General features: G+C 70.0%; 825 protein-coding genes, 7 tRNA genes, 22 pseudogenes and 2 riboswitches (2 of these 856 only partly in view). Of the genes and pseudogenes, 498 read left to right on the forward strand and 356 right to left on the reverse strand.

The genetic code is table 11. The annotated features are described in order from the left end of the window. The 5 genes from OG936_RS20680 to OG936_RS20700 form a co-directional block, all read right to left on the reverse strand. Nucleotides 1–12, reverse strand: the 5' portion of a protein-coding gene (locus OG936_RS20680; RefSeq protein ID WP_406496558.1) for a 2-oxoacid:ferredoxin oxidoreductase subunit beta. It extends 1,047 nt beyond the left edge of the window; 12 of the gene's 1,059 nt are visible here — the first part of the coding sequence; its start codon is at nt 10–12; the stop codon falls past the left edge of the window. Next, the gene (locus tag OG936_RS20685) at nt 5–1,960 is read right to left on the reverse strand and encodes a 2-oxoacid:acceptor oxidoreductase subunit alpha (protein WP_406496559.1); all 1,956 of its coding nucleotides are present in this window, start codon (nt 1,958–1,960) and stop codon (nt 5–7) included. The genes OG936_RS20680 and OG936_RS20685 overlap by 8 nt, the downstream gene beginning before the upstream one ends. A 302-nt stretch (nt 1,961–2,262) precedes the next feature. Continuing rightward, nucleotides 2,263–2,937, reverse strand: a complete 675-nt coding sequence (locus tag OG936_RS20690; RefSeq protein WP_406496560.1) for a response regulator — start codon at nt 2,935–2,937, stop codon at nt 2,263–2,265. A 188-nt stretch (nt 2,938–3,125) separates the two neighbouring features. Beyond that, a complete protein-coding gene (locus OG936_RS20695) occupies nt 3,126–4,481 on the reverse strand; it encodes a sensor histidine kinase (RefSeq protein WP_406496561.1) in 1,356 nt (451 codons plus the stop codon). 184 nt (nt 4,482–4,665) lie between these two features. Continuing rightward, nucleotides 4,666–5,850, reverse strand: a complete 1,185-nt coding sequence (locus tag OG936_RS20700; RefSeq protein WP_406496562.1) for a sensor histidine kinase — start codon at nt 5,848–5,850, stop codon at nt 4,666–4,668. Between the two features lie 183 nt (nt 5,851–6,033). Here OG936_RS20700 and OG936_RS20705 point away from each other — a divergent pair, with 183 nt between their 5' ends. The 12 genes from OG936_RS20705 to htpX all read left to right on the forward strand — a co-directional run bounded on the left by OG936_RS20705 (nt 6,034) and on the right by htpX (nt 17,730). Next, a complete protein-coding gene (locus OG936_RS20705; protein ID WP_266747920.1) occupies nt 6,034–6,435 on the forward strand; it encodes an NADH-quinone oxidoreductase subunit A in 402 nt (133 codons plus the stop codon). Further along, nucleotides 6,426–7,112 (forward strand): NADH-quinone oxidoreductase subunit B, encoded by a 687-nt coding sequence (locus OG936_RS20710; protein ID WP_266747921.1) that lies wholly within the window; start codon nt 6,426–6,428, stop codon nt 7,110–7,112. Before OG936_RS20705 ends, OG936_RS20710 begins: the two co-directional genes overlap by 10 nt. Next, entirely contained in the window at nt 7,096–8,265 is a 1,170-nt protein-coding gene (locus OG936_RS20715; RefSeq protein WP_406496565.1) for an NADH-quinone oxidoreductase subunit C, read from the forward strand. The genes OG936_RS20710 and OG936_RS20715 overlap by 17 nt, the downstream gene beginning before the upstream one ends. Further along, entirely contained in the window at nt 8,262–9,230 is a 969-nt protein-coding gene (locus OG936_RS20720; RefSeq protein WP_266747923.1) for a complex I subunit 1 family protein, read from the forward strand. Before OG936_RS20715 ends, OG936_RS20720 begins: the two co-directional genes overlap by 4 nt. Continuing rightward, a complete protein-coding gene (locus tag OG936_RS20725; RefSeq protein WP_406496567.1) occupies nt 9,230–9,895 on the forward strand; it encodes a NuoI/complex I 23 kDa subunit family protein in 666 nt (221 codons plus the stop codon). Before OG936_RS20720 ends, OG936_RS20725 begins: the two co-directional genes overlap by 1 nt. Next, nucleotides 9,892–10,473 carry an NADH-quinone oxidoreductase subunit J gene (locus OG936_RS20730; protein WP_406496568.1) on the forward strand — a complete coding sequence of 194 codons (582 nt, stop codon included), beginning with the start codon at nt 9,892–9,894 and terminating at the stop codon, nt 10,471–10,473. The genes OG936_RS20725 and OG936_RS20730 overlap by 4 nt, the downstream gene beginning before the upstream one ends. Continuing rightward, nucleotides 10,473–10,877, forward strand: a complete 405-nt coding sequence (nuoK, locus tag OG936_RS20735; RefSeq protein ID WP_406496569.1) for an NADH-quinone oxidoreductase subunit NuoK — start codon at nt 10,473–10,475, stop codon at nt 10,875–10,877. Before OG936_RS20730 ends, nuoK begins: the two co-directional genes overlap by 1 nt. Further along, on the forward strand, nt 10,874–12,874 hold the full coding sequence (locus OG936_RS20740; RefSeq protein ID WP_406496571.1) for an NADH-quinone oxidoreductase subunit L: 2,001 nt from the start codon (nt 10,874–10,876) through the stop codon (nt 12,872–12,874). Before nuoK ends, OG936_RS20740 begins: the two co-directional genes overlap by 4 nt. Before the next feature lie 27 nt (nt 12,875–12,901). Next, nucleotides 12,902–14,452, forward strand: a complete 1,551-nt coding sequence (locus tag OG936_RS20745; RefSeq protein WP_406500528.1) for a NuoM family protein — start codon at nt 12,902–12,904, stop codon at nt 14,450–14,452. Continuing rightward, the gene (locus tag OG936_RS20750; protein WP_406496572.1) at nt 14,449–16,047 is read left to right on the forward strand and encodes an NADH-quinone oxidoreductase subunit N; all 1,599 of its coding nucleotides are present in this window, start codon (nt 14,449–14,451) and stop codon (nt 16,045–16,047) included. Before OG936_RS20745 ends, OG936_RS20750 begins: the two co-directional genes overlap by 4 nt. Before the next feature lie 97 nt (nt 16,048–16,144). After that, nucleotides 16,145–16,603 carry a large conductance mechanosensitive channel protein MscL gene (gene mscL, locus OG936_RS20755; protein WP_383758789.1) on the forward strand — a complete coding sequence of 153 codons (459 nt, stop codon included), beginning with the start codon at nt 16,145–16,147 and terminating at the stop codon, nt 16,601–16,603. Between the two features lie 263 nt (nt 16,604–16,866). After that, a complete protein-coding gene (gene htpX, locus OG936_RS20760; RefSeq protein ID WP_406496573.1) occupies nt 16,867–17,730 on the forward strand; it encodes a zinc metalloprotease HtpX in 864 nt (287 codons plus the stop codon). A gap of 308 nt (nt 17,731–18,038) precedes the next feature. On the opposite strand, the gene OG936_RS20765 is transcribed toward htpX, so the two are convergent. Further along, complete coding sequence (locus OG936_RS20765; protein ID WP_383758791.1) at nt 18,039–18,440, reverse strand: YccF domain-containing protein; 402 nt, start codon at nt 18,438–18,440, stop codon at nt 18,039–18,041. A 159-nt stretch (nt 18,441–18,599) separates the two neighbouring features. On the opposite strand from OG936_RS20765, the gene OG936_RS20770 reads away from it, so the two are divergent. Both OG936_RS20770 and OG936_RS20775 read left to right on the forward strand, forming a co-directional pair. Further along, on the forward strand, nt 18,600–19,157 hold the full coding sequence (locus tag OG936_RS20770) for an SMI1/KNR4 family protein (protein WP_406496576.1): 558 nt from the start codon (nt 18,600–18,602) through the stop codon (nt 19,155–19,157). Between the two features lie 120 nt (nt 19,158–19,277). Next, a complete protein-coding gene (locus tag OG936_RS20775; RefSeq protein ID WP_266747933.1) occupies nt 19,278–19,550 on the forward strand; it encodes a GlsB/YeaQ/YmgE family stress response membrane protein in 273 nt (90 codons plus the stop codon). Here OG936_RS20775 and OG936_RS20780 read toward each other — a convergent pair. The 3 genes from OG936_RS20780 to OG936_RS20790 form a co-directional block, all read right to left on the reverse strand. After that, complete coding sequence (locus tag OG936_RS20780) at nt 19,511–20,224, reverse strand: alpha-ketoglutarate-dependent dioxygenase AlkB family protein (RefSeq protein WP_406496577.1); 714 nt, start codon at nt 20,222–20,224, stop codon at nt 19,511–19,513. The two genes, OG936_RS20775 and OG936_RS20780, sit on opposite strands and share 40 nt — an antisense overlap. A gap of 1 nt (nt 20,225) precedes the next feature. After that, on the reverse strand, nt 20,226–20,735 hold the full coding sequence (locus OG936_RS20785) for a methylated-DNA--[protein]-cysteine S-methyltransferase (protein ID WP_406496579.1): 510 nt from the start codon (nt 20,733–20,735) through the stop codon (nt 20,226–20,228). A gap of 175 nt (nt 20,736–20,910) precedes the next feature. Beyond that, nucleotides 20,911–21,399, reverse strand: coding sequence for a YajQ family cyclic di-GMP-binding protein (locus tag OG936_RS20790; RefSeq protein WP_030926258.1), 489 nt, complete (start codon nt 21,397–21,399; stop codon nt 20,911–20,913). Between the two features lie 213 nt (nt 21,400–21,612). Between OG936_RS20790 and OG936_RS20795 the strand changes: the two genes are divergently transcribed. Further along, nucleotides 21,613–21,694: transfer RNA gene (locus OG936_RS20795), tRNA-Tyr, on the forward strand. A gap of 86 nt (nt 21,695–21,780) precedes the next feature. Further along, nucleotides 21,781–22,230 carry a DUF523 domain-containing protein gene (locus OG936_RS20800; RefSeq protein ID WP_406496581.1) on the forward strand — a complete coding sequence of 150 codons (450 nt, stop codon included), beginning with the start codon at nt 21,781–21,783 and terminating at the stop codon, nt 22,228–22,230. A gap of 51 nt (nt 22,231–22,281) precedes the next feature. Here the strand turns inward: OG936_RS20800 and OG936_RS20805 are convergent, their stop codons facing one another. Further along, complete coding sequence (locus OG936_RS20805; protein ID WP_383758797.1) at nt 22,282–22,938, reverse strand: SDR family oxidoreductase; 657 nt, start codon at nt 22,936–22,938, stop codon at nt 22,282–22,284. 34 nt (nt 22,939–22,972) lie between these two features. Then, the gene (locus tag OG936_RS20810) at nt 22,973–24,280 is read right to left on the reverse strand and encodes an amidohydrolase family protein (protein ID WP_406496583.1); all 1,308 of its coding nucleotides are present in this window, start codon (nt 24,278–24,280) and stop codon (nt 22,973–22,975) included. A gap of 345 nt (nt 24,281–24,625) precedes the next feature. Here OG936_RS20810 and OG936_RS20815 point away from each other — a divergent pair. The 8 genes from OG936_RS20815 to OG936_RS20850 all read left to right on the forward strand — a co-directional run bounded on the left by OG936_RS20815 (nt 24,626) and on the right by OG936_RS20850 (nt 29,377). Continuing rightward, nucleotides 24,626–24,698, forward strand: a tRNA-Thr gene (locus tag OG936_RS20815). 45 nt (nt 24,699–24,743) lie between these two features. Continuing rightward, nucleotides 24,744–24,816: transfer RNA gene (locus OG936_RS20820), tRNA-Met, on the forward strand. 89 nt (nt 24,817–24,905) lie between these two features. Continuing rightward, on the forward strand, nt 24,906–25,070 hold the full coding sequence (gene rpmG / locus OG936_RS20825) for a 50S ribosomal protein L33 (protein WP_003956487.1): 165 nt from the start codon (nt 24,906–24,908) through the stop codon (nt 25,068–25,070). Between the two features lie 102 nt (nt 25,071–25,172). Further along, nucleotides 25,173–25,625, forward strand: a complete 453-nt coding sequence (locus OG936_RS20830) for a MaoC family dehydratase N-terminal domain-containing protein (RefSeq protein WP_266747939.1) — start codon at nt 25,173–25,175, stop codon at nt 25,623–25,625. After that, nucleotides 25,625–26,053 (forward strand): MaoC family dehydratase, encoded by a 429-nt coding sequence (locus tag OG936_RS20835; protein WP_406496585.1) that lies wholly within the window; start codon nt 25,625–25,627, stop codon nt 26,051–26,053. Before OG936_RS20830 ends, OG936_RS20835 begins: the two co-directional genes overlap by 1 nt. Nucleotides 26,054–26,184: 131 nt before the next feature. Beyond that, nucleotides 26,185–26,733, forward strand: a complete 549-nt coding sequence (locus OG936_RS20840) for a TetR/AcrR family transcriptional regulator (protein WP_406500530.1) — start codon at nt 26,185–26,187, stop codon at nt 26,731–26,733. Nucleotides 26,734–26,808: 75 nt separating this feature from the next. Next, nucleotides 26,809–28,251, forward strand: coding sequence for an MFS transporter (locus tag OG936_RS20845; RefSeq protein ID WP_406496586.1), 1,443 nt, complete (start codon nt 26,809–26,811; stop codon nt 28,249–28,251). A 70-nt stretch (nt 28,252–28,321) separates the two neighbouring features. After that, the gene (locus OG936_RS20850) at nt 28,322–29,377 is read left to right on the forward strand and encodes a UDP-N-acetylmuramate dehydrogenase (RefSeq protein ID WP_406496588.1); all 1,056 of its coding nucleotides are present in this window, start codon (nt 28,322–28,324) and stop codon (nt 29,375–29,377) included. 12 nt (nt 29,378–29,389) lie between these two features. Here the strand turns inward: OG936_RS20850 and OG936_RS20855 are convergent, their stop codons facing one another. Continuing rightward, nucleotides 29,390–30,025: an NAD(P)-dependent oxidoreductase gene (locus OG936_RS20855; RefSeq protein ID WP_266747943.1), complete on the reverse strand. Its 636-nt coding sequence runs from the start codon at nt 30,023–30,025 to the stop codon at nt 29,390–29,392. An 87-nt stretch (nt 30,026–30,112) separates the two neighbouring features. On the opposite strand from OG936_RS20855, the gene OG936_RS20860 reads away from it, so the two are divergent. Beyond that, nucleotides 30,113–30,718 (forward strand): TetR/AcrR family transcriptional regulator, encoded by a 606-nt coding sequence (locus tag OG936_RS20860; RefSeq protein WP_406496590.1) that lies wholly within the window; start codon nt 30,113–30,115, stop codon nt 30,716–30,718. 23 nt (nt 30,719–30,741) lie between these two features. Here the strand turns inward: OG936_RS20860 and OG936_RS20865 are convergent, their stop codons facing one another. Together OG936_RS20865 and OG936_RS20870 are read right to left on the reverse strand one after the other, a co-directional pair. Further along, nucleotides 30,742–31,764, reverse strand: a complete 1,023-nt coding sequence (locus OG936_RS20865) for an adenosine deaminase (protein WP_383758804.1) — start codon at nt 31,762–31,764, stop codon at nt 30,742–30,744. A 121-nt stretch (nt 31,765–31,885) separates the two neighbouring features. Then, nucleotides 31,886–33,112 (reverse strand): pyridoxal phosphate-dependent aminotransferase, encoded by a 1,227-nt coding sequence (locus tag OG936_RS20870; protein ID WP_406496592.1) that lies wholly within the window; start codon nt 33,110–33,112, stop codon nt 31,886–31,888. A 225-nt stretch (nt 33,113–33,337) separates the two neighbouring features. Here OG936_RS20870 and OG936_RS20875 point away from each other — a divergent pair. The 14 genes from OG936_RS20875 (at nt 33,338) to tuf (ending at nt 51,594) form a co-directional block, all read left to right on the forward strand. Beyond that, a tRNA-Trp gene (locus OG936_RS20875) sits at nt 33,338–33,410 on the forward strand. Between the two features lie 105 nt (nt 33,411–33,515). Continuing rightward, complete coding sequence (secE, locus tag OG936_RS20880; protein WP_266747946.1) at nt 33,516–33,803, forward strand: preprotein translocase subunit SecE; 288 nt, start codon at nt 33,516–33,518, stop codon at nt 33,801–33,803. A 73-nt stretch (nt 33,804–33,876) separates the two neighbouring features. Next, nucleotides 33,877–34,767 carry a transcription termination/antitermination protein NusG gene (nusG, locus tag OG936_RS20885; RefSeq protein WP_406496594.1) on the forward strand — a complete coding sequence of 297 codons (891 nt, stop codon included), beginning with the start codon at nt 33,877–33,879 and terminating at the stop codon, nt 34,765–34,767. A gap of 176 nt (nt 34,768–34,943) precedes the next feature. Then, the gene (rplK, locus tag OG936_RS20890; RefSeq protein WP_003967000.1) at nt 34,944–35,378 is read left to right on the forward strand and encodes a 50S ribosomal protein L11; all 435 of its coding nucleotides are present in this window, start codon (nt 34,944–34,946) and stop codon (nt 35,376–35,378) included. Between the two features lie 81 nt (nt 35,379–35,459). Further along, complete coding sequence (gene rplA, locus OG936_RS20895; protein ID WP_327258882.1) at nt 35,460–36,182, forward strand: 50S ribosomal protein L1; 723 nt, start codon at nt 35,460–35,462, stop codon at nt 36,180–36,182. 162 nt (nt 36,183–36,344) lie between these two features. After that, entirely contained in the window at nt 36,345–37,247 is a 903-nt protein-coding gene (locus OG936_RS20900) for a hypothetical protein (protein WP_406496597.1), read from the forward strand. Nucleotides 37,248–37,572: 325 nt separating this feature from the next. Further along, nucleotides 37,573–38,103, forward strand: coding sequence for a 50S ribosomal protein L10 (gene rplJ, locus OG936_RS20905; protein ID WP_266415516.1), 531 nt, complete (start codon nt 37,573–37,575; stop codon nt 38,101–38,103). Nucleotides 38,104–38,214: 111 nt separating this feature from the next. Then, nucleotides 38,215–38,598, forward strand: a complete 384-nt coding sequence (rplL, locus tag OG936_RS20910) for a 50S ribosomal protein L7/L12 (protein ID WP_093897231.1) — start codon at nt 38,215–38,217, stop codon at nt 38,596–38,598. 618 nt (nt 38,599–39,216) lie between these two features. Further along, nucleotides 39,217–42,702 carry a DNA-directed RNA polymerase subunit beta gene (gene rpoB, locus OG936_RS20915; RefSeq protein ID WP_406496599.1) on the forward strand — a complete coding sequence of 1,162 codons (3,486 nt, stop codon included), beginning with the start codon at nt 39,217–39,219 and terminating at the stop codon, nt 42,700–42,702. 129 nt (nt 42,703–42,831) lie between these two features. Continuing rightward, the gene (locus tag OG936_RS20920) at nt 42,832–46,731 is read left to right on the forward strand and encodes a DNA-directed RNA polymerase subunit beta' (RefSeq protein WP_383758809.1); all 3,900 of its coding nucleotides are present in this window, start codon (nt 42,832–42,834) and stop codon (nt 46,729–46,731) included. Between the two features lie 496 nt (nt 46,732–47,227). Continuing rightward, nucleotides 47,228–47,599, forward strand: a complete 372-nt coding sequence (gene rpsL, locus OG936_RS20925; RefSeq protein WP_003948652.1) for a 30S ribosomal protein S12 — start codon at nt 47,228–47,230, stop codon at nt 47,597–47,599. A gap of 2 nt (nt 47,600–47,601) precedes the next feature. Further along, nucleotides 47,602–48,072, forward strand: coding sequence for a 30S ribosomal protein S7 (rpsG, locus tag OG936_RS20930; RefSeq protein WP_093897234.1), 471 nt, complete (start codon nt 47,602–47,604; stop codon nt 48,070–48,072). 38 nt (nt 48,073–48,110) lie between these two features. Beyond that, on the forward strand, nt 48,111–50,240 hold the full coding sequence (fusA, locus tag OG936_RS20935; protein ID WP_406496602.1) for an elongation factor G: 2,130 nt from the start codon (nt 48,111–48,113) through the stop codon (nt 50,238–50,240). Between the two features lie 160 nt (nt 50,241–50,400). Continuing rightward, nucleotides 50,401–51,594 carry an elongation factor Tu gene (gene tuf / locus OG936_RS20940; protein ID WP_406496604.1) on the forward strand — a complete coding sequence of 398 codons (1,194 nt, stop codon included), beginning with the start codon at nt 50,401–50,403 and terminating at the stop codon, nt 51,592–51,594. A 100-nt stretch (nt 51,595–51,694) separates the two neighbouring features. Here the strand turns inward: tuf and OG936_RS20945 are convergent, their stop codons facing one another. Then, nucleotides 51,695–52,909, reverse strand: a complete 1,215-nt coding sequence (locus OG936_RS20945) for a sensor histidine kinase (protein WP_406496606.1) — start codon at nt 52,907–52,909, stop codon at nt 51,695–51,697. Nucleotides 52,910–53,181: 272 nt separating this feature from the next. On the opposite strand from OG936_RS20945, the gene OG936_RS20950 reads away from it, so the two are divergent. The 3 genes from OG936_RS20950 (at nt 53,182) to OG936_RS20960 (ending at nt 60,442) form a co-directional block, all read left to right on the forward strand. Continuing rightward, complete coding sequence (locus OG936_RS20950) at nt 53,182–59,454, forward strand: DNRLRE domain-containing protein (protein WP_406496607.1); 6,273 nt, start codon at nt 53,182–53,184, stop codon at nt 59,452–59,454. A gap of 274 nt (nt 59,455–59,728) precedes the next feature. Further along, entirely contained in the window at nt 59,729–59,959 is a 231-nt protein-coding gene (locus tag OG936_RS20955; RefSeq protein ID WP_406496609.1) for a hypothetical protein, read from the forward strand. A 273-nt stretch (nt 59,960–60,232) separates the two neighbouring features. Continuing rightward, a complete protein-coding gene (locus tag OG936_RS20960) occupies nt 60,233–60,442 on the forward strand; it encodes a hypothetical protein (RefSeq protein ID WP_406496610.1) in 210 nt (69 codons plus the stop codon). Nucleotides 60,443–60,522: 80 nt separating this feature from the next. Here the strand turns inward: OG936_RS20960 and OG936_RS20965 are convergent, their stop codons facing one another. From OG936_RS20965 to OG936_RS20985, 5 genes and pseudogenes are all read right to left on the reverse strand, one after another. Next, nucleotides 60,523–61,128 (reverse strand): response regulator transcription factor, encoded by a 606-nt coding sequence (locus tag OG936_RS20965; RefSeq protein ID WP_406496612.1) that lies wholly within the window; start codon nt 61,126–61,128, stop codon nt 60,523–60,525. Between the two features lie 49 nt (nt 61,129–61,177). Continuing rightward, a complete protein-coding gene (locus OG936_RS20970; RefSeq protein WP_406500532.1) occupies nt 61,178–63,238 on the reverse strand; it encodes a PIG-L family deacetylase in 2,061 nt (686 codons plus the stop codon). 332 nt (nt 63,239–63,570) lie between these two features. Then, complete coding sequence (locus tag OG936_RS20975) at nt 63,571–65,487, reverse strand: poly(A) polymerase (protein ID WP_406496613.1); 1,917 nt, start codon at nt 65,485–65,487, stop codon at nt 63,571–63,573. Nucleotides 65,488–65,650: 163 nt separating this feature from the next. Beyond that, nucleotides 65,651–65,785, reverse strand: a pseudogene (locus OG936_RS20980) (DUF504 domain-containing protein); the annotation flags it as partial. After that, nucleotides 65,786–67,456 carry an RNA ligase family protein gene (locus OG936_RS20985; RefSeq protein ID WP_406496615.1) on the reverse strand — a complete coding sequence of 557 codons (1,671 nt, stop codon included), beginning with the start codon at nt 67,454–67,456 and terminating at the stop codon, nt 65,786–65,788. Nucleotides 67,457–67,969: 513 nt separating this feature from the next. On the opposite strand from OG936_RS20985, the gene rpsJ reads away from it, so the two are divergent. From rpsJ to truA, 32 genes are all read left to right on the forward strand, one after another. Next, the gene (rpsJ, locus tag OG936_RS20990; RefSeq protein WP_003948644.1) at nt 67,970–68,278 is read left to right on the forward strand and encodes a 30S ribosomal protein S10; all 309 of its coding nucleotides are present in this window, start codon (nt 67,970–67,972) and stop codon (nt 68,276–68,278) included. 13 nt (nt 68,279–68,291) lie between these two features. After that, a complete protein-coding gene (gene rplC / locus OG936_RS20995; protein ID WP_266747960.1) occupies nt 68,292–68,936 on the forward strand; it encodes a 50S ribosomal protein L3 in 645 nt (214 codons plus the stop codon). Nucleotides 68,937–68,940: 4 nt separating this feature from the next. Further along, nucleotides 68,941–69,591, forward strand: coding sequence for a 50S ribosomal protein L4 (gene rplD, locus OG936_RS21000; protein ID WP_093540763.1), 651 nt, complete (start codon nt 68,941–68,943; stop codon nt 69,589–69,591). Next, nucleotides 69,591–69,914: a 50S ribosomal protein L23 gene (gene rplW / locus OG936_RS21005; protein ID WP_014154589.1), complete on the forward strand. Its 324-nt coding sequence runs from the start codon at nt 69,591–69,593 to the stop codon at nt 69,912–69,914. Before rplD ends, rplW begins: the two co-directional genes overlap by 1 nt. Nucleotides 69,915–69,953: 39 nt before the next feature. Then, on the forward strand, nt 69,954–70,790 hold the full coding sequence (rplB, locus tag OG936_RS21010; RefSeq protein WP_406496617.1) for a 50S ribosomal protein L2: 837 nt from the start codon (nt 69,954–69,956) through the stop codon (nt 70,788–70,790). A gap of 12 nt (nt 70,791–70,802) precedes the next feature. After that, nucleotides 70,803–71,084 carry a 30S ribosomal protein S19 gene (rpsS, locus tag OG936_RS21015; protein ID WP_023539342.1) on the forward strand — a complete coding sequence of 94 codons (282 nt, stop codon included), beginning with the start codon at nt 70,803–70,805 and terminating at the stop codon, nt 71,082–71,084. A gap of 43 nt (nt 71,085–71,127) precedes the next feature. Then, entirely contained in the window at nt 71,128–71,475 is a 348-nt protein-coding gene (rplV, locus tag OG936_RS21020; protein WP_073733141.1) for a 50S ribosomal protein L22, read from the forward strand. Continuing rightward, a complete protein-coding gene (gene rpsC, locus OG936_RS21025; RefSeq protein ID WP_030914139.1) occupies nt 71,475–72,311 on the forward strand; it encodes a 30S ribosomal protein S3 in 837 nt (278 codons plus the stop codon). The genes rplV and rpsC overlap by 1 nt, the downstream gene beginning before the upstream one ends. 5 nt (nt 72,312–72,316) lie before the next feature. After that, entirely contained in the window at nt 72,317–72,736 is a 420-nt protein-coding gene (gene rplP / locus OG936_RS21030) for a 50S ribosomal protein L16 (RefSeq protein ID WP_014047785.1), read from the forward strand. Further along, the gene (gene rpmC / locus OG936_RS21035) at nt 72,736–72,960 is read left to right on the forward strand and encodes a 50S ribosomal protein L29 (protein WP_033297602.1); all 225 of its coding nucleotides are present in this window, start codon (nt 72,736–72,738) and stop codon (nt 72,958–72,960) included. Before rplP ends, rpmC begins: the two co-directional genes overlap by 1 nt. After that, nucleotides 72,960–73,244 carry a 30S ribosomal protein S17 gene (rpsQ, locus tag OG936_RS21040; RefSeq protein ID WP_073786784.1) on the forward strand — a complete coding sequence of 95 codons (285 nt, stop codon included), beginning with the start codon at nt 72,960–72,962 and terminating at the stop codon, nt 73,242–73,244. Before rpmC ends, rpsQ begins: the two co-directional genes overlap by 1 nt. Before the next feature lie 107 nt (nt 73,245–73,351). Next, nucleotides 73,352–73,720 carry a 50S ribosomal protein L14 gene (rplN, locus tag OG936_RS21045; RefSeq protein ID WP_003966950.1) on the forward strand — a complete coding sequence of 123 codons (369 nt, stop codon included), beginning with the start codon at nt 73,352–73,354 and terminating at the stop codon, nt 73,718–73,720. A 2-nt stretch (nt 73,721–73,722) separates the two neighbouring features. Then, nucleotides 73,723–74,046 carry a 50S ribosomal protein L24 gene (gene rplX / locus OG936_RS21050; protein WP_003966949.1) on the forward strand — a complete coding sequence of 108 codons (324 nt, stop codon included), beginning with the start codon at nt 73,723–73,725 and terminating at the stop codon, nt 74,044–74,046. After that, nucleotides 74,046–74,609, forward strand: a complete 564-nt coding sequence (rplE, locus tag OG936_RS21055) for a 50S ribosomal protein L5 (protein WP_406496619.1) — start codon at nt 74,046–74,048, stop codon at nt 74,607–74,609. Before rplX ends, rplE begins: the two co-directional genes overlap by 1 nt. A 2-nt stretch (nt 74,610–74,611) precedes the next feature. Continuing rightward, nucleotides 74,612–74,797, forward strand: coding sequence for a type Z 30S ribosomal protein S14 (locus OG936_RS21060; protein ID WP_003948630.1), 186 nt, complete (start codon nt 74,612–74,614; stop codon nt 74,795–74,797). 224 nt (nt 74,798–75,021) lie between these two features. Next, nucleotides 75,022–75,420: a 30S ribosomal protein S8 gene (rpsH, locus tag OG936_RS21065; RefSeq protein WP_037688013.1), complete on the forward strand. Its 399-nt coding sequence runs from the start codon at nt 75,022–75,024 to the stop codon at nt 75,418–75,420. Between the two features lie 21 nt (nt 75,421–75,441). After that, nucleotides 75,442–75,981, forward strand: a complete 540-nt coding sequence (gene rplF / locus OG936_RS21070; RefSeq protein WP_361441426.1) for a 50S ribosomal protein L6 — start codon at nt 75,442–75,444, stop codon at nt 75,979–75,981. Between the two features lie 2 nt (nt 75,982–75,983). Then, nucleotides 75,984–76,367, forward strand: coding sequence for a 50S ribosomal protein L18 (rplR, locus tag OG936_RS21075; RefSeq protein WP_093540756.1), 384 nt, complete (start codon nt 75,984–75,986; stop codon nt 76,365–76,367). A gap of 47 nt (nt 76,368–76,414) precedes the next feature. Further along, nucleotides 76,415–77,020: a 30S ribosomal protein S5 gene (gene rpsE, locus OG936_RS21080; RefSeq protein WP_030914151.1), complete on the forward strand. Its 606-nt coding sequence runs from the start codon at nt 76,415–76,417 to the stop codon at nt 77,018–77,020. Further along, nucleotides 77,020–77,202, forward strand: coding sequence for a 50S ribosomal protein L30 (gene rpmD / locus OG936_RS21085; RefSeq protein WP_406496621.1), 183 nt, complete (start codon nt 77,020–77,022; stop codon nt 77,200–77,202). The genes rpsE and rpmD overlap by 1 nt, the downstream gene beginning before the upstream one ends. Nucleotide 77,203: 1 nt before the next feature. Beyond that, entirely contained in the window at nt 77,204–77,659 is a 456-nt protein-coding gene (gene rplO, locus OG936_RS21090; RefSeq protein WP_018550610.1) for a 50S ribosomal protein L15, read from the forward strand. A gap of 216 nt (nt 77,660–77,875) precedes the next feature. Then, the gene (secY, locus tag OG936_RS21095; protein WP_406496622.1) at nt 77,876–79,195 is read left to right on the forward strand and encodes a preprotein translocase subunit SecY; all 1,320 of its coding nucleotides are present in this window, start codon (nt 77,876–77,878) and stop codon (nt 79,193–79,195) included. Continuing rightward, nucleotides 79,195–79,851 carry an adenylate kinase gene (locus OG936_RS21100; RefSeq protein ID WP_406496624.1) on the forward strand — a complete coding sequence of 219 codons (657 nt, stop codon included), beginning with the start codon at nt 79,195–79,197 and terminating at the stop codon, nt 79,849–79,851. Before secY ends, OG936_RS21100 begins: the two co-directional genes overlap by 1 nt. 130 nt (nt 79,852–79,981) lie before the next feature. Continuing rightward, nucleotides 79,982–80,824: a type I methionyl aminopeptidase gene (gene map / locus OG936_RS21105; protein ID WP_406496626.1), complete on the forward strand. Its 843-nt coding sequence runs from the start codon at nt 79,982–79,984 to the stop codon at nt 80,822–80,824. Nucleotides 80,825–81,022: 198 nt separating this feature from the next. Continuing rightward, complete coding sequence (gene infA, locus OG936_RS21110) at nt 81,023–81,244, forward strand: translation initiation factor IF-1 (RefSeq protein ID WP_003956442.1); 222 nt, start codon at nt 81,023–81,025, stop codon at nt 81,242–81,244. A gap of 60 nt (nt 81,245–81,304) precedes the next feature. Next, complete coding sequence (gene rpmJ, locus OG936_RS21115) at nt 81,305–81,418, forward strand: 50S ribosomal protein L36 (RefSeq protein WP_003956441.1); 114 nt, start codon at nt 81,305–81,307, stop codon at nt 81,416–81,418. Nucleotides 81,419–81,612: 194 nt separating this feature from the next. Further along, the gene (gene rpsM, locus OG936_RS21120) at nt 81,613–81,993 is read left to right on the forward strand and encodes a 30S ribosomal protein S13 (RefSeq protein WP_014047799.1); all 381 of its coding nucleotides are present in this window, start codon (nt 81,613–81,615) and stop codon (nt 81,991–81,993) included. Between the two features lie 105 nt (nt 81,994–82,098). Continuing rightward, nucleotides 82,099–82,503 (forward strand): 30S ribosomal protein S11, encoded by a 405-nt coding sequence (rpsK, locus tag OG936_RS21125; protein WP_003956432.1) that lies wholly within the window; start codon nt 82,099–82,101, stop codon nt 82,501–82,503. A gap of 30 nt (nt 82,504–82,533) precedes the next feature. Continuing rightward, nucleotides 82,534–83,160, forward strand: a complete 627-nt coding sequence (rpsD, locus tag OG936_RS21130) for a 30S ribosomal protein S4 (protein WP_383753279.1) — start codon at nt 82,534–82,536, stop codon at nt 83,158–83,160. Between the two features lie 106 nt (nt 83,161–83,266). Beyond that, nucleotides 83,267–84,289, forward strand: a complete 1,023-nt coding sequence (locus tag OG936_RS21135) for a DNA-directed RNA polymerase subunit alpha (protein WP_024755423.1) — start codon at nt 83,267–83,269, stop codon at nt 84,287–84,289. 287 nt (nt 84,290–84,576) lie between these two features. After that, complete coding sequence (rplQ, locus tag OG936_RS21140; RefSeq protein ID WP_383753274.1) at nt 84,577–85,080, forward strand: 50S ribosomal protein L17; 504 nt, start codon at nt 84,577–84,579, stop codon at nt 85,078–85,080. Between the two features lie 87 nt (nt 85,081–85,167). Beyond that, the gene (gene truA, locus OG936_RS21145) at nt 85,168–86,037 is read left to right on the forward strand and encodes a tRNA pseudouridine(38-40) synthase TruA (RefSeq protein WP_406496628.1); all 870 of its coding nucleotides are present in this window, start codon (nt 85,168–85,170) and stop codon (nt 86,035–86,037) included. 34 nt (nt 86,038–86,071) lie between these two features. Here the strand turns inward: truA and OG936_RS21150 are convergent, their stop codons facing one another. From OG936_RS21150 to OG936_RS21160, 3 genes are all read right to left on the reverse strand, one after another. After that, nucleotides 86,072–86,407 carry a hypothetical protein gene (locus tag OG936_RS21150; protein ID WP_406496629.1) on the reverse strand — a complete coding sequence of 112 codons (336 nt, stop codon included), beginning with the start codon at nt 86,405–86,407 and terminating at the stop codon, nt 86,072–86,074. 179 nt (nt 86,408–86,586) lie between these two features. Beyond that, nucleotides 86,587–86,715 carry a hypothetical protein gene (locus tag OG936_RS21155; protein ID WP_406496630.1) on the reverse strand — a complete coding sequence of 43 codons (129 nt, stop codon included), beginning with the start codon at nt 86,713–86,715 and terminating at the stop codon, nt 86,587–86,589. Nucleotides 86,716–87,066: 351 nt separating this feature from the next. Next, complete coding sequence (locus OG936_RS21160) at nt 87,067–87,918, reverse strand: hypothetical protein (protein WP_406496632.1); 852 nt, start codon at nt 87,916–87,918, stop codon at nt 87,067–87,069. Between the two features lie 57 nt (nt 87,919–87,975). Between OG936_RS21160 and OG936_RS21165 the strand changes: the two genes are divergently transcribed. From OG936_RS21165 to glmM, 4 genes are all read left to right on the forward strand, one after another. Next, entirely contained in the window at nt 87,976–89,604 is a 1,629-nt protein-coding gene (locus OG936_RS21165) for an ABC-F family ATP-binding cassette domain-containing protein (RefSeq protein WP_406500535.1), read from the forward strand. A 493-nt stretch (nt 89,605–90,097) separates the two neighbouring features. Continuing rightward, nucleotides 90,098–90,541 (forward strand): 50S ribosomal protein L13, encoded by a 444-nt coding sequence (gene rplM / locus OG936_RS21170; protein ID WP_037688030.1) that lies wholly within the window; start codon nt 90,098–90,100, stop codon nt 90,539–90,541. Between the two features lie 44 nt (nt 90,542–90,585). Then, the gene (gene rpsI, locus OG936_RS21175; protein ID WP_266747971.1) at nt 90,586–91,113 is read left to right on the forward strand and encodes a 30S ribosomal protein S9; all 528 of its coding nucleotides are present in this window, start codon (nt 90,586–90,588) and stop codon (nt 91,111–91,113) included. Nucleotides 91,114–91,302: 189 nt separating this feature from the next. After that, nucleotides 91,303–92,661, forward strand: a complete 1,359-nt coding sequence (gene glmM / locus OG936_RS21180) for a phosphoglucosamine mutase (RefSeq protein WP_406496633.1) — start codon at nt 91,303–91,305, stop codon at nt 92,659–92,661. 106 nt (nt 92,662–92,767) lie between these two features. Here the strand turns inward: glmM and OG936_RS21185 are convergent, their stop codons facing one another. From OG936_RS21185 to OG936_RS21205, 5 genes are all read right to left on the reverse strand, one after another. Then, the gene (locus OG936_RS21185; protein WP_406496635.1) at nt 92,768–93,727 is read right to left on the reverse strand and encodes a DUF389 domain-containing protein; all 960 of its coding nucleotides are present in this window, start codon (nt 93,725–93,727) and stop codon (nt 92,768–92,770) included. Between the two features lie 59 nt (nt 93,728–93,786). Beyond that, complete coding sequence (coaA, locus tag OG936_RS21190; RefSeq protein WP_406496637.1) at nt 93,787–94,785, reverse strand: type I pantothenate kinase; 999 nt, start codon at nt 94,783–94,785, stop codon at nt 93,787–93,789. Between the two features lie 229 nt (nt 94,786–95,014). Further along, nucleotides 95,015–95,647, reverse strand: coding sequence for an RNA polymerase sigma factor (locus OG936_RS21195; RefSeq protein ID WP_406496638.1), 633 nt, complete (start codon nt 95,645–95,647; stop codon nt 95,015–95,017). 89 nt (nt 95,648–95,736) lie between these two features. Further along, complete coding sequence (locus OG936_RS21200) at nt 95,737–96,633, reverse strand: helix-turn-helix domain-containing protein (protein WP_406496640.1); 897 nt, start codon at nt 96,631–96,633, stop codon at nt 95,737–95,739. Nucleotides 96,634–96,930: 297 nt separating this feature from the next. Then, nucleotides 96,931–97,350, reverse strand: coding sequence for an ATP-binding protein (locus OG936_RS21205; protein WP_406496642.1), 420 nt, complete (start codon nt 97,348–97,350; stop codon nt 96,931–96,933). Nucleotides 97,351–97,494: 144 nt separating this feature from the next. On the opposite strand from OG936_RS21205, the gene OG936_RS21210 reads away from it, so the two are divergent. From OG936_RS21210 to OG936_RS21220, 3 genes are read left to right on the forward strand one after another with little or no spacing between them, the layout of a single operon-like run. After that, nucleotides 97,495–98,367, forward strand: coding sequence for a helix-turn-helix domain-containing protein (locus tag OG936_RS21210; RefSeq protein WP_406496644.1), 873 nt, complete (start codon nt 97,495–97,497; stop codon nt 98,365–98,367). Next, on the forward strand, nt 98,364–98,573 hold the full coding sequence (locus OG936_RS21215) for a DUF397 domain-containing protein (RefSeq protein WP_406496646.1): 210 nt from the start codon (nt 98,364–98,366) through the stop codon (nt 98,571–98,573). Before OG936_RS21210 ends, OG936_RS21215 begins: the two co-directional genes overlap by 4 nt. 16 nt (nt 98,574–98,589) lie before the next feature. Continuing rightward, nucleotides 98,590–98,772: a DUF397 domain-containing protein gene (locus OG936_RS21220; protein WP_406496648.1), complete on the forward strand. Its 183-nt coding sequence runs from the start codon at nt 98,590–98,592 to the stop codon at nt 98,770–98,772. A 90-nt stretch (nt 98,773–98,862) separates the two neighbouring features. Here the strand turns inward: OG936_RS21220 and OG936_RS21225 are convergent, their stop codons facing one another. Beyond that, the gene (locus OG936_RS21225) at nt 98,863–100,317 is read right to left on the reverse strand and encodes an ATP-binding protein (protein WP_406496650.1); all 1,455 of its coding nucleotides are present in this window, start codon (nt 100,315–100,317) and stop codon (nt 98,863–98,865) included. Between the two features lie 149 nt (nt 100,318–100,466). Between OG936_RS21225 and OG936_RS21230 the strand changes: the two genes are divergently transcribed. The 10 genes from OG936_RS21230 (at nt 100,467) to OG936_RS21275 (ending at nt 109,546) form a co-directional block, all read left to right on the forward strand. Beyond that, nucleotides 100,467–101,294, forward strand: a complete 828-nt coding sequence (locus tag OG936_RS21230; protein ID WP_406496652.1) for an alpha/beta fold hydrolase — start codon at nt 100,467–100,469, stop codon at nt 101,292–101,294. Between the two features lie 205 nt (nt 101,295–101,499). After that, nucleotides 101,500–103,347 (forward strand): glutamine--fructose-6-phosphate transaminase (isomerizing), encoded by a 1,848-nt coding sequence (gene glmS / locus OG936_RS21235; protein ID WP_406496654.1) that lies wholly within the window; start codon nt 101,500–101,502, stop codon nt 103,345–103,347. Between the two features lie 20 nt (nt 103,348–103,367). Beyond that, nucleotides 103,368–103,736, forward strand: a complete 369-nt coding sequence (locus tag OG936_RS21240; RefSeq protein WP_266747987.1) for a holo-ACP synthase — start codon at nt 103,368–103,370, stop codon at nt 103,734–103,736. 4 nt (nt 103,737–103,740) lie between these two features. Beyond that, the gene (locus OG936_RS21245) at nt 103,741–105,258 is read left to right on the forward strand and encodes an NAD(P)H-hydrate dehydratase (protein ID WP_406496656.1); all 1,518 of its coding nucleotides are present in this window, start codon (nt 103,741–103,743) and stop codon (nt 105,256–105,258) included. Nucleotides 105,259–105,298: 40 nt separating this feature from the next. After that, a complete protein-coding gene (locus OG936_RS21250) occupies nt 105,299–105,694 on the forward strand; it encodes a DUF488 domain-containing protein (RefSeq protein ID WP_406496658.1) in 396 nt (131 codons plus the stop codon). Nucleotides 105,695–105,781: 87 nt separating this feature from the next. Beyond that, nucleotides 105,782–106,936 (forward strand): alanine racemase, encoded by a 1,155-nt coding sequence (gene alr, locus OG936_RS21255; protein ID WP_406496660.1) that lies wholly within the window; start codon nt 105,782–105,784, stop codon nt 106,934–106,936. A 93-nt stretch (nt 106,937–107,029) separates the two neighbouring features. After that, nucleotides 107,030–108,325, forward strand: coding sequence for an alpha/beta fold hydrolase (locus OG936_RS21260; RefSeq protein ID WP_406496661.1), 1,296 nt, complete (start codon nt 107,030–107,032; stop codon nt 108,323–108,325). Next, complete coding sequence (tsaE, locus tag OG936_RS21265) at nt 108,294–108,857, forward strand: tRNA (adenosine(37)-N6)-threonylcarbamoyltransferase complex ATPase subunit type 1 TsaE (protein ID WP_406496663.1); 564 nt, start codon at nt 108,294–108,296, stop codon at nt 108,855–108,857. The genes OG936_RS21260 and tsaE overlap by 32 nt, the downstream gene beginning before the upstream one ends. A gap of 67 nt (nt 108,858–108,924) precedes the next feature. Next, nucleotides 108,925–109,230 (forward strand): hypothetical protein, encoded by a 306-nt coding sequence (locus OG936_RS21270; protein WP_406496664.1) that lies wholly within the window; start codon nt 108,925–108,927, stop codon nt 109,228–109,230. A gap of 154 nt (nt 109,231–109,384) precedes the next feature. Continuing rightward, nucleotides 109,385–109,546, forward strand: coding sequence for a hypothetical protein (locus OG936_RS21275; protein WP_383753230.1), 162 nt, complete (start codon nt 109,385–109,387; stop codon nt 109,544–109,546). A gap of 18 nt (nt 109,547–109,564) precedes the next feature. On the opposite strand, the gene OG936_RS21280 is transcribed toward OG936_RS21275, so the two are convergent. After that, the gene (locus tag OG936_RS21280; RefSeq protein WP_406496666.1) at nt 109,565–110,131 is read right to left on the reverse strand and encodes a hypothetical protein; all 567 of its coding nucleotides are present in this window, start codon (nt 110,129–110,131) and stop codon (nt 109,565–109,567) included. 154 nt (nt 110,132–110,285) lie between these two features. Here OG936_RS21280 and tsaB point away from each other — a divergent pair, with 154 nt between their 5' ends. Genes tsaB through OG936_RS21300 form a run of 4 tightly spaced genes read left to right on the forward strand, consistent with a single transcriptional unit; the run spans nt 110,286 to nt 112,847 of the window. Continuing rightward, a complete protein-coding gene (tsaB, locus tag OG936_RS21285; RefSeq protein ID WP_406496667.1) occupies nt 110,286–110,948 on the forward strand; it encodes a tRNA (adenosine(37)-N6)-threonylcarbamoyltransferase complex dimerization subunit type 1 TsaB in 663 nt (220 codons plus the stop codon). Further along, nucleotides 110,945–111,448, forward strand: coding sequence for a ribosomal protein S18-alanine N-acetyltransferase (gene rimI, locus OG936_RS21290; RefSeq protein WP_406496668.1), 504 nt, complete (start codon nt 110,945–110,947; stop codon nt 111,446–111,448). Before tsaB ends, rimI begins: the two co-directional genes overlap by 4 nt. Then, entirely contained in the window at nt 111,448–112,548 is a 1,101-nt protein-coding gene (gene tsaD, locus OG936_RS21295; RefSeq protein WP_406496670.1) for a tRNA (adenosine(37)-N6)-threonylcarbamoyltransferase complex transferase subunit TsaD, read from the forward strand. The genes rimI and tsaD overlap by 1 nt, the downstream gene beginning before the upstream one ends. Before the next feature lie 14 nt (nt 112,549–112,562). Further along, a complete protein-coding gene (locus tag OG936_RS21300; protein WP_406500537.1) occupies nt 112,563–112,847 on the forward strand; it encodes a hypothetical protein in 285 nt (94 codons plus the stop codon). A 51-nt stretch (nt 112,848–112,898) separates the two neighbouring features. Here OG936_RS21300 and OG936_RS21305 read toward each other — a convergent pair whose 3' ends face one another. Next, a complete protein-coding gene (locus OG936_RS21305; protein ID WP_406496671.1) occupies nt 112,899–113,519 on the reverse strand; it encodes a class I SAM-dependent methyltransferase in 621 nt (206 codons plus the stop codon). A gap of 100 nt (nt 113,520–113,619) precedes the next feature. On the opposite strand from OG936_RS21305, the gene OG936_RS21310 reads away from it, so the two are divergent. Next, the gene (locus OG936_RS21310; RefSeq protein WP_406496673.1) at nt 113,620–114,285 is read left to right on the forward strand and encodes a hypothetical protein; all 666 of its coding nucleotides are present in this window, start codon (nt 113,620–113,622) and stop codon (nt 114,283–114,285) included. A gap of 167 nt (nt 114,286–114,452) precedes the next feature. On the opposite strand, the gene OG936_RS21315 is transcribed toward OG936_RS21310, so the two are convergent. After that, the gene (locus OG936_RS21315) at nt 114,453–115,670 is read right to left on the reverse strand and encodes a THUMP-like domain-containing protein (protein WP_406500539.1); all 1,218 of its coding nucleotides are present in this window, start codon (nt 115,668–115,670) and stop codon (nt 114,453–114,455) included. A gap of 82 nt (nt 115,671–115,752) precedes the next feature. Here OG936_RS21315 and OG936_RS21320 point away from each other — a divergent pair, with 82 nt between their 5' ends. Beyond that, the gene (locus OG936_RS21320) at nt 115,753–116,832 is read left to right on the forward strand and encodes a polysaccharide deacetylase family protein (protein ID WP_406496675.1); all 1,080 of its coding nucleotides are present in this window, start codon (nt 115,753–115,755) and stop codon (nt 116,830–116,832) included. Here OG936_RS21320 and OG936_RS21325 read toward each other — a convergent pair. After that, on the reverse strand, nt 116,823–117,146 hold the full coding sequence (locus OG936_RS21325) for a hypothetical protein (RefSeq protein ID WP_406496677.1): 324 nt from the start codon (nt 117,144–117,146) through the stop codon (nt 116,823–116,825). The two genes, OG936_RS21320 and OG936_RS21325, sit on opposite strands and share 10 nt — an antisense overlap. A 44-nt stretch (nt 117,147–117,190) precedes the next feature. Further along, on the reverse strand, nt 117,191–117,664 hold the full coding sequence (locus tag OG936_RS21330; RefSeq protein WP_406496678.1) for a DUF6234 family protein: 474 nt from the start codon (nt 117,662–117,664) through the stop codon (nt 117,191–117,193). 329 nt (nt 117,665–117,993) lie between these two features. On the opposite strand from OG936_RS21330, the gene groES reads away from it, so the two are divergent. Both groES and groL read left to right on the forward strand, forming a co-directional pair. After that, nucleotides 117,994–118,302: a co-chaperone GroES gene (gene groES, locus OG936_RS21335; protein ID WP_093540722.1), complete on the forward strand. Its 309-nt coding sequence runs from the start codon at nt 117,994–117,996 to the stop codon at nt 118,300–118,302. Between the two features lie 100 nt (nt 118,303–118,402). Next, entirely contained in the window at nt 118,403–120,028 is a 1,626-nt protein-coding gene (groL, locus tag OG936_RS21340; RefSeq protein ID WP_266748007.1) for a chaperonin GroEL, read from the forward strand. Between the two features lie 104 nt (nt 120,029–120,132). On the opposite strand, the gene OG936_RS21345 is transcribed toward groL, so the two are convergent. The 6 genes from OG936_RS21345 to OG936_RS21370 form a co-directional block, all read right to left on the reverse strand. Then, nucleotides 120,133–121,161: a hydroxyacid dehydrogenase gene (locus OG936_RS21345; protein WP_406496680.1), complete on the reverse strand. Its 1,029-nt coding sequence runs from the start codon at nt 121,159–121,161 to the stop codon at nt 120,133–120,135. 35 nt (nt 121,162–121,196) lie between these two features. Continuing rightward, the gene (locus OG936_RS21350) at nt 121,197–122,051 is read right to left on the reverse strand and encodes a carbohydrate ABC transporter permease (protein WP_406496682.1); all 855 of its coding nucleotides are present in this window, start codon (nt 122,049–122,051) and stop codon (nt 121,197–121,199) included. Next, on the reverse strand, nt 122,048–122,941 hold the full coding sequence (locus OG936_RS21355; RefSeq protein WP_383753203.1) for a carbohydrate ABC transporter permease: 894 nt from the start codon (nt 122,939–122,941) through the stop codon (nt 122,048–122,050). The genes OG936_RS21350 and OG936_RS21355 overlap by 4 nt, the downstream gene beginning before the upstream one ends. After that, on the reverse strand, nt 122,941–124,269 hold the full coding sequence (locus OG936_RS21360) for an ABC transporter substrate-binding protein (protein ID WP_406496684.1): 1,329 nt from the start codon (nt 124,267–124,269) through the stop codon (nt 122,941–122,943). Before OG936_RS21360 ends, OG936_RS21355 begins: the two co-directional genes overlap by 1 nt. 176 nt (nt 124,270–124,445) lie before the next feature. Next, the gene (locus OG936_RS21365) at nt 124,446–125,531 is read right to left on the reverse strand and encodes a substrate-binding domain-containing protein (RefSeq protein WP_406496686.1); all 1,086 of its coding nucleotides are present in this window, start codon (nt 125,529–125,531) and stop codon (nt 124,446–124,448) included. 131 nt (nt 125,532–125,662) lie between these two features. Further along, on the reverse strand, nt 125,663–126,022 hold the full coding sequence (locus OG936_RS21370) for a hypothetical protein (RefSeq protein WP_406496687.1): 360 nt from the start codon (nt 126,020–126,022) through the stop codon (nt 125,663–125,665). Between the two features lie 27 nt (nt 126,023–126,049). On the opposite strand from OG936_RS21370, the gene OG936_RS21375 reads away from it, so the two are divergent. Continuing rightward, a complete protein-coding gene (locus OG936_RS21375) occupies nt 126,050–126,325 on the forward strand; it encodes a hypothetical protein (protein ID WP_406496689.1) in 276 nt (91 codons plus the stop codon). Between the two features lie 38 nt (nt 126,326–126,363). Here OG936_RS21375 and OG936_RS21380 read toward each other — a convergent pair whose 3' ends face one another. Next, nucleotides 126,364–127,137, reverse strand: a complete 774-nt coding sequence (locus tag OG936_RS21380; protein WP_406496690.1) for an SDR family NAD(P)-dependent oxidoreductase — start codon at nt 127,135–127,137, stop codon at nt 126,364–126,366. A 69-nt stretch (nt 127,138–127,206) separates the two neighbouring features. Then, nucleotides 127,207–127,881: an MOSC domain-containing protein gene (locus OG936_RS21385; RefSeq protein ID WP_406500541.1), complete on the reverse strand. Its 675-nt coding sequence runs from the start codon at nt 127,879–127,881 to the stop codon at nt 127,207–127,209. Nucleotides 127,882–128,016: 135 nt separating this feature from the next. Here OG936_RS21385 and OG936_RS21390 point away from each other — a divergent pair, with 135 nt between their 5' ends. Next, nucleotides 128,017–128,907 carry a LysR family transcriptional regulator gene (locus tag OG936_RS21390; protein WP_406496692.1) on the forward strand — a complete coding sequence of 297 codons (891 nt, stop codon included), beginning with the start codon at nt 128,017–128,019 and terminating at the stop codon, nt 128,905–128,907. Between the two features lie 85 nt (nt 128,908–128,992). On the opposite strand, the gene OG936_RS21395 is transcribed toward OG936_RS21390, so the two are convergent. After that, nucleotides 128,993–129,328: a WhiB family transcriptional regulator gene (locus OG936_RS21395; protein ID WP_266748016.1), complete on the reverse strand. Its 336-nt coding sequence runs from the start codon at nt 129,326–129,328 to the stop codon at nt 128,993–128,995. A gap of 411 nt (nt 129,329–129,739) precedes the next feature. On the opposite strand from OG936_RS21395, the gene OG936_RS21400 reads away from it, so the two are divergent. The 4 genes from OG936_RS21400 (at nt 129,740) to OG936_RS21415 (ending at nt 134,235) form a co-directional block, all read left to right on the forward strand. Then, complete coding sequence (locus tag OG936_RS21400; RefSeq protein WP_003948568.1) at nt 129,740–130,351, forward strand: response regulator transcription factor; 612 nt, start codon at nt 129,740–129,742, stop codon at nt 130,349–130,351. Nucleotides 130,352–130,648: 297 nt separating this feature from the next. Beyond that, a complete protein-coding gene (locus OG936_RS21405; RefSeq protein ID WP_093893485.1) occupies nt 130,649–131,224 on the forward strand; it encodes a sigma-70 family RNA polymerase sigma factor in 576 nt (191 codons plus the stop codon). 240 nt (nt 131,225–131,464) lie between these two features. Next, a complete protein-coding gene (gene guaB, locus OG936_RS21410) occupies nt 131,465–132,970 on the forward strand; it encodes an IMP dehydrogenase (RefSeq protein ID WP_383753183.1) in 1,506 nt (501 codons plus the stop codon). 140 nt (nt 132,971–133,110) lie between these two features. After that, nucleotides 133,111–134,235, forward strand: coding sequence for a GuaB3 family IMP dehydrogenase-related protein (locus OG936_RS21415; protein WP_148838755.1), 1,125 nt, complete (start codon nt 133,111–133,113; stop codon nt 134,233–134,235). A 144-nt stretch (nt 134,236–134,379) separates the two neighbouring features. Here the strand turns inward: OG936_RS21415 and OG936_RS21420 are convergent, their stop codons facing one another. Together OG936_RS21420 and OG936_RS21425 are read right to left on the reverse strand one after the other, a co-directional pair. Next, complete coding sequence (locus tag OG936_RS21420; RefSeq protein ID WP_406496695.1) at nt 134,380–134,961, reverse strand: hypothetical protein; 582 nt, start codon at nt 134,959–134,961, stop codon at nt 134,380–134,382. 136 nt (nt 134,962–135,097) lie between these two features. Then, nucleotides 135,098–136,360 (reverse strand): nucleotide sugar dehydrogenase, encoded by a 1,263-nt coding sequence (locus tag OG936_RS21425; protein WP_406496696.1) that lies wholly within the window; start codon nt 136,358–136,360, stop codon nt 135,098–135,100. Between the two features lie 302 nt (nt 136,361–136,662). Between OG936_RS21425 and OG936_RS21430 the strand changes: the two genes are divergently transcribed. Next, nucleotides 136,663–138,369 carry a glycerol-3-phosphate dehydrogenase/oxidase gene (locus tag OG936_RS21430; RefSeq protein ID WP_383753174.1) on the forward strand — a complete coding sequence of 569 codons (1,707 nt, stop codon included), beginning with the start codon at nt 136,663–136,665 and terminating at the stop codon, nt 138,367–138,369. Between the two features lie 39 nt (nt 138,370–138,408). On the opposite strand, the gene OG936_RS21435 is transcribed toward OG936_RS21430, so the two are convergent. After that, a complete protein-coding gene (locus tag OG936_RS21435) occupies nt 138,409–139,521 on the reverse strand; it encodes a serine hydrolase domain-containing protein (RefSeq protein WP_406496697.1) in 1,113 nt (370 codons plus the stop codon). Between the two features lie 120 nt (nt 139,522–139,641). Between OG936_RS21435 and OG936_RS21440 the strand changes: the two genes are divergently transcribed. From OG936_RS21440 to OG936_RS21460, 5 genes are all read left to right on the forward strand, one after another. After that, nucleotides 139,642–141,663, forward strand: coding sequence for a serine/threonine-protein kinase (locus OG936_RS21440; RefSeq protein ID WP_406496699.1), 2,022 nt, complete (start codon nt 139,642–139,644; stop codon nt 141,661–141,663). Between the two features lie 183 nt (nt 141,664–141,846). Next, on the forward strand, nt 141,847–144,648 hold the full coding sequence (locus OG936_RS21445; RefSeq protein WP_406496701.1) for a serine/threonine protein kinase: 2,802 nt from the start codon (nt 141,847–141,849) through the stop codon (nt 144,646–144,648). A 131-nt stretch (nt 144,649–144,779) separates the two neighbouring features. Further along, the gene (locus OG936_RS21450) at nt 144,780–146,510 is read left to right on the forward strand and encodes a serine/threonine-protein kinase (protein WP_406496703.1); all 1,731 of its coding nucleotides are present in this window, start codon (nt 144,780–144,782) and stop codon (nt 146,508–146,510) included. Between the two features lie 177 nt (nt 146,511–146,687). Then, nucleotides 146,688–148,316: a succinic semialdehyde dehydrogenase gene (locus OG936_RS21455; protein WP_406496705.1), complete on the forward strand. Its 1,629-nt coding sequence runs from the start codon at nt 146,688–146,690 to the stop codon at nt 148,314–148,316. A 78-nt stretch (nt 148,317–148,394) separates the two neighbouring features. Beyond that, nucleotides 148,395–150,251 (forward strand): GMC oxidoreductase, encoded by a 1,857-nt coding sequence (locus OG936_RS21460; RefSeq protein WP_406496707.1) that lies wholly within the window; start codon nt 148,395–148,397, stop codon nt 150,249–150,251. A gap of 99 nt (nt 150,252–150,350) precedes the next feature. Here OG936_RS21460 and OG936_RS21465 read toward each other — a convergent pair whose 3' ends face one another. Both OG936_RS21465 and OG936_RS21470 read right to left on the reverse strand, forming a co-directional pair. Further along, nucleotides 150,351–151,379: an LAETG motif-containing sortase-dependent surface protein gene (locus OG936_RS21465; protein WP_406496708.1), complete on the reverse strand. Its 1,029-nt coding sequence runs from the start codon at nt 151,377–151,379 to the stop codon at nt 150,351–150,353. A 605-nt stretch (nt 151,380–151,984) separates the two neighbouring features. After that, nucleotides 151,985–152,317, reverse strand: coding sequence for a chorismate mutase (locus OG936_RS21470; RefSeq protein WP_406496710.1), 333 nt, complete (start codon nt 152,315–152,317; stop codon nt 151,985–151,987). Nucleotides 152,318–152,736: 419 nt separating this feature from the next. On the opposite strand from OG936_RS21470, the gene guaA reads away from it, so the two are divergent. After that, nucleotides 152,737–154,332, forward strand: coding sequence for a glutamine-hydrolyzing GMP synthase (guaA, locus tag OG936_RS21475; RefSeq protein WP_266748029.1), 1,596 nt, complete (start codon nt 152,737–152,739; stop codon nt 154,330–154,332). Nucleotides 154,333–154,403: 71 nt separating this feature from the next. Here the strand turns inward: guaA and OG936_RS21480 are convergent, their stop codons facing one another. Further along, nucleotides 154,404–155,474 (reverse strand): IS110 family transposase, encoded by a 1,071-nt coding sequence (locus OG936_RS21480; protein WP_406491619.1) that lies wholly within the window; start codon nt 155,472–155,474, stop codon nt 154,404–154,406. A 433-nt stretch (nt 155,475–155,907) separates the two neighbouring features. On the opposite strand from OG936_RS21480, the gene OG936_RS21485 reads away from it, so the two are divergent. The 4 genes from OG936_RS21485 (at nt 155,908) to OG936_RS21500 (ending at nt 158,921) form a co-directional block, all read left to right on the forward strand. After that, a complete protein-coding gene (locus OG936_RS21485) occupies nt 155,908–156,678 on the forward strand; it encodes a class II aldolase/adducin family protein (protein ID WP_406496712.1) in 771 nt (256 codons plus the stop codon). Nucleotides 156,679–156,791: 113 nt separating this feature from the next. Next, nucleotides 156,792–158,060: a hypothetical protein gene (locus OG936_RS21490; protein WP_406496713.1), complete on the forward strand. Its 1,269-nt coding sequence runs from the start codon at nt 156,792–156,794 to the stop codon at nt 158,058–158,060. Nucleotides 158,061–158,249: 189 nt separating this feature from the next. Continuing rightward, complete coding sequence (locus OG936_RS21495; protein ID WP_406500543.1) at nt 158,250–158,759, forward strand: DoxX family protein; 510 nt, start codon at nt 158,250–158,252, stop codon at nt 158,757–158,759. A 15-nt stretch (nt 158,760–158,774) separates the two neighbouring features. Beyond that, nucleotides 158,775–158,921, forward strand: coding sequence for a hypothetical protein (locus tag OG936_RS21500; protein ID WP_406496715.1), 147 nt, complete (start codon nt 158,775–158,777; stop codon nt 158,919–158,921). On the opposite strand, the gene OG936_RS21505 is transcribed toward OG936_RS21500, so the two are convergent. Further along, nucleotides 158,916–160,253: a PspC domain-containing protein gene (locus OG936_RS21505; protein WP_406496717.1), complete on the reverse strand. Its 1,338-nt coding sequence runs from the start codon at nt 160,251–160,253 to the stop codon at nt 158,916–158,918. The two genes, OG936_RS21500 and OG936_RS21505, sit on opposite strands and share 6 nt — an antisense overlap. Before the next feature lie 196 nt (nt 160,254–160,449). Here OG936_RS21505 and OG936_RS21510 point away from each other — a divergent pair, with 196 nt between their 5' ends. Together OG936_RS21510 and OG936_RS21515 are read left to right on the forward strand one after the other, a co-directional pair. After that, a complete protein-coding gene (locus tag OG936_RS21510; protein WP_406496718.1) occupies nt 160,450–161,751 on the forward strand; it encodes a PspC domain-containing protein in 1,302 nt (433 codons plus the stop codon). Continuing rightward, entirely contained in the window at nt 161,735–162,430 is a 696-nt protein-coding gene (locus tag OG936_RS21515; protein ID WP_383753140.1) for a LuxR C-terminal-related transcriptional regulator, read from the forward strand. Before OG936_RS21510 ends, OG936_RS21515 begins: the two co-directional genes overlap by 17 nt. Before the next feature lie 31 nt (nt 162,431–162,461). On the opposite strand, the gene OG936_RS21520 is transcribed toward OG936_RS21515, so the two are convergent. Further along, nucleotides 162,462–163,235 carry a GNAT family N-acetyltransferase gene (locus OG936_RS21520; protein WP_406496720.1) on the reverse strand — a complete coding sequence of 258 codons (774 nt, stop codon included), beginning with the start codon at nt 163,233–163,235 and terminating at the stop codon, nt 162,462–162,464. Nucleotides 163,236–163,275: 40 nt separating this feature from the next. Further along, complete coding sequence (locus OG936_RS21525) at nt 163,276–164,322, reverse strand: NlpC/P60 family protein (RefSeq protein WP_406496722.1); 1,047 nt, start codon at nt 164,320–164,322, stop codon at nt 163,276–163,278. A 355-nt stretch (nt 164,323–164,677) separates the two neighbouring features. Between OG936_RS21525 and OG936_RS21530 the strand changes: the two genes are divergently transcribed. Continuing rightward, nucleotides 164,678–165,031, forward strand: coding sequence for a hypothetical protein (locus OG936_RS21530; RefSeq protein ID WP_406496723.1), 354 nt, complete (start codon nt 164,678–164,680; stop codon nt 165,029–165,031). Between the two features lie 175 nt (nt 165,032–165,206). Here the strand turns inward: OG936_RS21530 and OG936_RS21535 are convergent, their stop codons facing one another. Next, nucleotides 165,207–166,412 carry an NlpC/P60 family protein gene (locus OG936_RS21535; RefSeq protein WP_406496725.1) on the reverse strand — a complete coding sequence of 402 codons (1,206 nt, stop codon included), beginning with the start codon at nt 166,410–166,412 and terminating at the stop codon, nt 165,207–165,209. Next, a riboswitch (cyclic di-AMP (ydaO/yuaA leader) is annotated at nt 166,411–166,577 on the reverse strand. It overlaps the preceding gene by 2 nt. A 280-nt stretch (nt 166,578–166,857) precedes the next feature. Here OG936_RS21535 and pcrA point away from each other — a divergent pair. Next, nucleotides 166,858–169,302 (forward strand): DNA helicase PcrA, encoded by a 2,445-nt coding sequence (pcrA, locus tag OG936_RS21540; RefSeq protein ID WP_266748041.1) that lies wholly within the window; start codon nt 166,858–166,860, stop codon nt 169,300–169,302. A gap of 76 nt (nt 169,303–169,378) precedes the next feature. Here the strand turns inward: pcrA and OG936_RS21545 are convergent, their stop codons facing one another. Further along, on the reverse strand, nt 169,379–171,004 hold the full coding sequence (locus tag OG936_RS21545; protein WP_406496727.1) for a M23 family metallopeptidase: 1,626 nt from the start codon (nt 171,002–171,004) through the stop codon (nt 169,379–169,381). A 360-nt stretch (nt 171,005–171,364) separates the two neighbouring features. Beyond that, nucleotides 171,365–172,258: an esterase/lipase family protein gene (locus OG936_RS21550; RefSeq protein WP_406496729.1), complete on the reverse strand. Its 894-nt coding sequence runs from the start codon at nt 172,256–172,258 to the stop codon at nt 171,365–171,367. 466 nt (nt 172,259–172,724) lie between these two features. On the opposite strand from OG936_RS21550, the gene OG936_RS21555 reads away from it, so the two are divergent. Next, nucleotides 172,725–173,138 (forward strand): cobalamin B12-binding domain-containing protein, encoded by a 414-nt coding sequence (locus OG936_RS21555; RefSeq protein WP_266748044.1) that lies wholly within the window; start codon nt 172,725–172,727, stop codon nt 173,136–173,138. 336 nt (nt 173,139–173,474) lie between these two features. Here OG936_RS21555 and OG936_RS21560 read toward each other — a convergent pair whose 3' ends face one another. Then, nucleotides 173,475–175,067, reverse strand: a complete 1,593-nt coding sequence (locus OG936_RS21560) for a DUF5691 domain-containing protein (protein ID WP_406496730.1) — start codon at nt 175,065–175,067, stop codon at nt 173,475–173,477. 49 nt (nt 175,068–175,116) lie between these two features. After that, entirely contained in the window at nt 175,117–176,550 is a 1,434-nt protein-coding gene (locus OG936_RS21565; RefSeq protein ID WP_406496731.1) for an SWIM zinc finger family protein, read from the reverse strand. 349 nt (nt 176,551–176,899) lie between these two features. Between OG936_RS21565 and OG936_RS21570 the strand changes: the two genes are divergently transcribed. From OG936_RS21570 to sucD, 5 genes are all read left to right on the forward strand, one after another. Beyond that, nucleotides 176,900–178,012, forward strand: a complete 1,113-nt coding sequence (locus OG936_RS21570) for an AAA family ATPase (protein ID WP_406496733.1) — start codon at nt 176,900–176,902, stop codon at nt 178,010–178,012. Beyond that, complete coding sequence (locus OG936_RS21575) at nt 178,009–180,657, forward strand: DUF5682 family protein (RefSeq protein WP_406496734.1); 2,649 nt, start codon at nt 178,009–178,011, stop codon at nt 180,655–180,657. The genes OG936_RS21570 and OG936_RS21575 overlap by 4 nt, the downstream gene beginning before the upstream one ends. Then, nucleotides 180,654–181,871 (forward strand): vWA domain-containing protein, encoded by a 1,218-nt coding sequence (locus OG936_RS21580; protein ID WP_406496735.1) that lies wholly within the window; start codon nt 180,654–180,656, stop codon nt 181,869–181,871. The genes OG936_RS21575 and OG936_RS21580 overlap by 4 nt, the downstream gene beginning before the upstream one ends. Before the next feature lie 405 nt (nt 181,872–182,276). Continuing rightward, nucleotides 182,277–183,458, forward strand: coding sequence for an ADP-forming succinate--CoA ligase subunit beta (gene sucC / locus OG936_RS21585; protein ID WP_406496737.1), 1,182 nt, complete (start codon nt 182,277–182,279; stop codon nt 183,456–183,458). Between the two features lie 21 nt (nt 183,459–183,479). Further along, nucleotides 183,480–184,364, forward strand: coding sequence for a succinate--CoA ligase subunit alpha (gene sucD, locus OG936_RS21590; RefSeq protein ID WP_383753106.1), 885 nt, complete (start codon nt 183,480–183,482; stop codon nt 184,362–184,364). A gap of 189 nt (nt 184,365–184,553) precedes the next feature. On the opposite strand, the gene OG936_RS21595 is transcribed toward sucD, so the two are convergent. Beyond that, nucleotides 184,554–185,837: a DNA-directed RNA polymerase sigma-70 factor gene (locus OG936_RS21595; protein WP_406496739.1), complete on the reverse strand. Its 1,284-nt coding sequence runs from the start codon at nt 185,835–185,837 to the stop codon at nt 184,554–184,556. A gap of 125 nt (nt 185,838–185,962) precedes the next feature. Here OG936_RS21595 and OG936_RS21600 point away from each other — a divergent pair, with 125 nt between their 5' ends. Beyond that, the gene (locus tag OG936_RS21600) at nt 185,963–187,582 is read left to right on the forward strand and encodes a DUF6350 family protein (RefSeq protein ID WP_406496741.1); all 1,620 of its coding nucleotides are present in this window, start codon (nt 185,963–185,965) and stop codon (nt 187,580–187,582) included. A gap of 13 nt (nt 187,583–187,595) precedes the next feature. Here OG936_RS21600 and OG936_RS21605 read toward each other — a convergent pair whose 3' ends face one another. Continuing rightward, nucleotides 187,596–188,510 (reverse strand): hypothetical protein, encoded by a 915-nt coding sequence (locus OG936_RS21605; protein ID WP_406496743.1) that lies wholly within the window; start codon nt 188,508–188,510, stop codon nt 187,596–187,598. A 374-nt stretch (nt 188,511–188,884) separates the two neighbouring features. Between OG936_RS21605 and purN the strand changes: the two genes are divergently transcribed. Together purN and purH are read left to right on the forward strand one after the other, a co-directional pair. Then, the gene (gene purN / locus OG936_RS21610; RefSeq protein WP_406496744.1) at nt 188,885–189,541 is read left to right on the forward strand and encodes a phosphoribosylglycinamide formyltransferase; all 657 of its coding nucleotides are present in this window, start codon (nt 188,885–188,887) and stop codon (nt 189,539–189,541) included. Beyond that, on the forward strand, nt 189,528–191,081 hold the full coding sequence (purH, locus tag OG936_RS21615) for a bifunctional phosphoribosylaminoimidazolecarboxamide formyltransferase/IMP cyclohydrolase (RefSeq protein ID WP_406496746.1): 1,554 nt from the start codon (nt 189,528–189,530) through the stop codon (nt 191,079–191,081). The genes purN and purH overlap by 14 nt, the downstream gene beginning before the upstream one ends. 116 nt (nt 191,082–191,197) lie before the next feature. On the opposite strand, the gene OG936_RS21620 is transcribed toward purH, so the two are convergent. Further along, nucleotides 191,198–191,971, reverse strand: coding sequence for an RDD family protein (locus OG936_RS21620; protein WP_406496748.1), 774 nt, complete (start codon nt 191,969–191,971; stop codon nt 191,198–191,200). 225 nt (nt 191,972–192,196) lie between these two features. On the opposite strand from OG936_RS21620, the gene OG936_RS21625 reads away from it, so the two are divergent. The 4 genes from OG936_RS21625 (at nt 192,197) to OG936_RS21640 (ending at nt 196,076) form a co-directional block, all read left to right on the forward strand. Next, a complete protein-coding gene (locus OG936_RS21625; protein WP_266905678.1) occupies nt 192,197–193,060 on the forward strand; it encodes a bifunctional methylenetetrahydrofolate dehydrogenase/methenyltetrahydrofolate cyclohydrolase in 864 nt (287 codons plus the stop codon). Between the two features lie 29 nt (nt 193,061–193,089). Beyond that, nucleotides 193,090–193,848, forward strand: coding sequence for a DUF3017 domain-containing protein (locus OG936_RS21630; protein WP_406496750.1), 759 nt, complete (start codon nt 193,090–193,092; stop codon nt 193,846–193,848). 425 nt (nt 193,849–194,273) lie between these two features. Beyond that, nucleotides 194,274–194,741 carry a helix-turn-helix domain-containing protein gene (locus OG936_RS21635; protein WP_406496752.1) on the forward strand — a complete coding sequence of 156 codons (468 nt, stop codon included), beginning with the start codon at nt 194,274–194,276 and terminating at the stop codon, nt 194,739–194,741. Nucleotides 194,742–195,086: 345 nt separating this feature from the next. Further along, nucleotides 195,087–196,076, forward strand: coding sequence for a malate dehydrogenase (locus tag OG936_RS21640; RefSeq protein ID WP_406496754.1), 990 nt, complete (start codon nt 195,087–195,089; stop codon nt 196,074–196,076). A 446-nt stretch (nt 196,077–196,522) separates the two neighbouring features. On the opposite strand, the pseudogene tnpA reads toward OG936_RS21640, so the two are convergent. Next, a pseudogene (gene tnpA / locus OG936_RS21645) lies at nt 196,523–196,950 on the reverse strand (IS200/IS605 family transposase). 23 nt (nt 196,951–196,973) lie between these two features. Here tnpA and OG936_RS21650 point away from each other — a divergent pair. From OG936_RS21650 to OG936_RS21665, 4 genes are read left to right on the forward strand one after another with little or no spacing between them, the layout of a single operon-like run. Next, nucleotides 196,974–198,254 (forward strand): RNA-guided endonuclease InsQ/TnpB family protein, encoded by a 1,281-nt coding sequence (locus OG936_RS21650; RefSeq protein WP_406496755.1) that lies wholly within the window; start codon nt 196,974–196,976, stop codon nt 198,252–198,254. Nucleotides 198,255–198,292: 38 nt separating this feature from the next. Then, entirely contained in the window at nt 198,293–199,957 is a 1,665-nt protein-coding gene (locus tag OG936_RS21655; RefSeq protein ID WP_406496757.1) for a hypothetical protein, read from the forward strand. A 2-nt stretch (nt 199,958–199,959) separates the two neighbouring features. Beyond that, nucleotides 199,960–200,334 carry a hypothetical protein gene (locus OG936_RS21660; RefSeq protein ID WP_406496758.1) on the forward strand — a complete coding sequence of 125 codons (375 nt, stop codon included), beginning with the start codon at nt 199,960–199,962 and terminating at the stop codon, nt 200,332–200,334. A 3-nt stretch (nt 200,335–200,337) separates the two neighbouring features. Then, the gene (locus OG936_RS21665; RefSeq protein WP_406496760.1) at nt 200,338–201,231 is read left to right on the forward strand and encodes a serine/arginine repetitive matrix protein 2; all 894 of its coding nucleotides are present in this window, start codon (nt 200,338–200,340) and stop codon (nt 201,229–201,231) included. Between the two features lie 146 nt (nt 201,232–201,377). Here the strand turns inward: OG936_RS21665 and OG936_RS21670 are convergent, their stop codons facing one another. After that, nucleotides 201,378–201,890: a carboxymuconolactone decarboxylase family protein gene (locus OG936_RS21670; RefSeq protein WP_266748061.1), complete on the reverse strand. Its 513-nt coding sequence runs from the start codon at nt 201,888–201,890 to the stop codon at nt 201,378–201,380. Nucleotides 201,891–201,937: 47 nt separating this feature from the next. On the opposite strand from OG936_RS21670, the gene OG936_RS21675 reads away from it, so the two are divergent. Beyond that, nucleotides 201,938–203,341: a PLP-dependent aminotransferase family protein gene (locus OG936_RS21675; protein ID WP_406496762.1), complete on the forward strand. Its 1,404-nt coding sequence runs from the start codon at nt 201,938–201,940 to the stop codon at nt 203,339–203,341. A 240-nt stretch (nt 203,342–203,581) separates the two neighbouring features. Further along, on the forward strand, nt 203,582–204,244 hold the full coding sequence (locus OG936_RS21680) for a class I SAM-dependent methyltransferase (RefSeq protein ID WP_406496764.1): 663 nt from the start codon (nt 203,582–203,584) through the stop codon (nt 204,242–204,244). Nucleotides 204,245–204,447: 203 nt separating this feature from the next. On the opposite strand, the gene OG936_RS21685 is transcribed toward OG936_RS21680, so the two are convergent. Next, complete coding sequence (locus OG936_RS21685) at nt 204,448–205,311, reverse strand: hypothetical protein (protein ID WP_406500545.1); 864 nt, start codon at nt 205,309–205,311, stop codon at nt 204,448–204,450. 127 nt (nt 205,312–205,438) lie between these two features. Between OG936_RS21685 and OG936_RS21690 the strand changes: the two genes are divergently transcribed. Beyond that, a complete protein-coding gene (locus tag OG936_RS21690; RefSeq protein ID WP_406496766.1) occupies nt 205,439–205,714 on the forward strand; it encodes a hypothetical protein in 276 nt (91 codons plus the stop codon). Between the two features lie 7 nt (nt 205,715–205,721). Beyond that, nucleotides 205,722–206,924 carry a glutathionylspermidine synthase family protein gene (locus OG936_RS21695; RefSeq protein WP_406496767.1) on the forward strand — a complete coding sequence of 401 codons (1,203 nt, stop codon included), beginning with the start codon at nt 205,722–205,724 and terminating at the stop codon, nt 206,922–206,924. Between the two features lie 88 nt (nt 206,925–207,012). Here the strand turns inward: OG936_RS21695 and rocD are convergent, their stop codons facing one another. Then, nucleotides 207,013–208,218 (reverse strand): ornithine--oxo-acid transaminase, encoded by a 1,206-nt coding sequence (gene rocD / locus OG936_RS21700; protein WP_406496768.1) that lies wholly within the window; start codon nt 208,216–208,218, stop codon nt 207,013–207,015. A 240-nt stretch (nt 208,219–208,458) separates the two neighbouring features. Here rocD and trpS point away from each other — a divergent pair, with 240 nt between their 5' ends. Then, entirely contained in the window at nt 208,459–209,472 is a 1,014-nt protein-coding gene (gene trpS, locus OG936_RS21705) for a tryptophan--tRNA ligase (RefSeq protein ID WP_406496770.1), read from the forward strand. A gap of 160 nt (nt 209,473–209,632) precedes the next feature. After that, nucleotides 209,633–210,223, forward strand: coding sequence for a 2'-5' RNA ligase family protein (locus OG936_RS21710; protein WP_266748068.1), 591 nt, complete (start codon nt 209,633–209,635; stop codon nt 210,221–210,223). 34 nt (nt 210,224–210,257) lie between these two features. Here OG936_RS21710 and OG936_RS21715 read toward each other — a convergent pair whose 3' ends face one another. Together OG936_RS21715 and OG936_RS21720 are read right to left on the reverse strand one after the other, a co-directional pair. Then, a complete protein-coding gene (locus tag OG936_RS21715) occupies nt 210,258–211,058 on the reverse strand; it encodes a decaprenylphospho-beta-D-erythro-pentofuranosid-2-ulose 2-reductase (protein ID WP_406496772.1) in 801 nt (266 codons plus the stop codon). Between the two features lie 203 nt (nt 211,059–211,261). Next, the gene (locus OG936_RS21720; RefSeq protein WP_406496773.1) at nt 211,262–212,611 is read right to left on the reverse strand and encodes an FAD-binding protein; all 1,350 of its coding nucleotides are present in this window, start codon (nt 212,609–212,611) and stop codon (nt 211,262–211,264) included. A 141-nt stretch (nt 212,612–212,752) separates the two neighbouring features. Between OG936_RS21720 and OG936_RS21725 the strand changes: the two genes are divergently transcribed. After that, on the forward strand, nt 212,753–213,682 hold the full coding sequence (locus OG936_RS21725; protein WP_406496775.1) for a YihY/virulence factor BrkB family protein: 930 nt from the start codon (nt 212,753–212,755) through the stop codon (nt 213,680–213,682). On the opposite strand, the gene OG936_RS21730 is transcribed toward OG936_RS21725, so the two are convergent. Next, nucleotides 213,630–214,892: a D-alanyl-D-alanine carboxypeptidase family protein gene (locus tag OG936_RS21730; protein ID WP_406496777.1), complete on the reverse strand. Its 1,263-nt coding sequence runs from the start codon at nt 214,890–214,892 to the stop codon at nt 213,630–213,632. The genes OG936_RS21725 and OG936_RS21730 overlap by 53 nt on opposite strands. 121 nt (nt 214,893–215,013) lie before the next feature. Here OG936_RS21730 and OG936_RS21735 point away from each other — a divergent pair, with 121 nt between their 5' ends. The 3 genes from OG936_RS21735 to OG936_RS21745 all read left to right on the forward strand — a co-directional run bounded on the left by OG936_RS21735 (nt 215,014) and on the right by OG936_RS21745 (nt 218,363). Next, a complete protein-coding gene (locus OG936_RS21735) occupies nt 215,014–215,259 on the forward strand; it encodes an SCO4848 family membrane protein (protein WP_406496779.1) in 246 nt (81 codons plus the stop codon). 30 nt (nt 215,260–215,289) lie between these two features. After that, nucleotides 215,290–216,618 carry a metallophosphoesterase gene (locus tag OG936_RS21740; RefSeq protein ID WP_406496780.1) on the forward strand — a complete coding sequence of 443 codons (1,329 nt, stop codon included), beginning with the start codon at nt 215,290–215,292 and terminating at the stop codon, nt 216,616–216,618. Nucleotides 216,619–216,806: 188 nt separating this feature from the next. Beyond that, a complete protein-coding gene (locus OG936_RS21745; RefSeq protein WP_406500546.1) occupies nt 216,807–218,363 on the forward strand; it encodes an ABC transporter substrate-binding protein in 1,557 nt (518 codons plus the stop codon). A gap of 35 nt (nt 218,364–218,398) precedes the next feature. Here OG936_RS21745 and OG936_RS21750 read toward each other — a convergent pair whose 3' ends face one another. From OG936_RS21750 to OG936_RS21795, 10 genes are all read right to left on the reverse strand, one after another. Beyond that, nucleotides 218,399–219,151: a TetR family transcriptional regulator gene (locus OG936_RS21750; protein ID WP_406496782.1), complete on the reverse strand. Its 753-nt coding sequence runs from the start codon at nt 219,149–219,151 to the stop codon at nt 218,399–218,401. A gap of 23 nt (nt 219,152–219,174) precedes the next feature. After that, nucleotides 219,175–219,609: a thiol-disulfide oxidoreductase DCC family protein gene (locus tag OG936_RS21755; RefSeq protein ID WP_406496783.1), complete on the reverse strand. Its 435-nt coding sequence runs from the start codon at nt 219,607–219,609 to the stop codon at nt 219,175–219,177. 7 nt (nt 219,610–219,616) lie between these two features. After that, on the reverse strand, nt 219,617–220,048 hold the full coding sequence (locus OG936_RS21760; RefSeq protein ID WP_406496784.1) for a hypothetical protein: 432 nt from the start codon (nt 220,046–220,048) through the stop codon (nt 219,617–219,619). Between the two features lie 315 nt (nt 220,049–220,363). After that, nucleotides 220,364–220,771, reverse strand: coding sequence for a hypothetical protein (locus OG936_RS21765; protein ID WP_406496786.1), 408 nt, complete (start codon nt 220,769–220,771; stop codon nt 220,364–220,366). A 409-nt stretch (nt 220,772–221,180) separates the two neighbouring features. Next, on the reverse strand, nt 221,181–221,783 hold the full coding sequence (locus tag OG936_RS21770; RefSeq protein WP_406496788.1) for a hypothetical protein: 603 nt from the start codon (nt 221,781–221,783) through the stop codon (nt 221,181–221,183). Nucleotides 221,784–221,964: 181 nt separating this feature from the next. Continuing rightward, a complete protein-coding gene (locus OG936_RS21775) occupies nt 221,965–222,732 on the reverse strand; it encodes a succinate dehydrogenase iron-sulfur subunit (RefSeq protein WP_406496790.1) in 768 nt (255 codons plus the stop codon). Next, nucleotides 222,732–224,486, reverse strand: coding sequence for a succinate dehydrogenase flavoprotein subunit (sdhA, locus tag OG936_RS21780; RefSeq protein WP_383753021.1), 1,755 nt, complete (start codon nt 224,484–224,486; stop codon nt 222,732–222,734). The genes OG936_RS21775 and sdhA overlap by 1 nt, the downstream gene beginning before the upstream one ends. A gap of 29 nt (nt 224,487–224,515) precedes the next feature. Continuing rightward, nucleotides 224,516–224,992, reverse strand: coding sequence for a succinate dehydrogenase hydrophobic membrane anchor subunit (locus tag OG936_RS21785; RefSeq protein WP_383753018.1), 477 nt, complete (start codon nt 224,990–224,992; stop codon nt 224,516–224,518). Nucleotides 224,993–224,997: 5 nt separating this feature from the next. Then, the gene (gene sdhC, locus OG936_RS21790) at nt 224,998–225,378 is read right to left on the reverse strand and encodes a succinate dehydrogenase, cytochrome b556 subunit (protein WP_266748085.1); all 381 of its coding nucleotides are present in this window, start codon (nt 225,376–225,378) and stop codon (nt 224,998–225,000) included. A 207-nt stretch (nt 225,379–225,585) separates the two neighbouring features. Further along, on the reverse strand, nt 225,586–226,116 hold the full coding sequence (locus OG936_RS21795) for a 2-oxo-4-hydroxy-4-carboxy-5-ureidoimidazoline decarboxylase (RefSeq protein WP_406500548.1): 531 nt from the start codon (nt 226,114–226,116) through the stop codon (nt 225,586–225,588). Nucleotides 226,117–226,506: 390 nt separating this feature from the next. On the opposite strand from OG936_RS21795, the gene OG936_RS21800 reads away from it, so the two are divergent. The 5 genes from OG936_RS21800 to OG936_RS21820 all read left to right on the forward strand — a co-directional run bounded on the left by OG936_RS21800 (nt 226,507) and on the right by OG936_RS21820 (nt 231,998). Then, a complete protein-coding gene (locus OG936_RS21800; RefSeq protein ID WP_406496792.1) occupies nt 226,507–228,111 on the forward strand; it encodes a beta-N-acetylhexosaminidase in 1,605 nt (534 codons plus the stop codon). A 221-nt stretch (nt 228,112–228,332) separates the two neighbouring features. Beyond that, nucleotides 228,333–229,040: a DUF4328 domain-containing protein gene (locus tag OG936_RS21805; RefSeq protein ID WP_406496794.1), complete on the forward strand. Its 708-nt coding sequence runs from the start codon at nt 228,333–228,335 to the stop codon at nt 229,038–229,040. Between the two features lie 20 nt (nt 229,041–229,060). After that, nucleotides 229,061–229,438: an HGxxPAAW family protein gene (locus OG936_RS21810; protein WP_406496795.1), complete on the forward strand. Its 378-nt coding sequence runs from the start codon at nt 229,061–229,063 to the stop codon at nt 229,436–229,438. 455 nt (nt 229,439–229,893) lie between these two features. Then, nucleotides 229,894–230,730 (forward strand): RNA polymerase sigma factor, encoded by an 837-nt coding sequence (locus OG936_RS21815; protein WP_406500550.1) that lies wholly within the window; start codon nt 229,894–229,896, stop codon nt 230,728–230,730. Beyond that, nucleotides 230,730–231,998 carry a hypothetical protein gene (locus OG936_RS21820; protein ID WP_406496796.1) on the forward strand — a complete coding sequence of 423 codons (1,269 nt, stop codon included), beginning with the start codon at nt 230,730–230,732 and terminating at the stop codon, nt 231,996–231,998. Before OG936_RS21815 ends, OG936_RS21820 begins: the two co-directional genes overlap by 1 nt. Before the next feature lie 232 nt (nt 231,999–232,230). Here the strand turns inward: OG936_RS21820 and OG936_RS21825 are convergent, their stop codons facing one another. Continuing rightward, nucleotides 232,231–233,193 (reverse strand): L,D-transpeptidase family protein, encoded by a 963-nt coding sequence (locus OG936_RS21825; RefSeq protein WP_406496797.1) that lies wholly within the window; start codon nt 233,191–233,193, stop codon nt 232,231–232,233. Between the two features lie 241 nt (nt 233,194–233,434). On the opposite strand from OG936_RS21825, the gene OG936_RS21830 reads away from it, so the two are divergent. From OG936_RS21830 to leuE, 3 genes are all read left to right on the forward strand, one after another. Beyond that, on the forward strand, nt 233,435–235,015 hold the full coding sequence (locus OG936_RS21830; protein WP_406496799.1) for a methylmalonyl-CoA mutase: 1,581 nt from the start codon (nt 233,435–233,437) through the stop codon (nt 235,013–235,015). A gap of 76 nt (nt 235,016–235,091) precedes the next feature. After that, the gene (locus OG936_RS21835) at nt 235,092–235,256 is read left to right on the forward strand and encodes a hypothetical protein (protein ID WP_406496801.1); all 165 of its coding nucleotides are present in this window, start codon (nt 235,092–235,094) and stop codon (nt 235,254–235,256) included. 101 nt (nt 235,257–235,357) lie between these two features. Next, complete coding sequence (leuE, locus tag OG936_RS21840) at nt 235,358–236,023, forward strand: leucine efflux protein LeuE (RefSeq protein ID WP_406496802.1); 666 nt, start codon at nt 235,358–235,360, stop codon at nt 236,021–236,023. Nucleotides 236,024–236,353: 330 nt separating this feature from the next. Here leuE and OG936_RS21845 read toward each other — a convergent pair whose 3' ends face one another. From OG936_RS21845 to OG936_RS21855, 3 genes are all read right to left on the reverse strand, one after another. Then, nucleotides 236,354–237,427, reverse strand: coding sequence for an acyltransferase family protein (locus OG936_RS21845; RefSeq protein WP_371666268.1), 1,074 nt, complete (start codon nt 237,425–237,427; stop codon nt 236,354–236,356). 285 nt (nt 237,428–237,712) lie between these two features. Further along, complete coding sequence (locus OG936_RS21850) at nt 237,713–239,098, reverse strand: polysialyltransferase family glycosyltransferase (RefSeq protein ID WP_406496804.1); 1,386 nt, start codon at nt 239,096–239,098, stop codon at nt 237,713–237,715. Further along, nucleotides 239,098–240,075 (reverse strand): glycosyltransferase family 2 protein, encoded by a 978-nt coding sequence (locus OG936_RS21855; RefSeq protein WP_406496805.1) that lies wholly within the window; start codon nt 240,073–240,075, stop codon nt 239,098–239,100. Before OG936_RS21855 ends, OG936_RS21850 begins: the two co-directional genes overlap by 1 nt. Nucleotides 240,076–240,283: 208 nt before the next feature. On the opposite strand from OG936_RS21855, the gene OG936_RS21860 reads away from it, so the two are divergent. The 6 genes from OG936_RS21860 to OG936_RS21885 all read left to right on the forward strand — a co-directional run bounded on the left by OG936_RS21860 (nt 240,284) and on the right by OG936_RS21885 (nt 246,737). Beyond that, complete coding sequence (locus OG936_RS21860) at nt 240,284–241,633, forward strand: DUF6716 putative glycosyltransferase (protein ID WP_406496807.1); 1,350 nt, start codon at nt 240,284–240,286, stop codon at nt 241,631–241,633. 20 nt (nt 241,634–241,653) lie between these two features. Further along, nucleotides 241,654–242,883, forward strand: coding sequence for a cytidylyltransferase domain-containing protein (locus tag OG936_RS21865; protein WP_406496808.1), 1,230 nt, complete (start codon nt 241,654–241,656; stop codon nt 242,881–242,883). A gap of 113 nt (nt 242,884–242,996) precedes the next feature. Beyond that, entirely contained in the window at nt 242,997–243,968 is a 972-nt protein-coding gene (locus OG936_RS21870) for an N-acetylneuraminate synthase family protein (protein ID WP_406496809.1), read from the forward strand. A gap of 11 nt (nt 243,969–243,979) precedes the next feature. Continuing rightward, nucleotides 243,980–245,035, forward strand: coding sequence for a hypothetical protein (locus OG936_RS21875; protein ID WP_266748105.1), 1,056 nt, complete (start codon nt 243,980–243,982; stop codon nt 245,033–245,035). A 151-nt stretch (nt 245,036–245,186) separates the two neighbouring features. After that, entirely contained in the window at nt 245,187–245,327 is a 141-nt protein-coding gene (locus tag OG936_RS21880; protein ID WP_406383437.1) for a hypothetical protein, read from the forward strand. A gap of 186 nt (nt 245,328–245,513) precedes the next feature. Next, the gene (locus OG936_RS21885) at nt 245,514–246,737 is read left to right on the forward strand and encodes an amidohydrolase (RefSeq protein WP_406386697.1); all 1,224 of its coding nucleotides are present in this window, start codon (nt 245,514–245,516) and stop codon (nt 246,735–246,737) included. A 340-nt stretch (nt 246,738–247,077) separates the two neighbouring features. Here OG936_RS21885 and OG936_RS21890 read toward each other — a convergent pair whose 3' ends face one another. The 3 genes from OG936_RS21890 to OG936_RS21900 form a co-directional block, all read right to left on the reverse strand. Beyond that, on the reverse strand, nt 247,078–247,425 hold the full coding sequence (locus tag OG936_RS21890; protein WP_406496810.1) for a hypothetical protein: 348 nt from the start codon (nt 247,423–247,425) through the stop codon (nt 247,078–247,080). Nucleotides 247,426–247,929: 504 nt separating this feature from the next. Continuing rightward, nucleotides 247,930–248,271 carry a hypothetical protein gene (locus tag OG936_RS21895; RefSeq protein WP_406496812.1) on the reverse strand — a complete coding sequence of 114 codons (342 nt, stop codon included), beginning with the start codon at nt 248,269–248,271 and terminating at the stop codon, nt 247,930–247,932. A gap of 87 nt (nt 248,272–248,358) precedes the next feature. Beyond that, complete coding sequence (locus OG936_RS21900) at nt 248,359–248,502, reverse strand: hypothetical protein (protein WP_406496814.1); 144 nt, start codon at nt 248,500–248,502, stop codon at nt 248,359–248,361. 61 nt (nt 248,503–248,563) lie between these two features. Between OG936_RS21900 and OG936_RS21905 the strand changes: the two genes are divergently transcribed. From OG936_RS21905 to OG936_RS21935, 7 genes are all read left to right on the forward strand, one after another. Continuing rightward, nucleotides 248,564–248,788, forward strand: a complete 225-nt coding sequence (locus OG936_RS21905; protein WP_406496816.1) for a hypothetical protein — start codon at nt 248,564–248,566, stop codon at nt 248,786–248,788. A 498-nt stretch (nt 248,789–249,286) separates the two neighbouring features. Next, nucleotides 249,287–250,327 carry a BMP family protein gene (locus tag OG936_RS21910; protein ID WP_406496817.1) on the forward strand — a complete coding sequence of 347 codons (1,041 nt, stop codon included), beginning with the start codon at nt 249,287–249,289 and terminating at the stop codon, nt 250,325–250,327. A 267-nt stretch (nt 250,328–250,594) separates the two neighbouring features. After that, nucleotides 250,595–252,199 carry an ABC transporter ATP-binding protein gene (locus OG936_RS21915; RefSeq protein WP_406383439.1) on the forward strand — a complete coding sequence of 535 codons (1,605 nt, stop codon included), beginning with the start codon at nt 250,595–250,597 and terminating at the stop codon, nt 252,197–252,199. After that, nucleotides 252,196–253,311: an ABC transporter permease gene (locus OG936_RS21920; protein WP_406383440.1), complete on the forward strand. Its 1,116-nt coding sequence runs from the start codon at nt 252,196–252,198 to the stop codon at nt 253,309–253,311. The genes OG936_RS21915 and OG936_RS21920 overlap by 4 nt, the downstream gene beginning before the upstream one ends. After that, complete coding sequence (locus OG936_RS21925; protein WP_406383441.1) at nt 253,308–254,597, forward strand: ABC transporter permease; 1,290 nt, start codon at nt 253,308–253,310, stop codon at nt 254,595–254,597. The genes OG936_RS21920 and OG936_RS21925 overlap by 4 nt, the downstream gene beginning before the upstream one ends. Further along, nucleotides 254,594–254,995, forward strand: a complete 402-nt coding sequence (locus tag OG936_RS21930; RefSeq protein ID WP_406383442.1) for a cytidine deaminase — start codon at nt 254,594–254,596, stop codon at nt 254,993–254,995. Before OG936_RS21925 ends, OG936_RS21930 begins: the two co-directional genes overlap by 4 nt. Nucleotides 254,996–255,154: 159 nt before the next feature. Beyond that, nucleotides 255,155–256,432 (forward strand): thymidine phosphorylase, encoded by a 1,278-nt coding sequence (locus tag OG936_RS21935; RefSeq protein WP_406496820.1) that lies wholly within the window; start codon nt 255,155–255,157, stop codon nt 256,430–256,432. A gap of 81 nt (nt 256,433–256,513) precedes the next feature. Here OG936_RS21935 and OG936_RS21940 read toward each other — a convergent pair whose 3' ends face one another. The 3 genes from OG936_RS21940 to OG936_RS21950 form a co-directional block, all read right to left on the reverse strand. Next, nucleotides 256,514–259,795, reverse strand: a complete 3,282-nt coding sequence (locus OG936_RS21940) for a S8 family peptidase (protein ID WP_406500552.1) — start codon at nt 259,793–259,795, stop codon at nt 256,514–256,516. A gap of 449 nt (nt 259,796–260,244) precedes the next feature. Beyond that, nucleotides 260,245–260,961 (reverse strand): L,D-transpeptidase family protein, encoded by a 717-nt coding sequence (locus OG936_RS21945; protein ID WP_406496821.1) that lies wholly within the window; start codon nt 260,959–260,961, stop codon nt 260,245–260,247. A gap of 110 nt (nt 260,962–261,071) precedes the next feature. Further along, nucleotides 261,072–262,391 (reverse strand): MFS transporter, encoded by a 1,320-nt coding sequence (locus tag OG936_RS21950; protein ID WP_406496823.1) that lies wholly within the window; start codon nt 262,389–262,391, stop codon nt 261,072–261,074. A gap of 62 nt (nt 262,392–262,453) precedes the next feature. On the opposite strand from OG936_RS21950, the gene OG936_RS21955 reads away from it, so the two are divergent. Both OG936_RS21955 and OG936_RS21960 read left to right on the forward strand, forming a co-directional pair. Continuing rightward, complete coding sequence (locus OG936_RS21955) at nt 262,454–263,407, forward strand: LysR family transcriptional regulator (protein ID WP_266748117.1); 954 nt, start codon at nt 262,454–262,456, stop codon at nt 263,405–263,407. A gap of 264 nt (nt 263,408–263,671) precedes the next feature. Beyond that, on the forward strand, nt 263,672–264,571 hold the full coding sequence (locus OG936_RS21960; RefSeq protein WP_406496825.1) for an MBL fold metallo-hydrolase: 900 nt from the start codon (nt 263,672–263,674) through the stop codon (nt 264,569–264,571). Nucleotides 264,572–264,923: 352 nt separating this feature from the next. Here the strand turns inward: OG936_RS21960 and OG936_RS21965 are convergent, their stop codons facing one another. Next, on the reverse strand, nt 264,924–265,685 hold the full coding sequence (locus OG936_RS21965) for an alpha/beta hydrolase (RefSeq protein ID WP_406496827.1): 762 nt from the start codon (nt 265,683–265,685) through the stop codon (nt 264,924–264,926). A gap of 103 nt (nt 265,686–265,788) precedes the next feature. Between OG936_RS21965 and OG936_RS21970 the strand changes: the two genes are divergently transcribed. Further along, on the forward strand, nt 265,789–266,943 hold the full coding sequence (locus OG936_RS21970) for an adenosine deaminase (RefSeq protein ID WP_406496828.1): 1,155 nt from the start codon (nt 265,789–265,791) through the stop codon (nt 266,941–266,943). Nucleotides 266,944–267,077: 134 nt separating this feature from the next. Then, nucleotides 267,078–267,395 (forward strand): hypothetical protein, encoded by a 318-nt coding sequence (locus OG936_RS21975; RefSeq protein ID WP_406496830.1) that lies wholly within the window; start codon nt 267,078–267,080, stop codon nt 267,393–267,395. A gap of 91 nt (nt 267,396–267,486) precedes the next feature. Here OG936_RS21975 and OG936_RS21980 read toward each other — a convergent pair whose 3' ends face one another. From OG936_RS21980 to afsQ1, 5 genes are all read right to left on the reverse strand, one after another. Next, on the reverse strand, nt 267,487–267,687 hold the full coding sequence (locus OG936_RS21980; RefSeq protein ID WP_406496832.1) for a PspC domain-containing protein: 201 nt from the start codon (nt 267,685–267,687) through the stop codon (nt 267,487–267,489). 95 nt (nt 267,688–267,782) lie between these two features. Continuing rightward, a complete protein-coding gene (locus OG936_RS21985; protein WP_406496834.1) occupies nt 267,783–268,331 on the reverse strand; it encodes a VanZ family protein in 549 nt (182 codons plus the stop codon). 112 nt (nt 268,332–268,443) lie between these two features. Next, complete coding sequence (locus OG936_RS21990) at nt 268,444–269,115, reverse strand: hypothetical protein (RefSeq protein WP_406496836.1); 672 nt, start codon at nt 269,113–269,115, stop codon at nt 268,444–268,446. Next, complete coding sequence (locus OG936_RS21995) at nt 269,112–270,668, reverse strand: ATP-binding protein (RefSeq protein ID WP_406496837.1); 1,557 nt, start codon at nt 270,666–270,668, stop codon at nt 269,112–269,114. Before OG936_RS21995 ends, OG936_RS21990 begins: the two co-directional genes overlap by 4 nt. After that, entirely contained in the window at nt 270,665–271,342 is a 678-nt protein-coding gene (gene afsQ1 / locus OG936_RS22000) for a two-component system response regulator AfsQ1 (RefSeq protein ID WP_176729344.1), read from the reverse strand. The genes OG936_RS21995 and afsQ1 overlap by 4 nt, the downstream gene beginning before the upstream one ends. A 191-nt stretch (nt 271,343–271,533) precedes the next feature. Between afsQ1 and OG936_RS22005 the strand changes: the two genes are divergently transcribed. After that, nucleotides 271,534–272,280, forward strand: coding sequence for a SigE family RNA polymerase sigma factor (locus tag OG936_RS22005; protein WP_406496839.1), 747 nt, complete (start codon nt 271,534–271,536; stop codon nt 272,278–272,280). Between the two features lie 152 nt (nt 272,281–272,432). On the opposite strand, the gene OG936_RS22010 is transcribed toward OG936_RS22005, so the two are convergent. Next, nucleotides 272,433–273,140, reverse strand: a complete 708-nt coding sequence (locus tag OG936_RS22010; protein WP_406496841.1) for a uridine kinase — start codon at nt 273,138–273,140, stop codon at nt 272,433–272,435. Nucleotides 273,141–273,204: 64 nt separating this feature from the next. Between OG936_RS22010 and OG936_RS22015 the strand changes: the two genes are divergently transcribed. Continuing rightward, the gene (locus OG936_RS22015; protein ID WP_406496842.1) at nt 273,205–273,621 is read left to right on the forward strand and encodes a hypothetical protein; all 417 of its coding nucleotides are present in this window, start codon (nt 273,205–273,207) and stop codon (nt 273,619–273,621) included. A 136-nt stretch (nt 273,622–273,757) separates the two neighbouring features. On the opposite strand, the gene OG936_RS22020 is transcribed toward OG936_RS22015, so the two are convergent. The 3 genes from OG936_RS22020 to deoC are packed head-to-tail and all read right to left on the reverse strand — an operon-like array spanning nt 273,758 to nt 277,045. After that, nucleotides 273,758–274,648 carry an aldehyde dehydrogenase family protein gene (locus OG936_RS22020; protein ID WP_406496844.1) on the reverse strand — a complete coding sequence of 297 codons (891 nt, stop codon included), beginning with the start codon at nt 274,646–274,648 and terminating at the stop codon, nt 273,758–273,760. Then, nucleotides 274,638–276,077, reverse strand: a complete 1,440-nt coding sequence (locus tag OG936_RS22025) for an aldehyde dehydrogenase family protein (RefSeq protein WP_406496846.1) — start codon at nt 276,075–276,077, stop codon at nt 274,638–274,640. The genes OG936_RS22020 and OG936_RS22025 overlap by 11 nt, the downstream gene beginning before the upstream one ends. Nucleotides 276,078–276,082: 5 nt before the next feature. Continuing rightward, nucleotides 276,083–277,045 (reverse strand): deoxyribose-phosphate aldolase, encoded by a 963-nt coding sequence (gene deoC, locus OG936_RS22030; protein WP_406500553.1) that lies wholly within the window; start codon nt 277,043–277,045, stop codon nt 276,083–276,085. A 124-nt stretch (nt 277,046–277,169) separates the two neighbouring features. Between deoC and OG936_RS22035 the strand changes: the two genes are divergently transcribed. Next, on the forward strand, nt 277,170–277,829 hold the full coding sequence (locus OG936_RS22035) for a PH domain-containing protein (RefSeq protein WP_406496848.1): 660 nt from the start codon (nt 277,170–277,172) through the stop codon (nt 277,827–277,829). Between the two features lie 464 nt (nt 277,830–278,293). Here the strand turns inward: OG936_RS22035 and OG936_RS22040 are convergent, their stop codons facing one another. Continuing rightward, a complete protein-coding gene (locus OG936_RS22040) occupies nt 278,294–278,971 on the reverse strand; it encodes a helix-turn-helix domain-containing protein (protein ID WP_406496849.1) in 678 nt (225 codons plus the stop codon). Between the two features lie 276 nt (nt 278,972–279,247). Here OG936_RS22040 and OG936_RS22045 point away from each other — a divergent pair, with 276 nt between their 5' ends. Next, on the forward strand, nt 279,248–280,693 hold the full coding sequence (locus tag OG936_RS22045) for an NCS2 family permease (protein WP_406496851.1): 1,446 nt from the start codon (nt 279,248–279,250) through the stop codon (nt 280,691–280,693). A 200-nt stretch (nt 280,694–280,893) separates the two neighbouring features. On the opposite strand, the gene OG936_RS22050 is transcribed toward OG936_RS22045, so the two are convergent. From OG936_RS22050 to OG936_RS22060, 3 genes are all read right to left on the reverse strand, one after another. Further along, nucleotides 280,894–282,534, reverse strand: coding sequence for a phospho-sugar mutase (locus OG936_RS22050; protein ID WP_406496852.1), 1,641 nt, complete (start codon nt 282,532–282,534; stop codon nt 280,894–280,896). A 170-nt stretch (nt 282,535–282,704) separates the two neighbouring features. Then, a complete protein-coding gene (locus tag OG936_RS22055; RefSeq protein WP_266748137.1) occupies nt 282,705–283,529 on the reverse strand; it encodes a purine-nucleoside phosphorylase in 825 nt (274 codons plus the stop codon). 102 nt (nt 283,530–283,631) lie between these two features. Further along, nucleotides 283,632–284,069, reverse strand: a complete 438-nt coding sequence (locus tag OG936_RS22060) for a gamma-glutamylcyclotransferase (RefSeq protein WP_406496854.1) — start codon at nt 284,067–284,069, stop codon at nt 283,632–283,634. A 250-nt stretch (nt 284,070–284,319) separates the two neighbouring features. Between OG936_RS22060 and OG936_RS22065 the strand changes: the two genes are divergently transcribed. Together OG936_RS22065 and OG936_RS22070 are read left to right on the forward strand one after the other, a co-directional pair. Further along, a complete protein-coding gene (locus tag OG936_RS22065) occupies nt 284,320–285,813 on the forward strand; it encodes an NAD(P)H-quinone dehydrogenase (protein WP_406496856.1) in 1,494 nt (497 codons plus the stop codon). Nucleotides 285,814–286,062: 249 nt separating this feature from the next. Then, nucleotides 286,063–287,040, forward strand: a complete 978-nt coding sequence (locus tag OG936_RS22070) for a DeoR/GlpR family DNA-binding transcription regulator (protein WP_406496858.1) — start codon at nt 286,063–286,065, stop codon at nt 287,038–287,040. Nucleotides 287,041–287,153: 113 nt separating this feature from the next. On the opposite strand, the gene OG936_RS22075 is transcribed toward OG936_RS22070, so the two are convergent. Then, nucleotides 287,154–287,753 carry a TetR/AcrR family transcriptional regulator gene (locus OG936_RS22075; protein ID WP_406496860.1) on the reverse strand — a complete coding sequence of 200 codons (600 nt, stop codon included), beginning with the start codon at nt 287,751–287,753 and terminating at the stop codon, nt 287,154–287,156. Between the two features lie 199 nt (nt 287,754–287,952). Continuing rightward, nucleotides 287,953–289,707 (reverse strand): acetyl/propionyl/methylcrotonyl-CoA carboxylase subunit alpha, encoded by a 1,755-nt coding sequence (locus OG936_RS22080; RefSeq protein WP_406496861.1) that lies wholly within the window; start codon nt 289,705–289,707, stop codon nt 287,953–287,955. A gap of 412 nt (nt 289,708–290,119) precedes the next feature. Between OG936_RS22080 and OG936_RS22085 the strand changes: the two genes are divergently transcribed. After that, complete coding sequence (locus OG936_RS22085; protein ID WP_406496863.1) at nt 290,120–290,587, forward strand: hypothetical protein; 468 nt, start codon at nt 290,120–290,122, stop codon at nt 290,585–290,587. A gap of 84 nt (nt 290,588–290,671) precedes the next feature. Here OG936_RS22085 and OG936_RS22090 read toward each other — a convergent pair whose 3' ends face one another. The 4 genes from OG936_RS22090 to OG936_RS22105 all read right to left on the reverse strand — a co-directional run bounded on the left by OG936_RS22090 (nt 290,672) and on the right by OG936_RS22105 (nt 293,451). Further along, on the reverse strand, nt 290,672–291,283 hold the full coding sequence (locus OG936_RS22090; RefSeq protein ID WP_406496865.1) for a nucleoside triphosphate pyrophosphatase: 612 nt from the start codon (nt 291,281–291,283) through the stop codon (nt 290,672–290,674). Nucleotides 291,284–291,342: 59 nt separating this feature from the next. Continuing rightward, nucleotides 291,343–291,471 carry a morphogenic membrane protein MmpB gene (gene mmpB, locus OG936_RS22095; RefSeq protein ID WP_093900106.1) on the reverse strand — a complete coding sequence of 43 codons (129 nt, stop codon included), beginning with the start codon at nt 291,469–291,471 and terminating at the stop codon, nt 291,343–291,345. Between the two features lie 157 nt (nt 291,472–291,628). Further along, nucleotides 291,629–291,844, reverse strand: a complete 216-nt coding sequence (locus tag OG936_RS22100; RefSeq protein ID WP_406496868.1) for an acyl-CoA carboxylase epsilon subunit — start codon at nt 291,842–291,844, stop codon at nt 291,629–291,631. A 14-nt stretch (nt 291,845–291,858) separates the two neighbouring features. Further along, the gene (locus OG936_RS22105; RefSeq protein WP_406496870.1) at nt 291,859–293,451 is read right to left on the reverse strand and encodes an acyl-CoA carboxylase subunit beta; all 1,593 of its coding nucleotides are present in this window, start codon (nt 293,449–293,451) and stop codon (nt 291,859–291,861) included. Nucleotides 293,452–293,606: 155 nt separating this feature from the next. Between OG936_RS22105 and OG936_RS22110 the strand changes: the two genes are divergently transcribed. The 5 genes from OG936_RS22110 to hutH all read left to right on the forward strand — a co-directional run bounded on the left by OG936_RS22110 (nt 293,607) and on the right by hutH (nt 299,736). Then, the gene (locus tag OG936_RS22110; RefSeq protein ID WP_406496872.1) at nt 293,607–294,512 is read left to right on the forward strand and encodes a biotin--[acetyl-CoA-carboxylase] ligase; all 906 of its coding nucleotides are present in this window, start codon (nt 293,607–293,609) and stop codon (nt 294,510–294,512) included. A 192-nt stretch (nt 294,513–294,704) separates the two neighbouring features. Then, complete coding sequence (locus OG936_RS22115) at nt 294,705–295,877, forward strand: adenylate/guanylate cyclase domain-containing protein (protein WP_406496874.1); 1,173 nt, start codon at nt 294,705–294,707, stop codon at nt 295,875–295,877. A 121-nt stretch (nt 295,878–295,998) separates the two neighbouring features. Continuing rightward, nucleotides 295,999–296,811 carry an enoyl-CoA hydratase/isomerase family protein gene (locus OG936_RS22120; protein WP_406496875.1) on the forward strand — a complete coding sequence of 271 codons (813 nt, stop codon included), beginning with the start codon at nt 295,999–296,001 and terminating at the stop codon, nt 296,809–296,811. Nucleotides 296,812–296,896: 85 nt separating this feature from the next. Then, a complete protein-coding gene (locus OG936_RS22125) occupies nt 296,897–298,060 on the forward strand; it encodes a diguanylate cyclase domain-containing protein (protein ID WP_406496876.1) in 1,164 nt (387 codons plus the stop codon). Between the two features lie 47 nt (nt 298,061–298,107). Further along, complete coding sequence (gene hutH / locus OG936_RS22130) at nt 298,108–299,736, forward strand: histidine ammonia-lyase (protein ID WP_406496877.1); 1,629 nt, start codon at nt 298,108–298,110, stop codon at nt 299,734–299,736. Between the two features lie 72 nt (nt 299,737–299,808). Here hutH and OG936_RS22135 read toward each other — a convergent pair whose 3' ends face one another. Beyond that, nucleotides 299,809–300,096 carry a hypothetical protein gene (locus tag OG936_RS22135; protein ID WP_383752836.1) on the reverse strand — a complete coding sequence of 96 codons (288 nt, stop codon included), beginning with the start codon at nt 300,094–300,096 and terminating at the stop codon, nt 299,809–299,811. A 108-nt stretch (nt 300,097–300,204) separates the two neighbouring features. Here OG936_RS22135 and OG936_RS22140 point away from each other — a divergent pair, with 108 nt between their 5' ends. The 3 genes from OG936_RS22140 (at nt 300,205) to OG936_RS22150 (ending at nt 302,724) form a co-directional block, all read left to right on the forward strand. Further along, nucleotides 300,205–300,666 (forward strand): hypothetical protein, encoded by a 462-nt coding sequence (locus OG936_RS22140; protein WP_406496879.1) that lies wholly within the window; start codon nt 300,205–300,207, stop codon nt 300,664–300,666. Nucleotides 300,667–300,908: 242 nt separating this feature from the next. Next, nucleotides 300,909–302,177 (forward strand): Ig-like domain-containing protein, encoded by a 1,269-nt coding sequence (locus OG936_RS22145; protein WP_406496880.1) that lies wholly within the window; start codon nt 300,909–300,911, stop codon nt 302,175–302,177. Nucleotides 302,178–302,238: 61 nt separating this feature from the next. Continuing rightward, the gene (locus tag OG936_RS22150) at nt 302,239–302,724 is read left to right on the forward strand and encodes an ABC transporter ATP-binding protein (protein WP_406500554.1); all 486 of its coding nucleotides are present in this window, start codon (nt 302,239–302,241) and stop codon (nt 302,722–302,724) included. Nucleotides 302,725–302,803: 79 nt separating this feature from the next. On the opposite strand, the gene OG936_RS22155 is transcribed toward OG936_RS22150, so the two are convergent. Both OG936_RS22155 and OG936_RS22160 read right to left on the reverse strand, forming a co-directional pair. Continuing rightward, nucleotides 302,804–303,427, reverse strand: coding sequence for an RDD family protein (locus tag OG936_RS22155; RefSeq protein ID WP_406496881.1), 624 nt, complete (start codon nt 303,425–303,427; stop codon nt 302,804–302,806). 138 nt (nt 303,428–303,565) lie between these two features. Continuing rightward, the gene (locus tag OG936_RS22160; protein ID WP_406496882.1) at nt 303,566–305,254 is read right to left on the reverse strand and encodes a glycosyltransferase family 87 protein; all 1,689 of its coding nucleotides are present in this window, start codon (nt 305,252–305,254) and stop codon (nt 303,566–303,568) included. Between the two features lie 203 nt (nt 305,255–305,457). Here OG936_RS22160 and OG936_RS22165 point away from each other — a divergent pair, with 203 nt between their 5' ends. Together OG936_RS22165 and gdhA are read left to right on the forward strand one after the other, a co-directional pair. Further along, entirely contained in the window at nt 305,458–305,631 is a 174-nt protein-coding gene (locus OG936_RS22165) for a hypothetical protein (RefSeq protein WP_383752818.1), read from the forward strand. Nucleotides 305,632–305,855: 224 nt separating this feature from the next. After that, entirely contained in the window at nt 305,856–307,193 is a 1,338-nt protein-coding gene (gene gdhA, locus OG936_RS22170; protein WP_406496884.1) for an NADP-specific glutamate dehydrogenase, read from the forward strand. A gap of 101 nt (nt 307,194–307,294) precedes the next feature. Here gdhA and OG936_RS22175 read toward each other — a convergent pair whose 3' ends face one another. Beyond that, nucleotides 307,295–307,726 (reverse strand): nuclear transport factor 2 family protein, encoded by a 432-nt coding sequence (locus OG936_RS22175; RefSeq protein WP_406496886.1) that lies wholly within the window; start codon nt 307,724–307,726, stop codon nt 307,295–307,297. A 24-nt stretch (nt 307,727–307,750) separates the two neighbouring features. Between OG936_RS22175 and OG936_RS22180 the strand changes: the two are divergent. Both OG936_RS22180 and OG936_RS22185 read left to right on the forward strand, forming a co-directional pair. After that, nucleotides 307,751–307,876, forward strand: a pseudogene (locus OG936_RS22180) (PadR family transcriptional regulator); the annotation flags it as partial. Next, entirely contained in the window at nt 307,876–308,694 is an 819-nt protein-coding gene (locus tag OG936_RS22185; protein ID WP_406496888.1) for an SGNH/GDSL hydrolase family protein, read from the forward strand. The pseudogene OG936_RS22180 and the gene OG936_RS22185, both read left to right, overlap by 1 nt. 116 nt (nt 308,695–308,810) lie before the next feature. Here the strand turns inward: OG936_RS22185 and OG936_RS22190 are convergent, their stop codons facing one another. Continuing rightward, complete coding sequence (locus OG936_RS22190; protein WP_406496889.1) at nt 308,811–309,218, reverse strand: YrdB family protein; 408 nt, start codon at nt 309,216–309,218, stop codon at nt 308,811–308,813. A 147-nt stretch (nt 309,219–309,365) separates the two neighbouring features. Here OG936_RS22190 and OG936_RS22195 point away from each other — a divergent pair, with 147 nt between their 5' ends. The 3 genes from OG936_RS22195 (at nt 309,366) to OG936_RS22205 (ending at nt 311,362) form a co-directional block, all read left to right on the forward strand. After that, nucleotides 309,366–309,707, forward strand: coding sequence for a hypothetical protein (locus OG936_RS22195; protein WP_406496891.1), 342 nt, complete (start codon nt 309,366–309,368; stop codon nt 309,705–309,707). After that, nucleotides 309,707–310,717 (forward strand): hypothetical protein, encoded by a 1,011-nt coding sequence (locus tag OG936_RS22200; protein WP_406496892.1) that lies wholly within the window; start codon nt 309,707–309,709, stop codon nt 310,715–310,717. Before OG936_RS22195 ends, OG936_RS22200 begins: the two co-directional genes overlap by 1 nt. A 237-nt stretch (nt 310,718–310,954) precedes the next feature. Then, the gene (locus OG936_RS22205) at nt 310,955–311,362 is read left to right on the forward strand and encodes a hypothetical protein (RefSeq protein WP_406496894.1); all 408 of its coding nucleotides are present in this window, start codon (nt 310,955–310,957) and stop codon (nt 311,360–311,362) included. A gap of 98 nt (nt 311,363–311,460) precedes the next feature. On the opposite strand, the gene OG936_RS22210 is transcribed toward OG936_RS22205, so the two are convergent. The 3 genes from OG936_RS22210 to OG936_RS22220 form a co-directional block, all read right to left on the reverse strand. After that, a complete protein-coding gene (locus OG936_RS22210; RefSeq protein WP_266748165.1) occupies nt 311,461–312,006 on the reverse strand; it encodes a hypothetical protein in 546 nt (181 codons plus the stop codon). Between the two features lie 198 nt (nt 312,007–312,204). Then, complete coding sequence (locus tag OG936_RS22215; protein WP_406496896.1) at nt 312,205–312,738, reverse strand: Lrp/AsnC family transcriptional regulator; 534 nt, start codon at nt 312,736–312,738, stop codon at nt 312,205–312,207. Nucleotides 312,739–312,868: 130 nt separating this feature from the next. After that, nucleotides 312,869–314,305, reverse strand: a complete 1,437-nt coding sequence (locus OG936_RS22220) for an aldehyde dehydrogenase family protein (protein WP_383752792.1) — start codon at nt 314,303–314,305, stop codon at nt 312,869–312,871. Between the two features lie 324 nt (nt 314,306–314,629). Between OG936_RS22220 and OG936_RS22225 the strand changes: the two genes are divergently transcribed. Continuing rightward, a complete protein-coding gene (locus tag OG936_RS22225; RefSeq protein WP_406496898.1) occupies nt 314,630–316,063 on the forward strand; it encodes an APC family permease in 1,434 nt (477 codons plus the stop codon). Between the two features lie 160 nt (nt 316,064–316,223). Here OG936_RS22225 and msrA read toward each other — a convergent pair whose 3' ends face one another. The 3 genes from msrA to OG936_RS22240 form a co-directional block, all read right to left on the reverse strand. Beyond that, on the reverse strand, nt 316,224–316,892 hold the full coding sequence (msrA, locus tag OG936_RS22230) for a peptide-methionine (S)-S-oxide reductase MsrA (protein WP_406496900.1): 669 nt from the start codon (nt 316,890–316,892) through the stop codon (nt 316,224–316,226). Between the two features lie 90 nt (nt 316,893–316,982). Continuing rightward, nucleotides 316,983–319,646 carry a hypothetical protein gene (locus OG936_RS22235; protein ID WP_406496902.1) on the reverse strand — a complete coding sequence of 888 codons (2,664 nt, stop codon included), beginning with the start codon at nt 319,644–319,646 and terminating at the stop codon, nt 316,983–316,985. Nucleotides 319,647–319,989: 343 nt separating this feature from the next. Further along, nucleotides 319,990–321,093 (reverse strand): hypothetical protein, encoded by a 1,104-nt coding sequence (locus OG936_RS22240; protein WP_406496904.1) that lies wholly within the window; start codon nt 321,091–321,093, stop codon nt 319,990–319,992. A gap of 68 nt (nt 321,094–321,161) precedes the next feature. Between OG936_RS22240 and OG936_RS22245 the strand changes: the two genes are divergently transcribed. Then, on the forward strand, nt 321,162–322,307 hold the full coding sequence (locus OG936_RS22245) for a cystathionine gamma-synthase (protein WP_406496906.1): 1,146 nt from the start codon (nt 321,162–321,164) through the stop codon (nt 322,305–322,307). A 143-nt stretch (nt 322,308–322,450) separates the two neighbouring features. Here the strand turns inward: OG936_RS22245 and OG936_RS22250 are convergent, their stop codons facing one another. From OG936_RS22250 to OG936_RS22265, 4 genes are all read right to left on the reverse strand, one after another. Continuing rightward, entirely contained in the window at nt 322,451–322,636 is a 186-nt protein-coding gene (locus OG936_RS22250; RefSeq protein ID WP_266748176.1) for a DUF1059 domain-containing protein, read from the reverse strand. 79 nt (nt 322,637–322,715) lie between these two features. Continuing rightward, a complete protein-coding gene (locus tag OG936_RS22255; RefSeq protein ID WP_406496908.1) occupies nt 322,716–322,961 on the reverse strand; it encodes a hypothetical protein in 246 nt (81 codons plus the stop codon). Beyond that, nucleotides 322,958–323,452 carry a sigma factor-like helix-turn-helix DNA-binding protein gene (locus tag OG936_RS22260; RefSeq protein ID WP_406500555.1) on the reverse strand — a complete coding sequence of 165 codons (495 nt, stop codon included), beginning with the start codon at nt 323,450–323,452 and terminating at the stop codon, nt 322,958–322,960. Before OG936_RS22260 ends, OG936_RS22255 begins: the two co-directional genes overlap by 4 nt. A gap of 98 nt (nt 323,453–323,550) precedes the next feature. Continuing rightward, nucleotides 323,551–324,081, reverse strand: a complete 531-nt coding sequence (locus tag OG936_RS22265) for a MarR family winged helix-turn-helix transcriptional regulator (RefSeq protein WP_406496909.1) — start codon at nt 324,079–324,081, stop codon at nt 323,551–323,553. 155 nt (nt 324,082–324,236) lie between these two features. Between OG936_RS22265 and ilvA the strand changes: the two genes are divergently transcribed. Both ilvA and OG936_RS22275 read left to right on the forward strand, forming a co-directional pair. Then, on the forward strand, nt 324,237–325,466 hold the full coding sequence (gene ilvA, locus OG936_RS22270) for a threonine ammonia-lyase (RefSeq protein WP_406496910.1): 1,230 nt from the start codon (nt 324,237–324,239) through the stop codon (nt 325,464–325,466). Nucleotides 325,467–325,617: 151 nt separating this feature from the next. Further along, nucleotides 325,618–326,637, forward strand: a complete 1,020-nt coding sequence (locus OG936_RS22275) for an ATP-binding cassette domain-containing protein (protein ID WP_406496912.1) — start codon at nt 325,618–325,620, stop codon at nt 326,635–326,637. 259 nt (nt 326,638–326,896) lie between these two features. Here OG936_RS22275 and greA read toward each other — a convergent pair whose 3' ends face one another. Both greA and OG936_RS22285 read right to left on the reverse strand, forming a co-directional pair. Further along, entirely contained in the window at nt 326,897–327,394 is a 498-nt protein-coding gene (gene greA / locus OG936_RS22280; RefSeq protein WP_406496914.1) for a transcription elongation factor GreA, read from the reverse strand. A 183-nt stretch (nt 327,395–327,577) separates the two neighbouring features. Continuing rightward, entirely contained in the window at nt 327,578–327,994 is a 417-nt protein-coding gene (locus OG936_RS22285; protein ID WP_406496916.1) for a DUF4307 domain-containing protein, read from the reverse strand. 97 nt (nt 327,995–328,091) lie between these two features. On the opposite strand from OG936_RS22285, the gene mca reads away from it, so the two are divergent. Together mca and OG936_RS22295 are read left to right on the forward strand one after the other, a co-directional pair. Then, entirely contained in the window at nt 328,092–328,973 is an 882-nt protein-coding gene (mca, locus tag OG936_RS22290) for a mycothiol conjugate amidase Mca (protein ID WP_406496917.1), read from the forward strand. A 1-nt stretch (nt 328,974) separates the two neighbouring features. Next, complete coding sequence (locus OG936_RS22295) at nt 328,975–329,208, forward strand: hypothetical protein (RefSeq protein WP_406496918.1); 234 nt, start codon at nt 328,975–328,977, stop codon at nt 329,206–329,208. Nucleotides 329,209–329,296: 88 nt separating this feature from the next. Here the strand turns inward: OG936_RS22295 and OG936_RS22300 are convergent, their stop codons facing one another. After that, on the reverse strand, nt 329,297–332,539 hold the full coding sequence (locus tag OG936_RS22300; protein ID WP_406496920.1) for a tetratricopeptide repeat protein: 3,243 nt from the start codon (nt 332,537–332,539) through the stop codon (nt 329,297–329,299). Between the two features lie 625 nt (nt 332,540–333,164). Between OG936_RS22300 and OG936_RS22305 the strand changes: the two genes are divergently transcribed. From OG936_RS22305 to OG936_RS22320, 4 genes are all read left to right on the forward strand, one after another. Further along, complete coding sequence (locus OG936_RS22305) at nt 333,165–333,662, forward strand: SigE family RNA polymerase sigma factor (protein ID WP_406496922.1); 498 nt, start codon at nt 333,165–333,167, stop codon at nt 333,660–333,662. Further along, nucleotides 333,655–334,185, forward strand: a complete 531-nt coding sequence (locus tag OG936_RS22310) for a hypothetical protein (RefSeq protein ID WP_406496923.1) — start codon at nt 333,655–333,657, stop codon at nt 334,183–334,185. Before OG936_RS22305 ends, OG936_RS22310 begins: the two co-directional genes overlap by 8 nt. 116 nt (nt 334,186–334,301) lie before the next feature. Continuing rightward, nucleotides 334,302–335,618 carry a mannosyltransferase family protein gene (locus OG936_RS22315; RefSeq protein ID WP_406496924.1) on the forward strand — a complete coding sequence of 439 codons (1,317 nt, stop codon included), beginning with the start codon at nt 334,302–334,304 and terminating at the stop codon, nt 335,616–335,618. Nucleotides 335,619–335,730: 112 nt separating this feature from the next. Then, nucleotides 335,731–337,767 (forward strand): thioredoxin domain-containing protein, encoded by a 2,037-nt coding sequence (locus OG936_RS22320; RefSeq protein WP_406496925.1) that lies wholly within the window; start codon nt 335,731–335,733, stop codon nt 337,765–337,767. 92 nt (nt 337,768–337,859) lie between these two features. Here the strand turns inward: OG936_RS22320 and OG936_RS22325 are convergent, their stop codons facing one another. Together OG936_RS22325 and OG936_RS22330 are read right to left on the reverse strand one after the other, a co-directional pair. After that, entirely contained in the window at nt 337,860–338,492 is a 633-nt protein-coding gene (locus OG936_RS22325) for a TetR/AcrR family transcriptional regulator (protein WP_406496926.1), read from the reverse strand. Nucleotides 338,493–338,566: 74 nt separating this feature from the next. After that, nucleotides 338,567–339,262 (reverse strand): hemolysin III family protein, encoded by a 696-nt coding sequence (locus OG936_RS22330; protein ID WP_406496928.1) that lies wholly within the window; start codon nt 339,260–339,262, stop codon nt 338,567–338,569. Nucleotides 339,263–339,462: 200 nt separating this feature from the next. Here OG936_RS22330 and OG936_RS22335 point away from each other — a divergent pair, with 200 nt between their 5' ends. Next, nucleotides 339,463–341,298, forward strand: coding sequence for a phosphoenolpyruvate carboxykinase (GTP) (locus OG936_RS22335; protein WP_406496929.1), 1,836 nt, complete (start codon nt 339,463–339,465; stop codon nt 341,296–341,298). A gap of 235 nt (nt 341,299–341,533) precedes the next feature. Here OG936_RS22335 and OG936_RS22340 read toward each other — a convergent pair whose 3' ends face one another. Continuing rightward, complete coding sequence (locus OG936_RS22340) at nt 341,534–342,757, reverse strand: hypothetical protein (protein ID WP_406496931.1); 1,224 nt, start codon at nt 342,755–342,757, stop codon at nt 341,534–341,536. Nucleotides 342,758–342,989: 232 nt separating this feature from the next. Between OG936_RS22340 and OG936_RS22345 the strand changes: the two genes are divergently transcribed. Next, nucleotides 342,990–344,555, forward strand: coding sequence for a glycosyltransferase family 39 protein (locus OG936_RS22345; RefSeq protein WP_406496932.1), 1,566 nt, complete (start codon nt 342,990–342,992; stop codon nt 344,553–344,555). A 141-nt stretch (nt 344,556–344,696) separates the two neighbouring features. Continuing rightward, nucleotides 344,697–345,812, forward strand: coding sequence for a glycosyltransferase (locus OG936_RS22350; protein WP_406496934.1), 1,116 nt, complete (start codon nt 344,697–344,699; stop codon nt 345,810–345,812). 151 nt (nt 345,813–345,963) lie between these two features. Here the strand turns inward: OG936_RS22350 and OG936_RS22355 are convergent, their stop codons facing one another. From OG936_RS22355 to OG936_RS22365, 3 genes are all read right to left on the reverse strand, one after another. After that, on the reverse strand, nt 345,964–346,368 hold the full coding sequence (locus OG936_RS22355; protein ID WP_406496936.1) for a hypothetical protein: 405 nt from the start codon (nt 346,366–346,368) through the stop codon (nt 345,964–345,966). A 103-nt stretch (nt 346,369–346,471) separates the two neighbouring features. Then, on the reverse strand, nt 346,472–347,683 hold the full coding sequence (locus OG936_RS22360; protein ID WP_383752713.1) for a pyridoxal phosphate-dependent aminotransferase: 1,212 nt from the start codon (nt 347,681–347,683) through the stop codon (nt 346,472–346,474). A 352-nt stretch (nt 347,684–348,035) separates the two neighbouring features. Next, nucleotides 348,036–348,248, reverse strand: a complete 213-nt coding sequence (locus tag OG936_RS22365) for a DUF4287 domain-containing protein (protein ID WP_406496938.1) — start codon at nt 348,246–348,248, stop codon at nt 348,036–348,038. An 82-nt stretch (nt 348,249–348,330) separates the two neighbouring features. Here OG936_RS22365 and OG936_RS22370 point away from each other — a divergent pair, with 82 nt between their 5' ends. From OG936_RS22370 to OG936_RS22380, 3 genes are all read left to right on the forward strand, one after another. Further along, nucleotides 348,331–348,609, forward strand: coding sequence for a hypothetical protein (locus OG936_RS22370; RefSeq protein ID WP_406496940.1), 279 nt, complete (start codon nt 348,331–348,333; stop codon nt 348,607–348,609). Nucleotides 348,610–348,685: 76 nt separating this feature from the next. After that, nucleotides 348,686–348,814, forward strand: a complete 129-nt coding sequence (locus OG936_RS22375) for a hypothetical protein (protein WP_406496942.1) — start codon at nt 348,686–348,688, stop codon at nt 348,812–348,814. Between the two features lie 143 nt (nt 348,815–348,957). After that, nucleotides 348,958–349,836 carry a serine protease gene (locus OG936_RS22380; RefSeq protein WP_406496944.1) on the forward strand — a complete coding sequence of 293 codons (879 nt, stop codon included), beginning with the start codon at nt 348,958–348,960 and terminating at the stop codon, nt 349,834–349,836. Between the two features lie 160 nt (nt 349,837–349,996). Here the strand turns inward: OG936_RS22380 and OG936_RS22385 are convergent, their stop codons facing one another. Next, nucleotides 349,997–351,625 carry an amidohydrolase family protein gene (locus OG936_RS22385; RefSeq protein ID WP_406496946.1) on the reverse strand — a complete coding sequence of 543 codons (1,629 nt, stop codon included), beginning with the start codon at nt 351,623–351,625 and terminating at the stop codon, nt 349,997–349,999. Nucleotides 351,626–351,716: 91 nt separating this feature from the next. Then, entirely contained in the window at nt 351,717–353,075 is a 1,359-nt protein-coding gene (locus OG936_RS22390) for an alanine racemase (protein WP_406496948.1), read from the reverse strand. Between the two features lie 250 nt (nt 353,076–353,325). On the opposite strand from OG936_RS22390, the gene OG936_RS22395 reads away from it, so the two are divergent. The 3 genes from OG936_RS22395 to OG936_RS22405 all read left to right on the forward strand — a co-directional run bounded on the left by OG936_RS22395 (nt 353,326) and on the right by OG936_RS22405 (nt 355,642). After that, a complete protein-coding gene (locus OG936_RS22395) occupies nt 353,326–354,393 on the forward strand; it encodes a sugar kinase (protein WP_406496949.1) in 1,068 nt (355 codons plus the stop codon). Between the two features lie 73 nt (nt 354,394–354,466). Next, nucleotides 354,467–355,225, forward strand: coding sequence for an IclR family transcriptional regulator (locus OG936_RS22400; RefSeq protein ID WP_406496951.1), 759 nt, complete (start codon nt 354,467–354,469; stop codon nt 355,223–355,225). A gap of 6 nt (nt 355,226–355,231) precedes the next feature. Next, nucleotides 355,232–355,642: a RidA family protein gene (locus OG936_RS22405; RefSeq protein ID WP_266415004.1), complete on the forward strand. Its 411-nt coding sequence runs from the start codon at nt 355,232–355,234 to the stop codon at nt 355,640–355,642. Nucleotides 355,643–355,842: 200 nt separating this feature from the next. On the opposite strand, the gene OG936_RS22410 is transcribed toward OG936_RS22405, so the two are convergent. After that, nucleotides 355,843–356,805 carry a carbohydrate binding domain-containing protein gene (locus tag OG936_RS22410; RefSeq protein WP_406500557.1) on the reverse strand — a complete coding sequence of 321 codons (963 nt, stop codon included), beginning with the start codon at nt 356,803–356,805 and terminating at the stop codon, nt 355,843–355,845. An 805-nt stretch (nt 356,806–357,610) separates the two neighbouring features. Here OG936_RS22410 and OG936_RS22415 point away from each other — a divergent pair. The 14 genes from OG936_RS22415 to OG936_RS22480 all read left to right on the forward strand — a co-directional run bounded on the left by OG936_RS22415 (nt 357,611) and on the right by OG936_RS22480 (nt 369,632). After that, nucleotides 357,611–358,477 carry a hypothetical protein gene (locus OG936_RS22415; protein WP_406496953.1) on the forward strand — a complete coding sequence of 289 codons (867 nt, stop codon included), beginning with the start codon at nt 357,611–357,613 and terminating at the stop codon, nt 358,475–358,477. Nucleotides 358,478–358,552: 75 nt separating this feature from the next. After that, nucleotides 358,553–359,260: a Flp pilus assembly protein CpaB gene (cpaB, locus tag OG936_RS22420; protein WP_406496955.1), complete on the forward strand. Its 708-nt coding sequence runs from the start codon at nt 358,553–358,555 to the stop codon at nt 359,258–359,260. A 7-nt stretch (nt 359,261–359,267) separates the two neighbouring features. Further along, entirely contained in the window at nt 359,268–360,560 is a 1,293-nt protein-coding gene (locus tag OG936_RS22425; protein ID WP_406496956.1) for a CpaE family protein, read from the forward strand. 15 nt (nt 360,561–360,575) lie between these two features. After that, nucleotides 360,576–361,037, forward strand: coding sequence for a TadE family protein (locus OG936_RS22430; RefSeq protein WP_406496958.1), 462 nt, complete (start codon nt 360,576–360,578; stop codon nt 361,035–361,037). Nucleotides 361,038–361,040: 3 nt separating this feature from the next. Next, on the forward strand, nt 361,041–361,442 hold the full coding sequence (locus tag OG936_RS22435) for a TadE/TadG family type IV pilus assembly protein (protein WP_406496960.1): 402 nt from the start codon (nt 361,041–361,043) through the stop codon (nt 361,440–361,442). A 68-nt stretch (nt 361,443–361,510) separates the two neighbouring features. Beyond that, a complete protein-coding gene (locus OG936_RS22440) occupies nt 361,511–362,848 on the forward strand; it encodes a CpaF family protein (protein ID WP_384454513.1) in 1,338 nt (445 codons plus the stop codon). 9 nt (nt 362,849–362,857) lie between these two features. After that, nucleotides 362,858–363,796: a type II secretion system F family protein gene (locus OG936_RS22445; RefSeq protein ID WP_406496962.1), complete on the forward strand. Its 939-nt coding sequence runs from the start codon at nt 362,858–362,860 to the stop codon at nt 363,794–363,796. Between the two features lie 14 nt (nt 363,797–363,810). After that, nucleotides 363,811–364,698: a DUF5936 domain-containing protein gene (locus OG936_RS22450; RefSeq protein ID WP_383753304.1), complete on the forward strand. Its 888-nt coding sequence runs from the start codon at nt 363,811–363,813 to the stop codon at nt 364,696–364,698. A 51-nt stretch (nt 364,699–364,749) separates the two neighbouring features. Next, the gene (locus OG936_RS22455; protein ID WP_406496963.1) at nt 364,750–366,078 is read left to right on the forward strand and encodes a sensor histidine kinase; all 1,329 of its coding nucleotides are present in this window, start codon (nt 364,750–364,752) and stop codon (nt 366,076–366,078) included. A 58-nt stretch (nt 366,079–366,136) separates the two neighbouring features. Next, on the forward strand, nt 366,137–367,240 hold the full coding sequence (locus OG936_RS22460) for a response regulator (RefSeq protein WP_406496965.1): 1,104 nt from the start codon (nt 366,137–366,139) through the stop codon (nt 367,238–367,240). 245 nt (nt 367,241–367,485) lie between these two features. Then, a complete protein-coding gene (locus OG936_RS22465) occupies nt 367,486–367,719 on the forward strand; it encodes a hypothetical protein (protein WP_406496966.1) in 234 nt (77 codons plus the stop codon). Then, nucleotides 367,716–368,324, forward strand: a complete 609-nt coding sequence (locus tag OG936_RS22470) for a pilus assembly protein TadG-related protein (RefSeq protein WP_406496968.1) — start codon at nt 367,716–367,718, stop codon at nt 368,322–368,324. Before OG936_RS22465 ends, OG936_RS22470 begins: the two co-directional genes overlap by 4 nt. 31 nt (nt 368,325–368,355) lie before the next feature. Next, the gene (locus OG936_RS22475; protein ID WP_406496970.1) at nt 368,356–368,973 is read left to right on the forward strand and encodes a hypothetical protein; all 618 of its coding nucleotides are present in this window, start codon (nt 368,356–368,358) and stop codon (nt 368,971–368,973) included. Between the two features lie 8 nt (nt 368,974–368,981). Next, nucleotides 368,982–369,632: an OmpA family protein gene (locus OG936_RS22480; protein ID WP_406496971.1), complete on the forward strand. Its 651-nt coding sequence runs from the start codon at nt 368,982–368,984 to the stop codon at nt 369,630–369,632. A 165-nt stretch (nt 369,633–369,797) separates the two neighbouring features. Here OG936_RS22480 and OG936_RS22485 read toward each other — a convergent pair whose 3' ends face one another. From OG936_RS22485 to OG936_RS22495, 3 genes are all read right to left on the reverse strand, one after another. Continuing rightward, nucleotides 369,798–370,361 (reverse strand): dihydrofolate reductase family protein, encoded by a 564-nt coding sequence (locus OG936_RS22485; RefSeq protein ID WP_406496973.1) that lies wholly within the window; start codon nt 370,359–370,361, stop codon nt 369,798–369,800. Between the two features lie 282 nt (nt 370,362–370,643). Then, nucleotides 370,644–370,835: a hypothetical protein gene (locus OG936_RS22490; RefSeq protein ID WP_389982582.1), complete on the reverse strand. Its 192-nt coding sequence runs from the start codon at nt 370,833–370,835 to the stop codon at nt 370,644–370,646. A gap of 11 nt (nt 370,836–370,846) precedes the next feature. Next, on the reverse strand, nt 370,847–371,698 hold the full coding sequence (locus OG936_RS22495) for a helix-turn-helix domain-containing protein (RefSeq protein WP_406496976.1): 852 nt from the start codon (nt 371,696–371,698) through the stop codon (nt 370,847–370,849). Nucleotides 371,699–372,014: 316 nt separating this feature from the next. On the opposite strand from OG936_RS22495, the gene OG936_RS22500 reads away from it, so the two are divergent. Next, a complete protein-coding gene (locus OG936_RS22500; protein ID WP_406496978.1) occupies nt 372,015–372,593 on the forward strand; it encodes a hypothetical protein in 579 nt (192 codons plus the stop codon). A gap of 91 nt (nt 372,594–372,684) precedes the next feature. Here OG936_RS22500 and OG936_RS22505 read toward each other — a convergent pair whose 3' ends face one another. The 3 genes from OG936_RS22505 to OG936_RS22515 form a co-directional block, all read right to left on the reverse strand. Further along, nucleotides 372,685–373,257 carry a dihydrofolate reductase family protein gene (locus OG936_RS22505; protein WP_406496980.1) on the reverse strand — a complete coding sequence of 191 codons (573 nt, stop codon included), beginning with the start codon at nt 373,255–373,257 and terminating at the stop codon, nt 372,685–372,687. A gap of 189 nt (nt 373,258–373,446) precedes the next feature. Beyond that, the gene (locus OG936_RS22510; RefSeq protein WP_406496981.1) at nt 373,447–376,047 is read right to left on the reverse strand and encodes an MDR family MFS transporter; all 2,601 of its coding nucleotides are present in this window, start codon (nt 376,045–376,047) and stop codon (nt 373,447–373,449) included. A gap of 978 nt (nt 376,048–377,025) precedes the next feature. Further along, a complete protein-coding gene (locus tag OG936_RS22515) occupies nt 377,026–377,682 on the reverse strand; it encodes a TetR/AcrR family transcriptional regulator (RefSeq protein WP_406496983.1) in 657 nt (218 codons plus the stop codon). A gap of 116 nt (nt 377,683–377,798) precedes the next feature. Between OG936_RS22515 and OG936_RS22520 the strand changes: the two genes are divergently transcribed. Beyond that, a complete protein-coding gene (locus OG936_RS22520) occupies nt 377,799–378,809 on the forward strand; it encodes a hypothetical protein (RefSeq protein ID WP_406500558.1) in 1,011 nt (336 codons plus the stop codon). A gap of 65 nt (nt 378,810–378,874) precedes the next feature. Then, nucleotides 378,875–380,203, forward strand: coding sequence for an IS701 family transposase (locus OG936_RS22525; RefSeq protein ID WP_406496985.1), 1,329 nt, complete (start codon nt 378,875–378,877; stop codon nt 380,201–380,203). 182 nt (nt 380,204–380,385) lie between these two features. Here OG936_RS22525 and OG936_RS22530 read toward each other — a convergent pair whose 3' ends face one another. After that, nucleotides 380,386–381,066, reverse strand: a complete 681-nt coding sequence (locus OG936_RS22530) for a hypothetical protein (RefSeq protein WP_406496987.1) — start codon at nt 381,064–381,066, stop codon at nt 380,386–380,388. Nucleotides 381,067–381,214: 148 nt separating this feature from the next. Continuing rightward, nucleotides 381,215–381,739 (reverse strand): hypothetical protein, encoded by a 525-nt coding sequence (locus tag OG936_RS22535; protein WP_406496989.1) that lies wholly within the window; start codon nt 381,737–381,739, stop codon nt 381,215–381,217. 524 nt (nt 381,740–382,263) lie between these two features. Between OG936_RS22535 and OG936_RS22540 the strand changes: the two genes are divergently transcribed. Beyond that, the gene (locus OG936_RS22540; protein WP_266748243.1) at nt 382,264–383,133 is read left to right on the forward strand and encodes an LLM class F420-dependent oxidoreductase; all 870 of its coding nucleotides are present in this window, start codon (nt 382,264–382,266) and stop codon (nt 383,131–383,133) included. Nucleotides 383,134–383,199: 66 nt separating this feature from the next. Here OG936_RS22540 and OG936_RS22545 read toward each other — a convergent pair whose 3' ends face one another. The 3 genes from OG936_RS22545 to OG936_RS22555 form a co-directional block, all read right to left on the reverse strand. Continuing rightward, entirely contained in the window at nt 383,200–383,703 is a 504-nt protein-coding gene (locus OG936_RS22545) for a DinB family protein (RefSeq protein ID WP_406496990.1), read from the reverse strand. 256 nt (nt 383,704–383,959) lie between these two features. Beyond that, nucleotides 383,960–384,796 (reverse strand): cytochrome c oxidase assembly protein, encoded by an 837-nt coding sequence (locus tag OG936_RS22550; protein ID WP_406496991.1) that lies wholly within the window; start codon nt 384,794–384,796, stop codon nt 383,960–383,962. An 11-nt stretch (nt 384,797–384,807) separates the two neighbouring features. Continuing rightward, nucleotides 384,808–385,362 (reverse strand): DUF2243 domain-containing protein, encoded by a 555-nt coding sequence (locus OG936_RS22555; RefSeq protein WP_406496993.1) that lies wholly within the window; start codon nt 385,360–385,362, stop codon nt 384,808–384,810. A 389-nt stretch (nt 385,363–385,751) separates the two neighbouring features. Here OG936_RS22555 and OG936_RS22560 point away from each other — a divergent pair, with 389 nt between their 5' ends. Then, complete coding sequence (locus OG936_RS22560; RefSeq protein WP_406496995.1) at nt 385,752–386,345, forward strand: hypothetical protein; 594 nt, start codon at nt 385,752–385,754, stop codon at nt 386,343–386,345. 35 nt (nt 386,346–386,380) lie between these two features. On the opposite strand, the gene OG936_RS22565 is transcribed toward OG936_RS22560, so the two are convergent. The 5 genes from OG936_RS22565 to OG936_RS22585 all read right to left on the reverse strand — a co-directional run bounded on the left by OG936_RS22565 (nt 386,381) and on the right by OG936_RS22585 (nt 392,314). Beyond that, on the reverse strand, nt 386,381–386,830 hold the full coding sequence (locus tag OG936_RS22565) for a DUF3592 domain-containing protein (protein WP_406496997.1): 450 nt from the start codon (nt 386,828–386,830) through the stop codon (nt 386,381–386,383). A gap of 20 nt (nt 386,831–386,850) precedes the next feature. Next, a complete protein-coding gene (locus OG936_RS22570) occupies nt 386,851–387,426 on the reverse strand; it encodes a hypothetical protein (protein ID WP_406500559.1) in 576 nt (191 codons plus the stop codon). A gap of 110 nt (nt 387,427–387,536) precedes the next feature. Continuing rightward, nucleotides 387,537–389,534: a hypothetical protein gene (locus OG936_RS22575; protein WP_406496999.1), complete on the reverse strand. Its 1,998-nt coding sequence runs from the start codon at nt 389,532–389,534 to the stop codon at nt 387,537–387,539. A 204-nt stretch (nt 389,535–389,738) separates the two neighbouring features. Continuing rightward, nucleotides 389,739–391,169: an APC family permease gene (locus OG936_RS22580; RefSeq protein ID WP_406497001.1), complete on the reverse strand. Its 1,431-nt coding sequence runs from the start codon at nt 391,167–391,169 to the stop codon at nt 389,739–389,741. Beyond that, complete coding sequence (locus tag OG936_RS22585) at nt 391,166–392,314, reverse strand: Zn-dependent alcohol dehydrogenase (RefSeq protein ID WP_266748261.1); 1,149 nt, start codon at nt 392,312–392,314, stop codon at nt 391,166–391,168. Before OG936_RS22585 ends, OG936_RS22580 begins: the two co-directional genes overlap by 4 nt. Before the next feature lie 199 nt (nt 392,315–392,513). On the opposite strand from OG936_RS22585, the gene OG936_RS22590 reads away from it, so the two are divergent. Together OG936_RS22590 and OG936_RS22595 are read left to right on the forward strand one after the other, a co-directional pair. Continuing rightward, nucleotides 392,514–393,098, forward strand: a complete 585-nt coding sequence (locus OG936_RS22590) for a helix-turn-helix domain-containing protein (protein ID WP_406497003.1) — start codon at nt 392,514–392,516, stop codon at nt 393,096–393,098. A gap of 113 nt (nt 393,099–393,211) precedes the next feature. After that, nucleotides 393,212–394,399: a hypothetical protein gene (locus OG936_RS22595; protein ID WP_406500560.1), complete on the forward strand. Its 1,188-nt coding sequence runs from the start codon at nt 393,212–393,214 to the stop codon at nt 394,397–394,399. Nucleotides 394,400–394,425: 26 nt separating this feature from the next. Here OG936_RS22595 and OG936_RS22600 read toward each other — a convergent pair whose 3' ends face one another. Then, nucleotides 394,426–394,809 carry a DUF192 domain-containing protein gene (locus OG936_RS22600; protein ID WP_406497005.1) on the reverse strand — a complete coding sequence of 128 codons (384 nt, stop codon included), beginning with the start codon at nt 394,807–394,809 and terminating at the stop codon, nt 394,426–394,428. A 113-nt stretch (nt 394,810–394,922) separates the two neighbouring features. On the opposite strand from OG936_RS22600, the gene OG936_RS22605 reads away from it, so the two are divergent. The 3 genes from OG936_RS22605 to OG936_RS22615 all read left to right on the forward strand — a co-directional run bounded on the left by OG936_RS22605 (nt 394,923) and on the right by OG936_RS22615 (nt 397,155). Continuing rightward, a complete protein-coding gene (locus OG936_RS22605; RefSeq protein WP_406500561.1) occupies nt 394,923–395,726 on the forward strand; it encodes a prepilin peptidase in 804 nt (267 codons plus the stop codon). Between the two features lie 114 nt (nt 395,727–395,840). Then, entirely contained in the window at nt 395,841–396,629 is a 789-nt protein-coding gene (locus OG936_RS22610) for a class I SAM-dependent methyltransferase (protein ID WP_406497006.1), read from the forward strand. A 73-nt stretch (nt 396,630–396,702) separates the two neighbouring features. Further along, nucleotides 396,703–397,155, forward strand: a complete 453-nt coding sequence (locus OG936_RS22615; protein WP_406497007.1) for a hypothetical protein — start codon at nt 396,703–396,705, stop codon at nt 397,153–397,155. A 548-nt stretch (nt 397,156–397,703) separates the two neighbouring features. Here the strand turns inward: OG936_RS22615 and mgrA are convergent. Then, nucleotides 397,704–398,744 (reverse strand): L-glyceraldehyde 3-phosphate reductase, encoded by a 1,041-nt coding sequence (gene mgrA, locus OG936_RS22620; protein WP_406497008.1) that lies wholly within the window; start codon nt 398,742–398,744, stop codon nt 397,704–397,706. A 201-nt stretch (nt 398,745–398,945) separates the two neighbouring features. On the opposite strand from mgrA, the gene OG936_RS22625 reads away from it, so the two are divergent. From OG936_RS22625 to OG936_RS22640, 4 genes are all read left to right on the forward strand, one after another. Continuing rightward, complete coding sequence (locus OG936_RS22625; RefSeq protein WP_383752553.1) at nt 398,946–399,707, forward strand: isoprenyl transferase; 762 nt, start codon at nt 398,946–398,948, stop codon at nt 399,705–399,707. A gap of 477 nt (nt 399,708–400,184) precedes the next feature. Further along, complete coding sequence (locus OG936_RS22630; RefSeq protein WP_266748269.1) at nt 400,185–401,507, forward strand: PhoH family protein; 1,323 nt, start codon at nt 400,185–400,187, stop codon at nt 401,505–401,507. Nucleotides 401,508–401,897: 390 nt separating this feature from the next. Next, nucleotides 401,898–402,605: a lytic transglycosylase domain-containing protein gene (locus tag OG936_RS22635; RefSeq protein ID WP_406497010.1), complete on the forward strand. Its 708-nt coding sequence runs from the start codon at nt 401,898–401,900 to the stop codon at nt 402,603–402,605. Nucleotides 402,606–402,739: 134 nt separating this feature from the next. Continuing rightward, nucleotides 402,740–404,164, forward strand: coding sequence for an AI-2E family transporter (locus OG936_RS22640; RefSeq protein ID WP_406497012.1), 1,425 nt, complete (start codon nt 402,740–402,742; stop codon nt 404,162–404,164). 69 nt (nt 404,165–404,233) lie between these two features. On the opposite strand, the gene OG936_RS22645 is transcribed toward OG936_RS22640, so the two are convergent. Both OG936_RS22645 and OG936_RS22650 read right to left on the reverse strand, forming a co-directional pair. Then, nucleotides 404,234–404,767, reverse strand: a complete 534-nt coding sequence (locus OG936_RS22645; protein ID WP_406497013.1) for an alkyl hydroperoxide reductase — start codon at nt 404,765–404,767, stop codon at nt 404,234–404,236. 12 nt (nt 404,768–404,779) lie between these two features. Then, entirely contained in the window at nt 404,780–405,334 is a 555-nt protein-coding gene (locus OG936_RS22650; RefSeq protein WP_031083404.1) for a peroxiredoxin, read from the reverse strand. Nucleotides 405,335–405,465: 131 nt separating this feature from the next. Here OG936_RS22650 and OG936_RS22655 point away from each other — a divergent pair, with 131 nt between their 5' ends. Next, nucleotides 405,466–406,425: a hydrogen peroxide-inducible genes activator gene (locus OG936_RS22655; RefSeq protein ID WP_406497015.1), complete on the forward strand. Its 960-nt coding sequence runs from the start codon at nt 405,466–405,468 to the stop codon at nt 406,423–406,425. Between the two features lie 47 nt (nt 406,426–406,472). Here OG936_RS22655 and OG936_RS22660 read toward each other — a convergent pair whose 3' ends face one another. The 5 genes from OG936_RS22660 to OG936_RS22680 all read right to left on the reverse strand — a co-directional run bounded on the left by OG936_RS22660 (nt 406,473) and on the right by OG936_RS22680 (nt 411,452). Next, a complete protein-coding gene (locus OG936_RS22660; protein WP_406497017.1) occupies nt 406,473–408,884 on the reverse strand; it encodes an ABC transporter permease in 2,412 nt (803 codons plus the stop codon). Next, entirely contained in the window at nt 408,881–409,567 is a 687-nt protein-coding gene (locus OG936_RS22665; RefSeq protein WP_406497019.1) for an ABC transporter ATP-binding protein, read from the reverse strand. Before OG936_RS22665 ends, OG936_RS22660 begins: the two co-directional genes overlap by 4 nt. After that, nucleotides 409,564–410,088 carry a PadR family transcriptional regulator gene (locus OG936_RS22670; RefSeq protein ID WP_406497020.1) on the reverse strand — a complete coding sequence of 175 codons (525 nt, stop codon included), beginning with the start codon at nt 410,086–410,088 and terminating at the stop codon, nt 409,564–409,566. Before OG936_RS22670 ends, OG936_RS22665 begins: the two co-directional genes overlap by 4 nt. Nucleotides 410,089–410,224: 136 nt before the next feature. Next, nucleotides 410,225–410,470: a hypothetical protein gene (locus OG936_RS22675; RefSeq protein ID WP_383752532.1), complete on the reverse strand. Its 246-nt coding sequence runs from the start codon at nt 410,468–410,470 to the stop codon at nt 410,225–410,227. 10 nt (nt 410,471–410,480) lie between these two features. Beyond that, on the reverse strand, nt 410,481–411,452 hold the full coding sequence (locus OG936_RS22680) for an SPFH domain-containing protein (RefSeq protein WP_406497021.1): 972 nt from the start codon (nt 411,450–411,452) through the stop codon (nt 410,481–410,483). A 242-nt stretch (nt 411,453–411,694) separates the two neighbouring features. Between OG936_RS22680 and OG936_RS22685 the strand changes: the two genes are divergently transcribed. Continuing rightward, entirely contained in the window at nt 411,695–413,917 is a 2,223-nt protein-coding gene (locus OG936_RS22685; RefSeq protein ID WP_406497023.1) for a transglycosylase domain-containing protein, read from the forward strand. Nucleotides 413,918–413,998: 81 nt separating this feature from the next. Here OG936_RS22685 and OG936_RS22690 read toward each other — a convergent pair whose 3' ends face one another. From OG936_RS22690 to OG936_RS22705, 4 genes are all read right to left on the reverse strand, one after another. Further along, complete coding sequence (locus tag OG936_RS22690; protein ID WP_406500563.1) at nt 413,999–415,456, reverse strand: catalase; 1,458 nt, start codon at nt 415,454–415,456, stop codon at nt 413,999–414,001. 182 nt (nt 415,457–415,638) lie between these two features. Further along, complete coding sequence (locus tag OG936_RS22695) at nt 415,639–417,624, reverse strand: SpoIIE family protein phosphatase (RefSeq protein WP_406497024.1); 1,986 nt, start codon at nt 417,622–417,624, stop codon at nt 415,639–415,641. A gap of 371 nt (nt 417,625–417,995) precedes the next feature. Continuing rightward, nucleotides 417,996–418,703 (reverse strand): DUF402 domain-containing protein, encoded by a 708-nt coding sequence (locus tag OG936_RS22700; protein ID WP_406497026.1) that lies wholly within the window; start codon nt 418,701–418,703, stop codon nt 417,996–417,998. A 44-nt stretch (nt 418,704–418,747) separates the two neighbouring features. Beyond that, the gene (locus OG936_RS22705; protein WP_406497027.1) at nt 418,748–420,172 is read right to left on the reverse strand and encodes a class II fumarate hydratase; all 1,425 of its coding nucleotides are present in this window, start codon (nt 420,170–420,172) and stop codon (nt 418,748–418,750) included. A 107-nt stretch (nt 420,173–420,279) separates the two neighbouring features. Here OG936_RS22705 and OG936_RS22710 point away from each other — a divergent pair, with 107 nt between their 5' ends. After that, nucleotides 420,280–421,809 (forward strand): ricin-type beta-trefoil lectin domain protein, encoded by a 1,530-nt coding sequence (locus OG936_RS22710; RefSeq protein WP_406497028.1) that lies wholly within the window; start codon nt 420,280–420,282, stop codon nt 421,807–421,809. An 82-nt stretch (nt 421,810–421,891) separates the two neighbouring features. Here OG936_RS22710 and OG936_RS22715 read toward each other — a convergent pair whose 3' ends face one another. Both OG936_RS22715 and OG936_RS22720 read right to left on the reverse strand, forming a co-directional pair. Continuing rightward, a complete protein-coding gene (locus OG936_RS22715) occupies nt 421,892–423,193 on the reverse strand; it encodes a M18 family aminopeptidase (RefSeq protein ID WP_406497030.1) in 1,302 nt (433 codons plus the stop codon). Nucleotides 423,194–423,527: 334 nt separating this feature from the next. After that, nucleotides 423,528–423,710: a hypothetical protein gene (locus tag OG936_RS22720; RefSeq protein ID WP_406497032.1), complete on the reverse strand. Its 183-nt coding sequence runs from the start codon at nt 423,708–423,710 to the stop codon at nt 423,528–423,530. Nucleotides 423,711–423,715: 5 nt separating this feature from the next. On the opposite strand from OG936_RS22720, the pseudogene OG936_RS22725 reads away from it, so the two are divergent. Next, nucleotides 423,716–423,865 (forward strand): annotated as a pseudogene (locus OG936_RS22725) (LuxR family transcriptional regulator); the annotation flags it as partial. Nucleotides 423,866–424,062: 197 nt separating this feature from the next. Here OG936_RS22725 and OG936_RS22730 read toward each other — a convergent pair. Beyond that, complete coding sequence (locus tag OG936_RS22730; protein WP_406497034.1) at nt 424,063–425,739, reverse strand: fumarate hydratase; 1,677 nt, start codon at nt 425,737–425,739, stop codon at nt 424,063–424,065. 197 nt (nt 425,740–425,936) lie between these two features. Here OG936_RS22730 and OG936_RS22735 point away from each other — a divergent pair, with 197 nt between their 5' ends. Both OG936_RS22735 and OG936_RS22740 read left to right on the forward strand, forming a co-directional pair. Then, the gene (locus OG936_RS22735) at nt 425,937–426,605 is read left to right on the forward strand and encodes a DUF1707 domain-containing protein (protein WP_406497036.1); all 669 of its coding nucleotides are present in this window, start codon (nt 425,937–425,939) and stop codon (nt 426,603–426,605) included. 213 nt (nt 426,606–426,818) lie between these two features. Next, nucleotides 426,819–427,202 carry a WhiB family transcriptional regulator gene (locus OG936_RS22740; RefSeq protein WP_383752507.1) on the forward strand — a complete coding sequence of 128 codons (384 nt, stop codon included), beginning with the start codon at nt 426,819–426,821 and terminating at the stop codon, nt 427,200–427,202. 280 nt (nt 427,203–427,482) lie between these two features. Here the strand turns inward: OG936_RS22740 and glpX are convergent, their stop codons facing one another. Beyond that, the gene (gene glpX, locus OG936_RS22745) at nt 427,483–428,514 is read right to left on the reverse strand and encodes a class II fructose-bisphosphatase (protein WP_383752504.1); all 1,032 of its coding nucleotides are present in this window, start codon (nt 428,512–428,514) and stop codon (nt 427,483–427,485) included. 141 nt (nt 428,515–428,655) lie between these two features. Between glpX and OG936_RS22750 the strand changes: the two genes are divergently transcribed. Next, the gene (locus tag OG936_RS22750) at nt 428,656–429,174 is read left to right on the forward strand and encodes a DUF4245 domain-containing protein (RefSeq protein WP_406497038.1); all 519 of its coding nucleotides are present in this window, start codon (nt 428,656–428,658) and stop codon (nt 429,172–429,174) included. An 89-nt stretch (nt 429,175–429,263) separates the two neighbouring features. On the opposite strand, the gene OG936_RS22755 is transcribed toward OG936_RS22750, so the two are convergent. The 4 genes from OG936_RS22755 to OG936_RS22770 form a co-directional block, all read right to left on the reverse strand. Next, on the reverse strand, nt 429,264–429,854 hold the full coding sequence (locus OG936_RS22755; RefSeq protein ID WP_406497040.1) for a malonic semialdehyde reductase: 591 nt from the start codon (nt 429,852–429,854) through the stop codon (nt 429,264–429,266). Nucleotides 429,855–430,071: 217 nt separating this feature from the next. Next, the gene (locus OG936_RS22760; RefSeq protein ID WP_406497042.1) at nt 430,072–430,347 is read right to left on the reverse strand and encodes an exodeoxyribonuclease VII small subunit; all 276 of its coding nucleotides are present in this window, start codon (nt 430,345–430,347) and stop codon (nt 430,072–430,074) included. Between the two features lie 85 nt (nt 430,348–430,432). Beyond that, nucleotides 430,433–431,644, reverse strand: a complete 1,212-nt coding sequence (gene xseA, locus OG936_RS22765; protein ID WP_406497043.1) for an exodeoxyribonuclease VII large subunit — start codon at nt 431,642–431,644, stop codon at nt 430,433–430,435. A gap of 166 nt (nt 431,645–431,810) precedes the next feature. Then, nucleotides 431,811–433,196 carry an APC family permease gene (locus OG936_RS22770; protein WP_406497045.1) on the reverse strand — a complete coding sequence of 462 codons (1,386 nt, stop codon included), beginning with the start codon at nt 433,194–433,196 and terminating at the stop codon, nt 431,811–431,813. Between the two features lie 74 nt (nt 433,197–433,270). Here OG936_RS22770 and OG936_RS22775 point away from each other — a divergent pair, with 74 nt between their 5' ends. Together OG936_RS22775 and ppgK are read left to right on the forward strand one after the other, a co-directional pair. Further along, nucleotides 433,271–434,260 carry a 4-hydroxy-3-methylbut-2-enyl diphosphate reductase gene (locus OG936_RS22775; protein ID WP_406497047.1) on the forward strand — a complete coding sequence of 330 codons (990 nt, stop codon included), beginning with the start codon at nt 433,271–433,273 and terminating at the stop codon, nt 434,258–434,260. Between the two features lie 67 nt (nt 434,261–434,327). Then, complete coding sequence (ppgK, locus tag OG936_RS22780; RefSeq protein ID WP_406497049.1) at nt 434,328–435,068, forward strand: polyphosphate--glucose phosphotransferase; 741 nt, start codon at nt 434,328–434,330, stop codon at nt 435,066–435,068. Between the two features lie 29 nt (nt 435,069–435,097). On the opposite strand, the gene OG936_RS22785 is transcribed toward ppgK, so the two are convergent. The 9 genes and pseudogenes from OG936_RS22785 to OG936_RS22825 form a co-directional block, all read right to left on the reverse strand. Next, nucleotides 435,098–435,706 (reverse strand): DUF6542 domain-containing protein, encoded by a 609-nt coding sequence (locus OG936_RS22785; protein ID WP_406497050.1) that lies wholly within the window; start codon nt 435,704–435,706, stop codon nt 435,098–435,100. Nucleotides 435,707–436,126: 420 nt separating this feature from the next. Continuing rightward, the gene (locus OG936_RS22790; RefSeq protein ID WP_406497051.1) at nt 436,127–436,327 is read right to left on the reverse strand and encodes a hypothetical protein; all 201 of its coding nucleotides are present in this window, start codon (nt 436,325–436,327) and stop codon (nt 436,127–436,129) included. Nucleotides 436,328–436,441: 114 nt separating this feature from the next. After that, nucleotides 436,442–436,780: a hypothetical protein gene (locus OG936_RS22795; protein ID WP_406497053.1), complete on the reverse strand. Its 339-nt coding sequence runs from the start codon at nt 436,778–436,780 to the stop codon at nt 436,442–436,444. A 154-nt stretch (nt 436,781–436,934) separates the two neighbouring features. After that, the gene (locus OG936_RS22800; protein ID WP_406497054.1) at nt 436,935–437,165 is read right to left on the reverse strand and encodes a hypothetical protein; all 231 of its coding nucleotides are present in this window, start codon (nt 437,163–437,165) and stop codon (nt 436,935–436,937) included. 233 nt (nt 437,166–437,398) lie between these two features. Beyond that, a pseudogene (locus OG936_RS22805) lies at nt 437,399–439,457 on the reverse strand (putative T7SS-secreted protein); the annotation flags it as partial. Between the two features lie 2 nt (nt 439,458–439,459). Next, nucleotides 439,460–440,116, reverse strand: a complete 657-nt coding sequence (locus OG936_RS22810) for a hypothetical protein (protein WP_406497056.1) — start codon at nt 440,114–440,116, stop codon at nt 439,460–439,462. Then, entirely contained in the window at nt 440,106–440,582 is a 477-nt protein-coding gene (locus OG936_RS22815) for an SseB family protein (RefSeq protein ID WP_406497058.1), read from the reverse strand. Before OG936_RS22815 ends, OG936_RS22810 begins: the two co-directional genes overlap by 11 nt. A gap of 540 nt (nt 440,583–441,122) precedes the next feature. Continuing rightward, complete coding sequence (locus OG936_RS22820; protein ID WP_406497060.1) at nt 441,123–441,710, reverse strand: transposase; 588 nt, start codon at nt 441,708–441,710, stop codon at nt 441,123–441,125. A 33-nt stretch (nt 441,711–441,743) separates the two neighbouring features. After that, a complete protein-coding gene (locus OG936_RS22825) occupies nt 441,744–441,869 on the reverse strand; it encodes a hypothetical protein (RefSeq protein WP_406497062.1) in 126 nt (41 codons plus the stop codon). Between the two features lie 142 nt (nt 441,870–442,011). Here OG936_RS22825 and OG936_RS22830 point away from each other — a divergent pair, with 142 nt between their 5' ends. Then, on the forward strand, nt 442,012–443,418 hold the full coding sequence (locus OG936_RS22830) for an IS4 family transposase (RefSeq protein WP_406497063.1): 1,407 nt from the start codon (nt 442,012–442,014) through the stop codon (nt 443,416–443,418). On the opposite strand, the gene OG936_RS22835 is transcribed toward OG936_RS22830, so the two are convergent. From OG936_RS22835 to OG936_RS22845, 3 genes are all read right to left on the reverse strand, one after another. Then, nucleotides 443,396–443,653, reverse strand: coding sequence for a hypothetical protein (locus OG936_RS22835; RefSeq protein ID WP_406497065.1), 258 nt, complete (start codon nt 443,651–443,653; stop codon nt 443,396–443,398). The two genes, OG936_RS22830 and OG936_RS22835, sit on opposite strands and share 23 nt — an antisense overlap. A gap of 148 nt (nt 443,654–443,801) precedes the next feature. After that, nucleotides 443,802–444,233 (reverse strand): hypothetical protein, encoded by a 432-nt coding sequence (locus OG936_RS22840; protein ID WP_406497066.1) that lies wholly within the window; start codon nt 444,231–444,233, stop codon nt 443,802–443,804. Nucleotides 444,234–444,332: 99 nt separating this feature from the next. Beyond that, complete coding sequence (locus OG936_RS22845) at nt 444,333–444,647, reverse strand: recombinase family protein (RefSeq protein ID WP_406497068.1); 315 nt, start codon at nt 444,645–444,647, stop codon at nt 444,333–444,335. 42 nt (nt 444,648–444,689) lie between these two features. Between OG936_RS22845 and ychF the strand changes: the two genes are divergently transcribed. The 3 genes from ychF (at nt 444,690) to OG936_RS22860 (ending at nt 447,185) form a co-directional block, all read left to right on the forward strand. Next, nucleotides 444,690–445,799 (forward strand): redox-regulated ATPase YchF, encoded by a 1,110-nt coding sequence (ychF, locus tag OG936_RS22850; RefSeq protein WP_406497070.1) that lies wholly within the window; start codon nt 444,690–444,692, stop codon nt 445,797–445,799. Further along, complete coding sequence (locus OG936_RS22855) at nt 445,796–446,341, forward strand: hypothetical protein (protein WP_406497072.1); 546 nt, start codon at nt 445,796–445,798, stop codon at nt 446,339–446,341. The genes ychF and OG936_RS22855 overlap by 4 nt, the downstream gene beginning before the upstream one ends. Before the next feature lie 88 nt (nt 446,342–446,429). Continuing rightward, on the forward strand, nt 446,430–447,185 hold the full coding sequence (locus OG936_RS22860) for a transposase family protein (protein ID WP_406497073.1): 756 nt from the start codon (nt 446,430–446,432) through the stop codon (nt 447,183–447,185). A 90-nt stretch (nt 447,186–447,275) separates the two neighbouring features. On the opposite strand, the gene OG936_RS22865 is transcribed toward OG936_RS22860, so the two are convergent. Beyond that, a complete protein-coding gene (locus OG936_RS22865) occupies nt 447,276–447,905 on the reverse strand; it encodes a hypothetical protein (RefSeq protein WP_406497075.1) in 630 nt (209 codons plus the stop codon). 292 nt (nt 447,906–448,197) lie between these two features. Here OG936_RS22865 and OG936_RS22870 point away from each other — a divergent pair, with 292 nt between their 5' ends. The 5 genes and pseudogenes from OG936_RS22870 (at nt 448,198) to OG936_RS22890 (ending at nt 453,424) form a co-directional block, all read left to right on the forward strand. Continuing rightward, nucleotides 448,198–448,728, forward strand: a complete 531-nt coding sequence (locus OG936_RS22870) for a transposase (protein WP_406497077.1) — start codon at nt 448,198–448,200, stop codon at nt 448,726–448,728. A gap of 388 nt (nt 448,729–449,116) precedes the next feature. Beyond that, nucleotides 449,117–449,655 (forward strand): annotated as a pseudogene (locus OG936_RS22875) (winged helix-turn-helix domain-containing protein). Further along, the gene (locus tag OG936_RS22880; RefSeq protein ID WP_406500564.1) at nt 449,652–450,167 is read left to right on the forward strand and encodes a transposase; all 516 of its coding nucleotides are present in this window, start codon (nt 449,652–449,654) and stop codon (nt 450,165–450,167) included. Before OG936_RS22875 ends, OG936_RS22880 begins: the two are co-directional and overlap by 4 nt. Before the next feature lie 44 nt (nt 450,168–450,211). Continuing rightward, nucleotides 450,212–451,768, forward strand: coding sequence for a recombinase family protein (locus OG936_RS22885; protein WP_406497079.1), 1,557 nt, complete (start codon nt 450,212–450,214; stop codon nt 451,766–451,768). Nucleotides 451,769–452,161: 393 nt separating this feature from the next. Further along, nucleotides 452,162–453,424 (forward strand): IS701 family transposase, encoded by a 1,263-nt coding sequence (locus tag OG936_RS22890; RefSeq protein WP_406497081.1) that lies wholly within the window; start codon nt 452,162–452,164, stop codon nt 453,422–453,424. Nucleotides 453,425–453,763: 339 nt separating this feature from the next. Here the strand turns inward: OG936_RS22890 and OG936_RS22895 are convergent, their stop codons facing one another. Next, nucleotides 453,764–454,270 (reverse strand): DUF2004 domain-containing protein, encoded by a 507-nt coding sequence (locus OG936_RS22895; protein ID WP_406497082.1) that lies wholly within the window; start codon nt 454,268–454,270, stop codon nt 453,764–453,766. Nucleotides 454,271–454,485: 215 nt separating this feature from the next. Beyond that, nucleotides 454,486–455,300 (reverse strand): IS5 family transposase gene (locus tag OG936_RS22900; protein WP_406497084.1). Its coding sequence is split into 2 segments (ribosomal slippage): nt 454,486–454,946 and nt 454,946–455,300, totalling 816 coding nucleotides; the frame shifts between segments, so codons are not numbered across the junction. Nucleotides 455,301–455,430: 130 nt separating this feature from the next. On the opposite strand from OG936_RS22900, the gene OG936_RS22905 reads away from it, so the two are divergent. Beyond that, nucleotides 455,431–456,849: an ATP-binding protein gene (locus OG936_RS22905; RefSeq protein WP_406497085.1), complete on the forward strand. Its 1,419-nt coding sequence runs from the start codon at nt 455,431–455,433 to the stop codon at nt 456,847–456,849. A gap of 175 nt (nt 456,850–457,024) precedes the next feature. Here OG936_RS22905 and OG936_RS22910 read toward each other — a convergent pair whose 3' ends face one another. From OG936_RS22910 to OG936_RS22925, 4 genes are all read right to left on the reverse strand, one after another. After that, nucleotides 457,025–458,359, reverse strand: coding sequence for a hypothetical protein (locus OG936_RS22910; protein ID WP_406497086.1), 1,335 nt, complete (start codon nt 458,357–458,359; stop codon nt 457,025–457,027). After that, nucleotides 458,356–460,344, reverse strand: a complete 1,989-nt coding sequence (locus OG936_RS22915) for a hypothetical protein (RefSeq protein ID WP_406497088.1) — start codon at nt 460,342–460,344, stop codon at nt 458,356–458,358. The genes OG936_RS22910 and OG936_RS22915 overlap by 4 nt, the downstream gene beginning before the upstream one ends. After that, a complete protein-coding gene (locus tag OG936_RS22920; RefSeq protein WP_406497090.1) occupies nt 460,341–461,132 on the reverse strand; it encodes a toll/interleukin-1 receptor domain-containing protein in 792 nt (263 codons plus the stop codon). Before OG936_RS22920 ends, OG936_RS22915 begins: the two co-directional genes overlap by 4 nt. 302 nt (nt 461,133–461,434) lie before the next feature. Beyond that, a complete protein-coding gene (locus OG936_RS22925) occupies nt 461,435–462,688 on the reverse strand; it encodes a helix-turn-helix domain-containing protein (RefSeq protein WP_406497092.1) in 1,254 nt (417 codons plus the stop codon). Between the two features lie 230 nt (nt 462,689–462,918). Between OG936_RS22925 and OG936_RS22930 the strand changes: the two genes are divergently transcribed. Further along, the gene (locus OG936_RS22930) at nt 462,919–463,236 is read left to right on the forward strand and encodes a hypothetical protein (protein ID WP_406500785.1); all 318 of its coding nucleotides are present in this window, start codon (nt 462,919–462,921) and stop codon (nt 463,234–463,236) included. Between the two features lie 49 nt (nt 463,237–463,285). Here OG936_RS22930 and OG936_RS22935 read toward each other — a convergent pair. Continuing rightward, a pseudogene (locus OG936_RS22935) lies at nt 463,286–463,483 on the reverse strand (CPCC family cysteine-rich protein); the annotation flags it as partial. Nucleotides 463,484–463,735: 252 nt separating this feature from the next. On the opposite strand from OG936_RS22935, the pseudogene OG936_RS22940 reads away from it, so the two are divergent. Beyond that, a pseudogene (locus OG936_RS22940) lies at nt 463,736–463,950 on the forward strand (type II toxin-antitoxin system Phd/YefM family antitoxin); the annotation flags it as partial. 157 nt (nt 463,951–464,107) lie between these two features. Here OG936_RS22940 and OG936_RS22945 read toward each other — a convergent pair. Both OG936_RS22945 and OG936_RS22950 read right to left on the reverse strand, forming a co-directional pair. Beyond that, nucleotides 464,108–465,679 carry an SDR family oxidoreductase gene (locus OG936_RS22945; protein WP_406497093.1) on the reverse strand — a complete coding sequence of 524 codons (1,572 nt, stop codon included), beginning with the start codon at nt 465,677–465,679 and terminating at the stop codon, nt 464,108–464,110. Nucleotides 465,680–465,894: 215 nt separating this feature from the next. Next, a complete protein-coding gene (locus OG936_RS22950; RefSeq protein WP_406497095.1) occupies nt 465,895–468,528 on the reverse strand; it encodes a discoidin domain-containing protein in 2,634 nt (877 codons plus the stop codon). 455 nt (nt 468,529–468,983) lie between these two features. Between OG936_RS22950 and OG936_RS22955 the strand changes: the two genes are divergently transcribed. The 5 genes from OG936_RS22955 (at nt 468,984) to OG936_RS22975 (ending at nt 474,266) form a co-directional block, all read left to right on the forward strand. Continuing rightward, a complete protein-coding gene (locus tag OG936_RS22955; RefSeq protein ID WP_266748313.1) occupies nt 468,984–469,736 on the forward strand; it encodes a GntR family transcriptional regulator in 753 nt (250 codons plus the stop codon). A gap of 299 nt (nt 469,737–470,035) precedes the next feature. Continuing rightward, complete coding sequence (locus OG936_RS22960) at nt 470,036–470,218, forward strand: SPOR domain-containing protein (RefSeq protein WP_266748314.1); 183 nt, start codon at nt 470,036–470,038, stop codon at nt 470,216–470,218. 154 nt (nt 470,219–470,372) lie between these two features. Continuing rightward, a complete protein-coding gene (locus OG936_RS22965; protein ID WP_406497098.1) occupies nt 470,373–470,774 on the forward strand; it encodes an NUDIX domain-containing protein in 402 nt (133 codons plus the stop codon). Between the two features lie 278 nt (nt 470,775–471,052). Next, nucleotides 471,053–471,481, forward strand: coding sequence for an ATP-binding protein (locus OG936_RS22970; RefSeq protein WP_406497099.1), 429 nt, complete (start codon nt 471,053–471,055; stop codon nt 471,479–471,481). Between the two features lie 205 nt (nt 471,482–471,686). Then, the gene (locus OG936_RS22975; RefSeq protein WP_406500566.1) at nt 471,687–474,266 is read left to right on the forward strand and encodes a SpoIIE family protein phosphatase; all 2,580 of its coding nucleotides are present in this window, start codon (nt 471,687–471,689) and stop codon (nt 474,264–474,266) included. Nucleotides 474,267–474,299: 33 nt separating this feature from the next. On the opposite strand, the gene OG936_RS22980 is transcribed toward OG936_RS22975, so the two are convergent. The 7 genes from OG936_RS22980 to OG936_RS23010 form a co-directional block, all read right to left on the reverse strand. Continuing rightward, nucleotides 474,300–475,013 (reverse strand): PspA/IM30 family protein, encoded by a 714-nt coding sequence (locus tag OG936_RS22980; protein WP_406497101.1) that lies wholly within the window; start codon nt 475,011–475,013, stop codon nt 474,300–474,302. Between the two features lie 157 nt (nt 475,014–475,170). After that, complete coding sequence (locus OG936_RS22985; RefSeq protein WP_406500567.1) at nt 475,171–477,279, reverse strand: TPM domain-containing protein; 2,109 nt, start codon at nt 477,277–477,279, stop codon at nt 475,171–475,173. A gap of 265 nt (nt 477,280–477,544) precedes the next feature. Beyond that, on the reverse strand, nt 477,545–479,035 hold the full coding sequence (locus OG936_RS22990; protein ID WP_406497103.1) for a glucoamylase family protein: 1,491 nt from the start codon (nt 479,033–479,035) through the stop codon (nt 477,545–477,547). Between the two features lie 277 nt (nt 479,036–479,312). Beyond that, nucleotides 479,313–480,515 (reverse strand): glycoside hydrolase family 1 protein, encoded by a 1,203-nt coding sequence (locus OG936_RS22995; protein ID WP_406497105.1) that lies wholly within the window; start codon nt 480,513–480,515, stop codon nt 479,313–479,315. Between the two features lie 89 nt (nt 480,516–480,604). Beyond that, on the reverse strand, nt 480,605–481,513 hold the full coding sequence (locus tag OG936_RS23000) for a carbohydrate ABC transporter permease (protein ID WP_406497107.1): 909 nt from the start codon (nt 481,511–481,513) through the stop codon (nt 480,605–480,607). Further along, nucleotides 481,510–482,502, reverse strand: coding sequence for a carbohydrate ABC transporter permease (locus OG936_RS23005; RefSeq protein ID WP_406497109.1), 993 nt, complete (start codon nt 482,500–482,502; stop codon nt 481,510–481,512). The genes OG936_RS23000 and OG936_RS23005 overlap by 4 nt, the downstream gene beginning before the upstream one ends. Before the next feature lie 5 nt (nt 482,503–482,507). Further along, the gene (locus OG936_RS23010) at nt 482,508–483,758 is read right to left on the reverse strand and encodes a sugar ABC transporter substrate-binding protein (protein ID WP_406497110.1); all 1,251 of its coding nucleotides are present in this window, start codon (nt 483,756–483,758) and stop codon (nt 482,508–482,510) included. Nucleotides 483,759–484,021: 263 nt separating this feature from the next. Here OG936_RS23010 and OG936_RS23015 point away from each other — a divergent pair. Then, nucleotides 484,022–484,992 (forward strand): annotated as a pseudogene (locus OG936_RS23015) (acetylxylan esterase). A 96-nt stretch (nt 484,993–485,088) separates the two neighbouring features. On the opposite strand, the gene OG936_RS23020 reads toward OG936_RS23015, so the two are convergent. After that, the gene (locus tag OG936_RS23020) at nt 485,089–486,147 is read right to left on the reverse strand and encodes a LacI family DNA-binding transcriptional regulator (protein ID WP_406497112.1); all 1,059 of its coding nucleotides are present in this window, start codon (nt 486,145–486,147) and stop codon (nt 485,089–485,091) included. 180 nt (nt 486,148–486,327) lie between these two features. Here OG936_RS23020 and OG936_RS23025 point away from each other — a divergent pair. Continuing rightward, nucleotides 486,328–486,465: pseudogene (locus tag OG936_RS23025) on the forward strand (cysteine hydrolase); the annotation flags it as partial. Nucleotides 486,466–486,476: 11 nt separating this feature from the next. Here OG936_RS23025 and OG936_RS23030 read toward each other — a convergent pair. Next, nucleotides 486,477–486,632, reverse strand: a pseudogene (locus tag OG936_RS23030) (hypothetical protein); the annotation flags it as partial. Nucleotides 486,633–486,956: 324 nt separating this feature from the next. On the opposite strand from OG936_RS23030, the gene OG936_RS23035 reads away from it, so the two are divergent. From OG936_RS23035 to OG936_RS23065, 7 genes are all read left to right on the forward strand, one after another. Continuing rightward, nucleotides 486,957–489,359 carry an ABC transporter family substrate-binding protein gene (locus OG936_RS23035; RefSeq protein WP_406497114.1) on the forward strand — a complete coding sequence of 801 codons (2,403 nt, stop codon included), beginning with the start codon at nt 486,957–486,959 and terminating at the stop codon, nt 489,357–489,359. Nucleotides 489,360–489,799: 440 nt separating this feature from the next. After that, nucleotides 489,800–491,671 (forward strand): translational GTPase TypA, encoded by a 1,872-nt coding sequence (gene typA, locus OG936_RS23040; protein WP_406497115.1) that lies wholly within the window; start codon nt 489,800–489,802, stop codon nt 491,669–491,671. A gap of 585 nt (nt 491,672–492,256) precedes the next feature. Beyond that, nucleotides 492,257–493,912 carry an ABC transporter substrate-binding protein gene (locus OG936_RS23045; RefSeq protein ID WP_406497117.1) on the forward strand — a complete coding sequence of 552 codons (1,656 nt, stop codon included), beginning with the start codon at nt 492,257–492,259 and terminating at the stop codon, nt 493,910–493,912. A 183-nt stretch (nt 493,913–494,095) separates the two neighbouring features. Continuing rightward, on the forward strand, nt 494,096–495,022 hold the full coding sequence (locus tag OG936_RS23050; protein ID WP_406497119.1) for an ABC transporter permease: 927 nt from the start codon (nt 494,096–494,098) through the stop codon (nt 495,020–495,022). Between the two features lie 33 nt (nt 495,023–495,055). Then, a complete protein-coding gene (locus OG936_RS23055) occupies nt 495,056–495,979 on the forward strand; it encodes an ABC transporter permease (RefSeq protein ID WP_406497121.1) in 924 nt (307 codons plus the stop codon). A 51-nt stretch (nt 495,980–496,030) separates the two neighbouring features. Beyond that, entirely contained in the window at nt 496,031–497,077 is a 1,047-nt protein-coding gene (locus OG936_RS23060) for an ABC transporter ATP-binding protein (protein ID WP_406497123.1), read from the forward strand. Then, a complete protein-coding gene (locus OG936_RS23065; protein WP_406497124.1) occupies nt 497,070–498,215 on the forward strand; it encodes an ABC transporter ATP-binding protein in 1,146 nt (381 codons plus the stop codon). Before OG936_RS23060 ends, OG936_RS23065 begins: the two co-directional genes overlap by 8 nt. Nucleotides 498,216–498,335: 120 nt before the next feature. Here the strand turns inward: OG936_RS23065 and OG936_RS23070 are convergent, their stop codons facing one another. Continuing rightward, entirely contained in the window at nt 498,336–498,872 is a 537-nt protein-coding gene (locus tag OG936_RS23070; protein WP_406497125.1) for a hypothetical protein, read from the reverse strand. Nucleotides 498,873–499,461: 589 nt separating this feature from the next. On the opposite strand from OG936_RS23070, the gene OG936_RS23075 reads away from it, so the two are divergent. The 6 genes from OG936_RS23075 (at nt 499,462) to OG936_RS23100 (ending at nt 506,534) form a co-directional block, all read left to right on the forward strand. Beyond that, complete coding sequence (locus OG936_RS23075; RefSeq protein ID WP_406497127.1) at nt 499,462–501,099, forward strand: ABC transporter substrate-binding protein; 1,638 nt, start codon at nt 499,462–499,464, stop codon at nt 501,097–501,099. Nucleotides 501,100–501,218: 119 nt separating this feature from the next. After that, nucleotides 501,219–502,142: an ABC transporter permease gene (locus tag OG936_RS23080; RefSeq protein WP_406497129.1), complete on the forward strand. Its 924-nt coding sequence runs from the start codon at nt 501,219–501,221 to the stop codon at nt 502,140–502,142. Then, the gene (locus OG936_RS23085; protein WP_406497131.1) at nt 502,135–503,109 is read left to right on the forward strand and encodes an ABC transporter permease; all 975 of its coding nucleotides are present in this window, start codon (nt 502,135–502,137) and stop codon (nt 503,107–503,109) included. The genes OG936_RS23080 and OG936_RS23085 overlap by 8 nt, the downstream gene beginning before the upstream one ends. Nucleotides 503,110–503,122: 13 nt before the next feature. Next, a complete protein-coding gene (locus tag OG936_RS23090; protein ID WP_406497132.1) occupies nt 503,123–504,100 on the forward strand; it encodes an ABC transporter ATP-binding protein in 978 nt (325 codons plus the stop codon). Then, nucleotides 504,090–505,325 (forward strand): ABC transporter ATP-binding protein, encoded by a 1,236-nt coding sequence (locus OG936_RS23095; RefSeq protein ID WP_406497134.1) that lies wholly within the window; start codon nt 504,090–504,092, stop codon nt 505,323–505,325. Before OG936_RS23090 ends, OG936_RS23095 begins: the two co-directional genes overlap by 11 nt. A 198-nt stretch (nt 505,326–505,523) precedes the next feature. Then, nucleotides 505,524–506,534 carry a hypothetical protein gene (locus tag OG936_RS23100; protein ID WP_406497136.1) on the forward strand — a complete coding sequence of 337 codons (1,011 nt, stop codon included), beginning with the start codon at nt 505,524–505,526 and terminating at the stop codon, nt 506,532–506,534. A gap of 68 nt (nt 506,535–506,602) precedes the next feature. Here OG936_RS23100 and OG936_RS23105 read toward each other — a convergent pair whose 3' ends face one another. Further along, the gene (locus tag OG936_RS23105; protein ID WP_406497137.1) at nt 506,603–508,735 is read right to left on the reverse strand and encodes a prolyl oligopeptidase family serine peptidase; all 2,133 of its coding nucleotides are present in this window, start codon (nt 508,733–508,735) and stop codon (nt 506,603–506,605) included. 174 nt (nt 508,736–508,909) lie between these two features. Between OG936_RS23105 and OG936_RS23110 the strand changes: the two genes are divergently transcribed. The 12 genes and pseudogenes from OG936_RS23110 to OG936_RS23165 all read left to right on the forward strand — a co-directional run bounded on the left by OG936_RS23110 (nt 508,910) and on the right by OG936_RS23165 (nt 519,061). Beyond that, entirely contained in the window at nt 508,910–509,104 is a 195-nt protein-coding gene (locus OG936_RS23110) for a hypothetical protein (RefSeq protein ID WP_093896879.1), read from the forward strand. A 79-nt stretch (nt 509,105–509,183) separates the two neighbouring features. After that, nucleotides 509,184–510,128, forward strand: coding sequence for an N-acetyl-1-D-myo-inositol-2-amino-2-deoxy-alpha-D-glucopyranoside deacetylase (gene mshB / locus OG936_RS23115; protein ID WP_406497138.1), 945 nt, complete (start codon nt 509,184–509,186; stop codon nt 510,126–510,128). Continuing rightward, nucleotides 510,125–510,571: a DUF6113 family protein gene (locus OG936_RS23120; protein WP_406497139.1), complete on the forward strand. Its 447-nt coding sequence runs from the start codon at nt 510,125–510,127 to the stop codon at nt 510,569–510,571. Before mshB ends, OG936_RS23120 begins: the two co-directional genes overlap by 4 nt. 430 nt (nt 510,572–511,001) lie before the next feature. Then, nucleotides 511,002–512,828, forward strand: a complete 1,827-nt coding sequence (locus OG936_RS23125) for a hypothetical protein (RefSeq protein ID WP_406497140.1) — start codon at nt 511,002–511,004, stop codon at nt 512,826–512,828. Nucleotides 512,829–513,082: 254 nt separating this feature from the next. Continuing rightward, complete coding sequence (locus OG936_RS23130) at nt 513,083–514,021, forward strand: ABC transporter ATP-binding protein (RefSeq protein ID WP_406497142.1); 939 nt, start codon at nt 513,083–513,085, stop codon at nt 514,019–514,021. A gap of 62 nt (nt 514,022–514,083) precedes the next feature. Further along, nucleotides 514,084–514,770 (forward strand): ABC transporter permease, encoded by a 687-nt coding sequence (locus OG936_RS23135; protein WP_406500568.1) that lies wholly within the window; start codon nt 514,084–514,086, stop codon nt 514,768–514,770. Next, entirely contained in the window at nt 514,767–515,951 is a 1,185-nt protein-coding gene (locus tag OG936_RS23140; RefSeq protein WP_406497144.1) for a sensor histidine kinase, read from the forward strand. The genes OG936_RS23135 and OG936_RS23140 overlap by 4 nt, the downstream gene beginning before the upstream one ends. Further along, nucleotides 515,948–516,559 (forward strand): response regulator transcription factor, encoded by a 612-nt coding sequence (locus OG936_RS23145; protein ID WP_327258801.1) that lies wholly within the window; start codon nt 515,948–515,950, stop codon nt 516,557–516,559. Before OG936_RS23140 ends, OG936_RS23145 begins: the two co-directional genes overlap by 4 nt. Nucleotides 516,560–516,761: 202 nt before the next feature. Then, complete coding sequence (locus tag OG936_RS23150; RefSeq protein ID WP_406497145.1) at nt 516,762–517,307, forward strand: SMI1/KNR4 family protein; 546 nt, start codon at nt 516,762–516,764, stop codon at nt 517,305–517,307. A gap of 198 nt (nt 517,308–517,505) precedes the next feature. After that, complete coding sequence (locus OG936_RS23155; RefSeq protein WP_406497147.1) at nt 517,506–518,591, forward strand: IS110 family transposase; 1,086 nt, start codon at nt 517,506–517,508, stop codon at nt 518,589–518,591. A 120-nt stretch (nt 518,592–518,711) separates the two neighbouring features. Continuing rightward, a pseudogene (locus tag OG936_RS23160) lies at nt 518,712–518,942 on the forward strand (GNAT family N-acetyltransferase); the annotation flags it as partial. Nucleotides 518,943–518,977: 35 nt separating this feature from the next. Then, nucleotides 518,978–519,061 carry a hypothetical protein gene (locus OG936_RS23165; RefSeq protein ID WP_406500570.1) on the forward strand — a complete coding sequence of 28 codons (84 nt, stop codon included), beginning with the start codon at nt 518,978–518,980 and terminating at the stop codon, nt 519,059–519,061. A 106-nt stretch (nt 519,062–519,167) separates the two neighbouring features. Here OG936_RS23165 and OG936_RS23170 read toward each other — a convergent pair whose 3' ends face one another. Both OG936_RS23170 and OG936_RS23175 read right to left on the reverse strand, forming a co-directional pair. Continuing rightward, nucleotides 519,168–519,893 carry a class F sortase gene (locus tag OG936_RS23170; protein ID WP_406497149.1) on the reverse strand — a complete coding sequence of 242 codons (726 nt, stop codon included), beginning with the start codon at nt 519,891–519,893 and terminating at the stop codon, nt 519,168–519,170. 188 nt (nt 519,894–520,081) lie between these two features. Then, nucleotides 520,082–521,203 (reverse strand): hypothetical protein, encoded by a 1,122-nt coding sequence (locus tag OG936_RS23175; RefSeq protein WP_406497151.1) that lies wholly within the window; start codon nt 521,201–521,203, stop codon nt 520,082–520,084. A gap of 598 nt (nt 521,204–521,801) precedes the next feature. On the opposite strand from OG936_RS23175, the gene OG936_RS23180 reads away from it, so the two are divergent. Both OG936_RS23180 and OG936_RS23185 read left to right on the forward strand, forming a co-directional pair. Beyond that, nucleotides 521,802–523,853: a GTP-binding protein gene (locus tag OG936_RS23180; protein ID WP_406497152.1), complete on the forward strand. Its 2,052-nt coding sequence runs from the start codon at nt 521,802–521,804 to the stop codon at nt 523,851–523,853. A 126-nt stretch (nt 523,854–523,979) separates the two neighbouring features. Beyond that, the gene (locus OG936_RS23185; protein WP_406497154.1) at nt 523,980–526,361 is read left to right on the forward strand and encodes a HelD family protein; all 2,382 of its coding nucleotides are present in this window, start codon (nt 523,980–523,982) and stop codon (nt 526,359–526,361) included. A 95-nt stretch (nt 526,362–526,456) separates the two neighbouring features. On the opposite strand, the gene OG936_RS23190 is transcribed toward OG936_RS23185, so the two are convergent. After that, entirely contained in the window at nt 526,457–527,314 is an 858-nt protein-coding gene (locus OG936_RS23190) for a tetratricopeptide repeat protein (RefSeq protein WP_406497155.1), read from the reverse strand. Between the two features lie 17 nt (nt 527,315–527,331). Continuing rightward, nucleotides 527,332–528,333 (reverse strand): GNAT family N-acetyltransferase, encoded by a 1,002-nt coding sequence (locus tag OG936_RS23195; protein ID WP_406497157.1) that lies wholly within the window; start codon nt 528,331–528,333, stop codon nt 527,332–527,334. Between the two features lie 117 nt (nt 528,334–528,450). Between OG936_RS23195 and fdxA the strand changes: the two genes are divergently transcribed. Both fdxA and dapC read left to right on the forward strand, forming a co-directional pair. Further along, nucleotides 528,451–528,771 (forward strand): ferredoxin, encoded by a 321-nt coding sequence (gene fdxA, locus OG936_RS23200; protein ID WP_037688837.1) that lies wholly within the window; start codon nt 528,451–528,453, stop codon nt 528,769–528,771. Between the two features lie 124 nt (nt 528,772–528,895). Then, entirely contained in the window at nt 528,896–529,990 is a 1,095-nt protein-coding gene (gene dapC / locus OG936_RS23205) for a succinyldiaminopimelate transaminase (protein ID WP_406497159.1), read from the forward strand. Nucleotides 529,991–530,078: 88 nt separating this feature from the next. Here the strand turns inward: dapC and OG936_RS23210 are convergent, their stop codons facing one another. Together OG936_RS23210 and OG936_RS23215 are read right to left on the reverse strand one after the other, a co-directional pair. Then, nucleotides 530,079–530,477, reverse strand: coding sequence for an ATP-binding protein (locus tag OG936_RS23210; protein ID WP_406497161.1), 399 nt, complete (start codon nt 530,475–530,477; stop codon nt 530,079–530,081). A 330-nt stretch (nt 530,478–530,807) separates the two neighbouring features. After that, nucleotides 530,808–531,776 carry a hypothetical protein gene (locus tag OG936_RS23215; protein ID WP_406497163.1) on the reverse strand — a complete coding sequence of 323 codons (969 nt, stop codon included), beginning with the start codon at nt 531,774–531,776 and terminating at the stop codon, nt 530,808–530,810. Between the two features lie 116 nt (nt 531,777–531,892). On the opposite strand from OG936_RS23215, the gene dapE reads away from it, so the two are divergent. Continuing rightward, nucleotides 531,893–532,972: a succinyl-diaminopimelate desuccinylase gene (gene dapE, locus OG936_RS23220; RefSeq protein ID WP_383755500.1), complete on the forward strand. Its 1,080-nt coding sequence runs from the start codon at nt 531,893–531,895 to the stop codon at nt 532,970–532,972. Nucleotides 532,973–533,069: 97 nt separating this feature from the next. Continuing rightward, on the forward strand, nt 533,070–533,828 hold the full coding sequence (locus OG936_RS23225) for a TIGR00730 family Rossman fold protein (protein ID WP_406497165.1): 759 nt from the start codon (nt 533,070–533,072) through the stop codon (nt 533,826–533,828). Nucleotides 533,829–534,196: 368 nt separating this feature from the next. On the opposite strand, the gene folP is transcribed toward OG936_RS23225, so the two are convergent. Continuing rightward, nucleotides 534,197–535,069: a dihydropteroate synthase gene (folP, locus tag OG936_RS23230; protein WP_406497167.1), complete on the reverse strand. Its 873-nt coding sequence runs from the start codon at nt 535,067–535,069 to the stop codon at nt 534,197–534,199. 110 nt (nt 535,070–535,179) lie between these two features. Here folP and OG936_RS23235 point away from each other — a divergent pair. Both OG936_RS23235 and OG936_RS23240 read left to right on the forward strand, forming a co-directional pair. After that, nucleotides 535,180–535,566: pseudogene (locus OG936_RS23235) on the forward strand (DivIVA domain-containing protein); the annotation flags it as partial. Between the two features lie 191 nt (nt 535,567–535,757). Beyond that, nucleotides 535,758–536,348 (forward strand): DNA-3-methyladenine glycosylase I, encoded by a 591-nt coding sequence (locus OG936_RS23240; protein ID WP_406497169.1) that lies wholly within the window; start codon nt 535,758–535,760, stop codon nt 536,346–536,348. Between the two features lie 16 nt (nt 536,349–536,364). On the opposite strand, the gene OG936_RS23245 is transcribed toward OG936_RS23240, so the two are convergent. After that, on the reverse strand, nt 536,365–537,177 hold the full coding sequence (locus OG936_RS23245) for an enoyl-CoA hydratase/isomerase family protein (protein ID WP_406497170.1): 813 nt from the start codon (nt 537,175–537,177) through the stop codon (nt 536,365–536,367). 314 nt (nt 537,178–537,491) lie between these two features. On the opposite strand from OG936_RS23245, the gene OG936_RS23250 reads away from it, so the two are divergent. After that, nucleotides 537,492–537,659 carry a DUF3117 domain-containing protein gene (locus tag OG936_RS23250; RefSeq protein WP_003966491.1) on the forward strand — a complete coding sequence of 56 codons (168 nt, stop codon included), beginning with the start codon at nt 537,492–537,494 and terminating at the stop codon, nt 537,657–537,659. A gap of 94 nt (nt 537,660–537,753) precedes the next feature. Here the strand turns inward: OG936_RS23250 and OG936_RS23255 are convergent, their stop codons facing one another. Continuing rightward, nucleotides 537,754–538,419 carry an O-methyltransferase gene (locus tag OG936_RS23255; protein WP_406497172.1) on the reverse strand — a complete coding sequence of 222 codons (666 nt, stop codon included), beginning with the start codon at nt 538,417–538,419 and terminating at the stop codon, nt 537,754–537,756. A 181-nt stretch (nt 538,420–538,600) separates the two neighbouring features. On the opposite strand from OG936_RS23255, the gene sigE reads away from it, so the two are divergent. The 5 genes from sigE to OG936_RS23280 all read left to right on the forward strand — a co-directional run bounded on the left by sigE (nt 538,601) and on the right by OG936_RS23280 (nt 543,617). After that, a complete protein-coding gene (sigE, locus tag OG936_RS23260; RefSeq protein WP_383755516.1) occupies nt 538,601–539,362 on the forward strand; it encodes an RNA polymerase sigma factor SigE in 762 nt (253 codons plus the stop codon). Next, entirely contained in the window at nt 539,359–540,444 is a 1,086-nt protein-coding gene (locus OG936_RS23265; protein WP_406497174.1) for a zf-HC2 domain-containing protein, read from the forward strand. Before sigE ends, OG936_RS23265 begins: the two co-directional genes overlap by 4 nt. Before the next feature lie 110 nt (nt 540,445–540,554). Then, nucleotides 540,555–542,237 (forward strand): S1C family serine protease, encoded by a 1,683-nt coding sequence (locus OG936_RS23270; RefSeq protein WP_406497176.1) that lies wholly within the window; start codon nt 540,555–540,557, stop codon nt 542,235–542,237. A gap of 97 nt (nt 542,238–542,334) precedes the next feature. Next, entirely contained in the window at nt 542,335–542,820 is a 486-nt protein-coding gene (locus OG936_RS23275) for a sec-independent translocase (RefSeq protein ID WP_383755523.1), read from the forward strand. Between the two features lie 119 nt (nt 542,821–542,939). Beyond that, nucleotides 542,940–543,617 (forward strand): hypothetical protein, encoded by a 678-nt coding sequence (locus OG936_RS23280; protein WP_406497177.1) that lies wholly within the window; start codon nt 542,940–542,942, stop codon nt 543,615–543,617. A 168-nt stretch (nt 543,618–543,785) separates the two neighbouring features. On the opposite strand, the gene OG936_RS23285 is transcribed toward OG936_RS23280, so the two are convergent. The 3 genes from OG936_RS23285 to OG936_RS23295 form a co-directional block, all read right to left on the reverse strand. Further along, nucleotides 543,786–544,919 carry an Mrp/NBP35 family ATP-binding protein gene (locus OG936_RS23285; RefSeq protein WP_406497179.1) on the reverse strand — a complete coding sequence of 378 codons (1,134 nt, stop codon included), beginning with the start codon at nt 544,917–544,919 and terminating at the stop codon, nt 543,786–543,788. A gap of 101 nt (nt 544,920–545,020) precedes the next feature. After that, complete coding sequence (locus tag OG936_RS23290) at nt 545,021–545,578, reverse strand: DUF1003 domain-containing protein (protein ID WP_383755528.1); 558 nt, start codon at nt 545,576–545,578, stop codon at nt 545,021–545,023. Then, entirely contained in the window at nt 545,568–546,842 is a 1,275-nt protein-coding gene (locus OG936_RS23295; protein ID WP_406497181.1) for a magnesium transporter MgtE N-terminal domain-containing protein, read from the reverse strand. Before OG936_RS23295 ends, OG936_RS23290 begins: the two co-directional genes overlap by 11 nt. A 203-nt stretch (nt 546,843–547,045) precedes the next feature. On the opposite strand from OG936_RS23295, the gene OG936_RS23300 reads away from it, so the two are divergent. Continuing rightward, complete coding sequence (locus OG936_RS23300; protein WP_406497183.1) at nt 547,046–547,825, forward strand: hypothetical protein; 780 nt, start codon at nt 547,046–547,048, stop codon at nt 547,823–547,825. Between the two features lie 110 nt (nt 547,826–547,935). Here the strand turns inward: OG936_RS23300 and OG936_RS23305 are convergent, their stop codons facing one another. Both OG936_RS23305 and OG936_RS23310 read right to left on the reverse strand, forming a co-directional pair. Next, nucleotides 547,936–548,457, reverse strand: a complete 522-nt coding sequence (locus tag OG936_RS23305; RefSeq protein ID WP_406497185.1) for a hypothetical protein — start codon at nt 548,455–548,457, stop codon at nt 547,936–547,938. 12 nt (nt 548,458–548,469) lie between these two features. Then, nucleotides 548,470–549,585: a magnesium and cobalt transport protein CorA gene (locus OG936_RS23310; RefSeq protein WP_406497186.1), complete on the reverse strand. Its 1,116-nt coding sequence runs from the start codon at nt 549,583–549,585 to the stop codon at nt 548,470–548,472. Between the two features lie 427 nt (nt 549,586–550,012). Between OG936_RS23310 and OG936_RS23315 the strand changes: the two genes are divergently transcribed. After that, nucleotides 550,013–550,597: a suppressor of fused domain protein gene (locus OG936_RS23315; RefSeq protein ID WP_406497188.1), complete on the forward strand. Its 585-nt coding sequence runs from the start codon at nt 550,013–550,015 to the stop codon at nt 550,595–550,597. Between the two features lie 102 nt (nt 550,598–550,699). Here OG936_RS23315 and OG936_RS23320 read toward each other — a convergent pair whose 3' ends face one another. Next, nucleotides 550,700–551,932: an MFS transporter gene (locus tag OG936_RS23320; protein WP_406497190.1), complete on the reverse strand. Its 1,233-nt coding sequence runs from the start codon at nt 551,930–551,932 to the stop codon at nt 550,700–550,702. A gap of 156 nt (nt 551,933–552,088) precedes the next feature. Here OG936_RS23320 and OG936_RS23325 point away from each other — a divergent pair, with 156 nt between their 5' ends. The 3 genes from OG936_RS23325 (at nt 552,089) to OG936_RS23335 (ending at nt 554,579) form a co-directional block, all read left to right on the forward strand. Continuing rightward, nucleotides 552,089–552,727 (forward strand): DUF6758 family protein, encoded by a 639-nt coding sequence (locus tag OG936_RS23325; RefSeq protein ID WP_406497192.1) that lies wholly within the window; start codon nt 552,089–552,091, stop codon nt 552,725–552,727. Between the two features lie 126 nt (nt 552,728–552,853). Next, nucleotides 552,854–553,720: a PHP domain-containing protein gene (locus OG936_RS23330; RefSeq protein ID WP_383755549.1), complete on the forward strand. Its 867-nt coding sequence runs from the start codon at nt 552,854–552,856 to the stop codon at nt 553,718–553,720. Between the two features lie 253 nt (nt 553,721–553,973). Then, nucleotides 553,974–554,579, forward strand: coding sequence for a MarC family protein (locus tag OG936_RS23335; RefSeq protein ID WP_266748380.1), 606 nt, complete (start codon nt 553,974–553,976; stop codon nt 554,577–554,579). A gap of 78 nt (nt 554,580–554,657) precedes the next feature. Here the strand turns inward: OG936_RS23335 and OG936_RS23340 are convergent, their stop codons facing one another. Further along, nucleotides 554,658–554,810, reverse strand: coding sequence for a hypothetical protein (locus OG936_RS23340; RefSeq protein WP_266905512.1), 153 nt, complete (start codon nt 554,808–554,810; stop codon nt 554,658–554,660). Between the two features lie 242 nt (nt 554,811–555,052). On the opposite strand from OG936_RS23340, the gene OG936_RS23345 reads away from it, so the two are divergent. Then, nucleotides 555,053–555,940, forward strand: a complete 888-nt coding sequence (locus OG936_RS23345) for an NYN domain-containing protein (protein ID WP_383755553.1) — start codon at nt 555,053–555,055, stop codon at nt 555,938–555,940. Between the two features lie 20 nt (nt 555,941–555,960). Here OG936_RS23345 and OG936_RS23350 read toward each other — a convergent pair whose 3' ends face one another. Then, a complete protein-coding gene (locus tag OG936_RS23350; RefSeq protein ID WP_406497195.1) occupies nt 555,961–556,809 on the reverse strand; it encodes an alpha/beta fold hydrolase in 849 nt (282 codons plus the stop codon). Nucleotides 556,810–556,971: 162 nt separating this feature from the next. Beyond that, nucleotides 556,972–558,834, reverse strand: a complete 1,863-nt coding sequence (locus tag OG936_RS23355) for a DEAD/DEAH box helicase (RefSeq protein WP_406497197.1) — start codon at nt 558,832–558,834, stop codon at nt 556,972–556,974. A gap of 617 nt (nt 558,835–559,451) precedes the next feature. Here OG936_RS23355 and OG936_RS23360 point away from each other — a divergent pair. Next, a complete protein-coding gene (locus OG936_RS23360) occupies nt 559,452–560,165 on the forward strand; it encodes a ferritin-like fold-containing protein (RefSeq protein WP_371665641.1) in 714 nt (237 codons plus the stop codon). Between the two features lie 61 nt (nt 560,166–560,226). Here OG936_RS23360 and OG936_RS23365 read toward each other — a convergent pair whose 3' ends face one another. From OG936_RS23365 to OG936_RS23380, 4 genes are all read right to left on the reverse strand, one after another. Then, nucleotides 560,227–560,496, reverse strand: coding sequence for a hypothetical protein (locus OG936_RS23365; protein ID WP_406497198.1), 270 nt, complete (start codon nt 560,494–560,496; stop codon nt 560,227–560,229). A 247-nt stretch (nt 560,497–560,743) separates the two neighbouring features. Continuing rightward, nucleotides 560,744–560,971, reverse strand: coding sequence for a DUF3107 domain-containing protein (locus OG936_RS23370; RefSeq protein WP_266748385.1), 228 nt, complete (start codon nt 560,969–560,971; stop codon nt 560,744–560,746). 142 nt (nt 560,972–561,113) lie between these two features. After that, complete coding sequence (locus OG936_RS23375; protein ID WP_018105511.1) at nt 561,114–561,755, reverse strand: TetR/AcrR family transcriptional regulator; 642 nt, start codon at nt 561,753–561,755, stop codon at nt 561,114–561,116. Nucleotides 561,756–561,923: 168 nt separating this feature from the next. Beyond that, nucleotides 561,924–562,139 carry a hypothetical protein gene (locus OG936_RS23380; protein WP_383755564.1) on the reverse strand — a complete coding sequence of 72 codons (216 nt, stop codon included), beginning with the start codon at nt 562,137–562,139 and terminating at the stop codon, nt 561,924–561,926. Nucleotides 562,140–562,248: 109 nt separating this feature from the next. Here OG936_RS23380 and OG936_RS23385 point away from each other — a divergent pair, with 109 nt between their 5' ends. The 8 genes and pseudogenes from OG936_RS23385 (at nt 562,249) to moeZ (ending at nt 571,696) form a co-directional block, all read left to right on the forward strand. After that, entirely contained in the window at nt 562,249–563,211 is a 963-nt protein-coding gene (locus tag OG936_RS23385) for an alpha/beta fold hydrolase (RefSeq protein ID WP_406497200.1), read from the forward strand. Between the two features lie 8 nt (nt 563,212–563,219). After that, complete coding sequence (locus tag OG936_RS23390) at nt 563,220–564,491, forward strand: DUF3152 domain-containing protein (RefSeq protein ID WP_406497202.1); 1,272 nt, start codon at nt 563,220–563,222, stop codon at nt 564,489–564,491. A gap of 16 nt (nt 564,492–564,507) precedes the next feature. Continuing rightward, a pseudogene (locus OG936_RS23395) lies at nt 564,508–564,957 on the forward strand (ABC transporter ATP-binding protein); the annotation flags it as partial. A 193-nt stretch (nt 564,958–565,150) separates the two neighbouring features. After that, the gene (locus tag OG936_RS23400) at nt 565,151–567,037 is read left to right on the forward strand and encodes a DUF3492 domain-containing protein (RefSeq protein WP_406497204.1); all 1,887 of its coding nucleotides are present in this window, start codon (nt 565,151–565,153) and stop codon (nt 567,035–567,037) included. A gap of 79 nt (nt 567,038–567,116) precedes the next feature. Continuing rightward, entirely contained in the window at nt 567,117–568,481 is a 1,365-nt protein-coding gene (locus tag OG936_RS23405; RefSeq protein WP_406497205.1) for a hypothetical protein, read from the forward strand. Nucleotides 568,482–568,636: 155 nt separating this feature from the next. Further along, nucleotides 568,637–569,602 (forward strand): NAD-dependent epimerase/dehydratase family protein, encoded by a 966-nt coding sequence (locus OG936_RS23410; RefSeq protein WP_383755578.1) that lies wholly within the window; start codon nt 568,637–568,639, stop codon nt 569,600–569,602. Then, nucleotides 569,590–570,432 carry a spherulation-specific family 4 protein gene (locus OG936_RS23415; RefSeq protein ID WP_406497206.1) on the forward strand — a complete coding sequence of 281 codons (843 nt, stop codon included), beginning with the start codon at nt 569,590–569,592 and terminating at the stop codon, nt 570,430–570,432. The genes OG936_RS23410 and OG936_RS23415 overlap by 13 nt, the downstream gene beginning before the upstream one ends. Before the next feature lie 85 nt (nt 570,433–570,517). Further along, nucleotides 570,518–571,696 carry an adenylyltransferase/sulfurtransferase MoeZ gene (gene moeZ / locus OG936_RS23420; RefSeq protein ID WP_114246509.1) on the forward strand — a complete coding sequence of 393 codons (1,179 nt, stop codon included), beginning with the start codon at nt 570,518–570,520 and terminating at the stop codon, nt 571,694–571,696. Between the two features lie 185 nt (nt 571,697–571,881). Here moeZ and OG936_RS23425 read toward each other — a convergent pair whose 3' ends face one another. From OG936_RS23425 to OG936_RS23435, 3 genes are all read right to left on the reverse strand, one after another. Continuing rightward, entirely contained in the window at nt 571,882–573,462 is a 1,581-nt protein-coding gene (locus OG936_RS23425; protein ID WP_406497208.1) for an alpha/beta hydrolase, read from the reverse strand. A gap of 86 nt (nt 573,463–573,548) precedes the next feature. Next, nucleotides 573,549–575,156: an alpha/beta hydrolase gene (locus tag OG936_RS23430; RefSeq protein ID WP_406497210.1), complete on the reverse strand. Its 1,608-nt coding sequence runs from the start codon at nt 575,154–575,156 to the stop codon at nt 573,549–573,551. Between the two features lie 315 nt (nt 575,157–575,471). Next, a complete protein-coding gene (locus OG936_RS23435) occupies nt 575,472–578,402 on the reverse strand; it encodes a lysylphosphatidylglycerol synthase domain-containing protein (protein WP_406497212.1) in 2,931 nt (976 codons plus the stop codon). Nucleotides 578,403–578,623: 221 nt separating this feature from the next. On the opposite strand from OG936_RS23435, the gene OG936_RS23440 reads away from it, so the two are divergent. From OG936_RS23440 to nudC, 6 genes are all read left to right on the forward strand, one after another. After that, on the forward strand, nt 578,624–579,055 hold the full coding sequence (locus tag OG936_RS23440) for an MGMT family protein (protein WP_406497213.1): 432 nt from the start codon (nt 578,624–578,626) through the stop codon (nt 579,053–579,055). Further along, on the forward strand, nt 579,042–579,281 hold the full coding sequence (locus tag OG936_RS23445) for a hypothetical protein (RefSeq protein ID WP_406497215.1): 240 nt from the start codon (nt 579,042–579,044) through the stop codon (nt 579,279–579,281). Before OG936_RS23440 ends, OG936_RS23445 begins: the two co-directional genes overlap by 14 nt. 168 nt (nt 579,282–579,449) lie before the next feature. Then, nucleotides 579,450–582,950, forward strand: coding sequence for an ATP-dependent helicase (locus tag OG936_RS23450; RefSeq protein WP_406497217.1), 3,501 nt, complete (start codon nt 579,450–579,452; stop codon nt 582,948–582,950). 61 nt (nt 582,951–583,011) lie between these two features. Further along, the gene (locus OG936_RS23455) at nt 583,012–586,551 is read left to right on the forward strand and encodes a UvrD-helicase domain-containing protein (protein WP_406497218.1); all 3,540 of its coding nucleotides are present in this window, start codon (nt 583,012–583,014) and stop codon (nt 586,549–586,551) included. A gap of 10 nt (nt 586,552–586,561) precedes the next feature. After that, entirely contained in the window at nt 586,562–587,956 is a 1,395-nt protein-coding gene (locus OG936_RS23460) for a dipeptidase (RefSeq protein WP_406497220.1), read from the forward strand. Nucleotides 587,957–588,000: 44 nt separating this feature from the next. Next, nucleotides 588,001–588,948: an NAD(+) diphosphatase gene (gene nudC, locus OG936_RS23465; protein WP_383755604.1), complete on the forward strand. Its 948-nt coding sequence runs from the start codon at nt 588,001–588,003 to the stop codon at nt 588,946–588,948. A gap of 114 nt (nt 588,949–589,062) precedes the next feature. Here the strand turns inward: nudC and OG936_RS23470 are convergent, their stop codons facing one another. Then, the gene (locus tag OG936_RS23470) at nt 589,063–589,317 is read right to left on the reverse strand and encodes a mycoredoxin (RefSeq protein WP_406497222.1); all 255 of its coding nucleotides are present in this window, start codon (nt 589,315–589,317) and stop codon (nt 589,063–589,065) included. A 248-nt stretch (nt 589,318–589,565) separates the two neighbouring features. Between OG936_RS23470 and OG936_RS23475 the strand changes: the two genes are divergently transcribed. The 5 genes from OG936_RS23475 to OG936_RS23495 all read left to right on the forward strand — a co-directional run bounded on the left by OG936_RS23475 (nt 589,566) and on the right by OG936_RS23495 (nt 593,569). Continuing rightward, nucleotides 589,566–591,761, forward strand: a complete 2,196-nt coding sequence (locus tag OG936_RS23475) for an ATP-dependent DNA helicase UvrD2 (RefSeq protein ID WP_406497224.1) — start codon at nt 589,566–589,568, stop codon at nt 591,759–591,761. A gap of 165 nt (nt 591,762–591,926) precedes the next feature. Beyond that, nucleotides 591,927–592,262 carry a hypothetical protein gene (locus tag OG936_RS23480; RefSeq protein WP_406497226.1) on the forward strand — a complete coding sequence of 112 codons (336 nt, stop codon included), beginning with the start codon at nt 591,927–591,929 and terminating at the stop codon, nt 592,260–592,262. 173 nt (nt 592,263–592,435) lie between these two features. Then, nucleotides 592,436–592,804, forward strand: a complete 369-nt coding sequence (locus OG936_RS23485; protein ID WP_383755611.1) for a WhiB family transcriptional regulator — start codon at nt 592,436–592,438, stop codon at nt 592,802–592,804. A 32-nt stretch (nt 592,805–592,836) separates the two neighbouring features. Further along, nucleotides 592,837–593,160 (forward strand): hypothetical protein, encoded by a 324-nt coding sequence (locus OG936_RS23490; RefSeq protein ID WP_406500571.1) that lies wholly within the window; start codon nt 592,837–592,839, stop codon nt 593,158–593,160. Between the two features lie 193 nt (nt 593,161–593,353). Next, nucleotides 593,354–593,569, forward strand: coding sequence for a hypothetical protein (locus OG936_RS23495; RefSeq protein ID WP_406497227.1), 216 nt, complete (start codon nt 593,354–593,356; stop codon nt 593,567–593,569). Between the two features lie 97 nt (nt 593,570–593,666). Here OG936_RS23495 and OG936_RS23500 read toward each other — a convergent pair whose 3' ends face one another. Both OG936_RS23500 and OG936_RS23505 read right to left on the reverse strand, forming a co-directional pair. After that, nucleotides 593,667–595,097, reverse strand: a complete 1,431-nt coding sequence (locus OG936_RS23500) for an ABC1 kinase family protein (protein WP_406497228.1) — start codon at nt 595,095–595,097, stop codon at nt 593,667–593,669. A 41-nt stretch (nt 595,098–595,138) separates the two neighbouring features. Next, on the reverse strand, nt 595,139–596,275 hold the full coding sequence (locus OG936_RS23505; protein ID WP_406497229.1) for a ThiF family adenylyltransferase: 1,137 nt from the start codon (nt 596,273–596,275) through the stop codon (nt 595,139–595,141). Between the two features lie 220 nt (nt 596,276–596,495). Here OG936_RS23505 and OG936_RS23510 point away from each other — a divergent pair, with 220 nt between their 5' ends. From OG936_RS23510 to OG936_RS23525, 4 genes are all read left to right on the forward strand, one after another. Next, on the forward strand, nt 596,496–597,119 hold the full coding sequence (locus tag OG936_RS23510; RefSeq protein WP_406497230.1) for a M48 family metallopeptidase: 624 nt from the start codon (nt 596,496–596,498) through the stop codon (nt 597,117–597,119). Between the two features lie 107 nt (nt 597,120–597,226). Next, complete coding sequence (locus OG936_RS23515; protein ID WP_406497232.1) at nt 597,227–598,876, forward strand: TerD family protein; 1,650 nt, start codon at nt 597,227–597,229, stop codon at nt 598,874–598,876. Between the two features lie 11 nt (nt 598,877–598,887). Next, nucleotides 598,888–599,568 carry an AIM24 family protein gene (locus OG936_RS23520; protein ID WP_406497233.1) on the forward strand — a complete coding sequence of 227 codons (681 nt, stop codon included), beginning with the start codon at nt 598,888–598,890 and terminating at the stop codon, nt 599,566–599,568. 16 nt (nt 599,569–599,584) lie between these two features. Continuing rightward, complete coding sequence (locus tag OG936_RS23525) at nt 599,585–600,340, forward strand: AIM24 family protein (protein ID WP_266748411.1); 756 nt, start codon at nt 599,585–599,587, stop codon at nt 600,338–600,340. 81 nt (nt 600,341–600,421) lie between these two features. Here OG936_RS23525 and OG936_RS23530 read toward each other — a convergent pair whose 3' ends face one another. Continuing rightward, nucleotides 600,422–600,970: an NUDIX hydrolase gene (locus OG936_RS23530; RefSeq protein ID WP_383755630.1), complete on the reverse strand. Its 549-nt coding sequence runs from the start codon at nt 600,968–600,970 to the stop codon at nt 600,422–600,424. Beyond that, on the reverse strand, nt 600,967–602,436 hold the full coding sequence (locus OG936_RS23535; RefSeq protein WP_406497235.1) for a zinc-dependent metalloprotease: 1,470 nt from the start codon (nt 602,434–602,436) through the stop codon (nt 600,967–600,969). Before OG936_RS23535 ends, OG936_RS23530 begins: the two co-directional genes overlap by 4 nt. A 192-nt stretch (nt 602,437–602,628) precedes the next feature. On the opposite strand from OG936_RS23535, the gene OG936_RS23540 reads away from it, so the two are divergent. From OG936_RS23540 to OG936_RS23555, 4 genes are all read left to right on the forward strand, one after another. Further along, nucleotides 602,629–603,771, forward strand: a complete 1,143-nt coding sequence (locus OG936_RS23540; protein ID WP_266748414.1) for an SDR family oxidoreductase — start codon at nt 602,629–602,631, stop codon at nt 603,769–603,771. A 139-nt stretch (nt 603,772–603,910) separates the two neighbouring features. Next, nucleotides 603,911–604,372: a molybdenum cofactor biosynthesis protein MoaE gene (locus OG936_RS23545; protein ID WP_383755637.1), complete on the forward strand. Its 462-nt coding sequence runs from the start codon at nt 603,911–603,913 to the stop codon at nt 604,370–604,372. Nucleotides 604,373–604,500: 128 nt separating this feature from the next. Continuing rightward, nucleotides 604,501–604,671, forward strand: a complete 171-nt coding sequence (locus tag OG936_RS23550; RefSeq protein WP_383755639.1) for a hypothetical protein — start codon at nt 604,501–604,503, stop codon at nt 604,669–604,671. A 143-nt stretch (nt 604,672–604,814) separates the two neighbouring features. Next, the gene (locus tag OG936_RS23555) at nt 604,815–605,903 is read left to right on the forward strand and encodes a PDZ domain-containing protein (RefSeq protein WP_406497238.1); all 1,089 of its coding nucleotides are present in this window, start codon (nt 604,815–604,817) and stop codon (nt 605,901–605,903) included. A 65-nt stretch (nt 605,904–605,968) separates the two neighbouring features. Here the strand turns inward: OG936_RS23555 and OG936_RS23560 are convergent, their stop codons facing one another. Further along, entirely contained in the window at nt 605,969–606,541 is a 573-nt protein-coding gene (locus OG936_RS23560) for a PPA1309 family protein (protein ID WP_406497240.1), read from the reverse strand. Nucleotides 606,542–606,669: 128 nt separating this feature from the next. Between OG936_RS23560 and OG936_RS23565 the strand changes: the two genes are divergently transcribed. The 4 genes from OG936_RS23565 to OG936_RS23580 all read left to right on the forward strand — a co-directional run bounded on the left by OG936_RS23565 (nt 606,670) and on the right by OG936_RS23580 (nt 612,510). Further along, entirely contained in the window at nt 606,670–609,627 is a 2,958-nt protein-coding gene (locus OG936_RS23565) for a UPF0182 family protein (RefSeq protein ID WP_406500573.1), read from the forward strand. A 52-nt stretch (nt 609,628–609,679) separates the two neighbouring features. Beyond that, nucleotides 609,680–609,753, forward strand: a tRNA-Met gene (locus OG936_RS23570). A 213-nt stretch (nt 609,754–609,966) separates the two neighbouring features. Next, the gene (locus OG936_RS23575; RefSeq protein WP_406497242.1) at nt 609,967–612,162 is read left to right on the forward strand and encodes a tetratricopeptide repeat protein; all 2,196 of its coding nucleotides are present in this window, start codon (nt 609,967–609,969) and stop codon (nt 612,160–612,162) included. 274 nt (nt 612,163–612,436) lie between these two features. Then, nucleotides 612,437–612,510 (forward strand) — tRNA-Met (locus OG936_RS23580). A 63-nt stretch (nt 612,511–612,573) separates the two neighbouring features. On the opposite strand, the gene OG936_RS23585 is transcribed toward OG936_RS23580, so the two are convergent. From OG936_RS23585 to OG936_RS23600, 4 genes are all read right to left on the reverse strand, one after another. Further along, nucleotides 612,574–613,716, reverse strand: coding sequence for an ABC transporter substrate-binding protein (locus tag OG936_RS23585; protein WP_406497243.1), 1,143 nt, complete (start codon nt 613,714–613,716; stop codon nt 612,574–612,576). Between the two features lie 34 nt (nt 613,717–613,750). Beyond that, nucleotides 613,751–614,620 (reverse strand): ABC transporter permease, encoded by an 870-nt coding sequence (locus OG936_RS23590; RefSeq protein ID WP_406497245.1) that lies wholly within the window; start codon nt 614,618–614,620, stop codon nt 613,751–613,753. After that, entirely contained in the window at nt 614,617–615,327 is a 711-nt protein-coding gene (locus OG936_RS23595; RefSeq protein ID WP_406500574.1) for an ABC transporter ATP-binding protein, read from the reverse strand. Before OG936_RS23595 ends, OG936_RS23590 begins: the two co-directional genes overlap by 4 nt. Before the next feature lie 422 nt (nt 615,328–615,749). Beyond that, complete coding sequence (locus OG936_RS23600; RefSeq protein WP_266748423.1) at nt 615,750–616,169, reverse strand: Fur family transcriptional regulator; 420 nt, start codon at nt 616,167–616,169, stop codon at nt 615,750–615,752. Between the two features lie 161 nt (nt 616,170–616,330). On the opposite strand from OG936_RS23600, the gene OG936_RS23605 reads away from it, so the two are divergent. Then, nucleotides 616,331–617,782, forward strand: coding sequence for a catalase (locus OG936_RS23605; protein WP_406497246.1), 1,452 nt, complete (start codon nt 616,331–616,333; stop codon nt 617,780–617,782). A gap of 73 nt (nt 617,783–617,855) precedes the next feature. On the opposite strand, the gene OG936_RS23610 is transcribed toward OG936_RS23605, so the two are convergent. After that, entirely contained in the window at nt 617,856–618,260 is a 405-nt protein-coding gene (locus OG936_RS23610; RefSeq protein ID WP_383755654.1) for a cyclic nucleotide-binding/CBS domain-containing protein, read from the reverse strand. Nucleotides 618,261–618,422: 162 nt separating this feature from the next. Continuing rightward, nucleotides 618,423–619,223, reverse strand: a complete 801-nt coding sequence (gene hisN, locus OG936_RS23615; protein WP_406497248.1) for a histidinol-phosphatase — start codon at nt 619,221–619,223, stop codon at nt 618,423–618,425. Nucleotides 619,224–619,343: 120 nt separating this feature from the next. Here hisN and OG936_RS23620 point away from each other — a divergent pair, with 120 nt between their 5' ends. Then, nucleotides 619,344–619,976, forward strand: coding sequence for a TetR/AcrR family transcriptional regulator (locus OG936_RS23620; RefSeq protein WP_406497250.1), 633 nt, complete (start codon nt 619,344–619,346; stop codon nt 619,974–619,976). Between the two features lie 46 nt (nt 619,977–620,022). On the opposite strand, the gene OG936_RS23625 is transcribed toward OG936_RS23620, so the two are convergent. From OG936_RS23625 to OG936_RS23640, 4 genes are all read right to left on the reverse strand, one after another. Beyond that, nucleotides 620,023–620,346 carry a multidrug efflux SMR transporter gene (locus tag OG936_RS23625; protein ID WP_266748446.1) on the reverse strand — a complete coding sequence of 108 codons (324 nt, stop codon included), beginning with the start codon at nt 620,344–620,346 and terminating at the stop codon, nt 620,023–620,025. A 90-nt stretch (nt 620,347–620,436) separates the two neighbouring features. Continuing rightward, entirely contained in the window at nt 620,437–621,453 is a 1,017-nt protein-coding gene (gene rsgA / locus OG936_RS23630; protein WP_383755663.1) for a ribosome small subunit-dependent GTPase A, read from the reverse strand. A gap of 3 nt (nt 621,454–621,456) precedes the next feature. Continuing rightward, nucleotides 621,457–622,797, reverse strand: a complete 1,341-nt coding sequence (gene aroA, locus OG936_RS23635; protein WP_406497253.1) for a 3-phosphoshikimate 1-carboxyvinyltransferase — start codon at nt 622,795–622,797, stop codon at nt 621,457–621,459. 296 nt (nt 622,798–623,093) lie between these two features. After that, nucleotides 623,094–623,807 (reverse strand): M50 family metallopeptidase, encoded by a 714-nt coding sequence (locus tag OG936_RS23640; protein ID WP_406497255.1) that lies wholly within the window; start codon nt 623,805–623,807, stop codon nt 623,094–623,096. A 65-nt stretch (nt 623,808–623,872) separates the two neighbouring features. Between OG936_RS23640 and OG936_RS23645 the strand changes: the two genes are divergently transcribed. The 9 genes from OG936_RS23645 to OG936_RS23685 all read left to right on the forward strand — a co-directional run bounded on the left by OG936_RS23645 (nt 623,873) and on the right by OG936_RS23685 (nt 632,301). Continuing rightward, complete coding sequence (locus OG936_RS23645; RefSeq protein WP_406497257.1) at nt 623,873–624,688, forward strand: SOS response-associated peptidase; 816 nt, start codon at nt 623,873–623,875, stop codon at nt 624,686–624,688. A 25-nt stretch (nt 624,689–624,713) separates the two neighbouring features. Beyond that, nucleotides 624,714–625,457 carry an alpha/beta family hydrolase gene (locus OG936_RS23650; RefSeq protein WP_406497259.1) on the forward strand — a complete coding sequence of 248 codons (744 nt, stop codon included), beginning with the start codon at nt 624,714–624,716 and terminating at the stop codon, nt 625,455–625,457. Between the two features lie 286 nt (nt 625,458–625,743). Next, nucleotides 625,744–626,400, forward strand: a complete 657-nt coding sequence (locus OG936_RS23655; RefSeq protein ID WP_189273941.1) for a sigma-70 family RNA polymerase sigma factor — start codon at nt 625,744–625,746, stop codon at nt 626,398–626,400. Continuing rightward, a complete protein-coding gene (gene rsrA, locus OG936_RS23660; RefSeq protein WP_266748452.1) occupies nt 626,397–626,717 on the forward strand; it encodes a mycothiol system anti-sigma-R factor in 321 nt (106 codons plus the stop codon). Before OG936_RS23655 ends, rsrA begins: the two co-directional genes overlap by 4 nt. A gap of 155 nt (nt 626,718–626,872) precedes the next feature. Beyond that, the gene (locus OG936_RS23665) at nt 626,873–628,291 is read left to right on the forward strand and encodes an HD-GYP domain-containing protein (protein WP_406497261.1); all 1,419 of its coding nucleotides are present in this window, start codon (nt 626,873–626,875) and stop codon (nt 628,289–628,291) included. Further along, entirely contained in the window at nt 628,288–629,559 is a 1,272-nt protein-coding gene (locus OG936_RS23670; RefSeq protein ID WP_406497263.1) for an HD-GYP domain-containing protein, read from the forward strand. The genes OG936_RS23665 and OG936_RS23670 overlap by 4 nt, the downstream gene beginning before the upstream one ends. 91 nt (nt 629,560–629,650) lie before the next feature. Continuing rightward, complete coding sequence (locus OG936_RS23675; RefSeq protein ID WP_266748455.1) at nt 629,651–630,643, forward strand: hypothetical protein; 993 nt, start codon at nt 629,651–629,653, stop codon at nt 630,641–630,643. Nucleotides 630,644–630,748: 105 nt separating this feature from the next. After that, nucleotides 630,749–631,387 (forward strand): peptide deformylase, encoded by a 639-nt coding sequence (gene def, locus OG936_RS23680; protein ID WP_406497265.1) that lies wholly within the window; start codon nt 630,749–630,751, stop codon nt 631,385–631,387. Nucleotides 631,388–631,563: 176 nt separating this feature from the next. Beyond that, nucleotides 631,564–632,301 (forward strand): D-Ala-D-Ala carboxypeptidase family metallohydrolase, encoded by a 738-nt coding sequence (locus OG936_RS23685; protein WP_406497266.1) that lies wholly within the window; start codon nt 631,564–631,566, stop codon nt 632,299–632,301. A gap of 87 nt (nt 632,302–632,388) precedes the next feature. Here the strand turns inward: OG936_RS23685 and OG936_RS23690 are convergent, their stop codons facing one another. Both OG936_RS23690 and OG936_RS23695 read right to left on the reverse strand, forming a co-directional pair. Next, entirely contained in the window at nt 632,389–632,616 is a 228-nt protein-coding gene (locus OG936_RS23690) for a hypothetical protein (RefSeq protein WP_406497268.1), read from the reverse strand. 54 nt (nt 632,617–632,670) lie between these two features. After that, nucleotides 632,671–633,645 (reverse strand): helix-turn-helix domain-containing protein, encoded by a 975-nt coding sequence (locus OG936_RS23695; protein ID WP_406497270.1) that lies wholly within the window; start codon nt 633,643–633,645, stop codon nt 632,671–632,673. 81 nt (nt 633,646–633,726) lie between these two features. Between OG936_RS23695 and OG936_RS23700 the strand changes: the two genes are divergently transcribed. Beyond that, nucleotides 633,727–633,939, forward strand: coding sequence for a hypothetical protein (locus OG936_RS23700; RefSeq protein ID WP_406497272.1), 213 nt, complete (start codon nt 633,727–633,729; stop codon nt 633,937–633,939). A 13-nt stretch (nt 633,940–633,952) separates the two neighbouring features. Here the strand turns inward: OG936_RS23700 and OG936_RS23705 are convergent, their stop codons facing one another. The 5 genes from OG936_RS23705 to OG936_RS23725 form a co-directional block, all read right to left on the reverse strand. Further along, a complete protein-coding gene (locus tag OG936_RS23705) occupies nt 633,953–634,972 on the reverse strand; it encodes a ribonucleotide-diphosphate reductase subunit beta (RefSeq protein ID WP_406497274.1) in 1,020 nt (339 codons plus the stop codon). Next, nucleotides 634,972–637,401: a ribonucleoside-diphosphate reductase subunit alpha gene (locus tag OG936_RS23710; RefSeq protein ID WP_406497276.1), complete on the reverse strand. Its 2,430-nt coding sequence runs from the start codon at nt 637,399–637,401 to the stop codon at nt 634,972–634,974. Before OG936_RS23710 ends, OG936_RS23705 begins: the two co-directional genes overlap by 1 nt. Before the next feature lie 138 nt (nt 637,402–637,539). Next, a riboswitch (cobalamin riboswitch) is annotated at nt 637,540–637,675 on the reverse strand. A 148-nt stretch (nt 637,676–637,823) separates the two neighbouring features. After that, nucleotides 637,824–639,461 (reverse strand): monocarboxylate uptake permease MctP, encoded by a 1,638-nt coding sequence (gene mctP, locus OG936_RS23715; protein WP_406497278.1) that lies wholly within the window; start codon nt 639,459–639,461, stop codon nt 637,824–637,826. Further along, nucleotides 639,458–639,712: a DUF3311 domain-containing protein gene (locus OG936_RS23720; RefSeq protein ID WP_406497280.1), complete on the reverse strand. Its 255-nt coding sequence runs from the start codon at nt 639,710–639,712 to the stop codon at nt 639,458–639,460. The genes mctP and OG936_RS23720 overlap by 4 nt, the downstream gene beginning before the upstream one ends. Before the next feature lie 260 nt (nt 639,713–639,972). Then, on the reverse strand, nt 639,973–640,737 hold the full coding sequence (locus OG936_RS23725; protein ID WP_266752423.1) for a GntR family transcriptional regulator: 765 nt from the start codon (nt 640,735–640,737) through the stop codon (nt 639,973–639,975). A 279-nt stretch (nt 640,738–641,016) separates the two neighbouring features. Here OG936_RS23725 and OG936_RS23730 point away from each other — a divergent pair, with 279 nt between their 5' ends. The 4 genes from OG936_RS23730 to OG936_RS23745 all read left to right on the forward strand — a co-directional run bounded on the left by OG936_RS23730 (nt 641,017) and on the right by OG936_RS23745 (nt 645,749). Beyond that, nucleotides 641,017–642,300: an extracellular solute-binding protein gene (locus OG936_RS23730; RefSeq protein ID WP_406497282.1), complete on the forward strand. Its 1,284-nt coding sequence runs from the start codon at nt 641,017–641,019 to the stop codon at nt 642,298–642,300. A gap of 84 nt (nt 642,301–642,384) precedes the next feature. Continuing rightward, entirely contained in the window at nt 642,385–643,371 is a 987-nt protein-coding gene (locus tag OG936_RS23735; RefSeq protein WP_406497284.1) for a carbohydrate ABC transporter permease, read from the forward strand. Next, nucleotides 643,368–644,198: a carbohydrate ABC transporter permease gene (locus tag OG936_RS23740; RefSeq protein WP_406497285.1), complete on the forward strand. Its 831-nt coding sequence runs from the start codon at nt 643,368–643,370 to the stop codon at nt 644,196–644,198. Before OG936_RS23735 ends, OG936_RS23740 begins: the two co-directional genes overlap by 4 nt. Nucleotides 644,199–644,207: 9 nt before the next feature. Continuing rightward, entirely contained in the window at nt 644,208–645,749 is a 1,542-nt protein-coding gene (locus OG936_RS23745) for a glycoside hydrolase family 3 protein (protein ID WP_406497286.1), read from the forward strand. A gap of 337 nt (nt 645,750–646,086) precedes the next feature. Here OG936_RS23745 and nagB read toward each other — a convergent pair whose 3' ends face one another. After that, nucleotides 646,087–646,872: a glucosamine-6-phosphate deaminase gene (gene nagB, locus OG936_RS23750; RefSeq protein WP_406497287.1), complete on the reverse strand. Its 786-nt coding sequence runs from the start codon at nt 646,870–646,872 to the stop codon at nt 646,087–646,089. 185 nt (nt 646,873–647,057) lie between these two features. Here nagB and OG936_RS23755 point away from each other — a divergent pair, with 185 nt between their 5' ends. Both OG936_RS23755 and OG936_RS23760 read left to right on the forward strand, forming a co-directional pair. After that, entirely contained in the window at nt 647,058–647,279 is a 222-nt protein-coding gene (locus OG936_RS23755) for a hypothetical protein (protein WP_406497288.1), read from the forward strand. A 290-nt stretch (nt 647,280–647,569) separates the two neighbouring features. After that, nucleotides 647,570–649,036 carry a sensor histidine kinase gene (locus OG936_RS23760; RefSeq protein WP_406500575.1) on the forward strand — a complete coding sequence of 489 codons (1,467 nt, stop codon included), beginning with the start codon at nt 647,570–647,572 and terminating at the stop codon, nt 649,034–649,036. Nucleotides 649,037–649,215: 179 nt separating this feature from the next. Here OG936_RS23760 and OG936_RS23765 read toward each other — a convergent pair whose 3' ends face one another. Further along, complete coding sequence (locus OG936_RS23765) at nt 649,216–649,473, reverse strand: WhiB family transcriptional regulator (RefSeq protein ID WP_003953983.1); 258 nt, start codon at nt 649,471–649,473, stop codon at nt 649,216–649,218. A 318-nt stretch (nt 649,474–649,791) separates the two neighbouring features. After that, nucleotides 649,792–650,760 (reverse strand): diacylglycerol/lipid kinase family protein, encoded by a 969-nt coding sequence (locus OG936_RS23770; protein WP_406497289.1) that lies wholly within the window; start codon nt 650,758–650,760, stop codon nt 649,792–649,794. Nucleotides 650,761–650,970: 210 nt separating this feature from the next. On the opposite strand from OG936_RS23770, the gene OG936_RS23775 reads away from it, so the two are divergent. After that, nucleotides 650,971–651,375, forward strand: a complete 405-nt coding sequence (locus OG936_RS23775) for a hypothetical protein (RefSeq protein WP_406500576.1) — start codon at nt 650,971–650,973, stop codon at nt 651,373–651,375. Nucleotides 651,376–651,486: 111 nt separating this feature from the next. Here OG936_RS23775 and OG936_RS23780 read toward each other — a convergent pair whose 3' ends face one another. From OG936_RS23780 to OG936_RS23790, 3 genes are all read right to left on the reverse strand, one after another. After that, entirely contained in the window at nt 651,487–652,440 is a 954-nt protein-coding gene (locus tag OG936_RS23780; RefSeq protein ID WP_371665650.1) for an RNA polymerase sigma factor SigF, read from the reverse strand. Beyond that, on the reverse strand, nt 652,437–652,850 hold the full coding sequence (locus OG936_RS23785) for an anti-sigma regulatory factor (RefSeq protein ID WP_148839137.1): 414 nt from the start codon (nt 652,848–652,850) through the stop codon (nt 652,437–652,439). Before OG936_RS23785 ends, OG936_RS23780 begins: the two co-directional genes overlap by 4 nt. Nucleotides 652,851–653,080: 230 nt before the next feature. Beyond that, entirely contained in the window at nt 653,081–653,341 is a 261-nt protein-coding gene (locus tag OG936_RS23790) for a UBP-type zinc finger domain-containing protein (protein WP_406497291.1), read from the reverse strand. 35 nt (nt 653,342–653,376) lie between these two features. Between OG936_RS23790 and OG936_RS23795 the strand changes: the two genes are divergently transcribed. Beyond that, a complete protein-coding gene (locus OG936_RS23795) occupies nt 653,377–654,981 on the forward strand; it encodes a Na+/H+ antiporter (RefSeq protein ID WP_406497292.1) in 1,605 nt (534 codons plus the stop codon). 53 nt (nt 654,982–655,034) lie between these two features. Here the strand turns inward: OG936_RS23795 and OG936_RS23800 are convergent, their stop codons facing one another. The 4 genes and pseudogenes from OG936_RS23800 to OG936_RS23815 form a co-directional block, all read right to left on the reverse strand. After that, on the reverse strand, nt 655,035–655,934 hold the full coding sequence (locus tag OG936_RS23800; protein WP_406497293.1) for a 1-aminocyclopropane-1-carboxylate deaminase/D-cysteine desulfhydrase: 900 nt from the start codon (nt 655,932–655,934) through the stop codon (nt 655,035–655,037). Between the two features lie 70 nt (nt 655,935–656,004). After that, nucleotides 656,005–656,385: pseudogene (locus OG936_RS23805) on the reverse strand (N-acetylmuramoyl-L-alanine amidase); the annotation flags it as partial. A gap of 103 nt (nt 656,386–656,488) precedes the next feature. Beyond that, on the reverse strand, nt 656,489–657,685 hold the full coding sequence (locus tag OG936_RS23810) for a globin domain-containing protein (RefSeq protein WP_406497294.1): 1,197 nt from the start codon (nt 657,683–657,685) through the stop codon (nt 656,489–656,491). 108 nt (nt 657,686–657,793) lie between these two features. Then, the gene (locus OG936_RS23815; protein ID WP_406497296.1) at nt 657,794–658,243 is read right to left on the reverse strand and encodes an RrF2 family transcriptional regulator; all 450 of its coding nucleotides are present in this window, start codon (nt 658,241–658,243) and stop codon (nt 657,794–657,796) included. A 189-nt stretch (nt 658,244–658,432) separates the two neighbouring features. Between OG936_RS23815 and OG936_RS23820 the strand changes: the two genes are divergently transcribed. The 10 genes and pseudogenes from OG936_RS23820 to OG936_RS23865 all read left to right on the forward strand — a co-directional run bounded on the left by OG936_RS23820 (nt 658,433) and on the right by OG936_RS23865 (nt 667,249). Beyond that, the gene (locus tag OG936_RS23820; protein ID WP_406497297.1) at nt 658,433–659,839 is read left to right on the forward strand and encodes a family 2B encapsulin nanocompartment shell protein; all 1,407 of its coding nucleotides are present in this window, start codon (nt 658,433–658,435) and stop codon (nt 659,837–659,839) included. A 160-nt stretch (nt 659,840–659,999) separates the two neighbouring features. Then, nucleotides 660,000–661,025 carry a family 2 encapsulin nanocompartment cargo protein polyprenyl transferase gene (locus OG936_RS23825; RefSeq protein ID WP_406500577.1) on the forward strand — a complete coding sequence of 342 codons (1,026 nt, stop codon included), beginning with the start codon at nt 660,000–660,002 and terminating at the stop codon, nt 661,023–661,025. A gap of 187 nt (nt 661,026–661,212) precedes the next feature. After that, nucleotides 661,213–661,881, forward strand: coding sequence for a DUF6304 family protein (locus OG936_RS23830; RefSeq protein WP_406497299.1), 669 nt, complete (start codon nt 661,213–661,215; stop codon nt 661,879–661,881). A gap of 303 nt (nt 661,882–662,184) precedes the next feature. Beyond that, nucleotides 662,185–663,168 (forward strand): DUF1648 domain-containing protein, encoded by a 984-nt coding sequence (locus OG936_RS23835; RefSeq protein ID WP_406497300.1) that lies wholly within the window; start codon nt 662,185–662,187, stop codon nt 663,166–663,168. 2 nt (nt 663,169–663,170) lie between these two features. After that, on the forward strand, nt 663,171–663,530 hold the full coding sequence (locus OG936_RS23840) for a GntR family transcriptional regulator (RefSeq protein WP_406497301.1): 360 nt from the start codon (nt 663,171–663,173) through the stop codon (nt 663,528–663,530). Nucleotides 663,531–663,536: 6 nt separating this feature from the next. Continuing rightward, nucleotides 663,537–663,835 (forward strand): annotated as a pseudogene (locus OG936_RS23845) (LysR family transcriptional regulator); the annotation flags it as partial. Between the two features lie 176 nt (nt 663,836–664,011). Further along, entirely contained in the window at nt 664,012–665,031 is a 1,020-nt protein-coding gene (locus OG936_RS23850; RefSeq protein ID WP_406500579.1) for an NAD-dependent epimerase/dehydratase family protein, read from the forward strand. Nucleotides 665,032–665,229: 198 nt separating this feature from the next. Beyond that, nucleotides 665,230–665,589: a DUF952 domain-containing protein gene (locus OG936_RS23855; RefSeq protein ID WP_406497303.1), complete on the forward strand. Its 360-nt coding sequence runs from the start codon at nt 665,230–665,232 to the stop codon at nt 665,587–665,589. Next, nucleotides 665,586–666,512 (forward strand): NmrA family NAD(P)-binding protein, encoded by a 927-nt coding sequence (locus tag OG936_RS23860; protein WP_406497305.1) that lies wholly within the window; start codon nt 665,586–665,588, stop codon nt 666,510–666,512. Before OG936_RS23855 ends, OG936_RS23860 begins: the two co-directional genes overlap by 4 nt. A 113-nt stretch (nt 666,513–666,625) precedes the next feature. Beyond that, nucleotides 666,626–667,249: a nucleotidyltransferase domain-containing protein gene (locus tag OG936_RS23865; protein WP_406500580.1), complete on the forward strand. Its 624-nt coding sequence runs from the start codon at nt 666,626–666,628 to the stop codon at nt 667,247–667,249. A gap of 171 nt (nt 667,250–667,420) precedes the next feature. Here the strand turns inward: OG936_RS23865 and OG936_RS23870 are convergent, their stop codons facing one another. Further along, nucleotides 667,421–667,900, reverse strand: a complete 480-nt coding sequence (locus OG936_RS23870) for a VOC family protein (protein WP_406497307.1) — start codon at nt 667,898–667,900, stop codon at nt 667,421–667,423. A 454-nt stretch (nt 667,901–668,354) separates the two neighbouring features. Between OG936_RS23870 and OG936_RS23875 the strand changes: the two genes are divergently transcribed. From OG936_RS23875 to OG936_RS23885, 3 genes are all read left to right on the forward strand, one after another. Then, nucleotides 668,355–669,605, forward strand: coding sequence for a pyridoxal phosphate-dependent aminotransferase (locus OG936_RS23875; protein WP_406497308.1), 1,251 nt, complete (start codon nt 668,355–668,357; stop codon nt 669,603–669,605). A 275-nt stretch (nt 669,606–669,880) separates the two neighbouring features. Further along, nucleotides 669,881–670,774, forward strand: a complete 894-nt coding sequence (locus OG936_RS23880) for a MurR/RpiR family transcriptional regulator (protein WP_406497309.1) — start codon at nt 669,881–669,883, stop codon at nt 670,772–670,774. Between the two features lie 693 nt (nt 670,775–671,467). Continuing rightward, the gene (locus OG936_RS23885; RefSeq protein ID WP_406497311.1) at nt 671,468–671,686 is read left to right on the forward strand and encodes a hypothetical protein; all 219 of its coding nucleotides are present in this window, start codon (nt 671,468–671,470) and stop codon (nt 671,684–671,686) included. A 98-nt stretch (nt 671,687–671,784) separates the two neighbouring features. On the opposite strand, the gene sodN is transcribed toward OG936_RS23885, so the two are convergent. After that, on the reverse strand, nt 671,785–672,180 hold the full coding sequence (gene sodN / locus OG936_RS23890; protein ID WP_093899557.1) for a superoxide dismutase, Ni: 396 nt from the start codon (nt 672,178–672,180) through the stop codon (nt 671,785–671,787). Nucleotides 672,181–672,360: 180 nt separating this feature from the next. Between sodN and sodX the strand changes: the two genes are divergently transcribed. After that, nucleotides 672,361–672,828: a nickel-type superoxide dismutase maturation protease gene (sodX, locus tag OG936_RS23895; RefSeq protein ID WP_406497313.1), complete on the forward strand. Its 468-nt coding sequence runs from the start codon at nt 672,361–672,363 to the stop codon at nt 672,826–672,828. On the opposite strand, the gene OG936_RS23900 is transcribed toward sodX, so the two are convergent. Beyond that, nucleotides 672,732–673,361, reverse strand: coding sequence for a CGNR zinc finger domain-containing protein (locus tag OG936_RS23900; protein ID WP_383755763.1), 630 nt, complete (start codon nt 673,359–673,361; stop codon nt 672,732–672,734). The genes sodX and OG936_RS23900 overlap by 97 nt on opposite strands. Before the next feature lie 47 nt (nt 673,362–673,408). Between OG936_RS23900 and OG936_RS23905 the strand changes: the two genes are divergently transcribed. Then, complete coding sequence (locus OG936_RS23905; RefSeq protein ID WP_406497314.1) at nt 673,409–674,212, forward strand: class I SAM-dependent methyltransferase; 804 nt, start codon at nt 673,409–673,411, stop codon at nt 674,210–674,212. A 311-nt stretch (nt 674,213–674,523) separates the two neighbouring features. Further along, complete coding sequence (locus tag OG936_RS23910; RefSeq protein WP_406497315.1) at nt 674,524–674,673, forward strand: hypothetical protein; 150 nt, start codon at nt 674,524–674,526, stop codon at nt 674,671–674,673. A 70-nt stretch (nt 674,674–674,743) separates the two neighbouring features. Here OG936_RS23910 and OG936_RS23915 read toward each other — a convergent pair whose 3' ends face one another. From OG936_RS23915 to OG936_RS23925, 3 genes are read right to left on the reverse strand one after another with little or no spacing between them, the layout of a single operon-like run. Then, nucleotides 674,744–675,511 carry an amino acid ABC transporter ATP-binding protein gene (locus OG936_RS23915; protein ID WP_406497317.1) on the reverse strand — a complete coding sequence of 256 codons (768 nt, stop codon included), beginning with the start codon at nt 675,509–675,511 and terminating at the stop codon, nt 674,744–674,746. Beyond that, entirely contained in the window at nt 675,508–676,446 is a 939-nt protein-coding gene (locus tag OG936_RS23920; RefSeq protein ID WP_406497319.1) for an amino acid ABC transporter permease, read from the reverse strand. Before OG936_RS23920 ends, OG936_RS23915 begins: the two co-directional genes overlap by 4 nt. Nucleotides 676,447–676,473: 27 nt before the next feature. Beyond that, nucleotides 676,474–677,427 carry an ABC transporter substrate-binding protein gene (locus OG936_RS23925; RefSeq protein ID WP_406497321.1) on the reverse strand — a complete coding sequence of 318 codons (954 nt, stop codon included), beginning with the start codon at nt 677,425–677,427 and terminating at the stop codon, nt 676,474–676,476. Between the two features lie 519 nt (nt 677,428–677,946). Between OG936_RS23925 and OG936_RS23930 the strand changes: the two genes are divergently transcribed. The 5 genes from OG936_RS23930 to OG936_RS23950 all read left to right on the forward strand — a co-directional run bounded on the left by OG936_RS23930 (nt 677,947) and on the right by OG936_RS23950 (nt 682,771). Beyond that, nucleotides 677,947–679,170, forward strand: a complete 1,224-nt coding sequence (locus OG936_RS23930) for an NADP-dependent malic enzyme (protein ID WP_406497323.1) — start codon at nt 677,947–677,949, stop codon at nt 679,168–679,170. Between the two features lie 339 nt (nt 679,171–679,509). After that, nucleotides 679,510–680,475 (forward strand): zinc-binding dehydrogenase, encoded by a 966-nt coding sequence (locus tag OG936_RS23935; protein ID WP_383755778.1) that lies wholly within the window; start codon nt 679,510–679,512, stop codon nt 680,473–680,475. 50 nt (nt 680,476–680,525) lie between these two features. After that, the gene (locus OG936_RS23940) at nt 680,526–681,914 is read left to right on the forward strand and encodes a cellulase family glycosylhydrolase (RefSeq protein ID WP_406497324.1); all 1,389 of its coding nucleotides are present in this window, start codon (nt 680,526–680,528) and stop codon (nt 681,912–681,914) included. A gap of 66 nt (nt 681,915–681,980) precedes the next feature. Then, nucleotides 681,981–682,190, forward strand: coding sequence for a helix-turn-helix domain-containing protein (locus OG936_RS23945; RefSeq protein WP_383755783.1), 210 nt, complete (start codon nt 681,981–681,983; stop codon nt 682,188–682,190). Next, entirely contained in the window at nt 682,190–682,771 is a 582-nt protein-coding gene (locus OG936_RS23950) for a Clp protease N-terminal domain-containing protein (RefSeq protein ID WP_406497326.1), read from the forward strand. The genes OG936_RS23945 and OG936_RS23950 overlap by 1 nt, the downstream gene beginning before the upstream one ends. Nucleotides 682,772–682,913: 142 nt before the next feature. On the opposite strand, the gene OG936_RS23955 is transcribed toward OG936_RS23950, so the two are convergent. After that, the gene (locus OG936_RS23955; RefSeq protein ID WP_406497328.1) at nt 682,914–683,900 is read right to left on the reverse strand and encodes a helix-turn-helix transcriptional regulator; all 987 of its coding nucleotides are present in this window, start codon (nt 683,898–683,900) and stop codon (nt 682,914–682,916) included. Between the two features lies 1 nt (nt 683,901). Beyond that, a complete protein-coding gene (locus OG936_RS23960) occupies nt 683,902–684,759 on the reverse strand; it encodes a DUF4097 family beta strand repeat-containing protein (protein WP_406497329.1) in 858 nt (285 codons plus the stop codon). 185 nt (nt 684,760–684,944) lie between these two features. Between OG936_RS23960 and OG936_RS23965 the strand changes: the two are divergent. Further along, nucleotides 684,945–685,801: pseudogene (locus OG936_RS23965) on the forward strand (hypothetical protein). A gap of 36 nt (nt 685,802–685,837) precedes the next feature. On the opposite strand, the gene OG936_RS23970 reads toward OG936_RS23965, so the two are convergent. Next, complete coding sequence (locus OG936_RS23970) at nt 685,838–686,020, reverse strand: DUF6104 family protein (protein WP_003961784.1); 183 nt, start codon at nt 686,018–686,020, stop codon at nt 685,838–685,840. A gap of 521 nt (nt 686,021–686,541) precedes the next feature. On the opposite strand from OG936_RS23970, the gene OG936_RS23975 reads away from it, so the two are divergent. The 13 genes from OG936_RS23975 (at nt 686,542) to fxsT (OG936_RS24035) (ending at nt 708,640) form a co-directional block, all read left to right on the forward strand. Further along, complete coding sequence (locus tag OG936_RS23975; RefSeq protein ID WP_406497331.1) at nt 686,542–687,273, forward strand: CU044_2847 family protein; 732 nt, start codon at nt 686,542–686,544, stop codon at nt 687,271–687,273. Then, nucleotides 687,270–689,357 carry a trypsin-like peptidase domain-containing protein gene (locus OG936_RS23980; RefSeq protein WP_406497332.1) on the forward strand — a complete coding sequence of 696 codons (2,088 nt, stop codon included), beginning with the start codon at nt 687,270–687,272 and terminating at the stop codon, nt 689,355–689,357. Before OG936_RS23975 ends, OG936_RS23980 begins: the two co-directional genes overlap by 4 nt. 100 nt (nt 689,358–689,457) lie before the next feature. Beyond that, nucleotides 689,458–690,489, forward strand: a complete 1,032-nt coding sequence (locus tag OG936_RS23985) for an AAA family ATPase (RefSeq protein WP_383755796.1) — start codon at nt 689,458–689,460, stop codon at nt 690,487–690,489. 7 nt (nt 690,490–690,496) lie between these two features. Next, a complete protein-coding gene (locus tag OG936_RS23990; RefSeq protein ID WP_406497334.1) occupies nt 690,497–693,997 on the forward strand; it encodes an SAV_2336 N-terminal domain-related protein in 3,501 nt (1,166 codons plus the stop codon). A gap of 299 nt (nt 693,998–694,296) precedes the next feature. Further along, a complete protein-coding gene (gene fxsA / locus OG936_RS23995) occupies nt 694,297–694,470 on the forward strand; it encodes an FxSxx-COOH cyclophane-containing RiPP peptide (protein WP_266748505.1) in 174 nt (57 codons plus the stop codon). 176 nt (nt 694,471–694,646) lie between these two features. Further along, complete coding sequence (locus tag OG936_RS24000) at nt 694,647–695,885, forward strand: FxsB family cyclophane-forming radical SAM/SPASM peptide maturase (RefSeq protein ID WP_406497336.1); 1,239 nt, start codon at nt 694,647–694,649, stop codon at nt 695,883–695,885. Further along, nucleotides 695,882–697,273, forward strand: coding sequence for an aKG-HExxH-type peptide beta-hydroxylase (locus OG936_RS24005; protein ID WP_406497338.1), 1,392 nt, complete (start codon nt 695,882–695,884; stop codon nt 697,271–697,273). The genes OG936_RS24000 and OG936_RS24005 overlap by 4 nt, the downstream gene beginning before the upstream one ends. An 80-nt stretch (nt 697,274–697,353) precedes the next feature. Continuing rightward, nucleotides 697,354–700,347, forward strand: coding sequence for an FxSxx-COOH system tetratricopeptide repeat protein (fxsT, locus tag OG936_RS24010; protein WP_406497340.1), 2,994 nt, complete (start codon nt 697,354–697,356; stop codon nt 700,345–700,347). Nucleotides 700,348–700,432: 85 nt separating this feature from the next. Beyond that, a complete protein-coding gene (locus OG936_RS24015; protein WP_406497342.1) occupies nt 700,433–700,846 on the forward strand; it encodes a CU044_2847 family protein in 414 nt (137 codons plus the stop codon). Next, nucleotides 700,843–701,808 carry an AAA family ATPase gene (locus OG936_RS24020; RefSeq protein ID WP_406497344.1) on the forward strand — a complete coding sequence of 322 codons (966 nt, stop codon included), beginning with the start codon at nt 700,843–700,845 and terminating at the stop codon, nt 701,806–701,808. The genes OG936_RS24015 and OG936_RS24020 overlap by 4 nt, the downstream gene beginning before the upstream one ends. Before the next feature lie 7 nt (nt 701,809–701,815). Continuing rightward, nucleotides 701,816–703,765, forward strand: coding sequence for a hypothetical protein (locus tag OG936_RS24025; protein ID WP_406497346.1), 1,950 nt, complete (start codon nt 701,816–701,818; stop codon nt 703,763–703,765). After that, on the forward strand, nt 703,758–705,077 hold the full coding sequence (locus OG936_RS24030) for a CHAT domain-containing protein (protein WP_266748511.1): 1,320 nt from the start codon (nt 703,758–703,760) through the stop codon (nt 705,075–705,077). The genes OG936_RS24025 and OG936_RS24030 overlap by 8 nt, the downstream gene beginning before the upstream one ends. Continuing rightward, nucleotides 705,074–708,640 (forward strand): FxSxx-COOH system tetratricopeptide repeat protein, encoded by a 3,567-nt coding sequence (gene fxsT, locus OG936_RS24035; RefSeq protein WP_406497348.1) that lies wholly within the window; start codon nt 705,074–705,076, stop codon nt 708,638–708,640. The genes OG936_RS24030 and fxsT (OG936_RS24035) overlap by 4 nt, the downstream gene beginning before the upstream one ends. A 153-nt stretch (nt 708,641–708,793) precedes the next feature. On the opposite strand, the gene OG936_RS24040 is transcribed toward fxsT (OG936_RS24035), so the two are convergent. From OG936_RS24040 to OG936_RS24080, 9 genes are all read right to left on the reverse strand, one after another. Next, nucleotides 708,794–712,627 (reverse strand): multifunctional oxoglutarate decarboxylase/oxoglutarate dehydrogenase thiamine pyrophosphate-binding subunit/dihydrolipoyllysine-residue succinyltransferase subunit, encoded by a 3,834-nt coding sequence (locus tag OG936_RS24040; RefSeq protein WP_406497350.1) that lies wholly within the window; start codon nt 712,625–712,627, stop codon nt 708,794–708,796. 257 nt (nt 712,628–712,884) lie between these two features. Continuing rightward, nucleotides 712,885–713,961, reverse strand: coding sequence for an ATP-binding protein (locus tag OG936_RS24045; RefSeq protein WP_406497352.1), 1,077 nt, complete (start codon nt 713,959–713,961; stop codon nt 712,885–712,887). Next, nucleotides 713,958–714,695, reverse strand: a complete 738-nt coding sequence (locus tag OG936_RS24050; RefSeq protein ID WP_383755825.1) for a response regulator transcription factor — start codon at nt 714,693–714,695, stop codon at nt 713,958–713,960. The genes OG936_RS24045 and OG936_RS24050 overlap by 4 nt, the downstream gene beginning before the upstream one ends. A gap of 223 nt (nt 714,696–714,918) precedes the next feature. Beyond that, on the reverse strand, nt 714,919–715,641 hold the full coding sequence (locus tag OG936_RS24055) for a spermidine synthase (RefSeq protein ID WP_406497353.1): 723 nt from the start codon (nt 715,639–715,641) through the stop codon (nt 714,919–714,921). A 214-nt stretch (nt 715,642–715,855) separates the two neighbouring features. Continuing rightward, the gene (locus OG936_RS24060; RefSeq protein ID WP_406497355.1) at nt 715,856–716,485 is read right to left on the reverse strand and encodes a hypothetical protein; all 630 of its coding nucleotides are present in this window, start codon (nt 716,483–716,485) and stop codon (nt 715,856–715,858) included. Continuing rightward, complete coding sequence (locus OG936_RS24065; RefSeq protein ID WP_406497357.1) at nt 716,482–717,783, reverse strand: hypothetical protein; 1,302 nt, start codon at nt 717,781–717,783, stop codon at nt 716,482–716,484. Before OG936_RS24065 ends, OG936_RS24060 begins: the two co-directional genes overlap by 4 nt. After that, entirely contained in the window at nt 717,780–718,580 is an 801-nt protein-coding gene (locus OG936_RS24070; RefSeq protein ID WP_406497358.1) for an ABC transporter ATP-binding protein, read from the reverse strand. The genes OG936_RS24065 and OG936_RS24070 overlap by 4 nt, the downstream gene beginning before the upstream one ends. Before the next feature lie 10 nt (nt 718,581–718,590). Further along, nucleotides 718,591–719,703 carry a zf-HC2 domain-containing protein gene (locus OG936_RS24075; protein WP_406497359.1) on the reverse strand — a complete coding sequence of 371 codons (1,113 nt, stop codon included), beginning with the start codon at nt 719,701–719,703 and terminating at the stop codon, nt 718,591–718,593. Further along, complete coding sequence (locus tag OG936_RS24080) at nt 719,700–720,305, reverse strand: RNA polymerase sigma factor (protein WP_266748520.1); 606 nt, start codon at nt 720,303–720,305, stop codon at nt 719,700–719,702. The genes OG936_RS24075 and OG936_RS24080 overlap by 4 nt, the downstream gene beginning before the upstream one ends. A 168-nt stretch (nt 720,306–720,473) precedes the next feature. Here OG936_RS24080 and OG936_RS24085 point away from each other — a divergent pair, with 168 nt between their 5' ends. Beyond that, nucleotides 720,474–721,343: a rhomboid-like protein gene (locus OG936_RS24085; RefSeq protein WP_406497361.1), complete on the forward strand. Its 870-nt coding sequence runs from the start codon at nt 720,474–720,476 to the stop codon at nt 721,341–721,343. On the opposite strand, the gene OG936_RS24090 is transcribed toward OG936_RS24085, so the two are convergent. Further along, nucleotides 721,270–722,115, reverse strand: a complete 846-nt coding sequence (locus OG936_RS24090) for a nucleotidyltransferase (RefSeq protein WP_406497363.1) — start codon at nt 722,113–722,115, stop codon at nt 721,270–721,272. The two genes, OG936_RS24085 and OG936_RS24090, sit on opposite strands and share 74 nt — an antisense overlap. A gap of 344 nt (nt 722,116–722,459) precedes the next feature. Here OG936_RS24090 and OG936_RS24095 point away from each other — a divergent pair, with 344 nt between their 5' ends. Next, nucleotides 722,460–724,367 (forward strand): SMI1/KNR4 family protein, encoded by a 1,908-nt coding sequence (locus OG936_RS24095; RefSeq protein ID WP_406497365.1) that lies wholly within the window; start codon nt 722,460–722,462, stop codon nt 724,365–724,367. Nucleotides 724,368–724,722: 355 nt separating this feature from the next. Here OG936_RS24095 and OG936_RS24100 read toward each other — a convergent pair whose 3' ends face one another. Continuing rightward, entirely contained in the window at nt 724,723–725,457 is a 735-nt protein-coding gene (locus OG936_RS24100; protein ID WP_406497367.1) for a hypothetical protein, read from the reverse strand. Between the two features lie 476 nt (nt 725,458–725,933). On the opposite strand from OG936_RS24100, the gene OG936_RS24105 reads away from it, so the two are divergent. Continuing rightward, nucleotides 725,934–727,136 carry an RNA-guided endonuclease InsQ/TnpB family protein gene (locus OG936_RS24105; RefSeq protein ID WP_406497368.1) on the forward strand — a complete coding sequence of 401 codons (1,203 nt, stop codon included), beginning with the start codon at nt 725,934–725,936 and terminating at the stop codon, nt 727,134–727,136. A gap of 13 nt (nt 727,137–727,149) precedes the next feature. Here OG936_RS24105 and OG936_RS24110 read toward each other — a convergent pair whose 3' ends face one another. Then, nucleotides 727,150–727,350, reverse strand: a complete 201-nt coding sequence (locus tag OG936_RS24110; protein WP_406497370.1) for a hypothetical protein — start codon at nt 727,348–727,350, stop codon at nt 727,150–727,152. A 282-nt stretch (nt 727,351–727,632) separates the two neighbouring features. Then, nucleotides 727,633–728,004 carry a TnsA-like heteromeric transposase endonuclease subunit gene (locus OG936_RS24115; protein ID WP_406497372.1) on the reverse strand — a complete coding sequence of 124 codons (372 nt, stop codon included), beginning with the start codon at nt 728,002–728,004 and terminating at the stop codon, nt 727,633–727,635. A 200-nt stretch (nt 728,005–728,204) separates the two neighbouring features. Between OG936_RS24115 and lon the strand changes: the two genes are divergently transcribed. Then, on the forward strand, nt 728,205–730,664 hold the full coding sequence (lon, locus tag OG936_RS24120; protein ID WP_406497374.1) for an endopeptidase La: 2,460 nt from the start codon (nt 728,205–728,207) through the stop codon (nt 730,662–730,664). Between the two features lie 664 nt (nt 730,665–731,328). Here the strand turns inward: lon and OG936_RS24125 are convergent. Together OG936_RS24125 and OG936_RS24130 are read right to left on the reverse strand one after the other, a co-directional pair. Further along, entirely contained in the window at nt 731,329–732,087 is a 759-nt protein-coding gene (locus tag OG936_RS24125) for a polysaccharide deacetylase family protein (protein WP_406500582.1), read from the reverse strand. 225 nt (nt 732,088–732,312) lie between these two features. Then, the gene (locus OG936_RS24130; protein ID WP_406497376.1) at nt 732,313–733,170 is read right to left on the reverse strand and encodes a lysozyme; all 858 of its coding nucleotides are present in this window, start codon (nt 733,168–733,170) and stop codon (nt 732,313–732,315) included. Nucleotides 733,171–733,395: 225 nt separating this feature from the next. Here OG936_RS24130 and OG936_RS24135 point away from each other — a divergent pair, with 225 nt between their 5' ends. Beyond that, entirely contained in the window at nt 733,396–733,893 is a 498-nt protein-coding gene (locus OG936_RS24135) for a MarR family winged helix-turn-helix transcriptional regulator (RefSeq protein ID WP_406497377.1), read from the forward strand. A 107-nt stretch (nt 733,894–734,000) separates the two neighbouring features. On the opposite strand, the gene OG936_RS24140 is transcribed toward OG936_RS24135, so the two are convergent. Further along, the gene (locus tag OG936_RS24140) at nt 734,001–734,786 is read right to left on the reverse strand and encodes a hypothetical protein (RefSeq protein WP_406497379.1); all 786 of its coding nucleotides are present in this window, start codon (nt 734,784–734,786) and stop codon (nt 734,001–734,003) included. Between the two features lie 367 nt (nt 734,787–735,153). Between OG936_RS24140 and OG936_RS24145 the strand changes: the two genes are divergently transcribed. The 6 genes from OG936_RS24145 to OG936_RS24170 all read left to right on the forward strand — a co-directional run bounded on the left by OG936_RS24145 (nt 735,154) and on the right by OG936_RS24170 (nt 741,978). After that, nucleotides 735,154–738,141: a nitrate- and nitrite sensing domain-containing protein gene (locus OG936_RS24145; protein ID WP_406497381.1), complete on the forward strand. Its 2,988-nt coding sequence runs from the start codon at nt 735,154–735,156 to the stop codon at nt 738,139–738,141. Continuing rightward, nucleotides 738,138–738,620 carry a roadblock/LC7 domain-containing protein gene (locus tag OG936_RS24150; RefSeq protein ID WP_266748526.1) on the forward strand — a complete coding sequence of 161 codons (483 nt, stop codon included), beginning with the start codon at nt 738,138–738,140 and terminating at the stop codon, nt 738,618–738,620. The genes OG936_RS24145 and OG936_RS24150 overlap by 4 nt, the downstream gene beginning before the upstream one ends. Next, nucleotides 738,617–739,030, forward strand: coding sequence for a DUF742 domain-containing protein (locus OG936_RS24155; protein ID WP_266748527.1), 414 nt, complete (start codon nt 738,617–738,619; stop codon nt 739,028–739,030). The genes OG936_RS24150 and OG936_RS24155 overlap by 4 nt, the downstream gene beginning before the upstream one ends. After that, complete coding sequence (locus OG936_RS24160) at nt 739,011–739,661, forward strand: GTP-binding protein (protein ID WP_406497384.1); 651 nt, start codon at nt 739,011–739,013, stop codon at nt 739,659–739,661. The genes OG936_RS24155 and OG936_RS24160 overlap by 20 nt, the downstream gene beginning before the upstream one ends. Before the next feature lie 80 nt (nt 739,662–739,741). Next, nucleotides 739,742–740,980 (forward strand): styrene monooxygenase/indole monooxygenase family protein, encoded by a 1,239-nt coding sequence (locus tag OG936_RS24165; RefSeq protein ID WP_406497385.1) that lies wholly within the window; start codon nt 739,742–739,744, stop codon nt 740,978–740,980. Between the two features lie 782 nt (nt 740,981–741,762). After that, on the forward strand, nt 741,763–741,978 hold the full coding sequence (locus OG936_RS24170; RefSeq protein ID WP_389793670.1) for a hypothetical protein: 216 nt from the start codon (nt 741,763–741,765) through the stop codon (nt 741,976–741,978). A 419-nt stretch (nt 741,979–742,397) separates the two neighbouring features. Here OG936_RS24170 and OG936_RS24175 read toward each other — a convergent pair whose 3' ends face one another. The 6 genes from OG936_RS24175 to OG936_RS24200 all read right to left on the reverse strand — a co-directional run bounded on the left by OG936_RS24175 (nt 742,398) and on the right by OG936_RS24200 (nt 749,306). After that, nucleotides 742,398–742,646: a hypothetical protein gene (locus tag OG936_RS24175; protein WP_406497387.1), complete on the reverse strand. Its 249-nt coding sequence runs from the start codon at nt 742,644–742,646 to the stop codon at nt 742,398–742,400. Nucleotides 742,647–742,772: 126 nt separating this feature from the next. Continuing rightward, nucleotides 742,773–743,972 (reverse strand): NlpC/P60 family protein, encoded by a 1,200-nt coding sequence (locus tag OG936_RS24180; RefSeq protein WP_406497389.1) that lies wholly within the window; start codon nt 743,970–743,972, stop codon nt 742,773–742,775. Nucleotides 743,973–744,508: 536 nt separating this feature from the next. Next, nucleotides 744,509–747,202 carry a PQQ-binding-like beta-propeller repeat protein gene (locus OG936_RS24185; RefSeq protein WP_406497391.1) on the reverse strand — a complete coding sequence of 898 codons (2,694 nt, stop codon included), beginning with the start codon at nt 747,200–747,202 and terminating at the stop codon, nt 744,509–744,511. An 81-nt stretch (nt 747,203–747,283) separates the two neighbouring features. Further along, nucleotides 747,284–747,550: a hypothetical protein gene (locus OG936_RS24190; RefSeq protein WP_406497393.1), complete on the reverse strand. Its 267-nt coding sequence runs from the start codon at nt 747,548–747,550 to the stop codon at nt 747,284–747,286. A gap of 17 nt (nt 747,551–747,567) precedes the next feature. After that, nucleotides 747,568–748,323, reverse strand: coding sequence for a TetR/AcrR family transcriptional regulator (locus OG936_RS24195; protein WP_406497395.1), 756 nt, complete (start codon nt 748,321–748,323; stop codon nt 747,568–747,570). Nucleotides 748,324–748,370: 47 nt separating this feature from the next. Further along, a complete protein-coding gene (locus OG936_RS24200) occupies nt 748,371–749,306 on the reverse strand; it encodes a diiron oxygenase (RefSeq protein ID WP_266905448.1) in 936 nt (311 codons plus the stop codon). A gap of 207 nt (nt 749,307–749,513) precedes the next feature. Here OG936_RS24200 and OG936_RS24205 point away from each other — a divergent pair, with 207 nt between their 5' ends. Continuing rightward, the gene (locus tag OG936_RS24205) at nt 749,514–750,632 is read left to right on the forward strand and encodes a ferritin-like domain-containing protein (protein ID WP_406497397.1); all 1,119 of its coding nucleotides are present in this window, start codon (nt 749,514–749,516) and stop codon (nt 750,630–750,632) included. 33 nt (nt 750,633–750,665) lie between these two features. Here the strand turns inward: OG936_RS24205 and OG936_RS24210 are convergent, their stop codons facing one another. From OG936_RS24210 to ligD, 6 genes are all read right to left on the reverse strand, one after another. Beyond that, nucleotides 750,666–751,547, reverse strand: a complete 882-nt coding sequence (locus OG936_RS24210) for an alpha/beta fold hydrolase (protein WP_406497398.1) — start codon at nt 751,545–751,547, stop codon at nt 750,666–750,668. 178 nt (nt 751,548–751,725) lie between these two features. Continuing rightward, a complete protein-coding gene (locus OG936_RS24215) occupies nt 751,726–753,183 on the reverse strand; it encodes a penicillin-binding transpeptidase domain-containing protein (protein ID WP_406500583.1) in 1,458 nt (485 codons plus the stop codon). Between the two features lie 55 nt (nt 753,184–753,238). Further along, entirely contained in the window at nt 753,239–754,618 is a 1,380-nt protein-coding gene (locus OG936_RS24220; protein ID WP_406497400.1) for an FtsW/RodA/SpoVE family cell cycle protein, read from the reverse strand. A 362-nt stretch (nt 754,619–754,980) separates the two neighbouring features. Beyond that, on the reverse strand, nt 754,981–755,310 hold the full coding sequence (locus OG936_RS24225) for a zinc-ribbon domain-containing protein (RefSeq protein ID WP_406497402.1): 330 nt from the start codon (nt 755,308–755,310) through the stop codon (nt 754,981–754,983). Beyond that, on the reverse strand, nt 755,307–757,559 hold the full coding sequence (locus tag OG936_RS24230) for a HEAT repeat domain-containing protein (protein ID WP_406497403.1): 2,253 nt from the start codon (nt 757,557–757,559) through the stop codon (nt 755,307–755,309). Before OG936_RS24230 ends, OG936_RS24225 begins: the two co-directional genes overlap by 4 nt. A 246-nt stretch (nt 757,560–757,805) precedes the next feature. Further along, complete coding sequence (gene ligD / locus OG936_RS24235; RefSeq protein WP_406497404.1) at nt 757,806–758,702, reverse strand: non-homologous end-joining DNA ligase; 897 nt, start codon at nt 758,700–758,702, stop codon at nt 757,806–757,808. A gap of 61 nt (nt 758,703–758,763) precedes the next feature. Here ligD and OG936_RS24240 point away from each other — a divergent pair, with 61 nt between their 5' ends. The 3 genes from OG936_RS24240 (at nt 758,764) to OG936_RS24250 (ending at nt 761,281) form a co-directional block, all read left to right on the forward strand. Continuing rightward, nucleotides 758,764–759,894 carry a Ku protein gene (locus OG936_RS24240; RefSeq protein WP_406497406.1) on the forward strand — a complete coding sequence of 377 codons (1,131 nt, stop codon included), beginning with the start codon at nt 758,764–758,766 and terminating at the stop codon, nt 759,892–759,894. A gap of 407 nt (nt 759,895–760,301) precedes the next feature. Continuing rightward, nucleotides 760,302–760,649, forward strand: coding sequence for a peptidase inhibitor family I36 protein (locus OG936_RS24245; RefSeq protein ID WP_406497408.1), 348 nt, complete (start codon nt 760,302–760,304; stop codon nt 760,647–760,649). A 254-nt stretch (nt 760,650–760,903) separates the two neighbouring features. Beyond that, nucleotides 760,904–761,281 carry a hypothetical protein gene (locus OG936_RS24250; protein WP_266748552.1) on the forward strand — a complete coding sequence of 126 codons (378 nt, stop codon included), beginning with the start codon at nt 760,904–760,906 and terminating at the stop codon, nt 761,279–761,281. Between the two features lie 129 nt (nt 761,282–761,410). Here OG936_RS24250 and OG936_RS24255 read toward each other — a convergent pair whose 3' ends face one another. Beyond that, the gene (locus OG936_RS24255; protein WP_406497410.1) at nt 761,411–763,315 is read right to left on the reverse strand and encodes an exo-alpha-sialidase; all 1,905 of its coding nucleotides are present in this window, start codon (nt 763,313–763,315) and stop codon (nt 761,411–761,413) included. A gap of 482 nt (nt 763,316–763,797) precedes the next feature. Here OG936_RS24255 and OG936_RS24260 point away from each other — a divergent pair, with 482 nt between their 5' ends. The 6 genes and pseudogenes from OG936_RS24260 to OG936_RS24285 all read left to right on the forward strand — a co-directional run bounded on the left by OG936_RS24260 (nt 763,798) and on the right by OG936_RS24285 (nt 772,693). Next, nucleotides 763,798–764,442: a helix-turn-helix domain-containing protein gene (locus OG936_RS24260; RefSeq protein ID WP_406497412.1), complete on the forward strand. Its 645-nt coding sequence runs from the start codon at nt 763,798–763,800 to the stop codon at nt 764,440–764,442. Next, nucleotides 764,439–765,818: an MFS transporter gene (locus OG936_RS24265; RefSeq protein WP_406497413.1), complete on the forward strand. Its 1,380-nt coding sequence runs from the start codon at nt 764,439–764,441 to the stop codon at nt 765,816–765,818. The genes OG936_RS24260 and OG936_RS24265 overlap by 4 nt, the downstream gene beginning before the upstream one ends. A 198-nt stretch (nt 765,819–766,016) precedes the next feature. After that, nucleotides 766,017–766,151, forward strand: a pseudogene (locus OG936_RS24270) (DNA-binding response regulator); the annotation flags it as partial. A 178-nt stretch (nt 766,152–766,329) separates the two neighbouring features. Then, nucleotides 766,330–766,815 (forward strand): phospholipase, encoded by a 486-nt coding sequence (locus OG936_RS24275; protein WP_406497415.1) that lies wholly within the window; start codon nt 766,330–766,332, stop codon nt 766,813–766,815. A gap of 611 nt (nt 766,816–767,426) precedes the next feature. Then, nucleotides 767,427–768,494, forward strand: coding sequence for a helix-turn-helix transcriptional regulator (locus OG936_RS24280; protein WP_406497416.1), 1,068 nt, complete (start codon nt 767,427–767,429; stop codon nt 768,492–768,494). A 344-nt stretch (nt 768,495–768,838) separates the two neighbouring features. Beyond that, a complete protein-coding gene (locus OG936_RS24285; protein WP_406497418.1) occupies nt 768,839–772,693 on the forward strand; it encodes a S8 family serine peptidase in 3,855 nt (1,284 codons plus the stop codon). A 75-nt stretch (nt 772,694–772,768) separates the two neighbouring features. Here OG936_RS24285 and OG936_RS24290 read toward each other — a convergent pair. The 3 genes and pseudogenes from OG936_RS24290 to OG936_RS24300 all read right to left on the reverse strand — a co-directional run. Then, nucleotides 772,769–772,879 (reverse strand): annotated as a pseudogene (locus OG936_RS24290) (DNA-binding protein); the annotation flags it as partial. Nucleotides 772,880–773,103: 224 nt separating this feature from the next. Continuing rightward, nucleotides 773,104–773,574, reverse strand: coding sequence for a GNAT family N-acetyltransferase (locus OG936_RS24295; RefSeq protein ID WP_406497419.1), 471 nt, complete (start codon nt 773,572–773,574; stop codon nt 773,104–773,106). A 341-nt stretch (nt 773,575–773,915) separates the two neighbouring features. Continuing rightward, a tRNA-Arg gene (locus OG936_RS24300) sits at nt 773,916–773,987 on the reverse strand. A gap of 172 nt (nt 773,988–774,159) precedes the next feature. Between OG936_RS24300 and OG936_RS24305 the strand changes: the two genes are divergently transcribed. The 25 genes from OG936_RS24305 to OG936_RS24425 all read left to right on the forward strand — a co-directional run bounded on the left by OG936_RS24305 (nt 774,160) and on the right by OG936_RS24425 (nt 800,941). Then, the gene (locus tag OG936_RS24305) at nt 774,160–774,642 is read left to right on the forward strand and encodes a response regulator (RefSeq protein ID WP_406497421.1); all 483 of its coding nucleotides are present in this window, start codon (nt 774,160–774,162) and stop codon (nt 774,640–774,642) included. A gap of 55 nt (nt 774,643–774,697) precedes the next feature. Continuing rightward, entirely contained in the window at nt 774,698–775,693 is a 996-nt protein-coding gene (gene nrtL, locus OG936_RS24310; protein WP_406497422.1) for an ArgS-related anticodon-binding protein NrtL, read from the forward strand. 26 nt (nt 775,694–775,719) lie between these two features. Next, nucleotides 775,720–777,111: a diaminopimelate decarboxylase gene (lysA, locus tag OG936_RS24315; RefSeq protein ID WP_406497424.1), complete on the forward strand. Its 1,392-nt coding sequence runs from the start codon at nt 775,720–775,722 to the stop codon at nt 777,109–777,111. 126 nt (nt 777,112–777,237) lie between these two features. Further along, complete coding sequence (locus tag OG936_RS24320; RefSeq protein WP_406497425.1) at nt 777,238–778,587, forward strand: homoserine dehydrogenase; 1,350 nt, start codon at nt 777,238–777,240, stop codon at nt 778,585–778,587. A gap of 6 nt (nt 778,588–778,593) precedes the next feature. After that, entirely contained in the window at nt 778,594–779,664 is a 1,071-nt protein-coding gene (thrC, locus tag OG936_RS24325; RefSeq protein ID WP_406497426.1) for a threonine synthase, read from the forward strand. A 401-nt stretch (nt 779,665–780,065) separates the two neighbouring features. Further along, nucleotides 780,066–780,983, forward strand: a complete 918-nt coding sequence (gene thrB, locus OG936_RS24330; RefSeq protein WP_406497428.1) for a homoserine kinase — start codon at nt 780,066–780,068, stop codon at nt 780,981–780,983. Between the two features lie 387 nt (nt 780,984–781,370). Then, nucleotides 781,371–783,404, forward strand: a complete 2,034-nt coding sequence (gene rho, locus OG936_RS24335) for a transcription termination factor Rho (RefSeq protein ID WP_406497430.1) — start codon at nt 781,371–781,373, stop codon at nt 783,402–783,404. A gap of 417 nt (nt 783,405–783,821) precedes the next feature. Then, nucleotides 783,822–784,922 (forward strand): LCP family protein, encoded by a 1,101-nt coding sequence (locus tag OG936_RS24340; RefSeq protein WP_406497432.1) that lies wholly within the window; start codon nt 783,822–783,824, stop codon nt 784,920–784,922. A gap of 200 nt (nt 784,923–785,122) precedes the next feature. Further along, a complete protein-coding gene (gene rpmE / locus OG936_RS24345) occupies nt 785,123–785,347 on the forward strand; it encodes a 50S ribosomal protein L31 (RefSeq protein ID WP_037689259.1) in 225 nt (74 codons plus the stop codon). 154 nt (nt 785,348–785,501) lie between these two features. After that, on the forward strand, nt 785,502–786,578 hold the full coding sequence (gene prfA, locus OG936_RS24350; protein ID WP_406497433.1) for a peptide chain release factor 1: 1,077 nt from the start codon (nt 785,502–785,504) through the stop codon (nt 786,576–786,578). Nucleotides 786,579–786,618: 40 nt separating this feature from the next. Beyond that, nucleotides 786,619–787,464 (forward strand): peptide chain release factor N(5)-glutamine methyltransferase, encoded by an 846-nt coding sequence (prmC, locus tag OG936_RS24355; RefSeq protein ID WP_362204641.1) that lies wholly within the window; start codon nt 786,619–786,621, stop codon nt 787,462–787,464. Nucleotides 787,465–787,528: 64 nt separating this feature from the next. Continuing rightward, nucleotides 787,529–788,176, forward strand: a complete 648-nt coding sequence (locus OG936_RS24360) for an L-threonylcarbamoyladenylate synthase (protein WP_406497434.1) — start codon at nt 787,529–787,531, stop codon at nt 788,174–788,176. Next, a complete protein-coding gene (locus OG936_RS24365) occupies nt 788,173–788,814 on the forward strand; it encodes a protein-tyrosine-phosphatase (protein ID WP_406497436.1) in 642 nt (213 codons plus the stop codon). Before OG936_RS24360 ends, OG936_RS24365 begins: the two co-directional genes overlap by 4 nt. A 789-nt stretch (nt 788,815–789,603) precedes the next feature. Continuing rightward, the gene (gene glyA / locus OG936_RS24370) at nt 789,604–790,869 is read left to right on the forward strand and encodes a serine hydroxymethyltransferase (protein WP_406497437.1); all 1,266 of its coding nucleotides are present in this window, start codon (nt 789,604–789,606) and stop codon (nt 790,867–790,869) included. A gap of 92 nt (nt 790,870–790,961) precedes the next feature. Beyond that, a complete protein-coding gene (locus OG936_RS24375; protein ID WP_406497438.1) occupies nt 790,962–792,347 on the forward strand; it encodes an MraY family glycosyltransferase in 1,386 nt (461 codons plus the stop codon). Nucleotides 792,348–792,609: 262 nt separating this feature from the next. Further along, nucleotides 792,610–793,047: a hypothetical protein gene (locus OG936_RS24380; RefSeq protein WP_266748593.1), complete on the forward strand. Its 438-nt coding sequence runs from the start codon at nt 792,610–792,612 to the stop codon at nt 793,045–793,047. A 210-nt stretch (nt 793,048–793,257) separates the two neighbouring features. Next, entirely contained in the window at nt 793,258–794,094 is an 837-nt protein-coding gene (atpB, locus tag OG936_RS24385; protein WP_406500585.1) for a F0F1 ATP synthase subunit A, read from the forward strand. A gap of 72 nt (nt 794,095–794,166) precedes the next feature. After that, complete coding sequence (locus tag OG936_RS24390) at nt 794,167–794,400, forward strand: F0F1 ATP synthase subunit C (protein WP_072483720.1); 234 nt, start codon at nt 794,167–794,169, stop codon at nt 794,398–794,400. Nucleotides 794,401–794,437: 37 nt separating this feature from the next. Then, nucleotides 794,438–794,983 (forward strand): F0F1 ATP synthase subunit B, encoded by a 546-nt coding sequence (locus OG936_RS24395; protein WP_072483719.1) that lies wholly within the window; start codon nt 794,438–794,440, stop codon nt 794,981–794,983. Continuing rightward, nucleotides 794,980–795,795, forward strand: coding sequence for a F0F1 ATP synthase subunit delta (locus OG936_RS24400; RefSeq protein ID WP_406497440.1), 816 nt, complete (start codon nt 794,980–794,982; stop codon nt 795,793–795,795). Before OG936_RS24395 ends, OG936_RS24400 begins: the two co-directional genes overlap by 4 nt. A gap of 138 nt (nt 795,796–795,933) precedes the next feature. Next, entirely contained in the window at nt 795,934–797,505 is a 1,572-nt protein-coding gene (gene atpA / locus OG936_RS24405; protein WP_266748597.1) for a F0F1 ATP synthase subunit alpha, read from the forward strand. A 3-nt stretch (nt 797,506–797,508) separates the two neighbouring features. Further along, complete coding sequence (locus OG936_RS24410; protein WP_406497442.1) at nt 797,509–798,426, forward strand: F0F1 ATP synthase subunit gamma; 918 nt, start codon at nt 797,509–797,511, stop codon at nt 798,424–798,426. Continuing rightward, on the forward strand, nt 798,426–799,868 hold the full coding sequence (gene atpD / locus OG936_RS24415; protein WP_266905398.1) for a F0F1 ATP synthase subunit beta: 1,443 nt from the start codon (nt 798,426–798,428) through the stop codon (nt 799,866–799,868). Before OG936_RS24410 ends, atpD begins: the two co-directional genes overlap by 1 nt. A 110-nt stretch (nt 799,869–799,978) precedes the next feature. Then, the gene (locus tag OG936_RS24420) at nt 799,979–800,353 is read left to right on the forward strand and encodes a F0F1 ATP synthase subunit epsilon (RefSeq protein ID WP_406497443.1); all 375 of its coding nucleotides are present in this window, start codon (nt 799,979–799,981) and stop codon (nt 800,351–800,353) included. Between the two features lie 141 nt (nt 800,354–800,494). Next, entirely contained in the window at nt 800,495–800,941 is a 447-nt protein-coding gene (locus OG936_RS24425) for a DUF2550 domain-containing protein (RefSeq protein ID WP_406500587.1), read from the forward strand. A 301-nt stretch (nt 800,942–801,242) separates the two neighbouring features. On the opposite strand, the gene OG936_RS24430 is transcribed toward OG936_RS24425, so the two are convergent. The 3 genes from OG936_RS24430 to OG936_RS24440 form a co-directional block, all read right to left on the reverse strand. After that, nucleotides 801,243–803,114: a glycosyl hydrolase family 18 protein gene (locus tag OG936_RS24430; protein ID WP_406497445.1), complete on the reverse strand. Its 1,872-nt coding sequence runs from the start codon at nt 803,112–803,114 to the stop codon at nt 801,243–801,245. Nucleotides 803,115–803,283: 169 nt separating this feature from the next. After that, complete coding sequence (locus tag OG936_RS24435; protein WP_383750960.1) at nt 803,284–803,934, reverse strand: response regulator; 651 nt, start codon at nt 803,932–803,934, stop codon at nt 803,284–803,286. After that, complete coding sequence (locus tag OG936_RS24440; protein WP_406500589.1) at nt 803,931–805,127, reverse strand: sensor histidine kinase; 1,197 nt, start codon at nt 805,125–805,127, stop codon at nt 803,931–803,933. The genes OG936_RS24435 and OG936_RS24440 overlap by 4 nt, the downstream gene beginning before the upstream one ends. A 151-nt stretch (nt 805,128–805,278) precedes the next feature. Between OG936_RS24440 and OG936_RS24445 the strand changes: the two genes are divergently transcribed. Next, nucleotides 805,279–805,821, forward strand: coding sequence for a hypothetical protein (locus OG936_RS24445; RefSeq protein WP_406497446.1), 543 nt, complete (start codon nt 805,279–805,281; stop codon nt 805,819–805,821). A 215-nt stretch (nt 805,822–806,036) separates the two neighbouring features. On the opposite strand, the gene OG936_RS24450 is transcribed toward OG936_RS24445, so the two are convergent. Next, nucleotides 806,037–806,609, reverse strand: a complete 573-nt coding sequence (locus OG936_RS24450; protein WP_266748606.1) for a cob(I)yrinic acid a,c-diamide adenosyltransferase — start codon at nt 806,607–806,609, stop codon at nt 806,037–806,039. 290 nt (nt 806,610–806,899) lie between these two features. On the opposite strand from OG936_RS24450, the gene OG936_RS24455 reads away from it, so the two are divergent. From OG936_RS24455 to OG936_RS24465, 3 genes are all read left to right on the forward strand, one after another. Next, nucleotides 806,900–807,748, forward strand: coding sequence for a 3-hydroxyacyl-CoA dehydrogenase family protein (locus OG936_RS24455; RefSeq protein ID WP_266748607.1), 849 nt, complete (start codon nt 806,900–806,902; stop codon nt 807,746–807,748). A 236-nt stretch (nt 807,749–807,984) separates the two neighbouring features. After that, nucleotides 807,985–808,308 (forward strand): STAS domain-containing protein, encoded by a 324-nt coding sequence (locus OG936_RS24460; RefSeq protein ID WP_250967584.1) that lies wholly within the window; start codon nt 807,985–807,987, stop codon nt 808,306–808,308. Nucleotides 808,309–808,538: 230 nt separating this feature from the next. Further along, nucleotides 808,539–811,073: an ATP-binding protein gene (locus OG936_RS24465; protein WP_406497448.1), complete on the forward strand. Its 2,535-nt coding sequence runs from the start codon at nt 808,539–808,541 to the stop codon at nt 811,071–811,073. A gap of 193 nt (nt 811,074–811,266) precedes the next feature. Here OG936_RS24465 and nucS read toward each other — a convergent pair whose 3' ends face one another. Next, nucleotides 811,267–811,938, reverse strand: a complete 672-nt coding sequence (nucS, locus tag OG936_RS24470; RefSeq protein WP_406497450.1) for an endonuclease NucS — start codon at nt 811,936–811,938, stop codon at nt 811,267–811,269. Between the two features lie 260 nt (nt 811,939–812,198). Here nucS and OG936_RS24475 point away from each other — a divergent pair, with 260 nt between their 5' ends. Continuing rightward, a complete protein-coding gene (locus tag OG936_RS24475; protein ID WP_030971516.1) occupies nt 812,199–812,591 on the forward strand; it encodes an SCO5389 family protein in 393 nt (130 codons plus the stop codon). 77 nt (nt 812,592–812,668) lie between these two features. On the opposite strand, the gene OG936_RS24480 is transcribed toward OG936_RS24475, so the two are convergent. Then, nucleotides 812,669–813,712, reverse strand: coding sequence for an LLM class flavin-dependent oxidoreductase (locus OG936_RS24480; RefSeq protein WP_406497451.1), 1,044 nt, complete (start codon nt 813,710–813,712; stop codon nt 812,669–812,671). Nucleotides 813,713–813,921: 209 nt separating this feature from the next. Here OG936_RS24480 and OG936_RS24485 point away from each other — a divergent pair, with 209 nt between their 5' ends. Beyond that, on the forward strand, nt 813,922–814,251 hold the full coding sequence (locus OG936_RS24485; protein WP_406497453.1) for an ATP/GTP-binding protein: 330 nt from the start codon (nt 813,922–813,924) through the stop codon (nt 814,249–814,251). A gap of 29 nt (nt 814,252–814,280) precedes the next feature. Here the strand turns inward: OG936_RS24485 and OG936_RS24490 are convergent, their stop codons facing one another. The 7 genes from OG936_RS24490 to mce all read right to left on the reverse strand — a co-directional run bounded on the left by OG936_RS24490 (nt 814,281) and on the right by mce (nt 823,994). Next, nucleotides 814,281–815,162 carry an ABC transporter permease subunit gene (locus OG936_RS24490; protein WP_406497455.1) on the reverse strand — a complete coding sequence of 294 codons (882 nt, stop codon included), beginning with the start codon at nt 815,160–815,162 and terminating at the stop codon, nt 814,281–814,283. Next, the gene (locus OG936_RS24495; RefSeq protein WP_406497457.1) at nt 815,159–816,307 is read right to left on the reverse strand and encodes an ABC transporter ATP-binding protein; all 1,149 of its coding nucleotides are present in this window, start codon (nt 816,305–816,307) and stop codon (nt 815,159–815,161) included. The genes OG936_RS24490 and OG936_RS24495 overlap by 4 nt, the downstream gene beginning before the upstream one ends. Before the next feature lie 204 nt (nt 816,308–816,511). Beyond that, nucleotides 816,512–817,291, reverse strand: coding sequence for an ABC transporter permease subunit (locus OG936_RS24500; protein ID WP_406497459.1), 780 nt, complete (start codon nt 817,289–817,291; stop codon nt 816,512–816,514). A gap of 5 nt (nt 817,292–817,296) precedes the next feature. Further along, entirely contained in the window at nt 817,297–818,289 is a 993-nt protein-coding gene (locus OG936_RS24505; protein ID WP_406497460.1) for an ABC transporter ATP-binding protein, read from the reverse strand. A 97-nt stretch (nt 818,290–818,386) separates the two neighbouring features. Beyond that, nucleotides 818,387–819,325: a cellulose-binding protein gene (locus OG936_RS24510; protein ID WP_383750982.1), complete on the reverse strand. Its 939-nt coding sequence runs from the start codon at nt 819,323–819,325 to the stop codon at nt 818,387–818,389. Between the two features lie 185 nt (nt 819,326–819,510). After that, entirely contained in the window at nt 819,511–823,401 is a 3,891-nt protein-coding gene (scy, locus tag OG936_RS24515) for a polarized growth protein Scy (RefSeq protein ID WP_406497462.1), read from the reverse strand. 164 nt (nt 823,402–823,565) lie between these two features. Further along, on the reverse strand, nt 823,566–823,994 hold the full coding sequence (mce, locus tag OG936_RS24520; protein ID WP_266748626.1) for a methylmalonyl-CoA epimerase: 429 nt from the start codon (nt 823,992–823,994) through the stop codon (nt 823,566–823,568). 135 nt (nt 823,995–824,129) lie between these two features. Between mce and OG936_RS24525 the strand changes: the two genes are divergently transcribed. Continuing rightward, complete coding sequence (locus OG936_RS24525; protein ID WP_406497464.1) at nt 824,130–825,329, forward strand: acetyl-CoA C-acetyltransferase; 1,200 nt, start codon at nt 824,130–824,132, stop codon at nt 825,327–825,329. Between the two features lie 148 nt (nt 825,330–825,477). Next, on the forward strand, nt 825,478–826,434 hold the full coding sequence (gene meaB / locus OG936_RS24530; RefSeq protein WP_383750990.1) for a methylmalonyl Co-A mutase-associated GTPase MeaB: 957 nt from the start codon (nt 825,478–825,480) through the stop codon (nt 826,432–826,434). 234 nt (nt 826,435–826,668) lie between these two features. Here meaB and OG936_RS24535 read toward each other — a convergent pair whose 3' ends face one another. Next, nucleotides 826,669–827,295: a PepSY domain-containing protein gene (locus OG936_RS24535; RefSeq protein WP_406497465.1), complete on the reverse strand. Its 627-nt coding sequence runs from the start codon at nt 827,293–827,295 to the stop codon at nt 826,669–826,671. A 117-nt stretch (nt 827,296–827,412) separates the two neighbouring features. Here OG936_RS24535 and OG936_RS24540 point away from each other — a divergent pair, with 117 nt between their 5' ends. Beyond that, a complete protein-coding gene (locus OG936_RS24540) occupies nt 827,413–828,075 on the forward strand; it encodes a response regulator transcription factor (RefSeq protein WP_406497466.1) in 663 nt (220 codons plus the stop codon). Continuing rightward, a complete protein-coding gene (locus tag OG936_RS24545) occupies nt 828,072–829,523 on the forward strand; it encodes an ATP-binding protein (RefSeq protein ID WP_406497468.1) in 1,452 nt (483 codons plus the stop codon). Before OG936_RS24540 ends, OG936_RS24545 begins: the two co-directional genes overlap by 4 nt. A gap of 62 nt (nt 829,524–829,585) precedes the next feature. Here the strand turns inward: OG936_RS24545 and OG936_RS24550 are convergent, their stop codons facing one another. The 4 genes from OG936_RS24550 to OG936_RS24565 all read right to left on the reverse strand — a co-directional run bounded on the left by OG936_RS24550 (nt 829,586) and on the right by OG936_RS24565 (nt 832,231). Further along, nucleotides 829,586–830,062 (reverse strand): MarR family winged helix-turn-helix transcriptional regulator, encoded by a 477-nt coding sequence (locus tag OG936_RS24550; RefSeq protein ID WP_406497470.1) that lies wholly within the window; start codon nt 830,060–830,062, stop codon nt 829,586–829,588. Between the two features lie 125 nt (nt 830,063–830,187). Next, nucleotides 830,188–830,952, reverse strand: a complete 765-nt coding sequence (locus OG936_RS24555) for an AIM24 family protein (RefSeq protein WP_406497472.1) — start codon at nt 830,950–830,952, stop codon at nt 830,188–830,190. Then, nucleotides 830,949–831,599: an AIM24 family protein gene (locus OG936_RS24560; RefSeq protein ID WP_327258755.1), complete on the reverse strand. Its 651-nt coding sequence runs from the start codon at nt 831,597–831,599 to the stop codon at nt 830,949–830,951. The genes OG936_RS24555 and OG936_RS24560 overlap by 4 nt, the downstream gene beginning before the upstream one ends. Next, on the reverse strand, nt 831,599–832,231 hold the full coding sequence (locus OG936_RS24565; protein ID WP_406500590.1) for an AIM24 family protein: 633 nt from the start codon (nt 832,229–832,231) through the stop codon (nt 831,599–831,601). The genes OG936_RS24560 and OG936_RS24565 overlap by 1 nt, the downstream gene beginning before the upstream one ends. Nucleotides 832,232–832,497: 266 nt before the next feature. Between OG936_RS24565 and OG936_RS24570 the strand changes: the two genes are divergently transcribed. Both OG936_RS24570 and OG936_RS24575 read left to right on the forward strand, forming a co-directional pair. Then, nucleotides 832,498–832,848, forward strand: coding sequence for a DUF3817 domain-containing protein (locus OG936_RS24570; RefSeq protein WP_406497474.1), 351 nt, complete (start codon nt 832,498–832,500; stop codon nt 832,846–832,848). Further along, nucleotides 832,845–833,141, forward strand: coding sequence for an MTH1187 family thiamine-binding protein (locus OG936_RS24575; protein ID WP_406497476.1), 297 nt, complete (start codon nt 832,845–832,847; stop codon nt 833,139–833,141). The genes OG936_RS24570 and OG936_RS24575 overlap by 4 nt, the downstream gene beginning before the upstream one ends. 61 nt (nt 833,142–833,202) lie before the next feature. Here the strand turns inward: OG936_RS24575 and OG936_RS24580 are convergent, their stop codons facing one another. Further along, complete coding sequence (locus OG936_RS24580) at nt 833,203–834,189, reverse strand: DUF5937 family protein (RefSeq protein WP_406497478.1); 987 nt, start codon at nt 834,187–834,189, stop codon at nt 833,203–833,205. A gap of 73 nt (nt 834,190–834,262) precedes the next feature. On the opposite strand from OG936_RS24580, the gene OG936_RS24585 reads away from it, so the two are divergent. Continuing rightward, nucleotides 834,263–835,744, forward strand: coding sequence for an MFS transporter (locus OG936_RS24585; protein WP_406497479.1), 1,482 nt, complete (start codon nt 834,263–834,265; stop codon nt 835,742–835,744). 10 nt (nt 835,745–835,754) lie between these two features. After that, nucleotides 835,755–836,264, forward strand: a complete 510-nt coding sequence (locus tag OG936_RS24590) for a MarR family winged helix-turn-helix transcriptional regulator (RefSeq protein WP_406497480.1) — start codon at nt 835,755–835,757, stop codon at nt 836,262–836,264. 168 nt (nt 836,265–836,432) lie between these two features. Here the strand turns inward: OG936_RS24590 and OG936_RS24595 are convergent, their stop codons facing one another. Further along, nucleotides 836,433–837,371: a zinc-binding dehydrogenase gene (locus OG936_RS24595; RefSeq protein WP_406497482.1), complete on the reverse strand. Its 939-nt coding sequence runs from the start codon at nt 837,369–837,371 to the stop codon at nt 836,433–836,435. A 144-nt stretch (nt 837,372–837,515) separates the two neighbouring features. Here OG936_RS24595 and OG936_RS24600 point away from each other — a divergent pair, with 144 nt between their 5' ends. The 3 genes from OG936_RS24600 (at nt 837,516) to OG936_RS24610 (ending at nt 840,334) form a co-directional block, all read left to right on the forward strand. Beyond that, nucleotides 837,516–838,127, forward strand: coding sequence for a TetR family transcriptional regulator (locus OG936_RS24600; protein WP_406497483.1), 612 nt, complete (start codon nt 837,516–837,518; stop codon nt 838,125–838,127). Between the two features lie 65 nt (nt 838,128–838,192). Then, entirely contained in the window at nt 838,193–838,525 is a 333-nt protein-coding gene (locus OG936_RS24605; protein WP_406497485.1) for a DUF3817 domain-containing protein, read from the forward strand. A 108-nt stretch (nt 838,526–838,633) separates the two neighbouring features. Next, nucleotides 838,634–840,334: a methylmalonyl-CoA mutase gene (locus OG936_RS24610; protein ID WP_406497487.1), complete on the forward strand. Its 1,701-nt coding sequence runs from the start codon at nt 838,634–838,636 to the stop codon at nt 840,332–840,334. A gap of 61 nt (nt 840,335–840,395) precedes the next feature. Here OG936_RS24610 and OG936_RS24615 read toward each other — a convergent pair whose 3' ends face one another. After that, nucleotides 840,396–841,025, reverse strand: a complete 630-nt coding sequence (locus OG936_RS24615) for a TetR/AcrR family transcriptional regulator (protein WP_406497489.1) — start codon at nt 841,023–841,025, stop codon at nt 840,396–840,398. Nucleotides 841,026–841,343: 318 nt separating this feature from the next. Here OG936_RS24615 and OG936_RS24620 point away from each other — a divergent pair, with 318 nt between their 5' ends. From OG936_RS24620 to OG936_RS24635, 4 genes are all read left to right on the forward strand, one after another. Beyond that, entirely contained in the window at nt 841,344–842,324 is a 981-nt protein-coding gene (locus OG936_RS24620) for a tetratricopeptide repeat protein (protein ID WP_406497490.1), read from the forward strand. 614 nt (nt 842,325–842,938) lie between these two features. Then, nucleotides 842,939–843,580, forward strand: a complete 642-nt coding sequence (locus tag OG936_RS24625; protein ID WP_406497492.1) for a DUF6230 family protein — start codon at nt 842,939–842,941, stop codon at nt 843,578–843,580. A gap of 93 nt (nt 843,581–843,673) precedes the next feature. Further along, nucleotides 843,674–844,243, forward strand: coding sequence for a DUF6114 domain-containing protein (locus tag OG936_RS24630; protein ID WP_406497494.1), 570 nt, complete (start codon nt 843,674–843,676; stop codon nt 844,241–844,243). Next, nucleotides 844,233–845,564, forward strand: a complete 1,332-nt coding sequence (locus OG936_RS24635) for a hypothetical protein (protein ID WP_406497495.1) — start codon at nt 844,233–844,235, stop codon at nt 845,562–845,564. Before OG936_RS24630 ends, OG936_RS24635 begins: the two co-directional genes overlap by 11 nt. Nucleotides 845,565–845,669: 105 nt before the next feature. Here OG936_RS24635 and pyk read toward each other — a convergent pair whose 3' ends face one another. The 3 genes from pyk to pta form a co-directional block, all read right to left on the reverse strand. Further along, nucleotides 845,670–847,100, reverse strand: coding sequence for a pyruvate kinase (pyk, locus tag OG936_RS24640; protein WP_406497497.1), 1,431 nt, complete (start codon nt 847,098–847,100; stop codon nt 845,670–845,672). 74 nt (nt 847,101–847,174) lie between these two features. After that, on the reverse strand, nt 847,175–848,425 hold the full coding sequence (locus OG936_RS24645; protein ID WP_406497498.1) for an acetate kinase: 1,251 nt from the start codon (nt 848,423–848,425) through the stop codon (nt 847,175–847,177). Between the two features lie 4 nt (nt 848,426–848,429). Beyond that, nucleotides 848,430–850,502, reverse strand: coding sequence for a phosphate acetyltransferase (pta, locus tag OG936_RS24650; RefSeq protein ID WP_406497500.1), 2,073 nt, complete (start codon nt 850,500–850,502; stop codon nt 848,430–848,432). A 376-nt stretch (nt 850,503–850,878) separates the two neighbouring features. On the opposite strand from pta, the gene OG936_RS24655 reads away from it, so the two are divergent. Further along, complete coding sequence (locus OG936_RS24655; protein ID WP_266748657.1) at nt 850,879–851,904, forward strand: ATP-dependent 6-phosphofructokinase; 1,026 nt, start codon at nt 850,879–850,881, stop codon at nt 851,902–851,904. Nucleotides 851,905–852,279: 375 nt separating this feature from the next. Here OG936_RS24655 and OG936_RS24660 read toward each other — a convergent pair whose 3' ends face one another. The 3 genes from OG936_RS24660 to OG936_RS24670 all read right to left on the reverse strand — a co-directional run bounded on the left by OG936_RS24660 (nt 852,280) and on the right by OG936_RS24670 (nt 855,503). Further along, nucleotides 852,280–852,918 carry a helix-turn-helix domain-containing protein gene (locus tag OG936_RS24660; protein WP_406500591.1) on the reverse strand — a complete coding sequence of 213 codons (639 nt, stop codon included), beginning with the start codon at nt 852,916–852,918 and terminating at the stop codon, nt 852,280–852,282. A gap of 177 nt (nt 852,919–853,095) precedes the next feature. Further along, nucleotides 853,096–853,770, reverse strand: a complete 675-nt coding sequence (locus tag OG936_RS24665; RefSeq protein WP_383751032.1) for a response regulator — start codon at nt 853,768–853,770, stop codon at nt 853,096–853,098. After that, complete coding sequence (locus tag OG936_RS24670; RefSeq protein ID WP_406497502.1) at nt 853,767–855,503, reverse strand: ATP-binding protein; 1,737 nt, start codon at nt 855,501–855,503, stop codon at nt 853,767–853,769. The genes OG936_RS24665 and OG936_RS24670 overlap by 4 nt, the downstream gene beginning before the upstream one ends. A gap of 130 nt (nt 855,504–855,633) precedes the next feature. Between OG936_RS24670 and OG936_RS24675 the strand changes: the two genes are divergently transcribed. The 3 genes from OG936_RS24675 (at nt 855,634) to OG936_RS24685 (ending at nt 858,774) form a co-directional block, all read left to right on the forward strand. Further along, nucleotides 855,634–857,004: a cation:dicarboxylate symporter family transporter gene (locus tag OG936_RS24675; RefSeq protein WP_406497504.1), complete on the forward strand. Its 1,371-nt coding sequence runs from the start codon at nt 855,634–855,636 to the stop codon at nt 857,002–857,004. Between the two features lie 208 nt (nt 857,005–857,212). Then, nucleotides 857,213–857,620 (forward strand): YciI family protein, encoded by a 408-nt coding sequence (locus tag OG936_RS24680; protein WP_406497506.1) that lies wholly within the window; start codon nt 857,213–857,215, stop codon nt 857,618–857,620. An 8-nt stretch (nt 857,621–857,628) separates the two neighbouring features. After that, nucleotides 857,629–858,774 carry an RNA polymerase sigma factor gene (locus OG936_RS24685; RefSeq protein ID WP_406500592.1) on the forward strand — a complete coding sequence of 382 codons (1,146 nt, stop codon included), beginning with the start codon at nt 857,629–857,631 and terminating at the stop codon, nt 858,772–858,774. Nucleotides 858,775–858,865: 91 nt separating this feature from the next. On the opposite strand, the gene sigJ is transcribed toward OG936_RS24685, so the two are convergent. Further along, complete coding sequence (gene sigJ, locus OG936_RS24690; RefSeq protein ID WP_406497507.1) at nt 858,866–859,807, reverse strand: RNA polymerase sigma factor SigJ; 942 nt, start codon at nt 859,805–859,807, stop codon at nt 858,866–858,868. A 185-nt stretch (nt 859,808–859,992) separates the two neighbouring features. Between sigJ and OG936_RS24695 the strand changes: the two genes are divergently transcribed. Further along, nucleotides 859,993–860,403 carry a hypothetical protein gene (locus OG936_RS24695; RefSeq protein ID WP_406497509.1) on the forward strand — a complete coding sequence of 137 codons (411 nt, stop codon included), beginning with the start codon at nt 859,993–859,995 and terminating at the stop codon, nt 860,401–860,403. Between the two features lie 68 nt (nt 860,404–860,471). Here the strand turns inward: OG936_RS24695 and OG936_RS24700 are convergent. Both OG936_RS24700 and OG936_RS24705 read right to left on the reverse strand, forming a co-directional pair. Further along, nucleotides 860,472–861,369: pseudogene (locus OG936_RS24700) on the reverse strand (aldo/keto reductase). A 178-nt stretch (nt 861,370–861,547) separates the two neighbouring features. Then, the gene (locus tag OG936_RS24705; RefSeq protein ID WP_406497510.1) at nt 861,548–862,639 is read right to left on the reverse strand and encodes a MarR family transcriptional regulator; all 1,092 of its coding nucleotides are present in this window, start codon (nt 862,637–862,639) and stop codon (nt 861,548–861,550) included. 461 nt (nt 862,640–863,100) lie between these two features. On the opposite strand from OG936_RS24705, the gene OG936_RS24710 reads away from it, so the two are divergent. Beyond that, nucleotides 863,101–864,333: a helix-turn-helix domain-containing protein gene (locus OG936_RS24710; RefSeq protein ID WP_406497512.1), complete on the forward strand. Its 1,233-nt coding sequence runs from the start codon at nt 863,101–863,103 to the stop codon at nt 864,331–864,333. 94 nt (nt 864,334–864,427) lie between these two features. Further along, nucleotides 864,428–864,658: a hypothetical protein gene (locus OG936_RS24715; protein ID WP_406497514.1), complete on the forward strand. Its 231-nt coding sequence runs from the start codon at nt 864,428–864,430 to the stop codon at nt 864,656–864,658. A gap of 407 nt (nt 864,659–865,065) precedes the next feature. Here OG936_RS24715 and OG936_RS24720 read toward each other — a convergent pair whose 3' ends face one another. The 6 genes from OG936_RS24720 to OG936_RS24745 all read right to left on the reverse strand — a co-directional run bounded on the left by OG936_RS24720 (nt 865,066) and on the right by OG936_RS24745 (nt 873,464). Beyond that, a complete protein-coding gene (locus tag OG936_RS24720; protein ID WP_406500594.1) occupies nt 865,066–866,484 on the reverse strand; it encodes a serine/threonine-protein kinase in 1,419 nt (472 codons plus the stop codon). 12 nt (nt 866,485–866,496) lie between these two features. After that, complete coding sequence (locus tag OG936_RS24725; protein WP_406497515.1) at nt 866,497–867,276, reverse strand: serine/threonine protein kinase; 780 nt, start codon at nt 867,274–867,276, stop codon at nt 866,497–866,499. A gap of 156 nt (nt 867,277–867,432) precedes the next feature. Further along, the gene (locus OG936_RS24730) at nt 867,433–869,439 is read right to left on the reverse strand and encodes a family 43 glycosylhydrolase (RefSeq protein WP_406497517.1); all 2,007 of its coding nucleotides are present in this window, start codon (nt 869,437–869,439) and stop codon (nt 867,433–867,435) included. 34 nt (nt 869,440–869,473) lie between these two features. Further along, nucleotides 869,474–870,940, reverse strand: a complete 1,467-nt coding sequence (locus OG936_RS24735) for a transglycosylase SLT domain-containing protein (protein ID WP_406497518.1) — start codon at nt 870,938–870,940, stop codon at nt 869,474–869,476. Between the two features lie 11 nt (nt 870,941–870,951). After that, a complete protein-coding gene (locus OG936_RS24740; protein ID WP_406497520.1) occupies nt 870,952–872,490 on the reverse strand; it encodes a peptidoglycan DD-metalloendopeptidase family protein in 1,539 nt (512 codons plus the stop codon). Between the two features lie 14 nt (nt 872,491–872,504). After that, on the reverse strand, nt 872,505–873,464 hold the full coding sequence (locus OG936_RS24745) for an alpha/beta hydrolase (RefSeq protein ID WP_383751055.1): 960 nt from the start codon (nt 873,462–873,464) through the stop codon (nt 872,505–872,507). Nucleotides 873,465–873,683: 219 nt separating this feature from the next. On the opposite strand from OG936_RS24745, the gene OG936_RS24750 reads away from it, so the two are divergent. The 5 genes from OG936_RS24750 to kdpC all read left to right on the forward strand — a co-directional run bounded on the left by OG936_RS24750 (nt 873,684) and on the right by kdpC (nt 879,122). Continuing rightward, nucleotides 873,684–874,316, forward strand: a complete 633-nt coding sequence (locus tag OG936_RS24750; protein ID WP_406497521.1) for a sensor histidine kinase — start codon at nt 873,684–873,686, stop codon at nt 874,314–874,316. A gap of 261 nt (nt 874,317–874,577) precedes the next feature. Beyond that, complete coding sequence (gene kdpF / locus OG936_RS24755; protein ID WP_266752464.1) at nt 874,578–874,649, forward strand: K(+)-transporting ATPase subunit F; 72 nt, start codon at nt 874,578–874,580, stop codon at nt 874,647–874,649. Between the two features lie 13 nt (nt 874,650–874,662). Then, nucleotides 874,663–876,327 carry a potassium-transporting ATPase subunit KdpA gene (gene kdpA, locus OG936_RS24760; protein WP_406497523.1) on the forward strand — a complete coding sequence of 555 codons (1,665 nt, stop codon included), beginning with the start codon at nt 874,663–874,665 and terminating at the stop codon, nt 876,325–876,327. Beyond that, the gene (gene kdpB / locus OG936_RS24765; protein ID WP_406497525.1) at nt 876,327–878,456 is read left to right on the forward strand and encodes a potassium-transporting ATPase subunit KdpB; all 2,130 of its coding nucleotides are present in this window, start codon (nt 876,327–876,329) and stop codon (nt 878,454–878,456) included. The genes kdpA and kdpB overlap by 1 nt, the downstream gene beginning before the upstream one ends. A gap of 36 nt (nt 878,457–878,492) precedes the next feature. After that, entirely contained in the window at nt 878,493–879,122 is a 630-nt protein-coding gene (gene kdpC, locus OG936_RS24770) for a potassium-transporting ATPase subunit KdpC (protein WP_406497527.1), read from the forward strand. 141 nt (nt 879,123–879,263) lie between these two features. Here kdpC and glgB read toward each other — a convergent pair whose 3' ends face one another. The 4 genes from glgB to OG936_RS24790 form a co-directional block, all read right to left on the reverse strand. Further along, nucleotides 879,264–881,750, reverse strand: a complete 2,487-nt coding sequence (glgB, locus tag OG936_RS24775) for a 1,4-alpha-glucan branching enzyme (RefSeq protein WP_406497529.1) — start codon at nt 881,748–881,750, stop codon at nt 879,264–879,266. Between the two features lie 113 nt (nt 881,751–881,863). Continuing rightward, nucleotides 881,864–883,261, reverse strand: coding sequence for a maltokinase N-terminal cap-like domain-containing protein (locus OG936_RS24780; RefSeq protein WP_406497531.1), 1,398 nt, complete (start codon nt 883,259–883,261; stop codon nt 881,864–881,866). A gap of 238 nt (nt 883,262–883,499) precedes the next feature. Continuing rightward, nucleotides 883,500–885,206, reverse strand: a complete 1,707-nt coding sequence (gene treS, locus OG936_RS24785) for a maltose alpha-D-glucosyltransferase (RefSeq protein WP_406497532.1) — start codon at nt 885,204–885,206, stop codon at nt 883,500–883,502. Then, a complete protein-coding gene (locus OG936_RS24790; protein WP_406497534.1) occupies nt 885,203–887,254 on the reverse strand; it encodes an alpha-1,4-glucan--maltose-1-phosphate maltosyltransferase in 2,052 nt (683 codons plus the stop codon). The genes treS and OG936_RS24790 overlap by 4 nt, the downstream gene beginning before the upstream one ends. Before the next feature lie 687 nt (nt 887,255–887,941). Here OG936_RS24790 and glgP point away from each other — a divergent pair. Further along, entirely contained in the window at nt 887,942–890,545 is a 2,604-nt protein-coding gene (gene glgP / locus OG936_RS24795) for an alpha-glucan family phosphorylase (protein WP_406497535.1), read from the forward strand. A 126-nt stretch (nt 890,546–890,671) separates the two neighbouring features. Here the strand turns inward: glgP and OG936_RS24800 are convergent, their stop codons facing one another. Then, nucleotides 890,672–892,687: a M4 family metallopeptidase gene (locus tag OG936_RS24800; RefSeq protein ID WP_406497536.1), complete on the reverse strand. Its 2,016-nt coding sequence runs from the start codon at nt 892,685–892,687 to the stop codon at nt 890,672–890,674. 160 nt (nt 892,688–892,847) lie between these two features. Next, nucleotides 892,848–893,498 (reverse strand): TetR/AcrR family transcriptional regulator C-terminal domain-containing protein, encoded by a 651-nt coding sequence (locus OG936_RS24805; RefSeq protein WP_406497537.1) that lies wholly within the window; start codon nt 893,496–893,498, stop codon nt 892,848–892,850. Nucleotides 893,499–893,722: 224 nt separating this feature from the next. Between OG936_RS24805 and OG936_RS24810 the strand changes: the two genes are divergently transcribed. Further along, nucleotides 893,723–893,899 (forward strand): hypothetical protein, encoded by a 177-nt coding sequence (locus OG936_RS24810; RefSeq protein WP_406497539.1) that lies wholly within the window; start codon nt 893,723–893,725, stop codon nt 893,897–893,899. Nucleotides 893,900–893,918: 19 nt separating this feature from the next. Here the strand turns inward: OG936_RS24810 and OG936_RS24815 are convergent, their stop codons facing one another. After that, nucleotides 893,919–894,950, reverse strand: a complete 1,032-nt coding sequence (locus OG936_RS24815; protein WP_406497541.1) for an alcohol dehydrogenase — start codon at nt 894,948–894,950, stop codon at nt 893,919–893,921. A gap of 70 nt (nt 894,951–895,020) precedes the next feature. After that, nucleotides 895,021–895,164, reverse strand: coding sequence for a hypothetical protein (locus OG936_RS24820; RefSeq protein ID WP_406497543.1), 144 nt, complete (start codon nt 895,162–895,164; stop codon nt 895,021–895,023). A gap of 514 nt (nt 895,165–895,678) precedes the next feature. On the opposite strand from OG936_RS24820, the gene OG936_RS24825 reads away from it, so the two are divergent. Further along, on the forward strand, nt 895,679–896,881 hold the full coding sequence (locus OG936_RS24825; RefSeq protein WP_406497545.1) for an RNA-guided endonuclease InsQ/TnpB family protein: 1,203 nt from the start codon (nt 895,679–895,681) through the stop codon (nt 896,879–896,881). A gap of 76 nt (nt 896,882–896,957) precedes the next feature. Here the strand turns inward: OG936_RS24825 and OG936_RS24830 are convergent, their stop codons facing one another. Beyond that, nucleotides 896,958–898,862 (reverse strand): ABC transporter ATP-binding protein, encoded by a 1,905-nt coding sequence (locus tag OG936_RS24830; protein ID WP_406497546.1) that lies wholly within the window; start codon nt 898,860–898,862, stop codon nt 896,958–896,960. Beyond that, nucleotides 898,859–900,733 carry an ABC transporter ATP-binding protein gene (locus OG936_RS24835; RefSeq protein WP_406497548.1) on the reverse strand — a complete coding sequence of 625 codons (1,875 nt, stop codon included), beginning with the start codon at nt 900,731–900,733 and terminating at the stop codon, nt 898,859–898,861. The genes OG936_RS24830 and OG936_RS24835 overlap by 4 nt, the downstream gene beginning before the upstream one ends. Before the next feature lie 209 nt (nt 900,734–900,942). On the opposite strand from OG936_RS24835, the gene OG936_RS24840 reads away from it, so the two are divergent. From OG936_RS24840 to OG936_RS24855, 4 genes are read left to right on the forward strand one after another with little or no spacing between them, the layout of a single operon-like run. After that, nucleotides 900,943–901,851 carry an ATP-binding cassette domain-containing protein gene (locus tag OG936_RS24840; RefSeq protein ID WP_406497549.1) on the forward strand — a complete coding sequence of 303 codons (909 nt, stop codon included), beginning with the start codon at nt 900,943–900,945 and terminating at the stop codon, nt 901,849–901,851. A 1-nt stretch (nt 901,852) separates the two neighbouring features. Beyond that, nucleotides 901,853–902,629, forward strand: coding sequence for an ABC transporter permease (locus tag OG936_RS24845; protein WP_406497551.1), 777 nt, complete (start codon nt 901,853–901,855; stop codon nt 902,627–902,629). A 23-nt stretch (nt 902,630–902,652) separates the two neighbouring features. Continuing rightward, complete coding sequence (locus tag OG936_RS24850) at nt 902,653–903,942, forward strand: sensor histidine kinase (RefSeq protein WP_406497553.1); 1,290 nt, start codon at nt 902,653–902,655, stop codon at nt 903,940–903,942. A gap of 22 nt (nt 903,943–903,964) precedes the next feature. After that, nucleotides 903,965–904,615 carry a response regulator gene (locus OG936_RS24855; RefSeq protein ID WP_406497554.1) on the forward strand — a complete coding sequence of 217 codons (651 nt, stop codon included), beginning with the start codon at nt 903,965–903,967 and terminating at the stop codon, nt 904,613–904,615. Nucleotides 904,616–904,686: 71 nt separating this feature from the next. Here the strand turns inward: OG936_RS24855 and glgX are convergent, their stop codons facing one another. Then, nucleotides 904,687–906,930: a glycogen debranching protein GlgX gene (gene glgX, locus OG936_RS24860; protein ID WP_406497556.1), complete on the reverse strand. Its 2,244-nt coding sequence runs from the start codon at nt 906,928–906,930 to the stop codon at nt 904,687–904,689. 153 nt (nt 906,931–907,083) lie between these two features. Between glgX and OG936_RS24865 the strand changes: the two genes are divergently transcribed. The 7 genes from OG936_RS24865 (at nt 907,084) to OG936_RS24895 (ending at nt 914,486) form a co-directional block, all read left to right on the forward strand. After that, on the forward strand, nt 907,084–908,307 hold the full coding sequence (locus tag OG936_RS24865; protein WP_406497558.1) for an Ig-like domain-containing protein: 1,224 nt from the start codon (nt 907,084–907,086) through the stop codon (nt 908,305–908,307). A gap of 201 nt (nt 908,308–908,508) precedes the next feature. Continuing rightward, the gene (locus OG936_RS24870) at nt 908,509–909,762 is read left to right on the forward strand and encodes an Ig-like domain-containing protein (RefSeq protein ID WP_406497560.1); all 1,254 of its coding nucleotides are present in this window, start codon (nt 908,509–908,511) and stop codon (nt 909,760–909,762) included. A 90-nt stretch (nt 909,763–909,852) separates the two neighbouring features. After that, nucleotides 909,853–910,620, forward strand: coding sequence for an enoyl-CoA hydratase/isomerase family protein (locus OG936_RS24875; protein ID WP_406497562.1), 768 nt, complete (start codon nt 909,853–909,855; stop codon nt 910,618–910,620). 251 nt (nt 910,621–910,871) lie between these two features. Then, complete coding sequence (locus OG936_RS24880; protein WP_383751128.1) at nt 910,872–911,387, forward strand: ATP-binding protein; 516 nt, start codon at nt 910,872–910,874, stop codon at nt 911,385–911,387. 391 nt (nt 911,388–911,778) lie between these two features. Continuing rightward, nucleotides 911,779–912,603 (forward strand): polysaccharide deacetylase family protein, encoded by an 825-nt coding sequence (locus OG936_RS24885; protein ID WP_406497564.1) that lies wholly within the window; start codon nt 911,779–911,781, stop codon nt 912,601–912,603. Continuing rightward, on the forward strand, nt 912,603–913,787 hold the full coding sequence (locus OG936_RS24890; protein WP_406497566.1) for a hypothetical protein: 1,185 nt from the start codon (nt 912,603–912,605) through the stop codon (nt 913,785–913,787). The genes OG936_RS24885 and OG936_RS24890 overlap by 1 nt, the downstream gene beginning before the upstream one ends. Nucleotides 913,788–913,877: 90 nt before the next feature. Further along, the gene (locus OG936_RS24895) at nt 913,878–914,486 is read left to right on the forward strand and encodes an ADP-ribosyltransferase (RefSeq protein WP_406500595.1); all 609 of its coding nucleotides are present in this window, start codon (nt 913,878–913,880) and stop codon (nt 914,484–914,486) included. Between the two features lie 12 nt (nt 914,487–914,498). Here the strand turns inward: OG936_RS24895 and OG936_RS24900 are convergent, their stop codons facing one another. The 4 genes and pseudogenes from OG936_RS24900 to OG936_RS24915 all read right to left on the reverse strand — a co-directional run. Continuing rightward, nucleotides 914,499–915,137, reverse strand: a complete 639-nt coding sequence (locus OG936_RS24900; protein ID WP_406497568.1) for a GNAT family N-acetyltransferase — start codon at nt 915,135–915,137, stop codon at nt 914,499–914,501. Nucleotides 915,138–915,341: 204 nt separating this feature from the next. Further along, nucleotides 915,342–915,560 (reverse strand): annotated as a pseudogene (locus OG936_RS24905) (terpene cyclase); the annotation flags it as partial. A 283-nt stretch (nt 915,561–915,843) separates the two neighbouring features. Next, nucleotides 915,844–916,587, reverse strand: a complete 744-nt coding sequence (locus OG936_RS24910) for a type 1 glutamine amidotransferase (protein ID WP_406497570.1) — start codon at nt 916,585–916,587, stop codon at nt 915,844–915,846. Then, nucleotides 916,584–916,721 (reverse strand): annotated as a pseudogene (locus OG936_RS24915) (peptide ABC transporter ATP-binding protein); the annotation flags it as partial. The pseudogene OG936_RS24915 and the gene OG936_RS24910, both read right to left, overlap by 4 nt. Before the next feature lie 95 nt (nt 916,722–916,816). On the opposite strand from OG936_RS24915, the gene OG936_RS24920 reads away from it, so the two are divergent. The 4 genes from OG936_RS24920 to OG936_RS24935 all read left to right on the forward strand — a co-directional run bounded on the left by OG936_RS24920 (nt 916,817) and on the right by OG936_RS24935 (nt 920,575). Continuing rightward, nucleotides 916,817–917,929, forward strand: a complete 1,113-nt coding sequence (locus tag OG936_RS24920) for a transposase (RefSeq protein WP_406497571.1) — start codon at nt 916,817–916,819, stop codon at nt 917,927–917,929. Between the two features lie 134 nt (nt 917,930–918,063). Next, the gene (locus OG936_RS24925; RefSeq protein ID WP_406497573.1) at nt 918,064–918,285 is read left to right on the forward strand and encodes a hypothetical protein; all 222 of its coding nucleotides are present in this window, start codon (nt 918,064–918,066) and stop codon (nt 918,283–918,285) included. Between the two features lie 413 nt (nt 918,286–918,698). After that, nucleotides 918,699–919,946 carry an IS110 family transposase gene (locus OG936_RS24930; protein ID WP_406497575.1) on the forward strand — a complete coding sequence of 416 codons (1,248 nt, stop codon included), beginning with the start codon at nt 918,699–918,701 and terminating at the stop codon, nt 919,944–919,946. Continuing rightward, a complete protein-coding gene (locus OG936_RS24935) occupies nt 919,943–920,575 on the forward strand; it encodes a transposase (protein ID WP_406497576.1) in 633 nt (210 codons plus the stop codon). Before OG936_RS24930 ends, OG936_RS24935 begins: the two co-directional genes overlap by 4 nt. 871 nt (nt 920,576–921,446) lie before the next feature. On the opposite strand, the gene OG936_RS24940 is transcribed toward OG936_RS24935, so the two are convergent. Both OG936_RS24940 and OG936_RS24945 read right to left on the reverse strand, forming a co-directional pair. Continuing rightward, nucleotides 921,447–922,211: an SDR family NAD(P)-dependent oxidoreductase gene (locus OG936_RS24940; RefSeq protein WP_406497578.1), complete on the reverse strand. Its 765-nt coding sequence runs from the start codon at nt 922,209–922,211 to the stop codon at nt 921,447–921,449. Nucleotides 922,212–922,320: 109 nt separating this feature from the next. Then, nucleotides 922,321–922,746, reverse strand: the 3' portion of a protein-coding gene (locus OG936_RS24945) for a cytochrome P450 (protein WP_406497579.1). Its footprint extends 780 nt past the window's final position; the window shows 426 of its 1,206 coding nt (coding positions 781–1,206); its start codon lies off the right edge, out of view — the gene reads right to left on this strand; its stop codon occupies nt 922,321–922,323.

Here is a 922,746-nt window from a genome sequence, read left to right on the forward strand (position 1 = left end):
GGCGTCAGGCATCGATGGCCTCCTTCAGTGCCGCCGCGAGCTGTTCGGCCTTGAACGGCATACCGTTGACCTGGTTGTAGCTGTGTGCGTCGACGAGGTATTTGGCCCGGATGAGGGTGGCGAGCTGGCCGAGGTTCATCTCGGGCACGATCACCTTGTCGTAGTGCTTCAGTACCTCGCCGAGGTTGGCGGGGAAGGGGTTGAGGTGGCGCAGGTGGGCCTGCGCGATGAGGTGCCCGGCAGCGCGGAGGCGGCGGACGGCGGCGGTGATGGGGCCGTACGTGGAGCCCCACCCCAGGACCAGGGTGCTCGCCTGGTCGGGGTCGTCGACCTGGATGTCGGGGACCTCGATGCCGTCGGTCTTGGCCTGGCGGGTGCGGACCATGAAGTCGTGGTTGGCGGGGTCGTAGGAGATGTTGCCGCTGCCGTCCTGCTTCTCGATCCCGCCGATACGGTGTTCGAGACCCGGGGTACCGGGCAGGGCCCAGGGGCGGGCCAGGGTCTGCGGGTCACGCTTGTAGGGCCAGAACACCTCGGTGCCGTCGGCCAGTTCATGGTTCGGACCGGTCGCGAACCGGACCCGCAGATCCGGGAGGTCGTCGACGTCGGGGATCTTCCAGGGCTCGGACCCGTTCGCGAGGTACCCGTCGGAGAGGAGGAAGACCGGGGTGCGGTACGTGAGGGCGATCCGGGCGGCGTCGAGTGCGGCGTCGAAGCAGTCCGCCGGGGTCCTGGGCGCCACGATCGGGACCGGCGCCTCACCGTTGCGCCCGTACATCGCCTGGAGGAGGTCGGCCTGCTCGGTCTTGGTCGGCAGGCCCGTGGACGGGCCGCCACGCTGGATATCGATGACGATCAGCGGCAGTTCGAGGGAGACCGCCAGCCCGATCGTCTCCGACTTCAGCGCCACCCCGGGCCCGGACGTCGTCGTCACCGCGAGCGACCCGCCGAACGCGGCCCCCAGCGCCGCCCCGATCCCCGCGATCTCGTCCTCGGCCTGGAACGTACGCACACCGAAATTCTTGTGCCGGCTCAGCTCATGCAGAATGTCCGAAGCCGGGGTGATCGGATACGACCCCAAGTAGAGCGGCAGGTCCGCCTGCCGGGATGCGGCGATCAGCCCGTAGGACAGGGCCAGATTCCCCGAGATGTTGCGGTACGTGCCCGCGGGGAAGGCCTGCGAGGCGGGTGCCACCTCGTAGCTGACGGCGAAGTCCTCCGTCGTCTCCCCGAAATTCCACCCCGCCCTGAACGCGGCCACGTTCGCCTCCGCGATCTGCGGTTTCTTCGCGAACTTCGCCCGCAGGAAGGCCTCGGTCCCCTCCGTCGGCCGGTGATACATCCAGGACAGAAGTCCCAGCGCGAACATGTTCTTCGAACGCTCGGCCTCCTTGCGCGAGAGCCCGAACTCCTTCAGCGCCTCGATCGTCAGCGTCGTCAGCGGCACCGGATGAACGCTGTAGGCCTCCAGCGACCCGTCCTCCAGCGGACTGGTCGCATAGCCGACCTTCGCCATCGGGCGCTTGGTGAACTCATCGGTGTTCACGATGATTTCACCGCCGCGCGGCACATCGCCGATGTTCGCCTTCAAGGCGGCCGGGTTCATCGCGACCAGAACATTCGGCGCGTCACCCGGGGTCAGGATGTCGTGATCGGCGAAATGCAGCTGGAACGACGAAACCCCCGGCAGGGTGCCTGCGGGGGCGCGGATCTCGGCGGGGAAGTTCGGCAGCGTGGAGAGATCGTTCCCGAACGACGCGGTCTCCGAAGTGAACCGGTCACCCGTGAGCTGCATACCGTCCCCGGAGTCACCCGCGAAACGGATGATCACCCGGTCCAGACGGCGGATCTCCTTCTCGCCGGCGCCCGCATGATGGGAATGGGGGGCACGCTGTCCCCCGACGGGCGCCTCGCTGGCCTCATCGGCCTGATCGGCTGGGCTACTGACCTGGCTGGTCACTGAACTGGACCTCCCTCGGGGCGGCTGCTCGGGACCGGCCGGCCCGCCGGTGGTCCCAAGGCCCACCCTACGTCGGTAAGGGTCGCCTTCCCTGGACCGATCATATGGTGGACGTCGTTTTGAGACGCGATTTGATACCGGTTTGTCATGTTTGGCAAGCCCCCCAGCTGTTCGATGAAGACGCTGTGCGCTCATTCCTTTGTTCTAGGACTCCGGTCGGCCGCCTGGGCGGCCGACCGGAGTCCTGGACGCACGCCGGTCCGAACCGGCTCCCACCAGGTATCTGACAGGGTGTCAGCTAATTAGGAGTTCAGGTAGGTCAGCACTGCCAGTACCCGGCGGTGATCCCCGTCACTGGGGGACAGGCCCAGCTTCAGGAAGATGTTGCTGACGTGCTTCTCCACGGCGCCGTCGCTCACCACCAGCTGCTTGGCCACCGCGGAATTCGTCCGGCCCTCCGCCATCAGGCCGAGCACCTCGCGCTCGCGCGGCGTCAGCCCGGCCAGGACGTCCTGCTTACGGCTCCGGCCCAGCAGCTGGGCCACCACTTCCGGATCCAGCGCCGTGCCGCCCTGCGCCACCCGGACCACGGCGTCGACGAATTCCCGGACCTCGGCGACCCGGTCCTTCAGCAGATAGCCCACGCCCCGGCTGGATCCTGCCAGCAGCTCGGTGGCGTACTGCTCCTCGACGTACTGCGAAAGAACCAGGACCCCGATTCCCGGGTAGTCCTTGCGCAGCCGCACCGCCGCCCGCACGCCCTCGTCGGTGTGGGTGGGCGGCATCCGCACGTCGGCGACCACCACATCGGGCAGCGCGTCCTGATCCGCGAGCTCGTGCACCGTCTTGATCAGCGCCTCGGCGTCCCCGACCCCGGCGACCACGTCATGCCCGAGATCGGTCAGCAGCCGGGTGAGCCCCTCCCGAAGCAGTACCGAATCCTCGGCGATGACTACCCGCACCCTGTCCTCCACCATGACGCCCGTATCCCCCACTGTTCGCTGGTCCTGCACGTACGGCCTCCAGCATCCCAGTATCGGCAGCGCTGTGTCCCCGGCCGCCGTACCGGCTCGATTTCGAGCCAGTACCGCGGCCGGGGACGAGGGGACCTGAAGGGGCCGTGGACCTGGGGGTTCCGGTCACGGCACCGGACGGACGGACGCGCTCAGCCGCGCCACGGCAGCTCGGCCGTGATCCGCGTCGGACCGCCCTGCGGGGAATCCACGACGAGGACGCCGTCCACCGCGTCCAGCCGTTCGGTCAGCCCGGCCAGCCCGCTGCCCGACGACACCTCGGCGCCGCCGCGGCCGTTGTCGGTGACCTGGAGCATCAGCCGGTTCGCGGTGCGCCACACATCGACGGAAGCATGGGTCGCCCGTGCGTGCTTGCTCACGTTCTGCAGCAGCTCCGAGACCGTGAAGTAGGCGATCCCTTCGATGGCCTGGGCGGGCCGGGACGCCAGGTCCACTTCGACGGTGACGGGGACGGTGCAGCGGGAGGCGATGGCGGAGAGTGCGGCGTCGAGTCCGCGGTCGGTGAGGACGGCGGGGTGGATGCCGCGGGCGAGGTCGCGGAGTTCCTGGAGGGCGACCTTGACCTCGCCGTGGGCCTCGTCGACCATGCGGGCCGCGGCCTCGGGGTCGTCGGTCAGCTTCTCCTTCGCCAGACCCAGATCCATGGCGAGGGCGACGAGCCGGGCCTGTGCGCCGTCGTGCAGGTCGCGCTCGATGCGGCGCAGGTCGGCGGCGGCCGTGTCGACGACCACCCCGCGGTCCGACTCCAGCTCCGAGACGCGCGTCGCCAGCCGGGACGGCCCGAGCAGCCCGGCCACCATCAGCCGGTCCACGCTCACCAGCCCGCGGATGATCCACGGCGTGAGGAGGACGAGTATCAGGCCGCAGACACTGGTCGCGGCCAGCTCGAAGGGGGAGTCGAGGTAGACCTGATGGGTGCGGTCGCCGTAGAGCTGGATGCCGCCGACCCCCATGTACGCGGGGAAGACCCAGTGCCACAACGGGTAGGTGAGAGTGGCCCACCCATACGACCAGAACGTCAGTGAAACCGTGAAGGCGAAGACCGCCCACGGGAAGTGCAGCAGCCCGTAGAGCAGATGCCGCCAGGACACCCCGCTCTTCAGGACCGCGCCCACCCAGGACATCAGGCCGCCGGTCCTGCCGCGCACCGGCGCCGGCTCGGCCACGTCCAGCCCCAGCAGCCCGCGCGCCCGGGCCCGCTCCAGCATGCCGAAGCCGCGGCACATGGCGAGGGTGCCGGCCAGGATCGGGACGCCGAGGAAGGTGATCAGCATGCCGACGCCCAGGGACGTCAGGGTGATCGAGAGGCTGAACAGGACCGCGCTGATCGGCAGGCTCAGCAGCAGATAGCCGAGTTCGCGCCAGGTCCTGCCCTCGAAGGGCGCGCGGAGCGCGGCGGGGAAGAAGCGCTTCACCGGGGGATGGTCCCCGAAACCGGCTCCGGACCGCTGGTGGTCCCGAGTGTCCGGTCCGTATGCCGTGGCCATGGATGCTGTCCGTTTCGTCTCGGGGAGCCGGTTTCTCCGCTGGTACATCAAGGGTGCTGGACCGTGGGCCCGCTCACCATGAGGGCGGTATCCCTCTTCGACCGGGGGTTTTCCCCACCCCGCGAGGGGACCTGGGAGTGCTCGGTTTCCCGGCCCTGCTGACCTGGCCGATACTGTCCTGGCCCTACCCGACCCGGCCCTTGTCCCGGTTCCGCCAGGGCAGTTCCGCGGTGACGGTCGTGGGGCCGCCGGCCGGCGAGTCGAGGACGAACAGCCCGTCGACGGCGCCCAGCCGTTCGGCCAGCCCGGCCATGCCCGTACCGCCGTCCATCCGGGCCCCGCCGCGCCCGTCGTCGCTGACCTGGATCAGCATCCGGTCCGCCGACCGCCACACCTCCACGGACGCCGAACGTGCCCCGCTGTGCTTGCTCACGTTCTGCAACAGCTCCGAGACCGTGAAGTACGCGATCCCCTCGATCGCCTCCGCCGGACGCGCCGGCAGATCCACCCCCACCGTGACGGGGACGGTGCAGCGGGAGGCGATGGCGGAGAGTGCGGCGTCGAGTCCGCGGTCGGTGAGGACGGCGGGGTGGATGCCGCGGGCGAGGTCGCGGAGTTCCTGGAGGGCGACCTTGACCTCGCCGTGGGCCTCGTCGACCATGCGGGCCGCGGCCTCGGGGTCGTCGGTCAGCTTCTCCTTCGCCAGACCCAGGCCCATGGCGAGGGCGACGAGCCGGGCCTGTGCGCCGTCGTGCAGGTCGCGCTCGATGCGGCGCAGGTCGGCGGCGGCCGTGTCGACGACCACCCCGCGGTCCGACTCCAGCTCGGCGATCCTGCGCTCCAGCTCGTCGGAGGGGGAGAGCAGCCCGCGCGCCATCGCCCGGTCGGCATGGGTGAGGAGCCGCGCGACAAAGGGGAGCACCGGCCACAGCACGAAGAGGCTCACGAACGTCACGGTGAAGGTGAGCACGCCCCAGGGCAGCCGGATGAAGGAGTACAGCACCGCCCGCCAGCCCACCGGGTCCGTGAGACTCGACCACAGCCAGGGGAAGAAGCCCTGCGCCCGGCGGGACAGCACCATCGGACTGGGCTCGTCGATCCGCAGCCCGAGCATCGCCCGCGCCCGGCCCCGCTCGGCCCTGCCGATCAGCCGCGCCCCGTGCAGTCCGGCGGCGAGCAGGGGCAGACCGATCACCGTGACCGCGAGCCCCACGCCGACGCCGATCATGAACACCGTGTAAACAAACCCGGCCAGGGCCATGGGGAGGTTGGCCAGGAGGTAGCCGATCTCCTTCCACGTCCACCGGTCGAGGGCGAAGCGGGCGGGCGGTGGACGGTCGTTGTCGGGCACCAGGGGGCTCATGGTCATGCGCCCCAGCCTGCCGGGCGGGCTCTGCGGACGCCATGGGGTCCGTGGGTGGGGTGAAGTAGGGATAACCCCACCCGTAGGCCGAGGCGGCTGCTTACCCTATCTTTAACAGGGCTCTTTGGCAGGGCCTAGACTCCCCTGCGTACAGATCGTCGAACGGGTTTGAGGGAGCGAGGGGCGGACGTGACGGAACTGCCGGAATCGACCGTTCTCGCGTCGGACTACTTCCACGGCTATTCCGTGGTCGGACTGCTCGCCGTGATCGGCGTGCTGTTCGTCGCCGTCGCCTTCGGGGCGGGCCGGCTGCTGCGGCCCGTGGTTCCCACGCCGGAGAAGCTCCTGACGTACGAGTGCGGTGTGGACCCGGTGGGTGAAGGATGGGCACATACCCAGGTCCGTTATTACGTCTATGCCTTCCTGTACGTGATCTTCGCCGTCGACTCGATCTTCCTGTTTCCGTGGGCGACCGTATTCGCCGCCCCCGGATACGGGGCGACGACCCTGGTGGAGATGTTCATCTTCCTCGGTTTCCTGGCCGTAGGACTGCTCTACGCATGGAAGAAGGGCGTCCTCGAATGGACGTGACGAGCACGCCGCCCCCCGAGCACCGGCCCGCGACGCAGCCGGGACCGGACCCCGAGACGGGCTCCGAACCGCAGGCCGTTCCGACGTTCCTGCCGGAGCCCAAGCGGCTCGGCGTCCTGTCGCGCCTGGCCCCCGAGCCGATGAAGGTGGTCCTGAACTGGGGCCGCCGCTACAGCCTCTGGGTCTTCAACTTCGGGCTCGCCTGCTGCGCCATCGAATTCATCGCCGCGTCCATGGCCCGGCACGACTTCATCCGGCTCGGCGTGATCCCGTTCGCCCCGGGCCCGCGCCAGGCCGACCTCATGATCGTCTCCGGCACGGTGACGGACAAGATGGCCCCGGCCGTGAAGCGGCTGTACGAGCAGATGCCCGAGCCCAAGTACGTCATCTCCTTCGGCGCCTGCTCCAACTGCGGGGGCCCCTACTGGGACTCGTACTCCGTGACGAAGGGCGTCGACCAGATCATTCCGGTCGATGTCTACGTACCCGGCTGCCCGCCCCGGCCCGAGGCGCTCCTCCAGGGCATCCTCAAGCTCCAGGAGAAGATCGCCCGCGAGTCGCTGGGCGAGCGGTACGCGACGGGCGGCGGCAGTCGTCCCTCCACGACCGCACTGCGCAGCGGCCTGGTCGCCGCCCCGCCGGCCCCGGGGGAGGACCGCGATGACCAGCACCCCTGACGCCGCCGCCGAGGGCTACGACCGCCTGCCGGATGCCGCCGCCGAGTACTTCGGCGAGGAGGCGACGGCCGCGTACGCGTACGACCTGCTGACCGTCGACGTACCGGCCGCCTCCTGGACCGCCGCCCTCGAAACGGCCCGAGACCGGCTCGGCTGCACCTATTTCGACTGGCTGAGCGCGGTCGACGAACCGGGCACCGGCTTCCGGGTCTGCGCCCACGTCGCGGCCCTGTCCGAGGGCAGGGTCCGCCGTCTCCTGATCCGTACGACCGTTCCGCACGAGGCGGCTGTCCTTCCCACCGCCATCGACGTCTACGCGGGCGCCGCCTGGCACGAGCGCGAGACACACGAGATGTTCGGCATCGGCTTCGAGGGCCACCCGCATCTGGTGCCGTTGCTGCTGCCCGAGGGCTTCGAGGGGCACCCGCTGCGCAAGGACTTCGTGCTCGCGGCACGTGTCGCGAAGGCCTGGCCGGGTGCGAAGGAGCCGGGCGAGTCGGAGCACGGCGGCCCGAAGCGGCGCACGATGCTGCCGCCCGGCGTCCCCGACCCGAACGAATGGGGCCCCCTGAAGGGCCAGCTCCCGCCCGCCCCGTCCCGCCCGGCCCGCGCCGCACGCGCGGCGGGCGACCGCCCGGTACGCCGCACCCGCAGCGCGAGCGAGGGCTCGGCCGGCCAGCGGCAGGAGACAGCCGCACCGGCGGCCGGAGCCGAGGGAGCCGAGACCACTCCCGCCGCGCCCCCGCGCCGCACCCGCAGCGCCTCCCAGGGCTCGGCGAGCCAGCAGCGCGAGGCAACGAAGCCGGCAACGGAAGCAACGAAGCCGGCAACGGAAGCAACTGAGCGGGCAACGAAGCCGGCAACGGAAGCAGCGAAGCCGGCAACGGGCGCCGGTGCCGGGCCGACGCAGCCGACCTCGGGAAGCGCCGACGCGCCCTGGCACCACGCCCGCCCGGCCTTCGACACCACCCCCGAACCGTCCTCGGACCCTGGGACGTCGCAGCCGCAGGGCACGACGGAGGACAACCCGGACACCCCGAACCGGCCTGCGACCCCGCCCTCGCCCTCCGCCGAACCCGAGCAGCCCGAACCCGAGCAGCCCGAACCCGAAGCCGAAACTCCCGACCGCCCCGCCGGAGGCGATACCGCGTGAACGACGTACTCGACGTCGCCCTCCGGCTCGTCATCGTCTTCGCCGTGTTCATGGTTCTCCCCCTCGTCGTGGGGCAGACCGAGCACAAGGTGATGGCCCATATGCAGGGCCGCCTCGGACCCATGTACGCGGGCGGCTTCCACGGCTGGGCCCAGCTCGTAGCCGACGGCGTGAAGTTCGCGCAGAAGGAAGACATCGTCCCGGCCGAGGCCGACCGCCGTATCTTCCAGCTCGCACCGGCCGTCGCGCTCCTCCCGTACCTCCTCGTGCTGGTCGCCATCCCGATCGGCCCCGGCGAGAGCGCGGTCGGCCAGGTCGTCGACGCGGGCATCTTCTTCGTGCTCGCCGTGATGGGCGTCGGCGTGCTCGGCTCGCTGATGGCGGGCTGGGCCTCCGCCAACAAGTTCTCCCTCCTCGGGGGCCTCCGCACCGCCGCCCAGCTGCTCGCGTACGAACTGCCGATGCTGCTCGCCGCCGCCTCCGTCGCGATGGCGGCCGGCACCGTCTCCCTCCCGGGCATCCTCGACGCCTTCGAGTGGTGGTGGCTGCCCTGGCAGATTGTCGGCGCCCTGGTCTTCTTCGTGGCCGGACTCGCCGAACTGCAGCGCCCGCCGTTCGACATGCCGGTCGCCGACTCGGAGATCATCTTCGGCGCGTACACCGAGTACACCGGCCTGCGCTTCGCGTTGTTCCTGCTCGCCGAGTACGCCGGCATCGTCGTGCTGTGCGGACTGACCACCGTCCTCTTCCTCGGTGGCTGGCACGGCCCGTTCGGCGCCGACGGACTCGGCTGGGTCTGGACTCTCCTCAAGATCGCGGTCCTCGCCTTCGTCGTCATCTGGCTGCGCGTGAGCTATCCCCGGCTCCGCGAGGACCAGCTGCAGAAGCTCGCCTGGACCACGCTCATCCCGCTCGCTCTCGCGCAGATCGCGCTCACCGGCATCGTGAAGGTGGCGATCAACTGATGGCTGCGCCGCTCCCGCCCTCCCGGCCCCGCATCCCCGGCTCCGGTCTGGCCAAGGGCCTGGCCGTCACCCTGCGGACGATGACGAGGAAGACGGTCACCGCCCAGTACCCGGACGTCCAGCCCGAGCTCCCGCCCCGCTCCCGCGGCGTCATCGCGCTGTTCGAGGAGAACTGCACGGTCTGCATGCTCTGCGCCCGTGAGTGCCCGGACTGGTGCATCTACATCGACTCCCACAAGGAGACGGTGCCCGCCGCCGCCCCGGGCGGACGCGAACGCAGCCGCAACGTCCTCGACCGCTTCGCGATCGACTTCTCGCTCTGCATGTACTGCGGTATCTGTATCGAGGTGTGTCCCTTCGACGCACTGTTCTGGTCGCCGGAGTTCGAGTACGCGGAGACGGACATCCTCGAACTCACCCATGAGCGCGACAAGCTCCGCGCATGGATGTGGACGGTGCCGGAACCGCCCGCGCTCGACCCCGGTGCCGAGGAGCCGAAGGAGATCGCCGCCGCCCGCAAGACGGCGGAGAAACTCGAAGCCCAGCGCGCCAAGGAGGCCCAGCAGGCGCAGGAAGCCCAGCAGAACCAGGAAGCCCAGCAGAACCAGGAAGCCCAGCAGGCCCGAGCGACCCAGCAGGATCAGAAGGAAGAGGGGGAGGAGTGACACTCGCAGCCGCCGCAGCGCACTCTGCCCTCGCCGCTGACTCCGCCCACTCCGGTTTCCTCTCCCCGACCGGCATCGAGATCGCCTTCGTCCTCGTCGGCATCTCCACCCTCGGCGCTGCCCTCGTCACCGTCACGACCAAGCAGCTGGTGCATGCCGCCCTTTGGCTGGTCGTGGCGCTCGGTGGCCTCGCCGTCGAGTACCTCCTGCTCACCGCGGAGTTCATCGCCTGGGTGCAGGTACTGATCTACGTCGGTTCCGTGGTCGTCCTCCTTCTCTTCGGGCTGATGCTCACCAAGGCCCCCATCGGCCGCTCCCCGGACGCCGACTCGGGCAACCGCTGGGCGGCCCTGGGCGTGGCAGTCGCCGCCGCCGGCACGCTCGTCTGGGTCGTCGTCGACGCCTTCCGCGCCACCTGGATCACCCTGGACGGGCCCGCCCAGGGCTCCACCGAGGTGACCGGCGCCTTCCTCTTCCGGCACTGGGTGCTGCCGTTCGAGGCGCTCTCCGTCCTGCTGCTCGCCGCGCTCGTCGGCGCGATCGTCCTGTCCCGCAAGCGCGGTAAGGAGCAGAGCTGATGCACCTCGCCTATCCCGCGGTGCTCGCCGTCCTCCTCTTCTGTACCGGGCTGTACGGAGTACTCGCCCGCCGCAACGCGATCCTGGTCCTGATGTCCGTCGAGCTGATGCTCAACGCCGTCAACCTCAACCTGGTCGCCTTCGACGTCTGGCTCCGCGACGCCCTGCACTCCGGCCAGGCCCTCACCCTCTTCACCATCGCCATCGCGGCGGCGGAGACCGGCATCGGCCTCGCCATCGTCCTCGCCGTCTACCGCAACCGCGGCAGCTCCGACGTCGACCGCCTGCGCGATACCGCCGAGACCGACGACGCCGAAACCCTCCCCGGCGACGAGGCCGGCGACACCGAAGACCAGGCCACTGCTCCGGCAGGGAAGGCAAAGAAGGCAGAGGCCACCACGTGACCACCACGACCCTCGCCGTCCTCGTCCCCCTCCTTCCGTTCCTGGGCGCCGCGGCCGGTCTCCTGCTCGGACGCCGTGCCCCCGGTTACGTACGCCCCCTCGCCGTACTGCCCACCCTCACCGCCTTCGTGTTCGCCGTCGTCGTCGCCTCGCGCCAGGGCGGCGGCCGGGCCATCGACGCGGCGACCCGGCTCACCCCCACCGGCTCGGTCCCGGTCGACCTCGCCCTGCACCTCGACGGCTTCGCGGTCCTCGTCGCCGTCCTGGTCGGGCTCGTCGCGACCTGTGTGCAGATCTACTCGACCGCGTATCTGCGCGACGACCCCCGCTACCCCTCGTACGCGGCTCTCGTCTCCCTCTTCACTTCCGCGATGCTGCTCGTCGTCTACTCCGGCGACCTGATGGTGCTCCTGGTCGGCTGGGAGATCATGGGCATCTGCTCGTACTTCCTCGTCGGCCACTACTGGGAGACGCCCGAAGCCCGCGCCGCCTCCCTCAAGGCCTTCCTGGTCACCAAGCTCGGCGACGTCCCCTTCCTGATCGGTCTGTTCGCACTCGCCGCCGACGCCGGCTCGTTCCGCATCACCCGCATCCTGGGCGCCGTCGCGAACGGCGGACTGGACCACCCCACCCTCATCGCCCTGCTGCTCCTCGCTGGTGTCGCCGGCAAGTCCGCGCAGTTCCCGCTGCACACCTGGCTGCCCGACGCGATGGCCGGCCCCACCCCCGTCTCCGCGCTGATCCACGCCGCGACGATGGTCGCCGCCGGCATCTACTTCGTGGCCCGGCTCCTGCCCGTCTTCGCCCAGTCCGGCGCGGCCCTCGTCGTCCTCGCCGTGATGGCCGCGGTCACGATGATCGGCTCGGGACTCGCCGCCCTCGCCCAGGACGACATCAAACGCGTCCTCGCCTACTCGACGATCGGCCAGCTCGGCTACATGTCCGGCGCCCTGGCCGTCGGCGACCGCGGTGCCGCCGTCTTCCACCTCCTCTCCCACGGAGCGTTCAAGGCCGTCCTCTTCCTCGCGGCGGGCGTCGTCATCCACGCCGCCGGGACCAACTCACTGGCCGCCATGTCCCGGATGGGCGGCCTGGCCAAGCGCATCCCGGACGCCTACTGGACGATGACCGTCGCCCTCCTCGCGCTCGCCGCCATCCCGCCGTTCGCCGGCTTCTTCTCCAAGGAAGCCGTCCTCGTCGCCGCCGAGCACACCGCACTCGGGGAACGGCACGTCGCCCCGGCCGCCGCGGGCTGGACCGTCCTCGTCGCCGGATTGCTCGCCGCCGTCCTCACCGCCGCGTACGCCACCCGTCTGTGGCTCCTCGCCTTCCGGGGCCGCGGCGCCGAGGCCCCCGACCACGGCCGGCAGCCCGTCGCGATGACCACCGTCCTGTGGGTCCTCGCCGTCCCCACCATCGCCTTCGGGCTGACCGTCGGCGTGATCACCGACTGGTTCGACGGCCACAGCCTCGCCCCGTCCCTGACCACCGCCGTCCTCTCCACGGGCGTCGGCCTCGTCGGCGGCCTCGTCACCTACGGTGCCTGGTGCCACACCTCGGCGCTCGCCGCCCGCACCCCCGTGGGCACGGTCGTCGCCCATCCCGACGCCGAACCCGCCCTCGTCGAGGCCCAGGCCCTCTCGGCGCACACCGCCGCCTACGGCGCCTACGGGGACGCCCCCGACCCGGCCGACCCCGGCCGCTTGCTGCTCGGCCCGCTCCACCGCCACGCCGCCGCGGGCTTCCACCTCGACGCCCTGTACACGACCCTGTTCGTCCGCCCCGTCCAGGCCGCGGCGAGCCTCGTCCGCTTCCTGGACCGCGAGGTCGTCGACACCTACGTACGCGGCTCCGGCACCGGCGCACGCTGGCTCGGCACCGCCGTCCGCCGCGCGCAGACCGGCAACGTGCAGACCTACCTCGGCGCGCTGCTCGCCAGCTCCCTGGTCCTGGCGATCGCCGCCGTCGTCTTTGCCAACGTCAACGCCGGGTCGTGAGCCGTGATCGATATCAGTGAATCCGTGATGCAGTTCCTTCTCGCGTTCATCGTGGTCGTCCCGCTCATCGGCGCCGTGGCCGCTCTCCTGCCGGCCCCGCCCGGGCTGAAGGGAACCAGCCCCGACCAGGCCGTGCTCCGCCACGGCGTGACCGTCACCGGAGCGGTCCTCATCGCCGCGATCGTGCTGGCCGCCGGCTTCGACCACGACCACCCGTCGAAGATGCAGGCCACCACCGACATCAGCTGGATCCCGGCGCTCGACGTCCGCATCCATCTCGGCATCGACGGCATCTCGCTCCCCCTTCTCGTACTGACCGCGCTGCTGACCTTCCTCTGCGCGCTGTACAGCTACTTCAAAATGCCTGCCGGCCCCTCCCCGAAGGCCTTCGTCGCACTCGTCCTCGTCCTGGAGTCCGGCACCCTCGCGACCTTCGCCGTCCTCGATCTGCTGCTGTTCTTCCTGGCGTTCGAGATGGTGCTCATCCCGATGTACTTCCTCATCGCCCGCTGGGGCGGTGCGCAGAAGCAGGCCGCCGCCTGGAAGTTCATCCTCTACACACTGCTCGGCTCGGTGATCATGCTGCTGGGCCTGCTCCTCATCGGACTGAAGAGCGGCACCTTCGACATGGTGGCACTCGCCACTGACAACGGCCGTGGGCTCACCTCGTCCGTGCAGGTCATCGCGGTTCTGGCGATCGGCATCGGGCTCGCCGTGAAGACCCCGATGTGGCCGCTGCACAGCTGGCTCCCGGACGCCCACACCGCCGCCCCGACCGTCGGCTCGGTCCTGCTCGCGGGCGTCCTGCTGAAGATGGGTACGTACGGGTTCGTCCGGATCCTGCTGCCCATCACTCCCGACGGGATGCACACCTTCGCGCCCTACCTCGCCGCCTTCGCGGTCGTCGGCATCGTCTACGGATCGCTTGCCTGCCTGGCGCTGGCCCGCCCCGGCTCCAAGGGCGACCTCAAGCGCCTGATCGCGTACTCCTCCGTCGGACACATGGGCTTCGTACTCCTCGGCATCGCGAGCATGACCCCCACCGGAGTCAACGGCGCGCTCTTCGCCAACATCGCCCACGGCCTCATCACCGGCCTGCTGTTCTTCCTGGTCGGCGCGGTCAAGGACCGGTACGGCACCGCCGACCTCGACACCCTCTCCGGCGCCACCGGGGCCGCGCTCTACGGCCGGGCACCCCGGCTCGGCGGCCTCCTCGCCTTCGCCGCCGTCGCCTCCCTCGGCCTGCCCGGGCTCGCCGGATTCTGGGGCGAGATGCTCGCCCTGTTCGGCTCCTTCGACCCCGCCGACGGACTCAGCCGCCCCGCCTTCCTCACCTTCATGTCGATCGCCGCGTTCGGTACCCTGCTCACCGCCGCGTACATGCTGATCGTCGTACGCCGCGTCTGCATGGGTGAGAAGCGGGCAGAGCCGCAGCAGCTCGCCGACGTCCAGACGTACGAATTCGCCGCCTGGACCCCGCTCGTCGCCCTCACCGTCCTCGCCGGCCTGTGGCCCGCCGTCCTCCTCGGCCTCACCGACCCGGCCGTGCAGAAGCTCCTCGCAGGAGGCAAGTCGTGACCACAGCCGTCGTCACCCCGGGTGTCGTCACCGCAGCGGCCGACAGCACCACCAGCCTCGTCCAGTCCGTCGACTGGCTCGCGATCGCGCCCCCGGTCGTCGTCGCGGCCGTCGCTCTGATCGTCCTGGTCGCCGACCTCTTCCTCCCCGCGGAGCGCAAACAGCTCCTGGGCTGGGTCACCATGGCCGGCCTCGTCGCCGCACTCGCCCTCCTCGTCCCCCTGCGCGACGGCGGCCACTCCACCTTCTGCCTCACCGCGGCAACCACCGGCACCGGGGCCCCCAGTGCCTGCAGCTACACCGCCGATCACTTCGCCCTCGTCATCCAGGCACTCGTACTCGGCGGCGCACTGCTGACCGCCCTGCTCTCCCTCGGCGACATCCGCAGACTTCCCGCGGGCGAGTTCTGGTTCCTGCTGCTGTCCTCCGCGTCGGGCGCCGCGCTCCTGCCCGCCGCCCGCGACCTCGTCACTCTCGTCGTCGCCCTCGAAGTCGCCTCGCTGCCGGCCTTCGCCCTCGTCGGCATCAAGCGCGGCGACCGGCGGTCCTCCGAAGCCGCGCTGAAATTCTTCCTCTCCTCCGTCGTCGCCACCGCCGTCATGCTGCTCGGCGTCAGCTTCGTGTACGCGACCACCGGCACCCTTCACCTCACGGAGATCGCCGCCCGGCTCGACGACGTACCGGGACAGCTCGACACGCTCGCCCAGGCGGGCGTCGTCCTCACCCTGGTCGGCTTCGCGTTCAAGACGGCCGCCGCGCCCTTCCACTTCTGGGTGCCGGACACCTATGTGGGCGCCCCCCTGCCGGTCGCCGCCTACCTCTCGGTCGTCGGCAAAGCGGTCGGCTTCTCCGGCCTCATCCTCGTCACCGTGATCGCGTTCCCGGCGTACGCGGACGTCTGGGGCCCGGCCCTCGCCGTCCTCGCCGCGCTCACCATGACCATCGGCAACGTCGCCGCCCTGCGCCAGAGCGCCACCCGCGTCCGCAGCGCCGTACGCCTGCTCGCCTGGTCGTCCGTCGCCCAGGCCGGCTACCTCCTGGTGCCGATCGCCGCCGCCGCGTACTCCAGCGACGAGCGCATCGGCTCGACGGTCGCGTACGCCCTCATGTACGCCGTCGTGAACCTCGGCGCCTTCGCGGTCGCCGCCCTCGTCGCCCGTACGAACCCCGGGAACCGGATCTCCGACTACCGCGGCCTGTACGCCACCCGCCCCCTCGCCGCCCTCGCGATGGCCTTCTTCCTGCTCTGCCTGGCCGGCCTGCCACCCGGCATCGTCGGCCTCTTCGCCAAGGTCACGGTCTTCTCCGCGGCCGTCGACGCGGGACTCGGCTGGCTCGCGGTCGTCATGGCCGTCAACGTCGTGATCGCGCTCTACTACTACCTTCAGTGGACCGCGGCGCTTTTCCGCGCCCCCGAAGAGACCCAGGCCCCGGCGGAGGAGGCCGCACCCGCGGACACGGCCGTACCCGCTCCCGCCAGGCACCGTGCCCCGACGCCCGTCACCCTCGCGATCGCTCTCACCGCCGTCGCCGGCGTCGTCCTCTCCGGTGCTCCGCAGACGGTCCTCAGATTCGCCGCCGTCAATCTCTTCTGACGTACCCAAGATCGGTTTGCCCGGAACGGTCCCCACGGGGCAAGGTCATGGCCGCACATCCCCACACACGCACCCAGGTCCCAGAGGAGCAAGAGCAGTGCTGAACGGGTTCAAGGACTTCATCCTGCGCGGAAACGTCGTCTCCATGGCCATCGGGCTGGCCGTCGGAGCGGCGTTCACCGCAGTCGTCACCGGATTCAGTACCGCCTTCATCACCCCGCTGATCGGCCTCGCCACCGGCTCCGTCGGCGACTTCAGCTCGGCGGAGTTCTCGGTCGACGGCGCCATCTTCCCGTACGGGAAGTTCCTTGCCGCCGCCATCGCCTTCCTGATCACCGCGGCGGTGCTCTACTTCGGCGTCGTCGTCCCCATGACGAAGGTCCAGAACCGTTTCTCCAAGGCGGAGGAGCAGGTCGACATCAAGGCCGCCCTGCGCGACTGCCCCCGCTGTTACACCGAGATCCCGGCCATCGCCTCCCGCTGTGCCCACTGCACCAGCGAGATCCAGCCGGACCCAAAGGCCCTCGCACTCGCAGGTCTCCCCGCCCAGCGCTGAGCCGTCCGGCACGGATCGACAACGGATCGACATGGGCACGGCCTCTCAGGGCCTGTCCGGCCCCTCACGGCCGGACAGGCCCTGACCCGTTCGGTCCAGAGCCCGACGCCGGGCCGAAGCGCCGGACAGGCCCGGTCCCGCGGCCGCGGGCACAAGGGAACTAGCTCTCCTCGCCTGGCGTTGACCTGTACGGGAGGCTCCACTGAGGAAGTGGAGACCACCAAGCAAAGGGTTCCCCTGCCGCACCACTTGGAGGGCGTACCGTGCACCGCCGGCACAACGGGCTGAGAACCGCCGTACTCCTCGGGGGCCTGTCCGCACTCATCATCGTCATCGGAAGCTTCTTCGGACGTACGGGCCTGATCGTCGCGCTCCTCGTAGCCGTCGGCACCAACGCCTACGCGTACTGGAACAGCGACAAGCTGGCGCTCAGGGCCATGCGCGCCCGCCCCGTCAGCGAATTCGAGGCGCCTCAGCTCTACCGCATGGTCCGCGAGCTCTCGACGGCCGTCCGCCAGCCGATGCCCCGGCTCTACATCTCCCCGACGCAGGCCCCCAACGCCTTCGCGACGGGCCGCAATCCGCGCAACGCCGCGGTCTGCTGCACAGAAGGCATCCTGCAGATCCTGGACGAGCGGGAGCTGCGCGGCGTCCTCGGCCACGAGCTGAGCCATGTGTACAACCGCGACATCCTGATCTCGTCCGTCGCCGGAGCGCTCGCCTCCGTCGTCATGTTCCTGGTCAACTTCGCCTGGCTGATTCCGGTGGGCCGGTCCAACGACGACGAGGGCCCGGGCATCCTGGGCATGCTGCTGATCATGATCCTCGGCCCGCTGGCCGCCTCCGTCATCCAACTGGCCGTCAGCCGCTCCCGCGAGTACCAGGCGGACGCCTCGGGCGCCCAGCTGACCGGCGACCCGCTGGCCCTCGCCAGCGCCCTGCGGAAGCTGGACGCGGGAACGAAACAGCTCCCGCTGCCCCCCGAGCCGAGGATCGAGACCGCGAGCCACATGATGATCGCGAATCCCTTCCGCCCCGGCCAGGGCATGTCCAGGATGTTCTCGACACACCCGCCGATGGCGGAGCGCATCGCCCGACTGGAGCAGATGGCAGGGCATCGCCCCTGAGGGGACGGCCCGGGAGCCGTGCGCAGGACAGTCGCCTCCGCGACGGACCGCCGTGAGCCGCTGCTCCAGCCGGGAGCCCGCAGCACAAGGGCCTACGGGGCTTCCTTGCTCCGCGTCATCCACGGGCCGGCCCCGGAGCCGATAGCGACGACCGGGCTCGCAACCCGGGCCAGGATCGACGTGACGCCGGTGAGGTCCCCGAAGTCGGTGAAGTGGACGGCTGCGGCGCAACCGGTGCCGGGCCCCGCGAGCCCCTCATGATCCGAACGAGAGAGACCCTGTCCCCCGCAGGCGCGAGAACTGCGCCGTCACCGGGCTCCGAACGCCTCGTCGGTCGGGACCACCTCTCGCCCCAGCGGCATGAGGGAGATGGGGATCATCTTCAGGTTCGCCCAGCCGAAGGGGATGCCGATGATCGACACGAACAGCGGGATGCTCGTGAGCAGGTGCCCCAGCGCGAGCCACCAGCCGGCGAAGACGAGCCAGATCACGTTGCCCACGCACGAGGGTGCGCCCGCGTCGGGCCGTTCCACGGTGGTCCGGCCGAAAGGCCACAGGATGAAGCCCGCGATCCTCAGAGAGGCAATGCCGAAGGGGATGGTCACAATGAGGATGAAGCAGATGAGCGCCGCGACCGCGTAGCCGAGGGCCATCCAGAAGCCGCAGAACACCACCCACAGGATGTTGAGGATCAACTGAAGAGGCTTCATGATCTCTGCGCTCCGTCTCGCTCGTCCGTCGGCCCTGCTCAGTGCCCAGTATCAGGCCCACGCGCCTGGAGCCGGAACCGGAGTGAAGCGGGAGGGGCGATCGTGGCCCCGATTCACACGCCGACGGCGATTGTCAGTGCCGTCCTTCACCATGAACCCATGAACGACACCGAGCAGTTGCTGGCAGCCGTGGTGAAGACCGCACACACCGCCCCGCGCCGGGACGAGCACCCCCTCCCCGCCCCGCTGCCCGCCGAGGCCGTCGAGCGGGCCGAAGCGGCCCTCGGCTTCACCCTGCCGCCGCTGCTCGCCGCGCTGTACACCCGGATCGCCAACGGCGGCTTCGGACCGGAGTACGGCCTGATGCCGCTGCTCGGCGACCGCGGCCCGGACGGGGAGGAGTCCGCCGTCGCGCAGTACCTCGCGCACCGCAGGGCCGCGACCGACGAGGGCGGGTGGCCGTGGCCGGAGGGCGTACTGCCGATATGCAGCCTGGGGTGCGGGATGTACTCCTGCGTGGACTGCCGCAGTGAACACACCACGGTGCTGCTCTTCGAGCCGAACGCCGACGAGCCGGAGCACGCCTGGTACGTGGACCGGCCCGACCTCGCCCAGTGGCTCCGCAGCTGGCTGGACGGCACCGCGTGGTACTGCGAGGACTCCGAGGACGAAGGGGCCGAGATGGCGCCCTGGCCGGATTTCAGCGCCCGCGTATGACCCATGGGCGAGCGGGGACGTCCGCCCGTCACCGCGAACCCCGGATCGCGGACCACGCAACCGCCCGACCGGCAGGAACGTCTTGGATTCCAGGAACGAGTGACGGGTAGGTTCGCACGCATGAGCATTATTGGCTGGATCATTCTCGGACTGCTTGCCGGCGCCATCGCCAAGGTCCTGCTCCCGGGCCGCGACCCGGGCGGCCTGGTCGGCACCACCCTCATCGGGATCGTCGGCGCCTTCCTCGGCGGCTGGATATCGTCGCGCTTCCTCGACCGCCCCATCTCCAACGACTTCTACGACACGGCCACTTGGATCTCGGCCATCGGCGGTTCGCTGGTCCTGCTGATCGCCTACCGCCTCCTCTTCGGAAACTCCCGCGAACGCCGCTGACGACCGTCAGCGCCCGGCGCATCCAGCCCGGTCTCGCGCAGGGTCAGATTGAGCCGGCCACGACTCATGCCCGTCGCCGGATCCGCCGTCCCCGGGCAGATCTTCGGCACACCGTGGAACGCGAAGCGCGAAAGTCCACCGAAGACGAACAGGTCGCCGGAGGCCAACTCCACATCTGTGTACGGCTTTCCGCGGTGCTCCGTGTTCCCGAAGCGGAAGACGCAGGTGTCGCCGATGCTGAGCGACACCACCGGAGCACCGGACCGCTCCTCCTTGTCCTGGTGCATGCCCATCCGCGCCGTGTCGTCGTAGAAGTTGATGAGGGCGGTGTCCGGCGCATACGTCCGGACCGCCCTCTCGTCCCCGTACGCGTCGGCCAGCGCCTTACGCCCCAACTCGGCCAGCCAGCCGGGGAAATCGGCGACCCGGGCACCGTTCACATCGTCGGCCGTACGCGAGTACCGGTACGGCTGCCAGTGCCACCCCAGGCAGACCGTCTGCACCGACATCACCCCACCGCCCGGCAGCACCGTGTGCCGTAGCGGCACGGGCCCCCGCGCCCACTCCCGGCAGGCGGCCACCAACTCCCGTTGGCGCTCCGGCGGCAGCCACTCGGGCACGTGCACGGCCCCCGGCGCGACGACGGCCCGCGGCCTCGGAAAGAGCCCGGACATGTCAGCGCACCGCCAGGGCGCCTTCCAGCCCCAGAAGCTGTTCCTTGCGCTCCAGGCCGCCCGCGTAACCCCGCAGGGCCCCGTCCGCGCCGATCACCCGGTGGCACGGCCGCACGACCAGCAGTGGATTGCGCCCGATCGCCGTCCCCACGGCCCGCACACCGGCCCCGGGCGCACCGATCCGTTCGGCGATCTGCCCGTACGAGACGGTCTCCCCGTACGGGACGGTGTCCAGAGCCGCCCAGACCCGGCGCTGGAAGTCGGTGCCCCGGCCGTCCGCGTACACGATGTCGAAACGGGTCAGCCGCCCCGCGAAGTACTCCCGCAGCTGTGCAGCGATGCCTGTGAAGGCCTCCGGCGCGTGGGTCCAGTCGTCCTGGACGACCGCGGCGCCCTTCTGGCCGGGCAGCGAGAGCGAGGCGAGCGCGACCCCGCCGGCCGCACCGGAGGCTGCCTCACCGGCCAGCAGCAGTTCGCCCAGCGGGCTGTCGACCGTTGCGTACATGGTCATGACCGTCTCCTTGCCCTACCTGCCGGAAGTCGACGGGATCGTCGTCCGGCACGGACAAGTCTGCGTCCCCCGCGCCGCCGCGACCGGCGGTATTCGGACATCACATCCGGGCCTTGCGCCTCCCGCCCCGCACTCGCAAGGAGCGCGACCGGAAGGCGCAGGACCCGCCGGGAACCTACCGGTAGTTCACGAACTGCACGGCGAAGTCGAAGTCCTGGCCCTTCAGCAGCGCCTGCACGGCCTGCAGGTCGTCCCGGCTCTTCGAGCTGACCCGCAGCTCATCGCCCTGGACCTGCGCCTTGACGCCCTTCGGGCCCTCATCACGAATGATCTTCGCCACCTTCTTGGCGTTCTCCTGGGAGATGCCTTCCTCGATCGTGGCGAAGATCTTGTACTCCTTGCCGGACAGCTGCGGCTCGCCCGCGTCCAGTGACTTCAGGGAGATGCCGCGCTTGATCAGCTTGGACTGGAAGATGTCGAGGATCGCCTTGACCCGCTCCTCGCCGTTCGCCTCCATCAGGATCTTCTCGCCGGACCAGGAGATCGAGGCGCCGGTGCCCTTGAAGTCGTAACGCTGCGAGATTTCCTTGGCGGCCTGGTTGAGGGCGTTGTCGACCTCCTGCCGCTCGACCTTCGAGACGATGTCGAAACTGGAGTCGGCCATGACGTGTGGCTCCTTGTATCGGGGTGCTGGGAAACGGGGTGCATACGGGCGATCGCGGGCCTGTCGGCGCCGCGCCGCCGGTCAAAGCCTAGCCACCCACGCCGGATCGGGCCGCTGATCAATCCAGTGGCGTAGCACCCCCGGGCATCGGGTATCGTTTACGTCGTTGCCACGGAGCACCGCGGAAAAGCGGTTCTCACAACAACAATCCCTGGCGGTGTGCCCGAGTGGCCAAAGGGAGCAGACTGTAAATCTGCCGGCTCAGCCTACCCAGGTTCGAACCCTGGCGCCGCCACATGGCAAGGCCCCTGTCCTAGGACAGGGGCCTTCTTTGTTTCTGCCGCGACGTGTGCCGCGGCTTCGGCTGCGAGGGTCGTGAACATGGAACCTGTGCTGGTCAGCGCCTGTCTGCACGGTGTGCCCTGCCGCTTCGACGGCCGCGGCAAGGCCTCCGCCGCAGTGGCCGAGGCCGTCGGGGACCGCCGCCCCGTCGCCTTCTGCCCCGAGGTGGCCGCCGGACTGCCCACCCCACGTCGCCCCGCCGAGATCGTCGGCGGCGACGGCCACGACGTACTGGACGGCCGCGCCCGCGTCGTCGACGACACCGGTCACGACGTGACGGAGGAGTTCGTGGACGGCGCCAGACGGGCGCTGGACGCTGCGCGCCGGGCCGGGTGCACGCAGGCACTGCTGATGCCGCGCAGCCCTTCGTGCGGGCGTGGCACCGTCTATGACGGTACGTTCACGGGCGAGCTCCAGCAGGGCGACGGCGTCACCGCCGCCCTGCTGGAACGCCACGGCATCACGGTCCGCCCGGCACCGCGCGGCTGACCAGGAGCGGCCCCTGCCATGACCACCGGGGACCGCACCACCGGGAACGGCTCAGTTCCCCGCCACGTCCTTCACCGCGACCGACACCGGCACGTTCCCCGAGATGAGCTCCAGCGTCAGCCCCGCCGTCGCCGGGGTCTCCAGCAGCTCCAGCAGCGCCGCCGCCACATCGTCACGGGGCACCGGTCCGCGGCCCGTGGAGGCGGCCAGGAGGACCGTCCCCGTACCCGCGTCGTTCGTCAGCATTCCGGGGCGCAGGATCGTCCAGTCGAGTGCGGTCCGGGAGCGCACGTACGCGTCCGCGGCGCCCTTCGCCCGGAGGTACGCGTCGAAGGTGTCGTCGCCCCGGTGATCGGGGCCGGCGCCCATCGACGACACCATGACATAGCGCCGTACCCCCGCCCGTTCGGCCGCGTCGGCGAGCAGCACCGCCGCGCCGCGATCCACCGTCTCCTTGCGTGCCGAGCCGCTGTCCGGGCCCGCACCGGCCGCGAAGACCACCGCGTCGGCGCCGCGCAGCACCTCCGCCACCTCCTCCACGGAGGCCGATTCGAGATCCAGGACGACCGGCTCGGCGCCCGCCGCCCGGAGGTCCTCGCTCTGTTCCGGATTCCGGATGACCCCCACGGCCTCGTACCCGCGCGCGGCGAGCAACCGCTCCAGCCGCAGCGCGACCTGACCATGTCCACCTGCGATGACAATGCGCATGATGACGACCGTACGCCGCGGCGGGCCGCCGCGCTCAAGGCCCGCCGCAGGGCCCGGAATCCGGCCGCCCCTGATGGGGCAGCCCGAGGGTCCAGACGGTCTCCGAGTCGCAGTACTCGCGCACCGCGCTCGTCCGTGCCACCACCCGGCCGCGATGCACCACGATCCGGCTGTAGGCGAGCGACAGCACGCCCGAGAGCTGCTCCCCGCGTACGGCGAGCAGCTCGGCCGGGAAGCCCGCCTCGACCCGGATCCCGGGCAGTCCCATCGCCTTCCGCGCGACCGAGGACACCGCCTCGTACGCCTCGGCGGCACGCATCGCGCTCTGCGAGGCCAGCAGGTAGGCGGCCTCCAGCGGATCCCCGCGCCCCACCGGGTTCGCGATGTCCCGCAGTGCCCCGCTGCCCGCCGCGATCCGCACACCGGCCGCCCGCAGCAGCCGTACGGGGGCGGTGCCCCGGCCTTCCGTCTCGCAACAGCCGCCCTGGGGGAGGCAGATGACCGTCACCCCGGCCGCCGCGAGCTGGTCCGCGGCCCGGGCCGCGGCCTGGGCGGGAAGCCGGGAGAGGCCCGCGCACGGGCCGACGGAGACGCCGGACCGCAGCCCGCCGGCCATGGCGGCCAGCCGGCCGAGGCGGGCCGGATCGGCGCCGTCCGTGTGCAGATCGACGGGACAGCCCTGTTCGGCGGCGATCTCCAGGACGGCCTCCGCGTACCCCGCCGGGTCCGGGTCGAGGTCGGGACAACCACCGACCGCGCCGGCCCCCATCTTCACCGCGTCACGGAGCATGGCCAGGTTGTCGGCGCCCGCCACGCCGGTGAGTAGACCGGGTACGGCGACCGGGGTCAGTTCGACGAGTCCGCGCAGCGAACCGCGTGCCTGCAACACGGCTTCGAGGGAGGCGAGGCCCTGGACGGAACCGATCCGCACGTGCGCGCGCAGTGCGGTGGCGCCGTGGCCGAGCTGCAGCAGAGCGGCCTCGGTGGCGCGGCGCTGGATGTCCTCGGGCCGGTGCGACACGGGCCCCGGGGTGGTGTCGGGGCCCGCACCGTCGGCGGTCAGCGCGGTGTCGCTGTGGGTGTGGGGTTCGGCCGGGGCGGGGAGCAGCAGATAACCGCGCAGGTCCACCCGTGGGCCGGGAGTGGTCAGGCTGCCCGCGGTGCCGACGGCCTCGATGCGGCCGCCGCCGAGCCGTACGTCCACGATGCGGCCGTCCGTGAGACGGGCGCCGCAGAGCACCAGGGCGCCGGTCCCGGCGGTGGCGGCGGGGTCGTGGCTGCTGGTCGCATCGGCCGCGTCGGCGGCATGGTCGTCCGGCTGCCGCGGCTGGCTGTCGGGCATCGCGCTCCTGGGAAGGGGTACGAGATCACGCAGAGTGAGACGAGCCTAGGGGCGTGTTCGGCCCGGTTCGAGGAGGAGCGAAATAGTCGTACCGGTGTGGCCCTGAGAGGCATCCGGGGCACGGGTGTACGGCGGGGGCGCAGTGGCTCATGCGGCGGCCGAGGCGCTGACCATGCTGCCGCCAGTGGACCGGAAGGCCGCTGATGGGCGGGCCGGAGCACGGCTGACGGGCGGGTGGAAGGCCGCTGATCAAGGGATCGGCGGGGCGTCGATCAGGGGCGTCGGATGGGGCTTCGAAACGGATTTGGGCGATCGGCGACGGACCGTGTAATGTCTTCATCGCTCGCCCCAATAGCTCAGTCGGTAGAGCGTCTCCATGGTAAGGAGAAGGTCTGCGGTTCGATTCCGCATTGGGGCTCTGGTGATCGGGAAACCCCGCTTCGGCGGGGGGACTCGTCATCAAAGCGGTGTAGCTCAGTCGGTAGAGCAAGCGGCTCATAATCGCTGTGTCACCGGTTCAAGTCCGGTCACCGCTACTTACGGTAGCCGATTGTGGGGTCGGTCCTTCGATCGGCTACTCTTTTTTGCGTTCATCCGTCCATCCGTCCGTCCAAGGAGCACTCACGTGGCTGCCACCGACGTCCGCCCGAAGATCACGCTGGCCTGCGTGGAGTGCAAGGAGCGGAACTACATCACCAAGAAGAACCGGCGTAACAACCCGGACCGTCTTGAGATGAAGAAGCACTGCCCGCGCTGCAACTCGCACACTGCGCACCGCGAAACCCGCTGAAACAGGCTCGTACACGAGGCCGTCCCCACTGGGGGCGGCCTCGTGTCGTTGTATGGGGCTGTTCTTCGGCCTTTTCATCTTTCACCAGGAGGTAGCGAGCTCATGGCGCTCGACCAGTCCTTCGTGGGGCGGTCCTATCCGCCCACCCCGCCGTACGAGGTCGGCCGGGAGAAGATCCGCGAGTTCGCCGAGGCGGTGGGCGACACCAATCCGGTGTACGTCGACCCCGAGGCGGCCAAGGCACTCGGCCACAGCGATGTGATCGCGCCGCCGACGTTCGTCTTCTCGATCACCTTCAAGGCCGCCGGGCAGGTGGTGCAGGACCCGCAGCTGGGCCTGGACTACAGCCGCGTGGTGCACGGTGACCAGAAGTTCGCCTATGTGCGTCCCGTGCGGGCGGGGGACCGGCTGACGGTCACGTCGACGATCGAGGGCATCAAGTCCCTGGCGGGCAATGACGTCCTGGACATCCGCGGAGAGGTCCACGACGAGTCCGGCGAGCATGTCGTGACCGCGTGGACGAAGCTGGTGGCGCGCGCCGCCGAGGAGGCGTGATGACGGCGAAGGTGGCGTACGAGTCGGTCGAGGTCGGTACGGAGCTGCCGGCGCAGTCCTTCCCGGTGACCCGGGCGGCGCTGGTGCAGTACGCGGGCGCTTCCGGTGACTTCAACCCGATCCACTGGAACGAGAAGTTCGCCCGCGAGGTCGGACTGCCGGACGTGATCGCGCACGGCATGTTCACCATGGCCGAGGCGATCCGGGTGGTCACGGACTGGGTCGGCGACCCCGGTGCGGTCGTCGAGTACGGAGTGCGGTTCACCAAGCCGGTCGTCGTGCCGAACGACGACACGGGCGCCCTGATCGAGGTCAGCGCCAAGGTGGCCGCCCTGCTGGACGACAAGCAGGTGCGGGTGGACCTGACGGCCATGAACAACGGCAAGAAGGTGCTGGGCATGTCCCGCGCCGTGGTGCGGCTCGGCTGAGGCCGCCGCGCGGGAGGAGTGAGGGGCACGGTCCACGGGGCCGTGCCCCTCATCCGTGCTTGTGAACATCCGTGCCAGCGGACCGGTTGACCAAGTTAGTGATTGAGCACTAACTTATTCGCATGGCAAGGATGAGTGCGGAAGAGCGGCGAGAGAGCGTCATTCGTGCGGCGATCACCGAGTTCGCCCGCGGCGGGTACAGCGGCACCTCCACCGAGGCGATCGCCAAGCGCGTCGGCGTCTCGCAGCCGTACCTCTTCCGCCTCTTCCCCAACAAGCAGGCCATGTTCCTCGCGGCCGTCGAGCGGTGCCTCGCGGACACCCGCAAGGTCTTCGCCGACGCTGCCGAGGGGCTTGAGGGCGAAGAGGCGGTGAGGGCGATGGCTGCCGCGTACCAGCGGCTCATCGTCGACGACCCCGCCAAGCTCCAGATGCAGATGCAGACCTATGCGGCCGTCGCGAGTGCCGACGCGTCCGGGGATCACGAATTCGGTGACGCGGCGCGTGCCGCCTGGCTGAAGATGTGGGACGAGACCCATCTCGCCCTGGGCGCCGACGTCAAGGAAACGACGACGTTCTGGGCGTTCGGCATGCTCATCAATACGTTGGCCTCGTTCGGCTTCCCGGCCGGGCACCGGGTCTGGTCGGGGGTCTACGACGAGGCCAGGCCGATCGCCTGAACAGTGCGACCCGGGTTCCGCCCGGTTTTCTGCCCAGAGAAGTTAGTCATTGATAACTAACCCCCAGGGGGAGCAGTGAACCAGCGCACGACAGGCCGCCCAGGAGCGGTCTGGGCCCTCGTCATCACCAGCGTCGCCGGATTCATGGCGGCCCTCGACAACCTCGTCGTCACCACCGCACTGCCCTCCATCCGTAAGAGCTTCGGCGGCGAACTGGCGGAGCTCGAATGGACGGTGAACGCCTACACCCTCACCTTCGCGATGCTGCTGATGCTCGGGGCCGCCCTCGGCGACCGGTTCGGCCGCCGCAGGCTCTTCCTCACCGGGCTCACCGTCTTCACCGGGGCCTCCGCCGCGGCCGCCCTCTCGCCCGGGATCAACGAGCTGATCGCCTTCCGGGCCGTCCAGGGCGTGGGCGCGGCGATCATGATGCCGCTGACGCTCACCCTGCTCACGGCCGCCGTGCCACCCGCCCGTCGCGGTACCGCGCTCGGCATCTTCAGCGCCGTCACCGGGCTGGCCGTGGCCAGTGGCCCCCTGATCGGCGGCAGCCTCACCGAGCACCTCTCCTGGCAGTGGATCTTCTGGCTGAACGTCCCGATCGGTCTGGCGCTGCTCCCCCTGGCGCGACTGCGTCTGGCGGAGTCCCACGCGCCGGACTCCCGGCTCGACATCCCCGGCACACTCCTGGTCAGCGGCGGGCTCTTCGGCATCGTCTACGGCCTGGTCAACGCCAACTCCGACGGCTGGACCAGCCCCACCGTCCTCACCGCCCTGGTCGCCGGTGCCGCGCTCGTCGGCGGGTTCATCCACCACGGCTTCCACGCGAAGAACCCGATGCTGCCCATGCGGCTCTTCCGCAGCCGGGCGTTCTTCGGGATCAACATGGCCGGCCTGCTGATGTTCCTCGGGATGTTCGGGTCGATCTTCCTGCTCAGCCAGTACCTCCAGGGCGTGCTGGGCTACTCGCCCACCGAGGCCGGCCTGCGGATGCTGCCCTGGACCGGAATGCCGATGCTGGTCGCGCCGGTCGCGGGGATGCTCTCCGACCGCTTCGGTGGCCGCCCGGTGGTCGTGGCCGGGCTCGCCCTCCAGGCAGCCGGCCTCGCCCTCTTCGCGCTGGTCATCGGCCCCGACGCCTCGTACGTCTCGCAGCTGCCCGGTCTGATCGTCGGCGGCGTCGGCATGGCCATGTACTTCGCACCCGCCGCCAGCCTCGTGATGTCCAGCGTCCGCCCCGCCGAGCAGGGCATCGCCTCCGGCGCCAACAACGCCCTGCGCGAGGTCGGCGGAGCCCTCGGGGTCGCCGTGCTCGCCACGGTCTTCTCCTCGCAGGGCGGGTACGAATCCGTGCGGTCCTTCACGGACGGGACCGTTCCGGCGGTGTGGACAGGCGCCGGCGTGGTGGCGCTGGCCGCCCTCGTCGCCCTGCTCATCCCGGGCGGCCGCCACGCCTCGGCCCCGGCGCCGGAGACGGCGGACGGGACGGCTGAGGAGTGCATGCCCGTCGCCGCCTGAGCCGCGGCCCCGCGCGTACGGTCCGTGGTCCCGCCCGAACGGCGGGAGCGCGGACCGTACTCTTGTCCCCGTGCAGGAACTCCACGACGCGCCCCTCGCCCCCCTGACCACCTTCCGGCTCGGCGGCCCCGCCGCCCGCCTCCTCACGGCGACGACCGACGCCGAGGTGATCGAAGCCGTGCGCGAGGCCGACGAGAGCGGCACCCCGCTCCTCGTCATCGGCGGCGGCAGCAACCTCGTCATCGGCGACAAGGGCTTCGACGGCACCGCCCTGCGTATCGCGACCAAGGGCTTCACGCTGGACGGTACGGCGCTGGAACTGGCCGCCGGAGAAGTCTGGACGGACGCCGTCGCCCGCACCGTCGACGCCGGTCTCGCGGGCATCGAATGCCTGGCCGGAATCCCGGGATCCGCCGGTGCGACGCCGATCCAGAACGTCGGTGCCTACGGCCAGGAGGTCTCCTCCACCATCACGGAGGTCGTCGCCTACGACCGGTACACCCGCGAAACGGTCACCGTCCCGAACGCCGCGTGCGCGTTCTCGTACCGGCACAGTCGCTTCAAGGCCGAACCCGACCGCTTCGTGGTGCTGCGTGTCCGCTTCGAGCTGGAAGAGGCGGGCGGTCTGTCCGCCCCCCTGAAGTACCCCGAAACAGCCCGCGCCATGGGTGTCGAGCAGGGCGAGCGCGTGCCCGCCGCGGCCGCCCGCGAAACGGTGCTCAGGCTCCGCGCCGGCAAGGGCATGGTGCTGGACCCCGAGGACCACGACTCCTGGTCGGCCGGCTCCTTCTTCACCAATCCGATCCTGGAGGAGGCGGAGTACGAGGCGTTCCTCGCCCGCGCCAGGAACCGGCTCGGCCCCGAGGTGACGCCCCCCGCCTTCCCCGCGGACGGGGGACGCACCAAGACCTCCGCGGCCTGGCTCATCGACAAGGCCGGTTTCACCAAGGGCTACGGCACGGGGCCGGCCCGCATCTCCACCAAACACACCCTCGCGCTCACCAACCGCGGCGGCGCGACCACCGAGGATCTCCTCGCGCTCGCCCGTGAGGTCGTCGACGGGGTGTACGAGGCATTCGGCGTCACGCTCGTCAACGAACCCGTGACGGTCGGCGTGAGCCTGTAGCAGGCGCGCGGCTCAGTACGCCACGCCCACGCCCTGCTTCACCGCGGCCGGATCGTCGATCAGTGCCAGCATCGCGTGTGCCACATCGGCCCGTGAGATGGTCCGGCCTCCGCGGGGGCTGCTGCCGTAGGCCGTCCGGTACTTCCCCGTCAGCGGCCCGTTGGTGAGCTTCGGAGGCCGTACGGACGTCCAGTCCGTCGCGCTCCGGGCCAGCGCGGCCTCCATCCGCGTCAGGTCCGCGTAGACCTCCTTGAGGATCGCGCCGACCACCTTGCGGAGCACCCGGTCCATCAGCGGGTCGTCGGCCGGCCGGGGGCCGACCGGGGCCGCGCTGACCACGAGCAGCCGCCGCGTCCCCTCGGCCTCCATCGCCTGCAGCACCGACCGGGTCAGCCGCTCGGCGACACCGTCGGCCTTCCGGCCGCGCGAGCCGAGCCCGGAGAGCACCGCGTCCCGGCCCGCGACCGCCTCGCGCAGCGCCTCCGGATCGTCGATGCGGGCCGCGGCGTGGACCTGTACATCGGAGAGCGGGACGGGCAGCCGCGCAGGATCACGGACCACCGCCGTCACCTCATGGCCCGCCGCCACCGCCTGCCGGACGATCTCCTGGCCGACACCGCCCGTCGCACCGAACACTGTGATCCTCATTGCGCACCCTCCCGGGGTGGGTAAGTATTCACTCACCCCTACGGTGAGTGGATACTCACCACCTCGTCAAGCTTCATTGGAGTGCACATGGAGCAGAAGCCGGCCCGCGTCCGCATAGTCGACGCCGCCCACCAGCTGATGCTCACCATCGGCCTGGCCCGCGCCACCACCAAGGAGATCGCCCGAGCCGCCGGCTGCTCGGAAGCCGCGCTCTACAAGCACTTCCCGAGCAAGGAGGAGCTGTTCGTGGCCGTACTCAAGGAACGGCTGCCCAAGCTCAACCCGCTGCTGAAGCAACTCATCGTGTCACCGGGGGCGGGGGAGCGGACCGTCGAGCAGAACCTCACCGAGATCGCCCGTCAGGCCGCCCTCTTCTACGAGCAGAGCTTCCCGATCGCCGCCTCGCTGTACGCCGAGCCCAGGCTCAGAGAACGCCACAACGACGCCATGAGGGAGCTTGGCACCGGCCCTCACATGCCCATCCGCGGCCTCGACGCGTATCTGCGCTCCGAACAGGCCGCCGGCCGGGTGCGGGCCGACGCGGACACCTACGCGGCCGCCTCGCTGCTCCTGGGTGCCTGTGCGCAGCGGGCCTTCGCCTACGAGGCCACGGAGGGCGGGGGACCGCCGCAGTCCCTCGACGCGTTCGCCGCGTCCGTGGCCGGGGCGCTGACGCGGGGGCTCGTGGCGTAGGCCGCACCCCTCGGCGGTCGGCCTCAGCCCGCCGGCTTCGACAGCCAGTCGTCGATGCCCGTCAGGAGCTCGGCCCGAACCGCGGCCGGAGCCGCGGAGCCCCGCACCGACTGCCGGGCCAGTTCCGCGAGCTCCTCGTCCGTGAACGCGTGGTGGCGCCGTACGAGGTCGTACTGCGCGGCCAGCCGGGAGCCGAAGAGCAGCGGATCGTCCGCGCCCAGCGCCATCGGCACCCCGGCGTCGAACAGAGTGCGCAGGGGCACGTCGGCGGGCTTCTCGTAGACGCCCAGCGCCACGTTCGACGCCGGGCACACCTCGCAGGTCACCCCCCGCTCCGCCAGTCTGCGCAACAGACGGGGGTCCTCGGCGGCCCGTACGCCGTGCCCGATCCGGGACGCGTCGAGATCGTCCAGACAGTCCCGCACGCTCGCGGGGCCGGCCAGCTCGCCACCGTGCGGGGCGGCCAGCAGACCGCCGTCGCGGGCGATGGCGAAGGCCCGGTCGAAATCCCGGGCCATCCCACGCCGCTCGTCGTTGGAGAGGCCGAATCCGACGACTCCCCGGTCCGCGTACCGCACCGCGAGCCGGGCCAGGGTCCGGGCGTCCAGCGGGTGCTTTATCCGGTTCGCCGCGATCACCACCCGGATCGGCAGACCGGTCTCGCGCGAGGCGCTGTCCACCGCGTCCAGGATGATCTCGATCGCCGGGATCAGCCCGCCGAGGAGTGGGGCGTACGAGGTGGGGTCGACCTGGATCTCCAGCCAGCCGGAGCCGTCCGCGACGTCCTCCTGGGCCGTCTCGCGCACGAGCCGCCGGATGTCCTCGGGGGCCCTCAGACAGGACCGGGCGATGTCGTAGAGCCGCTGGAAGCGGAACCATCCGCGCTCGTCCGTTGCCCGCAGTCGGGGCGGCTCGCCACCGGTCAGGGCCTCCGGCAGGTGCACGCCGTACTTGTCGGCGAGTTCGAGCAGGGTCGTGGGCCGCATCGACCCGGTGAAATGCAGGTGCAGGTGGGCCTTGGGCAACAGTCGTACATCACGCTCCATTGGGAGATCCTGCCGCACACCCGGGGTTCAGCGGTAGCCGCTTTCCCCATCGGGTTGACCCTCGAACAAGAAAGCGACCCCCGGCCGGAGCCGGGGGTCGCCCACTGAATTCAGGACGTGCTCAGGCCTTGGCCTCGCCCAGCAGCTTCTGGAGCCGCGAGACGCCCTCGACGAGATCGTCGTCGCCCAGGGCGTACGAGAGCCGCAGGTAGCCCGGCGTGCCGAAGGCCTCGCCCGGTACGACCGCGACCTCGGCCTCGTCCAGGATCAGCGCCGCCAGGTCGACCGAGGTGGCCGGGCGCTTGCCGCGGATCTCCTTGCCGAGCAGTTCCTTGACCGAGGGGTACGCGTAGAACGCGCCCTCGGGCTCCGGGCACAGCACGCCGTCGATCTCGTTGAGCATCCGGACGATCGTCTGCCGACGCCGGTCGAAGGCGGTCCGCATCTCGGCGACCGCGTCCAGGTTCCCGGAGACGGCGGCCAGCGCGGCGACCTGGGCGACGTTGGAGACGTTGGACGTGGCGTGCGACTGCAGGTTGGTCCCGGCCTTGACCACGTCCTTCGGGCCGATGAGCCAGCCCACGCGCCAGCCGGTCATCGCGTACGTCTTGGCGACGCCGTTGACCACGACGCACTTGTCGCGCAGGGCGGGAACGAGCGCGGGCAGCGAGGTGAACTTCGCGTCGCCGTAGACCAGGTGCTCGTAGATCTCGTCGGTGAGCACCCACAGGCCGTGCTCGACGGCCCACTCGCCGATCGCCTTGGCGTCGGCTTCGCTGTACACCGCACCGGTCGGGTTCGACGGGGAGACGAACAGGACGACCTTCGTGCGCTCGGTGCGCGCGGCCTCCAGCTGCTCGACGGAGACCCGGTAGCCGGTGGTCTCGTCGGCCACGACCTCCACCGGGACACCGCCGGCGAGACGGATCGACTCGGGGTACGTGGTCCAGTACGGAGCCGGGACGATGACCTCGTCGCCCGGGTCGAGGATCGCGGCGAACGCCTCGTAGATGGCCTGCTTGCCACCGTTGGTCACCAGGATCTGGGAGGTGTCGACCTCGTAGCCGGAGTCGCGCAGCGTCTTCTCCGCAATGGCGGCCTTGAGCTCCGGAAGGCCTCCCGCCGGGGTGTAGCGGTGGTACTTCGGGTTGCGGCAGGCCTCGACCGCGGCCTCGACGATGTAACCGGGGGTCGGGAAGTCGGGCTCACCGGCACCGAAGCCGATCACCGGACGGCCGGCGGCCTTGAGAGCCTTGGCCTTGGCGTCGACGGCGAGGGTGGCGGACTCGGAGATTGCACCGATGCGGGCGGAGACCCGGCGCTCGGACGGAGAAGTTGCAGCGCTCATGACCCCCATGGTCCCAGACCGCGATCCCTGTCGGCACAGGGGTTTCAGGGACCGGACAGGACTCGGACAGCATGCGGACAACAAGCGACCAGGAGTTGTCGGGAACTATCTGTTCGACGCCGGGCCGCTGAACACGTACACTCACCTGTCGTTGGCCTTCACCAGCCACATCGTTCTCGCACCCGGAGTATCCGGGAAGATGCGGTAGGTTGGTGGAAACCACAAAGGGTCGTAGCTCAATTGGTAGAGCACTGGTCTCCAAAACCAGCGGTTGGGGGTTCAAGTCCCTCCGGCCCTGCTACACACTCCCTCGCCAGGAAGTGTGCGCATGTACGTACTTCAATGCACCGCCGTGCGGCTCCACGGGCGCGGCACGGCCATGACCCGGAATCAGGTGAGTAGCGTGACGGACGCCGTGGGCTCCATCGACATGCCTGATGCCGAGGATGAAGTACCTGAGTCGAAGAAGAAGACTCGGAAGGGCGGCAAGCGCGGAAAGAAGGGCCCTCTGGGTCGTCTCGCGCTGTTCTACCGCCAGATCGTCGCCGAGTTGCGCAAGGTCGTCTGGCCGACTCGTAATCAGCTGACGACGTACACCACCGTGGTGATTGTCTTCGTCGTCGTCATGATCGGTCTGGTGACCGTGATTGACTTCGGGTTCCAGCGGGTCGTGAAGTACGTCTTCGGCTGATCCCGCGGAGGGCGCCTCATGGGCGCCCCTTTCGCATGTTCCACCCATTTGTATCCAGGAAGAAGCAGCCACCGTGTCTGACCCGAACCTGAACGACGCCGTCGAGCCGACGGCGGGCGCCTTCGAGTCCGCCGAGGACGAGCTCGACATCGTCGAGGCGGCGGACGCCGAGGAGCCGGACCAGGCGGAAGCTGCCGACGCCGCCGCAGGTGAGCCCGCCGAGCAGGCGGCCCTGCACACCGAGGACGACGACGAGGCCGCCGAGGCCGAGGACGGTTCCGAGGGCGACGAGAACGACGACGAGGCCGACGAGGAAGCCGCGGAGGAGGCCGAGCCGGCCGCCCCCGTCGACGCCGTCACGGCCCTGCGCGAGGAACTGCGCGGCCTTCCCGGCGAGTGGTACGTCATCCACACGTACGCCGGTTACGAGAAGCGTGTGAAGGCCAACCTGGAGCAGCGCGCCGTCTCGCTCAACGTCGAGGACTTCATCTACCAGGCCGAAGTGCCCGAGGAAGAGATCGTCCAGATCAAGAACGGCGAGCGCAAGAACGTCCGCCAGAACAAGCTGCCGGGCTACGTCCTGGTGCGCATGGATCTGACGAACGAGTCCTGGGGCGTCGTCCGCAACACTCCCGGCGTCACCGGCTTCGTGGGTAACGCCTACGACCCGTACCCGCTGACGCTCGACGAGATCGTCAAGATGCTCGCCCCGGAGGCCGAGGAGAAGGCCGCCCGCGAGGCCGCCGAGGCCGAGGGCAAGCCGGTTCCGTCCCGCAAGGTCGAGGTGCAGGTGCTCGACTTCGAGGTGGGCGACTCGGTCACCGTCACCGACGGCCCGTTCGCGACGCTGCAGGCGACGATCAACGAGATCAACGCCGACTCGAAGAAGGTCAAGGGTCTCGTCGAGATCTTCGGCCGCGAGACCCCGGTCGAGCTCAGCTTCGACCAGATCCAGAAGAACTAGCGGCTTTCCGCCAGATTCTGGACACATGCCTACCCAGCAGGTCAGACCGGCTCCACGGCCGGTCTGACCTGCTCGGTTTTTGGTCGCGCAGCCATACCCGTTATCGTTGTGCGGTATGCCTCCATCCGGATGACCGGACGGCGGCGAAACACTCTCACTAGGACCCGGAGAGAGCAATGCCTCCCAAGAAGAAGAAGGTCACGGGGCTTATCAAGCTCCAGATCAACGCCGGTGCGGCCAACCCGGCCCCGCCGGTCGGCCCCGCGCTCGGCCAGCACGGCGTCAACATCATGGAGTTCTGCAAGGCCTACAACGCCGCGACCGAGTCGCAGCGTGGCATGGTCGTGCCGGTGGAGATCACGGTCTACGAGGACCGCTCCTTCACCTTCGTCACCAAGACTCCGCCGGCCGCGAAGCTGATCCTCAAGGCCGCGGGCGTGGACAAGGGCTCCGGCGAGCCGCACAAGACCAAGGTCGCCAAGCTGACGGCTGCCCAGGTCCGTGAGATCGCCACGACGAAGCTCCCCGACCTGAACGCCAACGACCTCGACGCCGCGTCGAAGATTATCGCTGGCACCGCCCGTTCCATGGGCATCACGGTCGAAGGCTGATTCAGCCCCTCACGTCCTCAGTGGTAGGGCCAAGCGCTGGCCCGCACCACGACTCCACACCCTGAAACCACAGGAGCAGAAGTGAAGCGCAGCAAGAACCTCCGCGCTGCGGACGCCAAGGTCGACCGGGCGCGCAACTACGCCCCGCTCGAGGCCGTCCGTCTCGCCAAGGAGACCGCCTCCACCAAGTTCGACGGCACCGTCGAGGTCGCGTTCTGCCTGGGTGTCGACCCTCGCAAGGCCGACCAGATGGTCCGTGGCACCGTGAACCTCCCGCACGGCACCGGCAAGACCGCCCGGGTCCTGGTCTTCGCGACCGGTGACCGTGCTGCGGCCGCGGAAGCCGCGGGCGCCGACATCGTCGGCGCCGACGAGCTCATCGACGAGGTGGCGAAGGGCCGTCTGGACTTCGACGCCGTCGTCGCCACCCCGGACCTCATGGGCAAGGTCGGCCGCCTCGGCCGGGTGCTCGGTCCGCGTGGTCTGATGCCGAACCCGAAGACCGGCACCGTCACCCCCGACGTCGTGAAGGCTGTCAACGACATCAAGGGCGGCAAGATCGAGTTCCGCGTCGACAAGCACTCGAACCTGCACTTCATCATCGGCAAGGTCTCGTTCGACGACACCAAGCTGGTGGAGAACTACGCAGCGGCGCTGGAGGAGATCCTCCGTCTGAAGCCGTCCGCCGCCAAGGGCCGCTACATCAAGAAGGCCACCCTGGCCACCACGATGGGCCCCGGCATCCCGCTGGACGCCAACCGCACCCGTAACCTCCTCGTCGAGGAGGACCCGGCCTCCGTCTGAGCCCCAGCGCTCGGCAGCAAGCCGCGTCACGTGTGACATTGACGGGCCCCGCAACCTTTCAAGGTGCGGGGCCCGTCTTCGTATCCGTATGTAGCCGGTGGCTGTGTCGGAGCTGTGCGTTAGCGTGAGGCTCCGAGAGCCGAACGAGGGGTGGAATTGGACATGAGGACTAGTACCGTGCGGCGCGTGGGTCTGTCGGTAGCGGTGGCGGCGGCATTGACGTCGGTCGCGGCCTGCGGCGGATCGGACGACAAGGGCGGGGAGAACCGCGGCAGCGCCGTGGTGAAGGCCGACCCGATAGCCGCGTTGCTCGATGTGCAGAAGAAGACCGGTGGGGAGAGCTCGGCGAAGGTCGAGGGCACCACGCAGATGGGCGCCATCATGTCCATGAAGCAGACCGGCACCGTCGACTGGACCGACGGTCTCACCGGCACCATGGAGATCACGTACACCGGCGGCACCATGGCGGACGCCATGAAGCAGAACGGTGGCACGGGCGCCATGCAGGCCCGCTATTTCAAGGACGGCTACGCCGTCAACATGGGCGAGGCCTTCGCCAGGCAGGCCGGCGGCAAGCACTGGATCAACTATGCCTACGCCGACCTCGCCAAGCTTGCCGGCGCCTCCGGCGAGGCGATGAAGCAGCAGATGCAGAACACCACCCCCGACCAGGGTGTGAAGTCCCTGCTGGCCTCCGGTGACGTGAAGAAGGTCGGCCAGGAGGACGTACGCGGCGTGTCCACCACGCACTACTCCGGCACTGTCGACGTCGCCGCGCTGACCGCGAAGAACTCCAGGCTCGACGCCGACCAGCTCGACCAGCTGAAGAAGCAGCTGAACGACGCCGGGATCACCACGGAGCAGGTCGACATCTGGGTCGACGAGAACGATCTGCTGGTCAAGAAGACCGAGCGCGGCCAGATGAAGACCGGCGAGCTGAATTCGACGGTGTACTACAGCGACTACGGCACGAAGGTCGCGGTCGAGGCGCCCCCGGCCAATGACACGGTCGACTTCACGGATCTCGTGAAGCAGCAGCAGGGTGCCGCCGGGGGAGCCGGCTGAGACCGTCCGGCGACCGGGGTGACGCAGCTCCGCGGTCGTCGGACGGCCCGAACCTCCCGCACCGCCCGAACAGAGACGGATTTGCCCGGCGCGACATCGGTCGCGTACTCTCCTACAGAAGCCAAAGACCGCTGGTCGTTGCTGGGCTCTCGCAAGAGGGAACAGCAACCGAAGGATCCGTCGAGTACGGGCGACCCGCGCAGGTGACTGTGGAAAGCTCCCGGACTTCGTTCGGTCGAGCTACGCCCTGGCGCCTGCGCCGGGGCGTTCGTCTTTCCCGGCCCCTTCTGAGCGGTCCTCATCACCCGGAAGGAGGCCGACGCTCATGGCAAGGCCCGACAAGGCTGCCGCGGTAGCCGAGCTGACGGACCAGTTCCGCAGCTCGAACGCCGCCGTGCTGACCGAGTACCGGGGTCTCACCGTGGCGCAGCTCAAGACGCTGCGTCGTTCGCTCGGTGAGAACGCCCAGTACGCCGTGGTGAAGAACACGCTGACCAAGATTGCGGCCAACGAGGCCGGGATCACTTCGCTGGACGACCAGTTCACTGGTCCGACGGCGGTTGCCTTCATCACCGGTGACCCGGTGGAGTCGGCGAAGGGTCTTCGTGACTTCGCCAAGGAAAACCCCAACCTCATCATCAAGGGCGGTGTCCTTGATGGTAAGGCGCTGACCGCGGATGAGATCAAGAAGCTCGCGGACCTCGAGTCCCGCGAGGTTCTGCTCGCCAAGCTGGCGGGCGCCATGAAGGGCAAGCAGACTCAGGCTGCTCAGGTCTTCCAGGCGCTCCCGTCGAAGTTCGTCCGCACCGCGGAGGCGCTTCGTGCCAAGCAGGCCGAGCAGGGCGGTGCCGAGTAATTCGGCTCGCGCAATGATCGTCGCCTGACCGGGCGACGGTCGCAGCGGGCCGAACGTACGCCCGCCTACATGTAACTCCGGCACCTGCCGAATTAGTGGAAGGACGCCATCATGGCGAAGCTGTCCCAGGACGACCTGCTCGCGCAGTTCGAAGAGATGACCCTCATCGAGCTCTCCGAGTTCGTGAAGGCCTTCGAGGAGAAGTTCGACGTCACCGCCGCCGCTGCGGTCGCCGTCGCCGCCCCGGGTGCCCCCGGTGCCGCCGCTGAGGCCGTCGAGGAGCAGGACGAGTTCGACGTCATCCTCACCGGCGCCGGCGAGAAGAAGATCCAGGTCATCAAGGTCGTGCGTGAGCTGACCTCGCTGGGCCTGAAGGAGGCCAAGGACCTCGTCGACGGCACCCCGAAGCCGGTCCTCGAGAAGGTCGCCAAGGAGGCCGCCGAGAAGGCTGCCGAGTCCCTCAAGGCCGCCGGCGCTTCCGTCGAGGTCAAGTGACTCAAGGAGTCCGCTGACTCCTCCTGACTGCCCGCGCCGCACGGCACGGACGTCAAACGACGAAGGGCGATCACCCATCCGGGTGGTCGCCCTTCGTCGTACCCGCGACGGCTGCCTTGCTCTTCCTGCGGCGACGAGTATGGTGATCATCGCCGTTGCCTCTCGGGGCCGGTCGTCCGGCGCAGGAAGTGGCCGGGCGATGGAACCGCGGCATTGTCCCGGCAGGGGGGCCTTGACGAACGGCACGAGGCGCGCAATTCTCAGGACGCGTCGTCACATCGGTCCAAATCCGAGGCATGGATCGTGGACGAAGAGGGCAGTAATGAAGAGCGCACCGCGCGCACCGGCTAGTCATAGGTGTTGAGAACAGCTGTTGAGAGCTACGAGGGTCTCTGAGAACCCCGACTGGACATCAGTGTGCCGTTTGGCTACACTGACCCTTTGCGCTGCCTGTTAGCTGCCTCCTGCCCGTCACCAGAGGCATGCCCACGCTTGAGCACCCATGACCGACCGTCTCTGACCTGGCCGTTTTCGGCCGAATCAGAAACAGACCGTCTCTGTGTCCAGCTTGGGACCGGTACGCGCGTAGTGAGTCCGAGCCCTCGGAAGGACCCCCTCTTGGCCGCCTCGCGCAACGCCTCGACCGCGAATACGAACAACGGTGCCAGCACCGCCCCGCTGCGCATCTCCTTTGCAAAGATCAAGGAGCCCCTCGAGGTTCCGAACCTCCTCGCGCTGCAGACCGAGAGCTTTGACTGGCTCCTCGGCAATGCCGCCTGGAAGGCTCGCGTCGAGGCTGCTCTGGACAGTGGACAAGACGTCCCCACCAAGTCCGGCCTGGAGGAAATCTTCGAGGAGATTTCACCGATCGAGGACTTCTCCGGGTCGATGTCGCTTACGTTCCGCGACCACCGCTTCGAGCCCCCGAAGAACTCGATCGACGAGTGCAAGGAGCGCGACTTCACGTTCGCCGCCCCGCTCTTCGTCACGGCCGAGTTCACCAACAACGAGACCGGCGAGATCAAGTCCCAGACGGTCTTCATGGGCGACTTCCCGCTCATGACCAACAAGGGCACCTTCGTCATCAACGGCACCGAGCGTGTCGTCGTGTCGCAGCTGGTCCGCTCGCCGGGTGTCTACTTCGACTCCTCCATCGACAAGACGTCCGACAAGGACATCTTCTCCGCCAAGATCATCCCCTCCCGGGGTGCCTGGCTCGAGATGGAGATCGACAAGCGCGACATGGTCGGTGTCCGCATCGACCGCAAGCGCAAGCAGTCCGTGACCGTCCTGCTCAAGGCTCTCGGTTGGACGACCGAGCAGATCCTGGAGGAGTTCGGCGAGTACGAGTCCATGCGCGCCACCCTGGAGAAGGACCACACCCAGGGCCAGGACGACGCGCTGCTCGACATCTACCGCAAGCTGCGTCCGGGCGAGCCCCCGACCCGCGAGGCCGCGCAGACGCTGCTGGAGAACCTCTACTTCAACCCGAAGCGCTACGACCTGGCGAAGGTCGGCCGCTACAAGGTGAACAAGAAGCTCGGCGCGAACGAGCCGCTGGACGCCGGCGTGCTCACCACCGACGACGTCATCGCCACCATCAAGTACCTGGTGAAGCTGCACGCCGGTGAGACCGAGACGGTCGGCGAGTCCGGTCGCTCGATCATGGTCGAGACCGACGACATCGACCACTTCGGCAATCGTCGTATCCGTAACGTCGGTGAGCTGATCCAGAACCAGGTCCGTACGGGTCTCGCCCGTATGGAGCGCGTCGTGCGCGAGCGCATGACCACCCAGGACGTCGAGGCGATCACGCCGCAGACCCTGATCAACATCCGGCCGGTCGTCGCCTCCATCAAGGAGTTCTTCGGCACCAGCCAGCTGTCCCAGTTCATGGACCAGAACAACCCGCTCTCGGGCCTGACGCACAAGCGTCGTCTCAACGCGCTGGGCCCGGGTGGTCTCTCCCGTGAGCGGGCCGGCTTCGAGGTCCGTGACGTGCACCCGTCGCACTACGGACGCATGTGCCCGATCGAGACGCCCGAAGGCCCGAACATCGGTCTGATCGGTTCGCTGGCCTCGTACGGCCGCATCAACGCGTTCGGCTTCATCGAGACGCCGTACCGCAAGGTCGTCGAGGGCCAGGTCACCGACGAGGTGGACTACCTGACCGCCGACGAGGAGGACCGCTTCGTCATCGCGCAGGCCAACGCGCCGCTGACCGACGACCTCCGGTTCGTCGAGCCCCGAGTGCTGGTCCGCCGCCGTGGTGGCGAGGTCGACTACGTGCCCGGCACGGACGTCGACTACATGGACGTCTCGCCCCGCCAGATGGTGTCCGTCGCCACCGCGATGATCCCCTTCCTGGAGCACGACGACGCGAACCGTGCCCTCATGGGCGCGAACATGATGCGTCAGGCGGTGCCGCTGATCAAGTCGGAGGCCCCGCTCGTCGGCACTGGCATGGAGTACCGCTGCGCCACCGACGCCGGTGACGTGCTCAAGGCCGAGAAGGACGGTGTGGTCCAGGAGGTCTCCGCGGACTACATCACCGTGACCAACGACGACGGCACGTACACCACGTACCGCATCGCCAAGTTCATGCGCTCCAACCAGGGCACCTCGGTCAACCAGAAGGTTGTCGTCTCCGAGGGCGACCGGGTCGTCACCGACCAGGTTCTCGCCGACGGTCCGGCCACCGAGAACGGTGAGATGGCCCTCGGCAAGAACCTGCTCGTGGCGTTCATGCCGTGGGAGGGTCACAACTACGAGGACGCGATCATCCTGTCGCAGCGCCTCGTGCAGGACGACGTCCTCTCCTCGATCCACATCGAGGAGCACGAGGTCGACGCCCGTGACACCAAGCTCGGCCCGGAGGAGATCACCCGGGACATCCCGAACGTCTCCGAAGAGGTCCTCGCCGACCTCGACGAGCGCGGCATCATCCGTATCGGTGCCGAGGTCGTCGCCGGCGACATCCTCGTCGGCAAGGTCACGCCCAAGGGCGAGACCGAGCTGACCCCCGAGGAGCGCCTGCTCCGCGCGATCTTCGGTGAGAAGGCGCGCGAGGTGCGCGACACCTCGCTGAAGGTGCCGCACGGTGAGATCGGCAAGGTCATCGGCGTCCGCGTCTTCGACCGCGAAGAGGGCGACGAGCTGCCGCCGGGCGTGAACCAGCTGGTCCGCGTCTACGTCGCGCAGAAGCGCAAGATCACCGATGGTGACAAGCTCGCCGGCCGACACGGCAACAAGGGCGTCATCTCGAAGATCCTGCCGATCGAGGACATGCCGTTCCTGGAGGACGGCACCCCGGTCGACATCATCCTCAACCCGCTGGGTGTCCCGTCCCGAATGAACCCGGGACAGGTCCTGGAGATCCACCTCGGCTGGCTCGCCAGCCGCGGCTGGGACGTCTCCGGTCTCGGTGAGGAGTGGGCCAAGCGCCTGCAGGCCATCGGCGCCGACCAGGTCGCCCCCGGCACCAACGTCGCCACCCCCGTCTTCGACGGTGCGCGCGAGGACGAGATCTCCGGTCTCTTCGAGGCCACGATCCCGAACCGCGACGGCGACCGCCTGGTGCAGCCCTCCGGCAAGGCCCATCTGTTCGACGGCCGCTCCGGCGAGCCGTTCCCGGAGCCGGTCTCGGTCGGGTACATGTACATCCTCAAGCTGCACCACCTCGTCGACGACAAGCTGCACGCTCGTTCGACGGGCCCGTACTCCATGATCACCCAGCAGCCGCTGGGTGGTAAGGCCCAGTTCGGTGGACAGCGCTTCGGTGAGATGGAGGTGTGGGCCCTTGAGGCTTACGGCGCCGCATACGCCCTCCAGGAACTGCTGACGATCAAGTCCGACGACGTGACCGGCCGCGTGAAGGTCTACGAGGCGATCGTCAAGGGCGAGAACATCCCCGAGCCCGGCATTCCCGAGTCCTTCAAGGTGCTCATCAAGGAAATGCAGTCGCTCTGCCTCAATGTGGAGGTGCTGTCCTCGGACGGCATGTCCATCGAGATGCGCGACACGGACGAGGACGTCTTCCGCGCGGCGGAGGAGCTCGGTATCGACCTGTCCCGGCGCGAGCCGAGCAGCGTCGAAGAGGTCTGACGGGTTGGCCGGCCGGATCCCCGTGATCCGGCCGGCTCTCCCCGGACCCGTTCAGACCATTGCTGAAGTGCCCCGATTTCTCGCGTGACGCGAGGGGGCTCGAACCCCCGAAAGAGGGATTGACGACAAGTGCTCGACGTCAACTTCTTCGACGAGCTGCGGATCGGCCTTGCCACCGCGGACGACATCCGGACCTGGTCCCACGGCGAAGTGAAGAAGCCGGAGACCATCAACTACCGCACGCTCAAGCCCGAAAAGGACGGACTCTTCTGCGAGAAGATCTTCGGTCCGACCCGGGACTGGGAGTGCTACTGCGGCAAGTACAAGCGTGTCCGCTTCAAGGGCATCATCTGTGAGCGCTGTGGCGTCGAGGTCACGCGCGCCAAGGTGCGCCGTGAGCGCATGGGTCACATCGAGCTTGCCGCTCCCGTCACCCACATCTGGTACTTCAAGGGCGTCCCGTCGCGCCTGGGCTACCTGCTGGACCTCGCGCCGAAGGACCTCGAGAAGGTCATCTACTTCGCCGCCTACATGATCACGTTCGTGGACGAGGAGCGCCGTACGCGCGACCTGCCCTCGCTGGAGGCGCACGTCTCCGTCGAGCGCCAGCAGGTCGAGAACCGTCGCGACTCCGACCTCGAGGCCCGTGCCAAGAAGCTCGAGACCGACCTGGCCGAGCTGGAGGCCGAGGGCGCCAAGGCAGACGTGCGCCGCAAGGTGCGCGAGGGTGCCGAGCGTGAGATGAAGCAGCTGCGCGACCGTGCGCAGCGCGAGATCGACCGCCTCGACGAGGTGTGGAGCCGCTTCAAGAACCTCAAGGTCCAGGACCTGGAGGGCGACGAGCTGCTCTACCGCGAGCTGCGTGACCGCTTCGGCACGTACTTCGACGGCTGCATGGGCGCCGCCGCTCTGCAGAAGCGCCTGGAGTCGTTCGACCTCGACGAGGAGGCCGAGCGCCTCCGCGAGATCATCCGTACCGGCAAGGGCCAGAAGAAGACCCGTGCGCTCAAGCGCCTCAAGGTCGTCTCCGCGTTCCTGCAGACCAGCAACAAGCCCAAGGGCATGGTGCTCGACTGCGTGCCGGTCATCCCGCCGGACCTGCGTCCGATGGTGCAGCTGGACGGTGGCCGCTTCGCGACCTCCGACCTGAACGACCTGTACCGCCGTGTGATCAACCGCAACAACCGCCTCAAGCGTCTCCTCGACCTCGGTGCCCCCGAGATCATCGTGAACAACGAGAAGCGGATGCTGCAGGAGGCCGTCGACGCGCTGTTCGACAACGGCCGCCGCGGTCGCCCGGTCACCGGTCCCGGCAACCGCCCGCTCAAGTCCCTCAGCGACATGCTGAAGGGCAAGCAGGGTCGATTCCGTCAGAACCTTCTCGGTAAGCGTGTGGACTACTCCGCGCGTTCCGTGATCGTCGTCGGCCCGCAGCTCAAGCTGCACCAGTGCGGTCTGCCGAAGGCCATGGCGCTGGAGCTCTTCAAGCCGTTCGTGATGAAGCGCCTGGTCGACCTGAACCACGCGCAGAACATCAAGTCGGCCAAGCGCATGGTCGAGCGTGGCCGCACCGTGGTGTACGACGTCCTCGAAGAGGTCATCGCCGAGCACCCGGTGCTGCTGAACCGTGCGCCGACGCTGCACCGTCTCGGCATCCAGGCCTTCGAGCCGCAGCTGGTCGAGGGCAAGGCCATTCAGATCCACCCGCTCGTCTGCACCGCGTTCAACGCGGACTTCGACGGTGACCAGATGGCCGTGCACCTGCCGCTCTCCGCGGAGGCGCAGGCCGAGGCCCGCATCCTGATGCTGTCCTCGAACAACATCCTGAAGCCGGCCGACGGTCGTCCCGTCACCATGCCGACCCAGGACATGGTGCTGGGCCTGTTCTTCCTCACCACGGACGAGGAGGAGCGCAAGGTCGTCGGCCAGGGCCGTTCCTTCGGTTCCACGGCCGAGGCGATCATGGCCTTCGACGCCCGCGAGCTGTCGCTCCAGGCGAAGGTCGACATCCGCTTCCCGGTGGGCACCATCCCGCCGCGCGGCTGGGTGCCGCCGGTCGCCGAGGAAGGTGAGCAGGAGTACCAGCAGGGCGACACGTTCCGGCTGCGTACGTCCCTGGGCCGCGCGCTCTTCAACGAGCTGCTGCCCGAGGACTACCCGTTCGTCGACTACTCGGTCGGCAAGAAGCAGCTCTCCGAGATCGTCAACGACCTCGCCGAGCGCTACCCCAAGGTCATCGTGGCGGCGACGCTCGACAACCTGAAGGCGGCGGGCTTCTACTGGGCGACCCGTTCCGGTGTCACCGTGGCCATCTCCGACGTCGTGGTCCCCGAGGCCAAGAAGGCGATCGTCGCGGGCTACGAGGCGCAGGACGAGAAGGTCCAGAAGCAGTACGAGCGCGGTCTGATCACCAAGGACGAGCGCACGCAGGAGCTCATCGCGATCTGGACCAAGGCGACCAACGAGGTTGCCGAGGCGATGAACGCGAACTTCCCCAAGACGAACCCCATCTTCATGATGGTTGACTCGGGTGCCCGAGGAAACATGATGCAGATGCGTCAGATCGCCGGTATGCGTGGTCTGGTGTCCAACGCCAAGAACGAGACGATCCCGCGTCCCATCAAGGCGTCCTTCCGTGAGGGCCTCACCGTTCTGGAGTACTTCATCTCCACGCACGGTGCCCGTAAGGGTCTGGCGGACACCGCCCTGCGTACCGCCGACTCGGGTTACCTGACCCGTCGTCTGGTGGACGTCTCGCAGGACGTGATCATTCGCGAGGAGGACTGCGGCACCGACCGCGGCCTCAAGCTGAAGATCGCCGTCAAGGGTGCGGACGGTGTGCTCCGCAAGACGGAGGACGTCGAGACCTCGGTCTACGCCCGGATGCTCGCCGAGGACGTCGTCGTCGACGGCAAGGTCATCGCGCCTGCCAACGTCGACCTCGGTGACGTCCTGATCGACGCCCTGGTGGGCGCCGGCGTCAAGGAGGTCAAGACCCGTTCGGTCCTGACCTGTGAGTCCGCGGTCGGCACCTGTGCCTTCTGCTACGGACGCTCGCTCGCCACCGGCAAGCTGGTCGACATCGGTGAGGCGGTCGGCATCATCGCCGCCCAGTCCATCGGTGAGCCCGGTACCCAGCTGACGATGCGTACCTTCCACACCGGTGGTGTGGCCGGTGACGACATCACCCAGGGTCTGCCCCGAGTCGTCGAGCTCTTCGAAGCCCGTACGCCCAAGGGTGTCGCCCCGATCTCGGAGGCAGCCGGCCGCGTCCGTATCGAGGAGACCGAGAAGACCAAGAAGCTCGTCGTCACCCCGGACGACGGCAGCGACGAGACGGCGTTCCCGATCTCGAAGCGTGCCCGTCTGCTGGTGGGCGAGGGCGATCACGTCGAGGTGGGCCAGAAGCTCACCGTGGGTGCCACCAACCCGCACGACGTGCTGCGGATCCTCGGTCAGCGCGCGGTCCAGGTCCACCTGGTCGGCGAGGTCCAGAAGGTCTACAACTCGCAGGGTGTGTCGATCCACGACAAGCACATCGAGATCATCATCCGGCAGATGCTGCGCCGTGTGACGATCATCGAGTCCGGCGACGCGGAGCTGCTGCCTGGCGAGCTCGTCGAGCGCTCGAAGTTCGAGACCGAGAACCGTCGTGTGGTCACCGAGGGCGGTCACCCCGCCTCCGGCCGTCCGCAGCTGATGGGTATCACCAAGGCCTCGCTCGCCACCGAGTCGTGGCTGTCGGCGGCGTCCTTCCAGGAGACGACCAGGGTTCTGACCGACGCGGCGATCAACGCCAAGTCGGACTCCCTGATCGGCCTCAAGGAGAACGTCATCATCGGTAAGCTCATCCCGGCCGGTACGGGTCTGTCCCGCTACCGCAACATCCGGGTCGAGCCGACCGAGGAGGCCAAGGCCGCGATGTACTCGGCCGTCGGCTACGACGACATCGACTACTCGCCGTTCGGCACCGGCTCCGGCCAGGCCGTTCCGCTGGAGGACTACGACTACGGTCCGTACAACCAGTAAGCGAGTCGCTTGATCGATCGGAGGGCGGTCATCCCGTTGCGTACGGGGTGGCCGCCCTTCGGCGTGTCGCGATGCTCTCCGGAGTGTGGTATTTCACGGCCGCGGCGCGTTCCGCACGCCGGCCGGGGTCCGGGGCGGCGCGCGAGCGGGGCCGTGGGTGCCCTGTACGGGGCCGTACGGGGCCGTACAGGGTTCGGAGGCCTTCGAGGCCCGAATTACGGGTGGGGACAAGCCAGGCGCCCGTGGCGGCGTGTACCGGTGGACAGTATTTGTTTTGACCGGAGTCGACGAGGTAGGTACGCTCAGACCTTGTGCCTGGGGTGTGTCTGGGCTCGTGTGCGTGTCCTCAACCGCATGGCGAGTCCGTCAGTGGCCACCGTGATCTGCGCTCTTTCTGTCTTGCGGCAGGAGCCTGCAGCATTCGACACACCCGACCGCGTGGGTCGGTGACGTTCCAGGTTAGTTTCACGAACGGCACACAGAAACCGGAGAAGTAGTGCCTACGATCCAGCAGCTGGTCCGGAAGGGCCGGCAGGACAAGGTCGAGAAGAACAAGACGCCCGCACTCGAGGGTTCGCCCCAGCGCCGCGGCGTCTGCACGCGTGTGTTCACGACCACCCCGAAGAAGCCGAACTCGGCACTCCGCAAGGTCGCGCGTGTGCGTCTGACCTCCGGTATCGAGGTCACGGCCTACATCCCGGGTGAGGGACACAACCTGCAGGAGCACTCCATCGTGCTCGTGCGTGGTGGCCGTGTGAAGGACCTGCCGGGTGTTCGTTACAAGATCATCCGCGGCTCGCTCGACACCCAGGGTGTCAAGAACCGCAAGCAGGCCCGCAGCCGCTACGGCGCCAAGAAGGAGAAGTAAGAATGCCTCGTAAGGGCCCCGCCCCGAAGCGCCCGGTCATCATCGACCCGGTCTACGGTTCTCCTCTTGTCACCTCGCTGATCAACAAGATCCTGCTCAACGGCAAGCGTTCCACTGCCGAGCGGATCGTGTACGGCGCCATGGAAGGCCTCCGCGAGAAGACCGGCAACGACCCGGTCATCACGCTGAAGCGCGCGCTTGAGAACGTCAAGCCCTCGCTCGAGGTCAAGTCCCGCCGTGTCGGTGGCGCCACCTACCAGGTGCCGATCGAGGTCAAGCCCGGTCGCGCCTCCACCCTCGCGCTGCGCTGGCTCGTGGGTTACTCCCGCGCCCGCCGCGAGAAGACCATGACCGAGCGTCTCATGAACGAGCTGCTCGACGCCTCCAACGGTCTTGGCGCTGCCGTCAAGAAGCGCGAGGACACCCACAAGATGGCCGAGTCCAACAAGGCCTTCGCGCACTACCGCTGGTAGTCGCTACCCACATCGAAACCGAGAGAAGACTGAGCCATATGGCCACCACTTCGCTTGACCTGGCCAAGGTCCGCAACATCGGGATCATGGCCCACATCGACGCGGGCAAGACGACCACCACCGAGCGGATCCTCTTTTACACCGGTGTCAGCTACAAGATCGGTGAAACCCACGAGGGTTCCGCCACGATGGACTGGATGGAGCAGGAGCAGGAGCGCGGCATCACCATCACGTCCGCCGCGACGACCTGCCACTGGCCGCTGAATGATGTTGACCACACCATCAACATCATCGACACCCCGGGACACGTGGACTTCACCGTCGAGGTGGAGCGTTCGCTCCGCGTCCTCGACGGCGCCGTCACCGTGTTCGACGGTGTGGCGGGCGTCGAGCCGCAGTCCGAGACCGTCTGGCGACAGGCGGACCGCTACGGCGTGCCCCGCATCTGCTTCGTCAACAAGCTCGACCGCACCGGCGCCGATTTCCTTCGCTGCGTCGGCATGATCGTGGACCGCCTCGGTGCGGTTCCGCTGGTCATGCAGCTCCCTATCGGTGCCGAAGCCGACTTCAAGGGCGTCATCGACCTCGTGTCGATGAAGGCCTTCGTCTGGTCGGACGACGCGCCCAAGGGCGAGATGTACGACACGATCGAGATCCCCGAGACCCACGTCGAGGCGGCTGACGAGTGGCGCGCGAAGCTGCTCGAGGCCGTCTCCGAGAACGACGACCAGATGATGGAGCTGTACCTGGAGGGCGTCGAGCCCACCGAGGAGCAGCTGCACGAGGCGATCCGTCGGATCACCCTCGCATCGAAGGGCAGTGCCGACTCGGTCACCGTCACCCCGGTGTTCTGTGGCACGGCGTTCAAGAACAAGGGCGTCCAGCCCCTGCTCGACGCGGTCGTCCGTTACCTGCCCTCCCCCCTGGACGTCGAGGCCATCGAGGGCCACGACGTCAAGGACCCCGAGGTCGTCGTCAAGCGCAAGCCCTCGGACGACGAGCCGTTCTCCGGCCTGGCGTTCAAGATCGCGAGCGACCCGCACCTCGGCAAGCTCACCTTCGTCCGGATCTACTCCGGTCGCCTCGAGGCCGGCACCGCGGTGCTGAACTCGGTCAAGGGCAAGAAGGAGCGCATCGGCAAGATCTACCGCATGCACGCGAACAAGCGTGAGGAGATCGCGTCGGTGGGCGCCGGCGACATCATCGCCGTCATGGGCCTGAAGCAGACCACCACCGGTGAGACGCTGTGTGACGACAAGAACCCGGTCATCCTGGAGTCCATGGACTTCCCGGCGCCGGTCATTCAGGTCGCCATCGAGCCCAAGTCCAAGGGCGACCAGGAGAAGCTGGGTGTCGCCATCCAGCGCCTCTCCGAGGAGGACCCGTCCTTCCAGGTGCACTCCGACGAGGAGACCGGCCAGACCATCATCGGTGGTATGGGCGAGCTTCACCTCGATGTGCTCGTCGACCGCATGAAGCGCGAGTTCCGCGTCGAGGCGAACGTCGGCAAGCCGCAGGTCGCGTACCGCGAGACGATCCGCAAGGCCGTCGAGCGCATCGACTACACGCACAAGAAGCAGACTGGTGGTACCGGCCAGTTCGCGAAGGTGCAGATCGCCCTTGAGCCCATCGAGGGTGGCGACGCGTCCTACGAGTTCGTCAACAAGGTCACCGGTGGCCGCATCCCCCGTGAGTACATCCCCTCGGTGGACGCGGGTGCGCAGGAAGCCATGCAGTTCGGCATCCTGGCCGGTTACGAGATGGTGGGCGTCCGCGTCACCCTTCTCGACGGTGGCTACCACGAGGTCGACTCCTCCGAGCTCGCCTTCAAGATCGCCGGTTCGCAGGCGTTCAAGGAGGGTGCTCGCAAGGCGTCCCCCGTGCTCCTGGAGCCGATGATGGCCGTCGAGGTCACCACGCCCGAGGACTACATGGGCGATGTCATCGGCGACCTCAACTCCCGCCGTGGCCAGATCCAGGCCATGGAGGAGCGCAGCGGCGCTCGCGTCGTGAAGGGCCTCGTGCCCCTCTCGGAGATGTTCGGCTACGTCGGAGACCTCCGCAGCAAGACCTCGGGTCGCGCAAGCTACTCGATGCAGTTCGACTCCTACGCCGAGGTTCCGCGGAACGTCGCCGAGGAGATCATCGCGAAGGCCAAGGGCGAGTAACTCACCCGAGCTCACGCTTTAGGCTTGTCACCGGAGCCTCGTGGGGCATTCGTCGCGGAGCGCAAGCAATGCGGTGAATGCCCCCGGCACCGGCATCCCAGCAAAGATCACCTGGCGCCGATGAAGCAAGGCGTACAGAACCACTCCACAGGAGGACCCAGTGGCGAAGGCGAAGTTCGAGCGGACTAAGCCGCACGTCAACATCGGCACCATCGGTCACATCGACCACGGTAAGACGACCCTCACGGCCGCCATTACCAAGGTGCTGCACGACGCGTACCCGGAACTGAACGAGGCCTCGGCCTTCGACCAGATCGACAAGGCTCCCGAAGAGCGCCAGCGCGGTATCACGATCTCGATCTCGCACGTCGAGTACCAGACCGAGCAGCGTCACTACGCGCACGTCGACTGCCCGGGTCACGCGGACTACATCAAGAACATGATCACGGGTGCGGCGCAGATGGACGGCGCCATCCTCGTGGTCGCCGCCACCGACGGCCCGATGCCGCAGACCAAGGAGCACGTGCTCCTGGCCCGCCAGGTCGGCGTTCCGTACATCGTCGTCGCCCTGAACAAGGCCGACATGGTGGACGACGAGGAGATCCTGGAGCTCGTCGAGCTCGAGGTCCGTGAGCTCCTCTCCGAGTACGAGTTCCCGGGCGACGACCTGCCGGTCATCAAGGTCTCGGCGCTCAAGGCGCTCGAGGGCGACAAGGAGTGGGGCCAGACCGTCCTCGACCTGATGAAGGCCGTCGACGAGAACATCCCGCAGCCCGAGCGTGACGTCGACAAGCCGTTCCTGATGCCGATCGAGGACGTCTTCACGATCACCGGTCGTGGCACCGTCGTCACCGGTCGTATCGAGCGTGGCATCCTCAAGGTCAACGAGACCGTCGACATCGTCGGTATCAAGACCGAGAAGACCACCACCACGGTCACCGGCATCGAGATGTTCCGCAAGCTGCTCGACGAGGGTCAGGCCGGTGAGAACGTCGGTCTGCTCCTCCGTGGCATCAAGCGTGAGGACGTCGAGCGCGGCCAGGTCATCATCAAGCCCGGTTCGGTCACGCCGCACACCGAGTTCGAGGCCCAGGCCTACATCCTGTCGAAGGACGAGGGTGGCCGTCACACCCCCTTCTTCAACAACTACCGCCCGCAGTTCTACTTCCGTACCACGGACGTGACGGGCGTTGTGACCCTTCCCGAGGGCACCGAGATGGTCATGCCGGGCGACAACACCGTCATGAGCGTCGCGCTGATCCAGCCGGTCGCCATGGAAGAGGGCCTGAAGTTCGCCATCCGTGAGGGTGGCCGGACCGTGGGCGCCGGCCAGGTCACCAAGATCGTCAAGTAATTACCTGACTGTCTGACCTGGTTGCTCCGCACAGAGCACCGAGAAGGGCCCCGGCCCGCCGCGCGAGCGGTGGACCGGGGTCCTTCGGCGTTGTCCGACGTCATGCGGGTCCCGAGTCGGCCCACGGTGTCGCGTTGAGGTGCGGGGCCCCGTGGTGTGTCCGGGGCCGGGGCGGGCCCGTGGTCCGGTTGCCGCTCGGCAGTGGCAGCCGCACCAGCAGACGGAAGTGTCCCGGTGACGGCCGCTCGGCGGTCACGGTTCCGCCGAGTGCGGCGGCGCGGGCGGCGAGGCTGGTGAGGCCGGTTCCCGGAGCGGCCGTACCGGGGGAGTCGGGGGCGTCGTTGCCTACGGAGAATTCGACGGACCGGTCGGTGGCTGCCTTGTGGACGATGCTCAGGGAGATCGAGCAGTGGGCGGCGCGGGAGTGATGCAGGACATTGGCGACGGCCTCCCGCGCGACCACGGCGAGACAGTGGTCGACGGCCCGGGGGAGATCATCGGCGGTGAACGGCGCGATGTCGCTGCGCACGGTGATCCCGGCGGTGGCGAGGACCTGCGCCGCCTGGGCGAGCTCCGTGGCCAGCGACAGGGTGACGTTGTCGCGGGAGACGGCTCGGACCTCGGCGAGGGTGCGGCGCGCGATGGCGGCGATCTCGTCGAGGACGGCGGCGGAATCCTCGTCCTCCGTGCCCAGGGAGGCGCGGTTCGCGATCAGGGTGAGCGCCGAGCCGATGACGTCGTGCAGGTCGCCGGCGATCCGGTCGCGTTCGGTCTGTACGGCCGCGTGGGCGGCGTGGTTCTGCGCGGCGTGCAGCCGGGCGACGAACAGGGCGAGCTGGGCGATGCCGTAGACACTGCCCGCTGTGGTCAGGGTGGCGAGCAGGACGCCGAGGCCGCTGCGGTTCTCGAACTCAAGACCGCTGACCAGGAGCGGCCCGCTGGCACAGACCGCCACCGCGACGAGCACGGAAGCGGGGCGTGGAACGGTCAGCAGGACGGCCCCGGCCAGGAACCCCAGCAGGCTCAGCCAGGGCAGCTTGAGCAGCAGCACCGGTCCGTAGGTGAGCAGGGCCTGGAGGACCAGGAGGGCCCATCGGAAGCGGTAGCGCAGACGGTACGGCGGGGGCGCGTACTGCCCGAGGAGTACGGCGGGCAGGAGGATCAGCAGGATCAGCGCGGTCACGGCCGACCGGCGGCTCAGCGGAAGCGTGACCAGGTCCAGAGCGAGCAGCGCGACGGTCCCGCCGACCAGGAGAACGAGCGCTGGGCCGGCGGTGAGGGCGTGGCGAGCGAGGGGGCGACGGAAACGGAGCATCGACTTCCACGACTGGGGAGGGGTGCGGAGGGTTGTACGGCTGTCCGGCGACCGGCGCCGAGAAATCCATGGTCATTAGGTGGGTTACCCCTGGGAGGAAGGCCGGGTGCGGCGCATGGCCTGTCCACGGAGGGCCGTCACGAGGCCCGGTTCGCCATGGGCTGTGGTGATCCGGATGCGCCGCCGTATTCGTGACGTGATCACTTCACTACCTGGGGTGCGGAGATTTGACTCGTCGGCGTTGTGATCGTCGGACGAGGGAGTCACCTCCGGTGAAAATCGAGTGGAACACGAAAAGAGCCCCGAATGCGGCCAGGAAGAGACGGGTCCTGCCCCGGATCGCCCTGACCCTGGCGGGCCTGCTGGTCGCGGAGGTGGCCGTCACCGCGGCCACGACCGGCGATGCCGTCGGTCTGCCCGCCGGTAGGGGGGAGGCACTGTCCCGCACCACCCCCGCGCCCGCGAAGAAGGTCACCGAAGCTGCCGACGTGAACGCGGCGCGGGTAGCGGCCCGGCTCTCGGGCAACCGCGTGGAGGTCCTGTCCGAGCGGACCGAGACCTCGACCACGTACGCGGAGCCGGACGGGAGCCTGTCGGCCGAGCTGTTCCAGGCACCGGTACGCATGCGCGAGAGCAATGGTGCGTGGGCCGACATCGACACCGACCTGGAGCGGGTCGGCCGGGACTACGAGCCGCGTACGGCGCTCGCCGACATCACGGTGACCGGCGGAGGGACCACCGAGCCCGGCTTGCTGGCCTCCGTCGAGCGCGGCGCGAAGTCGTTCGGCATGGGCTGGCAGGAGCCGTTGCCCAAGGCCGAGGTCGACGGTGACACCGCCTCCTACGACCTGGGCGGCAGCCAGACCCTGACGGTACGGGCACTGGCCGACGGGTTCGAGCAGAACGTGGTCCTCGACAAGGCACCGGAGCAACCACCCGTCTACCGGATTCCAATGCGGCTGAAGGGCCTTGTGCTGTTCAGGGACGACGAGACCGGACGGCTGCTGCTCAAGGACGCGGCGGGGAAGCTGACCGCCGAGGCGCCGGCGCCGGTGATGTGGGACTCGTCCACCGATCCCGCGTCGGGCGAGTCCCGGCATCTCGCCCAGGTGGACACCAGCATCGAGACGGAGAAGGACGGCGCGCAGACGCTGGTGCTCAAGCCCGACCCGGAGTACTTCCGGACGTCCGGGCTCACCTACCCCGTGACCGTCGACCCGACCTCGACACTGGCGGCGTCCACCGACACCTGGGTGGCGACCAACTACCCCGACTCGCAGTCGTCGTCCAAGGAGCTGAAGTCCGGGACGTACGACGCCGGTTCGACGAAGGCGCGGTCGTACCTGAAGTTCGACGCCGCCAAGTTCGTTGGGCAGAAGATCCTTTCGGCGAACCTGTCGCTGTACTCGTACTGGTCCGCGACCTGCGCCACCAATGGCTCCGGTACGCAGATACGCCGGGTCACCTCGTCGTGGACGAACTCCGGACTGACCTGGGGAGCCCAGCCGTCCACCACCGGGACCGGGGCGGTCATCAGCACCAAGGCGCTCGGATTCTCGTCGGCCTGCCCGGCGGGCACCGTCAATTTCAATGTCGCGGGCATCGTGCAGGCGTGGGCGGACGGGGCAGCCAACTACGGCGTGCAGGTGCGTGGTGTCACCGAGACGGACTCCTCCACCTGGCGCCGCTACCGCTCGTCCACATACGCCACCGGTGACAACGCGGTGGAACCACACCTCACCGTGAAGTACAACTCGTACCCGGCGAAGCCGACGTCGGTGGCCATTGCGCCGTCGCAGGTGAACGCCTACAACGGCAAGCGGTACGTCACCTCCCTCACCCCGCAGCTCTCGGCCAAGGTGACCGATGCGGACGGCGACACGGTCAAGGCGCAGTTCGAGATCACCCCGGACCCCCAGTACACCGACGGGGCCGGTTACGCGTACACCGCCACGAGTGCCGGGGTCGCCTCCGGCGGAACCGCGAAGATCACGGTCCCGGCGGCGAACGCCTTCCCGTCCGGCTCGCACCTGCGCTACCGGGTGCGGGGCTACGACGGCTCGCTGTACGGGGCGTGGACCGGCTACACCACCTTCGTGCTGAACACGGCGAAGCCCGCCGCGCCCGGCGTCAGTTGTGTCCCGTACACCAAGGACACGTGGACGGAGAAGAACGCCGACGGTGCCCAGTGCACCTTCTCCACCACCTCCACCGACGGCCAGGGGTATCTGTACGGCCTGAACGACCCGGCCACCGGGAAGCGGATCGACGACACGGTCAAGGGCAGCGGCGGCATCCCGCTGACCGTCACCCTCAAGCCGGGCGACGGCTGGCACACCCTGTACGCGCGGACGATCGACTCGGGCGGCAATCTGTCCAACGCCACCACCGCGTACGAGTTCGGCGTCGGGGAGGGCGCGGCCCTTCTGACGCCTCGTGACGGCGACCGGCCGGCCCGGCGGCTGAGCCTCGGCGCGAAGGGCAAGCCCACCTACACCGGAGTCACGTACCAGTACCGACGGGGAGAGACGGACACCTGGGCCGACGTTCCCTCCGCCGCCGTCACCAAGGACGCCGACGGATCGAAGGTGACCGGCTGGCCGCTGGCCACCACCGCCGGCAGCCCGCCGAAGCTGACCTGGAACATCACCGACAGCCTCGCCGAGGACGGCCCGGTCGACGTCCGGGCCGCCTTCACGGACGGCTCGGTGACCCGCTACTCCCCGGTTGCGACCGTGACGGTCGACCGCAACGCGGGGACCGCGCCAAACGAGTCGGTGGGTCCCGGCGCGGTGAACCTGCTGACCGGCGACTTCACCCTCTCCGAGACCGACGCCTCCGCCTACGACCTGTCCGTCACACGCACCGCCTCCTCGCGGAAGCCCGATGCCGGGGCGAAGCAGAGCGGGCAGTTCCCGGTCTACGGCAAGGAGTGGAGCGCGGGCACGATCGCGGAGCTGACCGAGTCCGACTGGTCGTACCTCAAGCAGTCCACCACGACCTCGGTTGCCCTGGTGGACGTCGACGGCGAGGAGTTGGGCTTCACCAAGCTCAGCAACGGCGGCTGGAAGCCGGAGCCCGGAGCCGATGAGTTCACCCTGACCGGTTCGCTGACCGGGTCGTTCACGCTGAAGGACACCGAAGGCACGGTCACGGTCTTCACCAAGCCGCAGGGCGCCACCACCTGGCAGGTCGCCTCCTCTGCCATGGACGGCCTCGCCAACTCCACCACCACCGTGGTCTCCGAGACGCTGACCGTCGGAACCGACAAGCTGGTCCGACCGTCGCGCATCATCGCGCCCACGACGGCCGTCTCCGCGAGCACCTGCACCGCGACCCCGTCCACCAAGGGCTGCCGTTCGCTGGAGTTCGTCTATGCGACGTCCACCACCGCCACAGGGAGCACGCCGGGCGACTTCAAGGACCAGCTGCGTGAGATCCGGCTCTGGGCCACGGCGCCGGGTGCGTCGGCGGCCACGTCGAAGGCCGTGCAGACGTTCGGCTACGACAGCGCGGGCCGGCTGCGTCAGGCCTGGCACCCGCAGATCTCGCCCGCTCTGAAGACGGAGTACGCGTACGACGACGCGGGCCGGATCACCCAGGTGACGCCGCCGGGCGAGCTGCCGTGGACCATGACGTACGGCAAGGCGGGCAACGCGGCGACCGCCGGTGACGGCATGCTCCTGAAGGTGTCGCGTGCCGCCCTCAAGCCGGGCACGACCGCTACGCCCGAGGGCACGGCGACCACCGGCCTCGTCTACGACGTGCCGCTGAGCGGAACCAAGGTCCCGTACGCGCTGGGCGCCTCGGACACCGCGGCCTGGGGCCAGGGCGCGGCGCCGACCGACGCGACCGCCGTCTTCCCCGCCGACGCCGTCCCCGCCTCCCACGCGGGTTCGGGGCTCGGCGCGGGCGACTACAAGCGGGCCACCGTCACCTACACCGACGCCTCGGGCCGTCAGGTCAACACCGCGCAGCCCGGCGGCCATCTGTCCGCCACCGATTACGACCAGTACGGCAACACCGTGCGCGAGCTGACCGCCCGCAACCGGGAGATCGCCGTGGGCAGGACAGCGGCGGCGAAGGAGACCCTGGCCGGCCTCGGACTCGACGGACTGTCCTCGGCGGCGCGCGCCGAACTGCTCGCCACCCGCACCGTCTACGACGACAAGGGCGCCAAGGAAATGGAGGAGTTCGGCCCAGCCCGCCGCGTCGACCTGACCACGTCCGTCACCGCCGGTTCGACCACGCTTCCGGCAGGTGAGTCCGTGGTGGCCCGCGCCTGGACGAAGAACACCTACGACGAGGGCCGTCCCACCGACGGAACGGCGACGGTGGAGAACCAGATCACCAAGGTCGTCACCGGAGCCCAGCTCCTGGACTTCCCGGCGATCCACGCCGAGCAGCGGGTGACCCAGACGGTCTACGACTGGGTCAAGGGCCTGCCGACGAAGACGATCACCGATCCGTCCGGCCTCGCCCTGACCACCGCCAAGGAGTACGACACCCAGGGCCGTATCACCAAGGAACTGCTGCCCGGTGCCACCGGCACCGACGCGGCCACGCGCGTCACGACGTACTGGTCGGCGACCGGCACCGGAGCCTGCGCGGGTCGCCCCGAGTGGGCGGACCTGGTCTGCTCCACCGGACCCGCCGGGGCAGTCACGGGAGGCGGCAGCAACCCGAGCGGCCTGCCGGTGACCACCACCGAGTACGGCTGGCACGGGACGCCGGCCAAGGCGACCGAGACCGCGAACGGCGTCACCCGCACCACGACGACCACGTACGACGACGCCGGGCGTGCCCTCAGGACGGCGACGACGGGCGGCGTCGGGGCGGCGGTGCCGGACGCCACGACCGAGTACGACCCGAAGACCGGTCAGGTGGTCCGCACGGTCTCCACGACCGGCGGCACGATCACCAAGGCGTTCGACGAACTGGGCCGTGAGGTGTCCTACACGGACGCGGACGGGGGTATGACCACCACCGAGTACGACCTGCTCGGCCGCCGCACGAAGGTTACGGACTCCGTCCCCTCGACGGTGACGTACACGTACGACCACAGTGCCGAGCCGCGCGGCCTGGCCACGAAGACGGTGGACTCGGTGGCGGGCGCCTTCACGACCGCGTACGACGCGGACGGCGGGGTCGCCACCGAGCGGCTGCCCGGTGGCTACACCCTCACCGTGGACCAGGACACCACCGGCACCACGGTGGGCCGCACCTACACGCGTGACAGCGACGGTGTGCTGGTGACCTCGGACATGGTCTCCGAGTCCGTCCACGGGCAGGTCACGTCGCACACCGGTTGGTCGGCGCAGGAGTACGGGTACGACAAGGCGGGCCGGCTGACGTCGGTCGACGACATGGTGGGCGAGGTGTGCACGCGCCGCGCCTACACCTTCGACAAGCGCACCAACCGCACCCGGCTGACGTCGTCGGCCGCGGCGGAGGGCGCCGACTGCACGAGCACGGGCACGGTCACGACGACGTCGCACGCCTATGACAGCGGCGACCGACTGGTCGACGCGGGGTACGCGTACGACGCGTTCGGCCGCACCACGGCCATGCCGGGCTCGTCCTTCGCGTACTACGCCAACGATCTGGTCCAGTCCCAGATCACGGACGACCAGCGCCAGACCTGGACGCTGGACGCGGCGCGCCGCTTCCGTGCCTGGACCGTCGAGACCGACATCGACGGCACCTGGAGCCGGTCGACGTCCAAGCGCAACCACTACGACGGCGACGGGGACAGCCCGCGCTGGACGGAGGAGGACACGGCCGCGGGAGCGAGCGGCGCGGTGAGCCGCAATGTCGAGTCCGCGTCGGGTGACCTCGCCGCGACGACGGGGTCGGCTGGTGGCAGTACCGTCCTGCAACTCACCAACGTCCACGGCGACGTGATGCTCGCCCTCCCGCTCGCGGAGGGGGACGACATCGTCGCTTTCGACAGCGACGAGTACGGCAATCCGCGGGCCGGTCAGCTGCCGGTGCGCTATGGCTGGCTCGGCGGCAAGCAGCGCTCGGCGGAGACGCTCACCGGTCTCACCCTCATGGGCGTCCGCCTCTACAATGCGCAGACGGGGCGCTTCCTCACTCTTGATCCCGTATATGGCGGCAACGCAAACGCCTATACCTACCCTGCCGATCCCATCAACAGTTACGACCTGGACGGAAAATGGGCTTGGAACGATCGGATCGGAAGAAATGCTCTTTGGCGCACCACCTACTGGAGTGCCCGAGTCACCCTCACGGTTGGGTTTATCGCCTCCCCCTTCTCCAGGTACAGAAACGCTCGCCAGGTGTGGCGAGCCGTCAAGTCCCCGCGCAAGACTGTGAAGAGGGCAAAGGGATGCTTCAGGAGTCGAGCCAACGGCCTTGAGTGCGCCGGCTCGGCGATCGGTTTCACGGCCGACTTGAGATCGCAGTACAACAACTACACGCGATCTGTCGACTCTCTGTGGCGGACGCGCCCGGCGAAGTGGTTCAAGAAATACGTTTGGTGCGGACCTGGATCTAGAGCATCGGGCTGCCGACGTCGTTAGTTTGAGTCCGGGGCTTACGGGAGGGCTCAAGATGATCAGCCCTCCCGTAAGCCCCACCCCAGAGAAATGACTAACATGCAAAAGAAATGGACAGAAGAGCCCTCTGGGAAAGTAGTCTTCATCCTGGGAGGTTTGATATTCACCTTCTCCTCTTGGGGGTCCTGGTGGGCCGTACTTCCGGGAATCGTCACCGTCGGCTGGCTCATCCTGCTTTTTCAGGACGTCAAGGAATCCATCAAAACCAAGAGGTCGCGGAGTATAGGCGACTGAAGGATTGACATACGCCTCGCGGCGGTCCGGCGGCACCCACCCCGGCGAGGCGGTCAAGAAGGTCCAGGTATTCGACAACGTAGCCGAGCGACTGCTGTGGCAGGCGTTCGCTCCCAGGAGCGTGGCGGGCCGACGCGGCGAGGCGACGCTCTGGGGGGCGAGCGACGGCCCGATGTCTGTCGAGGCGATTGACCACCGCGTCGCGTGCCGTGCGTCTGAACCGACCGTCTCCTGAGCATGTTTGACGGCTGTCGGCCTCGGCTGTCCAGCCGAACACTCAGAACGGTCCAGCGGTGCGGCGGTGCTTCGAGTCCGGCGGCAGGTTCCTCCACGGTGCCGGGCCGGGCAGACCGCGGTGCGCGATTTCCGGAACCGGGACGCCGATCGCCGATGCCGGAATGACGGGAAGAGCTCATTGACGAATGACGGCCGTCGTTCGGTCTGCAGGAATTACACAGGAAAGTCCAGCTGTCGGTGACCGAAGTTCAGCCCATGAGGAGAAGGGCCGATGCGCCGATACAAGTTGACGTTTCTCCTGGTCTTCGTCCCCTCCATGCTGGGAAGCGGGATCAGCAGAATCAAAGATTCTGGCTGGTCGCTGATATGGGGCGTGCTGGAACTGGCACTCGGTGTCGCGATCTCGGTGGGCGCGATCGGTGAGATCCGGGAGGGGCTGAAGCGCAGACGCGAGGAAGGGGAGCGCAAAGACGGCCCGTGAGTAAGTACCCCGTCGACGATCGAAAGAGGGCTATACGTTAGTAAATGATAGGGAACCGGTGGATTTGGCGGTCGGGATCGTCAGATCCACCCGTGCCGCTCCCCGATGCGCACAGCGTCGACGAGGGTGCGCGCGTGCAGCTTGCCCGTGGCGAGGGAGAGGTGGTTGCGGACGGTGCGTATGGACAGGAACAGCTCCGCCGCCGTCTCGGCGGCGCCCATGCCCTGGGCGGCCAGGCGCAGGATGTCGGTCTCGCGTGGGGTGAGCGGGGAGGCGCCGGCGTTGCGCTCCTCGGCGAGCAGACCGGGGTCGTACACCGTGCCACCCGCCGCCACCGTGCGGATCGCGGCCAGCACCTGCCCGGCCGAGGCCGACTTCAGCAGGTAGCCCGCGGCGCCCGCTTCCCTGGCCGCCCGCAGATGCCCTGGCCGGTCGAGCACGGTCAGGATGAGCGTTCGGCACGACGGCAGTAACCCGGCGAGCTGACGTGCCGTGGTGATGCCGTCCTGGCCGGGCATGGCCACATCCAGCACCGCCACGTCGGGCCGGGCGGCCAGCGCGGTGGCGAGGACCTCGTCCCCGCGGGCGGCCTGGGCCACGACATCGATACCGGGCTCGCGTGCCAGCACGGAGACCAATCCCTCCCTTACGACCGTCATGTCCTCGGCGATCAGCACCTTGATCATGATCAAAGGATGTCAGCCGCAGCCCTCCGGCATCTGCCCACCTGTGTCCTCAGGCCGGACGGGGGCGCCAGAGCCAGGGCAGGGCGTCGGGTCCCAGGGCCACCGCCGTCGGCCGCCCGCCCTTCCCGATGTGCAGCGCGGGCCCGTCCAGCGCCACCGGTCCGCGTTTGCGTACGGAGATCCCTTGGGCGGTACGGAGCTGGACCAGGCCCTTCTCGGTGCGGCCGAGCAGCACCGGACCGCCCGGCGACCCCGCGACGGACACCGGCCCGTAGCCGTGGAAGCCCACCCGGTCCTCGATCAGCCGCCCGTAGCCGTCGATGCCGGTCTCCGCCGCCGTCTCCCCGGTCCGTACGGTCGTCAGAGCGGCCTTCGCCGCCGCGCGGTAGAACAGCTCGACAGTCCCGTCCGCCCCGGGCAGTGCGGCCGGGCCGTCCCCGGGCACCGGCACCCCGCTGATCCGGGTGCGCGCGGCGACCGGTTCGCCCGGCGCGTCCTGCGTCCAGTGATGCACCGCGAACCGCCCCGCCGCGAAGACATGGACGCACCCGGCGCCGTCCACCACGGCATTCAGCCCGTCCTGGATCTCGCCGCCGCCCGTGTCCCGCCAACCGCTCCACCGGCCTGCCGTGTCCCGGACCCGGGTGCTGAGGCCCTGCTCCGCGTTCCGTACGAAGAGGTGGACCCGTCCGTCGGGGGCGGCGATCGCGACCGGGACGCCGATCCGGCGTCCGCCGTCGTGATACCGCACCGGGTTGCCCAGCCCCTGCCAGGCACGGAAGCCGCCGCCGGGGGAGCGCTGCTCCAGCGCGACGATCTCGCGCTCGTTGTCCGCCCCGCGCCCGCCGAGCGCGGCGAACCGCAGCCCGAAGAGCAACTGCCGCCCGTCCGGCAGGGTCGCGCAGCCCAGGACCGATGCGAGCGGACCGCCGCCGAGGTCGTCCGGGGAGTCCCACGTCGCGCTGCCCGGCGCGTTCTCGCGCCAGCGGACCGCCCGCAGCCCCAGCACCCCGTACGCGACGAGCCGGCCGTCCGGGTCGGTGGCAACGGCCGGGCGGGGACCCGGGTAGCGGTAATGGGTGGACCGTACCCAGCCCTTCCGGTTGGTCAGCGGCCGGTTGCCGCCGACGCCGTAGTCGCCGCAGCCCGCGGCGTTGCCGCAGTCCCAGTCGGCCGAACCCCCGTACGCCACCAGGAGCGCCGCCTTCTCCGCCAGCACGGCGGGCGGCAGGTTCTTGGGCCAGTGCCGGTTGTAGTAGCCGCGGAACGCCGTGGTGGCGAAGCGCGGCACCCCGTCGCCGTCGCGGGTGGCCAGCGCCACCCAGCGGATCAGCGCCGTCCAGGTGAACAGCGCGGTCGCGGTGTGGTCGGGATGGTCGGAGTAGCCCTTCTGCTCGCTGTCCCGACGCCGGACGAGCTCACTGCTGTGCTGGATGTCGGGGTCCGGGTCCATGGTGTGCACGATGCTGGGCCGGTACCGGTCGAACAGCCCGACCAGGACGTCGATCAGTCCGTCGTACGTGTACGAGCCCACCTGCTGCAGCGGCGAGTTCTCGGCGACGACGGTGGACAGGACGAGCCGCCGGTCCTGCCAGAGACTGGGCAGCCCGAGACGCCGGTACGTGGTGTGTATGGCGGTGTTGATGAAGATCAGCTCGACCTTGCGGCCGGCGTTGCCGAGGCGGTTGATCTCGGCCCGGTGGTTGCCCCGCAGAGTGATGACGGACTTCTGCCATTGCGCGAACCGGCCGAGTCCGAGCAGCGTCGCGTACGCCTGGCGGAGCCCCTGGTGACGGGAGGAGGAGTACGCGGCCTTGTCGGGGGTGGGCAGGGGGCGGCCGGGCATGCGATTGATGCCGGTGGCCTCGCCGCCGGTCAGATAGACGCAGACCAGCGGCGTCCCGCCGTAGAAGGCCTGCTGGGTGTCCGGGTTCATGAAGTACAGGTCGTCGTCCGGGTGGGCGAGGATCTGCATCATCAGGGCCGAGTGCGAGGCGCTGATCGGCAGGCCGGGCATCGGGTCCGCGGTGGGGTCGCGGCGGCGGGGCGAGGCCGGTGCGGTGCAGGCGCTGAGGGCGGCCAGGCTCATCGCCCCGGCCGCCGCCGTCATCAGGGTGCGCCGCGGCACTCCCGTGCGAGATGCGCGCAGCGCAGGTTCGTCCGTCACACCGTGCTCCGTCCACTTGCCTCGCAGCGGGCGGCTGTGCGGCCCTGCGCTGCGTGCCGAATCCGTGCAGACGGCGGGGGGCGAGCCGCTGCTGCGGAGGGATAGACGGAGGTTGCCCGGGGCGGGTTGCCCGGGTTTCTACGGGTGCGCGACAAGAACCCGAACGGCCTAGCGTGCGGGCGTACGCACCACGAACACGTCGATCGGGTCCCGCCGTTCGTGACGCGCGCGGGCCGCCCTGCCCCGGAGCACGGCCGGGCGGACGGTCCGTTCCGTCACCGCAGCTCCGGTACCCCGCCCCGGTCCGTCCGGCGCAGACCCGCTTCCGGGATGCCGTGCAGCAGCCGGGCGCCGATCTCCGCGAGGCGGGCCCCGTCGGGCGGGGTGCGGCCGAGGCCGATGGCGTACTGGACGTGCGAGGCGTCGGCGGCGAACGGGCGGGGCCAGGCGTGGGCGTCCGGGGAGCCCGCCTGAGCCAGGGCATCGAGCAGCGCCAGGAGCCGCCCGCGCAGCCGCCCCTCGTCCGCGCCCCGCCGCACGGAGACGACCGCCCAGGCGGCGTGCCGCAGACGCAGCGGCGGCGGGGCGCAGAGCAGGGCGTGCGGTACGGACGCGCTGTCGGCGGCGGACTCCAGGATCTCCCAGGCGCGGAAGAGCTCCTCGGCGACGAGGTCACGGCCCGCGGGGGAGACCTGCGAGGTGCAGGAGCGGACCGGGGCGGTCGGGGTCAGCACGGTAAGAGGGAGCCCGCCCGCGTCCCCGGAGCCGACCGGCCGGCTCCAGTCCCATGCGGCCCACGTCGCGAAGAAGTGCCGGAGCAGGGGGAGCGGCGGCAGCCGGCCGGCCTCGTGGGCGGTACGGGCCGCCAGTACGGACCAGGCGAGGCCGGGCAGCCCGCCGCACGGGGCGGAGTCCACGCCACGCGCCCGCGCCCAGGCCTTCACCTCGCGGGCGAGCCGGGTGAACGCGGCCCGGTGCGGGTCCGCCGCCGCGAGCACGGCATCGGCGTCGCTCACCGCGCTGAGCGCCACGGCCGCCGCCCCGCCCAGTTTGCCGCGTCGGCCGACCGCCACGTCCGGGGAGAGGTCTCCGGTCGCGACGGTCACCAGGTCCACCCGGAGCCCGCCGAGGCAGAAGCGCAGACCGGGCACGCGGGCACCGGTCACCTCGCGCAGACCGACGGCGCCCGGAAGGGCGGCGGCCAGCCGCTCCCGTACCCCCGGCAGATCCCCGTCACCGGGCAGCGCCGCGACCAGGTCCACATCGGCGCCGGGCAGCGCACAGCCCATCCGCCGCGAACCGGCCAGGTGGACGCGGCCCTCGGGCAGAGCGGTGGCCACCCGGCGTACGAGATCCGCCGCCGCGGCGCCGTCGTCCTCCGCCTCCGCCCCGGCCAGCTCCACCCGTACCCCGAAGTGGTCCGAGACGTACAGCCCGTCCGGCGCGGCCACCTCGCCCAGCAGCACCGCCGACACGGGCCGCAGCCGCTCCGAGCGGATCAGCACCCGGTCCAGCCGGGACACCCGCCCCGTCAGTGAGGAGACGGCGGCCAGCGGGTTGACGGACGGGTCGAAGGTCGGCGTCCGGTCGTCCGCGCCGTGCACCAGGCTCCAGGCGTCGGGCATCCCCAGCCGGTCCTGGGGGGTGTCACCGCCGTCGTTGAAGTCGCCGAGCAGCGCCACATCGCCCTCGACTGCGGCCAACCCCGCTGCCAGATCGGTCAGTTCGGCATCGCGCCGGGCGGCGCCGTCCGGCGAATGGTCGCTGCTGAGGTGGGTGACCGCGACGGTGAGCGGCCCTTCCGCGGTCTCCACGACCACGGCGGCGACCGCCTTGTGCGGGCCGAGGACATGCAGGCCCGCCTCCCGTACGGGGAGCCTGCTGAGCAGCAGCAGACCGCAGTCCGCGACATCCCGGCCGGCCGGACCGGCCCAGAAGGTATAGCTCTCGCGGACCCACGGCGTCGACAACAACAGGCCGAGCAGGGCGGGTTCGGCCTCCTGGAGGGCGATGACATCCGCGTCCGCCGCACGCAGGGCGTCGAGGAGGAGGGGCCGGCGCCGGGCGGTGTCGATGCGGTCGCTGTCGTAGCGGTCCCAGAGGGTGTTCCAGGTCAGCAGCGTCAGAGCCGCGGGGGGGCGCCGTCGGCGGCAGGTCCTGCGGTACGGGCGTCCAGGCGGCCTCCGGCGCAAAGAACGCGTGCGGCGTACGGGAGACGAAGTACGGGGACGGCAGCCGGCGCGGGCCGCGTACCCGTCCGGCGTCCGTCGCGTCGATCCGGTCCACGCCCGAGGACCGGTCCCACACCACCTCATCGTCCGCCTCGAAGAACAGCACCCGGTGCCAGGGAACCTCCCCGCCGGGCGTGAACCGGGGCAGCGGCACCCGCTCGGGCACGGTCCCGCGCTGCGCCACGCCCATCACGAAGCGCGCCGGGTCGAACCGGGCGTCCCAGCGGACCCGGTGATAGATCTCCTCGCTGGTACGCATCTACGCCCTGTCCTCCACGGTTCCGCTCGCGCCGATGTACCAGGTGCGATGCGCCTGACCGGGATACGGGGGCACGAACCGGTGCAGCTGCGAGGCCAGCACTTCCGGGGGTACGGGGTGGGTGCGGCGCTCGTTGCGGCGGAGCAGCTCCGCCTCGCCGACCAGGGCGACCGCGTGGGTGTGCAGCGCGTCCCTGCGCCGGGCGACCGCGTGCACCAGGGAGCGCTGATGCGCGTTGAGCGAGGTCGCGTCCCAGACGACGGTGCCGCCCCCGGCGAGCGCCGCGTCCAGCCGGCCGAGCCCCTCGCGCAGCACCTCCCCGTTGGCCTTCTGGTCGGCGCGCGATCCCCGGGCGAGGCGCAGATCGTCGAGCGAGAGGTACGTGTCGACGCCCGGCAGTCCGCGCGCGAAGGTGCTCTTGCCGCTGCCGGACGGGCCCACCAGATGCACCAGGCTCGGGAACTCCCCGGTGCGCCACCGCCACGTCGCGGCGACGGCCTCCTCGGCGGTGGCGACCCGGCCCTGGGCGTACGCCTCCCGGGCCTGCGCCCAGCAACGGTCGGCGGCGGCCGGCTCCAAGTCCCCGAACGCCTCGCGCAGCCCGCCCGGTTCCCGTACGTCCGCCGCGTACAGCGCCGACCACTCCACCTGTTCGCGCGCCCCGTCGGTCTCCGCGACCGCCGCGGCCAGCGCGTGCAGCAGCGGCAGATCGGCGGCGAACGACAGCCGGACGAGGCCGGTCCGGCGCTCCTCGTCCGGGTACGGGCGGTGCAGCGCGGGGTGCAGTCCGACGAGATCCGCGACGCGGCGCGCGAGCGGCATCCCCAGCGCCCCCGCCAGCTCGGGCGCCAGTCCGGTGCGGCGGGACCGGTGCAGCAGCGCGGCCAGCACCCCGGTCAGCCGGTCGTCACCCGTCCGGCCCAAGCTGTCGAGTCCATCGCCCATCGCGGCGGCGGCCCCGGCGTCCCCCGCCGTCCTCCCCGTCGCTTCGGCGAGCGCCGCCGCGTCGACCGGCGCCCCGGACCGTACGGCCCACAGGGCTGCGGCCGGGCCGAGCCCGTTCTCCACCACGGCGGCGTGCATCCAGTGGGTGCCGGTCCGTACATGGCCGGGCCGCACCCACTTCGCCACCACCCGCCCGAACTCCGGTGCGCCGAAGCCGTCCACCGGCCGGACGACGTAGCCCTCCTGCCGGCCGGTGTCCGGCTTCAGCGCCCGCAGTGCCTTCTCGGCCCGCGCGTCGAACACCCCGCGCCACAGCACCGGCGCCGCCGGTATCCCCAGACCCCGTAGGAACACCACGGTCCGGTCCCAGTCCAGGCAGCGCTCGCCGTCCCAGACGGAGAAGCCGTAGAAGTAGCCCTCCAGGCGGTCGTACGGGATCGAATGGCGCGCGAACATGTTCTCCCCGCACACCCGCCGCCCTGCCGGGATACGGGTCGCGATCCGGCCCTGGAGCGCCTTCACCCAGCCCCGCGAGGGGTGGTGGGCGGAATCGAGCGAGCGGGCGTGGAGACCGTCGGCGTAGAGCGTGGTGTTCTCACCGTCCAGCTTCTCGGTGACGACGACCTCGCGGCCGGTCAGCGCGGAGAGGTCCCCGATCCGTACGTCGTCCGAGGTGGCCCCCGGGGACCAGGGCAGATGCGCGGTGCGCGGATAGTGCGTACGCATGACGTGAAGCCCCTGATGACGACGGCGTGCCCGGCCGGTCACTGTAGGGGCGGGGGTGCGGGACGCTCGAACGAATTACGGGGAGTACGGCGCCCCGGCACGGCTCCGGATGCGCGCCTGCGTTTGACCAACGGAACGCGCGGGGTAAGATCCTCCACCCGATTGGCCAGGCTCGCGCCCCGTATGGCACACTGACCAGGTTGCTCGGTTGAGTGCCAATGCTGCGCGCCTCCCGCCGGGAGGACCGGAAGCGAGTCCCACAGTACTCGTCGACCCCCTGCGGGTCGGACGTACGGGAATCTTCCGGGAAGCGTCAGTGGGGCACCGGCCAGGCGCCCGGTGGGTGTTCCGCCCCCGGTCTCGCGGTCCTCGGGCCCGCACCCCCTTGGTTGGGAAATCCTTCGGGAGATCTGCGTAGAGGGGATGCGACACGCCCGACCGCGTGGGTCGGAGACGGAGTTACCAGAGCCCTCGGGTTCCAGAGCGTTACGAGAGACAGGACTACTAGTAGCCATGGCGGGACAGAAGATCCGCATCCGGCTCAAGGCCTACGACCACGAGGTCATCGACTCCTCGGCGAAGAAGATCGTCGAGACGGTGACCCGCACTGGTGCGTCGGTCGCGGGCCCGGTGCCGCTGCCCACTGAGAAGAACGTGTACTGCGTCATCAAGTCGCCGCACAAGTACAAGGACTCGCGCGAGCACTTCGAGATGCGCACGCACAAGCGCCTCATCGACATCCTCGACCCCACGCCGAAGACGGTTGACTCGCTGATGCGACTCGACCTGCCGGCGGGCGTCGACATCGAGATCAAGCTCTGAGGTGACGCGCGAGATGGCTAAGAACATTAAGGGCGTCCTGGGCGAGAAGCTCGGCATGACCCAGGTCTGGGACGAGAACAACCGGGTCGTCCCGGTGACCGTCGTCAAGGCCGGGCCCTGTGTCGTCACCCAGGTCCGCACCAACGACCGCGACGGCTACGAGTCGGTTCAGCTCGCCTTCGGCGAGATCGACCCGCGCAAGGTGAACAAGCCCCTCAAGGGCCACTTCGCCAAGGCCGACGTGACCCCGCGCCGCCACCTGGTGGAGCTCCGTACCCCTGACGCCGGCGAGTACACGCTGGGCCAGGAGGTCACCGCCGAGGTGTTCGAGTCCGGCGTCAAGGTCGACGTCACGGGCAAGAGCAAGGGCAAGGGCTTCGCCGGTGTCATGAAGCGTCACAACTTCAAGGGCGGCAAGGCGTCCCACGGTGCCCACCGTGTGCACCGCATGCCCGGCTCCATCGGTGGCTGTGCCACCCCCGGTCGTGTCTTCAAGGGCATGCGCATGGCGGGTCGCATGGGCAACGAGCGTGTCACCACCCAGAACCTGACCATCCACGCGGTTGACGCGGAGAAGGGTCTGCTCCTCATCAAGGGCGCGGTCCCCGGTCCGAACGGCGGCCTCGTCCTGGTCCGTACCGCGGCCAAGGGGGCTTGAGGTAATGAGCACCATTGACATCCTTTCGCCGGCAGGCGACAAGGCCGGTACCGTCGAGCTCCCCGCGGAGATCTTCGACGCCAAGACCAGCGTTCCGCTGATCCACCAGGTCGTTGTCGCGCAGCTGGCAGCTGCCCGTCAGGGCACGCACAAGACCAAGACCCGCGGCGAAGTCCGTGGCGGTGGCCGCAAGCCGTACCGCCAGAAGGGCACCGGCCGCGCGCGCCAGGGTTCGACCCGTGCGCCGCAGTTCGCCGGCGGTGGCGTCGTCCACGGCCCGCAGCCGCGTGACTACTCGCAGCGGACCCCGAAGAAGATGAAGGCCGCCGCCCTGCGCGGTGCCCTCTCGGACCGGGCCCGTCACTCCCGTATCCACGTCGTCACCGGCGTGGTCGACGGTGCGGTGTCCACGAAGGCCGCCAAGACGCTGTTCGGCAAGATCTCGGAGCGCAAGAACCTGCTCCTGGTCGTCGACCGCGCCGACGAGGCCGCGTGGCTGTCCGCCCGCAACCTGCCCCAGGTGCACATCCTGGAGCCGGGCCAGCTGAACACGTACGACGTGATCGTCTCTGACGACGTGGTCTTCACCCAGGCCGCCTTCGAGTCCTTCGTGTCTGGCCCCCAGACCGCTGAGACCGAAGGGAGCGACGCCTGATGAGCGAGGCGACCGTTACCAGCAAGACCTACTCGGACCCGCGCGACGTTCTCGTCAAGCCGGTTGTTTCCGAGAAGAGCTACGCGCTGCTCGACGAGAACAAGTACACGTTCATCGTCGCGCCCGGCTCCAACAAGACCCAGATCAAGCAGGCCGTGGAAGCGGTCTTCTCGGTCAAGGTCACCGGGGTCAACACGATCAACCGGCAGGGTAAGCGCAAGCGCACCAAGACCGGTTTCGGCAAGCGCGCTGACACCAAGCGCGCCATCGTGACCCTCGCCGAGGGCGACCGTATCGACATCTTCGGCGGCCCGACCTCCTGACGGAGGTCGAGTCGTCCGGAATCGGACGAGGACTGAGAAATGGGTATCCGCAAGTACAAGCCGACGACCCCGGGCCGTCGTGGCTCCAGCGTCGCCGACTTTGTCGAGATCACGCGGTCCACGCCGGAGAAGTCGCTGGTTCGCCCCCTGCACAGCAAGGGCGGCCGTAACAACGCCGGTCGGATCACCGTTCGCCACCAGGGTGGCGGACACAAGCGCGCCTACCGCGTGATCGACTTCCGTCGTCACGACAAGGACGGCGTGCCGGCCAAGGTCGCGCACATCGAGTACGACCCCAACCGCACCGCGCGCATCGCGCTGCTCCACTACGCGGACGGCGAGAAGCGTTACATCCTCGCCCCGCGTGGCCTGGTTCAGGGTGACCGCGTCGAGAACGGTCCGGCCGCAGACATCAAGCCGGGCAACAACCTGGCGCTGCGCAACATCCCGGTCGGTACGACGCTCCACGCCATCGAGCTGCGGCCCGGCGGCGGCGCGAAGTTCGCCCGTTCCGCGGGTGCCTCCGTGCAGCTGCTGGCGAAGGAGGGCACCATGGCCCACCTTCGTATGCCGTCGGGTGAGATCCGCCTGGTCGACGCCCGCTGCCGCGCCACGATCGGCGAGGTCGGCAACGCCGAGCAGTCGAACATCAACTGGGGCAAGGCCGGTCGCATGCGCTGGAAGGGCGTTCGCCCGTCCGTCCGCGGTGTTGCGATGAACCCGGTCGACCACCCGCACGGTGGTGGTGAAGGCAAGACCTCCGGTGGACGTCACCCGGTCTCGCCGTGGGGTCAGAAGGAGGGTCGTACTCGCTCGCCGAAGAAGGCATCGAGCAAGTACATCGTCCGCCGCCGCAAGACGAACAAGAAGCGCTAGGAGCGGGTTTAGATGCCGCGCAGTCTCAAGAAGGGGCCCTTCGTCGACGGCCACCTCATCAAGAAGGTGGACGTACAGAACGAGGCAGGCACCAAGAACGTCATCAAGACCTGGTCCCGTCGCTCGATGATCATCCCGGCCATGCTGGGTCACACCATCGCGGTGCACAACGGCAAGATCCACGTCCCGGTGTTCGTCACCGAGTCGATGGTCGGCCACAAGCTCGGCGAGTTCTCGCCGACTCGCACCTTCCGCGGCCACGTCAAGGACGACCGGAAGTCGAAGCGCCGCTAGCGCGGGGTGGAAAACGACTATGACTCACACCGAAGGGACAACCATGGAAGCCAGGGCCCAGGCGCGGTACATCCGCGTCACGCCCATGAAGGCCCGCCGAGTGGTGGACCTCATCCGTGGCATGGATGCCACGGAGGCTCAGGCGGTCCTGCGTTTCGCCCCGCAGGCCGCGAGCGTGCCGGTTGGCAAGGTGCTGGACAGCGCCATTGCCAACGCGGCACACAACTACGACCACCCCGACGCCTCTTCGCTGGTCATCAGCGAGGCGTTTGTGGACGAGGGTCCGACCCTGAAGCGGTTCCGTCCGCGTGCTCAGGGCCGTGCCTACCGGATCCGTAAGCGGACCAGCCACATCACCGTGGTCGTCAGCAGCAAGGAAGGAACCCGGTAATGGGCCAGAAGGTTAACCCGCATGGGTTCCGGCTCGGCATTACCACGGACTTCAAGTCCCGTTGGTACGCCGACAAGCTGTACAAGGACTACGTCAAGGAAGACGTTGCCATTCGTCGCATGATGACGAAGGGCATGGAGCGGGCCGGCATCTCGAAGGTCGAGATCGAGCGCACCCGCGACCGCGTCCGCGTTGACATCCACACCGCCCGCCCGGGCATCGTCATCGGTCGCCGTGGCGCCGAGGCCGACCGCATCCGTGGCGAGCTGGAGAAGCTGACCGGCAAGCAGGTCCAGCTGAACATCCTCGAGGTCAAGAACCCCGAGGTGGACGCTCAGCTGGTGGCCCAGGCCGTCGCCGAGCAGCTCTCCTCCCGCGTCTCCTTCCGTCGTGCCATGCGCAAGAGCATGCAGAGCTCGATGAAGGCCGGCGCCAAGGGCATCAAGATCCAGTGCGGTGGCCGCCTCGGCGGCGCCGAGATGTCCCGCTCGGAGTTCTACCGCGAGGGCCGTGTGCCCCTGCACACGCTCCGCGCGAACGTCGACTACGGCTTCTTCGAGGCCAAGACGACCTTCGGCCGCATCGGTGTGAAGGTCTGGATCTACAAGGGCGACGTCAAGAACATCGCCGAGGTCCGCGCCGAGAACGCTGCTGCCCGCGCCGGCAACCGCCCGGCCCGTGGCGGCGCTGACCGCCCGGCCGGCCGCGGTGGCCGCGGTGGCGAGCGTGGCGGTCGCGGTCGCAAGCCGCAGCAGTCCGCGCCGGCAGCCGAGGCCCCCAAGGCCGAGGCTCCCGCCGCCGCTGCTCCGGCTGAGAGCACCGGAACGGAGGCCTGACCGAAATGCTGATCCCCCGTAGGGTCAAGCACCGCAAGCAGCACCACCCGAAGCGCAGCGGTATGTCCAAGGGTGGCACGCAGGTTGCGTTCGGCGAGTACGGCATCCAGGCGCTGACTCCGGCGTACGTGACGAACCGCCAGATCGAGGCAGCTCGTATCGCGATGACCCGCCACATCAAGCGTGGCGGCAAGGTCTGGATCAACATCTACCCGGACCGTCCCCTGACGAAGAAGCCGGCCGAGACCCGCATGGGTTCCGGTAAGGGTTCTCCCGAGTGGTGGATCGCGAACGTCAAGCCGGGTCGGGTGATGTTCGAGCTGTCCTACCCGAACGAGAAGATTGCTCGTGAGGCGCTTACCCGCGCTGCTCACAAGCTTCCGATGAAGTGCCGGATCGTTCGGCGCGAGGCAGGTGAGTCGTGATGTCGGCCGGTACCAAGGCGTCCGAGCTGCGCGAACTGGGCGGCGAGGAGCTTCTCAACAAGCTCCGCGAAGCCAAGGAAGAGCTGTTCAATCTCCGCTTCCAGGCGGCGACGGGCCAGCTCGAGAACCACGGTCGGCTCAAGTCCGTCCGTAAGGACATCGCCCGGATCTACACCCTGATGCGCGAGCGCGAGCTGGGCATCGAGACGGTGGAGAGCGTCTGATGAGCGAGAAGACTGTGACTGAGACGAACACCGACCGCGGTTTCCGCAAGACCCGTGAGGGTCTGGTCGTCAGCGACAAGATGGACAAGACCGTCGTCGTCGCTGTCGAGGACCGTGTCAAGCACGCGCTGTACGGCAAGGTCATCCGCCGTACGAACAAGCTCAAGGCGCACGACGAGCAGAACGCCGCAGGCGTCGGCGACCGCGTCCTCCTGATGGAGACCCGGCCGCTGTCCGCCACGAAGCGGTGGCGCATCGTCGAGATCCTCGAGAAGGCCAAGTAATTCCTGAGGGGCATTCCCCTCAGGCAGGTTCCGCCAGGCTCGGTGGGGGTCCGCTCCGGTAACGGAGTGGCCCCCGCCGGGAACCGGCAGACGATCAGGAGATAGACGTGATCCAGCAGGAGTCGCGACTTCGCGTCGCCGACAACACGGGTGCGAAGGAAATCCTCACCATCCGTGTTCTCGGTGGTTCGGGTCGCCGCTACGCGGGCATCGGTGACGTCATCGTCGCCACCGTCAAGGACGCGATCCCCGGTGGCAACGTGAAGAAGGGTGACGTCGTCAAGGCCGTCATCGTTCGCACCGTCAAGGAGCGTCGTCGCCAGGATGGTTCGTACATCCGCTTCGACGAGAACGCCGCCGTCATTCTGAAGAACGACGGCGACCCCCGCGGCACCCGTATCTTCGGCCCGGTGGGCCGTGAGCTGCGCGAGAAGAAGTTCATGAAGATCATCTCGCTCGCGCCGGAGGTGCTGTAAGCATGAAGATCAAGAAGGGCGACCTGGTTCAGGTCATCACCGGTAAGGACAAGGGCAAGCAGGGCAAGGTCATCGTGGCCTACCCCGCTCAGGACCGCGTCCTCGTCGAGGGTGTCAACCGGGTCAAGAAGCACACCAAGGCCGGTCAGACCGCTCGCGGTTCGCAGACCGGTGGCATCGTCACGACCGAGGCCCCCATTCACGTGAGCAACGTTCAGCTCGTCGTGGAGAAGGACGGCAACAAGGTCGTCACGCGCGTCGGTTACCGCTTCGACGACGAAGGCAACAAGATCCGCGTTGCCAAGCGGACGGGTGAGGACATCTGATGGCTACCACCACCACCACCACTCCGCGTCTGAAGACGAAGTACCGCGAGGAAATCGCCGGCAAGCTGCGTGAGGAGTTCTCGTACGAGAACGTCATGCAGATCCCCGGTCTGGTCAAGATCGTGGTCAACATGGGTGTGGGCGACGCCGCCCGCGACTCCAAGCTGATCGACGGCGCCGTGCGCGACCTCACGACGATCACCGGCCAGAAGCCGGCCGTCACCAAGGCCCGCAAGTCCATCGCGCAGTTCAAGCTGCGCGAGGGTCAGCCGATCGGCTGCCACGTCACCCTCCGTGGTGACCGCATGTGGGAGTTCCTGGACCGTACGCTGTCGCTCGCGCTGCCGCGTATCCGTGACTTCCGTGGCCTGTCGCCGAAGCAGTTCGACGGCCGTGGCAACTACACCTTCGGTCTCACGGAGCAGGTCATGTTCCACGAGATCGACCAGGACAAGATCGACCGGGTCCGGGGCATGGACATCACCGTGGTCACCACGGCGACCAATGACGACGAGGGTCGTGCCCTCCTTCGTCACCTCGGCTTCCCGTTCAAGGAGAACTGACCGTGGCGAAGAAGGCTCTGATCGCTAAGGCCGCCCGTAAGCCGAAGTTCGGCGTTCGCGGGTACACCCGCTGCCAGCGCTGCGGCCGGCCCCACTCCGTCTACCGCAAGTTCGGCCTGTGCCGCGTGTGCCTTCGTGAGATGGCTCACCGTGGCGAGCTGCCGGGCGTGACCAAGAGCTCCTGGTAATTCTCCTTCGCCCTCCGGGCGTTGGGAATTGACGGAAGCTCTCGGTAAGCATCTGGTCGGCAGGAGCCCGCCCTCACATGCCGTAGGCTTGTGGGGTTGGGCGCCTGCCGCCCAAGACCGACTTACTACGCCGTAGGTCCCCGCACCGCACCCGTCCTGCCTCTGAGTGGGGAGAGGGATGGCGCATACAGGAAACCCCGGCGAGAGAGGCCGAAGGCCAATTCATGACCATGACTGATCCCATCGCAGACATGCTCACGCGTCTGCGTAACGCGAACTCGGCGTATCACGACTCCGTCGTGATGCCGCACAGCAAGATCAAGTCGCACATCGCGGAGATCCTCCAGCAGGAGGGCTTCATCACCGGCTGGAAGGTCGAGGACGCCGAGGTCGGCAAGAACCTCGTCCTCGAGCTGAAGTTCGGCCCGAACCGCGAGCGCTCGATCGCCGGCATCAAGCGAATCTCGAAGCCGGGTCTGCGTGTATACGCAAAGTCCACCAACCTGCCGAAGGTCCTCGGCGGCCTGGGCGTGGCGATCATCTCCACGTCCCACGGTCTCCTGACCGGCCAGCAGGCCAGCAAGAAGGGCGTAGGTGGGGAAGTCCTCGCCTACGTCTGGTAGTCGGGAACGGAGGAATAGCTCATGTCGCGAATCGGCAAGCTCCCCATCCAGGTTCCCGCCGGTGTGGACGTCACCATCGATGGCCGCACGGTCGCGGTGAAGGGCCCCAAGGGCACCCTCACGCACACCGTCGCGTCGCCGATCGAGGTCACCAAGGGTGAGGACGGCTTCCTCAGCGTCACCCGCCCGAACGACGAGCGTCAGAACAAGGCCCTCCACGGCCTGTCCCGCACGCTGGTGGCGAACATGATCACCGGTGTGACCCAGGGATACATCAAGGCGCTCGAGATCAGTGGTGTCGGTTACCGCGTCCAGGCGAAGGGCTCCAATCTGGAGTTCGCCCTGGGCTACAGCCACCCGATCCTGATCGAGGCCCCGGAGGGCATCACCTTCAAGGTGGAGTCCCCCACGAAGTTCTCCGTCGAGGGCATCGACAAGCAGAAGGTCGGCGAGACCGCGGCCAAGATCCGCAAGCTGCGGAAGCCTGACCCGTACAAGGCCAAGGGCGTCAAGTACGCCGGCGAGGTCATCCGCCGCAAGGTCGGAAAGGCTGGTAAGTAGCCATGGCATACGGCGTGAAGATCGCCAAGGGCGACGCCTACAAGCGTGCCGCCCTCAAGCGTCGCCACATCCGCGTCCGCAAGCACATCTCCGGTTCGCCGGAGCGTCCGCGCTTGGTCGTGACGCGGTCCAACCGCCACATGGTCGCTCAGGTCATCGACGACATCGCGGGCCACACGCTCGCGTCGGCGTCGACCCTGGACGTTTCCATCCGTGGTGGCGAGGGCGACAAGAGCACCCAGGCCAAGCAGGTCGGCGCCCTGGTCGCTGAGCGTGCCAAGGCCGCAGGCGTCGAGGCCGTCGTGTTTGACCGCGGTGGTAACCAGTACGCCGGGCGGATTGCCGCTCTGGCTGACGCCGCCCGTGAAGCCGGGCTGAAGTTCTAAGCCCCGGTTCCTACGCACAGCGGACGTAACAGAGAGAGGTAAATCCAATGGCTGGACCCCAGCGCCGCGGAAGCGGTGCCGGTGGCGGCGAGCGGCGGGACCGGAAGGGCCGTGACGGCGGCGCAGCTGCCGCCGAGAAGACCGCGTACGTTGAGCGCGTTGTCGCGATCAACCGCGTCGCCAAGGTTGTGAAGGGTGGTCGTCGCTTCAGCTTCACCGCGCTGGTCGTGGTGGGCGATGGTGACGGCACCGTCGGTGTCGGTTACGGCAAGGCCAAGGAAGTTCCCGCGGCCATCGCCAAGGGCGTGGAAGAAGCCAAGAAGAACTTCTTCAAGGTTCCGCGTATCCAGGGCACCATTCCTCACCCGATCCAGGGCGAGAAGGCTGCGGGCGTCGTCCTGCTGAAGCCTGCTTCCCCCGGTACCGGTGTTATCGCCGGTGGCCCGGTGCGTGCCGTTCTGGAGTGCGCCGGCGTTCACGACATCCTGTCGAAGTCGCTCGGCTCCGACAACGCGATCAACATCGTGCACGCGACCGTGGCGGCCCTCAAGGGCCTGCAGCGTCCCGAGGAGATCGCGGCCCGCCGCGGTCTGCCCCTGGAGGACGTGGCCCCCGCGGCTCTGCTTCGTGCACGTGCGGGAGCGGGTGCGTAATGGCTCGCATCAAGATCACGCAGACGAAGTCGTACATCGGCAGCAAGCAGAACCACCGCGACACCCTGCGTTCGCTCGGGCTCAAGCGCCTGAACGACGTGGTTGTCAAGGAGGACCGTCCCGAGTTCCGCGGCATGGCTCACACCGTCCGCCACCTCGTGACGGTTGAGGAGGTCGACTGACATGGCGGAGAACAAGCCGCTGAAGGCCCATGACCTCCGGCCCGCCCCGGGCGCCAAGACCGCCAAGACCCGTGTGGGTCGTGGTGAGGCGTCCAAGGGTAAGACCGCCGGTCGTGGCACCAAGGGCACCAAGGCCCGTTACCAGGTTCCGGAGCGCTTCGAGGGTGGGCAGATGCCCCTCCACATGCGTCTCCCGAAGCTCAAGGGCTTCAAGAACCCGTTCCGCACCGAGTACCAGGTCGTGAACCTGGACAAGCTCGCGACGCTCTACCCCGAGGGTGGAGAGGTCACCGTGGCCGACCTGGTCGCCAAGGGTGCGGTACGCAACAACCACCTCGTCAAGGTCCTCGGACAGGGCGAGATCTCCGTGGCGCTGCAGGTTTCGGTTGACGCCGTCTCCGGCTCCGCCAAGGAGAAGATTGCCGCCGCCGGCGGCACCGTCACCGAGCTCGTCTGAGACAACTCGATGGCCTGAACATCCGACCGGGGATGCCTCTCATATGGGGCATCCCCGGTTGGTCGTTCCTAGGTGGGCATGGTCGCCGGTAAGGTGGCGTGCGTTGTTGCGTGGTATCCCCCTGGGCATCCGCCCGGGGACCTTTGACTGTTACGTATTCGTCGATCCTCAATACCGTCACCTCTACGCTTTGCGCGGGGGGTCGCAGGAGGCACCGTGCTCACCGCGTTCGCCCGGGCGTTCAAGACGCCCGACCTGCGCAAGAAGCTGCTCTTCACGCTCGGCATCATCGTGATCTACCGGCTCGGGGCACACATCCCCGTACCGGGAGTGAGCTACGAGAACGTCCAGACCTGTGTTGATCAGGCCAGCAAGGGCAACAACAGCCTCTTCGGCCTGGTGAACATGTTCAGCGGTGGTGCACTGCTGCAGATCACGATCTTCGCGCTCGGCATCATGCCGTACATCACGGCCAGCATCATTCTTCAGCTGCTGACCGTGGTGATTCCCCGACTCGAGGCGCTCAAGAAGGAGGGGCAGTCAGGCCAGGCCAAGATCACGCAGTACACGCGTTATCTGACCGTCGCACTCGCCATCCTTCAGGGCACCGGCCTGGTGGCGACCGCCACCAGTGGCGCGCTGTTCAGCGGCTGCCCGGTCGCCGACCAGATCGTGCCGAACCAGTCGATCTTCACGACCATCGTCATGGTCGTCACGATGACCGCGGGCACCGCGGCCGTCATGTGGCTCGGTGAGCTCATCACCGACCGTGGCATCGGCAACGGCATGTCGATCCTGATGTTCATCTCGATCGCCGCCAGCTTCCCCGGCGCCCTGTGGGCCATCAAGACCAGCGGCAAGCTGGCCGATGGCTGGATCGAGTTCGGCACCGTCATCCTGATCGGCTTCGTGATGGTGGGCCTCGTCGTCTTCGTCGAGCAGGCCCAGCGCCGTATTCCGGTGCAGTACGCGAAGCGCATGATCGGCCGCAGGTCGTACGGCGGTACCTCGACGTACATTCCGCTGAAGGTGAATCAGGCGGGTGTGATTCCCGTCATCTTCGCTTCTTCGCTGCTCTACATTCCGGCCCTGATCGTCCAGTTCTCCAACTCCACCGCGGGTTGGGCCACCTGGATCAAGGACAACTTCGTCACGGGCGACCATCCGTACTACATCACGGCGTACTTCCTGTTGATCGTCTTCTTCGCCTTCTTCTACGTGGCGATTTCGTTCAACCCCGAGGAAGTCGCCGACAACATGAAGAAGTATGGTGGCTTCATCCCCGGTATCCGGGCCGGTCGACCTACTGCCGAGTACCTGAGCTACGTGCTCAACAGGATCACTTGGCCGGGCTCGCTGTACCTGGGTCTGATCGCTCTTGTGCCGACGATGGCGTTGGCAGGCTTCGGTGGCGCCAACCAGAACTTCCCCTTCGGCGGAACAAGCATCCTCATCATCGTGGGTGTGGGTCTGGAGACCGTGAAGCAGATCGAGAGTCAGCTCCAGCAGCGCAATTACGAAGGGTTCCTCCGCTGATGCGAATCGTCCTCGTCGGGCCGCCCGGTGCCGGCAAGGGAACGCAGGCTGCGTACCTTGCCAAGAACCTGTCGATTCCACAGATCTCCACGGGCGATCTCTTCCGCGCCAACATCAGCCAGGGCACCGACCTTGGCAAGCAGGCTCGCGCCTACATGGACGCGGGGCAGTTGGTACCGGACGAGGTCACCATCGGTATGGCCAAGGACCGCATGTCCCAGCCCGACGCCGAGAACGGCTTCCTGCTGGACGGCTTCCCGCGCAATGTGGGTCAGGCCGAGGCCCTTGACGCCATGCTGAAGGACGAGGGCACCAAGCTGGACGCGGTCCTGGACCTGGAGGTCCCCGAGGACGAGGTGGTCAAGCGCATCGCCGGCCGCCGGATCTGCCGGAACGACGGCTCCCACGTCTTCCACGTGACGTACAACCCGCCGAAGACCGAGGGTGTCTGCGACACCTGCGGCGGCGAGCTGTACCAGCGCGACGACGACACCGAGGACACGGTTCGTACCCGGCTGGAGGTCTACCACACGCAGACCGAGCCGATCATCGACTACTACAGGGCCCAGGACCTGGTGGTCACCATCTCCGCGCTCGGCAAGGTCACCGATGTGACCGAGCGGGCGATGGAGGCTCTCAAGTCCGACCAGGGCTGAGCGCAACACCCGCAGTACTTGTGCAGTCGGCCGCGGCGTCCATGGGCGCCGCGGCCGACTGTTTGCGCCGTATCGTTGGGTACGCCGCAGTCACCGTTCGATGCAGTTCGATGCAGAGAGGCGCCGTGCAATGGTGCAGATCAAGACCCCCGAGCAGATCGCGAAGATGCGTGAGGCGGGGCTGGTGGTCGCTGCCATTCACGCGGCCACCCGCGAGGCGGCGGTCCCCGGCGCCACGACGCTGGACCTGGACCGGGTCGCCCGCAAGGTGATCGCCGACCACGGTGCGAAGTCGAACTTCCTCGGTTACGGCGGGTTCCCCGCGACCATCTGCACCTCGGTCAACGAGGTCGTCGTCCACGGCATCCCGGACGACAAGACCGTCCTCAAGGACGGCGACATCATCTCCATCGACGCCGGCGCGATCGTCGACGGCTGGCACGGCGACGCCGCGTACACGGCCTTCGTGGGCACCGGTCACGCTCCGGAGCTGATCGAGCTCTCGCGGGTGACCGAGGAGTCCATGTGGGCCGGTATCGCCGCGATGAAGGTGAACAACCGCCTCGTCGACATCTCGAAGGCGATCGAGTCCTACATCCGCCGCCAGCCCCGCCCCGCCACCGGCAAGTACGGGATCATCGAGGACTACGGCGGCCACGGCATCGGTACGGAGATGCACATGGACCCGCACCTGCTGAACTATGTCGCCCGCAAGCGCGGCAAGGGCATCAAGCTCGTTCCCGGTGTCTGCCTGGCGATCGAGCCGATGGTCTCCCTCGGTACGGCGCAGACCGAGGTGCTCCAGGACGACTGGACCGTGCTCACGACGGACGGTACCTGGTCCTCCCACTGGGAGCACTCGATCGCCCTCACGGAGCAGGGGCCCCTGGTCCTGACCGCCCCCGACTGCGGCAAGGCGAAGCTGGCCCAGTACGGAATCGAGACGGCGCCGGATCCTTCCCCGAGGTCTTGAGGACCAGGGGAGACCTCACCGGCCGATATGACCCTCTTGTGGAGGTCTAAGGATCTCCCCGGATGGGCAAACTTGACGGATTCGTCTTTTGGAGTCCGCTGACGTAGACTGACTCGTCGGCTCTCGTGCATCAGTGTGTCCACATGTCCACATGCGATGCAGGAAGTCGATCAAGGTAGCCGATTCGAAAGGCGAAGCGTGGCCAAGAAGCAAGGTGCCATCGAAATTGAGGGCACCGTGATCGAGTCCCTCCCGAACGCCATGTTCAAGGTGGAACTCCAGAACGGTCACAAGGTCCTCGCGCACATCAGCGGCAAGATGCGGATGCACTACATCCGAATCCTTCCGGATGACCGGGTCGTCGTGGAGCTCTCCCCGTACGACCTGACGCGTGGCCGGATCGTCTACCGCTACAAGTAGATCTTGCCTGCACCTCGCTTCGGCGCGGTGACGGCACTGACCCGGAGAACCTGACATCCCATGAAGGTCAAGCCGAGCGTCAAGAAGATCTGCGACAAGTGCAAGGTGATCCGCCGTCACGGTCGGGTCATGGTCATCTGCGACAACCTGCGCCACAAGCAGCGCCAGGGCTGACGCACGACCACCTGCATCTCGCAGTACTTCGCGCGACGCACGTAAAACGTACATACGCAGAGTCCGTCCAAGCTTCGGCTGACGACACCTCCGGCGGGGGCCGGGGACCCGGGCGTACCACCTCTCGTCACGAGAGGTCGGCGGTCGGGAGCGGCGCTGTGGAAGACCCCCGAAATAACAACTGGAGCCATTGAATGGCACGCGTTTCAGGTGTTGACATCCCGCGCGAAAAGCGCGTGGAGGTTGCCCTCACCTACGTCTTCGGTATCGGGCGCACCCGGTCCAAGGAGATCCTCGCCACCACCGGCGTGAACCCGAACACCCGCGTTCGTGACCTGGCCGAAGAGGACCTGGTCAAGATCCGCGAGTACGTGGACGCCAACCTCCGCACCGAGGGTGACCTTCGCCGCGAGATCCAGGGCGACATCCGCCGCAAGATCGAGATCGGCTGCTACCAGGGCATCCGCCACCGTCGTGGTCTGCCGGTCCACGGCCAGCGCACCAGCACGAACGCTCGTACCCGCAAGGGCCCGCGTCGCGCGATCGCCGGTAAGAAGAAGCCGGGCAAGAAGTAGTCCTCAGCGGACGCACTGCGGTCGTCCGGGTCACCGGTCACCCGCAGCAACCAGCGGTCTTCGCTGTAGGACCGATCACCTCCCCTCTCCATCTGGAGTCAAGACATGCCCCCCAAGGGTCGTCAGGGCGCAGCCAAGAAGGTGCGTCGCAAGGAAAAGAAGAACGTCGCTCACGGCCACGCGCACATCAAGAGCACGTTCAACAACACGATCGTCTCGATCACGGACCCCTCGGGCAACGTGATCTCCTGGGCCTCCGCCGGCCACGTCGGCTTCAAGGGCTCGCGCAAGTCCACCCCCTTCGCCGCGCAGATGGCCGCCGAGTCGGCCGCCCGTCGCGCGCAGGAGCACGGCATGCGCAAGGTTGACGTCTTCGTCAAGGGTCCGGGCTCCGGCCGCGAGACCGCGATCCGTTCGCTCCAGGCCACCGGCCTGGAGGTCGGCTCGATCCAGGACGTCACCCCCACTCCGCACAACGGATGCCGGCCGCCCAAGCGCCGTCGCGTCTGATCCGTCTGAAGCAACGGAGACAACTGGAAAATGGCGCGATACACCGGGGCCGACTGCAAGCGTTGCCGTCGGGAGAAGCAGAAGCTGTTCCTCAAGGGCAGCAAGTGCGAGAGCGCGAAGTGCCCGATCGAGATCCGTCCTTACCCCCCGGGTGAGCACGGACGCGGGCGCACCAAGGACAGCGAGTACCTTCTTCAGCTTCGTGAGAAGCAGAAGTGCTCGCGGATCTACGGTGTTCTTGAGCGGCAGTTCGTGAACTACTACAAGGAAGCGAACCAGAAGACCGGCAAGACCGGTGAGAACCTTCTGCGCATCCTTGAGACCCGCCTCGACAACGTGGTCTACCGGGCAGGCTTCGCCAAGTCCCGCGACCACGCCCGTCAGCTGGTGCGTCACGGACACATCGCAGTGAACGGCACGAAGACCGACATTCCGTCGGCCCGCGTCTCCGTGAACGACGTGATCGAGGTTCGCCAGAAGTCCAAGGCTCTGACCCCCTTCCAGGTGGCCCAGGCCGAGGCCGGCGAGCGCACCGTACCGGCGTGGCTCGAAGCAGTGCCGTCGACGATGCGGATCCTCGTGCACTCGCTGCCCGAGCGCCAGGTGATCGACACCCAGGTGCAGGAGCAGCTGATCGTCGAGCTCTACTCCAAGTAGCAGCTCGTGGGTCCGGGCGGTACGGCTCTTTCGGGTCGTGCCGCCCGTACCCTTGTCAGTATCTGGGGGCGTCAAATAGTGGGCGCCCACGACTGAAGGAACCAACATGCTTATCGCTCAGCGTCCCTCGCTGACCGAAGAGGTCGTTGACGAGTTCCGCTCCCGGTTCGTCATCGAGCCGCTGGAGCCGGGCTTCGGCTACACCCTCGGCAACTCTCTCCGCCGCACGCTCCTCTCCTCGATCCCCGGTGCCGCTGTCACCAGCATCCGGATCGACGGTGTCCTGCACGAGTTCACCACCGTGCCGGGCGTCAAGGAGGACGTCACCGACCTCATCCTCAACATCAAGCAGCTGGTCGTCTCCTCGGAGCACGACGAGCCGGTCGTGATGTACCTGCGCAAGCAGGGTCCCGGCCTGGTCACGGCTGCTGACATCGCCCCGCCGGCCGGTGTCGAGGTCCACAACCCGGACCTGGTCCTGGCCACGCTGAACGGCAAGGGCAAGCTGGAGATGGAGCTGACCGTCGAGCGCGGTCGCGGCTACGTCTCCGCCGTCCAGAACAAGCAGGCGGGCCAGGAGATCGGCCGTATCCCGGTCGACTCCATCTACTCGCCGGTGCTCAAGGTCACGTACAAGGTCGAGGCGACCCGTGTCGAGCAGCGCACCGACTTCGACAAGCTGATCGTCGACGTCGAGACCAAGCAGGCCATGCGTCCCCGTGACGCCATGGCGTCGGCCGGTAAGACCCTGGTCGAGCTGTTCGGTCTGGCGCGCGAGCTCAACATCGACGCCGAGGGCATCGACATGGGCCCGTCCCCGACGGACGCCGCGCTCGCCGCCGATCTGGCGCTGCCGATCGAGGAGCTGGAGCTCACGGTCCGTTCGTACAACTGCCTCAAGCGTGAGGGCATCCACTCCGTGGGTGAGCTCGTGGCTCGTTCCGAGGCCGACCTGCTCGACATCCGCAACTTCGGTGCGAAGTCGATCGACGAGGTCAAGGCGAAGCTGGCCGGTATGGGTCTCGCGCTGAAGGACTCGCCTCCCGGCTTCGACCCGACCGCCGCCGCGGACGCCTTCGGTGCGGATGACGACGCGGATGCCGGTTTCGTGGAGACCGAGCAGTACTGACACGCCTCCGGCTGGGGTGCCCGGGTTTTGTCGGGTGCCCCGGGCCGGGGTGAGGCTTTGTCCTCAATCGCCGGACGGGCTTGATTTTGGCTCGGGCGTGAGGGGGTTGTCCTCAATCGCCGGACGGGCTTGATTTTGGCTCGGGCGTGAGGGGGTTGTCCTCAATCGCCGGACGGGCCTGAGACTGGTTCTTGCCTGTTCGGATCTGATCTTCCGGGTGGCGTCCGCCGCACGGGAACTGACACCGGTACCTGATACGGCCGGTGCAGCACACAAGGAGAAAAACCATGCCGAAGCCCGCCAAGGGTGCCCGTCTGGGCGGCAGCGCTGCGCACGAGAAGCTTCTTCTCATCAACCTCGCCAAGGCGCTGTTCGAGCACGGCCGCATCACCACGACCGAGGCCAAGGCCCGCCGCCTGCGTCCGGTCGCCGAGCGTTTCATCACCAAGGCGAAGAAGGGCGACATCCACAACCGTCGCCTGGTGCTGCAGTCGATCACGGACAAGGGCATCGTGCACACGCTCTTCACCGAGATCGCCCCGCGGTACGAGAACCGCCCCGGTGGTTACACCCGCATCACCAAGATCGGCAACCGTCGTGGCGACAACGCCCCGATGGCGGTCATCGAGCTGGTCGAGGCGCTGACCGTGGCCCAGCAGGCCACCGGTGAGGCCGAGGCCGCCACGAAGCGTGCGGTCAAGGAAGACGCCCTCAAGAAGGACGAGGCTCCGGCCGAGGTCGTCGAGGACGCCAAGCCGGCCGAGGCCGACGTGGAGTCCAAGGACGCCTGAGCGTTCTGAGACCACTGGACGGGCCCGCATCACCCTTCGGGGCGGTGCGGGCCCGTTCCGTATGTACTGGCAGAAAAGGATCCTTCGGTGAGTGACGAAGTGGAGCCCGGCTCCGTGCGGCTGCGGCTGGACCTGGCGTACGACGGCAAGGACTTCTCCGGCTGGGCCAAGCAGACCGGCAGGCGGACCGTCCAGGGGGAGATCGAGGACGCGCTGCGGACCGTGACGCGGTCCTCACGGACGTACGACCTGACCGTCGCCGGGCGTACGGACGCCGGGGTGCACGCCAGGGGACAGGTCGCCCATGTCGATCTGCCGGACGAGGTGTGGGCCGAGCACGCGGACAAGCTGCTGCGGCGGATGGCCGGGCGGATGGCGCCCGATGTGCGGATCTGGCGGATCGCCGAGGCGCCGGCCGGGTTCAATGCCCGGTTCTCGGCGCTGTGGCGCCGTTACGCGTACCGCGTCGCCGACCGTCCCGGTGGGGTGGATCCGCTGTTGCGCGGTCATGTGCTGTGGCACGACCGGCCGTTGGACGTCGACGCGATGAACGAGGCGGCGGCCCGGATGGTCGGGGAGCACGACTTCGCCGCGTACTGCAAGAAGCGCGAGGGCGCGACGACCATCCGTACGCTGCAGAAGCTGAGCTGGGTACGGGACGAGGCGTCCGGGATCATGACGGCGACCGTGCAGGCCGACGCGTTCTGCCACAACATGGTGCGGGCGCTGATCGGAGCGGCGCTGTTCGTCGGGGACGGGCGCCGCCCGGCCGAGTGGCCCGCGCAGGTGCTGGCGGCGCGGGTGCGGGATCCCGGCGTGCACGTGGTGCGGCCGCACGGGCTGACGCTGGAGGAAGTGGCCTACCCCGCCGACGCGTTGCTGGCCGCACGCTCCAAGGAGGCGCGCAACATACGCACGCTTCCCGGAACGGGTGACGGTGGCGGGGGCTGCTGCTGAGACGCGGTGACGGGCCCGTCCGATGGTCCGTCCCTCAGGACGACGGCCGCTCCGCGGACGAGGACTCCTTGCCGGGGAGGAGGGGGCGATCATCGAAGATCACCAGGTGCCAGGCACCGGCCGTCCGGAGCACGGTGAAGGTGTCGTGGAGAGTGGCGCCCGCCCGGCCCTTCGCGGTGAGTTCGGCGGATCCGGTCTCCGGGCCCATGTCGTAGTCGATGCGCACGTCTTTGATCTTCAGATCCGTTCCGCCATCGGCGGCAAGGATCTGGGCCGCTTCGCGCCGCGACCAGGCCCTGTCCGGGACGTTACCGACGTGCATCAGAGCGGGGACGCTACGGGAGTTGAGGGCGCGCACATACGATTCCACCGCTTGGCGGGCCCCGTCCGGTGATGCCGAGGGCCTGCTCGCGGTGGGGGGCTCGGCGGTTGACGAGCATCCGGAAGCCGCCAGCGTGACTGTGGCCACCGCCGCTGTCAGAACGCCGGCCGTTCGTCGACGATTCATTGTGCTCCTTCGTCCGATCAGGGAAGCGGTGTCTCCGGCCGTCAGGTGCGGTGCGCGTACCACCATGTCTTCTTGTGGTCGGACAGGAGTTTGGCCAGGCTCTTGTTGTGTGTGGCACCGGTGCGGTATGTGAGGTACGGAGTGCCCTGGTACCTCTTGGTGACAATCATGGTGTGGTCGTGAGGGCGAGAGCAGCGACCGCCAGGATGGCGGTCGTCATGTGTTTTCGTCGCATGCGCCTCACGGGTAACTCCCTTGCCTGAGCACTGATCAGTCATGTCCTAGTGCTTCGGGAGAGAGGAGGCTGTCTGTCCAGGGGTTCCGAGGTGGCGTGATGTCGCCGGGGAATGACCAGTTCCCTGCCCTTGAGGGCCCTGGCCGCACCGACGGGACTGTGCAGGTGGCCCGGTGTCCGTTGCGGGTTTCGCGCTGCGGCAGCGCTGCTTTTGAGCCACGTCTTCCTGGGGGCGACGATGCCGAGGCCTGTGCCCTCCCGTTGCGGGCACCCCCTCCGCGCTGCGTCAGCCGGCGGGTGCGGTGGCCGCGGCCGAGGCCTGGACCTCGCCGCGGTGGCGGATCTGACGGAACGTGAAGTTCGTCAGGTCGTCCCCGATGGCGTAGGCGTTCTTGTCGGCCGTGGTGACGTTCTTGCCGCTGGTGTACCCGGTGATGGCGAAGTAGGCGTAGCGGCCGTAGGAGTTGGAGGTACGGCGGCACACCGATCCGGGAGGACAGAAGGCCGGGACGCCCGTGCCGCTCAGGGGGACGATGCTGCCGCCTGCCTGCTCGGCCGCCTTCTTGGCCTGCGCCTCCGTCTCGAAGACCGCGAGGCCGACGGTGACGGCGATGCCGTCCCTGCTGTACGTGGCCCGGACGACCTGGTCGCAGCCGTTGTTGACGAGGACCGAACCGAGTGTGCCCTTGGTGGTCGCGGCGCAGTTCTCCGTCTGCTGGGTCGCGCCCTTGACGTAGCCGCGGTCGCCCATCGTCAGCTTCTTGCCGGGGAAGAACGCGTCGACGGTGATCGGCGCCCGGTCCTTCTTGACGTCGGATATGTAGTCCTTCGGGTCCGGCGGGGGCGGCGGTGCCACCGAGGAGAAGGACGGCTCGGGCTCGGCGGTGCTGCTCGGCAGGTCGGTCGGTGCCGGGAGCTCGCTCGCGTTCTTGCCGGTGCCGGGGGAGTTGTGGTTGCTGGTCGAGACGACCGCCGTCGCCACGATCGCGCCGACCACCGCGGTGGCGAGCACGCCGCCGCCGATCAGCAGCCACTTCTTGCGGCGGTTGCGCGCGGCGGACTCGTCGGCCAGTGCTGCCCAGTCCGGAGTCTGTGTGCCATTGGGCCCCCAGGAGGGCCCCCCTTGCCCAAAGCTCATGCGGCGATCCTAGACGGAACACAAACCGGTTGGGCCTGGGCTTCGCGGCCCGTGACAATGCTGTGCATGGGACATCTTGAAGCGGGCCATCTTGAGTACTACCTACCGGACGGGCGGGTGCTGCTCGGCGACGCTTCGTTCCGGGTCGCGGACGGGGCCGTGGTCGCCCTCGTGGGGGCGAACGGCGCCGGGAAGACCACGTTGCTGAGGCTGCTCGCCGGGGAGCTCCAGCCGCACGGCGGTTCGGTGTCGGTGAGCGGCGGGCTCGGGGTGATGCGGCAGTTCGTGGGCTCCGTGCGGGACGAGCGCACGGTCCGGGACCTGCTGGTCTCCGTCGCCCAGCCCCGTATCCGGGAGGCGGCCCTGGCGGTCGACAAGGCCGAGGAGCTGATCCTCACCGTCGACGACGAGGCCGCGCAGATGACGTACGCGCAGGCCCTGAGCGACTGGGCGGAGGCTCGCGGGTACGAGGCGGAGACCGTGTGGGACATGTGCACGACGGCCGCGCTCGGCGTCCCGTACGAGAAGGCGCAGTGGCGCGAGGTGCGCACACTGTCCGGCGGTGAGCAGAAGCGGCTGGTGCTGGAGGCGCTGCTGCGCGGGCCGGACGAGGTGCTGCTGCTCGACGAGCCGGACAACTATCTCGACGTCCCCGGGAAGCGGTGGCTGGAGGGGAAGCTGAAGGAGACCCGTAAGACGGTCCTCTTCGTCTCCCACGACCGGGAACTGCTGTCCAGGGCCGCCGAGAAGATCGTCAGCGTCGAGCCGAGCCCGGCGGGCAGTGATGTGTGGGTGCACGGCGCCGGTTTCGATACGTACCACCAGGCCCGCAAGGACCGGTTCGCCCGGTTCGAGGAGTTGCTGCGGCGCTGGGAGGAGGAGCACGCCCGGCTGAAGGCGCTGGTCCACCGGCTGCGGCAGCAGGCGGCGATCAGCCCCGACATGGCCTCCCGCTACCGGGCGATGCAGACCCGTTTCAAGCGGTTCGAGGACGCGGGCCCGCCGCCGGAGCCGCCGCGCGAGCAGGACATCAGGATGCGGCTGCGCGGCGGCCGGACCGGCGTGCGGGCGGTGACCTGCAAGGGCCTGGAGCTGACCGGGCTGATGAAACCGTTCGACCTGGAGATCTTCTACGGGGAACGGGTCGCCGTCCTCGGCTCGAACGGGTCGGGGAAGTCACACTTCCTGCGGCTGCTCGCGGGCGAGCCGGTGGCGCACGCGGGGGAGTGGAAGCTCGGGGCGCGCGTCGTACCGGGACACTTCGCGCAGACGCACGCCCATCCGGAGCTGCTGGGCCACACGCTCGTCGAGATCCTGTGGACCGAGCACGCCAAGGACCGGGGCGGGGCGATGTCCGTACTGCGCCGGTACGAGCTGGAGCGGCAGGGCGACCAGCCGTTCGAGAAGCTGTCCGGCGGGCAGCAGGCGCGGTTCCAGATCCTGCTCCTGGAGCTGGCCGGCACGACCGCGCTGCTGCTGGACGAGCCGACGGACAACCTGGACCTGGAGTCGGCGGAGGCCCTGCAGGACGGTCTTGAGGCGTACGACGGGACGGTGCTGGCCGTCACGCACGACCGGTGGTTCGCGAAGTCCTTCGACCGGTATCTGGTGTTCGGCTCGGACGGTTTCGTACGGGAGACGACGGAGCCGGTGTGGGACGAGCGGCGGGTGGAGCGGGCGCGGTGACGCCGTTGCGCCTTGGCGGGGACGGGCGCCGACGGGCGCAGGGGAATGGGCGGAGGCGCGAGCAGGGGCACGGCCGAGTGGGCGGCGGGGACCGTGTCCATCGGCCCGGCGACCTGGCCGACGCTGTCGCTCCGTCCGTTGGCGCTCGGGAGCACGACGTGCCCGTCGTCACCGATCCGGACGCTGTCGCCAGGGACATCCCTCGCCACGCTCTCGGCGATCACGCACGGTAAGGATCCGAATGCCGGTGTCATGCTGAAAGGGCCTGGGTGCGGGGGCGGTTTTGACCCGCGCGGGGGAGCGACGGTATTCTTCTGGTTTGTTATGCGTATTGGCTTGGTCGTTCTCACGCGAGGGGCCCTTACGCCGGTCCACCGGGCCGATGACCAGCGGCAGGCACTCGGGTTGCGTCCCCGCAGCGCCGCCAAGGCTGGTGTGATCGTCCGGGTGGCCTTGTCAGGACTCACTCACTGAAGAAGCGAAGGCTACGACCGTGCGTACGTACAGCCCCAAGCCCGGCGATGTGACGCGCCAGTGGCACATCATTGACGCGCAGGACATCGTCCTGGGTCGTCTCGCCACCACGGCTGCGAACCTCCTCCGCGGCAAGCACAAGGCGATCTACGCCCCCCACATGGACATGGGCGACTTCGTCATCATCATCAACGCCGAGAAGGTTCACCTCTCCGGCAACAAGAAGACCCAGAAGATGGCGTACCGCCACTCCGGGTTCCCGGGTGGTCTCCGCTCCGTCCGTTACGACGAGCTGCTCTCGAAGAACCCCGAGAAGGCCGTCGAGAAGGCCATCAAGGGCATGATCCCCAAGAACACCCTGGGCCGTCAGATGCTCTCGAAGCTCAAGGTCTACGCGGGCGACCAGCACCCGCACGCTGCGCAGCAGCCGGTCCCGTTCGAGATCACCCAGGTCGCGCAGTAGTTCCGGCCTCCCCCTAAGACCAAAAGAAAGATCTGAGGAGAATCGTGGCCGAGACCACTGTTGAGAACCCCGTCGAGGGCGTCGAGGGCGAAGAGGTTTTCGCCGAGGTGACCACCTTCGAGTCCGAGGTTCCCGTCGAGGGCGAGTACACCAGCGAGTCGCTGGCGTCCCGCTTCGGCGAGCCGCAGCCTGCCGCCGGCCTTGGCCGTCGGAAGAACGCCATTGCCCGCGTCCGGATCGTTCCGGGCACCGGCAAGTGGAAGATCAACGGTCGCACCCTTGAGGACTACTTCCCCAACAAGGTGCACCAGCAGGAAGTCAACGAGCCCTTCAAGGTGCTCGAGCTCGACAACCGCTACGACGTCATCGCCCGCATCTCGGGTGGCGGCGTCTCCGGTCAGGCCGGTGCCCTGCGCCTCGGCGTGGCCCGTGCGCTGAACGAGGCGGACGTGGACAACAACCGCGCCCCGCTGAAGAAGGCCGGCTTCCTCTCCCGCGACGACCGTGCGGTCGAGCGCAAGAAGGCCGGTCTCAAGAAGGCCCGTAAGGCCCCGCAGTACAGCAAGCGCTAAATCGCCTGCTCATCTGCGTTACACGTTCGCCCCGGCGGCACTCTCGTGCTTGCCGGGGCGTTCGTCTATTGGCGCCCTCGGGCGTATAACGACATAAGACGTTCATACGACTACTTGCCCAGGTTCGTACGTGTGCACGTGTCTTATTTGTCTTGTTTTGCGGTTTCGGAGCATCTTCGGAGGACACCAGTGGGACGACTCTTCGGCACGGACGGTGTGCGCGGTGTCGCCAACGCGGATCTGACGGCCGAGCTGGCGCTCGGTCTGTCGGTCGCTGCGGCGCATGTGCTTGCCGAGGCTGGCACCTTCGAGGGGCATCGGCCGACAGCGGTGGTGGGACGTGACCCCCGTGCGTCCGGAGAGTTTCTGGAGGCCGCCGTCGTGGCGGGCCTCGCCAGCGCGGGCGTGGACGTCCTGCGGGTCGGTGTGCTGCCCACCCCCGCGGTGGCGCACCTCACCGGTGCGTTGGGCGCCGACCTCGGCGTGATGCTCTCCGCCAGCCACAACGCCATGCCGGACAACGGTGTCAAGTTCTTCGCCCGGGGCGGCCACAAGCTCGCCGACGAGCTGGAGAACCGGATCGAGACGGTCTACGAGCAGCACCGCACCGGTGAGCCCTGGGCGCGGCCCACGGGCGTCGGCGTGGGCCGGGTCACCGACTACACCGAGGGCTTCGACCGGTACGTCGCCCACCTGATCGCCGTCCTCCCGAACCGGCTCGACGGGCTGAAGGTCGTCCTCGACGAGGCGCACGGCGCGGCCGCCCGGGTCTCGCCCGAGGCCTTCGCACGGGCCGGTGCCGAGGTGATCACGATCGGTGCCGATCCGGACGGTCTGAACATCAACGACGGCTGCGGCTCCACCCACCTGGAGCTGCTGAAGGCCGCCGTCGTCGAGCACGGCGCCGACCTCGGCATCGCGCACGACGGCGACGCCGACCGCTGCCTCGCCGTGGACGCCACCGGCGAGGGGGTCGACGGCGACCAGATCCTGGCCGTGCTCGCCCTCGCCATGCGCGAGGCCGGACAGCTGCGCAAGGACACCGTGGTCGGCACCGTCATGTCCAACCTTGGCTTCAAGATCGCGATGGAGCGGGAGGGCATCCAGCTCGTCCAGACCGCCGTCGGCGACCGTTACGTACTGGAGTCGATGAAGGCCGAGGGGTACGCCCTGGGTGGCGAGCAGTCCGGCCATGTCATCGTCCTGGACCACGCCACGACCGGTGACGGCACGCTGACCGGCCTGCTGCTGGCGGCCCGGGTCGCCGCCACCGGCCGTACGCTCGCCGAGCTGGCCGGGGTCATGCAGCGGCTGCCGCAGCTGCTGATCAACGTCCGCGACGTCGACAAGTCCCGGGTGGACACCTCCCCGGAGCTGGCCGCGGCGGTCTCGGATGCCGAGCGTGAGCTGGGCTCCGCCGGACGGGTGCTGCTGCGCCAGTCGGGCACGGAGCCGCTGGTACGGGTCATGGTCGAGGCGGCCGACATCGAGCAGGCACGGGCGGTCGCCGGGCGGCTGGCCGATGTGGTGAAGTCCGCACTCGGCTAGTGCCGCGACCGGGCAAAGCTTGCCGGGAGGGGCACTAGGGACTTTCGTTCCCTGGCCGGGGCCGCTCCGTTGTTCGCCGGGCGGGCCCGGCCCGTGCGGTCTCGCGTTATTCGCCGGACGGGCTCGCGACGGGGCCCGTCCGCCGGCGGCGGTGGTTCGCCCGGAGGGCCTTCTGGACCAGGAGCGTCAGCGTTCCCGCGGCCACGATTCCGCCGAGGTTCGCCAGCAGCTGGGCCGTGGAGCCCCGCATCTGGCCGTAGTCGCTGTAGCTGAACGCCACCGCCGCATTGGCCGCGGCCGGCACGGTGGTGACCGAGATGGCGACCCCGATCAGCGCCCCGGACTTCGCCGACGTGAGCGAGAGCGTCCCGGCGATCCCGGCGAGGAACGCCACCACGAACGACAGCGGGTCCGGCTTCCAGATGAACGACGTATTGGGCCGGTCGGCCTCGATCATCGCGTACGTGAACTGCCCCAGGGCGTCCATCGCCCAGGCGAACCCGGCCGTCAGCACCATCGCGACGGCGAAGCCGCCGATCAGCGCCACCAGCGACCGCCACACCAGGCGCGGGGCCCGCTGCACCAGGGCCGTGGAGATCCCGGCCAGTGGCCCGAACTCCGGGCCGACCGCCATCGCGCCCACGATCAGGATCGCGTTGTCGAGCATCACACCGCAGGCGGCGAGCATCGTCGCGACCGCGAGGAACGCCACGTAGGTGACGCTGAACGTGGACTCCTCGTGGGTGGCCTCCGTCAGCTCCTCCCACAGCACCGCGTCCGCACCTTCGCCCGGCGCCTCCTCCTCGGCCTTGTCGGCGTGCGCGGAGAGCGTCAGGTCCATGTTCTCGACGGTGATCGAACCGGACTTGTCGATGCCGAGCCCGCGCAGAGCCGAGATCACCTCTTCGCCCGCCTCCCGGGCCACGTCGCACAGCACCACGTCACCCGCCGGGTCGCGGGCGACCCCGGGCATCACCACGAGGTGCGCCGTACCGACGGTGCTCTCCAGCAGGTGCACCACCTCGTCCGTACGGCCGGCGGGGACGATCAGGCGCAGATGCAGCACGCGACGGGCTCCTCGGTGGGCGGGATGATCAGCGGGGTGAGGTGTGATCAGCGGAGTGTTCAGAGCTTGCGCAGGGACAACCGCTGGACCTTGTGATCGGGCCCCTTGCGCAGCACCAGGGTGGCACGCCCCCGGGTGGGCGCGACATTCTCCACCAGGTTGGGCTTGTTGATGGTCCGCCACATCGTCGCCGCGTACTCCATGGCCTCCTCCTCGGAGACCTGGGTGTACTTGCGGAAGTACGAGAACGGGTTCTGGAACGCCGTCTCACGCAGCTTCCGGAACCTGTTGAGATACCAGGTCTCGATGTCCTCGGTCCGCGCGTCCACGTACACACTGAAGTCGAAGTAGTCGGCGAGCCCGACCCTGGTCCGGCCGTCCTTGCCGGGCATCGCGGGCTGCAGCACGTTCAGCCCCTCGACGATCAGGATGTCGGGGCGCCGTACGGTGAGCCGCTCGCCCGGCACGATGTCGTAGATCAGGTGTGAGTAGACGGGCGCCGTCACCTCGTCCTTGCCGGCCTTGATGTCGGCGACGAAACGGGTCAGGGCCCGCCGGTCGTACGACTCGGGGAACCCCTTGCGCGACATCAGCCCGCGCGCCTGGAGCTCCTTCATCGGCAGCAGGAACCCGTCGGTGGTGACGAGTTCGACGCGGGGGTGCTCGGGCCAGCGGGCCAGCAGCGCCTGGAGGATGCGTGCACTGGTGGACTTGCCGACCGCGACACTGCCCGCGACCCCTATGACGAACGGGGTGCCGCGCTGCGCTCCGTGCCCGTTGCCCGCGTCCCCGAGGAAAGTGTTCAGGGCGCCGCGCAGGCCCGAGGTGGCCTGGACGTAGAGGTTGAGGAGCCGGGAGAGCGGCAGGTAGACGTCCCGTACCTCGTCGAGGTCGATGACGTCCCCGAGCCCGCGCAGCTGCTCCACCTCGGCGGCGGTCAGCGGCAACGGCGTCTTATCGCGCAGGGCGCTCCATTCGTCGCGCGACAGATCGACGTACGGCGTCGCCGCGTGCTCGGCGCGGCGGGGGCTGCTGCTTCGTGGCGGCGAACTGATCACATGTTCATTGTTGCGGGAGTTCTGACGGAGCGGGGGGTGGGCTCGGTCACGTCACTTTCCTGAGCACACAGAGGTCTCCGCTGCCGGGGTCGCCGATGAACGTCCACAGGTCGCGAGGACGAGCTGCCCGCCCCGGTCGTCCCGCCAGGTGATGCACCTGTGGGTGCCTGCCGCAGTCGGTGGGGCCGGTGCCCACACCCCTGTGGCGGACACCGGCCCCGGTTCGCGGCTACGGGTGGCGTCTCAGGGCTTCTCGCCCTTGGCGTCGACGACGGCGGCCTTGACCAGGGCTTGGCTCATCGTGATCTGCCCGACGATTGAGCCGTGACCGCACGGTGCCGAGCGGGATGCCCAACGCCTCGGAGACCTCCTGGTACCCGAGGTCGGCCCAGGCGACGAGCAGCAGCACATGGCGGTCACCGGGCGAGAGCGAGGCGAGCGCCCCGGCCAGCGGCGCCTGCGCGGCGATCCGGTCGTCGACACGGTCGCTCCAGGACGCGGCCACCGGGTCCTGACCGGTACGGGCCAGGGCCCGCAGTCCCCTCTCCTCGCTGCGCCGGTGCTTGCCGATGAGGTTCGCGGCGATGCCGTACAGCCAGGGGCGGGCGTTGCGATGCGTGCGGTCGTAACGGCGCCGGGAGCGGAAGGCGATGAGAAAGGTCTCCGCCGTGATGTCGTCCGCCGCGCCCTTCCCGAGGCGGCGGGCGGCGTAGTGGTGGATGTCCGGAGCGTGGCGGTCGTAGAGCCCGGCGAAGATCTCGGGATGCTCCAGCGACTGCGCGACGACCTCGGCATCGTCCTCGGGACTGGCTGGCGGTCCGGTCACACCGGCTCCTGGGGGCTCGGCGGACGAGCGTGTCATCTCTTGTTGCCCGGAGGGGCCGGAAAGGTTCACAGGGTACGGAGCGCGTTGATGCGACAGCCTGATGCGACAGCCCTGGTGTGACGCGGTCAGGCACTGTTGCAGTCACGGCAGTTGCCGGGCGCGGGGGAGCGGAAGGCGCGGTCGCAGTGGTTGCAGTTCTGGAGTGGGGTGGGTTGGTGGAGCACGGTGCGTGGGGGCGGGAGGAGGTGGGTGAGGCGGTGGCGGAGGAGTTTGGCGGGGTGTTTGAGGTGGTGAGGGAGGTCGTGGGTGAGGGCGTGGCGGATGGCAGTGGGTGAGGCGCCGCGTTCGTACCAGGTGGCGACGGCGGGGGCGAGGGCGTTCATGTCGCGTTCGGTGAGGGTGAGTTGGGGTGTATGGCGGTGGAGGTCGGCGAGGAGGGCGATGGCGGCGTAGTGGCGTTGGGGGAGGGGATTGTCGGGCTGCGGGAGTGGTGGGGACGGGGGTTTGGGGGCGGTGCGGGCGGGGACGTGGGGCGGCTGCTCGGGTGGCGGGGGTACGGCGGCTGGGGCCATCGGGGCCACTGGGGCCGGGGCTGGTGCCGGGTGGCTGGGCTTGGGGCGTCGTTCGGGTGCGGGGACGGGGTGGGCGTTGGTGGAGCCCGGCTGGTTGTACGAGCAGGTGCGGGTGATGACGCGGCCGTTGGGGAGGCGTTCGCGGGTGCGTTTCAGGTAGCCGTGGGCTTCCAGTTCGCGTAGTGCGGCGGCGATGCGGGCTTCGCTCTCGGGGAAGCGTTCGGTGAGGGTCTTGATGCCGACCTTCGCCCCGGCCGGGAGTGACTGGATGTGGGTGGCGAGGCCGATCGCGAGGAGGGAGAGCTCGCGGTGCTGGGCGAGGTGGTTGCCGACCACGGTGAAGCGGCTGGTGTGGCGGGAGTTGATGTGCATGACGCCGGACGGCGGCGTGGTGTCTCCGGGAAGGGGAGACGGGGCGCGCGAGGGCGCGCTAACCTGCTGGGTATCCATCGGGAAGGTCTCTTCTTCCTCGTTGGTCAGGCCCTCGATCGGGATTGCGAGTCCCGGCCGGGGGCCGACGCATGTCTGTGGTTGTGGGGCGAGCATATGCCTGCCAACCGGGCAAAAAGCCAGTCGAGTTGGTGATCCTCACTCGTGTGAGTGACGGGGTCCTGCGTGTACGCCTGCGCGGTGTCGGGGTACGGGTTGGGGTTGGGAAGTTTCTTCTCTCCAAAGCCTTAAAAGCCTTTTACGTCGGGGCCCGCCGGGTCGCGGTTCACCGGGACGTGACAGACCGGGTCGCGACTGTCACCTTCCGGTGAGGGCTACCTCCGCCCAGACGGTTTTGCGCGGGAAGGGCCCCATCTGCACGCCCCACCGGATGGCGATCGCCTCGACGAGCATGAGCCCGCGCCCGGCCTCGGATTCGTCGTTCCGCTCCGGGACGCGGGGCAGTGCATCCCCGCGTGCGTCCGCGACCTCGATACGGAGCGTGTCCCCGGTGACGGTCAGCATGATGCGGAAGTCCCGCCCCGGCACCTGCCCGTGCAGCGCGGCGTTGGACGCCAGCTCGGCGATGACATGCCCGGCGTCGTCCAGCGGCAGCCCCCAGGAGCGGAGTTGCTCGGTCGCGAGGAGCCTGGCGAGTCGGGCACCCCGACGGGTGGCGGAGAGCTGCACGGCGAACTGCCCGCTGCGGGCACGCGGTGGGGTGATTTCTCGGTTCACGTCACTCAGCGTGGCCGGAGATGCCTACGCTGAACAGCAATGACGTGCGTACGGACGGTGACTGTCCAGCGGTTGTACGGGTCTGTCCATCCGGTACGGCGTCGAACGCGAAACGGTGCGGGCACGGGTGGAGGCAGGTGTTGTATGGCGAGCGAGGACATCAGGGGCAACGGAGACAACACGGCGGACGGCCCTGACTGGGAGTTCGACGTCGAGGACGACTCGAGCGCGGTGATCGCGGCGGTCGGCCGCCAGATCCGGCTCTGGCGCGAGGCGGCCGGCCTGCGTGCGGCGGAACTGGGCAGGGCGATCGGCTACGGGGAGAACCAGGTCTACAAGGTGGAGGCCGGGAAACGCATCCCCAAGCCGGAGTTCCTGGACAAGGCGGACGAAGTGCTGGGTGCGGGCGGAAAACTCGCCGCGATGAAGAAGGACGTGGCGGAGGCGCGGTACCCGAAGAAGGTCCGTGACGTAGCCAAGTTGGAGTCGGGTGCGGTCGAGATGGGCGCGTACGCCGGCGATGTCGTGGACGGCCTCCTGCAGACGGAGGAGTACGCCCGCGCTTTGTACAGGGAGCGGCGCCCCCTGTACACCGAGGACCAGATGGATCGCCTGGTTGCCGGGCGCATGGCTCGCCAGTCGGTCTTCGAGCGACGCCCTGCCCCGCTGCTGACGTTCGTCCAGGAAGAGGCGACGCTGAGGCGGCCGACCGGAGGCAAAATGGTGTTGCGCAGGCAGCTCGAACACCTGCTAGAACTGAGCGCGTTGAGGCATGTCGAGATTCAGGTCATGCCGACGGATACGGAGGAGCATGCGGGGCTGGCCGGCTCGCACCGGGTGCTTAAGCTGAGTGACGGAACGGCTGTGGGGCTCAACGAGGTTCAGCTCACCAGCCGACTGATCGCTGATCCGAAGGAAGTCCAGATCCTTGAGATGCGGTACGGCCTGGTCCGATCCCAGGCGCTTACGCCTCGGTTGTCGCGGATCTTCATCACGAAACTGCTGGGAGAGACATGAGTGCCAAGCCCTCGGTCGGGGAGCTGCCCGGGCTGACGTGGTTCAAGAGTAGCTACAGCACCAACGATGGCCCCTCCTGTGTCGAGGTCGCGGAAACCGCAAGCACGATCCACGTACGTGACTCCAAGAACCTGCCGGGCGGTCCCCAGCTCGGTTTCGCGCCCTCGGCGTGGGAAGACTTCGTGACGTACGCGTCGGGAAGCTGACCCACCGGGGAGACGTATGGACACCGAACTGACCTGGTTCAAGAGCAGCTACAGCACCAACGACGGCCCTGAGTGCGTCGAGGTGGCGGCAGCCGCGAGCACCGTCCACGTACGCGACTCCAAGAACATCCCCGGCCCGCACCTCGGCTTTGCGCCGCGCGCCTGGGCGGAGTTCGTCACGTACGCCTCCAGCAACTGACCACCGCGCCCACGAACGCCCGCCCCGCTCCCCTTCCTCCTGGGGAGCGGGGCGGCCACGGTGCCGACAGAGCCTCTGACTTGACTGCTGTCACCGCCACACCGCGAGCACGTCTTCGGGACCCCAGTGGGCGGCCAGTCCCTCCGCTGCCGCACCCGTCGGCGGCCGGCGGCTGACCGCGATCAGGGCCGCGCCTTCCGCGCCCGGCACCTGCTGTACCGCTGACGCGAGCTCCGCAAGATCCCGTACACCAAAGGGTGTCTCGTCACGCCACTTCACCGATCCGGCGAAGAAGAGGCGACGCGCCACAGGCTGCGCGTCCGCGCCGATGAGGTCGATCTCAGGGTTGTTCTGACGGTTCCACCAGCCGCCCACCTCGGTCGCCTCGGGGAACAGGCCGTCCGGCACTCTGCGGGCCAGCGCCTCCCTGATCACCGGCTCCACCGCACGGCCTCGCCAGGATGGCCACGACCGCTGGATTCGTGCAGCCGATACGTCCCCTCTGCCTCTCTCCGCCTGCGCGACGGCGTTCTCCAGATGTGCCAGCCAGAAGCGCAGGTAGGTGTCGGCGATCCGGTAGCGCTTGAGCTTCGGGGCGGGCCGGGTGGACAGCGGAAGGTCTGCGGCCACGATCTTCTTCGAATCGATGAGTTCGGCCAGTATCGGGGCGAGGGTGCCGTGCGCCAGTGGATGTCCATCGGCGCCTCCGGTACTTGCGGCGATACCGGAGAAGGTCCGCTCGCCGGAACCGATCGCACGTAGCACCCTGCCGGCCTGCAAGCGCGCGGGAAACTCCGCCGCGAGGGAACGTTCGCCCGTCGTCAGCAGCACCGATGAAGGGTCCTCCACCTGGCGTGTCAGATAGTCGGCCACCGACTCACCGGTCCGCCAGTCGGTCACGACCTCGGGGAAGCCTCCGGTGACCAGGTATGCGTCCAGCGCGTCCGCGGCATCGAGTGCGGTGGAATCCTGTACGTCCGCAGGGTTGAGCGGACCCACGGTGTACTGACCCGCTCGCCCGTAGAAGGGATGCTCGTACGACGTCAGCCGGTCCATCATCGCGAGGTCGGAGCCGAGGATCAGCAGGAGCACGGGCTTCGCGGACAAGTGCATGTCCCAGGCGGTTTTGAGTGCCGCATCGAATCCCGCATCGGCCTCGGCCAGCCAGGGGACCTCGTCCAGCACGAGAATGACCGGCTCGTCCGCAGGCAGTGCCGCAGCCACCGCGGCGAGCGTCCGGACCCAGTCCTCGGGAGCGGCGGCCTGTCCCAGGGTGGCCCCGTGTTCCCTCATGCCGTGCGCCCCGGCGACCGCGTCGAACAGCGCCCGCCGGGCCAGTGGCGCGGGCTGGCCGCGGGTCGCCTGGAAGAACACGTACGGCAGTCCCGACCGTGCACAGAACTCCTGCACCAGCCGGGTCTTGCCGATCCGTCGGCGGCCCTTGATCACCAGCGCCTGCCCCGCGCTGCCGCCCGAAGCGGTCCTGACCTTGTCCAGCCAGGATCCGAGGATGCGCAACTCGCGACTGCGCCCGGTGAAGGCCATCAGCACCCCTGAAGTAGGAACGGCTCAAAGTATGTGCAGTTCCTACTTTACGGTCGGTGCCGGATCCCCACGACTCGGATTTGCAGCCCGGGTGTCCGGCCGCACCCTGGGACTGGGGGCCCGGCAGCACACCCGAGAGGACAACACATATGCCCGCGGTGACCACGCGTGACGGTGTCGAGATCTTCTACAAGGACTGGGGCCGTGGCCGCCCCGTCGTCTTCATCCATGGCTGGCCCCTGAACGGGGACGCCTGGCAGGACCAGCTCAAGGCGGTCGCGGACAACGGATTCCGCGGCATCGCGCCCGACCGACGCGGGCACGGCCGCTCGACCCCCGTCTGGGACGGCTACGACTTCGACACCTTCGCGGACGACCTCGACGACCTGCTCACCCAAATGGACCTGCGGGACGTCACGCTGGTCGCCCACTCGATGGGTGGCGGTGAACTCGCCCGTTACATCGGCCGCCACGGCACCGGCCGGATCAGGTCGGCCGTCCTGCTCTCGGCGATCACCCCGCTGATGCTCAAGAATGCGGAGAACCCCGAGGGCGTGCCGCAGGCCGTCTTCGACGACATCAAGAAGGGGATCCTCACCGAACGTTCGCAGTTCTGGAAGGACACCGCGGTCGGCTTCTTCGGTGCGAACCGGGACGGCAACAAGGTCACGCAGGGCAACAAGGACGCCTTCTGGCACATGGGCATGGCCGAGACCATCGAGGGCGGTGTCGCCTGTGTCGACGCCTTCGCGGCCACGGACTTCCACGAGGACCTGAAGAAGTTCGACATCCCGACGCTGGTCGTCCACGGTGACGACGACCAGGTCGTCCCGATCGATGCCACCGGCCGCAAGTCCGCCGAACTCATCGCGGACGCGACCCTCAAGGTCTACGAGGGCGGCTCCCACGGCCTCGCGCTCGTCCCGGGCGACAAGGAGAAGTTCAACAAGGACCTCCTGGAGTTCCTCAAGCGCTGAACCACCGGTTTGCCGGGAAGAGGCGGGCCGTGTTCGGGGCGACGACCCGGCTTCGGGGCGACGACCCGGCTTCGGGACCACGCCCCGGCTTCCTCCGGCTCCGGCCGGGCCGGCACACCACGCCTGATTTCTGCCGCCCTGTTGGCCTTCTGCGACGATGCGAAGAAAACGAAGAAAAGGGGCGGGCGACCAGGAAGGGAACGGTATGTGCGGAATAGTCGGATATGTCGGTGGGCAGTCGGCGCAGGACGTCGTCGTCGCGGGCCTCAAGCGCCTCGAATACCGGGGCTACGACTCGGCGGGCATCGCCGTCCTCGCGGACGGCGGGCTGGCCGCCGCGAAGAAGGCGGGGAAGCTCGTCAACCTGGAGAAGGCGCTGGCCGAGGCCCCGCTCCCGGCCGGGGCCACGGGGATCGGGCACACCCGCTGGGCCACCCACGGCGCCCCCACCGACACCAACGCCCACCCGCACCTCGACAACGCGGGCCGGGTCGCCGTCGTGCACAACGGGATCATCGAGAACTTCGCCGTCCTGCGCGCCGAACTCGCCGAGCGCGGCCACGACCTGGCCTCCGAGACCGACACCGAGGTCGTCGCCCATCTCCTCGCCGAGGCGTATTCGGCCTGCGCCGACCTGGCGGAGGCGATGCGGCAGATCTGCGGGCGGCTGGAGGGGGCCTTCACCCTCGTCGCCCTGCACGCGGACGCGCCCGACACGGTGGTCGGCGCCCGGCGCAACTCACCGCTCGTGGTGGGGGTGGGGGAGGGCGAGTCGTTCCTCGCCTCCGATGTGGCCGCGTTCATCGCGCACACCCGCTCCGCGATCGAGCTGGGCCAGGACCAGGTGGTGGAGCTGCGCCGGGAGGGCGTCACCGTCACGGACTTCGACGGGCGGCCCGCCGACGTCCGTGAGTACCACGTGGACTGGGACGTCTCCGCCGCCGAGAAGGGCGGCCACGACTCGTTCATGCTCAAGGAGATCGAGGACCAGCCCAAGGCCGTCGCCGACACGCTCCTCGGGCGGATCGACGGCGCGGGCACCCTCCATCTCGACGAGGTGCGGATTCCGCCCCATGAGCTGCGCGAGGTCGACAAGGTCGTCATCGTCGCCTGCGGTACCGCGTTCCACGCCGGGATGATCGCCAAGTACGCCATCGAGCACTGGACCCGGCTCGCCTGCGAGACCGAACTGGCCAGTGAGTTCCGCTACCGCGACCCGATCCTCGACCACCGCACCCTCGTCGTCGCGATCTCGCAGTCCGGCGAGACGATGGACACCCTGATGGCCCTGCGGCACGCCCGCGAACAGGGCGCGAAGGTCCTCGCCATCTGCAACACCAACGGCTCCACCATCCCCCGCGAGTCCGACGCCGTGCTCTACACGCACGCCGGGCCCGAGGTCGCCGTCGCCTCCACCAAGGCGTTCCTCACCCAGCTCGTCGCCTGCTATCTCGTGGCCCTCTATCTGGGTCAGACCCGCGGTACGAAGTGGGGCGACGAGATCCGGACCGTTATCCGCCAGCTCTCCGAGATCTCCGGTGCGGTCGAACGGGTCCTGAAGACCATGGAACCCGTGCGTGCGCTGGCCCGTTCCCTCGCCGACCACGACACCGTGCTCTTCGTGGGCCGCCATGTCGGCTACCCCGTGGCCCTGGAAGGCGCGCTGAAGCTCAAGGAACTCGCGTACATGCACGCCGAGGGCTTCGCCGCGGGCGAGCTCAAGCACGGGCCGATCGCGCTCATCGAGGACGGTCTGCCCGTCGTCGTGGTCGTGCCCTCGCCGCGCGGCCGGTCGGTGCTGCACGACAAGATCGTGTCGAACATCCAGGAGATCAGGGCCCGCGGGGCGCGCACCATCGTCATCGCCGAGGAGGGCGACGAGGCGGTGGTCCCGTACGCCGACCATCTGATCAGGATCCCCGTTACGCCTACGCTGCTTCAGCCGCTGGTGTCGACCGTGCCGTTGCAGGTGTTCGCCTGCGAACTGGCGACGGCCCGCGGCAACGACGTGGACCAGCCGCGCAATCTGGCGAAGTCCGTGACCGTGGAGTAGCGAGAGTTGAGGGAACACGCGTGATCATCGGGGTCGGGATCGATGTGGCCGAGATCGAACGGTTCGACGCGGCGCTGAAACGTACGCCGCACCTGGCCGACCGGCTCTTCCTGGAGAAGGAGTTGCTGCTGCCCAGCGGCGAGCGGCGCGGTGTCGCGTCGCTCGCCGTGCGGTTCGCCGCCAAGGAGGCCCTCGCGAAGGCGCTCGGCGCGCCGGGCGGGCTGCTGTGGACGGACGCGGAGGTGTACGTCGAGGACAGCGGGCAGCCCCGGTTGCGGGTCCGCGGCACGGTCGCCGCGCGCGCGGCCGAGCTGGGCGTGCGGAACTGGCACGTGTCGCTCAGCCACGACGCGGGGGTGGCGTCGGCCGTGGTGATCGCGGAGGGTTGAGTACATGCGTACCGCGTACAGCGTTGAGACCGTACGGGCCGCCGAGCGGGCCCTGATGGACCGGCTGCCGGACGGCGCCCTGATGCAGCGCGCCGCGGCGGGACTCGCGGCGGCGTGCGCCGATGTCCTGCGGCGGCGCGGCCGGGTGTACGGGGCCCGGGTCGTCCTGCTCGTCGGCAGCGGCGACAACGGGGGCGACGCGCTGTACGCGGGCGCCCGGCTGGCCCGCCGCGGCGCGGGCGTGCGCGCCGTGCTCACCTCGCCCGGCCGCGCCCACGAGGGCGGGCTCGCGGCGCTGCTCGCGGCGGGCGGGCGCGTGGCGGGCGGGGAAGGCGACACGGGCGGGGACGGCGAAACCGGCGGGGACGGAGACACGGGCGACGGGAGCCCTTTCGCGGCAGCCTGGGGCGGGCACGTCGATCTCGTCGTGGACGGGATCACCGGCATCGGCGGGCGCGGCGGGCTGCGTCCGCAGGCCGCCGCGCTGGTGCGGGCCTTCGAGGCGACCGGCGTGGCCTTCGTCGCCGTCGACCTGCCCAGCGGCGTCGAGGCGGACACCGGCGAGGTGCTCGGCGACGCGGTGCGGGCCGACGCGACCGTCACCTTCGGCACGTACAAGCCCGGACTGCTCATCGACCCGGCCGCCGGCCTGGCGGGCGCGCTGCACCTCGTCGACATCGGGCTCGGCCCGGAGCTGCCCGAGGTGCCCGGCCTGGAGGCGCTGCAGTACGCGGACCTCGCCGCACTCCTGCCCGTCCCCGGTAGTGAGAGCGACAAGTACCGGCGCGGTGTCGTCGGCATCGTCGCCGGGTCGGCGCGGTATCCGGGAGCGGCGGTGCTGGCCGTCTCCGGGGCGCTGCGGGGCGGTGCCGGAGCGGTGCGGTACGTCGGTCCGGGCGCCGGTGCGGTGATCGCCCGCCATCCGGAGACGCTGGTCCACGCGGGGCCGCCGTCGAAGGCTGGGCGGGTGCAGGCCTGGGTCGTGGGGCCGGGGCTCGGTGACGGTACGGACGCCGTGGAGGCGGTCCGTGACGTGCTGGAGGCGGACGTTCCGGTGCTCGTCGACGCCGACGGGCTGCGGCTGCTCGACGCCACCGTAGTCCGCGCGCGCACCGCCCCGACCCTCCTCACCCCGCACGCCGGTGAGGCCGCCGCCCTGCTCGGCGTCCCGCGCGAGGAGGTCGAGGCGGGGCGGCTCGCCGCCGTACGGGAACTGGCCGCCCGCTTCCGCGCCACGGTCCTGCTCAAGGGGTCGACGACCCTGGTCGCCACCGACGCCGGAGCCACCCCCGTACGGGTCAACCCGACCGGCACCTCCTGGCTGGCCACGGCCGGCAGCGGCGACGTCCTCTCCGGCCTGACCGGCTCGCTGCTGGCGGCGGGCCTAGCCCCGCGCGACGCCGCGTCGGCCGGCGCGTATCTGCACGGCCTGGCCGCCCGGCACGCCTCGGACGGCGCTCCCGTCGCCGCGCAGGACGTCGCGGAGGCGATCCCGGCGGCGTGGCGGGACGTACGGGCCTGAGTGATCCTGGGCGCAGACGGACGCCGACAGGAGGTCGATCGTGGGTAGCGGCAAGGGCAGCAGCGATGTACGCGTACGCCGGGTGTACGAGCCGAAGGAGGCCGACGACGGCACCCGCGTCCTCGTCGACCGGCTCTGGCCGCGCGGCGAGTCCAAGGAGCGGGCCGCGATCGACAAGTGGCTCAAGGACATCACCCCGTCGAACGAGCTCCGCGACTGGTACCACGAGGACCGTTCCGGCACCCGCTACGACGAGTTCGCCGACCGCTACCGCGCCGAACTGGCCGACCCCGTCCACACCGCGGCCGTCGACGAACTGGTGGAACTGGTCCGCGAGGGCGGTCCGGTCACGCTGGTCACGGCGGTCAAGGACGTACCGCACAGCCACGTCCCGGTCCTCGTCGACCATCTGGAACACGAGCTGCGCCACCACTGAGATGGACGTGCCGGGCCCCCCGCCGGGGGACCTCTCCCGACCCGCCGCCCGAAGGGTTTGCCGTACGCCTCTGAGAGACTGGGCGCGATGAATGAGACAGCGTCCTTGAGAGCCCGTGCCGAGATCGACCTCGCCGCATTGCGCGCCAACGTGCGTGTACTGCGCGCTCGGGCGGGCGCCGCGCAACTCATGGCTGTCGTCAAAGCCGATGCGTACGGGCACGGGGCGGTGCCCTGCGCCCGTGCCGCGCTGGAGGCCGGGGCGACCTGGCTGGGCACCGCGACGCCGCAGGAGGCGCTCGCCCTGCGGGCGGCCGGGCTCGGCGGCCGGGTGATGTGCTGGCTGTGGACGCCGGGCGGGCCCTGGCGCGAGGCGATCGAGGCCGGCATCGATGTGTCGGTGAGCGGGATGTGGGCCCTGCGCGAGGTCGTCGCCGCGGCGACGGAGGCCGGCATTCCGGCCCGTATCCAGCTCAAGGCCGACACCGGCCTCGGGCGCAACGGCTGCCAGCCCGCCGACTGGCCCGAGCTCGTCGCCGCCGCCCGCACCGCCGAGCAGGCGGGCACCGTCGGGATCACCGGCCTCTGGTCCCACTTCGCCTGCGCCGACGAACCGGGCCACCCCTCCATCGCCGCCCAGCTGAACGCCTTCCGCGACATGGTCGCGTACGCGGAGAAGGAGGGCGTCGACCCCGAGGTGCGCCACATGGCGAACTCCCCGGCGACGCTGACGATCCCCGAGGCGCACTTCGACCTCGTACGGACCGGGATCGCGATGTACGGCATCTCGCCCAGCCCCGAGCTGGGCACCCCGGCCGACTTCGGGCTGCGCCCCGTCATGACGCTCAGCGCGTCGATTGCCCTGGTCAAGCAGGTGCCGGCCGGTCACGGGATCAGCTACGGACATCACTGCACGACCTCCGCCGAGACCACCCTGGGCCTGGTCCCGCTCGGCTACGCGGACGGCATCCCGCGCCATGCCTCCGGCCGCGCCCCCGTCCTCGTCGGCGGCGTGTGGCGGCGGATCGCGGGCCGGGTGGCCATGGACCAGTTCGTCGTCGACCTCGGCGGGGACCGGATCGAGGTGGGCGCCGAGGCGGTGCTCTTCGGCCCGGGGGACCGGGGCGAGCCGAGCGCCGAGGACTGGGCGCAGGCCGCCGGCACGATCGCGTACGAGATCGTCACCCGGATCGGCAGCCGTGTGCCCCGCGTCCATCTGCATGCCACCCCGGCCGAGTCCTGACCGAACAAGCGCCCCTGACCAGGCACGATCTGAGCACGACCGGAACAGACCGGCCCTGACCTGACGGACACGACCGACGAGGAGCGCGGCACGGTGAGCGAGATCAGCGCGGGGGACGCGGTGACGACGGCCGCCACGGCGGTCGGCTGGCGCCGGGCGGGGATCGCCGGTGCCGCCATAGGCGTGATCGCGGCGGGCGCGGCCGCCGGTGTCGCCGTCGAGCGGCTGACCGTGGGTCGCGGCATGCGCAGACGGGCCAGGCTGGCGCTGGACGCCTCGGGACCGTACGGATCGCTGCGCGGACTGCCGGGCCGGGCGAGCGCCGACGACGGCACCGAACTGTACTACGAGGTCGACGAGGTCGACCCCGACGGCGGTACGGGGGCCGCCGGGAGCGGTGAGAGCGCCGGGAGCGGTGCGACCGTTCCCGGCGCCGCCGGCCCGCGCCGCCGCAGGCTCTTCGGCCGCAAGGCGCCCGGGCCCGTCACCGTCGTCTTCAGCCACGGGTACTGCCTCAGCCAGGACTCCTGGCACTTCCAGCGGGCGGCGTTGCGCGGAATCGTCCGTACCGTCCACTGGGACCAGCGCAGCCACGGCCGCTCCGAGCGGGGCCGGGCCCAGGCGGACGGGGTGACGGTCGGCATCGACCAGCTCGGCCGTGACCTGAAGGCGGTCATCGACGCGGTGGCTCCCGAGGGCAGGCTGGTGCTGGTCGGGCACTCGATGGGCGGCATGACGATGATGGCGCTCGCCGAGCAGTATCCCCAGCTCGTCCGGGACCGGGTCGCCGCCATCGCCTTCGTCGGCACATCGAGCGGGAAACTCGGCGAGGTCAGCTTCGGACTTCCGGTCGCGGGCGTGAACGCGGTGCGGCGGGTGCTGCCCGGGGTGCTCAAGGCGCTCGGCTCCCAGGCCGAACTGGTGGAACGGGGCCGGCGGGCGACCGCCGATCTCTTCGCCGGGCTGATCAAGCGGTACTCGTTCGGTTCGCGGGACGTCGACCCGGCGGTCGAGCGGTTCGCCGAGCGGCTCATCGAATCCACCCCGATCGATGTGGTCGCCGAGTTCTACCCGGCCTTCACCGAGCACGACAAGACCCACGTGCTGCCCGCGTTCCGTGACATCCCGGTGCTGATCCTGGCGGGCGACAAGGACCTGGTGACGCCCAGCTCGCACAGCGAGGCCATGGCGGACCAGCTCCCGGACGCGGAGCTGGTCATCGTTCCGGACGCCGGTCATCTGGTGATGCTGGAACACCCGGAGACGGTGACCGACCGGCTGGCGGACCTGCTGGTACGCATTGGGGCGGTGCCCGCCGCGACCGATGTCGGCGGACAGGGAAGTAACGTTGGCGGACATGGAAGCACCGCACAACAGCCTGGCGGCTGAGGCCGACGCGGGCACCGCGCCGGGCACCGTCACCGTCGACCTGGCCGTCGAGTCCCCCGAACAGATGCAGGCCCTCGGCCGCCGCATCGCCGCTGTCCTGCGCCCCGGCGACCTCGTGATGCTCTCCGGGGAGCTCGGAGCCGGGAAGACGACGCTGACCCGGGGGCTCGGCGAGGGCCTCGGGGTGCGCGGCGCCGTCACGTCCCCCACGTTCGTGATCGCCCGCGTCCACCCCTCGCTGACCGGCGGCCCCGCGCTGGTCCACGTCGACGCGTACCGGCTGGGCGGCGGGCTCGACGAGATGGAGGACCTGGACCTCGACGTGTCGCTGCCGGAGTCGGTGGTGGTCGTGGAGTGGGGCGACGGCAAGGTCGAGGAACTGTCCGAGGACCGGCTCCACGTGATGATCCACCGCGCGGTCGGCGACACGGACGACGAGCGGCGCTCGGTGACGCTGGTGGGGATCGGGGCGCGCTGGGCACAACTGGGCGAGGACATGGCCGCCGAACTGCCGGGGCAGACGTCCCGGTAGGAGGCCGAAGCTCACCACACCCTTCGCCCGGCTTCCGGGCCTGGAAGGGCGCCATCTGGAGAATCAGGTGCTCGGTGTCTCGGGCGCAACCGTGCACGTCGTGGGTGGCCACGGGCGCTATTCGACCGAGGGATTCCGCAAGGACCGGACCTGGTCCCTGCTGGCCGTCGACAGCCGTACGGGAGACATCCGCTGGACCCGGCCGCCGCCTGCGCGGCCGGACGGGTCCGAGCGGCTGCACTTCCTGACCGCGCAGGTCCGGGGCACGTATCTGGTCCTCGTCCAGCAGTCCGCGGCGGGTCGGCTGACGCCGGCCGTCCTCGACACCCGGACCGGACGGCGGCTGTGGGACACCCCGCTCGACGGGGAGTGAAGGCCCGTTCGAGTCCGGATTCGGCCGTCCGGCACTCTTTCCGACAAGTCGTCGGTAAATGCTTGCGCAGGACGCGGCGGTCGTGTTCACATGGATGGGAGTATTGGTTAGGTTTACCTAACCGCGACCTCCATCGGAGCTCCAGGAGGCATCCATGCCGACGTCCGAGCGTGACCCGCAGCCGCAGCCGTCCGCCCTGTCGATGAAGGATCTGCTGGCCTCGTGTGCCGCCGCCACGGCGGTGTCCACGCCGCCACCGGCCGAGCCGGTCGAGGAAGAGCCGGACGGACTGCCGTCCCGCCGCGACGCGGCATAGCCCGCGCAACGCGTCCCGCTACGGGACGACGACGACCTTCGTACCCACCAACGCGAAGCTCCACATCGCGTCCCCGTCGGCCCGGGACATCCGTACGCCGCCGGTCTTCAGTGACGGGTCCGGGCTCTCCATCGAACCGTCCAGTGCCGCGCTGAACCCCACGGCCACGCCGTCCACCATCGCGAACCGCACCACGTGCTCGATCATCACGCCGTCCGAGCCCTTGGTCGCGGCTCCCGAGCGCGGTGTGACCACCTCGTACGTCCCGGGCCGCGGGTTCAGTGCGCTCGGCATGACGGCGAAGCTCCTGGTCACCTTTCCGGACGCGTCGACGAGCCACACGTGGCGGTCGGCCAGGGCGTACACGACCCGTGTTCCGGTACCGGAGCCGGTGGGGAGTGCGGCCGGCGGCTTCATTTCCTTCGGCTTGTCGTGGCCGGCGGCGGGCGCGCTGCTGGAAACCTTCGGCTTGGGGGCGGCGACGGAGTCAGGGGCGTTCGCCGATGCCTGGTAGGCCAGAAAACCGACCGCGGCGAGAGCCGCCGCAGTGAGCCCGGCCACGATTCCCGAGCTGCCCCTTGCCACCGTGCGCGCCCCTTTCGCTCCGTATGTCGTACAAGCGTTTAGCGATTACGTCGTACTCGCGTGCGTTCCCGGTGACGGTAGCAGCCGGGGCCGGTCGTACCGGGACGTCGTACGGGACACCGTGCCGCCGTCGGAGGAGCCGTAGGCTGTTTGCGTGCTCTTGCTCGCCGTGGATACCGCCACCCCCGCTGTCACCGTCGCCCTTCACGACGGAACCTCCGTCGTCGCCGAGTCCGGTCAGGTCGATGCCCGAAAGCACGGGGAGCTGCTGCTGCCCGCCGTCGACCGGGTCCTCGCCGAGGCCGGGGTGAAACTCGACGCCGTGACGGACATGGTCGTGGGCGTCGGCCCCGGCCCGTACACCGGGCTGCGAGTCGGCCTGGTCACGGCCGCGACCTTCGGCTCCGCCCTCTCCGTGCCCGTGCACGGGGTCTGCACCCTGGACGGTCTCGCGTACGCCGCCGGGCGGGCCGGCCTGGAGGGCCCGTTCGCCGTCGCGACGGACGCCCGCCGCAAGGAGGTCTACTGGGCGCGCTACGAGGACTGCCGTACGCGCGTCACGGAGCCCGCCGTCGACCGGCCCGCCGACATCGCCGAGCGGCTCGCAGGAGTTCCCGTCGTCGGGGCGGGCGCGGTGCTCTACCCCGAGGCGTTCCCGGACGCCCGGGGCCCCGAGCACGTCAGCGCCGGTGCGCTGGCCGCTCTCGCCGCCGAGCGGCTCGCCGCGGGCGCGGAACTGCTGCCGCCGCGGCCGCTCTACCTGCGCAGGCCCGACGCCCAGGTCCCGAAGAACTACAAGGTGGTCACCCCGAAGTGACGAGCACGACTGCCGTACTGCGCGAAATGCGCTGGTGGGACATCGACCGGGTGCTGGCCCTCGAACACGAGCTGTTCCCGGACGACGCCTGGTCGGCCGGCATGTTCTGGTCCGAGCTGGCGCACGCCCGCGGTCCGCGGGCCACCCGCCGCTACGTCGTCGCCGAGGACCCCGCCACCGGCCGGATCGTCGGCTACGCCGGGCTCTCCGCGGCCGGTGACCTCGCCGACGTACAGACGATCGGTGTCACCCGCGACCACTGGGGCGGCGGCCTCGGCTCCGAACTCCTCACCGATCTCCTGAAGCACGCCACGGCCTTCGAGTGCGCCCAGGTGCTCCTCGAAGTCCGCGTCGACAACACCCGGGCGCAGAAGCTGTACGAACGCTTCGGCTTCGAACCGATCGGTTTCCGCCGCGGCTACTACCAGCCCGGCAACATCGACGCACTCGTCATGCGCCTGACGGTGCAAGAGCCCGCACAAGAGACAGAGACTGACTGATGGCTGACGAACCGCTCGTACTCGGCATCGAGACCTCCTGCGACGAGACCGGTGTCGGCATCGTCCGCGGTACGACGCTGCTGGCCGACGCCGTCGCGTCCAGCGTCGACACGCACGCCCGCTTCGGCGGCGTCGTGCCGGAGATCGCCTCCCGCGCACACCTGGAGGCGATGGTCCCCACCATCGAGCGCGCCCTGAAAGAGGCCGGGATCAGCGCCCGCGACCTCGACGGCATCTCCGTCACCGCCGGTCCCGGGCTCGCGGGCGCGCTGCTCGTCGGCGTCTCGGCCGCGAAGGCGTACGCGTACGCGCTGAACAAGCCGCTCTACGGGGTGAACCACCTCGCCTCGCACATCTGCGTCGACCAGCTGGAGCACGGCCCGCTGCCCGAGCCGACCATGGCGCTGCTGGTCAGCGGCGGCCACTCCTCGCTGCTCCTCGCGCCGGACATCACCAACGACGTACGGCCGCTGGGCGCGACCATCGACGACGCGGCGGGCGAGGCCTTCGACAAGATCGCCCGGGTGCTGGACCTCGGCTTCCCCGGCGGCCCGGTCATCGACCGGCTGGCGAAGGAGGGCGACCCGAAGGCGATCGCGTTCCCGCGCGGACTGAGCGGCTCGCGCGATCCCGCGTACGACTTCTCCTTCTCCGGCCTGAAGACGTCCGTCGCCCGCTGGATCGAGGCGAAGCGGGCCGCGGGCGAGGACGTGCCGGTACGGGACGTGGCGGCGTCCTTCCAGGAGGCCGTGGTGGATGTGCTCACCCGTAAGGCCGTCCGGGCCTGCAAGGACGAGGGCGTCGACCACCTGATGATCGGCGGCGGTGTCGCGGCCAACTCGCGGCTGCGGGCCCTGGCCGAGGAGCGGTGCGAGCGGGCCGGTATCCGGCTGCGGGTGCCGCGGCCGGGGCTGTGCACGGACAACGGAGCGATGGTCGCGGCGCTGGGCGCGGAGATGGTGGCCCGGAACAGGCCGGCCTCCGACCTGGAGCTGTCCGCGGACTCGTCGCTGCCGGTGACCGACCCCCACGTCCCCGGTGCCCACGCGCACGACCACGATCATGTGCACGAGATCAGCAAGGACAACCTCTACTCATGAGCGGCATGAGCGGCATGAGCGGCGCGACCGTCGTCTTGATGTGGGAGGCCCGTGCCACCGCCGGCCGGGGCCCCGAGCTCCTGGAGTGGGCGCGCGCCCGGGCGGCCGAGCTGGCCCGTGAACCGCTGCGACGCGAGCTGCTGCGCGCCCCGCAGGACCGGGTCCTGGTCCTCACCTGGTGGGAGGGGGAGTACGGCGACGAGCTGCCCGAACTCCCCGAGCCGGACCCGGAGTTGATCACCCGTCCGGTGCACCGGTGGCGCTTCGAGTCGCTGGGGGCCGTGGACTTCCCCGGCTGATCGGCCCTCGGCGATCGCGCAGGGTTCCGCCTGCGGCGCGGCCACGCCGGCCTACGACGCGGCCACGCCCATCGACACGGCCGCCATCGCCTTCGGCGCGCCCTTCTCGTAGAACTCGTCGAGGTCGAGGATCGTGAACCCTGCGGCCGTCAGCATCTCGGCGACGGGCCGGGTCAGGCGGCACCCGGCGAAGAGCCGCCGCTCCAGCGGATCGAGGCGGCGTTGCCAGCGGCGTACGTTCTCGTCCTCCTCCGGCGCCAGACCGTGCTCCAGGAAATGCAAGGTCGCACCGGGCTTGAGGACCCGGCGCACCTCGCGCAGTGCCGCGTCGGCGTCGGGGATGGTGCACAGCGCCCACGTCGACAGGGCGCCGTCGAAGGTGTTGTCCTCGAACGGCAGGTACTGGCTGTCCAGACAGGCGCGCCGCACCAGGGGGTGCCCCGCGTCGATCCGGTCACGCGCCAGCTTCCAGCCGAGATCGGACGGCTCGACCGCGGCTACCTCGGTGACGGAGCCCGGGTAGAACGGAACGTTGTGCCCGGAACCGAACCCGATCTCGATGATCTCGCCGTACAGGCCCTCGCAGACCCGGCGCCGCAATGGTTCCACGTGCTTCATCCCGCCGACGGCATCATCGATCCGGGGCACGATCCGGTCGGCATAGAACCCCATCGCGAACCTCCGTGTGTTTCTTTCCAGCATGGCACCGCGGCGGCTTCCGCGCACCGTGCTGCCCGCCGAGGGAGGGCGCGCGGTCGGTAGGGTCTGGCCCATGTTTCGCCGCGCACAACTGCCGCCGCCGCCACCGCCCGTGGAGATACGTTCCTGGCCCGACCGCGAGGCACTGCTCGCCGACCGGGCCGTGGTGCTCGGGGAACTGGTGAGGGCACATGTGTCACCGGGGCGCCTGGGGATGCTGTGGCTGTGGGGAGCGCTCTGCGCGCTCGGCTGGTCGCTGGTGGGCGCGGCGCTCATCACGTTCGAGGAGACGTACGACATCTTCAGCGCCTTCCTCGCCGTGATCCTCGGCGGCATGGGCGCCTGCTGCGCGGTGCCGGCGGTCGTCCTCGTCGTCATTGGCCTGCGCTACGACATCGAGGTGCGCCGACTGCTCTACGCCTGGGGGCAATTGGACCGCGATCCGGTACGGGACGCGCGGTTGCGGATGCCGGGCGTCAGCCTCGTCTGGCTGCTGATGTCCTTCACGCTGTGCGCGCTCGGGCTGTACGCGTGCATCGCCGTCCCGGCGACCTCCGAGGCGGCCCAGGACAGTTTCGCCCTGGTCGCCCTGGTCACCGGACTCGGGATGACCGGCTGGCTCACCGGGCTGATCGGCATCATCAAGGCCTTCGCGCACCGCCGTTGGGCACTGCGGGTGCTGATCGGGGCGCCCCGTCCGGAGCCGCTGTTCTCCTTCGGGGGCGGCGCGCATCGCTGAGTCCGGACCTATCCTGACCGGTACATGAGTCGAAGCCGGTCCGCTTCGAGTCGGGGCAGTGCAACTGCCAGCAGTACGTGGGTCCTCAGCCGCTCTCCCAGGTGTACGCCGAGGACCTGACCGACCTAGCCTGAGACCGGCCGGCAATTGCCGGCCGGCCGGTCGGGCTAAGACGCCTCCGGCCGCACGGGGTGACCGATCAGCATCGTCGGGGCACCGGCCACCCGGGTCAGGAAGACCGTCGCCGCGTTCGGCCCCTGGAGCTTCATCCTGCGGCGCAGCTCCTCCGGCTCGACGGCCGAGCCGCGCTTCTTCACCGTCAGGACGCCCACCTTCCGCTCCCGCAGCAGCGCCTTCAGCTTCTTCATGTTGAACGGCAGCCGGTCGGTGATCTCGTACCCGGTGGTGTACGGGGAGTCGTACAGCTCGTCGCTCGTGACGTACGCGATGGTCTCGTCGATCAGCCGGCCGTCGCACCGCGCCACGATGTCGGCGACCAGGTGGGCGCGGATGACGGCCCCGTCCGGCTCGTACAGATAGCGGCCGACCGGGCCGACGGGCGGAGCGGGCAGCGGGGCCGCGGACCAGAGGGTGGCGCGGGCCGGGAGCACGGTGGCGCGGTACGAACCGGGCGCGAAGCCCTCGCCGAACCAGAGCACGGCCTCCTTCACGTCGCCGCCGTCCGAGATCCACTCCGCCTCCGCCCGTGCCGGGATCGCCTCGTGCGGGATGCCGGGGGCGATCTTCAGCGCGGCGCGGGGGGCGTCGAGCGCGGCGCCGGTCGCCCAGGAGAGCGGCGGTGAGTACGCCTCGGGGTCGAAGATCCTGCCCCGGCCGCCGCGCCGGGCCGGGTCGACGAAGACCGCGTCGTACGGCGAGGTGTCGATCTCGGTGACATCGGCGCGCCGCACCTCGATCAGGCCGTCCAGGCCGAGCGCGACGGCGTTGGCGCGGGCCACCTCGGCGGTCAGCGGGTCGCGGTCCACGGCGAGGACGGAGATGCCCGCCCGCGCGAGCGCGATCGCGTCGCCGCCGATCCCGCAGCAGAGGTCGGCGACGCACCGCACCCCGCCGGCCGCCACGAACCGCCGCGCGCGATGGGTGGCCACCGACGTACGGGTCGCCTGCTCGACGCCGTTCGGTGTGAAGAACATCCGGTACGCGTCCTCGGCGCCGAACTTCGCCACCGCCCGCTGGCGCAGCCGCGCCTGCCCCAGCGCCGCCGAGACCAGGGGGGCCGGGTGGTCGCGGCGCAGCCGGGTGGCGGTGGCGAGCTCCTGGGCGGGGTCGTACGACCGCAGCTCGTCCAGGAGCGCCGCGCCCTCGGGGGTGCGCAGGGCCATGAAGGAGGCGAGGGGGGAGTCGAGAGCGTTCACCCGCCCCATTGTGAGCCAGCCGGGTTGACCGGCGGACCCGGCGGCGGTGTCGGGCGGGGGCGCCTGTCCCCTGCTGGCAGGATGCGACGCCATGCGTCTTGTACGACAAAAGGTAAAATTAACAGCGAATCAGAGTGAATCGGGTGCACGTGAATCCGGACGCGGCCGGAGCCTCGGCGGGCCCCGGCCCGCGTGTGCCGTCCTGGCCGCGCTCCTGATCGTCGCCGTCGGCTCCGGCTGCGCCTCCGAGACCGACGGCTGGGCCGGCGCCGACGTCGAACACCGCGCCTGGCCCTCCGCCGGACTTCCGGGTGGTCCGGGACTTCCGGGTGGTCCGGGACTTCCGGGTGGTCCGGGACTTCCGGGCGGTCCCGGGCAGAAGGCGGGCCCCGAGCGGCCGGCCGGCCAGGGCCGCGCAGCCGCCGGGCCCTATGAGAACGCGAAGTTCGGCCCGGCCGTACGGGCGGCCCTCGCCAAGAAATGGCGGCTGGACCGCCCACCCCTGATCGCACCCCCGCCGCCCGCCGTCAAACCGCACATCACCACCCGGGAGGGCTTCGAGGTGAAGGGCGGCGACGACTCGCTGCCGCCGGTCTTCACCACCGTCCCGACCAAGGACCGGATCGTCTTCCTGACGATGGACGACGGGTCCGAGAAGGACCCCGAACTGCTCCAGATGATGGACGAACTGGACATCCCGTACAGCGCCTTCCTCAGCGACGACGAGGTGCGGGACAACTACGGGTACTTCGGGGAGGCGCAGCGGCTGGGCGTCGGCCTCAACAACCACACGCTCAGCCACCCGTACCTTCCCGGACTCCCGTACAGCGAGCAGAAGCGCGAGATCTGCGACCAGCAGGCCATCATCGAGAAGCAGTACGGGAAGCGGCCCGTCCTCTTCCGTCCGCCGTACGGCAACTACAACGGGGACACGCTCCGGATCGCCAAGTCCTGCGGCATCAAGGCCGTGCCGCTCTGGAACGCGGAGGCGTTCCCGGACCACATGGAGTGGCGCGAGGAGGACCAGGACCTGCATCCCGGCGACATCATCCTCACGCACTTCCGGGGCCGGGGGGAGTGGGGTGTCGATATGGCCGAGCTGGTTCGCGCGGTCATGAAGACCATCACGGATCAGGGGTACGCCGTGGCCCGGCTGGAGGACTACGTATGAGAAGGGCGTACCGGCTGCTCGCCGGCCTGCTGGCAGCCGGTGCGCTCCTGACCACCACCGCCGGGTGCGCGCAGTCGGTCGCCCCGATCGAACGGCTGGGCCGCAAGGCCGCACAGAAGGTGACCCACCCGGGGCCGAGCCCCGCAGCGGGCCCGCAGACGCATCCGCACGGCGACCGGGGTGATCGCAGTGACCGCCGGGACCGTGGCGGTCACGGCGGTCACGGCGGTCATGGCGATCACGGTGGTCGTCGCGGTCATGGCGGTCACGGTGGTCATCGCGGTCATGGCGGTCACGGTGGTCACGGTGGTCATGGCGGTCACGGGGCGTCGGGGGCGCTGGTCGTCATCGCCTGCCCTCAGCCGCCGGAGTCCAGGCACTCGTGGTTGTCGCTGCCGCTGAGGCACTGGTGGTCGGACCGGCCGGGATCGTCCGAAGGCGTGGAGGCCGGCGCCGGGTGCGAGCGGCGGTAGTCCTCGTGCCCGACCTGCACCGCCGCCACGCACAGCAAGAGCACGACCGGGATCTGGAGCGCCCCCGCCCAGGGCCAGTTCTCGCGGATCAGCACCACGGCGATCAGCGCGACCGTCGCCGCGATCCCGCCGAAGACGAGGACGGGCGTCCAGTCCATCGGCGGCGGGTCCGTCGTCTCCGAAGCGCCGGGGTCCCACCGGGACAGGGCCAGGGAGTAGGCGGCGACCGCGCAGATCAGCCCCTCCAGGAGCACCAGCAGCAGACCCAGCACCACATCGAGACAGCCGTTCACGGCGCGCGAGCCGTGCCGGGGCCGCGGGTCCCGCGGATCCGAATGCCGGTACGGAGATTCGGTCATGTTCACACAGTCGTACGGAACGCGTCGGTCCGTACGGCCGTTGTCCCAGTGTTGTCCGGACTGTTGTTCGGACGGTACCCCGGTCGCTGCCCCGGCCACCGCGCGGTGCTGGGCCGGAGCGGGGTTCCGGTGGGCGCCACGAGCGCGAGAATTGGCACTCCGCTTGACCGAGTGCTAATCGCGGTCATAGTCTCGGTGCTGGCACTCACCACTGGAGAGTGCCAGCAGTACTGTGCGACTGGCAGGTCCGGCACCCGCGACGACGGATCCACCTGGTCGCTACCCAAAGACTGTTACCCCGTGAGATCTCCGAAGGGGGAGACCGGATCGTGTCGACCGCCAGCACCAAGGTTGCGATCAAGCCGCTCGAGGACCGCATTGTGGTCCAGCCGCTCGACGCCGAGCAGACCACGGCCTCCGGCCTGGTCATTCCGGACACCGCCAAGGAGAAGCCCCAGGAGGGCGTCGTCCTGGCCGTGGGCCCGGGCCGCTTCGAGAACGGCGAGCGCCTTCCGCTCGACGTCAAGACCGGCGACGTCGTGCTCTACAGCAAGTACGGCGGCACCGAGGTGAAGTACAACGGCGAGGAGTACCTCGTCCTCTCGGCTCGTGACGTGCTCGCGATCATCGAGAAGTAATTCACCCACGTTTGCTTCTGTTCTGCGCCCCTGGCCCCCTGCGAACTAACCAGCCGGGTGGTCAGGGGCGCAGTTCGTTCGAGAGGAAAGCTCAGCTCCCATGGCGAAGATCCTGAAGTTCGACGAGGACGCCCGTCGCGCCCTTGAGCGCGGCGTCAACAAGCTTGCCGACACGGTCAAGGTGACGATCGGCCCCAAGGGCCGCAACGTCGTCATCGACAAGAAGTTCGGCGCACCCACCATCACCAACGACGGTGTCACCATCGCGCGCGAGGTCGAGCTCGACGACCCGTACGAGAACCTCGGTGCCCAGCTGGTGAAGGAGGTGGCGACCAAGACCAACGACGTCGCGGGTGACGGTACGACCACCGCCACCGTGCTGGCCCAGGCGCTCGTCCGCGAGGGTCTGCGCAACGTCGCCGCGGGTGCTTCCCCGGCCGCCCTGAAGAAGGGCATCGACGCCGCGGTCAAGGCCGTCTCCGACGAGCTCCTCGCGACCGCCCGACCGATCGACGACAAGTCCGACATCGCCGCCGTGGCCGCGCTCTCCGCGCAGGACTCGCAGGTCGGCGAGCTCATCGCGGACGCGATGGACAAGGTCGGCAAGGACGGTGTCATCACCGTCGAGGAGTCCAACACCTTCGGTCTGGACCTCGAGTTCACCGAGGGCATGGCCTTCGACAAGGGTTACCTGTCCCCGTACATGGTGACCGACCAGGAGCGTATGGAGGCCGTCCTCGACGACCCGTACATCCTGATCCACCAGGGCAAGATCGGCGCGATCCAGGAGCTGCTCCCGCTGCTGGAGAAGGTCATCCAGGCCGGTGGCTCCAAGCCGCTGCTGATCATCGCCGAGGACGTCGAGGGCGAGGCGCTGTCGACCCTGGTCGTCAACAAGATCCGTGGCACCTTCAACGCCGTCGCGGTGAAGGCCCCGGGCTTCGGTGACCGCCGCAAGGCCATGCTCGGCGACATTGCCACCCTCACCGGTGCGACCGTCATCGCCGAGGAGGTCGGCCTCAAGCTCGACCAGGCCGGTCTGGACGTGCTGGGCACCGCCCGCCGCGTCACCGTCTCCAAGGACGACACGACGATCGTGGACGGCGGCGGCGAGCCCGGCGACGTCAAGGGCCGGGTCAACCAGATCAAGGCCGAGATCGAGGCCACGGACTCCGACTGGGACCGCGAGAAGCTCCAGGAGCGCCTCGCGAAGCTGGCCGGCGGCGTGTGCGTGATCCGTGTCGGTGCCGCCACCGAGGTGGAGCTCAAGGAGAAGAAGCACCGTCTGGAGGACGCCATCTCCGCGACCCGCGCCGCGGTCGAGGAGGGCATCGTCTCCGGTGGTGGCTCCGCTCTGGTCCACGCCGTCAAGGTCCTGGAGGGCAACCTCGACAAGACCGGCGACGAGGCCACGGGTGTCGCGGTCGTGCGCCGTGCCGCCGTCGAGCCGCTGCGCTGGATCGCCGAGAACGCCGGTCTTGAGGGCTACGTCATCACCTCGAAGGTCGCCGAGCTCGACAAGGGCCAGGGCTTCAACGCCGCGACCGGCGAGTACGGCGACCTGGTGAAGGCCGGCGTCATCGACCCGGTCAAGGTCACCCGCTCCGCTCTGGAGAACGCCGCGTCCATCGCGTCGCTGCTGCTCACGACCGAGACGCTCGTCGTCGAGAAGCCGGCCGAGGAAGAGGCCGAGGCCGGTCACGGCGGCCACGGCCACTCGCACTGACGCACAGCTCCACGCAGCCACTGAGGCCCGGTACCCCGTCGCGGGGTACCGGGCCTCCGGCGTGTGCTGCCGGGGCGGCGGAGCGCCTCGGCGTGTCGGCCGGGTCACGCCGAGCGCGGCAGCGCTCCCGCCAGCACCGGAGCCGCGAACGGCAGGCCTGCCGCGTACCGTTCCAGCTCGTCCAGCGCCTCGTCGGCCATCCGGTGCAGCTCATTGCCCAGCGAACCCGCCACATGCGGAGTGAGCAGCACGTTCGGCAGCTCGTACAACGGTGAGTGCGCGGGCGGAAGTTCGGGCTCCGTCACATCCAGCACCGCGTGCAGCCGCCCGCTCGTCAGCTCGGGCAGCAGGGCGCCCTCGTCGATGAGCGAACCCCGCGCCGTGTTGATCAGGGTCGTTCCGGTCGCCATGGCCGACAGCTGCGCCGCACCGATCAGATGGTGCGTCTCGGGGAGCTGCGGCGCGTGCACCGAGACGACCGAGCTGCTCGCGCACAGCTCGTCGAGCGAGGTGAGCCGGACGCCGAGCCGCGCCGCCTCGGTGACGTCCATGTACGGGTCGTACAGCAGGACGTCCAGATCGAAGGGGCGCAGCAGCTCGATCACCCGGCGGCCGATGTGCGAGGCACCGATGATGCCGACCGTGCGGCGGTAGTTGCCGGTGCCGTCGAGCTCCGCGAGCCAGTCGTGCTCGGTGCGCAGCGCGCGGTAGCGGCCGGCGGAGTGCAGGACGCGCTTGTTCGCGAACAGGATCGCGGCGAGCGTGAATTCGGCGACCGGCAGCGCGTTGGCCCCGGCCGCCGAGGTGACGGCGATCCCGCGCTCCCAGCAGGCGTCGGTGATGTGGTGCTTCACGGAACCGGCCGCGTGCACCACGGCCCGCAGCCGGGGAGCGGCCGTCAGTACCTCGGCGGTGAGCGGCGTCGCGCCCCAGCAGGTGAACAGCACCTCGGCATCGGCGAGCGCGGCGGCCACCTCGGGCGTCGGGTCGGCCAGGTCGTGGGCGACGAGGTGCGGGTCGGTGCGGGTGAGGGTGGCCAGGCGGGTGCGGTGGCGGTCGGTGAGGAGGCGGGCGGCGATGCCGGGGCCCATCGCGAGCAGGGCGGTCGGCCGGTTGTCAGTGGCGTGGGGCATGGTGGGACTCGTACTCCTCAGGGCTCGCGGAGAGGTCACTTGACGCTACCGGCGGTCAGTCCGGCCTTCCAGTGCCGCTGCAGCGAGACGAAGGCGACGATCAGGGGGATGACGGCGAGGAGGGACCCGGTGACGACGAGTGGATAGAAACTCGGCTCGCCGTGCGTGTTGGTGTTCCAGGAGTACAGACCGAGGCTCAGCGGGAAGAGCTTGCGGTCCGAGAGCATCACGAGGGGGAGGAAGAAGTTGTTCCAGATCGCGGTGAACTGGAAGAGGAAGACGGTCACGAAGCCCGGCATGACCATGCGCAGCCCGATGGACCAGAAGACGCGCAGCTCGCCGGCCCCGTCGATACGGGCGGCCTCCAGGGCCTCGTTCGGTATGTAGCCGGTGCTGAACACCCGGGCGAGATACACGCCGAACGGGTTGACGAGCACCGGGATCAGCACGGACCAGTAGGTGTTGACCAGGCCGGTCCTGGAGGCCAGGAGATACATCGGCAGGGCGAGCGCCGTGGTGGGGACGAGCACACCCAGCAGCACGAGACCGAACAGCTTCTCCTTGCCCCGGAATTCGTACTTGTCGAAGGCGTATCCCGCGGCGACGCAGATCAGCGAGCAGACGATCGCCCCGCCGCCCGCGTACATGAGGCTGTTGAGGTACCAGCGGAAGTAGATGCCGTCGCCGTAGGAGGCCAGGTTCGACAGGTTCTCGCCGAGGTTGAAGCCCTCGAAGGAGAAGGCGTTGCCCGCGAGCAGGCCGCCGGTGTCCTTCGTGGCGGCGGTGACCAGCCAGACGAGGGGGAAGAGCATGTAGACGACGGCGAGCAGGAGAAAGCCGTTGACGGCGGTCTTCGACATCCAGCGGCTGCGGGAGGCGGGGGAGTTCATGCTTTCTTGCCCTTCCGGCCGGTGAAGCGGGTGACGACGAAGGACAGCAGCGCGGCCGTGAGCGCCAGCAGGATGGAGGCGGCCGCGGCGAGACCGTAGTCGTTGCGTTCGAAGGCCGCGGTGTACGCGTACATGTTCGGCGTCCAGGTGGAAGAGACGGCGGAACCGGTCCCCTTGTTGAGGATCAGCGGCTCGGTGAACAGCTGGAGCGAGCCGATGACCGTGAACAGCGCGACCATCACGACGGAGGCGCGGATCAGCGGAACCTTGATGCTGAGCGCGACGCGCCAGGCACCGGCCCCGTCGACCGTCGCCGCTTCGAGCACGGAGCGGTCGATCGCCTGCAACGCGGCGTAGAAGATCACCATGTTGTAGCCGAGCCATTCCCACAGGGCGATGTTGACGATGGAGGGAAGGGCGCCTTCGGGGGAGAAGAAGTCGAAGCCGATCCCGCCGGACTCCATGGCGCTGACCACCGGGCTGAGCTGGGGTGTGTAGAGGTACACCCAGATCAGCGCGGCGATGATGCCGGGCACGGCGTGTGGCAGGAAGAGCGCGAGCTGGAAGAACCGGCGGGCGCGGGCCAGCGTGGAGTCCAGCAGCAGGGCGAGGGCGAGGGCCCCGATGAGCAGCAGCGGAATGTAGAACAGGCAGTATCCGAGGAGTACGCCGAAGCCCTCGCGGAACGCCCGGTCGCCCAGGGCCGCCGTGTAGTTGTCGAGCCCGCTGAAGACGGTCTCGGTGCCGCCGAAGCCCAGGCCGGACTGCTTCTCGGTGAACAGGCTGAGCCAGACCGCGTAACCGATCGGCAGCACCATGACCGCGGTGAACAGTACGAAGAAGGGCCCCAGCAGGATGGCAGCGGCTCTGGTCGTCCGGGCGCGCTTCATCAGCCTGCGTCCTCGACCTTCAGACCGCGCTTCTTCAGCTCGGCGACCGTGGCGTCGTGCCCGGCCTTCACGGCGTCCTTGATCGTGGTGCCGCCGCTCGCCACCTTGCCGAACTGGTCCTTGATGGTGGTGTTCGTGGTTCCGGTCGTCGGGCCCCAGTTCCAGTTCTGGCCGATCGACGTCGCGGCGCCCTCGAACACCTGGTAGATGTCCTCGCCGCCGTAGAAGCCGGCGTCGAAGGACTTCTTGGCCACCGGGCGCAGGGCCGCCGCGGCCGGGAAGGCGCTCGAAGTGCCGGACTCGATGCGGGCCTTGATGCCTTCTTCGGTGGTCGACATCCAGGTGGCGAACTCGACCGCGGCCTCGGCCTTCTTGCTGGTCGTGGTCACCGCGAAGGTGGAGCCGCCGAGCATGCCGCTGGCCGGCTTGGCGTCCCAGCTGGGCATCGGGGCGACGGCCCACTTGCCGCTCTGCTCGGGCAGCGTGGCCTTGAGGACGCCCGCGCCCCAGGCGGCGCCGAGGTAGCCGACGGTGCCGCCGTTCTTGAGGGAGTTGGTCCACTCGGGGCTGAACGAGGCGTTGGCGCGGATCAGGTCGTCGTCGAGCAGACCCTGCCAGTAGTCGGCGACCTTGTTGGTGGCCGCGTCGGCCGTGCTGACCTTCCAGGTGTCGCCCTCGGGCTTGTACCACTGGGCGCCGGCCTGCCAGGACATCGCCTGGAACGTGGTCGGGTCGTCGGGGAAGAAGGTGCCGATCCGAACCTTCTTATCGGCCTTCTTGATCTTCTCGGCGGCCTTGCGGAACTCGTCCCAGGTCTTGGGGACCTCGACGCCGTACTTGTCGAACAGGTCCTTGCGGTAGTAGAACGCCTGCGGCGAGGCGTCGAACGGGACGGCCCAGTTCTTGCCGCCGAGCGTCGTCAGCTCGACCGCCTGCGGCAGCAGCTTCTTCCTGATGTCCTCGGTGAAGTACTGGCCGATGTCCTGGAGCGCGCCCTGACTGACGTACTCCGGAAGCTGCGGGTACTCGATGGAGACCAGGTCGGGGGCGTTGCCGGCCTTGACCGCGTTGGAGATCTTGGCGTAGCCGCCCGCGTTGCCGGACGGGATCTCCTCGTACACCACCTTGATGTTCTTGTGCGAGGCGTTGAACGCGTCAACGACCTCCTTGGACCCCTTGGCCCAGCCCCAGAAGGTGATGCTGACGGGCTTGCCGTCGCTTCCGGCGGCGGCTTTGTCGTCGCCGCCGCCACCACAGGCCGTGAGAACGGCGAGGGCGGTGGCGGCGCCGACTACGGCGAGGGACGTTCTGCTCGAACTGCGGCTCACAGCGAGGCTCCTGAACAAGCGACGACATTGGCGTTCGCCGTGATCTTTGGACCAGCCGTGACCGAAGTCAAGAGCGAAAGAGTGATTGATCGAAAAAAGATCAGAAAAGTTGCGTACGGAAGTGTGTGGGACGCCGTGTGTGAGGGAACGCGGGGTGCGCGCTACGCCTGCGACGCCTACGAGAGGGGCGCTCCGCACGAGTCCCGGACCCGCAGCTGCGGCAGCAGCATCAGATGGCGCCGTGGTGCGCCCCCGCTCTGGCCGAGCCGCTCCATCAGCAGTTCCGTCGCGTGGCGGCCCACGTCGCGCTTGGGTGGTGCCACCGCCGTGAGCGGGGTGTCCGCGAGAGCCGCCACCTCGTCGTCGTAGGCGATCAGCGCCAGATCGTCCGGCACCCGTACGCCCAGCTCGGCAAGGCGCTGCACGACCTGGATCGCGTCCACGTCGTTGTGGATCAGCGCCGCCGTCGCCACGCCCGAGTGGACCGCCTCGCGCAGCGCCCGCACGGCCTGGTCGAACGTGTCCGGAGCGAGTTCGGCCGGTACGGACTCGATCACGTCCTGCGGCGCGCGCAGGCCGAGCACGGCCAGGGCCTCCGCGTACCCGGACCGCACCGCTAGGGCGGTCGGCGAGTCCGCCCGGGCCATCAGGAGCGGCGCCCCGTGCCCGAGATCCACCAGGTGGCGTACGGCGAGCAGCACCCCGTGCGCGTGGTCCGAGCAGACCCGGTCCAGGCCGTCCAGCGGGGAGCCGGCGGTGGGCCTGCGCTCCAGCAGGACGGTCGGCACGGGCAGTGAGGCGATCCAGTCGCCGAACGCGGCGGGGTCGCCGGGGTGCTGCCAGCCCGGTGCGATCAGCAGCCCCTCGGCACCCGCGGAGAGCAGCCCCTCGGTGCGGGCCTGGTCCTCCTGCGGCCGGTAGTCGGAGATCCGCAGGATCAGCCGGGCACCCGCCCCGGCGGCCGCCTCGTGGGCCCCGCGGATGACCTCGGAGAAGTAGTACGTCGACGAGGGCGCGAGCATGCCGAGAACCAGGCCGCTGCCGCTGCCGCCGGGCCCCGCGGCGGAGGCGGCGCCCGGCGGCCAGGACACCGAGCCGTGGACCCGGTCGAGCAGGCCCCGGCCGGCCAGCTCCTCCACGTCCCGGCGCACCGTGACGGGGGAGACCCCCAGCTGGGAGGCGAGATCCGAGACCCGGGCCGAACCCCGCTCCCGTACCAGCCCCAGCAGGCGGTCATGACGTTCAGCAGCACTTTCGCGCACGGCAGCAGTCCCCTCGCAGTGTGTGGCCCGGCCCCCGGTCCGGCCGGCGCCGGGGCCGTGGTCCGACCCTAGACCAACGTGATCGAACGATGGGAATTTCGATCATTCAAATGCAATGCATTGACGTTCGATCAATCCGAGTCCAGGATTCCGGCGATGCCGACTCGTCCCGTCCCTGACTGTTCGTACGGAGGAATTGTGAGACATCGCGCCACCGCTGCGACGCTGGCGGCCCTGACGGCCGCCGCCGGCCTGACTACAGCCACGACAACAAGGGCGGCTTCCTGCTGATCTGCCCGTACAGCGGCGCCAAGACCATCGGCACCGTCGCCCGCTACAACGTCAGCCGCAACGACGGCGCCCGCCTGATCCAGAACTGCTGGGGCCCGATCCTCGACACGAAGATCCACAACAACACCTTCCAGAACAAGGAGCAGATCCCCGGCTATCTCGTCCAGGACGACGCCAACAGCCCCGCCACCACCCAGCACGAACTGTCCATCCGGAACAACATCTTCGTGAGCGAGGGCACCGGCGGCTACGCCTTCAAGAACCCGACGCCCGGGCTCTCCTTCGACCACAACGCCTTCTACGGCATCGAGATGACCCGCCCCGACCCCGGTGGCATCACGGCCGACCCGAAGCTCCGCGCGGACTGCAGGCTCGGCGCGGGCTCGCCCGCCCTGGCCGCCGGAGCCGTCATCGAGAACAACGGGGGCAGGGACTACTTCGGCAAGAAGCTGACGCCCGGCGCCCCCAACATCGGCGCCTACGCGGGCCACGGGGTGCACTGACCGCGCACCCGGCAGCCGCGCACCCGTCGACCGATTGCTCATTGAGGACCGTACTTGCGGCCTGTCTTGGAGGTGACCCCTCCGAGCAGGCCGCGCGGCGTCACCTTCACGAGCCCCATCAGCACCTTGTACCGCGGGTCCGGGACGGAGAGGGACTTGCCGCGTGCCAGGTCCGCCAGGGCCGTCGCCACCAGCTTGTCCGCATCGAGCCACATCCAGCCCGGAATGCTGCCGGTCCCCATCCCGGCCCGCTGATGGAACTCCGTCCGTACGAAACCGGGGCACAGTGCCATCAGCCGCACCCCCGAACCGGCCAGGTCCTTCGCCGCGCCCTGGGTGAACTGCACGACCCACGCCTTGGACGCGCCGTACGTCCCGCGCGGCACGAACGCTGCCACCGAGGCCACGTTGACGACCCCGCCCCGCCCGCGCTCGCGCATCCCGGCCGCGGCCGCCGAGGTCAGCCGCAGCACCGCCTCGCAGTGCACCTTCAGCATGTTCAGCTCATCGGCCATGGGCACATCCAGGTAGCTGCCCCTGTTGCCGAACCCGGCGTTGTTGACCAGCAGATCGACCGGCTGGTGACGATCCGTCAACCGGTTCTCGACCGCGGCGATCCCCTTGTCCTGTGACAGATCGGCCGTCAGCACCTCGGCTTCGATGCCGTGCCGGTCGTGCAGTTCGGTCGCCTGCTCGCGCAGCCGCTCGGTGTCCCGGGCCACCAGCACCAGGTTGTGCCCGTCGGCCGCCAGCCGCCGCGCGAAGGCGGCCCCGATACCCGCGGTCGCGCCCGTAATCAGTGCAGTCGTCATACGCGGCACGTTAGTGCCTGTCCGCCGGCCGCGAACGGACAGGCACCGTCGCCCCGCGGACCACCGCGATCACTCGCGCGCGGCCTCCTCCCCCACATACTTCAGCGCGGCACGCAGCGACTCGGGGTGCAGCGCTTCGCCCGCCGCGAGCAGCTTCGGGAGCAGTTCCCTTCGCGTCGTCGACGCCTGGAAGTCCAGCCGCACGGTGACGTCGTGGCCGGGCCGGTGCACGATCTCGACCGGGTCGCCGGAGCGGATCTCACCCGGCTCGATCACCCGCAGGTACGCCCCCGGGGCGGCCGCCTGCGTGAACCGCCGGACCCAGCCCTTCTCGTCGAGATGACCGGCGAACGTACGGCACGGAATCCGGCTCGACGCGACCTCCAGCACCAGATCGGGGCCGATCCGCCAGCGCTCGCCGACCCTCGCGCCGTTCACGTCGAGACCAGTGGTTGTCAGGTTCTCGCCGAACGCACCATTGGCGAGCGGGCGTCCGAGCACCCGCTCCCAGTCGTCGAGGTCCTCGCGGGCGAAGGCGTACACGGCCTGGTCGGAGCCGCCGTGATGACGCAGATCGCACACCGCGTCCCCGGCCAGGCCACTGCCCCCGGTGCCCTTGGGGCCGGGATCGGTGACGCGTACGGTGCCGTCGACCGGCTGCTTGCCGATCCCGGTCACGCCGCCGGCGGCGTCGGTGTACTCGACGACCTTCGGCCGCCCGGCGTTCACGGTCAACAGCTTCATCGGTTTCATCGGCTCCATCGGCTTCGTCGGCTCCATCGACTCGGTCGGCTTCATGCGGAGAACGCTAACCACCCCACCCTCAAAGGTGCCTGCCAACAATTCGCACCCAATCCAAGAGCGGCTTATGGTTGAAGGGTGATCGAAGCCCGTCATCTCCGTGTCCTGCGTGCCGTCGCCGCCACCGGCTCGTTCTCCGCCGCCGCCCGTGAACTGGGCTGTACCCAGCCCGCGGTCAGCCAGCAGATGAAGGCCCTGGAGGCCTCCGCGGGAACGACGCTGCTGATCCGCACGGGACGCGAGATGCGCCTCACCCAGGCGGGCGAGGCGCTCGTCCGCCATGCCTCCGGCATCCTCGCCGGGCTCGTCGCCGCCGAGGAGGAGGTCGCTGCGATCGCCGGGCTGCGGGCCGGCCGCGTCCGGCTCGTCTCGTTCCCCAGCGGCAGCTCCACCCTGGTCCCCGGCGCCCTCGCGGCGCTGCGCGCGGCCCACCCCGGCACCCGGGTCTCCCTGGTCGAGGCCGAACCGCCGCGCTCCGTCGAGATGCTGCGCGAGGGCGACTGCGACATCGCGCTGGCGTTCCGCTACGGCGCCTCCGGCACCGAGTGGGACGACCTGGTCGTACGCCCGCTGCTCACCGACCGGCTGATCGGCCTGGTCCCCGAGGGGCACCGGCTGGCAGGTGCGGACGCCGTCGCCGTCGCCGAACTGGCCGAGGAGCCGTGGATCGCGGGCTGCCCGCGCTGCCGTCGCCAGCTGGTGGAGGTCTGCGAGGAGTCCGGCTTCACGCCCCGGATCGACTTCGCCACCGACGACTACCCGGCGGTCGTCGGCCTGGTCGGCGCCGGACTGGGGGTGGCCGTACTGCCGGAGCTGGCGATCGAGTCGGTGCGCCCCAAGCGGGCCCGTACCGTCGCGGTGGAACCGGCCATCGAGCGCGAGATCGTCGCCCTCACCCTGCCGGACCTGGCTCAGGTACCGGCGGTGGCGGCCACTCTGGACCAGCTGTCCCTGGCAGCCGCCCGCTGACCGGGGCCTGCCTGTGACCCGGCCTCCTTCGGTGGCCGGGTGAAGCGCAAAAACGTTTTTCTATTGGCGTACGGACGGGGCGGGTTCAGCCGTGCCCCGACGGGGACGGAACGCCCGACGGCGCCGCTGCCGCGATCAGGCGATTACGGGCCCGTCCCATGAGCTCCTCGCGCTCGTCCTCGGTCAGTCCGCCCCACACTCCGTAGGGCTCTCGTACGGCCAGCGCGTGTGCCGCACACTCGGCGCGCACCGGGCATCGCATGCAGACCTCTTTTGCCGAGTTCTCGCGGGCGCTCCGAGCCGCCCCGCGTTCACCCTCCGGGTGGAAGAACAGCGAGCTGTCGACCCCGCGGCAGGCCGCCAGCAGTTGCCAGTCCCACAGATCGGCGTTGGGTCCGGGAAGGCGGGAGAAATCTGCCATTGCTTGTCCCCTCAAACCATGCTGAGTCGGAATCGTCGTTGTCATCCATTTGTGACCGTGCTCATGACATTGCATCTACGGTGTAAGTAGATGTAAATATGACTGATTGCGAATCTAGCCACAGACACCAGTAAAAGGGAAGAAAACCCGCTAAATGGGGCATAAGTTTATATGAAATTTCCGTTGACCGTTGGATGAGTCGTGCCGCTCTCCTCCGTGTGCGAGTCCTCACGTAGAGTGCCGAATCCGGCCGTCCGACCCGTAACTCTTTCGAGTGACCATCGTTGAGAGGGCGGGGGCGGTTGACAGAAAAAGCGATCGGGCAGATGTCCGAGAGCGTCAACCGCTCAGGTGACGACTTGTAACAGCCTGGAGGCTCAAGGTGACGCGCATCAGCTGCGGAGGACGGTCATGACATCCGTCCTCGTCTGCGACGACTCCCCGCTTGCCCGAGAAGCGCTCCGTCGCGCGGTCGCGACCGTGCCCGGCGTCGAGCGTGTGACGACGGCGGCCAACGGCGAGGAAGTCCTCCGCCGCTGGGGCGCCGACCGTTCGGATCTGATTCTGATGGACGTACGCATGCCCGGTCTGGGGGGTGTGGAGACGGTCCGGCGGCTGCTCTCCGCCGACCCCGGCGCCAGGATCATCATGCTGACCGTCGCCGAGGACCTGGACGGCGTCGCGCTCGCGGTCGCCGCCGGCGCCCGCGGCTATCTACACAAGGACGCCTCCCGCGCGGAGTTGCGGGCCACCGTGACCCAGGCGCTGGCCGATCCGACGTGGCGGCTCGCCCCGCGCCGGCTGCGGTCGGCCGAGATGGGTGCGGCGCCGACGCTCACTGCGCGGGAGATCCAGGTGCTCGAAGGAATGAGTCACGGCCGCTCGAACGCCGAGATCGGCCGTGAACTGTTCCTCTCCGAGGACACGGTGAAGACGCACGCCAGGCGTCTGTTCAAGAAACTCGGCGCCTCGGACCGGGCGCACGCCGTGGCGCTCGGCTTCCGCTGGGGCCTGGTCCGCTGAGGGACGGCCATGGCCGGCAGTCGATCGATTCCCCGTCCGCACACCGGCGGACGGGGCGATGTGACGGGGGTGCGTGGCGCGAGCCCCACCCCGCCGGTGGTGCCTTTCACGCCCGCGGCATGTGACGCTTCCCGGCCGATGCCGCATCCTTGAGATGTGGAGTTCCTCGGGGACGATTCGGTCGAGCGGAAGGGGAGGGCGCAGGACATGACTTCCGGCGCACCCGCTCATAACGCTTCAGTGCACAACTACGGACGCGGCGGAGCGAAAGACGCGGCTCCGAGGCACCATGGTCCGATGCGCGACGACGAGACGACGGTGATCGGTGCACTGGTGCACCGTGCTGTCGAGGGGGACGCGCAGGCCACGCATGATCTGCTGGCGCATGTCCACCCCCTCGCGCTGCGCTACTGCAGGTCCCGGCTGAACCGGCTGCCCGGTGATGCCCGTCACTTCGTGGAGGACCTGGCGCAGGAGGTCTGTGTCGCGGTGCTGATGGCGCTGCCGCGCTACAAGGACACCGGCAGACCCTTCGAAGCCTTCGTCTTCGCCATCGCGGGCCACAAGGTCGCCGACCTCCAGCGCGCCGCGATGCGGCACCCGGGATCGACGGCCGTGCCCTCCGACGAGATGCCCGAGCGGCCGGACGATTCGCTCGGGCCCGAGGAGCGCGCGCTGCTCAGCAGCGATGCCGCCTGGGCCAAGAAACTTCTCGCCAATCTCCCGGACAACCAGCGCGAGCTGCTGGTTCTGCGGGTCGCGGTCGGCCTGACCGCGGAGGAGACCGGGCAGATGCTGGGCATGTCGCCGGGCGCGGTCCGGGTCGCCCAGCACCGGGCGCTGAGCAGGCTGCGGGCCCTCGCGGAGCAGTGAGCGGGGCCCTTCCGGGAGCGTGTGAGCCGGCTGCCCGGGACCGTGCGAACCGGCTGTTCGGTCCGCCCGAGCCGCCTGTCCGCGTCCGTGCGAGCCGTCTGTCCGACGCTGTACGACGCCGGCCGTCCCGTCTGTACGAAGCTACAGAACCTCTGGTTGATCTTGCTCGTGGAATGAGACACCCCCGGAGGCCGTTAGCATGGACATCCGCACCGATCAAGGCCATTTGGGGAAGGTGTCATGACTGCAAACGTCGACGGAGTGCCCGAGAAATTCGCGACGCTCGGGCTGACATACGACGACGTGCTGCTGCTGCCCGGCGCGTCCGACATGGCGCCCGATCAGATCGATACCTCCTCGTACATCTCCAAGAACGTGCGGGTGAACATCCCGCTGCTCTCCGCCGCGATGGACAAGGTCACCGAGGCCCGCATGGCGATCGCCATGGCCCGGCAGGGCGGCGTCGGTGTGCTGCACCGCAACCTCTCCATCGCCGACCAGGCCAACCAGGTCGACCTGGTGAAGCGCTCCGAGTCCGGCATGGTGACCGACCCGATCACGGTGCACCCGGACGCGACGCTGCGCGACGCCGACGAGCTGTGTGCCAAGTTCCGTATCAGCGGTGTCCCGGTCACCGACGCCGCGGGCAAGCTGCTCGGCATCGTCACCAACCGTGACATGGCCTTCGAGCCGGACCGTACGCGCCAGGTGCGCGAGGTCATGACGCCGATGCCGCTGGTCACCGGCAAGGTCGGCACCTCCGGCGTGGACGCCATGGAGCTGCTGCGTCGCCACAAGATCGAGAAGCTTCCGCTGGTCGACGACTCGGGGGTCCTCAAGGGCCTCATCACCGTCAAGGACTTCGTCAAGGCCGAGAAGTACCCGAACGCCGCGAAGGACAAGGAAGGCCGGCTGCTGGTCGGCGCGGCCGTCGGTGTCGCGGGCGACGCCTTCGAGCGCGCCCAGGCACTGATCGAGGCGGGTGTCGACTTCATCGTCGTCGATACCGCCCACGGCCATTCCCGGCTGGTCGGCGACATGGTCGCCAAGATCAAGTCGAACGCCTCCGGTGTCGACGTCATCGGCGGCAACATCGCCACCCGTGACGGCGCCCAGTCGCTGATCGACGCGGGCGTCGACGGCATCAAGGTCGGCGTGGGCCCCGGCTCCATCTGCACCACCCGCGTCGTCGCCGGCATCGGCGTCCCGCAGGTCACCGCGATCTACGAGGCCTCGCTCGCCGCCAAGGAGGCCGGTGTCCCGGTCATCGGAGACGGCGGCCTGCAGTACTCGGGCGACATCGCCAAGGCCCTGGTGGCCGGCGCGGACACCGTGATGCTCGGCTCGCTGCTCGCGGGCTGCGAGGAGTCCCCGGGCGAGCTGCTCTTCATCAACGGCAAGCAGTTCAAGTCGTACCGCGGCATGGGTTCGCTCGCCGCGATGCAGACCCGTGGCGACCGCAAGTCGTTCTCCAAGGACCGCTACTTCCAGGAGGGCGTCGCCTCCGACGAGAAGCTGGTCCCCGAGGGCATCGAGGGCCAGGTCCCCTACCGCGGCCCGCTCTCCGCGGTCGTCCACCAGCTCGTCGGCGGCCTGCGCCAGTCGATGTTCTACGTCGGCGGCCGCACCGTCCCGGAGCTCCAGGCCAACGGCCGGTTCGTCCGGATCACCTCGGCGGGCCTCAAGGAGAGCCACCCGCACGACATCCAGATGACGGTCGAAGCGCCGAACTACAGCAGGAAGTAACGCATCAGCGCAGCCGAGGGGCGGCCCGGGGGTTCCCGGACACTGTTGACCGAACAGTGTCCGGGGTTCCCGGGACCGCCCCTCAGCCGTGTGTCGGGGATACTGGACAGCGCAGACGTAGAGGGAAAGGCCACACCATCGTGACTGAGATCGAGATCGGGCGCGGCAAGCGCGGCCGCCGGGCGTACGCATTCGACGACATCGCCGTCGTTCCGAGCCGCCGTACCCGCGACCCGAAGGAGGTCTCGATCGCCTGGCAGATCGACGCCTACCGTTTCGAGCTGCCGTTCCTGGCGGCTCCCATGGACTCCGTGGTCTCCCCGCAGACCGCGATCCGCATCGGTGAGCTGGGCGGCCTCGGTGTCCTCAACCTCGAGGGCCTGTGGACCCGGCACGCCGACCCCCAGCCGCTGCTCGACGAGATCGCCGAGATGCCCGTCGAGTCGGCGACCCGCCGCCTTCAGGAGATCTACTCCGCGCCGATCCAGGAGGAGCTGATCGGGCAGCGCATCAAGGAGGTGCGCGACTCCGGTGTCGTCACCGCCGCCGCGCTCTCCCCGCAGCGCACCGCGCAGTTCTCCAAGGCCGTCGTCGACGCTGGCGTGGACATCTTCGTCATCCGCGGTACGACGGTCAGCGCCGAGCACGTCTCGGGTGCGGCCGAGCCGCTCAACCTCAAGCAGTTCATCTACGAGCTGGACGTCCCGGTGATCGTCGGCGGCTGCGCCACGTACACCGCCGCCCTGCACCTCATGCGTACCGGCGCGGCCGGTGTCCTCGTCGGTTTCGGCGGTGGCGCCGCGCACACCACGCGCAATGTCTTCGGCATCCAGGTCCCGATGGCGACCGCGGTCGCCGATGTGGCCGGGGCCCGCCGCGACTACATGGACGAGTCCGGTGGCCGGTACGTGCACGTGATCGCGGACGGCGGCGTCGGCTGGTCCGGCGACCTGCCCAAGGCCATCGCCTGCGGTGCGGACGCCGTGATGATGGGCTCCCCGCTGGCCCGTGCGACGGACGCGCCTGGCCGCGGCCGGCACTGGGGCATGGAGGCCGTCCACGAGGACGTGCCGCGCGGCAAGCTGGTGGACCTGGGATCGGTCGGCACGACGGAGGAGGTCCTCACCGGTCCTTCGCACACCCCCGACGGTTCGATGAACATCTTCGGTGCGCTGCGCCGCGCGATGGCGACGACGGGGTACAGCGACCTCAAGGAGTTCCAGCGCGTCGAGGTGACGGTGGCGGACTCCCAGCACAGCCGCTGAGCGACAGCGGGCTGCGACGTACGGAGGGCTCGGACCGCGCGCGGGTGCGGTCCGGGCCCTCCCGTGTGTCACGGGCGAGGCCGTGATCGGTCGGCCTCGGTCACGTCGGCCGTGATCGGTCGGCCTCGATCGAGTCGGTCGTGATCAGTCGGACGCCTTGCGGGCGGCCGAGAAGGCGACCACTCCGGCGATCACGATGAAGACGAAGGCCAGCACGTTGGCGTCTTCCTTCCACACCTTGTTCAGGTCGCTGAAGTGGTCGAGGAATATCTCGCTGACGGAGAGTGGGCGCTGCTTGCTGATGATGATGGCCTCGCCGAGCAGCTGGCCGAAGTAGACACCGATCAGCGCGAGGACGGCGCTGATGGCCGGCAGGGCGGGGTTGCGGCCGCCGGCCTTGCCCGCGGCGAAGCCGACGACGGCGCCGACACCCACGGCCGCGTAGCCGATCTCGTGCTTGGTGGCGCCGACGATCGCGCCGTAGATGCCCGCGGCGACGAGGGCCGCGACGACGGCGGCGGCCAGGCCGAGGCCGATGTTGTTGCGGGCGGGGGCCGCCGGGGCGAACGGCGCGCCGCCGGTCGGGACGCCGGGCTGCTGGCCCGCGAACGGGTTGCCGGTCGGGACGCCGGGCTGGCCGGGCTGCTGGCCCGCGAACGGGTTGCCGTCGCCGGGGTGCGCGTCGTACGGCTGCTGCGGCTGGTTCGGCGGCACGGGCTGGCTCATGGGTGGGTCCCCCCTGGGACGTAAGCGCACGACTGTGCGAGAAGTGACGCCGCAGGCTAGCAGCCGCCTATGACATCGCCCACCAAATTCCTTGGGGGAACCCTTGGGACCCTCTTGAATCCTTGGAACCCGCTTCTCACAACCGGTGCGCGGCCCCCGCCGGGGTCGCGCCCCGGGTGTCCAGGAGCAGTTGGGCCTTCACGGCGAGGCCCTGGAGGTCGTACGTGCGGTGGTGCTGGAGCAGCACCGTGAGGTCCGCGCTCGATGCCGCCTCGTACAGCGAGTCGGCGCGCGGGACAGGGAGTTCACGGACCCGCCAGTCCAGGACGTGCGGGTCGTGGTAGCCGATCTGGGCGCCCATGTCCATCAGCCGGGCGCCGATCTCCCGGGCGGGGGAGGCCTCCTGGTCGGCGAGGTCCGGCTTGTAGGTGACCCCGAGGAGCAGCACCCGGGCGCCCCGTACCGACTTGCCGTGCTCGTTCAGGAGGGTGGCGCAGCGCTGGATCACGTACTGCGGCATCCGGTCGTTGATCTCCTGGGCGAGCGAGACCATCCGCAGGGGGTGCCCGGGGGTGCGGCTGTTGTACGGAAGGTAGCCCGGGTCGACGGGGGCGCCGTGGCCGCCGACGCCGGGGCCCGGACGGAACGGCTGGAAGCCGAAGGGCTTCGTCTCGGCGCACCGGATGACGTCCCAGAGGTCGACGCCGAGATCGTGGCAGAGCACCGCCATCTCGTTGACCAGGGCGATGTTGACGTGCCGGAAGTTGGTCTCCAGGACCTTGGTCATCTCGGCCTCGCGCGGCCCGCGGGCCCGGACGACCTTGTCGGTGAGCCGGCCGTAGAAGGTGGCGGCGGATTCGGTGCAGGCGGGGGTGAGGCCGCCGATGACCTTGGGGGTGTTGGCGTAGACGTGGGTCCTGTTGCCGGGGTCGAGGCGGCTGGGGGAGTAGGCGAGGTGGAAGTCGCGGCCGGCGCGGAGCCCCGAGCCCTCTTCGAGGAGGGGCAGTACGTAGCTCTCGGTGGTGCCGGGCTGTACGGCCGATTCCAGCAGGACGGTGGTGTGCGGGCGCAGCCGGGCGGCGAGTGCGCGGGCCGCGTCGCCGACGGCGGTGAGGTCGAGGGTGCGGTCGGCGCCGAGAGGGGTGGGCGCGCAGATCACCGCGGTACGGATCCGGCCCAGTTCGGCCGGGTCGGTGGTGGGCCGGAAACCCCCCGAGAGCATCCGGCGCAGGTCCGAGGCGGTGAGTGATCCCTCGACGGGGGTGCGGCCCGCGGCGAGTTCCGCGTAGGCGCGTGGGTCGGTGTCGTATCCGACGGTCTGGACACCGGCGGCGACGGCGGCTTGGGCGAGGGGCAGGCCGAGGTGGCCGAGTCCGATGACTGCGAGGTCTGCGGGCATGTGGATGGGCCGTCCTTCCCTTGGACCGACCGACAGATGGAGGGCGCCACCCTCTATTTGCCGGTCAGTCCCAAGACACATGAGAGCGGAAAGCGCAACCGCTGGGGACAGCGCAATGTCAGACTAGGCGTAAATATGACCTATATGTCGCATTGTGTGGCTCTCGCCGACCTGGTGTTGTCCACAGGCGGTGGCCGAAGTCGTGGACGGCGGACAGAATCGAGAGGTGGGTACGGGGCGTCCGACCGCTCGGTCGGGGCGCGCCCGGTGCCGGACCACCCCGATCTACCCGGGAGGCAGCGGTGAGGACAGCGACACTGGGACCTGCGGAGCGCGCCGAGGCGCTCGCCGCGATGGCCGAGCGTGAACTGGATGTGCTGGTCGTGGGGGCGGGCGTGGTCGGCGCGGGTACGGCGTTGGACGCGGTGACGAGAGGTCTCTCGACCGGCCTGGTCGAGGCGCGCGACTGGGCCTCGGGCACATCCAGCAGGTCGAGCAAGCTGATCCACGGCGGGCTGCGGTATCTGGAAATGCTCGACTTCGCGCTGGTCCGGGAGGCGCTGAAGGAGCGCGGGCTGCTCCTGGAGAGGCTGGCCCCGCACCTGGTGAAGCCGGTGCCGTTCCTCTACCCGCTGCAGCACAAGGGCTGGGAGCGGCTCTACGCCGGATCCGGAGTGGCGCTGTACGACGCGATGTCGGTGTCCTCGGGACACGGCCGCGGCCTGCCCGTCCACCGGCATCTCTCCCGCCGCCGGGCCCTGCGGGTCGCCCCGGCGCTGAGGAAGGACGCCCTGGTCGGGGCGTTGCAGTACTACGACGCGCAGATGGACGATGCCCGCTATGTCGCGACGCTGGTGCGCACCGCCGCCGGATACGGCGCACGGGTGGCGAACCGGGCGCGGGTGATCGGCTTCCTCCGGGAGGGCGAGCGGGTCGTCGGCGTCCGAGTGGAGGACGTCGAGGCGGGCGGTGCGTACGAGGTCAGGGCCAAACAGGTGGTCAACGCCACCGGGGTCTGGACGGACGACACCCAGGCGCTGATCGGGGAGCGCGGGCTGTTCCACGTCCGGGCCTCCAAGGGCATCCACCTGGTCGTCCCGAAGGACCGCATCCACTCCTCGACCGGCCTGATCCTGCGGACCGAGAAGTCCGTCCTCTTCGTCATCCCGTGGGGACGGCACTGGATCGTCGGGACGACGGACACCGACTGGGACCTGGACAAGGCGCACCCGGCGGCGTCCAGCGCCGACATCGACTATCTGCTCGAACACGTCAACTCGGTCCTGGCCACGCCCTTGACCAGGGACGACGTCCAGGGCGTCTACGCGGGGCTGCGGCCGTTGCTGGCCGGTGAGTCGGAGGCGACCAGCAAGCTCTCGCGCGAGCACACGGTGGCGCATCCGCTGCCCGGCCTCGTGGTCGTGGCGGGCGGCAAGTACACGACGTACCGAGTGATGGCGAAGGACGCCGTGGACGAGGCGGTGCACGGTCTCGACCAGCGCGTGGCGGACTGCGTCACCGAGGACATCCCGCTGCTGGGGGCGGAGGGCTACCGGGCGCTGTGGAACGCCCGGGCGAGAATCGCGGCCCGGACGGGGCTCCACGTCGTCCGGGTGGAGCATCTGCTCAACCGCTACGGCTCCATGACGGAGGAACTGCTCGAACTGATCGTCGCCGATCCGACGCTGGGCGAGCCACTGCCGTCGGCGGACGACTACCTGAAGGCCGAGATCGTCTACGCCGCCTCGCACGAGGGGGCCCGCCATCTCGACGACGTACTGACCCGCCGCACCCGGATCTCCATAGAGACCTTCGACCGGGGCACACGCAGCGCCAGGATCTGCGCGGAGCTGATGGCGCCGGTGCTCGGCTGGGACGAGGGGCAGATCGACCGGGAGGTCGAGCACTACGAGAAGCGGGTGCAGGCGGAGCGGGAGTCGCAGCGGCAGCCGGACGATCTCACGGCGGACGCGGCACGGCTCGGAGCGCCGGACATCGTGCCGATCTAGTGCCGCGACCGGCAAAGCTTGCCGGGAGGGGCACTAGCACTAGGACCGGACCAGGGCCGGTCGAGGGACGTTCCGGGGCCGGGTCGGGTGGCTGCAGAACTCCGCGTCGAGCAGCGCCGGTTCGAGCGTCTCCGCATCGGTCAGGGTGTCCGTGTCAATGCGGTACGTCAGGGTGTGCCGGCCGTCGCGCGTGGCGGCGGTACGGACATAACTGCCCGCTATGTGCCCGTTGTGGCCCCAGACGGCGATGCCGCAGGAGAGCTTCTGCGGATAGATGCCCAGGCCGTAGACGCCGTGCGTGGCACCGGTGTTCAGGAGGGCAGCCAACTGGGCGGGCGGGAGGAGTCGCCCACCCAGCAGAGCCGCGTAGAAGCGGTTCAGATCGGCGAGCGTGGAGATCAGCTCCCCGGCCGCGCCCGCCGTGCGGGGGTCGAGCTCGGTGACGTCGCGGAGGCTGCCGTCGGCCGGGTCGCGGGTGAAGCCGCGGCCGCGCGGGGAGGGCAGCGTGGTACGGGAGCCGGGCAGGGAGGTACCGGTGAGACGGAGGGGGGTGATGATGCGGTGACGGATTTCGGTGGCGTAGCTGTGTCCGGTGACGCGTCGGATGACGAGTCCGAGTACGACGTAATTGGTGTTGGAGTAGGCATAGCGGCCGGGGGTGCTCGTCGGACGGTGGGCCAGCGCGACACGGACCGCCGCGGTGGCGGAGACGGGGTGGGCGGAGGTGTCGGCGGTGTAGTCGTAGAGACCGCTGGTATGGCTCAGCAGGGCGCGCAGGGTGATACGGCGGCCGTCGTTGCCGTTGCCGCGGATCAGACCGGGCAACAGCTGGTCGACGGTGTCCGACAACTGCAGCCGTCCCTCCCGTGCGAGTTGGAGCACTACGGTGGCGACGAAGGTCTTGGTGACGCTGCCGGCCCTGAACCGGTCCTCCTTGCGGATACCGGGTCCCGTCGAGCGATAGGTGTCGTACGGTGCGGAAGAGGTGCGACGGGCCAGCAGCGCCGCCGTCGGAGCGCCACCCGCGGCGACGAGCCGGGGAAGGTAGGAGGCTGCGGGCGTGAGGTGTGGTTCGCTGGGCAGGGGCACTGTTCCCAAGCTGAACAACACCAGCAGCAGCGAGGTGGCGAGCAGCGCCCTGAGTGTCGGCATGGCAGGGTTTCCCTTCCTCCGGGCACATCATGACGGGCCCACGGACCCGGCACCACGACCGGTCCCGGGGTGAGGGACAATGAACGCTCTGCCAGGGCGGGTTGATCGCAGAGGGGACGCATGTCGGAGGCGGAGCAGGCACGGGAGCCCCAACGGGACAAGGACGGACGTCTCCTTGCGGGGCGTTACCGGCTCGGGGAGGTGCTCGGCCGGGGCGGTATGGGCACGGTCTGGCGTGCCGTCGACGAGACGCTGGGCCGCACGGTCGCGGTCAAGGAGCTGCGGTTCCCTACGGCCATCGACGAGGACGAGAAGCGCCGCCTGATCACGCGCACGCTGCGCGAGGCGAAGGCGATCGCCAGGATCCGCAACAACGGCGCGGTGACGGTCTACGACGTGGTCGACGAGGACGACCGGCCGTGGATCGTGATGGAGCTCATCGAGGGCAAGTCCCTTGCCGAGGCCATCCGCGAGGACGGGGTGCTGACGCCGAAGCGTGCCGCCGAGGTCGGCCTCGCCATCCTCGACGTGCTGCGTTCGGCACACCGCGAGGGCATCCTGCACCGAGATGTGAAGCCGTCCAACGTACTGATCGCCGAGGACGGCCGGGTCGTGCTGACCGACTTCGGTATCGCGCAGGTCGAGGGCGACCCGTCGGTCACCTCGACGGGCATGCTCGTCGGCGCCCCCTCGTACATCTCCCCGGAGCGCGCCCGCGGACACAAGCCGGGGCCGCCCGCCGACCTGTGGTCGCTCGGCGGACTGCTGTACGCCAGCGTCGAGGGCACCCCGCCGTACGACAAGGGGTCGGCCATCGCCACCCTGACCGCGGTGATGACCGAGCCGCTCGACCCGCCGAAGAACGCCGGTCCGCTGGAGGAGGTCATCTACGGCCTGCTCGCCAGGGATCCCGATCAGCGGCTCGACGACGCGGGCGCGCGCGCCCTGCTCGACGACGTGATCCACGCCCCCGAGAAGCCGGACCCGGTGGTGCCCCCGCCCGCCGACGCCACCCAGATCATGGCGCTGCCCGGGGAGTCCGCCAAGCCTGCCGCCAAGGCGGCGTCGAAGCCCGGTGAGCCGGGGGAGGGCGCGCGGGACCGGTTGCGGGGTGCACTGCGCTCCGTACGGAACGCGAAGGCGACACCGGTCGCCGCGGCCGCCGCGCCGCCTCCACCCTCGACGCCTCCCGCGATCACGCGGTCGGCCGGTGGTGCGGCGGGCTCGTCGAAGTCCGCCCGGACCTCGGCCCCGGCGAAGCCGGCCACGGCCTCCGCCGCCGTACCGTCGCCGCGCCCGGCCACGTCGCCGGTCACACCGCCCCGCGCGTCCCTCACGGACGTGGTGCCACGCCGCACCCTCGCGATCATCGCGGCCGTGATCGTGCTCGCCGTGATCGGCACGGTCCTCGCGCTCACGCTCGGCGGGGACGACAAGAACACCGCGGGCGGCGGCAGCGGAAAGGACGACAAGTCCACCTCGGCCGGAGCCTCGACGACGACCGGCGGCTCCGCCGACACCGACACCGACACCGACACCGACACCGACAGCGGCAGCAACAGCAACGGCGGCGACAAGGCCCAGGACCCGGGCAAGGGCCAGGGCAAGGAACAGGGCACGGGCAAGGACGACAGCGCGGACAAGGGTTCGGACGGTTCGAAGGGCGACAAGCCGGGCGACGCAACACCCGCCGGATATCGGACGGTCACGAACAAGAGCTTCCACTTCACGATTGCCATGCCCGAGGACTTCCGGTTCGACAAGAATTCGGGCAGTAACTCCGGTGCCATTTACAACGCCAGCGGCGGTTTCCCGCGCGTCCAGGTCGACTACACCGACTCCCCGGGCCGCGACGCCGCCGCGGCCTGGAACGCCGCGAAGGGCGGTGTCGAGGCCACCAGCAACGGCTACCACCACCTCGGCGTGAACAAGGTCCAGTACAACGGCTACCCGACCGTCGCCGACTGGCAGTTCGAGCGCACCCAGCAGGGCCAGCGGGTCCGGGTGCTGAACCGGGGCTTCAAGGTCGACGCCACCCACGGCTACGCGATCATGATCAGCTGCAAGGCGAGCGAATGGGACAGCGAGGAGTGCCGGACGCTGCGCAAGACCGCGTTCGACACGTTCGAGCCCACCGACTGATCCGTGGGTGAAAAGGGCCGGGATGCGCCGACTGAGACGCGTGGCCGTTACTTGCCACGTATCGTGAGAGCCTGAAGACCGTACGCAGCCGGAACGGCGGGTCAATTGCACGGTAAGTGACCGCAATTGGCGGGTTTGTGCGGTCATCGTGACCGGGGGGACAGCGCGCTCTGGGGAGGCGTCGTGGATGACTACGCGGGTCGGGTACTTGCCGACCGCTACCGCCTTCCGCTGCCGCCGTCCGACGCGTACGAACTGGTCGAGACCCGGGCGTTCGACACCTACAGCGGACAGGAAGTCCTGGTCCGGCAGGTGCCGTTGCCCGAGGTGGTGGACGCCGAGGTGCTCGACGCCGACGGTCCGGTACGGGCGGCCCGGCAGGTCACCGGGCGTGCCGTGCGGCGCTCCACGGATCCGGCGGTGCGGCGCGCCATCGAGGCGGCGCAGGCGGCGGCCCGGATCCCCGACCACCCCAGGCTCGACCAGGTCTTCGACGTGTTCGCCGAGGCCGGTTCGCTCTGGATCGTGAGCGAACTCGTCATGGCCCGCCCCCTCGCGGCCCTGCTGGCGGATCGCCCGCTCGATCCCTTCCGGGCCGCCGAGATCGGCTCCGACGTGCTGACGGCGTTGCGGGTGCTGCACGCCCATGGCTGGACCCACCGGAACATCACCATCCGTACGGTGCTGATCTGCGACGACGGCCGCGTCGTGCTGACCGGCCTGGCGGCCGGGGCGGCGGAGGAGGCGCTCTGCGGGTACGTACCGACGCCGCAGCCCGACGACGAGGAAGAGATCGGTTTCGGCCGCCCGGCGGTCGAGACGGGCCCGTCCGGGCCGTACGTACCGCCCGTCCCGCCTGCCCCGCCCGTCCCGCCTGCCCCTCCCGTCCCGCCTGCCCCTCCCGTCCCGCCTGTCCCTCCCGTCTCTCCGGCCGAGGTGCCGGCCTCGCGCGGCCCGGCGGCGATCGAGGCGGGTGGCGCGGCCGACGGCGATCCGTACGGTGACGTCGCGTACGGCGGTGACGACGCGTACCGCGATGGCGGTCCGCGCGGCGGTGGCGATGCGCAGCCCGGTGCGCAGACCGGTGTGTTGGGCGAGCTGGAGGCCGTACGGCGGCCGGGGAACCCCGCCCCCGGAGCGGGGAGCGCCGCGCAGTCGCGAGCCGAGCGCGCCGGAGCCATCGCGGCCTACCGCGCGGGCGCCCTCGCCGCCGCCCGGGCCGGCGAGGACCGGCGCCGGGCCGGGGCAGACGAGGCGGGGGACACGGAGGACACCGGCTCCCTCCCCGTCCAGCGCCCCACTGGGCCGTCCGGCCCGGACCGGACCCACCCGCAGCCGACCAGCCCCTGGAGCCGGCCCGCCGAGGACCCGTACGACGACGAGGACGACGAGGACGACGACGGCTACGGAGGCGACGACCAGTCACCGCCCGCCCGGCGGCTGCACCTCACCGGCAGCTGGAGCGACGGCCCCGGATCCGGGCGTCCCGTGCCCGCCGGGGGTTCGGGCGAGGACGCCCTGCGTGCCGATGCCCGCCGCCACGGCAACTCCCCGGCGCTGCCTGCACACCGGCCCGAGCAGCGGCAGGAGCCGACCCGCTGGGACGACCTCGTGGCGAGCGGCCGTACGGGCCCCGCCTACCGCGGCCCCGCCACCACCCTTGCCGCCGAGCGCGCCCGGCAGGCCCGGATCGCCGTCGTCGGCGCGGTCACCGAGCGCTGGGCGCCCGAGCAGGCCGGCCCCGTCCACGAGAACTGGCAGCTGGCGCCGCCGATCGGCCCCGCCACCGACCTCTGGGCGCTCGGCGCGTTGCTCTACCGCGCGGTCCAGGGCCACGCCCCGTACCCCGAGGAGAACGCGGCCGAGCTCGTCCAGATGGTCTGCGCCGAGCCGCCCGCCTTCGCCGAGGAATGCGGTCCGCTGCGCCCCGTGGTCGAGTCCCTGCTGCGTCAGGACCCCACCGAGCGGCCGGATTTCGAAGAGCTGCGCGGCTGGCTGCGCTCCCTCGTACGGTCGGCGCCCGAGCCCGAGGCCGGTCTGGACGTCGTACCCCTGCCCTCCCTCGACAGCGCCCGGCTCCCCGTCGTGCGCCGCCGGGGCGAGCTGGTCCGCAGACGTCGCGGCCGCCTCGGCCAGGGGACGGCCCACGGCCGTCACCGCCACACGAAGGAGAAGCCTGACCGGAGGCACGACAGGCCCCGGGCGGAGAAGGCGCCCAGGGCGCCACGCGAGCCCAAGGGCCCCAAGGCGCTGCGCACCCCCCCGCCCGGCCGCCGGCCCGGCGAGGGCCGGGCGCCGCGACGGCTGGGACGGCTGCTCCTGCTGCTCGTCCTGCTGGCCCTGGTCGCGGCCATCACGTACGCCGTGATGTTCATGCCCAAGGCGGACAGCGGTTCCGGCACCCGCCCCTCGGGCCCGGCGTCGTCGGCGTCCGGTTCACCCGAGCCCGGCGACGGCGTGTCCGACGGGCAGTCGCCCTCGCAGCCCCCCGGCGCGCAGCAGCCGCAGACCAGCCGCTCCGCCGTCGCGCTCGCCCCCGGCTACGTCCTGCGCAAGGACCCGGAGGGTTTCGAGATCGGTGTGCTCAAGGGATGGCAGCGCAGCCCCGCCAACGCGGACCGGCAGATCCGCTACGGCAGCGACGGCTTCAGCCTGCTGATCGTTCCCGGACGCGACACCGTCAAGGCCCATGGCAACGACCCGCTGGCGTACCAGGCCGACAAGGAGCTGGAGTTGCAGCCGTTCCGCGACTCCAGCTGGTCGGGATCGAGCGGGCTGCGCCGGATCGACGTCGGCCGACAGGCCATGGCCGAGGGCCAGTTCACCTGGCAGGACGCCAGTGGCCGCGAGGTGTACGCCCGTAACCTCGCGATGATTGTCGACGGCCGCTACCACATCCTCCAGGTCATCGGCCCGGAGAGCAGGCGCGACAAGGTTTCGGACATCTACGAACAAGCCATCGCCTCCTACCGCGTGACGCACTGAAGCATCCGGGACGTCATCAGGGCAGTGGGCGGAGCGACAAGCATCACAGTGCGGTCTCTTGGGGGATGGCGAGGTTCCGTGGCCGTGCGTCCCCTCCGTAATCTGGCCTCCGAGGGAACGGGGCGGAATACGTGGATCGATCACAGGGAACGGACGCGGGACTGGTGCTGGCCGGAAGGTACCGGCTCGGTGAAGTCCTCGGGCGCGGCGGCATGGGCAAGGTCTGGCGCGCCCACGACGAGGTGCTGCACCGCACGGTCGCGGTCAAGGAGCTGACCGCCGGGCTGTACGTCGCCGAGGCCGACCGGATCGTGCTGCACGCCCGCACACAGAAGGAGGCCCGCGCGGCCGCCCGGATCACGCACCCGGGCGTGGTCACCGTCCATGACGTGATCGAGTACGACAACCGGCCCTGGATCGTCATGCAGTACGTCGACGGTCCGTCACTTGCCGACGCGGCCAAGGAGTCCGGCGAGATCGAGCCCCGCGAGGCCGCCAGGATCGGCTTCCACGTGCTGGGCGCCCTGCGCGCCGCACACGCTGCGGGAGTGCTGCACCGGGACGTGAAGCCCGGCAACGTACTCCTGGCCAGGGACGGCCAGGTGCTGCTCACGGACTTCGGGATCGCGGCGATCGAGGGCGACTCGACCATCACCAGGACCGGTGAACTGGTCGGCTCCATCGACTATCTGGCGCCCGAACGGGTACGTGGCGGCGATCCCGGCCCCGCGTCCGACCTGTGGTCCCTCGGTGCCACGCTCTACACCGCGGTCGAGGGACGCTCGCCGTTTCGCCGTACATCGCCGATCTCCACCATGCAGGCCGTTGTCACCGAGGATCCCCCGCCGCCGGAGCGGGCGGGTCCGCTGGCTTCCGTGATCACCGCTCTGCTCCGCAAGGAGCCCGAGGACCGGCCGTCGGCGGCCGAGGCGGAACGGATGCTGCTGGAGGCCATGGAGGGCCGTGAGCCCCGGGCCGCGCAGGCGTACGTACCGACGCAGCGCGTCCCCGACGAACTCCTGCGCACACTGGGCCCGGACGGCACGTCAGGTGCGGGTGTGGGCGCGGGTGCGGGCGCGGATGGAGCTGCGGGTGCTTCCGTTGCTCCTGGTACGGCGGGTGCGTCCGGTACGGCCCGGCTTCCGCACCCGGCCGCCGGTTCCGTCGCCGGCCCGGCGTCGTTCCCGGTGACCCGGCGCAGCCGGGGCCGGTGGCGTACGACGGTCCTGGTCATCGCCGCGGCCGCGCTGGTCGGCGGCGGCGCGGGGCTCGCCGCGATGAAGTACGGGGACCGCACGGACAGCGCCACCGGGCGCGGCGGCACGGGCACGCACGCGACCGAAACCCCCTCGAATCCCAGCACTTCGCAGGCACCGAAGCCGGACACCCCGGGGAAGGGCATACCCGACGGCTGGCACCGGGTGAACGACCCCGAGGGCTTCAGCCTGATCGTGCCCGACGGCTGGGTGCGCCGGGCGGACCGCAACCAGATCGACTACACCCCGGACAACGGCGTGCACTACATCCGGATCGGCATCGACCCGTCGCCCGACTTCGAGAACTCGTACATGCACATGCTGAACCTGGAGAAGCAGCTGGCCGAACGGCTTCCCGGCTACCACCGCGAGACCCTGGAATCCAACACCTACCGCGACCGGGAGGGCTCGCTCTGGGAGTTCACCTGGACTGAGACCAAGAACCACCCGGGTCCGCGTCACGCGATCGACCAGATGTACTTCGGGGAGGACGGCGGCCCGGAGTACGCGATGTACATGACGGGTCCGGCTTCGGACTGGGACACGACCCGGGAACAGTTCGACACGATGCTGCGCGGCTGGCGGGCGCCCGACAGCTCCGGCTGAGATCCGGCAGCCCGGACCGGGATCGCACGGCTGGGGGCCGTCGGGTGTAGGTCCGGCGACTGCAGGGGTCCTGATCAGGGGCTTTGTTGCCAGTGATCACTGGCTTGTTTGTGGGGAGTGTGAAAACTCGTTACTCACGGGTACCCAAAGCGTGCGGCTGGACGTACCCTCGCCCTCATGACGGACTCGCAGGCCTCCACGTCCACCCCCGCAGCCCCGGTCGGCACCAACCCCGTGGCCGCCGCCCCCGCAGGCGTGCGCACCGCGGCCGATGTGGTGACGCCAGAGGTGATCGCCCAGCTGACCCGTGGCGTGGCCGGCTCCGGCCGTACGGCCAACCACACCCCCTTCACGGGGGAGAAGCTGGCCGATCTGCCCGAGTCCACTCCCGAGGACGTGGCGACGGCCTTCGAGAAGGCCCGGGCCGCCCAGCCGGCCTGGGCCGCGACCCCCGTCCGCGCGAGGGCGGCCGTCCTGCTCCGCTTCCACGACCTCGTGCTCAGCCGCCAGGCCGAGGTGCTCGACCTCATCCAGCTGGAGACCGGCAAGGCCCGGCTGCACGCCCACGAGGAAGTGCAGGCCGTCGCCGTCGCGGCCCGGCACTACGGGCGCAAGGCCCCCGCGTACCTGAAGCCGAAGCGGCACACCGGAGTCGTACCGACCCTCACCAAGGTCACCGAGCTGCGCCAGCCGCGCGGCGTCATCGGCCAGATCGCGCCGTGGAACTACCCCTTCGAGCTGTCCGTCGGCGATGCGCTGCCCGCGTTCGTCTCCGGCAACGCCGTCGTGATGAAGCCCGACACGGAGACCGCGCTGACCGCGCTGTGGGCCCGGGACCTGCTGATCGAGGCCGGGCTGCCCGCCGAGGTGTTCCAGGTGGTCCTCGGTGACGGACCCGTCGTCGGCCCCGAGGTCGTCAAGCACGCCGACTACGTCTCGTTCACCGGTTCCACCCGCACCGGCCGCGAGGTCGCGCAGGGCGCGGCGGCCCGGCTGGTCGGGGTCTCGCTGGAGCTCGGCGGCAAGAACGCCATGCTGGTCCTGAAGGACGCCGATGTGGAGAAGGCCGCCGCGGGTGCCGTCCGCGCCTGCTTCTCCTCGGCCGGCCAGCTCTGCATCTCCATCGAACGGCTGTACGTCCACGAGTCGGTCGCCGACGACTTCGTGGCCCGTTTCGCCGCCCGCACGAAGGCCATGCGGCTCGGCAGTTCCCTCGCCTACGGCGCCGACATGGGCTCGCTGGTCGGCGAGCGCCAGCTGGAGACCGTCACCCGGCATGTCGCGGAGGCCGTGGAGAAGGGCGCCCGGCTCGTCGCGGGCGGCGTCGCCCGGCCGGACATCGGCCCGCTCTTCTACGAGCCGACCATCCTCGACGGCGTCGAGGCGCCGATGGCCGTGTGCAGCGAGGAGACCTTCGGCCCGGTCGTCTCCATCTACCGCTTCACCGACGAGGACGAGGTCGTCGCCCTCGCCAACGCCACCCCGTACGGCCTGAATTCGAGCGTCTGGACCAAGGACGCCAAGCGTGGCCACCAGGTCGCCGCCCGGCTCCGGACCGGCACGGTCAACATCAACGAGGGGTACGCCCCCGCGTACGGCAGCGTGCAATCCCCGATGGGAGGCATGAAGGACTCCGGTCTCGGCCGACGGCACGGCTCCGAGGGCATCCTCAAGTACACGGAGGCACAGACCGTCGCCCAGCAACGGCTGATTCCGCTCGCCCCGGCGTTCGGCATGGACGACGAGAAGTACGCGGCGTTCATGACCCGCAGCCTGAAGGCGATGAAGGCGTTCCGCCTGCGCTGACCTCCGGAGCAGGGCGTTTTGCCCGCGCTGCCCCGTAGCACCGCAGCACGTTCCGCCCTTTTCGTACCGAGGAGAGCCATGTCCCAGGACAGCCCTGCCCAGAATCAGGCCGAGCCGGCCGGTGGGACCGACGACGACGCGTACGACTACGACGTCCTGGTCATCGGCTCGGGCTTCGGCGGCGCGGTGTCGGCCCTGCGGCTGACCGAGAAGGGATACCGGGTCGGGGTCCTGGAGGCGGGCCGCCGCTTCGGCCCCGGCACCCTCCCCAAGAACTCCTGGGACATCAAGAACTACCTGTGGGCCCCCGCGCTCGGCCTCTACGGCATCCAGCGCGTCCACCTGCTCGGCAATGTGATGGTGCTGGCCGGTGCGGGCGTCGGCGGCGGCTCGCTCAACTACGCCAACACGCTGTACGTGCCCCCGGCGCCGTTCTTCGAGGACCGGCAGTGGGCGTCCATCACCGACTGGCAGGACGAGCTGAAGCCGCACTACGACCAGGCGAAGCGGATGCTCGGGGTCCGGCTCAATCCGACGATGACCCCGTCCGACGTCCATCTGAAGGCGGCCGCGCAGGCCATGGGCGTCGGCGACACCTTCCATCTCGCCCCGGTCGGCGTCTTCTTCGGCGACGGCAAGGACTCCGACGGCACGGCCACGGTCGAGCCCGGCGGCACGGTCGCCGACCCGTACTTCGGCGGCGCGGGCCCCGCCCGCAAGGCCTGCACCGAGTGCGGTGAATGCATGACGGGCTGCCGGCACGGCGCGAAGAACACCCTCAACGAGAACTACCTCCACCTCGCCGAGAAGGCCGGGGCGGTCATCCACCCGATGACCTCCGTCGTCGCGATCGCCGACCACCCGGAGGGCGGCTACCACGTCACCACCGTCCCCACCGACCGCCGCAGGAAGACGAGGCCCACGCGGCTGCGCGCCCGCAAGGTGGTCGTCGCGGCGGGCACGTACGGAACGCAGACCCTGCTGCACACCATGAAGGACCGCGGTCTGCTGCCCCGGCTCTCCGACCGGCTCGGCGAGCTGACCCGCACCAACTCCGAGGCGCTCGTGGGCTCGCAGACCAGCGACCGGCGCTACCGCAAGAAGCACGGCACCGCGAAGGCCGACTTCACCCAGGGCGTCGCGATCACGTCCTCGATCCACCCCGACGAGAACACCCACATCGAGCCGGTCCGCTACGGCAGGGGCTCCAACGCGATGGGCGCGATGTCCATCCTCCAGGTGCCCTACGGCGGCCGCCGGGTGCTGCGCTGGCTCGGCAGCATGGCCAGGCACCCGGCCCTCGCCCTGCGGTCGCTCTCCAACCGCCGCTGGTCGGAGCGGACCATCATCGGACTCGTCATGCAGTCGCTGGACAACTCCCTGACCACGTACCGCAAGCCGGCCGGAATAGGGAAGGGCCTGCTCACCGCCCGGCAGGGGCACGGCGCACCCAACCCGACCCAGATCGAGGAGGCGACGCGCAGCGCCTCCCTGCTCGCCGACGAGATCAACGGCTTCGCGGGCTCGAACATCGGCGAGCTGATGGGCACCCCGCTCACCGCGCACTTTCTCGGCGGCTGCCCCATAGGCGCGAGCGCCGAGGAAGGGGTGATCGACCCGTACCACCGGCTCTACGGACACCCCGGCATCTTTGTGGTCGACGGTTCCGCGGTCTCCGCGAACCTCGGCGTCAACCCGTCGCTCACCATCACCGCACAGGCCGAACGCGCGATGTCCTTCTGGCCCAACAAGGGCGAGGCGGACCCGCGCCCCGCGCAGGGTGGGGCGTACGAACGGCTGGCCGCGGTCGAGCCGCAGGCACCGGCCGTACCGAAGGAGGCGTTCGGCGCGCTGAAGCTGCCGTTCCTCGGACTGCCGACGGTTCCGCCGAAGAAGAACCCGCAGGAGCAGACGGAGAAGAATCCGCAGGAGTAGTCGGAGCAGCGGTGGCAGGGCCCCGGCCGACCGGGACAGCCGAAGGGGCTGCACCCCCCTCCGAGTGCAGCCCCTCCGTGCTCAAGGTGACGAAACGCCTTACGCGGCGGCGTCACCGTTCCTGCGGCGCCGCACGATGAACATCGCGCCCGCGCCGAGCACGATGGCCGCGCCGCCCGCGGCAGCGAACACCGGCATCGCGGAGGACGAACCGGTCTCCGCGAGGGAGCCGGAGACCTTGCCCGTCGGGTTGTCGGCCGGCTTCGTGGACGGGACCGGAGCGGTGCCGCCGGTCTGCGGCGTCGAGCCGCTCTCGCCGGAGTTCACGATCTTGAACTTGTACGCGACGTCGCTGAAGCCCAGGCAGTCCTTGTCGCCCACGTACAGACCGGCGCCGAGGGTGAAGCCGGCGCCGACGGGGGCGGTCGACTTCACGTTGATGCGCAGCGGGATGTCGACCTCGTAACCCGGACGGATCTCGTCGGACTGGCCGACGTAGCCGACCGCGCGGCCGCCCTCGTTGAGGTCCTCCCACTTGTTCGTGTCCTGGTCGAGGGCCTGGAGGCTGACGTGCTTCGACTTGAAGAGGTCGTTGCCGTCCTTGTCGGAAGAAGCGCCCGCGAAGTAGTCGATCTCCTTCACGACGGACTTCGACGAGTTGTAGACGTTCATCTTGAACTGGTGCCAGCCGCTGCCCCGGGCGATCTTGCCGGGCAGGCCGTTGATGGAGATGTCCAGGTCGGACTTGGAGCACTCCACCAGCTCCTCCGGGTCCTCGGACTCCGACGGGGACGCGGATGCCGAGGCGGACGCGGACGGGGAGGCGGATGCGCTCGCCGAGTCGCTCGGGCTCGGGGCGACGCTCGGGGTGGTGCTCCCGGTCGGCTCGGCCGTCTCGCCCGTGCCGGGCTTCCCGGTCTCCTCGGCGGGAGCGGTGGTGGATGCGCTGGCGGAGGGGGACACCTCGGTCTCCGGGGACTCGGAGGCGCTCGGCGAGGGCGATCCGGTGGTCTCGACGGCAACGGTCCCGTCCGTCGTTTCGGCAAACGCGGCCGGGGCGGCCAGGATCGCGGCGGGAGCGATGACTGCCGTGGCGGCGGCGAGCGCCATGGTGCGGCGAAGCTTCATGAATGACCTCAGAAGTCCGGCGTACCGCTGTGAGCAGTACGGATAAGGGGACTGGCCCGGCGGTGGCGGGGGACACGAGCGGGGCCGGTGGTTCCGCATGATTGACCCGCGGTCCGCCGCAATGGTTGTCCGCTTATTCACAGAACCTTTATGTGACGCCGCTCACATGCCCCTCCGTGCCCGGTCCGTGGTCGCCAGGAATCCGGACATCGGCACATGAGCAAGGGCCCCGCGGACCGGAAGCGGTCCAGGGGGCCCTGCTGGATGAACACCCGGACGCGGCCTCGGCGCCGAGCCGGCCGGGCTGCTCCCCGAGCAAATCGTTCCGACCGGATACGGTCGGCTCCGGAGCCGACCGTTTCTTGGAGTGACCGGGCTGCTGTCCCCTGCCGACCGGTCACGCACACTGGGGCGCGGTCCCACGGCGTACCTGCAGTACGCCACACGCTCCAGCGGAGCCACGCGTGGTTTCTCCAAAGCCGCCCCTGGCTGGCACGGACACCGGGACCAACGAAGCCGCGACGGACCCGGTCACGCGCCGTACGGGTGAGAGTCGGCCCGAACTGGGATACGCCGGCACACCCCCGGACCCCGGGCACGGGGCGTCAGGCCCGGCCGCGGCAGAGCTCCAGCAGCGTCATGGCGAGGGAGGTGCCGGGCTTGCCGAGCGCGTCCCGGTACTGGCCGAGGATCTCCATCTCGCGGGAGAGGTTGATCCGGCGGCCGCCGGAGGTGATCCGGGCCTCCTGGATGACCGCCGAGACGGCCATCCGCTCCTGGACGAGTCCGATGATCCGGTCGTCGAGCGCATCGATGCGGGTCCTGGCGCCGTCGATCAGGGCGGCGGCCTCATCGGTGTGCGCACCGGTCTTCTCGGCGGCGGTCTTCGTGGGGGCGGTCTGCTTCGTAGGGGTCTTCGTGGGGGCGGTGCCGGCCATGGTGGTGACTCCTCGTGGGATGCGGCCCCCGAAACCGACCGGTCCGGAACGCCAGAACGCCCCGGGCCTTTCGGCCCGGGGCGCCTGGAACGTTGCTTGTCAGTGGATCAAGCAGCACGACCATGGCAGCCGGCGGGCCGGATGCCATAGGTAAAGACGAAGGTCGTGTGCTGTCGCATGAACCCAGTATGACCCTGCCCGCCCGGGCGGACCAACACGGCGCCCGGATGCTGAGACACCACCCGGAGCCCGCTCCGGAGCCCGTGCTTCGCACACTCCGGTCCCGGGCGGGACGACGGCCGGCTCCGTACCCCCGGTCCCGGGTGGGACGACGGCCGACTCCGCCATCCGGGCAGACCGGTGGAGCAGACCGGTAGAATCGACAGAACCGACCCCCCTTCACCGCCGGAAGGCCGCCCGTGCCAGCAGCACCCCTCGCCGCCCCCGACATCGCCACCGACGTGGTCCTCGTTGTCGACTTCGGGGCGCAGTACGCCCAGCTCATCGCCCGACGCGTCCGTGAGGCCCGGGTCTACAGCGAGATCGTCCCGTCCACGATGCCGGTGGCCGAGATGCTGGCCAAGAACCCCCGGGCGATCATCCTGTCCGGCGGTCCCTCCTCGGTGTACGCGGAGGGCGCGCCCTCCCTCGACCGGGCGATCTTCGAGGCCGGGGTCCCGGTCTTCGGCATGTGCTACGGCTTCCAGCTGATGGCCACCACGCTCGGCGGCACCGTCGACGACAACGGTGCCCGTGAATACGGCCGTACCGCGCTCACCGTCTCCAAGTCCGGCTCCACGCTCTTCGAGGGCACGCCCGCCGAGCAGTCGGTCTGGATGTCGCACGGCGACGCCTGCTCCGCCGCCCCCGAGGGCTTCACCGTCACCGCGTCCACCGACGTCGTGCCGGTCGCCGCCTTCGAGAACGACGAGAAGAAGCTCTACGGCGTCCAGTACCACCCCGAGGTCCTGCACTCCACGCACGGCCAGCAGGTCCTGGAGCACTTCCTCTACCGCGGCGCCGGCATCGAGCCGACCTGGACCACGACCAACGTGGTCGACGAGCAGATCGCGCTGATCCGCGAGCAGGTCGGCACCAAGCGCGCCATCTGCGGCTTGTCCGGCGGAGTCGACTCCGCGGTCGCCGCGGCCCTCGTGCAGAAGGCCATCGGCTCCCAGCTGACCTGCGTGTACGTCGACCACGGCCTGATGCGCAAGGGCGAGACCGAGCAGGTCGAGAAGGACTTCGTGGCCGCCACCGGCGTCCAGCTGAAGGTCGTCGACGCCGAGGAGCGGTTCCTGACCGCGCTGGCCGGGGTCTCCGACCCCGAGCAGAAGCGGAAGATCATCGGCCGCGAGTTCATCCGCGTCTTCGAGCAGGCCCAGGCCGAGCTCGTCGCCGAGGCGGGCGCGGCCGGCGAGGACGTCGCGTTCCTCGTCCAGGGCACGCTCTACCCGGACGTCGTCGAGTCCGGAGGCGGCACCGGCACCGCCAACATCAAGTCCCACCACAATGTCGGCGGTCTCCCCGACGACATCGAGTTCCAGCTCGTCGAACCGCTGCGCCAGCTGTTCAAGGACGAGGTCCGGATGGTCGGCCAGGAGCTCGGCCTGCCCGAGGAGATCGTCCAGCGCCAGCCGTTCCCGGGCCCCGGCCTCGGAATCCGTATCGTCGGCGAGGTCACCAAGGAGCGGCTCGACCTGCTCCGCGAGGCCGACGCCATCGCCCGCGAGGAGCTGACCGCGGCCGGCCTGGACCGCGACATCTGGCAGTGCCCGGTGGTCCTGCTCGCCGATGTCCGCTCGGTCGGCGTCCAGGGCGACGGCCGCACCTACGGCCACCCGATCGTCCTGCGCCCGGTCTCCTCCGAGGACGCCATGACGGCCGACTGGTCGCGCCTGCCGTACGAGACGCTCGCCAAGATCTCGACCCGCATCACCAACGAGGTCGCCGACGTCAACCGCGTCGTGCTCGACGTGACGAGCAAGCCGCCGGGCACCATCGAGTGGGAGTGACCTTTTCGCAAGGTCAACGCTGATGCCGTCGCTCATTCGTTTGGGCGGCGGCATTGACGCTCCTATAGTTGTCAACTCGCTGTGGGGACGGTCCGTGGTGCGGGTCGGATCAGGTGGTAGACCTCGCGGATGACGTAGCGTTTGAGGCAACGGATTATCTCGCGTTTCGTCTTGCCCTCGGCGGTGCGGCGGGTGACGTAGTCGATCGTCGGTTGGTGGAATCGCATGCGGACGATGACGGTCCGGTAGATCGCGGCGTTGAGCTGGCGGTGGCCGCCGTGGTTGATGCGGTGCCTGCCGCTGGTCATGCCGGAGCCGGTGGGCACAGGAGCGATGCCCGCAAGCTTGGCGAGGGCGGCTTCGGACTTGATGCGTTCAGGGTTGTCGCCGACCACGACGAGGATCTCCGCGGCGGTGTCCACACCGATGCCGAATGGTTCGAGTAGTTGCGGGGCGGCACGGTGGACCAGCTCAGCGATCGTTTTCGTCAGTTCCTTGGCCTCGGCGTCGAGGTACTGCCACCGTTTGGCCAGTGTTCGAAGGGCGTGACGCAGTGCGTCCTCGGGGCCCTCCAGCTGTCGAGGACGCAGGCCCGCCAGGTGCCGGGCCAGAGCGATTTGCGTTTTGCCCGCGGTCTCGTTGCGCAAGGGATCAGGAGCGTGGACAAGCATCGCTTTCATGGTGACCATCGCCGCCGAGCGCTGTTCGACGGCCTGGTCATGGGCGATCTTGAGCTGCCGGATCATCTCGGCTTCACCGTCGGCGCTCTTGGGCGTGGCCGTCGCGAACCCGGCCAGGACGGCTCGGGCGGCGTTCTCGGCGTCCAGGGTGTCGGACTTGCCGTTCATCCGTCGCAGCCGCCGGTCCGGGCGGCCGGCCTCGACCACCTTGTGCCCGGCCCGTCGAAGGAACGAGGCCAGGGTGGCGCCGTAGGAGCCGGTGCCCTCGATTCCGAAGGCCAGAATCCTGCCGTATGAGCCTGCCCAGTCCAGGAGTTGCTGGAATCCGCCGGTGTCGGTGGGGATCGTCAAGGTCGCCAGGATCCCGCCGATCGTGTCCATCACTGCAGCGACGTGCACATGCTTGTGTGTGTCGACGCCGATCACGACGTGCCCGGACCTGTGCTGCTCGTTGTTATCCACCGCGTTCCCTTCGGTCGGTAGCGTGGGATGCACGCTGTCGCCGGCCGGAGGGACAGGACTGTCACGGGGACGCTTTGACGAGTTGGCTCCAGGCTCCTATGAGGTCACGTCCGTCCGGCGGCAGCGCTTGTTGCGTGCCCGGCCGGACGGTCGACAGATCAACGCCAGGACACCCGTGGGGTCGGTCGTAAGCAAGAGTCAGACCGTCACGGCCGGGACTACCCGATCCTTGCGGGATCCGGTACGAACAGACTGACAGTCGTACCAGCTGGGTAGGCTGGCTTATCGGACGAGATCCGCGATCAACCGGCGCCGCCCCTGAAGGAGCCCGCCCCCGGCCCCGCAACGGATCGTTCCCCGACACCCCTGGCCACTTGCGGCAACCGGCGGTAACTTCCGGTTCCGTACGCCCTGGGAGTCCGGAGGAGCCGCCATGCCCGAGCCCACACCGATACCTGTGGAACAACTGCAGTTCGCGCTGCCGCCCGTCCATCAATCGGCAGACGAGGAACGCGCGTACCGCAAGGAGCGGCTGGCCGGGGCGCTGCGGCTGTTCGGCGCGTACGGGTACGAGGAGGGCGTGTCCGGTCACCTCACCGCGCGGGACCCGGAGTTCGCCGACTGCTTCTGGGTCAACCCCTTCGGGGCCCCCTTCGACGGGCTCGCGCCGGACGAACTGATCCTGGTCAACGGGGACGGGCAGGTCGTCGAGGGGCGGCACCACGTCAATCAGGCGGCGTTCGCCGTCCATGCGCAGGTGCACCGGGCCCGCCCCGACGTCGTCGCCGTCGCGCACACCCACTCCGTGCACGGGCGGGCCCTCTCCGCGCTCGGCGAGCTCATCGAACCCCTCACCCAGGAATCCTGCGCCTTCTACGAGGACCACGTTCTGTACGACGCGTACACGGGCGTCGTGGTCGACGAGGAGGAAGGGCGCCGGATCGCCGCCGCGCTCAGCGGGCACAAGGCGATCGTGCTGCGCAACCACGGGCTGCTGACCGTCGGCGACTCGGTGGACGCGGCCGCCTGGTGGTTCATCGCGCTGGAACGCTCCTGCCAGGTGCAACTGGCCGCGCGGGCGGCCGGAAAGCCGGTGCTGATCGAGCACCGGGACGCCGTCGCCACGCGTGAGCAGCTCGGCAGCGACCTGGTCGCCTGGATCAACTACCAGCCTCTGTGGCGCCGGATCAGTCGCACATTCTGACGATACGCGCCGACGGACCGCCCCGATGCGGCCCGCAGCCCTGCCGTACGGCACAATTCGCAGCAATCACAGCAGAGTTGGCTGTACCGGGGCTTGAAAGGGCGGCGTTCTCCGTGGCGTTGGACGAGGCGAGGGCGAGCAGCACGCACGGCGGCGGCTGTACGTGCGGCGACTGCCCGCACGGGGCACGCGAGGGCCACCGGCGCGCGGTGGCCGCCTTCCTGACCAAACGGGACGAATTCGCCGCGGGCCAGGGGCTGCCGCCCGGGGTCGCCCAGTCCGCATCCGCGACCCGCCAGTGGGTCTCGGACGAGCTGACCCAGTCGGCAAGGTCGGTGGCCGAACGGGGCCGGGAGGCGGGCGACGCCTGGCTGTACCGGGTGTGGCGGCGCACTCTGATCGCGGTGTGGGGGAGCGTCGCCGTGCTGGTCATCGCCGAGGCCGCCACCGCCATCGGTGCGGGCTGGACCAACGCCCGTACGGCGGGGCTCGTCGCCGGCCTCGTCACCGCGGGCCTGCTGACCGCCGCCGCCCACGTCCACCGGGCGCGCGGCGGCCTGTTCGCCCCGGTGATCGGCGAGGACAACCGGCTCTCCACCTCCCGGGCGGTCGCCGCGTCCTGGGTGCTGATCGCCGTCTTCTCCGTCCTCGTGCTGGCGCTCCAGCTGGCGGGCGCCTCCGGCCACGCCGAGCGTGACGAACTGATCGAGGGGCTGGAGCTGTCCCGGGGCGCCGGGGTGGTGACCGTGCTGGCGCTGGTGTGCGCCGTCGCCGTGGTCGTACGCCGGGTGGTGACCGTACGCGCCCTGTCCGGACGGCTGCAGAAGCTGCGGGCCGAGCGGCCGCGCGCCGCGGACCTGCTCACCGACGACTCGGGGCGGGGCAGCTTCACGGATGTGCAGTACGTACTGGTGAGCACCGTCGCCGTGCTGTTCGCCGCGGTCCGGCTGGCCCGTCGGCCCGAGCAGCTGCCCGACCTGCCCTGGGGCCTCGCGCTGCTGGTCACCGTCTCGGCGTGCGCGTACTTCGCCGGGAAGTACGTGGAGGGCGGGCGTCCGGTGGTGCTCTCGGTGGTCCGGGCCCGGGAGGCCGGGGATCTGGACGCGCCGATCCGCACCGGCGACGACATCGAGATCCGGGGTGCGGGCTTCGTGCCGCCCGGCGCCGGGACGCCGGACCGGCTGGCCCGCATGGTCGTGCGGATCGGCCGGGTCCATGTGCATGTGCCGCTGATCCCGGTCACCGGCGGCTTCGCCAACCCGACCGACGGCGTGCTCACCGTGCCGGTACCGGTGGAGGTGGAACCGGGACTGGTCGAGGTGCAGGTCGTGACCGCCGCCGGGGTCGAGACGAACAAGGTCGAGATCGATGTGACGGACTGACGGCACGAGACGGCCCCGCCGGGTGGGCGGAAACCGGCCGATGAACACCGGCGGTTGGACCGATTGGCCGGTCGGACGGCCGATGAACACCGGCCGTTCGGGCGTCCCACCAGGTGAACAGTGCGTTCATCGCGTACGTATGGTCTGGTGACGGATCTACGGAAGGCGGGCAGCCGCATGCAAAGCCACATGCAGGGGTACGACACGACCGTACGCGGTCTGGGTGAGCCGAGAGGGCTCAAGGAGCTGGCGCGGGAGCATGCACTGCTGCCCCTGCGGATCTTTCTCGGTGTCACCTTCATCTACGCCGGGCTCGACAAACTGACGGACAGTTCCTTCTTGCGCGCGAGCGGTGCCGGCTCCATCGGCGAGACGATGCAAGCGGTGCGCGACTCGTCCGCGATCCCGGCCCTCGTCGACCTCGCGCTGAAGAGCCCCGGCGCCTTCGGATACGCCATCGCCATCGGCGAACTCCTCGTCGGCATCGGCACCCTCATCGGGCTCCGGGCGCGGCTCGCCGCGCTCGGCGGGGCACTGATCTCGCTGAGCCTGTGGCTGACGGTGAGCTGGTCGGTCGAGCCGTACTACTTCGGCAACGACCTGGCCTACCTCATGGCCTGGCTGCCGCTGCTGCTCGGCGGGGCCGCGGCATTCTCCTTGGACGCCTTCCTCGCGTCCCGGCGGCGGCGGATCAGGTAGCTCACCCAGGTCGCGGTGGCGGCCAGCCAGAGGCCGCCGAAGAACAGCGGGAAGAAGAACACCCACGGGGCGTTCCAGGCGCCCGCCGCGTCCGCCGCGTATCCCGCTGCCAGCGCGAGCATGACCACGCCCGCCACCGCCCGTCCCGGACGGATCTCATGACGCAGCACGGGTGACCTCCACCTGTCCGATGCCGACTTCGAGAGTGAGCTCGACCGTGCCGGCCGGTTTGCTCCCCGGGGGAGGCGGCAGCGTCCTGTGCTCGTTCTGTGAAGGATTGACGTCCACTTCGCGCGCCTTGCCGGCCGGTGCGCCGCTCGGCCGGCTGAGCGGCAGCGTGATGTCGCCGAGGGTCGCCCGCGCGTCCACCTTCACCGTCACCGCCTTCGGCACGACGACGACCGCGCGGCCCGCCCCGACGCTGACCTCCGTACGGACGGTGCCGCCCGGCGGAACCGTGATCTCCGTGAGATCCAGCCGCGCCACCCCGGTGCCCAGTCCGTAGTGCGGCCGGACCGCCGCCACCGAGGCCGGCCGCCAGCCCTCGCGCACCCACTGGGTGGTGATGTTCTTGGGCAGCGTGGAAGCGCCCGCCAGCAGGGCCGCCGTGATCATCGACAGCATGACCGTGCCGAACCCGGTCCGTCCGAGGAACGCGCTGACCAGCATGCCCAGCCCGAACACCGCGAGCGCACCGGCCAGACCGATCTGCAGACTCGTGCCGAGGGGGTGGGAGTCCCAGCTCAGCCCCGTGCCCAGCCCGCCCGCGATCAGCGCGAACAGGAACACGAGACCGCCGATCGAGACCGGGCCCGTGGTGCCGGGCTCCGGCCGGGGCGCGCGGAACGGATCTTCCGGCGGCGCCCCCCGGGGCCGTACCGCCCGGTCGGCGGGCGCCGTGTCGGCCGGACCCCACAGATAGCCGGGGCCCACCGGCCCCGAGGTGCCGTCCTTGATGATCGGGTCCCGCCACCACGACGGGCTGCCGGGCCAGGGCGGCGCCTTCACCTCGGGCGGCGCGTCCGCCACCGCCTGCGCGGTCGCCGGATGCAGCGGGTCCTCGGGCGCCGCGGTCCTGCGGTTCTGCGTCCAGACGGCGAAGCCGACGACCGCGAGTGTCAGCATCGCGGAGAACGCCAGCGTGCCGCCGTTGCCGAGCATCGAGAGGAACAGCCCGCAGCCGATCAGCGCGAGCAGCACCGCGATCAGCGACGCCCCCTCGACGCGGCCGGACAGCAGCCTGCGCGCCTCGTTCTCGTCCGCCCCCTCCAGGGGGATCAGCAGCCAGGCGAAGCCGTAGAAGATCAGCCCGATGCCGCCGGTGACGGACAGCACACCGAGCACGATCCGGAAGATCACCGGATCGACGTCGCAGTACCGGCCGAGCCCGCCGCACACCCCGGCCACGACCTTGTGCCGCGAGCTGCGCCGCAGGTGAGGGCCCGGGGCCGGGGGCGGTGCGACACCGGGGGAGGCGTCCTGGGGAACGGTCATGGCTCCATGGTGACGGGCCCGGCGCACGTCCGGGACCCGCGCCGACCCTGGCCGATCCCTGATATTTGGCCCGCGGGACCCCTGGGGGAGACGTCCGTGCCCCCGGACGCCTCGTCGGCGGGGCCGAGCTCTCTCAGGGTCGGGTCCGGGGCGGACCCTGATGCCGTCGCCCGTGCCGGCATGTGACCATCGGGTCATGCCAGCCGCCACCCCCCGAGCCGCCGCGAGCTCCCCCGGATCCGACCCTGAGGAGCCGCCGCTGCGCAAGCTCTACCGCAGCGCCGACGGACGGATGCTCGGCGGCGTCGCGCGTGGACTCGCCGGGCATCTCGGGCTGCCCGTCGTCTGGGTACGGTTCGTCTTCCTCGGCCTGTTCTTCGCGGACGGCCTCGGCGCGCTGCTCTACGCCGTGTTCTGGATCGTCGTCCCGCTCGGGGTCGGTGGCGTGGAGGCGCCGCGCTCCGTCTTCGAGACCGCCCCGGACGGCAGACGCCGGCTCCGTAAACCCGACAGGGGCCAGATCTTCGCCCTCATCGCGCTGTTCATCGGCGCCATGATCTTCGTCGGCAACGTCGACATGGGCAGCGGCGCCGACCGCTACATCTGGCCCACGCTGCTGATCGGTGCCGGTTCCGTGCTGGTGTGGCGGCAGGCCGACAACGCCCGGCGGGCCCGCTGGATGGAGGTCGGCAGCCGCCGCCGGGTCCTGCACCTGGCCCGGGCGCTGGCCGGGGTCGCCCTGGTCGGCCTGGGCCTGGCCGTCTTCATGGTGGTACGCGGCTCCGCGGCCCAGCTCGGCAACGTCCTCACCGCCGCGATCGCGGTCCTCACCGGCATCGCGCTGCTGGCCGGCCCCTACCTCGTCCGCATGACCCAGGACCTCTCCGAGGAACGCACGATGCGCATCCGGGCCCAGGAGCGCGCCGAGGTCGCCGCCCACGTCCATGACTCGGTGCTGCACACGCTCACCCTGATCCAGCGCAACGCGGAGGAGGCGGGCGAGGTCCGCAGACTGGCCCGCGCCCAGGAACGCGAACTGCGCAACTGGCTGTACAACCCCGAGGGCACCGGCAAGGACGAGGACGACGAACCCGAGACCCTCGCCGAGGCGGTCAAACGCGCCGCCGCCGAGGTCGAGGACAAGCACGGCGTCCCGCTGGAGGTCGTCGTCGTCGGCGACTGCCCGCTGGACGAGAAGCTGGCCGCGCAGATGCAGGCCGCGCGCGAGGCGATGGTCAACGCCGCCAAGTACGGTGGCGAGGGCGGCGCCGTCCAGGTCTACGCCGAGGTCGAGGGCCGCACGGTCTTCGTCTCGGTACGCGACCGGGGCCCGGGATTCGATCCGGATTCCGTACCGGCGGACAGAATGGGCGTACGAGAATCAATCATCGGCCGGATGCAGCGCAACGGCGGTACGGCGCGGCTGCGTTCGGTGCCCGGCGGGGGCACGGAAGTCGAGCTGGAAATGGAGAGGGCGAGCGATGACGGAGACCACTGAGGCGACCGGGGGCCCGGAGCGCCGGGTACGGGTCGTGCTCGTCGACGACCACCGGATGTTCCGCACCGGTGTCCAGGCCGAGATCGGCCGCACCGAGGAGACGGGCGTCGAGGTGGTCGGCGAGGCCGCCGACGTCGACCAGGCGGTCACCGTCATCACGGCGACCCGCCCCGAGGTCGTCCTCCTCGACGTCCACCTGCCGGGCGGCGGCGGCGTAGAGGTACTGCGCCGCTGCGCCCCGCTGATGGGCGCCGTGGAGAACCCGGTGCGGTTCCTGGCGCTGTCCGTCTCGGACGCAGCCGAGGACGTCATCGGCGTCATCCGCGGCGGCGCCCGCGGCTACGTCACCAAGACGATCACCGGCGCCGACCTGGTCGACTCGGTCTTCCGGGTCCAGGACGGCGACGCGGTGTTCTCGCCCCGGCTGGCCGGCTTCGTCCTCGACGCCTTCGCCTCCACGGACGCGCCGCCGATCGACGAGGATCTGGACCGGCTGACGCAGCGCGAGCGCGAGGTGCTGCGGCTGATCGCCCGCGGCTACGCGTACAAGGAGATCGCCAAGCAGCTGTTCATCTCGGTGAAGACGGTCGAGTCGCACGTCTCGGCGGTGCTGCGCAAGCTCCAGCTGTCCAACCGGCACGAGCTGACCCGGTGGGCGACGGCGCGACGGCTGGTCTGAGCCGACGGACCGGTTCCGGTACCGGTCGGTCTCAGCCTGCCGCACCGTCGGGGTCGAGCGAGATGTTCAGTTTCTCGCCGACCCGGCGGTAGCCGATGCCCGCGTAGATCCGTTCCACATCGGCGTCGCCCGGCTCCAGCCACACCACCCGGCAGTCCCGCTCGAAGGCGGTAGAGGTCAGGTGGGCAGAGAGCGCGGCGCCGATGCCGCGGCGGCGGAAGGTGTCGGCGACGGCGAGGCCGGCCAGTTCGGTGAGGCCGTCGACCGGGACCGAGCAGCCGCCCGCGCCCGCCGGGACGCCGTCGACCGTGGCGAGGGCCGCGACCCCGCCGCCGCCGGCCGCCGCGCGCAGCCAGGCAGCCTCGCCGCCCTCGGGTTCGCCGGTCCCGCCGTATCCGAGGTGCTGGACGAGCGCGGCGGCGTCGAACTCCGCGTCGGTGACCGGTTCGGCGATCGTGAGGGCGTCCACCGGCTTCGGCGTCAGCAGGTCGCCCGGGGCGCAGGCCATGACCGGGGCCCGGTTCTCGACGGTGAACCCGGCGGCGAGCAGGGCGGGTTCGACCGCGGGCGCCCAGCCGGGCAGAAACTCCAGCCGAGGCAGTCGCGCGCGCTCGCGGAACGCCGCGATCAGGGCGTCGAGGTCCTCGGCCGTCGGCTCGGCGTCCTGGTCGGGTATCGCGTAATTGGCGTACTTGATCGACCAGTCCGGGGTGTACCGCACGGTGAAGGGGCCGATCCGCAGATGGTCGGGGGAGCGCAGGGCGAGCGTGCGGGCGTGGGTCTGGACCTCGACGTCCATGGGCATGTGTGGGTGTCCTCTTGCCGATCGGTCGGAAGCCGGGAGCCTATGCCACCCGGGTCGCTCCGGCGAAGGGCATGTGGTCGATGGGCGCGATCCGGACCGGCGCTCCCGGGCGCGGGGCGTGGATCATCTGGCCGTTGCCGATGTAGAGCCCGACGTGGCTGATGCCCGAGTAGAAGAACACCAGGTCGCCCGGGGCCAGTTCGGAGCGCGAGACGTGCTGTCCGGCGTTGATCTGGGTGTACGTGGTCCGGGGCAGCGAGACGCCGGCGGAGCGCCAGGCGGCCTGGGTGAGCCCGGAGCAGTCGAACGAGGACGGGCCGGTCGCGCCCCAGACGTACGGCTTTCCGAGTGCCCCGTACGCGAACGCGATGGCCTCGGCGGCACGCGCGTTGGGAGCCTGGACGGGAGCGCGTGTGGTGCTGCGGCCGGTACGGTCGGCGGAGCGCGCGCTGTCCGAGCTCTCGTAGGCGGCGCGCTCGGCCGGGGACAGGGTGGCGAGGAGCCGCTGCGCGTCGGCCAGTTTGGTTTTGATCGTCGCCTTGTGCTTCTTCAGCTCGGCCTGGCGGGACGCCAGCGCAGCCAGCTTTCCCTTGGCCTGCGAGCGCAGCTGGGCGATCCGGGCGACCTGCCGTTCCACCCCGTCGACCTCGGCGGTCTGGCGGTCGCCGATCCGGTCCACGTACGAGGCGCGCTCCAGATACTGGTCGGGGTCGGAGGAGAGCGCCAGCTGTACGGCCGGGTGCAGGCCGCCGGTGCGGTACTGCGCGGCGGCGAGTGAACCCAGTTCGTTGCGCGCGGCGTTGAGACGCTCGGTCCTGCGGGCCGCCTCGTCGCGCAGGGTGTCGACGGCATCGGCGGCGGCGGACGCCTTCTCCTTCGCGCCGTTGTACTGCTCGGTGGCGACTTCCGCGTCGTGGTACAGCCGGTCCACCTCCGCCCTGACCTGGGCGGGGGCGAGCTGGGGATCGGCGTGTGCGGAGCCTGGCAGAGCGGCAGCGGTGGCGGCCCCGGCGATGGCGAGGGTGGCTGCGGTGCGGGCAGCAGAGCCGGTGTACGGGCGCTGCTTGGGTTTCCGGTGCGCTGCCACGGGGGCGTGCGTCCTTCCTGGCGACTGCCCGTCGGGGACTACCGGCGGGCCCGCCGGAGGTCCGGCGGCGGGTCACCAACAGGAGAGCGGCCCGCCGCCGGATCCCGGCGGGGTGACCGGTGTGCCGTCCGGGTGCGGAGCGGCGGTGAAGACGGTCACCTGCTCAGGGACGCTAAACCCGGGGCACGGGGAAGAGTCGTAATGACGCCTATTGCCTCATTTTGGCGCGGCGCTGTCTCTGTTTGATCGGAAAAATGACAACAGAGTAAGGCAATTGGTGCAGGCGCGAGTGAAGCGGCAGGAAGCCGCACCTGCCTGCGGAGTGGTGATATGGGTGGGGCTAGGCTGCGGCCTCATGGACGTACTCATTCATGTCTTCGTCGCCCTGCACATCATCGGCATCGCCTCTCTGCTGGGCGGTTTCCTGACCCAGATGAAGGCGATGGGCGCGGGCACGGCCCGGTTCGTCCCGGCGATGCTGCACGGCGCGCTGACGATGCTGGTCACCGGTGTCGCACTGGTCGGGCTCAACCAGGCCGACGACCACCCCGTGAACAACATCAAGATCGGGGTCAAGCTGCTGCTCCTGGTCGTCATCCTCGCGCTGGTCTACATCAAGCGGGACGAGGAGAAGGTCGACAAGGGCGCCTTCTCGGCCGTGGGCGGGCTGACGCTCGCCAACATCTTCATCGCCACGCTCTGGACCTGAGGACCGAGGCCGGAGAGCTCAGGCCGGAGAGCTGAGACCGGAGAGCTGAGGCCGGGTAAACCGAGGCCGATGTTCCGGGAGCCGGGGTCCGAGCCGGGCCGGGTTCCGAGAGTCGGGTCCTGAGCCGGCCGGAGTGCGGGGCGGCCCGCGCCCCGGCCGATGGCCGTGCGAATCGCTACGCCGGCCGCACGCTGCCGTAGATCGGCATGTAGTAGATCGACTCCTCGCGCACATTCGCCCCCGGCTTCGGCGCGTGGATCATCATCCCGTCACCCTTGTAGATGCCGACGTGGCTGATGTCGTCGTAGAAGAAGACGAGGTCGCCCGGGCGCAGGTCCGCCGTCGCGACCCGGGTGCCTGTCTTCACCTGGTCCCAGGTGGTGCGCGGGATGTCGACGCCCGCGGCCTTCCACGCCGCCTGGGTGAGCCCGGAGCAGTCGTACGAGGACGGGCCCGTCGCGCCCCAGACGTACGGCTTGCCGATCTGGGCGCGGGCGAAGGCGAGGACCTTCTCCGCCTTGGTGGTGGCGCTGCTGTCCGTACCGGTGCCCGTGCCCGTACCGCTGCCCGTGCCCGTACCGGTGCCCGTGCCCGTACCGCTGCCCGTGCCCGTACCGCTGCCGGAATCCGCGGCCTTCGCGGCCTCCGCGGCCTTGCGGTCCGCCTCCGCCTTGGCGGCGGCCTGCTGCTTGGCCAGTTCTTCCGCCTTGCGCCGGGCCTCCGCCTCCTTCTTCCGCTCCAGCTCCGCGAGCCGCGCCTTCTCCTCGGCGGTCAGCTTCGACAGCAACGCGCGCGCCTCGCCCAGCTTCTTCTGGACGTCCTGCTTGCTGGTGCGCAGCGTGGTCTGCGTCGTGGTCAGCGTCTCCAGGCTCTGCACCGCCTCGGCACGCTTCTTCGCCGCCCTGGTCTGCTGCGTACGGAAGTCCGTGATCGCCTTCTGCTGCCGGCTGGTCATCCGGTTCATCAGCTGGTTCTGGTCGAAATACGACTGCGGGTCGTCGGCCAGGAAGAAGGTGGCGCTCGGTGCGATGGTGCCGCTGCGGTACTGCGCGGCCGCGTACGTGCCGAGCGTCCTGCGGGCCTCGTTGAGCTGGTCGGCGCGCTTGGCGACATCGTTCAGCAGGGCGTCGACCTTGGTGCGCTGGGCGGTGGCGGCCTCCTTCGCCTGGTTGTACTGCTGGGTCGCGGTGCCCGCCTGCCGGTAGAGGTCGTCGACCTGCTTCTGGACGTCCTCGATGCCGGCTTTCGGAGCGGGGGCGGCCATCGCGCTCTGCGTGGAGAGCAGGGTCACGGACGCCAGTGCCGCCGTCGTGAGCCCGACGGCCGGTGTGGTGGTGCGCACCCGGGTGCGCGGCTTGCGATGCGATGCCAAGGCCGGCATCTCCTTCCGTGGACCGCCTACCGGGTTAGCTGTCGGGTTCGGGCGGAACGGAAGGCTGCCCTACGGTCCGCGTGGGGGACAAGGACCGATTCACCCCGGTACATGCGTGTGGGTCCCCGGTTCCGAACTCCCTTGAGGGCAGCCCGGATTCGGCGTGGGCGCCCGCTCGGCGTGGTTCGCCTCTGGGGGTACGGGCCGCCCGGACGAGCACGCTAGCCAACCCGTGGTGCTGCTGTGAAGGTTGATGTTCGATATGCCCGATACATCTTCGTGACCTCGGCGAAGTGGGGCGGCGGGCGCGGACAGGGGGCCCGGAATTCCTCACCGCGAGTGGGTGTCCGCTCTCTTTGCGTGCCCGGCAGGGGGTGGGGCCGGTCCTGCGGTCCGGGTCCGGTTCGGCATGCGGCCGTCGTGTGTCGGTGCGGCGGCCTAGACTCGACAAGCGATGAGCAGCCTCTTTGACGACAGCTTCCTGGCCGGCCTCCAGCACTCGGAGGAAGAGCCCCCGCCGCCCCCCGAGGACTCCGCACCCGAAGCGGTGCCGGAGGACCTCTTCGCGGGCGTATTCGACGGGCCCCCGCCGCCCAGGGAGGCGTACTACCGCGACGGCGCGCACCGCCCCGTCATCGACCCCGCGGCGCTCCTCGACGGGCTGAACACCGAGCAGCGCGCCGCCGTGGTCCATGCGGGCTCCCCGCTGCTCATCGTCGCCGGGGCGGGCTCCGGCAAGACGCGGGTGCTGACCCACCGGATCGCCCACCTCCTCGCCGAGCGCGGGGTGCACCCCGGCCAGATCCTGGCGATCACCTTCACCAACAAGGCCGCGGGCGAGATGAAGGAGCGCGTCGAGCAGCTCGTCGGACCGCGCGCCAACGCCATGTGGGTCATGACCTTCCACAGCGCGTGCGTACGCATCCTGCGCCGCGAGTCGAAGAAGCTCGGCTTCACGTCATCGTTCTCGATCTACGACGCCGCCGACTCCAAGCGGCTGATGGCCCTGGTCTGCCGCGATCTCGACCTCGACCCGAAGCGCTTCCCGCCGAAGTCGTTCACGGCCAAGGTCTCCAACCTGAAGAACGAGCTGATCGACGAGGAGACCTTCGCCGGTCAGGCCGCCGACGGGTTCGAGAAGACCCTCGCGCAGGCCTACGCGATGTACCAGTCCCGGCTGCGCGAGGCCAACGCGCTGGACTTCGATGACATCATCATGACGACGGTCCACCTGCTCCAGGCGTTCCCCGACGTCGCCGAGCACTACCGCCGCCGCTTCCGGCACGTCCTCGTCGACGAGTACCAGGACACCAATCACGCCCAGTACACCCTCGTACGCGAACTGGTCGGCCCGGCGGGCGAGGCCGACGCCCCCGCCGAGCTGTGCGTCGTCGGTGACGCGGACCAGTCGATCTACGCCTTCCGCGGCGCGACCATCCGCAACATCCTCCAGTTCGAGGAGGACTACCCGGACGCGACCACGATCCTGCTGGAGCAGAACTACCGCTCCACGCAGACGATCCTGTCCGCCGCCAACGCCGTCATCGAACGCAACGAGAGCCGCCGCCCCAAGAACCTCTGGACGAACGCCGGCACCGGCGCCCGCATCACCGGCTATGTCGCCGACACCGAGCACGACGAGGCGCAGTTCGTCGCCGACGAGATCGACCGGCTGACCGACGCGGGCGACGCCAAGGCCGGCGACGTCGCGGTCTTCTACCGTACGAACGCGCAGTCCCGGGTCTTCGAAGAGATCTTCATCCGTGTCGGCCTGCCCTACAAAGTCGTCGGCGGCGTGCGCTTCTACGAGCGCAAGGAGGTCCGGGACGTCCTGGCCTACCTCCGGGTCCTCGCCAACCCCGAGGACACCGTCCCGCTGCGCCGCATCCTCAATGTGCCCAAACGCGGCATCGGCGACCGTGCCGAGGCGATGATCGACGCGCTGTCGATGCGCGAGAAGATCACCTTCCCGCAGGCGCTGCGCCGGGTCGACGAGGCGTACGGCATGGCGGCCCGGTCGGCCAATGCCGTCAAGCGGTTCAACACGCTGATGGAGGAGCTGCGCACGATCGTCGAGTCCGGCGCGGGCCCGGCGGTGGTCCTGGAGGCCGTCCTGGAGCGGACCGGCTATCTCGCCGAGCTCCAGGCGTCCACCGACCCGCAGGACGAGACCCGCATCGAGAACCTTCAGGAACTCGCCGCCGTCGCCCTCGAATTCGAGCAGGAGCGGGGAGAGGCCGGCGAGGAAGGCGCGGGCACCCTCGCCGAGTTCCTGGAGAGGGTCGCGCTCGTCGCCGACTCCGACCAGATCCCCGACGAGGACGAGGACGGCTCCGGCGTCATCACGCTGATGACGCTGCACACCGCGAAGGGCCTCGAATTCCCGGTGGTCTTCCTGACCGGCATGGAGGACGGCGTCTTCCCGCACATGCGGGCGCTCGGCCAGGTCAAGGAGCTGGAGGAGGAGCGGCGGCTCGCGTACGTAGGCATCACCCGGGCCCGCGAGCGGCTGTATCTGACCCGGGCGGCGATGCGCAGTGCGTGGGGGCAGCCCTCGTACAACCCGCCGTCGCGGTTCCTGGAGGAGATCCCGGACCAGCACCTGGAGTGGAAGCGGACCGGGCCGATGGCGGCCCCGGCCGGACCGACGTCGGGGATCACCTCGTCGCTGTCGTCGTCCCGTTCGCGCTCCGGCCCCTCGGGCTTCGCGACCCGGCGGACCTCCGACAAGCCGACGATCACGCTGACCGTGGGGGACCGGGTCACGCACGACCAGTTCGGGCTCGGCACGGTGACGGCCGTCGAGGGCTTCGGCGACCAGGCGAAGGCGACGGTCGACTTCGGGGACGAGCGGCCGAAGAAGCTGCTGCTGCGGTACGCGCCGGTCGAGAAGCTGTAGGCCGACCGGAAGGGCGGATGTGCGGGCGGCCGGGGCTGTTGCTCCGGCCGCCGACGGGTCCGTGGTGCGCGGTGGCTCAGGTGGGGTCGACGCCGTGGCTGCGGAGCCAGGGGAGCGGGTCTATCGCCGCACCGCCACCGGGCCGCACCTCGAAGTGCAGGTGCGGGCCGGTCGAGTTCCCGGACTTGCCGGAGTACGCGATGACGTCACCGGCCTTGACCGGGCCCGAGCGGATCCTGGTGCTGCTGAGGTGGCAGTACCAGGTCTCGGTCCCGTCGGCCATGGTGACGATGGCCATGTTCCCGTAGGCGCTGTTCCACTGGGTGCGTACGGTGCCGTCGGTCGCGGCCATCACGGGCGTGCCGTACCAGACGGGGAAGTCGATGCCCGTGTGCACGGACATCCAGTTGACGCCCGCCTGGCCGAAATAAGCGCTGAGGCCGTGCTCCGCGACGGGCATCACGAACTTGGGGCGCAACGCCTCCTTGCGGGCGGCCTCTTCCTCGCGCTTCTTCTTCTCGGCGGCCTGCCGTTCGCGCAGATCGATGCGTTCCTGGGTACGGCTGACGCGGTCGCCGAAGTTCTCTGCGTCGGCCCTGAGATTGGCGAGTTGGGTGTCCAGCTTGTTGTTGGCGGCGACCGACTTGACCGAGCCGGGGTCGGCGGCCGCCATCGTGGTCGTGCTGTCGTCCTTCTTGTCCTCGCCGCCCAGTCCGCCGACGGAGGCCGCGGCGATACCGGCCACGCTCATTACACAGGCGGAGGGAACGGCGACGGTGAGGAGCGCGGAACGCTTCGCGGGAGAACGCCGCCGGCTACGGCCGCCGGTGCCGCGGGTGACGGAGCGGCCGAGGGGGCGGTGGGCATCGGGGGCGGCGTCGGCGGTGTCGGGGTGCGCTGTGTCGCGGGTCGCGGCGGCGGTCTTGTCGCCGCCGGTGACTTCGGAAACTTCGGCGGCCTCGGCGGCCTCGGCGGCCTCGGCGGCCTCGGCGGCCTCGGCGGCCTCGGCGGCCTCGGCGGCTTCGGCGGTGGCCTCGGCGGTGGCTTCGTGCCCGTCGGTGTCGAAGTCCGTCTCCGGGAGGCTGAACTCGGCGGTGCGGTGGGCCTCGTACGGGGCGTACGGGTCGTACGGAAGGTGTGCGTCGTACGCCTCGTACGCCTCGTGCGGCTCGTGTGCCGCTGGTGCCTCGTGCAAGACCTGTGCGGTCTGCGCGGTTTGCGCGGTTTGCTCTTCGTGTTCGGGTGTGGCGCCGGTGTTCCAGGCGGTGGCGTCGTACGCGCCGGTGTCGTGGACGGCCGTGCCGGTCGTCGCCCACTGGCCGGTCTGGTGCCAGCCGTTGGTCTCCCACTGGCCCGTGGTGTCCGGGTCGCCGCCCTGTGCCGGAACGCCGGCGAAGGTGGCGGTGGCGGTGGTGGCCCAGGTCGTTGTGGTGTCGTACGCCGGACCTGCGGCGTACTGCTGCTGCTCGGGCTGTGCCGTGTACGGGGCGTAGGTGTCGTACGAGGTGGTCGGGTGCGCGCCCGTGTCCCACTGTGTGGAGTCGTACTGGCCGCTGTATCCGGCCTGCTGGGTGTCGTAGCCGCTGTCGTACGCGCCGTCGTAGTGACCGGGGAGGGAGCCGAAGAGCGGATCGCTGTCGAAGCTGCCGGTGGCTTGGCTGTCGTATCCGGCGAACCCGGCGTGGGGGTGCTGGTCGTTCACCAACTTCTCTCTCGCCTCGGCAGCAGGACCTGTGTGCTGGGGTCCGGTGGGGGAATTCCGAATCCCAGGGGGGAGTGGTGGCCGCGACTGTACCCGGCGGTACGCGACGTCGACAATCTTCGACAGGTTCGGGCGGCTCGGGAAACGGGCAATCGGCCGCCTTTCGACGGACTGTCTACACAGCCTTGGCTCTATGTTCGAAACCAGTTCTATTCGTGTGGTGCGGCGGAGGCCGGTGGGGTGGCTGCGCCATCGAAGTTCGAGTGCCCGGTGTCCCGGCCCGTCGGCCCGGTGTCCCGGCCGTCGACGCGACCCACGCCAGAACCTGCCCGGTGGGCGAGGCGGCAGCACCACCCCGGCTCAGGCGGCTCCTCCGGCCTCGGAATCTCCCTCGGCTCCGGAAGTTCCTACGGTTTCGGTCGACGATGCGCCGGATTCCAGTGCCTGCCGGATCGCGGTGGCGACGGTCGGGTGCACCGGGAGCGCGAGATGGCCGATGCCGCTGACGCGTACGTTCAGCGCGTCGAGATCCGGATGGTCGATGCGGGCAGCCTCGGCGGGGACGATCATCCGGTCCAGTTCGCTCCAGAAACTCACGAACCGGGTGCGGCAGCCGGGCGCCGGTCTGCGCAGCTCCTCGATGGGTGCGGAGCCCGTACGCATCTGGCGCACGATGGGGTGAGCGTCGGCCAGCGGCGCGACGGCCGTGCCCCCGTGCGGCGTGCCGAGCGTGACGAGGGTGCGGACCCGCTGGTCACCGCCCAGTCGCTGCACGTAGTAGCGCGCGATCAGACCGCCGAGGCTGTGCCCGACGATGTCGACCTCATGGTGTCCGGTGCGGGCGCAGATCTCCTCGATGTGCCGCCCGAGCAGCTCGGCCGCCGTACGGATGTCGCAGGTCAGCGGCGAGTAGTTGAGCGACTCCAGATGGTGCCGGCCGCGCCGGGTGAGGGAGCGGCGGAGCAGGACGAAGACCGAACGGTTGTCGATGAAACCGTGCAGGAGCACGACGGGCGGCCGCTCGCTGCCCTCGGCGGGCAGGGCCGGCGTCCGGGCGGGCGAGGTACCGGCGGGTGGTCCGGCCGGGCGTGGCGTGGGCCGCCGCTCCCCGGCGATGCCGGTGGGGTACAGGAGTACGTGCCCGGCGAGAACCACCAGTTCGAGCGCGGTGGCCTTGACCAGCGCGGACGGCAGCCGGGTGTGGCAGGGACACGGCCGGCGCAGCAGTTGCGGTGGGAAAGGCGGGATCTGCATGGCCGACCTCCTGCTTCGGCAAGCGGGGAGGCGGCTCCGGTCCCCGTATGCCCTTGTGGGGTGCCGTTGCGGAGGTGCTGGTGGTCGGCCCGGCCGGGGTCTGGTCCCGATGGGCGGGCCCCTGCTTGCCGGTGGCAACCGGTAGTGACCCGTGGTGGCCCGTGGCGATCGATGGTCATCCGTGAACCACCGGCCGTCGGACCCGATACCGACGGGCCCGGCGGTCCGTACCGCCGTGCCGCGCGGCTGGCGGCGCGGTGGTACGGCGACCTCGTTGCGGCTCCCCTGGCGGCCGGTCCCGCACGGCTGGTGTGCCGCATGGAGGGAAACGGCGCCCGGTGAACACGTCCCACGTGTGATTTCCCCCTCCCTGTCCACCGCGAAACGGCGGGTTGCGGGATGCTGTCGATAACGTTCGTTCACATCCCTGGCCCTTCAGGCACGGGAGACGCATGTGGAGGCAGTGATGGGTGTGACCGGTCCGATCCGTGTGGTGGTGGCCAAGCCGGGCCTGGACGGCCATGATCGCGGGGCCAAGGTGATCGCGCGGGCGCTGCGCGACGCCGGTATGGAGGTCATCTACACCGGGCTCCACCAGACGCCCGAGCAGATCGTGGACACCGCGATTCAGGAGGATGCCGACGCGATCGGCCTCTCGATCCTCTCCGGCGCGCACAACACGCTCTTCGCCAAGGTGATCGAGCTCTTGAAGGAGCGCGAGGCGGAGGACATCAAGGTCTTCGGCGGCGGCATCATCCCGGAGGCGGACATCGCGCCGCTGAAGGAGCAGGGTGTCGCGGCGATCTTCACCCCGGGTGCGACGACGGCGTCGATCGTCGACTGGGTCAACGCAAACGTCCGCCACCCCGCGGAAGCCTGATCCCCACCACCCGGGCCCGTCGGGCCCGCCGGGCCCAGGCACCGGTGCTGCCGGGCTCGGCAGCCCGGCCTGGGTACTTGGCCCGCCGGCGTGGCGCATCGGTTTGGTGTACCGGCCTGGCCCACTGACCCCGGCGGGCGCCGGGGACGGTTGTGTGGGGACGGTCGCACGGGGCGCCGGCATGGAAGTGGCCGTGCGGGGGGACGTGGCCGAGGCCACCGGGACTGATACCTCTCCGTGCCGGACGCCGACGGGGCTCGGGCCCCGGAGGCTCGCGCCCGCTGAGCCTCCGCCGGGGCTGCCCCGCGCTTCCCACGGCCGAAGTCCGGCGGCCTCTCAGCCCGGTATCAGTTCCAGGTCCATCGCCGCGCGCAGCCGCAGTGTGGAGACCAGTCGTTGGAAGGCCTCCGACCAGTAGCCGTTCGCACCCGGTGAGGCGTTTTCCGGTTCGTCCGGGGTGGTGGTGAGAACTTCCAGGCGGTCTGCCTCGGCCGGGTTCAGGCAGCGTTCGGCCAGGCCCATCACGCCGCTGAAGCTCCAGGGGTAGCTGCCCGCGTCCCGGGCGATGTCCAGAGCGTCGACGACCGAGCGGCCGAGCGGTTCGGACCAGGGGGTCGGGCAGACCCCGAGCAGCTGGAACGCTTCCGACAGTCCGTGCGCCGCGATGAAGGCGGCCACCCATTCGCCCCGTTCGGCCGCCGGAAGTATGGCGAGGAGCTTCGACCGCTCGGCGAGCGACGCCGGGCCCGGTCCGGTCGACGGAGGGACGGAGGGGGCGCCGAGCAGTGCGCGGGCCCACTCCGGATTCCGCTGGCGCACCGCTGCCCGGCACCAGGCGGCGTGCAGTTCCTCGGCCCAGCCGTCGGCCACCGGCAGGGCGACGATCTCCTGCGCGGTGCGCCCGCCGAACCGGGCCGGCCAGGTGGCGAGCGGGGTCGCCTCCACCAACTGGCCGAACCACCAGGACCGTTCGCCCCGCCCGGACGGCGGCACCGCCACCACGCCGTCGCGCTCCATCGGGGCGTCGCATTCGTGCGGGGCCTCCACTGCGACAGAGACGCCGTCGTCCGCGAGGTCCGGGCTCACGCAGGACATCGCGCGGGCCGCCATCCGTCCGGCGAACGCCGACTCCGGCAGCGCGGAAAGCAGTTCGGCAGCCGTCGAGCGGACATTGCGGCTGCGGTCGGAGAGGGCCTGTTCCAGGAAGGTCTCGTCCACGGCGGACAGCCCCGTGCGCAGTGAGTCGAGGAACATCAGCCGGTCTTCGGCGCGCTCGGTGGACCATGTGGTGGCGAGGAGCGCGAGCGCTTGCGTGGAATCCTGTGCCCGTACGGCCCCGAGCAGGGCGACCCGTTCGGCGAACAGGCCCTCCTCCCACAGCCGGGCGACCGCTTCCGGATCCGTGACGTCGGGCAGCAGCGAGCCGCCGGACGACCCGCGCAGCGCGAACTTCCACTCGGGGTTCAGCCCGGCCAGCCACAGCCCGCGCGGCCCGGCGAAGACCAGGGCCTGCGGCCGCAGATCGGTACGGGATCTGGCCGCGTCGAGCAGGGGCGGGAGCAGCGCGGCCGGGGCCCGGAAGCCGTGCTGATTGGCGGTGGCCAGCCACTGCGGGATCAGTTCCGTGAGATCGGGGGCCGTACCGCGCCGACCACCCGAGCCGCCCGCTGCCGACCGGTCCGCGAGCAACTGGGCCAGTCTGCGCCGAGCGGCCGTGGGCAGCGGAGGCCTGGGGTCGACGGGCGCCGGCCCGGGCCGGGGGGCGGCGGGGGCGGGCAGCAGTCCCGCTCTGCGCCGCACGGTGTGGAGCGCCGCCGCGTCCAGCAGCCCGGCCGGTCCGTCGTTTCCCTCCGCAGGCCGGCGGTCGGTGCCCAGGAGCGCCGTGGTGACGAGCTCTTCCCATGGCGCGAGTGTGATGGTGCGAGGCATTGGTCCCCCTATGAGCCCTTCGAATCCTTCAAATCCTGTGAACCCGGCGTCAGATGAGCCGCACAGTCCCGGACGCCGTATCGGCGCTGCTGATACCGGCGCTGCCTGCGGCGTCGTCCCCGTCCGCGGACCAGGCCGCGAGCGGGTCGAGACCACGGTGGCCGCATTCGCCGAAAACCGTGACCGGAGAGCCGCCGGAGAGCGCGACGAGCTTCCACAGCCCGGGCCGGGACAGCGCGGACGGAGCGAGGGGCAGGGCTGCCTCGCCCGCCGCGTCGACCAGTTGCCAGCCGTCCCCGGACGGCACGGGTATGACCTCGTGCAGTGTCACCGGCCAGGTGTCGAGCCACGGGTCGTCCCGCAGGGCATCCCCGTACGCGGCGATCGCGGTCGCCACCGTGCCCCCCGGAGGTGGCGTGCCTGCCGGGGACGGGACACCGAACTGCCGGCCCAGCTCCGCCCGTAGCCGGCCCATGCCCGGATAGGGCGTGATCTCGGCGTCGATCGTGACACCCACAGGCAGTGCCAGCCCGGGGGAGCGCCCGGCGGCCCCGAACGAGAGCAGCATCGCCGCGCGGCCCGAGTCCCTGCCGTGGAGCCAGATCCGGCGCGTGACGATCTTGCCGTCCGGGGTGTCGTATTGCGCGAGGACCAGCCACTTGTCGCGGATCGGTGGGCCCTCGGCGGAGGCGGTCAGCCCCACCCGGGTACGAACCGTGGCCGCCAGCGGTTCCGGCAGTCGGCTGATTCCCAGCCAGGCGCTGTCCAGTAGATGCAGCAGCGCGCACTCCTCCAGCAGCCGTGCCGGCCAGCCTGGCCCGGACGCGGGAATGGACCCCAATTCCCTTACCCGGGCGGCCAGTCCGGGCGCCTGGGCATCGACCATGCGGGCCGCCGTCTCCTCCCACAGCCCGTACCCCGATTGATCGGCCGTCGCCAGGCCGCCGCGCAGCAGGTCCGTCAGCCGCTGCTCGAGCTCCTGTGCTCCGCCGGTGATCCGCTCGGCCCGGCGCTCGGCACGGCGCCGGGCGGCCTCCGGGTCGGCCGGGCCCGTGGCCGAGGCGCCGCCCGCAGCCGGCCCGTCCTTCCCCTCCTTCTCCGTCGCGCGCTTGCGACGGCCCGTCAGCCACTCGCCGGTCCAGTCCGGAACCTCGCCCGTGGGCAGGGCCGATTCGCCGGACGCCCAGACCAGCAGCAGGCCCAGCGCGTGCTTGCACGGAAACTTCCTGCTGGGACAACTGCACTTGTACGCAGGGCCGGTGGTGTCGACCACCGTTTGATACGGCTTGCTTCCGCTTCCCTTGCACAGCCCCCACACCGCGCCCGAACCGTCGCATCCGCCGCCCGACCAAGGGCCGGTCGAACCGAGCTTGCTCCCCGCCCTGCGCGATGCCTCGTCAGGAGCCAGGGCCAGTACCTGCTCCACCGTCCAGCGCGCCGCCGGGGCGGCGGTACGCAAGGGTTCTCCCTGAGATAGCAGCATGGGAACGACGGTAGATCCCGCCACTGACAATCGGCCTGACCTGCTGATTCGTCGCCTCGGGCTCGCCGTGGGCCTCGGCGCCTGCTTCGAGACCGTCGATCAGGTGGACAAGGCCGTCGAGAGCGGGGCCGACGTCTCCTGCTCGATCACGCACAAGGGCAAAGTCGTCAAGGAGGCCGAGGGTGAGGGGCTCAGCACGGCGGGCGGCTGCGTCCGCCGTCTCGCCAGTGGTCGGCTGAACTCCCGTTCCGTAGCGGCCGAATCGGCCCTGACCTGCGGTCGGAGCCGATTGTCAGTGCCATGGTGCACGGTGGGAACCACGTCAGGTCGACCGATCTGGAGGGGATCCATGACCGTGTCCGAAACCACCGCCACCGATGGCGTTCAGGCCCTGCGCCCGCATGCCGAGGACGCCTTCGCCCACGAGCTGAAGGCCCTCGTCGCGGCCGACGACCGTCCGCGGCCCGCCCGTTGGCAGCTGTCCCCGTGGGCCGTCGCCACCTATCTGCTCGGCGGCACACTGCCGGACGGCACGGTGATCACGCCCAAGTACGTTGGCCCGCGCCGCCTCGTCGAAGTCGCCGTGACCACACTCGCCACCGACCGCGCCCTGTTGCTCCTCGGCGTCCCCGGCACCGCCAAGACTTGGGTGTCCGAACATCTCGCGGCCGCTGTCAGCGGTGACTCGACACTGCTCGTCCAAGGCACGGCAGGCACCCCGGAGGAAGCCATCCGTTACGGGTGGAACTACGCCCAGTTGCTCGCGCACGGGCCCAGCCGTGACGCCCTCGTGCCCAGCCCGCTCATGCGCGCCATGTCCGACGGCATGACCGCGCGGATCGAGGAACTCACCCGCATCCCCGCCGATGTGCAGGACTCGCTCATCACGATCCTCTCGGAGAAGACGCTCCCCGTTCCCGAGCTGGGGCAGGAGGTCCAGGCGGTCCGGGGTTTCAACGTCATCGCCACCGCCAACGACCGCGACCGCGGGGTCAACGAGTTGTCCAGCGCACTGCGCCGCCGGTTCAACACCGTCGTGCTGCCACTGCCGGAGACCCCCGATGCCGAGGTCGACATCGTCTCCCGGCGCGTGGCCCAGATCGGGCGCTCGCTCGACCTCCCGGCCGCGCCCGACGGCCTGGCCGAGATCCGGCGGGTCGTCACCGTCTTCCGTGAACTGCGCGACGGCGTCACCACCGACGGCCGCACCAAACTCAAGTCCCCCTCGGGGACGCTGTCGACGGCCGAGGCGATCTCCGTCGTCACCAACGGCCTGGCACTGGCCGCGCACTTCGGGGACGGCGTGCTGCGCCCCGGTGACGTGGCGGCGGGCATCCTCGGCGCGGTCGTCCGCGATCCCGCGGCCGACCGGGTGGTCTGGCAGGAGTACGTGGAGACCGTCGTCCGGGAGCGGGACGGGTGGAAGGACTTCTACCGCGCCTGCCGCGAGGTATCCGCATGACCCGGGCCACGCCGCCCGGCGGACCGCTGCTGCTGGGGGTGCGGCACCACGGGCCGGGCTCGGCCCGAGCCGTTGGTGCGGCCCTGGCCGCCGCCCGCCCGCGGGCCGTGCTCATCGAGGGCCCCCCGGAGGGTGACGCGCTCCTCCCGCTGGCCGCCGACGAGCAGATGCGCCCGCCGGTCGCGCTGCTCGCCCATGCCGTGGACGACCCGGGGCAGGCGGCGTTCTGGCCGCTGGCCGCCTTCTCGCCCGAATGGGTCGCGATCCGCTGGGCGCTGGCTCATGACGTGCCGGTCCGTTTCATCGACCTGCCCGCGGCGAACTCGCTGGCCATGACGCGGGAAGCGGAACGCCAGGACGACCCGGACGGGAACGGGAACGGGGAACCGGACGGGAACGGGAACGGGGAGGGGGAAGAGCAAGGCGACGGAGAAGGGGCAGGGGAAGCCGGATCGGGGACACTCGTCGGCGGCTCGCCCGCCCGCGCCCCGATCGACCCCATCGGCGTACTGGCCGAGACAGCGGGTTACGACGACCCGGAGGCCTGGTGGGAGGACGTCGTCGAACACCGCACCCAGGACGGCGAGACCGCCGACCCGCGGGCTCCGTTCGCCGCGCTGGCCGAGGCCATGACCGCCCTGCGCGAGGTGTACGGCGACGGCGGCCATCCCCGGGACGCCGTCCGCGAGGCGTACATGCGCATCCAACTGCGCAAGGCGGCAAAGGAGTTCGGCGAGGACATCGCCGTCGTCTGCGGCGCCTGGCACGTACCCGCGCTCGCCACGAGGACCACGCTCGCCGCCGACCGGGCCCTACTCAAGGGGCTCCCCAAGGTCAAGACCGAGCTGACCTGGGTGCCCTGGTCGCACCGTCGGCTCGCCCGGCACAGCGGTTACGGGGCGGGCATCGACTCGCCCGGCTGGTACGGGCACCTCTTCGACGCCGCCGACCGCCCGATCGAGCGGTGGATGACCAAGGTCGCCGGACTCCTGCGCGACGAGGACCGGTTCGTCTCGTCGGCCCACGTCATCGAGGCCGTCCGGCTCGCCGAGACCCTGGCCGCCATGCGCGGCCGCCCGCTCGCCGGGCTGAGCGAGACGACCGACGCGATCAGGGCCGTGATGGGCGAAGGCTCCGATGTGCCGCTCGCGCTCGTGCGGGACCGGCTGATCGTCGGCGAGACACTCGGTGAAGTGCCGGACACCGCCCCCGCCGTCCCCCTGCAACGCGACCTCACCCGGCAGCAGCGCACGCTCCGGCTCAAACCGGAGGCGCTGGAGCGGGAGTTGGAGCTCGATCTGCGAAAGGACACCGACGCGGCCCGCAGCCGGCTGCTCCACCGGCTGCGAATCCTGGCCGTCGGCTGGGGCGAGTCCGCGACCGGCCGGGCGAGCACCGGCACCTTCCGGGAGAGCTGGCGGCTGCGCTGGGAACCCGAGCTGTACGTACAGGTCGCCGAGGCCGGGACCTGGGGCACCACCGTGCTCTCCGCGGCCACCGCAAAGGCCGAGTTCCAGGCGACCTCGGCGACCGGGCTCGCCGAGGTCACGGCGCTGGCCGAGCAGTGCCTCCTCGCGGAACTGCCCGACGCGCTGCCCGTGGTCATGAAGGGCCTCGCGGACCGTGCCGCGCTCGACGCCGACGTCAGCCACCTCGCCGACGCCCTGCCCGCACTGGCCCGCACCCTGCGCTACGGCGACGTCCGGTCCACGGACACCGCGGCGCTCGGCGGGGTCGCGGCCGGGCTCGCCGAGCGGATCTGCGTCGGACTGCCACCCGCGTGCACCGGACTCGACGCCGACGGCGCCGCCGAACTCCGCCGCCGGGTGGACGGGGTCCACACCGCGATCGGCCTGCTCGGCGAGGCCGTTCGGACGGACGCCGACGGGGACGGGCTGCGCGAGCGCTGGACCGCCGTACTGCACAAGCTCGCCGCCCGGGACACGGTCGCGGGCGTCATCCGGGGCCGCGCGGCCCGTCTGCTGCTCGACGAAGGACGGCTCGCGGAGGACGAGGCGGCACGGTTGATGGGCCTGGCCCTCTCACCCGGCACACCCCCGCCCGACGCCGCGGCCTGGATCGAGGGGTTCGTCGGCGGAACCGCCGGGGGAGGCATGCTCCTCGTCCACGACGAGCGACTGCTCGGCCTGGTCGACGCCTGGCTCACCGGGGTTCCCGCCGACACCTTCGCCGATGTGCTGCCTCTGCTGCGCCGCACCTTCTCGGTGTACGAAGCGGGCGTGCGGCGCACGCTGGGCGAGCTCGTACGGCGCGGTCCGGCCGCCGGAAGACCGGCCGCCGGCGCCGACGGCACCACGGCCGCGGTGCCCGGCTTCGGTCCCGGACTCGACGGGGCCCGGGCCGACGCGGTGGTACCGGTACTGCGGCTCCTGCTCGGTCTGGACACCGACACCGACGCCCACATACACACCGTCACCGTCATCGGCACAGGCACAGGCACAGGCACAGGCACAGGCACAGGCACAGGCACAGGCACGGGCACAGGTGCAGGCACAGGCGCGGGCACGGGCACAGGCGCAGGTGCAGGCGTAGGCACCGACACGAATCCGGTCCCGGGCGCCGTCCACCCGGGCGAGCGTGCCGCGAACGTCAAGGAACCGGAACCGCTGGGGGCAACGGGATGACCACGAACACCGTCGACACCACACCGCACCCTGCCCACGGCTCGTCGCCCGGCCCGGCCGACGACGAACGGCTGCGCCGGTGGCGGCTGGTCCTGGGCGGGGACAGCGCCGAAAGCACCGGCCGCACCCTCACCGGACGCGACGCCGCGATGGACGCCGCACTGGCAGCGCTCTACGGCGGCGGAGCCCGCCCCGGAGGCCGGGGCGGAAACAACCGCTCGGCCGGGCTCGGAGCCTCCGCACCCTCCGTGGCCCGCTGGCTCGGCGACATCCGTACATACTTCCCCAGCTCCGTCGTCCAGGTCATGCAGCGTGACGCGATCGACCGGCTCGATCTCTCCGCCCTCCTCCTCGAACCGGAGATGCTGGAGGCCGTCGAGGCGGACGTCCATCTCGTCGGCACGCTCCTCTCGCTCAACAAAGCCATGCCCGAGACGACGAAGGAGACCGCGAGAGCGGTCGTGCGCAAGGTCGTCGACGACCTGGAGAAGCGACTCGCCACCCGCACCCGGGCCACCCTCACCGGCGCACTGGACCGCTCGGCGAAGATCAACCGGCCCCGCCACCACGACATCGACTGGAACCGCACCATCCGGGCCAACCTCAAGAACTACCTCCCGGAGTACGGCACCGTCGTCCCCGAGCGCCTCATCGGCTACGGGCGGGCCGCACAGTCCGTGAAGAAGGACGTCATCCTCTGCATCGACCAGTCGGGATCGATGGCCGCCTCCGTCGTCTACGCCTCCGTCTTCGGTGCGGTGCTCGCCTCAATGCGCACCCTGCGGACCAGACTCGTCGTCTTCGACACAGCCGTGGTCGACCTCACCGACCAGCTCGACGACCCCGTCGACGTCCTCTTCGGCACCCAGCTCGGCGGCGGTACGGACATCAACCGCGCGCTCGCCTACTGCCAGTCGAGGATCACCCGCCCGGCCGACACCGTCGTCGTGCTCATCAGCGACCTGTACGAGGGCGGCATACGCAACGAGATGCTCAAGCGGGTCGCCGCGATGAAGGCCTCCGGCGTGCAGTTCGTGACGTTGCTCGCACTGTCCGACGAGGGCGCGCCCGCCTATGACCGCGACCATGCGGCGGCCCTCGGAGCCCTGGGCGCACCGGCGTTCGCATGCACCCCGGATCTCTTCCCGGAAGTGATGGCCGCGGCGATCGAGAAGAGGCCGCTTCCCGTACCGGACAAGGAGACCCAGCACTGAGCCCCGTCGGGGAGGGGGCTCGCGCCGGCAGGGGAACCCGGGGGAGCGGGGAATCCCGGGGCAGCGGGGAAACTCGCTTCAGCAGGGAAACTCGCTTCAGCAGGAAGAGAGGCTCGCGTGGAGCGCGTTCCCGGCCTGTTCGGGGGGCAGTCCCCGGGGGCCACGGCCGTGCGGAGTCGTCCACTGCGACCCGGTGACCGGCCCGGCCTGTGACCGTAATCACCGCTCAGGTACGACCTGCGATTTAGGGTCATGCGGAGCGCGGGGATAACCTGCGAGATGGACATGCCGCGTACTCCGGGTCACCCTGTGCGCCTTCCTAGTGACAGAGCAGTCACATTGCCCCTCGCGGCACGCCCACGCAGAAATCGAACCGCGAGACCATTGATTAAGGGACGGACGCGCGTGGACCTGTTCGAGTACCAGGCGAGGGACCTCTTCGCCAAGCACGGTGTACCGGTGCTGGCCGGTGAAGTCATCGACACGCCTGAGGCAGCCCGCGAGGCGACCGAGCGGCTGGGCGGCAAGTCTGTCGTCAAGGCGCAGGTGAAGGTCGGCGGCCGCGGCAAGGCCGGCGGCGTCAAGCTGGCCGCCACCCCCGACGAGGCGGTCGCCCGCGCGACCGACATTCTCGGCATGGACATCAAGGGCCACACGGTCCACAAGGTGATGATCGCCGAGACCGCGCCGGAGATTCTTGAGGAGTACTACGTCTCGTACCTCCTCGACCGCACCAACCGCACCTTCCTGGCCATGGCCTCGGTGCAGGGCGGCATGGACATCGAGGAGGTCGCGGAGAAGACCCCCGAGGCCCTCGCGAAGGTCCCGGTCGACTCCAACTCCGGAGTCACGATCGAGAAGGCCCGCGAGATCGTCGCCCAGGCGAAGTTCCCGGCCGAGGTCGCCGAGAAGGTCGCCGAGGTCCTGGTGACGCTGTGGGAGACCTTCGTCGCCGAGGACGCGCTCCTCGTCGAGGTCAACCCGCTCGCCAAGGTCGCCTCCGGTGACGTCCTCGCGCTGGACGGCAAGGTGTCTCTCGACGAGAACGCCGACTTCCGTCAGCCCGAGCACGAGGCGCTCGAGGACAAGGCCGCAGCCAACCCGCTCGAGGCTGCCGCCAAGGCCAAGAACCTCAACTACGTCAAGCTCGACGGCGAGGTCGGCATCATCGGTAACGGTGCCGGTCTGGTCATGTCGACGCTGGACGTCGTCGCGTACGCCGGTGAGAACCACGGCAACGTGAAGCCCGCCAACTTCCTCGACATCGGTGGCGGTGCCTCCGCCGAGGTCATGGCGAACGGCCTGGAGATCATCCTCGGCGACCCGGACGTCAAGTCCGTATTCGTCAACGTCTTCGGCGGCATCACCGCCTGTGACGAGGTCGCCAACGGCATCGTCCAGGCGCTTGCACTGCTCAAGTCCAAGGGCGAGGAAGTCACCAAGCCGCTGGTCGTGCGCCTCGACGGCAACAACGCGGAGCTGGGTCGCGAGATCCTTTCCGACGCCAACCACCCGCTCGTGCAGCGCGTGGACACCATGGACGGCGCGGCCGACAAGGCCGCCGAGCTCGCCGCGGCTGCGAAGTAAGGGACGAGGGACTCCAACACCATGGCAATCTTCCTCACCAAGGACAGCAAGGTCATCGTCCAGGGGATGACCGGTGCCACCGGCATGAAGCACACCAAGCTCATGCTCGCCGACGGCACCAACATCGTCGGCGGCGTGAACCCGCGCAAGGCCGGCACGTCCGTCGACTTCGACGGCACCGAGGTTCCCGTGTTCGGGAGCGTCGCCGAGGCGATGGAGAAGACCGGCGCGGACGTGTCGGTTCTCTTCGTGCCGCCGGCCTTCGCCAAGGCCGCCGTCGTCGAGGCGATCGACGCCGAGATCCCGCTGGCCGTCGTGATCACCGAGGGCATCGCCGTCCACGACTCCGCCGCCTTCTGGGCGTACGCGGGCTCGAAGGGCAACAAGACCCGGATCATCGGCCCGAACTGCCCCGGCCTGATCACCCCCGGCCAGTCCAACGCCGGCATCATCCCGGGCGACATCACCAAGCCCGGCCGCATCGGTCTCGTGTCCAAGTCCGGCACGCTGACCTACCAGATGATGTACGAGCTCCGTGACATCGGCTTCTCCTCCGCCGTCGGCATCGGTGGCGACCCGGTCATCGGTACGACGCACATCGACGCCCTCGCGGCGTTCGAGGCCGACCCCGAGACCGACCTCATCGTGATGATCGGCGAGATCGGCGGCGACGCCGAGGAGCGTGCGGCCGACTTCATCGCGAAGAACGTCACCAAGCCGGTCGTCGGTTACGTCGCGGGCTTCACCGCCCCCGAGGGCAAGACCATGGGCCACGCCGGCGCCATCGTCTCCGGCTCCTCCGGCACCGCGCAGGCGAAGAAGGAGGCCCTGGAGGCCGCAGGCGTCAAGGTCGGCAAGACGCCGACCGAGACCGCGAAGCTGGCGCGCGAGATCCTCGGCGCCTGATCGCTTCACCGGGTCGGAGCAGTACCGCAGTATCGCGTCACCCGCACAGACGGCGCGGGCCCGTACCCCGGTCAGGGATACGGGCCCGCGCCGTTTCTGTCTGCACGGCCGCTGATCCGTCCGCGCCTCGGGCGAGGCCCCCGTGTCTCCCGCGGTGGCTCCGTCCGTCAGCCGGTTCCCGCCTCGCGTTCAGCCGGGGTGGGGGAGCAGCCGGGCCGGGCCCTGTACGAGTTCGCCGCGCAGCTGCTGTCGCAGGTCCAGGTCCTGCGGCGTCAGCTTCTGCGGGCCACTTCGTGGCGGCACTCCCTCGACCTGCTGAGCGGGTGACTCCGGGGGCTCGTACCGCGTCGGAGCCGTCGCCAGGGTGAACAGCGTCGCCGCGACGAGCAGCACCGCGAAGGAGATGACGGCCTTGGTCCACAGCTGGGCCCGGTGCTCGCTGTCCGTGCGGATCACGTCGGGCGAGGGGAGCGAGTCGGGGGTCTGGGCCTCGGCGAGCGCGCCGAGCTGTTGGTGCAGGAGCGCCGACTGCTCGGCGGGGGACGACGGCTCCGCCAGCTCGGGCAGCCGCTCCGCGACCGCGGCACGGGCGTTCATCAGTCTGCTCGCCGTCGCCGGAGTGCTGGCCTCCGTCTCCGCCGCGGTCTCGGGCAGCCCCAGGCCGACACCGTCGTAGAGCAGCAGGGTGCGGCGGTACGACGGCGGCAGGTCGAGCAGCGCGTCGAGCAGTGCGCGCGCACCGGGTTCGGCCGGCGGTGGGTCGAGCTCACGGTGTGTGCGGCGCAGCCGGTGCCAGGGCGACATCGCGTACTCGTACGCAGCCGCCCGCACCCACCCCACCGGATCCCGGTCCGCCACGACCTCGGGCCAGCGGTCCCAGGCCAGCACGAAGGCCCGCGCGACGGACTCCTGGGAGCGGCTCCGGCGCCCGGTCAGCAGAAACGTCTGCCGGAAGAGGGCGACAGCGCAGTGCTTGTACAAGGCATCGAAATCCTCGACCGCGGCGGCTTCTGCTGCAGCGGCCGCAGCCTCTGCCGACTCCGATGCCGCCGCCGCTGCCTCAACGGCCGGCGCTGTCGCCTCATCAGGTCCTTCACTCGCGCCGGATGCGCCGGATACGTGGGTGCCGGGCAGATCGGGGGCGGTGCCGGGCTCGGTCGGCGCCATGGCGGAGCTCCCGGTGACTGCGGCGGGGGTCGGAGGACGGGACGGCGGTTTCGCGGACGTCACCGGCTTGGACAGCCACGCGACTGTCGTCGGCGTCGCCGGGCGGGCCGTCTGCTTGACGGCGGCCTTCGGCCGGGTGCTCGACGTGGTGGGCTCGGTCCGGGCGCTCGAAGACGCGGCCCGGGTGACGCCCACCGCCATCGCGACCTGCTCTTCACTCAGCGACTTCGCCTCACGCAGTCTGCGGCGCTCCTTGGGGGAGCTGAGCGGAGGGGCGGCGGCCACATCGGGCGAACTCTGCGTCATGAATGAACCCCCGTGGACCTGTGCTGAGCAAAAAAGTACATAAACGCATATTGAGCGACACAGCGACTGTTCGCCTGTTACACGGAATAAGCGTGTGTCGTTGGGAGCATGACGGGGTGACCCAAGTGACCGAAGGAAGCCCGTCGTTGTCGGCAGAGCAGGGCCGGTCCGCCGTACTGGCCTTCACCTTCCTGCGTGGGGTTCTCGCGGCCGGGCTGGGGCTGGGTGCCCTCACCGTGCTCGTCATGGTGCTGTGGATCAGCTCTCCGGCCCCCGACAACGGCCCCGGCGGCGCCCTCCACGCGGCGGCCGGGCTCTGGCTGCTCGCCCATGGCGCCGAACTGATCAGGACCGGCACGCTCGGCGGAGCCCCCGCTCCCGTGGGCCTCGTCCCGCTGCTGCTCACCGTGGCACCGGTGTGGCTGGTGCACCGCGCTGCCCGGGATGCCCTGGAGCAGGACGACGGGCGTCCGGCGCCCTCGGTGGCGGCCACGTTCGCCCTGGTCGTCGGCGGATATCTGCTGGTCGGGGCAGCTGTCGCGCTCTACGCGCGGGGCGGTTCGCTGACCGTGCACGCCCCCTCGCTGTTCTTCCCTGCGGCCATTTTGGTGGCGGGCGCGGCGGCGGCCGGGGTCTGGACGGCATCCGGGCGCCCGATCGGGCCGCCGCCGTCCTGGGCGCCGGTGCGCCTGCACGAGGAGCTGGCGCGTTCCAGGTTCAGGAAGCGTGCCGACACGGTGTGCCGGTCGGCGGTGGCCGGGGTGGCGGTGCTGGTGGGCGGAGGGGCGCTACTCGTCGCTGTGGGGCTGGTCTGGCATGCCCCGGCGGCTCAGCAGTCGTTCGTCCAGCTCTCGGGCGACTGGGCGGGCCGGGTCTCGGTGGTACTGCTCGCGCTGGTGCTGGTGCCGAACGCGGCGGTGTGGGGTGCCGCGTTCGGGCTCGGGCCGGGTTTCGCGCTCGGTACGGCGTCCACGGTCACCCCGCTCGCGTTCTCGGGGCGCCCGGCGCTGCCCGTCTTCCCGTTGCTCGCCGCGGTGCCGGGCCAGGGTCCGGGGACGGCCCCGAACTGGGCGGCCGCGGCGGTGCCGGTCGCGGCCGGGGTGGCGGTCGCCTGGTTCACGGTGCGGCGGGCCGCGCCCGCCCATGCCGGACGGGACGAGGTGTGGAGCCTGCGCGAGACCGCGCTGACGGCCGGGCTGGGGGCGCTGGGGTGCGGGGTGGGTACGGCGGTGCTGGCCGCGGCTGCGGGAGGGCCGCTCGGCACCCGGTCGTTGGCGGAGTTCGGCCCGGTGTGGTGGCTGACCGGTGCGGCGGCCCTGGCGTGGACGGCGCTGCTCGGCGTTCCCGGCGCGCTCCTGGTGCGGGCCTGGCGACTGCGGGGCGGCGAGCGGGGCCCGGCGCAGGAGGCGGCGGCAGAGGCGACGGCAGCGGAAGGCGCGGCGGAAGGAGCAGCGGAAGGCGCGCCCGTTGCCCAGGCGCCTGCGGAGGTGCCCGGGCAAGTGCCTCAGCGGACGGCCGACGACCGACGGTGGTGGACGCGGTCCGGGCGCCGGGAAGCGGGCGAGAAGGCCGAGCCGGTGTCCACGCCGGGAACCCTGCCCACCCCCGTATGCACCCCCGGGGGGCCGCCCGCCGCGGCGAACGGCGGGAAGGGCGAGGACTCCGAGTCGTACGACTTCCTGCCGACCGGTCCCTGGCACGAACGGACGACGGTCCGGCCTCCCGAGGAGGCCGGACCGTCGTGAATTGCGCGAGGTGTCACTTCTTGACGCCGAAGAAGGGTTCCAGAGGCTTCGGCAACTGGTCGTTGCAGGCCAGTTGGCCGGACTTGGTCAGGGCGTCGTTCACGCAGGTGTAGTAGTCGCGGTAGACCAGCTGCACCGTGAACGTCGTCGCGACGATCGAGAGCGCGAGCAGCGCCGTCACCAGCCCGCTGACCGCGGCCGTGGTCTGCTGCCTGCCATAGCCCGGAGCGGGTGCGCCGGTCGCGCCGGCCGCGGGGACATGCCCGGAACCGGAACCCTGAAGAGGACCGGCAGCCGGCGTACTGGACGCCGCGCCCGCCCCGGGGGCACCGGTGGCGCCGCCCGGTGCGGATGCCCCCTTCGGCTTCGCCCGGAGCGAGCTGATCGACCAGTACACGGCGAGTACGCCGAGCAGCAGGGCGATCTCCGGGAAGTCGAAGAGCGCGAAGAAGAAGGCCCACATGCCGGAGAGCAGCGCGTAGCGGGCGCGCCGCTGGGCGGGGTCGGTCGGATCCCAGCGCAGTCCGCCGGGTTTGCCCTCGGGGCCGCCCTGGCCGTTCGGCCCGCCAGGGCCTCCGGGGCGACCACCGAAGCCGCCGCTCTGGCGACCGGGCTGCTGGTTGCTCCACTGGCTGCCCCAGACCGGCCGGTCGTCGGAGGAGCCGCCCTCCGGCGACCCGTCGCCGTTGTCCCGGCCTTCGTCTCCCTGACCGTTCCCGGCGTTCGAAGGGTGGCGGGGCTGCCAGGGCTGATCGGGTCGGTTCGCCGGCGGCGCGGCGAACGGGTTGTCATCGGAAGGAGCGCCGGAAGATGAAGAACCGGAAGGAGAGGAAGGGCCCGTAGAGGACTGGCGCTCTCGCAGCAGCAGCAGCGAGGTCCGCTCGGGCAGCGGCTGGCGGAAGGCGGTGCGGCGGCGTCGGTCCGGCATATGGTGAACGTCTTCCCCATCTCGTCATTTCCGCCCTGCGGACGGTTCCCTGTCCCCTGACGCTACCTCCCTGCCAGGAGGGGCCGAAAGCGGGGAGCGGCTGCACCGGGCGCCCGACAGCCGCCCCCGGACACTCCCACGCGTTCCGCAGCCGGTCCCCGGTCGATTCCCCACCGACCCCCCACCGACCCCCGACCGCCCCGAAGCCGTCCCGTGGCCCCTCACCCCCGTCCCGTGGGGGTCCACAGAGGTGCCGGTATCGTTGCTGACGGTCGGCTCGTTCGTAGAGTTCCCCGTATCGCGGGGCTCGATTCTTTCGTACGACCATACAAATCAGCGTCACTCTGCTTCACCACGCGAGAAAGGGCCCAGCCGTGGCCTCCCCGCCCCCTTCCCCCGCACCGGCCCGTCTGGTCGTCCTGGTTTCCGGCTCCGGCACGAACCTTCAAGCCCTGCTCGATGCCATCGGCGACGACCCCGAGGGCTTCGGTGCCCAGGTCGTAGCGGTCGGCGCCGACCGCTCCGGCATCGTCGGTCTGGAACGGGCGGAGCGCGCCGGACTGCCTGCCTTCGTGTGCCGGGTCAAGGACTACGCCACTCGCGAGGAATGGGATGCGGCACTCGCGGCCGCGACGGACGAGCACCGCCCGGACCTCGTGGTGTCCGCGGGGTTCATGAAGATCGTGGGCAAGGAGTTCCTCGCCCGGTTCGGCGGCCGGATCATCAACACCCACCCCGCCCTGCTCCCCAGCTTTCCCGGTGCCCATGGGGTGCGTGACGCACTTGCGTACGGCGTGAAGGTCACCGGGTGCACCGTCCACTTCGTCGACGACGGCGTCGACACCGGTCCGATCATCGCGCAGGGCGTGGTCGAGGTGACCGAAGAGGACACGACGGAGGGCGAAGCCGCTCTCCATGAACGCATCAAGGAAGTCGAGCGCAAGCTGCTCGTCGAGGCCGTAGGGCGGCTCGCCCGTGACGGCTATCGCATTGAGGGACGAAAGGTTCATCTCGGTCATGTCGGTGAATAAGCCCATCCGCCGCGCCCTGGTCAGTGTTTACGACAAGACGGGGCTCGAAGACCTCGCCCGCGGTCTGCACGAGGCGGGTGTCGAGCTGGTCTCCACCGGCTCCACCGCCGGGAGGATCGCCGCCGCCGGGGTGCCGGTCACCAAGGTCGAGGAGCTCACCGGCTTCCCCGAGTGCCTGGACGGCCGCGTCAAGACGCTGCACCCGCGCGTCCACGCCGGCATCCTCGCGGACCTGCGCCTGGACGCCCACCGCGAGCAGCTCGCCGAACTCGGCGTGGAGCCGTTCGACCTGGTGGTCGTGAACCTCTACCCGTTCAAGGAGACCGTCGCCTCCGGCGCGTCCGCCGACGAGTGCGTGGAACAGATCGACATCGGCGGCCCGTCCATGGTCCGCGCCGCCGCCAAGAACCACCCGTCCGTTGCCGTCGTCACCAGCCCCGAGCGGTACGCCGACGTCCTCGCCGCGGTCAAGGCCGGCGGCTTCGACCTGACCGCCCGCAAGCGGCTGGCCGCCGAGGCGTTCCAGCACACCGCCGCGTACGACGTGGCCGTGGCGTCCTGGTTCGCCGACGACTACGCCGCCGCCGACGACTCGGGCTTCCCCGACTTCTTCGGTGCCACGTACGAGCGCAAGAACGTCCTGCGGTACGGCGAGAACCCGCACCAGCCCGCCGCGCTCTACACCTCCGGCGCCGGTGGCCTGGCCGAGGCGGAGCAGCTGCACGGCAAGGAGATGTCGTACAACAACTACACGGACACCGACGCCGCGCGCCGGGCCGCGTACGACCACGCCGAGCCGTGCGTCGCGATCATCAAGCACGCCAACCCGTGCGGCATCGCGATCGCCGACGACGTCGCCGAGGCGCACCGCAACGCGCACGCCTGTGACCCGCTGTCGGCGTTCGGTGGCGTCATCGCCGTCAACCGCCCGGTGACGGTGGCCATGGCCGAGCAGGTCGCGGAGATCTTCACCGAGGTCATCGTCGCCCCGGCGTACGAGGACGGCGCCGTCGAGGTGCTCGCCCGCAAGAAGAACATCCGCGTGCTGCGCTGCGCCGACGCCCCGTCCGCCGAGGTCGAGGTCAAGCCGATCGACGGTGGCGCGCTCCTTCAGGTGACCGACCGCCTTCAGGCCGAGGGCGACGACCCGGCCAACTGGACGCTGGCCACCGGTGAGGCGCTCTGTGCCGACGAGCTCAAGGAGCTCGCCTTCGCGTGGAAGGCGTGCCGCGCGGTCAAGTCCAACGCGATCCTGCTCGCCAAGGGCGGCGCCTCGGTCGGCGTCGGCATGGGCCAGGTCAACCGGGTCGACTCCGCGAAGCTGGCCGTCGAGCGGGCGGGCGAGGAACGTGCACAGGGCTCGTACGCCGCGTCCGACGCGTTCTTCCCGTTCCCGGACGGGCTGGAGATCCTGACCGCGGCCGGCATCAGGGCCGTGGCCCAGCCGGGCGGTTCGGTCCGCGACGAACTGGTCGTCGAGGCCGCGAAGAAGGCGGGCGTGACCATGTACTTCACGGGTACGCGGCACTTCTTCCACTGATACGAGTTGCACCCGGGCAGTCCGGGTAAGACGGAAGGCCGTCAATTCCCCGGAACGGAACGTGGGGAATTGGCGGCCTTCGCAAGGCGCTGAGGGTGGTTAAACCTTCAACATGTTCACTTCGTCTTGATGACGATCGTGCTGCCCGCGCGGTCGTGCCAGCCCTGGAGCTTGCCCGAGTTGTCGAAGAAGGGGGAGAGGTAGACCAGCAGCGCGCCGAGACCGCAGAAGAGCGAGCCGACCATCGGGATGATCCAGCGGATGAAGCCCGCACCCAGACCGGGGGCCTGGCCGGTGCTCTCCTTGACGACCTTGACGTTGAGGACCATCTTGCCGAACGTGGCGCCCCAGATGGAGACCATCAGCCATTCGTAGAGCAGCGCGATCAGCGCGAACACGGCGATGAAGCCGAGGAAGCCTGCGAGTATGCCGACGCTGGCGTCGGTCGCGTCGTTCATGCACTGGTTGTAGGCAGCGGTGCCGTACTCGCTGCTGCTGCAGTCTTCGATGGACTTCGAGGCGCCCACGAGGCTCGCGACGCCGATCGCCGAGAAGATCACGTAGAGGATGCCGTACGCGACGGCGTCCAGTGCACGCGCGCCCAGGCGACGCCCCATCGTGGCAAGTTCGACGGTGCCGAGGCCCGCGACGTTGATGTAGCCGTTGTTGGCCTGGAGGGTGCCGCCCGGCTGCTGGCCCGGGTACTGCGGAGGCGCACCGTACGGGGCCTGGCCCGGCTGCTGCGGGTAGCCGTAGCCCGGCTGACCCTGCGGCGGCACGCCCTGCGGGGCCTGCTGCGGGTAGCCGTAACCGGGCTGGCCCTGCGGCGGCTGGTTCGGCTGCTGGCCGTATGGGTTGTTCGGATTCGGGTTCGGGTCGCCGAAACTCATCTGGGCGTTCCTCCAACGTGCGTGCGGGGACGATGCGGCCGCACGGAGGAAAGAAAGGTCAGTGGTCCGCCCCCCGGTACTTCTGCGGCACTGCGGCGACAATCGTCATAAATGAAATGTAAGTTTGTCTAGTCGCGGCAGTTGCTTGTTGCTCAAGTGCAACCTCGCACCGCCCCCGGCACCCGCAATTGGTATGCGGGCGGGGTCATCCGCGAGTATGGGGACATGACTGCCCAGATTCTCGATGGCAAGGCCACCGCAGCCGCGATCAAGTCCGATCTCACCGTCCGCGTGGCGGCCCTCAAGGCGCAGGGCATCACGCCTGGCCTGGGAACCCTGCTCGTCGGGGACGACCCGGGCAGCCGGTGGTACGTGAACGGCAAGCACCGCGACTGCGCGCAGGTCGGCATCGGCTCCATCCAGCGCGAACTCCCCGACACCGCCACCCAGGAGGAGATCGAGGACGTCGTACGGGAGCTCAACGACAACCCTGAGTGCACGGGCTACATCGTGCAGCTTCCCCTCCCCAAGGGGATCGACACCAACCGCGTCCTGGAACTGATGGATCCGGCCAAGGACGCCGACGGCCTGCACCCGATGAACCTCGGCCGGCTCGTGCTCAACGAGACCGGACCGCTGCCCTGCACCCCGCAGGGCGTCGTCCAGCTGCTGCGCCACCACGACGTGGAGATCAACGGCGCGCATGTCGTGGTCGTCGGCCGCGGCGTCACCATCGGCCGCTCGATCCCGCTGCTGCTGACCCGTAAGTCCGAGAACGCCACCGTCACCCAGTGCCACACCGGTACGCGTGACCTCTCCGCCCAGCTCAAGCAGGCCGACATCATCGTCGCCGCCGCCGGAGTGCCGCACATCATCAAGCCCGAGGACGTGAAGCCGGGCGCGGCCGTGCTCGACGTGGGCGTCAGCCGGGACGAGAACGGCAAGATCGTCGGGGACGTCCACCCGGGCGTCGCCGAGGTCGCCGCGTGGATCTCCCCGAACCCGGGTGGTGTCGGCCCGATGACCCGCGCCCAGCTGCTCGTCAACGTGGTCGAGGCGGCCGAGCGCAACGCGGCCGACGCCGTCTGAGCCGGCCGACCCGATCCGGAAGGAACCTCATGGGTGCTGGTACGAGTCCGGCCGACCCGGCCGCCGCGGCGGACCGGACGCCTCCGGTGCCGTCGGAGGTGCAAACGGACACGGACACGGACACGGGGGCGGGGTCGGCCGGAGCAGGAGCGGGAGCCGATGACGGTCACGGTGCGGCGGACGAGGCCGCGGTGAACGAGGCTGCGGTGGACGTGACTGCGGTGGACGAGACTGCGGTGAACGAGACTGCGGTGAACGAGACCGCGGCGGACGAGACCGCGGTGAACGAGACCGCAGCGGACCGTGGCGAGGTGGAAGCGGCTGCCGGTGATGACACCGGTGCCGCGGACGCTGGTCCCGGAAGTGCCCCCGAGGGTGCCCCGGCCGCACGCCCGTCGCGGAGGTTCCCGTTGTTCACCCGGGACACCGCGCGCCCCGAGGGCGGTGGCCGGGCCGCGTCCGGGAGCGCGCCCGCCCCGGCCCGGCAGTGGCCGCTGCTCGCCGTGCTCTGCACGGCCGGGATCGGGCTGCTGATCGTGGCCGTCGACCCGTTCGCCGAGGCATTCAGGATCGGCACGATGCTGATCGGCGTGGCCCTCATCGGGGGCGCCGTGCTGCGGATCGTCGTCCCGTCGGTGGGCATGCTGGCGGTCCGTTCCCGCTTCACCGACCTGGTGACGTACGGACTGCTCGGCTTCCTCATCGTGGTGCTCGCGCTGGTGGCGCAGCCCAAGCCGTGGCTGGACATTCCGTTCCTGGAGGACGCGGTCCACTTCACGATCCGCTGAGGCCGCCCGCAGGGCCGCGCCGTCGACGGAGGGTGTCCGTCCCCTCCCCCGAAAAGGGACGGACACCCGGGGACGGGGCCGCCGGAACGTAGCCGCTCCGGAATATTGCGAGGTGAGCGGCCTTGCCCTCGTCCTGCGTTCAGCCTTGTGGACGGCGAAGACCGGTACAAGGGAACCCTGTGGCCTGTGGCACGGAGGTGACCATTCCGCCACGGCGTGATCGCTTCTGCAACGATGTGATCGCAATTGCAACGGTGGCGCGCTCACCTCTCACCGTCGACCGGGGGCGCGCGGAGACGCGCGTGTGGACCCGAACGCCCCCGTGCGCCCCGTATTCAGGAACGGCCGGCCGGCGTTCGCGCAGGCTCCTGGGTAGTTCGGAACGGAACACGGAATGACGTACCGGATCCAGGCAAGGGGAAGCGATGCCTCGTTGGAAGGCGCTGTCGGACGAACTCGATCCGCAGGTGAGGGAGTTCGCCGGCCAGCTGCGCAGGCTCGTCGACTGCAGGGGGCTGAGCATCGCCGTGGTGGCCGACCGCACGGGCTACAGCAGGACGTCGTGGGAGCGGTATCTGAGCGGGCGGCTGCTCGCGCCCAGGGGGGCGATCGTCGCTCTCGCCGAGGCGACCGGCACCGACCAGGCACACCTGACGACCATGTGGGAGCTGGCGGAGCGGGCCTGGAGCCGTTCCGAGACGGGCCCGGACGTGACCGTGGAGCCGGCCAGGATCTCCCGGGCGCGTGCCGCGCTCCCGCTGGTGCCGCAGCAGCCACCGCGACCGGGCGGCCCGGTCGGTGGTGGCAGACGGCTGGCCGTGCTCCTCGCGGGCGCGGTCGGCACGTTGCTGGTGCTGGCCGGAGCGGCGTTGCTGGCCGGAGCGGGGCGGTGATGACGGCGCGATGGCAGGACGCCTCGCCCCGGCCCGATGTGGTGCACACGCCTCGCCCCGGCCCGACGTGGTGCACATCCCTCACCACCGGGCAGCGGAGTAAGCGCTCCAACCACCTTGCAACGGTGCAAACGCTCCGTCGCCGCGCCACCGCCTCCCGGGTGACGTGATTCGGCCGAGTGAGCGCTGTGTGACGGATTGTGTGCGGTGCCACAGGGGGCCGGGCCGTTGGGAGGATCCGGGTCGGATAGCCTGATCGCTGGATATCTCTTCACATCAAGATTCAGAGATGTCCAGCACCAGGGGCCAGGAGCCCCCACCGCCAGCTGTCTAACGGAGATCGCCATGACCCGCACTCCCGTGAATGTCACCGTCACCGGCGCAGCCGGTCAGATCGGCTACGCGCTGCTCTTCCGCATCGCCTCCGGCCACCTGCTCGGCCCGGATGTGCCGGTCAACCTGCGTCTCCTGGAGATCCCGCAGGGTCTCAAGGCCGCCGAAGGCACCGCGATGGAGCTCGACGACTGTGCGTTCCCGCTGCTGCGCAACATCGAGATCACCGACGACGCCAACGTCGGCTTCGCCGGCGCCAACGTCGCCCTGCTGGTCGGCGCGCGCCCGCGTACGAAGGGCATGGAGCGCGGCGACCTGCTCTCCGCCAACGGCGGCATCTTCAAGCCGCAGGGCAAGGCGATCAACGACAACGCCGCGGACGACATCAAGGTCCTCGTCGTCGGCAACCCGGCCAACACCAACGCGCTCATCGCGCAGGCCGCCGCCCCGGACGTACCGGCCGAGCGCTTCACCGCGATGACCCGCCTCGACCACAACCGCGCGATCTCGCAGCTGGCCGCCAAGACCGGTGCCGCCGTCTCCGACATCAAGAAGCTGACGATCTGGGGCAACCACTCGGCGACCCAGTACCCGGACATCTTCCACGCGGAGGTCGCCGGCAAGAGCGCCGCCGAGCTCGTCAACGACGAGGCGTGGCTGGCCGACACCTTCATCCCGACCGTCGCCAAGCGCGGCGCCGCGATCATCGAGGCCCGTGGCGCGTCCTCCGCCGCCTCCGCCGCCAACGCCGCCATCGACCACATCCACACCTGGGTCAACGGCACCGCCGCCGGCGACTGGACCTCCATGGGTATCCCGTCGGACGGTTCCTACGGCGTGCCCGAGGGCATCATCTCGTCCTTCCCGGTCACCACGAAGGACGGCAAGTACGAGATCGTCCAGGGCCTGGACATCAACGAGTTCTCCCGTACGCGCATCGACGCGTCGGTGCAGGAGCTCATCGAGGAGCGCGACGCGGTCCGCGAGCTCGGCCTGATCTGATCGTTCCTGCTCGACGAAGCGCTCCCGGCAGCACGTGCTGCCGGGAGCGCTTCGTTGTTATTTGCCGTACTGGGTGCACTGTTGACGTACGTGTGAACGGCGTACTCCACATGGGGAATCAATGGCGTGCTTTCGTCTACACGGCACCGCTGAACCGGTCTAACCTACTCACCTTCCATCCCGACTCACTGGTGGAACAGCTGAGTTGATCGACCGAAGGGAAACCGGTGACCCAGAGCGCCGTGCCTCGGCAACAGCCATGGGGCCAGAACGACCTGCTGGGGAAACCGCCCGTGCATCCCGCCGTGAGCGAAGCGTGCAGGCTCCTCTGCGCCGGTGTCTACCTCTGATCTTGGCCAGTGTTCCGCCCTTCAGGTCGGGGGTGAAGGCCATCTTTGGCTCGGAGGCGCGGAGTGCCGGAGTGCTCTTCGTCTCCGGGGTGACGGTCAGGCGGGGCGCTGCTGGTTTTCGATGTACTGCTTGACGACGGTCAGGGGTGCCCCGCCGCATGATCCTGCGAAGTAGGAGCCGGACCAGAAGTGTCCGTCCCACAGGTGCCGGCGGACATGCGTGGTGTACTCCTGGCGGAGCCGCCGGGAGCTGACGCCCTTGAGGGAGTTGACCAGCTTGGAGAGCTGGACTTTCGGCGGGTAGTGCACGAGCAGGTGGACGTGGTCCTGTTCTCCGTTGAACTGCTTCAGTTCGGCCTCGAAGTCGGCGCAGACGTCCCGCATGATCTCCTCGGTGCGGGTCAGCATGGCGTCGGTGAACGCGTTCCGCCGGTACTTCGTAACAAAACCAAGTGAACGTGCAGGTTGTAGACAACATGGCGACCGGTTCTGACATCGGGATTTGGGTTCCAGCGTGGCGACATAAACCAATGTTAGGTTTTCGATCGTGAGTCAAGACACCCTGGTGAAGCGGCAGTTCGGGCACCGTGCCCGGCTTGCACTGTCGCACGCCGAAGTGTTGAAGACCGATGACCAGGCGCACGCGGCCCGCACCCTGTGGAACCTGCTGCACGCCTGGTGGCAGATGATGCCGAAGGAGAAGCGGACTCTCGCCAACGCGGATGCCGCGATCCGGCAGGCCCGCGAGGACATCGACTTCCTGGCCGTCCTTCCCGCGCAGGCCGCGCAAGCGGTGCTCAAGACGTATGTCCGGGCGTGGAAGAACTGCTGGGAGGGCCGCGCCGACGCCCCGAACTTCAAGGGCCGTCTTCGCACGGTGATGTCCGTGGACATCCCGCAGGGCCGCGACCTGAACATCACCCGCGTGCATCGCCGGTGGGGGCAGGTCAGCCTTCCCAAGGTGGGCCGGGTCCGCTTCCGCTGGACCAAGGACCTGCCCGTGGGCAAGCACGCCACCACGGAGAACCGGATCACCGGGGCCCGGCTGGTCAAGGATGTGCTCGGCTGGCACATCACCTTCCGTGTCCAGACCTTGGAGGCCGGGCCCGAGCCCCACCAGGGGCCGGAAGTCGGCATCGACGTGGGCGTCAACGTGCCCATCGCCCTGTCGGACGGGCAGACGTATGAGCACGGCGAGTGGCTGACGGAGAAGGAGAAGGCCAAGCTCCTGCATCTGGATCAGCGCGCCGCCCGGCGTAAGCAGCACCGCAAGCCCGGCGAGCGCACCAGCCGCCGACTGCACCGCACCTACGACCAGATCGCAGGACTCCGCGCGAAAGCCAAGCGCCGGGCCCTGGACTGGCAGCACCGGACGACCACCGCCATCGCCCGCACCTACGGCACGGTCGTGGTCGAAGCACTCACCATCACGAACATGGTCAAATCCGCCAGAGGAACCATCGAAGAGCCGGGGAAGAACGTCGCCCAGAAATCTGGGCTGAACCGCTCCATCAGCGGGGAGGCGTGGGGCCGGACGGTCACCATGCTGACGTACAAGACCGCCAGGCTGGGGGGCACCCTGCACAAGGTCCCCGCCCCCGGAACTTCCCAACGCTGCTCGGCGTGCGGCATCACCACGCCCGGCAGCCGGGAGAGCCAGGCCGTGTTCGTGTGTAAGAACCCGGACTGCGGCTGGTCGGGCAACGCCGACCACAACGCAGCCCACAACGTCTTGCACCTGTACCGGATGGGCCTCGCGCTCATCCCGGCTGCCGGGAGGGCAGTCGTCAGGCGCGCGCAGCGCGTCAAGCCCGCTACCGCAAGGTAAGCAGGAATCTCCCGGCTTCAGCCGGGAGAGCACTTCAAATGGACGACGGCTACCGTAACGCTGTCGTCGACCAGCTCTATGTCCAGGAGGAACGCCTCGCTGCCCCGGCGCTCGGCTTCGACGCGGCACGGGTGCTGGCCCACGCCCTGCGGGCCCGCCGCGCCGAGCTCGGCTGGGCGGCGGGTACCGTGGCCCTCTGGATCCTGGCTGTTGTGCTCACCCATGGCCTGTTCGCGATTCTGCTGGGGGCGAGCATCTACCTGGCGCTGGCCTCATGGGCCCGAGGCACCGCAGCGCGGCCTCCGTTCTTCAGGCAGGCCGGGGGCTTCATTCTGCGATGGTACGGACGGATCCTGCTGACCGTTGGCCTGGCCGGGTTGGTCTACAGCGCGTTCTCCGGCGGAGAAACGGGCGATCCGTCAGACAGCTCGGCCTTCGCCTTCGAACCCTCTCAGGACTCCTGGACTGCCAGTGTCATCCCGCTCAGCCAGCCCTTCGCCGGCGGGGCGGGCTCCGGGGCGGCATGGGGAGCGATGGTGTTGTTTGCGCTGCTCACGGTATTGGTTGCGGTCCAGCGTGGTCAGTTCGCGCGGGTCATGAACGGTGAACTGGCCAGGAAGAACTTCTCGGATGTCGCTGCTGACCCGGCCGAGCGGGCCGAGGGCGTACGTTTCCGCCGCCTCCAGTACCGCATCAGGGCCGAACAGCACGCCCCTCTGATCATGTACAGCACCGGGAACCCGTTCTGCGGCGCCGGTCTTCCGTACAGCCCCTGGAATCTCGCCGTCGAACTCCGGCCGAGCAAGGACCGTCCGACGGAGCCGATCGACAACGCGCAGGTCCTCCGACGCGTCGTGCCCCTGCTGGAGGCGCTGCGGGTGCCGTCCCCGCACGGGTCCAAAGAGGCCGCGGCTGCGGTGCGGGACCGGTTGCGGGAGCTGCAGATCGATGAGTGCGTCTTCCTGCCGGTCGCCGGAATGCCCAGGCGCGAGGACACGCCGTACAGTCCGGAAGGGTTCGACCGTCATCGGCTGGGCTCCGTCGAAGAGGGCGGGGAGAGCCGTAGGCACTTCCTGCGCATCCGGGTCGGCGGCTGGAACGAGCAGGTCGTCGTCACCGTCTTCGTACGGGTCCACACCCAAGGCGGGATGCTGATGCTGGAAGTCGCCCCCCATGTGCTGATGCCTGTACGGGCGTTGTTCCAGGAGGCCGACCGGATCGCCCACCGGCACCGCAACAACAACTGGCTCGGGAAAGCCGTCTGGGCGCTGACCCGGACCCCGGGCTCGTTCGGGCGGGCGATCGGCACGCTCGCGCGCGGCGCCGTCAGCGGGTGGACGATCCTCACGGCCGGAAACGGCGGGGCTCTCCCGGACGGGCCCCAAGCATCCGTCCGGGAGCTGGGATCCGACCAGGAGGCCTCGCTCTTCCAGGACATGGATGTCAACCGGTACTTGAAGAGCATTCAGGACCGGGTGGCCAACGGCGTACGTCTGGCGCTCCACGAAGCGGGCTGGCAGACCGACGAGTTCGAGCAGAAGATCGTGAACGTCGGCGCGGGCGGGGTCTTTATCGAATCGGCGCACGACAGCGCGATCGGTATCGGTGACCGGAACACGGTGACGAACACGCACAGGAACGCGGAGTCCGGCCCGACGCCGGGAGCGAAGGCGAATTGGACACCGAACACGGGAGGCAAGTGATCATGGGAGCGCCCGACGGGCAGCAGCCCGCAGTGCATCTGGGGTCGGTGACCAACAGTGCTTTTGCCATCGGCAACGACAACACGGTCGCGCAGCACCACCATCACGCCGCAGAGCCTGGCGACACCCACGCCGAACTGCTGCGCGCCGTCCAGGATCTCCGCGCCGACCTGGGACGATTCGTCGCTTCGGACACCACGGAGATCCTCGACGCCGAACTGGTCTCGGTCACGGACGAGATCGAGACCACAGGAACTGCCGCGCCCGGCCGGCTCGCCCGGCTGCAGGAGGCGCTCACGGCGGCCGGAGCGCTCACCTCGACACTTGCCTCGGGCGTCGCGGTGGGCCAGGCCGTCGCCGCACTGCTGGGAGGCTGAGCGATGACCGGGGGCGGAGTGCGCTGGGACGACGAGACGCAGAGCTGGGAAGCCGGCGACAGCCGTGCCCCGTACACACCGCCACCTCCGCCGTTGCCCTCCTCGCCGCCGGTGGTGCCCGCGCCGCCACCGGTCCCGCCCACGGCGATCGACCCGACCGGCGTCGGCGTGGTGAGGACGGACGTACGGCGGTTCCGGGAGCGGATCACACCACTGGGTGCGGCTGTCACCGTCGCGGTGCTGGCGGCGGGCGCCACCGCGGTCTGGTTCCAGGTCCGTGGCGGGGGTGACGGGCACGAGCGTGCCGAGCAGCCATCGGTCAGCACCCCGGCCGACGGTGCGACGGAGGACAGCGAGGACGGGGGGCTCCCGGCTTCGGAGGAGGGAACCACCGGCGCGGCGACCGGCGAGGCCGTTCCCGATGACTCGGCTTCGGCCGAGTTGCCGCCCGGCTATCGGCTGTCGGACGACACGGAAGGTTTCGCCATCGCCGTCCCTGAGGGGTGGGAGCGCAGCCAGAAACGGGAGGGAGTCTTCTACACGTCGTCCGACGGGACCCGACTGGTCCAGATCTTCCGGGTCACGGAGAAGAACATGACAGCCGAGGAAGCGGTCCGTGTGGCGTCCGACGACCGCCGCGTGCACAGCGAGGCTTATGAGGAGGTCCGTGTCGGACCGGTGGACGGCGAGGGGGCGGGGGACGCCGCCGAGCTCGTGTACGCGTACGACAGTGCGGACGCCGGAGGCCGACGCCAGGTCGTCGAGCGCGTCTTCACCGCCTCGGACGAACGGCTCTACGCGGTCCTGGTCGCTGGGCCCGCCGACGAATGGCCGGACCAGGAGGAGAATCTCGCCGTGGCAGTGGCGCACTTTGATCCGTACAACGATCCGTTCTGAGCGCAGGGGCTGTTTCGTCGGCCCGCGTGCAGCCGGTCGGCGATCTCGCACACGGCTGCACGCGGCCTGCCGATGTTGTCCGGGGCCGAAGGCGATCCGGGTGGCGCCCGAAGACGCGCGCTCGACAACGGGGTGGGCGTGCCCGGTCAGTGCTTGATGTCGCCCGGCTTGTAGTGGCCGGGGACCATGCGGGTGGTCACGGCGAACCGGTTCCACGCGTTGATCGTCGTGATCGCGGCGACGAGGTGGGCGAGCTCGGTCTCGTCGAAGTGCTTGGCGGCCTTCTCCCACACCTCGTCCGGCACGAAACCGTCGGTCAGCACGGTCACGGCCTCGGTCAGCTCGATGGCCGCGATCTCCTTCGGCGTGTAGAAGTGCCGCGACTCCTCCCACGCGCTGAGCTGGACGATCCGCTCGATGGACTCGCCCGCCGCGAGCGCGTCCTTGGTGTGCATGTCGAGGCAGAACGCGCAGTGGTTGAGCTGCGAGGAGCGGATCTTCACCAGCTCCCCGACGACCGGATCGAGGCCCCTGCGGGATGCCGCGTCCAGCCGGACCATGGCCTTGTAGACATCGGGGGCGAGCTCGGCCCAGCGGGTACGAGGCGTGTGCTCGGGGTTGAGTTCGGACGTCGGATGGCTGTGTTCGTTGGTCGTCATGGGTACGACGTTACGGCGCGGGTGGCGCATCGGTATGGTCCATTTACATGACGGATTCCTGGGCCACTTTCGGAGCCGACCTACATCTCGAAACGACCGGCTCGGCAGGGCTGCGGGCCGGGCTGATGGACGCGCTGCGCGAGGCGGTACGGACGGGGCGGCTGGCGCCCGGCACCCGGCTGCCGTCCTCCCGCAGCCTCGCCGCCGACCTCGGCGTCGCCCGGAACACCGTCGCCGACGCGTACGCGGAGCTGGTCGCCGAGGGCTGGCTCACCGCCCGGCAGGGTTCGGGGACCAGAGTGGCGCAGCGGGCCGAGCCGCGCCCGGCGGCCAGGAGGGCGGCGCGGTCCCGGCCGGTGCACTCCCGGCCCGCCCACAACCTGCTGCCGGGATCGCCCGACCTCTCGACGTTCCCGCGCGCCGACTGGCTCAAGGCGGCCCGCCGCGCCCTGACCGCAGCGCCCAACGACGCCTTCGGGTACGGGGATCCGCGCGGGCGCATCGAGCTGCGCACCGTACTCGCCGACTACCTGGCCCGCGCCCGTGGTGTGTACGCGGAACCGGAGCGCATCGTGATCTGCGCCGGTTTCGTGCAGGCACTGAAGCTGATGGGGGTGGTGCTGCGCGAGCGGCGGGTGCGGGAGGTGGCCGTCGAGTCGTACGGACTGGACGTGCACTGGCGGCTGCTCGCGGACGCGGGGCTGCGCATGCCCTGTCTGCCGGTCGACGGACTCGGGGCCCGGACGGGCGAACTGGCCGGGCTGCGCGGGGTGGGCGCGGCCCTGATGACGCCCGCGCACCAGTTCCCGACGGGGGTGCCGCTCCATCCCGACCGGCGGGCCGCGGCGGTCGACTGGGCGCGCGGTACGGGCGGGCTGATCCTGGAGGACGACTACGACGGCGAATTCCGCTACGACCGGCAGCCGGTCGGCGCGCTCCAGGGACTCGACCCCGAACACGTCGTGCACCTGGGGACGACGAGCAAGTCGCTGGCGCCGGGACTGCGGCTGGGGTGGATGGTGCTGCCGGAGAGCCTGGTGGGGGAGGTGGCCGAGGCGAAGGGGCTGAGCGACTGGTCGTCGAGTGCGCTGGAACAGCTGACGCTCGCGGAGTTCATCGAGTCGGGCGCGTACGACCGTCATGTGCGCTCGATGCGACTGCGCTACCGCCGGCGTCGCGACCAGCTCGTCGCGGCGCTGGCGGATCAGGCCCCCGGTGTCCGGATCAGCGGTATCGCCGCCGGGCTGCATGCCGTCCTCGAACTCCCGGAGGGCAGCGAGGCGTCGGTACTGCGGGCGGCCGCCTGGCAGGGGCTGGCACTGGAGGGCTTCTCGCGCTTCCGGCACCCGGACGCGGCGCCGGTGCGCGACGCGCTGGTCATCGGCTACGGGACGCCGACCGACAGTGCTTGGGCGGGCGCGCTGGAGGCGCTGTTGCGAGTGCTGTCATGAGGCCGGTCGGAAACGCGGAAGACCCGAAGGTGATGGGCCGACGCCCCCGACTCAAGGGGCGTGCAGTCCCAGCCAGTAGGGGCTGATTGCGCCCGCGCGCAGGAAATTGAGCACGAAGCGCGGGGCGCCATGAACGTCCAGCTTCTCCGAACCGGCGACAGCCCGGGCGAACGGGCGTGGCGGGAGGGAAGACCGTGATTCTCTCGGCTCGCCTCGGGGCCGGGGACTAGTGTCGCGAGCATGGTCGAACACGATGCCCTCAGTGCCACCCGCGAGGCTTATGACGCTGCTGCCCCCACCTATGCGCAACTGTTCCGCGACACGCTGCGTGACAGTCCCCTGGACCGCGCGATCTTGGGTGCCTTCGCCGAAGTCGTAAGTGCGAGTGGGAACGGTCAGGTCGCGGACCTGGGGTGCGGGCCTGGTCATATCACTGCTTATCTGGATGAGTTGGGGCTGGCGGCGTTTGGCGTCGACGCCTCTCCTGCGATGATCGAGTTGGCTCGACAGGCCTATCCGGGCCTGCGGTTCGACGTGGGCTCGATGGCCGCGTCGGACATCGCTGACGGCGTGCTGGGCGGCGTGCTCTCACGTTGGTCCATCATCCACACTCCGCCGCAGGAACTCCCCGTCATCCTGGCGGAGTTCCACCGCGTGCTGGCACCTGGCGGTCACCTTTTGGTCGGCTTTTCGGCAAGCGGTGATCCGTCTCACCCGACGCAGGTCTTCGATCACGCAGTCGTGCCGGCCTATCGGTGGTGGCCTGATCACCTCGCCGCGATGCTGCGCACGTCCGGGTTGGCCGAGGTGGCCCGGATGGTTCGCGAGCCTCAGCCCACCGACCGGCGGCAGTTCCAGGAGATTCAACTGCTCGCCCGTAAAGGCCAGGCAGAGGCTGCCTGAGCGAACACATGAGCGCATCCAGCTTGTCGGACGGAGGTCCGCCAGGCTCCGGGCGTCGATTCGTGATCAGGGCTCACCGCCCGTTCGAGCTCCGATCTGGTCGAACGAGGGCACCCCGAGGAACACCCAAAATGCCTGCGCTCCTGTCGGGCGTCGAGCTGGGCGATCTTCTCTTCTGTGCAGTGCTTGCCGCGCCCCGGACATCACGGACTTTGCGGGACCGTCGGCCTGTCCGGTTCGGCGGCGTCCGCCGGGGCCTCGCCGAACCGGGCCAGGGCCAGCGCACCCGCCACCGCCACCACGAAACCGGCGACCGCCAGTCCGCCGAGGCCGGCACGCGTACGGTCTCCGAGCCAGATGACGCCCACCAGCGCCGGGCCGATCGTCTCGCCGATCACCATGCCGGCCGTCGCCGTCGTCACCGAACCGCGCTGCAGCGCCGAGGTGAGCAGCAGGAACGCCGAACCGCCGCCCAGCAGCAGCGCGTACACCGCGGGGTTGGCGAGCAGCGCCGTCGGGGACAGGTTGTCGATCAGCCGGACGGCGACCTCCACCACCCCGAACCCGCACCCCGCGCCGAGCCCCAGGACGAGCGCCCGCGGCTTGTCCGGGAGGCGTCCGGCTCCCGCGCCGATCAGCAGAATGCCCAGCGAGATCCCCAGCATCCACCAGCTCAGGGCCGGTGGACCGGCCGCGTGGCCCTCGCCGCCGGAGGCGAGCCCCAGCATGCCCAGGCCCGCGCAGACGACCCCGACCGCGGTCCACTCGACGCCGCTCAGCCGCACGCCGAGAAGCCGGGCGGCGACCACCGCCGTCACCGCGAGACTCGCCGCCAGGGCGGCGCCCACGACGTAGATCGGCAGGGACCGCAGGGCGACGATCTGGAGCACGAAACCGCAGCCGTCGAGGGCGAGTCCGGCTACGTAGCGCCACTGGCGCAGCGCGCGCAGCAGCAGCGCGGGATCGACCCCCGCGCCCGACCCCGGCTCGGCGGCGGCCCGCGAGGCGACCGCCTGGAGTACGGAGGCCGTACCGAAGCAGACAGCGGCGCCGAGCGCGCAGATCATCCCGAGGAGCACATCAAGGACTCTACTCGCGGACGTTCGGTGGACCCGCTTCCCGCCGAAACCAGCAGGCCATTAATCTGACAAGTAGCCGTACTGGCTTGATTCGTACGACGGGGGAGACGGAAACATGGCCACACGAAGGCTGAGGTCGAGCACGGTGGTGCTCGGGGGCATGGGGGTGCTCGCGGCGATGATCACCTCCTGCGGCGCGGAACCGGACAAGCGGTGTGTCGACCCGCTGACCCAGAACAAGCTGCCGAGTTACGAGTGCAAGAACGGCAGCGGCAAGGGCTCGTACTACTACGGCGGCAGCAGCAAGAACGGCAAGGTGCAGGGCGGCAGCTTCAACAAGTCCGCCGTCGACCGCGGCGGCTTCGGCTGCTCGGGCACCGGCGGCGGCTGAACCCGGCATGGAACGCCACACCACGCGACCACGTCCCGACTGGCAGCGGACGGTGGAGGAGCAGGGGCTCGTCTACCCGCTCACCCGCTACCCCGACGGGTCCCTGCGTCCCTACTGGGACGAGAGTGCGTATTACGTCTTCTCGCTGCCCGAGGTCGAGGCGCTGGAGGACGTCGTCGAGGAACTGCACACCATGTGCCTGGCCGCGGCCGCGCACATCGTGGAGCGGGAGCGCTTCGCCGAACTCGGCGTCACCGACCCCCGGCTGGCCGCGCTGATCGCCCAGTCCTGGCAACGCCGGGGCGAACTGCCGTCCCTGTACGGCAGGTTCGACCTCCGCTACGACGGAACCGGCCCGGCGAAGATGCTGGAGTACAACGCGGACACCCCCACCTCCCTGGTGGAGGCCGCGAGCGCCCAGTGGTTCTGGATGGAAGACCGCTTCCCGGGCGCCGACCAGTGGAACTCCCTGCACGAACGTCTCGTCGCGGCGTGGCGGCGCCAGGCCGCCCTGCTGCCGCCGGGACCGCTGCACTTCGCGCACTCCGACGGGGACGAGCTGGGCGAGGACCTGATGACCGTCGCCTATCTGCGGGAGACCGCCGAACAGGCCGGCATCGACACGGAGGCGCTCTCCGTCGAGCAGATCGGCTGGGACCGGCTGGCCGGGCGGTTCGTGGACGAGCGGCTCCGCTTCATCCGCAGCTGCTTCAAGCTCTACCCGTGGGAATGGCTGGCGACCGACCGGTTCGGTCCGCACGTACTGGACACCCTCGACAACGGCGGCGGCACCGGCACCACCTGCTGGATCGAGCCCGCCTGGAAGATGCTCCTCTCCAACAAGGCGCTCCTGGCGATCCTCTGGGAGCTCTACCCCGGCCACCCGAATCTGCTCCCCGCCTACCTCGACGGCCCCCGCGAACTCGCGGCGACGGGTGCGGGTGCGGGGGAGGGCGCGGGCTATGTCGCCAAGCCGCTGCTCGGCCGGGAGGGGGCCGGAGTCACGATCCATGAGCCGGGAAGCCCCGCCGTGCTGCGGGACGAGCCGTGCTGCTATCAGGAACTCGCGGCCCTGCCGGACTTCGACGGCAACCGGGTGGTGCTGGGGGCGTGGGTCGTCCAGGACGAGGCGGCCGGGCTCGGCATCCGGGAATCGGCGGGGCTGGTCACGGACGAGTACGCCCGCTTCCTGCCCCACGTCATCCTCTAGTGCCGCGACGGGGCAAAGCTTGCCGGGAGGGGGCAAAGCTTGCCGGGAGGGGGCACTGGTTCCCGGCCCGGCGGCCCGGGCCCAGGGCTCAGCCGCGCAGGACGCCGCGGAGCTGCTCCAGCCCCCAGTCCAGGTCCTCCTTGCTGATCACCAGTGGCGGGGCGATCCGGATCGTCGAGCCATGGGTGTCCTTGACCAGCACCCGGCGGTCCATCAGCTTCTCGGAGATCTCCCGGCCGGTGCCGTGGTTCGGCGCGATGTCGACGCCCGCCCACAGCCCACGTCCCCGTACCTCCGTCACCGCACCCCCGCTCAGCAGCAGCCCCAGCTCCTGGTGGAGGTGTTCGCCCAGCTCGGTCGCCCGCTGCTGGAATTCGCCGGTACGGAGCATTGCGATGACCTCCAGCGCGACCGCGCACGCGAGGGGATTCCCGCCGAACGTCGAACCGTGCTCACCGGGCCGGTACACCCCGAGCACGTCCTGCGAGGAGACGACCGCTGACACCGGCACCACACCACCGCCCAGCGCCTTGCCGAGCACATACATGTCCGGCACGACACCCTCGTGCTCACAGGCGAAGGTCTTCCCGGTCCGGCCCAGGCCCGACTGGATCTCGTCCGCGATGAACAGCACGTTCCGCTCCCGGGTGAGCTCGCGCACCCGGGGGAGATAGCCGGGCGGCGGCACCAGCACCCCCGCCTCGCCCTGGATCGGCTCCAGCAGCACCGCCACGGTGTTCTCGGTCATCGCCTCCGCGAGCGCGGTCAGATCCCCGTACGGCACGATCTGGAACCCCGGCGTGTACGGGCCGAAGTCCTCCCGCGCCTCCGGGTCCGTGGAGAAGCTGATGATCGTCGTCGTCCGGCCGTGGAAGTTGTTCGAAGCGACAATGATCTTCGCCATGCCGTCCGGGACGCCCTTCACCCGGTAGCCCCACTTGCGGGCGGTCTTCACCGCGGTCTCCACGGCCTCCGCGCCGGTGTTCATCGGCAGCACCGTCTCCATGCCGCACAGCTCGGCGAGCTGGGTACAGAAATCGGCGAACCGGTCGTGATAGAAGGCGCGCGAGGTGAGGGTCACCCGCTCCAGCTGGGCCCTGGCCGCGTCGAGCAGGCGCTGGTTGCTGTGGCCGAAATTGAGCGCCGAGTATCCGGCGAGCATGTCGAGATAGCGCCGACCCTCGACATCGGTCATCCAGGCTCCGTCCGCCGAGGCGACGACGACGGGCAGCGGATGGTAGTTGTGCGCGCTGTGCGCCTCGGCGGAGGCGATGGCAGTTTCCGTGGTCGACACGGGATCTCCGTTCATCGTGCGGCGTGGGCGGGGATGGTGCCCACTTTGTATCGTCGGTCGGAACCGTGGCGAGGAAACCTTCACATCACGGCGCGCCCGTCCACCGCCGGTACGGCTTTGTCCACCGCTGGTGCGGTTCCTGCCACTGCCGGTACGGCTCCGGCGGCTGTCCCCACCCCTCGCCCATCCCTTCACCACCGGCTGCCGGAGATCGGTTCCGTACCTGAGACAATGGGGCACATGGCCTCTGAACGCCCCCGCGTGCTCTCCGGAATCCAGCCCACCGCAGGCTCGTTCCACCTCGGCAACTACCTCGGTGCGGTCCGCCAGTGGGTGGCGCTGCAGGAAACCCACGACGCCTTCTACATGGTCGTGGACCTGCATGCGATCACCATTCCGCAGGACCCCGCGGAGCTGCGCGCGAACACCCGGCTCGCCGGCGCCCAGCTCCTCGCCGCCGGTCTCGACCCGGAGCGCTGCACGCTCTTCGTCCAGAGCCACGTTCCCGAGCACGCCCAGCTCGGCTGGGTCATGAACTGCCTCACCGGCTTCGGCGAGGCGTCCCGGATGACGCAGTTCAAGGACAAGTCCGCCAAGCAGGGCGCCGACCGCACCACGGTCGGTCTGTTCACGTACCCGATGCTGATGGTCGCCGACATCCTGCTGTACCAGGCCGACCAGGTCCCGGTCGGCGAGGACCAGCGCCAGCACCTGGAGCTGACCCGTAACCTGGCGGAGCGGTTCAACGGCAGCTACGGCGACACGTTCACCGTGCCGGACCCGTACATCCTCAAGGAGACGGCGAAGATCTACGACCTTCAGGACCCGTCGGCGAAGATGAGCAAGTCGGCGGCCACCCCGAAGGGCCTGATCAACCTTCTCGACGAGCCGAAGACCACCGCCAAGAAGGTGAAGAGCGCGGTCACCGACACCGACACGGTCATCCGCTTCGACCGGGCCGAGAAGCCCGGCGTCAGCAACCTGCTGACCATCTACTCCACACTCACCGGCACCGGTATCGCGGATCTGGAGCAGAAGTACGAGGGCAAGGGCTACGGTGCGCTCAAGACCGACCTCGCCGAGGTCGTGGTCGAGTTCGTCACACCGTTCCGCACCCGCACCCAGGAATACCTGGACGACCCGGAGACCCTGGACTCGATCCTGGCCAAGGGCGCGGAGAAGGCCCGCTCCGTCGCGGCCGAGACCCTGGCCCGGACGTACGACCGGATGGGCTTTCTGCCCGCGAAGCACTGAGTCCAAGGACCCTGGCGGTTTCGCGGTCGCAGGCGTCACACTGGCGACGGGAAGTTGATCCGATAGATGGCTGAAAACAGGCCATCGATCATCGAGGACCATCGGCCCCCGGGTCATCGACCACCGGGGACCATCGACATCGAGGATTGAGGAGAACGACGTGGGGACCGTAACGCTCGGCGTTTCGATCGCGGTCCCGGAGCCCTACGGCAGCCTGCTCCAGGAGCGGCGCGCGAGCTTCGGGGACCCCGCCGCGTACGGCATTCCCACCCACGTCACGCTCCTCCCGCCGACCGAGGCCGCGGCGGCCGACCTGCCCGCGATCGAGGCGCATCTCGCCCAGATCGCGACGGGCGGCCGCCCCTTCCCGATGCGGCTGTCCGGCACGGGGACCTTCCGTCCCCTCTCGCCGGTCGTCTTCGTCCAGGTCGTCGAAGGGGCCTCGGCCTGCATGTGGCTGCAGAAGCGGGTCAGGGACACCTCCGGGCCGCTGGTGCGCGAGCTCCAGTTCCCGTACCACCCGCACGTCACCGTGGCGCACGACATCCCCGAGCAGGCGATGGACCGGGCGTACGAGGAGCTCGCCGACTACGAGGCCGCCTGGACCTGCGGTTCCTTCGCGCTGTACGAGCAGGGCCGGGACAGCGTCTGGCGCAAGATCAACGAGTTCCCGTTCCGCGCCGGGGACGACGCGCCCGCCGTGCCCGCGCAGGGCGGCTCTTCCGTGGACAAGCCCTCCCTGCAACCCTGAGCGCGCACCCCTGAGCGCCCCGGCCGCCGCCCGCTCAGACCGGCAGCCGCCGGAACAGCGGGCGTGGCACATGCCGCAGTGCCGACATCACCACCCTTAGTGCCCCCGGCACCCACACCGTCTCCGAACGCCGCCGCAGTCCCGTCACGATCGCTGCCGCGACCTCGTCGGGGGTCGTGACGAGGGGCGATGCCTCCAGCGGTGCAGCGGCGAACCGTGCCGCGGTGACCCGCAGCGTCGCGGGGCGGACCGCCGTTTTCGGCCGTACGACTCCGGGACGTACGACCATCACATGCACTCCCGTGCCCCGCAGCGCGTCCCCCAGGCCCTGCGTGAACGCGTCCAGGCCCGCCTTGCTGGAGCCGTAGATGAAGTCGGCCCGGCGGACGCGTTCGCCGGCCACCGAGGACAGCACCACCAGCGAGCCGTGCCCCTGCGCCTGGAGCGCGCCGGCGCACACCAGCCCGGCGGAGACGGCCCCCGTGTAGTTGGTCTGCGCGACCCGGACCGCGGAGAGCGGCTCTTCCTCGTCACGCTCCTGGTCGCCCGCGATACCGAAGGCGAGGAGCACCATGTCGATGTCGCCCTCGGTGAAGATCTTGCCGAGGGTGGTCTCGTGGGATGCGGAGTCGAGGGCGTCGAAGTCGACCGTACGGACGTCGGCGCCCCGGGCGCGCAGTTCGGCTGCGGCCGAGTCGAGGGCGGGGGAGGGACGGCCGGCCAGCCAGACCGTACGGGTCCGGCGGGCGATCAGCCGGCGTGCGGTGGCGAGCGCGATCCGGGACGTGCCACCGAGAACGAGCAGGGACTGCGGGGCACCGAAGGCGTCCTTCACGGGAACGCTCCTTGCAGACGAGGGGAACAGGAGGGCAGAAGACGGCGGGAGGCGGTGGGAGACGGCAGAAGACGGCAGAAGACGGCAGGAGACGGCAGGAGACGGCGGAAGGCGGCAGGAGACGCCGGAAGGCCGCAGTAGTCGCAGCAGCAGCGGTCACCGTGGCCGCAGCCGTCCTGGTGATCACAGCGGCGGCACCGCCGTCACAGCGCCAAGCGGCGTGACAGGTCCGAGCGGAACGCTCCGTTCGGGTCCAACTCGGCGCGCAGTGACCGGAAGTCGGCCAGCCGCGGATACATCGCGGCCAGCATCTGAGGCCGCAGCCGGGAGTCCTTCGCCAGGCAGACCCGGCCCCCCGCCTCCGCCACCTCCTCGTCCAGCGAATCCAGGAACCCGGCCAGACCGGGCAGCGCGGCGGGCAGACCGAGCGCGAGCGTCCAGCCGGGCATCGGGAACGACAGCCAGCCCGCATCCCCGGCGCCGAACCGCTTGAGGACGGCGAGGAACGACGGGCAGCGTCGCTGCGAGAGGCGGCGCACGATCCGGCGCAGCGCCTCCTCCTGGCCGTGCCCGACGACGAACTGATACCGCACGAATCCGGCTCGGCCACGGATCCGGTTCCAGTGCGGCAGGCCGTCCAGGGGGTGGAAGAACGTGGACAGTCTCCGGAGTTCGCCGATGCGGTACGCGGGGGCGCTGCGGTACCGGAACTCGTTGAGGAGGGCCACGGACGTGCGGCCGAGCAGCCCCTCCGGTACGAGGCCGGGTGCCGCCGGCAACTGTCCAGGGCGGAACGCGAGCGCTGCGCGCCGGGCGCGGAGCGGGAGCGCGTACCGGGGTACGTGCTCCCCCCGGGTGAGGACGGAGCGCCCCGTCGCACGGCCGCGGGCGAGCAGATCGACCCAGGCGGCCGAGTAGCGGTAGCGGTGGTCCCCGGCGGAGAGCCTGGCCAGCAGGTCGTCCAGATCGACGGCCCGTTCGGTGTCGACCGACATCCATGAGCTGGTGACGCGGTGGAGCCGCAGCGTGGCCGAGAGGATCACGCCCGTCAGGCCCAGCCCGCCCGTGGTCGCGTCGAAGAGGTCGGTGCCGGGCCGGACCGTACGGATCTCGCCGTCGGCGGTCAGCAGCTCCAGCTCCCGGACGTGCCGCGAGAAGGAGCCGGAGAGGTGATGGTTGCGGCCGTGGACGTCGGCGCCGATCGCGCCGCCCACGGTGACCTGGCGGGTGGCCGGCGTGACGGGGACGAACCAGCCGAGCGGCAGCAGGACTTCCATCAGCCGGTGCAGGCTGACCCCGGCGTCGCAGACCGCCAGGCCCGCCCCGGCGTCGATGGTGCGGATCCGGTTCAGCGCGGTCATGTCGAGGACGGAACCGCCCGCGTTCTGCGCTGCGTCGCCGTGAGCCCGGCCGAGGCCCCGGGCGATGGAGCCACGGGGCCCGCAGCCGCGTACCGTGGCCGCCGCCTCCTCGTAGGTACGGGGGCGAAAGCGCAGGGCGGCCGTCGGAGCGGTACGGCCCCAGCCGGTCAGGGACACGGTGTCGACAGACATGACGGTGACCGTATCGCCCGAGAAAACCCTTTCGAGGGATTTGTTACAACACTCACCGGTATGGGTGACTGAGGGAGTGTCGGCCCGTACGGCGGTGAACGAACCTCCGGATTTCCGCGCCCGGGAGGGTAGTCGTACGACATGGACTGGCTGAAAAACCTCCCTGTCATCGGGCCGATCGTCTCCCGGCTGATGGCGACGCACGCCTGGCGCTCGTACGAGACCCTCGAACGGGTCCACTGGGCCAGACTCGCCGCCGCGATCACCTTCATCAGCTTCCTGGCGCTCTTCCCGCTGATCGCGGTCGGCGCGGCGATCGGTGCCGCGCTGCTCTCCACCGAGCAGCTCCACACCATCGAGAACGAGCTCACCGAGCAGGTGCCGGGCATCTCCGACCAGCTCGGCATCGGCGATCTGGTGGCCCACGCGGGGACGGTCGGGGTGGTCGCCGGTGCGCTGCTGCTCCTCACCGGTGTCGGCTGGATCGGCGCGCTGCGGGGCTGTCTGCGCGCCGTGTGGGGCATGGACGACGTGGACCAGGGCAACCCCGTCATCCGTAAGCTCAAGGACGTCGGGCTGCTGCTCGGTCTCGGCGGGGCGGCGCTCGCGACGCTCGCCGTCTCCTCGGCTGGCTCCGTCGCCGTCGGCCGGACCGCCGGTCTGCTGGGCATCTCGGACCACGGCGCGGGCGGTGTGATGCTGCAGGTGGCCACCCTGGTCGTGGCGGCCATCGCCGACTTCCTGCTGCTGCTCTACCTGCTGACGCTACTGCCCGGCGTCGAGCCCCCGCGGCGCAGGCTGCTGGTCGCCGGGGTGATCGGCGCGATCGGCTTCGAACTGCTCAAGCTGCTGCTCGGCAACTACATGAAGAGCGTCGCGACGAAGAGCATGTACGGCGCCTTCGGCGTGCCGGTCGCGCTGCTGCTGTGGATCAACCTCACCTCGAAGCTGCTGCTGTTCTGCGCCGCCTGGACGGCGACGCGGAGCAGCGAGGAAAGCGGGAAGGGCGTGGCGGCCGTCAGCGACGAGGGAGGCGACGCACCAGGTCCGGCAGCGGCCAGCGCCGGTTGACCAGGAACACCGCGCCGGCCAGCAGCACCAGGGCGCCTCCGGCGATCCCGAGCGCGATCCCGATGCCCCCGCCGCCCCCGCCGGTGGCGGCGGCGGCCTTGGCGGCCGGCGAGGAGCCGTTGCCGCCACCGCTCTTCCCGCTCGCCGCCGGGCCCTTCCCCGTCCCGGTGTCCGTCCCGGTACTGGCGGACCTCGGCGGCACCAGCTCGCCCACCGGGGTCACCTTGCCGCTCGCGTCGAAGCCCCAGTCGAGGAGGCCGGCAGCCTCCTTGTAGACGGCGTGCGGTTCTTTGGAAGAGGGGTTCATGACGGTGACGAGCAGCACCTTGCCGTCGCGTTCGGCGACGCCCGTGAAGGTGTTGCCCGCGTGGGTGGTGTAGCCGTTCTTGACGCCCGCGATGCCCTTGTACGCGTCGACGCCGTCCGCACCGGTGAGCAGCCGGTTGGTGTTCTGGATCCCGAAGCTCTGGCGCTTCCCGTTCTTCTTCTCCGCGCCGGGGAACTGCGCCTCGGCCGTCGCGCAGTACTCCCGGAAGTCCGCCTTCTGCAGACCGCTGCGGGCGAACAGCGTCAGGTCGTACGCGCTGGAGACCTGGTCGGGCGCGTCGTACCCGTCGGGCGACACCACCGTCGTGTCGAGCGCCTGCAACTCCTCCGCGTGCGCCTGCATGTCGGCGACGGTCTTCGGGACGCCGCCGTACATCGCGGACAGCACGTGCACCGCGTCATTGCCCGAACGCAGGAACACCCCGAGCCACAGGTCGTGGACCGTGTAGCTGAGGTGCTCCTTGACGCCGACCAGGCTGCTGCCCTCGCCGAGATCCGCGAGGTCCTCGGCCTGCACCGTGTACGTCCGGGTCTTCGGCTGCAGAGCGGGCATCACGGTGTCCGCGAAGAGCATCTTCAGGGTGGAGGCGGGAGGCAACCGCCAGTGCGCGTTGTGCGAGGCGAGCACCTGGCCGTTCTCCGCGTCCGCGACGATCCAGGACCTGCCCGTGAGCTTCTCGGGCAGTACCGGGGCGCCGGGGCCGAGCTCTACCTGCGTGCCGGTCCGGCCCAGTAGTTCGCCACCGACCCGGGACATGACGGCGGGCGGTTTCGGCTGGTTGTCGGAGGTGTCCTTGTCGACCGCCGACGCCGGGCTGACGACAAAAGTGGACAACAAGGCGGCAGAGGTGATCGTCAAAGAGATCTTTTTCAGAGCGGGCACGGTCGGAAACGTACAGGGCGAAGGTGTGGATGGGGATACGGACGCCTTGACCCGCCGTGCGAGCCGCCGGGACAGCCCACCCCGGGCGAAGCCGCCGGAGCGCGGACGGGATACTGGAACGATGAAGCTCAGCCGCCCGGTCTCCTGGTTCCTGCTCGTGTTCGGGGTGTGGAGCTGGTTCATCTGGGTCACCTTCGTCAAGAACCTCTGGAAGGACGGCAGCGGACTCGCCTTCGACGACGCGGGTGACCCGACTGCGTACTTCTGGGTGCATCTGCTGCTCGCCATCACTTCCTTTCTCCTGGGGACGGTCATCGGTGTGATCGGGTTCCGTGGCGTCAGGGCACTGCGCCGAGAACGTGCCTGACAGACCGCACGACAGGCGGAGGAGTCGCACATGGCAGTGGCCGGTCTCGCGCTGACGGCGGTCGTGGTCCTCGCGCTGTTCGTCGCCGTGCACCGCTATCTGTGGCGCCGCTTCGTCGGCGACACGACCGCCGAGGGCAGTGCCCTGCGCCGAGTCGGCACGGTGGCCGCGTACCTCCTGCCGCTGCTGAGCGTCGGCGCCCTGGTCTCCGGCCGTACGGGCGCGCCCTTCTGGCTCCAGCGGGTGCTGGCCTGGCCGGGCTATCTGTGGCTGGCCGCGCTGCTGTACCTGACACTGGCTCTGCTGGTGGGTGAGCTGGTACGGCCGATTCTGCGCCGGGTTCTCGCGAGGCGCGCACCTGGGTCGGACGGGACGTATCGACCTTCCGCGGCGGAAGTGCCCGAGTCGGCGGCCGTGTCCACGGCCGCCGGCAGCGAGCCCTCCGCCGTTCCCGCCGCCGGCAGTGAGTCCTCCGCCGTTCCCGCCGCCGACACCCTCGTCGCCGTCGCCGCCCCGGACCACCGCCCCGCCGCACCCACGCGTCGGCTGTTCGTCGCGCGGGCCGTCGGGGGCGCCGCCGCCGTCGCCGGACTCGGCACGGTCGGCTACGGCACGTACGGCGTACTGCGCGGGCCGCGGATCAAGCGGATCACCGTGCCGCTCGCCAAGCTGCCCCGCTCCGCGCACGGCTTCCGGATCGCCCTCGTCAGCGACATCCATCTCGGCCCGATCCTCGGCAGCGCCCACACCCGGCGGATCGTCGACACGATCAACCGGACCCAGCCGGACCTGGTCGCCGTCGTGGGAGATCTCGTCGACGGAACCGTCGCCGACCTCGGCCCGGCCGCGGAGCCGCTCTCGCGGTTGAGCGCCCCCCACGGCAGCTTCTTCGTCACCGGTAATCACGAGTATTACTCCGGTGCTGCCCAATGGGTTGATCACGTAAGGGAATTGGGTCTCCATCCCTTGGAGAATGCCCGGGTCGAGATCGCCGGATTCGATCTCGCGGGCGTCAATGACGTCGCCGGGGAGAGCGAGGGGCAGGGGCCCGACTTCCACCGCGCGCTCGGCGACCGGGACCGTTCCCGCGCCGCCGTCCTCCTCGCCCACCAGCCCGTTGTCATCGACGACGCCGTCGCCCACGGCGTCGACCTCCAGCTCTCCGGCCATACCCACGGAGGCCAGCTCTGGCCGGGCAACCTGGTGGCCGCGTTGGCCAATCCCACGGTCGCCGGCCTCGACCGCTACGGCGACACCCAGCTCTACGTCTCGCGCGGCGCGGGTGCCTGGGGCCCGCCGGTACGGGTCGGCGCACCCTCCGACATCACCGTCGTGGAACTCGCCTCCCGGCAGGCCTGACGCTCCGTCGATGGCCGGTTACGGACCCTGCGGATGGACTCCAGGTTTCAAGTGCCCAACAAAAGGCTATGAGTACCTGATTTGCTCTTCCAGATGTGAAAATCGTGTGATTGGCTGATCGCGAGCATGCGGTGATGTGCGTATCTGAGCGCGACGCCGAGGTGGGGCTGGTAAGGGAGAGCACGGCAATGCGGTCGATCCGAATACGGATTCTCGCGATTCTCGCGGTTTTGGTCATCGCAGGCGTCGGCGCCTGGCAGCTGCTCCCCTCGGGCGAGGTGAACAAGAACCCGATCGCCGTCGGCACGACGGACGAAGTCACCTCGCTGGACCCGGCGGGTGCGTACGACGCCGGTTCCTGGGCGATGTACGGCAATGTGTACCAGTCCCTCCTGACGTTCAAGTCCGGGGCGACCGTCCCCGAACTCGACGCCGCCGAGAGCTGCGGGTTCATCGGACTGAAGCTCCAGACGTACCAGTGCAAGCTGCGTGACGACCTGTCCTTCTCCAACGGCCGGAAGATCACCGCCGCCGATGTCAAGTACTCCATCGAGCGCATGGTCAGGATCAAGACGGATGTCGGTCCGTGGGTGCTGTTCCCGAGCCTCAAGAACGTGGTGGCCGACGGCCGGACCATCACCTTCAACCTGTCCAAGCGTGACGCGACCTTCCCGCAGAAGCTCGCCACGGGAGCCGGGTCGATCGTCGACCGTGAGTCGTACCCGGCGGACAAGCTCCGGTCCGGGAACAGCGTCGACGGCTCGGGGCCGTACATCCTGAAGTCGTACCGGCCCGGCGACCTCGCCGAGTTCGTCCCCAACCCCCTGTACAAGGGTGCGCTGACGAAGACCGGAGTTCCGGTCACCGTGCGCTACTACAAGGAGTCCGACGCGCTCCAGGCGGCCTGGAAGTCCAAGCAGATCGATGTGACGCACCGTCAGCTTCCGCCGGCCGCAATCATCGCGCTGAACCCGGGCGATCCCGACCTGCACGTCACCGAGGCGGACAGTGCCGAGATCCGCAACCTCGTCTTCAACGTCCGCGAAGGCACCCCGTTCGCCGACAAGAAGGTCCGGCAGGCCATCGCGTCGATCATCGACCGCGGACCGCTGGTGACCGACGTCTACAAGGGCACGGTCGAACCGCTCTACTCGCTGATCCCGCAGGGCTACATCGGGCACAGCACACCGTTCTTCGACGCCTACCCCGCGCCCGATCTCGCGCGCGCCAAGAAGCTGATGCAGGAGGCCGGTGTCCAGACGCCGCTGCACTTCACCTTCGGCTACCGCGGCGGCGACGAGGCGTACACGAAGGAGACCGCGGAGCTGCGCCGCCAGCTGGAGGCGACCGGACTGTTCAAGGTCTCGGTCAAGTCCGTCGAGTGGACGAAGTTCCAGAAGGAGTACGCGGCCGGCAAGTTCGACGCGTACACCGTCGGCTGGCTCCCCGACTACCCGGACCCCGACACCTTCAGCCAGCCGCTGGTCGGCCGCGACGGCAGCCTCCACAACGGCTACTCCAGCAAGAAGGTCGACGACCTGATCGGCGCCACGCTGGAGTACAGCGACCGCAGCCGTACCTCGGCGGACTACAAGGAGCTCCAGGCGATCGTCGGCGAGGACGTGCCGCTGGTGCCGCTGTGGCAGAAGAAGGACTACGTCGTCAGCACGATCGACGTCTCCGGTTCGCAGTACCTCTCGGACGGCACCGGCATCTGGCGGCTGTGGGAGCTGAGGCGGCTCTGACGGCCCGGCCCGCCGGGCCCGGAGAGGCCGTCGGGTCAGGCGCCCGTCGGGTCAGGGCCCGTCGGGTCCGGCGCCTCTCGGGCCGGACGCTTCGCGACGCCGGGCAGGAACTCCTCCAGCACCTCGTGAATCTGCCGCACCAGCGGCCGCAGCACCCGGAACCGGGAGAGCGCGATGGCGCGGGCACCGATCGGGGCGGCGCGCTCGACCAGGCGTCGGCTGCGTTCGGTGTGCTCGGTCCGGTCGTACACCCAGAACAGCACCAGGCCCATCTGTATCAGCCACATCAACTGCGGCAGCAGCTCGGCCAGTTCGGGATCTGTCCTGGTGTCGGAGTCGGCCAGGCACCGCCGGTGGATGGAGATCGCCGCCTCGCGGGCCGCGACCGATTCCGCCGAGAACGGGCTGAGCGGGCTCTCCGGGTCGGCGGCGTTCTTGAAGAACTGGGCGGCGAAGCGGTGGTACGGCTCCGCCACGTCCAGCCACGTGAGCAGGACCCCGCGCATCCGCACCGCGAGGTCCTTGTCGCCGTCCAGGACCGGCTGCACCGCCGCTTCGTGTTCGGCGGCGAGCCGGTCGTAGAAGCCCTGGACGAGGTGTTCCTTGTTCGTGAAGTAGTAGTAGGCGTTCCCGACAGAGACACCGGCCTCCTGGGCGATCGCCCGCATCGTCGTCTTGTCGTAGCCGCGTTCCTGGAAGAGCCGGAGCGCGGTTTCGAGGATGAGTGTGCGGGTCTGCTCGCTCTTGGGAGCCTTGACTTCCTTCACGTCCTTCGCTTCCTTCACCACAGTCCCGAGGGTATCCGCCCCGGTCAGTCGCCGGATCCCGGGACTGCGCAGGCGCCGTCCCCGGAGCCGTCACCGCACGGCGCCGCGGTCAGCGAGCGGTACTTCGCGGCGGCGAGCACGGTCGCCCGGGCGAACGGGCGACCCGCCGGGGTGGTCAGCCAGTGGGCCCTGGGCCGGTGTTCGGCCAGTGCCCAGAGGCAGACGATCCACGCGTCGGTCCCGCGGTAGATCTGCCCCCCGTCGCCGATCAGCGTGATCTCCTCCAGCGTCCCGGCGTGGTCGAGCCCGGGGAAGCGGCGGCGCGCCTCCTCGGAGGCGGCTGGGACGAGGTCGAGCGGGACGAGCTGACGCTGCTTCAGCAGCCACTGGCGCAGGTGGCCGCAGAGCGAGCACTGCGCGTCGTACAGCACCGTGAGCCGTTCGACGGACAGCCGCCGGCCGCCGGTTCCGGTCGTCATGGCGGGCTCAGGCCTTGGCGGCGGGTGCGGCCCACGGACCATTGCCCGGCCCCGTCCAGCCCTGCGGCGGCACCGGCGGGGTCTGCTCACGCTCCATCAGACCGCGGCGGCGGATCTTGTTGAGCACGTAGACGTTGCCGAGGTGCAGCACACCGAGGACGAGCAGGACCACGCCGAGCTTCACCGAGAGCGCCTCGAAGAGCCCGCGGGCGTCCGCGACGCCGTCGTCGTTCCTCAGATAGAGGGTGACGAAGCCCAGGTTGACCAGGTAGAAGCCGACCACCAGCAGGTGGTTGACGGCATCGGCGAGCTTTTCGTTCCCTTGCAGCACATCGGCGAGGAACACCCTGCCGTTGCGGCTGAGCGTGCGAGCGACCCAGACGGTGAGCGCCACGCTGATGAGTAGGTAGATGACGTACGCGACAACAGTGAGGTCCATGCCCCACCCTCCCTTGAACGCGTTCAAAAGCTGTTGTCATGGACTGTAGACCCGTCTTTGAACATGTTCAAGTCAGTGTCTGGGTGGTCCGTCAGGTCTGCTTGCCGGGTGCGTCGAAGCGCCGTACGCCGGGCACCGTCGCCGTCGCCGGGCAGGCCGCGTCAGGGCGTAGCCGAGCGGCATCGTGCCGGGGGAGGGCAGTCGGTCGTGCGGGGGCGCGCGCACGTATGCGGGCTGTTCAACGACATGCCGCGCCGCGTCATGGTGGCCGCCGAGGACCGGGGCGGCGCCGGGTGGAACCGAGGCGCCGGGCGCTCAGCCCGATTCGCGCCCTTCATCGGTCTCCGGGTTCCTGACCACGTAATCGGCCAGCTTCGCGCGGAGTTCGTCCCGTTCCATCGCCCGTACGCGGCCGAGCGCCTCGTTCCACTGCTCGGCCGCCTGCTCCACCGACGACAGGAAACCGCGCCGCATCCGCGCGCCCGCGAGCAGCAGGGCCAACGCGGCGACCGGCCTCAGCAGCCACCGGCCGTGCACGGTCAGAGTGACATCGACGTGCCACCGGCCGGGCCCCGCCGGACGTGGCGCGAGATGCAGCCGCGCGATTCCCAGCCGGTGCTCCAGCCGTGCCGTCGCCGGGGCGTGCGCGGGAGCGGGGGTGACCGGCGCGACGGCGGCCGCCGCCCACCAGGCGGCCAGATCGAGCGACGCCTCCCCCGACACGCGGCGCAGCGACCCCGACCCCTCTGGACCCCACGCCTGTCCCTCATGTCCAGTGACACGGGCCGTTCGGGGCTGCGCAGCCGCAGCGCCATCCGCCCGCTCAGCTCCGGTGACCGCATCAGCTGCTCCACGGCGAGCACACCGGTGCGCCGCCACTCCCGTATCACCATCGCCTCCATCCCCTCGGCGTCGGCGTCGAGGGGCTCGTACCGGGCACCCGGCTGCAGATGGTGGCCCTTGGCCAGGCTGAGGCCGTCCACGGGCCGCCCGTCAGGCAGCACGATGTCCCGGCCCCGGGCCCGGGTGGACTCGATGAGATCGCAGACCAGCCCGGCGTACGCGTGGAGCCGGTCGCGATCCAGTGCGACGACGGTGACGGTGTGCTGGAGGCGGCTCATTCTGCGGCCCGTCAGATGCTCATCGAGCGGGCGGCGTTGAGCTGGGCCATCACCATCTGGAAGGCATCCGGGCCCATCGCCGGGATCATCGTCGAGTGGTGCCTGCCACCGCTGGTCACCGAGACCTGGATGAAGCCGGTCGTCTGCTTCTCCTTCATCAGGAGGAAGAGCAGACCGACCAGGCAGAGCAGTGCGAAGACGATCGCGAGCACGATCGCGACCGTCGGGATCTTCTCCTCGGTGCGCGACAGGTCCGTGGCCGTCCACACCGCGCCCTTGAGGGGCATCGTGCCGGCCGGCGTCACGATCCGGTCGTTCATGACGGTGATGTCGCCGAACGTCAGCATCGGCACACCACCGCCGGGCGGTGTGCCCGGCTGCTGCGGATAGCCGTAACCGGGCATGGTCGGCTGGGCCGCCTGGCCCGGCGGGTAGCCGGAGCCGGGGCCGGGCTGGGTCGCGGACTCGGGCAGCTGCTGCGGGTAGCCGTAGGCCGCAGTGCCCGAGCCGGGCAGGCCATGCCCCTGGCCGTCCGCGACGGTGGGCGGATTGCCCGGCTGCTGGGGAGGCCCCCACTTGTATGAGTCGTCCGCGTACGGATTCGGATCGCTCAACGTTCCCCGCTTTCGATCAAGCCTGTGCGCCCCGCGCCTTGCTGCGCCGGAGGCGGCGAACCGGCGTCCGGTTCCGCACGACCGTACCGCCAAGACCCGGACGGTGCAGCAAGAGGCCCCGCTTCCCTCACGGTTCGTGCGGAAAGCGGGGCCTCGGATGCGACAGGTGCGCCGGTGGCGGTCAGAAGCGGCGCGTGATCAGCGCCCGCTTGACCTCCTGGATCGCCTTGGTGACCTCGATGCCACGCGGGCAGGCGTCCGTGCAGTTGAAGGTGGTGCGGCAACGCCACACGCCGTCACGGTCGTTGAGGATCTCCAGACGCTGCTCGCCGCCCTCGTCGCGCGAGTCGAAGATGAAGCGGTGCGCGTTGACGATCGCCGCCGGGCCGAAGTACTGGCCGTCGTTCCAGAACACGGGGCACGAGGACGTGCACGCGGCGCACAGGATGCACTTGGTGGTGTCGTCGAACCGCTCGCGGTCCTCGGCGGACTGCAGACGCTCGCGGGTCGGCTCGTTCCCCTTGGTGATGAGGAAGGGCATGACATCGCGGTAGGCCTGGAAGAACGGGTCCATGTCGACCACGAGGTCCTTGAGGACCGTGAGGCCCTTGATGGCCTCGACCGTGATCGGCTTCTCCGGGTTGATGTCCTTGATCAGCGTCTTGCAGGCGAGCCTGTTCTTGCCGTTGATCCGCATCGCGTCGGAGCCGCAGATGCCGTGCGCGCAGGAGCGACGGAACGTCAGCGTGCCGTCGATGTCCCACTTGATCTTGTGAAGGGCGTCGAGAACACGCTCCTTCGGGTCGATCTCGATCTGGAAGTCCTGCCACTGGGCCTCGTCGGAGACCTCGGGGTTGAAGCGGCGGATCCGGAAGGTGGCCGTGATGTACGGGGAGTCGGCGAAGCCCGCCTCGGCCTGGCCGGCCTTTTCCATCGTCGGGGTAGCCATCAGTACTTACGCTCCATCGGCTGGTAGCGGGTCTGGACGACCGGCTTGTAGTCGAGCCGGATCGACTCGGTGCCGTCGGCCGCGACCTCGCGGTACGCCATGGTGTGGCGCATGAAGTTGACGTCGTCGCGGTTCGGGTAGTCCTCGCGGTAGTGACCGCCGCGGGACTCCTTGCGGGCCAGTGCGGAGGTCGCCATGACCTCGGCCAGGTCGAGCAGGTTGCCCAGCTCGATGGCCTCCAGGAGGTCCGTGTTGAACCGCTTGCCCTTGTCCTGGATGGACACGTCGAGGTAGCGCTTGCGCAGCTCGGCGATCTTGTCGACGGCCGTCTTGATGGTCTGCTCGGTACGGAACACCATCACATTGGCGTCCATGCACTCCTGCAGCTCCAGACGGATCGTGGCGACCCGCTCGGTGCCCGTCGAGTTGCGCAGCCGCTCGACCTGCTCCTCGACCATCTGCGCCGGGTTCTCGGGAAGCTCGACGAAGTCGTTCTTCGCGGAGTACTCGGCGGCACCGATGCCCGAGCGGCGTCCGAAGACGTTGATGTCGAGCAGCGAGTTCGTGCCCAGCCGGTTGGCGCCGTGCACGGAGACGCACGCGACCTCACCGGCGGCGTACAGGCCCGGGACGACGGTGGTGTTGTCGGCCAGCACCTCGCCCTCGACGTTGGTCGGGATGCCGCCCATGGCGTAGTGCGCGGTCGGCTGGATCGGGATCGGGTCCGTGTAGGGCTCGATGCCGAGGTACGTACGCGCGAACTCGGTGATGTCCGGGAGCTTGGCGTCGAGCTGCTCCGGCGGCAGGTGCGTGAGGTCGAGGTAGACGTGGTCGCCCTCGGGACCGCAGCCGCGGCCCTCACGGATCTCCGTGTAGATGGAGCGGGACACGACGTCACGGGACGCGAGGTCCTTCATGACGGGCGCGTACTTCTCCATGAAGCGCTCGCCGTCCTTGTTGCGGAGGATGCCGCCCTCACCGCGGGCGCCCTCCGTCAGCAGGATGCCCATGCGCCAGATGCCCGTCGGGTGGAACTGGAAGAACTCCATGTCCTCCAGCGGCAGGCCGCGGCGCCAGGCGGCGGCCTGGCCGTCGCCGGTCAGGGTGTGCGCGTTGGACGTCACCTTGAAGAACTTGCCGGTGCCGCCGGAGGCGAAGATGATCGCCTTCGCCTGGAAGACGTGGATCTCGCCGGTCGCCAGCTCGTACGCGACGACGCCGGCGGACTTCTTGACGCCGTCGACGTCCTGGAGCAGGAGGTCCAGGACGTAGAACTCGTTGAAGAACTCCACACCCTCCTTGACGCAGTTCTGGTACAGCGTCTGGAGGATCATGTGGCCGGTGCGGTCCGAGGCGTAGCAGGACCGGCGGACCGGGGCCTCGCCGTGGCTACGGGTGTGACCACCGAAGCGGCGCTGGTCGATACGGCCCTCGGGCGTGCGGTTGAACGGCAGGCCCATCTTCTCCAGGTCGAGGACGGCGTCGATGGCCTCCTTCGCCAGAATCTCGGCGGCGTCCTGGTCGACCAGGTAGTCGCCGCCCTTGATCGTGTCGAAGGTGTGCCACTCCCAGTTGTCCTCCTCCACGTTGGCGAGCGCGGCGGCCATGCCGCCCTGCGCGGCGCCCGTGTGGGAGCGGGTGGGGTAGAGCTTGGTGAGCACGGCGGTACGGCTGCGCTTCGTGGACTCGATGGCCGCGCGCATACCGGCGCCGCCGGCGCCGACGATGACGGTGTCGTACTTGTGGATCTGCATGATTTCCTCTGGTCCCTCTGGCCCGGCGCCTAGCGGATGTTCGGGTCGAAGGTGAAGATCACCAGCGTGCCCAGCAGGACGGTGAACACCGTGGCGGTGTACAGCAGCATCTTCAGCCAGAAGCGGGTGTTGTCCCGTTCGGCGTAGTCGTTGATGACCGTACGGAGGCCGTTGGCGCCGTGCAGCATGGCCAGCCACAGCATCGCCAGGTCCCAGAGCTGCCAGAACGGCGAGGCCCAGCGGCCCGCCACGAAGGCGAAGCCGATCTTGGAGACGCCGCCGTCCAGCACGAGCTGGATCAGCAGGTGGCCCAGGACCAGGACGACCAGGACGATGCCCGACAGGCGCATGAAGAGCCAGGCGTACATCTCGAAATTGGTGCGCGAACCCTTGGGGGTCTTGCCGGTCCGCGTGCGCGGCGGCTCGATGACCGGGGCCGGGTTCTCGACGTCGAAGAGGGAGACGCCCTCGACGGAGCCGATCGCGGCGGAGGACTCGGTGGACATTGGCCTCAGCTCCCGAAGACTGCGCGTACGGCGTGGCCGAGGACGGGGTACAGGGCCCCGACCATCAGCACGATCCAGATGCCCACGACGGACCAGAGCATCTGCTTCTGGTAGCGCGGGCCCTTGGCCCAGAAGTCCACGGCGACGATGCGAAGACCGTTCAGCGCGTGGAAGAGAATGGCGGCCACGAGGCCGTATTCGAGGAGCGCGACGATCGGCGTCTTGTACGTGGCCACGACATTGTCGTATGCCTCGGGGGAAACGCGGACGAGAGCGGTGTCCAGGACGTGTACGAACAGGAAGAAGAAAATGAGGACACCGGTGACTCGATGAGCCACCCAGGACCACATGCCTTCCCGGCCGCGGTACAGCGTTCCAGCCGGCACGGAAGAACCCTCCGGGAGCGGGGATTGGGGTCGGCCGGCTTGACTGTCGGTCTGACCCGGCCGGGTACGGTCCACCGGCCCCGGCCATCGTAGCGACGCTTTGTCGGTTCGCTCGCCCCGGGGTCTCTGGTGTGATCAAAGTGGCAATCAAACTGCCACGGACGGGCTACAGCAGACCGGTGAACACCGTTGACCGGCCCCGTTCCGTTATGAACCCGATATCAGCTCGATAATGCGGCCCCGGGCGAGTCGCCGCATTTCCTCCGCGGTGACCACCCGCTCATGGTCGGGGTCGTGGCCCAGCCTGGCCCGGATTCCGGCGAGCACCTGGTCCGGCTGTTCGGCGGGCTCGAAGCCGTCCAGGCAGATCACGAAGACATGGCCGAAGCGGCACTCGTACGCGGCGTGCGCGGCCCGCAGCGCGAGATGGGCGGAGTGCGGTGCGGCGTGATGCAGTCCGGGGGAGACCTCGGCGGCGAGCGCCTCGGCGAGATCCGCCGGGGGCAGGTCGTAGCCCGCCTCGTCGGCGGCGGCCAGCAGCGCGTCGAGGTCCGGGTAGGGGCGGTGGGCGGCCAGCCGCGCGGCCCAGCGGGGGCTGCCGGAGCACTCCAGCAGGGCGGCCTCGGCTTCGGCGGCCGGTGCGGTGTTGAAGCGGTCGAGGCCCGGGTGGGCGACCGGGCTCTGCGCAGGTCCGGAAGTCTGGACGGGTACGGCCGTCCGGGTGGCCGGTTGCCTCAGTCGCTTCGGGAGGCCGGCGTGGGACTCGCTGGACCTGGACAGCGTGGGGCTCCTCGAATCAGCGGCATCGGTGAACCTGGAGTCAGGAGTGGAACGGGGCGGGTGAGTCCAGGCGGATGCAGGGTGAAGGGAGAGTTGCGGAAGGAAGGGAGAGTTGCGGAGTGAGAGAAGTGTTGCAGGGTGAAGGGAGAGACGAATGTGCCTCAAAGCTAGCGAGGCCGGGCAACGGCCGTCCGTCGGACACGCGAACTTCACCCGGACGGGAGAGTTTCGGAACGTCCGAGGGGCCGTGAGCCAAGGAAAATGCAGCCCGGCCGGCTCCCTGTTTCTGGCTATTTCTGCTCCGCGCGCCTCTACCCGACTTCCCCCCATATCGGAGGTTTCTGACCGATGTCGCCCTCACGCGGCACTCTCGTGGCCGGTGCGGTCCTCACCGTGGCGGCCGCCACGACGATCGCCGTCGTCGTCTGGCCGGAAGGTTCCGGAAACGGACCCGCGGGGGAGTCGGGGTCCCGCACCCCCTCGGGCTCCTCGGCCGCCCCCTCGCCGACCCGGAGTTACCCGCTCTCCACCCCGCCCCGCACCATTCCCGCCGTACGCGAACACATCGCCGCCCGCGGCCCCGGCTGGCGGCCCGGCCCGGCCGCCGGGGTCGTCATCGCGCCCGGCAGCGGGACGCTCGCGGACGAGGGGCAGCTGCTCGCCCAGGAGCTGAAGATCCACTACCGGGGTGACGTCGCCGCCCGCCCGGGCGACGTGGAGCTGGCCCTCACCCCGGGCAAGGGCACCCCCGAGTCGTACACCCTCAGCACCCACGACGGACGGGTCACGATCAGCGGACCCGATCAGGCCGGCGTCTTCTACGGGACCCGCACCCTGAAACAGTCCGTGCGCGCCGACGGCGCCATGCCCGAGGGCGAGGTGCGCGACCGCCCCGACCGGCCGCAGCGCGGCCTCAACCTCGACATCGCGCGCAAGTACTACAGCGTCGCCTGGATCGAGGACCGGCTGCGCGAGATGGCCGACCTCAAGCTCAACCAGCTCGGCCTGCACTTCTCCGACGACCAGGCGTTCCGGATCCAGTCCGACACCCACCCCGAGGTGGTGTCGCCGCAGCACCTCACGAAGGCGCAGGTGCGGCAGATCCTCGGCCTCGCGGGCCGGCTGCACATCGAGGTCGTCCCCGAACTCGACTCCCCCGGCCATCTGGGCGCGGTCCTGCGGGCCCATCCCGACCTCCAGCTGCGCAATGTGTCGGGTGTGCGCTCGCCCGGATCGCTCGACATCTCCAACCCGGGGGCGGCGAAGCTCATCGACGAACTCCTCGGCGAGTTCACCGAGCTGTTCGGCGGCCGCTACTGGCATCTCGGCGCCGACGAATACCGCGCGCTGATGGCCCGGGACCCGGCCGCCTCGTACCCGCAGCTGCAACGCGCCGCCCAGCAGAAGTACGGAGCGCGGGCCGGCATCAAGGACCTCGCCACCGGCTGGCTCAACGACCGTGCGGCGGTGGTGCGTCCGCACGGCAAGCAGCCCAAGGCGTGGAACGACGGCTTCTTCCGCGACGGAGTCGTCCACGCCGACAAGGACATCGAGGTCGAGTACTGGACGGGCAGGGAGTACGGTGCCCGGCCGCCGGAGGAGTATCTGCGCGAGGGGCGGCGCGTGGTGAACCTCAACGACGAGTTCCTCTACTACGTACTGGGCCAGCCCAACAACTTCGTCTACCCCACGGGCAAGCGGATCTACGAACAGTGGACCCCGCTCGTCCTGCGCGGCACCCAGCCCGTCCCGGCGGGCTACTCCGGCCAGATCCTCGGCGGCCGGTTCGCGGTCTGGGGGGACCTCCCGAACGCGCAGACCCCGGCGCAGGTGGCGCAGGGCATCCGGATGCCGCTGCGGGCGACCAGCCAGAAGCTGTGGGACCCGCGGAAGCCGGAGCTGAGCTGGGATCAGTTCCGGGCGCTGGCCGCGCGGATCGACGGGGCGGGCTGACCGGTCCGGACCGGACCGCATTCCCCGTGGACAGGGGGGTGGGCAGGGGTTACGGTCGCATGCCGCGCGCACCGGGGAGGGGCGCGCGGTCTTTGCGTTTCGAGCTCAGATTCCTTGGGGGGTTCCACACCATGCTGTGTTCCACCTGTCGTCTCAGACCGCCGGTCACCGCGGACGGACACTGTCTTCTGTGCGCCGGACCGGCCGGGCCGGCGGCCCCGATGCCGCCGACCCCGGTCTTCGTCGCTCCGCAGCAGTACCTGCGCTCGCCGGCCGGGCTCGCGAAGGCGGTCGTCGTCCTGCTGATGGCGGTCGCCGTGGCGGATCTGCTCGCCGTGGCCGCGGGGCTGAACATCCGCCGCGTGCTCGGGAACGGACCGGAGAACGACTTCGCCACGTACGACGACGCGGAGGCGACCCTCGCGGACAATCTGTACGGGTCCGCCGGTGCGCTGCAGGGTGTCATGACCCTGGCCACCGGCATCGTCTTCATCCTCTGGTTCCGGCGCCTGCGGATGAACGCCGAGGTGTTCGACCCGAGCGTGCAGCCGATGTCGCCCGGCTGGTCGATCGGCGCCTGGTTCATCCCGTTCGCCAACCTCGTCCTGCCGCGCCGGATCGCGGGCGGCATCTGGACCGCGAGCGCCCAGACCAACCCCGACGGCAGCTGGCGCACGGTCCCGGCCACCGCGATGAATCAGTGGTGGGGGGCGTGGGTCTGCTCGCTGGCCTTCTCCTGGGTCACGTCCCGGCAGTACATGAGGGCCGAGAAGACGCAGGAGATCATCGACGCGGCGGGGCTGGTGATGGCGTCCGACGCCCTCGACATCGTGGCCGCGGTTTTCGCGATCCTTTTCGTACGCAAGCTGACCCGGATGCAGGGGGAGCGGGCGGCCCTCGGCGTGTATCCGCTGGGCGCCCGGGGGTAGCGGCACGAGGAGGCGGGCACGTGAGCGGACATCAGCACGACGAGGGCCAAACCATCGCTGGATGGGCCGGTGCCGCCGTCGCGACAGCCGGGGTCGCGGTCGTAGGCGTGGGCATCTGCGGCTGGCACCCGGGGATCTGGTCGGGGCTCGGCGTCATGGCGTCGGCGGTGCTGGTCACGTGGGGCCTGCACCTCGCGGGCTGGGGCAAACCACCCGGCCCGCGGCCTGCCGGCCAGTGGGGCCTCATGGCCCGGGACCGCGCTGCACGTGAGGGGTACGCGGGCTGCCTCGGGTGCCGGCTGGCCGGACGGCGCGGCGTTCCGGTACGCGCGGGCGCAGCGCCCGAGCCCGCCATCACCGCTTCCCGTACAGGTACTTCGGCTGACCTGTCACCCTGACGGATGCCGCGTCGAGCACCGGGCGGGCCTGGTCGATACGGCGCCGGCGCTCCAGCGGGCCGGGGAAGAAGCTGCCCGTACGGACAAGGGCAGGACCGCCGACGGCTGAATCACCGTGGCGCCGGACGGGACTTCATCAACGGCGGGACCCTCGGGCCGTACCGAACAGGGAAGTCCCGAGGGTGAATAAAAGCTGAGGAAGAACGAGGACGACCGGGGCCGCCACCCCCCACAGGAGAGGCCCCGGTCGTCTTCCGCGGGGCCGTAGGACGACCCCGTACTTCTCTCAGCGCCGTCGCTGCGTTTTCTGTCACACCGCACCGTGCCGGGAGAATGTTGCAGCTTGTACAAGCCATGGACGCGAACCCCGCGAAGGACGTAGCGTGCTGAATCGCGCAGGGTGGCGCGGCAGTGATGACCAGCTGCGATTCAGGACAGCAGGGCGGGTTGAGGGAGTGCTGGGGGACGACGCGGAGCTCACTGCCGCGGTGCTCGCGGCGCAGGACGGGGACGAAGACGCCTTCCGTACTGTGTACCGCGCGGTGCAGCCGCGGCTGCTGGGCTATATACGGACGCTGGTGGGGGAGCCGGATGCCGAGGACGTGGCGTCCGAGTCGTGGCTGCAGATAGCGCGAGACCTCGGCCGGTTCAGCGGCGACGCCGACCGCTTCCGTGGCTGGGCGGCGCGGATAGCCCGTAACCGCGCCCTGGACCATCTGCGCATGCGCGGCAGGCGCCCCGCGATCGGCGGCGACGAGTCGGAGCTGTCGGACAGGTCCGCCGAATCCGACACCGCCGACGAGGCGATGGAGGCCCTGGCCACCGGCCGCACGATGTCGCTCATCGCCCAACTGCCTCAGGACCAGGCCGAGGCCGTGGTGCTGCGGGTGGTCGTCGGCCTGGACGCGAAGAGCGCGGCACAGACGCTGGGTAAACGGCCGGGAGCGGTACGCACCGCGGCGCACCGGGGACTGAAGCGGCTGGCGGAGCTGCTGCGCACCGAAAGCGCGGGCAGCGCGGACAGCGCAAGCAACTCAGGCGGTTCGGGCGACGCTGGTGGTGCTCCCGGCGACAGGGGCGGTGCGGACGGCGCGGTCCCCGACGGCGGCGCGGGCGTCGCCGTGGACCGGGCTCCCGCGGGCGATCCGGCGGGTCCGGCCGCCCCTCGCGGGAGCGCGGCAGGTCGGACGGCGGATCTCGGCGCCGTACCCGCTCAGCGCCTTTCCCGCAAGGGTCCGGTGGCGCCGGCCGGTGTGACGCATTCGCGTCTGTCGACGCAGAAGGACATGTGATGGCCGACGAGTACTGCGAATGGCTTGACAAGGACGCGGCGGAGAAATTGCTCCGCGGTGAACCGGTCGACCCCGTTGGCGGCCACTCGTGTACGGAAGCGGAGATGCTCGCGGCAGCGCTGGACGCCGCGGCACGGGCCGCCCGCCCGGCCACCGGCGAACTGCCGGGCGAGGCCGCCGCGCTGGCCGCCTTCCGCACTGCCACGCACTCCGCGCGCGCGAGGACACAGGCCGCGAACCCGCAGGCCAAGGAGTACGCCGAACAGCCGGTCCAGCAACCGGTCGAGCAGCCCGTCGAGCCGCCGCGGACCGGCGTACTCGGCCCGGTGCACATCCGGCCCGCCTCCGGCGGCACCGCGCCGAACACCTCGGCTGCGGACCCTCGTCGTACCCGCCCGCTGCGCTGGAGCCGGCCCATCCGCTTCGGGCTGGCCGCCTCCTTCGCGGGCTGCGCGATCGGCGGAGTGGCCGTGGCCGCGGGCACCGGGATGCTCCCCGGACCGTTCGGCGGGCACGCCCCCGTACCGGCCACGTCCGTCTCGGTCGCGGCGACGCCCGAGGAGCTCGGCTCGGGGGCGGGCACCGACGCGAGTCCGTCGCCGCCCGTCTCCCCGGAGACGGAACCCTCTGTGCCCCCGCCGAGCTCCTCCGCCCCCACGGACGGCCGTGACAGCGGAGCGGCGGGCAAGGGCGACAAGGGCGGGAGCGGCGAGGGCCGCCGGAAGCCCGACGGCGCCGGAAGCGGGTCCTCGACCGGCACCGAGAGCGGCCAGACACCCAAGGGCTCCGGAGCCGACGCCTCCGGCGAGTGGTACGCCAAGACGCTCAAGGCCTGCCGCGACTACCGCAACGGCAAGCTGGACGACGACAGCCGGCGGAAGCTCGAAGCGCTGGCGCAGGGCGCCCGCAATCTGGACCGGTTCTGCGACCGGGTGGCCGCCAGAGCCGCGAAGGGCCAGAACGGCCAGAACGGCCAGAACGGCCAGAACGGCCAGAACAGCCAGGGCAGTCAGGGCAGTCAGGGCGGCGACAACAGCAGCGATGACGACCCGGGCGAGGACGGTGATTCGAACGGGGACGGGGTCGGGGCCGAGAGGTCCCGCGCGCTCCCGCAGATCTGGTTCACCTCCACCCCGTCGCCGTCACCTTCTCCGTCGGCCTCGAATCAGGTCTCGAATCCCGTCTCTGATCCGGTCTCGAACTCGGCCTCGGCCGTCCCGTCGGCGGTGGCCCGGGCGGTCGGCGCGGCCACGCGCCAACTCCGCTGAGAGCCGGACGCGCCAGTCCCTTGCACGCCGCCCATCGGGTGCGACGTGCGGGTGCGACATCCGGGTGTGACATTTTTCGAGGCCGTGACGCAGTACGGAATGAGCCGACTGGTCATCGGCAGCGCTCAGAGCCGGGGTTCCCCCCGTACCTGCGGCTCAGCGCAATGGCGCGGGCGGGGCACGTTCCCCCGGTCCCGTCCGCGCCCCTTTTTCCTCCGGCCGGGCCCCCGCCCTACCTGTGGACGACGACCTTGTCGCCCGTCCTCACCTGGGCGAAGAGCGCGGCGATCTTTCCCTCGTCCCGGACGTTGACGCAGCCGTGCGAGGCGCCGCTGTAGCCGCGGGCCGCGAAGTCCGCCGAGTAGTGCACCGCCTGGCCGCCGCTGAAGAACATCGCGTACGGCATGGCCGTGTGATAGATCGTCGACACGTGGTGCCGTGACTTCCAGTAGACGGAGAAGGTGCCCTCGCGGGTCGGCGTGTACTGCGAGCCGAAGCGGACGTCCATCGACGAGACGACGCGGCCGTCGATCATCCATGACAGCGTGCGGCTGTTCTTGCTGATGCAGAGCACCCGGCCCGTCATACAGCGCTTGTCCGGCTTGGCGACGGGCACGGTGGTCGGCGGGTTCAGCTCGGCGGCCGTCGGCTCGTGCGTCATGCCGAGCAGCTTCTGCCAGGTGAGGGTGTCCGTCCTGCCCGTGGTGGAGAGGCCGCGCTTGCCCTGGAAGGACCGGACCGCGGCGGCCGTGAGGGTGCCGTAGTAGCCGGTGGGGGAGCGGTCGAAGTGGCCGATCTGCCGCAGCCGGGCCTGCAGTTCCCGAACCTGCTTGCCCTGGGCGCCGCTCGTCATCAGCGTCGTGCCCTGCGGGTCCGGCTTCGGTGCGGGCGTGGCGGGGGGCTTCGAGGACGGCGACGGTGACGACGCGTCCGGCGAGGGCGACCGGCCGGCGGGCTTGGCGTCGTCGGCCGCCGTGGTCCGGGGCGGTGCCGACGGCTCGCCGTCGACGGGCTGCGCCTTGCAGCCGGCGGTCGCGGCGGCCATGGCGAGCACGGTGAGCGCCGCCGTGGCCACGTGCCGCGCCCCGCCCCGCGCCCGGCCCCGCACCTTGCCCGCCGCCCCGCCAGGCTTCCTGCCCGGTGTCTTGCCCGGCGCCCTGCCCCGTGACGCGCTTCCGCTGATGCTGCGTACCATCTCGGCCCCCTGCTTCTCCGGGTTTCTCCGGTGTCCCATTGGACGGATTCCCGCTCTGCCCGGTTGCCGAAGCCCGCGCATGATGATGGAGAGCGGCGGCGCGGGCCGCCGGGAAGGGCTGTGAGCAAGGTCCCAGCCGGTGACTCTCCACCGGTCTCGTGACCGCCGCTACAGTCCGTCACGAGAATCCTCGGTTACCAGTAAGTAGCCTTACGAGCAGCTTCAGCGGGAGGCACAGCAGATGACGCGCGAGTCGGAGTCGGGACTGCCCATCGAGCCGGTGTACGGGCCGGACGTACTCGACGGGTGGCATCCCGACGACAAGCTGGGAGAGCCGGGTGCCTACCCCTTCACGCGCGGCGTCTACCCGACGATGTACACGGGCCGGCCGTGGACGATGCGCCAGTACGCGGGGTTCGGTACGGCCACGGAATCGAACGCCCGCTACAAGCAGCTCATCGCCAACGGCACCATGGGCCTCTCCGTCGCCTTCGACCTCCCCACCCAGATGGGCCACGACTCCGACGCGGCGATCGCGTCCGGCGAGGTCGGCAAGGTCGGGGTCGCGATCGACTCGATCGACGACATGCGGGTCCTGTTCGACGGGATTCCGCTGGACAAGGTCTCCACGTCCATGACGATCAACGCGCCCGCCGCCCTTCTCCTCCTCCTCTACCAGCTGGTCGGCGAGGAGCAGGGCGTCCCGGCCCAGAAGCTCACCGGCACCATCCAGAACGATGTGCTCAAGGAGTACATCGCGCGCGGCACGTACATCTTTCCGCCCAAGCCCTCGCTCCGGCTGATCGCCGACATCTTCAAGTACTGCCGGGCCGAGATCCCGAAGTGGAACACCATCTCGATCTCCGGGTACCACATGGCGGAGGCCGGTGCCTCGCCCGCGCAGGAGATCGCGTTCACCCTCGCCGACGGCATCGAGTACGTCCGTACCGCCGTCGCCGCGGGCATGGACGTCGACGACTTCGCCCCCCGTCTCTCCTTCTTCTTCGTCTCCCGCACGACGATCCTCGAAGAGGTCGCCAAGTTCCGTGCCGCGCGCCGGATCTGGGCGCGGGTGATGAAGGAGGAGTTCGGCGCGAAGAACCCCAAGTCGATGATGCTGCGCTTCCACACCCAGACCGCGGGCGTCCAGCTCACCGCCCAGCAGCCCGAGGTGAACCTGGTGCGCGTCGCCGTCCAGGGCCTGGCCGCGGTCCTCGGCGGTACGCAGTCGCTGCACACCAACTCCTTCGACGAGGCGATCGCCCTCCCGACCGACAAGTCCGCCCGCCTCGCGCTCCGTACCCAGCAGGTCCTGGCGTACGAGACGGACGTCACCGCGACGGTCGACCCGTTCGCGGGTTCGTACGTCGTCGAGAAGATGACCGACGAGGTCGAGGCCGCCGCTCTGGAGCTGATGCTCAAGGTCGAGGACATGGGTGGCGCGGTCGACGCGATCGAGCGCGGCTTCCAGAAGAACGAGATCGAGCGCAGCGCCTACCGCATCGCCCTGGAGACCGACAGCGCGGAGCGTGTGGTGGTCGGCGTCAACCGCTTCCAGCTCGACGAGGAGGAGCCGTACGAGCCCTTGCGCGTCGACCCCGCGATCGAGGCCCAGCAGGCGGCCCGCCTGGCGAAGCTCCGCGCCGAACGCGACCAGGGCGCGGTGGACACGGCGCTGGCACAGCTGCGGAAGGCCGCCGAGGGCACGGACAACGTCCTGTACCCGATGAAGGAAGCGCTCAGGGCGCGGGCGACGGTGGGCGAGGTGTGCAACGCGCTGCGCAGGGTGTGGGGGACGTATGAGCCGTCGGACGCGTTCTGAGGGGGTGTCCACCCGCCGCTGAATCTCCACGGCCACGGTCAAGCTCATGAACAGTGGTCCCCGAAAGGAGGATGCCGTGGCCGGAATACAGCACGAGGAGCAGGTGCACGTGCAGGAACAGCCGGAGCTGACGCTCGGCGAGGCAGCCGACCAGCTTGCACGCTCGCTGCCTGGGCATCGCGTGGAGATTCTCCAGGGGAGGCTCACTGCGACACCACCGGCGGACGTATCGCCGAGATGAAGCTCTCCGTGGACCGTCTCCTCGGCGGCGACGAGGACTGACCTCGGTTCTCACCGAACCCCCCGAACGGAGTGTCGTACCCACGTGCGACACTCCGTTTCATGCTGGGTGTCACCGACCTTCCGACCTATCTCGCCGGCCTGGTGCTGATCGTTCTGCTGCCGGGGCCGAATTCGCTGTACGTGCTGTCCGTCGCCGCCCGGCGCGGCGTGCGGACCGGCTATGTGGCCGCGGCCGGGGTGTGGACCGGGGACACCGTGCTGATGACGTTGTCCGCGCTGGGGGCCTCGTCCCTGCTGCGGACGACTCCGGTGCTCTTCGCCGTCGTCAAGTTCGCGGGTGCGGGCTATCTGACGTGGCTGGCGATCGGCATGCTGCGGTCCGCGGTGGCCATGTGGCGTGATCGGCACCGGCGGGTGGCCGAGCTGACCGAGGAGAGCGCCGGGCCCGAGGCCGCCGCCGCGATGGAGCGGCCGTACCGGCGGGCGCTGGTGGTCAGCCTCTTCAACCCGAAGGCGATCCTGTTCCTGATCTCGTTCTTCGTGCAGTTCGTCGACCCCGGCTACGCCTACCCGGCGCTCTCGTTCCTGGTGCTGGGCACCCTGCTGCAGATCGCCAGCTTCCTCTATCTTTCGATGCTGATATTCGGCGGCACCCGGCTGTCCGCGGCGTTCCGCCGCCGCAGGCGGCTGTCGGCGGGGGCCACCTCGGCGGCCGGTCTGCTGTTCCTGGGATTCGCGGCGAAGCTCTCGTTCAGCAGCGTGTGAGCGCGGTGCGCCCACCGGGGCCGGAGGCAGGGCACTGCGAGGCACGGTAGGGGTGCGCTGAAGTCTCCCTTACCCCGTACCGACGCCGTGGGTCAGTCGTCGGACGGCTTGGGCAGGGCCCGGGCCTGGAACCGGGGTGCGTCCTGCGCGGCCGCCGCGGTCACCATCCGACACGAGTGGGACCTGCGGACCCAGATCAACGCCATGCACCGGCACTGGGTGCTCCCCTCGGGTGGCGAGGCCCAGGACGAGATCCGCAGGCGTGTCCTGTTCCTGACGGCAGTAGTGACGCGGCGTCCCCGCCGGCACGGCCACTCCGTCGCGTCCCGCTCACGCCCCCATGCGCAATGCCGCGCGCAACCGGGCGCTCTGGGCGGTCATGGCTCGTTTCAGGCGAGGGCCGACCGGCTTCTCCACGTACCGGTGGATCAGCCAGGCGAGGATCAGCAGCGAGCCGACCGCGCCGAGCAGTGTCGGGACCGGGGGCAGGCCCCAGCCGCGGTGCAGAATCCGGATGGCGAACCAGCCGAGATGTTCGTGCACCAGGTAGAACGGGTAGGTCAGGGCGCCGGCGACCGTCAGCCAGCGCCAGTTCGCCCAGCGCAGCCACCCCAGCGCCACCGCGGCGACCGAGAGGAACGCGGCGGCGACGATCAGCTGGATCACGTACGGGGAGCGGTGGAAGTCGCCGTCCATGCCCGGGTGCCAGAGCGCGGTGACGGAGTAGCGCTGGCCGAGGAGAAAGCTCATCACGACGATTCCCCACAGCAGCAGGTCGCTGCCGTACCGGTGGATCAGGTACAGGGCCAGGCCGCCGATGAAGAACGGCGCGTGGTCGCGCATGACCAGTTCGTCCGTCAGCGGGGTCTGGGCGACCCGGGCGAGCACCCCCGCGAACGTCCACAGACAGCAGAAGGTCACCACCCTGCGGTAGGTGACACCACGCCGGACGACGAAGAGCGCGAACAACACGTAGAAGCGCAGCTCCACCCAGAGCGTCCAGCACACGCCCAGCACCCGGTCCGCGCCCATGGGCTGCTGCAGCATCGTCAGGTTGAGCAGCAGCTCGTCCGAGCGCAGCGGCTTCACGACGACCGGCAGGACGCACGCGGCCGCCGTCACGAGGATGATCGCGGCCCAGTACGCCGGGTAGAGGCGGGCGACCCTGGACCGGAAGAAGTCGCCCAGCGAGCGCCCCCAGCTGCTCATGCAGATGACGAAGCCGCTGATGACGAAGAAGAACTGCACCCCGAGACAGCCGTAGACGGCCGCCTGGGAGAGGGTCGGGAACATCTGGCCCGGCGACTGCCCCCAGGACTGAGCGACCGGGCCGTCCTTCCCCGCGAAGTGGTACAGGCAGACCATGAGGGCGGCCAGGATGCGCAGTCCGTCCAGGGCCCGCATCCGGCCCGCGCCCACGCCGGAGCGCGGATCGCGCGGGGCGGGGGGTGCGGACGGGGCGGGTATCACGGCAGCCGCAGCGGACCGGGTTGTCGTGGGCGCTTCGGCCACGGTGATGCTCCTCTCCCGGAACGGACCGGGACGTGTGGAATCTGGAACCGGCCGCCCCGGGCCGCTCGCGCGGACGGCCGGGCCTGATGCCGCGCCGGGGCCGGCCGGAGGATCGCCGTCATCGCGGCGGCGGAGCACGGACGGCCCGCCGGCCACCTCGTCCGACGGCAGGGCGGGTCAGCCCGCCGCCGCCCGCTTCAGGGTGCGGGCCTTGCGGGCGATCCGGCGCACCGTCGCGTTGCGCGGGATGAACGCGAGCTGTGCGGGTACGGCTCCGGGCAGCCCCAGCGCGGTCAGCCGACGCCGTTTGAAGTAGCGCCGGAGGTTGTCGCGGTGCCCGGTGAGATACCGCTCGGCCTCAGGGCGCAGTGCGACCTGGATCTGCGGTTGCATGGCGTAGCCGACCGCCCTGACCAGGCCGGTCGGCTCGCCCCGGACCTCTTCGGCGGAGGGCAGCGACCAGCCGGTGACCGCGGACGGGTCCTCCAGGTCGGGCAGGAGCGCGTCGACGATCGTCAGCGGGATGCGGTTGCTGTTCTGGTACGGGGCGAGCCGTTCCAGCAGGGAGCCGGTGCCGACGCGGGCGACCGGGAGCCCGTAGAACGAGGCGGCGGTCAGCAGCGCGGTGGAGAAGCAGCCGACGACCAGGGCGGGGCGCATGGTTTCGAAGAGCGTCTCGGCGAGGACGGGGCTGTCGAGAACGGTGAGATCCGCGCCGAGCCGTTCCGCCTCCTGCTCCAGCGACCGCGCCCAGTGGGCCGGCGCGCTGGGGTGCGGCTTGAAGACGACCCGGGTGTGGCCGAGGGCGACGGCGCCGCGCAGCATCCGCGCGTGCAGGTCCTCCTCCTGCTGGTGCGTGAGAATGCCCAGCGTGGAGAGGTACTGACCGAGCAGCAGGGCCGGGGCGGGGCCGCCGTCGGGGCCGGGGACGTCCGCCGATCCGGCGAGCTCGTCCAGCACCTTCAGGAAGACATCGGTCGGTACGATCTCCGGCTCGACGCCGAACTCGGTGAGCAGCAGCGGCCGCAGGCCCGGCACCAGGTCCAGGTGGAGCAGCCGGCGGATGCGGGTGCTGACCAGCTGGTCGAGCTTGCTGCGGGTCGGCCCGTAGCTCATCAGCCCGTCGGCGTAGATGTGCACCGGGCTGTCGCCGAAGATCACCGCGAGGGCCTGGGAGGGGTTGGCCTGGATGGACTCGCAGGCGATCTCGACCGGTTCGTCGCCGAGGTTCCATGCCCGGCGTACAGCCCGCTCCCACAGCGAGGCGTCCTGTTCCCGGGGCGACCAGCCCGCCGGGTGGAACGGCCGGATGAAGTCGTTCCAGGAATGCACCGTGTCGAATTCGGACTCCAGTTTCTCGAATCCGGGCCTGCGATGGAGCGGTGTGCCCAGTTCGGGAGAGGGCGAGGTGTCGCTCACGACGAGGATGCGCCGGTGCTCCGAGCGCGGACCGAACTGGCCCGCGCGCAATGCCGCGACGAGTGTGGCGGCGGCGTACTGCGTGCACGCGGAGAAGATCTGGGTGGTGGACCGGCCGACCGGCGCGGTGTACATGCCGGACATCAGGCCGCGACCTCCCGGGAAACGGAACGGCGGCGTACTCGGCGCAGCTGGTCCGCACGGCGGTCGCCCAGCGAATTCAGCGTATCGGCGAGAATGTCCTGGGGCATGCGCCGCAGAGAAGCCGCACTCATGGAGCGCAATTTCCGTGCCACTGCTGGTTCGAACCTTTCGATGGATTCCAAGTGGTGCGCCATGACCGCGCAATAGGTGCGCACCGCCTTCGGCAGCAGCCGGTCCGCCTCCGGATCCCGCGCCGTCTCTTCGAGGATCTGGTCGAAGGCCCGGATGAAGTCGAGCTGGCGCACGTCGCCGATCTGGGTGAGCGACGACGCCACCCCGCGCCGGTAGAAGACCCCCGGCAGGCCGACCACCGCGAACGATTCGGCCTCGCGGTGCAGGCGCCAGATCCAGGGCCGGTCCTCGGCCGTGCGCAGCCCGTCCCGGAATCGGAGCAGCCCCGACTCCACGAGCCCGCGGTGATACGCACCGGCCCAGGCGTAGGCATAGTCCACGGGCGTCGACCGGTCGGACGGCAGGATTACGTCGCGCGGCCGCATGACGGTGTTGCGCAGACCGTGCGGGACCCGATGGACGGTGCGCGTCCGGTCCGTGAACTGCACATGGTCCGTACGGACGAAGTCGCACCCCAGATCCGTGATGGCGGCCAGCAGCCGCTCGTAGTGGCCGGGAACGACCCAGTCGTCGCCGTCGAGAAAGGTGAGGTACTCGCCGCGCGCCGCATCGATTCCCGTGTTGCGTGCGGTGGCCAGGCCCCCGTTCTTCTCGTGTCCGACCAGGACGGCACCGGGGATCTCGCGCTCGGCGCGCTGGAGGATCTCCAGAGTCCCGTCGGTCGAACAGTCGTCGACGAAGATGAATTCGAAATCATTTCGGGCATTGGCCCGCAGACTTCGCAAGGTATCGGGGGCATATGCCTGCACGTTGTAGAACGGCACGATGACGGAGAGCTTAACCACGCGTCACACGCTAGGCGGAGGCCCGTCATTTGCCTTGGCCCCGGAAGAGACTGCAGGTGAACGAAGAATGTCGAAATGGTGAACCGGTCGAACCCTTGCCCCGTGTGGGGCTTTTGTGTAGGCGATTCGCCAATCGTCGGTGGGCTGTTAACCAGCTGTTGCCGTCACGTTGGGCCGCGCATCGAAATGCCTTCCTAAGTTCTGGGACGTGCCCCCACGTACCGATAAGACGACCGCCCTCCGGGTAGCCGTACTCGCAGACTCCGACACCCGGTGGAAATGGGGCGCGCTCACCGCGCGCCGACTCACCACCGGTGCGTCCGGAACGTCGGCGCAGCACGTCGAGATCACCGGACTCCTGCTGCGCGGCCGGGCCACCCCGACCCCGCGCCAGCTCGCCGAGGTCGGTGACGTCGGGATCGGCGCCGACGGGGTGCACGAGGTGACGGCGGTCGAATTCCTGCACACGGTGCGGGACGAGGGATACGACGTCGTCGTCCTCGCGCTCGTCGGGGGAGCCGTCCAGGCGATGCTGCACGGCCTCGCCGCGCTGCGCCTGCCGGCCAGGCCCGTCGTCGTCACCGGCTATGTCGGCGTCGTCTACGAGAAGCTCGCCGACGGACTGCTGCTGCGGCACGGTGCGGACGTCGTCCTTGCCAACTCCCGCCACGACGCGGAGCGTTTCCGCGCCGTGTACGAGGGGGTGGGCGCCGACGCCTCGGCCGTCACGGAGGCCGCTCTGCCGTTCCTCGGCGGCGAGCCGCACCGCCCGCAGGAGGGCCGCGACACCGTCGTCTTCGCCGCCCAGCCCTCCGTACCGGCCTCCCGCGCCGACCGTACGTACCTGCTGCGCAGGCTCGTCGAGCACGCCCGGCTGCACCCGGACCGCGAGGTGCTGCTGAAGCTGCGCTCCAAGCCCGGCGAGCACACCACGCACATCGAGGAGCTCCCGTACCAGCGCCTCGCGGAGCGGCTGCCCGGCGGGCTGCCGCCCAACTTCCGCCTGGTGTACGGGCACATGGGCGAGGTCCTGGACCGCACCGACCTGCTGGTCACGGTCTCCTCGACCGCCGCGCTGGAGTCCCTGCACCGGCAGATCCCGACCGCGGTCCTCACCGACCTCGGCGTCCGCGAGACCCTCGGCAACCACCACTTCACCGGCTCCGGCCTGCTCACCTCCTGGGACCACCTGGACGGCGGCTTCCGCCCGGAGCCCGACCCCGCGTGGCTGGCCGGTCAGGGTGTCGCCGCCGACGGCACCTACGCCACGGCTTACGACCACGCCCGCGCCCGTGTCGACGCCCTGCTCGACGCCGCGCGCCTGCCCGACCTCGCCCCGTACTACACGCCCGCCACCGCTGCCGGCTACCTGCCCGGCATCCTCGCCCGCCACCACCTCGCCCCCGACGGCCACCCGCTTCCGGGTGCCGGCCGGCCGCGCGAGACCGGCGGGGTGCGGGGCGCGATGCGCGACGCGGTCCGGGAGGCCGCGCGGGGCGCGTACCGGCAGGGCGTCCAGCGGGTCGCCCCGGTGATCCGACGGATGGGTGAGCTGTGAACACCACTTCAGGAGCAGAGATGACCCCGACCGTGCTCGCCGTGATCCCCGCCCGAGGCGGATCCAAGGGCGTCCCCGCCAAGAACCTCGCCCAGGTCGGCGGCGTGCCGCTGGTCGCCCGCGCCGTACGCGCCTGTTTGGCCTCCCGCGAGGTCACGGACGTCGTCGTGACCACCGACGACGCGGCCATCGCCGACGCCGCCCGCGCCGCGGGCGACACGCTGGGTGCCCCGGAGCGGGTGCACATCGTCCAGCGCCCCGCGGCCATCGCGGGGGACAGGGCGAGCAGCGAGGACGCGGTGCTGCACGCCCTGGACGCGTACGAGGCGCTGCACGACCGGACGGCCGACGTGGTGCTGCTCGTCCAGTGCACCAGCCCGTTCGTCGTACGGGAGGACATCGACGGCGTCGCCGCGGCGGTCGCCCGCGACGGTGCCGACACGGCGGTCACGGTCGCCCCCTTCCACGGCTTCCTGTGGCGCGACGGCAGCGCGCTGGAAGAGGACAACTACGGCGTCAACCACGACAAGTCCGTCCGGCAGATGCGCCAGGACCGGCCCGAGGACCTGCTGGAGACCGGCACCGCGTACGCCATGAACGCGGCCGGCTTCCGTACCCACCGCCACCGCTTCTTCGGCCACACCGCCCTGGTGCGCACCGACGCCGCCCGGGTCCTGGAGGTCGACGACCCGCACGACCTGGCCCGCGCCCGCGCCCTCGCCCCGCTCCTGGACCCCTCTCCGCTGCCGACCCTTGACGACGTCGACGCGGTCGTCATCGACTTCGACGGCACGCAGACCGACGACCGGGTCCTCATCGACGCCGACGGACGCGAGATCGTCGCCGTCCACCGCGGCGACGGCCTGGGAATCGCGGCCCTGCGCAAGGCCGGAATGCCGCTGCTGATCCTCTCCACGGAACAGAACCCGGTCGTCGCGGCCCGTGCCCACAAGCTCCGCATCCCCGTCCTGCACGGCGTCGACCGCAAGGACCTGGCGCTCAAGCAGTGGTGCGATGAACAGTCCATCGCTCCCGAACGCGTCCTCTACGTGGGCAACGACGTCAACGACCTGCCCTGCTTCGCGCTCGCCGGCTGGCCGGTCGCGGTCGCGAGCGCCCACGACTCGGTACGGGCGGCGGCGCGCGCCGTCACGACGACCCCCGGCGGCTTCGGCGCCATCCGCGAGATCGCGGCCTGGCTGCTCGGCCCCACCCTCACGACCACGACTCCCACCCGCTCACCCGAGTGACCCGGGACCCCCCAAGCCCCGGGCAACCCTCAAGTCCCCCAAGCACCAATCGAATCCCCAAGTCCCCCAAGTCCCGCACATCCCGCACGTCCCCCGAGTAAGGAACAGCACTCATGAGCACCTCCCGTCTGCGCACCCTCGGCACCCGCACCGCCGGCCCCGGCCACCCCGTCTACGTCACCGGCGAGATCGGCATCAACCACAACGGTGACCTCGACAACGCCCTCGCGCTGATCGACGTGGCGGCCGAAGCCGGCTGCGACGCCGTCAAGTTCCAGAAGCGCACCCCGGAGATCTGCACCCCGCGCGACCAGTGGGACATCGAGCGCGACACCCCCTGGGGCCGGATGACGTACATCGACTACCGTCACCGCGTCGAGTTCGGCGAGGCCGAGTACCGGGCGATCTCCGAGCACTGCGCCGAGCGCGGCATCGACTGGTTCGCCTCCCCGTGGGACACCGAGGCCGTCGCCTTCCTGGAGAAGTTCGACGTCCCCGCGCACAAGGTGGCCTCGGCCTCCCTCACCGACGACGAACTCCTGCGCGCCCTGCGCGCCACCGGCCGCACGGTCATCCTCTCCACCGGCATGTCGACCCCGCGCCAGATCCGCCACGCGGTCGAGGTGCTGGGATCGGACAACATCCTTCTCTGCCACGCCACTTCGACGTACCCGGCCAAGGCCGAGGAGCTGAACCTGCGGGTCATCAACACCCTCCAGCAGGAGTACCCCAACGTCCCGATCGGCTACAGCGGCCATGAGACCGGCCTCCAGACGACCCTCGCCGCCGTCGCCCTCGGCGCCGCGTTCGTCGAGCGCCACATCACCCTCGACCGCGCCATGTGGGGCTCCGACCAGGCCGCCTCCGTCGAGCCGCAGGGCCTCACCCGCCTCGTCCGCGACATCCGCACCATCGAGGCCTCGCTCGGCGACGGCATCAAGAAGGTGTACGAGTCCGAGCTCGGCCCGATGAAGAAGCTCCGCCGGGTCGCGGGCGTCGTCGCCGAGAACGCCGAGAACGCCGAGAACGCCGAGAACGCCGAGAACGCCGAGGCGGCCCCGGTCGCCGAGCCGGTCGCGGTCTGACGGGCCGACCGGTGAACCTCGCCTTCGTCGAGAGCCCGGTCCAGCTCCTGAACGTCCTGGAGTGGGCCTACACAGAGGGAGGCGACGACCACGTCTTCACCGACATAACGGTCGTCGTCCTCCCCCCGGTCGACCCGATGTCGCGCGGTCAGCTGCGCCGGATGGCGGAGCTGGCCCGCGACGAGGGCGTCAACGTCCGCTGGCAGGAAGCGCGTGGCGGCGCGGGCGCGCCCCTGAAGACCCTGCGCTCACTGACCGGACTTCTGCGCAGGGCGGAGCGCGTCGTCATCGGCGACCCGTTCTCCCGCTACGTCCAACTGCTGCTCACCCTGGTCCGCGCCCGCCGCCTCACCGTGGTCGACGACGGTACGGCCACCATGGAGTTCGTCGCCCAGCTGGCGCGCGGCGAACGGCTGGTGCGCTGGCACCGCAAGGGCAGCTCGGGCCCGCGCGAACTGGTCCTGGCCCCGGTCACGGCCCGCGCCCGCAGCCGCTTCACCCCGTCCGCGACCCGTACGGTCGAGGTCTTCACGGCCATGCCGGTCGAGGCTCCGCCCGGCGTCACCATCACGCCCAACACCTTCGCCTGGACCCGGGCCCGGTTCGGCCCGCCGCTGCTGACCAAGGGCGCGGACCTGGTCGGCACCTCGCTCGTCGAGACGGGCGTGGTCGAGACGGCCCAGTACCTGGAGGCCGTCGCGGGCCTGGCGCGCACCCACCACGCCACCCGCTACTTCGCCCACCGCCGCGAATCCGCCGACAAGCTCCACGCCCTGGAAGCCGCCACCGGCCTGGAGATCGTCCGCCCCGACCTGCCCCTGGAACTCATCGCCCGCCGCGGCCCCATCGGCCGCACGGTCCTGAGCTTCCCCTCCACGGTCGTCCACACCCTGCCCCTGGCCCTGGCGGGCACGGACGTCAAGGTCGCGGTCTGCGACATCGCCCCGGAATGGCTCCGCGACACGGCATCCCCCCGTGCCCAGAGCTTCCTGGCCGGCGTCACGGAAACGGCCCGTGACGTGCAACGGCTTGCGCCCTGGCGGGCGACGGCGGTGACGGAGGCGTAGGGGGCGAAAGTCCGGCGGGTGTGGCGCGGAGCCGTCAGACGGGCATGACCTGCACGTCGTAGGAGGGGATCCACTTGTCGCGGGTCAGGGTGGTCATCCCCCTCGGTCTGAGCCTGTGCGATCAGTATCCGGTCGAACGGATCGCGGTGATGTGCGGACAGTCTGGCCGTACGCAAGCGTGAGCGTGCTGGCCGGGATCGAACTGATGGCCATGAGCCTGGACCTGCTGCCGGCCGGAGCCCTGTGCATCGGGGCGGCGCTGGTTCCGGTGCGCCGGGGGCTGCCCGGCTGACGGAGCCCCTCCGGGGCGTCGTGCGGGTGGTGGGCGGCCGATGAGCAAAATGGGCGAGTTTACCCACCTCGCTGCCGCCTCACACGCTACGACCCAGTCATTTATTCGTCTATGTGGCTGAACTTTTCTTGTTTCATGGTCAGTTGACGAGGGAAGGGCCTTACCCTTCACCAGGTGAACCCGTTGATGTCCCGCGATTCCGATGCCCAGCTGCCCGGGGACGAGGTGCTGTCCGGCACCCTGCCCGAGGCCTTGCGTGCCGAGCTGATCGCCTTCCGGCGTGACTTGCACATGCACCCCGAGCTGGGCAACCAGGAGTTCCGTACCACCGCGGCCATCAAGGCCAGGCTGGAGAAGGCGGGGCTGGCGCCTCGGGTGCTGGACACGGGGACCGGACTCGTCTGTGACGTGGGCGGGAGCGAAGGCGACCCGCGGCCCGTGCTCGCCCTGCGCGCGGACATCGACGCCCTGCCCATCCCGGACACCAAGGCCGGCGTCCCGTACCGCTCCACGGTCCCCGACCGCGCGCATGCCTGCGGGCACGACATCCACACCACCGCGGTCCTCGGCGCCGGTCTCGTGCTCGCCGAGCTCGACCGGCAGGGGCTGCTGCCGCGGCCGGTGCGGCTGATCTTCCAGCCAGCCGAGGAGGTGCTGCCCGGCGGGGCGCCCGACACGATCGCGTCCGGGGCGCTGGAGGGGGTCGGGCGGATCATCGGGGTGCACTGCGACCCGAAGGTGGACGTGGGGCGGATCGGGCTGCGGGCCGGGGCGATCACCTCGGCCTGCGACCGGCTGGAGGTCAGCCTCGACGGCCCCGGCGGGCACACCGCCCGGCCGCATCTGACCACCGACCTCGTCACCGCCGCTGCCAAGGTCGCCACCGAGGTGCCCGCGCTGCTGGCCCGCCGGGTCGACGCACGGGCCGGGCTCGCCGTCACCTGGGGCCGGCTGGAGGCCGGGCACGCCTGCAACGTGATCCCGCAGCACGCCGAGCTCTCCGGCACCGTGCGCTGCCTGGACCTGGCGGCCTGGCGGGAGGCGCCGGACCTGGTGCACGCGGCGATCGACGAGGTGGCCGGGATGTACGGCGCCAAGACGGTGATCAACTACGTTCGCGGCGTCCCGCCCGTCGTGAACGACGCCATCATGATCGATCTGCTCGCGAGGGCGATGACCGCACGCCGCGGTTCGCATGCGATCGAGGACACTGAGCAGAGCCTCGGCGGCGAGGACTTCTCCTGGTACCTGGAACACGTCCCGGGAGCCATGGCCCGGCTCGGGGTCCGTACGCCCGGCGACACTGCCCGGCTCGACCTGCATCGTGGTGATTTCGACGCCGACGAGGAGGCGATCAGTGTTGGGGTGGAGCTCTTCACCGCTTCCGCTCTGCTTGACACGGTGGGCTGAGGGCGGACTGGCCCGGCCCTGGTCGGCAGAGCCAGGTCGACGAGCCTATTCGTGGACCGTCCCGTACCGGCGATCTAATAGTAAATAGACACGCGCACCTGGCCATTGGGCCATGTTCCGGAGGATCTGGTTAGGAACCTCAAATTCTGGCGGCACCTGACGGATTCCCGGCCCTTCCTTCCCTGTCTTCCGCTGCCTGTTCGGTGGTGGAATTAAATTCCCGTTCACGTGCGACATGGATTGTGATGAATTGCACGGCGGGCGTTGACGGTGTGTAAACGATGGATGGATGCCCACGGCCCCGGCGTAGTTCCTCTGTGTCCGGTTTGATGGTGGTTGGTTAGATGCCGTAGGCGGTGAAGGCGTCGTCGTGGTGGTGGAGGTCGCGGCGGGCGTGGGCGATGTTGGTGCGTCCGTCGAGGCAGAAGGCGTTGATGGCCAGGTTGCGGAAGCTGGCCAGGGCTCGGGGTGCGGGTTGGCTGATGTGGCTGGAGTAGTTGTCCCAGACGATGGTGACCGGGCCGTCCAGGCGGCGGTGCAGCAGCGCGAGGAACCGCGGGAAGTCCTTCTTCGTGTAGCCGCCCGACGGCTTGATCGCACAGATCATCCGGGGCTCCTCGCCCTCCCTGAAGCAGATCCACGCCACCATGCTGATCTTGTCGTTGCGCTTCCCGGACAGCCGCAGCACCGGGGCTGCCCGACCTTGCCCCAGGTGCGGCGGACCGGCCCGTTCAGCCAGGCTCCGGCCTCGTCCTCGAAACAGACCCACCCGCCGACGGCGGTGACCTGCGCGGATGGGAAGCCGCCGGCCACGTTGCTTCCGACGGTCCGGGACCCGCGACAGCCTGCTGACCAGTGAAGACTCCATCGTGGTGGGTTCGACTGCCAGCTCCCTCTCCCACAGTGCCAGGTCGTTCAGCTAGTCAAGGGCGGGGCGGATCGGGGAAGATGCAGACACGAGCGCTACTCCTGTGACGATCTTTTGGCCTAGAGACCTGAAAGATCATCAGAAGTCGCGCTCGTACTGCAACCGGCACTCTCATCACCCGGGCAAAGCCGACCGAACCGCATCAAAGATCAACTACGCCGGGGCCGTGGATGGAGGCCGGGTGTGATTTCGAAGGGCAAAATCATCGACGAGCCTATTCGCGGAATATCCCAGGAGTGGCGATATCCGAGAAAGGGCTGTCTATCACAGGCGCGTCCGCATCAGGCCCACCTTGTAGATGCCCACGCTCGAGTTGTCGGAGCATTGAGCGCTGGAAGTCTTGCCGTTGCCCACCCGGGTCCCGTCGACGTGCCACTGGGTACCGCGCGGGTCGATACAGGTGAGCCGCACCTGCACACCCTCGAGTGGGTAGGGGAGCATGCCGGTGCACTTGGCGTAGCCCTTGTAGGGAGCGGTGTTCGACTTCCAGGTATCGCAGTCGACGGAGGCTGTGCCGACCTCTGCGGCGGTCGCGGCTGGAGCGGCGACGAGGATCGAACCGACTGCTACGACAAACCCTGCGGCCAGGCTGAACATCTTCTTCATTGGTCTCTCTCAGTTGCGTGGTACGCGGTCGGATGTCTGTGCGGGCACCCACGTCCCCCGATTGGTCGGGACGAGGGGTGTCCGGAGTCAGAAGTCGAAGGAGACGCCGGTTTTGAGGATGCCGACGTTCGGGTTGTCCGAGCACTTGACGGTCGAGGTCTTGGTGTTTCGCACCCACGGGCCGTACGCGATCCACGTGCTTCCGCGAGGATCGACGCAGGTGACCTTCACTCGGAATTTGTCGGTCGAGGCTATTTCGCTGCAGTAGGCAGAGCCGGTATAAGGAGCACTGTTGGACGTCCAGGTCTTGCAGTTTCCTACGCTGGCCGATGCCGTTGGAGCCGTTGCGCCTGCGGTGGCCAGCATTGCTGCTGTGATTGAGAGAATGGAAAGTGTCCGCTTCATGGTTCCCCTCGGTCTGGAAAAGTTGCGTCACGATTGGGTGGAATTCAATCGATCGATTCCGGGTGAATTTGACGAAGATGTTCCCTGCTGGGCAGGGAGATCGGCGTCCTGATTGGGTGAACATGTTTATTTGACAAAACTTTAAGATTTGGGGCAATCGTTTTTCGGGGTTTGGCTTAATTGTGGAGGGCGAAAGAGAGAGTGGCGGTTATTAGGGGTAGGTATGGCATATTTTGTGCCTAGGTGGCGTGGCGTGATTCGTCCGAATGGTTGGCAACGGCGTGTGGCCCGCCGCTCGGGCCGCGGCTATGGGTTCCGTAGATCGCGGCGTCGGGTGCGCAGGCCCGCCCCTCCCGCGGACGCGCGCGGGCTCGACCTGAACCGGGGCGAATCGACGCGGACGAGGGGGTGATCGCCGTTGGGAGTGGGGCTCTTCACCGCTTCCGCCCTGCTCCACGGCAGCCATCCGTAGCCAGAGAGGTCACCCCAGGTTCGCGACGATCCGATAACGGCTTCCGTACGGGGCTTTATCTGACATCTACGCGCGTTACGATCTCGGCGAAACCAGCGCCGGAAGAGGCGCTTCGGTCAGGTTTGAAGGAGCCTTCCCTTGCGCCGGGTATCCAAGATCACCGCTGCGTGTGCTGTCACTGCAGCTCTCGCGCTCACCGCCACCGCATGTGGCGAGTCGTCCACCGAGAGCTCCGGCTCTAACAAGGGCAAGATGAAGATCGGCATGGCCTACGACGTGGGCGGCCGTGGCGACAACTCGTTCAACGACTCCGCCGCGCGTGGTCTGGACAAGGCCAAGGCCGAGTTCGGCGCCGAGACGAAGGAGCTCACCGCCAAGAACGGTGAGGCCCCTGCCGACCGTGCGCAGCGCCTCGAGTCGCTCGCCGAGGGCGGCTACAACCCGGTCATCGGGGTCGGCTTCGCGTACAAGGATGCGATCGACAAGATCGCCCCCAAGTACCCGGAGGTCAGCTTTGGCCTGGTCGACTCGGTCTCCGACGTGAAGAACGTCGACAGCATCGTCTTCGCCGAGGAGCAGGGCTCCTACCTCGCCGGTGTCGCCGCCGCGCTGAAGTCGAAGGACGGCCAGGTCGGTTTCATCGGCGGTGTGGACCTTCCGCTGATCAAGAAGTTCGCCGCCGGCTTCCAGCAGGGCGTCCTGGACACCAACCCGAAGGCCAAGGTGCAGATCCAGTACCTGTCCACCGGTTCGGACCTGTCCGGCTTCGGCAGCCCCGACAAGGGCAAGGAAGCTGCCAAGGGCATGCTCGACAAGGGCGCGGACGTCATCTTCTCCGCCGCGGGCGGCTCGGGTGCCGGTTCGATCGAGGCCGTCGCGGGCAAGAAGGGCGCCTGGTCCATCGGCGTCGACTCCGACCAGGCCCTCGACCCGGCGCTGGCGAAGTACAAGGACACGATCATGACCTCCGTCGTCAAGAACGTCGACGGCGGTGTCTACGACCTGGTCAAGTCCGTCAAGGACGGCAAGCCGCTGACCGGCACGCAGGCGTACTCGCTGGCCGAGGGCGGCGTCGGCCTGACCACCACGGGTGACCACCTCAAGGACATCCAGCCCCAGCTCGACGAGGCGAAGAAGAAGATCGTCGACGGCACCATCAAGGTCAAGACCACGACCTGATCCGGCCCGTCGATCGGGGCCCGGGCGAACCGCTTCGGCTGTTCGCGCGGGCCCCGATTCACGTACGGCTTCCCCGCTCTCACCGTAGCCGTACGCACACGGTGCGCCACCTGTTATGAGGTGGCCAACGATTCGGTGGCGCTACGCGCGTAGCGACCGCCGGGCGCGGTACCTTTTTTCGCTCCCACCGCCTCCGTCCCCATCGCCTCCGCCCTCCGCTCCTGTCAAGGAGAGTGCGCCATCAACGCGTCCAGCAGTCCTCATGCCGTGGAGCTCCGCGGCATCACCAAGCGGTTCCCCGGGGTCGTGGCCAACCACGACATCGACATCACCGTGCGCCGCGGCACCGTCCACGCTCTCGTCGGCGAGAACGGCGCCGGCAAGTCCACTCTGATGAAGATCCTGTACGGCATGCAGAAGCCGGACGAGGGCACCATCGCGGTGGACGGCGAGCAGGTCTCGTTCCACAACCCGGGTGACGCCATCGCGCGCGGCATCGGCATGGTGCACCAGCACTTCATGCTCGCCGATTACCTCACCGTCCTGGAGAACGTCGTCCTCGGCTCCGAGAAGCTGTACGGGATCGGCGACCGGGCCCGCGCCAAGATCAAGGAGATCTCCGACGCCTACGGTCTCGGTGTCCGCCCGGACGCCATGGTCGAGGACCTCGGGGTCGCCGACCGGCAGCGCGTGGAGATCCTCAAGGTCCTCTACCGCGGCGCCCGCACCCTGATCCTCGACGAGCCCACCGCCGTCCTCGTACCGCAGGAGGTCGACGCGCTCTTCGACAACCTGCGCGAGCTCAAGGCCGAGGGCCTGACCGTCATCTTCATCTCGCACAAGCTGGGCGAGGTCCTGTCGGTCGCCGACGAGATCACCGTCATCCGGCGCGGTACGACGGTGGGCACCGCCGACCCGAAGCGCACCACGACCAAGCAGCTCGCCGAGCTGATGGTCGGCAGTGAACTCCCGTCGCCGGAGACCCGCGAGTCGACCGTCACCGACATCCCGATGCTGACCGTCGAGGGGCTGCGGCTGACCGCCACCGACCCGGACGGCGTGGTGCGTTCGGTGCTCGACGGCATCGACTTCACCATCCACAAGGGCGAGGTCCTCGGCATCGCGGGCGTCGAGGGCAACGGCCAGTCCGAACTGGTCGACGCCATCATGGGCATGCGCCACCTCGACGCAGGCGTACTCACTCTGGACGGCGCCGACATCTCCCGGACGCCGACCCGCAAGCGCCGCGAGAACGGCATGGGCGTCATCCCCGAGGACCGCCACCGGCACGGACTGCTGCTGGAGGCCCCGCTCTGGGAGAACCGCATCCTCGGCCACGTCACCGAACGCCCCAACAGCAAGGGCGCGTTCCTCGACCTCAAGGCCGCCCGCGCCGACACCGAGCGGATCGTGCGCGAGTACGACGTCCGTACCCCCGGCATCGAGGTCACCGCCGCCTCCCTCTCCGGCGGCAACCAGCAGAAGCTGATCGTCGGCCGCGAGATGAGCCACGAGCCGAAGCTCCTGATTGCCGCGCACCCCACCCGGGGCGTGGACGTCGGCGCCCAGGCGCAGATCTGGGACCAGATCCGCGAGGCACGCCGCGAAGGACTGGCGGTGCTGCTGATCTCCGCCGACCTGGACGAGCTGATCGGGCTCTCCGACACCCTGCGCGTCATGTACCGCGGCCGGCTGGTCGCGGACGCCGACCCGGCGACCATCACCCCCGAAGAGCTCGGCTCGGCGATGACGGGCGCGGCCACCGGCCACCTCGAAGCACCGGACGAGACAGCAGCACCGGACGACTCGGCTGCCGAAAGCGGAAGCGAAAGCACCGACACCGACCCCCGGAACGGGGGAGAGGAACGATGAAGAAGATCGACAAGGAGCGGCTGCTCCTGGGGATCGCGGCCCCCGTACTCGCGATCGTGGTCGCCTTCCTGGTGACCGCACTCGTGCTGGCCGCCACCGGCAAGGAGCCGTTCAGCGCCTTCGGCATCATGTTCGACTACGGGATGAAGTCGGACAGCCAGGTCTACATCCTGAACAAGGCGACGACGTACTACCTCGCGGGTCTCGCGGTGGCCGTCGGCTTCCGGATGAACCTCTTCAACATCGGCGTCGACGGCCAGTACCGCCTCGCCGCCTTCTTCGCCGCCGCGGTCGGCGGTGCGCTGACCCTGCCCGGCGCCCTGCAGATCCCGCTGATCATCCTCACCGCGATGATCGTCGGCGCGATGTGGGCCGGTATCGCCGGTGTCCTCAAGGTCACCCGGGGTGTCAGCGAGGTCGTCTCGACGATCATGCTGAACGCCATCGCGACGGCCATCATCGGTTATCTGCTCCAGGAGGGCCGCCTCGGCCACCTCGACGAGGCCGGCACGAAGATCTCCACCAAGCCGCTCCCGGAGTCCTCGCACTTCTTCGAGTTCCCGACCACCCCGGCACCCGTCTGGGGCTTCATCGTCGTCGCGGTCGTCGCGGGCATCGCCTACTGGTTCGCGCTCTCGCGCACCCGGTTCGGCTTCGACCTGCGCACCGTCGGCCAGTCCGGCTCCGCGGCCGAGGCCAGCGGTGTCGACGTCAAGAAGATGGTCGTCACCTCGATGCTGATCTCCGGTGCCGTGGCCGGTCTGGTCGGTATGCCGACCCTCCTCAACGACAGCTTCGAGTACAGCGGCGACTTCCCGGTCGGCGTCGGCTTCACCGGCATCGCCATCGCCCTGCTCGGCCGCAACCACCCCATCGGCATCGCGCTCGGCGCACTGCTCTGGGGCTTCCTCGAGCGCGGCACCGGCAAGCTCGAATTCGAGGGGTACGACAAGGAGATCGTCGGTGTGATCCAGGGCGTCATCGTCCTGTGCGTCGTCATCGCCTACGAAGTCGTCCGCCGCTACGGACTCAAGCGCCAGCAGAGCAAGGTCGGCGCGGAACTCGCCGCACAGGCCGCCCGTAACTCCGACCAGCAGGAGGTGTCGGCGTGACCGCCACGGCGACTTCCACCCCGCCCCCCGCGGCCCCCAAGGTCTCCGGCGGCAAGGGCGGCCGCACCCGCCTCTCCTTCCCCGTCGTACTGCTGATCATCGCGGGCGTGCTGCTCGCGCTGTCCGCCGTACGCGTGATCACCGGCGCCGAGGACATCACATCGGCGGGACAGATCAGTGCGACGCTCGCGATGGCCGTGCCGATCGGGCTCGCCGGTCTCGGCGGTCTCTGGGCCGAGCGGGCCGGTGTGGTCAACATCGGGCTCGAAGGCATGATGATCCTGGGCACCTTCTTCGGCGCCTGGGCCGGCTGGCAGACCGACCCGTGGCTCGGCGTCCTCGCCGGGGTCGTCGGCGGCATGCTCGGCGGACTGCTGCACGCCGTCGCGACCGTCACCTTCGGCGTCGACCACATCATCTCCGGTATCGCCATCAACATCCTGGCGCTCGGCTTCACCACCTACTTCGCCAAGCTCTGGTTCAACTCGGGCGAGGCGGCGGCCGCGGGCGGCAGCCCGAAGCAGTCCCCGCCGGCCGACGACATCACCTCGGTGACGATCCCGGGGCTCTCGGACTGGCTGCACTCCATCGAGCAGCACCACTGGTTCTTCGTCTCCGACCTGGCCGGTGTCATCGGCGGCCTGGTCACCCATGTGTCGCTGCTGACGATCCTGGCCATCGCCCTCTTCGTCCTCACGTTCCTCGTGCTGTGGAAGACCTCGTTCGGGCTGCGGCTGCGCTCCTGCGGCGAGAACCCGGTCGCCGCCGAGTCGCTCGGCGTGAACGTCTACTACTACAAGTACATCGCGGTGATCGTCTCCGGCGGCATGGCCGGCCTCGGCGGCGCCTTCCTCTCGCTCGTCACCTCCCACATCTACAACGAGGGCCAGACCGGCGGCCGCGGATACATCGGTCTCGCCGCGATGATCTTCGGTAACTGGCGGCCCGGCGGACTCGCCATGGGCGCCGGCCTGTTCGGCTTCGCCGACGCGCTCCAGCTGCGCAACGGCGGTGAGTCCGTCCACGCGCTGCTCCTGCTGCTCGTGGTCGCGCTGGCCGGGCTCGCGGCCTGGAAGCTCTACCGCAAGAGCTTCGTCCAGGGCGTGGTCAGCGGGGTCATCGCCGCCGCGGTGCTGGTCTGGTACCTCGCCACGGACACGGTGCCCACCGAGTTCGTGAGCGCCACCCCGTACATCGTCACGCTGCTCGTCCTCTCGCTCTCCGCACAGCGGCTGCGGATGCCGAAGGCGGACGGCATGCGCTACCGGAAGGGCCAGGGCAAGTGACGGCCGCCCCGGAGGTCGACTGGGAGGCGCTGCGGAGCGCCGCACGGTCCGCCATGACGCGGGCGTACGTCCCCTACTCGCACTACCCGGTCGGCGCGGCGGCCCGCGTCGACGACGGGCGTACGGTGTCCGGCTGCAACGTCGAGAACGCCTCGTACGGCCTCGGGCTGTGCGCCGAGTGCGGCCTGGTCTCCCAGCTCCACGCCACCGGCGGCGGCCGGCTGACCCACTTCACCTGCGTGGACGGGGCCGGCGAGATCCTGGTGCCGTGCGGCAGATGCAGGCAGTTGCTGTACGAGTTCGGCGGGCCGGAGCTGGTCCTTCAGACGCCGGACGGGCTGCGCACGCTCGACGAGATGCTGCCGCAGGCGTTCGGACCGGACCACCTGAAGCCGTAGCATCCGAAGCCGGACCATCCGAAGCAGGCGGCATCCGCCGCAGAACCACCGTGGCCCTCCCGCCCGCCGGGAGGGCCACCCCCCGCTCGACTCTCTATGCGCGTAGAGTCATACGGGACTCTTGCGTACGTCACGTACCGGCCGGAAGGACTCCAGGACATGGACGCCATCTCCGTCATCCGCACCAAGCGGGACCGAGGCGAGCTGACCCCCGAGCAGATCGACTGGGTCGTCGACGCGTACACCCGCGGTGAGGTCGCCGACGAGCAGATGTCCGCGCTGGCCATGGCGATCCTGCTGAACGGCATGAACCGCACCGAGATCGCCCGCTGGACCGCCGCGATGATCGCCTCCGGGGAACGCATGGACTTCGCGTCGCTCTCCCGGCCCACCACCGACAAGCACTCCACCGGCGGCGTCGGCGACAAGATCACCCTGCCGCTCGCCCCGCTGGTCGCCGCGTGCGGTGCCGCCGTGCCACAGCTCAGCGGGCGCGGCCTCGGCCACACCGGCGGCACCCTCGACAAGCTGGAGTCCATCCCTGGCTGGCGCGCCCACCTCTCGAACGAGGAGATGCTGAGCGTCCTGGACACCACCGGCGCGGTGATCTGCGCCGCCGGTGACGGGCTCGCCCCCGCCGACAAGAAGCTGTACGCCCTCCGCGACGTCACCGGCACCGTGGAGGCCATCCCGCTGATCGCCAGCTCGATCATGTCCAAGAAGATCGCCGAGGGCACCGGCGCACTCGTCCTGGACGTCAAGGTCGGCTCGGGCGCCTTCATGAAGACCCTCGACGACGCCCGCGAACTGGCCTCCACCATGGTCGCGCTGGGCACCGACAGCGGGGTGCGGACGGTCGCGCTGCTCACCGACATGGCCACCCCGCTCGGCCTGACCGCGGGCAACGCCCTGGAGGTGCGCGAGTCGGTCGAGGTGCTGGCCGGCGGCGGCCCGAAGGACGTCGTGGACCTCACCCTGGCCCTCGCCCGCGAGATGCTGGACGCGGCCGGGCTCAAGGACGCCGACCCGGAGAAGGCCCTCGCCGACGGCTCCGCGATGGACGTCTGGCGCCGGATGATCTCCGCCCAGGGTGGCGACCCGGACGCCCCGCTCCCGGTCGCCCGCGAACAGCACGTCGTAACGGCCCCGGCCACCGGCGTACTGACCCGCCTCGACGCGTACGACATCGGCGTCGCCGCCTGGCGTCTCGGCGCGGGCCGGGCCCGCAAGGAGGACCCGGTACAGGCGGGCGCGGGCGTCGAACTGCACGCCAAGCCGGGTGACACGGTCACGGCCGGACAGCCGTTGCTGACGCTGCACACCGACACCCCGGAGAAGTTCGACTACGCGCTGAACGCCCTGCCCTCCTCGTACGACATCGCCCCGGAGGGCACGGAGTTCACGCCGACGCCGGTCGTGCGCGAGCGCATCGCGTAACAGCTTCGATCGCACCGCACGCGAACGGCCCGCCGGGGCGGAGGAATCCATCCCGGCGGGCCGCTCCCATACGGTCGGCGCCTACTTGCCGAAGTAGGCGTTGTAGATCGACACCGAGGACTTGTTGCCCTGCTTGTCCGTGACATTGGCCCGGTAGGAGATCGACTTGCCCTTGGCCGGGTTCTTCACGGAGATCTTGCCCGACTTGACCGTGGTCTTCTTCCAGGTCTTACCGGCGTTGTAACTGACGTACACAGTCAGCGACTTGAGGTTCTTGCCGGCGGCCGAACCCTGCACCGTCACCGGTACCGAGGCGGTCCTGCCCGCCGTCACCTTGCCGTCCAGCGTCACGTTGGGTGTGAAGCGTACCGTGGATGCCGGGAGCTTCGCGAAGCCCGCCTTCTTGGACTTGAAGGTCCAGCTCGCGTCGATACGGCTGGACAGGGTGGCGATCCTGGCGCTGCGCCGGACCGAGGTCGTCAGCTTGTAGTCCGCCGAGGCGGTCGGAAGGATGAACGGCTCCAGCCCGAAGAGCGGATCCTGGTTCTCGGCGAACTTCTTGCCGTTGCGGTAGAGGACCGTCTTCACCGAGGTGTAGTCCATGTAGCCCTCGTGGCCCTTGCCGTCGGCGTGCAGCGGGACAAAGGCCGCCAGTTCGTTGCCCTGGCGGAGGATGCCGTTGTCCTTGGCCAGCCGCGGTCCGAAGACACCGGCGTTCACGGTCTTCGTGTATGTCTTGCCGCCGGTGAACGCCTGCTCGGCACCGAGCGAGTACATGGAATCGACGATCGGGAAGTCCTGGGCGTCGTGACCGCCGATCTGCATGAAGTCGAATCCCCACGTGGCCTTGTCGGCGGTGGAGACATAGACCGTGCGGGTGCCGGGGAGCTTCTGCTCCACCGGCATGAGGGACAGTGTCCCGCCGTCGCCGGGGAGGCTGCCCCACACGTTGATGGCACCGTTCTTACGGCTCACACCGGGCGTACCCATGGCCACCTTGACCGCGGCGAACTGCTTGGCCGTCAGCTTGCGGGTGTAGCCGGTCGAGAGCTGGGTCACCGGGCCGCCGAGCACGATGTCGTACTCGCTCGACGCACCGTTGTACCAGGTGCCCGTCCAGTGCTGGGACAGCGAGCGGTCGGTCAGCTTCGGGCCTACGTGCGCCGTGCGGAAGTTCTTCTGGTCCGGCACGGAGTAGCCGAAGCCCGCCGAGTAGTTCTTGTCCTCGATCGTGTAGTCGGTCGCGACGTAGCCGGGCTTGAGCCCCTTCACAGGCAGGGTGATGCTGACCGGCTTGGTCTTACGGGCGTCGAACGTCACCGTGGTGTTCTTGGTGACGTTCAGCTTCGGCTGGACGAACCAGTCGCCGCCCTTGTAGACAACATCCGAGCCCAGCACCTGGTCCGCGCTGAGCGAGTACAGGCCCTTGGGCACCCGCACCTTCACCGAACCGTTGGTGATCTCGGGCATGAGCCACACGTCGGCGACGGCGTCGCCGAGGCCGGAGAGATCGGCGTTCGCGTTCCTGGGTACGCCGCCGTCCCGGCCGATGGCCTTGAGCGTCACGTCGTACGACTCGATCTCGCGCTCCACCGCGGCCGTCGTGCGGACGGTCTGGCCGTCACCGGTCGCCACCACGTAGGCCGAGTACGAACCGTCCACCGTGCCACCGAGCCGGGTGTCCGCCGTCAGCGGCACGTCGGCCGTGCCGCCCGCCGGGACGGTGACCTCGTTCGCGCCCAGGGTGAAGAAACCGGCCGGGGCGGGCTTGCCCTTCGGGCCGAGACCCGTCACCGACAGGGAGAGAGTGACGTCCGTCGTTCCCAGGTTGCGGTACGTCACCTGCTTGGTGACCGGGGTGTCGTCGGTGTGCGGCCACTGCTGCACACCGAGGTTCACCGAGACGGGGTCGGCGACGACGGTCTGGGCGATCGCCCGGTCGACGGCGATCCGCCCCGAACCCTGCTCGAACGGGGTGTACGCACCCGGCTTCGTCGAGGCCGTGAGCGCCCCCTTGAGCTCGGTGTACTTCCACTCCGGGTGCTGCTGCTTGAGGAGCGCCGCCGCGCCCGCGACGTGCGGGGTCGCCATCGACGTACCGGAGATGCTCGTGTAACCGGCCGGCTTCTGGCCGTACTCCCGGTCGATGAGCGAGCCCGGCACCGCGGCTGCCGTGATGTCCACGCCCGGGGCGGTGACATCGGGCTTGATCGCGCTGTCGCCGATGCGCGGGCCGCGGCTGGAGAAGTCGGCCAGCTTGTCGTTGTCGTCGACCGCGCCGACGGTCAGTGCGGCGTCCGCACTGCCCGGCGAGCCGACCGTACCGGCGCCGAGATCGCCCTCGTTGCCCGCCGCGATGGCGAACAGGACGCCCTTGTCGGCCGACAGCTTGTTGACCGCCGCTTCGAGCGGGTCGATCTCCGGGGTGTCCAGGCCGCCGAGGCTCAGGTTGATGATGTCGGCGCCCTGAGCGGCGGCCCACTCCATGCCGGCCAGGATGCCGGAGTCGTCGCCGTAGCCCTCGTCGTCGAGCACCTTGCCCTCGATCAGCTTGGCGTCCGGCGCCACGCCCTTGAACCTTCCGCCGGACTTGGCGCCCGTACCGGCCACGATCGAGGACACATGCGTACCGTGCCCGACCCGGTCCTTCGTGTCGGACGACGTGCTGAAGTTCTTCGTCGCCAGGATCTGGCCCTTGAGGTCCGGGTGGGTGGCGTCCACCCCGGTGTCCAGGACGGCGATCTTGACGCCCTTGCCGGTGTAGCCGGCCTTCCACACGGCGGGCACGCCGATCTGCGGCACGCTCTTGTCGAGGCTCGCCTTGCGTACGCCGTCCAGCCAGACCCGGTTGATTCCCGGAGCCGTGGTGCGCTGGGGGCTGCGCTGCGGTTTGGTGGTGAGTGCATGCCAGATGTCCCCGGCATCGCGCTTGGGCGTGACCACCGACTCGGCGTTCAGGGACTTCAGCGTCCGGCTGACCGCGGTGCCGCCGGCATCCCTGACATCGGCCCGGGCGGACGAGCTCTGTGCGCCCTGGTAACCGACGATCAGCCGCAGGCCCTTCTGCTGGGACCTGCGTATCTCCGGACGGTTCAGCACAGTGACGTCGAAGAGCCTCCGGTCGAGCTTGCCCGAGCCGATCAGCCGACGCGCGTCCGACGGAATGATGAAGGTGTGACCACCGTGGTCCTGCCGCTGTACGGGTATCTGCGCACGTCCCTTCGCGGGTCGGAAGCCCACGACCCGGCCCTTGGCGTCCACCGAGACACGGTCGCCGGTGATGAGCGTCAGCTGATGGCGGGGCAGGGACTTCGCCCCCGTCGGCCGGACCTGATCCGGCTGTGCCACCGCTGGGGTGGTCATACCGGCCGCGAGCGCCACGGCGGCTGCCGTGGCGATGGTCGAAACACACGCGTTTCTCACGTGTCTGCGCAACTCTCCCCCTGGAGAATCAGGCGGCCCCCGAGGGGCCACTGGACAGTCGGTACCGACGAGATGCCGGTGCTGACCGGGTCACCTTCCTAGAGGGGGAATTGATCGAAATGGTTCACAGGAACCGTACAGATAAACGCAGTTGACGGATATTCATCGATTGTCCGTCTGCCCGAGGGGCGGGCGAGGAGCGGGCGAGAAGCGGGTGCGCGGCGGGTGGGGCAGTTCCTTGGGCGGGCGGCTGTCGATGTCCGCCGTCGCTGTCGGATCCCCCATCGCTCCACCCCTGTTGCGCTGTGACACCGCTCACCCAGCACTTCGGAAGCAGCAACAGGCCACTGACAACAGGGGCGGGAAGAGCGGAGCCGCGCACCTACCGGTCACGTTCCGGGCTTGCGCCCGTACACGTATACGTCGTCGCCGTTCTTCAGCAGATTCCAGTACGCCTTCGCGTCTGCGGGCCGCATGTTGACGCAGCCGTGCGACCCCGGCGGGTTCCACATCTTCAGGCCCACCGAGTGGAAGGCCTGCCCGCCGTCGAAGAATTGCGCGTACGGCATCGACACGTGGTAGATCGAGGAGACGTGGTTGATGTGCCGCCAGTAGATCTTCTTCGCCCCGGTGCGCGTCTCGTACGTGTCCCGCCCGGTCCGCACCGGTACGGGACCGAACTTCAGCTTGCTGCCGTCCTGGATCCAGCTCAGCTGCCGGGTCAGGTCGACGCACGCGATGCGCCCCTTGTTCGTGGGGCACTTCTTGTCCTTGTTGGGGTTCTTGCCGGCCGCCTTCTGGGCCGTCAGCGTCTTCATGGTGCGCCAGGTGACCGGTCCCGCGTAACCGATCGTGGGCGTGACGCCGTAGGTGGTCTGGAACGACCGGATCGCCTTGCAGTCGGCGGCCGACTGCCTGCCGTCGACCGGCCGGTGCAGATACTTCTCGACCTGCTTCTGGTACGGCCCGGTGGACGTCGTGCAGGACGCCGCCTGCGCTGATCCGCCGGTGCCCACGACGAGGACGGGCGCCGCCATAAGACCGGCGACGGACAGCGCGAGCGCGCGCCGCGACCCGACCCCCCGTACGTTCCCTGCGATGCTCATGTACGCCAACTCCCCTTCGCGCGCCGTGAGGTGCTTCCGTCTGCTAGACGCGCGTCGGGGAGTGGATGGTTGTGCGCCGTATGTCTCAGTTCTGTACGGATGCCACCGTGTCAGCTCTGTACGGATGCCATCGGCACGAGCCGCCGTCGCTCGGTGCGCGCGGCCCGCGAGCCGTACAGCGTGACCGAGACGACGCCGAGGACCGCGAGCAGCCCCAGTGACACGGTCCCGGCCCAGCCCCCGGCGTGGAAGGCGACCGCGCCGAGCGTGCCGCCCGCGCTGGAGCCCAGGTAGTACGCGGACTGGTACAGCGCCGACGCCTGGGCCCGGCCCTTCGTCGCCGTACGGCTCACGGACGAGGAGGCGACCGCGTGCCCGGCGAAGAATCCCGCCGTGATCAGGACCAGGCCGAGGAGTACGGCGGCCAACTGGTCGGCGAGCGACAGCAGCAGACCGGCGGCCGTCGTGGAGACGGCCAGGTACAGCGCGCCCCGTCGGCCGAGCCGGGCGACCAGCTTGCCGGCCGCGGCGGAGGAGATCGTACCGACGAGATAGACCAGGAAGATCGAACCGACGACACCCTGCGGGAGGTTGAACGGTGCCTCCACCAGGCGATAGCCGATCACCGTGTAGACCGCGCCGAACACCGTCATGAACAGCGCGCCGATCGCGTACAGCCGGCGCAGCAGCGGGTCGGCGAGGTGCCCGCCCACCGTCTTCGCGAGGGCCTTCGGGTTGAGCGAACCCGGGGTGAAGTGCCGGGCCCTGGGGATCATGAAGTGGAAGACGACCGCGCAGGCCACGGCCAGCAGCCCGACCGCGCCGAGCGCCGCCCGCCAGCCCCACAGCTGGGCGATCCAGCCGGTGAGGATACGGCCGCTCATCCCGCCGATGCTGTTGCCCGCCACGAACAGTCCGATCGCGGCGACCAGCGCCTTCGGCCGTACCTCCTCGGCCAGATACGCCATCGCGGACGCCGGGAGCCCGGCCAGTGCCGCGCCCTGGACGGCGCGCAGCGCGATCAGCCAGCCCAGCGAGGGCGCGAACGGCACGAGCAGCCCGACCAGCACGGCGACCGTCAGCGAGGCGGTCATCATCTGCCGCCGCCCGAACCGCTCGGACAGCGCACTCATCGGCAGCACACACAGCGCCAGCGCGCCCGTCGCGGCGGAGACCGTCCAGCTGGCCTGGCCGGCCGTGGCGCCGAGGGAGGCGGAGACGGCGGGCAGCAGGGCCTGGGTGGAGTAGAGGAGTGCGAATGTCGCGACACCGGCGGCGAAGAGAGCGAAGCTCATCCGGCGGTAGCCGGGGCGGCCCGGTTCGAGACGGTCCGGCGCGGCTTCGCCGGTGGTGGCAGCGGCGGCGACGGGGGACGGCTGGGGCGAGGCGGCCACGGTGAGGGTGGACGCCCCGGTACTGGCAGGAGGCATGGTTCGAAAGTAGGCCGCCCGGCTTCATGCGTCCAATGCACGAAGTGGCGATAATCAATCGCATGGTGCATGAACACAGGTCACAGCCACGGCTGTCACCGAGTAGTTACGAAGAAGACATTCGCGCCGTCCTTGCGCCGCGGCTGGCCCACTTCGAGGCGGTGGCCCGCCACGAGCACGTCACCCGTGCCGCGCACGAACTCGGCGTCCCGCAGTCGACGCTCTCGCGGTCGATGGTCCGGCTCGAACAGGACCTGGGAGTCGCCCTGTTCGCCCGCAAGGGCCGCACCGTCTCCCTCACGCCCGCGGGCCGCACCTTTCTGGGGTCCGCCGAGCGGGCCCTGGCCGAGGTCGAGAAGGCCGCCGACTCGGTACGGGCCGACGCGGACCCGGCCACCGGCAAGGTCGCCTTCGGCTTCCTGCACACCATGGGCTCCGAGACCGTGCCCGCCCTGATCCGCGCCTTCCGCGCCGACCACCCCCGGGTCCGCTTCCAGCTCGTGCAGAACTACGGCGAGGCGATGATCGAACGACTCCGGTCCGGCGGCCTCGACCTCTGCCTCACCTCACCCGTCCCGGACGCCCCCGACCTCGTCGCCCGCCGCCTCGACGAGCAGCGACTGCGCCTGGTCGTCCCCGAGGACCACCGGCTCGCCTCACGCCGCCGCATCCGCCTGGCGGAGGCCGCCGAGGAGAAGTTCGTCACCCTCGAGCCCGGGTACGGCCTGCGGCGGATCACCGACGACCTGTGCGCGGAGGCAGGCTTCACCCCCCGTGTCGCCTTCGAGGGCGAGGAGGCGGAGACCCTGCGCGGTCTGGTCGCGGCCGGCCTCGGCGTGGCCCTGCTGCCGCCGCCCGCGGTGGCCCGCCCGGGCGTCGTCGAACTCACGGTGACGGCCCCGAGGGCGGCCCGCGAGATCGGCGTCGCCTGGCTGGACGGCCACCCGGACACCCCGCCGGTGGCGGCGTTCAAGCGGTTCCTGCTGTCGCGGCGGGGACATTTGCTGCCGGACTGAGCGGGGACCGGCCGGCCGTAGCCCGGCGGACCGCGGAACGCGGTGTTCCGCGGGGGCCCGGACCGGAGACCTGGAGCCCGTTGTGATCAATCTGTGAGTCGCGGCGGCGAAGCGGCAGGAGCGCGCGGACTCCCTCGGGAAACAACGGAACAGCCATGAACGCGGCCCCTGGTGGCCCAGCCGTATCGCGCCGCGCCCCGTTCCCTCGGAGGTGCGGTCGGGTGACCGATAGCGCCCTCCTCATCCGGCGCGCAGGCTGGAGACATGGACACCATCACGCTTGGAGACGTGGAGATCACCCGCGTGGTCGAGCTGCCCGCCAGAGGCAGCGCCCGTGACTACATCTTTCCCGACGTGTCCGTCGCGCACTGGCAGGCGCACGAGAGCTGGCTCGCCCCCGTCTTCCTGGACCCGGCCGCCGACGAGGTCCGCACCATGAGCCAGACCTGGCTGATCCGCAGCGAGGGCCGGACGATCCTGATCGACACCGGCATCGGCAACGACCGGGAACGCCCGGCCATGCCGTCCTTCCACCGTCTGAACACCCACTACCTCGGTGAGCTGGCCGCGGCAGGCGTCCGCCCGCGGGACGTGGACACGGTGATCTGCACCCATGTCCACGGCGACCACGTCGGCTGGAACACCCGACTGACGGACGACGGAAAGTGGCGGCCGACCTTCCCCGACGCCCAGTACGTCATCTCGCGCGCCGACTTCGACTACTGGAACCCGGCCAACGGACACCGGACCCGCTCCGGCCCCCAGATGGCCAACGTCTTCGAGGACAGCGTCGCCCCCGTGCACCAGGCCGGGCAGACCGTGCTGTGGGAGGGCGACCACCACGACATCGGCGCCCAGCTCCGCATCGAGCCCGCCCCCGGCCATACGCCCGGCTCCTGTGTCGTATGGCTGCGGTCGGGCACCGATCGGGCGGTGTTCGCCGGGGATCTGCTGCACAGCCCGCTGCAGATCGTGGAGCCGGACGACTGTCCCGGCTTCGACGAGGACGAGCCCCGGGCACGCCACAGCCGGCGCCGGGTGCTGGGGGAGGCCGCGGACCGCGGCGCCCTGCTGTTCCCCGCACACTTTCCCGGGCCGGGCGCGGCCGAAGTGCGGCGCGCGGGCGACCGGTTCGCGGTGAAGGAGTGGGCGGCATGGCGGTGAGGAAGTTCCGCGGCATCCCGTGCACGGCCGCCCCGGCCGACGCCGCGCGGCGTCGGCCGGGGCCACGGCAGAGCCGGGCCGTCGGTGATCCGAACGCGCGCGGCGATGGCGCGGCTGCGGCACACCACGTACCGCCGGAACCGCAGGCACTCACCTGGAGACCGATATGACAACCCCGGAGCAGAACAAGGAGCTGGTGCTGAAAGCGTTCGACACCCTGTTCGAGAAGCGTGACTACGCGACCGCCGAAGAGCTCTGGTCCGAGGAATACGTCCCCGCGATACGACCTCACCATTCCCGAGGCCGTGCTCAACTCCGGTGCCGGTGCCGCCGGTCACCGGCTCCGTCCCCCTCAGTCCCGCAGCGACTTCCCGAACCCCGCCGCCAGCGGCATCCGCAGTCCCAGGGGCGGTGGTGCGGCGAGTGCGTCGGCGACCGGGCGGGCGTAGGCGCGGCCGAAGAGTGAGCCGCGGACGAAGTCCGTGGCCAGGGCCGCTACTTCGGCGCGGTGCTGGCGCAGTCCGTGGCCGTCGGAGTGGACCTCGAAGCGGCAGGTGTCGCGGTTGGCCTTCTTGGCGCGTTCGGCCAGGCGGAAGGAGAGTTCGGGGTCGGTACGGGCATCGTTCGTGCCGTGGACGAGCAGGACCTGCCGGCCGAGCAGATGCTTCACCGGTTCCGGCTCGCCCGTCGCGTTCTCGGGCAGCCAAGGGGCCATCGCCAGAACGGAGCTGACGGCCGCGTGGCCGCCCGCGTGGAGGGCGGCGCGGCCGCCCATGCCGTGGCCGGCGAGGCAGACGGGGACGTCGCCGTAGCGTCGTACGACCTCGTCCACCGCCCATCGGGCGTCCGCCGCGAGCTGCGCGTCGGTCGCGTTCCAGCCGCGGCAGCGGTAGCGCACGACATGCGCGGTGAGCCCGTCCTCCCGGCCCGCGCGGGCCAGGGTCCGGGCCAGCGGCAGCTGGAGGGCGTACGAGAGGGGGGAGGGGCGGCGGTGCGAGTCGGCCTCGCCGTCCGGGAGCAGCAGAACCACGCCGCTGACCGCAGTTGGTGCTCCGGCCGTCCTGACGGCCCGTCCCAGCCTCGCAGCAGGCAGGGGGAGTGCGCGCTGTGCCATGACAGAACAGTGTCAGAAGGAGAGGTGTACTCCACCCCTATTCGCGGTCACTGTTACGCATCGGCAAGCGACAATCTACGCGCGTAGGCGTTAGAGTGCCCAAATGATGAGCCCGACCTTCCATGTGCCCGGCCAGGATCAGATCCGGCGTGCCCCCAAGGTTCTTCTCCACGACCACCTCGACGGCGGCCTGCGCCCGGGAACGATCGTCGACCTCGCCGCCGCGAGCGGATATGGCGGACTCCCCGAGACCGAGCCCGACAAGCTCGGCATCTGGTTCCGCGAGGCCGCCGACTCCGGATCGCTGGAGCGCTACCTGGAGACGTTCGCCCACACCTGCGCCGTCATGCAGACCCGTGACGCCCTGGTCCGGGTGGCCGCCGAATGTGCCGAGGACCTGGCGGCGGACGGTGTCGTCTACGCCGAGGTGCGGTACGCCCCCGAGCAGCACCTGGAAGCCGGGCTGACCCTCGAAGAGGTCGTCGAGGCGGTCAACGAGGGCTTCCGGGAGGGCGAGCGCCGGGCCCGCCTGGACGGCCACCGCATCCGGATGGGCGCCCTCCTCACCGCGATGCGGCACGCCGCCCGGTCCCTGGAGATCGCCGAACTCGCCAACCGCTACCGCGACCAGGGCGTCGTCGGCTTCGACATCGCGGGCGCGGAGGCGGGCTTCCCGCCCACCCGCCACCTCGACGCGTTCGAGTACCTCAAGCGCGAGAACAACCACTTCACCATCCACGCGGGCGAGGCGTTCGGTCTGCCGTCGATCTGGCAGGCCATCCAGTGGTGCGGCGCCGACCGGCTCGGCCACGGCGTCCGCATCATCGACGACATCGAGGTCGCCGAGGACGGCTCCGTGACGCTCGGCCGGCTCGCCTCCTACGTACGGGACAAGCGCATCCCGCTGGAGCTGTGCCCGACCTCGAACCTTCAGACCGGCGCCGCCGCCTCCTACGCCGAGCACCCCATCGGGCTGCTGCGGAGGCTGCATTTCCGGGTCACCGTCAATACGGACAACCGGCTGATGAGCGGTACGAGCATGAGCCAGGAATTCGAGAAGCTGACCGAGACCTTCGGATACACGCTCGACGACATGCAGTGGTTCACCGTCAATGCGATGAAGTCGGCATTCATTCCTTTCGATGAACGTCTGGCGATGATCAACGACGTGATCAAGCCCGGATACGCCGAGCTGAAGTCCGAGTGGCTCTTCGAGCAGACCGCTACGACCAGCATTTCTTCCCCTTCTGCGGGCTGATCGGCACGCGTTCGGTAAGCGGCCGGGACGGCGGATTCCCGGCCGTTTCCCGTATCCGGCAGGTTTGCGGGACGGGCAGGGGGCTGACTACGTTTCAGGCCCCCCACATTCCTCTCCCCAAGGATGAATTTCACATGAAGCAGTCTGCTGTCAGGACTCTCGGCGTCGCCGCTGTCGGTGCCGCATTCGCCGCTGCCGCCGCGGGTACCGCCTCCGCCGCCGTGCTGCCGGCCGACGCCGCGACCACCGCCCTGCCGGCCGCCGGTTCGGCGCTGGAGACCGCGACCCGGTCCCTGCCGGTCCAGGACACGGCCACCAAGCTCCTCGGCGCCGGCCGGCAGAAGCTCGTCGGCGACGCCGCCACCCCGGTCAGGGGTCTGCTCGGCGGCCTGCCCGCGGGCGGCATGCAGACCGGCGGCCTGACGGCCAACGGTCTCCCGCTCGGCGGCTGACCCACGCCCCGGGGACGTTCCCCGTGCACACGCCTGTGGGCGGACACCCGGACCGGGTTGCCCGCCCACAGGCGTGTGGTGCGTACGCGGGTCACCAGGAGGTGGACGCCGTCTTCTCGGCCGGGAACAGCACCCACAGCACCAGGTAGAGCAGGCACTGCGGCCCCGGCAGCAGGCAGGAGACCAGGAAGATGATGCGCATGGTTCCCGCGGAGGTGCCGAAGCGCCGTGCCAGCGCTGCGCACACTCCGCCGATCATGCGTCCGTCACGGGGGCGGGCAAGTGCGGCCATGGTGGGCTCCTTCGCGAACCGTTGCTGTGGGAGCAGCTCCGTCGTGCTCCCGACGCATCCCATGGTCACCCGACGAACAGGGGCAAAGCGTCGCTCTACGGTGCGATGCCGACCCTGGGAATCGTCGGGGTCGACCCCTGGGACGCCTCGTCCCCGGGGTGGGGCAGCACCCTGATCCGCTGCTGCTTCCTGCGGCGCAGCCGCGCCCGGCACAGGGGTACGACCAGCAGGTGGGCGAGCGCCACGCCGGTGGTGTTCAGGAGCAGTGAGTCGACGTCGACGACCTGTCCCGGAACGCCGGTCTGCCCCAGTTCGATCGCCAGCGAGATCAGCGCCCCCGCCGCGACGGTACGGGCCAGCGAGGCCCACGGGGAGACGAACAGCCGGCCTCCGGCCATCGGCAGCAGTACGCCCAGCGGGGCGAGCAGCAGCAGCCCCTCACCGATGTGGCGGGCGGCCTCGACCGGGCCGAGGGACAGGTCCGCTCTGATGCCGGCGAGCGGATGAAGGTTCGAGGCGGTCGTCCACGGCACGTCGAGGGGGCGCAGCGTCAGCCACCCGACAAACAGCAGATGCGCGAGGAGGAGAAGGACCCCGGCCGCGCGGAAGCGGATGACAGTCTGACTGCCCGAACCATGACGCACGCACCCCAAGACGCGCCCGGCGGCAGGATCGGTTCCGCCCGGCCGGAACCAAGCCGGACCCCGGACGGAGCCCCGGGATGGAACCCGGCCCGGCTTGGCTTGGCAGCCCGGGTCAGGCCCCCGTACCCGTCCCCGTCACCGTCCCCATGCCCGTACCCGTACCCATACCCGTACCCGTTACGGTCCCCGGCGTCGGTACCGTCTTCGGCCTGGTCTTCGTCTCCGTGGTGCACAGATATCCGTGCGGCCGGTAGCTCCCCGGCCCGCCCAGCACCACCCTGCCGTCCGGGGCGAGCGTCCCGCTCTCCGCGTACGTGCACACGATCTGTGCCAGCGCCTCGGCCGGCAGGTCCTCCGGCTGTTCGCTGAGCCGCAGCGTGCCCCGGGGGTCGCCGCCGCGGGCCGCGCTGACCTGCAGGGTCGCCGGAACGGTGGTGGAGAACCCGGCCTGCCGCTCATCGGCGGGCGGCTTCTGCTCCAGCTCGTCGAGGAGGGCCTGCGCGATCCGGACCCGGTCCGCCTTCGCCTCGTCGACCTGGATCGTACGGTCCACCGTGACCAGCTGCGAGGAGCAGACCAGATAGATCTGTACGGGGACGCCCTGGAGCGTCTGGGGCGCGACGTCCGCCTCGGACATGGAGCACGGCACCTGCGACGGCGCGGCCCCTGCGTCCACCGGTACGGACGTGGTCCTGATCCCGCAGCCCGCGGCCAGCACGGCCACGGTCACGGCACCGGCCAGCGTCACGGCCGCACGGCACCCCCGGCGATTGCTGCCCCTCACGTCGCGTCTCCCTCCTCGTCCTGGACCCCCGCGTCGGTATCCCCGGCGCTCCCGGCCCCTCCCGCGGAACCGGTGAGCGGCTCGGCATCGCGCGGCAGCCGCAGGACGAACACCGCGCCGTCGCCGTCCGGCGAGTTCACGGCCGTGATGTCACCGCCGTGGATGTGCGCGTTCTCCATGGCGATCGACAGACCGAGCCCGCTGCCCTCGGAGCGCGGGCGGGAGGCGCTGGCCTTGTAGAACCGGTCGAAGACGTGCGGCAGGACGTCCTCGGGGATACCGGGGCCGTGGTCACGGACCTCGATGACGAGTTCGTCGCCCTCGGTCCGTACCGCGACCCGTACCGGCGAACCGCCGTGCTTGAGCGCGTTGCCGATCAGGTTCGCCAGGATCACGTCCAGCCGGCGCGGGTCGAGGCGGACCATCATGCCGCGCTCGGCGTCCAGGTCCACCGCGTCCAGCCAGGCGCGGGCGTCGATGCAGGCGGTGACCTGGTCGGCGACGTCGACGGTGTCGAGGACGAGCCGGGCCGTACCCGCGTCGAAGCGGGTGACCTCCATCAGGTTCTCCACCAGGTCGTTGAGCCGCCGGGTCTCGCTCACCACCAGCCGCACCGCGGGCGCGATCATCGGGTCCAGGCTGTCCGCCTCGTCCTCCAGCACCTCGGTGACGGCGGTCAACGCGGTGAGCGGGGTGCGCAGCTCATGCGACATGTCGGCGACGAACCGCCGGCTCGCCTCGTCCCGCGCGCTCATGTCCGCGACCTTCTTCTCCAGCGAACTGGCGGTCCTGTTGAACGTACGGGAGAGATCGGCCAGCTCATCGGTGCCGGACACCACGAGCCGGGTGTCGAGCTTTCCCTCGCCGAGCTTGCGGGCGGCGTCACCGAGCCGCTGCACGGGCCGCAGCACGGTCGTCGCCGCGGCCTGCGCGAGCAGTGCCGAGCCGATCAGGGCGAGCCCGGTGGCGATCCCCAGCGACCAGGCCAGGGAGTTCAGATCCTGCCGCTCCTGGTCCAGGGACTTCAGCATGTAGCCGGTCGGGCCACCGCCGATGATCTTCGTACCGCCCACCAGGTACGGCTTGCCGCGGATGCTGACCCGCTGCCAGAACAGGTGGTACTCGTACTTGTTGCCCGCCTCGATCGGATGCTTCTCGTTGACGGCCTTCTGCAGCGACAGCGGCACGTTGTCGAGCGTGAAGGTGTCCAGATCGGAGTTGCCGACGATCGGCTTGCCGGTGTCGCGCTCGTCGACGAGCAGAACGCTGTAGCCGGGGGAACTGCTCGCCATCTGCGCGGCGGTGTTCTGCAGATCGTCCTTGGTGGGCCGCAGCGGCAGCGACGCGGCCCGGCTCTGCATCTCCTGCCGGAAGTCCCCGAGCGCCGAGTCCTGGGTACGCGTCAGTACGGCCTCGCGGTTCAGCCAGTACGCGATCCCCGAGGCGGACACCGCGGCGGTCAGCGCCACCAGCGCGAACACGACGACGAGACGCAGTCGCAGACTCGTCCAGCGGAGCCCGGTGAGCAGGCTCCGCCTGGTGGCATCGCTCACTGAGGAGAATCCAGCCGGTAGCCCACACCCCGAACGGTACGGATCAGGGTCGGCGAGGACGGCACGTCCTCCACCTTGGCGCGCAGCCGCTGCACACAGGCGTCCACGAGCCGGGAGTCGCCGAGGTAGTCGTGCTCCCAGACCAGCCGCAGCAGTTGCTGCCGCGACAGGGCCTGGCCCGGCCGGCGGCTCAGTTCCAGCAGTAGCCGCAGCTCCGTCGGTGTGAGCTGCAGATCCTCGCCGTTCTTGGTCACGGTCATCGCGGAACGGTCGATCACCACGTTCCCGAAGGACGCGGAGTCGGTGGACTCGCGCTCACCGCGGCGCAGCACCGCCCGGATACGGGCGTCGAGCACCCGGCCCTGCACGGGTTTCACCACATAGTCGTCGGCACCGGACTCCAGCCCGACGACGACGTCGATGTCATCACTGCGCGCCGTCAGCAGGATGATCGGCAGCTGGTCGGTGCGCCGGATGCGACGGCACACCTCGAAACCGTCGATGCCGGGCAGCATCACATCCAGGACGATCAGGTCGGGTCGCTGCTCACGCAGCAGTTTCAGGCCGTCCTCTCCCGTCGCCGCGGTGGCCACACGGTGGCCCTGACGTGACAGCGAGAGTTCGAGGGCCGTGCGGATGGCGTCGTCGTCCTCGATCAGCAACAGGAAAGGCACGCTGGCCATTCTGGCCCATGCGGGAGCCCCAGTTCGACAGTTGGGGGCGACTCATACATCCCGCGCCCCTCCGGCGCACCGACGGCAGGCCCTGTGACAGGCCTGTGACAGTCGGGGGACAGCCCCATGAAACTGTCCCGGCAAGCTCATTGGCACAAGGACGGACGGACTCCACCGATGGGGGGCGCGAGATGAACGCGATTCAGAGCACCACCGCGAGCGCAGTTGTCACGCGTCTCCACGATGTCGGCCGGAGCTCCGAGAAGTCCGGCGTCGGGGGGCGGGGGTGCGTTCGAGGCGCCGGGCGTCAGCACACGTCGTACATGACGGTGGTCGACGCGCCTGTGGGGGCCAACGGGGGATCCGCGTACGGGGAGGTCATAGGGGAGCGGAAGGCCCCGGCACAGTCCGAGGACGCCGAAACGGCGTTCACGGCCTACGTCCGGGAGCGCCGCGCCTCCCTGTACGCAACCGCCTACCACCTGACCGGTGACCGGTTCGAGGCCGAGGACCTGCTGCAGAGCGCCCTCTTCTCGACGTACCGGGCATGGGACCGGATCAGCGACAAGGCGGCGGTCGGCGGCTATCTGCGCCGCACCATGACCAACCTGCACATCAGCGCCTGGCGCAGGCGCAAGCTCAACGAGTACCCGACCGAGGAGCTGCCGGAGACGGCGGGCGACACGGACGCGATGCGCGGCACGGAACTGCGCGCCGTGCTCTGGCAGGCGCTGGCGCGGCTGCCGGAACTCCAGCGCACGATGCTGGTCCTGCGGTACTACGAGGGCCGCACCGATCCGGAGATCGCGGCCATCCTCGACATCAGTGTCGGCACGGTGAAGTCCAGCATCTGGCGGTCGCTCCGTCGGCTGCGCGACGACGAGGTCCTCAGCTTCGGCCGTGACCAGGAGGAGTCCTTCGGCGAGCTGGTGGCCTGAAGGGGCGGGGGGATACGGGGGAACACGGGGCCGCTGCTTCGGGGGAGGCGGCGGAACACGGGGGAATGCTGCGGGGCCGGACGGGCCGGGGGGGCCTGTCCGGCCCCGTCGCCGTGTGGCCCGGTCCCTTCGGCGCCCCGCGTACGCCTTCGCTATGCCGTCCCCCGCGCCGCCGGTGCCTGGCGGCAGCGTCCCGCCGCCGCGGCGGCCAGTCGGCCCAGGGCCTCCTCCTTGCCGCACGGATGCGCGCCCAGTGCCGCCTGCCGTGCCACGATCCGCCGCTCCGCGCGCATCAGCCGCCACCCCCGCCGCAGCAGGAACGGCACCGACTTGCGGCCCTCCCGCAGATCCCGCAGCAGCCGGCGGCGGAAGGTCGTCGTCGGACGGCCGCGCAGGCACAGCGCGTCGGCGAGTACGCCCAGCTCCTGGCACCGCTCGACTATGTCCGCCGCGAAGATCCCCTCGGCCACGAACAGCGGTGTGCGGTCGATGTGGAGGGCCTCCCGGTCCACCCGGGAGCTCGTGGTGATGTCGTACACCGGGACGTTCGTACGGCCGGTGCGGCACAGCTCCGTGATCGCGGCCACCGCCGCGTCGGCGTCCCAGGACTGTGCGGAGTCCCAGTCGATGTCCGTACTTCCGGGAACGAGCGGCAGCGTGGGGTCGTCGCCCTCCTTGTAGAAGTCGTCCAGGCGCAGCACCGGCAGATCGGTGCGGGCGGCGAGGGACGACTTGCCGGAGCCGGAGGGGCCCGCGAGCAGCACGACGCGGGTCAGGAGCAGTTGGGAATTCACAGGACACGAGTGTGAGGCATTGACCCGCGCAGGGGATCCCCCGGAGGTCGGGTTGGTATCGAGCATCACACCTCAACTACTCTACGCACTCAAGCGATTACTCGATCGGCTCTGATCAGGTGGGAACTCCATGGCACGTCACGCACTTTCCAGGTCCCGGCGCCGCACTCTGCTGCGGGCAGGTCTGACCATCACCGCGGTGGGCGCCGCACTCGGCGCGGGAGGTGTGGCGGCCCAGGCGGCGCCGCTGCCCCTCGTGCCGACCACGGGCGCCGACACCGGCCTCGGCGACGCGGGTGAGGCGGCCACCGGCGCGGTGACCGGGGGGCTCGGGCACTCGCTCCACAACGGCATCGCACCGGTGACGCATCTGCAGCTGGACCCGCTGGCCGGTACGGGCACGGACCCGCTGAACAACACGGTGGGGACGCAGATCGCCGACTTCAAGCCGCTCTCCACGGCCGCCGTCACCGACCCGGTCACCAGAGGCGGAGCGCTGAAGGACCTGCCGGTGGTGGGGCAGGTCACACAACTGCTGCACGGCTGAGACGGACGCGGACGCGGCCCGCTCCTCGGGGAATCCGGAGAAGCGGGCCGCGTCCGTGCGGGCGGGCCCGGCCGGCCCTCGCGCGGACCGTACGTACGCCGTCGCGCGGATCAGTACGAGGAGTCGGTAGGAGGCGTCAGTACGAGGACCCCGAGACGCCGAGCGCGCCCGTCGGGTGCCAGACCGTCTTCGTCTCCAGGAAGGCCGTCAGGCGGTTGGTGCCCGGGTCGGCCGACCAGTCGGAGGCGCCGTCGCCCCGGTGAACCCGCTTCAGGTTGTCCGCCGCCGCGATCTCCAGCTCCTTCGCGAGTGCGGCGTCCGCCCCCGTGAGGTCGATGGCGTTCACGTCCTGGTGGGACGCGAGCGGTGCCGCGATCTCCGCCGTCCTCCCGGACAGGATGTTCACCACGCCGCCCGGCAGGTCGGAGGTGGCCAGCACCTCGCCCAGGGACAGGGCCGGCAGCGGGGCGTCCGCCGAAGCGATGACGACCGCCGTGTTGCCGGTCGCGATCACCGGGGCGATCACCGAGACCAGGCCCAGGAACGACGACTCCTGGGGCGCCAGGACCGCGACCACACCGGTCGGTTCGGGCGTGGACAGGTTGAAGAACGGGCCCGCGACCGGATTCGCCCCGCCCACGACCTGGCCGATCTTGTCGGTCCAGCCCGCGTACCAGACCCAGCGGTCGATCGCCGCGTCCACCAGGGCCGCGGCCTTGGACTTGGACAGGCCCTCCGCGTCGGCCACTTCCCGGACGAACTGGTCCTTGCGGCCCTCCAGCATCTCCGCGACGCGGTAGAGGACCTGGCCCCGGTTGTACGCGGTCGCGCCCGACCAGCCACCGAACGCCTTGCGCGCGGCCACGACCGCGTCCCGCGCGTCCTTGCGGGAGGACCGGGGGGCGTTCGCCAGCCACTTGCCCTTGGAGTCGGTCACCTCGTACACCCGGCCGCTCTCGGAGCGGGGGAACTTGCCCCCGACGTACAGCTTGTAGGTCTTGAAGACGCTCAGACGGTTATCGGACATCGAGGTACGCCTCCAGGCCGTGACGGCCGCCTTCGCGGCCGAAGCCCGACTCCTTGTAGCCGCCGAAGGGCGAGGTCGGGTCGAACTTGTTGAACGTGTTGGCCCAGACGACGCCCGCCCGGAGCTTGTTCGCCACCGCGAGGATGCGGGAGCCCTTCTCCGTCCAGATGCCGGCCGAGAGGCCGTACTGGCTGTTGTTGGCCTTGGCGACCGCCTCGTCGGGCGTGCGGAACGACAGCACCGACAGCACCGGGCCGAAGATCTCGTCGCGGGCGATGGTGTGCGCCTGGGTGACGTTCGTGAACAGCGTCGGGGCGAACCAGTAGCCGGAGGACGGGAGTTCGCAGGGGGCGGACCAGCGTTCGGCGCCCTCCGCCTCGCCGGTCTCGGCGAGCGCGGTGATCCGGGCGAGCTGCTCCGCGGAGTTGATCGCGCCGATGTCGGTGTTCTTGTCGAGCGGGTCGCCGAGCCGGAGCGTGGACAGCCGGCGCTTCAGGGCGTCCAGCAGCTCGTCCTGGATCGACTCCTGCACGAGCAGGCGCGAACCCGCGCAGCAGACCTGGCCCTGGTTGAAGAAGATGCCGGTGACGATGCCCTCGACGGCCTGGTCGATGGGGGCGTCGTCGAAGACGATGTTGGCGCCCTTGCCGCCCAGTTCCAGGGTGACCTTCTTGTCCGTGCCTGCGACCTGGCGGGCGATGGCCTTGCCGACCGCGGTCGAGCCGGTGAAGGCGATCTTGTTCACGTCCGGGTGCTCGACGAGGGCGGCGCCCGCGTCCCCGTACCCGGTGAGGATGTTCACGACCCCCTTGGGCAGGCCCGCCTGGCGGCAGATGTCCGCGAAGAACAGCGCGGAGAGCGGGGTCGTCTCGGCGGGCTTGAGGACCACCGTGTTGCCGGTGGCGAGCGCCGGGGCGATCTTCCACGCGAGCATGAGGAGCGGGAAGTTCCAGGGAATGATCTGGCCCGCGACGCCGAGGGGGCGGGGGTTCGCGCCGTAGCCGGCGTGGTCGAGCTTGTCGGCCCAGCCCGCGTAGTAGAAGAAGTGCGCCGCGACCAGGGGGAGGTCCGCGTCGCGGGTCTCCTTGATCGGCTTGCCGTTGTCGAGGGTTTCGAGAACGGCTAGCTCGCGGCTGCGCTCCTGGATGATCCGGGCGATCCGGAAGAGGTACTTGGCACGCTCGGAGCCGGGCAGCGCCGACCACTTCTCGAACGCCTTGCGGGCCGCCTGCACGGCCCGGTCGACGTCCGCGGCACCGGCCTGCGCGACCTCGGAGAGCACCTCCTCGGTACTCGGCGAGACCGTCTTGAAGACCTTGCCGTCGGCCGCGTCGGTGAACTCACCGTCGATGAACAGGCCGTACGAGGGTGCGATGTCGACGACCGCGCGCGGCTCGGGCGCGGGTGCGTACTCGAATGCAGATGCCATGGGGATCAGTCCACCGTCACGTAATCGGGGCCGGAGTAACGGCCGGTGCTGAGCTTCTGGCGCTGCATCAGCAGATCGTTCAGCAGGCTGGAGGCGCCGAAGCGGAACCAGTGGTTGTCCAGCCAGTCCTCGCCCGCGGTCTCGTTCACCAGCACCAGGAACTTGATCGCGTCCTTGGAGGTGCGGATGCCGCCGGCCGGCTTCACGCCGATCTGTACGCCGGTCTGCGCCCGGAAGTCGCGCACGGCCTCCAGCATCAGCAGGGTGTTCGCCGGGGTGGCGTTCGTCGCGACCTTGCCGGTCGACGTCTTGATGAAGTCCGCGCCCGCCAGCATGCCGAGCCAGGAGGCGCGGCGGATGTTGTCGTACGTGGAGAGTTCGCCGGTCTCGAAGATCACCTTCAGCCGGGCGTCGGTGCCGTCCGCCCGCGCGCACTCGGCCTTCACGGCCAGGATCTCCTCGTACACCTTGAGGTAGCGGCCACAGAGGAAGGCGCCCCGGTCGATCACCATGTCGATCTCGTCGGCCCCGGCGGCCACGGCGTCGCGGACATCCGCGAGCTTGACGTCGAGCGCGGCGCGGCCGGCCGGGAAGGCCGTCGCCACGGACGCCACCTTCACGCCGGAACCGGCCAGCGCGGCGACGGCGGTCGCCGCCATGTCGGGGTAGACGCAGACCGCGGCGGTGCGCGGGGTCGTGCGGTCGGTCGGGTCGGGATGGACGGCCTTGGCGGCGAGGGCCCGGACCTTGCCCGGGGTGTCCGCGCCTTCCAGCGTCGTCAGGTCGATCATCGAGATGGCCAGGTCGATCGCGTACGCCTTGGCCGTCGTCTTGATCGAACGGGTTCCGAGGGACGCGGCGCGCGCTTCGAGGCCGACGGCGTCGACGCCGGGCAGCCCGTGCAGGAAGCGGCGCAGCGCACTGTCGGACGCGGTCGCGTCGGAGAATGCGGGAGCTGTGGTGGGCATGGTCACCAGGGGAGCATATCTACGCGCGTAGCGACCTGTACAGGGGGTGGGGTCCTCCGAGCGTCGCACAGTACCGGGGCGGCCGCCCCGGCGCCCCTTGCGTGCGTCAGGCAGAATCGGTCCCATGACGAGCCCCACACCACCCGCCGAGCCGACCTACGCCGACCGGTCCTTCCGGTCGCCCGCCGGGATCGTCGGGGGTGTCCTGCTGCTTCTCTTCATCGGCTGGATCGGCGGCGACGCCGTGGTCCGGGGCGCCGGCCGGGTGCCGTGGCTGGCGCTGGCCGGGCTGCTGACCGTGGTGCCGCTGGTCGCCGCGTTCACGCTGCGGCCCGTCGTGTACGCCAACGACCAGCGCATCCGGATCCGTAACCCGTTCCGGACGATCACCGTGCCGTGGACCGAGGCCGCGGTTCTGCGGGCCGGATATGCGAGCGAGCTGCTCACCGAGGACGGCGCCAAGTTCCAGCTGTGGGCGGTGCCGGTGTCGTTGGGGAAGCGGAAGAAGGCCGCCAGGCGGCAGGCCCGGCAGTCGACGGACGACCGGTACGGCCGGACGTCCGTGCACGCGGATGTCCGCGACAGCCGCTCCCGGATGGCGCCGGCCGACCAGACCATGGCGGACCTCCGCGAGCTGATGGAGCGGGCGAAGACGGGGGCGGGCGCGGCCGCACAGCCTTCGGCGTCCTCGGAAACTTCGGTTTCGGTGCGCTGGGCGTACGAGTTGATCGCCCCGGCGGTGGTGGGCCTGGTGCTGCTGGTGGTGCTGCTCGCGACCGGCTGAGACCGGCTGAGGCGGGCTGGCTGAGACCGGCTGAGGCGGGCCGGAGTGCGCGCGTACGACGATCGGATGCCGGCCGTACGCGTGCGGGTGGTCGTGGTCCCGGTCGCGAGGCAGCCCCGCCCGCCGGGTCGGCCCGTCGTGGCCGACCGGTAGGTGCACACCTGTACGCCCGTGCCGCTGGTGACCGTCGAAAGCGGTTCGAAATGTCGCGGGCGCGCCGCGTGCGTACGCCCTCGCCTTCGAGGCCCGCGCGCACGATGGCCCCTTCGAGCCGGAACACCAGGTGTTCCGCCGTGGCCCGGGCCCGCTCGTCCTGGCCGGACAGCAGCTCTTGGAGGTGGGCCGCGAGCAGGCTCTCGACCTCCTCCCGGTGGCGCCCGCCTCGGCCATGCCTGCCTCCCGTGGCTCGTCATCAGGCAGGCCCGTCTGCCTCATGCGTTCCCGGTGCATGCCTCGTGCGGGCACTAGTTCTCCGGGAGCCGGGCCCAGAAGTGGTTGACGATGTCGTCGATGTAGCGTCGCCCGTTTTCGCCGGAGGCAGTGGTGCCGCCGGCCCGGCTGAGGGTGGCGGCCATGAGGGCCTGGTACTCCTGATGCATGTCGCGCAGGGGGTCCTGCAGGTCGCGGCGGTCCGTGGAGACGAGGCGGGCGATGGCGCGGATGTGGGCCTGCCAGCGGGTGGAGACGGCTTCGGTGAGGAGGCGGGCGAGTTCGTCCTCCAGGCCGGTGATGGTGATGAAGTCGCGTGGGGGGAGGTTGAGGAGGGCGCCGAGTTTGGCGGACTGCCGTTTGTCGCCGGTCCATTGGCCGGTTGTTTCCATGTGGTGGTAGGCGTCGAGGTCGACGCCGGTGGCACGGGCGACGTCCTCGGCGGCCAGTCTGCGGGCGAGGCGGTGTTCCCGCAGGGTGCGGGGAGCGCCCATGAGTTCGCGGGGGTTGCACCACAGGGCACCGGCCAGCGCGGTGAGTTCGCTGGCGGTGGGCAGTGCGGTGCCGCGTTCCCACGCGGTGATGTGGTCGGGGGTGATGTGGGCCGTGCCGTAGGAGGCGCGCATGCCGTAAGCGACGTGGCCGGGGGCCATCCCGAGTTTCTCGCGCAGGATGCGGGCGGCGCGCGCGTTGAAGGGGAGCGGTGGATGCACGGACCGAGAGTAAGGAGTCACCCGGGGTGAACTCCATGGCCACTGTCGCCCGCATCCCGGTTTGGCTGGATAGGTCGTCGGTGATTTTGGAGGAACCGACAGGGGCGGTGCGAGAAGGTCAACTAATGGATACCGCAAAGCGATTGAGATCACGTTCCTGCCGCGTATGATCCGCTCGCAAGGCGCCCGTATGTGTGTTCGTACAACCGACTGACACACGCTTCCGGCGCCACTGCCATGGTTTCCCTCGCACTTGCAGGTCCAGGAGACACAGTCATGCACACCAGCACGACCGGCCCGGCCGAAGCGCCGACAACCAGACCCGGTGGCCCGCTCAACCGGTTCTTCCGCATCGATGAACGCGGCTCGACGTACGGCCGTGAGATACGTGGTGGGTTCGCCACCTTCTTCACGATGGCGTACATCCTCGTACTCAACCCGATCATCCTCAGTAGCACCGAGGACAAGTTCGGTCACCAGCTGGATGCGGGTCAACTGGCCACCGCCACGGCCCTGGTGGCTGCCGTGATGACCGTGATCATGGGTGTGGGCGGCAACCTGCCGCTCGCCCTGGCCGCGGGCCTCGGTCTCAACGCCGTCACCGCCTTCCAGATCGCCCCTCTCATGAGCTGGGACGACGCGATGGGCCTCATCGTGCTCGAAGGCCTGCTGATCTGCGTACTGGTGATGACCGGTCTGCGCGAGGCGATCATGCACGCCATTCCGCAGCCCCTCAAGCAGGCCATCAGTGTCGGCATCGGACTGTTCATCGCCTTCATCGGCTTCGTGGACGCCGGGTTCGTCACCCGCATCCCGGACGCCGCGAACACCACCGTGCCCGTTCAGATCGGCACAGGCGTCCTCACCGGCTGGCCCATGCTCATCTTCTGTCTCGGCGTGCTGTTGACGATCGTCCTCCTGGTCCGCAAGGTGCAGGGCGCCATCCTCATCAGCATCGTCGTGATGACCGTCGTCGCCGTCGTCATCAACGGGATCGCCGACATCAAGTCCTGGGGTCTGACCGAGCCCTCGCTGCCCGACAAGCCCGTCGCCGCACCCGACTTCGGGCTCCTGGGCAACTTCGATCTGTTCGGCTCGTTCGGTCAGGTCAGTGCGCTGACCGTCGTTCTGCTCGTCTTCACCCTCATCCTGTCCGACTTCTTCGACACGATGGGCACCGTCGTCGGCGTCACCGCCGAAGCCGGACTCCTCGACGAGCGCGGCCAGGTCCCCGGTCTGGGCCGCGTGCTGCTCATCGACGGTGTGGCCGCCGTCGCCGGTGGCGCCGCCTCCTCTTCGTCCGCCACCACGTACATCGAGTCCGCCGCGGGCGTCGGCGAAGGCGCTCGCACCGGTTTCGCCAGCGTCATCACCGGCGGCCTGTTCGCCCTCGCCCTCTTCTTCACCCCCGTTCTCACCATCGTGCCCCTCCAGGCCGCGGCCCCCGCTCTCATCGCGGTCGGGTTCCTGATGATGACCCAGGTCAAGCACATCGACTGGGACCAGTACGAAGTCGCCATCCCCGCCTTCCTGACCATCGCCGTCATGCCGTTCACGTACTCCATCACCAACGGCATCGGCGCCGGCTTCCTCGCCTACGTGGTCATCAAGGCGTGCCTGGGCAAGGCCCGCGAAGTGCACTGGCTGCTCTGGGGCACCGCGGCGCTCTTCCTCGTCTACTTCGCGATCGACCCGCTGGAGCAGCTGCTCAACATCAAGTAGCCGGTGCGGTCCACCCGAAACGGGGCAGGGGACGGCCCGGGACGATCAGCGACGGAGCGTGTGAACACACCGCGCCCGCCCGATCGCCCGGACGTCCCCCGTCGGCCGCGGCGTGGCTGTGGCCCGGACACCGGCTTCACGCGCCTGATGCGTACCTGCGGCATGAGTGATGCGTACCCGAAGCCGGTCGTCGCGACCGGTCAGATACCGGCCGCCGCCGCCAGGTCCCGCTTGATCCCGGCGAGCAGCTCCGCACCCCGCGCACGGGCCGCGGGCAGCTCGTCCGTCGAGGCGACCGGCACCACGACCTCCAGGTAGCACTTGAGCTTCGGCTCGGTGCCGCTCGGGCGGACGATCACGCGGGCGCCCCGGAGGTGGTAGCGCAGCCCGTCGGTGGGCGGCAGCTGCGCGGTGCCCCGCGCGAGGTCCTCGGCCGAGGTGACGGGGAGGCCGGCGAGCACGGTCGGGGGCTGCTCGCGCAGCCGGCGCATGGCGTCCGCGATGACGGAGAGGTCCTCCACCCGGACCGACAGCTGATCGGTGGCGTGCAGCCCGTGGTCGACCGCGATGTCGTCGAGGAGGTCCAGGAGCGTACGCCCCCGCTCCTTGAGCACGGAGGCGAGTTCGGCGACGAGCAGCGCGGCCGTGATGCCGTCCTTGTCGCGTACGCCGTCCGGATCGACGCAGTAACCGAGCGCCTCCTCGTACCCGTACCGCAGGTCGTTCACGCGGGCGATCCACTTGAAGCCGGTCAGCGTCTCCTCGTAGCCGAGGCCCGCCTTCTCGGCGATCCGGCCGAGCAGCGAGGACGACACGATCGACTCGGCGAAGACACCGGCCGCGCCCCGGTCCACCAGATGGGCGGCGAGCAGCGCCCCGACCTCGTCGCCGCGCAGCATCCGCCAGCCGCCGTCGGCGGCCGGGTCCGGGACGGCGACGGCGCACCGGTCGGCGTCCGGGTCGTTGGCGATGACGAGGTCGCAGTCGGAACGGCGTGCGGTGGCGAACGCGAGATCCATCGCGCCGGGCTCTTCCGGATTGGGGAAGGCGACGGTGGGGAACGCCGGGTCGGGCTCGGCCTGTTCGGCGACGAGCACCGGAGCGGGGAACCCGGCGCGGTCGAAGGCGGCGGTGAGCACGGACGTACCGACGCCATGCATCGCGGTGTACACGACCCGGGCGGTGCGCGGTGATCCGGCGGCGAGCACGGCGTCGGTACGGGCCAGGTAGGCGGCCAGGACCTCGTCGCCGAGGATCTCCCAGCCGTCGTCGGGGCGGGCCACGCCGTCGAGCGGGCCGACCGCGGCGATCGCGGCGGCGATCTCGCCGTCGGCCGGGGGGACGATCTGCGAGCCGTCGCCGAGGTAGACCTTGTACCCGTTGTCGCGCGGCGGGTTGTGGCTGGCCGTCACCTCGATGCCCGCGACGGCGCCCAGGTGCCGGATCGCGTACGCCAGCACGGGCGTGGGCAGCGGGCGGGGGAGCACCGCCGCGCGCAGGCCCGCGCCGGTCATCACGGCCGCGGTGTCGCGGGCGAAGTCGGCGGACTTGTAACGGGCGTCGTACCCGATGACGACGAGCCCGCCGGTGTGTCCCCGGTCCCCGAGATACGCGGCGAGTCCGGCCGCGGCGCGGATCACGACGGCGCGGTTCATCCGCATCGGCCCGGCCCCCAGCTCGCCGCGGAGCCCGGCCGTGCCGAACTGGAGCGTGCCCGCGAACCGTGCGGCGAGCTCGTCGAGGTCCTCGGCGTCGATGAGCGCGGCGAGCTCGTCACGGGTCTCGGGGTCGGGATCCTCCGCGAGCCACGTCCTGGCCTGCGCGATGAGCTCCTGCTGCACGGTGTCCGCCTTTCTGCGGGATGGAATGGGTTACGGGGGCGCTGCCCCGGACCCCCCGCTCCTCGATGCCGGAGGGGTCTTTCTTCAGCGTCGCTTTTCAGCGTGGCCTTTCAGCGTCGCCGGCGTTCGAGGCGCGTGGCCCGGGGCAGCGCCCCGGTTCGGGACGGGGCTCAGATCCGCTCAAGCACCCGAGCCAGCAACGCACCCATCCGCGTGGCGGAGTCCCGCCCCGCCTGCAGCACCTCTTCATGGTTGAGCGGCTCCCCGCTCAGCCCCGCCGCCAGGTTCGTGACCAGCGAGATGCCGAGCACCTCGGCCCCTGCCTCCCGGGCGGCGATCGCCTCCAGCACGGTGGACATGCCGACCAGGTCGCCGCCCATCACGCGGACCATGTTGATCTCGGCGGGCGTCTCGTAGTGCGGGCCGGGGAACTGCACGTACACACCCTCTTCGAGGGTCTCGTCGACCTCCTTGCACAGCGCGCGCAGCCGCGGCGAGTACAGATCGGTCAGATCGATGAAGTTGGCGCCGACGATGGGGGACGCCGCGGTCAGGTTGATGTGGTCGCTGATCAGGACCGGCTGCCCGGGGCGCATGCCCTCGCGCAGACCGCCGCAGCCGTTCGTCAGCACGACGGTCTTGCAGCCCGCGGCGACGGCGGTACGGACGCCGTGCGCGACGGCGGCGACGCCGCGGCCCTCGTAGAAGTGCGTGCGGCCGAGGAAGACCAGGGCACGCTTCTCGCCGATCCGGTACGAGCGGATCGTGCCGCCGTGCCCCTGTACGGCGGGCGCCGGGAAGCCGGGCAGGTCGGTCACCGGGAACTCGGCCTCCGGAGCGCCGAGCGCATCGCCCGCGGGAGCCCAGCCGGACCCCATCACGAGGGCGACGTCGTGGGTCTCGGCACCGGTCAGCTCGCGCAGGCGGGCGGCGGCGTCGGCGGCGGCGGCGTACGGGTCGCCCTGGATGTTGTCCGGAATAACTGATGCGTTCACGCGGATGAGGGTAACCGGATATTCCCTACGCGCGTAGATGCCCATGCGCAGAGTCTGCACACGCTTCCTCGTGCATTCATACAAAAGTGCTGGTCGGCCGGGTCAGCAGGGGCGCTTGCGCAGTTCCATCACATAGTCGTGCGGTGCGCCCGCGGACTCCGCGGCGTCCGCGATCTCGCCCAGATAGCGGGCGGACGGCAGCCCGCCCTCGTACCCGTTCAGCACATACATCCAGGTCGGCTCCTCGCCGTCCAGGGTGTGCACCCGTACCCGCATCCGCCGGTAGATGTCGAGGCCGACGCCCTCCCACCGGTCCATGGAGTCCTCGTCCATCGGCGCGATGTCGTACAGCGCCACGAAGACCTGGGAACGGGGGGCCTCCACCACCGTGACGAGCGCGCCTTCCCAGCCCATCTGCTCCCCGCCGAAGGTCAGCCGCCAGCCGTTGAGCCAGCCGGTGCCGCGCAGCGGGGAATGCGGTGCGCGGCGCGTCATCAGCCGCGCGTCGAGGTTGCCGGCGTACGCGGCGTAGAGCGACATGGGGTCGAGGGTACGGGAGGCGGTGGCCGGAACGCCGATTCCTGTGAGGAAGACCCCGTACGAGGGTTCCGCCGTCCGGGCCGGGAACCCCGTCCCGGACGCCCCGGCGCACGTATGGAGGGCCCCGGAGCGAAGCGCCTTGGCGCGTGCGGGACAATGAAGTACGTACTGCATTCCCCGGGGCGACCCCCCGGACCCCCGGCCGGGGCAGCAGACGGCCGCGGGATGACATACGCGAGGCGGACTTTTCGTGACCCGGATCGTGATCATCGGCGGCGGACCCGGCGGGTACGAGGCGGCATTGGTGGGCGCCCAGCTCGGCGCGGAGGTGACCGTCGTCGACTGCGACGGCCTCGGCGGCGCGTCCGTGCTCACCGACTGTGTGCCCTCGAAGACCCTGATCGCGACGGCAGAGGTGATGACCACCTTCGACTCTTCGTACGAGGAGTTGGGCATCATCGTCGCCGACGACACGCCGCACATGGAGCAGGCGGCCCGGGTCGTCGGCGTGGACCTCGGCAAGGTCAACCGACGGGTGAAGCGTCTGGCGCTCGCCCAGTCCCACGACATCACCGCGTCCGTCACCCGGGCCGGCGCCCGGGTGATGCGCGGCCGCGGCCGCCTCGTCGGCCTCCAGGCCGCCGACGGCTCCCGCACGGTCGTCGTGACCGCCGCCGACGGTACGCAGGAGACGCTCACCGCCGACGCCGTACTGATCGCGACCGGCGGCCACCCCCGGGAGATCCCGGACGCGCTCCCCGACGGCGAGCGCATCCTGAACTGGACCCAGGTCTACGACCTCGACGAGCTCCCCGAGGAGCTCATCGTGGTCGGCTCCGGTGTGACGGGTGCCGAGTTCGCTGGCGCCTACCAGGCGCTCGGCTCGCGCGTCACCCTCGTCTCGTCCCGCGACCGGGTGCTGCCGGGCGAGGACCCGGACGCCGCGGCCGTCCTGGAGGACGTCTTCCGCCGCCGCGGCATGAACGTCATGGCCCGCTCCCGCGCGTTGGCTGCGAAAGTTGTGCCGGCGACCACTGAGGGACCCTTCTCGCCGAAGGCGGGCAAGGAGGGACGCGTCGGCGACCGGGTCGAGGTCACCCTCGCCGACGGCCGGGTCATCTCCGGTTCGCACTGCCTGATGGCGGTCGGCGCGATCCCGAACACCGCCGGCATGGGGCTGGAGGAGGCCGGGGTCCGGCTCAAGGAGTCCGGCCACATCTGGACCGACAGGGTCTCCCGCACCACCGCCCCCGGCGTGTACGCGGCCGGTGACGTCACCGGGATCTTCGCCCTCGCCTCGGTCGCCGCCATGCAGGGCCGGATCGCGATGTACCACTTCCTCGGGGACGCGGTGACCCCGCTGAACCTGAAGACGGTCTCCTCGAACGTCTTCACCGATCCCGAGATCGCCACCGTCGGCTACACCCAGGCCGACGTCGACGGCGGCAAGATCGACGCCAGGGTGGTCAAGCTGCCGCTGCTGCGCAACCCGCGCGCCAAGATGCAGGGCATCCGCGACGGCTTCGTCAAGCTCTTCTGCCGGCCCGGCACCGGCATCGTGGTCGGCGGCTGTGTCGTCGCGCCGCGGGCGAGCGAGCTCATCCACCCGATCTCGATCGCGGTCGACAACAACCTGACGGTCGAACAGATCGCGAACGCCTTCACGGTGTACCCGTCCCTGTCGGGTTCGATCGCGGAAGTGGCCCGTCAGTTGCACACGCGGAAGAACGCGGGCGAGGTGTAGACACCGTCGCGAAACCCGGCGATCCGCGGCGATCGGTCGCGATCCCCGGCAGTTCGTGGCGCATCGCGGCAGTTCAGACGGTCGTCCGGGCGCGGAGCGACTGCCTGGCGGGCGCCGGGCGGTCGTCGGCCGGTCAGTACGGAACAACAAGGGGCCGCCTATACCACTTGGCGGCCCCTTGTATGCGCAACTTCTGCTATTCGGCGCAAACTGCTGAAAACGCTCTGGTGTCACGTTACTGTCAGTTTCGTGTTCGCTGCAGAACGTCGTCAATTAATCCTCGAAATGGTGCGCGCCAACGGGGCGGTATCGCTCCGTGAGCTCGCCCGCGTCGTCCAGACCTCCGAAGTGACCGTACGGCGGGACGTGCGGGCGCTGGAGGCAGAAGGACTCCTCGACCGCCGGCACGGCGGTGCGGTTTTGCCGGGCGGTTTTACGCGGGAGTCCGGCTTTCCGCAGAAATCCCATCTCGCCACCGCGGAGAAGACGGCCATCGCCGACCTCGCCGCGGGTCTCGTCGAAGAGGGCGAGGCCATCGTCGTCGGTGCCGGTACGACCACGCAGGAGCTGGCCCGCCGGCTTGCGCGGGTCCCCGGTCTGACCGTCGTCACCAACTCACTGCTGGTCGCCCAGGCGTTGGCCCATGCCAACCGGGTGGAAGTGGTGATGACGGGCGGCACCTTGCGCGGCTCCAACTACGCCCTCGTGGGCAGCGGTGCCGAGCAGTCGCTCCAGGGGCTGCGGGTCTCGCGCGCGTTCCTCTCCGGGAGCGGGCTCACCGCGGAACGCGGCCTGTCCACGTCCAACATGCTCTCGGCGAGCGTGGACCGGGCCCTGGTACAGGCGGCGGCGGAGGTGGTGGTCCTGGCGGACCACACCAAGCTCGGCTCCGACACCATGTTCCAGACGGTGCCGACGGATCTGATCACCCGCCTCGTGACGGACGAACCACCCGGCCACGACGACCGCGCCGCCACCGAACTCCAGGCCCTGGCGGACCAGGGCGTGCAGATCGCGGTGGCCGGCGCGGGCAGCGGCCCCGCCCCGGCGGAAGCCATCCCACCGGGCCGTCAGCCCCGCCGCGACATGCCACTCCCCGGCCAGCGCCGTACCCGCGGTGGCCCCGGAGGGCCGGGGCCGCAGCAACTGCGGAGCGCGGCAGTGCTGGCGGAACCGGGGCAGGGGCCGGGGGACCGGGCGAGGGTGGCGGACATGCGGCGCCGGTAGGGGGAGGGGCGGGGGGTTTCCTTCTCCCTGCCCCTCCCCCTACCCGTAACCGGGGGCGCCGCCCCCGGAACGCGGCTCCTCGATCGCCGCAGGGGCTGGGCCGGGCGGCCCCCTCAATCCCTCTCCGCGTTCGGCCCCTTCAGTCCCTGCAAGGTCAGCATCAGCAGCCGCCCCGCCAACTCCGGGTCGTCCGGCGACTGCTCGGCGGTCAGCGCGATCGCGTTCGTCAGCTGCATCAGGTCGTCGATGGACACATCCGCCCGCACGGCCCCGCTCGCCTGCGCCCGCGCCAGCAGCACCGAACCCGCCTCGCGCAGCGGCACATTGCACCGCGACAGCGCCGAAGTCGCATCCCGTGACGTCGACATGAGTGCCTGGGCGAGCCCGCGGTACTCACCCGCATGAGTGATGATCGCGCCCAGCCACTCCACCAGCCCGGCACACGGCTGCTCCGCCCCGGCGAGCTCACGGGAACGGTCGATCAGGGACGCCAGGGCCTCCTGGAAGACGGCGCTCATCAGCGCGTGCCGGTTCGGGAAGTGCCGGTACAGCGTGCCGATCCCCACGCCCGCGCGTCGCGCGATGTCCTCCAGGGACGCGTCCGTGCCGTGTTCCGCGAACGCGGTACGGGCCTCACCCAGCAGCCGGACGTAATTGCGGCGCGCATCGGCGCGCATGGGCCGGGCCGGCGTCTGTGCCGTGCTCATCGACATTGCGCAGTCCTCCCTTTTTCCGCCCCAGGGTCCAGGATGCCATTGCGTGTCCGGCGGCTTCCTCCGTATCCCGGGCCTCGCCCTTGCGACGCTCACCCCGCTCGCCCGGTGGTGGCGCTGCGAGCGGGGTGACGAACGGGGCCCCTGCGGAGTCGTACGACTCCGCAGGGGCCCCGGTGGAACGTCGGGTGCCGCTCGATCAGTCCTTGATCTCGCAGATCACGGCCCCGGAGGAGACCGAGCTGCCGACCTCGGCGACCAGTCCCTTGACGATGCCCGCGCGGTGCGCGTTCAGCGGCTGTTCCATCTTCATGGCCTCCAGGACGACGACGAGGTCGCCCTCCTGGACCTCCTGGCCCTCCTCGACGGCGATCTTGACGATGGTGCCCTGCATCGGGGAGGCGAGGGTGTCGCCGGAGACCGCGGAGCCGGTCTTCTTCGCCGCGCGGCGCTTGGGCTTGGCACCCGCCGCGAGGCCCGTACGGGCCAGGCTCATGCCCAGCGACGAGGGCAGCGAGACCTCAAGACGCTTGCCGCCGACCTCGACGACTACGGTCTCGCGACCGGTCTCCTCCTCCGCCTGCATGTCGGCGGCGGCGGTGAAGGGCTTGATGTCGTTGACGAACTCGGTCTCGATCCACCGGGTGTGGATCCGGAACGGGTCGCTGGTGAACGCCGGGTCGGCGACGACCGCGCGGTGGAACGGAATGGCGGTGGCCATGCCCTCGACGTTGAACTCGGCCAGCGCGCGAGCCGCCCGCTGCAGCGCCTGCTCACGCGTCGCACCGGTCACGATGAGCTTCGCCAGCAGCGAGTCCCAGGCGGGGCCGATGACGGAACCGGACTCCACGCCCGCGTCGAGGCGGACACCGGGGCCGGTCGGCGGGGCGAAGACGGTCACCGTGCCGGGTGCGGGCAGGAAGCCGCGGCCCGGGTCCTCGCCGTTGATCCGGAACTCGAAGGAGTGCCCGCGCACGGCCGGGTCGTCGTAGCCGAGCTTCTCGCCGTCGGCGATGCGGAACATCTCGCGGACCAGGTCGAGGCCGGTGACCTCCTCGGTGACCGGGTGCTCGACCTGGAGGCGGGTGTTGACCTCCAGGAACGAGATGGTGCCGTCCGTGCCGACGAGGAACTCCACGGTGCCCGCACCGACGTAACCGGCCTCCTTGAGGATGGCCTTCGACGCCGCGTACAGCTCCGCGTTCTGCGCCTCGGACAGGAACGGCGCGGGGGCCTCCTCGACCAGCTTCTGGTGGCGGCGCTGGAGCGAGCAGTCACGGGTGGAGACGACGACGACGTTGCCGTGCTGGTCGGCCAGGCACTGCGTCTCGACGTGGCGCGGCTTGTCGAGGTAGCGCTCCACGAAGCACTCGCCGCGGCCGAACGCCGCGACGGCCTCACGGACCGCGGAGTCGTACAGCTCCGGGATCTCCTCCAGGGTGCGCGCCACCTTCAGCCCGCGGCCGCCACCGCCGAACGCGGCCTTGATCGCGATCGGCAGCCCGTGCTGCTTCGCGAACTCCACGACCTCGGCCGAGCCCTCGACCGGGTCGGGCGTGCCGGCCACCAGCGGGGCACCGGCGCGCTGCGCGATGTGCCGGGCGGCGACCTTGTCGCCGAGGTCCCGGATCGCCTGCGGCGGCGGGCCGATCCACGTCAGGCCCGCGTCGAGGACGGCCTGGGCGAAATCGGCGTTCTCCGACAGGAAGCCGTAGCCCGGGTGGATCGCGTCCGCCCCGGAGTCCTTGGCAGCCTGGAGCACCTTGGCCATGTCCAGGTAGCTGGCGGCCGGGGTGTCACCGCCCAGGGCGAATGCCTCGTCGGCCGCGCGTACGTGCAGAGCGTCGCGGTCCGGGTCGGCGTAGACGGCCACGCTCCCGATCCCGGCATCCCGGCATGCCCGAGCAACACGGACAGCAATTTCGCCACGGTTGGCGATGAGCACCTTGCGCACGATGGCTCCCTCCTTGAAACAAGCTGAGTTTAGGGACTACCGACACGGCCCTACGACCCGTTCCCAATGGTGAGCTTGCCCACACGGAGGGTGATTCGAGGCTTGCTCAAGTCGCGAAATCCCTTGTGGGACCACGGTACGCCGGGATCCATGACCGCACAGTAGCCACGAGGTGTGGTCCAGGTCTCTGTTCGTGCAAGCAGCCACGCCGGGTGTTTCTTTGTCGAGTCCCCACTAACGGGAACTCGATTCTTTGCCCGACGCACGAGAGCCGCACCCGGGAGAGCGCAAGGAAGGCGCGCAGGGGCGCGTCGGTGGTGGGGGGCGGGAGCAAAGGGCGCCGGAACCCTTGTCCCACGCGTTACCGATTAGTAGGGTCCGCGCTATCGCACGTACTGCAGGTAACAGGGGGGTGAGCACCGTGGTGCGCAGACCGGTGGCGTTCGTGGCCGCGATCGTGCTGTTCGTGGAAGCCGTGGGCATCGTGCTCATCAACGGCATCCTGGCGACGGTCGTCAAGAACCAGGACATGTCACTGGCCGGGCTGGAATCCGACGCCATGTCCAGCGGCACCTGGGTGATGGGCGGCGTCTTCGGCCTGTATCTGCTGCTGTGCGGACTGGTCCTCCTGCTGACCGGCATCCGCGACCGGGTCCCCGGCCGTGCCGGCCGCATCGCCCTCATCGGCTGCGCCGTGGTGCACGGGGTGCTGGGCGCGCTGACGGTGGGACTCGTCGGCTGGACGGCGTTCGGATTCATGATGGTGGTGCTCGGGCTGATCGTGCTGACGCTGGTGGCGTACGGGCCCCGCCCCGAACCCGGACCCGAGGCCGTCCGGCCCGCGGACGACGCCGGACCGAACGCTCCGGCCCCGGTCTGACCCGTACGGCCGACCGGGAGAGCCCGACCTGTACGGCCCGGTTCACCCGGTCGGCCCCGCACGGTCCGGTCCGATCGGTTCCGCTCAGACCCAGAGCTCGGTGACGGAGATTCCCAGCTCGCCCAGCAGCCTGCGCAGCAGCGGCAGCGAGAGCCCGATGACGTTGCCGTGGTCGCCCTCGATGGAGTCGACGAACGGCGCGGACCTGCCGTCCAGCGTGAAGGCGCCCGCGACGTGCAGCGGCTCGCCCGAGGCCACGTACGCGGCGACCTCCGCGTCCGTCGGCTCGCCGAAGCGGACAGTCGTGGAGGCGGTCGCCGAGGCCGTGCGTCCGGTGGTGGTGTCGATCACGCTGTGGCCGGTCCGCAGCACCCCGGCCCGGCCGCGCATGGACTTCCAGCGGGCGATGGCCTCCTCGCCGTCGGCCGGCTTGCCGAGCGCCTCGCCGTCGAGTTCGAGCACCGAGTCGCAGCCGATGACCAGGGCACCCGCCGCCTCCGGCCGGCCGGCCACCGCGGCGGCCTTGGCCTCGGCGAGGACGAGCGCCAGCTCGGCCGGCGTCGGCGCGTCGAGCGCGTCCTCGTCCACCCCGCTGATGATCACCTCGGGCGCGAATCCGGCCTGTCGCAGAAGGTTGAGACGGGCGGGGGAGGCGGAGGCGAGCACGAGACGGCGCTGATCAGTCATACGCGCCATCGTAGAAGGCCACCGTGGCAGGCGGGGTCACAGCCGCCGTTCCGGTCCCGGGCACGAACTCAGCGCGTCCCGAGCACGAACATCGCGACCACCATCGCGAGCGCCAGCACCAGCCCCGCGCGCCGCATCATGTCCTGGGCGTCACGCAGTTCCTTCGGCGGCTTGTTCTCGGGGTCGGACCACAGCATGGGTCCGATCCTGCTGCTCAGGTGTGCGGCCGCGCCTGAGTACGGGTACTCAGGCGCCCTGGTGCTTACGGACCAGAACCGTGCCCGGACGCACCGCAGGCCCCGGCCCGTACGGGCCGGGGCCTGCGGAAACGCGTGCGAAAGGATACTCCCGCGACTACCCGGGCCAGTAAGTCCGCACCCAGGCCCGCGGCCCCGGCAGGTGGCGCTCACGCCGGGCGATGCGCCCCGGGTCGGACCACTGACCCGGCAGCGCCGATGTGAGGGACGGTGCGCCGGACGGCACCGTGGACCTCGCCGCGCGTGCCCGGACCACTGCCAGCGCGGCAGCCAGCTCCTCGGGGGTCGGGTTGCCCCGTACGACCTTGATCATGGCCAGGACCCTTTCTAGAGGGGGATGTTGCCGTGCTTCTTCGGGGGCAGCGATTCCCGCTTCGTACGCAGCTGGCGCAGCCCCTTCACGATGTGCGCGCGGGTGTCGGACGGCATGATCACCGCGTCGACGTAGCCGCGTTCGGCCGCGATGTACGGGTTGAGCAGCGCGTCCTCGTAGTCGGCGATCAGCGCGGTGCGGGTGGCTTCTGCCTCGGCGGGGTCCGTGACGGCGGCGATCGTGCGCCGGTGCAGGATGTTCACCGCGCCCTGCGCGCCCATGACGGCGATCTGCGCGGTGGGCCAGGCCACGTTGATGTCGGCGCCCAGGTGCTTGGAGCCCATCACGTCGTACGCGCCGCCGAACGCCTTGCGGGTGATCACCGTGATCAGCGGGACGGTCGCCTCCGCGTAGGCATAGATCAGCTTGGCGCCGCGGCGGATGATGCCGCCGTACTCCTGGTCGACGCCGGGCAGGAAGCCGGGAACGTCGACGAAGGTCAGCACGGGCACGTTGAACGCGTCGCAGGTGCGGACGAACCGGGCCGCCTTCTCGCTCGCGTTGATGTCCAGGCAGCCTGCGAACTGCATCGGCTGGTTGGCGACGATGCCGACCGGATAACCCTCCACGCGCCCGAAGCCGGTGAGGATGTTCGGCGCGAACAGGGCCTGCGTCTCCAGGAATTCACCGTCGTCGAGCACGTGCTCGATGGCGGTGTGCATGTCGTACGGCTGGTTCGCCGAGTCCGGGATGAGGGTGTCGAGCTCGCGGTCCTCGTCCGTGGTGGTGAGGTCCGCCTCCTCCGGGAAGGCCGGTGCCTCGGAGAGGTTGTTCGAAGGGAGGTACGACAGCAGCGACTTGACGTACTCGATGGCGTCCTTCTCGTCGCCCGCCATGTGATGCGCCACGCCGGACGTGGTGTTGTGGGTGCGGGCGCCGCCGAGCTGCTCGAAGCCGACGTCCTCACCGGTGACGGTCTTGATGACGTCGGGGCCCGTGATGAACATGTGCGACGTCTGGTCGACCATGACGGTGAAGTCGGTGATCGCGGGGGAGTAGACCGCACCGCCCGCGCACGGTCCGACGATCAGCGAGATCTGCGGGACGACGCCCGAGGCGTGCACGTTGCGGCGGAAGATCTCGGCGAACAGACCGAGCGCGGCCACGCCTTCCTGGATGCGTGCGCCGCCGCCGTCGTTGATGCCGATGACCGGGCAGCCGGTCTTCAGCGCGAAGTCCATCACCTTGACGATCTTCTCACCGTAGACCTCGCCGAGCGAGCCGCCGAAGATGGTGAAGTCCTGCGAGTAGACACAGACGGGGCGGCCGTCGACCGTGCCGTAGCCGGTGACGACGCCGTCTCCGTAGGGGCGGTTCTTCTCGATGCCGAAGCTCGTGGAACGGTGCCGGGCCAACTCGTCGAGCTCCACGAAGGAACCCTCGTCGAGCAGCAGGTCGATCCGCTCGCGAGCGGTCAGCTTGCCTTTCGCGTGCTGCTTCTCGACCGCGCGTTCGGAACCCGCGTGCGTCGCTTCGTCGATACGGCGCTGCAGGTCGGCGATCTTGCCCGCGGTGGTGTGGATGTCGATCTCTTCCGGCTCGGACATCGGGTGGCGGCTCCCTGCCTGGTCACGGGGACGACTGTGCTGCTGACCGGCTGCTGAACACCCACTGATCAGGTACTCAACACCTACTGATCCGTAGCGTATCGGCGTCGATACGGTTCGGCAGTGCGTCGTTCACCACACCTAGTCTGGCTTGCATGACACCTTCGGATGCGCCTCACAGCCGCTGGTCGGACCTGGACCGGCCGCCCCTGAACGTCCCCGCGCTGCGCCGCGGGCTGCTGCGGCCGGGCGGACTGTGGACCTCGCTCGACGTCGTGGAGACCACCGGGTCCACCAACTCGGACCTTGTCCGGCGAGCGGCACAGGGGCTCGACGAGGGCGCCGTGCTGGTCGCCGAGGAACAGACCGCCGGCCGCGGCCGGCTGGACCGGACCTGGTCGGCTCCGGCCCGTTCGGGCCTGTTCTTCTCCGTCTTCCTGGTGCCCGGCGACATCCCCGTCCGGCAGTGGGGCTGGCTGCCCCTGCTCGCCGGCGTCGCGACGGCTACGGGCCTGGCGCGCGCGGCGGGCGTCGACACGGCCCTGAAGTGGCCCAACGACCTTCTGGTCACCATCCCCAAGGACTCCGACAAGCTCCGTCCAGGGGAGACCCCACTGGGCGGGGAACGCAAGGCGGGCGGCATCCTGGCCGAGCGCGCCGGGGACGGCGTCGTCGTGGGCATCGGCCTCAACGTCTCCCTGCGGGCCGACGAACTCCCCGCGCCCACGGCCGGCTCGCTGGCCCTGGCCGGCGCGGTCTCCACCGACCGGGAGACGCTGCTGCGCGGCGTACTGCGCTCGCTGGAGCACTGGTACGTCCAGTGGCGCGCGGCGGACGGCGACGCGGCGGCGAGCGGCCTGCAGGCGGCGTACACGGCGGGCTGCGCGACCCTGGGCCGGGCGGTACGGGCCCAGCTCCCCGGCGACCGCACGCTCACCGGCGAGGCCGTGGCGATCGACAGCGACGGCCGCCTGATCCTGTCCACCGACGACGGCCTCCAGGAACCCGTGTCCGCGGGCGACATCGTGCACCTGCGCGGGCTCGGGGGCGACCTGACGTGACACGTGCCGGGGGAGAGGACCGCGCCCTCGCGGAAACCTCCTACCGGCGGTAACCGCCCAGGCGCCCCGGCCCGCCCGGGAGCGTTTCGGGAGGACTCGGGGACGTGAGCCACGGCACATCTGCCGTATCGTTGAGGCGATCCACCGACAGATCGGCAGGGCAGTGCGCAGGGAACGGGCAGGAGGCGGCTGGTGACCGTCGACGACACGACCTCCGGCGCGGGCGCGGAGCCCCCGCCGGAACCCTCGGTCCACCCGACACCGCATCACGATGTCGACCACACGGCCGAGCCGACCGACGACCCCCTCGCGATCCGGCTCGAACAGCTGATCCTGGGCGCCGACCGTCGCTACACGCCGTTCCAGGCGGCCCGTACCGCGGGCGTCTCGATGGACCTGGCATCCCGGTTCTGGCGGGCCATGGGCTTCGCCGACATCGGGCAGGCCAGGGCGCTCACCGAGGCCGATGTGCTGGCGCTGCGCCGGCTCGCCGGTCTCGTCGAGGCGGGGCTGCTCAGCGAGCCGATGGCGATCCAGGTCGCCCGGTCCACCGGGCAGACCACCGCCCGGCTGGCGGAGTGGCAGATCGACTCCTTCCTGGAAGGGCTGACCGAGCCGCCCGAGCCCGGAATGACCCGCACCGAGGTCACGTACCCGCTGGTCGAGCTGCTCCTCCCCGAGCTGGAGGAGTTCCTGGTGTACGTGTGGCGGCGCCAGCTCGCCGCCGCCACCGGCCGGGTCGTGCAGGCCGCCGACGACGAGGAGATGGTCGACCGGCGCCTCGCCGTCGGCTTCGCCGACCTCGTCGGGTTCACCCGGCTGACCCGGCGGCTGGAGGAGGAGGAGCTCGGCGAGCTGGTCGAGGCGTTCGAGACGACCTGCGCCGACCTGGTCGCCGCCCATGGCGGCCGGCTCATCAAGACCCTCGGTGACGAGGTCCTCTTCGCCGCCGACGACGCGGGCACCGCGGCGGAGATCGCGCTGCGCCTGGTCGAGGCGATGACCCAGGACGACACGATGCCCGCGCTGCGCGTCGGCATCGCGTTCGGCACGGTCACCACCCGGATGGGCGATGTCTTCGGCACGACGGTGAACCTGGCCAGCCGGCTGACCTCGATAGCGCCGAAGGACGCCGTGCTGGTGGACGGGGCGTTCGCGGAGGAGCTGACCCGCACCGGCGACGCCCCGGCCTCCGAAGCGCAGGCGGCGGAGGAGGCGGCGATCGCGGAGAAGGAACGCCAGGACGGCGTGGAGCCGCTGTCCCTGCCGGTCTACCGCTACGGGCTGCAGCCGATGTGGCAGCGCCCGGTCCGCGGCCTCGGCGTCGTCGAGCCCTGGCTGCTGGCGCGCCGGGGCACGTCCTGAGCTCGGCGCGGACCCACCGCTCACCGCCGACCGCTCGTCACTCACCACTCGCCCGGGACCACTGCCCCGGGCGCCCCATAGGATCCCTCCGGTAACGATCGTTAACCGGAGGGGTGCAGTCATGACCGTCACGTCCGAGCAGCGGTTCGGTGAATTCGTCGTCGTACGGGTCCACGAGGGGCAGGAACACGTCGCCGAGCTGGTCCTCGACCGGCCGAAGGCGATGAACGCGGTGTCCACGGACATGGCCCGCTCGATCGCCGCCGCCTGTGCCGCGCTCGCCGCCGACCCGGGCGTACGGGTCACCGTCCTCACGTCGAGCCATGAGCGGGCCTTCTGTGTGGGCGCGGACCTGAAGGAGCGGAACTCCTTCACCGACGCCGATCTGTTGCGCCAGCGCCCCACCGCCCGCGCCGCCTACACCGGCGTGCTCGAACTGCCGATGCCGGCGATCGCGGCCGTGCACGGCTTCGCGCTCGGCGGCGGATTCGAGCTGGCCCTGTCCTGCGATCTGATCGTCGCCGACCGCACGGCCGTGGTGGGCCTGCCCGAGGTGTCCGTCGGCGTCATCCCGGGCGGCGGCGGTACGCAATTGCTGCCGCGGCGGATCGGTGCGGCGCGCGCCGCCGAGCTGGTCTTCACGGCCCGGCGCGTGGAGGCGGCCGAGGCGCGCGACACGGGGCTGGTCGACGAACTGGTGGAGGCGGGGCGGGACCGGGAGGCCGCGCTGACGCTCGCGGGCCGGATCGCCGCCAACTCCCCGGTGGGGCTGCGGGCCGCCAAGCGGGCGCTGCGGCTCGGTCACGGCCTCGATCTGCGGGCCGGTCTCGAAGTCGAGGACGCCGCCTGGCGGTCGGTGGCCTTCTCCGGCGACCGGGCCGAGGGCGTGGCCGCGTTCAACGAGAAGAGGAAGCCGAACTGGCCCGGCGAATGACGGTGAGCGTTCACAGGGACACGCAGTGGACACCCTCGGCACCCCCAATTGATCAAATCACTACAAAACTACATAAGCTGTAGCGATGGGTGGTGATGATGCACGCCTGCGGGCCGTGGTTTCGCTTGCGCAGACGATGGCGGCGGCGCACACCCCGCGGGGGTCGTGGCGAGCGGCTGCGCTGGGGGCGTGCGAGGCGTTGGACGGCAGCTTCGCCGCGCTCTCCGTGTGGGAGCGCGGGCCCGGGCGGCTGCGCGTGCTGGTGAACGCGGGCGAACGGGCCGAAGGGGAGGAGGAGTTCCCCGAGGAGGAGACGTACCCGGTGTACCAGTTTCCGGAGATCACCGAGTTCCTGCACGAACGGTGGGCCGGCGGCGGTGAACCGGACGCCTGGGTGGAGACCGCCGACGGCCCGGTGGGTGGAACGCCGAGCGTGGGGGTGCGTGGGTACGGGCGTGGGTACTGCCAACAGCGGGCGGCCGCCCTGCGCCGGCGTGGGCGTGGCTGCTGCGTGGTCGCGCCGATCGTGCTGCACGGGCGGGCCTGGGGCGAGCTGTACGTGGCCCGCCCGGTGGGGGAGCCGGTCTTCGGGCGCCAGGACGCGGACTTCGCGACCGTGCTGGCCTCGGTCGTCGCCGCCGGGATCTCCCAGGCCGAACGGCTCGAAGAGGTCCGTAAGCTCGCCTTCACCGATCCGCTCACCGGGCTGGCCAACCGCCGCTCCGTCGATGTGCGGCTCGACGAGGCCGTGGAGCGGCACCGGGCGGACGGCGCGGTGGTCAGCCTGGTCGTCTGCGACCTCAACGGCCTGAAGCGGGTCAACGACACGCACGGCCATGCGGTCGGCGACCGTCTGCTGGAACGTTTCGGCTCGGTGCTGTCCCGCTGCGGCGCCATGCTGCCCGGTGCGCTCGCGGCCCGGCTCGGCGGCGACGAGTTCTGTCTGCTCGCGGTCGGCCCGGAGTCGGACGACGTGATCCGGGTGGCGACCGAACTCTGCGACCGGGCGGCCGAGTTGGAGCTCGGTGACGGGGTGGCGTGCGGGATCGCGTCGACCGGTGATCCGATCGGCCCGGTGGTGTCCGCGCGGCGGCTGTTCCGGCTGGCGGACGCGGCCCAGTACCGGGCGAAGGCGGCCCGCTCCACGGAGCCGGTGGTGGCGGGGCGTGACGGCGAGGTGATCCGGCTGGCCGACGCGCCGCCCAGGTCCCCGCACGACCGCCGTCACCTGCGCGGCAGCCGCCCCTGACCGCGTGACGAGGCCGGTGCGGGGCGGGCCGTACGACCTGTGGTGACATGGAGGGATTCGTCCGTACGCTTCTGCATGTGGATACGTACACCGTTGTGGTGGGGACGTCCGGTACGACCGCCCGGGACGTCATCGCCGTGGCCCGCGGCAACGCCCGCGTCGAGCTCTCCGCGGCCGCCGTGGGCGCGCTCGCCGCCGCCCGAGAGATCGTGGACGCCCTCGCAGCCGGGCCCGAGCCGGTCTACGGCGTCTCCACGGGCTTCGGCGCTCTGGCCGCCCGGTACATCGGCCAGGACCTCCGCGGCCGGCTCCAGCGCAACATCGTCCGCTCGCACGCCGCGGGCATGGGCCCGAGGGTCGAGCGCGAGGTCGTCCGCGCGCTGATGTTCCTGCGGCTGAAGACGGCCGCCTCCGGACGCACCGGCATACGGCCCGAGGTCGCCCGGACCATGGCCGACGTCCTCAACGCGGGCATCACCCCCGTCGTCCACGAGTACGGCTCGCTGGGCTGCTCCGGCGACCTGGCCCCGCTCGCCCACTGCGCGCTGACGCTGATGGGCGAGGGCGACGCGGAGGGCCCCGACGGCACCGTGCGCCCCGCGGGCGAACTGCTCGCCGCCCACGGCATCACCCCGGTCGAACTGCGCGAGAAGGAGGGCCTCGCCCTCCTCAACGGCACCGACGGCATGCTCGGGATGCTCGTCCTGGCCCTCGCCGACCTGAAGAACCTCTACACCTGCGCCGACATCACCGCGGCCCTCTCCCTGGAGGCGCTGCTCGGCACGGACAAGGTGCTCGCCCCGGAACTGCACGCCATCCGCCCGCACCCGGGCCAGGGCGTCAGCGCCGACAACATGCTGCGGGTCCTCGCCGGATCCGGCCTCACGGGGCGGCACGCCGAGATCACGGACGCCGCCGCGCCCCGCGTGCAGGACGCCTACTCCGTGCGCTGCGCTCCCCAGGTCAACGGCGCCGGACGCGACACCCTCGACTACGCCGCGACCGTCGCGGACCGCGAACTCGCCTCGGCCGTCGACAATCCCGTCGTGCTCCGAGGGGATGCCTCCCGGGAGGGCGGAGCCGGGAGCGGGGGAGGCCGCGTCGAGTCCAACGGCAACTTCCACGGCGCCCCCCTCGCCTACGTGCTCGACTTCCTGGCGATCGTCGCGGCCGACCTCGGTTCGATCACCGAACGCCGCACCGACCGGCTGCTGGACAAGGACCGTTCGCACGGACTGCCGCCGTTCCTCGCCGAAGACCCCGGTGTGGACTCGGGTCTGATGCTCGCCCAGTACACCCAGGCCGCCCTGGTCGGCGAGATGAAGCGGCTCGCGGTCCCGGCCTCGGCCGACTCGATCCCGTCCTCCGCGATGCAGGAGGACCACGTCTCCATGGGCTGGTCGGCGGCGCGCAAGCTCCGTACCGCCGTCGACAGCCTCGCCCGGATCGTCGCCGTCGAGCTGTACGCGGCGACCCGCGCCATCGAACTGCGCGCCGCCCAGGGCCTCACCCCCGCGCCCGCCTCGCGGGCCGCCGTCGAGGCGCTGCGCGCGGCGGGCGTCCAGGGGCCCGGACCGGACCGCTTCCTGGCGCCGGACCTGGCCGCGGCGGACGCGTTCGTACGGGCGGGCGGGCTGGTCGCGGCGGTCGAGCCGGTGACCGGACCGCTGGGCTAGGAGGGTGCTGAAGATCACGGCCCGGCCATGATCTTCAGACCTCCTGGGTTCTTCCGCTCGGATCGGGCCGGATCAGGCGGAGAGGGTGCCGGTGCGGCGTACCGAGTAGGTGACGAAGGCAGCGCCGATGCCCAGGAACGCCATGCCGCCGATCAGATACGGGGTGGTGTCGACCCCGGCCCCGGTGTCGGCGAGCCTCGGGCCGGTGGTGGTGCTCCCGGTGGTGGTGGCCGGCCGGCTCCGTGTGCCCGGTGCGCCGGCCGGATCGTCCGTCGCGTTGGCGGACGGGACGAACCACAGGGCGGCCAGCAAGGTGCCTGCGGCGGTGGCGGTCAGGAGCGGGCGACGAGCAGCGGCCACGGAATCGTTCCCCCTTGTCACAGCCGTGAGTCAGGCCAGTACGCAGATGCTAGTGACAGCAGCGGGTCGCAGGAAAGTCGCAGGTGCGAGGCGCCTACGCTCCGGATCATGAACACTTCTGAGTCATCACGGTTTGTTCGGCTTCAGGTAGAAATGGTGTTGGAAATCACGGACCCCGCCGCCCTGAGCGGTACCGCGCTGGAGTCCATCGCCGCCGAGTACGGCGAGCCCGGCGGTGAGCCCGCCGAGGAGCGCATGCTGGCCGAGGCCGCCGTACGGGAGGACGGCGCCGAGGCCCTCGCCTCCCTCATCGACCCGTTCGACCTGGTCAGCGAGGTGCCGGGGGTCGAACTCACCCAAGCGTCCTGGAGTAGCGAGAGCGTCGATTACGACCCGGCCGATCCGGACGCCTGGGACCTCGACGAGGAGGACGAAACGGGCGGCGAAGCGGACGAAGAGGGCGCCGCGTACGAAGATCACGAAGCGGGGGCCGCCGACGGCATCCCGCACAATGGGGTGGACGACGGCGAGCACAGCGGCGTGAGCGGCGGTGTGGAGCGGCGGGTCTAGCAGGCAGTACGTGCCACGGCCCCGACCCGCTTCCTTCCGCGGGCCGGGGCCGTGGCACGTACCGGTCGCATATACGTGACCGACGTCGGGAACCACCACTGCCGGGCAAGCGTCGATGAGTGGTGTTCCCCACATCTCTCTTGGATGTGGAACGGAGGACCCCTTCCATGGGTTCTAGGAACATTGACGGGTTCGCCGGTCGACGGCGGTTCCGCCCGGGGATTTTGGGGATTCGGCAACGTATGGAGAAGCGTGTGATGACGGGAAGCAAGCGGCGCAAAGGCCTGATGGCCGCGTCCGCACTGCTCGGCGGAGTGCTGGTGCTCACCGCCTGCAACGACGGCGACGCGAGCGGCAGCAGCGCCGACAGCTCGAAGAAGTCGCAGACGGCCGAGGTCGACAAGGCCGCCGCCCAGGACGCGTCGGACGCGCAGATATCCATCGCGCCGAAGAACGGTGCGACCAACGCGAGCATCAACAATGACGCCAAGGTCACCGTGGCCAAGGGCACACTGTCCGAGGTCACCATGACCACGGCGGCCGGAGCGCCCGTCAAGGGCTCGCTCGCCGCCGACGGCACGAGCTGGCAGCCCGACGTCCAGCTGGAGCGCTCGACCACGTACAAGATCAGCGCGACGGCCAAGGACTCCAAGGGCCGCGAGGCGCACGAGAACGGCTCCTTCACCACGGTGTCGCCCGCCAACAGCTTCATCGGCAACTTCACGCCCGAGGACGGCTCCACCGTCGGCGTCGGCATGCCGGTCTCGATCAACTTCAACAAGCCGATCACGGACAGGAAGGCCGTCCAGGACGGCATCACCGTGACGTCGAGCAGCGGCCAGGAGGTCGTCGGCCACTGGTTCAACGCGCAGCGCCTCGACCTGCGCCCCGAGAGCTACTGGCAGGGCGGTTCCACCGTCACGCTGAAGCTGGCGCTGGACGGCGTCGAGGGCGCGAACGGTGTCTTCGGTGTGCAGCAGAAGACGGTCACCTTCAAGGTCGGCCGCAACCAGGTCTCGACGGTCGACGCGAACACGAAGATGATGACCGTCACCCAGAACGGCAAGACGATCAAGACCATCCCGATCTCTTCCGGTTCCTCCGCCAACCCCACGTACAACGGGCAGATGGTGATCTCCGAGAAGTTCAAGGAGACCCGGATGAACGGCGCGACGGTCGGCTTTACCGACGGCGACGGCAAGGGCGAGTACGACATCAAGGACGTGCCGCACGCCATGCGGCTGTCCACCTCGGGCACCTTCATCCACGGCAACTACTGGGGCGCACGGTCGATCTTCGGCAGCGCCAACACCAGCCACGGCTGTGTCGGCCTCCCCGACGTGAAGGGCGCGGGCGACGCCAACCAGCCCGGCGCCTGGTTCTACAACAACTCCCTCGTCGGCGACGTGGTCATCGTCAAGAACTCCCCGGACCGGACCATCACCCCCGACAACGGCCTCAACGGCTGGAACATGAGCTGGGCCGACTGGAAGGCGGGCTCCCAGGCCTGACCCGACCCCACGCGTCCACCCCGGCGCAGCCCGAATCCCGTACGAAGGCGGCGGCACCCGGATCCCCACGGATCCGCGGTGGCGCCGCCTTCGGCGTACGCAAGAGTTCTCATCCGGCTCTCATCGTGGCCTTAACAGGCCATCACGACCCGTCCGTAGCCTCGCGCCATGTTCTTCACCTACCTCCGGCGCGAGCTGCGCCGCCGCAGAAAGGCGGCGCAGGCGGGCCGCCGAGGCACTGGACTCCGTCGGACTCGGCGAACGGCTCGGGCATCTGCCCGGCGAGATGTCCGGGGGCCAGCAGCAGCGGGTGGCGGTCGCGCGCGCCCTGGTCAAGCAGCCGAAGGTGCTCCTCGCCGACGAACCCACCGGCAACCTCGACGAGTCGATGCGCGACGAGGTCATGGAGGTGCTGGAGACCATGTGGAAGGAGCACGGCCTGACGTTCATCATGGTCACGCACGACAGCGCCATCGCCCGGCGGGCGCCCCGGCTGGCGACCATCCGCAGGGGCAGGGTCACGATCACGGAGAACGCGGCGGCCTGAGAGCGGCCGAGGTCGTTGCCGGAGGCCGGACGGTGCGGCAGGCGTCCGGCCGCCGGTGACCGGCTCGGAGGCGGCCGGCTCAGAGGTGGCCGGCGGCGGCGTTCCGGTGGGCCGCGAGGTCGCTGTGGCGGACCTGGCGCAGGCCCACCGGATCGGTGTGCCCGCTGGTCCAGAAGGTGCTGAGGGGGAGGGCGCCGGGTCCGGCGAGGTACGAGCGCAGTACGTACCAGGGCTGCAACGGCACCCGGCACAGCCCGTACAGCCAGCGCCGCACCAGTTGGCGGGGCCCCGGGCGCCCGGCGTCGGGCAGCCCGATCACCCGAATCCCCATGATCAGCTTGCCCGCGCCGCCCCCGACGACGGCCGTCAGGACCACCTGATTGAGGAACGAGAACGCGAGCGCCGGGCCGATCAGCAGACCGGCGGCCTCGGGAACGGTGGCCGTGTCCACGTACGGCCGGGCCAGTAACCCCGAGGTGACCAGGCAGAGGTAGCAGTCGAGCGCGACGGCGAGATAGCGGCGCATGTCGCCCGCACGCGGCGGGACGCGGGGCGCGGCGCGCTGCCCGGGGACGGGCGGGAGAGCGGGGTGGGTGTACGGGCCCGCAGGTCCGGGGCGCCCGTACTCCGACGGCGGCGGCCCGCCCGGTGAAGCCGGCCGGGAACCGCTCCGGGTACGCCTGTGGCCCCGCGACGTCGTCATGACGGCATCATGTCTGATTACCCGTCACGGTGTGGCCAGGTCCGCGCACCCGGAATCATTCGCCCGGGCCCGCGTACCCGGCTCCGCCCCGTACGCCGTACTGCCCTGTACGCCGTACCGCCCCGTACGCCGTACGCGTCAGCACGATCCGAACGGCCACAACCGGTAGGGCGCATCCAGCCGGTACTCGCCGCCCCGCGTCACCGTGAGCCGCGTCCACTCGCCGTCCTGCCGTACGCATCCGCCGCCGTCGGCCCGCAGCCACGGCGAGTAGGCGATCCGTACCGTCACCGACCCGGCGGCGGGCATCCGTACCACCACGGAGGCGTCGTCCCCGCGTACGACGGCGCCCGGGGCGGAGACCAGCGGGACGGCGCCCTGCACCCGGTAGATCCGCCAGTCCGCGTCGTGCCACACCGGCTCCAGCCAGTCCGTGCCGCGCCGGACGAGGTCCGCCTCCGCCTCGGCCGGCCCGTCCGGCCTGCCGTTGTGCAGCACCACGAGGCCCACACCCCACCGGTCCAGCCAGGCGCGGTACGCGGCCGGGGCCGGCGTCGTCCTCCCGTAGAACAGCCGCCCGCGCTCCACGTCGAGCTGACGGTTCCAGCCGCGCGCCATGTTCACGTGCGGGGCGAGCACGGCCGCCTCCCGGTGATTGCGGGCCGGTACGACCTCCACCCGGGTCCGTTCGGCACCGAGCCTGCGCAGTTCGGCGACCACGCCGTCGGTGTGGGCCGCCCAGGCGGGCACGGTGGTGGAGACCCGCAGATCGTCATCGGTCTTGTCGACCAGCCAGCCGGTGTTGTACGCGAGCATCCCGACCAGCAGGACGGCCCGCACCCGCAGCAGCCACCCGCCCCGCGCCCACCCCGCCAGGACGGCCAGTGCCGCCGCGAGGAGCACGGGTGGGCCGGCCAGCCCCACCAGCCGCTCCACGTTCGTCCCGATGGGCGAGGGGATCAGGAAGGTCAGGACGACACCGGCCCCGTACACCAGGCTCGCGAACCGGACCACCCGCCAGCCGCCCTCGCGCGGCGCCCCGAGCCACAAGGCCGCGCAGGCGGCCAACGGCACCCACAACTTCCCCATGGCCATCGGCTGTTCGCCCGTGAAGGGGAACAACAGGGTCGTCGCCGCGACCACCACGAACGGCGGCACGAGGAGCGCCGCCGCCCGCCGCCACTGCCGGTCGAGCCCGTACGCCCCACCCGCCACCACGAGGAACAGTCCCGCCACCGGACTCGCCGCCGTCGCCAGCGCCGTACAGCCCGCGGCGACGCCCGGCCGGTGCCGTACGTACAGCAGCGCGACCAGCCCGATCGCCACGCCCAGCGCGAACGTCGTACGCCCGGACGCGACATTGCACCAGAGCACCAACGACCCCAGCACCGACACCGCGGCCGGCCACCGCACCCCGGCCCGCACACAGAGCCGCCCCAGTGCCCACGATGCGCCGAGCCCGGCGGCGACGGTGACGGCCCGCACTCCGAACACCGCCATGAGCGGTGGCGCCAGCAGGCTGTAGTTGGCGGTGTGCATCCCGCCGTACCAGGAGAGGTTGTACGCGGACCCGGGATGCCGGGACGCGAACCCGGCCCAGGCGAACTGCGCCGACAGATCACCGCCGCCGGTGGCCAGCGCCAGCGCCCACAGGACGTACAACGGCACGACGACCAGCACCGCGACGCCCGGAACCCGCCACCGCGCGGCGTCCGTACCCGTACCCGTACCCGTACCCGTGGCCGCCGGTCGCGGACCGGCGCCGGACCGCTCGCTTCCCGGCTCGCCCGTCCGCCCGCGCGCCGCCGTTCTCTCGGTGGTCCCCATCCCGCAGACCCTAACGGGGCCGTCCGTACCCGCACGAGGGTGGAGCCGGCTACACCACGGATCCGGGGGCCCGGCCCCTCGTGGCGGCGGATACCGGCGTTGAGGATGGACTCAGCGCAAGACGCCGCAAGGAAAGCCGCAAGACACCGCAAGACAAGCCGCGGTACACGCCGCAACACACCGCCCCGACCCTGGAGGTTTCCGTGAAAGCCCTGCTCTGGATCGTGCTGTGCGCGGCGATCGCCGCGAACGTCTTCCTGAACTTCCTCGTGGAGGACAACGGCCTGAACATCGCTCTGAGTGTCGTCTCCGGAGTGGTCGTCCTCGCGTCCGGAGTGGGGCTGTGGATGCTGCGCCGTACGGACGTGCAGCCATAAAGCCGTACGGGCGTGCAGCCATAAAGTGGTCCATTGTGCGGACACGTAGACGATCTTCCGGGGCCACTGGGACAATCGAAGTGCCACACCGGTTCGGTACGTCGCTTTCGTGAGCCGCAGCGCGCGCGGTCCGGGCGACGCCCTCAATGGAGAGGGGGACCGCTGGTGCCCCAGGACGAGGGCACCTATGCGCGCGATGGGCACTCACGGAAGGTCTTGATCAGATGCGTGTCATTGAGCCGCTGTACGCGGAGATTCTCCGCCGCAACCAGGGTGAGAACGAATTCCACCAGGCGGTACGGGAGGTCCTGGAAACCCTCGGCCCGGTCCTTGAACAGCGGCCTGAATTCGTCGACGCCCGGATCATCGAGCGGGTCTGCGAGCCGGAGCGCCAGCTCATCTTCCGCGTGCCGTGGTCGGACGACTCCGGCGACATCCACGTGAACCGCGGCTTCCGGGTCGAGTTCAACAGCTCGCTCGGACCGTACAAGGGCGGGCTGCGCTTCCACCCCTCGGTCAACCTCGGCATCGTGAAGTTCCTCGGCTTCGAGCAGATCTTCAAGAACGCCCTCACCGGCATGCCCATCGGCGGCGGCAAGGGCGGCGCGGACTTCGATCCGAAGGGCCGCTCCGACGCCGAGATCATGCGGTTCTGCCAGTCGTTCATGACCGAACTCCACCGCCACCTCGGCGAGTACACCGACGTCCCCGCCGGTGACGTCGGCGTCGGTGGCCGCGAGATCGGCTACCTGTTCGGCCAGTACAAGCGGATCACCAACCGTTACGAGTCCGGCGTCCTCACCGGAAAGGGCCTGGGCTGGGGCGGCGCCCTGGTGCGCACCGAGGCGACCGGGTACGGCTGTGTGCTCTTCACCGCCGAGATGCTCCGCAGCCGGGGCGAGTCCCTCGACGAGCAGCGCATCTCCGTATCGGGCTCGGGCAATGTCGCGATCTACGCGATCGAGAAGGCCCAGCAGCTCGGCGCGACCGTGGTGACCTGCTCCGACTCCAACGGCTACGTCGTCGACGAGAAGGGCATTGACCTCGCCCTCCTCAAGGAGATCAAGGAGGCCGGCCGCGGCCGGGTCTCGGACTACGCGGAGCGCCGCGGCAAGCACGCCACGTACGTCCCCGGCACCGGTGTCTGGAACGTCCCCGTCGACGTGGCCCTGCCCTGCGCCACCCAGAACGAACTGCACGAGGCCGACGCCCTGGCCCTCGTACGCAACGGCGTGAAGGCGGTCGCCGAGGGCGCCAACATGCCCACGACTCCGGAGGCCGTACGCGTCCTCCAGGAGGCGGGCGTCGCCTTCGCCCCCGGCAAGGCGGCCAACGCGGGCGGCGTGGCCACCAGCGCCCTGGAGATGCAGCAGAACGCCTCCCGCGACTCCTGGACGTTCGCCCACACCGAGGAGCGCCTCGCGGAGATCATGCGGCACATCCACGACTCCTGCCACACCACCGCGGAACGCTACGGCAGCCCCGGCAACTACGTGGTCGGCGCCAACATCGCCGGCTTCGAACTGGTCGCGGACGCGATGCTGGCGCAGGGTCTCATCTGACCCGTCCGACAGTGTCAGTGACGGCCTCGGCCCGGCCACGGAAACGTGGCCGGGCCGAGGCCGTCACCGGTCGCACCGGGCGGTCCCGCCTTGTGGCCCCTCTACCGGTCGACGGCCTTGGGGACGAGGTCGTCGGCGACCAGGCCCGCAAGTACGGCCTGGCCCAGGGCGTGCACAGCGGACCGGGGGCGAACCATCACAGTGAACTCCTTGACCCGGCCAACCCCGTCGAACCGGAGCAGGTCGATGCCGTGGATCTGCTCGCCGTTCACGGAGGCGCGGAGGAGCAGGATCGCCGACGGAGATTCTCCGCCGTCGGTACTGGTCTCGGCCGTGCCCTCGAAGTGTCCGATGCAGCGGAAGTCCTCGAAGGTGCGCAGCAGGACGCCGAAGAGTCCCAGCACCATGGGCTTGCCCTCGAAGGGCGTGAACTTCACGGGGCCGCAGAGGCGAATGTCCTCGGTGAACAGGTAGTCCAGTGCCGCGAGTTCGCCCTTCTCCACGGCAGCGCGGAAGCGTTCGGCAGCCTCCATGGCCCCTCCCGATACTCAAGGATAGAGTTCCTCCGCCGGGGCGAGCGGATCGGGCCGTACCTGACCTGCCTGCGCGGCCTGGCCTTTGAGCAGGAGCACCAGGACTGGTGCCTGCGAATCGCAGCCGTCCTCTGGGAGAGGCAGTCGACATGCCGAACGGTGAATACCTGCGCTACGTCGCCTTGGGCGACAGCCAGACCGAAGGGCTCGGCGACGGGGACGATGCCGTCGGCCTACGCGGCTTTGCCGACCGGCTCGCCGACCACCTCGCGGCCGTCAACCCGGGGCTTCGGTACGCCAACCTTGCGGTACGAGGCCGTGTCGCCGGCCAGGTCCGCACTGAACAGCTGGGGCCCGCCCTGGCCCTGCGGCCCGACCTGGCCACCGTCGTCACCGGGGTCAACGACCTGCTCCGGCCCCGGTTCGACGCCGTAGAGGTGGCCGGGCACCTGGAAGAGATGTTCGCCGCGCTCACGGCAGCCGGGACCCACGTCGTGACGCTGACCTTTCCCGACGTAGGGAAGATCGTGCCCCTTGCCCGGCCGATCAGGTCCCGCGTGTTCGACCTCAATACCCGCATCCGCGCTGCGGCCACCCGTCACGGGGTCGCGGTCGCCGAAACCGGCCGGCAGGCCGTCGCCACCGATCCACGGCTGTGGAGTGCGGACCGACTCCACGCCAGCCCCCTCGGTCACGAGCGGATCGCCGCAGCCGTCGCCCAAGCCATCCACCTGCCCGGAAGCGACGACGCCTGGACGCTCCCCCTGCCGCCACAGAGGGTCCCCACGGGCCGGCGAGCCGCAGGAGCCGAACTGCGCTGGGCGGCCGCATTTCTCGGCCCCTGGCTCGGACGCCGTTTGCGCGGTCAGTCCTCCGGCGACGGCCGCACCGCGAAACGCCCCCAGCTCCTGCCCCTGAGTGCCACGCCCGACTCCGCGGAGGACACCGGTCAACGGGAATCTTCGTAGCGACAGCATCGGCCCCGGGCGGTCTCCTCTCTTCCCGACGGACTCCCGAGCAAGCGCCACCACCGCTACCGGTCCGCGATCACGTCACCGCACCGGCCAGGAACCCAACACTCACGTCAGGCAGCCGGCATTGCGGGGCGCGGCGCGCGGCGCCGAAAGGTCTCCGCCAGGACCGTGTTCACGACCACCACGCCCCCGAAGACCACCGCTGCCACCGGATGCCCCACCGCGTGGACCGCGTACACACCACCACCGAGGACCACGGCCTTGACCAGGAGAACCCCCACGAGAGGCGGTCGGAAACGGGCGCGCGGGGCGGCGAACAGCCCCCAGAACACGACGGCCGCGCCGGGCGCCCCGATCCCGAGCAGCAGCCGGGCGACCGTGCCGTCACCAGTGGCGAATCCCCACCGGCCGAGCGCGCCCAGCGCCGCCAATTCCACGAGAAACGCCACGCCTTCATTGACCATGAACCAGGGCCGCCCGTCCGGGGCGGCGGAAACGCCGTGGCCTTCGCTCGTCATCGGTGGGGAACTCCTCTTCCTCACGGGCGGGCGCCGAATGCCGGTGCCCCTGGAATCCCGCAGCAACTGATCATTCCTTGTCGTTCTGGGTGATGCTTCGATAGTTTGCAGTGAGAAACGATCAGGTCGTCTGATGGGGGGAGACACGTGTCGATCGCTGACGAGTGGCAACAGTCGAAGGCTGATGTCCTTGACGGCAACGTCAGCGGCACCGAAACGCGTCTGCTGTCCGCCCTGTCCGCCCTGTCCGCGAACCCTGCCACCGTCACCGCCCCCAGCGCTCCGCTGGGCCCGGCCGGGGGCGTCAACCACGACTTGATCAACTCGATGCTGGTGCAAGCGGTCAAGGAGAAGATCCCGAAGGGCCAGTGGTACCTGACGGAAACGGACACCGGGCAGTTCGGGAGTGTGCCGCAGAAGGGTGCGACGGGCTCGTACAACGACGGCCTCACCAGTGGCGTGAGCCGCACGGGGAAGGTCGCGGGCTGATGAGTCGACGACGGACGAAGTTCATTGCTGCGGGAGTTGCCGGACTGATCGTGGTGGCCGGGACGGTGGTGTTCGCCCTCCTGCGCGGAGAGGAACAGGAGCCGGAGCAGCAGAGCTTCTGCTGGGGCACTCTCTCAAGACGCGATGTGTCCGCGCTCAGCGTGCAGCCGCTGGAGCGGTACGCCTCGGAGGAACGCCGCCTGAACGACGCCGGGCTGTCCTACTGCCAGGTGTGGGGCGGCTCGGGCAGCGCGGCCGCGATGCGCGAGGAGTTCACCCTCGACATCAACAACATGCCCCCTGAAACGAGCGTATGGCGGACGGCCGACGAAGTCGCCGCCGAGTCCCTGTTCCGCGCGCCGATCGCCGGGGTGGCCGGCTGGGTCAATAGGAGGTACGCCGGGGTACTGCTTCCCTCCGGCTGTGCCGGGGCACTGGGCAAGGGTGCTGCACCGTATCTGCAGATCAAGGCGGTGAACGATCAGGAGGAGCGTTGGCAGGACGGCACCCTCCAGAAGCGGATGACCGAAGTCCTCATGAAGGCCGGATCAACCCTGACCAAGCAACTGGGGTGCTCTGACCGCGCGTTCGCCGCTCCGGAGGATGCTCCTCGGCTGCTCGAACCACGGGCGCTCACCCCCGGCAAGGCGTGCGGCCTTCCCGGGTTCACCCCTCTCAGGACGACCGGCACCACCTTCCAGGAATACGTGACCCCGGGAGACTTCCGCCTGTGGAGCTGCTCGATCGGCCTCGAAGGCGATACTCACGGCACCGTGAATTTCACCGTCACCCAGGACCCCCGATTGATCGGCCTCTCCAGCGTCCGGTCCGAGTCGCTGAGCCACCCGGGCGAGGCGCTTGTCACTTGCGGAGGCAAACCGACCCTCCTGCAAATGGGTACGCCTGGCAACACAGCGGAGAAGGAGCCCGGGGCGGAAGCGTTGCGTCCCGACAAGGAGCGGTTCGAGGGCTTCACCGGTGCCGTCACTCGGGCGGCAGGTTGCAGCTGAACCTGGGCGAGAGGACGGTGAAGTCCGCCCTGGACAGGCAGGTGTTGAGACAACCAACGGAGAGGGCGAGAGTGTCCCGTCGGCATCAGGCGATCGAGGCGGCAGTGGAAACGCGCCTGAGATTGCCTGGGTCCGGCATTGCCGGGCCCCGCCAGGTCCGGCGACCATGCGGGCATCTCCGGAGCGGGCGTTACCCACGTTCCGGACCGCACCTCATCAGAGAATGGAGCGCCCCTCATGGCATGGGTGGTCGGAGCGAACGTGCTCATGGGTCTGCTGTTGATCGCATTGGGGCTGGTGACGCTCCGAACAGGGTGGATCCTGCCCACGGCGCGCCGCCACGTCACCAGACCTCAGCTCCACGGCCTCGGTACCCTGCTGACGGGTACGTCCCTTGTTCTTCAGGGCCTCTTCTACTTCCGAATCCTGCCGAGCGTCTCCTGGGAGATCCGGTTCTTCGGCGGAAACGCCTTCCTGTTCGCTGGTCTCTTCTTGATTATTGCCGGCCAGCTGATGGCGCACCGCCGCAGCCCGCACCCGGACCCACACCGATCCCTCAGGAGCTTCCGCTCGATCGCGAGCCGTATGAGCCCTCGTGAAGACGGTGCCGGCGTGGACCGGCCCGGACCCGCTGACGACGCGTGACTACGGGCGAGACCATTCCAAAAGGTCGCGCTACCTCTCGGAGGCTGTGCTGTTGCTGTTGTTGTCCGCGCCCATACCGGCGTGCGCTGCCATCGACTTCACTCCGGCGTCTTGATCAACACAGAGTTTGACACGACGGGAGGTGGCGACGGCAACTGAACATAGCCCGTTTCGGGGTCTGTTGTCTTCTTCGCCGTTTGGTACGTATCGCTGTTCATCAACAGCACGGAAACAGTGCGCTCGGACCCTGGTGTCGTCGTGCTGAGATTCGCGTCGTAGGGGTAATCGCCCGGTCCCTGATTCAGGTCGTTCCGCAGCGTGTAGTGCACGTGCGGGGCGGCGGCCGTACCGGAAACTTTCCGCACCACCCAGGCAAGGTGGTCACCGGGTGCGAGGTCGCAGGACACTGTGGCGACCACATGCGCCACCGAATGATTTGGCTTCCCGTTCAGCTTGAGAACGACATCTTTGCTCGACTTGCCGCAGTCGGATGAGGAACCAGCCGACGGGCCCGGCATATTGCGCGGCGAGGCGGAAACACTCGGCTGTGATGAATCCGAGTCGCCGAACTGTTCCAGGAGATCTTTCCAGATCCCCAGGGACTGCCCCACCACGCCGGCGACGAGCGCGACAAAGGTGAACACACCGGTGGCCCTCCTTACCCAACGGCCACCCACCTCGTCGGCGCCTCTCACTGGCGTTCGCCGCCGACGGAGATGGGTGCGGTTTCCGCCTAAACCTGGGTTCCGCTGTCGCCTCGCCATACTGTTGGCTTCCCCTTCCCGGGTTGAGGTCAACGCGGATCGTGAACTTTCGTTCCGTCGTCCGCCGAGGAACCGCGGTCAGCGGTCGGCCCGTTGGTCGATGCCCGCGTCCTCGGGGGGCCCTGGGGCGTCCAGGACGGAGGCCTCCACCTCGCCGACGCCCCACCCGTACGCCAGTTTGTGCACCTCCAGCACGAAGAAGGAGTCCGTGGCGACGATCCCGTCGATCAGGTGGAGGCGCCGCGTCATCAGGTCGGTGAAGTGATCGGTGTCCCGGCAGATCACCTCGGCCATGACGTCGAACCGACCTGCCGTCATGATCACGTACGCGGTCTCGGGGAGCTCCCGCAGCGCCCGGCAGACCAGCTGGGCCATGCCGGGCCGCACCCGGACGCCGATCATCGCCATGCGGTCGAAACCGATGGTCAGCGGGTTGGCGATGCCGACGATCTGCAGGATGCCGGCATCCTGCAACCGCTGCACCCGGTAGCGGACGGAGGAGGCCGGGATGCCCACGTCCGAGGAGATCAGACTGTAGGCGCGGCGTCCGTCGGTCTGCAGGATGGCGATGATGCGCCGGTCGATGTCGTCGAGCGGGCTCGCGGGTGACATACGGCTGCTCCGGAGGTCGCGTCCGGCGGACTGTCCCGGACGGTGGCCGCCCCCTTGATCCAGGAGCGGCCACCGGGTCCGGTCGGTGCAGGGTACGGAGCCCCTGCGGGCGCCCCGGTCACAGGCCCGTTCAGATGCTCATGACACCCGTACGCAAGTCGGACATGTCGAGCAGGGTGTGCTTGCCGCCGATGCGGCCCCAGCCGGTGCCGCGGCTGCCCGCCCCGCCGAACGGCATGTTGATGTCCCAGAAGCACGTGCTGTCGTTGACCACGACCTGACCGACGGCCATCTCCTCGACGAACCGGTACGCGGCACCCATGCTCCGGGTGAACACCGCGCCCTGGAGGCCGAGCTTGTCGTCGTTGGCGATCCGCAGCAGCTCGTCGTCGGAGCCGCCGGTGATGATCGGGACGACCGGGCCGAAGGACTCCTCGCGGGAGAGCAGGCTGTCCTCGGGTACGCCGTCCACCACGGTGAACTCGTAGTAGAGGCCGGTCGGCTGCCCGGCGCGGCGCTGCCCACCGAGCAGGATCTGCGCGCCGTGCTCCCGCGCGTCCGCCATGTGCCGGTCCATCTTGGCCGCGACACCCTCGTTGTTGAGCGGGCCGAGGTTCGTCGCCGCGTCGAACGGGTCACCGAGCACGACGTCCTCGGCGGCACGGAGTACGGCCGCCACGAAGTCGTCGTGCGCGTCGGCGTGGACGACCACCCGCTCCGTGGCACAGCACACCTGCCCGGAACACAGGTACGCGCCGTACACCGCGGCGCGGGCCGCCGCGTCCAGGTCGGCGTCGGCGAGCACCACCAGCGGGCCGTTGCCCGAGCACTCCATGATGGAGCGCTTGAGGCCGGCGGCGGCCGCGATCTTCGCGCCGGTCGCCGAGGAGCCGATGAAGCCGATGGCGTCGATGCCGGGATGGCGCACCAGCATGTCCCCGGCCGTGCCCTCGCCGGGCAGGATGTTGACCAGACCCGCGGGAACCCCCGCCTCGACCATCGCCTCCATGGCCTTCAGTACGGTCAGCGGCGTGTTCGACGGCGGCTTGACGACGTGCGCGTTTCCGGTGGCCAGACCGGGGGCGACGAACTCGGCGAGCATCAGCAGCGGGAAGTTCCAGGGCGTGATGATGCCCCAGGTGCCGACGGGCCGGTAGAACGTCCACATCCGCTTGGTGCTGTCGGTGGACGGCATCGTCTCGCCGTGCAGGCGCACCGCGTCCTCGGCGTGCAGATGGAACAGCTGCGCCGCCTCCTCGATGTCGGCGACCGACTCGGCGAGCGGCTTGCCCTGCTCCAGCGTCTGCAGGCGGGCCAGCTCCTCCACCCGGGCGGACAGCGCGTCGCCGACGCGGTGACAGATCTCCGCGCGCTTCCAGACGTTGACCTTCGCCCAGGCCGCCTGCGCCTCGTTGGCGGCCTTCACGGCGGCGTCGAGGTCTGTGGCGGTGGGGAGCGGGACCGTACCGATGTGCGCGCCGGTGGCCGGGCTGATGACGTCGTAGGTCTCGGTACCGGTGCCGTCGGCGTAGCCGCCGTTGATGAAGAACGGGTGCACGGCAGACATGGGTGCCCTTCTGGTCTGGCGCCGGGAGGGCGCGAGGGAAGTGACGCACCTCACCATCGGTTGGGCAATCGAAGGGTGTCAATGGGTCTGAATCAACAATCTAAAGGCTGATCTCCTGCTGAATGAGCAGGTTCAATCCATTGACATGGCGAAATCGTCAGCTCTACGGTGCGTGGCTCATAGGCTGTCGCTCTTCGTCCGAAGCTCCACGCGCTCTGCCTCTGCTTGCGGCCCGATGCTCTCTTTCCGAAGCTCCTCGCGCGCTGTCTGAAGCTCTCTCGTTCTCCGCCTGAAGCCCCCGCTCTCCCTCTGAAGGGGACACCCATGTCCGAGCAACCTGCCCTTGCCAAGAAGATGCGCTGGTACGACGGGTTCGCGATGTCGCTGACCATGCCGGCGGCGCTGATCGCATCGCTGGGGGCCTCCATCGGAGGGCTCGGCGCATGGGGCGCGATCGTCCTGTGGACGGTGTCGATGGTGCTGGCCACCGCCACCAACTGGATCTACACCGAGATGGCCGCGATGTTCCCCGAGTCGTCGGGCGGTATCGCGCACTACGCCACCGAGGGCTGGCGCAGCCGGATCCCTGCCGTCGGCGCCCTGGCCGGCATCGGCTACTGGCTTCCCTGGACCACCGCGCTGTCGGTGTACGCGGGCATCATCGGCTCCCTGGTGCAGGCGCAGTGGTTCCCCGGTCAGAACTGGACGCTCGACCTCGGCGTGGCGGAGCTGAGCCTGCCGATCGTGGTGGGTCTGGTCGTCATGGCGCTGCTGTACGGGGCGGCGATGTACGGCCTGCACGCGGCGATGTGGGTGGTCTACGTGACCGGCGGGGTGCTGCTGATCCCGCTCGCCGTCTTCATCGTGGGACCGTTCCTCACCGGTGACTGGAGCACGGCCGGGCTGCACTGGAACCTGCACGGCATGAGCGGACTCCGCGAGGCCCTGGTGTGGCTGTACATCATGGCCTGGACCTCGTTCGGCGTGGAGGTGTGCGCGACCTTCGCCCCCGAGTACAAGGAGACCGTGCGGGACACCTCCCGGGCGCTGCGCGCGGGCGTGCTGTTCTGCCTCGGCATCTTCATCCTGCTGCCGCTGGCGCTCTCCGGTTACGTCGGGGAGAAGACCATCGGCGACGACCCGACCGCGTTCTACGTCGGGGCCTTCCACAACCTGGTCGGCGGGGCCGCCGACCTGATGATCGTCTTCCTCATCGCCTCGCTGCTGCTCATCATGATCACCGGCCTGGCCGACGGCTCACGCGTGCTGTACAGCATGGGACGGCAGGGCGTCACGGTCCGTCAGGTCGGCGTGCTCAACCGGCGCGGCGTACCGGCCCGCGCGCTCACCGTCGCGCTGCTGCTCAACGTGGTCGTGCTGGTGGTCCTCAAGACCCCGCTGGCGATCATCGTCACCGGCAACCTGGGCTACATCCTCACCCACATCCTGGCGATCTCCGGCTTCGCCCTGCTCCGCCGGGACCGGCCCGACCTGGCGCGTCCGATCCGGCTCCCGAACTTCTTCGTGCCGCTGGCCTGGGTCCTGACCGCACTGCTCGGCGTCATCCTGGTCGTCGGCGCCACCGGCTTCGCGATCACCGGCTACGGCGGATACAAGGAACTCGCCATCGCGCTCGGCGTGATGGTCGCATCGGTCCTGCTGTGGGAGTACCGCCGCCGCGTCCAGGACCGCGATGCTCCGGCACCCGCCGACGGATCCGCGGCCGACGACGAGACGGCGGAAACCCCCCGCGTCTGAGCCGGCCGGTGCCTGAACGCGCCGGCAGGGGAAGCGACCGGCGCGCCCTGGAGACTTACCCCTCCGGCCGGCACCCCGCGAAAGCGGTAGTTGTCACCGGACAGGCACGCTACTCGTCACCAGGGGAGCACCGACGAGAGGTCAGGAGCGAAGACAGGGCTCATTCGCCGTCGGCCCGAGCCACCCCGATCGGGCAGGAGACCCCCGTCCCGCCGATCCCGCAGTACCCGTTGACGTTGCGGTCAAGATACTGCTGGTGATACGCCTCGGCCGGCCAGAACGTGCGGCCCTGCGCCGGGAGGATCTCCGTGGTGATCTCGCCGTAGCCGGAGCCCGTGAGGACCTTCTGGTAGGCCTCGCGGGAGGCTGCCACGGACGCTGCCTGCTCGGGGGAGTGGGTGTAGATCGCCGAGCGGTACTGCGTGCCCACGTCGTTGCCCTGGCGGAAGCCCTGGGTCGGGTCGTGGGACTCCCAGAACAGCTTCAGCAGCTTGGCGTACGAGACGGTCTTCGGGTCGAAGACCACGCGGACCGCTTCCGTGTGGCCGGTCAGGCCCGAGCAGACCTCTTCGTACGTGGGGTTCTCCGTGGAGCCGCCCTGGTAGCCGACGAGCGTCGTCCAGACGCCGTCCGTCTGCCAGAACTTGCGCTCGGCGCCCCAGAAACAGCCCAGCGCGAAGTCCGCGACCTCCAGACCCTCCGGGTACGGGCCCAGCAGCGGGTTACCGAGGACCGTGTGGCGGGACGGGACGGTGAATTCGGGGGTGGGGCGGCCCTTCAGGGCCTCCTCGGGGGTGGGGAGCTGGGGGGTACGGCGTTGCAGGAACATGCGGGGGCTCCTCCGAGGGCTGGGTTTTCCGGTCCGTACAACGCGCCGGGGGCGCCGGAGATTCCGGCGCCCCCGGCGCGTACGCGACGGTCAGTCGCCGTTCGCGCCCACGACCTGCATGGCGCTGTAGTCGCGGCACCGGACGTAGAAATTCTTCGGATTCCCGAAGTACGACCACGGGGTGCTGTCGTCGACGGGGCCGTCGATTGAGCGGAACTGCTCCACCGCCGCCTCGTACCGGTCCTGCCAGTACAGCGTCCAGGCGAGCAGGTGGCGGGCCCGGACGATCCGCCGGTCCTCGAGGTCGGCCGCCGCGGCGGCCGCCACGTCGACCAGGCAGGTGTCGACGGCGGCGATCAGCTCCGGGCTCTTGTAGTACACATCCGCGTGCGTGTTCCGGTCGGCCCGCTCCTGCTTGAACGCGGCGTACAGCGGAAGCAGCGAGAGCAGCCGGCCGGGGCTGCTCTGCCGCGCCGCCTCGCGTGCGAGGTACTCGGCCTGCCTGTACGAGCCGGCCCACCGGTAGCACCAGTACCGGAGCACCGCGTCGTGGGCCGCGAGGTAGGGCGCGTCGCGCACGACGATCTTCGCCCACAGGGCACGGCACTCGTTCTGCTCGTAGCCGAGGCCGAGGGCACAGGGAATCTCGGCGATGTACGGACACGGGTCGTCGCCCGCCAGGGCCTGGGCCTCGTGGCATGCCTCGCGGGCCCTGGCCATCACCTGGCGGAAGACGGAGGACTGCTCCCATGTGGGCTGCTGCGTCGGATTCGTACCGTGCACCTCCGCCGCGACGCCGATCAACGCGCCGGCGTGCACGAGGGCCGCGCCCGCGTCCTTGGGCCGCGCGGCGCGCCAGGCCAGCAGCCAGGCGTCGTCGGCCGCGGCCTCGTCCTGGAGGACGGCGGCGCGCCGGTATCGCTCCTGCCAGTCCCGGCCCGCTTCGTAGAGGAAGGCGGCGCCCGCCCGCCAGTCGCCGGAACGGACGGCGCAGCGGATCTCCTCGTCGCGCGTGCCGGGAGTGCTCTCGGCGGTCCGCGGCGGTTTCTTCCGCACTTTCGTCTTCTTCCACACCGTCCGGAGGTACTCGCACAGAGCGGCGGCCGACTGGAGCAGCCGGGGCGCCAGGGAGGGTTCCGGTCCGGTTCGGAGAGGGGTACGGCGGTCAGGCGTGAGCAGCGCGCGCAGCGGCTTCGTGTCCGGGGCATCCGCCACCGCCGCGTCCAACGCCGATGAGAGCAACTCCGCGTGGCCTCGCGGGAGTTCCAGTGAGGCGTCGTCGTCGGTCCAGGGCAGCCGCCAGCGGGCACGCCCCTGCCGTACGTACTCGCCCTCGGCCAGTTGCCGCAGCCCCACGCGCAGTCCGGGCCTGGCGAACTCGCGGGCCACACGACCGGTCGCCTCCCGGGCCTCGTCGGACGTGTGGAGCCGGTCGGCGATCTGCCACTGTGCGCCCGCGTCGATCGCGTCGAGCGCGTCGGTCACCGAGCCGTCGCCGCCGGTCACCCCGGCGACCGCCGTCCTGAACTTTTGCGCCGACCACTTTCCGTATGTCGATATCGACTCGTGCACCAGGTCCGGCCAGTCGACCCGGCGCAGCCGCAGCATCTCCGGTGTCAGCACCTGCTCCTCGACAGCGGCCAGCGTGCGCTCGGTGTCGACGAGCAGGCCCAGGGCCGGCTCCACGGGCTCCGACGCGGGCCCGTTGTCCGGCATCGCCTCTATCCGGGCGATGCGTTCCGTGATCCACGGATCCGCGTAAGAGGCGTCCACTTCGGACGGCAGGGAGTTGCGCAACTCGTCCAGCTCGTCCCTGCGCGCGGCCAGCACATGCCGTAGACCGCCGAGGACCTGGCCGGGCGGGGGCAGCATCCCGGCCTTCACACCGAGCATGGCGTACTTCTCCATGTAGTCCTCGTGCGTGTCGTGGAGGACCTGGATCTCGAGCAGTGCGCACGCGCTCACGTCACGGCCCGCGATCCTCGCCGCGGCGGCATCGGCCGCGAACTCCGCGCGGTGGGTGCCGGACATCGTGACGCGCGTGGAGAAGCTCCTGTACCTCTGGTACAGCGCCGCCAACACGCGGTGCGGGGCACCGGCGTGGTCCGGGTCGATCTTCTTGGCCTTCCTGCCCTTGGCGCGCGCCTTCGCGGCCTTCTTCTCCTGGCGTTCCCGCTCCCTGGCGACGGCCTTGTCCGCCTGCTCCCGGAAGTGGGCGACGGCGCGGGCGGTCCGGTCCTGGCCGCGTGTGATGACCGCGACGAGTCGGGTTTCGGAATTGGCGTAGCGGCTCATCTCGTACGCGAGCACGAAACGCAGCTGGGCCTCGGACATTCCGGCCATCAGAGGCAGCCCGACGAGGAGCCGGCGTCGGCCGGCGACCAGGCCGAGGAGCCTGGTGTCCTCGACGGCCGAGGCGCTCACCTGGTCTGTGAGCACGATGTCATCGGGTGCGCGGGTGCCGACCCGGTCGGCGAGGTCGCGGACCATGGCCCAGAGCCGGGGCTGCCGGGTGTCGTCGACACGCAGTCCGCGCACGTCGTTGTTGTCCGGCGTGCGCGGCATGAACATGCTGCGCACGATCGGGAGCGCCGGCACAAAGGTGCGGGCGAGAACCATCACGGCGATGGGCGTCCACGTCCAGCGGAACGCGGCCCAGTCAACGACGCAGAGGATGGCGAGCAGGAGGAAGCCCAGCACGTAGAAGCCGGTGAGAAGAGCAACGGTGCGCAGGGCACGCAGAGTTGGGCTCATCGGACGGATTCCCCCATGGGGACGGGAAAGGTGGTGGTGGTCGTGGTGCGCGTGGGGAATCGGAGTATGTCGTCCCGCGGGTGGGCGCGGCAACGCGATATGGGGGCAGCCCGGGACCGGGGCCGCGTCACCCCCGGCCATCGCCTGGGGACGGGTACCGCGCCACTCCCCAGTTCATCGCCCGCGGAACGGGTGCCGGGATACTGCCCCGGTGATGTCACCGGTCCGCCGCCGGGTCGCTGCTCCGGCGATGTCACCGGTCCGCCGCCGGGCAGTCGTCCGTCGCCAAGGCAGTGGGCCCGGCAGCGCATCGACGGCAGGCGCCGGGCGCCGCGGCTCACGACTACCGCGGCAGCGTCGCCGGGCTGCCGCCGTTCGCCTCGTAGCCGGCGACGGCGAGGGCCCGGTAGACCGTGTATTCGGCGGCCGGGTCGGGGCTCTGGGTCCACGGCAGGGCGCCCACGTGGCCGTCGATGTGGACGAACTGGTTCATCGCCTCCGACCAGCGCTCCATCCGGACGAGGAAGAGGACCAGCAGATGCCGGACGTGGGCGAGCATCGGGTCGTCCGTACGGGCCGCGTGCACCGCGAACAGGGCGCCCTCGACCGCCTTCGTCACCACCGCGCCGCGGTAGAAGCCCTGTACGAGATTGACCTCGGGCAGATGCTCGTACACCGCGAAGAGCGGCAGCGCGGCCAGCAGGGAGCCCTGCGGGGCGCGGGCGGCGGCCGTGGTGGCGAAGCGGTCGGCCGCCTCGCGGGAGCCGTGCCACTTCTCGCACCAGTAGTGCAGCGCGGCGATGTGCGCGCCCATGTGGGCCGGGGCCCGGTCGATCACCTTCGCCCAGAGCCGGTCGAACTCCTCGTGGGAGTAGCCGAGTCCGCGGGAGACGGCCAGTTCGACGATGTACGGGACCGGGTCGCCGGGCGCCAGCAGTGCCGCCTCGCCGCAGACCGTGCGGGCCTCCTCCAGGATGATCCGGAAGTCGTCCGTCCCCGCGGTCGAGGAGCGCCACGCCTGCTGCACCAGGAACTCGGCGTGCACCGCCGCGCCGCCCGCGTCCTTCGGCGCCTCGGCCCGCCACGCGCGCAGCCACGCACCGCCGACGCCGGGCTGCTGCGCCAGCTCCAGCGAGGCGGCCCCGGCGAACGCCTGCACCCGCTGCCACCGCACCTCGCCCTCCTTGGGCGTACCGGCCAGCAACTGCGAGGCCGCCCGCCAGTCCTGGGAGCGCTGCACGACGTCGAGCACATCGAGGAGATCCTGGTCCGGGCCCGGCAGCCGGATGTCCAGCTCCTCCTGGCGGGCGAAGCCGTACGTATCCGGGTCGGCGGCGTCCGGCGAACCGGGCAGGACCTGGCGGATACCGCCGCGGCGGCGCAGCACGAAGGGGCCGACGACGGCGGCGAGCATGCACAGCGCGAGCAGGAACCAGAGAATCTCCATGCCCCCATTGTCACCGGACGGCCCGGTAGTCCGGTGGGCGCCCTCGTAACGAACTACGCTCGGGCCCCATGAGTGACCAGCAGAGTTTCGAGACTCTCGCGATCCACGCGGGAAATACCGCCGATCCCCTCACCGGCGCCGTCGTTCCGCCCATCTACCAGGTGTCCACGTACAAGCAGGACGGCGTGGGCGGGCTGCGGGGTGGCTACGAGTACAGCCGCAGCGCCAACCCGACCCGTACCGCACTGGAGGACAACCTCGCGGCTCTGGAGGGCGGCCGTCGCGGGCTCGCCTTCGCCTCCGGACTCGCCGCCGAGGACTGCCTGCTCCGTACGCTGCTCAGCCCCGGCGACCACGTGGTCATCCCGAACGACGCCTACGGCGGCACGTTCCGGCTGTTCGCGAAGGTCGTCTCGCGGTGGGGCGTGGACTTCTCCGTCGCCGACACCTCGGACGTGGCGTCGGTACGGGCGGCGATCACCCCGCGCACCAAGGCGATCTGGGTGGAGACCCCGTCCAACCCGCTGCTCGGCATCACCGACATCGCCGCGATCGCCGGAGTGGCCCGCGCGGCGGGTGTGCGGCTGGTCGTCGACAATACTTTCGCCAGCCCCTACCTCCAGCAGCCCCTCGCCCTGGGGGCCGACGTGGTGGTGCATTCCACCACCAAGTACATGGGTGGCCACTCGGACGTCGTCGGCGGTGCGCTGATCGTCAACGACCCGGAGTTGGCCGAGGAGTTGGCGTACCACCAGAACGCGATGGGCGCGGTAGCCGGACCGTTCGACGCCTGGCTGGTGCTGCGCGGCATCAAGACCCTCGCGGTCCGCATGGACCGGCACAGCGAGAACGCGACCAAGATCGCCGATCTGCTGACCCGGCACCCCAAGGTCACCCAGGTCCTCTACCCGGGGCTGCCCGAGCACCCGGGCCACGAGATCGCCGCCAAGCAGATGAAGGCCTTCGGCGGCATGGTGTCCTTCCGGGTCGTGGGCGGCGAGGAGGCGGCGGTCCACGTCTGCAACCGGGCGAAGCTGTTCACCCTTGGTGAGTCGCTGGGTGGCGTCGAGTCGCTCGTGGAGCATCCGGGCCGCATGACGCACGCCTCGACGGCGGGGTCCGCGCTGGAGGTGCCGGCCGACCTCGTCCGGCTCTCCGTCGGCATCGAGTCCGTCGACGACCTGATCGCGGATCTGACGCAGGCGCTCGGATAGGGCCTGCCCGGCGGATCGGGGCCACGCGCCACCGGCAGGCCCCGGCCCGCTCGTCGTCCGGCGATGCGTCCGGCGATGTCCGGACCCGTTCGCACGGCACGTCGGGCGCGCGGCACGTCGGGATCAAAGATCCAGGATCGGGCTCAGGTCTTCTCGTCGTCCAGCGATGCCCGGATCTGTTCGCGCAGTTCCGGGCTGTCGGTGTGCTCGTGGACGGAGACCGCGTGTTCCGCCGCGGCCCGTACGACTTCCTCTTCCTCACCCGAGATGGTGAGTGAGCAGTTCGTGACGCTCGGATACTTGCGGCAGTCGGCGACTTTCCTGGTCATCACAGCCTCCTCGGCCGGTTCCCATGGCGTCCCGTTCCAGGGCTCCAGGATAGTTCGACGGGTCACCCGGTACCTGCCCTCACCAGCCGTCCAGCGGCGGCGTCGTCTCGGCGGGCGGCACCTGCCACGGCTGGGCCGTCACCGCCCACACCGTGAACGCGACCACCGCGGCGCACGTCAGCAGCAGCATCAGCCGGCCGGTGAAGCGCCGCCGGCGCAGCAGGCGGGCGCCGCGTTCGGCCGCCCGCTGTGCGAGCTCGGCGGGGACCTGCGGGTGCGGACCGTCCAGCATGTGCCGGACCTCGTCCTCCCCGCCGCGGCTCATGGCGCGGCCTCCATGGGCCGATGCCACCCGCGCCGCGCCGTGGGGCGGCGGGTGCCGCGCATCGTGGCCACCGAGCGGTTGCAGATCGCCCGGATCCGGTCCACCGGAAGCCCCAGCAGCGCCGCGGCCTGCTCCTCCGCGACCCCTTCGTACAGCCGGAGCACGAGGACGAGGCGTTCCTGCGGGGTCAGCCGGTCCAGCGGACCGCCGCGCGGCCGGTGGTGGCGCCAGACCTCGTGGGCGAACCGGACGGCCAGCTCCCGCCGGGTGCGGTCGTACGGGTCCTCGCCGTGCAGCCGTTCCCATTGTGCGTACGTGTGTGCAAGCGCGGCCGTGAGCATCCGCTGGGCCCGGGGATTCGCCCCGGGCGGCAGCAGGGGTTCGGCGGTGAGCAGCGTGGCCGTGTGCAGCAGTCGGCCGGCCGCGCCCGCCACGAAGGTCTCGAACTCCTTGGCGCGGCGCCGCTCCCGGCCCGCTTGGCGCTCTCGCACAGTCCTCATCCGAGCCTTCGCGGGGGCTCCCGGTCAAGAGGCGTGCGCGCGGCGGCCCGTTCAGCGGCGCCGGGCGTGGCCGGATCCCGCCGTCCCGCTCATTCGGTCCGGGGAGCGTGGTGCGAGGTCTGCCGGGCGGCCAGTGCCGTGTTGAACCGGGTGAGCAGCGTGCAGAACGTCTCGCGCTCCTCGGATGTCCAGTCGTCCGTCACCTGCGTCATGAGTTCGCGGCGGGAGGCGCGGACCTCGTCCAGTCGTGCCTGGCCGCGCGGCGACAGCTGGAGCACGACGGCCCGGCCGTCCTCCGGGTGCGAGGTGCGCTTGACCAGGCCGGTGTCGACGAGCGGTGCGACCTGCCGGGTCACGGTCGAGGAGTCGATTCCCATGCCCGCGGCCAGTGCCTTGACGCCCATCGGGCCTTCCCGGTCCAGCCGGTTGAGCAGCAGGTAGGCGGCACGGTCCATGGAATTGCGCACCTGGCCGACAGCGCCGAGGCGGGTCTGCTCGGCACGGCGGGCGAATACCGCGACCTGGTGCTGCAGCGCATCGAGGACGTGGTCGGAACCCGTGGATTCGGGGGTCGCGCCCCCGGAAGGAGACGCAGCTGTCGTCATGTCCTGAGGGGGCATGGCCGGGGGCTCTCTTCGTGCGGTGTCGGATGGGTGGGGGACAGAGTACGCGGCCTCGGTGCGACGCGTACCAGCGCTGCACAAACCTGTGGACAACGGGACGGGCGCAGGTCGGCGAGGCGTCCGGCACCTTGCCGAGCTGCAAGACTTGCCGTATGAACTTCTCGGCGACCGGCTCTTTTCCCCCGCTGATTCTCGATGACGTCCTCGGGGCGCAGAAGATGCTCTCCGGTGTCGCCAGGGTGACCGCCATGGAGGGCAGCCGCCACCTGACGGAACTTGTCGGCGCGCCGGTCCACTTCAAGTGCGAGAACCTGCAGCGGACCGGTTCGTTCAAACTGCGTGGTGCGTACGTACGGATCGCCGGGCTGTCCCCGGTGGAACGGGCGGCCGGAGTCGTGGCCGCGAGCGCCGGAAACCATGCGCAGGGTGTCGCACTCGCGTCTGCGTTGCTCGGCGTACGGTCGACGGTCTTCATGCCGGTCGGGGCACCGCTGCCGAAGGTGGCCGCCACCCGCCAGTACGGGGCGCAGGTCCGGCTGCACGGCCATGTCGTCGACGAGACGCTGGCCGCCGCCCAGGAGTACGCGCAGGAGACCGGCGCGGTTTTCATCCACCCCTTCGACCACCCGGACATCATCGCGGGACAGGGCACGGTGGGCCTGGAGATCCTCGAACAGTGCCCCGAGGTGCGCACCATCGTCGTCGGGATCGGCGGCGGCGGTCTCGCCGCGGGCATTGCGGTGGCGGTCAAGGCGATCCGGCCCGATGTGCGGATCGTCGGCGTGCAGGCGGCGGGCGCGGCCTGCTATCCGCCGTCGCTGGCCGCGGGGCATCCGGTGTCGATCGGCTCGCTGAACACGATGGCGGACGGCATCAAGGTGGGACGCCCCGGTGATGTGCCGTTCGGCCTGGTGAAGGACCTCGTCGACGAGGTCCGTACGGTCTCCGAGGATGAGCTGTCCAGTGCGCTGCTGCTCTGTCTGGAGCGGGCGAAGCTGGTGGTGGAACCGGCCGGCGTGAGCCCGGTCGCGGCGTTGCTGAGCGATCCGAAGTCGTTCCGCGGGCCGGTGGTCGCGCTGCTGTCGGGCGGCAACGTGGACCCGTTGCTGATGCAGCGCATCCTGACGCACGGCATGGTCGCGGCCGGCCGCTATCTGAGCCTGCGGCTGCGGCTGACCGACCGCCCCGGCGCGCTGGCCACGCTGCTGGCCGTGCTCTCGGTCGTGGACGCCAACGTGCTCGACATCGGCCATGTGCGGACCGACCCGCGGCTCGGGCTCACCGAGGTCGAGGTGGAGCTGCAGCTGGAGACGAAGGGCCCGGAGCACTGTGAGGAGGTCTCGACGGCGCTGCGCGACGCGGGCTACCTCGTGATGAGCTGACCCTTGTGTGTCGCGATGTATCGCGACATGATGCCTGCCCCGCCGCCCGGTGGCCGCGCGTGTTCACCGGATGTATTCGCCGGGCGCGGAAAGACCGTCAATCCTAGGATCTGTTGAGGAAGTCACCCCGAACGCGGTGGGGGAATCCCGTATGCCAGGCGCCATCCATGCCGAAGGCCTGGTGAAGACCTTCGGCGACGTAAGAGCACTCGGCGGTGTCGATCTCGATGTGCCGGAAGGCACCGTTCTCGGACTTCTCGGCCCCAACGGCGCAGGCAAGACGACGGCCGTGCGCGTCCTCACGACCCTGCTCAGGCCCGACAGCGGCAGGGCCGTCGTGGCGGGCATCGACGTACTGAAGAAACCCGATGAGGTACGCCGCTCGATCGGCCTCTGCGGCCAGTTCGCCGCCGTCGACGAGTATCTGACCGGCCGCGAGAACCTGCAGATGGTCGGTCAGCTCTACCAGATGAGCAAGCGGGACGCGAAGGCCAGGGCGGGGGAGCTGCTGGAGCGGTTCGACCTCGTCGACGCGGCCGACCGTACGGCCAAGACGTACTCCGGAGGCATGCGCCGCCGCCTCGACCTGGCGGCGGCGCTGGTCGTCTCCCCGCCGGTCATGTTCATGGACGAGCCGACCACGGGCCTCGACCCGCGCAACCGGCAGCAGCTCTGGGAGGTCATCGAGGACCTCGTCGCGGGCGGTACGACGCTGCTGCTGACCACGCAGTACCTGGAGGAGGCCGACCATCTCGCCCACGAGATCTGTGTGATCGACCACGGCCTGGTCATCGCCCGCGGCACCTGCGACCAGCTCAAGGCCCGTACCGGCGGCGAGCGCGTCGAGGCCGTGGTGCACCAGCGCGATCGGATCGACTCGGCCCGGGGCGTCCTCGCCCGCCTCGGCAAGGGCGAGGTCACCGTCGTCGAGCACATGCGCAAGCTGACCGTCCCGGTCTCCGGCGGAGCCAGGCTGCTGGCCGAGATCATCCGCGATCTCGACGCCCGCGGCGTGGAGATCGACGACATCGGACTGCGCCGCCCCACCCTCGACGACGTCTTCCTCTCCCTCACCGGACACGCCGCCGAGGCGGAGACCAGCGGCGGGAACGGGACCGGGGCGGGCACGGCCGGCAAGGCCGCGCCGGCCGGTACGGAGCCGGCCAAGTGAGCGCCGTCACCGGAACCACCCCAGCGCCACCGTCCGGGCCTGCCGGGTGCTCTTCGGCAACCCGGCGTGTCGCCGTCGGATGCCTGGCCGATGGTGCACCCGGCCCGGGCGTCGCTGCTCCGGTCGCTGCTGATCCTGGTGTTCTTCCACACACTGGCGGTGCGCAGGTACCGGCAGGTCGCGGTCCGAGAGACGCGGCACACGTGAGGGAGCCTCCGGCCCACCGGGCCGGAGGCTCCCTCACGTCAGTGGTGCCGGATCAGCCCGAGTACGGCTTCGCCGAAAGGATCTTCACCGTGGCCATCTTGCCGTTCGGCAGTTCGTACTCGGCGTCCTCGCCCATCCTCTTGCCGTTCACGCCGGTGCCGAGCGGGGACTGGGGGGAGTACGTCTCGATGTTCGAGCTCGCGTACTCACGCGAGGCGAGCAGGAAGGTCAGGGTGTCGTCCGGGTCGCCGTCGAAGGCGATCGTCACCACCATGCCGGGCTCGACCACGCCGTCGTCGGCCGGTGCCTCGCCCACCTTCGCGTGCTCCAGGAGCTGGGTGAGCTGGCGCACGCGCAGCTCCATCTTGCCCTGCTCCTCCTTGGCCGCGTGGTATCCGCCGTTTTCCCGGAGGTCACCTTCCTCACGGGCCGCCGCGATCTTTACGGAGATTTCCGTGCGCGCGGGACCAGACAGGTACTCCAGCTCGGCCTTGAGCTGGTTGTACGCCTCCTGCGTGAGCCAGGTGACGTTTTCGCTGGTCTGGGTCACAGGGTGCTCCTCGTCGGTACTGGGTATACAAAGCATCGCCCTACCCGTAAGCATGTGCCTTCACGGGTGGGCGAAACCACGAGCCTAACAATTCCCCGGGAAAAGGGGGAGAAGGTAATCGCCGGGACCGCGTTTTGCGCAGGTCGGCACCGACAAGAGCGATGAAGCGCCGGTGTGCGGCGGTTAACGCGCCGCCCCGCCGTCGGTGGTGCAGCCCAGCAGCTCGACACTGGTCGCCCTGGACGTCGTACGCAGCGACAGGACGCGGTCGACGCGGTCGGTGCGGTCGTCGAAGCGGAAGTCCTTGCGGGCGACCTCGCTGCCGTCCTCGTGCTGCGCGCGGAGGGTGCAGTAGCCCTTGGCGTCCGTGTCCTTGCGCACCTCCAGGTGCACATCTACACGCGCGTCCGAGACGACCTGGCGCTTGATCACCTCGGCGCTGATCCCCTGCCCGGTGATGTAGGCGTAACCGATCCAGCCGACCACCCCGAGCAGGACGACGCCCAGCACCGAGCCGATGATCGTGAGCTTGCGGTCCGCGCGCTGGTCCGCGGAGCGGCCGTAGCGGTTCTCCGGGGGTGCTTCGCGTACCGCCGTCATGATCGTTCCTCCTGTGCCGGGGATCGAGGAATTTTCCGCCCCCCGGTTCGGTCACTATAGAAGCCTGCCCACGCGCCGAAACACTGAGGATCGAGTCTTGACTGAGCAGCTGCGACTGATGGCCGTTCACGCCCACCCCGACGACGAGTCGAGCAAGGGCGCGGCCACCATGGCCAAGTATGTGTCCGAGGGGGTGGACGTGCTGGTCGTGACCTGCACGGGCGGCGAGCGCGGCTCCATCCTCAACCCCAAGCTCCAGGGCGACGCGTACATCGAGGAGAACATCCACGAGGTGCGCAAGAAGGAGATGGACGAGGCCCGGGAGATCCTGGGCGTCGGCCAGGAGTGGCTCGGCTTCGTCGACTCCGGTCTGCCCGAGGGCGACCCGCTGCCGCCGCTGCCGGAGGGCTGCTTCGCGCTGGAGGACGAGGAGAAGGCCGCCGGCCGTCTCGTCCGCAGCATCCGCGCGTTCCGGCCGCAGGTCGTCACGACGTACGACGAGAACGGCGGGTACCCGCACCCCGACCACATCATGACCCACAAGATCACGATGATCGCCTTCGACGGCGCGGCGGACACCGAGCTGTACCCCGAGTCCGAGTTCGGCCCGGCCTGGCAGCCGCAGAAGCTCTACTACAACCAGGGCTTCAACCGGCCGCGCACGGTCGCGCTCCACGAGGCGCTGCTGGCCCGCGGCCTGGAGTCCCCGTACGGCGAGTGGCTGCAGCGCTGGAAGGAGTTCGAGCGCGACGAACGCACGCTGACCACGCACGTTCCGTGCGCGGACTTCTTCGAGATCCGTGACAAGGCGCTGATCGCGCACGCGACGCAGATCGATCCCGACGGCGGCTGGTTCCGGGTCCCGATGGACATCCAGAAGGAGGTCTGGCCGACCGAGGAGTACGAGCTGGCGAAGTCTCTCGTCGATACCTCCCTCCCCGAGAGCGACCTCTTCGCGGGCATCCGCGACAATGCCTGATATGTACGCGACCCAGGCACTGACCCATCTCGTCCCTCTCGCCAAGGAGGTCGACGACAACAAGGTGACCCCCGGCGTTCTCGGCTTCATCGTCTTCGCGGCACTCGCCGTCGGCGTATGGCTGCTGATGAAGTCCATGAACCGGCACATGGGCAAGGTTGACTTCGTGGAGGCCCCGGACCCGGCGGAGGCGTCCGACGCCCCGGTGGCGGCGGGGTCCTCGAAGCGGAAGTAGGCGCGGGGCGGTACCGGGACGTCCGGTGACCGCCCCGTACGCCTGACGACGGGCGGGGCGGTCGCGCCCGGCCGGGGCGGCGCTGTCCTCAGGCGCCGGACGGGCTGGTGCTGGGCGGGACCGGTACGCCCATGACCTCCCGGGCGTGGCGCGTCGGCGTCAGGCCCAGGCGCCACGCCTGCCAGCCGTCCTCCAGGTCCACGCCGCGGTTCAGCACCACCCGGTACGCCTCCGCGCAGTCCTCCAGCTTGCTGTCGCGCGTCGGGTGTCCCGCCAGGAGCAGGTCGGCCAGTTCCTGCTGGGCCACCACCGTGCCCACCTCGCTGCCGCCCGGCGACGCGTACGGCAGCAGCGTGCAGCGCAGGAAACGGGCCCAGTCCGCGCCCCGCGTGTCGCCGTAGGAGCCGAACAGCTCCGCCGCCTCGTCGCACAGCTCCAGCGCCTGCGGGGCTCGGTTGTTGCCCGCGTCGATCAAGGCCAGCTCCAGGCACGTCCACGCCTCGCCGTGGGCGACCCCGATGCGCCGGAAGTCGGCCCGGGCGTCGACCAGGAGCTGACGGGCGAAGCCGGAGTTGCGGAGGTTCCCGGTCTGCGCGGCCCGCTGATCGCGGGTGACCCGGCCCGAGTGGTGCCGGGCGCACGCCAGCCCGTACACGTCCCGCATCCGGGAGAACATCGTCCGGGACCGCTCCAGCTGCCGCACGGCCTGGTCGGTGTCACCGTTCTCCTCCAGGGCCTGGCCCAGGTAGTACCGCGTCCACGCCTCGCCGCGCGCGTCCTCGTTGTCCCGGTGGCGGCCCAGGGCCAGGCTGAGCTCCTCGGCCGCCAGGGCCGGGTCGCCGTCGAGCAGCCGCGCGCGGGCCAGCTGGGTCAGCGCCCACGCCTCGCCGCGCTCGTCACGGGTGCGGCTGTACAGGTCCAGGGCCGTGCGCAGCGCGTCCTTCGCCCGCGCCACGTCGCCCATCCGCAGCAGGGTCTGGCCCAGCTGGAACTGCGTCCACGCCTCGCCGTGCAGCGACTCGCCCTCCCGGTGCAGGGCCAGCGCCGTGTCCAGGAGGGTCAGCGCCTCGGCCAGGTGGGCCCGGTCCCGTTCGACGGCGGCCAGGGCGTGCAGCGACCAGGCCCGGTCCTCGGCCTGCGCCTCGGAGGACTGCAACGCGATCGCCTCGCGCAGCCGCGCCGACGCCTCGGTCAGATTGCCCTGGTGGTGCAGGGTGATGCCGAGCGAGCAGAGCGCCAGCGCCGTACCCGCCTCGTTCTGCGCCTCGCGGTAGAGCCCGACGACCGACGACAGCGTGGTGCGGGCCTTGTCCAGCTCGCCGAGCTGACGGGCCGCGATGCCGGTGCGCCACTGCACGGACCGCTCCAGCAGCCCCTTGTCCACGGCCTGCGTCAACTCGCTGATCTCGCCCAGCCGGTAGAGGTCGCCGCGCAGCAGGCAGTAGTCGCACAGCGCGCCCAGCAGATCCAGCACGGCCCCTTGGTCGACGCCCTCCGCGTGCCGCAGCGCCGACGTGATGAAGCTCGACTCGTCGTCCAGCCAGCGCAGCGCCGAGTCCAGCGAACCGAACCCGTGCGAGCCGAACTGCCCGGCCCGGGTGGACATCTTGCCGTCCACCATGCGGATCACCGCACCGGCCAGCTCCGCGTAGTTCTTGATCAGCCGCTCCTGCGCGGCCGTACGGTCCGCCGCCGCCTCCTCGTCCCGCAGCCGGTCCAGGGCGAAGCCCCGTACGAGATCGTGGAGCCGGTAGCGCGAGCCCCGTACGTGGTCCAGGAGCCCGGCCCCGGCCAGGGCCGTCAGCAGCCGCTCGGCCTCCTGCTCGTCGGCGGAGAGCAGGGCGGCCGCCGCCGCGGCGCCCAGGCTGGCCCGCCCGGCCAGCGCGAGCCGGCGCAGCAGCCGCCGTGCCTGCTCGGACTGGTCGGTGTAGCGCAGCCACAGCGCCCGCTCGACCGGCGCGACCGGACCGTACGCGGCGAGATCGGCGGCGAGGGCGCCGCGGGTACGGGTGCCGAGGGAGGAGCCCGCTGTGCGCAGCGCCAACGGCAGCCCGCCGCACAACTCGACGATGCTGTCCGTCGACCGGGCGTCGTACGGTTCCTCCTGTGCCGCACCGGCCGCCTCGCGCAGCAGCTCCTCCGCGCCCGCCGCGTCCAGCGCGCCGACCGGCAGGTGATGGACCCGGGCCGGAATGTCGGCGGGCAGCTCCAGGGGCTCGCGGGCGGTGACCAGGACGAGGCTGTCGGAGCGCTCGGGGACCAGCGTGCGGACCTGGGCCGCGTCGGCCGCGTCGTCGAGGACGATCGTCACGGGCGTGCCGGTCAGATGCTGGTGGTACAGCTCGCTCAGCCGCCGCACCTGCTGCTCGGCGGAGGCCCTCTCGCGGAACAGCAACTGCTCGCGGGGCGCGCCCAGCCGGTTCAGGAGATGCAGCAGCGCGTCCCGGGTCGGCAGCGGCGCCTCCCCGGACACATTGCCGCGCAGGTCCACCACGCACGCACCCCGGAACTGATCCTTCAGGTTGCGCGCCGCCCGCACCGCGAGCGTGGTGCGTCCCGCGCCGGGCGTGCCGTGCAGGACGACGACGGTCGGCTTGGTCTCCGTCGACGCGCGGGCCTCGCGCACCCACTGCGCGATCTGCGCCAGCTCGGCCCGGCGGCCGGCGAACGGCCCGTCGGCGGCGGGCAGGTGGCCGAACGACTGGTCGAGGAGCGCGCGCATACGGGCCGCGGCGCTGCGGTCCCCGCCCCGCAGCTGCGGGGCGGTCCGCGACTGCGCGGGGACCTTTTTCGCCGGTGTGCGCGACGACGCGGTGAGCATCCGCTGCTGGTCGAGGAACGGGCGGATGCCCCGTACCTCCAGCGCCGCCAGCCACTGCAGTCGCAGCTGTTCGGCGCCGCCGGGCTGGCCGAGCGCACCCGCGCGGCGGTGGGCGGCGGGCCAGTGCGACGCGGTGACCTTGGCGACGGTCGCCGTGGCCCCCGCGACCGCGACGACGGCGCCCGCGCCGAGGGCCGGCCCCGTCGCCGTACCGAACGCGACATCGGCGCCGAAGGCGGCGACCGCGGCAACTCCCGTGACCAACAGGGGAGTTCCGAGGGTGGTCCGGCTGAACCGCTGCGACAGCAGTTGCTGTCCGGCCTCCGCCGCGTCCAGCGCCTGGAGATACGCGGCGTACTCGTCGGCCGCGGCGGCGGTCAGGGAATCGAGCGCCGCCCGCCCGCGAGCTGTCAGCGCACCGGCGTCGGCCCGCCCGCCCGAGCGCCTTACCTCTTCCTCGACGGCGCGAACCAACAGCCCTTCGGCTTCCGCCCGATGGCTGTCCCGCATGTGAATCCCCCTCCGGATACGACGACGACACCTTCCTCGGCCGATGTCGCCGCCCAGTGTCCTGGGTGCGGCGCGACGGCGCGAGGGGAGCGAGGCGGCCGACCGGGCCTGAGAGAGGATGTGGGTGTGCCGTCTCGCCCCAGAGGCTGTCGGGTGACCTCCGACCGGGCGGCCACGCCCTGGCACGCACTCCCCCAAGGCCTTAAGGGCCAGGGGGGACGCCCTCCCGCGTTGCCGAAATGCCCTGGTAGCTCATTCCCCGAGCTCTCAACTTCGTTCGAGCAGGGGAGACCCCGTTCGAGGACATTTCGGCGCCTTGGAATCGCACGCACCGGACCGCGTCCGCTTTCCCATCGGAACTCACCCGACAGCCTCTGCACCGTGAGACTTCCCCGTACCTGGGCCGCCATGCCGGTGGGCCGGCAATCCGTCGGCCGGTGGCACCGGCCGGCTCGGGGCTTTCGGCCGGCCGGGCCGCCCGGCCGAGGCGTGGTGGCCGTGGCGTGAGCCGGTCCCGGGCGGCCGCGTGATGACCGTCACGCCGGTTTCTCGGGGGCCGGTGTAGTCCGGACGCGGGGTGCCGGGCGTATGCCCGGTGAGACCGAGGAGATCCAGGAGCTGTTTGTTGACCGTCGAGGAGTTCGAAGATTTCTATGCGCAGACGGTCGCCCGGCTGACGGGACAGTTGTTCGTGATGCTCGGTGACCAGCACGAGGCGCAGGACGTGGTGCAGGAGGCCTTCGTCAAGGGATGGAGCCGACGGCTTCACCTCGACCGTGACGGGCAGCCCGAGGCATGGATCCGTACGGTCGCCTGGCGGCTGGCGGTGAGCCGGTGGCGCGGGCGGCGCCGCGCGGCGGATGCCTGGCGGCGCAGTGGTACCCCGCCTCATGCGGAGGCGCCCGGCCCGGAGTCGGTGGCGCTCGTGGAAACGCTCCGGGATCTGCCGGCCAAGCAGCGCCGCGCGCTGGCCCTGTACTACGTATGCGATCTGACGGTCGAGCAGATCGCCGCCGAGACCGGACTGGCGGCCAGCACCGTCAAGACGCATCTCGCCCGGGGCCGGGCCACGCTCTCGCACCGTCTGCAGGATCCGCGTACCGAGGAGCGGCCCAGTGTCTGAACCCGATGACCCGTTGCGGTCCCTGTTCAAGGAGGCCGCGGCCACCGGCCGGTCCCGCGCCCGGTCCGCTCCGCTCCCGTACATCACCGCGCGCGGGCAGCGCGTGCGCAGGCACCGGATTCTCGTGCTGGCGGCCGGCGCCTGCCTGGTCTTCTCCGGTACGGGCGCGGCCGTGGCAACATTCCTGTCCGGCAGCACACGCACCACCGTCCCGGCCACCACCCCTTCCGCCCCTCAGCCCTCTCCGATGCTCTCCCCGCCCCGCACGAGCCCGCCGTCGACGGGCGCCCCCTCTCCCGGCCGGAGCGCCTCGGGAACGCCGGCCGCCCCCGGCCGGAGCGCCTCGGGAACGCCGGCCGCCCCCGGCCGGAGCGCCTCGGGAACACCGGCCGCCCCCGGCCGGAGCGCCTCGGGAACACCGGCCGCCCCCGGCCGGAGCGCCTCGGGAACACCGGCCACGCCCACCCGGAGCGCCTCGGAGACGCCGGGCATGCCCGCCTGGAGCGCCAGCACACGCCCCTGACATCCTGCTTTCCCCACCCCGGACCGTGCCGACCGGGCCGCTCGGCCCGTGCCCCGAACCGCGCCCGGAGGGGCACCAGACACGCGTACATCCGATCCAGGCCAGGAGATTCTGTTGTGACCCTTTCGCACCCCCAGCGGCAGCGTGAACGCCTGTCCGCCGGGACCGGTACCGAGCCCGGGCCATCCGGCGGCACGCCGTCACCGGGCACGACATCCTTCGGCGGGCGGTTCGTCCGGCTCTGCCGCCGGCTGGGGCCCGCCGACCGCGAGGTGCTGTGGCTGTACCTGCTGACCCGGGTGGGTATCTGGACCACCGCGTACTGCGTGCGCTGGCTGTTCGCCGACGACCGTCAGAACCGCGCCCCCGCCTCGTTCTTCGCGCCGTGGCAGCGCTGGGACTGGTGGCACTACCTGCACATAGCCCAGGACGGCTACTTCCCGGGCGGGTCCGGCCCCTGGATATCCGGGTGGGACAACAGAGAAGCCTTCTTCCCCGGCTTCCCCTACCTGCTGCGGGCCGTCCACACCATCGTCCCGAGCTGGCCCGCGGCCGGTGCGCTGATCTCCTTCGTCGCCGGTGGCATCGCCGTACTGGCCCTGGCCCGGATCGCCCGGCTGCACCTGCCGCACGAGGGCGCGGCACACCTGCCGCAGAAGAACGCGGGAAGTGCCGGACACCCGCCCCAGGAGAACGCCGGACAGCGCGCCGCCCTCTTCTTCCTGCTCTCCCCGTGCGCGGTCTTCCTGGCCGCCGGCTACACCGAAGCGCTCTTCCTCGCCCTGGCCCTGCCGGCCTGGCTGGCCGCCCAGCGCCTCAACTGGCCGCTCGCGGCCGCCCTGACGTGCCTGGCCACCACGGTCCGGGTCAGCGGCCTCTTCCTCGCCGCGGCCCTCGCGGTCCATTTCCTGGTCACCGCCCGCACCCCCGCCCACTGGCGCCGTCTTCCCTGGCTGGCGCTGCCCGCCCTCCCGCCGCTGCTCCACAGCTGGTACCTGCACACGCGCACCGGCGACTGGATGGCCTGGAAGCACGCGGAGGAACGCGGCTGGTACCGCGACTTCCACACCCCCTGGGAGGCCTGGCGGAACACCTGGCACGCGGCCTTCGGACACTCCCAGAGCACCGGGTACGCCCTGATGTCCCAGGCCGAACTCCTCACCATGCTGATCGGCATCGGCCTGTGCGCCGTCCTGATCCGGCAGCGGCGCTGGCCGGAAGCCGTGTACATCGCCCTGACCCTGTGGGCCCTGGGCACGTCCTACTGGTACACCTCCATCCCGCGCGCGACCCTCCTGTGGTGGCCCCTGTGGACCGGCCTCGCCGTCTGGAGCCTGCGCCGCCGCCACGTCAGGACCGCCTATCTCACCGTCGTGGCACCCCTGATGACCGTCTTCGCCGTCACCTTCCTCTCCGGACGGTGGGCGGGCTGACCCCGGCGCCGACGCTGCGGCTGCGCCCCGGCACGTACCCCGCTGCGCACCCGCCCGTGAGGCGGCCCGTGGCGCCTGGGCACGCCCCCGCCGAGTGCGCAAGGATTGGGGCATGCCCAACCGACTCGCGCACGCCACGTCCCCGTACCTCATTCAGCACGCGGACAACCCCGTTGACTGGTGGCCGTGGGAGCCCGCCGCCTTCGAGGAGGCGCGTCGGCGTGGCGTGCCCGTGTTCCTGAGCGTGGGGTACAGCTCCTGCCACTGGTGCCACGTCCTCGCCCACGAGAGCTTCGAGGACGAGGAGACGGCGGCCTTCATGAACGAGCACTTCGTGTCCGTGAAGGTGGACCGCGAGGAGCGGCCCGACATCGACGCCGTCTACATGGAGGCCCTCCAGGCGGCGACCGGCCAGGGCGGCTGGCCGATGTCGGTCTTCATGACCCCGGACGGCCGGCCGTTCTACTTCGGTACGTACTTCCCGCCCGAGCCGCGCCACGGGTCGCCGTCCTTCATACAGGTGCTGGAGGGCGTGCGGGCGGCCTGGGACGGGCGGCCCGACGAGGTGGCCGAGGTGGCGCGGAAGATCGTGCGGGATCTGGCCGGCCGGCAGCTGGACTACACGAAGGCCGGACTCCCCGGCGAGGCGGAACTCGCCGAGGCACTGCTCGGCCTCACCCGCGAGTACGACCCCGCCTCCGGCTGGTTCGCCGGCAACACCCGGTTCCCGCCGAGCATGGTCGTCGAGTTCCTGCTCCGGCACTGGGCCCGGACGGAGTCCGAAGGAGCCCGCGACATGGCCGAGGGACTGTGCGCGGCCATGGCGCGGTCCAGCCTGTTCGACCAGGTGGGCGGGGGCTTCCACCGGTACGTACTGCGCCGGCCCGACGGACCCCTGATCCCGCACTTCGAGAAGATGCTCTACGACAACGCGCTGCTCTGCCGGGTGTACGCCCACCTGTGGCGGACGACGGGCTCGGAACAGGCCCGCCGGGTCGCCCTGGAGACCGCCGACTTCATGGTGCGCGAGCTGCGTACGGCGGACGGCGGCTTCGCCTCCGCGCTCGACGCCGACAGTGAGGACGGCACCGGCCGGCACGTCGAGGGCGCGTACTACGTGTGGACGCCCGAGCAGCTGCGCGAGGTCCTCGGCGATCAGGACGCGGCGTTCGCCGCCGCGTATTTCGATGTGACGGAGGAGGGCACCTTCGAGGAGGGCGCCTCGGTCCTCCGGCTCGCGCGGGCCGGCACCGACGCGGACGACGACCGGGTCGCCGGCATCCGGGCCAGGCTACTGGCCGCCCGCGAGCCGCGCCCGCGTCCCGGGCGGGACGACAAGGCGGTCGCCGCCTGGAACGGCCTGGCGATCGCCGCGCTCGCCGAGACGGGGGCGTACTTCGGCCGGCCCGACCTGATCGAGCGCGCCACCGAGGCCGCGGACCTGCTGGTACGGGTCCACATGGGCGACGTCGCCCGGCTGGACCGGACCTCGAAGGACGGCCGGTCCGGCGGGCACACCGGGGTCCTGGAGGACTACGGCGACGTCGCGGAGGGCTTCCTCGCCCTGGCCGCGGTCACCGGCGAGGGGGCCTGGCTGGAGTTCGCCGGCTTCCTGCTCGACATCGTGCTCCAGCACTTCACCGGTGAGGGCGGGCAGTTGTACGACACGGCGGACGACGCCGAGCAGCTGATCCGCCGCCCGCAGGACCCCACCGACAGCGCGACTCCGGCGGGCTGGACGGCGGCGGCCGGTGCGCTGCTCTCGTACGCCGCGCACACCGGATCTCAGGCCCATCGCGCCGCCGCCGAGGGCGCGTTGGGTGTGGTGAAGGCGCTCGGGCCGCGGGTTCCCCGGTTCATCGGCTGGGGGCTGGCGGTCGCCGAGGCGCTCCTCGACGGGCCGCGCGAGGTCGCGGTCGCCGGGCCGGTCGGCGGCGAACTGCACCGTACGGCGCTGCTGGGGCGGGCACCCGGCGCGGTGGTGGCGGCGGGGGAGACGGCGGGGACGGAGTTCCCGCTGCTGGCGGACCGGCCGATGGTGGGCGGGGCGCCGACGGCGTACGTGTGCCGGCACTTCGTCTGCGACGCTCCGACGACGGACCCGCGGGACCTGGCGCGGACCCTCGGATCGGGCCCGTCGGAGGACTGAGAGCGCGGAGCTGCACGAGGACTGGAGGACTACGGGCGCCGCCGCACGGCGGCCGTGGCCGGCGCCCCGGTGTTACGCAGCAGGTGTCCCGGTCACAGCGTCAGGCCGCCTTCGAGCCTGTCCAGCGCCTGGTGGATCAAGGCGATCAGATCGCCCTCCTGACCGTGCTCGCCCCAGTACAGCGTCACCTCGCGCAGCGCCCCCAGCACCGCCGCGATGAACACCCTGACCTCCAGGTCGTCGGGGCTGCGGCCGCTGCGGTCGGCGAGTGCCCGGGCCAGCACCTTCGCCGAGTCCGACATGGTCTCCGTCATCCGCGCCCGGATGGCGGGAACCTCCACCATCAGCCGGGTGCGCTGCCGCAGTTCCTCCTCCTCGCTCGCGAGGAACGCCGTCAGCGACTCGGTCACGATGAACCGCAGCGACTCCAGCGGCGGTTCATCGGCCGGCCGGTTGCGCAGCCCGGCCTCCATGACCGGGTCGTACTCGTCGGTGAGGACGATGTCCTCCTTGGCCGCGAAGTACCTGAAGACGGTGCTCGGCGACACCTCGGCCGCCTCCGCGATCTGCTCGATCGTCGTCGCGTCGTACCCCTGCTCGGAGATCAGCCGGTACGTCGCCCGGCGGATCGCGATCCTGGTCTTGATCTTCTTCCGCTCGCGCAGCCCCGGCCGGGGCTGCGCACCGGGGGCGGAAACGGAAGAGGGACGGGAGGTGGCGGCCATGGTCGTCATTGTCGGCCATGGAAGGGTGACCGGGCCATGGCCGTACCCTCGTCCGCGCCCTCCCGCGACGGCGGTCAGTGGTGGTTGTAGGCCACCAGTGAGATGCCGACGTAGTGCACGGCGAAGGCCGCCAGGGTCAGCGAGTGGAAGACCTCGTGGAAGCCGAACCAGCGCGGGGACGGATTGGGGCGCTTGATGCCGTAGATGACACCGCCCGCGCTGTACAGCAGCCCGCCGACGACGACGAGCACCAGCACCGCGATCCCGCCGGTGCGCATGAAGTCCGGCAGGAAGAAGACCGCGGCCCAGCCCATCGCTATGTAGCACGGCGTATAGAGCCAGCGCGGGGCGCCGACCCAGAAGACGCGGAAGGCGATGCCCGCGGCCGCCGCTCCCCAGACCGCCCACAGGAGCGGCGTCCCCGTCGACTCGGGGAGCAGGAGCAGGGTCAGCGGGGTGTAGGTGCCCGCGATGATCAGGAAGATGTTCGCGTGGTCGAGCCGACGCAGCACCGCCTCGCCCCGCGGGCCCCAGGTGCCGCGGTGGTACAGCGCGCTCACACCGAACAGCAGGCACGCGGTCAGGACGTAGATGCCGCAGGCGATCCGGCCGCGGACGCTGCCCGTCAGCGCGATCAGCACGATCCCCGCGACGATCACGGCGGGAAACATCCCGGCGTGCAGCCAGCCGCGCAGGCGCGGCTTCACCGGGAGGGTGTCGGACCCGGCTGTTTCCAGCCCGGTCGGCTCGGGCGCGGCGGCAGCAGTCATTCCTGCATCGTACCTACGCAACCGTAGGTAACGGATGGGAGTGGCAATGCTCACGTGTGCGGCCCCCTGGACATATGGGCGCATCGGCCGGATGATCAAATGAGTGCGGTCGGCACCGGATGAGCGCCAGTGGGGTCGAAGCATCCGGGTCGCAGCCCCCACGGGGCCAACCAAACAGACACCCTCATCAAGGAGCGATCGTGGCGCGCGACATCGCGGCTCCCCTCACTGTCCCCACCAACCACCAGGAGCTCATCTCCTGGGTGAACGAGATCGCAGCCATCACCGAGCCGGACCGGGTGGTCTGGTGCGACGGTTCGGAGGCCGAGTACGAGCGCCTGTGCGGGGAGCTCGTGGCCAGGGGCACCTTCACGAAACTGGACGAGACCAAGCGCCCGAACTCCTACTACGCCGCGTCCGACCCGAGCGACGTCGCCCGGGTCGAGGACCGTACGTTCATCTGCTCCGAGAAGGAGGAGGACGCCGGTCCGACGAACCACTGGAAGGCCCCCGCCGAGATGCGGGCCATCTTCACCGGTGAGAAGGGCGTGTTCCGCGGCTCCATGCGTGGTCGCACCATGTACGTCGTGCCCTTCTGCATGGGCCCCGTCGGCTCCCCGCTCTCCGCGATCGGCGTCGAGATCACCGACTCCGCGTACGTCGCCGTCTCGATGCGCACCATGACCCGCATGGGACAGGCCGTCCTCGACGAGCTCGGCACCGACGGCTTCTTCGTCAAGGCCGTCCACACGCTGGGCGCACCCCTGGAAGAGGGCCAGGAAGACGTTCCGTGGCCGTGCAACAGCACCAAGTACATCTCGCACTTCCCCGAGGACCGCGAGATCTGGTCGTACGGCTCCGGCTACGGCGGCAACGCCCTGCTCGGCAAGAAGTGCTACGCGCTGCGTATCGCCTCCGTCATGGCCCGTGACGAGGGCTGGCTCGCCGAGCACATGCTGATCCTCAAGCTCACGCCGCCGCAGGGCGAGGGCGAGGGGCCGAAGTACATCGCCGCCGCGTTCCCGAGCGCCTGCGGCAAGACCAACCTCGCGATGCTGGAGCCGACGGTTCCCGGCTGGACCGTCGAAACCATCGGCGACGACATCGCCTGGATGCGGTTCGGTGAGGACGGCCGCCTCTACGCGATCAACCCCGAGGCCGGATTCTTCGGCGTCGCGCCCGGCACCGGCGAGCACACCAACGCCAACGCCATGAAGACCATGTGGGGCAACTCCGTCTTCACCAACGTCGCGCTCACCGACGACGGCGACGTCTGGTGGGAGGGCATGACGGAGACCGCTCCGGCCCACCTCACCGACTGGAAGGGCAACGACTGGACGCCCGCGTCCGAGACGCCGGCCGCCCACCCGAACGCCCGCTTCACCGTCCCGGCCGGCCAGTGCCCGATCATCGCGCCCGAGTGGGAGGACCCGCAGGGCGTGCCGATCTCGGCCATCCTCTTCGGTGGCCGCCGGGCCTCGGCCGTACCGCTGGTCACCGAGTCCTTCAACTGGCAGCACGGTGTCTTCCTCGGCGCCAACGTCGCCTCCGAGAAGACCGCCGCCGCCGAGGGCAAGGTCGGCGAGCTGCGCCGCGACCCGTTCGCCATGCTGCCGTTCTGCGGCTACAACATGGGCGACTACATGGCCCACTGGATCAAGGTCGGCGCGGACAAGAAGGACCAGTCGAAGCTCCCGAAGATCTACTACGTGAACTGGTTCCGCAAGAACGACGCGGGCAAGTTCGTGTGGCCGGGCTTCGGCGAGAACAGCCGCGTCCTGAAGTGGATCGTCGAGCGCCTGGAGGGCAGGGCCGAGGGCGTCGAGACGCCGATCGGCGTCCTGCCCGCCAGGGACGCCCTGGACACCACGGGCCTGGACCTCTCCGACGCCGACCTGGACTTCCTGCTCACGGTCGACAAGGAGGTCTGGCGCGAGGAGGCGGCGCTGGTCCCCGAGCACCTCAACACCTTCGGTGACCACACGCCGAAGGAGCTGTGGGACGAGTACCGCGCGCTGGTCGCCCGGCTCGGCTGACCCGCGCCCGTAGGACTGCGCGGCGGGCCAACCTGACATCCGCCCTGACCTGTGGGGTCATCACCGACCCGCCGCGTCCCGGCCCCCGAAGCCACCTCACCGGCTTCGGGGGCCGGACCTTTTCCGGGTTCCGGGCACTTCGGAGGCCGGCGGGACTCCGTGCACGCACGTGTGCCGTGCCCGGATCAACCAGGGCACGGCACACTTCAGAGGGAACCCGACGAGGTCGGGACCGCTACTTGCTCTTCGAGAGTCCCTTCTCGGCTGCGTGCGGGGCGACGCCGGACTTCAGCTCCTTGTTGAGGCCGAGGCTGTTCAGCAGTTCCTGCGTCGCGTTCGCGCTGGCGGACGACTGGTTCAGGTCCGGCGGGTTGCCGTTCACACCGTCGATGCCGGCCAGGGTCGCGCCGGGTACCTGGTCCTCGGCCTCCACCCATGTCGCGCCCGTGCAGTTGAGCGCCGGAACATTGCCCTGCGTGACCGTGCATTGGAGTTCGAAGACCTTGCCGCCGGTGGTGACCACCTCGAACCTGACGATGTTGTTGTGCTCTGTGACCGTGATGCCACAGGGGTTGGCCGGGTAGCCCGTGGTGGGGAGGGCCTGCCACGTGTACGGAGGTGTCGCATTGAAGGTCTGAATAGCCCCGAACGCGGCCCCGTCGGCCTTCAGTACGGCCTTGACCTCGAACTTGGCGTTGGTCTGGAAGGAGTCGATGGAGACGCACGGCCCGGTTGCCCCGGTGGCGCCCGTTGCCCCGGTGTTGCCCGTTGCGCCGGTGGTTCCGGTGGTTCCGGTGGTTCCGGTGGCTCCGGTGTTGCCGGTGGCTCCGGTGTAGCCGGTGGCTCCGGTGTTGCCGGTGGCTCCGGTGTAGCCGGTGGCTCCGGTGTTGCCCGTTGCTCCGGTGTAGCCGGTGGCTCCGGTGTTGCCCGTTGCTCCGGTGTAGCCGGTGGCGCCGGTGTTGCCGGTGGTTCCGGTGTTGCCGGTGGTTCCGGTGTTGCCCGTTGCGCCGGTGTTGCCGGTGGCGCCGGTGTTGCCGGTGGTTCCGGTGTTGCCCGTTGCGCCGGTGTTGCCGGTGGCGCCGGTGGTTCCGGTGGTTCCGGTGGTTCCGGTGTTGCCGGTGGCGCCGGTGTTGCCGGTGGCTCCGGTGTTACCGGTGGCTCCGGTGGCTCCGGTCTTGCCCTTGTGCTTCCCCTTCTCCTTGCACTTGTCCTGGCCGCCCAGGGCACCGGCTTCGCCGTAGCGGTGGTGCCACTTGCCCTTCTCCTTGCACTTGTCGCCGCCCTGCGCGCCCTCAGGGGCGGCCACTCCGGCCGTCTGCGACGTCGCGGCGATCGCCAGCGCGGGGCTGCTGAAGCCGAGCATGACGACGGCCAGCGATGCCACCGCACCGCCGGCGACCCATTTACCGCGCCGGGGAAGCGGGCCGAGCCCGGACGGGGTCCCGTTTTCAGGACTCATCTGTATTACTCCTTGGGGAACCGATTGGAATCTTCCGGAAGCTCCTTCGAGCCTTCTTGGGGATCTTTCGACAGCGAGGTCGTTGCGGTTGAGTGGTACGCGAAACGATCAACACAATGGCCCAGAGTAAGCACCCCATAAGAGATCCATTGGCGTTCCGTTCCTGCGCCGGTCGGTGCATGACCTGGATTCTCGGTTTGCGAGCGTCACACATGGGGGGCCGATCAGGCGAATGACGGCATTCTCCGTCCGTGGTTGTCCCGGGCGGCAATGCGGTGGCCTTATGACTGTTTCCGTGACGACCCTTACACGACCTGTTCAGAACACAGAGACTCAGCCGGAAATCACCAGGCGGCAACGGCCCTTTGGAGCATCTGTCGGTCTATGGATGTGGCCGACGCTGGCCACACTGGCCATCGCGATGCTCCGGATCAACGGCCCGGAGCTGGGCACCGATGAGCTCGTCACCTGGGATGCGGGCCATCGCAGCATGGGCCGGATTCTGGCGATGCTGCACAACGTCGACGCGGTGCATTCCACCTACTACGTACTGATGCACGGGTGGATGGCCGTCTTCGGCGACTCGGAGACAGCCATGCGTATGCCCTCGGCGCTGGCCATGAGCGCAACAGCGGCCCTGGTGGCACTGATCGGGCGCAGGCTTTTCGGCCCGCGTGCCGGGATGTGCGGCGGGATGCTCTTCGCCCTGATTCCCATCGTGAGCCGGTTCGCTCAGGAGGCCCGTAGCTACGCACTGGTGGTACTGGCCGCGACCTTGGCGACGTTCCTGCTGCTACGTGCGCTCGACATGCCTCGGCGCTGGTGGCGTTGGGCAGGGTATGCCCTGTGCGTGGCGGTCATCGGACTGCTGCACCTGGTCGCGCTGACCGTTCTGGCGGGGCATTGTGTCGCGGTGGTCCGCCGCGCCCGCCAGGAGGGACGGGTCCTCTGGTGCTTCTGCCTCGCCGCTCTGGCCGGTGCAGCCGGTGTGATCCCGGTGGTTGTGCTGGGCACGTCGCAAGCGTCCCGGCAGCTCTTCTGGGTTCCCGAGCCGGACGTGTGGGGACTGGCCGACATCTGGCCCGAGCTGTTCGCCTCGGCCCTGTGTGCCGGAGTGGTGATCACGCTGGCCGCAATGGCGTGCACGTGCACGGAGCGCCGCGATGCCCTTCTGTTGTGCGGCACCATGGCCGTACTGCCGCCCTTCGTACTGTGGGCGGCGTCCCACGGGGATGTCTCCTACTTCCGTTTTCAGTACGCCATGTTCACGGTGCCGGCCTGGACGGTGCTGGCGGGAGCCGGACTTGCCCGGGCGACGCGGTCCTGGCTGTCGGTTGCCGTGGCTCTGACCGTGCTCGGTCTGCTCGTGCTGCCCGACCAGCGCAGGATGAGAGCGGAATTCGAGCACGATGTCCCGCACAACGCGGACTACAAGGCAGCTGCGCGGACCATCGAAAAATTTTACCGCCCCGGGGATGCGGCGGTTTTCGTCAAGGGTGCTCCATGGATGCTCGACCAGGGAGTTCGTTACTATCTTCGGCCCGGTCCGGAGCTGCGGGAAGTCTTCGTCGCCGAATCGGCGGCCGAGAACAACGAACTGTTTCCGGTTTATTGTCCGGTTCCGGCCACGTGCTTGAGGGGCGAGAGCCGAATCTGGGTGGTGGTACCCGGCAATGATCCGGATCCGCTGAATACGGTCCCCGCGAATCAGGCCGAAGCGCTGCGTGCGCAGTACGCCACCACGGGGACGGTACGCCTCAGCGGTCTGACCGTCGCGCTTCTGGAGCGCATGCCATAGGGCCCGATCCTGCACCGCTCCGCCGCGGGAACGGTGCCGCGAGCAGCTCCAGCGACAACTCGACACGACTGCATGGCCGGTGTCGCTCAGTCAAGTACCTGTCCATTTCAGCCACTTACCTCACAGAGTTGGGTGAAACCTGTGAAATCAACAGTCTGCCTGAACATGATCGTCAAGGACGAGGCCCCGGTCATCCGGCGCTGCCTCGAATCCGTACGCCCCTTGATCGACACCTGGGTCATCCTGGACACGGGGTCGACCGACGGTACCCAGGACGTCATCCGTGACGTCTTCAGTGACCTGCCCGGCTCCCTGCACGAATCTCCCTGGAAGGGATACGACGGCAGCCGCAGCGAGGCGATCGATCTCGCACGCGACAAGGCGGACTACCTGCTGTTCATCGACGCCGACGACCTGATGGAGGTGGAGCCCGGCTTCCGCATGCCTGAGCTGACTCATGACGCCTACCACGTCGCGCTCCACGACGCGCCCGTTGTCCACTGGCGCCTTGCGCTGGTCTCGACCCGGCTGCCCTGGCGCTACGTCGGCGTCCTGCACGAGTACATCGACTGCGGAACGTCGTACAGCCTCGGGACGTTTGAAGGCGCCAACATCCTTTCGGTGGGCGGCGGCGCACGCCTGAGGGGGGAAGGCCAGCGGAAGAAGTACCTGCGCGATGCCGAGACCCTTCAGCAGGGCCTGATCAAGGAACCCGACAACTCCCGCTACGTCTTCTACCTCGCCCAGAGCTGGCGCGATGCCGGAGAGCCGGAGAAGTCACTTGCCGCCTACGACCGCCGGGCGGGCATGGGCGGCTTCGCCGAGGAGGTCTTCTGTTCCCATCTCTATGCCGCACGGCTCGCGGCAGAGCTGGAACGGCCGCCGACGGAGGTGGTCGACCGTTTCCTTCGCGCGCACGAAAGCCGCCCCTCGCGCGCCGAAGCCCTCGGTGAACTCGCACGCTATTGCCGCATGAACGGCCCGCGCTGGCCACTTGCGCACATGTTCGCGCGGCAAGCGGCGCAGATTCCGTACCCGAAGGACGTCCTGTTCGTCGAGTTCGAATGGTACGACTGGTGCGCACTCGACGAACTCGCCGTATCCGCCTACTGGGTTGGAGAGTACGAGGAGTCGAAGAGCTGCGGTGAACGCCTCCTCAAGGGCGGCAAGGTGCCCCCCGACCACCGCGACCGCGTGGTCGGCAACCTCGAATTCGCACAGAGCAAGCTGGGCTCGAAGGTACTCGTGGACGCCTGACCGGGCCGGCCCGACTGTAGTGGCCCCGGCTGGAGAGTTTCCGTGTCGGAGGCCGGTGACTGCGGCCGGACCGGGAGTCGCGCGGACGGTCGTGTGCGGCAATTTGGCGGCACCTGGTCCACGCGCCTCGACGGCCCGTGGACCGGGGCCGTCAGAGGGCGCCGACCAGTCGCGACGGGGCTGCGGGGGCGGCGGCGATCGCAGCCGTGTGGGCGTCCATGCGCTCGGCCGCGAGAATCGCGACGGCCGTGTCGGCGCGGGACGCGGCGACCACCAGCGCGCGGCCCGCGAGGGCGTGGGCGCGGCGGTGGAGCGTGAGCGCGGGTGTGTCGGTGCGACCGGCGTGCCGGGCGGGCGGCGCACCGCGCAGCCTGGCCACCTGCTCGGCGATACGGTCGCCCGCCACGCCGAGGTCCAGCTCGTCGGTGACCGCGAGAAGCGCGGCCAGGTGTCCGGCGAGCTGGATGTCCAGCTCCTCCTCGCGGGAACGGTGCGGGAAGTCGTCGGCGTGGTCGGCCGGTGTGTGGACCGATTTGGTGCGGATCGGTTCGTACATGGATGGCCTCCTGGTGATGCTGTGGAACCATCCTATCTTGGATTCTGTCTAAAGTTATTCGCAATCGATGTCGGGATGGGTGCTCGACCGTAGCGGCCGGCCGCTACGGCTGGCCGTACCCGTCCAGGAAGTGCGCGATCCGGGTCACCGCGTCCGTCAGATCCTCGGTCGACGGCAGCGTCACGACACGGAAGTGATCGGGCTCCGGCCAGTTGAACCCCGTACCGTGCACGACCATGATCTTCTCGGCCCGCAGCAGGTCGAGGACCATCTGCCGGTCATCCTTGATCTTGTAGACCTTGGGGTCGAGCCGCGGGAAGAGATACAGCGCCCCCTTCGGCTTCACACAGGTCACGCCCGGAATCTGCGTGAGCAGGTCGTACGCGACATCACGCTGCTCCAGGATCCGCCCGCCCGGCAGCACCAGGTCGTTGATCGACTGCCGCCCGCCGAGCGCGCTGGCCACGGCGTGCTGCGACGGCATATTGGCGCAGAGCCGCATGTTGGCGAGGATCGTCAGCCCCTCGATGTACGAGGAGGCGTGCGCCTTCGGCCCGCAGACCGCCAGCCACCCCGAGCGGTATCCGGCCACCCGGTAGTTCTTGGAGAGCCCGTTGAAGGTGAGCACCATCAGATCGGGTGCGATCGTCGCGGTCGGGGTGTGGGTCGCTCCGTCGTACAGGATCCGGTCGTAGATCTCGTCGGAGCAGACGACCAGGTTGTGGCGCCGGGCGATCTCCGTCAGCCCGCGCAGCATCTCGTCGTCGTAGACGGCGCCCGTCGGATTGTTCGGGTTGATGATCACGATCGCCTTGGTGCGGTCGGTGATCTTCCGCTCGATGTCGGCGAGGTCCGGCATCCAGTCGGCCTGCTCGTCGCACCGGTAGTGCACGGCCGTACCGCCGGCCAGCGACACCGAGGCGGTCCACAGCGGATAGTCCGGCGCCGGTACGAGGACCTCGTCGCCGTCGTCGAGCAGCGCCTGCATCGACATCTGGATCAGCTCGGAGACGCCGTTGCCCAGGTAGATGTCCTCGACGTCGAGATCGATGCCCTTGGTCTGGTAGTGCTGCATCACCGCCCGCCGCGCCGACAGCAGCCCCTTCGCGTCGCCGTAGCCGTGCGCCCCGGAGAGGTTGCGCAGTATGTCTTCGAGGATCTCGGGCGGGCACTCGAACCCGAACGCGGCAGGGTTGCCGGTGTTCAGCTTGAGGATGCGATGGCCGGCCGCTTCCAGCCGCATCGCCTCCTCCAGCACGGGGCCCCGGATTTCGTAACAGACATTGGCGAGCTTCGTGGACTGGATGACCTGCATGTCTGGGAGCTTACGACCGTGTTTCACGGGTCGCCCGGGCTTTGCTCCCGGATTGCCCCACCCGGGTACTCCCGACGTCCCGCCCCGGCTTCCATCCCCATGCACCCACCACCCCCGAACCGTGGGAACGCCGGTCTGGGCGGGGGCCGGGCTTGGAATGGGCCGGAACGGGGACGTGACGGACTCGGCCGGGTGAGAAGCGCCACGTCAGCGGAAGTGTTCGGAGCGTGACGTATTGCCTCGGCGTCGGGCTGACCGCCAGAGCCAGATCGACCGTGCTGTCCGCGCCCAGAAGGTCTGCGACAGCATCCTCGTGGACGCCGAGCGGCCGCTGCCCTGACGGGCGGGGCCGTTACTTGGCCTTGTCCTCGGCGAGCGTGTGCGCGACCAGGGCGTTGGCGTGCCCGTGGCCCAGACCGTGCTCGGACTTGAGCCAGTTGACGATCTCCATGTGCCTGGTCAGCGGCGAGGACCGGATGAGGTCCTTCCACTCCGCTACCGGGCGGCCGTACTTCTTCTCGATCGACGGGAAGTAGCTGGCAGGGCCTTTCACTGCATCAGTCATGGCGGCATTCTGCCATCGTCGACGCTGATCGCCCGGGCGAAATCCGGTGGGCGACGGTGCCCCGCGACCGTACGGTCCCACCATGGACTGGCAGACGTGGCACGACCAGTACGACGTCCCCGACTCATGGCTGTCACGCCGGCCGCGGGCGGTCTCGGCCCGGATCCGGGCAGCCCTCGATGCCGCGCCTCCCGGCCCGCTCCGGGTGATCAGCGTGTGCGCCGGCCAGGCGGGGCACGGCGTCGGCGCGCACCGCTTCACCGGTGAGCCGCACCGACTGGCCGAGGAAAAGCGCATGTTCGACTTCGTCGGCTACGACGTACTCGAGGCGCGGGCGCAGGCGAAGCCGGGCAGCAGCTGATAACGAAAGCCGTCGCCGCCGTCGGCCGATCGCAATCCGAGTGCGGCGGCGGACCGCGCTTCGGCACCCTGCGCCGATGAACGCAGTTCCTTCCCCGTCGCCGCAGGTACAAGCCCTGAGCCAGGTCGCGTCCCGGTCCGCGGGCAGGCCGCTCGACCCCGCCCTGCCCCTGACGCTGAACTTCCACCCCGACCGGACGGCCTGAGACCGGACCGTCCGATACCGGGCGGCTTGAAACACCCCTTGTGGGGCCCCCTCCTGTAAGCCAACATGCGCATGTCAAAACCGAGATTCTTCGGTCTCAGGGGCCACCGGGGCCCCGGACAGGCAACCAGAGGGGACCCCCACATGAAGAAGCCTCTCGTCGGCGCGCTCTTCACCGTTCTGCTCCTCGGAGCGGGAATCGCACCCGCGACCGCGGCCGCCGGCCACGACGCGGCAGCGGCCGGCACGGTCAAGGAACAGATCGAGCCCAAGGCACAGATCAAGCCCAAGGCCGTCAACTTCGCCGGAACCGTGGCGCTCAGCAACTGTTCCGGCTCCGTCATCCGTACTCCCGACTCCCAGCCCTCCGACCCCGCGCTCGTGCTCTCCAACGGGCACTGCATGGAGTCGGGTTTCCCGGCGCCGGGCAAGGTGGTGTTCGACCAGCCGTCCACCCGTAGCTTCACCCTGCTGAACGCCGCCGGCAGCGGTGTCGGCACGCTGCGGGCCAGCAAGATCGCGTACGGGACGATGACCGACACCGACATTTCGGTGTACCAACTCACCAGTACCTACGCCCAGATCGAGAGCAGCTACGGCATCAAGGCCCTGGAACTCAACACCGCGCACCCCGTCCAGGGCACCGCGATCACGGTCGTCTCCGGCTACTGGAAGCGTACGTACGCCTGCAACGTGGACGGTTTCGTCTACCGCCTCAAGGAGGGTGCGTGGACCTGGAAGGACTCGGTCCGCTACACCTCCGGCTGCAAGACCATCGGGGGTACGTCCGGCTCCCCGGTGATCGACAACGCGACCGGCAAGGTCGTCGCCGTCAACAACACCGGCAACGAGAACGGTCAGCGCTGCACGGACAACAATCCGTGCGAGGTCGACGAGAGCGGCAATGTGACGGTGCGCCAGGGCATCAACTACGCCCAGGAGACCTACGGCATCGTGCCGTGCATCGGCACCGGCAACAAGTTCGACCTCAGCCGGCCCGGGTGTGTCCTGCCCAGGCCGTAAACGTGTGAGCCCCGTCGCCGCCGCGCCGCCCGTCGGGTGTCGCGGCGGCGACGGGCGGCGGAGGGGACGGAGACCTCAAAGGCCATGGACCCTCACAGACCCTGGACCCTCACAGGCCCTGGACCCTCACAGGCCCTGGACCCTCACAGGCCCTGGACCCTTACAGACCCTGGACGCGGCCCGCTCCCCGTACCGCCCGGCCCGCCAGTGCCTGTGTCCGGTTGCCGTCCTCGATGACGAAGCGGCCGTCGATCAGGACGTGCGGGATGCCGACCGGCAGGGTGCGCGGTTCCTCGAACGTCGAGCCGGCCGCCACTGTCGTCGGGTCGAAGAGGACCAGGTCCGCGCGGTAGCCCTCGCGGACGTACCCCCGGTCGGCCAGGCGCAGTCGCCGCGCCGGGCGGGAGGTGAGGCGGGCGACGCACTCCTCCAGTGACAGGACGCCCAACTCCCGTACGTACCGGCCGAGATACTGCGGAAACGTGCCGTACGCGCGGGGGTGCGGTTTGTCGCCCTGGAGGATGCCGTCGCTGCCGCCGGTGTGCACCCGGTGACGCATGATCTGCCGGACGTTCTCCTCGTGGCCCACGTGCTGGAGGATCGTGGAGCCGAGCCGGTCCTCGACGAGCAGCCGGCGGGCCGTCACCCAGGGCGCCTCGCCGCGCAGGCGGGCCGACTCCGCCACGGTGCGGCCGACATGCCCGGCGAGGGCGGGCACGCTCACGCCCGAGATCTCGATCGTGTCCCACTCGATCGGCACGCCGTGGCAGCCGTCCGAGCCCAGCACCTCCAGGTGGTGCCGGATCCGTTCCGCCGTCGCGTCGTCCGCGAGCCGGGTGAGGACCGCCTCGGGTCCGCCCTCGCTCGCCCAGCTCGGCAGCATCGCGACGAGCGTCGTGCAGCCGGGGGTGTACGGGTAGGTGTCCAGGGAGATGTCGGCGCCCGCGGCGAGGGCGTCGTCGAGCAGGGCGAGGAGCTCCGGCGCCCTGCCCTTGTTCACGCCGAAGTTCATGGTGGCGTGGGCGAGATGGAGGGCGCAGCCCGCGTTCCTGGTGAGCTGCACCATCTCCTCGTAGGCGCCGAGCGCGCCCGCCCCGTAGGAGCGGTGGTGTGGGCAGTAGTAGCCGCCGTACCGGGCCACCACCCGGCACAGTTCGGTGAGTTCGGCGTCGTCCGCGTACATGCCGGGGGTGTACGTGAGGCCGGAGGACATGCCGACCGCGCCGTCCGCCATGCCCTGGGCGACGAGTTCCTTCATCCGGGTCAGCTCGGCGTCGGTGGCCGGGCGGTCCTCCCAGCCCATCGCGTACATCCGGACCGTGCCCTGCGGGACGAGGTAGGCGGCGTTGACCGCGATGCCCTGGCCGCCGAAATTGCGGTCGAGGCGGTCCAGGTATTCGCCGACCGTGCGCCAGTCGAGGTCGACGTCCGAACCGTCGCCGTTCCAGCCGGTGATCGTCTTCCGTACCTCGGTGAGCGTACGGTCGTCGACCGGGGCGTACGACAGGCCGTCCTGGCCGAGGACTTCGAGCGTCACGCCCTGTGCGGCCTTGGCGCTGTGGTCGGGGTCGCGGAGCAGCGCGAGATCGCTGTGCGCGTGCATGTCGACGAAGCCGGGGGAGAGGACGAGCCCGTCGGCGTCGAGGACGCGGCGGGCGGTGGGGCGCGGCCCCGGCGCGTGTTCGGGGTGGATCTCGACGATCCGGCCGTCGCCGATGGCCACGTCGGCGCGGCGGGCGCGGGCGCCGGTGCCGTCGACGACGTCGGCGTTGCGGATGACCAGGTCCATGGGGGTTCCAAATCAAGCCCCTCCGGCGATTGAGGAGCGGGGGAGTCCGGGGGTGGGAGCCCCCGGACCCGGGAATGGGCCGGCAGGGGAATCAGAAGAACGTGCGGATGTAGTCCGTGACGGTGCCGTCCGCCGTGACGAGCGGAATCAGCTGCCACTTGTCGAAGCTCGTGCACGGATGAGACAGGCCCATCCCCACCCAGTCGCCCACCTCCAGCTCCGCGCCCGGCTCCGTACGCACCCATGTGTGCTGGTCCGACAGGCCGCTGACCGTGACACCCGTCGCGGGCCGGACCGTGCCGTCGCGGCCGGACCGGACGACCTGGGCCTGCGGGAGGTCGAGGTCGTACGCCGCGTCCCGCTTGCCCGCGTTGAGGAACGCCTGCTCGGGGGAGGGCCGGGAGACCACCTGCGCCCAGAGCCGGAAGGCGGGCTGCAGGGCCCCCTCCTCCGGGACGCGGTTGAACGGGGTGAGGCGGCGGTAGTGGACGTCGTCGTGCGAGACGTACGCCCCCGAGCGCAGCAGCTTGAGCACCGCACCGGAGAGGTCCGGGACGTCCGCGAACACGTCCGCCACCGCGTCGAACCACGCGCTGCCGCCCGCGCTGATCACGATCTTCTCGCCGGCCGCCACCGCCGCGTCGAACCTGCCCGCGCGATCGAAGCCGACGGCCAGCGCCACGAGCCGGCGCAGCCACTCCCGTACCCGCTCGCCGGACGCCTCCGGCACCTCGCCCTCGTAACCGGCCACGCCCACCAGGCGCAGCGTCCCGGTCGCGGCCACCGCGTCGGCGACCGCCGCGCAGTCGGCCTCGGTACGGGCACCGGTACGCGCGCCCTCGCCCGCGCCCAGCTCCACGACGACGTCGACCGGGCGGGAGGCGTCCGCCGCCCGCAGCGCCTCGTCCATCAGCTCCACGCCGCGCACCGAGTCGACGTAGCAGACGAAGTGGAAGTCCGGGTCGCGATCCAGCTCGCCGGCCAGCCAGCGCAGGGCCACGGCGTCGACGAGCTCGTTGGCGAGGAAGATCCGCCGGATCCCGTAGGCCCGGTAGACCCGCGCCTGGTGCGGCACGGCCGCGGTGATGCCCCAGGCGCCGTGCGCCAGCTGGCGGGCGAAGAGCTGCGGGGACATCGACGTCTTGCCGTGCGGCGCGAAGGCGAGCCCGTGGCGCTCCGCGTACGTCTCCAGAAGGGCGAGATTGTGCTCGACCGACTCGGCGGACAGGGCGAGCACCGGGGTGGTGAAGCCGTCCGTGAAGAGATTGCGCCGCTCGGCGGCGAGCGCGCCGACGGTCAGGCCCTCCGCGTCGGGCGGGAGCGCCTTGAAGCGGTGGTCGACCAGCTCGTCGGCAAGTCCGGCCGCAAGTTCGGCCACGGGACGGTCGGCGGCCAAGGGGGCCTCCTCGATCGAAGTATCGTTGCAGCATATGCAACACCCATTGCGCATAGCGCTTGAGGCTGTCTAACATCCGAGCCGACGCCGGGTCAATGCCCAGTGCCGTGCGCGGCGAAGCCTGCCGGGCGTCGGAACGGGTGCGGAACCAGTGCCGGTATCGGAGCCGGTGCTGGTGCTGGTGCCGATGTCGGAGCCGGAGCCGGTGTCGGAGCCGGCACCGAGTCGGTGCCAAAGCCCGTGCCGCCCCACCGAACCGCTGTCCCGCAGCACCGAACCCGCCGACCCCCGCGAGGAGCCCCGAGTGTCCGGAACCCCGGCCAGGACCGCCGACGCCGACACGGCCACCGATGTCGTGTGCCTCGGCGAGTCCATGGTGACGTTCCTGCCGTCGCAGCCCGGACGCCTCGCCGACGTACCCACCTTCGGCCGCGGTATCGGCGGCGCCGAGTCCAATGTCGCCTGCGCGCTCGCCGCGGCCGGGCACCGGGCGGCCTGGGTCGGCCGGATCGGTGCGGACGGGTTCGGGGACCACCTCGTCGAGACGATCGCCGGGTACGGGGTCGACACCTCCGCCGTCCGGCGCGACCCGGTGCGGCCCACCGGGATCTACTTCCGTACGGCGACGGACCGGGCCACCGACGTGCACGAGGTCGCGTACTACCGGGCCGGGTCCGCGGCCTCCGCGATGTCCCCGGACAACGTCCCGTACGAGGCGCTGTTCGCGGGCCGCGTCCTGCACCTGTCCGGCATCACGGCGGCGCTCTCCGCCGACTGCCTGGCGCTGCTGCGCGACCTGACGGCCCCGCGCCCCGGCCGCCCGCTCGTCTCCTTCGACGTCAATCACCGCCCTGGCCTGTGGCGCGACGCCGACGCGGCTCCCGCGGTGCTCCTGGACCTGGCGCGCCGCTCCGACCTCGTCTTCGTCGGCGAGGACGAGGCGGAGGAGGCATGGGGGGTGTGCGGGGCGGACGCGATTCGCGCGGTACTGCCGGAGCCGGGGGTGCTGGTCGTGAAGCGGGGGGCCGAGGGGGCGACGGTGTTCTCGGGGCCCCGCTCCTCAGGCGCCGCAGCGGCTGACACCGTCACCACCGTCCCCGCCCTCCACGTCGACGTCGTCGCCCCCGTCGGCGCCGGTGACGCCTTCGCCGCCGGGTACCTCTCCGCCACCCTCCGCGACCTCCCCGTACGCGAGCGCGTCCGGCACGGCCACCTCATGGCCGCCGCCGTCCTCACCGTTCCCGGCGACCTCACCGTCCCCGCGGCCCGCGCGCACGCCGACGTCCTTGCCGCACTCGACGACGAGGCCTGGGGGAGACTTCGTCTCGGCCCCGGGTGGACGGGGGACGACCAGGAGGTACGTACGACATGAGCGGGCGCAGCGAGCGAGCAGACAAGAGGGGCGTCCCGGGCGACGACCGGGCCGAGGGCAGCGAGGCACGCGCATGAGCCAGACCGTCGACCGGGCGCTGAGCATCCTGCCCCTGCTCGCCCAGGGGCCCGCCGACCTCGGGCAGGTCGCCGAGCGGCTCGGCGTCCACAAGTCCACCGCGCTGCGCCTGCTCCGTACGCTCCACGAACACGGGCTCGTCTACCGCCAGCAGGACCAGCGCTACCGCCTCGGCGCCCGCCTCTTCGCGCTCGCGCAGGAGGCCGTGGAGAACCTCGACGTACGCGAGATCGCCCACCCTCATCTCGCCGAACTCAACGAGAGCTGCGGCCACACCGTGCATCTCGCGGTGTACGAGGAGCACGAGGTCCTCTACATCGACAAGGTCGAGAGCCGTTACCCGGTCCGGATGTACTCGCGGATCGGGAAGCCCGTCGCGATCACCGTCGCCGCCGTCGCGAAACTGCTCCTCGCCGACCTCACCGAGCCCGAGCGGCGCGCCATCGCCGAGAAGCTCGACTACCCCATGTACACGCCCCGTTCGATTCCGAACGCCGGTGCGTTCCTCAAGGAACTCGCCGTCGTCCGCGAACAGGGCTGGGCCACCGACCTCGGCGGCCACGAGGAGTCCATCAACTGCATCGGCGCCCCCATCCGGGGCGCGGACGGGCGGGTCGTCGCCGCGATGTCGGTCTCCGCACCCAATGTCGTCGTCACGGCCGAGGAACTCCTCACCCTGCTCCCGCTGTTGCGCCGCACCGCCGACGCCATCAGCCGGGAGTACTCCGGCACCAACCCACCCAAGAAAGCCTGAACAGCCATGACCGAGAAGATCGCCCTCACCCCGAGCACCCACACCACCCCGCCCGCGAAGTTCTCGCACGGGGTGAAGAAGGGGAACATCCTCCAGGTCGCCGGCCAGGTCGGCTTCCTTCCCGCAGTAGAGGGCCAGGCCCCGACCCCCGCCGGTCCGACGCTGCGCGAGCAGACCCTCCAGACCTTCGCCAACGTCAAGGCGATCCTGGAGGAGGGCGGTGCGAGCTGGGACGACGTGATGATGATGCGCGTCTACCTCACGGACGTGGACCACTTCGCCGAGATGAACGAGATCTACAACACCTACTTCGGCGAGCAGGACCTGAAGGCGGCCCCCGCCGCCCGTACGACGGTCTACGTCGGCCTCCCCAAGGGCCTGCTCATCGAGATCGACGCGCTCGCGGTCCTCGGCTGATCCAGCTGATCCACTTGCCGCACCCGCCTCACCGCACCACCGCGCATGGCACGGCGCCCCGCACCACAGGAGCACCGTGCCGCGCTCCCCCGGCGGCGTGCTGAGCCTGGTGATCTGGCGGCCCCTCTCGTACGTACGCACACGTGCAGCAGCGCCGCCGGGGGAGCGGCGGCGCTGCTGGCCACTGGTGCCGGACGGGGTTACGGCAGACCGTGGACGTGCGGGGCCACCGCGTTCGACCAGGAGTTGCCCGACTTCGCGTCCCAGTTGGTCGACCAGGTCATCGCGCCGCGGAGACCCGGGTAGGCCTTCGAGGGCTTGAAGGTGCCGCAGTTGGTGCCCGAGGCCAGGCAGTCCAGGGCCGCGTTCACGACCGAGGGCGCCACGTAGCCGCTGCCCGCGCCGCTGGTGGAGGCGGGGACGCCGAGGCCGACCTGCGACGGGTCGAGGCCGCCCTCCAGTTGGATGCAGGCGAGCGCGGTGAGGAAGTCCACCGAGCCCTGCGAGTAGACCTTGCCGTCGCAGCCCAGCATCGAACCGCTGTTGTAGTACTGCGTGTTGACGACGGTCAGGATGTCCTTGATGCCGAGCGCCGTCTTGAAGTACTCGCTCTCGGGCGTGGGGTCGGTGCCGCCGCCCCCGTCGGGGCCGTTGACCGAGATGTCGTCCGCGTAGTAGGCGGCCTGCCCGTACCAGCCGTGCGTGTACACCGTGACCGAGGTGGTGCTCGGACCGGTCTTGAAACTGGTGGTCAGCTGGGTCCAACCGGTGGAGCCGGGGGACCAGGTCGACACGTCGGTGGTTCCGGTGCCGCTCGCGCCGAGGTACGCGTACCCGCCCTGCACCCAGGAGCTGAGCGTGTACGTCGAGCCGGGCTTCACGGCCACGGTCTGGGTGCACTGCGCGTTGTCCTGGCCGGCCGGGGTGGCCTTGAGGGCGGCGGTGCCCCCGTGCACGGGGGAGGAGACGGTGGTGCCGCTGCCGGCGGAACAGGTCCAGTTGGTGAGCCCCGACTCGAAGCCCGCGTTCTTGGCGACGTTGACATCGGCGGCCTGGGCGTTGCCGACGAGGCCGGTGGCGGTCAGCGCGCCGGCCGCGAGGACGGCCAGGGCGCCACCGAGGAGCGGTCGCGTGTGGCGCCTGCGGAGTCCGTGGCCGCTGATGGGGGAAGGTTCCACTTTGCTGCCTCCGTGGGGGAGTTGGGGGATGCCCGGCAGGGGTGTTGGGATGCCGGGCGGTCGTGCTGGGGGGAAGCGCCCGAGCGGGGGTGCTCGGGGGTGCCCGGGGACGAGCCGGCGGGGTTGACCGGCGGTACCTCGGGCTGTCCTGGGAGTGGCGCGGGGATGAAGGGGGAGTGGAGCCGGGCGACGGTGGTCACCGCTGGCCGATAAACTGGTCCAGACCAATCAAGTTGTCAAGACCTCTGGCAGCGAGAGCTGCGCGGACCGTGTCCGCCGACCCGCTCTCCGCCCGCTCTCCGCCCTCTCTGTCGCCCTGCCTGCCGTCCGCCTGCCGACCGTCCCCGAGAGCCCCCGCGCACGTTCCGGAACGGCCTTGGGTCCCAAAGAAATTGACGTTTTGTTGACCGGGCATGCCCCGTGCGGGTGACGTGACCCAGATGTCCGGACAGTGACGATCCGGCCCTCGCCCGGCCGCCGGGCCGCCGGTTCCGCATCCGGCCTGACGTGCGGAAATGAATTCCGGCCGCAGGAAAACGAAAGACGGATTCGTAACACTCCGCAGTGGTACAGGAGTTAACCGTTTCGGATTTGGTCCGATTTAGCACGGAGGCGTTGCCCGGACATCTCATACATGTTGTCGTACTGGCCTCCGAAAAGTGTTCTCTGCCAGGTAAGACGTGGATAAAGTGCTGAGGCAGAACCGCGGAGCAGGAGCGATTGCGGCCTACGTCATGACCGGCGTTTGGCCGGAGCCGAAACGGGGAACAGCGTGCCGACCGCAATAGCAGTGACCAGTGCTGATCTAGTACTACCTCCGACCGATCAGCAGACACCGACAGCCGCCCTGTTGCAGGCTCCCGACGCCCAGGCGCTGGAGATGGCCATCGGCGACATGCACGTGCTGCTCGAACAGCACGGGTACGTCGTCGCCGTCTACCCGGCCAGCATCGCGCCCGCCCACGAGCGCCGCCTGTACGCCGTACGCTCCGTCCTCGAGAGCGACCGCATCGCGCTGCTCAAGGTGGACCTCCCCCCCTTGGGTGTCGCCGTACTCGTCAGGCAGTTGCGCCAGTTGTCCATCTGTGACTTCAGCCCGGGAGTGGTCGCCTCCGCCGCCCGGCTGCTGTCCCACTACATCCACGCGGGCGCCCTGCTGAACTCGGTCACCAAGTTCGACCGGGTCCCGGTCGATCTCAGGATGCACGCCACGTCCTGGGTGCCGGGCTCCCAGTTCGTCGTGGTCGCGGGACCGGACCCGCAGCTCGTCAAGGTCGGCCCGAAGGCGGTCCTGCCGACCGGCCCGGAGTTCGCCACCGACCTGATGACCGCCAAGGGGCAGTCCCCATCGGAATGGGTGAAGCGGACTCTCGCACCCGCCTGGCAGGTCCAGTCCATTCACGAGGCACCGCTTCCGTCCGATTCCCCGGCCTGGTGGGGAACCGGAAAACTGGTGGAATTCGCCGCCTATCTTCCAGACATCTCCGTCCTGTACCAATTGGTGTCCTCCGTACGTCGCGAGAACTGCCACTGGTGCGGAATGGAGCTCATCGGTGACCGCTGCGGGTTCTGCTCCTCCCCGCTGCCCGCGGCCGAGAGCCGAATGCACCCCGCCGGTGTCCTCAGCCAGGGAGCGCCCGCACCACCGCTGTTCTAGCGCTTCCGCTTTCCTCCGTAGACGCCCTTCTGTCCGCTGCCCCACGCATCCGATTCGAACGAGGTTGTCCGGCCCATGAACTCCCGCCAGCGCCGCGGCGTGATACTCCTGCTTCTGTCGGTCCTGTGCGCCTTCGGCGCCTTCGCCGGCGTGCTCTCGGTGATCAGCGACGTCAACTCCAAGGTCGGCCCCGAGGTCTCGGCCTACCAGCTGAAATCCGACGTGGCGCCCTATACAGCCCTGTCCTCCGGTCAGTTCGAGAAGATCTCGATGCCGAAGCGCTGGCTGTCCGCCAACGCGGTGACCGATCTCTCCGAGGTGAACGGCAAGATCGCCGTCACCCAGCTGCGCAAGGGCTCACTGCTCCAGTCCGACATGATGCAGAAGCGCCCCGAACTGCAGCCCGGGGAGCAGGAGATCGCCATCATGATCGACGCCGCGACCGGCGTCGCGGGCAAGATCACACCCGGCGCCACGGTCAACATCTACGCCACCTTCGCCGGTGAGCGCGACGGCGACCCCTCCCAGTCGAAGGTCATCGTCTCCAACGCCAAGGTGCTGGACGTCGGCAAGCTCACCGCCCTGGAGCCGAGCCGCGACGGCAAATCCAACATGGGCACCGAGGCCGTCCCGATCACCTTCGCGCTCAACACGCTCGACACCCAGCGCATCGCCTACGCCGAGTCCTTCGCCGCGCATGTACGCCTCGCGCTCCTGGCCTCCGGAAGCGACGCCACCATCCGCCCGGGCGACCGCACCTACACGCTCGACAAGGACAAGTGAGGATCGCATGACCACCAGGATCCTCCCGGCCGTCGGTGACATCGACGCGGCCAGATCCGTCACCACCCTGCTCAGCCAGCTTCCCGATGCGGAACCAGCGACTCCGGTCGGTGACTCGACCCAGCTCATCGACACCCTCGCCCGGCTCGCGGGCGAATCGCTCGACGATCTGCCCGAGGTCGTGCTGGTCCACGAGCGGATCGGCCCGGTGCCGGCGCTGGAACTGATCCGGGAGGTCTCCCTGCGCTTCCCCGCCATCGGGGTCGTGCTCATCACCGCCGACGTCACACCGGGCCTGTTCTCGTCCGCGATGGAGTCGGGGGCGCGAGGTGTCATCACCTTGCCCCTGAACTATGAGGAACTGGCCAGCCGGGTCCAGTCCGCCGCCCAGTGGTCCGTCGGCGTCCGCCGCCACCTGAGCGCCGGAGCCGATGTCTTCACCGGCCCCGGCGGTACGGTCATCACGGTCAGCGGCGCGAAGGGCGGGGTCGGCGCCACCGTCACCGCCGTACAACTCGCCCTGGCGGCCCAGACGTCCGGACGCACCGTCGCCCTGGTCGACATGGACCTCCAGGCCGGTGACATCGGCTCGTACCTCGATGTGCAGTTCCGGCGCTCCATCGTCGACCTGTCGACCATCACCGACATCTCGCCGCGCGTCCTGTCCGACGCGGTGTTCAGCCACGGCTCCGGCCTCGCGCTGCTCCTGGCCCCCGGCGAGGGCGAGAGCGCCGAGGAAGTCAGCGACCGCTCGGCCCGGCAGATCGTCAGTGCCCTGCGTTCGCGCTACGAGGTCGTGGTCATCGACTGCGGCAGCCAGCTCCAGGGCGCCAGCGCCGCGGCCATCGAGATGGCCGACACGGCGCTGCTGGTCACCACCCCCGACGTGATCGCGGTGCGCGGCGCCAAGCGCCTCGTACGCATGTGGGAGCGGCTCCAGATCCGCAAGGCGGAGGAGACGGTCACCGTGGTCAACCGGTTCATCCGCAACACCGAGATCCAGCCGCAGCTGATCGAGAAGATCACCGGAACCCGGACGGCGAACACGGCCGTTCCCGCGAACTTCAAGGAGCTCCAGAGCGTCGTCGACTCGGGCCGGCTGCACGAACTCGACTCCAAGAGCACCGTCAAACAGGCCCTCTGGGCCCTTGCGGGCGAGCTGGGCATCGTGAAGGTTCCTGACAAGGCGGAGAAGAGCGGCGCGAAGGGCGGCGCGAAGGGCGGCGCGAAGTTCAAGAACGACCGAGGCTCGATCGGGCGCCGACGCGACCGCGACTCCCAGAACCGGCCGACGACCTAGGGGGCAAGTTGACCAATGGCACTTACCGAGACGAAAGACACGGAGATACGGGGAAGGCGTTACGGTGACGCCGCCCCGGCGCGGGATGGAATCCGCGTCCGCCTCTTCGGCCGGGGACGCGACCGAGGCCAGACCGCGATCGAGTTCCTCGGCGTCACACCGCTGATCATCCTGCTGATGATCGCGCTCTGGCAGTGCGCGCTGATCGGCTACACGTTCTCCCTGGCGGGGAACTCGGCGGACGAGACGGCGCACAAGGGGGCCATCTCGCAGGGCCTGCGGTTCACGGAGTGCCGGAAAACGGCCGAGAAGCACCTGCCGAAGGCCTGGCGGGACGGCTTGAAGTCGGCGAAGTGCCGTTCCAGGTCAGGCCTGTACACGGCCGAGGTCAAGCTCCAGGTACCGGTCCTGGTACCCGGCATCCTCAACTGGAAGTTCCCGGTCACCGGCAACGCGGCGTTCCCGCTGGAGGGCTGAGCGATGAGCAAGCGCACGCACACACCCGGCCGGACGGCCGCTACCACCGCCACCCCCCGCCGCGACCGCGGCCAGGTCGCCATCGAGTATCTGGGCTTCCTCCCCCTGCTGCTCCTGGTCGGCCTCCTCGCGATCCAGGCGGGCCTCGCCGCGTACGCCGCCAACCAGGCGGGGACCGGGGCCCGGGCGGGAGCCCGTATGGCCAGCATGTCGACGGGCGGTTGCGACGAGCAGGCAGCCAAGGACGCGATGAGCGACTGGACCGCCGACCGGGTCGAGTTCTTGCACGCCTCCTCCTCCTTCGACAAGGTCACCTGCACCGTCAGTGTCGACGTGCCCGACATCATCCCGGGCGTCCATATCTGGGGTCCGGCCGAACGCAGTTCCACGATGCCCCGCACCTGACCCCCGCGGCGCACGCGCCGCTGCTTCACCAGCGGCTCAACCAGCAAGTCGGAACGAGGAGTTACAGAATGAGTCTGCGGGCACGCATGACCGCCCCCGAGAAGAACGGCGGGGCGCGGGAAGACAGCCACATGGTGGCCACCTACCGCGCCAAGCTGCTCGAAGAGATCGACCTGGCGGAGATGTCCTCGCTCGCCGCCGCAGACCGGCGGGCCCGGCTGGAGCGCGTACTCAGCCACATCATCAGCCGCGAAGGACCGGTCCTCTCGACCGTCGAACGCACCCAGCTGATCCGCCGGGTCGTCGACGAGGCCCTCGGTCTCGGCATTCTGGAACCGCTCCTCGAAGACGCGTCCATCACCGAAATCATGGTGAACGGACCGGACCAGATCTTCGTCGAGCGCAGTGGCAAGGTCGAACAGCTCCCGATGCGCTTCAGCTCGCACGAGCAGCTGATGCAGACCATCGAGCGCATCGTCTCGACCGTCAACCGCCGCGTCGACGAGTCGAACCCCATGGTTGACGCGCGTCTACCCAGTGGTGAGCGTGTCAACGTGATCATCCCGCCGCTGTCGCTGAGCGGTGCGACGCTCACCATCCGACGGTTCCCGAGGGCCTTCACGCTCCAGGAAATGATCAACGTCGGCTCGCTCGACGAGCAGATGCTGATCCTGCTCTCCGGCCTCGTCCAGGCCAAGCTGAACGTCATCGTCTCCGGCGCCACCGGTACCGGGAAGACGACGCTCCTCAACGCGCTCTCCGGCCTCATCCCCGACAGCGAGCGCATCGTCACCATCGAGGACTCCGCCGAGCTCCAGCTCCAGCAGAGCCATGTGATCCGGTTGGAGTCCCGTCCGGCGAACGTCGAGGGGAAAGGCCAGATCACCATCCGTGACCTGGTCCGCAACTCCCTGCGTATGCGCCCCGACCGGATCGTCGTCGGTGAGGTCCGTGGTGGTGAATCGCTCGACATGCTCCAGGCGATGTCGACCGGTCACGACGGCTCGCTCGCCACCGTCCACGCGAACAACGCCGAGGACGCGCTCATGCGTCTGCAGACTCTGGCCTCGATGTCAGAGATCAAGATCCCGTTCGAAGCACTGCACGACCAGATCAACAGCGCCGTCGACGTCATCGTCCAGCTCACCCGGCACGCCGACGGCTCCCGCAAGATCACGGAGATCGCCGTCCTCGACTCGCACGGCCGCGATCCCTACCGCATCGTGACCGTCGCCCGGTTCGACGCCCAGCCGATGGACGCCGAGGGGCGGATCAACGGCGAGTTCAGGTACCTCCCGATCCCGCGCAAGATCGCCGAGCGTCTCTACATGGCCAGCCAGCCCGTCCCGCAGGCCTTCGGGGTCGCCGATTCCGCCGAACAGCTCGCCACCCGAGAGGCCAACTAGGACCGCGCCATGACGAATCTCCCTCTTCTCACGATCGGCGTCACCCTGCTCTTCGGCGTCACGGGCGTCGCGGGCCTGCACGCCTACTCCGGCGGGAAGGCCGACCGGGACGCCCTGGTGGACCGCCTCTCGCACACCGGCCACATCCCGGAGACCGGGCGCCATCGCCGATTCCGCGGCCTCGATACCAGGCTGCGCAAGACCGGTCTGGGCCGGAAGCTCGAACTGAAGCTGGCCGCCACCGGCCTCGACATCACGCCGGGCGAGTTCCTCGTCTATTCGCTCGCCGCCATGGCAGGCCTCTGGATGATCGCCTCGTCCATGCTCGCCAGCTTCTTCGGTCCGGTCGCCGCACTCATCGGCCTCTGGGGCGCCAACGCCTTCCTGAACTGGCAGCGGACCAAACGCACCGAACGCTTCATCAACCAGCTCCCCGAACTCGCCCGTATCCTCGCCAACGCCACCCAGGCCGGCCTCGCGCTGCGTACGTCCATCAGCATGGCGGCCGACGAGATGGAGGACCCGGCGGGCGACGAACTGGCCCGGGTCTCCCGACGCCTCGCCGTCGGCGAATCCCTGGAGGACGCGATGAGCGAGCTGACCGACCGGCTGCCCTCCCGCGAACTCGTCGTCCTCGTCACCACCCTCGTCCTGTCCAACCGGGCCGGCGGTACGGTCGTCAGCTCGCTGCGCAACCTCACGGAGACGCTGGAGGAGCGCAAGGAGACCCGGCGAGAAGTCAAGACACAGCTCTCCCAGGTCACCGTCACCGCCTACGCCGTCCCGATGTTCGGCCTGGGCGCGATGCTGCTGATGAACGCGGTCATGCCCGGCGCACTCGACCGCATGACCGGCGCCTTCATCGGCCAGGTGGCGGTGGTCGTCTCCATCGCCCTGTACACGATCGGATTCATCGTGATCCGCCGCATGTCCAGGATCGACGTCTGATGGGCGGGACGAACATGGGCCTGCTGCTCGCCGGCGTCATGGGTCTCGCGGTGTACGGAGTCAGCGCCGGCATCCGCATGTACCGGCGCGACGCGAAGCTCCCCGGCGACCTCGCGATCGCCCTGGAGGTCGGCTCCACCCGCACCAGCGCGGTCGGCTCCGGCATCGACCGGCTCGGCATGCGCTGGGCGCCCGCGGTCCTGCGGATGATGGGTCCCAAGGCCGTCAACAAGAAGCGCCGCCAGATCGACCTGGCGGGCAACCCCGGCGGTCTCACGATCGACCGCTACGCCGCCCGCCGCGCGGTCTACGGCGGCCTCGGCGCGCTCGGCGCCTTCACGATGCTCCTGCGCGGCCAGATCTTCTTCGCGCTGCTGCTGATCGCCTTCGGCATCTTCTGGGTCGAGGTCGGCATCTGGTCGGCGGTCCGTGTGCGCCGCGACCACATCGACCGGACGCTCCCCGACTTCCTCGACGTCCTCGCCGTCGTCGTCTCGGCGGGCCTCGGCTTCCGCCAGGCACTGGGACGCGTCGCCGAGAAGTACGAGGGCCCCTGGGCCGACGAACTCCGCATCACCCTGCGCCAGATGGACATGGGCGTCAGCCGCCGCGAGGCCTTCGAGCAACTGCGCAAGCGCAATGACTCGGAGCAGGTGGCGATGTTCGTGACCACGCTCCAGCAGGGCGAGGAGCTCGGTGCGCCGATCGTCGAGACGCTGATCCAGATCGCCAACGACATGCGGCGCACCGATGCCCAGAACGCACGCCGCAAGGCGGCCAGGGCCGTACCCAAGGCGACCTTCGCCGTCACGACGTTCCTGCTCCCCGGAACGCTGGTGCTGCTGACGGTCGGCTTCGTCTACGGAGCCGACATCGACTTCGGCTTCCTCGCGGGCGGATGACGTGAACGAGGCGGACGGTGGGCAGGACGGTCGCAAGGAGGTGACAGGCACATGTCGTTCCCACTCGGTGGCATCCAGACCGGGCTGAATGTCGAGGTGCGTCAGGCGATCGCCGATCCCGGAGCGCGCCCGGCGTTCGCGATCCAGGTCAACGCGCTCCAGGCGATGTGCCGCCAGGTCTTCGGCTTCCGGCTCGCGATGATCGCCATGGCCACACCGTTCGCGATCGGCCACACCGCGAAGGGACTGGCGTCCTGGCTGATCGGCTCGGCCATCCTCGTCACCTTCATGGGCAGTTACGTTCTGTTCCGCGACTGGGAACGCTTCGGCCCCGTACTCCTGCGCCACCCCTGGCTGCTCGGCATAGACGCCTTCTTCGGCGCCCTGCTGCTGATCACCGCCGGTCCCGAGTCCACCCTCGCGTACGTCACCGTGTGCACCCCCCTGCTGGCCGGACTCGTCTACGGCTGGCGCGGCGCGGCGGTCTTCACCGCACTTCAGATCGTCATCGTCCTCGGCGTGTACGGCACCAACACGAAACTGCAACCCGCCGACGCCACGGCGTTCCTCCTCCCCGGCTTCTGCGTCATCGCGGGTGCCGTCGGCGTCACCCTGCGCAATCTGCTCCTTCGCTTCGGGACGGCCAGTCAGGCCCTCACCGAGACCAGGGCCCGCTTGGCCGTCAACGAGGCCGTGGAGGGCGAACGCACCCGGCTCGCCCGAGAAATGCACGACTCGGTCGCCAAGACCCTGCACGGTCTCGCGCTGGCTGCCGACGGCCTGGCCGGCTCGTCCGGTCGGATGGACCCGCTCACCGTCAAGCACCAGGCCGAACTGGTCGCCCGCGCCGCCCGCCGGGCCGCCGCCGAATCCCGCGAACTCCTCTCCGACCTGCGCCGCGAGTCCGGACTCGACGGCGGCGTGGACGTTGTATGCGAACTCCGGGCACGCGCTGACGACTTCACCCGCCGCCACAGCCTCACCGCCACCTTCAGACTGCTCGACGACGCACCGATTCCGCACGTCCCCCAGGCCGTCGCGCGCCAGCTGCTCACCGTCGCCTCCGAGGCGATGGAGAACGCCCACCGCCACGCCCACCCCACCTACCTCGTCGTACTCGTCGGCGTGAAGGGCGATGTCCTGCGCGTCAGCGTCTACGACGACGGGCAAGGCCTCCCCCCGGGCACGACGCTCGACGACCTCCGGCAGGCCGGACACTTCGGCCTCGTCGGCATGGTCGAACGCGCCGCGTCCATCGGCGCCCGCATCCGGATCGGAAAGGGCCAGGCGGCCAGGGGAACCGAAGTCCGCCTGGAACTCCCTGTTGCCGCTCTCACCACCGATCTCACCACCGCTCCGGAACCGCAGCAACCCGACTGAACCGCACAACGTCCCACTCCACCCTCACCCCCCATAAAATCCTGAGAGGAGGTCGCAGATGCCGGACGACGTCTCCCGCGCGTCGGGCCAGACCCGGGCCGCACAGAACCACGCCTCCCAGCACACGACCTCGCACATCACCCCGCTCAACTCGGAGCCCAACTCCCCAGGGTTCCCCGCCCCCGCGCCCGTCCCCCAGCAATCCGCGGCATCCGAGTCCATGCATCCCTTCCCCACGCCCCCGCCTGTTCCCGGTGTCCTGCGGGTCGTCGTCGCCGACGACAACCCGGTGGTCCGGGCCGGCCTGGGCGTCCTGCTCTCCGGCCGCGACGACATCGACGTCGTGGCCGAGGCCGCGGACGGCCGCCAGGCCTACGACATGGCCGTTCTGCACCGCCCGGACGTCGTCCTGCTCGACGTCCGCATGCCGGGCGTCGACGGCATCTCCGCCCTGCCCCACCTCGTCCAGATCGCACCGGTCATGATGCTGACCTACAGCCGCGAGAGCGAGATCGTCCACGAGGCGCTGCGCCTGGGTGCGAGCGGCTACCTGGTCCACGGCGAGTTCACCGCCGACGAGTTGGTGCAGGCCGTACGCGACACCAAGAACGGCCGGGCCCACTTCACCGCCACCGCAGCAAACGCCCTCCTGGCCCACATGCGCCAGGGCCCCGGCCCGCAGGGAGGAGCGCTCCCGGAGGGCCTCGGCGCGGCCCTGACCACGGGTGTTCCGTACCAGGGGCCCGGCTACGACGGCCACGCCCCGAGGTCCGCTCAGCAACACGGTGCGCCTGCACATGCACCCAAGCCCGAACCGGCTCCACCTGCGATGCGACCGGTCCACACCGCACAGGGTCTTTCGCATCTGCAACCAGTTGTGGCACAGTCTTCCATGACCGGGGGGCCGGGCGTAACTCTCAACAGGCGTAAGTACGGGCTGAGTTCACGGGAGGTGGAGGTCATGGAGCTGATCGCTTCCGGCATGAGCAATCAGCAGATCGCCGCCACCTGCTTCATCAGCGAGAAGACGGTCAAGAACCACATCAACCGCATCTTCACCAAGCTGCACAGCGCCACCCGCAGCGAGGCCATTGCCCGCTGGCTCGGCACGGCCCCCACGGCGGGTCCGGGGGCGCACGGGGCCGGTGGTCGCCGTGGCTGAGCGTCGCAGCGGGAGCGTGGTGGTACGTGCGGGGCGTGGGGCCCCGTACGTACCGGCGTGGGAGGCCCAACTCACGCTTTGGGCCCGGGAATGGGCCCTGGGGCCCTCCGGCGAGCACGGTGTGCCGCCGTATGTTTCTCACGTCGCCGGCGGTTCCGGCCAGGAGGAAGCCGGAACCGCGGGCGACACCCAAGAAACGTGCGAGTCGGCCAGCCATCGGTCGGCCGAACCCGGAGGGGAATTTCATGTCGAACATCACCCTGAAGACCGCCGTGCGCGTCAACGGCTGGGCCGGCACCGCGGTCAGCGCGATCCAGAAGCGTTACGAGGCCAAGGACCGGGGTCAGACGGCGTTCGAGTACCTGGGCATCATCCTGGTGGTCGTGGCGATCATCGGGGCGATCATGGCTACGGGTATCGGCGGCGCGATCTCGGGTCGGATCTCCGACCTGGTGGACCAGATCACGGCTGGCAGGTGATCGCGAAGTCTCGCCGAGATGCAGGGCAGGTCTTCCCCATCTATGTAGTGATGGTGGCGGGCCTGCTCTTCCTCGTGTTCGCATTCTTTGCCGTCGGCAAGGCGTCAGCCTTGCGCAATGGAGCCCAGGGTGCAGCGGATGCTGCCGCACTGGCTGCTGCTCAACAGAATCGTGAAAACTTCGGGACCGGGTTCCTCGCGTCGCTCCCCGGGGACATGCTGGAGCAGTTCCTTCAGGCCCACCGGGTTTACGGGTGCCCCGCGGCTCGCAAATTTGCCGCAGAGAATCAGGCAAAACTCAGCGACTGCTTGCCGACGCTTGGCGGCTATCGGGACCGGATCAAGGTTGAGGTCAAGGGCCGTAAGCCGGTGGACTCGTCGGTGATTCCTGGTACGAAGAAGAGGGTCGCGAAGGCCACGGCCACTGCCATTGTCGAGTTCCGTTGCCCCGGGTGGAAGGCCTTGGACTTCAACGATGACGGTGTCAAGGACTTGTACATCTTCACGTGTGAGGGCGCCGGGACGGTCGAAATCGCCCCAGGCAGTCCCCCACCCTGGTCCGAGGTGAGCAAAATTCTCTACGACGTGCACCTGGTCGACAAATGACGGCGAACGACGAGTAAAGGAATCAGAACCCATGAGCATTCGGCGCTCCACCAAGTCCCGAAGGGCGGTGGCAGCCGTCTCGCTGGCGGCGGCGCTGGCCTGGGCCGTTACCGGTTGCGGCACTGATGGCGACGTAAAGACGAGCGATTCCGGCTCGTCGCCGTCTTCCTCCACCCCTTCCAAGCCCTCTGAGGAGGACAAGGGGGCGAAGCAGGAGGACACTGCAGCCGGGGACAACGTGGACCCGAATGTGAAGCTCGCCGAGGCCAGGGGCGAACTGGGCATGCTGCTGGTCGTCAACGAGGTGAAGCGGGACTCCGGCGGTTTCGTCACCGTTCAAGGTGAACTGAAGAACCAAGGTGACACCGCCGCCAATCCGGCTGCATGGGCAGGTTCCGAAACCGCCATCGTCAGGAAGAATCTCAACTCGGTCGGCGGCGCAACTCTGGTGGACAAGGTCGGCAAGAAGCGCTACTACATCCTTCGCGATACGGATGGCCGGTGCCTCTGTACGACCGGCATGTCCGCGGTCCAGCCCGGAACGTCGGTCCCGGTATTCATGCAGTTCCCGGCGCCGCCGAGCACGACGACTGAAGTCGATCTCAGCCTGCCGACGTTTGCCACCACCTCAGTGAAGATCTCTGGGTGAGGGCCGACATGACATACACCCGTACCAGGTGTAGGCCGGCGCACGCGGCAGGCATGGCCATTGCTGCAGCCGTACTGATGGCCGCCACGTCCGCCTTCGGTGCTTCGACTGCTCTGGCCGACGACGGACCGAGCGTGCCACCGGGGACTGAGTCATCCGCCGAGCCCCCGGTAGCGGTGGACGGCAACGACCCCGACCTCAGGATGGCTGAGGGTGGCACCCTCGCCCCCGCGAAGGTTCTCGACATCATCCAGGTCGTCGAGGACACAGGCGGCGAGGAGCGTCGCGAGGACAGCAACGCGGACATCAAGTTTGCGCTCCAGGCCGAAGTCCTCTTCGGCAAGGACAGCGCCAAGCTGAGCTCCGCCGCCAACGCGCGTATCGCGGCGATCGCCGCCGAGATCAAGAAGCAGAACTCCACCAAGGTGCGTGTCTTCGGCTTCACCGACAATCTCGGTTCCTCGGCCCATGGCGACGTGCTGTCCAAGCAGCGCGCCAACGCCGTGCAGTCGGTGCTGGTCAAGCAGTTGGGCCCGAACGTCACCTTCGATATCCGCGGCTACGGCGAGCAGTACCCGATCGCCAACAACAGCACGGAAGAGGGCCGCAAGAAGAACCGTCGCGTGGAGGTCTCCTTCCCGCGAGGCACCTCTTCCTGAGGCACCCGCCGACCGAAAGGGTTGTAGGGTCTCAAAAGCCTTGGCAGAATCTCACGGCAGTTGGCAGATGGATGGCAGAAATGCCACTGCCATGAGACTTGCAGTTCAGGGGCTTCACTCGTTTGGGTGGCTCGGGCGGTAGTCCGGGTCACCCAGGACGGGCGCTCAGCGCCTCGTCTCGTACCTGGTCAGGATCACGCCGCAGGGAAGCGTCCGCGTCTCCACCAGGTTGAGGTTCACCCAGTTGCCCAGCGCGGTGAAGAACGGCGTGCCGCCGCCCACCAGGACCGGCGCGGTGGCCAGCACGTACTCGTCAATCAGCCCGGCCCGCATGGCCGCCCCGGCGAGCGTCGCGCCGCCGATGTCCATCGGGCCGCCGTCCTCGGCCTTGAGCCGGGTGATCTCGGCGACCGCGTCGCCGGTGACCAGGCGGGTGTTCCAGTCGACCTTGTCGATCGTCGAGGAGAACACCACCTTCGACATGTCCCGCCAGCGGCGCGCGAACTCGATCTCCGCCGGGGTGGCGTTGGGCTGCTGGTCGCCGGTCGGCCAGTAGGAGCTCATCGTCTGCCACAGCTTGCGCCCGTACAGCGACAGGTCGGTCGCCTGCAACTGGTCGGACCAAAACTGGAACAGCTCGTCGCTCGGCACGCTCCAGCCGATGTCGTCGCCGGGCGCGGCGATGTAGCCGTCCAGGGTCAGGTTCATGCCGTAGATCAGTTTCCGCATGGCGCCAGTCTTCCGTGAGTCGGTCTCACGTGTACAGACCGGCGCGGCGCGGGAAACTCATCGGTGCGCGATCTGAGCTCACATGTAGTCCTCGTGCTCGGAGGCTCAGCCACAGACTCATCGTTCCGCCGAGGAAATGGCATCGATCTGAGACTGATCTTGGGTGACATCGCGGTGAGACACCGGAGAACCAGCAGGTCACAGAAGATCGACATGCCATCGGCGGCGAGACCCTACAAGGGGCCCGGCACCGCGAGCGCGTCGCGGTGCCGGGCCCTTCCTTTAAAGCAGGTGGTCCGCCTTGCCGGCCTTGATGTCGCGGATCATTTGCTGGAGCGCCTCGCGGCTGTCGGTGAGGTAGTGCGCCTCGGCGCCGGTGACCGCGATATAGCTGTTCCCCGCTTCATCGGTGCCGATCCGGTAGCAGGAGTTTCCTTCGCCGCAGAATGAGTCTTCCCAGTTGACGTCCGACATCGGTCATCTCCTCAGAGTTGGCGTGCGATGGTGTGGATGAAGTCCCGCGACTTGTCCGGCGACAGTGCGATGCCTTCCATCCAGTTCAAGTGGGCCCGGTACTTCGCAAGTTGTGTGTCCGAGTGGACGAAGACGGGACCATGTGAGTTGTCGATCTGCACGGTGTCGAGCTGAGGCACCGGTCCTTCCGCGTACAGGACGGTCTGCCCGGCGCCCGGGAAGGCTCCCGCCTCGAACGGGATGACCAGTAGCGTCACATTCGCCAGTTCGGACTTCTTCAGCAAATGATCGAGCTGGGCGCGAGCCACGGCGCGACCGCCGAACTGCATGCGGAGCGCTGCTTCGTGGACGATCCCTGTGTACGGTGTGGGCCCGTCCCCGTCCAGAACCTCTTGGCGCTCCACGCGATGTGCAAGTCGCAGCGCAATCTCCCGTTCAGGCAGTTGGGGGATGACCACCCGGAAGAGGGCCAGGGCGTGGTCGGAGGTCTGGAGGAGCCCCGGGATGTGCATCGAGTACGCGGCTCGCATGCGCAGCGCGTGCGCTTCAAGTTCGGCGATGTCGAGCAGACCTTGAGGCAGTGTGCCTCGGTACCTCTCCCACCAACCCCGCCCGCGTGGTTGGGCCATCTCGACGAGCGCGTCGACGTACTTCTCTTCTGTGCACTCACAGTTGCAGGCCAGCGTGCGTAGGCGGTCCGGGCTGATGGGGCGGGTGCCCGCCTCGATGTTCGAGATCTTGCCACGGTCCACACCCAGCAGACCGGCCGCGAACTCGGCGGAGACGTCGGCCGACGTGCGCATCCTCCGCAACTCGGCACCGAGTCGCCTCTGACGTTCAGTAGGAGACGTCCTTGCTGCCATGCCGGTCCTTTCTGCATGCGGTCACCCGGCAGTCTGCCGCGTGCGCGTGCTACTCGGCCACGAAAGGGTTCAATCGCCAGGGGGTGAGGGTTATTTTGCCCTCATGGGGCTACATTAAGTAACGCACCGCTCACGCAGCGACGAGCCGGAAGTGCATCACGCGGTCCTGCCCGCAACCTCCTTCCCTGGGAGGGGCGGTCCCGCGTCAGGGAGACAGGCCACTGCTCGTGCGCATTACAACAACGTGAGCCACCCGTGCGCGCCCACGCGAAAGAGAGATACCGCCAACTCGCCACCCGAATCAGGGGAGTCAGTCATGCACGCATCTCCATTCACCGCACTCTGCCCGGTTCTCGCCGAGGCGCGTAGGGCGGGCCTGTATTCGCACCCACACCCACACCCGCACCCGCACCCGCATCCGAGTTCGGCCGCACCCCGCAGTCCGCACCAGCAACTCCCGCAGCCCTATCTGCGCTCCAAGGGTCGCTTCTCCGCGCACGGTCTCTGGCTGAGCTTCACGCTGCCGGGTGACGTCCGTAGCGCGTTCATCGGGCGTACGGCAATCGCCGCCGCTCTGAAGGTGTACGGGCTCGCCCCGTACATCTGGCCGGTCACGCACGCTGCGGCCGAACTCATCGCCGTCACGGCCAGGATGAGCCCGGGAAAGGAGCTCTACGTATCCCTGCGCCACCGGGACGACGCGCTCCGCCTCCTCGTCTGGGACCAGCACCCCCACCACCCCGAACCGGACATGGCCACGCTCTGCGAGGCGCGCCGTCGGCGGGCGCTCTGGCTGTTGGCGGCTGTTGTGGACGACTGGGGCGGGGAGTGGGGCTCCTGCGAGGCGAACGCGCCGCAGCGAGGTATCAAGTCATGGGTGCGCTTGCCCCGTTGAGGTTCGTCGTGACGGCGTCGGCCATGTCGGTGGTTCGGCGGCGGAGGCAGGCTCGCCCTGCGGAGCGGCAGGGCGAGCGCGGGAGCCGGCGTCAGCGGACGACGTCGAAGACGTTCTTCTGCAGACCGTTGGAGTACGCCTCGTGGTCGACCAGCTTCAGCTTCTGGGTGTCCTTGTCCGTGTCGCTGAACAGACGCTTGCCCGCGCCGAGCAGCAGCGGGAACACAAGGAGGTGGTAGCGGTCGATCAGGCCGGCGTCCGAGAGGTTCCGGTTGAGGGTGGCGCTGCCGTGGATGATGATCGGGCCGCCCTCGGTCTCCTTCAGCGCGGCGACCTCGTCGAGCGAGCGCAGGACCGTGGTCTCGCCCCAGTTCGAGACCAGGGCGTCCTCGGCGAGGGTGGTGGAGACGACGTACTTCCTCATCGCGTTGTAGTCGGTGAAGTCCTCCGTGCCGGGCCAGACCTGGCTGAACGCCTCGTAGCTGACCCGGCCCATCATCATCGCGGTGGCTTCCTGCTGCTCACGGCCCTTGATCTCGAATGCCTCCGGGAGGAACTCCATGTCCTTGAAGGTCCATCCCGAGTTCCGATATCCGGGCTCGCCGCCCGGGGCCTCCACTACGCCGTCGAGCGAGACGAAGGCGGTGCTGATCAGGGTGCGCATCTGAGATCTCCCAATGTCACGCGGCTGGTTCGCAGCAGTTCGGACGGTGTACACGTCGACCGGCTTCGTGGCTGCCGCACCAACTATCCATGACGAACCGACCGCCGATCGTGGAGAAACTCGTCGGTCACCACCGAAACGACTTCGCACGTGCTGCGGCGCTCTTGGATGTCGAACTGGGGTACGGGCTCACCGGGAGCCGGGGCCACCGGTCGGAGCCTTGGCCGTGACCAGGAGGCCGGTGAGCAGGCCGGCGAGGAGTGTGAGGCCGACCGCCCACCAGAGGATGACGGAGTACCCGCCCAGGACCGCCCTGTCCGTCTCCCTCACGGCGTCGGCCAGTATTTCCGGAAGCTTCTGTCCGCCGAGCAGGACGCCTTGTTCGGCTGCTTTGGTCAAGCCGTCAGGAACGCCTGATGTGTGATCCAGCCGGGCGGCGACCGCCGAGGCGAGGATGCCGCCGAACAGGGGCGGGGCGGCCCAGCCGCCCGACTGCTGGGCCATGGTGACCATCGCCGAGGTTCCGCCGGAGTCCTGTGGGGAGATCTCGCCGGTCGCGGTGGCGAAGAGCGGCACGAAGGCCAGGCCGAGACCGAAGCCGATGAGGAGAGTGCCGGGCAGCACCTGGGTGGTGTACGCACTGTCGGTGTCGAGGCCGGTCAGGAGCGCCAGGCCGAGCGCCGCCACTACCAGGCCCGGCATGATGATGTTGCGGGGCGCCAGCCGGCGGTACAGGCGGGCCGAGACTTGGGTGGAGGCGATGACGACCGCACCGGCCATGGGCAGCAGGGCCAAGCCGATCTCGGACGGGGCATAGCCGAGGGCACCCTGCAGGAATCTGGTCAGGACCAGGTTCTGGACGAACATGCCCATGCCGATGAAGGCCAGGGCGAGGCAGGAGCCGAAACGGTTGCGGTCCTGGAAGACGTACGGCGGCAGGAGAGGGCTGGTCGTCCTGGTCTGCCACCAGGCGAAGAGCAGGAGCAGGGCGAGTCCGCCCACGAGGAAGATCACGACCAGAAAGTTGGTCCAGCCGTGCGACTGGGCCTGGTCGAAGCCGTGGACGACCGCGGCAAGCCCGGCGGAGCCGAGCAGTAGGCCCAACACGTCGAGGCGGGCAGGGGCGCGGACCGGGGTGTCGTGCACCAGGACGGCCGCACCGATCAGGGCCATCACGGCGAGCGGGATGCCGGCGTACAGGGACAAGCGCCAGCTCATACCGTCGATCAGCCATGCGTTCGCGTACAGGCCGATCGCCGTCCCGCCGCCGGCGATCGCCGCGTAGATCCCGAAAGCCCTGCCCCGCTCCTTCGGACCGGTGAAGCCGGCCGACACCAGCGCCAGCACGGCCGAGGAGAGCAGCGCGGCGGACGCGCCCTGCAGGGCGCAGGCCCCGATGAGCACGCCGAAAGAAGGGGCCGAGCCGCCGATCGCGCACGCCACCGCGTAGCCGGCCAGACCGATGATCAACATCCGTTTGCGGCCGAGGAGATCAGCAAGGTGTCCGCCGAGCAGCAGCAGTATGCCGAATGCCAGTCCAGAGGCGATGGGCATCGAGTTCAGGTCGTCGGCAGAGAGACGCAGATCGGCGTAGATAGACGGGAGCGCCAGGCTCGTGGTCGTCGTGCCGATCAGCACCAGCAACTGCGCCAGCGCGGCCACCCCCAGTCCCCACCATCGCCTGGGGTGCGGGACCTGGGCACCCGCCGGGGCGGGGGGCATGGGCGGGCCGCCGGGCATCGGGCCCGCGGATGGTGCGAAGCCCGGCGCACCACCGCCCGGCGCCACCGGGGTCGTCGGGGTGTACGCGGGAGGCGGGGGAAGCGGCTGGGGCTGCGGAGGACGCTGGGCCTGGGCAGGGATGCGCGGGTCCGGCTGCGCGGCCCGCGTCTCCGGAGTGAAGTCCAGCAACTGGGCGGCATGACGCCCGAGTTGGGCGAGCACCGAGCCCGGTAGCCATTCGCCGTCCTGGTCGGTGGCCGTGCGGGCGGCCACGTCGGCGGGCGTGGGCCGCTGCGCCGGGTCCTTGTGCAGACATGCGCGTACGAGATCGACGAGCGATTCCGGTACGCCGGCCAGGTCGGCCTCCTCCTCCGCGATCCGGAAGAGGTGCGCGTTCAGGCCGGTTTCCGTGGCGCCGAAGAGGAGACGGCCGGTGGCGGCGTAGACCAGGACGGCACCCAGGCAGAACACATCGCTGGCCGCCGTGAGTTCGAGGCCCCGCACCTGCTCGGGCGACATGAAGCCGGGGGAGCCGATGAGCATCCCGGTGCGGGTGTGCAGGCTGTCCCCGGCGAGGCTGTCCATGGCCCGTGCGATACCGAAGTCGATCACGCGCGGGCCGTCAACCGTCACCAGCACGTTGGACGGCTTCAGATCGCGATGGATCAGGCCCGCACCGTGGACCGACTGCAGAGCCACTGCCAGGCGGTTGGCGAGCGTGCGGACCGAGTGCTCGGGCAACGGCCCGAAGTCCTTGGCGACCACGGTGGTCAGATCGGGCCCGGGAATGTACTGGGTCGCCACCCAGGGCACCGGGGCCTCGGTGTCGGCGTCGAGCACGGCTGCCGTCCAGGTCCCGCCCACCCGCCGGGCAGCCGCCACCTCGCGGGCGAACCGCTTACGGAATTCCGGGTGCTGGGCGTGCTCGGCCTGCACCACCTTCACGGCCACGGTCCGTCCGGCTTCCGAGCGGCCCAGGTACACCAATCCCATGCCGCCCGCGCCCAGACGGGCTATCAGGCGGTACGGGCCGATGCGTGTCGGATCCTCGGTGATCAATTGGTCCACGGCAACAAAGTAGTTGAGGAGCCCGGAACCCGGTGCCGAATCACGGCGAATGATTCCGCCCTCGGCCGTACCGCCGTACCCGTACCGGCAACTCCCGCGGCTCCCACGGTTCCCGCAGCCCTGTCTGCGCTCCAGAGGCCGCTTCGCGCGCGGTCTCTCGCCGAGCTTCATGGCACGCCACCGGAGCATGGGGGTCAAGAAAAAACGTGACACTCCGGGGGCCAGGTGTCACGTTCCAGGACAAGGGCCCCTACCCCCGGCGGCATTTCGAAGCCGCTTTCCACGTCCGTGGGATGAGGGCGACGAAGCGCGCGGCGCTCGTCGGTGTCCGGCTGTCGGTCCCCGCACCTAGGGTGCTCGCATGATCAGCTGGATACAGGGCTCGTTCCGCGGCCACGAGGTGAATGTCGTCTTCGCCCGGGGCATCCCACTCGACACACTTGCCCAAGGCCTGTGCGACCGGCAGCGAGAACCGCTCGCCTCCGGCGAAACGGACGGACGTCGCTTCTCTCGGGGTTGAGGGGCGGGTGAGTTCGGTGGGCGTCGCGGTTGCCCAGCTCAGCGGCATGTGCGGGTGGGTGTCGGGTGCGCGACAGGTGTCGCGGACCACCGCGGGGGTGGCGGCCTGATGCTGTTCTCCGAGAGCCTGCTGGCGCATCTGGCCGGCGACTACCCGTTTATCGCGTCAAACACCGTGCCCACCATGCAGAAGGGCTCGGTGCCGTGAACCGACCGGGCTCGGCACACTCGACACGGGTCCCGGTACAGGCCCGGTTCGGGAAGTCGGCGGGTCCGGCTTCCCGAGCGCAGAGCTGTCGTCGACAGACACGGGCCTCGGCCTAGTACTCCAGTCGTAGATCGCGACATGACACGGCGTCATCTACGTTGAATCGGGGCTGACTCGGATGATGACGGCCGGGTGCATCGGCATGTTCCGGATCTACTGTTTGTCCAGCGGATGCCCCAGTTGGGTCGACTTCACGGCTGGGTGCGTCGCTCGGCGGCGTCGAACGCGGGTGCGAGCGGGGCCAGCGCCGCGCGGAGCTGGTCGGGCAGTGAGCCGGAGGGCACGACCAGTCCTCCGGCGCCGAAACTCCCGGCGGCCTCTGCGCTCCCGGTCGAATGGAGCCAGCCTTCCAGTGCGATGCGAACTGCCGCGGCCACGCTCGCCGCGAGAACGCGGGCTGTGTGCGCTCCGGCGTCAGCTAGGCGTTCGGCGATCACCGCTGTGAGAGGGGGCTCGATGCCGGCGGTGGTATCGAGGAACGCGTCGCGCAGCGCGGTCTGGGTGGTGATCAGCAGTAGCGCCTCGTGTTCGTGCTCACCGGTGTTCATGTACTGCTCGACCACTGCTTCGGTGACGGCGTCAGCCAGGCGCGCTCCTGCGGGTCGGGCCGCGACCGCCGCCGCGATCCGCGCCTCCCGGTCCGCGGTAACAGCGGAGACGATCGCCTGCTCGCGGCTGGCGAAGTAGTTGTTGTAGGTGCGCGGCGAGACCCCGGCCGCCTCGGCGATGTCCTCGACCCGCACCTGGTCCGGTCCGCGCTCAACGGCCAGGCGCAGGGCCGCCTCGCGTAGCGCCTCGCGCGTGGCCTGCTTCTTCCGCTCCCGCAGCCCTGGTGGTGGTGTCGTCACGGTGTCAGCGTTCCATACATGGCTGCGTGCACGCAAACTTGCGTGCACGCATTTTTCCTGTCAGCCTCGACCCGACCGAGACCGACCGAGAGGACGTCACCATGCGAGCAAGAGGAATGACCTACGACACCGGATTCGTCGTGCACGGCCAGATATCCCGCGAGCACTTCGACCCCGCGGTGGTCCGGCGCGAGCTCGCCATCATCCGCGACGACCTGCACTGCAACGCGGTCCAGATCATCGGCGGTGACCCGGACCGAATGGAGCTGGCCGCCGGTGCCGCCGCCGAGCTCGGCCTGGAGGTCTGGTTCTCGCCCTATCCGCTGGAGCTGAATCCGGAGCAGATCCTCACGCTCTTCCGCGACTGCGCCGAGCGAGCGGAACGGCTCCGACAGCAGGGGGCCACAGTTGTGTTCGTCGCAGGGGTCGAGCTGAGCGTGATGAACCGCGGGTTCCTGCCCGGAGAGAGCCCCGAGGAGCGGGTCGAGCAGCTGATGAGCCAACCCGAGCGGCGGGCCAAAGCGATGCGTGAGCTCGGCGTGCGCATCAACGCATTCCTCCGCGACGCTGCGGCCACGGTCCGCGAGCGCTTCCAGGGCAAGCTCACCTACGCATCCATCCAGTTCGAACAGGTCGACTGGACCCCCTTCGACATTGTGACGTTCGAGCTGATCCGCTCCGCCGAGGTAGCCGACCGGTTCCGGGACGCGGTGCGCACCCTGGCCCAAGGCCCAAAGCCGCTCGCCATCACCGGGTTCGGCGCCGCGGCCTACCGCGGCGCGGGAGACCGCGGTGGGCGAGTGCTGGAAGTGGTCGAGTACGACCCAGAGACCAAGGCCCCAGTACGGCTGAACGGCATATACGAGCGTGACGAGGCCGGCCAAGCCGTATATCTGAGCGAACTGCTGGAGATCTTCGAGACCGAGGGCGTGGACAGCGCGTTCGTGTTCCTGTTCGCCTTGCCTGGCTACCCCCACCGCCCGGACGGCGACCCCCGGGACGACTTGGACCGGGCCGGCCTGGGCATCGTCAAACTCCTCGAAGGGCGCCGGGGGCAGACCTACCCCGACATGGAATGGGAACCCAAGGCCGCCTTCGCGGCAGTGGCGCAGCGGTATCGGAGATGACAGGCCCCGCGCACGGTAACCACGGCTCGGGATCTGCACTGCGCCGCAGTGCAGATCCGGAGCAGATGGAAGCGGTATTCGCCGAACTCGCCGCAGACCTCGCGCCGGTCTACCGCCGCCGCGACCTGCGGGCCAACGGCGTGTTGTACCTGCGCGGGTTACTGATGCCGGGCGTTGCGGGCAACTGCTGGTCGATCGCGGAGGCAGTCGGCCTGGACCGACCGTATCGCCTGCACCACCTGCTCGAACGCGTCTGCTGGGAGGAGGACGCCGCGAGAGACGTGGTGCGCGCGTTCCTGACCCGGCACCTCGGCGCCGACGGCGGGGTCCTGATCTTCGACGAGACGGGGCAGGCGAAGAAGGGGACGAAGACCGCGGCCGTGGGTCGGCAGTATTCCGGCACGATGGGCCGGGTCGAGAACGTGATCGTCGCGGTGTACACGACGTACGCGACCAAGCGGGGCCACGCCCTCATCGACCGGGACCTGTACGTGCAGGCCGACTGGTTCGCCGATCCGGCGCGGATGGCGACGGCGGGTTTCCCTAAAGATCACGCGTTTGCCACCAAGCCGACGCTCGCCCTCGCGCAGGCGAAACGGGCGCTGGCCGCCGGGATCCGACCACAGTGGGCGACCGGGGACGAGGTGTACGGACGCAGCCGGGAGTTGCGCGAGTTCTTGGAAGGCGCCGGCATCGGCTATGTGTTCGCGGTGCCCGTCGACCACCAGCTCACCACCTCCGGCGGCGGGCGCATGCGCGCGGACCAGGCACTGCACCTGGTCGAGCCGGACGGGTGGAACCGCCGCTCGTGTGGAGCGGGCGCGAAGGGCCAGCGCTACTACGACTGGGCGTGGATCGCCACCGACCACCCGCGCCGATGGCTGCTCGTCCGCCGCTCCATCGCCGACCCGAGCGAGATCGCGTACTTCTACGCCTACGCGCCCGAGGGCCATCCCTGCCCCCTGACCGACCTGGTCAAGATCGCCGGGATGAGATGGAAGGTGGAGGACGACTTCCAGGACTCGAAATCCACCGTCTCACTCGACCAGACCCAGGTCAGGCGCTACCGGGCGTGGAAACGCCACGTCACTATGGCCATGGCGGCCCTCGCCCTGCTCGCCGTGCTCGCGGCCATCGACAAGACCAGCCACCCCGCCCCCATCCTGCCCGACGATCCCGACCAGGACCCGCCAGCCGATTGCGGCGCGATCGCGCTTACCGTCCCCGAGGCCCAGCGACTGTTTCACCTGCTCACCACGCGCATCCGCGACCTACCGCCGCCAGCCATGCGCGCCCAGATCGCCCGGCATCTGAACTGGTCCGACTGGCGGCGACACCACCAGGCCCGAGCCCGCTGGCACCACTACCGAACCCGACTCGCCCTCGCTGAATGACACCGCGTCAGGTCGCGATCTACGACTGGAGTACTAGTAGGGCTTTGTTAGGTACCCCGAATGTTCGGCCAGGGGTAGGCTTGTGATCTTCTTTCAGGTGTGACACCTGAAAGAAGATCACAATCTATCCAACGAGGATCACTTGGGGTACCTAACAAAGCCCTACTAGGCTCCGGCAGGCGTTACTCGACTTCCTCGAAGTTGTAGCTGTAGCTGTTGCTGCCGATCTTGATCTGCACGGTCCGGTAGCCCGGCTCGCCGTTCTTGGCGTGCTCGCCCCAGTACTGGCACGTGAAGCCGGTGTCGGCCCCGTAGTCGAACGCCTTCGCGGCGGGGAGTTTGTCGCAGGCGACCTTGCTCGCGTCGGTGCGCCCGGACTCGGCGCCGTACTTCTCATTGATCATCTGGTAGACGAGCTTGTCGACCAGGAGCGCCTTCTTGGGCTCCTTGGTGTACGAGATGAAGCTGCTGCCCGCGGTGTAGCTGTCGCTGATCTTGACGTCGTAGGGGATCTCGGCCCCCGCGTACGTCACCACGCACTGGCTGACCGCACCGGCCTTCTGGGTCAGGCCGGCAGGGCATGTGGCGCTGGTCTTACCGGCGACCTTGGCGGTGCTGAGCACGTGCTCGCGCAGCGCGTGCTCCACCTTCTTCACGAAGGGAGTGCCGAGATCGGGGGCGGGGGTGACCCGGAGCGCGTCGCCGCCACGCATGTACACGTCCGGCTGAGGACCGGTAATGGCGACCGGCAGGGCCTTCGCCGCGTCGTCCGTGCCGCCGCCCTGGGCGGTTTCCGAAGCGCCGCAGCCCGCGCTGAGCAGAGTCACCGCGGCCACGCCGGTCAGAATTCTGAGAAATCGCATAAGAGGAGCGTAAGCACCCCCGATTGGCGGGCCGTGCCGGGGGTCCGGCACCGTTCCACGCCCGCCGCCCTCGCGATCGTCGCGGACAACATGGTGCATCTGGCGATCAACGCCGCTGCTCTGACGTGGTGGGGTGATGGCCATGGCGTCAGCGGTTGAACTGAGCCATCAGTTCGCGGTTCGTAGCGCGGGCGGCGTCAAGGTCCTCGTCCCGTTCGGCGAGTTCGCCGCGCAGATCGAGGATCTGCTGTTCCAGCTCGGCGGTCCGGCGCGTGAGCGTCTCGACGTCAGCCGGGGCGCCGAGGCCGGAGGCTTCCCAAGCCATCTGTCCCAGGGCTTCGGAGAGCCGCCGTTCGAGCCGGGTGATGTGCGCGGACAGACGGCCGTTGCGTGCCGTCAGATTCGCGACATCGGCCAGCAGCGACTGGCGGCTGACCTGCGTCCCGGTTGTTGTGCCGGGCGGCGGATCGGACGCGCGGGCGAGGACGGCGGCGTGCAGGTCACCATGCCGGTGGATCAGACTGCGGTGGACACCGGCAGCGCGGGCGACGGACGAGACGGTGATCTCCTCGCCGTCTGCGACCAGTTTGTCGAGGACCTTGAGGACGCGAGTCCGTCGGCGGTCGGAGTCCGCGGCCCGCGCTCGGGCCAGGTGGTCCGGTGATGTGGTCACGCGTCACGCTCCAGCCGCAAGTCCAGCTCCGGTGGGCGGATGCCGGGCATGCCGAGGGAGACGGTGCGGGCCTTGCGCAGGGTTCGAGTCGGCCGAGAAGGTGAACGCGAACGGCACGTGTGCCTGCGCTCCCCGGGTCACCGAGTCGACCACCGTTCTCGGGGAAGCGCTCACCAGGGCGAAGGGGACGCCCTGGTGCTCCGGTTCCGACAGCAGCTACCGCGCCGGCAGTGTCCCGTTCAGCGTCGGCAACTCCGCCACCGCGGCACCGCTGGAACGCCACCGGGGGCCGGCGCCCGCCTGAACGACCGGCATAGGCGGCCCCGTGCGTTTTGGCGGCAGGGCGTACCGAAATGCCGACTGCCGTCGTAGCGCGTAGCGTGACTACCGGCTACGGACGGTGGCTGCGGGGTGGGTGGTCAGGAGGTTGCACGCCGACAGGCCCGGAGTACGCATCCGGCTGAACACCCCGGCCGCGGCGGCGGCCTCCCGCCCCGTGCCCCCTTGACCCGCGGAGGTCGGACGTGAAGCTCGGTCTGCACTACTGGAACTACTCGACACCGGCCGACCCCGCCCTCATCGCGCCGACCCTCGCGGAGTCGGTACGCGTCGCCGACCAGGCGGGGATCGCGTCGTTCACCGTGATGGACCACTACTTCCAGATGGAGACCGGGCAGACCGTCGCCGACGAGCCCATGCTGGAGGGGTACACCACGCTCGGCTACGTCGCGGCGGTGAGCGAGCGCATGACGCTCGGCCTGATGGTCACGGGGGTGATGTACCGGCACCCCGGACTGCTGGCGAAGATCGTCACCAGCCTCGATGTGCTGTCGGGCGGCAGGGCCAGGCTGGGCATCGGCGCCTCCTGGTACGAGCGGGAGCAGTACGGGCTCGGAGTGCCCGTGGTTCCGGTCGCCGAGCGCTTCGAGCGGCTGGAGGAGACGATCCTGATCTGCCTGCAGATGTGGAGCGACGACAACGGCCCCTTCCACGGCCGTCATTACCGGCTTGCCGAAACGCTGTGCGTGCCCGAGCCGATCGGCGAACGCCCGTCGATCATGATCGGCGGCGGGGGCGAGCGGAAGACGCTGCTCCTGGTCGCCCGGTACGCGGACGCCTGCAATCTGTTCGCCACCGGCCAGGAGGAAGTGGCCCACAAACTCGATGTGCTGCGCGCCCACTGCGCCGCGGAGGACCGGGACTACGACGCCATTACGAAGACCGTGATGTACAACGGCCCGGTGCTGGACCGGCCGGACGTGTTCCTCGCCGACGCGGAGGCGTACGCGAGCCTGGGCATCAGCGAGATCCAGGTGCTGCCGGACCGGCACCCGGTCAGCTTCACCCACCAGGTCGCCGAGCACCTCGCACCTGCGATCGCCCAGATCGGGTAGCCGAACGCCGCGCTACGGGGGCTCGATCGCGACCCGCCGCCGAGGCAAGGCTTGCCGGGAGGGGCACTAGATCCCGGTGGTGCCGTCGACGATCTCCCGGATCATGTCGAGGTGGCCGTTGTGCCGGGCGGTCTCCTCGACCAGATGCAGGACGATCCAGCGCAGATCCGGGTAACGGCCGTCCCTGTGCGACCGTTTGGCCGGCGTGTCCAAGTCGTGCGAGGCGACCAGTTCGCGGTAGCGGGTGGTCCGTTTCTCATACTGCGCCAGCACATCGGCGAGCGGCACGTCCACCGCGATGCGCATCTCGCGGTCGGGGTCCTCGTCCGTCCAGGGGCCTTCGTCCACGCCGCCGAGGAAGACCACCTCGAACCAGAAGTACTCGACCCAGCTGAGGTGGTTGATCAGCCCGGCGATCGTCATCAGCGGGGAGCCCGGCAGCGGGGCCCGGCGGGCATCGTCCGGTGAGACGCCCTCGCACTTCGCGCGTGCGGTGTCGCGTACGTAGTCGAGGAAGGTGGCCAACTGGGTGCGCTCGTCCCATGCGGGAGGCGAATCGGTGCGTGTCATCGGCGTAAACCATGTGGGACGGCCCGCCCCCTGTCCATCCCTTTTTCGATCCTCGGCGGCAATCCGGGTCGGCCGGGTCGGTCGAGCGAGCCGGGATCGTCCAGCTCGTCCCGGACCGCTTCCGAGCCGTACCTTCCCTTGCCCGACCGCGAGCCGGGATACCTCGGTCGAGTGCGCCGCTGCCGGCAGCCTGATCCGGCTGATATCAGGAACGGGGAGACCGCCGAGGGCCGTGGTGGTGGTGCGACGGGGTGGGTCAGCCGGCGACTGTGCCGGCTACACCACTGGGCAGTGGCCGGTCAGCGCCGTGCTGTCGGTTCCGGGCGGGACGCCAGGTGGCGACGAGGGCTGCGGCGAGGAGAAGCTCGGCAATGTCACCGCCGTAGTACATGATCTCCGCACCGCCTTGGACCTGGCCGATGGGTGCGTGAATGTCGATGAGGAAGCCGCCGTAGATCAGTTGGGAGATCGTGGCGTGCGCGGCGACGGCGATCCCGAGGACGACGAGCCGGGTGGGGACGCCGGGCCGGGCCGGGGCGGGGTCGGGACCGGCGATGACCCAGACGAACAGGCAGCCGGACAGGAGGAAGTGGGCGTGCATCAGCCAGTGCAGTACGGGCTGGTTCATGGTCGCGTTGTACAGCGGGGTGAAGTACAGGACCGCAAGGGTGCCGGTGCTCAGGACCAGGGCGGTGACCGGGTGTGCGAGCGCTCTGGCAGGGCGGCTGTGCAGAACGCCGGTCAGCGCGCGGGCACGGGCGGTGGGCAGGGTGCGCAGCAGCAGGGTGACCGGCGCGCCGAGCACCAGGGCCAGGGGTGCGTACATGCCGATGAGCATGTGCTGGGCCATGTGCCCGCGGAAGTCGCCGTGGGCGAAGGGGGCCAGCGGTGGCAGCAGTGCTACGGCGAGCAGGGAGCATCCGGTCAGGAAACTCGCCGTCCGCCGGCATCCCCAGCCCTGGACAGGGTTGCGGTGCCGGGCCCGGTCCGCGAGGAGAAGGTAGGCGGCGGCGAACAGGATGACCGCGGCTGCGGGCAGCAGCGTCTCCCACGGACTGCTGCCCGCGCCGTGGTCGTGCATGTGGTGATGCATGTCGACGTCCATCAGGCGTGCCGGGCGGGCTGCTCGGAGGCGTCGGGGGCGAAGGGACGGCCGCTGCGCTGGACCAGGTAGCCGCCGATGAGCAGGAGGACGCCAAGGAGCAGGAAGCCCATGTCCCACCAGATCTGGTGAGGGCCGCCGTGGACGTGGTGGATGCCGAGGATCTGATGGTCCAGGAGGCCCTCGACGATGTTGAACAGGCCCCACCCGACCAGGATCCACCCCCACAGCACCCGGGAGGTCCACACTCGACGACGGTGGTCAGTGACGCGGGAGTACAGGATCCCCAGGCCCAGGATGACCGCGACCCAGCAGATGGCATGGAAGATGCCGTCCCACACGGTGTTCATCTCCAGACCGGAGACCGTGTTCGCGGGGTAGTACTTCACACCAATGCGGTCGTGGTTGGTGCTGGTGAGCATGTGGTGCCACTGGAGGAGCTGGTGGAGCAGGATGCCGTCGACGAATCCGCCGAGCCCCACCCCCAGCACGATTCCCGGCAACTGGATGCTCCTGGGCGCCGCGCCCGCTCGTGCCTGACCGGTGGTGGTGGCCATCGCCTGTCCCGTCTGGTCTGTCCGTCGGATATATGAGCCTGGATCAATACGTGTTCCCGCCCCGACCCGCCCCTCACGAACGGGCGTCCTTTCGGCCGAATGGCACCGCCATTCGGGGAACGGCGCGCTCGGGTCGTGCTGGTGGGCGATGCCGAGCCATCCTGGATCCCGGCTACGGCTCCCCGGCGGCCGACGGACGGGAACGGTCCATTGGGGCCCGCCCCTGGGTCCGTGGGCCCAAGCCCGTACAGGCCGGGCTCATTACGCTCGTACATGACCAACCGTGAGCACACCTGACCCGGCGCCCGTCATGGGCGTCCGTTCGGCGCGCCCATAAGCACGTTGATCTGCACGCTCCACCTTTATCCGTTTCATGGGGTGATGTGTCGATGAGTGACGGTTTCTTCTACTCGTACCACCTCGGCTGGAGCCGCCCGGACGCCGAGTCGCTCTTCGGCGATCTCGACGCTGCGGGGCTGCGGCTCAGCCACCCCGTCACACGGCGGGTCACGCTCCTGTGCCCCGGACCCGATCCGTGGGGCACTCTCTCGTGGGTGACCAGGGAACAGCTCGTCCTCCTGGCCGGCCTGCAACGGATCGACACGGTCGACTTCCTGCTGTGGACGAACAGCGCAACCGACGTCCCGGCGCGCATCCGGCGGATGAGGGACGGAGTCGTCGCGCTCGAATTCGGATTCGGGCGGCTCACGCGGGACGAGCAGGAGATGGCCGCGCGGGCGATCAGGGAGGCGATAGGGCGGGCATCCGTGCTGTGCATCGGCTTCGTCGTCGACCGCGAGGGCGCTTCCGAGGCCACCGACTGGAGCGATGTCGTCATCAACGGCACGACGTTCTTCGACAGTTGGCCGGACACGCTCGCCGTACGCCATGAAATCGCCGCGACACAGCCCCAGTTGTCCGGAGTGGCGTCGTACGACCAGTCGCCGTGGATGCTGTTCGGGAGCGAGGTCCCCAGCCGTTAGCGACCGGCACAGTGTGCCGGAGGGGCGCCGGCGGGTCAGAGCCACCCGCGCAGCGCCATGAACCCCAGCAGCAGCCCCACCGCGAACACCCCCGGCACCACGGCGAACACCACGGGCATCACCACCGGCCCCCACGACCCCGGCCCCGCCACCGTGGCGTGCTTCGCCGGGTCCGCCGGGTCGTAACTGACCCGGACCGGCGCCCCTACCGCGAAACCGAACGGGCCCGGGGCATGGTCGGTGAACTCGATCTCGCGGCCGTCGCGGGTACGGAACGCGAAGACGTACTCGGTGACGTAACTCCGCTCCGTGCCCGGCCCCCGGTCGACCGTCCGGCGGTCCGCGCACCGGCCCTCGGCGCGCTCGCCATGCCGGACCAGCCGCAGCACCCGGCTCAGCCGCAGCGCCGACCGGACGGCGAACGCGCCGAGGAGGAGGCCGAACAGAAGCAGGAACGTGGCCGTGCCACCGGGCAGGATCTGCATGAACGAGGGCACCTGATCCGCTACTTGACGGTGATCGACTCGACGAACGCGTCGAGGTCCTGCCGGCTCAGCGAGCCCTTCACCGCATTGATCCGGACCAGGAACGGCACGTCCTTGGAGTCCATACCCGCCACCAGGACCCCGGTCATCCGGGTGCCTTGCGCCGGGGTCTGTTCCGTGCCGCTCGACGTGAACTCGTAATCGATCCTGCGTGCGCCGAGGGCACCGTCGTCGCCCGCGAGCTGCACCTGCGAGGTCTCCTTGCGGGTCGCCCCGAGCCCGATACCCGCGCCCGCCGCGGCCGCTGCCTCGTCGGCGTCGTCCACGCCCGAGGCGAAATCGAGCTGCACCGAGACCATGCCGGTGCGCAGCCCGCTCTCCTCCTTGAGCGCGACGGCGGCGTTGGCCTTGGCACGGTCGGCCGCGGACTGTTCCTGGTAGCCCTTGTTCGCGGGGTAGCCGACGGAGAGGCTGCTGGTGTCGAGCCTGTCCCAGCCGTCCGGGAGCGCGGCGGCGTCGTCGCCGCCGCAGCCGGTGAGCAGGGCGAGGCCCATGACGGCGGCAGCAGCTGCGCCGATTACCCGGGACATCTTCATCGTCGTCATCGCCTATCGCCTCGTCGTCGTGCGTGCTTGCCGCGCACCGTAGCCGTACCCCGGTATGTCGTGTGTGCCGGTGCGCACCGTAGCCGCACGCGGTGTACGGACTACTTCGCGCAGTAGCTGTACGGAAGGTACGAGCGCTTGTCGCCCTGCGGAGCCCCGAGGAACTGCGCGTCCGTCAGTGTCTCCTTCTTGTGCTCGTCCGAGATGGAGAATCCCAGACTCATGCCGAGGGAGACCTCGAAGCCGAACTCCTGGGCGTCCGTCTCGCCGTTGTACTTCATGGTGCTCGACAGGCCGTCCTGGAACATCAGCTGGTCGAACGGGTCGGTTCCGGTGGGCTTCTGCTGCATGGAATGGTCGCCGAACAGGTACTCGAACGGGGCGGTGTTGTTGCCGGAGCCGTCCAGCCACTGCTCGGCTACGGCGCGCTTGTCCTCGGTGGCCTTGTCCGTGTCCTTGCCGAAGATGATCGAGTTCGTCCTGACCTCGATGCCGGTCCCGCCGGAGGAGTCGGTGCCGCTGACCTTGCCGCCGCGCTTGTCCTTGCCCTTCTCGCCGTTGTCGCCGCTGATGTCGCCCTTGTTCGATGTCGAGCTGTTCTCGACGGTCTGGGTCATGTCGATGCGGACGATCTTGCCGGTCTTCTGGTCGCGGGTGACGGTGACCGCCCCGGTCCGGCTGTCCTTCGCGGCGGCCGTGCCGCCGAGCGGGCCCACCGAACCGCTGACCTTGCCCTCCAGGTCGAGCTTGGCGGTGTACGTGTACGACTCGTTGCCGTTGACGTCGTCCTTGGTGATGGTCACCTCGGGGGAGAACTTGGCCTTGCCGCCGAGCTTGGCGCCGAGCTTCGCCTCGTCGCCCGCGCTGATGGAGAGGCCGCCGTCCGCGTACGCGTTGAGGCCGATCGTCGAGTACGAGATCTTCTTGTCGCCGATCTTGTCCTCGACGTCCTTCTTCTTGTCGGCCCACTTCATCCCGGAGTACCAGCCGCCGCCATAGCCGCCGCTGTACTTGGTGGAGGCCTCCCACATCTTCATTTCCGCGATGTCGTCCCGCATCTTCTGGGCGTCCTCCTCGCTCTTGAAGACCCAGGTGTCACCGTTGGTGATCTTGATGCCGCCGCCGACGTCCACATCGGCCTTGCCCAGCTTGCCGAGCTTGACGCCGGGGGTGCCGGCGGTGGCGCCGGCCGAAGCGGCGTCGGTGAACGTCATGTAGACCAGCTTGTCGTTCTCGTCGACCTTGCCGTCGTTGTTCACGTCCGTCTTGGCCTGGCTGACCTTCTGCTGGAAGCCGTACTCGTTGCCCCACTCGAACCAGCCGATCTTGACCTTGTCGCCGACGGTTTCGGAGATGCTGGAGACCTGGCACATCCTGGGCTCGTAGTCGGCGTCCGTCTTCGGCTTCGCGGTGGTGTCCCCGGCGCCGGTGGAGCAGCCGCCACTGCCGCCGCCCAGCGAGCCGATCGCACAGCGGATGCGTTCGCCGATCTGCCCGCCGACCCCCGCCATGGCCATCGCGCCGATCATCGTGACGACCAGGACGATCACCCCGAGGTACTCCGTGGCGGTGGCCCCGCCGTCCCGCCAGGAGTACGGGTGGTACGGCGCCGGGGCGGGCTCCTCGTCGCGGTCGTCCAGCAGCCGGTCGACGGCCAGCCCCGCGGCCGAACCGGTCACCAGCGTGACGACCGGCATCAACGTGCCCTCCAGGCCCACGAGATGCCAGGACACGGCGAATCCGTAGGCCAGCGCGGCCAGCGGGACACCCAGGGAGGCGAGCAGGGTCAGCGGCCGGGACTCGCGGTGCTCGTCGGGCAGGACGCGGGCCGAGGCCAGGACCGTGAGCACGGTCGTGATGACGTTCGGCACGTGCAGCAGGCCCAGGCGCCAGCCGAAGCTCGCCAGCCGGTCGTCGGTGGCGAGCATCTCGACGAGCCCGCGCGACACCAGATATCCGGCGGCGATGTAGACGAGGGCGCCGGCGGCCCAACTACGGGTCAGGGCGAAGAACACGCCACTGCCCGCGCCGGAACCACCCCCGCCGCCCGGTGGTATGCGGCCCGCGCTTCCGCTCTCCCAGCCCCCGCCACCACTCACGCTTCTTCCTCTCCGACGCCTGCTTGACATGCCTGTGCCCGCAGTTCCGCAATTCGGGTGTGGCGTGAGCGTACGGATGTACGAGCTGGGTGACCTGGGCCCTTGGCCCCAAACCCGGGCCCAATGAGCGATGCCCCGCCCCGCCCGCGGGGCGCGGGGGAGCAGGGCATCGGGGAAGGGACGCGGAGGGCCGGTCCGGGACGGTCAGTCCAGATCGTCCGCGAACGTTCCCGCGCGTTCGGCGATCTCCGGCTTCCGGGCCCGCAGCACGGCGAAGCCGACGAGGCCGACGACCAGCGCGCCGACGAACACGTACGGCAGCACATTCAGCGGCCAGGCCGGAGCCGGCCACAGGTTGCGGTAGAAGACGTAGATCATCGCGGCGGAGCCGATCAGACCCAGACCCCAGGTGATGAGGAGACCGCGGGCCCCGATCCGGCGTACGAACAGCGGCGCGGCCAGACACACCAGGGTGTAGCTGAGCATGTAGCCGAAGACGCCGACGGTGTCGATGTACGTCGTCGCGTCCAGCGGCGCGGTTCCGGCGCCGACGACGAACACCGCGGGGAGGGCGACGAACGGGGCGACGGCCCAGATGGCGGCGGAGGGGGTCCGGTGGCGGGGGTGGGCGACACCGAGCCGGGCCGGCATCACCCCTTCCTTCGCCATCCCGAAGAGCAGGCGGGCGGCGACGGTGATGCAGGCCATCACCACGGCCACGAACGAGGCGGCGAAACCGGCGTGCAGGAAGAACTTCAGGAAGCCGAGGCCGGACAGCTCCGCCAGTTCGTCCATCGGGTCGGAGCTCCTCGCCAGGGCGTCCGCCCCGCCGAACCCGGCGACCTGCGCGTACGTCGCGAACATGTAGAGCACACCGGCCAGGACCGCACTGCCCATCACCGAACGGGGAATCGCCTTGTACGGGTCGGTGGCCTCGGCCCCGAGCGATGCGGCGCCCTCGAAACCGACGAAGCCGAGTACACCCAGCACCACGGCGAACACGACACCGTCGAGGGTGGAGCCGCTGAGGCTCAACTGCTCGGTGTCGATGATGTTCCCGCTCTTGAAGAAGGCGGGGACCAGCACGACGACGATGAGGACGATCGACACGACCTCCAGCACGGAGGCGACGCGCGCCGCCGTCCGCACACTGGCGATCGTCAGCCGGATCGCGACGGCGGCCAGCAGCACATCGAGCAGGATCTGGCCGGGGATGCCGGTAAAGAGCCCGATGCCGATCTGGTCGAGTGCGCGCGCCGTGTAGTACCCGGCGCCCGCGAGCGAACCCGAACCGATGCACACCGCCCCGATGAGCAGGGCCCAGCCGGTCACGAACGAGCCGGGCGCCCCGAGCGAGAGCCGGGAGAAGGCGTACAGCGAACCGACCCCGGCCCGCCTGCGGGCGAAGACGCAGATGCAGTACGCGATCGCGAGGACGGCGGCCATGGCCAGGAAGAACGAGAACCAGGCGCCGTTGCCCGCGGACGCCGCCATGCTGGCGGGGGCGAACGCGATGACAGCGCTGGGGGCGACATTCGCGACGCTCTGCGCGCCGACCTCGAACGTGGAGACGGAGCGGTGGGCCAGACCGTCGGCCGGCTTTCCGGGAGCGGCCTGCTTTCCGGCCGTGCTCATGCCCGGTCCGCCGTCATCAGCAGCTGACGCAGGGCGTGACCGGCGGCGAGGTCGGCCAGCGCGTCGCCCGCCTCGTCCAGCGGACGCCGTGCCGAGATCATCGATTCCACGTCCAGCTCACCCGACACCACGAGGTCCACCAGATCCGGAATGTCGCGGGCGGCGTCGACCGAGCCGTAGTTGGAACCGAGAATGCGCTGGTCGGCCTCGGCGAGCGCGAGCGGATCGAAGCGCGCCGTGCGGCCGGTCGGCGGCAGACCGACGATGACGGCGGCGCCGCCCTGGCCGAGTGCCGCGATGGACTGCTCGGTGGTCTCGATCTTGCCGATGGCGTCGAACACGTAGTCCAGGCCCTCCGGGACCAGGGCCCGCAGCGCCTCGACGACATCGCCGTCCCGTGCGTCGATCGCGTCCGTCGCGCCGAGCCGACGGGCCAGCTCCAGCTTCTCGGGGACCACGTCGACGGCGACGATGCGGCCGGCCTTCGCGAGCCGGGCACCCTGCACGCAGGACAGGCCCACACCGCCGCAGCCGATGACGGCCACGGTGGCCCCGGCCTCGACCCCCGCCGTGTTGCGGACCGCGCCGACACCGGTGGCGATGGCGCAGCCGACGAGGGCGATCACATCGAGGGGCGCGTCCTTGCGTACCTTGATCGCGCCGGAGGCGGGAACCACGACGCGCTCGGCGAACGAGGAGACGCCCAGGTAGTGGTGGGCCGGCTCGCCGTCGACGGAGAGCCGGCTGGTGCCGTCGTACAGCACCCCGCCGGGCGCCACGACCTCGGCGACCAGGCTGCACGCGGCCGGGCGCCCGGAGACACAGAAGCGGCAGGTGCCGCAGGACGGGACCCAGGACAGGACGACATGGTCGCCGGGTTCGAGACCGGTGACGCCCTCGCCGAGCGCGGTGACCACGCCCGAGCCCTCGTGTCCCATCACGACCGGGGTGGGGTGGTCCCACTCGCCGCGCAGGACATGCAGGTCGGAGTGGCAGACCCCGGCCGCCGTGACGGCGACCTCGACCTCGCCGGGGCCGGGCGGGGCCAGGGTGACGTCGGTGACGGTCACCTCCTGCCCGGGGGAGCGGAAGACGACGCCGCGCACGGTGCGTGCGGTGCTCTCTTGGGAAGACGGGGAGCTCATCGGCTACTCCTCGGGTGGTGCGGGACGGGCAGGGGAGGGGAAGGGAGGGCGGCACAGCGGTCCCCCAGGACGCCTGGTTTAGCGCCATTAAACTTTCGTCAAAGTTTTACAGCACTAAACTCGGTGGGTAAAGACCCTTCCGACCTGCATTTGTCCCCGGCCACTGACCGTGACTTCCTCGACAGGTAGCGTGTCCGCCATGCCCGAAGCCCCTGACAGTCCCATGTCCACGATCGGCCCGCGGCTGCGTGAGCTCCGCCGGGCACAGGGGCTGACGCTCGCTCAGATCGCCGATTCCGCAGGCGTGACCAAGGGATTCGTCAGCCTCGCCGAACGCGGCAAGACCTCGGTCTCCGTCCCGACCCTGATCCGTATCTGCGAGGCCCTGGGCACCGGCATCGCCTCCCTCTTCGACTATCCGGACCAGGACGTCGTCAAGGGCGGCCTGGGCGCCAAGCTGGAGATGGGCGGGCACGGCATCGAGGAGTTCCTCCTCACTCCGGCCGAGGAGCGGCACGTCCAGGTCATGCGGACGATCCTGCGGCCCGGCGGCGGTTCGGGCGGCGCGTACAGCCTGGAGGCCGAGACCGTCTTCGCCTACCTGGTCAGGGGCACGCTGCGGCTGAGCGTGGACGGCGAGCCCAGGCTCCTGGAGGCCGGGGACTCGACGACCTTCTCGGCCCGCGCCGCACACGCCTGGGACAACCCCGGTGAGGACGAGGCCGAGGTCCTCTGGTCGATCGCCCCCGCCCTGCCGCTCTCCCGCACCAAACTCCGTCCCTAAAGCCCGTCCGGCACGCGCGCCCCGGCCGGACGCTGCCGCCCGTCCGTGCGGTGGGACGACCCGCCGCGGCGATAATCGGAAGCATGCCCGACCGTGATCCGGCCACTCAGGCCATGGCTCCCACACCGCAGCTCGCGCGGCAGCGCGCCCAGCCGCGACCTCCCGTCCGGGGCCGTCTCGCCGCGGCCCTCACGGCGGCGGCACCCGCTCTCGGGGCGTACGCGGCCGTGCGCCTGATCGGTCTCGTCGTCCTCGCCGCCGCCGCGTCGAACGCCGACAAGAGCGCCCTCCACCTCCTCGGCGAGCGCTGGGACTCCGTCTGGTACCAGCGGATCGCCGAGAACGGCTACGGCTTCACCGCCACCCTCCCGAACGGCGCCGTCCACCCCGACCTGGCCTTCTTCCCCCTGCTGCCCGCTCTGGAGCGCGGCGTCGCCGAGCTGACCCCGCTCTCCCTCGCAGGCGCCGGACTCCTGGTCGCCTGGGCCGCCGCACTCCTCGCCGCCTGGGGGATCTTCGCCGTCGGGGCGCATCTGTACGGCCGCCGGACCGGGGTGGTGCTGGCCGCGCTGTGGGGCGTGTACCCGACGGCGTTCGTCCAGTCGATGGCGTACACCGAAACGCTGTTCACCGCGTTCGCCGCCTGGGCGCTGTACGCCGTACTGACCCGGCGCTGGATCGTGGCGGGCACTCTGTGCGTATTCGCCGGGCTGACCAGGCCCTCCGCAGCGGCGCTCATCGCCGCCGTCGCGATCACCGCCGCGGGCACGCTCGCAGGGGAGTACCGGGCCGGCCGGACGGACGGCATCGTGCGCCGCAACGCCCGGATGCTGATCGGTACCGCACTCGCGCCGCTGGGCTGGCTCGCGTACGTGGTGTTCGTCGCCGTACGGGAGGGCAGTCCGTTCGCGTACTTCGACGTCCAGGCACAGTGGGGCAACAGCATCGACGGAGGCGTGGCGCTCGCCTCGTTCATTTTCGGGCTGCCGCTGCCCGGCGCGCTCGGGCTGTGCGCGGCGCTGGCGGGCCTGGGGTGGGTGGTGTCCCTGTGCGTACGGCAGCGCCAGCCGCTCCCCGTACTCGCCTACTGCATCGCCGTCGTCGTCATCGCGCTGATCGGTTCGGGATACTTCGGGTCCAGGCCACGGCTGATGATGCCGGCCTTCCCGCTGCTCCTGCCGCCCGCCGTCGCGCTGCTGCGGCTGCGCACCACGGCCCGCACGGTGACGGTCGTCGCCGTGCTCGCGATGGCCTCGGCGGCCTACGGGGCGTGGACGCTGCTCGGCTCCGGCCCGCCGTAAGTGCGAATTCCGGCCGTCCGGCGCCCTCAGTCCCGGTCCTCCTCCGTCTGGACGATCCGCACCCGCGCCCCCGGCCGCAGCCCCCACTTCTCCATCGCCCCGGCCTCCGACTCGATCACATGACGGGCCCGCAGGCGGGGCAACCCGAGCCGGCCCGGCTTCATCGTGCGGACGGCGAGCACGTTGAACTTCCGGTCCACATAAGCCACATCGATGGTGAACCGCATCCGGAAGGTGTGCACACTCCCGCACGGGGTGATCAGCAGGGCGCCGTCGATCCCGTCCTGACCGAGCAGCCCGCGGCTCCTGGCCCGGTACGTGGCCGCGATCCGTAGCGGTATCCCCGGCTCCTGCCCTCCCTGTGGATCGGTGACCGTCAACGTCCCATTCCCATTGCGCCATTGAGCCATGGCCCAGACGGTAGCGCCCGGTGAAGGCCGCTGGGTCCGAAACGTTCCGCAATGGGCCCCCGGACCCATGACCCCGTACCCGGCGCCCGTCTAGGGTCGGCTCCGTGTACGCCATGCTGACAGTGCTCGCCGCACTCTGGGGCGCAGCGGCCGGACTGCTGGTCCCGCGCGCCGCCTACCGGTTCTCCGTCGAACCGGAGGACGACTGGCGGGACACCTGCCCGGCGGGCCACGCCCTGACCGGGGCCGCCCGCGGCTGGCTCGGCTCCACCCGGTGCGCCGGGTGCGCGGCGGCGGTGCCGGTACGCGTCCCCGCGGGCGACGAGCCGGGAGGCCGGAGCGAGGCCGGTGAAGCCACCACCCGGCCCGCGGCGCGGTACGCCCCCGGCGTCCTCGCCCCCGTCGTCACCGCGCTCGCCTGCGCCGCCCTCGCAGCGGCCACCGGACTGCGCCCCGAAATCGCCGTCTGGCTGCTGCTCGCCCCCGTGGGCGTACTCCTGGCGACGATCGACCGCCGCGTCCACCGCCTGCCGGACCGGCTGACCCTGCCCGCCGCCGCGGCGGCCATCGCGCTCCTGGGCGTCGTGGCGCTGCTCCCGGAGCACGGCGGATCCTGGCTGTCCGCCCTGCTCGGCGGAGCGGCTCTGGGCGCCTTCTACTTCCTGCTCTTCCTCATCAACCCGGGCGGGATGGGCTTCGGAGACGTCAAGCTCGCCCTGTCGCTGGGTGTGGCCCTCGGCTGGTACGGCTGGGCCGTGGTGTTCGCCGGAGGGTTCGCCGGGTTCCTGCTCGGTGCGGTGTACGGGTTCGGGCTGATGGTCCTGAAACGGGCCGGGCGCAAGACCGGCATCCCGTTCGGCCCGTTCATGATCACGGGTGCGTTGCTGGGCATACTGCTCGGCGGCCTGTCCGCCTGACCGACCCCGCCAGGAGAACGGGGCTCGCCCGACGACCACCCGGAGAACGGGCCCGCCCGGCCACCGCCCGTATTGAGGTCGCGCGGGCCACCATCCCGCTGACACCCTGTCCGTATGTCCGGAACACCCGCCGAAGCGGCAGAACGCGCACGATTCGACGCCCTCGTCGAGGGGGCCGCCACCGTCTCCGTCGACGGCTGGGACTTCTCCTGGCTCGACGGCCGGGCCACCGAACAGCGCCCGTCCTGGGGCTATGCCCGCGCCATGGCGGACCGGATGGCACGGGCGAGGGCCGCGCTCGACATCCAGACCGGCGGAGGCGAGGTCCTCGCCTCCGTACCGAAGCTCCCGCGGCTCACCGTCGCCACCGAGTCCTGGCCGCCGAACATCGCCCGCGCCACCGCCCTTCTGCACCCGCTCGGCGCAGTCGTGGTCGCCGATGCGGACGAGCCGCCGCTGCCGTTCGGCGACCACGCCTTCGACCTGGTCGTCAGCCGGCATCCCGTGACCACCTGGTGGGCGGAGATCGCACGGGTGCTCACCCCCGGCGGCACGTACTTCTCGCAACAGGTCGGCCCGGCCAGCGTGTTCGAACTCGTCGAGTACTTCCTCGGCCCGCAGCCGCCCGAGACGCGCGGCGCCCGCGACCCGGACCGGGCCCGGACCGAAGCCGAGGCGGCCGGGCTCGACGTCGTCGATCTGCGGATGGAGACGCTGCGCACCGAGTTCTTCGACATCGGCGCCGTCGTCTACTTCCTGCGGAAGGTGATCTGGATGGTGCCGGGCTTCACCGTCGAGGAGTACCGGCCGCGACTGGCCGAACTGCACCACCGGATCGAGACCGAGGGGCCGTTCCTCGCCCACACCACCCGATTCCTGATCGAGGCCCGCAAACCGGAGTAGGCCACGCCCCCTGCTTCCGCCCGAAGGGTGCGACCCTTGACGGCGAGCGCACGGGAGGGAACCGGCCATGTGGGTGGGGAACGAAGACGAGGCACCGCGTGTTCCGGAGCAGGGCGGGGCCGACTGGCTCAGAGGCGCACGGATCGTCGGAGTGCTCGGCGTCTTCTACCGGCCGGAAGGTCGGATGGGGGAGCCGGAGGCGGTCGAATTCCTGCTGGCCGACGGCCAGTCGCTGCTCCTGACCTGTGCCTCCGACGGAACCCTGCATGTCGGCCCCGGCGCCTGGCCCCGGCTGCCCGGCTGGTGCGTACCGTCGGGACAGTGGGAGTTCGCCGCCGTGCCGAACCTGCCGCAGCCCCCCGACGGCGGCTGGACCGTCACCCGCACCGAGGAGCGCGGGAACGGGCGGGGCGAGGTGCACGAGGCCGTCATCCGCTGCGGGGGCGGACGCTTCGTGGTCGCCGGCGGCGACACCGTGGCCATCCGCTTCACCCGCGGCCACCGGGGCACCCCGGCGCCCGCGTGAGCGTTCGCCCGGCCCGGGGCACGGTCGCGATCCGGGCCGTCATCATTCTCTGTCCGACCGGCTGCGTGAAGCCGGTCGGCGGCCACGGGGACGCCAACCGGAGAGCCGTGCTCGCACCGCAGTCCGATGAATTCGGAGAGTAATTGTGGAGTGGCGTGGCACGCAGCATCACTTACGAAGGGTTATGGTGGAAACCCCCCCTCGGGCCGGTCCGTATCCCCCCCCACGGACCGGCCCGTTTTTTGTGCCCAGGTTCCGTGCCCGGGCTCCCCGGTCCACATGAGGCCGCAGCACCGGCCACGCACCCCTCCCGCAGTACCGGCCACGCATCCACCGCAGCACCGGCCGCGCACCCGGCCCCCCGTACCGGCTACGCATCCGTCCCCCGTGCCGGCCGCGCGCCGGCCCCCGTACCGGCCCCGCGCGGTCGGCCCTCCCCCGTCGGCCCTCCCCCGTCGGCCCTCCCCCGTCGGCCCTCCCCCGTCGGCCCTCCCCCGTCGGCCCTCCCCCGTCGGCCCTCCCCCGTCGGCCCTCCCCCGTCGGCCCCGTCAGCCCCGTCCGGCCCAGATGTTGGTGCCCGCGGTGTCCACGGCGAAGTCGTCGATCTCCTTCAACTCCTCGGCGGACAGCGGCGGTCCGGCGAGCGCCGCGACGTTCTCCTCCAGCTGCTTCACGCTCGAAGCGCCGATCAGCGCCGAGGTCATACGACTGTCCCGCAGCACCCAGTTCAGCGCCAGCTGGGCGAGTGACTGACCGCGCCGCCGGGCGATGTCGTTCAGCCCGTTCAGCCGGCGGAGCACCTCGTCGGAGAGCAGGCCCGGGTCCAGGGACTTGCCCTGGGTGGCGCGCGAACCCTCCGGGATGCCCGTCAGGTACTTGTTCGTGAGCAGGCCCTGCGCGAGCGGCACGAAGGAGATGCAGCCCATGCCGGCCGTCTCCAGGGTGTCGAGCAGACCGTCGTCCTCGATCCAGCGGTTGATCATCGAGTAGGACGGCTGATGGATCAGGGCCGGTACGCCCATCTCCTTGAGCAGCCGGGCCGCCTCCGCGGTCTGCTCCGCGTTGTAGGAGGACACGCCCACGTACAGCGCCTTGCCCCGCTGCACGGCGGAGGCCAGCGCCCCCATCGTCTCCTCCAGCGGAGTGTCCGGATCGAAGCGGTGGGAGTAGAAGATGTCGACGTAATCGAGCCCCATCCGCTTCAGCGACGCGTCCAGCGACGACAGCAGGTATTTGCGGGAGCCCCATTCGCCGTAGGGGCCGGGGTGCATGTCGTAACCGGCCTTGGTGGAGATGATCAGCTCGTCCCGGTAAGGGGCGAAGTCCTGCCGGAACATCTTGCCGAAATTGAGCTCGGCGGAGCCGGGCGGCGGCCCGTAATTATTGGCCAGATCGAAGTGGGTCACCCCGAGATCGAAGGCGCGGCGCAGGATCGCCCGCTGGGAGTCCAGCGTGCGGTCGTCGCCGAAGTTGTGCCAGAGACCGAGGGAGACGGACGGGAGCTTGAGACCGCTGCGGCCGGTGCGGCGGTACTCCATGGAGTCGTAGCGCGAACCGGCGGCCCGGTAGAAGGGAGAAGAATCAGTCACGTTTCTCTCCCTATCACGGACTTGTGACAGGCCGGGTTGGGCCGGTGTGCCGCCTGCGCAGTAATGTGGCGGCCTCGGGGACTGCCACGGCACGGTGGGGCGATGGACCCTGTGGAACGGGTGCGACGCCCCCCAGGGGGGCGGCCCCGGCCCCCGGGCCATGGGGCGGGTGCGCCCGCACAGAACCGAGAGGTGAACTCAGTGAACTTGCGCGACCTGGTGTACGGGCTCTACGCGCGCCGGGTGGAGGCCCGCCTCGACCTCACCCAGGTGCCCAAGCACATCGGTGTCATCCTCGACGGCAACCGGCGCTGGGCGAAGGCGTCCGGCGGCACGGCCGCGCAGGGGCACCAGGCAGGCGCGGACAAGATCCAGGAGCTGCTCGGCTGGTGCAGGGAGACCGATGTGGAGGTTGTCACACTCTGGCTGCTCTCCACGGACAACTTCGACCGGCCCGAGTCCGAGCTGACGCCGCTCCTCGGCATCATCGAGAACACCGTGAGCGACCTCGCGGCGGACGGGCGCTGGCGCGTCCACCACGTCGGCACGCTCGATCTGCTGCCCGCCCGCACGCAGACCGTCCTCAAGGAGGCCGAGCAGGCCACGGCCGGAGTCGACGGGATACTGGTCAACGTCGCCGTCGGTTACGGCGGCCGCCAGGAGATCGCCGACGCGGTCCGCTCGCTGCTGCTGGACCACTCCGACAAGGGGACGTCCTTCGAGGAGCTCGCGGAGATCGTCTCCACCGACCTGATCTCCGAGCACCTCTACACCCGGGGTCAGCCCGACCCGGACCTCGTCATCCGTACCAGCGGTGAGCAGCGGCTGTCCGGCTTCATGCTCTGGCAGAGCGCGCACTCCGAGTACTACTTCTGCGAGGTCTTCTGGCCGGCCTTCCGCCGCGTCGACTTCCTTCGCGCCCTGCGCGACTACGCGGCCCGCCACCGCCGCTACGGCGGCTGACACCGCCGCCGGGCTCCCGGGGCAGCCGTCCCCCGTCGGGGCACCGCTCCCGTCGGCACCGGTTCCGTCCTCAAACGCGGGACGGGCTTGAGTGGTGCCACTCACCGGCGCTGTCCAGCCCGTCCGGCGTTTGAGGACGGAACCGTGCGGGCCGTGTGCCCGAACCCATGTACCCGGGCCACAACTCCCAGCTCAACCGCCCGCCCAGGGCGGCATGGCTTTGCGTGTTCGAGGGAATACCCCTGACAGGTCGACGTCCGGTCGCCAACCAGGCGGACGTCGTGTCCAAGTGAGCGGCATGGAGTCCGCTCGCCCGGGAGGCCCTTTGCACACGAAGGACCGTACATACAGTGCGTCCGACGCGGAGGGCCGGCGCTCGGCCCGTGCATCGGGGCCGCAGCCCGGTCCGTCCTCTCCCATTGGGATGCTCCGCGACGCCGTCGCACCCCAACCTCGTCCGAGGGGGTACGTCCTTCCGTGGTGACCAGCACGAAGCGCCGCATGCTCGACAGGCGCACCTATGTTCTCGACACCAGCGTCCTGCTGGCCGATCCGAACGCCATGGCCCGGTTCGACGAGCACGAAGTCGTGCTCCCGATCGTCGTGGTCACGGAACTGGAGGCCAAACGGCACCACCCGGAGCTGGGGTACTTCGCCCGCCAGGCCCTGCGCCTGCTGGACGACTTCCGCACCCGGTACGGCCGGCTGGACGCCCCGATCCCACTCGGGGATCTGGGCGGGACCCTGCGCGTCGAACTCAACCATTCCGACCCCGGCGTACTGCCCGCCGGCTACCGGTTGGGGGACAACGACTCACGGATCCTCGCGGTCGCGCGCAACCTCCAGGCCGAGGGGTACGACGTCACGGTCGTCTCCAAGGACCTGCCACTGCGCATCAAGGCGTCCTCGGTCGGCCTCCTCGCCGAGGAGTACCGCGCCGAACTCGCCATCACCGACTCCGGCTGGACGGGGATGTCGGAACTGCCCCTCGCCGCGGAGCAGGTGGACCTGCTCTATGGAGAGGAGACGCTGTACGTACCCGAGGCCGCCGAACTGCCCGTGCACACCGGACTGGTCCTCCGGTCCGAGCGCGGCAAGGCGCTCGGCCGGGTCACCGCCGACGGCAGTGTGCGCCTGGTGCGCGGTGACCGGGAGGTCTTCGGCATCCACGGCCGCAGCGCCGAACAGCGGATCGCACTCGATCTCCTCCTCGACCAGGACGTCGGCATCGTGTCGCTGGGCGGCCGGGCCGGCACCGGCAAGTCGGCGCTGGCGCTCTGCGCCGGCCTCGAAGCCGTTCTCGAGCGCAGGCAGCACCAGAAGGTGATGGTCTTCCGCCCGCTGTACGCGGTCGGCGGACAGGAGCTGGGCTATCTCCCCGGCACCGAGGCCGAGAAGATGAGCCCCTGGGCGCAGGCCGTCTTCGACACGCTGTCGGCGGTCGCCGGCCGCGAGGTGATCGAGGAGGTGCTGGGGCGCGGCATGCTGGAGATCCTGCCGCTCACCCACATCCGGGGCCGCTCGCTCCACGACGCCTTCGTGATCGTCGACGAGGCGCAGTCCCTCGAACGGAACGTCCTGCTGACCGTGTTGTCCCGGATCGGGGCAAATTCCCGGGTGGTGCTCACACATGACGTGGCCCAGCGGGACAACCTCCGGGTCGGCCGGTACGACGGAGTCGTCGCCGTGGTCGAGAAGCTGAAGGGTCATCCGCTCTTCGCGCACGTCACGCTCACCCGCTCCGAGCGTTCGCAGATCGCCGCACTGGTGACCGAAATGCTGGAGGACGGTCACATCTGATACGGGATACGACAGTTGGTGCCGCCCGGCGAGCGCAGCAGCTTAGCCGGGCGGCACCGTGCTGCGGTGGCAATTCCATAAATCACTTGCTCCGAACGAGGTGTGACCTTTCACACGCAACGGAGAATTGCTTCCCGGCGTGCCGTTCCGGCAGAGTCTTGCTTCCGTCAGGCCCCGCATACGGCACACCCGCACCTCCCGAGGTGCCACGCACCACACAACTCAACAACCGCCGTCCGTATGCCGCCCGCGAGCACCACGCGGCACTCCCTCCGGGGAGTCGCCCACCGGGTCCGTGCCTCCCGTGACCCAAGCAGTAGGGAGGCCAGCGCCAGGGGCACGATTGCGTCCGCGAGGTCACCTAAGCGGGCGATGCTGGAAGGACACCGTGTGAGCCGGATCTCGGTCCGGGGGTTCGCCGTGGCGTCAGCCACCGCGGTCACCACCGTCGGCGCCGTCGTAGGCGTTGCCTCGGGCAGCACTCCCGCTGTCGACGACAACAACTTCGAGGCGGCCGCAGCCGACACGACGCTTCTCGCCGACATCCCTGCGGGCCAGCAGGCCCAGGTGCAGACCGCCTCGCTGACGCAGCAGGCCGACGTCCAGGCGTCCGCGGCCGACGCGGCGGCGAAGAAGTCCGTGGAGGAAGCGGCGCGCATCCAGGCCGCCAAGGACGCCAAGTCGAAGAAGCAGGCGGCCGAGGCCAAGCTGGAGAAGGAGCGCCAGGCCAAGAAGGACGCGGCCGAGCGCGCCAGCCGCTCCGAGATCCGCAGCGCCTCCACGTTCGCCCAGCAGAGCTCGTACACCGTGGCCCAGGTCCAGGCGATCGCGCGGCAGATCGTTCCCGCTGACCAGTTCCAGTGCTTCAGCAACATCGTGAACGTCGAGTCCACCTGGAACTACCGGGCGAGCAACCCGTCCTCCGGTGCCTACGGTCTCGTCCAGGCGCTGCCCGGCTCGAAGATGGCGTCCGCCGGCGCGGACTGGCAGACCAACCCGGCCACCCAGATCAAGTGGGGCCTCAGCTACATGAACGGCACCAAGTACGGCAACCCGTGCGGTGCCTGGGCCTTCTGGCAGGCCAACCACTGGTACTAGAGCGTGCCGAGATCCCGGTCTCGATCGCGAAGCCCCTCACCGTCCTGCGGTGAGGGGCTTCGCGCGTGTACGGTCGGTCCGGACTGCTCGGTGGGGGAGCGGTGGGGAGAGACGACGGGGGAAAAGGAACGATCATGTCGAATCTACCGGGGTGGCTCGGCCGTCTGGGCGCCGAACTGACCGACCTGGGCGAGCGGCTGGAGCGGCGCAGGGCCGAAGCCGAGAAAGGCGAGGCCGAGCTCGTCGAGCCGCCGGTGCCCGCCCCCGTACCCGCGACAGCCGCCGCAGTACCGGACGAGGCGGCCCGGCCCGAGACCGCTGGCGGCGACCGTGTCCCGCCGCCGCCCGCGTACGCCCCCTCCGTGGCCGCCCGGCCCGATCCGGTCGCGGCGATCCCCTGGGGCATGCGGGTCGCGGCCGAGGCCGGCTGGCGGCTGCTCGTCCTGGCGGGCACGCTCTGGGTCCTGATGCGGGTCATCAGCGCCGTACAGCTGGTCGTTCTGGCCTTCGCCGCCGCGCTGCTCATCACCGCGATGCTGCAGCCGACCGTCGCCCGGCTGAAGCGGTACGGTCTGCCGCGCGGACTGGCCACCGCGGTCACCACGATCCTGGGCTTCGTCATCATCGGGCTGGTCGGCTGGTTCGTGGTCTGGCAGGTCATGGACAACATCGACACCCTCTCCGACAAGGTGCGGACGGGTATCGACGATCTGAAGAACTGGCTGCTCGACAGCCCCTTCCATGTCACCGAGCAGCAGATCAACGACGTCGCCAAGAACCTCAGCGACACCATCGGCACCAACACCGAACAGATAACCTCCGCCGGACTGCAGGGCGTCACCGTGATGGCGGAGGTCCTCGCCGGGATGCTGCTGGCGATGTTCTCGACGCTCTTCCTGCTGTACGACGGGAAGCGCATCTGGCACTGGGTGCTGAAACTGGTGCCCGCGCAGGCCCGGCCGGGTGTCGCGGGTGCCGGGCCGCGGGCCTGGCGGACGCTGACCGCCTATGTGCGGGGCACGGTCGTCGTGGCGCTGATCGACGCGATCTTCATCGGGCTCGGGATCTGGTTCCTGAAGGTGCCGATGGCGGTGCCGCTCGCCGTCTTCATCTTTCTGTTCGCCTTCATTCCGCTCGTCGGCGCGGTGATCTCCGGGGCGCTCGCGGTGGTCGTCGCGCTCGTCACCGAGGGTGTGTTCACCGCGCTGATGGTGCTGGTCGTGGTGCTCGCCGTGCAGCAGATCGAGGGGCATGTGCTGCAGCCGTTCATCCTGGGACGCGCGGTACGGGTGCATCCGCTCGCCGTCGTCCTCTCGGTCGCCGCGGGCGGCATGATCGCGGGCATCGGCGGAGCGGTCGTCGCGGTGCCGCTGGTCGCGGTCACCAACACGGTGGTCGGTTATCTGCGCGCGTACGGGCAGGAGGAAGCCCTGCGGCACGCTCCGTCCCCACGCGGGGCGTCCGCGCTGGATGTCGCTCCGAGGTCCGCGCCGGGCTCGCCGCCCGAGGACATCGACTACGGCGACGACGAGGACAGTGGCGACAAGACCGCCAAGTGAACAGAAGAAGGGCCCCGGGGACGGTCGGTCGTCCTCGGGGCCCTTCTCGTACAGAGGGTACTGCTGGTCCTACTCGGCGAGCACGGCCTCGGCTTCGAGGGTCACGCCGACCGCCTGGATCACCGAGGCGATCTTGACGGCTTCCTGAATGATCTCACGGTCCACGCCCGCCTTGCGCAGCACCTGCTCGTGGGAGTCCAGGCACTGGCCGCAGCCGTTGATCGCGGAGACCGCGAGCGACCACAGCTCGAAGTCGGTCTTCTCCACGCCGGGGTTGCCGATGACATTCATCCGCAGGCCCGCACGGAGCGTCCCGTACTCGGGGTCCGACAGCAGGTGCCGGGTCCGGTAGAAGACGTTGTTCATCGCCATGATGGCGGCGGCCGACTTCGCGGCGGTGTACGCCTGGGCGGAGAGATTGGCCCTCGCCTCCGGCTCCAGCTCGCGCAGCACCTTCGGCGAGCGCGAGGCGATCGCGCAGGCGAGGACGGTGCCCCACAGCTGCTGCTGCGGGAGGTCGCTGTTCCCGATGACCGAACCGAGGTTCAGCTTCAGGTCCTTGGCGAAGTCCGGAACGGCGGCCTTCAGTTCGTCGAGTGCCATGTCGCTGTCAGCTCACTCGCCCGAGAGGAGCGCGACCGGGTCGAGGGTGTTCTCGCCCTTGGTCCAGTTGCAGGGGCACAGCTCGTCGGTCTGCAGGGCGTCCAGGACCCGCAGGACCTCCTTGGGGTTACGGCCCACGGAACCGGCGGTCACCATCGTGAACTGGATCTCGTTGTTCTGGTCGACGATGAAGACGGCGCGCTGGGCGAAGCCGTCCTCGCCCTCGATGCCGAGGTCACGCATGAGCTCGTGCTTCGAGTCGGCCATCATCGGGAAGGGCAGGTCGGTCAGGTCCGGGTGGTCCTTGCGCCAGGCGTGGTGCACGAACTCGGAGTCACCGGAGAAGCCGAGGATCTGGGCGTCCCGGTCGGCGAACTCGTCGTTCAGCTTGCCGAAAGCGGCGATCTCGGTCGGGCACACGAAGGTGAAGTCCTTCGGCCACGCGAAGACGATCTTCCACTTGCCCTCGTAGGTCTTGTGGTTGATCTGCTCGAACTCCTTGCCGCTCTCCAGCGAAACACAAGCAGTCAGGTCGAACTCGGGGAACTTGTCACCGACAGTGAGCACGCGCTCTCCTTGCAGCGTAGGAATTCCCTTTTACGGGAGTTCCTGAGGGTTGGACGTTCTCCACCTTGGCACAGAGCACATTGATAGCGGAAATAGCTACACTTGGTCGTGATGATCGGAGGTGCCTATCAGTGGCGCAGAGTAATCAGGGTAATCGGACCAAACAGCCCAGCCTGTCGCAGCTGCGTGCCTTCGTGGCCGTCGCCGAGTATCTGCACTTCAGGGATGCGGCGGCAGCAATCGGGATGAGCCAGCCGGCGCTCTCCGGAGCCGTTTCCGCGCTGGAGGAGGCGCTGGGTGTCCAGCTCATCGAGCGTACGACGCGCAAGGTGCTGCTCTCGCCGGCCGGGGAGCGGCTCGCGGTGCGGGCCCGGGTGGTGCTGGAGGCCGTCGGTGAACTGATGGAGGAGGCCGAGGCGGTCCGGGCGCCGTTCACCGGAGTGCTCCGGCTCGGCGTGATCCCGACCGTCGCGCCGTATCTGCTGCCGACCGTGCTGCGGCTCGTCCACGAGCGCTACCCGGAGCTCGACCTCCAGGTGCACGAGGAGCAGACTTCCTCGCTGCTGGAGGGGCTGGCCGCGGGAAGGCTGGACCTGCTCCTCCTCGCGGTGCCGCTCGGGGTGCCGGGGGTGAGCGAACTCCCGCTCTTCGACGAGGACTTCGTGCTCGTGATGGAGCGGGACCACTGGCTGGGCGGGCGCGCCGACATTCCGCGCGAGGCGCTGCGCGAGCTGCCGCTGCTCCTGTTGGACGAGGGCCACTGCCTGCGCGACCAGGCGCTGGACATCTGCCGGGAGGCGGGGCGTACGGAGGGCGCACCGGTCACCACGACCGCCGCCGGGCTCTCGACGCTGGTGCAGCTGGTGGCCGGCGGGCTCGGGGTGACGCTGCTGCCGCGGACCGCGGTGACGGTCGAGACCGCCCGCAACGACGCGCTGGTCACCGGGTACTTCGGGGAGCCCGCACCGTCGCGGCGGGTGGCGCTGGCGATGCGGACGGGGGCGGCGCGGCACGAGGAGTTCGAGGAGTTCGCGGCGGCGCTGCGGGAGGCGATGAGGGTGCTGCCGGTACGGGTGACGGGGAAGGCGTGAGGGGTGCGGTCCCCCGGGGGACCGCACCCCTTGCGGCTACCGCACCGTCACTCGGTGCGCAGGCCGTCCGGGCGCATCATGCGCCACAGGGGCGGCAGCGACAGCAGGGTGACGAGCAGGATCAGGGCCGCGCCCGCCCCCACCATCGGCAGGAACAGCCACCACTCGGTCACCTTCTTCGCGATCATCCAGATCATCGCCGCTCCCAGGCCGAGGCCGCCCGCGACCGCGACCACCAGACCGATGGCCACGGGCACGGCGGTCTGCCAGAGGACCGACCAGCCGAGCGTGGTCCGCCGGGTGCCGAAGGCGACCAGGACCGAGAGCAGGCGCTTGCGCTCGCGCAGCTGCTCCAGTTGCGAGACCAGCATTGCCACGGCGATCAGCAGCAGGGTCGCGGTCGCGCCGACCCGGAGGCCGGACTGCACGCTGGCGTACTGCCGGTCGCGGGCGACCGACGTCATGGTGACGATCCGCATCCCCCGGTCAAGCTCGGCCGCCGTGTTCCGTACGTACTCGGCGACGTCGTCGACGCTCTGGTCCACCTGGATCTGCGCGTTGGTCTGCGCGTGCAGCAGGGTCCTCGGGTCGATCGCACCGACGGTCGCCACGATGCCCCAGTGCTCCTGGCCCATCGGGTCGCTGCGGGCGACGACGGTCGGAGCGTCGGCGGGCAGGGTCCACAGCTTCGACTTCCCGCCGGTTTCCGGCCCCGCCTGATAGTTGAGTTCGACCGGTTTGCCCTTGCGGGCCGTCTGGTCCACCCAGTCGGACATCTCCTTGTCGTTCGGGGGATGGACGACGAACACATCGCCCTCCTTGCAGGAGTCGACCCGGGCTATCTCGCGCACGGTGGCGCAGTCCCCGACGGTCAGCGAGGTGGTGGGCTGGACGTCGTCGCCCTTGTACTTGCCCGGCTTGACGACGTACGTCTCGACCATCCCGATCACCCCGGTCACGCCCTTGGTGGCCCGGAACTTCCTGATGGTCTCGGTGGCCGCGTCACCCGTGACGGTTTCGGAGAACGTGTAGAACTGGGCGCGCCTCGTGTCCTGCCCCGTCATCAGGGTGAAATCGTCGCCCACCGCGGCGAACAGCATCTGCAGCGCCACCGCACCGGCGACCGCGACCGTGATGCCGCTGACCGCGCGGGAGGCCGCCCCGCTGCTCAGCTGGAGCCTGCGGGTGGCGAGCTGCCAGGGCACCGGGCCGCCGCGCAGCCGGTTCACGCACGCCTCGACCAGCCAGGGCAGCAGCAGCGCGAGCCCGAACAGGACCAGTACGGCGCCACCCGCGATCGGATACGGATCGACCTCGGACTCCGGGCCGACCTTGCCGGTCAGCCCGAGCACCGCCAGTCCGGCGACCGGCACCAGCAGTCGCCACCAGAGCCGGCGCCCGCGGTCGCGGCCGTTGCGTACGACGCCGAGCGGTTCGATCACCACGGAACGCAGGGCGGCGAGCGTGACGAGCACCGCCGCCACCGGAACCGCGACGGCGATCAGCACCGCCGGCCAGGGTGCGGGGACCAGATCCGCCGGGAAGGCGCTGACGTCCCACACCTCGACGTAGGCCATGAGCTGACGCCCCGCCAGGAAGAAGACGAGGCCGAACAGCAGGCCGAGCACCGCTCCGAAGAGCGCCTCGCCGGCCGCGATCCGGCGGGTCGTCCGGATGTCCGCACCGACCAGACGCAGCGCGGCGAGCCGGCGGTCGCGGCGATCGCCGCCGAACCGCACGGCCGTCGCGATGAAGATCGCGACCGGCGCCAGCAGCACGACGCAGATCATGATGACCAGGACGATGAGGATCGGCGACATGGGCTCGGGCGGGCCCGGGTCGCCGTAACCGGCGATCCGGTGACCGCCGTTGGCGGGGGTCAGGGTGTCGCTGCCCATGTAGAAGAGCAGCTCGCCCGGGGCGATCAGGCCCGCGTCGCCGATCGTGCCGGTGATCCGGTGTGACAACCGCTCCCTGAGCAGGCTGCCTTCGGGGGAGGCCAGCAGTTCCTTCAGGGCGGGGGAGACCACCATCTCGTCCGCGCCGGGGAAGCGTCCGACGCCCGGCGGGACGACCGGATGCGTACCGTCCGCACGCATCAGGTAGCCCCCGATGGTGCGGCCGCGGTATTCGGTCTCCGCGTTGATCCGCAGCACCGAGGTGTCCGACTTCTTGGCCGCGGTGTCGGGCGAATCGGAGACCGCGGTCTCGGAGCGGGCCTGGTTGCGCGCGGAGCGCTGGTCGAGCATGTGCGGTACGGACGCGGCTACGAGCAGCAGTGTCACGCCGAGGCCGACACCGACGGCGGTCAGCAGCGTGCGGATCCAGCCCTCGCGCCCGCCCGAGGAGGCGAACCGGACGCCGAGGGCGAGGTCGCGCAGCAGGGCGGTGAAGCCGGTGGGCCCGGTGGGGCGGGGCGCTGTCTCGGCCGGGGCGTTCTTGTGGTCGAGCAGGGTCATAGCGCGTGCTCCAGATCGCGGGTCCGGCCGTCGCGCACGGTGACGTCGCGGTCGGAGTACGCGGCGACCCGGGCCTCGTGGGTCACCAGGACCACGGCGACATGGGTGGACCTGGCCGCCTCGGTGAGCAGTTCCATGACCCGCTCACCGTTGAGGGAGTCCAGGGCGCCGGTCGGCTCGTCGGCGAAGATCACCTTCGGGGAGGCGGCCAGCGCTCGGGCCACCGCGACCCGCTGGCCCTGGCCGCCGGAGACCTCGCCGGGGCGGTTGGCGGCGACGTTGTCGACCTCCAGCCGCTCCAGCCAGTGGCGGGCGGTGGCTTCGGCGGCCTTGCGCTTCGTGCCGCTCAGCCGGAGCGGCAGGGCGACGTTCTCCACGCATGTCAGCTCCGGGACGAGCTGGCCGAACTGGAAGACGAAGCCGAACTCGGTGCGGCGCAGGGCGCTGCGTTCGGCGTCGGACATCGCGGAGAGTTCGCGGCCCGCGTAGGTGATCGTGCCTCTGTCGGGGGTGACGATTCCGGCGAGGCAGTGCAGCAGGGTCGACTTGCCGGAGCCGGACGGGCCCATCACGGCGACGACCTCGCCGGGGTGGATGGAGAGCGAGGCGCCGTCGAGCGCGGGCGTCGACCCGTACGACTTGTACAGGCTGTCGGCGACGAGGAGGGAGCCGGCGGGGGTCATGCGCGCACCTCCGCGGCGAGCCGGTCCAGCCGGGCGGCGGTCAGTTCCAGCCAGCGCAGATCGGCTTCGAGGTGGAAGAGCGCGTGGTCGCAGATCAGCTGATCGGCGAGGTCGCCCTTGCGCTTGCGGTCGGTGAGGATGCGCATGAGACGCAGGTGCTCGGCGCGCTGGGTGTCCAGCAGGGCCTCGGCGCTGCGGCCGGTGAGCAGGGCGAGGACGACCTTCGTGTAGAGCGTCGACTGGAGGTACGGCTCGGGCTTCTCCGGCTGCGCGAGCCAGGTGCCGACATCGGTGATGCCCGCCTCGGTGATGGCGTACCGCTTGCGTTCGGGGCCGCCCCCGCTCTCGACGCCGTCGACCTCGACGAGGCCGTTCTTGAGGAGCCGCGACATCGTCGAGTAGACCTGCCCGTAGTGCAGGGGGCGGTCGTGGCCGAACTTCTCGTCGAAGGCGCGCTTGAGGTCGTAGCCGTGGCGGGGGCCGGACTCCAGGAGCCCGAGCAAGGTGTGGCCGATAGACATGCGCAGCACTGTACACGGTGTGTATACATCGCGTGTATACCGGTGGCTCCGGCCCCCGGACCCCGGCTCCGGGGCCCGATCCCCGGACCCGATCCCCGGACCCGATGCCCGGACCTGATCCCCGGACCCCCGGTCCTCAGTCCTCGGAAGGGCTCGGTCCGGCCTTCGGGGGGCGTCCCCGGCGCGGGATCGGGCGGGCCGCGCCCGGCAGGCGGCCCGCCTCCGCCAGCGCCCTGCGCAGCAGGAACTCGATCTGGGCGTTCGCGCTGCGCAGCTCGTCGGCGGCCCAGTGGGCCAGTGCGTCGTGCACCGCGGGGTCCAGCCGCAGCAGCATCTGCTTGCGCTGCGGCGGGGGCCTGCGCCCGGGGGTCTCTTCCGTCACTGGTCTTCCATCACTGGTAGAGGCTGCCCGTATTGAGAACCGGTTGTACCGCGCGGTCGCCGCACAGCACCACCATCAGATTGCTGACCATGGCCGCCTTCCGCTCCGAGTCCAGCTCGACGACGTCCTGCTCGGCGATCCGGGTCAGCGCCATCTCGACCATGCCGACCGCGCCCTCGACGATCTGCTGCCGGGCCGCGACCACCGCGCCGGCCTGCTGACGCTGGAGCATCGCGGAGGCGATCTCGGGCGCGTACGCGAGATGACTGAAGCGCGATTCGATGATCCGTACACCGGCGGCCTGCACCCGGGCGGTGAGTTCCACGGCCAGCTTCTCGGTGATCTCCTCCGCGTTGCCGCGCAGTGAGAGGCCGTCCTCCTCGTGGGCGTCGTACGGGTACTCGATCGCGATGTGCCGGACGGCCGCCTCGGTCTGGGTGGCGACGAACTCCAGGAAGTCGTCGACCTCGAAGAGCGCCTGCGCGGTGTCCTCGACCTTCCAGACGACGATCGCGGCGAGCTCGATCGGGTTGCCGTAGGCGTCATTGACCTTCAGGACCGCGGTCTCGTGGTTGCGGACCCGGGTGGAGATCTTCCGGCTGCTGGTGAGCGGATTGATCCAGCGCAGCCCGTCGGTACGGATCGTGCCGACGTACCGGCCGAAGAGCTGTATCACCCGTGCCTCGCCCGGTGCGACCATCTTCACACCCGTCATGCAGAAGAACGAGGCGATGGTGAGCAGGATCCCGAAGATGCAGACCGGGATACCCACCCCGTTGTTCCCGTTCGAGCCGACGACGCCGCCGACGATGGCCAGACCGATGCCGGCGATCACCCCGATCACGGTCAGCAGCAGGCCGACGCCGCCGGGGATGCTGTGTGCCGTCACCTCTCTCACCTGCGGTTCGGGCATCTGTGGTGCGTCGGGTGCGAGGTCGGCGGTCAGGGTGGACGCGGTGTACGGATTGCCTTGGTCGGGCATGGAACCCCCCGTTTCGAAAGACCGGCCGTAGCCGGCGGAGACTGACTCGGTGCTAGCAATGTGATTACACATTATCGGGATTCGCAACCCTGAGCGCCTCTCGTGAGTCGGTTCCTTAGAGAACAGGTGCTGATTGTCACGTCCGGAAAAGACTGCATCGCTTGCATTTTGTCCGTGCCGACGGTGTTAGCTGGCTGGGCTGAGCTGATCTGGTCGAGCAGAGAATCGGGAGCAACACAGAGATGGGTCGAGCGGATGCGCGACGAGCCCAGCGGCATGAGTCGCGGCGGGCTGCGAAGAGCGGCGGCATACGCAGACTCTTCACCTGGCGGAAGATGCTGGGCGCGTTCTTCGGGTTCTGCCTGCTGATCATGGGCGCCTTCGTGGCGCTGTACATGTACGTGGACATACCCAAGGCCAACGCCCTGGCCGAGCGGCAGAGCAACGTCTACCAGTACAGCGACGGCACGGTGCTGGCCCGGACCGGTGACGGGGTCAACCGTCAGATCGTGGACCTGGCCGAGGTCCCCAAGGACGTGCAGCACACCTTCGTCGCCGCCGAGAACAAGTCCTTCTACAAGGACAAGGGCGTCGATCTGAAGGGCACCGCGCGTGGCCTCCTCAACACCCTCAGCGGCAAAGGCAAGCAGGGTGGCTCGACCATCACCCAGCAGTACGTGAAGAACTACTACCTGACGCAGGACCCGACGATCAGCCGGAAGCTCAGGGAACTGGTGATCTCCCTCAAGGTCGACCAGAAGACGAGCAAGGACGACATCCTCGCCGGATACATCAACACCGCCTTCTACGGGCGCGGCGCGAGCGGGATCCAGGCCGCCGCACAGGCCTACTACGGGGTCGACGCCAAGGACCTCAACGTCTCGCAGGGCGCCTATCTCGCCGCGACGCTCCAGGCCCCCAGCCAGTACGACTGGGCGACCGCGACCGCGACCGGCAAGAGGCTCGTCAAGGAGCGCTGGGGTTACACGCTCGACAACATGGTCGAGATGCACTGGCTCGACAAGGCCGAGCGCGACACCCTGAAGTTCCCCGTCCCGGGCAAGCCCAAGCCCGCCCCCGGCATGGAGGGCCAGACCGGTTACCTCGTCGATGCGGCCAACAAGGAGCTGAACGAGCAGGGCGTCACCCCTGAGATGCGGCTGGCCGGCGGCTGGACCTTCACCCTCAACATCGACAAGAAGCGGCAGAAGGCGCTGGAGAAGGCGGTCGACCGCCAGCTGGAGTCCAAGCTCGACCGCAAGAACAACAAGGTCGACGCGACCGTCCAGGCGGGTGCCACCTCCGTCGACCCGAAGACCGGTGCCGTCGTCGCCCTCTACGGCGGCGTGGACTACGTCAAGCACTACGTCTCCAATGCCACCCGCCGGGACTACCAGCCCGCCTCCACCTTCAAGCCGCTGGTGTTCGCCTCCGCGCTGGAGAACGAGTCGAAGACCCAGGACGGCGATCTGATCGGCGTCAACACCCGCTACGACGGCACCAGCAGGCGGCCGGTCGTGGGCAGCGACACCCCGTACAACCCGCAGAACGAGGACAACCGGAGCTACGGCAACGTCACCGTGCAGACGGCGATGAACAAGTCGATCAACTCCGTCTTCGCGCAGATGGTGGTCGACGTCGGCCCCGCCAAGGTGAAGGAGACCGGGCTCGCCCTCGGGCTGCCGGACAAGAACTTCCCCGAGCGGCCCGCGATCACCCTCGGCACGATGAACGCCTCGACCTGGGACATGGCGGGGGCCTACGCCACGCTGGACAACCACGGCAAGAAGGTCACCCCCTTCATCGTGAAGTCCGCCAAGCACCGCGAGCGCACGGTCGAGCCGGTCAAGGGCATCGGCAGCCAGGTGATCAGCCGGAAGTCCGCCGACACGGTCACCTCCGTCCTGACGGGGGTCGTGGACAGCGGCTCGGGCCAGGCGGCCAAGACCTCGGCGTACGAGGCCGCGGGCAAGACGGGCACCGCCGAGGAGAACAAGGCGGCCCTCTTCGCGGGCTACACCCCGGAGCTCACCACCGTCGTCGCGCTGTTCGGCGAGTCACCCAACAAGGGCGGCGCCCAGGTCAGCCTGACCGGTACCGCCAACTCCGGCCGGGCCAACGGTGGCGGCTTCCCGGCGCAGATCTGGGCGGACTACACCCTCGGCGCACTGGGCGGCGGCTCCACCGCGCGGTTCGATCTGCAGGACGTCGAGCACGGCGAGGTCACCGTACCGGCCAGTCCGTCGACGACCACCTCGCCGTCGCAGAGCCCCGCCCCGTCGTCGTCCCAGCCGTCGACCCCGCCGGTGCAGAGCCCGAGCGCCCCGCCCAGCGAGTCGGCCAGCCAGACGCCCGAGCCGCCGCCGAGCCAGTCGCCGGACGCGCCGCTGCCGAGCGAGACCCCGATCCTGCCGGGCGACGGACTGAGCTCCGGATGGCCGGGCAACAACCCGGCCGGGCAGTGAACGCGTGAGGCAGTGAACGCGTGAGTCAGGGGCGGTGCCGGCCGGCACCGCCCCTGACGCGTGTGTTGCCGTACGGCGGGGTCAGCCGCCGTTGACCTTCTGGGCGATCCGGTCGCCGAGGTCCTTGTCCACGTTGCGCCAGTACTGCAGCGCCCGCTTCAGGACCGGGGCGCTCACACCGTCCAGCAAATGGCCGGAAATGTTTGTGACCATGCGCTCGCGCGCCGGGTCGTCGAGGACCTTGCGGACCAGCGTGCCCGCCTGGCCCCAGTCGTCGTCCTCGCGGTGCAGCTTGTACGCCTCGTGCACCATCTCGCCCGCCGTGGCCCAGCCCGCCGGGTCGCCGAAGCGCTCGGTGTCCGCCGCCGGACCGCCGTACGAGTTCGGTGCGTAGACCGCTCCCGTACGCGTCGGCTCGTACCGCATGGGGCCGTCCTTCGCGTACGAGTTCCGGCCGAACCGCGGACGGTTCGGGGGCAGCTGCGCGTAGTTCGGGCCGATCCGGTACCGGTGGGTGTCCGGGTACGAGAAGAGCCGGCCGAGCAGCATCTTGTCGGGCGACGGGCCGATGCCGGGCACCAGGTTCGACGGCTCGAACGACGCCTGCTCGATGTGGACGAAGAAGTCCTCCGGGTTCTCGTTGAGCGTCATCCGCCCGACCTCGATCTCCGGGTAGTCGCCGTGCGGCCACACCTTCGTGAGGTCGAACGGGTTGAACCGGTAGTCCGGGGCGTCCTCGAACGGCATGATCTGGACGTACAGCGTCCAGCTCGGGTGGTCACCGCGCTTGATCGACTCGAAGAGGTCGCGGCGGTGGACATCGCCGTCGATGCCCGCCACCTCGTCGGCCTCGGCCTGCGGGTAGAAGTCGATGCCCTGGTCGGTCTTGAAGCGGTACTTGACCCAGAACTTCTCGCCGCCGGCATTCACCCACATATAGGTGTGCGAGCTGTAGCCGTTCATGTTGCGGTACGTCTTCGGGATGCCCCGGTCGCCCATCAGCCACGTCACCATGTGCGCGGACTCGGGGGAGAGCGTCCAGAAGTCCCACTGCATGTCGTGGTCGCGCATCGCGCTGTCCGGGCGGCGCTTCTGCGAACGGATGAAGTCCTGGAACTTCATCGGGTCGCGCACGAAGAAGACCGGCGTGTTGTTGCCGACCATGTCGTAGTTGCCGTGCTCCGTGTAGAACTTCAGGGCGAACCCACGGGGGTCGCGCCAGGTGTCGGGGGAGCCCTGTTCGCCGGCGACCGTGGAGAAGCGGGCGAGCATGGCGGTCTGCTTGCCCGGTTGGAAGAGGTCGGCCTTGGTGAACTGGCTGACGTCGTTGGTCACCTTGAAGAAGCCGTAGGCGCCGGAGCCCTTGGCGTGGACCACGCGCTCGGGGACCCGTTCACGGTTGAACTGGGCCATCTTCTCGATGAGGTAGTGGTCCTGGAGCAGGATCGGTCCGTCGGATCCGATGGTGAGCGAGTGTTCGTCGCTCTCCACCGGGATACCGGCGTTGTTCGTGGTGTAGGGGGTGTTCTTGGTCTTCATTTCCTCAGGCACGAGCGTCCTCCCGTCGGTGGGGGTTTCGGTCAGGCCGTCTCGTTCACGACTGAAGTCAACTCCGCCGACAGGAGGTCGGCAACATTTGGCTACCGTCCGTGCAGGGCTCCTGCCCGTGCCCGGTCCGGACCCTTCTCACTGCCCGGTCCGGACCCTTCTCCCCGTCTCTTCTACTGGCCCCGGACCGGCATCTCGAACCAGACGACCTTGCCCGTGGACAGCCGCGTGGCCCCCCACCGCCGGGCCAGCCGGTTCACGAGGAACAGGCCGCGGCCACCCTCGTCCATGTCCCGGGCCCGGCGCTGCCGGGGCAGCTGCGGGGCGTCGTCGCCGACCTCGCAGCGCAGGATGTCGGTACGCAGCAGCCGCAGCGTCACCGGCCGCTCCGCGTAACGCACGGCGTTGGTCACCACCTCGCTGACCAGCAGCTCCACCGACTCGGAGAGATCGTCGAGCCCCCAGCGGCTCAGCGCCCGGCGGGCCAGCCTGCGGGCCCGCCCCGGAGCGGTCTCCTCCGGTTCCAGGTGCCAGTACGCGACATCACTCGGCGCGATCCCGTCGAACCGGGCGGCGAGCAGCGCGATGTCGTCGTCCCGGTCACCGGGGCCGAGCATGTCCAGGACGTCGTCGCACAGCGCCTCCAGCGGCGGCGAGTGGTCCGGGCCGGTCAGCCGGGCGGTGGCGGCGAGCCGTTCGCGCAGCATCTCGATCCCGGTCCAGACGTCCCGCAGCCGGGACTCCACCAGACCGTCGGTGTACAGCAGCAGCGTGGCGCCCGCGGGCGCGTCCAGCTCGACGGCCTCGAAGTCCACCCCGCCGACGCCGATCGGGGCGCCGGGCGGCACCCGCAGCACCTCCGCGCGACCACCCAGGTGGAGCAGGACGGGCGGCGGATGCCCGGCGTTGGCGATGGTGATGCGGTGCGCGACGGGGTCGTAGACCGCGTAGAGGCACGTCGCCATGCGGTCGCTGCCGAGCCGCTGCGCCTGCTCGTCGAGGTGGTGCAGCACCTCCTGCGGCGGCAGGTCGAGCCCGGCGAGGGTCTGCGCGGTGGTGCGCAGCTGGCCCATGATCGCCGCCGACGTCATGGAGTGGCCCATGACGTCCCCGACGACCAGGGCGACCCTGCTCCCGGGCAGCGGGATCGCGTCGTACCAGTCGCCGCCGACCCGGGCCGTCTCGGCGGCCGGGAGATAACGGGAGGCGAGCCGGACGCCGGTCGGCTGCGGCAGCGAGTCGGGCAGCATGGTGCGCTGGAGCTCGTCGGCGATGTACGCCTCGCGGCCGTACAGCATGGCCTTGTCGATGCCGAGCGCGGTGTGCGTCGCCAACTGGGCGGCGACCAGGAGGTCATTGGCCTCGAAGGGCGGCCGCCCGGTCCCGCGCAGGAAGACGGCGGCGCCGATCACCCGCCGTCGGCCGCGCAGCGGAGCGAGGATCGCACGGTGTCCGGTGGGTACGGCCCGGCCGGCGCCGAGCAGTTCGGGCAGCGCGGCGCGGGCTGCCGCGGAGTCCCCGAAGACCGGCCGCACCCCGCGCAGCACCTCGGTGAGCGCGCCGCCCGAGCGGACCTCGCACAGCTCGGCCGCGGGCGGCAGATCGCCGTGCGGATCGATGGCGGGCAGCCGCAGGCGTTCGATCTCGGACGAGGCCCCTGCCTCCTCCTCGTTCAGCCGCAGCCGGTCGGACCGGCGCAGCCGCAGCACGAAAGGGGAGACCGGCCGCTCGTCGCCGACCGGGAGCGGGTCGCGGAGGTAGACCAGTATGGCGTCGGAGAACGTCGGCACGCTGGCCCGGCACAGGCCGAGCACGATCTCGTCCAGGTCTATGCCGCGGGCGATCCGCCGGGTGGCCGCCCCCACGAAACGCAGCCGGTCGCCCTCGCGACGGGCCGGTGCCTGGGGATCGAGCCCTGCGGGGCCGGGGTTCGCGGCGTGAGCCGCCGAAGCCGCCGGAGGCGCAGAGGCCGCGGGCGCAGCGGAAGCCGCGACCGCCGCCGGATTCGCTCCGGTGCTCGGCGCCGTGGCGGGGCCGGGAATCGCGGCGGTGGCAGGAGAAGCGGCCGACGCGGCATCCTGCTGCCGCGGCCGGGTGCGTTCCTGCGACCGGGCGGCGAGAGGCTGCCGGCCTTCGTGGGAGGTGGGATGCTCCGTCACGCGTGGGGTTCCGTCCGTCCGGGCCGGTTGTATGAGGCAATCACCTCGTGGGGCGCTACTGTGCCCCGACGGGAGCAGCGATAACAACGGCTGTCACCGGATGCCCCCGAAAGAGGGGCCGAAACCGGATGCCCGCAGGGTGATTCGCCGACAACGTTTCCGATGATGGGGCGGGCGACAGCGAGCACGTCTCCACCCCCTCGTAGTGGCTCATACGATTCATACGACTGATGTGGCTCATGTAGCTCATGCAGTGCGTGTTGCTCGTGCGATGACTTACGGTCAGGTCCGGCGCCCCGCCCGCAGGTTGGATTGGCACGCCCCTCCGGAGGACGATCCTACGTTTGCCCCCCTGGGGTGCATCAAGGGTCTCACGAGGCCATGGGGGAGGGGGTACGGTCCCAGTCATCCGGGAGCGCCGGAACGCGCCACTGCGGATCGGGCCGCCAGTTCTCCCAGCCGTCCCGGAACGGCGCTCCCCAGTCCCGGATCACCTCGACGGCCGCGCGGCCCGCCTCCCGCACCCGTTGAGCGGTCCGCGGGGCCAGCAGACCGACCCGCTGCGCCTGGGCGAACTCGTCCTCGTCGCGCCAGACCCAGCTGTGGTCCGGGTAGACGGAGATGTCGAGAAAGTGATCCTCGGAGTCGACGCCGCCCGCCCAGCGGGTGCGCGGTTCCTCCAGGTTCACGTACCAGCTGCGGAATCTCCAGCCGGGATCCCAGAACAGCCAGACCGACCAGGGGTCACCGGGACGGGCGAGCTTCAGCACGCCGTTGCCGAGCCAGGCCGAGCGGGCGGTGGTGCGCGGGGCGGTGTAGCGGGTGGCGAGCGGCTCGTCGTGCACCTCGGTGCCGTCGGCCAGCACCGGCTTCACGCACTCGGTGCCGGGCGCGACCCACACGGCGAGCAACTCGTCGGTGTCCTGCACGACGGTGACGGGCCGGCAGATGTGGACCGGGCGCGGGGCGGGGCCCGGTGCGGCTTCCCCGGGCAGCGGGCCGTTGCCGCGATAACGCCACAGGATCTGCTCGCCCGGCGCCCAGTGCCCGACGCGCTCGATGTACTCCGTACCTGCCATGGGCAGATCTTAGAGATGCCGGAGCCCCTTCGCTGCGACGCCTGTCACGGGCGGGTCATGCGCAAGACGTCCAGCGCCTCGTCGAGCTGCTCCACCGTGAGGTCGCCGCGCTCGACATATCCCGAGTCCAGCACCACTTCGCGGATCGTCCGGCGTTCCGCGAGGGACCTCTTGGCGACCTTCGCCGCCTCCTCGTACCCGATGTACTTGTTCAGCGGGGTGACGACGGACGGTGAGGACTCGGCGTACTCCCTGGCCCGTTCCACGTTCGCGGTGATCCCGTCGATCGTGCGGTCCGCGAGCAGCCGGGAGGCGTTGGCCAGCAGCCGTACCGACTCCAGCACGTTCTTCGCGATGACCGGAAGCATCACATTCAGTTCGAAGTTGCCCGCCGCGCCCGCGACGGCGACCGTCTGGTCGTTGCCCATCACCTGGGCCGCGACCATCAGGACGGCCTCGGGAATGACCGGATTCACCTTCCCCGGCATGATCGACGAGCCCGGCTGGAGATCGGGCAGGCTGATCTCGGCCAGACCGGCGCGCGGTCCGGACGCCATCCAGCGCAGATCGTTGGAGATCTTGGTGAGCGAGACGGCGAGGGTACGGAGCTGGCCGGACGTCTCGACGAGCCCGTCCCGTGCGCCCTGCGCCTCGAAGTGGTCCCTGGCCTCGGTGAGCGGCAGCCCGGTGACGCGGGCGACCTCGGCGATGACGGCGGCGGAGAAGCCGGGCGGGGTATTGATGCCGGTGCCGACCGCCGTGCCGCCCAGCGGCAGCTCGGCGAGGCGCGGGAGAGAGGCGTGCAGCCGCTCGATGCCGTACCGGACCTGTGCCGCGTAGCCGCCGAACTCCTGGCCCAGGGTCACGGGCGTGGCGTCCATCAGATGCGTACGGCCCGACTTCACGACCGTCGCGAACTCGGCGGACTTGCGTTCCAGCGCGGCGGCCAGATGCTCCAGCGCCGGGATCAGCTCGCCGGTGACGGCGGCGGTCGCGGCGATGTGGATGGAGGACGGGAAGACGTCGTTGGACGACTGCGAGGCGTTGACGTGGTCGTTCGGGTGCACCTCGCGGCCCAGGCGCTCGGTGGCGAGGGTGGCCACGACCTCGTTGGTGTTCATGTTGGACGAGGTGCCGGACCCGGTCTGGAAGACGTCGATCGGGAAGTGCGCGTCCCAGCGCCCGTCGGCGACCTCCTCGGCGGCCTCCTGGATGGCCAGGGCGATGTCCGGGTCGAGCACCTTCAGTTCGGCGTTCACCTTGGCCGCGGCCGCCTTGATCCGGGCCAGGGCCTCGATGTGGGCCCGCTCCAGACGCTGCCCGGAGATCGGGAAATTCTCCACCGCGCGCTGCGTCTGGGCCCGCCACTTGGCGTCCGCGGGGACCCTCACCTCGCCCATCGAATCGTGCTCGACGCGGAAATCCGTACCGCCGGCGGGGGACTGCGTACCGGCCTGTGACTCGTCCATGGGGTGCAACCTCCTAAAAAAGTTGAGCACTTGTCTTGTTCTGTGTATTCCCAAGTCGCCTACCGGCCAGTAAATACCGGGGGTAACCACAAACCAGGGGAGACTCAATGAGGCGCACCAGGCACAGACTTCGCTGTACGGTCGCGGCCGCCGCGGCCATGGCGGCGGCACTCGGCGGTATGGCCGCCGCCGCGGGACCGGCCGGCGCGGCGGACCGGTCCGCTACCACCACTACCGCATCCACCCCCCTGTCGCCCGAGCTGGAGACCATCCGCGCCGCCGAAGCCACCCGGCTGTACGGCGACCCGGCCGAGCGCCCGCTCGCCGACCGCAAGACGGGACTGATCTCGCTCGGCGACAGCGAGATCTCCGGCGAGGGCGTCGGCACGTACGAGGCGGGCACCAACGGCCCCGACAACTGGTGCCACCGCTCGCCCGACTCCGCCATCCACCGCACCGGAATCCCGGCCGACGTCACGTACAACGTCTCCTGCTCCGGCGCGTACACCGGCAACATCGTGATCGGCGGATCGAAGCAGTACGCCGACGAACTCGTGCAGAGCGACAACCTCGCCATCAAGGCCCGCAACACCCGCATCAAGATGATCGTGCTGGTCGCGGGCGCCAATGACGACCTCCAGTTCGGCCCGGTCATGACGGACTGCGTCACGCGCTGGGTGCTCTCCCAGGGCACCTGCCAGCCGAAGTACGAGGGCGGCTGGCAGGCGCGCGTCGACGGACTCGTCCCCAAGGTCGAGAAGACGGTGCGCGATCTGAGGACCGTCATGTCCGACGCCGGCTACGGCAACGGGGACTACAAGCTCGTCGTCATGGGCTACCCGAGCCCGATCGGCCCGGACTTCTACGACAACCCGAACTTCCCCGGCAAGCTTCCCGGCGGCTGCGCCGGATACGACTCCGACGCCGCCTGGGGCCGTAACGTCGCGGTGCCCGCCTTCGAACGCGGCATGCGCAAGGCCGCCGCCGACACCGGGGCCGTCTACCTCGACAATTCCCGGCTCTTCCACGGTCACGAGGTCTGCAGCGACGACACCTGGGCCCGCGGCCTCTACATCGACCTGTCGAACTTCCCGCCGGACTCCAACTCCGTCCGGCAGTCCTTCCACCCGAACGCGCGCGGCCACGCCGCCTTCGCCTCCTGCCTCACCCAGATCTACAACTCCTCCCTGCGCGAGGCGGGCTGCGCCGACCCGGCCAGCACCGGACAGCCGGTGCTCCAGGCCACGGCATGGGACGACGCCTTCAAGCCCCTGAAGAACGAGGCCACGGGCACCTGCGTGGACGTTCCCGCCTCGGTGACCCGCGACAACACACGGATCGGCGGCTGGGACTGCCACGGCGGCCGCAACCAGGGCTGGTGGTACGACTCCGGCACGAAGACCATCCGTACGGAACTGAGTCACGACCGGTGCCTGGACGTGCCCGGCGCGGACTACAAGGCGGGCGCCACGCTCATCCTGTGGAACTGCTCGGGAGCGGCCAACCAGCAGTTCGTCAAGCAGTCGGGCACGATACGCCCGGCGGCCTCGACCGGACTGTGTCTGACGCTCGCGGCGGCCAAGGACCCGCTCAAGCTGCAGAACTGCGACGGCGGCGCGAACCAGCGATTCGCGTAACTCCGTCCTACGGAACAGGGCGGGGCGGGGCGGCCCGGGCGTTCGCGACCCGGGCCGTCCCGCCCCGCACTCCCGGCCTACCTCAGCCGGACGTCACGAACGCGCCCAGGACGGCGGCCAGATGGCCGGGGTCCGCGGCCCCGCACAGCTCGCGCGCGGAGTGCATGGACAGCCCCGGCACCCCCACGTCGACCGTCGGCACACCCAGCCGGGCCGCGGTGAGTGGGCCGATCGAGGTGCCGCACGGCATCGCGTTGTTGGAGACGAACGGCTGCCACGGCGCGGCCGCCCGCTCGCACGCGGCCGCGAACACCGCCATGCCGGTGCTGTCGGTGGCGTACCGCTGATTGACGTTGACCTTGACCGTGGCGCCGCCGTTGGGCAGCGGGTGGTGGCCCGGGTCGTGCCGTTCCGCGTAGTTGGGGTGGACCGCGTGTGCCATGTCGGCGGAGACGCAGAAGGAACCGGACAGGGCACGGGACCAGTCCTCGGGGCTGCCGCCGCGCGCGGTGACCGAGCGGCCGAGGACCCGTTCCAGCAGCGGGCTCTGCGCACCGGTGTGCGAACCGCTGCCGACCTCCTCGTGGTCGAAGGCCGCCAGGACGGGGACGTACGAGGGCTCCTGCGCCGCGGTCGCCGCACCCGCCAGAGCCGTGACGCCGGCGTGCACCGACACCAGATTGTCCAGCCGCGCGGACACCACGAACTCCCGGTCCGCGCCGAGATACCCGGGCGGCTGGATGTCATGGAGCATCAGGTCCCAGCCGAGGACATCCGCCCTCTCCACCTCCGCGGCCTCCGCGACCCGGCGCAGCAACGCGCCCTCCTCGGGCGCCCCGAGCGCCCACAGCGGGGCGAGATGGCGCTGCCGGTCGAGGGCGAGCCCCTCATTGACCGTGCGGTCCAGGTGGATGGCCAGCTGGGGCACCCGCAACAGCGGTTCGTCGATCTGGACGAGCCGGGACCCGACGCCGCCGCCGGGGCCGCGCAGTGCCAGCCGCCCGGAGACGCCGAGATCGCGGTCGAGCCAGGTGTTCAGCGGCACGCCGCCGTAGACCTCCACGGCGACCTGCCGCCAGCCCGCGGCCCCGGTGTCGGGGGTGGGCTTGACCCGTAGATTCGGGGAGTCGGTGTGGGTGCCGACGATCCGGAACGGGGTGTGGGCCGGGGCGCCCTCGGGGACGTACCAGGCGATCAGGGCGCCGTCGCGGGCGACGAAGCTGCCGCCGGTCGTGCCCGTCCAGTCGGCCGTGCCGTGCAGTTCACGGAAGCCGGCCTTCTCCAGGCGCTGGGCGGCGCTCGCCACCGCGTGGTACGGGGAAGGGCTGGCCCTGATGAACGACAGCAGGTCGTCGGCGTGGCTGCGGTGGGGAAGCGGCGTCATACGGCGTCCGCCTTTCCGGTGTTCGACGGTGAGAGTGAGGGTGGATCAGTGGGGGTGGCGGCTGATTCCTGGTTCCCAGGGCGGTTTCCCGCCTCCTCGGGGAGGCGGAGTGCTTCGGTACGTCAGGAACGTTCGACAATCCACCGCAGCGGCACGGCGCGGTGCAAGTCCGCGGCGCGCCCCGCTGCGCGAAAGCTGCGGTGCCGCAGCGGCCCCGGGATCCGGGCCGGTGGTACCGGCCGCGCCCCCGCGCCGGGCGTGCCGCCACGGGGCCGGGCTGCCGGTCGCGTACGGAGCGCCCGAAGATTGGCTGAATACCGTCGTAGGTGAACCCTCACGGCACCGGCCTGCCACCATCGGCGCCGGAGCGGTGAGCGGGAGTCCCCAGCGCCCACAGACACCAGAACGCGCTGCCGAACACGGCGGGGTGCGAGGCGTCGAGCCCGGCGGAACAGACCGGCAGCGCGGCGCTGTGGGACGACGAACCGAGGGCGGTCGCGCCTCTTAGCGCCACCATCAGACCGGGAGACGGACGAGTCGATCGCCCGCCGGCTCGGCATGGGCCGCCGCAGCGTCGCCGGACACGTCCGGAGGGTCTCCGAGCAGCTGGGCAGCAACAGCCGCGCCCAACTCGGCTATCTCCTCGCGACGTCGGGACTGCTGGAGGAGTGAAGAGGAGCGCGGAGAAGTGCGGAGAAGTGCGGAGAAGTGAGGGGGAGTGCGGGGAAGTGACGCGGAACGGCGCGGAGAAGCGCGGAGGAGCGCGGAGGAGCGCGGGGGAGTGACGCGGAACGGCGCGGAGCGTCCCGGCCGATGAAACGTGACCGGAACGCCCCGCAAGAATCGTGGCTACGGGAGGGACTGCCCCGTCAGGCGAGACCCGGGCCCCGCACCGGGATGCTGGTGAACGTCGGCGCCGGGGCGGGCTCGGTGAAGAAGTCGTTGCCCTTGTCGTCGACGACGACGAACGCGGGGAAGTCCTCGACCTCGATCCGCCACACCGCTTCCATGCCGAGCTCCTCGTACTCGACGACCTCGACCTTCTTGATGCAGTCCTGCGCGAGGCGTGCCGCCGGACCGCCGATCGAGCCCAGGTAGAAACCGCCGTGCGCGTCGCACGCCTCGGTGACCTGCCGGGAGCGGTTGCCCTTGGCGAGCATCACCTTCGAGCCGCCCGCCGCCTGGAACTGCGCGACATAACTGTCCATGCGGCCGGCCGTCGTCGGGCCGAAGGAACCGGAGGCGTACCCCTCGGGCGTCTTCGCCGGGCCCGCGTAGTAGACCGGGTGGTCCTTCAGGTACTGCGGCATGTCCTCGCCCGCGTCCAGCCGTTCCTTGATCTTGGCGTGCGCGATGTCGCGCGCCACGACCAGCGGACCGGTCAGGGACAGCCGGGTCTTCACCGGGTACTTGGTCAGCTCGGCGAGGATCTCGTCCATCGGCCGGTTGAGGTCGATCTCCACGACGCTCCCGGACTCGTCCAGGTGCTCGTCCGTGGTGTCGGGCAGGAAGCGCGCCGGGTCCTTCTCCAGCTGCTCCAGGAAGACGCCCTCGGCGGTGATCTTCGCGGTGGCCTGGCGGTCCGCCGAGCAGGAGACGGCGATCGCCACGGGCAGCGAGGCGCCGTGCCGGGGGAGGCGGACGACACGGACGTCGTGGCAGAAGTACTTGCCGCCGAACTGGGCGCCGATACCGATCTTCTGCGTCAGCTCGAAGACCTTCTCCTCCAGCTCCTTGTCCCGGAAGCCGTGCCCCGTGGGGGAGCCCTCGGCGGGCAGCTCGTCCAGGTAGTGCGCGGAGGCGTACTTGGCGGTCTTCAGCGCGAACTCGGCCGACGTACCGCCGACGACGATCGCCAGGTGGTACGGCGGGCAGGCGGCCGTACCCAGCGAACGGATCTTCTCCTCCAGGAACTTCATCATGGAGGCCTCGTTGAGGACCGCCTTCGTCTCCTGGAAGAGGAACGACTTGTTGGCCGAGCCGCCGCCCTTTGCCATGAAGAGGAACTTGTACGCACCGCCGTCGGTGGCGTACAGCTCGATCTGCGCGGGCAGATTCGAGCCGGTGTTCTTCTCCTCCCACATGGTGAGCGGAGCCATCTGCGAATAGCGGAGGTTGAGCTTGGTGTACGCGTCGAAGATGCCGTGCGACAGGGCCTCTTCGTCACCGCCCTCGGTGAGTACGTTCTGCCCGCGCTTGCCCATGACGATCGCGGTACCGGTGTCCTGGCACATCGGCAGGACACCGGCGGCGGCGATGTTCGCGTTCTTCAGCAGGTCGAGCGCGACGAACTTGTCGTTGGGCGACGCCTCGGGGTCGTCCACGATCCGCCGCAACTGTGCCAGGTGGGCCGGGCGCAGGTAGTGGGAGATGTCGTGCATGGCCTCGGCGGCCAGCGTGCGCAGCGCCTCCGGCGAGACCTTGAGGAACGTACGACCGTCGGCCTGGAAGGTGGAGACACCCTCGGAGGTCACCAGACGATACGGCGTGGTGTCCTCTCCCAGGGGGAGCAGATCGGAGTACGCAAACTCTGGCATTACGGCCATTCCTCACTCGGCAGACGGCGGCTGCCCTCCCTTGGGCAGCGCACCCACCAGAGTAGAACGCCGCACGGACACCCAAGCTGTGAGGTAAGGCTCAGTTCGCAGTCCGCCGTCCGTGCGGGGGTGGCGGCACGGGGGCGACACGGCGGAGGCGGGGCGGGGGCTAGTCGCGATCTATCGCGTTTGGGTACGCTGGGCCGGTGGACCTCGAAAAGCACCCCCAGCAGCCCGTAGCCCCGGCAGAGCCGGCCGGTATCCGCGCCTCCGACGCGGACCGCGACCGGATCGCGGACGTCCTGCGCGAGGCCATGGCCGAGGGCCGGCTCACCGCCGAGGAACACGCCGAGCGGGTCGACGCGGTCTACCGCGCCAAGACCGTCGGCGAGCTCGAACCGCTGGTACGGGATCTGCCCGACCCGTCGGGCGCCTCCCGCCCGGCCGCCGCGGCCGACGTACATGGCCAGGCGAGCCCGACGGGCCCCGCCGAGAACCTGGTGGCGATCTTCAGCAGCTCCACCCGCAAGGGCCGTTGGCGGGTCGGCGGCCGTACGAACGCCTTCGCGCTCTTCGGCAGTGTGGAGATCGATCTGACCGAGGCGCTTTTCGGCCAGAGGCTCACGGTGGTCAATGCGACGTCCATCTTCGGAAGTGTCGAGATCAAGGTCCCCGAGAACATCTCGCTGCGCGGCAGCGGCACGGGCGTCTTCGGTAATTTCGAAGTCGCCACGCTGGAATCCGCCGACCCCGAAGCGCCCGTGGTCGTCGTCAATGGCTATTCGGTGTTCGGCAGCGTCGAGGCGAAGCCCAAGCGAGGGAAGTTCATCGCGGATCTCCAGAACCGGCTGCGCAAATACTTCGACCAGGGGTGAAGTGGTCCGCCCTTCCCTCTCCCGAACCCCTTCCTCCCTCCCCTCCCTCCTGCTTCCTTCCTTCTTCCCTCGAAAACAAGCCAAATTCCTGATCGCTCGCAATTGCGCCGCCCGGAACCGGTGCCACGCAGTGCATAGGCACACGCACAGCGGGTAGGGACTGCTGCATCGTCTCTCGCTCGCGAAGCCGTAAGCCGTCGTCAGGAGTAGACCGTGCTGCAACTGCCGCATCAGCCCCTGCAGGTCGCCGCCGTCCCTCCCCAGCGCATCCCCGCTCGGGAGGACCAGGCAGGCCCCTGGCACTCGGAGGCGGTGTGCCGCCGGGACGAGGCCGGGCTGTTCTTCGCCCCGTCGAAGGAGCCGACTGCTGCCAGACTCGCGCGCGAGGAGTCCGCGAAGCGGGTCTGCGCGCGCTGCCCGGTGATGGTCCAATGCCAGGAACACGCCCTTATACAGCCGGAACCGTACGGGGTCTGGGGCGGCCTCACCGCCGCCGAACGCCGTGTGGTGCTCGCCCGTCGCAGACGGCGCGAGATGGAACTCAAGGCATCATCCGCATCCTCCGGCGCGACGGGCCGCATCGCGGCGGCGGGCTGACCGGGCGGGAAAACGGGGGGCTGAACCGGCTCGGACTGGGCGGGACTGGGCCGGGCGGGATTGGACCGGACCGGACCGATCGGTCCCTTCGCGCCGTCGTCCGGGTACCTCCGTGCGCGCCCGTCCGGCTCCGTACGCGCCCGTGTTACGTCGCGACGCACCCGCGCCGCGTCCGTATGCGCCCTGCAGGTCCGTGTGCACGTCCGTACGCGCGAAGAGGCGCCCCCACCGCACACGGGGGCGCCTCTTCGCGTTCCTCTCCCCGGACCCGGGGCGGGGGCTACTGCGCCCGGTCGAAGTCGATCGCGCTGTAGGCGCGCAGCTTGGACAGCCGGTGCGTCGAGTCGATCTTCCGGATGGTGCCGGACTTGGACCGCATGACGATCGACTCGGTGGTCGCCGTCTCCGCGCGGTACCGCACACCGCGCATCAGCTCACCGTCCGTGATGCCGGTCGCGACGAAGAACACGTTGTCGCCGCTGACCAGGTCGTCGGTGGCCAGCACCCGGTCCAGGTCGTGCCCGGCGTCCAGCGCGCGCTGCCGCTCGGCCTCGTCCTTCGGCCAGAGCTTGCCCTGGATGACACCGCCGAGGCACTTTATGGCGCAGGCCGAGATGATGCCCTCGGGGGTGCCGCCGATGCCCATCAGCAGGTCGACGCCCGTGCCTTCGCGGGCGGCCATGATCGAGCCCGCGACATCGCCGTCGGAGATGAACTTGATCCGGGCGCCGGTCTCGCGGATCTCCTTGACGATGCCCTCGTGGCGGGGGCGGTCGAGGATGACGACGGTGACGTCCTCGGGGGCGGAGTTCTTCGCCTTCGCGACACGGCGGATGTTCACCGATACGGGCGCGTTGATGTCGACGAAGTCGGCGGCCTCGGGCCCGGTGACCAGCTTGTCCATGTAGAAGACCGCGGACGGGTCGAACATGGCGCCGCGGTCGGCGGCGGCCAGCACGGCGATCGCGTTCGGCATGCCCTTGGCGTTCAGGGTCGTGCCGTCGATCGGGTCGACCGCGATGTCGACCTCCGGGCCGGTGCCGTCACCGACGCGCTCGCCGTTGAACAGCATGGGGGCTTCGTCCTTCTCGCCCTCACCGATGACGACGACGCCGTTCATCGAGACGGTGGAGACGAGGGTCCGCATGGCCTTCACGGCTGCGCCGTCGGCGCCGATCTTGTCGCCACGGCCCACCCAGCGTCCGGCCGCCATGGCGGCGGCCTCGGTGACCCGGACCAACTCCAGGGCGAGGTTGCGGTCGGGGGCCTCCGGGGAGACCTCGAGCTGAGACGGCAGATGATGCTCGGACATCGGAGCGCACCTTTCTGTACGACGACGACCGGAAGAGGGTGCTCCGACTCTATCGTCAGGTCGACAAAATGAGCAGACCGGGTCACGTATGAGCGGCTGCCCCGGGCTCGGGCCTCTCGGGCCTGATGCGACCATGGACCCGTGGCTAGCAAGCGAGGCAAGCAGACAGTGCGGGACATGTTCCTGTCGATGGCGGTGATCTCCGCCGCGGCGGGGCTCGTTTACATCTTCGTTCCGCACGACGAGAACGCCAACCCGGTCAAGGCGGTCGACTACCGCGTGGAGCTCCTGACGGCGCGGCGCGCGGCACCGTACCCGGTGGCCGCTCCGGACGGACTGGCCAAGGACTGGAAGCCGACCTCGGTCAGTTACGACCGCGAGGCCGGCGACAGCTGGCACCTGGGTTTCCTCGACCCGGAGGGCAAGTACGTCGCGGTGGAGCAGTCCACCTCCCCGACGAAGAAGTACGTGACCGAGGTCAGTCATGACGCCAAGGACACCGGGCGTACGCGGCAGGTCGCGGGCGAGGCGTGGCAGCACTGGAAGGGCGACAAGTACGACGCCCTCGTGCGCCAGGACAAGGGTGCGACCACGGTGGTCACGGGCTCGGCCTCGACGGAGCGGCTGGCCGAGATGGCCGCCGCACTCAAGTCGTCCTGATGTCCCTGACGCCGTACGCGCACCTACGGATCCGGCCCTGGAGCAGCACGCGTGCTGCTCCAGGGCCGGATCCGTACAGAGGGGGGTGATCAGACGGTCGTGACGACCTCGTCGTAGGCGAGACGCGGCAGGCGCGGGAACCAGGCGTCCTCGCCCGGCTTGCCGATGTTGACGACCATCAGCAGCTTGTGGTCGCCGTCCAGGAACTCCTTCTCGATGCCCGCGGCGTCGAGGCCGGTCATCGGGCCCGCGGCCAGACCGGCGGCGCGGACGCCGATGATGAAGTACGCGGCCTGCAGCGCGGCGTTGAGCTCGGCGGACGACTCGCGGACCGGGCGCTCGGAGAAGAACGCGTCCTTGGCCTGCGGGAAGTGCGGCAGCAGAGCCGGGAGCTCCTCGTGGAACTCGTTGTCGGCGACCAGGAGGGCGACGAGCGGGGCGGTCCGGGTCTTCTGCTGGTTGCCTTCGGCCATGTGCTTGACGAGGCGCTCGCGGCCCTCGTCGGAGCGGACCAGGATCACGCGCAGCGGCGACTGGTTGAAGGCGGTGGGGCCGTACTTGACCAGGTCGTAGATCGCCTGGACCTGCTCCTCGGTCACCGGCTCGTCGGTGAAGGTGTTGGCGGTGCGGGCCTCGCGGAAGAGGAGATCCTGGGCGGCGGGGTCAAGAACGAGCGACATGGTGCGTATTACCTTCCGGGCGTGCGGGGGGATCGAGCAACGACGGTCACCGTAACGGAGAGGTAGGTTAACTTTCAACTAAAGCGGTGCAGGGTGATCCGTTCCACAGGGCGGCCCACGACGGCCCACAGAGCGGCTCTTTCGCGCCGAGGCGTACGCACCCGCCCGGACCGCAGCCCACGGCACCCCGCCCCGGCCGGGCCCGTCCAGGGCTGTCTCAGCCGTTTTTGTTGCCGCTCTCGTTGCCGGCTGTCTGTGCGCCGCCGTTCTCCGCGGGCCCCGCCAGGGCCGCGTCCAGCCGTGCGCGCGCGCCTTCGAGCCAGTGCCGGCACACCCTCGCCAGCTCCTCGCCCCGCTCCCAGAGCGCGAGGGACTCCTCCAGCGTCGTACCGCCCGCTTCCAGGCGGCGTACCACTTCGATCAGCTCGTCACGGGCCTGCTCGTAGCCGAGCGTGCCCGTGGCACCAGTCGCCGTGGTCCCGTCGTCCGTCATGCGCTCCACCCTACGTTCCGCCCCGCGAGGAGCCTTCGGCCTCGTCCGTCATCACCTTCGAGGGCTCCCGCCCCCGGACCCGCGCTCATTCGCTCACCCGCACCGCGAACTCGCCCCCCGATACCCGCGCCCGCAGGACCTCGCCCACCGGCCCGGCGTCGTCCGGAGCCCGCACCACATGGCCGTCCGCCCGCTGCAGCACCGCGTACCCGCGCTCCAGCGTCGCCGCGGGGGACAACGCGACCACCCGCGCCCGGGTGTGCGCGAGCTCCGAGTCCGCCCGGTCCAGCAGATGCCCCAGCACCCGCCGCCCCCGCCCGATCAGCGCGTCGATCTCCGAGGCCCGCTCGTCCACCATCCACAGGGGACGCTCCATCGACGGCCGGCCCAACGCGTGCGCCAGCCCCCGCTCCTCCCGGTCCAGCAGCCCCCGTACCGTCCGCAGCGCACGGTCCCGCAACTGCTGCACCCGGTCCAGCTCCTCACCCACATCGGGCACGATCTTCTTCGCGGCGTCCGTCGGCGTGGAGGCGCGCAGATCCGCGACCAGGTCGAGCAGCGGGGAGTCGGGCTCATGACCGATCGCCGACACCACCGGCGTACGGCACGCGGCGACCGTACGGATCAGCTGCTCGTCCGAGAACGGCAGCAGATCCTCCACGCTGCCGCCACCCCGTGCCACGACGATCACGTCGACGTCCGGAAGGTCGTCCAGCTCCTTCACGGCCTGCACCACCTGATTCACCGCGTGCACCCCCTGCACCGCGGTGTTGCGCACCTCGAACCGCACCGCGGGCCACCGCCGCCGCGCGTTCTCCAGGACGTCGCGCTCGGCCGCCGAGGCCCGCCCGCATACCAGCCCGATCAGCTGCGGCAGGAACGGCAGCGGCTTCTTCCGTTCGAGTGCGAAGAGCCCCTCCGAGGCCAGCGACTTCTTCAGCCGCTCAAGGCGGACCAGCAGCTCACCGATGCCGACCGGCCGTATCTCCGTGGCCCGCAGCGACAGCTGGCCGCGGGGCGCGTACCACTCGGGCTTGGCGAGGACGACGACCCGCGCCCCCTCCGTCACCACGTCCGCGATCCGGTCGAAGACCTGGCGGAAGCACGTCACGCTCACCGAGATGTCCTGCGACGGGTCGCGCAGCGTCAGAAACACCACGCCCGCGCCCGGCCGCCGCGACAACTGCGTGATCTGCCCCTCGACCCAGACCGCCCCGAGCCGGTCGATCCAGCCGCCGATGAGCCGCGACACATCACCGACGGGCAGCGGAGCTTCCGCGGACGTTTGGAGAGCCATGCGAGCGAGCGTATCCGCCCCCACCGACAATCAGCCGCCGACAACGGCAGCCTCCCCCGGCTCCGACAACGGCAGCCAAGCCCTGCCGGGGACGGCAGCCTCCCCCGCCACTCCGCACCCACGACGGCAGCCCCACCCCATCGGCAGGACACAACAACTCCTCGAATCAGGCCGTGCGTCGCCCCAATTGCAAGGCCAGCACCACCAGCCCCACCCCCAGCCAGCACACCCCCACCACCTGGGCGCTCGCGGTCGCCTCCACGATCACCGTGATCAGTACCCCAGCACCCACCACCGGCACCAGCACATGCCGCCACCAGCTCGGCGGCCCCTCCATCCGGCGTACGGCGAACCAGCCGACCACCGACGCGTGCAGCAGCACGAACGCCGTCAGCGCACCGATGTCGACGACCGACACCAGACGGTCGAGGCCGTCGGCGCGCCGGGCCGCCCACACCGCCGCCACCAGCGTCACCACCGCGGCCAGCAGGATCGCGACCCGCGGCACCCCGGACCGCGGATCGACCTTCGACAGCAGCGTGGGCAGCCGCCGCTCCCTGGCCATCGCGAACAGCAACCGCCCGGCGGCCGCCTGCCCGGCCAGCGCCGCGAAGGCCGCCCCGATCGCCTTGCTGAGCGCCACCAGATCGTGCAGCCAGGTCCCGACCGCGGAGTCCACCGTGTAGTAGAACGCCGAGCCCTGCGCGGCCGGATCGGCGGCCAGCTCCGCCGACGTCATCGGCTCCAGCAGCGCCGCCAGATACCCCTGCACCACGAACAGCACACCCGCGAGCACCAGACAGAACAGCACCGCCCGCGCCACCTTCGACGAGCCCCCCGTCACCTCCTCCGCGAACGAGGCGATCGCGTCGAAGCCCAGATACGACAGCACGGCCACCGACACCGCCCCCAGCACCGCCGACAGGGAGAAGCCGGAATCACCCGTGAGCGGGGTCAGCCAGCCGCGCTGCGCCCCGTCCCGTACGAGGACCACCACCGCCGACACCAGGAACACCAGCAGCACCACGATCTCCATCGCGAGCACCGCGAAGCCGACCCGGGCGGCGGCCCGCACGCCCCAGAGATTGAGGAACGTGGTGACGACGACCGCCAGTGCCGTCCACACCCACTGCGACACCGACGGCACGAGCGCGTTCAGCGCGATTCCGGAGAAGAGATAGGCGACCGCAGGGATCAGCAGATAGTCGAGCATCGCCATCCACCCGGCGATGAACCCCGGCCCCTCCCCGAGCCCCCTGCGCGCGTACGCGAAGACCGAGCCCGCCAGCGGGGCGACGCGCACCATCTGGGCGTAACTGAAGGCAGTGAACGCCATCACCACGGTCGCCACGACATAGACCAGCGCGACCGCACCGCCGGATTTCGCGTCGAGCGTGCCGAACACACCGACGGGCGCCATCGGCGCGATGAAGAGGAGCCCGTAGACCACAAGATCCCGGAAGCCGAGCGTCCGCCGCAGCCTGCCCGCCTCCTGATGCGCACCCCGCACCACCGCGCCCGCGCCCCCGTCGCCGCTGCCGGTCCCCGCCATGAGCCCTCCGTCGATCGCGTACGGATCAGTCTCGCGACCCCGTGGATCTTCCGCCCGTCCGACGCGGCCTTACGATGGGGCGCATGACTGCTACGACACCCCGCCGCGTCCTGCTCGCCGCTCCCCGTGGCTACTGCGCGGGCGTGGACCGTGCCGTGATCGCCGTGGAGAAGGCCCTGGAGCAGTACGGCTCCCCGGTCTACGTACGCCACGAGATCGTCCACAACAAGTACGTCGTACAGACCCTGGAGAAAAAGGGCGCGATCTTCGTCGAGGACACGGCGGAGGTGCCCGAGGGCTCGATCGTGATGTTCTCCGCGCACGGCGTCGCGCCGACCGTGCACAAGGAGGCGGCCGAGCGGAAGCTCGCCACGATCGACGCGACGTGCCCCCTGGTCACCAAGGTCCACAAGGAGGCCGTCCGCTTCGCGCAGGACGACTTCGACATCCTCCTGATCGGCCACGAGGGCCACGAGGAGGTCATCGGCACCTCCGGCGAGGCCCCCGAGCACATCACGCTGGTCGACGGCCCCGAGGACGTCGCGGGTGTCGAGGTGCGCGACCCGTCGAAGGTCGTCTGGCTCTCCCAGACCACGCTCTCCGTCGACGAGACGATGGAGACGGTCGGCGCGTTGAAGGAGAAGTTCCCGCTCCTGATCTCGCCGCCCAGCGACGACATCTGCTACGCCACGCAGAACCGCCAGATCGCCGTGAAGCAGATGGGCGCGGACGCCGACCTCGTGATCGTCGTCGGCTCCAAGAACTCCTCCAACTCGGTCCGCCTGGTCGAGGTCGCCCTCGGCGCCGGCGCCGGTGACGCCCATTTGGTCGACTTCGCGGACGAGATCGACGAGGCCTGGCTGGACGGTGTCTCGACGGTCGGCGTCACCTCGGGCGCGTCCGTTCCCGAGGTCCTGGTCGACGGCGTCCTGGCATGGCTCTCGGAGCGCGGTTTCGAGGACGTGGAGATCGTGAAGGCGGCCGAGGAGTCCATCACCTTCTCCCTCCCCAAGGAGCTCCGCCGCGATCTGCGCGCCGAGGCCGCGGCACTCGCCGGGGAATGACGGCTTCGCGCCGACGGCCTCCCGCTCCGGGAAGTGGGCGGGGCCTGCTGCCCGTACCGTGGATTGCATGCAGATCTTCGGCGTGGACATCGGCGGATCCGGGATCAAGGGCGCTCCTGTTGACCTGGACCGCGGAGACCTGGTGCAGGAGCGCCACAAAGTGCTGACGCCGCACCCGGCCACGCCCAAGGACGTGGCCGGGTGCGTGGCCGAGGTGGTCGGTCATTTCGACTGGTCGGGTCCGGTGGGCATCACCTTCCCGGGCGTCGTCACCGGCGGATGCACCCGTACCGCGGCCAATGTCGACAAGGGCTGGATCGACACGGACGCCCGCGGACTGCTCGGCGACAGGCTCGGCCTCCCCGTCACCGTTCTGAACGACGCCGACGCGGCCGGCATCGCGGAGATGACGTTCGGCGCGGGCCGCGGCCGCAAGGGGACGGTCATCGTGCTGACGCTCGGTACCGGGATCGGCAGCGCCCTCTTCATCGACGGCACGCTCGTTCCCAATACCGAGCTGGGTCATCTGGAGCTGAACGGCCACGACGCCGAGACGCACGCCTCCACCAAGGCCAAGGAGGACGAGGAGCTGAGCTGGCACCACTGGGCGCACCGGCTGCAGAAGTACCTCGCCCACGTGGAGATGCTGTTCTCGCCCGAACTCTTCATCATCGGCGGCGGAGTCAGCCGCAAGGCCGACAGGTTCCTGCCGCTGATCGAACACGTACGGGCCGAGATGGTGCCGGCGGAGCTGCAGAACAACGCCGGCATCGTGGGAGCGGCGATGGCGGCGGCGGACAAGGCATAGGACGGTGTGTGCCCCGTCCCGGCCCCCGCTCAGCCCTGGGGGCGACGGGGCGGCTGCGCGGCCCGGGCCGTCTGCGCGGCGAGCAGCATCCGGCGCTGACGTTGCCGCTGCCGCATCAGCCGTACCTTCCGCACGGTCGCGATGAGCCCGGCGATGAGCGTCCCGCCGTACAGCCACCCGGCGTGTACGGCGAGCGCGGTGATGAGCGCCATGGTCTGACCGGCGAATCCGCCGGGGCCGCCGGAGATCGGAATGACCCCGACGGCGAACGCGATCGGCACGATGATCGGGGCGGTGACCAGGTCCGCGGGCCGCACCCACAGCGCGGTCAGCGCGCTGACCGGCAGGAACAGCACACCGAACACGGTCGACGAACCGTCGAGCAGCAGCTCGTCGAGGCACGCCAGTACGAACATGGAGGCGGCGGCGAAGAGCCCCGCACCGATGCCCGTCAGCCGGGGATTCGGCAGCCTGCGCAGCGCGAGAACGGCGGGCGGCACCGGCCGGGACCGGCCGCCCTCCGGCTTCGCGTCCATCACCCGATAGACGGCGGCGGCTTCGTCGATGGTGCCCTGCGGGGACAGCGGGGCCTGCTGAGACTGCCTGCGCTGCGGGGGACGTGTCCTGTGCTGCTCCACCGGGACAACGTAGGTCGCCAAGCAGGAGGAAACGGGTGCGGGACACGCGCTTTCGGTGACCTTGGGGGTGAGTTCGATGCCACACGGCCGAACGCCGACCGGAACGGTGCCGGGATTCGGTGACGGGGGTGGTGCCCGGACCGGTACCGGGGGCTGTGCCCAGCCACACGACCTCCTTGGCGGAGGGGAACCGTCACTCGCCCTCCGCGGGGAAGGAGACTTCATCGAACATGTACCGGGCGTACAGCCCGACTCGTCTGCCGCCACCAGCGGTTTTGCCTTAGGAAGGGCCTGTGACCTGCGTCGGAGGCCCTCGTCCGCGCGGAGCCCGCCCGGGCGTACCGCAGGCGTGACGAGAACGCGGGCGGAGTCCTCGGCGGAAGCGGACACCTCCGGCACCTGGAACTCGGCACCGACCAGCTACCGGCCGGCCGGGGCGAACCGGAGGACGTCAGGGGATTCCCCCAACCATTCCTGGCTGCCGAACGTGTCCACGAGGAACTTGTCCCGTTCCCTCATGTCCGCGTCGGGCGCGGTGCGGACGGAGGTGCCCGCGAAGCGGGGGATGAGGTGCAGCGGATCCTCCGTCGCGCGCCAGCCGTCATCGAAGCTCAGTCTCATGGTCGATGCCGCCTATGTCGAACCATCCGTTGCAGGCGGCACTGGCACCGTCCGCCTGTGCGAAGGCGACGCCCGCCCACTGAGGGTCCCTACTGGCCCCGGCCTGAACGCGCCTCACGACGTTTCGGGTGTGATGAACTCCAGCGCGCCGCCCTGGAAGCGGCCCCCGCAGACCGGGCACTCGTTGCGGTACGAGTGGGCGCGTGAGCGCTCGAGACTGTCGGAGAACAAGGGAACAACAGTGGTCAGTTCGATCACCCGGAACTCTGCGCCGCAGGCTGGGTGCGAGGTGCGGTAAGGCTCTCCGACAACGGCCCCGGCGAAGTCCTCTTCGGTCGCTGTCCCGGCAGCGAACCGCCTGTCGAGGGACGCCAGGTCGGTTCCATCGCTCCAGTGCAGGTACCAGCAGTGCAGCGGCGAGACAGGACTTAGACGAAGCACGATACGGCGCATCCGAGAGTGGTCCGCGAGCAAGCGGTCCTCCAACTCGTCGAAGCCGGCGATCGGCTCGTCAGCGGTGACCAGTTCTCCCGTCGGGAATTAATGCGCCTCCCACTTGCGAAAGGCCACTGTCGATCTGTCCATGGATTCACCCTTTGGCGTGACCTCACGCACCGGTGCCCCGGAGGCGACGAGCGATGTCGATGTCGCTCTGCAGCGCGCTGAATCGCGGCTCTTCCCGGCTCGCATCGAGCACGACGACGTGCAACCGGTCCCCGACCTGGGGCGGTGCGGTGTCCTCGTCCCACCAGGAGGGATGCTTCACCTGGTCGATGAATCCGGTCTCGCCGTTGGCATCGACCTCCGAGCCCACCGGAGCGACCGCGATCACGGTCACATCTAGCTCCTGATGATTACGGAACATTATTTTAGTCCTCCGAAAATCGAAACCCAACTGCGGCCCTGTGTGAGCTCGTTGAACCGGTCCAGCTTCTCCACGGGAATTTCGAACTCCAAACGCACCGCTCCATTGGGGCCCTTGGTGTCGTGGACCTTTGCGTGCTGGCCGAACTCTTCCAGGAACGACGGATGCATCTCGTACTTCACCATTCCCTTGGCGACCGGCCCGCACCCGTCGGCGGTGGTGAGCGTGGTGGTGCGGTGGCCCGTCTCGGGGTCGGGTTCGGTGTAGGTCAGGGTGATCTGGACGTGGCCGGCCTCACCGCCCTCCGTCACGACACGGTCCCGGTCGTAGACGTAGTCGTAGCGGCTTCCGTTGGAGTCGATCCAGGCGGTGACGCGGCGGCGGTCGTCGTAGACGAAGGTGGTCGTGGCGCCCGACCGCTTGCTGACGGTGGCGAGGTCGCCGTCCTGATAGCCGTAGCTCATCAGGGGCAGGTCCGCGCCGCCCTCGCCCGCACCGGCCAGGGACAGGGCGGTGACCCGGCCGTCCGCGGTGGACAGGTTCAGCTGGTGGCCTGCGGAGTGGACCAGGGCCAGGGGCAGGCCGTCCTCGTCGCGGTCGACGCTGATCGTGTGGCCGTTGCGGTCGGTGATGTCCGACAGCCAGGCCTCGCCGTCGCCCCCAGTTCACTGCCGGACGGGGCGGTGAAGTCGAGGACCAGGCCGCTGTCGGGGTCGGTGACCGTGTAGTCGCCGTTGATGTCACGGGCCAGCAGGGTGCGGCCCCTGCCCGTTTCCGGCGTGGTCGGCGCGCCCGGGGCGGGGTGCGGGTATCGGATCAGGAGCCCGTCGGCGGTGACGTGGATGACGCCGATGGCGTCGATCTGCAGACGTTCGTCGACGGTGGACGTCCAGGAGGGCCCCAGGAAGCGGCCGGCCGTGCAACCGGACTCGGTGCGGCGGGTGAAGACCAGCGGCAGGATGCCGGGCAGTACGACGTCGGTCTGCGGCAGGTACATCCGGCCGGTGGCGAGGTCCACCGGGTCGGTGCCGTCGGATATTCGCTCGCCGTCGGGCCGGCTGTGGGTGCCTTCCGGGGCGTCGTCGACGAGCCTGCGCAGCCGTGCGGCGTCGGCGGCCTCCTCTGCAACGCGCACGCCCTTCACCGCGGCGCCGCCACCACCGGTGGCGACGGTCAGCGCGAGATCGGGAATCAGCCGGCCGAAACCCTCGGCCGGGTCCTTCATGAAGTCCTTGACCATCTGGGTGCCGGTGCCGACCGGGTCGTTGGCGGTGACCACCAGGCCGGCGGCCAGGCTGTTGAGGGACGTGGCGTACTCGGCGGGATGCGTGAGGTTGTACGGGTCCATGGGGTTGACGCTGCGGACGAAGTTGAGCATGCCCGCCGTGGCCTTGATGATGCCGCCGTCCAGATGCATGCTCATGACCTGGAATTCCTCGACCCCGTCGCGCAACTGCTCGGCGTACGACGGCTTCTGCGGCGCCATGTCGCGGGCGGCACACACCGCCGTGCGCGCGGTCTGCGCAGCCGGGTTCCGCTGCTTGCGCGCCTCGGCGAGGAGGTCCTGCGCATCCTGCATCAGCTTCTTGCCGGGGTCCTCGAACGTCGACGCGGGCCTGGGAGGAAGCGAGGACGGGTCGCGCTTTTCGGCGGGCTGGGCGTTGTAGCGGTCGACGGCGCTGTTGTAGTCGTCGACCTTCTTGCGGTGGGCGTCCGCGGCACCCTCGGAGGCCTTGACGCCCGCCTTCCACTTGTCGATCGCCGTCTGCGCCTGCCCCTGCGCCCAGGTGACGGTGTCGGCGAACGCGTCGAGAGCTCCGATCGCTTCGCACTGGCATCGGCGGCGGCGTACCACTTGGGCGGCTGAGTGCCCACCGCGGTGCGCAATGCGTCGGCCGTCTCGCCCTTGAGCTGTCCGGAATCGAGGCCCTTGAGACCGTCACCGGTGTCATCGAAGGCCGACTGGAAGGCGCGGAGCTTCGCGACGGTGGAGTTGATCTTGCTTGGGCTGCCGTAGATCAGCTTGGTCTTGTCCTCGGTCTGCCCGAGGTCCATCTCGTCGACCTCCGCGCCCATCCGGTTGGCGACCGAACGGGACTGCTCGCGCACCCAGTCCGCACCGGACTCCCAGCCGACGTCGTCCAGCCTGTCGGCTGTCCAGTTCCCGACGTCCTCGACCCGGTCGCCGGCCCACTCGACGCCGTCCTCGATCGCGTCCTCAATCGAGTCGGGCGTGATGTCACTGAGGAAGTCGCCGATACCCACGGTCAGTTCCCCCCTGACTCGCCCTGCTGCTGCGCCTGCTGAGCGCGTTCTTCCGGTGACGGGCCGAGAGTGTCGTCCAGCGCCTGATCGAACTGATCGTCGGAGATGCCGAGCGCGTTGTTGAACATGTCGGACTGCCGGCCGCCGTAGCCCGCGGTGAGGACGGAGCGGCCGGTGTCCTTCCAGGTCTGCCCCATGTCCTGGCCGGCCTTCTCGAACGATTCGGGGCTGAAGTCCGGGTTCAGATAGTCCGGCGTGAAGATGTCGCCCCAGTCCTGCCCCGCGATCTCCTCCTCGCTCGCGTGCGGGTTCCCGCCGAACAGGGAGTTAGCGCCCACCTTGAGCGTGCCCGCGAGGTACTGGTCGTGCTCCCACTGCGTGCCCGCCGCCAGGCCGAGCCGGTTCGCAAGCCCACTGGCGTCCCGCACCAGGGCCCGCACACCCCACTCCCAGCGCTCACAGAAGTCCTCGAAGTCAACCGAGAGACCGTGGTGCCCGGCCTCCATCCCGGTCATCGCCAGCTCCGAGAAGCCCTTGCCCATCACCGAACCGGTGGCACCACCGAGATCACCGAGCTCGTCGATGGTCGCGCCCACGCCCTTCGTGAACTTGGCGACAGACGCCTTGTCGAGATGCAGGTCAGCCCCGTCACCGCTCATGACCGCGCACCTCCTCCGCCCCACCTGCGTCGACGGCGACCGACTCAGGAACGATGCCGACGACCGGCGGGAAGAACATCGACCCGTCCTCGGTGGCGATGTCGACGGCGAGGCCGGCGGGCTCACCCAGGGACGGCACGACCTCGTCGACGATGCGCGCGCCCAACAGCGCCGCATAGTCCGCAGCCTGATCACCGGATGCGTGAAGCCGGGAAAACCGGGCCAGTGCGGTCTCGTCGGTGAACCCACAGATCCACCGCGCCCCACCCAACCGCGCCGACCAGAGGCATTCACCGGCTGTCGGCACCAGAAGGACCGAGCGCCGCATCTCACCGACCAGCGCCCGAGGATCACCGACTCCCCGTCTCCGGTCGGCAATTCGCTCGGCGAGCGCTGTCCTAGCCTGCTCCACGGCCCCTCCCCCCTGTAGGTGACTGACGACACCGTAGATCAGGACGCGCGGCATGACAGGGTCGGTTCTCATGAAGCTGCCACTCGATGCCGATTCGCCTCAAAACGGTATCCGCGGAGGAACCCACTGGCGGATGGTTTGTAGAGGCCCCACAGCGACCTCCGCTCGGCTCTCCGACCGGTCGGCAGCCTCACGGGCGGGCCGGTGACAGGCGCCCGGTGGACCACCGGTGGACAGACGCCCTTGGACGGTGCATCACGTGGTAGCACGGGGCGACCTGTCGCACGTGCTCTGATCAGGCAAAACGCCACTGGACAGCACGCCGAAGCACCACGCAACCTGATCGCTCACGGTCTCGTAAGGCGTAGGTATCGCTACTGAGCCTGGATCCACCGGCTTGATTCCCGAGTGATTGTTTCGGTCCATCATGGTGTGATTCGGGCCGGTGGTGGGTTTCGGGGCGTGGGGTAGCTGCTGGTCTGCCCAGCTTTTCCACATGTCCACAGGTCTCGGGCCCTTGCGGGCGGGGCGGATGGGGAGTCAGACACGTGGTGGTGCGTGCAGGACGGCGAACATCTGCTGCCAGGCTCCCTATCAGGGCCAGTTCCGGGGCAGATGGAGTGTCAGGCGACGGGCTCCGCGTGCGATCCGGGCCGGGACGTTGATGAGTTGGCCGCGCAGCGCCGTGGTGGTCGCTCTGGTGTGGAAGGTGGAGGCCAGGGCGCCCAGGGTGCGCATCAGGTTGTGGGTGATCGCTGCGATGGCGAGCCAGGCGGCGTTGGCCTGGAAGTCGCCGGAAGGCAGGCGGGCCAGCGGACCGCCCTTCACGTCCGCGATCACCTGCTCCACGATGGCGTGCCGGCGGTGGTCCTTCTCGGCGTCGACCAGCGTGAGCGGGGAGTCGGTGAACGCGCAGTGATAGCGGTAGGTGGTGAACAGCTCGCCCTGTTCCTGGACTTGGGCATCGGGGTTGGGCCGCTTGACGCGGCGCACGAGCAGACGGGCGGTGACCTGCTTCTTCTTCGGCTTGGACGTGAACGCGGTGTAGTCGGGGACCTCGGTGATCTCCACGTCCGAGATCCAGCACTGGCCCTCGTCGTCCCATACCGCCTTCGGGTAGCGGATCGCGGGCCAGGCGTCCTCGTCGATGGTGGCGATCGCCCTCTTGACGGAGGCGTTCATCCGAGCGGTGACGGAGAAGCGGGCGCCCAGGGGTCAGCAGACGGCTATCACCTCGCTCGCGTAGAACGCGGAGTCCGCCCGCAGCACCAGCAGCCAGCCCGCGCCGCAGGCCCGTGCGGTGCGCAACGCCTCCGCGACGAAGGACGCGGCCCCGCGCACCGAGCCGGCGGCACCTTACGTAGACGGCAACGCCGTTGCGTTTGGCCCCTGAGCTGTACGTCAAGCCCTGCTGAACAGCGCAACGGGACCACCTGATAGATCAACGATCGGCGAAGAAAGTCGATCAAGGTCAGGGGTCCCGTTGCAGGAGAAGTCTGTCATCACGTCCACGATCGAGACAGCCCGGGGTGTGTTCGCGCCGGGCCATCTGGGGGAGTTGACCCAGATCGTGGACTTTGCGCTGGTGGACGCGGTGCTGGAGGAGACCGGTCGGCGCGAGAAGCGCCTGCGGCTGCTGCCTTCGCGGGTGGTGGTGTACTTCGTGCTCGCTCTCGCGCTGTTCGAGCACCGCTCGTACCGCATGGTGTGGTCCAAACTGACCGCCGCCCTGACCCCGTTGGCCCTGGTGCGTCCCGCGGTCTCCTCGCTGACGCGGGCCAGGCGCAGGGTGGGGGCCGCACCTCTGCGGCGTCTGTTCGAGACGCTTGCCGGGCCCGTCGCCCGCCCCGGGCAGGACGGGTCCTTCTACCGGGGCCTGCGCACGGTGGCCGTCGATGGGACCCTGCTGCACACCCCCGACGACGAGACGCTCACCTGGCGCTACCCCAAACGGGCCGGGGAGGGTCTGGAGTTCGGCTATCCGCTCCTGCGGCTGCTGACCCTGGTCGAGTGCGGCACCCGCGCGCTCATAGCCGCCGCCTTCGGACCGGAGTCCGAGGGTGAACTCCCCTATGCCAAGCGGCTCCTGACCGCCCTGGACGAGACAATGCTCCTGCTGGCCGACGCGGCCTTCGACGGCAACGAGTTCCTTGATGCCGTCCATCAGAGCGGGGCGCGGTTCCTGGTGCGCTCCGGGGCCCGCCGTGTCCCCACCCCCGCCGAGCACCTGGGCGACGGCTCCTACATCGCACGTATCGGCTACGGCGTCCTGCGGGTACTGCTGCCGGTGCGCGTGATCGAGGCGACCCTCACCATCACCTTGGCCGATGGCACCGTCCGCACCGAGCAGTGGCGGCTGATCACCAACCTGCTGGACCCCGTCCGTTTTCCGGCCGCCGAGCTCGTTGAGCTCTATCACCGCAGATGGCAGGCGGAAACCACGTATTTTTCGATCAAGGCCACGATGCTCGACGGCCGCGTCCTGCGCTCCCGCAGCATCGATGGCCTCGACCAGGAGGTCTACGCCCTGCTCACCGCCTACCAGGCTCTGATCCGCGCCGGCGACGACGCCCTGACCGGTCGGCCGGAAGTACCCATGGAACGGATCAGTTTCACCGTCCTGCTGGCCGCCGCAACCGACACCGTCACCGCCGGCCATGGAATCTTCCCCAACACCCTCGTCGACCTGGTCGGCACGATCGGCCACGCGGCCCTGGACGCCCTCCTGCCCGCCCACCGACGGCAACGAGTGAAGGCCCGCACCCGCAAGAACCCCACCAGCAAGTACGGACCGAACGCCGGACAGCACCCCCAGAAGGCCCAGAACTACACCGTCCGCACCACCGTCGCGTTCTTCGACCACGGCCTCAATAGCCGCTCACGGCGCTAACGCAACGGTGTTGACGTAGACGGGGCGCGGCGATCACCGGGGCCGCGAGCGGGGTGGAGAGCACAGCCAGCAGCGCGTCCAGGCCCTTGACCTTTGAGTAGCCGTAGCCCGAGCCCTGCTTGGCATAGCCGTAGGCGCGCCGGATCGTGTCGTCGATGTCCAGGTAGGCGACACGGCCGGCGCCGGGCAGCAGCGGAGTGTGCACGGCCAGCTGCGGCAGCAACCGCCGTGCCACCGGCGCGGAGTTGCTTGACGTGCCCGTGGGTGAACGCTCGCAGGAACGACCCGAGGGTGGAGGGTGCGTGCACGCCGGTGAACAGGCGGTCCATCGCGCCGTGCCGCAACCGGTCCATGTCATCGATGCCGACGGCCGTGGATCGACCTCAGTAGCGCCTTGATGTACGGCCCCGTCTGTACCGGCACGGGATCAGCTCGGCTCCGCAGACCATGGCTGAAGAGTGAGCATCAGACGCGACGTAGATCGAGAGCGATCCCGAGTCATGGGAAAGGACCGCCCCTTCGCGGGTGCGCAGGCCGCGCGCTGTCATGTCGACCACGATGCGGTTCATCGGCTCTCCGGCCGACAAGCGCTCGAACATTTCCCGTACGTAGGCGGCTTCCGACTCCTCGACGTGGAGAGCTCCCACGCGGCATTTCTCGCAACGGGAGTCAGGATCCCCTTCCAGCGGGCGTCGGCACTTTCCGTAACCGAATCGGAGCTGGCCGTCGTGAGTGACGCCGCGGTTGCGTCGGTGGTCGTGGGTCTCCATCCAGGATTCACGACTGCGGTCAACCTCGTACTCGGCGACGATCAAGTGCGTGTTCCGGCCGAGCCGACCGCCGCTGCTGGAGGTGTCGATATCCTCCTTCGCCGCCCGGATCTCTCCGCCGGTCTGCTCCAGGCGCTTGATGTTTTACGAACTCAAGGTCGCGTCGCGCCCGAACCGTGACCAACGCCATACCAAGACGACGTCCGCTTTGCCCCGTTTAATCCGTTCGATGATCTGCTCTACCTGGCGTTTCGCGAAGTACTTGCCACTCAGGTCGAGGTCCTGCAGGACGTCGATGACGACCATGCCCTCGCGCTCCGCCAGCGTGTTGCACGCATCGATCTGGAGTTCGGGGGAGATCTTCTCGTCCTTGTCCCTGTACCGTGATACGCGCACGTAGATGATGGCGCGCTTGGGCTGCTGTGGAAACGAGGAGCCGGTGAGCGTGTCTGGAGTCACGGCTGACCCCACCCTTCTTGATCTTGAGCGGACGTTTGTGTCATGAGTACTAGCATCGGAATCGTTGGCCTGCCGAATGTCGGCAAGTCGACCCTGTTCAACGCCCTGACCAAGAACGACGTGCTGGCGGCCAACTACCCGTTCGCCACGATCGAGCCGAACGTGGGCGTCGTCGGCGTCCCGGACGCCCGCCTGAACAAGCTGGCGGAGATCTTTGGCTCGCAGCGCCTGCTTCCCGCGACGGTCGACTTCGTCGACATCGCCGGCATCGTGCGAGGCGCTTCGGAGGGTGAGGGCCTGGGTAACAAGTTCCTCGCGAACATCCGCGAGTCCGACGCGATCTGCCAGGTCATTCGCGCCTTCAAGGACGAGAACGTCGTTCACGTCGACGGCAAGGTCTCGCCCAAGGACGACATCGAGACGATCAACACCGAGCTGATCCTCGCCGACCTCCAGTCCGTCGAGAAGGCCGTCCCGCGCCTCACGAAGGAGTCCCGCCTCCAGAAGGAGAAGGTCGCGGTCCTCGCCGCGGTCGAGGAGGCCCAGAAGATCCTCGAGTCAGGCCAGACCCTCTTCTCCGCAGGCATCACCGCGGGCACGGAGAAGGGCAAGCTCCTCCACGAGCTGCACCTCCTCACCACCAAGCCCTTCCTCTACGTCTTCAACGTCGACGAGGACGAACTGGTCGACGAGGACTTCAAGAACGAGCAGCGCTCCCTGGTCGCCCCCGCCGAGGCGATCTTCCTCAACGCCAAGATCGAGTCCGAGCTGATCGAGCTCGACGACGACGAGGCCCTCGAACTCCTCCAGTCCATGGGCCAGGAAGAGCCCGGCCTCGCCACCCTCGGCCGCGTCGGCTTCGACACCCTGGGCCTGCAGACCTACCTCACCGCAGGTCCGAAGGAAGCCCGAGCCTGGACGATCAAGAAGGGCGCCACGGCCCCCGAGGCGGCCGGTGTCATCCACACCGACTTCCAGAAGGGCTTCATCAAGGCGGAGATCGTCTCCTTCGACGACCTGGTCGAAACAGGCTCGGTCGCCGAGGCCCGCGCCAAGGGCAAGGCCCGCATGGAGGGCAAGGACTACGTGATGCAGGACGGCGACGTGGTGGAGTTCCGGCACGGAGGAACGTCTGGCTCCGGGAAGAAGTGACCGACGAGCATTGGGATCTGACCGCTCATGTCCGGGGTGCCCTCGCTGAGGCGCTCGTGGCGGAAGCGATCTACCGGAGGCATGCAGATGTGGTGCTGCACGCGCCGAGGCACCCGGGCTATGACGTGTCGAGCGAAACGGGTGGCTTGCGAGTGGACGCCAAGGTCTCCGTGCTCGTTGAGGCGGACCTCGACGGTAACGGCACGGAACCCGCAGCCGAGTGGGACGCTGGGACTCGCCCCGATGTACTGCATGAGTCGGCCACGCACCTCGGGTTGGTTGTCCTCGACGACTCGTTGACGGCGCTCAGACTGTTCGAGGGCGGCGAGGCCGTGCTCAGTGGTGAAGTCGTCGCCCACGGGCGAGTGTTTCTTGTACCCGGCGATGTGGCGCGGGCGGAGGCGCAGCCGGTCTGGAGTACACGCCACGGACGTCCGAGCGCGGGACGTTTCCGCTACCTCGGGCTGAGCGTGATCGAGCCGTTCGAGGTGGACTTTCAATCTGGTTCGAGCCCTGCAGGGATGAAGTGCTGGCGGCGTTGACCGCGAGTTGGACAGTCCTGCGCAACGACGAAGCTCCTGGTAGACGGGGTTCTCGACCAAGATCACCCGTGTCTGCCAGGAGCTTCGCGTGCTTGTCTACCCGTCCTCGATTGATCTGCCCAGCCGCACCTTGCGGTTCCTGACCGGGCGGCTGAAGGCCAGGCGGCAGGAGATCGGGACGCGTTGGCGACGCCTTCCCGCCTCGCGGCAGGCCTTGCCCGCCCTGGCCCACTTGCGGTGCGGTGACACCTACGCCCAGCTGGCCGCCGGGTTCGGCATCGGGATCGCGACCGTCTACCGCTACATACGTGAAGCCGTCGAGGCCCTGGCCGCCATCGCCCCGTCCCTGGCCGAGGCGATGCGGACGATCCGGGAGAAGGCGTTCGTCATCCTGGACGGCACCCTGCTGCCGATCGACCGCATCGCCGCCGACACCCCCTATTACTCCGGGAAGCACAAGCGTCACGGTATGAACGTGCAGGTCCTCACCGATCCGTTCGGACGGCTGCTCTGGGCCTCGCCGGCTCTGCCCGGCTCGACTCACGACCTGACTGCCGCGCGACAGCACGGGATCATCGAAGCCCTCACTGAAGCCGGACTCAGATGTTGGGCGGGCAAGGCGTATCAAGGCGCCGGCGGACCCGTCCGCGTACCGTTTCGGGGCCGGCGCCTCAAGCGATGGAAGCGCCGCCACAACACCACCCACGCCAAGATCCGCTGTCTCGGCGAGCAGGCCATGGCCACCCTCAAGGGATGGCGCCTCCTGCGGAAGCTCCGCTGCAGCACCAACCGAATCACCGACGCCGTGAAGGCAGTCCTCGTCCTTCACCATGCATCGGCGTGAGGTTGGAAAAGGCTCAGTGTGCCGTGCGCGACACCATGCTGTGCGCCACGCACGGTCACTCATGGAATGAACCTTCACTGGGTGCGAATCTTAATTCGCATTGCTTGGGTTCTTCACGTAAACGGCAACAATGATGTTGGCGTACTTGGAATGAACTTCATCGCGGGATCCGGAAACAACGAGCCGCACTGAGCGGCCATTGTCATGGGACTTTTGCAGGAGACTACGCATTGGCGTGGAGTTGTGCTTTGATAATGCGGGCTCATCCCTGTCCCAGAGGTCTGCTTCGCAGACATCTTCGTTGCACTTGTCTTGCGTCACCCGTTTGATAGTCTCCTTGCATTGGGAATCACATCCTTCCGCGGTGGGGCCAGGGAATTCGACGTGGACCATGTAGTATTCGTCGCTTTCGCCGGGTGGCTGCTTACTGAAGACGTTCTGCGTAACCGTGACATCATCGATAATCCCTATCGGTCCTGTCGGCTCATTGGAGTCACCCTTGGGTGTGTGGATCAAGTACCCACCTGTTCCACCAACTCCCAAAGTGACTGCAAGTACGATAGTTAATACACCGGCGCCGCCGCGGATCCATTCGGTGAGGCCTGAGAGTAATCGCCCGATTCCAGATATTACGTCACCGAGAGTCTCGAAGACGTTTTTGTTTTCCCTTGCATCGTCTACCTCGCCCTGGCCTACAGGGGGTATTTCCTCTTGAGTCACACTTACCTCCATTACTTCAAATTATGCACGTCTCCGACCATGCGGAATAGATTGCCTGCTCCGAGTTCTGTCGTCTGATGCTAAAAGGAATTGACCGAAGTGGCAGCGGTTCGGATCGAGAGCTCATAGTCGCAGCTAATTGACGCACCGAAGCTTGCGGGAAGTCTGACACAAAAACCAAGATCAACTGATTGAGTGGTCGATTCGTGATTGTATGAGGGATTCTGCTATCACCTGATGGTGTGGGTGCGGATTCTTCCGGGCCGGGGCTGTGATCTGGTGTGATGACCGGGTGGCGGCGCTGCCAGGCTGGAGCAAGGGGCTGCGGCTGATCGTGCGCCGGGTCAAGCCCTCCCGCCGGCACCTGGCCAACCTGACCGACTTCGAGAAGAAGACTGGCTTCAAGTACTCCATCGTCGCGTCCAACATCAGCAGGATGACCCGGATCGCAGGCTCCCACCAGGCGCAATGGCTCGATGTCCTGCACCGGCATCACGCCGTCGTCGAAGACCGGGTGCGGACGAACAAGGCGATGGGCCTGCACAACCTGCCCGCGAAGTCCTACCGCAACAACGAAGGCTGGATGCTCGCCGCGAACCTCGCAGCCGACCTCGACGCCTGGCTGCGTCTCCTGGCCCTCCACGACCAGGACGATCTGGCGGGCGCCGAGCCCGACACCATGCGCTTCCGTCTCTACCACCAGCCCGGACACCTCGCCCACCACGCCCGCCGCCGATACCTTCGCCTCGATCCGACCTGGCCCTGGACCAGCGCGTTCACCCTGGCCTGGAATCGGATCACCGACCTCACGGCCGTCACCTGACGACCGGACTCCCGCCCCGACGAAGGTTAGGAAGGGGACCCCGCACCGCCCCACCGGGAAACGTGGAACCCCGGCGCAGCCGCAGCCGCAGCCGCAGCGTCACGCGAAGGCCCGACATCCACTACACGGGAACATTACGGGCAAAGCGCTAGGTCCGTCAGCGTGAACTCACCGCTGACGAATCGAGGTCAACTACGTCATGCACGCGAAAGCCGCAGACCGCGAAGGCAAATCAACCCACTCTAATTCATCGACGCCCCCACTTCTCGCGCTCTCGAAGTCCATCTCCGTGAGGCGAGTTCGAAGGCCACCGACGCGGGTTACTGAGGTTGAACTCGGGATGTCGTGAGGGGTGACGGCTGGCCGGTGGCTGCGGTATCACCGGGGCATGCGGTATCCACAACGGGGCGGGCTGACCGCCGAACGACAGCAGTTCCGCGAGGAGTTGCGGCTCAAGGCTGCCGAGCGATTCGCCCTGGGCGAGGCGGGCTCGGTGATCGCCAGTGACCTGCGGGTCAGTGTCCGCTCCGTGCAGAGGTGGCGGCGGATGTGGGAAGAAGGCGGTCCGCGGGCTCTGCGGTCGCAGGGGCCGGCGTCGCTGCCGAGGCTGAGCGAGAAGCAGTTCGCCCAGCTGGAGGCGGAGCTGGCCAAGGGGCCCGCTGCACACGGCTGGGAAGACCAGCGCTGGACCCTGAGCCGTGTCAAGACGGTGATCGGCCGGCGCTTCCATCTGACCTACACCATCCAGGGCGTGCGGAAACTGCTGGTGCGCAACGGCTGGTCCTGCCAGGTCCGGCCAGGCGTGCGATGGAACGGGACGACGAGGCGGTGGCCGGGTGGGTCAAGGAGGTGTGGCCCTGCGCGGAAGACTCGCGGCGGCCCGTGGAGCCTGGCTGGTCTTCGAGGACGAAGACGGCTTCTCCATGACGCCGCCGCAGGCGAAGACCTGGTCACAGCGAGGCCGGACCCCGGTGGTGCGGGTTCGCGGCCGTTCCCGCAGACGCATATCCATCGCAGCGCTGACCTGCTACAGACCCGGCCACCGGTCGAGGCTGATCTACCGGCCACGCCGGGACGGCCGCAAAAGTTTCTCCTGGCGCGACTACCGTGACCTGCTGATCGCCGCCCACCAGCAGCTCGGCGGCCCGATCGTGCTCATCTGGGACAATCTGAACGTCCACAAAGCCGCCGGCCTGCGAGAGTTCGCCGCTTCCCGGGACTGGCTCACCATCTACTACCTGCCGCCCTACGCACCCGACCTCAACCCCGTCGAAGGCATCTGGTCCCTCCTACGGCGCAGATGGCTCTCGAACGTCGCCTTCAGCACCCCCGAACACCTCGTCCAGACCGTCCGGCGCGGCCTACGGCACATCCAATACCGCAGCCACCTCATAGACGGCTGCCTCACCGAGACCGGCCTGACCATCAGACCCACCTGATCAGCAACACGACATCCCGAGTTCAACCTCAGTAGGTTTCCTCCATGGGTGCTTCTGCGGTACGCGCCGCGATCTACCTGCGCGTCTCGCTCGACCGCGAGATGGACGGACTCGCCATCGACCGGCAGCGTGACGACTGCCTCAGGATCATCGCTGATCGAGGATGGACCGTGGTCGGGACGTACGTCGACCAGTCGAGGTCCGCGACGGACAAGACGAAGAGGCGACCCGACTACGACCGGATGGTGGCCGATTACCTCACGGGCTCGTTCGACGCGGTCATCTGCTGGGACCTCGACCGCCTGACACGGCAGCCACGCCAGCTCGAGGAGTGGATCGACGCCGCCGAGGCGCGCGGGCTGCGGCTGGTCACGGCCAACGGGGAGGCGGACCTGACGACCGACGGGGGGGGGCGGATGTACGCCAGGGTCAAGGCCGCCGTGGCCCGCGGGGAGGTCGAGCGGAGCGCGGCGCACCGGTCCGCGGCCGAGCTGCAGCGCGCTCGACGCGGTCGGGCCCCGAAGGGCACGCGCCTGCTCGGCTACTCGACCGGCGGCGACGTGATCGAGGAGGAAGCCGCGGCGGTGCGCGAGCTGTTCCGCCTGTGCGCGATCTCCGACGGCCCGTCGATGGCGTCGATGGCCGCGGCGCTCTCGGGCGAGTCGGGGGAGGGCGCGGTGACGTCACTTCCGCGATTACCCAAGCGCAGCCGCGTGCTGGCGATCGAGCGGAATGAGAAGCGGTCGGGGGCAGGCCTGGAGCCCGCTGACGTTCCCGACGACGGTCCGTGGGCGCTGAGCACGGTCCTCGGCGTCCTGCGCAACCCCCGCTACGCCGGGTACTCCGTCTATGCCGGCGGTGCGGGCCGTGCCGGAGCGAGGACGTCCTCGTCGGACTGGATCGTGCGTCACGAGGACGGGAACCCCATCTGGGGAGAATGGGAGCCGCTCGTCGACGAGGACACGTGGAACGCCGTGCAGGCACGCCTCGATCACCAGTCCCTCGCAGCCCGTCCGGAGCCCGCGATGCGATACCGGTATCTGGGATCGGGCATGTACCGCTGTGGCCACTGCGGTCAGCCGGTGAGCGCGAAGTCCGGCCGTTACAGGTGCGCGGGCACGCCGGGCCGTGCCCGGGGCCACTTTGCCCGATCCAGCAGCCACATCGACGACTCCGTTCTGTGCGTCGTCCACCAGCTGCTCGTCCGTCCGGCCCTGGAGGAGCTCCTCCTGAGCCCGGATGCCCCGCGCGCGGCGGAGATCCGAGGCGAGATCGCGCAGCGCCGCAGGCGCGTGGAGCGCGCCTTGCGCGACCTCGAGCTCGGTTACGTCCACGGCGCAGACGTCGCGCGCATTCGTAGCCGCGAGGCATCAGGCATCGCCGAGCTGGAGGAAGCACGCCGTCGCGTGCTCAGGGCTGCCGGGCTGGGATCCTTGATCGACTGCCATGATCCAAGAGCCGTCTTCGACGAGGCGGATGTGGGCTTCCAGCGCCGGGTCGTCGAATCGCTCGTCGAAGTGCGGGTCCTTCGGCAGCCTTCTGGCAGACGCGGAGTCGACCCGGCGACGGTTCGAGTCGTCCCGAGAGCGGAGCGGCTGTGATGCTCAGAGGGGCGCATGGGGCCTCGGGTCGGGGAATCTCCCGGATACCCCGGGACGATGCCGCAAGGTCTACACCGTTCCGGTTCAACTTGTGATACGAAGCGGCTTCACCAGCGTAAATCTCGAGTCTGAGGCGTTCTGAGGGTGCGATCCGTGCCCCTACACCAACTAGTGGAGTTCCGCTTCAACGTGTGATTGGACGTGAATAACGGCCTGACCTGTGAGAAGACAGGTCAGGCCGTTGTGCTGTCCGCAGCAGTCCGCAGGACCTGAAGCGGCTACGCGTCGTAGACCGTGGAGCGGTGCCCGACGTCTATGACCCACACCACTAGTAGGGCTTTGTTAGGTACCCCAAGTGATCCTCGTTGGATAGATTGTGATCTTCTTTCAGGTGTGACTCCTGAGGAGATGGAAGAGGTCCGGCCGCGTCTGGAGGCGTTCGCGGCCGAGATGCTTGGCTCGCTGGCCCGTCGGGACCAGCGGGCCAAGGGTGAGATGTATCTGCGCGGGCTGATGCTGGACGGCAAGCGCAAGTCGATGCAGCCGATGGCCGAGCGCCTGGGCGTGGACCACCAGCAGCTCCAGCAGTTCGTCTCGTCCTCCACCTGGGACTATTCAAAGGTCCGTGAGCGGTTGGCGCGTTGGGCTGCGGCGCACATTTCGCCCGAGGCATACGCCATCGATGACGTGGGCTTCCCCAAGGACGGTTATGACTCGCCGGGGGTGGCGCGGATGTACTGCGGCGCGCTGGGCAAGCGGGGCAACTGCCAGATCGGGGTCAGTGTGAACCTGGTCAGCGACCGCGCCTCCTCGGCCGTCGACTGGCGCCTGTTCCTGCCCGAGAGCTGGGACGACACCAAGCATGGCGAGGATCTGCTGCTGGCCGAGGCGATCCGGCGCCGCCGGGCCAAGGCCGGCATCCCGGCCGCCGCACGGCATCGGGAGAAGTGGCGCCTGGCCCTGGACATGCTCGACGAGGCGTGCGGGGAATGGGAGTTGCCCGACTTGCCGGTCGTCGCCGATGCCGGATACGGCGACGCCACGGGCTTTCGGGAGGGCCTGACCGAGCGTGGCCTGACCTACGCGGTCGCGGTCAAGGCGACCACGACCGCCCACCCGGGCGACGCGACGCCCGAGCGACCGCCGTACTCCGGGCAGGGCCGCCCTCCCGTGTCCTCCTACCCCCAGCCGCACACCACCCTGCGCGCGCTGGCCCTGGCAGCCGGACAAGCCGCCACCCGCACCGTCACCTGGCGCCAGGGCAGCAAGTCCACCAAGCACAACCCACGGGCCGAGATGCGCTCACGCTTCCTGGCCCTGCGCGTGCGCCCGGCCAACCGGTCCATCCGCCGGGCCACCGACGGCTCCCTGCCCGAATGCTGGCTGCTCGTCGAGTGGCCTCCCGACTCCGCCGAACCCACCGATTACTGGCTCTCGACGCTGCCCGCCGACACCCCACTACGAGAACTGGTCCGAATCGCAAAGATCCGCTGGAGAGTTGAGCACGACTACCGCGAACTCAAGGACGGCCTCGGCCTGGACCACTTCGAGGGCCGCAACTACCTCGGCTGGCACCGCCACGTCACCCTCACCTCCCTCGCCCAGGCCTTCTGCACAATGCTCAGGCTCGACCCAAAAGCCCCTGCGTCGGCCTGACCCTCTACGCGGTCCTCCGCGAACTCCAAGCCCTCCTGGCCACCTGGACCGGCGCCTGCTCCATATGCGGCCAACCCGCCCCGGCACCCGAACCACACCACCGCACCTAACAAAGCCCTACTAGTTCCCCGTTGTCGATGGTGTAGACGACGCGATAGTCGCCGAGGTCGTCGGCGGCGGCGATCGGCTTGTCCCGTGCGGGCGGCGTGCAAGTGCCTGGGATTCCATAGATGTCGCGATTGAACGCCGACGCGATCCGAGTCTTCAGCGCCCAGGATCGATGCGCTGTGCCCCGTGCGGTACTGCAGGGTCGCCACCACGGAGGTGGGGCTGGCGTTGTCAGCTTTCCCAGTCGACGGATGCCACGGTCCCGTCGCGGGACATCTTGACGGCAAGGAGTTCGTCACTGGTCGCAGCATCGATCGTGTAGTCCATGACGATCCGGGCCTCGTCCTCGCCGATCAGGTGCCACAGCCCGATCCGAACGTGGTGCATGGCTGCAGTGAACGCGTCGACGCTGATCGCTTCGCCGTTTGCTTCCCGGGCGAGGCGCTTGATCACTTCGATGTCGTCGAATTCGTCGGCGTGGTGGTCGATGAAGTAGCGATCCTGGTGCAGGTTCTTACGGATCGCCGCGCGAGCCGCGGTGTCCAGGGCTGGCAAATGGGCCAGGTGCGTTGCGAACGCATCCAGTTCTCCCGCATCCAGCCCGGACCCGGGCTCGGCCCACAGCCGGACTTCGACCTCGCTGCTTCCCAGCGCGGCTGTGCCTTCCCAGATGGCTTCCGTCTCGTCCACCGGCGGAACCTCAAGGTGCCCGAAGTAAGGGTGATCGATGCTCTTCATGGGGCCTGTCATTCCGATGGGCGGGGTAGGGCTTGAGGAGTAGTGGACGTTCCTGATCCAGGTTACGGCCGCGATCACTCCGTGTGGGTACCGGTTCTGCCGGCACAGCACCCCCGGCGTTGTCTGCCCGTGCACGATCCGCGCGCGGCCTGCTCGAAACGACACCCCTGAGTGCCCGCCGCCGCGCAGACTGTTGTCACGTCTTAGACGTCATCTCATTTGGTCAGTCTGCGGTAGCAGATGAGGGTGCGGGCGATGCTGGTGAAGGCGAGGAAGTGCTCGGCCTTGCGTTCGTAGCGGCGGTGGAGTCGGCGGCAGCCGGCGAGCCAGGCCATGGTGCGTTCGATGGTCCAGCGGTGTCGGCCGAGTCGCTGTGAGGTCTCGATGCCCTTGCGGGCGATGCGGTGCCCGATACCCCGATGAGACAGCCATTGCCGCGGGTGACGGTAGTCGTAGCCCTTGTCGGCGTGGAGTTTTGCGGGCTTGCGCCGACGTGGGCCCCGGCGGGACCGAATGGGCGGTATGCCCTTCACGAGCGGGATCAGGGCCTGGCTGTCGTGGACGTTGGCACCGGAGATGCCGACGGACAGGGGCAGACCGGTCCGCTCGGTGATCAGGTGGATCTTCGACCCGTACTTGCCCCGGGCGACAGGATTCGGGCCTGTCAGGTCCCCCTTTTCAGGGCCCGCACGTTCACCGAGTCGATCGCGCACCTCGACCAGTCCAGGTCGCCCCGGGAGCCGAGTTCGTCAAGGACCAGGCGGTGGAGCTTGGCCCACACCCTGGCCTTCGTCCACTCGGCGAAACGTCGGTGGGCCGTCGCCCCGGACGGCCCGAACGACGCCGCGGGCAGTTGCTGCCACGTGCAGCCCGACGTGGCCACGAACACGATCGCCGCCAGGACCTCCCGGTCACCGTGGCGACGCCGACCACCGCCCTGAGGCCGCGACGGCGCCTCCGGCACCACCCGCTGGAACAACTCCCACAGCTCATCCGGCACCAGCCGCTCAACAATCCCCGCCACATCCAACAGCCTACCCAGCCAAATGAGATGACCTCTTAGGGCTCGGTCGACACGTCTGCCGAGGGCCATGAAGGCAATCACTAACCTCTATGTTGCTAACATTGTTGTTAGTGTCATGAGTGGAGGTCGACCGGACGTGGTGGATTTTGTAGGACGCCGCCAGGAGCTGGCGACGTTGGAGCGAGAGCTGCAGAAGGTGGCGGCAGGGATCGGCGGGGAGCGGCCCGGTCGGTGCGTGATGTTGCGTGGGCGGCGCCGGGTGGGCAAGTCGCGGCTGGTCGAGCGGTTTGCGGAGCGCTCCGGAGCCCCTTTCTTGTTCTTTGCTGCGACTGGTGCATCCCCCAGGGATGATCTGGCACGGCTGGCCAGGGACGCCCAAGTGTCGACGCTGCCGTTGGCGGGGCTGGTGGCCGCCGCGCGGCCGGAGAACTGGGATGCCGCGTTCGATGTGCTGGCCGCAGCGCTGCCTGCCGACCGGGCGAGCGTTCTGATCATCGACGAAGTGCCGTACCTGATGGATACCGACGGCGCCTTTGAAGGGATGCTGCAACGGGCCTGGGACCGGGTGCTGGAGACCAAGCCGGTGCTGCTGGTCCTCATCGGCTCCGATCTGTCGATGATGGAGGCACTGAACAGCTACGGACGCCCCTTCCATCAGCGCGGCCGGGAGATGGTGCTGGGACCGCTCAACCCCGCCGAGGTGGGGCAGATGCTTGGGCTGGATCCGGTGGAAGCCTTCGACGCTGCACTGGTCACCGGCGGGTTGCCGCTGATCTGCGCAGAGTGGCCGCGCGGCGCAGGGCTGTGGGACTTCCTCGGCGAGGCGCTGAGCGATCCGGTCTCGGCCCTGCTGGTGTCGGCCGAGCGTTCGCTGGCCGCCGAATTCCCCCCGCAGGTACAGGCGCGCAAGGTGCTGACGGCCATCGGGAGTGGCGAGCGGACCTTCACCAATATCGCCCGTGCAGCCGGCGGGATCGGGGCCACGCCGCTGCAGCGAGCTCTGGAGCTGCTTACGGACAAACGGATCGTCGTCGGCGAGCTGCCTGTATCGCTGCGCCCGTCGAAGGACCGCCGCTACCGGGTGACAGATCCGTACCTGCGGTTCTGGCTGCACCTGCTCGGCCCGTCGATGGAGGAGATCGAGCGGGGGCGGGGCGATCTGACCTTGGCGCGCATCCGGGAGAACTGGACCAGCTGGCGTGGTCGGGCCGTCGAGCCTCTGGTCCGTGAGGCCCTGGCGCGGATACTGCCCGACGACCGGCTGCCCGCGGCCCCCGCAGTGGGCGGCTACTGGACCCGCACCAACGACATCGAGATCGATATCGTCGGGGCCGACCGCGCCCCCATCGCCAAGGAGCTGTTCTTCGTCGGCTCCATCAAGTGGCTGGAGCAGTCGCCCTTCGACCGGCATGACTTGGCCGCTCTGCATCGGCACCGGGCTGCCCTCACCGACGAACCTGTCCCAGTCGTGGCAGTTTCGCGTAGTGGAGTCGACTGTCCGGGGCTCGACGCCACCTACGGCCCCGGCGATTTGCTGACCGCCTGGCCGCTGTGAGTGGCGGATGTCAGGTGAGGTACGGGAGTCGGTGAGGCCTCGGTCGCTTGCCGGCGCTGTTGTGCAGCGTTGGCGGTCCTGAGCCTCCTCGTGCCCAGGTCCCGGGACAGGGGAGGCTCCCCCGCCGCGGTGTGCGGTGAAGGGGGGAGCCTCGGAGGACCGACCGTCTACCGGATCAGCTCCTGTCCTCGTCGTCCTCGTCCTGTGCGCGAGGTGCGGCGGGCCGGTGCGGGCTGTGCGAGGTGTCCCAGAAGTAGCGAGGCGCCATGTCGTCCTCGTTCGTCTCCTGCCGGTCTTGGTTCCGTTCGCCTGCACCGCTCTCCGCGGACCCCGGCGTGAACGTGTGCGCGTCGGCATCCGCGGCCGCGTCGGTGAACGGCGCGCCCTTGGGGGCTTGGAAGCGCGGCGACCAGGGCCCGGTGGTGTCCCCCTCGCTCGGAGGCTCACCCTCCGGCCCCTCGTCGGGCGCCGGGAGAAGGGTCCGCCTGATCTCCTCGGCGGCCTCGTCCAGCCCGGCCGCCTCCAGACTCCGCACCACACGGTGCACGAACACCGTGTACTCATCCATGTCCGGCTTCAGGCCCACCGCCGCCAGCAGCAGGAGCAGCCGATCCGAAACCCCCACTTCCTCCTCGCGGTCGAACGTCCCTCCTCCCTGGGTGTGTCCGTCCCACAGCGGGCCTCCGACGGTTGCTTCGGTCCGCGCGTCCACGGGCGGGACGAGCAGGTGCCGGAAGATCTCGGGCACCTCCTCGTTCTTGGCCGCCGCCGAGATCTGGGCGAGCGGACCGATCATGTCGACTGCCTTCTCGATGTCGTCCTCGTGACGGGCCAGCCACCACACCACTGCGCTGCCCGTGCTCTTGAGCACGTCGTCACCGAGGTAGCCCCGCTTGTTGCGCTCGTGCTGACGCTCGTACTCCCAGAGCTCCTCGTCCTTGCGAAGGTCGTTCAATTTCCGCAGGCGCTCGCGGTCGGCGGGGGCGAGGGTCAGTGTCACATCGGCCGCCAAGGCCTTCACCCGTCCGCTCCGGTCCGGGAGCGGGGCGCCCAGCTCCCCTTCCAGGAGATACCGTGTGAAGCTCGCCCGGCCGGGATCCTCGTGGCGGACGACCTGCAGGGCCCGGCTGACGACCGAGGAAACGGCGAGGGCTGGGGAGGCGCCGTCGGACCAGTCGGCGTGGTCGGGGACCGGCCTCCACCACACGGTGGCGGAGAAGAGGAAGTCGTAGCCGTCCGTTGCGCTCGGCAGCGCCGCGTCGACCACCCGAGTCTCCTGGTACGGCTGCTCCGTCGGCGCCGCGGGCGGCTCAGCTTCCTCGGGCTCGTACGGATCGGCCGACGCGCCGCCACCGCTGAGGACCGTCATCACGAGCAGCAGGGAGCCCGAGGATGTGACCATGGACATGAAGCCCCACAGCCACGCCGACCAGTGCAGGAGGTTTCCGAGCACAGCCGGTGCGAGGCCGCAGAGAGCGACGAACAGCAGGCTGGGAAAGCGGTGTTTCATCGTGCCTCTTCCGTGGTCCGTGGTCCGGCGCCCGCACGCTTCGCACTCTCCGTCCGGACGTACTGCGCGTTGTCGATGTGCTGCCAGAAGAGGGCGGCGACGGCCGCCCGGGACGGGTGGTGCCTGGGCCCCACCCAGTCGCAGGCGATGGCGTAGAGGCGGTGCAGAGCGGCCGTGCGGCCGTGTGTCGCCCCGACCATCACACCCAGTGCCATCTCCCGCGTACCGTCGCCCGCCGCGGCGTTCAGCCAACTGCTCACCAGCGGGTTCCAGAGCTCCGTCGGCGGATGGGAGAAAACCGTCTCCCAGCCCAGGAACAGGTCCGGCCACGGCGGCGGCTCCGGTGACCGGTCGCTCCTCAACAGTTCAGCGAGCAGCTGGAGATGGAGCTCTGCCCCGCGCGGCTCCCGACGCGTCCGGTCCCGCAGGCGGTCGATCAGTAGCCGGTAGGGCCGACGGTCGCGGCCGGCGAGGTCGAGAAGTACTTCCCGGGCCTCGCGTGCCGCCTCCCCCTTCCGTACGGCGAGGTAATGGAGCCGCACCATCGCCTGATCCGGGTGCGTCGCGCAGAGGCTCTGGAGGCAGGCAGCGGTCAGGACGCGAACGAGACCGTCCGACAAGGGGCCGGACCTCGCGCACTCGTACATCCGTCTGCGGAACCATCCCCCGAACCTCTCGTGGCTGAGACCGAGTTCGAGGGCCGCCACGGCTCGTGGGTCGCAGGACGCCCCGGTCGCGTGGTCCGCCCAGCGGACCACAAGGTCGAAGAGGTGGTCGGGCCGCCCGACGGCCAGGGACCGCGCGCCGAAGCGGACGACGACGTTCACCCGGTCGTCGGTGGTCAGACCGCGGAGCCCGGCGGCATGGCCGATCCAATTCCTGAGGTCGTCGCGCGTCCCGGGGAAGTTCGCCCAGAAGTACGTCCGTACCGCGTCGGCGTAGGCCAGCCGCCCGAAGTGGAGCCGCCCTTCCAGGTCCCGCTCGATCCCGAGCGTCGCCAATCGCTCCCCGAAATCCGTCCGTGCGAGCTCGGTTGTCGACTCTTCCTCGTGCCTCACCGTCCTCATCAAGCCGTGCCACGCCTCGTAGACGGTGTCGGCGCGGGCCTCTTCGAACACTGCCGCCGCAAGCAGCAGGGCCCGCTCGGGTGCGGTGCGGACCGTGGCCACCTGTCGGCCCACCTCACCGGCACGGTCGGTTACCGCGTGCATCGCTTGGTCGAGCCATCCCGCGAAGTCGACGCCGAACCGGCCGCTGTCGCGAGCAGACCTCACCAGCCCCGCGAGCCGCGCCAGTTCCCGCATGGGGGAGCGTTCGCACAGGCGCTGGAGGTCGTAGCTCCCCAGGTCCGTGGAGTGGAAGGCCATCCGGTCCATACGGAGGTACCGGGTGACGACGGCGATCCCCCGAGGGCGCCCCAGCGCCACCGTGTGCGGTTCGAGCTCCGGCGCGTGGGCGTGCTCCATGCCCGACGGCAGGACGACCACCATGTGGGCCCCCGCCTCCTGGAGCTGCGACCGGCGCACGACCAGGAGGCGCTGGGCCTTGGCATACGCCTCCTCGTCGGCGATTCCGGAGAGGTCGAGGAGGAAGCGGTCCCCCTCGCCGGGGGCGAGAGTGGCCTCGTCCTTGTCCGTGGCGGGAAGCTCCTCGAACCGGTCCTCCTCCTGCTCCTCTTCATCGCCTGCGTCCTCACCGAGCTCGTGCAGCAGCATGATCGCTGCGGCGCGCCGGCCGCTGCCGGGCGCAGCCTCCAGCAGCACCACCGATCCGGGCTTCTCCAGGCAGTCGGCGGCGATGCGATAGCCCACCGGCCGAACGAACCGGTCGGCCAGGCGCACCCGGTCCTTTCGGACGATCCGGAGGGACTCGACCCCTTTGCGGATCATCCAATCCGCGCCGCCGTAGAAGACGTACTGGGGCCCTACGCCATTGTTCACCGGGCCACGCGGATCGTTGACGGTGACGCGGTCCTGCTCGGTCATCGTCCGTCGTCCGAGCGCCGACGCTCGCGCTCGAAGCGTTGGTGGACCGTACCGCTGTTGTCGCCCGCGGTGAACTGGACCCCGGCGTTGTCGCCCTCGAAGTGGGGAGCGTTGTACTGGTGCCCCCCACCGGTGTTCACGGGCCCCTGCGGTTCATTGACGAAGGTTCCGGACAGATCTCCGTTGAGGTTTCCGATGCCGCGCACGTGCTGTTCGACGTCGCGCGTCCGCATCCTGGTATGCCTGGCATCCTTGGCCGACTTCTTGCGGGACTTCGCCTCCGCCCGCTCCCGCGCCGTACGGGCGTCGCGGTCCACCCCACGCAGCTCGGGCAGGAGCCGGGCGAGGGTGTCGCCGAGCGCCGTCAGGTCCGATTCGGCGTTGCGGTGGTCGAACCGCCTGTACTGGCAGTCCGCCAGCTCCAGCAGATCGTCCGGAAGGACGGAGCGGTCGATCCTCGTGGCCTTTCCGACGAGCACGGGGATCACCAGGACCCCGCGGTCGAGCGCGGTTTGGATCTCGCGACGTGTCCAGTCCTGCTCGGCTTCGAGGGCGGGGCGGCCGTCGGCCCCCCGCACCTCCGCCCAGCGCGGGCCGATCACGCTGAGGAGAGCCTCGCACTCCTCCACCGCCCTGACCAGTTCCACTGGGAAACGGCGTCCGGGCTCGATCGAGTTGCTGGCGAAGAAGATTCGCTCGTCGCCGAACCGACGGGCGAGTTCCCGAGCGATCATGGTCGCTGCGGACTCCTCGTCGCCTGTGCGGTAGTTGACGAAGACGTCGGGCATGAAGGTTCCCTTCGTGAAAGGAAGACGGGGTGAACGGGCACGGGGCTGTGGACCGGGGCTCCGGTCCGCCCGGGCCATGAGGTCCCGACTGTGTGGACGGCATGGCGCATCCACGGGAGGGCGTGCGGATGGAGGGGCGCCGCCTGGTGCGTCACTGGTCGCGGGCAGCCCGAAGAAGCCGGGGCGCGATGCGACGCGTCGAGCGGTGATCAGAGGGTTCCGCCGGGGATCGTGGGATCCGGAGGGACCGGGTAGTCCGGCGAGCCGGGCGGCTCGAGTCTGTGTCGGTCGTGGAGGGGCTGTCAGTCGTGCGCGGGGGCGAGCACGCGTGCCAGCGCGGGCTGCAGATCACGTACGGCGCGGCTGCTCCGGAACCGGGAGAGTTCCCGTGCGAGACGCCGGACGTCGCTGTTCACCGTGGCCGAGGGCACTGCCGGCATCACTTCCAGGAGATCCCCGGCGATCGCGCACGCGTGCTCAACCTCTCCGGAGGCGGCATGGGCCAAGGACCGGCGGAAGCCGTACCGGGCGCGGGTACGCAGCGCGTGCGGCGGGAGGCGGCGGTACTCCCGGTCGAGTACCTCGGCGGCGGCCTTGGGACGGCCGAGGTCGTGCAGGCACCAGCCGGTCGACATCGCCGCCGGATCGCTCACATGGGAGGTGCCGATCACGGGCTCGGCGCCATTGCGGGCGTCGTCGCCGGCGAGCAGTTCCCGCGCCCTGTCGAGGCTGCGGAGGCAGTCGACTTCGTTGCCGACGAGCGCGTGCCCCTGGGCCTCCCGCTGGGCCGCGAGTCCCCGGATGCGCGGCGGGAGTTCGCTGCTCTGGGCGCGGCGGGCCAGGGCGACGGTGCCAGCGGCGTCCCCGCCGTACATTGTGACCAGGGCGCGTCGCACCAGTGCGTAGGAGCCGAGGTACGGGTCACCCCCGGCGCGCGCCAGTTCGGCGGCCTCGCCCGTCCAGCCGAGTGCCGCGTCGCTGTCCCCGGCCTCCTGGGCCATCCAGCCGGTGAACTCCGCGAACCGTGAGGCGAGCAGGAGCGCAGGGGCCCGAGAAACGGACCGGGCGTCGGCGGCCAGCCCGGCGATCATGCGAGTCTGCGTCTCCAGCAGGGGCAGCAGGACCTTGGGTGCGGTGGACTGACCGAGCTTCCGCAGCTGGTCGAACTGCATGCGTAAGGAGGGCAGGAGGGGGTCCTCTGCGGAGGACAGCGCCTGACTGCCGAGTTTCAGGCCGAGGTCGATCAGCGCTCCCGTACCCGCCGAGAGGACCGCCCGGCGTCCGACGAGCCAGCGGCTCGGACCGGCGGGGGATTCGGCGGTGCCCGAGCCCGAGTCCGTCTCGGGTCGGGTGACCAGGCGCTGCAGCTCACCGTCCGCGCCGAGGAAGGCGTCGCACCGCCGGGCTAGTTCGGGGGACGCGGAACGCTCCCCGCGCTCGACCTTGCTTATGTGCCCCTTGTCGTAGTTGAGCGCCACGGAGAACTCAGTCAGAGTCAGCCCCGCTTCTACTCGTAAACGGCGAAGTTCCGGGCCAAAACGTAAAGTCGTGCTCATCATCAACCTCCCCTTGAACAGTGACCGCGAGAGCCGTCCGCCCTCACGGGAGCCGTCATCCGACGATCGCCGGTCGACACGAAACCCGACGGCGAACACCTGCTGTGACGGCGTCGTTTCGGTCCGCATCCGAAAGTGAGTCTGGCACGACGGGCGCCTGGAGAATCGGGGTTCGGCGGTGTTGCCCGTTGCCTCTTTCGTTCTCCGTTGTTTCCCGTCCATTTCTTAGAGTGACCGGAGTTGACCGCGATCGGTACATAGCGATCGAGAATGACAGGATCACGGGCGGGGTCCAGTCGTTCACGAAGTCGCAGCGCTCGTCGATCCAGGTGGGGGGCGACGAAGATGTTGTCGTCGGCGGGAGCTTCGGAGGCTTCCGACAGGGGTCAGGTGCGGGACTCTTCGACCAGGTGCTCCCAGGGCTCAGTCCAGTCGAGTTCCCGGTTCAGTCCGGTGCCGGAGACGCCGTACGTGCGGCCGGCGCCCACCTGTCAGAACTGGGAGTGGAGGATCACTTGGGCGTGGTCGGCCAGGTCGTTGATGGATGAGGGAGACCTTGTTCGCCCCGCCATCCATGGTGGGCCACCGAAACTGGATGGAGTCATCCTCCCAGAAGTAGACAGGGTAGATGGCGTACGCGCCGGGCGTCTCGTCCAGGACGAGACGCCCGCAGCAGGGACAGGGGTAGCGGTCGCTCACCTGCGCAGTCTCGTTGCAGGCCCTGCGGGTGAGCCATGGATTTTGGATTTCTCTGCCGCGGCGCCCCGGCCAGTCCGCAGTCAGTCCGCAGGGCACTCGTAAACAGCCATCGGGACCCAGCGCATGTCAACTGAGAAATGGCTGGTCAGAGCCCTGGTCAGAGCCCTGGACGGGACTCCGCCGCAGGTCAGGATCAGACCGCAGGCATTCCGCTTCAACGTCTGAGTGGATGAACTAACACCACGTTGGTGGCGTGGCAAACATGCAGGTCAGATGGGGTCGGCTCGTCCGGGAGCCGGCCCCTTGCCGTTTCCCGTGCTGGGATGGTGTCGGGTCTTCTGGCGATGTGTGACCGAGCACGGCAACGCCGTGCTCGTATCGGCCGAGGACTATTCGGCACTGCGCGAAGGCTCGTACCTGCTGCGTTCCCCGGCGAAGGCTCGTACCTGCTGCGTTCCCCGGCGAACGCCCGCCGACTGCTCAAGGCGTACGAGAACGCCTTGGGCGACATCAACGTGTCGGAGCGCGAGCTGATCGATCCCCTCTCTGTCAGCCTTGGGTGAGACGTCCCGTTCTGTACGAACAGCGGCACCACCTCGTCTGCCGCCGTGAGTGCGGCACACAGTGGGGAATGGTCGTGCGCGCAGATCCGAGGCGAACAGGACGACCGCGACGGCCATGGCGTCACTCCTGGTGCCATGAGGCGGTGCTGATGGGCAGCTACTGGCCGGCTCGTCGCCCGGGGCGGGGTTTTTGGGCGCGGTCGGCGTGCGACGAGGTTCCGTGCGCGCTCATCCCCTTGGCGGCGGCCTGGGTGATGTTACGGGCCATGCCGCCGAAGACCACGGCATGGAAAGGGGAGACGGACCACCAGTAGGCATGGCCCAGCAGACCGCGTGGGTGGAACAGCGCCCGCTGCCGGTAGCGGGTACGGCCCTCGGAGTCGGTCTCGGCGTACATCTCCAGCCACGCGAGACCCGGCAGCCGCATCTCCGCGCGCAGCCGCAGCAGCCGTCCGGGCTCGATCTCCTCGACCCGCCAGAAGTCCAGCGAGTCTCCGACCCGCAGGCGCTCGGCGTCGCGTCGCCCGCGGCGCAGCCCGACACCACCGACGAACCGGTCCAGCCATCCCCTGACCGCCCAGGCGAGCGGAAAGGAGTACCAGCCGTTGTCGCCGCCGATTCCCTCGATCACCTTCCACAGGGCCTTTCGGGACGCGTCGACCGACAGCTGCCGTTCGTCCTGGTAGAGGCTGCCTCCGGCCCAGTCCGGGTCAGTGGGCAGCGGATCGCTGGGTGTCCCCGGTACGGAGGCGGACGACCAGCGGGTGGCGACCTGGGCCTCACGCACCCGTCGCAGTGCCAGGGCCAATGCCTCGTCGAACGGCAGCGGCCGGCCCGGAAGGTCGGGCACGTACCGGGCGATGTCGTGCTCTTGGCAGACGACCTCGTGACGCAGTGACTCCGTCAACGGCCGGGCCAGGGAGGCGGGCACCGGGGTGACGAGGCCGACCCAGTGGCTGGACAGTCTCGGCGTGAGGACCGGTACCGGCACGATGAGCCGCCGAGGCAGTCCGGCGACGGCAGCATAACGGCACATCATCTCCCGATACGTGAGGATATCGGGCCCGCCGATGTCGAATGCCCGGTCGACATCGTCCGGCATGGTGGCCGAGCCGACGAGGTAGCGCAGCACATCGCGTACCCCGATGGGCTGGGTCCGGGTGTGCACCCAGCTGGGGGTGACCATGACCGGCAGCCGCTCGGTCAGATAGCGCAGCATCTCGAAGGAGGCCGATCCCGAGCCGATGACGACCGCTGCCCTCAGCACGGTGGCGGGTACCGGTGCGTCGAGGAGGATTCGCCCGACCTCGGCCCGGGAGCGCAGATGCGGGGAGAGTGACCCTTCGGGCATGTTCGGTGGCGTGAGACCGCCCAGGTAGACGATCCGTCGAACCCCTGCGAAGTGCGCCTGCTCGGCGAAGACACGGGCCGCACGGCGGTCGGTGTCCTCGAACGTGGAGCCGGTCCCGAGGGCGTGCACCAGGTAGTACGCGACATCGATCCCGCGCATGGCCGCGGCGACCGAGCCCGCGTCCGTTACGTCGCCTTGTACCGTCTCGGCGTCCCCCGCCCAGGGGTGGTCACGGAGTTTGCGGGGGGAGCGGGCCAGACACCGTACCCGGTGGCCCGCTCGCAGCAGTTCCGGTACCAGACGCCCGCCGATGTACCCGGACGCTCCGGTGACCAGGCAGTGCAACCGTTCCATGTCCCCCTGTCCGTTCGTGCCCATGATCGTTCCTCCACGTGCTCGCTCCGACTGTCCCCATGTCGCCCGATCATGGCCTCAACGGCGTGACCGCGCCCGTCGCGGCGTGCCGGCCGGCGGTCGTGAAGCAGAAGCGGGCCCCGCCCGGCTCCGCCGCCGCTCCTTCCAGCCGTAGGCGGGGCGCGGACACGTGCGCCGCCTGCCGTGACACGGCGTCCGGGAGGCGCGCACGCGCCGGCCTACGGCTGCTCGACCCTCAACTCCTGTACGCCCACCGGCTTCTCCGGATCTCCCGAATCGACCGTCAGGCGTACCCGGCGGGCCACCGAACCCGGCCTGTACGACTGCCAGTCCTTGCCGTTCACCGATGTCTCCACGCGGTACGAGACGACGCGTGCGTCCGTCCATTCCGGTGCGATCGAGGTCACCGGGGCCGTGCGGCCCAGGTCCACGGTCAGGCTGCCCGTCGCGCCGTCCGGGGACCAGGCCGTGGCCGCGCTGCCGTCCACCGCAGCGGCGGCGTACAGGCCGGGGGTCTCGGAGCTCGCCGTCGCCGGGCGGCAGCGGGCCGCGTTCGTCGTCCGGGCGAGGTCGGGGCGGCGGGTGGCGAGGGCGAGTGTGCTGGTGAGGAGGCGGGGGCCGGTGGGGGTGTGGACGGTGAACGGGGCGCCGGAGGTCAACCGGACCGTCGTCGTCAGGGGGCCGATCGCGATGTCGTACGTACGGCCCCGGTAGCGCAGCCCCGTCAGCGTGACGCCCCTGCCCAGCTGCGGCGGCAGCAGCGGATCGAGGCGCACCCCGTCCTCCCGCAGCCGAAGGCCCGTCAGCCCGTGCGTGAAGACCTGGAGGAACCCGCCCTTCCCGGTGAGGAAGTCCTCCGCGGGAGTCCCCGACAACGGGTCCTGTGTGCCCGACTTTGCGCCCCGGGCTTCGCTGAAGAGGGCGTACGGGCCGCGCATGAACGGGCGTACGGCGCGCTGGAGATAGGTGTACGTCGCGCAGCCGGCCTCCCCGATCGCGGCCGCGGCGATCGCGTGGACCGAGTCCGTCATCGCCGGGCCGTCCGGATCGGTGCGCTCGGCGTAGTAGTCGAGCGTGGCCGCCCGGGCGCCCGGCTCCATCGGCCATTCGAGCGGGTAGATCAGCAGCACCGTGTCGGCCTGCTTGATGGTCGAGCCGTTGTAGCCCGCGTACTGGAGGAAAAGCTTCCGCTTCGGGTCGTACGGGATGCGCAGACCGTCCGCGACCCGCGTCCACTCGGCCGGCGCGGTATGCCCGAGCAATCGCGCGGCGCGGGTGGCGTTGCGCAGCGCGGTGGCCGCCACCGCGTTGGTGAAGGCCCCGTCGGTGACGCCGTTGCTGTATTCGTCGGGGCCCGCGACCTCCTTCACCGAGTAGCTGCCGTCCGCGTCGGCGGTCGCCCGCGAGACCCAGAAGTCGGCGATCCCCCGGAGCAGCGGCCACCCGTGCCCGGCCAGCCAGCCGCGGTCCCCGGTCGCCAGGTAGTACTGCCAGACGGCGAGTGAGACATCGCCCTGGAGGTGGATCTGGGTGAGGCAGTGCGGCGGGTCCCAGCTCTGGCACTCGGACCACAGGTCGCCCTTGCTCGCGCTCGTCCACGGGTAGAACAAGCCCTTGAACCCCAGCTTCCGGGCGTTGGCGCGGGCGGCTCCGCGCGTGCGGTAGCGGTACTCGACCACCGAACGGGCCAGCTCGGGGCGGGTGGCGAGCAGCCCCGGGAACATCCAGATCTCGGCGTCCCAGAACACCAAGCCCGCGTAATTGTCGCTGGTCAGACCGGTCGGAGCGATGCTGTCGCGGGAACCGGTACGGGTGGACGCCAGCAGGCCGTACTGCGTCGACCTCAGCCACTTCTGCAGGTCGGGCCTGTCCGGGACGGAGATGTCGGCCACCCAGACCCGCCGCCAGGCGGCGGCGTTCGCGGCGAGGACGGCCGACCAGCCGCGGCCGGCCGCGCGCCGCGACGCCTCGCGGGCGGTGGTGCGCGGGGCGGACGAGGTGAGCGCGGTGTCCACGCCCACGTACTTCTCGAAGGTGTACGTGCGCCCGGCGCGCACCTGGGGTGTGCTGCGGATCTGGTTCGCGCCGGGTACCTGCGGCTCCGATCCGCTGGTGCGCAGCGTCTGGACGATCGCGCCCGCCGTCCCGGTGCCCCGCGTGCGGAACGTTCCGTCTGCGTTCAGCGTGATCCGGCGTGCGCCCCGCGGGTCGAGGCGTCCGGTGACGGTCGCGGTGCCGCTCCAGTGCGGTGTCATACGCAGCCGTACGGCGCCGGTGTGCACGTCGGACCGGTCCGCGAGCACCTCGTACGTCAGGTCGGTCGCGCGCCCGTCGGCCGTGGTCCAGCGCAGCGACGTACGCACCAGACCGCAGCGCAGGAACACGGTTCGGCGGTAGTGCGAGATCCGGCCCGGGGGAGTGCCGGAGCCGTAGGTCTCGTTGCCGACGCGTACGTCGAGGGTCGTCCAGCTCGGCAGTGCGGCGATCACCTCGCGCCCTTCGGCGAGGTTCTTGTCGCGCCCGAACAGGCCGGAGACGAAGGCGCCGTCGTAGCGCGGGGTGAACAGCGGCCAGCCTGTCTTCCTGTCCGACGCGGCGTATCCGGCGCCGGTGGCGGGCACTCGGTGGGCCAGATAGCCGTTGCCGGCATAGGGGTCGTAACCGTCGGCCTCGCCGAACCGGGTGGAGGCCGGCGCCCAGGCGGGGTCGGTGTCCCGGCCACAGGCCGTGGAGGCGGGCGGGCGGGGAGCGGCCGCGTAGGAGAGGGGCGGCAGCGGCGCGATCAGGGCGCCCGCGACCAGGGACGTCAGGGACGCGAGGGACGCGAGGAGACAGACACGCGACGGGCTCACCGTACGAAGGTATGGACGCGCGCGCCGAGCGGTGGCGCACGGCGCGCGGCGGGCGGGTGAACGGTGGGCGGGGGAGGGTGATGCCCTCGGCGAGGGCGAGGGTGTGGCGGGCGCGCCGGCCGGGGTGGCCGACAGATCGTTCGCGTCTGCTCGGAAGGCCGCGGCGAGCGGGGGATACTGCCTCGGCCTGTACGGCGATCAGCGCCGGGCGTCGGTCGATCAGCCCCTGGGCGTGGAGCTCGGCGGTGGCCGGCGCCGCGTCGAGCGGGAGCGTGCCGGTTCTGGACGCGGTTCCGAGGACGGCTCGGCGGCCCGGTTCTCTCCGGGGCTCGGCGACGGGTCATGCATGAGGCCGTGATGAATCATCACTTCGGGTGAAACTCTGGCCCGTGCTTGCGGTGCACAACCGACGGTCGTCAGGCTGTTGCAGACTGTCAACCTGTTGGGAGTGGCCTGTGACTTTCGGTGAGCAGCCCGCCTATCTGCGTGTTGCAAGCGATCTGAGAGAGAAGATCGCCAACGGTTCGCTGCCGCCGCATACGCGCCTGCCCTCGCAGGCGCGTATCCGCGAGGAGTACGGAGTCTCGGACACCGTCGCGCTGGAGGCACGCAAGGTGCTGATGGCCGAGGGGCTGGTCGAGGGGCGCTCCGGATCCGGTACGTATGTGCGCGAGCGCCCCGTCCCGCGCCGGATCGCCCGCTCCGGCTATCGGTCCGGAGCCGGGGCCAGTCCGTTCCGTCAGGAGCAGACGGCGGAGGGGGTGTGCGGAACGTGGGAGTCCCGCAGCGAGCAGGAGGGTGCGAGCGGCGAGATCGCCGAGCGCCTCGGCATCGAACCGGGCGACCGGGTGATGCGTACGCGATACACCTTCCGGGAGGCCGGTGAGCCGATGATGCTCTCCACCTCCTGGGAGCCGCTCGCCGTGACGGGGCGCACGCCGGTGATGCTGCCGGAGGAGGGCCCGCTGGGCGGCTGCGGGGTGGTCGAGCGGATGGCCGCGATCGATGTCGTCGTGGACAACGTGGCCGAGCAGGTCGGCGCGCGTCCGGGGCTGGCGGAGGAGCTCCTGGCGCTCGGCGGTGTTCCGGGCCATGTGGTGATGGTGATCGAGCGGACGTATTACGCGTCGGGCCGCGCGGTCGAGACGGCGGACGTGGTGGTACCCGCCGATCGCTTCCGGATCGCCTATCACCTTCCGGTCCGGTGAGCGACAGGCGCAGGGCGTCGTCCGGCGCCCGTGCCGACGGGTCGGCCCCCTGCCGGGCCCCGTGACCGATGGGCTGTCGCCGACCGTCATAGCTTGTCATGTCCCGCTCCTCAAGGGGGGCGCATCCCGTCGGGTGCGCCCCCTTTTCCGTGGCCGGATCGGTATCTCTTTGTGTAATTACGTATTCGTTGAGTGAAGGTCAGGCGTAGGCTCGGGCATATGCGTACTGCGGTTTCCTGGGGATCCTTAGAGACGTACATGCCGTTCGAGGGAGGGGCGCAATGTTCGGGAATGGCGCGATGACCGACAGTGGTGCCGAGCTCCCTTGGCTGGTGATAAGGGAGGACGACAACGGCAATCGCTACCGCGTCGGCAGATATGCCACGCAGGGCGAGGCCCAGAAGATCGCCGACAAGCTCGATACCCGTGGTCACAAGCAGCTCTACTGGGTGGAGCGCATCGGGCAGAGCGCCCGGCCGTAGGGCGCCGGGCCGCGTCCACCGGAAGTCGCGCGTGGGAGTCGCGCGGGGGAGTCGCGCTCCGGCTCAGGGGCGAGGGCCGGGGCGGCCCGGGTGGGCAGTGTCCGTCCGGCTAAGGTCCTGCCTGACGTGGGTTCCGGATGGCGGAGGCGGAGTGATGTCGGTCCTGATCGACACGGTGGCGTGGGTGCGTGTGGAGGGCGGCAGGATTCTCTGCGCGCGGCCACGGGGGAAGGATGTCTTCTACATCCCCGGTGGCAAGCGGGAGGGCGCGGAAAGCGATCTCGAAACCCTGCTCCGCGAAATCAAGGAGGAGCTGACGGTGCTCCTCGCGCCGCACACCGCGGTACACGTCGGTACGTACGAGGCCGGGGCGCCCGATCTGCCGAGCGGCGCCGTGGTGCGTATGAGTTGCTACACCGCGGACTACGAGGGGACGCTGGCGGCGAGCAGCGAGATCGAGGAGATGGCCTGGTTCTCGTACGCGGACCGTCCGCTCGTTCCGCCGGTCGACCAGCTGCTCTTCGACGACCTCAAGGCGGCGGGCGAGCTGAACTGAGCCGGGCCCGACCGCCGTTGTGCCTCGCCGGGGGCGTGTCCGTCCGGGGGTTCCTCGCTCACGGCGCGCCCCTCCGGTGCCGAGCGTTGCCCGTGTGGATGGCTGCGGCGCGCAGCGGTGACCTCGTGCGCCCCTCTGTCTGCGTATATCTGTTCGTGTGTGCACTCGTACACCCGTACGCCCCACGTGTCGATCGCGGTGGTAGGGTGCCCCGAATATCGGGTATGTGCTGATTAACCCCCGTAAAACAGGACGCTCTCCGTTGCTGGTCTTGGGAAGTGGTCGGCGTGATCGACATCGAAGGCGATTGCGCCGAGTGGACCTTTCCGGCTGTGCCGGGCGCGGTGCGTTCCGCGCGGCATGCCGTCCATGAGGCGTTGCGCGGCTGGGGGCTCGACGACGCCGTCGGGGACATGACGGTTCTGCTGGTCAGCGAGTTGGTCACCAATTCCCTGCAGTACACGACGGGCCCCATCGGCGTGCGGCTGCAACGCCCTCACCTCAACGGTGACGCCCCTTCCGCCCACCCGGGACTGCTCGTGGAAGTCTCCGATCCGCTTCCGGATCCGCCCACCGAACGCAGCGCCGGACCCGATGACGAGGGGGGCAGGGGACTGCAGCTGGTGGCCTGTTCCGCGCGCCGCTGGGGGACCCGGCGGGGAAAGAGCGGCAAGACGGTGTGGTTCGAGCTGTCCCTGCCTGGTTAGGAGTGGGGTGGGACGTGCAGCGATCGCCAGAGGCCGGTCCGGAGGCCGGGCAGAACGTGGCCGAAAGGGACTGAGACCGTGCTGTGATCGTGAACGCCGTGTCGGTTGGGACCATAGTGCTGAATACTGCGGGCAGGACCGGTCCGGTGTGTGAGCTGGAGGGGACGGTCGCGTGAGCGAAATACCTGGGACAGCGGGCGACATTGTGTGGCAGAGCAGCCCGCCTGGCTCGATCTACGACTACATCAGGGTCGCCTCCTTCTCGATCGGCCCCGATGGCCAGATCGAGCAGTGGAGCCGCCGGGCCGCCGGCCTCTTCGGCATTGCCGCGGACAAAGCGGTGGGAATGGATCCGGTCGAGGCGTTCATGCCTGCCGACCTGCGCACGGACGGCCACCGCCGGATCGGCGAGATCCTCGACGGCAAGGAGTGGACGGGCCTCGTCCCCTTCCGGATACCGGGCGACGACCCGGTGCACGGGCTCGCCGAGATCTATGTGATGCCGAGCGAGACCGGTAGCGGGGAACGGGCCGCGCTCTGCATCGTCGTGGACGTCCGAGCACTGCGCCACATCGAGACGGACCTTGCCGCGTCACAGGCGATATTCGGTCAATCTCCCTTCGGTTTCGTGCTGTTCGGTATGGACCTCACGGTCATCCGCGCCAACGAGCGCTTCGCTACCGTCTTCGGTGGCCGGGTCACCGACCACCGCGGCCGTACGGTCGACGACTATCTCTCCCGCCCCGAGGCGGACCGGCTCACCGCCACGCTGAAGCGCGTCCTGGAGACCGGTTCCTCCGTCACCGACCTCCAGCTCGTCGGCACCGCGCCCGGTGACACCGAGAACCGCAACTGGTCGATGAACCTCTACCGTGTGCACAGCGGATCGGGCCGGCCCATCGGCATCGCCGGACTGGCCACCGATGTGACCCGACGGCACATCGCCGCCCGCGAGGCCGCCAGCGCCCGCCGCAACCTCGCGCTGCTCAACGAGGCCAGTGCCCGCATCGGCAACTCCCTCGACCTGGAGACCACGGCCCGCGAACTCCTCGACGTCGCCGTCCCGGGCTTCTGCGACCTTGCCTCCGTCGACCTCTATCAGGGGCTGCTCACCGGCGACGACGCGCCGCCCGGCCGCTGGGACTCGCTCCGGCAGGAGTCCTTCGGCGGCTCCGCCGAACTGCGCCGCGTCGCCCTCGCCAGCGCCGTGTCGGACGGTCTTCCCACCACCGTCACCGCGGCTGCCACGGACACCGCAGCAGCCGGCACATGCTCCGGCCGGCCCGCGCTCGGCGCCGTACACCGCTTCCCGTACGACTCGCCCTGTGCCACCGCCCTGCGCACCGGCCGTGTCGAGGATGTGCCCAGCGACGACCGGGGCTTCGTCCAGTCCGCGCTCGCCGTACCGATGGTGGCCCACGACGCGGTGGTCGGCCTCGTCCAGTTCGTCCGCACGAAGGGCAGCGAACCCTTCGGCGAGCGGGACCGTGCCCTGGCCACCGAACTCGCCGCCCGAGCCGCGGTCTGCATCGACAACGCCCGCCTCTACCGGCGCGAACACGAACGCGCCCTGATCCTCCAGCGCAGCCTCCTGCCACCCGGCGACCCCGTCGCCGCGGGCCTCGACATCGCCTGCCGCTACCTCCCCGGCAACACGGCCACCGAGGTCGGCGGCGACTGGTTCGACGTGATCGAACTCCCCGGCCACCGAACCGCCCTCGTCGTCGGCGACGTCATGGGCCGCGGACTGCGCGCCGCCGTGGCCATGGGCGAACTGCGCACTGCCGTAAGGACCCTGGCCCTGCTGGACCTGGAACCCGCCGAGGTGCTCTCCGCGCTCGACGAGGTCGCCCGCGGGCTCGGCACGCCCGGCGGCGGCACCTCGTCTTCCTCCGGCGGCTCGGGCGGCGGCGCCCAGTGGCCCTCGCGGGCCGCCCACAGGTCCCGCGAGGCGGACCTCTCCGAGGTGTACCTGGCGACCTGCGTGTACGCGGTCTACGACCCGGTCACCCGGCGGTGCACCTTCGCCAACGCCGGTCATCTCCCCCCGGCCGTCGTCGAGCCCGGCGAACCGGCCACGCTGCTCGACGTCCCGCCCGGGATGCCGCTCGGCGTCGGCGGCGAACCCTTCGAGGAGGTCGAGGTCGAACTGAAGGAGGGCGCCCTGCTCGCCCTCTACACCGACGGCCTCGTCGAGTCCCGCGATCATCCGCTCGACGAGGGACTGCACGCCCTGCGCGGCGCGCTCGTCGAACCGGACCGGCCGCTCGAAGACGTCTGCGACCACGTGCTGACCACCCTCGACACCCGGCACGGCGAGGACGACATCGCGCTGCTCATGGCCCGCATCCGGGGGCTGCCGGTGGACGCCGTCGGGGACTGGCGGCTGCCCCGCGAACCCCGCTCCGTCGGCCGCGCCCGCGAACTGGCCCGTGACCAACTGCTGGCCTGGGACCTCGACGAGCTGGTGGACACCACCGAACTGCTGGTCAGCGAACTGGTCACCAACGCCCTGCGGTACGGAGAGGGCGAGATCCGGCTCAGGCTGCTGCGCGACCGTACGCTCGTCTGCGAGGTGTGGGACGCGGGCCTCGTCCAGCCGCGGCGACGGCGGGCGCGCGACACCGACGAGGGCGGGCGCGGGCTCCAGCTGGTCGGTCTGCTGAGCGTGGCCTGGGGGTCCAGGCGCACACCGCGCGGAAAGACCGTCTGGTTCGAACTGGCGCTGCCCGACGGGGAGCCGGCTGCCGAGCCCACGGTCGAGCAGCTGCTGAGCATGTTCTGACCGGGAGGGTTCAGGAGGCCGGCGGGACCGCCGTCATGACGCTGTTTTCAGGGCGGCGAACCGGGCCTCGACCTCGGCGCTGTCGCCCAGGGCATCCAGCTGCTCGAACTGGGCGTCCAGGGACGACGCGGCGAGCTCCTGCTTGCCCAGCGCCCGCGCCTCCTCACGCCGCACCTTGTCCTCGAACCGGCTGAGCTCACTGGTCGGGTCGAGTACGTCGATGTTCTTGACGGAGTCCATCATCAGGTTCTGCGCCTGGGCGGACTTGGCGCGGGCGACGAGCTCGTCGCGCTTGGACTTCAGCTCCGTCAGCTTGGTCTTCATCTGATCCAGGCCGGACTTGAGCTTGTCCACCACCGCGGTCTGCGAGGCGATGGTCGGCTCCGCGGTCTTCGCCTCCCTCTCCGACTGGAGTTGACGCCCGAGCGCCACCTTGGCCAGATGGTCGAACTTGTCCGCCTCCGCGCCCGCTCCGGCCGCCCGCAGTTCATCGGCCTTGCGGCTGGCGGCGAGCGCCTTGCCGCCCCACTCCTGCGCCGCCTCGGCATCCTCGCGGTGGTCCTGTTCCATCAGCCGCAGATTGCCGATGGTCGCGGCGATCGCCTGCTCGGCCTCCGAGATGTTGGCCGTGTAGTCGCGGATCAGCTGGTCCAGCATCTTCTGCGGATCCTCCGCCTGATCCAGCAACGCGTTGATGTTGGCCTTCGCCAGCTGGGTGACGCGGCCGAGGATGGTCTGCTTGGTCATGGCGCCTCTCCTGTGAGTGAAGTAGCTGAAGTGGGTGAAGTAGCTGAAGTAAGTGAAGTAGCTGAAGTAAGTGAAGTGGCTGAAGTGGGTGAAGTGGTTGAAGTGGACGAATGAATGCGTACGCGTGATGCGCTGAGCCGCGGGCCGTGCCGACCGTTCAGAAGCGGCCGCCGCCGCTCCGCCGGCCACGCGTGCCCCCGCCGCCGAAACTGCCGGGCCCGCCGCCCCCGCCGAACCCTCCTCCGTACCCTCCGCCACCGCGGCCACCCCCGCCGCCCAGGAGCCCGCCGAGGATGATGCCGCCGAGCACCGCGCCGCCGACCCCACCGCCTCCTCCGCCGCCCCGCACATCGCCCGGCCCGCCCCGGCCCCCGTACGACCGCACGTCCTGTTCGGCCAGGCTGCGGGCCTGCCCGGCCAGGGCGTCCGCCTGCTGCGCCTCGGCCAGCGCGCCCTGCGGATCACCGCTCCCGGCCAGTGCACGGGAACGGTCGAGCCGCCGCTGGGCCTCCGCGAGGCGGGTCCGGGCCTGGCTGCCCACCGCCCCGCGGTGGGTGGCGACGTAGTCGGCGGCGGCGGCGATCGCCGAACGCGCGGTGAGCGTCGCCTGGTCCAGGAGGGAACGGGCCCGGCGATCGCCCTGTTCCTGCTCGCGGGCGCCGGCCAGCGCCGCGTCGAGCGCCGTGTCCGCCTCCTCCACCCTGCGCAGCGCGTCGATGGGGTCGTACGGGCCGGCCCGCAGCTCCTCCTTCACATCTGCGAGCACCGACTGCGCGCGGGCGATCCGGCCCCGCAGGTCCGCCGTCGGCACCCCCGCACCGGTGCCTTCGAGCAGCCCGCCCGCATCGGCCAGGTCGGTCTCCATCCCGGTGAGGGCGGCGGGCAACCGGCCCGCCGCCTCCGCGAGTTCGCCGCTGCGGCGGTCCACGGCGTCGACGAGGGTCGTCGCCTGGTCGACGGCGCCCTCGGCGGCCCGTACGAACACCGCTGCCGCGGCGTTGTCGCCGCTGTCCACCGACTGCCGGGCCCGGTTGAGGGCGGAGGTGGTGAAGACGAGCCGGTCCTTGGCCTGTTCGACGGCTCCGGCGACGGGCGCGGCGGCCGACTCCGCGTACCGGCCACGCATCGCGGTCAGGGCGGCCTCGGCGGTGGAGACGCGGCCGGCAAGCGTACGGAAGGCGGTCTCGGCCGTGGCCAGGGCCTGCGGGGCGTTGCGTTCCAGGGCGCGCAGCCGGTCGAAGTCCTCGGACACGGCGTCGAGGCGGGAGCCGGCGTCCGTGCAGCGGCTGATGATCTCGTCCAGCATCCGGCGCCGCGTCGAGTCGTCCTCGGGAATGGCGTCGTCCAGCTGCTGGCGCAACCGGAACGCGGCGGTCAGCTCGCCCTTCGCGTAGCCGACGGCCTCGGTGAACGGGGCCGCGGCCTCCTCCCCGAACTGGGCGGTGGCGAAGCCCAGTTCCTCCTCGCTGGTGCGGACCGCGTCATCGGTCTCCACCAGCGTCTCCTTCGCCCGGGCGTCGAGCTCCGGCAACGGAGTCGGCTGCCGTGGCCCGCCCGGTCCGGCGGAACCCGGTCCCCAGCCGGTCGCGGCGGGCGTGGTGCGGGTCGTGGCCCGCTTCCTGCGCCGGGTGTACGCGTAGCCGGCGACCACTGCCGCCCCGCCGACGACGACCACCGGAAGAATCAGGTCCCCGGTACTCGTCCCGCCGGAATTCCCGGTTCCGGGATCGGGGGTACCGGGTGTGAGCGTCGGTGTGGGCACGGCCTTGCCGGCCAGGACGGCGGAGTACCCGTTCGCGGCGCCGATCGCCGCGCCGGCCCAGTCGTGTTTCCTGAGTGCGGGCTCCACGGCCGTGCGCGCCACGTCCTGGAGCTGGGCGTCGGTGAGGCGTGAGCCCTGCTCGACGGTGTACGCGTACTGCCGGACGTGGGTGGCGACGGCGAACAGGACGTCGTCGCGGCCGAGGCCGTTGCGGTCGGCCGTCGCATCGGCCCAGCTCTGCGCGGACCGGCCGGAGAAGTCCCTTACGTACACGACGAAGAGCTGGATGCGGCGTTCGTCGTACAGCCGGTCGAGTGCTGCCGAGACCTGGTCCTTGCGCTTGCCGAGCGCACCCACCCGGTCGGTGATCTGCCCGTCCCGGGACAGGGTGACGGGATCGTCGGCGCGAGCGGTCAGCGCGGCGGGCAGGGCCAGCCAGCACACCGTCATCAGCACGGTGAGGAGGGCCCGGCCCGGTATCCGGGTACGGCTCACGAGCGGCATCACGTTTGTGAGGCTATGTCCACCCTCGGTGAGCCGCGACCCGGCGACCGGGCGCGGTGGCTGCTCGACGCCGTACACCGCACCATGCCCGGCATCCGGGTGCGGGCCCGGCTCGGCGACAAGCTCGCCACCGGGAGGCCGGACGGGCTGCGCCTGGAGCGTGCCGCGTCTCTACGCCGACTTCGCGGCGCGGGAGGGCGACCGGGCGGCGTACCGGAAGGGCTGGAACCGACCCGTCCCCTCTGGTACGCCGCCGCGCGGCCGGTCAGATGGAGAAGCGCTCCTTGGCGAGCAACGGACGCACCTTCGACTGGAATCCGCCGGTCCGGAAAGGCCGTTGCAGCAGGCCGGGGCGGATCGCCTGGGCCAGTGCGGCGGCGATCATGCCCTGGTCGAGGGCGAGCATGTAGTCACTGACCCGGCCGGTGCCGACGTTGACCGAGTCCCGGAACCCGTATCCGTCGTGATAGGCGCCGAAGTCGCGGTCGAGCGCCCGCAGGTTGGCGACCGCCTCGTCCGGCGCGTAGGGCAGGGCGAGGAAGGAGGCGTGCGGAGTGACGACACCGTTGGTGAATGCCGAGGCGGGCGGCAGCGGCGCGCCGTCCTCGGTGTACGTCCGGTCGGTGTTGGAGGCGTATCCGTCGACCTGCATGCCGATCGCGTCGACGCCGTACTCCTGGTACCCGCCCTCGGGGATGTTGGCGGGGGAGAAGCCCCAGTACCCGTACTCCGCTTCCTCCATGCCGTGCTCGATCTGGCTGCGGACGTAGCGCGCGTGCGTGAGGCCCCAGGACCGCGGCGACCACTCCGGCTCCGGCACGAACAGCGGCACCATCAGGGCCTCGAACATCGAACCGCCCCAGGTGGGCACGATCTTCCGGCCGCGGTGCGTGTAGTGCCCCTGCCAGACCCGTACACCGTCCATGGCGACGTAGCTGCCCCCGGGGTGCTGCTCCTGCCCGTGCTCGGGGAGCATCGTGCGCAGCATGTGCCAGTAGTGCTCGGAGGGCAGCGAGCCGTCCGCGATGCCGAGGTAACTGGCCATGCGCGGCTCGGTGTTGAGCGCACCGTAGTGATGGCCGGTGAACTCCTCGGTGTCGGTCCAGGCCCCGCCGCGCAGCTGGCCGGGGCCGGCGACGGGGTCGGCCGGGTCGTACGGCGTGTAGTAGTAGGACCAGTCGGCGGTGGCCAGGATGCGGGCGATGCGGGGGCGAAGCGCCGGCGAGGCGTCGGCGGCGATGCGCAGACCGGCGACCAGCCAGGCGTTGTCGACGGAGGAGAGGAACGGGCGCACCGGGTCGCCGGTGCCGGGCCACTGGGTCAGGACCGAACCGTCGTGCGCGTCGTACCAGTTGAGCCAGAAGCCGTGATGGCGCTCCAGCTTCTCGACGGCCCGGACGGTGTGCTCCAGCCTGCGTTTCATCGTGGCGTCACTGATCACGCCGAGCCCGGCCGCGGCGACCGTCGACCAGAGGCCGCAGCCGATGTTGGTGGGCGAGGTCTGGCGCGACTGGACGGGGGCGCCGGAGCCGCTGACGTCGATCTTGTCGGTGGCGAGACCGAAGTCGGTCGTCATCGCCTCGATAGAGCGGTACGTATCGCGGAACCAGCGCATGAGCAGTGGTGTGCCCGCGCCTTGCGCGGGCACCGAGGACTGCGTGAGCTGTGCGGCGCCTGCGGAAGGCACGGCCACGGCTCCGAGGGACAGGGCGGCAGCCCCTGTTCCCGCGGCGGTGAGAAATGTGCGACGGTCCATCAGAATCCCTCGAAGAAGAGCCACCGACTGTGGGCGGTGGGCGGATTTCGTTCGTCGGTCGTAACTGAAGGGCGTGGGGCGCCATGCTGTGTACGGCACCCGCGTGGGCGCCGCACACGGGCGGGGCTGGATACGTGCGGCGCCCACGCGGGCGATGGGCCTGTCCGGCGGATAGGGCCGGACAGGGCCCGGCTGTACGGGTACCGGCGTCCGTCAGGTATCGCCGGTTCCCGTACGGGCGGGAGCGGTCAGGTCGCTCCCGGTCGGGGGGCCGACGTCAGTCGGCGATGCGCGGCAGCGCGCGCGTGCGGCCCATCTCGCCCAGCCAGACGGCGGACGGCTTGGGCAGGCGCTCGAAGGTCTCCGGGTCCCAGCCGATGAGGCCGAAGGTCGGCTTGTAGGAGCCCCACTCGTAGTTGTCGAGCGCGCTCCAGGCCAGGTAGCCCTGGATGTTCAGGCCGTCCTGGAGCGCGGACGCGACCTCGTTCAGCGCGCCGGTGTAGTAGTCGACGCGGCGGCTGTCGTCGTCGGTCGCGATGCCGTTCTCGGTCACGATCAGCGGCACGTCGTTGCCCAGGACCTCGGCGGTGTGGCGCAGCGCGTAGCCGACCGCGCAGGGGTAGTACTCCCACTGCGTGAGGGTGCGCTCGACGCCGTCGGCCGTCGGAATCGGGCCCTCGGGGCCGATCTTGGTCCGGGTGTAGGACTGCACGCCGATCCAGTCGTCGCCGCGGGCGGCCTCGATGAAGACGTCCTCGCGGGGGTGACGGTAGGCCGCGGTGACCTCCTCGGCGCCGGGCAGGGCCTGGTAGACCTGGTTGGCGATGGTCCAGCCGACCTGGATGGCCGGGTTGATCGCCCGGACCTCCTTGACGGCCGCGTGGTGCGCGGCGATGACGGCCTCGGTGGTCTCGTCGTCGGGGGTCGGCAGACCGGCGGGCGGGAAGCTGTTGTCGCCGCGCTTGGCCTGGCCGGCCATGACCGCGATCATGTTCGGCTCGTTGATCGTGCAGACGTGGCCGACGCCCTCGGCGATCACCGGTGCGCAGGCGGCGACGTAGCGCGCGAAGAGCTCGGTCGCGCCGTCGGCGGTCCAGCCGCCGCGCGCCTCGAACCACTGCGGCACGGTGAAGTGGTGCAGCGTGATCATGGGGCGCAGGCCGCGCTCGATGGCGCCCTCGACCATGCGGCGGTAGTGGGCGAGCTCGGCGCGGGAGAAGCGGCCCTCGGCCGGCTCGATGCGCGCCCACTCGATGGAGAACCGGTAGTCCGTGAAGCCGAGGCCGGCCAACGTGTCCATGTCCTCGTGCCAGCGGTGGTAGCTGTCGCAGGCGTCCAGGCTCGGCTCCTGGATGTGGGTGCCCGCGGCGTGCTCCTTGACCCACCAGTCGCTGTTGGTGTTGTTGCCCTCGATCTGGTGGGCGGCCGTGGAGGCACCCCAGAGGAAGCCTTCGGGGAACGGGACCTGGGTGTGAGTCATCGCAAACTGTCTTTCTGGTGCGTTGAGGGGTGTGGCCGGCGGAGTGCGGGGTGCGGCCTCGTACGTTTCGGGTGGGGCGGCCGGGCGGGCTACTTCATGCCCGCAGTGGCGATGCCCTGGGTGAAGTGCCGCTGGAGCGCGATGAAGACGACCAGGACCGGCAGCACGATCAGGAAGGACCCGGCCATCAGCATGCCGTTGGATCCACCCGCCTTGTTGGGGTCGGTGGCGAAGGTGGCCAGCGCGACCGGAAGGGTGTACTTGTCGGGGTCGTTGGTCGCGATGAGCGGCCAGACGAAGTTGTTCCAGGAGCCCAGGAACGTGAAGATCGAGAGTGTCGCCAGGGCGGGCTTCACCAGCGGCATCACGATCCGCCAGAAGATGTACCACTCACCGGCGCCGTCCATCCGGGCCGCTTCCAGCAGCTCGTCCGGGATCGACTGCATGAACTGCCGCATCAGGAAGACACCGAAGGCTCCGGCGGCGAACGGCAGCACCAGACCCGCGTACGAGTCGATCAGGTGCAACTTGCTCATCAGCACGAACAGCGGCAGCAGCATCAGATTGCCGGGCACCATCAGGGCGCCGAGAACCAGGCCGAAGATCTTGTTGCGTCCGGCGAAGTTCAGCTTGGCCAGGGCGTACCCGAGCATCGAGCAGAACACCAGGTTCGAGACGGTGACCAGCACCGCCACGATCACCGAGTTCATGAAGTACAGCGGCAGATCGAGCTTGTCGAGCAGGTTGCGGAAGTTGTCCAGCGTCCACTCGGTCGGGATCCACACCGGCGGGCTCGCGGTCAGCTCCTGCGACGTCTTGAACGCCGAGAGGGCCATCCACAGGAACGGCGCCGACATGATCAGCAGACCGAGGGAGAGCAGGACGTAGACGAGGACGCGCTTCGGGTTGCGGGCCTTCTTCGCGCCGGACTCCGGTGCGTCCTGGGGCTTCTTCGCCGGCGCCGTCGAGACGGCGCCCGGTGCACTGGTGGCGCTCATTTCGTGTTGTCCTTCAGCAGTCGGAGCTGCAGCACCGTGATGCCCATGATCACTACGAAGAGGACATACGCCATGGCACTCGCATAGCCCATGTGGAAGAAGTTGAAGCCCTCGCGGTACATGTTCAGCGAGACGGTGAGCGTGGAGTCCGAGGGACCGCCCTGGGTCATCACGAACGGCTCCTCGAAGACATTGAGGTAGCCGATGGTGGTGATCACCGTGGCGTAGAGCAGCGTGGGCCGCAGCAGGGGCACGGTGATGCCCTTGAACTCCTGCCAGGCACCGGCGCCGTCCAGCCGTGCGGCTTCCCGCACTTCGGTGGGGATGGCCTGCAGACCGGCGATGAAGAGCACCATGACCGTGCCGAGGTTGCGCCAGACCGCCATCGCGATCATCGAGGGCATGGCGAGTGTCTCGGAGCCCAGGAAGTCGGGCGAGGTGAGGCCCACTTCGGAGAAGAGCCCCGCGACGAGCCCGTCGCTCGGGTCGAGCACGAACCGCCAGACCACGGCGACCGCGACGATGGTCGTGACCACCGGGGCGTAGAAGCCGACGCGGAAGAAGGTCCGCGCCCGGTCGATGCCGTTGTTCAGCAGTACGGCGACGACCAGCCCGAGGAAGATCGTCAGGGGGACGCCGACCACCACGAAGTACGCCGTGTTGAACAGCGACTTGAGGAACTTTTCGTCGCTGAAGAGATTGACGTAGTTCTCGAAACCGATGAAGTTCGCGTCCAGCGGGCGCGTGACATTGCGCAGCCCGAAGTCGGTGAAGCTCATCACCAGCGTCGCGAGGATCGGGAACGCCATGAAGACGAGGAAGAGGACGAGGAAGGGGGTGGAGAACAGCCAGCCGGCCAGGTTCTGCACGCCCATCGACGACTTCTTGCCACCCCGGCGGCGCTTGGGCCCGGTGGCCGGGGACTCGGAAGCCCCCGGCCCGGCCTGCACCGTGGCCGACACCGCGGCCTTTGAGGTCATGGTGCGCATGACTCCTACTTCACAAGGCCTTCGATTTCGGACTGGGCCGTCTTGAGCGCGTCCTCGGCGGACGCCTTGCCCTGGGTGACCTTGGCGATGGCCTGGTCGACCTTGTCGGTGATCTCGGTCCAGTTGGACAGCGACGGGGAGGCCTTGGCGGTGTCCATCTGCTTCTTGAAGACCTGGAGGTTCGCGTCGTCGGCGAGGTCACCGGAGGTCCAGGCGGACGTGTTGGCCGGCAGGTCCTTGGTGCGCTTGTACCAGTCGGCCTGGCCCTTGGTGTCCGTCAGGTACTTGATGAACTCGGTGGCGGCGGCCTTGTGCTTGCTGTCCTTGGAGATGACCAGGGAGGAACCGCCCGCCATGGAGCCGGAGGCCTTGTCGGCAGGCACATTGGCCACCGCCCACTTGCCCTTGATCTGCGGCTGGCCCTCGTTCAGCAGGGTGACGTGCCAGGGGCCGCCGAAGAACATCGGGACGCGGCCGTTGCCGAAGTCCTTCACCACGTCGTAGCCGGGCTGCACGGACTTGTTGGAGAGCCCCTTGTCGAAGTACGAGCCGTACTCCTTGAGCGCCTTGACGGCCTCGGGGCTGTCGATGACGACCTCGCCCTTGTCGTTGACGATCTCGCCGCCGGCCGAGTACAGGAAGGAGTAGAAGTTCTGCACCGTGTCCAGGCCGCTCGGCTGGATGGACAGGCCCCACTTGGTTCCGGCCTTCTTCTGGTAGGCCGTGGCGAGGTCCTGCATCTCCTTCCAGTCGGTCGGAGCCTTGGTGACGCCGGCCTTCTCGGCCAGGTCGGTGCGGTAGTAGAGCACGCGGGTGTCGACGTACCACGGCACGCCGTACGCCTTCCCGTCCACCTCGCCCTGCTGCCAGCCGGACTGGAAGAAGTCCTTCTCGTTGAACGTCTTGGTGTCGACCGGCTCCAGAACGCCGAGCTCGGCGAACTCGCCCAGGTAGCTGCCGCCCATCTGCGCCACGTCCGGCAGGGTGCCGGCGGCGGCCGCGGAGACCAGCTTCTGGTGGGCGACGTCCCAGCCGACCGGGGTCACCTTCACGTTCACGTTCGGGTTGGCCTTGGTGTACTCCTTGGCCACATCCGCGAGCTTCTCGCCCTCGGCCCCCATGGCCCACACGGTGAGCGTCTGCTTCTTGTCCGCGGCGACGCTGTCGCCGTCGGAACTGCCGCACGCGGTGACACCGAAAGTGAGCGCGGCTGCTACTGCGATACCGACCGTGGCGGTTCTGGCGGTGCGGGGCATGGAGGGCTCCTCCTTGAGCAATCCGAATGTATGCGCTGCCTGTAAGCGCATACATCACTCTGCGGCAGGTGTTCGGGAATCCGCAAGAGGGTGCTAGGTCACACTCGTGCAACGTGCCGGACATCTGAATGTTCAACTTGGCACGGTAAGCGCGAAGTTTAAGGAATTGGTAATGATGTGACCGATTTCGCGTGGTTGATCCGTGAGATCGGCGGTCTGTACCGGCATGGGCGGGGCGCCGCACGGGCGATATTGTCGTGATCATGGCTTCGTTCGCGCACGACTTCCCCTTCGATCCGGCCTACGGGCGCACGCTCGACGACCTGCTGCGCATCCCCACGCCCGCCGCCCCGGACGACTTCGACGCCTTCTGGCGGGCCAGGTACGAAAAGGCCCGCGAGGTCGCCACGGAGCCGGAGCTCGGCCCGCTGGAGGAGGTGCGCGACGGCGTACGGATCCACGGGGTGACCTTCACCTCGGTGGGTGGTATCCGGCTCGGGGGCTGGGTCGCGCTGCCCGCCGAGGGGACCGCGGAGTACGGCTTCGTCATCGGACACGGCTACGGCGGACGGCAGGAGCCGGGCCCGATGTGCCGCTGCCGTTGCCCCGGGCGGCGGCGATCCTGCCGTGCGTACGGGGCATGGGGGCGCGGGGCCTGCACCCCGGCATCCCGGACGTGGCCGACGCGCACGTGCTCCACGGCATCCAGTCGCGCGACACCTACGTCATCGGCGATTGCGCGGCGTCGGCGCTGCACGAACTGGTACCGGAACTGGCTCCGGGGGCGGGCGCCCCACCGCTCGGGTACCTCGGGGAGAGCTTCGGCGGCGGGCTCGGCGCGCTGGCCCTGCCCTGGGACGACCGGTTCGGCGCCGCGCAGCTGACGGTGCCGACCTTCGGCAACCATCCGCTGCGGCTCACCCTGCCGTGCGCCGGGAGCGGGGAGGCGGTGCGGGGCCACCACCGGGAGCACCCGGAGGTCACGGAGGTGCTGCGGTACTTCGACGCCGCCACGGCCGCGACGCGGCTGGAGCTGCCCACGCTGGTGGGCGCGGCGCTCTTCGACCCCTCGGTGCCGCCGCCGGGGCAGTTCGCCGTGCACAACGCGCTGGCGGGTGAGCGCGAGCTCCAGGTGCTGAGCGCGGGGCACTTCGCGTACGAGGGGCTGGCGGCGCAGACGGCGGAGCTGCGGGCGGCCCGACGGTGGTTCTTCGGGGCGCGGCCGGGGCGGTGAGGCGGGGCGGGGCGGCTGTGGGGTTGCGGCCCTTGCCGCCCCTGGCATCGCACCTCGGGCTCGACGTGCCGGACGGGCTCGAGCGCGCCGCCCTCGTCAGCCGCAGCCGCAGCTCGCGCGGCGGATCACCGAGACCGGAAGCATGAGCGACACCGGCTCGCGCCCGCTGTCGCCCAGTCGCTGCACCAGCAGCTCGACGGCCTGCGCGCCGAGCTGTCGTATGGGCTGCCGCACGGTCGTCAGCGGCGGGCGTACGAGCCGGCTCAGCGGAATCCCGTCGAACCCGGTCACGGCGATGTCCTCGGGGACCCGGACCCCGCGCCGCTCCAGTGCGCGCAGCGCGCCCACGGCCATCTGGTCATTGGCGAACAGCATCGCCTGCGGCCGTTCCCCGCCCCGGTCGAGCAGCGCGTCCGTGACCCGGAGGCCCTCGGCCTGGGTCATCATCGTGGCCCGCACGGCCGGGGCGTCCGGCACCGGAAGCCCCGCGTCGCGGCACGCCTCCTGGAAGCCCGCGAACCGGGCCTCGGCGTCCGGGGAGTTCGCCTCCCCGCCGACGAAGGCGAGACGGCGCAGCCCGTGGTCCTCGATCAGGTGCCGGGTGAGCGCGCGCTGCCCGTCGGCGTTGGCGACGACGATGTGGTCGAGATGGTCGATGCCGCGCGGGCCCGCCAGCATGACCACCGGCAGCCGTCGCGAGATCACTTCGAGATCGGCGGTCGGGACGGTGCCGGCCAGGACCGCGAATCCGTCCACCCGGCCTGCCACGTTCGCGACGAGACTCTCCGGACCGCCCTTGAGCGAGGCGGCGATCAGCAGGGCGTAGCCGTGCTGCCGGGCCGCGCGCTCCATGCCCCGGATGATCTGGTCGGAGTAGAGCATGAAGGCGTGGTCGTCGTCCTCGTCGGTCGCGGCCGCCTCGTTCTCGGTGTCCGGGTCCGAGTAGTCGGGGAAGCAGAGGCCGAGCACACCAGTGGTGCGGCTGGCGAGTCCGCGGGCGCTGCCGCTCGGTACGTAGCCCAGTTCGCGGGCCGCCTCCAGGACCCGCTCGCGGGTCTGGGCGCGCACCGAATCGGGGGTGCGGTAGACCCGCGAGACCGTGGCAATGGAGACGCCCGACCGCTCGGCGACGTCGTACACCGTTGGGGCACTCACTCGACCGACCGTCCGCTTCTTCTTCCGTACCCAAGCACCTGCTGTTGCACGTACCACCCTCTTTTGAAAGCGCATTCACCCTAGATCGCGGGCCGCGTGACGAGCAAGACCGTCGCGGTTCCTGGCTGGAAAATAGACAGGCAACCTTGCAGGGCGACCTGTGCACCTTCTACGTCGAAGCACGGGTGCCACGTCACCGTCGCCACGGACGCGGTCACCGACACGGACGCCGACGCCCACCGCAACAGCGTCGAGAAGATCTTCCCGCGCCTCGGCGAGACGGGCACCACCGAGGCGGTCGTCGAGCTGCTGGGCTGAGCGGGATGCGGCATGTTCCGCAGGTCCAGGGCGAGGTGCCGGCCCGGGTTGAACTGCCGGTGCCCCTCGACGGCGGCGCGCCTTACCCGTACCCGCAGCGCGGCCGGCTTCTCCAGGGCCTGTTCCATCTCGGGCGCCCGCCGGATGATGCCGACCAGGTCGTCGAGGCAGTGCTGACTGGCCGTCAACTCTTCGTGCTGTGACATGACTTGCTCTCACTTCCGCGGTCGTGGGCGGTCATGTTCATGCGCCTGAGGGTGTCGCGCGTCACACCCTCGCCGGGAAGGGTGCGGGCCCTTCCGGTCTCCCGGGGTCAGCTCCGCCGCGCGGGTGAGGTTTCGGAGGTGTTGCGCCGTGTCTGCACCGCCTCTCGCGCGGGGGCGCCTTCAGTGGACGGACGGAATCGGTGTGATCAGCTGCAAATGTCACTAAAAAGCACATTCGGTCCATCCCGGTGCGGGTGGATCGGGCCGGCCTCGGAGGTATCAGCCATGTCCCACGTCGGCGTCCCGCGGGGGACGGCACGAAAGCGCCGCTCGCTCGCGCTCCTCACGACGGGCGTGCTGACGCTCCCCGTGCTGGCCGGTTGCACCTCCGACGACAGCGGCACCACCGCCGCCGCGGCACCCCAGGACATCGCGGTCGCGGCCCGGAACCTGGTCGCGGCGGGCGGTACGGCCACCTGGGCGATCGATGCCGTGCCTACCACTCTCAACGCCTTCCAGGCCGACGCCGACGGCGCCACCACCCGCATCACCGGCGCCCTGCTGCCGACGCTCTTCCCGCTGGACGCCCAGGGCAGGCCGCAGCTCGACGCCGACTATCTGAAGTCCGCGAAGGTGGTCGAGCGCGAGCCCAGGCAGGTGGTGCTCTACCGGCTCAACCAGCGGGCGGTGTGGAGCGACGGCCGGGCGATCGAGGCGGCGGACTTCGTCGCCCAGTGGCGGGCGCTGAACGGCGAGGACTCGGCGTACTGGACCGCCCGCAACGCCGGCTACGACCGGATCGAGAAGATCGAGCGCGGCGCCGACGGGCAGGAGGTGCGGGTCACCTTCGCCAAGCCGTACGCGGACTGGCGCTCGCTCTTCTCCCCGCTCTACCCGAAGGAGGTGACCGGCACCCCGGGCGCCTTCAACGACGGGGCGCGGACCACGCTCAAGGCCACCGCGGGACCGTTCCGGCTGCGCGGCGTGGACCCGAAGGCCGGCGAGGTCACCCTGGAGCGCGATCCACGCTGGTGGGGGAGACCGGCCAAGCTCGACACGCTGGTCTTCCGGGCCGTCAAGCTGCAGGACCGCACCCAGGCGCTGACCGAGGGGAAGATCGACGTCGCGGACATCGACGCCACGGCGGCACAGCGCATCGTGCAGGCGGGCCGGGACAAGGGCGGGAACGGGCAGCCGCTCGCCCAGGGCCCCGGCTCCGGGACCGGCCCGGCCGCCGCCCTGCGCTCCTGGGCCGAGGCGCACGGCTCGGACGAGACGGCGGCGGCGGCCGCGCAGGCGGCCAGGGAGAAGAACCGGGCAGCCGCCCAGGCGTACGCGGCCGAGCAGGGCAAGCTGCGCGCGTTCGTGGTCCGCAAGTCGCTGGGGCCCGCCTACACCCAGCTCGCGCTGAACGGCGAGTCCGAGCCGCTCGCCGACGACCGGGTACGCCGGGCGGTCGCCCGGGCCCTGAACCGCCAGGAGCTGGCCGACACCGTACTCAAACCCCTCGGCCTGCCCGCCGCACCGCTCGGCAGCCACGTGGCCCTGGCCGGGCAGCCGGCGTACAAGGACAACAGCGGCGCACTCGGCGGGCACGACACCGACGAGGCGCGGGCGCTGCTGGCCGACGCGGGCTGGACGCGGGAGGGCGCGGTCAAGAAGCCGGACGGCACCAAGGCGGGCAGCGAAGCCGGGAAGAAGGGCGCGAAGGACAAGGACGCTGCCGGGAAGGACGACAAGGCGGCCACACCCGAAAAGCAGGGCAAGCCCGACGACAACAAGCCGGTCACCGGAACCGACACCGACACCGACGGCGGGAGCAAGCCCGACGACAACAAGCCCGACGACAGCAAGCCCGACGACAGCAAGCCCGGTGACAACAAGCCCGGTGACAGCAACGGGTCGCGCAACGCCCCCCAGGTCCTCGCCCCCGCCTCCGCAGCCGCGGTCCACGGCGCCGCCCTGCTGCGCCAGGCCGGCCGCCTGGCCTGGACCGGCACCGCCGAGGACGCCGCCGCCAAGGTCGCCGGCCAGGACAAACAGCCGGACGGCGCCACCGGTGCGTACGCCCCCATGGGCACCGCGGCCCCCGCCCAGGCCCCCGACGCGCGCCGCGGTCCGCTGGGCAAGAACGGCAAGACGTTGACCCTGCGCTTCGTCCTGCCGTCCGGTCCCGGGTCCGAGCCGTTGCGCGCGGTCGGGGCCAGGATCTCGGCGATGCTCGATTCGATCGGCATCGGCACGTCGATCACCAAGGTCGCCGACGACAACTACTTCAAGGACCACATCGCCTCCGGCGACTACGACCTGGCCCTGTACTCCTGGCCCGCCACCGCCTACCCGGCGACCGACGACCGCCCGATCTTCGCCAAGCCCGTGCCCGCCACCGACGGCTCGCTGACAGTCGAGCAGAACTACACCCGCGTCGGTACGGACCACATCGACCAGCTCTTCGACCAGGCGGCCGCGGAGCTCGACGAGGGGGCCGCCCGGGATCTGATGAAGCAGGCGGACGCCCGGATCTGGGCCGCCGCCGGATCGATTCCGCTTTACCAGCGCCCGCAGCTCGTGGCGACGAACAGAAAGCTGGCGAACGTCGGCGCCTTCGGCTTCGGGTCACCCCACTACCAGGACATCGGCTTCAAGAAGCCGCAGTCCGCCGGAGCCCCTGCGGGCAAAAAGAAGTAGCAGGTCAGACCGGAACCGGAAGCTCAGAACTGACTCAAGTCCCTTGCCCACCGGACTCCTCGGCGGGCAGGCTCGGGTACCAGCCGGACCCGAGCCGAATGCCTCGCCCACATGCCCCCCACGGGATCTTGCGGAGCCCCACCGATCCCCCCACGGATCCCTCCGCATCCCCCTTGTTTCCGCCCTCGGCATCCCCTTTTCACACCCTGCGCGCCCACCCGGCGCAGTCCGGATACCGAGGCGGGCGACGAGGTAGGAACGGCCGAATTCCGGTTGAAGAGTGGCTGAAGAGCGGTCTCGCGGATCGGGCCGGGAAGCCCCGGACGCGCCAGCCCCGTACCATGGGGGTAGCCGTGGCGCGTCCGCCCGGCGGGCGTACGAGGACCCGAGAGCGACTGAGACGCCTGATCCCACGATCCGAGAGAAGCGCAAGCCACCCAATGCCCACGCGCCACGACATCCGTAACGTAGCCATCGTCGCCCACGTCGACCACGGCAAGACCACGCTGGTCGACGCCATGCTGAGGCAGGCCGGCGTCTTCGCCGCGCACGCCGCCGAGAACCTCGACGAACGCATGATGGACTCGAACGACCTGGAGCGTGAGAAGGGCATCACGATCCTCGCCAAGAACACGGCGGTGAAGTATCACCCCAAGGACGGCGGGGACCCGATCACGATCAACATCATCGACACCCCCGGCCACGCCGACTTCGGCGGCGAGGTCGAGCGCGGTCTGTCGATGGTGGACGCGGTCGTGCTGCTCGTCGACGCCTCCGAGGGCCCGCTCCCGCAGACCCGCTTCGTGCTGCGCAAGGCGCTCTCCGCGAAGATGCCGGTGATCCTCTGCATCAACAAGACGGACCGCCCCGACTCCCGGATCGCCGAGGTCGTCGACGAGACGTACGACCTGTTCCTGGACCTGGACGCGGACGAGGACCAGATCGAGTTCCCGATCGTCTACGCCTGCGCCCGTGACGGCGTCGCCTCGCTGACCAAGCCCGAGGACGGCACCGTCCCGCCGGACAGCGACAGCCTGGAGCCGTTCTTCTCCACGATCCTGTCGCACGTCCCGGCCCCGGAGTACGACGACGAGGCCCCGCTGCAGGCCCACGTCACCAACCTGGACGCGGACAACTTCCTCGGCCGTATCGCGCTCTGCCGCGTCGAGCAGGGCGAGCTGCGCAAGGGCCAGACCGTAGCCTGGATCAAGCGCGACGGCACGATGTCCAACGTCCGCATCACCGAGCTCATGATGACCGAGGCGCTCACCCGCAAGCCGGCCGATAAGGCGGGCCCGGGCGACATCTGCGCCATCGCCGGTATCCCGGACATCATGATCGGCGAGACCCTGGCCGACCCCGAGAACCCGATCGCGCTGCCGCTGATCACGGTCGACGAGCCGGCCATCTCGATGACCATCGGTACGAACACCTCGCCGCTCGTCGGCAAGGGCGGCAAGGGCCACAAGGTCACCGCCCGCCAGGTGAAGGACCGCCTCGACCGCGAGCTGATCGGTAACGTCTCGCTCCGCGTCCTGGACACCGAGCGCCCCGACGCCTGGGAGGTCCAGGGCCGCGGTGAGCTCGCGCTGGCCATCCTCGTCGAGCAGATGCGCCGTGAGGGCTTCGAGCTCACGGTCGGCAAGCCGGAGGTCGTCACCAAGCAGGTCGACGGCAAGACGCACGAGCCGATCGAGCGCATGACGATCGACTCCCCCGAGGAGCACCTCGGCGCGATCACGCAGCTGATGGCGACCCGCAAGGGCCGTATGGAGACCATGACGAACCACGGTTCGGGCTGGGTCCGCATGGAGTGGATCGTCCCGTCCCGCGGCCTCATCGGCTTCCGTACGGAGTTCCTGACGCAGACCCGCGGCACGGGCATCGCGCACTCCATCTTCGAGGGCCACGAGCCGTGGTTCGGCGAGCTGCGCACCCGTCACAACGGCTCGCTGGTCGCCGACCGCGCGGGCTCCGTGACGCCGTTCGCGATGGTCAACCTCCAGGAGCGCGGTGTCATCTTCACCGAGGCCGGCACCGAGGTCTACGAGGGCATGATCGTCGGCGAGAACTCCCGCGCCGACGACATGGACGTGAACATCACCAAGGAGAAGAAGCTCACCAACATGCGTGCGGCTTCCGCGGACACCACGGAGAACGTGGTGCCGGCCCGCAAGCTCTCCCTGGAGCAGTCCCTGGAGTTCTGCCGCGAGGACGAGTGCATCGAGGTGACCCCGGAGACGATCCGTATCCGCAAGGTCGTCCTGGACCAGAAGGAGCGCGGCCGCGCCGCGTCGCGCGCCAAGCGCTGACCCGCGCACCCGCGCCCGGTCACTCGAGGCCCGGCCTCCCGCACGCACTGTGCGGGAGGCCGGGCCTCTGCGGTGAGGCAGGAGCGTCACCGCGACGGATGCGCTCACGAGGACGGTCCTGTAACGGTTCTACGCGGGTAGGCTCCCGTGCGTCGGGGTACTGGCAGGGATACCCGTGGGACCGGGGCACCGAGTGGATCGAGCAGGCGCACAGGCACGGTGATGTGAGCGCGCCGCCCCTCGGATGCGCAACCCGTATTCCTGAGCCGAGCGTCCGGTTATCGGGCGTCGCTCTCCGGAACATGTGTTAACGGTCCGTTTCGGGGGTGTCTGTCTGGGATCGCTTTGTCCGTATTTCGGGTCTACGTGTGCGATTGATGTTGTCAAAACGAGACCCTTTAACTGTGGTTTACAGCCCGGCTGTCCTTAATAGTTGGCTCGATGAGCTCGGGTCAATGGGTCACGCACTGTGGGGAGTGCCGACTCACGAGCACACTCGGGTACTTGGGTGTCATTGCCGTCAGGGGTGTCGGCGAACGGCCAAGGCCCTTCTTTTAGATCAGTGGACTCATGAGGAGGAAACCCATGCGTGGTGCCAAGAGCGCCAAGTGGGTCGCGGGGGCGGCAATCATTGCGCTGGCTGCGACGGCCTGTGGTGGTAACGACGACAACGCCGACAAGGGGAAGGACGGCGGCTCCGGCAAGGCCGGCGGTACGTTCCGTCTGGGCATCACCGAGCCGGTGGCGATCGACCCGTACAACGCCCAGGAGTCCGAGGGCATCCTGGTCACGGACAACCTCTTCTCGGGTCTGTACGAGCCCTCGGCCGACGGTCAGGTCGTCCCGGTGCTCGCCGAGTCGAAGCAGGTCAGCGACGACGGCAAGACCTGGACCTTCAAGATCAAGGCCGGCACCAAGTTCAGCAACGGCGAAGTGGTGGACGCCGAGTCCTTCATCCGCGGCTGGAACCGTGTCGCGCAGAAGAAGGCCGCTTCCGACGTGGCCTACCACATGGCCGGCATCGCGGGCTTCGCGGACGTGCAGGGCGGCAAGGCGGACAAGATGTCCGGCCTGAGCGCTCCGGACGCGAACACGCTTGAGGTCAAGCTCGCCGAGCCGGACTTCGAGTTCGACACCAAGACGACCCACACCGTGTTCAGCCCGGTGCCGAAGGTCGCCGGTGACGCCAAGAACGCGGCCTACAACACGGCTCCCATCGGTAACGGCCCCTTCAAGATGGAGGGCAAGTGGGAGCACAACAAGAAGATCACGCTCGTCCGTAACGACGACTACGGCCTGACGAAGACGAAGCTCGACAAGGTCGAGATCTCGATCCTCAACTCCCAGAACGGCACGACCCTGGAGTACCAGGGCTTCCAGTCGGGCCAGTTCGACTGGGCGCGTATGCCCACCCCGCAGCTCGCCCCGGCCAAGGCCAAGTACGAGCCGCAGGGTCAGTGGCTGGAGCTCGACACCAACGGCATGAACTACCTCCTGCCGATCCACGACAACGGTCCGCTGAAGTCGGCGAAGGCCCGTGAGGCCGTGTCGTACGCGATCGACCGGGACGCCATCATCAAGGGCGTCTTCCAGAACATGCAGACCAAGTCGACGACGATCCTGCCGCCGGTCTTCAAGGACGTCTACACCAAGGACCTCTGCACCTCCTGCGTCAAGCAGGACAAGGAGAAGGCCAAGGCCCTGGCGAAGGAGGCCGGTCTCAAGCCCGGTACCACCATCGACATCGGCTACAACACCGGTGCGGGCCACGAGGAGTGGATCCAGGCCGTCGCCCAGCAGCTGGAGGACGTCCTCGGCGTCAAGGTGAAGGCGACGGGCAAGCCCTTCGCCGAGCTCCTCGCCGACCAGCAGAAGCCGAAGGCCACGGGCGCCTACCGCTTCGCGTGGGGCGCGGACTACCCGACGCCGGACAACTTCCTGTTCCCGCTGCTGTCCACCGCGTCCATCAACAAGGACGCGTCGGGCAAGGTCACCGGTGACAACCGTGGCCGTTACAGCAACAAGAAGTTCGACGAGCTGCTCGCCAAGGCCCGCGGCACCAAGGACGCCGCTGCCCGCAACGAGATCTACAAGCAGGCCGAGAAGGTCGCCATGGACGACGTGGCGCTCATCCCGCTGTGGAACCGTACGCAGCTGCGTCTCGTCAACACCAAGAAGTTCGCGGACGTCAAGATGGACTTCCATGAGAACCCGAACCTCGCCGAGCTCAGCCTGAAGTAGCCGGTCGCCGCGCGAGAGCGGCACCGAATTGGGGGCCGTGGTGCTGAGCATGCGCTCAACGCCACGGCCCCTGATGGCCGTCGGGAGTGGTGCGATCCACCGCCCCGCCCCCCAAACCCCACCCCCCCGCATCCGGGGCGAGGGCACTGCTCTGGTAGGCGCAGTGAGGTAGAGAGGTAAGTCATGGGAAGGTATGTGGTCCGTCGGCTGGGCCAGTTGGTCGTGGTCGTCCTGGGCGCGACCCTGGTGTTGTTCGCCTGTCTGTTCGTGTTTCCGGGCGATCCGGTCGGACAGATCGCGGGCAGCGACAAGGCGCGTGATCCGGCTGTCATCGAGCAGCTCCACAAGCAGTACGGCCTGGACAAGCCGTTGGTCGTGCAGTACGGCACCTACGTCGGCAAGCTCGCCACCGGTGACCTGGGCCAGGACTACACCCAGGGGCGTCCGGTCACCGAGATCCTGGCGCCGAAGCTGGCCAACACCGCGAAGCTGGCCGTCGTCGCGATCGTCTTCGACGTGTTCATCGGTATCGCGGCCGGTGTGATCGCCGCGATGCGCAGATATTCCGTCTGGGACATGACGGTCACCTTCACGACCACCCTGGCTATCGGCGTACCCTCCATCGTGCTCGGCATGATCATGCAGTGGGTCTTCGTGATCCAGCTGGGATGGTTCCCGCTCATCTCCGACGGCACCGTCAGATCACTGATCCTGCCCGCGTTCACGCTGGCGATCATCGACGCCGCTCTGGTGGCGCAGATCGCCCGGAGCACCATGCTCGAAGTGATGGGTGCCGACTACGTCAAGACCGCGGTGGCCAAGGGGCTTCCCCGCGCCACGGTTCTTTTCCGGCACATCATGCGCAACTCCGTGATCCCGGTGGTCACCTACGTGGGTATCTCGTTCGGAACGCTGCTCGGCGGCGCGATGATCACCGAGACGATCTTCAACTGGGACGGCATCGGGCTGGCGCTGGTCAACGCGATCCAGCAGAACAACAACCCCATCATCGTGGGGGTCGTGACGATCAGTGTGGCGGTCTTCGTCGTACTGAACCTGATCGTCGATCTGCTCTACGCCGCCCTTGACCCGCGTATCCGCCTCGCCTGATCCGGCCGAGTCGTCCGAAATAGGAGTTACACCATGACTGAACTCGTCACGGGCAAGGAGGGGCCGGCGGTGGCCGATCCCGGCATAGCGACGGCGGGCGCCGAACCCGCCGTAGCGCGGGTGAGCCAGTGGGCCGACATCCGGGCCCGCTTCCTCGCCAACAAGCTCGCTGTCGTCGGTCTCGTCATCGTCCTCGCCCTGGTCCTGGTCGCGATCTTCGCGCCGCTCCTGGCGCCGTTCGATCCGCTCAAGCAGGACCTCACCAACACCCTTCAGGCGCCGGGCGGCGAGCATCTGCTCGGGACCGACGCGCTCGGCCGCGATCAGCTGTCGCGTCTCATCTACGGCAGCCGGATCGCCATGATCGTCGGTATGGCGTCGATCCTCCTGGCCTGCACGATCGGTATCATCCTGGGTGCCGTGGCCGGTTACTTCGGCCGCTGGGTCGACTCGGTGATCATGCGTGTCGCGGATGTCTTCTTCGCGTTCCCGCTGCTCATCGGTGCCATCGTCGTCATTCTGCTGATGGGCCGTGGAGTGCTGCCCGTCGTGCTGTCGCTGGGTATTTTCTCCTGGGCCACCTTCGCCCGCCTGCTGCGCAGCCAGATCCTCTCGGTGCGTGAGATGGACTATGTGCACGCCGCCCGGGCACTGGGCGCGAGCGGGTTCCGGATCATCCGTCAGCACATCCTGCCCAACTCGCTGACGGCCGTGCTGGTCTACGCGACCAGCAACGTCGGTATCGCCATCGTGGCCGAGGCATCCCTTTCCTACCTCGGCGTCGGTGTACCGCCGGAGGTCGCCGAGTGGGGCAACATGGTCGCGGCCGGCCGGAACTTCATGGGAGTCAAGGACTTCCTGTGGACGTACCCGAGCCTCGCCATCGTCGTCACCGCGCTCGGCTTCGTCCTGCTGGGCAACGGTCTGCGCGACGCACTCGACCCGAAGCTCCGGTGAGGCACCGCGATGAGTGCAAGCAAGCTGAGCAAGCAAGCCGAAGGTGATGACATGACCAGCGCCGAGACAGCCGGCGTCGGCAGCGGACCGGCCGAGGCCGCACCGCTGCTCGAAGTCCGGGACCTCCACGTGGAGTTCAAGGTCCGCGACACCGTGACCAAGGCGGTCAACGGTGTCAGCTACAGCGTGAACGCGGGCGAGACCCTCGCCGTGCTCGGTGAGTCCGGATCGGGCAAGTCCGTCACCGCGCAAGCGATCATGGGCATTCTGGACAGTCCGCCCGGTCGCATCGCGGGTGGCGAGATCTTCTTCCGTGGCCAGGAGATCCTGTCCATGCCGGAGAGTGAGCGCCGCAAACTGCGCGGTGCGAAGATGGCGATGATCTTCCAGGACGCGCTGTCCTCGCTCAACCCGGTTCTCTCCGTGGGCTTCCAGCTCGGTGAGATGTTCCGGGCGCACCTCGGCATGTCCCGCAAGGACGCCAAGGCCAGGGCCATCGAGATGATGGACCGGGTGCGCATTCCGGCCGCGAAGCAGCGCGTCGGGGACTACCCCCACGAGTTCTCCGGCGGTATGCGCCAGCGCATCATGATCGCCATGGCGCTCGCCCTGGAGCCGGACCTGATCATCGCGGACGAGCCGACCACCGCGCTCGACGTGACGGTGCAGGCGCAGGTGATGGAGCTCCTCGCGGAGCTCCAGCGCGAGCTCGACATGGGTCTGATCCTGATCACCCACGACCTGGGTGTGGTGGCGGACGTCGCCGACAAGATCGCCGTGATGTACGCGGGCCGGATCGTCGAGAACTCCCCGGTCCACGAGATCTACAAGCGCCCCGCCCACCCGTACACCAAGGGACTGCTCCAGTCGATCCCGCGCCTGGACCACAAGGGCCAGGACCTGTACGCGATTCAGGGCCTCCCGCCCAACCTGCAGAACATCCCGGCGGGCTGTGCGTTCAACCCGCGCTGCTCCGCCGCGCAGGACATCTGCCGTACGGACATTCCGGTGCTCAGCCCGGTGACCGAGCAGGACGGCACCGAGCTGGTCGGCCGCGGCAGCGCCTGCCACTTCTGGAAGGAGACGATCCATGGCTGACATGAAGAAGGAGTCCGTGGACGCCACCCCGAACGTCACCGAAGTGGAGACGGTCGACGCATCCACCGAGGCGGCGGCCGTGGCCGCCATCGAGGCGCCGGTCTCGAAGGGCGAGCCGATTCTCCAGGTGCGCAATCTGGTCAAGCACTTCCCGCTGACCCAGGGCATCCTGTTCAAGAAGCAGATCGGCGCCGTCAAGGCGGTCGACGGGATCTCCTTCGACCTGCACCAGGGCGAGACGCTGGGTATCGTCGGCGAGTCCGGCTGTGGCAAGTCCACCGTCGCCAAGCTCCTGATGATGCTGGAGACGGCGACGGCCGGCGAGGTCTTCTACAAGGGCCAGGACATCACCAAGCTGTCCGGGCAAGCGCTGAAGGCGGTCCGCCGGAACATCCAGATGGTGTTCCAGGACCCGTACACCTCGTTGAACCCCCGGATGACGGTCGGTGACATCATCGGGGAGCCCTTCGACATCCACCCCGAGGTGGCCCCGAAGGGCGACCGGCGCCGCAAGGTGCAGGATCTGCTGGATGTGGTCGGTCTCAACCCCGAGTACATCAACCGCTATCCGCACCAGTTCTCCGGCGGTCAGCGCCAGCGCATCGGCATCGCCCGCGGCCTCGCGCTCCAGCCCGAGATCATCATCTGCGACGAGCCGGTGTCGGCCCTGGACGTTTCCGTCCAGGCACAGGTCATCAACCTGATGGAGAAGCTGCAGGACGAGTTCAACCTCTCCTACCTCTTCATCGCGCACGACCTGTCGATCGTCCGGCACATCTCCGACCGGGTCGGCGTCATGTACCTCGGCAAGATGGCCGAGATCGGTACGGACACGCAGATCTACGACCACCCGACGCACCCCTACACCCAGGCGTTGCTGTCGGCGGTACCGGTTCCGGACCCGGAGGCCCGCGAGGGCCGCGAGCGGATCGTTCTCGTCGGTGACGTTCCGTCGCCCGCGAATCCGCCCTCGGGCTGCCGCTTCCGCACCCGTTGCTGGAAGGCCGAGGACAAGTGCGCCACGGAGGTGCCGCTGCTGGCGGTCCCCGAGCGTTTCAAGGGCTCGGACACGCCGGCCGCGCACGAGTCGGCATGCCACTTCGCCGAGGAGAAGGACATCGTCGGCGCGGCGTCATGATGTCCGCCCCGACATGAGTCGGAAGGCCCGGAACCGTTTGTTCGGTTCCGGGCCTTCCGGCGTTCACGTACTGTCACCCTCCGCGTTATGACAGTGCGTCATGTACTGGTAGTGGTCCGACTACCGGTACTGAATGCCCCACAGGTTGCTGTTCTTCTTGACCGGCGCCACGTTGTTGCTCTTTTTCCAGACCTTGTCCTTCTTGCAGGTGCCGCCGCTCTTGGGGACCCACCTGTACTTGGTGACGCTGAAGCCCTTCGCCTCGTGCTGCATCATGAGGCGGCCCATGGTCTTGCCCTTCTTCTTCTGGACCGTGGCCGAGTAGGACCAGGTGTCGGACTTCGACCACGACTTGCCGAGGGAAACGCTGAACGAGGTCGACGCCTTGGCGAAGATGACGCCCGCCTCGGCACCGACGGTCGCCGTGCCCGTCGCGGTCCAGGTGCCTGTTCTGTTCTTGGTGTAGCCGAGGGTCACGCCCGGCTTGCCCCAGTCGCTGTGGATGTTGGTGTTCACCCAGACGGTCTTCTTGTCGCCGATGGAGTAGAACGCCGGACCGTCGCATATGGCGCCCGCGGAGGCGGGCGCGGCGGTCGCGCCGACGAGGCCGGCACCGAGCAGGGCGGTGGATGCGAGAGTGGCTATGGCACGCTTCACGCGGATTCTCCAGGTTGATTGCGGTTCGGTGTGCTGCAAGCCCTAACCCTTCTCTCAACTCGCTTGCGACGAAAGTGATTTGAGGGACCTTTGAGCTTCTTATGCCGGATGTGAGGGGCGACCTGCGGGTGGGCGGCCGTGAGGGCTCCCGGAACCAATCGCTCCGGGGGCTGTTCTATGCATTCAGGGCTCATGTCCAGGTTTCGGATGTCGTGGGCCGTCCGGGTCACTCGGAGGTGGCCGCCGTTTTGCAGACGAGTCCCTTTCACGATGGTCCATCCGGTGGCTCTTGTGAGAGATGCACACGTACGGGCGAAGTTAGGGTGCATTTGTAGTGCTCCGGGGCGATATTTGGCTCTAACGACCTCACCCGCGACAGAGAGTGGATCAGTGAGCGGCGTCATGCGGCTTCGAATCCGAGGCGGAGGAGGGAAGCGACGCGAGGGGGGTCCTCCCGCGCGAGCAGGTTCGAGCGTGGGGGAGTCGTTGACCGACGACAACGCCGGAGGCGGAGTCGCAGGGCGTCGGGAGCCCGCTCTCTGTCGCGGGTGAGGTCGTAAGTGTGAGGAAGACCTAAAGGAGGCACTCCATGCGCGGAGCCACACAGGCCAAGTGGGCCGCATGTGCGGTGGCCGTCGCCCTGGCGGCGACGGCCTGTGGCGGCGGGGGCGGCGGCGGTGGTGGCGGTGGCGGTGGGGCCAATGGAATCGTGAGTTCCTCCTGGGGCGACCCGCAGAACCCCCTCGAACCCGCGAACACCAACGAGGTGCAGGGCGGCAAGGTCCTCGACATGATCTTCCGGGGACTCAAGAGGTACGACCCGAAGACCGGCGCGGCCATGAACATGCTCGCCGAGAAGATCGACACCAAGGACAACCAGAACTTCACGATCACCGTGAAGGACGGCTGGACCTTCAGCAACGGCGAGAAGATCACCGCGAAGTCGTTCGTGGACGCGTGGAACTACGGCGCCCTGCTGAAGAACCATCAGAAGAACGCGTACTTCTTCGGTTACATCGACGGATACGACAAGGTCCACCCGGCGACCGGCAGCGCTTCCGCGAACACGCTCTCCGGCCTCAAGCTCGTCAACGACAAGACCTTCACCGTCAAGCTGATGCAGAAGTTCTCGCTGTGGCCCGACACCCTCGGCTACCCGGCCTTCGCCCCGCTGCCCAAGGCCTTCTTCACCGACCACGCCGCCTGGGTGTCCAAGCCGATCGGCAATGGCCCGTACACCATCGACAAGTACACCAAGGGCTCGTCGATGAACCTGCGCAAGTGGGACAAGTACCCCGGGGACGACAAGGCGCAGAACGGCGGCATCGACCTCAAGGTCTACACCGACAACAACACCGCCTACACCGACCTGACGGCAGGCAACCTCGACCTCGTCGACGACGTACCCGCCTCGCAGCTGAAGAACGTCAAGGCGGACCTCGGCGACCGGTACATCAACACCCCGGCCGGCATCATCCAGACCCTCGCCTTCCCCTTCTACGACAAGAAGTGGGACACCCCCGGCGGCATCAAGGTCCGTCAGGGGCTCTCGATGGCGATCAACCGCGATCAGATCACCAGCCAGATCTTCCAGAAGACCCGCACCCCCGCCTCCGACTGGACCTCCCCGGTCCTCGGCGTGCACGGCGGCTTCAAGGAGGGGCTGTGCGGCACGCCCTGCCAGTACAACGCGGCGAACGCCAAGAAGCTGATCCAGGAGGGCGGCGGCATCCCCGGCGGCCAGCTCAAGATCTCGTACAACGCGGACACCGGCTCGCACAAGGAGTGGGTCGACGCCGTCTGCAACAGCATCAACAAGGTGATGGGCAACAACAAGGCGTGCGTCGGCGGCCCGGTCGGCACCTTCGCCGACTTCCGCAGCCAGGTCTCCCAGCAGAGGCTGAGAGGCGCCTGGCGGGCCGGCTGGCAGATGGACTACCCGCTGATCCAGAACTTCCTGCAGCCGGTGTACTACACCGACGCCTCCTCCAACGACGGCAAGTGGAGCAGCAAGAAGTTCGACGACCTCGTCAACAGGGCCAACGCCGAGTCCGACAAGGCCAAGGCCGTCTCGACCTTCCAGGACGCGGAGAAGGTCCTGGTCGAGCAGATGCCCGTCATCCCGCTCTGGTACCAGAACGGGAGCGCCGGGTACTCGGACCGGGTCTCCCATGTGTCGCTGAACCAGTTCAGCGTCCCGGTGTACGAGCAGATCAAGGTCAAGTGACCCGTTGAGGCCGGGTGGCCGGTGCCAGGAACGAACGCACCGGCCACCCGGCTTCCGCATCCCCTCGGCGCGTCACTCCCCGGCCCGAGCCTCCGCCCCCGCGACCCCCGGAGCCCTTCATGGGACGTTATGTGATCCGGCGGCTGCTGCAGATGATCCCGGTCTTCTTCGGCGCCACGCTGTTGATCTTCCTCATGGTGAACGTGATGGGCGACCCCATCGCGGGCCTCTGCGGCGAACGCCAGTGCGACCCGGCGACCGCAGCCCAACTCCGGTCGGAATTCGGCCTCGACAAGCCGGTCTGGCAGCAATACGCCACCTACATGGGCAACGTCTTCACCGGCGACTTCGGCACCGCGTTCAACGGGCAGAAGGTCACCGAGCTGATGGGCAGCGCCTTCCCCGTCACCATCCGGCTCACCGTCGTCGCGATCGTCTTCGAAGTCGTCATCGGCATCAGCCTCGGCGTCGTCACCGGTCTGCGCCGGGGCCGCCCCATCGACACCACCGTGCTCATCCTCACCCTGGTCGTCATCTCCGTCCCGACCTTCGTCACCGGTCTGCTGCTCCAGCTCCTCCTCGGAGTGGAGTGGGGCGCCATCAAACCGTCCGTCTCACCGGAGGCGCCCTTCAACGAGCTCCTCATCCCGGGACTCGTCCTCGCCTCGGTCTCCCTGGCGTACGTCACCCGGCTCACCCGGACCTCGATCGCCGAGAACGCCCGTGCCGACTACGTCCGTACCGCCGTCGCCAAGGGACTGCCCAGGCGCCGCGTCGTCATCCGGCATCTGCTGCGCAACTCGCTGATCCCCGTCGTCACCTTCATCGGTACGGACGTGGGCGCCCTGATGGGCGGGGCGATCGTCACCGAGCGGATCTTCAACATCCACGGCGTCGGCTACCAGCTCTACCAGGGCATCCTGCGCCAGAACTCCCAGACCGTCGTCGGGTTCGTCACCATTCTGGTCCTCGTGTTCCTGGCGGCGAACCTGATCGTCGACCTGCTGTACGCCGTTCTCGACCCGAGGATCCGCTATGCCTGAGCAGACACCGGACGAGGCGATCTCACCGGCCGGCGCGGGAGGCGTCATGGACCTGGCACTGGAGGAGGGCGCGACCCTCGAGAAGACGCCGGGCGGCCCCGAGGGCACCGGCCCCGCCGAGAAGCCGCGCAGTCTGTGGTCCGACGCCTGGCGGGACCTGCGCCGCAACCCGGTCTTCATCATCTCCGCGCTGATCATCCTCTTCCTGGTGATCATCTCGATCTGGCCGTCGCTGATCGCCGATCAGGACCCCCTGAACTGCAACCTGGGCAAGGCCCAGGAGGGCTCCCAGCCCGGCCACCCCTTCGGCTTCGACGGACAGGGCTGCGACGTCTACACCCGTACCGTCTACGGCGCCAGGAACTCCGTCACCGTCGGCGTCTGCGCCACCCTGTGCGTCACCCTGCTCGGCGGCTTCCTCGGCGGCCTGGCCGGATTCTTCGGCGGCTGGTGGGACTCCGTGCTCTCCCGCCTCACCGATGTCTTCTTCGGCATCCCCGTCGTCCTCGGCGGCCTGGTCTTCCTCTCCGTCGTCACCAGCTCCACCGTCTGGCCGGTGATCGGCTTCATCGTGCTGCTGGGCTGGCCGCAGATCGCCCGCATCGCCCGAGGCTCCGTGATCACGGCCAAACAGAACGACTACGTACAGGCGGCCCGCGCGCTCGGCGCCTCCAACGCGCGGATGATGCTGCGCCACATCACCCCGAACGCCATCGCGCCGGTGATCGTCGTCGCGACCATCGCGCTCGGTACGTACATCTCGCTGGAGGCGACCCTCTCGTTCCTCGGCGTCGGCCTGAAACCGCCGGCCGTCTCCTGGGGCATCGACATCTCCGCCGCCTCCCAGTACATCCGCAACGCCCCGCACATGCTGCTCTGGCCCGCCGGAGCGCTGGCGGTCACCGTGCTCGCGTTCATCATGCTCGGCGACGCGGTGCGCGACGCCCTCGACCCCAAGCTGCGCTGAGGAGCCCGCTGCCATGTTGCTCGAAGTGCGCGATCTGCACGTGGAGTTCCACACCCGCGACGGGGTGGCCAAAGCCGTCAACGGGGTCAACTACTCGGTGGCCGAGGGCGAGACGCTGGCCGTACTCGGCGAATCCGGCTCCGGCAAGTCGGTCACCGCGCAGGCCGTCATGGGCATCCTCGACATGCCCCCCGGGAGGATCAGCGGCGGCGAGATCCTCTTCAAGGACCGCGACCTGCTGAAGATGAAGAAGGACGAGCGCCGGAAGATCCGCGGCCAGGAGATGGCCATGATCTTCCAGGACGCCCTCTCCTCCCTCAACCCCGTGCTCAGCGTGGGGGAGCAGCTCGGCGAGATGTTCGTCGTCCACCGCGGGATGTCCCACAAGGATGCCAAGCGGAAGGCTGTCGAACTGATGGACCGGGTCCGCATCCCGGCCGCGAGGGAACGCGTCGGGAACTATCCGCACCAGTTCTCCGGCGGCATGCGTCAGCGCATCATGATCGCCATGGCGATGGCGCTGGAACCCTCGCTGATCATCGCCGACGAACCCACCACAGCCCTCGACGTGACCGTCCAGGCCCAGGTGATGGACCTGCTCGCCGAGCTCCAGCGCGAACTGAACATGGGCCTGATCCTGATCACCCACGACCTCGGCGTGGTCGCGGACGTCGCCGACTACATCGCCGTGATGTACGCGGGCCGGATCGTCGAGACCGCCCCCGTCCACGAGATCTACCGGGCACCTGCCCACCCGTACACCAAGGGTCTGCTCCAGTCGATCCCGCGCCTGGACCAGAAGGGCCAGGAGCTGTACGCGATCAAGGGCCTGCCGCCCAACCTGCTGCGCATCCCGCCCGGCTGCGCCTTCCACCCGCGCTGCCCGATGGCCCAGGAGATCTGCCGGGGCGAGGTACCGCCGCTGTTCGAGGTGGCCGAGAACCGCGAGAGCGCCTGCTATTTCTGGAGGGAGACGCTCGATGCACGCTGAACAGGGGAGCTCCCGCGCGGGCGGCGAACCCATTCTGGAAGTCCGCGATCTCGTCAAGCACTACCCGTTGACCCAGGGCATCCTGATCAAGAAGCAGATCGGCGCCGTCAAGGCGGTCGACGGGGTCTCCTTCGACCTGGCGGCGGGCGAGACGCTCGGCATCGTGGGGGAGTCGGGCTGCGGCAAGTCGACCGTGGCGAGGATGCTGGTCCATCTGGAACAGCCGACGGCCGGCACGATCAAGTACAAGGGCGAGGACATCACCAAGCTGTCGGGGCGCGCCCTGAAGGCCGTGCGCCGCAACATCCAGATGGTGTTCCAGGACCCGTACACCTCCCTCAACCCCCGGATGACGGTCGGTGACATCATCGGGGAGCCGTACGAGATCCACGCCGAGGTGGCCCCGAAGGGCGACCGGCGCCGCAGGGTCCAGGACCTGCTGGACGTCGTCGGGCTCAACCCGGAGTACATCAACCGCTATCCGCACCAGTTCTCCGGCGGCCAGCGCCAGCGCATCGGCATCGCCCGCGGCCTGGCCCTGAACCCCGAGATCATCGTCGCCGACGAACCCGTCTCCGCCCTCGACGTCTCCGTACAGGCACAGGTCGTCAACCTGCTGGACCGGCTCCAGTCGGAGTTCCGGCTGAGTTACGTCTTCATCGCGCACGACCTGTCGATCGTCCGGCACATCTCCGACCGGGTCGGCGTGATGTACCTGGGCCGGATCGTCGAGATCGGCACCGACGAGCAGATCTACGACCACCCCACACATCCGTACACCCAGGCACTGCTGTCCGCCGTCCCGGTGCCGGACCCGATGGCGCGCGAGCACCGGGAGCGGATCATCCTGCACGGCGACGTCCCCTCGCCCGCCAACCCGCCCTCCGGCTGCCGCTTCCGCACCCGCTGCTGGAAGGCGCAGGAGCGGTGTGCACTGGAGGTGCCGCTGCTGGCGGTTCCGGCGGTCTTCCGGCTGACGGACACCCCGGCCACGCACGACTCGGCCTGTCACTTCGCGGAGGAGAAGCGGGTGGTGCCGCCGGAGGGGCTGCTGGAGACGCCGGGGGAGCTGCCGACGGAGCCGACGGAGGTACCGCCGGGGGAGTCGCCGGAGGAACTGCCGGGAAAGGCCGACGCGGCGGAGGAGGAGGGCGAGGCGGGATCCTCGGGCGCCGCGGGGCAGGAGGACGGGCCGTCGCCGTCCGGGAGCAGCCGGGCCCGCTGACCGCGAGCGTGTTGACGCGCGGGCAACTCGGCCGTCCCGCCTCCGATTTACGAACACGCCACGATGGTCGTGGTACGACCGTGCGGGTGCCGTGGACCGGCCGGGTGGCTTTCAAGTCCCCCCGGCCGGTTGCCCGTTCAGGCATCATCCGGGCGACCCTCTTGTCCGGCGGGCGCGGGCCGGGGGAGTATCGATCGTGTGATACTCACGCGCGGAGCAAGGATCACCGGCGCTGTCCTCTGCGTCCTGCTCGCGGTGATCGTCGCTGGCTGGCTCGTGCGGGATCTCCAGGCCGTCGACGATCCGGGGCAGTTGTGGAAGTACTGGGCGGGCTACTACGAGATGTACGAGATGCGACCTGCCGTGCTGCCCACCACCTCGGCCGACGACGCGATGCTGCTCGTGGCGTATGTGGTCGCCGCCGTCGCGGCCCTGCGGTCCTCGGTGGCCGGAACGGTGCTGGTCGCCACCGGAGTGGTCACCCTCGCCATGCGGCTCCCCGGACTCTGGAACATCGGTGAGTCCCGGATGGACGCCGCGTACTCCGACGACCTCCGCACCCGCGCCCTCGTCTGTGCCTTCGTGGCCCTCGCGGCGGGCATCGCGCTGATCATCACCGCGGGGGCCGGGCGCAGGCCGCCGCGCGACTTCTCCGAGGTCACCCCGGGCCGTCCGGGGCAGGGCGCCGGAGTGACCGCCTTTCTGCTGCTGGGCGCCGCCGGAGCGGTCGTGATCGCCTGGGAGATCCGTCAGGCCGTGCGGTTCCCCGAGTTCTACCCCGACTGGTACCTGGGCGGGAACCGGGCGATCCAGGCGCTGACCGACCCTCCGCCGGGCTGGAGCAGTGCACTCGTCGCGCTGCTCTGTCTGTACGCGGGGACGAGCGCGCTCTGCCGCGCCGTGCACGCACGGCCGTTCGGCATGATCGCGGCCGGTGCGCTGCTGTCCTCCGGCGTGCTGGGAGTGGCCCGCGCCGTGCACTACGACTTCCTCGATCACTTCGGTGATCTGCCGACCGAGGAGCAACTCGCCGTACTGACCTGGTTCTTCGAAGTCGTCACCGGTGCGGTGGTGCTCATCGTGCTGGCCCGCCGGGGCACCGCGGACGCCCCCGCCCAGCCCCACCAGGGCTATGGGCAGGGGTACGGCTATCCCCGGTCCGGCGTCTTCGGCCCGCCGCCCCCGTCCCAGCCGCCGCCGGGCTGGTGACGGATCGCGGCAGTCGGTCCATCGACTGCCGCGATCCGGTCGACGCCTGCCGGGGCGTCCTGATCAGATCACTCGTACATCCCCAACGACCGCTTCAGGAAGTCTACTTGGAGCAGCAGCAGATTCTCCGCCACCTGCTCCTGCGGCGTCATGTGCGTCACCCCGCTGAGCGGCAGCACCTCGTGCGGGCGCCCCGCCGACAGCAGCGCCGACGACAGCTTCAGCGAGTGCGCGACCACCACGTTGTCGTCCGCCAGACCATGGATGATCATCATCGGCCGGACCTCGTCGGCGGCCTCGGAGAGCCCGTCGTCCGTCAGCACCGAGTTGTGCGCGTACACCTCCGGCTGCTTCGCCGGGTCGCCGAGGTAGCGTTCGGTGTAGTGGGTGTCGTACAGCCGCTGGTCGGTCACCGGAGCGCCCACCACCGCCGCGTGGAAGACATCCGGCCGCCGCAGCACGGCCAGCGCCGCCAGATACCCGCCGAACGACCAGCCGCGGATCGCCACCCTGCCGAGATCCAGCGGGAATCGCCCGGCCAGCGCGTGCAGCGCCTCGATCTGGTCGTCCACGGTGAGGGCGATGTTGTCCTTGACGGCCTTCTCCCAGCCCGGTGAACGACCCGGCGTGCCACGGCCGTCCGCGACGACCACCGCGAAGCCCTGATCGGCGAACCACTGTGACGTCAGATGCGGATTGTGGGCGGCGAGCACCCGCCGGCCGTGCGGTCCGCCGTACGGATCCATGAGGACCGGAAGCGGACCGTCCGATTCCTTGTACCCGTCGGGGAGCAGCACGGCGCACGGAATTCGCCGTGCGCCCCCTTCGGTGAGGTGCACCCGTGCCGACAGGACCGGCTCCTGCGCGAAGCTCGCCACGGTGGCGATCCGCTTGCCGCCCCGGAGCACCTCGGCACGGGCTCCCGGCCGGTCCAGGGACTGGGAGACCAGCACCGTCACCCCGCCCGCGCGGACCGCCGAATGCACCCCCGCCCCTTCGGAGACCCGCTCGATGCCCAGTTCGTTGACCCGGTACACATGGCTCTCGCCGATCTCCGGCTCCGCGGCCTCCTCGCCCGCAGACGCCGACACCAGGACATCCGAATCACCGATGTCCAGCACCGCCTTGAGCTGCAACTGCGCCCCGGTCAGCAGCCGGTCGCCGACGGCCAGCACCCGCGCCCCGCCCTCGTCCGCGATCCGCACGAGCCGCCCGTCCGGCGCCCAGGCGGGCACGCCGGGGAAGATTTCCAGCCAGACCGGGTCCTCGTCGACATGCACCGTCTGCGTCGTCCCGGTCTCCGTGTCCACCGCGAGGAACAGCTGACTCTGCTGGTCACGTGCCTGTACGAGGAGCAGCGGAGCCCCGTCCGACGACCAGTGCACCTGAGCCAGATACGGATGGCGTGCCCGGTCCCAGACCACTTCGGTACGGCTGCCGTCCAGGCCCGTCACGAAGAGCCGCACCTCGGCGTTGGGCGTCCCCGCCGCCGGGTAGGCGACCTCGGCGGGCCTGCGGTCCGGGTGCGCGGGATCCGCGATCCACCACCGCTGTACGGGACTGTCGTCGACCCGGGCGACCAGCAGCCGGTCCGACTCCGGCGACCACCAGAAGCCCCGCGAGCGCTGCATCTCCTCGGCCGCGATGAACTCCGCCAGACCGTAACCGACGTTCTCCCCCTCCGGCTCCGCGAGCGCCCGGTCCCCGTCGCCGTCGGCGCCCACGACGCGCAGCGCGCCCTTGGACACGTACGCGATGTGCCGCCCGTCCGGCGAGGGCCGCGGGTCGATCACCGGACCGGGCACCGGCAGCGCCCGTGCCGTGGCCGCCCGCAACTCCGCGACGTACAGCTTCCCGGAGAGCGCGAACGCGGCCAACTCGGCCGCCGCGTCCACCGCGTAGCCGACGATCCCCGAGGAGCCCTCACGGCTGCGCTCGCGCCGGGCCCGCTCCTGCGCCGACAGTCGCTCCGCCGAACCGCCCAGCAGCGCCCCGGGATCGGCTACGACGCGTTCCTTCGGCGCCCCGCCCTCCGGCAGGTCCAGCACCCACAGCCGGCCCGCCCGGTCCGTGCCCGAGCCGGACCGCAGGAAGATCACCCGCTCACCGTCGGGTGAAACGGTGAACGCGCGGGGAGCGCCGAGGGTGAATCGCATGGTCCTGGCGTGCTGGCGGGGAAACGAGATCTTCTGCGAAGTCATGGGTTCGAACCTAGCCCCCGACCACCCGGTCGTGCGCCCCTCGTGCTGCTGTGCCCCGATCAATGCGGTGCGACGGATAGTTATGATCCGTAGCGCTCGGTGGGTATGAACCTGCTGGCTCCGTGTGTGCTGACCGATCCGACCGTACTGATGGACTGATGGAGGTGAACCGCCGTGGCACTCTCGATTTCGGCGGTGGTGCTGCTGGCGATCGTCGTCTTCCTGCTGATCCGGAAATCCGGACTGAAGGGCGGACATGCGGTGGTCTGCGCGCTGCTCGGTTTCTATCTCGCCAGCTCGTCCATTGCACCCAGCATCTCGAACCTGACCACGAATGTGGCCGGCATGATCGGAAGCCTCAAGTTCTGAGCCCAGGTTTCGTGCTTCTGCCCGTTGTCGGCCGGTGCGCGGTCAGGGCCCGAGGCGCCGGGCTCGTAGGGTGGTCCCCATGACGGACCATCCCGCCCGGCGTCTGCTTCTGGTGCACGCGCACCCCGACGACGAGTCGATCAACAACGGCGCCACCATGGCCAGGTACGCGGCCGAGGGTGCCCGGGTGACCCTGGTGACCTGCACACTCGGCGAGGAGGGCGAGATCATCCCGCCCGCCCTCGCCCATCTCGCGGCGGACCGGGACGACACCCTGGGCCCCTACCGCCAGGGTGAACTCGCCGCGGCGATGAAGGAGCTGGGGGTCACCGACCACCGCCTTCTCGGCGGCCCCGGCCGCTTCCGCGACTCCGGAATGATGGGCGCCGAGCAGAACCACCGCCCCGGCGCCTTCTGGGACGCGGACGTGGACGCCGCCGCCGGGTACCTCGTGGAGGTGATCCGCTCGGTGCGCCCGCAGGTCCTCGTGACGTACGACCCCGACGGCGGCTACGGGCACCCCGACCACATCCAGGCGCACCGCGTCGCGATGCGGGCGGCGGAGCTGGCCGCCGACCCGGCGTACCGCACGGGACAGGACGCCCCGCACACCATCGAAAAGATCTACTGGAACCGGGTGCCGCGCTCGGTGGCCGAAGCGGGCTTCGCGCGCCTGCGGGAGACGGCGCCGGACGTCTTCCCGGGGATCGCCGCCCTCGACGACGTACCGGGTGTGGTCGACGACACGAGGATCACCGCGCGGATCGACGGCTCGGCCCACGCGGCCGCCAAGAGCGCCGCGATGCGGGCCCATGCCACCCAGATCGTCGTCGACGGGCCCTTCTTCGCTCTCTCGAACGACCTCGGCCAGCCCGTTTTCACCACCGAGTACTACGAGTTGGTACGCGGCGCCTCCGGGGCCCCTCAAGGGGCCCGCGAGGACGACCTGTTCGCCGGGCTGCCGGAAGCGGACGCACCGCGGGCGGGCGTACAGGGAGCCGACGTATCGGGAGCCGAGCGATGAGCGACGGCAAGCAGCGCACGCCGCGCACGGGCACGCCCGCCAAGGGCACCGCGGCCACCGGGCTCGCCGCGCCCCTCAACCCCGGGCGGATCGCCGCCCATGTGGGCCTCGCCGTCCTCGGCGCGCTCGTCGGGATCGCCGGGGCACTGGTCCAAGCGGCCTGGTTCCCCGCCGGATTGCTGCTCGCGCTGGCCGCGTGCGCCGGACTGTTCTACGGCGGGCGCTGCGTCTTCGGCACCCAGCTCGGTGCCCTGGCCCCGGCCGCGGGCTGGCTGATTTCGGTCGTCGTGCTGCTCGGCGGACGGCCGGAAGGCGACTATGTTTTCGGCGATGAACTGGGCCTCACCCTCTTCATGCTGGGCGGGATGGCCGTCGCTGTGATCTGTGCCACCATGTCGCGGTCGCCGCGAACGGACGCCGACAGCGGCCGACCTGGCAAGTAATGTGCCATGTCCGATCCCGTAATGCCCCTTGTCCGTCCGGCGGTCGCGCAGCCGTTTACCCCGGTGGCGCGGTGCCTGCCGGCGGCGGCCAGTAAAGTGGTTCGCGCGCCGAGCCGTCCCCTGGCCTGCGGCATGGGGGAAGTACGGGCGGCGGAGCCAATCGGGAGAACCTGCTTTGAGTCGTGAAACTGACAGTTCGTCCTCCGGGCCCCACGGGCGTGGAGGAGCCGCGTACCCCTCGGGGACGCCGCCGTACGGATCCCGCCAGTATCCGTCGCTGCACCCTTCGCAGGACGCCCCGGAGGGCGCCCCGGAGCCTGCGGAACCGCCTCGGTCCGAAGAGCCGAAGACCGAGACGACACTGACGACGCGCATCCGGATCAACATCCCGGGCTCGCGTCCCATCCCGCCTGTCGTCATGCGTACGCCCATGAGCGACGCCGACGCCACCGAAGCCGAGCGCACGAGCAGCATCCCGCGCCCCGCCTCGCCCGCGCCGAGCGGTGCGTCGGACAAGGCCGACACCGCATCGGCCGCCGAGGCGAGACCCGGTTCGGCGAGGGCGGAACCGGCTGCCGAGAAGCCGGCCAGGGAGAAGAGCGGCAGCGACTGGTTCGCCCCGCGCAAAACCCCCACGAACACCTCGGTCGTCGGCTCCGGCGCGCCCGGTGGCGCCGACGGCCCCAAGGCCGCCGCGCCCACCCCGCCCCGCGCCGACCTGCCGTACTTCTCGGACGGTCCCCAGCGCACGGGCGAGCAGGACGTGCCCCGCCCCGGCAGCGCCCTCGACGAGCTCAGCCCCCGCACGTCCGGCGACCCGCGTCCCACTCCCAACCTCGGCGTGCGTACACCCGGCCCCTCCGGACCGACCACGGGCGTCACCGGCACGTCGGCCCTGACCCCGAACCTCGACCGGGCGGGCGGCTTCGACACGGCGGGCCCCGGGGGTTCCTCGGGCCCGCAGGGCCAGGGTCCCGGCGCCCCCGGTGGCGTGCCCGGGCGTATGTCCGACGACACGGCGGTGCTGACGCCCCAGCCGCCGGCCCCGGCCCCGGCCGGGCGGGGCGGCAACGTCTCCGGTGACACGCTCACCAGCGGCATCCCCGTCGTCCCGCCGGAGCACCGCTCGCCGTTCCCGCCCCCGTCCCCGTTCGCTGGCGCGGGCGGTCCCGGTGGTGGGCGTCCCGACCTGACGCCCGGTCTCGCGGACGACGCGATGGGCACCGGTCCGGCCGTGCCCGGCGGTCCCGCGACCCCGTCGCCCGGTCCCGCCGCGCGCCCCGCCCCGCCGACCCCGCCCGCGAAGAAGAAGGGCCGCTCCAAGCTGGTCCTCCTCTGCGCCGGTGTTGTCGGCCTGCTCGGTGTCGCGTACGGCGCCGGGCTGCTGATGAACCACTCCGACGTCCCCAAGGGCACCACGGTCCTCGGCGTCGACATCGGCGGCGGCACGAAGGAGGAGGGCGTCGCGAAGCTGGACACCTTCCTCGGCAAGCGCGCCCAGGCCCCCCTCCAACTGTCCGTGGACGGCAAGAAGACCGAGCTCGCACCGGACAAGGCGGGGCTCGGCCTGGACAGCCAGGAGACCGTGCGCTCGGCCGCGGGCAGCGACTACAACCCGATCTCCGTCATCGGCTCCCTCTTCGGCAGCAAGCGCGTCGTCGACCCGGTGATCCCGGTGGACGAGGAGAAGCTCGGGGTCGCGCTCACGGACCTGGCGGGCGTCTCCGGCTCGGCCAACGACGGCACGATCCGCTTCGAGCCGGGCAAGGCCGTCGCCGTACCCGGCAAGGCGGGCAAGGCGCTGGACGTCAACCAGTCGCTGATCTCGGTGCGCGACGCGTACCGGGCCCAGGTGGAGACCGGCCGGACGGCCACCGTCCAACTGCCCCTCACCAGCCGCGAACCCACCATCAGCCAGGCCGAACTGGACCGGGCGATGAAGGAATTCGCGCAGCCCGCGATGTCCGGCCTGATCACCATCAAGGCCGGTCCCAAGCAGATCCAGTTCGGCCCGGCCAAGTCGCTGCCGAAGATCCTGACGATGGTGCCGGTCAACGGCCGGCTGGTCGAGCACTACGACAAGAAGGCCATCGACACCCTCTGCGAAGGCGTCTTCGACGGCATCATGGTCACCAAGGGCGACGGCAAGAAGCACCAGCTCGGCGCGGACGACGTGGCGGCCGCCATGCAGACCGCGCTGGTCGGCAAGAACCCCGTCGCTCGGACCGTCACGATCGACCTCGGCGGCAACGGATAGCCGCACCCGCACCCGTACATCTGCACACCCGTACACCTGCACACCCGTACTTCCGTACACCGCCCCGCCCCCGTCCGGACCCCCGGCCGGGGGCGGCGCCGTGTCCGGGCGGGCGCAGCGCCCACAGTGCTCCGGACGCCCGCCCGGCCGCTCGCCATGCCGCCGGCGTCACGCTTTCCGCATGACATCTGTCATCCCGTTTCCACGACCCGCGGCCCTGCCGGGCCCACCCCCCGCTCCGCCACGCTGAACGCATGACAACGACAGCCCCCGAGACCACCGGAGCCAAGACCGCCGTGGTCCGCTTCGACCGGGTCAGCAAGGCGTACGGGACGGTGTGCGCCGTCGACGGACTCACCCTCGGTCTGCACCCCGGCGAGACCGTGGCGCTCCTCGGCCCCAACGGCGCCGGAAAGTCCTCCACCCTGGATCTGCTCCTCGGCCTGCGCACCGCGGACTCCGGTTCGGTCCGGGTCTTCGGCACCACCCCGCAGGGCGCCATCGCCGCAGGCCGCGTCGGCGCGATGCTGCAGAGCGGCGGCCTGATGGAGGACGTCACCGTCGGCGAACTCGTCCGCCTCGCCTGCGATCTGCACCCCAGGCCCCACCCGGTGGGCGAGGTGCTGTCCCGCGCCGGTATCGCGCAGATCGCCGACCGCATGGTCAACAAGCTCTCCGGCGGCCAGGAGCAGCGCGTACGGTTCGCGCTCGCCACCGCCGGGGCCAACGACCTGATCGTCCTCGACGAGCCGACCACCGGCATGGACGTCACGGCCCGCCAGGCCTTCTGGGCCACCATGCGCGAGCAGGCCGAGCAGGGCCGCACCGTCCTGTTCGCCACCCACTACCTCGAAGAGGCCGACGCGATCGCCGACCGCGTCCTCGTCCTCCACAAGGGCCGGCTGCTGGCCGACGGCACCGCCGCCGAGATCAAGGCGAAGGCCGGGGCCCGCCGGATCTCCTTCGAGCTGGAGGGCCCGGTCGACGAGGCGGCCCTGCGCGGCCTGCCGTTCCTGTCCACGCTCGGCATCAGCGGCAACCGGGTCCGCATCCAGTCGCACAACGCCGACGCGACCGTCCACGCGGTCTACGAGCTCGGCCTCTACCCGCGCGAACTCGAAGTCGCGGGACTCGGCCTGGAGCAGGCCTTCGTCGCCATCACCGAGGCCGAGGAGGCCAGGACCCAGTGCTGAATTTCTTCTCGTGGGCCCTCATCCGGCTCGAAGTGACCCGCACCCTGCGGAACAAGAAGTTCATGTTCTTCTCGGTCATCTACCCATCGGTGATCTACCTGTTGGTCTCCGGCACCCGGAACACCACGGACAAGGTCCCCGACAGCGACCTCACCCTCCAGGCCTTCTTCATGGTCTCGATGGCCTCCTTCGGCGCGCTGACCGCCGTCCTCATGGGCAACAGCGAACGCATCGCCAAGGAGCGTGAGAAGGGCTGGGTCCGCCAGCTCCGGCTCACCGCACTGCCCGGTCGCGGCTACGTCCTGGCGAAGATCGCCAGTGCGGCGATGGTCACCCTGCCCTGCATCGTGGTCGTGTTCCTGGTCGCCGCCACCGTCAAACACGTACGGCTGGACACCTGGCAGTGGTTCGCGCTGACCGGGGTCATCTGGGCCGGTTCACTGGTCTTCGCCGCGCTCGGGGTCGCCATCGGCTACATCGCCAGCGGCGACGCGGTCCGCCCGATCACGATGATCATCTACTTCGGGCTCTCCGTCCTCGGCGGTCTGTGGATGCCCAGCGCGACCTTCCCGCAGTGGCTCCGGAACATTTCCGAACGGCTGCCCACACACGCGTACGCTTCTCTCGGTCAGGCGATCGAAATGGGCGGGTCGCCGCACGGCAAGGACGTCGCCGTCCTCTGCGTCTACTTCCTGATCTTCGCGGGCGGAGCGGCCTGGCTCTACCGGAAGGACACCCTGAAGGCGTGAACGACGAGGAGGAGTACGTGGGTGTCGGGCGCCCGCCGACGGGCCGTCGGCAGGTCTGGATCAAGCTGCTCTGGATCGGGGTCTGGCTCGCGTTCATGAGCGCCCCGGTCAAGGACCTGGCCGACGGCCACCACACCCCGTGGGGCACCGCGCTGGGCGTACTGGGTCTGCTGGTCTTCGTCGGCGCCTATCTGGTGCTGGTCTTCCGCCACACGTCGAAGGCCCTCGACCGGCGCGTCGTCCAGTCCTCGATCGCCTTCCTCGGCGCCCTCGCCATCACTCTGTTCCTGACGCTCGGCACCGCGTGGTTGGTCCTCTTCGTGTACGTGGCGGTCTCCGTCGGCGCCACACTGCCGCTGCGGACCGCCCGCTGGCTGATTCCCGCGGTCGTCGCCGTCCTGGTCCTCCTCGGCCTCACCGACGACCACCCCCGCGAGATCATCACCGCCCTGGTCTTCCCGTCGCTCCTCGGCGGCTTCGCGATGACCGGCGTACGGCAGATGATCCGTACGACGATCCAGCTCCGCGAGGCCCGCGCGACCGTCGCCCAGCTCGCCGCCAACGAGGAGCGGCTGCGGCTGGCCCGCGATCTGCACGACCTGCTCGGCCACTCGCTCTCGCTCATCACACTCAAGAGCGAGCTGGCCGGGCGGATGCTCCCCGACCATCCGGAGCAGGCCGCCGCGCAGGTCGCGGACATCGAACGGGTCAGCCGCCAGGCCCTGGTCGACGTACGCGGCGCCGTCACCGGCTACCGCCGTCCGACCCTCCCTGGTGAACTGGCCGGAGCCCGTACCGCACTCGCCGCCGCGGGCATCACCGCCGACATCCCCGCCGAGGCTCCCGAGGACCTCCCCGAGAAGCCGGAGGAGGTGCTCGCCTGGGCACTGCGCGAAGCCGTCACCAACGTCGTACGCCACAGCGGCGCCCGGCACTGCACCGTCACGCTCGGCCCGCGCCAGACCCTCGACGGAAAGGTCCTCGAACTCACCGTCGCGGACGACGGCGTCGGCGCCTCGGGAACGGAACCGGGCAACGGCCTCACCGGCATCACCGAACGCCTCGCCACGGTCGACGGCACGCTGATCGCCCCGGCCGGCAACTCCCGCTCCGGATCCGGTAAAGGCTTCACCCTGACCCTGACCGTTCCGCTCGGATCCGGCCTAGGATCCACGGAATGAGCATGATCAGACTCCTCCTCGCCGAGGACCAGTCCATGGTGCGCGAGGCCCTCGCGGCACTCCTCGGCCTGGAACCCGACATCGAGGTGGTGGCCCAGGTCGCCCGCGGGGACGAGGTGCTCGCCGCGGCCCACGAGCACCGCATCGACGTGGCGCTCCTGGACATCGAGATGCCGGGCATGACGGGCATCGACGCGGCGGCGGCCCTGCGGCGCGAACTCCCGGCCGTGAAGGTCGTCGTCGTCACCACCTTCGGCCGCCCCGGCTATCTGCGCCGCGCCATGGAGTCGGGCGCCGACGCCTTTCTGGTGAAGGACGCCCCGGCCGCCCAACTGGCCTCGGCGGTACGGAAGGTGCTCGCCGGGGAGCGCGTCATCGACCCCACCCTCGCGGCCGCCGCGCTCGCCGACGGCGCGAACCCGCTCACCGACCGCGAACGCGATGTGCTGCGCACGGCGGCGGACGGCTCCACGAACGCGGAGATAGCGGCCGCGCTCCACCTCTCCCAGGGCACGGTCCGCAACTACCTCTCGATGGCGATCCAGAAACTGGCGGTCCGCAACCGTGCGGAGGCGGTCCGCATCGCCCGCGAGAAGGGCTGGTTGTGAGGTTCCAGCAGCCGACCCGGCACTTCGTCGGCCGGCGGCCGAACCGTGGCGGGCTTGCTCACCGAGGTACTCACGCCGCGGGGCTGCACACGCAGGGACTCGGCGGCTTCGCGCACGCTGATGCCCGGCCGGCCGAAGGCCGGTTGCATCAGCTCGGTCCGGAACTACGAGCGAATCATGCCTTTGTGCTCCGTCGGGCCTCATGACCACCGACGAACCGGCGCGTGTCACCACCGCGTGGAATCGGATACAAACCTGGCTGCGCGGGCACGCCCCGGCCTCGTACGCCACCCTGCAGCCGGGCGCTACGCCGGAGCAGCTCGCAGAGCTCGAAGCGGCGACGGGCAGCGCTCTGCCCCCGGGACTGCAGGCCCTGTGGCTGTGCAGCAACGGCAGTGGCGGTCCGATGACCTGGGGCGCTCCGGAAGAGGAAGCCATGGCACGTGCCTTCCTGCCGGAGGGCGACACCTTCGTCTCCATGGCAGCGGCCCGACTTCTGTACGGCTTCAATACGAGCCTGGAGTTCTACGACCGTACGTGGATTCCGTTCGCGGCCTACGACCCCGACGGGTTCACCGGGCTGTTCGTCAACGCCACACCCGGCGACAACTACGGACAGGTCGGTCTCTGGAACCACAAGGACCGGACCGTGCCCGAAGGGCCACTGCTGTCGGCGTTTCTCGAGGACGCGGCGGACAAGGTGGAACGAGGCGTATGGCGGCCTCAGCCGCCCGGGGAAGACGACTGACAGTGAGGATGTGACGTGGTGACGCTGCGGGTGGGTCTGACTCGCCGACTGACTGACGTCTCGACTGTCCTGTTTGGGATTTGTCGGCCCGCCGGGCGTCACCACGCACGCGGCCGGACGGGCGTTTGTGACCTTGTAGGAGCTTGGTCCAGAAGGACCGGCGCGTGCCGCCCTCGGAACGGATACACAAGGACGGACATGACCAGCATGACGCACGACGGCCCGCAGATCACCGGCGGAGTCGACACCCACGGCCTGACGCACCACGCGGCCGTGATCGACCCGGTCGGCCGGCACCTGGCCGACCAGGAGTTCCCCGCCACGATCCGCGGCTACCGGGACCTGCTGGACTGGATGCGCTCGCACGGCACGCTCGTCGCGGTGGGTGTGGAGGGCACCGGCGCCTACGGAGCGGAGCTCGCCCGGGTGCTGACCGCCGCCGGGGTCAGCGTCGTCGACGTGGACCGGCCGGACCGCAAGACGCGCAGGATGAAGGGCAAGTCCGACCCGATCGACGCCTACGCCGCCGCCACGGCCGTGCTGTCTGGCCGTGCCACCGGCACGCCGAAGAGCCGGGACGGTGTGGTCGAGGCCGTGCGGGTTCTGCGGATCGCCCGCCGCAGCGCGGTCAAGGCCCGCACCCAGGCGATGAACCAGATCCGTGGTCTGCTTGTTTCGGCCCCGGCGATGCTGCGCGAACAGGTCGCGGGACTGGACAGGGCCGTGCTGATACGCACGCTCGCCCGGCTGCGGCCCGGGGACGACCTGTCCCGCCCGCTTGCGGCGACCCGGGCATCGCTGCGTCGGCTCGCCCGCCGTCACCAGGCCCTGGATGCTGAGATCGCCGAGCTGGACACCGAGATCGGCCCGCTGGTCAAGCAGGCCGCCCCGGCGTTGCTGGAGCTGTTCGGTGTCGGCCCCGAGACTGCCGGCCAGCTGCTGGCCTCGGCCGGGGACAACCCCGAACGGATGCGGTCCGAGGGCGCGTTCGCGCACCTGGCCGGGGTCGCCCCGATCCCGGCCTCCTCCGGCCGCACCCACCGCCATCGACTCAACCGTGGCGGCGACCGGGCCGCGAACAACGCCCTGCACACCATCGTCCTCACCCGCATGCGCTTCGACGAACGCACCCGCGCCTACGTCGAACGCCGCACCAAGCAAGGGCTGAACAAAAAGGACATCATGCGCTGCCTCAAGCGATTCGTCGCCCGCGAGGTCTACCGCGCCCTGACCCACACACCAACCGAACGAACCACTCAAACCGACCTGGCTCCAGCGGCTTGACAAACATAGGAGCATCCAGGAATACGCGCGCCCCCGACCGACCTGGTCGGGGGCGCCGCGCGTATCAGGTACGGGCTACGGCTTCAGCTCGCACTTCACCGTGCGCTCCGTGCTTTCGGCATCCGGGTAGGCGCCGACGAGGCTCTTGCGGGGACGATCCACTTGCGGTTCGCCGGAGAGGGCTTGGCTCCCGGTCAGGTGAATAGTGCCTACGGCCTCTACCCGTCCTGGAGGGGGCGTGGCCTGGCTACCCGCGCGGTACTCCTGGCGTGCCAGTATGCGGCCAGTGAGGACGGGCAGGAGGCGGTGATCCAGGTGGAGCCGGAGAATCCCGCATCCGCCGCGGTCGCGCGGCGGGCAGGTTCCCCGTCCGTGACAGCAAGAACCTGCCCGGACCGGCCGTCGTCTTCGCGGCCTCGGCCTGGACGCCGTTCGTCACGGCCGTCAAGGGTGACGGCCTGCGGCGCTGAGGAAGAAGCAGGGACGGGGGCACGGACTCGGGGGCCGTGCCCCCCCCGTGCGGTCTTCGATCCGAGGAGTGGCCGGATCGCGGCGTCGTCGGCCGCCGGTCGGCCGTCAGCCATTCTTGGAGGAGTCGAGGTGGGCGAAGGCCACCACGTTGTCCTCGTAGTCCTTGACGGTCTTGTTGTACGCGCCGCCGCAGGTGATCAGGCGGAGTTGCGCGGACGGAGTGTCGGAGTAGACGCGCTTGTCCGGGAAGTTGGCCTTGCTGAACGTCTCGACGCTGTCGACCTTGAACGTGGCGACCGAGCCGTCGGCACGGATGATGTCGACCGTGGCACCCGGCTTGAGGAACTGAAGCTGCAGGAAAACGGCCGGACCGGTCATCGTGTCGACGTGGCCCGCGACGATCGCGGCGCCGCGCTCGCCGGGGGTGACGCCGTGCTTGAACCAGCCCACCATGTTGGGGTCGTTGGCGGGCGGCGGGGTCAGCCGGCCGTCGGCGCCGACGACCAGGCCGGTGAACGGTGCGTTGACCGCGAGGGACGGAATCTGGAGCCGCGTCGGTACGGAACGGGACATCGCCGGGCCGACGGGCGCTTCCGACGGGGTGACGGGAGGGGGCGGGGCGTGGGAGCCGAGGACCTCGGGCACGGCGGGCGCGACGGCGGCGGCGGGCGGGGCCGGGGGCTTGTCGTCGACCGGGGGGTTGATGGAGTTGTAGATGAGGAGCATGCCGAGCCCGGCTGCCACGGCGGGCCACATCAAGGCGCGGCCTAGCGTGGATCCGGGGGCAGTTCGGGAGGGGGTGGAGCCGGGTGACTGCGGGGCGGCTGCCATGGGGACGTGCCTTTCACTTGCACTTGCGTGGTGTTGAGGGGAGGCCTGTTGGGGCTCGACCCGGTGGGGGCCGGACAGGCCGGTGGGACCGGACGGGTGGGTGTGGCCGGTGAAACGAAGGCGCCGCGGCCGCCGCCCCGAGGGGCGACGGCCGCGACAACGTAACGACCGGCTGAGGGCTGGGCCGGTCAGGCGATCGCGCCACCCGAGGACTGACGGCGGCGCAGCTTGTACGCGCCGGCGCCGAGGCCGCCGAGCAGCAGCACCGAACCGGCGGCCAGGCTGCTACCGGTCATCGCCATCCCGCCGCCGCCGGTCTTGACGCCGCCACTGGGCTTGCCCTCGCTACGGCCGTTGTCGCCGCCGCTGCCGCCTTCGTCGCCGCCGCGACCGCCTTCGTCGCCGCCGCTGCCGCCTTCGTCGCCGCCGCGACCGCCTTCGTCGCCGCCGCTGCCGCCTTCGTCGCCGCCGCGACCGCCCTCGTCGCCGCCACGGCCGCCCTCGTCGCCGCCACGGCCGCCCTCGTCGCCGCGGCCGCCCTCGTCGCTTGCGACGACCTTGGCCATGAAGCCGCCACCAGCCTTGACGCCGCCACTGGGCTTGCCCTCGTCACGGCCGTTGTCGCTGCCGCGCCCGTTGTCGCCGCCGCTGCCGCCTTCGTCGCCGCCGCTGCCGCCTTCGTCGCCGCCGCGGCCGCCTTCGTCGCCGCCGCGGCCGCCTTCGTCGCCGCCGCGGCCGCCTTCGTCGCCGCCGCGACCGCCTTCGTCGCCGCCACGGCCGCCTTCGTCGCCGCCACGGCCGCCTTCGTCGCCGCCACGGCCGCCTTCGTCGCCGCCACGGCCGCCCTCGTCGCGGTCGCTGGTGAGGGTCCCGGCCATGAAGCCACCGCCGGTCTTGACGCCGCCACTGGGCTTGCCCTCGCCGCTGCCGCCTTCGTCGCCGCCGCGACCGCCTTCGTCGCCGCCGCGACCGCCTTCGTCGCCGCCGCGGCCACCCTCGTCGCCGCCGCGACCGCCTTCGTCGCCGCCGCGGCCACCCTCGTCGCCGCCGCGACCGCCTTCGTCGCCGCCGCGGCCACCCTCGTCGCCGCCGCGGCCACCCTCGTCGCCGCCGCGGCCACCCTCGTCGTCGCCGCGGTCCTCACCGCGGTTGCCCTTGTCGTCCTTTCCGTGCTCGTCGCCGCGCGACGACGAGGAGCCGTGGTCGGGTCCCGAGTCCGCCGCCGTGACCATGGCGTAGGCGGAGGGACCGGTGATGGCGAGGACCGCTGTGACAGCGGCCGAAGCGAACAGTGTGCGGGCAGAGCGCATCTGAACACATTCCTTCCGCCGCAACTGCGCAGAGCGACTGGTTGTCGACTCAGTGTGGAGCAGTGGCGACGTGATCCACCGTCAGTCGGAATGGGGCTCCGCGCCAACGGGGAGCGCCGTATTGGGTCCACGTCGTGGGCGTTCGAGTGGCGAATCGTCGATAATCACCCGTTGGACTGCACGCAGCGCCGGGTGGAGGTTTGAGCGGCGGCGGTCCACTCGTTTGCCGAGCTTTCCGTTCGACTGTCCGGGCGTCTTCACGGTCCGCGAGGGGTCTTTCGTTTGGCGCGAACGCCCGCTGAAGAAAGGGGAGTTGGGTGCGGCCCCTCGGTGTGCCGGATCGTGGTGGGGGTCCGTCCCGGACCGCTCTCCGCGGCGGAGCCCTGGCCGGGCCGACCATGTTGTGCCTCGCTGACCGCTCCGACCGGCCGGGATCTCCTGGACGTCGTGGGCCGGGGCACAATAAATCGGTTGCCGCGCGGGGCGGCCCCCTGCTGTACTCCCCGCAGCACTCGATCGACCGAGGAGAAGGTCATGCGCGGAACTCTCATGTTCATTCGGACGGGAATTGTCACCGATATCGAAAACATGGAGTTTCGTGCACACGCTGAATCTGGGAATTCTGGCGCATGTCGACGCCGGTAAGACGAGCCTGACCGAGCGACTGCTCCACACCGCCGGTGTCATCGACGAGATCGGCAGCGTCGACGACGGGAACACCCAGACCGATTCCCTGGCGCTGGAACGGCAACGCGGTATCACGATCAAGTCCGCCGTCGTCTCGTTTCTCATCGACGACATCGAGGTCAATCTGATCGACACACCCGGTCACCCGGATTTCATCGCCGAGGTCGAACGGGTACTCAACGTGCTCGACGGCGCCGTGTTGGTGATCTCCGCGGTGGAGGGCGTACAGGCGCAGACCCGTGTTCTGATGCGGACACTGCGACGCCTGCGCATTCCGACACTCATTTTCGTGAACAAAGTCGATCGCGGCGGCGCGCAGGAGGAATCCCTGCTGCGGAGCATTTCGGAAAAACTCACCCCGGCCGTGATCGCCATGGGATCGGTCGACGGGAGGGGCTGCCAGGACGCCCGCTGCACGCCGTACACCGGGGCCGACGGGGGCTTTACGGACCGGCTGGCCGAGCTTCTCACCGGCCACGACGACGCGCTGCTGGCCGCGTACGTCGAGAACGCGGCGCCGCTCCCGTACCGCAGGCTGCGCGAAGGGCTGGCGGTACAGACCGGGCAGGCGCTGGTGCATCCGGTGTTCTTCGGGTCGGCGATCACCGGAGTGGGCGTGGACGCCCTGATCAGCGGGGTCAGGGAGCTGCTGCCCGTGAGCGCGGGCGATGCCGGCGGGCCGGTGTCGGGCACCGTCTTCAAGGTCGAGCGGGGGCCGGGCGGCGAGAAGATCGCGTACGTCCGGATGTTCTCAGGCACGGTACGGGTCCGCGACCGGCTGCCGTTCGGCCGGCGCGACGGACCCGCGGGCGGCGGAGACGGGCGCGGCGGGGGCGGGCGCGGTGAGGGGAAAGTGACCGCGATCAGTGTCTTCGACCGAGGTTCGGCCCGGCGCGAGGCGGCGGTCGGAGCCGGCCGGATCGCCAGGCTCCGGGGACTCGGCGACATCCGGGTCGGCGACACGGTCGGTGAACCGGACACGACCGGGCGGGGGAATTGGTTCGCCCCGCCGACACTGGAATCGGTCGTGGTCCCCAGTGCTCCGGTGAACAGGGGCGCGCTGCATTTTGCTCTCGCGCAACTCGCCGAGCAGGACCCATTGATCAATCTGCGTCAGGACGGAATCCGAAAAGAAGTGTCCGTCTCGCTCTACGGCGAGGTGCAGAAAGAAGTGATCCAGGCGACGCTCGCCGATGAATTCGGAATCGATGTCACCTTCCGCGAGACCACGACCATTTGCCTGGAGCGGCCGAACGGCAGCGGTGCGGCGTACGAGATCATCGGCCAGGACCCCAATCCATTTCTGGCGACCGTCGGTCTTCGGGTCGATCCGGCGCCGATCGGCAGCGGCATCGAATACCGGTTGGAGGTGGAACTCGGATCGATGCCGTATTCGCTGATGAGAGCGGTGGAGGAGACCGTCGGGGAGACCCTGCGGCAGGGAATTCACGGCTGGCAGGTCACCGATTGCCTCGTCACCATGACGCATTCCGGCTTCTGGCCCCGGCAGAGCCATTCCCATGGTGTCTTCGACAAGAGCATGTCGAGTACCGCCGGGGATTTCCGCAATCTGACCCCCCTGGTCCTGATGAGCGCGCTGAAGCAAGCCGGCACCACCGTCCACGAACCGATGCACCGCTTCCGGCTGGAACTCCCCACGGACCTGCTCGGCCCGGTCCTGCCCGTACTCGCACATCTAGGTGCCGTCCCCGGGACACCGGCCCCGCACGGTGCCGTATGCGTGCTGGAGGGAGAGATTCCGGCGGCCCGGGTCCACGGACTGCAACAGCGGCTCCCGGCCCTGACGCGCGGCGAAGGGGTCCTGGAATCCGAATTCGACTCCTATCGGGCGGTCAGGGGTGCGCCTCCGGCCCGGCCGCGCACCGACCGAGATCCCCTCAACCGCAAGGAGTACCTGCTGCACACGGTGCGCAGGATCGCCGGACGAGGAGACACCCACTGACCCGGACCGCCCCGCGACCCCCACCCGCACACACGTCCCCCGACCTGCACGGCTCCCGTTCCGCCCCGTTGTAAGGCACCCTGACTCCCTGCCGCCCACCACCGCCCGCAGGGAGTCAGTGCACCGTTGTCCAGAGTTGAGATCGACCACGAACAGCACCATCTCGACATGCTTCACGCCCGCGTGGAGGCCCTTCGCGAGCACGCCGGGCGTCAGCTGGCCGGTGTGCTGCGGGAGACCGGCGGTACCCGGCAGGGGCGGCTGGAGCGGGAGAGCGCCGCCGCCCGGTACGCGGGGCAGGTCGCGCGGTACGACGCCGCCGAGAACGGGCTCTGCTTCGGGCGACTCGACCTGCGCGACGGGGAACGGCACTACATCGGCCGGATCGGGCTGCCCGCCGAGTCCGCCGACGACGACCCGCTGCTGCTCGACTGGCGCGCCCCGGCGGCCCGCGCGTTCTACGTCGCCACGCCCGCGGCCCCCCACGGGGTGCGCAGGCGTCGCCACCTGGCCACCCGGGGCCGGCGGGTCGTCCGGCTGGACGACGAGGTGCTCGACCGGGACGGTGTGCCGGACAGCGAGCTGACCGGCGAGGCGGCCCTGCTCGCCTCCCTCGACACCGGGCGCACCGGCCGCATGCACGACATCGTCGCCACCCTCCAGGCCGAGCAGGACGCGATCATCCGCTCCGAGCACCGCGGCGTCCTCGTGGTCCAGGGCGGCCCCGGTACCGGCAAGACGGCGGTCGCCCTGCACCGGGCCGCGTATCTGCTCTACACCCACCAGCAGCTTGCTTCCCGGGGTGTGCTGGTCGTCGGCCCCAACCCCACCTTCATCGGGTACATCGGCCAGGTGCTGCCCGGTCTCGGCGAGAACAGCGTGCTGCTGTCCACCGTCGGAGAGCTGTACCCGGGGATCCGCGCGGACCGCGCCGAGGCACCGGAGACCGCCGAGCTCAAGGGGCGTACGGAGATGGCGGCCGTCATCGCCGCGGCGGTCCGGGACCGGCAGGTGCCCACGGCACCCGGGTACGGGATCGAGGTCGAGCTCGACGGGGACGTCGTCCGCCTCGGCCACGAGGAGTGCGTACGCGCCGCCGACACCGCCCGCGCGACCCGGCTGCCGCACAACCTGGCCGCCCCCGTCTTCCGGCGCGAGATCGTGGACGCGCTCGCCCGGCGGTCCGTGACCGCCACCCGCGACCTCGCCGACCGGCTGGAGGAGGACATCGCCGAGGTGCTCGCCGAGGCCGGACTCGACCGGGCCGTACGCGCCGACCTGGACGCCCTGCCGGGGCTGCTCGGCGACGACGACTCGGCCACCGCGCGGGAACGCACCGAGGCGCAGGACATCGACGACGCCCGGCGCCTGCTCGCCGCCGACGCCGACGTACGGGCCGCGCTCGACGCCCTGTGGCCGCCCCTGACCCCGCGGCAGCTCCTCACCGACCTGTACGGACAGCGCGCGCTCCTGGACTCCGCCGCGCCCGGACTCACCGACGCGGAACGGGAATTGCTGTTCCGTGCGCCGGACGGCGACGGCGGCTGGAGCGCCGCCGACGTACCGCTGCTGGACGAGGCCGCCGAACTGCTCGGCCAGGACAACCGCGCGGCCGAGGCCGCCGCCGCCCGCGAGCGGGCCGAGGGCGTCGCGTACGCGCAGGGCGTCCTGGACCTCGCGGCGGGCGACGCGGAGGACGAGGAGGAGGGCGGCCTCGCCGGACTGGTCGACGCGCGGACCCTCGCCGACCGTCACGAGGAACGAACCACCCGCACCGTCGCCGAACGGGCCTTCGCCGACCGGAGCTGGGTCTTCGGGCACATCATCGTCGACGAGGCGCAGGAACTGTCCCAGATGGCCTGGCGGCTGCTGATGCGGCGCTGCCCGACGCGCTCCATGACCCTGGTCGGCGACGTGGCCCAGACCGGCGACGCCGCCGGGGCCTCCTCGTGGGCCTCCGCACTCGCCCCGCACATCGGCGACCGGTGGCGGCAGGCGTCGCTCACCGTCAACTACCGGACCCCCGCCGAGATCATGGCGTCCACCACGGATGTGCTCGCCGCGCTCGGCCCCGGGCTCGAACCGCCGCGCTCGGTACGGGAGTCGGGCCTCGCCCCCTGGCGGCTGCGCACCGACGACACCGCCCGCACCCTCGCCGACCTGGCCGCGAAGGAGGCGGCGGCGCTGGACGAGGGCAGGCTCGCCGTGATCGTCCCCGACGCGCGACGCGACGAACTGGGGGCCGCGGTGGCCGGTGCGGTGCCCGGCACGGCGTACGGGGAGGAGCCCGACCTGGAGAACCGGGTCGTGGTCCTCGGCGTGCGGCAGGCCAAGGGGCTGGAGTTCGACGCGGTACTGCTGGCCGACCCCGCGGCCGTCCTCGACCGTTCGGTGCGCGGCCTGAACGACCTGTACGTGGCCCTGACCCGGGCCACGCAACGCCTGGGCATCGTGCACGAGGGCCCGGCCCCCGAGGTACTGGCGACGGCGGTGCGGGAGCGGGGCTGAAGGCACGGGCCTGGGGGCTCGGGGGGTGAAGGCTCGGGCGTAGGGGAACGGAGTGGCGGACCGGGGCGCGAGAGGGCCCGCGTATCCCGCGGGATTCAGTTCAGCATCGCCCGCGCCGCCCGCGCCTTCCGCCGGATCGCTTCCGCCGCGTCGGGCTCGACCGTGCCGACGACGTCCGCGTACTCCTCCATCTCCGCCGCCCCGCGCAGGAACTGCCCGCTCTGCACGAGCAGCTGCGCCCGCTCGTACCGCAGCCGGGCCGGGTGCGAGGGCAGCAGCAGCGAGAGGTCCACCGCCCAGAGGGCCACGTCCGTCCGTTCCGGGCGGGTGGCCGCCCACGCCCTGATGTTGTTCAGGATCCGCAGCACGATCTCCAGCGGCGGCGCCGGCACGAGCATCGACTCGTGGAGGGGCTCCCCGGTCGCCCCCGCCACCAGCAGTTCCGCGTCCTGCCCGGTCATCGGGCGGCCGCCGTCGAACGGATCGGCCAGCACCCGCTCGGCCGGATCGCCGAACCCGACGACGAAATGGCCGGGCAGCGCCACCCCGTACACCGGAGCGCCCGCCCGCCGCGCCACCTCGATCCACACCACGGACAGCAGGATCGGCAGCCCGCGCCGCCGCCGCAGCACCTCGTGCAGCAGCGACGACTCCAGCCGCTGGTAGTCCGCCGACGAGCCCCCGAAACCGCACCGCTCGCCGAGCAGTTCCGCCAGGGCCGAGGCCCAGGCCCGGCCGCCCCGCACCCCGTACGGGAGCCGCCCCGCCAGCTCGTCCAGTTCGATCTGCGCGGCGTCGGTCCCGTTCGCGTCCAGCGCCGGGTCGGCCACCGCGCCCAGCAGCAGGCAGAGCAGCGCGAGATCCGGTCGCTCGGCGCGCGCCTCCTCGGCGAACCGCCGGTACAGCTCGTCCCGGCCGGGGCGCCCGGGACGGTCGGACTCGTGAGGACTCATCGCGCCTCCCCGCCCCGTCACGCCGACCGGAAGTGGTGATACCGGTGATGGACCGCGAACCCCATGCCGTCGTACAGCGCCCGCGCCGCGTCGTTGTCCGTCTCGACCTGGAGCCACGCCGCCGAGGCGCCCTCGTCCAGGGCCTTGCGGGCGAGCGCGGTCATCACGGCGGAGGCCAGCCCGCGCCGCCGGTGCGCCGGGTCCACCTCGACGGCCATGAAACCGGCCCACCGCCCGTCCACCACGCACCGCCCGATCGCGGCGGGCGCCGCGCCTGCGGCGTCACCGGGCACGGTGGCGAACCACACCGACGGACCGCCGCGCAGCACCTGGAGGACGTGCGGCCCCGGCGTCTCGAAGCGCTGGTAGCGGGAGAGCCACGCCTCGTCGAGGTCCCGGCTCAGCCGCACCCCGGACACCTCTGCGTCCCGATCGCCGACCGGTGCCAGCGCGGCGATCCGTACCTCCGCCGTCACCTCGCGCCGCCACCCGCGCTCCTCCAGCTCGGCGCAGAGCAGTTCCTGGGTGCCCTCCGCACCGGTCGCCGTCTGGATGTACGCGGGCAGTTCCCGCTCCTCGTACCACCGCCGGACGCGCCCGAGCGCCTCGTCGAGCGGCATGCCCGGATCGCCGAGCGGCAGCACGGAGTTGGCGCGGCGGGTGAAACCCCGGGCGGCGCGCAGCCGCCAGTCGCCCAGCGGCACGCTCTCCACCGGCTGCCAGGCGCGGGCACAGACGGGCGCGAGCTCGTCGAAGGAGGCCGCAGGACCGCGCCGCCGGGCCGGAGCGGCGGGCACGACCTTGCCCGCCACCAGCGTCGATTCGGGGATACGGACGGAATCTCCGCCCTTCGTTGTGATCGACAGCACACCGTTGTCCCACGATGTGAGAACACCAACCGTGTCGGTGAATTTCGCCCCTTGCGGGCCGCCCTCCGACGTACGCCGGACTGATACCCGTTTGCCCACGTCAGCCGGTGTAATTCGGACTTCGAGTTGTCCGCCGATGGTGAATTCCACAGCTCTCTCCGCCCCTCCTGTTCGGTTCGTGCCCGCGAACGGAGATACTAGAGGCGGGCATCGACGACGCCGCGCTCCCGCGCGAGAGCCAACGCCCTACCGAGGAGGAACGACAGCGTGACCTACGTCATCGCGCAGCCTTGTGTCGACGTGAAGGACAAGGCCTGCATCGAAGAGTGCCCCGTCGACTGCATCTATGAGGGCCAGCGGTCCTTGTACATCCACCCGGACGAATGCGTCGACTGTGGAGCCTGTGAGCCGGTGTGCCCGGTCGAGGCGATCTTCTACGAGGACGACACCCCGGAGGAGTGGAAGGACTACTACAAGGCGAACGTCGAGTTCTTCGACGACCTCGGCTCGCCCGGTGGTGCCTCCAAGCTGGGCCTGATCGAACGCGACCACCCGTTCATCGCCGCGCTGCCGCCGCAGAACCAGTAGTCGACGGCAGGCAGGTGCGCCGCCTCGGTCCCGTACGGCTCGTCTCCGTACGGGACCGAGGTGTTTTTGCCGCCGGAGCGGCCCGAGTCATCCTCGGAATCCCCGTACGAGAAAGCAGAGATCCGTGTCCGCAGTCTCCTCCCGTCTCCCGGTCTTCCCCTGGGACAAGCTCGCGCCCTACAAGTCGACGGCCGCTGCCCACCCGGACGGCATCGTGGACCTGTCCGTCGGCACGCCCGTCGACCCGGTGCCCGAGCTGATCCAACAGGCGCTCGTCGCCGCCGCGGACAGCCCCGGCTATCCGACGGTGTGGGGGACCGCCGAGCTGCGCGACGCGATCACCGGCTGGGTGGAGCGGCGGCTCGGCGCGGTTTCCGTGGCACACGAGAACGTCCTGCCGGTCGTCGGCTCCAAGGAGCTGGTGGCCTGGCTGCCGACCCAGCTCGGTCTCGGCGCGGGCGACAAGGTGGCGTACCCGCGCCTCGCCTACCCGACGTACGAGGTGGGCGCCCGGCTCTGCGGCGCCGAGCCCGTCGTCTACGACGACCCCACCGAGCTGGACCCGGCCGGGCTGAAGCTGCTCTGGCTCAACTCGCCGTCCAACCCGACCGGTCGTGTCCTGTCCAAGGAGGAGCTGACCCGGATCGTCGCCTGGGCGCGCGAGCACGGCGTACTGGTCTTCAGCGACGAGTGCTACCTGGAGCTGGGCTGGGAGGCCGAACCCGTCTCCGTACTGCACCCGGATGTCTGCGGCGGTACGTACGAGGGCGTCGTCTCCGTCCACTCGCTCTCCAAGCGCTCCAACCTGGCCGGATACCGCGCGGCCTTCATCGCGGGCGACGCGGCCGTGCTCGGCGAGCTGCTGCTGATCCGCAAGCACGGCGGCATGATGACGCCCGCCCCGGTCCAGGCGGCGACGATCGCGGCGCTCGGCGACGACGAGCACGTCGCCGAGCAGCGGACCCGGTACGCGGAGCGGCGCGCGGCCCTGCGCGCGGCGCTGGAGGCGCACGGCTTCCGTGTCGAGCACAGCGAGGCGAGCCTGTACCTGTGGGCGACGCGCGACGAGCCGTGCTGGGAGACCGTGGCCTACCTGGCGGAACTCGGCGTCCTGGTGGCGCCGGGCGACTTCTATGGGCCGGCCGGTGACCGCTTCGTACGCGTGGCGTTCACGGCGACGGACGAGCGGGTGGCCGCCGCGGTCAAGCGGCTGGCCTGATCGCCGGCATCCCATGCGAGGGGCCTCGGGAGTGCGCACTCCCGAGGCCCCTCGCATGGGTGACGCGCCGGCCGGTGGCCGGTGCGGGTCAGCCGATCGGCAGGCCCTGGGTGGGCAGACCGCCCTGGGGCGCGGCACCGGCGGCGCCGCCGAGGACCTTGCCCGCGCTGCCCGCGGCACCGCCGGCGGCGCCCTGCACGGCGGGAGCGGCCTGGGCGCCGGCCTTGCCGACGGTCTTGCCCGCGGCCGGGAGGGCCGTCCCGACGATCTTGCCGCCGGTCTCGCTCGCGGCCTTGGTGCCCTGCTGCGACGCGCCGTCGACCGTCTTGCCGAGGCCGGTGCCGTCGACGGTGGTCAGACCGCCGAGCTCCGGGGTCTGCGGGAGCGCCGCGGCACCTGCGGCTCCGGCCGCACCGACCACGGGGGCTGCACCCGCGGCGATCAGCAGCGCGGCACGGGCGATCCGGCGGGTCAGGGGGAGAGGCATGATGCTCCTTCGACGGAATGAGGGATCGGTCTGTCCGTTGATCGGACGCAATGACAACCGTCGTAAGGGCGGTGGAGGTTGCGGTACACCGAGGTAAAGAGTCGGCAATGCGTCACATAATCCGCAATGGACGAACCCGGGCGGACGGTGCATTCCCGGAGCGGCCGATGAGCCGTCACTTCTCGTTGTACACAGGGGAATTGGACGGTGGGGGAGAGGTTCTGGGAAGGGGTGCGCGGATGGATGTTCCGGAGGGAGCGGACAACCCCTGCGGGTGACTCCTCGCACTGCTGGACGACTACGACATCGGTCGCCTACCGCACCGGTCGACTACGGCGCGAGCCCCATGCGGACCTCGCTGGTGCCCGGGCCCTTGCCGTCCGTACCGTCCGTACGCACCGTCCGCCAGCCGTCCCCGGCCCTCCACACCCGGTCCGCGTACGCGACCTCGTCCAAGTGGAGCGCCTCGGACCGCGCGACGGCCCAGTGCGCGAGCTCCCAGCCGCGCCGTGACGGGGCGTCGCTTTCGGAGGCGCGGGCCGTCCGCACCGTGACCGTGCGCGCCGCCGTCGCCGGCGCACCGGCCGTGCCCTTGCCGTCCTGCCGCGCCGACGGCCGCTCCGCGGTCAGCACGTCCTTGCCGAAGTCGCGCACCAGCTCGGCCCGCACCTTCGCCGTGTCGGCCTTCGCGGCCGTCGTCCGCGGCGGCGTGCAGTTCAGCGCGGCGGGCGTACGGCCGGTCAGCGCGGCCGCCAGCAACGCCGCGTCCGGCTCGTGCTTCGCGTACGCCTGCGGGAAGCCACTGCGCTGGACCCGCTGCGCGGCGACCGTCAGCGGCAGCCGCGAATAGCCGGGAACCTCGGCCAGGTGCCGGTAGAACTCCCCGGCGGAGTAGACCGGGTCCAGGATCTGCTTCTCGGTGCCCCAGCCCTGCGAGGGACGCTGCTGGAACAGCCCCAGCGAGTCCCGGTCGCCGTGGTCGATGTTGCGCAGCGCCGACTCCTGCAGCGCGGTCGCCAGCGCGATCGTCACCGCGCGCTCCGGCATCCCGCGCGAGGTGCCGACCGCGGAGATCGTCGCGGCGTTCGAAGCCTGCTCCGGACTCAGCCGGTACGTACGGCCCTGGCCGGGTGAACCGTCGGCGGACTTCACGGTGCACCCTTCGGTGACCCGGCTGCCGGATACGTACTTCACGGTCAGATAGCCGCCCAGCGCGGCGAGCACGCCAAAGGCAGCCGTGACGCGCAGGAGGCGGGAGCGGCGGGTGTGGCGGCGGGCGGGGGAGACTTTCCGAGGCACGGGGCCACCGTACTGGAGTGCCCGGCCGGGGCCGAGGGCCCCAGGGCCTGTCCGGCGGATCGGGGGCGGACAGGCCAGCCTCCCGGGGACGGTTCCGTTCGTCTAGGGTCGGTTCCATGCCCGAAAGCACGCTTGATCTCACCCTGGACGGCCCCGCGCTCACCGCCCGGCTCGTCGACTTCCCGTCGGTCAGCGGTCAGGAGAAGGACCTCGCCGACGCGATCGAGTCGGCGCTGCGCACCCTGGGGCACCTGACCGTCGACCGGCACGGCAACAACATCGTCGCGCGGACGGACCTGGGCCGTGCCGAGCGGGTCGTGCTCGCCGGACACATCGACACCGTGCCGATCGCCGACAACGTGCCGTCCCGGCTCGACGACGACGGCGTGCTGTGGGGCTGCGGCACCTCCGACATGAAGTCGGGCGTCGCCGTGCAGCTGAGGATCGCCGCGACCGTGCCCGAGCCCAACCGCGACCTCACCTTCGTCTTCTACGACAACGAAGAGGTCGCCGCGCACCTCAACGGACTCGGCCACGTCGCCGCCGCGCACCCCGACTGGCTGGCGGGTGACTTCGCCGTACTCCTGGAGGGCTCCGACGCCGAGGTCGAGGGCGGCTGCCAGGGCACCCTGCGGGTCTTCCTCCGCACCGAGGGGGAACGGGCCCACTCCGCGCGCGGCTGGATGGGGTCCAACGCCATCCACGCCGCCGCCCCGATCCTGGCCCGCCTCGCCGCGTACGAACCGCGCCGCCCGGTCATCGACGGACTCGAATACCACGAGGGCCTCAACGCGGTACGGATCGAGGGCGGCGTCGCCAACAACGTCATCCCCGACGCCTGCACCGTCGTCGTCAACTACCGGTACGCCCCCGACCGCACCGCCGAAGAGGCGCTCGCCCACGTCCACGAGGTCTTCGCGGACTGCGGCGTCGCCGAATTCATCGTCGACGACCACTCGGGCGCGGCCATGCCCGGCCTCTCCCACCCGGCGGCCAAGGCGTTCATGGCGGCGGTCGGCGGCACCGCCAAGCCCAAGTTCGGCTGGACGGACGTCTCCCGCTTCAGTTCCCTCGGCGTCCCCGCGGTGAACTACGGCCCCGGCGACCCGCTCCTCGCGCACAAGCGCAACGAGCACGTGGCGGTCGACCGGATCACCCACTGCGAGGAACGCCTCCGCTCCTGGCTCACCGGCTGACCCACGGTATTCCCCTCGTCGTAACCTCCGTCGATCTACCCTGACCTGACACAGATGGTCATCGGTGATGGTCATCGATCGTCGGAGGGAGCAGGTCATGGGCAACCCCGAGGGAGCGCACGTCCCCGAGGAGCAGCGGCAGGGGCCGGTGCTCCGCCGCAGGGACCAGGTGCAGCCCGGCACCACCGACCAGCGGCTGCTGGACACCGAGGGCGATTCCGAGTGGGTGCACACCGACCCCTGGCGGGTGATGCGCATCCAGTCGGAGTTCGTCGAAGGGTTCGGCGCCCTCGCCGAGCTGCCGAGTGCCATCAGCGTCTTCGGCTCGGCCCGCACCCCGGCCGGCGGCCCGGACTACGAGGCGGGCGTACGGATCGGCAAGGCCCTGGTCGAAGCCGGCTTCGCAGTGATCACCGGAGGCGGCCCCGGAGCCATGGAGGCGGCGAACAAGGGAGCCCGGGAGGCGAAGGGCATCTCGGTCGGACTCGGCATCGAGCTGCCCTTCGAGTCCGGCCTCAACCCGCACGTCGACATCGGCGTCAACTTCCGCTACTTCTTCGTCCGCAAGACGATGTTCGTGAAGTACGCACAGGGCTTCGTCGTCCTGCCGGGCGGCCTCGGCACCCTGGACGAACTCTTCGAGGCCCTCACCCTCGTCCAGACGGGCAAGGTCACCCGCTTCCCGATCGTGCTGTTCGGCACCGCGTACTGGAACGGGCTCGTGGACTGGCTGCGGGACACGGTGGTGGCACAGGGCAAGGCGTCGGAGCACGACCTGCTGCTGTTCCACGTCACCGACGACGTCGACGAGGCGGTCAACCTCGTCACGAAGGAGGTCGGCCGGGTCCGCCGCTAGTGCCCTTCCCGGCAGGCTTTGCCCCGTCGCGTCGTCCAGCACGCACTCCCCCAAGGCCTTGAGGGCCAGGGGGGACCCCCTTCTGCGTTGGCCGAAAGCCCTGGTAGCTCCTTCCCCAAGCTCTCAACTTCGTTCGAGCAGGGGAGGCCCCGTTCAAGGACTTCCGGCCGCCTTGCGATCGCACGCACTGGACGACGCTCCTGCCGGGCAAACATTGCCGGTCGCGGCACTTGGCATCTGTCCACCGGGCACCTCTCCGGCGGAGCAGGGCAGGGCACGGACAGGCCCCTGGAACCGGGGGCTCCGCACGGGCGTTCCCAAGCCCCTCCGGCGATCGAGGAGCGGGTCCGGGGCGGAGCCCCGATCGGTCAGGCCAGTCCGCGTCGCGCGACCGCGGGCTCCCGGTGGCCGGCGATGGACGCGACCATGTCCAGCACCTGCCGCGTCTCCGCCACCTCGTGCACCCGGTACACCCGCGCCCCCAGCCACGCCGACACGGCCGTCGTCGCGAGCGTCCCGAGCAACCGTTCCTTCACCGGCCGGTCGAGCGTCTCGCCGACGAAGTCCTTGTTGGACAGCGATACGAGGACGGGCCAGCCGGTCTCCGTCATCTCGTCGAGCCGGCGCGTCGCCTCCAGGGAATGCCGGGTGTTCTTCGCGAAGTCGTGACCGGGGTCGATCATGATCCCGTCCGGCCGCACCCCGAGCCCGACCGCCCGCTCGGCCAGCCCCACCGTCACGCGCAGGATGTCCGCCATCACGTCGTCGTACGCGACCCGGTGCGGCCGGGTCCGCGGTTCGGCGCCGCCCGCGTGCGTACACACCAGACCGGCGCCGTAGCGCGCGGCGACGTCCGCGAGCCTCGGGTCGACGCCGCCCCACGCGTCGTTCAGCACGTCCGCACCGGCCTCGCAGACCGCCTCGCCGACGTCGTGGCGCCAGGTGTCGACGCTGATCACCACGTCCGGATGGCGGCGCCGCACCTCTGCGACGAAGCCCACCGTGCGACGGGCCTCCTCCTCGGCGGTCACCTCTTCACCGGGGCCCGCCTTCACGCCCCCGATGTCGACGATCGCCGCGCCGTCCGCGATCGCCTGCTCGACCCGGGCGAGCGCGGGCTCGTCCCGGAAGGTCGCGCCCTGGTCGTAGAAGGAGTCCGGGGTACGGTTCACGATCGCCATGATCACCGGCTCGTGCGCACCGAATTCACGCCGCCCGAGCCTGAGCGCACCGCTTCGCATCCCGTGTATCTCCTCTGGATAGATCGCCCGTGGGTCGCCTGCGACCCTAACTGTCGGTACCGCATGGCACGATCGGACTCGGACAGGTTTCCGCTCTTGGGGAGATGCGCGTGTTCTGGTTCTTGCTGCTGGCGATGGTGGTGGTCGTGGCCGCGGTCACCCTCGCGGTGGTCGGCGGAGGGAAGAGCGCCGTCCTGCAGGACGTGGCGCCCGAGCAGCTGACCGACCCGCTGCCCGCGACGCGTCCGGTCGGCCGCGCGGATGTCGAGGCGGTGCGGCTGCCCGTGACCGTACGCGGCTACCGCATGACGGATGTCGACGAGGTGCTCGGCAGACTCGGCGCCGAGCTCGCAGAGCGGGACGCGCGGATCGCGGAGCTGGAGGCGGCGCTGGCCGGGGCGCAGGCGACCGCGGTCGGCGGCCCCGATCTCCTCGAGCGGCCGGAGGACCGGCCGCAGCCGGCCACGGAGCGCCCCGAGGACCGCCCGAAGGCGCCGTGGGAGGCGCCGGGCCGGGACCCGCGGCAGGAACCCCGCCAGGACCCCGGACAGGGCCCTTGGCAGGCCACCCGGTCCGATCCGCAGCGCGACCCCTGGCAGGCGCCGCAGCGGGACCTCCGGCAGGACCCCCGGCCCGATCCGCGGCAAACGCCCGGACAGCCCCAGCGAACCGGAGAGGAGCCCCGGCGATGAGCGGCGGCGCACAGACGGCCCCGGACGGCGGACTGCGCTGCCCCTGGGGGCTCTCCACCGAGGACTACCTCGCGTACCACGACACCGAATGGGGCAAGTCCGTCCACGGCGACGACGCCCTGTTCGAACGGCTCTGCCTGGAGGCGTTCCAGTCCGGCCTCTCCTGGCTGACGATCCTGCGCCGCCGCGAGGGCTTCCGCTCCGCCTTCGCCGGGTTCAAGATCCCCGCCGTGGCGGAGTTCACCGACGCCGACAAGGAGCGGCTCCTCGCCGACGCCGGGATCATCCGCAACCGGGCGAAGATCGAGGCGACCCTCGCCAACGCCAAGGTCCTGGCCGACTGGCGCCCGGGCGAGCTGGACGACCTGATCTGGTCCCACGCCCCCGACCCGGCCGGCCGTCCGGCCCCGCGCACCGTCGAAGACGTCGCCGCGGTCACTCCGGAGTCCACGGCGCTGGCCAAGGACCTCAAGAAGCGCGGGATCCGGTTCGTCGGACCCACGACGGCCTACGCCCTGATGCAGGCCTGCGGCCTGGTCGACGACCACCTGGCCGACTGCGTGGCACGCGGAGGAGCGGGGGCGTAGGCCCGGTCGGGGGCGGCTACCGCCCGAGGTACTTCGGCTTCTCCTTGTTCAGGAACGCCTGCACCGCGATCGTGTGGTCCTCGGACGCGCCCGCCTTCGTCTGGAGTTCGTCCTCCTTCTCCAGCGCCTCGCTCAGGGTGTGAGCGGCGCCGTAGGCCAGGGACTCCTTGAGCGCGGCGTACGCCACCGTGGGACCGGACGCCAGGGCGCGGGCCACACCGGCGGCCTCGGCGGCCAGGTCGGCTGCGGGCACCAGCTTGTTCACGATGCCCAGCTCGTGGGCGTCCTGCGCGGAGATCGACCGCGGGAAGAGCAGCAGATCGGCGGCGCGGCTCTGCCCGATCAGACGGGGCAGCGTCCAGGAGACGCCCGAGTCGGCGGTCAGGGCGACACCGGCGAAGGACGTGTTGAACGAGGCGGTGTCGGCGACCACCCGGTAGTCGCAGGCCAGCGCGAACCCGAAACCGGCCCCGGCCGCGACACCGTTCACCCCGGCGACGACCGGCTTGGGCATCTCGGTGATGGCCCGCACGATCGGGTTGTAGTGCTCCTGCACGGTGCTCAGCGCGTTGCCGCCGCCGGACTCACGGGCCTCGGCGAGCTTGCCGACGTGCTCCTTCAGATCCTGGCCGACGCAGAAGGCGCGCCCGGTCGCGGTGAGCAGAACGGCCCGTACGGCGGTGTCGGCCGCCGCGGACTGCAGGGCGTCACGGAGTGCCACCTTGGCCTCGGCGTTCATGGCGTTCATCGCGTCGGGACGGTTGATCGTGATCGTCGCGAGTCCGTCGCTCACTTCATGGAGCACGCTGTCCGCCATCTGGTCGGCCATTTCGCTGTCCCCTCTGCACCTCGGGCAATGCCTGTCCAGGCAAGCATGGCCGACTCGGGCCGGAGCGAACATGTGACCTGCGTCTAACAATTGCGCTCCGATGAAGGGGCGCGGAGGGCGGAGTATCGCAGCTCGATCGCCGAATTGGGTGGTTTTGAGAGAGCGCGTTGCGCAAGCGATGCCGACCGATGTTGGTCATCGGGGTCTGTGATGCGGGATAATGGCCATGAAGCAATGTGTTCGATGCCGGTGACACAGCGCCTGTCATGGGGCCGCCGGTTGCGATGAAGCTGGTTTCAGGAAGGGGAACGAGCATGGCGGCCATGAAGCCGCGGACGGGCGACGGCCCGCTCGAGGTGACAAAGGAGGGGCGGGGCATCGTCATGCGCGTTCCGCTCGAAGGCGGCGGTCGGCTTGTCGTGGAGCTGACTCCGGACGAGGCCGATGCACTCGGCGATGCCCTCAAGAAGGTCGTCGGCTGAGCAGAGGCGCCCACACTTCTCCACTGCCCCGGCACGGTGACCGTGCCGGGGCAGTGGAGCGTCCGCAGCCGGTGCCGACCCCGTTCCGGGGGCGTCAGCCCCTGCGCACCGCGCACAGCAGGCCGTCGCCCACGGGCAGCAGCGTCGCCATCAGCTCCTGGCTCTCCCGTACGGCCCGCAGCAGCTCCCGCAGCCGCAATACCTCCGCGGGCTGCGCCGCGGAGTCGACCGTACGGCCGTTGGCGAAGACTCCCTCGAAGCAGACCAGGCCGCCGGGCCGCAGCAGGCGCAACGATTCAGCGAGACAGTCCAGGCTCTCCAGCCGGTCGCCGTCGCAGAACACGAGGTCGTATCCGCCGTCCGCGAGCCGCGGCAGCACGTCCAGGGCGCGGCCGGGAATGAAGCGGGCCCGGTTGGTGGCGAACCCCGCGGCCCGGAACGCCTCACGGGCGAACTGCTGGCGTTCGGGCTCGGGGTCGACCGTGGTCAGCACCCCGTCGGGCCGCATGCCGTGCAGCAGATAGAGCCCGGACACGCCGGTCCCGGTGCCGATTTCGGCCACCGCTTTGGCGTCCGTCGTGGCAGCGAGCAAGCGCAGCGCGGCGCCGGTACCTGGGGACACCGAGCGAAGTCCTGCTTCCCGGGCCCGGTCCCGGGCCCAGTGCAATGCTTCGTCCTCGGCGACAAAGGCGTCGGCGAACGCCCAGCTCGTCTGCCGGTTGGCGGTAATGACCCTCTCCTGTTCCCGTAGTTGGCGCAACGGTGACTGTATCCGCTGCGCCCGGGAACCCGCAGATGGGACCGGGCGTTGTGCAAGGGCAGGGGAAAGCGCATGGAATCGGCCCGCGGATCGGGTCCGGGGCCATGGGCCGGTGGTTCCCGGGGTGGTCCCCGGCCCCAGCAGGAAAAAGGCTTATCCGGAGCTAACGGGCGAGGTGGCTATGGTAGGGGCTCCGCTGGACATCACCAGAGCCGATAGGGGAGGTGCGGCTGCGCCTGTGGATCGGAGAGGAGTGCTGCGGCGCTTCCTCGGATCGGCGGGTGAGCCGAAATCCGTGACCAACATCGCTGACCGTTCTTCCAACGATTCCGCGCCGACCGCGACCTTCGCCTCTGATGCGGACTCCCAGGTGTGGACGCCGCCTTCATGGGAAGAGATCGTCAGCACGCACAGTGGCCGTGTCTACCGCCTCGCCTACCGGCTGACGGGCAACCAGCACGATGCGGAGGACCTCACGCAGGAAGTCTTCGTCCGCGTGTTCCGGTCGCTGTCCACCTACACGCCGGGCACCTTCGAGGGCTGGCTGCACCGCATCACGACCAACCTGTTCCTGGACATGGTCCGTCGTAAGCAGCGGATCCGCTTCGACTCCCTCGGCGACGACGCCGCCGAGCGGCTGCCGAGCCGTGAGCCGTCCCCGCAGCAGGTCTTCAACGACACGCATTTCGACGCGGACGTGCAGCAGGCGCTGGACACCCTCGCGCCCGAATTCCGTGCCGCCGTCGTGCTCTGTGACATCGAGGGCCTCTCGTACGAGGAGATCGCAGCGACGCTGGGCGTGAAGCTCGGCACCGTGCGCAGCCGTATCCACCGCGGTCGCTCGCACCTGCGCAAGGCGCTGCAGCACCGTTCGCCCGAGGCCCGTGCCGAGCAGCGCTCGCTGGCGGGCGCGATCCTGGCAGGGGAGGGCGGAGCGGCGTGAGTGGCACAAGTCCGACCCCCGCGGAGCAGCATCTGGGGGACCGGCTCGCCGCGCTTGTCGACGGCGAGTTGAAACACGATGCCCGTGAGCGCGTGCTCGCCCACCTCGCGACCTGCGCCAAGTGCAAGGCCGAGGCAGCCGCACAGCGGCGCCTGAAGAGCGTCCTCGGCGTGTCGGCCCCACCTTCGCCGTCCGAGGGGTTCCTTGCCCGGCTGCAGGGCCTTCCCGGGGGTCCGGGGGGTGACGACGACGGTCAGGGAAGACCATCCGGCGGCTCCGGGCGTTTCACCGCCGGCCTTTTCCCGGTGATCCAGCAGCCCGGCAGCCGCAGCGATTCGCCGGGGAGTTCACCACTGGGGAGCTTCGGCTTCGCTCCGCTCCCGCACGGCTCGACCGCCGTACTGCCGGGTGGGCCGTCCTCCCGTTCGGGCTTCCGTATCCATGAGGTGGGCCGCGAGCCGGACCGGTCGCCGTGGCGCGGCCGGAGGTTCGCCTTCGCCGCGGCCAGCGCCGTGTCGCTGGCGGCCATCGCCCTGGGCGGTGCGCTGCCGACGGGCGCGGGTTCCAGCGCCCCGGCCCGCGCCGCGGGCGCCGGAAACGCGGTGACCCCGCTCGACGCCGCTTCGCGAGGCGAGAGCAACGGCTCGGTGAGCCGTCGCAACGGTGGCGGCCAGGGCGCGCTCGCCGCTACGGAGGCGGGCGACAACGCGACCGCCGTCGCCCCGCCGTCCGTGTCCGAGGTCACACCGGCGGCGCCTGCCACGGCCCCCGCACTGCTCTCCTCCGCAACCCTCGTGCCCGGAGACCTCGCGTCCGGAAGTCTGGCGTCCGGGACCCTCGCGCCCGGAACCCTGGCATCCGGAACCCTGACCGGGAACACCTTCGGCGTCCAGGTCCTGACCAATGTGTCCGCGCCACCGCTGATACGCCCGACCGGCACGTCCCCGCTCTTCGCGCGGGTGCTCGGGCGGCTCGCCCCGCAGCCCCCCGCCCCTTCCGCCCCGCCGTCCTGGGCGCAGCCGTCGGCCTCGGCCCTCCCCACCCCCGCCGACCGCGGTCTGCCGCTTTCCGCCCGGCGCTGACCGGGGTCTGCGCAGATATTCGCAAACCTGGTTGAATTCCGGGAGCAGTTCCGGGAGGGACGCCCCTGCGGGGGCGTGCAGAGGCCAGTTGCGGCAGTTGCGGGGAGATCATGGAAGACGGGAAGTCCGCCGGACCGAAGGCGAAATGGTGGAGCCGGCCCGCGCCGGGAGGTACCACCCGCACAGTGCCGGACGAGCCGTCCCCCGTACAGGACACGGCACCCACGGCCGACGCGACGGACGAGACGGCCGTGACAGACATGACGGAAGCGCCCACGCCCGAGCCCATGGCGTCCGTACCGGCCGCGCGGCCCGCGACGCCGCTGCACCAGCCCGACGAGTACAGCACCCCGCCCTACGGCGGACCCGGTCCCTGGGCACCCGCACCACCCGTACAGCGACCGGTCCCGACCCCCGCGCACGGCACCCCCGTACCCCCGCAGTACGCCGGGACGAACGGCGCAGGCATACCCACCGGCCCCACCCCGCCTGCAGCACCCACCGCACCTGGTTTCACGCCCACACCCACACCCACACACATGCACATGCCCCCTCCCTCGCTCCCGCAGCAGCCTCAGATGCAGCCCCAGTCGACGCAGTGGCTCCAGTACGACCCCTGGGGTGCGCCCCGGCAGCCGCTGACGAACCCGGGCCCGCCGCTCGGGGCCGACACCGGCCGTAAGAAGAGCCGCCGCGGCTCCCTCCTCATCGGCGCCGTGCTGCTCGCACTGGTGGCGGGCGGCATCGGCGGTGGCATCGGCGCCTACATCGAGCGCAACGGCGGCCTCACCCAGGTCGAGCTTCCGCAGGCCGGCCGGAACAGCGGGGGCCGTGCCCCCGACAGCGTCGCGGGTATCGCCGCCAGCGCGCTGCCCAGCGTGGTCACCCTCCATGTCAGCGGCGCCACCGAATCCGGCACCGGCACCGGCTTCGTGCTCGACAATTCCGGCCACATCCTCACCAACAACCACGTCGTCGCCCCGGCCGGGTCCTCCGGCGACATCACCGTGACGTTCAGCGGTGGCGAGACCGCGCGCGCCGAGATCGTCGGCAAGGACAGCGGCTACGACCTGGCCGTGGTCAAGGTCACCGGCGTCTCCGGCCTCAAGCCGCTGCCGCTGGGCAACTCCGACAACGTGCGGGTCGGCGACCCCGTGGTGGCCATCGGCGCCCCCTTCGACCTGTCCAACACCGTCACCTCCGGCATCATCAGCGCCAAGGACCGGCCGATCACCGCGGGCGGCGAGAAGGGCGACGGCAGCGACGTCAGTTACGTCGACGCGCTGCAGACCGATGCCCCGATCAACCCGGGCAACTCCGGCGGTCCGCTCGTCGACACCGATGCCCATGTCATAGGTATCAACAGCGCCATCCGTGCCGCCGACAGCGGTTCGAGCGCCGAGGGCGGACAGGCGGGGTCCATCGGCCTCGGCTTCGCCATCCCGATCAACCAGGGCAAGCGGGTCGCAGAGGAGCTGATCAACACCGGGAAGGCCACCCACCCGGTGATCGGCGTCACGCTCGACTTGAAGTACACGGGGGACGGCGCCAAGGTCGGCACGAAGGGGGCAGCCGGCAAGCCCTCGGTGACGCCGGACGGACCCGGGGCCAAGGCCGGGATCCGGCCCGGGGACATCATCACCGAGGTCGACGGCCAGCGGGTGCACAGCGGTGAGGAGCTGATCGTGAAGATCCGCGCGCACCGTCCCGGCGACCGGCTGGACCTCGGTCTGACCCGAGGCGGTAAAGACCTGTCCATCTCTTTGATCCTCGGTTCGGCAACCGGCACGTGACGGCCACGGACGCTACCGCGTGGACAGTTTCGGCGGGTACCGTGGTCCGGGTCCGGACCTCGACCGACACGGTCTCGGAGAACACAAGGAGCAACGGGTGTTCAATGACATAGGCGTACTCGAGCTGGCGACGCTCGCGATCCTGGGTGTGCTGATCTTCGGTCCGGACAAGCTGCCCAAGGTCATTCAGGACGCCTCGCGCTTCATTCGCAAGGTCCGTGAGTTCTCGGAGAGCGCCAAGGAGGACATCCGTACGGAGCTCGGTCCGGAGTTCAAGGACTTCGAGTTCGAGGACCTCAACCCCAAGACGTTCGTCCGCAAGCAGCTCATGGACGGCAATGACGATCTGGGGCTGAAGGAGATCCGCGAGAGCTTCGACCTGCGCAAGGACCTGGCCGAGGTCACCGACGCGGTGAACGGCCGGGGGAGCGCGGCCGTGGAGTCCGCGGACTCCGGCGGCGGCGTGTCGAGCGCCTCGGCGGTCACCGCCGCCAACGGCTCCGGCGGTACTCCGGACCTGCTCAAGAAGCGTGCGCAGCCCGCGAAGGACGACCACCCGCCGTTCGACGCCGACGCCACCTGACGGCAGTCAATCCCGAGTCGTCCGGACGGTATGGCTATTCTCCATCTGTCCGGCTGTGAGGACGCCCGTGGGGGGCGGGCCGCTCCGGACCCAACGGATCGAGGAGGCGGGCCGGGCATATGGAGACGACCAGTCGGGTGGGCGCGGAAGACGCGCCGGGCACAGTCGCCGCAGAAGGGGTGTCGGCGGCCCGGACTGTCGTCGAGAGCTATCTGGCAGCTCCGTTTCCCTGGTACGCACTGGACGAGGCATTCACCGGACCCCGGTGGCTGATGCAGGTCGCCACCGCTGCGGACGGCACCGTGCAGCACGGTTCCCTGGGGCACGGTGACGAACCGTCGGTACGGGCCGACGCGGGGACCGAGAAACAACGATTCGCCGTCGTCGTGACGGTGGGCAGCAGCCCGGTACGGCACAGCGGTGACGGTACGGGGGTGCTGGACGCGATCACCGTCTCCTCCGCGGCCTGGCTGGCCGGGTCCGGTCTGCTCGCCTATACCTGGCCCGCGCAGCTGGACCACTCGCTGCGCGACGACTGGCTGGACCAGCAGACAGAGACGGCGTTCGAACTCGCCGACGATCTGGACGGCCCCGCGTGGTCGGCGCTGTCACTGCCCGTGGACGGCGTCCCCGTGCCGTTCCACTACCGCGAGTCCGAGTTCGGCTGGGTACTGGCCGGGTCGGCGCACGACGGGGTGCACATCGGGGCGTACGGGCGGGGGATGAGCGCATACGGGCTGGGCTTCTCGGTCGTCGGCGACGTCGCGACGTACGACCGGCGAGAGGGACGGCGGTGACCGGCCGAGGCCGGCTGCCGCGTCGGCCCGAATCGTCGGCCGTGCTCGAAGACGACCTGGAACGCTGACCGGGCTCGAAGGCTGTCTCGGTCACCGACCGGGCTCGGTTTCGCCGGACGAGCCTGGCACAGCATGCCCGTCCGGCGATCGAGAGCAGTCCCCGACGTCTCAGAACTTGTTGCGCGGGGTGATGCCCAGCGACATGCCCGACAGGCCGCGCTGACGGCCCCCCAGCTTGTCCGCGATGGTGCGCAGCGCCTTGCCGGCCGGGGAGTCGGGGTCGGACAGGACGACCGGCTTGCCCTCGTCGCCGCCCTCGCGCAGCCGTACGTCGATCGGGATGGAGCCGAGCACGGGCACCTCGGCGCCGACCGTCCTCGTCAGGCCCTCGGCGACCCTCTGGCCGCCCCCGGTGCCGAACACATCGACCATCTCGTCGCAGTGCGGGCACGGCAGGCCCGACATGTTCTCGACGACACCGACGATCTTCTGGTGGGTCTGCACGGCGATCGAGCCGGCCCGCTCGGCCACTTCGGCCGCCGCCTGCTGCGGGGTCGTGACGACCAGGATCTCGGCGTTCGGCACGAGCTGCGCCACCGAGATCGCGATGTCACCGGTGCCCGGCGGCAGGTCGAGCAGCAGGACATCCAGATCGCCCCAGTACACATCGGCGAGGAACTGCTGGAGTGCTCGGTGCAGCATCGGTCCGCGCCACACCACCGGGGCGTTGCCGGGGGTGAACATGCCGATGGAGATGACCTTCACGCCGTGCGCCGACGGCGGCATGATCATGTTCTCGACCTGGGTCGGCTTGCCGTCCGCGCCGAGCATCCGGGGCACGCTGTGCCCGTAGATGTCCGCGTCCACGACGCCGACCTTGAGGCCGTCGGCCGCCATTGCGGCCGCGAGGTTCACGGTGACCGACGACTTGCCGACGCCGCCCTTGCCGGACGCGACCGCGTAGACCCGGGTCAGCGAGCCGGGCTTGGCGAACGGCACCTCGCGCTCCGCCGTGCCGCCGCGCAGCGAGGCCGTGAGTTCCTTGCGCTGTTCGTCGCTCATCACATCGAGCGTGACGTCGACGCGGCTGACGCCTTCGACCTTCGCCACGGCTTCGGTCACGTTCTTGGTGATCGTCTCGCGCATCGGGCAGCCGGAGACCGTGAGATAGACCGTGACAGCGACTGCACCGTCAGCGTCGATCTCGACCGACTTCACCATGCCGAGCTCGGTGATCGGACGGTGGATCTCGGGGTCGTTCACTGTCGCCAGTGCCTCAAGCACCGCGTCTTCCGTAGCCATACATCGATAGTACGGGTGCGCGCAGCGCTCCTTGAAAGGGTGGTGGTGGTGGGCGGCGGGAGGGCGTTACGGCGCCCGCCACTACAGGCGAGTAGCCCCCGTCAGCGGTCTTCGTCACTCTCGGCCGGGAACAGGAGGCGGCGGTCGTCCAGCTCTCGCACGAGGTCTTCGAGTTCGGAGCGGATCCAGTCGCGGGTGGCGACCTCGCCGAGGCCCATCCGCAGGGACGCGATCTCCCGGGTGAGGTACTCGGTGTCCGCGATGGAGCGCTCGTTCTGCTTGCGGTCCTGCTCGTAGGTGACCCGGTCGCGGTCGGCCTGCCGGTTCTGCGCGAGCAGGATCAGCGGGGCCGCGTACGAGGCCTGGAGCGACAGGATCAGCGTCAGGAAGATGAACGGGTACCCGTCGAACCGCCACCCCACGGGCGCGAAGGCGTTCCACACCACCCAGATGATGATGACCACTGTCATCCAGGCGATGAAGCGCCAGGTGCCCAGGAACCGGGCGATCCGTTCGGAGAGCCGGCCGAACGACTCGGGGTCGTATTCGGGCAGCAGCCGCCGACGCGGGGCCTTCGGCTGGTCCAGCCGGAAACGGGGCGGGCGCGCGATGCCCGAGGCACCCGTGGACGCCCCTCTCACGCGGTCCTCACCGGCCACGGGCAACCTCCTGCTCACCGTGGAAGTCCGTCTCCCGCCAGTCCTCGGGCAGCAGGTGGTCGAGGACGTCGTCGACGGTCACCGCGCCGAGCAGTGAGCCGCTCTCGTCCACCACCGGCGCCGAGACCAGGTTGTACGCGGCCAGATAGCTCGTCACGTCCGGCAGCGGAGTGTCCGGTGGGAGGGGGACGAGATCGCTGTCGACGATCGAGCTGACCAGGGCGTACGGCGGATCGCGCAGCAGCCGCTGGAAGTGCGCGGTGCCCAGGTACTTGCCGGTCGGTGTCTCGTCGGGGGAGCGGCACACGTACACCTGGGCGGCGAGCGCCGGGGACAGGTCCGCCTGCCGGACCCGTGCGAGCGCGTCGGCGACCGTCGCGTCCGGCCGCAGAATGATCGGCTCGGTGGTCATCAGACCGCCCGCGGTCCGCTCCTCGTACGACATGAGGCGCCGCACGTCCGCCGCGTCGTCCGGCCGCATCAGGGTCAGCAGCCGCTCCTTGTCCTCCTCGGGAAGTCCGGACAGCAGATCGGCGGCGTCGTCCGGGTCCATGGCCTCCAGGACGTCGGCGGCGCGCTCCTCCTGGAGCTTGCCGATGATCTCCACCTGGTCGTCCTCGGGCAGTTCCTCCAGGACGTCGGCGAGCCGGTCGTCGTCGAGCGCGGCCGCGACCTCGGCGCGACGCTTCGGCGACAGATGGTGCAGTGCGTTGGCCACGTCCGTCGGCCGGAGCTGCTCGAACGTGGCGACCAGTGATTCGGCACCCTGCCCGTCCTCCTCCAGTGAGAACCCGCTGACCGCCGACCACTCGACCGTCAGGGTCTCGCCCTTGCGCCGCAGTGCCCCGCCCTTGCCCTTGCGTACGAAGTACTTGTCGATCTCCCAGTCGCGGCGGGCCGGGAGCTGCTGGATGGCGACATCGAGGACGGTGACCTCCTCGCCGGTCTCCACGAGGCGTACGCGCCGGTCGAGGAACTCGCTGAGCACCAGGCGTTCGGTGGGCCGCTGCTCGAAGCGCCGCATGTTGACCACACCGGTGGTGATGACCTGACCGGACTCGATCCCCGTGACCCGGGTGATCGGGAGGAAGATCCGGCGGCGGCTGAGCATTTCGACGACCAGGCCGAGCAGCCGGGGCGGCCTGCCGCCGACCCGCAACATCGCGACCAGGTCGCGGAGGCGGCCCACCTGATCGCCGTTGGGGTCGAACACCGGGACGCCGGCGAGATGCGAGACGAAGACCCGGGGGGCGCCTGCCGCCATGGTGCGCCTCCTTCTTCCGTGTGCGACTTCTCTGTCCGGTCCGTTTGACAGCTAATTAACCGATATGACGGGATCAGGCTAGCCCGTACCGCTCCGGGCCGCCCCGGTGGACCCGTCCGTACGGCTCTCTGCCGGACGGCGTGTACGACACGGGTACGCTGCCGTCTGCCACCCCCGCCCCGCAGATGAGAGGCAGTGCGCCCGTGACCTCTTCCGCCCCGCCCGTCCGGATCCGTCGCCGCCGGACCACCCTCGCCGTTGTGCTCTGCGCGGGGCTGACCGCCGCCCTCGCGGCGTGCGGGGGCGAGGATCCGGACCAGGGGACCAACGGCGTCGGCAAGCTCGCCGTCACGGAGATCGAGAAGAAGGCGCAGGCCGCCGCGGCCTCCGCCGACGCGGTGCGCCTCGCCGGGACGCTGGTCAGCAAGGGCGGCACATACACACTCGATATGCAGCTCAGGGAGAAGGGTGGTACCGGCTCCGTCACCTCGAAGGACAGCACCTTCGAGCTGCTGCGGATCGGTGACGAGCTCTATCTGAAGGCGGACGCCGGGTTCTGGAGCCACGACGAGAAGTCCGGCGAGAATTCCGGCACCGACAGCCACGCGGGCGGAGCGGCCGCGGACAAGCTGGAGGACAAGTACGTGAAGGTGCCCGAGGACGACCCCACGTACAAGCAGCTGCGCGGCTTCACGGACAAGAAGACCCTGCTCGACGGGCTGCTCGCCCTGCACGGCACCCTCAACAAGGGCGACCGGGAGAAGGTCGGCGCGACCCGGACCGTGCAGATCACGGGCGGCAAGGGCGAGGGCGGCACGCTCGACGTCTCGCTGGAGGGCACGCCGTATCCCCTGCGCTTCGCGCGCGGCGGCGGCGGCGGGATCGTGACGCTGTCGGACTGGGGCAGGGACTTCCCGCTGGAGGCCCCGGCGAAGGGCGACACGGTCGACTACGGACAGCAGCTGCCCAAGACGTCCTCCTGAGCGCAGCCCGCACGAGCCGCTGCCCGTACGACGGATCGGCGGCGCACCGCGCCTTCCCCGGCGGACCGCGGACCGGCGAACGGGGAACAGGGCCGGACAGGCTCCGCCCCTCAGCCCTTGCGGCCCCGCTTCAGCAGTCGCGGCAGCCCGGCCGGCACCGGCCGGCGTGTGGTCGCGGACGTCGGGAGCGGCACCGCCGCCAGTGAGCCGTCCGGCAGCTCCGTACGGAACTCGCCGGGCGTCAGCCGCAGCACCCGGCACTCGCGCGCCCACCGTTCCGTCATCTGCTCGGCGTCCGGCGCGTTCAGCCGCTTGCCCTTGAGCTCGGCGACCGCGGCCTCCCACTCCTCGGAGTGCGGCGCCGGCTCCGACACGGCGGCCGTCCAGGCGATCAGCCGGCCCCCCTTGTCCTTGCTGCGCACGGTCACCTCGGCGGTGGACCCGTCGACGAGACCGGCCGGGAGCGGCTGCTCACCGGGGCCGTCGCCGACCAGATGCGCCGCACCCTCGTGCCATACGTGCCACAGCGCTCGTGCGGGGCCGGTGCCCCGCACCCAGATCAGGCCGGACTTCTTCGTGGCCTCCTCGACCAGGGCCCGGCCCAGCGGCACGTCAGCGGCAGCAGCAGTCATACCTGAACTCTATTAGAGCCAGCCGTTGCGCTTGAGCGTGCGGTGGATGGAGAAGCAGACCACTCCGATGACGCCCATCACCATCGGGTAGCCGTACCGCCAGCTCAGCTCGGGCATGTGCTTGAAGTTCATGCCGTAGACGCCGCAGATCATCGTCGGTACGGCGACGATGGCCGCCCAGGACGTGATCTTGCGCATGTCCTCGTTCTGCGCGACGGTCGCCTGCGCCAGGTTGGCCTGGAGGATCGAGTTCAGCAGTTCGTCGAAGCCGATGACCTCTTCGTGCACCCGCGCCAGGTGGTCGGCGACGTCACGGAAGTACTTCTGGATGTCGGGGTCGATCAGCCGCATCGGCCGCTCGCTCAGCAGCTGCATCGGCCGCAGCAGCGGTGATACGGCCCGCTTGAACTCCAGTACCTCACGCTTGAGCTGGTAGATCCGGCCCGCGTCCGAGCCGCGGGGGCTGCCCTTCGCGGGAGTGGAGAAGACCTCGATCTCCACCTCGTCGATGTCCTCCTGGACGGCGCCCGCCACCGCGATGTAGCCGTCGACCACATGGTCGGCGATGGAGTGCAGGACCGCGGAGGGCCCCTTGGCCAGCAGTTCGGGGTCGTCCTGCAGCCGGTGCCGCAGCGCGCGCAGCGAGCCGTGGCCGCCGTGCCGCACGGTGATGACGAAGTCCCGGCCGGTGAAGCACATCACCTCGCCGGTCTCCACGACCTCGCTGGTCGCGGTGAGTTCGGCGTGCTCCACGTAGTGGATGGTCTTGAAGACGGTGAACAGCGTGTCGTCGTACCGCTCCAGCTTCGGCCGCTGGTGGGCGTGGACGGCGTCCTCGACGGCGAGCGGGTGGAGACCGAACTCCCGGGCGATACCGGCGAATTCCTCCTCGGTCGGCTCGTGCAGGCCGATCCAGGCGAAGCCGCCCTCCTCCCGCACTTCGAGCATCGCCTCGTGCGGCGTGCGGCAGGAGCCGCTCTCCATGCGCCGTCCGTCGCGGTAGACCGCACAGTCGACGACTGCGCTGGAGGCGGACGGGTCCCGGGTGGTGTCGTAACTGTTATGCAGGGCGTTGCTCTTGCGCAGGGACGGGCGCACGGCGGCGCGCAGGTCGCGGATCATCGACATGGCTGGCTCCTTCACGGAGGGCCGTCGTCGGGCACGTGGAACAGCCCGGAATGGGGACGTGTGCTCACGTCCGCAAAGCGGGCGGCACCGCGGCGGCACGATGACGGCGTTCGCTACAGACAGGCAAATTCGCTACAGACAGGCAAAGGGGGGTGCTCTTCCGCCGTGCGCAATGCCTTGGGCCTTGACCGAGAAGGCTTCAGATCACCTAGGAGAGGTGAGATACGGAAGAGCGGTTGGTACTGCACGGTCGACTTCGATCCATGGCAGCCCCACCTCCTCCAGCCGGTCCCCCGTGGGGGATGACGTGTCGTCGAGACTGAGAGCGACGCTTCTGCGTGCTGCCCCGACCAGCGGCCAAGACTATCAGCCGACTGAGGGTCAATCCTTTACTTTGCCCGTTCCATACGCGTCCTATGCTCGCGGGATGGGAGAAATTCTTGCTCTGGTCGAGGCCCGGCTGCTCGCGGCCCTCGGTGAACCCGACGCGCGCGCAGCGGTGACGTTCCTCGGAACGGACCGCATCGAGGTGCTCCGCTTCGTCGACGGAGACGTGGTGCGCTACGCCACGCTCGGCATGTCCGCACAGCCGATGGCCGACCCGACCGCGACCCTCGCGGACCCGGTGAAGGGGCCGCGCGCCGAGCTGATCCTCTCCGTGCGCGCCGGACTCGCCGACACCGACAAGGTGCTGCGCCCGCTGGCCGTGCTGGCGGCCTCCCCGCAGGTCGAGGGGGTGATCGTGGCCCCCGGCGCCTCGCTGGAGGTGGGCGAACCGCTGTGGCCCGGGGCGCCGTTCAGCTCCGTACTGGTCGCCGAGCCGGGCGGACTGGTCGAGGACCTGGAGATGGACGTGCCCGTGGAGCCGGTGCGGTTCCTGCCGCTGCTGCCGATGACGCACAACGAGGCCGCGTGGAAGCGGGTCCGGGGCGCGCAGGAGCTCCAGGAGCGGTGGTTGTCGCACGGCACGGATCTGCGCGATCCGCTGCGTGGCTCCGTGAACCTGGACTGAGGCGTACGCCACGGCCGGCCGGGCGTACGGGAAGCCCCGCCGCGCGGCCAGGAGGGGGAGCCGCGGGCGGGGCGGAACGAGGGGGTAACGCCGACGCCGTGGTCAGTTGGTGAAGACGGTGACACCGTCCTCGGTGGCGTGCTTCGGCTCCAGTTCCTCCGCCTCGTGGCTCAGCGCCGTACGCCGCAACCAGACGACGACCGCACCGACCACGGCCGCGACCGCGGCGACCACGAACGGGATGTGGATGTTGCTCCACTCCTCGATCTTCGGGGCGAGATACGGGGCGGCGGCAGCGGCGAACCAGCGGACGAAGTTGTAACCCGCGCTCGCCACCGGGCGGGGCGCGTCCGACACCCCGAGCGCCAGCTCCGTGTAGACGGTGTTGTTCATGCCGATGAAGGCGCCGGAGACGATCGTGCAGACGATGGCGGCGGTGTGGTTGCCGTATCCCAGGATCACCAGGTCGGCGGCGAGCAGCACCAGCGAGGCGCCGAGCACCTTCAGGGATCCGAAGCGCTTCTGCAGCCGCGGGGCGACGAGCACCGAGAAGACCGCGAGCAGCAGACCCCAGGCGAAGAAGACCGCGCCCGACTTGTAAGGCGTCATGTTCAGCACGAACGGCGTGAACGCCAGGATCGTGAAGAACGCGTAGTTGTAGAAGAACGCCGAGGTCGCGACGGAGGCCAGGCCCCCGTGGCCGAGCGCCTTGATCGGGTCGAGCAGCGAGGTCTTCCTGGCGGGTCCGGGCTGTTCCTTCAGGAACAGCGTGATGCAGATGAAGCCGATCGCCATCAGCGCGGCCGTGCCGAAGAACGGGTAGCGCCAGCTGGCGTCGCCGAGCAGGGCGCCGAGCAGCGGTCCACAGGCCATGCCGAGGCCGAGCGCCGACTCGTACAGCAGGATGGCCGCCGCGCTGCCGCCGGCCGCCGCACCGACGATCACGGCGAGTGCGGTTGACACGAAGAGCGCGTTGCCCAGACCCCAGCCGGCCCGGAAGCCGACGAGTTCGGCGACGGACGACGAGGTGCCGGAGAGCGCGGCGAAGACGACGACGAGCGCGAGGCCGGTCAGCAGCGTCTTGCGGCCGCCGATCCGGCTGGACACGAAGCCGGTGACGAGCATCGCGACGGCGGTGATCAGGAAGTACGAGGTGAAGAGCAGCGATACCTGGCTCGGCGTCGCCTCCAGGCCCTTGGCTATGGACGGCAGAATCGGGTCCACCAGGCCGATTCCCATGAACGCGACGACAGAGGCACCCGCCGTGGCCCAGACGGCCTTCGGCTGGCGCAGGATGCTGCCCGCTCCCTGATCGAACGGATCCTCTCCCTGCATGGGCTTCTCGCTCTCCACTAGATCGCTGTGTTGTACACAGAATAAGTTAGAGGCTCTAATGAGTGCAAGTTACATCTAAATGCACGGGTGGGGGCCGCACGGCGGACGGGTGATCATCCTTGACGCGGCGACGGTCGAGGAGGACCGTTGGTCGCTATGAGGGGCGAACCCAGTTGCCCGAAGTGTGGAGGCCGGGTCAGGGCGCCCGGTCTCTTTGCCGACACCTGGCAGTGCTCCCTGCACGGCAGTGTGCAGCCGCTGCAGCCGGCCATCCCGCCCAGCGTCGAGGCGCTGGCGGCGGTGGTACGCCGGGCCGAGGTGCCGGTGTGGATGCCCTGGCCATTGCCGGTGGGCTGGCTGTTCACCGGTGTGGCGAGCGCGGGTGACGACCGCAGCGGCGGTCGCGCCACCGTCGTCGCCTGTTCCGGTCCCGGCCCGGTCGGCGGCATCGGCGAGCTGCTGCTCGTCACCGAGGAGCTCGGTGTCGGACTCGGGGCGCGTTACGCGGGCATCGACGGCCCCGACCCCGGCCCGCATCTCGACGTCGACGGCCCGCCGGACGTCAAGATGCTCGCCGCCGGCCGACCCACCCCGCTCTGGCACGTCAAGGGAGCGCCGGAGGGCCGCGCGGTCTTCGCGGGCGAGGCGCGCGGGCTGTGGCTCTGGGCGATCGTCTGGCCCGAGCAGTCCGGACTCCTGATGTACGACGAGCTGGTGCTCGCCGACCTGCGCGAGGCCGGGGGAGAGATGGACCTGGTGCCCTGCGGGGCGCTCACCCCGCGCCTGATCAACTGAGACCGACCGGACCGGCGCGCGATCGCACCTGGCGCCCACGGGGCCATCGGGCCCGACGGGCGCCGCTCGAATGCCAGTTATCCTGGGACGTCCCCCTGTCCGGCCCCGAGCACTGGAGTACGCGTCGTGCGCATTGACCTGCATACCCACTCCACCGCTTCGGACGGTACGGACAGCCCCGCCGAGCTGGTGCGCAACGCCGCAGCCGCGGGTCTCGACGTCGTGGCCCTCACCGATCACGACACCGTGCGCGGTCACGCGGAGGCGATCGCCGCCCTCCCCGAGGGGCTCACCCTGGTCACCGGCGCCGAGCTCTCCTGCCGGATCGACGGTGTGAGCCTGCACATGCTGGCCTACCTCTTCGATGCCGACGAGCCCGAGCTGGCCCGCGAACGCGAGCTGGTGCGGGACGACCGGGTGCCACGCGCCCGGACGATGGTGGGCAAGCTCCAGGCTCTCGGCGTCCCGATCGAGTGGGAGCAGGTCGCGAGGATCGCCGGGGACGGATCGGTGGGTCGGCCGCACATCGCCGCCGCGCTCGTCGAGCTCGGCGTCGTCGGGTCGGTGTCCGACGCCTTCACGCCCGCATGGCTCGCCACCGGCGGACGCGCCTACGCCGAGAAGCACGAACTCGACCCCTTCGACGCGATTCGGCTGGTCAAGGCCGCCGGTGGCGTCACCGTCTTCGCCCACCCGCTCGCCGTGAAGCGCGGTGAGGTGGTGCCGGAGTCGTCGATCGCCCGGCTGGCCGCCGCGGGCCTCGACGGCATCGAGGTGGACCATATGGACCACGACGAGATGGCCAGGGCCCGGCTGCGCGGGCTCGCCCGGGAGCTGGGGCTGCTGACGACCGGGTCCAGCGACTACCACGGCACCCACAAGACCGTCGGGCTCGGCGAGTACACCACCGACCCCGAGATCTACGGCGAGATCACCCGGCGCGCCACGGGAGCCTTCCCGGTGCCGGGCGCCGGTGGACCCCGCCCCGCGTAACGACGTACACGTAACGACGTACACGTAACCACGCAGGCGTAGGTCCGCGTCGCGGCCGGGGCGTGAGGCCCCGGACAGCCCCGCCCCACCCCGCGGTCGGACGCGTAACGCCACTCGTTCCGTCCGCGTGCCCCGATCCCGCGTCCCCAACCTCCACGTTCCACTTCCGCGCACCCGGCCGTCAGGCCGCCGTCATGGCTTCGGGGTGCGCTCCGTCAGGCCCATATCCCGCTCTCTTCTCGCAAGGCTCACTGTGTTCGACGTCGCTGTCTTCGGATCCCTTTTTCTCACGCTTTTTGTGATTATGGATCCGCCCGGAATCACCCCGATCTTCCTCGCCCTCACCGCCGGTCGGCCCGCCAAGATGCAGCGCAGGATGGCACTGCAGGCCGTGGCCGTTGCCTTCGGTGTGATCGCCGTCTTCGGCGTGCTCGGTCAGCAGATCCTCGACTACCTGCATGTCTCCGTGCCCGCCCTGATGATCGCGGGCGGACTCCTGCTGCTGCTGATCGCGCTCGATCTGCTCACCGGCAAGACCGACGAGCCGACGCAGACGAAGGACGTCAATGTGGCACTCGTACCGCTCGGCATGCCCCTGCTCGCAGGTCCCGGTGCGATCGTGTCGGTGATCCTCGCGGTGCAGCATGCCGACAGCGTGGGAAGCCAGCTCGCGGTCTGGTCGGCGATCATCGCCATGCACATCGTGCTCTGGCTGGCCATGCGCTACTCGCTGCTGATCATCCGGGTCATCAAGGACGGCGGCGTGGTGCTGGTGACCAGGCTCGCCGGAATGATGCTCTCCGCCATCGCCGTACAGCAGATCATCAACGGCGTCACCCAGGTCATCCAGAACGCCTGAGTCGCCGGCGGACACCACAGCGCCCCCGTACGGAAGACTTCCGTGCGGGGGCGCTTCGTCTTTGAGCGTCGTTATGCGTTACGAAGCCGAAGTTTCGGCCGGGCGGATGTAGATGCGCTGGCCCAGGGCTGCGGCCTGCTGCACGATCCGGTTGACGGAGGCGGCGTCCACGACGGTGCTGTCCACGGCGGTACCGTCGACATCGTCGAGTCGCATGATCTCGAAGCGCACAAGGCTTCCCTTCGTCTGATCCTCCTGCTGGAGAACTACTGGGAGGACGGGTGACCCGTCCACAAGGACGGGAGCGCCCGACACGGCTGTCCTGCGCTCCACGAGATGTACAACGGCTTGCCCATTGCAAACATTCCCTACGCTAAGGAAATTTTTTGGATGTCTAAGTATCAGCAGGTCACCGGGCATGCACCGACGAGGTCCACGGCGACGTCCACGATGAGGCTTGCGGCGAGGCCCGAATGAACGAGGCAGAGATCCGCGAGCGCCTGGACCGCACCAACGAACTGCTCCAGCGCGTGCTCGCCGAGGTGTCGAAGACCCCCTCGACCCATGCGATCTTCGTGGACGCGGGCTATGTGTACGCCGCCGCCGGACTGCTCGTCACCGGCACCGAGGACCGCCGCTCCTTCGACCTCGACGCGGAAGGACTGATCGAGGCCTTCATCGACAAGGCCCGCACGATCTTCGCGGACAGCAGACTGCTGCGCGTCTACTGGTACGACGGCGCCAGGCGGCGCATCCACACCATCGAGCAGCAGTCCATCGCCGAACTCCCCGACGTCAAGGTCAGACTCGGTAACCTCAACGCCAACAATCAGCAGAAGGGCGTCGATTCACTGATCCGTACCGACCTCGAATCGCTCGCCCGGCACCGCGCCATCAGCGACGCGGCACTGGTCGGCGGCGACGAGGACCTGGTGTCCGCGGTCGAGGCGGCGCAGGGGTACGGGGCCCGGGTGCACCTGTGGGGCATCGAGGCGGGGGAGGGGCGCAACCAGGCCGAACCGCTGCTCTGGGAAGTCGACAGCCAGCGCACCTTCGACCTGGACTTCTGCCGCCCGTACGTCACCAGACGCCCCGTCACCACCTACGAGGAGGACACCCCCGCGCCCTCGCGCGAAGATGTCCGCTTCGTCGGTGCGCAGATCGCCGCGGCCTGGCTGGCCGCCCGGGGCCGGGACTCCCTCGCCGATCTGCTGCCCGGACATCCGTACCTGCCGGGCTCGGTCGACCAGGACCTGCTGGTCGAGGCCGAACGGCTGTTGCAGCATTCGCTGCGCGGCCACGCGCATCTGCGGCGGGCCCTGCGCGACGGCTTCTGGCAGCACCTCCAGGCGCAGTACTGAGCCCGCCCGCCGCCTGTCGGCTACAGGCTGTTCCAGAAGGTGACGAGCGCGGCCGCCGTCTGATCGGGACGGTCCGTGTTGGGGGAGTGCTCGGCGCCCGCGATCCGGGTACGGCGTGCACCCAGCCGCTGTGCCATCTCGTCGAGGAGCGGTACCGGCCAGGTGTCGTCGCGCTCGCCGGACAGCACATGGACGGGCAGGGGTACGGCGGCGAGTTCGGCCACCCGGTCCGGCTCGGTCGCCAACTGGCGGCCGGTGGCGATCAGCTGGGCGGGCCGGTGGCGCAGCCAGCGCCGGCGCAGGGCCTCGCCGTCGGTCGCCGCTTCCTCGGGCGGGTCGAGCGCGCGCATCGCCTCCCACACCTCGGCCATGGTCAGTGCCGTGAGCGCATCGCTGAGCACCTTCACCTTGAGCTGCTGGGCCTCGGCGACCTCGGCGGGTCCGGACGACATGAGGGTCAGCGAACGGAACGGTGCGGCGTCGAGCAGCACGGCGGCACGGGCGATCTGCCCGCCGAGCGAGTGCCCGACCAGATGCACGGTGCCGTTGTCGGGGGCGCCGAGAGCGGCGGCCTGCGCGAGCACGTCACGGGCCAACTCGCCCTGCGCGTAAGACTCCTGACGGTCCGTCCCATCCGTCTCGTACTGTCCGCGACCGTCCACGGCGACGGTGCGGTACCCGGCTGTCGAGAGTGGTTCGAGGAGCGCGATGAAGTCCTCCTTGCTGCCCGTGTACCCGGGCAGCAGGAGGGCGGTGCCACGCGACACGGTGCTCGGTGAGGCGTCCAGTACGGCGAAGTCGCCGCGCGCGGTGCGGAGCTGGCGGGCGTGGGCGCAGGGGGGCGGGGTGAAGGTGTGCGGCCGACTCATGGGACGAGGTTATGCCGTGAAACGCCGGACGGGCTTGAGGATGTCCTCAAGCCCGTCCGGCGAAACCGAGCCCCCGGGGGTCCCCCCCCAAGCCATTGAGGCTGTGAGGGAGGACGGGGAGCGGGTCCGGGGCGGAGCCCCGGCTCAACCGGCGTCGTGCACTCAGCCCTCGGTCTTGGCGGCAGTCGCACGCGGCGCCCGCCGCCTCCGCGGCTTCGCTTCGCCCTCGGCGGCCGGGGCCTGCGTCACGGTCTCCGTCTTCGGCTTGGCGGCCGCACGGGTGCGGCGGCGCGGCTTGGTCTCCGGGGTGGGCTCGGAGATCGGCGCGATCTGGAAATCGACCTCGTCCTCGACCGGCTTGACGACGCGGGCGCGGCGGCGCGGCTTCGTCACCGTCTTCGCCTCGGGCACCGGATCGGCGATGGGGGCGATCTGGAAGTCGACCTCCTCCGCCACCGGTTTCACCACGGCGGTCCGGGCGCGGCGGCGGCGCGGCTTGGCCTCGCTCGCGGGCTCGGCCTTGACCTCGGCCTCGGCCTTGATCTCGGTCTTCGTCGCGACGGCGGCGGCCGGAGCCTCCACCGTGCTCACCGCGGCCTCGGCCGCGACGTCCGCGGCACCGACGCGGGTGCGACGACGACGGCGCGGCGTACGCGGCTCCGACGCGGCGTCCTCGGCCACTTCGGTGGACGGTGCGGGGACCGTGGCGATGGTCTCCTCGGCGCCGGAAAGGGCGGAGCCGCCCCGCGTACGACGGCGCTGACGCGGCGTCCGCGGCGCACGCTCCTCGCGGACGGCGGGCGCCGACGCGGCGGACTTGCGGCCGCGGCCGCCCGTCTCGCCGAGGTCCTCGACCTCCTCGGCGCGCAGACCCGCACGGGTCCGCTCGGCACGCGGCAGGACACCCTTGGTGCCGGCCGGGATGTCGAGTTCCTCGAAGAGGTGCGGCGACGTGGAGTACGTCTCGACCGGGTCGTTGAACTTCAGGTCGAGCGCCTTGTTGATGAGCTGCCAGCGCGGGATGTCGTCCCAGTCGACCAGCGTGATCGCGATGCCCTTGGCACCGGCACGGCCGGTCCGGCCGATGCGGTGGAGGTACGTCTTCTCGTCCTCCGGCGACTGGTAGTTGATGACGTGGGTCACACCCTCGACATCGATACCGCGCGCCGCGACGTCGGTGCAGACGAGCACGTCCACCTTGCCGTTGCGGAACGCGCGCAGCGCCTGCTCACGTGCGCCCTGGCCCAGGTCGCCGTGGACCGCGCCGGACGCGAAACCGCGCTTCTCCAGCTGCTCGGCGATGTCGGCGGCCGTGCGCTTCGTACGGCAGAAGATCATCGCGAGTCCGCGGCCGTTGGCCTGCAGTATGCGGGAGACCATCTCGGGCTTGTCCATCGAGTGGGCCCTAAAGACGTGCTGCGAGATGTTCGCGACGGTCGCGCCCTCACCGTCGGGCGAGGTGGCGCGGATGTGCGTCGGCTGCGACATGTAGCGGCGCGCGAGGCCGATGACGGCGCCCGGCATGGTCGCCGAGAACAGCATCGTCTGGCGCTTCGGCGGAAGCATGGTGATGATCTTCTCGACATCGGGCAGGAAGCCCAGGTCGAGCATCTCGTCGGCCTCGTCGAGCACGAGCGAGCGGACGTGCGAGAGGTCGAGCTTGCGCTGTCCGGCCAGGTCGAGCAGGCGGCCCGGGGTGCCGACGATCACATCGACGCCCTTCTTCAGGGCCTCGACCTGCGGCTCGTAGGCACGGCCGCCGTAGATGGCGAGAACGCGGACGTTACGCACCTTGCCGGCGGTCAGCAGGTCGTTGGTGACCTGCTGGCAGAGCTCGCGGGTGGGGACGACGACCAGCGCCTGCGGCGCCTCCGTCAGCTGCTCGGGCTCGGCCCGGCCCGCCTCGACGTCCGCGGGGACGGTGACGCGCTCCAGCAGCGGCAGACCGAAACCGAGGGTCTTGCCGGTGCCGGTCTTGGCCTGGCCGATGACATCGGAGCCGGAGAGCGCGACGGGGAGCGTCATCTCCTGGATGGGGAACGGGGACACAATGCCGACGGCCTCAAGGGCCTCGGCCGTCTCGGGAAGAATCCCGAGGTCTCGGAAAGTAGTCAGGGTGCTGCCTCTTCTGTGAAACGCGGTCCGAGGCGAACGCTGGGGGTCGTACCGTGCCGGGGTAAGTCATCCGGCCGTGGATGGGCCGGGTGGCGCGGGACCACTGCCGTCGCTCGAGCGCTCGTGCCGCTGAGGGGCCCCTCATCTGCGGTCGTACGTGGCGTACGCCTCGCGTGGAGGGCTGTCGGGTCGGAGCCGATCGGGCCACCGACCGGGCATCCTCATTGGATTTCATTCACGCCACAGGTACATCCAAAATACTCAGTAGCGCAATACCACTGTACCCCGGATTCGCGCACATGTGTTGGGTGGTACGTCACGAGAGGGCCTGTCCGACAATGCCGGACAGGCTCTTCCCTCAAGCTGAGCGCGGACTATTCTGCGCTTCGTGACTCCTCCCCAGAGGGGCTTCTCACTTGGCTGCCAGACAGCTTCATGACGGACAAGCCCTGCCCGGCGCGGCGAAGCGCAGTAGGGAAGCTATCAGCTGTATGCGATGCATCACAGCCGGTTCAGAAAGGATTGCCGTGGCCGAAAGCGAGCACACGCAGGTCGCTGCCCAGGGCTGGGAGCAGGCCTCTGCCGACCCGCAATACAGGGCGGCGGTTGTCGACCTGCTCGGAGCACTCGCGTACGGGGAGCTGGCGGCCTTCGAGCGGCTCGCCGAGGACGCGAAGCTCGCACCGACGCTGGCCGACAAGGCGGAGCTGGCGAAGATGGCCTCCGCCGAATTCCATCATTTCGAGCGGCTGGCGGACCGGCTGACCGCGATCGACGTGGAGCCGACGGGCGCGATGGAGCCGTTCGCCAAGGCGCTCGACGACTTCCACCGCCAGACCGCGCCGTCGGACTGGCTGGAGGGCCTGGTCAAGGCGTACGTCGGCGACTCGATCGCCAGTGACTTCTACCGCGAGGTCGCCGCCCGGCTCGACTCGGACACCCGCTCCCTCGTCCTCGCCGTGCTCGACGACACCGGACACGGCAACTTCGCCGTGGAGAAGGTGCGCGCCGCGATCGAGGCCGACCCGCGCCTCGGCGGCCGGCTCGCGCTGTGGGCGCGGCGGCTGATGGGCGAGGCGCTCTCGCAGGCCCAGCGGGTGGTGGCCGACCGTGACGCGCTGTCGACGATGCTCGTCGGCGGTGTGGCGGACGGGTTCGATCTGGCGGAGGTCGGGCGGATGTTCTCGCGGATCACCGAGGCGCACACCAAGCGGATGGCCGCGCTGGGACTGGCGGCGTAGCCGGTTCACCCGGGCCGTCCGGTCGTCCGTCCGCCCGGTGCGGGCGGACGACCGGACGGTCTCAGGCCGCCGCTGATCGGCTCAGATGGCGGCTGTGGGGGCGGATCAGCAACGAGAGCGTCACGCCGCCGATCAGCGCCGCGCCGATCAGTGTGGCCACGAGGTGGCCGGGGCCCAGCACCGAGTGCATGAGAAAAGCGCCGAAGAGGGCTCCCAGCGCGCCGGTGGTGAGGACGGCACGTCGGGACGGAAGCCGGTCCGGCAGCGAGTGGAGCGCCACCCAGGCGAGGGCGAGTCCGAGCACGACGGAGCCGAGAGGTTCCAAGATCACAGATGATCACCTCGCGTGTTGCGGGGCGGGCAGATCGGTCGTTAGCGGTACTACCCGAGGGATGCGGAACACAACCCTCCTCGGACAGGGTTCGCACAGGAACCGCCCGGCCGACGCAAACCCGCCCGACGGAAGCGGTCGACGGAAGCGGTCGAGGGAACCCGTCCGACGGCCCCCCGCAACGGAAAGCGGCCCGGTGGGGGTTCCCACCGGGCCGCTCGCACGACCACTGCGTCGAGCGTGTCGCCTACAGCGCGCCGAAGCCCACGCGCCGCGTGCTGGGCTCGCCGATCTCCACGTACGCGATCCGGTCGGCCGGCACCAGGACCTTGCGGCCCTTCTCGTCCGTGAGGCTGAGCAGCTGCGCCTTGCCGGCGAGCGCCTCGGCGACCGTGCTCTCGACCTCTTCGGCGGAAAGCCCGCTCTCCAGAACGATCTCCCGGGGCGTGTGCTGCACCCCGATCTTGACCTCCACGGCTATGTCCCTCCGACGGTCAGTCCCTGCGCGGTGAACCGCGCCGTACGCAGCACACATTAGCCCGCTGAGCGGAGCTGCCAGGGGCCGGTGGGCAACGCCCGCAGCGAACACGGGCGCCGGGCGCGCCCGGCGCCCGCCGTCAGTGCTGATCGATGCCGTGCAGCGGGAAGCCCGCGATGCCCCGCCAGGCCAGTGAGGTGAGCAGCTGCACCGCTGTGTCGCGAGGGATCGCGGACCGGCTGGACAGCCAGTAGCGGGCGACGACCTGGGAGACACCGCCCAGACCGACCGCGAGCAGCATCGACTCGTCCTTGGACAGGCCCGTGTCACCGGCGATGACGTCGGAGATCGCCTCCGCGCACTGCAGCGAGACCCGGTCGACACGCTCGCGCACCGCGGGCTCGTTGGTCAGATCCGATTCGAAGACCAGCCGGAAGGCGCCGCCCTCGTCCTCGACGTACGCGAAGTACGCGTCCATCGTCGCGGCGACGCGCAGCTTGTTGTCGGTCGTCGACGCCAGCGCCGTACGGACCGCCTGGAGCAGCGACTCGCAGTGCTGGTCGAGCAGGGCCAGATAGAGCTCCAGCTTGCCCGGGAAGTGCTGGTAGAGCACCGGCTTGCTGACCCCGGCGCGTTCCGCGATGTCGTCCATCGCGGCGGAGTGGTACCCCTGCGCCACGAATACTTCCTGCGCGGCGCCCAGCAGCTGGTTGCGTCGGGCGCGGCGAGGCAGTCGAGTGCCTCGCGGGCGCGCCGCCTCGGTCTGCTCGATGGCTGTCACGCCGCCTCCCAAATTGTTGATCAAACACAGCTTTTCCGTGCACGCTGCGCCACACAGCCATCGTACTTTCGGGTAACCCGGGTGCGCGCGGCGCGGACGCAGAATTTCATGGACCGGACGACTGCGGTAGCCGCAGATTCGTCGACCAGTGGGGCAAAGCGGGGCGTACTAGCGGTAATCGTCTTCATCCTGTGTGACAACGCGAGCCTGCTCGGCCGCATCCGCCACATTGGCACGGTCGCGGTCGATATGCGTGAGCGGTTCGTCGCGCCGCTGCTGGAGATCGGTCCGCTGCTCGGCCGCATCCGCCTGGGGCGTCTCCTCGTCCGGTTCGTCCGGCTGGACGTCCTCGAAGGTCTCCGGGTCGCTGGGGTCGACCGACATGGTGACTCCCTTCCTTGCTTCGAGCCTAGGAGCTAGCCCCTCAAGCCGCTATGTGATCTGTGACGGCGAACACATGAACCGCGGTGTGATCGTCTCGTAACATTGCCGCATGTCTTCGACCGAGCTGCCGGGAGTCCGTGCCGCCGCCGCAGTGGCCCCTACGGTGAGCACCATCGGGGCCGCGGAGGGGGAGGAGTTGCGCTCCGTCACGCTGCCCGGGCTGACGCTGACCGTCCGGTCCCGGCCGCCGGAGCGCACCGGGACGCCGCCCGCGCTCTACGTCCACGGGCTCGGCGGCTCCTCGCAGAACTGGTCGGCGCTGATGCCGCTGCTCCAGGACGTGGTGGACGGCGAGGCGGTCGACCTGCCCGGGTTCGGTGGCTCGCCGCCGCCGGACGACGGCAACTACTCGGTCACCGGCCACGCCCGCGCCGTGATCCGGTTCCTCGACGCGGCGGAGCGCGGGCCCGTCCATCTGTTCGGCAATTCGCTGGGTGGTGCCGTGGCCACCCGGGTCGCCGCGGTCCGCCCCGACCTGGTGCGCACCCTCACTCTCATCGCGCCCGCGCTCCCCGAGATCCGGGTCCAGCGGACGGCCGCGCCGACCGCGCTGCTCGCCGTTCCGGGCGTCGCGTCGTTGTTCGCCCGGATGTCCAGGGGCTGGACCGCGGAGGAGCGCACACGCGGCGTCATGGAACTCTGTTACGGCGATCCGGCGCGCGTCTCCGAGTCCGGATTCCGCGAAGCGGTGGCCGAAATGGAGCACCGGCTGGAACTGCCGTACTTCTGGGACGCGATGGCCCGCTCGGCACGTGGCATCGTCGACGCGTACACGCTCGGCGGTCAGCATGGACTGTGGCGCCAGGCCGAGCGGGTGCTCGCACCGACCCAGCTCGTGTACGGCGGACGGGACCAACTCGTCTCGTACCGGATGGCGCGCAGGGCGTCCGCGGCGTTCCGTGACTCGCGGCTGCTGACACTGCCCGACGCGGGGCACGTGGCGATGATGGAGTACCCGGAGGCGGTCGCCCGGGCTTTCCGGGAGTTGCTCGACGAACGCGGCAGGAGCTGATCCGGGGCGTGGGACGACATAGCCGAAAAGGCCCCGAACCCGCGGGCCCCGATATCGACGCCGCCCTCGCGAAAGGGGGCGGCGGTCGTGAGGGCGTCCACCCGGGGCCCGGCAGCGGGCGGCGTCGGCGGGTGGCCGACGCACAGGCCGGGGCCGACGGGCACACCCCGTTCCAGCAGGCCGGCCACGTCCGCGGTGGCCATCCCGAGCAGCGTGAGCCCGGCGGCGGCTGGGGGACCGGGCCGCAGCAGACGGTGCCCCGGCGTCAACAACCGGTCGGCACCCGGCCGCTGATACCCGGGCCGCGGCGCGAGTTCGTCGAGGCGTTCGACGCGCCACCCGCTCCGGCCGTGCCTCGTGGGCCCACCGTCCCGCAGGCCCGGCCGGCCGACCCGTACAGCTCGGTCGGCGAGTGGGCCGAGCAGCCGCCGAGCGGCGCCGCCGCGCCGACTCCCACCGAGAGCGGCCGGGAAGGCAAGGGCACCCGAAGGCGTACGTTCACGGGCATGGCGGCCGCCGCGGTGACCGCCGTGCTCGCGGTGGTCGTGGCCGGGCAGGTCGCCCACGACAGCGGCGGGACCAGTGCCGCACAGCCCACGGGCGTCGACCGGGACGGCGTCGACGGCGCCTCCCGCTCGGACGACCGGCCGATGCCGAAGGCGGCGCAGGCCAAGCCCCTTTCGTACGCGGAAAAGATGGCCAAGGCCTACCCGCTCTCCCCGGAACTGCACGGCTCCGGAAAGTTCGAGGCGGTTCCGGGGGCGGTGAAGGCCCCGGGCAGGGGGCACAAGTACCGCTATCGGATCGATGTCGAGAAGGGCCTCGGCCTCGACGCCGCGTTCTTCGCCCGGGCCGTACAGGAAACGCTCAACGACGACCGCAGCTGGGCGCACGACGGCGCCATGACGTTCGAGCGGATCTCCTCCGGCGACCCCGATTTCGTGATCACCCTGGCCAGTCCCGGGACCACCGGCGACTGGTGCAGGAAGTCAGGTCTGGACACGACCGAGGACAACGTCTCGTGCGACTCCGCGGCGACCGAGCGCGTGATGATCAACGCCTACCGCTGGGCGCAGGGGTCGTCGACGTTCGGCCCGGACAAACTCTTCGCCTACCGCCAGATGCTGATCAACCATGAGGTCGGTCACCGGCTGGGTCACAACCATGTGAGTTGCCGCACGCCGGGAGCGCTCGCTCCGGTGATGCAGCAGCAGACGAAGTCCCTGCGCATCGGCGGGATCAAGTGCCGGCCCAACGCCTGGGTGTATCCGGTGGATTGACATGGTCGCGGCCTGCCGAATCCGGCATCGGCGGAGCTGTCTGCTGAAGCGCGGCGGGCTCGACCCCGAGCAGTACGACCGCTGCCCGCACGAGTTCAGTGGCGGACAGCGCCCGCGCGCCGGGGTCGCCCGCGCGCCGGCCGCCGAAGCCGGAACTGATCGTCTGCGACGAGGCCGTCTCCGCGCTCGACGTCACGCCCCAGGCCCAGGTGGTCGCCCTGCTGGCGCAGTTGCAGCGGGAGCTGGGGCCGGCCCGGTCTTCATCGCGCACGATCTCGCCGTCGTACGGCAGGCCGGCGACGGAGCCCTCATGCGACAGGGCCGGATCGTCGAGGACGGCGAGGCGGACCAGGTGTAAGGCGACCCCCAGAACCGATACACCGAGCAGCTCCTGGCGGCCGTACCCGCGCTCGATCCGACGCTCGCGGCGCGGCGCCGCGCAGCCCGCAAGGCGCTGGCCGCCGCTTGCCCCTGTGTAACGGAACGCCCCCATAGCGCGACAGAACGCCATCGGGGCGGGAAAGTTACGACGGTTCACCCCTTTCGGTGGTGCGACGGACAACCGTCCGTCGCACCACCGGCGTATCCGCTTACGGTCGTCCCGCTGTGAGTCGCCATTCCAACGGCGGCCGCCCACAAGGGAGATCGGAGGTGCACTCGTGCGGATCGGACTCCTCACCGACGGTGGTTATCCGTATGCGGCCGGTGAGTCCAGGCTCTGGTGCGACCGTCTGGTGCGCGGACTCACGCAGCACGAGTTCGATCTCTTCGCGCTCAGCCGCTCCGCCGAGCAGGAGGAGCAGGGCTGGGTCCCGCTCCCGACACAGGTCGGCCGGGTACGGACGGCGCCGCTGTGGACGGCCGACGAGGACATCCCGGGCACCCGCACCCCCAAGGGCCTGCTCGCCCGGATCACGACGGGCGGCGGCGGACGCTCGTACGGGAGGCGCGAACGACGGCGCTTCACGGCGCACTTCACGGCTCTCGCGACCGCGGTCTGTGCGGCCGGGGCGGTGGGTGCGGTGGGTGAGGTGCGTGCGGCGGGTGCGATGGTGCCTGCGACGGACGGTGGTGAAGGCGCGAGCGGGGACGTGGTTCCCTGCGGACGGGGCGAAGAAGGGCCTGCGGGGCTCACGGCCGCCGGTGTGGCGGACGCGCAGTTCACGGAGGGGCTGTACGGGCTCGCCGAACTGGCACGCGAACACGGGGGACTTCCCGCGGCACTCCGCTCCGAGACCGCCGTACGCGTACTCGAAGCCGCCCGCCGCGCCCCGGGCGCCGGACGCACCGTCCAGACCGCCACCGTCCCCGATCTCCTCGCCTTCGCCCGGGAGCTCGACCGGGTGCTGCGTCCGCTCTCCCTCGACTGGTACGACGAGGAGAGCCTCGGCGCGGTCGACCTCTGCCACGCCACATCCGGCGGCGCCGCCGCTCTGCCGGGTCTGCTGGCCAAACGCTTCTTCGGGGTCCCGCTGCTGGTCACCGAGCACGGCGTGCGGCTGCGGGCGCACTACCTCGCCGCCACCGACACGCCTCTGAGCGCGCCGGTACGCGCCCTGCTCGCCGGCTTCCACGGACGGCTCGCCGCCGAGGTGTACCGGCAGGCCGAGATCCTCACCCCCGGTGACACGCACGCCCGCCGCTGGCAGGAACGGTGCGGTGCCGAGCGCGAGAAGCTGCGCACCATCTACCCCGGCATGGAATCGGACCGGTTCACGGCGCTGGGGGAGAGCGGTGACAGCGGTCCCGACGACACCCTCGTCTGGGTCGGCCGGATCGAGCCCGCCAAGGACCTGATCGCGCTGCTGCACGCCTTCGCTCAGGTGCGGAAGGCCGAACCGGACGCCCGGCTGCGGATCATCGGCGCGGCGGCGCAGGGTCCGGAGGGGGCCACCTATCTCGCGCACTGCCTGGCGCTGGCCGCCCAGTTGTTCCCCGACGAGGCCACGGACGCGCACACCGTCGGCGACAACCCGGTCTCCTTCGAGGACATCGGCGGGGCCGAGGTGCCGGGTCTGCCGGAGGCCTATGGGGCGGGCGGGGTCGTCGTCCTGTCCAGCGTGGTCGAGGGCTTCCCCGCCGGTCTCGTCGAGGCGATGTTCTGCGGACGGGCGACGGTGTCGACGGACGTCGGCGCGGTGGTCGAAGTCATCGGCGGCACCGGACTCGTGGTGCCCCCGCGCAACCCGAAGGCGCTCGCCGACGCCTGCCTTGCGCTGCTGCGCGACCCGGAGCGCCGTGCACGGCTCGGAGCGGCGGCGCGCGCCCGCGCGCTCGAACTCTTCACCGTTGAGCAGAACCTCGCGGCATATCGCGGCATCTACCTGGAGCTGATCTCGCACGCCCCGGTGCGCAGGGAGGCCGACGCGGTGGACGCCGACGGCGGACCGCGCCCCTTCGCCACCCCGCCGGAGGCACATGTCCTGGGCCCGTGGACGGCCTCGGGCGCCGGCGCGGCACGGCCGGCCGGCCGCACACCCGGCTGGGCCGCCGAGCCCCCGGCCGTCTGCGCGGGAGTACGGGGAGCGGGTGGCGGCGATGCGTGAACAGGGATCGGACCGGCCGGGCCGCAGCGGTGGGGCGGGACGGTCCGACGCAGCCGGCGACGATCACGGAGGAGAGACGATGGGCCGCCCGACCGAGGTGTCCGACGCACCCGCCCCACCGTCCACCGGCGGGAGCTGGGACCTTCGCTCCCGGGCATTGGTTTCCGGGACCGCCGTTGAGGAAGTCGCCGCGGAGGACACCGCCGCGGAAGACAGGGCCGTAGTCGCGGCGGACACCGCTGCAGGGCCAACCGCAGCAGAGGAAGACGCTACGGAACAGGCCGAGCCGATCACCAAGGCCCGGGCCGCCGCGCCCCGGGCTCCCGAGATCGCGGGTGCCGCTCCGGCGCGCAAGCTCAACGTCTCGCGCCGCGGTCCTGCCGACCCCGTGAGATCGCTGATGCACCGCCATCGCGAGCTGTGCGAGCGCGCCGTCGATCCGCTGGAGATCGCCGCCGGGCTCGAAGCCCACGGCGTCACCGACCGCGCCGCCGCCCGCTACCGGCACCGCGACGTCTTCTCGCTCGCCGAGGAACTCTTCGCCCGGGTACCCGCCGTGGCGGGGGAGCCCGCGACAGGGAATCGCGCGCCGGAGCGTGACACCGGGACACGGGCCGCCTGGTCACTCCGCGCACTGGTGCCGGGCGCCGCCTGCATCGCCACCGCGGGCGCTCTGAGGCTGACCGAGGGGACACTCGGCGGTCAGGGACGGCTCGCGATCGCCGTCACCGGAGCGCTTGTCGCACTCGTCGGCCTCGCCCTCGGCCTGCGCAACGGCCCCCTGCACGCCGCGGGCGGCTCCTCGGGGACCGCCCATGTGTACGGCTGCTGGCTCCTCGGATATGTCCTGTACGGCGACGCGCTGCTCGACCAAGTGCTCAGCGGCGGCCCCGAAGGCTCCTGGACGCTCACCCCCGCACCGCTGCTGGGGCTGGCGCTCTCGGTCGCCCCGGCCGCGTGGTGCGCGCACCTCTTCTCCGTACACGCACACCGCAAACTGACCGGAAGCCGCGCGCTGGAGGAGTTCGCCGCAGGTGTGCGCCCCCTGCTGTTCGGAGCCGTCGCCCTCCACCTGTGTGCCCTCGCCGGACTGCTCTACCTCGCGCACCTGGGATACGGAGGCGGTGGCCCCTTCGTGGGGGCGGCCGCGCTCGGTGTGCTGCTCCTGCTGGCCCGGCTGCTGGCCGTGCACGGCTTCCCCGAACAGGCCACCGTCGGACTCGCCGCCGCCTGCGCCGTGGAAGCGCTGGCACCCGCCCTGGTCCTGGCCGGGCGGCTGCCCGGCCTGCACTTCCTCGCCCGCCCCATCGACGCCCTGGTCATGGCGGCAGGCACCGGAGCCGTATCCGCCCTCGCCTGTGGCACTGCGGCGCTCGGCCTGCTGATCACCGCCGCCGTCGTCCTGTCCAGGGCATCCGCCCACGTAAGAACCACCCCCACGTAAGAACCACCCCCAGAACCACCCCCATGCCCCGCGGAGCCGACGCTGCGGGTCCGTTCCCCGTACCGCACCACACGTCACTTCCTGAAGGAGACACCGGACATGACCCCCCAATCCCCCGCACCGGCAGCCCGCCGTCGGCACCGAGGGGGCGCGCGATGAGGGTGCTGCTGCTCGGAGCCAATGGATTCCTCGGCCGGTTCGTGGCCGACCGCCTGCTCGCCGACCCCGCCGTGCATCTCACGGCGCTCGGCCGCGGCGACGACGCCGACGTGCGGTTCGACCTCGCCGGCGGCAGCCCCGGCGCGCTGACCCGCTTCCTGGACGCCGTCCACCCCGGCGTCGTCGTCAACTGCGCGGGCGCCACCCGCGGCGGGGCCCGCGATCTGACCCGTCACAACACCGTCGCCGTCGCCACCGTCTGCGAGGCGATGCGGCGCAGCGGCTGCACGGCCCGGCTCGTCCAGGTCGGCTGTTCGTCGGAGTACGGGCCCTCGCAGCCCGGCTCATCGACCGCGGAGGACGCGATTCCGCGCCCCGGCGGCCCGTACGGCGTCAGCAAGCTCGCCGCCACCGAACTCGTCCTCGGCTCCGGCCTCGACGCGGTCGTGCTGCGGGTCTTCTCCCCGGTCGGTCCCGGCACCCCGGCCGGTTCCCCGCTCGGCAGGCTCGCCGAGGCGATGCGCCGGGCCATGCAGTCCGGTGACGGCGAGCTGAAGCTCAGCGGCCTCGGCGTGCAGCGCGACTTCGTCGACGTACGCGATGTCGCGCGCGCCGTGCACGCCGCCTCGCTCTCCGCGGCGCAGGGCGTCGTCAACATCGGCACCGGCCGCGCCGTGCGGCTCCGGGACGCGGCCTCCGTCCTCGCCAGAGTCGCCGGGTACGCGGGTGCACTCCACGAGCTCGACGCGCCCCCGCCCCGGCTGCCCATCGGTGCCCCGCGGACCTCGACCGAGTCGGTCATCGAGCACCTCTCGGCAACCCCGTCCCCCTACCCGGACGGCTGCGGCGCCTGGCAGCAGGCCGACGTCCGTACCGCCAGGGACCGGCTCGGCTGGCGCCCCCGGATCAATCTGGAGGAGTCCCTGGCCGACATCTGGATGGAGGCGGCGTGCCGTATCTGACCTCCACCGGCACCGTCCGCCGGACCGGCGGCGCCGAGCAACTCGGCTTCGGCGTCCCCGGTTACGCGCATCCGCTGCTCGCCCCCACCGAGTGGGCCGAACTCACCCGCCCCGGCACCCCGCTGCACTGGGCGGTCCTCAACATCGACGACGGCCCGGGTGCCCGCCCCGACCCGCACTGTCTGGAGGCCGCGGGCCGACTCCGCAACGCCCGGGAGCGGGCCGTGCACGGCGAGACCCCGCAGGAGTCCGCCCGGGCCGCGGGCGGACGGCTGCTCGGCCATCTCGATCTGGCCTTCGGCAGCCGCTCCTTCGGAGAGCTGATCGCCGACGCGCAGTCCTTCCTCGACTGGTACCGCGTCGACGGCTTCTATCTCGGCCGGTGCCCGGCCGGCCGGGCCGAACTCCCGGCCGTCCGCCGTCTCACCGGCACACTCGCCGCGCTCCTCGAACACGACGAAGGCGGGGAGGGGCACGGGCCACTGGTGCTGGGGCTGGGCACCCATCCGCATCCGGGCTACGCCGAGGTCGCCGACCAGCTGGTCACCTTCTCCGGTCCCTGGACCGACTACCGCTGGTCACAGGTGGCGGAGTGGACCGCCGCCTATCCGCCGGAGCGGTTCGCGCACTTCGTACACGGCGTTCCGCGCACCCATCTCGAAGAAGCCATGCGCATCGCCCGCTGGCAGGGCGCGGGCACGATCTTCTTCACGGACCGGGACGGACAGCACGGGCGGGACGGACGGCACGAACGAACCGATCCATTCGCGGCGCTGCCCGGGTACTGGGACGAATTCGTCTCGCGGATCGGACCGGGTATCTCGGAATGAGAAGCGGCGTGGCAGTGTTACGGCAAGAACAACCGTACGTAGCTGAAGTACGTAGAAACCGACCACCTGCATTGTTGAGGTTCCTGTGTCGCTGCCACCCCTGGTCGAGCCAGCTGCTGAGCTCACCGTCGACGAGGTCCGCAGGTACTCCCGCCACCTGATCATCCCGGATGTGGGGATGGACGGGCAGAAGCGGCTGAAGAACGCGAAGGTGCTCTGTGTAGGCGCCGGCGGTCTCGGTTCGCCGGCCCTGATGTACCTGGCCGCCGCCGGTGTCGGCACGCTCGGCATCGTGGAGTTCGACGAGGTCGACGAGTCGAACCTGCAGCGCCAGATCATCCACAGCCAGGCCGACATCGGCCGTTCCAAGGCCGAGTCCGCCAAGGACTCGGTGCTGGGCATCAACCCGTACGTGAACGTGGTCCTTCACGAGGAGCGGCTCGAAGCCGACAACGTGATGGACATCTTCGCCCAGTACGACCTGATCGTGGACGGCACGGACAACTTCGCGACCCGCTATCTGGTCAACGACGCAGCCGTACTGCTGAACAAGCCGTACATCTGGGGCTCGATCTACCGGTTCGACGGCCAGGCGTCCGTCTTCTGGTCCGAGCACGGTCCCTGCTACCGCTGCCTCTACCCGGAGCCGCCCCCGCCGGGCATGGTTCCCTCGTGCGCCGAGGGCGGCGTGCTCGGGGTGCTCTGCGCCTCCGTCGGCTCCATCCAGGTCACCGAGGCCATCAAGCTGCTCGCCGGTATCGGCGACCCGCTGGTCGGCCGACTGATGATCTACGACGCCCTGGAGATGCAGTACCGCCAGGTCAAGGTCCGCAAGGACCCCGACTGCGCGGTCTGCGGCGAGAACCCGACCGTCACCGAGCTCATCGACTACGAGGCCTTCTGCGGCGTCGTGTCCGAGGAGGCCCAGGAGGCGGCGCTCGGCTCCACGATCACTCCGAAGCAGCTCAAGGAGTGGATCGACGCGGACGAGAAGATCGAGATCATCGACGTCCGTGAGCCGAACGAGTTCGAGATCGTCTCGATCCCCGGCGCCCGGCTGATCCCGAAGAACGAGTTCCTGATGGGCAACGCCCTCCAGGACCTCCCGCAGGACAAGCGCATCGTCCTGCACTGCAAGACCGGTGTCCGCAGCGCCGAGGTCCTCGCGGTCCTCAAGTCGGCGGGCTTCGCCGACGCGGTGCACGTGGGCGGCGGCGTGATCGGCTGGGTCAACCAGATCGAGCCCGAGAAGCCGGTGTACTGAGCCGGTGTGTACCGAGCCGGTGCACTGAACCGGTGTTCTGAGCCGTTGGTGTACCGGGTCCTTGGTGTACCGAGTCCTTGGTGTACCAGATACGAACGCTTCGAAGGGGCCGGTCCGCGTGCTGCGGACCGGCCCCTTCGGCGTTCCCCGGGGTACCAGGTCCCCGGGGAACGCCCGGATCCGCGTTACGAACAGGTCTTGCCGTCTGCCGGGACCTTCCCGTCAAGGAAGTACGCGTCCACGGTCGACGTCACGCACGCGCTCTCACCGTACGAGCCGTGCCCCTCGCCCTTGTTGGTGAGCATGACGCCGACGCCCTTGCCCAGTTCGTCCGCCATCTTCCGCGCACCCTCGTAGGGCGTCGCAGGGTCGCCGGTCGTACCGATGACCAGGATCGGACCGGCACCCGGAGCGCTCGCCTCCGGATTGTCGTGCTCGCCCTCCACCGGCCACTGCGCACACCAGCCGGCCGTGTCCCACGCCAGGAACGGTCCGAACACCGGGGACAGCTGCCGGAACTCGGGCAGCCTGGCCCTGGCCTCGGTTACCGTCGGCCGGAGCTTGCTGTCCGCGCAGGAGATGGCGCGCTGCGAGTGGTTCTGCGTGTCGTAATGGCCCTTCTCGTCCCGGCCGTTGTACGCGTCGGCCATCTGCAGCAGCACCGTGCCGGTGCCCCTCTTCTCGGCCTCGTCCAGCGCCTGGGTCAGATACGGCCAGCTGCTCTTGGAGTAGAGCGGCATGACGATGCCGGTGATGGCGAGCGACTGGTTGAGCTCACGGCCCGAGGCGGTCGGCAGCGGCTTCTTGTCGATCCGCTCCAGCAGTCGGGCGATGCGTTCGGTGCCCGCCTTCGGGTCCTGACCGCGGTCCTTGAGGTAGTTCTCCAGCGCCCGCTGGAACCCGGTCGCCTGGTTGCGGGCGTGCCCAATCGCGTCCGCGGTCGGGTCGACGACGGCGTCCAGGACGGTGCGGCCCACCTTCTTCGGGAAGAGGTGCGCGTAGGTGCCGCCCAGCTCCGTGCCGTACGACATGCCGAAGTAGGTGAGTTTCTTGTCGCCGAGCACCTCGCGGATCAGGTCCATGTCCCGGGCGGCGTTCGTCGTACCGACGTACGGCAGGACCTTGCCGGAGCGGCGTTCGCAGCCGGCGCCGAAGTCCGCGCCGTCCTTCATGAACGCGGCCTCCTCCGCTGCCGTGTCCGGAGTCATGTCGACCTTCCGGTAGGCGTCCTCCGCCTCCTTGTCGGTACGGCAGTTCACCCCCGCGCTGCCCGCGACGCCGCGCGGGTCGAAGCTCACCAGGTCGTAGCGGGCGTTGAGCTTCTCGTACGAACGGGCGGCGCGCGGCAGTATCGAGACCCCCGAACCGCCGGGGCCGCCGAAGTTGAACAGCATCGAGCCCAGGCGCCGGCTCTTGTCCCGGGCCTCCTTGCGGATCAGCGCGATCCGGATCGTGTCGCCGTCCGGCTTCGCGTAGTTCAGCGGGACCTCGACGCGCGCGCACCGCCAGCCGGCACCGGGAGCGCTGTCGCCCGCGGGGGCCTTGCAGCTTTTCCAGTCCGGCCGCTGGGAGGTGAGCGCGGCGGGCAGGGCGGGCGTGCCGGGCTGCCCGCCCGTCGTGGTGGACGGCTTGCCGGGCGTGGACGTCGCACCGCGGTCCGTCCTGTCGGCCGGTTTGTCGTCCATACCACTGCCACAGCCGGCGAGCAGTCCCGTCAGCAGTAGTGCGGCGCCGGTCAGAGCCCCGGCGCGTGCGTGTCCTACCACGTGTACGTCCTCCCCATGTACCTGTACGTACTACGTACAGAAAGTGCGCCCATGCTAGGGCCTCTCCGGCGGATCCCGGCCGGGGTCTACTTGCAGACGGTCCCGGCCGCCGGAACCTTGCCGTCCAGCAGATAGTCGCCCACGGTCTTTTGCACACAGGCGTTGCCACTGTTGTACGCGCCGTGCCCCTGGCCCTCGTACGTCACCTGCACACCGACACCCTTGCCCAGTGCATCGGCCATCGCCTTCGCGCCCGCGTACGGGGTCGCCGGGTCGCCGGTGTTGCCGATGACGAGGACGGGGGCCGCGCCCGGGGCGTTGACGTCCGGGGTCTCCCAGGCGCCCGCCACCGGCCAGCCGGTGCAGGACATCAGGCCCCAGGCCAGATAGTCACCGAAGACCGGCGAGGCGGACCGGAACTCCGAGAGCTTCGCCATGGTCTGGTCCGCGGTGAACCGCTGCTTGGAGTCGGCGCAGTTGATGGCGGTGTTGGCGGCCATCAAATTGTCGTAGTGCCCGTCCGCCTGACGGCCGTTCAGCGAGTCCGCGAGAGCGAGGAGCAGCGCGCCGTTCCCGCCGTCGGCCTCGTCCACTCCCTGTTCCAGCAACGGCCAGGTCTCCTTTGAGTAGAGGGCGGCCGCGATGCCGGTGATGGCCAGGGACTGTGTCAGCTGCCGGGCCCCGATCCCCGGGATCGGCGTCTTATCCAGCCGTGTGAGCAGGCCGGAGATCCCCTGCTCGACCTCCTTCTCGGTGGAACCGGGGAGCTTGCAGGCCGCGCCGCGGTTCACGCAGTCCTTGGCGAAGTTGTCCAGGGCGAGCTGGAACCCCCTGGCCTGGCCGAGCGAGGACTGCACGGTGTCCAGGGTCGGGTTGACCACCCCGTCCAGTACCGACCTGCCGACGTTCTTCGGGAACAAGTTGGCGTAGACGCCGCCCAGTTCGGTGCCGTACGAGATGCCGAAGTAGTACAGCTTCTTGTCTCCGAGCACCTGACGCATCAGATCCATGTCGCGGGCGGCGTTTGTGGTGCCGACGTAGGGGAGCTCCTTGCCGGAGTTCTTCTTGCAGGCCAACGCGAAGGTCTTGATGTCCTTGACGAAGGCATTCACCTCGGCGCTGTCGTCCGGAATGGCGTCGGTCTCGTAGCGGGCGTCGAGCTGCCGGTCGGTCTCGCACTCCACGCCCGCACTGCGGCCGACCCCGCGCGGGTCGAAGCTGACCAGGTCGTAGCCGGCGCGGAGCTTGTCGTAGTCGGTGCCGAAGGCGGGCAGGGTGGCGACACCGGAAGCGCCGGGGCCGCCGAAGTTGAAGATGAGGGAGCCGATCCGCTTGTCCGGATTCTTGGCCCTGGCCCGGATGAGTGCCAGTTCGATCGTCTCGCCGCCCGGATTCGCGTAGTCGAGCGGGACCTTCATGAAGGAACACTCCCAGGGGGTGCCGTCGGGCAGGGGCGCCGGGGCCTTTCCGCCGCCCTGCTCGGGGGACGGGGCGGGGCAGGGCTTCCATGTCAGCTTCTGGGAGGCGAGGTAGCCGGAGCTGCTGCTCGCCTCGGCGGCGTTCGCGGCGAGCGGGGAGCTCTGCGGCCCGACCGGGCCGCCCTTGTCGCTGCTCTCCGAGCAGGCAGTGAGGGGAAGGAGCACGGTGGCGGTGGCGGCGAGAGCGGCAGCACGTAGGGCGGGGGAGGTCCTCATGGCCCCATCGTGCGGCGGGAACCGGGCCGCTGCACGGGCACCGGTCCAAGCGGGTGGCCGAGGGGCGCCCGAATAGCCCGACCGGCCTTGCGATCGCGTGACCGGCCTCACAGGCGGCGCCGGCGCCCGCCCGGCCCGAGGGCGAGCCCGCGGGACGGCTGAGGTCCCGTCAGGGCTCGCCCGCGACACGCCGTACGCGCGTCGGAGTCCGCTCTTTTCCTGCGGGTCGGAGTTCGCCCGCGGCGGTACGCGGCGCAGTGGGCCTTGCCTGCGGGTCAGAGCTCGCCCTTGCCAGTCGGAGCTCGCCCTTGCGGGTCAGAGTTCGCCCTTACGGGTCAGATGGTTGAAGCAGAGCCAGCCGGGAAGCACCGGCAGCCACAGCGTCAGCAGCCGGTAGAGCAGAACGGCCGGTGCCGCGACCTCCTTCGGCAGGCCGACCGCGATCAGCCCCAGCGTCAGCGCGCCCTCGACCGCACCCATTCCGCCCGGTGTGGGCGCCGCCGACCCCAGCGCGTTACCGGCCAGGAAGACCACCGCGATGCTCGCGTAACTGAGATGCGGCACATCCGGGCCGCTGAACGCCCGGACCGACGCGTCCAGACACATCACGAACAGGCCGGTCAGCAGCAGCATCCCGCCGATGCCCGTCAGCAGCTTCTGCGGCCGCTGCACCACGTCGAGCATGCGCGGTACGACCCCGGCGAACAGCGACCGCACGCGTGTCACCACGAACTTCCGCAGGAACGGAACCGCGGTTACCACCAGCACCAGCACGGCGACCGTCAGCAGCCCGGCGATCACCGTCCTGGAAGGCGTGAGCGAGGACGGGGTCTTCTCCGTACCGGTCAGATAGCCGAACGCCGCCAGCAACAGGATGTGGCAGCCGAGACCGAACAGCTGCGAGGCGCCGACACTCGCCACGGCGAGCCCCGGGCGTACGCCGGCACGCTGGAGGAAGCGGGTGTTCAGCGCGACACCGCCGACCGCGGCCGGGGCGACGATCTTCACGAAGGACCCGGCGACCTGCGCCAGCACGGTCTTGCCGAACGGCACCCGCTCCGGCACGAAGCCCAGCAGGCTCATCGCCGCCGCGACATAGCTGAGGGCCGAGAAGCCGACCGCAGCCGCCACCCAGCCCCACTCCGCCTGCTCGACCACCGCACCGAAGTCCGCCTGGGTGAACTGCGAGATGAGGAAGTACGCGGCGATCGCGCCGGCGATGCAGCTGACCAGGGTGCGCGCCTTGATGCGCTCCAGCCGGACCGGCTCGACCGGCGCCTGCGGCCGGATCAGCAGCACCTGCTGTCGCATCTGGGAGAGCAGGTCCTCCTCGCGCGCCTCTTCCAGGGCGTCTTCCATGGCCCGCTTCTCGGCCTGCTTCTGGATACGGAGCGACTTGCGGGCGGCCTTGTGGGCCGCCTTGTGGCCGATACCCGCGGCGGTGGCGGGCTCCTGAGCTGTCGCCCCGTGTTCGAGTGCCCTGGCCCGCTTGGCCGCGTCCGACGCGTCGAGCACCGCCTCGCGCTCGCGCTGCGCGCGTTCCCGGGCGAGCCGGCGCAGGGTCGCCCGGGTGGAGCGGCTCAGCGCGATCGGCTGGAGCAACGGCAGACAGTCCGCTACGGCATCGGGCCCCAGCACCTCCAGCGCACCGGCCACGGCCCGCTCGGCGCCCACCCGCAGACCCGTGGTGGTCAGCAGCTGGGCGACGTCCATCCGCAGGACCAGATCCCCGGCCGCGATCTCGCCGCCGCGCAGATCGGTGACGAACACCTTGCCGGAAAGATCCACCAGGATGGCGTCACCCGTGAGCCTGCGGTGCGCGATCCGTCGCGACTGGAGCGCCTTCACCTGATGCCAGGCGCCTCGCACCAGCTCGTCGGTGATCTCCGAGTCCTCCAGTGCGTCCAGGGAACGGCCGCCGATGTGCTCGTACACGAGCATCACGGCGTCGGGCCCGAGTTCCGAGGTGGCGATCAGTTTGGGCGCGTTGGCTCCGGCGGCGATCGCCGCGTACGCCAGCAGCGCCTCCTGTTCCAGCGCCTGGCGCAGCGACTGGATGGAACGGCGCTGGGTGATGCCGCGCAGCGTGAGCCTGCGCCACACCCGGTAGAAGAAACCCTGGGCCTGCTGCTCGCGGTCGACGACCGTCACGTCGAGCGGCGGCCCGTCCTCCAGGGTGACCAGATAGCCCCGCCCGCGGTCGTTCTGGTCGCCGGAGTCGGGCGCGTCCTCGGCGCGCATCGCGGTGACCGGGTGGAAGCCGACATGGCGCAGACCGGCCATCAGGTGCTGACCGGTCGGCCGGACGTTGGGCGAGCCGACCGTGTAAAGCGTGCCGTAGGCCACGGTCCAGCCGATCAGCACGGTGAGGATGATCGAGAACGGGGTCGTGTAGCCGCCGACCAGCATGGCGAACGCGTCGAGCAGCAGCACCACCCACAGCACGACGCGCCAGCGTGGCCGTCTCGCCATCCCGACCGCCGTCATATAGGCGATCACGGGGGCGAGATAGCCGTGTACGGGATCGGTGAGCGCGTCACCGGGCTGCGGCTGGGTCAGGGCGTCCTGGATGGTGCCGGGGGCGGACTTGGCCACCCAGAGGTCGGCGGCGAGCGTGACACCGTGTGCCAGTACGGCGGCGAGCACCCCGTCCGCGATCCGCAGTCCGTCACGTTTGATCAGCCGTTCGATGGCGAAGGCGACCGGAACGAGCAGCACGGCGATGCTGGACACCAGCCCGGCCATCTTGATCAGGATGTCGGGCGCCTGGCCGGTGCCCTTGTTGATGTCTTGTTCTAGGCCGGTGGTCGTGCCGTGGGCGAACGCGGCGATCGAGAACAGGATGACGATCGCGAGGACGCCGATGAGGATCCGCATGAGATCGGAGGGGCGGTGCACCCGGGCGGGGAGCAGCGGCTCGTCGCCCGAGACGCGCTCGGCCTGGTCCGCCGCGGCGGAACAGAGCGTCGAGCCGGTCAGGTGCTCGGGGACGTCCTGCCGTCCGGCACCGGGCGTGGTCTGCTGCTCGCCGGGTGCGTCTTGCTCTGTTCGGTCCGCTTGTTTCGCCTGGTCCGCTCGGTCTGCTTGCTTTGTTTGGTCCGCGCCGGGCTTTGTTTGCTCCGCACCTGTCGTCCGCTGCTTCGCGCCGGGCTTTTCTTGTTCCGCACCGGGCTTTTCGGCGGGCCCGTCCGACACGTCCGAGTACGGCTCGGCATCAGGGGCGTCCGCCGCCTTCGGTGGCTGCACGCCCTGCTCCTTCGTCGCCTCTGATGGGTTTTCGTGTTTTCGTATCACCGGTCACCGCCTGCACGATGGTGGCACGGCCCGGCGACAGAGGAGGGCATCAGGGTGCACTGTGCGGACACGCGAAGCGCAACATACGCTCCTTTGCTTCCGCACGCACGCCCCATGAACGGGCGCCCGCGGACCGGGCCGGGCTGTCGGTGGTGTACGGCAGGATGGGTCGGATGAGCCAACACCGGACGAGTGGCAACGGGACGAACGGCGACCGGGCGGACGATGAGTTGCCGGAGTACGCGGAGCGGGTCCTCGATGTCGCCGAGCTGATCCCGCCCGGCCGTGTCATGACGTACGGAGATGTCGCCGAGTGGCTCGGCGACGGCGGCCCGCGCCAGGTCGGCCGGGTCATGGCGCTGTATGGGGCCGCGGTGCCGTGGTGGCGTGTGGTGCGCGCCGACGGGGCGCTGCTGTCCGGCCACGAACTGCGGGCGCTGGACCACTACCGCGAGGAGAGCACCCCGCTGCGCGAGGCGTCGAGCAGCGCGGAGGGCCATGTGCCGCGCCTCGACATGAAGCGGGCGCGGTGGGACGGCGTCACCGGTCGCGCGGTCGCGGACGCCGACGCGGACAAGGACAGGGGCGGAGGTGCTCACATCTGACAGCTTCGGCCATTCGGGTGCCCCATGGGCGGTGCCAGGCCTGGCGGGTGATGTGGAACACGACGCGTTGGGCGACGACACCCGCGAGACGCGTGGCGCCTGTGAGATGTGTTGCACCCGCGAGGCGCGCGGCGCCTGCGACGCCTGTGACATCTGCGATATCTGTGACGCCTGCGACATCCGTGACCCCGAACGTGACGAGGTACGCAGCGGACTCGCCCCGTAGCGCGCCCCCGCTGGCGTAGCGTCGTCAGTTCGCAGCACGTACCGCACTCTCATCACCGGTACACCCAGTACACGCACGGAAAAGCCCCCGTGCACGCACGCACGACCCACGTACATCCAGTACCCCCGACACGAACACCCAGCACACCCACCAGGACCGGCGACCCACGTGAGCACCTCCTCCACCCGGCACAGCCCGCACCGTCAGGCACGGCAGCGGACCGCGGGCGCGTACCGACTGGTGCGCACCCCGCCGGGCTCCGTGGACCTCCCTCTCCTGGACGCGGCGCAACGCGCGGTGGTTGACCACCCCGGCGGCCCGCTTCTGGTGCTCGCCGGACCCGGCACCGGCAAGACGACCACGCTCGTCGAGGCGGTCGCCACACGTGTGATCTCGGGCACCGACCCGGCCCGCATCCTGGTCCTCACCTTCAGCCGCAAGGCCGCCGTGGAGCTGCGCGACCGGCTGGCCGCCCGGCTCGGTGCCGCCCGCGGTCCGCAGGCCACCACGTTCCACTCCTTCTGTTACGCACTGGTCCGCGCCCATCAGGACGCCGACCTCTTCGCCGAACCGACGCGGCTGCTCTCCGGGCCGGAGCAGGACGTCACCGTCCGCGAGCTGCTCGCCGGCCAGCTCGAACTGGAACGGGACGGCTTCCCGCACATCCGCTGGCCCGACGAATTGCGGGCCTGCCTGACCACGCGCGGCTTCGCCGACGAGGTACGGGCGGTGCTCGCCCGCAGCCGCGAGCTGGGCCTGGGCCCGGACGCGCTGGCCGACTTCGCCCGCCGCACCGGCCGGCCGGACTGGGGCGCCGCCGCCGCATTCCTCGCCGAGTACCTGGATGTGCTGGACGCGCAGGGGGTGCTGGACTACGCGGAGCTGGTGCACCGGGCCGTCCTGCTCGCGGAGCGCCCCGAGGTGTCGGAGCTGCTGGCCGGGCGGTACGACGCGGTGTTCGTGGACGAGTACCAGGATACGGACCCGGCGCAGGTACGGCTGCTGCGTGCGCTGGCCGGCAACCGGGGGAGCGCTCCGGGCGCCGGGGGCGGCCGGGAGCTGATCGCCTTCGGTGACCCGGATCAGTCGATCTACGCGTTCCGGGGCGCGGATGTGAACGGCATCCTCGACTTCCCGGACATGTTCCGGCGGGCGGACGGTGCCCCGGCCCCGGTCGGCGTCCTCACCACCTCGCGCCGTTCCGGCGGACAGCTGCTGGCCGCCACCCGGCTGCTCACCCGCCGGATGCCGCTGACCCGGCTGCCCTCGGCGAAGGTCCGCGCCCACCGGGAGCTCGCCTCGGTCCGCGAGGGCGGCAGCGTGGAGGCGTACACCTATCCGACCGCCTCGGTCGAGCTGGACAACATCGCCGATCTGCTGCGCCGGGCGCATCTGGAGGACGGCGTTCCGTGGCATGAGATGGCGGTGCTGGTACGGGCCGGAGGCCGCGTGATCCCCTCCGTGCGCCGGGCACTGACGTCGGCGGGTGTCCCCCTGGAGGTCGACGGCGACGACCTCCCCCTGCGGCACGAACCGGCGGTGGCCCCGCTCCTGACCGCCCTCCGCGCAGTCGCCACAGCGGCCCTGCGACGGAGTGTGCCGGGCGCGGAGGCTCCCGTTCCCGACCGGAAACCCGACCAGGAATCCGACCGGCTTCCCGACGTCGATGTCGACCGGGAACCCGACCTCGGTCCCGACCTCGGTCCCGACCTCGGTCCCGACCTCCGTCCCGACATCGGTCCCGACCGGGAATCCGGCAGGCCCACTGAGGAACCACCCGCCCTCGAAGCGCCCTTCTGGCTCGACACCGAGACCGCCCTGACCCTCCTCACCTCCCCTCTCGGCTCCATGGACGCGGCCGACCTGCGCCGGCTCGGCCGGGCCCTGCGCGACGAGGAGCGCGCCGCCGGGAATCGCGTACCGGCGCCCTCCGGCGACCTGTTGGCGCGCGCGCTCGCCGAGCCCGAACGGCTCGTCACGCACGATCCGGCGTACGCCCGCGGCGCCCAGCGCCTCGGTGCGCTCCTGCGCAAGGCGCGCGAGCTCCTCGAAGGCGGCGGCACCGCGGAGGAGGCTCTGTGGGAGCTGTGGGCCGGCACCCCTTGGCCGGGGCGGCTGGAGCGTGCCGCACTGCGCGGGGGCGCGGGCGGCCGCAACGCCGACCGCGACCTCGACGCCGTCTGCGCGCTCTTCGACACGGCGGCCCGAGCCGAGGAACGTACCGGCGGACGGGGTGCGCTCAACTTCCTGGAGGAGGTCGACGCCCAGGACATCGCCGCCGACACCCTGTCCAGGCGTGCGGTGCGCCCCGAGGCCGTACGGCTGATGACCGCGCACCGCTCCAAGGGTCTGGAATGGCGCCTCGTCGTCGTCGCGGGCGTGCAGGAGGGACTCTGGCCGGACCTGCGCCGCCGCGGTTCGCTGCTCGAAGCGGACCGGATCGGCCGCGACGGGCTGGCCGAACCGCTCACCCCCGGGGCCCTCCTCGCCGAGGAACGCCGCCTCTTCTACGTCGCGGCGACCCGGGCCCGCGAACGTCTCGTCGTCACCGCGGTCAAGGCACCCGCCGACGACGGCGATCAGCCGTCCCGCTTCCTCACCGAGCTCGGCGTCGAACCGCGCGACGTCACCGGCCGGCCGCGCCGCCCCCTTGCCGTCGCCGCGCTCGTCGCCGAACTCCGCGCCACCACTGTCGACCCCGACGCCTCCGACGCCCTGCGCGAGGAGGCCGCCCACCGCCTCGCCCGCCTCGCCGCGCTCACCGACGACGAGGGTCAGCCGCTCGTACCCGCGGCCCACCCCTACCGCTGGTGGGGCCTGTACGAGCCGACCCGCTCCACCGTCCCGCTCCGCGACCGCGACCAGCCCGTGGCCCTGTCCGGCAGCGCGCTGGACCAGCTCGCCAACACCTGCGCGCTCCAGTGGTTCCTCGGCCGTGAAGTGAAGGCGGACGCCCCGGCGACGGCCGCCCAGGGCTTCGGCAACGTCGTCCACGTCCTGGCCGACGAGGTGGCATCCGGGCGCACCCCCGCCGATCTGGCCGTCCTGATGGAGCGGCTCGACTCGGTCTGGGACGGCCTCGTCTTCGACGCCCCCTGGAAGTCCCAGCAGGAGAAGGAACAGGCCAGGGCCGCCCTCGAACGCTTCCTGCGCTGGCACGTCATGGACCGCGCCGGGCGCACCCCCGCCGCCAGTGAGCACGACTTCGACGTGACGCTGGAGGCGGGGGAGTACGAAGTACGCATCCGGGGCTCCATGGACCGCGTCGAACAGGACGCCGACGGCCGGGCGTACGTCGTCGACTTCAAGACCGGCAAACAGTCCCCGACCAAGGACGAGGTCACCCGCCACCCCCAGCTCGCCGTGTACCAGCTGGCCGTACGGGAAGGAGCGGTCGACGAGATCTTCGACGGGCGGCGCCCCGTGCCCGGCGGCGCCGAACTCGTACAGCTGCGCCAGCCCGCCCCCAAGAAGGAGGGCGGCGACGCCCTTCCCAAGGTGCAGGCCCAGGAGCCTCTCTCCGGTGAGTGGGTCCCCGACCTGCTGGCCACGGCCGCCGGACGGGTCCTGGACGAACGGTTCACGCCCACGACCGGCCAGCACTGCACGCACTGTGCCTTCCGAGCCTCGTGCAGCGCGCAGCCGGAGGGCCGGCACATCCTGGAGTGAGCCGGGTACGGACTCCCCGGCGGACCGCACGTTGTCAGTGCGTCCGGTTAGCCTCGGTCGGGTGTCCTCACCTATCACTGATCCCGAGCAGCTGAAGGAGCTCCTCGGGATCCCGTTCACCCCGGAGCAGACGGCCTGCATCACAGCGCCGCCCGCCCCGCAGGTGATCGTGGCCGGAGCCGGGTCGGGGAAGACCACGGTGATGGCGGCGCGCGTGGTGTGGCTGGTGGGGACGGGGCAGGTGGCCCCCGAGCAGGTCCTCGGACTCACCTTCACCAACAAGGCGGCGGGCGAGCTCGCCGAGCGCGTCCGCAAGGCCCTGGTCGCGGCCGGGGTCACCGATCCGGACGCCATCGACCCGGACAATCCTCCGGGCGAGCCCAGCATCTCCACGTACCACGCCTTCGCCGGCCGGCTGCTCACCGAGCACGGACTGCGCATCGGCCTCGAACCCACCACCCGCCTCCTCGCCGACGCCACCCGTTACCAGCTCGCCGCCCGCGTACTGCGCGAGGCGCCCGGCCCTTACCCGGCCCTGACCAGGTCGTTCCCCACGCTGGTCAGCGATCTGCTGGCCCTCGACGCCGAGCTGGCCGAACATCTCGTACGCCCCGAACAGCTCGCGGAGTACGACACCGACCTGCTCCGTACGCTCGAATCGGCCCGGCTCACCAACGCCGAGCTGCGCAAGATCCCCGAGACGGCGCAGGCCCGCCGAGAACTGCTGCAACTGACCCGCCGCTACCGCGAGGCCAAGAAGAGCCGCGACCTCCTCGACTTCGGCGACCAGATCGCGCTCTCCGCCGAACTGGCCCTCACCCGCCCGGAGGTCGGCGCGATCCTGCGCGACGAGTTCCGCGTCGTGCTGCTCGACGAGTACCAGGACACCTCGGTCGCCCAGCGCCTGCTGCTCTCCGCCCTCTTCGGCCGCGGTCCGGAAGGCCGCGGTCCGGAAGACGGCGGTCCGGCAGGCGGAGTCCCCGAAGGCGGTGGTCCCGAAGGTGCGGCGGTGACCGGGCACGCCGTCACCGCCGTCGGCGACCCCTGTCAGGCGATCTACGGCTGGCGCGGTGCCTCCGTGGCCAACCTCGACGACTTCCCGCTCCACTTCCCGCACGCCGACGGCACCCCCGCCACCCGCTACTCCCTCAGCGAGAACCGCCGCAGCGGCGGCCGGCTCCTCCACCTCGCCAATGGCCTCGCGGCACCCCTGCGCGCCATGCACGAGGGCGTCGAAGCCCTGCGCCCCGCCCCGGGTGCCGAGCGCGACGGCATCGTCCGCTGCGCCCTGCTGCGTACCCACACCGAAGAGATCGACTGGCTGGCCGACTCGATCGCCCACCTCGTCACGACCGGCAAGGCGCCCGGCGAGATCGCCGTCCTGTGCCGCACCGCGGGCGACTTCCCGGAGATCCAGGCGGCGCTGGTGGCCCGTGACGTCCCGGTCGAGGTCGTCGGCCTGTCCGGGCTGCTGCACCTGCCCGAGGTCGCCGACCTCGTCGCGGTCTGCGAGGTCCTTCAGGACCCCGGTGCCAACGCCTCCCTGGTCCGGCTGCTCACCGGCCCCCGCTGGCGGATCGGCCCCCGCGACCTGGCGCTTCTCGGCCGCCGTGCCCGCCTCCTCGTCCACCGTGCGGCCGACGGCGACGGCGACGACGCCGACCCCGACCGCCGCCTCGCCGAGGCCGTCGAGGGTGTCGACCCGGCCGAAGTGATCTCGCTCGCCGACGCGCTGGACACCTTCCTCGAATCGGGCGGCGGTGTGGACGACGGGCTTCCGTTCTCCACCGAGGCCCGCATCCGCTTCGCCCGCCTGGCTGCCGAACTGCGCGACCTGCGCCGCTCACTGGCCGACCCCCTGATGGACGTGCTGCACCGCGTCCTCGCCACCACCGGCCTGGAGGTCGAGCTCTCCGCGTCACCGCACGCCCTGGCCGCCCGCCGCCGTGAGACCCTCGCCAACTTCCTCGACGTGGCCGCCCGCTTCGCCGCCGTCGAAGGCGAGGCCACCCTTCTCGCCTTCCTGGGCTTCCTGCGGACCGCCGTCCAGTACGAGAAGGGCCTGGACAACGCACTGCCCGGCGGCGAGAACACCGTCAAGGTCCTCACCGCGCACAAGTCCAAGGGCTTGGAATGGGATGTCGTCGCGGTGCCCGGCCTGGTCACCGGCCAGTTCCCGAGCAGCCAGTCCCGCGACGCCTGGACCTCCCAGTCCAAGGTCCTCCCGCACGCCCTGCGCGGGGACACGGCCACCCTCCCCGTCCTCCACTCCTGGGACGCCAAGGGGCTCAAGGGCTTCAAGGAGGAGATGAAGGAGCACCAGCACACCGAGGAGCTCCGCCTCGGATACGTCACCTTCACCCGGCCCCGCACCCTGCTGCTCGGATCAGGCCACTGGTGGGGCCCGAGCCAGAAGAAGCCGCGGGGCCCGTCCGGCTTCCTGCACGCGCTGTACGAGCACTGCGTGGCCGGACACGGCGAGATCGAGGCATGGGCGGACGAACCGGCCGAGGACGAGAAGAACCCGGCGCTCGCCGAGAGGGAGGCCGACCACGCGTGGCCGCTTCCCCTGGACGACACCGCGCTGACCCGCCGCCGGGCCGCCGCGGACACGGTGATGGCGCATCTGGCTGCCCTGGCCGCGACGGGCGGTGCGCTGCCCGACGCCCCGGACCCGTACGACGCCCTTGAAGACACCCCGTACGACGACGATCTGTTCCCCGACGACGAGGCGTTCCCCGGCGAGCCCGACGACTGGGACGCCCTGTCGACGGAACCCCCGCAGTCCCCGGCTCCCGCCTCCCCTCCCCACGTTCCCGCGCCCCACACCCCCGCTTCCCCCGCTCCCACGCCCCAGGTCCCCGCGGCCCGCACTCCCGAGCCCGCCGGGCAGCGCACCCTCACCCCGGAGGAATCCCGCACGCTCGCCTCCTGGGACCGTGACCTCGACGCCCTCACCGGCGAACTGCGCCGCGCCCGCGCCACCGTGCGCGACGTCCTCGTACCCGCCTCGCTCTCCGCCACCCAGCTGCTGCGTCTCGCCGACAACCCCGACGGCTTCGCCCAGGAGCTGGCCCGCCCGATGCCGCGCCCCCCGCAGGCCGCGGCCCGAAGGGGAACCCGTTTCCACGCCTGGGTGGAGTCCCGCTTCGAGGAGCTGCCGCTGCCCATGCTCGGGCCGGACGAGCTGCCCGGCGGCGACGAGAACGACGCCGAGATCGCCGACGAGCGCGACCTCGCCGCACTAAAGGAGGCCTTCGAGCGCACCCCGTACGCCCGCCGCACCCCGTACCGCGTGGAGACGCCGTTCCAGATCACGCTGGCCGGCCGGGTGATCCGGGGCCGGATCGACGCGGTGTACCGCACCGGGGACACGTACGAGATCGTCGACTGGAAGACCACCCGCACCAACACCGCCGACCCCCTCCAGCTGGCCGTGTACCGCCTGGCCTGGGCCGAGCTGCACGACCTGCCGCTCACCGCCGTCACGGCCACGTTCCTGTACGTACGCAGCGGAGAGGCCGTCCACCCCACCCGCCTCCCGGGCCGGGCGGAGCTGGAGCGGCTCCTGCTGGACGAGCCACCCTCCGCAGGCCGATAGGCTCAACCACATGAGCGAGACCCCGGACAGCGCCGTCCGTACGTACACCGAACAGCACCGTGCAGCCTTCCTCGACGACCTCGCCGACTGGCTGCGCATCCCGTCCGTATCTGCCCAGCCGGTCCACGACGGGGACGTACGACGCAGCGCCGAGTGGCTGTCCGCCAAGCTCAAGGAGACCGGTTTCCCGGTCACCGAGATCTGGGAGACGCCCGGCGCTCCCGCGGTTTTCGCCGAGTGGCCGTCCGACGCCCCGGACGCCCCGACCGTCCTCGTCTACGGGCACCACGACGTGCAGCCCGCCGCCCGCGAGGACGGCTGGGACACCGACCCGTTCGAGCCGGTGATCCGCGACGGCCGCATGTACGGACGGGGCGCCGCGGACGACAAGGGGCAGGTGTTCTTCCACACCCTCGGCGTCCGGGCCCACCTCGCCGCCACCGGCCGGACCGCCCCCGCCGTCAACCTCAAGCTGCTGATCGAGGGTGAGGAGGAGTCCGGCTCCCCGAACTTCCGCGCCCTGGTCGAGGAGCGGTCCGCCCGGCTCACCGCCGATGCCGTGATCGTCTCCGACACCGGCATGTGGGACGAGACGACTCCCACGGTCTGCACGGGCATGCGCGGCCTCGCCGAGTGCGAGATCGAGCTGTACGGCCCCGAACAGGACATACACTCCGGATCGTTCGGCGGTGCGGTCCCCAACCCGGCAACGGCCGTGGCCCGGCTCGTCGCCGCACTGCACGACGCGGACGGCAGGGTCGCGATCCCCGCGTTCTACGACGGCGTGACGGAACTCACCGACACCGAGCGCGCGCTCTTCGCCGAACTGCCCTTCGACGAGGCGACCTGGCTGCGTACCGCCAAGTCCCGAGCGGCGTCGGGCGAGGCCGGCTACTCCACGCTGGAACGCATCTGGGCCCGCCCCACCGCCGAGGTCAACGGCATCGGCGGCGGATACCAGGGCGCCGGCAGCAAGACGATCATCCCGTCCTCCGCCCTGGTGAAGATCAGCTTCCGGCTGGTTGCGGGCCAGGACCCCGACCACGTCCAACAGGCCGTCCGGGCCTGGGCCGAGGCGCAGGTCCCGGCCGGTGTCCGGCACCGGATCACCTTCGCGCCCGCCACCCGTCCCTGTCTGACGCCGCTGGACCACCCCGCCCTGCAGGCCGTGGCCCGCGCCATGGGACGGGCCTTCGGCCAGAAGATCCTCTTCACCCGCGAAGGAGGCTCGGGGCCCGCCGCCGACCTGCAGGACGTGCTCGGCGCACCCGTCCTCTTCCTGGGCATCTCCGTACCGTCCGACGGCTGGCACGCGCCCAACGAGAAGGTCGAAATCGGCCTTCTGTTCAAGGGCGTGGAGACAGCGGCCCACCTCTGGGGTGAACTGGCCGCCGCACTCCGCTGAATCCTCTGAACACCCGATCCATCCCGGGGGAGTAGGAAGCACCTGTGAGCACCTTCGACAACGCCGCCACAGACCGGCCCATCGGTCTCACGGCGCCCAGCGGCATCGACCGGGCGGCGCACCACCGCCTCGACGAGGCCTGGCTGTCCGCCGCGTGGAGCCACCCGACCACCCGTGTGTTCGTCGTCTCCGGCGGGCAGGTGCTGATCGACGACACGGCCGACGGCGGTACGGAGATCGTCATGACCCCGGCCTTCGAGGCCCCGGTCACCGAGACCCACCGCTACTTCCTCGGCACGGACGAGGACGGCATCAGCTACTTCGCGCTCCAGAAGGACTCCCTGCCCGGCCGCATGGACCAGCCGGCCCGTCCGGCCGGCCTGCGCGAGGCCGGGCTGCTGCTCGGCCCCCGCGACGCCGGCCTGATGGTGCACGCGGTGGCTCTGGAGAACTGGCAGCGGCTGCACCGCTTCTGCTCGCGCTGCGGCGAACGCACGGTCATCGCGGCGGCCGGCCACATCCGCCGCTGCCCGGCCTGCGGTGCCGAGCACTACCCGCGTACCGACCCGGCGGTCATCATGCTGGTGACGGACGACCAGGACCGCGCGCTGCTGGGCCGCCAGGTGCACTGGCCCGAGGGCCGCTTCTCGACACTCGCGGGCTTCGTCGAGCCGGGGGAGTCGATCGAGCAGTCCGTGGCCCGCGAGGTCTTCGAGGAGGCGGGCATCACCGTTGGCGAGGTCGAGTACATCGCCAGCCAGCCCTGGCCGTTCCCGTCCAGCCTGATGCTCGGTTTCATGGCACGCGCGACCTCGTCGGAGATCGACGTGGACGGCGAGGAGATCGAGGAGGCCCGCTGGTTCTCCCGCGAGGACCTGACGGCGGCCTTCGAGTCGGGCGAGGTCATGCCGCCGTTCGGCATCTCGATCGCGGCCCGCCTGATCGAGCTCTGGTACGGCAAGCCGCTCCCGAAGCCGGGCACGGTCGGCTGACGTACGGCATACGGCTCACGGCTCACGCGAAACGCCCTCTCCGGTCGAGCACCGGAGAGGGCGTTCACGTACGGCGTCCGCGTACCGCGTTCCCGCACTGCGGGAGCTGCCGGATCAGACGGCGAGTGCCTGCTTCACCTGGGCCAGGGACGGGTTCGTCATGACGGCCTCGACACCGGTGGAGCCGACCACCAGGACGGTGGGAACGGTCTGGTTGCCCCCGTTGGCCTTCTCGACGAAGGCCGCGGACTCCGGGTCCTGCTCGATGTTGATCTCGTTGTACGCGATGCCCTCGCGGTCCATCTGGCCCTTGAGCCGACGGCAGTAGCCGCACCACGTGGTGCTGTACATCGTCACAGTGCCCAGCATGTCTTCGCGCTCCTCTGGCTCGTCAGTCTGTCTCATCCGTCTCATCCGTCATGCGGAGAAGCTGGAAAGTGCGTCACCGCACGGAAGGGGAACGTACGTGAGGCAACCACCATTCCCGCGACCACCCCCGTATCGGGCGGCAGGCCGCCACCCCGTAGCGGGCCGCCACCTCGCATTAGTACGACAGATGCGGCCCCCCCTGTGGACAACCTTCGCACCGGCCTCTTCCGACCTGGCAGCATGGCGGGGTGACAGCAGCAACGCATTCCTCCCTCTTCCCGCAGGTCCCCGAGTCGGCCGACGCCGTGCTCGACGGCCTGGACCCCGAGCAGCGCGAGGTCGCCACGGCCCTGCACGGCCCGGTGTGTGTGCTGGCCGGAGCCGGTACGGGCAAGACGCGCGCGATCACGCATCGCATCGCCTACGGGGTGCGCGCCGGAATACTCCAGCCGACGAGCGTGCTCGCCGTCACCTTCACCAACCGGGCCGCGGGCGAGATGCGGGGACGGCTGCGCCAGCTCGGCGCGGGCGGGGTGCAGGCGCGGACGTTCCACTCCGCCGCCCTGCGCCAGCTCCAGTACTTCTGGCCGAAAGCGGTCGGTGGTGACCTGCCGAGGCTGGTGGAGCGCAAGGTCCAGCTGGTCGCCGAGGCCGCGGCCCGCTGCCGCATCCGCCTCGACCGCAACGAGCTGCGCGATGTCACCAGCGAGATCGAGTGGTCCAAGGTCACCCAGACCGTGCCCGCCGACTACCCGGCCGTGGTCGCCAAGACCCAGCGCGACGCCCCGCGCGACCCGGCGGAGATCTCCCAGATCTATGCGATGTACGAGCAGCTGAAGCGCGACCGCTCGGTGATCGACTTCGAGGACGTGCTGCTTCTCACCGTCGCCATCCTCCAGGACCGCCATGACATCGCCGACCACGTCCGCCGCCAGTACCAGCACTTCGTCGTCGACGAGTACCAGGACGTCAGTCCGCTCCAGCAGCGGCTGCTCGATCTCTGGCTCGGAGACCGCGACACCCTGTGCGTCGTCGGCGACGCCAGCCAGACGATCTACTCCTTCACCGGGGCCACCCCCGACCACCTGCTGAATTTCCGCACCCGCCACCCCAATGCGACGGTGGTGAAGCTGGTCCGGGACTACCGCTCCACCCCCCAGGTCGTCCATCTGGCCAACGGGCTGCTCGGCCAGGCCCGCGGCCGTGCCGCCGAGCACCGGCTCGAACTGGTCTCGCAGCGCGAGCCCGGCCCCGAGCCCGCCTATACGGAGTACGCGGACGAGCCCGCGGAGGCAGAGGGCACCGCCCGCCGCATCCGCGATCTGATCGCCGCGGGCGTCCCGGCCGGCGAGATCGCCGTGCTCTACCGGGTCAACTCCCAGTCCGAGGTCTACGAGCAGGCCCTGGCCGACGCGGGCGTTCCGTACCAGCTGCGCGGCGCCGAGCGCTTCTTCGAACGGGCAGAGGTACGGGAGGCGGGCGTCGCCCTGCGCGGCGCGGCCCGCGCGGGGGGCAACGACTCCCTGCTCGACGACGCGGAGGGGCTGTCGGCGGAAGTGCGCGCGGTGCTCTCCACCAAGGGATGGACCACGGAACCGCCCGCGGGCTCCGGCGCGGTGCGCGACCGCTGGGAATCCCTGGCCGCCCTGGTCCGGCTCGCCGAGGACTTCGAACAGGCCAAGCCGGGCGCGACACTCTCCGACCTGGTGGCGGAACTCGACGAGCGGGCCGCCGCCCAGCACGCCCCCACCGTCCAGGGAGTCACGCTCGCCTCGCTGCACTCCGCGAAGGGCCTGGAGTGGGACGCCGTGTTCCTGGTCGGTCTGACCGAGGGCATGATGCCGATCACCTACGCCAAGACCGACGAGCAGATCGAGGAGGAGCGTCGTCTGCTGTACGTCGGTGTCACCCGGGCGCGCCTGCACCTCTCGCTGTCGTGGTCGCTGTCCCGCTCACCCGGCGGCCGCGCCGGACGCCGTCCGAGCCGGTTCCTGAACGGACTGCGCCCCGGCTCGGTGGCCCTCGGCGCGCGTGCCGCGGCGGGTGGCGGCGGCGGGATCGAGCGGGGCATCGGACGGATCGCCAGGCGCGGCACGCGCGGCCCTGCCCGGTGCCGGGTCTGCGGCAAAACCCTCACCGACGCGGGCGAGATGAAGCTGATGCGTTGCGACGACTGCCCCTCCGACATGGACGAGGCGCTGTACGAGCGGCTGCGCGACTGGCGGGCGGTCCGGGCGAAGGAGATCGGTCAGCCCGCGTACTGCGTCTTCACGGACAAGACACTGATGGCGATCGCGGAGGCGGTGCCGGGCAGCGCGGGCGAACTGGCCGGGATCTCCGGGGTCGGCGCGCGGAAGCTGGACCGGTTCGGGACCGCGGTACTTGCCATGTGCGCAGGTGAGACGGTGGAGGAAGGGGCCGGGGACGCCGTTGACGAGGTGTGAGAAAAACTCGTCGAAAAAATAGTTTGCGCCCGCCCCAGTCATCACCATAGGTTCTTAACCACGGGAACAGCGACTTCTCTGAAGCCCTGGCCCTGTGCTGTACTTATCCGAATACGTAGGACCGGTTCACCGGTCCCCCTGAGACGCCGAGAGGAGGCGATTGAAGTGATCAGCATCATCGAGACCAACAAAGTGACCGATCTCTCGGTCGTCTCCGCCTGCTCGCTCGGCCTCGCCTGCTCTTCCGAGTCCTCGCTCCGTGGCATCGGTATGTCCGGCATTTCTGCCGTCAGCCCGCTGTCCCTGGCGAGCCTCCCCGTGCGGGAGCGCAATGAGCGACCGACCCAGGCACCGGCAGCAGTAGGAGCGAAGGGACAGGCCCAGGCCTATGCCTTTGCCGCCGTCGGTGCGGGAGCGGAATCCGGCGCCAAGAAGCAGATGACGCACCACCACACGATGTGGGCCTTCCGTGGGCCTGAACCCTGGAGTGATCCAGCCTGATTCACCATCAGGCCGGCGCCTTCAGGGCCGCGGAACCCCACTCGGGATCCGCGGCCCTTTTGTTTTGTCCAAACGGACGAGACAACCCGAAGGAGCCTCGGGACAAGCAGCACCCGGTACCAGCCGCCTACCGGCCAACAGGCCGGAACGACCAGACGAGGACACCACCCACCGTGCAACTCGAAGCGCACGCCCCGTCCGTACCGACTTCCGACACGATCCCGCCGCCCGGCCTCACGGAGGACTCCGCCTTGATCCCCCTCACTGCGCTCACCGCGCTCGATGACGCCATCGAGAACCTCGGCGTGCCCGTCCCCTGCCGCTCCTATGACCCGGAGGTCTTCTTCGCCGAGTCGCCGGCCGACGTCGAGTACGCCAAGTCCCTTTGCCGCACCTGCCCGCTCATGGAGGCCTGCCTCGCCGGCGCCAAGGAGCGGCGCGAGCCGTGGGGCGTCTGGGGCGGTGAGCTCTTCATCCAGGGCGTCGTCGTCGCTCGCAAGCGGCCGCGTGGCCGTCCGCGCAAGAACCCGGTCGCGGCGTGACCGCCGTGCTGGGGGTCCCGGCCCCCAAACCCATGAAGCGCCCCGGAACCATCGACCGTCCCCACACCCACGATCCCCGAAATCAGGCTCCGATGTCCGTCCCCACGAATGAGCCCGTCGGCTCCGCAACACCGAACGTCACGATCACCGGCGCGAACGACTCGCGTCAGAACAGGACCCGCGAGATGCAACTCATCCCAGAAGCCCTGGCTCGTGCGCATATGCACGGCCGTCTGAGGGAAGCCGACGCGCAACGCCAGGCCGTCCGCCTGGTCACCGCGCGCCGGATGCAGCGCCGGGCCGAGCGCGCCTCGATGCGCGCCCGCCGTGCGCTGGCCATGGCGGTCATGCACTAGTCAGGCCAGAGACCAGCAGCACCCGCTGCCGGGCAGCCGCTCTGCCCGGGAGCAATCAGTACCCCATAGCGAGTACCCCTTCCGCGGGGCCGGTCCGTTCGGATCGGCCCCGCGGTTGTGCTGAGCGGGTGTGCTGGGTGGTCGTGTTGTGTGGTTCCGCGCGGCACGGCAGCGACGGAGTTATCGTCACAAGGTGAACGAGGAGACTCATCACTGGGTTCAGCAATCCCCGCGGAGAGACGCCGCAGTGGTCGCATGTGCCCTGTGCGGCACCTCCGCCGGCAGCGGTACCGCACCGCCGACCTGGCTCTGCTCCGTGGAGAACGGCAGCCGCCAGTACTTCTGCGAAGAGTGCGCCCGTACCCACATCCGGGCGATCGAGAGCCGTCTCGACTCAGCCTGGTGGTGAGGTCCGGGGTGTGACGGCCCGGTACGTGACGCCCGGGGTGTGAGGCCCCGGGCCGTCACATCCCGGACTCGGTACCGGGGCCTGAAGGCCCCCTGCCCTACGCGCCCGCGGCGGCGTCGCCCGCCAATTCCTGTACCACGGGCTCCTGCTCATCCACCGAAAGGAACCCCGGTACCCAGGCTTCGAGTTCGTCACGCAGCCGCACCGTCGCACCCAGCTGACACAGCACCCCGATCGTGCTCAGCGTTACCCGGTGTATGAGCAGATAGGCGGGCGGCAGATTCAACTGTTTGCCCAGCTGATGAGCGGGCGAGCGAGGATCCGCGATCCGCGTCGCCTGATTGCGCATCCAGTTCCGGGTGAAGGTGAACTCCTCCACCTGCGCCGGTTCGATGATCGGGAGAAGATAGTCGAGCACCGCATCAGGGTCGAGGTCGATCGAATCCTTGACGAACCCCTCCTCGCGCAGCAGCTCGTACACCGCCTCCGCGTCATCCGCCAGCGCCAGTCGCAAGGAATCACCGATGGTCTGCGGCAGACCACCGGGCAGCCGGTCCACCGTGCCGAAGTCCAGCACCCCGAGCCGCCACTGCCCGGCCTCGCCGGCCTTGTCGCTCACGCCCGTCTCACCGACTTCACCGGTCCTGTCGTCCGGGGACAGCAGCCGGAAGTTGCCCGGATGCGGGTCCGCGTGCAGCAGACCGGTGCGTGCCGGACCCGAGAAGAGGAAACGCGCCAGCAACTGACCGGCCCGGTCCCGCTGTTCCGGCGTGCCCTGCGCGATCACATCGGCCAGCGGAACACCGTCCATCCACTCCGTCACCAGCACCTGGTCGGACTGGTGCACGACACCGGGGATCACGACATCCGGATCGGCCGCGAACTCCTCCGCATGGACCTGTTGCGACCGTGCCTCCTGTTCGTAGTCCAGCTCCTCCGAGACCCGGTCACGCAGCTCCGTGATGAGCGGCTTGATGTCCATTCCCGGGATCAACGGGCCGAGCAGCCGGGCGAACCTGCTGAGCTGGGTCAGATCCGAGAGCAGCGCCTCTCCGGCGCCCGGGTACTGCACCTTCACCGCGACGTCCCGCCCGTCGTGCCACACCGCCCGGTGGACCTGACCGATCGAGGCGGCGGCCGACGGCTTGTCGTCGAATTCGAGGAACAGCTCCCGCCAGTCCTCGCCGAGCCGCTCCTCCAGCACCGCGTGCACCGTGCCGCTGGGCAGCGGAGGCGCGGCTTCCTGCAGTTTGGTGAGCGCCGCCCGGTACGGTCCGGCGACCTCCTCGGGCAGTGCCGACTCGAAGACGGACAGAGCCTGACCCAGCTTCATCGCCCCGCCCTTCAACTCGCCCAGGACCTTGAAAAGCTGATCCGCGGTGCGCTGCTGGACCTCCCGGGCGACCAACTCCGCGGACTTCCCGCCGATCCGCTTGCCGAGGCCCCACGTGGCGCGGCCTGCGAAACCCAGTGGCAGGGCGGCCAACTTGGCGGTACGGGTGACCGCTTTCCGGGGTAGATCAGACATGAGCCCCTCCAAATCCCAGACTGCCGTACCGCGTGCGACGGCTACCCGGCCATTGTGTCGTGTACCGCGTCGGCCACGGAGGTGCGCTCCCCCTCAGTGTGCCCAGCTGCCCCGCAGTAGCAGCCGGGGTGCGTCCCGATTCGCTCCGACCGCCAGTCCAGCAGCGGTAGCGCGGCCTCCCAGCGGGTCCCCGTACTGGCCGGCAGCTCCCCGTCCAGAAAGGACAGCGCGTGGGCGGTCGCCAGACCGGCCACCGCCGTCGCCAGCGCCAGGTCGCAGGCCTGGACGGCGGTGCGCCGCCCGGACTGCCACTGCGAGAGCATTCTGGACCAGTCCTTGTCCCGCTCCGTACGTTTCAGCGCCAGACATCCCGCGCACGCCGTGCCCCCGGGCAGGACCAGGGGTCCGACCACCCCCGTCGCCTCCATCACCCCGGCATAGAGGTGGGGAGTCCCCGAAGCGATCCACGGCTCCGCCGGGCGCGGGTCGGGGGCGTACACCGCGAGGCCGTCACGAGGGGCGACCACGATCAGCGAGAGCCCCGGCTCACCACCCGCCGAGGCCTCCTCCGTCCGGGGAGCCGAACCGGCGGCGGATCTGCGCACCAACTGCCGGGCCGCGGTGGCCCTGCGCTCCCCGACGGCCGCCGGTGGAAGCCCACCGGGTGAGACGTCCCACGGCTCGGTGCACCCGCCGTCCAGGACCTCCACCCGGCCCACCCCGGAGCCGGACAGCACCGCCGCGATCGTGGCACCGACCCGCCCCGCACCCCGAACCTGTACCCGCATCGCACGGCGGGCCGCCAGCCGCCGCATCCCGCCACCCGGCTCGGGATGGACTACTGAAAGCGACGCCAGGTCAGGACGGTGCCGCTCCATGGCGTCGGGCCGGTTCCGTAACGCATCGGTCTCCGGGCCGGCGGCCCGCACATCGTCGATCAGGCCGGCGTCCAACAACCTGCTGATCAATGTGTCCACTTGATGGTCCGACAGGTCCAGCTCGCGGGCCTCTTCACGCAGCAGCGGCAGGCCGCGCGTACCGTCGAGCAGCTCCAGAAAGCAGCCCGTGGCGATATCCATCGGGCCGAGCTTCACCGCGTGGGCGGCGGTCACCCCGAATTGCACGGTGCCCTGTGTGCACCACGCGCGGCGCAGTGCGGGCTTCAACATCGGATACACGCCTTCTCCCCGGTCTGTGTTCCATGGTCTCTGTGCGCGGGCTGTGGCCTGGATCTCCGCGAGATCCGTTGTCAGAATGCAGGTCGGCGGCGAAGTGTGCAGAAAGTTATCCACAGGCATGGGGTATTAGTCGTTCAAATGGTGCATGGCGCGGAGTGGATCGCGCGCGAACCGTCCCGGAGGCGGGACTTCCCCCACTGACACCGGGTAACGTCATGGCGTGCCCGCCGACCCGTCACCCGGACTCGCCGAGGAGACCCCCGCGCGCAGTACCGGAACCCCTCAGCGCAGCGCGATGGACCGTCCGCCCCGCGCCTCGGCAACGAGCGCGGTCGAGGTCCGCAGGAGCACCCGCCGCAGCAGAACGGTCTCCGCGTACCGGGAGGGCGACCGCACCATCGTGCTCATCCCCGCACGGATGTCCGAGGCCGAGGAGCAGCGCTGGGTGAACGTGATGCTCGACAAGCTCGCGGCCCAGGAGAGCAAGCGCATCCTCGGCGACAGCGAACTGACCGAGCGCGCCGAGCGGTTGTCCGCCCAGTATTTCGAGGGCCGGGCCAGACCTGCGTCCGTGCGATGGGTGACCAATCAGAACACCCGATGGGGGTCCTGCACACCGGCGGAGGGCAGCATCCGCCTGTCGCACCGGCTGCAGGGCATGCCCGAGTACGTCGTCGATTACGTACTGGTCCATGAGCTGGCCCACCTGCTCGTCCCCGGCCACGGTCCGCGCTTCTGGCGGCTGCTGGAGGCGTATCCCCGTACCGAACGGGCCAGGGGATACCTGGAGGGTGTGGTGGCGGCCGACCGGCTGCCGCATCTGCCCGCAGCGCGCGGTGAGTGACGGTCAGCGGTTCTGTACCGGGTCTGTACCGACTTAGCTCGATGTCGGAGTTTGCGGTTAGCCTGGCGCGACGCATTCACATTCGGGATGGGGGACGGTCGTTACGCATGGCCAGGGAATTCCAACGCGGCCACAAGGCCAAGATCAGCGATCTCACACCGGGGACGGACCTGTACGTAGGTGTGCAGATCGCCGGCCCGGGACTGACCTTTGACATCAGCTGCTTCGGCCTCGATGCCAATGAGCAGCTCTCCGACGACCGGTATTTCATCTTCTTCAACCAGCCTAAATCACCCGAGGAGTCCATTCAGCTTCTCGGCGCCCAGGCCGGTGACACCGAGTCGTTCCGTGTCACGCTGGACCGCATTCCGGCGAACATCCACAAGCTGTCGTTCACCGCGACGGTCGACGGCGCCGGGCAGATGTCCCAGGTCGGCCCCGGCTACATCCGGATCGTCGCGGGTGGCGAAGAAGTCGTCAGGTATGCCTTCAACGGTTCGGAGTTCACCACCGAGCGTGCGGTGATGCTGGGCGACTTCTATCTAAAGGATGTCTGGCGGTTCGCCGCTGTGGGACAGGGCTTCGATGGTGGTCTCGAGGCGTTGCTGAAGAACTTCGGCGGCGAGGTCGCCGAGGAAGCGCCCGCCGCACCTCAGCCGCAGGCCGCCGCCCCGTCGTTCGCCCCGCCCGCCCAGGCGGCCGCACCGGCACCAGCCCCGTCCTTCGGCGCCCCGGCCGCACCGCAGGTACCCCACGCACCGCAGCCCGCCCCATCCTTCGGCGCCCCGGCCGCGCAGTCCCCGGCTCCCACGCCGCAGCAGCAGATGCATGCAGCGCCGACGATAGCGGCCCCGATGGCGCCGCACGGCGGTATGGTGCCGCCGCCCGCCCCCGTCCCGGCTCCCTACGGCCAGCCTGGTCGGCCGCCCCAGCAGCCGCAGTTCGGGCAGATCCCCGGTCAGCAGCCCCCGCCCGTCGCTCCGTACGGCCAGCAGGCTTCTGCCGAGTACGGCCAGCAACCCCCCGGTATGCAACCCCCTGGTATGCAACCCCCCGGTATGCCCCAGGGCGTTCCGCAAGGGATGCCGCAGGCCGGGGCCGGGCTGCAGGCCGCGCTCCAGCCGTACAAGGAGACGGCCACCGGGCAGCGTTGGACCCCGCAGAACCAACAGCTCATGCGGGTCGACCTCACCATGGGCGGTACGCCCGTGCTCGCCCGTCAGGGCAGCATGGTGATGTACCAGGGCAAGGTCGACTTCGGCTACAAGGGCGCCGGTTTCGCCGGCCGGATCGTCGGCAACGCGACCGGTCAGGAAATTCAGCTGATGCGCTGCACCGGCCGCGGGCAGGTCTTCTTCGCCGAGGACGGCTCCCATCTGCACGCCATCGAACTGCAGGGCGACGGCATCTGCGTCTCGGCGGAGAACGTCCTCGCCTTCGACGAGTCGCTGCAGCACGAGGTCCGCAGGATCGAAGGCCATGGCATCCCCGGCGGCGCCCTGTTCACCATGCAGTTCCAGGGCACCGGCACGGTCGTCGTCAAGACTCACGGCGTGCCCGTCGTCCTGCCCGTCACCCCGACCACGTTCGCCGACTGCAACGCCGTCGTCGCCTGGTCGTCCGCGTCCCAGGTGATCATCTCCAGCCAGGTCCGGCTGCGCCGCAACGCGTACCCGGGACACAGCGGCGAGACCGTCAACCTTCAATTCCGGGGCGCCCCCGGCAACTTCATCGTCGTCCAGCCCTACGAGGTCTGAGGGAGCCCGTCATGAACCAGCAACTCGCGGGCTACGCCCCGACCCCCGTCACGGCCCGTATGGAGAACCACGGGCACATGATGCTCAAGGTCGCCATGGCCACCGGCCAGGACCTCTACGCCCGTACCGGCTCGATGGTCGCGTACGAGGGATTCATCCAGTACGAACCCAACCCGCCGGCCGTCCGTCAGATCGCCTCCCAGTGGATCACCGGGGAGGGTACGCCGATCATGAAGTGCTCCGGCGACGGACTGCTCTACCTCGCCGACTACGGCGCCGATGTGGTCGTCATCAACCTCAACGACGACTCCCTCTCGGTCAACGGCACCAACGTCCTCGCCTTCGACGGCCATCTCACCTGGGGCGTGGAGCGGGTCAAGGGCCTCGCCAAGTTCGCCGGTCAGGGCTTGTGGAACGTCTGCATCTCGGGCACCGGCTGGGTCGCCATCACCTCACGCGGCACCCCGATCGTCGTCGACTGCGGACGCGGCGAGGACGAGACCTACGTCGACCCGGACGCCCTCGTGGCGTGGTCCCCGAACCTCAAGGTGAAGGGCAAGCGCAGCTTCAAGGCCTCCTCGCTCATCGGGCGGGGCAGCGGCGAGGCGTACCAGATGGCTTTCTCCGGCCAGGGCATCGTCGTCGTACAGCCGAGCGAGGACAGTACCGACCGCCTGCGGATCCGGAACTGAGGGGGGAGAACACATCGTGCAGAGTCCGCTTTTCAGCTACACGGAACAGCAGTCCCAGGACCGGTACACCGTCCAGAACCCGCAGCTCCTGCGGGTCTCGCTGACCGGTCACGACGACGTCCTCGCCCGCAAGGGCGCCATGGTCGCCTACCAGGGACTGATGGAGTTCGACGGCGAGTACGAGTCGCACGGGCAGCGCCGCGCCCGCGCGAGCACCGGCGAGGGCCTGGAACTGATGCGCTGCTCCGGGCAGGGCACCATCTACTTCGCCAATCTCGCGCAGTACATCCACGTCGTGGACGTCGACCGCGACGGCATCACGGTGGACAGCGCCTACGTCCTGGCCCTCGATTCCTCGCTGCACACCGAGGTCATCGCCGTGGACAGCCAGTACGGCATCTCCGGCACCGGCAAGTACCAGCTCAACATCTCCGGCACCGGGAAGGTCGCCCTGATGACCTCGGGTCAGCCGCTGATGATGCAGGTCACGCCGGACAAGTACGTCAACGCCGACGCGGACGCGATCGTCGCCTGGTCCAGCTCGCTGCGCGTGCAGATGCAGGCCCAGACGCACTCCTCGGGCGTCTGGCGGCGGCGTGGCAACACCGGCGAGGGCTGGGAGCTCAGCTTCCTCGGCCAGGGCTTCGCCCTGGTTCAGCCGAGCGAGGTGCTGCCGCCGCAGAACCACGAGATCGGCCAGGGTCTCCGGGCCCAGTACGGCATGGGCCAGCACGGCGCCCATGGGCAGAACCAGAACAACGCCTGGAACTGAGCCGCGGCGCACGCACCGGCACCACAGCGGTAAGGGGCGGTCTCCAGGGAGACCGCCCCTTACCGGTGCCGCACGGTGTGCCTACCGGCGCTGCCCGAGCGCGGCGCGGGCCCGCGTCATCAGACGCACGACCGAGGTGTCGGCCACCGACGCGACCTCGTCGTACGCGAACCAGCGCAGGTCCAGCGACTCGTCACTGATCTGCTCCGTCGCACCCGACGGCGCCAGCGCCGCGTACTGGACGTCCAGGTGCCAGTGACAGGGCGCGGGGATCGGGTGGCGGTCCAGCGTCACTGGTCCGCCTGCGAGCAGGGTCAGGCCGCTGATGCCGGACTCCTCGGTGGCCTCCCGCAGGGCCGCGGCGGCCAGCGTCGTGTCCTGCGGTTCGCAGTGGCCGCCCATCTGCAGCCACATCTGCAGCTTGCGGTGCAGGGTGAGCAGAACCCGGCCCCGATCCGGATCGATGACCAGTGCGCTGGCCGTCAGGTGTCCGGACTCGCAGGCCTTCCACATGCCGTCGGAATGCTGAGCCAGATGATCCAGATAGACCTGGCGCAGTTCCTCCTGGGCCGGGTCCTCCGGGTTCTCGTACCCCTTCAGTACGAGAACGGCGTCGTCGTACAGGCTCACTGGTCGGTGTCGCCCTTGCCGTTGCCGTCGTCGCTCTTTCGGCCGTCCGTTCCTCCGGTGCCCGGCTCGCTCGTGCCGTCCGCTGCGGCCTCGGGCTTCTGCGGGCCCTTCGCGGCCTCGCCGAGCATCTTGTCCAGCTCGGAGAAGTCCAGCTGCTCGTGGTGCACGAAGCCGTCGGGATCGTCCAGGTCCTCGGCGGTCGGCAGCATGTCGGGGTGCGCCCACAGAGCGTCGCGGCCGTCGAGACCGCGGGCGTCGGTGAGCGACGCCCACAGGCGCGAGGCGTCACGCAGCCGCCGCGGGCGCAGCTGGAGGCCGATGAGCGTGGCGAACGTCTGCTCGGCCGGCCCGCCGGAGGCGCGACGCCTGCGCATGGTCTCGCGCAGCGCGTCGGCCGAGGTCAGCCGGGACTTCGCGGCCTCGTGCACCACGGCATCCACCCAGCCCTCGACCAACGCGAGAGCCGTCTCCAGCCTGGCCAGGGCGGCCTTCTGCTCCGGGGTGTCCTCCGGCTGGAACATGCCCTGCTGAAGTGCGTCCTGCAGCTGCTCGGGCTGCGACGGGTCGAACTGGCCGACCACGTCCTCCAGCTTGCTGGTGTCGACCTTGATGCCGCGCGCGTACCCCTCGACGGCGCCGAACAGATGCGAGCGCAGCCACGGAACATGGGCGAAGAGCCGCTGGTGGGCGGCCTCGCGCAGGGCGAGATAGAGCCGCACCTCCTCCTGCGGCACGCTGAGGTCCTTGCCGAACCTCTCGACGTTCAACGGAAGGAGCGCGGCCTTGCCCGCCGGGCCGAGCGGCAGCCCGATATCGGTCGAACCGACCACCTCGCCTGCCAGCACACCGACGGCCTGGCCGATCTGCTGGCCGAACATCGCGCCGCCCATCGACCGCATCATGCCGATGAGCGGGCCCGCCATCGCCTGCATCTCCTCAGGCAGCACGTCACCCATGGCCAGACCGACGCGCTCGGCCACCGGGTCGACCAGCTTCTGCCAGGCGGGGAGGGACGCCTCGACCCACTCCGCACGGCTCCACGCCACGGTCGAGACCGAACCGGAGGGCAGCGACGTCACCCCGTCCAGCCAGAGGTCGGCCAGCCGCAGCGCCTCGTCGACCGCGGACCGCTCGGACGGGCCGACGCTCATGTCCTTGGTGCCGTCCGGCGTGCCCTGCGAGACCGTCTGGCGGGCGATCTGCTTGGCCATGTCCCAGTTCACGGGACCGCCCTCGTAGCTCAGCATCTGGCCGAGCTGCTGGAAGGCCGCCCCGAGGTCGCTGGGGTTCATCGTGCCGAACATCGCCGCGAACGGGTTGTCGCCGCCCGCGCCGGGCCCGAAGCCGAACGGGTTCGCCGGCCCGCCCGAACCCTGCCCACCTCCGGTGGGGTCCTTCTTCTTGCCCTCGTCGCCGTTCTCCGGCTCCTCCGGCGGAAGGCCGAATCCGAATGGGGTGTCACTCACGGGTTTCCTCGGCTCGTAGGGCCGCCGGCTCGAACCGACGGCGACTGCCCGACATCACCATCCAGCGTAGACACCAAAAGTCCGCTTGGGGCCTCAGTGCTCCGCCGGCTCCCGGCCTGCGGCAGGATGGACGCCACCTGGTACGTACGCGTCATTCGGGTACGTACTGAAGACAACCGCTGGAGACGCCCGGTGAGTTCCCCAGATCCTCAGGTTCGCGCAGCGCGAAACCTGTCCGACCCCTCGACCGAGTACAAGCCCGCAAAAAACCGCTCCAGGAGCCGCGGCCCCGTCGTCGCGGTCACCGGAGCCGCGGGGGGCGTCGGTGAGCTGCTCACCGCACGCCTCGCGGCATCCGAGGAGATCAAGCAGGTCATCGCCATCGATGAACGCCGCGGAGAGGTCTCCGAGGCGACCTGGCACATCCTCGACGTCCGGGACCCCGCCATCGCGGAGAAGCTGCGCGGCGCGGATGTCGTCGTGCACCTGGCACTCGATCTCGACCTGGAGACCGACCCCGCCGCCCGCACCGCCTACAACGTGCGCGGCACCCAGACCGTGCTGACGGCGGCCGCGGCCGTGGGGGTCCACCGGGTCGTCCTGTGCACCTCGGCCATGGTCTACGGGGCGCTGCCCGACAACGACATCCCGCTCGCCGAGGACGCCGAGCTGCGTGCCACGGCCGAGGCCACCGGCGTCGGCGACCTCCTGGAGATCGAGCGGCTCGGCCGCCGCGCGCCCCGCGCACACCCCGGACTCAACGTGACCGTGGTCCGGCCGACCGTCCTGGTCGGGGGTACGGACACCGCGCTGACCCGCTACTTCGAGTCGCCGCGCCTCCTGGTCGTCGCCGGATCGCGCCCCACCTGGCAGTTCTGCCATGTCGAGGACCTGGTCACGGCCCTGGAGTACGCCGCGCTGGAGAAGATCGACGGCGAGTTCGCGGTCGGCTGCGACGGCTGGCTGGAACAGGAGGAGGTCGAGGAGCTCAGCGGCGTCCGCCGGATGGAACTGCCCTCCGCCGTGGCCCTCGGTGCCGCCGCCCGGCTGCACCGGATCGGCCTCACCCCGTCCCCGGCGGGCGATCTCGCGTACACGATGCACCCCTGGGTGGTCAGCGTGAGCCGGCTGCACGATGCGGGCTGGCGCCCGGGCTGGACCAACGAGGAGGTGCTCGCGGCACTCCTCGAAGAGGTGGAAGGCCGGCACACCGTCGCCGGACGCCGCCTCGGCCGCAAGGACGCGACCGCGGCAGGTGCCGCCGGCGCGACCGTGGCACTGCTCGGCACCGCCGCCCTGGTCCGGCGGGCCCGCAAGGCGCGCCGCCGTATTTAGGGGCGCGGCCAGGGGCTCGGCGGACCCGCGGACGTCCGCACACACCGCGGGACGTCTGTAGGAGGCTCCAAGGTCAGGGGCGGTCCGCCGGTGGAAAACGCTATTCCACGATGTCGGTGCCGTACGGCACCATGGGCCCATGGCTCCCACCCACGACCACCCCGGCGAGCGGGCGGCAATCGACCCCATCCGGCTGCTGGCGATTCGAGAGACGCCGCTGTCGGTCGACGAGATCTTCCGGGCCGTCGGTGACGACGCCGCGGGTGGCACGGCGCTCTTCGTCGGCACGGTGCGCAACCACGACGGCGGTCAGGACGTCGGTGCGCTCGGGTACTCCTGCCACCCCTCGGCGCAGGACGAATTGCGTCGGGTGGCCGAGAAGGTCGCCGCGGACTTCCCGGTCCGGGCACTGGCCGCCGTCCACCGTGTGGGTGACCTCCACGTGGGCGACCTCGCCGTCGTCGTCGCCGTCTCCTGCCCGCACCGTGCGGAGGCGTTCGAGGCGTGCCGCAAGCTCATCGACGACCTCAAGCACGAGGTTCCGATCTGGAAGCACCAGCGGTTCTCGGACGGCACCGAAGAGTGGGTCGGCGCCTGCTGAGTGCAAGCCGATCGGGTGGTTGTCCGCCCTGATTTGCGTAACCGCACCCCTGCCGTGAGCGTTGGTCCTGCAGATGGTTAATCTGCTGATCGTTCGGTTGCGGTCGCTCGCGGGGCAGGGAGGTCGTCATGGCAGCACTCGCCTGGTTGCTGATTCCGCTTTTCGCTGCGTTCGGCGCTGCGATATGGGGGAGCTGGGCCACCCGCAATCGTACGACCGGTGATGTTACGGAACTCGCCGGGTATGCCCGGTTCCGTGAGGCGATGGAGAAGTCGCATTCCGGTTCCGATGTGCTCTGACCTTCAGTGAACGTACGCAGTTGCCAATCCGCATCACGGAGCCGACCGCGGACGCCCTCCGGTACGGCGCCATCCACCATTCCCCGCCCCGTACGGAATGGCCCCGACAGTGCACTGACAGCCCCTTCCCGTACTGTCGTTCCATGCCACGCCGCACCGCGACGATGCTCGCCTCCACCCTCATCTTCATTGCGCTGTTCTGTGCAGGCGTGGTTATCAGAGTGCCGTATTCGGAGATGTCTCCCGGCCCGACCGTGAACACCCTCGGCAAGGTCGACGGCGAGCCGGTCCTGCAGATTTCCGGGCACAAGACGTACCCGACGTCCGGCAACCTCAACATGACGACGGTCAGGGTCACCGGCGCCGACTACCGCATGAACCTCGTCGAGGCCGTGTACGGCTGGCTGGCCCACGACAGCGTGGTCGTACCGCACGACACCCTGTACCCCGGCGGGAAGACCGAGCAGCAGTCGACGCAGGAGAACGCCGAGGAGTTCAGTCAGTCCCAGGAGAGCGCCAAGGTCGCCGCCCTGACCGAGCTGCGCATCCCGGTGTCGTCCCGCGTCGTGGTCTCCACGGTCATCAAGGACAGCCCCGCCCAGGGCAAGCTGCACGCCGGCGATGTGATCAAGCAGGTCGACGGCACGGCGGTGAAGCAGCCCGAGGACGTCGCGAAGCTCGTCACCCGCCACAAGCCCGGCGAGGACGTGACATTCACGATCATCCCGGCGAAGACGGCGCAGGAGGCCGAAAAGGCCGGCAAGGAGCCCGAGGGCACCCGGAAGATCGTCATCACCACCGCCAAGGCCCCCAAGGAGAACCGCGCCATCGTCGGAATCCAGGCCGGGACGGACCACACGTTCCCGTTCCGGATCGACATCAAGCTCGCCGATGTCGGCGGCCCGAGCGCCGGCCTCATGTTCTCCCTCGGCATCATCGACAAGCTGACGCCCACCGACCTCACCGGCGGGAAGTTCGTCGCGGGCACCGGCACGATCGACGACAAGGGCAAGGTCGGCCCGATCGGCGGCATCAACATGAAGCTGGTCGGCGCGCGTGACGCGGGCGCCCGGTACTTCCTGACACCGGACGAGAACTGCAAAGCCGCCGCCGCCGACACCCCGAGCGGACTCACGCTGGTGAAGGTGAAGACGATCGACGACGCGAAGAAGTCGCTGGAGACGATCCGGGCAGGGGAGACGGCCGGCCTGCCGAGCTGCTCTGCGGGCTGACCGCGCCCGTCGAGGTCCTGTCCGGCCGGTCAAGGCCGGACAGGACCTCGACGGGCGCGGCGGGGTCAGGCCTCGAAGGTCGCGGCCAGTGCGTCGGCCAGTCCGGGCACCAGTCCGGCCCCGGTCCGCACCTCGCTCGGGGAGTCCTTCTCACGAAGCCGTACGGCCGCCTCGCGCGTACCGTCCCTGAGAACGGCCACCGTCATCCGCACCTCCTGGCGCTCCGGATGCTTGGCGACCCACTTGGTCAGCTGGGCATCGCTGAGCCCCTCCGGTACGGATGCCTCGGCGGACGGCGGCAGCATCAGCCGCTCCACCGTCATCGCGCAGCCGATCACCGCGTCGGGCCAGGCGATCGTGGCGAGGAACTCGTCCAGGGCGGTCCCCGGCGGAAGCTCCTCCTGCTCGATGGGGGTGAGTGAAGCGGTCGGGGAATCGGAGCTGTCGAGACCGAGCTGGGCGGCGAGGCCGGGCTCCTGGGCCCGCAGCCGGGCGGTGTCGACGAGAGCGAAGAGCCGGACCGGCTGGTCCCAGCCGAGACCGGAGATGTACTCGTCGATTTCGAGCACGGCGACGGTGAGGGGGCTCGCGGCCATCGGGGGGCCTGATGAGGGGGCAACGTTGGGCATGGCCAACATCCTGCCTCCTTCCGCCCCGGGAGCGGGAACTAGGTAAAGCCTCAGTAAGTTGGATAGGTGGGCTCTACGATCGCTGGGCCCGCTTCACACGACCCGCGAACTTCGAGGTGCGCACGTTGGCTTTCCAGATGCCGGACCGCGGCGGAGGCCCGACCGGGCCACGGATCAGAGTCGGCCGCCCGTCCCGGCGCGCCCGTACCCTGCTCATGACACTTGGCGTCCTGGCGGTTCTCGCCATGGCGTTCGTCATGTTCGCCGGGTTCTGGACGGACTGGCTCTGGTACCGGTCGGTCGATTATTCATCCGTCTTCACCACCACCCTGTGGACCAAGATCGGGCTGTTCCTCGTCTTCGGACTGCTGATGGCGATCGCCGTCGGTCTGAACATCTGGCTCGCGCACCGGCTCCGGCCGCCGCTGAGCGCGATGTCCTTGGAGCAGCAGAGCCTGGACCGCTACCGGATGAGCCTCGCACCGTACAAGAAGTGGGTGCTGCTCGCGATCACCGCGCTCGTCGGGCTGATCGCCGGAGCGTCCGCCTCCGGCCAGTGGCGTACCTGGCTGATGTATGTGAACGGCGTGGCGTTCCACCAGAAGGATCCCCAGTTCCATCTGGACGTCTCCTTCTACGCCTTCGACCTGCCCTGGTACCGCTTCCTGCTGGGCTTCGGCTTCGCGGCCACGGTGCTCTCGCTGGTCGCCGCCGCGCTGACCCACTATCTGTACGGCGGGCTCCGGATCACCAGCCCCGGCGCGCGGGCGACCGGCGCGGCCACCGGCCATCTGTCGGTGCTGCTCGGTGTCTTCGTCTCGCTGAAGGCCGTGGCGTACTGGCTCGACCGGTACGGCCTGGCCGTGAAGTCCAGTGACTTCAAGGCCACGGACAACTGGACGGGGCTGCGGTACGTCGACGCCAACGCCTACCTTCCGGCGAAGACCATCCTGTTCTGCATCGCCGCGATCTGCGCCGTGCTCTTCTTCGCGACGCTCTGGCGCCGCACCTGGCAGCTCCCGATGATCGGCCTCGGTCTGATGGTGCTCTCGGCGATCCTGATCGGCGGGCTGTACCCGGCGATCGTGCAGAAGTTCCAGGTCCAGCCGAACGAGCAGGCCAAGGAAGCCCCGTTCATCCGGAAGAACATCGAAGCGACGCGTGACGCGTACGACATCGACAATGCTCAGGTCCGCGACTACTCGGGCAAGAGCACGACGGACGACGACGCCAAGCTGCGCGCGAGCGCGGATACCGCCGCCAGTTACCGGGTGATGGACCCCAACGTCGTCTCCCCGGCCTTCCAGCAGCTCCAGCAGAAGAGGAACTACTACCAGTTCCCCAAGACGCTGGACGTGGACCGCTACAAGGACGCCGCCGGTAAGGACCAGGACACGGTCATCGGTCTGCGCGAGCTCAACCTCGACGGCATCCCCAAGCGCAACTGGATCAACGACCACTTCACCTACACCCACGGCTACGGCGCCATCGCGGCCAAGGGCACGACGACCGGCAAGAACCCGAACGGTTCACCGGACTTCACCGAGTCCGGTCTGCCGACCTCGGGTGAGCTCGGCAAGTACGAGCAGCAGATCTACTACGGTGAGAAGACCGAGCAGTACTCCATCGTCGGCGGGCCCCAGAAGGAGCTCGACTACGAGGAGGACGGCGAGAAGACCACCAGCTACCAGGGCAACAGCGGGGTCAGTCTCTCCAACGCGTTCAACCGTGCCGCGTACGCGGTGGCGTTCAGCGAGCCGCAGATCCTCTACTCGGGGGCCATCGGCGACGGTTCGCGGATCCTCTACAACCGCACGCCCAAGGAGCGCGTCGAGGCGGTCGCCCCGTGGCTGACCATCGACGGCGACGCCTACCCGGCCGTGGTGAACGGCCGCATCCAGTGGGTCGTCGACGCGTACACCACCACCAACGGCTACCCGTACGCCTCGCGTACGACGCTCGGTGACACCACGGCCGACTCGCTGACCACCAACCAGCGTGCGGTCGTCGCCCAGCAGAACCAGGTCAACTACATCCGCAACTCGGTGAAGGCCACCGTCGACGCGTACGACGGCAAGGTCAAGCTCTACGAGTGGGACACCGAGGACCCGGTCCTCAAGACCTGGCGCAAGGCGTTCCCGGGGACCGTCCAGCCCAAGGCGGACATCCCGCAGGAGCTCAGGGAACATCTGCGGTACCCGCAGGACCTGTTCAAGGTGCAGCGCGAGCTGCTCACCCGTTACCACGTCACCAACCCCGCCCAGTTCTACAGCGGCAGTGACGCGTGGCAGGTCCCGGACGACCCGACCAACAAGGAGTCCGGTGCCGTCCCGCCGTACTACCTGAGCATAAAGATGCCGGACCAACCGGCCCAGAAGTTCTCACTGACGACGACGTTCACCCCGAAGGGACGGCCCGACCTCGGGGCGTTCATGGCGGTGGACGCAGACGCGGCCAGTAAGGACTACGGCACGATAAGGCTGTTGAGAGTCACCACCACGGTGAAGGGCCCCGGCCAGGTACAGAGCGAGCTCAACGGCAACGGCGACGTCGCCGAGTTCGTGAGAAACCTCAAGGGAACCGACTCCGACATCGAGTACGGCAATCTGCTGACCGTGCCGCTCGAAGGGGGATTCCTCTACATCGAGCCGGTGTACACGCGCGGTGGCACGCAGAACTACCCGCTGCTGCGCAAGGTCGCCGCCTCGTACGGGTCGAAGACCGTCTTCGAGAACAGCCTCGGGGAAGCGCTCAACGCGGTCTTCGGGGTGACGGGCCCCGGCACCACCCAGCCGCCGGAGACCCCCCGGCCACCGGGCGAGACCACGCAACCGCCGGCCACCGGTGACGCGGCGCTGAAGAAGGCGATCGCGGACGCGCAGAAGGCCTATGCGGAAGGCGAGGCGGCCCTGAAGGAGCAGGACTGGAGCGCCTACGGCAAGGCCCAGGCGGATCTGCAGGACGCTCTGCAGCGTGCGGCGGCCGCCCAGCCCAAGTCGGGCAGTGCGAACGGCGCCGATGGAGCGAACAGTGCGAGCAATGCGGATAGTTCGAACCATTCGGACAAAACATCCAAAGCCGGTAGTGGTGGCTGAGTAACTCGGCAAAGGCTCACCCTCGCGTCGTGGTACGGTTTGAACACAACGGCGCGGGGTGGAGCAGCTCGGTAGCTCGCTGGGCTCATAACCCAGAGGTCGCAGGTTCAAATCCTGTCCCCGCTACTGAAAGACGAAGGCCCGGATCCTTTCGAGGATCCGGGCCTTCGTCGTGTCGTGGCGACATTCTTGTGCGGTGTGCGTGGAGGGCGGTTCGTAAGGCGCGAGTTGGGCCCGGACATGTTTGACTTATCTCTCTGTGGGCATGTCGACAAAACGCTGAAGTGACCTCACTGGCCGCGATATACCAGGTGTACGCGGGTTGTAGGTGGTGCGACGATGGTATTTATGGGGGACAGGGCAACTCTGTTGGAGACAGGGCGGTTTGTGCAGCGCCGCGCTCATCGGCTGGATAGCGTGATGAATGCGGCTTTTGGTGTAGCCGCCGCGGAGAACGACGAGACCGCTGAGAACACCGGGGCCTCCGGAAAAACTGAGACCTCTGGGATCATTGGGACGACCGAGACCGCCGAGACTGCGGGGTGCGCCGCGACCGTCGAAAGCGCAGAGAACACAGAGAGCACGGCGAGCGCCCGGGCCATCGGGAGCGCCGGGGCCATGGAGGCTGCGGAAAGCTCCGGGGTCCAGGAAGTCCCGGAGACGCGGGAGAGTCCGGAGAGCGCCGAGAGCGAGGCACGCCACCGCCGCGCCGCCGACGCCGGGGACACCACCTCGATGAGCGTCCTCGGGGCCCTGCTGCTGCGCCGCGGTGATCTGGACGGCGCCGAGCCCTATCTGCGTGCGGCCACCGCCGACGGCGACCGGGCCGCGGCCAACAATCTCGGCGTCCTCCTCCACCAGCGCGGATACGTCGACGACGCGGCCGGCTGGTGGCGTATCGCGGCCGTCGCGGGCTCCGCAGCCGCCGCACACGCCCTCGGCCGCCACTACCGGGAGCGCGGCGACGAGCCCGGTGCCGAGTACTGGCTGCGGCAGTCCGCCGAGCAGGGGCACGCGCTGGGGGCGTACGCCCTCGCCGACCTGCTGGAACACCGCAGCGACGTCGGCGCCGAGCGCTGGCTGCGCGCTGCCGCCGAGCAGGGGCACCGGGAGGCCGCGTACCGCCTCGCACGGATGCTGGACCGCAACGCCGCCGACGACTTGCACGACGCCTTCGGCCGCCCGGGGCTGGCCCCCGGTCCCGGTCCCGGTCCCGGTCCCGGTCCCGGCTCGGGGGCAGGCATGCGCGCCGCCGATCGTCCGGGTACCACCGGCCGCTCCACGGCGCGCAGGGACGACGGCCCCGTGGCAGGTCCGGCGACCGGGCGCGTGGGCGAGGCCGAGCAGTGGTACCGGCAGGCCGCCGCGCGCGGCCACCGGCGTGCCGCCCTGCACCTCGGTGCCCTCCTTGAGCAGCGCGGCGAGCCCAAGGAGGCCGGCCGCTGGTACCTCATCTCCGCGAAGGCGGGCGAGGCGCGGGCCGCCTGCGCGCTCGGCTTCCTGCTCCGTGACGCGGGCGACGAGGAGAGCGCCGCCGTGTGGTGGCTGCGCGCCGCCCAGGACGGCGACGGGAACGCCGCCAATGCCCTGGGGGCCCTGCACGCGGCCCGTGGCGAGCAGCAGACCGCCGAGCGCTGGTACCGCGCCGCCATGGACGCGGGCGACGTCAACGGCGCCTACAACCTGGGGCTGCTCTGCGCGGCGCAGGACCGTACGCCGCAGGCCGAGCAGTGGTACCGCCGTGCCGCCTACGCGGGCCACCGCGAGGCCGCCAACGCGCTGGCCGTGCTCCTGCTCCAGGCGGGCGACGCGACCGGCGCCGAACCCTGGTTCTCCAAGGCCGCCGAGGCCGGCAGCGTGGACGCGGCCTTCAACCTCGGCATCCTGCACGCCGGGCGCGACGAGGACCGTGCGGCGCTGGTCTGGTACGAACGCGCCGCGGCGGCCGGCCACACCGAGGCCGCTCTCCAGGTGGGCATGGCCCTGCTGCACCACGGCGAGGAGCAGGAGGCCGAGCGCCATCTGCGCTGCGCGGCCGGCGGCGGCAGCGCCGAGGCGGCCTTCCGGCTGGCCGGGGTCCTGGACTCGCGGCAGCCGCCGCCCGGCCCTCCCGCGCTCGGCGAGCCGATGCCCGAGAAGACCGAGTGCGAGGAGTGGTACGAGCGGGCCGCCGAGCAGGGGCACCGCCGAGCCCAGGTGCGGGTCGGGATGCTCGCGGCGGCCCGTGGTGACGTGGACAGCGCGGCCCGCTGGTACCGCGAAGCCGCCGAGTCGGGCAGCCGCAACGGCGCTTTCAACCTCGGGCTGCTGCTCGCCCGAGAGGGCAGCGAGCGCGAGGCCGCGCTGTGGTGGAGCCGTGCCGCCCGCGACGGGCATGGCCGGGCCGCCCTGCGCCTCGCCCTGCTGGCCGCCCGCCGTGGCGAGCTCACCGAGGGGCAGCGCTGGTGTGCGCGGGCGGTCGAGCTGGGCCCGGCAGAGGTCGCCGAGCGCGCCGCCCGGCTGCGCGAAGCGCTGCACCAGGAGCTCACCGCGTAAGGCCGAGCGGTTGAGGCTGCGCGAGGCCGAGCGGCAAGGCCGGGTGACGCGGGCCGGTGCGGCCGGTGGGGGAGCGGGCCGGGTGGGGTGAACAGCGGGACTCGGCGCGGGGCGCTGTGGAAGTGACGGTTCCGGTACCTCCCCACCCCGCCGGACCGCCCCACCCCACCCCGCCGGACCGCCCCACCACACCCCGCCGGACCGCCTCACCACCCCCCGCCGGAACTGATTTGCGCTGGTCCGGAGCGGTGACGTACTGTGGAGATCACAACGACGCGGGGTGGAGCAGCTCGGTAGCTCGCTGGGCTCATAACCCAGAGGTCGCAGGTTCAAATCCTGTCCCCGCTACTGAACGCAGAAGGCCGGATCCTCTAGAGGATCCGGCCTTCTGCGTATGCCCGTGCACGCGAGTCAGAGCGAGTGGCCCACCGCCTCCGCGTACATCGCCCGGTCCACGGCCTTCGCCTCCGGCACCGGGGCACCCTTCGAGACGCCGGCGTCCGCGTACGCCTGCTGCAGCCGGTCCGTCGTGCCCTTCCGTATCTCCCAGTCCATCCGCATCGACGGGGTCGACCGCAGTGTGGCCTCGTCGGTCTTCATCAGCTTCGCCAGTTCGGCGACGAACGCGGGGTCGGCCTTGTAGTCGCCGGCGAAGTAGGTGTTCACCGTCCGGACGTAGGCGCGGAGAAAGGCGACGCCGGCGTCCGGGTCCTTGTTCAGCAGCGTCGGTCCGAAGAGCAGGCCGCCGAGCGGTTCGCCGAGCGGCTGGCCGCCCAGGAACGCGTACTTCTTGTCGCCGTCCACCTTGCGCCAGACCGGGTCGAGCAGCCAGGCGGAGTCCACGCCACCGTTCTCCAGTGCGGTCAGGACGTCCGCGGAGCCGAGCTGCTGGAAGCCGATCTTGTCGAGGCCACCGCCGTGCTTCTTCAGGGAGGTGTCCATCGGGTAGGCGATGACCGAGCCCTTGCCGATCATCGTGCCCATCTTCCGGCCCGCCATATCGACGTGGTCGGCGCTCTCGCCATCTTTGAGGCGCACCCACAGGCCGCTCTTGGAGGAGGGGTCGGGCGAGAAGTTCCCGGCCACCCACCTGATGTCGAAACCGCCGTTGATGCCGTTCATCACGGCCGCCTCGGGAGCCGCCCACTGGGCGTCCACATCGCCCTTGGCGAGCAGCGGCAAGGCGTCCGGGGTGGGCAGCACCTTCAGCTCGACGTCCAGCCCTTCCTTCGCGAACTCGCCCTTCGCCACTGCGACCTGGAGCGGAGCGACGTACTCCGCGCTCAGGGTTCCGGTGGCGACGGTGATCTTCCGCTTCTTCGCCAGGGGCCGGGCCGCCGGGGCCCCGTTGTCGCAGCGGGCCGGTTTCCGGTCGGGGGCGAGGTCGGCCGGATCGCTCCAGCTGCGGGCACCGCAGCCCGCGACGGGTGTGACGGTGCGCGGCGCGGCGGTGGCGCGGTCGTCGGCGGAGTCCTTTCCGGCGCAGCCTGCCGCGCCGAGCAAGGACGCCGCGATGAGTACGACGGTGCAGGTCCAGGGGGTACGTGTACGCACAGTGCCTCCGTACGAAGAACGTGGGGTGAACGGTTCAGGACTGGCCGCGGCCGCGGTCGCGCGGAGCCCACGGGGTGAGCAGCCGCCCGGCGATCCGCACCACCTCGGAGAAGACGACACCGAGGACCGCCACGCACACGATGCCGACGAACATCACGTCGTTCTGGAACAGCGCCCGGGAGTCGAAGATCAGATGGCCCAGCCCGTCGGCCGCCGCGATCTGTTCGGAGGCGACGATGACCAGTACGGCCACCCCCGCCGCGATCCGCGCCCCGACCAGGACTGCCGGCAGTGACGCGGGCAGGAGTACATGCCGGAACATCTGCCAGGGCGAGGCGCCGAAGACCTGACCGGCGTCACGGTGGCCGACCGGGACGGCCAGCACGGCCGCCATAGTGGAGATCCAGACGAAGAAGAAGACGGTCGTGGCGACCAGAGCGAACTGCGGTCCCTCGCCGAGGCCGAACATATTGAGGAAGACCGGCAGCAGGGCCAGCTTCGGGACGACGTACAGGGCGTCGAGCAACGGCTCCAGCGCCGCCCGTACGAGGGAGAGCGAGCCCATCAGCAGCCCGAGCGCGTAACCCGCGACGGTGCCGATCGCGTAGCCGCCGAGGACCCGCTTGAGCGTGGCCCACACATCCGGCCACAGTTCACCGGCGCCCGCCCGGTCCCAGCCGTCCGCCAGGATGGTCGAGGGGGCGGGGTAGACCCGTTCGTCGATCCAGGACTGTGTCGCGGCCAGCTGCCAGAGCAGCACGAGCAGCAGCGGTACGGCGACGGCGAGCGCGATCTCCAGGGCGCGGCGCCTGCGGTGGGTGCGCACCGGATGCAGTTCCTGCGGGCCCGGCCTGCGGATCAGCACGCCGTCGTCGGGTTTCGTGGCGTGCACGGTGGTGCTCATGCCGAAACCGCCTCCCTCCGTACCTCGCCGCGCAGCAGTTCCCACAACTCGCTCTTCAGCGCGGTGAATTCGGGCGCCGACCGGACCTCGCCGGTGCGGGGCCGGCCGAACGGCGGGCGGCGCTCGGCGATGATCCGCCCCGGTCTGGCGGACATCACCAGTACCCGGTCCCCGAGCACGATCGCCTCTTCGAGGCTGTGGGTGATGAAGAGGGTGGTGGTACGGGTGGTCTGGGTGAGGTCGAGCAGCTCGTCCTGGAGGATGGTGCGCAGCTGGGCGTCGAGCGCCGCGAACGGCTCGTCCATCAGCAGCATCTCGGGTTCGACGGCGAGGGCGCGGGCGATCGCGACCCGTTGCCGCATTCCGCCGGAGAGGGCGGCCGGATATGCCCCCGCGAAGTCGGAGAGCCCCATCCGGGCCAGCCAGTCGCGCGCCCTGGCGTCGGCCTCCTTGCGCGGTACGCGTTGGATGTCGAGGCCGAACCGGACGTTGGCCAGTACGGTCTTCCAGTCGTAGATCCCGTAGTCCTGGAAGATCATCGCCGCCGGGCGGGGCGATGCCGTACGGATGGACAGCTCGCCGGAGCTGGGGCGGAGCAGTCCGGCGGCGATCCTGAGCAGCGTGGACTTGCCGCAGCCGGAAGGGCCGACGAGGCAGGTGAACTCGCCCGGAGCGACGGAGAGATCGACGGGGCCGAGGGCGGGCAGGGCCTTGGCGCCGCGCCCGAAGGAGCGGGTGAGCGCGTCGGCGCGGAGCTTGGGCCGGGTGGCTGAGGCGGGCGCCGGGGCTGCGGCCGGAGCCGGATCAGGAACAGGTGCCGGAGCAGGAACAGGCGCCGGAGCCTGGCCAGAGGCCGGGTCCGGAGCCGGAGTGGAAACAGGAGCCCGGTCAGGGGCCTGGGCTGTGGGTGGGGTCGGGTGCGGATCTCCCACGGGTCTCTCCTCGCGCGTATCGAGGTGCGGATCCGCCGCGGGGCGGACGTGATCGCCGCCGACGATATGACGCCCCGTCAGATTCGGGAAGGGGGTGTGCGCGTGGTGGGCCCGGGGCGGGTGTCACCCTCTGTGGCTGTTCATGCGGAAGGCCCCGGTGCGCGTGATGCGCGCACCGGGGCCTTCCGCGGCAGAACTCAGCTCGTTGCGGCGCAGTTCGGGCAGATGCCGCGGTAGGTCACCTCGACGTTGGAGACCGTGAATCCGAACCGTTCGTCGCTCGGCAGATCCGCCAGCGGGTCGCCGGCCGGATGCACGTCGCGGATGGTGCCGCAGCGCGCGCAGACGAGGTGGTGATGGGGGCGGTGTGCGTTCGGGTCGTAGCGCTTGGCGCGGCGGTCCGTGGAAACCTCTATGACCTCACCGAGCGTCACCATCTCGCCCAGGGTGTTGTAGACGGTGGCGCGGGAGATCTCGGGCAGCTTCGCAACGGCGCGGGCATGGACCTCGTCCGCCGTCAGGTGCACATGGTCCCCGTCGAGGACCTCGGCCACGACGCGCCGCTGGGCGGTCATGCGCCAGCCGCGTCCGCGAAGTCGTTCCAGCAGGTCACTCATAAGCACAAGCCTAACAGTGGGGGGACCAGGTCCCGAGCCGATATGAATTTGGATGTTCACTTGACTTGGACAATGTCCATTGTAGGATCGGGATCGGCATAGGCCAAGGGACAGGCTGTGCAGGACATGACGAATGTGCAGGAACGACGCAGGAGGCGCACGTGACGCAGGGACCGCTCACCACGGAGGCCGGCGCGCCGGTCGCCGACAACCAGAACAGCCAGACCGCTGGCGTCGGCGGTCCCGTGCTGGTGCAGGACCAGTCGCTGCTGGAGAAGCTCGCGCACTTCAACCGTGAGCGCATTCCGGAGCGCATCGTGCACGCCCGCGGCGCCGGCGCGTACGGCACGTTCACGCTGACCCGTGACGTCTCGCAGTGGACGCGGGCGAAGTTCCTCTCCGAGGTCGGCAAGCAGACCGAGACGTTCCTCCGCTTCTCGACCGTCGCGGGCAACCTCGGCTCGGCGGACGCGGTGCGTGACCCCCGCGGCTTCGCGCTGAAGTTCTACACCGAAGAGGGCAACTACGACCTCGTCGGAAACAACACCCCGGTGTTCTTCGTCAAGGACGCCATCAAGTTCCCGGACTTCATCCACACCCAGAAGCGCGACCCGTACACCGGCTCGCAGGAGGCGGACAACGTCTGGGACTTCTGGGGTCTGTCGCCCGAGTCCACCCACCAGGTGACCTGGCTCTTCGGCGACCGCGGCATTCCGGCCACGCTGCGTCACATGAACGGGTACGGCTCGCACACGTACCAGTGGAACAACGAGGCCGGCGAGGTCTTCTGGGTCAAGTACCACTTCAAGACCGACCAGGGCATCAAGAACCTCCCCCAGGACGAGGCCAACAAGCTCGCCGGTGAGGACCCCGACAGCCACCAGCGTGACCTGCGCGAGGCGATCGAGCGCGGCGACTTCCCGTCCTGGACGGTGCAGGTCCAGATCATGCCGGCGGCCGAGGCGGCCACGTACCGCTTCAACCCGTTCGACCTCACCAAGGTGTGGCCGCATGCGGACTACCCGCCGATCGAGATCGGGAAGCTGGAGCTCAACCGCAACCCGGAGAACATCTTCGCCGAGGTCGAGCAGTCGATCTTCAGCCCCGCGCACTTCGTGCCGGGCATCGGGCCGTCCCCCGACAAGATGCTCCAGGGCCGCCTCTTCGCGTACGGCGACGCCCACCGCTACCGCGTCGGCATCAACGCCGACCACCTGCCGGTGAACCGCCCGCACGCCACCGAGGCGCGCACCTACAGCCGTGACGGCTACCTGTACGACGGCCGCCACAAGGGTGCGAAGAACTACGAGCCGAACAGCTTCGGCGGCCCGGCCCAGACGGACCGGCCGTTGTGGGAGGCCACCCCGGTCGCGGGTGAGATCGGTACGCACGAGGCCCCGAGTCACGCCGAGGACAACGACTTCGTGCAGGCCGGAAACCTCTACCGGCTGTTCTCCGAGGACGAGAAGGTGCGGCTGATCGACAACCTCGCCGGGTTCATCGCCAAGGTGTCGCGCGATGACATCGCCGAGCGTGCGATCAACAACTTCCGCCAGGCGGACGGCGACTTCGGCAAGCGTCTGGAGGCCGCGGTCCAGGCCCTGCGCGGCTGACAGGGACGCCTGTCGTCGGTGGTGGGCCGGTTCCCTCTTCGGAGGGGACCGGCCCACCGGTCGTTCACGGGGGTCAGCCGACGAGTTCCGCGCGGGGGTGGCGCTTGGCGGGCGTCCAGCAGCGCAGGATGTCACGGACCGAGACGATGCCGACCGGCCCGTGGTCGTCCAGCACGATCAGGTGGCGGAACCCGCCGTGCGTCATGGCCTCCGCGGCCTCCGCCAGGGTCCAGGTGGGCGCGGCGAAGACCACGTCGGTGGTGGTGTGGGCGGAGGCGGTCTCGACATCGGGATTCCGCCCCGAGCCGACCGCGTTGAGGATGTCGCGCTCGGTGAGAATGCCGAGCCCGCTGGTGTCCCGGTCGAGAACGACCGCGGCTCCGACGTGCCGGACCGACATCAGCCGGGCGGCCTCGCGGAGCGTATGGGCGGGTCCGATGGTGAGGACCAGCGTGCTCATGGCGTCACGGACGAGCATGAAATGAGCCACCTCCTTCGCGAAACGACCGTGTGAGTCGATTCACAAGTTCACAAGCGGGGGGACTCTCAGAGTTGCATCGATGCGGGAACGGGACAAGGGGGGACGGGAGTCATCCGAGGGGCGTGCGGTGGTGCGCGCCTCCTGGGGGCGTGATCCGGGTCAGTAGCGCTGGTTCAGATAGCCCAGCAGTTCGTGGTGGAGCAGCCCGTTCGAGGCCGCCGCGTTACCGCCGCCGGGACCGGACACCCCGTCCAGGCTGGTGAACTCGCCGCCCGCCTCCTGGACGATGATCGCGTTGGCCGCCATGTCCCAGAGCGAGAGCTCCGGCTCCGCGCAGATGTCGACCGATCCCTCGGCGACCATCATGTACGGCCAGAAATCCCCGTACCCACGAGTGCGCCAGCAGGCCCTGGTCAGATCCAGGAACCCGTCGAGCCGGCCCTGCTCCTCCCAGCCGCTCAGCGACGCGTACGCGAACGAGGCGTCCGCGATCCGCTCCACCTTCGACACCTGCAGCCGGGTCGCGGAGGTCAGGCTGCGGCCGAAGAACGCGCCCGCGCCCTTCGCCGCCCACCAGCGCCGGTTCAGCGCGGGCGCCGACACCACGCCGACCACCGGCTGGAACCCCTCCTCACCGGCCTCCATCAGCGAGATGAGCGTCGCCCAGACCGGCACGCCACGCACGTAGTTCTTGGTGCCGTCGATCGGGTCGACGACCCAGCGCCGCGGGCCAGTGCCCTCGATTCCGAACTCCTCGCCCAGGATCGCGTCGCGCGGGCGGGCCCGATGGAGGTGACCACGGATCAGTTCCTCAGCGGCCTTGTCGGCCTCGCTCACCGGCGTCATGTCCGGCTTGGTCTCGACCTTGAGGTCCAGAGCCTTGAACCGGTCCATCGTCGCCGCGTCGGCGGCGTCCGCCAGCACATGGGCGAGGCGCAGATCATCGTGGTAATCGGGCATGCCGTCACAGTATCGATCGCAGGTGAACAGAGCCACCGGGCCTCGGGCTGCGCGGACCATTGACAGTCCACGGGAGCGCGTCAACTCTGGAACGCGGAGCCCTTGGCGCGGGAGGCGACGATGCCCACGGCGCGAGACGCATTGCTGGACGCCGCCCTCACGGCGTTGGCCACCCTGCCCTGGCCGGCGGTGCGCATGGTCGATGTCGCGGTCACCGCAGGGGTCTCCCGGCAGACCCTCTACAACGAGTTCGGCAGCAAGGACGGTCTGGCCCGCGCCCTCGTCCGGAGCGCGGCCGACGGCTATCTGACCGGTGTCGAACGGGCGCTGGGGTCGCCAGGCGGTACGGGGGACAGGCTGACCGCCACCGCCGTCTGGACCGTCCGCGCCGTCCGCACGAACGCCCTCGTCAGGGGATTGCTCACGGGCTGCTGGAGCGACCGGTTACCCCGTCCCGTACGCCCGGCCGTGCCGACCGCCTCGCGCGTGCCCGCCCAGCGGCGTGCCGACTCCGGGACGCCGACGCCCGCCGAACTGCTCGGCGAGGCCCGGGGGCGCGCGGTGGCCGCCCTCGACGAGGGACGGCCCCCGCCCGACATCGAGGCACTGGCCGTGACCTGCGAGATCGCGCTCCGGCTGGCACTCAGCTACGCGCTGGTGCCGGCCCTCCCGGGGACGGACGCCGGGACAGGGCCGGAGTGGGACCTGGCGCCGCTGGTGCGCGAGCTGGTGGAACGGCTGCCCGCCGGGTGAACGCCGGCCGGGTCCGGGGCCGTCGGACCCAGGGCCCGATCCGGGGTCAGTGGGACGAGCCCGAGAGCTGCAGCCCGATCACACCGATGATCACCAGGGAGATCGAGACCAGCTTGAGGGTGGAGACCACGTCGTCGAGGAAGACCATGCCGTAGATCGCGGTCCCCGCCGCGCCGATGCCCGTCCACACGGCGTAGGCGGGCCCCACGTCGAGCTTCTTCAGCGACAGCGTCAGCAGACCGAAGCTGCCGAGGGCGAAGACGCAGAACGCGATGGTCGGCCAGAGCCGGGTGAACCCGTGCGAGAGCTTCAGGCAGACGGCGAAGCCGGTCTCCAGCAGCCCCGCGACCACGACCAGCAGCCACGCCATCGTCAGTGCCCTCCCACGTCGGTGACCGCCTTGCCTCGCTGGGTGTGATTATGCACTTACCGGTGGCCGCGGATGGCAAACGTGCCCGGGTCAGTCGCCTTCGCGTCGTTCCCGGGTGGAGAGCAGCCGCCGCAGCGAGTCCAGCCGCGCCGGATCGGCGTGGCCGTCCGCAACCCAGGCGTCCAGGGCGCATTCCGGTTCCTGGCCGTCGTGGGTGCAGCCGCGCGGGCACTCCTCGGTGCCGGGCTCCAGGTCCGGGAAGGCGTGGATCACCCGGGACGGGTCGATGTGGTTGAGCCCGAAGGAGCGCACACCCGGGGTGTCGATCACCCAGCCGCGGTAGTCGGGCAGGGGGAGCGCCAGCGCCGAGGTGGTGGTGTGCCGGCCACGGCCGGTGACCGCGTTGACGACCCCCGTCGTACGCCGCCGGTCCTTCGGCACGAGCGCGTTGACCAGCGTCGTCTTTCCGACGCCGGAGTGCCCGACGAAGGCGGTGACCCGGTCGTTCAGCTGCTCGCGGACCCGCTCCGCCGCGTCGCCGTTCTCCAGCTCCTCGCGGCTGGTGACGATGAACGGGACGCCCAGCGGGGTGTACGCCTCCAGCAGCTTGTCCGGGGAGGCGAGGTCGGACTTGGTGAGCACGAGGAGCGGGGAGAGTCCGCCGTCGTACGCGGCGACCAGACAGCGGTCGATCATCCGCGGGCGGGGTTCCGGATCGGCCAGCGCGGTGACGATCGCCAGCTGGTCGGCGTTGGCTACGACCACCCGCTCGAACGGATCGTCGTCGTCCGCGGTCCGGCGCAGCACCGAGCGGCGCTCACCGATGCGGACGATGCGGGCGAGGGTGTCCTTGGCGCCGGACAGATCGCCTACGAGGGAGACGGTGTCGCCCACCACGGCGGCCTTCCGGCCCAGCTCGCGGGCCTTCATCGCCATGACCGTACGACCGTCGACGAGGCAGGTTAGGCGGCCGCGGTCGACGGTGAGGACCATGCCTTCCTCGGCGTCCTCGTGCTTCGGGCGGGTGTGCGTACGAGGACGGTTGCCCTTCGGGTTGGGGCGGGTCCGGATGTCGTCCTCGTCGGGGTTCTTGCCGTAGCGGCGCATCTCTCAGGCCCCGAGCATTCCGGTCCACATCTGCGGGAAGTCCGGCAGGGTCTTGGCGGTTGTCGCCACGTTCTCGATCTCCACTCCGGGGACGGCAAGGCCGATGATCGACCCCGCGGTGGCCATCCGGTGGTCGTCGTACGTATGGAAGGTACCGCCGTGCAGCGGTCGCGGGCGGATGTGGAGCCCGTCGGCGGTCTCGGTGACATCGCCGCCGAGCTCGTTGATCTCCTTGGTGAGCGCGGCGAGCCGGTCCGTCTCGTGCAGCCGCAGGTGTGCGACGCCGCTCAGGGTGGACGGGCCGTCGGCGAGGGCGGCGACGGCCGCGATGCCCGGGGTGAGCTCGCCGACCTCGCCGAGGTCGACGTCGATGCCGTGGATCCGGCCCGAACCGGTGAGGGTGAGCCCGTGCTCGGTCAGCTCGCAGCTGCCGCCCATCGCGGTGAAGATCTCCCGCAGCGCGTCGCCCGGCTGGGTGGTGCGCTCGGGCCAGTCGGGAATGGTGACCCGGCCGCCGGTGACCAGCGCCGCCGCGAGGAACGGCTGGGCGTTGGAGAGATCGGGCTCGACGGTCAGATCACGGCCGAGCAGAGCGGAGTGGGAGACCCGCCAGACGTTCGGCTCGCCGCCCGTCTCCGGCTCGTCGACCTGGGCACCGACGGCCCGCAGCATGTCGACGGTCATCCGGATGTGCGGCATGGAAGGGAGCCTGGCGCCGGTGTGGCGCACCTCCACGCCCTGGTTGTAGCGCGGCGCCGACAGGAGCAGCGCCGAGACGAACTGGGAGGACGAGGAGGCGTCGATCGCCACCGCTCCGCCGTCCAGCGCGCCGGCGCCGTGCACGGTCATCGGGAGCGAGCCGCGTCCGTCGTCGTCGATCCGGGCACCGAGCACCCGCAGGGCGTCGATCACGCCGTTCAGCGGGCGCTCGTACGAACGGGGGTCGCCGTCGAAGCGGACCGGGCCGTCGGCGAGGGCCGCGACCGGCGGCAGGAAGCGCATGACCGTCCCGGCGTTGCCGACGTCGATCGTGGTGGGGCCGTGCAGCCCGGCCGGGATGATCCGCCAGGCCTCGCCGGAGCAGTCCGGGCCGTCCGCGACGGAGGAGCTGGACGACACCGTCTCCTCGATGCCGACGCCCATGGCGCGCAGCGCCTCGGCCATCAGCAGGGTGTCGCGGGAGCGCAGCGGGCGGCGCAGCCAGCCGGGCTCGGCGGCGAGCGCGGCGAGGACGAGCGCGCGATTGGTGACCGATTTCGATCCGGGCACGGTGACGGTCGCGTCGACGGCTCCACTCGCATATGGGGCGGGCCAGAGGGCGGGGTGCACGGCACTTTCGGTCATGGACCTCACTTTAGACCGACCGGCAATTGGGCGGCGGCGTCGCGGGGCTGGGCACGCGCATCTGCGGCGTTGTCGTCAATCACCAACGCTCCTTCCCCAAGCTCTCGGCTTCGCTCGAGCAGGGGAGACCCCATCTGCCTCAATCCAGCAGCTGCACGAACCCAGCCCCGCTCCTTCTCCCACCCCCCAATTGCCGGTCGGTCTAAGCGGTTCATCGCAAACCCGAATCTCGATCAAACAAGACGAAACCGGTATGCAACGCCGGCGTGGTAGGCGTCGCCGGCCGACTGCGGCCCTCACATGCCCAGCAGCCAGCGCCCGCCGCCGATCAGCGAGCACAGCGACACCGCGTGGAAGAGGAACAGCCAGAGCGCGGCCGGCACGTCCGTCAGCCGCGACAGCTGGTCCGCGTCCGAGTCCGGCGCACCGCCGTGCCGCCGCTTCGACTGGAGTTCGAAGGCCGGGCGTACGCCGCCGAGCAGCAGGAACCACACCACGGTGTACGCGAACAGTGACTGCACGGCCGGCGAGGCCAGCCAGGACACCAGCAGGAAGGCCGATCCGGTGAAGATCAGCGCCAGCGCCCCGTACACATTGCGGATCATCACCAGCATCACCGCGAGCAGCGCGGTGGCCAGCCACAGGAACAGCGTGATCCTGCCGTTGACCAGCAGCCACGCCCCGCCCAGGCCCAGCAGCGACGGGGCGGTGTAGCCCGCCGCCGCGGTCAGGATCATCCCGATGCCGGTCGGCTTGCCGCGGCTGACCGTCAGCCCGCTGGTGTCCGAGTGCAGCCGGATGCCGGACAGCTGCCGCCCGGTGCACAGCGCGATCAGCCCGTGGCCGCCCTCGTGCGCGATGGTGATCGTGTTGCGGGTCAGCCGCCATATGAAATTCGGCACGACGGCGATCAGCGCGAGCGTGCCGGTCACCACCACCAGCCACTGCTCGGGGAGGGGCTGGGTGCCGAAGACGCGGTCCCACAGATTGCCCAGATCGGTGCTGTCCATGGTGGGGGCGGCTCCTTGCGGTATCGGCGTCCTGCCGGCGTGACGGTCGTGGCAGTCTGGCACTTATGTGCGGACGGTATGCAGCGAGTCGGCGGCCCGAGGACCTGACCGGACTCTTCCGGGTCGAGAAGTGGGAACCGGCCGAGACCCTGGCGCCCGATTGGAACGTGGCGCCGACCAAGAAGGTCTACGCCGTGCTGGAACGTCCATGGAAAGACGCAGACGATCAACGTCCGGTTCGCCAGTTGCGTGCCCTGAAATGGGGGCTCGTGCCGTCCTGGGCGAAGTCCCCCGAGGGCGCCGCACGCATGATCAACGCCCGTGCGGAGACCGTCCACGAGAAGCCGTCCTTCCGCCGTCCCTTCGTCTCGCGGCGCTGCATCCTGCCCGCCGACGGCTACTACGAGTGGGTCACCGGCGTGAATGAGCGGCAGCTGGAGGAGAAGGGGAAGAAGAAGCGGCCGCGGAAGCAGCCGTACTTCGTGACACCCGCCGACGGATCGGTCTTCGCGATGGCCGGGCTGTACGAGTTCTGGCGCGACCGGACCCTGCCGGACGACCACCCGATGGCCTGGTGGGTGACCTGCTCGGTGATCACGACCGAGGCGGAGGCCACCCCGCTCGCCGTCGCCCCCGCCGAGGGCCCGGCCGCGCTCGCCGACATCCACCCCCGGATGCCGCTGATGCTGACCCCGGACCGGTGGGACGCCTGGCTCGACCCGTCGCGCACCGACGTCGAGGAACTGAAGGGGCTGCTCGCACCGCCGCCGGGCGGCCTGATGCGGGCCTACCCGGTCGCCACGGCCGTCAGCAACGTCCGCAACAACGGCCCCGAACTGCTGGAGGAGCTGGCCGCGCCGGAGACGAGCACCCTCTTCTGACCGCTCACCGGGAAGGATGGCGCGCATGAGTGCCGCAGAGACGGGCAGTGAGCGGGAGACCGAGACGGTCGACACCGAGGCCGGGCCGGCCAGGATCACCTGGCTGCCCGCGAAGACGGCGAACAGCGCCACGTCCGCGAAGACGGCGAACAGCGCCACGTCCGCGAAGACGGCGAACAGCGCCACGTCCGTCAGGAGCGCGGGTGCCCGGCTGGTGCTGGCCGTCGGTCACGGCGCGGGCGGCGGCGTCGGGACCCGGGACCTCCGGGCCCTGGCCGCCGCGCTGCCCGCCCACGGGGTGACCGTCGCCCTGGTGGAGCAGCCGTGGCGGGTCGCCGGCAAGAAGGTCGCGCCCGCCCCGAAGACCCTGGATTCCGGGTGGCGGGGCCTGTGGCCCGCGCTGACCGCGGCGGGGCTGCCCGTCGTCGCGGGCGGGCGCAGCGCCGGGGCGCGGGTGGCCTGCCGGACGGCGACGGAGCTCGGCGCCCACGCCGTCCTCGCGCTCAGCTTCCCGCTGCACCCACCGGGAAAGCCGGAGAAGTCCCGCAAGGACGAGCTCCTCGGGTCCGGCGTACCCACGCTCGTCGTCCAGGGCGGCAACGACCCGTTCGGGCGGCCCGCCGAATTTCCTCCGGGGGAGTACGAGCTCGCCGAGGTGCCGTACGCCGACCACGGGTTTGCCGTACCGAAGAAGTCCGGCCTGAGCGAGGATCAGGCCATGGAGATCCTCACCACCGCCGTGACCGGATGGCTGTCCGCCCTCGCGTGACGCACCCCTGAGCCACCCTCCCCGGGAATGCTGAGCCAGGGGCGACTGTTGTGGGTGTCATCGGTACATCAACGTCGTATGTGGAGAGGGAGTCCGTCGCATGGGTTCGACCATCTGCCCGCGTCGCTCGAACGCCGCTGACCTGGAGTGGACGGTCCTGCATGCGGCCAAGACCACTCCCGAGCGGGCACTGAGCGGATCGGATCGACAGCCCGCCACGAAGCAAGGTCGACTATTCTCCGATTCGAGCGGGTCCGGTTTCGGCTCCGCCACAGCGTTGGAGGAGGTGGGTCCGGTCACTGGGACCGACACAGGGACCGACGACGGCCGCGCGCAGGAGACGACCGCCGAGCGCAACGCGCGCTTCGAGCGGGACGCTCTCGGTTTCCTCGACCAGATGTACTCGGCCGCGCTGCGTATGACGCGCAACCCCGCGGACGCCGAGGACCTGGTCCAGGAGACCTATGCCAAGGCGTACGGCTCCTTCCACCAGTTCCGTGAGGGCACGAACCTCAAGGCGTGGATGTACCGCATCCTCACCAACACGTTCATCAACTCGTACCGCAAGAAGCAGCGCGAACCCCAGCGCAGCGCCGCCGAGGAGATCGAGGACTGGCAGCTGGCGCGCGCCGAGTCGCACATGTCGACCGGTCTGCGCTCCGCCGAGTCGCAGGCCCTCGACCACCTGCCCGACTCGGATGTGAAGTCCGCTCTGCAGGCGATCCCCGAAGAGTTCCGCATTGCCGTGTATCTCGCCGATGTAGAGGGCTTTGCCTACAAGGAGATCGCGGACATCATGGGGACTCCCATCGGTACGGTGATGTCCCGACTGCACCGGGGCCGCCGCCAACTGCGCGGCATGCTGGAGGACTACGCCCGCGAGCGCGGGCTCGTCCCGGCCGGTGCCGGAGAGTCGGACGATCGGAAAGGCTCGGGCTCATGAGCTGCGGAGAGCCGCACGAGACGGACTGCTCAGAGGTCCTCGATCATCTGTATGAGTTTCTCGACCACGAGATGCCCGACAGCGACTGCACCAAGTTCGAGGTGCACTTCGAGGAGTGCTCCCCGTGCCTGGAGAAGTACGGGCTGGAACAGGCCGTGAAGAAGCTGGTGAAGCGCTGCTGCGGCCAGGACGACGTGCCGAGCGATCTGCGCTCAAAGGTGATGGGCCGGATCGACCTGATCCGCTCGGGCCAGGCCGTGCCCGAGCAGGACGTGACGGCGTCGGAGTCCGGCCGGCCGGCCGCCGCCAAGGAGTGATGCCTGGCGGGCGCCACGCGTAGCGGCGCCCCCGTATCAACCGGCTCTCCGCCGCATCACCCGAAGGTGCTAATCGGGCTCATTGAGCGTCGGTAGGACGCACAACTCGCTAGCGTGGCGCCTCCATTGAGCAGTGGGGGAGGCGGGCGGGGCGGGTGAGAGCCACACGGGGGGCGGCGCGCGCGTACATCCTGGCGGCCGCGGTCGGTGCCCTGTTCTGTGCGCTCCCCGCGCTGCGCCCCGGCGCCGGGACGCCGTGGGTCACCGTCGGACTGCTCGCCGGCCTCTATCTGGTCTGCGAACTCCCGGGGCGCTGCCCCTTCTTCGGCAGTTCCGTGCCGATCCGTGCCGGATCTTTCTTTCCGCTGCTGCTGGCCGCCGCCTTTCTGCTGCCGCCCGCCGCGGCCGCCCTGGTCGCGATACCCGGCTCGCTGGCCGGCCGGGTGGAGACGCCGCCCGCCACCGCCCGGCGTGTCTGGCGGGCCGCGCAGCTCGCCGTCACCGTCCGGGCGGCCTCGTCCGTCCACGGTCTGCTCGGCGGGACCGTCACGCTCGGCGCCGCGGGCAGTGGCTCCGACCGGCTTCCCGACCTCCCGTACGCGCTGCTGCCCGCCTGCGCCGCCGCCCTGGTGTTCAGCCTCGTCCTGACCGCGCTGGACGGCTCGATCCTGGTCGCGGCGGAACGGCTGCCCGTCCGACGTGCCTGGATCGGACTGCCGGCCCGCTCGCTGGGACCGCATCTGGTGCACGGACTCGCCGGGCTGATGATGGCCGTCCTGTGGCGCGGCCCGTACGGACCGCTGTCCGCGCTCATCGTCCTGCTGCCGATGTACATCTCCTGCTGGGTCTTCGCCCAGTACCACCGCGAGCACGCCGCCCACCGCGCCACCATCAGGGCCCTGGTGCAGGCCGTCGACATCAAGGACACGTACACCCGCGGGCACAGCGAACGCGTCGGTCGGGCCTCCGTCCTCATCGCCCGCGAACTGGGCATGGACCAGAGCCGCCTGGAGGTCCTTCGGTTCGCCGGGATCCTGCACGACGTCGGCAAGCTCGGCGTCCCGACCCGGGTGCTCCGCAAGGACGGGCCGCTCACTCCGGAGGAACGGCGGGTGATCGAACTGCATCCGGAGTACGGGCACGAGATCGTCCGCGGCATCGGCTTCCTCGGCGAGGCACGAGCCGCGATCCTGCACCACCACGAACGGCTCGACGGCAGCGGCTACCCGTACGGCCTCAGCGGGCGGGAGATCCCCGAGTACGCCCGGGTCGTCGCGGTGGCGGACGCCTTCGACGCGATGACGTCGACCCGGTCCTACCGGCGGGGGCGGCCGGTGCCCGTGGCGCTGGAGGAGCTGAAGCGGTGCGCCGGCACGCAGTTCGATCCGCGGATGGTGCGGGCGCTGGTGCGGGCACTGGACCGGCACGGCTGGTCGGCGGCGACGGCCGTGGTCACGGCGGACGAGACGATTTTGCGGCCCCGGCGGGAGGAGGCGCCCGGCCCCGCGGTTCCCGCCGACGGGCCGGGCGAGGTCGCCCCGGGCCCGCGGCCGTCCGCGGACCGTCCCCGATGACCCGGGCCGCCGGCGGCCGGCCGACGGTGGCGCCCCCCGCCGTCCTCGCCGTTCGTGGCGCCGCCGCCGTGCTGGCCACCGCCGGGCTCGGCCACACCCTCTGGGGCGGCGTCCACGAACCCGGCCACGCCCTCGCTTTCGGGGTGCTGATCACCGTCGGCGAACTGGCCCGCTGGGGCGCGCTGCCCGGCGAGCGCGAGCCCGCGCCCCTCGGGGCCGCCGGAGCACTCGCGTACGCCCTCCTCGGCCGCAGCGGCGGCGCGCCCACCACCCACGGCGTCCTCCAGGTGATCGCCGTCCTCACCGCGGCGCAGCTCGTCGCCTGCGTCCCCCAGGTGGCGCGCGGCAGCGGCCCGGCGCCCGACCGGGTGACCCGCCGCATCCTGACGGTCACCTTCGCCGCCGTGTGCTTTCAGCCGCTGTACAACTCCGGCCGCGTCCCGGACCGGTTCGGCGAAGGTCCGTACTACGTGCTCTTCATGCTCCTGCTCCTCGCCCTGACCGCTCTGTGCGACGCCGTGCTCGCCGCCCTGCTGTTGCGTTCGCGCACCGGCCATCCGTACGGGCCACTGCTCCGCGACGAGCTGCGCGCGCTCATCGGCATCGGTTCTGCGGTCTGCGCGACCGGGGTCGTGATGGCTCTCGGGGTTGCCGTCGCCGGCCTGTGGGCGCTGCCCGTGCTGTGCGTACCGCTGCTGCTGACCCAGGTCTCGTTCCGCCGGTTCGTCGCCGTGCGCACCACCTACCGGCAGACGATCACCTCGCTCGCCCGGTCCACCGAGATCGCCGGGTACACCCCGCCCGGGCACGCCCGCAGGGTCGCGACGCTCTGTACCGCCGTCGGCCGTGAACTGGGGCTCTCCGGGAGCGAGCTGACCGTGCTGGAGTACGCGGCTCTGATGCACGACATCGGCCAGCTCTCCCTCGTCGACCCGGTCCCGGACGGGGCGACGGCCGCCCTGCCCACCGCCGAGCAACGCCGGATCGCGCTGCTCGGCGGGGCCGTGGTGCGGCAGACAGGGGTGGACGCGGAGGTCGCCGTGGTGGTGGAGCGGCAGGCCGACCCCTACCGGGAGCAGCCGCTGTCCGCCAGGATCGTCAGGGCCGTCAACGCATACGACGACCTCTGCGGGGAAAGTCTCATCGGGCCGCTGGGTGCACTGGAGCAACTCAGGCTCGGGACCGGTCACGACTACCAGCCCGAGGTCGTGGAATCACTGGCCCGAGTCCTGGCCCGGGGCGGTCTGACCCCCGTCCCGCCTGGGTAACCCATGGGTAATGAGCGGGCGTCCGGCCGGGCATGGTTGGATGCGAAGAAGAGCGGAAAACGAGGGTGTCCAGTCGGGACAGGCGGGAATCGTGAGGATCTTCGGGAAGGTACGGCATCGGCCCTCCGCCTCTTGGCGGCAGGCCACGGACCGCGCGTTCACGCTGATCGGCGACGGCCGGTACGAGGACGCGGGCGCGCTGCTGACACGTGCGGCGGACCTGGAGCCCTGGCTCTCCGAGTCATGGTTCAACCTTGCGCTGCTGCATAAATTCCGGCATGACTGGGAACAGGCGAGAGCCGCCGGCCTCCGGGCCGTCGCGCTGCTCGACAAGGAATCCGGCGCTCCTGACTGGTGGAACGTCGGGATCGCCGCCACCGCGTTGCAGGACTGGCCGCTGGCTCGCCGCGCCTGGCAGGCGTACGGCCTGAAGGTGCCGGGCACCGGCCAGCACACCTCGGCGGCCAACAGCGAGCCCGTCGGCATGGAGCTGGGCAGCGCCGCGGTACGGCTGTCGCCGGAGGGCGAGGCCGAGGTGGTCTGGGGGCGCAGGCTCGATCCGGCCCGGATGGAGGTGCTCTCCATCCCGCTGCCGTCGTCCGGCCGCCGCTGGGGCGAGGTCGTCCTGCACGACGGGGTGCCGCACGGCGAGCGGGTCACCGCGGCCGGGCCCTCGTACCCCGTTTTCGACGAGATCGAGCTGTGGGCGCCGTCCCCCGTACCCACCTGGGTGGTGCTGCTCGAAGCGGCCACCGAGGCGGACCGGGACGCGCTGGAGCAGCTGGCGTCCGACGCCGGATTCGCCGCCGAGGACTGGTCGTCCTCCGTGCGGCTGCTCTGCCGGGCCTGCTCGGAGAGCCGGATGGAGAGCGACGAGGGTGACGGCGATCACCTCGATCCGCACGACCACAGCGAGCCGGGGCATCCGGGGCCGCTGGGTCACCGCACCGCCGGTGAGCTGTGGGTGCCCGAGCGTGAGTGCGGGATAGCGGCACCGGCCGGGCTGGTGCGCGGACTGCTGGACGGCTGGGTCGCGGACAGCCCGGACAGCCGTGAGTGGCGGGATCTCGAAGAAGTCTGCTGACCGGTGCCCGTAGGCTGTACGGGCACCGATGGCGGTGCACGGGTGTCCGGGCCCCGGACCTTCGGATGCCCGGGTTTCAGGTTTTGAGGAAGGCGTACGGCGGACATGGCGCAGCAGGAGACGGACGAGCAGATCAGGGTCGACGACGAGGGTTTCGTCGTGGACACGGAGGACTGTGAGGCGCGCGAGGCGGCGTACCGCGAGCGCGGCACCTCCCGTCCGATCACGGTCGTGGGCAACCCGGTGCTGCACAAGGAGTGCCGGGACGTCACCGAGTTCGACGACGAGCTGAGCCGGCTGATCGACGACATGTTCGCGAGCCAGCGGGCGGCGGAGGGCGTGGGCCTGGCCGCCAACCAGATCGGCGTCGACCTGAAGGTCTTCGTCTACGACTGCCCGGACGACGACGGTGTGCGGCACGTGGGCGCCGTCTGCAACCCGGTGCTGGAGGAGCTGGCCCCCGAGGACCGGATCCTGGACGACTCCAACGAGGGCTGCCTCTCCGTCCCGACGGCGTACGCCTCGCTGGCCCGCCCGGACTACGCCGTGGTCCGCGGCCAGGACGCCAAGGGCAACCCGGTCAGGATCCGGGGCAACGGCTACTTCGCCCGCTGCCTCCAGCACGAGACGGACCACCTGTACGGATACCTGTACATCGACCGGCTCTCGAAGCGCGACCGCAAGGACGCGCTGCGGCAGATGGCGGAGAACACGCCGCGCTACGAGATCGTGCCGAACGACTGAGCAGCCGCCGGCCGCTGCCGCAGGGCGGGCCCTGTTCTTCCTCGCGAGGGAGACCGGGCCCGCCGGTTCTTTTTCCCGCCGGATCGTCAACCGCCTTTCCTCCGTGCGCGGTTGACGCGCGTTGACTCGTCCGACAAGCTCTCTCACCACATCTCCGTCAGGCAGGGAGCCCCCACATGCTCGGACGCACCGCACGACTCCTCCTCGGCTTTGTCATGACCATGGCTTTCGCCTTGGGTGGTGCCGTGGTCACCGCCGGCACCGCACAGGCCGACGGCTGCTACACCTGGACCCGCACACTGTCCCCCGGCGCCACCGGCAATGACGTCGTCCAGCTCCAGATACGGGTGGCCGGCTACCCCGGCTACAACTCCGTGCTCGCCGTCGACGGCTCCTACGGACCGGCCACGACCGCCGCCGTCAAGCGCTTCCAGGCCGCCTACGGCCTCACCGCCGACGGCATCGCGGGCCCCGCCACCCAGGCCAAGCTCTATGAACTCCAGGACAACGACTGCACCCCGATCCACTTCACGTACGCCGAGCACAACCAGTGCAATGCGACCTGGGCGGGTGGTGCCGTCGCGGCGGGCACGGCGAAGGCCAACGCCCTGAGCACCATGTGGAAGCTGGAGGCGCTGCGGCACGCGCTCGGTGACCAGTCGATCCGGATCACCAGCGGCTTCCGCTCCACCTCCTGCAACAGCGCGGTCGGCGGCGCGTCCAACAGCCGCCATCTGTACGGGGACGCGGCCGACCTCGGAGCCGGACCGCACGCCCTGTGCACCCTCGCCAAGGAGGCCCGCAATCACGGCTTCAACGGGATCCTCGGCCCGGGCTACCCCGACCACGGCGACCACGTCCACGTCAACCAGGGCCCCAGCCACTTCTGGTCGGCGCCGAACTGCGGGATCTGACGCACGAGGGCCCCGTACGCCGGTCCGTCCGAACCGGCGTACGGGGCCCTTCCGTGCCCCGCGTCAGGCGGTCTTCGCCGCCCTGCGTCAGGCGGTCTTCGCCCTGAGCCGCGTCGCGCCCGTCGTCTGGACCGCCGCGCCGTCCGACGCCCGCTCCGTCAGATGGAGCTGCGAAATCGCGTTGCGCAGGGTCACCGCGCCCGCCCCGGTGTCCAGCTGCCGGCGCTGGGTACGCGCCGTCGCCGAGCAGGCCCCGAGCGACAGCTCGGCCCCGACCTCCAGTGGCGCCCAGGTATTTCGGGGGTCGCGGTCCATGGACAGCTGTGGTGAACGGTTGGGCGAATGATTCGACGTCAGATCTCGTGCAGGTCAGGCTACTTCGGACATCGAGCCCGGGCCGCGGAAGGTCCGGCGGTACGTGTTCGGCGTGGTGCCCAACGACCGTACGAACTGGTGGCGCAGCGCGGCGGCCGTTCCGAAGCCGGTGCGCCCGGCGATCGTATCCATCGTTTCGTCGGATGTCTCCAACAGGTGCTGTGCCAGCAGAACCCGTTGGCGGAGCAGCCAGCGGTACGGGGTGGTGCCCGTCTCGTTCTGGAAGCGGCGGGCGAAGGTGCGCGGCGACATGTGCGCCTGTGCGGCCAGCTGGTCGACGGTCATCTCCTGGTCGAGGTGGCGCTCCATCCAGGCCAGCGTCTCTCCGACCGTGTCGCACGGGGTGCGGGGCAGCGGCCGCTCGATGTACTGCGCCTGACCGCCGTCGCGGTGCGGCGGGACCACCATGCGGCGGGCCAGCGTGTTGGCGACATCGGGGCCGTACTCCTGCCGGACCAGGTGCAGACAGGCATCGATCCCGGCCGCCGTGCCCGCCGAGCTGATGACCGAGCCCTCGTCCACGTACAGCACATCGGGTTCGACCACGGCCCGCGGGAAGCGACGGGCCAGCTCCGTCGCATGGCGCCAGTGGGTGGTGCAGCGGCGCCCGTCCAGCAGTCCGGCCGCGCCGAGCACGTACGCGCCGGAGCAGACGCTCATCACGCGGGCGCCCCGGTCAACGGCCCGGCGCAGGGCGTCGAGGACCTCCTCGGGGTAGTCCCGCCGGGCGAAGTCGCTGCCGGCCGGTACGGCGATGAGGTCGGCCTCCTCCAGGCGGTCGAGGCCGTACGGCGTGCTGATGGTGAATCCGGCGTGGGTCCGCAGCCTGGGCCCCTCGGCGGAGACCACGGCGAAGTCGTGCACCGGCAGGCCCACGTCGCTGCGGTCGAGGCCGAAGACCTCGCACAGCACGCCCAGTTCGAAGGGGTGCACCTCGTCGAGCAGTAGAGCGGCGACATTTTTCAGCATGGATCCAGTGTGGCAGTAATTCGATGCTCCATGACAGTCCTGCCACTGCCGGATGATGTCCCCGCGGACGAGAGTGGAGCCATGAACACAATCCTGAACCTCCTGGGCACAGCCGTACTTTTCGCCCTCGTCCTGCTCCCCGCCCTGCTCGGACTCGCCCGGGAGCGCCGCATCGACCGCCAGTTGCGGGAGGCGGAACGGGCCTGGGGAGACGCGTCCCCGGAAACGGCGGACGCCGCGCAGCCGGTCACGGCCACGCGGCGCCCCTACCTCAGAAGCTGGGCCAGGATCTAGACCCGAAAAGAATCTAGAAGTCGTCGTCGAAGGCGACCGAGCCCTCCACCGCCACCTGGTACGCCGACGGACGGCGCTCAAAGAAGTTCGTCAGCTCCTGGACACCCTGCAACTCCATGAACGAGAAGGGGTTCGACGATCCATAGACCGGAGCGAGACCGAGCCTACGGAGGCGATCGTCGGCCACGCACTCCAAGTACTGCCGCATGGAGTCGGTATTCATTCCAGGCAGGCCGTCACCGCAGAGGTCGCGGCCGAACTGGAGCTCAGCTGCGACCGCTTCCTCGAGCATCGCGGAGATGTCCTTCTCCAGCTCCTCGTCGAAGAGGTCGGGCTCCTCCTTGCGGACCGTGTCGACCACCTCGAATGCGAAGCTCATGTGGCAAGTTTCATCCCGGAAGACCCAGTTCGTCCCCGTGGCGAGACCGTGCAGCAGACCCCGTGAGCGGAACCAGTAGACGTACGCGAACGCGCCGTAGAAGAACAGCCCCTCGATGCACGCCGCGAAGCAGATCAGGTTCAGCAGGAAGCGACGGCGGTCGGCCTTCGTCTCCAGCCGCTCGATCTTCTCGACCGAATCCATCCACTTGAAGCAGAACTGCGCCTTCTCACGGATGGACGGAATCTCCTCGACCGCGTCGAACGCGGCGGCCCGGTCGTCCGGATCGGGCAGATAGGTGTCCAGCAGCGTCAGATAGAACTGGACGTGCACGGCCTCCTCGAAGAGCTGCCGCGAGAGATACAGCCGCGCCTCGGGGGAGTTGATGTGCTTGTACAGCGTCAGCACGAGGTTGTTGGAGACGATCGAGTCGCCCGTCGCGAAGAACGCGACCAGCCGGCCGATCATGTGCTGCTCACCGGGGGACAGCTTGGCGAGGTCGGCGACGTCGGAGTGCAGGTCGACCTCCTCCACCGTCCAGGTGTTCTTGATCGCGTCGCGGTAGCGCTCGTAGAAGTCCGGGTAACGCATCGGCCGCAGGGTCAGTTCGAAGCCCGGGTCCAGCAGGTTCTTCTCGGAGTTGGTGGAGCTCATCACTGGCAGGCCTCGCAGGACTCGGGGTTTTCGAGGGAGCAGGCGATCGCGTCCGCGTCGGGCGTCGAGGCCTGCTGTACGGGAATGGGGGCGGTGGCCGCGGCCCGGCCGGAGGCGGCGCGGGCGATCCGGGTCGCCGGGCGCGAGCGCAGGTAGTACGTCGTCTTCAGCCCCTGCTTCCAGGCGTACGCGTACATCGAGGAGAGCTTGCCGATCGTCGGCGTCTCCAGGAACAGGTTCAGCGACTGGCTCTGGTCGAGGAACGGCGTACGGGCCGCCGCCATGTCGATCAGTCCGCGCTGCGGGATCTCCCACGCCGTGCGGTACAGCGCCCGCACCTCCTCCGGGATCCAGGCGAAGCCCTGCACCGAGCCGCTCGCCTCGCGCAGCGCCTCACGGGTCCGCGCGTCCCACACCCCGAGCTGTTTCAGCTCCTCCACCAGATACGCGTTGACCTGGAGGAACTCACCGCTGAGCGTCTCGCGCTTGAAGAGGTTGGAGACCTGCGGCTCGATGCACTCGTACACACCCGCGATCGAGGCGATCGTCGCCGTCGGCGCGATGGCGAGCAGCAGCGAGTTGCGCATCCCGGTCTTCGCGATCCGGGCGCGCAGCGCCTCCCAGCGCTCCGGCCAGTTCAGCTCGGTGTCGTAGTGGTCCGGGTGCAGCACCCCGCGCGCGGCCCGCGTCTCCGACCAGGCAGGCAGCGGGCCGGACCGCTCGGCGAGATCGCAGGACGCCTCGTACGCCGCGAGCATGATCCGCTCGGAGATCTTCGTGGAGAGCGCACGGGCCTCGGGGGAGTCGAACGGCAGCCGCAGCTGGAAGAAGACGTCCTGGAGACCCATCGCGCCCAGACCGACCGGGCGCCACTTCGCGTTGGAGCGGCCGGCCTGCTCGGTCGGGTAGAAGTTGATGTCGACGACCCGGTCAAGGAAGGTCACGGCGGTACGGACGGTGGCGTCCAGCCGCTCCCAGTCGATGGAACCGTCGGCGACGAACGCGCCGAGGTTGACCGAACCCAGGTTGCAGACGGCCGTCTCGGCGTCGTCGGTGACTTCGAGGATCTCGGTGCACAGATTCGACGAGTGGACGACGCGGCCCGGCTCGGCGGTCTGGTTCGCGGTCCGGTTGGAGGCGTCCTTGAACGTCATCCAGCCCTGGCCCGTCTGCGCCAGGGTCCGCATCATCCGGCCGTACAGCTCGCGGGCCGGCATCGACTTGCGGGCCAGCCCCTTGGCCTCGGCGGCCCGGTACACGGCGTCGAACGCGTCGCCCCACAGGTCGACCAGCTCGGGGACGTCGGCGGGCGAGAACAGCGACCAGTCGCCGTCCGCGTCGACCCGGCGCATGAACTCGTCCGGGATCCAGTGCGCCAGGTTGAGGTTGTGCGTACGCCGCTGGTCCTCGCCCGTGTTGTCGCGCAGCTCCAGGAACTCCTCGATGTCCGCGTGCCAGGTCTCCAGGTAGACGGCGGCGGCGCCCTTGCGACGGCCGCCCTGGTTGACCGCGGCGACGGACGCGTCGAGCGTCTTCAGGAACGGCACGATGCCGTTGGAGTGCCCGTTGGTGCCACGGATCAGCGAGCCGCGGGCGCGGATGCGGGAGTACGAGAGACCGATGCCGCCCGCGTGCTTCGAGAGCCGCGCCACCTGGTGGTAGCGGTCGTAGATCGAGTCGAGTTCGTCGAGCGGGGAGTCCAGCAGGTAGCAGGAGGACATCTGCGGGTGCCGGGTGCCGGAGTTGAACAGGGTCGGCGAGGACGGCAGATAGTCGAGCCGGCTCATCAGCCCGTACAGCGACGCCACTTCGTCCAGGGCGCGCTGCCCCGCTTCTGAACCGAGTGCAGTGTTCTCAGCGAGCCCGGACGCGACCCGCAGCATGAAGTGCTGGGGCGTCTCGATGACCTGGCGGGTGTGCGGGTGGCGCAGCAGATAGCGGCTGTGCAGGGTCCGCAGCCCGAAGTAGCCGAAGCGGTCGTCGGCGCCGGCGGCCAGCGAACGCTCCACCAGCGCGTCGAGGGCGGCCGCGTGCAGCGCGACGAACTCGGCGGTGCGGTCCGCGATCAGGCCCTCGCGGTGTCCGACGGCGATCGAGGCGGAGAAGGAGACGGCGCCCTGGCCGGCCGCCTCGTCGGCGATGGCGAGGGTCAGGAGCCGGGCGGCGAGCCGGGAGTAGGCGGGGTCCTCGGAGATCAGCCCCGCGGCGGCCTCGGTGGCCAGCGCGCGCAGTTCGGCCTCGTCCGCCCGGGCGCTGCGGCCGCGCAGCGCGGCGGCGGCGACGCGACCGGGGTCGGTGTCGGGCAGATCGACGGTGAGGCCGGTCAGGGTCCGCAGCAGCGCGGTTCCCGGTCCGTCGTGTGCGGTTGCCTCGGACTCGGCCGCTTCGGACGCGGCGACTGAAGCCGGATCGGCTGGCGCGATGGTCACGTGGTGCTCTCCCTCGCTCGGCTCGGGGCCGGCGGGGAACGGGGCAGCCGGACAGAGGCGGGCCCGGGTCGGGGCAGCACTCCGCACGGCGTCCACCGGCCCAACCGCGAGGCCCGGACGTCTGGCATCCGGTTCGGTCGAGCCGGATGAACTGTCGGCAGGTCCTCGGACTTACTCGGGGGTGCGCAAAAGCGCACCGAACATACCGTTGCGGGACAGTTCCGGATTCGCACCGGATTCCCCTGCGGCGACAGCGAGCATGAGCATACATGTGGGGGCCGTCCGCTGAGGCAGCCCCCACATGTTGTGTCGCGCAACATAACTCGGGGCGCGCGTACGGCCCGCCGCCGAGCGCACGGACGGCCCGTCGCGCCCCGCTGGAGGGGGCTCGACGGGCCGTCGTACGGCTGTGGGAGCGGCCGTCAGCGGCCGCCGCCCGGCGCCCCTGCCGCGGCCGGCGGGAGCTCCACCTGGACGCCCTTGTCGCCCGCGTCGGCCGTGTAGTCGGCCGGCGAGGTCTCGTCGATCCCGGCGGGTGCCTTCACGGCGTTCAGGACGAAGGTGAGCACCACCGTCACCACCACGTTCAGCACGAACGCCGTGAGACCGATGTAGCCGATCTCGCCGATGCCCGGGATCTCCTTGGACGACCCGCCGAAGTGCGCCTGGGTCGGGCTGGCGACGCCGTACGCGGCCACCGTCCCGTACACCATGCCGACCGCCCAGCCCGCGAGCAGCGCCCAGCGGTGGAACCAGCGGGTGAACAGGCCGCCGACCAGGGCCGGCATCGTCTGGAGGATCCAGATCCCGCCGAGCAGCTGGAAGTTGATCGCGACCGTCTTGTCCATGGTGAGGACGAAGGCGAGCGCGCCGACCTTCACCAGTAGCGACACCAGCTTGGAGACCTTGGTCTCCTGCTCCGGGGTCGCGTCCGGCTTCAGGAAGTCCTTGTAGATGTTGCGGGTGAAGAGGTTCGCCGCGGCGATCGACATGATCGCGGCGGGCACCAGCGCGCCGATGCCGATGGCGGCGAACGCGACACCCGCGAACCAGTCCGGGAACATGGTCTCGAACAGCTGCGGGATGGCCAACTGGCCGTTGTCGACCTTGATTCCGGCGGCGATCGCCATGAAGCCGAGCAACGCCAGCAGGCCCAGCATCAGCGAGTACAGCGGCAGGATCGTGGTGTTGCGCCGGATCACATTGCGGCTGCGGCTGGAGAGCGTCGCCGTGATCGAGTGCGGATACATGAACAGCGCCAGCGCCGAGCCCAACGCCAGGGTGGCGTAACCCCATTGACCCGCCTCGCCCGGCGCGAGCGCGCCGCGCGGCTTGCCGGTCGCCGGATTGGTCTGCGAGAACGCCTCGCCCGCCTTGGCGAAGATGTTGTCGAAGCCGCCGAGCTTGATCGGGATGTAGATGATCGCCACCACGATGACCAGATAGATCAGTCCGTCCTTGACGAACGCGATCAGCGCGGGTGCCCGCAGACCGGACGAGTAGGTGTACGCGGCGAGCACCGCGAACGCGATCAGCAGCGGCAGGTCCTTGACGAACCAGTGGGTGTTCTCGCCGCCGCCGACGCCCATCACGTCCAGCACCGCCTGGATACCGACGAGTTGGAGCGCGATGTACGGCATCGTGGCGAGGATGCCCGTGACGGCGACCGCCAGCGACAGTCCCTTCGAGCCGAAGCGGCCGCGGACGAAGTCCGAGGTGGTCACGTAGCCGTGCTTGTGCGAGACCGACCAGAGCCGCGGCAGGAAGGTGAAGATCAGCGGGTACACGAGGATCGTGTACGGCACGGCGAAGAAGCCGGCCGCGCCCGCCGCGTAGATCGCCGCGGGCACGGCGACGAAGGTGTACGCGGTGTACAGGTCGCCGCCGAGCAGGAACCAGGTGACCCAGGTGCCGAACGACCGTCCGCCCAGGCCCCATTCGTCGAGGCTGGCCTCGTTCTCGGCCTTTCGCCAGTGTGCCGCGAGGAAGCCCATGACCGTGACGGCCACGAAGAAGAAGATGAAGACGCCGAGCGCGACGCCGTTCACGCCGTCCTTCATGCCGACGCACCCCCCTTGCGGGCGCGCTGGTCACGCTGCCACAGCTTGTACGCGATCATCGTGAGCGCGGTGGAGATCAGCACCCAGAGCATCTGGTACCAGTAGAAGAACGGAATGCCGATGAAGGTGGGGTCCACCTTCGCGTACGAACTCACCCAGAGCATCGCCACGAACGGCGCGATGAGGCAGAGGGCGATGATCACCCGTACCGGTGTGACGGTCGGTGGTTTTCCTTCTGGATCTGCTGGCATGCGGCGACTCCGTCCCCTCGCTGATCACCTGGTGTAATGCGCAGGAAATCTAGGGGAGGCTTCCGGCCACCGTCACCCCCTGTCCGCATTGCGGTCCGGCAACGGTCCCGCGGGTGGGCGCGAATGTTCGGAATATTGTCAAACGTACGAGAGTTGGGCCGGACCAGGACGTGCGAACGGCCCCCGTGGTGTCCACGGGGGCCGACGCGGCTGTGCGTACGGGGTGCGGTGACCGGGAGCAGTCGGTCGCCGCGGCAGGTTCAGTCCGTCGGCCGCTTCAGGCGGGCCACGAACTTGTACCGGTCGCCGCGGTAGACCGAGCGCACCCACTCCACCGGCTCGCCCCGGCCGTCGAGCGAGTGCCGGGACAGCATCAGCATCGGCAGGCCCACATCCGTACCGAGCAGGCCGGCTTCGCGCGGGGTGGCGAGCGAGGTCTCGATGGTCTCCTCGGCCTCGGCCAGCCGGACGTCGTACACCTCGGCCAGCGCGGTGTAGAGGGAGGCGTACTTCACCAGTGAACGGCGCAGCGCCGGGAAGCGTTTGGCTGAGAGGTGCGTGGTCTCGATCGCCATCGGCTCCCCGCTGGCCAGCCGCAGCCGCTCGATCCGCAGCACCCGGCCGCCGGCCGAGATATCCAGCAGCCCGGCGAGCGTGTCATCGGCCGTGACATAGCCGATGTCCAGCAACTGGGACGTCGGTTCCAGCCCCTGGGCGCGCATGTCCTCGGTGTACGAGGTGAGTTGCAGGGCCTGCGAGACCTTCGGCTTGGCCACGAAGGTGCCCTTGCCCTGGATGCGCTCCAGCCGGCCCTCGACGACCAGCTCCTGGAGCGCCTGGCGCACGGTCGTGCGCGAGGTGTCGAACTCGGCGGCCAGGGTCCGCTCCGGGGGCACGGGGGTGCCCGGCGGCATGGTGTCCGTCATGTCGAGGAGATGTCGCTTCAGCCGGTAGTACTTCGGTACGCGCGCCGTCCGCGTGGCCGCGCCCGTCCCGTTCTCCGTACTGCCCCCGTCGGCACCCATGGCCCGCCTTCCCGACTGCTGCGTTGCTGCCGTCACCGGCTCCTCCGTCTGTCGCGGCTCACATGGTGGCACGGTCCGGTCACGGCTCGTCGCCCTCCCTGAGGTGTCGGTCCTATAACGGACACGAGTGCACTTCTTATACACCCTTGACACCCCTAAAGGTCTAGGCCAAGCTCCCGGTGCTGGTCTAAACCATTAAAGACCAGGTCCAGCCCCAGCAGTACTCGTCGAATGTCTTCGCGGTGGGCGGGGTTGCAGTATCCCTGAGGAGGGTTTGGCGTGAAGCGCAAGCTCATCGCGGCGATCGGCGTCGCGGGCATGATGATCGGCCTGGCGGCGTGCGGGTCCGACGACGGCGGTAGCGACAGCGGTAAGAAGACCGGCCCGGACAGCTACAAGGGCGAGACCCTCACCGTCTGGGCCATGGACGGCTCCACGCCTCCCGGCTGGACCAAGGACCTGACCGCGGCCTTCAAGAAGAAGACCGGCGCCACGCTGAAGTTCGAGACCCAGAAGTGGGACGGCATTCAGCAGAAGATCACCACCGCTCTCTCCGAGTCGACCCCGCCGGACGTCATCGAGGTCGGCAACACCCAGACCCCCGCGTACGCGGCCACCGGCGGCCTCGCCGACCTCGGCGACCTCAAGAAGGAGATCGGCGGCGACTGGGTCGAGTCCCTCAACCAGTCCTCGGTCTTCGACGGCAAGCAGTACGCCGCTCCCTGGTACTTCGCCAACCGTGTCGTCATCTACAACAAGAAGGTCTGGGCCGACGCCGGCGTCAAGGACACCCCGAAGACGCGTGACGAGTTCTTCAAGGACCTCGACGCCATCAAGAAGAAGGGCAAGGCCGAGCCGATCTACCTGCCCGGCCAGAACTGGTACTTCTTCGACGGCCTGACCATCGGTCAGGGCGCGGACCTGGTGAAGAAGGAAGGCGACAAGTACGTCTCCAACCTCTCCGACCCCAAGGTCACCGCGGCCATGGACCTCTACAAGAAGTACCAGTCCTACTCCAAGGCCCCCAAGGACAAGGACGAGGCCACCCCGCAGCAGGCCGAGGTCTTCGCCAAGGGCAACGTCGGCGCCTTCATCGGCATGGGCTGGGAGGCCGGCACGGCCATCGCCGCCAACAAGGCCATCGAGAGCGACATCGGCTACTTCACCATCCCGGGTGAGACCGCCGACAAGCCCGAGGGCGTCTTCCTCGGCGGCTCCAACTTCGCGGTCGCCGCGGGCAGCAAGAAGCAGGATCTCGCCAAGGAGTTCCTGAAGCTCGCCCTGTCCGACCAGTTCGAGGGCCAGCTGGCCAAGGAGAACGGCGTCATCCCGAACAAGGAGTCGCTCAACTCCAACCTGACCGGCAACGGCGCCGCCGAGGCCGCGGCCCCGGCCGCCACCGCCGGTGGCACCACCCCGCTCATCCCCGAGTGGGCCGCTGTCGAGAACGATCCGAACCCGATCAAGAGCTACATGACCGCGGTTCTGAACGGCAAGAGCCCCGAGGACGCCGCCAAGGCGGTCGAGGCCGAGATCAACAAGCGTCTCTCGCAGAAGAGCTGATCGCACGCGCCGGGGGGCGGGGACCGACCGCCCCCCGGCGCGCCCGCGTGTCTGGAACGTACGGCCCAAGAAGAGATGGCGAGCATGTCAGTGCAGACCGAACAAGTGGACTCGGTCCGGGCAGCCGGTGTCCGCAAGGACGACGCGCCTCCCGGCGGCCCGGCCGCTTTGCAAAAGAAGCGGGGCGGAGGCTCGGCCCCGTACCTGCTCCTGTTGCCCGCACTGCTCGCCACGGCGCTGCTGCTGGGCTATCCGCTGGTCAAGAACGGCATGCTGTCGTTCCAGAACCTCAACCCGCGCCAGCTGATCCAACACCTGACCGAGTGGAACGGCGTCGACAACTACAAGGAAGTCCTCGGCAGTTCGGACTTCTGGAAGGTCGTCGAACGTTCGGTCTTCTTCACCGCCGCCAACGTCGTCCTGATCATGCTGCTCGGGATGCTGGTCGGCCTGCTGCTCGCCCGCCTCGGCAAGAAGATGCGCCTGCTGCTCATGCTGGGCCTCGTGCTCGCCTGGGCCATGCCGATCATCGCCGCGACCACGGTGTACCAGTGGTTGTTCGCCCAGCGCTTCGGAGTCGTCAACTACGTGCTCGACAGCCTCGGCTGGCACTCGATGGCCGACTACAACTGGACGAGCAGTCAGTTCTCCACCTTCTCGCTGGTCACTCTGGTGATCGTCTGGCAGTCCATCCCGTTCGTGGCGATCAATCTGTACGCCGCGTCCACGACGATCCCCAAGGAGTTGTACGAGGCCGCCTCGCTCGACGGCGCCGGAACCTGGAAGAGCTTCACCTCCGTGACGCTCCCGTTCCTGAAGCCGTTCCTGCTGGCCACGACATTCCTCGAAGTCATCTGGGTCTTCAAGTCCTTCGCCCAGCTCTTCGCGATCAACGGCGGCGGCCCCGACCGGCTCACCGAGACCCTGCCCGTCTACGCCTTCGTCGAAGGTGTCGGCAATCAGCACTTCGGCATGGGCGCCGCCATCTCGTTCCTGACGATCATCGTCCTGCTGGCGTTGACCGGTTACTACCTGCGCACGGTACTGAAGCAAGAGGAGGACGAGCTGTGAGGCGCTCACTGTCCGGCCGGATCTGGCCCAACGCGACGGCTGTCGTCCTCTTCATAGGCTTCGCCTTCCCCGTCTACTGGATGTTCAGCACGGCGTTCAAGCCGACCGGCGACATCATCACCGACACCCCGGTGTGGTTCCCGACCGACATCACCTTCGAGCACTTCAAGAAGGCTGTCCGGGCGGACCACTTCTGGACCCTGGTCGGGAACTCGTTCACCGTCACCCTGATCTCGGTGGCCGCCTCGCTGGTGATCGCGCTGCTGGCGTCCTTCGCGATGGCGCGCATGCGCTTCAAGGGCCGGCGAGGCATCCTGCTGACCTTCATGGTCGCGCAGATGGCGCCCTGGGAAGTCATGGTCATCGCGGTCTACATGCTCGTCCGCGACGCAGACATACTGAACAGCCTGGTCCCACTGACGGCCTTCTACATGATGATGGTCCTGCCCTTCACCATCCTGACGCTGCGCGGCTATGTTGCCGCCGTGCCCAAGGAACTGGAGGAGTCGGCCATGGTCGACGGCTGCACCCGCCCCCAGGCCTTCATGAAGGTGATCCTGCCGTTGCTCGGCCCCGGCCTGATGGCGACCTCGCTCTTCGGCTTCATCACCGCCTGGAACGAATTCCCGCTCGTCCTCATCCTCAACAAGGACATCGGGTCACAGACCCTGCCGCTCTGGCTCTCCCAGTTCCAGACCGCGTTCGGTGACGACTGGGGCGCGACGATGGCTGCCTCTTCGCTCTTCGCGATCCCGATCCTGGTTCTCTTCATCTACCTCCAGCGCAAGGCCGTCAGCGGCCTCACCGACGGCGCCGTGAAGGGATAACGCACCTCCATGACCACCCTGATATCCACCACGGACACCGTCACCCGCGACGCCCTCGCCGTCCTGCAGCCCGGATTCACCGGCACCACCGTCCCGGACTGGGTGCTGCGCCGGGTCGACGAAGGCCTCGCCTCCGTCGCGCTGTTCGGCCGCAACATCCGGACGGCCGAGCAGGTCTCCGCGCTCACCGCCCAGCTCAGGGCCGAGCGCGAGGACCTCCTCGTGGCGATCGACGAGGAGGGCGGTGACGTCACCCGCCTGGAGGTGCGTACCGGCTCCTCCTTCCCCGGCAACCTCGCGCTCGGCCACGTCGACGACCTGGAGCTGACCCGCGCGGTCGCCCAGGAGCTGGGCCGCCGGCTCACGGAGTGCGGCGTCAACCTCAACTGGGCGCCGTCCGCGGACGTCAACTCCAACCCGGACAACCCGATCATCGGCGTACGGTCCTTCGGCGCCGACACCGCGCTCGTGGCCCGGCACACCGCCGCGTACATCGAGGGCCTCCAGGCCGCCGGAGTCGCCGCCTGCACCAAGCACTTCCCGGGGCACGGCGACACCGCGATCGACTCGCACCACGCGATGCCGCGCATCGACGTGGACCTGGAGACACTGCACGCCCGTGAACTGGTGCCCTTCCGGGCAGCCGTCGCCGCGGGTTCCAAGTGCGTGATGAGCGCGCACATCCTGCTGCCGGCCCTCGACCCGAACCGCCCCGCGACGGTGAGCCCGCGGATCCTCACCGGTCTGCTGCGCGAGGAGATGGGCTACGACGGCCTGATCGTCACCGACGCCGTGGAGATGCAGGCCATCGCCGGGACGTACGGCATCGAGCGCGGCTCCGTCCTCGCGATCGCCGCCGGGGCCGACGCCCTGTGCGTCGGTGGCGGTCTTGAGGACGACGGCACGGTGCAGCGGCTGCGCGACGCGCTGGTCGCGGCGGTGCGCAGCGGTGAACTCGCCGAGGAGCGGCTCGCGGACGCGGCCGCACGGGTACGTGCCCTCGCGTCCTGGACGCGAGGCGCCAAGGGGGCCGGTTCGGCGCCGGGCGCGGCAACGCAGGAGGAGGCCGCGTCCGGTACCGGAATCGGCTCCGACATCGGCCTGATCGCCGCCCGCCGCGCGGTGCGGGTGATCGGCTCCGCCGAACCGCTCACCGAGCCCGCGTACGTCGCCGCGTTCACCTCCGCCTCGAACATCGCGGTCGGCGACGAGACCCCGTGGGGCGTCGCCGCGGAGCTGGGCCGGCTGGTGCCGGGCACGGAGACCGACACGTACAGCGGCGAGACCGTGGAGCCCGCGGCCGCGGTGCTGCGGGCGGCGGGGGAGCGGCGCATCGTCGTGGTCGTCCGCGACGCCCACCGCCACGCCTGGATGGCCGGGACCATCGACGCCCTGGTGGCGGAGCGCCCGGACACGGTCGTGGTCGAAATGGGCGTCCCGCAGGCACCCCCCACGGGCGCCCTGCACATCGCCACCCATGGCGCGGCCCGCGTCTGCGGCCTGGCGGCAGCGGAGGTCATCGCCAGGGGCACGGAAGCCCGCGGGGCCTGAGCCCGGAGGCCCGGAAGCGGGGCGTGACGCGGAACGAGGGGCCACGTCACACCCGCTTCCTGCCCATCAAGCCCGTCACACCGGCCTCGGGCAATCCGTTCCCGTCACACCGGCCTCGGGCAATCCAGTCCCGTCACACCCGCCTCCGGCCAATCAAGCCCGTCGTCCGGCGGTTGAGGGCACGTCTCCCCGGTAGGGATGCCTCCCCGTGACGCGGGGGCCAATCAAGCCCGTCCGGCGATGGAGGACAGAGCACGTTCCAGGACGCGTCACGGCACACGAGAGGGCCGGGACACCCACCACGGGTGTCCCGGCCCTCTCGCCGTGTCCGGGACGACTACAGCCCCTGCCACAGCGGCTTCGCCGCATACGTGGCGCGGAAGTAGTCCGCCAGCCTCAGCTTCGACGCCGCGGCCTCGTCCACCACCACCGTCGCGTGCGGGTGCAACTGCAGCGCGGACGCGGGAACGATCGAGGCCACCGGCCCCTCCACCGTCTGTGCCACGGCGTCCGCCTTGCCCTCGCCGGTGGCGAGCAGGATCGGGTGGCGGGACTCCAGGATGGTGCCGATGCCCTGGGTGATCACGTGGTGCGGCACCTGCGTGATGTCGTTGTCGAAGAAGCGCGCGTTGTCGATCCGGGTCTGCTCGGTGAGCGTCTTGATCCGGGTACGGGACGCGAGCGAGGAGCACGGCTCGTTGAAGCCGATGTGCCCGTCGGTACCGATGCCGAGGAGCTGCAGGTCCACCCCGCCGGCCTCGGCGAGCGCCTTGTCGTACGCCTGGCAGGCGGCCAGGACGTCCTCGTCGGAGCCGTCGGGGCCCATGAAGGACGCCTCGGACAGGCCGAGCGCTTCGACGACCTCGCGCAGCACCACGGAGCGGTAGGACTCGGGATGGCCCGCCGGCAGCCCGACGTACTCGTCGAGCTGGCAGATGCGGGCGCGCGAGGCATCCACGGCGCCGGAGCGGACCTTGGCCGCCAGCGCCCGGTAGATGGGCAGCGGGGTAGAGCCGGTGGCAACGCCGAGAAGGGCGTCGGGCTTGCGGCTCAGCAGTGCGCCGATGGCCTCTGCGATGAGTTCGCCGCCTGCCTTGGCGTCCGGGACGATGACAACTTCCACGCGGGGCCTGCCGATCTGAGGAGTTGAGCCAATGTGGTATAGACCAATCGCGGTCCAATCTAGCAGAACCAGGTAACACCGACACGACAGCCTCGCCCGTCCTTGTCGCACTCCGTCGACGGATGCCCGTCCGCCACGCTTTTACCGGGGAGGCTGAGAGTCCGGGCCGGATCACGTCCGGCGAGATGCCCGAACAGCATGCGAGGGCGCGCCCCGTCCTCGGCCGGGGCGCGCCCGGGCTCCACGGGGAGGTCGCCGGGATCGCGCAGGGCGTCGAGCCGGACGCCCGGGACGCCCTGGTCGTCACGGCCGGCAGCTCCGGCATCGGCCCGGGCCCGTGGAAACACCCGCGGGCCGCGGCGCCGGTACGGGACCCTCAGCCCGTTCGGCACCGCAGCCCGGAGTAGGACCGGCCGTCGCCTGGGCGCCGAACGGTCCGCTCGGCCGGCGGTGTGCGGTGCCCCCGGCCGGGGAGAGGCACCCGCGCGGTCAGGGCAGAGAGCGCGGGTACCTCGATCCACTCTCCTGTGCGGGGAGAGCGGAGGCTCTGTCTTGAGCATTGTGGACTAGACCATTCGCCCATGTCCATCCGTAGGAGCACCGCAATTTCCCGCGCTCATACTCCTTGCACGTACGGCCGGGCCGCTCGGTTCGGAACCCGTACCCATCCGCGGGTACGCTCGCACACGTGCCCTCCATGAACGACCTCGTCCGCCAGCACACAGCTCTCGGTGACACCGACCTGGAGTGGCTGCACCTGCTGGTCTCGGAGTGGCAGCTGCTCTCCGACCTCTCCTTCGCCGACCTCGTGCTGTGGGTCCCCACCCGCGACGGCACCCGCTACGTCTCCGTGGCCCAGATGCGGCCCAACACCGGCCCCACCTCCTATCAGAACGACATGGTCGGCCACTTGGTGCCGCGCGGCCGCCGTCCGCTGCTGGACGCGGCGCTGGACGAGGGCCGGATCGTGCGCGAGGGCGACCCGGAGTGGCGCGAGGAGGTTCCGGTACGCGTCGAGTCGATCCCCGTACGCCGTGAGGGCCGGGTCCTCGGAGTCATCGCCCGCAACACCAACCTCCTGACCGTACGCACGCCGTCCCGGCTTGAGCTCACCTACCTCCAGTCGGCCTCCGACCTGGCCCAGATGATCGCCGCCGGGACCTTCCCGTTCCCCGGCCAACAGGTCGACATGGACGCGTCACCGCGCGTCGGCGACGGGCTGGTCAGGCTCGATGCCGAAGGGGTCGTCCAGTACGCCAGCCCCAACGGCCTCTCCGCCTACCACCGCCTGGGCCTCGCCTCCGACCTGGTCGGCCAGCACCTGGGCGGGATCACCGCCGAACTGGCCCCGTCCCGCGGCCCGGTCGACGAGGCCCTGGTCAAACTCGCCAGCGGTTACGCGCCCCGCGAGTTCGAGGTCGAGTGCGCGGGCGGGGTGATCCAGCTCCGGGCGATCCCGCTCAAGCCCAAGGGAGTCCGGATCGGCTCCTTGGTCCTCCTTCGGGACGTCACCGAACTGCGCCGCCGCGAGCGGGAGTTGATCACCAAGGACGCCACCATCCGGGAGATCCACCACCGGGTGAAGAACAACCTCCAGACCGTTGCTGCCCTGTTGCGGCTCCAGGCCCGGCGGATGGACTCCGCGCAGGGCCGCGAGGCGCTCAACGAGGCGGTACGGCGCGTCGGTTCGATCGCCATCGTCCATGAGACGCTGTCCCAGAATCTGGACGAACGGGTGGAGTTCGACGAGATCGCCGACCGGGTCATCGCGATGGTCGCCGAGATCTCCCCGGGCAGGGTCACCTGCCGCCGTACGGGCCGCTTCGGCATACTCGACGCCGAGGTCGCCACACCGCTCGCGATGGTGCTCACCGAAGTTCTGCAGAACGCCCTGGAGCACGCGTTCACCCTCGCCGAGTCCGGCACGGTGGAGGTTTCGGCGGTGCGCGGCGGTTCCTCCGCCGAGACGCGGCTGCTGATCACCGTTCAGGACGACGGCTGCGGTCTGCCCGAGGGTTTCGACCCGCAGCGCGCCGGCCATCTGGGGCTCCAGATCGTCAGGACACTGGTGGAAGGCGAGCTGGGTGGAACCTTCGGGATGGTCCCGGCCCCCGAGCGCGGCACCCAGGTCGTTCTCGACATCCCGGTCCGCGCCGATAAGTAGCCCCGGTGGGGCCGGCCGGCCGACGCGGACGCAGCAGTGAGCCCGGACCGTCGATCACGGTCCGGGCTCACTGTTCATGCATGCGCTTCGGGGGTACTGCGCGCTGCGACTCGGGGGGCGGGGTTGTGCGTACGCTCTGTACGCGCCGCCTGGCTGAGGCTCGTAGCGGTGGCGTCGGATCAGGCGCTGGCGTTACGCGCCCGGTTGCGAGCGGCACGGCGCTTCATTGCGCGGCGCTCGTCCTCACTGAGGCCACCCCAGACGCCGGAGTCCTGGCCGGACTCGAGCGCCCACTGCAGGCACTGCTCCATGACGGGGCAGCGACGGCAGACGGCCTTGGCTTCCTCGATCTGCAGCAGCGCAGGACCGGTGTTGCCGATGGGGAAGAACAGCTCGGGGTCTTCCTCACGACAAACGGCGTTGTGACGCCAGTCCATGGCTGCTACCTCTCCTTGGTATTACATCAGTTGCTTGTGAATGTGAACGCTTTCACGAATCCCCCCGCAGGTGAAGGGCCGACGCCCAGATGAACTGGTTGTGGTCCTGTGAAGTGAGGAGGGGTTCTGGCTCTCAGTGGAGGCCGTTGTTGCGGGCCGTCCCGATCGCCATGTAGAGATTCGCAAACCTCGGCGGCGGATACAACCCCTTCTGGAAAGTTTTTTTTGATTCCTCGGTGTCGACTAGGTCACAGCCGTACTTCTATGGGGTGGAGAGCAGCCCAAACGTTCGAGTTAAAGGACTTTGGCCCCTTCCACTCACACAATCACACGCAGTGCACGGCGTACGCCTGTGAACGTCACGCTGGTACGCACTCCCAGGTGGTCGCCGTCCATCTGGAAGGGCAGTGGCGCCTTTGAATGCAAGGTGAAGTTCGTGAGGTCATGAAGTGAAACAGCGTGCTTGCCGCGAGGCCCCTTGTCGGGGCTCGAGGTGAGCAGCTGGGTGCCGTAGCGGGCGACCGCCGAAGTGGACAGCCGCTTCAGTCCGAGCACGTCCAGACCGGTGTCGAAGCCGGCCTTCGGGGACGCGAACATGGGGCGATTCCCCAGGTAGGTCCAGGGGGCCGTGTTGGAGATTATCGACAGCGCGAGGCCGGTGACCGGTTCCTGTCCGGGTGTCTCCAGTGTCATCAGCCCGTGCCGCCGGTGTGGCTCCTCCAGGAATTGCCGGACCACCTGGCGCACGTACAAAGCATGCGTCGAGCGCTTGCCGCGTTCGCGCTGTTGTTCGACCCGGCCGACCACGCCCGCGTCGAATCCGAGCCCGGCGCAGAAAGTGAACCAGCGCTCGGGGACCGACTCGTCCTCCGTGCCCGGGGTGCCGGCCGCCAGTCCGAGACCGACCGTGCGTTCGGTTCGGTTGGCGAGCGCGTCCAGGATCGCGCCGGTCGCCTCCACGGCGTCGTTCGGCAGACCCAGGGCGCGCGCGAAAACATTGGTGGAGCCGCCGGGAACCACCGCGAGGCTCGGCAGTCTGTCCAGGTCGGGGCCGTTGTGGAGCAGACCGTTGACCACCTCGTTGACCGTGCCGTCGCCGCCCAGGGCGACCACCAGGTCGATCTCTCCGGAGTCCGCGGCCTGCCGCCCCAGGTCCCGGGCATGGCCCCGGTACTCCGTGGTCACGGCCTCCAGCTTCATCTCGCTGGCCAGCGCGTGAATGAGCACGTCGCGCGTCCGCGCACTGGTGGTGGTAGCAGCTGGATTGACCACAAGGAGTGCGCGCATGACGGCCAGACTACCTACCGCGCGGTATCGCACTGAAGTCCTGCTCGACGACCTTTACGCTCGGTGACGGCCCGGGTGCGTTCCCACCCCGGCTTCGCTTTCGCGGCGCCGGGATGCCAACCTGCAAGGGTGAGTACTCAGCAGAACACGCCCTCCTCGTCGTCGCCTCTGCCGTCGGTCGAACCGGCGAAGCCGAGCAGGATCACGCTCGTGGCCGGACTCACTGCCCTGGAAGGGGCGGCACTCGTCCTCGGCGGAATCTACATGCTGGTCATGGGACTGCTCGGCCGCCCCGACAGCCCGCAGCAGGCGGAGATGGGCGGCCTCACACTGATCGCGCTCGGCCTGATCCCGCTGATCGCCGCGCGTGGCCTGCTGCGGCGGCGCAGCTGGAGCCGCGGCCCCGCGCTCATCACACAGATCATCGCGCTCCCGGTGGCCTGGACGCTGCTGAGGTCTCACGGCGTACTGATCCCGGCCGGGATCGTCCTCGCCGCGGTGGTCCTGACGGCGCTCTACCAGCTGGTCAGGCCGACGACGATCGACGCACTCGGCATCCGCCGCCCGGGCACCTCCTCGGAGGCCACGTCCGGCGGCACCGCACCGGACGCCTGAGCCGGGGGCCGGGTGAGGTGGCCCTCGGGCGCCGCCGACCGCCCGGGTGCGCGCGGGCCGCACGGGGGCTGACGCTCCCGTTCTTCCGCGCGCTCGTATCGGCCCTTCGCGCTACTCCTCGACGAGCAGCCGCTCGCGCAGCTGCGCCAGCGTACGGGCCAGCAGTCGCGAGACGTGCATCTGCGAGATGCCGACCTCCTGAGCGATCTGCGACTGGGTCATGTTGCCGAAGAAACGCAGCAGCAGGATCCGCTTCTCGCGCGGCGGCAGATCCTCCAGCAACGGCTTGAGGGACTCCCGGTACTCGACGCCCTCCAGCGCCTCGTCCTCGGAGCCCAGCGTGTCCGCGACCGCCGGGGACTCGTCGTCCGTGTCCGGCACGTCCAGCGAGAGCGTGCTGTACGCATTGGCCGATTCCAGGCCCTCCAGGACCTCTTCCTCGGAAATGCCCAGCCGCTCCGCCAGCTCGTGCACCGTCGGCGAGCGGCCGTGCTGCTGGGAGAGCTCGGCGGTCGCCGTGGTGAGCGAGAGCCGCAGCTCCTGGAGCCGGCGCGGCACCCGCACCGCCCAGCCCTTGTCGCGGAAGTGGCGCTTGATCTCGCCGACGACCGTGGGCGTCGCGTACGTCGAGAACTCGACGCCACGGTCCGGGTCGAACCGGTCGACCGACTTGATCAGGCCGATCGTGGCGACCTGGGTCAGATCGTCCAGCGGTTCGCCGCGGTTGCGGAACCGGCGGGCCAGATGCTCCACGAGCGGCAGATGCATCCGCACCAGCTGATTGCGCAGCTCCGCCTTCTCGGCCGACCCGTCGGGAAGCTCGCGCAGTTCGATGAACAGCGCCCGCGCCCGGCTGCGGTCGTGTGGATCGTGGTGCCCGTGCTCGCTCATCTGGCCTGCCCGCTCCGCCTGCGACTGCTCCACCGCGATCGTACGGCCCGCAGGCCCGTCCGCCCCGTCCTCCGGATGGGGCAGGGCCTGCTGCTCCGGGATGCCTGCTGCGCGCACCGCCCCTGGTCGCATCGTCTCGTCCCGCACAGGACCGTCCCCGTTCCCGCTGCTCACGCCGGCCCGGGTCCCGCGCCGCGCTGTTTGTACAGGCTGATGCTGACCGTACGGTCATCGGCCACCGAGGAGTCGACCTTTCCGGCCAGTGCCGAGAGCACCGTCCAGGCGAAGGTGTCGCGCTCCGGCGCCCGGCCGTCCGTCGTCGGCGCCGACACCGTCACCTCGAGAGAATCCTCGACGAGCCGGAAGACGCAGCTGAGGACGGAGCCCGGCACGGCCTGCTGCAGCAGGATCGCGCAGGCCTCGTCGACCGCGATGCGAAGATCCTCGATCTCGTCGAGAGTGAAGTCCAAGCGCGCTGCGAGACCGGCCGTAGCCGTACGCAGCACCGACAGGTAGGCACCCGCAGCGGGCAGCCGGACCTCTACGAAGTCCTGATTCCCGGGCTCGCCTGCGATCTGGGACACCCTCACCTCCAAGGTGGCACAAACTCTTTCGAGGATCCGGGAAGGGTGCCCCGGAGCCATGCGGTACGTCTTCGGTTCTGGCCCGGCGACGCTATCGCGATCCATGATGCCGTGTCGCCAGGCCCCAACCCATGACTGTCACTCATGGTAAGCCTATGAGTACACAGGGTGGGTAGGGGTCTGTGCTGGTCAATTACGAACAACCGGCGCCGGTTTGACGTACCCAGACCTCAGACGATCGAACCGTCCTCGAAGCACCAGCGCCAGCTCTCGCCGGGTTCGAAGCTCCGCATCACCGGATGGCCGGTCTCCTTGAAGTGCGCCGTGGCGTGCCGCAGCGGCGACGAGTCGCAGCAGCCGACATGGCCGCAGGCCAGACAGAGCCGCAGCTGCACCGGGTGGCTGCCCGCCGCGAGGCAGCCGAGGCAGGTCTCGCTGAGCGGGGCCGGTTCGGGTCGTGGCAGCTCGGACACGTGCGGGCATTCACTCATGATTGTCAGGTTACGACGGATGCGAGGACCGTGAAATGGACGCATTGCCGCTGGTGGCACTGGTCGCTGTCAGTGCGGCTGTGGCGGGGGCCGCCCGCCGCACCCCCGTACCCGCCCCCCTGCTGCTGGTCGCGGTGGGGCTGATCGCCTCGTATCTGCCCGGGGTGCCGACGTACACCCTGAACCCGCACGTCGTGCTGCCGTTGCTGCTGCCGCCGTTGCTCTACACGGCGGCCGTCGACAGCTCGTACCTCGATCTGCGGGCCAATCTCCGGCCGGTCGCGCTGCTCTCCGTCGGTTACGTCCTGTTCGCGACCGTCGCGGTCGGGTGGCTGGCGTACCGCCTCGTGCCCGACCTGCCGCTCACCGCGGCGCTGGTGCTCGGCGCGGTCGTCGCCCCGCCGGACGCGGTCACGGCTGCCGCGATCGCCCGCCGGGTCGGGCTCCCCGGCCGCGTCACGACGATCCTGCAGGGCGAGTCCCTGGTGAACGACGCCACCGCGATCACGGCCTACAGGGTGGCGCTCGCAGCCGCCGTCGGAGAGGGCATGAGCTGGGCGGCCGGGATCGGCGAATTCCTCCTCGCGGCGGTCGGCGGCGTCGTGGTCGGCCTGGCGCTGATGGTGCCGCTGCACTGGCTCCGCACGCACCTCAAGGAAGCCTTGCTGCAGAACACGCTGTCGCTGCTCATCCCCTTCGTGGCGTACGCGGCGGCCGAACGCGTGCACGCCTCCGGCGTGCTCGCCGTGGTCGTCGTCGCGCTCTATCTGGGCCACCGCTCCTGGCAGGTCGACTTCGCGACCCGGCTCCAGGAGGCGGCCGTCTGGAAGATGGTCGCGTTCATCCTGGAGTCCGCGGTCTTCGCACTGATCGGACTCCAGCTGCCCTTCGTGCTGAAGGGGCTCGGTTCGCACGCGGTGGCGGACGCCCTCTGGTACGCGGTGGTCGTGTTCCTCGCCGTCGTCGTGGTCCGCTTCCTCTGGGTCTATCCGGCGACGTACCTGCCCCGGTGGCTGTCCGGGCGGATCAGGAAGCGCGAGCCGGAGACGAACTGGAAGGCGCCGCTGATCGTCGGCTGGGCCGGGATGCGCGGGGTCGTGTCGCTCGCCATCGCCTTCTCCATCCCGTTCGTCACCTCCGACGGGCACGCCTTCCCGGCCCGCAACCTGGTGCTGTTCCTGACCTTCACCACCGTCATCGGCACCCTCGTCGTCCAGGGGCTCAGCCTGCCGCTGCTGGTGCGCGTCCTGAAGCTGCCGGGGCGCGACGCGACGGCGGAGACGCTGGCCGAGGCGCAGGCGCAGAGCGAGGCGTCCACGGCCGCCGAGAATCGCCTGGAGGAGCTGCTCACCGACCGGCGCAACTCTCTGCCGGGACCGCTCACCGACCGGCTCCGCACCGTTCTGGAGCGCCGCCGCAACGCCGTGTGGGAACGGCTGGGCGCGGCCAACCCGGTGACCGGGGAGTCTGCGGACGACACGTACCGGCGCCTGGCCAGGGAAATGATCGACGCCGAGCGCGAGGTCTTCGTACGGCTGCGGGACGAGCGGCAGATCGACGACGAGATGCTGCGCACCCTGCTCAGACGGCTCGACCTGGAGGAGGCGGCGGCCTACCGGGAGGAGTCGGACGCGCCGTAGGGATGTGCCTTCGGCGCCTGTGCTCATAAGGGGCGCATTTTCCTTTGAGGGGGCTACTGCGGCCGTCCCGTGATGACGGCCGCGACCGTGGTTCCCGTAGGGAACGCGCCCTCCTCGGCCAGTGCGGTGAGCGCGTAGAGCAGCTTGGCGACATAGAGCCGCTCGACGGGCAGCCCGTGCCGCTGCTCGAAGTCGTCCGCGAAGGCGTGCAGCTGCGGGGTCGTACGGGCGTAGCCGCCGAAGTGGAAGCGCTCGTCCAGGGACCACGACCCGGCCGGTCCGCCGAACGCCTCGTGCTGCAGTTCCCGTACCGTGTCGCCGAGGAAGCCGCCGCGCAGCACCGGGATGCCGAGGGCGCGCTGCCCGGGTGCGAGACCGGCGGCGAGCCCGGCGAGCGTGCCCCCGGTGCCGCAGGCGACCGCCACCACGTCGGCGCGGCCGCGCAGCTCGTGGCCCAGCTCCGTACAGCCCTGTGCGGCCAGGGCGTTGCTGCCACCCTCCGGGATGACGCAGCACTCCCCGAAGGCGCTCAGCAGCCCCGCCAGGACCTCTGGATCGGCCTTCGCGCGGTACGTCGCGCGGTCCACGAAACGCAGGGTCATCCCGTCGGCGGCGCATCGGGCGAGAGAGGGGTTGAGCGGGCGGTCGGCCAGTTCGTCACCGCGCACGACCCCGACGGTGGGGAACCCGAGCAGGCGGCCGGCGGCTGCGGTGGCCCGCAGATGGCTGGAGTACGCGCCGCCGAAGGTCAGCACGGTGCGCCCGGCGGTGGCCCGCAGGTTGGGGGAGAGTTTGCGCCACTTGTTGCCCGGAAGATCGGGGTGGATCAGATCGTCGCGCTTGAGCAGCAGCCGTACGCCGTGGCGCGCGAAGCGGTCGTCCTCGGCCGGTTGCAGCGGCGAGGGGAGTGCCGGCCGCAGGCGGGAGGGGTCGAGCGCTTCGGAAGGGGGCATGCCGCAATTGTCGCCGTGCGGTGGCGTGCCGTGCGGGGAGGGGCGGGTGTGGACGGGGGTGCGCGGGTCGCTTCGGGCGGTCGCGGGTCCCGTTCCTCTTGGAGTCCATCGAGAAGCCGCGGGGATCGACCTTGCCGGGTTGCCACTCCTTGTGGCCGATCACCGAGCGCGAGGTCCAGCCGTGGTGGCGGCAGATCGCGGCGGCGGCCTTCTCGACGGCTTCGGGCCGGGCGGCGGTCCAGGAGTCCTCACCGTCGCCGAGATTTTCGCACTCGAATCCGTAGGAGTGCCTGTTTCCGTCGGTATTGGCCTCGTTGTCGGACGGGAGGCGCTTCTCGGCGACGACGGCGCGCAGCACGTCGTCGTCGCCGAGCCCGGCGTGATTGACCCTGCCGTAGCCGACCAGATACACCGTGCCGTCCTTGGCGATCAACCCGTGGCAGAGCGGGCCTTCATCCGCTTGTGCCGGAATGCCGGTGTCCGGGCCATTCCCGAAGGAGTTGTTCGAACGGCGTGCGAGTCGATCCGGTCAACTCCGCGAGCAATGAGGGGGCTCAGTCCTGGGCGAGCCACAGGTCGGGGCCGAACACCTCGTAGTGGATGTCGGCCGCGGGGACGCCCTGGGCCAGCAGCTGGGTGCGTACGGCGCGCATGAAGGGCAGCGGGCCGCAGAGGTAGGCGTGGGTGCCGGGGGCGATGGGGAGACCGCTCAGGTCGACCCGTCCGGTGCGGTCGGCCGGGTGGCCGGGCTCCGGGTCCTCGTACCAGAAGTGGGCGGTGGCGTCGGGGAGTTTGCCGGTGAGCTGGGCGTGGTCGGTGCGCATCGCGTGGTCGGCGGGGGAGCGGTCGCCGTGCACCACGGTGACCGGGGCGCGGTGTCCGGTCGCCGCGAGGTGTTCCAGCATCGAGAGCATCGGGGTGCAGCCGATGCCTGCCGAGGCGAGCAGGAGCGGGGCCTCCGAGGAGTGGAGCACGAGATCGCCGTACGGGGCGGAGACCCGCAGCCGGTCACCGGCCCCGACTTCGGTGTGCAGGTGACGGGAGACCTCGCCGTCGGGCGAGCCGTCGCCGTGCACCCGCTTGACGGTGATCGAGCGCAGCGGCGATCCGGGGGCGCTGGAGAGGCTGTACTGGCGTATCTGGCGGGCCCCGTCGGGGAGTTCCACCTGCACGGAGACGTACTGGCCGGGGCGGAAGTCGGGGGCGGGGGCGTTGTCGGCCGGGCGGAGCTGGAAGGTGGCGACATCGGCCGTCTCCTCGATCCGGGCGGTCACCTCCCATTCGCGCCACACCTCGCCGGCGACGACGCCCTGCTGTGCGTACAGCCGCTCCTCGATCGAGATCAGGGAGCCCGCCATCAGCCAGTAGACCTCGTCCCAGGCGGCGGCGACGTCCGGGGTGACCGCGTCGCCGAGCACCTCGGCGATGGCGGCGAACAGGTGGGTGTGCACAATGTCGTACTGCGCGGCGGTGACGCCGAGCGAGGCGTGCTTGTGGGCGATCCGGCCGAGCATCACGTCGGGCCGGGTGTCCGGGTGCTCGACCAGCTGGGTCGCGAACGCGGCGATGGAGCCCGCCAGGGCCTGACGCTGGGCGCCGGACGCCTGGTTGCCGCGGTTGAAGAGATCGCGCAGCAGCTCGGGGTGGGCGTCGAAGAGCTTGCGGTAGAAGAGATCGGCGATGTCTCCGATGGCCGCTCCCACGGCGGGGAGGGTGGCACGGACGGTGGCGGTCGACGACTCGGAGAGCATCGGTGACTCCTTCTTGAATTGGTATATGAGATTCGTATTTTTGGGCAGCGGGAAACGGGGTGGTGGTGCCCGTGGTGCGGGCAGGGGGTGCGGTGGTTCGGCCCCGGCTCAGTCGGCGCCCGGGCGGCCCCTGCTGATGCCGATCAGCAGCGGTCCGGTGGGGGAAGCGACGAGTTCGGTGACGGTGATCGGATCGAGCGAGGCGTAGAAGGCCTCCTCCGCCCGGTGCAGGGCGCCGCGCAGTCGGCAGGCCGAGCGCAGGGGGCAGGGGGTGGCGCCCTCGCAATCGACGACGTCACCCGGCCCCTCCAGCTCGCGGACGAGTTCGCCGATCGAGGCGGACTGGCCCGCTCCGGTGAGGCTGAGCCCGCCGCCGCGGCCCCGGCGTGCCTCGACGAGGCCGAGGTGCTGGAGCTTGGCGACGACCTTCGCGGCGTGGGTGTACGGCACCTGCATGGTCGCCGCCACCTCCCGGGTGGTCGGCGGGTCCTCGTTCTCCACGACGGCGAGGCGCATCAGTACGCGCAGCGCCACGTCGGTGAATCTCGTCAGCCGCATGACGGTCACGCTAGATAAGTTGCATCAAAGATGCAAATTAACAGCGCGCGCGGGCGCCGGGTGGGCATTGCTGAGCGTCGTGCCCAGCCCAAAGCCCGAATAGTCACACTCTTTTGTGTAATGGCGTGCCGACTCTCCGTGCTGAAAGGCTTCTTCACGCAGGTCAGCCGATGATCGAGAGGACGTCAGATGTCCGTTGGTGAAGAGGTTCAGAACGCGCCGGTGCCGCCGCAGCAGAGTCTGGGCACGGCGGCGGCGCGGAACCTCGCGACGACCACCAAATCCGCTCCGCAGATGCAGGAAATCACCTCACGGTGGCTGCTGAAGATGCTGCCATGGGTGCAGGTGCAGGGCGGCACGTACCGGGTGAACCGCAGGCTGAGCTACTCGGTGGGGGACGGCCGGGTGACCTTCGTGCAGACGGGTGGCCGGGTCGCGGTCATCCCTGCCGAGCTCGGAGAGCTTCCCGCCCTGCGGGAGTTCGGCGACGAGGAGGTGCTCGGTGAGCTGGCCCGCCGGTGCGAGCAGCGTGACATCGCCGCCGGCCAGGTACTGGCCAGCTCCGGGGATGCGGCGGACCGCGTCTTCCTGTTGGCACATGGCAAGGTCGCGAAGATCGGCACCGGAAAGTACGGTGACGAGACAGTCCTTGGCCACCACGGCGACGGGGCCTACTTCGGCGACCAGGCCCTGATCGACGGCGACGCCGTCTGGGAGTACACGGCCCGTGCCGTCACCGCCTGCACGGTGCTGACGCTGCGCCGGGCCGATGTGCTGAACCTCGCCGAGCGCGCGGAATCGCTCCGCGCCCACCTCGCCGCGCTGCTCAGCATCCCGGAGCAGCGCACCAACAAGTACGGCGAGGCGGAGATCGACCTCTCCGCCGGCCATGTCGGCGAAGCCGTCGTCCCGCACACGTACGTCGACTACGAGGCGGCGCCGCGCGAGTACGAACTGAGCGTCGCCCAGACCGTGCTGAAGGTCCACAGCAGGGTCGCCGACCTCTACAACCAGCCGATGAACCAGACCGAGCAGCAGTTGCGGCTCACGGTCGAGGCGCTGCGTGAGCGCCAGGAGCACGAGCTGATCAACAACCGGGAGTTCGGCCTGCTCAACAACTGCGACTACGGGCAGCGCCTCCAGCCGCACGACGGGGTGCCCAGCCCCGACGACATGGACGAACTGCTCTCCCGCCGCCGCGGCTCCAAGCTCTTCCTCGCCCACCCGCGGGCCATCGCCGCGTTCGGCCGCGAATGCAACAAGCGCGGTCTGGTGCCGGAGAGTGTGGACGTCGGGGGACACCACGTGCCGGCCTGGCGGGGCGTGCCGATCTTCCCGTCCAACAAGATCCCGGTCACCGACGCCCGGACCACGTCGATCATCTGCATGAGGACGGGTGAGGCGGAGCAAGGCGTCATCGGGCTCCAGCAGACCGGCATCCCCGACGAGATCGAGCCCAGCCTGTCGGTCCGCTTCATGGGCATCAACGAGCAGGCGATCATCTCCTACCTGGTGACGGCCTACTACTCTGCGGCCATCCTCGTTCCGGACGCCCTCGGCGTACTGGAAAACGTCGAGGTCAGCCGCTGGCGGTAGCCGCTCGGGGGCCCGGACGGCAGAGTCCGGGCCCCCGTCAACCTCCGTCACCGGGCAGCCGTGCCCGGGGCGGCATCGGGAGGACGCCCCAGTGAAGACCCACCACGCACTCCATTCACCGACACCCCGGGCCCCGGGCGACGACGAGCCGGCCGCCCTCGTGAGCCGGGGCAACGAGGCCCCGGCCCTTCTGGAACAGACCCGGACCCTCGTCGATCCCGAACTGCGCGCCGCCGTCGACTCCTTGCCCGGATCGATCCGCTGCGTCGCGATGTACCACTTCGGCTGGCAGCAGGCCGACGGCACCCCGTCGTCGGGACAGGCGGGCAAGGCGATCAGGCCCGCCCTCGTCCTCGCCGCCGCCCGCGCGCTGGGCGGCGACCCGCGACAGGCGGTACGGGCAGCCGTCGCCGTGGAGCTGGTCCACAATTTCACCCTGCTGCACGACGACGTCATCGACGATGACCGGACCCGTCGGCACCGGCCCACGGCCTGGACGGTCTTCGGCATCCCGGACGCGGTCATCGCCGGTGACGCCATGCTGGCCCTCGCCCAGCGACTGCTGGCCGAGGACGCCGGCCCGGCCGCGGCCCGCGCTTCGGCGCGGCTCTCGACCTGTGTCATCGAGCTCTGCGCGGGCCAGCAGGCGGACTGCGCCTTCGAGGACCGCGATCCGGACGAGGTCTCGCTCGACGAGTGTCTGGCCATGGCCACCGCCAAGACGGGCGCCCTGCTCGGCTGCGCCTGCGCGCTGGGAGCGCTGTACGCCGGTGCGGGGGAGCGGGCGGTCGGCTCGATGGACGGATTCGGCCGGGAGGCAGGCCTCGCCTTCCAGCTCATCGACGATCTGATCGGCATCTGGGGGGATCCCGCACAGACCGGGAAGCCGGTGGGGGCGGATCTCGTCGCCCGCAAGAAGTCCCTGCCCGTGGTCGCCGCGCTGACCTCCGGCACCCCGGCAGCGGCCGAACTTGCCGCGCTCTACCGGGGAGCCATGAACTCCCCCGGTGAGGTGAGCCGCGCCGCCGACGCCGTCGACCGGGCCGGCGGCCGGGACTGGGCACAGGTCTGCGCGGCGGACCGGATGGCACGCGCCGTCCACCACCTGTCCAGGGCGGTCCCCGGCCTGGACCCGGCGGGCGACCTCCTGACCCTGGCGGAGTTCGTCACCCGCCGGACGCACTGAGCGCGAAGGGAGGAAGCGGCACACGCGGTTGCATCGGAGGGGGTCACTCGGAAGGGAGCGGAGAGCCGATGACGGCGAAGGGGGCGGTGAAAGGAGAACAGGACAAGGCGCCGAGGTCACAGGGCTCGTGAGGCGAAAAGGAGGGCGGCAGCGCGACTGTCATGGGCACGGACTACAGTCCGTGCCCATGACAGATGAGTCATGGGCAGGGTGGTACCGGGACCGACAGGGTTCCGACGCCGTCATCCTCACCACCGACGGACAGCAACTCCGCCTCCGGATCAGGGGCGTCGACTTCGAGGGCGAAAGCTTCGACGGTCTCGCCCCGGTAACCGGCACGCCGCCGGCCGACGAATTGTTCGCCCTGGTGGACGGCGCGTTGGGCGACTGCGTCCTGGAGTGGGACCTGCCGCTCCCGGTCCTCTGGGACGGAGCAGTCCACCAGGCCACGCTCAGCTGCCTGTTGTCGCTGCGCCGCCCCGATCCGTATCTCTACCTGGAGCTGCAGTTCGGCGGGGCCGCGTACGGATCCCACCGCGCCGAGAGCGACTTCGCGTCCGCGCTCGCCACGATCCAGCGCGTCCTCCCGCCGGGGGTGCGCCTCCAGACCTGCATCGCCTGCGCCTTCTCCGACTACTTCCCGGCCCCCGGCCGCGGCCTTTCCGGCGGTCTCGCGTGCTTCCGCGGCGCCAAGGACGCCTACCGCGGGGCGGCGGGTGAGGGCGATGTCCTGGACCTGTGGGACCGGCGGACCGGATTCGTCCAGGAGGTCTGGAGCTGCCGCGAGTACGAACCCCGCCCGGACCGGGGTGCCGGTACGGGGCATCGGGGCGCGTTCCCGCTGGAACTGGCCTGACTTTCCCGGTCCGGCCGGAGCGTTGTTCAGCCGGCTGCGCAGGCCCAGTCCGGCCATGCGGCCTCAGTCGGCCGACAGGGCCCAGCAGTTCCGGCAGGCCCGACAGCCCAGCAAGCCCGACAGGCCCCGCAGGCCCGGATCGGCATGCGCGCCGACGCCTGGCCGGTTGGCGGCCGACTGCCCGACTGCCCGACTGATCGGTCCGCCGACTGCCCGGCCGGCCGACTGCCCGGCACCAGCATGCCGACAACCCTTTTGCCGTAACTTCATTGTTCTACTAGCATGCGAACAATGGAGGTTTTCATGATGCGTAAGAACCTGGGCAGAGCCGCCCTCGCCGCCCTGCCGTTCCTGCTCGCGCTCGTCGCCGATCTCGTGCTGTTCGCCGTATTCCGGGACCGGCTGCCCGAACAACTGGCCAGCCACTTCCAGGCCAATGGCCGGGCGAACGGGCACATGGGTCAGGTGTGGTTCGTCGTGACCGACGTCCTGCTGTTCGCCGTGACCGGTGTGCTGTGGGCCCTCACGGTGGTGCGGGGAAAGTTTTACGGGCGGGCCTACCGCTGGCTGATCGCCGGTGGGTATGCCTTCGCCGGATTCCTCGGCTGGGTGATGGCCGCCGTGCTGCTCGCCAATGTGGATGCCGGTGACATCGTGAAGGGGGAGACGCAAGGTGCGTCGCTCCCGATGTGGCAGCTCGCCGTCGCCCTGGGCGTCGCCGTGCTCGCCGCGGGGCTGGGTCTGGTCCTGGCCGCGCTCGGTCCCGTACCGGAGCAGCCGGCTGCGACCGGGCAGGCCGGCGACGGGGCACGGATCCCGCTCGCCGACGGGGAGGTCGCCGGATGGGCGCGCAGCGCCGGGGGCTGGTGGCGGCCGCTGATCGCCCTCGTGCTCGTGGCCGGCGGGGTGGTGCTGCTGTTCGGCTCGGGCTGGGTGGCCGCGTTGCCTCCGCTGATCCTCGGTGTGCTGCTGGCCGTGTTCGCCCGGCCGTACGTCGTGGTGGACCGGCGCGGCATCACCATCTCGGGGATGCTCCCCTGGCCGCGGCTCAGGGTGCCGCTCGACCGGATCGAGGCTGCGACCAGCCGTGACATCAACCCCCTTGCGGAGTACGGCGGCTGGGGCTACCGGATCCGCCCGGGACGGAGCGGTCTCATGATCCGTTCCGGTGAGGGAATCGTCGCGACGCTGGCCGGCGGCCGGGTGTTCGCGGTGACCGTCGACGACTCGGCGACCGGGGCCGCGCTCCTCAACACCCTGATCGACCGGCGACAGGCGGAGCGCTGACCATGCTCTTCCGGGTCGATTCCACCTCCACCGTGCCGCTCGGTGATCAGATCGCGGCGTCCGTGCGCCGCGCCGTCGCCGAGGGGGCGGTGGTGCCGGGCGAGCGTCTGCCCGCCGCCCGCATGCTTGCCGAGTCCCTCGGGGTCAACGTCCATACGGTGCTGCGCGGTTACCAGCAGCTGCGCGAGGAGGGGCTGATCGAGCTGCGCCGGGGGCGCGGCGCGGTCGTCACCGGCGGCGCGTCCCCGCACCGGGCCCGGCTGCAGGAGCGGGTACGCGAGGTGGTTGCGGATGCGCGCGAGCTGGGGCTGACGGAGGACGAACTGCTGGCCCTCGTCCGTGCCGCACTGAGCAGCTCGTAGGCCGGCGGGGGCCGTCCCGGATGTGGCGCGGCGGGCGCCGAGCCGCCCGTCAGAGGCTCGAAATCAGAGGCGCAAGGGGCCACCCCGTCCTACGAGGTGGCCCCGGTGCCGCGCGACGACATGGCGATCCGGCCGCTGCGCGACGACCCCTCGCGGTCCGGCTGCTGCTGGTGTCCCGGCCGGGCGCCGACATGGCGACGGTGTACGGGGAACTGGAGGCGGCCTACCGGGAGGCGGCCCAGTGGGCGGCCGGGTACCACCAGTGGCTGCTGCGCAACCGCAGCCCGCTCGCCCGCACGCCGTGAGGGGCCGGCACCCGGCTGCGCGGCGAACGAGACGGGGCCGCCGCCCACTTGCACCGGGAGCGAGGGCCGCCGCCCACCCGCACCGAGGGTGAGGGCTGCCATCCGCTTACGCCGAGAGCGAGGACGGGCACCTGCCCGGCCGCTGCTGGGGCAGAGTCGACCCCATGAGGCTTCTGATGCTGGGTGGTACGGAATTCGTCGGTCGCGCTGTCACCGAGGCGGCGCTCGCGCGCGGCTGGGAGGTCACGGTGTTCCACCGCGGCCACCACGCGCCCCCGCCGGGTGTGACGGAACTCCTCGGCGACCGCACCACCCGCGAAGGCCTTGCCACGCTGGCCGAAGCGGCAGCCGTGGCCGTCGGCCACCGCACGGGCGCGTCCGCCTGGGACCTGGTCGTCGACACCTGGAGCGGCGCCCCCACGGCCGTACGGGACGCGGCCCGTCTGCTGGCCGGCCGGGCCGGGCGGTACACGTACGTCTCCAGCCGTTCCGTGTACGACTACCCGGCCCCGGCCGGCCTGCCCGAGGACGGCCCGCTGGTGGCCGGTGCCTCGCCCGACGAGGCCGGGGACGTCCCGTACCCCCTCGCCAAACGCGGCGGCGAACTGGCCGCGCTCGACGCCTTCGGCGACCGGGCGCTCCTCGCCCGCGCGGGACTGATCCTGGGCCCCTGGGAGAACATCGGCAGGCTGCCCTGGTGGCTCTCGCGGATCGCCCGCGGCGGGACCGTACCGGCCCCGGGCACACCGGATCTGAAACTCCAGTACATCGACGCCCGTGACCTGGCGAACTGGCTCCTGGACGCGGCGCGTGACGGACTGTACGGGCCGTACAACCTGGTCAGCCGTACGGGGCATGCCACGATGGGGCAGCTGCTCGACGCCTGCGTACGCGTCACCGGTTCCGACGCCGCGCTCCGCTGGATCCCCGCCGAGGTGATCCTCGCGGCAGGTGTGGAGCCCTGGAGCGATCTGCCGGTCTGGCTGCCGCCGGGGGAGCTGTACGACACCCTGCACCAGGGTGACGTCAGCAAGGCGTACGCGGCCGGGCTGCGCTGCCGACCGGTGGAGGAGACGGTCGCGGACACCTGGAATTGGCTGGCTGAACTGGGCGGCGAAGCGCCGCACCGGCCCGACCGGCCCCCGGTCGGCCTGGACCCACGGGCGGAGGCCCGACTGCTCGCGGAAACGGCCTGACGCGCGCCCACGCGCAACATCTTCGTCGGCGGTGACTACCTGGTCCGGCGGGCCGCCGCCGAGGCCGATGGGATCCCGAACACGGGTTCCCGCGGCGGTGAATGGATGCTCGGCGGTATCGCGGCGGTTCTGCTCGCCGCCGGATCGGCGGCCACGCTGATGGCCCGTAGGACGCGTCGACGCGGCTAGCGTTGGCCCATGGCCGAACTGTTGCTGCACCTCACCGAAGGCCCCCTGTGGGAGGCGGCCCGCGGGATCGGGACGTACGAGATGTCCACCCGCGGCCGCACCCTGCACGAAGAGGGCTTCATCCACTGCTCGCTGCCGCACCAGCTCGACGGCGTTGCCGAGATGCTGTACGGCGCGGGGAGCCGGGCCGGGGCACCCGACCAGGACCTGGTGCTCCTCGTCATCGATCCCGCCCGGCTCCCGGTACCCGTACGGTACGAGCCCGTCGCGCCCGGCGGCGAGGAGTTCCCGCACATCTACGGACCCGTCCCGGTGGACGCGGTCGTGGAGGTGCGCCGCTGGCCGAGCGAGGAAGGCGACCACGCATGAATCCCGCACCCCCCACGGGCCCCACGAACCCGGCCGCCCCGATCGTCGCCGTCACCGGCGCCGGCGGTGCGGTCGGCGGCCGGGTGGCACAGCGCCTCGTGCGCGCCGGAGTACCCGTGCGGCTCCTGGGCCGCGACCCGGCCCGGCTGCCGGAGCTGCCCGGCGCCGTCGCCGCACCGCCCGCCCCCTACGACGACGGGAAGGCCATGCGCCGCGCCCTCGCCGGGGCGCACACCCTGTTCCTCGTCTCGGCGCACGAGAGCCCCGACCGGGTACGCCAGCACACGACGGCCGTGGACGCGGCGGTCGCCGCGGGCGTCGAGCGGATCGTGTACCTCTCCTTCCTCGGAGCGGCGCCGGATGCCACGTTCACCTTCGCCCGGGACCACTGGCACACCGAGGCGCACATCCGGGTCGCCGAGGTCCGCTATACCTTCCTGTGCGACAGTCTGTACCTCGCCGGGATCCCGGCGATGACCGGCGCCGACGGGGTGCTGCGCGGTCCCGGCGGCGACGGCCGGGTGGCGGCGGTGGCGCACGAGGACATCGCCGACGCCGCGACCGCCGTACTGCTGGCCGACACCGAGACCGACAGCATGCGCCACGACGGGGTCACGTACGACCTCACGGGCCCCGAGGCATTCACCCTCGCCGAAGCGGCCGAGGAGCTCGGCAGAGCCACCGGGCGGACCGTCACCTACGTACCGGAGACCCGAGAGGAGGCCTACGCCTCACGGGCGCACTACGGCGCGGAGGACTGGGAGGTGGCCGGCTGGGTGACGTCGTACGAGGCCATCGCCACCGGCGAGATGTCCACGGTCTCGGACGCCGTACCGAACCTCACCGGGCATCCGGCGACGAGCCTGGCCGCGTATCTGAGGGAGCATCCGGACAGCTGCCGTCATCTGCTCAGGACGCACTGAGGCTCAAGACGGACTGATGCTCAGGACGGACTGATGCTCAGGACGGACTGACCTCCGTCGGGCGGCCCCGGAAGAAGAGGAGGGACGAGGTGGAGAAAGGGAGCCGGCAGCCGATGCGTACGGAGACCCCCTGGGGCCCCTGGGACCCACCCACGCTCGACGAGGCCGCACGCCTCTTCGCCCCGCTGCGCGCCCCCTGGTGGATCGCGGGCGGGTACGCGGTCGAACTCGCCGTGGGCCACACCTTCCGGGACCACGGCGACATCGACGTACTCCTGCTGCGCCGCGACCAGCTCACCGCCCAGCAGATACTGGCGAACTGGGAATGGTGGGCCGCCGATCCGCCCGGCACCCTGCGCCGCTGGCTCCCCGGCGAGGTCCTGCCGCCGTACGTCCACGACGTCTGGTGCCGCCCCGGCCCCGCCGAACCGTGGCGCATCCAGCTCATGTTCGACGATGCGGAGGGCGCCGACTGGCTGTTCCGCCGCGACCCCCGCATCCGCCTCCCGCTCGACCGGCTCGGGCAGGTCTCGACGGACGGCGTCCCGTACCTCTCCCCGGAGGTGCAACTCCTGTACAAGGCCAACTCCCCGCGCCCCAAGGACGAGCAGGACTTCGAGGCGGTGCTGCCGGTCCTCACCGCGGACCAGCGTGCCTGGCTGACCGAGACGATCACTCTCTCCCAGGGTGCCGGTCATCCATGGGCGGCACGTCTGCGCGCCCAGCCCGCCGGCTGACCACCCGCCACAGCACCGGACTTCGCTCCGCCGGGGCTTTCCCCGGCCCGCGCCGCGCGAGGGCGGCGCACGGCGGCGGGTACGGGCTCGCCCGCAGGCGACGCGGACACGCGCCGAACGGACCGTTCGCTGTTCGCCGTTCGCCGATCTCTGCCGGGGATCTCTCCGGTGTCAGCCCTCGTCGTGCTCTTTGCGCAGCGCGGCGATGTCCAGCTTCTTCATGGTCATCATCGCCGCGGTGGTCCGGGCGGCCTTCTCGGCGTCCGGGTCGCCGATCAGATCGATCAGCAGCTCCGGGACGACCTGCCACGAGACGCCGTACCTGTCCTTCAGCCAGCCGCAGGGCCCCTCTTCGCCCCCGTCGACGAGACGGTTCCAGTAGTAGTCCACCTCTTCCTGGTCCGAGCAGTGGATCTGGAACGAGATGGATTCGTTGAACGTGAACTGCGGCCCGCCGTTCAGCCCGACGAACTTCTGGCCGTTGATCTCGAACTCGACCGCCATCGCCGACCCGGCAGGCCCGGGCCCCGCTTCGGTGTAACGGCCGATCCTTCCGAGCCGGGAGTTCTTGAAAACCGAGAGGTAGTACTCCGCCGCCTCTTCGGCCTGGCCGTCGAACCACAGACACGTGGTGAAGCCCTCGATGGTCATCGCTGTCTCCTGTCGTGAGCGCATGCCGGTCGTGTGCGCATGTCCACCCATACCGACTGATCCCGCCCCGGAAAGTCATCGATCACGTTTTGGGGGGTATCGGCGGCGCCCTGCCGAACGGGCATCAGGGCCCGCCGAGCAGCAGCAGGGGCATGGCGGTGCCGGAGATGCTGTCGGGCCGTACGGCCTGGTGCCGGGTGAACGCGCGGCACACGCCGGGCGTCGACCTTACGCCGACCCCAACGGAATCGCGCAGTCCGCCGCCTCCGCCGCCTCCGCGGCCGGTCGCGCGTCCCGCCTCCCGGACCACCTCCGGGGCACGTCCCGACCTGTCACGGGAACGCGGAAGGGCCACTCAGGCATGCAAATGAATTTGCATGAAGCTCGGTCAATGCAATGTATCGTTGCATTGCTCGTTAGTCACCCCATCACTCACCCAAGGAGAGTGGAATCCGTGACCATGCACTCAGCGACCCTGGCGATCAACGAGACGATCCAGGCCCGCAAGACGGCAGGTGAGAGGGTGCTCCACCTGGGCTTCGGCGAAGCCGGGCTGCCCGTCCCCGACGGCATCGCCGCTCTTCTGGCCCGGGCCGCCGGACGCAACAGCTACGGCGCCGTCGTCGGCTCGCCGGAAGCGCGGGAGGCCGCCGCCGGATGGTTCGGCCGCCGCAGCCTCCCGACCGAGCCGGATCAGGTGCTGTTCGCCCCGGGCAGCAAGGCCCTGCTGTTCGCGCTGCTGGCCGCGCTCCCCGGCGACCTCGTGCTGCCCTGTCCCGCCTGGGTCAGCTACGCCGCCCAGGCGGCCATCGTGGGCAAGCGGGTCATCGACGTGCCGATTCCGGCCGAGTGCGGCGGCGTCCCGGACCCCGCCCTCCTGGAGCAGGCCCTCACCCGGGCCCGGACTGCCGGAGCGAACCCCGGCGTGCTGCTGCTGACCGTGCCCGACAACCCCACAGGCACGATCGCGCCCCCGGAGTATGTCCGTGAGGTGTGCGCCATCGCCGAGCGCCACGGCCTCGCGATCGTGTCCGACGAGATCTACGCCGAGCTCTGCCACGACGGACAGCCCGCCCCCAGCGCCGCCGCGTACCTGCCCGAGCGCACCGTGGTGACCAGCGGACTGAGCAAGTCGATGGCTCTGGGCGGCTGGCGCATCGGATTCGCCCGCGTCCCGGACAACCGGTGGGGCGCCGGCCTCATGCGCGGCCTGATCGGCATCGCGAGCGAGGTGTGGTCCAGCCTGGCCGCCCCCATGCAGGCCGCCGCGGCGCACATCCTGGCCGACCCCGACGAGGTCACCGGCCACATCGTCGCCGCGCGCCGCCTGCATGCCACGGTGGCCCGCGCGGTGCACGGCGAGTTCACCCGTGCCGGTGCCACCTGCCGCCTCCCCCGGGCCGGCTTCTACCTCTACCCCGACTTCGAGCCGGTTCGCGACGACCTCGCCCGCCGGGGCATCACCACGGGGGCCGAGCTGGCGAACGTCCTGCTGGAGCGGTACGGCGTGGGAGTCCTGGCCGGGGAAGCCTTCGGCGACGAGTCACGCGGGCTGCGCGCCCGGGTGGCCACCAGCCTCCTGTACGGGGAGTCGGCCGACGAGCGCTGGACCGCCCTGCGCAGCGACGACCCGATGGAGCTGCCATGGATCGCCGGTTCCCTGAACCACCTGCGCGATGCCCTGACCGGCCTCGGCCGGGACTGAACCGGTCGGCCCACGTCAACGGAAGGAATTTCCCCGATGGACAAGACGGGTGCACGTCCCGCAGGACGCGCTCGTCGCCCGGCCACGTCACCTTGCGCGCCCCGGAGCCGGGATCGGTCCGGTTCCGGGGCCGTCCCGTGCGCGCCGGCCGGCACCGCGCATCGGCTCCCGGCGGCTCGGACCGCGTCGGCGGACGCACCACCACCGCGCGGTGCACACGAGGAACGGATCCACCGTCACACCCGCGGGGGCGCACATGGGGAGAGAATTCTCTTATGGCCTCCACGTCTCCCTCCGCTCCACAGACATTCGACGAGCTTCTCGCCGAGCTACGCCGCCGGGCAACCTCGCTCACCCCCTCGCAGCGGCGTCTGGCCGACCAGGTCATGGCCGACCCCGAAGGGGTGGCCTTCATGACGGTCTCCGAACTCGCCAATTCCGTAGGCGTGAACGAAGCAACCGTCGTCCGGTTCGCCTCCAGTCTCGGCCTCGACGGTTACCCCGGCCTGTCCCGCCTGTGCAGACAGCAACTGCGTGACCAGGCCCAACTGCTGCACCGCTACAACAACCTGGAGCAGCTCACCGCAGAGGGCGGCGACCCGCTCGAACGGGCGGTCGCGTTCGACCAGGCCAACATCGCGCGGACCTTCGCCCGTATCCCCTCTGCCACGTGGCAGGAGGCCGTGTCCACGCTGGCCAAGTCATCGAGCGTCCATGTGATGGGGCTGCGCAAGTGCCACGCCCCGGCCTACCTCCTGGGCTACCTCCTGGGGATGCTGCGCGAAGAGGTCCATACCGTCACCGCGGCGGCCGGGAACCTCACCGACGAACTGCGCCGGGTCGGCCCCGACGACTGCTTCGTGGCCGTCTCCATCCACCGTTACAGCGCCGAAACCGTCACGGCGCTGCGATGGGCCCGAAGCCGTGGCGCCCGCTGCCTGGCCTTGACGGACAATCCCGCGTCACCCCTGGCGACCATGGCCCACTACACCTTCTACGTCGATGCGGCCGGCCCGTCCGTGCTGCGTTCCATGACCGCCTTCACCGCTCTCGCACAGGCGCTGGCCACCGGCGTCGCACAGGAGCGGGGCCTGGAGGCGCGATCCACGCTGCTGCAAGAGGAAGAGCTGCTGGGGCAGTTCGGCGTCTATGTGACGCCCGAGGACTGACCGTGACGCATCGGTGCCGAGACCGGAGAGGCGATCATCCGCTCCGCCCTCGGCGTTGACGTCCTCAGGACGCCGATTCGCCCGTCGAAGAACTCGCCCCTCGGTTTCGCGACATCCCCGCCTCCTGCCCTCGCGGGCTTCCGTACAGGCCACCGCGCCCGTGCCCGAACCTGCTCAGGATCCGTCCCACATTCCCAGACGCTCGAGCCCGCGCTGCCGGAGCCGCTCCGAGGCTGCGGTGAGGCCGAGGACAAGTCCCATGACCAGCCCGAGGAACACCGCGAACAGGAGATCGTCGGGTCCCTCCCCAGACGACACCAGCAACAAGAAGAGGGCGAAGGAAACGGCCGCGCAAAGACCGGTCCCGACCGGGTGGCGGGCCACCCGTTTCTGGATCCGAGTCGGACGCCGCTGCCCACCCAGGGCCCGGTCCAGAGCCCAGAACACATCTCCCACGGACCGCCGCCAGTTCGCCACGGCAGAGGAATTCGGCAGCCGCCCGGTCGATCCCGGCCGAGTACTCATGGCAGGGCAACGGTCTGCCGTGGCGCTTCCCGCAGCCTCGCCGAGGTCGCCCCCCACGCAGCGGGACGAGCCGTCCGGGTGGCCATGCCGGGTCATACCCAGGTCCGGCCCCGCAGTCCAGGACATGGTCCGATGCCGCGCCAGGGGTGGACGAGGCATCGTCGGGGCATGACGAACCGAACGGTCCCTGTGGGCACCCCGGCATCGGCCATCGGCGACCGGCTGCGCACCGCGCTTCCGGTGGAGCAGTTGGGCGCTACTGGCTTCCCCGGACGCCGGGCCGGGGGCACCGCCATGGTGCTTGGCCTGCTCCTGATGACGGCCGGTGCACTGCTGCGAGGCGGCGGGGTGGGTCCTGACCTCGTCTCCCAAACGTCTCCCAAATGATCTGCGAAAGGCAGAAAGGCCCGACCGCTCGAAGCGGTCGGGCCTTTCGAATTCCTGCTCTGACCTGCGGTCCAACCTGGGGCTGAACAGCGGGCTGATCAAGCCTTCTTGGTCTCCCAGAAGATCTTGTCGATCTGGGCGATGTAGTCCAGCGCCTTCTGGCCCGTCGCCGGGTCAGTGGAGGCCTTCGCGGCCGACAGCGCCTTCAGGGCGTCGTTGACCAGCTGGTGCAGCTCCGGGTACTTCTCGAAGTGCGGGGGCTTGAAGTAGTCGCTCCACAGCACCGAGACGTGGTGCTTGGCGAGCTCGGCGCGCTGCTCCTTGATGACCACTGCGCGGGCCCGGAAGTGCGGGTCCTCGTTGGCCTGGTACTTCTCCTGGACGGCCTTGACGGACTCCGCCTCGATGCGGGCCTGGGCCGGGTCGTACACGCCGCAGGGCAGGTCGCAGTGGGCGCTGACCTTCACCTTGGGGGCAAACAGGCGGGAAAGCATTGAGCTGTCCTTCCTCGTGATCGTCTTCTCAGGTGGGACATTACTCCGTGAGTGACGGGTTTTAGCGGCTGCCCCCATGGGCTTAGGCCAAAAGTCCAGGGTGAGGATGGGGCCGGTGGCCGAATGTACGGAACGCTGTACGGGACGGTGTACTGGACGAACCGGGGAGGTGCCGGAGAGATGCGGGAGGTGCCGGAGGTGCCGGAGGTGCCTGAGCTGACGCAGGAGCAGCGGGGGGGAGGGCCGGCCGGGCGCGTGCCGTTCCAGGTGGTGGAGGTGACGGGGCCGTCGATGGTGCCCACGCTCCATCACGGGGACTGGCTGCTCGTGCAGTACGGGGCGACGGTGCGCCCCGGGGACGTGGTGATTCTGCGCCATCCGTTCCAGCAGGATCTGCTGGTCGTCAAGCGGGCCGCCGAACGCCGCCGGGGCGGCTGGTGGGTGCTGGCCGACAACATCTTCGCCGGCGGCGACAGTACGGATTACGGGACGGTGCCGGAGGAGCTCGTACTGGCCAGGGTCCAGGCACGCTACCGGCCGCTGAAGAAGGATCAGCGGTCGGTGTGGGGTGTGGTGACCTGGGCGGTCTCCGCGCTGCGGCCGGTGACGGCGGCGCGTTCCGTCTCCAGGCGCTTGCGGGCCCGGTAGGCGGCCACGTTGGCGCGGGTCGCGCAGCGGTCCGAGCAGTAGCGGCGGGAGCGATTGGTCGAGGTGTCGAGATAGGCGTTACGGCACGGCGCCGCCTCGCACAGGCCGAGCCGGTTCACCCCGTACGAGGTGAGGTGGAAGGCGAGGCCCATCGCCGCGATGGCGGCGTACCCGGCCGTCGCGTTCGACGGGTGGTCGGCCAGGTGCATGTGCCAGTCCGGCTTGCCGTCCTCGTCGCGGAAGTCGTGCCCGGAGATCTGCGGGCTGACCGGGAACTCCAGCAGCAGCGAGTTGAGCAGGTCGACGGCGAGCGTCTCGTCACCGCCGTCGGCCGCTTCGAAGACCGCGCGCAGCCGTGCCCGTACGGACCGGAAGCGGGTCACGTCCGCGTCGGTCGCCCGCCGGGCCGCCTGTTGGTTGAGGCCGAACAGCTCACGTACCGCCTCGACGGAGGTGAGGGAGTCCTTGTTGCGGTTCGGCTCCTCGGTGTTGACCAGACGCACGGCGTAGTCCGAGTAATAGGCCAGTTCCACTTGTAGTCCTTACGGCGTCGGTCTAAAGTGATGCAGCGAACGATGTAATGGGCTTTTCCCTTTTCAGGGTATTACATGAGGGGTTCCTTGTGGCGGAGACATCGACAGGCACCGACTGGGCGGCCTGGCAGGAGAGCTGGGACCGCCAGCAGGAGTGGTACATGCCCGACCGTGAGGAACGGTTCCGGGTGATGCTGGACATGGTCGAGGCCGTGGTGGGATCCCGGCCGAGGGTGCTCGATCTCGCCTGCGGTACGGGAAGTATTACGGACCGGCTCCTCAAGCGGTTCCCCGAGGCCACCAGCACGGGCGTCGACCTCGACCCGGCGCTGCTCGCCATCGCCCGCGGCCACTTCGACGGCGACGAGCGCGTCACCTTCGTCACCGCCGACCTCAAGGACCCCGACTGGGCAGGGCAGTTGCCGTACGAGTCGTACGACGCGGTCCTCACCGCCACCGCGCTGCACTGGCTGCACACCGAACCGCTGACCGCGCTCTACCGGCGCATCGGCGGACTCGTCAGGGACGGCGGCGTGTTCATGAACGCCGACCACATGATCGACACCGAGACGCCCCGTATCAACGCGGCCGAGCGCGCCCACCGGCACGCGGCCATGGACCGTGCCAGGGCCGCGGGCGCTCTCGACTGGACGGACTGGTGGGCCCTCGCCGCGAAGGCCCCGGTCCTCGCCGGGCCGACCGCCGAGCGGTACACGATCTACGGCGAGCACGCGGACGGCGACACACCGTCCGTGCGGTGGCACGTCGACACCCTGCGCGAGGCGGGGTTCGGCGAGGCGCGCGCCGTCTGGGCGTCGCCGTCGGACAGCCTGGTGCTCGCCGTGAAGTAGCGACGGGACGCGCAGGGAGGGCGGTGCGGGGCGGTTGCCCGTACCGCCTCTTCTTTTCTGTCTTCCGTTGCAACCCGCCGTGCCTCCCACCGCACTGGAAAAGTGAGACGGTCCGCACCCGCGGACCCGGAGAGGGGCGCCGACGATGCGGATCGAGGCCCGCCCAGGGGCAGCCGGGTCTGGCGGACTGCGTGAACGAGGAGCTGCCGGACGGGCGGACGCTGACGACCTGGAGCGACCCGATGAACTAAGGGGCCAACCCGCAGTGGGGGAGGGAGCTGGCCGGCCGGCTCACCCTGAAGGACGGCGGGGTGCTGGCCGTCCGTGACAGCACCGGCTTCAAGGGCGAGCGGGCGCAGGGCCCGCTCCTGAAGACGCCGCCGCTGACCCGTGCCCAGCTGCGGACGCTGCTGCTCAGCCCGGAGCTGCTGCCGAAGAAGCAGGAGAAGCAGGAGAAGTAGGGGACATGGGAGGAGGGCGGTACGGACGCCGGGTCCGTACCGCCCTCCTCCCGTGCTCTTACAACACCGCTTACAGCACCTTCGACAGGAACGACTTCGTCCGGTCGTGCTGCGGGTTCGTCAGTACGTCGCGCGGGTGGCCCGACTCGACCACCACACCGTCGTCCATGAAGACCAGCGCATCGCCGACCTCACGGGCGAAGCCCATCTCATGGGTCACGACGATCATCGTCATGCCGTCCTCCGCGAGCCCGCGCATGACGTCCAGTACGTCGCCCACCAGCTCCGGGTCGAGCGCCGATGTCGGCTCGTCGAAGAGCATCAGCTTCGGCTCCATGGCCAGGGCGCGGGCGATGGCCACCCGCTGCTGCTGGCCGCCGGAGAGCTGGGAGGGGTAGTTCTTCGCCTTGTCGGCCAGGCCCACCCGGTCCAGCAGCTGTTCGGCCCGGGCCCTCGCCACGGCTTTCGGCTCGCGCTTGACCTGGACCGGGGCCTCCATGACGTTCTCGATCGCCGTCATGTGGGGGAAGAGGTTGAAGCGCTGGAAGACCATGCCGATGTCCCGGCGCTTCAGGGCGACGTCGCTGTCCTTGAGCTCGTAGAGCTTGTCGCCCTTCTGGCGGTAACCCACCAGCTCGCCGTCGACGTACAGCCGGCCGGCATTGATCTGCTCCAGGTGATTGATGCACCGCAGGAAGGTCGACTTGCCGGAGCCGGAGGGGCCGATCAGACAGAAGACCTCGCGCGGAGCGACCTCCAGGTCGATGCCCTTGAGGATGTGCGCGGCGCCGAAGGACTTGTGGACGCCCTGGGCTTTCACCATCGGGTGCGTAGTCATCGGGCCACCTCCGAACGGCGGAACAGGTTCAGGTTGGCGCGCAGGCGCTGTAGCGGAGTGGGCGGCAGGGATCGCAGCGAACCGCGGGCGTAGCGGCGTTCCAGGTAGTACTGGCCGACGCTGAACACACTGGTCAGGGTCAGGTACCAGATCGAGGCGACGAACAGCATCTCCATCACCGCGAACGATGTGGCCGCGATGTCCTGTGCGCTGCGCAGCAGATCCTGGTACTGGACGGCGACGACCAGCGACGACGTCTTGAGCATGTTGATGAACTCGTTACCCGTCGGCGGGATGATCACCCGCATCGACTGCGGCAGCACCACACGCCGCAGGGTCTTCGCCTGCGTCATGCCCAGCGCGTGGGATGCCTCGGTCTGGCCCTCGTCCACCGACTGGATGCCGGACCGGACGATCTCCGCCATGTACGCGCCTTCGTTGAGGCCGAGGCCCAGCAGGGCGGCCAGGAAGGGAGTCATGACATCGGTCATCTCGTTCCGGTAGAACCCGATGTCGAAGATCGGGAAGATCAGGGCGAGGTTGAACCAGATGAGCAGTTGCACATAGACCGGAGTGCCCCGGAAGAACCAGATGTACAGCCAGGCGACCGTGCTGGTCACCGAGTTCTTGGACAAGCGCATCACGGCGAACAGCACGCCGAGTACCAGACCCAGCGCCATGGAGGCAACGCTGATGTAGATCGTATTGCGGAGGCCGGCCAGGATGCTGGGGTCGAGCAGCTTGTCCGGCACGGTTGCCCAGCGCACATTGCCCTGCGAGAAGGCGTACGCAAGCCCCACGAGCAACGCGAACACGACTACGGCGCTGATCCAGCGCCCGTAGTGGCGTACCGGGATGGCCTTGATGGCCTGGGGCGCGGCCCCGTCCGGGGCGGGTGTCGCCCCGGACGGAACCTTCTTGATCACGTAGTTCACAACGACTGCCCTTCAGCGGTGCGTGGGTCAGGATCCGCCGTTGACGACTGCCTTGGTAACCGCACCGTCACCAGCGCCCCACTTGTCGAGAGCGGCCTTATAGGTGCCATCGGCGATGACCGCGTCCACGGCGGCCTGGAGGGCGTCACGCAGCTTTGTGTTCTTCTTGTCGACCGCGAGACCGAACGGGCCGGCGTCCCCCTTGTTGGCGATGGCCTCAAAGTCGTTGCCGTCGCCCGCGGTCTTGGCGATGTGCGCGGCGACCGGGGAGTCGTTCAAGTCGGCGACGGCGCCACCCGACTTGACCCGGGTCTGGGCCTCGGCATCGGTCGAGAAGGCCTGGATGGAGATCTTCGCCTTGCCGTTCGTCGCGCACTTGGCCGACAGGTCCTTGGCGGCGGTTTCGTACGTCGTACCGCGCTGGACAGCGAGCTTCTTGCCGCACAGGTCGTCGACGGACTGGATGCCTTCCGGGTTGCCCTTCTTCACCAGGATGCCGGTGCTAGCCGTGAAGTAGTCGACGAAGTCGACACCCGTGCCGGTCTTCTTGCCCTTGTCGTCCAGACCCTCCTGGCGGGCCTTGGTGTCGCTCATGGAGGACATGATTACGTCGTAGCGGCCGGTAGGCAGCGCGCCGAGCAGGGTGTCGAAGGTGCCGGAGGTGAACTCGAAGTTCACACCGAGCTGCTTGCCCAGGGCCGCGGCGATGTCAGGGTCGACACCGACGATCTTCTCGCCCTGCTTGAACTCCATCGGGGCGTACGTGGCGTCCGTACCAACCTTGATGACACCGGCCTTCTGGATGTCCGCCGGTAGTTTGGTGAAGAGCGGCGCGCTGTTCTCGCCGCCCTTCTTCTTCGAGGTGTCCGAGTTCGTCTGGTCGCCGCAGGCGGTCAGCAGCATGGTGCCGGCGACCGCGATGGCGCCGACCGCTGCAATCCGGGACTTCGCGGCCGTACGACGAGTGGTGCTTGCGGTCATGATCGGGTACCTCCGGCGGATGAGGGTGGTGCGAGGCGGTGCGGAAACCCGACGTCGGATGCCGCCGCCCTGTGCGATTACGGCATCTTGCCATTCGGACTGGGCCATTCAGGGTGCCGGTCATGTCAAAATCGGGTAACGGGCGATCCCCGAACATCAGGGGCCGGTACATCAGGGCCGGACCATCTGCGGGGTTTTCAACTTCGTGCCGGAGGATCTGCGGCGTGTCTCGGCAGATGGATATTTTTCGTCGCTTGGTCGACTTGTCCAGGTATTCGACTATGAGTCACGTCACCGCGCCGATTTGGACTCGTCCGTAATGCGGTCCGTCCGGTAAGAAAGACCTCTACACCCCTCATCCGGGGCTCAGGGCGCGTGTGCGGCGCGCCCGCGCGTATGTATCTCCCCCTGCCGGGGCGGGCCAACCGCCGGGCGCAGGGGACGTACGCGGTGCCCGCCCACCCCTCCTCAACCAGGAGTGGCCACCCTCAAACGATGAAGACTTAAGGGGTCAACACCATGGCAGCGGAGATCGTCAATCCTCGCAGCGACAGCACCACTGACAGCACCACTGACAGCACCACCGATGCGCCGTTCGACCCGGCCTTCGCGCTCCACCGCGGCGGCAAGATGGCTGTGCAAGCCACCGTGCCCGTCCGTGACAAGGACGACCTGTCCCTCGCGTACACGCCCGGCGTCGCCAGGGTGTGCAGCGCCATCGCCGAGAATCCCGAGCTGGTCCACGACTACACCTGGAAGTCGCAGGTCGTCGCCGTCGTGACGGACGGCACCGCGGTGCTCGGCCTCGGTGACATCGGCCCCGAGGCGTCCCTCCCGGTGATGGAGGGCAAGGCGATCCTGTTCAAGCAGTTCGGCGGCGTCGACGCGGTGCCGATCGCGCTCGCGACCACCGACGCGGACGAGATCGTCGAGACGGTCGTCCGGCTCGCGCCGTCCTTCGGCGGCGTGAACCTGGAGGACATCTCGGCGCCGCGCTGCTTCGAGATCGAGCGCAAGCTCCAGGAACGGCTCGACATCCCGGTCTTCCACGACGACCAGCACGGCACAGCCGTCGTGACGCTCGCGGCCCTGCGCAACGCCGCGAAGCTGTCCGGCCGGAGCCTCGGCGACCTGCGCGCGGTGATCTCCGGCGCCGGTGCGGCCGGGGTCGCCATCGCCAAGTTCCTGCTGGAGGCTGGGCTCGGCGATGTCGCCGTGGCCGACCGCAAGGGCATCGTCAGCCGGGACCGCAAGGACCTGACGGACGTCAAGCGCGAGCTGGCCGAACTCACCAACCGGGCCGGGATCTCCGGTTCGCTGGAGAGCGCGCTGGCCGGTGCGGACGTCTTCATCGGCGTCTCCGGCGGTACGGTGCCCGAGGCGGCCGTCGCGTCGATGGCGCCCGGCGCGTTCGTCTTCGCCATGGCCAACCCGAACCCCGAGGTCCACCCCGACGTCGCGCACAAGTACGCGGCCGTCGTGGCGACCGGGCGGTCGGACTACCCGAACCAGATCAACAACGTGCTGGCCTTCCCCGGCATCTTCGCGGGCGCCCTTCAGGTCCGGGCCTCCCGGATCACCGAGGGCATGAAGATCGCCGCGGCGAACGCGCTGGCGGATGTCGTGGGCGACGAGCTCGCGGCGGACTACGTGATTCCGTCGCCGTTCGACGAGCGGGTCGCGCCTGCGGTGACAGCCGCTGTGGCCGCGGCGGCGCGGGCGGAAGGCGTGGCGAGGCGCTGAGGTCCGGGGCGGGGCGGGGTGCGCTGCCCGGGTGCGGGGTGTGTGCCCGTGGGCGATCCGGTCGCGGGTGCGTCTGCGGCGGGCCCGTTGCTCTCCCCGCCCCTTCCTTGTCCGGGGGTGCTGCCCCCGGGCTCCTGCTTCTTCCTGTCCGGGGTGCTGGCCCCGGGCTCCCGCTTCTTCCTGTCCGGGGTGCTGCCCCCGGTATCCCTGTTCCTTCTTGTCCGCGGGTGCTGCCCCGGACCTCAGCCCCTCCAACGCCGGAGGGGCTGATTCTTTCGCGGTGCGCGTCACACCCGTAGCCGGTTACGCCGGTCCGCGCCCCGGCCTATCGTCGAGACCATGTTCGCCGCCTACGCATCCCGTATCGACCGCGACCAGCCCCTGAACGGCCTTGAGCTGGGTGAGCGCCCCGCCCCCGAGGCGCGTCCCGGCTGGACCACCGTCAGCGTCCGGGCCGCCTCACTCAACCACCACGACCTCTGGTCCCTGCGCGGCGTCGGCCTCGCCGAGGACAAACTGCCGATGATTCTCGGCTGCGACGCCGCCGGGATCGACGAGGACGGCAACGAGGTCGTCCTGCACTCCGTCATCGGGCAGACCGGGCACGGCGTCGGCCCGAAGGAACCCCGGTCCATCCTCACCGAGCGCTACCAGGGCACCTTCGCCGAGCAGGTCGCCGTCCCCAGCTGGAATGTGCTGCCCAAGCCGAAGGAACTCACCTTCGAGCAGGCCGCCTGCCTGCCGACCGCCTGGCTCACCGCGTACCGGATGCTCTTCACCAACGCCGGCGTGCGCCCGGGTGATTCGGTCCTCGTCCAGGGCGCGGGCGGCGGCGTCGCCACCGCCGCGATCGTGCTCGGCCGGGCCGCCGGGCTGCGGATCCACGCCACCAGCCGCGACGAGGCCAAGCGCAAGCGTGCCGTCGAACTCGGCGCGATCGCGGCGTACGAGCCCGGCGCGCGGCTGCCGGAGCGCGTCGACGCGGTCATCGAGACCGTCGGCGCCGCCACCTGGTCCCACTCGGTGAAGTCCCTGCGCCCCGGCGGCACGCTCGTCATCTCCGGTGCGACCAGCGGCGACCGGCCCTCGCACGCCGAGCTGACCCGGATCTTCTTCCTGGAACTGAAGGTCGTCGGCTCGACCATGGGGTCCAAGGACGAGCTGGAGGATCTGCTGGCGTTCTGCGCGACGACCGGCGTGCGGCCCGTCATCGATGAGGTGCTGCCGCTGGACCGGGCCCGCGAGGGGTTCGAACGGCTGGCCGCGGGCGACCAGTTCGGAAAGATTGTGCTCACCTGCTCTTGAGGTGTTCGGGGTGAGCTGTTCTCATCTGCGCCATGCGAATGCGGACGCGAATGGGCAGCGTACTCACCTCGATCGTCACTTCGGCCGTGCTCGCGGCGGGGGCCCTGGCCCCCGCCGCCGACGCACGGCCCGCACCACCGGACCGGACCGGCATCCCCCGTCTCACCGACGACGAGGGCCGCACCCTCACCCTGCGCGGATGGAGCGTCGCGGACAAGGCGAACAGCGGTGACCAGGCGCTGACCGCCATCACCGAGAAACACTTCCGCGATCTGCACGCGAAGGGCTTCGACTTCGCCCGGCTGCTCATCTTCTGGGACGACCTGGAGCCGCGCCGGGGCCAGTACAGCAACGCGTATCTGCGCAAGATCGACCGGGTCCTGGACTGGGCGCGGAAGTACGACATCCGGGTGGTGCTCGATGCCCACCAGGACGTCTTCGGCCCGGCGTTCGGCAGTCGGGGCATCCCGGCCTGGGCGACCCGTACCGACGGTCTGCCCTTCACCCCGCACCCCGACGACTGGTTCTCCGAGTACTTCGAGCCCGCCGTGCAACGCGCCTTCACCCATCTCTACGAAGACCCCGATCTCCAGCGCGCCCAGGCGCAGATGTGGAAGGTCGTCGCCGACCGCTACGCGCACCACCCCGCCGTCCTCGGCTACGACCTGATCAACGAGCCGATGGGGGAGCTCCAGGAGGGGGAGGACCTGCCGACAGCTGCCCGGCGCATCGAGGCCCGCCAGCTCACCCCGATGTACAACAGGCTGGCCCGCGCAATTCGTTCGGTGGACCGCTCCACCTGGCTGTTCGTCGAACCCACCCCCGCCGTCGGCGAGGGTGTCCCCACCGGGCTGGGCGTGATCAAGGACCACCGGACCGTCTACGCACCGCACTTCTACAACACCGCGATGGAGGCGGGCGCCGACTACGACCCGTCGGCGGGCTGGATCGAGTCGTACGAGGCCGCCGTCACCACGTACCCGGAGCAGCGGCACATTCCGGTCGTCGTCGGCGAGTGGGGCCCATTGAACAACACACTTCCCCAGATGGGCCGTTTCTACCAGGACGCGATGGCCTCCCTGAGCCGCTACACCTCGGGCTGGGCCGGCTGGGCGTGGTGCTACGGCGGCGGTTACTGCGCGCTGGACAAGGACGGTGCGTTCGCGAAGAACAAGGAGCGGACCGCCACACCGTACGCACCCGCCGTCGCCGGAACCGTCCACTCCGACACGTACGACGACACCACCGGCGTCTACCGGCTCTCCTACACGGCGGGCCGCCGCGGCAGCACGGAGGTCTCCCTGCCGCCGACGCCCGGGGAGTGGCGGGTCTCGGTGGACGGCCGTGCCACGGTCCGGAGGCATGGGGGAGAGGTGAGTGTCCGGGCCCGCGAAGGGGCTCGCGTCACGGTCACGGTGACGCAGGCGGCGCGCGGCTGAGCGGTCCTCGCGGCACCCTTGTCAACGATGGTTGACAGGGGTGCCATGTCAACGTAAGTTGACATCATGACCGAAGCAACGGATCTTGCCGCGCGCGCCGGGGACCGCGACCCCCGGGTGGGGCTGCGGGCGGTCGCCGCGCTGCGGCGGCTGCTGGAGCAACTCGAAGCCGTACAGGTCGCAAGCGCCCGCGCGAACGGCTGGTCGTGGCAGGAGATCGCCGCCGAACTGGGCGTCAGCCGACAGGCCGTGCACAAGAAGTACGGGAGGCATTGATGTTCGAACGATTCACCAAGAGTGCCCGGACGACCGTGACCGGCGCCGTGGCCCATGCCGAACGGGCCGACGCCGAATCGGTCACCGAGGAACATCTGCTGCTCGCCCTGCTGGATCAGCACAGCGGCCGGGCCCTCTTCGCCATCACCTCGCTGGGCCTCGCCGACCGCCGCGCGGCGGTCGAGGCCGAGCTGGTCACCGCGCGCCGCCGCGGCGGGCTGACCCGGGCCGATGCGGACGCGCTCGCCGACATCGGCATCGATGTCGCCGAGATCGTCGCCCGGGTCGAGGAAGTCCACGGGGAAGGCGCGCTGGACAGGGGCCGGCGGCGCGGGTCGGGGCGTCGTCCGTTCACCCGCGGGTCGAAGGATGTCCTGGCGAAGACACTGCGGATCGCGGTGGGGCGCGGCGACCGCTTCATCGGCGAGGAGCACCTGCTGCTGGCGCTCACCGCCTGCCCCGGTGCGGTCGCCGACGTACTCGCCGCCCACGGTGCGACGTACGAGTCGGTGAACCGCGCGTTGTACGGGGGCGGGGATGCGGGCGGGGGTGGGGGTGACGCTGGCCCGTCCGGCATCTGAGGGCCGGAAGCCGGAAGCCGGAAGCCGGAGCCGAGAGACGGTGAGCCGGGAGCCGGGAGCCGGGAGCCGGGAGCCGGGAGTCGGGAGACGAGAGACGAAGGCCGGTGAGTCGGGAGCCGGTGGGTCGGGGCGGGGCCCCGGTTCATCTCTCCCCGCCGTCGTCCTTCCTCAGCAGCGCCTCGATGTGGGCCGCCGCCGTGGACAGATGACGGCGGGCCTCCGTCAGCTGCTCCTCCGTGACGCCCCGGTCCCGGGCCGCGTCGCGGATGTCGTCGCGGAAGCGGTCGAGCAGGCGGTCCAGGTCGCGGGCCGGGTCGCCGGTGCGGGCGGTGTCCTTGCCCCACTCCGGGTCGGCGTCGGCGGGCTCGGGCTTGATGTACGGGGGCCAACTGCCCGTCCTGGCGAAGTTGCCCAGCTGGCCGGTGATTTCGGCCAGCCCCTCCCGTACGCCCGAGGGCCAGTCGCCCCGCGCGAAGTGCTCCTGGACCTGGCGGGCGGCGTTCTGCATCTGTTCGCGCGCCTTGTCCTGGGCCTCCTTGGCCTGACGGCGGGCCTGTTGGGCGTCCTCGCGGGCGCGGCGGGACTCGTCCTTCGCCCGGCGGGCCTGCTCCTTCCACTCCTGCTTGGCTTTGCGCAGCTCCTCCTTCGCGGCCCGCCACGACTCCTTGTCGCCGAAGTCCGTGAAGTCGCCGAAGGGGAAGTCCCGGTCGCCCCGGCCGCCGGTGGAACCGGTGGAGGTCTGCCGGGTCTCGTGCGCCGCGGCCCGCATCTCGCTGCGCAGCTTCCCGGCGGCGCCGCGGACGTCGTCCCGGATCTCGGTGGCCAGTTCGGAGACGGACTCCCCGATCTCCAGCTCCAGATCGGCCAGCTCGCCCGTGCGGCCCGCCAGTTCGGCGCGGCCCGCGTCGGTGATCGAGTAGACCTTGCGGCCGCCCTCGGTGACATGGGTGACGAGGCCCTCGGCCTCCAGCTTGGCCAGCCGCGGATAGACCGTGCCCGCCGAAGGCGCGTACAGCCCCTGGAAACGCTCCTCCAGGAGCCGGATCACCTCGTAGCCATGGCGAGGGGCCTCGTCGAGCAGCTTCAGCAGATAGAGGCGGAGGCGGCCGTGGGCGAATACAGGGGCCATGTCAGAGCACCTTTCCGGTCGGCTCGGCGTCGTACGCGTCGTTTTTGGTCGGTGGGCGGCGCAGCAGGGCGATCGAACCCGAGACGGTCGTCGCCCGCAGCTGCCCGGTCCCGGCGCCCAGCGTGCCGGTGATCTTCTTCGCCCCCCACTGGCCGCTGACCCGCAGATCCTCGAAGCCGTTGGAGACGGCGCCGCTCGTGGTGTTCGCCTCGACCGTCGCGTCCGCCGGGTGCGGCAGTCGGATGGCGACCTCGCCGGACACCGTGGTCAGCCGGATGTCCGTGGGCTTCCCGCTCGGGTTCAGATCCAGCACCATGTTCCCGCTGACCGACTCCGCCCGCACCGAGGCCCCGGCGCCCTCGACGACCGTCAGATCGCCCGAGACCGTCTGGAAGCGCAGCTCACCGGTGACGGCCTGGGCCTCCACGCTGCCGGAGACCGTCTCGGCGCGGACCGGACCGGCGAGCCCGACGAGCGTGGAGTCGCCGCTGACGCCGCGTACGTCCGTACGCCCCCGGATTCCGGACACGACGGCCCCGGCGCCGACCACACCGACCTCCACCGCCGACCCGGCGGGCACGGCGAGCGAGACGACGGCGCTGCGGTGCCAGCCCTTGCGGTCGAACCATGTGAGGAAGCCGTTCCAGGGCAGGCCCTCGTACGCGACCGTGAGAGTGCCGCCCTCCTGGGTCACGATCAGCGGCGGGCCCTCGATCGTGGAGACCTCCAGCCGCGCGGTCGGTTCATCGGTACCGACGACATTGACCGCGCCCCCGACGATGCGCACATTGAGCGACGTCACGGGATCGTCGAAGGTCAGTTTCCGGGGCTCGGCGATGGCCCATGTCGACACAGGCATGTATCTGACCTCCAAGGGAGCACGGGATGACGCAATATATCGCGTCTCTTGTAGAACACGATATATCGCGGATCCGTGAAGTCAAGGGGCGTCGTGACGGCATTGCCGATCAGTCGTGCGCGGCATTGCCGATCAGGGGAGGATGAATGCATCAGACATGGACAAATTGCCCTAGCGTGTGAGGCATGAACGCGACATGCCCCGCCGGGGTGCTGCTGTTGTGCCGTGCCGAACCCGAGGCCGTAAGGCCGATGGCCCGTCTGCTGCGCGAACGGATGCTGCTCGCGCCCGCCGGAGACGGGTGGTCCGTGCTCGTGCCCGAGAGGAAGCCCTGGCGGAACGGTAGCGCCGGGGGTGCGGACGCGGAGCCGGTCGACCGGGTCGTGGCCGACTGGGCCGCCGCGCTCGCGGTCGGCTCGACCTGGCCCGTCCTCGCCCTGTGGTGGGACGGCGACCGGGCCGGTCACACGCTCGCGTCCGATTTCCGCCGCCCGGTCGGCTACATCTGGCTCGCGGACGGCACGCCGGCCGGTGAGGACGAGGCGATGCGTACGTTCGCCGAGCGGCTGGGCCTCGACCCCGTACTGGACGTCCAGGCGCTCGACGAGCTGATCCGCCCCGACCCGGATGCCATGCCCGCGTACGGCTGCGCGGGCTGCCCGCGGTACTCACCCGCATCGGACTGTCCCTCCCGCCCGGCCTGGACCCGGAGACGCACGGCGACCGGCTGTACGCAGCGGCCGACGAACGGCCCGAAGCGGAACCGGTCGTCCGGACCGGCTGGCGCGAGGCGACGAAGGTCGAACTCGGCGCGGTCGAGAACAGCCGTCTCGGTCCCTGGCTGCGCGGCCCCAGGGCCCGTGCACTGGGTGGCGCCCAGGTGGCGGCCGGATTGCCGCTCGCCCTCTGGGGGATCGGGCGCCGCAGCGGTGGCTGGGCCTTCGCCGGGGTACTGCTGGTGGCGCACGGAGTGCTTGGCCTCGCGTACGACCGGTTCAGAGCCGACGGGGCCGAGGCGGCCGACGGCTCCGGGCCGGTCTGACCAGTCGTCCTCCCGCTTCCGCTTCTGCTTCTGCTTCTACTCGTCCTCGTCCTCGTCGTCGAGGCGGGCCAGCCAGGTGGCGAGGCGCTCGACAGGCACCTCGAAGTCGGGATTGAGATCGACGAACGTACGGAGCTGCTCGGCGAGCCACTCGAAAGTGACCTCTTCCTCGCCTCGCCGCTTCTCCAGCTCCTCGATACCGCGGTCGGTGAAGTACATGCGGAAAGCGTCTCAGATGAGCTTAGGTTTTCCTAGGTGGGGCTGGGCTTACGGCCCGGCCTTGGTCCTGGTGGAAAAGTGATCTCGACTGTGGTGTCCAGGCCACGGAACGCGGACGCCGACGCACACGCCACCCGCTCCGTCTCCCCCTCACCCAGCTGGACTTTCCGCCGCACCACATCACCCCGCCCTACTGGTCAAGACCGCTGTCCGATCATCGGACTCACGTACACAACGCACCCCAGCCACAAAGATCACGTATCAACCGGGAGGAGCTTGAAAAGACCGTGAAGAATTCCGAGCAACGCCCAGGAATCCCAGCCCAATCAATCCGCTGCTGATGACCCTGATGCCAGGTGACAGCCTCGCGGAGGCCGGAAGTACGTCCCCGGCGCGGTCCGCGACGGATGTGCTGACCGGCCGAGAGCCGGCCGGCGGGGTGGTGGCGTCATGGTCCATGTGTCTCGCATCGGCCGCGTACTGCCGTTAGCCTGCGGGTAGTTGGGGGAACGGGGGGTTTCATGGGTGACAGCGGGACCCGTATCACACGCATCGAGATGCCGGACGGCACGCCGGTCTGGGCGCGGATCTCCGGGGCGGAGGAGCTGGCGAAGCCCGCCCGGGGTCCGGCGTTCACGGACATCGGGTACAGGGACTTCGCCGAGCAGGTGCAGGCCCGGGTCGAGAGCCTGCAGGCCGTCGTGACCAGCGTCGCGCGCTCGCTTGCCGAGCCGCTGCGGGCGGTGCGACCCGACGAGGTCAGCGTCGAATTCGGCATCGAGCTCACCGCGAAGGCGGGCAAGGTCGTCGGCCTCCTCGCCGACGGCGAGGCCAAGGGCGGCATCAAGGTCACCCTGACGTGGAACGGTGGGGGCCCGCCCGCCGACCCGCCGATACCGGCGCAGAGCGAGGCGCGCGGGGCGGGACGGACAACGCCGGATCACGGTTCCGGGGCGCGGGCCACCGGGCACCCGGCGGGGCCGACGCCCCCGCACCCCGTGCCGCACATGCCGCCCCCGCCCGCCTCGCCGCCCGTGGACCCGCCCGCCCCCACGACGCCACCGGCCGCACCACAGGCTCCCTCGTCGTCCCCGGCGTCGCCGGGCGGCCCGCCCGTCGGGACCCCGGACACCGGCCCGCCCGTCGGGACTCCGGACACCGGCTCGTCCACAGGGAATCCGGGCGCCGGGGCATCCACCGGCGCACCGGCGCGTTCGGACGAGGCCGGGACCGGCGCCGGAAGCGGGTCATGACGCAGCCGCCGGGCAGGGGCGCAGGGGGCGGCTCGGAGGGTGCCTACCGTGCGCTGGTGGGCCTCGTGATGGCGGCGACCGTACGCATCCATCGGCCGGAGCCCGGGTATGCCCCGGACGGATCCGACAGAGGCTTTCTGGGGAGCGGCTTCTTCATCGCCCCGAGCTGGGTCCTCACGTGCGCGCACGTGGCGATGGAGGGGGAGGGGCGTCACGTGAACGTGGTCTTCAAGCCGGACCCCGGCAGCGCCGAGACCGCGGTCGAGGGCACCGTGGTCGCCGCCCTGCCCGAGAGCCGGCCCGGCGGGTCCGGGGCGGGCGGCTGGCCCGCGCCCGACCTCGCGCTCATCCGGCTGCTGCGGCCCGTCGCGCACTCCTGTATGTACGTCACCGAGCGCCCGGCGGGCATGTTCGGCGGCGGCTCGGTCCTCTACGCCGGCTGGACCGACGGCGGGTCGGGGCAGCTGACCCGGTTCAGCGGGCGGTGCCAGGTGATGGGCACCTTCGGCGACTGGGCCGAGGACGACGAACAGATGCGGCTCGACGGCGACCGGATGTACCCCGGCCTGTCCGGCGGACCCGTGGTGGACCTGGCCCGTGGCGAGGTCGTCGGCGTACTCAAGTCGCGTTCCGACGGTGCGACCGGCGGGACCTCGATCGGCGTCGAGCGGTTGCGTACGCTGCCCGTGCCGCCCGGCGCGGTGGCCGCCGAGTCCGACGACCCCTACCAGGCCGTGTTCCACGCCCACGACCGCTACCACGCCGACCGGCACATCAGCTCCGTCGGCACGGAGCGGACCTGGGCCGATGTCCAGCGTGAACTGGGCGCCGGAGCCGGGCTCGCCCTCAGCCCCCAGCAACGGGTCGACCTGCTCGGCCGGCTCGCCGAACTCCCGCCCCCGCTCAGCACCCGCAGTCTCCTCGGCCTCCTGGACCGGCTGCCGGACACCCACCCGAGCGAGCATCACGCCGCCCCGCGCGGCTGGCGCGACGGACTGGGGGCGCTGTACGACGCCCCCGGCGGCGACGGCGCGCTGGAACTGGTCCTGCGCTACTGCATGAGTGCCATCTCCGCCGAACGTCCCTATGTCCTGCCGTCCACCCAGGACGCCGAGGCGTCCCTGTGGGACTGGGTGAAGCGGATGGCGGAGGAGCGGCTCTCCCGCAAGTTCCGGCACGAGCTCGCCGGGCTCCGGTACAGCGACCGGCACGCCCCCGGCCGCGAACACGCGCGCACCCCGGCGCCGACGCTCGAATCCGCCCGGACCCGCAGCGTCCCGTTCGTCCTGCTGGAGCTGGAGCCGCGCGGCTGGGAACCGGACCGCTACGACTGGCGGATCGGCGTCGGCCGGCACGCCGGGGACGTCCTGCCCGTCGCCGAGGACAGCCGGGGCACCGCACGGGACGCGCTCCCCGCCCGGCTCGCCGGCCCGCTGGCGGAGGCGTTCCGGCGGTGCGACGAACCCGCCAGCCCCGCCATGCTCCAGGTCGTCGTCGACCGGAGCCTGATGGACCTGGAGGTGGACGCATGGCGGGTGCCGCCCGACGGGCCACCCCTCGGGGTGCTGCGGCCCGTGGTCATCCGCTGCCCTGAGCGCGGCCGGTTGCCGGCCGATGACGAGATCGACGAACGCGAGGCGCGCTGGAACCGGACCGTGTCCGCCGCGATGCGGGCCGCCGTCGTCGATTGCGAGGACGGAATGCGGGTACCCGTACCGGTGGTGGAGGAGCTGCGCGGACTGGCGTACGAGACGGTCCCGGTGCTCTGCCGTCATGGCGACCCGGCCCATCCGGAGGCCGCGGCCGGTCTCGGACGGGTGCTCGACGCCGGTTTCGGAGTGGCCCTGTGGCGGCGCCGAGTGGCCGAACCGGCCGCGGTCTGCACGGAATTCCACCGGAGCGCCGCCCGATCCGTCACCGAGGCCGGCACGGCCGATCAGCTGCCGCGGAAGATCCATCGGCTGAGGCAGGGGGTGCATGCGGGGCGTACGGAAACGTTCTGGTCGGACGGCGTAGCGCTGCTGTATCAAGATCCACATCACCCGCTGCCCGGCTCCGGCGACGAGTTCTTGGAGGCGCCGTGAACGACCGGGCCGGCCGGCCCCTTACGGGGCATACGGCGGATCGCTGCCGTGATGCACGTTCGACTGCTGCCACTGGCGGACGAGTGACGAGGAACACGCTATGAGTGAACCCAGCGAGTGGCTCATCTACCGAGGGGCCGGCGAGCCGCACGAAGGCATCGAGCAGTTGCCGCCCCCGCCGCCCTGGCGGGATTTCGCGGGCCGTGGTGCGCCGGACCCCGGTGAGCAGGAGGGGGACGGCTCCGCCGACCGCCGTCTCGGCGGCTACCGGCATATCGCCGAACTCCACCGGCCGGGCGCCGAAGAGCTCGAAATGATCAATGCGGCGCTCTATCTGCGGCGTCCGCTGCTGGTCACCGGCAGCCCCGGCGCCGGGAAGAGCACGCTGGCGCACTCCGTCGCCCACGAGCTCGGGCTCGGCCGGGTCCTGCGCTGGCCGATCGTCAGCCGCTCGGAACTCCAGGACGGCCTCTACCACTACGACGCGATCGCCCGCCTCCAGGACGTGCAGATCGCCGCGCACGGCGCGGCGGCCGGGGCGACCGGCGCCGAATCGGCTCAGAGCGTCGGCAGTTACATCCGGCTCGGGCCGCTCGGCACCGCGCTGCTGCCCTCGGACCGGCCGCGCGTCCTGCTCATCGACGAGCTCGACAAGAGCGACATCGATCTGCCGAACGACCTGCTCAATGTGCTGGAGGAGGGCGAGTTCGGCATTCCCGAGCTGGAGCGGATCGCCGACCGGCTGCCCGGCGGAGAGGCCGAGGTCCTCGACGACGACGGCAACAAGGTGAAGGTGCGGGGCGGCCGGGTGCAGTGCCGGGCCTTCCCGTTCGTGGTGCTCACCAGCAACGGCGAGCGGGACTTCCCGGCGCCCCTGATGCGCCGCTGCATCCACCTGGAGCTCGGACGCCCCGACCACCAGCGGCTCGCGACCTTCGTACGCGCCCACCTCGGCGACGAGGCGGCGCGTTCCGGGGACGATCTCATCGCCCACTTCCTGGAACGCTCCCGGAGCGAACTCCTCGCCACCGACCAGCTGTTGAACGCGATCTACCTCACCGACGCCGCCGCCCCGGCCGGCCGCGACCGCCTGGCCGACCTGCTCATCCAGCGACTCGACCGGCCGAGGTGATGCGCTGATGTCCAGGGGCGTGCCATGCCGCGGACCGGACGAGGAAGGCGGCCACGACAGCGTCGCGGGCGAGGCCCCGGTCGTGGCGGGCGCACCGGTCGCGGGCGACGCGCCGCCGAACGACGGGGGTCTGCTGCCCGCGTTCGTCGCCCGGTTACGGGAGGCCGGGCTCGACCCCGACGTCGAGCAGCTCTGTGACGCCCTGTGGCTGGCCCGTTGGACCCGTGACCCCGACGCGCCGGACGACGAGAGCGGCGGGGCCGCGCCGCCGCTGCCCGCCGACCCGGCGCAGGAGGACCGGCCGGGCGGACGCCCCGTACGGCCGGAGGCGGGGGGCGACGTAGCCCCGGACCCCGCACCTGACGGCGGCGACGCCGTGCGGCAGCAGGATCTCGGGGACGCGGACCGGCGGATCGCCCTCTACCCCGTGCCCCGCACCGGACCGCCCGGCCGCCCCCGCCCGGACGACGCGGCCGGTCGGGGGCGGAGCACCGGCCGGGGCGGCCGGGCGAGCGCCCTCACCCTGGGCGTGCCCGCCGCTCCCGCGCTGCCCGCACCGCTCGAACTCCAGCGGGCCCTGCGCCCGTTGCAGCGCTACCGCCCGGCCGCACCGCCACTGCGCCGCACCCTCGACGAGACGGCGACCGCCGAGCTCAGCGCCCGGGCCGGCGGGATGATCATGCCGGTGTTCCGGGGTGCGTCCCGGGGCGAGGCGCTCCTGCAGTGCGTCATGGACGCCTCGTCCTCGATGCTGGTGTGGGACCGGCTGTTCGGTGAACTCCAGCAGATATTAGGTCAGTTGGGTGCCTTCCGGGATGTCCAGGTCCGCTATCTGCACCAGGGGCCCGACGGCGCGGCGGCGGTGAGCCGCAGCCCCGATCCGGCCGCCGCGCCGCTGAACTCCGCGGACCGGCTGAGCGATCCGACCGGCCGGCGGGTCACCGTTCTGGTCAGCGACTGCGCCGGTCCGCTCTGGCGTACCGGCCGGGCCCACCGGCTGCTGCACCAGCTGGCCGGGCAGGCCCCGGCGGCCGTGCTCCAGCCCCTGCCGCAGCGGATGTGGAACCGGACCAGGCTGCCGGTCACCTACGGTTCGCTGTCCCGGGGCGAGGGGCCCGGCGGAGCCGCCGCGCTGAAGGTCACGGAGCACGCCGGATCGGGGCCCGCCGTGCACCCGGGCGCGCTCGCGATACCCGTACTCCCGCCGGTGGAAGGCGCGTTGGCGGCCTGGGCGAGACTGCTCTCCGGCACCGGTGCCGGGCAGATCTCCGGCGCCGTCGGCTGGGTACGGGCCGATCAGCCGGCGGCGGCCGCGCAGCGACCGGGCGACGGACTGTCCTCGCTCCAGATGGTCAGCCGGTTCCGTTCGGCAGCCTCTCCGGCGGCCGGACAGCTGGCCGTCTACCTCGCGGCGGCCCCGCTGTATCTGCCGGTGATGCAGCTGGTGCAGCGCACGATGCTGCCGAACTCGGGACCGTCCGAACTCGCCGAGGTGCTGCTGAGCGGACTGCTGACCCGGAGTGGGAGCCAGGGTGGCAGCGGCGCCGGCGAGGGCGTCGGCCAGTGGTACGAGTTCGCGCCCGGCGTCCGCGAGGCGCTGCTCGGTCCGCTGGGCCGCGACGAGGCACTGCTCGTACTCAAGCACTGCTCGCAGTACATCGAGCAGCGGTTCGGGAAGGGCGGGCCGAATTTCCCGGCCCTGGCCTTCGCCCAGCTCGGCGAGGGCCGGTACGCGCCGTCGCGGACCACCCCCACCAGGGACACCCTGGCGGACGGTGCGCCCGACGAGGACATCGAAGAGGGTGGCGAGAACGGGGAGAGCGGCGCAATCGGCGGTCCGCGCGTCCCCCACCCCTTCGCCGAGGTCGCGGTCCGCGTACTGGAGCGATTCATGCCTCTGCCCGAGCAGTTCGTCGTCCAGGCCGACCGGGACGGACACCGCGGCCCCGTCCAGACACCGAACGCGGCGGTGGAGAGCGCCCGCGTCCTGCTGCGGCACTTCGAATCGGACCACATGGTGCAGTACCTGATGGACGCCGTGCAGCTGCTGCGGGGCGCCACCGAGCGCGAGGAGCATCCGGGCGCCGACCCCGAGTTGTGGGCGGAGTACTCGCGCTGCGTCCTGCGCCTGTGGGAGGTCCAGGGCGACGGCGAGCTGCTCCGTGAGGCCGAGTACGCCGCCGAACGGGCCGCCGCACACCCCGGCGCGGTACGCGAACGGGCCGTACTGGCCAAGGTGTTGCACGCCGCGGCCGACGACCGTCGGCGCCATGGCGACGTGCGCGGCGCACTGGAACTGCTGCGCCGCGCCGACCGCGAGTACACGGCGGCCTGCTCGGATCCGGGCCTGGAACCCGCCGAGGCCCTCCGGCTCACCCTGGAGCGGGTCCGGGCCCTGGAGGCACAGTGGCGGCTCGACGGCGACACGGCCCTGCTGCAGGCCGCGTGCGGCATGCTGGAGGCGTTCGCCGACGTCTGGCCCGACCAGGAGAACCGCCCCACCGCCCTGCCCCTGGCGCACGGCCGTACGCTCCTGAAACTGTCCGGCGCCACCGCCGACGCCGAACAGTCCCGCGTCTACGCCGGTCAGGCCGCGCGCTCCTTGCGCACCGCGTTCGAACAGGGCGGCGGCCGGCACACCATGGGCACCGAGGTGCGCATCCTGCTGGACCTGGTGGATGCCCTGCTCGGTTCCGGCGAGGAGCCGGACGAGGCGGGCGCCCTGATCGAACAGGCGCTGGAGACCGTACGGGAACAGCGGCTGCGCGCCTCGCTGCAGACCCGGGCCGCCCGGGTCCGTGTCGCCCGCTACGCGCACACCGGAAATCCGGACGAACTGGTGGCGGCGGCCGACTGGTTCGCCCGCGCCGCGCGCGGCGTCCCGCGCGACTCGCAGGCCCACGCCGATCTGCTCGCCGAGTGGGGCGGCACCCTGCTGCGTCGCGCCCAACTGCCCGACGGGCGCCCGTACATCGGTGCCGCGGTACGGGTGCTGCGCGACTGCCGTACGGAGACGGCGGTGGGCGGCAGGCGCCAGGCCGAGCGGCTGCTGATGCTGGGCCGGGCGCTGATGCTGCGGCACCGGGCCACCGAGGACCGGGTCGACCTGCGGGAGGCCGAGCATCTCTTCGGTCTCGCGGCCCAGGAGGCGACCGACCCGCTGACCGAGGCGCACTGCTGGCTGGAACTGGGCCTATCCCACCTCGACGCCTCCCGGGTGCTGCACCGTCCGGCCCGGCTCGACGAGGCGGCCGAGGCGTTCCGGGACGCGGCCGAGGCGGCCGGGACGGCGGAGGCGGAGCTGGACGGTCCGCAACAGGTCCAGCAGGCCGTCGAGTTGGGTGCTACAGCCAACCACTGGCGGGGTATGACATACGAGAGGGCGGGCCGTCCCCGGGCCGCACGCGAGGCGTACCGGGCGGCCGTCCGGCAATGGAGCAAGCTGCCGGACGGCGGCGGCTCGGCGGGCGAATCGACCGCCGAACGGCTGGCGGAGCTGGAGCGCTGACTACCGGGCGGCGAGTGTTCGGGCGGAGCGGCTCCGGGCGTGATGTGAACCGGACGGCGCGCGCCGGGTACGGCCGGTGTACGACCGACGCCGGTCGACGGCGGGCTCAAGAAGGCGTATGTCGGCTTGTGCGGGGCATCGGTACAGAGGCGACCGGTGCGAGGCGGCGCGGCTCGCGCGAGCCGCACGGCTGCGCGAGCGGAGATACGTGTGTCAGGGACGCGGGCTCAACGGGATGCGCTCAACGGCGAGCGAGTGACCGCGGGTTCGAGCGGCAGTACGAGATACGGGGAGACACCATGAGCGAGTCGATACGCGACGGCGGGCCGGATGCGCTGCCGGACCTCCTGGGGCTGGATCTGGAGGCACTGCGGACACTGGAGCACCCGGTGCTCGCCGAAGTGGTCGCGGATCTGCGCGGCCGGGCCGAGCAGCCGCGGGAGATGCTGTGGGGATTCACCAACGCCTTCTGAGAAGAAGTGCCCCGCGGCCTCGCGGCACGGCGCCGAAGCCGCCGCACGGCGCCGAAGCCGCACGAATTCGGTCAGGGGTCCGGTTGAACCGGACATCGTGGCCCGGGACGGGTTTGCCCGCACGGCCGGCCAGGGATACTTGCCCGGGGCCGACGACGGGGGCCGTCCCCACGAACATGCAGCACGGGGGTGCCGGAGTGTCTCCAGAGTCGACGCCGCACACTCCCTCACGCACGAGTACCGGGGCAGCCGGCCGACTCCCCGTCCCGTTCGGGCAGTTCATCGTCAAGGCGCACGGCCGCTGCAATCTCGCCTGCCGTTACTGCTACCTCTACGAGGGCCCCGACCGGACCTGGCGGACCCGCCCGGCCGCCGCCGCGCCGGCCGTCCTGGACCGCACCGCGGACCGGATCGCCGAACACGCCGCAGTCCATGGACTGCGGGACGTCTCCCTCGTCCTGCACGGCGGCGAACCCCTCCTCGCGGGCGCCGCCCGGCTGGCCGCCTTCACCGACCGGGCACGCGGCCTGATGCCCGACGGCTGCACCCTCCACACCACCGCGCAGACCAACGCCACCCTGCTCACCGACGCGCGTATCGCCACCCTCGCCCGGCACGGCATACGCATCGGCATCAGCCTCGACGGCGGTCTGGCCGCCCACAACATCCAGCGCACCGACCACGCCGGACGCCCCTCCTGGCCCGCCGCCTCACGCGGCGCCCGGCTCCTCGCCGACCGGTACCCGCACGCGTACGCGGGCATCCTCACCGTCGTCGACCCGCTGACCGACCCGGTCGAGCTGTACGAATCGCTGCTCACCCTGCGCCCGCCGGCCCTGGACCTGCTGCTGCCGCACGGCAACTGGACGAACCCCCCGCCGGGCCTGCCCGACATGCGCACGGCGGGGCCCGGACCGGACCGCCCGACCCCGTACGGCGACTGGCTCGTCACCGTCTTCGACCGCTGGTGGCCGGCCCGGCGCCGGGAGACCCGGGTGCGGCTCTTCGAGGAGTGCATCGCCCTGCTGCTGGGCCTCCCCGCCGCCACCGAATCCCTCGGCCTCGACCCCGTCAACGCGATCGTGGTCGAGACCGACGGAACGATCGAGCAGGTGGACTCCCTCAAGTCCGCCTACGACACGGCCGCCGCCACCGGGCTCGACATCTTCCGGCACACCTTCGACGACGCCCTGCGCCACCCCGGCATCGCCGCCCGCCAGGCAGGAGCCGACGCACTTGCCGCCGCCTGCCGCGCCTGCCCGCTGCTGACCGTCTGCGGCGGTGGCCACTACGCGCACCGCTACCGCGCAGAGAACGGCTTCACCAACCCGTCCGTCTACTGCGCCGATCTCGAACGGCTGGTGCGCCACATCGCGGGCCGGCTGGCCGACGCAACCGCAGGAGCACACCGATGAGCCCCCCACTCCCGGACCACATATTGCGCCGACTCGGCCGCACCGAGGGCGACGCCGACACCCTCCACGTACTCGTACGCGACCAGGACACCCGCCGGCTCCTCCTCCTGCGCGCCCTGCTCGACGCGGCCGAGGCCGCGCCCGCGACCGTCTGCCCGCACCGGGCGCTCGACCGGCTCCGCCAGGACTGGGCACTGCTGGAATCGGCCGAACGCACCGACCGGGCCGCCGTGCGCACCGTCCTGCTCCACCCCCTCGTGGGCCCCTGGGCCCAGCGCTGCCTGCGCGGCCTCTCCGGTTCCGGACCGAGCACCGAACTCCGGGCAGACCTCGACCACTTGAGCGCCCTCGCCGCCGCCGCGGCGATCCGGGCAGGAGTGGCGTTCACGACCCGGCTCACCGCACACGACGGGTTCCTCCCGCTGCCCACCCTGGGTGCTCTGCGTACGGTCCCCGGCCCGGTCGACATCGCTTTTTCGGACGGGGAACTGACGGTGCGTCCGGGCGGCGTCCGGGCACCGCTCGTGGTGCGTACGCAGCGGGACGGGACGGCCGACTCGGCAGACCCGCGCTGGCTGCCCGTGCTCGTCCTGCCCGCCGTACTGCCCGGCGCCGGACCCGTACCCCTGGACGACGTCGATCCGTACCGCACCGACGGCGGCGGGCTCGTGCGTCACGGGCTGAGCGCCGCCACCCACATCGACGACCACGAACGCAAGGCCTGGATCGAGTCCTGGTCCGGGCTGGCGCCCCTGCTCCGCATCGGCGGCGAGCACCGCCTCACCGAAGCGGCCGTCCTCCTGCGCTGCCTGGTACCGCTCGGCCCGCCACCCGGCTCCGGGCCCACGGGCGGGGGCGCGGCCCACTGCAGCGGCACCAGGCGCGAGGCGTTCGGCGCTGTCCTCAGCAGTAAACCGTCCACCCCCGCCTACCTCGCTTCCACCCTCGTCCACGAGCTCCACCACACCAAGCTGGCCGCGCTCGGCGCACTCGTGCCGCTGCACCACGAGGACGCGACATCACGCCACTTCGCCCCCTGGCGCCCCGACCCGAGGCCCTTCGACGGCCTCCTCCAGGGCGCGTACTCGCACATCGCGCTGGCCGACTACTGGCAGCGGTTCGCTCTCGGCGCGCGGCGCGTCACCCATCGCGACCTGGCCTGGTCCGAACACGCCCGCTGCCGCGAACAGGTCGGGGCCGTACTGCCGGTGCTGGCCGGATCGGTGGCGCTGACCCGAGAAGGCCGGGTCTTCGTCGACGAGATGATCACGCTCTACCACCGTCTGGACGATTGTCCGCCCCCCACGGGGCATCTCGCGCGCGCGCAGGCGTACGTGTCCACCGCGAAGGTGATATGGCAGCAGAGGAACGGCTCGCGAAGGCAGTGAGCGACCGCGCGATATCGATCGGAGCGACCATGCTCCGGTGTATGTTGACAACGCTCGCAACGAGGCAGGGAGACGGTTGAATGCCCGCAACGCGTAAGCAAGTTGGAGCAACCGGGGCGCAGGCCGTCACCATCAGTTTCGCCGGTTTCAACCGCGCCTGGGCGGCGTGGATCGCGGACCGTCTGGAGCGGCGCGGAGCGACGGTCGTCCTGCAGCGGTGGGACCCCCCGGTGGAGGTCGCGCTGGAGGAGTCGTTGCGGGATCTGACCCTGGCCCGCGGCCGCGTGCTGGTGATCCTCAGCGACTGGTACTTCCAGCTCGGCCCCCGCAGCCACAACGAGTGGAACAGGGCCCTGCGCGAGGTCGTCGCCCCCGACCCCGACCTCTTCGCCGCCGTCTGCGTCACCACCTCCGCGATGCCCGGCGCCACCTCGGTCTTCGGTGCCGCAGATCTCACCAACGTCGGTGCCGACGAGGCCGAGCGGCGGCTCCTCGTACGCCTGGGCCTGCCCACCGATCCGTTGTCCGAGCCTGTCGAGGCCAGGCAGGGCCCCCGCTATCCGGCCGACACCCCCGAGGTGTGGGGCGGTGCGCCGCGCCGCAACATCCGCTTCACGGGCCGCGAGGAGCTGCTCGGCAAGGCGTACCGGTCCCTCCAGGACGCCGAATCCGGCGCCGGGGTCGTGACCCTGCACGGCATGTCCGGCGTGGGCAAGACCCAGTTGGCCGCCGAGTACGTCTACCGCTTCGGCTCCGAGTACGACGTCGTCTGGTGGGTGCCCGCCGACCGTCGTGCCCTCTACCGCCAGAAGCTCGCCGAACTCGCCCCCGAACTGGGCCTGTCCACCGGCGCCGAGTACGGCGAACGGCTGCGCGCGGTACGGGACGCGCTGCGCCGCGGCGAACCGCACTCCCACTGGCTCCTCGTCCTGGACGGCGCCGACGAACCCGAACACATCTGGGACCTGGTGCCGACCGGCCCCGGACACGTCCTGATCACCTCCCGCAACCCGGAGTGGAGCGAGCACAACAGCAACCTCGTCGAGGTCCCGGTCTACGCCCGCGAAGAATCGGTCGCCTTCATCCGCCGCCGGGCCCCGCGCCTGACCCCGCCCGAGGCCGACCAGCTCGCCGAAGCCCTCGAAGACCTCCCGCTGCTCCTCGACCAGACCGCCGGCTGGCTCAACGACTCCGACATGTCGGTCGGGGAGTACATCGATCTCCTCGAAGGCGGCATCGACCAGGACGTCGTCAAGGTCTCCGCGGACTTCCCGCTCGCCTTCCAGACCGCCTGGTCGATACTGCTGAACAAGCTCAAGGACACGGTCCCCGAATCCGTCGACCTGCTGCGCCTGTGCAGTTTCTTCGCGCCCGGCTCCATCCCCGTGCGGCTGCTGAAGGAAATGCCCCCCGGCGAACTGCCGGAACAGCTCTCCGGCCTGATGAACGACCCGCTGCTGTGGAACAAGGCAATCAGCCAGCTCCGGCAGTACTCCGTGGTCCGCCTGGAGTCCCACGAATCGGTCGTCGACGAGGCGTCGTCCGGCGAATCGCTCTACATGCACCGCATGGTCCACCAGATCATCGGCAAGGACATGCCGGAACGGGACCGCCAGGAGTTCATCGACGTGGTCCGCCGGGCCCTCGCGGCCGCAGACCCCGGCCGGCCCGCCGACACCCGCCTGTGGCCCGCCTACGCCGAGATCACCCCGCATCTGAAATGGGCCGACGTGCTCCGGAGCACCGATCCGGCGGTGCAGACCCTGGTGCTCAACTGCCTGCGCTACATGTACCTCTCGGGGGAGTACCGGGCCGGCATCAAGCTGGGCGAACGCGCCATGAAGGCTTGGCGGGAACTCCTCGGCGAGGACCACCCCAGGGTCTGGGACCTCAGCTACCACTACGCGAACGTGCTGCGGGCCGTCGGCGACTACGCCGGTACGGAGGCCATCGAACGGGCCGCCGTCGACCATCTGCGCACCGAACGCGGTGCACAGGACCTGGAACACCTGCGCGCAGCCGGCGGCCTCGCCGCCGACCTGCGGGGCCTCGGCCGCTACGACGAGGCGCTGGAGATGTCGGCCTGGATCCTCGACGCCTACCGCGAGCTGCTGGGCGACCAGGACTCGCGCACGCTCAGCGCGCAGAACAATCTCGCTACTTCGCTGCGGCTGCTGGGCCGGTACGAGGAGGCGCTCGAACTCAACCGGCGCACCCTGGAGGCCCGGCGCCAGCTGCTGCGCCCACGGCACAGCTGGACGCTCTACTCCGAGATCAACTACGCGACCGACCTGCGGCTGCTCGGCCGGTACGGCGAAGCCCTGTCGCTCCAGAGCCAGAGTGCCGCGCTGCACCGGCGGGTCATGACCGCTGACAACCCGCAGACCCTGCGTGCCGAGCACAACCTCGCGCTCTGCCAGTACCGGACCGGTGAGCGCGCCATGGCCGCGAAGCTGTTCACCCGGGTCCTGGAGCGCTCCGAGCGGGTGCTGGGCGAGAACGACCCGCTGACGATGATGTGCGCCGCCAGCCAGAGCTTCTTTGCCCGTGAGCACGCCGACATCGACCAGGCCAGGGACATAAGCGAAAAGGTCGTCTCCGGCTATGCGGACATGCTCGGCGAGGGACACCCCTATGTGGCGGGGGCCCGGGCCAACCACGCGCTGATCCTCCGTAACGTGGGGGAGCGGGAGCACGCGCACAGCCTTCTGGAGGAGGCGCTCGCCGACATGACGCGCGCCGTGGGAGAGAACCACCCGTGGACGCTGGGCTGTGCCATCAACGCCTCCGCGATGCGCAATCTGGTGGGCGACCCGGAATCCGCCGCCGTGCTGACGGACTCGGTCATCACCCGGGCCATCGAGGTGCTCGGCCGGACCCACCCGCTGACCCTCTCCGCCCGGATCGCGCACGCCGCCGACCTGCGCGGTATCCGGGATCGGCAGCGCGCGGACAAGATTGAGACGGAGGCGCTGGGCGACCTGGTGGCGACGCTGGGCGTCCAGCACGTCCACACGGTCTCGGCGCGCTCCCGCAACCGTCCGTACTGGGACTTCGAGCCGCAGATGGTCTGACGTCGATCCGGCAAAGCGTACGCGGAAGATGACTGAGCGTCAGCAATCTGTCCGGCAGGCTGGTTGATGCACGAAGGGGAAGCGAATGGCAATCGTCGTGGGGTCCGTGGTGCCCGGGGAGGACGGCCCGATACCGGTCGTCGTGGACGCCGAGGCGTACACGAGCGCCGGGGGGCCGCCCATCGACGCCGACTCGTTGTACGACCTGGAGGAGACCCGGGACGGCGGCGCCGCGCGGCGGGCTCTCGGCGCGGCCGGGGACCTGTACGGGGAAGGGCTCGACCTGGCCCGCCGATGTGCGTCCCAGGCGATGCGCCGATTAGGTGATCTGGGGGAGGGGCTGCGGCCCGACGAGGTCGAGCTCCAGGTCGGCATCACCTTCGAGGCAGGCATGGCGGCTGTGGTGAAGGCCGGGGCGGAAGCCCAGATCCAGGTCACCTTCCGCTGGCAGCCCGGCCAGGAGGGGCGGGCGGACACCACGGTGGTGAACGCTTCATGAGCGGGGCCCCCTCGCCCGCCGGCCCGCCCCGGCCGACGCCGCCGATCCCCATCCTCCCGTACAGCCGGATCGTGGGTCAGGACGAACTGAAAGTCGCACTGGAGCTCAACTTCATCGCCCCGGACATCGGAGGCGTCCTCGTCTCCGGACAACGCGGCACCGCCAAGTCCACCGTCGTACGCGCCTTCGCGCTGATGTCCGGTGGTGCGCTGCCCGTCACCCTGCCGATCAACGCCACGGACGACCGGGTCCTCGGCGGCTGGGAACTGGACGCCCTGATGCAGGGCGAGCCGAAGAGGCAGCCCGGCCTGCTCGAAGAGGCCCACAAGAAGGGCCTGTTGTACGTCGACGAGGTCAACCTCCTGGACGACCACATCGTGAACATCATCCTGGACGTGGTCTCCACCGGCGTCCTGTCCGTCCAGCGGGAGGGCCTGGACACCACCGCGCACGTCTCCTTCGGGCTCGTCGGGACCATGAACCCGGAAGAGGGCAGCCTGCGCGCCCAGTTGCTGGACCGTTTCGGTCTGATGGTCCCGACGGCCGAGCTGGGCATCGAGGACCGGCACCGGATGATCGACGCGGTGCTCACCTTCGAGGAGGAGCTCCGCGTCGAGGACTCCGCCTGGATCCGCGCGGCGGAGCAGGACAACGAGCGGTTGCGCGGCGGACTGCTCGCCGCGCGCGACCGGCTGCCCCGCGTCCGGCTGGACGGGAAGATGATCCGGCTCTGTGCCGAGGCGGCCGCGCGAACGGGCGCCGTCGGACAGCGTGGTGACCTGCTCGTGGCCCGCGCCGCCCGCGCTCTGGCAGCCAAGGACGACGCCCGACGCGTCGAGCCCGCGCATGTGCGCCGTGTGCTGCCGCTCGCCCTGCGCCATCGCAGGCCCGAGTCCGCCCATGGTTCGGCGTTCGGCTGGGGACAGGACGAGGACGCCGCCGTCAGCGACCTGTTCGGCTGAGCCGCCGATGTCCGCCCGCCCACCGCAGTCCGCGCTCGCACGGGAACCCGGCGAACTGCCCCGCCGACTGCTCACCGTGCTCGTCTGCGCCGCCCTCGAACCGGGGCTGCCCGGAGTCCTGCTCTTCGATCTGCCGCCGGAGCATCTCGCCGCCGTCACCGATGTGTTCGCCGGACTGGTCCGGATGGCCGGCGGGGATTCGGCAGGCACCCCGGTGCAGCGGTCGACGCTCAACGCGGCCACCGTCGACGAGGACCTGTGGTTGCGCCCGCGGATCCGCCGCGGCCCGGAAGGCATCGAGTTCACCGTCGAGCCCGGGCCGTTGACCGAGACGGGCACCGGCGCCTCGCTCGTCGTCGTGCCCGACCTGGCCCGGCTGAGCGTTCCCGGCACGCGCGCCGCCGTCCAGCTCCTCGGGGCCGATGTCGCCACCGTGGAGCACACCGGATTCCGCCACCGGTGGCGGCCCCGCACGCGCTGGCTCGCCGTCTGCCGCACCGAGGACGTCGAACAGGTCTCGCCGCACATTCTGGACCGCTTCCCGCTCCGCCTCGCCGTCCCCGGTCTGCGGCCCGAACCGGAACCCGACCCCCTTGGTCCGCTCCCCGCCGCATGGGCCGCGGCCCTGGACCCCCGGGCGCCCCGTCCGCCCATGCCCCTCCACACCGAAGTTCCCCCACGCGTACTGGAGATGCTGGACGCCCGCGACGGCGCCGGGCACCGCAGGACGCTCGCCCTCGCCCGCACCGCCCGCGCCCTTGCCCGGCTGGAGGCGGCCGAGGCGGGTCCCGACGCAGCCGCCGGTCACGGATCCGCCCCTCGTCAGGGATCCGTTCCGCCCCCCGGCAGGCACCACGTCACCGCCCAGCACGTCGACCGCGCCGCCGAACTCATCCGGCTGCGTACCGTGCACCGGCCCGCCATCCCTCCCGGGCCCGGAACCGCCCCCACCGGCCCGGATCTGCCCGAGCCCCGCCGGGAGGACGTTGAACCCGTGCCCGGCACGACCCAGGACCGGCACGGAGCCCTCGACACCCCGGTCCACTCCCCCGGAGCCGAAGAGCCCATCGGAGCGGCCACCGCACCGCTGCCGCAGGACCGCATACCGGACCCCACTCCGTACCCGGAGGACACCGCAGGACCTCGGGCGGAGGGCAGCGAGCTGCGCAACCCGGCCCCACGCCCGGCCGGCGCACCGCGGACCGGGCGGGGACCTGTTGTCGGAGTGCGGCGCGCCCGTGACCTCTGGGACCTCGCCCCGGTCCGTACGGCGATGGAGGCCGCCAAGAACCGCGCGGTCCGCGAGGGCCGCGACCGGCTGGTCATCACTCCGCAGGACCTGCGCGGCTACGTCCGGGCGCCCGAACCCGTGACCCTGCTCACTCTCGTACTCGACCACACCTGCCACCCGGGCTGGGACTGGCACCCCGCGCTCGAACCGTTCCTGCAATGGGCTTATGTCACCCGGGCCTCCGTCCAGGTCGTGGAGGTAGGCAGCGGGGCAGCCGCGGACGAGCTGCGGGCCGAGTCCTTCGCGGCCCGCTCCACCCGGGACCCGCGGATCGCCGCCGCGCTCGACCGGCCGCCGGGCCGGGCCACCCCGCTCGCCCACGGCCTCGACCGGGCCGGACGCGCTCTGCGGCACGCCTTCCAGCACCACCGTGCCGGATATGTCGAGGCGCTCCTGGTGGTCGTCACCGACGGGCGCGGCAACGTGCCGCTCGCCGCGGCGCACCGGGGCCGTCGGCCGGGCCACGACCCGGTGGGACGGGCCGGGATCGAGGACGCGCTGGCGGCCGCCGGACGGATCGGCTCGCTGGGACGGACCCGGCTGCACTGCGTGGTCGTCGACCCGGGGCGCCGTCCGTACACCGCGCTGCCGGCCGAACTCGCCCACGCGTTGCGCGGCAGCGTGATCGTGGGACGTCCGGACGACGAGGCGGTGGACCGTGCGTGATGAGCCGCTGCGGGCCATCCGGCGGCTCGGCCGAATCGCGGGGCAGGTGCTGCCCGCCCCACGCGCCGTCGTACCCGAAGGTGCCCGGACCGGACAACCGCAGGGGCTCGGTGTGGAGCCCGTGCACGCGAAAGCGCACCCCTCCACGACGTACGCCCGGGTCAAGGTGAAGCGTCACCGCACACCGCACGGCGCGCCGGAGGCCTTCGGTTTCGAGGCGTACTGCCCCGGAGTGCCGCCCCTGGAGTACTGCTCGGGCGAGGGGCAGCGACGGCCGCAGGCCATCAGCCTCCGCAGTGCCCGCCAGGGCGGTGAGCCGCCGTCCGAACTCCTGCGGTCCATCCGCCGCTGGTCCGGACACCAGCGCCCGCTGACCGACTGGATCAACCGCTGCCGTGCCGCCCACCGCGACGCCCTCCAGATCGTGTTCCTCGACCAGACGGGCTTCGACCTGCCCTGGGAGGCGCTGACCCTGCCGGCCGTCACGGAGACCGGGCTCGCCGGCGGGCTGCTGGGGGCGCTTGTCGACATCGCCCGCTGGCTCGACGTGCGGCACGGACGGGACGACTTCCCGGCCGACGCGGCCGCTCCCGCGGGTGGCGTCCTCGGGTATTTCCACCACGACATGCGCTCCGACATGACCGTCTTCGAGGGCTACGACCACCGACCGCACACCGGCATCGTCAGCTTTCTGAACAGTCTCGACGCGCACGACACCGACCGGACCGGACTGGTCTACATGGGCTGCCACGGCACCTTCGCCGATCAGCTCAGCAAACTGACCCTGGCCGACGTCACCTGGGCCGAGTACAGCGACCAGGAGATGACCCTGCTGCGCAGGGACGGTTCACTGGTCTGTCTCAACGCCTGCCACTCCGGGGGTTTGCTCGACTACGACGGCGACGGCCGACAGTATCTGCGCGGCTTCACCGAGATCTTCCTCGGCAAGGGGGCGGGCGGCTGCATCGTCACCGCCGGAAAGATCGGCGAGGCCGAGGCCGGTGACCTGATCCGTCATCTGGTCGAGGCCGTGACCGCAGATCCCGCCCGCCCGGTGGCCCGCGCACTGCGCGCCTTCCGTGCCAGGGCGCTCGCCGAATTCGAGGCCGGGGGCGGAAACCCGCTCCAGGCCGGGGGCGGCATCCCGCTCCAGGTCAGGGACGACGGCACCTTCGACGCGCGAGGACAGCGCCACGTTCTGCGACTGCTCTACAGCCTGATGTTCCAGTACTACGGCCACCCCCTCAGCACGCTGCACCTCACCGGACCCCACGAGCACGGCGCACGGGAGCGAGAGGGGGCCTCACCATGAGCGGTGACGAACAACCTCTGCTGATCGAACCGGTCGTGGGCTGGCTGCGCGAGGTGGAGCCGGGACTGGTCCACTACGTCAGCGTCGACCTGCGCGGCCCCCTCGACGCCCGCAGCGAGCACGATGGCGAGGCATGGCCCTACGACGAGGAGGAACTGGCCTTCAGTGTCTCGCTGGACGGTGCTCCGAACTTCGTCTGTGAAGTGCTCGACGACCCCGGCGTCGTACTGCACCGGTTCGGCGGTACGTACGGCCCGGCGCGGTTCGTCGTCACGGCAGGTGAGGTCACCGGTCCCGCCGTGCTGCGGCTGACCATCTCCAACCAGTGGGGCATGCCGGTCCGCAAGGCCGAACTGCCCTGCCACATCAGGGAAGCGGCGTCGGAACCCAAGACGCCCCGAACGGTCGTCGGACGTCTGCCGGGGCTGTCGCCCGAGGCGCGCCCGGACACCGCTCGGCCGTCCGGTGGGTCGGGCGAAGGGGAGGAGGACCGGGCGGCGCCCGCCAACGCCGCGCGGCCGAGCAGGGCGACGGGGCAACTGCGTGCGTTCCTGGAGCGGCTGACCAACTTTCGTGCGCCGTCGCCGCCGGGCGCGGCCACGGCCGCCCGGCCGTCCGTGCCGCCGGGGCCGGAGCCGACACAGTCACCGGATGTCGCGAACCGGTCCGAGGACCGCGCCGAGGCCTCGCCCGACAGATCGCCCGATCCGCCGCCCGGCGCCGGTACCGCGGTCACGATCAGCTTCGCCGGTCCCGACCGGGCCTGGGCGGTGTGGATCGCGGACCGTCTGCAGCGTCGCGGAGTGCCGGTGGCACTCCAACGCCGGGAGCCGCCGGGGGAAGCCCTGCCGCCGGAGGTGCCACCGGTGGAGTTGCTCAGGGACCTGCTCCTGTCGCCCGGTCGCATCCTGTTGCTGCTCAGCGACGCGTACGTGCGGCCCGGCCCGGACAGCCACGAGCAATGGAGCCGGGCCCTGCTCGAGGTCGTCGCGCCCGCCCCGGACCGGTTCGCGGCGGTCTCCCTCACCACCTCGGCGCTGCCCGCCGCGACGGGCGTGCTGTATCCCGTCCACCTGGTAGGCATCGGCGAGGAGGAGGCCGAGCGGCGGCTGCTGACCCGGCTGGACCTGCCCGTCGACGCACCGCCCGAGCGTGCCGTGGCCGGGCCGCGACCCCGGTATCCGGCTGACATCCCCGAGGTGTGGGGCGGGGTGCCGCGCCGCAACACCAGGTTCACCGGACGCGACGAACTGCTGAACCGGACACATCAGCTGTTCGTGGACGCCGAGCCGGGACACGGCCGGGTCGCCCTGTGCGGGATGTCCGGCGTCGGCAAGACCCAACTGGCCGTCGAGTACGCCCAGCGCTTCGGCTCCGACTACGACGTGGTGTGGTGGGTGCCCGCGGACGGTCGCTCCCTCTTCCGTCAGCGGTTGTCCGAACTCGCCCCGGAACTGGGCCTGTCCACCGGTGTCGAATACGGGGAGCGGTTGCGCGCGGTAGCCGACGCGCTGCGTCGCGGCGAACCCTACGCACGCTGGCTCCTGGTCCTCGACGGCGCCGACGATCCCGAACAGATCCGGGATCTGGTACCGGCCGGGCCGGGCCATGTCCTGATCACCTCGCGCCATCTGGGATGGGGCGAGCACAACAGCATGCTCGTCGAAGTCCCGGTCTACGAGCGCCGGGAGTCGGTCGACTTCATCAACCGCCGCGCCCCGCGGCTCACCCCGGCCGAGGCGGACCGGCTCGCCGAGGCACTGGAGGATCTGCCGCTGCTGCTCGATCAGACCGCGGGCTGGCTCAATCAGTCCGGGCTGACCGTCGACGAGTACATCGAACTCCTCACGAACGGCATCGGCGAGGATGTGGTCAGGGTCTCCGTGGACTTCCCGGTCGTCTTCCGGACCGCCTGGACGATCCAGCTGAGTCAGCTGCTGGAGAGTGATCCGGAGGCCTTCGAACTCCTGCGCCTCTGCGCCTTCTTCGCACCCGGCTCCATCCCCGGACAGCTACTGACGCGCGCACAGCTGCCCGGCTCGCCCGGTGACGACCCCGCACGCCTGCGAGCCATGCGCCAGTTGCTGCGTCACTCGGCCGCCCGTCTGGAGACCGGCTCCTGGCCGGTCGGCGACGGCGAAGCGCTTCAGCTCCACCGGTTGTTCCACCAGCTCGTGCGCAGCGGGATCTCCGGGGACGACAGAGCTCTCTACCGCGACGCCGCCCGGCACGCGTTGGCGGTGTCCGACCCCGGGGACCCCGCCGACATCGGTGCCTGGCCGCTGTACGCCGCCCTCACCCAGCACCTCGAATGGGCAGAGGCACTGGAGAGCACCGACCCTCCGGTGCAGCAGCTCGTCCTCAACTGCCTGCGCTACATGTACCTTTCGGGGGAGTACGGCAGTGGAATACGGCTCGCCGGGCCCGCCATGGATTCCTGGCGGTCACTGCTCGGAGAGACGCACCCGAGGATCTGGGACCTCAGCCACCATTACGCCAATCTGCTGCGCGCGCTCGGTGACTACCGCACGAGTGAGAGCGTCGAACGCAGGGTGACCGTCTCGCTGCGGGCCGAGGGCAGGGAATCGGAACCGGAGCATCTGCGGGCGGTCGGCGGGCTCGCGGCCGATCTGCGCGGTCAGGGGCGCTACCAGGAGGCGCTGACGCTCTCCGTCTCGATCAGGGACCGCTGTCTGACCCTCTTCGGCCAGGAGGACGGCCGCACGCTGAACGCGGACAACAACCTGGCCGTGTCGTTGCGCCTGCTCGGCCGGTACGAGGAGGCCCTGGCACTTGACCGGCGCACCCTCACCCTGCGGCGGGCCGTGCTGCGCAGGGGGGCGTCGGCGACCCTCTACTCGGAGATCAACTGTGCCATCGATCTGCGGCTGCTCGGGCACCACCAGGAGGCCGAGGAGGAGCTGAGCCGGACCGTCGACAGCCATCTGCAGCTGCTCGGGGCCGGTAATCCCCAGACCTTGCGCGCCCAGCACAGTCTGGCGCTGTGCCGGTATGCCCGGGCGGGAGCAGCCGTGGCCCTGCCCCTGCTGATCGACGTACGGGACCGCTGCCTGCGCGTGCTCGGTGAACACGACCCGCTCACCCTGCAGATCACGGCGAGCGGTGCCTGCGTGGAGGGGGAGGCGGGCGACCCCGGGCAGGCGCGGGCGCTCCATGAGCAGGTGGTGGCCGGATACTTGCGGATGCTGGGCCCGGAGCATCCGTACACCATCGGAACGCAGGGCAACACGGCTTTGATGCGATGGACCCTGGGCGATCACGCCATCGCGAGCGACGGTATCGAGCAGGCCCGCACCCTGATGGCCCGCGAGGTGGGGGAGGACCACCCGTGGGCGATCGGCTGGGGGTTGAACACGACGCTGGTACGGATCTGGACCGGGCAGCAGGAGGCCGCGCGAGAGCTGGGCCGGGAGTGCGCGGCCCGGGCGGCCACTGCGCTGGGGCCCCGTCATCCGCTGGCCGTCGCCTGCCGGGCGGCCTACGTGATGACGCCGACGACTGACGACCCGCCGTTTCAGCCGTTCGAACCGCTCGTCATCTGAGGACCGTCCGGCGAGTACTCCGTGCCGACCGGGCGGTGGCGCGCCGGACGGCTGTGCGCGTGGCCGCGGCACGAGCCCGGGCACCCCGAAGGGCCCGCTCCCGCGATCATCTCGCGGGAGCGGGCCCTTCGGGTTCGTGCGTACGGCGACCGGTCAGGCGTCGAAGACCTCGGCGACCAGCTGGGCCTGCTCGGCCTGGTGGCGCTTGGCCGAGCCGACCGCCGGGGACGAGCTGTGCGGCCGCGAGATGCGGCGCAGGCGCTCACCGTGCGGGACGTCGGCGCCGACGGCCAGGTCCAGGTGGTCGATCAGGTTCAGGGCGATGAACGGCCAGGCGCCCTGGTTGGCCGGCTCCTCCTGGGTCCAGAGGTACTTCTCGGCGTTCGGGTACTTGGCGATCTCGGCCTGCAGCTCGGCACCCGGCAGCGGGTACAGGCGCTCCAGACGGATGATGGCGGTGTCCGTGACGCCACGCTTCGTACGCTCGGCCTCCAGATCGTAGTAGACCTTACCGGCGCAGAAGACGACCTTGCGGACGTCGTTCGGGTTCACCGAGTCGTCGCCGATCACCGGGCGGAAGCCGCCGGTGGTGAACTCCTCCACCTTCGACGCGGCCGCCTTGAGGCGGAGCATCGACTTCGGGGTGAAGACGATCAGCGGCTTGTGGTGCGGGTTGTGCACCTGCCACCGCAGGAGGTGGAAGTAGTTCGACGGCAGGGTCGGCATCGCGACCGTCATGTTGTTCTGCGCGCACAGCGTGAGGAAGCGCTCCGGGCGGGCGGACGAGTGGTCCGGGCCCTGGCCCTCGTAGCCGTGCGGCAGCAGCAGCGTGACGCCGGAGGTCTGGCCCCACTTCTGCTCGGCCGAGGAGATGAACTCGTCGACGACGGTCTGCGCGCCGTTGACGAAGTCACCGAACTGGGCCTCCCAGATGACCAGCGATTCCGGGCGGGCCAGCGAGTAGCCGTACTCGAAGCCCATCGCCGCGTACTCGCTGAGCAGCGAGTCGTAGACGTTGTAACGGGCCTGGTCGTCGGCGAGGTAGAGCAGCGGGGTGTAGTCCTCGCCGTCCACCTGGTCGACGAGGACCGCGTGCCGCTGGCCGAAGGTGCCGCGGCGGGTGTCCTGGCCGGCGAGCCGGACCGGGGTGCCCTCCATCAGCAGCGAACCGATGGCCAGGGTCTCGCCCATGCCCCAGTCGATCGTGCCGTTCTCCACCGAGGCCGCGCGACGCTGCATCTGCGGCATCAGACGGGGGTGGACGGTGATCCGGTCGGGGATGTTGACCTGCGACTCCGCGATGACCTTGACGACCTCCTGGGAGATCGCGGTGGTCACGGCGACCGGGAACTCGGGCTGGACCTCGGGGATCTGTGCCGGAGCCGGCAGCGAGGTGGCCTCGCGGACCTCCGCGAAGACCTTCTCCAGCTGGCCCTGGAAGTCCTGGAGCGCCTGCTCGGCCTCTTCCAGCGTGATGTCGCCGCGACCGATGAGGGACTCGGTGTAGAGCTTGCGCACCGAGCGCTTCTTGTCGATCAGGGTGTACATCTGCGGGTTGGTGAACTCCGGGTTGTCGCCCTCGTTGTGACCGCGGCGGCGGTAGCAGATGAGGTCGATCACGACGTCCTTGTTGAACGCCTGCCGGAACTCGAAGGCGAGCCGGGCGACCCGGACGACGGCCTCGGGGTCGTCGCCGTTGACGTGGATGATCGGCGCCTCGATCATGCGCGCCACGTCGGTGGCGTACATCGAGGAGCGCGAGGACTCCGGGGCGGCGGTGAAGCCGACCTGGTTGTTGATCACCACGTGCACCGTGCCGCCGGTGCGGTAGCCGCGCAGCTGCGACATGTTGAGCGTCTCGGCGACGACACCCTGGCCCGCGAAGGCCGCGTCGCCGTGGAGCGCGACGGGCAGGACGGTGAAGTCCGTGCCGCCCTTGTTGATGATGTCCTGCTTGGCGCGGGCGATGCCCTCCAGGACCGGGTCGACCGCCTCCAGGTGCGAGGGGTTGGCGGCCAGCGAGACCTTGATCTGCTCGCCGTCCAGACCGGTGAAGGTGCCCTCGGCACCCAGGTGGTACTTCACGTCGCCGGAGCCGTGCATCGACCGGGGGTCGAGGTTGCCCTCGAACTCGCGGAAGATCTGCGCGTACGACTTGCCGACGATGTTCGCCAGCACGTTCAGCCGGCCGCGGTGGGCCATGCCGATGACGACCTCGTCGAGGCGGGCCTCGGCGGCGGAGTCGATGACCGCGTCGAGCAGCGGGATGACGGACTCGCCGCCCTCCAGCGAGAACCGCTTCTGGCCGACGTACTTGGTCTGCAGGAACGTCTCGAACGCCTCGGCGGCGTTCAGCCGGCGCAGGATGCGCAGCTGCTCCTCGCGCTCGGGCTGCTGGGCGCGCGGGCGCTCCACCCGGTCCTGGAGCCACTTGCGCTGCTTCGGGTCCTGGATGTGCATGAACTCGATGCCGGTGGTGCGGCAGTACGACTCACGCAGCACACCGAGGATGTCGCGGAGCTTCATCATCGACTTGCCGGCGAAACCGCCGACCGCGAAGTCCCGCTCCAGGTCCCACAGGGTGAGGCCGTGCTCGGTGATGTCCAGGTCGGGGTGCTTGCGCTGGCGGTACTCCAGCGGGTCGGTGTCGGCCATGACGTGGCCGCGGACCCGGTAGGAGTGGATCAGCTCGAAGACCCGCGCGGCCTTGGTCACGTCGTTGTCGTGCGAGGCGTCGATGTCCGTGAGCCAGCGGACCGGCTCGTACGGGATGCGCAGCGACTTGAAGATCTCGTCGTAGAACTCGTTCTCGCCGAGCAGGAGCTGGGCGACGATCCGCAGGAACTCGCCGGAGGCGGCGCCCTGGATGACCCGGTGGTCGTACGTCGAGGTCAGCGTCATGACCTTGGAGATGCCCAGCTTGTTCAGGGTGTCCTGGGAGGTGCCCTGGAACTCGGCGGGGTAGTCCATCGCGCCGACGCCCATGATGAGGCCCTGGCCGGGCATCAGGCGGGGCACGGAGTGCACGGTGCCGATGCCGCCGGGGTTGGTCAGCGAGGCGGTGACTCCGGTGAAGTCGTCCATGCCGAGCTTGCCGTTGCGGGCGCGGCGGACGATGTCCTCGTAGGCCTGCCAGAACTCGAAGAAGTTGAGCGTCTCGGCCTTCTTGATGGCCGCGACGACCAGCTGGCGGTCGCCGTTCGGCTTCACCAGGTCGATGGCCAGACCGAGGTTGACGTGCTCCGGCTTGACCAGGTTCGGCTTGCCGTCCTTCACCGCGAAGGAGTGGTTCATCGCCGGCATGGCCTTGAGGGCCTGCACCATCGCGTACCCGATGAGGTGCGTGAAGGAGATCTTCCCGCCGCGGGCGCGCTTGAGGTGGTTGTTGATGACGATGCGGTTGTCGAAGAGCAGCTTCACCGGAACGGCGCGGACGGACGTGGCCGTCGGCAGCTCCAGCGAGGCGTTCATGTTCTTCGCGACGGCGGCCGACGGGCCGCGCAGCGTGACGTACTCCGGGCCGGCCGGGGCCTCGGTGGCCGGAGCCGCCGCAACCTTCACCGGGGCCCCGGCGGGCTTCGCGGCCGGCACGGCCTTCGCCGGTGCTGCCGGGGCAACGACGGCGGGGGCGGCGGAGGCGGCCTGTGCGGGCGCCGGAGCCGCGGACGCCGGGGCCGGCGCGGCCGGAGCCTGCGCCCCAGGGGCCTGGGGTGTGGCGGTCGGCGCGGTGGTGGCCGGGGCCGGGATCACCGCAGCCCCCGCGGCTGCGGCGCCGGGAACGGGCTTGTCCGCCGTGCCGGACGTACCCGGCTTGTAGTCGGCGAAGAAGTCCCACCAGGCGCGATCGACCGAATTGGGGTCCTGGAGGTACTGCTGGTAGATCTCGTCGACGAGCCACTCATTGGGGCCGAAAGCCGCAGCCGGGTCGGAACCCGGGCTGGCTTGGTCGGTCGAGATGCTCGAGTTACTGGGGGACTGAGACGACACGGCGGCAACCGCCCTCTTCCGCTTCACAAGGTGATGGACAGCGGAAATCAAGGCTACGCCTCCCGAGCCGTTCCATGGAGGCCGGGCCGGTCTTCGTCGTGCAAGTCACATCGGAAGGCGGGTTTCGGCGCAGGAAATGGCGGGAAACAAGCATGGTTCCGCTGCACTTCGGGTACGCAGGGCCGCAGCTACGGCCCCCTGGACCGTACCCCTGAAAGAGAACACGCAGAACGTTCCCTTCCGGTTCGAACCCTATGTCAACCTCGCGGTTGCGGGATGCCCGGAAGAGTGACCTGAATGCGGCAGCCGCGTGCGGATTCGGCCACACCGATGCGACCGCCGTGCAGATCCACCGCCCAGTGGGCGATCGCCAGGCCCAGACCCGTACCGCCGTCGCTGCCGGGACCGTGCGGGGACGGCACCTCGCCGCGGTTGAAACGCTCGAAGACCCGGTGCCGCTCGGACTCCGGAATGCCCGGACCCTCGTCCAGGATCTCCAGTGCCAGGGACTCCGGCCCGGCTCCGCGCCGGGCCAGGACGGTGACCCGGCCGTGCGGCGGGCTGTGCTTGACGGCGTTGTCGATGAGGTTGGCCACCACCTGGTGCAGCCGTTCCGCGTCCGCGTGCGCGGTCAGCTCGGGCGGCGACACGTCCAGATGCAGATGGACGTCCTTGCGGGTGTGGTTCCCGGAACCGGAGGGCAGCCGGCGGTGCGAAGCGGCGAGATTAGCCTCCTTCAGTACGCCCGAGAGATACGGCCACACCTCGAAACGGCGGGCCTTCAACGTGACCACACCGCTGTCCAGACGGGACAGGTCCAGCAGCGTTTCCACCAGCCTGCCGAGCCGCTCGGTCTGCTTCAGGGCCGTGCGCATGGTCTCCGGATCGGCCGACGACACCCCGTCCACGACGTTCTCCAGCACGGCTCTCAGCGCCGCGATGGGTGTCCGCAGCTCATGGGACACATTGGCCACCAGCTCCTTGCGGTGCCGGTCCACGGCCTCCAGATCGTCCGCCATGAGGTTGATCGTCTGGGCCAGGTCGCCGAGCTCGTCACGCCGGCCGGCGCCGCTCACCCGTCTGGTGTAGTCGCCGTGCGATATCGACCGGGCCACGGTCGTCATCTCGTCCAGCGGCGCCGTCAGGCCGTGCGCCACGAACTGGGTGATCAGCAGGGTCGCGATCACCGAGAAGACCGTGATGAAGCGCAGCTCCGTCCTGGTGCGCAGGGCCACCATCAGCAGCCCGGTGGTGATGAACACCGAGACCACCACGAGCGTGCCCAGCTTGGCCTTGACCGAAAAGGGACGCAGTCCGGAACCGGTCCGGGTCATGGCGCCGGGGTCTCCAGGGCGTAGCCGACACCGTGCACGGTACGGATCCGCTCCGCACCGATCTTCCGGCGCAGCGCCTTGATGTGGCTGTCGACGGTACGGGTGCCGGAGGCGTCCGCCCAGTCCCAGACCTCGGCCAGCAACTGCTCCCGGGAGAGCACCGCGCGCGGCGTATTGGCCAGGCAGACCAGCAGGTCGAACTCGGTCGGCGTGAGGTGGACGTCATCGGCGCGCACCCGGACCCGGCGCTGCGCGTGATCGATCTCCAGCTCACCGAGGCGCAGTATGCCGCTGCGCGGAGTGACCGCGGCCAGCGCCGCACGCTCGACCCGGCGCAGCAGGACATGCACCCGGGCAGCCAGCTCGCGCATCGAGAACGGCTTGGTCATGTAGTCGTCGGCGCCGACCCCGAGGCCGACCAGCATGTCGGTCTCGTCGTCCCTGGCGGTCAGCATCAGCACCGGCACCGGCCGCTGGGCCTGCACGCGGCGGCAGACCTCCAGGCCGTCGAAGCCGGGGAGCATGATGTCGAGCACCATCAGATCGGGCTGCCACGCCTCGGCCGCGTCCACGGCCGCGGGCCCGTCGAGTGCGGTCTGCACCAGAAAGCCCTCGGCCCGCAGCCGGGCGGCAATGGCATCGACGATCGTGACGTCGTCCTCGACCACCAGCACCCGGCGCTGCGCGCCCGGGGTGGCCGCGACACCGTTGTGGGTGGTGTGTGTCTGTTCCATCGCCCCGCCCCTGCCCGTTCTCACGGGGGCCATTCCCCCGGACGCACGGTCTTCGCTTGTGGATGTCATGGGTGATCCCGTCACCGGTCAGCAGCGTAAAGGCAGCGGACTGCTCTCGGCTACGCAGGGTGTAACGGCTTGGGTGCGACGAAGTGGCGGAGTGTCGGCCTTGTGGCGCTTGGCCCCCGGGCGTCCGGGGGCCGTGGATACCCGGTGGGGGCTCTCAGCCTGTCCGAAGTGCGAGATGCACCACGTCGGGAACACCTCGGGCAACACGGATCTCTTCCGTCCTTACCCTGCTGAATCCGGCATTCCGCAGGCTCTGTTCGAAGTCTGCGGACGGCTGCGCGGACCAGACCGCGAGAACGCCGCCCGGCGTCAGCCGCTCCCGGCAGTCCGCCAGACCGGCGGGGGAGTACAGGCTCGTGTTGTCCTCGGTGACGGTCCAGTCCGGCCCGTTGTCGATGTCCAGGCACAGGGCGTCGTAACGGTCCGTAGTCGTATGTAGGTACGTGACGAGATCCGTCGTCAGGATCGCGGTCCGCGGATCGGCGAGCGCCGCACCGGAGATCCGCGCCAGCGGCCCCTCCCGGTGCCAGTCCACGATCGCCTGCTCCCGCTCGACGACGGCGATCCGCCCCCACCGCGGCTCGGCGGCGGCCCGCACGAGCGAGAACCCGACCCCGAGCCCCCCGATGAGCACCGACGGCGCCGTCCGGCCCGCGGGCAGCGCGGCCAGCGCCGCGTCGATCAGCAGCCGCTCGGACCGTCCGTCCGAGGTGTCCATGAGGAAGCATCCGTTGGCGATGATCTCGAAGTCGTCACCTCGCTCCCGCAGGACGACCTCGCCGTACGGGCCTTCCCGGCGGTCGAGCGTGACGGGGGCGAGGGTGTCGAGTCCGTGGATCACGGGGCTGTGGAACGCGGGGCCGTGGATTTCGGGCATGGTGCGGGTCTCCGGTGGATGACGGATGCGGTGGACGGACACGGTCCCCGCCATCCTGGCCGGTCGGCGCGGCCGGAGGCCAATGGATGGCCTGATCCGTGCGGTTGGCCGGTCGGCGTGGTCGGGTTCGGTGGATTGCCGGATTGCCGGATTGCCGGATTGCCGGATCCGTCCGACCTGTTCCCGTCTGTCCGGGGGTGTGCGACGTCGCGCGTTACGCACCCTCCGGGCGTGCGCCGCGCACCGCGAGGAGGACCGCGCCGACCGCGTACGCCGTCAGGGCCACCGCCCACGCCCCGGCCTGCGGGCCCGGCTGCATCGGCCACGCCCACACCGCCGCCGCGCCGCCGTGGGTGCGGGGCGCCGCGAGATAGACGGCGCCGCCGTAGACCGTCATCGGCAGCCAGCTCAGCCGGGCACCGATCAGCGCGGCGGAGGTCACGGCCACCCCGGTCGCGCCGAGCACGTTGCGCACCATGGCCGGCCCGCCGAACGCCTCCGGGTGCCCGGGGACCGCCAGTGCGAGCGCCCCCGTCGTCAGCACGGTCAGGATCAGCAGATGCAGCAGCCGGCGCGGCCACCAGCGCCTTACGGCGGTCCGGTCCAGCTCGTCGCTGTGCGCGTGCAGGCTGGTGCCGATCGCGGCGGAGGCGAGCAGCGGGGCCAGCACGACGACCGGGATGCGGGCGGTGTGGTCGAAATACGGCCTGGTTTCCAGCCAGTGGGCCGCGCCGGCGGCCACGAGAACGATGCCGGCCAGGGCGACGGCGGTGAGGGGGAGGGCGCGGGAGCGGATATAGAGGACGGGGACGGACGGTGCGATGTGGATCGGTCGATGGCTCACAGGACCGGGACCTCCGCGGGTGTGCAGTGCGCCGGGACGGCCAGGAAACGGCCGAGCCAGACCTTGCGCTCGGCTTCCGGCATGGCCTTGAGGCGGGCGAGAGAGCGCGAGTCCGGATACCACAGCGAATCTTCGCCGCTCAGCCAGCTGATGACCGCGTCGGTCGTGCGTGCCATCCGCTCGTCCTGCTTCCGGCCCTTCTCGCCCGGGCCCGCCGAGCAGTCGTGGTTCACCAGACCGAGGGCGGTGTCATAGACGTACAGGTGGGGATCGGTCAGCCGATTACGGGTGATGCCCCAGCCACGCATCACGTGTGCGAGAGCGGCTTCGCCGTCCTTCGGGTCGGTCCCGCTGTCCACGTATCTGACCGGTGCGCCCGGGACTCCCTCCAGTCGCGAGAACATCCCCCGCAACGCCTCGGACGCCTGGGGGAGCACCGGGGCGTCGACGGCTCTCACGCAGATCTGCGGCGTGCCGGGGGCGGCCTTCGTGCAGACCCTGCGCGCCACGGCCGGATCCTCCCGGAACAGGCCCTCGCCCGTGTGCGCGATCAACGTTCCGGCCGCGATCGCCAGGGCGAGCGGAACAACGGCCAGGTGGCGGCGCCGCGCCGCGTACCCGAGCAGCAGGGCGACGGCGATACCGCCCGTCCACGTCACCAGAACCGGGGTGAACCACCACACCGGTGCGGATCCGTCCAGGAAAAGCTCCTGTGCCGGGCTCAGGAATCGGGCCGACGTGTCCAGATAGCCCGGGAACCCGAGGACGACGTACGCGCACACCGCCGACACCGGAGCGATCAGCCGCCAGCGCACCAGTCTGCCGACGACGAAGCCCACGAGGCCGATGGACAGCAGGAAGCCCAGATCCGCGGCGACGATCGAGACGGACGGACCGCCGGCCGCCGTGTACGGGGCGGTCGCCGCGAACGCCGCGGCCAGCGCGACCAGATACCCGGCCGCCGCCCACAGCACGACCGGCGCCGCGGCCGTCGTCACCTGCGCGAGCCGGCCGCGCGGCACCGAGAGCAGCAGCTCGGCGGTGTGGCGGCGGTGCTCCCGGCCGCCCTGCCAACAGGCCGCCGCGGCGACGAGCGGACCGCCGAGCAGCGCTGCCGCCAAGTGCACCTGGCTCTGCGTCTCCCCCCAGCTGCCCTGCCACTGGGACGCCTTGCCCCACAGCGTAACGAGGATGGTGAGGGCGACGGAGAGCCCGGTCCAGGGGGCGATCCCGCGCCGGAGCTCGGCCAGTAGCGCCGTGTGCGCCGGACGGCGCACGGGTGTTTTGGAGCCGGTCATCGGTGCGCCACCGCCGCCCGGTGCGCCCGGAGCGCGGCGGTGTAGCCGCGCTCGATCGGGTTGCCGTCCGGCCCGTCCGCGCCGGTGTCCTCGCCTCCGAGCGCTGTCAGCTCCCGCGTCGTGCCCCGGTACGCGATCCGCCCCGCCTCGATCAGTGTCACATCGGTGCAGGCCGCGGCGACATCCTCGACCAGGTGGGTCGAGACGATCACGGTGGACGTCCTGCCCAGCTCCCGTATCAGCGCCCGGAATTCGACCCGCTGCTCGGGATCGAGACCGGCGGTCGGCTCGTCGAGCAGCAGCAGGTCCGGATCGTTGACGATCGCCTGGGCGATGCCGACCCGCCGCACCATGCCGCCCGACAGGGTCTTCACCCCGGCGTCGATCCGGTCGGTCAGACCCACCCGGTCCACCGCGCGCTCCACGGCCTCCGGGGCCGTCGCCGCGTCCATCTCCTTGAGCCAGGCCACATAGGCGACGAACTCGCGGACGGTGAAGCCCGGGTAGTACCCGAACTCCTGCGGCAGGTAGCCGAGCCTGCGCCGGACCGCCGCCCGGCTGCGGTGGTCGGACTTCGCGCCGACCTCGTTGCCGAACAGCTCCACCCGGCCGCCGGACGGCCCGGCGACCGTCGCGAGTACCCGGATCAGCGAGGTCTTGCCCGCCCCGTTCGGACCGAGGAGTCCGTGCACACCAGGGGCGAATTCGAGATCGACGGCGTCGAGCGCAGCCGTTCTGCGGTGCCGGACGGTCAGCCCCCTGACCGTGACGGTGCTCATGACAGGGGTGTCGCTCATGCGTTCACGCTCACAACGTCTCCAGATGGTCGAAAGATCTACGGCGTACGGCGAGCAGCACGGCGCACCCCAGCGCCCCGGCCGCCCAGCCGCCCTGCGCGGCGGGCCCCGCGAAGTACCGCGCGGCCTCGGTCGCCGGGGTGGCGATCCCCGGCGCGGAGGAGGTGACGAAGGCGGGCAGGAGTACGGCGGCCGCCCACGCCACGGCGACGGACGAGGCGCCGTTGCGGCAGCCGACGTACGAGCCGAGGGCGAGCGCCGCCAGCGTCATCGCCAGCCCCGGCAGCAGCCAGGCCGCCGGGCCCGGCCCGCCGGCGGACGGGGGCAGCGCGGCCCCGGCGAGGGTGAGCGTCGGAATGCTCGCGCCGAGCACCGCGGCGGTCCTGGTCAGCAGCAGCCGGAGCCCGCCGGACGGGGTGGCGGCGACGATCTCGTGCATCGGGTCCGAGTGACGTCCGTAGGAGACGACGACCCCGGCGAGCGGCAGCACCGGCGCGATGACGAGGAGCAGCGGCCGCGTGGCCGTGCCGAGCCCGGCTCCGTACGCCAGAGCGAGGGACCCGACGGCCACCAGCACCAGCGCCAGCAGCCACGCACCGCGCAGCGCGGGCCCGGCGGCCCACAGCAGACGCCCGGCACGCGAGGCGGAGACGGGGGAGCGGACGCGACGGTTCGGGGCGGACCTCCTGTCCGGGGCGTTCGCGTTGCTCCGGGCGGGCCTCCTGTCCGGAACGTGCGTGCCGCTCCGGGCGGGCCCCTGCCCCGGAACGCCCGTGCCGCTCCGGACAGGGCCCCTCTCCGGAACGACCGTGTCCCTCCGGGTAGACCCCTGCCCCGGAACGCCCGTGCCGCTCCGGACAGGCCCCCTCTCCGGACGCACCTCCGAAGCGACCGCGGACAGCACCCCCGCCCGCACTCCGTCCAGCAGTGCCGCCGACTCCCGCCGCGCCCGTACCGCCGCCGAGACCCGTGCCGCGCACCCCTCGCACGTCTCCACGTGCTTCTCCAGGGACCATGCCTCCGTCTCCGCCGCCGAACCGGCGGCATACCGCCCGGCCAGTTCGTCGCCCACGTGCCAGTGGGGCAGTCCGCTGCCTCTCCTCATGCCGTCGCCTCCCGTCATGCCGTGCCTCCCAGGGGGCCCGCTTCCGGAGCCAGCAGTTCCAACGCGGCGCGCAGCTCGCGTCTGGCCCGCATGGCCCGGGTCTTGACCGTTCCTTCCGGTATGCCGAGGAGCCGGGCCGTCTCGCGGGTCGTGAGTCCGTCGATGACCGTCGCGCGCAGGACCTCGCGCAGCTCGGGCGAGATCCGGTCGAGTGCGGCGCCCACGTCCCCGTACTCCAGACCGGCCAGCACCCGCTCCTCGGCGGACGGCACCGCGGCCGCCCACTCCTTGCTCCCGGCTCGCTCGGCCTGCGCGGCGAGATCGGTGCGGGCATGGACCCGCTGGGCGTCCACCAGCCGGCGCGAGGCGATCACCCAGAGCCAGCCGCCGATCCGCGCGCCGCGGTGTGAACCGGCGGAGCGCCAGGCGGTCACGAAGGTGTCCTGGAGGACTTCCCGTACGGTCTCGGGGTCCGGGCACCGTCTGCTCAGCCGGGCGAGCAGCCAGCCCGCGTGCCGGTCGTAGAGCGTCGCCAGGGCAGCCGTGTCCCCCTGTGCGACGGCGCGCAACAGGGCGTCATCGTCATTTCGGTCCTCCCCCGAGGGGCGCAACAGACTCACACCCCTCTATCGGGCACCGGACCCGGGTCGGTTCATACGTCGCTCATGTGGCTCGGGCCATGGACGGCGTGGGGGACGATCACGGAGCGTGGGACGTTGCTTCAGGGGGGCTTGTACGGAACTTGTACGGAACTTGTGCGGAACTTGTACGGAAAGGGGCCTCGCGCGGTGCGTCAGGGTACGGACAGGGCGGTTCGGGAAGAACACCTCGAAGCTCCACTGCTCGACGCCATACCGCGTCAGCGCCGTACGGACGAGAGCGCCGTTCCTGCGGCCCGCGAAGCCCGCAGGACCCGCAGGACCCGCAGGATCCGCGGGATCCGCGCGGCCCGCCGGTGGCTGCGGCTGCTGCCGACGCCCCTGGGGACACCGTTCACCTTCGGGTATCTGCTGGTGCTCGTCGCGACGTCCCTCTTCATGGAGTACGCCGATCCGGCCACCGTCGCCGCCGTGCTGCGCGAATCGAGCACGGACGTCGCGCACCTCGGCGACACCCCGTTGCTCGTCCTGGCCGCCAGCGCCCTGTGGGTCGTCGGCGGGCTCGGCTCCCCGTACGTCCTCGGCTTCGCTCTCGTGCTGACCGCGCTGGAACGCCGCATCGGCGGATGGCGCACCACCGGGGTGTTCCTGCTCGGCCATGTCGTGGCGACGCTCGCCACGGAGATCCCGGTCGGGCTGTCGGTGGTGGCCGGTCATCTGCCGGAGTCCTCGCTGCACCGGCTCGACTACGGCATCAGCTTCGGACTGATGGCGAGCGTGGGTGCGCTCGCCGGGCTGCTCACGCCGTGGCTGCGGGTGCTGGTGCTCGGAGGGGTCGGCGCGATGCTGCTGCGTGATCTGTTGGAGCTCAGCAGCCCCCTCACCGACTGGGGACATTCCCTGGCGCTGGTGCTCGGCTTGGCCTGCTGGCCACTGCTGCGCAGGGCCGGTGCGGGCCGGGGCCCGGTGACCGGGGGTGCGGGGATCAGGGGCGTGGGGCCTTCTCGCCGTGCACCGCGAGGTACTCGGCCGCCAGCCAGGGAGCCAGGTCGTCGATGAGCATCGCGAGAACGGCCGGGTCGGCGGACGGGGTACGGCCCGTGCGCGCGGCCGTCCGCATCTGTTCGCCCCGCTCCGGGTGGTCCGGGTAGTAACCGGCGAACACCTCGGCGGACTCGGCCAGGTCGCTGGTCCAGCCGCCCCACCGCGGCATGACCAGCGTGAAGCCCGACCGGACGATGCGCCGGGCGGCGCCCCGGCTGAGGTTTCGGCGTTCGGCGTCCGTGGTGGTCTCGGCGGCCCTTCGCCGCCACCGGGGGAGCGAGAGATGGAGGTCCCCGTTGGTCTCGCGGGCGAGCAGCGGGGTGGGGCGGTAGTGCGGCAGCCGCGCGGCAAGGTCCTCGCCCAGCAGCGGGGTGCAGAGACAGGCGAGGAAGAAGCCGAGGTCGTTGCGTTCGAGTTCGCTCGTGACGGTCTCGGCGGCGACCAGGAGCACGCCGACGCCGTCGATCTGGTCGAACGAACCGTCCAGCTCGGCCTCGACGGTCTGGGCCGCGGCCCGGTCGGCCTCGGTGGGCTCGGCGCGCAGGGCGAGCAGCAGGTCCAGGTCGCAGACGCCGGGAACGGCCGTGCCGCGCGGAATGCTGCCGTAGATGTACGCGCTGTGCAGCCGTGCGCCGCCGAACGTCTCGGCGATCCGGGCGCGGGCCGCCTCCACCACGGGGACGAACACCGCCGGCACCCGGGTCAGCGAGCCTTCCCGCCGGATCGTCCCGTCCGGATTCAGACCCCGGCCGCCACTGTCTCCGCTGTCTCCGCTGTCGTCATTCATGCGGTCACTCTGCACCGCTGCGTGCAGGTACGCACGCATGCCGGACCGGATCCGGCCTGCCGGGCGTGCGCACAGCGTTTGTCCCGTGCAGTTGAAGGCCGCGCCGCTTGGCGCGGGTGACCAGCGGGACGAACTGTGAATCTTCACGCCGTACGGCGAGGTTGTGCAGACCTTCCTTTCGTTTTCCTCACCAGGGGCCGCACTGCTTGTGGCCTTCGGCTCGACCGTCCAGGTGTCGTGGGACGCGAGAACGTCATCGGGTTGGCCATGAGCAGTGTCGGTAGCAGCCCCATGCCGCCAGGCATTACAGGGCAGTGTCAGCGGCGGATGGCAGCATCGGACGCATGACGCATACGACAGCGTTCGACTGGCGGCCGTTCCTGCTCAGATGGAGCGGGGAGTGGTCGGATTCCCTACCCGATGATGAGACGCGGAGTGAGGAGCATGAAGCCGCCCGGCAGGTTCGATGGTTGGGGTTCCCACCCGCGTCCGAGGAACGGATCGCAGCCATGGAGGAGCGCCTCGGCCGACGGATGCCCCCGTCGTACCGGGAGTTCCTCAAGGTCAGCGACGGATGGCAGCACGCCGGCGGGTTCGTCTGGCTGTTGGCTGGGGCCACGGACGCGCGCTGGCACAACAACGAGTCGGGGCTCGCGGACATGTTCGAGGAGGACTTGGACGAGGACGCCGGACCCGCCGAGCGGCGGGATGCGGACATCTGGCGGCGCGGGCTGCAGCTCGAAGTGGAGTCCGACGCCACCCGCGTGCTCATGGATCCCGAGGATGTGGACGAGGACGGCGAGTGGGCCGTCTACACGTGGGCGAGCTGGCGGGCCGCACCGCCCGCGCGGTACGCAAACTTTCGTGAGTTCATGCGGGACATGTTCCGGGAGTTCCACAGCCTGCGGGCACGCCCGGCCGACGGGGAGCCGGAGTTCGCCAACGACACTACGCAAGAGCTGGACGCCCGGATGGAGCAGGCCCGACTGGAGGCGCTGCGCGGCGACTGGGAACGGGCCGGGCACGCGCTGGACGAGGCAAAGGAGTACGGCAGACCGCGGGCCGCCGGGCTGGGTGACCAGATACGCCGTCTGCTCGGACGGACCTACATGGTGTACTTCGAGGACGTGGTGACCGACCCGCGGTATGCGCCCGAGCTGCTGCCGGCGCTGGTCGCCGAGCACGCGGCGCACTCGTACAGGGACGACTCCACGCTGATGTTCCACCTGCGGGGAGCCGGTGACGACGTGGTGTCGCTGGCCTACGCGACGCTGGAGCAGGTACGCAACGGCACGTATCGGTACACGGCGGCCGGACCGTTCGGGGAAGCGGTCGAACGAGCACGAGAGCTGGCACGGTGGGGCGACACCGACGGGGCATGGCGGACGCTGATGGACGCTCTGCCGGTATGGCAGCCGCTGGGCCCCGACCACCTGGCGCCGCTGGGGTGGGTAGCCGACCCCCTGCTCGGCCCCCTGCTGACCCCGGAACGGGGCCGCGAGCTGCTGTCCACCCCCAGGGGCGGACAGGCGGGTGAAGCACCGAGCCAGCCGGCTGGCCTCGACCCGGACAACCTGGCGTGGCTCGCGGCCCCGGACGCCCTCGACAACCTCACGTCCTACCGGTTCGTCCTGGTCGAAGGTGTAGAGCCGGAGGACCTGCCCGGACGCCTCGCGGACGGGAACGAAGCAGCGCTGGACGATCCCATGACTTCCCACGAAGCGCGCCACCGATTGCTCCGCGGACAGAGGGAGTTCTCGTCCTACGACGACAAAGCCCTCATGGCGGTCGGACAGGCCGGCACCCGTTGGAGCTTCGCCTTCGACAGCGACCCTGCGCATTTCGACCCGCAGCGGTTCGTCTCCCCGGCCGCGGCCGCCAGCGCGGGCACCCGCGCAGTGGTCGTGTGGAGCGGTCTGAGGACCTGGCGCGGGGAACCGTTCTTTCACCTTTCCGTAGCGCAGGACGGTGCCGAGCAGTACGCCTTCACGTACGCGGACGGAGAGACACACCGAATCGGACAGATACCACCGGCACTGGACCCGGACCGGTTCTTCGGCTCCCGTGAGGAGGGCACCGAGGCGGAACGGTCGCTACTGGAGGCCATGACCGGCGAGTTCGGTGTCCAACTGCCGCGCCACGCGATCACGAACGGACGGCTGCACACGTTCACCACCCGCTCATGGACGCGGCCGCCGGGAAACGGGGAGACCTACGCCGTGATCAGCATGAACTGGGATGCCGCACGCTGACGGACAAAGCACCCGTACCCCTTCCGCGCCGCCACTGCCCCACTGACATCCCCGGTGACCAGCCCAGTGAGAACCGATGTCCAACCCCACTGACATCTCTCGGCCCAACGGCACCAGGCCAGGTGAAAGATCGAACTGCACTGCGCAAGCTCAGACGAAAGGTAGAGCTGCAGAACGAAGAGTTCACCGTCGCAGGACAACTGTCTGGTGAATTTCTTAGTTGCATCGTGACCGGGCGCTGAGCTGCGAGGCGAAAGGTGGTGATGCCCTGCGCGCTCCGATTCTGTGCAGAATGACTCTGCGTTTTCGGAGGGCTGGTGCCGGGTTTTCGGGGGGTCTGGAAATGCCGGGTCTTCTAGCCGGCGCTGACTCGGTCGGCGACTGAGAAGCCGGTTTCGCAGTCCGGGCAGGTCGCGTTCCCGAAGACGTAGGTCAGCACGTGGGCGACTTCGTGTTGGCCGTCGGTGAGTGCGATGTCGTGGAGGCGCGAGCCGATGCCTTCCAGGTTTGCGGGGCTCGTGGGGCGGAGCGGGCGGGTTTCGATGGTGTCGTCCGACAGGGCGTAGTCCTCGCTGGTGCAGAAGAACCCGCGTTCACCAAGGACGATGAACAGATTGGTTTCGCAGCAGGGGCAGGAGACTTCGTATTCCTCGTTCCCGAGTCCCCAAGCCAGGTCCTCGCTCCATCCCGCAACGCCCTCGAAGCCGAGCATGGATTCCAGAAGGTCGATGTACTCGCTGCGGTCGGTCGCGGTCCGGAGATGGCGGTTCACCGATGCCAGCAGGATCGCGATTTCCGCCGAGTGCTGTGTGCGAACATCGCCCGCTCCATGGGACTGCTCGGCGCCCGCCATGATGGCGCCCGCCAGGCCCAGGGCGTTCACGGCTTGTCCCCGGTCTTCGTTCTCGGCCATGTCGGCCAGCCAGGGCAGCGCTGCGAAGCTGGCCGGGTAGACGCTGCCTTGATGGCAGAGTGCGGACCACAGGTCGTTCCAGAGCTCTGGCTTGGGCTCGGAAGCGATGCGTGCCAGCAGTGCGGGTATGTCTTCGGCGGAGCCGTAGGCGTGGCTGAGCTGCGGCCAATCTGTCATGCCGGGGATCCAATCATGCCTGTGGCGGCCAGAAACGATGGGATGGTCGCTCTCCAGCCCCCTTCCGCCTGGCCGTCACGGACCAACTTGGTAGTAGCTGTTTCCGTTTGGAGAGAGTAGGTGTCTCCGTATTGGGTCCCAGGCTCGCCGGAACACGGTGGCGAGGTAGCGGTGTGCGACGAGTGCTTCACCAGCCCGGTGGGATGCGTCGAAGGTGTGGGCGCGTCGTTCCTGCGCGAGTCGGGTGGCGGGGCTCAGGGCTGGTTTCCGGAGATGGCGCTTCTGGTCGTGGACGTAGATGGGAGCAAGCGGCGAGCGCTTGGCGTTCATCGGATTCCTCCGTGGATACTCCGCCCTTCAGGGCGGGGAGGAAACGGACTTCTGCGGAGCAGGGCAAGGAGCGGAGTTTCGCCCCCAGGGCGAAAGGCCGTGCTGTGACCCGCAGATTTGATCTTAACTCGCAGCACCGCTAGTTTGTGAGCGTGACCACGGGCTGTGTGAAGCGGGCGTTCAAGTACCGCTTCTATCCGACCGATGCGCAGGCAGCCGAGCTGTCGCGCACGTTCGGTTGCGTGCGGAAGGTCTACAATCTGGCGCTCGCCGCCCGCACGGAGGCATGGGTGCGGCAGGAGCGGGTCAACTACAACGCAACGTCGGCGATGCTGACGGCGTGGAAGAAGACCGAGGAGCTGGCGTTCCTCAACCAGGTCTCGTCGGTGCCGCTCCAGCAGACGCTGCGGCACCTGCAGACCGCGTTCACCAATTTCTTCGGCAAGCGGGCGAAGTACCCGCGCTTCAAGTCGCGGAAGAAGTCGCGGAAGTCGGCGGAGTACACCACCAGCGGGTTCCGCTTCCGTGACGGGGAGCTGACCCTGGCGAAGATGACCGAACCGCTGGACATCGTGTGGTCCCGGCCGCTCCCCGAGGGGGCGAGGCCGTCCACGGTGACCGTTTCCCAGGACGCGGCGGGACGCTGGTTCGTCTCGTTGCTGTGTGACGACCCGTCCGTCCAGCCCCTCCCCGCCACCGACAGCGCGGTCGGAATCGATGTCGGCCTGGACCACCTGCTGACCCTGTCCACCGGGGAGAAGATCGCCAACCCCCGGCACGAACGCCGGGACCGCGCCCGACTCGCCAAAGCTCAGCGGAGACTGTCCCGCAAGGCCAGGGGCGAGGGCGCCAACCGGGCCAAGGCCCGGCGCAAGGTCGCCGAGATCCACGCGAGGATCGCCGACCGTCGCCGTGACCTGCTCCACAAGCTGACCACTCGGCTCGTGCGTGAAAACCAAACGCTCGTGATCGAGGACCTGACCGTGCGCAACATGGTCAAGAACCACACGCTCGCCCGAGCCATCTCGGACGCGAGCTGGAGCGAGTTCCGCTCCATGCTGGAGTACAAGGCCGCCTGGTACGGGCGCGAGGTGATCGCCGTCGACCGATGGTTCCCCTCGTCCAAGCTGTGCTCCGCCTGCGGCACCCTCGCGGAGAAGATGCCGCTGAACGTCCGTACCTGGACGTGCGGCTGCGGAACGACCCACGACCGGGACGTGAACGCAGCGAAGAACCTTCTGGCCGCCGGGCTGGCGGTAACAGTCTGTGGAGCTGGTGTAAGACCTCAACGGAGTTCTCCGGGCAGGCAGTCGGCGACGAAGCAGAAACCCCCACGGCGCGAGCCGTAGGAATCCCCCTCGTTCACGAGGGGGAGGAAGTCAAGTTGGCCCAGTGACTGATGGGATCATTGTCATGCTCTTTGTATCGGTAGTCGGGGTGTCGTAACCGGCGGGCGATCTCGGTGTTGAAGAGGCGGCGGTTCCAGGTCGATTCCTGCGCCTGCTGTCTCCAGTCGGGCGACGCAAAGAGCGGGGCCAGCGCGACGGCTTCGGGATAGACCACGGCGCAGAGGCGCGCGACGGAGAAGGTCGTTTCGGCTGTTTCGGGCGGGATGAGGATGTCCGCCCGGCGGACCCAGTCGTGCCATGCTCCGCCGTTTTTGCTCTCCGGGAGTGACCAGAGCTGGCCGCAGACGAGTATGGCGGTGAGGACGGCGTCGTAGGTGATGGCCCAGCCGTGACGCCGGAGGATGCGCAGATGCCGGCGCTGTGCTTGAACGACTTCCGGGAGGGCGCCGTTCCTCCTCGCGCAGGCGCTCGGGCAGCGCTGCCTGTTCGGCCGCCGTCAGCAGCCGGGATGGGACCGGCTCATGCGCGACGAAATGGCCCCATCCCTCCTTCGTGGCCAGAACGGCTGAGACGAGATCCCCACCACCGACGGGTCGAAGTCCAGGAGCATCACGTGATCGCGCTCCAGCCAGGACTCGTACCCGATGTGCCCGCCCACCGTGGACGACCACCACGGGCCCGGCAGATGCCGCTGGCCCTTGTACGACTTGAACGCGCGTACCGGCGCGACGTCCTCGAACCGCACTGCCCAGGCATCCACCAGCGGCCGACGGAACTCAGACCCGTCCCGGTCGGCGTACGCGACCTCGAACCCCTCCGCCGGCGGTCCGGGGACTCCGCCCGGCAGTACCCCTAACGAACCTGCCACGACTCATTAACCCGAGCCCGCGACGAAAGGTCACTCTGCAAAACGAAAGACCAGACGAAGCGTGAAGCTGCAAAGCGAAGAGATCCACGTCAAAAGACAGCGTTCAGCTGATCGCTCACAGCGAACACGCTCCAGGGAACAATGAGCGGCTCACAAGCATTGAGCCTGCATAGCTCAACTTGACTGCCGAAGGGGAGATCATGGCTACCGAGTCGAATGCGGTCACTCCGCTCGCCCTACCCGTGCTGCCGCTCGACGACGAGGTCGTGCTGCCCGGGATGGTGGTGCCTCTGGACCTGTCCGACACCGATGTACGCGCCGCCGTGGAGGCCGCACAGGCGGCGGCCCGCGAGGGCGGCGGCAAGCCCGAGGTGCTGCTTGTGCCACGGGTCGACGGGACGTACACCGGCACCGGTGTCATCGGCACCGTCGAACAGGTCGGACGGCTTTCGGACGGGGATCCGGGCGCGCTCATCCGCGGCCGTGGCCGGGTACGGATCGGAGCCGGGACCAGCGGTCCGGGCGGGGCGCTCTGGGTGGAGGGGGCACGGGTCGACGAGGCCGTCCCCGATCCTTCCCCAGCCTCGAACAAGCTCGGCCGGGGAGCCCCCATTCCCGGGGCCGCCGCCGAGCTGGTCAAGGAGTACAAGGCACTCGCCACCAGCTGGCTGAAGAAGCGCGGGGCCTGGCAGGTCGTGGACCGGGTCCAGCAGATCGAGGACATCTCCGCGCTCGCCGACAATTCCGGATACTTCCCCTTCCTCACCACCGCCCAGAAGGTGCAGCTCCTGGAGACCGTCGACGCGGTCGCCCGGCTGAAGCTCGCCATCCAGTGGCTCGGTGAACACCTGGCCGAGCAGGACGTCGCCGAGTCCATCGCCAAGGACGTCCAGGAGGGCGTCGACAAGCAGCAGCGCGAATTCCTGCTGCGGCGCCAGCTCGACGCCGTACGCAAGGAGCTCGCCGAACTCAACGGGGACCCGGAGGACGAGTCCGACGACTACCGGGCGCGTGTCGAGGCCGCCGGCCTTCCCGAGCACGTCCGCGAGGCCGCGCTCAAGGAGGTCGACAAGCTGGAGCGTTCCTCCGACCAGAGTCCCGAGGGCTCCTGGATCAGGACCTGGCTCGACACCGTCCTCGAACTGCCGTGGACGGAGCGGACCGAGGACGCGTACGACATCCGCGGCGCCCAGCGGATCCTCGACGCCGAGCACGCGGGCCTGCAGGACGTGAAGGAGCGGATCACCGAGTACCTGGCGGTGCGCAAGCGGCGTGCCGACCGCGGCCTGGGCGTCGTCGGCGGGCGGCGCGGCGGTGCCGTGCTCGCGCTGGTGGGGCCGCCGGGCGTGGGCAAGACCTCGCTCGGTGAATCCGTCGCGCACGCCATGGGCCGCAAGTTCGTCCGCGTCGCGCTCGGCGGGGTACGGGACGAGGCGGAGATCCGCGGCCACCGGCGTACGTACGTCGGCGCCCTGCCGGGACGTATCGTCCGGGCCATCAAGGAGGCCGGTTCGATGAACCCGGTCGTCCTGCTCGACGAGATCGACAAGGTCGGCTCCGACTTCCGGGGCGACCCGGCGGCCGCCCTGCTCGAAGTCCTCGACCCGGCGCAGAACCACACCTTCCGCGACCACTACCTGGAGGTCGAACTCGACCTCAGCGACGTCGTCTTCCTGGCCACGGCCAATGTGCTCGAAGCCATCCCGGAAGCGCTGCTCGACCGGATGGAACTGGTCAGGCTCGACGGCTACACCGAGGACGAGAAGGTCGTCATCGCCCGTCACCACCTGCTTCCGCGCCAGCTGGAGCGGGCCGGTCTGGCGAAGGACGAGGTGACGCTCGACGAGTTCGCGCTGCGCAAGCTGGCCGGCGAGTACACCCGCGAGGCGGGCGTACGGAACCTGGAGCGGGCCGTCGCCCGGCTGCTCCGCAAGGTCGCGGCCCAGCACGAACTGGGTGAGCGGGAGCTGCCGTACACGGTCACCGAGGCGGATCTGCGCGGTCTGATCGGACGGCCGCACCACGTCCCCGAGTCCGCCCAGGACCCGGCCGAGCGCCGCACCGCGGTGCCGGGCGTGGCCACCGGACTCGCGGTGACCGGCGCGGGCGGTGACGTGCTGTTCGTGGAGGCGTCGCTGGCCGACCCGGAGACCGGGGGGTCCGGACTGACTCTCACCGGTCAGCTCGGCGACGTCATGAAGGAGTCCGCGCAGATCGCGCTGAGCTTCCTGCGGTCGCACGGCGCGGAGCTGGAGCTGCCGGTCGCGGACCTGAAGGACCGCGGCGTGCACATCCACTTCCCGGCAGGCGCGGTCCCGAAGGACGGCCCGAGCGCCGGCATCACGATGACGACGGCGCTGGCCTCGCTGCTCTCCGGACGGCTGGTCCGTACGGATGTGGCGATGACCGGTGAAGTCTCGCTGACCGGGCGGGTGTTGCCGATCGGCGGCCTGAAGCAGAAGCTGCTGGCCGCGCTCCGGGCCGGAATCACGACCGTGGTGATCCCGAAGCGGAACGAGGCGGACCTGGACGATGTCCCGGCCGAGGTCCTGGACACCCTGGAGGTCCACCCCGTGACGGATGTGCGCCAGGTGCTGGAGATCGCCCTCGCCCCGGCCACCGCGGCCAGGCCCGAGGCGAGGATCCCGGCCGCGGCGTAGCGGCCACGGCGTGACGGACGTGGCCCCACGTGCGCGACCGGTACGGACGGCCCGCCTTCCCGGCAACGGGTGGGCGGGCCGTTCCGGCGTTCAGGACGCACGGGTGCGGGGCCGGCCGTTCCACGCGTGCCGCCCGCCGGCGGGCTCCGCCGTGCGGACCGGTGTGCGGTCACACCTCCAGCCACCCCCGTAGCGTCGCCTGCGCCCCCGCCGGGCGGCCCGCCCGAGCCGCCCGGCGGAGCCGCCCGCTTCCATACCGTCTCGAACAGCGGCACCAGCGCATTCCGCAGCAGCGCATCGCCCACCACCAGTGCGGACGCTGTCGGGTCGGAGGCATCGCTCGGTGGCAGCAGGGTGATACGTCCGTCCACGGTGATCAGCTTGGTCGGTACACCGGGGGCGACCCTGGCCCGTAACCCCCGCTCGACGAGTCCGCTCAGCGAGCGCATCCGGCCCGGGTAACCGACGCCTTCCCGGTCCAGCACCGTTCGCACAGCCGACAGTGGTAAGCGGGTGGTGTGGATCGACGGCACCACCGGCGGGACCGACCTGGTGAAACGGGAGCGGCCCGCGGGCAACTGCGGCTGACAGCAACAGGGTTCGGCATCCGGCGGGACCCCCGGCGCCTCTGCGCCGGGGGTCCTCACGCTCCGTGCCCCACGGATCAGGGGCGGTAGATGGTCCCCGGGACCGGCTCGGCGGGTGCCATCAGCTGCGGGACGGTTACGAAGGTGTAGCCCTGCTTCTTCAGCGCGTCGATGATGCCGGGCACGGCGGGCACCGTCCCCTTGTAGATGTCGTGCAGCAGGATGACGCCGTCCTTGCTCGCCTGGTCCAGGATGCGCTTCTTGATCAGCGCCGAGTCGTTCGTGGAGTAGTCCTTGGCGGTGGCGCTCCACAGGATCTGGGAGAGTCCCAGATCCTTGCTGATGTCGGAGACGGTGTCGTCGGTGCGGCCCTGCGGCGGGCGCATCAGACGCGGCTTCTTGCCCGTGATCTCCGCTATCGCGTCCTGCGTCTTCTCCAGCTCGGCACGTATTTCGGCGGGCTTCCTGTCCGTCAGGATCTGGTGGGTCCAGGTGTGGTTGGCCACCTCGTGCCCCTCGGCGGCGAGCCTGCGCACGGTGTCGGGGTACTTCTTGACGTGGTTCTTGCCGAGCAGGAAGAAGGTCGCGTGCACCTTCTTCTCCTTGAGGATGTCCAGCAGATGCGGGGTGTTCTCGCCCGGTCCGGCGTCGAAGGTCAGCGCTATGCACTTCGCCTTGCGGCAGTCCACCGGGCCGAAGGAGCCCTTGGCGTCGGAGCCCGCGTCGCCACGCGCCGAGGCCGGCGCGGTGGTCTGCATGGAGCAGCCGCTCAGCGTCAGGGTGAGGACCGTCACCAGGGCGGCGGCCAACCCCGTACCGATCGACTTCGTCTTCATGGACAAGGCGGGTCACTCCTCCGTGGCTGAACAAGGCACGCGATGTGCGGCAGAGTAAGGACTATACACGCGGTGTATATACCAAGTGCATAGAGGGCTTCGGCTCTTTCGGGGGATGAATTTCCTGGTCGGGGGCGTGAACAGGGTAGAGCCCCCGGCGACTTGGTGCGTCACCGGGGGCTCGGCCGTGCGACGGGGTGTCCGGCGCGGCAGGGCGGGGCGGGCTCAGCCGTTGGCGAGCGCCTGCACGCGGTCGAGGGCGCCGTTGAAGTGGCTGTGGTCGCCCACGTACGGGCCGGACGAGGTGTACTGCCACATCGTGTAGTAGCCCCAGCCGGCGGGGAGTTCGCCGACCGTGCTGTTGTAGCGGGCCACCCATAGCGGGTTGGTGGCGCCGAAGCCCGCGTTGTTCCCGGTGCAGCTCTGCCACCAACTGGTCGCGGTGTAGATCACCGCGTCACGGCCGGTGCGCGCCTTGTACGTGTTAACGAAGTCGCGGATCCAGTTGACCATGGCGGCCTGGCTCAGGCCGTAGCACTGGTCGCCGTACGGGTTCCACTCGATGTCGAGCGCGCCCGGCAGGGTCTTGCCGTCCTTGGACCAGCCGCCCCCGTGGTCCACGAAGTAGTTGGCCTGGACGGCGCCGCTCGTGGTGTTCGGGGTCGCGAAGTGGTACGAGCCCCGGATCATGCCGACGTTGTACGAGCCGTTGTACTGCTGGGCGAAGTAGGGGTTCGTGTAGTACGTCCCCTCGGTCGCCTTGGTGTAGGCCCACTTCACGCCGCTGTTCCAGAGCGTCGCCCAGTTGACGTTGCCCTGGTAGCTGGCGACGTCCACGCCTTCGGTCTGGGCGGCCCTGGTGTCGCGCGGCAGTCCGCCCTGGCCGTCGTGGGCGACGACACCCATACCCATCGTGGCCGTGCCCCGGGCGGGCTTCTTGGCCGCCGCGGCGGTGTCGTGGGTGCCCGCGGCGCTCGCCGCGCCGGGCAGGGTGAGGAGGAGGGAGAGGGCTGCGAGCAGGGTCCCGGCCGCTGCGAGGCGCGAGCGGCAGGATGTTCTGGAAGCGGATCTGAGCACCGGCATGTGAGTGCCTCCGAGGCATTGGTGGGGGGACGTGCTGATCCCAGGGGCACGGGGAGTACCCCTGTCGGCATGTCATGGTGTGAACATGTCACGCATGACGCTACGCACGTAGACCCGTGCTGCGGAAGGGGGCCTGGGAGCTGCCGTTGGTCTACGCCTGCGAAATAATGACCGAGCTGCGGCAATGGCCGGCGGCGAAAGAAACTGATCGCTGCAGGAAAGCTCATGAGGGGTGTTGACGTGCACGGGAGCGAAAGCGGTGGTGAACCCGGCGCGACCGGAGAAAGTGGTGTGGACCACGCATTCCTCGCCCTGGAGCGGGAGTTGGCCGTCTTTTTGCGCCGGGCGCGGGCCAGCTCCGGCGAAATGGCGCGCGAGGTCCACCCCGAACTGGAGGCCGCAGCCTACGGACTTCTTGTACGGCTGGAGTCGGCCGGGCAGCAGCGGGCCACCGATCTCGCGGCCTACTTCGGGGTCGGGAAGGCGACGATGAGCCGTCAACTGCGGGCCCTGGAGAACCTCGGACTGGTGGCGCGCGAACCCGACCCGGCCGACGGCCGGGCCTTTCTCGTCCACCTCACCGCCGAGGGGCTGGCCCGCTACCGCAGCGTCCGCGACGCCCGCCGCGACCGCTATGTGCGCAAGCTCGCCGACTGGGACCGGGGCGAGGTGGCCGAACTGGCCAGGCTGCTGCACCACTTGAACGCCCGCGCGGAGGACTGACACCCGGCCCCGGCTCCGGCCCCGGCTCGGGCTCCGACACCGTTCCCGGATGGGTCCCGGCCTCAGCTCGGGCCCTGGCCCTGGCCCTGGCCCTGACCCCGCCCCGGTCACAGCAGCGCGTAGATCGCCGTCGCGTCGTCATGCGTCTTGCCGCGGCGCAGAAACGTGCGTTCCGTGTCCGCGTCCTCCAGCGCCCTGACCCGGTCGATCAGCCCCTGGGGTCCCTCCTTGCGGAGCACCCCGAGGCAGTCCGCCCAGTCGCCCTCGTGGAACACCTCCGTCCAGCGGGTCGCCCCGTCGGTCATCGCGGCCAGCGCCCGCACCCGGTCGAGCGGGGTGCGCCCGGTGACCGCGCGGGCCGCCACGGCGGGATCGGCGGCAGCCGTGAAGAAGCCGCCCTCCTTGTTCCGCACCGTGGCGTCGGCGATCGCTTCACTGGCCAGCGAGCCCGGCGGCAGGCGGTCCAGCCGGTCGTCGAGGAGGGGGCGCACGGTTCCATCGGGCGCCTCGAACAGTAGTACGGAATCGGAGAGCACCAGGTGTTCGACCTCGCGTTCGTCCCAGCGCGCCACGACGACCGTCGCCTGTGGGGTGCGTACGTGAGAAAGGTCACACGTGGAGCGGTGTGCGCCGGCGGTGCGCCGAATGGACTCGGCCAGAATCTCCTGGAGGGTCAGATCCCGTCGCGAACCGGACAGTTCGACCAGCGCGCCACCCAGTCGCGCGGTGAACCAGGGGACCGAGTGCACACAACCGTCGTCACCCGGCGGCGGAGTCACTCCGTCGAGCAGGATCAGCGTCCCACCCTGGCCGGAAGCGGGCAGAGCAGTCGCGGCCCAGTCCTCGTTCGGGCGTTCGGGGCTGCCGGGGGCGGTCGCGAGTTCCATGCGCATACAGCCAGTCTGCACGATGCCTTCACGAGCCCTGCACGGCCCGGATATTGGCCTGTACCGGCAGGTCAGGCGGATGCCGGGAGCGGAAGGAATGGCTCCGTACGGCGTGCGGGCGGGCATCCTGCCAAAGCCCGGGCGGAAGTTCCAGCCGACGGGCCAGGTGTGCCGGGCGCGCCCCGAGGGGAGACTTGTTCGTCAACTCCGGAGTGATGTTCACTCGTTCAGGTGGCGGAGTGGTTGATGCGCGCCCCCCTCTCAAAAGCACTGGAATGGTCAGAAGCCGTACCAGCGGTCGGGGGCGCTCGTTCATGTGTGACCGTGCGTCACCTCTGCTTCAAGGGCGGACGAGTCAAGATTGCGAGCACCGGTGCAGAAGAAGCGGCCTCGGAGCAAGGGCAGTAGGCACAACGGTTCCGGGGTGACGCCTCCGGCACCCGCCGAGAGCGAGGGCACCCGTCGTAAGGTGCGCGTACGCAGCCGGCTGGTCGCCGGTGTCGCGGTCGTCGGTATCACCGTCATCGCCGCGGGCGCGCCGGCGGCCCTCAGCGCCTCCGCCGACCTCAACGACTCACAGCGGCTGGTCACCCTCGCCGAGCTGAACCAGCAGGCCATCGCGCTGGCCCATGCCCTCGCCGACGAGCGTGACGAGATCACCACCTACATCGCGGCCGGCCGCGGCGAGGAGTCCGGCCCGGCGGGCGAGGGCAAGGGCGACCCCGGCAGCCGGAGCGCCCGCGTCGACCAGCGGGTGGACGAGATCAGGGAAGCGGCCCCGGCCGCACTGCGCCGCGACCTCTCCACCATCCCCTCCCTGCGCCGCGACGCGCTCAGCGGCAAGGGCACGGTGCTGGCCGCCCATGAGGCGTACTCCGAGGTCATCGCCAAGCTCCTCGACCTCGCCGAGGAACTCGCCGAGAAGACCCCGCCGCGTGCCGCCGAGGCCACCCGCGCCCCGCTCGCGCTCGGCCGGGCCACCGAGCAGGCCTCCGCCACCCGCGGGCTGCTCCTCGCCGCGCTCGCCGTACCCCGTACCACCACGCCCCCGCAGACCGACCCGATCACCGGGCTGCCCCTCCAGGACCAGGGCAGCAGCAAGGACGACCGCACCCGTGACGAGCTGAGCGCCGCCGCCCAGCAGGCCCGGGTCCGCGAACTCTCCTCGCTCGCCGACTTCGACCAGGCCGCGGGTTCCACCGCCCGCGACAAGCTGTCGTCCACCGTCACCGGGCCGGAGGTCAACAGGGCGGAGAAGTACCTGAACTCCCTCACCGACCGCCCCGAGCTGTCCGAGTCCGACCAGCAGACCAGCAGCAAGAAGGTCGAGACGGCCCTCTCCGCCCGGATCGACCGGATGCGGGGCGTCGAGTCCGCCCTCGGCACAGCACAGGTCCAGCACCTGGAGCAGCTGCGCGACGACGACGTCACCGCGCTCGAACTGCGGATCGCGCTGCTCGGCGGCTGCCTGCTGATCGCCGTCGGTGTCTCCACCGCCGTGGCCCGTACCCTCACCCAGCCGCTCGCCGTCCTGCGGATCGGCGCCGCCCGCCTCGTCACTGAGCCCGACAACGCCGAACCGATCCGCTACACCGGCCGCAACGACGAGTTCGCCCAGGTCGTACGGTCCATCAACGCCCTGCACGGCAAGCTGCACGGACTACTCAACGAGTTCAACGGCCGCTTCGAGAGCCTGCAGACCGAGCGCGGCGAGCTGATCGCCGGACACGAGGCACTCACCCTCCAGCGCGCCGAACTCCAGGTCATGGCGTCCGACCTCACCGCCCAGCTGGAAGCGCTGAAGAACACGGTCCACCACACCTTCGTCAACCTCTCGCTGCGCACCCTCGGCCTCGTCGAGCGCCAGCTCGGTGTCATCGAGAACCTGGAGGAGCGCGAGCACGACCCGGAGCGGCTGACCACCCTCTTCAAGCTCGACCACATGGCCACGGTCATGCGCCGGCACAGCGAGAACATGCTGGTCCTCGCGGGCGCCGAGCACGGGCACGGGCACGCGGGCCCGATCCCGCTGGTCGACGTGTTGCGCGCGGCCGTCTCCGAGATCGAGCGGTACGAGCGGGTCACCATCCAGTCCCTGCCGCCGCACGCCCAGATCGCCGGTTTCGCCGCCGACGACCTCAGCCACCTCGTCGCCGAACTCCTGGAGAACGCGACCTCGTTCTCCCCGCCGGACTCCCATGTCCAGCTCTCCGGCTGGCTGCTGGAGACCGGCGAGGTGATGCTCTCCGTCCAGGACGAGGGCATCGGGATGTCGGCCGAACGGATGAGCGAGCTCAACACCCGGCTCGAAGACCCCACCCTGTTCGACGCGGGGGAGGGGGACGACAAGCAGACGCCCGGCGCCGGACTCGGCCTCCAGGTCACCTCGCTGCTGGCCGCCCGCCACGGCGTACGCGTCCAACTGCGCGGCCACAACGGCAGCGGGGTCACGGCGGTCGTCGTCCTACCCCAGGCCCTGCTGCCGAAGGCGCCGCCGGCCGCCACGCCGCCGCTGAAGGTCCCCGGCGACGCGCCCGCGCTGAACCTTCCGGGGCCGGTCGCCGAGACCAACTCCAACGCACTGCCGACGCGCACGCTCGCCCTGCCCGGCGACCCGCTGATCGCCGCGGCCGAGCAGACGATCCGCGAGTCCGGGGCAGACGTCTCCGAGCCTGTGTCCGCGCCTGTTTCCGAGCACGTCTCCGAGCCTGTTTCCGAGCACGTTCCCGAGCCTGTGTCCGCGCCTGTTTCCGAGCACGTTCCCGAGCCCGGGTACGCGCCCGCTTCCGCGCCTGTTTCCGAGCCCGGGTACGCGGTGGACAACGCCCCGGCCTTCGCCGAGGCCGAGGCCGAGACCACGATGCAGGTCCGGCTCCCGGTGGTGCCGGAGTTCGCCGACGTCCCCGAGTTCAGGTCTCCCGACCCGTACGCCATCGGCCCCGACCGCCACGAGCGCACCGCCGACGAGTTCCCGACCCCGACCCCGACCCCCGCCCCCGCGCCCCTCGCCGACGCCCTGCCCGGCCCCCGCACGGCGGAGCCGCTGGAGCGCATCACGGACAAGGGGCTGCCCAAGCGCACCCCCAAGGTCGTCAAGCCCACCACGGCATCCAGCACGGAACGCAAGGGCAGCCTGGACAAGGAGGCGCTGCGCCGTCGGCTCGGCGGCTTCCACCAGGGCGCGAAGAACGGCCGCCGGGACGTCGAGGCGGAGATCGCCGAGATCACGGCGACCCAGCCGTTCCCCGCGGCCGCGGCACACGCCGGGCGCCCCGCACGTACCGAGCACAGTGACCCGGCCGACCGTAACGACGGCCGAACCGATGAGACGGGGGACACAGTCGAGGAGGCACGCAGTTGACTGCGCCCAGCACATTCGGGCTGAGTACCGAAGCCCGGAACCTTCACTGGTTGCTGAGCAATCTGGTGGAGGAGGTGCCAGGGGTCCACTCGGTCACCGTCGTCTCGTCCGACGGACTGATGCTGCTCTCCTCCGACCCCGGCCATCTGATCACCCACGAGGCCACCGGCCGGCAGGACGGCCCCAGGGGATCCAGCGCCGACCTGGCCACCATCGTCTCCGGCATCGGCAGCCTCACCATCGGCGCCGCCAAACTGATGGACGGCGGCGGCGTCAAGCAGACCATGGTCGCCATGGACGAGGGCAGCGTCTTCGTCATGTCGATCAGCGATGGCTCGCTGCTCGGTGTGCACGCCACCCCGGACTGCGACATGAGCGTCATCGCGTACCACATGGCGCTCTTCGTCGGCCGAGCCGGACACGTACTCACCCCCGAACTCCGCAGTGAACTGCGCAAATCGATGGAGAGCACCCAGTGACGCCCGCTGCTGAACCCGCCCGCAGGCTCCCCGTCCGCGGGTCCGACCGAAGGCCCGCACGGGTCCGCCCGTACTCCCTCACCGGCGGTCGCACCCGCTTCGGTCATGTCCTGCTCGTCGAGACGTTCGTCGCCGCGCTCGAAGCGCCCGAGGAACGCCGCGAGCTGACCAACGGCAACCTGACCACCCGGGTCATGCCGGAGCTTCAGGCCATCGTCGAGATCTGCCGCCGGATGCGTACCGTCGCGGAGATCTCCGCCCTGCTGAAGATGCCCCTCGGCGTGGTCCGGGTACTGATCAGCGACTTGGCCGACCAGGGAAAGATCCGCGTGTACGGGACCGGTCACGGCACCGGCCAGCCCGACCGCGCACTGCTCGAAAGGGTGCTCAATGGACTCCGCCGTCTCTGAGTCGCCGCTCTTCGCCCCGCGCCAGCCGGGAGCCACGAACCAGGCCGAAGAATCGCTGCAGGCCTGGCAGTTGGACCACACCAGGGCCCCCATCGCCACGAAGATCGTGGTCGCGGGTGGGTTCGGCGTGGGCAAGACGACCTTCGTGGGATCCGTCTCCGAGATCACGCCGCTGAAGACCGAAGCGATGATGACCCAGGCCAGCGAGGAGACCGACGATCTCACCGCGACGCCCGACAAGCTCACCACGACCGTCGCGATGGACTTCGGCCGGCTCACGCTCGACGACGACCTCGTCCTGTACGTGTTCGGCACACCGGGCCAGCAGCGCTTCTGGTTCATGTGGGACGACCTGGTGCGCGGCGCGATCGGCGCGGTCGTGCTCGCCGACACCCGGCGGCTCGCCGACTGCTTCCCCGCACTCGACTACTTCGAGAGCTGCGGCCTGCCGTACATCGTCGCCGTCAACCACTTCGAGGGAACACCGGGGTTCGAGCCGGAGGACGTCCGGGAGGCCCTGACTGTCCCGCCGCACGTGCCCGTTGTGATCATGGACGCGCGTAACAAGATCACTGTCGTCGAGTCGCTGCTGGCCCTCGTGGGCCACGCCCTCGACGCCACTCCGGCATAGGAGGGCGCTGAAGATCTCGGCCGGGCCGAGATCTTCAACACCCTCCTGGCTCGCACGCAACACGTAACGGAGAAACAGCGATGCGGAAGATACTCATAGTCGGAGCCGGTCAGTCCGGTCTCCAGCTCGCCCTCGGACTGCAGTCCAAGGGCTACGAAGTCACCCTGATGTCCAACCGCACCGCCGACGAGATCCGGTCCGGCCGGGTCATGTCGACCCAGTGCATGTTCCACACCGCGCTCGAGTACGAACGCGACTACCAGCTCAACTTCTGGGAGTCCCAGGCCCCGCGCATCGAGGGCCTCGGTATCTCGGTCGCCGCGCCCGACTCCTCGCGCGCCGTCGACTGGGTCGGCAAGCTGGACGGCTTCGCCCAGTCCATCGACCAGCGCGTGAAGATGGCCGGCTGGATGGAGACCTTCGCCCAGCGCGGTGGACAGCTCGTCATCCACGGTGCAGCCGTCTCCGACCTGGACTACTTCTCCCGTACGTACGACCTGGTTATGGTCTCCGCGGGCAAGGGCGAGCTGGTCTCCATGTTCGGCCGGGACGCGTCCCGTTCGCCGTTCGACGCCCCGCAGCGCGCCCTGGCCGTCGCGTACGTCCACGGCATGGGCCCGCGCCCCGAGCACCCCGAGTTCGACGCGGTCCGCTGCAACCTGGTTCCGGGCGTCGGCGAGCTCTTCGTGATGCCGACCCTGACCACGTCCGGCCGCGCGGACATCCTGTTCTGGGAGGGCGTCCCGGGCGGCCCGCTCGACGTGTTCCAGGGCATCAAGGACCCCTCCGAGCACCTGGCCAAGACGCTGGAGCTCTTGGAGCGGTTCCTGCCGTGGGAGTACGCCCGCGCCACCAAGGTCGAACTGACCGACGCCAACGGAACCCTGGCCGGCCGTTACGCCCCGACCGTCCGCAAGCCGATCGGCCGGCTGCCCAGCGGCGGTCTGGTCCTCGGCGTGGGAGACGTGGTCGTCGCCAACGACCCGATCACCGGCCAGGGCTCCAACACGGCCTCCAAGTGCGCGAACTCCTACCTGAACTCGATTCTCGAGCACGGCGACCGCGAGTTCGACGCGGAGTGGATGCAGGCCACGTTCGACCGGCACTGGGAGACCACGCAGCACGTCGTGAAGTGGACCAATGCGATGCTCGGCGTACCGCCGGAGCACGTACTGAACCTGATCGGCGCCGCCGGTCAGCTCCAGCCGGTCGCCAACCGCTTCGCGAACGGCTTCAACAACCCGGCGGACTTCGAGAACTTCTTCTTCGACCCGGAGAAGACGAACGCGTACCTGGCCGAGGTCTCCGGCGCCGCGTAGGCGTCTGACCTGCGAAGTAGCGGTCAACGTTGGTGAACGTTGGTGACTGTGGGCCGCCCTCCGACGGCCCACAGACGGCCCGGCCGTCGGCGCGGTGTACCGGCCTGACACCTCGTGACAGTCAGGCCCCCGTGACACCCAAACGCCCAGGCAGACGCGATGACGCAGGCCTGACACCGCCAGAAACCTCCGCCCCCGGCGCTCCTGACACCGCCGGCAGGCTGATGACTCGCGACCTGGTGCCACCGCTCCGGAGAGGCGGGCGACGCGACCATCACTCTCTGTCGCGGCTCTTGTGGGGGTCTGTGGGGGTCCCACAGCCCCCCACAAGATGTCCGCCGAGGCGTCCTGTAGGGGGCGCAGGGCCGTTTCCGGGGGTGGTTTCTGTGGGACCCGACAGGCGCGGCCCCCGGTCGTGCAACCGCGCGACGGCGCTCGGGAGACACGGCGCTGGTCGCGCGGGAGCGGAGCGAGCTGCCAAAGAATGTGCGGCCTGGCCGCTCCTTCTATCGCCCTTTCGAGCGGGGTCGAATCCAGGACTGCCCTGCTAGAGCGTGTCTGACGGGTCGCGTCATGCAGACCGTCCCCACCCTCAGAGCTGCCATCGCTCCGCCGTCCGTCCCGCCTTCCCAGTCGGCCGCGAAGGCCTTGGGCGGGCCGGGTCAGCGGCCCCGCTCCCGACAGCCATGCCACCTGAATGGCGCAACATGATGTGCCATCCACATGGGCGAAGCTCAAGCTGGCTAGTGCCCCACCGAGGCAATCCGTGAAAGGGGAACCAAATGCACATTCGACGAATCCTTGCCGCCGTCATCGCCACGGCAGCCCTCGCCGGACTCGGCCTCACAGGCGCCGCCACCGCCACCGCCGCCACCGCAAAGGGTGCCCCATCCGTCGTCAGCCCTTCTGAGTGCAGGCAGGGCGGCGGAGAGCCTCGGATCGACTTGCCGGGCAACCCCTGCATGGGCGGTAAATACGACGGCCAGGAGGTCGACTAAACCCCAGGGAGCGCCCCGCGGCCACGCGCCGCGGGGCGCTCCCGCGCGAGCGTGCAGCGAATCATGCGGCTGAGCTGCGCACTAGCGTCTAGCAGTGGGTGCGAGAAGACCCCGGTTTCGCTTGGAAACCGGGGTCTGGGCAGGGGCTCGCCCCCTGCGCTAGTGCCGCGACCGGCAAGCTTTGCCCCGTCGCGCCGCCCAGCACGCACTCCCCCAAGGCCTTGAGGGCCAGGGGGGACCCCCTTCTGCGTTGGCCAAAAGCCCTGGTAGCTCCTTCCCCGAGCTCTCAACTTCGTTCGAGCAGGGGAGGCCCCGTTCAAGGACTTCCGGCCGCCTTGCGATCGCACGCACTGGACGACGCTCCTTCCGGGCAAACATTGCCGGTCGCGGCACTAGCGCAGGGGGCGAGCAAGGTGACGTCACTGTGGCAGGAAGCCCGGCTTCTCTCGCCCAAGTGCCTGAAGCTGCGCGAGGTAGTCCTGGGCAGACGGCTCGGTGCTGTAGCGGCGCTTCACTTCGGCCGCGAGCTCCCGACTCGTCATGATGAGCGACGGCACCGACTGCCGGTCGCCTTGAAGCGCACGCTCTCCCATGATGAGTGCCTGTTCCAGGTCGCCCTCGCGTGCGGCCGTCACGCCCAGCGTTACGCGCGCCTCAGCGTTGCGCATCGGCGCGCACGCAGCACCTCTTCGGCAAGGGCCCTGGCCAGGAGACGAACGCGTACCTCGCCTCGGTGTCCGGCGCCGCGTAGGCGTCCGGCCCGGCTGTCATGTGCGGCCCTCGCGGCCCGGGACCTACTCCCCGGGCGCCGAGGACGAGCCGTACCCCGCGTCCGATCCCGCGGACGCCCCCTGCGGAAGCTGCGGCGCCTCGTACCCGGACAGCGGTACGCCCTGTGGATCCGGCCGTACGGCGCCCAGCAGCGGGTTCGACGCCACCGGCGAGACCTTCACCTGCGCGCCCGGCCGGGGTGCTTGCACCACCAGACCGTTGCCGATGTACAGCGCCACATGGGTGGCCTTCGGGAAGTAGATCACCAGGTCACCCGGGCGCAGCGCGTTCAGCGGCACCTTCGGCAGCTGCCGCCACTGCTCCTGCGAGGTCCGCGGAATGCCCCGGCCCGCCTTCGCCCAGGCCTGCGAGGTGAGCCCCGAGCAGTCGAACGAGTCCGGCCCCTCCGCGCCCCACACGTACGGTTTGCCGACCTGTCCGATCGCGTACTTCACCGCCTCGTCGCCCGCCCGGGACGGCGGCCTGACCGAGGACAGCGCGCCCGAGGCCACCAGTACACCCTGGGCCTTGGCCGCGCCCTGCTGCTCCAGCCGGGCCAGCTCGGCGAGCTGGGCGGCGGAGAGCTTGGCCAGCTTCGCCTCGACGGCCTCGAGCCGCGACTGCACCGCGTCCCGCTGCTTCTTCCGCTTCGCGGCCAGCACCCGCTGCTGTTCCAGCACCTTGCGCGACTCGGCCGCCAGCTCATCCGCGCGCTTCTCCGCACCGGTGAGCCGCTTCACGGTCGCCGCCCGCCCGGCCGCCGCCCGCTGGATCACATGCTCCTGGTCGAGGAAGTGCTCGGGATCGGGGGCCAGCAGCAACCGCACGTACGGCGAGAATTCCGACTGCCCCTGGTACTGCTCCCGGGCCAGCTGCCCCGCAGCGTCCCGACTGCCGACCAGCGCGACGCGGGCGGTGGTCAACGAGGCACTGAGCTTCTTCGCCTGCGCCGTACGCTTCTTCAGCTCCGCCGCGGTCCCGTTGTACGCCTCGGTGGACTCCTCGGCCTGCTGGTACAACTTCTGCAACTCGGTCAGCAGCTGTGCGATGCCCTTGCCGGCTGCCGCGGGGGCCGGGGCGGGAACGGCCGTGGGCGCGGCGGACGGCTTCGCGGCGCCGCCCGCCTCCGGCCCCGGCTCGACGGGTGCGGCGGCCGCCGGTGAGGCTACGACGATCGTGGCCAGCGCCGCGGTGCACACCACGCGCAGAACTCCGCCTGACATGACATCACCTCTGGTGACGGGGTGAATCAAGGGAATACCCCATAAGCGAGCACAACGGATCAATGTGGCCACCCGGTGCCAGGAGAGTCAAGAACCTCGCGGTGTGGCGACCTGCGGATTCGCCCGGAAGGCGGCGAACAGGTGCCGGAAACCGTCGGCCCTCGTCGTCATCGGTCTCCCGAACCTGAACTCTGTCGGCCGCGCCGACCAGTGTTCGCTGCACGCGCCGATCGGGAACGGATCCGATCGGTGTGTCGCGGACTGCAGGCGGCGCTGTCTGCGAAGGCGCCGGGTGACGAACCGTAGTGTGCTGTTCAGTTCGAATGCCGGGATCTCCCCGTGCTTGCCAGGGGCGGCGTGCAGGGTCTTCTCGGCTGAGGCCAGAGAAGTCCTCCGAGTTGCTGAGCACGCGTCACGTGGTTGCCGCTGACCGCGAGGACGGCGGGCACGCCTTGCACGCGCTGGGCGAGCGATGGCAGCGACACGGGCCACCGCTCGCCGGCGGCCCATGACTACGAGCCCCTGGACTCATTCATCTAGGCGACCGGGAACGCGTAGAAGATCCGGTCGCGTTGGATGACGGCGGTCGTACCGGACACCAGCACCCGGTACGGGGCGGTGACCGTGGGGCCCTTCGGGTCCTGGGCGCCGATGTCCTGGAACTTCCACAGCCGGCGGCCGTCCGCTGCCGTGAACGCGGTGACCTGGGACGCGTCCGCGGCCAGGAGTGTCCGGCCCGTCGTGCTGAGGGTCACCGCGGGGGCGGTGGTTCCGGCGGCGGCCTCTGTGGAGCGTCGCCAGCGCAGTCGGCCCGTCTCCCGTTCCACCGCGCCGACTTCCTGGTTGCGGTTGGTGGTGTGCAGCAGTGTGCCGGTGGCCACGGGGGTTCCGTACGGGGTCCCCGTGGTGCCGTTCAGCGTCCACTTCGGTTTGCCCGTGGGAAGTTCGAACGCCTGGAGGTCGTCGCCCACGGCCGCGTACAGCACGTCCCGGTCGTCGCCCAGAGCCGCCGCGTCCGGTGTGATGGTGCCGAACGACCGGCTCCACCGCTGCTTCCCGGTCTTCTGGTCGAAGCTCCGGAAGACGGCCTTCCCCTTGGCGGCCTTCACCTCACCGGGGGTGAGCGTGGCCGCGCTCTGGCATACGACGAAATCGTCCTGCCCGGTGGCGATCAGCCGGTACACGGGGGCGGCGGGTCCGCGTCCGGTGGGTACGGGGGTCCGCCACAGAACCTTGCGCTGGAGTACGTCGTACGCGCAGAGGTACGACCTGACGGCCTGGGTGTCCTTGCCGCGCTTCTTGCCCTTCTTCGGGGGCGGGGCCTTGACCGTGACCTTGTGGGACCCGGTGAACCAGACCACCGGACCGAATGTGCCCGCGATGTACGACACCACGAGGCCCGGCGTGTCGGTGAACTGGTCGGCGTAGCCCGCCCGGTGTACAACCTTGCCGTCCTTCGACGACAGCCACAGGAACTCGGTCGGACCCGCGACGAAGCAGAGGTCCTTCCCCGCCGGCAGGGCGGCGCGCCCCTTCGCGGCGTCCGCGCTCTCCCAGACCCGGCGGCCGGTACGCAGATCGATGCCGGCCGCCCCCTGCTCGCTGGTCACGACCAGCAGCCGGTCGTTCCAGAGGGCGGCGGTGAGCGGCGGCGGTTCGGCCGCCGGGTGCCGGTACACCCAACGCGGCTGCGGCGGCAGGCCCGCGACGGCGGCACCGCTGTGGCTCGGTGCGGGCTTGGGATCGTCGGTCGTGCCTCCGTCGCCGGACCCGAACGCGAGCACCCCGCCTCCGCCGACCACCAGCCCGGCGGCCCCGGCGGCGAGCCCGATGAGGAGGCCGCGCCGACCGAGCGCGGCGGAGCCGGAGGCGGGGGCGGGGGAAGGTGCCGGAGTTACGGGGACCGGGAGCGGGTGGGGCGGCATCGGCGCGACGGGCGGGAGCACAGCAGGGAGCCCGGCGGGGGGCCCGGCGGGGGGCCCGGCAGGCGGGCCGGGGAGTTCGCGCGGGACGGACAACTGGGTCGTCGGCCGGTCGGTCGTCGGTACATGGCGCCCGATGTCCCCGAGCTGCGTGGTTCGGGTGTCCCCTGCGGGTGCGGGGGCGGTGGTGTTCGCAGGTTCCAGGGCGACTCCGCCGACGGGTGCCGCGGCCGATGCGCCCGACGGGGCGTCGGCGGGTGCGGGTGCGTCGGTCGGCTCACCGGCCGGGACCGTGCCCACGGGTCCGTCGACGGGGCCGGCGGCCCGCTCGGCGACCGCCCCGTCCGCCTGGTCGCTGACCGGCGCATCCGTCGATTGTCCCGCCTCGGCCAACTCTCTTACGCGCAGCTCCTGTTCCGACACCTCGGCCACCAGCCGCCCCGGCAGCCAGCCGCCCTTCGCCAGGCCCGCCGCGCCTTCCAGTGCCAGCTCCGCCGCCACCGTTCCCGCGGTCGGCCGGTCGGCCGGGTCCTTCGCCAGGCAGCGGGCGATCAGGTCGCGCAACTCCGCCGGGACCGCGTCGAGTTCGGGGTCCGTGCGGGCGATCCGTTCGGCGCCCTCGGCGGCCGGCCCGTCGGCGAGCGGGGTCGTGCCGGTTGCCGCGTACGCCAGCAGCAGGCCCAGCACGAAGAGGTCGGAGGCCGGTCCGGGCTCCTCGCCCTCGACCTGTTCCGGGGTGAGGTAGGCGAGCCGTACGGACAACTGCCCGCCGGGGCGGGCCTCGGCGGCGGCCGCGGCGGCCAGCGGGCCGAACGCGGTGAGCCGCGGCCCGTCCTCGGCCAGCAGCACTGTCCGGGGGGCCAGGCCCTGGAGTACGGATCCGGTGGCGTGCACGCGGGAGAGGGTCTCGGCAATGCCCGCGCCCAGTATCCGCACGGCACGCTCGGGAAGCGGGCCCACGACCTCGATCGCCTCGGAGAGTGTCAGCGCGGGCACGTAGGGGCCGGCCGTCCACAGCAGGCCGTCGTCCGCGTCATCCGCCGGCGGGTCGAGGTGCGGCTGGACCCAGCCGCCGGCCAGCCGGTCCGCCGTGCGGGCCTCCGCCTGGAAACGGCGCCGGAAGGCGGGCAGCGCGGCGAGTCCGGGACGGGCGACGGTAAGCAGCACGGGCCGGCCGGTGGCGCCCCCGTCCCGGCCGGCGGTCGCGTCGTGTGCGACGTACTGCACGGCGCTCGCGGTCTCACGGAACCGCGCCAACGCGGTGTACGGACCGATGCGGCGTGGATCGTCCTGACGCAGCGCCTCCATGGCGCACCCCCTTGCTGACCGTGCCCGGCACCAGAGCGTCGATCTTAGACCGGCCCCTCGGCCGCACCGGGCCCCGTACCCTCAGTCGGGCTTGGACCAGGGCCACTTGGGGCTGTGCCGCACACGGCCCTCCGGGACGTACTCGTACACCCAGCCGCGCGGAATTCCCAGCCGCTTGGAGTGACCGGCCGGGACTCGGCGGTACGCGTACACGGTGGGGGGCCCGCCGTCGGCGGCCGGTACCGGGACCTCGTACCACTTGGGCGGATGACCGGTCGGGCCGACGAGGACGGGCAGTACCCGTCCGTCGAGAGGGCCGCCGGTGAAGGGGGTGTTCTCGCTTCTCACGGAGCCAGTCTGACCGATCAGCCCTCGGGCAGCAGATGGGCCGCTCCGCCGACGACCGGGATCAGCCGCTCCGCCAGCCGACCTGCCGGACCCGCCGCGGTCTCCAGCGGCAGCAGCTCCGCCACCGCCGACGCGGTATCCGGGTCCTTCGCCGCCGTCGCGGCCAGCAGCGCGATCAGCTGGTCGACGAGCCAGTCGCGCAGATCGGCCGCGGCGGGCTGCTTCCCCTCGTCCAGCCACATCAGGGACGCCGCCTCGACGGCCGCGATCCAGGTGCGCACCATCATCCGCAGCCGGGACCCGGCCCCGTCCCCCGTGCCCGCGTCGCCCCGGCCGAGGTGCAGCAGGATCTGCTCGGCCGCCGCCCGCCGTACCTCGTCGACGATCGCCGTCGTACGGGAGGTCTCGACGACGCTCCCGCCGCGCAGCAGTGCGCTGAAACCGGTGTCGTGCTCGTCCACGAACGCGAGATAACGGTCGAGCACCCGCAGCACCCGCTCGGTGGGCGGCCCCACGGGCGGCTCGCTGAAGCACAGGATCAGTTTCTCGGCGGCGGACCTCAGCGCCGCCTCGTACAACTGCTGCCGCCCGCCCGGGAAGTAGCGGTACACGAGCGGGCGGGAGACTCCGGCGACCGTCGCCACCTCGTCGAGCGAGACCTCGTCGGGGGCCCGGTGCGCGAACAGGCTGAGGGCGGCACCGAGGAGCTGGGTGCGGCGCTCCTCGACGCTGAGCCTTCGGTACGCACGGGTCGGCGGCGCGGCAGTGGTCATGCCATGAAGCGTATGCGCTGCGGGCGCCCGGGCAACGGGGCGTCGGGTCAGGCGAGCAGGCCCGAGCTTTTCCACAGCCTGCGCCCCACCCCGTTGAGCACCCCGATGTCGTCGAAGAAGTCCGTCAGCCGCTTCGCGCCGCTCTGCATGACCTCCGCCCGGTGGCCGCTCGCTTTCACCTGGGCGACGGCCTCGCGGCGGTCCAGGCCGACGTTCTCGTACACCTGCGGGTTGACGAAGCAGACGGAGAAGACCCGGGCCGCCTCTCCGCAGCTCACCCGGGTGAGTTCGCGCTCCCAGCGCGGGGCTGTCACCATCTGGCGGCGGAGCTCCTCGCGGGCGTACCGGACGTGCCGTGCCTCCTCGACGACATGGATGCGGGTCACGCCGCGCACCAGCGTCTGGACGCGCTCGTCCGGGAACGTCAGCCGCTGCATCCAGTCGAGGATCTCCTCCCCGAGCAGCGTCGCGGCGAACGAACCGGGCGTGGTGGAGACGGTCTTCAGCACGCGTGCGAGGTTGTGATAGACGCGCGGTACGGGGTAGTCGGGCGAGCCGCCCCACGTGATCATGCGGGCGAACATCATCGAATGACGGCACTCGTCGGCTATCTCGGTGAGCGCGTAGCGGACGTGGTTGCTGGTCACCCGCTTGTCGTAGATGTGGCGGACCAGCAGCTGCATGAGGATGATCTCGAACCAGATGCCCAACGAGGCCAGCGACGCCGCCTCGTGCCTGGACAGGTCCATCCGCTGCTCCTCGGACATCCGCCGCCACAGCGGGGTGTCGTAGAGCGAGACGAGCTCGGGCGGCCAGAACCACTTGCCGTCCTCGATCGCCGCGTCCCAGTCGAGTTCCTTGTCCGGGTCGAAGGAGTGCTTGGCCGAGGAGGCGAGCAGTCGCTCGGCGATCTCTTCGCGGTCCCGGAGCGGGCCGAGTGCGTCGCGGAGCAACTGCACGTCGCGTTCGGTCACTGTCGTCATGGCTGGAGGCACCTCACCCAGGGGTTACCGGCGGTCACTTCTTATGAGACTCCCCGTCAGTAATGCCGTCAATCCCCTGTGCGCGACTTGTTGACCCGGCGTCTACCAACGTGTGAACCTGCCAAGTGAGGCAAGTGAAGTATCTGAAGCAACTGACCGAACTGCCATGGAACTTGTCGGTCCATGCAAGGCGAACAGGAGCCGACCGTGTCGACACACGACCTCTACACCACCGCCCCGGACACACCGCTCTGGCAGGTGCCCGCCTCCGGCGCGGCCCGCTTCAGCTGGGATTACGACGACGGCCGCGAACGCCTGCTCGCCCTCTACCAGAAGGGCAAGGACAAACAGTGGGACGGCAACAAGCGCATCGACTGGTCCCTGGAGGTCGATCCCGCCGACCCGCTCGGCACCCCGGACGACGTCCTCGCCCTGTACGGCACGCCGCACTGGGCGAAGATGACCGAGAAGGACCGGGGCGATCTGCGCACGCACTACACCGCCTGGCAGTTCAGCCAGTTCCTCCACGGTGAGCAGGGCGCCATGGTCTGCGCGGCCAGGATCGTGGAGTCCGTCCCCGACCTGGACGCGAAGTTCTACTCCGCGACCCAGACCATGGACGAGGCCCGGCACGCGGAGATCTACAGCCGGTTCCTGCACGAGAAGATCGGGATGCTCTACCCGGTCAACGACAACCTCCAGGGGCTGCTCGGAGACACCCTGCGCGACTCCCGCTGGGACATGCCGTACCTCGGCATGCAGGTCCTCATCGAGGGCCTCGCCCTGGCCGCCTTCGGCATGATCCGCGACACGACGACCAAGCCGCTGCCCAAGCAGATCCTCGCGTACGTCATGCAGGACGAGGCCCGGCACGTCGCCTTCGGGCGGATGGCGCTGCGCGACTACTACAAGCAGCTGAGCGACGCCGAACTGCGCGAACGCGAGGAGTTCGTCATCGAAGGCTGCTATCTGATGCGCGACCGGCTCAGCGGCGTCGAGGTGCTGGAGAACTTCGGCATCGGCAAGCGCGAGGCCGAGGAACTCTCCGAGCAGTCAGCGTTCCTGCAGCTCTTCCGCAAGCTGCTGTTCAGCCGGATAGTGCCGTGCGTCAAGGACATCGGCCTGTGGGGCGAACGGCTTCAGAAGGCGTACGTCGACATGGGCGTCCTCGAACTCGGCGACTCCAGCCTGGACCTGCTGATGGCCCAGGACGAGGAGCTGGCCGAGCAACTGGACCGGGACCGTTTCGCGGCGGAGGAACAGGCCAGGGTCGCCGAGGTCGAGGAGGCGATAGCCGAGGGCGGAACGAGCCCGTCCGGGGACTGAGGGCGAAGTGGCCGGCCGGCGGGGACCCGGGTCTCAGAGCCGCGAGACGAATCCCCGCACCAGCTCCGCCACCTGCTCCGGTACCTCCAGCAGCATCGCGTGCGTCGCCCCGATGCCCTCGGCCGTCACGCCTTCCCGCTCCGCCACCAGCACCGCCAGATCCCGGGCCAGGCCGTGGCCGTACGCCGCCATCAGCTTGTCCAGCCACTCCAGGCCGGGCGTCGGCGGCACCCGGTGCAGCGCCCGGACCAGCAGCAACGGACAGGGGACGCGACGGAACAGCGCGAACAGGTCGAGGGCGTCCATGGCATCCAGCATCTCCAGGGCGCACTCCCGCTCCGGCAGCAACTGCCAGCCGCCATCCGGGAGTTCCCGCACGCTCGCGCGGAACGACGCCTTGGCCCGTTCGTACGGGATGCCCAGCCCCGTGCTGTACTCGGCCTGCTGCTCGACGTACTCCGCGGGCATCCGCTGCCCCGCCGACGCCCGGGCCAGGTCCCCGATATCGGCCAGCCGCCGCGCCACCTCGTCCGGGTCCAACCCCGGGTACTGCGCGGGCGTGCCCCACCAGAAACCGTCCAGGTTCACCGCCCCCGGCACCCGGCCCGGCCGCTCGGCGGCGTACAGCGCGGCGACCATCCCGCCCAGCGAGTGCCCGACGGGAACCACGCCACCGGTGACGCCCAGGGCGGCGAGGGTCTCGTCCAGGTCGCTCAGTACCGCGTCGAACGACCACGACGGGGCGGCGCTCAGCCCGTGCCCCGGCAGGTCCACGGCGAGCACCCGGTGGCCGGCGGTGAGGTGCGGGGCGACGGCGTCCCAGTCGGCGAGGGAACGCGAAGCCGCGTGCAGCAGGAGAAGGGCGGGCAGGCCGTCGTCGGGGCCGCCGTGGTCGCGTACGTGAAGAACGGTCATGGAGCCCACGGTAGGACGCGAAAGGCGGCCCGAGATCATTCGACAGCAGGAGGGAACGGGGCACTCGCGACAGCTACGATGGAGGTACGCCTTCCACCGGCCCCGGAAGCCCGGCCGGCATGACGGCTCGGCCGCACGGTGATCAGCGCGTTCTCCACCGCCCGCATCCGTCACGCGGTCAGTCTCGCAGGGCCGCCTCCATGACGGAACGGGCGATCGGGGCCGCGCTGCCGCCGCCACTGATGTCGGCCCGGTTCGCGGCGGCGTCCTCGACGACCACGGCGACCGCGACGGCCGGCTGCCCCGCGTTCGGCGCCTGCGCCCAGGAGATGAACCAGGCGTAGGGCCTGCCCGAGTTGTCGACGCCGTGCTGTGCAGTGCCGGTCTTGCCGCCGACCGTCACCCCGCCGATCGCGGCGTTGGCCCCGGTGCCCTGCTCCACGACGTCGACCATCATCCGCCGCAGCTGCACGGCCGTCCGCGGGCTCATGGCCCGGTGATAGGTGTGCGAGCCGTTGCGGTGGACGGTCGAACCGCTTCTCGTGGTCGTACGGTCCACCAGATACGGGTACTTGAGGTCGCCGCCGTTCGCCACGGCGGACGCGACCATCGCCATCTGGAGCGGTGTCGCCGACGTGTCGAACTGCCCGATCGACGAGAGCGCCAGCTGGTCGTCGCTCATCTTCGTGTCGAAGTTGCTCTTCGCCACCCCCGACGGGATCTTCAGCCCGGTGTCGTCGAAGCCGAACTTCCGCACGGCGTCCACCATGCCCTTCAGGCCGACACGCACCCCGAGTTCCGCCATCACGGTGTTGCAGGAGACCCGGATCGCCTCGGCGAGCGGGGCGTTCTCGCAGCCCTCCGCCTCGTTGGGGAGCGTGGTCGTCGTACCCGGCAGCACATAGGGGGACGGGGTGTCGGTCTCGGCGTCGGGATCGGTGACGACGCCCGCGTCGAGCGCCGCCGCCGCCGTCACGATCTTGAAGGTGGAGCCCGGCGGATACGTCTGCCGGATCGCCCGGTTGAGCATCGGCTGGCTCTTCGCCGCGTTCAGCTGCAGCCAGGCGTCGGTGACGGTCGAACCGGTTCCGGAGAGCCGGCCGGGGTCGTACGAGGGGGTGGAGACCAGCGCCAGGATCTTGCCGGTCGACGGTTCGACGGCGGCGACCGCGCCCCGCCGCCCGCCCAGCCCGTTGTAGGCGGCGCGCTGCATCGAGTCCTTGATGGTCGTGACGACATCGCCGCCGGGCTGCTGGCTGCGGGTGATCTCGTTCCACAGCGGGAACGGGGCGAGCATCGAGTCGGTGCCGGACAGGATGCCGTCCTCGGCGTGCTCGATCAGGGTCGTGCCGTACGTCTGCGAGGCGTAGCCGGTCACGGGCGCGTACAGCGGGCCGTTCTGGTACGTGCGCTCGTACGCGAGCTGCTCGCCGGTGTTCCGGGAGCCGGTGACGGACGTGCCGCCGACCAGGATGTTGCCGCGCGGCTGGTGATAACGGGCGATCGTGAGGCGGCGGTTGGCGGGGTTGCTGTCCAGGCTGTCGGCGTCGAGGACCTGGACACGGGCGGCGTTCAGCAGCAGCGCCACGAGCAGCAGAAGCAGGAGCGCGGCGGCCCGGCGGATGCAGCGGATCACGGCCTGGCCTCCGGGGCTCGTGACGGGCACGGGATCGTCGTGCGCGGGTACGGGCTCACAGTTCGTCCTCCGTCACCGGCGCGATGATCCCGGTGTCCACCTGGCCGGGGTGCGGTCTGCGGGCCTGGTCGCTCACCCGGATCAGCAGCGCCACGATGATCCAGTTGGTGACGACGGACGAACCGCCCTGTGCGAGGAACGGCATCGCCATGCCCGTCAGCGGGATCAGCCCCATCACCCCGCCCGCGATCACGAACACCTGGAGCGCCAGGATCGAGGCGAGACCGATCGACAGCAGCCGTCCGAAGGGGTCGCGCAGGGCGAGCCCGGCGCGGTAGCCGCGAGCGACGAGCAGTGTGTACAGCAGGAAGACCGCGGTCAGCCCGGTCAGGCCGAGCTCCTCGCCCGCCGTCGCCAGAATGAAGTCGGACTTGGCGGCGAATCCGATGAGGATCGAGTGGCCGAGCCCCAGCCCGGTGCCGAGCATCCCGCCCGCGGCGAACGCGAACAGCGACTGGGCCAGCTGGCCGGGGCCCTGACCGGCATTGATGGAGGCGAATGGATCGAGCCAGTCCTGGACCCGGCTGTGCACATGCGGTTCGACGGAGCCGACGGCGAACGCGCCGACGGCGGCGAGCAGCAGACCCACGGCGATCCAGCCGGTCCGGCCGGTCGCCACGTACAGCATGATCACGAAGAGGCCGAAGAAGAGAAGAGACGTGCCCAGATCGCGTTCCAGGACCAGTACGCCGACGCTGAGCAGCCAGATCGCCACGATCGGGCCGAGCACCCGGCCGGTGGGGAGCTGGAGCTTCCAGATGGTGCGGCCGGTGTAGGCGAGGGCGTTGCGGTTCGCGGCGAGATACGCGGCGAAGAACACCGCGAGCAGGATCTTGGCGAACTCACCGGGCTGGAAGGAGAATCCGCCGACCCGGATCCAGATCTTGGCGCCGTTCACCGCCGGGAAGAAGATCGGCACGATCATCAGGACCAGGGCGGTGGCGACCGAGAGATAGCCGTACCGCTGGAGCACCCGGTGGTCGCGCAGGAAGACGACCACCGCGATGAAGAGCCCCACGCCGAGCGTGGACCAGATCAGCTGGGTGGGGGCAGCCTGGTCCTTGGGGGTCTCCAGGTCGAGCCGGTAGATCAGCACCAGGCCGAGGCCGTTGAGGAGTACGGCGATGGGCAGCAGCAGCGGATCGGCGTACGGGGCGCGTAACCGGACCGCGAGATGGGCGACGAGGGCGAGCAGCCCCAGGCCCGCGCCGTAACCGGCCATGTCGGGCGGGACCACTCCGTTCCGGGCCAGGCCGACGGCGGCGTAGCCGTAGACGGGGATGAGGACGGCCCCGATGAGGAGCAGGAGCTCGACTCCGCGCCGCTTGGGCAGACGTAGATCGGGCGGGGGTGCGTCCGCCGTCGTTGCGGTCATGCCAGGCAACGTAGCAAGAGGTGGTGTCTATTTCCCTTATGTCATAGCGGGTATGTCCGTCGGAATGACGGGCCGGCAACCGATGCCGATGCGCCTGGCCGATGGGCCCGGCCGATGTGTTCGTGCGCTCTGTCCGGCGGCGGGCGTCGGCGGTTACCTGACGCAGACGCAGACGCAGACGCAGACGCAGACGCAGACGCAGACGCAGACGCAGACGCACCGTCATCTCAGCGCTGCCGCCCGGATCCCGGATCGTCCCGGCGCTCCGCCGCCGCCTCGTCGTCCGGTCGTGCGTACGCGGGGAGCGTGAGCCGGGCCACCGCGCCGCCGGCAATTATCCTTGCCGTTACGGCAAGAAGCGCCTAGGAAAGGTTCTGGCCCTGCCCACCCGGCGCGTAGCCCGGCTGCCCCTGCGTGGGCCCCTGCCCCTGTCCGAACGGGTTGCCGTTCTGCGCGGCGGCATGCTGCGCCAGCAACTGTTCGGCCTGTTCCTTCGGGACCTGCTGCTCACCGCCGCAGAACGTGCACTGCGTCGCGAACTTCGTCGAGAACGGGAACAGCGGCACGAAGAACAGCGTGAACTTGGTGACCCGCTTGCGCAGCGTGTGCGCGGCCGGATTGCCGCACCAGCCGCAGACCAGCGTCAGGATGGCCAGTTGGTACAGATATCCCCGCGTACCGAAAATGATCATGTTGTGGGTCCTTTCCCCGTATCACCCAGAAGAGCCTGCCGACAGAGCGCCAGCAGCTTTTCGTCCTCGTATGTGTCGTGGCTGCCGTATCCGCCGTCCATCGCGTTGTGACGGCGTACGGAGGCGAGTTCGGCGCGCAGCGCGTGCGCCACGTCCGACCCTGCACCAGTGACCCCCGTCCGCGCCAGGGATTCCGCCACCCGGACCCGGACATGACGATTCCGCTCCCAGGCCGTCAGGAGCACCGGCACGGACTCGTCGGCCCGCCCGGACACGTCCCACAGCGCGACCGCCGCGTCCACCCGCAGCCACGGCTCCTCGTGTCGCAGCAGCGCGCGCAGCCGGGGCGCGGTCAACGCCGCCCGCGTCCCGAGCCTGCCCAGCGCGTTCACCGCGGAGCGCCGCTCGTGGACGCGCTCCGCCTGGAGGCCCTCGATCAGCACCGGCAGCACGGCGTCGGCATCCCCGTCGACCGCCCACAACGCCTGAGCGGCCTCGGTCGCCAAAACGGACCCGGGACGGCGCAGCAGCGTACGCAGCTCCGGTGCGGCGCTGTGCGCGGCGGGCCCGAACGAGCCGAGCGCCCGCAGCGCCGCCGTACGCAGCCGCCTGCCCCGGTACTCCGGCGCGCCGCGCAGCACCCGCAGCACCTCCGGCGTCGCCTCGCCCGCCCGCAGCGCGGTCAGCCCCGCGAGGAGCGGGCCCGCCAGGTCGTACGCCGCCTCGTCGAGACGGACCTCGCCGAGCCTGCGGCGCAGCGCCGGGGCCAGCGGGGCCGCCGCCGCGCCCAGGTGGCCGACGGCGAACCCCATGTCGTGCGGCACCTCGGGCCGCTCCAGTGCCGCGGCCAGCGCGGGCACGGCTCGCGCATCGCCCAGCCGGGCCAGCGCCTTCACCGCGCTGCCGAGCCCGGTGGGGCCGCTGGGCCAGGCCTGCACCCAGGAATCGGGGTCCGCCGCCACCCGCGCGGCCAGCGCGTCGGCGGCGGGCGCGGCCAGCCCGAAGAGCTCCTCCAGCACATGTGCGGCCGCCCCGGCCAGCTGAGGCTCCGGCGTGGCGAGCTGCTCACCGACGAGCCGGACCAGCTCCTCGTACGAACCGCGCCAGACCCGGATCAGCCCGCTGCTCATCCGCAGCGCGTCGATCCGCTGCCGCCGATCGGGGCTGCGCAGCTGGTCCGCCAGCAGAGCAGTCCGCTCGGCGACCCGGTCGTCGAGCCCGACATGCAGCGTCCGCAGCAGATCCGCCGTCCAGGGGGCGGTACGTCCCGAGGCCTCCTCGTCGGACAGCGCCCGCAGCTGCCCCACCAGCGTCACCGGCGCGGCCCGCTCCTCGGCGGACGGCTCCCCGGTCCCCACCGGCGCGGCGTGCGCGTCAACGGCCGCGACCGCCTCGGCCTGGGCCCCGGCCGCGCCGACCGCCTCGGCCTGGGCCCCGGCCGCGTCGATCGCACCGGCCTGGGCGCCGACCGCGCCGGTCCGGTCGTCGGTCGTGGTGGCCGCCCCGGACCGGCGCGCGGGCGCGGAGCGCAACTGCCGCAGCAGCCCCGTCACCACCCGTACGACATCACCCGGCAGCGCGTCCGGCGTACACCGCGCCAACTGGGCCAGGGCGGCGAGCCGCAGCCCCGGCGAAAACCCCTCACCGGCGAGCCGGGACAGCCAGCCGGCCGCCTGCCCGGCCAGCCCGCTATGCCGCAGAGCGACCCGCCCGGCGGCCTCGACCAGGGCGAGCCGCACCTCCTCGGCCGGCTCCACCGGCAGCCGCTCCCGCAGCAGCGCGAGCACCCGCGCCGGGCGGTTGTGGAGGGTGGCGAGCGCCAGGGGAGCGGAGAGCCGCACCCCCGGGTCCTCGTCGGCCATCAGCTCGCAGAACACCCCGGCGCACGCGGTGACGGCAGTCGCCGCCATCGCGTAGTTCGCCGCGCCCTCGATCTCCTCCTCGTCGATCTCGTCCTCGTCGTCCTCGTCCAGGTCGATGCCGCCGATGCTGGTCAGCAGCTCGACGATGCTGCCCCGGTCCTGAATCCCCGGATCCACGACCAGCTCGAACAGAAAAGGAATGCAGGCCAGCGTGCAGGCGTACACATCGCCCTGATGGTGAACGGCCCCGTACATACCGTCCAGTGCCGTCTCGCGCTCCGCCGGATCGTCGGACGCGAGGCCCCGCAGCATCGCCGGCACATCATCGGCAGGCCCGTAGGCATGCTCCATCGAGGCCCAGTCGACCTCGTCGATCCCTGCGAACACGCCATCGCCTCCCCACGCAACTCCACGAAGCAGTGTCTGCGAGGAGTGTGCACCACGGTTCGGAAGCTCCGCCCGCCACATACGGTCACTTCCTTACGGACATGACAAGATCGTCCACCATGCGCTATGCGGCCGTGAGGGCGAATTCCGGCCGCCTCGACGGCACATACGACACGCCATCCGCTCCGGCCCCGAACCCTGGCGCAGAACACCCATGCCCGCCACGGAGCACCCGTGTCACTACAACTACCGCGCAGCCGGCAGCGGTCGCGCCCGGTCCGGATCGGTGAGCGGCCGGAGCAGATCCCCGTACCGCTCCAGCCGCGCCGCCATGTCACCGGCCAGGAAGACCAGCGTCTCCGGCGTCCGGCACGCCTCGATCTCCGCCCAGGTGACGGGCGCCGAGACGGTCGGTTCGGGCCGGGCGCGCAGCGTGTAGGGGGTCGCGGTCGTCTTCGACGCCGCGTTCTGGCTGAAGTCGACGAACACCTTCCCCGGCCGCAACGCCCGCCTCATGCGGTGCACGACCTGCTCCGGAAGCTCCCGTTCCGCCTCGACGGCCAGCCGTTTCGCGTACGCGGACACCCGATCGGCGGGGGTCGGCTCCAGCGGTACGAGCAGGTGCAGCCCCTTCGACCCGGAGGTCTTCCCGTACGCGGGCAACCCGTCCGCCGCCAGCCGCCCGCGCAGCCACGACGCCACCGCACAGCACTCCACGACGGTCGCGGGCGCACCGGGGTCCAGGTCGAACACCATTCGGTCGGCGAGCCCGGGCGCCTCGGCCCGCCACTGCGGAGTGTGGAATTCCACCACCAGATTGGCCGCCCACATCAGCGAGGCCAGATCCTCCACGACCACCTGTCCGGCCTGCTTGTCCTCCTGGTGCGGCACCTGGGTGGTCCGTACCCAGGACGGCGTACCCGGCGGCGGATTCCTGGTGAAGAAAAGCTGCCCGTCCGGCCCGTCCGGATAGCGCAGGAAGGACACGGGCCGGCCGCGCAGATGCGCCAGCAGGGCCTTTGCCGCGGTGGTCGCGTAGTAGTGGAGCACCTCTCCCTTGGTGGTTCCCGTGGCCGGATACAGCACCTTGTCGAGATTGCTGAGCGCCAGCCGCCGCCCCTCCACCTCCGTGATCGGCGTCATACGATAAGAATCACATGTTTCATGGATCTATAGGCGTCTATGCGGACACAAGGGGTGAACGGTGAGGTCCATTTGGAACGGCGCCATCTCCTTCGGGCTGGTCAGCATCCCGATCAAACTGGTCAACGCCACCGAGAACCACTCGATCTCCTTCCGTCAGATCCACCTCGCCGACGGCGGCCGGATCCGTTACCGGAAGGTCTGCGAGATCGACGAGGAGGAAGTCACCGCGGCCGAGATCGGCAAGGCGTACGAGGGCGCCGACGGCTTGGTGATCCCGATCACCGACGAGGACCTCGGCGCGCTCCCGCTGCCCACGGCCAAGACGATCGAGATCGTCGCCTTCGTGCCCGCCGCCTCGATCGACCCGCTCCAGATGGACACGGCGTACTACCTCTCCGCCAACGGAGTTCCGGCGGCCAAGCCGTACATCCTGCTGCGTGAGGCGCTGAAGCGGAGCGAGAAGGTCGCCCTGGCGAAGTACGCGCTCCGCGGCCGCGAACGGCTCGGTATGCTGCGGGTGGTCGACGATGTGATCGCCATGCACGGCCTCCTGTGGCCGGACGAGATCCGCAGCCCCGAGGGTGTCGCCCCGAACACCGAGGTCAAGGTCCGCGACGCCGAACTCGACCTGGCCGACGCGCTGATGAACACACTCGGCGAGGTCGACATGGACTCGCTCCACGACGACTACCGCGAGGCGGTCGAGGAGCTCATCGCGGCGAAGGCGGAAGGCCGGAGCGTGGCGCCGGCGGAGACGGTGGAAGCCGGCGGCGAGGTCATCGACCTGATCGCGGCGCTGGAGAGCAGCGTCCGGGCGGCGAAGGAGGCCCGGGGCGAGGAGCCGTCGGCGGAGTCCGAGGAAGAATCGGCGAACGCCCCCGTGGCCAAGGTCACTTCGCTCACCGGCCGTAAGAAGTCGGGTGGAACCGGAGCGAAGAAGAAGGCCACCGCGTCAACCAAGAAGACGGCCGCGAAGAAGTCGACGCCGAGCAGGGCACCCGCCAAGAAGTCCGCCGCGCGATCGACGGCGAAGAAGCCGGCCGCCAAGTCCTCGGCAGCCACGGGGACTTCGGGGACTTCTGTGCCCTCGGTGTCCTCGGCGAAGAATTCCACCGCGAAGTCGGGCACCAAGTCGGATACGAAGCCGACGGCGAAAAAGGCCTCCCCCCGCAAGCGTGCTTCGGCCTGACGAGGCTCATGGAGGGAGTGCGTAACGGCGCCGGGGCCAGTCGGAACATGGTCTGCGGTCAAGGTAGTTGGGCCATCGAAGTGGTGGTGACGATACAGTTCGGGCCGACGTGAAATGCCGAACTCGTTCTGCGTTGGTGCAGACGTTCACCTGGGAACGCCGGAAAGCCGGGAACCCCACCGCGAAATCGCCCCCGGAAGTCGCGTTGTAGTGCATTCCCTATGGCGCGCATCCCGTTGGCCTGAAACCGCTCATCCGCCGCACGTATTTCCGGGCCACGGAATAACTCCGACAGCCCTGTCAGCAGGGTAATTTGACGATTACGCCGCCATTGCGAAACGAGGGTTTCGTTTACCGGTGGTTCGGAGACCGCGAGAGAAAGGCGGAGGCCTGTGAAGAGGACTCTGATGTCCGGTGTTATCGCTGGGGCATGCATGATGGCAGCCTCGGTTGTCACGGGAGCGGCGCCGGCGAGCGCCAACTCCAATGATTGCCCCAAGGGTTACGTATGCGTGTGGGGCGACAGCAACTACGAGGGACGTTTCCTCTTCGTGCCGGGAACGGACCGTGCCAACGTCGGCAGCGCGATGAACGATCTGACCACCTCCCTCTGGAACCGCACCGGTTCCCGGGTCTGTTTTTACGACAACAACAACTACGGCGGATCGGTCCTGGCGATCGTGAGCCCGGGCGAAGCGCGCGGCAATATCGGACGGACAGCCAACGACAGAATCACCTCATGGCGAGCCTGCTAGGACCTGTCTGACGGGTCGCTGACGGGCGGGGCCGGTGCAGCGTTGCGGTACGAACGGCTGCCCCGGAGCAGCGGCTCCGGGGCAGCCAGGTCATCAACCCGTACGGCTTCGACGCCACGGACGGACTGCTGACGACCGACGGCGCCGGGCTCGCTCACCCGCCTGGTCGAGTCGGGCCTCGTCATCTCGGACCGACGGCTGCGGGAAACGCTGACTGATCACCGACCGCACGTCTCCGCGCCTATGCTCGCTGGATGGAGCAGAGCGAAGTGGTGAAGCGTGTGGTGGGAATCCTCACGGAGGCGGGGGAGATCCGTCGGCTCCTCGAAGAGAACGTCGACCGTGACGACGTGGAAACCGATTCGAGCGTGGTGACCGCGCTCCTGAACGAGACGATGCCCCGGATCACGATCCCCGAGGACGCCTCGATCGAAGAGGTCGCGGTTCTGGTCGGCCGGGAGGTCGGTGGTGCGGTGGAGCAGCTGGTCGGCGCGTTCACGCTGGCCTTCGCGATGCTGGCCCAGGTGCACGACTCCGGGCAGACGGACGTGTCCTCCGCCGACGTACTGCAGGATCTGGCGCTGCGAGCGGAACAGATCGGTTCCGGCGGACCGGACGACCTGGACTCGTAGGCAGCGCCGTGGTCGCCCCGGGTCGGGCCGGCTCGTTTGCTGGTCCGGCGGACCGACCTGCCCGGTGTTCCCGTGGCCGACACGGGAACACCAGCCAGAACCGCTGTCGATGAGCGCGGGCGCAGAAGGTCAGGGGGCCCGGAGTACGGTCACTTCCGCGGCGGCCGCGAACTGCTGGCCGTTCACGGCGCTCAATGCGGTGAACCGTACGTAGCGAGCCTGCTGCGCGGCGAAGGTCACCTCCTTCTCATTCTTCGAGCCGCTGTAGGTGCCCGCGAAGACCTGGCGGAAGGACTCGTTGTCGTCGCTGATCTCTACGGTGAAGCGGGCCACGTCGCCATTGGCGGCGCTGTCCTGGCGGGGCAGATAACGCAGACCCGAGACGGGCTGGGTGGTGCCGAGATCGAGGGTCAGCTGATGGGGCATGGGGGCGACGGAGGGGCTGTACGCCGTGTGCCACTTGGTGGCCGGGTTGCCGTCGATGGCGTTGGCGGCGCGGCCGTTCTCCGCGGCGGTCTCCTCGCTGCCCACTGAGGCGATCGTGATGCTCTTGCGATCGACCGGGACCTGGCCACTCAGGCCCGGCTTGATCGTTGCTGTGTCGGCGGCGTACGACCTGCCCTTGTTCGTGGTCAGGTGGGCGGTGTATGGGTACGCATCGGCGATCGCCGTGTCCGGGACGGTCACAGGGACGGTGACCGAGATCTGCCCCCCGCTGGGGACCGTGGGTACCTTGACCGCCGGAGCCGACCATCCGTCGGGCAGGTCGAGCCGAAGCTCGCCGCCCGTGAGGCGGTTCCGTTCCTGGTTGGTGACCATCACGGTGAAGCCGCTGGTCCGGCCCGCGGGAAGCGACTCCGGCGGGGTCACGGTGAGAGGCGCGCAGACGCCGTTCAGCCAGTCGTCGCCGAAGCGGGCGAAGGTGATCTTCTCGTAGGGGTGGGACGAACCGCGCTCGTAGAGCAGTCCGAGGGAGCCGTCGCGAAGACGGGCGAGGGTGGAGTAGGCGGACGGGCCCGCCTCGACGGTGCGGCGGATCGGCCAGGTCCTGCCGTCGTCGCAGGACATCTTGACAGTGGTGTTGGCGCGGTCGGTGATGCTCTCGTTGTTGCTGAAGAGCAGCTTGTGGGCTTCCGGACTGCGCGGAGAGGCATTGGGGTTCCAACGGATGACGGAACCGTTGTCACCCGGGTCGATCAGGTTCGGGTCGGCGCGCAGTCCGGACCAGGTGGCACCGCCGTCGGAAGAGTAGGCGACGAGGCGATGGGGGCTGGACCGGACGTTGAGCATGAGACGGCCGTCGGCCAGCTCCACGCTCTTGTTCTCGTCGGTGCCGGGGCCCACCAGCTCTCCCATGTGCCAGGTCTCACCGTGATCGTCGCTGTAGGCGCTGGCCGCCCAGTTGCCGTTCTTGTACCGGACGGAGTATTGCTGAACCAGTCGCCCCGCATACGGGCCACGCTTGATCTGGATGCCCTGGCCGCTGGCGGCGAACATGCCGGCCCAGGCGGGATCCTTGATCTCGTGAGTGATGCGGCGGTGCTTCCAGGTGCGGCCGTCGTCGTCGGAGTAGCTGTAATCGGCCTGGAGCACGTTCGGATCGTTCTCGTCCGTGCCGGTGGCGCTGCCGAAGTACCCCTGGTTCTGTCCGGCAGCGTAGAAGAGGAAGATCCGGCCGCTCTGTCGGTCGACGAGCAGGCTCGGGTCGCCGTAGCCGTGCGGGGCCGGGTCCTTGCGGACGATCTGCTGCGACTGCCAGGTCCGGCCGTCGTCGGTGCTGCGCCGCAGCATGATGCCGATGTTGCCGGGCAGGTCGCCGAGGGTCGGGCGGGCGTCGTAGGCCGCCAGAACGGTTCCGGACTCCGTCGTGGTCAGCGCGGGAATGCGGTAGTAAGGGGAGCCGGTGCCTGCGGTCGCCAGGTCCTGCTGGGAGAGGGTCCCCGTGTCGGAATGCGCGGGCGCTGCCAATGCGGTGCCCGTCGCCAGTGCCAGGGCGACTGCTGCTGCCACGGTGGCCGGAGCGGTTCTCTTCATGCCGGAGATGCCTTCCTCGGAAGCGTACTGATGGGCGGCGGCCCTACTGGACTAGACATCAGATGTCGGAGGTCTGATGTCTCGGACCGTAGATGTGCCCGGGGTGCACGTCAATGGCTGGAACCGTGAAAGATCAGGGAATGTGGGGGAGTTGGTGGCGAGGGTGACGCCGACGACGGAACGCGAGTCAGCCCTCTCTGGCCGATGTGGTCTTGCCGTGAGCAGCCCGGCGGCCCGGAGAGGCGTTCTGTTCGCCGCCGACCCTGCAGAGCGCAGTTTCTTGGCCGACGGGCCGCACCGCGTCCGGACCGGCGCCGGCCTCTTCGGCGGTCACGGCGAGGGTGACCGTGTTGGTTCCGCGGGCGGATCGAGGTCGACGGCGGTGCGATACCACCGCACGTCGTACTGGCGGCATCCAGCTTTCCAAAATAATTTCTGCAAAAATGCTTTTGGAAAGCCTCTGATGGTTCTACTCTCCCGTCATGGTCAGCGACGAGCAGAGACGCGTACTCGATCCCGAGCAGGACGCAGCAGCCCTGAAGGCCCTCACACACCCGCTACGTATCCGGTTGCTCGGGTTGCTGCGGCAGGACGGTCCAGCCACCGCGAGTGAACTCGCCGTCAGGACCGGGGAGTCATCCGCTTCCACCAGCTATCACCTGCGGGTTCTGGCGAAGTACGCGTTCGTCGCCGAGGCCGAGCACCGTGACGGGCGGGAGCGCCGCTGGCAGGCGGTGCACGCCGTGACTTCCTGGAGCAGCAAGGCAATGGAAGCCACAGCGGGCAGCCGCGCCTACGTCAGCCTGTCGCGCAGGGTCCAGATCGAGCACCTGGAGGCTTCTCTCGTCCGGCACGAGGCCGACATCGCCGATGGGCGGCTGGGCCACGAGTGGGTGGAACCGTCCGGGATCAGCGACCTGATGCCCCGTCTGACCCCCGAGTCGCTCACCGAACTCTGGGACGTGCTCGATCGGAAGCTGGAGGAACTGACCACCCGCGATGCAGAAGATCCGCGCGCTGCGCAGGTCGTACTCCTCACCGCCGGATTGCCCTTGGCGCCGCGCGGCCCCGGCACTGAGGCGGATACCTCTGCCCCTGCGGGGACAGATGCCGAGGACGCGTCATGACCGGCCCGCTGGACATACGCACCGCACGCCGCCGCTACACCACGGTCTGCGTTCTGTTCTGGCTGCCGCTGGGACTGAGCGTCGCTCCCCAGATCCTGCTGTTCACCGAGCGCGGCATGACCATGGCGGCCATCGCGGGCTTCTTCGCCGCGCACTCCCTCACCGCCGCCGCGCTGGAACTGCCCACCGGAGGACTGTCCGACGTCCTTGGACGGCGCGCTGTTCTGGCCTCCGCCGGCCTGCTGAACCTGGCCGCGTTGATCCTCGTGAGTCTGGGCACCGCCCCCTGGCTGCTCGGCCTCGGCATGGCTCTGGTGGGCGCCGGCCGTGCCCTGTCCAGCGGACCGGCCGAAGCCTGGTACGTCGACACCGTCCAGGCGCACTCCGGCCCCGACGCCGAACTGCACACCGGGCTGGCCCGCGGCGGCACCGCGACATCCGCCGCCCTCGCCACCGGCACCCTGGTCGGCGGTGGCCTTCCCTGGCTGCTCGGACTCGGCCCCGACCTCGGTGCCCGACTGAGCGAGGCAACGTCCGAGCTGGTGCTGCCCCTTTCCGTTCCGATGCTGCTCGGCGCAGCAGTAGAGATCGCCTTCGTGCTGTATGTCCTGACCGCTCTGCGGGAGCCGCCCCGACCGGCGGCCACCTTGCGCGTGGTACTCCGAGGCATCCCGGCCACCGTCGTGGGCGGACTGCGGCTGGGGGGCCGCGATGCGCTGGTCCGCCGGGTGCTCCTCAGCGCAGGGGCCGCCGGCAGCGGCCTGGTCGCGATCGAACTGCTCACGCCGGGCCGTGCCGCGGCCCTCACGGGCGCGTCGGAGTCGGGGGCGGTGCTCTTTGCCGCGCTCGCCTGCGCCGGATTCATCTGCTCGGGTATCGGCAGTCACCTCTCACCGCTGACCGCCCGGCTTGCGGGCAGTGGCGAGCGTGCGGTCATGGTGAGCCTCGGCGCGAGCGCGAGCGGCCTGCTTCTGCTCGGCGCCACCGTGGCGTTCACAGGGGTGGGCTCCATGGTCCTCGCGGCCATCGGCTACGGCCTGGTCTACCTCGGGCTCGGCGCAGCCGGGCCGAGTGAGAACGAGCTCTTGCACCGCCGTGTCACACGTTCGGGCCGGGCCACCGCGCTGTCCGTCCAGTCTCTCGCGCTGCAACTGGTGGGGGCGCTCACGGGCTTGGTTATCGGTGTCCTTCCGTCAGGCCCGCTGCCGTGGCTGCTGGGAGGCACCGCACTGCTTGCAGGAGCTCTCCTGTGGATGCACCGCAGCGGGCCCACACCCCCGACTCCGGCGGCAACGCCGCAGCCACACCCACACACTGTGTCGTCCTCCCCGAGCACCGTCGGCTCCGACCCCCATCACCAACATGCCGATCAGTAGCGCCGGGACCAACAATCCGAAGACCGCGCAAGCGCATGGGTGACCGAAGGGTGCCGCGCCTGTTCGTGAACACTGATCGGGCTGCCACTGCTCGCGCTGCTGGCGTTCGCCGGAGTGCCGGTGGCCGCGTTGGAGCGCCGGGACGAAGGCCTCCACGCGGCCGTGCGCCTGCGCACCGACCGGCCCGCGCTCCCGGTCCTCGCACGCCAACTGGTCGTCTCCGAGGCGGCGGTGGGCAAGCACATCGGCTCGATCCTCGCGAAACTGGACCTGCCCCCGGCGGACGACACGCACCGGCGGGTGCTGGCGGTGCTGGCGTTCCTGCGCTCGTGAGGCCCGACGCGTCCACGACCGGCGAACGTCGGCGCGCGCACCTTTACTCCGGACAGCTGGCCCAACGCCTCGGACACGCCGCCGATACGGTCGCGTCGCAATACCCTCCGCAAGGCTGGGACAAGCCCCTGCGGGTCCCCCGCCGGGCACCGTTCAGCAGCCCGTACGGAGGAGCTCGATGCACCGTCGTCCCACCACCACCCTGACCGCCGCCGCTCTCGCCCTGCCCCTGGCGCTCGGCCTGGCGGCCTCCCCGGCCTCGGCCGCCCCCGCCGACAAGCCCCAGGTCCTGAGCAGGTTCACGCAGACCGGCGCGAGCAGCTACCACACCTGGCTGGCCGCCCGCCGCAACCAGTCCGCGTGGAGCGCGTACGGCTTCGACTGGTCCACCGACTACTGCACGGCCGCCCCCGACAACCCCTTCGGCATCCCCTTCCAGAACTCCTGCGCCCGCCACGACTTCGGCTACCGGAACTACAAGGCCGTCGGCACCTTCACCGCCAACAAGGCCCGCCTGGACAACGCCTTCTACGCCGACCTCAAGCGCGTCTGCGCCAACTACCGGGGCCTGAAGAAGACTGCCTGCGCCGCCGCTGCCTGGACCTACCGCAAGGCCGTCAACGAATTCGGCTCCGCCGCTTTTCCCGCCGCGGTCACGCGCTGAAACGGCGTGAGCACGGGTCGTGGACCGGGGCACGGGCATCGCCGGTGCACCGGTCCGCGGTGCTCTACGGACCGGGGCTCGCCGGAGGCGGCGTCACGGCCGTTTCGATGGTCGACCGGACATGGATCCGAGTGGTACCCCCGGAAGGATTCGAACCTGCGCACACGGCTCCGGAGGCCGTAGGCGTCCCGCGCGGGTTCGCAGGTCGACGGCTTAGTTGACGAGCCATCAGGCATCTCGTCCCGCGCGTATCCCACGACCTGGGAATGCGCCGAATGCCCTGAAATCTGAAGTGTCAGATTTTGATGGCGGTAATTCGACTGCCGCACAGCGCGGTGAGGTCTTCCGGATCGGCCTCGGGGAAGCCTTCTGGAATCCGCCGGCTCGCTGCGGGGCCGTGTTCGTATCCCGCCAACTTCGATGAGAACGCGATTCCTTCTTGTCGGCGCCGGGTACATGTCCACTTTGCTGCTGCCAAAACGTGTGATCGATCTCGATTCCCGAGTCCGTATACCATTGCCACCGATCGAATAACTTCTCAAGATCGGTAAAGCAGTGAAATCCGGCCAATGCCGTGTAGCGCGAGGCGGATTGTGGAGAGAGGGGTCGCGATGCTCAAGGCTCTGGACCGGGCCGATGTCGATGTCGAGGAGCGTATCCACAGTGAGCCGCTGCGGGACGGAGCCTGCGAGGTGGGCCGGCTCGCTGTGCGGCTCAGGCTTCCGTTGGAGCGCATCGCGCACGTCGTCGACGCGTTGCTCGTCCGAGGGGCGGTCACGTGGAAGGGCGATGCCGACTCCCGGGCCGTGGCGCAGCCCCCCGCCCCCACGCACTTCGCCTCTACGCCGTCGGCCGCCACAGGGCGGATCGAAGTTCTGACAGAAAGACAGAAACCCGAGTTGTCGGCCGAGTTGGTCGCCCTGCGGACCTCACTGCTCGGGGTCGCCGAAGAGAGTTCACCGGGCGATGCCGTGTCCGGGCGGGGCCCCGCGTCCTGGGCGCTGCGGCCGGCCGGCCCCGATCACGCCGCGCGGATCCAGCGCGGGGCGCGGCACGAGGTGCTGCACTTCGACGCGCCCCCGTACTGGTCCGTGGACAACACCGTCCAGCTGGGGCACTTGTCGGACGGAGTGCCGTACCGCACCGTCTACGGTCGGCACGCGATCGAGTATCCGGGGGCGATGGTACGGATCAACCAGTGCCTGGAGGCCGGGGAGCAGGCCCGGGTGACGTCCCGGCTGCCGATGAAGATGATGATCGTCGACCGGGAGCATGCCATCATCTGCGCCTTCGGAGAGGGCGGGCGTGAGCGCGAGGGCGATCCAGGGGACCTGGTGATCGTCGACCCGAGTCCACTGCTCGACGGCCTGATCGAGCTGTTCGAGCGGGTCTGGGCCGACAGCGTGCCCTTCGACCGCGACGGCACCGCGGCCGATGCCGCCAGGGACGAACTGGGCACCGAGGACAAGCGGTTGCTGACCCTGCTGCTCAGCGGCCTGACCGACGACGCGATCGCCCGGCACCTGGGCGTCGGCCGACGCACCGTACTGCGTCGCGCCCGCAGCCTGATGGACCGGGCCGGGGTCGCGACCCGGATGCAGCTCGGCTGGTACGCGGCCAGGCAGGGCTGGGTGGAGGCGTCCCGCAGGGCAGTGGCCCCGGGACCGGTTCAGGGGTAGCGGAACAGCGGGACGTGGCCGGGACGTTCGGGCCCTGTGCAGTACGTGGCCGCGGTGCTCGGCCCCCGCGCGGCACGTGGCAGGGGCGCCGGGCCCCGCGCAGTTCGTGCCCCGAGCGCCCCCGACGCGCGAGGCCCGCTCCTCCAGGCCCCCAGGAGCCCTTCCCCTCACCAACTGGCACACATGCGCCACTTCTGGAGCTTCAGCCCCAGCCCTGACGGGCTATAGCCTCCGGATGCGCCGCCCGGTCCGGGCCCGTCCCTCTCTGCTTTCGGGGCTCTCATGCCCGTACTTCGGCGTGCGCTCCTTGCGCTCATTCTCGTTTTCCACCCAAGGAGGAGTACGTGCCGACCCCCTCGCGCGGCAGACTCAGAAGACGGCTGCTCGCCGTCACGACGGTGCTCGCCACCGGCGCGCTGATACCCGGGATCAGTTCCGGGACGGCGACCGGAGCACCCCTCGCGCCCTCCCCGGCCGGCGGCTCGTTGCCGAAGGCGGCGAAGAACGCGAAACCGGCCGAGATCACCCTCGTCACCGGTGACAAGGTGGCGGTGACGAGTGGCGCGGGCGGCCGTACCTCCGTGACCGTCACACCCGCGCCCGGCAACGGGACGACGTTCCAGACCGTCACCGATCCGAAGGGCGACCTGTACGTCTACCCGACCGACGCGCTGGCCGGTCTCGCCCTGAACACCCTGGACCGGCGGCTGTTCAACGTCACCCAGCTGCTGAAGGACGGGCACGGGGACGTCAAGGACAGCACGCTGCCCGTGATCGTCTCGTACGCCGACAAGCCCTCCCGCGCGAAGCTGAGCGACCGGGCGCGACGGTTGCCCGCCAGCAGGACCGGCGTCGTGCTGAACCGTACGGGCATGGCCGCCCTCCGGGTCGACAAGCACAAGGCGGCCTCGTTCTGGAAGGCCGCCCAGCCCGCGCCGGCCAGGACGGGCCGGGCGAAGACCGCGGTCGGTTCCGGAGTCGCCAAGATCTGGTACGACGCGCCCGCGAAGGTGACGCTCGACAAGAGCGTCGCGCAGATCCACGCCCCCGAGGCGTGGGCGGCCGGCTACGACGGCACCGGTACCAAGGTCGCCGTCCTCGACACCGGCGTCGACCTCGGCCACGTCGACGTCAAGGACCGGGTCATCGAGGCGAAGAGCTTCGTCGGAACCCCCACGGTCCAGGACGGCCATGGCCACGGCACCCACGTCGCGTCCACCATCGCGGGCAGCGGCGCCGCCTCGGACGGACGCTACAAGGGCGTCGCCCCCGGCGCCGACCTGCTGATCGGCAAGGTCCTCGGCGACAACGGCAAGGGCCCGGATTCCGGCGTCATCGCCGGGATGGAATGGGCCGTCGACCAGGGCGCCGACGTGATCAGCATGAGCCTGGGAAGCGCCGGAGACCCCGAGGACAACCCCTCCACGGAGGCGGTGAACCGGCTGAGCGCGGCGAGCAAGTCCCTGTTCGTGATCGCCGCCGGCAATGACGGCCCGGGCACGTCCACGATCGGAAGCCCCGGCGCCGCCGACGCGGCCCTGACGGTCGGCGCCGTCGACAAGTCCGAGGGGCTCGCCTGGTTCTCCAGCCGTGGCCCGCGCACGTACGACCACGGGATCAAGCCGGACGTCACCGCTCCCGGCGTCGACATCGTCGCCGCCCGCGCGGCAGGCACCGCCATGGGCACCGTGGTCGACGGGAAGTACACATCGGCCAACGGCACCTCGATGGCCACCCCGCACGTCGCGGGCGCCGCCGCCATCCTCGCGCAGCGGCACCCCGACTGGCAGGGGGAGCGCCTCAAGGCCGCGCTGACCTCGCACACCGACCCCTCCGCCGCGTACAGCGTCTACGAGCAGGGCAGCGGCCGCGTGAACGTCGCCGCCTCCCTCGACTCCCGAGTGGACCTCTCCGGGCCCGCCGACTTCGGCATGATCTGGTACCCGGGCAAGGGCGAGACGTACGACAAGCTCACCCGCACCCTCGCCCTCAGCAACCCCACCGACACGGCGACGACCGTGAAGCTCGCCGCGCACACCACGAAGGGCACCCTGCCCGACGGCGCGCTGACCTTCGGCCACGACGAGATCACCGTTCCCGCCGGCGGCAGCACCGAAGTCCCGGTCGTCCTCGACCCGAACCTCCTCGACGCAGGCGACTACACGGGCGACGTCACGGCGACCACCGCGGACGGCGCCACGGCACACGCCGCGCTCGGCTTCACCAAGGAGGTCGAGAGCTACGGCATGACCGTCGACCTCAAGGACCGCACGGGCGGCGCCCCCGACCGGAGCCTCGTCGTAGTCATGGGCCTCGACAACGACTACTACCAGAGCTTCCCGACGAGCGGCCGGGGCAGCCTCAAGCTGCGCGTTCCCCAGGGGAACTACGCCCTCTACGGCGGAATCACCACCGGCGATCTCGGCTATAAACACGGAGCCGCCGACGCCCTCGACCTGTTCAGCCTCCCCGACGTCACGGTCACCGACAAGCCCGTCACCGTGACCGCGGACGCCACCCGGGCGAGCGACTTCCGGCTGAACGTCGTCGGTGAGAAGCGACCGCTCCAGTCCTCCACATTCACCTACCAGTTGCGCCGCACCGCCCCGAACGGCCGCACCGCGGGCATCTCCACGACCGGCGACGCCTCACCCACGACCGGGCACTTCGGCGCCATCCCCACGGCCGAGCCCCGGACGGGCACGCTGTCCACGACCTTCTACCAGCGTGAGCGGCAGCCACTGCTCACCGGCGAGGTCAGCGGCCACAAGGGCTTCCCCCTGACGCTGCGGGCACCCGTCAACCTCGCACGCTTCGACGGCACCAAGAAACTTGAGGTCGTGGACATCGGCCGCGGGAGCCCCGAGGAACTGGCCGCGAAGGACGTCAAGGGCAAGGCCGTGCTCGTACACCACGACCGTCCGGTCAGCGTCGGAGTGCTGGCCGGTGAGCTGGATGACGCCGGCGCCGCCGCAGTCCTGGTCGCCCGGACGACCGACCGCAGTGTCTACGCCAGCGTCGGCGACGGCCTGAACATCCCGTTCGCCGGGATCGGTTACCGGGACGGAAAGGAACTGGCCGCACGGATCGCGGCGGCCGGTCACGGCAAGCCCGTCACCGTCGCCCTGCACGGCCAGAAGGAGTCGGCCTACGCCTACTCCGGTCAGTGGAGTTTCCACGACGGCATCCCCGCCGACCTCGGTGCCACGGTCCAGCGCAAGGACTTCGCCAAGATCACCAACGCCTTCCACGGCTACGGACGCGAGCAGTACAGCGCCTACGTGCAGGACGTCTGGGGCCCCGAGGCGACGAACACCGTGTCGGAGCGGGTGCCGGAGGTCGTCCTCCGGGGACAGCAGCGCGACGACTACGTCTACGCGAAGGGCGGCCTCACGTACCAGCAGCACGTCGGGTTCAAGTTCTACGGCCCCCAGATGCACGGTAGGACCGAGACCCCGCGTCCCGGCCGTTCCATGACCGAGAACTGGTTCGGCCCCGCCCTGCACCCGGCTCCGCTGGGCAGCATGGTGTCCTGCAACTTCTGCAGCACCGACATGGGCGTCGTGCCGCTGCCCGGGGTGGGGGCGGACTCCGACCCCGAGCACTACACCGACTGGGGCCCCATCGTCAGGACCGCGTTCTACCGCGACGGGAAGGAGATCGAGGACGGCAGCCAGTGGACCATCAAGGACAGGGCCGCTTACCGGCTGGACATCGACCTCCCGTTCGACACGGAGTCCGAGAACTACTTCGAGGGCGCCAAGGGCACGCACACGCAGTACTCGTTCACGGCGGACGCCCCTCGCGGGGTGAACCAGGACACCTGCAAGGACATCCTCGACCTGGTCTCGACCTGTGAGCCCCTGCCGGTGATCGCGACGCACTACCGGATCTCCTCCGACCTGCTCAACCGGGTCCGTGCGGGCACCCCGTACTCCTTCACCCTGGACGGCTACCGGGCCAAGGGCTGGACGGGGTCGACGAAGCTCGCCGGGGCGAAGGTCTCGGTGAGCTACGACGGCGGCACGACATGGCGCCCGGCCACGGTCGAGCGCGCGGACGCGGACTCCTTCCGGGTCTCCTACCACCAGCCGAAGCTCTCCGCTACCAACGGATACGTGGCCGTCAAGGCCGAACTCTGGGACGACGCGGGCAGCCGCACCATCGAAACCCTCGACCGGGCCTACGGGCTGAAGTAGCCCGGGGCCGAGCGCGGGCGCCGCACCGGACCCCCATCCGGTGCGGCGCCCGCGCTGCCATGAAGCATGAAGTGTTCAGACCTTGATGGCGGTGATTCGGCTGCCGCACAGCGCGGTGAGGTCTTCCGGATCGGAAGTGAGCACGGTGACAGGGCCGGGTGAGGCCAGGGCGGTCGCGCCGAGCATGCCTGGCCCAAGTGCCTCGACGGACGGCAGGAGATCGCCAACCGCAAGATCGAAGAGTTGCTGCGTGAATACGAGTGATCACGCGCATCTGACGTTAGCCCCCAGCCTGCATGGGCGGGGGGTTTCGTCGTGTCTCAGCCGCGTGTCATCGGCCGTTGGTTGCTCGTTGCACCTGCCGCGCCGCGTTCCGTTTTCACCTAGGGGCGATCGCTTTCCGTATGAGCTCACCGAGTGGGGAAGGTGAGCCTCAGAACGATCTCGCCGTCGTCGATCTCCCCGGTGGGCTCGAACCCGAACTTCTGATAGAAGGGCCACGGTTCGCCGTCGCCGGGCTCGTAGCTGGTCAGCAGCTCGGTGGCGCCGTCCGTGCGAACCAGGGCGGTGATCTGCGTGAGCGCCTCTCGGCCGATCCCTCGCCCCTGGTACCGCTTGTCGACGAGAAGGCGCCAGATGAAGTGCCGCCCTTTGTAAGGACCAGCCGGCGGTTTCCACGACAGCATCACGAAGCCGACTGGCTCGTCGTCGCGGTACAGGGCGCGGTACCAGGGATTGGCCTCTGGTTTCTTTGTCGCCTCCTTGAGCGACTTGGACACGGAGGCGACGAACTGCTTCTGGTCACGTCGGACGCGGAGGGCACGAACGGCATCCCGGTTGGCGTCGGTGATCTCCCGAAGCTGCACGCCTGGGGACCGCATGCCACACCCCTTCCTGCATTCGACAGCTGCGCCATCCGGGCCGACGTGAAGAGCCGCCGCCGCGCGGCAGTCCGTTGTGTGTACGCAATATCAAGAACGTCAGGTTGGACGTCTTCGCAGCGTATTCCACGCAGCGGATCTGGAGCGGGACTGGCACGCCGGGCTGTGCCCGCGTCCGAGGCAGCTGCTTCGACCTGGGCAGACACTCCAAGATCCTGTCCACGAATAGTCCACAGACCCCGTCCTAAGGCCGCTCGGCGCTGCACATGCCTGCGCATACGCGAAGACCCCGGCCTCAGCGTTTCCGCTGATGACGGGGTCTTTAGGCACTTCGATCGAAGTGCCCCCGGCAGGATTCGAACCTGCGCACACGGCTCCGGAGGCCGATGCTCTATCCCCTGAGCTACGGGGGCGTATCGCTGTGTTGCTCGGCGACGGGAGAAACACTACCAGCTTCCACAGGGTGTCCGTGAACAGGTATTTCGGCGCCGCCGGGGGTGGCTGTGCGGGTCCCCGGGGAGCGGGAGGGCGGAACGTTCTGCGTACATCCGGCCACCTTGCCGTACCACTCGTCCGTGGTCGGAAATGGGCAAAACCCGGACGCAGCCCCTACACTCCGCCTACCCTCGAAGGGTGTCAGGGGCATGTGGCCGCGTGCTTGTTGTCGACGACAACAAGGTCATCCGGCAGTTGATCAGGGTCAACCTTGAGCTTGAGGGCTTCGAGGTCGTGACCGCGGCCGATGGTGTCGAGTGTCTCGATCTGGTGCATCGGGTCCGTCCCGACGTGATCACGCTCGATGTCGTCATGCCCCGGCTGGACGGTGTGCAGACCGCCGGCAGATTGCGTTCCGATCCGCGGACAAGACATGTGCCCGTGGCGATCGTCAGCGCCTGCACGCCCCACGAGGCGGACAACGGAGTCGACGTGGGGGTCGACGCGTTCCTGGCGAAGCCGTTCGAGCCGAGTGAGCTGGTGCGGCTCGTACGGCAGTTGATGGCCCGGGAGGACCCGTCGGCGCTCGACGGCAGACAGGGCGCCGGGAGGGCGGAGCGCGCCGCCGGGTGACCGGATGGCGAAACCGGGTCGCGAGGCAGCCCCCGTCCTCCCATACGCTTGTCCTGTGACCCCCGCCGATCTCTCCAGGACCGTGCTGCACGCCGTGCGCCGCGCGGTCGACGAGGACGCCTTGCGCGCGCCGGTGCCCGCGCGCGTGCGGGTGGAGCGGACCCGGCCCGGCGGGCGTGGGGAGTACGCCTGCGCCGTCGCCCTCCAGCTGGCCGGGCCCGCCGCGCTGCCGGCCCGGGAAGTGGCCGAGATCCTTCGGGTACGGGTCCAGGGGGCGCCGGGAATCGGTGGCGTCGAAGTCACCGGGCCGGGGTTCCTGAACTTCACCCTCCGAGGCCCCGACCCCGTCGACGTGGCGGTCCGGGCCGTCGAAGCGGGCGGTACGCGCTACGGCCACGGGGACGGCCTCCGCGGCGTGACCGCGTCGTTCGCACCCGTCGGAGAACTGCGCGCCCGGGTCGTCACCGAGACCGTCGAGCGGCTGCTCCGGGCCCAGGGGGCCGAGGTCGGGGAGCGGACGGCCGACGGGGAAACGCTGCACGTGGCGCCCGTGCCCGCCGCCGACCGCGATCTCTTCGAGCGGCTCGGGAGCGACGCCGCGCGCTGGGCGCTGCTGCGGGCCGCCCCGCACGACCGCGCCCGGTGCACGGGCGGCGACGAGCTCCTCGTACAGGGGGAGAGCAACCCACTGTTCCGGGTGCGGTACGCGTACGCCCGGACCCGTGCCCTGAGCCGGAATGCCGAGCAGCTCGGGTTCCGTGCCGGGTACGAGGAGAGCGTGGACGCGCCCGCACTCGGGACGCTCCTCACCGATCATCCCGAGGTGCTCGCCGCCGCCGCCCGCCACCGCGAGCCCGACCGGCTCGCCCGGCAGCTGGAAGCGGTCGCGCAGGCCTTCTTCGACTTCCACGACAGCGCTTCGCCACTCCCTGTCGGTGACGAGAAACCCTCGGCCGCCCACCGTTCCCGGCTCGCCCTCGCCGAAGCCGCCGGGACGGTGCTGGCAGGCGGCCTGACCCTGCTCGGCATCAGCGCACCCGAAGTCCTCTGAGAGACCCGAGAGAGCAGAGCAACACGATGAGCCGATCCGCACACCCCGCCGGGCCCCGTCACGCCGACGTCATGACGGAAGGGCACTACACCGCCCCGCCCGCCGACCTCAACGCCCTGGACGCGAAGGTCTGGGCCCGTACCGTCACCCGCGACGAGGGCGGTGCGCTCACCGTCGGCGGGGTCGAAGTGACGCGGCTGGCCGAGGAGTTCGGCACCCCCGCCTACTTCCTCGACGAGAGCGACTTCCGGGCCCGCTGCCGGGCCTGGGCCGACGCCTTCGGGCGGGACGCCGATGTGTTCTACGCCGGAAAGGCGTTCCTGTCGCGCGCCGTCGTGCGCTGGCTCAAGGAGGAGGGACTCAACCTCGACGTCTGCTCCGGTGGCGAGCTGACCTGCGCGCTGGACGCCGGAATGCCCGCCGAGCGCATCGCCTTCCACGGCAACAACAAGACCGTCGGGGAGATCGAGCGGGCGGTCACCGTCGGCGTCGGGCGGATCGTGCTCGACTCCTTCCAGGAGATCGCCCGGGTCGCGCACGTCGCGCAGCGGCTCGGCAAGCGGCAGCGCGTACAGATCCGGGTGACCGTCGGCGTCGAGGCGCACACCCACGAGTTCATCGCCACTGCCCACGAGGACCAGAAGTTCGGAATCGCGCTGGCCGGCGGACAGGCCGCCGAGGCCGTGCGCCGGGCCCTCACCCTCGACGGCCTGGAACTCATCGGCATCCACTCGCACATCGGCTCGCAGATCTTCGACATGGCCGGCTTCGAGGTCTCCGCCCGGCGCGTGGTGCAGCTGCTCGCCGAGGTGCGCGACGAGCACGGCGTCGAGCTGCCCGAGATCGACCTCGGCGGCGGTCTCGGCATCGCCTACACCTCCGAGGACGACCCGCGCGAGCCGCACGAGATCGCCAAGGCGCTCGGCGACATCGTCACCCGCGAGTGCGAGGCGGCCGGGCTCGCCACCCCCCGGATCTCCGTCGAGCCGGGGCGCGCCATCGTCGGCCCCACCGCCTTCACGCTGTACGAGGTCGGCACCATCAAGCCCCTGGAGGGGCTGCGTACGTACGTCAGCGTCGACGGCGGGATGTCGGACAACATCCGCACGGCGCTGTACGACGCCGAGTACAGCGTCGTGCTGGCCTCGCGGACCTCCGACGCCGAGCCGATGCTCGTCCGGGTCGTCGGCAAGCACTGCGAGAGCGGCGACATCGTGGTCAAGGACGCGTTCCTGCCGTCCGACCTGGCGCCCGGCGATCTGATCGCCGTACCCGCCACCGGCGCGTACTGCCGCTCCATGGCGAGCAACTACAACCACGCCCTGCGCCCGCCCGTCGTCGCCGTGCGCGACGGGGAGGCGCGCGTGATCGTCAGGCGCGAGACGGAGGAAGATCTCCTGCGTCTGGACGTCGGCTGATGTCGTTTTTCCCGGGGTATGCCCCCGGACACCCATAGATGTCTCAGGATCCGGACGGGTGGCAGGAACACCCGTCCGGTGAGTGAGACTGGACCACACATCAAGAGGTAGAGGAAACGAGGTCGGATGATGCGTACGCGTCCGCTGAAGGTGGCGCTGCTGGGCTGTGGAGTGGTCGGCTCAGAGGTGGCGCGCATCATGACGACGCACGCCGACGACCTCGCCGCGCGCATCGGCGCCCCGGTCGAGCTCGCCGGTGTCGCCGTGCGCCGACCCTCCAGGGTGCGGGAAGGCATCGATCCGGCGCTGATCACCACCGATGCGACAGCCCTGGTCAAACGGGGCGACATCGACGTCGCCATCGAGGTCATCGGGGGCATCGAGCCCGCCCGTACCCTCATCACCACCGCCTTCGAGCACGGTGCGAGCGTCGTCTCCGCGAACAAGGCGCTGCTGGCCGAGGACGGCGCCGCACTGCACGCCGTCGCCGAGCAGCACGGCCGGGACCTCTACTACGAGGCCGCAGTGGCCGGTGCCATCCCGCTTGTACGGCCGCTGCGCGAGTCCCTCGCCGGTGACAAGGTCAACCGGGTCCTCGGCATCGTGAACGGCACCACCAACTTCATCCTCGACCGGATGGACACGAGCGGAGCCGGATACTCCGAGGCGCTCGACGAGGCCACCGCCCTCGGCTACGCGGAGGCCGACCCGACCGCCGACGTCGAGGGCTTCGACGCCGCCGCGAAGGCCGCGATCCTCGCCGGCATCGCCTTCCACACCCGGGTCAGGATCGGTGACGTGCACCGCGAGGGCATCACCGAGGTCACCGCCGCCGACATCGCCTCCGCCCGCCGCATGGGCTGCACCGTCAAGCTCCTCGCCATCTGCGAGCGCGCCGCCGACGGGCAGTCCGTTACCGCTCGGGTGCACCCCGCGATGATCCCGCTGAGCCATCCGCTGGCCTCCGTCCGCGAGGCGTACAACGCGGTCTTCGTCGAGGCCGAGGCGGCCGGGCAGCTCATGTTCTACGGCCCCGGCGCCGGCGGTTCGCCGACCGCGTCCGCGGTCCTCGGTGACCTGGTCGCGGTCTGCCGCAACAAGCTCAACGAGGCCACCGGCCCCGGCGAGTCCGCGTACACGCGCCTGCCGGTCAGCCCCATGGGTGACGTCGTCACCCGGTACCACATCAGCCTCGACGTGGCCGACAAGCCTGGCGTACTCGCCCAGGTCGCGACGGTCTTCGCCGAACAGGGCGTATCGATCGATACCGTCCGTCAGCAGAGTAGAAATGTAATCAGCGGCGATGCGGTCGCCTCCGCCGAGGGCGGCGGCGGGCGACGGGAGAGCGGCGAGGCCTCTCTCGTCGTCGTCACCCACCGCGCGCCCGACGCCGCCCTCTCGGCGACCGTCGAGGCGCTGCGCAAGCTCGACACCGTGCGCGGTGTCGCCAGCATCATGCGTGTTGAAGGGGAGTAAGGACCCATGACCAGCAAGGGCACCCACCAGTGGCGCGGCATCATCGAGGAGTACCGGGACCGCCTTCCGGTCACGAGCACGACGCCCGTCGTCACGCTCCGTGAGGGCGGTACGCCGCTCGTCCCCGCTCAGGTCCTTTCCGAGCGCACGGGCTGCGAGGTGCACCTCAAGGTCGAGGGCGCCAACCCCACCGGGTCCTTCAAGGACCGCGGCATGACGATGGCCATCACCCGGGCCAAGGAGGAGGGCGCGCAGGCCGTCATCTGCGCCTCCACCGGCAACACCTCCGCCTCCGCCGCCGCGTACGCGGTACGGGCCGGCATGGTCTGCGCCGTCCTCGTGCCGCAGGGCAAGATCGCGCTCGGCAAGATGGGCCAGGCGCTCGTGCACGGCGCCAGGATCCTCCAGGTCGACGGCAACTTCGACGACTGTCTGACGCTGGCCCGCTCGCTGTCGGACAACTACCCGGTGGCGCTGGTCAATTCGGTCAATCCGGTCCGTATCGAGGGCCAGAAGACCGCCGCGTTCGAGATCGTCGACGCGCTCGGTGACGCTCCCGACATCCACGTCCTCCCGGTCGGCAACGCGGGCAACATCACCGCGTACTGGAAGGGCTACAAGGAGTACGCGGCGGACAGCATGTCCACGCACACCCCGCGCATGTGGGGCTTCCAGGCCTCCGGCTCCGCGCCCATCGTCCGCGGCGAGATCGTCAAGGATCCGTCGACCGTCGCCACCGCGATCCGGATCGGCAACCCGGCCTCCTGGCAGTACGCGTTGGACGCGCGGGACGAATCGGGCGGATTCATCGATGAGGTGACGGACCGTCAGATCCTGTCCGCCTACCGGCTGCTGGCCTCCCAGGAGGGCGTCTTCGTGGAGCCCGCGTCGGCCGCGTCCGTCGCCGGTCTGCTGAAGGCCGCCGAGCAGGGCAAGGTCGACCCGGGCCAGAAGATCGTCTGCACGGTGACCGGCAACGGCCTCAAGGACCCCGACTGGGCCGTCGCGGGCGCCCCGCAGCCGGTCACGGTCCCGGTCGACGCGGCCACCGCCGCTCAGAAGTTGGGCCTCGCGTAACCGCGGGGACCCCCGTTCCGGGCAGGGGCGTGGGGCGGAGGGCTCGGGCGGCGCCACCGCTTGCCCGTACGACTCCGACGCCACGCCCCCGAGGCCCCGCGCACTGTCGCGGGAAGCCCGGTCGTCCGCCGGCAGGAACCCAGCTCAACCGTCCCTTTTCGGGGCGGAGAGCGCATAGGAGGCGGGCGACACGCATCGTGCGCCTCCTGTGCGCCCTATGTCGCGACAGAACCTTCCTTCGATAAGCTGTAATGAATCCGCCCCGCCGCGTCTGCTGCGGCGCATGGGTCGTTGTGGCCGTCGGTTCCCCGGAATCCCACTCCTCGCCGTCACGACGTCCCGCCACCGTCGAGAAAACGCTTCACCACCCCCGCCGCCTCACAAGGAGAGTCGTCCAACCGATGGCCGGTCCCGCTTTCCGAGCCGCCGCCGTCCGGGTGCGCGTCCCTGCGACCAGCGCCAACCTGGGCCCGGGTTTCGACGCCTTCGGCCTCTCGTTGGGGCTGTACGACGACGTCGTCGTCCGCGTAGCCGACTCCGGACTGCATATCGACATCGCGGGTGAGGGTGCGGACACGCTGCCCCGCGACGAGAGCCACCTTCTGGTACGTTCCCTGCGCACCGCCTTCGACCTGCTCGGCGGACAGCCCCGCGGCCTGGAGATCGTCTGCGCCAACCGCATCCCGCACGGGCGCGGCCTCGGTTCGTCCTCCGCCGCCATCTGCGCCGGCATCGTCGCCGCCCGCGCCGTGACGTCCGGCGGTGACGCCCGGCTCGACGACGCCGCGCTGCTGGAGCTCGCCACCGAGATCGAGGGCCACCCCGACAACGTCGCGGCCTGCCTGCTCGGCGGTTTCACCCTTGCCTGGATGGACGGCGGATCCGCCCGTGCGATCAGGATGGACCCCGCAGATTCCATCGTTCCGGTGGTTTTCGTCCCCAGTAAGCCGGTCCTGACCGAGACCGCCCGTGGACTGCTGCCGCGCTCGGTCCCGCACGTCGACGCGGCCTTCAACGCCGGCCGCGCCGCACTCCTCGTCGAGGCCCTGACCAGCCGCCCCGAACTGCTACTCACCGCCACGGAGGACCGGCTGCACCAGGAGTACCGCGCCCCGGCGATGCCGCAGAGCGTGGAGCTTGTGAACCGACTGCGCGCCGACGGCGTACCCGCAGTCATCTCCGGTGCCGGGCCGACCGTGCTCGCACTGGCCGAGGACGGTGCGGCCGACAAGGTCGCACGGCTGGCGGGCGAGGGATGGGCGGCCAATCGGCTCGCTCTCGACGCCGCAGGCGCGAGTGTGCTGCCGCTCGCCCCGTAGTCGAGAAGTGATTGCCGGTAAGTGAGAGGGGGAATGTTTGTCGGAGCCGGTAGTGTTAACCTCAAGTCAGCAGCCGACGTCTATGTGGCGCGTTGCTTCGTGTCCCTTTCCGGGACCACCAATTCTTCCGGGAGCCTCCCCAACTGCCTGAGCAGCCTGCCTGAGCAGTTTCGTGCACGCTCCGGAACCGGCACGACACCCCTCGCTTGTCCAGGAGTGGGCCGAGCAGGGGGATGCTCGCGCCGGACCCTTGCATACTTTCATCTCTCCGCCGTACCCGCGGCGGACCACCGCCCCGACCCGGTCCGCAAGAAAAAGACCGCAGTCGGACAGCACAACCGGTCGCCGAGCCAGAAGGCCGACGTCCGCTCCAGGGAAGGACCCTTCGTGAGCGACACCACCGATCTGATGGGCGTGACTGCCGACAAGACCGTCGACAGCACCGCGCCCGCCGAAGGTGCTGCCACTGGCACCACCGCACGGCGCCGCCGCTCCGGCACCGGCCTTGACGGCATGGTCCTGGCCGAGCTGCAGCAGGTCGCGTCCGGCCTCGGCATCAAGGGCACTGCGCGGATGCGCAAGGGCCAGCTGATCGAGGTCATCAAGGAGGCGCAGGCAGGTAACACCGCCGCGCCCAAGGCCGCCGCGCCCGCCGCGGAAGCCGAGACCAAGCCGAAGCGCCGTGCCACCTCCAAGGCGCGCACCGGGGACGAGTCCGCGGCCGCCGCGCCCGCGGAGAAGGCCGCTGCCCAGCAGCAGATCGACATTCCCGGTCAGCCGGCCAGCGACGACCAGCCCACGGGCGAGCGCCGTCGGCGTCGTGCCACCGCTCAGGCGGGCAGCCCGGAGACCAAGGCGGAGAGCGAGCCGGCCGCCGAGGCCAAGGCGCAGACGCAGGACGAGCCGAAGGGCGACGACCGCACCGACGCCAAGGCCGACGCTGCCGCCGACACGGCCGAGGGCCGCCGGGGCGACCGTCAGGACCGCGGTCAGCGCGGCGACCGGGGCGACCGCCAGGAGCGTGGCGAGCGCGGGGAGCGTCGTGACCGGCAGCGTGACCGCCGTGGCAAGGGCGACGAGCAGGGCGGCGGCCAGGGCCAGGGCCAGCAGAGCGGCCAGCGCCAGCAGCGCCAGGGCCAGCAGGGCGGCAGCGGCCCCCAGGACGACGGCTACGACGACGAGGCGGGCGGCCGTCGCGGTCGCCGGGGCCGCTACCGCGACCGCCGTGGCCGCCGTGGCCGGGAGGAGTTCGCCAGCGAGGTCCCCGTCTCCGACGACGACGTCCTGATCCCCGTCGCGGGCATCCTGGACATCCTCGACAACTACGCGTTCATCCGGACCTCCGGCTACCTGCCGGGCCCGAACGACGTGTACGTCTCGCTCGCCCAGGTCCGCAAGAACGGCCTGCGCAAGGGTGACCACGTCACGGGTGCGGTGCGCCAGCCCAAGGACGGCGAGCGCCGCGAGAAGTTCAACGCGCTGGTCCGCCTCGACTCCGTCAACGGCATGGCGCCCGAAACCGGCCGCGGCCGCCCGGAGTTCCAGAAGCTGACCCCGCTCTACCCGCAGGACCGGCTCCGTCTGGAGACCGACTCCAACGTCCTGACGACGCGGATCATCGACCTGGTCGCCCCGATCGGCAAGGGCCAGCGAGGCCTGATCGTGGCCCCGCCGAAGACCGGCAAGACCATGATCCTGCAGGCGATCGCCAACGCGATCACGGTCAACAGCCCCGAGTGCCACCTGATGGTCGTCCTGGTCGACGAGCGTCCGGAAGAGGTCACCGACATGCAGCGGTCGGTGAAGGGCGAGGTCATCTCCTCGACCTTCGACCGCCCCGCCGAGGACCACACCACCGTCGCCGAGCTGGCCATCGAGCGCGCCAAGCGTCTCGTCGAGCTGGGTCACGACGTGGTCGTCCTGCTGGACTCCATCACCCGCCTCGGCCGCGCGTACAACCTCGCGGCCCCCGCCTCCGGCCGCATCCTGTCCGGTGGTGTCGACTCGACCGCGCTCTACCCGCCGAAGCGCTTCTTCGGTGCCGCGCGCAACATCGAGGACGGCGGTTCGCTGACCATCCTGGCCACCGCGCTCGTCGAGACCGGCTCGCGCATGGACGAGGTGATCTTCGAGGAGTTCAAGGGCACCGGCAACATGGAGCTCAAGCTCGACCGGAAGCTCTCGGACAAGCGCATCTTCCCGGCGGTGGACGTCGACGCGTCCAGCACCCGTAAGGAAGAAATCCTGCTCGGCAGCGACGAGTTGGCGATTGTCTGGAAGCTGCGCCGGGTGCTGCACGCGCTCGACCAGCAGCAGGCGATCGAGCTCCTCCTGGACCGGATGAAGAAGACCCAGTCCAACGCGGAGTTCCTGCTCCAGATCCAGAAGACGACGCCTGCTCCGGGCAACGGCAACGACTGACCGCCGTACCGGATCGGCTGATTCCACGCAGGGCCGCCCCCGCCACTTCGGTGACGGGGGCGGCCCTGTGCCGTCGGGGCGCGCGGGTGTGACGTGGCCGATTCGGCCCTTTCGGCCGATCCGAGACCTTCGCCACATGTCGACCGCCGTGCCGGGTGCCGCAGCAATGGCTGTAACGGGCAAGAAACCGCAGGTGAGCGCCGGATCACCGACCGTTCATCCATCGCGTACACCCCTTTGCCCCCATGCCGTCCTCACTCGGTCGTGACAGGTTGCTGTGCAACCCTTCTTCGGGCCGCGGCGTCGTACGAAGTACCGACAAGTCGCCCGAGCCAGTGAATAAGCCGAGGAGCCAGTGCCCGAACACCGTTGCAGGGGACGGCCGGTCCGGGAACAGCTGACGACCGAAGGAGACGGATGACCGAGCAGAGGAGCGGTGGCCGAATACGCCCCACCGGCAAACGCCGGAAGAAGCCTTCCCGTCGCCGCAGGGCGACGGTGATCGGTGCCTGGACCCTGGCCGGCGCCGTGGTCGTCGGCGGCGGTGGGCTCGGATACGCCTACTCCAAACTCAACGGCAATCTCAAGGCCGTCGACATCAACGCGGCGCTCGGCAAGAACCGCCCCGGCAACGTCGACAACGGTTCCGAGGACATCCTCGTGCTCGGCTCGGACTCCCGCTCCGGCGCGAACTCCGCGTACGGTGCCGACGAGGGCACGGCCCGCTCCGACACCGCGATGGTCGTCCACCTCGACAAGGGCCACAAGTCGGCCTCCGTCGTCTCCATCCCGCGCGACACCCTGATCACCCGCCCCGACTGCACCAGCGACACCACGGGCAAGACCGTCGCGGGCCAGCAGCGTGCCATGTTCAACACGGCGTACGAGGTCGGCGGACCGGCCTGTGCGGTCAAGACCGTCGAGTCGATGTCCGGCATCCGCATGGACCACTACCTCGAAGTCGACTTCACCGGCTTCAAGAAGCTCATCGACGAGCTGGGCGGCGTGAAGATCACCACCACCGAGGCGATCCACGACACCAAGAGCCATCTGAATCTGGAGCCCGGCACCCACACCCTCGACGGCGAGCAGTCGCTGGGTCTCGTCCGCACCCGCAAGAGCGTCGGCGACGGCAGCGACCTCGGCCGCATCCAGCTCCAGCAGGCGTTCATCAAGGCGCTGATGGAACAGGCCAGGAGCGTCGGCGTGTACTCCAACCCGAAGACGCTCTTCGACCTCGCGGACACGGCGACCAAGGCCATCACCACCGACTCCGACCTGGGTTCGGTCACGCAGCTCACCGGCTTCGCGAACGGCCTCAAGGGGCTCGGCTCGAAGAACGTCCACATGGTCACGCTGCCCGTCCAGTACGACCCGGCCGACCCGAACCGTGTCGTACCGCTGGCGGAGTCAGCCCAGCAGGTCTGGACGGCGCTCAAGCAGGACAAGGCGATTCCCGCCTCCGCCACCGAGAAGTCGGCGGGCGACAAGGGCGCCGCGGGCCGCATCGTCCAGTGACCGGGGGCCGGGCAGGCCCGGAACGCGGGCCGGAATGCGAACCGGGAACGCGTACCGGGAACGCGTACCGGGAATACGTGCGGCCCGCCCCCGGTTTTGGGAGATACGGCCGGTCCTGGCAGACTGGTACGTCGGCCCCGGTTCACGGACGCGCAATCCGCGCGTACGACCCGGTGCCCTCCCGAATCTAGGAGAATCCCTTGAAGCGCGACATCCACCCCGAGTACGTCGAGACGCAGGTCAGCTGCACCTGTGGCGCGTCGTTCACGACCCGGAGCACCATCGGCGGCGGCAACATCCGCGCCGACGTCTGCTCCGAGTGCCACCCGTTCTACACGGGCAAGCAGAAGATCCTCGACACCGGTGGCCGCGTGGCCCGCTTCGAGGCCCGCTTCGGCAAGGCTGCCGGCTCCGCCAGCAAGTAGCGAGCCACTGCGCCGGTTCTCGGTGCCCTCTTCCCGGGGGCGTCGAGACCGGCGCTTTTTCCGGCCCGGGGTACGGGGCCGTCCCCCATCCCGGCCCGGACAGCAGCAGGCCGTCCAGCAGGCACGTTCGAATGAAGAAACCAGGAGCCCGAAGATGTTCGAGGCGGTCGAGGAACTGATCGGTGAACAGACCGATCTTGAGAAGAAGCTCGCGGACCCGTCCGTCCACGCAGACCAGGCCAACGCGCGCAAGCTCAACAAGCGCTACGCCGAGCTGACCCCGATCGTCGCCACGTACCGCTCCTGGAAGCAGACCGGGGACGACATCGAGACGGCCCGCGAGCTGGCCGCCGACGACCCCGACTTCGCCGCCGAGGTCAAGGACCTGGAGAAGCAGCGCGAAGAGCTCACCGAGAAGCTCCGCCTCCTCCTGGTCCCGCGCGACCTCAGCGACGACAAGGACGTGCTCCTGGAGATCAAGGCGGGCGCGGGCGGCGACGAGTCCGCCCTGTTCGCCGGCGACCTGCTGCGGATGTATCTGCGCTACGCCGAGCGCGTCGGCTGGAAGACCGAGATCATCGACTCCACCGAGTCCGAGCTCGGCGGCTACAAGGACGTCCAGGTCGCCGTGAAGACCAAGGGCGGCAACGGTGCCACCGAGCCCGGCCAGGGCGTGTGGGCCCGGATGAAGTACGAGGGCGGGGTGCACCGCGTGCAGCGGGTGCCGTCCACCGAGTCCCAGGGCCGCATCCACACCTCCGCCGCCGGCGTGCTCGTCACGCCCGAGGCCGAGGAGGTCGACGTCGAGATCCATGCCAACGATCTCCGTATCGACGTCTACCGCTCCTCGGGCCCCGGCGGCCAGTCCGTCAACACGACGGACTCGGCGGTCCGCATCACCCACCTGCCGACCGGCGTCGTCGCCTCCTGCCAGAACGAGAAGAGCCAGCTCCAGAACAAGGAGCAGGCCATGCGCATCCTGCGGTCGCGCCTGCTCGCCGCCGCCCAGGAGGCCGCGGAGCAGGAAGCCTCGGACGTACGACGCAGTCAGGTGCGTACGGTCGACCGATCCGAGAAGATCCGTACATACAACTTCCCGGAAAACCGGATCTCGGACCACCGCGTCGGCTTCAAGGCGTACAACTTGGACCAGGTGCTCGACGGCGACCTGGACGCGGTGATCCAGGCCTGCGTCGACGCCGACTCCGCCGCCAAGCTCGCTGCCGCATAAGCAAAGCCCGCCCCACCCGTAACCCGTACGGAGAACCGCGATGAACCTGCTGCTCGCCGAGGTGGCCCAGGCCACTCAGCGGCTGGCCGACGCCGGTGTGCCCTCCCCGCGATTCGACGCGGAGGAACTCGCCGCGTTCGTGCATGGCGTCAAGCGGGGCGAACTGCACCATGTGCCGGACGCGGACTTCGACGCCCGCTACTGGGAGGCCATCGCCCGCCGCGAGGCCCGCGAACCGCTCCAGCACATCACCGGACGCGCCTTCTTCCGCTACCTGGAACTCCAGGTGGGCCCCGGCGTCTTCGTCCCCCGCCCGGAGACCGAATCGGTCGTCGGCTGGGCGATAGACGCCGTACGCGCGATGGACGTCGTCGAACCGGTCGTCGTCGACCTGTGCAGCGGCTCGGGCGCCATCGCCCTGGCCATGGCCCAGGAGGTGCCGCGCTCCCGCGTGCACGCCGTGGAGCTGTCCGACGACGCCCTCAAGTGGACCAGGAAGAACGCCGAGGGGTCCAGGGTCACCGTCCACCGGGGAGACGCGCTCACCGCCCTCCCCGAGCTCGACGGCCAGGTCGACCTGGTCATCTCCAACCCGCCGTACATCCCGCTCACCGAATGGGAGTACGTGGCACCCGAGGCCCGCGACCACGACCCGGAGATGGCCCTCTTCTCCGGCGAGGACGGCCTCGACACCATCCGCGGCATCGAACGCACCGCGCACCGCCTGCTGCGCCCCGGCGGCCTCGTCGTCATCGAGCACGCCGACACCCAGGGCGGCCAGGTGCCGTGGATCTTCACCGAGGAGCGTGGCTGGGCCGACGCGGCCGACCACCCCGACCTGAACAACCGGCCGCGGTTCGCCACGGCCCGCAAGGCCATGCCGTGACCGGCGGCCACCGCCCGCACGACCCGTACCCGCCCTACCCGTACACGCTTGAGGAGGCCGGCTGATGGCACGGCGATACGACTGCAACGACGCGACCGACCGTACGACGGGTCTGCGTGAAGCCGCGTCCGCCGTCCGCCGCGGCGAACTGGTCGTGCTGCCCACCGACACCGTGTACGGGCTCGGTGCGGATGCCTTCAGTTCCGAGGGCGTCGCCGGCCTGCTGGACGCCAAGGGCCGCGGCCGCAACATGCCGACCCCCGTCCTGATCGGCTCCCCGAACACCCTGCACGGGCTGGTCACCGACTTCTCCGAGCAGGCCTGGGAACTCGTCGACGCCTTCTGGCCCGGTGCCCTCACGCTCGTCGCCAAGCACCAGCCGTCGCTCCAGTGGGACCTCGGGGACACCCGTGGCACCGTCGCCGTCCGGATGCCGCTGCACCCGGTCGCCATCGAGCTGCTCACCGAGGTCGGCCCGATGGCCGTCTCCAGCGCCAACCTCACCGGCCACCCGTCCCCCGAGGACTGCGACGCCGCCCAGGAGATGCTCGGCGACTCCGTCTCCGTCTACCTCGACGGCGGCCCGACGCCCGGCATCGTGCCGTCGTCGATCGTCGACGTGACCGGCAAGGTCCCCGTACTGCTGCGCGCGGGCGCGCTCTCCGTCGAGGAACTCCGCAAGGTGGTACCCGACCTTGAGGTGGCCAATTGACCGCCCCCGAGGGGCGTGGCATAGCGGGGCGGGCCGACACTTTCCGCATCCTCCACGTCAGCACCGGCAACGTCTGCCGCTCGCCGATCACCGAGCGGCTCACCCGGCACGCCCTGGTGGACCGCCTCGGCGATCCGCGGCAGGGCGGACTGATCGTGGAGAGCGCGGGCACCTGGGGCCATGAAGGCGCCCCCATGGAGGCCAACGCCGAGACGGTCCTCGCCGACTTCGGCGCCGACACCACCGGCTTCGTCGGGCGGGAACTCCTCGACGAGCACGTGATCCGCGCCGACCTGGTGCTCACCGCCACCCGCGACCACCGGGCCCAGGTCATCTCGATGGGTCACTCGGCCGGCCTGCGGACCTTCACCCTCAAGGAATTCACCCGGCTGGTCCGGGCCATAGACCCCGCCACGCTGCCCGACCCGCGTGACGAGGGCGTCGTCGAACGCGCCCGCGCACTGGTCCGCGCCGCGGCCGCGCTGCGCGGCTGGCTGCTGGCCCCCACCGCCGACGCCGACGAGGTGTATGACCCGTACGGCGCCCCGATCACGTTCTTCCGGTCCATCGGCGACGAGATCAACCAGGCCCTCGACCCGGTCGTCACGGCCCTGACGGGCATTACGGCCGGCCACTGAGGACGCGGCCCTGCCGCCCGCCCCGGCGGCCGGAGGCCGGCGCAGCGGGCCGAAGCCCGGGAGGCCCCCCGGGGCCGAGCGGTGCGAGGGGCGCGTGGGGAGTGGTGTTCAATCAGGCCCTCGACCCGGTCGTCACGGCCCTGACGGGCATTACGGCCGGCCACTGAGGACGCGGCCCTGCCGCCCACCCCGGCGGCCGGAGGCCGGCGCAGCGGGCCGAAGCCCGGGAGAGGCCCCCCGGGGCCGAGCGGTGCGAGGGGCGCGTGGGGAGTGGTGTTCAATCAGGCCCTCGACCCGGTCGTCACGGCCCTGACGGGCATTACGGCCGACCACTGAGGACGCGGCCCTGCCGCCCGCCCCGGCGGCCGGAGGCCGGCGCAGCGGGCCGAAGCCCGGGAGGCCCCCCGGGGCCGAGCGGTGCGAGGGGCGCGTGGGGAGTGGTGTTCAACCAGGCCCTCGACCCGGTCGTCACGGCCCTGACGGGCATTACGGCCGACCACTGAGGACGCGGCCCTGCCGCCCGCCCCGACGGCCGGAGGCCGGCGCAGCGGGCCGAAGCCCGGGAGGCCCCCCGGGGCCGAGCGGCGTGTCCGGAACGGTGTTCACCGGGTACCGGCCCCGCACTGGGCGCAGACCGCTCCGACGCCACTCCGACGGCTGTACGCCCGGACCGGGCATTGGGGGGCCGGGCGGGTGTACGACGTCGCCGTACAGCGGGCAGGGGGCTTCTTCCGGGCCTACATTTGGAGCTGACCCAAGCGCACCCCTCCCCAGGCCCGGAGCTTCCCGATGCCGGTCATCACTCCTGCCGCATCCCCCTCCGACGCCGGGACCAGCCTGCCGCAGGACTTCGGCGCCCTGCTCCGGGAAGATCCGGAGATCGCCGCCGTGCTCCTGGGCGAGCTGCACCGGCAGTCGACCACCCTGCAGCTGATCGCCGCCGAGAACTTCACCTCGCCCGCGGTCCTGGCCGCCCTCGGCTCACCGCTCGCCAACAAGTACGCCGAGGGCTACCCCGACGCCCGCTACCACGGCGGCTGCGAGTACGCCGACGCCGCCGAACGCATCGCCTGCCGACGGGCCACCGAGCTCTTCGGCGCCGAACACGCCAACGTCCAGGCACACTCCGGCTCCTCCGCCGTCCTCGCCGCGTACGCGGCCCTGCTGCGCCCCGGCGACACGGTGCTCGCGATGGGACTCCCGTACGGCGGACATCTCACCCACGGCTCGCCCGCCAACTTCTCCGGCCGCTGGTTCGAGTTCATCGGATACGGGGTCGACTCCGAGAGCGGCCTGATCGACTACGAGCAGGTGCGCACCCTGGCCCGATCGCACCGCCCCAAGGCGATCGTCAGCGGCTCGATCTCGTACCCCCGCCATCCCGACTACGAACACTTCCGGGACATCGCGGACGAGGTGGGCGCGTACCTCATCGCCGACGCCGCGCACCCGATGGGACTGATCGCCGGGGGAGCGGCGCCGAGCCCGGTGCCGTATGCCGATGTGGTCTGCGCGACCACGCACAAGGTGCTGCGCGGTCCGCGCGGCGGGATGATCCTGTGCGGTGCGGAGCTGGCCGAGCGCATCGACCGGGCGGTCTTCCCCTTCACGCAGGGTGGCGCGCAGATGCACACGGTCGCTGCGAAGGCCGTCGCGTTCGGGGAGGCGGCCACGCCCGCGTTCACGGACTACGCCCATCGTGTGGTGGCCCATGCCCGGGTGCTGGCGGCCGGCCTGGCGGCCGAGGGCTTCGAGATCACCACGGGCGGCACGGACACCCACCTGATCGTCGCGGACCCGGCCCCGCTCGGCGTCGACGGCCCGGTCGCCCGCGCCCGGCTGGCAGCGGCCGGCCTGGTGCTGGACACCTGCGCGCTTCCGTACGGGGACGCCCGGGGCGTCAGACTGGGCACCGCGGCCGTCACCACCCAGGGCATGGACGACGCCGACATGGCGCGGCTGGCGGCGCTCTTCGGAGCGGCGGTGCGTGAGGAGGGCGACATCCGGGCGGAGGTCCGGGAGCTGGCCCGGAAATATCCGCCCTATCCGGCGTAGACCTGGTCCGTGCAACCATCGGCCCGTCCTCCGTGTCCTCAACCACGGGTCCCACCTCGTTAAGGTGTGGGCTGAGATGGCCGGCGAAATCTGTGGGGCAGCCCGTGCGTGATTACCTGCTGACGCTCTGTGTCACGGCCGCGGTGACCTATCTGCTGACCGGCCCGGTGCGTAAATTCGCCATCGCGGTCGGGGCGATGCCCGCGATCCGTGCGCGTGACGTCCACCGAGAACCGACACCGCGGCTCGGTGGCATCGCCATGTTCGGCGGGCTGTGCGCGGGGCTGATCGTCGCGTCGCATCTGTACAACCTCGACTGGGTCTTCAAACTCTCCAGCGAGCCGCGGGCGCTGCTCTCCGGGGCCGCGCTGATCTGGCTGATCGGTGTGCTGGACGACAAGTTCGAGATCGACGCACTGATCAAGCTCGGCGGGCAGATGATCGCCGCCGCCGTCATGGTGATCCAGGGCCTGACGATCCTGTGGCTGCCGATCCCCGGCGTCGGCACCGTCGCGCTCACTCAGTGGCAGGGCACGCTGCTCACGGTCGCCCTGGTCGTCATCACGATCAACGCGGTCAACTTCGTCGACGGTCTGGACGGTCTCGCGGCGGGCACGGTCTGCATCGCCTCCGCCGCGTTCTTCCTGTACACGTACCGGCTCTGGTACGGGCACATGATCGAGGCCGCGGCCCCCGCGACGCTCTTCACGGCGATTCTGATGGGCATGTGCCTGGGCTTCCTGCCGCACAACATGCATCCGGCCCGGATCTTCATGGGCGACTCGGGTTCGATGCTGATCGGCCTCGTGCTGGCGGCGGGCGCGATCTCCGTCACCGGGCAGGTCGACCCGGACACCATGAAGCTCTTCGCGGGCAGTGAGCGCGAGGCCACCCACGCGATGCTGCCGGTCTTCATCCCGCTGCTGCTGCCGCTGACCATCATCGCGATCCCGGCCGCCGACCTGGTCCTGGCGATCGTGCGGCGTACCTGGAACGGGCAGTCGCCGTTCGCGGCGGACCGCGGCCATCTGCACCACCGGTTGCTGGAGATCGGCCATTCGCACAGCAGGTCCGTGCTGATCATGTACTTCTGGTCGGCGCTGATCGCCTTCGGTGCGGTCGGCTACTCCGTGCACTCGGCGTCCCTGTGGATCGTGCTGGTCATCATGGGGCTGAGCGCGCTGGGCCTCGTACTGCTGTTGATGCCCCGGTTCACCCCGCAGGCGCCGTACTGGGCGGAACGGTTCCTACCGCCCCGCTACCGTCGGCGTCGCGGCAAGGACGGGGTGCCCGACGCGGAACCATCGGCTCCGGACGAGGCCCAACAGCGGCCCCTGGACACGCAGATGGGGCAGGAGGGGCACGAGCTCCAGGAGAGGGCCCCGGTCGTCGTGGGAGTTTCCGGCGTCAACGGGGCGACCGCGATCGGCCCCCGTTCGCGTCTTTCGGACAGAGACACGGCTGATTCAGCACGTTGACGATTTGGTCATCGAGGGGCAATACCAGACAAGGCATAAAGTTGTCTTGCTCACACGCGCGGGTTCGCCCACGTGTGTGACAGCGGGCACACTTTCTTGGTAAAGACCTCATCAAATAGTTTGTGATACCGTTCACGATGCCCGGTAACGGAGTTGAAGGACCTGAGTGCCACGGTCCATCGGCCCGAGGCACCGACTCGGACCGGGCCTACGCTCGTCCATGACGACACACTGCCCACCCCCTGCAAGCGGAGCTGCCGCCATGCCGTCCAACGACGTCCGGACTCTCCTTCAAGCCGCCGTACCCACCGCTGTCGCCGGCGCTGTTGCTGCCGCCGTCAGTGGTGGCGTTGCCGGCGGCAAGGGAGCCCTGGGCGCGGTCGTTGCGACGATCGTGGTGATCCTCTTCATGGGGATCGGACTCATGGTCCTGCAGCGGACCGCGCGGTCCCTGCCCCATCTGTTCCAGGCGATGGGGCTGATGCTGTATACGACTCAGCTTCTCCTGTTGTTCGTTTTCGTCGCCGTATTCAAGAACACCACCATGTTCAACCCGAGGGCCTTCGCGATCACGCTGGTCGCGACGACTCTCGTGTGGATCGGCGCACAGACGCGTGCGCACATGAAGGCCAAGATCCTTTACGTCGAACCCGAGTCCGACAAGGGCGAAAAGCCCAAGAACACCGGGTCGAAGACGTGAAGGGTAGGGGCGGAATAAGTGCGAGTCCGGGACCCTGCTATCGTCCGGTTCCAACTGCGGCACTGCGGGCGCGGGCATGTGAGCTGACGCCTGCTCGATCGCGAGGCTCAATGCCTGACTGCCGCTCACACATCCGTAACACCAGTCCAGTGCCGAACCGCGGCTGCGCGCCGCGCCGACACAACGAGGTTGCCGTACCTATGCGCCACGCTGAAGGAGCCCGCGGTGAGTGCTGACCCGACACAGGTGCTCGCCTTCGAGACCGATTGCCACATCTTCTCCGGTTGTGGTTTCCCGGGTCCTGGCTTGCACTCTTTCCTGTTCGAGCCGATCTTCGGTGACGCGAACAGCAACGTCTACTTCAACAAGACGATGCTGCTGGCGCTCCTCGGTACGGTCATCATCGTCGGCTTCTTCTGGGCTGCCTTCCGTAAGCCGAAGGTCGTTCCGGGCAAGCTGCAGATGGTCGCCGAGGCCGGCTACGACTTCGTCCGCCGCGGCATCGTCTACGAGACGCTCGGCAAGCGCGAGGGCGAGAAGTACGTCCCGCTGATGGTGTCGATCTTCTTCTTCGTGTGGATGATGAACCTCTGGTCGATCATCCCGCTCGCCCAGTTCCCGGTGACGTCGGTCATCGCGTACCCGGCCGCTCTGGCCCTGATCGTCTACGTCCTCTGGATGAGCATCACGTTCAAGAGGCACGGCTTCGTCGGTGGCTTCAAGAACCTGACCGGCTACGACAAGTCGCTCGGCGGGGTTCTGCCGCTGATCATGGTCATCGAGTTCTTCTCGAACGTCCTGGTCCGCCCCTTCACGCACGCGGTCCGACTCTTCGCGAACATGTTCGCGGGCCACACGCTGCTGCTGCTCTTCACCATCGCCAGCTGGTACCTGCTGAACGGCATCGGTATCGCCTACGCGGGTGTGTCGTTCGTGATGGTCATCGTGATGACGGTCTTCGAGCTCTTCATCCAGGCCGTTCAGGCATACGTCTTCGTGCTCCTGGCGTGCACCTTCATCCAGGGCGCTGTCGCCGAGCACCACTGATCGCGCCTCCCATACCCCCAGTCGTCCGGTGGCCAACCCCCGCCGGTCCGTGAAAGAGAAGGAAGAACTGGCATGTCCCAGACCCTTGCCGCTGTCACCGGTTCCCTCAGCTCCGTTGGTTACGGCCTGTCCGCCATCGGCCCCGGCGTCGGCGTCGGCATCATCTTCGGTAATGGCACGCAGGCTCTCGCCCGTCAGCCCGAGGCTGCCGGCCTGATCCGCGCCAACCAGATCCTCGGCTTCGCCTTCTGTGAGGCGCTCGCCCTGATCGGTCTGGTCATGCCGTTCGTCTACCCGACCTCCTGACTGGTCGGGAACAGACCATCCGACGGAAGGCACTGACGTGAACCCTCTGGTTCAGCTCGCGGCGGAGAAGCCGGAAAACCCGCTTGTCCCGCCGATCCCTGAGCTCGTCATTGGCTTCATCGCCTTTGTCATCGTCTTCGGCTTCCTCGCCAAGAAGCTCCTCCCGAACATCAACAAGGTTCTGGAAGAGCGTCGCGAGGCCATCGAAGGCGGTATCGAAAAGGCCGATGCGGCCCAGACCGAGGCCCAGAGCGTGCTTGAGCAGTACAAGGCTCAGCTCGCCGAGGCCCGCCACGAAGCCGCGCGCCTGCGCCAGGAGGCTCAGGAGCAGGGCGCCGTGATCCTGCAGGAAATGCGGGCGGAAGGCCAGCGGCAGCGCGAGGAGATCATCGCTGCCGGCCACGCCCAGATCGAGGCGGACCGCAAGGCCGCGGCCTCCGCGCTGCGCCAGGACGTGGGCAAGCTCGCCACCGACCTGGCCGGCAAGCTCGTCGGCGAGTCCCTCGAGGACCACGCCCGGCAGAGCGGCACCGTCGACCGTTTCCTCGACGAGCTCGAGGCGAAGGCCGAGGCCGTCCGATGAACGGCGCGAGCCGCGAGGCACTGGCTGCCGCACGCGAGCGTCTCGACGCGCTGACCGACAACACGTCGGTCGACGCGGCGAAGCTCGCCGAGGAGCTGGCCGCCGTCACGGCGCTCCTCCAGCGCGAGGTCTCACTGCGACGGGTCCTCACCGACCCGTCGCAGGCCGGCGAGGCCAAGGCCGAGCTGGCCGGACGACTGCTGCGCGGTCAGGTGGGTGGCGAGGCCGTCGACCTGATCTCCGGCATGGTCCGCTCCCGCTGGTCGCAGTCGCGTGACCTGGTCGACTCGGTCGAGGTACTGGCGAACACCGCAGACCTCACCGCCGCCCAGCGCGGCGGGGACCTCGACGACGTCGAGGACGAGCTGTTCCGGTTCGGCCGGATCGTCTCGTCCGACAAGGAACTGCGCGCCGCGCTCACCGGCCGGTCCGGATCCACCGCTGCCAAGAGCGAGCTGCTGCGCAGCCTGCTCGGCGGCAAGGCACGGTCCACCACCGAGCGCCTGGTCGTGCGGCTGGTGACCCAGCCGCGTGGACGTAGCCTTGAAGCGGGACTCGAGTCCCTCTCCAAGCTCGCCGCGGAGCGCCGGAACCGCATGGTCGCCGTGGTGACCTCGGCAGTACCGCTGAGCGATCAGCAGAAGCAGCGCCTCGGCGCCGCGCTGGCGAAGATCTACGGTCGGCCGATGCACCTGAATCTCGATGTGGACCCCACGGTCCTCGGCGGGATCACGGTGCAGGTCGGTGACGAGGTCATCAACGGCACCATCGCGGAGCGCCTCGAAGAGGCGACCCGTCGCATGGCCGGCTGACGAGCACAGCGCAGCAACAGAACAGAGCAAGACCAGCGGCCCGGTTGGGCCGTGCAGAAATTGCAGAAGATTCCTGGGGGTCGGCCCCCAGACCCCCTTAAGAAACTTCGGGCCCAACAAGGAGAGCAGGGAACCCAGATGGCGGAGCTCACGATCCGGCCGGAGGAGATCCGGGACGCGCTGGAGAACTTTGTCCAGTCGTACAAGCCGGACGCGGCCTCGCGCGAGGAGGTCGGTACGGTCAGCGTTGCCGGCGACGGCATCGCGAAGGTCGAGGGTCTTCCCTCGGCCATGGCGAACGAGCTGCTGAAGTTCGAGGACGGCACCCTCGGTCTCGCCCTCAACCTCGAGGAGCGCGAGATCGGTGCGATCGTTCTCGGCGAGTTCAGCGGTATCGAAGAGGGCCAGCCGGTGCAGCGCACCGGTGAGGTGCTCTCCGTCGGTGTGGGCGAGGGCTACCTCGGCCGCGTCGTCGACCCGCTCGGCAACCCGATCGACGGTCTCGGCGAGATCGCGACCGACAGCCGCCGCGCCCTCGAGCTGCAGGCCCCTGGCGTCATGGTCCGCAAGTCGGTGCACGAGCCGATGCAGACCGGCTACAAGGCCGTCGACGCCATGGTGCCGATCGGCCGCGGCCAGCGTCAGCTGATCATCGGTGACCGTCAGACGGGTAAGACCGCTCTGGCCGTCGACACGATCATCAACCAGCGCGACAACTGGCGCTCGGGCGACGTGAACAAGCAGGTGCGCTGCATCTACGTCGCCATCGGTCAGAAGGGTTCCACCATCGCCTCCGTGCGTGGTGCCCTGGAAGAGGCCGGCGCGCTCGAGTACACGACCATCGTCGCCGCCCCGGCGTCCGACCCGGCCGGCTTCAAGTACCTTGCGCCGTACACCGGTTCGGCCATCGGCCAGCACTGGATGTACCAGGGCAAGCACGTCCTGATCATCTTCGACGACCTCTCGAAGCAGGCCGACGCCTACCGCGCCGTGTCGCTTCTGCTGCGCCGTCCGCCGGGCCGTGAGGCCTACCCGGGCGACGTCTTCTACCTCCACTCGCGTCTGCTGGAGCGCTGCGCCAAGCTCTCCGACGACATGGGTGCCGGTTCGATGACGGGCCTCCCGATCGTCGAGACCAAGGCGAACGACGTGTCGGCGTTCATCCCGACCAACGTCATCTCCATCACCGACGGCCAGTGCTTCCTGGAGTCCGACCTGTTCAACGCCGGCCAGCGCCCGGCCCTGAACGTCGGTATCTCGGTCTCCCGTGTCGGTGGTTCCGCCCAGCACAAGGCGATGCGCCAGGTCTCCGGCCGACTCCGTGTCGACCTCGCCCAGTACCGCGAGCTGGAGGCGTTCGCCGCCTTCGGTTCCGACCTGGACGCGGCCTCGAAGGCGTCGCTGGAGCGCGGTAAGCGCATGGTCGAGCTGCTGAAGCAGCCGCAGTACGCCCCGTTCCCGGTCGAGGAGCAGGTCGTCTCCGTCTGGGCCGGCACCACCGGCAAGATGGACGACGTCCCGGTCGAGGACATCCGCCGCTTCGAGAGCGAGCTGCTGGAGTACCTGCGCCGTGAGCGCAAGGACCTCCTGACCAGCATCGCCGAGGGCGCCAAGATGTCCGACGACACGCTGCAGTCGATCGCTGACGCGATCGCCGCCTTCAAGCAGCAGTTCGAGACCTCGGACGGCAAGCTCCTGGGCGAGGGCTGATCGATGGGCGCTCAGCTTCGCGTTTACAAGCGCCGCATCCAAGCCGTCACCGCGACCAAGAAGATCACCAAGGCGATGGAGATGATCGCCGCCTCGCGCATCGTCAAGGCGCAGCGCAAGGTGGCGGCGTCGATGCCGTACGCGACCGAGCTCACCCGCGCGGTGACCGCGGTGGCGACCGGCTCGACCACCAAGCACCCGCTCACCACCGAGGCCGAGTCCCCGGTCCGCGCCGCGGTTCTGCTCATCACGAGCGACCGCGGTCTGGCCGGCGGCTACTCCTCCAACGCCATCAAGGCGGCGGAGCGGCTCCGGGAGCGGCTCGCAGGTGAGGGCAAGGAGGTCGACACGTACATCGTCGGCCGCAAGGGTGTCGCTTACTACGGCTTCCGCGAGCGCAAGGTCGCAGACTCCTGGACCGGCTTCACCGACAGCCCGTCGTATGCGGATGCCAAGAACGTCGCTGCGCCGCTGATCGAGGTCGTCCAGAAGGACTCGGCCGAGGGCGGCGTCGACGAACTGCACATCGTCTTCACCGAGTTCGTGTCGATGATGACGCAGAACGCGGTCGACGACCGGATGCTGCCGCTTTCGCTCGACAAGGTTGCTGAAGAGAGCGGTGCGAAGGGCGAGATCCTTCCGCTGTTCGACTTCGAGCCGTCGGCCGAGGACGTCCTCGACGCCCTTCTGCCACGCTACGTCGAGAGCCGTATCTACAATGCACTGCTGCAGGCAGCCGCTTCCGAGCACGCCGCCCGCCGCCGCGCGATGAAGTCGGCGACCGACAACGCCGGGGATCTGATCAAGAGCCTCTCCCGGCTTGCCAACGCGGCCCGCCAGGCCGAAATCACCCAGGAAATCAGCGAGATCGTCGGCGGTGCAGGTGCTCTGGCCGACGCGTCCGCGGGGAGTGACAAGTAATGACGACGACAGTTGAGACGGCCGCTGCCACGGGCCGCGTCGCCCGGGTCATCGGCCCGGTCGTCGACGTGGAGTTCCCCGTCGACGCGATGCCGGAGATCTACAACGCCCTGCACGTCGAGGTAGCGGACCCGGCCGAGGCCGGCGCCCGTAAGACGCTGACCCTCGAGGTCGCCCAGCACCTGGGCGACGGCGTGGTCCGCGCGATCTCGATGCAGCCCACCGACGGTCTGGTCCGCCAGGCTCCGGTGACCGACACGGGTGCGGGCATCACCGTCCCGGTCGGTGACATCACCAAGGGCAAGGTGTTCAACACCCTCGGTCAGATCCTGAACGAGCCGGAGGCCGAGGCGCAGATCACCGAGCGCTGGCCGATCCACCGCAAGGCCCCGGCCTTCGACCAGCTCGAGTCCAAGACCGAGATGTTCGAGACCGGCCTGAAGGTCGTCGACCTGCTGACCCCGTACGTCAAGGGCGGCAAGATCGGTCTGTTCGGTGGTGCGGGCGTCGGCAAGACGGTCCTCATCCAGGAAATGATCATGCGTGTGGCGAAGCTGCACGAGGGTGTGTCGGTGTTCGCCGGTGTCGGTGAGCGCACCCGTGAGGGCAACGACCTCATCGACGAGATGACCGACTCGGGCGTCCTGGACAAGACCGCGCTGGTCTTCGGCCAGATGGACGAGCCGCCGGGCACCCGTCTGCGGGTCGCGCTGTCCGCCCTGACCATGGCGGAGTACTTCCGCGATGTGCAGAAGCAGGACGTGCTGCTCTTCATCGACAACATCTTCCGCTTCACGCAGGCCGGTTCCGAGGTCTCCACGCTGCTCGGCCGTATGCCGTCCGCAGTGGGTTACCAGCCGACCCTGGCCGACGAGATGGGTGTGCTCCAGGAGCGCATCACCTCGACGCGTGGTCACTCGATCACCTCGATGCAGGCGATCTACGTCCCCGCGGACGACCTGACCGACCCGGCCCCGGCCACCACGTTCGCCCACCTCGACGCGACGACGGTGCTCTCCCGTCCGATCTCCGAGAAGGGCATCTACCCGGCCGTGGACCCGCTGGACTCCACGTCCCGCATCCTGGACCCGCGCTACATCACGCAGGAGCACTACGACGCGGCCAGCCGTGTCAAGGGAATCCTGCAGAAGTACAAGGACCTCCAGGACATCATCGCGATCCTCGGTATCGACGAGCTGGGCGAGGAGGACAAGCTCGTTGTCCACCGTGCCCGTCGCGTCGAGCGCTTCCTGTCGCAGAACACCCACGCCGCCAAGCAGTTCACCGGCCTGGACGGTTCGGACGTGCCGCTCGACGAGTCGATCGCCGCGTTCAACGCGATCTGCGACGGTGAGTACGACCACTTCCCGGAGCAGGCGTTCTTCATGTGCGGCGGCATTGATGACCTCAAGGCCAAGGCCAAGGAGCTCGGCGTCTCCTGAGCCGATGGCTCACCGAGGGGGGCGGGTGCGTCCCGTCCCCCTCACCACGCCCCGTAGAATTGACCCAACACCCGGCATGAACGGCCGGGTGGTGACCCGAGGAGCCACCCTTGGCTGCTGAGCTGCACGTCGAGCTGGTCGCCGCGGACCGCAGTGTCTGGTCCGGCGAGGCCACCCTGGTCGTCGCGCGCACCACGTCCGGCGACATCGGCGTCATGCCCGGTCACCAGCCGCTTCTGGGTGTGCTGGAATCGGGCCCGGTGACGATCCGTACGAGCGATGGTGCGACCGTGATCGCCGCTGTGCACGGCGGTTTCATCTCGTTCGCGGACGACAAGCTCTCGCTGCTCGCGGAGATCGCGGAGCTGGCGGACGAGATCGATGTCCGGCGCGCCGAGCGTGCGCTGGAGCGTGCGAAGTCGGACACGGACGCCGCCTCCGAGCGGCGCGCCGAAGTGCGACTGCGTGCGGTGTCGGCGCACTAGCGCACCGCGACCACGTAGCTTTACCCTCAGCCGCGGCCCGAGCTGGAGACCCCTCCAGACCGGGCCGCGGCTGAGGCGATGCAGATGCGGTTGTAGTTCTGGCGGTATCCGTTACTCGACGACGCGAGGAGGTTGGTGGAGATGTTCCTCGCGCTGTGGGTGGGCGGGCTGGTCGTCGCACTGGTCATGGTTGGACTCTTCGTCTTCGGTCTGCGCCGGCGGCTGATTCAGCGCTCCGGTGGGACCTTCGACTGCAGCCTGCGATGGAATGTGCCGGAGGAGCCCGATCTCTCGGGCAAGGGCTGGGTGTATGGCGTCGCCCGGTACAGCGGAGACCGGATCGACTGGTTCCGGGTCTTCTCGTACTCTCTGCGCCCGCGCCGGGGCCTGGAACGTTCCGCGATCGAGGTGGTCGCCCGTCGGCTGCCCGAGGGCGAGGAAGAGCTGGCACTCCTGTCTGACGCCGTGGTGCTCGGCTGTCTTCATCGTGGGACCCGCCTTGAGCTGGCCATGAGCGAGGACGCGCTGACCGGATTCCTCGCCTGGCTGGAGGCGGCTCCGCCCGGCCAGCGGGTCAACGTCGCCTAGAAGACTCATGAAGATCTTGGCCGGGCTCCCGACGCCTGGTACGCACACCTGCGGCGTTGCCAAAACGACCTGACAGCTCCTTCCTCAAGCTCTCAACTGCGTTCGAGCAGGGGAGGCCCCATCTGAGGCCGCTTCGGCGCCTTGCAGCTGCACGCACCGGACGCCGCTCGCTGATCCGGCCAAGATCTTCAGCACCCTCCTGGGGTCTTTCGAACAGCAGCATGCGAAAAGCCGGGGAGACGGGGGGCGGACCCGTCTCCCCGGCTGCTTTTCGGGGTGGTGCGCGGTACTGAGTGGGGGACTACTTCAGACCGTTGCTGATCGCGCCGACGAGTTCGCCGTTGCTGGTGTCACCGCTGAACTCCCAGAAGAACGCGCCTCCCAGGCCCTGGCCCTTCGCCCAGGTCATCTTGGACGCGATGGTGGCCGGGGTGTCGTAGCTCCACCAGTTGGTGCCGCAGTGCGCGTACGCGGTACCGGCGACTGTTCCGGTGGCCGGGCAGCTGGTCTTGAGGACCTTGTAGTCCTCGATGCCGGCTTCGTACGTGCCGGGGGCCGCTCCGGTGGCGGTGCCGCCGGGCGCGTCCTGGGTGACGCCGGTCCAGCCGCGGCCGTAGAAGCCGATGCCGAGCAGCAGCTTCGAGGCCGGGACACCCTGCGCCTTCAGTTTGGCGATGGCGTCGGCGGAGTTGAAGCCGGCCTGCGGGATGCCGTTGTACGAGGTGAGCGGGGAGTGCGGGGCGGTCGGGCCCTTCGCGTCCCAGGCGCCGAAGAAGTCGTACGTCATCACGTTGTACCAGTCGAGCGACTGGGCGGCGCCCGCGTAGTCGGTGGCGTCGATCTTGCCACCGGTGGAGGCGTCGGCGGTGATGGCGGCCGTCACCAGGTACTTGCTGCCGAACTTCGAGCGCAGCGCCGAGGTGATGCCCTTCAGTGCGGCCGGGCCGCTGGTGTCACAGGTCAGGCCGCAGGCGTTGGGGTACTCCCAGTCGATGTCGATGCCGTCGAAGACATCGGCCCAGCGGGGGTCCTCCACCAGGTCGTAGCAGGACTGGGCGAACGCGGCCGGGTTCTTCGCGGCCTCACCGAAGCCGCCGGACCAGGTCCAGCCGCCGAAGGACCACAGCACCTTGATGTTCGGGTACTTCGCCTTGAGCTTGCGCAGCTGGTTGAAGCTGCCGCGCAACGGCTGGTCCCAGGTGTCGGCGACGCCGTCGACGGACTTGTCGGCGGTGTACGCCATGTCGTAGTCGGCGTAGGAGTCACCGATCGCGCACTTGCCGCCGGTCACATTGCCGAAGGCGTAGTTGATGTGCGTGATCTTCGCGGCCGAACCCGAGGTGTCCAGGTTCTTGACGTGGTAATTCCGGCCGTAGACGCCCCAGTCGGTGAAGTAGCCGAGGTTGACCTTGCCGCCGGTGCCGGGGTTGCCGCCGCCACCGGTGGTGTGGACCTTGACCGCACCGCTGACCGGACCGGTCTGGTCAGCGGTGTCACGGGCCTGCACGGTGTACGAGTAGTCCGTGCCCGCGGTGAGACCGGTGTTGGTGTACGTCGTACCGGTGACGGTGGCGACGACGGCGCCGTCGCGCAGCACGTCGTAGTTCTTGATGCCGTGGTCGTCGGTCGCCGCGGTCCAGCTCAGCTTGACCGAGGTGTCGGTGATGGAGCTCGCGGTGGGGGTTCCCGGGGCGGAGGGGGCGTTGTCGCCGGGGACGCTGCCGCCGTCGCAGGAGGCGCCGTTCAGCTTGCAGCCGGTGGGGGCACCGGAGCCGGTGCCGTTGAAGCCGAAGGAGACGCTGGCGCCCGGTGCGACCGAGCCGTTCCAGCCGACGTTCTTGGCGGTCCAGTGGGTTCCGGAGCCGGTGACGGTGGCGTCCCAGGCGGAGCCGACCGCGGTGCCCGAGGGGAAGTCCCACTCGATGGTCCAGGAGGAGAGGGCGGTGGTGCCGGTGTTCTTCACCGTCCACTGGCCCTCGAAGCCGCTGCCCCAGTCGGACTTCTTGAGGTACGTGGCGGTTGCCGAGGTGGCGGCTTCGGCGGGGGCGGCCAGGCCGACCATCGCGGCGAGCGGAAGAAGCAGCGCGGTGAGGCCCGCGACGGCTCTGGATCTGGTGGCTCTGCCGGTCCCGAATCTGAACCGGGTCCGGTGTAGGGGGGTTTCAGTGCTCAACGGTGCTCCTCGGGTGAGGTCCGGACAAACGGGGGTGGTCCGTGGACTGCAAACCCTGCGCCGCCCTGAGCACGCCTTGTCATGGTGCACTCACCGCAGTGTGCTCGGTGAGACTAGGAAGGTCTGGACCAATCGTCAAGAGGTCCAGACCAACGTTCGGAGCTAAACCTCAGATACCCAACTCCCGCGCCAGCACCGCCGCCTGGACCCGGCTGCGCAGCTCCAGCTTGCCCAGCAACCTGCTGACGTGCGTCTTCACCGTCGCCTCGGCCATCGAGAGCCGGACCGCGATCTCGGCATTCGACAGCCCGGCGCCCAGAGCACCGAGCACCTCGCGCTCCCGCCGGGTGAGAGCGTCGAGCACCGCAGGATCGGGCGCGTTCACCGGCCGTACGGGGGTGTTCCCCGCGAACTCCGCGATCAGACGGCGCGTCACGGCCGGGGCGATCAGCCCCTCGCCGCGTGCCACCGTACGTACCGCTTCGAGCAGATCGCGTGCCTCGGTGTTCTTCAGCAGGAACCCCGCCGCCCCCGCCCGCAGCGCCCCGAAGACGTACTCGTCCAGATCGAAGGTCGTCAGCACCAGCACGTCCGCGAGTCGCTCGGCCACCACCTGTGCGGTCGCCGACACCCCGTCGAGCCGCGGCATCGACACGTCCATCAGCACCAGATCGGGCCGCAGCTCGCGGGCCAGCCGCACCGCCTCCTCGCCGTCCCCGGCCTCGCCCACGACCTCGATGTCCGGCGCGCTGCGCAGAATGAGCACCAGCCCCGCACGGACGGCCGACTGGTCCTCGGCGACCACCACCCGGATCGTCATGCCTTCACATTCCCTTCCGCCACGGGCAGTTCGGCACGTACCCGCCAGATCATCGGTCCGTCGCCGGTGCGCACCGGACCCGCCTCGATCGCTCCGCCGAGCAGCACCACCCGCTCCCGCATACCCACCAGACCGGCCCCCGTGCCGGGCGCGCGCGGCCCGGCACGGCGGCCGAACACGCTGCTGACCTCCACGGCGAGCAGCGGCCCGGCCCACCCGAGCCGCACCACCACCGGGCCGGGCGCGGCATGCTTGAGCGCGTTCGTCAGCGACTCCTGGACGATCCGGTACGCGGCCAGCTCGACCGGTGCGGGCAGCGGCCCCCGCTCGTCGCGGACGTCCTCGAAGACGCAGGTCAGACCGCTTGTCGCGGCGTTCGTACGGGCCTGCCCGATCAGCGCGTCCAGCGAGGCGAGCGTCGGCGAGGTGCTCGGCTCCGGGTTCGCGTCACCGGTGCGCAACAGCCCGATCAGCCGGCGCATCTCGGCGAGGCCGTCGACGCTGTTCTCGCGGATCACACCCAGCGCCTCGCGCGAGGTGTCCGGCTCGTCGATGGAGAGCGCGGCGGTGGAGTGGATGGCGATGGCGGAAAGATGGTTGGCCACCATGTCGTGCAGCTCTCGGGCCATCCGGGCGCGCTCCGCGGTCACCGCCTGCGTCCGGTCCATCTCGGCCAGCAGCGCGGTCTGATCGGCGCGCAGCAGGGCGGCCTCGGCGGCGTCCCGGTGGTTGCGGACGCTGACCCCCGTGATGGCGGGCAGGAAGGAGACCATACCCGTGACGACGCCGATGAGCACCGCCTGCGGGTTACGGAACCAGGCCAGGAATCCGATCGTGACCGCGACCGTGATCAGGAACGTGGTCACCGGGATGCGACGGGCGGCGGACGGTGTCCCGTACAGCACGGCCGCGTACATCAGGTCGGTGAACATCAGCACCGTCGCCAGATTCCCGACCGTGAACTGGTCCGCGACCAGCGCGAGCGTGCCGATGACCAGCGCCGCCTGCGGGGCGTTCCTGCGTACCAGTTCGAGCCCCGAGACGACGGCGAGCGGCAGCAGGGAGACCCACGGCGCGACGAAGGGCCGGTCGCCCTGCATGTGCAGCCCGAGCACCCACAGGAACAGACCGCCGAAGAGACCGATGGCGGCGATGAGTACGTCGTGGCGGTGCGGCCGGGCGAAGGAGAACACCCTCCCATCCAACACGGCGGCCCGGCCCCGGACCTCCCTACCGGGGGTGAGGCCCGAGTACATCGAAGGATGCAGCCGCGGTTCGTCACTGCCGACGACGATTCCGGGCACCTCGGCCGGAAGACTGGAGGCAACGGGAAGGAGAAGTGCCGTGATCGTCACGCTGATCGTGCTCTGCGAAGTCGCCTTCTGGGTGCTGCTGGCCGTGGGGCTCGCGCTGCGGTACCCGGCGAAGAAGCCGCGCCTGGGCGCGGCCGTGCTGCTGTGCGAGCCGCTGCTGGAGGTCGTACTGCTGGTGGTCACGGCCATCGACCTGAAGAACGGGGCCGAGCCCGACTGGAAACACGGGCTCGCCGCGGTCTACATCGGTTTCACGGTGGGGCTCGGCCACTCCACGATCCGCTGGGTGGACGCCCGGGTCGCCCACCGTTTCGCGGGCGGCCCGCCGCCGGTGAAGCCGCCGAAGTACGGAATGGCCCGGGCGGTCCACGAGTGGCGGGTCGCGGCGCGCTGGACGGTCACGGCCGTGGTCGCACTGGTGCTGCTCCAGGCCGCGGTCTGGTACGTGGGCGGCGACGGGGACGTGTCGTCGCTCCAGGCGTGGCAGCAGACGATGCTGTTCGTGATCGGGATCAACGTGGTCATCGCGGGGGGCTACACGGTGTTCCCGAAACGGGAGCCGGCCGGCCGCTGAGTGGCCGGCCGGGCGTGGACCGCACCCGTCCGGCGCCGTCGGCTACCGCACTCGTCCGGCGCCGTCGGCTACCGCACTCGTCCGGCGCCGTCGGCTACCGCACCCGTCCGGCGCCGTCGGCTACCGCACCCGTCCGGCGCCGTCGGCTACCGCACCCGTCCGGCGCCGTCGGCTACCGCACCCGTCCGGCGCCGTCGGCTACCGCTCGCCTCCGGCTATCGCTCGCCGCCCGGCACCCACAGCACGTCGCCGACCTCCTTGTTCGCCGTCCTCGCGAGGATGAACAGCAGGTCGGAGAGCCGGTTGAGATACGTCGCCGTCAGCGCGTTCATCACCTCGCCGTGCACCTCCAGCGCCGCCCACGTGGACCGCTCGGCCCGCCGGACCACGGTGCACGCCTGGTGCAGCAGCGCCGCCCCTGGCGTACCGCCCGGCAGGATGAAGCTGCGCAGCTTCTCCAGCTGTTCGAGGAAGTGGTCGCAGTCCGCCTCCAGCTTGTCGACGTAACTCTGCTCGACCCGCAGCGGCGGGTATTTCGGGTTCTCGACGACCGGCGTCGACAGATCCGCGCCCACGTCGAACAGGTCGTTCTGCACGCGGACGAGAACCTTCACGACGTCCTCGGAGAGCTGCCCGAGCGCGATCGCGGTACCGATGACGGCATTGGCCTCATTGGTGTCGGCGTACGCGGAGATGCGCAGATCGGTCTTGGCGGTCCGGCTCATGTCGCCGAGGGCGGTGGTGCCCTGATCGCCGGTGCGGGTGTAGATACGTGTCAGATTGACCATGCCGCCAGCCTAGTGACGCGACGGGGCAACGCCTGCGGGGAGGGGCACCGGTCGCGCACCGGCCCGGCGGAGGACGCTCACGGTGCGAGAAGGTCCTCAACTGCGCCCGGCGCGCTGCTGAATGACGTGTCCCGGTGTGATGTCCGTCATGTGAGACGTGACGCGCATCTCTTCACCGCCCCAGGACCCCTCGCGGGTACTAATCTCCGCCGGAGAGCATGTGAACAAGGGGCAGGACCGGCCGTGCGGCGACCAGCCGCAGAGGCGAACAGAAACCGAGGGGTGTACACGTGGCCAGGAAGCTCGCCGTCATCGGAGCCGGACTCATGGGATCCGGCATCGCGCAGGTCTCCGCCCAGGCGGGCTGGGACGTCGTGCTGCGGGATGTCACCGACGAGGCCCTGACCCGTGGACGCGACGGCATCAAGGCCTCGTACGACAAGTTCGTCTCCAAGGGGAAGCTGGCGGCGGCCGACGCCGATGCCGCGCTCGCCCGCATCACCACCACCACCGACCTCGACGCGGTCGCCGACGCGGATGTCGTCGTCGAGGCCGTCTTCGAGAAGCTGGAGGTCAAGCACGAGATCTTCCGGGCCCTCGACAAGATCGTCCGGGACGACGCCGTGCTCGCCTCCAACACCTCCGCCATCCCGATCACGAAGATCGCGGCCGTGACGGAGCGCCCCGAGCGGGTCGTCGGTGTGCACTTCTTCTCACCGGTCCCCATGATGCAGCTCTGCGAACTCGTACGCGGCTACAAGACCAGCGACGAAACCCTCGCCACCGCACGGGAGTTCGCCGAGTCCGTCGGCAAGACCTGCATCGTCGTGAACCGCGATGTGGCCGGCTTCGTCACCACCCGGCTGATCTCGGCGCTCGTCGTCGAGGCCGCCAAGCTGTACGAGTCCGGCGTCGCCTCGGCCGAGGACATCGACACCGCCTGCAAGCTGGGCTTCGGCCACGCCATGGGGCCCCTGGCCACCGCGGACCTGACCGGCGTCGACATCCTGCTGCACGCGACGAGCAACATCTACACCGAGTCGCAGGACGAGAAGTTCGCCGCACCGGAGCTGATGCGCCGGATGGTGGATGCTGGTGACATCGGCCGCAAGAGCGGGCAGGGCTTCTACACGTACTGATCGTTTTCGGTCCACCGGTTTGCCTGATCTGCCGTCGATCAGGCCCGGAGACCGGGGGGAGTTACCCGGAATCAGCGGATCCGCACGGGTCCGTGCCGGGCCTCGGTCACTCAACGGAGTGAATCCGGTATCGGTTCGCTTACAGACGGCAACTTCCCTGTCGCTGCCGCAGTCAGTTGTGGAAGAGACAGAACAGACAGACGAACCTTGCAACGGAGTAATCCCGGGGAGCGCATATGCACATCAGGGGCGACCACGCCGAGTTGGTCGTCGGGGGCCGCCTCGATGTCCGAAGCGCGGCGGACGCCCGTACGGTCCTGCACTCGGCCCTCGACGACGGAGTCGGCGACCTGGTGCTCGACCTGACCGAGCTGGATTCCTGGGACGCCACCGGACTCGGCGTCATCATGGGCGCACACCGCCGGGCCGGCCGGGCCGGACGACGGCTGGTGCTCCGCGGTGTGCCGCCGCAGATGCAGCGCCTGCTGGTGGCGACCCGACTGCACCGCATCCTGGCCATCGAAGGCGGGATCGCCGCGGACTCCCTGCCCCGCGTGTAGGGCCGGTCCGGCCCGGTCGCGCGGCGCGACCGAGGGCGCACATTCCGCACGAGAACGTGCGCTTCGGGCGGTGTGGCCCCCCGACTGTGCGGGTACACCGTGCGACGGTCTAGGGTTCGGCCGTCCGCCGATTGACGGAACCCACCGGGCGGACACCGGACCAGAAGCGACAGCAGGGCGTGCGAGGCCGGGAGGGGCAATCGTGCGCTACGCGTCTGGGGGCTTTGGCGATGGACCCGACACACCGGGGACCGGAAGAGTACGGCCGGGACAACGACGGCTTCGGCACGCCGGACGGCCGGCGCCGGCCGTCCGGCGACGTGTCCCCGAGCTCTCAGCCCCGTTCGGGCAGCAGGGGAGGCCCCGTCGCGCCGGATTTCGGTCAGCAGACGCCGCAGCAGGCGCGTGTCGTACGGCTCATATCGGGCGACTACCTCCTCACCGTCAATCCGGTCGACGGCAGCGAGGTCGAGCTGTGCCCGCCGGGGGAGCAGCCCGACCCACCGGCCCGGCGCACCGCGGCCGAGCGTACCGACCGCGAACGCGCCACCGCGCCGCCCGTGCCTGCGGGGCCGCCCGCCCCGCAACTGCCCCTCCTGGAGCGCGCGGAAGAACGCGAACGGCTGGCGCGCCTGCTGGCCCGCGGCCACTCGGTGCGGCTCATCGGACCGGCCGGATCCGGCCGTACGGCACTGCTGGACGCTGTCGCCGCCGACTGCGCGGACCTCGCGCCGGACGGGGTCGTACGGCTCTGCGGCCACAAGCGGACCGCCACCGACCTGCTGTACGGGCTCTTCGAGGCCGTGTACGAGGCGCCGCTGCACCGGCCCGACCGCGCAGGTCTCCTCGACAGCGTCCGGACCATCGGCGCCGTCGTCGTACTCGACGACCTGGAATTCGGCGGGGCCGCCCTGGAGGAGCTGCTCGACGCCACGCCCGAGTGCGCCTTCCTGTTCGCGACGACTCCGGACGTTGCCGCACCCACCGGCGACTCGCACCTCGAAGAGGTCGTCCTCGCGGGCCTCGGGCGCGGCTCCTCGCTCGAGCTGCTGGAGAACGTCGTCGAGCGAGCGCTCACCGACGAGGAGGCGAACTGGGCGGGAGACCTCTGGTTCGAGTCGGAGGGGCTGCCGCTGCGCTTCGTCCAGGCGGGCGCCCTGCTGCGCCAGCGCGACATGCTGCGCACCGACCCCGAGGCGTACGACGGCCTCGACCTCCGGTCCACCGAGGCGCCCTTCGGGCACGACGAGGACATCGACGGCGTCCACATACCGCTGCCCAGCCTCGGCGAGGGCGCGGCGCCCGCCGCGCTGCTCGCCTCGCGGCTGAGCGGGGCCGCCCGCGACACCCTGCGCTTCGCGGTCGCACTCGGCGGCGAGGTGCCGCACCAGGCGCATCTGCCGGCGCTCGTGGGGGACACCCACGCCGACGCCGCGCTCGGTGAGCTGGCCGGCTGCGGACTGCTCTCCCCGGCCGGCCCCCGCTACCGGCTGGCCGCAGGAGTCGCCGCCCAGCTGGCGGCCGCCGGATACGACGGGGACAGCACCGACCGGGCCCGGACGGCGGTCCAGCACTACGCCTGGTGGGCCGGTCACCCCTCGGTCACCCCCGCGCGGGTGACCGCCGAGGCCGACGCCATCGTCGCGGCCATGGCGCAGCTTGTCCCCGGCGAGGGGGCGGGGCAGACCAGCGCGGCCGTGCTGCTGGCCCGCAGCGCCTCCCCCGCCCTCGCCGCCGGACTGCACTGGGGCGCCTGGGAGAGGGTCCTGCGGCTCGGTCAGGAGGCGGCCAGGATCGCCGGAGAGGTCGCCGAAGAGGCGTATTTCCACCACGAGTTGGGTGTTCTCGCGCTCTGCACCGGCAATCCGGACCGGGCCAGGGCGGAGCTGGAGACCTCGATCAGCATGCGCGGGGCGCTCGCCGACAAGTCCGGTGCGGTGGCCGGGCGGCGCGCGCTCGCCCTGGTCGCGGACCGTTCCGGCGGCTCGCTGCCGGACGTTCTCGCGCCGATGGGCGATGAGGCGCCGGTCCCGTGGCCGGACGAGCCGGTGCGGCCGCCCGTCGGTCCGACGACAGGCGTGACGCAGACGCTGTCGCGGCCGTACGAGGAGGCCACCGCGGTGATGGCCCGGCAGAGCGCCCCCTCGGCCGCCGGAGGTGCGCGGGGAGGCCGCCCGGCGTTGCTGGGCAAGGCCCGTCGCAATCCCGTCGCGGTGGGCGCGGGCGTGCTCCTGGCCGGTGTGCTCGGCACGGTGGTGGCGCTGGGGCTGAACTCCGGCGGCGATGCGCAGGGGAATCCGGGGGGCACGAGCGAGGATTCGGTGAGCCAGGACGACAGCGGCAACGAGGCCCCGGCGGACGGGCCGACGGATGGTTCGGCCCCCGCGGGCCCGGCGTCCAGCGGCGTCGCGGTGACGCCGGGCCCCTCGGACAGCGAGGTCACGCCGAGCGCAAGCGGTACGCCGTCCGGTGGCTCGGCGGAACCGGGCGACACCCCGTCGTCGGCGGCACCGTCCAGCGGCCAGCCGTCGTCGCAGCCGCCGACCGGGCCGAGCAGGTCGCCCAGCCCGACGAAGCCCACGCCGACGAAGCCGAGCAGCCCGTCCCCGAGCCCCTCGGACACCAACTCCCCGAGCCCGACGGAGACGGCGACCGAGCCCGAGCCGACCGAGCCCGACACGTCCGATTCGGCGAGCGGGCCATCGCTGACGTCGTCGTCACCGGCGGCGGCAGCGAGTGGGGACAGCAGCCCCATCGTGGTCTGAACCGCCCCGTGGACGCCGAACGCCGGACGTGACGTACACGTCCGGCGTTCGAAGAAGTTCGGGGACGAGGCTCGGAGGAGAGGCTCGGAGGAGAGGCTCGGAGAAGAATTTCGGCGACGAAGTCCGGCGACGAAGTTCGGCGACGAAGTTCGGAGGGCGGTCGAGGGTCTTTTGAGGGCGATCGGAGGAGGTCTCAGAACAGCCGCAGCTTGTCGTCCTCGATGCCGCGCAGCGCGTCGTAGTCGAGGACCACGCAGCCGATCCCGCGGTCCGTCGCCAGTACCCGCGCCTGCGGCTTGATCTCCTGCGCCGCGAAGACGCCCTTCACAGGGGCGAGATGGGGATCGCGGTTGAGCAGTTCCAGGTAGCGGGTCAGCTGCTCCACACCGTCGATGTCGCCGCGCCGCTTCAGCTCCACGGCCACGGTCTGCCCGTCGGCGTCGCGGCACAGGATGTCGACCGGTCCGATCGCGGTGAAGTACTCACGCCGGATCAGGGTGTAGCCCTCGCCGAGTGTCTCGATCCGGTCAGCGAGCAGTTCCTGCAGATGTGCTTCGACGCCGTCCTTGATGAGACCCGGGTCGACACCCAGCTCATGGGACGAGTCATGGAGGATTTCCTCCATCGTGATGATCAGTTTCTCGCCCGCTTTGTTCACCACGGTCCAGATGCCCGCGGTGTCGTCCTTGCCCTCCTTGAGGGTGCAGGGCGGTGACATCCAGTTCAGGGGTTTGTACGCCCTGTCGTCGGCGTGGATCGACACGCTCCCGTCCGCCTTCACCAGGATCAGACGGGGAGCGGAGGGCAGGTGGGCCGTGAGCCGGCCGGCGTAGTCCACGGAGCAGCGGGCGATGACGAGACGCATGGTCGGCAACGCTACTCGACGACGGGTGCTCCACGCGATTCTCCCCCTTCCGCCGCCGATCTCCGGACCGATGGCTTTCGGTCTTGCCCCTCTTTGCTCCCCTTCGTTATTGGCCGGTTGTGTTCCCAATCTCCTGGTGCGGCCAGGACTGCGCCCTTACCGTGTAAGCAGGAGGTCGCCGTGTGTGCACGCTGCGTCGCCGTCCTCCTTCCCTGCCCGTAAGGCCCCGGCCCATCGTCGGGGTCGCGAGAGGAGAACCCATGTCGCTCGACGTCTCACCGGCGCTGTTGGAACAGGCCGAGCGAGGCGAGGTCGACGAAGCCGACTTCGTCGACTGCGTCCGGACCTCCCTGCCCTACGCATGGGAGATGATCAGCTCCCTGGTGGCTCAGCTGAAGGTCGACGGCGGAGAATTCGCCGACAACCAGACGCCCCCGCCGGACGAGCAGGCACGTGGTCAGCTGCTGCGCGCGCTTGCGAGTGATGCGATACGCGGCGCTCTGCAGCGGCACTTCGGGGTGCGTCTGGCATTCCAGAACTGCCACCGCGTCGCGGTGTTCCCGCTGGATGCCTCGGTCGACGAACGGCTGGCCCGATTCACCTCGGTGAGGGGCCAGTTGCTCAATCAGTCGCCCGAACTACGGGACTGCTAAACGCTTCTGCTGCCGCTCCGGGCCGCGGGAGGTGCAACTGGCTCCGGGGCGGCAGCACCCTCGGCTCCGACGATGTGTCATGTGAGCAGCGGCAGCACTTCGGTGCCCAGCCGCGTTACGTTCTCCTCCGTGGCCGCCAGATCTCCCGAACCCTCCACCAGGAGCGCGAAGCGGGTGATGCCTGTCCGCTCGGCGGTGGCGGCGAGCCGGTCGGCGGCGAACCGGGGCGGGCCCACCGGATGAAGGCCGCACAGCAGCTCCGTATAGGCGACCGGGTCGCGCATCACCCGGTGCCGGCCGTCGACCGTCACATGGGCGTCCAGGCCCTGCCGCAGCCAGCCGGGCATCGTCTTCACGAGCGTCTCCACGGCGTCCTCGGCGCGGTCGGCGATCTGGGCCACCCCTGCGGACACATGTCCGGCTTCCCGGACGCTCTCGGGCGAGCGTCCCGCGGCGAGCGCGGCGGAGCGCCACAGAGCGACCATCTCGGCCTTCTCCTCGTCCCCGCAGTGCATCCCGAGCAGCATCGGCAGACCGTTCTGTGCGGCGAGCCGGACCGTCTTCGGCGAGGTGCACGCGACGACCACCTCGGGGCCGCCCTGGCTCTCGCCGCCGTCCTGGCCGAGCAGTTCGTCGGCCCGGGGGACCACCGCCACCTCGCGGAAGCCGTAGCGCCTCCCGTTGCCCGCGACGCGGGGCGCGGTCAGCCAGTCCAGCAGCAGCTCCAAGGACTCCGGGAAGCCCTTCTCGTACGCCTCCAGGCCCCCGCCGAACACCTCCAGATCCACCCAGGGGCCGCCCCGGCCGACGCCGAGCGTGAATCTGCTGCCGCTGGTGAGGTGGAGCAGCGCGGCCTGTTCGCCGAGCGCGACCGGATGCTGGGTCGGCAGCACGCTCACCGCCGTACCCACCCGGATTCTCCGGGTGCGGCCGAGCAGCAGCGCGGCCAGCGTGACGGCGGACGGGCAGACCCCGTACGGCACGAAATGATGTTCCGCCAGCCAGACCGAGTCGAGGCCGGATTCCTCCGCGACCTCGGTGGACCGGATCGCGCGGTGCAGCGCTTCAGCCGGCCCCTGTCCGGGAAACTGGGCTGCCAGTACGAACGTTCCCACACGCATCGCCAATTGCCTCCTTGCGGCCGACGCGGGCTCCCCCTACCCGCAACAACGTCCGACACGTGCCAAAGGCACGGTCCACCAGCGAGCTGTTGCGATTTTCCGGTAACTCACCCCGTCCGGGGCGCCGCTCCACGCGGTGCGGGATTCGGGACTCGGCCGAATGGCCCTACGCTGGACGGAACTGCCCGGCCTGCCTTGTGAGGTGTCACGTGTCCCCGCGCCGCAACCGCCCCCGAGGCGGCGAGAGTCCCCACGACAGCACAGCGGATCCGGGGGCCCGGTACGGCGGTGGGGGGCGCACCGAGGAGTGGCGGGGCGAGGAGTGGACGGTACGCCCCGTCAGCGGCGCGAGCGCGGCCGGCAAGCGCTACCGCTGCCCCGGCTGCGACCAGGAGATCTCGTCCGGCGTTCCGCACCTGGTGGCCTGGTCCGAGTACGGCGGGATCGACGACCGCAGGCACTGGCACAAGGCCTGCTGGAACGCGAAGGACCGCCGCACCACACAGGTGCAGCGGTCCAGGAACGCGCCTCGCCACTGAGCTCGGCCACCGGCCGGCCCGGGAAGCGGTCAGACGTCGCGGTTCTCCAGCGTGATGTACGCGCCGAGCATGGCCACGGCGGTCACCCCGAGCATGATCCACAGCGGGTCCCAGCCGGACGGTCCCGAACCGGTGACCGAGGTGTCGTAGAAGGCACTGAGCTGGCTGGGGATCGAGTACTCGAAGAGCGCCTGCTGCAGGCCGGCCAGCGCCTTCGTGAACATGAACAGGGCCAGCACGAGCGGCAGCAGCACCACCCCGATCATGACCGTGATCGCACCCGCGGAATGCCGGATGAGCGCACCGATCGCCAGCGAGAGCAGCCCCAGCGTCGCCATGTAGAGGCCGACGCCGACCGTGGCGCGCAGCCACTCGTCGCCTGCGGGCGCACTGCCGTCCAGCATGGCCGAATGCAGCGCGGCGACCGCCGTGGTCACCACGGTCGTGATCGTGAAGGTGAGCAGGAAGAAGACGGTCGCCTTGGCGGTGAGCACCCGGGCACGGCTGGGGCAGGCCGTGAGCGTCGGACGGATCAGGCCCGTGCCGTACTCGGAGGCGATGGTCATCACGCCGAGCGTGATCACGCAGATCGAGCCCAGGAGCACGCCGAAGAAGCCGAAGCTCAGCTTCGGGACGCTTTCTGTGTTCGCGTCGGTCACGCTGAGCAGGACCGCTGTCGCCACGCCGAGACCGAGGATCAGCACGATCATGATGCCGAGCGTCCACATCGTGGAGCGCACCGAACGGATCTTGGTCCACTCGGAGGCGAGCGCGTCACCGAGGGTGGCGGCGCGCAGCGGGATCGGTGAGGCGTAGAGCCCGGCCGAGGCGTCCTGCCAGTTCTGCTGCGGGGCATCGGCGGGAGCGGGGGCCTGCTGGTACGGCGCCTGCGGGGGCGGCGGTGTCGTCATCGGGCGTCCTCGCTGGTCTCGCTCTTGGTCAGGTCTGCGGGGTCTGCGGCGGGTGCTGCCGGGGCGGGTGCGACCGGAGCGACCGGAGCCGCCGTGTACGGGTTCTGTCCGGGCGGCGGTGGGGCGTACCAGCCCTGCTGCGGCACCTCCGGCACCGGCTGCGGCTGGTAGCCGGGCGGCCCGCCGTACCCGCCGGGCACCGGCTGCTGCAGCCCCACCTTCTGGTCCGCCGTCGAGCGGTAGTCCACGGCGCCCTGCGTCATCCGCATGTACGCCTCCTCCAGCGAGGCCTGGTGCGGCGAGAGCTCCCACAGCCGTACGTCCGACTCGTGGGCCAGATCGCTGATCCGGGGCAACTGCAGACCGGTGACCCGCAGGCCCCCGTCCGGTTCCGGCATCACCTGGCCGCCCGCCTCGGTGAGCGCGGCGGTCAGCTTCTCCCGCTGCTCCCGCACACCGTCCGCGACACGCACCCGGGCGAAGTCGGCCGAGTTGGCGGAGATGAACTCCTTGACACTCATGTCGGCGAGCAGCTGCCCGCGGCCGATCACGATCAGATGGTCGGCGGTGAGCGCCATCTCACTCATCAGATGGCTGGAGACGAAGACCGTACGGCCCTCCGACGCCAGCATCTTCATCAGATTGCGGACCCAGAGGATGCCCTCGGGGTCGAGGCCGTTGACCGGCTCGTCGAAGAGCAGCACCTGCGGGTCGCCGAGCAGCGCGGCGGCGATGCCGAGCCGCTGGCCCATGCCGAGCGAGAAGCCCTTGGACCGCTTGCGCGCGACGTCGTGCAGACCGACGACGCCGAGCACCTCGTCGACCCGGGCAGCCGGGATACCGGCGAGCTGGGCGAGCGAGAGGAGGTGGTTACGGGCGCTGCGGCCGCCGTGCACCGCCTTCGCGTCCAGCAGCGCACCCACCTGACGCGGGGCGTTCGGCAGGCTGCGGAAGGGGTGGCCGCCGATCGTGACATGACCGGAAGTCGGGCGGTCCAGGCCCAGCATCATGCGCATGGTGGTGGACTTGCCCGACCCGTTGGGACCGAGGAATCCGGTGACGGCGCCCGGCCGCACCTGGAAGGAAAGGTTGTGCACGGCCGTCTTCGCACCGTAGCGCTTGGTCAGGCCGACTGCCTCGATCATGCTCCAGCCCCATCGACTTCTGTCTGTCGTCGGGGCCCGGGCCGTCCGGCCGCACACCCCCGTAAGAGTTAGGAGGATATCCAGGCCTTGACGGTTCCGGCCAAGCCGTTGTGCGAGCGCATCCCCGCGTCGGAGCGGACGGGGCGCTTCCGGTAGCGGGACGCGCGCTCCCGGAGTGCTCCGGTCACACGCCCCGCCCTTCGCTCACGCGTCGCGCTTCTTCAGTACGAGATAGCCGCCGGCCAGCGCGGCCACCACCCAGGCGAGCAGAATGCCCAGCCCGCCCCACGGACCGTACGGAGCGGGATTGCTGTTCATGGCGTCCGGAACCACCTGCATGATCTTGGACCCGGCCTGGTCGGGGAAGTATCGGGCGACCTTCTTCGCGCCCGGGACCGCCGACAGGATCTGTGAGACCAGGAAGAAGAACGGCATCAGGATGCCGAGCGACAGCATGGAACTGCGCAGCATCGTCGCCACACCCATGGAGAAGATCCCGATGAGACCCATGTAGATGCCACCGCCGACGACCGCGCGCAGGACGTTCTCGGCGCCGATGTCCGTGTGGTGATCGCCGAGGAGAGCCTGCCCGAGGAAGAACGAGACGAAGCTGGTGACGATGCCCACCACCAGGGCCAGCACACCGGCCACCGTGATCTTGCTGAAGAGGAACGAACCACGCTGCGGTACGGCCGCCAGCGAGGTGCGGATCATGCCCGAGCTGTACTCCGTACCGACCACGAGCACACCGAAGACGACCATGGCCAGCTGGCCGAGGACCATGCCGGAGAAGCTGATGAGAGTCGGGTCGAAGGTGGCCCGCTCCGCATCGGGCAGTTCGCTGAACTGGGCGTTCATCAGGGCACAGAGCGCCGCGCTCATCGCGACGGTGACGACGAACGCGGAGATCAGGGTCCAGACGGTCGACGAGACCGTACGGATCTTGGTCCACTCGGAGGTCAGGACCGCGGGTACCGATGCCATCGTCGTCACGCCTCCTTCCCGGTGCCGGAGGGCGTCTGCCGACTGTACGGATCGTCCCAGTGCGGGCCCACGGGAGGTGGCGCCTCGGCGAGCTCGGAGTGTGCGTGGTACTCCACCGAATCCGCCGTCATCTGCATGAACGCTTCCTCCAGGGAGGCCCGCTGGGAACTCAGCTCGTGCAGCACGAGCTGATGCCGGGCGGCGAGCTCACCCAGCGCCTCGGTGGTGGCGCCGTCGATCTCCAGCGTGCCGTTCCCCGTCTCGACCACGACGAGCCCCTCCTGGTGCAGCACATCGCGCAGCCGCTCCTGCTGCGGGGAGCGCAGCCGTACGTAACTACGGGAGTTCTGATGGATGAAGTCGGCCATCGAGGTGTCGGCGAGCAGCTTGCCCTGACCGATCACGATCAAGTGGTCCGCCGTGAGCGCCATTTCGCTCATCAGATGCGAGGAGACGAAGATCGTCCGGCCTTCCGCGGCGAGTGCCTTCATCAGATTACGGATCCAGTGGATGCCCTCGGGGTCCAGACCGTTGACCGGCTCGTCGAAGAGCAGCACCTGCGGGTCGCCGAGCAGTGCGGCCGCGATGCCGAGCCGCTGGCCCATGCCGAGCGAGAAACCCTTCGACTTCTTCTTCGCCACCGCGGTCAGGCCGACGGTGTCCAGGACCTCCGCGACCCGGCTCTGCGGGATGCGATTGCTCTGGGCGAGGCAGAGCAGGTTGTTGTACGCGCTGCGTCCGCCGTGCATCGACTTGGCGTCCAGCAGCGCACCGATGTATTTGAGGGGTTCCTCAAGGTCGCGGTAGTGCTTGCCGTCGATGCGCACCGAACCGCTGGTCGGGTTGTCGAGGTCGAGCATCATCCGCATCGTCGTGGACTTGCCTGCCCCGTTGGGCCCCAGAAAGCCCGTCACCATTCCGGGTCTGACGCGGCACGAGAGCCGGTCGACGGCAACCTTGTTGCCAAAGCGCTTGGTGAGGCCATCAAGCTCGATCATGCGTTCACGCTAGAACGGCCGCGCGCCCGGCGCCACCACAAAGGCGGAACCGGGCGCGCGAGGGTCGCAAGGACCGTACGACTGCGGTACTCCGGGGTCAGCGGGTCTGCTGAGCCGGAACGCCGCGGGTGACCGGCTCGTCGTCGGCGGGGGTGCCGGCGGCGGCCACCGCGGCACCGGTCAGCGTCGCCAGCATCTCGCGGACGTTGGTCAGCTGGGCGTTGATCGAGTCGCGGCGGTTGGTGAGCGCCGCGAGCTCGCGCTCCGACTCGCTGCGGATCCGGTCGGCCTTCGCGTTCGCGTCGGCGACGATGTCCTCGGACTGGCGCTGTGCCGTCTCCACCGTCTGACGGGCCCGGCGCTCGGCGTCCGTACGGAGCTTCTCGGCCTCCAGGCGGAGCTGCTCGGCGCGGTGCTCGATCTCGGCGAGGCGCTTCTCGGCCTTGGCCTGACGGGACGCGAGGTCGCGCTCCGACTGGTCGCGGCGCTTGGCCAGGTTGGTCTCGAAGTCCGCAGCGGCCTGGGCGGCCTTGGCGCGGGTCTCCTCGAAGAGGGCGTCCGCCTCCTCACGCTTCTGCGCGGCGTCCTTCTGGGCGTCGGCACGCAGCGTGCCCGCCTCGCCCTTGGCCTTCTCGACGATCCGGACGCCCTCGTCCTCGGCCTTCGCCTTGCGGTCGGAGGCGAACGACTCGGCGTCGTTGCGCACCTGCTGAGCGGCCGACTCGGCGAGCTCACGGTGCTGCTCGGCGGCGCGACGGGCCTCCTCACGCAGGTCCTTCGCCTCCTCCTCGGCCAGGCGGAGAATCTTCTCCACACGGGCGCCGAGACCGGCGTACGACGGCTCCGCGTCGTTCACCTGGGCCTGGGCGTTCTGCGTTTCGAGGTGGAGCTCCTCGATGCGCTTTTCCAGAGACGTGATGCGGCCGAGGGCGCTGTCACGGTCGGCGACGAGCTTGGTAATGCGGTCATCCACCTGACCGCGGTCGTATCCACGTCGCACGAGCTCGAAGCCGAAGGGGGAGGAAGGGTCGCTCATGGGGTTCCTGTCGAATGAGACCGGTGAGGTGTTAGGGGGAATCCTAGGGGTGCGGACGGCGTGTCATCGAGCGGATGCCCTTTTGATCTGGAGAATGACACCCCTTTCGAGTGGCTGACCCACCGTAACTCTTGCCACTCGGAGAGTTGAACGCTCCTGACGAAGCACGGGAGATGACGGGGCGACTACCCATCGGACGACTTGCCACTCGAACGCGTACCCGCCGAGGCCCCGGCCTTGACGCCGCCGTTGGAAGCGCCGCCCTTGCCGCCGGCGGCCGGTGTCTCGAACGACTCCAGGGCTTCCAACACGTCCTGGACACGGGAGATCTCGGTGTTGATGTCCGCGCGCCGGCGCACCAGCAGATCGAGTTCGCGCTTGCCCTCGTCCACCGTGCGCTTCGCCTCGGTCTCGGCGTCGGCCCGCAGCTTCTCGGCCTCGCGGACCAGTGTGGCCTTCTTCTGCTCGGCCTCCTTCAGCAGCGACTCGGCCCGCTTCACCGCCGCGATCCGGACCTTGCTCGCCTCCGAATTCGCGTCCGCCAGCAGCTCCTTGGCCTTGGCCGCCGCCTCGTCGCGCTGTTCGGTCGCCGCCTTCATCAGGTTGTCGACGCGCTCGCCCGCCGTCCTCATCTGCTCGGACGTCTCCCGTCGGGCCCGGTCGTGCAGCTCCTCGATCTCGCTCTCGATCCGGGCCCTGAGCTCCTCGGCCCGCTCCCGGATGGCCGTGGCGTCCCGGCGCGCGCCGACCAGCAGCTCGTCCGCGTCCGTACGGGCGTGCTCCACCAGGGAGTTGCCCTCGACGGTCGCCTCCGAGGTGATCCGCACGGCCTCCTTGCGCGCCACGCCGACCATCGTGTCGGCCTGCTCCTCGGCCTCGGTGGCGGCGCGCAGCGCCTCCTCCTGCGCCTTGTTCATCAGCTGGTCCGCCTGCTCGGCGGCATCGGCACGGCGCTTCGCCGCGGCTTCCCGCGCCTCGTCCAGCAGCAGGTCCGCCTCCTCGCGGGCCTGAGTGCGCATCAGCTCGGCCGCCGCCTCCGCCTCGGTGCGCACCCGCTCCGCCTCCTCGCGGGTACGGGCCGCGTGCTCCTGCGCCGAACCGACGGTGGCCGCCGCCTCGCCGCGCAGCCGCTCCGCCTCGTCCGCGGCCTCGTCCGTCGCCCGGGCCGCCTGCTGCGTCGCCTCGTCGACCAGCCCGTTCGCCTGCTGCGTCGCCTCGTCGACCAGCCCGTTCGCCTGCTGTGTCGCCTCGTCGACGAGCCGGGTGGCCTGCTGCGTCGACTCCGTACGGACCCGCTCGGCCTCGCTCGTCGCCTCGCCGATCAGCCGGTCGGCCTGGGCCGCGGCGTCGGAACGCATGCGGTTGGCGTCCTCGCGGGCCTCGGCCCGGCTGCGCGCCGCGTCCTGCTCGGCCGAGGCCAGCGAGTCGGAGGCCTCGGTACGCATCCGCTGGCTGTACTCCGCGGTGTCCGCCCGCAGCCGCTCCGACTCCGCGATCGCGTCCGAGACGGTCCGCTCGGCCATCGCCTTCGCGGCCTCGGACTCCTCCTGAGCCTCCCGGCGGATCCGGTTCGCGTCCTCGCCCGCCCGCTCGCGCTCGGCGTGCGCGTCGGCGCGGAGCCGGTCCGCCTCCTCCTGCGCCTCGGACTTCGTCCGCTCCGCGACATGCTCGGCGGTGGAACGCAGCCCGGCGATCTCCGCCTCGGCCTGCTCCTGCAGCCCGCTGACCGAATCCCGTACCTGCTGGGCGGTCTGCTCGGCCGTGGAGACCAGCTCCGTCGCCCGGCTGTCCGCCTCCTCGACCAGGCGGTGCGCCTCGGCCTGTGCCTCCTCGACCCGCTTGCGGGCTGAGGCGAGCAGCTCCTCGCTCCGCTCGCGGGCCCGCTCGCGCTCCTGGTTCGCCTCGGTACGCGCGGCGTCGAGGGTCTCCTCGGCCTCCCGGCGGCGCCGGTTCGCCTCCTCCTGCGCGGCGGCCAGCGCCTCGGCGGCCTCCGTGCCCACCCGCTCCGCGGCGGCAGCGGCCTCGCCGCGCAGCCGGTCGGCGCTCTCCTGCGCCTCGGACTTGAGCCGCTCCGCCTCGGCGGCCGCCTCGCCGCGCAGCCGTACGGCGGTGGACTCGCCCTCCGCACGCGACTGCGACGCATCCGCCGCGGCCTCGTCGCGCAGCCGTTCCGCCTCGGTCTCCGCCTGCTCCCGCAGCGCCCGCAGCCGCTCGGCGGCCTCCGCGCGCAGCCGCTCGGACTCCTCGGTCGTCTCGCGCCGGATGCGCTCCGCCTCGGCGCGCGCGTCCGTGAGCTCCTGCTCGGCGGTGGTGACCCTGGCCTCGGCCTCGGTGTGCAGCCGGGTCAGCTCCTCGGCTGCCTCCGCCTGCCGGGCCGCGACCGCACGCTCGGTGTCCTCGCGCAGGCCCGCCGCCGCCTCCTCGGCCGCGACGGTGGTGGACCGGGCCTGCTCCTCGGACTCCGTACGCAGCTGCTCGGCCTCGGCACGGGCCCGCTCCAGGGCCTCCTCGGCCTGCTTGCGCAGCGCGCCGGCCCGCTCGGCCGCGTCGCTGCGGACCCGCTCGCTCTCCGCGCCCGCGGTGCCGCGCAGCTCCTCGGCGTCCGCCTTCGCCTTGGCGAGCAGCTCCTCGGCGGTCTTCGCGCCCTCCTCGATCTGCTGGACGGCCTCGCGCCGGGCCTCGCCGCGGATCCGCTCGCCCTCGGCGACCGCCTCGGAGCGCAGCTGCTCGGCCTCGCCGCGCAGCCTGCGCGCCTCCTCCTGCAGCTCGACCGTCTTGGCCCGGTACTCCTTGGTGTCGTCCTTGGCCGCGCCCTTGAGCTGATCGGCCTGCTCGGCGGCCTCGCCGCGCAGCCGGTCCGCCTCGGCCTCCGCCTCGCGGCGGATCCGGTCGGCCTCCTCGCTCGCCGCCCTGGTGGTGGACTTCGCGTCCTCGGACGCCTTGGTCAGCACCTCCTCGGCGGCCCTGGCGGCCTTGGCGAGCTGGGCAGCGGCATCCTCGGCGGCCGCCGTGCGGGCCTGCTCGGACGCCTCGGACTTCAGCCGGTCCGCCTCGGCACGGGCATCGGCGAGGGCCTGTTCGGCCTCCGCCTTGAGGGTCTCGGCGCCCTTGGTGGCCTCGCCGACCAGCCGGGCGATCTCCGACCTGGCCGTACGGGTGCGCTGCTCGTTCTGCGACTCGGCGGCGGCCAGCCGCTTGACGGCGGCCTCCTTCGCCTCCGCGGTGACCTTCTCGGCCTCCAGCCGGGCCTCGCGCAGCTGGGTCTCGGCCTCCTGCATGCGCTGCTCGGCGGCCCGGTTCAGCTCGGTGGTCCGCTGCCGGGTCTGCTGGGTCTCCGCCGTCGTCGACGTCCGCAGCTGCTCGGCGTGGCTGGTGGCCTCCTGCGCCTGGCTGGAGGCGGCGTTCAGCAGCCGCTCGGCGTCCTTGCGGGCACGCAGCAGGATCGCCTCGGCCTCGGCACGGGCCGACTCCGCTTCGGAACCGAGCCGCTGCCGGGTCTCCTCCGCCAGCCGCCCCGCCTCGGCGCGCGCCGCCGTCAGGGACTGCTCGGCCTCGGTACGGGACTCCTCCAGCAGCCGGCGGGCCTGGGACTCCGTCCTGGCGCGGAGCTGCTCGGCCCAGGCGACGTTCTCGTTGACGTGGGACTCGACGGTCTGGCGGCGCTCGGCCAGCTCCTGGTCGAGCTGCTGGCGCCGCTGCACGGCCTCGTTGTGCAGCTCGGCCTGGAGCCGCGCCTGGTGCTCGGCGTGCTCCTGCAGGATCCGCTGCGTCTGCGCACGGGCGTCACGGAGTTCCCGCTCGGCGTCCGTCCGCAACTGCTCGGCCTGGATCTGGGCATTACGGAGCATCTGCTCGGCCTGGTAGCCGATGTCCGCGCTGTCGTAGGCGGGACGGGTCGCGAGATTGCGCCGAGCCTCGTGCAGCTTGGCGCGCAAGACCTCGACCTGGTAACCGAGGTCCTCGGCGTGCTGGACGGCCTTCTCCCGGTTGGTCTTCAGCCGGTCCATCTCGGCTTCGAACCGCGAGAGATGGTCGTCGTCAGCTCGGTGGCTCTCCTGGCGTTCGTAGCCCCGCACTGCGCGGTCCCATCCGTCCCCTGGTCGCAACTCTCCAACGAGTACCGTTCACCGGTGAACGGTCCCCCGGGGAATGGTGACAGATCAACGGCTGAGGACGCGGCGCGGCCCCGACCCGGCCCCGGCCCGGAACTGCCCACTCTACCGGGCCGGGTATCCGGAGGTCAGTGCTCCGCCGCGGACGTGACCAGTTCGGTCAGGACGCCGTGGCAGTCCTTCGGGTGGAGGAAGGTGATCCGGGACCCCATGGACCCGGTCCGGGGCTCCTCGTACAGCACCCTGACCCCCTTCTCCCGGATGTCCGCGGCGTCGGCGTCGACGTCCGCGGTACCGAAGGCGATGTGGTGGACGCCTTCACCGTTCTTCGCGAGCCACTTGCCCACGGCCGAGTCCTCCCGGGTCGGCTCCAGGAGCTGGAGGTAGGAAGCACCGCCGTCGGACGTATCGTTGATCTTGAGCATGGCTTCCCGTACGCCCTGCTCCTCGTTGATCTCGGAGTGGAACACCTCGAACCCGTAGGTCGAGCGGTAGAACTCGACGGTCCTGTCCAGGTCGAAGCAGGCGATCCCGATGTGGTCGATTCGCGTCAGCATGTCACCAGTGCAGCGCTCCATCGATGGTTACGCAACGTGCGCGCGATCACACCGGCTGCGGGATGACGGACGAGGTACCGCTCAGTACATTCGTGTAAACCCTCGTTCACTCCTCATCCCAAGGGGCTGCGCCTCATGTCAGGAACGACCGGTACCACCTCAGTGATCGTCGCGGGCGCGCGTACGCCCATGGGCCGGCTCCTCGGCTCGCTGAAGAGCTTCTCCGGGGCCGATCTCGGCGGCTTCGCCATCAAGGCCGCGCTGGACCGGGCCGGCATCGGCGGCGACCAGGTCGAGTACGTGATCATGGGCCAGGTGCTGCAGGCCGGTGCGGGCCAGATCCCGGCCCGCCAGGCCGCGGTCAAGGCGGGCATCCCGATGAACGTCCCCGCGCTCACCGTCAACAAGGTGTGTCTGTCGGGGCTGGACGCGATCGCGCTCGCCGATCAGTTGATCCGTGCGGGTGAGTTCGACGTCGTCGTCGCCGGGGGCCAGGAGTCCATGACGAACGCCCCGCATCTGCTCCCGAAGTCCCGGGAGGGCTACAAGTACGGCGCGATCGAGATGCTCGACTCGATGGCGTACGACGGTCTGACCGACGCCTACGAGAACATCCCGATGGGTGAATCCACCGAGAAGCACAACACCCGGCTCGGGCTGAACCGCGCCGACCAGGACGAGATCGGCGCCCTCTCGCACCAGCGTGCCGCCGCCGCCCAGAAGAACGGCATCTTCGAGGCCGAGATCACCCCGGTCGAGATCCCGCAGCGCAAGGGCGACCCGGTCCTCTTCTCCAAGGACGAGGGCATCCGCCCGGAGACGACCACGGAGTCCCTCGGCAAGCTGCGCCCGGCCTTCACCAAGGACGGCACGATCACCGCGGGCACCTCCTCGCAGATCTCCGACGGCGCCGCCGCGGTCGTCGTCATGAGCAGGGCCAAGGCCGAGGAGCTGGGCCTGGACTGGATCGCCGAGATCGGCGCCCACGGCAACGTGGCGGGCCCGGACAACTCCCTCCAGTCCCAGCCGTCCAACGCCATCAAGCACGCCCTGAAGAAGGAAGGCATGGAGGCCGCGGACCTCGACCTCATCGAGATCAACGAGGCGTTCGCGGCGGTCGCCGTCCAGTCGATGAAGGACCTCGGCGTCACCCCGGACAAGGTGAACGTCAACGGCGGCGCCATCGCGCTGGGTCACCCGATCGGTATGTCCGGCGCCCGCGTGGTGCTGCACCTCGCGCTGGAGCTGAAGCGGCGCGGCGGCGGCACCGGGGCGGCGGCGCTGTGCGGCGGCGGTGGTCAGGGCGACGCGCTGATCATCCGTGTTCCCAAGTAGGACCTGAGGGTTCCCGAGTAGGACCCGGGGTTTCCCGGGCAGGAACGGCCCGGCCGAGCCGTACGTAGTACGTAATGCACGGCATACACGGCGTACGTAATGCACGGCGTAGTACGCGGAGAGCACGCAGCGAGTGAACGGAGCGGTGATGGTGGACGTCCCCACCCTGGTCGAGCAGGCCCGTGCGGGCCGGCCGAGGGCCGTGGCCCGGCTCATCTCCCTGGTGGAGGGGGCGTCGCCGCAGCTGCGCGAGGTGATGGCGGCCCTGGCGCCGCTGACGGGCAACGCGTACGTGGTCGGTCTGACCGGTTCCCCCGGCGTCGGCAAGTCGACGTCCACGTCGGCGCTGGTCTCGGCGTACCGGCGGGCGGGCAAGCGGGTCGGCGTCCTGGCCGTCGACCCGTCCTCGCCGTTCTCCGGGGGCGCGCTCCTCGGCGACCGGGTCCGGATGTCGGAGCACGCCTCCGACCCGGGCGTCTACATCCGCTCCATGGCCACCCGCGGACATCTGGGCGGCCTCGCCTGGTCGGCCCCGCAGGCGATCCGGGTGCTGGACGCGGCGGGCTGCGAAGTGATCCTGGTGGAGACGGTCGGCGTCGGCCAGTCGGAGGTGGAGATCGCCTCCCAGGCCGACACCTCCGTGGTCCTGCTGGCGCCCGGCATGGGCGACGGAATCCAGGCGGCGAAGGCCGGAATCCTGGAGATCGGCGATGTGTACGTCGTCAACAAGGCCGACCGCGACGGCGCGGACGCCACCGCGCGCGAGCTCAACCACATGCTGGGCCTCGGCGAGTCCCGCGGTCCCGGCGACTGGCGCCCGCCGATCGTGAAGACGGTCGCCGCCCGGGGCGAGGGCATCGACGAGGTCGTCGAGGCGCTGGAGAAGCACCGGGCGTGGATGGAGGAGCACGGGGTGCTCGCCGAGCGGCGCACGGCCCGTGCGGCCCGCGAGGTCGAGACGATCGCTGTCACGAGGCTGCGCGAGCGCATCGGCGATCTGCACGGCGACCGCCACATCGACGCGCTCGCCGAACGCATCGTGGCGGGGAGCCTCGACCCGTACGCGGCGGCGGACGAACTGGTGGCGGGGCTCACCGAAGGCTGATCCTGATCCGGTCCGGTCCGGGGCGGGGCGGACGGTCCGGGGCGGCGTGCGGGCCGCTTCGGGGGCGTCGGCGGCTTGCCCGGCCCGGCGCGGCGCCTGGCCGGCCGGACGAATCCGCCAACGGGGCCGACCCGGGAACCGTCTCCCTGCTGGCGAAGGGAGACGTGTTGTTCCTGAGCTTCGAGGACGGAAGAGTTCTCTCCGGGTACGCGCCCTGAGCTCTCCCCGGTCCTACTAGTCGTCGTCCCCGTGGCGGTCGTCGCCGTGGTCGTCGTCATTGCGGTCATGGCCGTCGTCCGACCGGTCCACCGTGACCTTGGCCGTCCTGGCGTCGACGTTCAGCTCGTGCTGCTTGCCGTCCTTGCCCCGGACGTCGACCTCCCAGTGCAGCGCCCCGCCGCTCCGGCCGTCGTGGTCGTCGTCCAGGTCGATCGACGTGACCGTCCCCGGCGTCGCCCGGAGCGCGGCGTCGACGGCCGCGTTCAGCGAGACGGAGGCCGACCGGGGGGCGTGCAGGTCGCGGTCGTCATCGTCGTCGGCGACGTGCTTGCCGAGCACCTTTCCGTTGCCCGCGTCCACCGTCACGTCGTGCCAGGCCCTGTCCGAGCCGTACACGTCGACCTCCCAGACCAGCCCGCCGTCCTCATCGTCCAGCTCGGCCTCGGTGACCGTCCCCGGGACGGCCCCGACGGCCGCCGCGACCGCGTCGCCGACGGTGACGCGGGCCGTACTGCCGCTCGCCGCGCTGCTCCGGGTGTCGCGGTCGTGGCTGTCGTCGTCCGCGAAGGCGACGGCCGTGGCGGCTCCGCCGCCGACGAGCACGGCCGCGGTGACGGCGGCGATGACGATCTTGCGCTTCATGAGGGTTCCTCCCGATCGGTGGCCGGTTTCGACAGGGACCACACTGCCGGGGTGATGCTGAACGCAGCCTGAAGCCACCTGAAGCCGTCTTCAGGATCGGTTTGCGACCCTGTGTGTATGCGCCTGTTGATCGTGGAGGACGAGAAGCGGCTGGCGATGTCCCTGGCCGGGGGACTCACCGCCGAGGGTTTCGCCGTGGACGTCGTGCACGACGGTCTCGAAGGGCTGCACCGGGCCGCCGAGGGCGCGTACGACCTCGTCGTCCTCGACATCATGCTGCCGGGGATGAACGGCTACCGGGTGTGCGCCGCCCTGCGCGCCGCCGGCCACGAGATGCCGATCCTGATGCTGACGGCGAAGGACGGCGAGTACGACGAGGCGGAAGGCCTGGACACCGGAGCCGACGACTACCTGACCAAGCCCTTCTCGTACGTGGTGCTGGTGGCCAGGATCCGGGCGCTGCTGCGGCGTCGGGGCGGCGGTACGGCCTCGCCGGTGGTCACCGCAGGTGCTCTGCGCATGGACACCGCCGCCCGCCGGGTGCATCTCGGCACAGCCGAAATCGCCCTCACCACCAAGGAGTTCGCGGTGCTGGAGCAGCTGGTGCTGCGGGCCGGGCAGGTGGTGAGCAAGGCGGACATCCTGGAACACGTCTGGGACTTCGCCTACGACGGCGACCCGAACATCGTCGAGGTGTACGTGAGCGCGCTGCGCCGCAAGCTCGGCGCCGCGGCCATCCGTACGGTGCGCGGCGCCGGATACCGGCTGGAGGCGCTGTGAGGTCGGTACGGGCCAGGGCCGCGCTCGGTGCCACCGTGGTGGTCGCCGTGGCACTGATCGGCGCCGGGCTGGCCGTACTCCTCGTCCTGCGCGCCAACCTCACCGACCAGGCGGGGCTGCAGGCCGAGGTGGTGGCCCGCGAGGTGGCCGGGCAGCTGGCCCTCGACGTGCCGTACGACCGGCTGGAGATGCGCGCCGAGGAGGACAATCCGGTCCAGGTGACCGACGAGGACGGGCGCGTGGTGGCCGTCTCCAAGGACCTGGAGGCGATCTCCGGCACGGGCACGGACCAGGTCACTCCGGCCAGGTCACCGGCCGCGGGAGACCCCACCGCCGGCAAGGGTTCCGACGACGACGGCAGCGATGACGACGACGGGCGGCACAGTACCCCCGGCCGGGGCGAAGTCGACTCCGGCGACCCGGACTTCGACAACGGCACCGCCACCGTCGACGGCGACACGGCCGACTACCGTTTCGCTTCCGTGCGGGCGACCACCTCCGCCGGGGTGACCCTGACCGTCCACGCGGGCGCCCCGCTGGCCGCCGAGCAGGAGGCGGTGGGCAGTGTGCGCGACGCGATGCTGATCGGGCTCCCGGTGCTGCTGCTCGTCGTCGCCGCGGTGACGGGGCTGGTGACCCGGCGGGCGCTGCGCCCGGTCGAGGGCATCCGGCGCGAGATGGCCGCGATCACGGCCTCGGAGGATCTGAGCAGGCGGGTGCCCGAGCCCGGTTCGCGCGACGAGATCGCCCGGCTGGCCCGTACCACCAACGAGACCCTGACGGCCCTGGAGGCATCGGTGGACCGCCAGCGGCGCTTCGTCGCGGACGCCTCGCACGAACTGCGCAGCCCGATCGCCTCGTTGCGCACCCAGTTGGAGGTGGGTGCCGCGCATCCGGAGCTGCTGGACGTGCCGGGCGCGGTCGCCGACACCGTACGGCTGCAGGCGCTGGCGGCCGATCTGCTGCTGCTGGCCCGGCTGGACGCGGGAGAGCGGCCGGGCCGTACGACGCTGGACCTGGGCGCGCTGGTCCACGAGGAGGTCTCGCAGCGCATCGGCGACCGGATCCCGGTGGCGGTGTCCGTGCCGGAATCCGGCGTGTTCGAAGTGGCCGGTTCCCGTGGGCAGTTGGCGCGGGTGATCGGCAATCTGCTGGACAACGCCGAGCGTCACGCGGAGCACGCGGTGACGGTCTCGGTGCGTGGCGAGCGGGGTGGCGTGGTCGTCGCGGTCACCGACGACGGGGCGGGGGTGCCGCCCGAGGAACGCGAGCGGATCTTCGAACGGTTCGTACGCCTCGACGACGCCCGTACGCGGGACGAGGGCGGCGCCGGTCTGGGCCTCGCCATCGCCCGCGACGTCGCGGTCCGGCACGGCGGCCGGCTGTCGGTGGACGGTGCGCGGGAGGGCGGCGCACGCTTCGAGCTGTGGCTGCCGGCCGCCGGCTGACCGCCCAGGCCTCCCGCAGACCGCCGGCTGACCGCCGCAGCAGGCCACCGCCGCCCCGCGGGTCACACCTTGCCGCGCCGGCCCCGCAGATGATCGGCGACCGGGGCCAGCGCCGCGTGCAGTTCCGCCAGCGCCTCCGGCGTCAACAGGTCCATGAAGTGTTTGCGCACCGACGCCACGTGCTGCGGAGCCACCTTCCGCATCGTCTCCGCGCCGTCCTCGGTGAGGACCGCGTACAGACCGCGCCGGTCGGACTCGCAGTTCTCCCGGCGGACCAGGCCCGCGCTCTCCATGCGGGTGATCTGGTGCGAGAGTCTGCTCTTGGACTGCAGCGTCGCGGTGGCGAGATCGCTCATCCGCATGCGCTGGTCGTCCGACTCCGAGAGATTGACCAGGATTTCGTAGTCGTTCATGGTCAGCCCGAAGGGCTGGAGGTCCTTCTCCAGCTGGTGGGTCAGCAGCCTGCTGACGTCCAGGTGGGTACGCCAGGCGCACTGCTCCGCGTCGTTCAGCCAGCGGGTGGCCGTCTCGGTCTCCATATGTGGATTCTACCTAAGAAGTTGAAAGCCGGACGAAGTGGGAGAGTGTGACGCCCGGCACCCGCCCGGAGGTGGACTCGGATGCGGGGTGCGGACGCTCGACGTCACAATCCGCAGGTTACCGTTCACAAGCCGAAGCGGCGTTGGAGATCCCCGAGCTGGCCGGGCATGCGGGATGCGGACCCGGGTTGACCGCCCCCGCCCGGGACCCCCGGCTGCTGCGGCACCGTCCCCGTCGGCTGCTCGGGCATCAGGATCTCGGTCGACTGGAGCAGCACCGTACCCGCGCCGACGAACTCGTACTGGTGCTCCTCGCCCGAGGTCCCGCCGATCCCGGTCAGCGACCGCAGCCCGCCCAGCACGCCCGTCATATAGCCGTGGTCGTAGTGGTGGCACGGCGAGGGGCAGTCCGCCCAGCCCACCAGGGCCTGCGGATCGACCCGCAGCGGCGGCTCCATGAAGACCACCGGACCGTTGGACGCCGCCACGAACTTCCCTGTGCCGATCAGCGTCAGAAAACCCGGCACGATGGACTGCTTGAGCGCCAGAGTCGGCTGGTACGCGAGGAGGTTGCCGGACCGGATCGTCAGATTCCCGTCCTGAAGGTCGTACGAGTTGACGTCGAAGGCCCGGTCCGCGAGCAGCATCTTGCCGCTGCCCTCGGCCACCACCCAGTCGCTCACGTGCAGCGGCGAGTGGAAGCTCGTACGGATCAGCCGCTCGAAGCGGCCGTGACCGATGCCGTTGAACTCGATCCGCCCGTAATAGGCGATCATCTTGCCCTTCTGCAGGAACCACTGGCTCCCCTTGAGCTCCACGCAGAAGGTGTAGGAGTTGACGTTGTCGTCCGACGGGAGCGTCATCGGGTCGAAGACCACGGGCGTGCTCACAGCTTCTCCTCCGAGGCCTGGACGTACACCGCGCCACTGCCGCTCAGCTCCAGCTGGAACGCCTCGCCGGAGCCGCGCCCCACCATCTCGCGCCAGCCGAGCGCGGTGGAGAGCTTGTTGCGCACGTCGCCGTGGTGCGCGACATACGCCTGCGGGTCCACGTGCACCTCACGGCCCGGGGTGATCGGCAGCTCGATCACCCCGCCGTGTGCCATCACGGCGACCGCGCCATGCCCCTTGAGGGTGGTGGTGAACAGCCCCTGCCCGGTCACCTGACCGCGCACCATGCCCATCACCCCGCCCTGCGAACCCATGAACATCGTGCCCTGCTGGAGCGTCCCGTCGAAGGCGAGCAGCCGGTCGGCCTCCACGTACAGGGTGTCGCCGGCCAGGTTGATCACCTGGATGTGATGTCCGCCGTGGCCGAACATCACCGTGCCATTGCCCTCGACCGTCATCAGCGGGGTCGCCTCATTGGCCACCCGGCGGCCGATCATCGACATCACACCGCCCTGACCGCCCTGGATGTTCGGGGTGAACGACACCTCGCCCCGGTAGGCGAGCATCGCGCCGCGCTGGCTGTACATCTTCTGGCCGGGAACAACCGTCGCCTCGACCATCTTCGAGTTGATCTCGCGGAACGGCATCAGACATCGCCCCCGATGGCGTTCCGCTCGCTCGGCTGGACGTAGACGATGCCCTCGCCCTCGAAGCGGATCTGGAAGGACTCGCCCGAGCCCTCGCCCATCAGCGTCCGGAAGTTCACCCCGGACTGGAAGTGCTGTTGCACGTTTCCCTGATGGGCGATGTAGGCGCCCGGGTCGACGAACAGCGGGTACGAGGTTGAGACCCGCAGCGCCACCGCCGAACCGTCCGACATGATCGCCACCTGTCCGGTGCCCTCGACGGTGGTGGTGAACAGGCCGTTGCCGCTCGCCCCGCCGCGCAGGCCGGTGAAGGTGGTGCCGGTGCGCAGCCCGGCGTCGGTGCAGAGCAGGTTGCTCGCCTCGACGCAGAGCCTGTCGCCGTGCAGCGAGACGAGACTGATCTCGCTCGCGCGGTCGGCGAAGTAGCAGGTGCCCTGCCCCTTCACCTCCATCACGGCCATCTGCTCGCCGGTCAGCCGGCGGGTCACCATGCCGCGCAGGCCGTCACCACCGCCGGTCATCTTCTTGAACGTGATCCGGCCGTCGTACGCGACCATCGAACCGTTCTTCGCCTTCACGGCGTCGCCGGCCAGGTCGACGGCGAGCGTTCTGCTGCCTTGGAGTCGGAACATTGCCACGGAGCGACGTTAACCGCCGGGGCCCGGCGGGGACAGGGCCCAGGGGAGGAACCGGCCCCCTGAACGGCCCCTGATACGCATCCGGTACGGGCCCCGGACGCAATCGGGACGTACCCGTACGGGGTACCAGGCCCGGGCGACGACACGTGACCGGCGACATACGGCCCCGGCGCCGACCGCCGCCCGTGCCGATGCCACAATGGGACGCGCTTGTGCCTGCATTCACAAGCTGTCACGATCCTCCCACCGAAGGTGCCCTCGTGGACGTCAAGACCGCTACCGCCCTGCACCGGCTGCGCCTCATCTCGGTTCCCGAGGCGCTCTCCTTCCCGGCGCTGATCATCTTTGGCTCGATCCTCAGCCGGGTCTCCGACATCGACTTCCTGATGATGCCGCTCGGCATCCTGCACGGCGTCCTCTTCGTCATCTACGCCGTGCTGCTCCTGGACGTCTGGGCCAAGACCAAGTGGCCGCTGAAGCGCGTCGCGCTCTTCTTCCTGCTTGCACTGCTGCCGTTCGGCGGGCTGTACGGCGACAAGGTACTCAAGCGCTATGAGGCCGACGACGCCATCGCCGCCCGCGCCCGCCGGGAAGGCGTGGTCAGCGCATGATCGTCGCGTTCTCGGTCAGTCCGCTGGGCGTCGGTGAGAACGTCGGTGAGTACGTCGCCGACGCTGTCCGGGTCGTCCGTGAGTCAGGGCTGCCCAACCGCACGGACGCGATGTTCACCTCCATCGAGGGCGAGAGCTGGGACGAGGTCATGGACGTCGTCAAGCGGGCCGTCGCCGCCGTCGAGGCCCGCGCCGGACGCGTCTCCCTCGTACTGAAGGCCGACATCCGCCCCGGTGTCACCGACGGTCTGACCTCCAAGGTCGAGACGGTCGAGCGGTACCTCGCGGACTGACGCCCGTACCGCCCGAGGAGCCCTCTTGCCGCACGGCGGGAGGGCTCTTCGTCATCCAGGTCTACTCGGTCGGCACCGCCAGGGCGATGCCGAGCGGCGTCCGCTCGTAAAGTACCTGGTGTCCGTACCGCCGCGACGTCAGCAGCCCCGCCGCCCGCAGCACCGACAGATGCTCCGACACGGAGGACGGCGCCAGGCCCAGCCGGTGCGCGAGCGCGCTCGTCCCGGCCGGTTCGTCGAGCGCGCACAGCACATCGGCCCGCGCCCGCCCCAGCAGCCGGGCGAGCGTCTTCGGCGTGCGGTCCGCGGGCTCCGTCCACAGAGCGCCGATCCCGCGCGCCGGGTAGATCACCGCGGGCTGCCAGGGCGGCTCGTACCCGCTGACCACATCCGGCCAGGCGAAGACGCTCGGCATCAGGACGAGGCCCCGACCGCCGAGCACCCGGGAGTGCCGGCCCTTGACCCCGATCAGCGTGAGCGTCGAATCCGCCCAGCTCAACTGCGGGCTCAGCTCACTGAGCAGCCGCGAGAAGCCGACCGCGGCGAGCCGGCGCGAGTGGTACGCGATGTCCGCCTCCAGCAGCGCGCGCAGTCGCGGCCAGTCCGGTTCGACGAGCACTCGCCACGCCTGCTCCAGCAACGCGGCCAGCTCCTGCTGCGCCCGTGCGGGGTCGGCGAGCATCGCCCGCCCGGCGGGGGAGTCCCTGGTGCCCGGCATGCACGCGAGCGTCAGTTTTAGGTCCCCGCGGACCAGCCGGGGGTCGATGGCACGGACCCCGGCGATCTCCTCCTCGAAGGAGGCGTAGGGACCCAGCGGCGGCGGGGACAGGAAGTCAGGACTGTGTCCGCTCTCCGGCATCAGCGACCACAGCGGCCGCAGATCGAGCCCCGTGGCGGCGCTCCGGATGCGCCTCAGCCACGGTTCGTGGTAGCCGTGCCGACCGGGACGCAGGAGGGTACGTACCGCCTGCTGCGTCTCCCAGATCGGAGAGATGGCGAACCTGCAGCGGAGCAGATCGCTCTCGTCGAAATGCAGATGGAACGACATCGGCTGCCTCGTCAGGATTCGGTTTGGGCCGAAAGTCTACGGAACGAGGGTGTTGCTCCTTCAAGCTGCGCCCATGCCGAGCAACAGCCCCGACCTGATGGGCAGCCCCCACGACGCGGCGGACACCCCGGACGGCCTGACGGGTCGGACTTCCCACGAACCGTCAGCCGCACGCCGCCGAGCGGACGCCCACCCCGCAGGACCGGAGCCGTCGCCGGCCCCCTCCCCGGAGCGCGCCGACCCCATTGACCCGAATCCGTCGCCCGCGCTCCGGGCCCCGACCGCCGCGGACCCCGGCACGTCCCGCGGCTACCGCGCCGTCTTCGCCGTACGGGAGTTCCGGGCCGTATTCACCGCCCATCTGCTTTCCCTCATGGGCCTGATGGTCAGCGAGCTGGCGCTTACCGTCCTCGTCTACGACCTCACCGACTCGCCGCTGCTCAGCGCCCTCACCTTCGCGCTCGGCCTGCTGCCGTACCTGATCGGCGGCACGCTCCTCGCCGGGGTCGCCGACCGCTACCCCGCCCGCCGGGTCCTGGTCACCTGCGATCTGCTCTGCGCGGGCTGCGTCGCCGTCATGGTGCTGCCCGGCACCCCCGTCGGCGGGCTCCTCGCCCTGCGCTGCGCCGTCGCGCTCGTGTCGCCCGTCTTCACCGGCACACGGATGGCCGCGCTCACCGACATTCTCGGCGAGGGCGATCTCTATGTACTGGGCCGCTCGCTGCTGCGGATCATCTCGCAGAGCGCGCTGCTGATCGGCTTCGGCGCGGGGGGAGTGCTGCTCACCGTGGTCTCCCCGCGCGAGGCGATCGCGATCACCGTCGTGACCTTCCTCTCCTCGGCGGCCCTGCTCCGCTTCGGCACCCGGAACCGGCCGGCCCGGACCGGCGACAGCGGCGACGGGGGCAATCTGCTCAAGGACTCACTCGCGGGAGCGCGCACCGTCTTCGCCGACCGCAGGATCCGCGCGCTGACGCTGCTCTTCTGGGTGCCGCCCACGTTCGTCGTGGCACCGGAGGCGCTCGCCGCACCGTACGCCGACGAGATCGGGGCCGGCCGGGCCGCGCTGGGGCTGCTGATGTGCTCGATGCCGATCGGCAACATCGTCGCGGAGCTGTACGTGGGCGGCGTGCTCACACCGCGTGCCCGCTCCCGGATCGTGCTGCCGGCCGCCGTCGCCGGGCTCCTGCCGCTCCTGTTGTACGGGCTCCGCCCCGGCCTGCCCCTGACCATGGCCGCGCTCGCACTGGCCGGGGTGGGGGCGGCGTACGTCATCGGCCTCGACCAGTGGTTCGTCGAAGCCGTGCCCGAGGAGCTGCGGGGCCGGGCGATGACCCTGCAGACCGCGGGGCTGATGACGGTCCAGGGCATCGGCATGGCCCTTGCCGGGCTGGCCGCCGAATTCCTTCCCGTCCATCAGGTGGTCGCCGGAGCCGCCGTGATCGGTACGGTGTGCACGCTCCTGCTCGTCCGCGAGGTCAGCCGGACGGCATCCGCACCCCGAATTCGGACCGAAGTTCGAGACAGTGATGACCAGCATATGACCAGTGGGTAAGGTCGGTGCCGTGCCGAAGCCGCTCAGTCTTCCCTTCGATCCCATCGCCCGCGCCGACGAACTCTGGCAGCAGCGCTGGGGTCCGGTGCCCTCGATGGGGGCGATCACCTCGATCATGCGCGCCCAGCAGATCCTGCTCGCCGAGGTCGACGCGGTCGTCAAACCGTACGGACTGACCTTCGCCCGTTACGAGGCGCTGGTGCTGCTCACCTTCTCCAAGGCCGGCGAGCTGCCGATGTCCAAGATCGGCGAGCGGCTCATGGTCCACCCGACCTCCGTCACCAACACCGTGGACCGGCTGGTCCGCTCCGGGCTGGTCGCCAAGCGCCCCAATCCGAACGACGGCCGCGGAACCCTCGCCTCCATCACCGACAAGGGCCGCGAGGTCGTCGAGGCGGCGACCAAGGACCTGGTCGACATGGAGTTCGGGCTCGGGGTGTACGACGCCGAGGAGTGCGCGGAGATCTTCGCCATGCTGCGGCCGCTGCGGATCGCGGCCCAGGATTTCGAAGAGGCCTGACAGCCCTTCCGGCCGCCGGACCCGGTGCGTGGCCCCGGGCGGTCGCGCCGGAGGGCTGCCGTGCTGCGCCCGGCCGGTCCTCCTGCGCGTACGCCCGGGGCCGCCGCGTTCCGAGCGGGTCCTCCTGCTTGTGCGCCCCCGCTCGTGCACGGCGCGCTCGTATGCGGTCTACTCGTACACGGCGACGAGCCGCCCGATGACCTCGCCCCGCTCCAGTCGGCCGATCCCGTCGCCGATCGCGTCGAAGCCGATGCGGGTGATGCGAGAGGTCACCTTGCCCTCGGCGATGAGTCCGACCACCGCCTCGCAGTCCTCGATGGTCCCGGCCTGGGAGCCGATGAGGACGACCTGGTTGAGGGTCAGCTGCTGCAGGTTGATGGTGCCTTCCGCGACTCCGAGGCCCACCTGCACCACGCGCCCGTCCCGCCGGACCGTGTCGACCGCACCCGCGGTCGTGGTTCCGAAGCCGGCGAAGTCCACGATGACGTCCAGCTTCTCGTCGGCGAGTTCCGTGATGTCCTTCACGACCTTCTTCGCCCCGAGCTCGCGGGCGAAGGCGTGCACCTTCTCGTTCTTCTCGGCGACATAGACTTCGGCACCGACCGCGAGGGCCACCTGCGCCCCCAACGAGCCGAGCCCCCCGAAGCCGATGACGCCGACCTTGGTCCCAGCCGTCACGCCGCCCTGTACGACCACGGCGTGGTACGAGGTCAGCCCCGCATCGGTCGCCGCGGCCGCCTGGTCCCAGGCGATGGTGTCGGGCAGCCGGATCACCAGTTCCTCGCGGACCGCGACCCTGCTCTGGAAGCCACCGTTCGACGAGGTGCCGGGTCCTTCGATCGCGGCGGGCACAGCGACTCTGTCCCCGACACGGAAGCGTGATACACCCGAACCGACCACGGACACCACGCCCGCGATCTCATGCCCCAGGGTGATCGGCCGGAACGGCAGCAGCGAGGTGAGGGTGCCGTCCAGGAAGCCGACGTCGCTGTGGCAGAGCCCGGCGGCCTTCACGTCGATGACGATCTCACCGGCCCCCGCCTCCGGCTCGGGGATCTCGTGCAGCGAGAGGGGTTGCCCGACCTCGGTGAACTGCCATGCTTTCATGATCGATTCCTTCTGGTTCAGTTGCTGTGACGTCATGCGTGCGTCGGTGGCGGCGCGTACGGGCGTCGCCTGCGACGTTATTAACGGTACCCGGTCCCGAAAATAATCGGAACGTGTGCCTCCGAATGGAGAGGAGCAGCCGGTATGGGAGACACGAGGCGGCCGCGAGGGCGGCCGCCCGCCTCGTCGCGGGAGAAGATCGAGGTGGAGGCCGTCGAGCTCTTCCTCCGCCACGGCTACGCCGGGACCAGCATCGCGATGATCACCGAGGCCTGCGGTGTCGGCAGAACGACCTTCTTCCGCTACTTCGACTCCAAATCGCAGATCATCTGGTCCGCCTTCGACGACCACACCCAGAGGCTTCGCGAGCTGCTCGCCCGTGCGGAGCCGGATGCCCCCGCCCTGACGGTGATTCGTGCCTGCGTCGTCGAGGCGCTGCGCGACTCTGTCGACGAGCGGGGTATCTGGCTGAAGCGGTTCACCATTCTGGACACCTCGGTGGAGCTGCGCTCCGAGGTGTCGGCCCAGTGGCTGAGCTGGGCGCGTGCCGTCGCCGGGTATGTGGCGCACCGCACCGGCGCCGATCCGGACGGCATCGTCCCTGCCGGCATCGGCGGTGCGATCCAGGCGGCCTTCCTCGCCACACTCCGCAGCTGGCAAGGGACCGAGGAACCGCCGGACCGGCTGCTGCGCCAGATGGACGTGGGTCTTGCCCCGCTCTGCGACGTGCTACAGGAGTGGCTGGACCGGGGCTGAGTCCGGGCTCGCCCGGGCCCGGCCCGCTGCAAGATCGCCCCGGGCGTCCGGTTACGCTCGGTTCCATGAAACGCAGTGTGCTGACCCGGTACCGGGTGATGGCCTACGTCACCGCCGTCATGTTGCTGGTGCTCTGCACCTGCATGGTCTTCAAGTACGGCTTCGACATGGGCAAGGATCTGACGCTCGTCGTCTCCCAGGTCCATGGTGTGCTCTACATCATCTACCTGATCTTCGCCTTCGATCTCGGCTCCAAGGCGAAGTGGCCGATGGGCAAGCTGCTCTGGGTGCTGATCTCCGGCACCATCCCGACGGCCGCGTTCTTCGTCGAGCGCAAGGTCGTCCGCGAGGTCGAGCCGCTGGTCGCCGGCGGTTCTCCCGTCACCGTCGAGGCCTGAGCCGCCCGGCCGGGCCCGGCCCGAACCGCACCACCCGAACCGCCCCGTGCAAAGCACCGGGCGGTTTGCCATCGACATTTACTAGGACGTCCTAGTAAATTCGATTGTATGGACGCTGACGCGATCGAGGAGGGCCGCCGCCGCTGGCAGGCCCGTTACGACAAGGCCCGCAAGCGTGACGCGGACTTCACCACTCTCTCCGGAGACCCTGTGGAGCCCGTGTACGGCCCCCGCCCCGGGGACACGTACGAGGGATTCGAACGGATCGGCTGGCCCGGCGAGTACCCCTTCACCCGGGGGCTCCACCCGACCGGCTACCGCGGCCGGACCTGGACCATCCGCCAGTTCGCCGGCTTCGGCAACGCCGAGCAGACCAATGAGCGCTACAAGATGATCCTCGCCGCGGGCGGCGGCGGGCTCAGCGTCGCCTTCGACATGCCGACGCTGATGGGCCGCGACTCCGACGACCCCCGCTCGCTCGGCGAGGTCGGGCACTGCGGAGTGGCCATCGACTCCGCCGCCGACATGGAGGTCCTCTTCAAGGGCATCCCCCTCGGCGACGTCACGACGTCCATGACGATCAGCGGACCCGCCGTCCCCGTCTTCTGCATGTACCTGGTCGCCGCCGAGCGCCAGGGCGTCGACCCGGGCGTGCTCAACGGCACGCTCCAGACCGACATCTTCAAGGAGTACATCGCGCAGAAGGAGTGGCTCTTCCAGCCCGAGCCCCATCTGCGCCTCATCGGCGACCTGATGGAGCACTGCGCCCGCGACATCCCCGCCTACAAGCCGCTCTCCGTCTCCGGCTACCACATCCGCGAGGCCGGGGCGACGGCCGCGCAGGAGCTCGCGTACACGCTCGCCGACGGTTTCGGCTACGTGGAGCTCGGCCTCTCCCGCGGGCTGGACGTCGACACCTTCGCGCCCGGTCTCTCCTTCTTCTTCGACGCGCACCTCGACTTCTTCGAGGAGATCGCCAAGTTCCGCGCGGCCCGCCGGATCTGGGCCCGCTGGATGAAGGAGACGTACGGCGCGAAGACCGACAAGGCGCAGTGGCTCCGCTTCCACACCCAGACCGCCGGTGTCTCGCTCACCGCCCAGCAGCCGTACAACAACGTCGTACGCACCGCGGTCGAGGCGCTCTCCGCCGTCCTCGGCGGCACCAACTCGCTGCACACCAACGCCCTCGACGAGACCCTCGCGCTCCCCTCCGAGCAGGCCGCCGAGATCGCGCTGCGCACCCAGCAGGTGCTGATGGAGGAGACCGGCGTCGCCAACGTGGCCGACCCGCTGGGCGGCTCCTGGTACGTCGAGCAGCTCACCGACCGGATCGAGGCCGACGCCGAGAAGATTTTCGACCAGATCAAGGAGCGCGGCACCCGGGCCCATCCCGACGGGCAGCACCCCGTCGGGCCCATCACCTCCGGCATCCTGCGCGGCATCGAGGACGGCTGGTTCACCGGCGAGATCGCCGAGTCCGCCTTCCGGTACCAGCAGTCGCTGGAGAAGGGCGACAAGCGCGTCGTCGGCGTCAACGTCCACCACGGCTCGGTCACCGGCGACCTGGAGATCCTGCGCGTCAGCCACGAGGTGGAGCGCGAGCAGGTCCGGGTGCTCGGCCACCGCAAGGACGCCCGCGACGACGCCCGGGTGAAGTCGGCGCTGGACGCGATGCTGGCCGCCGCCCGCGACGGCTCCAACATGATCGGCCCGATGCTCGACGCCGTACGGGCCGAGGCGACGCTCGGTGAGATCTGCGGGGTCCTGCGCGACGAGTGGGGCACCTACACGGAGCCGCCCGGCTTCTGACGGGCGGTCGGTGGCCGCGTTCGGCGGCCGAGGAGGAGGCAGGCGGCAGCGGCCCGCCCCGTCACGCGGAGGCCGCCGCCCCCAGCCCCGCGAGCAGCAGCACGGTGAAGCGCCGGGCCCAGTCCGCGTCGATGGGCTCGGCGCTCACCAGGGCCCGGTGCACGACCGCGCCGGCGATCACATCGAAGATCAGATCGGCGGTCGTCGCCGCCCGCTTCTCGTCCTGCTCGACGGGCAACTCCCCGCGCTCCTGGGCCCGTTGACGCCCCTGGAGCACCAGTCGCTTCTGCCGGTACACGATCGAGTCGCGGATCCGGGTCCGCAGCGCCTCGTCGCGCGTCGACACCGCGACCACCGCCATCAGCGCCGTCCGGGCCTCCGGCCGCTCCAGCAGCGCGGCGAACTGCAGCACCACCGCCTGCACATCGGCCGACAGGCTGCCCAGATCGGGCAGTTCCAGCTCGTCGAAGAGAACCGCGACGGCATCCACGACCAGTTCGTTCTTGCCCGCCCAGCGCCGGTACAGGGTCGTCTTGGCGACACCCGCCCGCGTCGCCACATCCCCCATCGTCAGCTTCGACCAGCCGAGGTCCACCAGGGAGGCTCTGGTCGCCTCCAGGATCGCTTCATCGGCCGCGGCGCTGCGCGGGCGTCCCGTTCGAGGGGGTTCGGGGTGGCTGTGGCTCAGCATGCCGTGACCATACCGGTCAGTAAGTAGTGCCGACCGGCCCCGTTCGCCGTGAGACAGATCACCGAACACACTTGCGCGTGAGGGGTGCCGGGCAGTTACGCTACGGGTCGTAGCGTAAGGGCGGCGGTCATCCCGTTCGTTGCGCCACGACCGAACGACAGCCACAGGTACTGGGTGGGGACCCGGCGCCGAACAGGGCCTTTCAGGGGCTCTCGGGCCGCATCCGTCCGGGCACCCCGCACGCCGGCGGGGACTACGGACGGGTGGGGTTCTCGTATCGCTTTCCGTATCGGTGCGCCAAGGGGGGAGGATGTACGTATGCAGCCTAGGAACATGTCCATGAGCGGCGTCGTCGACCTCGCCGCGGTGAAGGCGGCCGGCGAGGCCAAGGTGAAGGCGGAGCAGGCCCGTGCCGAGGCCGCCCGGCAGGGTGGTGGCGGTGCCGTACCGCCGTCCGCCCTGGTGATCGATGTCGATGAGGCGGGCTTCGAGAGCGATGTCCTGCAGCGTTCCACGGAAGTCCCGGTCGTCATCGACTTCTGGGCCGAGTGGTGCGAGCCGTGCAAACAGCTGGGACCGCTCCTGGAGCGGCTGGCCCAGGAATACAACGGCCGCTTCGTGCTGGCCAAGGTCGATGTCGACGCCAACCAGATGCTGATGCAGCAGTTCGGCATCCAGGGTATTCCGGCGGTCTTCGCCGTCGTCGCCGGGCAGGCCCTCCCGCTCTTCCAGGGCGCGGCCCCCGAGGCCCAGATCCGGCAGACGCTGGACCAGTTGATCCAGGTCGCCGAGGAGCGGTTCGGTCTCACCGGGATCGCGGTCGACCAGGACGCGGCCGCCGCCGAGGGAGCCGGTCAGACTCCGGCCGAGGTGCCCGCCGGGCCGTACGACGCCCTGCTCGAAGCAGCCGTACAGGCCCTGGACGCCAGCGACTTCCCCGGTGCCGTCCAGGCGTACAAGAACGTCCTCGCCGAAGACCCGGCCAACACCGAGGCCAAGCTCGGTCTCGCCCAGGCCGAACTGCTCGCCCGGGTCAAGGACATCGACCCGCAGCGGGTCCGCCAGGACGCCGCGGAGAAGCCGGCCGATCTCGCGGCGCAGCTCGCGGCCGCCGATCTGGATCTCGTCGGCGGTCATGTCGAGGATGCCTTCGGGCGGCTCGTCGAGACGGTGCGCCGTAATTTCGGTGACGACCGGGACGCGGCGCGGCTGCGGCTGCTGGAGCTGTTCGAGGTGATCGGCCCCGACGACCCGCGGGTCGTCGCCGCGCGTACGGCGCTGGCGCGCGTCCTGTTCTGACGCGGGTCTTGTTCTGATGTGACAACACGGCCGTGGTACCCCGGGGTGCCACGGCCGTTTTCGCGATCAGGGCGATAAGAGGCGACTTCGCTTTACCAAATCTTGATAAAGGTGTCGCCTGTTACTCGCAGTAAATCACTGCTCGGGATCTGTCCGTATAACGGCCCCGATTCTCCCTTTCGTCCTTCCGTTCGGTGCCACCCTGTGTGGCCGGGTGGTATCACCCGGTCGCGGCTCGGTTATCGGGCCATTACTAGCGAGTAACGAACCCCTTGTGCGGCGGGCGCGAATGCACCACGATCGGCCACGCTCGGTCCAATAACGCCAGCCCGGCTGCCAGTCGGCGCGGCGGCCCTGTTGGGTCCCCACCGAGTGGGTCGGCGGCAGTGGTGCCGACTCCGGACAGGGGGGTTCCTGCCGACCGGCAGGGCCTGTCCGATCAGGTTGCGCGATTGCGTGGCCAGTGGTTGTCGCTCGGGGGTGATCGCCGGTGATTCGGACGCGGTTCCTGCCTCCGTACGCGGGCGCTCTCCTTGCCGAGGACGTAGCACTTCTCCCATCCCAGGACGGGCCAGGCCCGGACCGGAGATGTACGTCCGAGAAGGAGGAAAAATATGAGTTCCCAAGTTCGTGGCGGCACCAGATGGAAGCGCTTCGCTCTGGTCATGGTGCCGAGCGTCGTCGCGACCGCGGCGGTGGGTGTCGGTCTCGCGCAGGGTGCCCTCGCGGCGTCCTTCAGCGTGTCCGGCCAGAGCTTCAAGGTGCATGCGGACAAGCTCGTCGGCCATGACTTCGTCCAGTACGGCAGCGTCGCCGCCGGCAAGGACCTCAAGGGTGATGGCGCGGTGCACGCCGTGGCCGTGTCCGGCTTCAGTGACGCCACGATCACCAACATGTGCCAGTCGGTGGTCACTCCGAACCTTCCGTTCGGCCTCGGCAATGTCACGCTGCGGCTGAACGCGGGTACGAACCCGAAGAAGCCGGTCAGGGCGACCAATCTGTACCTGGACGTCGCCGAGCTCGACGCCGACGCGTACTTCAAGAACATCGACATCGGTGTGGCGGCCGGCTCCGTCGGCAAGCCCGGCATCCAGTCCGGCACCGAGGAGGCCGTCAACCCGAACGGCTTCGCGCAGCGCGCCGAGACGGCCGTGCTGAAGGACGTGAAGCAGAGGGCGTGGGCGACCACCGCGGGCACCTTCAGGCTCAGCAACCTGAGCCTGCGGCTGCACAGCGGCGTCAAGGAGTGCTACTAGCACCCGCCCGGGTGGCCGGAGCACCCCCAAGGGTCTCCGGCCGCCCATCTTTTCACTTCTCACAGCAGTACCGGTTGCAGGGAGCTGTTTTCCATGAGCCCCGAGTCCACAGGGCAGAACGAGCACTACCTCCGCGTCTTCTGGCGAGGATTCCGCACCTGGCGGGGTAACCGGCCGTTCTGGGCGGGCCTGTTCACCATGGTGGGTGGTCTACCCATCGCGTACTTCCCGTACGCCAACATGCACCTCGGCAACGTCACGCTGGCGATGTCCACGACCGCCGGTGCCGGATCTCTGATCATCGGGATCCTGCTGGTCACGCTGGGCCTCACGATGTGGTTCCACCACATCGTGAGAGTGTTCGCCGGAGTCGCCGCGATCCTGCTGGCGCTGGTATCCATACCGGTCGCCAACATCGGCGGGTTCCTGGTCGGCTTCGTGTTCTCCCTGCTCGGTGGAGCGCTCTCCATCTCCTGGGCACCGGGCGAGCCGAAGCCCGACCCTGTGGATGCCGGTGCGGAAGGCCAGATGTCCAAGGACGCCTGGCCCGGGGCACAGGAGCCCGAACCCGAGTTCCACAGCACGGCAGCGGTGTCCCAGCAGCAGCCGGCGCAGTACGACACGACAGTCGAGGCCGACGGCGGGAGGAACAGTGCGGGGTGACGAGACGCAGCTGAACGCGACCGGGGAGGACCTCCGGACGAGAAGCGGACCGCGCCACGCGGCCCCCAGGAAGTCACTGCTGACGAAGCTGCACATACCCGCGGGCAAGGCCTTCGCCCTCGCCGCGATGCCGACGGCCGTCTTCGTGGGCATGGGGCTCACCCCCAAGCTGGCGCTGGCCGACGACAGCACGGACATCCCGTTCGCGCCCGGTCCCTGTGTGACCCGCTCCGACGAGCCGAGCGAGTCGCCCTCCCCGTCCGCGTCGGAGACGAAGTCGCCCTCCGCGTCCCCGTCCCCGTCCGCCTCCGAGTCCGGTGACAAGGGCGACGCGGCGACGCCGAAGCCCTCGGCCACCCCGTCGGCGAGCGAGACCGTCGAGGCCGAACCCAAGTCCGTCGAGGCCGAGCCCAAGTCCGTCGAGGCCGAGCCCAAGTCCGCCCAGGCGCCCGCCGCCGCGCCGAGTGCCTCGCCCACCCCCACGAAGTCGACGAACCCGCTCGACCCGCTGGGTGTCGGCGACGCGCTCAGGGACCTCTTCGACGGACCGGCCAAGGAGACGGCGAGTCCGTCCCCGAGCACCACCACGGCGTCCCCGAAGCCGTCGGAGAGCGACGTGGCCAAGCCCGTCGAGAAGGCCGTCGAGAAGGCCGTCGAGAAGCCCGTCGAGAAGGCGACGGACGCCGCGAAGGAGACGGCCGACAAGACCGCCGCCGCCATCCGCGACGCGGCGGAGAAGGCCGGCAAGCCGGTCGAGGAGCTCGACGAGAGCGTCAAGGGTCTCGAAGCCAAGAAGGACGAGGACATCCCGGACGGCGCCAAGGAGCGCTTCCCGTGTCCGACCCCCGACCCCGAGGCGCTGGCCGCGGCCGATCTGGAGCAGGGCATCCCGCTGCTGCCGAACGAGCCGTGGATCCTGGAGAGTTCGATGCTGACCCTGGCCGGCCTCGACTACAAGGGCATCGTCGAGGTGAAGAAGGGCGACGGCACCACGAAGAAGGTGCTGAAGTTCACGGCCAAGACCGTCGACATCAAGGACCTCCACCAGCTGACGGTCGGTCCGGCCGGCACGACGGGCCATGTCCAGGCGCGGAAGGGCTCCACGTCCACCATCCGCAACGGCACGGTGACGATGTACACGGAGGAGCTGAAGGGCAACCTCTTCGGCCTCATCCCGGTAACATTCAGCCCGCAGACTCCGCCGCCGCTGAACGTACCCTTCGCCTTCTTCACCAAGGTCAAGGTGACCCAGGCAGGCCAGTTCGGCGGCTCGCTCATGGTGCCCGGGCTGCACAACTACTTCACCGGCGGCAACGGCTAGTAACTGCCGACACCGGCCCGTTCGGGAGCCGCACAGGACCGTGGGCCGCATTCCTTCCGGATCCGGAAGGAATGCGGCCCACGGTCCTTGTACGTACCGGGCGCGTCAGTCGCGCGCGCCGCCACCGACATGGTGCACCCGCACCATGTTCGTCGTGCCCGGGATGCCGGGGGGCGAGCCGGCCGTGATGACCATCGTGTCGCCCTCGTTGTAGCGGTCGAGCTTCATCAGCTCGCCGTCGACCAGGTCGACCATCGCGTCCGTGTTGTCCACGTGCGGGACGACATGGGCCTCCACGCCCCAGCTCAGGGCGAGTTGGTTGCGGGTGGACTCGTCCGTGGTGAAGGCGAGGATGGGCTGCGCCGCACGGTAGCGGGAGAGACGGCGGGCCGTGTCACCGGACTTGGTGAAGGCGACCAGTGCCTTGCCGTTCAGGAAGTCCGCGATCTCGCAGGCGGCACGGGCCACCGAACCGCCCTGGGTGCGGGGCTTCTTGCCCGGGACCAGCGGCTGGAGGCCCTTGGAGAGCAGCTCCTCCTCGGCGGCGACGACGATCTTCGACATCGTCTTGACCGTCTCGATCGGGTACGCGCCCACGCTGGACTCGGCGGACAGCATGACCGCGTCCGCGCCGTCCAGGATCGCGTTGGCGACGTCGGACGCCTCGGCGCGGGTCGGCCGCGAGTTGGTGATCATCGACTCCATCATCTGGGTCGCCACGATCACCGGCTTGGCGTTCCGCCGGCAGAGCTCCACCAGGCGCTTCTGCACCATCGGGACCTTCTCCAGGGGGTACTCCACGGCCAGGTCGCCACGGGCGACCATCACACCGTCGAACGCCATGACGACGCCCTCCATGTGCTCGACCGCCTGCGGCTTCTCCACCTTGGCGATGACGGGGACCCGGCGGCCCTCCTCGTCCATCACCTTGTGGACGTCCTTGACGTCATTGGCGTCCCGCACGAAGGAGAGCGCCACCAGGTCGCAGCCCATCCGCAGGGCGAACCGCAGGTCGTCGACGTCCTTCTCGGACAGGGCCGGGACATTGACCGCCGCACCGGGCAGGTTGATGCCCTTGTGGTCGGAGATGACGCCGCCCTCGATGACGATCGTCCGGACCCGCGGGCCGTCGATCGCGATGACCTTCAGCTCGACGTTGCCGTCGTTGATCAGGATCGGGTCGCCCTTGGTGACATCGCCGGGCAGGCCCTTGTAGGTCGTGCCGCAGATCGACTTGTCGCCGGGAACGTCCTCCGCGGTGATGGTGAACTCGTCCCCGCGGACCAGCTCGACGGGGCCCTCGGCGAACTTCGCCAGGCGGATCTTCGGGCCCTGGAGGTCGGCGAGCACGCCGACCGCACGACCGGTCTCGGCGGCGGCCTTGCGGACCCGGTCGTATCGGCCCTGGTGCTCCTCGTGGCTGCCGTGACTGAAGTTGAAACGGGCCACGCTCATGCCGGCCTCGATCAGAGCGACGAGCTGCTCATGGGAGTCGACGGCGGGACCGAGTGTGCAGACGATTTTGGAACGGCGCATGAGGCGGATCCTATCGGTTTGTTTCGCTGCGGAATATTCCGTCTGGTGGAAGGTACAAAGGGGCGCGGGGGTGCTCAGTTGTGGACCCGTCCGAGAAGCGCGAAGGTCTGGACCGCGATCTCCAGTTCCTCGTCCGTCGGCACCACGGCGACCGCGACCCGTGCGTAGTCCGGCGAGATCAGCCGCGGTGCGCCGGACCGTACGGCGTTCAGATCCGCGTCCACCACCAGGCCGAGCTCCTCGAGACCGGCGATCGCAGCCTCCCGCACGGGCGCCGAGTTCTCCCCGACACCCGCCGTGAACACCACGGCATCCACCCGCCCGAGGACCGCCGAATAGGCGCCGATGTACTTCTTCAGCCGGTGCACATAGATGTCGAACGCCAGCGCCGCACGCTCGTCTCCCTCGTCGATCCGGCGCCGGATCTCCCGCACGTCGTTGTCACCGCACAGCCCGACCAGGCCGCTCCTCCTGTTCAGCAGCTCGTCGATCTCGTCCGTCGACATCCCCGCCACCCGACGCAGGTGGAAGGTGACGGCCGGATCGATGTCGCCGGAACGCGTGCCCATCACCAGCCCCTCCAGCGGCGTCAGCCCCATCGAGGTCTCCACGCACCGGCCGCCCGCCACCGCCGACGCCGAGGCGCCGTTGCCCAGGTGCAGCACGATGACATTGACCTCCTCGGGCGTACGTCCCAGCAGCTCGGCGGCCTTGCGGGAAACATGCGCGTGCGAGGTGCCGTGGAAGCCGTAGCGCCGGATGTGGTGGGCGTCGGCGGTCTCCACATCGATCGCGTACCTCGCCGCGTACTCCGGCATCGTCGTGTGGAACGCCGTGTCGAAGACCGCCACCTGCGGAAGGTCGGGACGCAGGACCTGTGCGGTACGGATGCCGACGATGTTCGCCGGATTGTGCAGCGGGGCCACCGGGACCAGGCGCTCGATCTCGTCCAGCACCTCGTCGTCGATCATGACGGGCTCGGTGAACCGCAGCCCGCCGTGCACCACCCGGTGACCGATCGCCGCCAGCGCGGGGGAGTCCAGGCCCAGCCCGTCGGCCGCCAGCTCGTCGGCCGCCGCCTTCAGTGCGGCCTCGTGGTCGGCGATCGGACCGATTCGCTCGCGCGGCTCGGCGCCTCCACCGACCAGCGGGGTGTGCACCAGCCGGGAGGTCTCCTCGCCGATCCGCTCGATCAGCCCGACCGCGAGCCGGGAGCGGTCGCTCATGTCCAGCAGCTGGTACTTCACCGACGAGGAGCCGGAGTTGAGGACCAGCACACGGTACGCGCCCGTCGGGGCAGAGCCCTCCGTGGTCGGGGTGGTCATCCGTTCACTCCTCGCCCTGCGCCTGGATCGCCGTAATGGCCACGGTATTGACGATGTCCTGGACGAGCGCACCCCGGGACAGATCGTTGACGGGCTTCCGCAGCCCCTGGAGCACCGGTCCGACGGCCACCGCGCCCGCCGAGCGCTGCACGGCCTTGTAGGTGTTGTTGCCGGTGTTCAGGTCCGGGAAGATCAGCACCGTCGCCCGCCCCGCCACCTCGGAGCCGGGCAGCTTCGTCGCGGCGACGCTCGGCTCCACCGCGGCGTCGTACTGGATCGGGCCCTCGATCATGAGGTCCGGTCTGCTCGCCCGGACCCGGTCCGTCGCCTCGCGCACCTTGTCGACATCGGCGCCCGATCCCGAGGTACCCGTCGAGTACGACAGCATCGCGATCCGCGGCTCCACACCGAACCGGGCGGCGGTGGCGGCCGACTGCACCGCGATGTCCGCGAGCTGCTCCGCGTCCGGGTCCGGGTTCACCGCGCAGTCGCCGTACACCAGGACCTTGTCGGCGAGGCACATGAAGAAGACGGACGACACGATCGAGGCGTCCGCCTTGGTTTTTATGATCTCGAACGCCGGGCGGATCGTCGCCGCGGTGGAGTGCACCGCCCCGGAGACCATGCCGTCGGCGAGCCCCTCCTGGACCATCAGGGTGCCGAAGTAGTTGACGTCCGCGATGACGTCGTATGCCAGCTCCACCGTGACCCCGCGGTGCGCGCGCAGCTGCGCGTACCGCTCGGCGAAGACCTGGCGCAGCTCGGAGGTCTGCGGGTCGATGAGCTGTGTCCCGGCGAGATCGATGCCGAGGTCCGCGGCCTTCTTGCGGATGACGTCGGCGTCGCCGAGGAGGGTCAGGTCGCAGACGTCGCGGCGCAGCAGTACGTCGGCGGCGCGCAGCACCCGTTCCTCGGTGCCCTCCGGCAGGACGACGCGGCGCCGCACGGCGCGGGCCTGCTCCAGCAGCTCGTGCTCGAACATCATCGGGGTGACGCGGCCGCTACGGGCCAGCGAGATCCGTTCCAGCAGCGCGCCGGTGTCCACGTGGCGCTCGAAGAGGCCCAGCGCGGTCTCCGCCTTGCGGGGCGTCCCCGCGTTCAACTTGCCTTCCAGGGCGAAGAGCTGCCCGGCGGTCGGGAAGGAGCCGCCGGCCACGGAGAGGACCGGCGTACCCGGTGCGAGCCGCGCGGCCAGCTGGAGTATCTCCTCGCCGGGGCGTTCGTCCAGGGTCAGCAGCACACCGGCGATGGGCGGGGTCCCGGCGGTGTGCGCGGCCAGCGAACCGACCACCAGATCCGCCCGGTCCCCGGGCGTGACCACCAGACAGCCCGGCGTCAGCGCCTTCAGCATGTTCGGCAGCATCGCCCCGCCGAAGACGAAGTCCAGCGCGTCCCTGGCCAGCCCGGAGTCGTCGCCGAGCAGCACCGTGGCGTCGAGCGACGCGGCGATCTGGGCGACGGTCGGCGCGGAGAGCGCCGCGTCGTCGGGCAGCACCGAACAGGGGACGGGCAGCCGGGCCGCCAGCCGCTCCGCGATGGCGTCGCGGTCCTCGGCCGCCACCCGGTTCACGATCATCGCGAGGACGTCGCAGCCCAGGCCCGCGTACGCCCGGTAGGCATTACGGGTCTCGGCCCGCACGGACTCCGCGGTCTGGCCCGTCCCGCCGACCACAGCGATCACCGAGGCGCCGAACTCATTGGCGAGCCGGGCGTTGAGCGCCAGCTCGTCGGGGAGTTGGGTGGCGGCGAAATCGGTGCCGAGTACCAGCACCACCTCGTACTTCTGGGCCACCCGATGGAAGCGTTCGACGAGCCGGGAGACCAGCTCGTCGGTGCCCTGCTCCGCCTGGAGCGCGGACGCCTCGTGGTAATCCAGGCCGTAGGCCGACTCGGGGTCCTGGGGGAGCCGGTAGCGGGCCCGCAGCAGTTCGAACAGCCGGTCGGGTCCGTCGTGGACGAGCGGCCGGAACACCCCGACCCGGTCCACCTGACGCGTCAGGAGCTCCATGACTCCAAGATCGACGACCTGGCGGCCGTCTCCCCGGTCGATTCCCGTCACGTACACGCTGCGTGTCACGCGTGCTCTCCCGTCCAGACTGTGGTTTGGGATGGTATTGCCATGTTGACGATACCTGCGGGGGCCCGGGCGCCACCCGCCGGGCGAAAGGCCCTGAGCCAGGGGCGTACGGCCTGCCTCGGACCTCACGTTCGCACTCGCCGGAGGGCCTGCCGCAGGCCACGCCGGACCCCTGCCCGGAAGGCCTGTCGCACCCGGCGGAAACCTGTGCGGGGGGATCCGCGGAGCGACGGGGAGCGACGGGGAGCGGTGGTGAGCGCGAGGTCCAGACCTGACGTGGGACAATCGAAGTGGCTCACAGTACGGGGGATTCTCACGGGGGATTCTGTAGTCGTCCCCGAATGGAACGTCACCAGCGAGCAGGAGATACAGCACGATGCGCATCGGAGTTCTCACCGCAGGCGGCGACTGCCCGGGCCTGAACGCAGTGATCCGGTCGGTCGTGCACCGAGCCGTGGTGGGGCACGGGGACGAGGTCATCGGCTTCGAGGACGGGTTCAAGGGACTCCTCGACGGCCACTTCCGCCCCCTCGACCTCAACGCGGTCAGCGGCATCCTCGCCCGCGGCGGCACCATCCTCGGCTCGGCCCGGCTGGAGCGCGACCGGCTGCGCGAGGCCGCCGAGAACTGCGCCGAGCTCAGCCGCCGTTACGGCATGGACGCCCTCATCCCGATCGGCGGCGAAGGCACCCTCACGGCCGCGCGGATGCTGTCGGACGCCGGAATGCCCGTCGTCGGCGTCCCCAAGACCATCGACAACGACATCTCCGCCACCGACCGCACCTTCGGCTTCGACACGGCGGTGGGCGTCGCCACCGAAGCCATAGACCGGCTCAAGACCACCGCCGAATCGCACCAGCGGGTCATGGTCGTCGAGGTGATGGGCCGCCACGCCGGCTGGATCGCGCTGGAGTCCGGAATGGCGGGCGGCGCGCACGGCATCTGCCTCCCCGAGCGCCGTTTCCAGGTCGAGGACCTGGTCAAGATGGTCGAGGAGCGCTTCGCGCGCGGCAAGAAGTTCGCGGTCATCTGCGTCGCCGAGGGCGCGCACCCGGCCGAGGGCTCGATGCCGTACGCCAAGGGCGAGATCGACCAGTACGGTCACGAGCGCTTCCAGGGCATCGGCAACCGGCTGGCCATCGAGCTGGAGACCCGGCTCGGCAAGGAGGCCCGGCCGGTCATTCTCGGCCACGTGCAGCGCGGCGGCACGCCGACCGCGTACGACCGGGTGCTCGCCACCCGCTTCGGCTGGCACGCGGTGGAGGCCGCGCACCGGGGCGACTTCGGCCGGATGACGGCGCTGCGCGGCAACGACATCAAGATGGTTCCGCTCGCCGACGCCATCACCCGGCTCAAGACGGTGCCCGCGGACCGGATGGACGAGGCGGAGTCGGTCTTCTAGTGCCCCTCCCGGCAAGCTTTGCCCCGTCGCGCCGCCCAGCACGCACTCCCCCAAGGCCTTGAGGGCCAGGGGGGACCCCCTTCTGCGTTGGCCAAAAGCCCTGGTAGCTCCTTCCCCAAGCTCTCAACTTCGTTCGAGCAGGGGAGGCCCCATTCAAGGACTTCCGGCCGCCTTGCGATCGCACGCACTGGACGACGCTCCTTCCGGGCAAACATTGCCGGTCGCGGCACTAGCCCCTCCAAGCCCTTGCAGCCCTCCAGCCCCTCCCAGCCCTCCAGCCCCTTCCGGCCCTGACGGGCGCGACGGCTTCGCAGGAGCTGACCGGCGGCCCCGACTGTCCCCGTGGACGTCGGGGTCGCTTGGAAGCCGGGCGGCTCAGACGGTCGTCCCCCGTACCCCCGCCGCCTGCCAGAACCGTTCCACGATCTGGGTCAGGAACGCCCGTCCCGCATCCCCCGACGAACCGGCCCGCTCCGTACCCGTGCTGCTCCAGCTCAGCGTCGACACCATCAGCGCCTGGTAGTCGGTGTACAGCTGTTCCAGTACGTCCTGCAGGAAGCCGCGCTCCAACGGCACCAGCTTCGCCACCGGCCGGACATGGGCCTGCCAGCGTGTCTTCACCGCCGCACGCAACAGGTCGGCGAGCTCCTCCTCCCGGCCGGACACCGTCACGAACCCGGCGGCGGTCAGCCCCAGCACCTCGCTGAGCGCCGCGGACTGGCGTTCGTTGCCGCGCCAGCGCCCCGCCTCCTCCATCCGCAGATACGCGGAGGTGGTCAGCCCCAGCAGACGCGCCAGCTCCTCCACCGCCAGTTCCCGGGCCACCCGGTGCTCGCGCAGGGTGCGCGCGGCGGTGAGCAGCTCACCCGGTGAGCACCACAACACTCCGGCCAGCGCGGTGAGTTCGTACTCGCCGGGGACAGCCAGCCCGCGTTCCCAGGCGACCACCGTCTCGGTGCTGACACGGAGTCCGTACTGCGCTCCGAGACCGTACGAGACATGGCCGGGAAGCATCCCCAGGGCCTCGCGGAGCCGGCGCGCGGCGGGGGCATTGAAGGGCGGAGAGGGGTGCACGGCCCCACCGTAGGAGTCACCATGTGGACTGACTACGGTGTGTTCCACCGATATCACGGCTTGTAGGAACATCTAGGACCTGTCCGGCCCTGGTGCCGCAGGCCCGGGGCCGTACGGTCAGCGCTCCTGGGCCACCCATCGGTAGTGCAGCTCCGGGCGCCCGATCTGACCGTACTGCGGACTGCGCACCGCGCGCCCCACCGTCACCAGATGCTCCAGGTAGCGGCGCGCCGTGATCCGCGAGATGCCCAGCTCCGCCCCGGCGGCGCCTGCCGTCACCCCGTCCGGTGCGGCCCGCAGGACGCGGGTGACGGCCTCCAGCGTCGGACCGCTCAGCCCCTTCGGCAGCCGGGTCGGCTGCGGTGCGCGCAGGACGCCGAGCGCCCGGTCCACCTCGTCCTGGCCGCTCGCCTCGCCGGCCGCCGCGCGGAACTCGGCGTAGCGGACGAGCCGGTCGCGCAGGGTGGCGAAGGTGAACGGCTTCAGCACGTACTGGACGACACCGAGCGAGACGCCCTCCCGGACCACCGCCAGATCACGCGCCGACGTCACCGCGATGACATCGGCCGAGTGCCCGGCCGCGCGCAACGAGCGCAGCAGTTGCAGACCGTGCCCGTCCGGCAGGTACAGATCCAGGAGCAGCAGATCGACCGGCGTACGCTCCAGCGCCCGCACCGCCTCCGCGCGCGAGTGCGCGACCGCGGCCACCGTGAATCCGGGGACACGGCCCACGTACAGCTGATGGGCGTCCGCGGCTACGGGGTCGTCCTCGACGACCAGTACCTGGATCACGCGGTGGCCTCCTTCGTCGTGCGCGTCGTGTGGCCGCCGCCGGCCAGGGGCAGTCGTACCGTGAACTCCGCACCGCCGTCCGGGCCGCGGTCCAGCGCGACCGTCCCGCCGTTGCGGTGCACGGCCTGCTGTACGAGGGCCAGCCCGATGCCCCGGCCCGCTCCGTGCGTCGACCAGCCCCGGTCGAACACCTCGGCGGCGTCGGCCGGATCGATCCCGGCCCCGGTGTCGGCGACCCGCAGCAGCAGCTCGCCCTCTTCGGCGAGCGCGGTGACGGTGACCCGGGCACGGGCGGTCCGGCCCGGCCCGGTCGCTCCCCGCTGAGCGGGCACGGACGCACCGGCCCCCGTACCGGTCGTACCGGCCCCCGCACCGGTCCCCGTTCCCGACGCATCCGTCGCCGCCTCCGAAGTCGCGTCCACCGCGTTGTCGATCAGGTTGCCGAGAATCGTCACCAGGTCCCGGTGCGGCAGCGTCGTGTGCAGGGCGCCGTCGTCGATCAGGCTGTCGTCCGCGAGCACCAGCTCCACACCCCGCTCGTTCGCCTGCGCGGCCTTGCCCAGCAGCAGCGCCGCCAGCACCGGTTCGGCGACCGCGCCCACCACCCGGTCGGTGAGGGTCTGGGCCAGCTCCAGCTCGGCGGTGGCGAAACCGACCGCCTCCTCCGCCCGGTCCAGTTCGATCAGCGAGACGACGGTGTGCAGCCGGTTCGCCGCCTCGTGCGCCTGCGAGCGCAATGCCTGGGTGAACCCCCGCTCGGAGTCCAGCTCCCCGGACAGCGCCTGGAGCTCCGTATGATCGCGCAGCGTCACGACCGTGCCGCGCTGCTCGCCGCCCACCACCGGACGGGTGCTGACCACGATCACCCGGTCCGCCGTCAGATGCAGCTCGTCGACGCGCTCCTCCGACGCGAGCAGCGCACCGGTCAGCCGCGCCGGCAGATCCAGTTCGGCGACCCTGCGTCCGACCGCACCCGGTTCGAGACCGAGCAGCTCCCGGCCCGCGTCGTTGATCAGCGCGATCCTGCGCTGCCCGTCGAGCATCAACAGTCCCTCGCGTACCGCGTACAGCGTGGCCTGGTGGTAGTCGTGCATCCGGCTCAGCTCGGCGGCGTTCATGCCGTGCGTGTGCCGCCGCAGCCGGGCGTTGATCACATACGTGCCGATGCCGCCGAGCGCCAGCGCCCCGCCCGCCGCCAGCCCCAGCGCCCCGAGCTGCGCCCGTACCTGCGAGGAGACCCGGTCGACCGTGATGCCCGCGCTGACCAGGCCGGTGATCCGGCCGCCGTCCCGGACCGGGGTGACGACCCGGATCGAGGGACCGAGCGTGCCGGTGTACGTCTCCGTGAACGTCTCGCCGCGCAGCGCCCGCGCGGTGTGCCCGAGGAACTCCTCCCCGATCCGGTTCGTGTCCGGGTGCGTCCAGCGGACCCGCTGCGGGGACATGATCGTGACGAAGGCGATCCCGGTGTCCGCGCGGACCTTCTCCGCGTACGGCTGGAGCATGGCGGACGGGTCCGGGGTGCGGATCGCCTCCCGTACGGACGGCGAGTCGGCGACCGCCAGCGCCGCCGCCGTGACCTGCCGGGTCGCGGTCTCTTTCGCCTGCCCGCTGCCGGAGACGTAGGCGAAGAACGCGCACCCCGCCACCACGGCTGCGACCAGTACCACCTGCATGGCGAAGAGCTGGCCTGCCAGGCTGCGCGGGCGGGTACGGGGACGGGGGAAACGCATGGCACCAGTCTGCCTGGCCGAAAACATATGAACGAAATGCACGCAACCGTGACCGGCATCACAAGCGGAGGGATAGTCGCCGGGACCCCCAGGGACGGGGGTGCGACCAGGACGAACCGAGGAGACCCCCGTGGGAGTGGCAGCCGCCAAGCGGGACCGTACGCATTATTTGTATCTTGCCGTGATCGCGGCCGTGGGGCTCGGCATCCTCGTGGGCTTCGCGGCTCCGGGCGTCGCCGTCGAACTCAAGCCGATCGGCACCGGGTTCGTGAACCTCATCAAGATGATGATCTCGCCCATCATCTTCTGCACGATCGTGCTGGGCGTCGGATCGGTGCGCAAGGCCGCCAAGGTCGGCGCGGTCGGCGGCCTCGCCCTCGGCTACTTCCTGGCGATGTCGACCGTCGCGCTCGCGATCGGTCTGCTCGTCGGCAACATCCTGGAGCCCGGCCAGGGCCTCCACCTCACCGAAGCCGTGCGCGCGGCCGGTGAGAAGCAGGCGGCGGGCGCCAGCGAGTCCACCGTGGACTTCCTGCTCGGCATCATCCCGACGACGATGGTCTCCGCCTTCACCAGCGGTGAGGTGCTGCAGACCCTGCTCGTCGCCCTCCTTGCGGGCTTCGCGCTCCAGGCCATGGGCTCGGCGGGCGAGCCGGTCCTGCGCGGCATCGGGCACATACAGCGCCTCGTCTTCCGCATCCTCGCCATGATCATGTGGGTGGCCCCGGTCGGCGCGTTCGGCGCGATGGCGGCGGTGGTCGGCGAGACCGGTGTCGACGCGCTGAAGTCGCTCGCGATCATCATGGTCGGCTTCTACGTCACCTGTGCGATCTTCGTCTTCGTGGTGCTCGGCACGATTCTGCGACTGGTCGCCGGGGTCAACCTGCTCTCTCTGCTGAAGTACCTGGGCCGCGAGTTCCTGCTGATCCTCTCCACCTCCTCGTCGGAGTCCGCCCTGCCGCGGCTCATCGCGAAGATGGAGCACCTCGGGGTCAGCAGGCCCGTCGTCGGCATCACCGTGCCGACCGGCTACTCCTTCAACCTCGACGGCACCGCGATCTACCTCACGATGTCCTCGCTCTTCATCGCCAACGCGATGGGCGACCCGCTGAGCGCGAGTGAGCAGATCTCGCTCCTCCTCTTCATGATCGTCGCCTCGAAGGGCGCGGCCGGAGTCACCGGCGCGGGCCTCGCCACCCTCGCGGGCGGCCTCCAGTCGCACCGCCCCGAACTGGTGGACGGCGTCGGCCTGATCGTCGGCATCGACCGCTTCATGAGCGAGGCCCGCGCCATGACGAACTTCGCGGGCAACGCGGTCGCCACCGTCCTGGTCGGCACCTGGACCAAGGAGATCGACAAGGAGCGGGTCGGCCAGGTCCTCTCCGGCGCGCTCCCGTGGAACGACCAGATGCTCAACCAGGAAGCCGACCACGGCGACGGCGCGGGCACCGTTCCGCAGCCGCGGGACAGCTACCAGGAGCCCGCCGCGGCGAAGGCGTAGCCGCCCGGGACCCGGTACCAACGGCAGGGCCGTCGCGGAAGCACCCGCGACGGCCCTGCCGCGTTCTCCTTGCCTTGAGAGGCTGGGGCATACGCCCGAGAAAATTCGGCCGCCGATTTCGCACGGAGATGTCGAGAACCCGTGGCCGGCTCCGTCCTCGCAGTGAACGCGACCAGAATGGGTCGCACCAGCATCGAGGAGAATCACGATGGCCAAGTACTTGCTGCTCAAGCACTACCGCGGCGCCCCGGCTCCGGTCAACGACGTCTGCATGGACCAGTGGACGCCGGAGGAGATCTCGGCGCACGTGCAGTACATGCAGGACTTCGCGGTCCGGCTCGAAGGGACCGGCGAGTTCGTCGACGCTCAGGCGCTCGCCCCCGAGGGGACGTGGGTCCGGTACGACGGCGAGGGGCGCCCGCCGGTCACCGACGGCCCGTTCGCCGAGACCAAGGACCTCATCGCGGGCTGGATGGTGATCGACGTCGACAGTCACGAGCGCGCCGTCGAACTGGCCGGGGAACTGTCGGCCGCCCCCGGGGCGGGCGGGAAGCCGATCCACGAGTGGCTCGAGGTGCGCCCGTTCCTGGCCGCGCCGCCCACCATCACGGAGTGACTTCCCAGATGAACGAGGCCCTGCTCCGGAGCCTCACGCCGAGCGTGCTCGGCATCCTCGTCCGCCGCGGAGCCGACTTCGCGGCGGCCGAGGACGCCGTGCAGGACGCGCTGGTCGAGGCGGTCCGCGTCTGGCCGGCCGACCCACCGCAGGACCCGAAGGGCTGGCTGGTCACCGTGGCCTGGCGCCGGTTCCTCGACGCGACCCGGGCGGACACCGCCCGCCGCCGGCGTGAGGACCTCGTCGACGAGGAGCCGGCGCCCGGGCCCGCGCCCGCGGTGGACGACACGCTCCAGCTCTACTTCCTGTGCGCCCACCCGTCGCTGACGCCGTCGTCCGCGGTCGCGCTCACGCTGCGCGCCGTCGGCGGGCTGACCACCCGCCAGATCGCCCGGGCCTACCTGGTGCCCGAGGCGACCATGGCGCAGCGCATCAGCCGGGCCAAGCGCACCGTCTCCGGCGTGAGGTTCGACCAGCCCGGCGACGTCGCCACTGTGCTGCGCGTCCTTTACCTGGTCTTCAACGAGGGCTACTCCGGCGACGTCGACCTCGCCGCCGAGGCCATCCGGCTCACCCGGCAGCTCGCGGCCGCGATCGACCACCCCGAGGTGGCGGGGCTGCTCGCCCTCATGCTGCTCCACCACGCCCGGCGCGCCGCCCGGACCGCGCCCGACGGCAGCCTGGTGCCGCTCGCCGAGCAGGACCGCGGCCGGTGGGACACCGAGTCGATCGCCGAGGGCGTCGAGATCCTGCAGGCGGCCCTCGCCCGCGACCGGCTGGGCGAGTTCCAGGCCCAGGCCGCCATCGCGGCACTCCATGCCGACGCGCCCACTGCCGAGGAGACCGACTGGGTGCAGATCGTCGAGTGGTACGACGAGCTCGCGCGCCTGACCGACAGCCCGGTCGTCCGGCTCAACCGCGCGGTGGCCGTCGGCGAGGCCGACGGGCCGCGCGCCGGCCTGGCGGCGCTCGCGGCGCTGGACGAGTCACTGCCCCGCCACGCCGCGGTGGCGGCGTACCTCCACGAGCGCGACGGCGACCTGGCGACAGCGGCACGGCTGTACGCCGAGGCGGCGCAAAAGGCACCCAACCTCGCCGAACGCGACCACCTGACCCGCCAGGCCGCCCGGCTCAACGCCCGCGGGTGTCGCTGACGGGCCGTGCGGCTCACGCCTTGCCGGCGGGGAAGCTCGGCGGCGACGACAGACGCGCTTCCGGCCGGTCTCGACGGTCGTACGGGCCGCGCTACCTGGTCCACGGCCGGAGCTTCTCGGGGTTGCGCACCGCCCAGATGTGCGTGATCCGGTCGTCCGCGAGGCCGAACGCGGCCACCGTCACGGTGACTCCGCCGTGCTGGGCCACCAGACCGGGCCGGCCGTTGACCGAACGTTCCAGGAGCGTCAGGCCGGGTGCCTTGCCGCCGATCTCGCTGATGTAGCGGGCGATGCGCTCGCCGCCTGCGACCGGGCGGAGCACCGCACCGACCCGGCCGCCGCCGTCGGCGATCATCGTGGCGTCCGGGTCGAGCAGGCCGACGAGGGCGGAGATGTCCTTGGCTTCCCACGCGTGCTTGAAGTCCCTGATGACGCCGGCCTGCCGGGTCGTCGGAGCCACTGGAGCCGCTGCCGCACGGATACGACGGCGGGCCGACGACGCCAGCTGCCGGCACGCCCCCGGCGTGCGGCCGACGATCGCGGCCACTTCGGTGAAGGGGTACCGGAAGACATCGTGCAGGATGAACGCGACCCGCTCGGCCGGGGTCATGGATTCGAGCACAACGAGGAAGGCCATGTCGACCGACTCGTCCAGGGTGACGCGGTCGGCCGGGTCGACCGGTTCACCCCTGCCGCCACCCGGCCGCCCGTTCATCCACTCCGTACGGTCGGGCAGCGGCTCCGGGATCCACTCGCCCACGTAGCTCTCGCGCCGCGCCCGCGCCGAGCCGAGCAGGTCGAGACAGATGCGACCGGCCACCTTCGTCAGCCAGGCACCGGGGGACTCGACGGCCTCCTGCTGCTGCTGGGACATGGCGTACCAGCGGACGTAGGTCTCCTGTACGGCATCCTCGGCCTCGGCCAGGGAGCCGAGGAGCCGGTAGGCGAGATTGATCAGTTGCCGGCGCTCGCTCATGATCGCGCTCAGGCTCGCATCGGGTCGGCCGAGTTCGGGCTCGGATCGGGTGGTCATGGTCTCGACGATTCCCTTGTTCGAGTCTGTTTTCACCATGTTCGACGAGACACCGTGGCGAAAGGCCGGTGCGCGGCCTCACATTCCCGGTGGCTACGTCGTCGGACTGGTGGGACGTCGGGGCGGCAGCCACGAGGAACCACTGTCGACAAGCAGAGTTGAGCAACAGAAGGGATGGGCTCACCATGCCCATAGGGACGACGGCACAGCAGCGCAGCCTCACGTTCATGAGGTTCTTGCGAGCCGCGATCGCCTTGCAGACCGCGGCCATCTTCTTCCAGGCGGTCACCGCCGGGCTGTTGTTGTCCTCGTCGTACGGAGAGACGCTGCACAGTGCCGGGGCGCGTGGGATGTACGCCGCGTCGATGTTGTACGTACTCACCGCGATCCTGGTGTGGCGGCCGGGCGGCGGCTCGCCCAAGTCCATCCTGCACGCGTTCGGGTTCCTGGTCCTCGCGTCGGTGCAGGTGGTCCTGGGCATCGCACATGTGCCGTCCCTGCACGTCCCGTTGGGAGTCCTGATGTTCGGCCTGAGCGTCCTTCGGCTGGGCCAGGTGCTGGCCGGCCGCCGCACTCACGCGAACGCCGCGACCTGACGGCCGGCTGCCGGTCGCGGTGGCCCGGAATTCGGGAAGCCGTGCCTGCGGGTTGCCGGTGGGCGGCGTCAGGTTCCGGCGTGGCTGATCGAGTCGAGGAGCTGGAGTTCTCCCTTCGTCAGCCGCAGTGCGCCCGCCGCCACGTTGTCGACGAGATGCTCAGGATTGCCTGTCCCCGGGATGGCCAGCACATGGTCACCTTGTTGCAGGGTCCATGCCAGGCGTATCTGCGCCGGTGACACGCCGTGTGTGCGGGCGACGGCGCGGACGTGGTCGTGCTCGGCATGGACAGTTCCTGCCTCGTGTCCCTGCCCGGCGACGGAGAAGAACGGCACGAACGCGATGCCGTGTACGGCACATGCGCGGAGCATCCGTTCACCGCTGGGATCGTCGATGCTGTGGCGGTTGGACGCACACCACCGGTGCGATCGCCAGTGCTTGGGACAGGTGCTCGGGGCGGGCATCGGAGATACCGAGCTGACGGACGAGTCCGGCGTCCCGCAGTTCGGCGAGGGCCCCGAAGTGCTCGCTGACGGAGTCCTGGCCCATGATGCGCAGGTTGACCAGGTCGAGGTGGTCGCGGCCGAGTTGGCGCAGGTTCTCCTCGACCTGGCCGCGCAGTTGGTCGGGCCGTGCCGGAGTCGTCCACTCCCCGGCGGCGTCCCGTGCCGGGCCGACTTTGGTGGCGATGACGAGGTCGTTCGGGTACGGCGCGAGGGCCGAGTTGATGAGTTCGTTGGCGGACCGTAGCCGGGAGAAGTAGAACGCCGCCGTGTCGATGTGGTTGACGCCGAGTTCGACGGCGCGACGCACCACGCGCATCGCCCGGCTGCGGTCGCTGGGGATGCCCTGGTGGAAGGGAACGCTGCCGGTCAGACGCATGGCGCCGAAACCCATTCGGTTGACCTCAAGGTCTCCGAGCAGCCACGTGCCCGCCGCTGCCGCAGAGACCGTACCCGACGTCATCTCGTCCATCAGCTCCATTCGATCGGCCATCGCTTCTCGGGCGGTCCGAGGCTCGGCAGTCCTGGAGTATGCGCGGGCGAAAGACGTGACGGGAAGGCATGGAGTGTTGGGGGAATGTCACAGCGTGATCAGGAACCCTGTATACACGCGGGGAGTTGTTACTACCGACGCCTCCTTCTCATGAACTCCCCGTCATGAGCGGAGCCGGGTGAGGTGCGAGGCGTCCGTGAACTGATTCAGCTTGGTGATCGCCCGCCGACGCGTGGGAGTGTCTGGGGCGCTTGAGCATGCCCCGGAGTTCGGCGACGAGGCCGCGGAAGTCGCGTTCGGCGTCGGCTCCGGTGGCCTGCTCGTGTGTGGGGTCCGGGTGGGGTGTGTGGCAGGGGTGGCAGAGGCCGTCGGGGAGTGCTTCGGGGTGTCCGGGGGCGCCGCATTGGGTGCATTCGGCCATGAGGCGGCGGGTGGGGGCGCTTGGTGTGGTGGGTGTTGGGGTGGTGGGCAGGTGGGGTGGGATTTTGTCGTTGAGGCGGCGGCGTACGAAGCCGATGGGGGAGTCGACCTGGGTGGGGAGGCCGGAGGTGAGGGCGTGGGTGAGGTAGTCGGTGTCGACGCCGCGGGTGAACCACTGGGCGGCCAGGGGCTCCAGGGCGGTGCAGTCGGCGGCGGAGAGGGCCAGGCGCGGTTCGAGGCGGCCCAGTTGGGCCAGGGCGAGATACGCGGGCGAGGGGTGCGCCGGGGTTGGTTCGGGGGTTCGCTGCTGGGGGATGGCGGGTACGTAGGCGGGCTCGGCCGGTGTCACGGGGGCCGGGGGCAGGGCCGGGGCCGGAGGCGGCGGCTGGGGAACGGTTGCTTCCTGGGTGGCCCGGTCGTTCTCGGCGTTCAGGAAGGTGCTCCACCATTCGTTGTCGTGGGCGGTGCGGGACCAGAAGGTGCGGGTGACCCAGCGGATCCGGCCTTGGTCTTCGACCCGGCATTGGGCGTGCCGCAGGTGACCGGCCACTCCCAGCGCTCTGAGCGCGCTTCCGATGGCCATCTGTCCGTACAGGGGGATGTGCTTGGCCAGTGACTTGATGTCCATGGCCGCGCCGTCGGGCAGGTGGTCGACGTACCCGGCGATGTGGCGCTCACGCTCGGGCAGCAGCATGAAGTCGTCGGCGTGCGCGGGGCGTTGGTCGGGTGCGGATCGCTTGCCGTAGCCGCGGCCGGCTTTCGCGTACGGGCGCGAGGATGCGGGCGTACACAGGGCAGGGCTAAGGTTCTCGGTAGCCATGAGATCGACCTTCTTTCGATCTTGGGGTGAGACCCCGGCCCGGTGCTTCTAACACCGTGTCGGGGTCGTTTCGTTGGGGGCACCGTAAGCAGCCGCGACAGCGCGCCGCAAGCTGGTCACAATTAGTCGTACTTGCTGGTCGTTACGGGTCGGGGAGGGCGGGGAGGTTTCCCCAACCCCCTTCTTTTACCTACCGGTTGAAGGGCAGCGCTCGAATCCCGGAGCCCGGATCCCGACACCCGGATCCCGAAGCTCAAGCGCCGGGACCGGCCCCTCCCTCGTACCCACGAATGAGTGAACCAGCCGGTCCCGGAGCTCGAACCCCGCCCCTCGAAGCCCGGAGCTCGGGTTCCGAGCCGCCGACAAAACAGGATGTCACTGAATCTGAGGGGCCGTTCCTCGCTGATGGATGAGGCTCTCTCCTCGTCTCAACGGACGTACCCTCAAAGGGAGGTGATCCCATGCCGCTGTCCGAGAACATTCGCAACCTCCGGCGCCGCGCCGGCCTGAGTCAGGAACAGCTCGCCGAGCAGGCGAGCCTGTCCCTGGGGGTAGTTCGAAAGGCCGAGCAGGGCGGAAGTGTGCGGGTCGAGACACTTCACATACTCGCCAGGGCGCTTGGCACCACCACGTCCAGCCTCTTCGAGACCGCGGCTCCCGAGCCGGTCCGTGGGGACGAGGGCGACAGCGTCCGCCTCATGGAACTGCGCCGCGCGCTCATGCCGCCGGTCGGTCTCTCCGAGGTCCTCGTAGAACCCGAAGGGGCAGTCGGCCTCACTTCCATCCGGCGGGACATCGATGACTCGCACACCCTCTACCAAGCCGACCGTTACGACTCCGTCGCGAAGCGCCTGCCGGGCATCCTTCGCGCTGCCGAGGCTGCCGTCGTACTCAGCGAGGCGGGGGAGCCGCGGCAGAGAGCCACCATCGTCAGGGCCAGTGCCTTCCTCCTGACGGGCAAGTACCTCACCCAGGTTCGGCGCTACGACATGGCCTACCACGCCCTGTCGCACGGCATCAGGGATGCGAGGGAGACCGGTCGGACTCTCCTTGCGGCCACCGGGGTCGTCGGAATGGGCTGGCTCCTTCTGCGGCAGGACAGGTTCGACGAAGCCGAGCGCCTCGCCACCGTCACCGCCGCCGAGGTGGAACCGCGCATGTCCAACGCCTTGCCCGGTCAGCTCGCCGTCTGGGGAGAACTGTGTCAGCGCGTAGCCGCTGCGGCGATGCGGAACAACCGTCCCGAGGTTGCCAGGGAAGCCCGGCGCATGACTGCGACCGCAGCCTCGGCCCTGGACGTCGAGCACGTCGACTTCCGGGAGCACTGGACCACCTTTGGGCCCGTCACGGCCGAGATGAAGGCGATCGAGGACCTCTCCCTCGTCGGGGACGCCCGCGGCGTGCTCAGCCGGGCCGATGAGGGGACTCTGAGCCGCAAGGCGCTGAAGAAGTTCGGCCGGCCGAGCGCGAACAACTGGGACCGGCACCGTCTCGACGTCGCAAGGGCCCACGCGATGATCGGCTCCCACCAGGACGCCATGGACGAGCTGAACACCATCAGGAGGGCTTCTCCCGAGTGGCTCAGGCATCAGCAAATGGCCCGCTACATCATGAGTGACATTCTGGCGGGCCGGAAGCGTACCCTCACCGCGGACATGCGTGACATGGCAGTTCACCTGGGCATCGCCGGGTAGTAACTACGGAGCGTGGTGCCTCCTCCTCGGTGGCCGGGAGAGTGCCACGCACCATGCCTGGTTCGACACAATGTGCCCGCATAGCGTCTTCGGCATGGCGAACAACCAACAGACCGGACCCCGTTTCGGGGCGGTGGTCAGGGACACGAAGACCGACCGCTTCGGCGTCGTGATGGGCACCATCGGCGGGCTCATCCAGCTCCGCCCGATCAGCGGCGGACTGTCGTGGGAGGCTGAGCCGGACGGCATCGAGGTGCTCTCCTCGCGCCAGGAGCTGACCGTTCGCCTCGCTGCCCTCAACGCCGAATCCAGGCGCGGAGTATGAGCGGGCCCCGGGCTATCGTGAGGCACGTCCAGTGGACCCTCGCGCCGAACCAGGAGCCGGATGCCGAACCACAGACGTACGCCATGCTGTGCGTCGTCTGCGGAGAGCCCTCCGCTGCGGCGGAAGACTGGGACGCCCCGCAGGGCTGGGCTCTCTCCCACTCGGGGCGTAACCCCTCCCATCACGCGTACCGAGAGCTGATCACCAGGCCCTGGCGAACGTGGATGAATTCCTGACAAGGGTGCAGCACCGACTACCGGACCGCTTCGGCGAGATCTTGGCCGCGTCAGCAGGATGCTGCCGCGACGGCTGTGCGCTGCCACCCGTTCGGGCTTCAGCGGGCCGGGGTGGTGCACGTCGCTGCAGAGGCCGTCGGGGAGTGTTCCGGAGTCCTGGGCAGGAGACCGTCAGCGCGTGAGGTGGGCGCAGGGGGGGAGGGTGGGGCGGTCCTTCGTGCGGACGGCGGGCAGCCAAGCCGTGGCGGGGGCCGCCGCCGCGCCGTCGGTGCGCGGGAGGCGGACACGGAACCAGAGGGTGGAACGCTGGTCCTCCTCGTTGATGATGGGCTCCCCTTCCGGCAGCTGACAGTCGGCGTCGAGGACATCGCCGTGCCAGACGCGGGTGTCCACGACGTTTCCGGCCGTGTAGGACCGCCGCGGGTCGATCGCGAGACCCAGGCTGCACTGCGGGTCACGGTCCGAGCGGTCCTGGCAGCCGCGCTCGGCGTTGAAGACCCGGATCGGGGCGGGGCTCCGCGCGGAATGCTCCCCTCCCGTGCCGGCCCAGAGCACGGCGACCGCCGTCGCGCATCCGGCGACGGCGAGCAGGAGGGCGGAGCGCAGGCGGCGCCGGGCGCGGGACTGCCCGGAGGAGCGGCGTCCGGGCTCGCCTCCGGCCTCGTGGGCCCCGATGCGTTCGAGGAGGCTTCCCGCCGTGTGCGGGGCGCGGGCCTCGTGCGTGGGAGCGAGGCAGTCGGTGGCCACGGCCCGCCAGAACTCCGGGACGGCACCGGCCATCCGTAACGGCGCCCGGCCCTCCGCGTACTGCTGCACGGCCGCACCGCGCGCGGTCGGTATGGCGCCGGGGAAGGGGAAGGCGCCGTGGGCGAACACCTCGTGGATGACGATGCCGAGCGCCCAGATGTCGGCGCTGGGCCGGATCTGGATGCCCCGCTCCCCGAGCGGCTGCCGCCACCGCTCGGGCGGAAGGTAGTCCAGGGTGCCCATCGGGCCCGTCCAGCCGTGGGTGCCGGTCAGTTCGATGGAGAAGCCGAAGTCCGAGAGCCGGACGTCGCCGTCCCGGCCGATGAGGATGTTCTCGGGCTTGAGGTCGGCGTGCACCCAGCCGCTGCGGTGCATGTGGTCCAGGCCCTCGCAGATGCCGGTGACGAGCCTGGCGCCCTCGGCCTCGGTCACCGCGGCGGCGAGCAGTTCGCGCAGGCTGCACCGGGCCCGTTCCATGACGAGGACGATCGCGCCGTCCAGGGACGGCCGGTCCGGGGCGCTGAGGACCAGGAAGTCGAGGATCCGGACGAGCTTCGGATGGTCGGCCCCACGTCTCAGTTCGAGCTCCCGGCGGGCGGCCTCGGCCACGGTGCGCGCCTGGCGGGGTGCGAGTCCGGCGGTCGGCATGACCTTGAGGGCGACCTCGTTCTCGTCCGGCCGTTCCCCGGGCCGGTCAGTCGCCCCGTCCGCCGGCCGCCCTGCGTAGACGGTGGCCCAGCCGCCCGCGCCGATCGGTTCGCCGACGACCCACGGGCCGACCCGGTGGCCCGCGGGCAGGAACTCCGGCTCGCCGCTGTCGGTCAGGGCTGCCTGCATATGCATCGTCACCGCGTCCTAGCGTCCGCGCTCGGCCGGTCCGGTGCGCGGCGGTAACAGGGTGAGGTGCTCCTCCCCTACGATCCCGAACTTCAGGGCGAGCCCGACGACGGCCTCGCGTTTTCCGTTACGGCGGTTCGCGCGGTCGGCGTCGTCCGTGGCCGCAGGGACGACGATGCGCAGCTTCTCGTCGGCGAGGTAGTCGATGTGCGAGGTGACCGCGCGGGCCGTGAGTCTGGCGCATGCGCCGTGGCCCCTGAGCCGCTCGACGATCTGCGGGGTGGTCGGTACGGCGACTGGTGACCGGTCGCGCAGCCACGGCTCGCAGAGCGCGACGAGCACGAGGAAGTAGGTGGCGGTCTCGTCCAGGGAGTACGCGGTGAGGGTGCGGCTCTCCCAGGACCCGCCGCCGGGTGCGTGCGCGTCCAGAAAGACGTGATCGGGGGCGAACACCTGGAAGGAGAGCGGGGTGTCACGACGGGAGGGCAGCACTACCCGGGCGAATTCGAACGGGATGGGCGCGCCGATGCGTCGCGGCGGGACGCGCAGGTACTCTCCCGCCCCTTCCGGGTTCTCGACCAGGTAGCTGTGGGTGGTGCTGAGGTTGCTCAGCTGCCAGTGGTCGTCCGTCGCGCGGATCTCTCCGGCCAGCCGGGACACCGCCTCGTCGGCGAGGCGGAGTTCGACCGGTGTGCGTGCCGAACCGCGGCCGAATCTGGCGTGCTCTCCGGGGCCGAGCCGCAGGGTCACCGCGTCGCCGCCGTTTCCCTCCTGCAGGTGGACGACAATTCCGTTCACCGCTCCCCCGTCCCGCGCGCCGACCGTGAGCATTGCCCGACGGAGGGATGCTACCGCCTGCGCACGGCGGAGCACGTGCGGTATTGGACACTTCGGCGCGCGGCGGTGACGACGGGAACGGGGCGGCGGAGCACGGACCTTGGGGCGCGGGGTGGGTCAGGGAGCGATGGCGCGGGTGCCGAATGCGGCCCAGGGGTGCCAGTCGCCGCCGGCCCGTTTCTGTACGCGGGTGCGCACCCGGCCGTCGGAGGCGACCGCGAAGAGGTGCAGGCGCCCGGTGGCGTCGGCCGCCGCCGTCGGGGTTGCGGGGAGCACGACGCCGGGCTCGGTGATGTCCTCGCCGGGGGCCCATGTGCCGCCGGGGGAAAGCTGCCAGCGGTGGGTGAGCCGTTCGCCGCCGGGGGAGAGGGCGAAGCCCTCCAGGCGGCCGTCGGCGCTGGGAACGAGCAGCGGGGCCGCGCTCGACCAGCCGAACAGCGGCTGCCAGTCGTCCCATCCGCCGCTCGGCACCGACTGGCGCCGGTGGAAGGCGGCCACACCGGACGGGGCGATCGCGGCGACGGTGAGCCGGCCGCTGCCGTCGCGGGTCACGCGAGGTGCCGCGGCGGCGGCGGTGCCGAAGCTGTTCCACGGGGACCAGGCGCCGCCCGGTGTCTCCTGCCAGCGGTGCAGGATCGCGGTGCCGCCGCGCGTGAGGGCGAAAACCTCCAGGCGTCCGTCCGCGTTGACCCCGACGACTGGCGGCGCTCCTGCGGGCCCCCCGAATCCCGCGTCCCACGCGTCCCAGACCAGCGCGCCGGGCGAGAACTGCCGGCGGCGGGCGATGAGGGTGCCGCCCGGGCTCAGGGCGAAGACCTCGAGGCGTCCGTCGGCGTTGCGGGCGACGGCGGGCGCGGCCCCGGCCGGACCGCCGAACTCCTCCCAGTCGTACCAGCCGCCGTCCGGCCTCTGCACCCTGTGGTGCAGGTTGAGGCCGCCGGGGGCGAGCGAGAACACTTCCAGACGGCCGTTGGTGTTGCGGCCGAGCGTGGGAACCGCACCGGCGGGCCCGCCGAACGGTTCCCAGTCCGACCACGTGTCGCTGTCCGGGTCGAGCTGCATGCGCCGGAGCATCGAGCGGTCGGCGGCGTCGAGCGCGAACACGGTCAGGCGGCCGTGGACGTCCGGGGCCGCCACCGGGTTGTCCGGGCTCTGCCGGACGGGGGGCGTGTCCTGCCAGCGCAGGGGTGCGAGGGAGAGGCCGTGCCGGAACCAGCCGGCGGCACTCGCGTACCAGTTCCGCGTGTCGGTGATCGGTTCGACGGCGTGGCCGGGGACGTGGCCCGCGTAGCCGTCGAGGGTGAAGCGGAAGGGGTCTCGGGAGGCGAGCACGTCGGTGCCGTCGTAGCCGCCGCGCGGCCCGATGAAGAGGTAGAACCAGCCGTTCCGTGCGACGACGTACGGGGATTCGGTGACCGAGACGCCTGTGGCGGCGGTGCTGTCGTCGGCGAACGCGATGCCGGGCGCGCTCCAGCGCAGCAGGTCGGCGGAGCGGCGCCAGCAGACGAGGTGACGGCCGTCGGTGGCGGAGAGATCGGTGTAGTACATGACCCACTCGGCGCCGATCCGCACGACCATCGGGTCGCGCGCCGCCGGGCCCCGGAACAGCGGCCCGGACGGCAGGCGGGTCCAGGTGAACAGGTCGGTGGAGGTGGCCAGGTTGATCGCGGCCCCGTCTCTGCCTCCGGCGGCGTAGAACATCCAGTAGGTGCCCTCGGCCTCGATCACGTGGGGCGCCCAGAGGTGCTGCTCGCCGTAGTACGTGGGATCGACGGTCAGCGCGTCGGGGTGGGTGGTCCATGTGCCGTACAGGTCGGGTGCCGAGGCGTGCGCGAAGGAGACCTCGGCCTCGCTGTTCGGCGCCTCGCCGGGTGCGGCGCTGTCGCCGACGATGCTGAACAGGTGCCAGCGGCCGTCCGACCGGACGAGGGTGTGGTCGTTGAGGTAGCGGCGCCGCCCGGACGCGGACGGGTCGTGGACGGGGGTGAAGTGACCGGCGTCGATCCACTGGTGGGGCGGGACGTCGGCGGGGGTGACGGCGGATGCGGCTGGGACCGGAAGCGGGAGCACGAGTGCTCCCGCTCCGGCCGCACGCAGCAGGTGCCGCCTGCTGATCGGATGCATGCATGGTTCTTTCTCCGGAGGGACCCGGGTGGGGTCAGTTGACGGCGGGACCGGACGTACGGTTGAGCCAGGCCCAGTCGGACCAGGTCGAGAAGCCGGTCTGCCATTTGTGGTAGACGCCGGCGTTGCTGGTTGCGAGGACCTCGATGCGGCCGTCGGCGTTGGTCGCCGCGGTGATCTCCGTGCCGCCGGTGCCGAAGGACTCCCATTGGCCGTACGGGGCGTTCACCCCGTTCTGCCAGAGGTGCTGGGCGACACTGCCGTTGATCGCGAAGACCTCCACCCGGCCGTCGGGCGAGCGTTCACTGCTGAGCTGGCTGTCGGCGGGGCCACTGGTCGGTTCCCAGTCGGACCAACTGGTGGGGTTGGTCTGGTACTTGTGGAAGACTCCGACGGGTCCGGAGGCGAAGACTTCGAGGCGTCCGTCCTGGTTGTGGTCCACGGTCAGGTCACGGCCCCCGCCGCCGAAGTTCTCCCAGGCGGACCAGCCGCCGTTGACGGCGGTCTGGTACTGGTGCTGGAACACGTCACCGTTGATCGCGAAGGCCTCAAGACGCCCGTCGGGTGCCTTCTCCATCTCGATCCGGCTGTTCGCGGGACCACCGCCCGCGGATTCCCAGTCCGACCAGCCGCTGTTCGGTGCGGTCTGGTACTTGTGGAAGACCCCCACGGGTCCGGAGGCGAACACTTCCAGGCGTCCGTCCGCGTTCGCACCCACCGCGATGTCCCGGCCGCCGCTACCGAAGTTCTCCCATCCCGACCAGCTACCCGAAGGAGCGGTCTGGTACCGGTGCTGGAACACGCTGCCGTTGATCGCGAAGACCTCCAGGCGTCCGTCCGCGTTCGGGCCGATCGCCAGCTCGGCACCGCTCGGACCGCCCAGGAACTCCCACTCCGACCAGCTGCCGTTCACCCCCACCTGCCATGCGTGATGGATGCCGTCGGCACCCGCCACGAAAGTTTCCAGACGGCCGTCCGCCGAACGCGCCGACACCACCCGCCCCGACTCCGCCGGATACACCAACGGACGGGGTCCGGGCTCGTGGTGGCCGAGACGGTCCACCGCGGCCTGCGCTTCGTCCATGTGCCGCCGGTGCGCACCCTGGTTGTAGGTGGACCAGGGCTGCCAGTTGCGGCCGCCGGAGGAGATGGCGAAGGCCGCGTTCGCGTTGCACTGGGGGTCGAAGGCGCAGGCGTTGTCGACCTCGGGGTGCCAGTAGTCATTGATCTGCCACAGGCCGCGGTCCGTGGACGGGGGCGTGTTGTTCTGGACGTTGGTCGCCGTAGGGTTGCAGCTGGATTCGGCGAGGGCGACGGCGACGGCGGTCACCAGACGGTCACCCCGGAAACCGGCGTTGTAGCCGACCTGGGCGCACAAGTCGCTCGGCGCGGCGTACGCGGGCGAAGCGCCGGCCAGGACACCTGCCGCGAGCAGCAGGGAGGCGAGCGTCGCCAGGATGGCGCGATGGGGCGATCTGTGAGCTTGCTGCACAGTTCTCACCTGGTGTCTCCTCAACTGACGGCAGGACCGGACGTACGGTTGAGCCAGGCCCAGTCGGACCAGGTCGAGAAGCCGGTCTGCCATTTGTGGTAGACGCCGGCGTTGCTGGTCGCGAGGACTTCGATGCGGCCGTCGCCGTTGGCCACTGCGGTGATCTCCGTGCCGCCGGTGCCGAAGGACTCCCATTGGCCGTACGGGGCGTTCACCCCGTTCTGCCAGAGGTGCTGGGCGACACTGCCGTTGATCGCGAAGACCTCCACCCGGCCGTCAGCGGTCAGTTGACTGGTCAGCTGGGCGTCGGCGGGGCCGCCGGTCGGTTCCCAGTCGGACCAACTGGTGGGGTTGGTCTGGTACTTGTGGAAGACTCCGACGGGTCCGGAGGCGAAGACTTCGAGGCGTCCGTCCTGGTTGTGGTCCACGGTCAGGTCACGGCCCCCGCCGCCGAAGTTCTCCCAGGCGGACCAGCCGCCGTTGACGGCGGTCTGGTACTGGTGCTGGAACACGTCACCGTTGATCGCGAAGGCCTCAAGACGCCCGTCGGGTGCCTTCTCCATCTCGATCCGGCTGTTCGCGGGACCACCGCCCGCGGATTCCCAGTCCGACCAGCCGCTGTTCGGTGCGGTCTGGTACTTGTGGAAGACCCCCACGGGTCCGGAGGCGAACACTTCCAGGCGTCCGTCCGCGTTCGCACCCACCGCGATGTCCCGGCCGCCGCTACCGAAGTTCTCCCAGCCCGACCAGCTACCCGAAGGAGCGGTCTGGTAGCGGTGCTGGAACACGTTGCCGTTGATCGCGAAGACCTCCAGGCGTCCGTCCGCGTTCGGGCCGATCGCCAGCTCGGCACCGCTCGGACCGCCCAGGAACTCCCACTCCGACCAGCTGCCGTTCACCCCCACCTGCCATGCGTGATGGATGCCGTCGGCACCCGCCGCGAAAGTTTCCAGGCGTCCGTCCGCCGAACGCGCCGACACCACCCGCCCCGACTCCGCCGGATGCACCAACGGCGTGGGACGGGGGCCGGTGCCGGGCGTACAGGGCACGCTGATGCCGCGTTCCGCCAGGTAGGGGATGGGGTTGGTGCTCCTGCTCGCACCCGCGTCCACCCAGACCCGCAGGTGGAGGTGGGGACCGGAGGACTGGCCCTCGCTGCCCATCAGGGCGATCCGCTGACCCGCCACGACGTGGTCGCCCACCTGGACGTCCCGCTGGTACATGTGGCCGTACTCGGTGATGGTCTGGTCGGGGTGCAGCACACGGATCCACTGGCCGTAGCCGGGTTCGTACCCCGAGATGGTCACCTTGCCGTCGCCGACGGCGTAGATCGGGGTGCCGTAGTCGGCTGCGATGTCGATGCCGTTGTGCGACGAGCTGTGTCCCTGGGAGATGAATCCGGTGGTCGGGCAGGCGGCGGCGAACCCGGTGACCTGGGCGGTGGCCTGCGCAGGGACCTGGGCGGCGGCTGAGGCGGTCACGAGCAGGCCCGACAGCAGGGCCACGACCGTCGCGAGCACGAGGCGCGGTGCGCACCACGGCGAGCTGGCGTGCGACATGTGACGTCCCCCCGTCACGCTTTGCGCAGGCGGGCGATGACGCCGTTGATGTCGCGCTGCAGCATGTCGTGGCGGATGAAGTGGCCACCGGGCACCTCGTACGACTCGTGCGGGATCCCGGCTCGGTCGAGCAGCCCGCGGAACTCCCGCTGCCCCGCGAGCACCTGGTTCTCGTTGATGGTGTCGAACCAGTTGATCGGGTCGGGGCTGGTGCCGGCGACGAGGAAGACCCGCTTGTTGCGGTAGCTCTCGATCCGCTGCACGGGGTTGTCGGCATTCACCCGCGCTTCGTCCCAGAACGGCGCGCCGTAGATGGTGCCGCCGTTCAGGTCCAGGTACGCGGCTGAGGCGTTGGCCCAGTGGGCGACGAGGCCGCCGTCACGGCGAAGGCTGGCCGGGCCGGAGTGGGCGCTGACGGAGGCGAAGTGGCCGTAGTACTTGGCGGCGTACTTGAGCGCACCGAAGCCGCCCATGGAGAACCCGCTCACGGCCCGGCCGTCGTATTCGGCGAACGTACGGAAGTTGGCCTCGACCCAGGGCAGCAGCTGGTTGATGTGGAAGTGTTCCCAGTTACGGGGGCCGACGTTGGAGCTGACGGGGTTGGAATACCAGCCGGCGTGACCGCCGTCGGGCATGACCACGATGAGCCGCTTGCCGGCGGTCCAGTCACGGATGCGCTCGCGGTCGAAGGTGATGAAGTCCTGGTCCGTGCCGCCGCCGTGGAAGAGGTACAGGACGGGGTAGGTGCGGCCGCTCCAGTGGTAGTCGTCGGGCAGCAGAACGTTGACGCCGGGGTTCCAGCCGATCGCGGAGGTCTGGAACCGGTAATACCACATCCGGGGGTCGCCCTCGTTGTGCTCCACGATGTGCAGGCCGAAGCCGTCACTGGCTGCCGCGGCCGTCGATGCCGACGCGAGCACGCCTCCGGTGCCCAGAGCCATGGCGGCGGTGAGCCCGCCGGCGGACTTGAGCATGCTCCTGCGGGTAGGGTTATGTGCGGTCAACGTGTCCTCCTTGGAAGCGCCATGACGGTCTGTCCGACCGCTGGGTGACAATCGCTTGGGACGGTAACGACCGGCCTCCGGGCGGAGAACCCGGAACCTTACGGAATGACAGAGCCGACCCGCACCGGCAAGTACCGTTGCTTTTCAGGCGCCTGACGCGGCGTAGCGGGCCGCGATCTGCGTGCGCCCTTGCACACCGCCGAGGAGGCGCTCCAGCGCTTGCGGCGTCGGCGTGCCGGCGAGCCGGTTCCCGAGGAGGCCCGGCTTTTGGACGCGGCCCGGGCGGCCGTGCACCGGGCGGCGCAGTTGGTCACCGATCTCGACGATCTGAGCCGTCTGCATGCCGGGGCCCTCGACCTCTACCTCCGCCCGGTCGACCTCAATGAGGCACTGGGCGCCGCCTTGGACGACCTCGGGCCCGGTGGACACTCGATCGTTCTGCGCCTGCCGGAACAGCTTCCTGACGTGATCGCCGACGCCGCGCTCCTCACCCGTGCCCTGACCGCACTCGGGGCCGACGCACTGCGGCACAGCCCCCCGGATTGGCCCCCCGTCTTCACCGCCGAGGCCCGGGGCGACCGGCTGGTGATCCAGGTGAAGGACGGGACGCACGGCCCGGGCCCGGAGCCGGGCAAAGCAGCCGCCCGGGCATCGAGTACCCGCGGTGACAGTCTGGCTCTGCGGCTGTCGCGCGACCTCGCCGAAGCCATGAACGGTGCCCTGGAGACGACCATCGAGGACGGCGGCGCCGCCTTCTCGGTGGCGCTCACTCTTCCGAGCGCCGCGCCCGGTGGCGGCGTGATGTTCGGCCATGCCGGGTGAATCCCCACGCTCCACGTTCACCTGATCGGCCCGCGGAGCATCAGGCCACTCCCGTAGCGAACTGATATAGCGTCAAAAATAGCTTTCGCGCCATATCCGTCGCGCCATATTCCGACCGGGGTGAGCAGCCCCGCCTCTGATGCTTCTGTGAGGTGCTTCGCGTATGCCGGACGTGGCGTTCATCGGCCTCACGGTCGTGGTGTTCGCACTTATTGGTCTGGTCGCAAAGGGGGTCGGACGTCTGTGAGCGCGGAAAACATCGTGGGCTTGATCGTTGCCGTATGCCTCGTGATCTACCTGGTCGCCTGCCTGATTTTCCCTGAGAAGTTCTAGGCGGAGAGGCCGGATGAACGACACTCTCGCGGGATGGCTCCAAGTACTCGCCCTGGCCGTCGCGCTGGGACTCTCGTTTCGGCCGTTGGGCGACTATACGGCCCGCGTCCTGACCACCGATCGCCATGGGCGGGCGGAACGTCTGATCTACCGGGCAGGCGGAGTGAACGGCGACGCCGACCAGACGTGGCCGGTCTACCTGCGCAGCACTCTGGCGTTCTCCGCAGTGTCGGTAGTGTTCCTGTACGCATTCCTTCGCCTGCAGAACCATCTCCTGCTGTCTCTGGGAATGAAGCCGGTCAGTCCGGCCCAGTCGTTCAACACCGCGGCATCCTTCGTCACCAATACCAACTGGCAGTCGTATTCCGGTGAATCGACCATGGGGCACCTGGTCCAGATGGCGGGCCTCGCGGTGCAGAATTTCGTCTCGGCGGCTGTGGGTATCGCCGTCGTCGCCGCACTGATCCGGGGTTTCGTCAGGAAGAAGACCGATCGCGTCGGAAATTTCTGGGTCGACCTGACCCGGATCGTGCTTCGCGTTCTGCTGCCCCTGGCATTCGTCTTCGCGATCGTTCTGGTGGCCGCCGGAACCGTTCAGAATTTCCACGGAATCCACGACATCACCACCATCGCAGGCGGACACCAGGGCATGACCGGGGGTCCCGTCGCCTCCCAGGAGGCCATCAAGCAACTGGGCACCAACGGCGGTGGTTTCTACAACGCGAACTCCGCCCACCCCTTCGAGAACCCCAACGCCTTCACCAACCTGATCGAGATCTACCTCATGCTGGTCATCGCGTTCTCGCTGCCGCGGACTTTCGGGACGATGGTCGGCGACAACCGGCAGGGCTACGCGATCGTTGCCGTGATGGTACTGATCTGGGGTGCATCGGTCGCCCTCGTGACCGTCAACGAGCTGCACAGCGTCAGCAGCACGGCTGGTCACGCGGCCGGCGGAATGACGGAGGGCAAGGAGGCGCGGTTCGGGATCTGGGCCTCCGCCCTGTTCGCCGCATCCACCACCCTTACGTCGTGCGGAGCGACCAACTCCTCCCACGACTCGTACACGCCGGGCGGCGGCGGAATGACGATCTTCAACATGATGCTGGGGGAGATCGCGCCCGGCGGCACCGGATCCGGGCTCTACGGAATCCTGATCCTGGCGATCGTCACGGTCTTCGTAGCCGGACTGATGGTCGGCCGTACGCCCGAGTACCTGGGCAAGAAGCTCCGGGGCCGGGAGATGAAGTTCGCCTCGCTCTACATCCTGACCACGCCCGCGCTCGTGCTGGTCGGTGCGGGGCTGGCGATGGCGTTCCCGGGTGAAAGGGCCGCGATGCTCAACTCCGGACCGCACGGCTTCTCCGAGGTCCTGTACGCCTTCGCGTCGGCTGCGAACAACAACGGGTCGGCGTTCGCGGGGCTGAGCGCGAACACCGTCTGGTACAACACCACGCTCGGTGTGGTCATGCTCGTCGGCCGGTTCCTGCCGATGGTGTTCGTCCTGGCGCTCGCCGGCTCGCTCGCCGGGCAGCAGCCCGTTCCGGTCACCGCGGGCACCCTGCCCACTCACCGGCCCCAGTTCGTCGGTCTGCTGACCGGAGTGATCCTCATCGTCGTCGGTCTGACGTACTTCCCCGCGCTCGCGCTCGGCCCCCTTGCGGAGGGTCTGCACTGATGTCCACGACCGCCACTTCCGCTCCCACCCCGCCCGGCTCCGGACGCCGGCAGCACCGGGTCCCGGGCGGACTGCTCGATCCCAAGCAACTTCTGACGTCCTTCCCCGAAGCCCTGGGCAAGCTGGATCCGCGCTTGATGGTCCACAACCCCGTCATGTTCGTGGTGGAGGTCGGGGCGGTGCTGACCACGCTGTCGGCCATCAGCATGCCCAGTGTCTTCGCCTGGGTGATCACGGCATGGCTCTGGCTGACGTCGCTCTTCGCCAATCTCGCCGAAGCCGTGGCCGAGGGACGCGGCAAGGCCCAGGCGGAGACCCTGCGCCGCACCAGGACGACGACGACGGCCCGCCGTCTCACCGGCTGGCGGCCCGGCGCGACCGACGCCGCAGAGGAGGAGGTTCCGGGCGTCGATCTCCGTCTGGGCGATCATGTCGTCGTCGAGGCCGGGCAGACCATCCCCGGCGACGGCGATGTGGTCGAGGGCATCGCGAGCGTCGACGAATCGGCCATCACGGGCGAGTCGGCGCCGGTGATCCGCGAGTCCGGTGGTGACCGGTCGGCGGTCACGGGCGGCACCAAGGTGCTCTCGGACCGGATCGTAGTGAAGATCACCTCGAAGCCGGGGGAGACCTTCATCGACCGGATGATCGCACTCGTGGAGGGAGCCGCGAGGCAGAAGACACCGAACGAGATCGCACTCAACATCCTGCTCGCATCCCTCACGATCATTTTCCTGATCGCGGTGGCGACCCTGCAACCCTTCGCCATCTTCGCGGGGGCCGAGCAGACCATCGTCGTCCTCGTCGCCCTCGTCGTTGCCCTGATCCCCACGACGATCGGGGCGCTGCTGTCGGCGATCGGCATCGCGGGCATGGACCGCCTCGTGCAGCGCAACGTGCTGGCGATGTCCGGGCGCGCGGTGGAGGCCGCGGGCGACGTCAATACCCTGCTGCTCGACAAGACCGGCACCATCACCCTCGGCAACCGCCAGGCCGCCGAGTTCCTGCCGGTGGACGGGGTGATCACCGAAGAACTCGCGGATGCCGCCCAACTGTCGTCGATCGCCGACGAGACGCCCGAGGGCCGCTCGATCGTCGTCCTCGCGAAGGAGCAATACGCGCTGCGCGGCCGTAGCGAGGGCGAACTGGCCACGGCACAGTTCGTACCCTTCACCGCCCAGAGCCGGATGAGTGGTGTCGACATCAGTGATCCTCAGGACCATCGGTCTTTGCGCAAGGGAGCGGCGACGGCAGTGATGCGCTGGGTCCGTGACAACGGCGGCCACCCCACGGCAGAGGTCGGAGCCATCGTCGACGGAATCGCCGCGAGCGGCGGCACCCCCCTGGTCGTCGGCGAAGTGACCCGTCAGGGCGAAGCTCGCAGCGCCCGGGTCCTCGGCGTCATCCACCTGAAGGACGTCGTCAAGGAAGGCATGCGCGAACGCTTCGACGAACTGCGCCGCATGGGCATCAGAACCGTCATGATCACCGGCGACAACCCGCTGACCGCGCGCGCCATCGCCCAGGAGGCGGGGGTGGACGACTTCCTCGCCGAGGCCGCACCCGAGGACAAGATGGCCCTGATCCGGCGCGAACAGGCGGGCGGCAAGCTGGTCGCGATGACGGGCGACGGTACGAACGACGCGCCCGCGCTCGCCCAGGCCGATGTCGGCGTGGCGATGAACACCGGTACCTCGGCCGCCAAGGAGGCCGGGAACATGGTGGACCTGGACTCCAACCCGACCAAGCTGATCGAGATCGTCGAGATCGGCAAACAGCTGCTGATGACCCGTGGCGCGCTGACGACGTTCTCGATCGCCAACGACGTCGCGAAGTACTTCGCGATCATCCCGGCCATGTTCGCGATGGTCTACCCGGGCCTGGACAAACTCAACATCATGCGCCTGCACAGTCCGACCTCGGCGATCGCCTCCGCGATCGTGTTCAACGCGCTGATCATCATCGCGCTGATCCCGCTCGCGCTGCGTGGTGTGCGCTACCGGCCGTCCTCCGCCGCGAAACTGCTCGGCCACAACATCTGGATGTACGGGCTCGGCGGGCTGGTACTGCCCTTCGTGGGCATCAAACTCCTCGACCTCCTCATCCAGTTCATCCCCGGACTGCGCTGACAGACGCCCCGACGGAAGAAAGAAGGCGATCCCACGGTGCGCACCCACCTTCCCCCCGTACTCCGGCACCATCTGACCGCCCTGCGGATGCTTCTCGTGTTCACCCTGCTCACCGGCATCGCCTATCCGCTGCTCGTCACCGCCATCGCCCAGGCCGGTTTCTCCCACCAGGCCAACGGCTCGCTGCTGACGACGAACGGCAAGCCGGTGGCCTCCTCACTGATCGGCCAGAACTTCACACTGCCGAAGAAGAATCCCCAGGGCGCGCAGGAGCTGCTGCGCCCCGACCCCACGTGGTTCCAGCCCCGCCCGTCCACGGGCGGCTACGACCCCGAGAGCTCAGGCGCCTCCAACCTTGGACCGAACAACACCGATCTGATCGAGACCGTCCACAGCCGTCTTGCCGCCGTCGCCGCCTTTGACGGAGTTCCGCTCTCGTCGGTCCCCCCGGACGCCGTGACCGCCAGCGGCTCCGGCCTCGACCCGGCGATCTCCCCGGCCTACGCCTACGAACAGGTCGACCGTGTCGCGAAGGCCCGCCACCTCGCGCCCGCCGAGGTCAGGGCGCTGGTCGCCCAGCACGTCCAGGGACGCGTTCTGGGCTTCCTGGGGCAGGAACACGTCAACGTGGTCGAACTCAACCACGATCTGGCCAAGCTGGTGTGACCACCGTGCAGGGGGTCGACAGTGGCGCGGGTCGAACCGAAGCCGGACAACGGCTCCTCCGACGGGACGGGCCCGCGCCGTCAAGCCGCCACGGCGACGTCGGGCAAGGCCCGGTGGTCGTCGCGGGCCCCTCCACCCGGCTCACACGGGCTTGAACCAGACCGTCGCCAGCGGCGGCAGCGTCAGCAGGATGCTGCGGGGACGGCCGTGCGCGGCCACCCGTTCGGGCTTCAGCGGGCCGGTACGGCGCACGTCGCTGCCGCCGTACCGGGCGGCGTCCGTGTTGAGGACCTCCACCCACGCGACCTGATCGCCGAGGACGTCCGGCACGCCGATGCGGTAGCCCTGCCGCACCACCGGGGAGAAGTTGCAGACGGCGAGCAGCGGCGAGCCGTGCGCGTCGTAGCGCAGGAAGGCGAAGGCGTTGTCCTCGGCCGCGCCGCCGTCCACCCAGTCGAAGCCCTCCGGGACGGTGTCGCGCTGCCAGAGCGCGGGCGTGCCGGCGTACACCGCGTTCAGGTCGCCGACCAGAGTGCGTACGCCCCGGTGGTCGCTTTCCGCCTCGTACGAGGGGTCGAGCAGCCACCAGTCCGGGCCGTGCCCCTCGGACCACTCCGCTCCCTGCGCGAACTCCTGCCCCATGAAGAGGAGTTGCTTGCCCGGGTGGGCCCACATGAAGCCGAGGTACGCCCGGTGGTTGGCGCGCCGCTGCCACCAGTCGCCGGGCATCTTGCTGACCAGCGCCTGCTTTCCGTGCACCACCTCGTCGTGCGAGATCGGCAGGACGAAGTTCTCGCTGTACGCGTACACCATCGAGAAGGTCATCTCGTTGTGGTGGTACTTGCGGTGCACCGGCTCCTTCGACATGTACTGGAGGGAGTCGTGCATCCAGCCCATGTTCCACTTCAGCCCGAAGCCGAGCCCACCGAAGCCGTCGGGGCCGACATGGTGGGTGGCGCGGGTGACGCCGTTCCAGGCGGTGGACTCCTCGGCGATGGTGACGACGCCCGGATTGCGCCGGTAGACGGTGGCGTTCATCTCCTGGAGGAAGGAGACGGCGTCCAGATTCTCCCGGCCGCCACGCTCGTTCGGGGACCAGTCCCCGTCCTCGCGCGAGTAGTCGAGATAGAGCATCGAGGCGACGGCATCGACCCGCAGTCCGTCGATGTGGAACTCCTCGCACCAGTAAGTCGCGTTGGCGACGAGGAAGTTGCGTACCTCCTTGCGGCCGTAGTCGAACTCCAGAGTGCCCCAGTCCGGATGCGCCGCCCGCGACTGGTCCGAGTGTTCGTACAGCGGACGGCCGTCGAACTCCGCGAGCGCCCAGTCGTCGCGCGGGAAGTGCGCGGGCACCCAGTCGACGATGACGCCGATGCCGGCCCGGTGCAGCGCATCGACGAGGAATCGGAAGTCGTCCGGTGTGCCCAGTCGCGACGTCGGCGAGTAGAAGCCGGTGACCTGATAGCCCCACGAACCACCGAAGGGATGCTCGGAGACCGGCATCATCTCCACATGGGTGAATGCCAGATCCTTTACGTACCGAGGGAGTTGGGTGGCCAACTCGCGGTACGTGAGCCCCGGGCGCCAGGACGGCAGATGCACCTCGTACACGGAGAACGGCGCCTCGTGCACCGGTACGTCGCCCCGGTGGGCCATCCACTCCTGGTCCCGCCACTCGTGGTGCGAGGCCGTCACGATCGAGGCGGTGGCGGGCGGGACCTCGGTGCGGCGGGCCATCGGGTCGGCGCGCGTGGTGTGCGAACCGTCCGGGCGGCAGATGTCGAACTTGTAGAGCGCACCCTCCCCGATTCCCGGCAGGAACAGCTCCCACACCCCGCTGGAGCCGAGCGAACGCATCGGGAAGCCGGTGCCGTCCCAGAAGTTGAAGTCACCGACGACCCGCACTCCGCGCGCGTCGGGGGCCCATACGGTGAACCGGGTACCCGGAACGCCCTGGTGTTGCATGGGCTGCGCGCCGAGGGCGGTCCACAGCTCCTCGTGCCGCCCCTCGCCGATCAGATGCAGATCGAGATCGCCGAGCGCGGGCAGGAAGCGGTACGGGTCCTGCACCGCGATCTCGTTGTCGTCGTAGGCGACCAGGAGTTGGTACTCGGGGAGCGCGGGCATCGGCAGCAGGCCCGAGAAGAGGCCGTCGCCGTCGTCGTGCAGCTGGGCCCGCAGCCCCTTGGCGAGCACGGTGACGGACCGCGCGTACGGGCGCAGCACCCGGAAGGTCACGCCGCTGCGGCCCGTGTGGGCGCCGAGCACGTCGTGCGGGGCGTGGTACTCGCCGTACAGCAGCCGGGCCCGGTCGCCCTCGTCGAGGGGCTGCGCCTTGCGTACTCCCTGGCTGCCGGCTCCTCCCCGGCGAAGCGGCGGCGTAACACCGGAAACGGCACCGGAATCGGCACCGGCACCGGCATCGGCTCGCTTGGACGCGGGCCTCTTCCGCTTGGCGGAGCCGGCCGGTTCCGGAGGGGGCTGGGCAGCCGCCTTCGCCGGGGCCGCGGGGGATGCCTTGCCGGCCGGTGTCACCGGTGGGGCTTGCGGGGCCTCGACCTCGACCTCGGCCTCGATCTCGGCTTCGGTGCGGGCGGGCGATGTACGGGAGGGCTTGCGGGCGGTCACGGGGACAGCCTCCTCGGAGGGTGTTGGCGGAGCGGAGCGGGGCGGGAGGAACGGGAACGGGACGGGACGGGCGGCGGCCTCGAACCGGGCGACAGGGGCGGCGCCCCGGGCCGTCAGTCCGCGACGACCGCGGCCAGGCGGCGGATCGCCGCCATCGGGACCGGCAGCCAGTCGGGCCGGTGACGTGCCTCGTACAGCACCTCGTACACCGCCTTGTCGGTCTCATGGGCGCGCAGCAGCTCCGGTTCGCTGCGCGGGTCGACGCCCGCGGCCTCGGCGTACCCCTCGCAGTAGGCGGTCCGGCAGCGCGCCGCCCACTCGGCGTTCCACGGGCGGTGCGAGCGGGCCGCGTAGTCGAAGGAGCGGAGCATGCCCGCGATGTCGCGCACCGGGGGCTGCGGCCGACGGCGCTCGGGCAGCGGCCGGGCCGGTTCGCCCTCGAAGTCGATCAGTGACCAGAAGCCGTCGGCCGCGCGCAGCGTCTGGCCGAGGTGGAGATCGCCGTGGACCCGTTGGGCCGCCCAGTTGCGGCCCCGGTGACCCAGCGCGGCCACCGCGTCGAAGGCGGTGCGCAGCCCGGGGACGTACGGCGTGAGCGCCGGTACCGCGTGCGCGGCGGCCTCCAGCCGCTGCACCATCGCGGCGGCGAGGTGCTCGGTCTGGGCGCGGCGCAGAGCGGGCTGCGGCAGTGCGGCGGCGAGCGCGGTGTGGACCTCGGCGGTGGCCCTGCCGAGGGCGTGTGCCTCGCCGGTGAAGTCGAGGCCCTTGGCGAGGGCACGCAGGGCGAGCTGCCAGCCGTCCTCAGCGCCGCGCAGGAACGGCTGCAGGACGCCGAGGGTGAGCGGCTCGGGAGCGGCGGCCTCGAACCAGGCGACGGGGGCGGGCACCCGTCCGCAGCCCTCGCGCGCGAGGGCGAGCGGCAGTTCCAGATCGGGGTTGGTGCCCGGGAAGATCCGGCGGAAGATCTTGAGGATGTAGGCGTTTCCGTAGACGAGCGAGGTGTTGGACTGCTCGGTGTCGAGCAGTCGCGGCGCCAGCCCCGCGGCGATCGGGGCGCCGCCCCGGTCGAAGCGCAGCGCGCCGAGGGTGCCGGGCGCACGGAACCGTTCCAGCAGGAGTTCGGCGAGGCGCGGGTCGTGCAGCCCCTCGTAGACGGTGCGGCCGGCGAGCGGCCCGTCCGTCACGTGCCCGATGAGCGCGGGCGCCAGCCGCGGCGGCAGCACGGACCGTACGCCGAGCAGGATTTGATAGCAGTCGTCCGGCGACTGCCCTGGCATGGACGGCTGATGGGCCCGGACCAGCAGATGGAGCAGCCCGGTGCGGGCGCGGGCCGGGCCGGTGTTCACCGGCAGCATCTCGGTCGCCGACAGCAGCGAGAAGGCCGCGATCGGCTGTCCCTTGCCCGCGAACCACCTTTGCCGGGGCAGCCATTCGTGCAACAGGGGGGCGAGAGACGGGAGCAGAGCTGTGCTGTCAGCCAGGGCGACCCGAGTGGATGCAGCCTCCGACATGGCATCGCGTCCTTTCCCCGGGCACACCACAGGATGCGAAGAGTGTCCCGGATTGCGGCATTGGCTGTCCGGCTGTGCGGGACGTGTCGGGTCAGGATGGTCCGTACGGACTCGACTCGAAGGGTTCGAAACGCCAGCGGGGACCCGGAAGGTCCCGGAAGCGCTCGATGTGGGGGAGAGCGCCCCGTGCGGGGCGGCGGAAACCGCCCCGCGGTGGGTGATGGGAGGTGGCGCCCGGTCAGTTCGGCGGTGCGTCGTCGCGCAGCCGGAACCAGTAGAAACCGTGTCCGGCGAGAGTCAGCAGGTAGGGCCACTCACCGATGGCGGGGAAGCGCACCCCGCCGATCAGCTCCACCGGATGACGCCCGTTGAACGACCGCAGATCGACCTCCGTCGGCTGCGCGAACCGCGAGAAGTTGTGCACGCACAGTACGAGATCGTCCCCGTGCTCCCGGGTGAAGGCGAGCACGGCGGGGTTCGAGGACGGGAGTTCGCTGAACGAACCGAGACCGAAGGCGGGGTTCTGCTTACGGATCTCGATCATCCGCCGCGTCCAGTGCAGCAGTGACGACGGAGACGCCATCGACGCTTCGACATTGGTGACTTGATAGCCGTAGACCGGATCCATGATCGTGGGGAGGTAGAGCCGCCCGGGGTCGCTGGAGGAGAACCCGGCGTTCCGGTCGGGGGTCCACTGCATCGGCGTGCGGACCGCGTCCCGGTCGCCCAGCCAGATGTTGTCGCCCATCCCGATCTCGTCCCCGTAGTAGAGGATCGGGGAGCCGGGCAGGGACAACAACAGCGCCGTGAACAGCTCGATCTGGTTGCGGTCGTTGTCCAGCAGGGGGGCGAGCCGCCGCCGGATGCCGATGTTGGCCCGCATCCGCGGATCCTTGGCGTACTCCGCGTACATGTAGTCGCGCTCTTCGTCCGTGACCATTTCGAGGGTGAGCTCGTCGTGGTTGCGCAGGAAGATGCCCCACTGACAGTTCTTCGGGATCGCCGGTGTCTTCGCCAGGATTTCGGAGACCGGGTAGCGGCTCTCGCGCCGGACGGCCATGAAGATCCGTGGCATCACCGGGAAATGGAACGCCATGTGGCACTCGTCGCCGCCGGCCGGGAACTCGCCGAAGTAGTCGACGACGTCCTCCGGCCACTGGTTGGCCTCGGCGAGCAGCACGGTGTCCGGGTAGTGCGCGTCGATCTCCTTGCGGACCCGCTTGAGGAAGTCGTGGGTCTCCTGGAGGTTCTCGCAGTTGGTGCCCTCGCGCTGGTAGAGGTACGGCACGGCGTCCACGCGGAAACCGTCGATGCCGAGGTCCAGCCAGAAGCGCAGCGCGGAGATGATCTCCTCCTGCACCGCCGGGTTCTCGTAGTTGAGATCGGGCTGGTGGGAGAAGAACCGGTGCCAGTAGTACTGCTTGCGCACCGGGTCGAAGGTCCAGTTGGACGTCTCCGTGTCGACGAAGATGATCCGGGCGTCCGGGAACTGCTTGTCGTCGTCGGCCCAGACGTAGTAGTCGCCGTACGGCCCGTCGGGGTCGGTGCGGGACTGCTGGAACCACTCGTGCTGATCGCTCGTGTGGTTCATGACGAAGTCGATGATCACGCGCATGCCGCGCTGGTGCGCGGCGTCGACGAACTCCACGAAGTCGGCCAGGTCGCCGAACTCCGGGAGCACGGCGGTGTAGTCGGAGACGTCGTAACCGCCGTCGCGCAGCGGCGACTTGAAGAACGGCGGCAGCCAGAGGCAGTCGACGCCCAGCCACTGCAGATAGTCCAGCTTGGCGGTGATGCCCTTGAGGTCGCCGATGCCGTCGCCGTTGGAGTCCTGGAAGGAACGGACGAGGACCTCGTAGAAAACGGCGCGCTTGAACCAGTCGGGATCGCGGTCCTTGGCCGGGGTGTCCTCGAACAGGTCGTGGACGGGCTCATTGACGATCATGGTGTGGGTGACCCTCCGGTCGGCGGGGACGGTCGCAGGACGACGATGTGCGCGGGCGTGACGCCCGGCTCCAGACGCACATAGAAGGTCCTGCCCCAGTGATAGGTATCGCCGGTGAGCTCGTCGCGCACCGGCACGCTCTCGTGCCGGTCGAGGCCGAGTCGCGGCATGTCCAACGAGACCGTGGCCTCGTGGGTGTGGTGCGGGTCGAGGTTGACGACCATCAGAACGATGTTCGAACCCGAACGCTTGCTGTAGACGATCAACGCGTCGTTGTCGACGGAGTGGAAGTGCACATCGCGCAGTTGCTGCAGCGCCGGGTGGCGGCGCCTGATGCGGTTGAGACGGGTGATGAGCGGGGCCAGTGAGCGGCCCTCGCGCTCCGCCGACTCCCAGTCCCTGGGCCGGATCTCATACTTCTCCGAGTGGAGGTACTCCTCGCTGCCGGGCCGGATCGGGGTGTTCTCGCACAGTTCGTACCCCGCGTACACACCCCAGGCCGGCGAGAGCGTGGCGGCGAGAACGGCCCGCGCCTCGAAGGCCGGACGGCCCCCGTCCTGGAGGTAGCCCGACAGGATGTCCGGGGTGTTCACGAAGAAGTTGGGGCGCATGTAGGAGGCGGTCTCGCCCGACAACTCGGTCACGTAGTCGGTGATTTCCTGCTTGCTGTTGCGCCAGGTGAAATACGTGTAGGACTGCTGGAAGCCGATGGCGGCGAGCGTACGCATCATTGCGGGCCGGGTGAATGCCTCGGCAAGGAAGATCACATCCGGGTCGGTCCGGTTGATATCGGCGATCACCTTCTCCCAGAAGATCACCGGTTTCGTGTGCGGATTGTCGACGCGGAAGATCCGTACCCCGTGACCCATCCAGAAACGGAGAATGCACCCGGTCTCCTCGACCAGGCCGAGCAGGTCCTTGTCGAAGGCGATCGGATAGATGTCCTGGTATTTCTTCGGCGGATTCTCCGCGTACGCGATCGTGCCATCCGCGCGGTGGTGGAACCACTCGGGGTGTTTTTCGACCCAGGGATGGTCGGGGGAACACTGGAGCGCGAAATCCAGCGCGATCTCCATGCGCAGGGTGCGGGCGGTGGCGACGAAATGATCGAAGTCGTCGAGCGTGCCGAGTTCGGGATGGACGGCGTCGTGACCGCCCTCGGCCGAACCGATCGCCCAGGGCACGCCCACGTCGTGCGGGGCGGGGGAGAGCGAGTTGTCGGGGCCCTTGCGGTGGGTGGTTCCGATGGGGTGGATGGGCGGGAGATAGACGACGTCGAACCCCATGGCGGCGACCGCGGGAAGCCGTTCGGCGGCCGTACGGAACGTGCCGCTGATGATCCTCTCCGGCTGGACCGCCGTCTTTCCCGCCCTGCCGGTTCTGCCCTTCTTCGCCGTACCGGCGGGCTTGGCCGGTACCACCCTGGCGCCCTCCGAGCGGGGGAACAGCTCGTACCAGGAGCCGAACAGGGCCCGCCGGCGCTCGACCAGCAGGGGGAGTGGGTGGGACGCGGTGACCAGTTCGCGCAGCGGGTGACGGTCGAGCGCGGCCCGCGCCGCGGGGACGAGCGCCGCGGCGAGCCGGGCGGCGGCCGGGCGGGACTCGTCGCGCAGGGCGTCGGCCGCGTCCAGCACCGCCTCGCGCCCGTCCCGCTTGGGCACGCCCGCGGCGGCCCGTTCATACAGCTCGGCGCCCTCCGCCAGGACGAGCGCGGTGTCGATCCCGGCCGGGATCTTGATCCGGGCCTGCTGCCGCCAGGTGGTGACCGGATCGCTCCAGGCCTCGACCGTATACGTCCAGTGGCCCTCGGAGGCCGGGGTGACATCGGCGCCCCAGCGGTCGGTGCCGGGGGCGAGCTCGCGCATCGGCGTCCAGCGACCGGGGCGCCCGTTCGGATCCAACAGGACCACATTGGCGGCGACGGCGGCATGGCCCTCCTGGAAGACGGTCGCGGTGACCTGGAACGTCTCACCGGCAACGGCCTTGGCAGGCCTTCTGCCGCAGTCGACGAGTGGGCGGACGTCGAGGACGGGAATGCGACCGATCATGGAATCACCTGGGGACTGGGGCTCGGACCGAACGGGACGCGACGCGACCGCGGAGGGCGGAATTCGCGCACCGCGACCGATGGGGTCCATCCTTTCTAGCTGCTCTGTTGACGACTGACGGGGTGTGGGCATGGCCGCTCCTGTCCGCATTCACTCGAATGGCACTCGAATGGCTGGGTGCGGATGTGTTTCGCGGAGGTAAACCGGCTGGACACCGGTCCCGCGGGTGCCTCGTATTCATGCTGCATTCGGGCGACATTCGCATGTTCCCGTGATGCACTCGGGCTCCGTACCGGAGAAGCCTTCCCACGATTCCCGGGAGGCCAATCCGGTGGTGTGTCAACTACTCGGGCGTATCTGTAACGAACTGAATGCGCCGAGCGCTGCCGCACGTGCGCGGGCTCGTCGGTGCTTCCCGGATGCCACTGGGCAGCCTTCCCCTTGGCGTGAGGTGTCACAAGACCGGACGGGGGAAGGGAATCGGCCATTACCTGCGGGGTGGATGTGTATATACGGGCCGTGAGGGGCGCCGGGTGCGGATGAGGTGGGGGCGGGCGCGGAGATCGCCCCCGGGCGGAAACGGAGCGGAACAGGGGCGCGGCCCACGGCTGATGCCGAGGGTGACGGAGCGGCGCACTCCGTGGTGCGTCCCCTCGGATTCGTACGTCCCCTGTAATGGTGGAATACGTGAAGGCCATTCGTCGATTCACCGTGCGTCCCGTCCTCCCCGATCCCCTTCAACCGCTCAGCGACCTCGCCCGCAATCTGCGCTGGTCCTGGCACACCGAGACCCGTGAGCTCTTCCAGGCCGTCGACCCGGAGGTCCGGCGGACGGCGGAGTGCGACCCGGTGCGGCTGCTCGGTGCCGTATCCGCCCGGCGACTCGCCGAGCTCGCCCGCGACGAGCAGTTCCTGCACCGGCTGACCGAGGCGTCCGCGGACCTCCGGGACTATCTGGACGGACCCAGGTGGTACCAGGAGCAACTGGCCCAGGGAACGGAGCTGCCGGCCGCCATCGCCTATTTCTCACCCGAGTTCGGGGTGACCGCCGCTCTGCCCCAGTACTCCGGCGGACTCGGGATCCTCGCCGGAGACCACCTGAAGGCCGCCAGCGACCTCGGCGTCCCCCTCGTCGCGGTCGGCCTGCTCTACCGGCACGGCTACTTCCGCCAGAGCCTGTCCCGCGACGGCTGGCAGCAGGAGCACTACCCCGTGCTCGATCCGAACGAGCTGCCGCTCACCCTGATGCGCGAAGCCGACGGCACCCCGAGCCGGGTGGTGCTCACCCTGCCCGGTGGCCGTTCGCTGCACGCCCACATCTGGCAGGCCCAGGTGGGACGCGTACCGCTGCTGATGCTCGACTCCGCCGTGGAGGAGAACGCACCGGGCGAACGTGAGGTGACCGACCGGCTGTACGGCGGCGGCAGCGAGCACCGGCTGCTCCAGGAGATGCTCCTCGGCATCGGCGGCGTACGCGCGGTACGGACGTACTGCCGTCTCACCGGGCATCCGGCGCCCGAGGTGTTCCACACCAACGAGGGGCACGCCGGCTTCCTCGGGCTCGAACGCATCCGTGAACTCTCCTGCACCGGGCTGGACTTCGACTCCGCGGTGGAGTCCGTACGGGCCGGCACGATCTTCACCACCCACACGCCCGTGCCCGCCGGGATCGACCGGTTCGACCGCGAGCTCGTGGCCCGGCACTTCGGGGACGACGGCGAACTCCCGGGGGTCGGCGTCGAACGCGTCCTGCACCTGGGCATGGAGACCTACCCCGGCGGCGAACCCGAGCTCTTCAACATGGCGGTCATGGGACTGCGGCTGGCCCAGCGGGCCAACGGGGTCTCCACCCTCCACGGTTCGGTCAGCCGGGAGATGTTCGCCGGGCTGTGGCCGGGCTTCGACGCGGCGGAGGTACCGATCACCTCGGTGACCAACGGCGTCCACGCGCCCACCTGGGTCGCGCCCGAGATCCTCCGGCTGCGCAAGGACTACGGAGGCACACCGGGCCGCTGGGACTCCGCCGTCGATGTTCCGGACCGGGAACTCTGGGATCTGCGGCGGTCCCTGCGCGCACAACTGGTCACCGAGGTGCGGACACGGCTCTACGCCTCCTGGCGCGACCGGGGCGCCGAAGCCGCCGAACTCGGCTGGATCGACAACGTGCTGGACCCGGACGTGCTGACCATCGGCTTCGCCCGGCGGGTGCCCTCGTACAAGCGGCTGACGCTGATGATGCGCGACCGCGACCGGCTGCGGGACCTGCTGCTCCACCCGACCCGCCCGATCCAGATCGTCGTCGCCGGCAAGGCCCACCCCGCCGACGACGGCGGGAAGCGGCTGGTGCGGGAGCTGGTGCGGTTCGCCGACGATCCACGGGTGCGCCACCGCATCGTGTTCCTGCCGGACTACGGGATGGCCATGGCGCAGAAGCTCTACCCGGGCTGCGATGTCTGGCTCAACAACCCCCTGCGCCCGCTGGAGGCCTGTGGTACGAGCGGCATGAAGGCGGCGCTCAACGGCTGCCTCAACCTCTCGGTCCTCGACGGGTGGTGGGACGAGTGGTTCGAGCCGGACTTCGGCTGGGCGATCCCGACGGCCGACGGTCTGGCCGTGGACGAGGACCGCCGCGACGATCTGGAGGCGGGCGCCCTCCACGAGTTGATCGAGGACAGGATCGCGCCGCGCTTCTACGACCGGGGCGGCGAGGGGCTCCCCGAACGCTGGATCGAGATGGTCCGCCGCACCCTGGGCACGCTGGGGCCCAAGGTTCTGGCGGGGCGCATGGTGACCGAGTACGTGGAGCGGCTGTACGCGCCCGCCGCGCTCGCCCAGCGTGCGATGGACCCCGGCGCGGCGCGGGAGCTCGCCGACTGGAAGGCCCGGGTCCGTGCCGCCTGGCCGCGCGTCGCCGTCGATCACATGGAGGCGGTGGCGCCCGATACGGCGGGCGGTCCGGCCGAGCTGGGGTCGACGCTGCTGCTGCGGGTCCGGATCGACCTCGGGGCGCTGGAGCCGGACGAGGTGGAGGTGCAGGCGGTGGCCGGCCGGGTGGACGCCGCCGATGGGATCTCGGACGCCCAGCTCTTCCCGCTGAAGCCCGCCGGGGGCCAGGACCTGGAGGGCCGCTGGCTGTACGACGGTCCGCTGGCCCTCGACCGCACCGGCCCGTACGGCTACACCGTGCGGGTGCTCCCGGCCCATCCGCTGCTGGCGACCGGCGCGGAACTCGGCCTGGTGGCGCTGCCCACGGAGTCGGCGGGGGACGGCGCGGGCGTGCTGATGCGCTGACGTAACGTCCGCCGGGCCTCACGGCACCCGCCGCGCACGTGAAACCGCCCGGGAGGAAGCGAGAGCTCCTCCCGGGCGGTTCGTTCAGTAGCCGGACCCGGCTGCGGGTTCAGCGGGCCGACGGGTTCAGAACGTCAGCTTGAAGCTGTTGATCTTTCCGGTGTCGCCCGAGTAGACGTCCTGGACCTTCAGCTTCCAGGTGCCGTTCGCCGCCACGGCCGAGGCGTTGACCGTGTACGTCGTCTGGACGTTGTCCGCCGAGTCGGAGATCGAGGAGTTCTTCAGCCGGTACGTCGTCCCGTTCGGGGCGACGAGGTCGATGACCAGGTCACCGCGCCAGGTGTGGGTGATGTCCACGCCCACCTTGAGGGTGCTGGGCGCGTTGCCCGTGACGCCGGTGACGTTGACCGAGGTGGTGACGGCCGCGCCGCGGTCCGGGATGGCGACGGAGGTGGTGTTCTCGAAGACCGTGCCGGTGCCGGGGTCGCCGCCACCAGAGCGCGTGCCGACGTTGATGCCGGCCCAGGCGTCGGCGACGGCCTTGTACTCGGCGCTGGTCGTGCCGTACAGCTCACCGGCCACGGCGAGCGTACCGGTGCGGGCCGCCGCGTAGTTGGTGGTGGAGGTGAACTTGGTGGCGAGCGCCTTGAACCAGATCTGCTCGGCCTTGTCGCGGCCGATGCCGGTCACCGGCAGGCCGTCGGAGGTCGGCGAGTCGTAGGAGACGCCGTTGATGACCTTGGCGCCGCTGCCCTCGGAGAGCAGGTAGAAGAAGTGGTTCGCCGGGCCCGAGGAGTAGTGGACGTCGACGTTGCCGATGCCCGAGTACCACGCGTCCTTGGACGCGCCGTCCTTGCTCGGCTTGTCCATGTAGCGCAGCGGGGTGCCGTTGCCGTTGATGTCGATCTTCTCGCCGATGAGGTAGTCGCCCTTGTCGGTGGCGTTGTTGGCGTAGAACTCGACCGCGGTGGCCATGATGTCGCTGGTCGCCTCGTTGAGGCCACCGGATTCGCCGCTGTACACCAGGTTCGCGGTGGCGGCGGTGACACCGTGCGACATCTCGTGCGCGGCCACGTCGAGCGAGGTCAGCGGCTTCGCGTTGCCGCTGCCGTCGCCGTACGTCATGCAGAAGCAGCTGTCCTGCCAGAAGGCGTTGACGTAGTTGTTGCCGTAGTGGACGCGGGAGTACGCGCCGACACCGTCACCCTTGATACCGGTGCGGCCGTGCACGTTCTTGTAGTAGTCCCAGGTCTCGGCCGCGCCGTAGTGGGCGTCCGCGGCGGCCGTCTCGGCGTTCGACGGGTTGCCGTTGCCCCACACGTCCGTGGAGTTGGTGAACAGCGTCCCGGTGCCGGAGGTGCCGTGGTTCAGGTTGTACGTCTTGTGGTTGCCCCGGCCCGTGTCGGTCAGCGTGTACGACGGCGCGGTGCCGAGGGTGACCTGGCCGCTGTACTGGGTGTTGCCGACGCCGTTCTCGACCGCCTGCCACTCGTACAGCTTCGCGCCGGTGGTGGCATCGGTGATGACGTGCAGCTCGTTGGGCGTGCCGTCCTCCTGGAGACCGCCGACGACGGTCTCGTAGGCGAGCTGCGGCTTGCCCTGCGCCATCCAGACCACCTTGCGGGGTGCCTGGTCGGCCTCGGTCTTCTTGGAGCCGTCGGCCTTGGCGAGGCCGAGCGCCTGCTTCTCGGCCGCGGCGGGCGCGACGTCGGCCGTCGTGTCCACGGCCTTCAGCTGGCCGCTGGTGACCTTGGACGCCTTGGTGACGCTCTTGGTCGCGCCGGCCTTGGACTCCTGGACGACCAGGTCGCCACCGAGCACCGGAAGTCCGGCGAAGGTGCGCTCGTAACGCGTGTGCGTGGTGCCGTCGTTGTCCTGGACGACGTCCCGGACGACGAGCTTCTCCTGAGAACCGAGACCGAGTTCCTTGGCCGTGGCCGCCTTGCTCGCGTCGGCCTCACGGATCAGCTCGGCGCGCTGGGACGGGGTGAGCTGCTTGGCCAGGGCACCGTGGTTGGCGCCGGCGGTGGCGCTGCCGGGAGTGGCTGTGGCCGTACCGGTCTGGACTCCGACGGCGAGGAGGGCTGCTGCGGCTATCAGGGCGCCGGTCGCGGTGGCACGACGGCTGGACGTTGATCTCACGCGGACTCCTTCTGCGAGGGGGGTACCGGCGGCAGGGTGGCCGTCGGGAGAACGAGAAGTGCGCAGAACGGGGTGAAGAGTGTCAGCCGGAAGACCGTTCTGTCAGGACCGCGTCAACAAATTGGCCGGAAGTCGTCCGTTGCCGTAAAGGTCATGTTCGTTAAGCGGACGTTTCGCCGATCATCATCGCGACGTCATCCAGCGTCCTTCGCAGGCCGAATTCGAAGAGTTCGTCGAGATCAAGCTCGAACTCGTCATGTTCGAAAAGCGAGTTGAGGAACGGGTGGTCGCCACTGGCCGAGATGGCGTCGAACTGTGGCTCATTTCTTACCATCCACTCCGCGGCGGACAGCCCGGTGTCCTGACGCGCCTGAGTCTCCATGTCGCCGGCCATGGCAAGTCCCTGGACGTGGGCGAAGAGAGTGAGATGGATGTGCAGCTTCGTGTACGGCGGAAGCCCGGTGCCGGCCAGGGCGTGCAGTACCCACTCCGTGTACCGCATAGCGTGCGGGGACGCTGTCGGCCGGGTGAAGGAAGCCACGGCCTGCGCCATCCACGGATGGCGCCCGTACACCGACCGGAGCCACCGGGCGGCGAGTTCAGGTCCGGACCGCCAGTTGTGGGGCGCGGCGCCCAGCCGGCGTTCACCGAACACCTCGTCCGACATCAGCCGGACCAGCTCGGTTTTGCCCGGCACATGACGGTACAGCGCCATGGTGGAGGTGGACAGCATGGTTGCGACCCGGCGCATGGACACCGCGGGCAGCCCTTCGGCGTCGGCCAGTCCGACAGCGGTGGGCACGATGCTCACGGCTCAGGACAGGACCTCTCACCGGCCCGGCGCCCCCCGGAGCACGACGCTCGACGACGACCGTGCCGACACCCGGCACCGCCCGTACTGCACGAGTGCACCCAGTGCACCGGAAACGCCGTACACCCCGTCAACTCGGAGAACGTGAGCGTGCGTACGAGGCGCAGGGAGGTGCACTACGGCAGTGTTTGCGGTGTACGCGGCGGCGCTGCTGTGCTCCCGGCATGACCTCAGGACCGCACATCCCGGCACCACCCCTGAACATGGCCGCGGCCGGGGCCGCCGCCGCGATGGCCGGGGCCGCCGTGCTCTCCGTCGTCCTGCTCCGGGGCTCTGGGCCCGTACCGGCCCGCCCAGCGGGCGGCGAAGCCCGTACCGAGGAGCGGAGCCGGTCAGGGTGAGTCCCAAAGGACCAGGGCGTCAGGCGGTGGTGAGGACCATCCGGAAGCGGGCGGCGCCGGACATCATCTTCCGGTACGCCTCGTCGGCCGCGTCCAGCGGCACGGTCTCGGTCATCGGGCGGATTCCGCGCAGGGCGCTGAACGCTAGGGTGTCCTGGACGTCCTGCGCGGTGCCGGACGGGTGGCCCCGGACGACCTTGCCGCTCATGAGCAGTTGGGTCGGGCTGATTCCGAGCGGTTCGGAGTCCGCGCCGATGACGACCAGCTCGCCACGGGGCGCGAGGCCGTCCACGGTCGCCGTGATGGCCCCGGACGCGGACGCGGTGGCCAGGACGACCTTGGCACCGCCGAGGGCCTGCAACGCGTCCGCGACGGTGGTGTCCGCCGTGCTGTCGATGTAGTGGTGCGCGCCGAGTTCCCGGGCGAAATCGGCCTTGGCGGCTCCGCGGGCGATGGCCACGGTCTCGAAGCCCATCGCGGCCGCGTACTGCACACCCAGATGGCCGAGGCCGCCGATGCCGAGCACGGCGACCAGGTCACCCGGCCGCGCGGAGCTGCGCCGCAGACCGTTGTACGTGGTCACCCCCGCGCAGCCCATGGGCGCCGCATCGACCGCGTCCAGCGCGTCGGGGATCCGGGCCAGGGCGTCCACCGGTGCGATCACCTTCTCGGCGTAGCCTCCGTCGTACGCCCACCCGGGCACCTTCAGATACCGGCACACCATGAAGTCGCCCTGCCTGCAGGGTGTGCAGTGGCCGCAGCTGCCGCCGAACCAGCCCACCGCCACCCGGTCGCCCACCCGCCAGGCGCTCTCCGCCCCCTCGCCGAGCTCCTCGATCCGCCCGGCGATCTCATGCCCGGGGACCACTGGGAACCGTACGCCCGGAAGTGCGTCGTTCACGAAGAAGGCGTCACTGTGGCAGACCCCGCAGGCATCCACGGATACCCGTACATGACCGGGGGCCGGCCGCGGCACCTCACGCTCGACAATCTCGAACGGACCGCCGGCGGCCGCGACCTGCGCGGCCCGATAGACGCTGGAGACGCTCATCTGGATCTCTCCGGGATACGGGGACACGGGTGGACGGCCCCCCGGAATCAGCAGACCAGCTCCGGCCCGATCACGCACGCCGGGCGGCGCCGGCGAGGGGACGCACTGGGCCCGACGTGTGCTCTCCAGCCGGCCGGGCCAACTCGGCCAGGTAGCTTCCGAGGCTGTCGGGCGCGGCGGCAGCGGCGACTTCTTCCGGGTCGATGGCTGTCATGACGGACTCCCTGATGATGGTGGGCCGGAGGGGCCAGGGGAGTGTGGGCATCCCTCCGTTTCCACCATCCTCGGCCCGGACCTGGCTGTTCACTCGGCCATTTGGACGAGAGTCTTGCCGGCCTGTAGGCGGCTTCTCTCCGGGCCCGAGCGCCCTCGTCACCTTCCACGGGGCAACGGCCGATCCTGACGGCACGGTGCTCGGCGTCACCCGCGACAGCCTGCCACCCTGCCCGAACCGCCCGTAAGAGTTCCGGAAACTGAACGCCGTTCGCCGACGCGAGCAGTCAGACGGTACGGCTGCCGCAGTTACTGAGAGCGGTCAGTGACCGCGGAGCCGTGAAATTGCTCATCCATTGCCCATTTCATCGGATTCCTCCGTGGATACTCCGCCCTTCAGGGCGGGGAGGAAACGGACTTCTGCGGAGCAGGGCAAGGAGCGGAGTTTCGCCCCCAGGGCGAAAGGCCGTGCTGTGACCCGCAGATTTGATCTTAACTCGCAGCACCGCTAGTTTGTGAGCGTGACCACGGGCTGTGTGAAGCGGGCGTTCAAGTACCGCTTCTATCCGACCGATGCGCAGGCAGCCGAGCTGTCGCGCACGTTCGGTTGCGTGCGGAAGGTCTACAATCTGGCGCTCGCCGCCCGCACGGAGGCATGGGTGCGGCAGGAGCGGGTCAACTACAACGCAACGTCGGCGATGCTGACGGCGTGGAAGAAGACCGAGGAGCTGGCGTTCCTCAACCAGGTCTCGTCGGTGCCGCTCCAGCAGACGCTGCGGCACCTGCAGACCGCGTTCACCAATTTCTTCGGCAAGCGGGCGAAGTACCCGCGCTTCAAGTCGCGGAAGAAGTCGCGGAAGTCGGCGGAGTACACCACCAGCGGGTTCCGCTTCCGTGACGGGGAGCTGACCCTGGCGAAGATGACCGAACCGCTGGACATCGTGTGGTCCCGGCCGCTCCCCGAGGGGGCGAGGCCGTCCACGGTGACCGTTTCCCAGGACGCGGCGGGACGCTGGTTCGTCTCGTTGCTGTGTGACGACCCGTCCGTCCAGCCCCTCCCCGCCACCGACAGCGCGGTCGGAATCGATGTCGGCCTGGACCACCTGCTGACCCTGTCCACCGGGGAGAAGATCGCCAACCCCCGGCACGAACGCCGGGACCGCGCCCGACTCGCCAAAGCTCAGCGGAGACTGTCCCGCAAGGCCAGGGGCGAGGGCGCCAACCGGGCCAAGGCCCGGCGCAAGGTCGCCGAGATCCACGCGAGGATCGCCGACCGTCGCCGTGACCTGCTCCACAAGCTGACCACTCGGCTCGTGCGTGAAAACCAAACGCTCGTGATCGAGGACCTGACCGTGTGCAACATGGTCAAGAACCACACGCTCGCCCGAGCCATCTCGGACGCGAGCTGGAGCGAGTTCCGCTCCATGCTGGAGTACAAGGCCGCCTGGTACGGGCGCGAGGTGATCGCCGTCGACCGATGGTTCCCCTCGTCCAAGCTGTGCTCCGCCTGCGGCACCCTCGCGGAGAAGATGCCGCTGAACGTCCGTACCTGGACGTGCGACTGCGGAACGACCCACGACCGGGACGTGAACGCAGCGAAGAACCTTCTGGCCGCCGGGCTGGCGGTAACAGTCTGTGGAGCTGGTGTAAGACCTCAACGGAGTTCTCCGGGCAGGCAGTCGGCGACGAAGCAGAAACCCCCACGGCGCGAGCCGTAGGAATCCCCCTCGTTCACGAGGGGGAGGAAGTCAAGGACCGTTGTCCGTCGAAACGCGGTACCTGCAATTCTCCCCGTCACGCCAGGCTCTCCCGCCACGCGCGGTGGAGACCGGCGAAGCGGCCGGTGCCGCCGATGAGTTCGGACGGGGCGCCGTCCTCCACGATGCGGCCGTGCTCCATCACCAGGACCCGGTCCGCGATCTCCACGGTCGACAGGCGGTGGGCGATCACCACCGCGGTGCGGCCGTGGAGCACCGTGTCCATGGCCCGCTGCACCGCCCGTTCGCCCGGGATGTCCAGGGAGCTCGTCGCCTCGTCGAGGATCAGCACGGACGGGTTCGCGAGCAGGGCCCGGGCGAACGCGACCAACTGGCGCTGACCGGCCGAGATCCGGCCGCCCCGCTTGCGTACGTCCGTGTCGTAGCCCTCGGGCAGCCCGGCGATGAAATCGTGTGCGCCGATCGCCTTGGCGGCCTGCTCGATCTCCTCACGGGTCGCGTCCGGGCTGCCGATCGCGATGTTCTCGGCGACCGTCCCGGAGAACAGGAACGCCTCCTGGGTCACCATCACCACACCCCGCCGCAGCTCGGGCACGGCCAGATCCCGCAGATCGGTCCCGTCGAGCAGCACCCGGCCCTCGGTCGGGTCGTAGAAGCGGGCCAGCAGCTTGGCGAGCGTCGACTTGCCCGCGCCCGTCGAACCGACCACGGCGACGGTCTGACCGGCCGGGACCGTCAGACCGAAGCGGGGCAGGACCTCGCCCCCCGTACGGTAGGCGAACCGCACCGAGTCGAAGACGACCTCACGGCCCGGGTACTCACCCGTGAGCGCGGGCAGGTCGACCGGATTCGCCGTCTCGGGGACGGACGGGGTCTGGGCCAGCAGACCCGCGATCTTCTCCAGCGAAGCGGCGGCCGACTGGTAGGAGTTGAGGAACATGCCCAGCCGGTCGATCGGGTCGTACAGCCGGCGCAGATAGAGCACGGCCGCGGCCAGCACACCGAGCGCCAGCGTGCCCGACGCCACCCGGTACGCACCCCACAGCACGATCCCCGCGACCGCCGTGTTGGCGACCAGCCGGGAGCCGACGACATAGCGCGCCATCTCCAGCAACGCGCCGACGTTCGCCTGCCGGTGCGCGGAGTTGAGGCCCTCGAAGTGCGCGTCGTTGCGGCGCTCGCGGCGGAACGCCTGGACGGGGCGGATGCCGTTCATCGACTCGGCGAACTTCACGATGACCGCGGCGATCGCCGACGACCGCGCCGCGTAGAGCACGCCCGCCCGTCGTTGGTAGCGCCGCACCAGCAGATACAGCGGGACGAAGGAGAGCACCGCCACCGCGCCGAGACCGAAGTCCAGCCAGAGAAGCACCAGGGAGATGGAGACGAAGGACAGGACGATGCCGATCAGCTCCTGCAGCCCCTCGCTGAGCAGTTCCCGCAGCGATTCCACATCCGTGGTCGAACGGGAGATCAGCCGTCCCGAGGTGTAGCGCTCATGGAAGTCCACACTCAGCGCCTGCGCGTGACGGAAGATCCGGCCGCGCAGATCGAGCAGCACGTCCTGGTTGATCCGGGCGGAGACCATGATGAACGCGTACTGCATGAGCCCCGCGACCGCCGAACACAGCGCGTACCCCACGGCCACCGCGATCAACGGCCCGTAGTCCGCGTCCCGGAACGCGGGCACACCGCTGTCGATGGCGTACGCGACGAGCAACGGACCCGCCTGTACCGCCACCTGCTGGATCAGCAGCAACAGCGCCGACACCAGCACCCGGCCCCGGTGCGGCCGGAGCAGCGACATCAGCAGCGAGCGGGTCGCACCGCGGGGCGTGGGCAGATCGTCCCGGTCGAACCGGTCCCCGGCACCGTCGGAGAGGGACGGGCCCGCAGGCTCCTTCCGCGCGTCCGGCCGCCGGTCGGCGGGCCCGGTCGTCGTCGTACCGGTCGTCGTCGTACCGGTCGTCGTGCTGGTCATCGGGTACGGCCCTTCTCAGCGGGGACGTCCGGTACGAGACGGTCCTCGCCGGACAGGTCGGGGACGGTGTCCACGGCGGGGGCACCCTCCTGCGCGCCGGTGGCCCCCGACATCAGCCACGCGTACTCCGCGTTGCCGCGCAGCAGTTCCTGATGGGTGCCGACGGCGGTGATCCGGCCCTCGGAGAGCAGTGCCACCCGGTCCGCGAGCATCACGGTGGACGGCCGGTGCGCGACCACGATCGCCGTCGTCTCCTCCAGCACCTGCCGCAGCGCGGCCTCCACCAGCGTCTCCGTGTGCACGTCCAGGGCGGAGAGCGGATCGTCGAGCACCAGGAAGCGCGGCCGGCCGACCACGGCGCGGGCCAGTGCGATCCGCTGCCGCTGCCCGCCGGAGAGGCTGAGTCCCTGCTCGCCGACCTGGGTGCCGATGCCGTCGGGCAGGTCGTACACGAAGTCGGCCTGCGCGACGGCGAGCGCCCGCCGCAACTCGTCCTCCCCGGCGCCCTCGGCGCCCATCAGCACGTTCTCCCCGACGGTCGCCGAGAAGAGCGTCGGCTCCTCGAAGGCCACGGACACCAGCTTGCGCAGCTCCTGGCGGGGCATGGCGGTGATGTCCCTGCCGTCCAGCGTGATCCGCCCGCCGGTGGCCTCGTGCAGCCGAGGTACGAGCGCGGTGAGCGTCGTCTTCCCGGAACCGGTGGTCCCGACCAGGGCCATCGTCTCGCCGGGGCGGATGCGCAGATCGATCCGGGACAGTACGGGTACGGAACCGGGCTCCGCGTCGGGATAGCGGAACTCCACGCCCTCGAAGACCATTTCGCCCCGACCGTCGTCCGTGCCCTGCGGCGCGGGGCCGTCGGCGGCGGCCGCGTCCTCCTCCTCGGCCACGTCCATCACCTCGAAGAACCGGTCGGTCGCCGTCGCCGACTCCTGACTCATCGCGAGCAGGAAGCCGATCGACTCGATCGGCCACCGCAGCGCGAGCGCCGTCGACAGGAAGGCCACCAGCGTGCCCGCCGACAGCCCGCCGTCGGCGACCTGGACCGTGCCGAGGACCAGCGCCGCCCCGATGGCCAGCTCGGGGATCGTGGTGATGACCGCCCAGATGCCCGCGAGGAGACGCGCCTTGCCCAGCTCCGTACCGCGCAGCTGCTGCGAGAGGGCACGGAACGCGAGGGCCTGGCTGCGGTGCCGGCCGAAGCCCTTGATGATGCGGATGCCGAGCACGCTCTCCTCGACGACCGTCGTCAGATCACCGACCTGGTCCTGCGCCTGGCGCGCCACGACCGAGTACTTCGTCTCGAAGACCGAGCAGAGGATCACCAACGGCACCACCGGAGCGAGCAGCACCAGCCCCAGCGTCCACTCCTGCATCAGCAGAATGATGAAACCGACCAGGATCGTCGTGCCGTTGACCAGCAGGAACGTCAGCGGAAAGGCCAGGAACATGCGGAGCAGCATCAGGTCCGTGGTCCCGCGCGACAGCAACTGCCCCGACGGCCAGCGGTCGTGGAACGCCACCGGCAGCCGCTGCAGGTGCCGGTACAGGTCGGCCCGCATCGCCGCTTCGACCCCCGCCAGCGGCCTGGCCACCAGCCACCGCCGTATCCCGAAGAGCACGGCCTCGGCGATGCCCAGCAGGAGCAGGTACAGCGCGCCCAGCCAGACGCCTCCCGGATCGCGGTCCGCCACCGGGCCGTCGACGATCCACTTCAGTACGAGAGGGATCACCAGACCCAGGCACGAGGCGACTATCGCAACCAGCGCGGCGGCGGACAGGCGGGTGCGTACCGGCTTCACATAGGGCCACAACCTCAGCAGGGAGCGTGCGGCGGACCGTTCCTTGGGATCTACATGTTCTTCGGGCATCACAGTGGAGCCTACGGTTTACCGCTGACATCGCTCATGTGGTTTTTCGGCCGTCCGGCGGTCCCGGAGCCGCCGTTCGACCGTGCCGGAGCCGTCGTCCGGTGGTTCCGGAGACCGCTGGTCGTACTCCGTATCAATCGATCGGCCGATGCCGCTTCGAGCGCGATGGACGATGGTGCGCCGGTTCCCCGCACACGATGCTCGTAGGCATGGCAATCATCGAAGTGAACGCGGTGCACAAGGCCTACGCCGGGCGCCCCGCGGTGGACGGAGTGAGCTTCGCCGTCGACGAGGGGGAGATCTTCGGGATCCTCGGCCCCAACGGAGCCGGCAAGACCACCACCGTCGAGTGCATCGAGGGGCTCCGGGTCCCCGACGCCGGTACGATCCGGGTGGCCGGCCTCGACCCCGTCGCCGACCACGACCGGGTGACCAAGCTGCTCGGCGCACAGCTCCAGGAGAGCGAACTCCAGCCCAAGCTCACCGTGGCCGAGGCGCTGGAGCTGTACAGCGCCTTCTATCCGGACCCCGCCGACTGGCGCGCGCTGGCCGAACGGCTGGGTCTGCACACCATGTACGGCACCCGGTTCGCCAAGCTGTCCGGCGGTCAGAAACAACGGCTGTCCATCGCGCTCGCCCTGATCGGCAACCCGCGGGTCGTGGTCCTCGACGAGCTGACCACCGGTCTGGACCCGCGGGCCCGCCGGGACACCTGGAAGCTCATCGAGGACGTACGCGACAGCGGTGTGACGGTGCTTCTGGTCACCCACTTCATGGAGGAGGCCAACCGGCTCTGCGACCGTGTCGCCGTGATCGACAAGGGAAAGGTCGTCGCTCTCGACACCCCGTCCGGCCTGGTCAGCAGGGCCGGCAGCGCCACAGTCATCTCCTTCACCCCCGCACAGCCGCTCGACCCGACCGAACTGGATTCGCTGCCCGGTGCGGTCTCCGTCGAACAGAAGAACGGCCGGATCGTCATCCACGGCAGCGACGAGACGGTCAACGCGGTGATCTCACTGCTGGCCCGCCACCGCATCACCGCACACCAACTCCGCGTCTCCGAAGCAACGCTGGACGACGCCTTCCTCGACCTCACAGAAGCAGAAAAGGCGGCCTGAGATGACCACAGCGACCCCGGCCAGGACGACGGCCACCCCCACCCCATGGGCAGCGGTGCTCAGGACCGAGACGCGGCTCTTCCTCCGCGAACCCGGCGGCCTGTTCTGGGTCCTCGTCTTCCCGACCGCGCTGCTGACGATCCTCGGCCTGATCCCGTCCTTCCGGGACCCCGATGACGCGCTCGGTGGACGCCGCGTCGTCGATCTGTACGTACCGGTGTCGGTGCTGCTCGCCATGATCATGGCCGGGATCGGGGCCATGCCGCCCATCCTCACCGGCTACCGCGAGCGCGGGATCCTGCGCCGGATGTCGACCACTCCGGTGCCGCCGTCCGCCCTGCTCACCGCGCAGATCGCCCTGCACGGCATCGCGGCCCTCGGCTCCGCCGCGCTGGTGATGACCGTCGGCCGCACCGCCTTCGGCGTGAGGCTGCCCGGACAGCCCTTCGGCTACGTCCTGGCGCTACTCCTGGCGACCGCGAGCGTCCTCGGCCTCGGCGCGCTGCTGTGTGCGCTCTCCCGCACCACCAAGGCATCCTCCGCCATCGGCTCGGTCGCCAACCTCGTGATGATGTTCACCGCCGGGGTCTGGATCCCGGTGCAGACCATGCCCGACACCCTCCGGCGCATCGTCGAGGCCACCCCGTTCGGCGCGGCCTCCCAGGCACTGGACCGGGCGGCGTCCGGCGGCTGGCCCGGCTGGGTACAGCTGGGCGTCATGGCGTTGTGGGCGGCCGTGGTGACCGGGCTGGCGACCCGGCTGTTCCGTTGGGAGTGACGGTTCCGGGGGAGAATCCCCCCATGAACGAGGGGGACACGGCAGAGATGGGCACAGCCGGAGCGACGACGGCCGCGCAGTGGTGGGAACGGTTCTTCCAGTACGGGCCGTACGGTCTGCTCGGCCTGGCCACCGCGGCCTCTGCCGTGTCCGCCGATCTCATCATGGACCGCTCGGACGTGTACGCCGCCGCGGCGCTGGTCCCGGTGGTGCTCGTCCTCCAGCTCTGGTGGGGACGGTACGGGCCGGCGCTTCCCCCGCCTTCGCGGGCGCCACAGTTCTACTTCGTCGCCCGCACGTCACTCGCCTTGGGACTGGCCTGGTGCAGCCCGTTCTTCTCCATCTTCGCGGTTCTCGGCTACTTCGACGCCGGCCGGCTGCTCCCGCAACGGGCCGTGCGCGCCGGGCTGCTGACCACCGCGGTCATCATGGCGGGCTCGCAGTCCGGCAGCGGCCTCCCGCCGGCCGGCCTCATGAACTGGGTCGCCTTCGGCATCGTCTTCGCCCTCCACGCGACCATCACCCTGGTCTTCGCCCAGATCGGCGACCGGGAGGCCGAGCAGACCCGCGCCCAGGTCGACACCATCGCCGAGCTGGAGTCCGCCAACGCCCGCCTCGAACAGGCCCTCGCCGAGAACGCCGGACTCCATGCCCAACTCCTGCTCCAGGCCCGCGAGGCGGGCGTCGCCGACGAGCGGCGCCGGCTCGCCGCCGAGATCCACGACACGCTCGCGCAGGGCCTGACCGGCATCATCGCCCAGCTTCAGGTGGTCACCTCGATCGCCGACACCGATCCGGCCGTGGCCCGGCAGCACCTCGACCGCGCCGCCGCCCTCGCCCGGCACAGCCTGAACGAGGCGCGCCGCTCGGTCCACGATCTGGTCCCCGTCGCACTGGAGCACGACGACCTCGTGGGCGCGCTGAAGAAGACCGTCACCGGATGGGGCGAACGCCATGGGGTGCGGGCCGAGTTCACCGTCACCGGTACCGTCGAGCCGATCCACGACGAGATAGCCGCCACCCTGCTCCGCATCGCCGAGGAGGCCCTCGCCAACGCCGGCCGCCACGCCGGGGCCGCACGCGTCGGCATCACCCTGTCCTTCATGGGTGACGAACTCGCCCTGGACGTACGGGACGACGGCCGCGGCTTCGACCCCGCCGCCCTGGGGCCACGCCGCCGCGGCGCGGGCGGATTCGGGCTCGGCGGCATGCGGGCCCGCGCCGAACGCATCGCGGGCACCGTCGAGGTGGAGACGGAACCGGGGCGCGGTACGACGGTCTGCGCCCGGGTGCCCCTGGTCCGGCACGGCTGATGACCAGTACGGTTGCCCTGCCATGGCTGAGGATTCCGCACGCGTCATCACGCTCGTCGTCGTCGACGACCACCCCGTCGTACGGGACGGTCTGCGCGGCATGTTCGAAACCGACCCGGGGTTCCGGGTCCTTGGGGAGGCGCCGGACGGGGTGGTGGGCGTCGACCTCGTGGCCCGGCTGGACCCCGACGTCGTCCTGATGGATCTGCGGATGGCGGGCGGCGGCGGAGTCGCCGCCATCGCCGAACTGACCGGGCGCGGCGCGCGCGCCAAGGTGCTGGTCCTCACCACGTACGACACCGACTCCGACACCCTCCCCGCGATCGAGGCCGGCGCGACCGGCTATCTCCTCAAGGACGCACCCCGTGAGGAGCTGTTCACCGCCGTCCGTGCCGCCGCCGACGGCCGCACCGTGCTCTCACCCGCCGTCGCCTCCCGCCTCGTCTCCCGGGTGCGCACCCCGGTGGCGCCGGACCGCGAGGCACTGTCGGCCCGGGAGCGCGAAGTGCTCGAACTCGTCGCGAAGGGCACCTCGAACCGGGAGATAGCCGCCGAACTGTTCATCAGCGAGGCCACCGTGAAGACCCACCTCACCCATGTCTTCGCCAAGCTCGGCGCCAAGGACCGGGCCGCCGCCGTGGCGATCGGCTACGACCGCGGCATCCTCGGCTGACCCTTCCCCGGCCCTCGTTCCCCGACCGTCCTTCCCCAACCGGTCATTCCCCGGCCCTCGTTCCCCGACCGTCATTCCCTGACCCGTAGCAGCAGCACCGACCTGGGCGGCACGGTCAGCACCGTGCCGCCCGGGTGGACGCTGCCCGGCGCCTCGGCCTGGTCCTCCCGTGAGGTGTCCAGGACCAGTTCGTAACTCTGCGCCCATGGCGGTCCGGGCAGCCGGAAGCCGCTCGGCCGGTGGTCCGCGTGCAGGATCGCCAGGAAGCTGTCGTCCGTGACGGGTTCGCCGCGCGCGTCCCGGCCGGGGATGTCGCGCCCGGAGAGATAGAGCCCGACCATCGCGGCCGGTGCGTACCAGTCCGCCTCCGTCATCTCCGAGCCCTGCCCGGTGAACCACGCCAGATCCCGCAGCCCGTCCGCCGCCTGCGCACGCCCGGAGAAGAAGGCACGGCGGCGCAGCACGGGGTGGGTGTGGCGCAGGGTGAGGATGCGGGAGGTCAGCTCGGTCAGCGCCCGCCACTCCGGCCGGTCGAGCAGGGACCAGTCCAGCCAGCCGACCTCGTTGTCCTGGCAGTACGCGTTGTTGTTGCCGCCCTGCGTACGGCCCATCTCGTCCCCCGCGACCAGCATCGGCACACCCGTCGACAGCAGGAGGGTGGTGAGCAGATTGCGCAGCTGACGGCGGCGCAGCGCGTTGACGGCGGGGTCGTCGCTCTCGCCCTCGGCGCCGCAGTTCCAGGCCCGGTTGTCCGAGGTGCCGTCCCGGTTGTCCTCGCCGTTGGCCTCGTTGTGCTTCTGCTCGTAACTGACCAGATCCCGCAGCGTGAAGCCGTCGTGCGCGGTGACGAAGTTGACCGAGGCGTACGGGCGCCGGCCGCCCCACGCGTACAGATCGCTGGACCCGGTCAGCCGGTAGCCGAGATCCCGTACGTCGGGCAGTGCGCCGCGCCAGAAGTCCCGTACGGCGTCCCGGTAGCGGTCGTTCCACTCGGTCCACAGCGGAGGGAAGGCGCCCACCTGGTACCCGCCGTTGCCGACGTCCCACGGCTCGGCGATCAGCTTCACCCGGCGCAGCACCGGGTCCTGCGCGATCACCGCGAGGAACGGGGAGAGCATGTCGACGTCGTGCATCGAGCGGGCCAGCGCGGCCGCCAGATCGAAGCGGAAGCCGTCGACGCCCATCTCTGTGACCCAGTACCGCAACGAATCCGTGATCAGCCGCAGGACGTGCGGCTGGACCACGTGCAGGGTGTTGCCGCAGCCGGTGTAGTCCGCGTATCTGCGGGCGTCCGCCTGGAGGCGGTAGTAGCCGCGGTTGTCGATGCCGCGCAGCGACAGCATCGGACCCAGCTCGCTCGCCTCCGCCGTGTGGTTGTAGACCACGTCGAGGATCACCTCGATCCCGGCGTCGTGCAGGGCCCGTACCATCCGCTTGAACTCACCGACCTGCTGGCCCGCGGTCCCGCTCGCGGAGTAGTCGGCGTGCGGGGCGAAGTAGCCGATGGAGTTGTAGCCCCAGTAGTTGTGCAGACCGCGCCGGAGCAGATGGTCCTCGTGGGCGAACTGATGCACCGGCAGCAGTTCCACCGCCGTCACTCCCAGCCGCCGCAGATGATCGACGGCGGCCGGATGGGCGAGACCGGCGTATGTGCCCCGCAGCTCCTTCGGGATCCCGGGGTGCAGCTTGGTGAAGCCGCGCACGTGCAGCTCGTAGATGACGGAGTCCGCCCATGGGGTCTTGGGGCGGCGGTCCTGCGCCCAGTCGTCGTCATCGTGGACGACGACGCCCTTCGGGACGTACGGAGCGGAGTCCCGCTCGTCGCGCACGGTGTCGGCGACCTGCTGGTGCGGCCAGTCCCTCACATGGCCGTACACCTCGGCCGGGAGGGTGAACGAGCCGTCCACGGCGCGCGCGTACGGGTCGAGGAGCAGCTTCGCCGCGTTCCAGCGCGCACCGGTCCAGGGGTCCCAGCGGCCGTGCACCCGGTAGCCGTACCGCTGACCCGGCCGTACGCCCGGCACGAAGCCGTGCCAGACCTCATGGGTCAGTTCGGTCAGCGGAAGGCGCCGCTCGCTTCCCTCCTCGCCGAAGAGGCAGAGCTCGACGGCCTCCGCACCGCCCGCCCAGAGCGCGAAATTGGTGCCCGCCACCCCGTCGGGGCCCACCCGGAAGCGGGCCCCGAGCGGCATCGGGGCACCGGGCCACACGGCGGCCGGCTGCCCCGGCACGACCACCGGTGCGCTCTCCCGTTCCGCCCGCTCCTCCGTCTCCCCGGTCTCCTGCACTGCCTCCTGCTCGGCTGCGCTCGACACCTGCTCGCCTCCCGCGGCTCGTGGGGACCGGCACCGAAAAGGAGCGCACGGCGTCCCGGCCGCGGCTCCCCGAGTGTGGTCCTCCCCTCTGTTCTGCCCACACCGGCGCCAGGACTCACGTTTCCCCCGACCGGCCCCCGTCGTTGGGGGGACGTGAACCACGTAGCGAAGAGGGCGGTGGCGAGCTCGGCCACCGCACGGACATGGGCGGGACTGCTCACCCTCCTGGCCCTGCTGAGCGGCTGCACCGACGACGGATCCGTCAGCAGCGGGAAGGCGAGCCCCCCGCAGGACGCGATCCTGATCAGCCCGGGCGACGGGGCGAAGAACGTGGGCCCGGACGACCGGCTGGAGGTGAAGGTCCCCGACGGGCGGCTGGAGAGCGTCAAGGTGGCGCGGATCGAGGACGCGCAGCGCCAGGAGGTGCCGGGCCGGATCGCGCACGACGGTACCTCCTGGACACCGTGGGGGAAGGCGGGCCGGCTCAGGCTCGCCGCCGAGTACAGCATCGACGCGGTGGCCGTGGACGGCGCCGGGCACCGCTCGGCCCGCCACACCACCTTCACCACGGCGGTCCCCGAACACCGATTCATCGGCTACTTCAAGCCGGAGAACCGGTCCACGGCCGGCATCGGAATGATCGTCTCCTTCGACTTCAACCGCCCGGTCGAGAACCACGCGGCCGTGCAGCGGGCGATCCGGGTGAGCTCCGTGCCGGCGGTCGAGGTGGTGGGGCACTGGTTCGGGGACAGCCGGCTCGACTTCCGGCCCGCCGCCTACTGGAAGCCGGGCACCGAGGTCACCGTCGAGGTGGGGCTGCGGGACGTGGAGGGCGCGCCGCACGTGTACGGCACCCAGGACAAGACGGTGGCCTTCACGGTGGGCCGCTCGCAGACGTCCCTGGTCGACGCGGCGGCCCACATCATGAAGGTGCGCCGCGACGGCCGGCTCGTCTCCACGGTCCCGATCACGGCGGGCTACCCGGGGATGGACACGTACAACGGGAAGATGGTGGTCAGCGAGATGTACGTCGTGACCCGGATGGACGGCCGCACCGTCGGTTTCGGCGGCGAGTACGACATCAAGGACGTCCCGCACGCGCTCCGGCTCACCAACTCCGGCACGTTCCTGCACGGCAACTACTGGTCGGACGAGGGCGTCTTCGGCTCGGACAACGTCAGCCACGGCTGCGTCGGGCTGCGCGATGTGCGGGGCGGCAGCAGCTACACCCCGGCCGGCTGGTTCTTCGACCGGACACTCGTCGGCGATGTCGTCGAGGTCGTCAACTCCAAGGACAAGCAGGTCGCGCCCGACAACGGCCTCGGAGGCTGGAATCTGAACTGGAACGAGTGGAAGGCCGGCTCCGCCCTCCGCTGATCTCCCGCCACCTCCGTACCCCGTGTCACCTGGAGAAGCGCCGGAACGAGTTGGGACTGAACGGTGACATTCTGTGGGGTCAATTCCGCACAGTGAGTGTGATTATCTTTCGCTGAGCGCGCATGTACAGCGTGCGGGGGCGGGGCCCGAGGGCCCCCAGGGCCTTGGCTCGGCCGGGCCGTGTGAGGGGAGACGACCACATTGAACGGGCAGCCGATATCGGGGACATCGGCCGGGGCGGACAGCGGGCGGCGCGGACGTGGAGCCACCGGAGTGCGAGCTCTGGCACTGGGTGCGCTGCTGTTGCTGGTGACGGCGTGCGGCGGGGGAGGCGACGCCGTCAGCGCGGGCGAGGACGGCAAGGGCGGGACGAAGGTCGATGACACCACCGCCTCGCAGGCCGTGGTGACCGTCGCCCCGAAGGACGGGGCGGACTCCGTCGCCACCAGCGGGGCGCTGAAGATCTCCGCCGCGCAGGGGAAGCTGACGACGGTCAAGGTCGCCGGGCCCAAGGGCGCCGAGGTCGAGGGCAGCATCGCGGCGGACGGCACGAGCTGGACACCGGACCGGCATCTGGCCGCGGCGACCAAGTACACCGTCCACGCGGTCGCCAAGGACGCAAAGGGCCGCGAGTCGGCCAAGGACACCAGCTTCACGACGCTGGTCCCGCAGAACACCTTCATCGGGCAGTACACCCCGGAGGACGGTTCCACGGTCGGCGTCGGCATGCCCGTCTCGATCCACTTCACCCGCGGCATCACCGACCCGGCCGCGGTCGAGAAGGCCATCAAGGTGACCGCCGAGCCCTCCGTACCGATCGAGGGCCACTGGTTCGGCAACGACCGCCTCGACTTCCGCCCCGAGGACTACTGGGCCGCGGGCACCAAGGTGACCGTGAAGCTCGACCTCGACGGCGTCGAGGGGCGTCCCGGCGTCTACGGCAAGCAGGCCAAGACGATCGCCTTCACCATCGGCCGCAAGCAGGTCAGCACCGTCGACGCGAGCACGCACCGGATGACGGTCGTCCGTGACGACAAGCAGATCAAGGACATCCCGATCTCGGCCGGTGCCCCGGCGACCACCACGTACAACGGTCGGATGGTCATCAGCGAGAAGCTCAAGGTGACCCGGATGAACGGTGACACCGTGGGCTTCGGCGGCGAGTACGACATCAAGGACGTCCCGCACGCGATGCGCCTGTCCACCTCGGGCACCTTCATCCACGGCAACTACTGGGGCGGCTCCGGCATCTTCGGCGCGGCCAACACCAGCCACGGCTGCGTCGGCCTGCAGGACGTGCGCGGCGCCTGGAGCAAGGAGACCCCGGCTGCCTGGTTCTTCGACAGCTCGCTCATCGGTGATGTCGTCGTCGTGAAGAACTCGAAGGACAGGACGATCCAGCCGGACAACGGCCTCAACGGCTGGAACATGTCCTGGTCGGAGTGGACCAAATAGCTTCCGGCGTACCTGAACGGGAGGGCCCGGCGCTGTGACCAACAGCACCGGGCCCCTGTCGTTGGCGCCGGTCGGTCTAACCTGCCTCTCATGACCGCAAATCTCGAAGTGACCGACGGTGTCGGCACGATCCTGCTGGACCGTCCGCCCATGAACGCCCTGGATGTCGCCACTCAGGACCGGCTGCGTGAACTCGCCGAGGAGGCGACCGGGCGCGAGGACGTGCGCGCCGTGGTCCTCTACGGCGGCGAGAAGGTGTTCGCGGCGGGCGCGGACATCAAGGAGATGCAGGTGATGGACCATGCGGCGATGGTCGTACGGTCCAAGGCGCTGCAGGACTCCTTCACCGCGGTGGCCCGGATTCCCAAGCCCGTCGTCGCCGCAGTGACCGGCTACGCGCTGGGCGGCGGCTGCGAGTTGGCGCTCTGCGCCGACTACCGGATCGCCGCCGACAACGCCAGGCTGGGCCAGCCCGAGATCCTGCTCGGGCTGATCCCCGGCGCGGGCGGCACCCAGCGCCTCGCCCGGCTGATCGGCCCCTCCCGGGCCAAGGACCTGATCTTCACCGGCCGTCACGTGAAGGCCGAGGAGGCCCTGACGATCGGACTGGTGGACCGCGTGGTGCCTGCCGCCGAGGTGTACGAGCAGGCGCACGCCTGGGCCGCCGGGCTGGCGAAGGGGCCCGCCCTCGCGCTGCGCGCCGCCAAGGAATCCGTCGACGCCGGTCTGGAGACGGACATCGACACCGGGCTCACGATCGAGCGGAACTGGTTCGCTGGTCTGTTCGCCACCGAGGACCGGTTGCGTGGAATGCGCAGCTTCGTGGAAGAGGGTCCGGGCAAGGCCAAGTTCCTCTGAACGGAAGTCAGTTGGGCGCAGACTGACGCATGTTCATCCGTGCGAGCGGATTGGCTGGGCCTTGGGGGAACCTTGAGGCCCAGCTCTCCGAAGGGGCCGGAAAACCCGCTTGGAGGCGGTATCCATGCAGGTCAACGGGGGTGCGATAGGCCGCATTCTGCCAGTGGCATATGCCTACCGACTTCTGCGGAATGTTGCATTCCGGGGTAGGGATTCCCTTGGAACGGCCCCGGAGGGTCTGCCTTGCGGCCATGATGGTGTGCATGGCGGGCCTGGAGGGTGTGGAACAGCCGCGACCGCACAGCGGCGCGACGGCGGCACGCTGGATGCCGAGTATCGAGGATGAACAGGCGTTCAAAGCACTGGAGTTGTTCGGAAATCCGGCGGACGGCGAAGTCCGGCTGCCCTCTCGTCCGGAGTCCGCGGCCACCGCTCGGCGGCTCACTTCCTGCGTGGTGCTGCGTCAGTGGGCGCTCTCCCCGCAGACCGCCGAATACGCCGTCCTCCTCGTCTCGGAACTCGTCGGCAATGCCGTCCGGCACACCGGTGCCCGGGTCTTCGGGTTACGGATGCTGCGCCGCCGCGGCTGGATCAGGATCGAGGTGCGCGACCCCTCGCGCGGACTGCCGTGTCTGATGCCCGTGCGGGAGATGGACATCAGCGGGCGGGGGCTCTTCCTCGTCGACAGGCTCTCCGACCGATGGGGCGTGGATCTGCTGCCGCGCGGCAAGACCACCTGGTTCGAGATGCGGATCTCCGACCGCTGATCCCGGCTCGCGCGCCCGGGGAGCGCACCCGGGGAGCGCACCCGGGGAGCGCACCCGGGGAGCACAGAAGCCCCCGGTCCGCCGTCGTGGGGCGCTTCGGGGGCTTCTGTGTGGGGGCCGTGAAATGGGGGGTGTTCACGGCCGCTTATGACGACCGAGCTCGGGTCATGCGGTCGTGTCACCGACTATGGCAGACGGGCGACCTCTCCGCCAAAGGTGCAAACAGGGCATTCTTGGAAAATATGGATCATTTTTCGGGTGAATCGCAGGTGTGATGGGTCACTTGCCTGGAAATCCATGAATATTTACGGGATTCGTCGAGTGATTCGACTGCCCCATCCATAAGTCTTAATTGTGATCTTCAGAACACTTCACCCCTATTGTTCTGCGTATGAACGCCTCCGACCCACCGGTGCACCGCCGCAGCGTCCTGCGCGCGGGAGCAGGGGCCGCCCTCACCGGCGCCCTGACCGCTGGATGCGCGGACCGCGGCGACGCCGCCGGTGCGTCGGCCGGGACCGGCACGGCCGCGGCGAGCCCGAAGAACACCCCCGCGACCGCGACCACCGGGCACCCGGCCCCGCACCCCGCGCCCGCCCCGCGCCGCTTCCCCGGGCAGCCGGCCCGGATCGACCACGGCCCCCGCGACCGCGCCCGCGTCGCCCTCACCTTCCACGGCCAGGGCGACCCCGCCATCGCCCGGACCGTACTCGCCGAGGCCGAACGGGCCCACGCCCGAATCACCGTCCTCGCCGTCGGCAGCTGGCTCGACGAACACCCCGAGATGGCCCGCCGCATCCTCGACGGCGGCCACGACCTCGGCAACCACACCCAGCGCCACCTCGACATCTCCGCGATGGGCGAGGCCGAGGCATACGCGGAGATCACCGGCTGCGCCCAGCGGCTGCGTCGGCTCACCGGCTCCATCGGCACCTGGTTCCGGCCCTCGCGCACCCGGTACGCCCCCCCGCTCGTCCAGCGCCTCGCCGCCCGGGCGGGCTACCCGCACGTCCTCTCGTACGACGTGGACTCCCTCGACTTCACCTCTCCCGGCGCCGCGGCCGTCACCCGCAAGGTGGCCGGGGAGATCCGCAACGGATCGGTGGTGAGCCTGCATTTCGGCTACGCGGACACGGTCGCCGCCCTGCCTCTCCTCCTCACCGAAATCGACCGCCGCCAACTGCGCGCGGTGACGACCACGGAGCTGCTGACCTGATGCCTCCCTCCACCAAGCACACCGCGGCCCTGCTCGGGGGCGTCCTCCTCGCCGTCCTCACCGGTTGTGGCACCCCCGCAGAGAAGGGGACCGTCAAGGCCGTCGGCAGCGAAGCCGCCGCACCGCCCGTCGAAACGGAACGCGTCACACCGCCGGGCCTGCCCGGCATGCCACCGGTGCTCGACGCCAAGGACGTCTACGCGGCCGACCGGCCGGGGAAGCTCTCCCCGGCCGTCAAGGACTTCCCGTCCCGCGTCTACGTCCCCAACACCAACTCCGACACCGTGTCGGTGATCGACCCGGCCACGTACAAGGTCATCCGGACCATCAAGGTCGGCCGCCAGCCGCAGCACGTCGTCCCGTCCTGGGACCTGAAGACCCTCTGGGTCAACAACGACATCGGCGACAGCCTCACGGCCATCGATCCCGCCACCGGGAAGGTGGGCCGCACGGTGCCCGTCTCCGACCCGTACAACCTCTACTTCACCCCGGACGGCAAGTACGCCGTGGTGATGGCCTCGATGGACCGCGAACTGGTCTTCCGCGACGCCCACACCATGAAGACGGCCAAGACCGTCCCGGTCAGCTGCGGGGGCGTCAACCACGCCGACTTCTCCTCGGACGGCCGGTACTTCATCGTCTCCTGCGAGTTCTCCGGCGAACTCCTCAAGGTCGACACGGCGAAGATGAAGGTCGTCGGCCAGCAGAAGCTGCCCGTCAAGGGCGCGATGCCGCAGGACGTGAAACTGTCACCCGACGGCAGCACGTTCTACATCGCGGACATGATCGCGAACGGGCTGTGGGTGCTGGACGCCAAGAAGTTCACCACCCCGAAGCTGCTGCGCACCGGCAAGGGCGCCCACGGCCTCTACGTCAGCCGCGACTCCAAGGAGATGTACGTCTCCAACCGGGGCGAGGGCTCCATCTCGGTCTTCGACTTCGGCCGGCGCGAGCTGGTGCAGAAGTGGCGCCTGCCGGGCGGCGGCAGCCCCGACATGGGCGGAGTCTCGTCGGACGGCAAGGTCCTCTGGCTGAGCGGGCGTTACAACTCCGTGGTGTACGCGATCGACACCACCACCGGCAAGCAGCTCGCCCGCATCCCGGTGGGCAGCGGCCCGCACGGACTCGCCGTGTACCCGCAACCGGGCCGCTACTCGCTCGGCCACACCGGCGTCTTCCGCTGACAGCGCGGCGTCAACACTCCGCCTGACACGCTCGCCCTCGGGTGATGCTCCACGGCCCGGTGCCGCACTGCCGAGACAGTGACCGTCATGATGATCACTTCTCGTCTGCGGCGTCGGGCCGCAGTCGCCGTTATCGCCTTCTCCGCCGTACTCGTCCCGGCCGCCGCCACCGAGGCCGCCCCCGCCGCCGCTCCCACGGCCGTCGCGTTCAAACCCGGTGGCTGCCCGGTCGTCGCCGACCATCTCTTCGCCGCCGCAGACCCGGTGGACATCCGCCGGATCACCCCGCACCCCTCCTGGCGGGACAACTGCCGTCAGCTCTACCGGGCGGACGGCCGGGGCCCGCAGACCATCTTCGACGAGGGCTTCCACTCCAGGGACATCGTCTACGGCCAGTACGACCTGGAGAAGTACGTCCTGGTCAACCAGCCCTCGCCGTTCGTCTCCACCACGTACGACCACGACCTGTACAAGCGCTGGAAGAGCGAGTTCAACTACTACATCGACGCTCCCGGCGGCATCGACGTGAACAAGACGATCGGTGACACCCACAAGTACGCCGACCAGGTGGAGGTCGCCTTCCCCGGCGGCGTCGGCCGCACGTTCATCGTCGGGGCGTGCCCCATCGACCAGGCGACCAAGACCGAGATCATGAACAAGTGCGTCGACAACCCGCACTACAAGCCGTGGCGCAGCTGATCCGCTGAACCGTCACCCCGCGACGAACAGGGCCTCCGAGCCCACCGGCCGGTAGCCCGCCGCCTGGAACGTCCGCACGCTGCGGGCGTTCCCCGGCGACTGCTGGGCCCACACCACCGAGTCCGGCACCAGATGCCGGGCCGCCCGCGCCAGCCGTTCGCCCAACCGGCGGCCGCGCGCCTCCTCGGCCACCTCGATCGCCGTCTCCCAGCGTCCCGCGACTCCCCGGCCCAGGATCACCACTCCGCCGGCGGTGGACCAGACCCGCACCTCGTCGCGGTACTTCATCGCCCGCGCCACCCGGGGATGCTCCGGGTCCTCGATCTCCCGCAGCGCGATCTCCGGCTCGCCCGGCAGCGCGTCCGCGACCGTCAGCAGATCGATGGTGTTCATGTGCCGGCCGCTCCGGGCCAGCAGCGCGCCCAGGAAGTACGGATTCATCGTCGCCGCGAGCGCGTCGCCGGGGGTGGCGGCCAGCAGGGCCCGCACCCGGTCGGGATCCTCGTCGGTGAACACCACCGAGTGCGCGGTGAACGCCAGCACCCCCGCGTCCCGGACATTGGGCTGCCCCACCACGGTCGTCGCCCCGTCCGGCGGGGGAAACCTTCCGTGCGCGGCGGCCGTCAGGATCCGTGCCAGTGCGTCATCCATCGGTGTCCCGTCCCCGGTCCGGACCATGCGCCCGCCGGACGGCGGACCCCCACCCATGATCGGCGACCGGCCGCCGCGACCGCCAGCCGTCCCGCCCGTCAATCCGACCCCCGTCAGTCGGACACCGACACACTGGCCAGGCTCTGATCAGGCAGTGTTGTGGCTCACGGGCGGCCGGCCAAGACGACCTGCCGGGGCGATCTGTCAGGCGGCGAAGTACCGTGACAGCGAGTCCCGTTCGTCGACCTCCACCAGATCGGGGCGGGTGTAGCGCTCCGCGCGGGCGTGGTAGTCGAAGTCGCCCCACACCAGCCCGCGGTAGTCCTGCACGCATCGCTCCAGTGCGGCCCGGGTACGGCCGTGGATCCCGGCTGCCTCAATCTCCTCGATCAGTTCCTTCTCGGCACGCTGCACCCGTGCCCGGGCCCGGATCGACCTGATGCCGGAGCTGTTCGACCTCGTGGACCGGCGCCGCCGGCCCACCGCCGCCCGGAGCCCGACGTACGCGCCGCCGAACGGTTCGGGCACGGCGCGCTGCCCTGGCCACCTGCTCGGGCGCCGTCCAGGCCGTTGCGGCAGCCCCGCCGTTGGTGGCCCGTGGCTGCCGTCGCCGCGCAGCGCCGTCGCCGGACCGCGGTTGCCCCGCCCGATCCAACAGTGCCGCGCGTTCCGCCCGGTGGGTGCCCGGCGAAGTGACCGGCCGAGGTCAGCGGCGGGCGGCGGTGTGGTGGTCGGCCACGATGCGGCCCCACTGCTCGGCGAAGCCGCCCCAGAGCGTACGCAGGCGTGTCTCTTCCTGGGCTACCTCGGCGACGACGACGGCGGGGTCGAGACCGAGGGCGTGCAGCGGACCGACGTCCGACGTCCCCCAGGTGGAGATGTCGTCGGCCAGCACCTCGGGGTGGAACTGCACGCCCCAGACAGCTGTGCCGATGCGATACGCCTGGTGGGCGCAGCGCTCACTGGCGAGCAGCGGAACAGCGCCCTCGGGCAGGGTGCCGGTCTCTTCCCAGTGCCACTGCACCGCGCACAACCGCATGCCCGGGTTCGCGAGGAAGCCGAACAGCCGGTCTTCGGCGGCCTCTTGAAGTGGTGTCAGGTCACAGAGGCCGACTTCGGGTCGTGCGGCGTGCCGGACCTCGCCGCCGCAGGCCACCGTGAGCAGTTCCATGCCCAGGCAGATCCCCAGCGTGGGGAGGTCCCGGTCCACGGCCTGCCGCAGCAGTTCCCGCACCGCCGGCAGCCAGGTCGCCTGCTCCTCGTCGTACGGACCCATGGATCCGCCGAGGACCAGCAGCGCGTCGTGGCTGTCCAGGGTCCGAGGCAGCGCGTCACCCGCCCAGGGGCGGCGCAGGTCGATCGCCAGCCCCAGCCCGGCGAGGCGTTCACCGACCTGAGCCGGGCCCGTACCGTCCTCGTGCTCGACAACGAGCACCCGCGCGCCGCTCACAGTCGCCCCGCCTCGACGATGCGGCGCAGGAAGGCACGGGTGCGTTCCTGTTGCGGGTCGCCGAATATCTGCTGCGGCGGCCCTTCTTCCAGCAGTACGCCCTGATGCAGGAAGCACACCTTGTTCGACACCTCGACTCTGCTGCGCAATTCGCTGCGGGGGTGGGGCGGGTCCGCGATGATCGTTCCTGAGGTCGCTTCTCTGTCTTGCGGCCGTGGAGGCGGTACGGATGTCGATGCGCCCGGTGGGGCTGCCGGAGATCCCGGCGCAGACCGTGATGGTGGCTCGGGCGGCGTTCCCGAAGGGGAGTCTGGCGATACGGGTGCGGGACCGCCTGGCGGAGGTCTTCACTGATGAGCCGTTCTCCGCCGCGTTCGGGGTGCGTGGGGCACCGGGCCTGTCACCTGGGGTGTTGTCGCTGGTGACGGTGTTGCAGTTCGCCGAGGATCTGACGGATCGGCAGGCCGCGGCGATGGCGGTGCGGGCGATCGACTGGAAGTACGCGCTCGGTGCGGAGCTGACGGACACCGGATTCGACGCCAGTGTGCTGTCCAGGTTCCGGACCCGGCTCGCGGACAATGGTATGGAGCGGGTGGTCTTCGACCGGCTCTTGGAGCACTGCAAGGAGGCCGGTCTGGTGGCGGCCGGAGGCAAGCAGCGTACCGATTCCACCCATGTGATCAGTGCGGTGCGGGACTTGAACCGCCTGGAGCTGGCCGGGGAGAGCGTGCGGGCGGCCCTGGAGGCCCTGGCGGTCGCGGCCCCGGTCTGGCTGGCCGGGCAGATCGACGTCACTGAGTTCGCCGAGCGGTACGGCCCGCGGGTCGACGGCTGGCGCATGCCGCCCTCGCAGACCAGACGTGACCGTCTCGCCCAGGTCTTCGGGCAGGATGCCCTCGCCTTGTGCCGGGCGGCCTGGGCCGAGGACGCCCCGGGCTGGATCCGGGAGATCGAGGCCGTGCACCTGCTGCGGCAGGTCCTCGTGCAGACCTACATCATCCGCAGCGACACGCGGGGACGGCAGGTGATCAGGAAGCGGGACGCCGACGACGGTGTCCCGCCCGGTCAACTCCGCCTGGCCTCCCCCTACGACCGTGACGCACGGTGGGCGGCCAAGGGCGATGACCTGTTCTGGATGGGCTACAAGATCCACCTCACGGAGACCTGCACCACACTCCCCGGCGTCGACGCCGTAGCAGGGGCAGGGGTGATGCCGAATCTGATCACCGACGTGTACACCACCGATGCGACCGTGCCCGATGTGAAGGCGACCGCGCCGATCCAGAAGAACCTCGCCGAGCGCGAGGTGAAGCCCGCCGAGCACTACCTAATGGGGCTGTAAGGGGGTGCCGGGCAGGAGACCTGAGCACTACCAGGGCACGATCCCTCAGTCGAGAGTGGTTCGTCCCGGCGCCTCCCTCGTCTCGTAGGAGGTGGAGTTGGTGGCGAGAATCGCGTGGGCAGGCTCGGGATGGTGTGGTCGTCCTGGAGGCTTGCGAGGCCGAGCAGTTGGTCAGTGTCCTGGACCGTTGGGACGACTGGCTGCTGCATGCCCAGCCGGACACGCTTGAGGACATGGTCGAGTTCCTCGGCCCCGAATGCCTGGGTCGCACCGCGGCGGAGGGCATCGTCGAGGTACTGGACTTCTACTCGGCCCAACTGAATCGGCGACTTCGGTCGATGCAGGTCAACGGCTGACCGGAAGCTTCACGGGTACCACTGATGGACCCCCAGGGCGTCGAACCTCAGTGAAAGAGGGTGGACCCGTGCAGGTACGTCGTGGACAACGGTGTCAGCGCGATGCCCACCATGCCCCCGGGCCGTCGAGCCTTCAGTTGAGACTGGCACGCGCCGTGCCGTCGTCCACGACGTAACCGGTCAGATGATCGGATCGTTGAGGTTTGTGGTCCAAGCCGTCCGCAGGGGTCACCTCTCACCAAGCTGGGAGCCGTCGAGCTCCTGCCCAAGACAGAGGGCCCTGCGGGTCGCTGGGGTCACGAACGGCTGATCGGATGACGGGCCTTCGAGCCCTGCCATTAGGGAGACGCGTGCCCCTGCACGGCTGTGACCAGCCACCACGTCAACCGCACCCGGAATGGATGTGAACCGCCATGAGCATAGGAGTGACCTGCGGCATCGACTGGGCCAGCGACCACCACGACGTCGCCCTGATCGATCAAGCGGGGGAACTGTTAGCCAAGGCCCGGATCGGCGAAGACGCCCAGGGCCTGCAGCAACTCCTGGATCTGCTCGCCGCGCACGGCGATAGCGGACAAGACCCGATACCGGTCGCGATCGAGACCTCGCACGGCCTGCTGGTGGCCTGCCTACGGGCCACTGGGCGCCCCATCTATGCGATCAACCCGATGGCCGCCGCCCGCTACCGCGACCGCCACGCGGTGTCCCGCAAGAAGTCGGACCACCTGGACGCCATGGTCCTGGCGAACATCCTGCGCACCGACGCAGCCATGCATCGCACCCTGCCGGCGGACAGCGAACTGGCCCAGTCCATCGCTGTCCTGGCCCGCGCCCAGCAGGACGCCGTCTGGGACCGCACCCAGGCCGGCAACAAACTCCGCTCCCACCTGCGCGAGTACTACCCCGGCTACCTCGCCGCCGTCGCGCCCATGGCTGACGGGCTGGCCACCCCGGTCGCCCGCGCGCTGCTCGCCGCGGCCCCCACCCCCGAGCAGGGCGCCCGCCTCACCCGCACCCAACTGCGAGCCGTGGTCAAGAAAGCTGGCCGCCAGCGCGGTATCGACAAGGAGGCCGACCGGCTCCACGCACTCCTGCGCGTCCCGCAGATGCGGCAACTGCCCCTGGTCGAGCAGGCCATGGGCGCCAAGACCCTGGCCCTGCTCAGACAACTGGAGGCGACGTGCACCAGCGCGGACGAACTCGCCACCGCCGTGGCGGAGTCTTTTGAGAAGCACCCGGACGCCGAGATCATCACCAGCTTCCCAGGGCTCGGGTCTCTCACCGGCGCCCGGGTGCTCGCCGAGATCGGCGACGACCGATCCCGCTTCGCCGACGCACGCGCACTCAAGGCCTACGCCGGGGCTGCACCGGTCACCCGGGCGTCCGGCAAAAGCGTCTCGGTCACGGCCCGCCGCGTCAAGAACCAGCGCCTGGCCGCCGCCGGCTACGTCTGGGCCTTCGCCGCCCTGACCGCCTCACAAGGCGCCAGAGCCCACTACGACCGCCGCCGGGAGGGCGGAGACCGCCACACCGCGGCCCAACGCAACCTCTTCAACCGCTTCCTCGGCTGCCTCCACCACTGCCTGACCGAGCGCATCACCTACGTCGAAACCGTCGCCTTCCCCACTCCGTCACCGCAGCCGGAAGCAGTCGCCGCTTGACAGATAACCGCATCGGATGTCTCGACTCCGGATACCCGTCGGCCGACCTGATCACCAAGGCCCTGAAGCAGGGCATCCGCATGGTGACCCCCGTTCTCCTGGACCGCTCCGCGCAGGCCAAGGCCGCCGAGGGCTTCGACAAGAACGCCTTCACCATCAACTGGAAGACCCGCCAGGTCCGCTGCCCCGCCGGGAAGACCAGTTCCCACTGGAACCCGGTGAAACAGCACGGCACCGACGCCATCGTCATCACCTTCAGTGTCCTGACCTGCCGAGACTGCCCCTTCCAGAAGCAGTGCACCACCTCGAAGACCGGGCGCCGCATGCTCACCCTGCGACCCGAGGAACTCCACGAGAACCTCGCCCGGGCCCGCGCCGCGCAGAAGACCGACACCTGGAAGAACAAGTACGCCCTGCGCGCCGGCGTCGAGGGCACCATCAACCAGGCCCTCGACATCACCGGCATTCGCCGGGCCCGCTACCGCGGCCTACCGAAAGTCCGCCTCCAACACGCCTTCTCCGCCACCGCACTCAACGTGATCAGGCTCGACGCGCACTGGACCACAGACCCCCTCGATCGTCCCCGCCACAGCAGGCTCGAACGACTCAGCTACCGACTCTCCGCCTGAACGAATTGCGCAGCAGAGTCCTGTGAGCTGGTCTTTTGTCTCTTGTGGTCGCTCTTCTTCGGGCTATGCGGATTGGCGTGGTGGCCGAGTGTGCAGACCGGCTCCCGGTTAACCGAGAAATTGATGGTTCGCAGGGGAACGATGGTTGTGGCATCCCGACAGGGGTGCGTTTCTTCTGGAGGGACAAGAAATACCTGGTCAGCACCTTGCGTCTGCGGCAAGCGCGGCACAGGAGGTCGCGCCGAGTTCCCAGCACCGACCACGTCCGCGCTGGTCGGCAGCGAGGTCCCTCAAGAAGAAACGCACCCCGCGGCCTGGGTGACCAGGAGTGCGAGATCGGCACCTGCGTCGGCGATCCCCTTGTTCACGTATTGGTAGCGGCGGGCGAATCGTCGCAGGGCGGTGCGGGCGGCAGTTGCAGGTCGGAGATGTCGGCTCCCGGCTGCGACCGAGCCAGCGTCCTGATCAGTTTCGTACGCGTGTGTCCGCTGGTTGGGCGGTGCGGTGCGGCCCGTCCCGCTCAGACGCCGAGCGCGCGGGTGTACGGAGAGGAATCATGGGACTGGGGCGGGGCAGGGTCCGGGGAGAGTCCGAGGAGACGGGCAGCCGCCGTGTTGGCGTGCTGGGTGAATAGGACACAGGCCAGAAGGAGGGGCAGCTGGCCCGGGCACGGGACCGGTGATGTGCCGGGCGTGGGTCGTTCAGATTCACCATGCATGAGGGAAGCGTCGCCGGTGGCGGCAGAGAGGTGACCGAACACCGCTAAACCCTGGCACCACTCGTACGGCCGAACGCTACGTGTTCACACTCATGCCGCGCCGCCCGCTTGGGACCTGGCCTGGAGCCGCGGCGAAGCCGGCCGTTGCGGCAGTCACGAGATCGACATCCCGCCGTCGATGGACAGCACCTGACCGGTCATGTAGTCGGCGTCCAGCAGTAGCTCGATGCCTCGGGCCACCTCGTCGGGCGTGCCCATGCGGCCGAACGCGGTCCGGGCAACGAGCGCGGCGCGGGCTTCGGCCGACATCTCCTCGGTGAGCGCGGTGGCCATGAGTCCGGGCGACAGTGCGTTGACCGTCACCTTGAACCGCCCGCACTCCAGGGCCAGGCTCCGGGTCATCCCCAGCACGCCAGCCTTGGCCGCCGAGTATGCTGTCTGGCCCGGACTGCCGATGAGACCGGCGGGCGAGACGACGTTGATGATGCGCCCCCAGCGGGCCCGCATCATGTCCGGCAGCGCCGCCCGGCAGGTATGGAAGGAGCCGATCAGATTGACGGCGATGGTCTGGGTCCAGTCGTCGATGGACTGGGTGGCCATGAAGCCGTCGCGGCGGATCGCGCCCGCGTTGACGAGCACGCTGATGCCGCCCAGCTCGGCGCGCACGCGGCCCACCATGTCCCTCGTGGCAGCCCAGTCGGCGACGTCCGCCCGCACGACGACGCTGGGCCCGCTGAGCTCGGCGGCGACCTTGCGGGCCCGGTCCGCACCCGTGGTGCAGTGCAACGCCAGCCGATAGCCACGGCGGTCGAGAACGTGTGCCACGGCGGCGCCGAGGGCCCCCGAAGCGCCGGTGACGAGGGCGACGCGGCCGTCGACGCTCGGCGCAGCGGCGGCCCGGATGTCGTCGTCGGTCACCGTGTCACGTCCTCCCCCAGGGGCGGCGAGCCGTTGTGCCCGCCGAACATCGGCCGGTGGTAAGGCCGCCGCGCCCGCTGCCGAGGCAGGTGTGCGGCCGCCGGCATTTCTACCAGGTGACTGGCATTTCGGCCGGACCGAACGCCTGAATCGAGTGGTACTTGTACGTCAGCTCCGACTCCGGCACGGCTAGCGCGAGACCGGGAGCCCGCTCGAACAGTGTCGTGTAGACGATGTCCATCAGCTCCGGCACCAGGCGGTTCGCCGGACACTGGTGCGGCCCGTGGCCGAACGCCAAGTGCCTTGTGGGCTTTTCCCGCATGAGATTGAGCTCATTGGGATATGGACACACCGACGGGTCGCGGTTGACGGGCAGCGTCGGCACTGCCAGGCCGTCACCGGCCTTGACCAACGTGTCGCCGATGCGCACGTCTTCCACGGCCAGCCGCATCGGCGTTCCGTCATTGACCGAGAAGTACCGGATCATCTCGTCGATCGCCACTGTCATCCGGTCCGGCTCGGCGAGCAACGTCGC

It is taken from the genome of Streptomyces sp. NBC_00846 (genome assembly GCF_045207325.1).
Taxonomy (GTDB): Bacteria; Actinomycetota; Actinomycetes; order Streptomycetales; family Streptomycetaceae; genus Streptomyces.

Bases quoted from the DNA above. Each gene is read 5' to 3' on its own strand.
- sucD (WP_383753106.1), top strand. From the start codon at position 183,480: ATGGCAATCTTCCTCACCAAGGACAGCAAGGTCATCGTCCAGGGGATG.
- OG936_RS24780 (WP_406497531.1), bottom strand. From the start codon at position 883,261: ATGTCGGAGGCTGCATCCACTCGGGTCGCCCTGGCTGACAGCACAGCT.
- OG936_RS22255 (WP_406496908.1), bottom strand. From the start codon at position 322,961: ATGAGCCGCGGCGGGGAGGACGAGGTCCGGCACATGCTGGACGGTCCG.
- rpmC (WP_033297602.1), top strand. From the start codon at position 72,736: ATGTCGGCCGGTACCAAGGCGTCCGAGCTGCGCGAACTGGGCGGCGAG.
- OG936_RS21720 (WP_406496773.1), bottom strand. From the start codon at position 212,611: ATGTCTGTCGACACCGTGTCCCTGACCGGCTGGGGCCGTACCGCTCCG.
- OG936_RS23880 (WP_406497309.1), top strand. From the start codon at position 669,881: ATGGCCTCCACGTCTCCCTCCGCTCCACAGACATTCGACGAGCTTCTC.
- OG936_RS24505 (WP_406497460.1), bottom strand. From the start codon at position 818,289: ATGATCGAGCTTGATGGCCTCACCAAGCGCTTTGGCAACAAGGTTGCC.
- OG936_RS23850 (WP_406500579.1), top strand. From the start codon at position 664,012: ATGCTGGGTGGTACGGAATTCGTCGGTCGCGCTGTCACCGAGGCGGCG.
- OG936_RS24390 (WP_072483720.1), top strand. From the start codon at position 794,167: ATGTCCCAGACCCTTGCCGCTGTCACCGGTTCCCTCAGCTCCGTTGGT.
- OG936_RS24730 (WP_406497517.1), bottom strand. From the start codon at position 869,439: ATGCATCCGATCAGCAGGCGGCACCTGCTGCGTGCGGCCGGAGCGGGA.
- OG936_RS22645 (WP_406497013.1), bottom strand. From the start codon at position 404,767: ATGGCACTCGACGAACTGAAGGCCGCCGTTCCGGACTTCGCCAAGGAC.
- OG936_RS21895 (WP_406496812.1), bottom strand. From the start codon at position 248,271: ATGAAGAAGATGTTCAGCCTGGCCGCAGGGTTTGTCGTAGCAGTCGGT.
- pcrA (WP_266748041.1), top strand. From the start codon at position 166,858: ATGAGCAGCCTCTTTGACGACAGCTTCCTGGCCGGCCTCCAGCACTCG.
- OG936_RS24610 (WP_406497487.1), top strand. From the start codon at position 838,634: ATGGACGCTGACGCGATCGAGGAGGGCCGCCGCCGCTGGCAGGCCCGT.
- OG936_RS24830 (WP_406497546.1), bottom strand. From the start codon at position 898,862: ATGACCAGCACGACGACCGGTACGACGACGACCGGTACGACGACGACC.
- tsaD (WP_406496670.1), top strand. From the start codon at position 111,448: ATGGCTGACGAACCGCTCGTACTCGGCATCGAGACCTCCTGCGACGAG.
- OG936_RS22600 (WP_406497005.1), bottom strand. From the start codon at position 394,809: ATGGCTCAATGGCGCAATGGGAATGGGACGTTGACGGTCACCGATCCA.
- OG936_RS21735 (WP_406496779.1), top strand. From the start codon at position 215,014: ATGAAGCTCAGCCGCCCGGTCTCCTGGTTCCTGCTCGTGTTCGGGGTG.
- OG936_RS22990 (WP_406497103.1), bottom strand. From the start codon at position 479,035: ATGGACCGTCGCACATTTCTCACCGCCGCGGGAACAGGGGCTGCCGCC.
- OG936_RS20865 (WP_383758804.1), bottom strand. From the start codon at position 31,764: ATGGAGCGTGATGTACGACTGTTGCCCAAGGCCCACCTGCACCTGCAT.
- rplP (WP_014047785.1), top strand. From the start codon at position 72,317: ATGCTGATCCCCCGTAGGGTCAAGCACCGCAAGCAGCACCACCCGAAG.
- glpX (WP_383752504.1), bottom strand. From the start codon at position 428,514: ATGTCCGAGCATCATCTGCCGTCTCAGCTCGAGGTCTCCCCGGAGGCC.
- OG936_RS20870 (WP_406496592.1), bottom strand. From the start codon at position 33,112: ATGAGCGCTGCAACTTCTCCGTCCGAGCGCCGGGTCTCCGCCCGCATC.
- OG936_RS24575 (WP_406497476.1), top strand. From the start codon at position 832,845: ATGATCGTCGCGTTCTCGGTCAGTCCGCTGGGCGTCGGTGAGAACGTC.
- OG936_RS21225 (WP_406496650.1), bottom strand. From the start codon at position 100,317: ATGGCCTTCACCGGGCGCAGTCGCGAGTTGCGCATCCTCGGATCCTGG.
- OG936_RS21275 (WP_383753230.1), top strand. From the start codon at position 109,385: ATGCCGACGTCCGAGCGTGACCCGCAGCCGCAGCCGTCCGCCCTGTCG.
- OG936_RS22720 (WP_406497032.1), bottom strand. From the start codon at position 423,710: ATGGTGGCGCTAAGAGGCGCGACCGCCCTCGGTTCGTCGTCCCACAGC.
- OG936_RS21315 (WP_406500539.1), bottom strand. From the start codon at position 115,670: ATGGGGCGGGTGAACGCTCTCGACTCCCCCCTCGCCTCCTTCATGGCC.
- OG936_RS23035 (WP_406497114.1), top strand. From the start codon at position 486,957: ATGTCCCACGTCGGCGTCCCGCGGGGGACGGCACGAAAGCGCCGCTCG.
- OG936_RS22775 (WP_406497047.1), top strand. From the start codon at position 433,271: ATGGGGCGCATGACTGCTACGACACCCCGCCGCGTCCTGCTCGCCGCT.
- OG936_RS22700 (WP_406497026.1), bottom strand. From the start codon at position 418,703: ATGGCAGGTACGGAGTACATCGAGCGCGTCGGGCACTGGGCGCCGGGC.
- OG936_RS21485 (WP_406496712.1), top strand. From the start codon at position 155,908: ATGCCCGAGCCCACACCGATACCTGTGGAACAACTGCAGTTCGCGCTG.
- OG936_RS24600 (WP_406497483.1), top strand. From the start codon at position 837,516: ATGGGAGACACGAGGCGGCCGCGAGGGCGGCCGCCCGCCTCGTCGCGG.
- sdhA (WP_383753021.1), bottom strand. From the start codon at position 224,486: ATGCAGATCCACAAGTACGACACCGTCATCGTCGGCGCCGGCGGCGCC.
- OG936_RS24175 (WP_406497387.1), bottom strand. From the start codon at position 742,646: ATGCGCAACGCTGAGGCGCGCGTAACGCTGGGCGTGACGGCCGCACGC.
- OG936_RS24525 (WP_406497464.1), top strand. From the start codon at position 824,130: ATGTCAGGAACGACCGGTACCACCTCAGTGATCGTCGCGGGCGCGCGT.
- OG936_RS23190 (WP_406497155.1), bottom strand. From the start codon at position 527,314: ATGAGTCCTCACGAGTCCGACCGTCCCGGGCGCCCCGGCCGGGACGAG.
- OG936_RS24380 (WP_266748593.1), top strand. From the start codon at position 792,610: ATGCCGTCCAACGACGTCCGGACTCTCCTTCAAGCCGCCGTACCCACC.
- OG936_RS22355 (WP_406496936.1), bottom strand. From the start codon at position 346,368: ATGTACGAACCGATCCGCACCAAATCGGTCCACACACCGGCCGACCAC.
- OG936_RS24210 (WP_406497398.1), bottom strand. From the start codon at position 751,547: ATGACCGTTCTTCACGTACGCGACCACGGCGGCCCCGACGACGGCCTG.
- OG936_RS24855 (WP_406497554.1), top strand. From the start codon at position 903,965: ATGGCTGAGGATTCCGCACGCGTCATCACGCTCGTCGTCGTCGACGAC.
- OG936_RS21155 (WP_406496630.1), bottom strand. From the start codon at position 86,715: ATGATTGTCACCAAGAGGTACCAGGGCACTCCGTACCTCACATACCGC.
- map (WP_406496626.1), top strand. From the start codon at position 79,982: ATGGTGCAGATCAAGACCCCCGAGCAGATCGCGAAGATGCGTGAGGCG.
- sodN (WP_093899557.1), bottom strand. From the start codon at position 672,180: ATGCTTTCCCGCCTGTTTGCCCCCAAGGTGAAGGTCAGCGCCCACTGC.
- OG936_RS23130 (WP_406497142.1), top strand. From the start codon at position 513,083: ATGACAACGACAGCCCCCGAGACCACCGGAGCCAAGACCGCCGTGGTC.
- OG936_RS22755 (WP_406497040.1), bottom strand. From the start codon at position 429,854: ATGTCGCTCGTTCTTGACCCCGCCGCCCAGGATCTCCTCTTCCGCGAG.
- OG936_RS23120 (WP_406497139.1), top strand. From the start codon at position 510,125: ATGAGCGACGGCAAGCAGCGCACGCCGCGCACGGGCACGCCCGCCAAG.
- OG936_RS24045 (WP_406497352.1), bottom strand. From the start codon at position 713,961: ATGACCCGGACCGGTTCCGGACTGCGTCCCTTTTCGGTCAAGGCCAAG.
- OG936_RS23885 (WP_406497311.1), top strand. From the start codon at position 671,468: ATGACGAACCGAACGGTCCCTGTGGGCACCCCGGCATCGGCCATCGGC.
- OG936_RS23490 (WP_406500571.1), top strand. From the start codon at position 592,837: ATGAAGCGCCCCGGAACCATCGACCGTCCCCACACCCACGATCCCCGA.
- OG936_RS23575 (WP_406497242.1), top strand. From the start codon at position 609,967: ATGGTATTTATGGGGGACAGGGCAACTCTGTTGGAGACAGGGCGGTTT.
- glyA (WP_406497437.1), top strand. From the start codon at position 789,604: ATGCCGGTCATCACTCCTGCCGCATCCCCCTCCGACGCCGGGACCAGC.
- OG936_RS24075 (WP_406497359.1), bottom strand. From the start codon at position 719,703: ATGACGGGAGGCGACGGCATGAGGAGAGGCAGCGGACTGCCCCACTGG.
- OG936_RS24435 (WP_383750960.1), bottom strand. From the start codon at position 803,934: ATGACGATCCGGGTGGTGGTCGCCGAGGACCAGTCGGCCGTCCGTGCG.
- OG936_RS23975 (WP_406497331.1), top strand. From the start codon at position 686,542: ATGGGTGACAGCGGGACCCGTATCACACGCATCGAGATGCCGGACGGC.
- OG936_RS22400 (WP_406496951.1), top strand. From the start codon at position 354,467: ATGAGCCAGACCGTCGACCGGGCGCTGAGCATCCTGCCCCTGCTCGCC.
- OG936_RS23310 (WP_406497186.1), bottom strand. From the start codon at position 549,585: ATGTCGATGATCCGCGACCTGCGCGCCGCCGTGCGCCCGTCCCTGCGC.
- OG936_RS24160 (WP_406497384.1), top strand. From the start codon at position 739,011: ATGGACTCCGCCGTCTCTGAGTCGCCGCTCTTCGCCCCGCGCCAGCCG.
- OG936_RS24050 (WP_383755825.1), bottom strand. From the start codon at position 714,695: ATGGAACAGACACACACCACCCACAACGGTGTCGCGGCCACCCCGGGC.
- OG936_RS22985 (WP_406500567.1), bottom strand. From the start codon at position 477,279: ATGCCGCTCGTGAGCCGTACCCGGATACCGGGCCGGGCCCTCCTCACC.
- OG936_RS23250 (WP_003966491.1), top strand. From the start codon at position 537,492: ATGGCGGCCATGAAGCCGCGGACGGGCGACGGCCCGCTCGAGGTGACA.
- OG936_RS23935 (WP_383755778.1), top strand. From the start codon at position 679,510: ATGTTCGCCGCCTACGCATCCCGTATCGACCGCGACCAGCCCCTGAAC.
- OG936_RS23670 (WP_406497263.1), top strand. From the start codon at position 628,288: ATGACCCGGGCCGCCGGCGGCCGGCCGACGGTGGCGCCCCCCGCCGTC.
- OG936_RS22585 (WP_266748261.1), bottom strand. From the start codon at position 392,314: ATGAGCTCCCCGTCTTCCCAAGAGAGCACCGCACGCACCGTGCGCGGC.
- OG936_RS22240 (WP_406496904.1), bottom strand. From the start codon at position 321,093: ATGGAGATTCTCTGGTTCCTGCTCGCGCTGTGCATGCTCGCCGCCGTC.
- OG936_RS20970 (WP_406500532.1), bottom strand. From the start codon at position 63,238: ATGACGGCGGCGGCCGGGGCGATGAGCCTGGCCGCCCTCAGCGCCTGC.
- OG936_RS24135 (WP_406497377.1), top strand. From the start codon at position 733,396: ATGAGGGGTGTTGACGTGCACGGGAGCGAAAGCGGTGGTGAACCCGGC.
- OG936_RS23325 (WP_406497192.1), top strand. From the start codon at position 552,089: ATGAGGGGCGAACCCAGTTGCCCGAAGTGTGGAGGCCGGGTCAGGGCG.
- OG936_RS21200 (WP_406496640.1), bottom strand. From the start codon at position 96,633: ATGGATACCCAGCAGGTTAGCGCGCCCTCGCGCGCCCCGTCTCCCCTT.
- mctP (WP_406497278.1), bottom strand. From the start codon at position 639,461: ATGAAGGACGGCGTGAACGGCGTCGCGCTCGGCGTCTTCATCTTCTTC.
- OG936_RS20715 (WP_406496565.1), top strand. From the start codon at position 7,096: ATGACCAGCACCCCTGACGCCGCCGCCGAGGGCTACGACCGCCTGCCG.
- OG936_RS23905 (WP_406497314.1), top strand. From the start codon at position 673,409: ATGGGCTTTTCCCTTTTCAGGGTATTACATGAGGGGTTCCTTGTGGCG.
- OG936_RS24535 (WP_406497465.1), bottom strand. From the start codon at position 827,295: ATGAAGCGCAAGATCGTCATCGCCGCCGTCACCGCGGCCGTGCTCGTC.
- OG936_RS24090 (WP_406497363.1), bottom strand. From the start codon at position 722,115: ATGAATGACGACAGCGGAGACAGCGGAGACAGTGGCGGCCGGGGTCTG.
- OG936_RS22680 (WP_406497021.1), bottom strand. From the start codon at position 411,452: ATGCCCGACCAAGGCAATCCGTACACCGCGTCCACCCTGACCGCCGAC.
- OG936_RS24670 (WP_406497502.1), bottom strand. From the start codon at position 855,503: ATGCGTTTCCCCCGTCCCCGTACCCGCCCGCGCAGCCTGGCAGGCCAG.
- rplC (WP_266747960.1), top strand. From the start codon at position 68,292: ATGGCTAAGAACATTAAGGGCGTCCTGGGCGAGAAGCTCGGCATGACC.
- OG936_RS23150 (WP_406497145.1), top strand. From the start codon at position 516,762: ATGACCACCGACGAACCGGCGCGTGTCACCACCGCGTGGAATCGGATA.
- OG936_RS22155 (WP_406496881.1), bottom strand. From the start codon at position 303,427: ATGACGACGTCGCGGGGCCACAGGCGTACCCGGAGCGGTTCCCGGCCG.
- OG936_RS21940 (WP_406500552.1), bottom strand. From the start codon at position 259,795: ATGACCACCCCAGCGGTGGCACAGCCGGATCAGGTCCGGCCGACGGGG.
- OG936_RS24645 (WP_406497498.1), bottom strand. From the start codon at position 848,425: ATGACCACCCCGACCACGGAGGGCTCTGCCCCGACGGGCGCGTACCGT.
- OG936_RS22275 (WP_406496912.1), top strand. From the start codon at position 325,618: ATGCCAGGCGCCATCCATGCCGAAGGCCTGGTGAAGACCTTCGGCGAC.
- OG936_RS22160 (WP_406496882.1), bottom strand. From the start codon at position 305,254: ATGGGGACCACCGAGAGAACGGCGGCGCGCGGGCGGACGGGCGAGCCG.
- OG936_RS22580 (WP_406497001.1), bottom strand. From the start codon at position 391,169: ATGAGCACGGCCGGAAAGCAGGCCGCTCCCGGAAAGCCGGCCGACGGT.
- OG936_RS22320 (WP_406496925.1), top strand. From the start codon at position 335,731: ATGCCCAACCGACTCGCGCACGCCACGTCCCCGTACCTCATTCAGCAC.
- OG936_RS22360 (WP_383752713.1), bottom strand. From the start codon at position 347,683: ATGCAGGTCATCCAGTCCACGAAGCTCGCCAATGTCTGTTACGAAATC.
- OG936_RS23050 (WP_406497119.1), top strand. From the start codon at position 494,096: ATGGGAAGGTATGTGGTCCGTCGGCTGGGCCAGTTGGTCGTGGTCGTC.
- OG936_RS24500 (WP_406497459.1), bottom strand. From the start codon at position 817,291: ATGGCATCGGTACCCGCGGTCCTGACCTCCGAGTGGACCAAGATCCGT.
- OG936_RS22810 (WP_406497056.1), bottom strand. From the start codon at position 440,116: ATGAGCGGTGACGGGGCTGACCTGCATCTCGACAAGGCGTCTGTCGCC.
- OG936_RS22100 (WP_406496868.1), bottom strand. From the start codon at position 291,844: ATGATCAAGGTCGTACGGGGCAACCCGACCCCCGAGGAGCTGGCTGCC.
- OG936_RS21670 (WP_266748061.1), bottom strand. From the start codon at position 201,890: ATGACGACCAACGAACACAGCCATCCGACGTCCGAACTCAACCCCGAG.
- mshB (WP_406497138.1), top strand. From the start codon at position 509,184: ATGACGGACCATCCCGCCCGGCGTCTGCTTCTGGTGCACGCGCACCCC.
- rplB (WP_406496617.1), top strand. From the start codon at position 69,954: ATGGGTATCCGCAAGTACAAGCCGACGACCCCGGGCCGTCGTGGCTCC.
- OG936_RS22020 (WP_406496844.1), bottom strand. From the start codon at position 274,648: ATGTCCGATAACCGTCTGAGCGTCTTCAAGACCTACAAGCTGTACGTC.
- OG936_RS24460 (WP_250967584.1), top strand. From the start codon at position 807,985: ATGCACATCAGGGGCGACCACGCCGAGTTGGTCGTCGGGGGCCGCCTC.
- OG936_RS21510 (WP_406496718.1), top strand. From the start codon at position 160,450: ATGCCAGCCGCCACCCCCCGAGCCGCCGCGAGCTCCCCCGGATCCGAC.
- OG936_RS21425 (WP_406496696.1), bottom strand. From the start codon at position 136,360: ATGCCCGCAGACCTCGCAGTCATCGGACTCGGCCACCTCGGCCTGCCC.
- OG936_RS23380 (WP_383755564.1), bottom strand. From the start codon at position 562,139: ATGTCGGTCGACCCCAGCGACCCGGAGACCTTCGAGGACGTCCAGCCG.
- rplW (WP_014154589.1), top strand. From the start codon at position 69,591: ATGAGCGAGGCGACCGTTACCAGCAAGACCTACTCGGACCCGCGCGAC.
- rplD (WP_093540763.1), top strand. From the start codon at position 68,941: ATGAGCACCATTGACATCCTTTCGCCGGCAGGCGACAAGGCCGGTACC.
- OG936_RS23350 (WP_406497195.1), bottom strand. From the start codon at position 556,809: ATGAGTCGGCCGCACACCTTCACCCCGCCCCCCTGCGCCCACGCCCGC.
- OG936_RS22140 (WP_406496879.1), top strand. From the start codon at position 300,205: ATGAACACTTCTGAGTCATCACGGTTTGTTCGGCTTCAGGTAGAAATG.
- OG936_RS21350 (WP_406496682.1), bottom strand. From the start codon at position 122,051: ATGAACTCCCCCGCCTCCCGCAGCCGCTGGATGTCGAAGACCGCCGTC.
- OG936_RS24020 (WP_406497344.1), top strand. From the start codon at position 700,843: ATGAGCGGGGCCCCCTCGCCCGCCGGCCCGCCCCGGCCGACGCCGCCG.
- alr (WP_406496660.1), top strand. From the start codon at position 105,782: ATGAATGAGACAGCGTCCTTGAGAGCCCGTGCCGAGATCGACCTCGCC.
- OG936_RS21920 (WP_406383440.1), top strand. From the start codon at position 252,196: ATGAAGAAGATCGACAAGGAGCGGCTGCTCCTGGGGATCGCGGCCCCC.
- hutH (WP_406496877.1), top strand. From the start codon at position 298,108: ATGGAGGGATTCGTCCGTACGCTTCTGCATGTGGATACGTACACCGTT.
- OG936_RS20770 (WP_406496576.1), top strand. From the start codon at position 18,600: ATGAACGACACCGAGCAGTTGCTGGCAGCCGTGGTGAAGACCGCACAC.
- OG936_RS22605 (WP_406500561.1), top strand. From the start codon at position 394,923: ATGCTGACAGTGCTCGCCGCACTCTGGGGCGCAGCGGCCGGACTGCTG.
- rsrA (WP_266748452.1), top strand. From the start codon at position 626,397: ATGAGCTGCGGAGAGCCGCACGAGACGGACTGCTCAGAGGTCCTCGAT.
- OG936_RS23225 (WP_406497165.1), top strand. From the start codon at position 533,070: ATGGGCAACCCCGAGGGAGCGCACGTCCCCGAGGAGCAGCGGCAGGGG.
- OG936_RS23865 (WP_406500580.1), top strand. From the start codon at position 666,626: ATGCGTACGGAGACCCCCTGGGGCCCCTGGGACCCACCCACGCTCGAC.
- rplO (WP_018550610.1), top strand. From the start codon at position 77,204: ATGGCGGAGAACAAGCCGCTGAAGGCCCATGACCTCCGGCCCGCCCCG.
- OG936_RS20690 (WP_406496560.1), bottom strand. From the start codon at position 2,937: ATGGTGGAGGACAGGGTGCGGGTAGTCATCGCCGAGGATTCGGTACTG.
- OG936_RS23970 (WP_003961784.1), bottom strand. From the start codon at position 686,020: ATGTACTTCACCGACCGCGGTATCGAGGAGCTGGAGAAGCGGCGAGGC.
- OG936_RS22760 (WP_406497042.1), bottom strand. From the start codon at position 430,347: ATGACGGACGACGGGACCACGGCGACTGGTGCCACGGGCACGCTCGGC.
- OG936_RS21605 (WP_406496743.1), bottom strand. From the start codon at position 188,510: ATGCCGGACCGACGCCGCCGCACCGCCTTCCGCCAGCCGCTGCCCGAG.
- ligD (WP_406497404.1), bottom strand. From the start codon at position 758,702: ATGACGCCGATCACGGAGGTGGAGGGGCGGCGGCTGGCGCTCAGCAAT.
- OG936_RS22530 (WP_406496987.1), bottom strand. From the start codon at position 381,066: ATGCGATTTCTCAGAATTCTGACCGGCGTGGCCGCGGTGACTCTGCTC.
- OG936_RS21830 (WP_406496799.1), top strand. From the start codon at position 233,435: ATGACGCGCGAGTCGGAGTCGGGACTGCCCATCGAGCCGGTGTACGGG.
- OG936_RS21740 (WP_406496780.1), top strand. From the start codon at position 215,290: ATGGCAGTGGCCGGTCTCGCGCTGACGGCGGTCGTGGTCCTCGCGCTG.
- OG936_RS23080 (WP_406497129.1), top strand. From the start codon at position 501,219: ATGGGACGTTATGTGATCCGGCGGCTGCTGCAGATGATCCCGGTCTTC.
- OG936_RS20710 (WP_266747921.1), top strand. From the start codon at position 6,426: ATGGACGTGACGAGCACGCCGCCCCCCGAGCACCGGCCCGCGACGCAG.
- OG936_RS24140 (WP_406497379.1), bottom strand. From the start codon at position 734,786: ATGCGCATGGAACTCGCGACCGCCCCCGGCAGCCCCGAACGCCCGAAC.
- OG936_RS21745 (WP_406500546.1), top strand. From the start codon at position 216,807: ATGCGGTCGATCCGAATACGGATTCTCGCGATTCTCGCGGTTTTGGTC.
- OG936_RS22405 (WP_266415004.1), top strand. From the start codon at position 355,232: ATGACCGAGAAGATCGCCCTCACCCCGAGCACCCACACCACCCCGCCC.
- OG936_RS24220 (WP_406497400.1), bottom strand. From the start codon at position 754,618: ATGACCGCAACGACGGCGGACGCACCCCCGCCCGATCTACGTCTGCCC.
- OG936_RS23515 (WP_406497232.1), top strand. From the start codon at position 597,227: ATGGCCAGGGAATTCCAACGCGGCCACAAGGCCAAGATCAGCGATCTC.
- OG936_RS20960 (WP_406496610.1), top strand. From the start codon at position 60,233: ATGCGCCGATACAAGTTGACGTTTCTCCTGGTCTTCGTCCCCTCCATG.
- OG936_RS23600 (WP_266748423.1), bottom strand. From the start codon at position 616,169: ATGAGTGACCTGCTGGAACGACTTCGCGGACGCGGCTGGCGCATGACC.
- OG936_RS20840 (WP_406500530.1), top strand. From the start codon at position 26,185: ATGAGTGCGGAAGAGCGGCGAGAGAGCGTCATTCGTGCGGCGATCACC.
- OG936_RS22435 (WP_406496960.1), top strand. From the start codon at position 361,041: ATGAGCAAGCGCACGCACACACCCGGCCGGACGGCCGCTACCACCGCC.
- lysA (WP_406497424.1), top strand. From the start codon at position 775,720: ATGAGCCGATCCGCACACCCCGCCGGGCCCCGTCACGCCGACGTCATG.
- OG936_RS21950 (WP_406496823.1), bottom strand. From the start codon at position 262,391: ATGCCTCCTGCCAGTACCGGGGCGTCCACCCTCACCGTGGCCGCCTCG.
- OG936_RS21865 (WP_406496808.1), top strand. From the start codon at position 241,654: ATGACCCCGACCGTGCTCGCCGTGATCCCCGCCCGAGGCGGATCCAAG.
- OG936_RS22075 (WP_406496860.1), bottom strand. From the start codon at position 287,753: ATGTCGATGAGCACGGCACAGACGCCGGCCCGGCCCATGCGCGCCGAT.
- OG936_RS22245 (WP_406496906.1), top strand. From the start codon at position 321,162: ATGAGTGACCAGCAGAGTTTCGAGACTCTCGCGATCCACGCGGGAAAT.
- guaB (WP_383753183.1), top strand. From the start codon at position 131,465: ATGACTGCAAACGTCGACGGAGTGCCCGAGAAATTCGCGACGCTCGGG.
- rplV (WP_073733141.1), top strand. From the start codon at position 71,128: ATGGAAGCCAGGGCCCAGGCGCGGTACATCCGCGTCACGCCCATGAAG.
- OG936_RS22235 (WP_406496902.1), bottom strand. From the start codon at position 319,646: ATGAGCCCAACTCTGCGTGCCCTGCGCACCGTTGCTCTTCTCACCGGC.
- OG936_RS24250 (WP_266748552.1), top strand. From the start codon at position 760,904: ATGGAGCAGAGCGAAGTGGTGAAGCGTGTGGTGGGAATCCTCACGGAG.
- OG936_RS23840 (WP_406497301.1), top strand. From the start codon at position 663,171: ATGCTCTTCCGGGTCGATTCCACCTCCACCGTGCCGCTCGGTGATCAG.
- OG936_RS21345 (WP_406496680.1), bottom strand. From the start codon at position 121,161: ATGCCCCACGCCACTGACAACCGGCCGACCGCCCTGCTCGCGATGGGC.
- OG936_RS21565 (WP_406496731.1), bottom strand. From the start codon at position 176,550: ATGCTGCTATCTCAGGGAGAACCCTTGCGTACCGCCGCCCCGGCGGCG.
- OG936_RS24565 (WP_406500590.1), bottom strand. From the start codon at position 832,231: ATGTTCCGACTCCAAGGCAGCAGAACGCTCGCCGTCGACCTGGCCGGC.
- OG936_RS23770 (WP_406497289.1), bottom strand. From the start codon at position 650,760: ATGCGCGCACTCCTTGTGGTCAATCCAGCTGCTACCACCACCAGTGCG.
- OG936_RS22035 (WP_406496848.1), top strand. From the start codon at position 277,170: ATGACGAGCCCCACACCACCCGCCGAGCCGACCTACGCCGACCGGTCC.
- OG936_RS24275 (WP_406497415.1), top strand. From the start codon at position 766,330: ATGCACCGTCGTCCCACCACCACCCTGACCGCCGCCGCTCTCGCCCTG.
- aroA (WP_406497253.1), bottom strand. From the start codon at position 622,797: ATGACCGAAAGTGCCGTGCACCCCGCCCTCTGGCCCGCCCCATATGCG.
- rpmD (WP_406496621.1), top strand. From the start codon at position 77,020: ATGGCTCGCATCAAGATCACGCAGACGAAGTCGTACATCGGCAGCAAG.
- OG936_RS21520 (WP_406496720.1), bottom strand. From the start codon at position 163,235: ATGCCCATGGACGTCGAGGTCCAGACCCACGCCCGCACGCTCGCCCTG.
- nuoK (WP_406496569.1), top strand. From the start codon at position 10,473: ATGCACCTCGCCTATCCCGCGGTGCTCGCCGTCCTCCTCTTCTGTACC.
- OG936_RS21530 (WP_406496723.1), top strand. From the start codon at position 164,678: ATGGACGTACTCATTCATGTCTTCGTCGCCCTGCACATCATCGGCATC.
- OG936_RS23245 (WP_406497170.1), bottom strand. From the start codon at position 537,177: ATGGCCGACCAGATGGCGGACAGCGTGCTCCATGAAGTGAGCGACGGA.
- OG936_RS21970 (WP_406496828.1), top strand. From the start codon at position 265,789: ATGATGAGCCCGACCTTCCATGTGCCCGGCCAGGATCAGATCCGGCGT.
- OG936_RS22715 (WP_406497030.1), bottom strand. From the start codon at position 423,193: ATGACGCCGCTTCCCCACCGCAGCCACGCCGACGACCTGCTGTCGTTC.
- OG936_RS24560 (WP_327258755.1), bottom strand. From the start codon at position 831,599: ATGCCGTTCCGCGAGATCAACTCGAAGATGGTCGAGGCGACGGTTGTT.
- OG936_RS21755 (WP_406496783.1), bottom strand. From the start codon at position 219,609: ATGACGACCGGAACCGGCGGCCGGCGGCTGTCCGTCGAACGGCTCACG.
- OG936_RS22385 (WP_406496946.1), bottom strand. From the start codon at position 351,625: ATGGACCTGGTCATCCGCAACGCCGACGTCGTCGACGGCACCGGCGCC.
- OG936_RS22185 (WP_406496888.1), top strand. From the start codon at position 307,876: ATGCCGAACGGTGAATACCTGCGCTACGTCGCCTTGGGCGACAGCCAG.
- OG936_RS21395 (WP_266748016.1), bottom strand. From the start codon at position 129,328: ATGGCAGATTTCTCCCGCCTTCCCGGACCCAACGCCGATCTGTGGGAC.
- rpsH (WP_037688013.1), top strand. From the start codon at position 75,022: ATGACCATGACTGATCCCATCGCAGACATGCTCACGCGTCTGCGTAAC.
- OG936_RS23095 (WP_406497134.1), top strand. From the start codon at position 504,090: ATGCACGCTGAACAGGGGAGCTCCCGCGCGGGCGGCGAACCCATTCTG.
- OG936_RS21460 (WP_406496707.1), top strand. From the start codon at position 148,395: ATGTCCCAGGACAGCCCTGCCCAGAATCAGGCCGAGCCGGCCGGTGGG.
- OG936_RS24340 (WP_406497432.1), top strand. From the start codon at position 783,822: ATGACCGAGCAGAGGAGCGGTGGCCGAATACGCCCCACCGGCAAACGC.
- sodX (WP_406497313.1), top strand. From the start codon at position 672,361: ATGCGGGAGGTGCCGGAGGTGCCGGAGGTGCCTGAGCTGACGCAGGAG.
- OG936_RS23105 (WP_406497137.1), bottom strand. From the start codon at position 508,735: ATGACTTCGCAGAAGATCTCGTTTCCCCGCCAGCACGCCAGGACCATG.
- OG936_RS22455 (WP_406496963.1), top strand. From the start codon at position 364,750: ATGTCGTTCCCACTCGGTGGCATCCAGACCGGGCTGAATGTCGAGGTG.
- rplQ (WP_383753274.1), top strand. From the start codon at position 84,577: ATGCCGAAGCCCGCCAAGGGTGCCCGTCTGGGCGGCAGCGCTGCGCAC.
- OG936_RS21800 (WP_406496792.1), top strand. From the start codon at position 226,507: ATGTCGCCCTCACGCGGCACTCTCGTGGCCGGTGCGGTCCTCACCGTG.
- OG936_RS22480 (WP_406496971.1), top strand. From the start codon at position 368,982: ATGACATACACCCGTACCAGGTGTAGGCCGGCGCACGCGGCAGGCATG.
- OG936_RS24400 (WP_406497440.1), top strand. From the start codon at position 794,980: ATGAACGGCGCGAGCCGCGAGGCACTGGCTGCCGCACGCGAGCGTCTC.
- rpsM (WP_014047799.1), top strand. From the start codon at position 81,613: ATGGCACGCGTTTCAGGTGTTGACATCCCGCGCGAAAAGCGCGTGGAG.
- OG936_RS20725 (WP_406496567.1), top strand. From the start codon at position 9,230: ATGGCTGCGCCGCTCCCGCCCTCCCGGCCCCGCATCCCCGGCTCCGGT.
- lon (WP_406497374.1), top strand. From the start codon at position 728,205: ATGGCTACCGAGTCGAATGCGGTCACTCCGCTCGCCCTACCCGTGCTG.
- OG936_RS21195 (WP_406496638.1), bottom strand. From the start codon at position 95,647: ATGACACGCTCGTCCGCCGAGCCCCCAGGAGCCGGTGTGACCGGACCG.
- OG936_RS23560 (WP_406497240.1), bottom strand. From the start codon at position 606,541: ATGTTGGCCATGCCCAACGTTGCCCCCTCATCAGGCCCCCCGATGGCC.
- OG936_RS22500 (WP_406496978.1), top strand. From the start codon at position 372,015: ATGCACGCATCTCCATTCACCGCACTCTGCCCGGTTCTCGCCGAGGCG.
- OG936_RS21960 (WP_406496825.1), top strand. From the start codon at position 263,672: ATGGACACCATCACGCTTGGAGACGTGGAGATCACCCGCGTGGTCGAG.
- OG936_RS21675 (WP_406496762.1), top strand. From the start codon at position 201,938: ATGACGGATTCCTGGGCCACTTTCGGAGCCGACCTACATCTCGAAACG.
- OG936_RS22590 (WP_406497003.1), top strand. From the start codon at position 392,514: ATGCCCGAAGCCCCTGACAGTCCCATGTCCACGATCGGCCCGCGGCTG.
- OG936_RS22225 (WP_406496898.1), top strand. From the start codon at position 314,630: ATGTCCGAGCAACCTGCCCTTGCCAAGAAGATGCGCTGGTACGACGGG.
- OG936_RS22425 (WP_406496956.1), top strand. From the start codon at position 359,268: ATGACCACCAGGATCCTCCCGGCCGTCGGTGACATCGACGCGGCCAGA.
- OG936_RS20985 (WP_406496615.1), bottom strand. From the start codon at position 67,456: ATGCGTACGCACTATCCGCGCACCGCGCATCTGCCCTGGTCCCCGGGG.
- OG936_RS23090 (WP_406497132.1), top strand. From the start codon at position 503,123: ATGTTGCTCGAAGTGCGCGATCTGCACGTGGAGTTCCACACCCGCGAC.
- prfA (WP_406497433.1), top strand. From the start codon at position 785,502: ATGTTCGAGGCGGTCGAGGAACTGATCGGTGAACAGACCGATCTTGAG.
- OG936_RS22665 (WP_406497019.1), bottom strand. From the start codon at position 409,567: ATGACCCCCGCCGGCTCCCTCCTCGTCGCCGACAGCCTGTACAAGTCG.
- OG936_RS23285 (WP_406497179.1), bottom strand. From the start codon at position 544,919: ATGGCTACGGAAGACGCGGTGCTTGAGGCACTGGCGACAGTGAACGAC.
- rplX (WP_003966949.1), top strand. From the start codon at position 73,723: ATGAAGATCAAGAAGGGCGACCTGGTTCAGGTCATCACCGGTAAGGAC.
- OG936_RS23345 (WP_383755553.1), top strand. From the start codon at position 555,053: ATGAACGAGGCAGAGATCCGCGAGCGCCTGGACCGCACCAACGAACTG.
- OG936_RS23355 (WP_406497197.1), bottom strand. From the start codon at position 558,834: ATGACGCTCCCCGTCGCGCTCTCCGGCTCCGATGTCATCGGCCAGGCC.
- OG936_RS21660 (WP_406496758.1), top strand. From the start codon at position 199,960: ATGGGAGCGCCCGACGGGCAGCAGCCCGCAGTGCATCTGGGGTCGGTG.
- rsgA (WP_383755663.1), bottom strand. From the start codon at position 621,453: ATGCGCCGCTACGGCAAGAACCCCGACGAGGACGACATCCGGACCCGC.
- OG936_RS22175 (WP_406496886.1), bottom strand. From the start codon at position 307,726: ATGGAGGCTGCCGAACGCTTCCGCGCTGCCGTGGAGAAGGGCGAACTC.
- OG936_RS21725 (WP_406496775.1), top strand. From the start codon at position 212,753: ATGGACTGGCTGAAAAACCTCCCTGTCATCGGGCCGATCGTCTCCCGG.
- OG936_RS22025 (WP_406496846.1), bottom strand. From the start codon at position 276,077: ATGGCATCTGCATTCGAGTACGCACCCGCGCCCGAGCCGCGCGCGGTC.
- OG936_RS22200 (WP_406496892.1), top strand. From the start codon at position 309,707: ATGAGTCGACGACGGACGAAGTTCATTGCTGCGGGAGTTGCCGGACTG.
- thrB (WP_406497428.1), top strand. From the start codon at position 780,066: ATGGCCGGTCCCGCTTTCCGAGCCGCCGCCGTCCGGGTGCGCGTCCCT.
- OG936_RS21325 (WP_406496677.1), bottom strand. From the start codon at position 117,146: ATGACCACCGTGACCACCGTGACCGCCATGACCGCGATGACCACCGTG.
- OG936_RS21965 (WP_406496827.1), bottom strand. From the start codon at position 265,685: ATGGCACAGCGCGCACTCCCCCTGCCTGCTGCGAGGCTGGGACGGGCC.
- OG936_RS22965 (WP_406497098.1), top strand. From the start codon at position 470,373: ATGTCGGTCCTGATCGACACGGTGGCGTGGGTGCGTGTGGAGGGCGGC.
- OG936_RS22945 (WP_406497093.1), bottom strand. From the start codon at position 465,679: ATGGGCACGAACGGACAGGGGGACATGGAACGGTTGCACTGCCTGGTC.
- OG936_RS23470 (WP_406497222.1), bottom strand. From the start codon at position 589,317: ATGCTGGGCACTGTGACGATGTACAGCACCACGTGGTGCGGCTACTGC.
- OG936_RS23830 (WP_406497299.1), top strand. From the start codon at position 661,213: ATGACAGATGAGTCATGGGCAGGGTGGTACCGGGACCGACAGGGTTCC.
- OG936_RS23410 (WP_383755578.1), top strand. From the start codon at position 568,637: ATGAGGGTGCTGCTGCTCGGAGCCAATGGATTCCTCGGCCGGTTCGTG.
- OG936_RS23640 (WP_406497255.1), bottom strand. From the start codon at position 623,807: ATGGACAGCACCGATCTGGGCAATCTGTGGGACCGCGTCTTCGGCACC.
- OG936_RS23305 (WP_406497185.1), bottom strand. From the start codon at position 548,457: ATGACTGCTGCTGCCGCTGACGTGCCGCTGGGCCGGGCCCTGGTCGAG.
- OG936_RS21400 (WP_003948568.1), top strand. From the start codon at position 129,740: ATGACATCCGTCCTCGTCTGCGACGACTCCCCGCTTGCCCGAGAAGCG.
- OG936_RS21685 (WP_406500545.1), bottom strand. From the start codon at position 205,311: ATGATCTGCGCGCTCGGCGCCGCTGTCTGCTTCGGTACGGCCTCCGTA.
- OG936_RS23005 (WP_406497109.1), bottom strand. From the start codon at position 482,502: ATGCGCACCATGACCTCAAAGGCCGCGGTGTCGGCCACGGTGCAGGCC.
- OG936_RS21455 (WP_406496705.1), top strand. From the start codon at position 146,688: ATGACGGACTCGCAGGCCTCCACGTCCACCCCCGCAGCCCCGGTCGGC.
- OG936_RS24875 (WP_406497562.1), top strand. From the start codon at position 909,853: ATGACCGCAAATCTCGAAGTGACCGACGGTGTCGGCACGATCCTGCTG.
- sigE (WP_383755516.1), top strand. From the start codon at position 538,601: ATGGTAGGGGCTCCGCTGGACATCACCAGAGCCGATAGGGGAGGTGCG.
- OG936_RS23000 (WP_406497107.1), bottom strand. From the start codon at position 481,513: ATGAGCGCCACCAGTGCACCGGGCGCCGTCTCGACGGCGCCGGCGAAG.
- OG936_RS21655 (WP_406496757.1), top strand. From the start codon at position 198,293: ATGGACGACGGCTACCGTAACGCTGTCGTCGACCAGCTCTATGTCCAG.
- OG936_RS21690 (WP_406496766.1), top strand. From the start codon at position 205,439: ATGGCCACACGAAGGCTGAGGTCGAGCACGGTGGTGCTCGGGGGCATG.
- OG936_RS22430 (WP_406496958.1), top strand. From the start codon at position 360,576: ATGGCACTTACCGAGACGAAAGACACGGAGATACGGGGAAGGCGTTAC.
- treS (WP_406497532.1), bottom strand. From the start codon at position 885,206: ATGATCGTCAATGAGCCCGTCCACGACCTGTTCGAGGACACCCCGGCC.
- OG936_RS22660 (WP_406497017.1), bottom strand. From the start codon at position 408,884: ATGACCCTGCTCGACCACAAGAACGCCCCGGCCGAGACAGCGCCCCGC.
- OG936_RS21665 (WP_406496760.1), top strand. From the start codon at position 200,338: ATGACCGGGGGCGGAGTGCGCTGGGACGACGAGACGCAGAGCTGGGAA.
- rpsQ (WP_073786784.1), top strand. From the start codon at position 72,960: ATGAGCGAGAAGACTGTGACTGAGACGAACACCGACCGCGGTTTCCGC.
- rplJ (WP_266415516.1), top strand. From the start codon at position 37,573: ATGGCAAGGCCCGACAAGGCTGCCGCGGTAGCCGAGCTGACGGACCAG.
- OG936_RS24170 (WP_389793670.1), top strand. From the start codon at position 741,763: ATGCACATTCGACGAATCCTTGCCGCCGTCATCGCCACGGCAGCCCTC.
- OG936_RS23980 (WP_406497332.1), top strand. From the start codon at position 687,270: ATGACGCAGCCGCCGGGCAGGGGCGCAGGGGGCGGCTCGGAGGGTGCC.
- rpmJ (WP_003956441.1), top strand. From the start codon at position 81,305: ATGAAGGTCAAGCCGAGCGTCAAGAAGATCTGCGACAAGTGCAAGGTG.
- OG936_RS21555 (WP_266748044.1), top strand. From the start codon at position 172,725: ATGGGTGTGACCGGTCCGATCCGTGTGGTGGTGGCCAAGCCGGGCCTG.
- OG936_RS21305 (WP_406496671.1), bottom strand. From the start codon at position 113,519: ATGGGGTTCTATGCCGACCGGATCGTGCCCCGGATCGATGATGCCGTC.
- OG936_RS21440 (WP_406496699.1), top strand. From the start codon at position 139,642: ATGTCGGAGGCGGAGCAGGCACGGGAGCCCCAACGGGACAAGGACGGA.
- OG936_RS22795 (WP_406497053.1), bottom strand. From the start codon at position 436,780: ATGCGCCGTATCGTGCTTCGTCTAAGTCCTGTCTCGCCGCTGCACTGC.
- OG936_RS24720 (WP_406500594.1), bottom strand. From the start codon at position 866,484: ATGCATATGCAGGCAGCCCTGACCGACAGCGGCGAGCCGGAGTTCCTG.
- OG936_RS22495 (WP_406496976.1), bottom strand. From the start codon at position 371,698: ATGGCAGCAAGGACGTCTCCTACTGAACGTCAGAGGCGACTCGGTGCC.
- OG936_RS24225 (WP_406497402.1), bottom strand. From the start codon at position 755,310: ATGATCATTTTCGGTACGCGGGGATATCTGTACCAACTGGCCATCCTG.
- OG936_RS23175 (WP_406497151.1), bottom strand. From the start codon at position 521,203: ATGCGCTCTGCCCGCACACTGTTCGCTTCGGCCGCTGTCACAGCGGTC.
- OG936_RS22565 (WP_406496997.1), bottom strand. From the start codon at position 386,830: ATGCAGATCCTGCCCGGTGGCACGGCCACGTTCCTGCTTCTGTTCGGC.
- OG936_RS22105 (WP_406496870.1), bottom strand. From the start codon at position 293,451: ATGTCCGAGCCGGAAGAGATCGACATCCACACCACCGCGGGCAAGATC.
- OG936_RS20765 (WP_383758791.1), bottom strand. From the start codon at position 18,440: ATGAAGCCTCTTCAGTTGATCCTCAACATCCTGTGGGTGGTGTTCTGC.
- OG936_RS22545 (WP_406496990.1), bottom strand. From the start codon at position 383,703: ATGACACGCACCGATTCGCCTCCCGCATGGGACGAGCGCACCCAGTTG.
- OG936_RS22730 (WP_406497034.1), bottom strand. From the start codon at position 425,739: ATGGCCGTAATGCCAGAGTTTGCGTACTCCGATCTGCTCCCCCTGGGA.
- OG936_RS22445 (WP_406496962.1), top strand. From the start codon at position 362,858: ATGACGAATCTCCCTCTTCTCACGATCGGCGTCACCCTGCTCTTCGGC.
- OG936_RS24585 (WP_406497479.1), top strand. From the start codon at position 834,263: ATGCCGAGCAACAGCCCCGACCTGATGGGCAGCCCCCACGACGCGGCG.
- xseA (WP_406497043.1), bottom strand. From the start codon at position 431,644: ATGGCTCTCCAAACGTCCGCGGAAGCTCCGCTGCCCGTCGGTGATGTG.
- OG936_RS23815 (WP_406497296.1), bottom strand. From the start codon at position 658,243: ATGCGGCTGACGAGATTCACCGACGTGGCGCTGCGCGTACTGATGCGC.
- OG936_RS23685 (WP_406497266.1), top strand. From the start codon at position 631,564: ATGCTCGGACGCACCGCACGACTCCTCCTCGGCTTTGTCATGACCATG.
- OG936_RS23295 (WP_406497181.1), bottom strand. From the start codon at position 546,842: ATGGCGGCAGGCGCCCCCCGGGTCTTCGTCTCGCATCTCGCCGGCGTC.
- OG936_RS21215 (WP_406496646.1), top strand. From the start codon at position 98,364: ATGAGTGCCAAGCCCTCGGTCGGGGAGCTGCCCGGGCTGACGTGGTTC.
- OG936_RS21575 (WP_406496734.1), top strand. From the start codon at position 178,009: ATGACCCGGGCCACGCCGCCCGGCGGACCGCTGCTGCTGGGGGTGCGG.
- OG936_RS23500 (WP_406497228.1), bottom strand. From the start codon at position 595,097: ATGTCTGATCTACCCCGGAAAGCGGTCACCCGTACCGCCAAGTTGGCC.
- OG936_RS22610 (WP_406497006.1), top strand. From the start codon at position 395,841: ATGTCCGGAACACCCGCCGAAGCGGCAGAACGCGCACGATTCGACGCC.
- rplE (WP_406496619.1), top strand. From the start codon at position 74,046: ATGGCTACCACCACCACCACCACTCCGCGTCTGAAGACGAAGTACCGC.
- OG936_RS23385 (WP_406497200.1), top strand. From the start codon at position 562,249: ATGTCTTCGACCGAGCTGCCGGGAGTCCGTGCCGCCGCCGCAGTGGCC.
- OG936_RS21680 (WP_406496764.1), top strand. From the start codon at position 203,582: ATGGTCGAACACGATGCCCTCAGTGCCACCCGCGAGGCTTATGACGCT.
- fusA (WP_406496602.1), top strand. From the start codon at position 48,111: ATGGCCACCACTTCGCTTGACCTGGCCAAGGTCCGCAACATCGGGATC.
- OG936_RS21935 (WP_406496820.1), top strand. From the start codon at position 255,155: ATGGACGCCATCTCCGTCATCCGCACCAAGCGGGACCGAGGCGAGCTG.
- OG936_RS24740 (WP_406497520.1), bottom strand. From the start codon at position 872,490: ATGTCGCACGCCAGCTCGCCGTGGTGCGCACCGCGCCTCGTGCTCGCG.
- kdpA (WP_406497523.1), top strand. From the start codon at position 874,663: ATGAACGACACTCTCGCGGGATGGCTCCAAGTACTCGCCCTGGCCGTC.
- OG936_RS21385 (WP_406500541.1), bottom strand. From the start codon at position 127,881: ATGAAGCTGTTGACCGTGAACGCCGGGCGGCCGAAGGTCGTCGAGTAC.
- OG936_RS22450 (WP_383753304.1), top strand. From the start codon at position 363,811: ATGGGCCTGCTGCTCGCCGGCGTCATGGGTCTCGCGGTGTACGGAGTC.
- OG936_RS23925 (WP_406497321.1), bottom strand. From the start codon at position 677,427: ATGACCGCAAGCACCACTCGTCGTACGGCCGCGAAGTCCCGGATTGCA.
- OG936_RS20800 (WP_406496581.1), top strand. From the start codon at position 21,781: ATGGAACCTGTGCTGGTCAGCGCCTGTCTGCACGGTGTGCCCTGCCGC.
- OG936_RS23320 (WP_406497190.1), bottom strand. From the start codon at position 551,932: ATGCAGGGAGAGGATCCGTTCGATCAGGGAGCGGGCAGCATCCTGCGC.
- OG936_RS22475 (WP_406496970.1), top strand. From the start codon at position 368,356: ATGAGCATTCGGCGCTCCACCAAGTCCCGAAGGGCGGTGGCAGCCGTC.
- OG936_RS22220 (WP_383752792.1), bottom strand. From the start codon at position 314,305: ATGTCTGCCGTGCACCCGTTCTTCATCAACGGCGGCTACGCCGACGGC.
- OG936_RS22380 (WP_406496944.1), top strand. From the start codon at position 348,958: ATGAAGAAGCCTCTCGTCGGCGCGCTCTTCACCGTTCTGCTCCTCGGA.
- OG936_RS24685 (WP_406500592.1), top strand. From the start codon at position 857,629: ATGAACGAGGCCCTGCTCCGGAGCCTCACGCCGAGCGTGCTCGGCATC.
- OG936_RS22110 (WP_406496872.1), top strand. From the start codon at position 293,607: ATGACACCTTCGGATGCGCCTCACAGCCGCTGGTCGGACCTGGACCGG.
- OG936_RS21820 (WP_406496796.1), top strand. From the start codon at position 230,730: ATGGCCGACGAGTACTGCGAATGGCTTGACAAGGACGCGGCGGAGAAA.
- OG936_RS23590 (WP_406497245.1), bottom strand. From the start codon at position 614,620: ATGAGCACCACCGTGCACGCCACGAAACCCGACGACGGCGTGCTGATC.
- OG936_RS24790 (WP_406497534.1), bottom strand. From the start codon at position 887,254: ATGATCGGTCGCATTCCCGTCCTCGACGTCCGCCCACTCGTCGACTGC.
- OG936_RS24510 (WP_383750982.1), bottom strand. From the start codon at position 819,325: ATGAGCGACCCTTCCTCCCCCTTCGGCTTCGAGCTCGTGCGACGTGGA.
- OG936_RS22520 (WP_406500558.1), top strand. From the start codon at position 377,799: ATGACCTACGACACCGGATTCGTCGTGCACGGCCAGATATCCCGCGAG.
- OG936_RS23800 (WP_406497293.1), bottom strand. From the start codon at position 655,934: ATGCCCCCTTCCGAAGCGCTCGACCCCTCCCGCCTGCGGCCGGCACTC.
- OG936_RS23010 (WP_406497110.1), bottom strand. From the start codon at position 483,758: ATGCCCCGCACCGCCAGAACCGCCACGGTCGGTATCGCAGTAGCAGCC.
- OG936_RS22010 (WP_406496841.1), bottom strand. From the start codon at position 273,140: ATGCTCGATACCAACCCGACCTCCGGGGGATCCCCTGCGCGGGTCAAT.
- OG936_RS23820 (WP_406497297.1), top strand. From the start codon at position 658,433: ATGTCCGTTGGTGAAGAGGTTCAGAACGCGCCGGTGCCGCCGCAGCAG.
- OG936_RS21945 (WP_406496821.1), bottom strand. From the start codon at position 260,961: ATGAGCATCGCAGGGAACGTACGGGGGGTCGGGTCGCGGCGCGCGCTC.
- OG936_RS21560 (WP_406496730.1), bottom strand. From the start codon at position 175,067: ATGCCTCGCACCATCACACTCGCGCCATGGGAAGAGCTCGTCACCACG.
- OG936_RS22365 (WP_406496938.1), bottom strand. From the start codon at position 348,248: ATGACTGATGCAGTGAAAGGCCCTGCCAGCTACTTCCCGTCGATCGAG.
- OG936_RS20780 (WP_406496577.1), bottom strand. From the start codon at position 20,224: ATGTCCGGGCTCTTTCCGAGGCCGCGGGCCGTCGTCGCGCCGGGGGCC.
- OG936_RS23210 (WP_406497161.1), bottom strand. From the start codon at position 530,477: ATGCCTCTCCCCCTGACCCGCCGGATCGCCCGTGCCGCGCTGCTGATC.
- OG936_RS23075 (WP_406497127.1), top strand. From the start codon at position 499,462: ATGCGCGGAGCCACACAGGCCAAGTGGGCCGCATGTGCGGTGGCCGTC.
- OG936_RS22820 (WP_406497060.1), bottom strand. From the start codon at position 441,710: ATGAACGCCTCCGTCAAGAGGGCGATCGCCACCATCGACGAGGACGCC.
- thrC (WP_406497426.1), top strand. From the start codon at position 778,594: ATGACCAGCAAGGGCACCCACCAGTGGCGCGGCATCATCGAGGAGTAC.
- OG936_RS21550 (WP_406496729.1), bottom strand. From the start codon at position 172,258: ATGCAGATCCCGCCTTTCCCACCGCAACTGCTGCGCCGGCCGTGTCCC.
- OG936_RS23135 (WP_406500568.1), top strand. From the start codon at position 514,084: ATGTTCTTCTCGGTCATCTACCCATCGGTGATCTACCTGTTGGTCTCC.
- OG936_RS23155 (WP_406497147.1), top strand. From the start codon at position 517,506: ATGACCAGCATGACGCACGACGGCCCGCAGATCACCGGCGGAGTCGAC.
- OG936_RS20695 (WP_406496561.1), bottom strand. From the start codon at position 4,481: ATGGCCACGGCATACGGACCGGACACTCGGGACCACCAGCGGTCCGGA.
- OG936_RS21635 (WP_406496752.1), top strand. From the start codon at position 194,274: ATGCCTCGTTGGAAGGCGCTGTCGGACGAACTCGATCCGCAGGTGAGG.
- OG936_RS22790 (WP_406497051.1), bottom strand. From the start codon at position 436,327: ATGAGACTGAGCTTCGATGACGGCTGGCGCGCGACGGAGGATCCGCTG.
- OG936_RS24705 (WP_406497510.1), bottom strand. From the start codon at position 862,639: ATGGCTACCGAGAACCTTAGCCCTGCCCTGTGTACGCCCGCATCCTCG.
- OG936_RS22685 (WP_406497023.1), top strand. From the start codon at position 411,695: ATGGGTCGAGCGGATGCGCGACGAGCCCAGCGGCATGAGTCGCGGCGG.
- OG936_RS20855 (WP_266747943.1), bottom strand. From the start codon at position 30,025: ATGAGGATCACAGTGTTCGGTGCGACGGGCGGTGTCGGCCAGGAGATC.
- OG936_RS21825 (WP_406496797.1), bottom strand. From the start codon at position 233,193: ATGGTACGCAGCATCAGCGGAAGCGCGTCACGGGGCAGGGCGCCGGGC.
- rplL (WP_093897231.1), top strand. From the start codon at position 38,215: ATGGCGAAGCTGTCCCAGGACGACCTGCTCGCGCAGTTCGAAGAGATG.
- OG936_RS23940 (WP_406497324.1), top strand. From the start codon at position 680,526: ATGGGCAGCGTACTCACCTCGATCGTCACTTCGGCCGTGCTCGCGGCG.
- OG936_RS22215 (WP_406496896.1), bottom strand. From the start codon at position 312,738: ATGTCACCCGCGAGCCCGCTCGACGACATCGACCGGCGCATCATCGCC.
- OG936_RS24055 (WP_406497353.1), bottom strand. From the start codon at position 715,641: ATGCCCGAAATCCACGGCCCCGCGTTCCACAGCCCCGTGATCCACGGA.
- OG936_RS21405 (WP_093893485.1), top strand. From the start codon at position 130,649: ATGCGCGACGACGAGACGACGGTGATCGGTGCACTGGTGCACCGTGCT.
- OG936_RS23315 (WP_406497188.1), top strand. From the start codon at position 550,013: ATGGGAGAAATTCTTGCTCTGGTCGAGGCCCGGCTGCTCGCGGCCCTC.
- OG936_RS23700 (WP_406497272.1), top strand. From the start codon at position 633,727: ATGAACACAATCCTGAACCTCCTGGGCACAGCCGTACTTTTCGCCCTC.
- rpsK (WP_003956432.1), top strand. From the start codon at position 82,099: ATGCCCCCCAAGGGTCGTCAGGGCGCAGCCAAGAAGGTGCGTCGCAAG.
- deoC (WP_406500553.1), bottom strand. From the start codon at position 277,045: ATGCCCACCACAGCTCCCGCATTCTCCGACGCGACCGCGTCCGACAGT.
- OG936_RS23565 (WP_406500573.1), top strand. From the start codon at position 606,670: ATGCCGGACCGCGGCGGAGGCCCGACCGGGCCACGGATCAGAGTCGGC.
- OG936_RS23755 (WP_406497288.1), top strand. From the start codon at position 647,058: ATGCCCGAACAGCATGCGAGGGCGCGCCCCGTCCTCGGCCGGGGCGCG.
- OG936_RS23085 (WP_406497131.1), top strand. From the start codon at position 502,135: ATGCCTGAGCAGACACCGGACGAGGCGATCTCACCGGCCGGCGCGGGA.
- OG936_RS23240 (WP_406497169.1), top strand. From the start codon at position 535,758: ATGAGCGGCGGCGCACAGACGGCCCCGGACGGCGGACTGCGCTGCCCC.
- OG936_RS24280 (WP_406497416.1), top strand. From the start codon at position 767,427: ATGCTCAAGGCTCTGGACCGGGCCGATGTCGATGTCGAGGAGCGTATC.
- OG936_RS23945 (WP_383755783.1), top strand. From the start codon at position 681,981: ATGACCGAAGCAACGGATCTTGCCGCGCGCGCCGGGGACCGCGACCCC.
- OG936_RS21100 (WP_406496624.1), top strand. From the start codon at position 79,195: ATGCGAATCGTCCTCGTCGGGCCGCCCGGTGCCGGCAAGGGAACGCAG.
- ilvA (WP_406496910.1), top strand. From the start codon at position 324,237: ATGAACTTCTCGGCGACCGGCTCTTTTCCCCCGCTGATTCTCGATGAC.
- OG936_RS23610 (WP_383755654.1), bottom strand. From the start codon at position 618,260: ATGCTCGTCCGTGACGCCATGAGCACGCTGGTCCTCACCATCGGACCC.
- OG936_RS24125 (WP_406500582.1), bottom strand. From the start codon at position 732,087: ATGAAGACGAAGTCGATCGGTACGGGGTTGGCCGCCGCCCTGGTGACG.
- OG936_RS23055 (WP_406497121.1), top strand. From the start codon at position 495,056: ATGACTGAACTCGTCACGGGCAAGGAGGGGCCGGCGGTGGCCGATCCC.
- OG936_RS21805 (WP_406496794.1), top strand. From the start codon at position 228,333: ATGCCGCCGACCCCGGTCTTCGTCGCTCCGCAGCAGTACCTGCGCTCG.
- tsaE (WP_406496663.1), top strand. From the start codon at position 108,294: ATGGAAGCACCGCACAACAGCCTGGCGGCTGAGGCCGACGCGGGCACC.
- OG936_RS24895 (WP_406500595.1), top strand. From the start codon at position 913,878: ATGATCACTTCTCGTCTGCGGCGTCGGGCCGCAGTCGCCGTTATCGCC.
- rplK (WP_003967000.1), top strand. From the start codon at position 34,944: ATGCCTCCCAAGAAGAAGAAGGTCACGGGGCTTATCAAGCTCCAGATC.
- OG936_RS21595 (WP_406496739.1), bottom strand. From the start codon at position 185,837: ATGACGCAGAGTTCGCCCGATGTGGCCGCCGCCCCTCCGCTCAGCTCC.
- OG936_RS24195 (WP_406497395.1), bottom strand. From the start codon at position 748,323: ATGACCACTGCCGCGCCGCCGACCCGTGCGTACCGAAGGCTCAGCGTC.
- OG936_RS24490 (WP_406497455.1), bottom strand. From the start codon at position 815,162: ATGACGACACCGCCGCCCCCGCAGGCGCCGTACCAGCAGGCCCCCGCT.
- OG936_RS20965 (WP_406496612.1), bottom strand. From the start codon at position 61,128: ATGATCAAGGTGCTGATCGCCGAGGACATGACGGTCGTAAGGGAGGGA.
- OG936_RS23280 (WP_406497177.1), top strand. From the start codon at position 542,940: ATGGAGACGACCAGTCGGGTGGGCGCGGAAGACGCGCCGGGCACAGTC.
- ppgK (WP_406497049.1), top strand. From the start codon at position 434,328: ATGCAGATCTTCGGCGTGGACATCGGCGGATCCGGGATCAAGGGCGCT.
- sigJ (WP_406497507.1), bottom strand. From the start codon at position 859,807: ATGACCACCCGATCCGAGCCCGAACTCGGCCGACCCGATGCGAGCCTG.
- dapE (WP_383755500.1), top strand. From the start codon at position 531,893: ATGCCCGAAAGCACGCTTGATCTCACCCTGGACGGCCCCGCGCTCACC.
- OG936_RS24810 (WP_406497539.1), top strand. From the start codon at position 893,723: ATGACCTCAGGACCGCACATCCCGGCACCACCCCTGAACATGGCCGCG.
- OG936_RS20785 (WP_406496579.1), bottom strand. From the start codon at position 20,735: ATGACCATGTACGCAACGGTCGACAGCCCGCTGGGCGAACTGCTGCTG.
- OG936_RS24295 (WP_406497419.1), bottom strand. From the start codon at position 773,574: ATGCGGTCCCCAGGCGTGCAGCTTCGGGAGATCACCGACGCCAACCGG.
- OG936_RS23170 (WP_406497149.1), bottom strand. From the start codon at position 519,893: ATGGCAGCCGCCCCGCAGTCACCCGGCTCCACCCCCTCCCGAACTGCC.
- nucS (WP_406497450.1), bottom strand. From the start codon at position 811,938: ATGCGTCTCGTCATCGCCCGCTGCTCCGTGGACTACGCCGGCCGGCTC.
- OG936_RS24015 (WP_406497342.1), top strand. From the start codon at position 700,433: ATGGCAATCGTCGTGGGGTCCGTGGTGCCCGGGGAGGACGGCCCGATA.
- OG936_RS21470 (WP_406496710.1), bottom strand. From the start codon at position 152,317: ATGGCCGGCACCGCCCCCACGAAGACCCCTACGAAGCAGACCGCCCCC.
- OG936_RS22460 (WP_406496965.1), top strand. From the start codon at position 366,137: ATGCCGGACGACGTCTCCCGCGCGTCGGGCCAGACCCGGGCCGCACAG.
- OG936_RS21330 (WP_406496678.1), bottom strand. From the start codon at position 117,664: ATGACCGAATCTCCGTACCGGCATTCGGATCCGCGGGACCCGCGGCCC.
- OG936_RS22125 (WP_406496876.1), top strand. From the start codon at position 296,897: ATGGGTGGTGATGATGCACGCCTGCGGGCCGTGGTTTCGCTTGCGCAG.
- OG936_RS24595 (WP_406497482.1), bottom strand. From the start codon at position 837,371: ATGAAAGCATGGCAGTTCACCGAGGTCGGGCAACCCCTCTCGCTGCAC.
- OG936_RS21420 (WP_406496695.1), bottom strand. From the start codon at position 134,961: ATGAGCCAGCCCGTGCCGCCGAACCAGCCGCAGCAGCCGTACGACGCG.
- OG936_RS22440 (WP_384454513.1), top strand. From the start codon at position 361,511: ATGAGTCTGCGGGCACGCATGACCGCCCCCGAGAAGAACGGCGGGGCG.
- OG936_RS24835 (WP_406497548.1), bottom strand. From the start codon at position 900,733: ATGCCCGAAGAACATGTAGATCCCAAGGAACGGTCCGCCGCACGCTCC.
- OG936_RS22390 (WP_406496948.1), bottom strand. From the start codon at position 353,075: ATGCGCAATGGGTGTTGCATATGCTGCAACGATACTTCGATCGAGGAG.
- OG936_RS24680 (WP_406497506.1), top strand. From the start codon at position 857,213: ATGGCCAAGTACTTGCTGCTCAAGCACTACCGCGGCGCCCCGGCTCCG.
- OG936_RS22980 (WP_406497101.1), bottom strand. From the start codon at position 475,013: ATGACCAAGCAGACCATCCTCGGCCGCGTCACCCAGCTGGCGAAGGCC.
- OG936_RS21845 (WP_371666268.1), bottom strand. From the start codon at position 237,427: ATGCGGGCCCTGGACGGACTGCGCATCCTGGCCGCCCTCATGGTCTGC.
- rpsE (WP_030914151.1), top strand. From the start codon at position 76,415: ATGGCTGGACCCCAGCGCCGCGGAAGCGGTGCCGGTGGCGGCGAGCGG.
- OG936_RS21850 (WP_406496804.1), bottom strand. From the start codon at position 239,098: ATGTCCGGCATGTACACCGCGCCGGTCGGCCGGTCCACCACCCAGATC.
- OG936_RS24620 (WP_406497490.1), top strand. From the start codon at position 841,344: ATGCAGCCTAGGAACATGTCCATGAGCGGCGTCGTCGACCTCGCCGCG.
- OG936_RS22705 (WP_406497027.1), bottom strand. From the start codon at position 420,172: ATGGACGAGTCACAGGCCGGTACGCAGTCCCCCGCCGGCGGTACGGAT.
- OG936_RS21505 (WP_406496717.1), bottom strand. From the start codon at position 160,253: ATGACCGTTCCCCAGGACGCCTCCCCCGGTGTCGCACCGCCCCCGGCC.
- OG936_RS24475 (WP_030971516.1), top strand. From the start codon at position 812,199: ATGTCGCTCGACGTCTCACCGGCGCTGTTGGAACAGGCCGAGCGAGGC.
- OG936_RS24495 (WP_406497457.1), bottom strand. From the start codon at position 816,307: ATGATCGAGGCAGTCGGCCTGACCAAGCGCTACGGTGCGAAGACGGCC.
- OG936_RS24715 (WP_406497514.1), top strand. From the start codon at position 864,428: ATGGCGAACAACCAACAGACCGGACCCCGTTTCGGGGCGGTGGTCAGG.
- OG936_RS21630 (WP_406496750.1), top strand. From the start codon at position 193,090: ATGGGTGCTGGTACGAGTCCGGCCGACCCGGCCGCCGCGGCGGACCGG.
- OG936_RS24480 (WP_406497451.1), bottom strand. From the start codon at position 813,712: ATGCGTGTGGGAACGTTCGTACTGGCAGCCCAGTTTCCCGGACAGGGG.
- OG936_RS23695 (WP_406497270.1), bottom strand. From the start codon at position 633,645: ATGCTGAAAAATGTCGCCGCTCTACTGCTCGACGAGGTGCACCCCTTC.
- OG936_RS23930 (WP_406497323.1), top strand. From the start codon at position 677,947: ATGGCAGCGGAGATCGTCAATCCTCGCAGCGACAGCACCACTGACAGC.
- OG936_RS23765 (WP_003953983.1), bottom strand. From the start codon at position 649,473: ATGGACTGGCGTCACAACGCCGTTTGTCGTGAGGAAGACCCCGAGCTG.
- OG936_RS23835 (WP_406497300.1), top strand. From the start codon at position 662,185: ATGATGCGTAAGAACCTGGGCAGAGCCGCCCTCGCCGCCCTGCCGTTC.
- OG936_RS23690 (WP_406497268.1), bottom strand. From the start codon at position 632,616: ATGGACCGCGACCCCCGAAATACCTGGGCGCCACTGGAGGTCGGGGCC.
- prmC (WP_362204641.1), top strand. From the start codon at position 786,619: ATGAACCTGCTGCTCGCCGAGGTGGCCCAGGCCACTCAGCGGCTGGCC.
- rplF (WP_361441426.1), top strand. From the start codon at position 75,442: ATGTCGCGAATCGGCAAGCTCCCCATCCAGGTTCCCGCCGGTGTGGAC.
- purH (WP_406496746.1), top strand. From the start codon at position 189,528: ATGTCGGTGAATAAGCCCATCCGCCGCGCCCTGGTCAGTGTTTACGAC.
- OG936_RS21310 (WP_406496673.1), top strand. From the start codon at position 113,620: ATGTTTCGCCGCGCACAACTGCCGCCGCCGCCACCGCCCGTGGAGATA.
- OG936_RS21775 (WP_406496790.1), bottom strand. From the start codon at position 222,732: ATGGCTACCCCGACGATGGAAAAGGCCGGCCAGGCCGAGGCGGGCTTC.
- OG936_RS23725 (WP_266752423.1), bottom strand. From the start codon at position 640,737: ATGGGTGCCGACGGGGGCAGTACGGAGAACGGGACGGGCGCGGCCACG.
- rpsC (WP_030914139.1), top strand. From the start codon at position 71,475: ATGGGCCAGAAGGTTAACCCGCATGGGTTCCGGCTCGGCATTACCACG.
- OG936_RS24695 (WP_406497509.1), top strand. From the start codon at position 859,993: ATGCCCATAGGGACGACGGCACAGCAGCGCAGCCTCACGTTCATGAGG.
- OG936_RS23915 (WP_406497317.1), bottom strand. From the start codon at position 675,511: ATGACTACGCACCCGATGGTGAAAGCCCAGGGCGTCCACAAGTCCTTC.
- OG936_RS22005 (WP_406496839.1), top strand. From the start codon at position 271,534: ATGAACGCGATTCAGAGCACCACCGCGAGCGCAGTTGTCACGCGTCTC.
- OG936_RS21580 (WP_406496735.1), top strand. From the start codon at position 180,654: ATGACCACGAACACCGTCGACACCACACCGCACCCTGCCCACGGCTCG.
- OG936_RS24065 (WP_406497357.1), bottom strand. From the start codon at position 717,783: ATGACCGGCTCCAAAACACCCGTGCGCCGTCCGGCGCACACGGCGCTA.
- OG936_RS22190 (WP_406496889.1), bottom strand. From the start codon at position 309,218: ATGACGAGCGAAGGCCACGGCGTTTCCGCCGCCCCGGACGGGCGGCCC.
- OG936_RS21245 (WP_406496656.1), top strand. From the start codon at position 103,741: ATGCGTACCGCGTACAGCGTTGAGACCGTACGGGCCGCCGAGCGGGCC.
- OG936_RS21535 (WP_406496725.1), bottom strand. From the start codon at position 166,412: ATGCCGGCCTTGGCATCGCATCGCAAGCCGCGCACCCGGGTGCGCACC.
- OG936_RS22560 (WP_406496995.1), top strand. From the start codon at position 385,752: ATGAGTGACGGTTTCTTCTACTCGTACCACCTCGGCTGGAGCCGCCCG.
- OG936_RS22375 (WP_406496942.1), top strand. From the start codon at position 348,686: ATGAACGCAGTTCCTTCCCCGTCGCCGCAGGTACAAGCCCTGAGCCAG.
- OG936_RS20860 (WP_406496590.1), top strand. From the start codon at position 30,113: ATGGAGCAGAAGCCGGCCCGCGTCCGCATAGTCGACGCCGCCCACCAG.
- OG936_RS22325 (WP_406496926.1), bottom strand. From the start codon at position 338,492: ATGGCCGCCACCTCCCGTCCCTCTTCCGTTTCCGCCCCCGGTGCGCAG.
- OG936_RS23760 (WP_406500575.1), top strand. From the start codon at position 647,570: ATGAACGACCTCGTCCGCCAGCACACAGCTCTCGGTGACACCGACCTG.
- OG936_RS23705 (WP_406497274.1), bottom strand. From the start codon at position 634,972: ATGAGCTCCACCAACTCCGAGAAGAACCTGCTGGACCCGGGCTTCGAA.
- OG936_RS23520 (WP_406497233.1), top strand. From the start codon at position 598,888: ATGAACCAGCAACTCGCGGGCTACGCCCCGACCCCCGTCACGGCCCGT.
- OG936_RS22570 (WP_406500559.1), bottom strand. From the start codon at position 387,426: ATGAAGATGTCCCGGGTAATCGGCGCAGCTGCTGCCGCCGTCATGGGC.
- OG936_RS24840 (WP_406497549.1), top strand. From the start codon at position 900,943: ATGGCAATCATCGAAGTGAACGCGGTGCACAAGGCCTACGCCGGGCGC.
- OG936_RS21620 (WP_406496748.1), bottom strand. From the start codon at position 191,971: ATGAGTTTCGGCGACCCGAACCCGAATCCGAACAACCCATACGGCCAG.
- OG936_RS24320 (WP_406497425.1), top strand. From the start codon at position 777,238: ATGATGCGTACGCGTCCGCTGAAGGTGGCGCTGCTGGGCTGTGGAGTG.
- OG936_RS21570 (WP_406496733.1), top strand. From the start codon at position 176,900: ATGACCGTGTCCGAAACCACCGCCACCGATGGCGTTCAGGCCCTGCGC.
- ychF (WP_406497070.1), top strand. From the start codon at position 444,690: ATGAGTACTAGCATCGGAATCGTTGGCCTGCCGAATGTCGGCAAGTCG.
- OG936_RS24180 (WP_406497389.1), bottom strand. From the start codon at position 743,972: ATGTCAGGCGGAGTTCTGCGCGTGGTGTGCACCGCGGCGCTGGCCACG.
- OG936_RS23955 (WP_406497328.1), bottom strand. From the start codon at position 683,900: ATGGCCCCTGTATTCGCCCACGGCCGCCTCCGCCTCTATCTGCTGAAG.
- groL (WP_266748007.1), top strand. From the start codon at position 118,403: ATGGCGAAGATCCTGAAGTTCGACGAGGACGCCCGTCGCGCCCTTGAG.
- OG936_RS23620 (WP_406497250.1), top strand. From the start codon at position 619,344: ATGCCCACGGCGCGAGACGCATTGCTGGACGCCGCCCTCACGGCGTTG.
- OG936_RS23545 (WP_383755637.1), top strand. From the start codon at position 603,911: ATGGCTCCCACCCACGACCACCCCGGCGAGCGGGCGGCAATCGACCCC.
- OG936_RS21760 (WP_406496784.1), bottom strand. From the start codon at position 220,048: ATGGACCTCACTGTTGTCGCGTACGTCATCTACCTACTCATCAGCGTG.
- OG936_RS21495 (WP_406500543.1), top strand. From the start codon at position 158,250: ATGCAGGGGTACGACACGACCGTACGCGGTCTGGGTGAGCCGAGAGGG.
- OG936_RS23145 (WP_327258801.1), top strand. From the start codon at position 515,948: ATGAGCATGATCAGACTCCTCCTCGCCGAGGACCAGTCCATGGTGCGC.
- kdpB (WP_406497525.1), top strand. From the start codon at position 876,327: ATGTCCACGACCGCCACTTCCGCTCCCACCCCGCCCGGCTCCGGACGC.
- OG936_RS22145 (WP_406496880.1), top strand. From the start codon at position 300,909: ATGGAGAAGCGTGTGATGACGGGAAGCAAGCGGCGCAAAGGCCTGATG.
- OG936_RS22250 (WP_266748176.1), bottom strand. From the start codon at position 322,636: ATGACCAGGAAAGTCGCCGACTGCCGCAAGTATCCGAGCGTCACGAAC.
- OG936_RS23860 (WP_406497305.1), top strand. From the start codon at position 665,586: ATGAATCCCGCACCCCCCACGGGCCCCACGAACCCGGCCGCCCCGATC.
- OG936_RS22090 (WP_406496865.1), bottom strand. From the start codon at position 291,283: ATGGCGCGTATGACTGATCAGCGCCGTCTCGTGCTCGCCTCCGCCTCC.
- OG936_RS24605 (WP_406497485.1), top strand. From the start codon at position 838,193: ATGAAACGCAGTGTGCTGACCCGGTACCGGGTGATGGCCTACGTCACC.
- OG936_RS24165 (WP_406497385.1), top strand. From the start codon at position 739,742: ATGCGGAAGATACTCATAGTCGGAGCCGGTCAGTCCGGTCTCCAGCTC.
- OG936_RS22595 (WP_406500560.1), top strand. From the start codon at position 393,212: ATGGCTCCCACACCGCAGCTCGCGCGGCAGCGCGCCCAGCCGCGACCT.
- pyk (WP_406497497.1), bottom strand. From the start codon at position 847,100: ATGCGCCGTTCCAAAATCGTCTGCACACTCGGTCCCGCCGTCGACTCC.
- OG936_RS21210 (WP_406496644.1), top strand. From the start codon at position 97,495: ATGGCGAGCGAGGACATCAGGGGCAACGGAGACAACACGGCGGACGGC.
- OG936_RS21160 (WP_406496632.1), bottom strand. From the start codon at position 87,918: ATGAGCTTTGGGCAAGGGGGGCCCTCCTGGGGGCCCAATGGCACACAG.
- OG936_RS23960 (WP_406497329.1), bottom strand. From the start codon at position 684,759: ATGCCTGTGTCGACATGGGCCATCGCCGAGCCCCGGAAACTGACCTTC.
- OG936_RS24360 (WP_406497434.1), top strand. From the start codon at position 787,529: ATGGCACGGCGATACGACTGCAACGACGCGACCGACCGTACGACGGGT.
- OG936_RS22555 (WP_406496993.1), bottom strand. From the start codon at position 385,362: ATGGCCACCACCACCGGTCAGGCACGAGCGGGCGCGGCGCCCAGGAGC.
- OG936_RS23440 (WP_406497213.1), top strand. From the start codon at position 578,624: ATGAGCCAACACCGGACGAGTGGCAACGGGACGAACGGCGACCGGGCG.
- OG936_RS23460 (WP_406497220.1), top strand. From the start codon at position 586,562: ATGAGCGAGACCCCGGACAGCGCCGTCCGTACGTACACCGAACAGCAC.
- def (WP_406497265.1), top strand. From the start codon at position 630,749: ATGGCGCAGCAGGAGACGGACGAGCAGATCAGGGTCGACGACGAGGGT.
- OG936_RS24260 (WP_406497412.1), top strand. From the start codon at position 763,798: ATGGTCAGCGACGAGCAGAGACGCGTACTCGATCCCGAGCAGGACGCA.
- OG936_RS22505 (WP_406496980.1), bottom strand. From the start codon at position 373,257: ATGCGCACCCTGATCAGCACCGCCTTCGTCTCGCTCGACGGCGTAGTG.
- cpaB (WP_406496955.1), top strand. From the start codon at position 358,553: ATGAACTCCCGCCAGCGCCGCGGCGTGATACTCCTGCTTCTGTCGGTC.
- OG936_RS22895 (WP_406497082.1), bottom strand. From the start codon at position 454,270: ATGAAGAGCATCGATCACCCTTACTTCGGGCACCTTGAGGTTCCGCCG.
- OG936_RS22960 (WP_266748314.1), top strand. From the start codon at position 470,036: ATGACCGACAGTGGTGCCGAGCTCCCTTGGCTGGTGATAAGGGAGGAC.
- OG936_RS23405 (WP_406497205.1), top strand. From the start codon at position 567,117: ATGGGCCGCCCGACCGAGGTGTCCGACGCACCCGCCCCACCGTCCACC.
- rplR (WP_093540756.1), top strand. From the start codon at position 75,984: ATGGCATACGGCGTGAAGATCGCCAAGGGCGACGCCTACAAGCGTGCC.
- OG936_RS23430 (WP_406497210.1), bottom strand. From the start codon at position 575,156: ATGAGGACCTCCCCCGCCCTACGTGCTGCCGCTCTCGCCGCCACCGCC.
- OG936_RS22815 (WP_406497058.1), bottom strand. From the start codon at position 440,582: ATGCCGCGCGTCCTGATCTACGGTGTCGTCAGTCACCTACAGGGGGGA.
- mce (WP_266748626.1), bottom strand. From the start codon at position 823,994: ATGCTGACGCGAATCGACCACATCGGGATCGCCTGCTTCGACCTGGAC.
- OG936_RS20745 (WP_406500528.1), top strand. From the start codon at position 12,902: ATGCAGTTCCTTCTCGCGTTCATCGTGGTCGTCCCGCTCATCGGCGCC.
- OG936_RS24820 (WP_406497543.1), bottom strand. From the start codon at position 895,164: ATGACAGCCATCGACCCGGAAGAAGTCGCCGCTGCCGCCGCGCCCGAC.
- OG936_RS22295 (WP_406496918.1), top strand. From the start codon at position 328,975: ATGTACGCGACCCAGGCACTGACCCATCTCGTCCCTCTCGCCAAGGAG.
- OG936_RS23810 (WP_406497294.1), bottom strand. From the start codon at position 657,685: ATGCTCTCCGAGTCGTCGACCGCCACCGTCCGTGCCACCCTCCCCGCC.
- OG936_RS24100 (WP_406497367.1), bottom strand. From the start codon at position 725,457: ATGACAGATTGGCCGCAGCTCAGCCACGCCTACGGCTCCGCCGAAGAC.
- OG936_RS24130 (WP_406497376.1), bottom strand. From the start codon at position 733,170: ATGCCGGTGCTCAGATCCGCTTCCAGAACATCCTGCCGCTCGCGCCTC.
- hisN (WP_406497248.1), bottom strand. From the start codon at position 619,223: ATGCCCGATTACCACGATGATCTGCGCCTCGCCCATGTGCTGGCGGAC.
- OG936_RS24710 (WP_406497512.1), top strand. From the start codon at position 863,101: ATGCCGCTGTCCGAGAACATTCGCAACCTCCGGCGCCGCGCCGGCCTG.
- OG936_RS23555 (WP_406497238.1), top strand. From the start codon at position 604,815: ATGCCACGCCGCACCGCGACGATGCTCGCCTCCACCCTCATCTTCATT.
- typA (WP_406497115.1), top strand. From the start codon at position 489,800: ATGCCCACGCGCCACGACATCCGTAACGTAGCCATCGTCGCCCACGTC.
- OG936_RS23870 (WP_406497307.1), bottom strand. From the start codon at position 667,900: ATGACCATCGAGGGCTTCACCACGTGTCTGTGGTTCGACGGCCAGGCC.
- OG936_RS24880 (WP_383751128.1), top strand. From the start codon at position 910,872: ATGATGGTGTGCATGGCGGGCCTGGAGGGTGTGGAACAGCCGCGACCG.
- OG936_RS22340 (WP_406496931.1), bottom strand. From the start codon at position 342,757: ATGAGTCCTGAAAACGGGACCCCGTCCGGGCTCGGCCCGCTTCCCCGG.
- OG936_RS21320 (WP_406496675.1), top strand. From the start codon at position 115,753: ATGCGTCTTGTACGACAAAAGGTAAAATTAACAGCGAATCAGAGTGAA.
- OG936_RS22995 (WP_406497105.1), bottom strand. From the start codon at position 480,515: ATGACTCACACCCAGGTCCCGTTCCCCGAAGGCTTCCTCTGGGGTGCC.
- OG936_RS24900 (WP_406497568.1), bottom strand. From the start codon at position 915,137: ATGGATGACGCACTGGCACGGATCCTGACGGCCGCCGCGCACGGAAGG.
- OG936_RS20805 (WP_383758797.1), bottom strand. From the start codon at position 22,938: ATGCGCATTGTCATCGCAGGTGGACATGGTCAGGTCGCGCTGCGGCTG.
- OG936_RS23125 (WP_406497140.1), top strand. From the start codon at position 511,002: ATGAGCGACGCCGACGCCACCGAAGCCGAGCGCACGAGCAGCATCCCG.
- OG936_RS22920 (WP_406497090.1), bottom strand. From the start codon at position 461,132: ATGCCCGACGTCTTCGTCAACTACCGCACAGGCGACGAGGAGTCCGCA.
- OG936_RS21695 (WP_406496767.1), top strand. From the start codon at position 205,722: ATGGAACGCCACACCACGCGACCACGTCCCGACTGGCAGCGGACGGTG.
- OG936_RS23985 (WP_383755796.1), top strand. From the start codon at position 689,458: ATGAGTGAACCCAGCGAGTGGCTCATCTACCGAGGGGCCGGCGAGCCG.
- OG936_RS21785 (WP_383753018.1), bottom strand. From the start codon at position 224,992: ATGTCCACCGAGTCCTCCGCCGCGATCGGCTCCGTCGAGGGCGTCTCC.
- OG936_RS22345 (WP_406496932.1), top strand. From the start codon at position 342,990: ATGACGGCATTCTCCGTCCGTGGTTGTCCCGGGCGGCAATGCGGTGGC.
- OG936_RS21355 (WP_383753203.1), bottom strand. From the start codon at position 122,941: ATGAAGCGCGCCCGGACGACCAGAGCCGCTGCCATCCTGCTGGGGCCC.
- OG936_RS22300 (WP_406496920.1), bottom strand. From the start codon at position 332,539: ATGCGGGACAGCCATCGGGCGGAAGCCGAAGGGCTGTTGGTTCGCGCC.
- OG936_RS23735 (WP_406497284.1), top strand. From the start codon at position 642,385: ATGTCAGTGCAGACCGAACAAGTGGACTCGGTCCGGGCAGCCGGTGTC.
- OG936_RS24630 (WP_406497494.1), top strand. From the start codon at position 843,674: ATGAGCCCCGAGTCCACAGGGCAGAACGAGCACTACCTCCGCGTCTTC.
- OG936_RS24005 (WP_406497338.1), top strand. From the start codon at position 695,882: ATGAGCCCCCCACTCCCGGACCACATATTGCGCCGACTCGGCCGCACC.
- OG936_RS24660 (WP_406500591.1), bottom strand. From the start codon at position 852,918: ATGCTTCCCGGCCATGTCTCGTACGGTCTCGGAGCGCAGTACGGACTC.
- OG936_RS22265 (WP_406496909.1), bottom strand. From the start codon at position 324,081: ATGCCCCCTCAGGACATGACGACAGCTGCGTCTCCTTCCGGGGGCGCG.
- OG936_RS23270 (WP_406497176.1), top strand. From the start codon at position 540,555: ATGGAAGACGGGAAGTCCGCCGGACCGAAGGCGAAATGGTGGAGCCGG.
- OG936_RS21885 (WP_406386697.1), top strand. From the start codon at position 245,514: ATGTCCCGCGATTCCGATGCCCAGCTGCCCGGGGACGAGGTGCTGTCC.
- OG936_RS24550 (WP_406497470.1), bottom strand. From the start codon at position 830,062: ATGGAGACCGAGACGGCCACCCGCTGGCTGAACGACGCGGAGCAGTGC.
- OG936_RS23625 (WP_266748446.1), bottom strand. From the start codon at position 620,346: ATGGCGTGGCTGCTGGTCGTGGTCGCGGGGCTGCTGGAGACCGGCTTC.
- OG936_RS21380 (WP_406496690.1), bottom strand. From the start codon at position 127,137: ATGACGACTGCACTGATTACGGGCGCGACCGCGGGTATCGGGGCCGCC.
- rpsG (WP_093897234.1), top strand. From the start codon at position 47,602: ATGCCTCGTAAGGGCCCCGCCCCGAAGCGCCCGGTCATCATCGACCCG.
- OG936_RS22015 (WP_406496842.1), top strand. From the start codon at position 273,205: ATGGCACGTCACGCACTTTCCAGGTCCCGGCGCCGCACTCTGCTGCGG.
- OG936_RS22880 (WP_406500564.1), top strand. From the start codon at position 449,652: ATGACGCCGCCGCAGGCGAAGACCTGGTCACAGCGAGGCCGGACCCCG.
- OG936_RS24425 (WP_406500587.1), top strand. From the start codon at position 800,495: ATGTTCCTCGCGCTGTGGGTGGGCGGGCTGGTCGTCGCACTGGTCATG.
- OG936_RS23795 (WP_406497292.1), top strand. From the start codon at position 653,377: ATGGACGCATTGCCGCTGGTGGCACTGGTCGCTGTCAGTGCGGCTGTG.
- OG936_RS24540 (WP_406497466.1), top strand. From the start codon at position 827,413: ATGCGCCTGTTGATCGTGGAGGACGAGAAGCGGCTGGCGATGTCCCTG.
- OG936_RS21165 (WP_406500535.1), top strand. From the start codon at position 87,976: ATGCTGTGCATGGGACATCTTGAAGCGGGCCATCTTGAGTACTACCTA.
- OG936_RS21435 (WP_406496697.1), bottom strand. From the start codon at position 139,521: ATGCCGACACTCAGGGCGCTGCTCGCCACCTCGCTGCTGCTGGTGTTG.
- OG936_RS24095 (WP_406497365.1), top strand. From the start codon at position 722,460: ATGACGCATACGACAGCGTTCGACTGGCGGCCGTTCCTGCTCAGATGG.
- OG936_RS20900 (WP_406496597.1), top strand. From the start codon at position 36,345: ATGAGGACTAGTACCGTGCGGCGCGTGGGTCTGTCGGTAGCGGTGGCG.
- OG936_RS24410 (WP_406497442.1), top strand. From the start codon at position 797,509: ATGGGCGCTCAGCTTCGCGTTTACAAGCGCCGCATCCAAGCCGTCACC.
- fxsT (WP_406497340.1), top strand. From the start codon at position 697,354: ATGCCCGCAACGCGTAAGCAAGTTGGAGCAACCGGGGCGCAGGCCGTC.
- OG936_RS22910 (WP_406497086.1), bottom strand. From the start codon at position 458,359: ATGAAACACCGCTTTCCCAGCCTGCTGTTCGTCGCTCTCTGCGGCCTC.
- OG936_RS20835 (WP_406496585.1), top strand. From the start codon at position 25,625: ATGACGGCGAAGGTGGCGTACGAGTCGGTCGAGGTCGGTACGGAGCTG.
- OG936_RS20775 (WP_266747933.1), top strand. From the start codon at position 19,278: ATGAGCATTATTGGCTGGATCATTCTCGGACTGCTTGCCGGCGCCATC.
- meaB (WP_383750990.1), top strand. From the start codon at position 825,478: ATGGTGGACGTCCCCACCCTGGTCGAGCAGGCCCGTGCGGGCCGGCCG.
- OG936_RS22915 (WP_406497088.1), bottom strand. From the start codon at position 460,344: ATGACCGAGCAGGACCGCGTCACCGTCAACGATCCGCGTGGCCCGGTG.
- OG936_RS23745 (WP_406497286.1), top strand. From the start codon at position 644,208: ATGACCACCCTGATATCCACCACGGACACCGTCACCCGCGACGCCCTC.
- OG936_RS24200 (WP_266905448.1), bottom strand. From the start codon at position 749,306: ATGACGACAGTGACCGAACGCGACGTGCAGTTGCTCCGCGACGCACTC.
- OG936_RS22490 (WP_389982582.1), bottom strand. From the start codon at position 370,835: ATGTCGGACGTCAACTGGGAAGACTCATTCTGCGGCGAAGGAAACTCC.
- OG936_RS24255 (WP_406497410.1), bottom strand. From the start codon at position 763,315: ATGAAGAGAACCGCTCCGGCCACCGTGGCAGCAGCAGTCGCCCTGGCA.
- OG936_RS24920 (WP_406497571.1), top strand. From the start codon at position 916,817: ATGTCGATGCGCCCGGTGGGGCTGCCGGAGATCCCGGCGCAGACCGTG.
- OG936_RS24070 (WP_406497358.1), bottom strand. From the start codon at position 718,580: ATGAGCGACACCCCTGTCATGAGCACCGTCACGGTCAGGGGGCTGACC.
- OG936_RS21975 (WP_406496830.1), top strand. From the start codon at position 267,078: ATGAAGCAGTCTGCTGTCAGGACTCTCGGCGTCGCCGCTGTCGGTGCC.
- OG936_RS22060 (WP_406496854.1), bottom strand. From the start codon at position 284,069: ATGTCGCTCTACGCCGCGTACGCCGGCAACCTCGACGCGCGGCTGATG.
- OG936_RS23045 (WP_406497117.1), top strand. From the start codon at position 492,257: ATGCGTGGTGCCAAGAGCGCCAAGTGGGTCGCGGGGGCGGCAATCATT.
- OG936_RS22770 (WP_406497045.1), bottom strand. From the start codon at position 433,196: ATGGCGGGGACCGGCAGCGGCGACGGGGGCGCGGGCGCGGTGGTGCGG.
- OG936_RS24305 (WP_406497421.1), top strand. From the start codon at position 774,160: ATGGGCAAAACCCGGACGCAGCCCCTACACTCCGCCTACCCTCGAAGG.
- OG936_RS22330 (WP_406496928.1), bottom strand. From the start codon at position 339,262: ATGACTGCTGCCGCCGCGCCCGAGCCGACCGGGCTGGAAACAGCCGGG.
- OG936_RS24245 (WP_406497408.1), top strand. From the start codon at position 760,302: ATGTCCGGTGTTATCGCTGGGGCATGCATGATGGCAGCCTCGGTTGTC.
- OG936_RS23650 (WP_406497259.1), top strand. From the start codon at position 624,714: ATGAGTGCCGCAGAGACGGGCAGTGAGCGGGAGACCGAGACGGTCGAC.
- gdhA (WP_406496884.1), top strand. From the start codon at position 305,856: ATGCGTGTCATTGAGCCGCTGTACGCGGAGATTCTCCGCCGCAACCAG.
- OG936_RS22710 (WP_406497028.1), top strand. From the start codon at position 420,280: ATGAGGCGCACCAGGCACAGACTTCGCTGTACGGTCGCGGCCGCCGCG.
- OG936_RS22205 (WP_406496894.1), top strand. From the start codon at position 310,955: ATGGCATGGGTGGTCGGAGCGAACGTGCTCATGGGTCTGCTGTTGATC.
- OG936_RS24850 (WP_406497553.1), top strand. From the start codon at position 902,653: ATGAACGAGGGGGACACGGCAGAGATGGGCACAGCCGGAGCGACGACG.
- atpA (WP_266748597.1), top strand. From the start codon at position 795,934: ATGGCGGAGCTCACGATCCGGCCGGAGGAGATCCGGGACGCGCTGGAG.
- OG936_RS22690 (WP_406500563.1), bottom strand. From the start codon at position 415,456: ATGAAGACCAAGAACACCCCCTACACCACGAACAACGCCGGTATCCCG.
- OG936_RS21465 (WP_406496708.1), bottom strand. From the start codon at position 151,379: ATGAAGCTTCGCCGCACCATGGCGCTCGCCGCCGCCACGGCAGTCATC.
- leuE (WP_406496802.1), top strand. From the start codon at position 235,358: ATGCTGGGTGTCACCGACCTTCCGACCTATCTCGCCGGCCTGGTGCTG.
- OG936_RS20810 (WP_406496583.1), bottom strand. From the start codon at position 24,280: ATGCCCGACAGCCAGCCGCGGCAGCCGGACGACCATGCCGCCGACGCG.
- glmS (WP_406496654.1), top strand. From the start codon at position 101,500: ATGTGCGGAATAGTCGGATATGTCGGTGGGCAGTCGGCGCAGGACGTC.
- OG936_RS23855 (WP_406497303.1), top strand. From the start codon at position 665,230: ATGGCCGAACTGTTGCTGCACCTCACCGAAGGCCCCCTGTGGGAGGCG.
- OG936_RS21625 (WP_266905678.1), top strand. From the start codon at position 192,197: ATGACTGCCCAGATTCTCGATGGCAAGGCCACCGCAGCCGCGATCAAG.
- OG936_RS22485 (WP_406496973.1), bottom strand. From the start codon at position 370,361: ATGCGGAAACTGATCTACGGCATGAACCTGACCCTGGACGGCTACATC.
- OG936_RS22550 (WP_406496991.1), bottom strand. From the start codon at position 384,796: ATGCATCACCACATGCACGACCACGGCGCGGGCAGCAGTCCGTGGGAG.
- OG936_RS21515 (WP_383753140.1), top strand. From the start codon at position 161,735: ATGACGGAGACCACTGAGGCGACCGGGGGCCCGGAGCGCCGGGTACGG.
- OG936_RS21135 (WP_024755423.1), top strand. From the start codon at position 83,267: ATGCTTATCGCTCAGCGTCCCTCGCTGACCGAAGAGGTCGTTGACGAG.
- fxsT (WP_406497348.1), top strand. From the start codon at position 705,074: ATGAGCGGTGACGAACAACCTCTGCTGATCGAACCGGTCGTGGGCTGG.
- OG936_RS23645 (WP_406497257.1), top strand. From the start codon at position 623,873: ATGTGCGGACGGTATGCAGCGAGTCGGCGGCCCGAGGACCTGACCGGA.
- OG936_RS23065 (WP_406497124.1), top strand. From the start codon at position 497,070: ATGGCTGACATGAAGAAGGAGTCCGTGGACGCCACCCCGAACGTCACC.
- OG936_RS24265 (WP_406497413.1), top strand. From the start codon at position 764,439: ATGACCGGCCCGCTGGACATACGCACCGCACGCCGCCGCTACACCACG.
- OG936_RS23060 (WP_406497123.1), top strand. From the start codon at position 496,031: ATGACCAGCGCCGAGACAGCCGGCGTCGGCAGCGGACCGGCCGAGGCC.
- OG936_RS24845 (WP_406497551.1), top strand. From the start codon at position 901,853: ATGACCACAGCGACCCCGGCCAGGACGACGGCCACCCCCACCCCATGG.
- mmpB (WP_093900106.1), bottom strand. From the start codon at position 291,471: ATGCTGTGGTCCGACCCCGAGAACAAGCCGCCGAAGGAACTGCGTGAC.
- OG936_RS22285 (WP_406496916.1), bottom strand. From the start codon at position 327,994: ATGACGGCGGTACGCGAAGCACCCCCGGAGAACCGCTACGGCCGCTCC.
- OG936_RS22525 (WP_406496985.1), top strand. From the start codon at position 378,875: ATGGAAGCGGTATTCGCCGAACTCGCCGCAGACCTCGCGCCGGTCTAC.
- OG936_RS22465 (WP_406496966.1), top strand. From the start codon at position 367,486: ATGTCGAACATCACCCTGAAGACCGCCGTGCGCGTCAACGGCTGGGCC.
- atpD (WP_266905398.1), top strand. From the start codon at position 798,426: ATGACGACGACAGTTGAGACGGCCGCTGCCACGGGCCGCGTCGCCCGG.
- OG936_RS23990 (WP_406497334.1), top strand. From the start codon at position 690,497: ATGTCCAGGGGCGTGCCATGCCGCGGACCGGACGAGGAAGGCGGCCAC.
- rpsJ (WP_003948644.1), top strand. From the start codon at position 67,970: ATGGCGGGACAGAAGATCCGCATCCGGCTCAAGGCCTACGACCACGAG.
- OG936_RS21230 (WP_406496652.1), top strand. From the start codon at position 100,467: ATGCCCGCGGTGACCACGCGTGACGGTGTCGAGATCTTCTACAAGGAC.
- OG936_RS24885 (WP_406497564.1), top strand. From the start codon at position 911,779: ATGAACGCCTCCGACCCACCGGTGCACCGCCGCAGCGTCCTGCGCGCG.
- OG936_RS20945 (WP_406496606.1), bottom strand. From the start codon at position 52,909: ATGCTCCGTTTCCGTCGCCCCCTCGCTCGCCACGCCCTCACCGCCGGC.
- OG936_RS24025 (WP_406497346.1), top strand. From the start codon at position 701,816: ATGTCCGCCCGCCCACCGCAGTCCGCGCTCGCACGGGAACCCGGCGAA.
- OG936_RS20790 (WP_030926258.1), bottom strand. From the start codon at position 21,399: ATGGCCGACTCCAGTTTCGACATCGTCTCGAAGGTCGAGCGGCAGGAG.
- OG936_RS21300 (WP_406500537.1), top strand. From the start codon at position 112,563: ATGAGCGGCGCGACCGTCGTCTTGATGTGGGAGGCCCGTGCCACCGCC.
- OG936_RS22885 (WP_406497079.1), top strand. From the start codon at position 450,212: ATGGGTGCTTCTGCGGTACGCGCCGCGATCTACCTGCGCGTCTCGCTC.
- OG936_RS21220 (WP_406496648.1), top strand. From the start codon at position 98,590: ATGGACACCGAACTGACCTGGTTCAAGAGCAGCTACAGCACCAACGAC.
- OG936_RS22045 (WP_406496851.1), top strand. From the start codon at position 279,248: ATGCACACCAGCACGACCGGCCCGGCCGAAGCGCCGACAACCAGACCC.
- OG936_RS22120 (WP_406496875.1), top strand. From the start codon at position 295,999: ATGACCGTCACGTCCGAGCAGCGGTTCGGTGAATTCGTCGTCGTACGG.
- OG936_RS24185 (WP_406497391.1), bottom strand. From the start codon at position 747,202: ATGGAGGCGCTGCGTCAGGACGATCCACGCCGCATCGGTCCGTACACC.
- OG936_RS20830 (WP_266747939.1), top strand. From the start codon at position 25,173: ATGGCGCTCGACCAGTCCTTCGTGGGGCGGTCCTATCCGCCCACCCCG.
- OG936_RS22925 (WP_406497092.1), bottom strand. From the start codon at position 462,688: ATGAGCACGACTTTACGTTTTGGCCCGGAACTTCGCCGTTTACGAGTA.
- OG936_RS24815 (WP_406497541.1), bottom strand. From the start codon at position 894,950: ATGAGCGTCTCCAGCGTCTATCGGGCCGCGCAGGTCGCGGCCGCCGGC.
- OG936_RS21640 (WP_406496754.1), top strand. From the start codon at position 195,087: ATGACCCGCACTCCCGTGAATGTCACCGTCACCGGCGCAGCCGGTCAG.
- OG936_RS24655 (WP_266748657.1), top strand. From the start codon at position 850,879: ATGCGCATCGGAGTTCTCACCGCAGGCGGCGACTGCCCGGGCCTGAAC.
- trpS (WP_406496770.1), top strand. From the start codon at position 208,459: ATGGCCTCTGAACGCCCCCGCGTGCTCTCCGGAATCCAGCCCACCGCA.
- OG936_RS23720 (WP_406497280.1), bottom strand. From the start codon at position 639,712: ATGCCAGCAGATCCAGAAGGAAAACCACCGACCGTCACACCGGTACGG.
- OG936_RS24615 (WP_406497489.1), bottom strand. From the start codon at position 841,025: ATGCTGAGCCACAGCCACCCCGAACCCCCTCGAACGGGACGCCCGCGC.
- OG936_RS22670 (WP_406497020.1), bottom strand. From the start codon at position 410,088: ATGTCTATCGGCCACACCTTGCTCGGGCTCCTGGAGTCCGGCCCCCGC.
- rpsS (WP_023539342.1), top strand. From the start codon at position 70,803: ATGCCGCGCAGTCTCAAGAAGGGGCCCTTCGTCGACGGCCACCTCATC.
- OG936_RS21955 (WP_266748117.1), top strand. From the start codon at position 262,454: ATGGTGCATGAACACAGGTCACAGCCACGGCTGTCACCGAGTAGTTAC.
- fxsA (WP_266748505.1), top strand. From the start codon at position 694,297: ATGAGCGAGTCGATACGCGACGGCGGGCCGGATGCGCTGCCGGACCTC.
- msrA (WP_406496900.1), bottom strand. From the start codon at position 316,892: ATGTTCCTGCAACGCCGTACCCCCCAGCTCCCCACCCCCGAGGAGGCC.
- OG936_RS22640 (WP_406497012.1), top strand. From the start codon at position 402,740: ATGTCGAATCTACCGGGGTGGCTCGGCCGTCTGGGCGCCGAACTGACC.
- OG936_RS21980 (WP_406496832.1), bottom strand. From the start codon at position 267,687: ATGGCCGCACTTGCCCGCCCCCGTGACGGACGCATGATCGGCGGAGTG.
- OG936_RS22370 (WP_406496940.1), top strand. From the start codon at position 348,331: ATGGACTGGCAGACGTGGCACGACCAGTACGACGTCCCCGACTCATGG.
- OG936_RS24450 (WP_266748606.1), bottom strand. From the start codon at position 806,609: ATGGTCAATCTGACACGTATCTACACCCGCACCGGCGATCAGGGCACC.
- OG936_RS24465 (WP_406497448.1), top strand. From the start codon at position 808,539: ATGGACCCGACACACCGGGGACCGGAAGAGTACGGCCGGGACAACGAC.
- OG936_RS24000 (WP_406497336.1), top strand. From the start codon at position 694,647: ATGCAGCACGGGGGTGCCGGAGTGTCTCCAGAGTCGACGCCGCACACT.
- OG936_RS24745 (WP_383751055.1), bottom strand. From the start codon at position 873,464: ATGCTCAAGTCCGCCGGCGGGCTCACCGCCGCCATGGCTCTGGGCACC.
- OG936_RS23950 (WP_406497326.1), top strand. From the start codon at position 682,190: ATGTTCGAACGATTCACCAAGAGTGCCCGGACGACCGTGACCGGCGCC.
- OG936_RS24625 (WP_406497492.1), top strand. From the start codon at position 842,939: ATGAGTTCCCAAGTTCGTGGCGGCACCAGATGGAAGCGCTTCGCTCTG.
- rpsD (WP_383753279.1), top strand. From the start codon at position 82,534: ATGGCGCGATACACCGGGGCCGACTGCAAGCGTTGCCGTCGGGAGAAG.
- OG936_RS23550 (WP_383755639.1), top strand. From the start codon at position 604,501: ATGGCAGCACTCGCCTGGTTGCTGATTCCGCTTTTCGCTGCGTTCGGC.
- OG936_RS23790 (WP_406497291.1), bottom strand. From the start codon at position 653,341: ATGAGTGAATGCCCGCACGTGTCCGAGCTGCCACGACCCGAACCGGCC.
- OG936_RS20700 (WP_406496562.1), bottom strand. From the start codon at position 5,850: ATGACCATGAGCCCCCTGGTGCCCGACAACGACCGTCCACCGCCCGCC.
- OG936_RS21870 (WP_406496809.1), top strand. From the start codon at position 242,997: ATGAGCACCTCCCGTCTGCGCACCCTCGGCACCCGCACCGCCGGCCCC.
- OG936_RS24580 (WP_406497478.1), bottom strand. From the start codon at position 834,189: ATGTCGTTCCATCTGCATTTCGACGAGAGCGATCTGCTCCGCTGCAGG.
- folP (WP_406497167.1), bottom strand. From the start codon at position 535,069: ATGCGAAGCGGTGCGCTCAGGCTCGGGCGGCGTGAATTCGGTGCGCAC.
- OG936_RS24890 (WP_406497566.1), top strand. From the start codon at position 912,603: ATGCCTCCCTCCACCAAGCACACCGCGGCCCTGCTCGGGGGCGTCCTC.
- OG936_RS24930 (WP_406497575.1), top strand. From the start codon at position 918,699: ATGAGCATAGGAGTGACCTGCGGCATCGACTGGGCCAGCGACCACCAC.